888 protein-coding genes, 5 tRNA genes, 1 other RNA gene and 1 riboswitch (2 of these 895 running past the window's edge) are annotated in these 908647 nt (G+C 63.5%); of the genes, 419 read left to right on the forward strand and 475 right to left on the reverse strand.

The features are described from left to right. From LOM8899_RS00285 to LOM8899_RS00295, 3 genes are all read right to left on the reverse strand, one after another. Positions 1 to 93, reverse strand: partial view of a DMT family transporter gene (locus tag LOM8899_RS00285; RefSeq protein ID WP_093990172.1) — the 5' end (the start) only. 750 nt of this gene lie to the left of the window's left edge; 93 of the gene's 843 nt are visible here — the first part of the coding sequence; its start codon is at positions 91 to 93; the stop codon falls past the left edge of the window. A 177-nt stretch (positions 94 to 270) separates the two neighbouring features. Next, complete coding sequence (groL, locus tag LOM8899_RS00290; protein WP_093990173.1) at positions 271 to 1914, reverse strand: chaperonin GroEL; 1644 nt, start codon at positions 1912 to 1914, stop codon at positions 271 to 273. Between the two features lie 75 nt (positions 1915 to 1989). Beyond that, entirely contained in the window at positions 1990 to 2277 is a 288-nt protein-coding gene (locus LOM8899_RS00295; RefSeq protein ID WP_093990174.1) for a co-chaperone GroES, read from the reverse strand. Between the two features lie 435 nt (positions 2278 to 2712). Between LOM8899_RS00295 and LOM8899_RS23175 the strand changes: the two genes are divergently transcribed. Both LOM8899_RS23175 and LOM8899_RS00305 read left to right on the forward strand, forming a co-directional pair. Beyond that, positions 2713 to 2970 carry a hypothetical protein gene (locus LOM8899_RS23175; RefSeq protein WP_133064953.1) on the forward strand — a complete coding sequence of 86 codons (258 nt, stop codon included), beginning with the start codon at positions 2713 to 2715 and terminating at the stop codon, positions 2968 to 2970. 80 nt (positions 2971 to 3050) lie between these two features. Then, positions 3051 to 4052, forward strand: coding sequence for a TraB/GumN family protein (locus tag LOM8899_RS00305; RefSeq protein WP_093990176.1), 1002 nt, complete (start codon positions 3051 to 3053; stop codon positions 4050 to 4052). On the opposite strand, the gene LOM8899_RS00310 is transcribed toward LOM8899_RS00305, so the two are convergent. Together LOM8899_RS00310 and LOM8899_RS00315 are read right to left on the reverse strand one after the other, a co-directional pair. Further along, complete coding sequence (locus LOM8899_RS00310; protein ID WP_093990177.1) at positions 4038 to 4652, reverse strand: 3'-5' exonuclease; 615 nt, start codon at positions 4650 to 4652, stop codon at positions 4038 to 4040. The two genes, LOM8899_RS00305 and LOM8899_RS00310, sit on opposite strands and share 15 nt — an antisense overlap. Before the next feature lie 2 nt (positions 4653 to 4654). Further along, positions 4655 to 5332, reverse strand: coding sequence for a DUF2161 domain-containing phosphodiesterase (locus LOM8899_RS00315; RefSeq protein ID WP_093990178.1), 678 nt, complete (start codon positions 5330 to 5332; stop codon positions 4655 to 4657). A gap of 538 nt (positions 5333 to 5870) precedes the next feature. Between LOM8899_RS00315 and LOM8899_RS00320 the strand changes: the two genes are divergently transcribed. From LOM8899_RS00320 to LOM8899_RS00345, 6 genes are all read left to right on the forward strand, one after another. Next, a complete protein-coding gene (locus LOM8899_RS00320) occupies positions 5871 to 6788 on the forward strand; it encodes a manganese-dependent inorganic pyrophosphatase (RefSeq protein ID WP_093990179.1) in 918 nt (305 codons plus the stop codon). An 87-nt stretch (positions 6789 to 6875) separates the two neighbouring features. Continuing rightward, complete coding sequence (locus LOM8899_RS00325; RefSeq protein WP_093990180.1) at positions 6876 to 7748, forward strand: TIGR01459 family HAD-type hydrolase; 873 nt, start codon at positions 6876 to 6878, stop codon at positions 7746 to 7748. Between the two features lie 89 nt (positions 7749 to 7837). Further along, positions 7838 to 8293 carry a MaoC family dehydratase gene (locus tag LOM8899_RS00330; protein ID WP_093990181.1) on the forward strand — a complete coding sequence of 152 codons (456 nt, stop codon included), beginning with the start codon at positions 7838 to 7840 and terminating at the stop codon, positions 8291 to 8293. 54 nt (positions 8294 to 8347) lie between these two features. Next, positions 8348 to 9295, forward strand: coding sequence for a bifunctional riboflavin kinase/FAD synthetase (locus LOM8899_RS00335; RefSeq protein WP_093990182.1), 948 nt, complete (start codon positions 8348 to 8350; stop codon positions 9293 to 9295). Next, entirely contained in the window at positions 9288 to 9743 is a 456-nt protein-coding gene (locus LOM8899_RS00340) for a YcgN family cysteine cluster protein (protein WP_093990183.1), read from the forward strand. Before LOM8899_RS00335 ends, LOM8899_RS00340 begins: the two co-directional genes overlap by 8 nt. A 3-nt stretch (positions 9744 to 9746) precedes the next feature. Further along, positions 9747 to 10796 (forward strand): threonine aldolase family protein, encoded by a 1050-nt coding sequence (locus tag LOM8899_RS00345; RefSeq protein WP_093990184.1) that lies wholly within the window; start codon positions 9747 to 9749, stop codon positions 10794 to 10796. On the opposite strand, the gene LOM8899_RS00350 is transcribed toward LOM8899_RS00345, so the two are convergent. Both LOM8899_RS00350 and LOM8899_RS00355 read right to left on the reverse strand, forming a co-directional pair. Further along, positions 10793 to 11575 (reverse strand): alpha/beta fold hydrolase, encoded by a 783-nt coding sequence (locus LOM8899_RS00350; protein ID WP_168770437.1) that lies wholly within the window; start codon positions 11573 to 11575, stop codon positions 10793 to 10795. The genes LOM8899_RS00345 and LOM8899_RS00350 overlap by 4 nt on opposite strands. Then, positions 11572 to 12171, reverse strand: a complete 600-nt coding sequence (locus LOM8899_RS00355) for a 2-hydroxychromene-2-carboxylate isomerase (RefSeq protein WP_093990186.1) — start codon at positions 12169 to 12171, stop codon at positions 11572 to 11574. The genes LOM8899_RS00350 and LOM8899_RS00355 overlap by 4 nt, the downstream gene beginning before the upstream one ends. A 120-nt stretch (positions 12172 to 12291) precedes the next feature. On the opposite strand from LOM8899_RS00355, the gene LOM8899_RS00360 reads away from it, so the two are divergent. Continuing rightward, a complete protein-coding gene (locus LOM8899_RS00360) occupies positions 12292 to 13311 on the forward strand; it encodes a ribose-phosphate pyrophosphokinase (protein WP_093990187.1) in 1020 nt (339 codons plus the stop codon). A gap of 153 nt (positions 13312 to 13464) precedes the next feature. On the opposite strand, the gene LOM8899_RS00365 is transcribed toward LOM8899_RS00360, so the two are convergent. Then, the gene (locus LOM8899_RS00365; RefSeq protein WP_093991331.1) at positions 13465 to 13815 is read right to left on the reverse strand and encodes an H-type lectin domain-containing protein; all 351 of its coding nucleotides are present in this window, start codon (positions 13813 to 13815) and stop codon (positions 13465 to 13467) included. Positions 13816 to 14071: 256 nt separating this feature from the next. Between LOM8899_RS00365 and LOM8899_RS00370 the strand changes: the two genes are divergently transcribed. Continuing rightward, entirely contained in the window at positions 14072 to 15064 is a 993-nt protein-coding gene (locus tag LOM8899_RS00370; RefSeq protein WP_245820388.1) for a PAS domain-containing protein, read from the forward strand. Positions 15065 to 15204: 140 nt separating this feature from the next. Next, positions 15205 to 15480: a hypothetical protein gene (locus LOM8899_RS00375; protein WP_093990189.1), complete on the forward strand. Its 276-nt coding sequence runs from the start codon at positions 15205 to 15207 to the stop codon at positions 15478 to 15480. 105 nt (positions 15481 to 15585) lie between these two features. On the opposite strand, the gene LOM8899_RS00380 is transcribed toward LOM8899_RS00375, so the two are convergent. The 6 genes from LOM8899_RS00380 to LOM8899_RS00405 form a co-directional block, all read right to left on the reverse strand. Next, positions 15586 to 15996: a F0F1 ATP synthase subunit epsilon gene (locus LOM8899_RS00380; protein ID WP_093990190.1), complete on the reverse strand. Its 411-nt coding sequence runs from the start codon at positions 15994 to 15996 to the stop codon at positions 15586 to 15588. Positions 15997 to 16005: 9 nt separating this feature from the next. Further along, positions 16006 to 17430, reverse strand: coding sequence for a F0F1 ATP synthase subunit beta (gene atpD, locus LOM8899_RS00385; protein ID WP_093990191.1), 1425 nt, complete (start codon positions 17428 to 17430; stop codon positions 16006 to 16008). A 19-nt stretch (positions 17431 to 17449) separates the two neighbouring features. Continuing rightward, a complete protein-coding gene (locus LOM8899_RS00390; RefSeq protein WP_093990192.1) occupies positions 17450 to 18322 on the reverse strand; it encodes a F0F1 ATP synthase subunit gamma in 873 nt (290 codons plus the stop codon). A gap of 33 nt (positions 18323 to 18355) precedes the next feature. Continuing rightward, positions 18356 to 19894, reverse strand: coding sequence for a F0F1 ATP synthase subunit alpha (gene atpA, locus LOM8899_RS00395; RefSeq protein ID WP_093990193.1), 1539 nt, complete (start codon positions 19892 to 19894; stop codon positions 18356 to 18358). Next, entirely contained in the window at positions 19894 to 20460 is a 567-nt protein-coding gene (locus tag LOM8899_RS00400; RefSeq protein WP_093990194.1) for a F0F1 ATP synthase subunit delta, read from the reverse strand. The genes atpA and LOM8899_RS00400 overlap by 1 nt, the downstream gene beginning before the upstream one ends. Before the next feature lie 333 nt (positions 20461 to 20793). Further along, the gene (locus LOM8899_RS00405; protein WP_093991332.1) at positions 20794 to 21558 is read right to left on the reverse strand and encodes a class I SAM-dependent methyltransferase; all 765 of its coding nucleotides are present in this window, start codon (positions 21556 to 21558) and stop codon (positions 20794 to 20796) included. Positions 21559 to 21633: 75 nt separating this feature from the next. Here LOM8899_RS00405 and gloB point away from each other — a divergent pair, with 75 nt between their 5' ends. Both gloB and clpA read left to right on the forward strand, forming a co-directional pair. Beyond that, the gene (gene gloB, locus LOM8899_RS00410) at positions 21634 to 22401 is read left to right on the forward strand and encodes a hydroxyacylglutathione hydrolase (protein ID WP_211096150.1); all 768 of its coding nucleotides are present in this window, start codon (positions 21634 to 21636) and stop codon (positions 22399 to 22401) included. Between the two features lie 179 nt (positions 22402 to 22580). Next, positions 22581 to 24902, forward strand: coding sequence for an ATP-dependent Clp protease ATP-binding subunit ClpA (gene clpA, locus LOM8899_RS00415; protein ID WP_093990196.1), 2322 nt, complete (start codon positions 22581 to 22583; stop codon positions 24900 to 24902). A gap of 312 nt (positions 24903 to 25214) precedes the next feature. On the opposite strand, the gene LOM8899_RS00420 is transcribed toward clpA, so the two are convergent. The 3 genes from LOM8899_RS00420 to LOM8899_RS00430 all read right to left on the reverse strand — a co-directional run bounded on the left by LOM8899_RS00420 (position 25215) and on the right by LOM8899_RS00430 (position 29318). Further along, on the reverse strand, positions 25215 to 27521 hold the full coding sequence (locus LOM8899_RS00420; protein ID WP_093990197.1) for a peptidoglycan -binding protein: 2307 nt from the start codon (positions 27519 to 27521) through the stop codon (positions 25215 to 25217). Positions 27522 to 27524: 3 nt separating this feature from the next. Then, positions 27525 to 28700, reverse strand: coding sequence for a biopolymer transporter ExbB (locus LOM8899_RS00425; protein ID WP_245820389.1), 1176 nt, complete (start codon positions 28698 to 28700; stop codon positions 27525 to 27527). Between the two features lie 69 nt (positions 28701 to 28769). Further along, on the reverse strand, positions 28770 to 29318 hold the full coding sequence (locus LOM8899_RS00430; RefSeq protein WP_093990198.1) for a gamma-glutamylcyclotransferase: 549 nt from the start codon (positions 29316 to 29318) through the stop codon (positions 28770 to 28772). A gap of 93 nt (positions 29319 to 29411) precedes the next feature. On the opposite strand from LOM8899_RS00430, the gene LOM8899_RS00435 reads away from it, so the two are divergent. After that, positions 29412 to 30407 (forward strand): DUF2125 domain-containing protein, encoded by a 996-nt coding sequence (locus LOM8899_RS00435; protein WP_093990199.1) that lies wholly within the window; start codon positions 29412 to 29414, stop codon positions 30405 to 30407. 14 nt (positions 30408 to 30421) lie between these two features. Here LOM8899_RS00435 and LOM8899_RS23665 read toward each other — a convergent pair whose 3' ends face one another. The 8 genes from LOM8899_RS23665 to LOM8899_RS00475 form a co-directional block, all read right to left on the reverse strand. Beyond that, positions 30422 to 31936: an extensin family protein gene (locus LOM8899_RS23665; protein WP_245820390.1), complete on the reverse strand. Its 1515-nt coding sequence runs from the start codon at positions 31934 to 31936 to the stop codon at positions 30422 to 30424. Further along, complete coding sequence (locus LOM8899_RS00445) at positions 31933 to 32859, reverse strand: prephenate/arogenate dehydrogenase family protein (RefSeq protein WP_093990200.1); 927 nt, start codon at positions 32857 to 32859, stop codon at positions 31933 to 31935. The genes LOM8899_RS23665 and LOM8899_RS00445 overlap by 4 nt, the downstream gene beginning before the upstream one ends. Continuing rightward, a complete protein-coding gene (gene hisC / locus LOM8899_RS00450; RefSeq protein ID WP_093990201.1) occupies positions 32859 to 33941 on the reverse strand; it encodes a histidinol-phosphate transaminase in 1083 nt (360 codons plus the stop codon). Before hisC (LOM8899_RS00450) ends, LOM8899_RS00445 begins: the two co-directional genes overlap by 1 nt. 232 nt (positions 33942 to 34173) lie before the next feature. After that, on the reverse strand, positions 34174 to 35595 hold the full coding sequence (locus LOM8899_RS00455; protein WP_093990202.1) for a homospermidine synthase: 1422 nt from the start codon (positions 35593 to 35595) through the stop codon (positions 34174 to 34176). 213 nt (positions 35596 to 35808) lie between these two features. Continuing rightward, on the reverse strand, positions 35809 to 36429 hold the full coding sequence (rpsD, locus tag LOM8899_RS00460; RefSeq protein WP_093990203.1) for a 30S ribosomal protein S4: 621 nt from the start codon (positions 36427 to 36429) through the stop codon (positions 35809 to 35811). A gap of 241 nt (positions 36430 to 36670) precedes the next feature. After that, complete coding sequence (locus LOM8899_RS00465; RefSeq protein ID WP_245820391.1) at positions 36671 to 36985, reverse strand: DMT family transporter; 315 nt, start codon at positions 36983 to 36985, stop codon at positions 36671 to 36673. A gap of 262 nt (positions 36986 to 37247) precedes the next feature. Next, positions 37248 to 38315: a Hint domain-containing protein gene (locus LOM8899_RS00470; protein WP_093990204.1), complete on the reverse strand. Its 1068-nt coding sequence runs from the start codon at positions 38313 to 38315 to the stop codon at positions 37248 to 37250. A gap of 127 nt (positions 38316 to 38442) precedes the next feature. Continuing rightward, the gene (locus LOM8899_RS00475; protein WP_093990205.1) at positions 38443 to 39351 is read right to left on the reverse strand and encodes a lipid A-modifier LpxR family protein; all 909 of its coding nucleotides are present in this window, start codon (positions 39349 to 39351) and stop codon (positions 38443 to 38445) included. Positions 39352 to 39544: 193 nt separating this feature from the next. Here LOM8899_RS00475 and LOM8899_RS00480 point away from each other — a divergent pair, with 193 nt between their 5' ends. Both LOM8899_RS00480 and LOM8899_RS00485 read left to right on the forward strand, forming a co-directional pair. Beyond that, entirely contained in the window at positions 39545 to 40078 is a 534-nt protein-coding gene (locus LOM8899_RS00480; RefSeq protein ID WP_245820392.1) for a DMT family transporter, read from the forward strand. A gap of 2 nt (positions 40079 to 40080) precedes the next feature. After that, positions 40081 to 40518: a DMT family transporter gene (locus LOM8899_RS00485; RefSeq protein WP_093990206.1), complete on the forward strand. Its 438-nt coding sequence runs from the start codon at positions 40081 to 40083 to the stop codon at positions 40516 to 40518. On the opposite strand, the gene LOM8899_RS00490 is transcribed toward LOM8899_RS00485, so the two are convergent. Next, entirely contained in the window at positions 40515 to 41222 is a 708-nt protein-coding gene (locus LOM8899_RS00490) for a Crp/Fnr family transcriptional regulator (protein ID WP_093990207.1), read from the reverse strand. The two genes, LOM8899_RS00485 and LOM8899_RS00490, sit on opposite strands and share 4 nt — an antisense overlap. A 609-nt stretch (positions 41223 to 41831) precedes the next feature. Further along, entirely contained in the window at positions 41832 to 44147 is a 2316-nt protein-coding gene (locus LOM8899_RS00495) for an adenosylcobalamin-dependent ribonucleoside-diphosphate reductase (RefSeq protein WP_093990208.1), read from the reverse strand. Positions 44148 to 44311: 164 nt separating this feature from the next. Here LOM8899_RS00495 and LOM8899_RS00500 point away from each other — a divergent pair, with 164 nt between their 5' ends. Continuing rightward, entirely contained in the window at positions 44312 to 44734 is a 423-nt protein-coding gene (locus LOM8899_RS00500) for a DUF1489 family protein (protein WP_245820393.1), read from the forward strand. An 18-nt stretch (positions 44735 to 44752) separates the two neighbouring features. Here the strand turns inward: LOM8899_RS00500 and hisG are convergent, their stop codons facing one another. From hisG to hisS, 3 genes are all read right to left on the reverse strand, one after another. Continuing rightward, positions 44753 to 45442, reverse strand: coding sequence for an ATP phosphoribosyltransferase (gene hisG / locus LOM8899_RS00505; RefSeq protein ID WP_093990210.1), 690 nt, complete (start codon positions 45440 to 45442; stop codon positions 44753 to 44755). Continuing rightward, on the reverse strand, positions 45439 to 46518 hold the full coding sequence (locus LOM8899_RS00510; protein ID WP_093990211.1) for an ATP phosphoribosyltransferase regulatory subunit: 1080 nt from the start codon (positions 46516 to 46518) through the stop codon (positions 45439 to 45441). The genes hisG and LOM8899_RS00510 overlap by 4 nt, the downstream gene beginning before the upstream one ends. A 178-nt stretch (positions 46519 to 46696) precedes the next feature. Continuing rightward, positions 46697 to 48181: a histidine--tRNA ligase gene (hisS, locus tag LOM8899_RS00520; protein WP_093990213.1), complete on the reverse strand. Its 1485-nt coding sequence runs from the start codon at positions 48179 to 48181 to the stop codon at positions 46697 to 46699. Positions 48182 to 48309: 128 nt separating this feature from the next. Here hisS and LOM8899_RS00525 point away from each other — a divergent pair, with 128 nt between their 5' ends. Continuing rightward, positions 48310 to 48513, forward strand: a complete 204-nt coding sequence (locus tag LOM8899_RS00525; protein ID WP_093991337.1) for a SlyX family protein — start codon at positions 48310 to 48312, stop codon at positions 48511 to 48513. Positions 48514 to 48679: 166 nt separating this feature from the next. Here the strand turns inward: LOM8899_RS00525 and LOM8899_RS00530 are convergent, their stop codons facing one another. Together LOM8899_RS00530 and dnaE are read right to left on the reverse strand one after the other, a co-directional pair. Then, on the reverse strand, positions 48680 to 49600 hold the full coding sequence (locus LOM8899_RS00530) for a hypothetical protein (protein ID WP_093990214.1): 921 nt from the start codon (positions 49598 to 49600) through the stop codon (positions 48680 to 48682). A gap of 75 nt (positions 49601 to 49675) precedes the next feature. Beyond that, positions 49676 to 53167, reverse strand: coding sequence for a DNA polymerase III subunit alpha (gene dnaE, locus LOM8899_RS00535; protein ID WP_093990215.1), 3492 nt, complete (start codon positions 53165 to 53167; stop codon positions 49676 to 49678). Positions 53168 to 53289: 122 nt separating this feature from the next. Here dnaE and LOM8899_RS00540 point away from each other — a divergent pair, with 122 nt between their 5' ends. The 11 genes from LOM8899_RS00540 (at position 53290) to LOM8899_RS00590 (ending at position 64852) form a co-directional block, all read left to right on the forward strand. Next, positions 53290 to 53637, forward strand: a complete 348-nt coding sequence (locus LOM8899_RS00540) for an ArsR/SmtB family transcription factor (protein WP_093990216.1) — start codon at positions 53290 to 53292, stop codon at positions 53635 to 53637. Beyond that, on the forward strand, positions 53627 to 54106 hold the full coding sequence (locus LOM8899_RS00545) for an SRPBCC domain-containing protein (protein ID WP_093990217.1): 480 nt from the start codon (positions 53627 to 53629) through the stop codon (positions 54104 to 54106). The genes LOM8899_RS00540 and LOM8899_RS00545 overlap by 11 nt, the downstream gene beginning before the upstream one ends. Continuing rightward, entirely contained in the window at positions 54103 to 54582 is a 480-nt protein-coding gene (locus tag LOM8899_RS00550) for an SRPBCC family protein (RefSeq protein ID WP_093990218.1), read from the forward strand. Before LOM8899_RS00545 ends, LOM8899_RS00550 begins: the two co-directional genes overlap by 4 nt. A gap of 129 nt (positions 54583 to 54711) precedes the next feature. Next, positions 54712 to 56112 carry a xanthine dehydrogenase small subunit gene (gene xdhA, locus LOM8899_RS00555; RefSeq protein WP_093990219.1) on the forward strand — a complete coding sequence of 467 codons (1401 nt, stop codon included), beginning with the start codon at positions 54712 to 54714 and terminating at the stop codon, positions 56110 to 56112. Further along, positions 56109 to 58547, forward strand: a complete 2439-nt coding sequence (gene xdhB / locus LOM8899_RS00560) for a xanthine dehydrogenase molybdopterin binding subunit (protein ID WP_093990220.1) — start codon at positions 56109 to 56111, stop codon at positions 58545 to 58547. Before xdhA ends, xdhB begins: the two co-directional genes overlap by 4 nt. Continuing rightward, on the forward strand, positions 58544 to 59287 hold the full coding sequence (xdhC, locus tag LOM8899_RS00565) for a xanthine dehydrogenase accessory protein XdhC (protein ID WP_093990221.1): 744 nt from the start codon (positions 58544 to 58546) through the stop codon (positions 59285 to 59287). Before xdhB ends, xdhC begins: the two co-directional genes overlap by 4 nt. Next, positions 59284 to 60807, forward strand: a complete 1524-nt coding sequence (locus LOM8899_RS00570) for an ABC transporter ATP-binding protein (protein ID WP_093990222.1) — start codon at positions 59284 to 59286, stop codon at positions 60805 to 60807. Before xdhC ends, LOM8899_RS00570 begins: the two co-directional genes overlap by 4 nt. 42 nt (positions 60808 to 60849) lie before the next feature. Continuing rightward, positions 60850 to 61932 (forward strand): ABC transporter permease, encoded by a 1083-nt coding sequence (locus tag LOM8899_RS00575; RefSeq protein ID WP_093990223.1) that lies wholly within the window; start codon positions 60850 to 60852, stop codon positions 61930 to 61932. 28 nt (positions 61933 to 61960) lie between these two features. Next, positions 61961 to 62890 carry an ABC transporter permease gene (locus tag LOM8899_RS00580; RefSeq protein WP_093990224.1) on the forward strand — a complete coding sequence of 310 codons (930 nt, stop codon included), beginning with the start codon at positions 61961 to 61963 and terminating at the stop codon, positions 62888 to 62890. 48 nt (positions 62891 to 62938) lie between these two features. Further along, positions 62939 to 64030, forward strand: a complete 1092-nt coding sequence (locus LOM8899_RS00585) for a BMP family ABC transporter substrate-binding protein (RefSeq protein ID WP_211096151.1) — start codon at positions 62939 to 62941, stop codon at positions 64028 to 64030. Positions 64031 to 64231: 201 nt separating this feature from the next. Next, positions 64232 to 64852, forward strand: a complete 621-nt coding sequence (locus LOM8899_RS00590; protein WP_093990226.1) for a hypothetical protein — start codon at positions 64232 to 64234, stop codon at positions 64850 to 64852. A gap of 83 nt (positions 64853 to 64935) precedes the next feature. Here the strand turns inward: LOM8899_RS00590 and LOM8899_RS00595 are convergent, their stop codons facing one another. Then, positions 64936 to 65256 (reverse strand): bactofilin family protein, encoded by a 321-nt coding sequence (locus LOM8899_RS00595; protein ID WP_093990227.1) that lies wholly within the window; start codon positions 65254 to 65256, stop codon positions 64936 to 64938. A 138-nt stretch (positions 65257 to 65394) separates the two neighbouring features. Between LOM8899_RS00595 and LOM8899_RS00600 the strand changes: the two genes are divergently transcribed. The 4 genes from LOM8899_RS00600 (at position 65395) to LOM8899_RS00615 (ending at position 68629) form a co-directional block, all read left to right on the forward strand. After that, the gene (locus LOM8899_RS00600) at positions 65395 to 66327 is read left to right on the forward strand and encodes an aldo/keto reductase (RefSeq protein ID WP_093990228.1); all 933 of its coding nucleotides are present in this window, start codon (positions 65395 to 65397) and stop codon (positions 66325 to 66327) included. After that, the gene (locus LOM8899_RS00605) at positions 66324 to 67400 is read left to right on the forward strand and encodes an NAD(P)/FAD-dependent oxidoreductase (RefSeq protein ID WP_093990229.1); all 1077 of its coding nucleotides are present in this window, start codon (positions 66324 to 66326) and stop codon (positions 67398 to 67400) included. The genes LOM8899_RS00600 and LOM8899_RS00605 overlap by 4 nt, the downstream gene beginning before the upstream one ends. Before the next feature lie 81 nt (positions 67401 to 67481). After that, positions 67482 to 68276, forward strand: a complete 795-nt coding sequence (locus tag LOM8899_RS00610; RefSeq protein WP_093990230.1) for a glycoside hydrolase family 25 protein — start codon at positions 67482 to 67484, stop codon at positions 68274 to 68276. 44 nt (positions 68277 to 68320) lie between these two features. Next, positions 68321 to 68629 carry a hypothetical protein gene (locus LOM8899_RS00615; protein WP_093990231.1) on the forward strand — a complete coding sequence of 103 codons (309 nt, stop codon included), beginning with the start codon at positions 68321 to 68323 and terminating at the stop codon, positions 68627 to 68629. Here LOM8899_RS00615 and LOM8899_RS00620 read toward each other — a convergent pair. Next, entirely contained in the window at positions 68626 to 71115 is a 2490-nt protein-coding gene (locus LOM8899_RS00620) for a GcvT family protein (protein ID WP_093990232.1), read from the reverse strand. The genes LOM8899_RS00615 and LOM8899_RS00620 overlap by 4 nt on opposite strands. Before the next feature lie 222 nt (positions 71116 to 71337). On the opposite strand from LOM8899_RS00620, the gene panC reads away from it, so the two are divergent. From panC to LOM8899_RS00635, 3 genes are all read left to right on the forward strand, one after another. After that, complete coding sequence (gene panC / locus LOM8899_RS00625; protein WP_093990233.1) at positions 71338 to 72192, forward strand: pantoate--beta-alanine ligase; 855 nt, start codon at positions 71338 to 71340, stop codon at positions 72190 to 72192. 3 nt (positions 72193 to 72195) lie between these two features. Continuing rightward, complete coding sequence (gene panB, locus LOM8899_RS00630) at positions 72196 to 73008, forward strand: 3-methyl-2-oxobutanoate hydroxymethyltransferase (protein WP_093990234.1); 813 nt, start codon at positions 72196 to 72198, stop codon at positions 73006 to 73008. A gap of 71 nt (positions 73009 to 73079) precedes the next feature. Next, a complete protein-coding gene (locus LOM8899_RS00635) occupies positions 73080 to 73727 on the forward strand; it encodes a lipase family protein (protein ID WP_093990235.1) in 648 nt (215 codons plus the stop codon). On the opposite strand, the gene LOM8899_RS00640 is transcribed toward LOM8899_RS00635, so the two are convergent. Together LOM8899_RS00640 and LOM8899_RS00645 are read right to left on the reverse strand one after the other, a co-directional pair. Continuing rightward, complete coding sequence (locus tag LOM8899_RS00640) at positions 73724 to 75277, reverse strand: AMP-binding protein (protein WP_093990236.1); 1554 nt, start codon at positions 75275 to 75277, stop codon at positions 73724 to 73726. The genes LOM8899_RS00635 and LOM8899_RS00640 overlap by 4 nt on opposite strands. Before the next feature lie 87 nt (positions 75278 to 75364). Continuing rightward, positions 75365 to 76351: a 2-hydroxyacid dehydrogenase gene (locus LOM8899_RS00645; RefSeq protein ID WP_093990237.1), complete on the reverse strand. Its 987-nt coding sequence runs from the start codon at positions 76349 to 76351 to the stop codon at positions 75365 to 75367. Between the two features lie 141 nt (positions 76352 to 76492). Here LOM8899_RS00645 and LOM8899_RS00650 point away from each other — a divergent pair, with 141 nt between their 5' ends. Beyond that, complete coding sequence (locus LOM8899_RS00650; protein WP_370739274.1) at positions 76493 to 77128, forward strand: SH3 domain-containing protein; 636 nt, start codon at positions 76493 to 76495, stop codon at positions 77126 to 77128. Between the two features lie 41 nt (positions 77129 to 77169). Beyond that, on the forward strand, positions 77170 to 78081 hold the full coding sequence (locus tag LOM8899_RS00655; protein WP_093990239.1) for a cation diffusion facilitator family transporter: 912 nt from the start codon (positions 77170 to 77172) through the stop codon (positions 78079 to 78081). 71 nt (positions 78082 to 78152) lie between these two features. On the opposite strand, the gene LOM8899_RS00660 is transcribed toward LOM8899_RS00655, so the two are convergent. The 3 genes from LOM8899_RS00660 to LOM8899_RS00670 form a co-directional block, all read right to left on the reverse strand. Beyond that, the gene (locus tag LOM8899_RS00660; protein ID WP_093990240.1) at positions 78153 to 80180 is read right to left on the reverse strand and encodes a M3 family metallopeptidase; all 2028 of its coding nucleotides are present in this window, start codon (positions 80178 to 80180) and stop codon (positions 78153 to 78155) included. A gap of 128 nt (positions 80181 to 80308) precedes the next feature. Then, a complete protein-coding gene (locus tag LOM8899_RS00665) occupies positions 80309 to 81106 on the reverse strand; it encodes an amino acid ABC transporter permease (protein WP_093990241.1) in 798 nt (265 codons plus the stop codon). A 27-nt stretch (positions 81107 to 81133) separates the two neighbouring features. Further along, positions 81134 to 81934: a transporter substrate-binding domain-containing protein gene (locus tag LOM8899_RS00670; protein WP_093990242.1), complete on the reverse strand. Its 801-nt coding sequence runs from the start codon at positions 81932 to 81934 to the stop codon at positions 81134 to 81136. A gap of 253 nt (positions 81935 to 82187) precedes the next feature. Here LOM8899_RS00670 and LOM8899_RS00675 point away from each other — a divergent pair, with 253 nt between their 5' ends. Then, positions 82188 to 82919: a DODA-type extradiol aromatic ring-opening family dioxygenase gene (locus LOM8899_RS00675; RefSeq protein ID WP_245820394.1), complete on the forward strand. Its 732-nt coding sequence runs from the start codon at positions 82188 to 82190 to the stop codon at positions 82917 to 82919. Here the strand turns inward: LOM8899_RS00675 and LOM8899_RS00680 are convergent. The 4 genes from LOM8899_RS00680 to LOM8899_RS00695 form a co-directional block, all read right to left on the reverse strand. Further along, positions 82916 to 83962 carry a HesA/MoeB/ThiF family protein gene (locus tag LOM8899_RS00680; protein WP_093990244.1) on the reverse strand — a complete coding sequence of 349 codons (1047 nt, stop codon included), beginning with the start codon at positions 83960 to 83962 and terminating at the stop codon, positions 82916 to 82918. The genes LOM8899_RS00675 and LOM8899_RS00680 overlap by 4 nt on opposite strands. Further along, positions 83959 to 84438: a dUTP diphosphatase gene (gene dut / locus LOM8899_RS00685; RefSeq protein WP_093990245.1), complete on the reverse strand. Its 480-nt coding sequence runs from the start codon at positions 84436 to 84438 to the stop codon at positions 83959 to 83961. Before dut ends, LOM8899_RS00680 begins: the two co-directional genes overlap by 4 nt. Then, positions 84435 to 85628, reverse strand: coding sequence for a bifunctional phosphopantothenoylcysteine decarboxylase/phosphopantothenate--cysteine ligase CoaBC (gene coaBC, locus LOM8899_RS00690; RefSeq protein WP_093990246.1), 1194 nt, complete (start codon positions 85626 to 85628; stop codon positions 84435 to 84437). The genes dut and coaBC overlap by 4 nt, the downstream gene beginning before the upstream one ends. Positions 85629 to 85705: 77 nt before the next feature. Further along, positions 85706 to 86584, reverse strand: a complete 879-nt coding sequence (locus tag LOM8899_RS00695; protein WP_093990247.1) for an RNA polymerase factor sigma-32 — start codon at positions 86582 to 86584, stop codon at positions 85706 to 85708. Positions 86585 to 86691: 107 nt separating this feature from the next. On the opposite strand from LOM8899_RS00695, the gene cobU reads away from it, so the two are divergent. The 4 genes from cobU to LOM8899_RS00715 all read left to right on the forward strand — a co-directional run bounded on the left by cobU (position 86692) and on the right by LOM8899_RS00715 (position 90171). Continuing rightward, positions 86692 to 87213: a bifunctional adenosylcobinamide kinase/adenosylcobinamide-phosphate guanylyltransferase gene (gene cobU / locus LOM8899_RS00700; RefSeq protein WP_093991338.1), complete on the forward strand. Its 522-nt coding sequence runs from the start codon at positions 86692 to 86694 to the stop codon at positions 87211 to 87213. Continuing rightward, a complete protein-coding gene (locus LOM8899_RS00705) occupies positions 87210 to 87779 on the forward strand; it encodes a histidine phosphatase family protein (RefSeq protein WP_093990248.1) in 570 nt (189 codons plus the stop codon). The genes cobU and LOM8899_RS00705 overlap by 4 nt, the downstream gene beginning before the upstream one ends. A gap of 92 nt (positions 87780 to 87871) precedes the next feature. Continuing rightward, a complete protein-coding gene (locus LOM8899_RS00710; protein ID WP_093990249.1) occupies positions 87872 to 88555 on the forward strand; it encodes a glutathione S-transferase in 684 nt (227 codons plus the stop codon). 101 nt (positions 88556 to 88656) lie between these two features. Further along, the gene (locus LOM8899_RS00715) at positions 88657 to 90171 is read left to right on the forward strand and encodes a YifB family Mg chelatase-like AAA ATPase (RefSeq protein WP_093990250.1); all 1515 of its coding nucleotides are present in this window, start codon (positions 88657 to 88659) and stop codon (positions 90169 to 90171) included. Here the strand turns inward: LOM8899_RS00715 and gshB are convergent. The 3 genes from gshB to rsmI all read right to left on the reverse strand — a co-directional run bounded on the left by gshB (position 90168) and on the right by rsmI (position 92443). After that, entirely contained in the window at positions 90168 to 91112 is a 945-nt protein-coding gene (gshB, locus tag LOM8899_RS00720) for a glutathione synthase (protein WP_093990251.1), read from the reverse strand. The genes LOM8899_RS00715 and gshB overlap by 4 nt on opposite strands. Before the next feature lie 64 nt (positions 91113 to 91176). Beyond that, positions 91177 to 91545 (reverse strand): YraN family protein, encoded by a 369-nt coding sequence (locus tag LOM8899_RS00725; protein WP_093990252.1) that lies wholly within the window; start codon positions 91543 to 91545, stop codon positions 91177 to 91179. Between the two features lie 22 nt (positions 91546 to 91567). Continuing rightward, positions 91568 to 92443 carry a 16S rRNA (cytidine(1402)-2'-O)-methyltransferase gene (rsmI, locus tag LOM8899_RS00730; RefSeq protein WP_093990253.1) on the reverse strand — a complete coding sequence of 292 codons (876 nt, stop codon included), beginning with the start codon at positions 92441 to 92443 and terminating at the stop codon, positions 91568 to 91570. Positions 92444 to 92559: 116 nt separating this feature from the next. Here rsmI and LOM8899_RS00735 point away from each other — a divergent pair, with 116 nt between their 5' ends. The 3 genes from LOM8899_RS00735 (at position 92560) to murJ (ending at position 98209) form a co-directional block, all read left to right on the forward strand. Further along, on the forward strand, positions 92560 to 93741 hold the full coding sequence (locus LOM8899_RS00735) for a penicillin-binding protein activator (protein ID WP_093990254.1): 1182 nt from the start codon (positions 92560 to 92562) through the stop codon (positions 93739 to 93741). Next, positions 93701 to 96520 carry a [protein-PII] uridylyltransferase gene (locus LOM8899_RS00740; RefSeq protein ID WP_093990255.1) on the forward strand — a complete coding sequence of 940 codons (2820 nt, stop codon included), beginning with the start codon at positions 93701 to 93703 and terminating at the stop codon, positions 96518 to 96520. The genes LOM8899_RS00735 and LOM8899_RS00740 overlap by 41 nt, the downstream gene beginning before the upstream one ends. A gap of 120 nt (positions 96521 to 96640) precedes the next feature. Beyond that, positions 96641 to 98209 carry a murein biosynthesis integral membrane protein MurJ gene (murJ, locus tag LOM8899_RS00745; RefSeq protein ID WP_093990256.1) on the forward strand — a complete coding sequence of 523 codons (1569 nt, stop codon included), beginning with the start codon at positions 96641 to 96643 and terminating at the stop codon, positions 98207 to 98209. On the opposite strand, the gene LOM8899_RS00750 is transcribed toward murJ, so the two are convergent. Beyond that, a complete protein-coding gene (locus LOM8899_RS00750; RefSeq protein WP_093990257.1) occupies positions 98206 to 98889 on the reverse strand; it encodes a rhomboid family intramembrane serine protease in 684 nt (227 codons plus the stop codon). The two genes, murJ and LOM8899_RS00750, sit on opposite strands and share 4 nt — an antisense overlap. A 92-nt stretch (positions 98890 to 98981) precedes the next feature. On the opposite strand from LOM8899_RS00750, the gene trpS reads away from it, so the two are divergent. Both trpS and LOM8899_RS00760 read left to right on the forward strand, forming a co-directional pair. Continuing rightward, complete coding sequence (gene trpS / locus LOM8899_RS00755; RefSeq protein WP_093990258.1) at positions 98982 to 99998, forward strand: tryptophan--tRNA ligase; 1017 nt, start codon at positions 98982 to 98984, stop codon at positions 99996 to 99998. Between the two features lie 97 nt (positions 99999 to 100095). Then, positions 100096 to 101226 carry an endonuclease/exonuclease/phosphatase family protein gene (locus tag LOM8899_RS00760; protein WP_093990259.1) on the forward strand — a complete coding sequence of 377 codons (1131 nt, stop codon included), beginning with the start codon at positions 100096 to 100098 and terminating at the stop codon, positions 101224 to 101226. 203 nt (positions 101227 to 101429) lie between these two features. Here LOM8899_RS00760 and LOM8899_RS00765 read toward each other — a convergent pair whose 3' ends face one another. After that, a complete protein-coding gene (locus LOM8899_RS00765) occupies positions 101430 to 101897 on the reverse strand; it encodes an OsmC family protein (protein ID WP_245820395.1) in 468 nt (155 codons plus the stop codon). 106 nt (positions 101898 to 102003) lie between these two features. Here LOM8899_RS00765 and LOM8899_RS00770 point away from each other — a divergent pair, with 106 nt between their 5' ends. From LOM8899_RS00770 to LOM8899_RS00855, 18 genes are all read left to right on the forward strand, one after another. Further along, positions 102004 to 102459 (forward strand): universal stress protein, encoded by a 456-nt coding sequence (locus tag LOM8899_RS00770; protein WP_093990261.1) that lies wholly within the window; start codon positions 102004 to 102006, stop codon positions 102457 to 102459. 397 nt (positions 102460 to 102856) lie between these two features. Next, positions 102857 to 103195: a hypothetical protein gene (locus tag LOM8899_RS00775; protein ID WP_093990262.1), complete on the forward strand. Its 339-nt coding sequence runs from the start codon at positions 102857 to 102859 to the stop codon at positions 103193 to 103195. A gap of 89 nt (positions 103196 to 103284) precedes the next feature. Next, complete coding sequence (locus LOM8899_RS00780) at positions 103285 to 103623, forward strand: hypothetical protein (protein ID WP_093990263.1); 339 nt, start codon at positions 103285 to 103287, stop codon at positions 103621 to 103623. A gap of 166 nt (positions 103624 to 103789) precedes the next feature. Beyond that, the gene (locus tag LOM8899_RS00785) at positions 103790 to 104353 is read left to right on the forward strand and encodes a NifU family protein (RefSeq protein ID WP_093991339.1); all 564 of its coding nucleotides are present in this window, start codon (positions 103790 to 103792) and stop codon (positions 104351 to 104353) included. A 10-nt stretch (positions 104354 to 104363) separates the two neighbouring features. After that, positions 104364 to 105005, forward strand: a complete 642-nt coding sequence (gene tsaB / locus LOM8899_RS00790) for a tRNA (adenosine(37)-N6)-threonylcarbamoyltransferase complex dimerization subunit type 1 TsaB (RefSeq protein ID WP_093990264.1) — start codon at positions 104364 to 104366, stop codon at positions 105003 to 105005. Next, on the forward strand, positions 105002 to 105421 hold the full coding sequence (locus LOM8899_RS00795; protein WP_093990265.1) for a GNAT family N-acetyltransferase: 420 nt from the start codon (positions 105002 to 105004) through the stop codon (positions 105419 to 105421). The genes tsaB and LOM8899_RS00795 overlap by 4 nt, the downstream gene beginning before the upstream one ends. A 191-nt stretch (positions 105422 to 105612) precedes the next feature. After that, on the forward strand, positions 105613 to 106608 hold the full coding sequence (locus LOM8899_RS00800; RefSeq protein WP_093990266.1) for a BMP family lipoprotein: 996 nt from the start codon (positions 105613 to 105615) through the stop codon (positions 106606 to 106608). Between the two features lie 78 nt (positions 106609 to 106686). Further along, positions 106687 to 107040 (forward strand): nuclear transport factor 2 family protein, encoded by a 354-nt coding sequence (locus tag LOM8899_RS00805; protein WP_133064954.1) that lies wholly within the window; start codon positions 106687 to 106689, stop codon positions 107038 to 107040. Beyond that, on the forward strand, positions 107037 to 108569 hold the full coding sequence (locus LOM8899_RS00810) for an ABC transporter ATP-binding protein (protein WP_093990268.1): 1533 nt from the start codon (positions 107037 to 107039) through the stop codon (positions 108567 to 108569). The genes LOM8899_RS00805 and LOM8899_RS00810 overlap by 4 nt, the downstream gene beginning before the upstream one ends. Beyond that, the gene (locus LOM8899_RS00815) at positions 108569 to 109684 is read left to right on the forward strand and encodes an ABC transporter permease (RefSeq protein WP_093990269.1); all 1116 of its coding nucleotides are present in this window, start codon (positions 108569 to 108571) and stop codon (positions 109682 to 109684) included. Before LOM8899_RS00810 ends, LOM8899_RS00815 begins: the two co-directional genes overlap by 1 nt. A 4-nt stretch (positions 109685 to 109688) precedes the next feature. Beyond that, complete coding sequence (locus tag LOM8899_RS00820) at positions 109689 to 110669, forward strand: ABC transporter permease (RefSeq protein ID WP_093990270.1); 981 nt, start codon at positions 109689 to 109691, stop codon at positions 110667 to 110669. Continuing rightward, entirely contained in the window at positions 110653 to 111456 is an 804-nt protein-coding gene (locus LOM8899_RS00825; protein WP_093990271.1) for a purine-nucleoside phosphorylase, read from the forward strand. The genes LOM8899_RS00820 and LOM8899_RS00825 overlap by 17 nt, the downstream gene beginning before the upstream one ends. 89 nt (positions 111457 to 111545) lie before the next feature. Then, entirely contained in the window at positions 111546 to 112466 is a 921-nt protein-coding gene (locus LOM8899_RS00830; protein ID WP_093990272.1) for a sulfite exporter TauE/SafE family protein, read from the forward strand. Beyond that, complete coding sequence (locus tag LOM8899_RS00835) at positions 112463 to 113212, forward strand: TIGR02186 family protein (RefSeq protein ID WP_093990273.1); 750 nt, start codon at positions 112463 to 112465, stop codon at positions 113210 to 113212. The genes LOM8899_RS00830 and LOM8899_RS00835 overlap by 4 nt, the downstream gene beginning before the upstream one ends. 304 nt (positions 113213 to 113516) lie before the next feature. After that, the gene (locus tag LOM8899_RS00840; protein WP_093990274.1) at positions 113517 to 114281 is read left to right on the forward strand and encodes a helix-turn-helix transcriptional regulator; all 765 of its coding nucleotides are present in this window, start codon (positions 113517 to 113519) and stop codon (positions 114279 to 114281) included. 138 nt (positions 114282 to 114419) lie between these two features. Continuing rightward, positions 114420 to 115052, forward strand: coding sequence for an acyl-homoserine-lactone synthase (locus tag LOM8899_RS00845; protein ID WP_093990275.1), 633 nt, complete (start codon positions 114420 to 114422; stop codon positions 115050 to 115052). Between the two features lie 51 nt (positions 115053 to 115103). After that, the gene (locus LOM8899_RS00850) at positions 115104 to 116630 is read left to right on the forward strand and encodes an AAA family ATPase (RefSeq protein ID WP_093990276.1); all 1527 of its coding nucleotides are present in this window, start codon (positions 115104 to 115106) and stop codon (positions 116628 to 116630) included. Next, entirely contained in the window at positions 116627 to 117355 is a 729-nt protein-coding gene (locus LOM8899_RS00855; RefSeq protein WP_093990277.1) for an SDR family oxidoreductase, read from the forward strand. The genes LOM8899_RS00850 and LOM8899_RS00855 overlap by 4 nt, the downstream gene beginning before the upstream one ends. Positions 117356 to 117451: 96 nt before the next feature. On the opposite strand, the gene ccrA is transcribed toward LOM8899_RS00855, so the two are convergent. Continuing rightward, entirely contained in the window at positions 117452 to 118738 is a 1287-nt protein-coding gene (ccrA, locus tag LOM8899_RS00860; RefSeq protein ID WP_093991340.1) for a crotonyl-CoA carboxylase/reductase, read from the reverse strand. Positions 118739 to 118862: 124 nt separating this feature from the next. Continuing rightward, entirely contained in the window at positions 118863 to 120266 is a 1404-nt protein-coding gene (locus LOM8899_RS00865) for a 1-acyl-sn-glycerol-3-phosphate acyltransferase (RefSeq protein WP_093990278.1), read from the reverse strand. Positions 120267 to 120388: 122 nt separating this feature from the next. Here LOM8899_RS00865 and LOM8899_RS00870 point away from each other — a divergent pair, with 122 nt between their 5' ends. The 4 genes from LOM8899_RS00870 (at position 120389) to LOM8899_RS00885 (ending at position 124545) form a co-directional block, all read left to right on the forward strand. Then, on the forward strand, positions 120389 to 122365 hold the full coding sequence (locus LOM8899_RS00870) for a methylmalonyl-CoA mutase family protein (protein WP_503100227.1): 1977 nt from the start codon (positions 120389 to 120391) through the stop codon (positions 122363 to 122365). A gap of 143 nt (positions 122366 to 122508) precedes the next feature. Beyond that, positions 122509 to 122832 carry an H-NS histone family protein gene (locus LOM8899_RS00875; RefSeq protein WP_093990280.1) on the forward strand — a complete coding sequence of 108 codons (324 nt, stop codon included), beginning with the start codon at positions 122509 to 122511 and terminating at the stop codon, positions 122830 to 122832. Positions 122833 to 122846: 14 nt separating this feature from the next. Continuing rightward, entirely contained in the window at positions 122847 to 123551 is a 705-nt protein-coding gene (gene deoD / locus LOM8899_RS00880; RefSeq protein ID WP_093990281.1) for a purine-nucleoside phosphorylase, read from the forward strand. A gap of 10 nt (positions 123552 to 123561) precedes the next feature. Then, positions 123562 to 124545, forward strand: a complete 984-nt coding sequence (locus LOM8899_RS00885; protein WP_093990282.1) for an aldo/keto reductase — start codon at positions 123562 to 123564, stop codon at positions 124543 to 124545. Between the two features lies 1 nt (position 124546). Here LOM8899_RS00885 and LOM8899_RS00890 read toward each other — a convergent pair whose 3' ends face one another. Further along, complete coding sequence (locus LOM8899_RS00890; protein WP_093990283.1) at positions 124547 to 125386, reverse strand: urea carboxylase-associated family protein; 840 nt, start codon at positions 125384 to 125386, stop codon at positions 124547 to 124549. A 141-nt stretch (positions 125387 to 125527) separates the two neighbouring features. Between LOM8899_RS00890 and creD the strand changes: the two genes are divergently transcribed. Further along, complete coding sequence (gene creD / locus LOM8899_RS00895; RefSeq protein ID WP_093990284.1) at positions 125528 to 126928, forward strand: cell envelope integrity protein CreD; 1401 nt, start codon at positions 125528 to 125530, stop codon at positions 126926 to 126928. Positions 126929 to 127066: 138 nt separating this feature from the next. Here the strand turns inward: creD and LOM8899_RS00900 are convergent, their stop codons facing one another. The 11 genes from LOM8899_RS00900 to LOM8899_RS00950 form a co-directional block, all read right to left on the reverse strand. Beyond that, a complete protein-coding gene (locus tag LOM8899_RS00900; protein ID WP_093990285.1) occupies positions 127067 to 127846 on the reverse strand; it encodes a succinate dehydrogenase iron-sulfur subunit in 780 nt (259 codons plus the stop codon). 150 nt (positions 127847 to 127996) lie between these two features. After that, positions 127997 to 128749, reverse strand: coding sequence for a class I SAM-dependent methyltransferase (locus LOM8899_RS00905; protein WP_093990286.1), 753 nt, complete (start codon positions 128747 to 128749; stop codon positions 127997 to 127999). Further along, entirely contained in the window at positions 128749 to 129027 is a 279-nt protein-coding gene (locus LOM8899_RS00910) for a hypothetical protein (RefSeq protein ID WP_093990287.1), read from the reverse strand. The genes LOM8899_RS00905 and LOM8899_RS00910 overlap by 1 nt, the downstream gene beginning before the upstream one ends. After that, positions 129027 to 130832 carry a succinate dehydrogenase flavoprotein subunit gene (gene sdhA / locus LOM8899_RS00915; protein ID WP_093990288.1) on the reverse strand — a complete coding sequence of 602 codons (1806 nt, stop codon included), beginning with the start codon at positions 130830 to 130832 and terminating at the stop codon, positions 129027 to 129029. Before sdhA ends, LOM8899_RS00910 begins: the two co-directional genes overlap by 1 nt. 38 nt (positions 130833 to 130870) lie before the next feature. Further along, on the reverse strand, positions 130871 to 131242 hold the full coding sequence (gene sdhD / locus LOM8899_RS00920) for a succinate dehydrogenase, hydrophobic membrane anchor protein (protein WP_093990289.1): 372 nt from the start codon (positions 131240 to 131242) through the stop codon (positions 130871 to 130873). Positions 131243 to 131252: 10 nt separating this feature from the next. Then, the gene (gene sdhC / locus LOM8899_RS00925; protein ID WP_093990290.1) at positions 131253 to 131636 is read right to left on the reverse strand and encodes a succinate dehydrogenase, cytochrome b556 subunit; all 384 of its coding nucleotides are present in this window, start codon (positions 131634 to 131636) and stop codon (positions 131253 to 131255) included. Between the two features lie 279 nt (positions 131637 to 131915). After that, positions 131916 to 132341 (reverse strand): hypothetical protein, encoded by a 426-nt coding sequence (locus tag LOM8899_RS00930; protein ID WP_093990291.1) that lies wholly within the window; start codon positions 132339 to 132341, stop codon positions 131916 to 131918. After that, on the reverse strand, positions 132338 to 133363 hold the full coding sequence (locus LOM8899_RS00935) for a MaoC family dehydratase (RefSeq protein WP_093990292.1): 1026 nt from the start codon (positions 133361 to 133363) through the stop codon (positions 132338 to 132340). The genes LOM8899_RS00930 and LOM8899_RS00935 overlap by 4 nt, the downstream gene beginning before the upstream one ends. Beyond that, positions 133360 to 133566 carry a DUF1737 domain-containing protein gene (locus LOM8899_RS00940; RefSeq protein ID WP_093991341.1) on the reverse strand — a complete coding sequence of 69 codons (207 nt, stop codon included), beginning with the start codon at positions 133564 to 133566 and terminating at the stop codon, positions 133360 to 133362. Before LOM8899_RS00940 ends, LOM8899_RS00935 begins: the two co-directional genes overlap by 4 nt. A 4-nt stretch (positions 133567 to 133570) precedes the next feature. Beyond that, positions 133571 to 134131 carry an NnrU family protein gene (locus LOM8899_RS00945; protein WP_093990293.1) on the reverse strand — a complete coding sequence of 187 codons (561 nt, stop codon included), beginning with the start codon at positions 134129 to 134131 and terminating at the stop codon, positions 133571 to 133573. Further along, complete coding sequence (locus LOM8899_RS00950; RefSeq protein WP_093991342.1) at positions 134128 to 134976, reverse strand: HpcH/HpaI aldolase/citrate lyase family protein; 849 nt, start codon at positions 134974 to 134976, stop codon at positions 134128 to 134130. The genes LOM8899_RS00945 and LOM8899_RS00950 overlap by 4 nt, the downstream gene beginning before the upstream one ends. A 317-nt stretch (positions 134977 to 135293) precedes the next feature. Here LOM8899_RS00950 and LOM8899_RS00955 point away from each other — a divergent pair, with 317 nt between their 5' ends. Together LOM8899_RS00955 and mdh are read left to right on the forward strand one after the other, a co-directional pair. Continuing rightward, positions 135294 to 135608: a hypothetical protein gene (locus tag LOM8899_RS00955; protein ID WP_093991343.1), complete on the forward strand. Its 315-nt coding sequence runs from the start codon at positions 135294 to 135296 to the stop codon at positions 135606 to 135608. A gap of 179 nt (positions 135609 to 135787) precedes the next feature. Continuing rightward, on the forward strand, positions 135788 to 136750 hold the full coding sequence (gene mdh / locus LOM8899_RS00960; RefSeq protein WP_093990294.1) for a malate dehydrogenase: 963 nt from the start codon (positions 135788 to 135790) through the stop codon (positions 136748 to 136750). A gap of 73 nt (positions 136751 to 136823) precedes the next feature. Here the strand turns inward: mdh and LOM8899_RS00965 are convergent, their stop codons facing one another. Together LOM8899_RS00965 and LOM8899_RS00975 are read right to left on the reverse strand one after the other, a co-directional pair. Next, positions 136824 to 137447 (reverse strand): hypothetical protein, encoded by a 624-nt coding sequence (locus LOM8899_RS00965; protein ID WP_093990295.1) that lies wholly within the window; start codon positions 137445 to 137447, stop codon positions 136824 to 136826. 512 nt (positions 137448 to 137959) lie between these two features. Continuing rightward, positions 137960 to 138802 (reverse strand): glycosyltransferase family 2 protein, encoded by an 843-nt coding sequence (locus LOM8899_RS00975; protein ID WP_093990297.1) that lies wholly within the window; start codon positions 138800 to 138802, stop codon positions 137960 to 137962. Positions 138803 to 138859: 57 nt separating this feature from the next. On the opposite strand from LOM8899_RS00975, the gene sucC reads away from it, so the two are divergent. From sucC to lpdA, 8 genes are all read left to right on the forward strand, one after another. Continuing rightward, on the forward strand, positions 138860 to 140200 hold the full coding sequence (gene sucC, locus LOM8899_RS00980; RefSeq protein WP_093990298.1) for an ADP-forming succinate--CoA ligase subunit beta: 1341 nt from the start codon (positions 138860 to 138862) through the stop codon (positions 140198 to 140200). A gap of 145 nt (positions 140201 to 140345) precedes the next feature. Beyond that, positions 140346 to 140546 carry a hypothetical protein gene (locus LOM8899_RS00985; RefSeq protein ID WP_093990299.1) on the forward strand — a complete coding sequence of 67 codons (201 nt, stop codon included), beginning with the start codon at positions 140346 to 140348 and terminating at the stop codon, positions 140544 to 140546. After that, positions 140528 to 140839 carry a hypothetical protein gene (locus LOM8899_RS00990; protein ID WP_133064955.1) on the forward strand — a complete coding sequence of 104 codons (312 nt, stop codon included), beginning with the start codon at positions 140528 to 140530 and terminating at the stop codon, positions 140837 to 140839. The genes LOM8899_RS00985 and LOM8899_RS00990 overlap by 19 nt, the downstream gene beginning before the upstream one ends. 116 nt (positions 140840 to 140955) lie before the next feature. Beyond that, positions 140956 to 141837, forward strand: a complete 882-nt coding sequence (gene sucD / locus LOM8899_RS00995; protein ID WP_093990301.1) for a succinate--CoA ligase subunit alpha — start codon at positions 140956 to 140958, stop codon at positions 141835 to 141837. A gap of 319 nt (positions 141838 to 142156) precedes the next feature. Continuing rightward, positions 142157 to 145114 (forward strand): 2-oxoglutarate dehydrogenase E1 component, encoded by a 2958-nt coding sequence (locus tag LOM8899_RS01005; RefSeq protein ID WP_093990303.1) that lies wholly within the window; start codon positions 142157 to 142159, stop codon positions 145112 to 145114. 1 nt (position 145115) lies between these two features. Further along, a complete protein-coding gene (gene odhB / locus LOM8899_RS01010; protein WP_093990304.1) occupies positions 145116 to 146333 on the forward strand; it encodes a 2-oxoglutarate dehydrogenase complex dihydrolipoyllysine-residue succinyltransferase in 1218 nt (405 codons plus the stop codon). A gap of 278 nt (positions 146334 to 146611) precedes the next feature. Then, entirely contained in the window at positions 146612 to 147001 is a 390-nt protein-coding gene (locus LOM8899_RS01015; protein WP_093991344.1) for an MAPEG family protein, read from the forward strand. 91 nt (positions 147002 to 147092) lie between these two features. Continuing rightward, positions 147093 to 148481: a dihydrolipoyl dehydrogenase gene (gene lpdA / locus LOM8899_RS01020; RefSeq protein ID WP_093990305.1), complete on the forward strand. Its 1389-nt coding sequence runs from the start codon at positions 147093 to 147095 to the stop codon at positions 148479 to 148481. Between the two features lie 50 nt (positions 148482 to 148531). Here the strand turns inward: lpdA and LOM8899_RS01025 are convergent, their stop codons facing one another. The 16 genes from LOM8899_RS01025 to LOM8899_RS01100 all read right to left on the reverse strand — a co-directional run bounded on the left by LOM8899_RS01025 (position 148532) and on the right by LOM8899_RS01100 (position 164932). Continuing rightward, on the reverse strand, positions 148532 to 149197 hold the full coding sequence (locus tag LOM8899_RS01025; RefSeq protein WP_093990306.1) for a DUF2461 domain-containing protein: 666 nt from the start codon (positions 149195 to 149197) through the stop codon (positions 148532 to 148534). An 84-nt stretch (positions 149198 to 149281) separates the two neighbouring features. Continuing rightward, a complete protein-coding gene (locus LOM8899_RS01030; protein WP_093990307.1) occupies positions 149282 to 149680 on the reverse strand; it encodes a RidA family protein in 399 nt (132 codons plus the stop codon). Next, positions 149677 to 151362, reverse strand: coding sequence for a M14 family metallopeptidase (locus LOM8899_RS01035; RefSeq protein ID WP_093990308.1), 1686 nt, complete (start codon positions 151360 to 151362; stop codon positions 149677 to 149679). The genes LOM8899_RS01030 and LOM8899_RS01035 overlap by 4 nt, the downstream gene beginning before the upstream one ends. A gap of 20 nt (positions 151363 to 151382) precedes the next feature. Beyond that, a complete protein-coding gene (locus LOM8899_RS01040) occupies positions 151383 to 152759 on the reverse strand; it encodes a M20/M25/M40 family metallo-hydrolase (RefSeq protein ID WP_093990309.1) in 1377 nt (458 codons plus the stop codon). Beyond that, positions 152756 to 153478, reverse strand: coding sequence for an SDR family NAD(P)-dependent oxidoreductase (locus LOM8899_RS01045; RefSeq protein WP_245820398.1), 723 nt, complete (start codon positions 153476 to 153478; stop codon positions 152756 to 152758). The genes LOM8899_RS01040 and LOM8899_RS01045 overlap by 4 nt, the downstream gene beginning before the upstream one ends. Continuing rightward, a complete protein-coding gene (locus LOM8899_RS01050; RefSeq protein WP_093990311.1) occupies positions 153475 to 154557 on the reverse strand; it encodes a Gfo/Idh/MocA family protein in 1083 nt (360 codons plus the stop codon). Before LOM8899_RS01050 ends, LOM8899_RS01045 begins: the two co-directional genes overlap by 4 nt. Positions 154558 to 154628: 71 nt before the next feature. Beyond that, positions 154629 to 156182, reverse strand: coding sequence for an ABC transporter substrate-binding protein (locus tag LOM8899_RS01055; protein ID WP_093990312.1), 1554 nt, complete (start codon positions 156180 to 156182; stop codon positions 154629 to 154631). 84 nt (positions 156183 to 156266) lie between these two features. Further along, the gene (locus LOM8899_RS01060) at positions 156267 to 157298 is read right to left on the reverse strand and encodes a Gfo/Idh/MocA family protein (RefSeq protein WP_093990313.1); all 1032 of its coding nucleotides are present in this window, start codon (positions 157296 to 157298) and stop codon (positions 156267 to 156269) included. After that, positions 157295 to 158221 (reverse strand): NAD-dependent epimerase/dehydratase family protein, encoded by a 927-nt coding sequence (locus LOM8899_RS01065; protein ID WP_093990314.1) that lies wholly within the window; start codon positions 158219 to 158221, stop codon positions 157295 to 157297. Before LOM8899_RS01065 ends, LOM8899_RS01060 begins: the two co-directional genes overlap by 4 nt. Then, complete coding sequence (locus tag LOM8899_RS01070) at positions 158218 to 159120, reverse strand: dihydrodipicolinate synthase family protein (RefSeq protein ID WP_093990315.1); 903 nt, start codon at positions 159118 to 159120, stop codon at positions 158218 to 158220. Before LOM8899_RS01070 ends, LOM8899_RS01065 begins: the two co-directional genes overlap by 4 nt. Positions 159121 to 159151: 31 nt before the next feature. Then, positions 159152 to 159691: an ureidoglycolate lyase gene (locus tag LOM8899_RS01075; RefSeq protein ID WP_093990316.1), complete on the reverse strand. Its 540-nt coding sequence runs from the start codon at positions 159689 to 159691 to the stop codon at positions 159152 to 159154. After that, on the reverse strand, positions 159691 to 160605 hold the full coding sequence (locus LOM8899_RS01080) for a polysaccharide deacetylase family protein (protein ID WP_093990317.1): 915 nt from the start codon (positions 160603 to 160605) through the stop codon (positions 159691 to 159693). The genes LOM8899_RS01075 and LOM8899_RS01080 overlap by 1 nt, the downstream gene beginning before the upstream one ends. Positions 160606 to 160662: 57 nt before the next feature. Next, positions 160663 to 161661 (reverse strand): succinylglutamate desuccinylase/aspartoacylase family protein, encoded by a 999-nt coding sequence (locus tag LOM8899_RS01085; protein WP_093990318.1) that lies wholly within the window; start codon positions 161659 to 161661, stop codon positions 160663 to 160665. Beyond that, positions 161661 to 162149 (reverse strand): VOC family protein, encoded by a 489-nt coding sequence (locus LOM8899_RS01090; protein WP_245820399.1) that lies wholly within the window; start codon positions 162147 to 162149, stop codon positions 161661 to 161663. Before LOM8899_RS01090 ends, LOM8899_RS01085 begins: the two co-directional genes overlap by 1 nt. A 36-nt stretch (positions 162150 to 162185) precedes the next feature. Further along, the gene (locus LOM8899_RS01095) at positions 162186 to 163382 is read right to left on the reverse strand and encodes a pyridoxal phosphate-dependent aminotransferase (RefSeq protein ID WP_093991345.1); all 1197 of its coding nucleotides are present in this window, start codon (positions 163380 to 163382) and stop codon (positions 162186 to 162188) included. Positions 163383 to 163405: 23 nt separating this feature from the next. Next, complete coding sequence (locus tag LOM8899_RS01100) at positions 163406 to 164932, reverse strand: carboxypeptidase M32 (RefSeq protein WP_093990320.1); 1527 nt, start codon at positions 164930 to 164932, stop codon at positions 163406 to 163408. 231 nt (positions 164933 to 165163) lie between these two features. Here LOM8899_RS01100 and LOM8899_RS01105 point away from each other — a divergent pair, with 231 nt between their 5' ends. The 11 genes from LOM8899_RS01105 to LOM8899_RS01155 all read left to right on the forward strand — a co-directional run bounded on the left by LOM8899_RS01105 (position 165164) and on the right by LOM8899_RS01155 (position 178738). Then, positions 165164 to 166030, forward strand: coding sequence for a DUF4438 domain-containing protein (locus LOM8899_RS01105; protein ID WP_093990321.1), 867 nt, complete (start codon positions 165164 to 165166; stop codon positions 166028 to 166030). Continuing rightward, positions 166030 to 166908, forward strand: coding sequence for a DUF4438 domain-containing protein (locus LOM8899_RS01110; protein ID WP_093990322.1), 879 nt, complete (start codon positions 166030 to 166032; stop codon positions 166906 to 166908). The genes LOM8899_RS01105 and LOM8899_RS01110 overlap by 1 nt, the downstream gene beginning before the upstream one ends. Beyond that, positions 166905 to 167993: an Ldh family oxidoreductase gene (locus tag LOM8899_RS01115; protein ID WP_093990323.1), complete on the forward strand. Its 1089-nt coding sequence runs from the start codon at positions 166905 to 166907 to the stop codon at positions 167991 to 167993. Before LOM8899_RS01110 ends, LOM8899_RS01115 begins: the two co-directional genes overlap by 4 nt. After that, a complete protein-coding gene (locus LOM8899_RS01120) occupies positions 167990 to 169162 on the forward strand; it encodes a M24 family metallopeptidase (protein ID WP_245820400.1) in 1173 nt (390 codons plus the stop codon). Before LOM8899_RS01115 ends, LOM8899_RS01120 begins: the two co-directional genes overlap by 4 nt. Before the next feature lie 12 nt (positions 169163 to 169174). Further along, on the forward strand, positions 169175 to 170404 hold the full coding sequence (locus LOM8899_RS01125) for an amidohydrolase family protein (RefSeq protein ID WP_093990324.1): 1230 nt from the start codon (positions 169175 to 169177) through the stop codon (positions 170402 to 170404). Further along, positions 170401 to 171588, forward strand: a complete 1188-nt coding sequence (locus LOM8899_RS01130; RefSeq protein WP_093990325.1) for a pyridoxal phosphate-dependent aminotransferase — start codon at positions 170401 to 170403, stop codon at positions 171586 to 171588. Before LOM8899_RS01125 ends, LOM8899_RS01130 begins: the two co-directional genes overlap by 4 nt. Next, positions 171585 to 173030, forward strand: coding sequence for a glycoside hydrolase family protein (locus LOM8899_RS01135; RefSeq protein WP_093990326.1), 1446 nt, complete (start codon positions 171585 to 171587; stop codon positions 173028 to 173030). The genes LOM8899_RS01130 and LOM8899_RS01135 overlap by 4 nt, the downstream gene beginning before the upstream one ends. Continuing rightward, positions 173027 to 174415, forward strand: a complete 1389-nt coding sequence (locus LOM8899_RS01140; RefSeq protein ID WP_093990327.1) for a dihydroorotase — start codon at positions 173027 to 173029, stop codon at positions 174413 to 174415. The genes LOM8899_RS01135 and LOM8899_RS01140 overlap by 4 nt, the downstream gene beginning before the upstream one ends. A 77-nt stretch (positions 174416 to 174492) precedes the next feature. Further along, the gene (locus LOM8899_RS01145) at positions 174493 to 176361 is read left to right on the forward strand and encodes an ABC transporter ATP-binding protein (RefSeq protein ID WP_211096152.1); all 1869 of its coding nucleotides are present in this window, start codon (positions 174493 to 174495) and stop codon (positions 176359 to 176361) included. Beyond that, complete coding sequence (locus LOM8899_RS01150; protein ID WP_093990328.1) at positions 176358 to 178253, forward strand: ABC transporter ATP-binding protein; 1896 nt, start codon at positions 176358 to 176360, stop codon at positions 178251 to 178253. The genes LOM8899_RS01145 and LOM8899_RS01150 overlap by 4 nt, the downstream gene beginning before the upstream one ends. 128 nt (positions 178254 to 178381) lie before the next feature. Continuing rightward, positions 178382 to 178738, forward strand: a complete 357-nt coding sequence (locus tag LOM8899_RS01155) for a hypothetical protein (protein ID WP_093990329.1) — start codon at positions 178382 to 178384, stop codon at positions 178736 to 178738. Positions 178739 to 178780: 42 nt separating this feature from the next. Here the strand turns inward: LOM8899_RS01155 and LOM8899_RS01160 are convergent, their stop codons facing one another. Together LOM8899_RS01160 and LOM8899_RS01165 are read right to left on the reverse strand one after the other, a co-directional pair. Then, on the reverse strand, positions 178781 to 179713 hold the full coding sequence (locus LOM8899_RS01160; RefSeq protein ID WP_245820401.1) for an ABC transporter permease: 933 nt from the start codon (positions 179711 to 179713) through the stop codon (positions 178781 to 178783). Between the two features lie 13 nt (positions 179714 to 179726). Beyond that, on the reverse strand, positions 179727 to 180701 hold the full coding sequence (locus LOM8899_RS01165; RefSeq protein ID WP_093990330.1) for an ABC transporter permease: 975 nt from the start codon (positions 180699 to 180701) through the stop codon (positions 179727 to 179729). A 318-nt stretch (positions 180702 to 181019) separates the two neighbouring features. On the opposite strand from LOM8899_RS01165, the gene LOM8899_RS01170 reads away from it, so the two are divergent. From LOM8899_RS01170 to LOM8899_RS01185, 4 genes are all read left to right on the forward strand, one after another. Beyond that, complete coding sequence (locus LOM8899_RS01170) at positions 181020 to 182045, forward strand: ABC transporter ATP-binding protein (protein ID WP_093990331.1); 1026 nt, start codon at positions 181020 to 181022, stop codon at positions 182043 to 182045. After that, on the forward strand, positions 182042 to 183028 hold the full coding sequence (locus tag LOM8899_RS01175; RefSeq protein WP_093990332.1) for an ABC transporter ATP-binding protein: 987 nt from the start codon (positions 182042 to 182044) through the stop codon (positions 183026 to 183028). The genes LOM8899_RS01170 and LOM8899_RS01175 overlap by 4 nt, the downstream gene beginning before the upstream one ends. A 252-nt stretch (positions 183029 to 183280) precedes the next feature. Next, entirely contained in the window at positions 183281 to 183976 is a 696-nt protein-coding gene (locus LOM8899_RS01180) for a GntR family transcriptional regulator (protein WP_245820402.1), read from the forward strand. Between the two features lie 117 nt (positions 183977 to 184093). Further along, positions 184094 to 185647, forward strand: a complete 1554-nt coding sequence (locus LOM8899_RS01185) for an ABC transporter substrate-binding protein (protein WP_093990334.1) — start codon at positions 184094 to 184096, stop codon at positions 185645 to 185647. A 179-nt stretch (positions 185648 to 185826) separates the two neighbouring features. Here the strand turns inward: LOM8899_RS01185 and LOM8899_RS01190 are convergent, their stop codons facing one another. The 13 genes from LOM8899_RS01190 to LOM8899_RS01245 form a co-directional block, all read right to left on the reverse strand. After that, entirely contained in the window at positions 185827 to 186309 is a 483-nt protein-coding gene (locus LOM8899_RS01190; protein WP_093990335.1) for a prepilin peptidase, read from the reverse strand. Then, positions 186306 to 187172 (reverse strand): helix-turn-helix transcriptional regulator, encoded by an 867-nt coding sequence (locus LOM8899_RS01195; RefSeq protein WP_133064956.1) that lies wholly within the window; start codon positions 187170 to 187172, stop codon positions 186306 to 186308. The genes LOM8899_RS01190 and LOM8899_RS01195 overlap by 4 nt, the downstream gene beginning before the upstream one ends. Before the next feature lie 195 nt (positions 187173 to 187367). Next, positions 187368 to 188360, reverse strand: a complete 993-nt coding sequence (locus tag LOM8899_RS01200) for a type II secretion system F family protein (RefSeq protein WP_093990337.1) — start codon at positions 188358 to 188360, stop codon at positions 187368 to 187370. Between the two features lie 12 nt (positions 188361 to 188372). Beyond that, a complete protein-coding gene (locus LOM8899_RS01205) occupies positions 188373 to 189347 on the reverse strand; it encodes a type II secretion system F family protein (protein WP_093990338.1) in 975 nt (324 codons plus the stop codon). After that, positions 189340 to 190737, reverse strand: a complete 1398-nt coding sequence (locus tag LOM8899_RS01210; protein ID WP_093990339.1) for a TadA family conjugal transfer-associated ATPase — start codon at positions 190735 to 190737, stop codon at positions 189340 to 189342. Before LOM8899_RS01210 ends, LOM8899_RS01205 begins: the two co-directional genes overlap by 8 nt. Positions 190738 to 190751: 14 nt before the next feature. Further along, positions 190752 to 191999 (reverse strand): CpaE/TadZ family protein, encoded by a 1248-nt coding sequence (locus LOM8899_RS01215; protein WP_093990340.1) that lies wholly within the window; start codon positions 191997 to 191999, stop codon positions 190752 to 190754. Further along, a complete protein-coding gene (locus LOM8899_RS01220) occupies positions 191996 to 192649 on the reverse strand; it encodes a TadE/TadG family type IV pilus assembly protein (RefSeq protein ID WP_093990341.1) in 654 nt (217 codons plus the stop codon). Before LOM8899_RS01220 ends, LOM8899_RS01215 begins: the two co-directional genes overlap by 4 nt. Further along, entirely contained in the window at positions 192646 to 193170 is a 525-nt protein-coding gene (locus LOM8899_RS01225; RefSeq protein ID WP_093991349.1) for a TadE/TadG family type IV pilus assembly protein, read from the reverse strand. The genes LOM8899_RS01220 and LOM8899_RS01225 overlap by 4 nt, the downstream gene beginning before the upstream one ends. Before the next feature lie 5 nt (positions 193171 to 193175). Then, positions 193176 to 194705 (reverse strand): TadE/TadG family type IV pilus assembly protein, encoded by a 1530-nt coding sequence (locus LOM8899_RS01230; RefSeq protein WP_245820403.1) that lies wholly within the window; start codon positions 194703 to 194705, stop codon positions 193176 to 193178. Further along, positions 194702 to 195499: a Flp pilus assembly protein CpaB gene (cpaB, locus tag LOM8899_RS01235; RefSeq protein ID WP_093990342.1), complete on the reverse strand. Its 798-nt coding sequence runs from the start codon at positions 195497 to 195499 to the stop codon at positions 194702 to 194704. The genes LOM8899_RS01230 and cpaB (LOM8899_RS01235) overlap by 4 nt, the downstream gene beginning before the upstream one ends. A gap of 29 nt (positions 195500 to 195528) precedes the next feature. Next, positions 195529 to 195702: a Flp family type IVb pilin gene (locus tag LOM8899_RS23320; RefSeq protein WP_110521973.1), complete on the reverse strand. Its 174-nt coding sequence runs from the start codon at positions 195700 to 195702 to the stop codon at positions 195529 to 195531. Between the two features lie 182 nt (positions 195703 to 195884). After that, positions 195885 to 196070 (reverse strand): Flp family type IVb pilin, encoded by a 186-nt coding sequence (locus LOM8899_RS01240; protein WP_133064957.1) that lies wholly within the window; start codon positions 196068 to 196070, stop codon positions 195885 to 195887. 601 nt (positions 196071 to 196671) lie between these two features. Further along, positions 196672 to 197307, reverse strand: coding sequence for a DsbA family protein (locus LOM8899_RS01245; RefSeq protein ID WP_093991351.1), 636 nt, complete (start codon positions 197305 to 197307; stop codon positions 196672 to 196674). A gap of 95 nt (positions 197308 to 197402) precedes the next feature. Here LOM8899_RS01245 and LOM8899_RS01250 point away from each other — a divergent pair, with 95 nt between their 5' ends. The 3 genes from LOM8899_RS01250 (at position 197403) to LOM8899_RS01260 (ending at position 199915) form a co-directional block, all read left to right on the forward strand. Continuing rightward, positions 197403 to 198311, forward strand: coding sequence for a LysR family transcriptional regulator (locus LOM8899_RS01250; protein ID WP_093990344.1), 909 nt, complete (start codon positions 197403 to 197405; stop codon positions 198309 to 198311). A gap of 589 nt (positions 198312 to 198900) precedes the next feature. Continuing rightward, entirely contained in the window at positions 198901 to 199341 is a 441-nt protein-coding gene (locus LOM8899_RS01255) for an SMI1/KNR4 family protein (RefSeq protein ID WP_168770438.1), read from the forward strand. A 1-nt stretch (position 199342) separates the two neighbouring features. Continuing rightward, the gene (locus tag LOM8899_RS01260) at positions 199343 to 199915 is read left to right on the forward strand and encodes a hypothetical protein (RefSeq protein WP_093990346.1); all 573 of its coding nucleotides are present in this window, start codon (positions 199343 to 199345) and stop codon (positions 199913 to 199915) included. 176 nt (positions 199916 to 200091) lie between these two features. Here the strand turns inward: LOM8899_RS01260 and LOM8899_RS01265 are convergent, their stop codons facing one another. Then, positions 200092 to 200673 (reverse strand): TetR/AcrR family transcriptional regulator, encoded by a 582-nt coding sequence (locus LOM8899_RS01265; RefSeq protein ID WP_093990347.1) that lies wholly within the window; start codon positions 200671 to 200673, stop codon positions 200092 to 200094. Positions 200674 to 200768: 95 nt separating this feature from the next. Between LOM8899_RS01265 and LOM8899_RS01270 the strand changes: the two genes are divergently transcribed. Continuing rightward, entirely contained in the window at positions 200769 to 201224 is a 456-nt protein-coding gene (locus tag LOM8899_RS01270; RefSeq protein WP_093990348.1) for a cupin domain-containing protein, read from the forward strand. A 294-nt stretch (positions 201225 to 201518) separates the two neighbouring features. Here the strand turns inward: LOM8899_RS01270 and LOM8899_RS01275 are convergent. Further along, positions 201519 to 201594: transfer RNA gene (locus LOM8899_RS01275), tRNA-Ala, on the reverse strand. Positions 201595 to 201728: 134 nt separating this feature from the next. After that, positions 201729 to 202061 carry a TIGR02300 family protein gene (locus tag LOM8899_RS01280; RefSeq protein WP_093991352.1) on the reverse strand — a complete coding sequence of 111 codons (333 nt, stop codon included), beginning with the start codon at positions 202059 to 202061 and terminating at the stop codon, positions 201729 to 201731. Between the two features lie 180 nt (positions 202062 to 202241). Here LOM8899_RS01280 and LOM8899_RS01285 point away from each other — a divergent pair, with 180 nt between their 5' ends. The 6 genes from LOM8899_RS01285 to LOM8899_RS01310 all read left to right on the forward strand — a co-directional run bounded on the left by LOM8899_RS01285 (position 202242) and on the right by LOM8899_RS01310 (position 208635). Further along, positions 202242 to 202934: a M48 family metallopeptidase gene (locus tag LOM8899_RS01285; protein ID WP_093990349.1), complete on the forward strand. Its 693-nt coding sequence runs from the start codon at positions 202242 to 202244 to the stop codon at positions 202932 to 202934. A gap of 51 nt (positions 202935 to 202985) precedes the next feature. Next, positions 202986 to 203636 (forward strand): GntR family transcriptional regulator, encoded by a 651-nt coding sequence (locus LOM8899_RS01290; protein WP_093990350.1) that lies wholly within the window; start codon positions 202986 to 202988, stop codon positions 203634 to 203636. Next, positions 203636 to 204664, forward strand: coding sequence for a trans-3-hydroxy-L-proline dehydratase (locus LOM8899_RS01295; protein WP_093990351.1), 1029 nt, complete (start codon positions 203636 to 203638; stop codon positions 204662 to 204664). The genes LOM8899_RS01290 and LOM8899_RS01295 overlap by 1 nt, the downstream gene beginning before the upstream one ends. A gap of 162 nt (positions 204665 to 204826) precedes the next feature. Beyond that, positions 204827 to 206437 (forward strand): alpha-amylase family glycosyl hydrolase, encoded by a 1611-nt coding sequence (locus tag LOM8899_RS01300; protein WP_093990352.1) that lies wholly within the window; start codon positions 204827 to 204829, stop codon positions 206435 to 206437. A 120-nt stretch (positions 206438 to 206557) separates the two neighbouring features. After that, the gene (locus LOM8899_RS01305) at positions 206558 to 207760 is read left to right on the forward strand and encodes an NAD(P)/FAD-dependent oxidoreductase (RefSeq protein ID WP_093990353.1); all 1203 of its coding nucleotides are present in this window, start codon (positions 206558 to 206560) and stop codon (positions 207758 to 207760) included. Between the two features lie 38 nt (positions 207761 to 207798). After that, positions 207799 to 208635, forward strand: coding sequence for an NAD-dependent epimerase/dehydratase family protein (locus LOM8899_RS01310; RefSeq protein WP_093990354.1), 837 nt, complete (start codon positions 207799 to 207801; stop codon positions 208633 to 208635). Between the two features lie 47 nt (positions 208636 to 208682). Here the strand turns inward: LOM8899_RS01310 and LOM8899_RS01315 are convergent, their stop codons facing one another. The 4 genes from LOM8899_RS01315 to rpe all read right to left on the reverse strand — a co-directional run bounded on the left by LOM8899_RS01315 (position 208683) and on the right by rpe (position 212628). Then, positions 208683 to 209639, reverse strand: a complete 957-nt coding sequence (locus LOM8899_RS01315; protein ID WP_093990355.1) for a HAMP domain-containing sensor histidine kinase — start codon at positions 209637 to 209639, stop codon at positions 208683 to 208685. After that, complete coding sequence (locus LOM8899_RS01320) at positions 209624 to 210310, reverse strand: response regulator transcription factor (RefSeq protein WP_093990356.1); 687 nt, start codon at positions 210308 to 210310, stop codon at positions 209624 to 209626. Before LOM8899_RS01320 ends, LOM8899_RS01315 begins: the two co-directional genes overlap by 16 nt. Next, entirely contained in the window at positions 210307 to 211857 is a 1551-nt protein-coding gene (locus tag LOM8899_RS01325; protein WP_093990357.1) for a DUF4153 domain-containing protein, read from the reverse strand. Before LOM8899_RS01325 ends, LOM8899_RS01320 begins: the two co-directional genes overlap by 4 nt. 90 nt (positions 211858 to 211947) lie before the next feature. After that, positions 211948 to 212628 carry a ribulose-phosphate 3-epimerase gene (gene rpe, locus LOM8899_RS01330; protein ID WP_093990358.1) on the reverse strand — a complete coding sequence of 227 codons (681 nt, stop codon included), beginning with the start codon at positions 212626 to 212628 and terminating at the stop codon, positions 211948 to 211950. Positions 212629 to 212781: 153 nt separating this feature from the next. On the opposite strand from rpe, the gene LOM8899_RS01335 reads away from it, so the two are divergent. The 3 genes from LOM8899_RS01335 to LOM8899_RS01345 all read left to right on the forward strand — a co-directional run bounded on the left by LOM8899_RS01335 (position 212782) and on the right by LOM8899_RS01345 (position 217458). Beyond that, entirely contained in the window at positions 212782 to 213624 is an 843-nt protein-coding gene (locus tag LOM8899_RS01335) for a helix-turn-helix transcriptional regulator (RefSeq protein ID WP_093990359.1), read from the forward strand. A 390-nt stretch (positions 213625 to 214014) separates the two neighbouring features. Next, positions 214015 to 215010, forward strand: coding sequence for a deoxyribose-phosphate aldolase (gene deoC, locus LOM8899_RS01340; protein WP_245820404.1), 996 nt, complete (start codon positions 214015 to 214017; stop codon positions 215008 to 215010). A 117-nt stretch (positions 215011 to 215127) separates the two neighbouring features. Continuing rightward, positions 215128 to 217458, forward strand: coding sequence for an aldehyde dehydrogenase family protein (locus LOM8899_RS01345; RefSeq protein WP_093990360.1), 2331 nt, complete (start codon positions 215128 to 215130; stop codon positions 217456 to 217458). Positions 217459 to 217585: 127 nt separating this feature from the next. Here LOM8899_RS01345 and LOM8899_RS01350 read toward each other — a convergent pair whose 3' ends face one another. The 10 genes from LOM8899_RS01350 to LOM8899_RS01395 form a co-directional block, all read right to left on the reverse strand. After that, complete coding sequence (locus LOM8899_RS01350; RefSeq protein WP_093990361.1) at positions 217586 to 218209, reverse strand: DUF1523 family protein; 624 nt, start codon at positions 218207 to 218209, stop codon at positions 217586 to 217588. 17 nt (positions 218210 to 218226) lie between these two features. After that, a complete protein-coding gene (locus LOM8899_RS01355; protein WP_306456439.1) occupies positions 218227 to 218490 on the reverse strand; it encodes a hypothetical protein in 264 nt (87 codons plus the stop codon). A 3-nt stretch (positions 218491 to 218493) separates the two neighbouring features. Next, on the reverse strand, positions 218494 to 219885 hold the full coding sequence (locus LOM8899_RS01360) for a DUF6638 family protein (RefSeq protein WP_093990363.1): 1392 nt from the start codon (positions 219883 to 219885) through the stop codon (positions 218494 to 218496). A gap of 109 nt (positions 219886 to 219994) precedes the next feature. Continuing rightward, a complete protein-coding gene (locus LOM8899_RS01365) occupies positions 219995 to 220330 on the reverse strand; it encodes a hypothetical protein (RefSeq protein ID WP_093990364.1) in 336 nt (111 codons plus the stop codon). Further along, positions 220320 to 220658, reverse strand: coding sequence for a hypothetical protein (locus LOM8899_RS01370; RefSeq protein ID WP_093990365.1), 339 nt, complete (start codon positions 220656 to 220658; stop codon positions 220320 to 220322). Before LOM8899_RS01370 ends, LOM8899_RS01365 begins: the two co-directional genes overlap by 11 nt. Further along, entirely contained in the window at positions 220655 to 221071 is a 417-nt protein-coding gene (locus LOM8899_RS01375; protein ID WP_093990366.1) for a hypothetical protein, read from the reverse strand. Before LOM8899_RS01375 ends, LOM8899_RS01370 begins: the two co-directional genes overlap by 4 nt. A gap of 46 nt (positions 221072 to 221117) precedes the next feature. Then, positions 221118 to 223049 (reverse strand): AAA family ATPase, encoded by a 1932-nt coding sequence (locus tag LOM8899_RS01380; RefSeq protein WP_093990367.1) that lies wholly within the window; start codon positions 223047 to 223049, stop codon positions 221118 to 221120. Next, positions 223046 to 223336: a hypothetical protein gene (locus LOM8899_RS01385; RefSeq protein WP_133064958.1), complete on the reverse strand. Its 291-nt coding sequence runs from the start codon at positions 223334 to 223336 to the stop codon at positions 223046 to 223048. Before LOM8899_RS01385 ends, LOM8899_RS01380 begins: the two co-directional genes overlap by 4 nt. Positions 223337 to 223419: 83 nt before the next feature. Then, positions 223420 to 224538, reverse strand: coding sequence for a hypothetical protein (locus LOM8899_RS01390; protein WP_093990369.1), 1119 nt, complete (start codon positions 224536 to 224538; stop codon positions 223420 to 223422). Positions 224539 to 224614: 76 nt separating this feature from the next. Next, positions 224615 to 225697: a hypothetical protein gene (locus tag LOM8899_RS01395; RefSeq protein ID WP_093990370.1), complete on the reverse strand. Its 1083-nt coding sequence runs from the start codon at positions 225695 to 225697 to the stop codon at positions 224615 to 224617. Positions 225698 to 225926: 229 nt separating this feature from the next. On the opposite strand from LOM8899_RS01395, the gene LOM8899_RS01400 reads away from it, so the two are divergent. Continuing rightward, the gene (locus tag LOM8899_RS01400; RefSeq protein WP_093991354.1) at positions 225927 to 226271 is read left to right on the forward strand and encodes a cupin domain-containing protein; all 345 of its coding nucleotides are present in this window, start codon (positions 225927 to 225929) and stop codon (positions 226269 to 226271) included. 53 nt (positions 226272 to 226324) lie between these two features. Here LOM8899_RS01400 and LOM8899_RS01405 read toward each other — a convergent pair whose 3' ends face one another. The 4 genes from LOM8899_RS01405 to LOM8899_RS01420 all read right to left on the reverse strand — a co-directional run bounded on the left by LOM8899_RS01405 (position 226325) and on the right by LOM8899_RS01420 (position 230434). Continuing rightward, a complete protein-coding gene (locus LOM8899_RS01405; protein ID WP_093990371.1) occupies positions 226325 to 227170 on the reverse strand; it encodes a L,D-transpeptidase in 846 nt (281 codons plus the stop codon). A gap of 150 nt (positions 227171 to 227320) precedes the next feature. Continuing rightward, positions 227321 to 228385: a histidinol-phosphate transaminase gene (hisC, locus tag LOM8899_RS01410; protein WP_093991355.1), complete on the reverse strand. Its 1065-nt coding sequence runs from the start codon at positions 228383 to 228385 to the stop codon at positions 227321 to 227323. Between the two features lie 335 nt (positions 228386 to 228720). Next, positions 228721 to 229143 (reverse strand): c-type cytochrome, encoded by a 423-nt coding sequence (locus LOM8899_RS01415; RefSeq protein ID WP_093990372.1) that lies wholly within the window; start codon positions 229141 to 229143, stop codon positions 228721 to 228723. 61 nt (positions 229144 to 229204) lie between these two features. Beyond that, a complete protein-coding gene (locus LOM8899_RS01420) occupies positions 229205 to 230434 on the reverse strand; it encodes an aminopeptidase P family protein (protein WP_093990373.1) in 1230 nt (409 codons plus the stop codon). A 259-nt stretch (positions 230435 to 230693) separates the two neighbouring features. On the opposite strand from LOM8899_RS01420, the gene LOM8899_RS01425 reads away from it, so the two are divergent. Further along, entirely contained in the window at positions 230694 to 231668 is a 975-nt protein-coding gene (locus LOM8899_RS01425) for a P1 family peptidase (protein ID WP_093990374.1), read from the forward strand. Here LOM8899_RS01425 and LOM8899_RS01430 read toward each other — a convergent pair. Continuing rightward, the gene (locus tag LOM8899_RS01430; protein WP_093991356.1) at positions 231665 to 232435 is read right to left on the reverse strand and encodes a hormone-sensitive lipase; all 771 of its coding nucleotides are present in this window, start codon (positions 232433 to 232435) and stop codon (positions 231665 to 231667) included. The two genes, LOM8899_RS01425 and LOM8899_RS01430, sit on opposite strands and share 4 nt — an antisense overlap. 178 nt (positions 232436 to 232613) lie before the next feature. On the opposite strand from LOM8899_RS01430, the gene LOM8899_RS01435 reads away from it, so the two are divergent. After that, positions 232614 to 234770 (forward strand): esterase-like activity of phytase family protein, encoded by a 2157-nt coding sequence (locus LOM8899_RS01435; RefSeq protein ID WP_093990375.1) that lies wholly within the window; start codon positions 232614 to 232616, stop codon positions 234768 to 234770. A 69-nt stretch (positions 234771 to 234839) separates the two neighbouring features. On the opposite strand, the gene LOM8899_RS01440 is transcribed toward LOM8899_RS01435, so the two are convergent. Genes LOM8899_RS01440 through LOM8899_RS01485 form a run of 10 tightly spaced genes read right to left on the reverse strand, consistent with a single transcriptional unit; the run spans position 234840 to position 245181 of the window. Beyond that, the gene (locus tag LOM8899_RS01440) at positions 234840 to 235952 is read right to left on the reverse strand and encodes a Gfo/Idh/MocA family protein (RefSeq protein WP_093990376.1); all 1113 of its coding nucleotides are present in this window, start codon (positions 235950 to 235952) and stop codon (positions 234840 to 234842) included. Then, complete coding sequence (locus LOM8899_RS01445; protein ID WP_093990377.1) at positions 235949 to 237022, reverse strand: Gfo/Idh/MocA family protein; 1074 nt, start codon at positions 237020 to 237022, stop codon at positions 235949 to 235951. The genes LOM8899_RS01440 and LOM8899_RS01445 overlap by 4 nt, the downstream gene beginning before the upstream one ends. 10 nt (positions 237023 to 237032) lie before the next feature. Beyond that, positions 237033 to 238019: an ABC transporter permease gene (locus LOM8899_RS01450; protein WP_093990378.1), complete on the reverse strand. Its 987-nt coding sequence runs from the start codon at positions 238017 to 238019 to the stop codon at positions 237033 to 237035. Beyond that, positions 238016 to 238966, reverse strand: a complete 951-nt coding sequence (locus LOM8899_RS01455) for an ABC transporter permease (protein WP_093990379.1) — start codon at positions 238964 to 238966, stop codon at positions 238016 to 238018. The genes LOM8899_RS01450 and LOM8899_RS01455 overlap by 4 nt, the downstream gene beginning before the upstream one ends. Next, positions 238963 to 240462, reverse strand: coding sequence for a sugar ABC transporter ATP-binding protein (locus LOM8899_RS01460; RefSeq protein WP_093990380.1), 1500 nt, complete (start codon positions 240460 to 240462; stop codon positions 238963 to 238965). The genes LOM8899_RS01455 and LOM8899_RS01460 overlap by 4 nt, the downstream gene beginning before the upstream one ends. A gap of 54 nt (positions 240463 to 240516) precedes the next feature. Beyond that, positions 240517 to 241554 carry an ABC transporter substrate-binding protein gene (locus LOM8899_RS01465; RefSeq protein ID WP_211096153.1) on the reverse strand — a complete coding sequence of 346 codons (1038 nt, stop codon included), beginning with the start codon at positions 241552 to 241554 and terminating at the stop codon, positions 240517 to 240519. Positions 241555 to 241594: 40 nt separating this feature from the next. Then, complete coding sequence (locus LOM8899_RS01470; RefSeq protein WP_093990382.1) at positions 241595 to 242506, reverse strand: sugar phosphate isomerase/epimerase family protein; 912 nt, start codon at positions 242504 to 242506, stop codon at positions 241595 to 241597. A gap of 12 nt (positions 242507 to 242518) precedes the next feature. After that, the gene (locus LOM8899_RS01475; RefSeq protein WP_093990383.1) at positions 242519 to 243664 is read right to left on the reverse strand and encodes a Gfo/Idh/MocA family protein; all 1146 of its coding nucleotides are present in this window, start codon (positions 243662 to 243664) and stop codon (positions 242519 to 242521) included. 27 nt (positions 243665 to 243691) lie between these two features. After that, positions 243692 to 244408: an SDR family NAD(P)-dependent oxidoreductase gene (locus LOM8899_RS01480; RefSeq protein ID WP_093990384.1), complete on the reverse strand. Its 717-nt coding sequence runs from the start codon at positions 244406 to 244408 to the stop codon at positions 243692 to 243694. Next, the gene (locus tag LOM8899_RS01485; RefSeq protein ID WP_093990385.1) at positions 244405 to 245181 is read right to left on the reverse strand and encodes an oxidoreductase; all 777 of its coding nucleotides are present in this window, start codon (positions 245179 to 245181) and stop codon (positions 244405 to 244407) included. Before LOM8899_RS01485 ends, LOM8899_RS01480 begins: the two co-directional genes overlap by 4 nt. 209 nt (positions 245182 to 245390) lie before the next feature. Between LOM8899_RS01485 and LOM8899_RS01490 the strand changes: the two genes are divergently transcribed. The 3 genes from LOM8899_RS01490 (at position 245391) to LOM8899_RS01500 (ending at position 249258) form a co-directional block, all read left to right on the forward strand. After that, positions 245391 to 246416, forward strand: coding sequence for a LacI family DNA-binding transcriptional regulator (locus LOM8899_RS01490; protein WP_093991357.1), 1026 nt, complete (start codon positions 245391 to 245393; stop codon positions 246414 to 246416). Between the two features lie 257 nt (positions 246417 to 246673). Further along, positions 246674 to 247210 carry an RNA polymerase sigma factor gene (locus tag LOM8899_RS01495; protein WP_168770439.1) on the forward strand — a complete coding sequence of 179 codons (537 nt, stop codon included), beginning with the start codon at positions 246674 to 246676 and terminating at the stop codon, positions 247208 to 247210. Between the two features lie 194 nt (positions 247211 to 247404). Then, positions 247405 to 249258 carry a vWA domain-containing protein gene (locus LOM8899_RS01500; protein WP_370739277.1) on the forward strand — a complete coding sequence of 618 codons (1854 nt, stop codon included), beginning with the start codon at positions 247405 to 247407 and terminating at the stop codon, positions 249256 to 249258. Positions 249259 to 249273: 15 nt separating this feature from the next. Here the strand turns inward: LOM8899_RS01500 and LOM8899_RS01505 are convergent, their stop codons facing one another. The 5 genes from LOM8899_RS01505 to LOM8899_RS01525 form a co-directional block, all read right to left on the reverse strand. After that, on the reverse strand, positions 249274 to 249978 hold the full coding sequence (locus LOM8899_RS01505; RefSeq protein ID WP_093990388.1) for a helix-turn-helix transcriptional regulator: 705 nt from the start codon (positions 249976 to 249978) through the stop codon (positions 249274 to 249276). Then, positions 249975 to 250343, reverse strand: coding sequence for a VOC family protein (locus LOM8899_RS01510; protein ID WP_093990389.1), 369 nt, complete (start codon positions 250341 to 250343; stop codon positions 249975 to 249977). Before LOM8899_RS01510 ends, LOM8899_RS01505 begins: the two co-directional genes overlap by 4 nt. Before the next feature lie 72 nt (positions 250344 to 250415). Next, the gene (locus LOM8899_RS01515) at positions 250416 to 251165 is read right to left on the reverse strand and encodes a hydroxypyruvate isomerase family protein (protein WP_093990390.1); all 750 of its coding nucleotides are present in this window, start codon (positions 251163 to 251165) and stop codon (positions 250416 to 250418) included. A 7-nt stretch (positions 251166 to 251172) separates the two neighbouring features. After that, positions 251173 to 251862: an SDR family NAD(P)-dependent oxidoreductase gene (locus LOM8899_RS01520; RefSeq protein ID WP_093990391.1), complete on the reverse strand. Its 690-nt coding sequence runs from the start codon at positions 251860 to 251862 to the stop codon at positions 251173 to 251175. After that, positions 251859 to 252422, reverse strand: a complete 564-nt coding sequence (locus tag LOM8899_RS01525; RefSeq protein ID WP_093990392.1) for a DUF1285 domain-containing protein — start codon at positions 252420 to 252422, stop codon at positions 251859 to 251861. The genes LOM8899_RS01520 and LOM8899_RS01525 overlap by 4 nt, the downstream gene beginning before the upstream one ends. Before the next feature lie 123 nt (positions 252423 to 252545). On the opposite strand from LOM8899_RS01525, the gene LOM8899_RS01530 reads away from it, so the two are divergent. The 5 genes from LOM8899_RS01530 (at position 252546) to LOM8899_RS01550 (ending at position 260258) form a co-directional block, all read left to right on the forward strand. Beyond that, positions 252546 to 253298 carry a gamma-glutamylcyclotransferase gene (locus LOM8899_RS01530; protein WP_093990393.1) on the forward strand — a complete coding sequence of 251 codons (753 nt, stop codon included), beginning with the start codon at positions 252546 to 252548 and terminating at the stop codon, positions 253296 to 253298. A 110-nt stretch (positions 253299 to 253408) separates the two neighbouring features. Beyond that, on the forward strand, positions 253409 to 254416 hold the full coding sequence (locus LOM8899_RS01535; protein ID WP_093990394.1) for an AAA family ATPase: 1008 nt from the start codon (positions 253409 to 253411) through the stop codon (positions 254414 to 254416). Beyond that, positions 254413 to 255291, forward strand: a complete 879-nt coding sequence (locus LOM8899_RS01540; RefSeq protein WP_093990395.1) for a DUF58 domain-containing protein — start codon at positions 254413 to 254415, stop codon at positions 255289 to 255291. Before LOM8899_RS01535 ends, LOM8899_RS01540 begins: the two co-directional genes overlap by 4 nt. 34 nt (positions 255292 to 255325) lie before the next feature. Beyond that, positions 255326 to 258103, forward strand: coding sequence for a DUF4159 domain-containing protein (locus tag LOM8899_RS01545; protein ID WP_093990396.1), 2778 nt, complete (start codon positions 255326 to 255328; stop codon positions 258101 to 258103). A gap of 79 nt (positions 258104 to 258182) precedes the next feature. Then, entirely contained in the window at positions 258183 to 260258 is a 2076-nt protein-coding gene (locus LOM8899_RS01550; protein ID WP_093990397.1) for a hypothetical protein, read from the forward strand. Here the strand turns inward: LOM8899_RS01550 and LOM8899_RS01555 are convergent. Next, positions 260255 to 260608, reverse strand: a complete 354-nt coding sequence (locus tag LOM8899_RS01555) for a hypothetical protein (RefSeq protein WP_211096154.1) — start codon at positions 260606 to 260608, stop codon at positions 260255 to 260257. The two genes, LOM8899_RS01550 and LOM8899_RS01555, sit on opposite strands and share 4 nt — an antisense overlap. Further along, positions 260605 to 261303, reverse strand: coding sequence for a DUF599 domain-containing protein (locus LOM8899_RS01560; RefSeq protein WP_093990398.1), 699 nt, complete (start codon positions 261301 to 261303; stop codon positions 260605 to 260607). The genes LOM8899_RS01555 and LOM8899_RS01560 overlap by 4 nt, the downstream gene beginning before the upstream one ends. Positions 261304 to 261384: 81 nt before the next feature. On the opposite strand from LOM8899_RS01560, the gene LOM8899_RS01565 reads away from it, so the two are divergent. From LOM8899_RS01565 to LOM8899_RS01585, 5 genes are all read left to right on the forward strand, one after another. Beyond that, the gene (locus LOM8899_RS01565; RefSeq protein WP_093990399.1) at positions 261385 to 262818 is read left to right on the forward strand and encodes an FAD-linked oxidase C-terminal domain-containing protein; all 1434 of its coding nucleotides are present in this window, start codon (positions 261385 to 261387) and stop codon (positions 262816 to 262818) included. A gap of 71 nt (positions 262819 to 262889) precedes the next feature. Continuing rightward, positions 262890 to 264017 (forward strand): FAD-binding protein, encoded by a 1128-nt coding sequence (locus tag LOM8899_RS01570; protein WP_093990400.1) that lies wholly within the window; start codon positions 262890 to 262892, stop codon positions 264015 to 264017. 332 nt (positions 264018 to 264349) lie between these two features. Beyond that, positions 264350 to 265684, forward strand: coding sequence for a glycolate oxidase subunit GlcF (gene glcF / locus LOM8899_RS01575; protein WP_093990401.1), 1335 nt, complete (start codon positions 264350 to 264352; stop codon positions 265682 to 265684). 66 nt (positions 265685 to 265750) lie between these two features. Continuing rightward, the gene (locus tag LOM8899_RS01580) at positions 265751 to 266560 is read left to right on the forward strand and encodes a trypsin-like serine peptidase (protein ID WP_093991359.1); all 810 of its coding nucleotides are present in this window, start codon (positions 265751 to 265753) and stop codon (positions 266558 to 266560) included. Positions 266561 to 266684: 124 nt separating this feature from the next. Then, positions 266685 to 267152 (forward strand): Hsp20 family protein, encoded by a 468-nt coding sequence (locus tag LOM8899_RS01585; protein WP_093990402.1) that lies wholly within the window; start codon positions 266685 to 266687, stop codon positions 267150 to 267152. A gap of 94 nt (positions 267153 to 267246) precedes the next feature. On the opposite strand, the gene polA is transcribed toward LOM8899_RS01585, so the two are convergent. Further along, on the reverse strand, positions 267247 to 270060 hold the full coding sequence (gene polA / locus LOM8899_RS01590) for a DNA polymerase I (RefSeq protein WP_093990403.1): 2814 nt from the start codon (positions 270058 to 270060) through the stop codon (positions 267247 to 267249). Positions 270061 to 270191: 131 nt separating this feature from the next. Further along, entirely contained in the window at positions 270192 to 270374 is a 183-nt protein-coding gene (locus tag LOM8899_RS01595) for a zinc-finger domain-containing protein (protein ID WP_093990404.1), read from the reverse strand. A gap of 120 nt (positions 270375 to 270494) precedes the next feature. On the opposite strand from LOM8899_RS01595, the gene LOM8899_RS01600 reads away from it, so the two are divergent. Next, positions 270495 to 271427 (forward strand): ABC transporter ATP-binding protein, encoded by a 933-nt coding sequence (locus tag LOM8899_RS01600; protein WP_093990405.1) that lies wholly within the window; start codon positions 270495 to 270497, stop codon positions 271425 to 271427. A gap of 122 nt (positions 271428 to 271549) precedes the next feature. On the opposite strand, the gene LOM8899_RS01605 is transcribed toward LOM8899_RS01600, so the two are convergent. Together LOM8899_RS01605 and LOM8899_RS01610 are read right to left on the reverse strand one after the other, a co-directional pair. Further along, a complete protein-coding gene (locus LOM8899_RS01605; protein ID WP_093990406.1) occupies positions 271550 to 271918 on the reverse strand; it encodes an HIT domain-containing protein in 369 nt (122 codons plus the stop codon). An 8-nt stretch (positions 271919 to 271926) separates the two neighbouring features. Further along, positions 271927 to 273504 (reverse strand): DUF5928 domain-containing protein, encoded by a 1578-nt coding sequence (locus tag LOM8899_RS01610; RefSeq protein WP_093991360.1) that lies wholly within the window; start codon positions 273502 to 273504, stop codon positions 271927 to 271929. Between the two features lie 152 nt (positions 273505 to 273656). Here LOM8899_RS01610 and LOM8899_RS01615 point away from each other — a divergent pair, with 152 nt between their 5' ends. The 3 genes from LOM8899_RS01615 to LOM8899_RS01625 all read left to right on the forward strand — a co-directional run bounded on the left by LOM8899_RS01615 (position 273657) and on the right by LOM8899_RS01625 (position 275652). After that, positions 273657 to 274475, forward strand: coding sequence for a sulfotransferase family protein (locus LOM8899_RS01615; protein ID WP_093990407.1), 819 nt, complete (start codon positions 273657 to 273659; stop codon positions 274473 to 274475). Further along, positions 274475 to 274873 carry a DUF3052 family protein gene (locus LOM8899_RS01620; RefSeq protein ID WP_093990408.1) on the forward strand — a complete coding sequence of 133 codons (399 nt, stop codon included), beginning with the start codon at positions 274475 to 274477 and terminating at the stop codon, positions 274871 to 274873. Before LOM8899_RS01615 ends, LOM8899_RS01620 begins: the two co-directional genes overlap by 1 nt. Positions 274874 to 274950: 77 nt before the next feature. Then, positions 274951 to 275652 (forward strand): hypothetical protein, encoded by a 702-nt coding sequence (locus LOM8899_RS01625; protein WP_093990409.1) that lies wholly within the window; start codon positions 274951 to 274953, stop codon positions 275650 to 275652. A gap of 40 nt (positions 275653 to 275692) precedes the next feature. Here the strand turns inward: LOM8899_RS01625 and LOM8899_RS01630 are convergent, their stop codons facing one another. Beyond that, positions 275693 to 276682, reverse strand: a complete 990-nt coding sequence (locus LOM8899_RS01630) for an adenosine kinase (RefSeq protein WP_093990410.1) — start codon at positions 276680 to 276682, stop codon at positions 275693 to 275695. After that, complete coding sequence (gene nth / locus LOM8899_RS01635) at positions 276679 to 277323, reverse strand: endonuclease III (RefSeq protein WP_093990411.1); 645 nt, start codon at positions 277321 to 277323, stop codon at positions 276679 to 276681. Before nth ends, LOM8899_RS01630 begins: the two co-directional genes overlap by 4 nt. Positions 277324 to 277419: 96 nt before the next feature. Between nth and LOM8899_RS01640 the strand changes: the two genes are divergently transcribed. From LOM8899_RS01640 to LOM8899_RS01650, 3 genes are all read left to right on the forward strand, one after another. Continuing rightward, positions 277420 to 278262 (forward strand): bifunctional helix-turn-helix domain-containing protein/methylated-DNA--[protein]-cysteine S-methyltransferase, encoded by an 843-nt coding sequence (locus tag LOM8899_RS01640; RefSeq protein WP_093990412.1) that lies wholly within the window; start codon positions 277420 to 277422, stop codon positions 278260 to 278262. Between the two features lie 126 nt (positions 278263 to 278388). After that, entirely contained in the window at positions 278389 to 279042 is a 654-nt protein-coding gene (locus LOM8899_RS01645) for a YiaD family glycine zipper/OmpA-like lipoprotein (RefSeq protein ID WP_093991361.1), read from the forward strand. Between the two features lie 129 nt (positions 279043 to 279171). After that, on the forward strand, positions 279172 to 279939 hold the full coding sequence (locus LOM8899_RS01650; protein ID WP_093990413.1) for a FadR/GntR family transcriptional regulator: 768 nt from the start codon (positions 279172 to 279174) through the stop codon (positions 279937 to 279939). A gap of 99 nt (positions 279940 to 280038) precedes the next feature. On the opposite strand, the gene LOM8899_RS01655 is transcribed toward LOM8899_RS01650, so the two are convergent. The 5 genes from LOM8899_RS01655 to LOM8899_RS01675 form a co-directional block, all read right to left on the reverse strand. Then, complete coding sequence (locus LOM8899_RS01655; RefSeq protein ID WP_093990414.1) at positions 280039 to 280605, reverse strand: F0F1 ATP synthase subunit B; 567 nt, start codon at positions 280603 to 280605, stop codon at positions 280039 to 280041. Next, positions 280602 to 281132 (reverse strand): F0F1 ATP synthase subunit B', encoded by a 531-nt coding sequence (locus LOM8899_RS01660; RefSeq protein ID WP_093990415.1) that lies wholly within the window; start codon positions 281130 to 281132, stop codon positions 280602 to 280604. The genes LOM8899_RS01655 and LOM8899_RS01660 overlap by 4 nt, the downstream gene beginning before the upstream one ends. Positions 281133 to 281208: 76 nt before the next feature. Further along, entirely contained in the window at positions 281209 to 281445 is a 237-nt protein-coding gene (locus tag LOM8899_RS01665) for a F0F1 ATP synthase subunit C (RefSeq protein ID WP_093990416.1), read from the reverse strand. A gap of 57 nt (positions 281446 to 281502) precedes the next feature. Then, complete coding sequence (locus LOM8899_RS01670; protein WP_093990417.1) at positions 281503 to 282258, reverse strand: F0F1 ATP synthase subunit A; 756 nt, start codon at positions 282256 to 282258, stop codon at positions 281503 to 281505. Then, entirely contained in the window at positions 282251 to 282598 is a 348-nt protein-coding gene (locus tag LOM8899_RS01675) for an AtpZ/AtpI family protein (RefSeq protein WP_093990418.1), read from the reverse strand. The genes LOM8899_RS01670 and LOM8899_RS01675 overlap by 8 nt, the downstream gene beginning before the upstream one ends. Positions 282599 to 282951: 353 nt before the next feature. Here LOM8899_RS01675 and LOM8899_RS01680 point away from each other — a divergent pair, with 353 nt between their 5' ends. Continuing rightward, positions 282952 to 283287 (forward strand): ArsR/SmtB family transcription factor, encoded by a 336-nt coding sequence (locus LOM8899_RS01680; RefSeq protein WP_093990419.1) that lies wholly within the window; start codon positions 282952 to 282954, stop codon positions 283285 to 283287. 3 nt (positions 283288 to 283290) lie between these two features. On the opposite strand, the gene LOM8899_RS01685 is transcribed toward LOM8899_RS01680, so the two are convergent. Both LOM8899_RS01685 and LOM8899_RS01690 read right to left on the reverse strand, forming a co-directional pair. Further along, positions 283291 to 284175: a DMT family transporter gene (locus LOM8899_RS01685; RefSeq protein WP_093990420.1), complete on the reverse strand. Its 885-nt coding sequence runs from the start codon at positions 284173 to 284175 to the stop codon at positions 283291 to 283293. Next, on the reverse strand, positions 284172 to 285050 hold the full coding sequence (locus LOM8899_RS01690) for a LysR family transcriptional regulator (RefSeq protein WP_093991362.1): 879 nt from the start codon (positions 285048 to 285050) through the stop codon (positions 284172 to 284174). Before LOM8899_RS01690 ends, LOM8899_RS01685 begins: the two co-directional genes overlap by 4 nt. Positions 285051 to 285382: 332 nt before the next feature. On the opposite strand from LOM8899_RS01690, the gene ffh reads away from it, so the two are divergent. The 11 genes from ffh to rpmE all read left to right on the forward strand — a co-directional run bounded on the left by ffh (position 285383) and on the right by rpmE (position 292665). Next, entirely contained in the window at positions 285383 to 286867 is a 1485-nt protein-coding gene (gene ffh, locus LOM8899_RS01695) for a signal recognition particle protein (RefSeq protein WP_093990421.1), read from the forward strand. A 54-nt stretch (positions 286868 to 286921) separates the two neighbouring features. After that, the gene (locus LOM8899_RS01700; RefSeq protein WP_093990422.1) at positions 286922 to 287440 is read left to right on the forward strand and encodes a GNAT family N-acetyltransferase; all 519 of its coding nucleotides are present in this window, start codon (positions 286922 to 286924) and stop codon (positions 287438 to 287440) included. Next, positions 287437 to 288009 carry a GNAT family N-acetyltransferase gene (locus LOM8899_RS01705; protein ID WP_093990423.1) on the forward strand — a complete coding sequence of 191 codons (573 nt, stop codon included), beginning with the start codon at positions 287437 to 287439 and terminating at the stop codon, positions 288007 to 288009. The genes LOM8899_RS01700 and LOM8899_RS01705 overlap by 4 nt, the downstream gene beginning before the upstream one ends. Before the next feature lie 79 nt (positions 288010 to 288088). After that, positions 288089 to 288385, forward strand: coding sequence for a chorismate mutase (locus LOM8899_RS01710; protein WP_093990424.1), 297 nt, complete (start codon positions 288089 to 288091; stop codon positions 288383 to 288385). Between the two features lie 47 nt (positions 288386 to 288432). Further along, a complete protein-coding gene (rpsP, locus tag LOM8899_RS01715; RefSeq protein WP_093990425.1) occupies positions 288433 to 288825 on the forward strand; it encodes a 30S ribosomal protein S16 in 393 nt (130 codons plus the stop codon). A 63-nt stretch (positions 288826 to 288888) separates the two neighbouring features. After that, entirely contained in the window at positions 288889 to 289395 is a 507-nt protein-coding gene (gene rimM / locus LOM8899_RS01720; RefSeq protein ID WP_093990426.1) for a ribosome maturation factor RimM, read from the forward strand. 63 nt (positions 289396 to 289458) lie between these two features. Next, positions 289459 to 290301, forward strand: coding sequence for a hypothetical protein (locus LOM8899_RS01725; protein WP_093990427.1), 843 nt, complete (start codon positions 289459 to 289461; stop codon positions 290299 to 290301). Positions 290302 to 290307: 6 nt separating this feature from the next. Further along, positions 290308 to 291117 (forward strand): hypothetical protein, encoded by an 810-nt coding sequence (locus LOM8899_RS01730; protein ID WP_093990428.1) that lies wholly within the window; start codon positions 290308 to 290310, stop codon positions 291115 to 291117. Positions 291118 to 291157: 40 nt separating this feature from the next. Continuing rightward, entirely contained in the window at positions 291158 to 291994 is an 837-nt protein-coding gene (gene trmD / locus LOM8899_RS01735; protein WP_093990429.1) for a tRNA (guanosine(37)-N1)-methyltransferase TrmD, read from the forward strand. Between the two features lie 51 nt (positions 291995 to 292045). Next, entirely contained in the window at positions 292046 to 292429 is a 384-nt protein-coding gene (rplS, locus tag LOM8899_RS01740; protein WP_093990430.1) for a 50S ribosomal protein L19, read from the forward strand. Between the two features lie 14 nt (positions 292430 to 292443). Beyond that, the gene (gene rpmE, locus LOM8899_RS01745) at positions 292444 to 292665 is read left to right on the forward strand and encodes a 50S ribosomal protein L31 (RefSeq protein ID WP_093990431.1); all 222 of its coding nucleotides are present in this window, start codon (positions 292444 to 292446) and stop codon (positions 292663 to 292665) included. A gap of 294 nt (positions 292666 to 292959) precedes the next feature. On the opposite strand, the gene LOM8899_RS01755 is transcribed toward rpmE, so the two are convergent. Then, positions 292960 to 293523: a hypothetical protein gene (locus LOM8899_RS01755; RefSeq protein WP_245820405.1), complete on the reverse strand. Its 564-nt coding sequence runs from the start codon at positions 293521 to 293523 to the stop codon at positions 292960 to 292962. A gap of 143 nt (positions 293524 to 293666) precedes the next feature. Here LOM8899_RS01755 and LOM8899_RS01760 point away from each other — a divergent pair, with 143 nt between their 5' ends. Further along, positions 293667 to 294563 carry a TolB family protein gene (locus tag LOM8899_RS01760; RefSeq protein WP_093990433.1) on the forward strand — a complete coding sequence of 299 codons (897 nt, stop codon included), beginning with the start codon at positions 293667 to 293669 and terminating at the stop codon, positions 294561 to 294563. Here LOM8899_RS01760 and LOM8899_RS01765 read toward each other — a convergent pair. The 3 genes from LOM8899_RS01765 to LOM8899_RS01775 all read right to left on the reverse strand — a co-directional run bounded on the left by LOM8899_RS01765 (position 294560) and on the right by LOM8899_RS01775 (position 296897). Beyond that, entirely contained in the window at positions 294560 to 295585 is a 1026-nt protein-coding gene (locus LOM8899_RS01765; RefSeq protein WP_093990434.1) for a LacI family DNA-binding transcriptional regulator, read from the reverse strand. The genes LOM8899_RS01760 and LOM8899_RS01765 overlap by 4 nt on opposite strands. An 11-nt stretch (positions 295586 to 295596) precedes the next feature. Beyond that, entirely contained in the window at positions 295597 to 296031 is a 435-nt protein-coding gene (locus tag LOM8899_RS01770; RefSeq protein WP_093990435.1) for a VOC family protein, read from the reverse strand. 65 nt (positions 296032 to 296096) lie between these two features. Then, positions 296097 to 296897 (reverse strand): aldo/keto reductase, encoded by an 801-nt coding sequence (locus LOM8899_RS01775; RefSeq protein WP_093990436.1) that lies wholly within the window; start codon positions 296895 to 296897, stop codon positions 296097 to 296099. 133 nt (positions 296898 to 297030) lie between these two features. On the opposite strand from LOM8899_RS01775, the gene LOM8899_RS01780 reads away from it, so the two are divergent. The 6 genes from LOM8899_RS01780 to LOM8899_RS01805 all read left to right on the forward strand — a co-directional run bounded on the left by LOM8899_RS01780 (position 297031) and on the right by LOM8899_RS01805 (position 302502). Then, positions 297031 to 297930 carry a carbohydrate ABC transporter permease gene (locus LOM8899_RS01780; protein ID WP_093990437.1) on the forward strand — a complete coding sequence of 300 codons (900 nt, stop codon included), beginning with the start codon at positions 297031 to 297033 and terminating at the stop codon, positions 297928 to 297930. After that, positions 297927 to 298814 (forward strand): carbohydrate ABC transporter permease, encoded by an 888-nt coding sequence (locus tag LOM8899_RS01785; protein ID WP_093990438.1) that lies wholly within the window; start codon positions 297927 to 297929, stop codon positions 298812 to 298814. The genes LOM8899_RS01780 and LOM8899_RS01785 overlap by 4 nt, the downstream gene beginning before the upstream one ends. 4 nt (positions 298815 to 298818) lie before the next feature. Continuing rightward, positions 298819 to 299919, forward strand: a complete 1101-nt coding sequence (locus LOM8899_RS01790) for an ABC transporter ATP-binding protein (RefSeq protein ID WP_093990439.1) — start codon at positions 298819 to 298821, stop codon at positions 299917 to 299919. 20 nt (positions 299920 to 299939) lie between these two features. Then, complete coding sequence (locus LOM8899_RS01795) at positions 299940 to 301184, forward strand: ABC transporter substrate-binding protein (protein WP_093990440.1); 1245 nt, start codon at positions 299940 to 299942, stop codon at positions 301182 to 301184. A gap of 80 nt (positions 301185 to 301264) precedes the next feature. Further along, complete coding sequence (locus LOM8899_RS01800; RefSeq protein ID WP_093990441.1) at positions 301265 to 301744, forward strand: VOC family protein; 480 nt, start codon at positions 301265 to 301267, stop codon at positions 301742 to 301744. After that, positions 301741 to 302502: a sugar phosphate isomerase/epimerase family protein gene (locus tag LOM8899_RS01805; protein WP_093990442.1), complete on the forward strand. Its 762-nt coding sequence runs from the start codon at positions 301741 to 301743 to the stop codon at positions 302500 to 302502. Before LOM8899_RS01800 ends, LOM8899_RS01805 begins: the two co-directional genes overlap by 4 nt. Positions 302503 to 302669: 167 nt before the next feature. Here LOM8899_RS01805 and LOM8899_RS01810 read toward each other — a convergent pair whose 3' ends face one another. The 3 genes from LOM8899_RS01810 to LOM8899_RS01820 all read right to left on the reverse strand — a co-directional run bounded on the left by LOM8899_RS01810 (position 302670) and on the right by LOM8899_RS01820 (position 305428). After that, positions 302670 to 303326 carry a hypothetical protein gene (locus LOM8899_RS01810; protein WP_093990443.1) on the reverse strand — a complete coding sequence of 219 codons (657 nt, stop codon included), beginning with the start codon at positions 303324 to 303326 and terminating at the stop codon, positions 302670 to 302672. Between the two features lie 9 nt (positions 303327 to 303335). Further along, the gene (locus tag LOM8899_RS01815; protein ID WP_093991364.1) at positions 303336 to 303812 is read right to left on the reverse strand and encodes a hypothetical protein; all 477 of its coding nucleotides are present in this window, start codon (positions 303810 to 303812) and stop codon (positions 303336 to 303338) included. Positions 303813 to 304135: 323 nt separating this feature from the next. Next, entirely contained in the window at positions 304136 to 305428 is a 1293-nt protein-coding gene (locus LOM8899_RS01820; RefSeq protein WP_093990444.1) for a DEAD/DEAH box helicase, read from the reverse strand. Positions 305429 to 305972: 544 nt separating this feature from the next. Here LOM8899_RS01820 and LOM8899_RS01825 point away from each other — a divergent pair. Further along, complete coding sequence (locus LOM8899_RS01825) at positions 305973 to 306782, forward strand: division plane positioning ATPase MipZ (RefSeq protein WP_093990445.1); 810 nt, start codon at positions 305973 to 305975, stop codon at positions 306780 to 306782. A gap of 27 nt (positions 306783 to 306809) precedes the next feature. Here LOM8899_RS01825 and LOM8899_RS01830 read toward each other — a convergent pair whose 3' ends face one another. Both LOM8899_RS01830 and LOM8899_RS01835 read right to left on the reverse strand, forming a co-directional pair. Further along, the gene (locus LOM8899_RS01830; protein WP_093990446.1) at positions 306810 to 307262 is read right to left on the reverse strand and encodes a hypothetical protein; all 453 of its coding nucleotides are present in this window, start codon (positions 307260 to 307262) and stop codon (positions 306810 to 306812) included. Positions 307263 to 307362: 100 nt separating this feature from the next. After that, positions 307363 to 308043: an alpha/beta fold hydrolase gene (locus tag LOM8899_RS01835; protein ID WP_168770440.1), complete on the reverse strand. Its 681-nt coding sequence runs from the start codon at positions 308041 to 308043 to the stop codon at positions 307363 to 307365. Between the two features lie 233 nt (positions 308044 to 308276). Between LOM8899_RS01835 and LOM8899_RS01840 the strand changes: the two genes are divergently transcribed. From LOM8899_RS01840 to LOM8899_RS01865, 6 genes are all read left to right on the forward strand, one after another. Then, the gene (locus tag LOM8899_RS01840) at positions 308277 to 309359 is read left to right on the forward strand and encodes a LacI family DNA-binding transcriptional regulator (RefSeq protein WP_093990448.1); all 1083 of its coding nucleotides are present in this window, start codon (positions 308277 to 308279) and stop codon (positions 309357 to 309359) included. Next, entirely contained in the window at positions 309356 to 310618 is a 1263-nt protein-coding gene (locus LOM8899_RS01845) for an extracellular solute-binding protein (RefSeq protein ID WP_093990449.1), read from the forward strand. Before LOM8899_RS01840 ends, LOM8899_RS01845 begins: the two co-directional genes overlap by 4 nt. A gap of 64 nt (positions 310619 to 310682) precedes the next feature. Next, positions 310683 to 311762, forward strand: a complete 1080-nt coding sequence (locus tag LOM8899_RS01850) for a carbohydrate ABC transporter permease (RefSeq protein WP_093990450.1) — start codon at positions 310683 to 310685, stop codon at positions 311760 to 311762. Further along, positions 311762 to 312640: a carbohydrate ABC transporter permease gene (locus LOM8899_RS01855; protein WP_093990451.1), complete on the forward strand. Its 879-nt coding sequence runs from the start codon at positions 311762 to 311764 to the stop codon at positions 312638 to 312640. The genes LOM8899_RS01850 and LOM8899_RS01855 overlap by 1 nt, the downstream gene beginning before the upstream one ends. An 18-nt stretch (positions 312641 to 312658) precedes the next feature. Beyond that, positions 312659 to 313666, forward strand: coding sequence for a glycoside hydrolase family protein (locus tag LOM8899_RS01860; RefSeq protein WP_093990452.1), 1008 nt, complete (start codon positions 312659 to 312661; stop codon positions 313664 to 313666). Between the two features lie 4 nt (positions 313667 to 313670). Then, complete coding sequence (locus tag LOM8899_RS01865; protein ID WP_093990453.1) at positions 313671 to 314762, forward strand: ABC transporter ATP-binding protein; 1092 nt, start codon at positions 313671 to 313673, stop codon at positions 314760 to 314762. Between the two features lie 179 nt (positions 314763 to 314941). On the opposite strand, the gene LOM8899_RS01870 is transcribed toward LOM8899_RS01865, so the two are convergent. From LOM8899_RS01870 to LOM8899_RS01970, 21 genes are all read right to left on the reverse strand, one after another. Further along, the gene (locus tag LOM8899_RS01870; RefSeq protein WP_093990454.1) at positions 314942 to 317809 is read right to left on the reverse strand and encodes a DUF6519 domain-containing protein; all 2868 of its coding nucleotides are present in this window, start codon (positions 317807 to 317809) and stop codon (positions 314942 to 314944) included. Positions 317810 to 317819: 10 nt separating this feature from the next. Beyond that, complete coding sequence (locus LOM8899_RS01875; protein WP_093990455.1) at positions 317820 to 320063, reverse strand: hypothetical protein; 2244 nt, start codon at positions 320061 to 320063, stop codon at positions 317820 to 317822. Beyond that, a complete protein-coding gene (locus LOM8899_RS01880) occupies positions 320063 to 322810 on the reverse strand; it encodes a baseplate J/gp47 family protein (protein ID WP_133064959.1) in 2748 nt (915 codons plus the stop codon). The genes LOM8899_RS01875 and LOM8899_RS01880 overlap by 1 nt, the downstream gene beginning before the upstream one ends. Then, a complete protein-coding gene (locus LOM8899_RS01885; RefSeq protein ID WP_093990457.1) occupies positions 322807 to 325311 on the reverse strand; it encodes a baseplate J/gp47 family protein in 2505 nt (834 codons plus the stop codon). Before LOM8899_RS01885 ends, LOM8899_RS01880 begins: the two co-directional genes overlap by 4 nt. After that, positions 325311 to 325673, reverse strand: a complete 363-nt coding sequence (locus tag LOM8899_RS01890; RefSeq protein WP_093990458.1) for a GPW/gp25 family protein — start codon at positions 325671 to 325673, stop codon at positions 325311 to 325313. The genes LOM8899_RS01885 and LOM8899_RS01890 overlap by 1 nt, the downstream gene beginning before the upstream one ends. Then, positions 325670 to 325999: a hypothetical protein gene (locus LOM8899_RS01895; RefSeq protein WP_093990459.1), complete on the reverse strand. Its 330-nt coding sequence runs from the start codon at positions 325997 to 325999 to the stop codon at positions 325670 to 325672. Before LOM8899_RS01895 ends, LOM8899_RS01890 begins: the two co-directional genes overlap by 4 nt. After that, on the reverse strand, positions 325999 to 326565 hold the full coding sequence (locus LOM8899_RS01900) for a phage baseplate assembly protein V (protein WP_093990460.1): 567 nt from the start codon (positions 326563 to 326565) through the stop codon (positions 325999 to 326001). Before LOM8899_RS01900 ends, LOM8899_RS01895 begins: the two co-directional genes overlap by 1 nt. A 2-nt stretch (positions 326566 to 326567) precedes the next feature. Next, positions 326568 to 327707: a hypothetical protein gene (locus tag LOM8899_RS01905; RefSeq protein WP_093990461.1), complete on the reverse strand. Its 1140-nt coding sequence runs from the start codon at positions 327705 to 327707 to the stop codon at positions 326568 to 326570. 4 nt (positions 327708 to 327711) lie between these two features. Then, positions 327712 to 328005: a hypothetical protein gene (locus tag LOM8899_RS01910; RefSeq protein WP_093990462.1), complete on the reverse strand. Its 294-nt coding sequence runs from the start codon at positions 328003 to 328005 to the stop codon at positions 327712 to 327714. An 11-nt stretch (positions 328006 to 328016) separates the two neighbouring features. Beyond that, entirely contained in the window at positions 328017 to 328664 is a 648-nt protein-coding gene (locus LOM8899_RS01915; protein WP_093990463.1) for a CIS tube protein, read from the reverse strand. Beyond that, positions 328664 to 333913, reverse strand: coding sequence for a phage tail protein (locus LOM8899_RS01920; protein ID WP_093990464.1), 5250 nt, complete (start codon positions 333911 to 333913; stop codon positions 328664 to 328666). The genes LOM8899_RS01915 and LOM8899_RS01920 overlap by 1 nt, the downstream gene beginning before the upstream one ends. Further along, complete coding sequence (locus tag LOM8899_RS01925; RefSeq protein ID WP_093990465.1) at positions 333910 to 334146, reverse strand: hypothetical protein; 237 nt, start codon at positions 334144 to 334146, stop codon at positions 333910 to 333912. The genes LOM8899_RS01920 and LOM8899_RS01925 overlap by 4 nt, the downstream gene beginning before the upstream one ends. Next, complete coding sequence (locus tag LOM8899_RS01930; RefSeq protein ID WP_133064960.1) at positions 334146 to 336050, reverse strand: ATP-binding protein; 1905 nt, start codon at positions 336048 to 336050, stop codon at positions 334146 to 334148. The genes LOM8899_RS01925 and LOM8899_RS01930 overlap by 1 nt, the downstream gene beginning before the upstream one ends. Then, a complete protein-coding gene (locus LOM8899_RS01935) occupies positions 336047 to 337309 on the reverse strand; it encodes a Pvc16 family protein (protein WP_093990467.1) in 1263 nt (420 codons plus the stop codon). The genes LOM8899_RS01930 and LOM8899_RS01935 overlap by 4 nt, the downstream gene beginning before the upstream one ends. A gap of 1 nt (position 337310) precedes the next feature. Continuing rightward, positions 337311 to 338075, reverse strand: a complete 765-nt coding sequence (locus LOM8899_RS01940; protein ID WP_093990468.1) for a hypothetical protein — start codon at positions 338073 to 338075, stop codon at positions 337311 to 337313. Further along, complete coding sequence (locus LOM8899_RS01945; protein ID WP_093990469.1) at positions 338072 to 338755, reverse strand: hypothetical protein; 684 nt, start codon at positions 338753 to 338755, stop codon at positions 338072 to 338074. Before LOM8899_RS01945 ends, LOM8899_RS01940 begins: the two co-directional genes overlap by 4 nt. Positions 338756 to 338759: 4 nt before the next feature. Beyond that, complete coding sequence (locus LOM8899_RS01950) at positions 338760 to 339284, reverse strand: phage tail protein (protein WP_093990470.1); 525 nt, start codon at positions 339282 to 339284, stop codon at positions 338760 to 338762. A gap of 26 nt (positions 339285 to 339310) precedes the next feature. Further along, positions 339311 to 340924: a phage tail sheath C-terminal domain-containing protein gene (locus tag LOM8899_RS01955; protein WP_093990471.1), complete on the reverse strand. Its 1614-nt coding sequence runs from the start codon at positions 340922 to 340924 to the stop codon at positions 339311 to 339313. A 25-nt stretch (positions 340925 to 340949) separates the two neighbouring features. Then, entirely contained in the window at positions 340950 to 341165 is a 216-nt protein-coding gene (locus LOM8899_RS01960) for a hypothetical protein (RefSeq protein WP_093990472.1), read from the reverse strand. A gap of 157 nt (positions 341166 to 341322) precedes the next feature. Then, positions 341323 to 342159, reverse strand: a complete 837-nt coding sequence (locus LOM8899_RS01965; RefSeq protein WP_168770441.1) for an AfsR/SARP family transcriptional regulator — start codon at positions 342157 to 342159, stop codon at positions 341323 to 341325. Between the two features lie 214 nt (positions 342160 to 342373). Further along, on the reverse strand, positions 342374 to 343141 hold the full coding sequence (locus LOM8899_RS01970) for a sulfite exporter TauE/SafE family protein (protein WP_093990474.1): 768 nt from the start codon (positions 343139 to 343141) through the stop codon (positions 342374 to 342376). 235 nt (positions 343142 to 343376) lie between these two features. Here LOM8899_RS01970 and LOM8899_RS01975 point away from each other — a divergent pair, with 235 nt between their 5' ends. The 3 genes from LOM8899_RS01975 to LOM8899_RS01985 all read left to right on the forward strand — a co-directional run bounded on the left by LOM8899_RS01975 (position 343377) and on the right by LOM8899_RS01985 (position 346037). After that, entirely contained in the window at positions 343377 to 344111 is a 735-nt protein-coding gene (locus tag LOM8899_RS01975) for a metallophosphoesterase family protein (RefSeq protein WP_093990475.1), read from the forward strand. An 85-nt stretch (positions 344112 to 344196) separates the two neighbouring features. Then, the gene (locus LOM8899_RS01980; RefSeq protein WP_133064961.1) at positions 344197 to 344808 is read left to right on the forward strand and encodes a Wzz/FepE/Etk N-terminal domain-containing protein; all 612 of its coding nucleotides are present in this window, start codon (positions 344197 to 344199) and stop codon (positions 344806 to 344808) included. After that, a complete protein-coding gene (locus LOM8899_RS01985) occupies positions 344781 to 346037 on the forward strand; it encodes a polysaccharide biosynthesis tyrosine autokinase (RefSeq protein WP_093990477.1) in 1257 nt (418 codons plus the stop codon). The genes LOM8899_RS01980 and LOM8899_RS01985 overlap by 28 nt, the downstream gene beginning before the upstream one ends. 102 nt (positions 346038 to 346139) lie before the next feature. Here LOM8899_RS01985 and pcaF read toward each other — a convergent pair whose 3' ends face one another. Genes pcaF through LOM8899_RS02000 form a run of 3 tightly spaced genes read right to left on the reverse strand, consistent with a single transcriptional unit; the run spans position 346140 to position 348735 of the window. After that, positions 346140 to 347342: a 3-oxoadipyl-CoA thiolase gene (gene pcaF, locus LOM8899_RS01990; protein WP_093990478.1), complete on the reverse strand. Its 1203-nt coding sequence runs from the start codon at positions 347340 to 347342 to the stop codon at positions 346140 to 346142. Beyond that, positions 347339 to 348016, reverse strand: coding sequence for a CoA transferase subunit B (locus LOM8899_RS01995; RefSeq protein WP_093990479.1), 678 nt, complete (start codon positions 348014 to 348016; stop codon positions 347339 to 347341). Before LOM8899_RS01995 ends, pcaF begins: the two co-directional genes overlap by 4 nt. Then, positions 348013 to 348735, reverse strand: coding sequence for a 3-oxoacid CoA-transferase subunit A (locus tag LOM8899_RS02000; protein WP_093991365.1), 723 nt, complete (start codon positions 348733 to 348735; stop codon positions 348013 to 348015). Before LOM8899_RS02000 ends, LOM8899_RS01995 begins: the two co-directional genes overlap by 4 nt. Before the next feature lie 90 nt (positions 348736 to 348825). Between LOM8899_RS02000 and LOM8899_RS02005 the strand changes: the two genes are divergently transcribed. After that, on the forward strand, positions 348826 to 349602 hold the full coding sequence (locus LOM8899_RS02005) for an IclR family transcriptional regulator domain-containing protein (RefSeq protein ID WP_442345821.1): 777 nt from the start codon (positions 348826 to 348828) through the stop codon (positions 349600 to 349602). On the opposite strand, the gene LOM8899_RS02010 is transcribed toward LOM8899_RS02005, so the two are convergent. Next, positions 349599 to 351245, reverse strand: a complete 1647-nt coding sequence (locus LOM8899_RS02010; RefSeq protein WP_093991367.1) for a glycoside hydrolase family 13 protein — start codon at positions 351243 to 351245, stop codon at positions 349599 to 349601. The genes LOM8899_RS02005 and LOM8899_RS02010 overlap by 4 nt on opposite strands. Positions 351246 to 351448: 203 nt before the next feature. Here LOM8899_RS02010 and hisD (LOM8899_RS02015) point away from each other — a divergent pair, with 203 nt between their 5' ends. The 5 genes from hisD (LOM8899_RS02015) to LOM8899_RS02035 all read left to right on the forward strand — a co-directional run bounded on the left by hisD (LOM8899_RS02015) (position 351449) and on the right by LOM8899_RS02035 (position 357161). After that, positions 351449 to 352759: a histidinol dehydrogenase gene (hisD, locus tag LOM8899_RS02015; RefSeq protein ID WP_093990480.1), complete on the forward strand. Its 1311-nt coding sequence runs from the start codon at positions 351449 to 351451 to the stop codon at positions 352757 to 352759. Between the two features lie 54 nt (positions 352760 to 352813). Then, entirely contained in the window at positions 352814 to 353575 is a 762-nt protein-coding gene (locus LOM8899_RS02020; RefSeq protein WP_093991368.1) for an SDR family NAD(P)-dependent oxidoreductase, read from the forward strand. Between the two features lie 108 nt (positions 353576 to 353683). Continuing rightward, positions 353684 to 354814, forward strand: a complete 1131-nt coding sequence (locus LOM8899_RS02025) for a cobalamin-independent methionine synthase II family protein (protein WP_093990481.1) — start codon at positions 353684 to 353686, stop codon at positions 354812 to 354814. A 129-nt stretch (positions 354815 to 354943) separates the two neighbouring features. Then, positions 354944 to 355876, forward strand: a complete 933-nt coding sequence (gene kce / locus LOM8899_RS02030) for a 3,5-dioxohexanoate:acetyl-CoA acetone transferase (RefSeq protein WP_093990482.1) — start codon at positions 354944 to 354946, stop codon at positions 355874 to 355876. 277 nt (positions 355877 to 356153) lie between these two features. Then, positions 356154 to 357161 carry an LLM class flavin-dependent oxidoreductase gene (locus LOM8899_RS02035; protein ID WP_093990483.1) on the forward strand — a complete coding sequence of 336 codons (1008 nt, stop codon included), beginning with the start codon at positions 356154 to 356156 and terminating at the stop codon, positions 357159 to 357161. A gap of 53 nt (positions 357162 to 357214) precedes the next feature. Here the strand turns inward: LOM8899_RS02035 and LOM8899_RS02040 are convergent, their stop codons facing one another. The 9 genes from LOM8899_RS02040 to LOM8899_RS02080 form a co-directional block, all read right to left on the reverse strand. Continuing rightward, positions 357215 to 358858: a tetratricopeptide repeat protein gene (locus LOM8899_RS02040; RefSeq protein ID WP_093990484.1), complete on the reverse strand. Its 1644-nt coding sequence runs from the start codon at positions 358856 to 358858 to the stop codon at positions 357215 to 357217. A 164-nt stretch (positions 358859 to 359022) separates the two neighbouring features. Next, the gene (locus LOM8899_RS02045) at positions 359023 to 359643 is read right to left on the reverse strand and encodes a trimeric intracellular cation channel family protein (protein WP_093990485.1); all 621 of its coding nucleotides are present in this window, start codon (positions 359641 to 359643) and stop codon (positions 359023 to 359025) included. Between the two features lie 235 nt (positions 359644 to 359878). Then, the gene (locus LOM8899_RS02050) at positions 359879 to 361276 is read right to left on the reverse strand and encodes an FGGY-family carbohydrate kinase (RefSeq protein ID WP_093990486.1); all 1398 of its coding nucleotides are present in this window, start codon (positions 361274 to 361276) and stop codon (positions 359879 to 359881) included. After that, positions 361273 to 361590, reverse strand: a complete 318-nt coding sequence (locus LOM8899_RS02055; RefSeq protein ID WP_093990487.1) for an L-rhamnose mutarotase — start codon at positions 361588 to 361590, stop codon at positions 361273 to 361275. The genes LOM8899_RS02050 and LOM8899_RS02055 overlap by 4 nt, the downstream gene beginning before the upstream one ends. Beyond that, positions 361587 to 362588 (reverse strand): ABC transporter permease, encoded by a 1002-nt coding sequence (locus LOM8899_RS02060; RefSeq protein ID WP_093990488.1) that lies wholly within the window; start codon positions 362586 to 362588, stop codon positions 361587 to 361589. The genes LOM8899_RS02055 and LOM8899_RS02060 overlap by 4 nt, the downstream gene beginning before the upstream one ends. Further along, positions 362585 to 363568, reverse strand: coding sequence for an ABC transporter permease (locus LOM8899_RS02065; RefSeq protein WP_093990489.1), 984 nt, complete (start codon positions 363566 to 363568; stop codon positions 362585 to 362587). Before LOM8899_RS02065 ends, LOM8899_RS02060 begins: the two co-directional genes overlap by 4 nt. Before the next feature lie 3 nt (positions 363569 to 363571). Continuing rightward, complete coding sequence (locus LOM8899_RS02070) at positions 363572 to 365107, reverse strand: sugar ABC transporter ATP-binding protein (RefSeq protein WP_093990490.1); 1536 nt, start codon at positions 365105 to 365107, stop codon at positions 363572 to 363574. A gap of 82 nt (positions 365108 to 365189) precedes the next feature. Beyond that, a complete protein-coding gene (rhaS, locus tag LOM8899_RS02075; protein WP_093990491.1) occupies positions 365190 to 366185 on the reverse strand; it encodes a rhamnose ABC transporter substrate-binding protein in 996 nt (331 codons plus the stop codon). Between the two features lie 35 nt (positions 366186 to 366220). Then, positions 366221 to 367024 (reverse strand): DeoR/GlpR family DNA-binding transcription regulator, encoded by an 804-nt coding sequence (locus tag LOM8899_RS02080; protein ID WP_093990492.1) that lies wholly within the window; start codon positions 367022 to 367024, stop codon positions 366221 to 366223. A gap of 189 nt (positions 367025 to 367213) precedes the next feature. On the opposite strand from LOM8899_RS02080, the gene LOM8899_RS02085 reads away from it, so the two are divergent. The 3 genes from LOM8899_RS02085 to LOM8899_RS02095 all read left to right on the forward strand — a co-directional run bounded on the left by LOM8899_RS02085 (position 367214) and on the right by LOM8899_RS02095 (position 371999). After that, complete coding sequence (locus LOM8899_RS02085; RefSeq protein WP_093990493.1) at positions 367214 to 369316, forward strand: bifunctional rhamnulose-1-phosphate aldolase/short-chain dehydrogenase; 2103 nt, start codon at positions 367214 to 367216, stop codon at positions 369314 to 369316. A gap of 11 nt (positions 369317 to 369327) precedes the next feature. Then, positions 369328 to 370602 (forward strand): L-rhamnose catabolism isomerase, encoded by a 1275-nt coding sequence (gene rhaI / locus LOM8899_RS02090; protein ID WP_093990494.1) that lies wholly within the window; start codon positions 369328 to 369330, stop codon positions 370600 to 370602. A gap of 158 nt (positions 370603 to 370760) precedes the next feature. After that, on the forward strand, positions 370761 to 371999 hold the full coding sequence (locus LOM8899_RS02095; protein WP_093990495.1) for an AGE family epimerase/isomerase: 1239 nt from the start codon (positions 370761 to 370763) through the stop codon (positions 371997 to 371999). A gap of 30 nt (positions 372000 to 372029) precedes the next feature. Here LOM8899_RS02095 and LOM8899_RS02100 read toward each other — a convergent pair whose 3' ends face one another. From LOM8899_RS02100 to LOM8899_RS02115, 4 genes are read right to left on the reverse strand one after another with little or no spacing between them, the layout of a single operon-like run. After that, positions 372030 to 374429 (reverse strand): glycoside hydrolase family 38 N-terminal domain-containing protein, encoded by a 2400-nt coding sequence (locus LOM8899_RS02100; protein ID WP_093990496.1) that lies wholly within the window; start codon positions 374427 to 374429, stop codon positions 372030 to 372032. Beyond that, complete coding sequence (locus LOM8899_RS02105) at positions 374426 to 377134, reverse strand: family 78 glycoside hydrolase catalytic domain (protein WP_093990497.1); 2709 nt, start codon at positions 377132 to 377134, stop codon at positions 374426 to 374428. Before LOM8899_RS02105 ends, LOM8899_RS02100 begins: the two co-directional genes overlap by 4 nt. A 4-nt stretch (positions 377135 to 377138) precedes the next feature. Continuing rightward, positions 377139 to 377828, reverse strand: a complete 690-nt coding sequence (locus LOM8899_RS02110) for a GntR family transcriptional regulator (RefSeq protein ID WP_093990498.1) — start codon at positions 377826 to 377828, stop codon at positions 377139 to 377141. Positions 377829 to 377853: 25 nt separating this feature from the next. After that, complete coding sequence (locus tag LOM8899_RS02115; protein WP_093990499.1) at positions 377854 to 378771, reverse strand: dihydrodipicolinate synthase family protein; 918 nt, start codon at positions 378769 to 378771, stop codon at positions 377854 to 377856. 169 nt (positions 378772 to 378940) lie between these two features. Between LOM8899_RS02115 and LOM8899_RS02120 the strand changes: the two genes are divergently transcribed. Genes LOM8899_RS02120 through LOM8899_RS02130 form a run of 3 tightly spaced genes read left to right on the forward strand, consistent with a single transcriptional unit; the run spans position 378941 to position 381771 of the window. Further along, positions 378941 to 379942, forward strand: coding sequence for a sialic acid TRAP transporter substrate-binding protein SiaP (locus tag LOM8899_RS02120; RefSeq protein WP_093990500.1), 1002 nt, complete (start codon positions 378941 to 378943; stop codon positions 379940 to 379942). Positions 379943 to 379952: 10 nt separating this feature from the next. Further along, a complete protein-coding gene (locus LOM8899_RS02125) occupies positions 379953 to 380456 on the forward strand; it encodes a TRAP transporter small permease (RefSeq protein ID WP_093990501.1) in 504 nt (167 codons plus the stop codon). 16 nt (positions 380457 to 380472) lie between these two features. Further along, a complete protein-coding gene (locus LOM8899_RS02130) occupies positions 380473 to 381771 on the forward strand; it encodes a TRAP transporter large permease (protein ID WP_093990502.1) in 1299 nt (432 codons plus the stop codon). 165 nt (positions 381772 to 381936) lie between these two features. On the opposite strand, the gene LOM8899_RS02135 is transcribed toward LOM8899_RS02130, so the two are convergent. The 6 genes from LOM8899_RS02135 to LOM8899_RS02160 form a co-directional block, all read right to left on the reverse strand. After that, entirely contained in the window at positions 381937 to 382800 is an 864-nt protein-coding gene (locus tag LOM8899_RS02135) for a ribokinase (RefSeq protein WP_093990503.1), read from the reverse strand. A 9-nt stretch (positions 382801 to 382809) separates the two neighbouring features. Next, positions 382810 to 383667: a MurR/RpiR family transcriptional regulator gene (locus tag LOM8899_RS02140; RefSeq protein WP_370739279.1), complete on the reverse strand. Its 858-nt coding sequence runs from the start codon at positions 383665 to 383667 to the stop codon at positions 382810 to 382812. 2 nt (positions 383668 to 383669) lie between these two features. Next, a complete protein-coding gene (locus LOM8899_RS02145; RefSeq protein ID WP_093990505.1) occupies positions 383670 to 384650 on the reverse strand; it encodes an ABC transporter permease in 981 nt (326 codons plus the stop codon). Then, the gene (locus LOM8899_RS02150) at positions 384643 to 386190 is read right to left on the reverse strand and encodes a sugar ABC transporter ATP-binding protein (protein ID WP_245820406.1); all 1548 of its coding nucleotides are present in this window, start codon (positions 386188 to 386190) and stop codon (positions 384643 to 384645) included. The genes LOM8899_RS02145 and LOM8899_RS02150 overlap by 8 nt, the downstream gene beginning before the upstream one ends. 74 nt (positions 386191 to 386264) lie before the next feature. Beyond that, positions 386265 to 387317, reverse strand: coding sequence for a sugar ABC transporter substrate-binding protein (locus LOM8899_RS02155; RefSeq protein WP_093990506.1), 1053 nt, complete (start codon positions 387315 to 387317; stop codon positions 386265 to 386267). Positions 387318 to 387360: 43 nt separating this feature from the next. Beyond that, positions 387361 to 388338, reverse strand: a complete 978-nt coding sequence (locus tag LOM8899_RS02160) for a sugar phosphate isomerase/epimerase family protein (RefSeq protein ID WP_245820407.1) — start codon at positions 388336 to 388338, stop codon at positions 387361 to 387363. A gap of 337 nt (positions 388339 to 388675) precedes the next feature. On the opposite strand from LOM8899_RS02160, the gene LOM8899_RS02165 reads away from it, so the two are divergent. Beyond that, a complete protein-coding gene (locus tag LOM8899_RS02165) occupies positions 388676 to 390193 on the forward strand; it encodes a catalase (RefSeq protein ID WP_093990507.1) in 1518 nt (505 codons plus the stop codon). 81 nt (positions 390194 to 390274) lie between these two features. Here the strand turns inward: LOM8899_RS02165 and LOM8899_RS02170 are convergent, their stop codons facing one another. From LOM8899_RS02170 to LOM8899_RS02190, 5 genes are all read right to left on the reverse strand, one after another. Beyond that, entirely contained in the window at positions 390275 to 391927 is a 1653-nt protein-coding gene (locus tag LOM8899_RS02170; protein ID WP_168770442.1) for an FAD/NAD(P)-binding protein, read from the reverse strand. 49 nt (positions 391928 to 391976) lie between these two features. Further along, positions 391977 to 392426, reverse strand: coding sequence for a CreA family protein (locus tag LOM8899_RS02175; RefSeq protein WP_093990509.1), 450 nt, complete (start codon positions 392424 to 392426; stop codon positions 391977 to 391979). Beyond that, the gene (locus tag LOM8899_RS02180; protein ID WP_093990510.1) at positions 392423 to 393451 is read right to left on the reverse strand and encodes a phosphatase domain-containing protein; all 1029 of its coding nucleotides are present in this window, start codon (positions 393449 to 393451) and stop codon (positions 392423 to 392425) included. Before LOM8899_RS02180 ends, LOM8899_RS02175 begins: the two co-directional genes overlap by 4 nt. A gap of 84 nt (positions 393452 to 393535) precedes the next feature. Next, positions 393536 to 394960, reverse strand: coding sequence for a UdgX family uracil-DNA binding protein (locus tag LOM8899_RS02185; RefSeq protein ID WP_093990511.1), 1425 nt, complete (start codon positions 394958 to 394960; stop codon positions 393536 to 393538). Next, a complete protein-coding gene (locus tag LOM8899_RS02190; RefSeq protein ID WP_093990512.1) occupies positions 394960 to 396195 on the reverse strand; it encodes a putative DNA modification/repair radical SAM protein in 1236 nt (411 codons plus the stop codon). Before LOM8899_RS02190 ends, LOM8899_RS02185 begins: the two co-directional genes overlap by 1 nt. Before the next feature lie 210 nt (positions 396196 to 396405). Here LOM8899_RS02190 and LOM8899_RS23325 point away from each other — a divergent pair, with 210 nt between their 5' ends. From LOM8899_RS23325 to LOM8899_RS23330, 4 genes are all read left to right on the forward strand, one after another. Further along, positions 396406 to 396558, forward strand: a complete 153-nt coding sequence (locus tag LOM8899_RS23325) for a hypothetical protein (protein ID WP_168770443.1) — start codon at positions 396406 to 396408, stop codon at positions 396556 to 396558. Between the two features lie 63 nt (positions 396559 to 396621). Continuing rightward, the gene (locus LOM8899_RS02195) at positions 396622 to 396837 is read left to right on the forward strand and encodes a hypervirulence associated TUDOR domain-containing protein (RefSeq protein ID WP_093990513.1); all 216 of its coding nucleotides are present in this window, start codon (positions 396622 to 396624) and stop codon (positions 396835 to 396837) included. Further along, positions 396834 to 397796, forward strand: coding sequence for a DNA topoisomerase IB (locus LOM8899_RS02200; protein ID WP_093990514.1), 963 nt, complete (start codon positions 396834 to 396836; stop codon positions 397794 to 397796). Before LOM8899_RS02195 ends, LOM8899_RS02200 begins: the two co-directional genes overlap by 4 nt. A 163-nt stretch (positions 397797 to 397959) precedes the next feature. Then, entirely contained in the window at positions 397960 to 398130 is a 171-nt protein-coding gene (locus LOM8899_RS23330) for a hypothetical protein (protein WP_168770444.1), read from the forward strand. Here the strand turns inward: LOM8899_RS23330 and LOM8899_RS02205 are convergent. Both LOM8899_RS02205 and LOM8899_RS23335 read right to left on the reverse strand, forming a co-directional pair. After that, positions 398127 to 399725, reverse strand: a complete 1599-nt coding sequence (locus LOM8899_RS02205) for a metallophosphoesterase family protein (RefSeq protein WP_168770445.1) — start codon at positions 399723 to 399725, stop codon at positions 398127 to 398129. The genes LOM8899_RS23330 and LOM8899_RS02205 overlap by 4 nt on opposite strands. Then, a complete protein-coding gene (locus LOM8899_RS23335) occupies positions 399722 to 400048 on the reverse strand; it encodes a hypothetical protein (protein ID WP_168770446.1) in 327 nt (108 codons plus the stop codon). The genes LOM8899_RS02205 and LOM8899_RS23335 overlap by 4 nt, the downstream gene beginning before the upstream one ends. Before the next feature lie 442 nt (positions 400049 to 400490). Between LOM8899_RS23335 and LOM8899_RS02215 the strand changes: the two genes are divergently transcribed. The 5 genes from LOM8899_RS02215 to LOM8899_RS02235 are packed head-to-tail and all read left to right on the forward strand — an operon-like array spanning position 400491 to position 405794. Next, positions 400491 to 401924, forward strand: a complete 1434-nt coding sequence (locus LOM8899_RS02215; protein WP_093990517.1) for an amidase — start codon at positions 400491 to 400493, stop codon at positions 401922 to 401924. A 52-nt stretch (positions 401925 to 401976) separates the two neighbouring features. Continuing rightward, positions 401977 to 403032: an ABC transporter ATP-binding protein gene (locus tag LOM8899_RS02220; protein ID WP_093990518.1), complete on the forward strand. Its 1056-nt coding sequence runs from the start codon at positions 401977 to 401979 to the stop codon at positions 403030 to 403032. Continuing rightward, positions 403029 to 403940 carry an ABC transporter permease gene (locus LOM8899_RS02225; protein ID WP_093990519.1) on the forward strand — a complete coding sequence of 304 codons (912 nt, stop codon included), beginning with the start codon at positions 403029 to 403031 and terminating at the stop codon, positions 403938 to 403940. The genes LOM8899_RS02220 and LOM8899_RS02225 overlap by 4 nt, the downstream gene beginning before the upstream one ends. Continuing rightward, entirely contained in the window at positions 403933 to 404739 is an 807-nt protein-coding gene (locus LOM8899_RS02230; RefSeq protein WP_093990520.1) for an ABC transporter permease, read from the forward strand. The genes LOM8899_RS02225 and LOM8899_RS02230 overlap by 8 nt, the downstream gene beginning before the upstream one ends. Positions 404740 to 404768: 29 nt before the next feature. Next, positions 404769 to 405794 (forward strand): extracellular solute-binding protein, encoded by a 1026-nt coding sequence (locus LOM8899_RS02235; RefSeq protein WP_093990521.1) that lies wholly within the window; start codon positions 404769 to 404771, stop codon positions 405792 to 405794. 35 nt (positions 405795 to 405829) lie between these two features. Here the strand turns inward: LOM8899_RS02235 and LOM8899_RS02240 are convergent, their stop codons facing one another. Both LOM8899_RS02240 and LOM8899_RS02245 read right to left on the reverse strand, forming a co-directional pair. After that, positions 405830 to 408919, reverse strand: coding sequence for an efflux RND transporter permease subunit (locus LOM8899_RS02240; protein ID WP_093990522.1), 3090 nt, complete (start codon positions 408917 to 408919; stop codon positions 405830 to 405832). Then, positions 408916 to 410064, reverse strand: coding sequence for an efflux RND transporter periplasmic adaptor subunit (locus tag LOM8899_RS02245; RefSeq protein WP_093990523.1), 1149 nt, complete (start codon positions 410062 to 410064; stop codon positions 408916 to 408918). Before LOM8899_RS02245 ends, LOM8899_RS02240 begins: the two co-directional genes overlap by 4 nt. A 718-nt stretch (positions 410065 to 410782) precedes the next feature. Between LOM8899_RS02245 and LOM8899_RS02250 the strand changes: the two genes are divergently transcribed. The 5 genes from LOM8899_RS02250 to LOM8899_RS02270 all read left to right on the forward strand — a co-directional run bounded on the left by LOM8899_RS02250 (position 410783) and on the right by LOM8899_RS02270 (position 416391). Further along, on the forward strand, positions 410783 to 411259 hold the full coding sequence (locus LOM8899_RS02250) for a hypothetical protein (protein ID WP_093990524.1): 477 nt from the start codon (positions 410783 to 410785) through the stop codon (positions 411257 to 411259). 13 nt (positions 411260 to 411272) lie between these two features. Beyond that, on the forward strand, positions 411273 to 412535 hold the full coding sequence (locus LOM8899_RS02255) for an imelysin family protein (RefSeq protein WP_093990525.1): 1263 nt from the start codon (positions 411273 to 411275) through the stop codon (positions 412533 to 412535). A 223-nt stretch (positions 412536 to 412758) separates the two neighbouring features. Continuing rightward, positions 412759 to 414309 (forward strand): di-heme oxidoreductase family protein, encoded by a 1551-nt coding sequence (locus LOM8899_RS02260; RefSeq protein ID WP_093990526.1) that lies wholly within the window; start codon positions 412759 to 412761, stop codon positions 414307 to 414309. After that, positions 414306 to 415313, forward strand: a complete 1008-nt coding sequence (locus LOM8899_RS02265) for an imelysin family protein (RefSeq protein ID WP_093990527.1) — start codon at positions 414306 to 414308, stop codon at positions 415311 to 415313. Before LOM8899_RS02260 ends, LOM8899_RS02265 begins: the two co-directional genes overlap by 4 nt. 1 nt (position 415314) lies before the next feature. Continuing rightward, positions 415315 to 416391, forward strand: a complete 1077-nt coding sequence (locus tag LOM8899_RS02270) for a DUF1513 domain-containing protein (protein WP_093990528.1) — start codon at positions 415315 to 415317, stop codon at positions 416389 to 416391. Between the two features lie 82 nt (positions 416392 to 416473). Here LOM8899_RS02270 and LOM8899_RS02275 read toward each other — a convergent pair whose 3' ends face one another. Then, entirely contained in the window at positions 416474 to 417175 is a 702-nt protein-coding gene (locus LOM8899_RS02275) for an endonuclease/exonuclease/phosphatase family protein (protein ID WP_093990529.1), read from the reverse strand. A gap of 40 nt (positions 417176 to 417215) precedes the next feature. Here LOM8899_RS02275 and LOM8899_RS02280 point away from each other — a divergent pair, with 40 nt between their 5' ends. Then, complete coding sequence (locus LOM8899_RS02280) at positions 417216 to 417860, forward strand: DUF2238 domain-containing protein (RefSeq protein ID WP_093990530.1); 645 nt, start codon at positions 417216 to 417218, stop codon at positions 417858 to 417860. 212 nt (positions 417861 to 418072) lie between these two features. Here the strand turns inward: LOM8899_RS02280 and LOM8899_RS02285 are convergent, their stop codons facing one another. After that, positions 418073 to 418933: an alpha/beta hydrolase gene (locus tag LOM8899_RS02285; RefSeq protein WP_168770448.1), complete on the reverse strand. Its 861-nt coding sequence runs from the start codon at positions 418931 to 418933 to the stop codon at positions 418073 to 418075. A 575-nt stretch (positions 418934 to 419508) separates the two neighbouring features. Between LOM8899_RS02285 and LOM8899_RS02290 the strand changes: the two genes are divergently transcribed. The 4 genes from LOM8899_RS02290 (at position 419509) to LOM8899_RS02305 (ending at position 423030) form a co-directional block, all read left to right on the forward strand. Then, positions 419509 to 419913, forward strand: coding sequence for a TetR/AcrR family transcriptional regulator (locus LOM8899_RS02290; protein ID WP_168770449.1), 405 nt, complete (start codon positions 419509 to 419511; stop codon positions 419911 to 419913). Positions 419914 to 420144: 231 nt separating this feature from the next. After that, a complete protein-coding gene (locus LOM8899_RS02295; RefSeq protein ID WP_093990533.1) occupies positions 420145 to 421284 on the forward strand; it encodes a Gfo/Idh/MocA family protein in 1140 nt (379 codons plus the stop codon). 15 nt (positions 421285 to 421299) lie between these two features. Next, complete coding sequence (manD, locus tag LOM8899_RS02300) at positions 421300 to 422526, forward strand: D-mannonate dehydratase ManD (protein WP_093990534.1); 1227 nt, start codon at positions 421300 to 421302, stop codon at positions 422524 to 422526. Between the two features lie 99 nt (positions 422527 to 422625). Continuing rightward, complete coding sequence (locus tag LOM8899_RS02305; RefSeq protein WP_245820408.1) at positions 422626 to 423030, forward strand: GNAT family N-acetyltransferase; 405 nt, start codon at positions 422626 to 422628, stop codon at positions 423028 to 423030. A gap of 168 nt (positions 423031 to 423198) precedes the next feature. Here the strand turns inward: LOM8899_RS02305 and LOM8899_RS02310 are convergent, their stop codons facing one another. Both LOM8899_RS02310 and LOM8899_RS02315 read right to left on the reverse strand, forming a co-directional pair. Further along, entirely contained in the window at positions 423199 to 424563 is a 1365-nt protein-coding gene (locus tag LOM8899_RS02310; RefSeq protein ID WP_093990535.1) for an MATE family efflux transporter, read from the reverse strand. A gap of 89 nt (positions 424564 to 424652) precedes the next feature. Further along, the gene (locus tag LOM8899_RS02315; protein ID WP_093990536.1) at positions 424653 to 425345 is read right to left on the reverse strand and encodes a GntR family transcriptional regulator; all 693 of its coding nucleotides are present in this window, start codon (positions 425343 to 425345) and stop codon (positions 424653 to 424655) included. Positions 425346 to 425592: 247 nt separating this feature from the next. Between LOM8899_RS02315 and LOM8899_RS02320 the strand changes: the two genes are divergently transcribed. The 8 genes from LOM8899_RS02320 to LOM8899_RS02355 all read left to right on the forward strand — a co-directional run bounded on the left by LOM8899_RS02320 (position 425593) and on the right by LOM8899_RS02355 (position 434853). Continuing rightward, positions 425593 to 426696, forward strand: coding sequence for an ABC transporter ATP-binding protein (locus LOM8899_RS02320; RefSeq protein ID WP_093990537.1), 1104 nt, complete (start codon positions 425593 to 425595; stop codon positions 426694 to 426696). Beyond that, positions 426693 to 427688 carry an ABC transporter permease gene (locus LOM8899_RS02325; RefSeq protein WP_093990538.1) on the forward strand — a complete coding sequence of 332 codons (996 nt, stop codon included), beginning with the start codon at positions 426693 to 426695 and terminating at the stop codon, positions 427686 to 427688. Before LOM8899_RS02320 ends, LOM8899_RS02325 begins: the two co-directional genes overlap by 4 nt. A gap of 13 nt (positions 427689 to 427701) precedes the next feature. Beyond that, complete coding sequence (locus LOM8899_RS02330) at positions 427702 to 428583, forward strand: carbohydrate ABC transporter permease (protein ID WP_093990539.1); 882 nt, start codon at positions 427702 to 427704, stop codon at positions 428581 to 428583. 29 nt (positions 428584 to 428612) lie between these two features. After that, on the forward strand, positions 428613 to 430178 hold the full coding sequence (locus LOM8899_RS02335) for an extracellular solute-binding protein (protein WP_245820409.1): 1566 nt from the start codon (positions 428613 to 428615) through the stop codon (positions 430176 to 430178). A 74-nt stretch (positions 430179 to 430252) separates the two neighbouring features. Continuing rightward, complete coding sequence (locus LOM8899_RS02340) at positions 430253 to 432574, forward strand: heparinase II/III domain-containing protein (RefSeq protein WP_093990541.1); 2322 nt, start codon at positions 430253 to 430255, stop codon at positions 432572 to 432574. A gap of 73 nt (positions 432575 to 432647) precedes the next feature. Next, on the forward strand, positions 432648 to 432977 hold the full coding sequence (locus tag LOM8899_RS02345) for a cupin domain-containing protein (RefSeq protein ID WP_093990542.1): 330 nt from the start codon (positions 432648 to 432650) through the stop codon (positions 432975 to 432977). A 38-nt stretch (positions 432978 to 433015) separates the two neighbouring features. Beyond that, entirely contained in the window at positions 433016 to 433897 is an 882-nt protein-coding gene (locus LOM8899_RS02350; protein WP_093990543.1) for an NAD(P)-dependent oxidoreductase, read from the forward strand. A gap of 206 nt (positions 433898 to 434103) precedes the next feature. Next, positions 434104 to 434853 (forward strand): ribonuclease activity regulator RraA, encoded by a 750-nt coding sequence (locus LOM8899_RS02355; RefSeq protein ID WP_093991372.1) that lies wholly within the window; start codon positions 434104 to 434106, stop codon positions 434851 to 434853. A gap of 206 nt (positions 434854 to 435059) precedes the next feature. Here LOM8899_RS02355 and LOM8899_RS02360 read toward each other — a convergent pair whose 3' ends face one another. Next, the gene (locus LOM8899_RS02360; protein ID WP_211096155.1) at positions 435060 to 435986 is read right to left on the reverse strand and encodes a LysR family transcriptional regulator; all 927 of its coding nucleotides are present in this window, start codon (positions 435984 to 435986) and stop codon (positions 435060 to 435062) included. Positions 435987 to 436092: 106 nt separating this feature from the next. On the opposite strand from LOM8899_RS02360, the gene LOM8899_RS02365 reads away from it, so the two are divergent. The 3 genes from LOM8899_RS02365 (at position 436093) to LOM8899_RS23180 (ending at position 440878) form a co-directional block, all read left to right on the forward strand. Then, a complete protein-coding gene (locus tag LOM8899_RS02365; protein WP_093990545.1) occupies positions 436093 to 438528 on the forward strand; it encodes a GcvT family protein in 2436 nt (811 codons plus the stop codon). 284 nt (positions 438529 to 438812) lie between these two features. Then, positions 438813 to 440453, forward strand: a complete 1641-nt coding sequence (locus LOM8899_RS02370) for a TPR end-of-group domain-containing protein (protein ID WP_133064962.1) — start codon at positions 438813 to 438815, stop codon at positions 440451 to 440453. Positions 440454 to 440662: 209 nt separating this feature from the next. Further along, positions 440663 to 440878, forward strand: coding sequence for a hypothetical protein (locus LOM8899_RS23180; RefSeq protein ID WP_133064963.1), 216 nt, complete (start codon positions 440663 to 440665; stop codon positions 440876 to 440878). A gap of 28 nt (positions 440879 to 440906) precedes the next feature. On the opposite strand, the gene LOM8899_RS02375 is transcribed toward LOM8899_RS23180, so the two are convergent. Genes LOM8899_RS02375 through LOM8899_RS02385 form a run of 3 tightly spaced genes read right to left on the reverse strand, consistent with a single transcriptional unit; the run spans position 440907 to position 443371 of the window. Beyond that, a complete protein-coding gene (locus tag LOM8899_RS02375; RefSeq protein WP_093990547.1) occupies positions 440907 to 441647 on the reverse strand; it encodes a formylglycine-generating enzyme family protein in 741 nt (246 codons plus the stop codon). 17 nt (positions 441648 to 441664) lie between these two features. Beyond that, the gene (nirK, locus tag LOM8899_RS02380) at positions 441665 to 442882 is read right to left on the reverse strand and encodes a copper-containing nitrite reductase (protein WP_093991373.1); all 1218 of its coding nucleotides are present in this window, start codon (positions 442880 to 442882) and stop codon (positions 441665 to 441667) included. A 57-nt stretch (positions 442883 to 442939) separates the two neighbouring features. Then, entirely contained in the window at positions 442940 to 443371 is a 432-nt protein-coding gene (locus LOM8899_RS02385; RefSeq protein WP_093990548.1) for a pseudoazurin, read from the reverse strand. A gap of 157 nt (positions 443372 to 443528) precedes the next feature. Here LOM8899_RS02385 and LOM8899_RS02390 point away from each other — a divergent pair, with 157 nt between their 5' ends. Then, positions 443529 to 444233: a Crp/Fnr family transcriptional regulator gene (locus LOM8899_RS02390; protein ID WP_093991374.1), complete on the forward strand. Its 705-nt coding sequence runs from the start codon at positions 443529 to 443531 to the stop codon at positions 444231 to 444233. On the opposite strand, the gene LOM8899_RS02395 is transcribed toward LOM8899_RS02390, so the two are convergent. Then, entirely contained in the window at positions 444230 to 444445 is a 216-nt protein-coding gene (locus LOM8899_RS02395) for a DUF1858 domain-containing protein (protein ID WP_093990549.1), read from the reverse strand. The genes LOM8899_RS02390 and LOM8899_RS02395 overlap by 4 nt on opposite strands. Positions 444446 to 444566: 121 nt before the next feature. Between LOM8899_RS02395 and LOM8899_RS02400 the strand changes: the two genes are divergently transcribed. The 9 genes from LOM8899_RS02400 to LOM8899_RS02435 are packed head-to-tail and all read left to right on the forward strand — an operon-like array spanning position 444567 to position 451573. After that, positions 444567 to 445019: a c-type cytochrome gene (locus LOM8899_RS02400; RefSeq protein WP_093990550.1), complete on the forward strand. Its 453-nt coding sequence runs from the start codon at positions 444567 to 444569 to the stop codon at positions 445017 to 445019. Between the two features lie 12 nt (positions 445020 to 445031). Continuing rightward, the gene (locus tag LOM8899_RS02405) at positions 445032 to 446381 is read left to right on the forward strand and encodes a cbb3-type cytochrome c oxidase subunit I (RefSeq protein ID WP_093990551.1); all 1350 of its coding nucleotides are present in this window, start codon (positions 445032 to 445034) and stop codon (positions 446379 to 446381) included. Between the two features lie 3 nt (positions 446382 to 446384). Beyond that, the gene (locus LOM8899_RS02410) at positions 446385 to 447179 is read left to right on the forward strand and encodes a CbbQ/NirQ/NorQ/GpvN family protein (RefSeq protein WP_281253182.1); all 795 of its coding nucleotides are present in this window, start codon (positions 446385 to 446387) and stop codon (positions 447177 to 447179) included. Between the two features lie 5 nt (positions 447180 to 447184). Further along, complete coding sequence (locus LOM8899_RS02415) at positions 447185 to 449068, forward strand: nitric oxide reductase activation protein NorD (RefSeq protein ID WP_093990553.1); 1884 nt, start codon at positions 447185 to 447187, stop codon at positions 449066 to 449068. A gap of 1 nt (position 449069) precedes the next feature. Further along, positions 449070 to 449252: a protein NnrT gene (locus LOM8899_RS02420; protein WP_093990554.1), complete on the forward strand. Its 183-nt coding sequence runs from the start codon at positions 449070 to 449072 to the stop codon at positions 449250 to 449252. Next, positions 449249 to 449488 (forward strand): NnrT protein, encoded by a 240-nt coding sequence (locus LOM8899_RS02425; RefSeq protein ID WP_093990555.1) that lies wholly within the window; start codon positions 449249 to 449251, stop codon positions 449486 to 449488. Before LOM8899_RS02420 ends, LOM8899_RS02425 begins: the two co-directional genes overlap by 4 nt. Continuing rightward, the gene (locus tag LOM8899_RS23185) at positions 449485 to 449715 is read left to right on the forward strand and encodes a DUF6522 family protein (protein ID WP_133064964.1); all 231 of its coding nucleotides are present in this window, start codon (positions 449485 to 449487) and stop codon (positions 449713 to 449715) included. The genes LOM8899_RS02425 and LOM8899_RS23185 overlap by 4 nt, the downstream gene beginning before the upstream one ends. Next, positions 449715 to 450908 (forward strand): NnrS family protein, encoded by a 1194-nt coding sequence (locus LOM8899_RS02430; protein WP_093990556.1) that lies wholly within the window; start codon positions 449715 to 449717, stop codon positions 450906 to 450908. Before LOM8899_RS23185 ends, LOM8899_RS02430 begins: the two co-directional genes overlap by 1 nt. Next, positions 450905 to 451573: an NnrU family protein gene (locus LOM8899_RS02435; protein ID WP_093990557.1), complete on the forward strand. Its 669-nt coding sequence runs from the start codon at positions 450905 to 450907 to the stop codon at positions 451571 to 451573. The genes LOM8899_RS02430 and LOM8899_RS02435 overlap by 4 nt, the downstream gene beginning before the upstream one ends. 418 nt (positions 451574 to 451991) lie before the next feature. Here the strand turns inward: LOM8899_RS02435 and LOM8899_RS02440 are convergent. The 4 genes from LOM8899_RS02440 to LOM8899_RS02455 form a co-directional block, all read right to left on the reverse strand. Then, positions 451992 to 452068: transfer RNA gene (locus LOM8899_RS02440), tRNA-Arg, on the reverse strand. Between the two features lie 122 nt (positions 452069 to 452190). Continuing rightward, a complete protein-coding gene (locus LOM8899_RS02445) occupies positions 452191 to 453606 on the reverse strand; it encodes a sensor histidine kinase (protein WP_093990558.1) in 1416 nt (471 codons plus the stop codon). Between the two features lie 23 nt (positions 453607 to 453629). Then, entirely contained in the window at positions 453630 to 455051 is a 1422-nt protein-coding gene (locus LOM8899_RS02450; RefSeq protein ID WP_093990559.1) for a dihydrolipoyl dehydrogenase family protein, read from the reverse strand. A 1-nt stretch (position 455052) separates the two neighbouring features. After that, a complete protein-coding gene (locus tag LOM8899_RS02455; protein ID WP_093990560.1) occupies positions 455053 to 455784 on the reverse strand; it encodes a TVP38/TMEM64 family protein in 732 nt (243 codons plus the stop codon). 282 nt (positions 455785 to 456066) lie between these two features. Here LOM8899_RS02455 and rpmH point away from each other — a divergent pair, with 282 nt between their 5' ends. The 3 genes from rpmH to yidD are packed head-to-tail and all read left to right on the forward strand — an operon-like array spanning position 456067 to position 456912. Further along, positions 456067 to 456201 (forward strand): 50S ribosomal protein L34, encoded by a 135-nt coding sequence (gene rpmH / locus LOM8899_RS02460; protein ID WP_093991375.1) that lies wholly within the window; start codon positions 456067 to 456069, stop codon positions 456199 to 456201. A 19-nt stretch (positions 456202 to 456220) separates the two neighbouring features. After that, entirely contained in the window at positions 456221 to 456694 is a 474-nt protein-coding gene (rnpA, locus tag LOM8899_RS02465; RefSeq protein WP_093990561.1) for a ribonuclease P protein component, read from the forward strand. Then, on the forward strand, positions 456691 to 456912 hold the full coding sequence (gene yidD / locus LOM8899_RS02470; protein WP_093990562.1) for a membrane protein insertion efficiency factor YidD: 222 nt from the start codon (positions 456691 to 456693) through the stop codon (positions 456910 to 456912). Before rnpA ends, yidD begins: the two co-directional genes overlap by 4 nt. Positions 456913 to 456916: 4 nt before the next feature. Here yidD and LOM8899_RS02475 read toward each other — a convergent pair whose 3' ends face one another. Next, a complete protein-coding gene (locus LOM8899_RS02475) occupies positions 456917 to 457453 on the reverse strand; it encodes a DUF3833 family protein (protein WP_093990563.1) in 537 nt (178 codons plus the stop codon). A gap of 213 nt (positions 457454 to 457666) precedes the next feature. Between LOM8899_RS02475 and ttcA the strand changes: the two genes are divergently transcribed. The 8 genes from ttcA (at position 457667) to LOM8899_RS02515 (ending at position 465605) form a co-directional block, all read left to right on the forward strand. Further along, entirely contained in the window at positions 457667 to 458527 is an 861-nt protein-coding gene (gene ttcA / locus LOM8899_RS02480; RefSeq protein WP_093990564.1) for a tRNA 2-thiocytidine(32) synthetase TtcA, read from the forward strand. Positions 458528 to 458705: 178 nt separating this feature from the next. After that, complete coding sequence (locus LOM8899_RS02485) at positions 458706 to 460175, forward strand: putative bifunctional diguanylate cyclase/phosphodiesterase (RefSeq protein ID WP_093990565.1); 1470 nt, start codon at positions 458706 to 458708, stop codon at positions 460173 to 460175. Positions 460176 to 460323: 148 nt separating this feature from the next. Then, entirely contained in the window at positions 460324 to 462138 is a 1815-nt protein-coding gene (yidC, locus tag LOM8899_RS02490) for a membrane protein insertase YidC (RefSeq protein ID WP_093990566.1), read from the forward strand. Next, positions 462138 to 462881 (forward strand): MOSC domain-containing protein, encoded by a 744-nt coding sequence (locus LOM8899_RS02495; protein WP_093990567.1) that lies wholly within the window; start codon positions 462138 to 462140, stop codon positions 462879 to 462881. The genes yidC and LOM8899_RS02495 overlap by 1 nt, the downstream gene beginning before the upstream one ends. Continuing rightward, positions 462878 to 463531 carry a ribosome biogenesis GTP-binding protein YihA/YsxC gene (yihA, locus tag LOM8899_RS02500; protein WP_093990568.1) on the forward strand — a complete coding sequence of 218 codons (654 nt, stop codon included), beginning with the start codon at positions 462878 to 462880 and terminating at the stop codon, positions 463529 to 463531. Before LOM8899_RS02495 ends, yihA begins: the two co-directional genes overlap by 4 nt. A 42-nt stretch (positions 463532 to 463573) precedes the next feature. Next, positions 463574 to 464452: an acetylglutamate kinase gene (gene argB, locus LOM8899_RS02505; protein WP_093990569.1), complete on the forward strand. Its 879-nt coding sequence runs from the start codon at positions 463574 to 463576 to the stop codon at positions 464450 to 464452. 47 nt (positions 464453 to 464499) lie between these two features. Continuing rightward, a complete protein-coding gene (locus LOM8899_RS02510) occupies positions 464500 to 465102 on the forward strand; it encodes a ferredoxin (RefSeq protein WP_093990570.1) in 603 nt (200 codons plus the stop codon). Then, positions 465099 to 465605, forward strand: a complete 507-nt coding sequence (locus LOM8899_RS02515) for a SixA phosphatase family protein (protein ID WP_093990571.1) — start codon at positions 465099 to 465101, stop codon at positions 465603 to 465605. Before LOM8899_RS02510 ends, LOM8899_RS02515 begins: the two co-directional genes overlap by 4 nt. 67 nt (positions 465606 to 465672) lie before the next feature. On the opposite strand, the gene LOM8899_RS02520 is transcribed toward LOM8899_RS02515, so the two are convergent. The 26 genes from LOM8899_RS02520 to rpmC form a co-directional block, all read right to left on the reverse strand. Next, positions 465673 to 466464 carry an amino acid ABC transporter ATP-binding protein gene (locus tag LOM8899_RS02520; protein WP_093990572.1) on the reverse strand — a complete coding sequence of 264 codons (792 nt, stop codon included), beginning with the start codon at positions 466462 to 466464 and terminating at the stop codon, positions 465673 to 465675. Positions 466465 to 466475: 11 nt separating this feature from the next. After that, positions 466476 to 467792 (reverse strand): amino acid ABC transporter permease, encoded by a 1317-nt coding sequence (locus LOM8899_RS02525; RefSeq protein ID WP_093990573.1) that lies wholly within the window; start codon positions 467790 to 467792, stop codon positions 466476 to 466478. Between the two features lies 1 nt (position 467793). Then, the gene (locus tag LOM8899_RS02530) at positions 467794 to 469071 is read right to left on the reverse strand and encodes an amino acid ABC transporter permease (protein ID WP_093990574.1); all 1278 of its coding nucleotides are present in this window, start codon (positions 469069 to 469071) and stop codon (positions 467794 to 467796) included. Positions 469072 to 469209: 138 nt separating this feature from the next. Next, complete coding sequence (locus LOM8899_RS02535) at positions 469210 to 470229, reverse strand: amino acid ABC transporter substrate-binding protein (protein ID WP_093990575.1); 1020 nt, start codon at positions 470227 to 470229, stop codon at positions 469210 to 469212. A 235-nt stretch (positions 470230 to 470464) separates the two neighbouring features. Next, entirely contained in the window at positions 470465 to 471184 is a 720-nt protein-coding gene (locus LOM8899_RS02540) for an ATP12 family chaperone protein (protein WP_093990576.1), read from the reverse strand. Positions 471185 to 471193: 9 nt separating this feature from the next. Next, positions 471194 to 472240, reverse strand: coding sequence for an RluA family pseudouridine synthase (locus LOM8899_RS02545; RefSeq protein ID WP_093990577.1), 1047 nt, complete (start codon positions 472238 to 472240; stop codon positions 471194 to 471196). After that, positions 472237 to 472614 carry a fluoride efflux transporter CrcB gene (gene crcB / locus LOM8899_RS02550; protein ID WP_093990578.1) on the reverse strand — a complete coding sequence of 126 codons (378 nt, stop codon included), beginning with the start codon at positions 472612 to 472614 and terminating at the stop codon, positions 472237 to 472239. The genes LOM8899_RS02545 and crcB overlap by 4 nt, the downstream gene beginning before the upstream one ends. A gap of 31 nt (positions 472615 to 472645) precedes the next feature. Further along, positions 472646 to 473962: a replication-associated recombination protein A gene (locus tag LOM8899_RS02555; protein ID WP_093990579.1), complete on the reverse strand. Its 1317-nt coding sequence runs from the start codon at positions 473960 to 473962 to the stop codon at positions 472646 to 472648. Positions 473963 to 474079: 117 nt separating this feature from the next. Next, entirely contained in the window at positions 474080 to 474499 is a 420-nt protein-coding gene (gene rplQ / locus LOM8899_RS02560; RefSeq protein ID WP_093990580.1) for a 50S ribosomal protein L17, read from the reverse strand. Between the two features lie 120 nt (positions 474500 to 474619). Next, positions 474620 to 475636 (reverse strand): DNA-directed RNA polymerase subunit alpha, encoded by a 1017-nt coding sequence (locus LOM8899_RS02565; RefSeq protein ID WP_168770450.1) that lies wholly within the window; start codon positions 475634 to 475636, stop codon positions 474620 to 474622. 114 nt (positions 475637 to 475750) lie between these two features. Beyond that, on the reverse strand, positions 475751 to 476143 hold the full coding sequence (rpsK, locus tag LOM8899_RS02570; RefSeq protein WP_092064722.1) for a 30S ribosomal protein S11: 393 nt from the start codon (positions 476141 to 476143) through the stop codon (positions 475751 to 475753). A 12-nt stretch (positions 476144 to 476155) separates the two neighbouring features. Beyond that, positions 476156 to 476524: a 30S ribosomal protein S13 gene (gene rpsM / locus LOM8899_RS02575; RefSeq protein ID WP_093990582.1), complete on the reverse strand. Its 369-nt coding sequence runs from the start codon at positions 476522 to 476524 to the stop codon at positions 476156 to 476158. A gap of 297 nt (positions 476525 to 476821) precedes the next feature. Continuing rightward, positions 476822 to 477469: an adenylate kinase gene (locus LOM8899_RS02580; protein ID WP_093990583.1), complete on the reverse strand. Its 648-nt coding sequence runs from the start codon at positions 477467 to 477469 to the stop codon at positions 476822 to 476824. Then, positions 477466 to 478827 carry a preprotein translocase subunit SecY gene (secY, locus tag LOM8899_RS02585; protein ID WP_245820410.1) on the reverse strand — a complete coding sequence of 454 codons (1362 nt, stop codon included), beginning with the start codon at positions 478825 to 478827 and terminating at the stop codon, positions 477466 to 477468. The genes LOM8899_RS02580 and secY overlap by 4 nt, the downstream gene beginning before the upstream one ends. Before the next feature lie 110 nt (positions 478828 to 478937). Next, a complete protein-coding gene (rplO, locus tag LOM8899_RS02590) occupies positions 478938 to 479411 on the reverse strand; it encodes a 50S ribosomal protein L15 (RefSeq protein ID WP_093990585.1) in 474 nt (157 codons plus the stop codon). Positions 479412 to 479696: 285 nt separating this feature from the next. Further along, the gene (gene rpmD, locus LOM8899_RS02595; protein WP_093990586.1) at positions 479697 to 479885 is read right to left on the reverse strand and encodes a 50S ribosomal protein L30; all 189 of its coding nucleotides are present in this window, start codon (positions 479883 to 479885) and stop codon (positions 479697 to 479699) included. A 12-nt stretch (positions 479886 to 479897) separates the two neighbouring features. Further along, positions 479898 to 480488 carry a 30S ribosomal protein S5 gene (gene rpsE / locus LOM8899_RS02600; protein WP_093990587.1) on the reverse strand — a complete coding sequence of 197 codons (591 nt, stop codon included), beginning with the start codon at positions 480486 to 480488 and terminating at the stop codon, positions 479898 to 479900. Positions 480489 to 480631: 143 nt separating this feature from the next. Then, positions 480632 to 480991, reverse strand: coding sequence for a 50S ribosomal protein L18 (rplR, locus tag LOM8899_RS02605; protein WP_093990588.1), 360 nt, complete (start codon positions 480989 to 480991; stop codon positions 480632 to 480634). An 11-nt stretch (positions 480992 to 481002) separates the two neighbouring features. Continuing rightward, positions 481003 to 481536: a 50S ribosomal protein L6 gene (rplF, locus tag LOM8899_RS02610; protein ID WP_093990589.1), complete on the reverse strand. Its 534-nt coding sequence runs from the start codon at positions 481534 to 481536 to the stop codon at positions 481003 to 481005. A 12-nt stretch (positions 481537 to 481548) separates the two neighbouring features. Then, positions 481549 to 481941: a 30S ribosomal protein S8 gene (gene rpsH / locus LOM8899_RS02615; protein WP_093990590.1), complete on the reverse strand. Its 393-nt coding sequence runs from the start codon at positions 481939 to 481941 to the stop codon at positions 481549 to 481551. A gap of 12 nt (positions 481942 to 481953) precedes the next feature. Next, positions 481954 to 482259 (reverse strand): 30S ribosomal protein S14, encoded by a 306-nt coding sequence (gene rpsN / locus LOM8899_RS02620; protein ID WP_093990591.1) that lies wholly within the window; start codon positions 482257 to 482259, stop codon positions 481954 to 481956. A gap of 19 nt (positions 482260 to 482278) precedes the next feature. Beyond that, on the reverse strand, positions 482279 to 482842 hold the full coding sequence (gene rplE / locus LOM8899_RS02625) for a 50S ribosomal protein L5 (protein ID WP_093990592.1): 564 nt from the start codon (positions 482840 to 482842) through the stop codon (positions 482279 to 482281). Next, positions 482842 to 483147, reverse strand: a complete 306-nt coding sequence (rplX, locus tag LOM8899_RS02630) for a 50S ribosomal protein L24 (protein WP_093990593.1) — start codon at positions 483145 to 483147, stop codon at positions 482842 to 482844. The genes rplE and rplX overlap by 1 nt, the downstream gene beginning before the upstream one ends. Beyond that, positions 483147 to 483515, reverse strand: coding sequence for a 50S ribosomal protein L14 (rplN, locus tag LOM8899_RS02635; RefSeq protein WP_093990594.1), 369 nt, complete (start codon positions 483513 to 483515; stop codon positions 483147 to 483149). Before rplN ends, rplX begins: the two co-directional genes overlap by 1 nt. A 62-nt stretch (positions 483516 to 483577) precedes the next feature. After that, positions 483578 to 483814 carry a 30S ribosomal protein S17 gene (gene rpsQ, locus LOM8899_RS02640; protein WP_093990595.1) on the reverse strand — a complete coding sequence of 79 codons (237 nt, stop codon included), beginning with the start codon at positions 483812 to 483814 and terminating at the stop codon, positions 483578 to 483580. Positions 483815 to 483817: 3 nt separating this feature from the next. Then, positions 483818 to 484024: a 50S ribosomal protein L29 gene (gene rpmC, locus LOM8899_RS02645; protein ID WP_093991376.1), complete on the reverse strand. Its 207-nt coding sequence runs from the start codon at positions 484022 to 484024 to the stop codon at positions 483818 to 483820. 335 nt (positions 484025 to 484359) lie between these two features. Here rpmC and LOM8899_RS02650 point away from each other — a divergent pair, with 335 nt between their 5' ends. Together LOM8899_RS02650 and LOM8899_RS02655 are read left to right on the forward strand one after the other, a co-directional pair. Then, positions 484360 to 484980 carry a TIGR02466 family protein gene (locus LOM8899_RS02650; RefSeq protein ID WP_093990596.1) on the forward strand — a complete coding sequence of 207 codons (621 nt, stop codon included), beginning with the start codon at positions 484360 to 484362 and terminating at the stop codon, positions 484978 to 484980. Positions 484981 to 485107: 127 nt separating this feature from the next. Then, positions 485108 to 485830: a lysozyme family protein gene (locus LOM8899_RS02655; RefSeq protein WP_093990597.1), complete on the forward strand. Its 723-nt coding sequence runs from the start codon at positions 485108 to 485110 to the stop codon at positions 485828 to 485830. Positions 485831 to 485978: 148 nt separating this feature from the next. Here LOM8899_RS02655 and rplP read toward each other — a convergent pair whose 3' ends face one another. The 14 genes from rplP to rpsL form a co-directional block, all read right to left on the reverse strand. After that, the gene (gene rplP, locus LOM8899_RS02660; RefSeq protein ID WP_093990598.1) at positions 485979 to 486392 is read right to left on the reverse strand and encodes a 50S ribosomal protein L16; all 414 of its coding nucleotides are present in this window, start codon (positions 486390 to 486392) and stop codon (positions 485979 to 485981) included. 12 nt (positions 486393 to 486404) lie between these two features. After that, the gene (gene rpsC / locus LOM8899_RS02665; RefSeq protein WP_093990599.1) at positions 486405 to 487127 is read right to left on the reverse strand and encodes a 30S ribosomal protein S3; all 723 of its coding nucleotides are present in this window, start codon (positions 487125 to 487127) and stop codon (positions 486405 to 486407) included. Then, positions 487127 to 487507 (reverse strand): 50S ribosomal protein L22, encoded by a 381-nt coding sequence (gene rplV / locus LOM8899_RS02670; protein ID WP_093990600.1) that lies wholly within the window; start codon positions 487505 to 487507, stop codon positions 487127 to 487129. Before rplV ends, rpsC begins: the two co-directional genes overlap by 1 nt. Further along, positions 487504 to 487782 carry a 30S ribosomal protein S19 gene (gene rpsS / locus LOM8899_RS02675; protein WP_093990601.1) on the reverse strand — a complete coding sequence of 93 codons (279 nt, stop codon included), beginning with the start codon at positions 487780 to 487782 and terminating at the stop codon, positions 487504 to 487506. The genes rplV and rpsS overlap by 4 nt, the downstream gene beginning before the upstream one ends. Before the next feature lie 3 nt (positions 487783 to 487785). Next, a complete protein-coding gene (gene rplB, locus LOM8899_RS02680) occupies positions 487786 to 488628 on the reverse strand; it encodes a 50S ribosomal protein L2 (protein WP_093990602.1) in 843 nt (280 codons plus the stop codon). 192 nt (positions 488629 to 488820) lie between these two features. Beyond that, on the reverse strand, positions 488821 to 489171 hold the full coding sequence (locus LOM8899_RS02685) for a DUF2200 domain-containing protein (protein WP_093990603.1): 351 nt from the start codon (positions 489169 to 489171) through the stop codon (positions 488821 to 488823). Positions 489172 to 489294: 123 nt separating this feature from the next. Then, complete coding sequence (locus LOM8899_RS02690) at positions 489295 to 489591, reverse strand: 50S ribosomal protein L23 (protein WP_093990604.1); 297 nt, start codon at positions 489589 to 489591, stop codon at positions 489295 to 489297. After that, positions 489588 to 490208 carry a 50S ribosomal protein L4 gene (rplD, locus tag LOM8899_RS02695; RefSeq protein WP_093990605.1) on the reverse strand — a complete coding sequence of 207 codons (621 nt, stop codon included), beginning with the start codon at positions 490206 to 490208 and terminating at the stop codon, positions 489588 to 489590. The genes LOM8899_RS02690 and rplD overlap by 4 nt, the downstream gene beginning before the upstream one ends. After that, on the reverse strand, positions 490198 to 491043 hold the full coding sequence (gene rplC, locus LOM8899_RS02700) for a 50S ribosomal protein L3 (protein WP_093990606.1): 846 nt from the start codon (positions 491041 to 491043) through the stop codon (positions 490198 to 490200). Before rplC ends, rplD begins: the two co-directional genes overlap by 11 nt. Before the next feature lie 13 nt (positions 491044 to 491056). Beyond that, on the reverse strand, positions 491057 to 491371 hold the full coding sequence (gene rpsJ / locus LOM8899_RS02705; protein ID WP_093991377.1) for a 30S ribosomal protein S10: 315 nt from the start codon (positions 491369 to 491371) through the stop codon (positions 491057 to 491059). A gap of 158 nt (positions 491372 to 491529) precedes the next feature. Beyond that, on the reverse strand, positions 491530 to 492705 hold the full coding sequence (gene tuf, locus LOM8899_RS02710) for an elongation factor Tu (RefSeq protein ID WP_093990607.1): 1176 nt from the start codon (positions 492703 to 492705) through the stop codon (positions 491530 to 491532). Between the two features lie 86 nt (positions 492706 to 492791). Then, complete coding sequence (fusA, locus tag LOM8899_RS02715; RefSeq protein WP_093990608.1) at positions 492792 to 494915, reverse strand: elongation factor G; 2124 nt, start codon at positions 494913 to 494915, stop codon at positions 492792 to 492794. A gap of 15 nt (positions 494916 to 494930) precedes the next feature. Continuing rightward, positions 494931 to 495401, reverse strand: a complete 471-nt coding sequence (rpsG, locus tag LOM8899_RS02720; protein ID WP_093990609.1) for a 30S ribosomal protein S7 — start codon at positions 495399 to 495401, stop codon at positions 494931 to 494933. Positions 495402 to 495494: 93 nt separating this feature from the next. Then, positions 495495 to 495866 carry a 30S ribosomal protein S12 gene (gene rpsL, locus LOM8899_RS02725; RefSeq protein ID WP_093990610.1) on the reverse strand — a complete coding sequence of 124 codons (372 nt, stop codon included), beginning with the start codon at positions 495864 to 495866 and terminating at the stop codon, positions 495495 to 495497. 469 nt (positions 495867 to 496335) lie between these two features. Here rpsL and LOM8899_RS02730 point away from each other — a divergent pair, with 469 nt between their 5' ends. Continuing rightward, entirely contained in the window at positions 496336 to 496911 is a 576-nt protein-coding gene (locus LOM8899_RS02730; RefSeq protein ID WP_093990611.1) for a hypothetical protein, read from the forward strand. 3 nt (positions 496912 to 496914) lie between these two features. On the opposite strand, the gene LOM8899_RS02735 is transcribed toward LOM8899_RS02730, so the two are convergent. Next, positions 496915 to 497832, reverse strand: a complete 918-nt coding sequence (locus LOM8899_RS02735; protein ID WP_093990612.1) for a DMT family transporter — start codon at positions 497830 to 497832, stop codon at positions 496915 to 496917. A 60-nt stretch (positions 497833 to 497892) separates the two neighbouring features. Here LOM8899_RS02735 and LOM8899_RS02740 point away from each other — a divergent pair, with 60 nt between their 5' ends. Continuing rightward, positions 497893 to 498894, forward strand: coding sequence for a glycosyltransferase family 2 protein (locus LOM8899_RS02740; RefSeq protein WP_093990613.1), 1002 nt, complete (start codon positions 497893 to 497895; stop codon positions 498892 to 498894). A gap of 1 nt (position 498895) precedes the next feature. On the opposite strand, the gene LOM8899_RS02745 is transcribed toward LOM8899_RS02740, so the two are convergent. From LOM8899_RS02745 to rplJ, 5 genes are all read right to left on the reverse strand, one after another. Continuing rightward, positions 498896 to 500131 (reverse strand): aminopeptidase, encoded by a 1236-nt coding sequence (locus tag LOM8899_RS02745; protein WP_093991378.1) that lies wholly within the window; start codon positions 500129 to 500131, stop codon positions 498896 to 498898. 209 nt (positions 500132 to 500340) lie between these two features. Next, positions 500341 to 504585: a DNA-directed RNA polymerase subunit beta' gene (rpoC, locus tag LOM8899_RS02750; protein WP_093990614.1), complete on the reverse strand. Its 4245-nt coding sequence runs from the start codon at positions 504583 to 504585 to the stop codon at positions 500341 to 500343. Positions 504586 to 504670: 85 nt separating this feature from the next. After that, the gene (gene rpoB / locus LOM8899_RS02755; protein ID WP_093990615.1) at positions 504671 to 508810 is read right to left on the reverse strand and encodes a DNA-directed RNA polymerase subunit beta; all 4140 of its coding nucleotides are present in this window, start codon (positions 508808 to 508810) and stop codon (positions 504671 to 504673) included. Between the two features lie 244 nt (positions 508811 to 509054). Then, positions 509055 to 509429, reverse strand: a complete 375-nt coding sequence (gene rplL, locus LOM8899_RS02760) for a 50S ribosomal protein L7/L12 (protein ID WP_093990616.1) — start codon at positions 509427 to 509429, stop codon at positions 509055 to 509057. A gap of 68 nt (positions 509430 to 509497) precedes the next feature. After that, entirely contained in the window at positions 509498 to 510010 is a 513-nt protein-coding gene (gene rplJ / locus LOM8899_RS02765) for a 50S ribosomal protein L10 (RefSeq protein WP_093990617.1), read from the reverse strand. 379 nt (positions 510011 to 510389) lie between these two features. Between rplJ and LOM8899_RS02770 the strand changes: the two genes are divergently transcribed. Then, positions 510390 to 511925: an SGNH/GDSL hydrolase family protein gene (locus tag LOM8899_RS02770; RefSeq protein ID WP_093990618.1), complete on the forward strand. Its 1536-nt coding sequence runs from the start codon at positions 510390 to 510392 to the stop codon at positions 511923 to 511925. A gap of 129 nt (positions 511926 to 512054) precedes the next feature. Here the strand turns inward: LOM8899_RS02770 and rplA are convergent, their stop codons facing one another. The 4 genes from rplA to secE form a co-directional block, all read right to left on the reverse strand. Beyond that, on the reverse strand, positions 512055 to 512753 hold the full coding sequence (rplA, locus tag LOM8899_RS02775) for a 50S ribosomal protein L1 (RefSeq protein ID WP_093990619.1): 699 nt from the start codon (positions 512751 to 512753) through the stop codon (positions 512055 to 512057). Then, positions 512753 to 513202: a 50S ribosomal protein L11 gene (gene rplK, locus LOM8899_RS02780; RefSeq protein WP_093990620.1), complete on the reverse strand. Its 450-nt coding sequence runs from the start codon at positions 513200 to 513202 to the stop codon at positions 512753 to 512755. Before rplK ends, rplA begins: the two co-directional genes overlap by 1 nt. Positions 513203 to 513375: 173 nt before the next feature. Further along, entirely contained in the window at positions 513376 to 513906 is a 531-nt protein-coding gene (gene nusG, locus LOM8899_RS02785) for a transcription termination/antitermination protein NusG (RefSeq protein ID WP_093990621.1), read from the reverse strand. Positions 513907 to 514088: 182 nt separating this feature from the next. After that, complete coding sequence (gene secE / locus LOM8899_RS02790) at positions 514089 to 514289, reverse strand: preprotein translocase subunit SecE (protein WP_093990622.1); 201 nt, start codon at positions 514287 to 514289, stop codon at positions 514089 to 514091. Between the two features lie 259 nt (positions 514290 to 514548). On the opposite strand from secE, the gene LOM8899_RS02795 reads away from it, so the two are divergent. Next, the gene (locus LOM8899_RS02795) at positions 514549 to 515202 is read left to right on the forward strand and encodes a BglII/BstYI family type II restriction endonuclease (protein ID WP_093990623.1); all 654 of its coding nucleotides are present in this window, start codon (positions 514549 to 514551) and stop codon (positions 515200 to 515202) included. Then, positions 515199 to 515840: an MT-A70 family methyltransferase gene (locus LOM8899_RS02800; protein WP_093990624.1), complete on the forward strand. Its 642-nt coding sequence runs from the start codon at positions 515199 to 515201 to the stop codon at positions 515838 to 515840. Before LOM8899_RS02795 ends, LOM8899_RS02800 begins: the two co-directional genes overlap by 4 nt. A 510-nt stretch (positions 515841 to 516350) precedes the next feature. Here the strand turns inward: LOM8899_RS02800 and LOM8899_RS02805 are convergent. Beyond that, positions 516351 to 516426, reverse strand: a tRNA-Trp gene (locus tag LOM8899_RS02805). Positions 516427 to 516627: 201 nt separating this feature from the next. Between LOM8899_RS02805 and LOM8899_RS02810 the strand changes: the two genes are divergently transcribed. Further along, entirely contained in the window at positions 516628 to 518403 is a 1776-nt protein-coding gene (locus LOM8899_RS02810; RefSeq protein ID WP_093990625.1) for an SLC13 family permease, read from the forward strand. Positions 518404 to 518465: 62 nt separating this feature from the next. On the opposite strand, the gene LOM8899_RS02815 is transcribed toward LOM8899_RS02810, so the two are convergent. Then, positions 518466 to 520424, reverse strand: a complete 1959-nt coding sequence (locus LOM8899_RS02815; RefSeq protein ID WP_093990626.1) for a bifunctional 2',3'-cyclic-nucleotide 2'-phosphodiesterase/3'-nucleotidase — start codon at positions 520422 to 520424, stop codon at positions 518466 to 518468. 357 nt (positions 520425 to 520781) lie between these two features. On the opposite strand from LOM8899_RS02815, the gene LOM8899_RS02820 reads away from it, so the two are divergent. Further along, positions 520782 to 521495: a lysophospholipid acyltransferase family protein gene (locus tag LOM8899_RS02820; RefSeq protein ID WP_133064965.1), complete on the forward strand. Its 714-nt coding sequence runs from the start codon at positions 520782 to 520784 to the stop codon at positions 521493 to 521495. Here LOM8899_RS02820 and LOM8899_RS02825 read toward each other — a convergent pair. The 6 genes from LOM8899_RS02825 to LOM8899_RS02850 all read right to left on the reverse strand — a co-directional run bounded on the left by LOM8899_RS02825 (position 521492) and on the right by LOM8899_RS02850 (position 528589). Continuing rightward, positions 521492 to 522151, reverse strand: coding sequence for a CatB-related O-acetyltransferase (locus LOM8899_RS02825; RefSeq protein ID WP_093990628.1), 660 nt, complete (start codon positions 522149 to 522151; stop codon positions 521492 to 521494). The two genes, LOM8899_RS02820 and LOM8899_RS02825, sit on opposite strands and share 4 nt — an antisense overlap. Positions 522152 to 522270: 119 nt before the next feature. After that, the gene (gene tuf / locus LOM8899_RS02830) at positions 522271 to 523446 is read right to left on the reverse strand and encodes an elongation factor Tu (RefSeq protein WP_093990607.1); all 1176 of its coding nucleotides are present in this window, start codon (positions 523444 to 523446) and stop codon (positions 522271 to 522273) included. A gap of 127 nt (positions 523447 to 523573) precedes the next feature. Further along, positions 523574 to 524701, reverse strand: a complete 1128-nt coding sequence (locus LOM8899_RS02835) for a M48 family metallopeptidase (RefSeq protein WP_245820411.1) — start codon at positions 524699 to 524701, stop codon at positions 523574 to 523576. Then, positions 524698 to 525873: a DUF898 family protein gene (locus LOM8899_RS02840; RefSeq protein ID WP_245820412.1), complete on the reverse strand. Its 1176-nt coding sequence runs from the start codon at positions 525871 to 525873 to the stop codon at positions 524698 to 524700. Before LOM8899_RS02840 ends, LOM8899_RS02835 begins: the two co-directional genes overlap by 4 nt. Further along, positions 525870 to 526271: a hypothetical protein gene (locus tag LOM8899_RS02845; RefSeq protein WP_133064966.1), complete on the reverse strand. Its 402-nt coding sequence runs from the start codon at positions 526269 to 526271 to the stop codon at positions 525870 to 525872. Before LOM8899_RS02845 ends, LOM8899_RS02840 begins: the two co-directional genes overlap by 4 nt. Before the next feature lie 11 nt (positions 526272 to 526282). Next, positions 526283 to 528589 carry a DNA topoisomerase IV subunit A gene (locus LOM8899_RS02850; protein WP_245820413.1) on the reverse strand — a complete coding sequence of 769 codons (2307 nt, stop codon included), beginning with the start codon at positions 528587 to 528589 and terminating at the stop codon, positions 526283 to 526285. A 251-nt stretch (positions 528590 to 528840) separates the two neighbouring features. On the opposite strand from LOM8899_RS02850, the gene LOM8899_RS02855 reads away from it, so the two are divergent. From LOM8899_RS02855 to LOM8899_RS02870, 4 genes are all read left to right on the forward strand, one after another. Then, positions 528841 to 529395, forward strand: coding sequence for an SH3 domain-containing protein (locus LOM8899_RS02855; RefSeq protein WP_133064967.1), 555 nt, complete (start codon positions 528841 to 528843; stop codon positions 529393 to 529395). Positions 529396 to 529460: 65 nt separating this feature from the next. Further along, positions 529461 to 530285 (forward strand): SDR family NAD(P)-dependent oxidoreductase, encoded by an 825-nt coding sequence (locus LOM8899_RS02860; protein ID WP_093991382.1) that lies wholly within the window; start codon positions 529461 to 529463, stop codon positions 530283 to 530285. Positions 530286 to 530357: 72 nt separating this feature from the next. Then, on the forward strand, positions 530358 to 530567 hold the full coding sequence (locus LOM8899_RS02865; protein WP_093991383.1) for a twin transmembrane helix small protein: 210 nt from the start codon (positions 530358 to 530360) through the stop codon (positions 530565 to 530567). Positions 530568 to 530592: 25 nt separating this feature from the next. Continuing rightward, positions 530593 to 531165, forward strand: coding sequence for a cob(I)yrinic acid a,c-diamide adenosyltransferase (locus LOM8899_RS02870; protein WP_093990631.1), 573 nt, complete (start codon positions 530593 to 530595; stop codon positions 531163 to 531165). Positions 531166 to 531260: 95 nt separating this feature from the next. Here the strand turns inward: LOM8899_RS02870 and rnhA are convergent, their stop codons facing one another. From rnhA to ispH, 5 genes are all read right to left on the reverse strand, one after another. Beyond that, entirely contained in the window at positions 531261 to 531713 is a 453-nt protein-coding gene (gene rnhA / locus LOM8899_RS02875; RefSeq protein WP_093990632.1) for a ribonuclease HI, read from the reverse strand. Next, positions 531714 to 532310 (reverse strand): class I SAM-dependent DNA methyltransferase, encoded by a 597-nt coding sequence (locus tag LOM8899_RS02880; RefSeq protein ID WP_093990633.1) that lies wholly within the window; start codon positions 532308 to 532310, stop codon positions 531714 to 531716. Further along, positions 532311 to 532760, reverse strand: coding sequence for a DUF3429 domain-containing protein (locus LOM8899_RS02885; RefSeq protein ID WP_093990634.1), 450 nt, complete (start codon positions 532758 to 532760; stop codon positions 532311 to 532313). It lies immediately after the preceding gene. A 99-nt stretch (positions 532761 to 532859) separates the two neighbouring features. Further along, positions 532860 to 533474 (reverse strand): LysE family translocator, encoded by a 615-nt coding sequence (locus LOM8899_RS02890; RefSeq protein WP_093990635.1) that lies wholly within the window; start codon positions 533472 to 533474, stop codon positions 532860 to 532862. A gap of 102 nt (positions 533475 to 533576) precedes the next feature. Continuing rightward, on the reverse strand, positions 533577 to 534527 hold the full coding sequence (ispH, locus tag LOM8899_RS02895; RefSeq protein ID WP_093990636.1) for a 4-hydroxy-3-methylbut-2-enyl diphosphate reductase: 951 nt from the start codon (positions 534525 to 534527) through the stop codon (positions 533577 to 533579). A gap of 117 nt (positions 534528 to 534644) precedes the next feature. Between ispH and LOM8899_RS02900 the strand changes: the two genes are divergently transcribed. Further along, entirely contained in the window at positions 534645 to 535193 is a 549-nt protein-coding gene (locus LOM8899_RS02900; RefSeq protein ID WP_168770452.1) for a TetR/AcrR family transcriptional regulator, read from the forward strand. Here LOM8899_RS02900 and LOM8899_RS02905 read toward each other — a convergent pair. Continuing rightward, entirely contained in the window at positions 535174 to 535686 is a 513-nt protein-coding gene (locus LOM8899_RS02905; RefSeq protein WP_093990638.1) for an anthrone oxygenase family protein, read from the reverse strand. The genes LOM8899_RS02900 and LOM8899_RS02905 overlap by 20 nt on opposite strands. 84 nt (positions 535687 to 535770) lie before the next feature. On the opposite strand from LOM8899_RS02905, the gene LOM8899_RS02910 reads away from it, so the two are divergent. Next, positions 535771 to 536391, forward strand: coding sequence for a TetR/AcrR family transcriptional regulator (locus LOM8899_RS02910; protein ID WP_168770453.1), 621 nt, complete (start codon positions 535771 to 535773; stop codon positions 536389 to 536391). On the opposite strand, the gene LOM8899_RS02915 is transcribed toward LOM8899_RS02910, so the two are convergent. Then, the gene (locus tag LOM8899_RS02915; protein ID WP_093990640.1) at positions 536371 to 537174 is read right to left on the reverse strand and encodes a phytanoyl-CoA dioxygenase family protein; all 804 of its coding nucleotides are present in this window, start codon (positions 537172 to 537174) and stop codon (positions 536371 to 536373) included. The genes LOM8899_RS02910 and LOM8899_RS02915 overlap by 21 nt on opposite strands. Positions 537175 to 537402: 228 nt before the next feature. Here LOM8899_RS02915 and LOM8899_RS02920 point away from each other — a divergent pair, with 228 nt between their 5' ends. Both LOM8899_RS02920 and LOM8899_RS02925 read left to right on the forward strand, forming a co-directional pair. Continuing rightward, positions 537403 to 537657, forward strand: a complete 255-nt coding sequence (locus tag LOM8899_RS02920; RefSeq protein WP_133064968.1) for a hypothetical protein — start codon at positions 537403 to 537405, stop codon at positions 537655 to 537657. Then, on the forward strand, positions 537654 to 538100 hold the full coding sequence (locus LOM8899_RS02925; protein ID WP_093990642.1) for a hypothetical protein: 447 nt from the start codon (positions 537654 to 537656) through the stop codon (positions 538098 to 538100). Before LOM8899_RS02920 ends, LOM8899_RS02925 begins: the two co-directional genes overlap by 4 nt. Before the next feature lie 37 nt (positions 538101 to 538137). Here LOM8899_RS02925 and LOM8899_RS02930 read toward each other — a convergent pair whose 3' ends face one another. After that, on the reverse strand, positions 538138 to 538713 hold the full coding sequence (locus LOM8899_RS02930) for a LabA-like NYN domain-containing protein (RefSeq protein ID WP_093990643.1): 576 nt from the start codon (positions 538711 to 538713) through the stop codon (positions 538138 to 538140). 96 nt (positions 538714 to 538809) lie between these two features. Between LOM8899_RS02930 and folK the strand changes: the two genes are divergently transcribed. From folK to recO, 13 genes are all read left to right on the forward strand, one after another. Continuing rightward, positions 538810 to 539406 carry a 2-amino-4-hydroxy-6-hydroxymethyldihydropteridine diphosphokinase gene (gene folK, locus LOM8899_RS02935; protein WP_093990644.1) on the forward strand — a complete coding sequence of 199 codons (597 nt, stop codon included), beginning with the start codon at positions 538810 to 538812 and terminating at the stop codon, positions 539404 to 539406. A gap of 159 nt (positions 539407 to 539565) precedes the next feature. Next, on the forward strand, positions 539566 to 539919 hold the full coding sequence (rpoZ, locus tag LOM8899_RS02940; protein WP_093990645.1) for a DNA-directed RNA polymerase subunit omega: 354 nt from the start codon (positions 539566 to 539568) through the stop codon (positions 539917 to 539919). A 51-nt stretch (positions 539920 to 539970) separates the two neighbouring features. Continuing rightward, complete coding sequence (locus LOM8899_RS02945; RefSeq protein WP_093990646.1) at positions 539971 to 542151, forward strand: RelA/SpoT family protein; 2181 nt, start codon at positions 539971 to 539973, stop codon at positions 542149 to 542151. A gap of 60 nt (positions 542152 to 542211) precedes the next feature. Continuing rightward, the gene (locus tag LOM8899_RS02950; RefSeq protein ID WP_093990647.1) at positions 542212 to 542847 is read left to right on the forward strand and encodes a DUF2062 domain-containing protein; all 636 of its coding nucleotides are present in this window, start codon (positions 542212 to 542214) and stop codon (positions 542845 to 542847) included. Positions 542848 to 542897: 50 nt separating this feature from the next. Beyond that, positions 542898 to 543638 carry a pyridoxine 5'-phosphate synthase gene (locus tag LOM8899_RS02955; RefSeq protein ID WP_093990648.1) on the forward strand — a complete coding sequence of 247 codons (741 nt, stop codon included), beginning with the start codon at positions 542898 to 542900 and terminating at the stop codon, positions 543636 to 543638. Continuing rightward, positions 543635 to 544117: a hypothetical protein gene (locus LOM8899_RS02960; protein ID WP_093990649.1), complete on the forward strand. Its 483-nt coding sequence runs from the start codon at positions 543635 to 543637 to the stop codon at positions 544115 to 544117. The genes LOM8899_RS02955 and LOM8899_RS02960 overlap by 4 nt, the downstream gene beginning before the upstream one ends. After that, a complete protein-coding gene (gene acpS / locus LOM8899_RS02965) occupies positions 544114 to 544578 on the forward strand; it encodes a holo-ACP synthase (RefSeq protein WP_093990650.1) in 465 nt (154 codons plus the stop codon). Before LOM8899_RS02960 ends, acpS begins: the two co-directional genes overlap by 4 nt. A gap of 79 nt (positions 544579 to 544657) precedes the next feature. Further along, a complete protein-coding gene (gene lepB, locus LOM8899_RS02970; protein ID WP_093990651.1) occupies positions 544658 to 545521 on the forward strand; it encodes a signal peptidase I in 864 nt (287 codons plus the stop codon). 21 nt (positions 545522 to 545542) lie between these two features. Then, entirely contained in the window at positions 545543 to 546229 is a 687-nt protein-coding gene (rnc, locus tag LOM8899_RS02975; RefSeq protein ID WP_093990652.1) for a ribonuclease III, read from the forward strand. 48 nt (positions 546230 to 546277) lie between these two features. After that, entirely contained in the window at positions 546278 to 547189 is a 912-nt protein-coding gene (gene era / locus LOM8899_RS02980) for a GTPase Era (RefSeq protein ID WP_093990653.1), read from the forward strand. Positions 547190 to 547285: 96 nt separating this feature from the next. After that, positions 547286 to 547615 carry a DUF1491 family protein gene (locus LOM8899_RS02985; RefSeq protein WP_093990654.1) on the forward strand — a complete coding sequence of 110 codons (330 nt, stop codon included), beginning with the start codon at positions 547286 to 547288 and terminating at the stop codon, positions 547613 to 547615. Positions 547616 to 547718: 103 nt separating this feature from the next. Beyond that, entirely contained in the window at positions 547719 to 548018 is a 300-nt protein-coding gene (locus LOM8899_RS02990) for a hypothetical protein (protein ID WP_093990655.1), read from the forward strand. Positions 548019 to 548100: 82 nt separating this feature from the next. Next, complete coding sequence (gene recO, locus LOM8899_RS02995) at positions 548101 to 548823, forward strand: DNA repair protein RecO (RefSeq protein ID WP_211096156.1); 723 nt, start codon at positions 548101 to 548103, stop codon at positions 548821 to 548823. Here the strand turns inward: recO and LOM8899_RS03000 are convergent. Beyond that, positions 548820 to 549842: an SDR family oxidoreductase gene (locus LOM8899_RS03000; protein WP_093990656.1), complete on the reverse strand. Its 1023-nt coding sequence runs from the start codon at positions 549840 to 549842 to the stop codon at positions 548820 to 548822. The two genes, recO and LOM8899_RS03000, sit on opposite strands and share 4 nt — an antisense overlap. Positions 549843 to 549996: 154 nt before the next feature. Here LOM8899_RS03000 and LOM8899_RS03005 point away from each other — a divergent pair, with 154 nt between their 5' ends. After that, positions 549997 to 550590: a hypothetical protein gene (locus tag LOM8899_RS03005; protein ID WP_093990657.1), complete on the forward strand. Its 594-nt coding sequence runs from the start codon at positions 549997 to 549999 to the stop codon at positions 550588 to 550590. Positions 550591 to 550604: 14 nt separating this feature from the next. On the opposite strand, the gene LOM8899_RS03010 is transcribed toward LOM8899_RS03005, so the two are convergent. Both LOM8899_RS03010 and LOM8899_RS03015 read right to left on the reverse strand, forming a co-directional pair. Beyond that, positions 550605 to 550985 (reverse strand): META domain-containing protein, encoded by a 381-nt coding sequence (locus tag LOM8899_RS03010; protein ID WP_093990658.1) that lies wholly within the window; start codon positions 550983 to 550985, stop codon positions 550605 to 550607. Positions 550986 to 550989: 4 nt separating this feature from the next. Further along, on the reverse strand, positions 550990 to 552669 hold the full coding sequence (locus LOM8899_RS03015) for an acyl-CoA dehydrogenase family protein (RefSeq protein WP_093990659.1): 1680 nt from the start codon (positions 552667 to 552669) through the stop codon (positions 550990 to 550992). Between the two features lie 142 nt (positions 552670 to 552811). Here LOM8899_RS03015 and LOM8899_RS03020 point away from each other — a divergent pair, with 142 nt between their 5' ends. Next, the gene (locus tag LOM8899_RS03020) at positions 552812 to 553585 is read left to right on the forward strand and encodes a sulfite exporter TauE/SafE family protein (protein WP_093990660.1); all 774 of its coding nucleotides are present in this window, start codon (positions 552812 to 552814) and stop codon (positions 553583 to 553585) included. Between the two features lie 24 nt (positions 553586 to 553609). Here LOM8899_RS03020 and fmt read toward each other — a convergent pair whose 3' ends face one another. From fmt to def (LOM8899_RS03040), 4 genes are all read right to left on the reverse strand, one after another. Then, positions 553610 to 554506 (reverse strand): methionyl-tRNA formyltransferase, encoded by an 897-nt coding sequence (fmt, locus tag LOM8899_RS03025; protein ID WP_093990661.1) that lies wholly within the window; start codon positions 554504 to 554506, stop codon positions 553610 to 553612. Between the two features lie 61 nt (positions 554507 to 554567). Beyond that, complete coding sequence (gene def / locus LOM8899_RS03030) at positions 554568 to 555062, reverse strand: peptide deformylase (protein WP_093990662.1); 495 nt, start codon at positions 555060 to 555062, stop codon at positions 554568 to 554570. Then, positions 555059 to 555553 carry a peptide deformylase gene (gene def, locus LOM8899_RS03035; RefSeq protein ID WP_093990663.1) on the reverse strand — a complete coding sequence of 165 codons (495 nt, stop codon included), beginning with the start codon at positions 555551 to 555553 and terminating at the stop codon, positions 555059 to 555061. Before def (LOM8899_RS03035) ends, def (LOM8899_RS03030) begins: the two co-directional genes overlap by 4 nt. Continuing rightward, a complete protein-coding gene (def, locus tag LOM8899_RS03040) occupies positions 555550 to 556077 on the reverse strand; it encodes a peptide deformylase (protein ID WP_093990664.1) in 528 nt (175 codons plus the stop codon). The genes def (LOM8899_RS03035) and def (LOM8899_RS03040) overlap by 4 nt, the downstream gene beginning before the upstream one ends. Positions 556078 to 556177: 100 nt before the next feature. Here def (LOM8899_RS03040) and LOM8899_RS03045 point away from each other — a divergent pair, with 100 nt between their 5' ends. Then, positions 556178 to 557347 carry a MalY/PatB family protein gene (locus LOM8899_RS03045; RefSeq protein WP_093990665.1) on the forward strand — a complete coding sequence of 390 codons (1170 nt, stop codon included), beginning with the start codon at positions 556178 to 556180 and terminating at the stop codon, positions 557345 to 557347. A gap of 5 nt (positions 557348 to 557352) precedes the next feature. Here LOM8899_RS03045 and LOM8899_RS03050 read toward each other — a convergent pair whose 3' ends face one another. The 8 genes from LOM8899_RS03050 to LOM8899_RS03085 form a co-directional block, all read right to left on the reverse strand. Continuing rightward, on the reverse strand, positions 557353 to 557703 hold the full coding sequence (locus LOM8899_RS03050; RefSeq protein ID WP_093990666.1) for a hypothetical protein: 351 nt from the start codon (positions 557701 to 557703) through the stop codon (positions 557353 to 557355). Positions 557704 to 557817: 114 nt separating this feature from the next. Continuing rightward, positions 557818 to 558591 (reverse strand): precorrin-4 C(11)-methyltransferase, encoded by a 774-nt coding sequence (gene cobM, locus LOM8899_RS03055; RefSeq protein ID WP_093990667.1) that lies wholly within the window; start codon positions 558589 to 558591, stop codon positions 557818 to 557820. Beyond that, a complete protein-coding gene (cobJ, locus tag LOM8899_RS03060) occupies positions 558591 to 560528 on the reverse strand; it encodes a precorrin-3B C(17)-methyltransferase (protein ID WP_093990668.1) in 1938 nt (645 codons plus the stop codon). The genes cobM and cobJ overlap by 1 nt, the downstream gene beginning before the upstream one ends. After that, positions 560519 to 561220, reverse strand: coding sequence for a precorrin-2 C(20)-methyltransferase (gene cobI, locus LOM8899_RS03065; RefSeq protein ID WP_093990669.1), 702 nt, complete (start codon positions 561218 to 561220; stop codon positions 560519 to 560521). The genes cobJ and cobI overlap by 10 nt, the downstream gene beginning before the upstream one ends. Before the next feature lie 52 nt (positions 561221 to 561272). Next, positions 561273 to 562478 (reverse strand): precorrin-6y C5,15-methyltransferase (decarboxylating) subunit CbiE, encoded by a 1206-nt coding sequence (cbiE, locus tag LOM8899_RS03070; protein WP_093990670.1) that lies wholly within the window; start codon positions 562476 to 562478, stop codon positions 561273 to 561275. Further along, positions 562475 to 563104 (reverse strand): precorrin-8X methylmutase, encoded by a 630-nt coding sequence (locus LOM8899_RS03075; protein WP_093991385.1) that lies wholly within the window; start codon positions 563102 to 563104, stop codon positions 562475 to 562477. Before LOM8899_RS03075 ends, cbiE begins: the two co-directional genes overlap by 4 nt. A 70-nt stretch (positions 563105 to 563174) precedes the next feature. After that, positions 563175 to 564497, reverse strand: a complete 1323-nt coding sequence (locus LOM8899_RS03080) for a sirohydrochlorin chelatase (RefSeq protein WP_093990671.1) — start codon at positions 564495 to 564497, stop codon at positions 563175 to 563177. Then, the gene (locus tag LOM8899_RS03085) at positions 564494 to 564733 is read right to left on the reverse strand and encodes a DUF6732 family protein (RefSeq protein ID WP_093991386.1); all 240 of its coding nucleotides are present in this window, start codon (positions 564731 to 564733) and stop codon (positions 564494 to 564496) included. The genes LOM8899_RS03080 and LOM8899_RS03085 overlap by 4 nt, the downstream gene beginning before the upstream one ends. A 223-nt stretch (positions 564734 to 564956) precedes the next feature. Here LOM8899_RS03085 and LOM8899_RS03090 point away from each other — a divergent pair, with 223 nt between their 5' ends. Beyond that, positions 564957 to 565700, forward strand: coding sequence for a class I SAM-dependent DNA methyltransferase (locus LOM8899_RS03090; protein WP_093990672.1), 744 nt, complete (start codon positions 564957 to 564959; stop codon positions 565698 to 565700). Between the two features lie 80 nt (positions 565701 to 565780). Further along, positions 565781 to 566761, forward strand: coding sequence for a glutathione S-transferase family protein (locus tag LOM8899_RS03095; protein WP_093990673.1), 981 nt, complete (start codon positions 565781 to 565783; stop codon positions 566759 to 566761). Positions 566762 to 566895: 134 nt separating this feature from the next. Here LOM8899_RS03095 and LOM8899_RS03100 read toward each other — a convergent pair whose 3' ends face one another. After that, complete coding sequence (locus LOM8899_RS03100; RefSeq protein ID WP_093990674.1) at positions 566896 to 567273, reverse strand: response regulator; 378 nt, start codon at positions 567271 to 567273, stop codon at positions 566896 to 566898. 203 nt (positions 567274 to 567476) lie between these two features. Here LOM8899_RS03100 and LOM8899_RS03105 point away from each other — a divergent pair, with 203 nt between their 5' ends. Genes LOM8899_RS03105 through LOM8899_RS03125 form a run of 5 tightly spaced genes read left to right on the forward strand, consistent with a single transcriptional unit; the run spans position 567477 to position 571340 of the window. Then, complete coding sequence (locus tag LOM8899_RS03105; protein WP_093990675.1) at positions 567477 to 567848, forward strand: DUF1636 family protein; 372 nt, start codon at positions 567477 to 567479, stop codon at positions 567846 to 567848. Beyond that, on the forward strand, positions 567845 to 568840 hold the full coding sequence (locus tag LOM8899_RS03110; RefSeq protein ID WP_093990676.1) for a threonine-phosphate decarboxylase: 996 nt from the start codon (positions 567845 to 567847) through the stop codon (positions 568838 to 568840). The genes LOM8899_RS03105 and LOM8899_RS03110 overlap by 4 nt, the downstream gene beginning before the upstream one ends. After that, positions 568837 to 569742 (forward strand): adenosylcobinamide-phosphate synthase CbiB, encoded by a 906-nt coding sequence (gene cbiB / locus LOM8899_RS03115; RefSeq protein WP_093990677.1) that lies wholly within the window; start codon positions 568837 to 568839, stop codon positions 569740 to 569742. Before LOM8899_RS03110 ends, cbiB begins: the two co-directional genes overlap by 4 nt. 51 nt (positions 569743 to 569793) lie before the next feature. Next, entirely contained in the window at positions 569794 to 570960 is a 1167-nt protein-coding gene (locus tag LOM8899_RS03120) for a lytic murein transglycosylase (RefSeq protein ID WP_093990678.1), read from the forward strand. Then, positions 570957 to 571340 carry a hypothetical protein gene (locus LOM8899_RS03125; protein WP_093990679.1) on the forward strand — a complete coding sequence of 128 codons (384 nt, stop codon included), beginning with the start codon at positions 570957 to 570959 and terminating at the stop codon, positions 571338 to 571340. Before LOM8899_RS03120 ends, LOM8899_RS03125 begins: the two co-directional genes overlap by 4 nt. Before the next feature lie 49 nt (positions 571341 to 571389). Here LOM8899_RS03125 and LOM8899_RS03130 read toward each other — a convergent pair whose 3' ends face one another. Together LOM8899_RS03130 and smc are read right to left on the reverse strand one after the other, a co-directional pair. Continuing rightward, complete coding sequence (locus LOM8899_RS03130) at positions 571390 to 571761, reverse strand: hypothetical protein (RefSeq protein WP_093990680.1); 372 nt, start codon at positions 571759 to 571761, stop codon at positions 571390 to 571392. Positions 571762 to 572023: 262 nt separating this feature from the next. Further along, a complete protein-coding gene (gene smc / locus LOM8899_RS03135) occupies positions 572024 to 575476 on the reverse strand; it encodes a chromosome segregation protein SMC (protein ID WP_093990681.1) in 3453 nt (1150 codons plus the stop codon). A 257-nt stretch (positions 575477 to 575733) separates the two neighbouring features. Next, positions 575734 to 575953, forward strand: a riboswitch (cobalamin riboswitch). A 118-nt stretch (positions 575954 to 576071) separates the two neighbouring features. Between smc and LOM8899_RS03140 the strand changes: the two genes are divergently transcribed. From LOM8899_RS03140 to LOM8899_RS03150, 3 genes are all read left to right on the forward strand, one after another. Next, complete coding sequence (locus tag LOM8899_RS03140) at positions 576072 to 576719, forward strand: HupE/UreJ family protein (RefSeq protein WP_093990682.1); 648 nt, start codon at positions 576072 to 576074, stop codon at positions 576717 to 576719. Between the two features lie 74 nt (positions 576720 to 576793). Continuing rightward, positions 576794 to 577912 (forward strand): cobalamin biosynthesis protein CobW, encoded by a 1119-nt coding sequence (gene cobW / locus LOM8899_RS03145; RefSeq protein ID WP_093990683.1) that lies wholly within the window; start codon positions 576794 to 576796, stop codon positions 577910 to 577912. Further along, complete coding sequence (locus LOM8899_RS03150) at positions 577909 to 578361, forward strand: GNAT family N-acetyltransferase (RefSeq protein ID WP_093990684.1); 453 nt, start codon at positions 577909 to 577911, stop codon at positions 578359 to 578361. The genes cobW and LOM8899_RS03150 overlap by 4 nt, the downstream gene beginning before the upstream one ends. A gap of 11 nt (positions 578362 to 578372) precedes the next feature. On the opposite strand, the gene LOM8899_RS23340 is transcribed toward LOM8899_RS03150, so the two are convergent. Beyond that, positions 578373 to 578522: a hypothetical protein gene (locus LOM8899_RS23340; protein WP_168770454.1), complete on the reverse strand. Its 150-nt coding sequence runs from the start codon at positions 578520 to 578522 to the stop codon at positions 578373 to 578375. A gap of 77 nt (positions 578523 to 578599) precedes the next feature. Here LOM8899_RS23340 and cobN point away from each other — a divergent pair, with 77 nt between their 5' ends. After that, positions 578600 to 582391: a cobaltochelatase subunit CobN gene (cobN, locus tag LOM8899_RS03155; RefSeq protein WP_093990685.1), complete on the forward strand. Its 3792-nt coding sequence runs from the start codon at positions 578600 to 578602 to the stop codon at positions 582389 to 582391. 118 nt (positions 582392 to 582509) lie between these two features. Here the strand turns inward: cobN and LOM8899_RS23570 are convergent, their stop codons facing one another. The 8 genes from LOM8899_RS23570 to LOM8899_RS03195 all read right to left on the reverse strand — a co-directional run bounded on the left by LOM8899_RS23570 (position 582510) and on the right by LOM8899_RS03195 (position 588137). Next, positions 582510 to 583355 (reverse strand): LysM peptidoglycan-binding domain-containing protein, encoded by an 846-nt coding sequence (locus LOM8899_RS23570; RefSeq protein WP_211096157.1) that lies wholly within the window; start codon positions 583353 to 583355, stop codon positions 582510 to 582512. A 36-nt stretch (positions 583356 to 583391) separates the two neighbouring features. Continuing rightward, positions 583392 to 584000: a rhodanese-like domain-containing protein gene (locus LOM8899_RS03165; protein WP_168770455.1), complete on the reverse strand. Its 609-nt coding sequence runs from the start codon at positions 583998 to 584000 to the stop codon at positions 583392 to 583394. 235 nt (positions 584001 to 584235) lie between these two features. Beyond that, positions 584236 to 584760: a hypothetical protein gene (locus tag LOM8899_RS03170; RefSeq protein WP_245820414.1), complete on the reverse strand. Its 525-nt coding sequence runs from the start codon at positions 584758 to 584760 to the stop codon at positions 584236 to 584238. Beyond that, positions 584757 to 585275: a hypothetical protein gene (locus LOM8899_RS03175; protein WP_093990687.1), complete on the reverse strand. Its 519-nt coding sequence runs from the start codon at positions 585273 to 585275 to the stop codon at positions 584757 to 584759. Before LOM8899_RS03175 ends, LOM8899_RS03170 begins: the two co-directional genes overlap by 4 nt. Further along, positions 585272 to 586510, reverse strand: coding sequence for a bifunctional folylpolyglutamate synthase/dihydrofolate synthase (locus tag LOM8899_RS03180; RefSeq protein ID WP_093991389.1), 1239 nt, complete (start codon positions 586508 to 586510; stop codon positions 585272 to 585274). The genes LOM8899_RS03175 and LOM8899_RS03180 overlap by 4 nt, the downstream gene beginning before the upstream one ends. 111 nt (positions 586511 to 586621) lie before the next feature. Continuing rightward, positions 586622 to 587599 carry an acetyl-CoA carboxylase, carboxyltransferase subunit beta gene (accD, locus tag LOM8899_RS03185; protein WP_093990688.1) on the reverse strand — a complete coding sequence of 326 codons (978 nt, stop codon included), beginning with the start codon at positions 587597 to 587599 and terminating at the stop codon, positions 586622 to 586624. A 72-nt stretch (positions 587600 to 587671) separates the two neighbouring features. Continuing rightward, positions 587672 to 587748, reverse strand: a tRNA-Arg gene (locus tag LOM8899_RS03190). A gap of 77 nt (positions 587749 to 587825) precedes the next feature. After that, the gene (locus LOM8899_RS03195; protein ID WP_093990689.1) at positions 587826 to 588137 is read right to left on the reverse strand and encodes an ETC complex I subunit; all 312 of its coding nucleotides are present in this window, start codon (positions 588135 to 588137) and stop codon (positions 587826 to 587828) included. A 188-nt stretch (positions 588138 to 588325) separates the two neighbouring features. On the opposite strand from LOM8899_RS03195, the gene LOM8899_RS23345 reads away from it, so the two are divergent. From LOM8899_RS23345 to LOM8899_RS03220, 6 genes are all read left to right on the forward strand, one after another. Further along, positions 588326 to 588700, forward strand: coding sequence for a hypothetical protein (locus LOM8899_RS23345; RefSeq protein WP_168770456.1), 375 nt, complete (start codon positions 588326 to 588328; stop codon positions 588698 to 588700). Next, positions 588697 to 589317 (forward strand): DedA family protein, encoded by a 621-nt coding sequence (locus tag LOM8899_RS03200; RefSeq protein WP_168770457.1) that lies wholly within the window; start codon positions 588697 to 588699, stop codon positions 589315 to 589317. The genes LOM8899_RS23345 and LOM8899_RS03200 overlap by 4 nt, the downstream gene beginning before the upstream one ends. Before the next feature lie 73 nt (positions 589318 to 589390). Next, entirely contained in the window at positions 589391 to 591589 is a 2199-nt protein-coding gene (gene uvrB, locus LOM8899_RS03205; RefSeq protein ID WP_093990691.1) for an excinuclease ABC subunit UvrB, read from the forward strand. Positions 591590 to 591695: 106 nt separating this feature from the next. Continuing rightward, positions 591696 to 592124 carry a hypothetical protein gene (locus LOM8899_RS03210; protein ID WP_093990692.1) on the forward strand — a complete coding sequence of 143 codons (429 nt, stop codon included), beginning with the start codon at positions 591696 to 591698 and terminating at the stop codon, positions 592122 to 592124. 164 nt (positions 592125 to 592288) lie between these two features. Next, positions 592289 to 592960: a hypothetical protein gene (locus LOM8899_RS03215; protein ID WP_093990693.1), complete on the forward strand. Its 672-nt coding sequence runs from the start codon at positions 592289 to 592291 to the stop codon at positions 592958 to 592960. A gap of 39 nt (positions 592961 to 592999) precedes the next feature. Then, positions 593000 to 593476: a HugZ family pyridoxamine 5'-phosphate oxidase gene (locus LOM8899_RS03220; protein WP_093990694.1), complete on the forward strand. Its 477-nt coding sequence runs from the start codon at positions 593000 to 593002 to the stop codon at positions 593474 to 593476. On the opposite strand, the gene LOM8899_RS03225 is transcribed toward LOM8899_RS03220, so the two are convergent. Beyond that, entirely contained in the window at positions 593431 to 593934 is a 504-nt protein-coding gene (locus LOM8899_RS03225) for a DUF427 domain-containing protein (RefSeq protein ID WP_093990695.1), read from the reverse strand. The two genes, LOM8899_RS03220 and LOM8899_RS03225, sit on opposite strands and share 46 nt — an antisense overlap. A gap of 438 nt (positions 593935 to 594372) precedes the next feature. Between LOM8899_RS03225 and LOM8899_RS03230 the strand changes: the two genes are divergently transcribed. The 4 genes from LOM8899_RS03230 (at position 594373) to LOM8899_RS03245 (ending at position 598641) form a co-directional block, all read left to right on the forward strand. Then, positions 594373 to 594981: a CDP-alcohol phosphatidyltransferase family protein gene (locus LOM8899_RS03230; RefSeq protein WP_093990696.1), complete on the forward strand. Its 609-nt coding sequence runs from the start codon at positions 594373 to 594375 to the stop codon at positions 594979 to 594981. An 83-nt stretch (positions 594982 to 595064) separates the two neighbouring features. Beyond that, positions 595065 to 595922, forward strand: a complete 858-nt coding sequence (locus LOM8899_RS03235) for an NAD-dependent epimerase/dehydratase family protein (RefSeq protein ID WP_168770458.1) — start codon at positions 595065 to 595067, stop codon at positions 595920 to 595922. Continuing rightward, positions 595919 to 596536 (forward strand): sugar transferase, encoded by a 618-nt coding sequence (locus tag LOM8899_RS03240; RefSeq protein ID WP_093990698.1) that lies wholly within the window; start codon positions 595919 to 595921, stop codon positions 596534 to 596536. Before LOM8899_RS03235 ends, LOM8899_RS03240 begins: the two co-directional genes overlap by 4 nt. Positions 596537 to 596730: 194 nt before the next feature. After that, the gene (locus LOM8899_RS03245) at positions 596731 to 598641 is read left to right on the forward strand and encodes a polysaccharide biosynthesis protein (protein WP_245820415.1); all 1911 of its coding nucleotides are present in this window, start codon (positions 596731 to 596733) and stop codon (positions 598639 to 598641) included. Between the two features lie 67 nt (positions 598642 to 598708). Here LOM8899_RS03245 and LOM8899_RS03250 read toward each other — a convergent pair whose 3' ends face one another. The 11 genes from LOM8899_RS03250 to LOM8899_RS03300 form a co-directional block, all read right to left on the reverse strand. Beyond that, positions 598709 to 600724, reverse strand: a complete 2016-nt coding sequence (locus LOM8899_RS03250) for a hydantoinase/oxoprolinase N-terminal domain-containing protein (RefSeq protein WP_093990699.1) — start codon at positions 600722 to 600724, stop codon at positions 598709 to 598711. 128 nt (positions 600725 to 600852) lie between these two features. Further along, positions 600853 to 601854: an ABC transporter substrate-binding protein gene (locus tag LOM8899_RS03255; RefSeq protein WP_093990700.1), complete on the reverse strand. Its 1002-nt coding sequence runs from the start codon at positions 601852 to 601854 to the stop codon at positions 600853 to 600855. Positions 601855 to 601927: 73 nt separating this feature from the next. After that, on the reverse strand, positions 601928 to 602776 hold the full coding sequence (locus LOM8899_RS03260; RefSeq protein WP_093990701.1) for an ABC transporter permease: 849 nt from the start codon (positions 602774 to 602776) through the stop codon (positions 601928 to 601930). Beyond that, positions 602773 to 603720: an ABC transporter permease gene (locus LOM8899_RS03265; RefSeq protein ID WP_093990702.1), complete on the reverse strand. Its 948-nt coding sequence runs from the start codon at positions 603718 to 603720 to the stop codon at positions 602773 to 602775. The genes LOM8899_RS03260 and LOM8899_RS03265 overlap by 4 nt, the downstream gene beginning before the upstream one ends. 72 nt (positions 603721 to 603792) lie before the next feature. Continuing rightward, on the reverse strand, positions 603793 to 604572 hold the full coding sequence (locus LOM8899_RS03270) for an ABC transporter ATP-binding protein (RefSeq protein WP_093990703.1): 780 nt from the start codon (positions 604570 to 604572) through the stop codon (positions 603793 to 603795). Between the two features lie 5 nt (positions 604573 to 604577). After that, positions 604578 to 604757 (reverse strand): hypothetical protein, encoded by a 180-nt coding sequence (locus tag LOM8899_RS03275; protein ID WP_093990704.1) that lies wholly within the window; start codon positions 604755 to 604757, stop codon positions 604578 to 604580. Continuing rightward, on the reverse strand, positions 604757 to 606211 hold the full coding sequence (gene hydA / locus LOM8899_RS03280; RefSeq protein ID WP_093990705.1) for a dihydropyrimidinase: 1455 nt from the start codon (positions 606209 to 606211) through the stop codon (positions 604757 to 604759). Before hydA ends, LOM8899_RS03275 begins: the two co-directional genes overlap by 1 nt. A 22-nt stretch (positions 606212 to 606233) precedes the next feature. Next, on the reverse strand, positions 606234 to 606905 hold the full coding sequence (locus LOM8899_RS03285) for a hypothetical protein (RefSeq protein ID WP_093990706.1): 672 nt from the start codon (positions 606903 to 606905) through the stop codon (positions 606234 to 606236). Positions 606906 to 606938: 33 nt separating this feature from the next. Then, positions 606939 to 607586 carry a hypothetical protein gene (locus LOM8899_RS03290; protein ID WP_133064969.1) on the reverse strand — a complete coding sequence of 216 codons (648 nt, stop codon included), beginning with the start codon at positions 607584 to 607586 and terminating at the stop codon, positions 606939 to 606941. Between the two features lie 30 nt (positions 607587 to 607616). Beyond that, positions 607617 to 607892, reverse strand: a complete 276-nt coding sequence (locus LOM8899_RS03295) for a hypothetical protein (protein WP_093990708.1) — start codon at positions 607890 to 607892, stop codon at positions 607617 to 607619. 167 nt (positions 607893 to 608059) lie between these two features. Next, the gene (locus LOM8899_RS03300; RefSeq protein ID WP_093990709.1) at positions 608060 to 609322 is read right to left on the reverse strand and encodes a Zn-dependent hydrolase; all 1263 of its coding nucleotides are present in this window, start codon (positions 609320 to 609322) and stop codon (positions 608060 to 608062) included. A gap of 116 nt (positions 609323 to 609438) precedes the next feature. Between LOM8899_RS03300 and LOM8899_RS03305 the strand changes: the two genes are divergently transcribed. Then, positions 609439 to 610041: a TetR family transcriptional regulator C-terminal domain-containing protein gene (locus LOM8899_RS03305; protein ID WP_093990710.1), complete on the forward strand. Its 603-nt coding sequence runs from the start codon at positions 609439 to 609441 to the stop codon at positions 610039 to 610041. 68 nt (positions 610042 to 610109) lie between these two features. Here LOM8899_RS03305 and LOM8899_RS03310 read toward each other — a convergent pair whose 3' ends face one another. The 6 genes from LOM8899_RS03310 to LOM8899_RS03335 form a co-directional block, all read right to left on the reverse strand. Continuing rightward, complete coding sequence (locus LOM8899_RS03310; protein ID WP_093990711.1) at positions 610110 to 610493, reverse strand: VOC family protein; 384 nt, start codon at positions 610491 to 610493, stop codon at positions 610110 to 610112. Positions 610494 to 610597: 104 nt separating this feature from the next. Then, positions 610598 to 611902, reverse strand: a complete 1305-nt coding sequence (preA, locus tag LOM8899_RS03315; RefSeq protein ID WP_093990712.1) for an NAD-dependent dihydropyrimidine dehydrogenase subunit PreA — start codon at positions 611900 to 611902, stop codon at positions 610598 to 610600. Between the two features lie 26 nt (positions 611903 to 611928). Then, on the reverse strand, positions 611929 to 613224 hold the full coding sequence (locus tag LOM8899_RS03320) for a glycosyltransferase (protein ID WP_093990713.1): 1296 nt from the start codon (positions 613222 to 613224) through the stop codon (positions 611929 to 611931). Positions 613225 to 613263: 39 nt separating this feature from the next. After that, on the reverse strand, positions 613264 to 614574 hold the full coding sequence (locus LOM8899_RS03325) for an NAD(P)-dependent oxidoreductase (RefSeq protein WP_093991391.1): 1311 nt from the start codon (positions 614572 to 614574) through the stop codon (positions 613264 to 613266). A 178-nt stretch (positions 614575 to 614752) separates the two neighbouring features. Then, the gene (locus tag LOM8899_RS03330; protein WP_093990714.1) at positions 614753 to 616015 is read right to left on the reverse strand and encodes an NAD(P)/FAD-dependent oxidoreductase; all 1263 of its coding nucleotides are present in this window, start codon (positions 616013 to 616015) and stop codon (positions 614753 to 614755) included. 22 nt (positions 616016 to 616037) lie between these two features. After that, positions 616038 to 616742 carry a hypothetical protein gene (locus LOM8899_RS03335; protein ID WP_093990715.1) on the reverse strand — a complete coding sequence of 235 codons (705 nt, stop codon included), beginning with the start codon at positions 616740 to 616742 and terminating at the stop codon, positions 616038 to 616040. A 387-nt stretch (positions 616743 to 617129) separates the two neighbouring features. On the opposite strand from LOM8899_RS03335, the gene LOM8899_RS03340 reads away from it, so the two are divergent. Then, complete coding sequence (locus LOM8899_RS03340; RefSeq protein WP_093990716.1) at positions 617130 to 620885, forward strand: calcium-binding protein; 3756 nt, start codon at positions 617130 to 617132, stop codon at positions 620883 to 620885. A 14-nt stretch (positions 620886 to 620899) separates the two neighbouring features. Here LOM8899_RS03340 and LOM8899_RS03345 read toward each other — a convergent pair whose 3' ends face one another. Continuing rightward, positions 620900 to 622042 (reverse strand): acetoin utilization protein AcuC, encoded by a 1143-nt coding sequence (locus LOM8899_RS03345; protein ID WP_245820416.1) that lies wholly within the window; start codon positions 622040 to 622042, stop codon positions 620900 to 620902. A gap of 86 nt (positions 622043 to 622128) precedes the next feature. Here LOM8899_RS03345 and LOM8899_RS03350 point away from each other — a divergent pair, with 86 nt between their 5' ends. The 4 genes from LOM8899_RS03350 (at position 622129) to LOM8899_RS03365 (ending at position 627055) form a co-directional block, all read left to right on the forward strand. After that, positions 622129 to 622602 (forward strand): NUDIX hydrolase, encoded by a 474-nt coding sequence (locus tag LOM8899_RS03350; RefSeq protein WP_245820417.1) that lies wholly within the window; start codon positions 622129 to 622131, stop codon positions 622600 to 622602. A 123-nt stretch (positions 622603 to 622725) separates the two neighbouring features. Then, a complete protein-coding gene (locus tag LOM8899_RS03355) occupies positions 622726 to 623151 on the forward strand; it encodes a DUF1178 family protein (RefSeq protein ID WP_093990718.1) in 426 nt (141 codons plus the stop codon). Positions 623152 to 623221: 70 nt separating this feature from the next. Further along, positions 623222 to 624460 (forward strand): aspartate kinase, encoded by a 1239-nt coding sequence (locus LOM8899_RS03360; RefSeq protein ID WP_093990719.1) that lies wholly within the window; start codon positions 623222 to 623224, stop codon positions 624458 to 624460. Positions 624461 to 624811: 351 nt separating this feature from the next. After that, positions 624812 to 627055, forward strand: coding sequence for a phosphoenolpyruvate--protein phosphotransferase (locus tag LOM8899_RS03365; RefSeq protein ID WP_093990720.1), 2244 nt, complete (start codon positions 624812 to 624814; stop codon positions 627053 to 627055). 4 nt (positions 627056 to 627059) lie between these two features. Here the strand turns inward: LOM8899_RS03365 and LOM8899_RS03370 are convergent, their stop codons facing one another. Together LOM8899_RS03370 and LOM8899_RS03375 are read right to left on the reverse strand one after the other, a co-directional pair. Then, positions 627060 to 627848: an EcsC family protein gene (locus LOM8899_RS03370; protein WP_093990721.1), complete on the reverse strand. Its 789-nt coding sequence runs from the start codon at positions 627846 to 627848 to the stop codon at positions 627060 to 627062. A 49-nt stretch (positions 627849 to 627897) separates the two neighbouring features. Continuing rightward, positions 627898 to 628386 (reverse strand): GNAT family N-acetyltransferase, encoded by a 489-nt coding sequence (locus LOM8899_RS03375; RefSeq protein ID WP_093991393.1) that lies wholly within the window; start codon positions 628384 to 628386, stop codon positions 627898 to 627900. A gap of 116 nt (positions 628387 to 628502) precedes the next feature. On the opposite strand from LOM8899_RS03375, the gene LOM8899_RS03380 reads away from it, so the two are divergent. Then, the gene (locus LOM8899_RS03380; RefSeq protein WP_093990722.1) at positions 628503 to 629108 is read left to right on the forward strand and encodes a flavin reductase family protein; all 606 of its coding nucleotides are present in this window, start codon (positions 628503 to 628505) and stop codon (positions 629106 to 629108) included. A gap of 209 nt (positions 629109 to 629317) precedes the next feature. Here LOM8899_RS03380 and LOM8899_RS03385 read toward each other — a convergent pair whose 3' ends face one another. Beyond that, a complete protein-coding gene (locus tag LOM8899_RS03385; protein ID WP_093990723.1) occupies positions 629318 to 630169 on the reverse strand; it encodes a sugar phosphate isomerase/epimerase family protein in 852 nt (283 codons plus the stop codon). Then, a complete protein-coding gene (locus tag LOM8899_RS03390) occupies positions 630166 to 631149 on the reverse strand; it encodes a fatty acid desaturase (RefSeq protein ID WP_093990724.1) in 984 nt (327 codons plus the stop codon). Before LOM8899_RS03390 ends, LOM8899_RS03385 begins: the two co-directional genes overlap by 4 nt. 186 nt (positions 631150 to 631335) lie before the next feature. Here LOM8899_RS03390 and LOM8899_RS03395 point away from each other — a divergent pair, with 186 nt between their 5' ends. The 4 genes from LOM8899_RS03395 to LOM8899_RS03410 are packed head-to-tail and all read left to right on the forward strand — an operon-like array spanning position 631336 to position 634104. Next, entirely contained in the window at positions 631336 to 632202 is an 867-nt protein-coding gene (locus LOM8899_RS03395) for an S-methyl-5'-thioadenosine phosphorylase (protein WP_093990725.1), read from the forward strand. Positions 632203 to 632234: 32 nt separating this feature from the next. Then, positions 632235 to 632843, forward strand: coding sequence for a type VI secretion system-associated protein TagO (locus LOM8899_RS03400; protein WP_093990726.1), 609 nt, complete (start codon positions 632235 to 632237; stop codon positions 632841 to 632843). After that, complete coding sequence (locus tag LOM8899_RS03405; protein ID WP_168770459.1) at positions 632840 to 633526, forward strand: DUF2927 domain-containing protein; 687 nt, start codon at positions 632840 to 632842, stop codon at positions 633524 to 633526. The genes LOM8899_RS03400 and LOM8899_RS03405 overlap by 4 nt, the downstream gene beginning before the upstream one ends. 47 nt (positions 633527 to 633573) lie before the next feature. Continuing rightward, a complete protein-coding gene (locus LOM8899_RS03410; protein WP_093990728.1) occupies positions 633574 to 634104 on the forward strand; it encodes an adenine phosphoribosyltransferase in 531 nt (176 codons plus the stop codon). Positions 634105 to 634128: 24 nt separating this feature from the next. Here the strand turns inward: LOM8899_RS03410 and LOM8899_RS03415 are convergent, their stop codons facing one another. The 11 genes from LOM8899_RS03415 to coxB form a co-directional block, all read right to left on the reverse strand. Next, a complete protein-coding gene (locus LOM8899_RS03415) occupies positions 634129 to 635541 on the reverse strand; it encodes an FAD-binding oxidoreductase (RefSeq protein ID WP_093990729.1) in 1413 nt (470 codons plus the stop codon). 51 nt (positions 635542 to 635592) lie between these two features. After that, a complete protein-coding gene (locus LOM8899_RS03420; RefSeq protein WP_093990730.1) occupies positions 635593 to 636408 on the reverse strand; it encodes an MBL fold metallo-hydrolase in 816 nt (271 codons plus the stop codon). Positions 636409 to 636461: 53 nt separating this feature from the next. Further along, entirely contained in the window at positions 636462 to 637046 is a 585-nt protein-coding gene (locus LOM8899_RS03425; protein WP_093990731.1) for a GNAT family N-acetyltransferase, read from the reverse strand. Then, on the reverse strand, positions 637046 to 638311 hold the full coding sequence (locus tag LOM8899_RS03430) for a M16 family metallopeptidase (protein WP_093990732.1): 1266 nt from the start codon (positions 638309 to 638311) through the stop codon (positions 637046 to 637048). The genes LOM8899_RS03425 and LOM8899_RS03430 overlap by 1 nt, the downstream gene beginning before the upstream one ends. After that, positions 638308 to 639696, reverse strand: a complete 1389-nt coding sequence (gene thrC, locus LOM8899_RS03435; RefSeq protein WP_093990733.1) for a threonine synthase — start codon at positions 639694 to 639696, stop codon at positions 638308 to 638310. Before thrC ends, LOM8899_RS03430 begins: the two co-directional genes overlap by 4 nt. Beyond that, entirely contained in the window at positions 639696 to 640373 is a 678-nt protein-coding gene (locus LOM8899_RS03440) for an SURF1 family protein (protein WP_093990734.1), read from the reverse strand. Before LOM8899_RS03440 ends, thrC begins: the two co-directional genes overlap by 1 nt. 176 nt (positions 640374 to 640549) lie before the next feature. Next, positions 640550 to 641350: a cytochrome c oxidase subunit 3 gene (locus tag LOM8899_RS03445; RefSeq protein ID WP_093990735.1), complete on the reverse strand. Its 801-nt coding sequence runs from the start codon at positions 641348 to 641350 to the stop codon at positions 640550 to 640552. Positions 641351 to 641401: 51 nt separating this feature from the next. Continuing rightward, positions 641402 to 642004 (reverse strand): cytochrome c oxidase assembly protein, encoded by a 603-nt coding sequence (locus tag LOM8899_RS03450; RefSeq protein ID WP_093990736.1) that lies wholly within the window; start codon positions 642002 to 642004, stop codon positions 641402 to 641404. Then, positions 642001 to 642225, reverse strand: coding sequence for a cytochrome c oxidase system small membrane protein (locus LOM8899_RS03455; RefSeq protein WP_093990737.1), 225 nt, complete (start codon positions 642223 to 642225; stop codon positions 642001 to 642003). The genes LOM8899_RS03450 and LOM8899_RS03455 overlap by 4 nt, the downstream gene beginning before the upstream one ends. Then, positions 642225 to 643157: a heme o synthase gene (cyoE, locus tag LOM8899_RS03460; protein ID WP_370739296.1), complete on the reverse strand. Its 933-nt coding sequence runs from the start codon at positions 643155 to 643157 to the stop codon at positions 642225 to 642227. The genes LOM8899_RS03455 and cyoE overlap by 1 nt, the downstream gene beginning before the upstream one ends. A gap of 100 nt (positions 643158 to 643257) precedes the next feature. Continuing rightward, on the reverse strand, positions 643258 to 644085 hold the full coding sequence (coxB, locus tag LOM8899_RS03465; RefSeq protein WP_245820418.1) for a cytochrome c oxidase subunit II: 828 nt from the start codon (positions 644083 to 644085) through the stop codon (positions 643258 to 643260). Positions 644086 to 644284: 199 nt separating this feature from the next. Between coxB and tldD the strand changes: the two genes are divergently transcribed. From tldD to LOM8899_RS03490, 5 genes are all read left to right on the forward strand, one after another. After that, positions 644285 to 645706, forward strand: a complete 1422-nt coding sequence (gene tldD, locus LOM8899_RS03470) for a metalloprotease TldD (RefSeq protein WP_093990739.1) — start codon at positions 644285 to 644287, stop codon at positions 645704 to 645706. 26 nt (positions 645707 to 645732) lie between these two features. After that, positions 645733 to 646197 carry a hypothetical protein gene (locus LOM8899_RS03475; protein ID WP_093990740.1) on the forward strand — a complete coding sequence of 155 codons (465 nt, stop codon included), beginning with the start codon at positions 645733 to 645735 and terminating at the stop codon, positions 646195 to 646197. A 65-nt stretch (positions 646198 to 646262) separates the two neighbouring features. Further along, entirely contained in the window at positions 646263 to 647408 is a 1146-nt protein-coding gene (gene dprA, locus LOM8899_RS03480; protein ID WP_093990741.1) for a DNA-processing protein DprA, read from the forward strand. A 146-nt stretch (positions 647409 to 647554) separates the two neighbouring features. After that, positions 647555 to 650197 carry a type I DNA topoisomerase gene (topA, locus tag LOM8899_RS03485; protein ID WP_093990742.1) on the forward strand — a complete coding sequence of 881 codons (2643 nt, stop codon included), beginning with the start codon at positions 647555 to 647557 and terminating at the stop codon, positions 650195 to 650197. After that, the gene (locus tag LOM8899_RS03490) at positions 650190 to 650480 is read left to right on the forward strand and encodes a GNAT family N-acetyltransferase (protein ID WP_093990743.1); all 291 of its coding nucleotides are present in this window, start codon (positions 650190 to 650192) and stop codon (positions 650478 to 650480) included. Before topA ends, LOM8899_RS03490 begins: the two co-directional genes overlap by 8 nt. A 1-nt stretch (position 650481) precedes the next feature. On the opposite strand, the gene LOM8899_RS03495 is transcribed toward LOM8899_RS03490, so the two are convergent. Then, the gene (locus LOM8899_RS03495) at positions 650482 to 651300 is read right to left on the reverse strand and encodes a lytic transglycosylase domain-containing protein (RefSeq protein ID WP_093991395.1); all 819 of its coding nucleotides are present in this window, start codon (positions 651298 to 651300) and stop codon (positions 650482 to 650484) included. A 407-nt stretch (positions 651301 to 651707) separates the two neighbouring features. On the opposite strand from LOM8899_RS03495, the gene LOM8899_RS03500 reads away from it, so the two are divergent. The 14 genes from LOM8899_RS03500 (at position 651708) to LOM8899_RS03565 (ending at position 664230) form a co-directional block, all read left to right on the forward strand. Beyond that, complete coding sequence (locus LOM8899_RS03500) at positions 651708 to 651896, forward strand: Flp family type IVb pilin (protein WP_093990744.1); 189 nt, start codon at positions 651708 to 651710, stop codon at positions 651894 to 651896. A 113-nt stretch (positions 651897 to 652009) separates the two neighbouring features. Continuing rightward, entirely contained in the window at positions 652010 to 652198 is a 189-nt protein-coding gene (locus LOM8899_RS03505) for a Flp family type IVb pilin (protein WP_093990744.1), read from the forward strand. 268 nt (positions 652199 to 652466) lie between these two features. Then, entirely contained in the window at positions 652467 to 652658 is a 192-nt protein-coding gene (locus tag LOM8899_RS03510) for a Flp family type IVb pilin (protein WP_093991396.1), read from the forward strand. A 32-nt stretch (positions 652659 to 652690) separates the two neighbouring features. Further along, complete coding sequence (gene cpaB, locus LOM8899_RS03515; protein ID WP_093990745.1) at positions 652691 to 653551, forward strand: Flp pilus assembly protein CpaB; 861 nt, start codon at positions 652691 to 652693, stop codon at positions 653549 to 653551. Between the two features lie 215 nt (positions 653552 to 653766). Beyond that, positions 653767 to 655191: a type II and III secretion system protein family protein gene (locus LOM8899_RS03520; protein WP_093990746.1), complete on the forward strand. Its 1425-nt coding sequence runs from the start codon at positions 653767 to 653769 to the stop codon at positions 655189 to 655191. Positions 655192 to 655206: 15 nt separating this feature from the next. Next, positions 655207 to 655866 (forward strand): OmpA family protein, encoded by a 660-nt coding sequence (locus LOM8899_RS03525; protein ID WP_093990747.1) that lies wholly within the window; start codon positions 655207 to 655209, stop codon positions 655864 to 655866. A gap of 288 nt (positions 655867 to 656154) precedes the next feature. Beyond that, positions 656155 to 657405, forward strand: coding sequence for a CpaE/TadZ family protein (locus LOM8899_RS03530; RefSeq protein WP_093991397.1), 1251 nt, complete (start codon positions 656155 to 656157; stop codon positions 657403 to 657405). Between the two features lie 3 nt (positions 657406 to 657408). Continuing rightward, positions 657409 to 658872, forward strand: coding sequence for a TadA family conjugal transfer-associated ATPase (locus tag LOM8899_RS03535; protein WP_093990748.1), 1464 nt, complete (start codon positions 657409 to 657411; stop codon positions 658870 to 658872). Positions 658873 to 658877: 5 nt separating this feature from the next. Then, complete coding sequence (locus LOM8899_RS03540) at positions 658878 to 659846, forward strand: type II secretion system F family protein (RefSeq protein WP_093990749.1); 969 nt, start codon at positions 658878 to 658880, stop codon at positions 659844 to 659846. A gap of 9 nt (positions 659847 to 659855) precedes the next feature. Beyond that, positions 659856 to 660839 carry a type II secretion system F family protein gene (locus LOM8899_RS03545; protein WP_093990750.1) on the forward strand — a complete coding sequence of 328 codons (984 nt, stop codon included), beginning with the start codon at positions 659856 to 659858 and terminating at the stop codon, positions 660837 to 660839. Positions 660840 to 660870: 31 nt separating this feature from the next. Beyond that, positions 660871 to 661422 (forward strand): tetratricopeptide repeat protein, encoded by a 552-nt coding sequence (locus LOM8899_RS03550; protein WP_093990751.1) that lies wholly within the window; start codon positions 660871 to 660873, stop codon positions 661420 to 661422. Positions 661423 to 661451: 29 nt separating this feature from the next. Beyond that, positions 661452 to 662306, forward strand: coding sequence for a tetratricopeptide repeat protein (locus LOM8899_RS03555; protein ID WP_093990752.1), 855 nt, complete (start codon positions 661452 to 661454; stop codon positions 662304 to 662306). Beyond that, entirely contained in the window at positions 662303 to 662794 is a 492-nt protein-coding gene (locus tag LOM8899_RS03560; RefSeq protein ID WP_093990753.1) for a prepilin peptidase, read from the forward strand. Before LOM8899_RS03555 ends, LOM8899_RS03560 begins: the two co-directional genes overlap by 4 nt. A 125-nt stretch (positions 662795 to 662919) precedes the next feature. Continuing rightward, positions 662920 to 664230 (forward strand): DUF8689 domain-containing protein, encoded by a 1311-nt coding sequence (locus tag LOM8899_RS03565; RefSeq protein ID WP_093990754.1) that lies wholly within the window; start codon positions 662920 to 662922, stop codon positions 664228 to 664230. Between the two features lie 101 nt (positions 664231 to 664331). Here LOM8899_RS03565 and LOM8899_RS03570 read toward each other — a convergent pair whose 3' ends face one another. Continuing rightward, complete coding sequence (locus tag LOM8899_RS03570; protein ID WP_093990755.1) at positions 664332 to 664895, reverse strand: ankyrin repeat domain-containing protein; 564 nt, start codon at positions 664893 to 664895, stop codon at positions 664332 to 664334. Positions 664896 to 665057: 162 nt separating this feature from the next. On the opposite strand from LOM8899_RS03570, the gene LOM8899_RS03575 reads away from it, so the two are divergent. Then, on the forward strand, positions 665058 to 667466 hold the full coding sequence (locus LOM8899_RS03575) for a ligase-associated DNA damage response DEXH box helicase (protein WP_093990756.1): 2409 nt from the start codon (positions 665058 to 665060) through the stop codon (positions 667464 to 667466). Here LOM8899_RS03575 and LOM8899_RS03580 read toward each other — a convergent pair. After that, the gene (locus LOM8899_RS03580) at positions 667463 to 668416 is read right to left on the reverse strand and encodes an FkbM family methyltransferase (protein ID WP_093990757.1); all 954 of its coding nucleotides are present in this window, start codon (positions 668414 to 668416) and stop codon (positions 667463 to 667465) included. The two genes, LOM8899_RS03575 and LOM8899_RS03580, sit on opposite strands and share 4 nt — an antisense overlap. Positions 668417 to 668533: 117 nt before the next feature. On the opposite strand from LOM8899_RS03580, the gene pdeM reads away from it, so the two are divergent. After that, positions 668534 to 669238: a ligase-associated DNA damage response endonuclease PdeM gene (gene pdeM, locus LOM8899_RS03585; RefSeq protein WP_093990758.1), complete on the forward strand. Its 705-nt coding sequence runs from the start codon at positions 668534 to 668536 to the stop codon at positions 669236 to 669238. Here pdeM and LOM8899_RS03590 read toward each other — a convergent pair. The 19 genes from LOM8899_RS03590 to ruvC form a co-directional block, all read right to left on the reverse strand. After that, positions 669165 to 669956: a LytTR family DNA-binding domain-containing protein gene (locus tag LOM8899_RS03590; protein WP_168770460.1), complete on the reverse strand. Its 792-nt coding sequence runs from the start codon at positions 669954 to 669956 to the stop codon at positions 669165 to 669167. The two genes, pdeM and LOM8899_RS03590, sit on opposite strands and share 74 nt — an antisense overlap. 153 nt (positions 669957 to 670109) lie before the next feature. Beyond that, positions 670110 to 671003 (reverse strand): bifunctional methylenetetrahydrofolate dehydrogenase/methenyltetrahydrofolate cyclohydrolase FolD, encoded by an 894-nt coding sequence (gene folD / locus LOM8899_RS03595; protein WP_093990760.1) that lies wholly within the window; start codon positions 671001 to 671003, stop codon positions 670110 to 670112. 35 nt (positions 671004 to 671038) lie between these two features. Next, positions 671039 to 672715, reverse strand: a complete 1677-nt coding sequence (locus LOM8899_RS03600) for a formate--tetrahydrofolate ligase (RefSeq protein ID WP_093991398.1) — start codon at positions 672713 to 672715, stop codon at positions 671039 to 671041. A 139-nt stretch (positions 672716 to 672854) separates the two neighbouring features. Then, positions 672855 to 673451: an MOSC domain-containing protein gene (locus tag LOM8899_RS03605; protein WP_093990761.1), complete on the reverse strand. Its 597-nt coding sequence runs from the start codon at positions 673449 to 673451 to the stop codon at positions 672855 to 672857. Between the two features lie 51 nt (positions 673452 to 673502). Further along, on the reverse strand, positions 673503 to 674000 hold the full coding sequence (locus LOM8899_RS03610; protein WP_133064971.1) for a hypothetical protein: 498 nt from the start codon (positions 673998 to 674000) through the stop codon (positions 673503 to 673505). A 108-nt stretch (positions 674001 to 674108) separates the two neighbouring features. After that, positions 674109 to 676028, reverse strand: a complete 1920-nt coding sequence (ftsH, locus tag LOM8899_RS03615) for an ATP-dependent zinc metalloprotease FtsH (protein ID WP_093991399.1) — start codon at positions 676026 to 676028, stop codon at positions 674109 to 674111. An 87-nt stretch (positions 676029 to 676115) separates the two neighbouring features. After that, on the reverse strand, positions 676116 to 677378 hold the full coding sequence (gene tilS, locus LOM8899_RS03620) for a tRNA lysidine(34) synthetase TilS (RefSeq protein ID WP_245820419.1): 1263 nt from the start codon (positions 677376 to 677378) through the stop codon (positions 676116 to 676118). After that, positions 677369 to 678199, reverse strand: a complete 831-nt coding sequence (gene ybgF, locus LOM8899_RS03625; RefSeq protein ID WP_093990763.1) for a tol-pal system protein YbgF — start codon at positions 678197 to 678199, stop codon at positions 677369 to 677371. Before ybgF ends, tilS begins: the two co-directional genes overlap by 10 nt. Before the next feature lie 16 nt (positions 678200 to 678215). After that, the gene (gene pal, locus LOM8899_RS03630; protein ID WP_093990764.1) at positions 678216 to 678743 is read right to left on the reverse strand and encodes a peptidoglycan-associated lipoprotein Pal; all 528 of its coding nucleotides are present in this window, start codon (positions 678741 to 678743) and stop codon (positions 678216 to 678218) included. An 89-nt stretch (positions 678744 to 678832) separates the two neighbouring features. Next, positions 678833 to 680146, reverse strand: a complete 1314-nt coding sequence (tolB, locus tag LOM8899_RS03635; protein ID WP_093990765.1) for a Tol-Pal system beta propeller repeat protein TolB — start codon at positions 680144 to 680146, stop codon at positions 678833 to 678835. 106 nt (positions 680147 to 680252) lie between these two features. Continuing rightward, a complete protein-coding gene (gene tolA, locus LOM8899_RS03640) occupies positions 680253 to 680633 on the reverse strand; it encodes a cell envelope integrity protein TolA (protein ID WP_093990766.1) in 381 nt (126 codons plus the stop codon). 2 nt (positions 680634 to 680635) lie between these two features. Then, positions 680636 to 681814, reverse strand: coding sequence for a cell envelope integrity protein TolA (gene tolA / locus LOM8899_RS03645; RefSeq protein WP_093990767.1), 1179 nt, complete (start codon positions 681812 to 681814; stop codon positions 680636 to 680638). A 24-nt stretch (positions 681815 to 681838) separates the two neighbouring features. Continuing rightward, positions 681839 to 682330 carry an ExbD/TolR family protein gene (locus LOM8899_RS03650; RefSeq protein ID WP_093990768.1) on the reverse strand — a complete coding sequence of 164 codons (492 nt, stop codon included), beginning with the start codon at positions 682328 to 682330 and terminating at the stop codon, positions 681839 to 681841. Position 682331: 1 nt separating this feature from the next. Beyond that, positions 682332 to 683006 (reverse strand): protein TolQ, encoded by a 675-nt coding sequence (gene tolQ / locus LOM8899_RS03655; protein WP_211096158.1) that lies wholly within the window; start codon positions 683004 to 683006, stop codon positions 682332 to 682334. A 138-nt stretch (positions 683007 to 683144) separates the two neighbouring features. After that, positions 683145 to 683525 (reverse strand): tol-pal system-associated acyl-CoA thioesterase, encoded by a 381-nt coding sequence (gene ybgC / locus LOM8899_RS03660; protein ID WP_093990769.1) that lies wholly within the window; start codon positions 683523 to 683525, stop codon positions 683145 to 683147. Next, the gene (locus LOM8899_RS03665) at positions 683522 to 684151 is read right to left on the reverse strand and encodes a hypothetical protein (RefSeq protein WP_093990770.1); all 630 of its coding nucleotides are present in this window, start codon (positions 684149 to 684151) and stop codon (positions 683522 to 683524) included. Before LOM8899_RS03665 ends, ybgC begins: the two co-directional genes overlap by 4 nt. A gap of 92 nt (positions 684152 to 684243) precedes the next feature. Continuing rightward, positions 684244 to 685263: a Holliday junction branch migration DNA helicase RuvB gene (ruvB, locus tag LOM8899_RS03670; RefSeq protein ID WP_093990771.1), complete on the reverse strand. Its 1020-nt coding sequence runs from the start codon at positions 685261 to 685263 to the stop codon at positions 684244 to 684246. A gap of 4 nt (positions 685264 to 685267) precedes the next feature. Next, entirely contained in the window at positions 685268 to 685942 is a 675-nt protein-coding gene (gene ruvA / locus LOM8899_RS03675; protein WP_093990772.1) for a Holliday junction branch migration protein RuvA, read from the reverse strand. Beyond that, positions 685939 to 686445, reverse strand: a complete 507-nt coding sequence (gene ruvC / locus LOM8899_RS03680; protein ID WP_093990773.1) for a crossover junction endodeoxyribonuclease RuvC — start codon at positions 686443 to 686445, stop codon at positions 685939 to 685941. The genes ruvA and ruvC overlap by 4 nt, the downstream gene beginning before the upstream one ends. Before the next feature lie 340 nt (positions 686446 to 686785). Between ruvC and LOM8899_RS03685 the strand changes: the two genes are divergently transcribed. Then, entirely contained in the window at positions 686786 to 686992 is a 207-nt protein-coding gene (locus LOM8899_RS03685; RefSeq protein WP_093990774.1) for a DUF1127 domain-containing protein, read from the forward strand. Positions 686993 to 687224: 232 nt separating this feature from the next. Here the strand turns inward: LOM8899_RS03685 and LOM8899_RS03690 are convergent, their stop codons facing one another. The 4 genes from LOM8899_RS03690 to LOM8899_RS03705 all read right to left on the reverse strand — a co-directional run bounded on the left by LOM8899_RS03690 (position 687225) and on the right by LOM8899_RS03705 (position 691637). Then, on the reverse strand, positions 687225 to 687578 hold the full coding sequence (locus LOM8899_RS03690) for a hypothetical protein (protein WP_245820420.1): 354 nt from the start codon (positions 687576 to 687578) through the stop codon (positions 687225 to 687227). A 103-nt stretch (positions 687579 to 687681) separates the two neighbouring features. Further along, the gene (locus LOM8899_RS03695) at positions 687682 to 688560 is read right to left on the reverse strand and encodes a 50S ribosomal protein L11 methyltransferase (RefSeq protein ID WP_093990775.1); all 879 of its coding nucleotides are present in this window, start codon (positions 688558 to 688560) and stop codon (positions 687682 to 687684) included. Positions 688561 to 688818: 258 nt separating this feature from the next. After that, positions 688819 to 691011 (reverse strand): primosomal protein N', encoded by a 2193-nt coding sequence (locus tag LOM8899_RS03700; RefSeq protein ID WP_093990776.1) that lies wholly within the window; start codon positions 691009 to 691011, stop codon positions 688819 to 688821. Continuing rightward, complete coding sequence (locus LOM8899_RS03705) at positions 691008 to 691637, reverse strand: LysE family translocator (protein WP_093990777.1); 630 nt, start codon at positions 691635 to 691637, stop codon at positions 691008 to 691010. The genes LOM8899_RS03700 and LOM8899_RS03705 overlap by 4 nt, the downstream gene beginning before the upstream one ends. Positions 691638 to 691949: 312 nt before the next feature. Between LOM8899_RS03705 and LOM8899_RS03710 the strand changes: the two genes are divergently transcribed. From LOM8899_RS03710 to LOM8899_RS03720, 3 genes are read left to right on the forward strand one after another with little or no spacing between them, the layout of a single operon-like run. After that, positions 691950 to 692657 (forward strand): DUF484 family protein, encoded by a 708-nt coding sequence (locus tag LOM8899_RS03710; protein WP_093990778.1) that lies wholly within the window; start codon positions 691950 to 691952, stop codon positions 692655 to 692657. Further along, positions 692654 to 693580, forward strand: coding sequence for a tyrosine recombinase XerC (locus LOM8899_RS03715; protein ID WP_370739281.1), 927 nt, complete (start codon positions 692654 to 692656; stop codon positions 693578 to 693580). The genes LOM8899_RS03710 and LOM8899_RS03715 overlap by 4 nt, the downstream gene beginning before the upstream one ends. Positions 693581 to 693620: 40 nt before the next feature. After that, positions 693621 to 694316 carry a CDP-alcohol phosphatidyltransferase family protein gene (locus tag LOM8899_RS03720; RefSeq protein ID WP_093990780.1) on the forward strand — a complete coding sequence of 232 codons (696 nt, stop codon included), beginning with the start codon at positions 693621 to 693623 and terminating at the stop codon, positions 694314 to 694316. Here the strand turns inward: LOM8899_RS03720 and LOM8899_RS03725 are convergent. Further along, on the reverse strand, positions 694313 to 694756 hold the full coding sequence (locus LOM8899_RS03725; RefSeq protein ID WP_093990781.1) for a methylated-DNA--[protein]-cysteine S-methyltransferase: 444 nt from the start codon (positions 694754 to 694756) through the stop codon (positions 694313 to 694315). The genes LOM8899_RS03720 and LOM8899_RS03725 overlap by 4 nt on opposite strands. Before the next feature lie 174 nt (positions 694757 to 694930). Beyond that, positions 694931 to 697969, reverse strand: coding sequence for an isoleucine--tRNA ligase (gene ileS / locus LOM8899_RS03730; RefSeq protein ID WP_093990782.1), 3039 nt, complete (start codon positions 697967 to 697969; stop codon positions 694931 to 694933). 421 nt (positions 697970 to 698390) lie between these two features. On the opposite strand from ileS, the gene LOM8899_RS03735 reads away from it, so the two are divergent. Continuing rightward, the gene (locus LOM8899_RS03735) at positions 698391 to 699434 is read left to right on the forward strand and encodes an aspartate-semialdehyde dehydrogenase (RefSeq protein WP_093990783.1); all 1044 of its coding nucleotides are present in this window, start codon (positions 698391 to 698393) and stop codon (positions 699432 to 699434) included. Positions 699435 to 699473: 39 nt separating this feature from the next. Beyond that, the gene (locus tag LOM8899_RS03740; RefSeq protein WP_093990784.1) at positions 699474 to 700649 is read left to right on the forward strand and encodes an FAD-dependent oxidoreductase; all 1176 of its coding nucleotides are present in this window, start codon (positions 699474 to 699476) and stop codon (positions 700647 to 700649) included. On the opposite strand, the gene LOM8899_RS03745 is transcribed toward LOM8899_RS03740, so the two are convergent. Together LOM8899_RS03745 and LOM8899_RS03750 are read right to left on the reverse strand one after the other, a co-directional pair. After that, the gene (locus tag LOM8899_RS03745; RefSeq protein ID WP_093990785.1) at positions 700646 to 701659 is read right to left on the reverse strand and encodes a YcjF family protein; all 1014 of its coding nucleotides are present in this window, start codon (positions 701657 to 701659) and stop codon (positions 700646 to 700648) included. The two genes, LOM8899_RS03740 and LOM8899_RS03745, sit on opposite strands and share 4 nt — an antisense overlap. A gap of 79 nt (positions 701660 to 701738) precedes the next feature. After that, complete coding sequence (locus LOM8899_RS03750) at positions 701739 to 703154, reverse strand: YcjX family GTP-binding protein (RefSeq protein ID WP_093990786.1); 1416 nt, start codon at positions 703152 to 703154, stop codon at positions 701739 to 701741. 101 nt (positions 703155 to 703255) lie between these two features. Between LOM8899_RS03750 and truA the strand changes: the two genes are divergently transcribed. Continuing rightward, positions 703256 to 704050 (forward strand): tRNA pseudouridine(38-40) synthase TruA, encoded by a 795-nt coding sequence (gene truA / locus LOM8899_RS03755; RefSeq protein ID WP_093990787.1) that lies wholly within the window; start codon positions 703256 to 703258, stop codon positions 704048 to 704050. A gap of 64 nt (positions 704051 to 704114) precedes the next feature. On the opposite strand, the gene LOM8899_RS23350 is transcribed toward truA, so the two are convergent. Then, a complete protein-coding gene (locus LOM8899_RS23350) occupies positions 704115 to 704615 on the reverse strand; it encodes a DUF3726 domain-containing protein (RefSeq protein WP_168770461.1) in 501 nt (166 codons plus the stop codon). Beyond that, on the reverse strand, positions 704591 to 706234 hold the full coding sequence (locus LOM8899_RS03765; RefSeq protein ID WP_093990789.1) for a hypothetical protein: 1644 nt from the start codon (positions 706232 to 706234) through the stop codon (positions 704591 to 704593). Before LOM8899_RS03765 ends, LOM8899_RS23350 begins: the two co-directional genes overlap by 25 nt. 290 nt (positions 706235 to 706524) lie before the next feature. Between LOM8899_RS03765 and LOM8899_RS03770 the strand changes: the two genes are divergently transcribed. Beyond that, positions 706525 to 708309 (forward strand): autotransporter assembly complex protein TamA, encoded by a 1785-nt coding sequence (locus LOM8899_RS03770; RefSeq protein WP_245820421.1) that lies wholly within the window; start codon positions 706525 to 706527, stop codon positions 708307 to 708309. Beyond that, positions 708306 to 712916: a translocation/assembly module TamB domain-containing protein gene (locus tag LOM8899_RS03775; RefSeq protein ID WP_093990791.1), complete on the forward strand. Its 4611-nt coding sequence runs from the start codon at positions 708306 to 708308 to the stop codon at positions 712914 to 712916. Before LOM8899_RS03770 ends, LOM8899_RS03775 begins: the two co-directional genes overlap by 4 nt. 174 nt (positions 712917 to 713090) lie before the next feature. Here LOM8899_RS03775 and LOM8899_RS03780 read toward each other — a convergent pair whose 3' ends face one another. The 7 genes from LOM8899_RS03780 to LOM8899_RS03810 all read right to left on the reverse strand — a co-directional run bounded on the left by LOM8899_RS03780 (position 713091) and on the right by LOM8899_RS03810 (position 719761). Next, a complete protein-coding gene (locus LOM8899_RS03780) occupies positions 713091 to 713579 on the reverse strand; it encodes a hypothetical protein (RefSeq protein ID WP_093990792.1) in 489 nt (162 codons plus the stop codon). Positions 713580 to 713672: 93 nt separating this feature from the next. Further along, the gene (locus LOM8899_RS03785; protein ID WP_093990793.1) at positions 713673 to 714680 is read right to left on the reverse strand and encodes an oligopeptide/dipeptide ABC transporter ATP-binding protein; all 1008 of its coding nucleotides are present in this window, start codon (positions 714678 to 714680) and stop codon (positions 713673 to 713675) included. After that, complete coding sequence (locus LOM8899_RS03790; protein WP_093990794.1) at positions 714677 to 715648, reverse strand: oligopeptide/dipeptide ABC transporter ATP-binding protein; 972 nt, start codon at positions 715646 to 715648, stop codon at positions 714677 to 714679. The genes LOM8899_RS03785 and LOM8899_RS03790 overlap by 4 nt, the downstream gene beginning before the upstream one ends. Before the next feature lie 2 nt (positions 715649 to 715650). Beyond that, a complete protein-coding gene (locus LOM8899_RS03795; protein WP_093990795.1) occupies positions 715651 to 716577 on the reverse strand; it encodes an ABC transporter permease subunit in 927 nt (308 codons plus the stop codon). Beyond that, on the reverse strand, positions 716567 to 717094 hold the full coding sequence (locus LOM8899_RS03800) for a DinB family protein (protein WP_245820422.1): 528 nt from the start codon (positions 717092 to 717094) through the stop codon (positions 716567 to 716569). Before LOM8899_RS03800 ends, LOM8899_RS03795 begins: the two co-directional genes overlap by 11 nt. A gap of 21 nt (positions 717095 to 717115) precedes the next feature. Next, positions 717116 to 718039: an oligopeptide ABC transporter permease OppB gene (gene oppB / locus LOM8899_RS03805; protein WP_093990797.1), complete on the reverse strand. Its 924-nt coding sequence runs from the start codon at positions 718037 to 718039 to the stop codon at positions 717116 to 717118. Between the two features lie 84 nt (positions 718040 to 718123). Beyond that, a complete protein-coding gene (locus LOM8899_RS03810) occupies positions 718124 to 719761 on the reverse strand; it encodes a peptide ABC transporter substrate-binding protein (protein WP_093990798.1) in 1638 nt (545 codons plus the stop codon). 314 nt (positions 719762 to 720075) lie between these two features. Between LOM8899_RS03810 and LOM8899_RS03815 the strand changes: the two genes are divergently transcribed. From LOM8899_RS03815 to LOM8899_RS03860, 10 genes are all read left to right on the forward strand, one after another. Then, positions 720076 to 720654 (forward strand): hemerythrin domain-containing protein, encoded by a 579-nt coding sequence (locus tag LOM8899_RS03815; RefSeq protein ID WP_093990799.1) that lies wholly within the window; start codon positions 720076 to 720078, stop codon positions 720652 to 720654. A gap of 42 nt (positions 720655 to 720696) precedes the next feature. Continuing rightward, complete coding sequence (locus tag LOM8899_RS03820) at positions 720697 to 721581, forward strand: LysR family transcriptional regulator (protein WP_093990800.1); 885 nt, start codon at positions 720697 to 720699, stop codon at positions 721579 to 721581. A 96-nt stretch (positions 721582 to 721677) separates the two neighbouring features. Beyond that, positions 721678 to 722157: a formate dehydrogenase subunit gamma gene (locus tag LOM8899_RS03825; protein WP_093990801.1), complete on the forward strand. Its 480-nt coding sequence runs from the start codon at positions 721678 to 721680 to the stop codon at positions 722155 to 722157. Beyond that, complete coding sequence (locus LOM8899_RS03830; protein WP_093990802.1) at positions 722154 to 723653, forward strand: NADH-ubiquinone oxidoreductase-F iron-sulfur binding region domain-containing protein; 1500 nt, start codon at positions 722154 to 722156, stop codon at positions 723651 to 723653. Before LOM8899_RS03825 ends, LOM8899_RS03830 begins: the two co-directional genes overlap by 4 nt. A 5-nt stretch (positions 723654 to 723658) precedes the next feature. Next, a complete protein-coding gene (locus tag LOM8899_RS03835; protein ID WP_093990803.1) occupies positions 723659 to 724117 on the forward strand; it encodes a DUF3601 domain-containing protein in 459 nt (152 codons plus the stop codon). Then, complete coding sequence (locus LOM8899_RS03840; protein ID WP_093990804.1) at positions 724107 to 724319, forward strand: DUF4287 domain-containing protein; 213 nt, start codon at positions 724107 to 724109, stop codon at positions 724317 to 724319. Before LOM8899_RS03835 ends, LOM8899_RS03840 begins: the two co-directional genes overlap by 11 nt. Before the next feature lie 11 nt (positions 724320 to 724330). After that, positions 724331 to 727216, forward strand: coding sequence for a formate dehydrogenase subunit alpha (gene fdhF / locus LOM8899_RS03845; protein ID WP_093990805.1), 2886 nt, complete (start codon positions 724331 to 724333; stop codon positions 727214 to 727216). Beyond that, positions 727213 to 728019, forward strand: coding sequence for a formate dehydrogenase accessory sulfurtransferase FdhD (gene fdhD, locus LOM8899_RS03850; RefSeq protein ID WP_093990806.1), 807 nt, complete (start codon positions 727213 to 727215; stop codon positions 728017 to 728019). The genes fdhF and fdhD overlap by 4 nt, the downstream gene beginning before the upstream one ends. Positions 728020 to 728021: 2 nt before the next feature. Then, complete coding sequence (locus LOM8899_RS03855; RefSeq protein ID WP_093990807.1) at positions 728022 to 728264, forward strand: formate dehydrogenase subunit delta; 243 nt, start codon at positions 728022 to 728024, stop codon at positions 728262 to 728264. Between the two features lie 79 nt (positions 728265 to 728343). Then, entirely contained in the window at positions 728344 to 730761 is a 2418-nt protein-coding gene (locus LOM8899_RS03860; RefSeq protein ID WP_093990808.1) for a flavin monoamine oxidase family protein, read from the forward strand. Here the strand turns inward: LOM8899_RS03860 and LOM8899_RS03865 are convergent. Further along, positions 730758 to 734603 carry an AAA family ATPase gene (locus LOM8899_RS03865; RefSeq protein WP_133064972.1) on the reverse strand — a complete coding sequence of 1282 codons (3846 nt, stop codon included), beginning with the start codon at positions 734601 to 734603 and terminating at the stop codon, positions 730758 to 730760. The genes LOM8899_RS03860 and LOM8899_RS03865 overlap by 4 nt on opposite strands. A 127-nt stretch (positions 734604 to 734730) precedes the next feature. Between LOM8899_RS03865 and LOM8899_RS03870 the strand changes: the two genes are divergently transcribed. Then, the gene (locus tag LOM8899_RS03870; protein ID WP_133064973.1) at positions 734731 to 735435 is read left to right on the forward strand and encodes a hypothetical protein; all 705 of its coding nucleotides are present in this window, start codon (positions 734731 to 734733) and stop codon (positions 735433 to 735435) included. Between the two features lie 59 nt (positions 735436 to 735494). Next, positions 735495 to 736460 carry a D-erythronate dehydrogenase gene (gene denD, locus LOM8899_RS03875; RefSeq protein WP_093990811.1) on the forward strand — a complete coding sequence of 322 codons (966 nt, stop codon included), beginning with the start codon at positions 735495 to 735497 and terminating at the stop codon, positions 736458 to 736460. Here denD and LOM8899_RS03880 read toward each other — a convergent pair. The 10 genes from LOM8899_RS03880 to LOM8899_RS03925 form a co-directional block, all read right to left on the reverse strand. Next, complete coding sequence (locus tag LOM8899_RS03880; protein WP_093990812.1) at positions 736436 to 737185, reverse strand: copper homeostasis protein CutC; 750 nt, start codon at positions 737183 to 737185, stop codon at positions 736436 to 736438. The genes denD and LOM8899_RS03880 overlap by 25 nt on opposite strands. After that, a complete protein-coding gene (nagA, locus tag LOM8899_RS03885) occupies positions 737185 to 738330 on the reverse strand; it encodes an N-acetylglucosamine-6-phosphate deacetylase (RefSeq protein ID WP_093991403.1) in 1146 nt (381 codons plus the stop codon). The genes LOM8899_RS03880 and nagA overlap by 1 nt, the downstream gene beginning before the upstream one ends. Then, entirely contained in the window at positions 738327 to 739247 is a 921-nt protein-coding gene (locus LOM8899_RS03890; protein ID WP_093990813.1) for an ROK family protein, read from the reverse strand. The genes nagA and LOM8899_RS03890 overlap by 4 nt, the downstream gene beginning before the upstream one ends. Then, entirely contained in the window at positions 739244 to 740326 is a 1083-nt protein-coding gene (locus LOM8899_RS03895; RefSeq protein WP_093990814.1) for an AgaS family sugar isomerase, read from the reverse strand. Before LOM8899_RS03895 ends, LOM8899_RS03890 begins: the two co-directional genes overlap by 4 nt. Then, positions 740323 to 741327 (reverse strand): SIS domain-containing protein, encoded by a 1005-nt coding sequence (locus LOM8899_RS03900; RefSeq protein ID WP_245820423.1) that lies wholly within the window; start codon positions 741325 to 741327, stop codon positions 740323 to 740325. The genes LOM8899_RS03895 and LOM8899_RS03900 overlap by 4 nt, the downstream gene beginning before the upstream one ends. 2 nt (positions 741328 to 741329) lie before the next feature. Next, on the reverse strand, positions 741330 to 742466 hold the full coding sequence (locus LOM8899_RS03905) for a Gfo/Idh/MocA family protein (protein WP_093990815.1): 1137 nt from the start codon (positions 742464 to 742466) through the stop codon (positions 741330 to 741332). Then, positions 742467 to 743567, reverse strand: a complete 1101-nt coding sequence (locus LOM8899_RS03910; RefSeq protein ID WP_093990816.1) for an ABC transporter ATP-binding protein — start codon at positions 743565 to 743567, stop codon at positions 742467 to 742469. It lies immediately after the preceding gene. Positions 743568 to 743628: 61 nt separating this feature from the next. Then, positions 743629 to 744852 carry an ABC transporter substrate-binding protein gene (locus LOM8899_RS03915; protein WP_093990817.1) on the reverse strand — a complete coding sequence of 408 codons (1224 nt, stop codon included), beginning with the start codon at positions 744850 to 744852 and terminating at the stop codon, positions 743629 to 743631. A 38-nt stretch (positions 744853 to 744890) separates the two neighbouring features. Beyond that, positions 744891 to 745733 (reverse strand): carbohydrate ABC transporter permease, encoded by an 843-nt coding sequence (locus tag LOM8899_RS03920; protein ID WP_093990818.1) that lies wholly within the window; start codon positions 745731 to 745733, stop codon positions 744891 to 744893. A gap of 1 nt (position 745734) precedes the next feature. Continuing rightward, positions 745735 to 746673, reverse strand: a complete 939-nt coding sequence (locus LOM8899_RS03925) for a carbohydrate ABC transporter permease (RefSeq protein WP_281253185.1) — start codon at positions 746671 to 746673, stop codon at positions 745735 to 745737. Positions 746674 to 746899: 226 nt separating this feature from the next. On the opposite strand from LOM8899_RS03925, the gene LOM8899_RS03930 reads away from it, so the two are divergent. From LOM8899_RS03930 to LOM8899_RS03940, 3 genes are all read left to right on the forward strand, one after another. Then, on the forward strand, positions 746900 to 747661 hold the full coding sequence (locus tag LOM8899_RS03930; protein WP_093990820.1) for a GntR family transcriptional regulator: 762 nt from the start codon (positions 746900 to 746902) through the stop codon (positions 747659 to 747661). Between the two features lie 15 nt (positions 747662 to 747676). Beyond that, positions 747677 to 749470: a beta-N-acetylhexosaminidase gene (locus tag LOM8899_RS03935; protein WP_093990821.1), complete on the forward strand. Its 1794-nt coding sequence runs from the start codon at positions 747677 to 747679 to the stop codon at positions 749468 to 749470. A 190-nt stretch (positions 749471 to 749660) separates the two neighbouring features. Beyond that, positions 749661 to 749918, forward strand: a complete 258-nt coding sequence (locus tag LOM8899_RS03940) for a hypothetical protein (RefSeq protein ID WP_093990822.1) — start codon at positions 749661 to 749663, stop codon at positions 749916 to 749918. 485 nt (positions 749919 to 750403) lie between these two features. Here the strand turns inward: LOM8899_RS03940 and LOM8899_RS03945 are convergent, their stop codons facing one another. The 7 genes from LOM8899_RS03945 to LOM8899_RS03975 all read right to left on the reverse strand — a co-directional run bounded on the left by LOM8899_RS03945 (position 750404) and on the right by LOM8899_RS03975 (position 761121). After that, complete coding sequence (locus LOM8899_RS03945) at positions 750404 to 751897, reverse strand: alpha-glucosidase/alpha-galactosidase (protein WP_093990823.1); 1494 nt, start codon at positions 751895 to 751897, stop codon at positions 750404 to 750406. After that, positions 751894 to 753390 carry a tryptophan halogenase family protein gene (locus tag LOM8899_RS03950; protein WP_093990824.1) on the reverse strand — a complete coding sequence of 499 codons (1497 nt, stop codon included), beginning with the start codon at positions 753388 to 753390 and terminating at the stop codon, positions 751894 to 751896. Before LOM8899_RS03950 ends, LOM8899_RS03945 begins: the two co-directional genes overlap by 4 nt. Continuing rightward, positions 753387 to 754748, reverse strand: a complete 1362-nt coding sequence (locus tag LOM8899_RS03955; protein WP_093990825.1) for an alpha-glucosidase/alpha-galactosidase — start codon at positions 754746 to 754748, stop codon at positions 753387 to 753389. Before LOM8899_RS03955 ends, LOM8899_RS03950 begins: the two co-directional genes overlap by 4 nt. Further along, positions 754745 to 756367, reverse strand: a complete 1623-nt coding sequence (locus LOM8899_RS03960) for an ABC transporter ATP-binding protein (RefSeq protein ID WP_093990826.1) — start codon at positions 756365 to 756367, stop codon at positions 754745 to 754747. Before LOM8899_RS03960 ends, LOM8899_RS03955 begins: the two co-directional genes overlap by 4 nt. A 309-nt stretch (positions 756368 to 756676) precedes the next feature. Beyond that, entirely contained in the window at positions 756677 to 757894 is a 1218-nt protein-coding gene (locus tag LOM8899_RS03965; RefSeq protein ID WP_245820424.1) for an ABC transporter permease, read from the reverse strand. Beyond that, a complete protein-coding gene (locus LOM8899_RS03970) occupies positions 757894 to 758919 on the reverse strand; it encodes an ABC transporter permease (RefSeq protein ID WP_093990827.1) in 1026 nt (341 codons plus the stop codon). Before LOM8899_RS03970 ends, LOM8899_RS03965 begins: the two co-directional genes overlap by 1 nt. Positions 758920 to 759036: 117 nt before the next feature. Continuing rightward, a complete protein-coding gene (locus LOM8899_RS03975; protein WP_093990828.1) occupies positions 759037 to 761121 on the reverse strand; it encodes an ABC transporter substrate-binding protein in 2085 nt (694 codons plus the stop codon). A gap of 183 nt (positions 761122 to 761304) precedes the next feature. Between LOM8899_RS03975 and LOM8899_RS03980 the strand changes: the two genes are divergently transcribed. Continuing rightward, positions 761305 to 762222: a helix-turn-helix domain-containing protein gene (locus LOM8899_RS03980; RefSeq protein ID WP_093990829.1), complete on the forward strand. Its 918-nt coding sequence runs from the start codon at positions 761305 to 761307 to the stop codon at positions 762220 to 762222. A 90-nt stretch (positions 762223 to 762312) separates the two neighbouring features. Here LOM8899_RS03980 and LOM8899_RS03985 read toward each other — a convergent pair whose 3' ends face one another. From LOM8899_RS03985 to araD1, 4 genes are read right to left on the reverse strand one after another with little or no spacing between them, the layout of a single operon-like run. Continuing rightward, positions 762313 to 763812 (reverse strand): aldehyde dehydrogenase (NADP(+)), encoded by a 1500-nt coding sequence (locus tag LOM8899_RS03985; protein WP_093990830.1) that lies wholly within the window; start codon positions 763810 to 763812, stop codon positions 762313 to 762315. 17 nt (positions 763813 to 763829) lie between these two features. Next, positions 763830 to 764735 (reverse strand): Gfo/Idh/MocA family protein, encoded by a 906-nt coding sequence (locus LOM8899_RS03990; RefSeq protein ID WP_093990831.1) that lies wholly within the window; start codon positions 764733 to 764735, stop codon positions 763830 to 763832. Positions 764736 to 764751: 16 nt separating this feature from the next. After that, entirely contained in the window at positions 764752 to 766494 is a 1743-nt protein-coding gene (gene araD / locus LOM8899_RS03995; RefSeq protein WP_093990832.1) for an L-arabinonate dehydratase, read from the reverse strand. A gap of 9 nt (positions 766495 to 766503) precedes the next feature. Next, positions 766504 to 767487, reverse strand: a complete 984-nt coding sequence (araD1, locus tag LOM8899_RS04000) for an AraD1 family protein (protein WP_093990833.1) — start codon at positions 767485 to 767487, stop codon at positions 766504 to 766506. A gap of 93 nt (positions 767488 to 767580) precedes the next feature. Between araD1 and LOM8899_RS04005 the strand changes: the two genes are divergently transcribed. From LOM8899_RS04005 to LOM8899_RS23835, 5 genes are all read left to right on the forward strand, one after another. Continuing rightward, complete coding sequence (locus LOM8899_RS04005; RefSeq protein ID WP_168770462.1) at positions 767581 to 768501, forward strand: LysR substrate-binding domain-containing protein; 921 nt, start codon at positions 767581 to 767583, stop codon at positions 768499 to 768501. 120 nt (positions 768502 to 768621) lie between these two features. Continuing rightward, a complete protein-coding gene (cuyA, locus tag LOM8899_RS04010) occupies positions 768622 to 769644 on the forward strand; it encodes a D-cysteate sulfo-lyase (RefSeq protein ID WP_093990835.1) in 1023 nt (340 codons plus the stop codon). 1 nt (position 769645) lies between these two features. Then, positions 769646 to 770320 carry a cysteate racemase gene (gene cuyB, locus LOM8899_RS04015; RefSeq protein ID WP_093990836.1) on the forward strand — a complete coding sequence of 225 codons (675 nt, stop codon included), beginning with the start codon at positions 769646 to 769648 and terminating at the stop codon, positions 770318 to 770320. A gap of 3 nt (positions 770321 to 770323) precedes the next feature. After that, a complete protein-coding gene (gene hisD / locus LOM8899_RS04020) occupies positions 770324 to 771619 on the forward strand; it encodes a histidinol dehydrogenase (RefSeq protein WP_093990837.1) in 1296 nt (431 codons plus the stop codon). Between the two features lie 229 nt (positions 771620 to 771848). Further along, entirely contained in the window at positions 771849 to 771980 is a 132-nt protein-coding gene (locus tag LOM8899_RS23835; RefSeq protein WP_093990838.1) for a hypothetical protein, read from the forward strand. An 85-nt stretch (positions 771981 to 772065) separates the two neighbouring features. Here LOM8899_RS23835 and LOM8899_RS04030 read toward each other — a convergent pair whose 3' ends face one another. The 3 genes from LOM8899_RS04030 to LOM8899_RS04040 all read right to left on the reverse strand — a co-directional run bounded on the left by LOM8899_RS04030 (position 772066) and on the right by LOM8899_RS04040 (position 775289). Further along, positions 772066 to 773403 carry an ABC transporter permease gene (locus LOM8899_RS04030; protein ID WP_093990839.1) on the reverse strand — a complete coding sequence of 446 codons (1338 nt, stop codon included), beginning with the start codon at positions 773401 to 773403 and terminating at the stop codon, positions 772066 to 772068. Position 773404: 1 nt separating this feature from the next. Next, positions 773405 to 774208: a taurine ABC transporter ATP-binding protein gene (locus tag LOM8899_RS04035; protein WP_093990840.1), complete on the reverse strand. Its 804-nt coding sequence runs from the start codon at positions 774206 to 774208 to the stop codon at positions 773405 to 773407. A 73-nt stretch (positions 774209 to 774281) separates the two neighbouring features. Next, positions 774282 to 775289, reverse strand: coding sequence for a taurine ABC transporter substrate-binding protein (locus tag LOM8899_RS04040; RefSeq protein WP_093991406.1), 1008 nt, complete (start codon positions 775287 to 775289; stop codon positions 774282 to 774284). A 491-nt stretch (positions 775290 to 775780) separates the two neighbouring features. On the opposite strand from LOM8899_RS04040, the gene LOM8899_RS04045 reads away from it, so the two are divergent. Then, positions 775781 to 777151 (forward strand): aminotransferase family protein, encoded by a 1371-nt coding sequence (locus LOM8899_RS04045; protein WP_093991407.1) that lies wholly within the window; start codon positions 775781 to 775783, stop codon positions 777149 to 777151. A gap of 284 nt (positions 777152 to 777435) precedes the next feature. Here the strand turns inward: LOM8899_RS04045 and LOM8899_RS04050 are convergent, their stop codons facing one another. Next, positions 777436 to 778056, reverse strand: coding sequence for a glutathione S-transferase family protein (locus LOM8899_RS04050; protein WP_168770463.1), 621 nt, complete (start codon positions 778054 to 778056; stop codon positions 777436 to 777438). A 206-nt stretch (positions 778057 to 778262) separates the two neighbouring features. On the opposite strand from LOM8899_RS04050, the gene LOM8899_RS04055 reads away from it, so the two are divergent. The 22 genes from LOM8899_RS04055 to LOM8899_RS04160 all read left to right on the forward strand — a co-directional run bounded on the left by LOM8899_RS04055 (position 778263) and on the right by LOM8899_RS04160 (position 802340). Further along, positions 778263 to 778694, forward strand: a complete 432-nt coding sequence (locus tag LOM8899_RS04055; RefSeq protein WP_093990842.1) for a nuclear transport factor 2-like protein — start codon at positions 778263 to 778265, stop codon at positions 778692 to 778694. Between the two features lie 93 nt (positions 778695 to 778787). Then, positions 778788 to 780044, forward strand: a complete 1257-nt coding sequence (locus LOM8899_RS04060) for an MFS transporter (RefSeq protein ID WP_093990843.1) — start codon at positions 778788 to 778790, stop codon at positions 780042 to 780044. Between the two features lie 177 nt (positions 780045 to 780221). Continuing rightward, on the forward strand, positions 780222 to 781694 hold the full coding sequence (gene pdxR / locus LOM8899_RS04065; protein WP_093990844.1) for a MocR-like pyridoxine biosynthesis transcription factor PdxR: 1473 nt from the start codon (positions 780222 to 780224) through the stop codon (positions 781692 to 781694). Positions 781695 to 781721: 27 nt separating this feature from the next. After that, positions 781722 to 782900, forward strand: coding sequence for a trypsin-like peptidase domain-containing protein (locus LOM8899_RS04070; protein ID WP_093990845.1), 1179 nt, complete (start codon positions 781722 to 781724; stop codon positions 782898 to 782900). Between the two features lie 86 nt (positions 782901 to 782986). Then, positions 782987 to 784759, forward strand: a complete 1773-nt coding sequence (gene xsc / locus LOM8899_RS04075) for a sulfoacetaldehyde acetyltransferase (protein ID WP_093990846.1) — start codon at positions 782987 to 782989, stop codon at positions 784757 to 784759. Between the two features lie 113 nt (positions 784760 to 784872). After that, positions 784873 to 785613, forward strand: coding sequence for a sulfite exporter TauE/SafE family protein (locus LOM8899_RS04080; RefSeq protein ID WP_093990847.1), 741 nt, complete (start codon positions 784873 to 784875; stop codon positions 785611 to 785613). Positions 785614 to 785677: 64 nt separating this feature from the next. After that, complete coding sequence (locus LOM8899_RS04085) at positions 785678 to 786634, forward strand: phosphate acyltransferase (RefSeq protein ID WP_093990848.1); 957 nt, start codon at positions 785678 to 785680, stop codon at positions 786632 to 786634. 97 nt (positions 786635 to 786731) lie between these two features. Beyond that, positions 786732 to 787787: an acetate/propionate family kinase gene (locus LOM8899_RS04090; protein ID WP_093990849.1), complete on the forward strand. Its 1056-nt coding sequence runs from the start codon at positions 786732 to 786734 to the stop codon at positions 787785 to 787787. Further along, a complete protein-coding gene (locus tag LOM8899_RS04095) occupies positions 787784 to 788530 on the forward strand; it encodes a sulfite exporter TauE/SafE family protein (protein ID WP_093990850.1) in 747 nt (248 codons plus the stop codon). The genes LOM8899_RS04090 and LOM8899_RS04095 overlap by 4 nt, the downstream gene beginning before the upstream one ends. A gap of 18 nt (positions 788531 to 788548) precedes the next feature. Beyond that, the gene (locus LOM8899_RS04100) at positions 788549 to 791371 is read left to right on the forward strand and encodes a molybdopterin oxidoreductase family protein (RefSeq protein WP_093990851.1); all 2823 of its coding nucleotides are present in this window, start codon (positions 788549 to 788551) and stop codon (positions 791369 to 791371) included. Continuing rightward, on the forward strand, positions 791368 to 792000 hold the full coding sequence (locus LOM8899_RS04105; protein WP_245820425.1) for a LysE family translocator: 633 nt from the start codon (positions 791368 to 791370) through the stop codon (positions 791998 to 792000). The genes LOM8899_RS04100 and LOM8899_RS04105 overlap by 4 nt, the downstream gene beginning before the upstream one ends. After that, the gene (locus LOM8899_RS04110) at positions 791997 to 792194 is read left to right on the forward strand and encodes a hypothetical protein (protein WP_093990852.1); all 198 of its coding nucleotides are present in this window, start codon (positions 791997 to 791999) and stop codon (positions 792192 to 792194) included. The genes LOM8899_RS04105 and LOM8899_RS04110 overlap by 4 nt, the downstream gene beginning before the upstream one ends. Continuing rightward, positions 792191 to 792949 carry a 4Fe-4S dicluster domain-containing protein gene (locus tag LOM8899_RS04115; protein WP_093990853.1) on the forward strand — a complete coding sequence of 253 codons (759 nt, stop codon included), beginning with the start codon at positions 792191 to 792193 and terminating at the stop codon, positions 792947 to 792949. Before LOM8899_RS04110 ends, LOM8899_RS04115 begins: the two co-directional genes overlap by 4 nt. After that, the gene (locus tag LOM8899_RS04120; protein WP_093991409.1) at positions 792949 to 793824 is read left to right on the forward strand and encodes a dimethyl sulfoxide reductase anchor subunit family protein; all 876 of its coding nucleotides are present in this window, start codon (positions 792949 to 792951) and stop codon (positions 793822 to 793824) included. The genes LOM8899_RS04115 and LOM8899_RS04120 overlap by 1 nt, the downstream gene beginning before the upstream one ends. A gap of 54 nt (positions 793825 to 793878) precedes the next feature. Continuing rightward, a complete protein-coding gene (locus LOM8899_RS04125) occupies positions 793879 to 794640 on the forward strand; it encodes an SDR family NAD(P)-dependent oxidoreductase (protein WP_093990854.1) in 762 nt (253 codons plus the stop codon). Next, complete coding sequence (locus LOM8899_RS04130; RefSeq protein ID WP_093990855.1) at positions 794637 to 795527, forward strand: 2-dehydro-3-deoxygalactonokinase; 891 nt, start codon at positions 794637 to 794639, stop codon at positions 795525 to 795527. The genes LOM8899_RS04125 and LOM8899_RS04130 overlap by 4 nt, the downstream gene beginning before the upstream one ends. Beyond that, positions 795524 to 796135 carry a 2-dehydro-3-deoxy-6-phosphogalactonate aldolase gene (locus tag LOM8899_RS04135; RefSeq protein ID WP_093990856.1) on the forward strand — a complete coding sequence of 204 codons (612 nt, stop codon included), beginning with the start codon at positions 795524 to 795526 and terminating at the stop codon, positions 796133 to 796135. The genes LOM8899_RS04130 and LOM8899_RS04135 overlap by 4 nt, the downstream gene beginning before the upstream one ends. Continuing rightward, on the forward strand, positions 796132 to 796974 hold the full coding sequence (locus LOM8899_RS04140) for an SMP-30/gluconolactonase/LRE family protein (protein WP_093990857.1): 843 nt from the start codon (positions 796132 to 796134) through the stop codon (positions 796972 to 796974). The genes LOM8899_RS04135 and LOM8899_RS04140 overlap by 4 nt, the downstream gene beginning before the upstream one ends. 12 nt (positions 796975 to 796986) lie before the next feature. Then, the gene (locus LOM8899_RS04145; RefSeq protein WP_093990858.1) at positions 796987 to 798888 is read left to right on the forward strand and encodes a beta-galactosidase; all 1902 of its coding nucleotides are present in this window, start codon (positions 796987 to 796989) and stop codon (positions 798886 to 798888) included. Then, positions 798885 to 799832, forward strand: a complete 948-nt coding sequence (locus tag LOM8899_RS04150) for an aldose epimerase family protein (protein ID WP_093990859.1) — start codon at positions 798885 to 798887, stop codon at positions 799830 to 799832. Before LOM8899_RS04145 ends, LOM8899_RS04150 begins: the two co-directional genes overlap by 4 nt. 88 nt (positions 799833 to 799920) lie before the next feature. Continuing rightward, entirely contained in the window at positions 799921 to 801324 is a 1404-nt protein-coding gene (locus tag LOM8899_RS04155) for a cytochrome ubiquinol oxidase subunit I (RefSeq protein WP_093990860.1), read from the forward strand. A gap of 5 nt (positions 801325 to 801329) precedes the next feature. Next, the gene (locus LOM8899_RS04160) at positions 801330 to 802340 is read left to right on the forward strand and encodes a cytochrome d ubiquinol oxidase subunit II (protein WP_093990861.1); all 1011 of its coding nucleotides are present in this window, start codon (positions 801330 to 801332) and stop codon (positions 802338 to 802340) included. Between the two features lie 54 nt (positions 802341 to 802394). Here LOM8899_RS04160 and LOM8899_RS04165 read toward each other — a convergent pair whose 3' ends face one another. Both LOM8899_RS04165 and LOM8899_RS04170 read right to left on the reverse strand, forming a co-directional pair. After that, entirely contained in the window at positions 802395 to 802709 is a 315-nt protein-coding gene (locus LOM8899_RS04165) for a Dabb family protein (protein WP_093990862.1), read from the reverse strand. Further along, on the reverse strand, positions 802706 to 803902 hold the full coding sequence (locus tag LOM8899_RS04170) for a glycerate kinase type-2 family protein (RefSeq protein WP_093991410.1): 1197 nt from the start codon (positions 803900 to 803902) through the stop codon (positions 802706 to 802708). Before LOM8899_RS04170 ends, LOM8899_RS04165 begins: the two co-directional genes overlap by 4 nt. Positions 803903 to 804144: 242 nt before the next feature. Between LOM8899_RS04170 and LOM8899_RS04175 the strand changes: the two genes are divergently transcribed. Further along, positions 804145 to 804221, forward strand: a tRNA-Met gene (locus tag LOM8899_RS04175). 21 nt (positions 804222 to 804242) lie between these two features. Here LOM8899_RS04175 and LOM8899_RS04180 read toward each other — a convergent pair. Continuing rightward, positions 804243 to 804647 (reverse strand): hypothetical protein, encoded by a 405-nt coding sequence (locus LOM8899_RS04180; RefSeq protein ID WP_093990863.1) that lies wholly within the window; start codon positions 804645 to 804647, stop codon positions 804243 to 804245. A 142-nt stretch (positions 804648 to 804789) separates the two neighbouring features. Here LOM8899_RS04180 and LOM8899_RS04185 point away from each other — a divergent pair, with 142 nt between their 5' ends. Together LOM8899_RS04185 and LOM8899_RS04190 are read left to right on the forward strand one after the other, a co-directional pair. Beyond that, positions 804790 to 806202 (forward strand): FAD-binding oxidoreductase, encoded by a 1413-nt coding sequence (locus LOM8899_RS04185; RefSeq protein WP_093990864.1) that lies wholly within the window; start codon positions 804790 to 804792, stop codon positions 806200 to 806202. A 1-nt stretch (position 806203) separates the two neighbouring features. Next, positions 806204 to 807403 (forward strand): MFS transporter, encoded by a 1200-nt coding sequence (locus tag LOM8899_RS04190; protein ID WP_093990865.1) that lies wholly within the window; start codon positions 806204 to 806206, stop codon positions 807401 to 807403. Here LOM8899_RS04190 and hemC read toward each other — a convergent pair whose 3' ends face one another. After that, on the reverse strand, positions 807404 to 808345 hold the full coding sequence (gene hemC / locus LOM8899_RS04195; protein ID WP_093990866.1) for a hydroxymethylbilane synthase: 942 nt from the start codon (positions 808343 to 808345) through the stop codon (positions 807404 to 807406). Between the two features lie 94 nt (positions 808346 to 808439). Here hemC and hemE point away from each other — a divergent pair, with 94 nt between their 5' ends. After that, entirely contained in the window at positions 808440 to 809474 is a 1035-nt protein-coding gene (hemE, locus tag LOM8899_RS04200) for a uroporphyrinogen decarboxylase (RefSeq protein ID WP_093990867.1), read from the forward strand. Positions 809475 to 809501: 27 nt separating this feature from the next. Further along, a complete protein-coding gene (locus LOM8899_RS04205) occupies positions 809502 to 809867 on the forward strand; it encodes a hypothetical protein (RefSeq protein WP_093990868.1) in 366 nt (121 codons plus the stop codon). Between the two features lie 130 nt (positions 809868 to 809997). On the opposite strand, the gene hemF is transcribed toward LOM8899_RS04205, so the two are convergent. Beyond that, positions 809998 to 810864 (reverse strand): oxygen-dependent coproporphyrinogen oxidase, encoded by an 867-nt coding sequence (hemF, locus tag LOM8899_RS04210; protein ID WP_093990869.1) that lies wholly within the window; start codon positions 810862 to 810864, stop codon positions 809998 to 810000. Positions 810865 to 810978: 114 nt separating this feature from the next. Between hemF and LOM8899_RS04215 the strand changes: the two genes are divergently transcribed. Further along, positions 810979 to 811362: a hypothetical protein gene (locus LOM8899_RS04215; protein ID WP_093990870.1), complete on the forward strand. Its 384-nt coding sequence runs from the start codon at positions 810979 to 810981 to the stop codon at positions 811360 to 811362. A gap of 18 nt (positions 811363 to 811380) precedes the next feature. Here LOM8899_RS04215 and LOM8899_RS04220 read toward each other — a convergent pair whose 3' ends face one another. From LOM8899_RS04220 to clpS, 3 genes are read right to left on the reverse strand one after another with little or no spacing between them, the layout of a single operon-like run. Next, positions 811381 to 812184 carry an SDR family NAD(P)-dependent oxidoreductase gene (locus tag LOM8899_RS04220; protein WP_093990871.1) on the reverse strand — a complete coding sequence of 268 codons (804 nt, stop codon included), beginning with the start codon at positions 812182 to 812184 and terminating at the stop codon, positions 811381 to 811383. A gap of 17 nt (positions 812185 to 812201) precedes the next feature. Continuing rightward, positions 812202 to 813179 carry a class I SAM-dependent methyltransferase gene (locus LOM8899_RS04225; RefSeq protein WP_093990872.1) on the reverse strand — a complete coding sequence of 326 codons (978 nt, stop codon included), beginning with the start codon at positions 813177 to 813179 and terminating at the stop codon, positions 812202 to 812204. Positions 813180 to 813203: 24 nt separating this feature from the next. After that, the gene (gene clpS / locus LOM8899_RS04230; RefSeq protein WP_093990873.1) at positions 813204 to 813542 is read right to left on the reverse strand and encodes an ATP-dependent Clp protease adapter ClpS; all 339 of its coding nucleotides are present in this window, start codon (positions 813540 to 813542) and stop codon (positions 813204 to 813206) included. Positions 813543 to 813629: 87 nt separating this feature from the next. Here clpS and LOM8899_RS04235 point away from each other — a divergent pair, with 87 nt between their 5' ends. Both LOM8899_RS04235 and LOM8899_RS04240 read left to right on the forward strand, forming a co-directional pair. Continuing rightward, positions 813630 to 814328, forward strand: a complete 699-nt coding sequence (locus LOM8899_RS04235) for an HAD family hydrolase (RefSeq protein ID WP_093990874.1) — start codon at positions 813630 to 813632, stop codon at positions 814326 to 814328. Between the two features lie 242 nt (positions 814329 to 814570). Next, positions 814571 to 816094, forward strand: a complete 1524-nt coding sequence (locus LOM8899_RS04240; RefSeq protein ID WP_093990875.1) for a D-alanyl-D-alanine carboxypeptidase family protein — start codon at positions 814571 to 814573, stop codon at positions 816092 to 816094. Between the two features lie 103 nt (positions 816095 to 816197). On the opposite strand, the gene LOM8899_RS04245 is transcribed toward LOM8899_RS04240, so the two are convergent. The 5 genes from LOM8899_RS04245 to LOM8899_RS04265 form a co-directional block, all read right to left on the reverse strand. Next, positions 816198 to 817799, reverse strand: a complete 1602-nt coding sequence (locus LOM8899_RS04245; RefSeq protein WP_093990876.1) for an ABC transporter ATP-binding protein — start codon at positions 817797 to 817799, stop codon at positions 816198 to 816200. Beyond that, a complete protein-coding gene (locus LOM8899_RS04250; protein WP_093990877.1) occupies positions 817796 to 818956 on the reverse strand; it encodes an ABC transporter permease in 1161 nt (386 codons plus the stop codon). The genes LOM8899_RS04245 and LOM8899_RS04250 overlap by 4 nt, the downstream gene beginning before the upstream one ends. Beyond that, entirely contained in the window at positions 818956 to 820029 is a 1074-nt protein-coding gene (locus LOM8899_RS04255; protein ID WP_093990878.1) for a microcin C ABC transporter permease YejB, read from the reverse strand. Before LOM8899_RS04255 ends, LOM8899_RS04250 begins: the two co-directional genes overlap by 1 nt. Positions 820030 to 820069: 40 nt before the next feature. After that, positions 820070 to 821989: an extracellular solute-binding protein gene (locus LOM8899_RS04260; RefSeq protein WP_093991411.1), complete on the reverse strand. Its 1920-nt coding sequence runs from the start codon at positions 821987 to 821989 to the stop codon at positions 820070 to 820072. A 187-nt stretch (positions 821990 to 822176) separates the two neighbouring features. After that, positions 822177 to 822692 (reverse strand): c-type cytochrome, encoded by a 516-nt coding sequence (locus tag LOM8899_RS04265; RefSeq protein ID WP_093991412.1) that lies wholly within the window; start codon positions 822690 to 822692, stop codon positions 822177 to 822179. A gap of 129 nt (positions 822693 to 822821) precedes the next feature. Between LOM8899_RS04265 and LOM8899_RS04270 the strand changes: the two genes are divergently transcribed. Both LOM8899_RS04270 and LOM8899_RS04275 read left to right on the forward strand, forming a co-directional pair. After that, positions 822822 to 823670, forward strand: coding sequence for a prephenate dehydratase (locus tag LOM8899_RS04270; RefSeq protein ID WP_093990879.1), 849 nt, complete (start codon positions 822822 to 822824; stop codon positions 823668 to 823670). 106 nt (positions 823671 to 823776) lie between these two features. Beyond that, positions 823777 to 824265 (forward strand): GFA family protein, encoded by a 489-nt coding sequence (locus tag LOM8899_RS04275; RefSeq protein WP_093991413.1) that lies wholly within the window; start codon positions 823777 to 823779, stop codon positions 824263 to 824265. Between the two features lie 66 nt (positions 824266 to 824331). On the opposite strand, the gene LOM8899_RS04280 is transcribed toward LOM8899_RS04275, so the two are convergent. Together LOM8899_RS04280 and nudC are read right to left on the reverse strand one after the other, a co-directional pair. Next, positions 824332 to 824808, reverse strand: coding sequence for an SRPBCC family protein (locus tag LOM8899_RS04280; protein ID WP_093990880.1), 477 nt, complete (start codon positions 824806 to 824808; stop codon positions 824332 to 824334). 61 nt (positions 824809 to 824869) lie between these two features. Next, positions 824870 to 825841: an NAD(+) diphosphatase gene (gene nudC, locus LOM8899_RS04285; RefSeq protein WP_093990881.1), complete on the reverse strand. Its 972-nt coding sequence runs from the start codon at positions 825839 to 825841 to the stop codon at positions 824870 to 824872. Between the two features lie 109 nt (positions 825842 to 825950). Here nudC and LOM8899_RS04290 point away from each other — a divergent pair, with 109 nt between their 5' ends. The 4 genes from LOM8899_RS04290 (at position 825951) to rsgA (ending at position 829966) form a co-directional block, all read left to right on the forward strand. Next, positions 825951 to 827828, forward strand: a complete 1878-nt coding sequence (locus tag LOM8899_RS04290; RefSeq protein WP_093990882.1) for a bifunctional 2',3'-cyclic-nucleotide 2'-phosphodiesterase/3'-nucleotidase — start codon at positions 825951 to 825953, stop codon at positions 827826 to 827828. A 65-nt stretch (positions 827829 to 827893) separates the two neighbouring features. Beyond that, positions 827894 to 828553, forward strand: coding sequence for an HAD family hydrolase (locus LOM8899_RS04295; protein WP_093990883.1), 660 nt, complete (start codon positions 827894 to 827896; stop codon positions 828551 to 828553). Positions 828554 to 828671: 118 nt separating this feature from the next. Then, positions 828672 to 828768: signal recognition particle sRNA small type (ffs, locus tag LOM8899_RS04300), an RNA gene on the forward strand. A 160-nt stretch (positions 828769 to 828928) separates the two neighbouring features. Next, positions 828929 to 829966: a ribosome small subunit-dependent GTPase A gene (rsgA, locus tag LOM8899_RS04305; RefSeq protein WP_168770464.1), complete on the forward strand. Its 1038-nt coding sequence runs from the start codon at positions 828929 to 828931 to the stop codon at positions 829964 to 829966. A gap of 136 nt (positions 829967 to 830102) precedes the next feature. Here rsgA and LOM8899_RS23880 read toward each other — a convergent pair whose 3' ends face one another. Both LOM8899_RS23880 and LOM8899_RS04315 read right to left on the reverse strand, forming a co-directional pair. Then, positions 830103 to 830405 (reverse strand): protein-tyrosine phosphatase family protein, encoded by a 303-nt coding sequence (locus LOM8899_RS23880; RefSeq protein WP_370739297.1) that lies wholly within the window; start codon positions 830403 to 830405, stop codon positions 830103 to 830105. A gap of 178 nt (positions 830406 to 830583) precedes the next feature. After that, a complete protein-coding gene (locus LOM8899_RS04315; protein ID WP_093990885.1) occupies positions 830584 to 832086 on the reverse strand; it encodes an ankyrin repeat domain-containing protein in 1503 nt (500 codons plus the stop codon). A gap of 248 nt (positions 832087 to 832334) precedes the next feature. Here LOM8899_RS04315 and LOM8899_RS23840 point away from each other — a divergent pair, with 248 nt between their 5' ends. From LOM8899_RS23840 to LOM8899_RS04345, 6 genes are all read left to right on the forward strand, one after another. Continuing rightward, on the forward strand, positions 832335 to 832925 hold the full coding sequence (locus LOM8899_RS23840; protein WP_168770465.1) for a DapH/DapD/GlmU-related protein: 591 nt from the start codon (positions 832335 to 832337) through the stop codon (positions 832923 to 832925). A gap of 97 nt (positions 832926 to 833022) precedes the next feature. Beyond that, positions 833023 to 833412 carry a VOC family protein gene (locus LOM8899_RS04325; protein ID WP_093990887.1) on the forward strand — a complete coding sequence of 130 codons (390 nt, stop codon included), beginning with the start codon at positions 833023 to 833025 and terminating at the stop codon, positions 833410 to 833412. A gap of 92 nt (positions 833413 to 833504) precedes the next feature. Then, positions 833505 to 835253 carry a DNA polymerase III subunit gamma/tau gene (locus LOM8899_RS04330; protein WP_093990888.1) on the forward strand — a complete coding sequence of 583 codons (1749 nt, stop codon included), beginning with the start codon at positions 833505 to 833507 and terminating at the stop codon, positions 835251 to 835253. 193 nt (positions 835254 to 835446) lie between these two features. Next, complete coding sequence (locus LOM8899_RS04335; RefSeq protein ID WP_093990889.1) at positions 835447 to 835791, forward strand: YbaB/EbfC family nucleoid-associated protein; 345 nt, start codon at positions 835447 to 835449, stop codon at positions 835789 to 835791. Positions 835792 to 835927: 136 nt separating this feature from the next. Then, the gene (recR, locus tag LOM8899_RS04340; RefSeq protein WP_093991414.1) at positions 835928 to 836500 is read left to right on the forward strand and encodes a recombination mediator RecR; all 573 of its coding nucleotides are present in this window, start codon (positions 835928 to 835930) and stop codon (positions 836498 to 836500) included. A 72-nt stretch (positions 836501 to 836572) separates the two neighbouring features. Beyond that, entirely contained in the window at positions 836573 to 837385 is an 813-nt protein-coding gene (locus LOM8899_RS04345) for a class I SAM-dependent methyltransferase (protein ID WP_093990890.1), read from the forward strand. Positions 837386 to 837422: 37 nt separating this feature from the next. Here the strand turns inward: LOM8899_RS04345 and LOM8899_RS04350 are convergent, their stop codons facing one another. Then, a complete protein-coding gene (locus LOM8899_RS04350; RefSeq protein ID WP_093990891.1) occupies positions 837423 to 837983 on the reverse strand; it encodes a DUF4453 domain-containing protein in 561 nt (186 codons plus the stop codon). Between the two features lie 111 nt (positions 837984 to 838094). Next, positions 838095 to 838883, reverse strand: coding sequence for a DUF1013 domain-containing protein (locus tag LOM8899_RS04355; RefSeq protein ID WP_093990892.1), 789 nt, complete (start codon positions 838881 to 838883; stop codon positions 838095 to 838097). A gap of 132 nt (positions 838884 to 839015) precedes the next feature. Between LOM8899_RS04355 and LOM8899_RS04360 the strand changes: the two genes are divergently transcribed. Beyond that, positions 839016 to 839648, forward strand: a complete 633-nt coding sequence (locus tag LOM8899_RS04360; protein WP_093990893.1) for a ribonuclease T2 family protein — start codon at positions 839016 to 839018, stop codon at positions 839646 to 839648. A 59-nt stretch (positions 839649 to 839707) separates the two neighbouring features. On the opposite strand, the gene LOM8899_RS04365 is transcribed toward LOM8899_RS04360, so the two are convergent. Then, on the reverse strand, positions 839708 to 841306 hold the full coding sequence (locus LOM8899_RS04365; protein ID WP_093990894.1) for a phosphoenolpyruvate carboxykinase: 1599 nt from the start codon (positions 841304 to 841306) through the stop codon (positions 839708 to 839710). Positions 841307 to 841606: 300 nt separating this feature from the next. Here LOM8899_RS04365 and LOM8899_RS04370 point away from each other — a divergent pair, with 300 nt between their 5' ends. The 7 genes from LOM8899_RS04370 to LOM8899_RS04400 all read left to right on the forward strand — a co-directional run bounded on the left by LOM8899_RS04370 (position 841607) and on the right by LOM8899_RS04400 (position 847062). Further along, entirely contained in the window at positions 841607 to 842308 is a 702-nt protein-coding gene (locus tag LOM8899_RS04370; protein ID WP_093990895.1) for a response regulator transcription factor, read from the forward strand. Between the two features lie 15 nt (positions 842309 to 842323). Beyond that, positions 842324 to 844069, forward strand: coding sequence for a sensor N-terminal transmembrane domain-containing protein (locus LOM8899_RS04375; protein ID WP_093990896.1), 1746 nt, complete (start codon positions 842324 to 842326; stop codon positions 844067 to 844069). A gap of 6 nt (positions 844070 to 844075) precedes the next feature. Beyond that, a complete protein-coding gene (locus LOM8899_RS04380; protein WP_093990897.1) occupies positions 844076 to 844504 on the forward strand; it encodes an HPr kinase/phosphorylase in 429 nt (142 codons plus the stop codon). Next, positions 844504 to 845445 carry an RNase adapter RapZ gene (rapZ, locus tag LOM8899_RS04385; RefSeq protein WP_093990898.1) on the forward strand — a complete coding sequence of 314 codons (942 nt, stop codon included), beginning with the start codon at positions 844504 to 844506 and terminating at the stop codon, positions 845443 to 845445. The genes LOM8899_RS04380 and rapZ overlap by 1 nt, the downstream gene beginning before the upstream one ends. Next, positions 845442 to 845858: a PTS sugar transporter subunit IIA gene (locus tag LOM8899_RS04390; RefSeq protein WP_093990899.1), complete on the forward strand. Its 417-nt coding sequence runs from the start codon at positions 845442 to 845444 to the stop codon at positions 845856 to 845858. The genes rapZ and LOM8899_RS04390 overlap by 4 nt, the downstream gene beginning before the upstream one ends. Further along, complete coding sequence (locus LOM8899_RS04395; RefSeq protein WP_093990900.1) at positions 845855 to 846130, forward strand: HPr family phosphocarrier protein; 276 nt, start codon at positions 845855 to 845857, stop codon at positions 846128 to 846130. The genes LOM8899_RS04390 and LOM8899_RS04395 overlap by 4 nt, the downstream gene beginning before the upstream one ends. Before the next feature lie 107 nt (positions 846131 to 846237). After that, positions 846238 to 847062: a lysophospholipid acyltransferase family protein gene (locus tag LOM8899_RS04400; protein WP_093990901.1), complete on the forward strand. Its 825-nt coding sequence runs from the start codon at positions 846238 to 846240 to the stop codon at positions 847060 to 847062. Here the strand turns inward: LOM8899_RS04400 and LOM8899_RS04405 are convergent, their stop codons facing one another. Beyond that, positions 847063 to 847938 (reverse strand): 3-hydroxybutyryl-CoA dehydrogenase, encoded by an 876-nt coding sequence (locus LOM8899_RS04405; RefSeq protein WP_093990902.1) that lies wholly within the window; start codon positions 847936 to 847938, stop codon positions 847063 to 847065. 165 nt (positions 847939 to 848103) lie between these two features. Between LOM8899_RS04405 and LOM8899_RS04410 the strand changes: the two genes are divergently transcribed. Then, on the forward strand, positions 848104 to 848940 hold the full coding sequence (locus tag LOM8899_RS04410) for a DUF6473 family protein (RefSeq protein ID WP_093990903.1): 837 nt from the start codon (positions 848104 to 848106) through the stop codon (positions 848938 to 848940). Between the two features lie 69 nt (positions 848941 to 849009). On the opposite strand, the gene LOM8899_RS04415 is transcribed toward LOM8899_RS04410, so the two are convergent. The 4 genes from LOM8899_RS04415 to LOM8899_RS04430 form a co-directional block, all read right to left on the reverse strand. Beyond that, the gene (locus tag LOM8899_RS04415) at positions 849010 to 849936 is read right to left on the reverse strand and encodes an electron transfer flavoprotein subunit alpha/FixB family protein (protein ID WP_093990904.1); all 927 of its coding nucleotides are present in this window, start codon (positions 849934 to 849936) and stop codon (positions 849010 to 849012) included. Then, complete coding sequence (locus LOM8899_RS04420) at positions 849936 to 850694, reverse strand: electron transfer flavoprotein subunit beta/FixA family protein (protein ID WP_093990905.1); 759 nt, start codon at positions 850692 to 850694, stop codon at positions 849936 to 849938. Before LOM8899_RS04420 ends, LOM8899_RS04415 begins: the two co-directional genes overlap by 1 nt. Positions 850695 to 850833: 139 nt before the next feature. Next, entirely contained in the window at positions 850834 to 851817 is a 984-nt protein-coding gene (locus tag LOM8899_RS04425) for an NAD(P)H-quinone oxidoreductase (RefSeq protein ID WP_093990906.1), read from the reverse strand. A 75-nt stretch (positions 851818 to 851892) separates the two neighbouring features. Beyond that, complete coding sequence (locus tag LOM8899_RS04430) at positions 851893 to 852594, reverse strand: COQ9 family protein (protein WP_093990907.1); 702 nt, start codon at positions 852592 to 852594, stop codon at positions 851893 to 851895. A gap of 122 nt (positions 852595 to 852716) precedes the next feature. Between LOM8899_RS04430 and rpsU the strand changes: the two genes are divergently transcribed. Next, entirely contained in the window at positions 852717 to 852923 is a 207-nt protein-coding gene (gene rpsU, locus LOM8899_RS04435; RefSeq protein ID WP_037282216.1) for a 30S ribosomal protein S21, read from the forward strand. Between the two features lie 154 nt (positions 852924 to 853077). Here the strand turns inward: rpsU and LOM8899_RS04440 are convergent, their stop codons facing one another. Beyond that, positions 853078 to 853776, reverse strand: coding sequence for a glutathione S-transferase family protein (locus LOM8899_RS04440; RefSeq protein WP_093990908.1), 699 nt, complete (start codon positions 853774 to 853776; stop codon positions 853078 to 853080). 158 nt (positions 853777 to 853934) lie between these two features. On the opposite strand from LOM8899_RS04440, the gene mscL reads away from it, so the two are divergent. Beyond that, the gene (gene mscL / locus LOM8899_RS04445) at positions 853935 to 854363 is read left to right on the forward strand and encodes a large conductance mechanosensitive channel protein MscL (protein WP_093991415.1); all 429 of its coding nucleotides are present in this window, start codon (positions 853935 to 853937) and stop codon (positions 854361 to 854363) included. Positions 854364 to 854439: 76 nt separating this feature from the next. Here the strand turns inward: mscL and LOM8899_RS04450 are convergent, their stop codons facing one another. Together LOM8899_RS04450 and ald are read right to left on the reverse strand one after the other, a co-directional pair. Beyond that, positions 854440 to 855057 carry a protein-methionine-sulfoxide reductase heme-binding subunit MsrQ gene (locus tag LOM8899_RS04450; RefSeq protein WP_093990909.1) on the reverse strand — a complete coding sequence of 206 codons (618 nt, stop codon included), beginning with the start codon at positions 855055 to 855057 and terminating at the stop codon, positions 854440 to 854442. A 68-nt stretch (positions 855058 to 855125) separates the two neighbouring features. Further along, positions 855126 to 856244, reverse strand: a complete 1119-nt coding sequence (ald, locus tag LOM8899_RS04455) for an alanine dehydrogenase (RefSeq protein ID WP_093990910.1) — start codon at positions 856242 to 856244, stop codon at positions 855126 to 855128. A 129-nt stretch (positions 856245 to 856373) separates the two neighbouring features. Here ald and LOM8899_RS04460 point away from each other — a divergent pair, with 129 nt between their 5' ends. Both LOM8899_RS04460 and LOM8899_RS04465 read left to right on the forward strand, forming a co-directional pair. Further along, entirely contained in the window at positions 856374 to 856835 is a 462-nt protein-coding gene (locus tag LOM8899_RS04460; protein ID WP_093990911.1) for an Lrp/AsnC family transcriptional regulator, read from the forward strand. 37 nt (positions 856836 to 856872) lie between these two features. Next, complete coding sequence (locus LOM8899_RS04465; protein WP_093990912.1) at positions 856873 to 857718, forward strand: class I SAM-dependent methyltransferase; 846 nt, start codon at positions 856873 to 856875, stop codon at positions 857716 to 857718. On the opposite strand, the gene LOM8899_RS04470 is transcribed toward LOM8899_RS04465, so the two are convergent. Both LOM8899_RS04470 and LOM8899_RS04475 read right to left on the reverse strand, forming a co-directional pair. Then, the gene (locus LOM8899_RS04470; RefSeq protein WP_093990913.1) at positions 857715 to 858029 is read right to left on the reverse strand and encodes a DUF1272 domain-containing protein; all 315 of its coding nucleotides are present in this window, start codon (positions 858027 to 858029) and stop codon (positions 857715 to 857717) included. The two genes, LOM8899_RS04465 and LOM8899_RS04470, sit on opposite strands and share 4 nt — an antisense overlap. Positions 858030 to 858034: 5 nt before the next feature. After that, positions 858035 to 858481 carry a YtoQ family protein gene (locus tag LOM8899_RS04475; protein ID WP_093990914.1) on the reverse strand — a complete coding sequence of 149 codons (447 nt, stop codon included), beginning with the start codon at positions 858479 to 858481 and terminating at the stop codon, positions 858035 to 858037. 160 nt (positions 858482 to 858641) lie between these two features. Between LOM8899_RS04475 and LOM8899_RS04480 the strand changes: the two genes are divergently transcribed. Then, positions 858642 to 859034 carry a nuclear transport factor 2 family protein gene (locus tag LOM8899_RS04480; protein ID WP_093990915.1) on the forward strand — a complete coding sequence of 131 codons (393 nt, stop codon included), beginning with the start codon at positions 858642 to 858644 and terminating at the stop codon, positions 859032 to 859034. A gap of 70 nt (positions 859035 to 859104) precedes the next feature. On the opposite strand, the gene pheT is transcribed toward LOM8899_RS04480, so the two are convergent. The 6 genes from pheT to rpmI form a co-directional block, all read right to left on the reverse strand. Beyond that, positions 859105 to 861501: a phenylalanine--tRNA ligase subunit beta gene (gene pheT, locus LOM8899_RS04485; protein ID WP_093990916.1), complete on the reverse strand. Its 2397-nt coding sequence runs from the start codon at positions 861499 to 861501 to the stop codon at positions 859105 to 859107. 9 nt (positions 861502 to 861510) lie between these two features. Beyond that, positions 861511 to 861786, reverse strand: a complete 276-nt coding sequence (locus LOM8899_RS04490; protein WP_093990917.1) for a YrhK family protein — start codon at positions 861784 to 861786, stop codon at positions 861511 to 861513. 120 nt (positions 861787 to 861906) lie between these two features. Next, entirely contained in the window at positions 861907 to 862971 is a 1065-nt protein-coding gene (pheS, locus tag LOM8899_RS04495; RefSeq protein WP_093990918.1) for a phenylalanine--tRNA ligase subunit alpha, read from the reverse strand. A 98-nt stretch (positions 862972 to 863069) separates the two neighbouring features. After that, positions 863070 to 863387: a hypothetical protein gene (locus tag LOM8899_RS04500; protein ID WP_093990919.1), complete on the reverse strand. Its 318-nt coding sequence runs from the start codon at positions 863385 to 863387 to the stop codon at positions 863070 to 863072. A 127-nt stretch (positions 863388 to 863514) separates the two neighbouring features. Continuing rightward, a complete protein-coding gene (gene rplT / locus LOM8899_RS04505; protein ID WP_093990920.1) occupies positions 863515 to 863877 on the reverse strand; it encodes a 50S ribosomal protein L20 in 363 nt (120 codons plus the stop codon). Between the two features lie 12 nt (positions 863878 to 863889). Then, positions 863890 to 864090: a 50S ribosomal protein L35 gene (gene rpmI / locus LOM8899_RS04510; RefSeq protein ID WP_093990921.1), complete on the reverse strand. Its 201-nt coding sequence runs from the start codon at positions 864088 to 864090 to the stop codon at positions 863890 to 863892. A 212-nt stretch (positions 864091 to 864302) separates the two neighbouring features. On the opposite strand from rpmI, the gene LOM8899_RS04515 reads away from it, so the two are divergent. After that, the gene (locus tag LOM8899_RS04515; RefSeq protein WP_093990922.1) at positions 864303 to 864857 is read left to right on the forward strand and encodes a GNAT family N-acetyltransferase; all 555 of its coding nucleotides are present in this window, start codon (positions 864303 to 864305) and stop codon (positions 864855 to 864857) included. A gap of 75 nt (positions 864858 to 864932) precedes the next feature. After that, a complete protein-coding gene (locus tag LOM8899_RS04520; protein ID WP_168770466.1) occupies positions 864933 to 865235 on the forward strand; it encodes a DnaJ family domain-containing protein in 303 nt (100 codons plus the stop codon). Positions 865236 to 865279: 44 nt separating this feature from the next. On the opposite strand, the gene LOM8899_RS04525 is transcribed toward LOM8899_RS04520, so the two are convergent. Together LOM8899_RS04525 and pyk are read right to left on the reverse strand one after the other, a co-directional pair. Next, entirely contained in the window at positions 865280 to 865504 is a 225-nt protein-coding gene (locus LOM8899_RS04525) for a hypothetical protein (protein ID WP_093990924.1), read from the reverse strand. A gap of 35 nt (positions 865505 to 865539) precedes the next feature. Beyond that, a complete protein-coding gene (gene pyk / locus LOM8899_RS04530; RefSeq protein WP_093990925.1) occupies positions 865540 to 866988 on the reverse strand; it encodes a pyruvate kinase in 1449 nt (482 codons plus the stop codon). Positions 866989 to 867124: 136 nt separating this feature from the next. Here pyk and LOM8899_RS04535 point away from each other — a divergent pair, with 136 nt between their 5' ends. From LOM8899_RS04535 to LOM8899_RS04545, 3 genes are read left to right on the forward strand one after another with little or no spacing between them, the layout of a single operon-like run. Then, the gene (locus LOM8899_RS04535) at positions 867125 to 867865 is read left to right on the forward strand and encodes an N-formylglutamate amidohydrolase (RefSeq protein ID WP_093990926.1); all 741 of its coding nucleotides are present in this window, start codon (positions 867125 to 867127) and stop codon (positions 867863 to 867865) included. Further along, positions 867862 to 868512: an HAD family hydrolase gene (locus LOM8899_RS04540; RefSeq protein ID WP_093990927.1), complete on the forward strand. Its 651-nt coding sequence runs from the start codon at positions 867862 to 867864 to the stop codon at positions 868510 to 868512. The genes LOM8899_RS04535 and LOM8899_RS04540 overlap by 4 nt, the downstream gene beginning before the upstream one ends. Before the next feature lie 22 nt (positions 868513 to 868534). Beyond that, complete coding sequence (locus LOM8899_RS04545; RefSeq protein ID WP_093990928.1) at positions 868535 to 868831, forward strand: DUF1244 domain-containing protein; 297 nt, start codon at positions 868535 to 868537, stop codon at positions 868829 to 868831. Positions 868832 to 869079: 248 nt separating this feature from the next. Here the strand turns inward: LOM8899_RS04545 and LOM8899_RS04550 are convergent, their stop codons facing one another. The 3 genes from LOM8899_RS04550 to dgcN all read right to left on the reverse strand — a co-directional run bounded on the left by LOM8899_RS04550 (position 869080) and on the right by dgcN (position 871986). Then, positions 869080 to 869937: a D-amino-acid transaminase gene (locus LOM8899_RS04550; RefSeq protein WP_093990929.1), complete on the reverse strand. Its 858-nt coding sequence runs from the start codon at positions 869935 to 869937 to the stop codon at positions 869080 to 869082. 9 nt (positions 869938 to 869946) lie between these two features. Next, a complete protein-coding gene (dgcA, locus tag LOM8899_RS04555; RefSeq protein ID WP_093991416.1) occupies positions 869947 to 870912 on the reverse strand; it encodes an N-acetyl-D-Glu racemase DgcA in 966 nt (321 codons plus the stop codon). 72 nt (positions 870913 to 870984) lie between these two features. Next, a complete protein-coding gene (gene dgcN, locus LOM8899_RS04560; RefSeq protein WP_093990930.1) occupies positions 870985 to 871986 on the reverse strand; it encodes an N-acetyltransferase DgcN in 1002 nt (333 codons plus the stop codon). A gap of 338 nt (positions 871987 to 872324) precedes the next feature. Here dgcN and LOM8899_RS04565 point away from each other — a divergent pair, with 338 nt between their 5' ends. The 4 genes from LOM8899_RS04565 to LOM8899_RS04580 all read left to right on the forward strand — a co-directional run bounded on the left by LOM8899_RS04565 (position 872325) and on the right by LOM8899_RS04580 (position 876191). Further along, positions 872325 to 873281: an L-malyl-CoA/beta-methylmalyl-CoA lyase gene (locus LOM8899_RS04565; RefSeq protein ID WP_093990931.1), complete on the forward strand. Its 957-nt coding sequence runs from the start codon at positions 872325 to 872327 to the stop codon at positions 873279 to 873281. 93 nt (positions 873282 to 873374) lie between these two features. Beyond that, positions 873375 to 874607, forward strand: coding sequence for a capsule assembly Wzi family protein (locus LOM8899_RS04570; protein ID WP_168770467.1), 1233 nt, complete (start codon positions 873375 to 873377; stop codon positions 874605 to 874607). A gap of 115 nt (positions 874608 to 874722) precedes the next feature. Continuing rightward, positions 874723 to 875685, forward strand: a complete 963-nt coding sequence (locus LOM8899_RS04575) for an acetyl-CoA carboxylase carboxyltransferase subunit alpha (protein ID WP_093990933.1) — start codon at positions 874723 to 874725, stop codon at positions 875683 to 875685. Continuing rightward, positions 875685 to 876191, forward strand: a complete 507-nt coding sequence (locus tag LOM8899_RS04580; RefSeq protein ID WP_093990934.1) for a hypothetical protein — start codon at positions 875685 to 875687, stop codon at positions 876189 to 876191. Before LOM8899_RS04575 ends, LOM8899_RS04580 begins: the two co-directional genes overlap by 1 nt. Before the next feature lie 10 nt (positions 876192 to 876201). Here LOM8899_RS04580 and LOM8899_RS04585 read toward each other — a convergent pair whose 3' ends face one another. Genes LOM8899_RS04585 through LOM8899_RS04605 form a run of 5 tightly spaced genes read right to left on the reverse strand, consistent with a single transcriptional unit; the run spans position 876202 to position 879564 of the window. After that, positions 876202 to 876615 (reverse strand): DUF1801 domain-containing protein, encoded by a 414-nt coding sequence (locus tag LOM8899_RS04585; protein ID WP_168770468.1) that lies wholly within the window; start codon positions 876613 to 876615, stop codon positions 876202 to 876204. Continuing rightward, positions 876609 to 877211, reverse strand: coding sequence for a pyridoxamine 5'-phosphate oxidase family protein (locus tag LOM8899_RS04590; protein WP_093990936.1), 603 nt, complete (start codon positions 877209 to 877211; stop codon positions 876609 to 876611). Before LOM8899_RS04590 ends, LOM8899_RS04585 begins: the two co-directional genes overlap by 7 nt. A gap of 30 nt (positions 877212 to 877241) precedes the next feature. Beyond that, on the reverse strand, positions 877242 to 877991 hold the full coding sequence (locus LOM8899_RS04595; protein WP_093990937.1) for a lysophospholipid acyltransferase family protein: 750 nt from the start codon (positions 877989 to 877991) through the stop codon (positions 877242 to 877244). Beyond that, positions 877988 to 878893: a cell division protein FtsX gene (locus tag LOM8899_RS04600; RefSeq protein WP_093990938.1), complete on the reverse strand. Its 906-nt coding sequence runs from the start codon at positions 878891 to 878893 to the stop codon at positions 877988 to 877990. Before LOM8899_RS04600 ends, LOM8899_RS04595 begins: the two co-directional genes overlap by 4 nt. After that, on the reverse strand, positions 878890 to 879564 hold the full coding sequence (locus LOM8899_RS04605) for a cell division ATP-binding protein FtsE (RefSeq protein ID WP_093991417.1): 675 nt from the start codon (positions 879562 to 879564) through the stop codon (positions 878890 to 878892). The genes LOM8899_RS04600 and LOM8899_RS04605 overlap by 4 nt, the downstream gene beginning before the upstream one ends. Positions 879565 to 879717: 153 nt before the next feature. Here LOM8899_RS04605 and LOM8899_RS04610 point away from each other — a divergent pair, with 153 nt between their 5' ends. Continuing rightward, positions 879718 to 880680 carry a zinc-ribbon domain-containing protein gene (locus LOM8899_RS04610; protein WP_093990939.1) on the forward strand — a complete coding sequence of 321 codons (963 nt, stop codon included), beginning with the start codon at positions 879718 to 879720 and terminating at the stop codon, positions 880678 to 880680. Positions 880681 to 880683: 3 nt separating this feature from the next. Here LOM8899_RS04610 and LOM8899_RS04615 read toward each other — a convergent pair whose 3' ends face one another. The 4 genes from LOM8899_RS04615 to argH form a co-directional block, all read right to left on the reverse strand. Further along, on the reverse strand, positions 880684 to 883326 hold the full coding sequence (locus LOM8899_RS04615; protein WP_245820427.1) for a TIGR02302 family protein: 2643 nt from the start codon (positions 883324 to 883326) through the stop codon (positions 880684 to 880686). A 58-nt stretch (positions 883327 to 883384) separates the two neighbouring features. Then, entirely contained in the window at positions 883385 to 884650 is a 1266-nt protein-coding gene (gene lysA, locus LOM8899_RS04620) for a diaminopimelate decarboxylase (protein ID WP_093990941.1), read from the reverse strand. 78 nt (positions 884651 to 884728) lie between these two features. Further along, a complete protein-coding gene (locus tag LOM8899_RS04625; protein ID WP_093990942.1) occupies positions 884729 to 885049 on the reverse strand; it encodes a DUF2834 domain-containing protein in 321 nt (106 codons plus the stop codon). Between the two features lie 87 nt (positions 885050 to 885136). Then, a complete protein-coding gene (argH, locus tag LOM8899_RS04630; RefSeq protein WP_093990943.1) occupies positions 885137 to 886525 on the reverse strand; it encodes an argininosuccinate lyase in 1389 nt (462 codons plus the stop codon). A gap of 18 nt (positions 886526 to 886543) precedes the next feature. On the opposite strand from argH, the gene LOM8899_RS04635 reads away from it, so the two are divergent. After that, positions 886544 to 887095, forward strand: a complete 552-nt coding sequence (locus LOM8899_RS04635; protein ID WP_093990944.1) for a TlpA family protein disulfide reductase — start codon at positions 886544 to 886546, stop codon at positions 887093 to 887095. Between the two features lie 74 nt (positions 887096 to 887169). Then, positions 887170 to 888765, forward strand: coding sequence for a fucose isomerase (locus tag LOM8899_RS04640; protein WP_093990945.1), 1596 nt, complete (start codon positions 887170 to 887172; stop codon positions 888763 to 888765). 15 nt (positions 888766 to 888780) lie between these two features. On the opposite strand, the gene LOM8899_RS04645 is transcribed toward LOM8899_RS04640, so the two are convergent. Next, positions 888781 to 889341, reverse strand: a complete 561-nt coding sequence (locus tag LOM8899_RS04645) for a YqgE/AlgH family protein (RefSeq protein ID WP_093990946.1) — start codon at positions 889339 to 889341, stop codon at positions 888781 to 888783. 178 nt (positions 889342 to 889519) lie between these two features. On the opposite strand from LOM8899_RS04645, the gene LOM8899_RS04650 reads away from it, so the two are divergent. Continuing rightward, positions 889520 to 890317, forward strand: coding sequence for a protein-disulfide reductase DsbD domain-containing protein (locus LOM8899_RS04650; RefSeq protein WP_093990947.1), 798 nt, complete (start codon positions 889520 to 889522; stop codon positions 890315 to 890317). A gap of 8 nt (positions 890318 to 890325) precedes the next feature. Here the strand turns inward: LOM8899_RS04650 and LOM8899_RS04655 are convergent, their stop codons facing one another. The 4 genes from LOM8899_RS04655 to LOM8899_RS04670 form a co-directional block, all read right to left on the reverse strand. Continuing rightward, the gene (locus tag LOM8899_RS04655; RefSeq protein WP_093990948.1) at positions 890326 to 893718 is read right to left on the reverse strand and encodes an efflux RND transporter permease subunit; all 3393 of its coding nucleotides are present in this window, start codon (positions 893716 to 893718) and stop codon (positions 890326 to 890328) included. 2 nt (positions 893719 to 893720) lie between these two features. Beyond that, on the reverse strand, positions 893721 to 895196 hold the full coding sequence (locus tag LOM8899_RS04660; protein ID WP_093990949.1) for an efflux RND transporter periplasmic adaptor subunit: 1476 nt from the start codon (positions 895194 to 895196) through the stop codon (positions 893721 to 893723). Positions 895197 to 895325: 129 nt separating this feature from the next. Beyond that, a complete protein-coding gene (gene moaB / locus LOM8899_RS04665; protein WP_093990950.1) occupies positions 895326 to 895868 on the reverse strand; it encodes a molybdenum cofactor biosynthesis protein B in 543 nt (180 codons plus the stop codon). Continuing rightward, complete coding sequence (locus LOM8899_RS04670) at positions 895865 to 896668, reverse strand: uracil-DNA glycosylase (RefSeq protein WP_093990951.1); 804 nt, start codon at positions 896666 to 896668, stop codon at positions 895865 to 895867. Before LOM8899_RS04670 ends, moaB begins: the two co-directional genes overlap by 4 nt. Before the next feature lie 237 nt (positions 896669 to 896905). On the opposite strand from LOM8899_RS04670, the gene LOM8899_RS04675 reads away from it, so the two are divergent. From LOM8899_RS04675 to plsY, 6 genes are all read left to right on the forward strand, one after another. Further along, complete coding sequence (locus LOM8899_RS04675) at positions 896906 to 897874, forward strand: aspartate carbamoyltransferase catalytic subunit (RefSeq protein ID WP_093990952.1); 969 nt, start codon at positions 896906 to 896908, stop codon at positions 897872 to 897874. A gap of 306 nt (positions 897875 to 898180) precedes the next feature. Continuing rightward, the gene (locus LOM8899_RS04680; RefSeq protein WP_093990953.1) at positions 898181 to 898855 is read left to right on the forward strand and encodes a MarC family protein; all 675 of its coding nucleotides are present in this window, start codon (positions 898181 to 898183) and stop codon (positions 898853 to 898855) included. 144 nt (positions 898856 to 898999) lie between these two features. Next, on the forward strand, positions 899000 to 899596 hold the full coding sequence (locus tag LOM8899_RS04685; RefSeq protein ID WP_093990954.1) for a hypothetical protein: 597 nt from the start codon (positions 899000 to 899002) through the stop codon (positions 899594 to 899596). Beyond that, positions 899593 to 900162 carry a hypothetical protein gene (locus LOM8899_RS04690; protein WP_093990955.1) on the forward strand — a complete coding sequence of 190 codons (570 nt, stop codon included), beginning with the start codon at positions 899593 to 899595 and terminating at the stop codon, positions 900160 to 900162. Before LOM8899_RS04685 ends, LOM8899_RS04690 begins: the two co-directional genes overlap by 4 nt. A gap of 135 nt (positions 900163 to 900297) precedes the next feature. After that, on the forward strand, positions 900298 to 901587 hold the full coding sequence (gene pyrC, locus LOM8899_RS04695) for a dihydroorotase (protein ID WP_093990956.1): 1290 nt from the start codon (positions 900298 to 900300) through the stop codon (positions 901585 to 901587). Further along, the gene (gene plsY / locus LOM8899_RS04700; protein ID WP_093991418.1) at positions 901587 to 902195 is read left to right on the forward strand and encodes a glycerol-3-phosphate 1-O-acyltransferase PlsY; all 609 of its coding nucleotides are present in this window, start codon (positions 901587 to 901589) and stop codon (positions 902193 to 902195) included. Before pyrC ends, plsY begins: the two co-directional genes overlap by 1 nt. Positions 902196 to 902292: 97 nt before the next feature. Here the strand turns inward: plsY and LOM8899_RS04705 are convergent, their stop codons facing one another. The 5 genes from LOM8899_RS04705 to LOM8899_RS04725 form a co-directional block, all read right to left on the reverse strand. Then, positions 902293 to 902727 carry a hypothetical protein gene (locus LOM8899_RS04705; RefSeq protein WP_133064975.1) on the reverse strand — a complete coding sequence of 145 codons (435 nt, stop codon included), beginning with the start codon at positions 902725 to 902727 and terminating at the stop codon, positions 902293 to 902295. Positions 902728 to 902860: 133 nt separating this feature from the next. Then, complete coding sequence (locus tag LOM8899_RS04710) at positions 902861 to 904231, reverse strand: glutamate--cysteine ligase (RefSeq protein WP_093990958.1); 1371 nt, start codon at positions 904229 to 904231, stop codon at positions 902861 to 902863. A 104-nt stretch (positions 904232 to 904335) separates the two neighbouring features. Continuing rightward, the gene (locus tag LOM8899_RS04715) at positions 904336 to 904857 is read right to left on the reverse strand and encodes a hypothetical protein (RefSeq protein WP_093990959.1); all 522 of its coding nucleotides are present in this window, start codon (positions 904855 to 904857) and stop codon (positions 904336 to 904338) included. Next, positions 904850 to 905701, reverse strand: coding sequence for a GNAT family N-acetyltransferase (locus LOM8899_RS04720; protein WP_133064976.1), 852 nt, complete (start codon positions 905699 to 905701; stop codon positions 904850 to 904852). Before LOM8899_RS04720 ends, LOM8899_RS04715 begins: the two co-directional genes overlap by 8 nt. After that, positions 905698 to 906417: a 16S rRNA (uracil(1498)-N(3))-methyltransferase gene (locus tag LOM8899_RS04725; protein WP_093991419.1), complete on the reverse strand. Its 720-nt coding sequence runs from the start codon at positions 906415 to 906417 to the stop codon at positions 905698 to 905700. The genes LOM8899_RS04720 and LOM8899_RS04725 overlap by 4 nt, the downstream gene beginning before the upstream one ends. Positions 906418 to 906429: 12 nt before the next feature. Here LOM8899_RS04725 and ubiA point away from each other — a divergent pair, with 12 nt between their 5' ends. Continuing rightward, positions 906430 to 907401: a 4-hydroxybenzoate octaprenyltransferase gene (gene ubiA / locus LOM8899_RS04730; protein WP_093990961.1), complete on the forward strand. Its 972-nt coding sequence runs from the start codon at positions 906430 to 906432 to the stop codon at positions 907399 to 907401. 60 nt (positions 907402 to 907461) lie between these two features. Further along, positions 907462 to 908647, forward strand: the 5' portion of a protein-coding gene (locus tag LOM8899_RS04735) for an OmpA family protein (protein WP_093991420.1). The gene runs 773 nt beyond the window's last position; only the first 1186 of its 1959 coding nucleotides appear in the window; it begins with the start codon at positions 907462 to 907464; its stop codon lies beyond the right edge, outside the window.

A 908647-nucleotide genomic window follows, 5' to 3' on the forward strand; every position in this document is an offset into this window, starting at 1 on the left:
ATCGGTTCCATAAACGGCAACGCCCAGTCGGTTGAGCAAGGAATTAGCCGCAAAGGCGATCATGGTCAGTGTGGTGAGGGCAAAGAGTTTCATGGGGCACTGCTGCGCTGTGAGCGACGACGAGGCAAGACCTTTCAAGATCTTGCACCGGTTTGTGACGTGACGGGCGGGGCGCTCGGTTCCGATCCGACGCGGCGCATCTCTTCTGTCATGAAAAAGGGGCCCGGCAATCGCCGGACCCCTCTGAAATCGCCTTTGTGAAAAGGCAGATTACATCATGCCGCCCATGCCGCCCATGTCGGGCATGCCGCCGCCGGCAGGTCCGCCGTCTTTGGAGGGCTTGTCAGCGATCATGCACTCGGTGGTGATCAGCAGGGACGCGACCGAAGCGGCGTCCTGAAGTGCTGTGCGAACCACTTTGGCCGGGTCGATGACGCCGAACTTGAACATGTCGCCATATTCTTCGGTCTGGGCGTTGAAGCCGAAGGCCAGGTCGTTGCTTTCGCGGATTTTGCCAGCCACGACGGAACCGTCGACACCAGCGTTGTCTGCGATCTGACGCAGCGGTGCTTCGAGCGCACGGCGCACGATGGCGATACCGGCGTTCTGATCGGAGTTGTCGCCGGTCAGACCTTCCAGCTTCTTGCCGGCCTGAACCAGAGCAACACCACCGCCTACGACGATACCTTCCTGAACGGCCGCACGGGTGGCGTTCAGAGCATCGTCAACGCGATCCTTGCGCTCTTTCACTTCGACTTCGGACATGCCGCCGACGCGGATCACGGCAACACCGCCTGCCAGTTTGGCAACGCGCTCTTGCAGCTTTTCACGGTCGTAGTCGGAGGTGGTCTCTTCGATCTGGCCACGGATCTGGGACACGCGTGCCTCGATCTCGGCCTTCGCGCCGGAACCGTCGATGATCGTGGTCTCGTCCTTGGTGATCGTGACGCGCTTGGCAGAGCCGAGCATGTCGATGGTCACGTTCTCGAGCTTCATGCCGAGATCTTCGGAGATCACCTGACCGCCGGTCAGAATGGCGATGTCCTGCAGCATGGCCTTACGACGGTCGCCGAAGCCCGGAGCCTTCACGGCTGCGATCTTGAGGCCACCGCGCAGCTTGTTGACCACGAGGGTCGCCAGTGCTTCGCCTTCGACGTCTTCTGCGATGATCAGGAGCGGCTTGCCCGACTGGATCACGGCTTCGAGGAGCGGCACCATCGGCTGAAGCGAGGAGAGCTTCTTCTCGTGCAGCAGGATGATCGCGTCTTCCAGCTCGGTCGTCATCTTGTCGGCGTTGGTGACGAAGTAGGGCGACAGGTAGCCACGGTCGAACTGCATACCTTCGACGACATCGGTCTCGGTCTCGAGGCCTTTGTTCTCTTCGACGGTGATGACGCCTTCGTTGCCGACTTTCTGCATCGCATCCGCGATCTGACGGCCGATCTCGGCTTCGCCGTTGGCGGAGATGGTGCCGACCTGAGCAACTTCGGCGCTGTCGTTGACAGGGCGTGCAGCGGCCTTGATGGCTTCGATGACGGTCGACACGGCAGTGTCGATGCCGCGCTTCACATCCATCGGGTTCATGCCGGCGGCAACCGACTTCATGCCTTCTTTGATGATGGCCTGAGCCAGCACGGTGGCAGTGGTGGTGCCGTCACCGGCTTCGTCGTTGGTCCGGGAAGCAACTTCCTTGACCATCTGTGCGCCCATGTTCTCGAACTTGTCTTCCAGTTCGATTTCCTTGGCAACGGTCACACCGTCCTTGGTGATGCGAGGAGCACCGAAGCTCTTGTCGATCACGACGTTACGGCCTTTCGGGCCGAGGGTCACCTTCACCGCGTTGGCAAGGGTGTTCACACCCTTGAGCATGCGATTGCGGGCATCGGATTCGAATTTGACGTCCTTAGCAGCCATGTTGATAGCTCCTGAAATTAGATTGTTTCATGGTCCGTTGGGCGCATGGTCACACGCGCCATCAGCGGCCGACGATTAGGAGATGATCCCCAGAATGTCGGATTCTTTCATGATCAGCAGGTCTTCACCGTCGACCTTGACCTCGGTGCCCGACCACTTGCCGAACAGAACGGTCTGACCCGGCTTCACAGCCATCGGGATCAGTTCGCCGCTGTCCTTGCGAGCGCCTTCGCCACAGGAGACGATTTCGCCCTCAGCGGGCTTTTCTTTTGCGGAATCCGGAATGATCAGACCGCCAACGGTCTTCTCTTCGCTTTCGACGCGACGCACGAGAACGCGGTCATGCAGCGGTGTAAATGCCATCTTTGTTGCTCCTTAGAACAAAGTTTCTCCCATTCGACCCGGCGGGTGCGTATGCTCCGGGGGCCGTTAGCACTCACCCCGGGCGAGTGCTAACGAGCGGTAGGTAGGCAAAGCGCCAGCGACTGTCAAGCAATGTCGTCGCAGAAAAATTGCCGCCTCGATGCAAGCCGTTGCAACCCGAGACGGGACGCTGCCCGATCCGGAACAACGGCCCCGATGCAGGTATTCGATGCAAATAGGTCGCACCTCCCCCCGACGGCCCGTCGCGGCCAAATAAGGTTTGACCGAATCCCGGCGCCAGCTTACTGAGTTCGGACCTGATTTAATGGAGGCTGTATGATGCGAAGGACCCTTTTGCGCACCTGCTGAAGCGCTTGCAGCCTATTGCCCGGCGGAAGTTTCCGCCCAATGCCCTCCATTCTACAGGACGATCCCATGCATCCCCCGTTTTTCGTGGTCGACCACAAGGTCGGCCCTCATGTTCCGTTGCCGCATCACGAGCGGCCCGTCATACGTCGTAGCGCACCCGAAGTGCTTCGGTTGAGCCTGCCAGCCCCCGGCAGCGCAGAGGTCGGCTTTGCGCCCGCACCCATGGCCGCGGCCCCCTCGGAGGTCGCGCCGAAGGAGCCGCGAGGCGGCGCCAGTGGCTGGTTCTCGCGCTTCTGGCGTCGTCCTCAGCGGAGCCATGCCTGATCGGGCCTGCCCAAGCTTGAGCCTTGGGCGGGCCTGACATAGCCTGATCGAAATGCTCTCTCGCCTCGAGAAGGACCGCTATGCGCCGCCTGTTTTCCGCCTGTCTGACGGCCACCGCCTTGGCCATTGCCGCCGCCTCCGCGCAGGCCGGTTGCGCTGGCCCGAGCCTGCTGGACCGGCTGACGCCGGCCGAACGCGCCAGCGTCGAGACGGCGGCCGCGACCACGCCATTCGGCGAAGGCATCCTGTGGCGCGCGCAGAAGGGAGATCGCCAGATCGACCTGATCGGCACGATGCACCTGTTCGACCCGCGCCACGACGCCACGATGGAGGCCATCGCTCCGACATTGGCCGCCGCAGACCTGATCCTGCTCGAAATGACCCCGACAGAAGAGCGCCAGATGCTGACCGCAATGGCCGAGGCGCCCGAGGTTTTCTTCATCACCGACGGCCCCACCCTGCCGGACCTCCTGCCCGAGGACGACTGGATCGCCCTGCGCGACGCGGCCCGCGCCCGGCAGATGCCCGGTTTCCTTGCCGCCAAGTCGCAACCGTGGTTCCTGATGGCCAGCCTCGGCATCCCGCCCTGCGCAATGGGCGACCTGATCGAAGGCCGGTTCGGACTGGACAAGCTGATCATCAACGTCGCCACGGATTTGGGCACGCCGATGTCGGCGCTGGAGGCCTGGACGACCCTGCCCGAGCTTTTTGACGAGATCCCCGCCGACGAGCAGCTCGAAATGCTCGCGCTCTCGGTCTTGTCCCCCGATCTGCAACAGGAAGCCTTCGTCGCGATGCTCGAAAGCTATTTCCAGGGCCAGATCGCCCTGATCTGGGAAATGTCGCGCATGAGCGCCAGCTTCGTGCCCAACATGACGGAGCAGGAGGCCGAAGAGAGCTTTGCGATGACACAGGAGTTGCTGCTGGATCGACGCAACGCCGCGTGGTTGCCGGTGATCCTTGAAGCCGCCGACACGCATGAGCGGGTCGTCGTGGCCGTGGGTGCGGCCCACCTGCCCGACACGACCGGTGTCCTACGGATGCTCGAGCAGGAAGGCTGGACGATTTCAGCCCAGCAGTAGCGCCTCAGCCGGCAGATCGCCCCGACGCAGCAGATGCTGCACGGCCAGCGCCATTGACCGGGCGTCGCTCAGCGCGTCATGGGCGCTCAACCCGTCGGTATTCAGGCCAAAGTATGCGGCCAGCCCGCTGCTCGACGTCTTTTGAATGGCCTCATAGGGCATTCCGGCCTGCAAGAACAGACGGGTGGCATTGCCAAAACGGGTGGCCGGTATCACCGGCGGAATGCCTTCGACGAAACAACTGATCGCCACCATGAAATGATCGTCGCGCCCCCAAGACCAGAAAGGCGCACCCTGCGAAAACGCATCCAACGCCGTCAACGCCTCGACCAGCGGTTGCCCCTCTGCGTCGACCTGTGCCTGAGTGATGCCGGTCAGCTCCGACAGGAACGGGTCGATCGGCACCGGCTTTCCCTCACGGTCCTTGGGGCTGACATAGGCCTGAAACGTCTCGAGAAGCGGGAAATCCCCGTCGAGCCCGAGACGGACGGCACCGATCTGCACCACTGTCGGCTCCGGGTCGAAGGGGCCGCACCAGAATCGGCGCATCGCACCGTCCACCGACAGGAATTCGCTGTCGTAGAGTATCGCCGTTCGCATCGTCAAAGCTCTGCCTCGCCATAATCGGCCAGTCCGCGCTGGCCTGCTTCCGTCAGACCATAGACACCGCGACTGACGCGCACAAACCAGCCATAGACGTTGTCGCCCATGATCCTTGTGGCGACCGGCACTTCGGTCCACTTGGCGACCTCCGCCCCCTTGGCCGGACCATGCACCGCCAGAAACCGGGCGCAGCGGATCGCATCGGCGCGATAGCCCGTGACGATGCCGTGCCGGGTGGTGCCGCCGTCGTTGGGATCGCCCCGCAGACGGGTGAAGGCCTTCTCCATACGGGCCTTTTTCTTGGGCGACTTGCGCGGCGCATAGGGGCCGGGCGCGCAGAGCACGTCGACATGGCCATCGCGCAACCGAACGCTCAGCACGCCAAGGCCAAGGCGGCGGGCCATCGACACGTTGTCGCGGCGGGCCTTCTTCTTTGGCTCTGGCACGGCCAGATAGACCTGATCTGTGACGGCCAGCCGGCTGATCCCCTGATGATAAAGCGCAAGCGAAAACGCCAGCTTCAGCTCGACGATCACCATCGGAGCGCCGTCCTTTTGGGCGACCACATCGGCGGCGCCCACCTCGGCCCGCACCTCATATCCCTGACGGGTCAGCCACGCCTTGACGGCAGGGTAGAGGTCGGCCTCGCGGGCGGGTTTATCGGGCGTCTTGGCCATGGGCGCACCGTCGCGTGATCCTTTGGCGGGCGCAAGACCCCGCCCGAACGGCGGGCGGGGTCGGGTGGCTCAGCGTCCTCGCGATTTGCCGGGCAGAGGCATCGGCTTGACGCCCCGCACCTCGGGGCCGCGCAAGAGGTCTTTGGGAATGCGCGACTGTGGCGCAAAGGGTGATCTGGGCACAGCACTGCCCAGCCCCGGCTTGCGGGGTGTCTTGGTTGATTTCGGCATGATTTGCCTCATGTATCTGAATGGGATTGAGTCGCGGCACAGGCCGCGTCTGGATCGCCCGAAACGGGCGTCAGCTCATCTTGTCCATTGTCAGGATACTCCTCAAAACAAGGGGGATCGCGGCACTATCGCGCGATTGCGGGCTCGGCGGGTGTCAGACCTGTGTGTCCATTGCCAGTGCACTCCTGTTTTGAATGAGCCGATCATAGCCGAGATTGCGGCCACCGATCAACATGCGAGGGGTGACACAGCTCAAACGCGCCCCTATAAGGCCCGCGATCCACCCTAAACCACAGGTTATTCAACCATGACGACGCTTGTTTTCGGCCACAAGGCCCCCGACACCGATTCCACCGGCTCCCCATTGATCTGGGCTTGGTATATGTCCCACACCGGCACGCCGGCCGAGGCCCGGCTCTTGGGCACGCCCAACACCGAGGCGCTCTTTGTGGCCGAACGCTGGGGCTTTGATCTGCCCGCCGTGATCAGCGACGTCGAAGACGGTCAGGACTGCGTGATCGTCGACACCAACAACCCGGCCGAACTGCCCGCCAACATCAATGGCGCCAACGTCACCGCGATCATCGACCACCACAAGCTGGTCGGCGGCCTCGAGACCAAAGGCCCGATCGACATCACGATACGCCCTCTCGCCTGCACCGCGACGATCATGCACGATCTGATGGGCGATGACCTTGCCAAAGCCCCCGAAGGCATCAGGGGCCTGATGCTGTCGTGCATCCTGTCCGACACGCTGGAATTCCGTTCGCCCACCACCACCGATCACGACCGTGCCGTCGCAGAAGCTCTCGCCGCCGATCTCGGGGTGTCGATCGCGGACTACTCCGCCGAAATGTTCGCCGCCAAGTCCGACGTGTCGTCCTTCTCCGAAGCCGAGCTGATCCGCATGGACAGCAAGGAGTTCACGGTCGACGGCACCGGACTGCGCGTCTCGGTTCTGGAAACCACCTCGCCTGCCGCGGTTCTGTCGCGCAAGGATGCGCTGATGGCCGCCATGCCCGGCGTGGCAAAGGAAGACGGCGCTGACGAAGTCATGCTCTTCGTCGTCGATATCCTGAACGAAGAAGCCACCCTGCTCGTCCCCAACGACCGGGTGAAAGCGATTGCAGAGGCATCCTTTGACTGCACCGTTTCCGGCGACACGGTCGTGCTGCCCGGCATCATGAGCCGCAAGAAGCAGATCATCCCGAACCTCAAAGCCTGAGTTCCTTGCGGCGGCGTCGGTAAAACGACACCGCCGCAATACCGACGGCAGACCGACGTATTATCCAAACCATTTCAAGGGCCGAACATGACCGAGATCATCACCCAATTTTCCGACATCTCGGCCAATTACGATGCCGCTTTCGTCGACCTCTGGGGCTGTATGCACAACGGCGTGACAGCCTTTCCCGCGGCCGTCGCGGCGATGCAGGCCTTTCGCGCAAGTGGCGGAAAAGTCGTGCTTTTGACCAACGCCCCGCGCCCGCGCGGCCCCGTTGCCGCCCAGATCAAGGGGCTCGGCATCCCCGACGACGCATGGGACGTGATCGCCACCTCCGGCGATTCCGCACGCGCCGCGATGTTTCGCGGCGTGGTCGGCAAGAAGGTCTGGTTCATTGGCGAAGACCACGATCAAGCCTTTTTCGAACCGCTCCAACTCGTTGATAATCCAATTGAAATCACCCAAGTGCCGCTGGAAGAGGCCGAAGGCATCGTCTGCTGTGGCCCCGACGATCCCCATGCGGATCCAAGCGTCTACCGACCGCAATTCCTCTATGCCAAGCAGAAGGGGCTGAAGTTGCTCTGCGCCAATCCCGACATCGTCGTGGATCGTGGCGAAAGCCGGGAATACTGCGCCGGTGCCCTGGCCGCGCTCTATACGGAAATGGGTGGCGAAAGCCTCTATTTCGGCAAGCCACACCCGCCGATCTACGACCTCGCGCGCCGGCGCCTCGATGCACTGGGCGTGTCGCCCAACAACGCCCGGATCATAGCGATCGGCGACGGTATCCGGACAGATGTGCTTGGCGCGAGTGGCGAAGACATGGATTGCCTCTTTATCACGGGGGGCCTCGCGGCTGTGGAAACCAAGACGACGACGCAACCCGATCCCGCCGCATTGCAGACCTATCTAGAGGCAGAAATGCTCACGCCGACTTTCGCCATAGGCTATCTGCGCTAGCCAAAATCCTTGACTTCGCGCGACGGCAGGGTAATTAAGTTTCAAAACCGATCCACGGATCGATCATTTGTTACCCACCGGAGTCAAAAATGCTGGATGATCACACCCACAACCTGCCGAGAGGGACCATCTGCATCGAAGATATCGAAATCGGTATGCTCCGGTCCCTGACCAAAGAGATCACCCATCACGATATCGAACTGTTTGCCGAAGTGACAACAGACCGCAATCCTGTCCATCTGGACGAAAGCTACGCTCAGGACACGATTTTCGGCGGACGGATCGCGCATGGAATGCTGACTGCGGGCCTCGTCTCTGCGGTGATCGGCGAGCAGCTGCCCGGACACGGCACCGTCTATCTGGGGCAAAGCCTCAAGTTTCTGGCCCCTGTCAGACCCGGCGACGTGGTGACCGCCGAAGTCGAGGTCACCGAGATCGACCACTCGAAACGTCGCGTCATCATGCAGACCCGATGCCTTGTCGACGGCAAGAAGGTTTTGACCGGCGAGGCGACTGTTTTGGCCCCGTCGCGCAAATTCGACTAGACCCGATCCGCGCAGAGCGCTTGCGCAGCGGAACCGGCCACGCTACGCACCGATATGCGCATCATCCGAGACTCTCTGTTCATAGATCCCTCCGACCGCGGCGCGGTCGCAGCCATCGGCAATTTCGACGGGGTTCATCTGGGCCATCAGGTCGTTCTGGACGTTGCCCGCTCCACGGCGAAGTCCCTTGATGCGCCGTTCGGCGTCATGACATTCGAACCACATCCGCGCCAGTTCTTTGCGCCCCAATCGCCCGCCTTTCGCCTGATGAACGCCGAGGCGCGGGCGCACCGGCTTGAAAAGCTCCAAGTTGAAAAACTGTATGAGATGCCGTTCAATGCAGCGCTTTCAGCGCTTTCTGCGCAGGAATTTGCAAGCCAGATCATTGCAGAGCGCCTTGGCTTGCGCCACGTCGTCGTCGGCGCGGATTTCTGTTTCGGCAAAGGGCGGCTGGGCACGGCGGATGATCTGATCGCACTGGGCGAGAAGCTGGGCTTTGGCGTGACCGTTGTGCCGATGCTCGATCTTGGGGCTGGCGAAGTGTCGAGCACCGCCATTCGGCAGGCCTTGGAAGACGGCCGTCCACGAGATGCAGCGGCGATGCTGGGCCATTGGCACCGCATCGACGGAACCGTCATCAGGGGCGACCAACGGGGGCGCGACCTCGGGTTTCCCACCGCCAATATGTCGATCAGTGGCCTGCACCCACCCAAGTTCGGGGTCTACGCCGTCACCGTCGACGTTTTGGATGGTCCCCATGCCGGTCACTACGGAGGCGCCGCATCGATCGGTGTCCGACCGACCTTCGGCGAGAATACTGCCAACTGCGAGACGTTTCTGTTTGATTTCAAAGGCGATCTCTATGGGGCGTCGATGTCCGTCGCCCTTGTCGATTTCCTGAGACCAGAGCTCAAGTTCGAAGGCATCGATGCATTGATCGTGCAGATGGATGCCGATTGCGCCCAGGCACGCGACATTCTGGCCGCCCTGCCCCATGGCTGACGACATGCGGCACCGGTTCTGGGAAACGGTCCAGATGAATGCAATGACGCGCTCCGAATGGGAGGCGCTTTGCGATGGATGCGGCAAGTGCTGCCTCAACAAGCTCGAGGACGAAGACACGGGCGAGGTCGAGCTGACCCGCGTCGCCTGCCGATTGCTCGACGACAGCACCTGTCTGTGCAGTCATTATCAGACCCGTCATGACTATGTGCCCGAATGCATCGTCCTTTCGCCGAAAACCATCGAGAAGAACCTCTACTGGCTGCCACAGACCTGCGCCTACCGTTTGATCCATCTGGGGCGAAAGCTTCCCGACTGGCACCCGCTGATCACAGGTGACCCGACGAGCGTGCATCGGGCGGGCGTATCGGTGAAGGGACTGACCGTATCCGAACTCAGCGTCGACGACGACGACTGGGAAGACCATATCATCGAGGAGCCACTCTAGCCCATGTTTTTCGCCTCGGACAATGCTGGCCCTGCCCATCCCAAAGTGCTCGAAGCCCTCACCATTGCCAATACCGGCTATGCTTCCGGCTACGGCGCCGACGCGATCATGGACGAGGTCCGTGACGGCATCCGCACCGTGTTCGAGGCGCCGCGGGCCGAAGCGTTTCTCGTGACCACCGGGACGGCGGCCAACTCCTTGATTTTGGCGACGATGTCAAAACCTTGGCAGACTGTCTTCTGCAGCGACGTGGCCCATATCCACGAGGACGAATGCAATGCGCCGGAGTTCTTTTCGGGCGGCTCAAAGCTGACCCTTGTTCCGTCCCCATCCGCGAAACTGACGCCGGACGCCCTTCGCTCGGCAATTCTCGGTGAAGAAAACCGCGGCGTCCACGGCCCGCAGCGCGGCCCCGTTTCGATCACGCAAGCGACAGAGAAAGGCACGATCTATTCTCTGGAGGAACTGACCGCTGTGACCGCCGTTGCAAAGGACTTCGGCCTCAAGACCCATCTGGACGGCGCCCGATTTGCAAATGCCCTGGTCCGTTTGGGCTGCACGCCTGCCGAGATGACGTGGAAGGCCGGCATCGATGCCGTCAGCTTCGGTGGCACCAAGAACGGATTGCTCGGGGTCGAAGCCGTCGTGCTGTTTGATCCCGAAACGGCATGGGAATTCGAACTGCGTCGCAAGCGCGGGGCGCATCTGTTGTCAAAGCACCGCTATCTGTCGGCCCAAATGCGGGCCTATCTGGCCGATGATCTATGGCTGGATATGGCTCGGATGGCCAATGCCCGCACCGATCGGCTGGTGGCCGGACTGCGCAACACCTCGGGCATCGAGTTCCTCTTTGAGCCTGAAGCCAACATCATTTTCTTCAGCGCCACCAGAGGCTTGCACCGCAAGCTCCATGATGGGGGCGCCGTCTACTACATCATGTCGGGAGAGCTTGACGGCGACGATCCCGAGGAGATGCTGACCGGCAGGTTGGTCTGCGACTGGTCGATGACCGAGGACGGCGTGGATGAATTTCTGGCGCTTTTCGACCGCTAACCGATCGCTGCGGCCACGGTTCCCGGATGGGTCACGGGGACCATGTGCCCGGCGCCTTCGATCACGACCTCCCTGCCATGTCGGAGCCGCGCCAGAATAGCCGCGTGCACCTCCCGCATGATCGGCTCGCTCCGCTCGCCTCGGATCAGGGTCACCGGGCAGGACAGCTGCTCCAACCGACCGGGAGCAAAGACCGCGCCGGGATCCCCCTCGGCCCCGGGCAAACCTTTGGCAATCATGTGGATTCGATCGGTGAGATCGGCTTTGACGTAGTACGGAAGAACGTCCCACGCCCCTTCGCCCCACTGGGTGTGAAACACTTCGGCCGCACGACTACGGTCGCCACGGGCCATCGCGCCGACATAGGGCGCAAAGCGATCGAGATAGTCGGCATAGGCTTTGGTCAGCAAGATCGGCGTAAAACAGACCGGCTCGCACAGCGTGACCCGCGAGACCAGATCGGGCCGTTCGACCGCCAAGCGCAAGGCGACCGTTCCACCGAAGCTATGCCCGATCACATGGCTGTCGGGTTCGATCAACTCCGTTGCGATTCTGGTAGTAAGGTCTTGGAAATCCACGCCATCTTCAAGCGGATCGCTCAGCCCGTGACCCGGCATGTCGAACAGGGTCACCCGGTGGGTCTTGCCGATCAGCCGCGCCAATCGCGCAAGCGCCTGATGTCGCCCCAACGAGCAATGGATCACCAACGCCGGCGCATCGCCGTCGCCTGTTCGGCCGAGGCCAACCGAAACCCCGGCGACCGAGATCGTTTCACTCACAAGTTGCCGGCGAGATGCGCGTCCAGATCCTCGATCCGGTCCTGCCCCCAAAACCGCTGATCGGTGTCCGTGATGTAGAACGGCGTGCCAAAGACGCCGCGGGTGACGGCCTCTTCGAGGTTGTTGGCGTATGTCTCCGCCCCGGCCATCAGGCCCTTGTCGGCCAGATCGGGATCGAACCCAGTCTCCGAGAGGCATTCCCGGATCACAGCATCGTCGGCGATGTCCTTTTCCTCGGCCCAGACACACGCACAAATGCGGTGGACGAGTGCGCCGACGTCGCCGCCACCAGCCGACTGAGCGGCGATGATGGCATAGGCCGCGGGCGCGCCGTTCGTCGGCCAGAAGGCCGGTTTGAGATTGAATGTAAGACCTACCTTTTTCGACTGCCGAAGCAGTTCCTGAGCGCGATACTCATTCCGGCTGGGGTGCCGTTCGGCCGGTGGTGTTCCGCCTGTCCGTCCGAAGAGAGCCACAACATCAAGTGGTTTATAGGTCACGGTCGCGCCATATTTTGCGGCGACGGCCTCAAGACGCGTGCCCGCCAAATAGACGTAAGGCGACAACGTGGCACAGAAATAATCGATATGGGGCAATTTGGCATCCTCTGTCTGCGCCTGAATTCTTTGCCTTAGGGTAGGCATGTGCTAGGCGGTGTCAACGTCATGATTCCGTCGCACATTGCCCTGCGCTGCTGCTCCTCAAAGGACCCCACCATGCCCAATCTGACTGAACCCAAGTTGATCTCTGGTAATGCCAATAGGACCTTGGCGAAAGCAGTTGCGCGGCGGATGTCGATGCATCGCGGAATGAGCGTCGGGCTGGTCGATGCGCGGGTCGAACGGTTCAACGATCAGGAGATCTTCGTCGAGGTTTTCGAGAATGTGCGCGGCGAGGATATGTTCATCATCCAGCCGACCTCGAATCCGGCCAACGACAACCTGATGGAACTGCTGATCATCTCCGACGCCTTGCGCCGGTCTTCGGCGGCGCGCATCACGGCCGTCATCCCGTATTTCGGCTATGCCCGGCAGGATCGCCGGACCAAGGCCCGCACGCCGATCACCGCCAAGCTGGTCGCGAACATGATCGCCGAGGCCGGCATCGAGCGCATTCTGACGATGGATTTGCACGCCGCTCAGATCCAGGGGTTCTTCGACATCCCGGTCGACAACCTCTATGCCTCTCCCATCTTCTCCCTTGATATCATGCACAATTTCCGGTCCCAGATGGACAACCTGATGATCGTGTCGCCCGACGTCGGTGGGGTGGCGCGGGCGCGGGAGCTGGCGCAGCGGATCGGGGCGCCTTTGGCGATCGTGGACAAGCGCCGTGAGAAGCCCGGTGAGATCGCGGAGATGACGGTGATCGGGGACGTGACCGGCAAGACCTGCATCATCGTCGACGACATCTGCGACACGGCGGGCACCTTGTGCAAGGCCGCAGAGGTCCTGATCGGAGCGGGCGCGACCGAGGTGCACAGCTATATCACGCACGGCGTTCTGTCTGGCCCGGCCGTGGGTCGCATCCAGAATTCCGTTATGAAATCGCTGGTTATCACCGACAGCATCGAGGCGACCGACGCCGTCAAGGCGACCTCGAACATCCGCATCGTGCCCACCGCACCGATGTTTGCGCAGGCGATTCTGAACATCTGGAACGGCACGAGCGTGTCGTCCCTGTTCGATCATGAGACGCTGACCCCGATCTACGAAGGCATGTATTCCGCGGCCTGACGGGCCTGCGACTCATCGGGTTAACGGGCTAAAATCGGCTGCGGTAACCCGTCGGTCCGACGTCGGTATCCCGTCGGTGTCATTTGCGGCAATCGGGGTGTTACCGCACCGCTCTGTCACACCGGCCACCGCGCAACGGAACCGAAGGGAATTTCAATACAGTTCCCAGTCGTCCTCGTCGGTGACCGCGCCGATCGCCATCCATCCGACGCGGACCCGCGCCACCTGTGTATCGGCCCAGGTCCGAAACAGGATGGCGAAGCCCTTCTCCGTGATGTCCTGAGCCTGAACCTCCATCCGGGCGTTCGCGCTGTTGGATACATCCCACATCGAGAACCCGACATGCACCATGGGCGTTTCGCGGAACGACTCTGAAAATTCGACATAGACACGGGTCTGGCGCTGGCCGCTGCCAGTCCACATTTCGCCGTCTCGTTCGAAATCCGAAAACAACACCGTGTCGCCATTTTCAATACCGATGGCGTGCCTGCTAATTCTTCTCATCTGAATGTCCGTCACATTTGCCGCCACTCTATTCGCATTAGAATCTGGCAGCAATTGGGAGCGACACCCGCCAGAGGCGATTGAACCCCGGCCTCGCAACCAGCGCCAGAGTGCGGCCGATCCCGGCGTCAAACTGCCGAGCCCGAGCGGCCGAGCGTTTGCCTTGTTCCGTGCATTGATCTAATGCTACTTTTTCTTTGAAGGTGCTGATCCCGGCCAGGGACGCCGATCTATGGTTTGAGACCCGGAGCGTTGATTGAAGGTATTGGATAGTCGAGCCCGTCTGGAGCTTTTGAGCGACAGATCAATGGCCTACGCGGTTCAGCACGCCCGCGTTCCGCTTTGCATCACCGATCCGAAGCTGCCTGACAATCCCATTGTCTATGCCAATTCGTCGTTCTTCGACCTCGTCGGATATACGGAAGACGATGTGATCGGTAAGAACTGCCGGTTTCTCCAAGGCCCAGACACCGCCGAAGAGAGCATCGCCGCCGTACGCCTCGCCATCGTGGAACGGCGTGTCGAAACCGTGGAGATCCTCAACTATCGAAAAGACGGCAGCAGCTTTTTGAATGCGTTGCAGATCGGCCCGATCTACGACGACGATGGTGCCTTGCTCTACTATTTCGGCTCGCAGCTCGACATCACCGCCAAGCGGATCCAAGAGCAGAAGGCCCGCGAGCTTGCCGACGCGGAACTCCTTCACCGCCTGCGCAATATCGTCAACGTGATGACCGTGGTCATCAGGCACACGATGCGCGAGGAATACGATGCCCAGACGCTTGGTCGGATCGTCTCGGAGCGGCTGCGCGCCTTGAGCGATGCCCATTTCTCGACGATCATCCAGCCCGAAGACCAGAACCTGACCTTTGCGGAACTGTCCAAGACGATCCTGTCCGCCTACGCCCCGCTGGGCCCGCGGCAATTCCGTCTCGACGGCCCCGAGGTCGTATTGCCCAGACCGCTGCTGTCGTGTCTGGCCCTCGGCCTGCATGAGTTGGCGACCAACTCGGTCAAGCATGGCTCTCTCGGCGAGATGGACGGCTCTGTCGAGTTGAACTGGGAGGTGAACGCCAGCGGCACGCAATTGTCGATGTGCTGGTCAGAGCGCGGCGGCCCCGCGGTCGTCAAGCCGATGCGCCAGAGCGGATCGAAGATCGTTCTCGATCTCGTCACCGCGGTGAATGGCTCGATCGATTTCAACTGGCGAGAGACCGGATTGATTGTCGAGGCGGTTTTCCCGCTGTGACGGCAGCGCGGCCGAAGCCCTGCGCCGTGCGCATCGGTGCCACTCCCCTCGCCTCTTTCACCCAGCGCGGGCCCATCGTCCCAAAATGACCACTTTTCTCGTCTTTGACGTCCATCGACGCCCGCAACCGAGAGGACGACATGAAGAAGGACGATGACGACTTTGCATCCAGCATGGCCTTTCTGGGCCGTGGCGTGTTGCGCACCCTGAAGCGCGACGTCATCACCACGGTGGCCGGTGCTGCCCTTGGTGCGATCCTTGGCCTTCTGGCAGCCGTTGTCCTGAGCTATCCGCTTCAGTCCTTGGTCAAGATCGGCGCCCTGCTCGGCGCTTTCATCGGCTTGGCATCCCGGTCGGTTACCTCGAAGCTCTTCGAGTATGACGAACCCGGATCCGACAAGGATAAAGCCCCCTGACGGTGTGATCGGCCAGCCGAGGCCCACCGCCGAGACCGCGCAGAGGTCAGAAAAAAGGCCCCATCCGAGGATGAGGCCTTTTCGATTCTTGCGGTGCCAAAGCCCTTATTGGGAGCTGAGCCCCATATGCGTGCCCACGGCCACCATATCCGCCAGCAGCTTTGCTGCGGCATCGACGGCGTCATGCTCCTCGGCCTTCGCGTGGTTCTCGCGCGCCGCGGTGAGCATACCGCTGTAGACTTCCTGCGTGACCTCGGCGCGTGGCAGCGCCTCTTCGGCCAGGACCGAAAGGCTGCCTGCGGTGATCTCGGCAAAGCCACCGGAGACGAGGTATTCGTCTGTTCCGCCGGAATGCACGACCCGCAGAATGCCCGGCCGCAGGGTGGTGATCGTCGGCGCATGGTTGGCCATGGCCGTCATGTCGCCGTCCGCACCCGGGATTTGCACCTCGGTCGCCTGAACGGAGGCAAGCCGCCGTTCGGGAGAGACGAGATCGAATTGCATCGTATCTGCCATGTCGGCTCCTTACGCTGCAGCGGCAGCCATCTTTTCGGCTTTCGCCTTCACTTCATCGATGCCGCCGACCATGTAGAAGGCACCTTCGGGCAGGTGATCGTATTCACCGGCCACGACCGCCTTGAACGAGGCGATGGTGTCTTCGAGCGGAACCTGCACACCGTCAGAGCCGGTGAACACTTTCGCCACGTCGAAGGGCTGCGACAGGAAACGCTCGATCTTGCGCGCGCGCTGAACGGTCAGTTTGTCTTCTTCCGACAGTTCGTCCATGCCGAGGATGGCGATGATGTCCTGCAGCGACTTGTAGCGCTGAAGCGTCTGCTGGACGTCGCTGGCGACCTTGTAGTGCTCTTCGCCCACGATGCCCGGATCGAGCAGACGCGAGGTCGAGTCGAGCGGGTCCACAGCGGGGTAGATGCCCTTTTCCGAGATCGCCCGGTTGAGAACGGTCGTCGCGTCGAGGTGTGCGAACGAGGTGGCCGGTGCGGGGTCGGTAAGGTCATCGGCCGGCACGTAGATGGCCTGCACCGAGGTGATCGAGCCGTTCTTGGTGGAGGTGATGCGTTCCTGCATCTGACCCATGTCGGTGGCCAGCGTCGGCTGGTAGCCCACGGCCGAAGGGATACGGCCGAGCAGAGCCGAAACCTCGGAGCCCGCCTGGGTAAAGCGGAAGATGTTGTCCACGAAGAACAGAACGTCGGTCCCCGACGAGTCGCGGAACGCCTCGGCCATGGTCAGACCCGACAGAGCGACCCGCATACGTGCGCCCGGAGGCTCGTTCATCTGACCGTAGACCAGCGCCACCTTGGACTTGGTCAGGTCGTCTGCGTTGATGACGCCGGATTCGATGAATTCGTAGTAGAGGTCGTTCCCCTCACGGGTCCGCTCACCAACACCAGCGAACACCGAGTAGCCGGAGTGCACTTTGGCGATGTTGTTGATCAGTTCCTGAATGAGAACAGTCTTACCCACCCCGGCACCGCCGAAGAGGCCGATTTTGCCACCCTTGGCGTAGGGTGCCAGAAGGTCGATGACCTTGATGCCGGTGACCAGCACTTCGGAGGCGGTCGACTGTGCCTCGAAGGGAGGCGCGTCAGCGTGGATCGAACGGCGCTCTTGCTCGCCGATCGGGCCCTTCTCGTCGACGGGGTCGCCGACGACGTTCATGATCCGACCCAGCGTCGCATCGCCGACGGGCACGGTGATCGGTCCGTCCATGTCGGTCACTTCCTGACCGCGCACGAGGCCCTCGGTGGCGTCCATGGCGATGGCGCGCACGGTGCCCTCGCCGAGGTGCTGAGCGACTTCGAGCGTCAGCGTCTTGCCGTTGTTATCGGTGGTCATTGCGTTCAGGATTTCGGGCAGGTGATCCCCGAATTGCACGTCTACGACGGCGCCGATGACCTGCGTGATCTTGCCTTTTGCGTTTGCCATACTTGTGTCTCCGGTTCCGTTAGAGCGCTTCCGCGCCCGAGATAATCTCGATCAGTTCGTTGGTGATCACAGCCTGACGCGAGCGGTTGAACTCGATGGTCAGTTTGTCGATCATTTCGCCAGCGTTGCGTGTGGCGTTGTCCATGGCGCTCATCCGGGCGCCCTGTTCAGAGGCCGCATTTTCGAGCAGGGCCGCAAAGACGGCCGTGGCCACGCCACGCGGCAGAAGGTCTGCAAGGATCGCCTCTTCGCTTGGTTCGTAGTCGTACAAGGTGGCCTCGGCCCCCTCGACGGCGTCGAACTTTGCCGGGATGATCTGCTGTGCGGTCGGTGTCTGCGCGATGACGCTTTGGAACGTTGCGAAGAAGATCGTCGCCACGTCGAATTCGCCGGCATCAAACCGGGACAGGATGTCCTTGGCGATGCCCTGAGCGTCGGTATAGCCGAGCCGTTTGACCGCCGACAGATCGACGTGTCCGACGAAATACTCGCCGAAGTCGCGGCGCAATGAATCGCGCCCCTTCTTGCCGACAGTGAGGATTTTCACTGTCTTGCCCTCGGCCAGCAGCTTGGCGGCGTGGTTCTTCGCCAGCTTGGCGATGTTGGCGTTGAAGCCACCGCACAATCCGCGCTCGGCGGTCATGACGACCAGAAGCTGCACCTTGTCGCTGCCGGTTCCGGTCAGCAATTTCGGTGCCGAGTCGGAGCCGCCAGCCGCGGCAGCCAGCCCGGCCATCACAGCGGTAAACCGCTCTGTGTAGGGCCGGGACGCTTCTGCTGCATCCTGTGCCCGGCGCAATTTCGCGGCGGCCACCATCTGCATGGCTTTGGTGATCTTGCGGGTCGATTTGACCGACGCGATCCGATTTTTTAGGTCCTTGAGGCTAGGCATGGGCCAAAGTCCTTTCGGTGGTTAAGCCCAAACTCAAGCGAAGTCTTTGGCGAATTCTTCGATCGCGCCGCGGATTTTCTCCTCGGCTTCGCCTTTCACTTTGGGATCCTCGTTGGTGATCATATCGAGCACGTCACGGCGGGCATTGCGCAGGTGCTTGAGCAGACCGGCCTCGAAGGCGCCAACCTTGCTGACGGGGATCTTGTCGAGGAAGCCTTTGGTCCCTGCGTAGATGACGCAGACGATCTCGGCGTTGGTCAGCGGCGAATACTGCGGCTGTTTCATCAGCTCGGTCAGACGCGCACCGCGGTTCAGCAGGGCCTGAGTGGACGCATCCAGATCGGAGCCGAACTGCGCGAAGGCAGCCATTTCGCGATACTGGGCGAGCTCCAGCTTCACCGGGCCTGCAACCGATTTCATCGAGTTGGTCTGAGCCGACGAACCCACGCGAGACACCGACAGACCGGTGTTCACGGCAGGCCGGATACCCTGGAAGAAGAGTTCCGTCTCGAGGAAGATCTGACCGTCGGTGATCGAGATCACGTTCGTCGGAATAAAGGCCGACACGTCACCACCCTGGGTTTCGATGATCGGCAGCGCCGTCAGCGAGCCCGAGCCGTGGTCTTCGTTCAGTTTGGCCGAACGCTCCAACAGCCGGGAGTGCAGGTAGAACACGTCGCCGGGGTAGGCTTCACGTCCGGGCGGACGCCGCAGCAGCAGCGACATCTGACGGTAGGACACGGCCTGCTTGGAGAGGTCATCGTAGATGATCAGCGCATGCTTGCCGTTGTCGCGGAAGTATTCGGCCATCGCGGTTGCCGAATAGGGTGCCAGATACTGCATCGGCGCAGGGTCGGAGGCGGTGGCCGCCACGACGATGGTGTATTCGATGGCGCCGGATTCTTCGAGACGCTTCACCAGCTGGGCCACGGTCGACCGCTTTTGCCCGACTGCCACGTAGATGCAGTAGAGCTTCTTGCTCTCGTCGTCGCCGGCGGCGTCGTTATACGACTTCTGGTTCAGGATCGTGTCGAGTGCCACGGCGGTCTTGCCGGTCTGACGGTCGCCGATGATCAATTCCCGCTGGCCACGCCCGATCGGGATCATGGCGTCAACGGATTTGAGGCCGGTCGCCATTGGCTCGTGCACGGATTTACGCGGGATGATCCCCGGCGCTTTCACGTCTGCGACGCGGCGCTCTGACGTCAGGATCTCGCCTTTGCCGTCGAGCGGGTTGCCCAGACCGTCCACGACGCGGCCCAGCAGGGCTTCGCCGGCCGGCACGTCCACGATCGAATTGGTCCGCTTGACGGTGTCGCCTTCTTTGATGTCCCGGTCGGACCCGAAGATAACGCAGCCGACGTTGTCGGTTTCGAGGTTCAGTGCCATGCCCCGGATACCGCCGGGGAATTCGACCATCTCACCGGCCTGGATGTTGTCGAGTCCGTAGACCCGCGCAATACCGTCACCGACGGACAGCACCCGGCCGACTTCGGCCACCTCGGCCTCCTGGCCAAAATTCTTGATCTGGTCCTTGAGGATCGCGGAAATTTCCGCAGCTTGGATCGCCATTACCGGGCCTCTTTCATGCTGTTCTGGAGTGCTGTGAGCTTGGAAGCGATCGATGTGTCGATCATTTTGGAGCCCACTTTCACGACGAGACCGCCGATGAGGCTTTCATCAACGGTCGCTATGATCTTAACGTCCTTGCCCGCCTGCTTGGACAGCGTGGCGGCCAGTTTTTCGGACTGGGTCTTCGTCAGCGCCTTGGCGCTGGTGACTTCGGCGGTGACTTCGCCCTTTTCGCTGGCGATCTTGTCGCGCAGGCTGGTCACCATTTGCGGCAGCACGAAGAGCCGCCGCTTGGATGCCATCAACGAGAGCACGTTCTGCGTGGTGCCGCTAAGCCCCATTTTCGCGGAAATCGCCTTGATGGCATTGCCTTGTTCTTCACGGCTGTAGAGCGGCGAATGGATAAGCGACCGGAGGTCTGCACTATCTTTCAGCGCGCTGTCGAGCGCCTCGACATCCGCCTCGAGCGAGGGGAGCGCCTTGTCGTCCATGGCAAGCCCGAAGACTGCTGTGGCGTAGCGGTCGGCGATGCCGCTTGAAATCGAAGCTGGTTCGGACACGTCCACCCTTCCGATAATTTAGGGCCGTTTCCCCACCCGAGTGAAGGCGGTGATAAGGCAGCTTGAAGTGCCGTCGCGTTCACGGCGGCGTCAAAATCAGGGGCGATGTAGCAGAGCAATTCCCCTGTCGCAACCGCATAGACATCAAACTGGTCCAGAGATTAACGCTCGTTTCACAGTTCTTTGCATGCCACTTGCTCCGGAGCCTCGTGATCTGCGGCGCTTTGCCTCGTTTCACCACCGTTCCCGGATGCTTTGGCGAATCTCTCTACCGTTTCGAGACCTGTTCAAGAGTGCGATTTTGCACCGACTTGAGTCTAGCCCCCATGACGCCCCGCCCTAGCCCTGCAGCGACCGCCCCGCGGGCGTGGGTTCGGGCGCGCCGAGCCCTTCGAGCACCCGCAGCGGACGGCTCACCCGCGCCGCCTGCCCCCGCTTGCGCGGCGCCGGCACCTGCTTGGTCGCCTCGACCATCAGCACCCCGCCCGCCGCAAAGGCCGGCAGGTGCCGCCCTGCCCGCTCCATCAGCGCCCCGACCCGCCGCCACATCTTGTGCGAAGACGGCGGCTGGTAGAGCGTCGAGATCGCCCGTTCGGTGACGAAGGCGTGGTCCCTGAGCTGTGCTTCGAGCTGGCTCATCGAATAGGGACGCCCATAGCCGAAGGGCGTACGGTCGGTCCGCGACCAAATCCCCGACCGGTTCGGCACGATGAACACCGCCCGACCGCCCGGCCCGAGCACCCGGTAGCATTCGTCGAGCAGCGCCCCCGGATAATCCGACGTCTCCAGCCCGTGCAGCACCACCAGCCGGTCCAGCGCCCCCGTCGCGATCGGCCAGAGCGTATCGTCGCAGAGCACGCTGACGTTGGGCTGCCCCGCAGGCCAAGGCATCACCCCCTGCGGCGCCGGCATCAGCCCGATCACCCGCCGCGCCGAGCCGAGGTAGGGCCGCAGCAGCGGCACGGCAAAGCCAAAGCCTGCCACGGTCATCCCCTTGGCGTCCGGCCACATTTCCTTGAGCTGGTCGCGGATCACCTTTTGTGCGGCTCGCCCCAGCTGGCTTCGGTAGTAAAAGTTGCGCAGGTCGAGCACGTCGAGATGCATTGCGGGCGGCCCTTCGATTTGCAAAGCTGTCTGTGCAGCCATCACGACCATAGCAACAGTCCATGAGGTATTGCCATGCCCCTGCGCATTCTCACCGTGCCCTGCCGCACCGACAACTACGCCTTCGTCCTGCATGACGACGTGACCCGCAGGACCGCGCTGATCGACGCCCCGGAGGTGGAGCCGGTCATGGAGGTCCTTTCCGGCCACGGCTGGCACCTGTCGGATTTGCTGATCACCCATCACCACGGCGATCATGTCGAGGGCGTCGAGGAATTTCACCGGATCTACGGCTGCCGGGTGATCGGCGCCCGGGCCGACCAGCATCGCCTGCCCCCGCTGGATATCGCCGTCGATATTTCGGACGTCGAAGCCGTCTGTGGCGAGGAGGTCCATGTGATCGACGTTCCCGGCCACACCGTCGGCCATATCGCCTATTACATGCCTGGCGCACAGGCGCTGTTCAGCGGCGACAGCCTGATGGCGATGGGCTGCGGCCGTCTGTTCGAAGGCACCCCGGCCCAGATGTGGGACAGCCTCAAGCGGCTGCGTGCCCTGCCGCCCGAAACGATGGTCTATTCGGGCCACGAATACACCGCCGCGAACATGCGCTTCGCCCTCTCCCTTGAACCGGACAATCCGGCACTTATTTCAAGAGCACAAGAGATCGGTGATGCCCGCGCCGCGGGCCAGCCGACGGTTCCCTCAACCCTCAGCCTCGAAATCGCGACCAACCCGTTCCTGCGGTCCGATGACCCCGACCTCGCTGCCGCTCTCGACATGAGCGGGGCCGCCCCTGTGGACGTCTTTGCCAAAGTGCGCAGCTTGAAAGACAACTTTTAGTGAAACCCCCTGCCAAGTGCTGAAAAAAAGGGCCCGTCAGACACAACAACTTGTCACTTTGGCCAAAAATCAAAAGTTTTTGCTTGAAGCGGCGGTGATAACACCGATCTTTAATACCTAGAGGCCACGGTTGCCGCGGGGACCCTCCCGCCCAACCCCCGATCAGAGGAGCACACCAAGTGCCGTCTTTTTCGACCACCCTTGAGCAGTCCATTCATGCGGCCCTGGCGCTGGCCAACGCCCGGCGCCACGAGCTTGCCACCCTCGAGCATCTCTTGCTGGCCCTGATCGACGAACCGGATGCCGCCCGAGTGATGCGCGCCTGTTCGGTGGATCTGGACGAGTTGCGCCAAAGCCTCGAAGAGTTCATCGAAGACGATCTCTCGACGCTGGTCACCGACGTGGACGGCTCTGAAGCCGTCCCGACCGCTGCGTTCCAGCGGGTGATTCAGCGCGCCGCGATCCATGTGCAATCCTCGGGCCGCACCGAAGTGACCGGTGCCAACGTGCTTGTCGCGATCTTTGCAGAGCGCGAGAGCAACGCCGCCTATTTCCTGCAAGAGCAGGACATGACCCGCTACGACGCGGTGAATTTCATCGCGCACGGCGTGGCCAAGGACCCCGCCTTTGGCGAGAGCCGTCCCGTCACCGGCTCGACCGACAAGGACGAAGCCGTCGACAATGGCCCCGTCACCGAGGAAAAGGAGCGCGCCCTCGCCAAGTATTGCGTGGACCTCAACGTCAAATCCAAGAAGGGCGACGTCGATCCCCTGATCGGCCGTGCCCACGAGGTGGAGCGTTGCATTCAGGTGCTCTGCCGCCGCCGCAAGAACAACCCGCTGCTCGTGGGTGATCCGGGCGTGGGCAAGACCGCGATTGCCGAGGGCCTCGCCTACAAGATCGTCAACGGCGAGGTGCCCGAGGTGCTTGCCGGTGCCACGATCTATTCGCTCGACATGGGCGCGCTGCTCGCCGGCACCCGCTATCGCGGCGACTTCGAAGAGCGCCTGAAGGCTGTTGTGACCGAGCTCGAGGATCACCCCGACGCGGTGCTGTTCATCGACGAGATCCACACGGTGATCGGCGCCGGTGCCACCTCTGGCGGTGCGATGGACGCGTCCAACCTGCTCAAGCCCGCGCTTCAGGGCGGCAAGCTGCGCTGCATGGGGTCCACCACCTACAAGGAGTTCCGCCAGCATTTCGAGAAGGACCGCGCGCTGAGCCGCCGGTTCCAGAAGATCGACGTGAACGAGCCTTCGGTCGAGGATGCGGTCAAGATCCTGCGCGGTCTCAAGCCCTATTTCGAGGATCACCACCACATCAAATACACCAATGACGCGATCAAGATGGCGGTCGAACTGTCGGCCCGCTACATCAACGACCGCAAGCTGCCCGATAAGGCGATCGACGTGATCGACGAGGCCGGTGCCGCTCAGCATCTGGTGGCCGAGAGCAAGCGTCGCAAGACGATCGGCGCCAAGGAAATCGAGGCCGTCGTGGCCAAGATTGCTCGGATCCCGCCGAAGAACGTCTCCAAGGACGATGCCGAGGTGCTCAAGGATCTGGAAGGCACGCTCAAGCGCGTGGTCTTTGGTCAGGACGCGGCGATCACCGCCCTGTCCTCTGCGATCAAGCTGGCCCGTGCCGGTCTGCGCGAGCCGGAAAAGCCGATCGGCAACTACCTGTTCGCCGGCCCGACCGGTGTGGGCAAGACCGAGGTCGCCAAGCAGCTGGCCGACACGCTCGGCGTCAAGCTGCTGCGCTTTGACATGTCGGAATACATGGAAAAGCACGCGGTGAGCCGTCTGATCGGTGCCCCTCCGGGCTATGTCGGCTTTGACCAGGGCGGCATGCTGACCGATGGTGTCGATCAGGATCCGCATTGCGTGCTCCTCCTCGACGAGATCGAAAAGGCACATCCGGACGTGTTCAACATCCTGTTGCAGGTGATGGACCACGGCAAGCTGACCGACCACAACGGCCGGGCGGTGGATTTCCGCAACGTGATCCTGATCATGACCTCGAACGCGGGTGCGTCCGACATGGCCAAGGAGGCCATCGGCTTCAACCGTGACAAGCGCGAGGGCGAGGATACCGCCGCCATCGAGCGGACGTTCACGCCGGAATTCCGAAACCGTCTGGATGCGGTGATTTCGTTCGGTTCGCTGCCGAAGGATGTCATCATGCAGGTGGTCGAGAAGTTCGTGCTGCAACTTGAGGCGCAACTCATGGATCGCAACGTCCAGATCGAGCTCTCTCCCGAGGCGGCAATGTGGCTTGGCGACAAGGGCTACGACGACAAGATGGGCGCCCGCCCGCTTGGCCGCGTGATCCAAGAGCACATCAAGAAGCCGCTCGCCGAGGAACTGCTCTTTGGCAAGCTGACCAAGGGTGGCATCGTCAAGGTGGGCGTGAAGGACGGCAAGATCGACCTTCGCTTCGAGGCACCGGAGAATCCGCGCCTCACCGGCAACAAGCCACCCCTGCTGACAGCAGACTGATACGGAAAGGCCGGGCCATGCGCCCGGCCTTTTCAGTTCTGAACGGCGCCGCTGAATCTCCGACGATCCCGACGCCACTCGTGCCGCGCTAGTTCGGGCACGAGAACGGCGACCCGTTTGAGCACGGATAGACAGGACGAGTGGCTCCCTACGGGTCGCCCTCGCTGCGTCGTCCCATCCGCTCCTCAACCGCGCGCGCGCGCCACCTCAAAGCGTTTCAAGACACCCGCGAATAAGGGAGCTCCGCCCCTCGCGGTGCACGGACCTGCCCTTCATCTTGGCCAAAAAAACTCACGACACCGTCCCGACCGCCTAGCGCTCGGTCAGTTTCAACTCGATCCGCCGGTTCTGGGCCCGGGCCTCGTCTGTGTCGGCGGTGTTGATCGGCTGGTATTCTCCGAAACCATTGGCCGCCAGACGCTCCGGCGCGATCCCCTCGTTCTGGATCATGTATTGCACCACCGACAGAGCCCGCGCCTGACTGAGTTCCCAGTTGTCGGCAAAGGCCCCGTTCCCGCTGAGCGGCACGTTGTCGGTGTGCCCGTCGACCCGGATGATCCAATCGATCCCCTCCGGGATATTGGCGGCGATCTGGCGCAACAGCCGGGCGACATTGCCGATGTCGGCCTGACCCTCCGCAGACAGTTCCGCCGCTCCGGGCTCGAACAGCACTTCGGAGGAGAACACGAACCGATCGCCTTCGATCCGGATCCCCTCCATATCGTTCACGATGTCGCGCAGGTTTCCGAAGAATTCGGAGCGATACCGCTCGAGATCCTGCGCCTCGGCCTCCAGCCGCGCCCGTTCGAGCTCCAGTTGCCGCCGCAGTTGCTCCTCGACAGCGAGCCGCCGTTGGGTCTCTGTGGCGACGCGCGCCAGCGCGGTGTTCAACTCGGTGCCGAGCGACTGGATTTCGACGTCGGCGTCTGCGTCGGCCTCGTTCGCCAGATTGAGCAGCGATTGCAGCCGCTGCACATCGCCGCGCAGAGCCGCCACCTGTTCGTTGAGCACGGCCACCTCGCGCTGGCTGGCCGCCGACAGGGCCTCCTCTTCGCTCAGCGCCTGGTTCGCGGCGCCCAGCAGCACGGCCTGCCGTTCCGCCTCGGTCATCTGACTTTCCAACGCTTCTTGGGCCGCCAGCGTTTCGGCCAGAGCCTGTGCCAGCCGCGCCTCGAGTTCGGCACGGTCGGTTTCCGTTTCGGACCGACTTTGAGACAGCGAGGCAACCTCCGCCTCGAGCGATTCCTGCAACAGGAGCGCCACCCGAAGCTGGTCTTCCATCGTCGCGGCTTGCGCCTGTGCGCTGCTCAGTTCCGTCTCTGTCGCGGCAAGCGCCGCGGCCCGCGCCTGTTCGGCCAGCAGAGCTTGCGCCAGTTGTTCCTCGATTTCGGCCTGACTCAGGGCGCTTTCGGCCAGTGCCGCCTCGAGCGCGGCCTGTGCGGTCGCCAGATCGGCCTCTGTGCCCGATTGCGCAGCGAGAGCGGCGGCCAATCGCGTCGACAGCGTCTCCCGTTCCACTTCCACCGCATCCAGCCGGGCCTGTGCCGCGTCGAGTTCCGCCTGTGTGCTGTCCTGCAAGCTGAGCGCCGCAAGCAGCCGCGCGTCGAGGTCGGAGCCCTCGTTCAGCGCCCGTTGCAGGTTGTTCTCCGCGGCCTGCCGCGCCAGCAGTGCTTCGGCCAGTCGCATATCGAGATCGTCCCGCGCCGCGTTGGCCGCGGCCAGCAGCGTCAGCGTGTTTTCCGCCGCGCGCCGCTGTTCTTCGAGCGCCAATGTCATGGCGGTCAGCTCCGCGTCGGCATCCTCGAGCCGCGCCCGAAGCGCCTCGGCGGCGGCGGCTTCGGCCAGACGCGCCGCTTCGGCCTCGCTGAGCGCCTCGGCCGTCTCGTTGGCTGTCGCTGTGAGACTTGCGATCTGCTCTTGGTCGGCGGCCGCCGCGCTTTGCAGATCCGCGATCAGCGCGTCGAGCGCGTCGGCACGCGCGGCGGCGAGCCTTGCGGCCTCGGCCTCGGCGCTGATTTCGTCGCGGGCCTGCGCCAGCGCCAGATTGAGCGCCTCGGCCTCGCTGATCGCGACGGCCTGCGCCGCCTCCAGTGCTTCGATCGTCGCCCTCGCCTCGGTCCCCTGCGCCTCCAGATCGGCGATCTGGCTCGCGTCCGCTTCGGTCTGCGCCTCGAGGCTGGCGATCGTGGCCTCCGCCGCGCGCCGTTGCGCCAAGAGCCCTGCAACCTGCGCCTCGAAGCCCGTGATCTGGCTTTGCGCTTCGGAAAGCGCGGCGGCGGTTTGATCCCGTTCCAGCGTGAGCGAGGCGATCAGCGCGGACTGCTGTTCGGCAACGACGGCGGCGTCGGTCAGGTCGCGGTTCAGGTCGGTGACCTGCGTCACCAGCTCCGATGTCCGGGTCTGTTCCAACCCCAGCGCCCGCGCGAGGTTCGCCACCTCGTTCGACAGGTCGTCAAGCTCGGATTCCTGCCCGGAGATCGTATCCCGCAGCACGAATTGCACCACGGTGAAGATCGACAGCACGAACATCAGCACCAGCAAGAGCCCGGTCATCGCATCGACGAAGCCCGGCCAGATCGAGGCTTGGAAGCGGTTGCTGGAGCGTCGTTGCAGGGCCATGGATCAGCCCCCTGACGGCCCGCGTGGCGGCGTCGGACGCACCCCACGGATCGCCCGTGTCAGCGCCGAGATGTCGGTGCGCAGTTCGGCCATCGTCTCTTGCCGACCGGCGGCCAGTTCTTCGAGGATCCGCAGCATTTGCACGTCGATGGAGCGCAGCCGCATCCGGCTTTCGGGGTCCATCGACTCGCCGGTTTCGCCAAGCCGTTCGATCAGCTTTTCCTGCCCTTCGGCCACCCGCATCAGGGCTGCGGTGCTGTCGTTGGCCTCGATCCGTTCGGTCAGCCCGCCGATGGAGGTGGCCAGTTCGCCCAACCGCGCATCGACTTCGCTGCGCGCGATGTCCGATTGCGTGAACATCAGTTGCAGCGATTCCATCTGCTCGGCCAGATTGTCGATCACCGAGGCCATGACGCTGGCCTCCGAGCCGCCGCCGTCCTCGCCGGACGAGAAGCTGACCCGCGTGATCGTCGACATCCACTCCTCCAGCTCGCGGTAGAACCGGTTCTGACCGTGCCCGGCAAAGAGCTCCAATAGCCCCACCACCAGAGAGCCGGCGAGCCCCAGAAGCGACGAGGAGAACGCCGTGCCCATGCCGCCGAGCTGGCTTTCCAGCCCGGCCTGAAGCCGGGTGAACACTGCTGTCCCGCTCTCACCGGGGGCCGGGTTGAGCCCCTTGATCGTCTCGACCAGTGCCGGCACCGTCGTGGCCAGCCCGTAGAACGTGCCCAGAAGCCCGAGGAAAATCAGGACGTTGCCCAGATAGCGCGTGATTTCCCGATCCTCGTCGATCCGCTGCGCCACGGAATCGAGGATCGACCGCGACGACGAGGCCGACAGCTGCATCCGCGCCCCGCGTGACCGCAGCAGCGTGGCCAGAGGCGCCAAAAGCCCCGGTGCGATGGCGACATCCATCCCCGACCGGTCGGAGGCGAACCCTTCGATCCAGCCGACCGAATTGCCCAGTTGCACGACCTGCCGGAAACACGACAGCACCCCGAGCACAAAGACCGCCAGGATCACGGTGTTCAGGTAGGGATTCGACCAGAAGATCGCGGCAATGGTCCCAAAGCCGAAATATCCCCCGACCGAGATCAACACGATCACCACCAGCATGGAGGTGAGTTGACGAACGGGCCGGGTGAACTGCGGATTTGCCTCGGTTGAACTGATGTCCATTTCGGACTGGACCCTTTGCTTTTCGCGTTGTCACATTGATAGGCCGGGACGCGCCGAAACCCAAATTAATTATGCCTTTGCGCCCGATCGCTCGGCGGTGAGCGCCCGGACCCGGCTCACCAGCCACGTCATCTCGGCATCCTTGATCCCCATCTGGGTCAGATGCTCGGCGGTGTTGTAGAGGTATTCGTCGTTAGGCCCCCGCCCGCCGACGGCCCGCGCGATCATTTGCGCCTGCGTTTCAAGGTCGAACTGGCAATATTGCCTGTGGTTCTGGTCGATCACGTAGGCCAGCGCGTCGATCCGCCGCCCGTCGTTCAGCTCCAGCGGGACGTGCCGTTCGACATAGGCCGAGGAGATCAGCTCTCGCGCCCTGAGATCGGCCAGCACCTGTTCGGCCTCTTCGTCGGCCACCCGGAACGCCACGCCTGTGCATTGCCCGCCCGTCACCGCATCAAGCGCCAGCACCAACCCCGGCTCTTCCTCGCTCCCCCGGTGGTGGATGGACAACATGCAGAAGCTGCGGTGATAGTCCCCCAGCCGTGCCGTCACCGCTTCGGCCGGGGTGAACCCCGGATTCCACAGCAGCGATCCGTATCCAAAGACCCAGAGTGTCACGACATGCTCCTTGTGCTAGCTGAGTAGCTTGATGCTGGCCCTATCCTGCCTGTCCCTGTAAACACGCGCCACGCTCGGAAAGAAAGGCGTCCCATGCGGTTTCTGATCATCCTTGTTGCAGCGTTTGCCGCTCTTTACGGCGGATATTGGTTCGTCGGCTCGGCGGCGTCGACCCGTGCGGCGACCGAAGTCATGACCCGGCTGGAGGCCGATGGCCTCGAGGTGGCCTATGAGGAGATCCGCACCATCGGCTTTCCCTCGCGCTTTGACACCACCCTGACCGACGTGACCATTGCCGATCCTGCCCGCAATATCGGCTGGCAGGCCCCGTTCTTTCAGCTTTTCGCCCTGAGCTACAACCCCACCCATATCATCGCCGTCTGGCCCGATCGTCAGCAATTCGACCTGCCCCGCGACACCGTGACCCTCGTGTCCGAGCGACTGCGTGCCAGTGTTCAAGCCCGCCCGACCCCCACTTTGCCGCTGCGCGAGGCGACCTTGGAGGGTGCAGACCTGCGCGTCCTGTCCCAGAACGGCTGGGAGGTCGATCTGACCACGGTTCTGGCCGCTCTGCGCGCGGTGACGGGGGGCGAGGTCGACGATCACAGCTACGAGGTCTATGCCGAGGCGACCGAGATCAGCCTGCCGACGGTCTTGTTGCAGGCCTTGGGCGGTGCCGAGGTGGCGCCTTCGCTGATCGAGCGCATTCGCCTCGACGGTCGCCTGCGACTTGACGCGCCGCTCGACCGCATGGTCTCGCCGCAGGCTCTGCCCCGAGTGACCGCCCTGACCCTGCGCGATGCGGCGTTTCGCTGGGGCGATATGTCGATCAATGCGGTCGGAGACCTGACCATTGATCCGGCGGGCGTTCCCGAGGGTCAGATCACCCTGACCGTCACCAACTGGCGTCAGGTGATCGATGTGGCCCTCAGTGCCGGCCTGCTCGATCCCCGGTGGGAGCCGACCCTGACCCGCGCCGCCAGCGCGTTGGCCCAAGGCAGCGACCGTCTGGAGGCGCCGATCCGGCTTCAGAACGGATTTATGTCTCTCGGCCCGCTGCCTCTGGGCCCGGCCCCGCGCCTGCGATAGGCCCTGCGATAGCCTCAGCGGCAGTAGCTGCCCGACCGATACCGGGCGGTGTCGAAGTGGAAGTGATCCCGGTGGGCCGCGTTCGCATCCGGCCCCAGCACCGTACCGAACCGTCCGCAGGCCGCCCGATGCATCTGCCGCAGCGCCGCACCGTAGGCGTTGCTTCCCCAGTGCCGTAGCACGCTGATCTGATTGCCGTCGCGCAGGACGATCCCGCCGATATCGAGCGCCCGCCCCTTGGCGTGCTCGGACAGCCGCGCCCCGCTCTGGTTGTTTCGCGTCCGGCAGGAGTAAGACCCCATGATCCGCAGCTCTGCGATTCCGCCGCCGGTATTGCCGATGGCGGGCCGCGCCCCCTGCCTCACCCAGCGGTTCAATGCCTCGGCGGTGGTGCAGTCGATCGTCGCCGGTGTCGACAGCCGCACGTCGCTGACCGATGTGACCCGGACCGGATTGGCGATGCCGCATCCGCCGCCCCCGCCGTTGCCCACAGGGTCGACGACCCGCCCCTGAATGTCGGGATTGCCGCAGACCGCCCCGCGCGCCCGCTCGGCCCGCGCGGCGATATAGGCCTGAGTGATCGCTTCGGGCCGGTTTGGCGGTACGAGCGCCACGGCGACCGCCTGCTCGGAGAGCGTCGGTGGTGCGATTGCCGCGCCGTCGCCGCCGGGTCGCGCTGCGTCCGGCCCGACAAACATGACCAGGTCTGCTCGTCTTTGCGCCTCTGGCAGCACAGGCCGCAACATGGGCCGCAATCCAGGCCGCACCGGCGCCTTGTTCGTCGTTCGCCCGGCCTCTTCCGCGACGCTGCCGGGGCGCGGCTGCGGCCGGACACCGGGCCGGTCGAGCGCGGCGCTGAGCATCGTTTCGTCCGGCACCACGATCACGTCGGGCCGCGATATTCGCACCCGGTTCGAAAGCGTCGAGGCGAACAGCCGGCTGAGCCGACCCACGTCGACTGACACGCGGCTGCCGTTGCGCAGACGCGCCTCCTGCCGAGAAAGCCGTGCGCCGGGGGCCTGCACCGACGACAGGACAGCCAGTGGCCCCGGCGCGATGCCGTTGCCGTCGAGCCCGGCGTAGCGCGGCAGCAGCGGTGCCGCCTGTGCGCGATGCTGTGTGTCGAGGATCAGCAACAACGGCAGCGGCAGCCCCTGATCGAGAGCCGCGATCCATTGCGCCGGGACCGGCGGCGGCCCGGCCTGCCTGAGCCCGCGCATCAACACCGCGAAGGGACGGGGCTGTGGCCCGATGCCCGGAGCCGCTGGGGCGACCTCCGCCACGGTCTCGGGGGCGGTGTCAGAGCCGGTCTCGGGGGCGGGGCTGGTGCCGCCGGTGGCCAGGATGCTGGCTTGCAAGGTCGCCGCGAGCTCTGATTCGGGAACCGTCGGGGTCACCCCTGCGGGCAACGCTTCGGCCACGGTACGGGCGACCGGCCGGATCGCGGCATCTGGGGCGTCGCTCAGGGCGGCGTTTGCCATAAGGCCAAGCCCTGCGGCGAGGGCGATCCATGTCGCCCGCCCGGTCATTCGACGCGAGCCTTGCTGATCTTGCTGCGGCCAAAGTCCGGGGCGTCGGTGTCTTGCCCGGCCTCGATGATCCCGCGCCGGATCGCCCGTGTCCGGGTGAAGTAATCGTGCAGGTGTGCCCCGTCGCCGGTGCGGATCGCCCGTTGCAGCGCGAACAGCTCTTCGGTGAAGCGCCCGAGGATTTCGAGCGTGGCGTCCTTGTTTGTCAGGAACACGTCCCGCCACATCGTGGGATCGGAGGCCGCGATGCGGGTGAAATCCCGGAAACCGGCGGCAGAGTATTTGATGACCTCGCTATCGGTCACCCGCCGCAGATCGTCGGCCACCCCGACCATCGTATAGGCGATGAGGTGCGGCGTGTGGCTGGTGACTGCGAGCACCAGATCGTGGTGCTCGGCATCCATCTCTTCGGTATTGGCCCCGAGCCCCTGCCAGAACGCTTCGAGCCGCTCGACCGCCGCACGATCCGCGTCGCCGGGCACGAGAATGCACCAGCGATTGTCGAACAGTTCGGCAAAGCCCGAGCGGGGCCCGGAATGCTCTGTTCCCGCCAACGGGTGTGCCGGGATGAAGTGAACGGTTTCAGGCAGATGCGGACTGACCGCTTCGATCACCGCCTTCTTGACCGAGCCGACATCGGACACCGTGGCCCCCAGCTTGAGCACGGGCGCAATCTCGGCGGCGACGTCGGACATCGCCCCTACCGGCACGGCCAGCACGATGAGGTCGGCCCCTTCGCACGCAGCCGCGGCGCTGTCGCAGACCCGGTCGACCAAGCCGATCTCGGCCGCGGTGGCCCGCGTTTCGGCAGAGCGGGCATAGCCGGTGATCTCACCCGCCAGTCCGGCCCGCCGCATGGCATGGGACATGGAGCCTGCGATCAGCCCCAGCCCGATCAGGGCCACCCGGTCGTAGATCGGCATCAGCGCAGCCCTTTGAATTGGCCCACGGCATGCGCCACCCGGCGGCATGCGCTTTCGTCACCGACGGTGATCCGCAGGCAGTTGGGCAGATTGTAGCCGGCCACCCGGCGCACGAGGATGCCTTCGTTGCGCAGATGGGCGTCGCAGGCTTCGGCCTCGGCCGCATCGGCAAAGCGGGCGAGGATGAAATTCGCGGTGGAGTGGTCCGACGGCACCCCCATCTCGGCCAGCGCACCGGCCAGCCATTCGCGCTGACGCGCGTTCTCGTCGCGGCATTTGGCCATATAGGCGGTATCCTGGACCGCAGCCTGAGCCGCCGCCAGTGCCGCCGAGGACAGGTTGAACGGCCCCCGGACCCGGTTGAGCACGTCGATGATCGCCTTGGGGCCATGTCCCCAGCCGACTCGCAGCCCGCCGAGCCCGTAGATCTTGGAGAAGGTCCGCGTCATGACGACGTTGTCCCGCTCTGCGATCAACGCCGCCCCGGCGTCGTAGCCCTCGACGTATTCGGCGTAGGCCCCGTCCAGCACGAGGATCGCCTTGCGTGGCAGCCCTTCGGCCAGCCGCCGCAGTTCGCCGGCGCCGATCATCGTCCCGGTGGGGTTGTTCGGATTGGCCAGAAACACCAGCCGGGTGCGCCCTGAACAGGCCTCAAGTATGGCGTCAACATCGGTGACCCGCTCGCGCTCGGGCACCTCGACGGGGGTAGCCCCGGCAGCCAGCGCGCTGATCCGATACATCGCAAAGCCGTGCTCGGTGTGGATCACCTCGTCCCGTGGACCGGCGTAGGCCTGACAGAGGAAATGGATGATCTCGTCTGAGCCGACCCCGCAGATGATCTGCTCGGGGTTCAGTTTCCACACCGCCCCGATCGCCGCCCGCAGCGCGCCGTGGTCCGTCGAGGGATAACGGTGCAGGTCGTGGACCGCCCGTGAGAACGCCTCGCGCGCCGCATCGGACGGCCCCAGCGGATTCTCGTTGGACGACAATTTGAGCACGTTGCTTTTGCCAGCGACGTGGCTGGCACCCCCTTCGTAGAGGGCAATATCCATGATGCCGGGTTGCGGCGTGATCTGGTTCATCTGGGCAGCTCCTGTCACCGGGCCGTTCTAGCGAGGTGTGTGGCCCTGCGCCACCGTCAACTTGCAGTCGCAGGGCAGGTCTTGCACCGATATCGGGCCGGATCGGCCCTTGGCGCTCGACCAGCCACGATGGCCTGTTTTGGGTGGCGGGCGCCGCGTCATGGATATTTTTGACCCAAAGAAGCCGGGTGGCCCGCCCTTGCCCCGCGTCCAGGAGCTCCCGAGCCGCCGGTCAGGTGGCCAGCACGTTTCGGAATTGCCACGGATCGCTTTCGTCGATGTCTTCGGGGAAGTGCTCCCACCGGTCTTGCAGCGGCGTCCAGTCGGTATAGTGCGCCTCGACCGGGCCGAGGTAGGGCCGCTGCACTTCGAGGCAGCGGGCGTGGTCCATCTCGTCGGCCTCGACGATCCCGGCGTTCGGGTTTTCCAGTGCCCAGACCATTCCCGCCAACACCGCGCTGGTCACTTGCAGCCCGGTGGCGTTCTGCCAGGGCGCCAGTGCCTTGGTTTCCTGATTGGACAGCCGCGAGCCGAACCAGAGCGCGTTCTTGGCGTGTCCGTAGAGCAGCACCCCGAGCTCGTCGATGCCGGTGACGATTTCATCGACGTCGAGGATTTCGTGCACCTTCTGCTGTCGCCCGGAGCCGAACATCTCGTGCAGCGACAGCACCGCATCGTCGCACGGGTGGTAGGCATAATGGCAGGTCGGCCGGAATTCGGGCTCTGCCCCCTCGCCCACGGTGTAGTAGTCCGAAATCGAGATCGCCTCGTTATGCGTGACGAGAAAGCCGAATTGCGGGCCGGGCGTCGGGCACCATGTGTGCACCCGCGTGATCGCGCCGGGCCGTTCGATCCAGATCGCGGCCTGACAGCCGCTTTCGTGCCGGTGCCCGTTGTCGGGGAACCATTTTTCGTGCGTTCCCCAGCCTAGCTCGGCGGGCTGGAACCCTTCGGCGATGAAGCCTTCGACCGACCAAGTATTGACGAAGACGTCCCGTGGCCGCGGTTTGTCCCGCGCTTGGGTGTCCCGTTCGGCGATGTGCACGCCCTTGACCCCGAGCGATTGCATGAGACGCGCCCAGCCTGCCCGGTCGGTCGGCGCCGTCGCGTCGGCCCCGGTATCGCGCGCCAGTGTCAGCAGCGCGTCCTTGACGAACCAGCTGACCATGCCCGGATTGGCGCCGCAGCAATTCACCGCCGTCGGCCCGCCCGGATTGGCCGCCGCCTCGTCGCGCACCGCTTGCCGCAGGGCGTAGTTGGTCCGCTCGGCATTGTTCTGCGTCTCGAAGTAGAACCCTTCCCACGGCTCGGCCACGGTGTCGATGTAGAGTGCCCCCAGCTCGCGGCAGTGCTTCATCATGTCGAGCGAGGAGATGTCGACGCTGAGGTTGACGCAGAAGCCCTTGCCCTCGGGGAACGCCTCGGAGAGCACCTGCTTGTAGTTCTCGCGCGTGACCTTGATCTGTTTGTGCGGGATACCCTGTTCAGCCAGAAAGCCCGCTTCGGTATCACGCGGTTCGATCACGCTGATCGCCCCTTCGTCATAGTCGAAGTGCCGCTGGATCAGCGGCAATGTGCCTTTGCCGATGGACCCAAAGCCAATGATCACGATGGGGCCGTCGATCCGGCCATATGTCGGGTGGTCCTGTGTCATGCTGCAGTTTCCTCTTGTAACGCTTGGTCTCAGGAATACCGACCGCCGCCCAGAATGGAAACCGGCACCGGCCGCCCTGATCGCCGCACCCTGCCCCGGTAATGTGTCCGGCCCCCGATCCGAGCCCGGCCAAAGCCCGCAAAAAACCCGCCGCAAGTGAATGCGGCGGGTCCTGTCCCCCGAATTTTTCGGGATCGGGCGTTTTGCCCGAGATTAGTTCTTGGCGTAGAATTCGACCACGAGGTTCGGTTCCATCATGACCGGATACGGCACATCGCCCAGCGACGGGGTGCGCACGAAGGTCGCGGTCATCTTGTTGTGGTCGACGTCCATGTAATCGGGCACGTCACGCTCAGGCAGACCGACGGCTTCGAGCACGACGGCCAGTTGCTTGGACTTTTGACGGACCTCGATCACGTCGCCTTCCTTGACGCGGTAGGAGGGGATGTTCACCCGCTGACCGTTCACGGTGACGTGGCCGTGGTTCACGAACTGGCGTGCAGCGAAGACGGTCGGCACGAACTTGGCGCGGTAGACAACGGCATCGAGGCGACGCTCGAGCAGACCGACGAGGTTCTCACCGGTGTCGCCCTTGACCCGCTCGGCCTCGGCGTAGATGCGGCGGAACTGCTTTTCGGTCAGGTCGCCGTAGTAACCCTTCAGCTTCTGCTTGGCGCGCAGCTGGGTGCCGAAATCGGAAAGCTTGTTCTTGCGGCGCTGACCGTGCTGGCCGGGGCCGTATTCACGACGGTTGACGGGGGATTTGGGGCGGCCCCAAATGTTTTCGCCCATACGGCGGTCGATCTTGTACTTGGCAGACGTGCGTTTGGTCACGGCTGATCTCCTATCATGGGCCCGAGACGGGCGATGTAGGGCGTTGTCCTTTGGCCGAAGCCCGACAGGTCACCCCTTGCGGGGGCCACCAACACCAATGAGAGGCGGCTTATAGAGGCGTTCGGGCCAGAGTCAACAACCCTGACCGAGCTTTTCGGCGGGCAACCGCAATTGCGCCGCCTCCGTTGCCGGATGCCGATCCGGGGCCTGTGCCTCTTGGCCCTTCCCGCCCCTTGGCCGATCAGGTCCAGGCCAGCGCGGTGCCCGCGATCACCAGAACCAGCCCCGCCACTTCGCGCAATGAGAAGCTTTCATTGAACAGCAGGAGGGAGGCGGCGGCAATGATGATCACCTCGGCACCGAGGATGCCGACATAGACCATGCCGAGCCGTTCCTGCCGCAGGGCGATCACCTCGAGCAAGGCCCCACCGATCAGGGGGACGAGGATCAACAATGCAGGCAAGGGTCCGGGCATCGTCCACCATGACTTCATGGCGACCATGGCAATGCAGTAGAATATCGCCGAAGCGACAATGACGGTCGGCGCAATAAACATCGGAAATTCTCTCAGTATCAATGCCGCCAGTATGCCAGAAATCCGGCAGTCTGCCTAGCCGGGAATACCTGACCCGACGCCGTCGCGCTGTCGATATTCAGATTTGCCTGGCCTTTCGCCCGACGCCGAGGCGGGTGCGTTTGCCCGATGTGGCCCGCTGCAACGTTTCAATGGCATCGGCCGGCCAGAATGGCAGAGGCGATCTCACCGCCTCATGTGTGATCGGGATCACCCGCATCGATCAAAGGATGGTGGGCCGGCCTCAGTTGACCATATCGTGGCGCAGGATCGCCGCTTCGGACTGGCTGAGCACGCGACGGGCATAGGCGCCGTAGGTCTGCGGATCGGTTGCCAGATCGGGGAGCCGCTCGAACATCTGGGCCAGTTGTGCGTCCTCCATCGTCGCCAGAGCGGCGCTGGCCGGATGAAAGCTCTCGGTCTCGACCCCGTTGGCAAACACCACCTGGTGATGCGGCAGGAGCAGGTGGATATAGGTGACCTCACGGACGGACCGGTCGACGGTGATCGACAGGTCGTTGACGAGATCACGCGCGGCCACGAGCACTTCGTCGGTGTTGAACAGCGCCTGCGCCCGCGCCCCGCGCAGCATCAGCCGGTGATCCGGCGAGACCAACAGCCCAGCATCGGGAACGCCCTTGTCCAAGGCCCCTTCGCGCAACCGGACCGGCGCGAGGTGCGGCATCGCATAGAGCCGCGCCCCGGTGATCCGGCGATAGCCGGTCCAGAGCACCTCTTCGCAGCCGTTGTCCTTGGTCTGGATCCGGGTGCCTTCACCGACGTGTTCGACCGGTAGCGGCCCGTCCTCGGTCATGATCATGGTGCCGGGCGTAAAGCAGATCACACCGCCGGGCGCATCGCCGGGGCGCGAACGCTGATCGAGATCGATGTTGTGGCTGACGATCCAGAGATCCTTGTGCCGTGGCGGGATCTCTCCAACGAACATCACCAGCGGCGGCTTGCCCTCGGCGGTTTCGATCAGGGTGACGGTCCACGTCTCGCGCCCGTCCGTCACGGTAAAGCCCGCCTCGAAGAGCGGCTCGTCGACGTCGATACCGTCAAGACTGGATGTCTCCGCGGCGACAGCACCCAATAGCCGTCGCACACCGAATGCGGCGCGTCTGCGTAGGTCTGCCATCCCGGTGGCCTCCCCCAACGGCAAGATGCCTGCGGGTCCGTCCACGCGCACTGCCTCTCCGGTCCAGCTCCAGGTCGTGCCGACCGCGAGGGCCGACAGCGGGGATGCCCACTGGCCGTCAAGTTCCGTCTGCGCCCAGGAGATGACAAACGTGCCACGAAAGCCCGTTTTCATACCTGTTTACCTGCCTAACTGCTCTCAATCTTCACACCCACGTCTGATGCGCGGGTTTATGCCGATAGGTTAACAGGTCTGATTCGTTTGGATCAAGTCACATCAACAGCGCGCGTTAACTATTTATTCAGAAGTTGAAATTCAGCTTCAAACCGCCGACGACCTGCCCCTCGCTCTGACCGACGAATTCCTCGGACAGATAGGTGACCCCGTAGAAGAAGGAGACCTCTTCAAAGAGCTGCCAATGCAGGCCGGCGCGCATCCGAAAACGCTCATCCTCCGGGGTAAACCCCTGATCTTCGGGGAGATATTCGCTGTTTCCGACGCTTGCCCAATCGCCGCCAAATAGCACCGACACGCCTCTGATCGGCGCTTCGATCCCCCGGATCAATTGCCCGGTGGTGGCATCGCGCAACAGCAGATCGTCATGCGCCACGGTGCCGACAATTATGTCACCCCCGACCCGCAGGATGTCTTCGACCCCGGCTTGCGCCTCGACGAATGGACGCAGCGTCACCTGTTCCGAGACCCTGACCGGCCACGACATCTCGGCCGTGGCAGAGGCGAGGAAGGCGTTTTCCAACTGTGCCGACGTTCCCAGCGGGGCCGGCAGGCTGAACACGTCGTGGAAGGCATCCTGAAAGTCCGAGATCCCGGTTTGCGGCCCGATGGCCGTCAGGTCGATCCCGATGCTGGCATCGAGCGGCCCCAATGCGAATGGGCTATGCACCCCGGCGCTGAGCGCCCCGACATAGGGCCTGTCGCCGATCGGGCCGGTCCCTTTCGAGGGCGTGATGATCTCGGTCCGCAGCCGGTATTCGAGGATCTCGCCCGGTCGCGTCGGCAGCACGCCGGTCCATTCCGGTCCGTGCAGGATCGAGAACTGATAGCCGCCGGACCGCCACCTGTCTTCCCGGTCCCCGAAGAAGTCGTTGGTAAAGAGCCGCCCGAAGCCGAGTATCTCCCTGTCCTGTGCAGTGGCCGGTCCACTAAGGCTTGTGATGGCGAGAACGGCGAGGACGGCAAAACGGTACATCTTGGTTTCCAGTTCGTGGCGCCCCCCGGCCCGTCGCCTATATCGGATTCGCCGTGACTGTGGACAGAAAAGTTTGGCAGTTTCGGCCCCATCCGGCCCCCCGCTTGCCCGTTATTGCAGCCGCGCCACAGTAAACGGGCTTGCCCCTGTCGGACCTGCAGCCTTAGAAGGCCACAACCAGAAGGATTTTGTTGTGCCGACCGACACCCCGATTGCCGAACCCTCCTCGGATGCCGTCGCCGATGCCACCCCCGCCCCGCGAACGACCGATTTGATCCTCGCGTTTCTGAGCGGTGGCCTTCTGACCTTCATGATCCTCCTCAATGGCCGACTGGCCCTGTCGGGTGGTCCGGTCTTTGCCTCTTGGACGGCGCATGGCACCGGCACGGTCGCGGCGATCCTCTTTCTGCTCGTGCTGCGCACCCGCAAGCCCGCCGCCGCCGCCCCCGGCCCGGACACGCCGCGCCTGCCGGCGCCGCTCTGGGCCTATGCCGGCGGATTGGTCGGGGCCGTGACGGTGATGTTGTCGTCGATCACGGTGAACACCGCCCTTGCCCTGTCGGGCACCCTGGCACTGGGACTTGCGGGTCAGGTGGCCTTCAGCGTGCTGGCCGACCGATTTGGCCTGTTTGGCCTGCCACGCCGCATTCCCGACAGGCGCGATGCTGCGGCGGTGGTTCTGATCGTTGCAGGAAGTCTGCTGATCATCTTTTCGGGCGGGGTCTGAGCATGGTGGTCTTTGTCCTTCTCGCCGTGTCGGCAGGCATCTGCGTTGGCCTGTCGCGGCAGGTAAACGGGCGGCTGGCGCTCTCCGGCTCTCCGATGCAGGCGTCGTTCTGGAACCATATCGTCGGGTTTGGCGCGTTGACCCTCGTGGGGTTGATCGTCGGCGGCCTGTTGCCCCCCGCCGAGGCCGACATCCCGGTTTGGGCTTGGTTCGGAGGACCGATCGGCGTCGTCTTCGTGGCGTCCGGCAGTTGGCTGATCGCGCGGATCGGTGCGGCGAACACCGCGCTTCTGGTGATCGCGGGCCAGATGGTGACGGGCGTCGTGCTCGACATGATCACCGGCGCGCCGGGCAACCTGTTGCCACGAGTCGCAGGCGTCGTGTTGATCCTGTGCGGAATGGCCCTGACCAACCGCCGGCCCGGCCAGAAGCGGCCCTAGCTCGGCTCCGCCAGATTTGCCAGAGCGTCGATATCGCATTGCAGCTCTTGCCCATTGCGCACGATCGCCCCGACTTCGGCAAGCTTGTGCAGTGCCCGGTTCACCTTGGGCCGGCTCGCGCCCAGGACCAGCGCCAGATCGCCCTGCCCCATCGGCAATTCAATGGTCGCCTGCGCGGGCGCGTCTTGCAGTGATCCCACGCCGTGCTGACGTGCCACCTCGCCCAGCAGAAACCGGGCCAGCCGCGCTTCGAGCCGGTAGAGCGCGACGGATTCGAGCCGATCGTTGGTGATCCGCATCAGACCTGCCAGATGCCGCAACATCGCCAAGAGCAAATCGGGATGGTCCTTGGCGACTCCCATGAAGCCGTCCCGGGTGAGCACCTGAGCGGTCACCGGGCCCATCGCAGTACAATCGGCCGAGCGTGGCTGATCGCCCACCACCGCCAATTCACCGACCAGATCGCCGGGCCCCGCGTGGTGGAGCGTCAGCTCCTGCCCCTGCGGCGTCGTCAAGGACAGCCGCAGTTGCCCGGAGCGGATCACCATCAGGTAATCGCCCTGATCGCCTCGTTGAAACAGCAGCGCCCCGTCATCCCAGCGCCGGGACTGCGTGACCTCGGCCAAGCGGGCGTGAACCTCCGGGCCCAGATCCTGAAGCGGCCTGCATGCACGCCAAACGTCATCGGCCCCGAAATCCCGCATACCGCCACACCTCTGATCTTCCCTTTGAATTACTTAGCGTAATGTTCCCTCGGTAACAGCCCCAATCCTCAGAATCGGCCAATATGACCACATCGCAATTGATCTGCGAGACAGAGGGTCTTGCCGCATCGCCTTGAACGGCAGGGTGTTGGCAATACTGAATTATTCTCCTTCTGTCAGGGGCGAAGCGTGGCTGTTTCCCGATGCAAGTGTCTCTGCTTGTCTGGCCACGTTTCGTCCTTGAATATTGGCGATGGCAGAGGCGGCGTCCCGTGCCCCTCGATCAGCGTCTACGGCCATTGAAAGTGCGGTCATTGAACGCCCCTTCCCCACACGTGTGTTTCACGGGGGTGCGCATTTAGACCCAGTCACCGATCTGATCCATCGTGCAGCGCGCCTTCCGGTGTTTGCACGGCTGGGTCCAGCATCGGTGTCTACCCCGGCGGTGCAGGGTTGAGCTCTCTGTCCCTGTGCCGCCACCCGCCCCACGAGTTGTGATGACACGGTCTGCTCTGTCAAAGCGCATGGCCGTGGCCGGACGCCAGATCGAAAAAGGGACGGCGTGATCTGCGCCGTCCCTTTGGGGTGATTACGATCGGTGCGTGGGCCTTAGCCGCATTTGGAGTAGCCGCAGCTCCCGCAGGTCATGCAGCCTTCGACCATCCGCAATTCATACGCGCCGCAGGACGTGCAAGCCTTTCCACGGTTTCCAGAGAGGCTGACCACGTCGGCCTTCGGGTCGGACTTGAGCCCCTTGCCCTCACCGGCGAGGAAGCCTGTCGCGATCATGTGCTTTTCGATCACGCCACCGATGGCCGCGAGGATGGAGGGCACGTATTTGCCCTGCATCCACGCCCCGCCGCGCGGATCGAAGACTGCTTTGAGTTCTTCGACCACGAAGGTCACGTCACCGCCCCGCCGGAACACCGCCGAGATCATTCGCGTCAGTGCGACCGTCCAGGCGAAGTGCTCCATGTTCTTGGAATTGATGAAGACCTCGAAGGGCCGTCGTTGCCCGTGGTGAATGATGTCGTTGATCGTGATGTAGATCGCATGCTCGGAGTCGGGCCATTTCAGCTTGTAGGTCGCTCCGTCGAGCTCTTGCGGCCGGTCGAGCGGTTCGGTCATGTAGACGACGTCGCCGTCGGAGGTGACCTCGGCCAGTTGCGTGGCGGTGCTGTCGGAGCCTCCGGCGGCCGTATTTTGGGCCAAAAGAGGCTTTGACTCCGGCTCTGACACGGAGAGAACAGATCCCGTCACGTCGTTGGGCCGGTAGGTGGTGCAGCCTTTGCAGCCTTGGTCCCAAGCGGCCATGTAGACCTCTTTGAAGTCGTCGAAGCTGATGTCTTCGGGGCAGTTGATCGTCTTGGAGATCGACGAGTCGATCCATTTCTGGGCCGCTGCCTGCATCCGCACATGTTCCAGCGGCGCGAGTGTCTGGGCGTTGACGAAGTAGTCGGGCAGATCGGCGTCGCCCTTCAGATCCCGCCACATCTGCACGGCGTAGTCGACGACCTCTTCTTCGGTCTTGGTCCCGTCCTTTTGCAGCACCTTCCGGGTGTAGGCATAAGCAAAGACCGGCTCGATCCCCGACGACACGTTGCCGGCGTAGAGCGAGATCGTCCCGGTGGGTGCGATGGAGGTGAGCAAGGCATTGCGGATGCCGTGTTTGGCGATGGCCTCCCGCACGTCCTCGTCCATGCCCTGCATGGCGCCGGAGGCGAGGAATTTGTCGGCCTCGAAGAGCGGAAAGGCGCCTTTTTCCTTGGCCAGATCGACCGAGGCAAGATAGGCGGCGCGGGCGATCTGCTTCATCCAGGCTTCGGTCTGAGCCGCCGCCTCTTCTGAACCATAGCGCAGCCCCAGCATCAGGAGCGCGTCGGCCAGCCCGGTGACCCCGAGCCCGATCCGCCGCTTTGCCTGCGCCTCGGCCAGCTGTTCGGGCAGCGGGAATTGCGAGGCGTCGACCACGTTGTCCATCATCCGCACGGCGGTTGCGACAAGATCGGTCAGCGCGTCCCCATCGAGTTTGGCGGCGTCGTCGAAAGGATCGGCGACCAGCCGCGCGAGGTTGATCGACCCCAGCAGGCAGGCCCCGTAGGGCGGCAGCGGCTGCTCCCCGCAGGGATTGGTCGCGGCGATGGTTTCGCAATAGCTCAGGTTGTTGGCCTGATTGATCCGGTCGATGAAGATGACGCCCGGCTCGGCATAGTCGTAGGTGGACTGCATGATCCGGTCCCACAGGTCGCGGGCCTGCACGGTCTGATAGACCTTGCCGTCGAAGACCAGATCCCATGGCTTGTCAGCCTTGACCGCCGCCATGAACGGATCGGTGATCAGCACCGACATGTTGAACATCCGTAGCCGCGCCGCATCGGATTTGGCGGTGATGAAGGATTCGACATCCGGGTGATCGCAGCGCATCGTCGCCATCATCGCCCCGCGCCGGGAGCCAGCCGACATGATCGTCCGGCACATCGCATCCCAGACATCCATGAAGCTGAGCGGGCCGGAGGCGTCGGCGGCCACGCCGTGCACCGTTGCCCCCTTGGGCCGGATCGTCGAGAAATCATAGCCGATGCCGCCGCCCTGCTGCATCGTCAGAGCGGCCTCTTTGAGTGCGTCGAAGATGCCGGACATGGTGTCGGGCACCGTCCCCATCACGAAGCAGTTGAACAGCGTGACCGACCGAGCGGTGCCGGCGCCGGCGGTGATCCGCCCGGCGGGGAGGTATTTGAAATCCTCGAGGGCGGAGTAGAACTTGTCCTCCCACCCTTTCTTGTCCTTTTCGACCGTGGCCAGCGCCTTGGCGATCCGACGCCACGTATCTTCGACGGTTTCGTCCAACGCCTTGCCGTCGGCTTCTTTGAACCGGTATTTCATATCCCAGATTTGCTCGGCAATGGGGGCGGCGAAACGGGTCATAGGCAGGCTTTCCGGGCTGGATGTGGAGGATCAGGAGGCTATGATTAGCAACGGCTGGCCCGGCAAACAAGCAAAAACGAGGGCCACCACACTACATTTCGTAGGTTGATGCTGCCGGGCAACAAGATATGCTATTGGCGACAAAAGAATCTGGCGGAGGCCATATGCTGCACATTCAAAAACTGTCGGTCGGCACCGAGGCCGTCGAGGATCTGGTCGCCTGGCAGGCCAGTCGCCGTGCCCTGACCGATGACGGATTGCCCCGCCATGTCACCCGCATGTGGCCTCGCCGGGAGCCTGAGATACTCGACGGCGGCTCGATCTATTGGGTCATCAAAGGCCTCGTCCAGTGCCGCCAGCGGATTGTCCGGTTCGACGAATATCGCGGAGCGGACGGTGTTCTGCGATGCGCGATGGTGCTGGAACCCGAGATCGTGCGCGTTGCCGCGACCCAGCGCCGCCCGTTTCAGGGCTGGCGATACTTGCAGCCCGCCGATGCGCCCCCCGATTTGACCGAAGCCAAGGCCGGAGAAGACACATTGCCGCCGGAGCTTTCGTCGGCACTGGCCGAGATCGGGGTGCTCTGAGAAAGACTTGCCCGAGGGCTAGTCGATCATCGCCTCGAGCCGCGCCATGACCGCCCTGTCGTCGTCGGACCACTCGGCCATCCGGCTCTTGAACAGCGTCGCCTGACTGGCGTGAATCAAGCCGTCGGAGAGGATCTTGAGGCCGTTGGCCCGCAGGGTCTCTCCGGTCGAGGTGATGTCTGCGATGGCCTCGGCGGTCTCGTTCTTGACGCTGCCTTCGGTGGCGCCTTGGCTGTCGACCAGTTGATAATCAGCCACCCCGTTGTCGCGCAGAAAATCCCGCACGAGCCGGTGGTATTTCGTGGCGATCCGCAGCCGGAAACCATGCCGCGACCGGAAGGCGGCGGCGGCGGCGTCCAGATCGTCGAGCGTGTCGACGTCGACCCAGAATTGCGGCACGGCGATAATGAGGTCGGCCCCGCCGAACCCCATGAGCGCCACTTCGCCCAGACGTTGTTCCCAGATGGCGACCTTTTCGCGGACGAGGTCAGAGCCGGTCACCCCGAGGTGCAGCCGGCCCGCCGCAAGTTCCCGCGGGATCTCACCGGCCGAGAGCAGGACGAGTTCGACACCGTCGATCCCCTCGACCACCCCGGAGTATTCCCGGTCTTGCCCGGATTTGCGAAGCGTCAGGCCGCGCGCGGCGAACCAATCGAAGGTTTTCTCCATCAGCCGCCCTTTGGACGGCACACCGAGCTTGATCGTCATGCCTGCCCCCTGATCTCGGCCAAGAGGCCGGGCCGGATCACTCCGCCGACCGCCGGCACCGACCGCCCGCGCCCGAGCACGGCGGTGAGCGCGTCATAGCGCCCGCCGGTTGCGACTGGCGGCAGGTCGGGTCGGTCGGCGGCATAGAGCCCGAAGACGAACCCGTCGTAATATTCGAGCGACGTGCGCCCGAAACTGCCTTCGAACTCGAGGCTGTCGACGTCGACACCGTGCCTCGAAAGCGCATCGAGCCGACGCGCCATTTGCGACACGGCGGAGTCGATGGCGGGCAGATCAAGGGCGATGTCCCGCAGGATGCTGAGCACCATCGGTGCGGTTTCACGCAGGCCGAGAATGGTGTCGAGCAGGTCGAGCTCCTCGGCCGAGACCGGCGGCGCCTTGGCATCGGCCCGCAGCGCGTCTATCCGGACAGAAACCTCGGCCCGGCTTCGCAACCCCGCCTCACCCACGGCCTTTGCCATCGGGTCGTCCATCGCCAGAAGCGCGGCACGGGTCGCCGGGACCGGCGTCTTGCCGCCGAACCGGTCGAGCAATGCCCTGAAGCGGCGCGGGCGCCAGATGTGCCTCAACAGCGCCGATTTGCGGTCGTCGGTGGTGCGCAGCCCCCTCACCGCCGCCATCAGGATGCCGATATCGCCGGTCGCCGCCCGCAGCGGGGTGCCTTCGAGCGCCTCGGAGATAAGCGTGAACACCTCAGCATCCGCCTCTGCGGGATCGTGCCCCCCGAAGAGTTCGTAGCCCACTTGGCTATACTCGATCGGCCGCGACGGATCGTGCTCTTGCCGCCGGAACACCTCGCCCGCGTAGGTATAGCGCGCCGGATCGGCGCCGCTGTCCATGTGCATCTGCACGACAGGCACCGTGAAATCGGGCCGCAGCATCATCTCGCCCCGAAGCGGATCGGAGGTGACATAGGCGCGCGCCCGGATGTCTTCGCCGTAAAGATCGAGCAAGGTTTCGGCCGGTTGCAGGATATCAGCGTGCACGACCTGCGCACCGTGTTCTTGGAACAGCGTCAGAAGCCTGTTGGTTTCGAGGGTTGGTTTGACCGTCATGGTTGGTCCTCGGACCAGAGACACGGGCCAACGCCCGCTAAGAAAAGAGGGGCGCCCAAGAGGCCCCACCAGCTTTGCCCGATCCATCCGACCGCGACGCCCCAGAGCAATCCCGCCGAGCCGAGGGCGTATCCGGCAATGTATGTGGCCGAGTTACCGAGGAGAGACAGGAGGCGTTTCATGATTGGCTGCTAAGGATCTCTTGCACTTTTGCAACCAAATCACCCCTAGAGACCTCATATTGGCTGGGTCTGTCTTTCCATTCTTCGACGGTCGCGCTTTCGGCGATCTTGGCACCGAGGATCAGGTCCTTGATCTGGACGACCCCGCGCTCTTTCTCGTCGCCGCCTTCGATGATGGCGATGGGAGAGCCGCGTTTGTCGGCGTATTTCATCTGGTTTCCGAAGTTCTTCGGGTTGCCCAGATAGACCTCGGCCCGGATGCCCGCGTTGCGCAGTTCCGACACCATCGTCTGGTAGTCCGCCATGCGGTCGCGGTCCATCACCGTCACCACGACGGGGCCTTGGGCGGTTTGCCCCAAGCGGCCCTTGGCATGGAGAGCGGCGAGCAGCCGGTCAACACCGATGGAGATGCCCGTGGCGGGGACTTCCTGCCCGGTGAAGCGCTTGACCAGATCGTCATAGCGTCCGCCGCCTGCGACGGAGCCGAAGTTACGGGGGCGGCCCTTTTCGTCCTCGATCTGGAAGGTGAGTTCTGCCTCGAACACGGGGCCGGTGTAGTAGCCGAGGCCGCGGACGACCGCCGGGTCAATCTCGATCCGGTCAGGACCGTAGCCTTGGGCGTCGAGCAGCGTCGCGATTGTTTCCAATTCGGAAACGCCAGCCTTGCCGGTTTCCGAGCCGGAGACGAGTTCGGTGAGCCGCTGTAGCGTGGCCTGCCCAGTGCTTTGCCGCGCCTGCATGAAGCCCATGACGACTTCGGCCTGCTCGGCCCCAAGTCCTGCCCCCTTGGTGAAATCGCCGCTTTCGTCTTTGCGCCCCTCTCCCAAGAGCTGCCGCACGCCGTCGAGGCCCAGACGGTCGAGCTTGTCGATGGCCCGCAGGACGATGCCCCGTTCGTGGGCGAACTTGTCCGGATCGGAGGGGTCGAGCACGCCTGCGACCTCCATCACGCCGTTGAGCACCTTGCGGTTGTTGACCTTGACGACGTAGTCGCCGCCGAGGCCGAGGCTTTCGAACACGTCCGACAGCATGGCGCAGATCTCGGCGTCGGCGGCGACGGAGGGTGCGCCGACGGTATCGGCATCGCATTGATAAAATTGGCGGAACCGACCGGGACCGGGCTTTTCGTTGCGCCAAACAGGCCCCATCGCATAGCGGCGGTAGGGCGTCGGCAGGTCGTTGCGGTGTTGCGCGTAGACACGTGCGAGCGGGGCCGTCAGGTCATAGCGGAGCGCAAGCCAGTCCTTGTCCTCTTCCCACGCGAAGACCCCTTCGTTGGGCCGGTCCACGTCGGGCAGGAACTTGCCCAGAGCCTCGACCGTCTCGACGCCGCTCGTCTCGAGTGCGTCGAACCCATAGCGATGATAGACCTCGGCGATCTTGGCCAGCATGGCGGACCGTTCGGTCACCTCTGCGCCGAAGTAATCACGGAAGCCTTTGGGCGTTTCGGCCTTGGGGCGGCGGGGTTTGTCTTTGGCCATGGCTCTGCCTCTGTCACTCTGTGCCCGCGTTTAGCGCGATGGGCGTGGGAGGGCAACGCGGCTTTGCGTTTGCCGCACGCATGATCGAAACCGCTTGCATCCTTGTCCGGTTCGGCTTTTGTGCGCCTATGACTGATCCGACCATATACGAAGAACGCCTGGCCCATCTGATCCGCACCGTGGATGAGTTGTCAGATGTCGTCGCCCGCCAAGATCGCGAGATTGCCGTTCTGACACGTCGTGTCGAAATGCTGATGCAGCGTGAGGCCGAACGCGAGACCGACGCTAGCGGAACGGTGCCCTTGGCGGACCAACGGCCACCGCACTGGTAGGCGGCGAGGGCGTTTAGACGGGGCTCCGCCCGTGAAACGCTGAAAGTCGTCGATTTTCCGAAAGGAAATTCAACGGTGTCCACTGGACGTTTTCCGGGACGCGTCTAGCCGGGGCTTCGCCCGTGAAACGCTGAAAAGGTCCACTGGACCTTTTCCGGGACGCGTTTCACCCCTTGAAATCCATGGCGACGACGTCTCCGTCGGAGAGCAGGATATCGGCCCATTCCGGGTTCAGTCCGAAATTGGCGTAGACGGTCAGGAACGTGGTCCGCCTTGCGAGACGGTCGAGCGCAGAGCCGCAGGGCTGCCCGGACGAGACCCGGCACACCCGTGCCTTGATCTCTTCATAGGCGTTGTCGGTATCCGAATAGGGCAGATCGCGGGTGCCGTCGCTGTAGCGGATGACCTCATGCGTGCCGACATCGCCAAACAGCACGAGTGCCGCCCGGAATTGCCGGGCGCAGCCATCGTCAAAGCCCGTCACGTAATGCGTGCGCTGCCCGGTGCTGGCGGGGTTCGTGTCATAGACGGTGTAGCCCGATTCCGATCCGACGACTCGCCCCAGATCGCGCGTCCGGAGGCCGCAGACCGTGGCGATCTGTCCGTAGGCGAGGGTTGTTCCCGGCTCGATAATCTGCGCATCCGGCCCGGTGCTCGCCGGGCCTGCGCCTTGCGGGCTGGTCCCCAGTTGATTGAGCAAACCGAATATGCCCTGCCGCCGCTCGGCGGGCTCCACCGGGGCGGAGGCTGCGGCCATCTCTTCATCGCCGGGAATCATATCGGTGCCGATGGGAGGCACCACATCGACGGAGCCGACGGGCACGACCTCGGCCTCCACCGCGGTTCCATCCGGGGAGACGACGATGGCCGTCGTCGGCTCCTGATCGGTGAGCGACCCGCCCAGAAGGCGGGAGAGAAAGCCGGGCGCATCGGCCTGCTCGGAAGGCAGCGGCGCGACCGTGGCGGCGGCGGCGTCCTGCGCGATGTCCACTTCCGAGAGCCGGTCCACGTCGCGGAGCGGATCCCCGCAGGCGGCGATTGCCAATGGCAGGGACAGCATCAGAAATGTGCGCGGATTGAGCAGCATGTAGGATCCTTCGTCCCGATTTACGGCGTGTTTACCGGAATGTAGTGACCGCGTCCATGTTGCCGCCGGGTCGGGTCAGACCTCCTCGACCTCGATCACCCCGTCGAGCGAGCGGATCGCCCCCTTGATCTGGGGGTTCACAGGGAATTCCGCGCCACAGTCGATCTCGACCTCGCCGGGCAGTCCTGCGCTCATCAGGTTGATGTAGATCGGACCGGCGCCGCCGCGCACCTTGTCGCGCTTGGCCCCCTCGAGCACGCTGGCTACATGGGCGACCGCCCCCTCCGCATCGACGAAGATTCTCAGGCCAATGCTGCCTGCATCGGCCACCACACCGTCGATCGGAACGACCGACCGCCCGAGCAGTTTGAGCTGATCGGATTCCATCGTTGCTTCGACCGTGAGCACCACCTGTGACCCGGTGTCGAGATGCTCGCGCGCGAGCTCCAGCGTGTCGGAGAACATGGTCACTTCGTATTGCCCGGTGGGGTCCGATAGCTGCACGAAGGCGAACCGGTTGCCGCGAGCGGATTTCCGCTCTTGCCGCCCGGCGACGGTGCCCGCCATCTTGGCGATGCAGGGCCCGCGTTCGGCCTTTGCGGTGACCTCGTCGAGCGTGAGCACGTCCTTGCGCTTGAGGGGAATCATGTAGTCGTCGAGCGGGTGGCCGGAGAGATAAAAGCCGACGGCCTTGAACTCTTCTGCCAGCCGTTCAGCCGCTTGCCAGTCAGGCAGGTTGGTCAGCCGTGGTTCCGGCAGATCGTCGCCCGCCTCACCGAAGAGGCTCACCTGATTGGACGCCTTCTGTTCGTGGATCGCGGCCGAGTAGCCGACCAGCGCGTCGAGACTGTCGAAGACCCGTCGCCGGTTGCTGTCGAGCACGTCGAAGCCGCCGGCCCGGGCCAGCATTTCGAGCGGCCGTTTCCCGACCCGTTTGAGATCGACTCGGCGGGCGAGGTCGAACAGCGTGGCGAAGGGTTTGTCGCCGCGCCCGGAGGTGATCAGCCGCATCGCCTCGACGCCGACGTTCTTCAATGCGCCCAGCGCGTAGACCAGCTTGCCTTCGTGCACCGTGAAGGTCGCCTCGGACCGGTTGACACAGGGTGGCGTCCAACCGAGGCCCAGACCCTTGCGCACCTCCTGGAAGTAAATCCCAAGTTTATCAGTGAGGTGGATATCACAGTTCATCACGCCAGCCATGAATTCAACCGGGTGATTGGCCTTGAGCCAAGCGGTCTGGTAGCTGACCACCGCATAGGCTGCGGCGTGCGATTTGTTGAAGCCGTAGTTCGCGAATTTCTCAAGAAGATCAAAGACTTCTGCGGCTTTCTTCTTGTCGACGCCGTTCTCCATCGCGCCTTTTTCGAACTTGGGTCGTTCTTTCGCCATCTCTTCGGCGATCTTCTTACCCATGGCCCGGCGCAGCAGGTCGGCGCCGCCGAGAGAGTAGCCCGCCATGACCTGCGCGATCTGCATCACCTGTTCCTGATAGACGATGATCCCTTGCGTCTCTTCCAGAATGTAGTCGATGGAAGGGTGAATGGATTCAAGGGGTTTCAGACCGTTCTTGACCTCGCAATAAGTCGGGATGTTCTCCATCGGGCCGGGCCGGTAGAGCGCCACAAGGGCGACGATATCCTCGATACAGGTCGGCTTCATCCGCTTGAGCGCGTCCATCATGCCGGAGCTTTCCACCTGAAACACGGCCACGGTCTTGGCGGAGGCGTAGAGCTTGTAGGAGGCTTCGTCGTCGAGCGGGATCGCGCCGATGTCATACTCGAACCCCTCGGGCGGGGTGTAGAGCTCGGTCCCGTCGATCCGGGTGTTCAGCGTCCGCCCGGAGGCCCGGATCAGGTCGACCGCATTCTGGATCACGGTGAGCGTCTTCAGACCCAGAAAGTCGAACTTCACCAAGCCGGCCTGCTCGACCCATTTCATGTTGAACTGGGTGGCGGGCATGTCGGAGCGCGGGTCTTGGTAGAGCGGCACAAGCTCGTCCAGCGGCCGATCACCGATCACCACGCCGGCGGCGTGGGTGGAGGCGTTGCGGAGCAATCCCTCGACCTGCTGGGCGTAAGTGAGCAGCCGGTTGACGACCTCTTCGTTCTTGGCTTCTTCGCGCAGCCGCGGCTCGTCGGCCAGCGCCTTTTCGATGCTGACCGGTTTGACCCCCTCGACGGGGATCATCTTGGACAGTCGGTCGACCTGCCCATAAGGCATTTGCAGAACCCGGCCCACGTCGCGCACGGCCGCCTTCGACAGCAGCGCGCCGAAGGTGATGATCTGCCCCACTTTGTCGCGCCCGTATTTCTCTTGGACGTAGCGGATGACCTCTTCTCGCCGGTCCATGCAGAAGTCGATATCGAAGTCGGGCATGGAGACCCGCTCGGGGTTCAGGAACCGCTCGAACAGCAGGCTGTATCGCAGGGGATCGAGGTCGGTGATCAGCAGAGCGTAGGCCACGAGCGAGCCGGCCCCGGAGCCCCGCCCCGGCCCCACGGGGATCTCATGTTCCTTGGCCCATTTGATAAAGTCGGCCACGATCAGGAAATAGCCGGGGAACCCCATCTTTTCGATGATCCCCAGCTCGAATTCGAGCCGTTTCTCATATTCTTCGACCGATGTGGCATGGGGGATGATGGCCAGACGCGCCTTGAGCCCCTCCTGTGCCTGACGCCGCAGTTCGGCGACCTCGTCATCGGCAAATTTCGGCAGAATCGGCGCCCGCTTGTAGACCTTGAAGGCGCAGCGCCTGGCGATCTCGACGGTGTTTTCCAGCGCCTCGGGCAGATCGGCAAACAGGGTCGCCATTTCTTGTGGGGTCTTGAAATAGTGCTGCGGCGTGAGCCTGCGCCGCGGCTCCTGCTGATCGACATAGGCCCCGTCCGCGATGCATAGAAGCGCGTCATGCGCCTCGTAGAGCGCGGATTTCGGGAAGTGGACGTTGTTCGTCGCGACCAAGGGCAGGTCCATGGCATAGGCCATCTCGACATGGCCCTGCTCGGTCGGTTCGTCGCCGCCTTCTTCGCCGGGGTGCCGCTGCAGTTCGACATAGAGCCTGTCGGGATAAATCCCGGCAAGCCGGGTCATCAGCGCCTGCGCCTTGGGCATTTGCCCCGATTTCAGCAGCCGCCCGACCGGGCCGTCGGGGCCGCCTGAAAGACAGATCAGGCCCGCGTTGTATTTCTCCAGTTCGTCGAGGCTCACTTGCGGCAGTTCTCCGCCCGCGTCGAGATAGGCGCAGGAGTTGAGCTTCATCAGATTGAGATAGCCCTGCTCGGTCTGAGCCAGCAGCACGATGGCTGCCCGCGGCTCCGGCCGCTTGCCCGGTTCGGCGGCCAGATAGGTGAGCGACAGCTGGCAGCCGATGATCGGCTGCACCCCCGCCTTGGACGCGGTCTCCGAGAATTCGAGGGCCGCGAACATGTTGTTGGTATCGGTCAACGCCACGGCGGGCATCCCTGCCCCGGCCGCCAGACCGGGCAGCTTCTTGACCGGCACCGCCCCTTCGAGGAGCGAATATTCGGAGTGGACACGCAGGTGAATGAATCGGGGATCAGTGCTCATGCGGCCACCGTATCTTGTGGTGATGTGCCTCGCCAGCCCCCGATGCGGCCGCTGCGCCGGAAATAGTTAGCCACATCACTAAGTATCTTGACTCGAATCGCGGCCCGTAGATACTTAGCCGCATGACTAACCATTTAGATTCCTTTTTCGCGGCTATTTCTGACCCGACCCGCCGTGCCGTGATCGAGCGATTGACCCGAGGCCCGCTGCCGGTCTCGGATCTGCATGCTCCGCACGACATCGCGTTGCCGACATTCCTGCGACACCTGAAGGTGTTGGAAGCGGCCGGCTTGGTCCGATCCGAAAAGGTCGGCCGCGTTCGCACGGTTCATATCGAAGCCCAACCTCTGGCCGAGGCCGAGGATTGGCTCCGCCGCCAACGTCAAATCTGGGAGGGTCGTCTGGATCGACTGGACGCCCTCGCTCGATCCATCAACTCTGCCGAAAAGGGCCAGCAGCATGACAACTGATACCGCGACATTCGAAATGCACCGCAGCTTTCCGCTGCCCCAGGACCGGCTTTGGCAGGCGCTGACCGATCCGTCCGAGCGCTGCCTGTGGAACGCCCCGATGGCTGACATGACCGCGACGGTCGAGACCGCCGACCTGCGCGTCGGCGGCCTAGAGACGCACCATTACAGCGGCAGCCAAAGCGAGGAGATGCCCGATTTCTCTGTCGGCACAAGGTGGTATCAACTCGATCGCCCGGGCCGCGCCGTGTTCACCGAGACGGTCGAGATCGCGGGCACCCCCCAGTTCACCAGCTTTGTCACCTATGTCCTGACCCCCGCGGGAGAGGCCACCACTCTGACGATTTCCGTCGCGACCTCGTCGTTTGCGGGGCCGGAATTCCTGGACGGTCTGTCGCAGGGCTGGGACAGTGCCTTGGACAACCTGAACAATCACATTGCAACCCTGACCTCAAAGGCGAACTCATGACCGACGATCTGACCCTCAGTTTCACCCGCACCCTTGCGGCCTCTCCCGCCAATGTCTGGCGCTGCTGGACGGAGCCCGACCTGCTCAAGCAGTGGTTCGCGCCAAAGCCCGTCGAGGTGCCGGTGGCCGAAATCGACGCCCGCCCTGGTGGGAAGTTCCATATCGTGATGGTCGTTCCCGATCACGGCAGAATGGAAGGTGCGCCTGGATGTATCCTCGTTGCCGAACCGGGCAAGCGGATTGTCTGGACCAATGCGCTCGGCCCTGACTTTGCCCCAAACAAGCTTGGCGACGGCCCGACGGATTTCGCCTTCAGCGCGGACATCGTGATCGAACCGGATGGCGCGGGCTGCACCTATCATGTGACCGTTCGCCATGCCACGGCGGAGGCAGCCCGCAGCCACGAAGGCATGGGCTTTTACGATGGTTGGGGCACCGTCACCACCCAATTGGGAGAGCTCGCCGCGACACTTTGATCGCCATACCCCCTTGCCATCGGGGCTATGTGCCGCTTTCATCACCGATCAGAGACAGGGGCGCGCCATCTACGCCGCATCGATGGCGCGATTTCCCTATGACTTCGGTATGGTGGCAGGTTTCATACGATGGGAATCGACTTTGTTCTGAATGGACAAGCGGTGCGTGCCGAAGGGCGCGCCACGACCACTCTGCTCGATTGGCTTCGCGAAGAGCGCGGCCTTTGCGGCACCAAGGAAGGCTGTAACGAAGGCGATTGCGGTGCCTGCACGGTCATGGTGACGGACGCCGACGGCTCCAAGGCGCTGAACGCCTGCATTCTGTTTTTGCCGCAACTCGCGGGCAAGGCCGTCCGCACGGTGGAGGGCATTGCCGGACCGGAGGGGACGTTGCACCCGGTGCAGGAAGCGATGGTCGCCCATCACGGCAGTCAGTGCGGGTTCTGCACACCGGGGTTCGTGGTGTCGATGGCGACGGCGCATTTGAACAGGCGTCAGGATTTCGACGATCAGTTGGCGGGCAATCTGTGCCGCTGCACCGGATATGCCCCGATCGTCCGTGCCGCCGAGGCCGCCTCGCAAAAGCCTGTGCCCGAGTGGATGCTGGCCGATGGCCGTCAGATTGCTTCGGCCGGGGCCGAACCGGCAGCAGCTGACGCTACGACAGGTCAAGCCGCCCCCTACATGCCCACGAGCAGCGACGATCTGGCGAAATGGTATCTGGCCCACCCTGACGCGACGCTGATCGCCGGTGCCACCGATGTCGGACTTTGGGTGACCAAGCAATTCCGCGATCTGGGCGAAGTGGTCTTTCTCAACCGCTGCGCCGACATGCGCGCCATTGAGCGCGATGGTGAGGCCCTGCGCATCGGGGCAGCGGTCACCATGACCGAGATGTATGACGCGATGTTGCCGCTTCATCCGTCCTATGCCGAATTGATCCGCCGATATGGCTCCGTGCAGGTCCGCAATGCCGCCACCCTTGGCGGTAGCCTTGCCAACGGCTCGCCCATTGGCGACAACGCGCCTGCCCTGATCGCGATGGGGGCGACGCTTCACCTGCGCCGTGGCGATGACCGCCGGGAGCTGCCGTTGGAAGCGTTCTTCATCGAATATGGCAAGCAGGACCGCGCCACTGGTGAATTCGTGGAGGCCGTTCGCATCCCCACGTCCGCGCCCAATCTGCGCTGCTACAAGCTCTCCAAGCGTTTCGATCAGGACATTTCCGCCGTTTGCGGCTGTTTCAACGTGGAAATCGAGGGCGATACCGTTGCGGCCGCCCGCATCGCCTTTGGTGGCATGGCGGGCACACCGAAGCGGGCCAGTGCGGTTGAGGCCGCGCTGATCGGCAAGCCGTGGTCGGCCGAGACGATCGCGGCCGCACTGCCTGCCTTTGCGCAGGACTATTCCCCGATGACCGATATGCGGGCCTCGTCCGACTATCGACTGAGAACGGCGCAAAACCTGTTGTCCCGGTATTTTGCCGACCTTGCGGGTCAGCCCACCAGCGTTCTGGCGGTGCAGCCATGACCGTTTCAAAGCCTCTGCCCCACGACGCCGCGCCGCTGCATGTCACCGGGGCCGCCCGTTATGTCGACGACATTCCGACCCCGGCCAATTGCCTGCATCTGGCCTTTGGCCTGTCGGAGATCGCGGCGGGGCGGATCACCTCGCTCGATCTCGACCCTGTTCGTGCCGCCCCCGGCGTCGTGGCGGTCTATGCCGCCAGCGACCTGCCCGGCCCCTGCGATTGTTCGCCGTCGAACCATGATGAACCGCTCCTGAGCGATGGCAGCATCCACTACCTCGGTCAGCCGGTGTTTCTCGTTGCCGCGACGAGCCACCTTGCTGCCCGCCAAGCCGCCCGTCTGGCCAAGATCAGCTATGACGCAGCCCCTGCCATCCTGACAATCGAGGCCGCGCTGGCCGCCGACAGTCGGTTCGAGGAAGGCCCGCGCGTCTGGACCAAGGGCGATGTCGCGGCCGAGATGGCCACCGCCCCGCACCGCCTGAGCGGCTCGATCGAAATCGGTGGGCAAGAGCATTTCTATCTAGAAGGTCAGGCCAGCCTCGCCCTGCCCCAGGAGAACGGCGATATCGTCGTTCATAGCTCGACCCAGCACCCAACCGAGATCCAGCACAAGGTGGCCGAGGCGCTGAACCTGCCGATGCACGCTGTCCGCTGCGAAATCCGTCGGATGGGCGGAGGCTTTGGCGGCAAGGAGAGCCAGGGCAACGCGCTGGCCATTGCCACATCTGTCGTGGCCCATGCCACGGGCCGCCCTGCCAAGATGCGCTATGACCGTGACGACGACATGACGATCACCGGCAAGCGTCATGATTTCCGCATAGACTATGAGGTCGGACACGACGCGGACGGTCGCCTCTTGGCCGTTGATTTTACACAGTTTACCCGCTGCGGCTGGGCGATGGACCTGTCCTTGCCGGTGGCCGACCGGGCGATGCTCCATGCCGAGAACGCCTACCTGATCCCCGCCGTCCGCATCACCTCGCATCGTTTGCGCACCAATACCCAGTCGGCCACCGCCTATCGCGGCTTTGGTGGCCCGCAGGGGATGCTGGGAATGGAGCGCGTCATGGACCATCTGGCCCGCAGTCTTGGCCGCGATCCGGTGGAGATCAGACGCCTGAATTACTATCGCCCGGCGGAAGCGGTTGCCCCTGTGGCGTCAAATGCCTCGTCGACGACTTCGCTGGATGGTGTTGACCCAAGCGATCAGGATCTGACCAGTCGCGGTGCCACGCCGGAGCGGACGGCCGGTTCCGCCCGTCGCTTTGGTGGCGCGCATTCCCCCAAGTCCCGCATGGGTGCCGAGAACACGACGCCCTACGGCATGGAAGTCACCGACTTCTTGCTCCACGAGATGACGGATGCCTTGCTGGTCTCGTCCGACTATGCCCACCGTGTGAACAAGGTGGCCGAGTGGAATGCCGCCAATTCGATCCTGAAGCGTGGCATCGCCTTTTCGCCTGTGAAGTTCGGCATCTCCTTTACCTTGACCCACCTCAATCAGGCCGGCGCTCTGGTGCATGTGTATCAGGATGGCTCGGTCCACCTGAACCACGGTGGCACGGAGATGGGCCAGGGCCTGTTTCAGAAGGTCGCGCAGGTCGCGGCGAGCCGGTTCGGCATTGATCCCGCCCAGGTGCGCATCACGGCGACCGATACCGGCAAGGTGCCGAATACCTCGGCGACGGCGGCCTCTTCTGGCAGCGATCTGAACGGGATGGCCGCGCAGGCCGCCTGTGACACGATCCGCGGCCGGATGGCGGACTGTCTGGCCGGTCTCTATCAAGCCCGCCCGGATCAGGTGCTGTTCGAGGCCGGAATGGTCCGGATGCCCGGCCATGAGATGACCTTTGCCGAGGCCGCCGCAACCGTTTACGCCCAGCGCGTGAGCCTGTCGGCGACCGGGTTCTACAAGACCCCCGGCCTCGACTGGGATCGCATCGCGGGTCGCGGTCGCCCGTTCTTTTACTTCGCCTATGGCGCGGCTGTCACCGAGGTGGTGATTGATACCTTGACCGGAGAGAACCGCATTCTGCGGGCCGATCTGCTCCATGATGCTGGGTCGAGCCTGAACCCGGCGCTGGATATCGGCCAGATCGAGGGTGGCTATGTGCAGGGCGCAGGCTGGCTGACCACCGAAGAGCTGGTCTGGGATGGCAAGGGCCGTCTGCGCACCCATGCCCCTTCGACCTACAAGATCCCGGCCTGCAGCGACCGCCCGGACGTGTTCAACGTCGCGCTCTGGGATGCCCCGAACCGCGCCGAGACGGTCTATCGCTCAAAGGCGGTTGGCGAGCCGCCGTTCATGCTTGGCATTTCGGCGTTTCTGGCGTTGAGCCACGCGGCCTCGGCCTGTGGCCCGCACTATCCCGATCTGGTGGCCCCGGCGACGGCCGAGAACATCCTCGCGGCCGTCAACCGGGCCCGCGGGTGAGCGGCATCCGCATCTCTGTGGCCCGCACCGCCGGGTCGGTGCCCCGAGAGGCGGGCACGCAGATGATGGTCTGGCCCGATTGCACCGAGGGCACCATCGGCGGCGGTGCGCTGGAATGGCAGGCCATGCAGGACGCACGCGCCATGATGACCGACGGCCGCGACCGGATGGAGCGCACGGTGCCGCTCGGGCCCGATCTCGGCCAGTGCTGCGGCGGGTCGGTGACCCTGCTGTGGGAACGGGCGGAGGCGCTCGTCGCGCCGGAAGCCGCCCCCTTGTGGATATGGGGTGCGGGCCACGTGGGCCGGGCCATCGCGGGGGTGATGGCCCCGCTGCCGCAATGGTCGGTGACCGTCGTCGAGACCAGCCCGGACCGAATGCCTGAGCTACCGGACGGCGTGACGCCGTTGATCGCCGCAGACCCGGCGAGGATGGTGCCTCACGCCCCTAGGGATGCGGATCACCTGATCCTGACCTATTCTCACGCGATTGATCTGGCGCTCTGCCATGCCCTTCTGAGCCACGGGTTTGCCAGCGCGGGCCTGATCGGGTCTGCCACCAAGTGGGCCCGGTTCCGGAGCCGTTTGGCCGCAATGGGCCATTCAATTGACCAAATTTCGCGCATTGCCTGCCCGATCGGCGATCCCGCCTTGGGTAAACATCCTCAAGCCATTGCTGTCAGCGTTGCGGCGGCGTTACTGGGCGGGGGACTTCGGGCCAAAAGGGAAGCGACCGGATGACTGACGTATTGCTGAGCCTCAGCGGTCTGACAAAGGCCTATCCCGGTGTCGTCGCCAACAGCGACGTCAGCTTTGATATCCGCCCCGGCGAGGTTCATGCCCTGTTGGGCGAGAACGGCGCGGGCAAGTCGACGCTGGTCAAGACGATCTACGGTCTGGTCCGGCCGGACGCGGGCCAGATGACCTTGCGCGGCGCCGCCTTTGCCCCGTCCGAGCCGCGCGCCGCCCGCGCGGCCGGGGTGGCGATGGTGTTTCAGCATTTCTCGCTGTTCGACGCGCTGGACGTGGCCGAGAACATCGCGCTGGGCATGGAGAACCCTCCCCCAATGCGCGATCTTGCCGCGCGTATCCGCGACGTGTCAGAGCGCTATGGCCTGCCGCTGGACCCGTCGCGAGTGGTGGGCGATCTGTCCGCAGGTGAGCGCCAGAGGGTCGAGATCATCCGGTGCCTGCTGCAAGACCCCAAGCTGTTGATCATGGATGAGCCGACCAGTGTGCTGACCCCGCAGGAAGTCGACATCCTGTTTGCGACCCTGCGCAAATTGCAGGCCGAAGGCACGGCGATCCTCTACATCAGTCACAAGCTCGAAGAGATCCGTGCTCTGTGCCAGCACGCCACGATCCTGCGGCTGGGCAAGGTGGTGGGCACCTGTGACCCCCGCGAAACCTCGGCCCGCGATATGGCCGAAATGATGGTGGGCACGGTTTTGCAAGTGCCAAGCCGAGAGGCTGCGGTTGCCGGAGAGGTTGTGCTGGCGCTGACGGGCTTGACAGCGCCGCCCCCTCGCCAATTTGGCACGGCGTTGTGTGACATCACCGTCGAGGTCCGCAAAGGCGAGGTTCTGGGCATTGGCGGCGTTGCCGGCAACGGGCAGGACGAATTGCTGCTGGCGCTGTCGGGCGAGATGAGGGTCGGCTCGGAGATGGTTCGGCTGAAGGGCCAGCCCATCGGACACCTCCCCCCGAATGCCCGTCGGTCGCGGGGCCTGCTGGCCGCACCCGAAGAACGGATGGGTCATGCTGCTGCCCCCGATATGAGCCTGACCGAGAATGCGGTCCTGACCGGAGTGGTCCGCGAAGATCTCAGTGACCGCGGATTTCTACGCTGGGCCAAGGCCCGCACCTTTGCCGAGAGCGTCATTGCCAAGTTTGACGTGCGCACCCCCGGCCCCGGCAGCACCGCCCGGTCGCTGTCGGGCGGCAATTTGCAGAAGTTCGTCATCGGCCGCGAGATCATGCAGCGCCCTGAGGTGCTTGTGGTCAATCAACCAACATGGGGTGTGGACGCCTCGGCGGCGGCATTCATCCGGCAGGCCCTCTTGGATCTGGCCGAAGCCGGTGCTGCGGTCATCGTCGTCAGTCAGGATCTCGACGAGTTGATGGAGATCTCGGACCGGTTTGCCGCGCTGAACGGCGGCCGCCTGTCGCCGCCTCGCCCCGCGCAAGGGCTGACGGTGGAAGAGATCGGCCTGATGCTGGGCGGTGCGCATGATATGGAGGTGGCCCATGTGGATGCGTAACGCCGTGAGTTTTCTGACCAAGATGAAGCCGGAGGCCGCGCCATGATCCGTCTGGAAAAGCGACCACAACCGAGCAAGGTGTGGACTTGGGCCACCCCGGTGCTGGCCGTTGTCGCCACTATGATCTTTGGCGGTTTGATGTTTGCTCTGCTGGGCAAGGATCCGGTGCTGGCCATTCGGACGATCTTTTACGATCCGCTGTTCGGCGAGTTTTCCAGCTATTCCCGTCCGCAGTTGTTGGTCAAAGCCGGGCCGTTGATCCTGATCGCCACGGGGCTCGCGATGGGCTTTCGCGCGGGCATCTGGAATATCGGGGCGGAGGGGCAGTATATCATCGGTGCCGTCTTTGCCGCCTCTGTCGGTCTTGCGGCCTATCCCGCCGAGAGCGTTCTGATTTTTCCGGCCATGGTGATTGCCGGCGCTGTGGGCGGCACTTTGTGGGCGATGATCCCTGCGGTGTTGCGCGTGAAGTTCGGCACCAACGAGATCCTCGTGTCGCTGATGCTGGTTTATGTCGCGGAGAACATTCTGGCCTATGCCGCGCTTGGCCCGCTGCGCAATCCAGACGGCATGGGTTTTCCGGGATCGCGCAACCTGTCGCAATATCCCTCTGCGGCCAATCTGGACCTGATCCCCGGAACCGGCATGCACTGGGGCGTCGTCGCTGCGCTGATCGCGGTGATTTTCGGGTATATCCTGCTGTCGCGCCATATCCTTGGGTTTCAGATACGTCTGGCCGGGCAAGCCCCGAGGGCGGCGGCGTTTTCCGGGGTGAACCCGGGGCGGCTGGTTCTGATCTGCATGGGCATTGCAGGCGCGTTGGCCGGATTGGCCGGCATGTTTGAGGTGGCCGGTCCTGCGGGCCGCATCTCGATTGATTTCAATGTCGGCTATGGCTTTACCGCGATCATCGTGGCGTTCTTGGGCCGCCTTCATCCAGTGGGCATTCTGCTGGCCGGATTGTTGATGGCGCTGACCTATATCGGCGGCGAGGTGGCCCAGCTGACCTTGGGCCTGCCGGTGGCTGCGATCCAGTTGTTTCAGGGCATGTTGTTGTTCTTCCTGCTAGCTGTGGATGTGTTGACGAATTATAGCCTGCGCTGGTCGGGCCGGGAGGTGGCATGATGATGACCGATAGTCTGCGAGGCTCGACATGGACCTGAGCGCGATTTCACCCGTCTTGCTGTTGGCTGCTCTGATGGTTGCCGCCACCCCGATCCTGCTGGCCGCGATCGGCGAATTGGTCGTCGAGCGGGCGGGAGTTCTGAACCTCGGCGTCGAGGGGATGATGATCACCGGAGCGATCTGCGGCTTCATCACGGCCGTGGCGACCGGATCGCCGATGCTCGGTTTTGTGGGCGCGGCGCTGGGCGGGGCGGCGCTGTCGCTCTTGTTTGGGGTGCTGACCCAATATCTGCTGTCGAACCAGGTGGCGACCGGCCTCGCCCTGACCCTGTTCGGGATCGGCCTGGCGTCTCTGCTGGGCCAAGGCTACGTGGGTGTTCGCGCGCCTTCGGTGCCAAAGCTCGATATCCCGGTGCTGAGCGATTTGCCCTGGCTCGGCCCGATCCTGTTTCGCCATGACATCATCGTATATCTGGGCCTCGCCATCGTGGCGGCGGTCTGGTGGTTCTTGCGCCATTCGCGCGGCGGACTGGTGCTGCGCGCGGTGGGCGAGAACCACGAGGCGGCCCATGCGCTGGGCTATCATGTCACAAGGGTGAGGATGGCGGCCATCGCCTTTGGCGGCGCCTGTGCGGGCCTCGGCGGAGCCTACCTGAGCCTCGTGCGGGTGCCGCAGTGGACCGAGGGCGTCACCGCCGGCGCCGGTTGGATCGCGCTGGCCATCGTCGTCTTTGCCTCGTGGCGTCCGGGCCGGCTTGTCGTCGGTGCCTTTCTTTTCGGCGGCATCACCGTTTTGCAGCTTAACCTGCAGGCAGCCCGGGTGCAGATTCCTGTCGAGGTCTTGTCCATGTCTCCGTATATTGTCACCATCGTGGCGCTCGTGGCCTTGTCCGCTCGGAAGGGGCGCGGTTCCGCTGCGCCGGGGTCATTGGGCCAATCATTTCATGCAGCCCGCTAAGGGACGCAACTTCGGGGGTCTCGGCCCCCTTCAACGGGAGAACGTTAAGTGAAAAGAAGAACTCTGCTTGCCACCGGTGCCTCTGCTGCTGTGGCTGCCGCTATGGGAATGCCCGTTCGGGCCGAAGGCCATGAGCCGCTCAAGGTCGGCTTTATCTATATCGGGCCAGTGGGCGATGGCGGCTGGACATATCAGCACGATCAGGGCCGTCTGGCCGTCGAAGAGCATTTCGGCGATGCCGTCGAGACGATCTATCAGGAAAACGTACCGGAGTCGGCGGATGCCGAGCGTGCCATCACTCAGATGGTTCTGTCCGGCGCCGATCTGATCTTTACCACATCGTTCGGTTACATGGACGCGACCAACACCGTCGCGGGCAAATTCCCGGACGTGAAGTTCGAGCATGCGACCGGCTATCGCCGCGATCATCCGAACGTGTCGACCTATGACGCCCGCTTCTATGAAGGCCGTGCCGTCATCGGCCACATCGCGGGCAAGATGACCAAGACCAACAAGATCGGCTACATCGCCTCCTTCCCGATCCCGGAAGTCATTCAGGGCATCAACTCGTCCTTCCTGCACGCCAAGAAGGTCAACCCCGATGTCGAGATGGTCGTGATCTGGGCCTACACGTGGTTTGACCCAGCCAAAGAGGCCGACGCTGCCAAGGCGATGATCGAACAGGGTGTCGACGTGATCCTGCAGCACACCGATTCGACCGCCCCGCAGGCGGCCGCAGCGGAAGCGGGCAACGTGTTCACGTTCGGTCAGGCCTCCGACATGGCCGCGTTCAAGCCGTCTCCGCGCATTGCCTCGATCATCGACAACTGGAACCCCTATTACATCAAGCGGGTGCAGGACGTCATCGACGGCACTTGGGAGAGTGGTCACAGCTGGGGTGGCATGGCCGAAGGCGAAGTCGTCATCGGCGAGATCACCGATGCCGTTCCTGCCGATGTGAAGGCAGAGGCCGAGGCCATGATCGCCGCCATCACGGCCGGCGAGTACCATCCCTTTACCGGACCGATCAACAAGCAGGACGGCACGCCGTTCCTTGCCGAGGGCGAGGTCGCCACTGATCTGCAACTGGTCCAGATGGACTTCTACCTCGAAGGGATGCTGGGCGACATTCCGTCCTGACCCCCTTTTCGGTTTGACCGATGTGACGCTACGAAAAGCCCGCCGAAAGGTGGGCTTTTCCATACTTCGGGCCCGTTGCGACGCGACCGCCCCTGCCTTAGCCTTTTGATACGCTTTGCATTTTCAAGTCGTTCATCGGTTTTCGCAACCACATGTGTCCAGAGCTGAACTGGCCCGTGTGACCTCATATTGGATTAATCCATGACATTTTACGCTCTCCGCCGCGCGGCCTCGGCCGCGATCCGACCAGCTTTGCCTCTTGCCATTGCCGGGGCCCTGGCTCTCTCGGCTTGTGTCCCCATCCCTATTCCACAGGGAACGCGCTTTTTACCCAACCCGGCGGATCTGATCGCGACCGACACGGGGGATTTCAACGTCTGTGGTTACGATTCCGGCACCACGAGCCAAGGCTACCGCGATATCGGCACTGTCCGCGTCATCGCATCGTTTTTCGCCCCGGACGACCGGACCGATGCGAATGCGAGCACCTCGGCGGGTTTGACGCTCACTTTGGTGGAGCTCTCTGGCGACGTCCCATCCGAGGGTTTCGCGGTGAACCCCGCGCTGATCCGGCTGGAGGAAGCCGGACGATCCTACCCGGTGGCGGAGTTCTCCGATTCGGAACAGCGGGTGAAGAGCAGCGGCACTGGCCAAATCTTTAGCCTGCAGTTTCCCGCCGGCACCGGCGTCGACGACGCGGCACGCATCGTGTTCGAAGCAGGAGCGATCCTGCGAGACGGGCAGCCCGTGGCGCTTGAACAGCTCAGGTTTCAGCGCAGGGCGACCATGTCGGTCTATATGTTCCCCTGCATCCCGTCCTAGCCGGGGCTCAGCCGCGTCCTGGCTGCCAAAAGGAAAACCCGCCGGAAAGGCGGGTTTTTCTACTTTGCAGCGATGGTGAACGGTCAGGCTTTTGCCGCGCCGCCGATATCGACCTTGCCAGTCACCCGCGCGCCCTTTTCAGAGGACATTTCGCCTGCGGTCACGTCGGCATCGACGTTGGCGTGGGCGTAGAGGTCAACCGACTTGGCCGTCAGCGAACCTTTGAGGTGCCCTCGCACATGGGCTGTGTCGGAGCTGATGTTGCCCTCGACCCGACCGCCGGTCAGGATGTCGACCGACTGTGATTTGATATCGCCTTTGACCGTTCCCTGAACCTCGATTGTCCCGGTGCCGGTGATGTCGCCGGTGATCGTCAGCTCTTCGCTGATGGTAGACTTTGACATGTACGTGTCGTCCTTTCGTGCGCGTTTGGCTTACAATGACACAGGTCGTGGCCGTCTGCGACCAATTTTGTGCGGCTTCGGCAAGGATCTGTCGTCTGCGGGCTTTCCCCGCACGACGCGTCGTGGCACCAATCGCATATGACCCGACTGACCCTCGCCTCCGGTGCGCCCGCCTCACATTATGCCTTTGGCACGATGCAATGGGGAGGCACCGCCACGCCCGCCGCATCCCGCGCCTTGTATGATCGCTGCCGCGCCGCGGGCATCACCCATTTCGACACGGCCGTCGGCTATACCGACGGCGCCTCCGAGACCTTGCTTGGACAGTTTGCGGGGCCGGACCGGGCCGACCTCTTTCTGGCCACCAAGGTCGCCTATATGGGCGGCGCCGGGCGCGCAAATATCCTGGATCAGTGGGACCGTTGCCGCCGCCAATCCGGCCTCGACAGCTATGATTTGCTGTATCTGCACCGATGGGATCCGGAAACGCCGGTGGAGGAGACGTTCGAGACCATGGCCGAACTGCAGGCCAGCGGCGCGATCCGCCATATCGGTGTCTCGAACTATGCGGCGTGGCAGGTGATGAAGGCGCAAGCGGCGTGCAAGGCCCTTGGCACGAGGATCGACGCGGTGCAGCCGATGTACAACCTCGTCAAACGGCAGACAGAGGTCGAGCTGTTGCCGATGGCGATGGATCAGGACATTGCCGTCGTGCCCTATTCGCCGCTGGGCGGTGGTCTGCTGACTGGCAAATACGCAGCCGGCGGGAGTGGCAGGCTGAGCACCGACGATCGTTATGCGGCCCGCTATGGCGTGCCCGAGATGCATGCCGCCGCGGAGGGCCTGACGGCTTTGGCGGCTGAATGGGGCGTAAACCCCGCCACCCTCGCCGTGGCTTGGGTGGCGGCCCACCCCGGCAAGCCGCATCCAATCTTGTCGGCCCGTTCCGTTGAGCAGCTGGAGCCGTCATTGGCGGCCATGGATATGGTGCTGACTGCCGAGCAATATGCCGCGCTGTCGGCACTCTACCCCAGCCCGCCACCTGCAACGGACAGGATCGAAGAAGCATGATCGACTTTCTGGTCATTGGCGGCGGCATTGCCGGCGTCTCGGCCGGTGCGCGGCTGTCTCATCTGGGCAAGGTGACCTTGCTGGAGCGGGAATCGGCGCTTGGCTATCACGCCTCGGGCCGGTCGGCGGCCCTGTTCGAAGAAAATTACGGCAAGCCTAGCACCATCGCGCTGAACATGGCGTCCAAGGCCTATCACCAAACGGCCAATGGGGGCGTCCTGAGCCAGCGCGGGCTGATGCTGATCGGAACGGCGCAGACCGACGAGGCGTTCGACACTGATTGTGCCGTCATGAAGCTGCCTGAGATCTCGGTGGCCGAGGCCCGCGGGCATATCCCGATCCTGAACGATGCCGTGACCCGTGCTGCGCTGGATACCGAGGCTTGGGATATCGATACCGACCGTCTGATCCAGAACTTCGCCGCCGAAATCCGCTCGAACGGAGGCGCGGTGGTTCCTAAATCCGAGGTCACCGCGATCGAACGCAGGCCGCACGGGTGGCAGGTGCGCTGCGGAGAGGCGAGCTATGAGGCCAAGACCTTGGTCAATGCCGCGGGCGCATGGGTCGATCAGATCGCGAGGCTGGCCGGGATCACGCCGCTCGGCGTGACACCGCTGCGACGCTCGATGGCGCGCATCCCCGCCCCCGGCGGACATGACGTCGCCCGCTGGCCAATGCTCTTTGGCCCCGGCGAAGACTGGTACGCCAAGCCGGACGCCGGGGCCTTGATCGTTTCGCCCGCCGAAGAGGACCCCAGCGAGCCGATGGACGCCTGGGCGGACGATATGGTGCTGGCCGAGGGCCTTGCGCGATACGAGGCGCATGTGACCGAACCCGTGACCCGGTTGCTGACCTCATGGGCCGGTCTTCGCACCTTTTCCCCTGACCGGCAGTTGGTACTTGGCCGCTCGGTCGACGATCCGGGCTTTGTCTGGAGCGCCGGACAAGGCGGCTATGGGTTCCAGACCGCCCCGGCAGCGAGCCAGTTGATCGCAGAGCTGGTGGCAGGTGAGCAGACGACACTGGATGCCGAGATGGTCGCCCGATTGTCACCGGCGCGTTTCCGCCAGTAGCCGCGCCATCACGGCCTTGTCGGGATGACAGGCAGACCGGCTGCTGGCAATGTGGCCGTCTCGTATTCAGATCGGTTTCCCATGCGCATTGTCGTCCTTTTCACGGTGTTGCTCCTTGCCGCTTGTTCGCGGCAGGCCCCGCCTTCAGAGCTTGCACAGGCCCGCGAGGTTGCGCCCGTTACCGTCTTTGACGCCAATTTCGGCGACGCCGATCCATATGACTGGACCGGCCGCAGACCAGAGTCCTATCCGGTTCACGGTATTGACCTGTCGCGGTGGCAATCGCAGGTCGATTGGCCGACCGCCCGCCGCAACGGCGTCAACTTTGCCTTTATCAAGGCAACCGAAGGCGGCGATATCCTCGATCCGGCATTCGAGCGGCACCGTCAGTCGGCAGCGGCCGCCGGCGTCCCACATGCGGCCTATCATTTCTTCTACTGGTGCACTCCGGCGGAGGTGCAGGCCCGTTGGTTCATTGCAAATGTGCCACGCGAACCGGGGCATTTGCCGCCGATCCTCGACGTGGAGTGGAACGCTCATTCCCCGACGTGCACCCGTCGCCCGCCCCCCTCGACGGTGCGGGCCGAGATGCGGACGTTTCTCGATATCCTCGGTCGCCACTATGGCCAGCGTCCGGTGATCTATACCACCGTAAACTTCTGGAAAGACAACGATCTGAACGACTTGCAGGGCGAGGAATTCTGGCTGCGCTCCACCGCGGGTCACCCGTCGGAAACCTATGGCCCGGCACGCTGGAGCTTTTGGCAATACTCCGGCACGGGGCTGGTTCCCGGTATCGCGGGCCGCGTCGATCTGAACGTCTTTGCCGGGTCCGAGGCATCATGGGCCGCGTGGCTTGCGCAGCGGCGACAATAGCGCGTGTTGAAACTTTAGGCGAAGCCGCATAAATCCGCGTCATAATGACAAGCCAAGCCAAACCATCCAGATTTGACCGGCAGTTCACCGTTCTGGAGCGGCAGTTCCCGGCATTTCGCGGCGCGCTCCGCTCGATCCGGACCGGACGCGGGCGGTTTGTTCGATTGCCATTGGCAATCTTGCTGATCTTCGGAGGGATGCTGGCCATCCTGCCCGTGTTGAATCTCTGGATGCTGCCGGTGGGCCTGTTGTTGCTGGCGATCGACCTGCCGTTCCTGCAGGGCCCTATCGGGGCGCTGATCGTCTGTATGCGCCGCCGCGCCAGCAAGGTGTCGCGGCGGCTCAGGCGCTAGCCGTCGATCCTGATTCTCGCGTTTGCCGGATCGTAGGGGCTGTCTTCGACGACTTCCGCGTCCCACAGCTCCTTGAACATGCGCACTTTGAGTTTGGTCCCGACTGCGGCCAGATCAGGGCGGACATAGCCCATGCCGATGCTCTTCCCGAACGCAACGGAATAGCCGCCGGACGTCAGACGCCCCACCCGGCTGTCGCCCGCATAGAGCGCCTCGCGCCCCCATGGGTCGGCCCCCTCGGGACCGTCGATCAGCAGAGTGACGCAGGTCGAGCGGACGCCGATGGCCTGCATCGCCTCCTTGCCGTGGAAATCCTTGCTGAGATCGACAAATCGAGGCAAATCCGCTTCGAGCGGCGTCGCATCACGGCCGAGTTCGGTGCCAAAGGCGCGATAGGATTTCTCCTGCCGGAGCCAGTTTTGCGCCCGCGCGCCGACCAGCTTCATCCCGTGCGGCTCGCCTGCCTTCTCCAAGAGATCGAACAGATAGTTCTGCATCTCCATCGGATGATGCAACTCCCAGCCGAGCTCTCCGGTATAGGCCACGCGGATGGCATTGACCGGGCACATGCCCAGTTCGATCTGCCGTGCGCTCAGCCATGGAAACCGCTTGTTGGATAGCGCGGTCTCCGGGTCGGCGTCCTTGATCACCGACTTCAGGACCTCGCGTGATTTCGGACCGGCGATGGCAAAGACGCCCCACTTGGTTGTCACGTCCTCGACGTTGATCCGGCCGAATTCCGGCTCCTTGTCCGCGATCGCCTTGAACAGGTAATCTTGGTCATAAGCGGTCCACGCCCCTGCACTGACGAGGTAATACTCATCCTCGGCCAGCCGAACGATGGTGTATTCCGTCCGCGTCGTGCCTGCGGCGGTCAACGCATAGGTCAGATTGATCCGGCCAATCTTGGGCAGCTTGTTGGTGGTGAACCAATCGAGGAACGCGGTCGCGCCCGGGCCGCTGACCCGGTGCTTGGTAAAGGCGGTCGCGTCGATCAACCCGACCCCTTCGCGGATCGCTTTGGCCTCTTCCACCGCATATTGCCACCAGCCGCCGCGCCGGAATGACCGGCTGTCGTGGTCGTTGAATCCAACCGGAGCGTAGTAGTTCGGGCGATCCCAGCCATTCACCTGACCAAATTGCGCTCCACGCGCAGCCTGCCGATCATAGGCCGGAGAGGTGCGCAGCGGACGACAGGCGGGCCGTTCTTCGTCCGGGTGGTGCAGGATGAAGACATGCTCATAGGCCTCTTCGTTCTTGCGAGCGGCGTATTCGGTCGTCATCCACGAGCCGTAGCGCTTGGGATCGAGGCTGGCCATGTCGATCTCGGCCTCGCCCTCGACCATCATCTGGGCAAGGTAATATCCGGTGCCGCCCGCGGCCGTAATCCCAAATGAGAAACCTTCGGCCAGCCACATATTGCGCAGGCCCGGCGCGGGCCCGACCAGCGGATTGCCGTCGGGCGTGTAGCAGATCGGGCCGTTGAAGTCGTCTTTGAGGCCGACGGTCTCCGACGACGGGATCCGGTGGATCATCGACATGTATTCCTCTTCGATCCGGTCGAGATCGAGCGGGAACAGATCGGCGCGGAAGCTGTCGGGGACCCCGTATTCGAAGCGGGCAGGTGCTCCACGCTCATAGGGGCCGAGGATCCAGCCGCCGCGTTCCTCACGGACATACCATTTGGCATCGGCATCGCGGAGCACCGGGTGCTGCTCGTTGGTCTTGCGCCAGTCGACCAGCATCGGATCGGGCTCTGTCACGATGAACTGATGTTCCACCGGGATCGCCGGGGTCTTGATGCCAAGTAGACGGGCCGTCCGCTGCGCATGATTACCCGTCGCGGTGACCACATGCTCGGCATGGACGACGATCTGCTCCTCGGAAGGCACGAGGTTGCCGCCCTTCTCGACCATTTTCGTCAGCGTCACAGCCCAGTGATCGCCCTGCCACTCATAGGCATCGGCCTGCCAGCGGCGCTCGATCGTCACGCCGCGTTGCCGGGCCCCCTTGGCCATCGCCATCGTCACATCGGCGGGGTTGATGTATCCGTCCGTCGGATGGAAGATCGCGCCCTCCAGATCCTCGGTGCGCACCAGGGGCCAGCGGTCCTTGATCTGAGCCGGGGTCATCCATTCAAACGGCACGTCGCAGGTCTCGGCCGTGGTCGCATAGAGCATATACTCGTCCATCCGGGCCTTGGTCTGCGCCATGCGCAGGTTGCCCACGACGGCAAACCCGGCATTCAGGCCGGTTTCCGCTTCCAGCGATTTATAGAAATCGACCGAGTATTTGTGGATATGCGTCGTCGCGAACGACATATTGAACAACGGCAGGAGACCGGCGGCATGCCACGTCGAGCCGGACGTCAACTCGTCACGCTCCAAGAGCACGACATCCGACCAACCGGCCTTCGCCAGATGATACGCAATCGACGTCCCGACAGCGCCGCCCCCGACAACAAGCGCTTTGACATGGGTTTGCATGGGACGATTCTCCTAAGGTAGCCTGGCTGCAATCTGTCGCAATCTCATGGATTGCGCCAATCCCATCCGACCAACCGCGCACCGTTTCCGACCTTGGCGCCACGGTGAACTTCATCTTGGCGCAAAAACTCCCCCCGGAGGGTCGTTCTGTCGCTCGCTCCGCGCTCAGAGTTGCGTGCCTCTTCGTCTGCGGCTATGCCTTTGGCGGATCAAGGGGGGCTCATGCATATCTGCCGAACCGTCAGCGACATTCGTGCGTCCATGGCCGGCTTTCGCGCCGCTGGTGACAGCATCGGCCTCGTGACCACCATGGGTGCGCTTCATGCCGGGCATATGCAGCTGGTCGCCGAGGCGCGCGGCGTCCATGACCGGGTCGTCGCGACGATTTTCGTGAATCCGACGCAGTTCGGCAATCAGGAAGACCTTGCCAAATACCCGCGGACGGAGGCTCGCGATCTCGAGATGCTCGAGGAGGCGGGTGTCGACGTTGTGCTGATGCCGGAAGCGTCCGAGATCTATCCGCCCGGCGACCAGACGATCGTCGAAACCACCGAGCTCGCCAACAGCTATCACGGGCTCGTCCGCCCCGGCCATTTCCGCGGTGTGGCCACCGTGGTGACAAAGCTGTTCAACATCATTGGCCCCGACGCCGCCTATTTCGGCGAGAAGGACTACCAGCAATTGGCAGTTATCCGTCGGATGGTCACGGACCTGCATATGCCTCTGCGCATCCACGGGGTCGCCACCGTCCGCGAAGCTGACGGGCTGGCGATGTCGTCGCGCAACGTTCGCCTCACGGCCGACGACCGCGAGGCCGCCCCCGTGCTGTTTCGCGCCTTGAAGGAGGCCGAGACCCTGCTGTTTCGCGGCGCGTCGGTCGAAGGGATCGCGGGGCATATCCGCGACACCGTCAGCGATGAGCCTCGCGCGACGTTGACCGGCCTCGACATCGTCGATGCGGCCACCTTCGCACCGGTCACCGGTGCGGTGACCGCGCCAATCGGCATCATGATCTCGGCTCAGTTCGGCGACGTCCTGCTGATCGACCAGATTGAGCTTACTCCCCCGAAAGGTTGAAAAATGTCAACTCAGACCGAGAATATCCGCCGCAACACGGTGCCGCAGATCGCAAAACGAAAAGGCGGGGAGCCGATCGTCTCCCTCACCTCCTATCATGCGCATACCGCCGGCATCGTGGATCGCTATGCTGACTTCATCTTGGTCGGCGATAGCCTCGGCATGGTGATGCATGGCATGGACAGCACGGTCGGGGTTCCGCTGGACCTGATGATCATGCATGGAAAAGCCGTGGTTCGCGGCACCAAAAAGGCGCTGATCGTCGTTGATATGCCGTTCGGCACTTATGAAGAGAGCCCGCAAATCGCGTTTCGCAACGCCGCCAAGATCATGAAGGAAACCGGCTGTGGCGCGGTCAAGCTCGAGGGCGGTGCCCGTATGGCCGAGACCATCCATTTTCTGGTCGAGCGTGGCATACCCGTCATGGCTCACACCGGTCTGACCCCGCAATCGAGCCATGTGATGGGCGGTTTCAAGACGCAGGGCCGCGACGAGGATACATGGCAGGCCCATATCGACGATGCAAAGGCAGTCGACGAGGCCGGTGCCTTTGCCGTCGTCCTCGAAGGCATGGTCGAGCCGCTGGCGGCCAAGATCACCAAGCTGATCAGCATTCCCACCATCGGAATTGGCGCCAGCGTCGAGTGTGACGGCCAGATACTTGTGTTGGAAGACATGCTCGGCCTGAACCCGTGGACCCCGAAATTCGTCAAGGTTTACGGTGACTTGGGACCGGCTATCGAGGATTCGGTGCGCCGTTATGCCGAGGACGTCAAATCCCGCGCCTTCCCGACGGAGGACGAAGTCTACCGCTAAGGTCTGGAAACCCGGACTGGACGGACGCTACGTCAACCCTCACGCTTGCCCCATTTACACGGAGCAAGCCGATGCGCCAGATGCAGACCATGACTGCGGCAGCCCTTGCCCGCGCCAGCTATCTTGGCGCCGGCGCCCTGCCTCCGATCAGGGCCGCGCTGGACCGGGCCGGTGTTCAGGCCTGGCTTCTATCGGACGACACGCTGATCATCCCCGGCACAAATCATTGGACCGACTGGATTCGCTTCAACCTCAATACCATGCTGGTGGCCGGTCAGCAGGTCGGCTGGAACGAAGTCGGCACCTGTATCGGCAATGCCAAGTGGCACCGCGGTTTTGCCGTTCATGCGCGCGCCGTCCATGATTTCCTGAACGGTCGCCGGCCGAAGTATATCATCGGCCATTCACTGGGCGCGGCGTCGGCACAAATACTCGGCTGCCACTACGGCGTGCCGACGATGTGCTTTGCCTCCCCCAACCCCCGATTTGGCGGCACCGCGTTGAGCCATGAAGGATGGGTGCTGAATGTCGTCTACAACGACGACCCCGTCGGCCGGTTCCCGTTGCAGATCAATGGCTATCGCCGGATCGGGTCGGTCGAGATATTGGCCCGCCGCAATTTGCCGGGGCTTCAGCATTCGATGGATCGCTATATTCCGATGTTGGCCGACGAGATCGCCGGAGGCTCCCTCCACACGGCGTGGCCCCCCGGACCCTAGCGTAGCCGGTCCCGCAATAGCCGCCGCAGGATCTTGCCCGAAGCGCTTTTTGGTATCGCGTCGATCTCGATGATCCGCTGAACCTGTTTGTAGCTGGCGACGTGCTCTTTGAGGTAGTCTTGAAGCGTCGGCAGATCGACGCCTCCCTCGGTGGCGGGCACGATGAAGGCGACCGGGACTTCGCCCGCATCATCGTGGGGCTGTCCGACCACGGCCACGTCCGCCACGCCGGGATGAGCGACAAGGAGCGCCTCGATTTCGGCGGGTGCGACCTGAAAACCTTTGAATTTGATGAGTTCTTTCAACCGGTCGACGATGTAGGTGTATCCTTTCTCGTCGATTTTCGCGATGTCGCCGGTATGCAACCAGCCGTCGGCATCGATCGTGCTGCGCGTGGCTTTGTCGTTGTTGAGATAGCCCAACATGACTTGCGGACCGCGCACCCATAGCTCGCCCGGCTCACCGGGGGCCGCGTCCTGGCCCGTCTCGGATTCGACCAGTCGCGCCTCTGTCATCGGCAAGAGCACGCCGGATGCCCCAGGCTTGTTATCGCCCGGGTGGCAGGCATGGCTGACCGGGCTGAGTTCGGTCATGCCGTAGCCCTGAATGACGTTGCAGCCAAGCCGTTGCCGCACCGCTTCTGACAGGTCCGCCCCCATCGGCGCCGCGGCCGACATGATCAGCCTGACGGATGACAGATCAACCGTATCGACAAGCGGATGTCGCGCCAGCGCGATCATGACCGGCGGCACCACGAACAGGCGCTCCATCTTGTATTTCTGGGCAAGGGTCAGGAATGACTCCAGATCGAACCGCGCCATGGTGACCACCGATGCGGACCGCGCGAGATAGAGGTTCATCACGACCTGCATTCCGTAGATATGGAAATAGGGCAGCATCGCGAGCGAGGTCTCGCCCTGCCCGACCGGGATGAGCACGGCTGCCTGCACCAGATTGGCCACCAGATTGCGGTGGCTGAGCATCACCCCTTTGGGCAGACCGGTCGTCCCGGAGGAATAGGGCAAGACCACCACATGTGCATCCAGATCGACAGCCGCCTGCGCGTCCAGCGGAGCGCCCATGAGATCGTCGAGCCCCTTCACCCCTTCGGCACCACCGATGGCCGCGATTTCGGACACCGATGTGCCGGTGATCCCGGCCCGCGCAACGGGCAGGAAATCGGGGATTGTGATGAGCAATTCAGCCCCGGAATCCTTGAGCTGGTGGCGAACCTCGTCGGCGGTGTAGGTGGGGTTGATTGTGGTGATCGTCCCCCCGGCCAAGGCGACGGCATGAAACACCACGGCAAATTCCGGAATGTTGGGCGCCATGAGCGCGACGGTATGACCGGCGCCAAACCCGTGTTCCGTCAATCCACCGGCAAGCCTGCGCACACTGTCTTCGAACGCCGCGCCGGTGAGGCTTCGCCCGGTCATACCGCAGGTCAGAACCGCCGTGTCCGCCTGCTTTCGCGTTCCCTGAAACACGAAATCCGTAATCGACAGGTCAGGCACCGCGACCGGGGCATAGCTGCTGGAATAGATCGTCATGGTCTGGCTCCTCCTCGGGTCTGGCAAGGGTGAGCGTTCAGCAGCCTTGGCGCAAGGATATTGATCCGCGGAGCCGCCTGAGACGGGTCAGAGCATCCCCGGCACGACCAGATCAGGTGGACGGTGCCCGTCGTCGAAGGTCTTGATATTGATGATGACTTTTTCGCCCATCTCCATCCGGCATTCGTGCGTCGCCGATCCCATATGCGGCAGGAGCACGCAGTTGGGCAGTTCCCGCAATCGCGGATTGATCTCACCGCCACGCTGATAGACGTCGAGCCCGGCCCCGGCTATTTCGCCTGCCCGCAGCATCCGGGTCAGCGCATTCTCGTCGATCACTTCGCCCCGCGAGGTGTTCACGATCACGGCGCTCGGTTTGAGCAGCTTGAGCCGCCGCGCGTTCATCAGGTGGAAGGTCGAAGGCGTGTGCGGGCAGTTGATAGACAGCACGTCGATCCGAGCGACCATCTGGTCGAGGCTTTCCCAATAGGTCGCTTCAAGCTCGTCTTCGATCTCGGGACGGAGCCGTTTGCGGTTGTGGTAGTGGATCTGCATCCCGAACGCTTTGGCCCGCCGCGCCACGGCCTGACCAATTCGCCCCATCCCGAGGATCCCGAGCCGCCGCCCGCCGATCCGCCCGCCGAGCATCGCGGTCGGCGCCCAGCCTTCCCAGTTGCCGGCCTGCATCAGCGCCAGTCCTTCGGGGATACGCCGGCTGACAGAAAGGATCAGTGCCATGGTCATATCGGCGGTGTCTTCGGTCACGACGCCGGGGGTGTTGGATACAAGAATCCCCCGCTGCCGCGCCGTTGCCACATCGATATGGTCGATACCGGCACCGAAATTGGCGATCAGCTTCAGCTTGTCGCCGGCCTGTGCGAGCAGTGCGGCGTCGATCGGATCGGTGATCGTCGGGACGAGCACGTCGGCCCCTTGCATCGCCTCTGCCAGTTCGGTTCGTGTCAGCGGTTTATCACCCTCACGCAAGGTGACGTTGAAGAGCTCTGTCATCCGCGTTTCGACCGCTTCTGGCAACCGTCGCGTCACGACAACACTTAGCTGTTTCCCTGGCATTCGGTTCACTCCCTGACTTTCCAACGCGCTGCGTTACTGGCAAGTTGCCTGCAAGCGACGCGAGGCACAAGAACCTGCGCGGGCTTGGGGTAGATAAAGGGCAGTTTCAAGGTGATACCAAGCAAAGGAATGCGGGCCGTCGTGACTTTGGCCCTTTTGGCTTTGGCAACAGCGGTGCCGGCGCAGCAAATCCGGCCCGAAGCGCGGCCCGTCAGTCTTGTATTGCCGGACGAAGACATCCTCGACGAGCCCTCGACCAATGCCGACCTGACAGAGGTGTCCAATACACCGATCGAGCCCCCCGCTCCGACCGACGTTTCGGAACAGGCCAGCGCAGAGCCCGATCCGTCCGTCGGCCCCGAGACGAACCTGCCCCTGCCCCGCTTTGTCTCGCTCAAGACCGATGAGGGCAATGTGCGCCGCGGACCCTCGCTGTCACATCGAATTGATTGGGTCTTTCTGCGCCGTGACATGCCATTGCAGGTGATCGCAGAATATGGCCACTGGCGACGGGTCGTGGACCGTGAAGGTTTGGGCGGATGGGTGCACTATGCCCTGCTCTCCGGCACGCGCACCGTGATCGTGGACGACAACCTGCTGCCGATCCGCGTGCGCCCCTCGGAGACCGCGCCCGAAGCCGCGCAATTGGAGGCCGGCGTGATAGCCCGATTGGGTGAATGCAATCCCGACTGGTGCCGAATCTCGGCCGGAGGCTATCGCGGCTGGGCTCTCAAGAGTGCTCTCTGGGGCGTCGCGTCCGACGAGATCCGCGACTGAGCAGACTTGCCGCTTCGCCCGCTTGCCGTTAGCACGCGGGCATGACCCAAGACACAGACACCAGATTGAACCTTTCGGCGGGCGTGTTGTCCGTTTCGGTGGCCCTTGTGCTGGTGCTGGCCAAGCTATGGGCTCTCGCGGCGACCGGTTCGTTGTCGATTGCCGCCACCCTCGCGGACAGCGGACTTGATCTGCTGATGTCACTTGGCGGCCTCGCGGCGATTGCCTATGCGGCCAAACCCGCCGACGAAGATCACGCTTTTGGCCATACCTCCGCCGAAGATCTGGCCGCCTTGGGACAGAGCCTCTTCATCCTGTTCTCGGCCATTGTGATCGCCGTCGCCGCGATCCGTCGACTGCTGTCGGATACGCCGGTCGCTCTGGCGTCGGAAAGTGCGGGGATGGTCGTGATCGTCTTTTCGATCGTGGTGACCGTGGCTCTTGTGATGTGGCAACGCCGGGTCGCAAGGCTGACCGGAAACCGCGTCGTTGCCGCGGATTCGCTGCATTATGTCGGTGACCTCATTCCGAATGCTGGTGCATTGATCGCGCTTTGGGCGTCCGCCCGCTATGGATTGGCCCAGATCGACAGCGTCGTCGCCCTGTTTGCCGCAGCGGTCATGGCCTTTGGCGCGCAGCGTATCGGACGCGGAGCCTGGGATGCTCTCATGGACCGGCAAGCCGACCCGGCCATGATCGACGGTATCAAGGAGATTGCCGGCAATCACCCCGGTGTCTTGGGCTTTCACGACCTCAAGACGCGCGTGGCCGGTAGCCGCACCTTCGTGAATCTGCATATCGAGCTGGACGGTGCGCAAACGCTGGATGAAGCTCACGCCATCGGTGCGGCCCTGCGTCGGGCCATCATCCGCGCCTACCCGAGAGCCGACGTCCTGATCCACAAGGACCCGACCGGCGTGCAGCCGCACCCGGACGATCCCACTCGCCACTAGCGAGTGGTCATTCCCCCCTGCGCGAGCGCAATCTGCACCGATCGCGCCCGCTCTGCATTCGCGCGTTCAGCTTACGCAGCAGCGTCCAGCCCACGGCCCTTCAGCAGCGCCTCGACCCCGGGCATCCGCCGGCGGAACGCGGTGTAAAGCTCGGCCGCGTCGATCGATCCACCCGACGACAGCACCGTCTTTTCCAGCCGTTTTGCCAGGGCCGGATCGAAGGGATCGCCCGCTTCTTCGAAGGCCGCGAAGGCATCGGCGTCCATGACCTCCGACCACATGTAGCTGTAGTATCCGCTCGAATAGCCGTCGCCGGCAAATACATGCGCGAAATGCGGTGTGGCGTGCCGCATCCGGATTGCATGCGGCATCCCCATTTCGGCGAGGATCTCTGCCTGTTTTTGCATAGGATCGGCGGGGGCCGGGCCGTCATGGAATTCCAGATCGACCATGGCCGATGCCACGTATTCGACCGTTTGAAAGCCCATGTCATAGGTACCCGCGGCCAGCATCCGCTCCAACATGTCGGCGGGCATCGGTTCGCCCGTTTCGGCATGTGTGGCGAATTCGGAAAGCACCTCGGGCACTTCCAGCCAGTGTTCGTAGAGTTGGCTCGGCAGCTCCACGAAATCGCGGGCGACGCTTGTACCGCTGATGCTCTCATAGGTCACGTCGGACAGCATCTGGTGCAGCGCATGTCCGAATTCGTGGAACAACGTCCGCGCATCGTCATAGGACAAGAGCGCCGGCGAGCCGGGCTCGGGCTTGGCGAAATTGCAGACGTTGATCACATGCGGACGGATATCCCCCTGCAGCCGCTGCTGGCTACGCATGGCCGAGCACCATGCCCCAGACCGCTTTGACCCGCGGGCAAAGAAATCGCCGATGAACAGGGCCACGTGTTCGCCGTCGCGGGTCACGTCCCACAAGCGGACGTCGGGGTGATAGCGCGGCCCGTCGACCTCTTTGAACTCGAGCCCGAAGAGCCGGTTCGCGCAGGCAAACTCGGCCTCGATCATCCGCTCCAATTGCAGATAGGGTTTCAGCGCGGCCTCGTCGAGATCATGCTCTATCTGCCGGCGCTTTTCCGAGTAATAACGCCAATCCCAAGGTTCCAAGGGACCAGACTCACCATCGGCATAGAGCATCGTCTCCAGCACCGCCGCGTCGGCCTCAGCGGCCGCCCGGGCAGGTGTCCAGACCTTCATCAGCAACTCCCTCACGGCGGCGGGGGTTCCGGCCATTTCGGTTTCCAGCTTGAAGGCGGCGAAGGAGTCGTAGCCCAACAACTGCGCTCGTTCAGCCCGCAACGCCAGGGTCTCGGCAGCGATGGCGCGGTTGTCCGTTTCGCCGCCGTTTTCGCCACGCGCGACCCATGCCTCATAGGCTTTCTTGCGAAGGTCGCGGCGTGGCGAGAATTGCAGAAACGGCACGATCAGCGAGCGCGACAATGTCACCACTGGGCCGTTTGCCTCTTTCTCTTGCCCCGCCGCACGTGCACTGGCGCGCACGAAATCGGGCAGGCCCTCCAAATCGGCCTCGGACAGTGGCATGAACCAGTTTGCCTCGTCGGCGAGCAGGTTTTGCGTGAATTGGGTGCCCAGAACGGCCAACCGGGACTTCACTTCCTTCAGCCGGTCTGCCTTCGCGCCCTGCAACTGCGCGCCGGCCCGCACGAAGCCGCGACGTGTCAGCATCAGCACCCTGTCTTGTTCGGGCGTCAGACCGAGCGCCTCGCGCTTTTCCCACAACGCCTCGATGCGGGCGAACAGCGCGGCGTTGGAGCTGACCTCGGAGCTGTAGGCGGACAACAAGGGCGCGAAATCGCGCTGCAGGCCCTGTCTGGCCGGATTACTGTCGGCGCCGGCCAAGGCCCAGAACGCGCTCAGCACCTTGCCCAACAAGGTGTCGGCCGTTTCCAAAGCCTCAATCGTATTGGCAAAACTGGGCGGCTCGGGGTTCTCCGCGATCGCCTGCACCGCGGCACGCGATTGTGCCAGCGCGGCTTCGACAGCCGGAGCGAAATCCTCGTCGCTGATGGCGTCAAATGGCGGCAATCCGTATGGTGTGTCCCAGTCTTCGAGCAGTGCGTTGGCCATAGGCAATCTCCTTTCGGCTCAACCTATGGTGAGTTGTGGACCTTTGCCAGCACCTGCCCCTTCATCTTGGCAAGTAAACTCAGTCGAAACATCCCCGCCGTCGCGGCGCCAGCCGAAGAGGCGTGCGGTCACCGCACGTCTCGACCCCGAAGCTGCTTTTCCACTCGGCGCAAAGCCAGCGAAAGCGTGATCGTCATGGTCAGATAAATCAGGGCGACCACGTTGTAGGTTTCGAAATACCGGAAATTGCCCGCCGCGGTTACTTTGCCCAGTTGGGTGATGTCCGTCACGCCGAGCACGCTGACGAGGCTGGAATCCTTGACCATCGCCACGAAATCATTGCCGAGCGGCGGCAGAATCGTCCGAAATGCCTGCGGAAAGACGATATGCCGGAACCGTTGCAGACGGTTCAGGCCCAGCGCCTCGGCAGCTTCGATCTGTCCTTTGTCCACCGATTGCAGTCCGGCCCGAAAAACTTCGGCCAGAAACGACGCATAGGCCAGGGTCAGCGCGATGACCGCCCGCCACAGGAGCGGGAAATCGCGGCCGCGCATCGGCTCGAACCCGAGCGGTTCGGTCGCCCAGTTCCAGAACGTCACGATCGCGGGTGCCACCACGAAGGCGACGTAGAGCAGCAGCACGATGATGGGCACGCCCCGCATCACTTCGACGTAGAGCCTCGAAATTTGACGCAACCAGATCGACCGCGACAAGGCCCCCAGGGCCAGTAGCAGGCCCAGCGCACAGGCTGCCGCATATGCGATCAGGGTGACCATGATCGTGATGACGATCCCCTTCGACAGGGTGTCTAGCACGGCGGAGTAGGTCTCGTCGGACCACACGTTCCAAAACAGCCATCCCCCGGTGGCTGCAATGATGAGCAGCCACCAGGGGAAATCCTTGTCGTTCGGTGATGTCGGGATCATCGGCTGAGAGCGGCTGTCGCGCTCACATCATTCGCCGAAGGTGTAATCGAGGAACCACTTGGTGTTCAGCGCCTCGAGCGTGCCGTCGGCCGCCATCGAGGCGATGGCTGCGTTGATTGGTTCCACGAGATCGGAGCCTTTCGGAAAGATGAACCCGAAGTCTTCGGTGCCAAGCGGTTCGCCGATCAGCTTGAGCGCCCCGTCCGACGCGGCCACATAGCCGTTCCCGGCGGTTCCGTCCGTGAGCACGAGGTCGACGTCGCCTGCCCGCAGCGCCTGCACCGTCGCGCCGAAGGTTTCCATCAACTGGATGCGCGGATTGGCTTCGTCACCGTCGAGCACTTCGTAGACGCCGACGTAAAAGGGCGTGGTGCCGGGCTGGGCTGCCATCAGGAAATCGGGATCGGCGGCAAAGCTTGCCGCGTCGGTGAACCGATCCTCGTCGCCGCGCACCATCATGACCATTTGGCTGGTCATGTAGCTGTCCGAGAAGTCGACGATTTCTGCCCGGTCCTCACGGATCGTGATCCCGGTCATCCCCAGATCGAATTGCCCTTCGGAGACGGCAGGGATCATTGCGTCCCACGAGATGTTCTCGTAGACGACCGTGGCGTTGATCCGCGAGGCGATTTCGGCCATCGCGTCGTATTCCCAGCCGACGGCATTGCCGTCGCCATCGACGAATTGCAGCGGCGGATAGGCGTTCTCGGTCACGACCACGATTTCGCGCCCGTCCAGATCGGGCAGATGCCCGTCCGCCAGAACGGGCCCGGCCAAGGCCGTCACCGCTGCGAGGGTTGCGGCGAGGGTCTGAACTGTCTGTGTCATCTAGATCTCTCCCAGAGTTGGTTTTGCCCGACTATGACAACGCCCCGTGTCCGGACGCAAGAGCCGTCAATTATTCGCGCATCCGTGCAGGGCCTCACCCATGCTCGCGCACAGAGACCACCATTGCACCGGAACCGGCCCGCCCCCATTGTATAGTCAGTGAACGAGACAAGACCTTGAGAGGTTTACCATGTCCAGAATGCCAACTTATTTCATTTCGCACGGTGGCGGCCCATGGCCGTGGATACCGAGAATGCGTGAGATGCTGTCCACCCTCGAAGCGTCCCTTGCCCGTATGCCCGAGGAAGTCGGTGAAACCCCAAAGGCCATCCTGATGATCTCTGGTCATTGGGAAGACGACGACTTCGCGGTGATGAGCAGCCCACGCCCGCCGATGGTCTATGATTACAGCAACTTCCCGCCTGAAACCTACGAGATCGTCTATCCCGCACCGGGTGCGCCCGACATCGCGGCCCGTGCGGCGGATCTGATCCGTGCGGCGGGGCTGGAGACCCATCTCGATCCGGACCAAGGTTTCGATCACGGCACCTTCGTGCCCGCCTACGTGATGTATCCCGACGCGCAGGTGCCGGTCTTTCAGGTGGCGATACGCCACGACTACGATCCCGCCGATCACTTTGCCCTTGGCCGCGCCTTGGCGCCGCTGCGCGAAGAGGGCGTGCTGATCGTGGGGTCTGGCCTGTCGTATCACAACCTGCGTCTGATGAACCAGGAGGGCAAGATCCCTTCGGCCGCGTTCGACGCCTGGCTCGACAAGACTCTCGCCCTGCCGCCGAAGGAGCGCACGGCCGCGTTGATCGACTGGGAATCGGCTCCACACGCCCGGACCTGCCACGCACAGGAAGACCACCTCGTTCCGATCTTTGCCGCTCTCGGCGCGGCCGAAGACGCCAAGGCCACTCGGGTCTATCACGATCCCGCCGTCTTTGGTGCGATCACCGCATCGAGCTATCGGTTCGACTAGTCGGCCCCGGCTCCGCAAACCGCGCAATCGGGGCGTCGCTTCGCCCCGATCACCCTGTTCTCGCCATAAAGCGCGTCATAGATCAGGAGCCTGCCACGCAGCGTTTCGCCCGCTCCCGTGATGATCTTGACCGCCTCGACCGCCATCATGGCCCCCACGACCCCCGGTAGTGGCCCCAGCACGCCGGCCTCTGCACAGGAGGGGACCAGCGATGGATCGGGGCTTTGCGGAAAAACGCAGGCATAGCAAGGCGCCCCTTGCGCAGGGTCGTAGACCGAGATTTGCCCCTCCCACTGAGTGAGCGCGGCCGCGATCAGCGGTTTGCCCAAGCGCACACATGTTTGGTTGACCAGATAGCGGGTTTCGAAGTTGTCGGTTCCGTCCAGCACCAGATCATAGTCGCCCAACAGCTCAGCGGCGACCTCGGCTGTCAGCCTTCGGTGATAGGGCCGAACGGTGACGAACGGGTTTTGAGCGGTCAGCGCCTCATTGGCTGAAAACACCTTGGGCATCCCGATGCGCGCGTCTGTGTGGATCACCTGCCGTGCGAGATTGGCAGCCTCGACGACGTCATCGTCGATCACCCCGATGGTGCCAACGCCCGTTGCGCCGAGATACTGGAGCGCGGGCGACCCCAGCCCCCCGGCCCCGACGACGAGCACTTTCGCGTCGCGCAGAGCCTTTTGCCCCGGTCCGCCGATTTCGCGCAGGGTGATCTGGCGGGCGTAGCGGCTGAGCTCACCGTCGCTGAAGCTGCCGGCGACCCGCACAGTCTCTGCTGTCTCCGGCCTGGCCCTCGCCCTGAGCCAGAGCAGCCCCCGCCGGTAGATCCACACCAAGGCGGCAAGCCCGAGCAGTAGCGCCCAGAACCGCGCATCGCCGCCTGTCGCCGTGCGCAACGGGTGGCCTTGCGGCAATGCGAGCTGCACGAAGATCACCGCCACGAACAACAGCCCGATCATCGTCCAGCGCGCACGGGTCGGCGCGCCCATGAGCGCCCCGATCCCCCAGAGCGCGGCCGCCATGACGCCGACCATCATCACTGGCCGACACCCGTCGAACCAAACCCCCCTTGCCCGCGATCAGTCTCGTCAAGTGAGCCGACCACCTGAAACCTTGCCTGAACGACCGGGGCAATGACGGCCTGCGCAATCCTGTCTCCGTGGCCGATGTGGAATGGCGCATCTCCCGCGTTCATCACGATCACGCCCAACGGCCCGCGATAATCGGCATCGATGGTTCCGGGGCTGTTGGGCAATGTGATCCCGTGTTTCAGCGCAAGTCCGGAGCGGGGGCGAAGCTGCATCTCGAAACCCTCGGGCACGGCCACGGCCAAACCGGTGGGAATGAGTGCACGTGCTCCGGGTGCAATCTCGATCCCGTCCCGTGCCTCGGGCGGAAAGTTGGCACAGATGTCCGCCCCGGCCGCCCCCGGTGTCTTGTATTCCGGCAAGGGCAAGGTTTGATCGGCGCCGTCCAGCCAAGTGATTTGCACACCGATCGGTTTGGCGGTCGTCATTGCAGCGCCTCTGCGATCCGAACAGCCAGTTTCCGGGCGACTTCGTCCTTGCTCATTCGCGGCCATTCCTCGGCCCCGGCATCCGAAATCAGGGTGACCGCGTTCTCGGTCCCGCCCATGATTCCCGTCGCCGGTGACACGTCGTTGGCGACGATCCAGTCGCATCCTTTGCGCAGCCTCTTGGCGCTGGCATGGGCAATGACATCCTGCGTTTCCGCGGCGAAGCCGACCACGAGACCCGGTCGAGCGTCGCTCAGCTGCGAGACCTGAGCCAGAATGTCGGGGTTTTCCGCCAGTTCCAAGGCAGGCAGCCCGTCTGTGCCTTTCTTGATCTTTTGATCGGAGGCTCCGGTCACGCGCCAGTCCGCGACGGCCGCCGCGAACACTCCGGCGTCTGCGGGCAATGCCTCCCGGACAGCGGCTAGCATCTCGGCCGCAGATTCCACCTTGACCACGCGCACCCCGTCCGGCGGCGGCACGCTCGCCGGGCCGGTCACGAACGTGACCTGCGCACCGAGCGCCGATAGTGCGCGCGCAATTGCCGTTCCCTGTGCGCCGGAGGACCGGTTGGCGATATACCTCACCGGGTCGATGGGCTCGTGGGTGGGGCCGGAGGTGACCAGGATATGTTTGCCCTTCAAAGGGCCATCCGCCACAGCCGCTGCCACGGCTTGGACGATCTCGTCCGGTTCGGCGAGCCGACCGGGCCCGTACTCGCCGCATGCCATGTCGCCCTCGTTCGGACCAACGGTCAGGATGCCGTCGTTTCGCAGGGTCGCGAGATTGCGTTGCGTGGCGGGATGGTCCCACATGCGCACGTTCATCGACGGCGCGATGAGGACACGCTTGTCCGTTGCAAGGAGCAACGTCGAGGCGAGGTCATCGGCCTGACCATTCGCCATCTTTGCCATGAGGTCTGCGGTGGCTGGGGCCACCACGATCAGGTCGGCAGACCGGGACAACTCGATATGGCCCATCTCCGCCTCGTCGGTCAGATCGAAAAGATCACGATAGATTTTCTGACCGGCCAAGGCTGACAGGCTCAGCGGCGTGACGAATTCGGAGCCGCCCTTTGTCAGAACAGGGGTCACGCTGGCGCCGGCCTTGCGCAGTTGTCGCACGAGGTCCAGCGCCTTGTAGGCGGCGATGCCGCCGCCCACGATCAACAGTATCTTCTTGCTCGCCAGCATCTTTCATCCCTCAATGCCCTGCCCCGTTCTAGGGTGCAGCAGGCGACGGCACAACTGGCGTTCAGGACGGACAGCGATCAGGCGAGGAAGCCGGCGACCTCTTGGCTCTGCCCTTCGAGGCTCTTGCGCATCTTGCCGAAGGCAGCGGCCTCCAACTGACGCACCCGCTCTTTCGACAGGCCGAGTTCGGTGCCGAGGCTTTCCAACGTGCGAGGGTCGTCACGCAATTTGCGCTCCTTGACGATGAAGCGTTCTCTGTCGTTCAACCCGTTGAGTGCGGTCAGGAGCCACTGGCGCAGGGTCTCGGTGTCGTGGGAATTCTCGACGCGCTCCGCTGCCTGCTCGCTGTCGTCTTCGAGCGCCTCGATCCACTCGCGCCCCTCGTCTTCCGAGGACTGGGTCGCATTTAGAGAGAAGTCGGAACCCGAAAGGCGGCCTTCCATCATCTCCACGTCATGCAGCGGGACGCCCACCTCTTCGGATATCAGGCGGCGCATCTCATGACCTTCGAGGGTTCGCCCTTCGGCGGCGGCCTCACGCTCCAGACGAGATTGCACCCGGCGCATGTTGAAGAAGAGCGATTTCTGAGACGAGGTCGATCCTGTCCGCACCATCGACCAATTGCGCATCACGTAATCCTGGATGCTGGCTTTGATCCACCAGACCGCATAGGTCGAGAAGCGCACGCCACGGTCGGGGTCGAACTTGTCGGCCGCTTTCATCAGACCGAGCGATGCCTCCTGGATGAGGTCGTTCATCGGCGCGCCATAGCGCCGGAATTTCGAGGCCATGGAGATCGCCAAGCGCATGTATGCGGTGATGAGGCGGTGCAGCGCCCGTTCGTCGCGATGGTCTCGCCACGCATAGGCAAGCGCCAGCTCAGTCTCGGCATCGAGCATTTCTGCCTTCATCGCCTTGCGAGAGAACGTCTGATCCGAGAAACCGTCGAGTGCCATGTCGTCAACCCCCTGTTGATTTTGCGGCTGTTATTCTATGTCTTCAGGTCTTGTTTTGGGTTGTTTACGGGTACTCAATGAATCCGGATCAAAGAAAGTTTCATGAAATGTCGTTGTCAGACCTGACTTTGGTGCTAGGAGGCGCTGCTTCCGGCAAGTCTGCCTTTGCCGAAGGCCAAATCACCGGATCAGGGCGCCAACCGGTTTATATCGCGACAGCACAAGCGTTTGACGCCGAAATGATCGCCAAGATCGCGGCCCATCAGGACATGCGAGGCGCCGGATGGCGCACGATCGAAGAGCCGACAGATTTATCTGCCGCTTTGGCCGGTGCGTCGTCGGATGAAGCCGTTTTGATCGACTGCGCAACGTTGTGGCTGACCAATCTGATCCTTGCCGATGCCGATCTGGACGCCGCTCAGGAGCATCTCTTGGCTGCGATAGAGACCTGCCCCGCCCCAGTCGTCATTGTGTCAAACGAAGTCGGCTCAGGAATCGTGCCGGACAACGCCTTGTCACGCAGATTTCGCAACGCACAGGGCCGGCTCAATCAGGCCCTCGCGGCGCGGGCCGACCACGTCGTCGCCGTGATGGCCGGCCTGCCACTGACGCTGAAGGCACCGAAATGACCCGCCTCTGGCTGGTCCGTCACGGGCCGACCCATGCCAAGGCGATGGTCGGCTGGACCGACCTTGCGGCCGATCTGAGCGATACCGCAACCATCGCACGGTTGCGGGACTATCTGCCCGATGCGCCTGTGGTGTCGTCTGACTTGAGCCGAGCGGTGGCAACGGCGGATGTTCTGTCGCGCAAACTGCGCCTGCCTCATGACCCGGGCCTGCGGGAAATCCACTTTGGCCAATGGGAAATGCGGACCTTTGCAGACGTCGAAGCCGAGACCCCCGACCTGATCCGCAAGTATTGGGAGACGCCCGGCTCTATTGCCCCCCCCGGCGGCGAAAGCTGGAATGCCATGGCGTCGCGCACGGATGCTGCGGTCGACAGCCTTTTGGCCCGAGGTCATCCCGATCTCATCGTCGTGTGCCATTTCGGCGTGATTCTGAGGCAGCTCCAGCGGGCGCTGGGGGTGAGCACGACGGAGGTCTTCGGCTACTCGATCGACAATCTGTCCGTGACGCGAATTGAGGCAGGAGCCGGCGGATGGACGGCACGAGCGATCAATCACGTTCCGTGATGCCCCGCCTCACGATAATTCGTTTCCATTTACGTCGGTCACAGTGCAAGCCACTGCCCATGACCTAGAAAATGCCGGATAATTAGCACTCCATGACTTACGATCTCTACATTGGCGACCGCACCTTTTCGAGTTGGTCCCTGCGCGGATGGCTCATGCTGGAGAAGTTCGGCCTGCCGTACAGAACACATCTGGTGGGCCTCTACTCTGGGACACTTGCGTCGGACCTCGCCGAATTGGCCCCCGCCCGAACGGTCCCGGTTCTCAGGACCGCCGAAGGGTATGTCGTTACCGACAGTCTGGCGATGGCCGAAACATTGGCCGAGCGGCATCCCGAAGCCGGCCTCTGGCCGAGCGATCCTGCCGCCCGTGCTCTGGCACGTTCCATGGCGGCTGAGATGCACAGCGGCTTTGGTGCATTGCGTGGCGACTGTCCGATGATGCTGGCCCATGGGTGGTCTGGCTTTCAGGCCTCGGAAGCCGTTATGGCGGACGTCGCTAGGCTGGAGACGCTTTGGACCCTAGCCCGGCAAAGCCACGGTGTAGATGGTCCTTGGCTCTTCGGCACCTATTCGCTGGCGGACGTCTTCTACGCGCCCGCAGTCACGCGCCTTGCAACTTACGATTTGCCGACCGGAGATGTCGCAAAGGCCTATGTCGAAACGACCCTGTCCGATCCCGCATTTCGGGCGTGGCGGGCAGAAGGGCTTTCTCAATCCTATGACCCGATGCCCTATCGGCAGAACGCGACCGAGGTGGATTGGCCATTCCCGTAAGCCCCGGCCCTCACAAAAGTTAACGCATTGCCAGTTGCGTTAACTATTCCTCAACCAATCCCTTGGCATCCATTAACCATTGGTTTTCGGGGAGAATGGTTATGGTGACAGTGGCCTACACGGTCGCTTTCGAAGGGGTCGAGGCGCGCATGGTCGAGGTGCAGTGTGCGCTCTCCTCTGGCGTGCCTGCATTCTCCATCGTGGGATTACCCGACAAGGCCGTCTCCGAAGCGCGGGAAAGGGTTCGCGCCGCGCTCACGACCATGGCAATCGCGTTGCCGTCGAAACGGATCACGGTGAACTTGTCGCCTGCGGACTTGCCCAAGGAGGGTTCCCATTTCGATCTGCCGATCGCCTTGGCGCTTCTGGCCGCGCTTGAAATCATACCGCAGGAAGAGATCTCGCATACGGTGTCACTGGGCGAACTCTCCTTGGGCGGGGCCTTGGTGCCTGTCGTCGGCGCTCTGCCCGCCGCGATGGCGGCAGCACAGGAGGACCGGTCATTGATCTGCCCGAAGGCCTGCGGTGCCGAGGCTGCCTGGGTGGGCGCGACCGAAGTCATCGCCGCGGGGACGCTGACTGAGATCATCAGGCATTTCACCGGCCTCAAGCCCATTCCCCCGGCCCAACCCGGTGAGGTGCAACAGGAAACGACCGCACGCGACCTGCGCGACGTCAAGGGACAGGAACGGGCAAAGCGGGCGCTCGAGATTGCCGCCGCCGGACGGCATCACCTGATGATGGTGGGGTCGCCCGGTTCTGGGAAATCCATGTTGGCCGCACGGATTCCGGGCCTCTTGCCGCCGTTATCGGCAGCGGAGGCTTTGGAAACATCGATGGTCCATTCCTTGTCCGGGCTGATCGCGGAAGGTGGGATCAGTCGAACACGCCCCTTCCGCGAGCCGCATCACACGGCGTCGGTTGCCGCGATCGTCGGTGGCGGTCGACGGGCCAGCCCCGGCGAGATCAGCCTCGCGCACAACGGCGTCCTGTTCATGGACGAATTCCCTGAGTTTCCGCGAACAGTGCTGGAGACCCTGCGCCAGCCTATCGAAACCGGTGAAGTCGTCGTCGCCCGCGCCAATGCCCACATCCGCTATCCCTGTCAGTTCATGCTTGTCGCCGCTGCAAACCCCTGCAAATGCGGCTTTCTGACCGATCCGGCTCGCGCCTGCGCGCGGGTTCCGCAGTGCGGTGAAGATTACCTCGGCCGCATTTCCGGGCCGCTGCTGGATCGGATCGACCTGCGGGTTGAGGTTCCGCCCGTGGCTTATACCGATCTTGATCTGCAAGCGACCGGCGACAGCTCGGCCGATGTGGCCAAACGGGTCGCCGAAGCCCGCGACATACAGACCGAAAGGTTCGCGGGGCAACTAAAGATCCGGGTCAATGCGGACGCCGAAGGGCGCTTGCTTGAAGACATTGCCACCCCGGATCAGGAGGGTCGCGACTTGCTGAGCAAGGTCGCAGAGCGGTTCGGCCTCTCAGCCCGCGGCTATCACCGTGTGTTGAGAGTCGCGCGAACGATCGCAGACCTTGCCGGTTCCGAGAACGTGCTCAAACCGCATATCGCGGAAGCCGTCAGTTATCGGCTCGCGCTGTCCAAGGAGGTCTAGACCGCGCGACGTGCCTCGATCGCTTCCCAAATCTTCGCCGCGACATTCGTCCCGTCGAAACGCTCGAGCTCTTGAATGCCTGTCGGGGAGGTCACGTTGATCTCGGTCAGCCAATCGCCGATGACGTCGATACCGACAAAGATTTGGCCCTTTTCACGCAAAAGCGGACCAATCCGATCACAGATTTCGCGGTCTCGGTCCGTCAGCGAAACCTTTTCCGGGCGACCGCCGACGTGCATGTTCGACCGCGTCTCGCCCGCGGCAGGGACCCGATTGATCGCCCCCACGGGTTCGCCATCCACTAGGATGACCCTTTTGTCACCCTTGCTGACATCGGGCAGAAATTTCTGCACGATCAGGGGCTCGCGGTTGATCCCCGAAAACATCTCGTGCAGCGAGGCGAGATTGCTGTCGCTCGAAGTCAGTTTGAATACCCCGGCCCCACCGTTCCCGTAGAGCGGCTTCAGGATGATATCACCGTGTTTCGCCCGGAATGCGCGGAGCGTTTCAAGATCACGCGCGATGGCCGTTGGCGGCGTGAGATCCTGGAACCGCAAAACCAGAAGTTTCTCGGGGTAGTTGCGCACCCAGAACGGGTCATTCACCACGAGTGTCCGGGGCGCGAGCATATCGAGCAGATGAGTCGTCGTTATGTAACCCATGTCGAAGGGCGGATCTTGCCGAAGCCACACGACGTCGTAGTCGCCCAGATCGACCTCGATTTCGGCGCCGAGCGTATAGTGGTCTCCCTTGACCCGCCGAACCGTCAGCGGCCAACCACGAGCGGTGACCCTGCCTTCCTGATAGGCCAGCTTGTCCGGCGTATAGTAAAACAGGCTGTGCCCCCGCGCCTGGGCCTCTTCGGCAATTCGAAAGGTGCTGTCAGCGTCGATATTGATGGGACCAATGGGGTCCATCTGGATGGCTATCTTAAGTGACATGCGTGAGACCTTTGCTTGCGGTTACGGCCAGATACATGGCTCATGCCTGCGCCGGGTGCAAGGATCAGCCTTCGCCGAAAGCGTTCTCGATGATCTGCACCGCGCCTTGGCCATCGACCAGCGCAAGATCGAACCGGATGTCTGTCAGCTGTCCACGCGGTTCGCCCCCGAGGAACTCTGTCGCCGCACTGCAAATGCGATCCATCTGCCGTCGGCTCAGCCGATGCGCCGCCTGACCGAACGTTCGGCTTTTCTTCACTTCGATGAATATGACCTGATCTCCGTCGCGGGCGATCAGATCGATCTCGCCGCCCGAACCTCGCCACCGACGGTGCACAACCTTGCCGCCACGACAGGCATAGTCGCGCGAAACGATGTCTTCGGCAGCAAGACCGGCGTAGTGGTGAGTGGTGCCGCGATGTTTTGCCTGCATGTGAGGTCTCGTCCGTTTTAGCTTAGGTCTCGTCAGCGTCATCCCCGGACGACAATTCCAGAGCCAACTGATAGATTTGCCTGCGCGGCAGCCCCATTGCCCCGGCAACGGCCGTCGCCGCATCTTTGACGCGCATCGTCCGCATCGCCATTTGTAATGCGGACTTTATGTCATCGTCGGTGGCCTCGGCCTGAGAAGGCCGGCCCACGACAACGACGATCTCACCCTTTGTCGGGTTCGTCTCATACCAATCGGCGAGGTCCGCCAATTGGCCGCGCCGCACCTCCTCAAATCGTTTCGTCAGCTCCCGACACACGGCAGCCTGCCGATCTTCTCCCAGATATGATGCGCAAGTCCTTAACATCTCGCTAATGCGTTTGGGGCTTTCATAAAAGACCAGTGACATGTCCAGGGCCCGCAGCCCCGCGAGTTCGGTTTCTCGTTGGGCCTGTCCTGACGGCAGGAACCCGATGAACGCGAAGCGGTCCGTCGGCAATCCCGCGACGGCCAGCGCCGCGAGGACCGCGGAAGCCCCCGGAGCGGCAAAGACGGGAAGGCCCTCCGAGATAAGTGCCCGCCCGAGCGCATAGCCCGGATCGGCCACAAGCGGTGTTCCGGCCTCCGAGACGTAGGCAACCGATTTGCCGCTCTTGACCGCACTGACGATCCCGGCTCGCTGTGCAGGGCCGGAATGGTCGTGGTAGGCAATCACGGATCGCCCGCCCAGCGGCACGCCGTGGATCTCCATCAGCTTTCGTGCGGTCCGGGTGTCTTCGGCAGCGATCAGGTCGGCGTTTGCGAGGATGTCCAACGCGCGCAGCGTGATGTCTCGTGCCGTGCCGATCGGTGTCGCGACGAAATACAATCCAGCGGAAATGGGCTTATTGTTGAAATTCATACCTAGACCCTCGCGACCTCCGCTTTATGATACACCACCGAGGTTGCCGTGCCCTCTGGGGCCGCATATAGGGCCCCAATTGGTCCGATGGCATCACCAAAAGGGAGTGGAGAGTCATGTTTGCCCGTTTGATTGGTCGCCGCAAGGCCGCTAGCCGTCTTTTTGTTTTCATGTCGCTGGCATGGCTGGCCGCGTGCACAGCCGTCTCGGTTCCCGGCACCGGCGGCAACGACGGGCCCCGGATCGATCCGACGGCGCCGGTTCCCGTTGCGCTTCTGGTCCCGACGGGTTCTGCGGACAGCTCAAATGAATTCCTCGCACAGAACCTCGAAAACGCGGCCCGGCTCGCGATTTCCGACTTGAACGGTGTCGCCATTGATCTGCGGGTCTATTCGACCGGCGCCAATCCGACCCAAGCCGCCAATGCCGCGGCCACAGCCGTCAACGAAGGGGCGAAGATCATTCTTGGCCCGCTGTTCGCCGATTCCGCGAATGCGGCTGGTGTCGCCGTTGCCGCCAGCGGCGTGAACGTCTTGGCATTTTCGAACAACACGACGATCGCAGGGGGCAACGTGTTCGTTCTCGGGCCGACATTTGGAAATACCGCCGATCGCCTGATCCGCTATGGCGTGCGCAATGGCTTGAATACCTACGCAGTCGCCCACTCGGACGATTTGCAGGGCAATCTGGGCCGGGATGCTATCCTGTCCGCCGTGCGCAACAACGGGGCAACCGTCGCTTCGGTGCAAGGTTACGCCCTTTCGCAAGAGAGCATCATCGCATCGTCGCCGCAGATCGCCCAAGCCAGTGCGGCCGCGGATGCCTTGTTCCTCACTGCCGGCGTCAATGCAGATCTACCGATCCTTGCGGCGACCCTGCCTGAAAGCGGGCTGGATCTTTCGGATACCCGTCTGGTTGGGCTGACCCGCTGGAACGCCGCGCCGCAGGCGTTGGCTCTGCCGGGCCTGCAGGGTGGTCTCTTTGCCCTGCCCGACCAGAACATGACCGCGATCTTCGAGAGCCGCTACACCGCCGCATATGGCGATGCCCCGCATCCGCTGGCCGGCCTCGCATACGACGGCATCGCGGCAATCGGCGCCCTTGTCGCGCAGGGTAACGCCGATGCCCTGTCCCGATCAGCCTTAACGCAGTCGCAAGGTTTCCAAGGTACCGCTGGCATATTCCGGCTCTTGCCGAACGGAACGAACGAACGGGGGCTGGCGGTTGCCACAATCCAGAACAATCAGGTGGTAATTCTTGACCCAGCCCCTCGCAGTTTCGGCGGCGCCGGGTCCTGACCCGGCCCCGGCCCGCGACCTCGAAAACGAAGACCATGCCGGGCTGATATGCCCGGCAAAAAGCATTTTCGACGCTGATGCCGTCGAAATCGCCTTGAAGGCGGCTTTGGCGGAGTGTCAGGACGCTCGGGAAATCCGAGCCGCGACCGTTTCTGTTCTTGGCGATGCACGCGCCAAGGGCATGGCGGCGATCGAGGCGGCCTTTTTGGCCGATCCCTTCAACTCCCGCCCGACGAAATACGCCTATTCTTGGCTGACCGACCAGATCGTGCGCGGAGTCATGTTGGTTGCACAAACCCGCATCCATCCCAATCCGAACCCCACCGAAGGCGAGCGCCTCGCGCTGGTCGCCATCGGTGGATACGGGCGCGGCGAGATGGCTCCGGCGTCAGACGTGGACCTGTTGTTTCTCACACCCTACAAGCTGACGCCCTGGGCCGAGAGCCTGATCGAGACCATGCTCTACATGCTGTGGGACCTGAAGCTGAAGGTGGGCCATGCCAGCCGGTCGGTCAAAGACTGCCTCCGACTTTCAAAGGAAGATTACACGATCCGCACCAGCCTGTTGGAATGCCGGTTTCTGACCGGCGATGAACAACTGGCAGAGAAGCTGCGCAAGCGCCTTTGGTCGGAACTCTTTCGAACGACGGCTCCGGAATTCATCGAAGCAAAGCTCGAGGAGCGCGCGGAGCGGCACCGCAAGCAAGGCGGACAGCGTTACGTGGTCGAGCCCAATGTCAAAGAGGGCAAGGGGGGCCTCCGGGATCTGCAATCGCTCTACTGGATTGCCAAATACGTCTATGGCGTTCGCAATGCATTCGACCTCGTCGAGAAAGGCGTCTTCACCCCGGATGAACACACGACGTTCGTCGACGCCGAGGATTTCCTATGGGCTGTGCGCTGTCACCTGCACATCCTGACCGGGCGTGCCGTGGAACAGTTGACCTTCGACCTTCAGGTCGAGGTTGCCAGCCGCATGGGCTATGCCGACGGTGGAGGCCGACGGGCGGTCGAACATTTCATGCAGGACTACTTCCGCCATGCCACGAAAGCGGGCGAATTGACCCGCATCTTTCTGACGGCCTTGGAAGCCACCCATACCAAGGCCGAACCGGTGCTGACGCGTCTGCTTTCCCGCCGCAAGAAGGCAAAGCCTCCCTATGCGATCAAGCAGAACAGATTGACCGTCGCTGACGAGAAGACGTTTCTGGACAGCCCTCTGAACATGCTCAAGATTTTTGAGGAGGCTCTGCGGACCGGGACATTGCTGCATCCGGATGCCATGCGCCTTCTGGCGGCCAATCTCGATCTCATCGGTCCGGAATTGCGAGCCACACCAGAGGCCAACCGGATTTTCCTCGACCTCATGCTCAAGCACGGCAATCCCGAGCGGGCCTTGCGTCGAATGAACGAATTGGGGGTGCTGGAGGCCTTCATTCCGGAGTTCGCACCCATCGTCGCGATGGTGCAATACAATATGTACCACTCCTTCACGGTCGACGAGCACATCATCCAATGCATCAGCCACCTGAGCCAGATCGAGCGAGGCGAGCTTGTCGAGGAGTTGCCTATCGCGAGCGGCATCCTCAAGCGGGGGATCAACCGCAAGGTTCTTTATGTGGCGTTGCTGCTGCATGACATCGGCAAGGGTCGCCCCGAGGATCATTCCGTCTTGGGCGCTCAGATTGCCCGCAAGGTCGCGCCCCGGTTGGGTCTCAACAAGAAGGAATGCGAAAACGTCGAATGGCTGGTTCGCTATCACCTGTTGATGTCCGACGTGGCCCAAAAGCGCGACATAGCCGAACCGCGGACGGTTCGTGATTTCGCCAAGGCGGTCAAGAGCAAGGAGCGCCTTGATTTGTTGACGGTCCTGACCGTGTGCGACATCCGCGGTGTTGGCCCGAATACGTGGAACAACTGGAAAGCGATGCTGATCCGCGGCCTGTATCGCGCGACCGAGCAGGCGCTTGAAACGGGGATGGAAGCCCTCAATCGCGACAATCTGGAAGCAGAGGCCAAGCGCAATCTGCGCGAAGTCCTGTCGGACTGGGACACGAAGGATTTGCGCAGCGAGACATCGCGCCACTACGGCCCGTATTGGCAGGGGCTGCCGGCCGCCGCCCATGCCGTCTTCGCAGAAATGCTGCGCGGTCTCGGCAATGACGAGATCCGCATCGACCTGATGCTCGACACGGATCGGGATGCGACACGTGCCTGCTTTGCCATGGCCGATCACCCGGGTCTGTTCAGCCGGATGACGGGCGCCTTGGCGCTGGTTGGCGCCAACATCGTCGACGCCCGGACCTATACCACCAAGGACGGCTTTGCGACGGCGATCTTCTGGATTCAGGATGGGGACGGGGCGCCCTATGAAGAAGCCCGCCTGCCCCGCCTTCGCAAGATGATCGAACGCACTCTCAAAGGTGAAGTCGTCGCGCGCGATGCCCTGAAGGAACGCGACCGGATCAAGAAGCGCGAGCGTGCTTTCCGGGTTCCGACATCCATCACATTTGATAACGAAGGTTCCGAGATCTATTCGATCATTGAGGTGGATACCCGCGACAGACCCGGATTGCTCTATGATCTGACGCGCGCCTTGGCTGCGAAGCATGTCTATATCGCATCCGCCGTCATCGCGACCTATGGCGAGCAGGTTGTCGATACCTTCTACGTCAAGGATATGTTCGGTCTGAAATACCATTCCGAGGCGAAGCAGAAGGCACTGGAAAAATTCCTGCGCGAAGCCATCGAGCGCGGTGCGGAGCGGGCGCGCGAATAGCCGACTGGCGAGCACCGATGCCCCCGCGAGGCTGCGCGATTTCTGCACGAATGCGACCCTTCCGGAGCCGATGCCCTTGGTATATGGCAAAGTCCGTAACTGCCCGGCGGAGCGCCTAAATTGAAACCGATCTCCCTCATTCGCGGCTTTGTCACTGTGGGCGTCTGGACGTTGATGTCGCGCGTGCTTGGATTTGTGCGCGATATCATGATCGCAGCCTATCTCGGCGCGGGCCCGGTGGCCGAAGCCTTTCTCATCGCATTTTCGCTGCCCAACATGTTTCGAAGGTTCTTCGCCGAGGGCGCGTTCAACATGGCCTTCGTGCCAATGTTCGCCAAGAAGCTGGAAACCGGCGACGATGCGGAGGGTTTTGCACAGGACGCCTTCACCGGCATGACGGTGTTGCTCAGCGTATTCACGGTGTTGGGCGTGGCGTTCATGCCGTGGCTGGTCTGGGCCATGGCGAGCGGATATGCGGGAGACGAACGTTTTACGCTGGCCGTAGAATTCGGGCGGCTCGCCTTCCCCTACATTCTCTTCATCTCGCTCGCGGCGCTTATTTCGGGCGTGTTGAATGCCACCGGCAGGTTCCTGGCCGCCGCTGCCGCCCCGGTTCTGCTCAACGTGATCTTTGTGGGAGCGATGCTGGTCGGCGCCTGGTACTATCCGGTGATCCCTGAAGCAGGACTGAGGCAGGTTATCGGCAACAGCCTTGCTTATGCCGTCCCCCTTGGAGGCATCGCGCAGTTGGCGCTTGTCTGGTGGGCTGCCTCGCGTGCCGGTTTCACCTTTCGCCCGCGCAGACCCCGGATGACCCCGGAACTCAAGCGTCTGGCGATCATTGCCGCGCCGGCGGCGCTGGCGGGCGGTGTGGTTCAGATCAACCTGCTGATCGGTCGGCAAGTGGCCAGCTATTTCGACGGCGCCGTTGCATGGCTGAGCTATGCCGACCGCCTTTATCAATTGCCCTTGGGCGTTGTGGGCATCGCTATTGGCGTGGTGCTTCTTCCAGATCTGTCGCGCCGTTTGGGTGCAGGCGATACTGCAGGCGGGCGTGACGCACTCAATCGGGCCGGCGAGTTGAGCCTTGCCCTCACCGTTCCCGCGGCCGTGGCGCTGTTCGTGATCCCGGTCCCTCTGGTGTCAGTGCTGTTCCAGCGCGGCGCCTTCAGCGCAGACGACGTCGCGGCGACCGCCCTCGTCGTCGCCGTCTACGGCATGGGCCTGCCCGCGTTTGTGCTTCAAAAGACCTTGCAGCCGCTTTTCTTTGCCCGGTCAGACACCAAGCGCCCGTTCTACTACGCCGTGGCCGCCATGGTGATCAACGCCGGGCTGGCCGTCGGCCTGTCGCCCAGCATCGGATATATTGCGGCAGCCTTGGGCACCACGCTGGCGGGTTGGGCCATGGTCGCAATGCTCTGGATCGGATCGCGGCAGATGGGGGATGCAGCAACGCTCGATGCCCGGTTCAAGCGCCGTATCTGGCGCATTCTGCTCGCGTCCGGAGTCATGGGGGTGGTGTTGTGGTGGTTGGCGGTGTTGATGACCCCGGTCCTAGGTGCCCCGACAATTCGCTACGCCGCACTCGCAATTCTGGTCGCGGCGGGGATGGTCAGCTATTTCTTGGCCGGCCATTTTCTGGGGGCGTTCCGGCTGTCGGAATTCAAGCGGGCGTTACGCCGCGGCTAGCGGGTTCGGATCCGCCCGAGAAATGCAGACCACCCTCCGGGCGCGACGAGAGGCGCGACCAGTATTCCGCCAAAGAAGCCGGCGACATCGGCGATCCATGTTGGATTTCCGCCGAAAAGCAGCCCGAACACTAGTTGCAGCGCCATCAGGAACCCGATCAGGCGAAAGGCTTGCAGTCGATTCTTGCCCGATGCACCCAATTGCAGCCACAGGATATAGGTGAATGCGCCGATCAGGCCGTAAACTGCGGGGTAGGCCCCGATCAGGGTTCTGTTTTCGGTGAGCACCATGCCAAAGACCGCAGCCCCGAACAGGATCGAGACCAGCACGATCACAAGCACGCCCGCCCAGTTGATCACGTCGCCCACGAACTTGCCCAGCGCCAGGAACAAGGCCCCGGCAAACAGGGCGTGGGTGAAGCTGGCATGCACAAACGGATAGGTCACAAACCGTTTGAGGATATTTGGATCGAAATTGCCTTGCGACGCCATGACATCCCACACCCGCACCGAGAATGCATAGTCCTCCACGACAGCCAGCCGCCATCCGATCGCGGTGGGTCCGCCGACGAGCCCGGTTGCTCCCAGAGAGAGCGCTCCTTCCACGGCAACGATCATCAGGACGATGATCACCACGACGGGCGGGATCGGATTGACCGGGTTTTCGGGTCGTTCTGACATTGCGTATCCTTTGTCGGCAGGACCACAGGTTGACGGTCCAATGCCGCATGGGTATGCGAGACAGACCCGCAAATCCAGACTGGATCGACCCCATGACCGACACCCAATTCACCCCGCGTGTGTTCTCCGGCATCAAGCCATCTGGCGGCTTGACGCTTGGCAACTATCTGGGCGCGATCAAGCGGTGGTGCGACATGCAGGGCCCCGCGTTCGAGACCGTCTTTTGTGTCGTCGATTTGCACGCAATCACCGTCTGGCAGGATCCCGCGGATCTGCGTGCCGGCACCCGTGAAATCGCGGCTGGCATGCTGGCGTCCGGCATCGATCCGACCAGATCGGTGCTGTTCAACCAGAGCCAGGTCCATGAACATGCCGAGCTGGCATGGATCTTCAACTGCGTCGCGCGCGTCGGTTGGATGAACCGCATGACCCAATTCAAGGACAAGGCCGGCTCCAATGCCGAAAAGGCGTCGCTTGGCCTTTATGCCTATCCGTCCCTGATGGCTGCCGACATCCTGCTCTATCACGGCACCCATGTGCCGGTGGGCGAGGATCAGAAGCAGCACGTCGAATTGACCCGCGATATCGCCGCCAAGTTCAATCACGACTACAAGGTCGACTTCTTTCCCATGACAGAGCCGGTCATCGAGGGCCCCGCCACGCGCGTCATGAACCTGCGCGACGGGACCAAGAAGATGTCGAAATCCGGCGAGAGCGACATGGAGCGGATCAACATGCTCGATGACGCAGACACCATCGCCAAGAAGTTCAAGAAGGCGCGGACCGATCCGGCGCCGCTGCCCGAAACCTTGGACGGATTGAAGGATCGCCCCGAAGCCCGCAATCTTGTCGATATCTTTGCGGCTTTGTCCGACAGCACTCCTGACAAGGTGATTGCCGAGTATTCCGGTGCGGGTTGGGGCCAGTTCAAGCCGGCGTTGGCCGATTTGGCAGTCGACAAGCTCGCCCCGATTTCCACTGAGATGCGCCGATTGCTCGACGACCCTGCCGAGATCGACCGCATTCTGCGCGATGGTGCGGAAAAGGCGCGCGCCATTGCCGCGCCGATCCTGGCCAAGACCTATGAGATTGTGGGCCTCCTGCGGTAGGTGGTCGCCAGACTCACTTGCTCTTAGGGCCGACTGCGCTTCGGCAGGTTCCAGTTCCGTGCTATGATCGCCACCGATCAAGCACGGGAGTTGGGCCATGCGCATCGCCACTTTCAACGTGGAAAACCTGTTCGACCGGGTCCGCGCCTTCAACGATCCGGACCCGGATACCCACAAGGATGTCCTGAAAGCGCACAGCGCGCTCAACCAACTCTTCGAGAAACCTGTCTACACCGAGGCCGACAAGGCCGAGATGCTGACGTTGATGGGCAAATTGGGGATCCTGCGAAGCGACGAGGGCCCCTTTGTCTGGCTGCGCCGCATTCGCGGCAAGCTGATCACGCGCCCCCGCCGGTCTGCCCCGAGGATCGTGGCGACTGGCCGGGGGGATTGGGTGGGTTGGTGTGAGCTCAAGACCGCGCGCGTCAAAGAGGAAGCGATCACCATGACCGCCCGGGTGATCCGAGACATGAATGCAGACGTGCTTGCCGTGGTAGAGGTCGAGAGCCGGCCGGTTCTCACGGAATTTCATGACAAGATCTACGTGGATCTCCCCGCCCTGCCCTACCGGCACATGATGGTGATTGACGGCAACGACCGGCGCGGCATCGATGTCGGACTGATGGCCCGCGAAGGATTTACCTTGCCCTCGATGCGCAGCCATGTCGACGAACTGGGCCAGAATGGTGAGCCGGTCTTTTCCCGCGATTGTCCGGAATATCTTCTGACGACCCCCGGCGGCGAGCGAATGGCGATTCTCCCCAATCACTTCAAATCCAAGTTCGGCGGCGATCAAGCCCGCTCAGATGCCCGCCGCCAAGAACAGGCCGAGATGACGGCAAGCTACTATGCCCGCCTACTCTCCGAGGGAATCGAGAACATCATCGTTCTAGGCGATTTCAATGACACCCCGGCCAGTGCACCTCTTTCCCCGATTTTCGAGACTTCGCTAAAAGAGGTAAAGCAGCATCCCGCCTTCACGGATTTCACCTTCGACGCCAATACCGGTCATCGCGGCATAGGCACATTTGGCACCGGTGCTGACAGTCTGGAGATCGACCACATCATGCTTTCCCCCGCCTTGTGGTCCAAGGTCCAGCTTGGCGGCATCTTTCGGAAGGGAGCATGGACGGCCTCGAACCGGTGGCCGATGTATCCAGAGCTTACCCGTGAAAGCTATGCCGCTTCGGATCATCATGGGGTCTGGGTCGATCTCGATCTCGATTGAAGCAATCTGCTCCGCCCGAATGTCACATTCCGGAATCAATCAGCCGATAGCGTGCTCGCACCAAGGGTCACTGCCGCAGCCTGTCCTACTTCGCGGCATCGGATCGCACGGCTCTTGATTACGCGTTGTCCAGCCCATCACAACGCGGCGCGTCCGAGTTCCCCGCTCGGACGCGCAACGGGTGCCGGATTTGCAGATTTGGGTCAGCCTTCGATATACTCGGCCGCGTAGTTGACCGGAAAATTGACGGATCGCGCAATGAAACAGGTCTCATGAATCCGTCCGTGCAACGCGTCGGCCAGTTCCCGGTCAGCGCTAGGCCCGAGCATTATCCTTGGCCGCAAGGTGGCACTGAGAAATCGACCGGCACCATTGGGCAGGCTCTCACCCACGGCGATCGGTTCATCCTCATAGGCCGACACCAGTATTCCCGCGTCGGACGCCAGATGCAGATACCATAGCATATGGCACGCGCTCAGAGCCGCAATCAGCATGTCTTCGGGATTGTGCAGCCCCGGATCGCCACCAAGAAGCGGATCGTTCGAACATTCGATGACCGGCTTGCCGGGTGTACGGACTTCCCATTTGCGGTCATAGCCGCGATAGCGGACGTTGCCCTGTCCGCGATTGCCGGTCCATGTCACTTTGGCTGTATAATTGTGCTCTGCCACTCCGTCGCCTTTCGTTGCCTTGCCGAAGTGCACCTCGGGTTCACTCCCCCGTTGCTTCGCCCTGCCGGTTCCGTCAGTATCCTGCTCTAGGTCAAGGGAGAGGACCATGCGGAAATTTCTGGTCGTGCTCGACGACAGCAAAGAATGCCTGAACGCAATCCGGTTTGCCGCGATGCGCGCCTCGAACACCGGTGGCGGTGTCGCGATATTGTCGATCATTCCGCCGGATGAATTCAATCACTGGATCGGTGTGGGCGAGATCATGCGCGAAGAAGCCCGCGACCGGATTCACGCGCACTTCGAAGTTTTCGCAAAGTGGATGCGCGACAAGCAGGGCGTCGACCCTGAACTGGTGATCCGGGAGGGCGACGCCGTTCCCGAGATCATGGGGCAAATCCGGGACGATCCGGATATCGGTGTCTTGGTTCTGGGCGCTGGGACCGACAACAAGGGCCCCGGTCCTTTGGTCACGCAACTGACCCGGAATGCCGGCAGCTTGCCGATCCCGATCACCATCGTGCCCGGCGACATGTCCAAAGAGCGGCTCGAAGCCATCACCTGACCGCGATCAAAGCGACAACATGGCAGTGATACTGTCGCACTTGGCCTGAATTCCTCACGCCTCTGCGAGCCGTTTGTCGATTTTTTTGCTTTTTTCAAATTTTTTTCGTGAACGAGAAACGCGGTTTTTGGGCACTGGTTCGGGGCTCAAAGCCGGGTTCCATAGGAGTTCTGTGCATCCGTGATTTGCTCATTTTGCGTGGATGCACAGAACCACCATCCACGTCCGGAAAATCTCACAATCAAGCGCGATCTGGCTCACAAACGCGTGAGATTTTCCGTGATATTTCAAAGTCTTTTCAAACATCAAACCGTTCCCAAATGTCATTCACCGACGACGGAAACGAACCGCCGCCACGTATCAGACACACGAAACAACAACACGTTAGGAATACACCATGTCCATCAAGATGATCGCACTTGCCGCCGCAACAGCTGCCGCCACCGCTTCCATTGCCCAAGCTGAAGTCAGCTACTTCACATTTGGTGAATCGCTGGAAGCAAGCTCCAACCTCGACCTCGGGACCATCCGCTCGTCCGGCGAAGGCGTCGTCGAGATTTACGACTACCGCGGCGGTGAGCAAGGCGCTCTGCTCGGCTCGACCGTGGTGCACGCCGGTGCCAACCAAGACGTCCGCGTCTTCGTGGGCCAAGACCCCAAAGCCGACGTTCTCGCTGTGATCAAGGTCAACGGTCAGACCGTCGCCGTCAAGGATTACGACGTCGTCGGCATGTAAGAGGCAACACCTCTTGCCTTAATGCGGCGGCCTCAGGGTCGTCGCCCTTCCCCATCAAAGAAAACCAAACTTCAAATCAGGAGACTACCATGTCCATCAAAATGATCGCACTCGCTGCCGCAACTGTTGCTGCAACCGCTTCCATCGCCCAGGCAGACGTCAACTACTTCGCATTCGGCGAAACCCTTGAGGCCAGCTCGAACCTCGACCTCGGCACGATCCGCGCCGCCGGCGAAGGTGTCGTCGAAGTCTACGATTTCCGCGGCGGCGAGCAGGGCGCGCTGCTCGGCTCCACCGTCGTGCATGCAGGTGCGAACCAGGACGTTCGCGTCAACGTCGGCAACACCCCCTTGGCCGAAGTGCTCGCCGTGATCACCGTCGACGGTCAGACTGTGGCTGCCAAGGACTACCAAGTCTCGAAGCGATAACATCGCATCGCGTTTTTGCGCTGCACGGGGTCTGCCAGCAATGGCGGACCCTCTATGCGTTTTGATTGGCCATTCGGGTGCTTCCCAGTTTAGAATGGTTCCAATCCTTGACTTCAACGGACCTTGGGCGCATATCTACAATCCTGACAGAAAAGGTTGGCCAACGATGTTCATCCAGACGGAATCGACCCCAAACCCCGCAACGCTCAAGTTTTTGCCCGGCCAGAATGTGCTCGAGGTCGGAACGGCCGATTTCGCGAGCGCTGAGGCCGCGGCACAGTCCCCCCTCGCAGCCCGCATCTTCGCAACTGGCGGTGTCACAGGCGTGTTCTTCGGCGTAGACTTCGTCACCGTGACGAAGGCTGACGATGTCGAGTGGGATCACATCAAGCCTGCGATCCTTGGCGCTGTGATGGAGCACTACCAATCCGGTCAACCGGTGATGGCGGGTGACCATGCCCCCGCATCCGGCCATGCCGAACACAGCGGCGAGGACAGCGGAATCGTCGATCAGATCAAAGAACTGCTCGACACCCGCGTGCGCCCCGCCGTGGCCCAAGACGGCGGTGACATCACGTTCCACGGCTTTGAGCGCGGCATTGTCTATCTGCATATGCAGGGTGCTTGCGCCGGTTGCCCGTCGTCGACTCTGACGCTCAAGATGGGGATCGAGAACCTGCTGCGCCACTACATTCCTGAAGTGGTCGAGGTGCGCCCTGTCGCGGCCTGAGCCTATTCTGCTGGCGTTTGACACATCGGCGGCGCAATGCGCCGCCGCAGTGCTGATTGGTGATCGCTGCGTCGTTCGGATCGATACGATGGCGAAGGGGCAAGCGGAACATCTCATGCCGATGTTGGGCGAGATGTTGCAGGCCGAAGGTCTGGACTGGTCCGATTTGGACGCCATCGGCGTGGGTATCGGCCCCGGAAACTTCACCGGCATCCGCATCAGCGTCTCCGCCGCTCGAGGTCTGGCCCTCGGGTTGGGCATTCCTGCGATCGGCGTGGACGGCCTTTCGGCTCAGGTCTTTGGCATCTCGGGCAATGTCGTCTCTGCGCGGTCCGCACCGCGAGACCGCGTCTACCTGCAAAGCTTCTCCAATGGCGCACCGACTGGCGCGGCGAGACTGTGTGATCTGACGGAGGCTGCAACAGTTACAGAGACCTTGCCCGCCGATGTCCAGGTTGTCGGCAGCCCGGCCGAAATGCTTGGGGAAAAATTGGGATGGGCACCCTGCCCTGCACAAGTCACGTTGGTCGAAGGCGTCGCACGGATAGCATCCGCCCGTCGACTATTGCCAAACGACCGCCCGGCCCCGCTGTACATGCGGAACGCCGATGCCGCGCCCTCGAAAGACCCGGCTCCGGCCCTGCTTCCATGAAACCCGCCGATCTGGCACGGATTCATCAGGCCGCGTTCACCGAGACACGGGCGTGGAGCGTAGACGAGTTCGAAAACTTGATGGTGCAAGCCGGTATCCTGCTGACCTCATCCGGCCCGGCCTTTGTCCTCGGAAGGATCGTGGTCGACGAAGCGGAAATCCTGACGCTTGCCTGCGACCCGGCGGGCCAGCGTCACGGACATGCCACGAATGCGATGTCCCGGTTCGAGGAAGAAGCCGCGCTCCGGGGAGTGGAGCGGATATTCCTCGAGGTCGCCGAAGACAACGAGCCCGCCCAAAATCTTTACGCTTCGGCGGGCTACACAGAAACCGGGCGCCGCCCTGGCTACTACCGCACGGTTTCCGGCCAACGAGTCGCAGCGTTGATCCTATCGAAGGCGCTCCACACGGAATGACCCAGCGTCAGAAGGCGATTCTCTGGGCAAATGACTGTGCGCGAGGCAGTTTTCACCGAAAAACCTGTTGACCCTTCCGGCGTCGCATTGCCTTATCTGTCAATGATCCGGCCCGGTGCATTTCTGCGCCGCGATGGTTCGCATAACAGGCGGGGACTGCCACCCCGCGAAACAAGTCCTGGGAGACCCAAATGACCCACGTAACGAAATTCCTCGGCGCGACAGCCGCGCTTGCCCTGTCCGCAGGTGCCGCATTGGCCGAGCCCGCCCTGATTTTTGACCTTGGCGGCAAGTTCGACAAATCCTTCAACGAGTCTGCCTTTAACGGCGCAACACGTTGGGCCGAAGAGACCGGCGGCACCTTTGCCGAGACCGAGCTTCAGTCCGACGCCCAGCGCGAGCAGGCCCTTCGCCGCTTTGCCGAAGCTGGCAACAACCCGATCGTGATGGCCGGCTTCTCGTTTGCAACGCCGCTTGCCGAAGTCGCAGGCGACTATCCTGACACCAAGTTCGTGATCATCGACATGGTCGTCGACGCGCCGAACGTCCGGTCGGTTGTGTTCAACGAGCACGAAGGTTCCTACCTTGTCGGCATGATGGCCGCGATGGCATCCGAGACCGGCACCGTGTCCTTCGTGGGCGGCATGGACATCCCGCTGATCCGTCGGTTCGCCTGTGGCTACGCGCAAGGCGTATTGGCTGCCAACCCGGATGCCAACGTCGTCGCCAACATGACAGGCACAACGCCTGCCGCATGGAACGACCCGGTCAAAGGCTCCGAACTGACGCTGGCACAGATCAGCCAGGGCTCTGACGTCGTCTTTGCTGCCGCAGGTGGCACCGGCGTCGGCGTTCTACAAACCGCCGCAGACGAAGGCATCCTGTCCATCGGCGTCGATGCCAACCAGAACTACCTGCACCCCGGTCAGGTTCTGACGTCGATGATGAAGCGCGTCGACAATGCCGTCTACGAAGCCATGAGCGCCGGCGAGATGGTCGAGACCGGCTTCAACGTCATGGGTGTTGCGAACGGTGGTGTCGGCTATGCCGTTGACGAGTTCAACGCTGACCTGATCACCGAGGAAATGCAGGCTGCCGTTGACGCCGCCGCTGCAGATATCACTGCGGGCACTCTGGCTGTTCATGACTACATGAGCGACGAGACCTGCCCGGCTTTGACTTTCTAAAAACCGGTTCAGGCCAATACGAAAGGGCCGCGCAGGACATGTCCTGCGCGGCCCTCTGCAAATAGGGTGGTGGGCAACATGACAGATAGCGTTTCACAGTTCTTTGCCGCATGGGCAGACTCCGATCCGACGACCAGAGACGCCGCGATCGACGAAAGTTTGGGAACGACGATCTTCTATGCCGACCCGCGCACCGAAGCTCCTCTGACGACTGCGGATGCCGTCAAATCCTATGTCGGTCAGTTCTCAGAAATGGCACCGGGCATGCCCGTCTCTGCGGTCAACATCTCGACCACTCTGAACTTTGCCCGTGCGACCGTGCATTTCGGCGCTGGTGAGCGGGTGCAGACCGGCCAGTACATCGCCGATCTGGATGATGCGGGCAAAATCACCCGTCTGGTAGGATTTGTTGGAATGGGCGCACCAGAATGACCGCACCGGCCATTGAACTCAAAGGCATCTCCAAGGCCTTCGGGGCCGTTCAGGCCAACAAGGACATTTCGATCCGCGTCATGCCGGGCACGATCCACGGCATCATCGGCGAGAACGGCGCGGGAAAATCCACGCTCATGTCGATCCTCTACGGGTTCTACCGCGCCGATTCCGGCGAAATATACATTTCCGGCCAAAAGACTCCGATCCCGGACAGTCAGGCAGCGATTGCTGCTGGCATCGGCATGGTGTTTCAACACTTCAAGCTCGTTGAAAATTTCAGCGTCCTCGAGAACATCGTTCTGGGCGCCGAGGACTCGGCCCTGCTCCGGCCATCGCTGGCGCGCGCCCGCAAAGAGCTGAAATCACTGGCCGAGGAATACGAGCTGAACGTCGATCCCGATGCCTTGATCGAAGATATCGGCGTCGGCATGCAACAGCGCGTTGAGATACTCAAGGCCCTGTATCGCAAGGCCGACATCCTCATTCTCGATGAGCCAACCGGCGTGCTGACACCTGCAGAAGCAGATCAGCTATTCCGGATCCTGGGTCGATTGAAGGACGAAGGTAAGACCATCGTCCTGATCACCCACAAGCTGCGCGAGATCATGGAAATAACCGATACGGTCAGCGTCATGCGACGTGGCGAGATGGTCGGACACGTACAAACGGCAGAGACATCGCCCCCCGAATTGGCTGAACTGATGGTTGGCCGCAAGGTCCTGCTCAGGGTTGAAAAGAAGCCGGCCACGCCCGGAGCCATGGTGCTTGACGTGCGTGATCTGAACGTCACTGACGACAAGGGTGTCCACCGCCTCAAGGGCGTCAGCTTCAACGTCCGTGCGGGTGAGATCCTCGGCATTGCCGGAGTCTCGGGCAATGGACAGTCCGAATTGCTCGAGGTTTTGGGCGGCTATGAGAAGGCCACCGGAACAATCCAGCTCAATGGGACCGAGATCGATCTGAGCGGCCGGCATTCAGACGGCCAGAGTCGCCGTGCCCGCGGAATCGCGCATGTGCCCGAAGACCGGCAGCGCGAGGGCCTGATCATGGATTTCATGGCCTGGGAGAATATCGCCTTCGGCTATCACCACGAGCCGCAATATCAGAAATCCAGACTTTTCATGGATCTGGCTGCCATCAAGCAAGACACCGTCGACAAGATGTCCCGCTTTGACGTCCGCCCCCCCGATCCGCGCCTTACGGCCAAGAACTTTTCGGGCGGCAACCAGCAGAAGATCGTGCTGGCGCGCGAAATCGAACGCAATCCCGACCTGCTGCTCATCGGACAACCGACACGTGGCGTAGACATCGGCGCGATCGAGTTTATTCACCAACAGATCGTTGCGCTGCGGGATCAAGGCAAGGCGATCTTGCTCGTCTCGGTCGAACTTGACGAAATCCTCAGTCTATCGGATCGGATTGCCGTGATGTTCGACGGCAAGATCATGGGTGAACGACTGCCAGAGCAGACAAACGTCAAAGAACTGGGCCTGTTGATGGCCGGCGTCACCGGAGAGGCAGCCTGATGCAGAAAATGCCGCAATGGGCCGATGTGGTCCTGATCCCCCTGATTTCCTTGCTTCTTGCTGCGATCCTGTCCGGCCTCGTGATCCTCGCGATCGGCGAAGACCCGATCAATGCGCTCAAGATCATGGTCGAGGGCTCCATGGGGTCGAAATACGCGTGGGGCTATACGCTGTACTATGCGACCAACTTCATCTTCACGGGTCTCGCGGTCGCCGTCGCATTCCATGCCCGCATGTTCAACATCGGCGGCGAGGGCCAGGCGACTTTGGGCGGCCTCGGCGTCGCGCTTTGCTGCCTCTATCTGCCGTGGCCGCATTGGTCTCTGGCATTGCTTGGCGCAATAATCGCCTCTGCGGCATTTGGTGCGCTGTGGGCCCTGATTCCGGCCTATTTGCAGGCGAAACGCGGCAGTCACATCGTGATCACGACGATCATGTTCAACTTCATCGCGGCCGCTCTGTTGAATTACATGCTGGTCAGCGTGCTCAAGCCGGCGGGTTCGATGGAACCGGCGACACCGAAGTTTCCCGACACCACCCATTTGCCGAATTTCTCCGAAATGTTGGCTCCGCTTGGCATCGAATTTTCGCGCGGCGCCCCTGCCAACGTGAGCTTTCTCGTCGCCCTGGTGGCATGTGTATTCGTCTGGGCCCTGATCTGGCGCACCCGCCTGGGGTATGAAATCCGCGCCTTCGGTCATTCGGAAAGCGCCGCGAAATACGCCGGTATCAGCCCGACAAAGATCATCCTCGTGTCCATGACGATCTCAGGCGCACTTGCGGGGATGATGGCGCTCAACAACGTGATGGGCGAGGCCGAGCGTCTGGTTCTCAATGCCACTGAAGGCGCCGGTTTCATCGGTATCGCGGTCGCGTTGATGGGGCGCTCGCATCCCTTCGGCATCTTGCTGGCGGCGCTGCTGTTTGGCGTGCTCTACCAGGGCGGCGCAATCCTGAGCCAAGACACGACGATCCCGGTCCAACTGGTTCTTGTGATCCAAGCGCTCGTGATCCTGTTTACAGGTGCTTTGGACAACATGGTGCGAGTGCCGCTGGAAAAGCTCTTCCTTGCCATCAACAAAGGCCGCAAGACGGCTCCCAAGGCGGCGGAGTAGACCCATGGATTTTCTCACACTCCTGCAACTTCTGGACGCGACGATCAGACTTGCCACGCCGCTGCTCCTTGCTTGCCTCGCGGGCCTCTTCTCGGAACGTGCGGGCATTTTTGACATCGGGCTCGAGGGCAAGATGCTCGCCGCCGCCTTTACCGCTGCAGCGGTCGCGTCACTGACGGGGAGCGTCTGGGTAGGCTTTCTCGCCGGAATATTCGCTTCCCTTCTGCTGTCGGCCCTGCATGGCCTCGCGTCGATCACATTCCGGGGCAACCAGCTCATTTCGGGCGTGGCCATCAACTTCCTCGCGTCCGGCCTGACGGTCCTGATTGCGCAATCTCTGTTCGCGCAAGGCGGGAGAACGCCTTCCTTGAGCGGGGATGCTAGGTTCAACCCCATTCAATGGCCGGGTGCGCTCGCCCGGATGCGCGAGATCATGCAAGCCGGCCCCTTCCAGCAGTTCTATTCAGAGCTCATATCCGGCCATACGATCATCGTTTATCTGGCGGTTCTGACTGTCCCGGCAAGTTGGTGGCTCTTGTATCGCACCCGTTTTGGTCTTCGCCTTCGGGCAGTCGGGGAGAATCCCGCCGCCGTCGACACGGCCGGAATATCGGTTGTCGGCCTGCGGTTTGCGGCCGTCGGGATTTGCGGCGTGCTTTGCGGAATTGCCGGGGCGTATCTTTCCACCGGCCTTCAGGCTGGATTTGTGAAAGACATGACCGCCGGCCGCGGTTATATCGCCTTGGCCGCGTTGATTTTTGCCAAGTGGAGGCCGTGGTATGCTCTCTATGCCTGCCTGTTGTTCGGCTTTCTCCAAGCCATCGCGCTGCGCGGAGACGTGATTGAATCCGTCCTTGGATTCCGCATTCAAGTGCAGCTTCTGGACGTGCTTCCATACATTCTCACCGTGATTATTCTTGCCGGTTTCGTCGGCAAGGCGATCCCCCCAAGAGCCGGAGGCGAACCCTATGTCAAAGAGCGCTGACCTCGTCTCGCTCATACAAGCCAAGGCCGGGAGCGAACCTGTTCGGCTGGCCTTGATTCTCGGGTCTGGACTTGGCCACTTGGCAAACACCGTGGACGGTGTGTCGATCCCGTATTCCGAATTGCCCGGATTTCCCCATGCCGGTGTATCGGGCCACAATCCCAAACTGGTCGTCGGTGTGTTCGAGGGCCAACGCGTCGCCGTCCTTGGTGGTCGGGCGCACTATTACGAGGCCGGAAACGCCTCGGCGATGCGCCTGCCGCTAGAAGTGGTCAAAGGCTTGGGGGCGGATACGTTGATCGCCACAAATGCCGCGGGCTCCATGGACACTTCGATGCCGACCGGTTCGATCATGTGCTTGACCGATCACATAAACTTCTCGGGCCTCAATCCGCTAATTGGCGAGCCAACCGACGCCCGTTTCGTCCCCATGAAAGACGCCTACGATCTTTCACTTCGGGCGCAGCTCATCAATGCCGCAAAAGCAACGGGCACCGAAATGCACCAGGGCATCTATGCATGGTATTCCGGCCCATCCTTCGAGACCCCTGCCGAGATTCGGGCCATTCGGATGTTGGGCGCGGACGCGGTCGGAATGTCCACCGTGCCGGAGGTCATTCTGGGGCGCTTTCTCGGTCTTCGCTGCGCGGCCATCTCTACCATCACCAATATGGCCGCCGGAATGAGCGATGAATCCATCAGTCACGAGCATACCAAGGCAATGGCTCCGATCGGGGCAGCCAAGCTCGAAACCGTACTACGCGCAACACTAAGGCACCTTACTTGATCCCGTTTGCGTCGATTCCGATGTCGCGGGGCTGGAAATTTTAGTCGAACGATGTTTCAAGGAGACCTAGCCAGCTCAGGCCTTTGCAAATGCAGATATATCTCCCCATAGCCGAAGTCTCGGTGAATGCCTTTCTCCTCCTGGGGGTAGGCGGATTGGTGGGTATCTTATCTGGCATGTTTGGCGTGGGCGGCGGGTTTCTCATCACCCCGTTGCTGTTCTTGGCAGGCATCCCGCCGGCGGTCGCCGTCGCCACTTCCGCGAACCAGATCGTTGCCTCCTCGGTTTCGGCACTGATGGCGCATCTGAGGCGACGAACCGTGGACATGCGGATGGGCTCGGTCCTGCTTGTCGGTGGTCTCATAGGCTCGGCACTCGGCGTATTTCTGTTCAACATGCTCAAGGCGTTGGGCCAGGTCGATCTGCTGGTCAAGCTCTGCTACGTGGTGTTTCTCGGAACAGTCGGCGGCCTCATGCTTTGGGAAAGCATCAATGCCATGCTGCGCGCCCGTCGCACCGGCCGGGCCGCAACCCGCCGCAAACACAACTGGGTGCATAATCTGCCAATCAAGATGAAGTTCCGGGTGTCCGGCCTCTACATCTCGGTCCTGCCGCCGCTGATGGTCGGGCTTCTGGTGGGTGTCCTCGCCGCGATCATGGGGGTCGGCGGAGGATTCATCATGGTGCCCGCAATGATCTATCTGCTGGGCATGCCGACCAAGGTCGTGGTCGGGACATCGCTGTTCCAGATCATCTTTGTGACAGCCTTCACCACCATGCTCCACGCCACGACGAATTATACCGTCGATATGGTATTGGCCCTCTTGCTGATCTTCGGCGGCGTCATCGGCGCCCAGTTCGGCACTCGGATCGGCGCGCGTCTCAAGGCAGAGCAGCTGCGCATTCTCCTTGCGATTCTCGTTCTGGCGGTGTGCGCGCAGTTGGCCTTTGAATTGGCCCTGCGCCCGTCCGAGCTCTTCACCCTTGAGCCACTGGCGGCGAGACGATGATCCGCCTCCTGCTTGCCATCATTTTCTGGGCCGGTGCCGTTCAGGCCGAAGAGATCGTCATGAGCCTTTCTCAGGACGAAGTCGCGATCACAACGGTTTTCGACGGCTCCGATATCCTGATCTACGGGGCGATCAAGCGAGACAGGCCGACGCAGGACTTGGCTCCACTTGAGGTGGTCATTTCCGTCTCGGGACCGTTGCAGCCTGTCATTGTCCGGCACAAGGAGCGGCGGTTCGGAATTTGGGTCAACACGTCGGCTGTCACGGTCGACGCTGCGCCATCGTTCTATGCGGTGGCCAGCACCGGGCCTTTGCCCGATGTGCTCAGTGAAACCGAAGACCTTCGCCACTCGGTCTCTATTGGTCGGGCAATTCGCTCGGTTGGGGCCGATGTCATGAATTCATCCGATTACTCGGAGGCGTTGATCCGCATCCGGGCCGGCGATGACCTCTATCAACGCCGCGACAGCAATGTGGATTTTGATGAAGAAACCCTCTTCAGCACGTCGATTTCCCTGCCGGCAAATCTTGTCGAAGGCGATTACCCAACCCGCATATTTCTGACCCGTGACAAGGAAGTCGTCGATCGATACGACACTGTCATTCACGTGCAGAAGGTCGGGCTCGAGCGCTGGCTTTACAATCTCTCAAGGCAGCAACCGATGGTCTACGGATTTCTGTCCTTGCTCATCGCCGTCGCCGCCGGCTGGTCCGCCTCTGCCGCGTTTGCAATGTTGCGCCGCTGAGATTGGGGCTCAATCCCGTCAAGCACTTGGCGATTTCCCCCTCCCCCATAAATAGCGGACCAAATTCCGCGAATTTTTTGTTTACCAATGCCATGCTACTCTAAGTTGTTAACAGTTCGTTAACTATCTGGAAGGAGAGTCGGTATGGGACACAAATGGATCATCGACGTGCTTGAAGATCTGGGTGCATACGCACGGCAAAACGATTTGCCGCTTCTCGCGGATCACCTCGGAGAAGCATCACGAATTGCGATGGCAGAAGCCGCAGTCGCGGTGGAAGAGTCTCCAATTAGGGGATTTGCCGATGGCTCTGGATCTGGAAGGTTATCTGGTTCAAGTGGAACATGCGGGCGGGCTTGAAGACATTCAAGCTCTGATCATCGCACTGCGCGACCACTACCATGTCGCCCATATCGTCTATCATTGGGTGTCTTCGGACGGGGAACAATACGGGTGTGGCACCTATCCGGCCTCATGGGTGCAACACTACATCGATTGCGACTACCTCCGCGTTGATCCGGTCATCATCGGGTGTTTCAAACGCTTCCACCCTGTCGATTGGAAACGGCTCGATTGGTCATCCAAAGGGGCGCGAGCGTTCCAGCAGGATGCCATCGCTCATGGCATCGGCAATCAAGGGTTTTCTATCCCGATCCGGGGGCCCAATGGACAGTTTGCGCTGTTTACCGTGACGGATTCGTGCTCCGACGCCGCGTGGCACGAATTCACCACCCGCCACCAGCGGGAGCTGATCCTGATCTCGCACTACTTCAACCTGAAAGCGCTTGAATTCGAAAGGGACCGCGCTCCCGATCCAGTCCGCAGTCTGTCCCCTCGCGAGGTGGATGCCCTGACCTTCCTCGCGATGGGCTACAGCCGGAGCCAGGTCGCAGACATGTTGACGATTTCCGAGCACACGTTGCGGGCGTATATCGAGAGCGCCCGCTTCAAGCTCGGGGCCGCGAATACCACGCATGCTGTGACGAGAGCACTAAGCGAAGGACTCATCGTCGTCGGTGGAGCCGCTCGGAACGCAACCGGGGGCTGGCCGGGAAAAGACGAGAGTTAACGCCTTCCACAGCCCGGTTTCGCCGCGTTAACCTACCTTTAACGCCTTTGAAACGGTCACTTAGCGTCACGTTAACTATGATTGGGTTACCCATTTCCCCATCGGAAGAGCAACCAACTTGGACGCTGGGGTTAGACAATGTTGCGCTACATCTACGGATCGGACCTGAACGAACATTCACGCCTCGCAGACAGCATGTTTCGCGACCGTGCAGAGCAGTTTCACAATCGGCTGGGCTGGGATGTCACAGTCGATTCCAACGGATGGGAGCGCGATGAATACGACGACCTCAATCCGCTCTACGTCATTTGGGAACGCCCTGGCGGTTTGCATGGCGGCTCCATGCGCTTTCTTCCGACCACGGGTCAGACCATGGTCAACGACCATTTCCTGCACCTGACCGACGGGGTCCGGATCACCAGTCCGTTCATCTGGGAATGCACCCGGTTCTGCCTCTCACCAGAGGCCGATGGCCGGATTGCAGCAGCACTGATGCTCGCGGGCGGCGAAATCATGCGCGGCTTCGACATCAGCCACTTTGTCGGTGTGTTCGACAGCAGGATGGTGCGCATCTATCGAATGATTGGTGCCAGCCCCGATGTTCTGGGCCAGGACGGCACTGGCAGGGACAAGATCGCTGTGGGGCTTTGGGCCTATGATCCTGCCAGCCGCAGCCGTGTTCTGCAGCGTGCAGGGCTTTCGTCCGACCTGTCCGAACATTGGTTTCAGCGGTCGTTTGGGCGGCCCGTCGCCATGCGATTGGCTGGCTGAACCAAGCTCAGCGGGGCTGGCACCCGGCGCGGCCCGAGGCTAGGGTGCGGCATGTCTTTGCCCGCCCTCACTTTCTCTGAAGATCAGGCCCATGCCTGGGATCAGATCAGCACCGTTCTGCGCCAATCAGGCGTGGATCTGGACGATAGTCTGCTAATGCCACCCCGGTCTGACGCGCAAAGCGTCTTGGCCGTGATCGGCAAGGCGGGCTCGGGCAAAACGATGTTGCTGGCGGCGCTTACCAAAGCTCTGGCGGAGGCCGGCGTCGATATTGTCTCGGGCGATTGGGAAGGCAAGCGCCGCAAGGATCGGCGCACACTGGCCATCCTCGCCCCGACCAACAAGGCAGCATCGGTGCTCCGCAGCCGCGGTGTTCCCGCGACGACCATTCACCGCATCCTCTATACGCCGGTTTACGACCCTCAATACGAGAAGGTTGCCGAGTGGCTGGCCGGTCAGGGGGACCGACCCGAGATCGAGGGGCTGTCAGACGTGGCGCTTGACCGCGCCTGGGCCTCCTACCAGGCCAATACTTCCGTACCTGCTGCGCTAGCCGCTGCAGGACTGCGGGGTTCGGACTTTATCACCGGCTGGAAACGGCGCGAAGATCCGTTGGACATTGGTTTGATCGATGAATCGTCCATGCTCGACGAAAAGCAGTTCGCCGACCTGCAGGATATCTTTCCTACGCTTATGCTTTTTGGGGATCCGGCCCAGCTTCCGCCCGTGCAATCCTCGGGCGGAATGGTCTTTGAAACCTTGCCGCCCGAGCGCACCCTCACGCTGCATCGCATTCACCGCCAAGATGCGGGCAATCCGATCCTCGATCTGGCCCACGCCCTGGCCGATCCGGCGTTGGAGTTTCATGATTTCGAAAGAATGATCGAAGACGCTGCCAAGACGGACGAACGTGTCGTCATGGCAGGCCGTGTCGAAGCCGACCTCATGGCCCGATCCCCAGTTCTGGTCTGGCGCAATGCCACGCGTATCCGCCTGATCCACGCCTTTCGCGGAGCCTTCAATGCCCCGATCGACGAGTTGCTCGAGGGAGAGCCGCTGATATGCGACGGGATTGAGTTGCCGCTCAAGCACCGCAAGAAGCGCCTCGATCTAGAGGCACGAGGTCTGATCAAAGGGGCGCAGGTCGTCTATCTGGGGCCCGGCAAGCGGCCCGGATTTTCGCGACTGCATGTGTTTGGTGCGGAGGAACCCCAAGTCTCCGCGGCATCCATCGTCAAGATCGAGCAGGAGGGCGACGCGGAGCCGTTCATCCCGTTTGCGGCTCGGATGGGGGCTACATTCCTGCATGGAGCTGCCGTGACGATTCACAAAGCGCAGGGTTCACAATGGGATACGGTTCAGGTCTTTGCCCCCGACATTTACGCCGCCAGCCGCATGGGCCGCGTTGAGGCCGGGCAACCCCTATGGAAGCGCCTCGCTTATGTCGCGATCACCCGTGCAGAGCGCGAGTTGCGCTGGGTCGTGCGGCCGATGCTGGCAAAACCCAAATCGGAGTTGACCATTGCCGACCTGTCCGCGCCGGCCGCTCCGTTGACTCTTACAGGAGAAGATACATGAAGACCGCAATTGTCACTGGCGCCTCAAGCGGCATCGGCCGAGCGGTCGCCGAGCGGCTCTTGGAACATGGCTGGATTGTGGGCCTTGTCGCGCGTCGCGCGGGCCCGTTGGAAGAGATCGCCGCGGCGCACGACGGAGCCCATGCCTTGCCCTGCGACGTGACCTCTCCCGATGATGTGACAGAGGCCTTCGCAGCCTTCACTAGGGCCGCAGGACGACTGGACGTGCTGTTCAACAATGCTGGCATCTTCACCCCGCCTGCCCCTATCGACGAGATCAGCGTCGAGGACTGGACCCGTGCGGTTGCCGTCAACCAGACGGGAATGTTCCTGTGCGCCCGAGCCGCCTTTGGGCAAATGCGCCGGCAATCGCCGATGGGTGGGCGCATCATCAACAACGGTTCGGTGTCCGCCCAGACCCCGCGGGAAGGCGCCACGACCTATACCACGACCAAGCACGCGATTACCGGATTGACCAAACAGATTGCGCTGGATGGCCGGCCCTTCGACATCGCTTGTGGCCAGATCGATATCGGCAATGCCCGTACTGACATGGTCAGCGAACTCGTCAAACGAGAAGCGGCGGCGGGTCGCCCCACGCTAGAGACGATGGACGTCGGACTGGTGGCCGATGCCGTGCGTCACATGGCCGAGCTACCGCTGACGGCCAATGTGCTGTTTCAAACGATCATGGCCACAAAGATGCCACTGGTTGGCCGCGGCTGATTGCCCTGCGACGGCTGGCGAGATAAGAGTGCAGATCGGGTCTGCTCCCATCTCGCTCTCGTTCCTATCGCCGCAGGTTGAGGCAACGTCGGCCTGCTACGACGTCTTGGCCTCAGCCAGCGCATCTTCCCATGTCCGCAATCCGACTTTGGGCGATTGCACCAACACCGACATGTTCCCCGGCTTGTGCTCGTTGCGCCGCATTTTTGTGTGCGCAGCAGGGATCTGGTTCCAGCCAAACACCTCGGACATACAAGGGTCCAACCGACGATCGAGCATCAGGTCGTTGGCGGCGCTGGCTTGCGACAGGTTCGCGAAATGCGATCCCTGCACCCGCTTTTGATGCATCCAGAGGTAACGCGCATCGAGTGTCAGGTTATACCCTGTCGTACCTGCACAGATGACAATCATGCCACCACGCTTGCAGACGAAATTCGACACCGGGAACGTGGCCTCGCCGGGATGTTCGAACACCATGTCGACGTTGTTGCCCTTGCCGGTGATGTCCCAGATGGCTTTGCCAAAGCGGCGCACTTCGGCAAACCAAGACTTGTACTCGGCCGTATTGACCGTCGGCATCTGCCCCCAACAGTCGAAGTCCTTGCGGTTGAGCACGCCTTTGGCCCCGAGGCCCATGACGAACTCGCGCTTGTCCTCGTCTGAGATGACGCCAATGGCGTTTGCCCCTGCGGTATTGATCAACTGGATGGCGTAGGATCCCAAGCCACCCGAGGCGCCCCACACCAGCACGTTCTGACCGGGGCGCAGCTCGTGCGGGCTGTGGCCAAACAACATCCGGTAGGCAGTCGCGAGTGTCAGGGTGTAACACGCGCTTTCTTCCCACGTCAGGTGAGCCGGGCGACGCATCAATTGCTGCGACTGCACGCATGTGAACTGTGCGAATGACCCATCCGGCGTCTCGTATCCCCAGATCCGCTGGCTTGGCGAAAACATGGGATCGCCGCCGTTGCAGTGCTCATCGTCGCCGTCGTCCTGATTGCAGTGAATGACGACTTCGTCGCCGACCTTCCACCGCTTGACCTTGTCGCCGACGGCCCAAACGATCCCTGACGCGTCCGACCCTGCGATATGATATTCCGCGCCGTGCACGTCGAATGGAGACAGCGGCACACCCAACCCAGCCCAAACGCCATTATAGTTGACGCCAGCAGCCATCACCATCACCAGCACTTCGTTGCTGTCGGGCATGGGAACGTCGACGGTTTCGACCTGAAACGCCACATGCGGTTCACCGTGCCGTTCACGCCGGATCGTCCAGGCATGCATCTGCGCAGGCACGTGGCCCAACGGGGGCATTTCCCCAACGGCATAAAGATCTTTCTTGGGCGCGGTCAGGGTGGGGGCATTCTGGTCAAGGGCCATGTCAGTCTCCATCGGGTTAGCCTCAATCGCTCATGCCGCGCTGCAGAATCAGTGCGGCTCTGCCCCCTGATTACAAACGGCTCCGCAAGATTGCAATGTCCCCAATGCTATTTTTGTAATTTTATTACTCAGCGACATCCAGGTCTGCGATGGGTGCCGCCGCATTGGCCTCCTGTGCGAACAGGTGCTCGATGGATCGGGCATAATAGGCGAGGACGTCGACTTCACCGGGGATGACTGCGTAGGTCCCATGATCCTCCTTGACCAAGCCGCGTTCGCTCAGCACCGCCAAGGCGGCCTTTGTAATTGCCTCTGGTTCGCGCCGCGGCAGGATGGCGTCCTTGGTCCTGAGTGTCTCGAGAAGTGCCTCCACATCCCGGCAGATTGTCGCTTCGCTACGCGGCACGCCATCAATCAATACCGTTGAAACAAGCGGCACAGGCAAGACAGGCATGACGGCCCGCACCCGCGCCATGAGCACTTGCGCAGTCACTTCGGCGTCCATCGCCGGGTTCTCAGCGACTTCGGCGGCCAGCGAAAGCGGCGCGCCAAAACTGACGGAGGCCGTTCCAAACCCCTTGAACCGCAAGGTCAACCGCTTGAGGAAATGCCCTCCCAGACCCCGGAGGACATCTCCCAACGGTGGTCTGAACCGGCGAACGCCAGTCTTGTCCGCCTTGATCAAAAAGCGGTCCTCCAGCACGTGATCGTAGTTCAGCGCAACGGGAACAAAGATCACGTCCCGCCCCCCCGGTTGCCAGCCCGACAGGATATAGTTCAAAAGACCCAGCTTTGGCTCACCGACCCGCCCGGTCAGACTGAGCCCGCCTTCGGGAAAGAACGCTTGTGTCACGCCCCCTTGCACCGCCAGTTGGACATAGCGTGCCAGAACTTTTCGGTAGAGGCCGCCACGGTTGCGACGCCGAATGAAGTAGGCGCCCATCGCCCTGATCATCGACGACAGCGGCCATATTCGTGCCCACTCGCCAACGGCATACGACAGGGCCGAGGTTTGTGAGACGAGGTAGGTCACCAGAACGTAATCCATGTTGGACCGATGGTTCATCACAAAGATGACGGCGGCGTCTGGGTCGATCTTGTCCAGCGCGGATCGGTCAAAGGACCCCAGTTTGATCCGATACAGGGACCGGCTGATCCATCGCGCCAATCGCGTTCCGAATGTGAAATAGGCCGTGGCAGAGAAAGACGGAACGATCTCGCGGGCGTAGTCGCGGGCCTTTTCAAAGGCGACGTTCTCAGGGACGTTGTTCTCGTGTGCGTGCTCGACGATCGCTTCGGTGACCTGTGGATCGTAAATCAAGCGCTGGATCATGTCATAGCGGCGCGCCAGCTTGAACGGTTCGATCGGCCTCTGCAGTCTTGTGTTGAGCCGTGCAATCAGGCGCTCCGCCCGTTTACGGAAGAACCAGCGCACAGACGGGAACAGAAAGTGCGACGCAAATGTCACCGCCGCAAACAGCAAGATCAGGATCAAGAGCCAAAGCGGCAATGCTACGGTTTGTGTCATTGCGAGACCGTGACAGGGTTGGCGGCTAAGGTAAATCCACCCATGCCGCAGCGCAGCACATTGACAGCGCCACAAAATTCCGACAAGTGTCCCATCAACGCAATTTTATTACGTCACGAAATCTGGAGCCTGAAATGACCGCATCGAAGGACAAGCCCTGGTTGATCCGCACCTATGCCGGGCACTCCACTGCCGCCGCTTCCAACGCCTTGTACAGGGGCAATCTCGAAAAGGGGCAGACAGGTCTCTCCGTCGCTTTCGATCTGCCAACTCAGACCGGATACGACAGCGACCATATCCTTGCACGCGGCGAGGTTGGCAAAGTCGGTGTTCCGGTCTGCCATATGGGGGACATGCGAACGCTCTTTGACGGCATTCCTCTCGATCAGATGAACACGTCAATGACGATCAACGCCACCGCCCCTTGGCTTCTCTCGCTCTATATTGCCGTGGCCGAAGAGCAAGGTGCGGACGTTTCTGGCCTTCAGGGCACCGTGCAGAATGACATCATCAAGGAATACCTTTCGCGTGGCACCTACATCTGCCCGCCAAAGCCAAGTCTGAGAATGATCACGGATGTGGCTGCATACACTCGGCAACATTTGCCGAAATGGAACCCGATGAATATCTGTTCCTATCACTTGCAGGAGGCAGGAGCATCACCTGAAGAGGAATTGGCATTTGCCCTTGCAACTGCAACGGCAGTGCTTGACGACTTGCGGGCCAAAGTCGCTGCGGACGACTTTCCGGAAATGGTCGGCCGGATTTCATTTTTTGTGAACGCCGGTATTCGATTTGTAACGGAGCTGTGCAAGATGCGCGCTTTTGTCGAATTGTGGGATGAAATCTGCCGGGACCGATACGGAATAAGCGATCCGAAATACCGTCGCTTTCGCTATGGTGTGCAGGTCAATTCGCTCGGTCTGACAGAGCAGCAGCCGGAAAACAACGTCTATCGCATCCTGATCGAAATGCTGGCCGTTACGCTGTCCAAGAATGCACGTGCACGAGCGGTGCAGCTGCCTGCGTGGAACGAAGCTCTTGGATTACCGCGCCCTTGGGACCAGCAGTGGTCCATGCGCATGCAGCAGATCCTCGCCTATGAAACCGATCTGCTGGAATACGAAGATCTGTTCGACGGCAATCCGGCAATCGAACGCAAAGTCGATGCGCTCAAGGCCGGTGCCCGGGCGGAATTGGCACAGATCGACGCCATGGGAGGTGCGGTCGAAGCCATTGCACACATGAAGTCGCGTCTCGTCGATAGCAACGCCAATCGCATTGCAGCGATCGAAAGCGGCGACACTGTCGTGGTCGGGGTGAACAGGTGGCAATCGGGGGAGGCCTCTCCTCTGACCTCGGGTGACGGCGTCGCAATGACGGCCGATCCTGACGCCGAAGCGGATCAGGTATCTCGCCTAAGACAATGGAAAGCCGACAGAAACAATGCCGAGGTACAGCAAGCTCTCACGAATTTGCGGACGGCGGCGCAATCTGGCGCCAATATCATGCCACCTTCGATTGCATGTGCTAAAGCCGGTGTGACGACGGGCGAATGGGCCAATGTGGTCCGTTCCGTCTTTGGCGAGTATCGTGCGCCGACCGGCGTCAGCCCTCATGCCTCGAACCGGACAGAGGGCCTCGACGAGATCCGTGCGGCCGTTGACGCCGTCAGCCAGAAGTTGGGACGCCGCCTGACTTTCCTCATGGGGAAACCCGGTCTCGACGGGCATTCCAACGGAGCCGAACAGATCGCCGCGCGCGCCAGGGACTGCGGGATGGACATGCGGTATGGTGGTATAAGGATGACGCCAGAGGAAATCGTCGAGCAGGCGAAGGCGGAGAAGGCACATGTGATCGGCCTTTCGATCCTTTCAGGCTCTCATCTGCCCCTAATTGACGATGTGCTGCGGCACCTCAAATCCAATGGCCTTTCACACGTGCCGGTTGTTGTCGGCGGCATAATTCCTGATCAGGATATTGCCCATTTGAAACAATCTGGAGTTGCGCGAGTCTATACGCCGAAGGATTTCGAACTCAATCGGATCATGTCTGATATCGTCTCCCTCTCGGAAGCGGGGCTCGCGAAGATAGCGTAGGACTATACGAATGAATTAGTCATACTGATCTAGTAATTGAAGAATCGGCTCTATATTAAACACCCGTGGGGTACACCCTGTCGGGTACTTGTCGTGTATTTTGGCTTGGCTCGGCAAAAACCATTGCACAGGAGCTAAACGCAATGACACTCGATCTGAATACCTTGTCACGCAAGGAGCTGCAGAAATTGCGGCGCGACGTAGACAAGGCCATCGACACGCTCGCCGCGCGAGAGAAGAAGGCGGCTTTGGAAGCTGCCGAGAAAGCCGCGGCCGAACACGGCTTTTCGCTCGCCGAACTGGCTGGCATGTCCGGGAAAAGGGGCGGTAGCAACAAACCGAAATCGCCGCCGAAATTCCGTAATCCGGAAAACCCGGAACAAACCTGGACAGGAAAGGGCCGCAAGCCCGAATGGTTCAAGGCAGGCATCGAATCGGGAAAAACCGAAGACGACTTCGCCATCTGAAAAAGGCCACTGTCATGACAATCCACATCGGCGCCAAAAAGGGCCAGATTGCTGAAACCGTGCTGATGCCGGGCGACCCCTATCGGGCTCGTTGGGCGGCCGAGACGTTTCTCACCGACGCTGAGTGCGTCAATGAGGTCCGCGGAATGCTCGGGTTCACCGGAACATGGCAGGGTCACCGTGTCACGATCCAAGGCAGCGGCATGGGGATGCCGTCGCTTTCGATCTATGCCAACGAACTCATTCGGGATTACGACGTGCAAACGCTAATCCGGATCGGGTCATGTGGCGGCATGCAACCACAGGTGGGGATACGGGATTTAATCCTCGCCATGACGGCGTCGACTCTGTCGACGCCGTCTCGCGGCATCTTTCGAGAGCTCAATTTTGCACCCTGTGCCGATTTCGGGCTGCTTCATGCAGCTCACGCCGCCGCGTCACAGCGAAAGCTGCCAACTCACGTTGGCGGCATATATTCATCCGATGTGTTCTATGATGAACGGCCCGACCTGAATGAACAGATGCAGCGCCACGGCATTCTGGGGGTCGAGATGGAGGCCGCAGAGCTCTATACGCTCGCTGCGCGCTATGATCGCCGCGCCCTCGCGATCCTGACCGTCAGCGATCACCTGATCACACACGAGGCGCTGCCAAGCGAAGACCGCGAGCGGTCGTTCGGGGACATGGTCGAAATCGCACTGACTGCCGCCTTCTCCTGAAAGGAAGCCGATGAAAACCCGCAAGCTGGGGGCGAATGGCCCTGACGTTTCCGCTATAGGGCTTGGCTGCATGAGCTTTGCCGGGTTCTTTGGTGCAACGGACATGGCGACAAGCCATCGCTGCCTTGATGCGGCGGTCGATCATGGCATCACCTTCTTCGACACCGCAAATGTCTATGGCCCCGGACTATCCGAAGAGGTCATCGGCGCGTGGCGCAAAACCAACAAGGCACCGATCACATTGGCCACCAAAGTCGGCATTCGTCGTGATCCAGAGAGGCCGGTCGACAATTCCGCCGACCATATCAACGAACAGATCGAAGGCTCGCTCAAGCGGTTGGGCACCGACCACATACCGCTCTATTACATACACAGGCGCGATCCGGCCGTTCCGGTCGAGGACCTCGTCGGCACACTGGGACGATTGATCGATTCCGGCAAGATCGGTGGCTATGGCCTGTCAGAGATCAGCCCGGCAACCCTGCGTTTGGCCCATGCCGAACGGCCCTGCACCGCTGTTCAGAGCGAATATTCCCTCTGGTCGCGGATGCCTGAACTTGGTCTCGTTCAGGCAACGGCCGAACTAGGGGTGGCATTTGTTCCGTTTTCGCCCCTCGCCCGTGGGGTTCTCAGTGAAGCGTCGCTCGATATTTCGAACATGAACCCTGCCGATTACAGACTACAGATCCCCCGTTTTTCGCCGGAGAACTTTCCGCGCAATATGGCGATGATTGACCCGTTCAAGAGCTACGTGCGGTCACGAGGATGGACGGTGGCGGGAGCGGCCATCGCATGGGTTCTGGATCAGGCCCCGCATATGATCCCGATCCCCGGCACGCGCACGGCTGAGCACCTGAGCGAATGGGTCAACGCCGATCAGATCAGCTTTACCGACGACGACCGCGCGGAAATTGACCGGTTGCTTCCAGTGGGTTTTGCCCACGGCGACCGGTATTCGATGCAGCAGTTGCGCAGCGTCGAACGCTATTGCTGAGCTACCGACCGTGGCTTCGGTCATACCCGTTCGGCTGCGGGCTCACCCAACCATCCGGCGGCGTACCCGTCAGCACTTCTATCCCCAAAGGATAGCATCGAGCGACGTCGCTCGAATGCTCTGCGCCACAGTCTCCTCCGGGGCAGGCACTCAATACTGCGAGCAGGTCGATCTCGGCCAGAAAAGTGATCGCATCCCCTGCCCGCACAGGGCTGGCTTTCATGAAGTATTGCCCGGTATCACGGGTAAATCCCGTGCACATGAACACGTTCAGCACGTCATGGATGAACGGTTCCGCTTCGGCCAGTGACATGCTCGTGGCGTCAGCCAAGGCGCGCGTCAGGTTCGAATGACAACAATAGTGATACTGGCCGCCGCTGAGCAACTGATGGGTATATGGATCGCACCGGGTGCCGATCACATCGTGCACCCCACCTCCGAAATCATCAATTCCATACCACTCTAGCGAATCTTCGACAATGGTCGCCATGGGGCGCAGGGTAGGAAAGTTCGACCACAGCCTGTCTCCACGCGTGACATGGGTGCCGTGGAGCGCCCGTGTCTTGCCCGAATAGAACCGTTCTGACAGATCGGTCGCGTTGAACAGATTGAGGTCTCCGACTTGTGGTCCTTTCGGGCATGTGATCCGCAGGAACGACCCTGCGGGCACACGCACAGCCGCCGCGTCGCGCGGTGGAACCAGCACTGCATCCGCCAGTTCGGCATTCTCCAACGCAGCGGCGTAGGCACTCATGTCGGGCGCGGGCAAATCCGCGACGGGATAACATATCACCGGGCGAACTGCCCGCCTCTGATCGGCATCTACCGGTGCATCTGTCATCCTGTTCCCCTTTCAATCCACGTCAGGTCGCCCACTGCGCCTGCCTCGCGGTCTGCGCAAACGCTGCACAATCAGCACATCGCGGCTCCTCACAGGGCCGTTATCGGATAAGATATAGTTCTGATTTGAAAGGGAAGTCCCATGTCTCGATCTGCCGGTTTTCGGTTCTTTGTCCTCGGCGCACTCATACTGCTGATGTTCATACCGCTGTTCTTCGTTGGCGCCATCATTGACGATCGGTCCAACTATTCGCGCGACGCGATTAGATCTGTCGGACAGGATTGGGGTGGGCCGCAGGTCATCAACGGACCGCAGATCGTAGTCCCGGTCGAAGGACCGGTGACGCGCCTGCAACCGTTTACCACGACAGACCCGTCGACCGGAGAGCAACGCACCGAGTCCCGCGAAGTCACCGAAATCGAACGCAAAAGCCCGCTAACTCTCTCACCCGACCACTTCGAAGTTGCGATGAACACCGTGACGAGCGAGCGCCGGCGCGGCATATTTCGCGTGCCTGTCTTTACCGCAACGAGCCAGATACAGTTTGATCTCGCGGTTCCCGATGCCGGCCCTTTCCTCGAAGCAGGCGAGGTCGCCTTGTGGAACCAAGCCTATCTTGTGCTAGGTCTGACGGACAACAGAGCGTTGCGCGGAGCCGCCGTCCTTACCATTGATGGAACGGAATTTGCACTGTCCCCACGGCCACGGGAGCCGGGGATCCAGGCAGCGATCGGTGATCCGCGAGCCTTCCAGAGCTATGAACTGACCTTGGGTTTCAACGGTGCGGAGAGCCTCGACATCGTCCCGATCGGACGTGACAGCGTTGTGACGATGACCAGCGATTGGCCTCACCCGTCTTTTGCAGGGGCATTTCTGCCCGACGGCTCAGAGATCACCGAAAACGGCTTTCGCGCGACATGGACCATCCCGCATCTGGCGCGAAATCTGCCACAAGCCACTCGAGGCGACTACGCCAATGCGGCGCGCACCACGGCATTCGGCGTGCAGTTTTACCAGCCGAACGATTTCTACCAGAAAGCCTATCGCGCCGCGCGCTATGGCATTCTGTTCATCGCGCTCACCTTTCTGACCGTCTTTCTGATCGAGAACAGGGCGCAGAGGCCCGTGCATCCGGTCCAATTCATCCTGATCGGGCTGGCGCAATCCATTTTCGTGCTCTTGATGGTCTCCTACGCAGAGCAGATCGGGTTTGGACCGGCCTATGCGGCATCTGCCGGTGCGACAATTGCTCTCTTGGTTCTCTTTGGTGCGACCGGCCTGCAGCTCGGGCGGAGGACATGGGTTCTGGGCGCGATGTTGGTCGTGCTTTATTCGGTGCTCTATCTGATTTTGCGCAGCGCCGATTATGCATTGTTGGCCGGCTCCACCCTTGCATTTGGTGCATTGGCAGCCACCGTCATCGCCACTCGGAACGAGGATTGGTACGGCCCGGAACGCACGGGGCCACGACGCGGTTGGTTCACCAAACGGCCCCCTTCGACGCCATCCACCCAATCTAGTGAGCCGCCCAATCAGCTGTGAGCTCGATATTTGGATGACCGCTCATTGACTGCATCGCGAAAGGATCGCGTGGCGCCGGAGTGGCAGGAAACGATCACAAAGACGAAGGCCCACCGGCTCGCACCGGTGGGCCAAATTCCGAGATCCGATTCGTCGGGGTTAGATGACCCGCTCGACCAGTTGCTTCTTGATATCGCTGATCGCTGCTGCCGGGTTAAGGCCCTTGGGGCATGTCTTGGCGCAGTTCATGATGGTATGACAGCGATAGAGCTTGAACGGATCTTCCAACTCGTCCAGACGCTCACCCGTTGCCTCATCGCGGCTGTCGACGATCCAACGGTGCGCCGCAAGCAGCGCCGCCGGCCCGAGGTAGCGATCACCGTTCCACCAATATGAGGGGCAGGACGTGGAGCAGCATGCGCACATGATGCATTCGTAGTGGCCGTCCAGCTTCTCGCGATCCTCGACCGACTGCCGCCACTCTTTGGCGGGCGGGTTGGTCGTTGTTTCAAGCCATGGCTTGATGCTCGCGTGCTGGGCGTAGAAGTGGGTCAGATCGGGGATCAGATCCTTGACCACCGGCATATGCGGCAGCGGATAGATTTTGATGTCGCCCTTGATCTCGTCCATGCCATAGATGCAGGCCAAAGTGTTGATCCCGTCGATGTTCATCGCGCAGGAGCCGCAAATGCCCTCTCGGCATGACCGGCGGAAGGTCAGGGTCGGGTCGATCTCGTTCTTGATCTTGATCAGCGCGTCCAGAACCATGGGGCCGCAGCTATCCATATCGACGAAATAGGTGTCTAGCCGGGGATTCTGACCATCGTCCGGATTCCAGCGATAGATCTGGACCTTGCGCGTGTTTGTCGCGCCCTCTGGCTTTGGCCATGTCTTGCCGGTGGTCATCCGGCTGTTCTTGGGCAGCGTGAATTCAACCATGGGTCACCTCTATTTCAGATCTGGCAGTTTGCGCAAAGAGCATCGCCGTTTGGCAAACGGTCGGCGGCAATTGCGCGTCGATAAATGGGATCGCCGCGATTGCAGCGACCGTATGAATTTCCGTGAGCGGTCGTCCCTGAGACATGTCGATCAGCCCCGCTTCGTGGCGATAAAGAGGGTTTCGCCGCGCATCAGACCATAGGTCAGAACATCCGGTTCAACCGCAGTATATTCGGATAGTTCGAAACCCGCCGCGCGAATGCGGTCGCGGAGATCGCGCCCATACATGCGCACGTGATCTGCCTGGCCAAAATGCAGGTTGCGCTGCACCGGGCCATCCACGTTGGCGTTCTCATAGGTCTCGGCCCATCCCTCGACGATCGGCGTCATGATCATCGCGGCCCCACCCGGCCTTAGCAATCGGTGAAGCTCGGACAAGGCTTTCGCATCGTCCACGTGTTCCAGAACATGGCTACACAAGATCCGATCATAGACGGCATCCGGCAGATCAGTATCCTCGATATTGATCGTATGCGTCATCTTTCGACCGGGACTGATATCAGCCGTGTCATATGTCCCGACCGAATCCTTGATGAACCGCGATAGCGGCGCCTCGGGTGCGAAATGCAGCAACTCATGCTCGGGCTGCAGAAAACCTGTCCGTGTGCAATAGAGATAGAGCAGCCGGTGCCGCTCCAGCGCATTGCACTTGCCACAGCGCGCGTCAAAGCGGGGCGGCTGACCGAAGACCGAAAACATCCCGTAGTAACCGCAGATCGGGCAAGAGCGCGGCGTCAGCCCACGGGCCGCATTGCGAAAGCGGTTGATCTGCTTCTTCACGTTGCGTTCGATCTGATCCCGATACATTTCGGTCTGATCGATATGCGGCGGAATATCGACCATCAGCGGAGATCCGGAAACCGTATGGGCGCTTGGCCGGAGCGAGCGTAGACGCACTGCTCATAGACATCCATGGGATCCCGGCCGGTCAGGAAATCACTGCTGACCCCGATGGCCACGTCTGTGAACGTGCTACCGCCCGAATTCGCACCAATCGTGACGCTCCCGGTCGGCCCTTGCGCCGCACGAGCCTGATCCTCGCACACTTCGGCTGCCTGCTCTGGGCTGAGCATCACAGGTGTGCAGGCCGCAAGGCCGAGGATCAGGACCGTCCAGCGCATCAATACACGCGAGCTTTCGGAGCGATCTTCTTGAGGTCGATCCCGCCGTCTTCTTCCTTGCTCAACGGATCGAGATGAACCGGGCGGTAATCGAGCGTAGTCTTGGTATCGTCGACATAGGCCAAGCTATGCTTGCGCCATTCCTTGTCATCGCGATCGGGATAGTCCTCGTGGGCATGGGCGCCGCGGCTTTCCTTGCGGGCTTCTGCTGCAACAATCGTCGCCAGAGCGTTCGGCATGAGATTCGTGAGCTCGAGCGTCTCCATCAAGTCAGAGTTCCAAACCAGAGACCGGTCCGTCACCTTGATGTCAGACATTTTGCCCGCCACATCTTCCATTTTCTTGACGCCCTCGGCGAGCGTCTTGTCGGTGCGGAACACAGCGGCATCCGCTTGCATCGCCTGCTGCATCTCAAGACGAAGTGCCGCCGTCCCGATCGATCCGCTGGCGTGGCGCAGACCGTCGAAGCGGTCGAAGGCTTTTTCGACGCTGGCCAAATTCGGGGTCGGCACGGCAGATGCGGGATCCACCACCTCGGCTGCCCGGATCGCCGCAGCGCGGCCAAACACCACAAGGTCGATCAGCGAGTTCGACCCGAGCCGGTTCGCTCCGTGAACCGAGGCGCAACCTGCTTCGCCGACAGCCATCAGGCCGGGCGAAATCGCGTCGGGGTTGTCCGCGGTCGGGTTCAGCACTTCGCCCCAATAGTTGGTTGGGATACCGCCCATGTTGTAGTGCACCGTCGGCAGCACCGGGATCGGCTCTTTGGTCAGATCGACGCCTGCGAAGATCCGGGCGCTTTCGGAAATGCCCGGAAGCCGAAGATCCAGCGTCTCCGGCGGCAAGTGGTTCAGGTGCAAATGGATATGGTCTTTGTTCGGGCCAACACCCCGTCCCTCGCGGATTTCCATGGTCATGCAGCGGCTGACCACGTCACGAGAGGCGAGGTCCTTATACGTCGGCGCGTAACGCTCCATGAAGCGTTCGCCTTCGGAGTTCGTAAGATATCCACCCTCGCCACGCGCGCCCTCAGTGATGAGGCAGCCGGCACCATAAATGCCGGTGGGATGGAACTGGACGAATTCCATGTCCTGAAGCGGCAAACCCTGACGGGCCACCATACCGCCGCCGTCGCCCGTGCAGGTGTGCGCGGACGTTGCGCTGAAATAGGCGCGGCCATAACCACCAGTGGCGAGCACGACCATTTTGGCGCTGAACAGGTGCATCGTGCCATCGTCGAGCTTCCAGGCCAGAACACCTTGGCAGACGCCGTCGTCGGACATGATCAGATCAAGCGCGAAATACTCGATGTAGAACTCGGCTTTTTGTTTCAGGCTCTGGCCGTAGAGCGTGTGCAGAATGGCGTGGCCTGTCCGGTCGGCCGCGGCACAGGTGCGCTGCACGGGAGGGCCTTCGCCGAATTCCGTCGTATGGCCGCCAAAGGGGCGCTGATAGATCTTGCCCTCTTCGGTCCGCGAAAACGGCACGCCATAGTGCTCGAGCTCATAAACGGCCTTTGGCGCTTCACGGGCGAGATATTCCATCGCATCGGTATCACCGAGCCAGTCAGAGCCCTTGACGGTGTCGTACATATGCCACTGCCAATGATCCGGCCCCATGTTGGACAAGGACGCGGCGATGCCCCCTTGGGCCGCAACGGTGTGCGAGCGGGTCGGAAACACCTTGGTGATACAGGCGGTCTTCAGCCCCTGCTCGGCCATGCCCAAGGTGGCGCGCAATCCAGCGCCGCCGGCGCCGACAACGACCACGTCGAATTCATGGGTCTCGTATTCATATGCAGCCATGGATCAGAAGCTCCGAAAAAACGTGTGGTGGGCGGCGCTCAGAGCGCCAGCCGGACAATCGCGAAAAGAACCACGGCAGCGGCGCCGTAGCTCAGGCAGATGGCGCCGATGATCAGCACCTTGCGGGCCATGCCGTGCACGTAGTCCTCGATCAGGGTTTGCACACCACCGCGGAAGTGGATCAGGCCGACGAGCATGGTAAGCGCCGCGACAATCGCCGGATAGGGGCGCGAGTAATAGGCGATGATCTCTTCGTACGTGCCACCCAGCGCAGGGCCAAAAGTAAACACGAAGAACGGAACGAGGATCGCCAAGGCGCAAGACGTCACGATCATTTGCCAATGATGCTCTGTCCCGGTCTTGGCGGCGCCATTGCCCACGGCGCGCTTGCGGTCGGTCATATATGCCATGTCAGCCTCCTTACACCACGATCGCGGTGAAGATCGTCATCAGGACTGCGATGATCACCATCGCCTGCCCCATCATCTCCGACTTGTGCACATCCAGCAGATATCCCGCATCCCACACCAGATGACGCAGCCCGCCGAGCATGTGATACCAGAGCGCTCCGACGCTGAGAAACAGCACCAGATCGCCAAACCAACTTGTGATCACACCGTTGGCCGTTGCGAAGGCTTCGGGCCCAGCGGCGGCAGCGGCAAACCACCATACGATGAGCAGTGTCGCCACGATCAGCGCGTTTCCGGTAATCCGCACGAAAATGGACGTCATCGACGTCCATTGCGGACGGTAGATCGTCAGATGCGGCGAGAGGGGGCGATTTCCCCGATTCACATCGGCCATGAGAGTTCCCTTCCTGGCAATCGGCATAGGTCGGCTAACGCGCCAAACTTGGCACCTTGTGACGCATTTTCCGGGGGAAGTCATCCACCCGCAAGGGTTAAAACCGCGTCATCAAGCCGCGAAATCGCAGAAAGTTTCGCTCTGTGATCACGGCAGCCGAGACTGTGATCACAAATAGTCCTCTGGCTCGATGTTCGCAGAACCAACAAGGATCGGCCTGCACAGGGGCATCCGATCACCACCGCGGGCCTACCGTTCACGGCCGGCCCACGATACCGCCTAGCGCAGCTGCTCCAGAGCCTCGCGAACCGACGTCTGAAACGACAAGGACATCACCGCGACCTCACCGTCCATATGGAACCCGGCCAGATAGACGAACAAGGATCTGGCCTCGTCCTCGGTCCGCAAGGAAAAGATCTCTTGCACCAACCCCGGATCGTCGCGGCGTTGAACCACAGAGGTGCAGTGCGTGAACCCACCGGGAAAGTAGTTGGCAAGCCCGGTCGTCATGCCGGACCACATCTCGTCGGAAACAGACATCTTCGACAAGAGCGGCCCCAGGGACTCGCGCGTTACGCCATCGAGAAAGACCTGCTTGACCGCTTCGAAATTCGGGACCACCTCAGATGGGCTGGGATCACACACCTGAGCGGCGGCGGGAGCCCCGGCCAGAAGGCAGACAGCAATCAGGTGCGCGTGTTTCATACAGGCATCAAGGCCCAGAAATCCAAATCAAGCAAGACGTCGGAGAGATATTTACCGTCAGCCCCTCGCAACGCACCGGCTTCGCCCTTGGTCGCTACCAACCGCAGCCGGACGGCTCCGACCCCCGGAGCCTTAGTTTCGGCCGTTGCCAGCACTTCGGACCAAGCCCGGACCGTGTCGCCAGAGAAGCAGGGGTTTGCGTGCGCACCTGCGTTGAGGGCCACGATCAGCTGCGCATTCGCCAATCCGTTGAACGAAAGCGCACGAGCCAAGGAGATCAAATGTCCGCCATAAATCAGACGCTTGCCGTCGTCGCGCTGAGTAGCATCGAAATGCACCTTGGCGGTGTTCTGCCAAAGCCGGGTTGCCAGCATATGTTCGGCCTCTTCGACGGTCACGCCGTCTACGTGGTCGATGATCTCGCCGACGGAATAGTCACTCAACCGATGAGGTTCGCCGGCCAGACCGAAATCATAACCTGTGAAATCTAGGCCATCCGGCACCACAAGCGTTTCGGGCGGGACAACGGACGCCAAATCGGGAATGACGGCCTGCGGCGCCTCTCCCGGTGCACGCCGGCGCACCATGACCCAGCGAACGTAGCTCAAAACTTCGGTGCCATGCTGGTTGAGTCCGCGCGTCCTAACCCAGACCACCCCACTCTTTCCGTTGGAGTTCTGTTTGAGGCCAATGACTTCCGACTGTGCGCGCAGGGTATCGCCCGGCCAGACCGGAGCAAGCCACCGCCCCTCGGCATAGCCGAGGTTGGCAACGGCATTCAGCGACACGTCGGGAACGGTTTTGCCAAAAACCGTGTGGAACGCTATCAGATCGTCGAGCGGTGCGGCCGGAAGCCCGCAGTCGGCTGCAAATGCGTCCGAGGAATAAAGCGCGCCCCGCGCAGGATAGAGCGCGTGATACAGGGCTCGCTCTCCTCCGGACAGCGTCCGCGGCACCGCATGGTCTATCACCTCGCCGAGCCGGTAGTCCTCGAAAAAGCGGCCAGCGTTGGTTTTCGTCATTGCTGGCCCAGCTTCATATCCGGGGAATAGTCCTGCGGCACGTCCTTAGTCACCGCTTGTGCACAGCGCATCACACCGTTGGCAGCGTCAAAGCCGTAGGCTGGATCGCCGTAGAGTTCCCAACCCTTTGACAATGCCTCGGACACTTTGTGGCAGAATTCCGACGTGTCATCCGCGGTCAGCAATCGATACAGTTTTGCCATCATTTCACCCCCAAGGTTGTACGCCGAGCCAATTGTGGATCAGCATCACGACAGTCACGATGACCAGCGTCAACACGACATAGATGGCTTCCTTGCGGGCGCCTCCATGAGCTGGCGGAGTCCAGGCCGGTTCTTGCGAATTGATCAGTGCGATTTCGACCAACGCCCAGATCAGCAGCCCTCCAAAGAGTACGAACGATGCAACATCGCCGTTCACCAAAAGGTGCGCCACGGCCCAGAGCGAAAAACCGGTTAGTTGCGGATGGCGCATCTTGGTGCCCAGCCAGACACGAGGCTTCCCTGCTGCTGGCCCCCCTACGGCATAGACATAGAATGCCACGACCATCAGCAGATTGTTGATCCCCACCAAAGGCGCAGACCGCCCCCAGAAGACCGCACCTTCGGCACCACGATATCCGATCACCATAAGAACCACGCTCAGCACGATGGCGACCGCAACAAGTCCTTTGCCCGGATCACCCAACTTGCCCCGTGGCCCCGGCGCCAAACGCTTGAACAGATGCGCGGCCCACCAAAGAGCGACGCCCAAAATCAATAGTGTCATGCGCCCTCAAGCTCCTCGATGGCATCCCTTTTCGCCAAGGTCGCCTTTGCCGTGACGATATGCAAGTTCTCCACGATCTTGCCATCAACGACAGCGACGCCCTCGCCCTTGGCCTCTGCCTCCGCAAAGGCTGCAATCTGTCGTTCGGCCAGGTCGATTTCGTCAGCAGAAGGCGCGAATGCTGCGTTCGCCAGTTCCAACTGGTCGGGATGAATCAGAGATTTGCCGTCGAACCCCATGTCGCGGCCCTGCGCGCATTCGTGAGCCAGACCCTCCATATCGCGGAACGCGTTGTAGACTCCGTCCAGCGCCACGCGGCCGTAGGCCCGAGCCGCCACGAGGCATGTCTGAAGCGCGAACAGCAACGGTTCGCGGAATTGGCTCGACCGCGTTCCGAGATCCTTCGCGAGATCGTTGGTGCCCAAGACAATTCCGGCCAGTCTGGGATGCGCACAGATACTGGCCGCATTCAGCACCCCCAAAGGTGTCTCCATCATCGCCCAGATCGGCAGATCTCCGACCAGTTCCGCCAATGCATCCAGATCCGCGGGCCCGTTCACTTTGGGTAAGAGAACACCGTCGCAATCCATATCCGCCACGGCCAATGCGTCGTCGCGGCCCCATTCTGTTTCGAGCGCATTGATCCTGACGATCCGGGCGCGTGGCCCATAGCCCCCTTCTGCCAACGCTTCAGCCAGCGCCGCGCGAGCGGCAACCTTTTCGGACGGCACAACGGCGTCTTCCAGATCAAAAAGGATGGCATCGGTCTGCAACGTGCGCGCCTTGGCCAGCGCACGGGACCGCGAGGCTGGAATATACAAGGCGGAACGATAGGGGCGGGTCATCTCAAGGTCCTTCCTGACATGCATTCACTGAATGCTGGTCGCAATAAAGTTGCGCGCAGAAAGCCCAAAATTTGGGGATATTTCAACCCCAAATGCGCCGCAGCGCAGCATTCCGCAGATGTTGCGCGGTATGACTGCAACCGGGCACGGTCCGTTAACCATTATTTGTCAGGCTATCTTCAGACTTCCTCGACAGAAGGGCCGCAGAAGGATGGGGCGCTCAACCAAACGGGCGATGGACAAGGCGGTTTCAAGATCATGACACGCAACGCGTCGGGCCGGGCATACCGGAGCCGCGCCAACCAATGGTGATGACGATGAATAGAAAGCTTCTTTGCCTGACCGCCGCTCTCTTTGTCGGCGCTGCACTGGCCAGCCCCTCAATAGCCCAATCCCGAAACTGCGCGGCGCATGACGACGTGGTCCAAAGACTGGCGGCCGGATATGGCGAATCCCGGCAATCAATCGCACTTGGCGCCAATAATACCGTGGTCGAAGTCTTTGCCTCGGAAGAATCCGGGACGTGGACCATCACCGTGACCACGCCGGGCGGCCCGACCTGCCTCGTCGCCGCTGGGCAAGCCTATCAATCGGTCAACGAACCGCTTCCAAGCTCGGATTCCGGTGCATAGTCCGTCAGTTACGGTCATTGCACCATCAATGACCGGCCCGCGGCGGCCCCACGTGAACGGAGGTCGCCGCCATTGATTTGATCCATCTTGGAGGGATGCTGCGTCGCGGCAGGCTTGCACGACGCGGCAACTGGCGATAGGCACAACGGCGATCCCAACCAAGACAGGACCCATGTATCATGGCCAGACCCAAGATCGCCCTCATCGGCGCCGGACAGATCGGTGGCACGCTCGCTCACCTGGCAGCCATTAAGGAACTCGGCGACGTCATCCTTTTCGACATTTCCGAAGGTATCCCGCAGGGCAAGGCCCTCGACCTTGCTGAGTCCGGACCCGCCGAGGGCTTTGACGCCGTCATGAAAGGCACCAATGACTACGCCGATATCGCTGGCGCGGACGTGTGCATCGTGACCGCCGGTGTGCCGCGCAAGCCGGGCATGAGCCGCGACGACCTCTTGGGCATCAACCTCAAGGTCATGAAATCCGTCGGCGAAGGCATCGCAGCCCATGCGCCGAATGCGTTCGTCATCTGCATCACCAACCCTCTCGATGCTATGGTCTGGGCCCTTCGCGAATTCTCCGGCCTGCCGCACAATATGGTCTGCGGAATGGCTGGCGTGCTCGATTCGGCTCGTTTCCGTCACTTCCTGAGCGTTGAATTCAACGTATCGATGCGCGACGTCACGGCCTTCGTGCTCGGCGGACACGGCGATACGATGGTGCCGCTCACCCGTTACTCGACTGTCGGAGGGATCCCCCTGCCCGATCTGGTCGACATGGGCTGGACAACTCAAGACAAGCTGGACGCGATCGTTCAGCGCACCCGGGATGGCGGCGCAGAGATCGTCGGCCTGCTGAAGACCGGTTCGGCCTTCTACGCCCCTGCCACCTCAGCAATCGAGATGGCGGAAGCTTTCCTCAAGGATCAGAAGCGTCTTCTGCCTTGCGCGGCGCATGTCGAAGGAAGCTACGGTCTCAACGGATTCTACGTTGGCGTGCCGACGATCATCGGCGCCGGCGGTGTCGAGCGTGTGGTCGAGATCAAGATGGACAAGTCCGAGCAGGCGATGTTCGACAAGTCGGTCGATGCGGTCAAAGGCCTTGTCGAGGCCTGCAAGGGTATCGATAGCTCGCTGTCCTGATCGGACCTCGTACAAAGACGGCAAAACGGCGGGCAATGGCCCGCCGTTTCGCTTTTCGAGATAGCGTCGGCTCTCAGGCGCTCTTGCGGCGACGACGCAACGTCGCCAGCGCACCGCCCAACAGCAGGATCGACGCCGGGAGTGGCACCGCCGCGACGACCGTCGCGGCCTGAACGTAGAACTGGTGCGCGTCGGAGCCACCATATGCAAATGTGAACTCGGTCACTCCGGCAAAGCTTTCGGCGGCGAGTTCATCGAAGGTATATTCCGTCAACGCGGCTCCGTTCACTCCGAACAGCAGTGTGAGGGAATCCGAGGCAAGCGGGACGTGACCATCGTCGCGGAAGACCAGATCCGATAGATCGTAAGAGCCATCCAGCGTGAGCGTGACGGTTTCGCCTGCGGTGATGTTGTCGTCCGAACTCGGCGCACATTCGTTATCGTTGACGGCGGCTGTCGCGGTCCAGTTCGAACAGACACCCAAACCGGCATCGCCGCTGTCAAGATAGGCCGCGGCTTCTCCACTTGTGCCAGTTGCCTCGAACGTGACGGTCACGCCGTCCATCACCAGTGAATCGCCATTTGCGATTCCGGTTTCTGCACCGTTGGCCGTCGTCATGAAATCCAGCGTTGCCGCTCCCGCCGAAGTGGCGAAGAACATGGCGGCAATGCCGGCTGCGATCGTAAATGGTTTCATAGTACGTACTCCAGCAAACATCGACTATGACCCGGACCGACCCTTCCCCCAGCTATTCTGCGCTCCACTGCAATATGTGCGTCGCAAGATCTAGGTGACCTTTGTCCGCGGTCGTTTCGTTAACGTTTAATTAATGACACAGTTTTGCCCAAAACTTGGCGCTTTTTTGGGCGCTCAAAGCTAAGCCACTGGAATCGCTGACATCAACCGTTTCCGATTCGTGACCAATCGCATCTTTTGGTATCGATTGTTTCAATCACCGCATTGCCGCAACCGAATCGGGACTGGTTTTCTCCGAAGAATGGCCGCTCACGAAGCTAAACCTTGTACGCCAATTCTGACGTCAGATCTGGAAACCGCTGCTTGAGCCAGGAGTCGAATGCAGCTTCGCTCCAATCCAAATCCCGGGCGGGATAGGCGGCAGCCGCGGCCCTCCAGGGCTCGATCGGCATCGCAGTCAGCAGACCGAGGGCGACCATGCGTTCCGCCAGTGCGTCAGGCAACATGCGTAATTAACCATGCAAGGTGGTCAGCGTCTCAACGTCGCCCGAACACTGCCGGATCGCTTCGATCTGGGCAAACCGTCGCTCGTTAAGGCGGGTCTTCAGAACCGCTTCACTATGGGCATCCCGCACTTTGCGCAGCAGCTTCACCTTCCAGTGCAATGGTGTCAGACCGTCGAAATAAACCAGACGGGTGCTTGTGCTTTCCCAGCTCTTCACCTTTTGCTCGTGATCGGCCCAGCCATCGCTGCCCCGATGTTTCGTTGCATGGATGCCCAGATAGAGATGGTGCCACGTTCGGGCAAAGGGTTTTCCGTTTGGATAGCCCAGGAGGCCTTGGTTCAGATACTTGAACGACGCGCCAAAAACGTCAGGCAGCCCGCCCGTCGCCCGCCGCACGGGATGCCGCTCGGCGCCTGCAAAAATCGATGGGCGGTCTTGGCCCGCCAACCAAACCCGCTCTGAATTCTGGATCGTCAATGAGACGACACTGTCCGGTAGGGCAGCAAGCTCCGCCTCCAATGCGTCGGAGAGATGCAGAAATTCATCGCCGTCGCAGTGTAGTAGCCAGTCCACTCGAGCCTGATCATAGGCATCCATCGCATTGAACAACTGACGGCGCACGTGGACCTGCGGGTATTCGCCCTTCGCCGACCAGTAGGCTGCATCGGTCCGTGTCAGGATGACCGCGCTGTCTTGCGCAAACAACGCCTCGACGTCCGGTGCATCGCGGTCGAGGTAAAGGTATATCTGCGCGGCTCCCAGAGCCCTATGATGCGCGACGAATGCCGCCAGCAGAGGCAAAGGCTCATCAACGGTAGCAACGATGCCCCAACTAGATTTCAGCACCATCGACCCAGTCTCCACCACAACAATTGCAGCCTAATCCCCGACCGATTCTGGCACAAGATGGTCGCAGACGTCGCTTTTGTGATCACACCCAAAATCGCTGTGATCACAAATGTCGCTTTTTTCGGGTTTGGGTATTTTATTCCTAAAAAGGTAAGACATAAGCCCGTAAGGTACAGAAAATTCCAAGCCGAACGGGACCGATCCATGAATATCCACGAATATCAGGCCAAAGCACTCTTGCGGTCCTACGGGGCTCCGGTCAGCGACGGCCGCGCTGTTCTCAAGGCCGAAGACGCGAAAACCGCCGCCGGCCAGATGGACGGGCCACTCTGGGTGGTCAAGGCACAAATCCACGCCGGCGGCCGCGGCAAGGGCCACTTCAAAGAGGCCGATGCGGGCGACAAAGGCGGCGTGCGCCTGACCAAATCGGTCGAAGAGGCCGCTCAGGAAGCCAAGAAAATGCTCGGCCGCACGCTCGTGACCAAGCAGACCGGCCCGGCGGGCAAGCAGGTCAATCGCATCTATATCGAAGATGGCTCCGGCATCGAGACGGAAATGTACCTGGCGATCCTTGTGGACCGTCAAACCAGCCGGATCTCGTTCGTCGCCTCGACCGAAGGCGGCATGGATATCGAAGAAGTCGCCGAAAAGACGCCCGACCTGATCCACACGTTCGATGTCGATCCTGCCACCGGCTACCAGCCCTTCCATGGCCGCGGTATCGCCTTTGCGCTTGGCCTCAAGGGGCCACAGGTCAAACAATGCGTCGCACTCATGGGAACGCTCTACAAGCTCTTCACCGACAAGGATATGGAGATGCTGGAGATCAATCCGCTCATCGTGACCGATGCGGGTGATTTGAAATGCCTCGACGCCAAGATGGGTTTTGACGGCAATGCGATCTATCGGCACGCCGATATCGCCAGCTTGCGCGACGAAACCGAAGAAGATCCGAAAGAACTCGCCGCTTCGAAGTATGACCTGAACTATATCGCCCTCGATGGCGAAATCGGCTGCATGGTCAACGGCGCGGGCCTTGCAATGGCGACGATGGATATCATCAAGCTCTACGGCGCGGAGCCGGCCAACTTCCTCGATGTTGGTGGCGGCGCGACCAAGGAGAAAGTCACCGAAGCATTCAAGATCATCACCTCGGATCCGCAAGTAAAAGGCATCTTGGTTAACATCTTCGGCGGTATCATGCGCTGCGACGTGATCGCCGAAGGCGTCATCGCCGCGGTCAAGGAGGTCGGCTTGAAGGTTCCGCTTGTTGTCCGCCTAGAAGGCACCAACGTCGAGAAAGGCAAGGAAATTATCCGCAACTCCGGCCTCGACGTGATCGCTGCCGACGACCTTAAGGACGGGGCTGAAAAGATCGTCAAGGCCGTCAAAGGCTGATCGGACGACGGGACAATCTGGAACATCATGTTTAACCAACTTCGCAATATGACAGCAAATATTCACCCGGCTTTCACGCCGGTCGCTGTTCTGTGTGAGCGGGATTTCGATCCCGCCCATGCAACGCGGAACAAGGGATATTCGCATGACACTCCGATTGATCAAACCCGTCGCAACTCTGGCTGCCGTCACGCTGATCGCGGCATGCAGTTCCGGCAGCACCGTCACCTACCAAGCCGCCTCCAACGGCTGTTCGGGCCTTTCGTCGGGCTATGTGAACAGCGTGGAAGGGCTGCCTATGCGCTGCGGCCCACAGGAACAAAGCCCGTGGGAGCGCCCGCTCTAGGCCCTTCCACCAACGCCGCGGGGCTCGAACTCTCGGGCCACGCCCGGCAATCTGAGGAAGTGAAAATGACCTACCTGAACATTGGTAAGGGCGCGGTTTTGGCCGCGTCCCTTTTTGGTTTGTCCGCATGCGTCAGCTATTCGACCGATACGATGGGCAATGACTCGCTGATCGGAGACGACTTTGTCGGCGCGTCCGGCTGCTCCAATCTTTCGGCCGTCGGCAACATCGTAAACCAGACCAACCGCGACGATGTCCGTTGCGGTCCGCAATCCGTGTCGCCGATCCTCTGATCTGGCACCCTCCACCGCCCGCTAGATCGGGCAGAACTCCAAGACCCGCCCCCTTCGGAGCGGGAAAGCAAAGCCACTCCTCGGGGGTTGGCGTCTCACACTGACAGGAGCCTTCGATGGCCATTCTTATCGACGAAAACACCAAGGTCATCTGCCAGGGTTTCACTGGCAGCCAAGGGACGTTCCACTCGGAGCAGGCCATCGCCTACGGGACCAAGATGGTCGGCGGTGTCACGCCGGGCAAGGGAGGCTCGGTTCACCTCGATTTGCCGGTGTTCAACACTGTTGCAGAGGCCGTGCATACGACCGGGGCCAATGCCTCGGTGATCTATGTTCCGCCACCCTTCGCGGCAGATTCGATCCTCGAGGCGATCGATGCGGAGATCGAGCTTGTCGTCTGCATCACCGAAGGTATCCCCGTGCTCGACATGATGCGCGTCAAACGCGCTCTCGAAGGCACCAAGACCCGCCTTATCGGTCCCAACTGCCCTGGTGTCATCACCCCGGACGCGTGCAAGATCGGGATCATGCCCGGCCATATTCACAAGCGCGGGAGCGTGGGTGTCGTGTCCCGTTCGGGCACACTAACCTATGAAGCCGTGAAACAGACCTCTGACAGCGGCCTCGGCCAGTCCACCGCAGTGGGCATCGGCGGTGACCCCATCAAGGGCACCGAGCATATCGACGTGCTTGAAATGTTCCTCGCTGACCCGGAAACGCAATCGATCATCATGATCGGCGAAATCGGCGGGCAGGCCGAGGAAGATGCCGCGCAATTCCTCGCTGATGAAAAGAAAGCCGGTCGGTGGAAGCCGACGGCGGGCTTCATCGCCGGTCGCACGGCTCCTCCCGGCCGCCGCATGGGGCACGCAGGCGCGATCGTCGCCGGCGGAAAAGGTGACGCAGAAAGCAAGATCGAAGCGATGAAATCCGCTGGTATCGTCGTGGCCGACAGCCCAGCAACCTTGGGTGAAGCCGTGCTCAAGGCAATCGGATAATTGGATGGGCGGGTATGCCCGCCCATCTGCTCGGACATTCGGGAAAGAAGACAGGACAGATCATCATGAGAAGGCTCCCCATGTCAGGGCAGAGGCCAGATCGCGCGGTGCACTCCGAACATCGCTCGCTCATGGAGCATCGCGTCTTCGTCGGGTGCAAAGCCGGCCCCAAGGCCGGCCAGATGTCTCAAATCGCTCGGTCCGACCCGGATGCTCCTCGCTTCTCCCTCACCTCGAATTGGCGTGATGCCGTCCCGCTAGTTCGCTCTTTCGATCCCTGCGCCCACCGTCTCGACCCCACCCCAAACGAGGTCCCCACATGACCGAACAGTCATCCAACGACGTCTTCCACGCCTCCTCTTTCCTGCAGGGGCACAACGCCGATTACATTGAACAACTCTATGCGCGGTACGAGAACAACCCCGGCGCCGTGGACGAAAGCTGGCGCACCTTCTTTGCTTCGCTGGGTGATGCGAATGGCGATGCCGGCGCCGAAGCCGCCGGCCCGTCTTGGGGGCGCGCGGACTGGCCGCCGATGCCATCGGATGAGCTGACGGCAGCCCTCGACGGGCAATGGCCGGTCGAAGCGAAAGCCGCCGGGGACAAAATCGCGGCGAAGGCGGCCGAGAAGGGTGTCAGCCTCAATGAGGCGCAGGTCCGTGCCGCGGTGCTGGACAGTCTTCGTGCATTGATGATCATTCGGGCCTACCGGATCCGGGGCCATCTCGTCGCCGATCTCGATCCCCTCGGGATGCGCGACAACGAGCTTCATCCTGAGCTCGACCCTGAGTCTTACGGGTTCTCCAAATCCGACATGGATCGTCCGATCTTCATCGACAACGTGCTCGGCCTCGAAGTCGCGACGATGAATGAGATCATCGCGCTGGTCAAACGCACTTATTGCGGCACGTTCGCGCTGCAATACATGCACATCTCCAACCCTGAGGAAGCCGGCTGGCTCAAAGAGCGGATCGAAGGCTTCGGCAAGGAAATCAGCTTTACCCAAAACGGCCGCAAGGCGATCCTGAACAAGCTCGTCGAGGCAGAGGGCTTCGAGAAATTCCTGCATGTCAAATACATGGGCACGAAGCGGTTCGGCCTCGACGGCGGCGAAAGCCTGATCCCTGCGATGGAGCAGATCATCAAGCGGGGCGGTGCGCTCGGTGTCGAGGATATCGTCATCGGGATGCCGCACCGTGGGCGCCTGTCGGTTTTGGCCAACGTCATGGCCAAGCCATACCGGGCGATTTTCAATGAGTTTCAGGGCGGCAGCTTCAAGCCGGAGGACGTCGACGGCTCCGGCGATGTGAAATACCATCTCGGCGCGTCTTCCGACCGGACATTCGACGACAACACCGTGCATTTGTCCCTGACCGCAAACCCGAGCCACTTGGAAGCGGTCAATCCGGTCGTACTGGGCAAGGTGCGTGCAAAGCAATTCCAGAAGGGCGACAAGGACCGCACGAAAGTCATGGCGATCCTGCTCCACGGCGACGCGGCCTTTGCGGGACAGGGCGTTGTGGCGGAATGCTTCGGACTGTCCGGGCTGACCGGGCACAAGACCGGCGGCACGATCCACATCGTCGTGAACAACCAGATCGGCTTCACGACGGCGCCGAGCTTTTCGCGCAGCAGCCCTTATCCGACCGACATTGCTTTGATGGTCGAAGCACCGATCTTCCACGTCAACGGCGACGACCCCGAAGCGGTCGTGCACGCCGCCAAAGTGGCGACGGAGTTCCGTCAGAAGTTCCACAAGGACGTCGTTATCGACATCTTCTGCTACCGCCGCTTCGGTCACAACGAGGGGGATGAACCGATGTTCACGAACCCCGCGATGTACAAGAAGATCAAGAAGCAGAAGACAACGCTGACCCTCTACACGGACCGCCTGGTTCGCGATGGTCTCATCCCCGAGGGTGAGATCGAAGACATGAAGGCCAGCTTCCAGTCGCACCTCAACGAAGAGTTCGAGGCAGGCAAGAATTACAAACCGAACAAGGCCGACTGGCTTGATGGCCGGTGGAGCCATCTCGACCGTCTCGAACGCGGCAAATATCAGCGCGGCAAGACCGCGATCAAACCCGAAACACTCAAGGAAGTCGGCGCTGCGCTGACCAAAGTGCCGGATGGGTTTGCAGTTCACAAGACCGTGGGCCGGCTCCTCGAAGCAAAGGGCCAGATGTTCGAGACCGGCATCGGTTTTGATTGGGCGACAGCAGAAGCACTGGCCTTTGGCTCACTGACGACCGAGGGTTATCCGGTTCGGCTTTCCGGGCAGGACAGCACGCGGGGCACATTCAGCCAACGGCACTCCGCATTCATCAACCAAGACACCGAAGAGCGCTACTACCCGCTCAACAACATCCGTGAGGGTCAAGCGCATTACGAGGTCATCGACTCGATGCTCTCGGAATATGCGGTGCTTGGCTTCGAATACGGCTATTCGTTGGCCGAACCGAATGCGCTCGTGCTTTGGGAGGCGCAGTTTGGCGATTTCGCCAACGGTGCGCAGATCATGTTCGACCAATTCATCTCCTCGGGTGAAAGCAAGTGGCTGCGGATGTCCGGCCTCGTTTGCCTCCTGCCACATGGCTATGAAGGCCAGGGTCCGGAACACTCCTCGGCTCGTCTGGAACGTTTCCTGACCATGTGCGGTGGGGACAACTGGATCGTTGCCAATTGTTCGACCCCGGCAAACTATTTCCACATCCTGCGCCGGCAGGTTCATCGGACATTCCGCAAGCCTTTGATCCTGATGACACCGAAATCGCTCTTGCGGCACAAGATGGCCGTCTCGGATGTCGCGGATTTCACGACCGGATCCAGTTTCCATCGCGTCCTGTGGGACGACGCACAGAAGGGCCACTCCGATCTGACCCTGCAAGCCGACGACAAGATCCGCCGGGTCGTCATGTGTTCCGGCAAGGTCTACTACGACTTGCTCGAAGCGCGCGATGAGGCCGGACTGGACGACGTCTACCTGATGCGGATCGAGCAATTCTATCCGTTCCCCGCCCTGAGCCTCGTCAAGGAACTGGAGCGCTTCAAGGGAGCCGAAATGGTCTGGTGTCAGGAAGAACCCAAGAACCAAGGCGCTTGGTCCTTCATTGAACCCAATATCGAGTGGGTCTTGTCTCGCATCAAAGCCAAACATCAGCGGCCCGTCTATGTTGGCCGCGCCGCCGCCGCCTCGCCTGCCACGGGTCTTGCCTCGCAGCACAAGGCTCAACAAACAGCGCTGATCAACGACGCGCTCGCCCTCGAAGGAAACTAAGATGACAACCGAAGTCCGCGTGCCCACCCTGGGCGAAAGCGTCACCGAAGCCACTGTTGCCACATGGTTCAAGAAACCGGGCGAAGCGGTCGCGATGGACGAGATGCTGTGTGAATTGGAAACCGACAAGGTCACGGTCGAAGTCCCCTCTCCGGTGGCCGGTACTCTCTCCGAGATCGTAGCCGCCGAAGGCGACACCGTCGGCGTCAACGCACTACTGGCCCAGATCGCCGAGGGCGACAGCGCCGCTGCGGCCCCCGCCAAGTCCGAAGCGCCGGCCAAAGCCGAAACCAAGGAAGACGCCGCGCCCGCCCCTGCTGCCAAGGGCGACAAGGACGTCGAAGATGCTCCTTCGGCGAAAAAGCTGATGGCCGAAAAGGGACTGTCGTCCGATGATGTCTCCGGCACCGGTAAAGACGGTCGGGTAATGAAAGAGGACGTGCTGAACGCCCTCTCCGCGCCCAAAGCCGCCGCCGCCCCGGCCGCCGCGCCGCGGGCTCCGGTCACGGCAGACGATGCCGACCGCGAAGAGCGGGTCAAGATGACCCGCCTGCGCCAGACCATCGCCCGCCGCTTGAAGGAAGCTCAGAACACCGCCGCGATGCTGACCACCTACAACGAGGTGGACATGACGGCGGTCATGGACCTGCGGAACGAATACAAGACCCTGTTCGAGAAGAAGCACGGCGTGAAACTGGGTTTCATGTCGTTCTTCACCAAGGCCTGCGTCCACGCTCTCAAGGAAGTCCCGGACGTGAATGCCGAGATCGATGGGGATCACGTGGTCTACAAGAACTACGTTCATATGGGCGTCGCTGTCGGCACTCCGACCGGCCTCGTTGTGCCGGTGCTGCGCAACGCCGATCAGATGAGCTTTGCCGATATCGAGAAAGGCATCAGCGAACTCGGTCTCAAGGCGCGGGATGGCAAGCTGTCGATGGCAGACATGCAGGGCGGCAGCTTCACGATCTCCAATGGCGGCGTCTACGGCTCGCTGATGTCCTCGCCGATCCTCAACCCGCCACAGTCCGGCATCCTAGGCATGCACAAGATCCAAGAGCGCCCCATGGCGATCAACGGGCAGGTTGTGATCCGGCCGATGATGTATCTGGCGCTCAGCTACGACCACAGGATCGTCGACGGCAAAGGCGCCGTCACCTTCCTCGTCCGGGTCAAGGAAGCACTCGAAGACCCGCGTCGGTTGTTGATGGATTTGTGAAGCTGACGGTCAACCCCGAAATATGCCGCCCAGAAGTCGAACGGACTGACAATGGCCTATCTTGACCCCACGACGCTCACGTGTCCCTCCTGCGGATTGTCCGGTGAGGTCGTGATCGTTGTGGGCGTCGGTCCGGGAAGCCGAAAGGGTGACATACCCTACAAAAAGGCCCAGAAAGCCGGCCCTTTCGATAAATCCGCGGACGGAACACTGGGGTGCCCTACCGATGGGACAGAGGTTTGGCGAAACAGGCCTGCGCAGAAAGCGGAGCAGACTACGTGAGTCCAGAACTTACCATATTGGGCTACGCCGCATTGCTGCAGTGCCTGCAATTCATCCTCTACTCAGTCGCGGCTAATCTTCAGGTCGGTACTCGGACAGCGCTTGGGCCGAGAGATCAGCCCGTCCAGTTGACCGGCAAAGCCGGACGCCTGCAAAGGGCCCTCAACAACCACTTCGAAGGGTTGATCCTGTTCAGCATCGCTGTTTTGCTCGTCTACCTCGGCGACAAGGGGTCAGGACTGACAACCAACCTGTGCTGGATCTATCTAGGGTCGCGACTGCTCTATGTCCCGGCATACTACTTTGGGCTGTCTCCATGGCGAACAATCATCTGGGCAGCAGGTTGGCTGGCGACCGTCGCGCTCTTGCTTTTAACCCTGCTCTGAGACTTCACTGGGTCAGAAATATCCTCGGGGGAAGCGCCGCAGGCGCTGGCGGCAGACAGCCCCCGCCCCCGCAACCACAAGGAACGAACCTATGGCAAGCTACGACCTCATTGTTATCGGCGCCGGTCCCGGCGGCTATGTCTGCGCAATCCGGGCCGCTCAACTCGGGCTCAAGGTTGCCTGTGTCGAGGGGCGCGATACCTTGGGCGGCACCTGCCTGAACGTCGGCTGCATCCCGTCCAAGGCTCTTCTGCACGCCAGCCACCAGCTTCACGAGGCAGAACACAACTTCGCCAAGATGGGCCTCAAAGGCAAATCGCCCAGCGTCGACTGGACACAGATGCTCGCCTACAAGGACGAGACAATCGAAGCCAACACCAAAGGCATCGAGTTCCTGTTCAAGAAAAACAAGGTCGATTGGATCAAGGGCTGGGCATCGATCCCCGCCGCCGGTCAGGTCAAGGTGGGAGACGAGGTGCACGAGGCCAAGAATATCGTTGTTGCCAGCGGATCAGAGCCCTCCAGCCTTCCCGGTGTCGAAGTCGACGAAAAGACGATCGTCAGTTCCACCGGCGCTCTTACCTTGGGCAAGATCCCCAAGAAATTGGTTGTGATCGGGGCCGGTGTCATCGGGCTCGAGCTCGGCTCGGTCTATAAACGGCTCGGGGCCGACGTCACGGTCGTTGAATTCCTCGACGTGATCACACCGGGCATGGACGGTGAGATTCAGAAATCGTTCAAGCGACTGCTCGAAAAACAGGGCCTGAAATTCATTATGGGGGCCGCCGTTCAGGGGGCCACGACCAAAGGCGGCAAGGCCACCGTTACATACAAGCTTCGCAAGGATGACAGCGAAGCCACGCTCGAGGCCGACACCGTATTGCTCGCCACCGGTCGCCGTCCCTTCACCGAGGGCCTAGGATTGGCCGATGTCGGGGTCGAGATGACCGAACGCGGGCAGATCAAGACCGATGGGCATTATGCGACGTCGACCAAGGGTATCTATGCCATTGGCGATGCGATCACAGGTCCAATGCTTGCGCACAAGGCCGAAGACGAGGGCATGGCTGTGGCTGAGATCATTGCCGGACAGGCGGGCCACGTGAACTACGGCGTCATTCCCGGCGTGATCTATACGCACCCGGAGGTCGCCAATGTCGGTCAGACCGAAGAGGAGCTGAAAGAAGAAGGTCGTGCCTACAAGGTTGGCAAGTTCAGCTTCATGGGCAACGGTCGGGCAAAGGCGAATTTTGCCGCCGACGGGTTCGTCAAGATCCTCGCCGACAAGACGACGGACCGGATTCTCGGAGCGCATATCATCGGTCCTATGGCTGGTGATCTGATCCATGAGATCTGCGTCGCTATGGAATTCGGCGCCGCCGCCGAGGATCTTGCACGGACCTGCCACGCGCACCCGACCTATTCGGAAGCCGTAAGAGAAGCCGCACTGGCATGCGGCGATGGCGCCATTCACGCCTGAGGTATCGAATTGACAGGGCGGATCACGATCCGCCCTATCCTCCGCCCGGACTAGCCCAATCGCTTGGTCAACAGCCGGACGAATGGCAGCGTCTGCTCAAAGGATTGGCGAACCGCATTGATCAGCCCGCCCTCCTGTCCGTGCCAGTCCTGCCCCAAGGGACGCGTCAAGACCAATGTTTTGCGCTTGAGCAACTTGGCGTGTGGATGCTCTGGTTCATACGGCTTGGGAACCCGTTTCAAGACCGGCGGCCCCCAGTCGCTCAGCGTCATGCCGGTTTCGCCAATCGCATCGGTCAACGCGTCACCCCAGCGATCCACAAAGGCGCGATAGCGGTCCATCTCATCGCCCTGAAAGCCCATGATGCCCGTCCCAACATCCAGTCGTCCGGGCTCCGAACCGAAAAAGAATGCCGGTCGGAATGCACCCGCTCCTTGCGGCGTCCACAGAAGATGAAGATGGGCGTTCAGAGGTGTCTTATCCTTGGAAAATCGAACATCCCGGTAAATGCGGAACTGCTTTGGCAAATAGCTATGCCCTGCAATTCGGCCAAAGTCCTCGGCCAGGAACTGCGCGAACAGATCGGCTGGCTTCTTTATCTTGGTAGCATAGTGTTCCTTGCGCGGCGCGAACCATTCCTTGCTGTTGTTGTCGGCCAACTCGGCAAAGAACTCATCCGCCGCGTCAATCATCTGCTCGAAACCATCGGTGCTCATGCTAGGCTCCTTACCAAAGCAAGAAGCCTAGCTTCGCCGCCGTCGCTTGCCAACCGTCCGAGCTGTCCGTTGGGGCCGTGATTGTCAGGCAGGCGGTAGGAAAGCCGTAACCTCCACTTCGATCTTCACTTGGGGCCCGCCCAGCGCCGCAACAATCAGGCCGGTATGCGGCGGACGATGATCGCCAAAGAAAGCCTTGCGCGCGCTGGTGACACCTTCCCAGTTTTCACGATCGGTCATGTAGACCGTAATCTTGATCACATTTTCCGGCCCCGCCCCGGCATGGGCGAGGATCCGGCCGATGTTGCGATAGATCTGAACCGCCTGCGCACCAGCGTCGTCTCCCCCGACCCAATTGCCGTTCTCGTCGCGGGCGACCTGGCCCGCGATATGAATCATGCCGCCGGCGACCGAGGCATGGTGATACCCATCGACAGCAAAGACGCCCGGCGGAGAATAGAGTGTGATCCCATCGACGCTCATGCCACGGCTCCCAGCGATGTCGTCTTGCGATCCGTGCCACCTTTTTCCGATTTGGCGACAACGGTCACCGATGCGTCCGGGGATGTTGCCCTGACAAGCCACTCCGACTTCTTGGTGACGGGCGACCACTGTTGCCCCCAATTGGAATAGGCATATCGCCGCTCGTTGCGTCCGGCCAGATTGCCCAGATCGACCTTTCCGGGATTCATCGCGATCTCTGCCCCGTCGCAATCAATCGTCAGCAGGACAGGTTTCGCCACGCCGTTTTCGACGGCGACATCCGACAGATTGGTCGGCAGATAGCCGTGGTTGGAGACAACAGCCGTAACCTTGAAGAGATCGGCGCCCATCGGCTCGACAGTGAGTTCATCGACTGCAATCCTTGGAGCCGCAGCGGCATGCCGAAGGTTGAATTTCACGTTGTTGTGGCAGATCTCTTCGAGGAGAGCGCCAGGCGGGTTTCGATAGCTCCAGATATAGACCATCCCGCCGACTTCGACCGGGCCGAGCTGTGGGTGGTCGAACGTGGTCCAAGGTCGGAACCCATGGTCACCGACGTTTTCGACTACCCAATTGTGCACGAGTCGTTGCGTGTCCGCGTCACGTGGCCCGAGGTTGTAATAGCCCTCTTTCGGCACACCGGCGGTGCGCTCGAGGTCCCACAATTCGGTGGCGAACGAGATGATGCCCATCTCTTCATAGGTCCAGTCGGTCAGGCTGCCATGCCGGGCCTTGGATTTGTCGGGCGTGAAATCCTCATAGACCGAAATCGTTGGATATCCGGTGATCTTTTCTCCCACTTCGCCCAGCGCCTTGTAAAGCGACAGGTCGGGTGCACTCATTTCACTGTCCATTCGGAGCATCGACGGGCGCAGGATGATCCCTCCGTGGGTGTGATAGGCGCACATGCCGGTGATGTTGGGATGATCGAGGATCACGCGGGCCATCCCGGCGGCCTCCGGTTCCGACAATGGATACTCGCCCGCGCCGTATTCCTGCGGCGTCCAATTGGTGGGGAAGTTGCGGTTCATGTTGCCGTCTTGTTGCATTTCAATCGGCACGTCGACGCCGTTGTAATTCCGGATCATACCTTCGGGATACAGCCGGTAATACTCACCGCCCTCCTCGCCCGGTTCCCGCTGGACCATGATATCGGGGTTTTCGCTGTCCTTCTTCCACTCGCCTTTGCTATCGGGCACGCGCATCTGCACGATGTAGCCGTCGCCGGTGATATCTTGGGGTATCAGACCTTCGATGCGGTCCTCGCCGGGCAGGAATCGGCCGTTGCCGCACCATGGATGATAAGGCGCCGTCATTGCATATTCGGCGCCGTCCGGGTTGATACGGGGAATGATATAAAACACCTGGCCGTCGACGAGGCGCGTCACCTCTTCGTCAGAGCCGTAGTTGGTCAGCAGATACCAACAGGCGTAAAGGGCCGTCGCCGAAGTAGCATGCTCCTCTGCATGGATCTGGGCGTCGATGTAGAACCCCGGCTTTTCCAGCGCGGGGCCGGTGTCGGGGTTCGTGATCGTCATGAACCAGACATCGCGCCCACGAAACGTCTTGGCGATCGAGGTCAGGGTGCAAAGATTTGGATACGCCGCGGCAAGCGCTTGCAGATGCGCTGTCATGGCATCGTAGGTGTGGTAGGTATCGAAGGCGATATCGACTTTGGTCATGTCAGTCTCCTGTTCGGGCGTCACGAGCGGCCAAAATGTTCCATGATGGCGGCGGCGTATTTGATGCCCTTAATGTACTTATCAATGTGAATGTTCTCGTCCGGCGCGTGCAGGTTGCAGCCGGGATTGGCAAAGCCGGTGAGCACGCAGGGGATCCAAACGTGTTTCAGGATCGCCCCCTCGGCCGAGACCCCGTTGACGATCGGTGGCTCGCCATAGACCTCATGCGCGGCGGCGATGATCGACACGCTGATGTCTTCGCGGGCGCTGATCTTGTAGGGGTCTTCGGTCCGCGCCTCACCCTTCACTTCGATGTTGTCGAAGCCTTGGGCTTTCAGGTGTTCACGCAGCTTCACGATGGCCTTGGCGGGCGAAATGTTTGGGATGAGGCGGAAATCCATGCGGACTCGGGCCTCTGACGGAACGATCGTCTTGGTGCCTTTGCCGGTATAGCCACCGGTGATGCCCTGAATGTTCGCCGTCGGCTCATAGGTCCGGGCCTTCAGCGCATCGACACCGTCGCGACCGAGAGCAAACTGGTCGACACCCATCTCTTCCTTGAGCATGCCGAAATCAATGCGAGCGGCCTTGTCTGCCAGATACCCCATATCTTCGTCGTTGGGCACATAGATGCCCTCGGCCCAGTCGGGGATGAGAATGTTCTTGTTGCGATCCATGATCGTGGCAAGCGCATGCACCAGATCCCAGACCGGGTTCGGCACCAAAGGTGCGTTCAGTGAATGCACGTCAGTGCGCGGCCCGCGCGCGATGAGTTCGACAAACAGCACCGACTTCAGCCCCAGCGACACATCCGGCACCTCGACGCCGATCTCTAGGCTGCCGTCGAGGCAGTGCATCCCGTCGGCCTCCAGCATCTCGGCGTTCTTCTTGGCCCAAGGCCCAAGGTTGGGAGAACCAATCTCCTCTTCGCCCTCAATGAGCAGCTTCAGCCCCACCGGGACCTCGCCGCGCACCGCCATGAACGCCTTGGCCGCCTTGTTGAAGGCCAGAACGCCGGATTTGTTGTCGGTGGCTCCGCGTCCATACAGGACACCGTCTACAACGGCACCGGACCAGGGTCCGCCGTGGCTCCACGCTTCGATCGGTTCGGGCGGCTGCACATCGTAATGGGAATAGCACAGCAGCGTCTTGCGGGATTTCGAAGGCACCTCGCCGTAGACCACCGGTGGTCCCTCCTCCAGCTCGTGGAATTCCGCTGGCAGTCCGTCGCGATGCATCATGTCACGGATCAAGGCCGCACATTCACGCAACCCGATGTCCTGCGCGGAAACGGAAGGCTGCTGCACAAAGGCTTGCAGATCGGCGATACACTCGTCTGCATGTGCGTCGATCCAGTCATAGATTTCCTTCATGGCCTCGGATGGCGCGTGTGTCATGTGTCAGTCCCCTGATCTTGCGACAGTTCCCACGCGTTCAGGCGTTGGCCCGAGAAAGTGGCGTCGCGGGTGGTGGCGATGTGGACAAAGGCGGGCGCCAGGCGCTCGGGCTCGATCCATTCGGCCTTGAGTTCCGGCGGATAATTCCGCTCAGACATGGGCGTGTGCATGGCCCGACCCGGCGTGATCGTGCAGGACACGATGCCGTGCGCCTCCCCCTCCATCGCGAGGCACTTCGAAAACCCTTCGAGAGCATGTTTGGCCGCGCAATAGGCGGTCTCGTCGACAAATCCCTTGATGCCAGATTGCGACGAGACAAAGATCAGCGCCCCGCCACCCTTCGACTTCATCCCCGACCAGACGGCTTGAGACAGCTGGAACGCCGCCTGGATACCGACGTTCATCGTCGCGGTGAAAGTCTCGAAGCTGACAGCCTCGAGTGGCTCTGGCCGCAGGATCGCGGCGTTGTGGATCAGCGTATCGACCGGACCGGGGATGGCCGCGATGGCCGCTTCCGTAGCCTTGGCGTCCGCAAGATCAACGGTCAGGCACAGGGCGATGCCGCCGATTGCGTCGTTCACCGCCGCCATCCCTGCCGTATCCACGTCCATCAGCACGAGATCGGCGCCATGCCTCGCAAACACCCGCGCGATAGCGGCGCCCAGCCCCTGTCCCGCTCCGGTGATGATCACCCGTTGACCTGAAAGCGCCAACGTCACGATGCGCTCGCCATATCGAGGTCTTCCCATTTGCGGCTGGCGGTCGAGGCGACGACTGCGTCGAGCACCATCTGGTTGCGAAGCCCGTCCACGAATGTCGCCCCGTGGGTCAATTCGCGCTTTTCGGCGATCGCCCCCGTCAGCTCACGCAAAGCTGCAAGGACGGAGACGTTCCATATGCCCTTGTTAAGACCATCAAGCCGCGCATCCGGCACATCGACCGGCACCTCCTCAAAACTCTGCCCGGCCTTTGCAAAGAACAGTTTCTCGTCCGCATTGTTCAGCGTGATCGTGCCTTTTGATCCAAAGACCTGCGTCATGTTGCCAATATTCGCGGCGGCCACACCTGACATGAATACCTGCGCCAGCGCGCCCGACTGCATTTCCAACGTGAAGTGAGAAAGATCGTCAGAGGTCGCCGTCCACTTCTCGCCAGTGGCCTTGTCGATCCGGTCTGGCACCACGGTCAGCGCCTGTCCCACGACCGATGCAGGCTCGCCAAGCCACCAGCGCAGCATGTCCACCTGATGCGAACCGTTCGCCCCCAGACGACCACCGCCCATAGCGGCATCGGACCACCAGTCCCCTTTCGGGCGGCTCGCGGGGTCGGCCCAAGAGGCGCCGATGTTGGCAATGTTGACGTGGCGGATCTCGCCCAGATCACCATTGTGGATCATTTCCGCGATCCGCGCACGGGTCGGATTGAACCGCAACTCGTGATCGATCATGTGCAGCCGCTTCGCCGCCCGAGCGGCTTCAAGCATATCGCGGGCTTCGCCGGCGTTCATCGCCGTGGGCTTTTCGCACAGAACACTCGCCCCGCGGCCCAAGGCGGCAAGCGTCATAGGCGCATGCATGACAGTCGGCGTCGCGATACACACCAGATCGAGATCGTGGGCGGCCAGCATCGCTTCCCAGTCGTCATAGACGGCCTCGATGCCATGCGGATCGGCGGCCTTTTGGGCGCTGCTCATCCGGCCAGAGGCAAGCGCCACGACCTTGGCGCCATCGATATGGGCAAATGCGGGCAAATAGGCGTCGCGGGCAAAACTGGCCCCGATGATACCAACGTTCAACATTGTCTGATCCCTTTCAGCGGTGATTGGCGGCCCGGCGCTGATCGCGGGGCCGCCAGAGTTTGCAATTTCGCTTAGTTTGCGAGCGTCACGTCCCATAGATCGACGTGCTCGTCGCGGCGGGCGGTCCATTCGATGCGTTTGCTCACCCCGTAGAAGTCGGGCTGGTAGTACATGTGCAACCACGGGCCGTAGTCGTAGAACACCTGCAGCATCTCATCGATTACCGCGCGTTCCTCCTCGGGCGTCTCCGCGGCGGCGATATCCGCCCACCGGTCGAACCAGCGCGGATCTGACCAGTCGGTGTAGTTCGGGCCGCTTTCGACCGTGGCCATGACGGCCATGTCATACAGCACGCTCCAAAGCGCACCCCCGGAGCCGAGCAGGAACAGCGGTCCCGCGTCGTGCTCGCGAATGAGGGGCACATAGACGGAGGACCACTCGAGCAGTTCGACCTCGGTTTTCACGCCCACATCGGTCAGGAAAGCGCCCACGGCGAGCGCCACGTTGGCATCGTTCAGATAGCGACCGCGCGGAGATTGTAGCGTGATCTCAAAACGAACGCCGTCCTCTCCGCGCGGATACCCCGCCTCGTCCAGCAAGCGTTCAGCTGTTTCGGGATCGTACGGATAGGGTTCGATATTAGGGTTGCCGTTGGGTGGATTGACGAGACCCGTGGCTCGTTCGCATTCGAAATTCAGCAACTGGCTGCAAATTGCCGGCACATCGACCGCGTATTGCAGTGCCCGGCGCACATCCTCGTTGCGGACTGCCTCTCCTGCGACACCGTCGAAGATCTCGGATTGGTTGAAGCCGATATACATCCGGCGCAGGCCCTGCACGACCTGTACTTCGGCGACGCCGGAGGCATTGATCAGGTCCGACTGATCGGGCAGCACGTTGGTGATGATGTCGACATTGCCCGCCAAAAGTTCGGCGATACGCGTCGAGGCTTCGGGAATGACGCGGAACACGATGTTCTCGAAATTTCCCTCGCCCTGCCATTTCTCCAGCGTGAGGCCCGAACCGATGTTCCATTCCACCAATCGGTATTCGCCGGACGACACGGGCGCGCGCGCGATCTCGTCTAGGCTCATCGCCTCGAAGCTGTCCTTGCAGTGGATGAACACCTGAGACGAGAACCCCAGCCCCATGCCGGTATCCCGCTCGCTCAGGATCGCCACGGTCAGGTCATCGACCACTTCGGCGCCCGCAAAGGCCATCGAGGTATAAACAAATCCGGGCGTGTTGCCCGCGAAGGCATTTTCGAGATCTGCGGCACGGTTCCACGAATAGGCGACGTCTTCGGCCGTCAAAGGTTCACCGTCCTCGCAGACATATCCTTCGGGAATGGTGAACTCGATACGCGTGCCGTCGTCGCTCATCGTCCAGTCGGTGGCGAGGCGCGGCACGATGTTGCCCTCGGCGTCGATCCGCGTGAGTGCGGTATAGATCAGACGGGCGATATTGGAATTGTCCATGGAACGGATTTCGCCGGGTTCGAACGTGCTGGCATCGGCGCTCAGGCCGACGACCAGTGTATCCGGCCCCGGCTGTGCCTGCGCTGCCGCGAGTGACGGCAACCCAAAGGCAAGCGTAGTGACAAGAAGCGATGGGAGGATCTTCATGTTTTTTCCTTGCTGTTGGAGAGAGAACGAAGTCTCGGGTGGGTTCGGCCCATTGGATGGGCTCTTATTTGAATGGCTGTGCCGTCAGGCTTTGGGCATGGCGTCGGCGCGGACCTCCTCGATTTCGACGGTGGCACGGCGCGCGGAGGCCCGGATGCAGGCTTCGAGCATGTAGAGAGATTGAAGGTGATCGCGACCGGTGCATTCGGGTGCCGCACCGCGAAAAATGGCAACGAACATCGCCAGAAGATCCGTCGCATCGCTGATCCAGGGCTCATGTTCCGGCAAGGGGATCGGGGTTAATTCGGCGTCGTGACGTCGCCCCGCGGCCAGATTGCCGAACATCTCGCGCTGCACGACGATACCGCCCGTGCAATCGGTTCGCCAATCAAAGTCCAACCGGTCGATGCCCGCGGCCCAGGTGCCTTGGTAATTGACCCGTATGCCGCCGTGAAACCCGAAGAGCGCCGAGACGTTCGCATCACCCTCGTACATCGACCAGGACGGGTTGAAGGTTTGTGCCTGCACATAGGCCGGCTCGGCCCGGTAGACGTAGCGCATGATATCGAAGTGATGGATCGACTGCTCCCATAGCATCGGATGCGGCATGGTCAGCGGATACTTGTTGAGGCGCGGCTGGCGGCCGTCGCGCCACCGCTCGTACAGAAACCTGCCAAATTCCGGGCTGCCGTAGTCACCACCGTCGAGCGCTTTGCGCAGTGCCTGCGTCACGCCGAGATAGCGAAAATTGAGCCCGACGATCAATGGCACGCCGGCACTCTCGGCCATGTCGACAAACTTGCTCGCGCTCGCAACGCTATCTGCCAGAGGCTTCTCGGCTAGTATCGCGATACCATGAGCGCAACAGGTCTCGATCAGCGCGTCGCGGCCGCCGGGCGGGGTGCACAACAATGCAGCGTCCGCAGCGACGCCGGTGACCTCGGACAGATCCGCGGCAACTGCCACACCGGGGAAATCGTGCGCTGCACGATCCCTTGCGCGCGCGTCGGGATCGCATAGGGCAACGATCTGCACGTCAGGGTTTGCACGCACCACACTCAGCCAGGTACGTGCCCGCGCGCCCAGGCCCACGACGATCAGGCGTAAAGGGGTCATGCTGTCACCGGCTCGGCAAGGAGTAGATCGAGGAAATCGTCGGGCGAGGTCCAGCAAACGTCTTGCAGCGGCCCGTCGAACTGGCTGCCCATCGGCGGGCGGATCGCTTCGGCTTTGCTCGTCGAGACCTCGACCTCGACACCCGGCATTCGCGCAACGATTGCCTGAGCAAGCTCGAGATGGCTGACCACAGGCGGCGTGCCCGCATGCAGGACCGACGCCCTGCCCCACGGTGCTGTCATCAAGCCCGCTATGCCTCCTGCCAGGTCCGGCAACCACGCCCATTCGCGTCGGCCGTCAGGATCGCTGACCGTGATCCGGCCGCGCGAGCGTGCCTCGGCAATCATCCGGCCGACCAGACAGAGGTGCTGGCGACTTTCACGGACCGCTTCGAATGGACCTGCGATATTGCCAAGCCGTACCGAGAGCGTCTCCATCTGCGTGTCGGCCGCGGCGCGCGTGACGATCTCCCCGGCTTGCTTGGCGGCGGCATAGGGGATGCGACCGGTCGGCAGCGTGGCTTCGGTGAACCGTCCCTCCCGTGCCGGGGCGTCTGTCGCGGAAAAGACCCCCATGGAACTCAGGAACAGGGCCCGCCGGGCACCGGCCCGACGCGCTGCGGCAAGGCTCGCGGTCAACATTCCGACGTTGCGCGCCAGATGCTCCGCTGCGGTGATGCCAAGGGCCTTCGGGTCGGCAGTCAAGGCCGCGCCGTGAATGACGGCGCTGATCTCTCCGATCTGGTCGAGCGCCACTTCGATCGGCGCCTCGATCAATTGCGATCCTGTCAACCGGTCGCGCGTTGCGGCATCGATCACCCGGTCGGTCGCCACGACGGCTTGACCTGCACTTATTAAAGCGGCCGCAATCTCTGAGCAGACGAAGCCGCCCGCGCCGGTGACAAGGATCGGTGCCTTGGTCATTCCCGGTCTTGCGCTCCGGCAATGCGCACCGCGTCCGCGATATCGGCAGCATGTTCCGAACCGGTTGCCACAAAGGGCGGTCGGACGCGGGCGAATTCAGGGTCGTTCTTCTGCGCCGCCACCGCGGCCTTGATCCCCGGGATCAGCGGCACACCCTCGAAAAGGCGACGCACCGCGCTGACCTGCTCGTGCAGTGCGCCGTGATCGGGACCATTCAGCCCGTCGATCAGCGCACGGATACCAGCCGGATTGACGTTGGAACTAGCACTGATGCAACCTGCCCCACCCGCGGCAACGTTTTCCGGGATCATCGTTTCAGAGGCGGAATAGGTGTCGATCTGTGGAAAGGCCGCGATCACAGACGCGGTGTTTTCCCACGATCCGCTGCTATCCTTGAGACCGGCAATCACGCCAGGATAAGCAGCGATCAACCGCTCGATCAGCGGCAGAGTGATCGGCACACCCGACATCTGCGGGATATGGTAGAGGTAGACCCTGAGACCCGGACCCACCGCTTCAATCACCTGTGCGTAGGCGTCAAAGACACCTGTGTCGCTGACGCCCTTGTAGAAGAACGGGGGCAGCATAAGCACCCCCCGACAGCCGAGTTTTGTCGCATGGGCCGACAAGGCGATGCTGTCCGCCGCCGCGCAGCACCCTGTGCCGGGAATCAATTGCTCTGCGGGAATTCCTGCCTCGACAAGAGCTTCAAGCGCCGACATCCGTTCGGCGACTGTCAGGGAATTGGCTTCACTGGTTGTCCCGAAAGGCGCGAGGCCGTGGGCGCCAGATGCCAGCAATCCCTTGGAATGGGCTACAAAGCGACCGGTGTCGACTGAGAGGTCTGCTGCGAATGGGGTGATCGCCGGGACGAACAATTCGATCTTGCGCGGGGTCATGTCGGACCTTTCGGGTTTGTTGGGTCTTGAACTAGGGGGCGTCGATAAGTGTGATCGGCGGGATATGGCGAAACTCGTCATCCGCCTGCGCACCGCCGCGCCACATCATCACGGCGAAATGGCCATCGCGCTCCATGACGGACGCGCCGAGGTGCCAGACGTTGGGCGCATAGATCACGCCGATGGAACCGGGCATGTCGAAGGCACAAGCCCTGCTTGGATCGGGATCGCCGTTGTCGTTTGACGGCATGACGACGACGACATATCGCTCCACGTCGAGCGGCAGAAAACACTGTGCCGCGTATGGATGCCGCTCGACTTGCGACGCGGTGATCGGCAACGGCGTTTGCCTGACGAAGTTCACATGGACGACGGCCGAGGTGTCGTCCGGGTGCTCGGCAAAGGCATCGCTGTAGAAGGCGCGCTCACCCGGGCGGTCGGGCGGCGTCACAAAGCGGCCATAGGGGGCGAAGGCTTCCGGGTCCGGCGGCATCAGTCGAAGTTGAATTCCAACCAGGCTCGGGTCTTGGTGAGACGCCGTCAGATGATGTCTGGGATCGCTGTCAGGCATCACGCGTTCGCCTCCGGGGGTGGCACATGGGCACGCCAGTGGTCCGCGATTTCATCACGTCGGCAGAGCCAAACATCAGGAGCGTCCTTGATGTGGTCCATGAACCGGATCAGTCCGGCTATCCGCCCCGGATGACCGATCACCCGAGCATGCAGACCAATGGACATCATCCGCGGCATGTCGCGCGATTCCGCCTGCAGGACATCAAAGGTGTCGATCAGGTAGTTGGCATAATCGCGGCCAGAATAGACGTCTCCCGACAGCAGTTTCGCGTCGTTCGTGACCATGGAGTAGGGGATGACCAGATGGGGTCCCTTCGGCCCCGAAGTCCAGTATGGCAGATCGTCGTTGTAGGCATCGCTGTCATAGTCGAAACCGCCATGGGCCTGCACGAGCTCGCGGGTCGATGCCGAGGCCGAATATCGGCAATACCAGCCACGAGGCGCGCGCCCTACGCTGCGGGTCAGGCTTTCGTGGGCCTGCGCGATGTGCCGTTCTTCGGTCTCGCGGTCGATCAGGTAGTGCTCGATCCATCGCATGCCGTGTGCGCAGATATCCCAATCCGTCGCGGCGATGGCCGCCGCGATGTCAGGACTGCGTTCCAACGCCTGAGCACTGGCAAAGACCGTCAGCGGAACGCCGCGTTCGGTAAAGAGGCGGTGCAGTCTCCAGAAGCCGACTCGGGAGCCGTATTCATACATACTCTCTGCGGCAAGGTCGCGGCTCCCGAGCGGCACCCGGCTTGCCCGCACCTCGGTCAAAGCGGCCTCGGAACGGCCATCGCCGTCCTCGATCGAGTATTCCGAGCCTTCCTCGACGTTGAGAACGAAATTCACCGCCAGCCCTGCCCCGCCCGGCCAGCGAATGCTGGGCGGGTTCGGGCCGTAGCCAGCCAGATCGCGCGGGCGGCTCACTTGGTCACCGCCCGTCCTGATCGACCGTAAAACATCGAAACCATATCACTCGCGCTCTTAGTCACGTGGCCCCTCCACCTTGTTGAAGAAGCAGCACCAGTCGCCGGCGTTGACGTTTGGCAGGGCGCGCAATCCAAAAAACATTCCGTCGGCGGGTGCATGCAAAGCGCCGACCTCGTCGCCAAAGATGTTGACGATCCGGGCGATGCGGTCGCCCTTCTTCATCATCGTCAGGAAATCGACGCCCTCTTCGGGCAGGAATATGCCTGACGCCGGCGCGAGAAGTGCCTCTTGTTGACCTATGGTCGCATCGTCCGGATAGGTCGCCTCGCCGTCCAGCATGTCGTAGTGATAGCAGATGTTGATGATCGACTTTGCCAACTCGGCGCCCACATAGCGGAACCGCTCGGGCGAGGTGTAGGACCGGCCGCCCAGTTCCACCGTGATGCCGACCTTGCCAGCGCCGTTCAACGCCGCCATCGGACTGCCCGACTTGGTGAAGTTGGACATGATGCATCCCCAGCCTGCGCCCATGGCCTTGGCCAGTTCAACGCTCTCCGGTCGCTCATCGACAAAGATCGCCTTGTCGAGGAAGGAATGAGCGCCGCCCGAATGGATCGAAATCTCCATATCGGCCACGTCTTTCATCGCTTCCCAATGTGCGTGGGCCAGACGGTCGGTGAAATAGCCCTCGGGTTTGCCGGGGTAAATCCGGTTCATGTCATAGGCAAACGTGTCGAGCGGGTTGCCGCGCTCTGCCGCAGAGAAGGCAATCGGGTTCACGCAGGGCACCAGAACGACGGCGCCGCGCAGCTTGGAGGCATCGATCTGCTCTCGGGCAAGCATGCACGCCAACGGCCCTTCGGGTTCATCGCCATGAATGGCCGCGTTGACCCAGAACGTCGGACCGGCGCTCGCACCGTTGATGACGACGACAGGGATATCGACCTTGACGCCGCCCGCGATATCCGGGCCGGGAATAGCGCCACGCACAACTTCGCCGGGTTTCGCGGTCGCGGTGCCGACCGTCAGGCTCTCGTTCTCTTGCGTGGCCATCAGACTGCCTCCGCTCCGCCCTCTTCCCAGGCTTTCAGCTGGGCGGGCGTGTAGACCTGCATGAATTCGATCTCGATGCCGCCGGCATCGTTGTCCAAAAAGGCGACCCAACCTTCGGGGTGGGCATGGCTGCCGAACTTCTTGCAGGCCTTGCATTCGCGCAGGGAAGCACCCTGCTTCTGGGCATGGGCCAATGCGGCGTCGATGTCGTCCACCTCATAGCAGATGTGGTGCAATCCCTCGGCGCCTCGCTCTTCGATCCACGCATCGAAGCGGCCACCCTTCTCGGTCGACTGGCAGAGCTGATATTCAATGCCGCCCAGATCGAACAAGGCAACCTTGTTGCCGGATTTCGGGAAATGGGTGATCTCGGTATCGGCTGGCACATCGAGAAAGCGCGCGTAGGTTGCCAAAGCGGCTTCGGCGTCGCGCACGGCGAAGGCCATGTGCTTGATGCTCTTGACGTTCGGATTGTCGGATTTGGTCATGATGCTGTCCTGTTGTGAATTTGCGGATCGCCGGGTCTATTCGGCAGGTGTGCGCGCATCTGCGCGAAAGCTTTCGACGACCGCGGCCATGCGCGACATCGCCGTTCGAATGCGGTCGACCGGCTGCGTCATCGACATGCGAATGAAATCATCGGTGTGATCGCCATAGATCGTGCCGGGATACATCATCACCCGACCCTCCGCCAAAAGGCGCTCACAGAATTCGCCGGCCGTGATACCGAGGTTCAGGCTCGCCACATTGGCATAGACATAAAACGCACCCTGCGGTTCGGCGTAGCCCATGCCCATATTGTCGAGCCCTTCGAGGATCGCCGCGCGGCGCTCATCGTAGGTCTGACGCATCTCTTCGACGCAATCCTGAGAGCCTGTCATCGCTGCAAGCGCGGCGTGCTGGCTCACCGCGGCCGTCGAAATGGCAAAGGCATGGTTCACCTCCGACATAGGCTCGATCAGCGCGCGCGGTCCCGCGAGGTAGCCGATCCGCCAACCCGTCATCGCATAAGCCTTGGAAAAGCCCGAAAGGGTGATGGTGCGCTCTTTCATGTCCGGCAGCGAGGCCACCGGCACCACGGTGTTGTTGCCAAAGGTGAGGCGGGCATAAATCTCGTCCGATATCACGATGAGGTCATGCTTCTTTGCCAGTTCGGCGATCTTGCGCACCTCGTCGGGCGGGGTGACGGTGCCTGTCGGATTGTTGGGGTTGATCAGCACGAGGATCTTGGATTTCGGGGTGATCCGGGCCTCGACCATCTCTGCTGTGAGAGTGAAGTTGGTCTCGAGCGTCATCGGAACCTTGACCACCACAGCGTCCGACATTTCTGCCGCCTGCTGATATGGATTGTAGCCGGGGCACGGCACGATGATTTCGTCGCCGGGGTCGAGCAACGACAGCGCGATGATGAACATACCCTGCTGACCACCGGGGGTGATCATGATCTCGTCGGCGGCATAGTCGGCACCGCCGTAGGTCCGGATATTGTCGGCGATGGCCTCGCGCAGCGGCAGAATGCCCAGTGGATGGGTATAGTGGGTCGCCCCGTTGGCCAGGGCCTCCTGGCCGGCCTTGATGATATGGGCCGGGGTATCGAGATCCGGGTCGCCACGGCCCAGCTTGATCACATCATCCAGCCCCTCCGCGATGTCGAGCATCTTGGTGATGAGCGCGCCGTCAGAGAGTTTGACCCGTTTGGCCAGTCGTTTGTCGATCGTCATGTCTTGGTCCTCCTCGCCCTGCATCAGGCCAGCGAATAGATTTCGGAATATTTCTGCGTCAGGTAGGCAAGGTACGGCTTGGGATCGAGCGGACGACCCGTTGCCTTCTCCAGCAATTCGTCGCGGGTAAACCGGCGACCATGCTGGGCCACGTTGCTGTTCAGCCACTCGCGCAGCGGGGTGTAGTCGGCGGCATCCAGACCTGCCTGAATCGCGGAATCCTCTGTCGTCGCGGTCTCGAACAACTGCGCCGCCATGATATTGCCGACCGTGTAGTTGCAGAACGTCCCGATCTGACCAGAAGACCAGTGCACGTCCTGCAGGACTCCCTTGGCGTCGTCGGGAACATCGACACCGAGGTATTCCTTCATGCCGGCGTTCCACGCTTCGGGCAGGTCCTTGACCTCCAGCGAACCGTCCACCAGCTTGGCCTCCAGCTCGCACCGCAACATGACGTGGAAATCGTAGGTCAACTCGTCGGCCTCAACCCGAATAAAGCTCGGCTCGGACTTGTTGATCGCGCGGTAGAACTCCTCCGTGGTGACGTCGTCGAGGAGGCCGGGATGCGCTGCCCTGATGTCGTCCATATGGTTTTCCCAGAAGGCGCGACTGCGGCCGACGTGGTTCTCCCACAGGCGCGACTGGCTCTCATGGGCACCAAAGCTGACGCCACCGACGGCGTAGAGGCTGATCAGGTCTGTCGCGAGCGGTGTGCGGGTATAGGCCGGATCGACGCTTTGCTCATACATGGCGTGTCCCGCTTCGTGCAGCGCACCAAACAAAGACATCTGCATGAAATCGCGAGCCACTCGCGTGGTGATACGAACATCGTTCCGGGTGAAGGACACTTCGAAGGGATGCACCGTCAGATCGAGGCGACCACGATCGAGATCATAGCCGATCTTCTCCGCCATCTTGAGGGCAAAGGCCATCTGCTGATCTTCGGGATAATCCCGATACAGAAAGTCCGATCTCGGCGCGTCCGCCTCGGCAATCGCCCGGACCAGCGGCAGCATTCCCTCACGGAGCTGCGCAAAAAGGGTATCGAGGCCCTTTTTTGTCGTGCCCGGCTCGAACCGATACATAAGGGCATCATAGGGATGGTCTTCGTATCCAATCGCCTGAGCCATTTCCCGATTGATCTCGACCATCTGCGTCAGCGCATCGGCAAAAATCGGGAATTCCGCCTTCCGGCGGGCCTCGGCCCAGACGTCGTGGGCCTCAGAGCCCAATTCGGTCTTGCGCCGCAAAAGCTCTGCAGGGATTCGCTCGTGGTAGTCGATGGCCTCGCGGACCTGCGCCACCATCCGGGCTTCGGCGCTGTCTTCGGGCTTGCCAGCCACATCCTTCTCAGCCCCTCCAAGAGCACGCTTTGCCTCATCCGAGCACAACAGGTTGCGGGCAGCCACGGCCAAGGTCGACAATTGCTTGGAACGGGTGGCGCTGCCTCCCTTGGGCATCATGACGCGGGCATCCCACGACAGGACCGAACCCGCGTTCAAAAAGTCGTTCACGCGGCCCATGACCTCGATCAACCCAGTGTAGCTCATATTGGCATCTCTCCTTTTGCAAGGCGCTGCGGGGCTGTGGTGCGGTCCTTCGCACGATGCCCTACGCTGCCTGCTTGACTATACATTCTGCTCGTGTATCCCATTCAACAAGAACAATGTCGACAATATACTGATGGCAAGGAAGCCAGCGGGTGTCAAACCAAAACAACGACCATCCGACGCTACTTTCGCCCCAACGCCCGCGTAAGACCAACAAAGGAGCCGCCCTCGATGCCAAGCCCAACCACCAATGAAACCTCACTGGTCGAGATGGCCGTCTCCGGCGTGATCACGACGCCGGCAGTGCGTCCCGGTCAGTATATTCCGCATCCCGACGGCACTTCGACGGTGCTGCCGGGCATGTATGGAATCACCTACAACGTCCGGTGTGGCGATCGGGCCTTTGGGTGGGCAGGCGATCACGTCGAACCCGGCGTCTCCATTGATGACGAGGGTGATTCGGGGCGGCACCATGCGCTGCACTACCTCAATTGCATCGGCAACGAAGCCGTCGTTACAAGCGGCATGGCGACCGGCGCGAAGGGTATCGTGATTGGCGAACATGCCCGCATTCTCGTCCAGTTCGACGAGGACGCACAGGAGCTGATGGCCCCGGGCGACAAGATCCAAGTGATGACAAAGGGTCAGGGGCTCGCACTTGCCGACTATCCAGGCGTCGCGCTCAAGAAGATGAGCCCGCGCCTTTTTCACGCAATGGGAATCACCGAAGAGGCAGGGCGGCTGCACGTAAAGGTGGCGATGGAGCTGCCAGTGCGGATCATGGGGTCGGGCGCCGAGCTCAACTCTGAATATGTCGATCAGGATCTGATGTCGGGCGATCGCGCATTGATGGCCGATCTCGGGATCGACCAGATGCGGCTTGGAGATCTCATTGCCATCCGGCACGCCGATCACCATTGGGGCCGATCCTACCGAAAGGACGCGGTCTCCATCTGCCTGTGCATTCACGGCGACAGCATCATGACCGGGCACGGCCCCGGCATTCTCACCCTGATGACCGCGCGCAACGGCGAGATCGACTTCACGGTCGACGCCTCCGCCAATCTTGCCACCCTTCTCGACCTCGGAGCACAATAATGACCGTCAAAACCAATGCCGCCGACATCGTGGCCGTCTCCATCATGGGCCAGGTCGCAAATCCATCCCTCTCCGGCCTTCCGGCCGAACCCTACCGGCTCGACGCCGACGGCCGGGCCTTTCTCTGGCCGACTTTCGGGGGCATCGTCTACAATGTCAGCGTCGGCGACAGCGCATTTGGCTGGTCTGGCGATTGCATCCATCCCGGTGTGAGCATCTCGCACCCCGATGCGAACAAGAACCGGGGCCTCAACGTCTTTGCCTGCGTCGGCAACGAAGCGATGGTCGTCACCGGTGCCGCCAAGGGCGCAAAAGGTGTCGTCACCGGTAAATCCGGCCGCTTCTCGGATCAGGTGATCGTGCATTTCGACGAAGCGACACGACGCAAGCTCGCCGTGGATGACCGGATCACGGTGCGCAGCGAAGGCGTTGGGATGGTGGCGACAGACAGCCCCGAGGTGGCGTTCAAATCCCTCTCCCCTGCCCTGTTCGACAAGCTGCCTAAGAAAATGGAAGACGGCGTGCTCAAAATCGGCGTTGTCGCCACCGTGCCTCCGCACATGGTTGGCGCTGGCGCGGGCCTGACCTCCGAGGGCGGCTCGCTGCACATGCAGTCGACCGACCGAGAGGAACTGGCCAAACACCGGCTCGACTCCCTTCGCTTAGGCGACGTTGTGGCAATCGCCGACACCGACAGCCGGTACAATCACGGCTACCTGCGCGGTGCGATGTCGATCGGCATCGTCGGACAGACGGACGGCCCACGCGCTGGCTACGGTCCCGGCATGACCATCGTCATGACTGCCCCCGCCGGACAGCTCGGTGCCTACGACGCGCCCGGCACCAATATTGCCGACATTCTGGAGTTGCGGGCATGAGCACTCCGATCAAAATGACCAACGTTGACCGCGAACAGCTGCGCGGCTTCGTCACCGAGGGCTTCGCCGCCCTCGGGTTGACCGACGAAGACGCAGGTATCTTCGCCAATGCGCTGATCTTCTCTGAGCTGCGCTTCCATCCTGGTCAGGGACAAGGCGTCGCGCGCCTGCGCCGCTATCACGAGCGGATCGGTAATGGCGAGGTCAACCCGCGTGCTGGCTGGTCGATCCTCAAGGAAGGCCCCGCCCTTGCCCTCGTCGATGCGCACAACGGCATCGGTACCGTCGCCGCGGCCAAGGCGATGAGTCTGGCGATCAAGAAAGCCAAGGAAGGCGGCATCGGCACCGTCATCGTGCGCAACTCCACGCATTACGGATCAAGTGCCGTTCACGCCTGTCAGGCCCTCGACCACGGTTGTGTCGGCATCGCCTACACCAACGCCGGCCCCGAAATGGCCCCTTGGGGCGGGCGGGAAGGTGCAACGGGCACGAACCCATGGTCCATCGCTGCACCCTCCGACAAAGGTTTTCCCGTGGTACTCGACATCGCGCTGACGACAGCGGGCAAAGGCATGATGAAGTGGCACGAGCGGGAAGGCCGCAAGATGCCGCTCGACTGGGCGCTGACCCCTGACGGCGAGGAAACCGATGATCCGTCGGCCGCGATGGCAGGCGCACTTCTCGGGATCGGCGGGCACAAGGGCTACGGGCTGGCGTTCATGACCGAAGCGACGACCGGCGTCCTGTCGGGCGGTGGCTTTGGGCTGACGCCCTATTCCAATCCCGACAAACTCGACGTCTCGCACTACTTCCAAGCCATCGACATCTCGTGGTTCATGGACCCCGACGACTATGCCAAGCGCATGGGCGAATTCGTCGACATGTGCAAATCCCGCGCCCTGCGGCCGGGATTCGACGAAATCCTCGTCCCGGGCGAACAAGAGGCCCGACGCACTGCCGCGAAATCGGCGGGGGGCGTGCCGATCGACGACGTCGTATTGGCCGATATGATCGAGCTGGGCCGTGAGTTGGGCCTGAAAACCCAGCTCGACGCGCTCCGCCCCTACACCGGAACAACGCTGTGAGCGATCTCGCTCCCCTCCCCACGGCGTTCCACGCCCGCGCGCGCGACCGACTGCGCGCGCGGGCGGAGGCTGCAGGTCTCGACGGGTTGTTGCTCTTGCGCGCATCCAACCTCGCCTATGCCACAGGTCTTTTCCTTTCGGCCAACGAACGCCCCATGGGCGTCTGGTTGCCTGTAGACGGCGACCCGATCCTGCTCCTGCCGGGGCTGGAACGGGAAAACGCCGAAGGGACCACCATCATCGATGCCCGGTTCTATGACGAGTTCCCCGGCGAAGTGCCGCCGGTCCTCTGGATGCTCGATCAGATCGGACCATGCGCCATGGCCATCGACGCTCTCGACGCGGCGCTTCTCGACGCCGCGAGGGATCGGCTGACGCGGCTCGATCTCGTCGACCATGCAATGCTGGCCCGCGCGATCAAAGAGCCGGAAGAGATCGCACTGACCGTCGAGGCCGCGCACTTTGCGGACCTGTTCCTATACAGGTTGCACGCGGCAGCAGGCGATATCATCGCTCAAGGCGGCACCGAGGCGGACTTGATGGCCGACGCGATGGCTCACGCCCGTGGCGCCCTCTTTGCCAAGCACAAGACGGTCTTCGCAGGCACGCCGATGGGCATCACCGCCAGCGTCCATTCCGGCCCCCGCGCCGCCCTGCCCCACGGCGCAGTCCTCGAAAGAACACCGCAGGCCGGGGAAACGCTGATCGCTGGAATTGGGGCGAGCCTTGGCGGCTATCACGCCGAAAGCGGCGTCACCCTGATCGTGGGCGAGATATCGGGCGAGCAACGCCGCATCATGCGCGCCATGCAGGATTGCAACAACGCCGCCATTGCGGCCTGCGCCGCCGGGGTGAGCTGCCGCGAGGCGAACGAGGCGGCGATGGACGCCCTTCGCAACGCCGGGCTTGGTGATACCATCCGGCACCGGATCGGCCACGGCATGGGGCTCGAAGGACACGAAGCTCCGTGGCTGGCACCCGGCGACACGACACCGATCGTGCCGGGCATGATCTATTCCAGCGAACCGGGCGTCTACCGGCCCGGTATCGACGGCTACCGCACCATCGACACGATGATCGTCACAGAAACACCTACCGGCAACGGCGTCACCGTGCCGTCCCGGTTCCAGTCCGAAACTCCGATCGACGCCCGCGTCATCGCCAACTGAAGAGGCCCCGAAATGCCAGAACCAGCAGCCTGGAAGTACCAGAAGATCACCAAACCGATGTTCGAGGGCAATTCCGTCGACACCGTATTCTTCGGCCGGGTCATCACCTGCGTCGGTGACGAAGTGATCGAGGACGGTTTCGTCCACATCAAGGACGGCAAGTTCGCCGCCGTCGGTGCGCGCGGCGATGCACCTGCCGGAGCCGACACGCTCGACACCAACGGCAAAACCCTGATGCCCGGCATGATGAACAGCCACGCCCACCTCAGTTGGGACGGCATCCACGAACTCAGCCAGCAGTCGATGTTCGACGCCCCGGAAATCCGCGCTTACAAAGCCGCCGGGAACATGATCAAATCCCTGCGGGCCGGGATCACACTGGTGCGTGACCTTGGCGTTCACAATGCCAACCTGTTCACCAAACAAGCCGTCGCTCAGGGCATCTTTCCGGGTCCGCGCCTGCTGGTGTCGGGCGAGTCGATCATCCAGACCGGGGGGCACACATACTGGGTCTGCCGCGAGGCCTCCGGTGCGGATGAAATGCGCCGGGCCGTGCGGGATCAGGTCAAGGGCGGCGCTGATCTGATCAAGATCATGGCCTGCCACGATACGCTCGAGTTTACCGACGAAGAGTTGCACGCCGTCATAGACGAGGCACACCGCAACCGCCTCCCGATCACGGCACACGCAACCTATGACGCCTGCATCGCCCGCGTCGCAGAGGCGGGGATCGACTGCATCGAACATGGCGGGTCCATGTCCGACGCCACGATCCAACTGCTGCTAGACAAGAAGCTACCCATCGTCACGACCTTCTCCGCGCTGGTCATTCAGGCCAACGAAGAGATCGCCCGCGCCTTCGGCATTCCAGAGTGGAAGATCGAAGAGCGCAAAAAGGCAGTTGCCGACAAGAGCCGGTTCGATGGCCTGGTCCGTGCGGCCAAGGCCGGCGTGCCCATCGTGTTCGGCACCGACGCAGGTTCGCCCGCGGTGGAACATGACCGGATCGTGCCGGAACTCGGGTTTATGGTCGAGGTCGGGGTCTGCCCTGACAACCTCGACGCCCTGCGCGCCATCACCGCTCGTGCGGCGGTGCTTAACGGGGTCGGCGACACGCTCGGCACGCTGGAGGCCGGAAAACTGGCCGACATGATCGTCGTGGACGGAAAGCCCGACCAAGACCTGACCGCACTCGAAAACGTCACCATGACCTTTATCGACGGAAAGAGGATGCACGGATGAGCCCTTCCCTTCTGCTGCAACGCACAGCCCCCCGTATCGTCGAAGAAGACGGTGCTTTCCGCACAAAAATGCTGGGCATCGCCGCCGGCCTCGATAACGTGATCGCCCTCGGTCGGGGCGACCCGGATTTCCACACGCCGGGCCATATCGTCGAGGCCGCCAAGAGGGCGCTCGATGACAATCAGCACCACTACACCGGCCCAACCGGCCTGCCCGCTCTGCGCGAGGCCATCGCCGAAAACCTGCGCAGCGAATATTCGCTCGACTATACTGCCGATGAAATCGTGGTGACGGCAGGCGTGCAGGAAAGCATCATGCTGTGCATGCTCGGGCTGGTGCAGGAAGGCGACGAGGTTCTGATTACCTCGCCCCGGTTCACCACCTACGACACCGCAGTGCATCTCTGCGGCGGCGTGCCGGTTCCGGTGCCGACCTATGCCAAGGACGACTTCGCGCTGGATCCTGCCGAGATCGAGGCGCGGATCACGCCCAAGACCCGGATGTTCGTGCTGGTCTCTCCCAACAATCCGACCGGTGCCGTGACACCGCCGGACGCGATCCGCAAGATCGCCGAGCTTGCGGTGAAGCACGACATCCTGATCATCGCCGACGAGATCTACGCAAAGCTGATCTATCCGCCGCACGAGCACCTCTCGCTCGCCTCCCTGCCGGGGATGAAGGACCGGACGATCACGCTCAACGGGTTCTCCAAGACTTACGCCATGACAGGCTGGCGCGTCGGCTATATGGCCGCCCCCGCCGATTTCGTGGAAAAGCTGACAGAGCCACGGCACACCTTGTCGATCAACACCTGCACTGTCTCGCAGCACGCTGCTCTGGCAGCACTGACCGGGCCGCAGGACGACATGGAAAAGATGTATGCCGAATACGCCGAGCGGCGGGATTACCTGATGGCGGCCCTCGGAGATGCCGGGCTCAGCTTTGGCGCACCCGGCGGGGCGTTCTACATCTACACCGATATTTCCAGCACCGGGATGAAGGCCAAGCCCTTCTGCGAGGGGCTGTTGCGCGAAACCGGCGTCATGGTGTTCCCCGGCGATATGTTCGGTGAGGCCGAAAGTGATTTCATCCGCATCTCCTACCTGCAACCGCTGCCCCTGATCCAAGAAGCGATGGGGCGGATCAAAGGATTTATCGACGCCCAGAAAGGCAAAGTGGCATGAGTGACGTTAAACCGAACATGAGCCCCGACATGGCCGACAAATTCGTCGGCATTCAGGTCAGCCCGATCAGCTTTATCGACGAAGGCGTCGATACCGTACTCGACACGCTGAAAGACCGGGTGGGCGTCAACGTCCTGATGCTCGGCACCGTGTCGTGGCTGGGGCTCAAGACCGGGCGGAGCATTTCGCACAAGCTCGACGGTTGGCCCGACCACGGTGTGCCAGAGCCCTTCACGATGAAGGGCGGCGCCTATTTCGACCCCGATCCGCGGTATTACACCAAGACGCTGATCAAGGATTTCCGCGCCACCGACGAGGAAATGAAAGGGATCGACATTCTCGACCTCGTCGTGCCCGCCGCTCACGAACGTGGCATGAAGGTCTACGTCGAACTGATGGAGCCGTTCTTCAAATACGCAGGCCACGGCTCGGTCAACAATATCGAGATTCCGAACCTCGCCACATGCATGGAAGTGGACGTCTTCGGCCGCCGCAAGGACGAACCGTCGACCTCAAACCCGGATTATCGCAACTGGATGCACGCGATCATCGAGGATCAGGTGCGCAACTACGACATCGACGGGATCATGTGGTGCAACGAGCGAAACTCCCCGCTCGACCAGATGATGCAGGGCGAAGCGCCGGGCGATTTCTCCGAACCCAGCCGTCAGGAAGCCATCGCCCGCGGCATCGACGTCGAAGCCTGCCGCCGCGCCTGCATTGCGATGCATGAATACATGCAAGCCGCCCGTGCCGGTGAAGAATTCGACGACGGCGCATTCGTCACCTTCCTGCGGGTGCTGATGCAGAACCCCGAAGTGCTGATCTGGGAGAAGTTCTGGCTTGAGCGCAACAAGGATCTCGACCGCGAACTCTACGGTCTGGTGAAATGGTGCAAACCCAACCTGCCATTCGGGCTCAACGTCTGGAACCGCAACCATTTCAACATCTTCCGCCGCGCACAGTGGCCCTGGTACGAACAGACGATGTATGCGGATTGGGTCAAACCGATCACCTACCAGCACCAGTCGGGCGAGATTTGGAACAAGGAATTCGGCTTTTTCCAGAAGACGATCCTGCGCGACTTCGATCCGGAAACCGCGATGCGGGTGCTCGACGGCATCCTGAATATCGAGGGCTCTCCCCTGAACTCGGTCGTGCAGGACGGGCTTGATCCAGACACCTACGTCTTCAACCAATGTGCAGACGCGGTGCGCGGCGTGCATGGCGACGCCAAGGTCTTCATGGGCCTCGGCATCGACGCGCCGCGGGTTCGCGAGGATCAGGCGAAATGCACGCCCGACATCGCGTATCGGTCCGTCATGGCGACCTACCGTGCGGGGGGCGACGGCGTCGTTCTGTCGCCCAACTACGCCTCGATGAAGCTCACAAACCTCGACGGCGTGGCAAAGGCGCTGACTGAGCTGGGGCTGAAAGCGTGAGCGTCCTCGACATCGTGATCTCGGGCGGCGACGTGCTGCTGCCCGATGGTCTGCACCGGGTGGACATTGGCCTGTCCGAAGGCACGATCGCGGGCGTTTACGCCCCCGGCCTTGCGCCCACATCAACCGAGACAATCGACGCCACAGGAAAGACGGTGCTCCCCGGCATCGTCGACATCCACTTCCACGTCCGCGCTCCCGCCTACCCCGAACGCGGCACAGTTGCCTCCGAAACACGGGCAGCGGCGGCGGGCGGCGTGACGACCCTGTTCGAAATGCCGATCTCCAAGCCCTGTTGCTCGACGCCTGCGGAATTCGCACGGCGCCGGGACCATTTCGCCGAAAACGCTGTGATCGATTTCGCGCTCTATGCCGCCCCCGGCGATCTGACCGAGGGCACGCGGGACGAAATGTTGCGGCTTGGGGCCATCGCCTTCAAGATCTTCACGACCCCTGCCCCGGCAGGCCGCGGTGACGAATTTGACGGCCTCGCGTTTCCGGACGAGGCGGACCAGCTCCGGGCCTTGCAACTGCTTGCCACGACCGGGCGTCCGGTCGTCGTCCACGCAGAAAGCGCATCGCTCCTCGCTCATTTCGAGACAGCAGCAGCGGCCTTGGATCCTGCCGATGCGGCCACGCACAACGCCTCGCGCCCAGCGGTTTGCGAATCCGTGGCAGTGGCCAAGCTGCTGGCCATGAACATGACCGCACAGGCCAAATTGCACATCGCCCATGTCACCAGCGCCGAGACCGTGGCGGTGCTTCGGGCCTTCGCGGGAACGTCGGATTTCACCGCGGAAACCTGCCCGCAATACCTCTTTGCCACGCAAGACGATGTTGCGCGGGCCGGCATTTACGGCAAGGTCAACCCGCCGATCCGCCTCCAATCGGATCAGGACGCACTTTGGCAGGCCATTGAGGACGGCGTGATCGACTATGTCACTACCGACCACGCGCCCTTTTCTCTGGCAGAGAAAAAGGCGTCAGAAGGCAACTTTCCCAAGGCGCCGCCGGGTGTGCCCGGCATCGAATTCATGCTGCCGGCCATGCTCGACGCGGTCGCGCAGGGGCAGCTGACGCTCAAGCGGGCACACGATCTGATCTGCGCAAATGGAACGAGACGCTATGGGCTCTACCCGCACAAGGGAGCAATCACACCTGGAAGCGCAGGCGATCTTGTCATTGTCGACTTGGCAGGCGAAACTGAAATATCAGCAGCAACACTGAAAACCCACGCCCGAGAAGTCGCACATCTGTTCGAAGGCCGGCGCCTGCGCGGACGGATCGTCAGAACGTTGCTGAAGGGTGCGACCGTCTATCTCGAAGGCGAGGTAACCGGACAGGGCGGACAAGGGGCCTTTGTGACCCCGGCTGCAAAAAAGTGATGCGACAGAAACGGTAGCCTTCGACACATCAGGTCGGGCGCGTTTCCGTCGTGAGTATGTGAGAGGAGGAGCCGCCCATGGCCATGGTCGATACAACACCACCGGACGAGATCATGCGAGAGGCGGACACCGTCGGCTGGAAGGCGGGACTGCAAACGATCCGGCGGGTCACCGCTCTTTCCTTCCGCTCGCCCTGGATGGTGACGATCGCACTGGTGTCGACGCTGATCGCCGCTGTCCTGCAACTTCTGATCCCCGTCCTGCTCGGTCGCGCCGTTGATCAGACCCAAATGCTCATCGCCGATCCGGCAGGGGCGGAGGCGGCCACGTCCGCATTATGGACCACTGCCCTGCTGGTGCTGGCGGCATCGGTTGGTCGCGGGGTCTTCACGACGTTTCAGAACTATTTCTCCGAAAGCGTCGGCCACCGGGTCGGCTACGCCCTACGGCTGGCCTACTACGAGAAAATTCAGCGGCTCAGCTTCGGGTTTCACGACCGGGTCCACTCCGGAGATCTGATCACATTAGGGATGCTCGATCTCGAAGGGGTGAGAATGTTCTTCTCCACCGGCCTCGTGCGGATCCTGCTCCTTGGTATCCTGATCGGCATCGGCGGCTACATGCTCTTGTCGACGGACTTCGTTCTTGGACTGCTCGCGCTCAGCTTCGTGCCCTTCGTCGCATGGCGCAGTTCGGTCTCGCAGTTGAAACTGCGGGGAACATGGCTCGAATTGCAGAACAGGCTCTCGGTGCTCAGCCGCGTGATGGAGGAAAACCTCGCAGGGATCCGAGTCGTCCGTGCCTTTGGCGCTCAGCCGTTCGAAATGCAGAAATTTGCCACCGCATCGACCAGCGCGCTCGAACTGGCGCACGAACGGGTCGACATCCGGGTGCGTAACACCAGCGCGATGACGCTGTCGTTCTTTCTCGCGATGGGCCTCGTTCTGTGGGTGGGCAGCGGCAAGGTGACAAACGGCGAAATCAGCGTCGGCACGCTCACTGCGTTCCTGACCTTCATGACGATCCTGCAGATGCCGGTGCGCCAGCTTGGGATGTTGGTGAACTCCTTCGCGCGGACGGCCACCTGCGGCGAACGGATTTTTTCCTTGCTCGACCTCGACCTCGCCATCACCGACAAGCCCGACGCAAAACCGCTCGAAATCACCGAAGGCGTCGTGCAATTCGTCTCGGTTGGCTTCACCTATCCAACGGCCAAGACACCGACGCTGAGCAACCTGAGCTTCAGCGCAAGGAAAGGCGAAACGATCGGCCTTATCGGTCCACCCGGCAGCGGCAAATCGACGATCGCGCATCTCGTTCCGCGGTTCTACGATGTCACCTCTGGGCGTATCACCATCGACGGGCAGGACATCCGCGACGTGACCCTCGCATCGCTGCGACATGCGGTCGTCGTGGTGCAGCAGGATGCGTTCCTGTTCACCACGAGCCTTGAGAACAACATCGCCTACGGCGATCCTTGGGCGCCTCCGCAGCAGATCGCCGACGCCAGCGCCTCCGCGCAACTGGCGCAGTTCATCGCGACGCTGCCCGCCGGATATGAGACCGTCGTGGGCGAACGGGGGGCTTCGCTGTCAGGCGGGCAACGCCAGCGCATGACCATTGCGCGAACCCTGATGTTGCGCCCGACCGTGTTAATCTTCGATGACAGCACGGCCGCGGTCGACGCAGGCACCGAACAACGCATCCGCGCCACCATTCAGGCACAGGCCGCCGAACGGGTGACGATCATCGTGGCGCACCGGTTGAATTCGCTGATGCACGCCGACCGGATCCTGTTCATCGAAGAGGGACAGATCGTCGAGCAAGGCACACACCGCGAATTGCTCGCCTTGAACGGGCGCTATGCCGCGCTTCACCGGCTACAGGTTCGCCCGGATGACGCCGCCGGCGATGCGGACACCACTTCCGAAAAGGCCCAGTCATGAGCGAAGAACTCGAAGTCGAACGCGGCGATATCCGCGACAACGGGCGTCGCCCGCCGAGGGCCGTGGTCGGATCACATCGAATCGAAGAGGAGATGTTCGGGCGGGTTTTCGACGGTCGGATCGTCCGGAGGATCTGGGAATTCGTCCGGCCCTACAAACGGCAACTGGCAATCTCCATTGCCGCCGTGCTTGTGTTTACCGGCACCCAACTCGCCATCCCCCTAATCATCCGACACGCCATTGACGAAGGGCTCGCAGCCGATGCCGCCGGACTGACAGCCCTGCGCTGGTCGATGGCCCTGTTCGCCCTGACCATTCTTTTGAACTTTGGCGCCTCATGGGTGCAGGAAAGCGTCGTCGGGAAAAGCGCCGAAAACGTGCTCTTCGACATCCGGACAGCGATGTTCGGGCACCTGCAAGACGTTTCCCTTGGCTTCATGGACAAGACCGAGGTCGGACGGCTGATGTCGCGGCTGCAGGGCGACGTGAACTCGATGCAGGAATTTCTCGAGACCTCCGTTCTGTCGGTCGGTGATCTGGTGCTGCTGTTCGGGATCATCGCCTCGATGCTCTGGCTCGACTGGCAATTGGGGCTCCTGACGCTCAGCGTCCTGCCCGTTCTGTTCCTCGTGCGGGTCATCTGGCTCCCTCGGGCGCGGGTCGCCTTCATGTCGGCACATGTCGCCAACTCGGTCGCGAATGGCGCACTGGCCGAGGCGATCCATGGCGTGCGCACCGTGCAGGGCATGGACCGTCAGCCCGTCAACTTCGAACTCTACGACGACAAGGCGATGTCCACCCTGCTGGCCCATCGGACCGCGTCGAAGTACGCGCAGGTCATGGTGCCGATCGTCGACAGCCTCACGGGGGTCGCGATGGCCGTAGTCGTCGTCGTCGGTGGCTCAATGGTCGTCGGCGCGCAGATCGACGTCGGCGTGATGGTGGCATTCCTTTTCTACATCCAGCGGTTCTTTGATCCGATCCGATCTCTGACGATGCAGTATTCGGTGATGCAAAGGGCCATGGCGTCCGGGCAGCGGCTTATCGACGTGCTCGACGTGCCTGTCGAAATCAGCGACTCGCGCACCGCGGTCGATTTGCCGTCCGACACCGATGGTGCCGTCGAGTTCCGGGACGTCACGTTTGGGTACAACCCGGAAAGGCCGGTGCTCCATAATGTGAGCTTCAAGGTCAATCCGGGCGAAACAGTCGCACTGGTCGGCCCCACAGGTTCCGGCAAATCCAGTGCGATGTCATTGCTCAAGCGGTTCTACGACGTGCAGGGCGGCCAGGTGATCGTCGGCGGTCACAACGTGCGCGACCTGACACGGGCCTCGCTCGGGCGCGAAATCGCCATGGTCCTGCAAGAGCCGTTTTTGTTCAGCGGCACGCTGATGGAGAACATCCGCTACAACAAGACCGATGCCACCGAAGAGGACGTCATCGACGCCGCCCGCGCCGTTGGGGCGCATGAGTTCATCATGGACCTGCCCGGCGGCTACGACACCATGATGGGGGAACGCGGCGGCACCCTGTCGCTTGGGCAGCGGCAACTGATCAGCTTTGCCCGGGCGCTGGTGGCAGATGCGCGCATCCTCGTGCTGGATGAGGCGACGGCCAGCATCGACAGCTATACCGAGATGCAGATCCAGAAAGCGTTGAAGATCCTGCTGCAAGGCCGGACGGGGCTCGTCATCGCACACCGGCTGGCGACCATTCGCGACGCAGACCGGATCATCGTGCTGCGCGAAGGCGAAGTGCTGGAGCAAGGGAACCACGACGAACTGATGGCGCTCGGCGGTCTCTATGCCCAGCTCTACAGCGTCAACTACGCCTCCTTCGATGACCTGCCCGCTGGAACGACCCGGATGTCAGATGCCCAAAGCTCCTGATCCTGACGTGTCCGAAACGGCTCAGGCGGCCTCCTGTAAGGGGATCAGAAGCGTTGCATGACATTTGCCGTGTTGGATAATAGTAAACGCCTCTCACCAAAGCGATTGGCCAGCGCCAGAGGCACACAATGACGGAAATCAAAGGGAGCTCCGATTGCGGGAATTCACCCAAGAACTCCTTCGTCCAGCACATCGCAATCTCGCTGGAAACGAATGCGATCACCCCATCTGACGTCAGCGATGAAGTGGTCTGGCACGGAATGACCACCGAACCTCTGCGCGGAAGAAGCGCCATTGACCGGGAACTGGAGGGCCGACCACAACCAACATTGATTGTGGTCGAACATGCCATTTCTCACGGAAAGGTCGGCGCGGCCAGCGGTATGGCAACCTATGAGAACGGTCGCGATCGGCGCTTCAGTCACTTCTTTGAGTTCACGAACGCTAAGGCTAACTGCGTCGCTTCGATCAAAAGCTACGGATGATCGTGACGGCAGCGGCACCCGCAGGGCCGCTGCCAGCGATCATTATCCGTTCTCCTTCAACCGCGGATCAAGGAAATCACGCAGCCAGTCACCAATGATGTTGAAGGCCAGCACAGTGAACACAATCGCGAGGCCGGGGAACACCGCCATCCACCACTTGTTCGACAACAGATGGTCGCGGCTTTCGGACAACATGGACCCCCAAGTCGGTACGGAGGGCGGCACGCCAAGGCCCAAGAACGACAGCGCCGCCTCGGAGAGGATCACACCCGCCACGTTGAACGATGCAATGACGGTCAGCGGCGCCACAATATTGGGCAGGATTGTGCGGAACAGGATCGAGAAGGTGCTGTCACCCATCGCACGGGCCGCTTCGACGTATTCCTTTTCGCGCAAACTCAGGGTCTGGGCACGAACGATTCGGGCATAGGTGATCCATTGGCCGATGCCGAGAACGAGGATGATGTTCACAAGCCCCGGTCCCAGCACCACCAGAAACATGATCGCCAGCAGGATGAACGGGAACGCGAGCTGGATGTCGCCCAGGCGCATGATCACATCGTCGATCCAGCCACCAAAGTAGCCAGACACCAGCCCCGCGACCGTGCCCAAGGTGCCGCCCACGGCGATGGCCGCCACGCCCACAAGCAAGGAAACGCGAGCGCCATAAAGCAGGCGGGACAAGACATCGCGTCCCAATTGATCAGAGCCCAGCCAATACGTCAGATCGCCCACACCGGGCGATCCCGGCTCCAGCAGTCGCATCATGATATTCTGACGGTTCGGGTCGAACGGCGCCACGGCCGGTCCAAAGATCGCCACGAAGGTGACGACCAGCAGGATCAGCATACCCAACAGCGCCCAACGGCTTGTGACGAGGCTTTGGAAAGCGCGGCGCATTTCGCGGCGGCGGTAAGATACCGGCGGAACCGGCACCGCTTCGGTCTCGACGACGTTTGTATGTAGGTCGGTCATAGGAACGCCCTCGTTAGAGTTTCACGCGCGGATCAAGGCGCGCATAGATCAGATCGACGATCAGGTTGAGCAGGATGAATATGCCGGCAAGCAGAATGACGGAGGCCTGCACCACCGGAATGTCACGTTGGTTGATGGCATTGAACACGAGGCGTCCGATACCCGGATACGAGAATACCGTCTCTACCACGACGACGCCGCCGAGCAGGAAGCCGAACTCGAGACCGATCATCGTGACAACCGGCAGCCATGCATTGCGCATCGCATGGTGCATAACGACACGGGTCTCGGAAATGCCCTTGGAGCGCGCCGTGCGGACGTAATCCTGCCCGAGAACTTCCAGCATCGACGACCGGATCAGCCGGGCATTGCGGGCCAGCGTATAGGTGCCGACCGCCAGCGCGGGCAGCACCATGTAATACATCGACTGCGGCAAGTTGCGGAATGCGGTGGAGAATTCACCGGCAAAAAGAGGTTCCAGGAACGGCACATGGCCCGAAATCGGAAACCATCCCAGATAGAGGCCGAAGTAGAGAATCATCATGATTCCCATCCAGAAATTCGGGATCGACTGGCCGAGCATCGCCAATGTCATGATACCGCCGTCGACCGGGCGACCACGGTTGAGTGCCGCAAAGATGCCCAACGGAATTGATAGACCGATCGCAAGCACCAGCGAAAAGAACGTCAGTTCGATAGTCGCGGGCATGGCTTCGAGAACCACGCCCATCGCCGGTTGCCGATAGCTCAACGAATTGCCGAAATCACCATGCAGCGCGTTCCAGACGTAGCTGAGATATTGCACAGGCAGCGGGCGATCAAAGCCAAGTGCTTCTCTGGCACGCTGGATTTCCTCCACGCTGGCGTTCTCGGAGACGAACAGATAGGTCGGGTCCCCGCCCATCTGCAATGAAATGAAACTGATCAGCGTCACGCCAATCAGCACGATGATGCTTTGCAGCAAGCGCCTTATCAAAAATGTCCACATTGGCTCGACCTCTACCAGAGCATCCGTTGGGCCGCGTTATCTGCGGATCGCAAGCACAGCGGTGCAGTCATGCTGCACAATGCTGCATCATCATTCATTTGCCCTATGGCGGGTTTCATCCGTATCCCCTCATTTCGCATTGTTCCTGCCTCGCTAAGCTTGACAATCGGTTCGTTCATCAAACAGGGTATATTTTAGATTGTCGACAGTTGAACAACAGAAACATGCACCACCTGCCCCCGTCAAGCGCCCAAATCGCGAACTTTGCGAAGGGCGAGGCCCGATGAGGACAGTTCCCGCTCAAAAGAAAGGCACTTCATGCCCCGCGATTTCACGAATACCAAGCCGATCCTCGAAGTGCGGGATCTGCAAACCACCTTCGATCTGTCCCGGACGCAGTCGATCAAGGCCGTAGACGGTGTCAGTTTTGACGTCCACCCCGGCGAGACCCTGGCCATCGTCGGAGAGAGCGGATCGGGTAAATCCGTCACCAGCCTGTCGATCATGGGGCTCCTGCCCAAGGATGTCGGGCGGATTTCCGGCGGCAGCATCAAGCTCGGCGGCAACGAAATCTCGAAATACTCCGATGTCGAGATGCGCGACATCCGCGGCAAAGAGATCGGCATGATCTTTCAAGAGCCGATGACCAGCCTCAATCCGGTCCATACGATCGGACAGCAGATCGCGGAAATGGTGATCCGACACGAAGGTCTCAGCAAGGCGCGCGCGCGGGACCGGGCCATTGAGATGCTGAACCTCGTCGGCATCCCCGAACCGAAGAGACGGGTCGACAACTATCCTCACGAGATGTCGGGCGGCATGCGGCAACGCGCGATGATTGCGATGGCGCTATCTTGTGAGCCTCGCATCCTGATCGCGGACGAACCGACGACCGCGCTCGACGTCACGATTCAGGCGCAGATGCTCGAACTGATGCAGGATCTGCAGGAAAAGATTGGCATGGCCATCATCTTCATTACCCACGATCTGGGTGTGGTGGCAGAGATCGCAGACAGGGTGGTGGTCATGTATGCCGCCCAAGTCGTCGAAACCGGCCCGGTCGAAGATATTTTCCGGACGCCGCGGATGCCCTACACCGTCGGTCTGATGAATTCGATCCCGCGGCTTGGTTCGTCGATCAACAAGGTGCGACTGCAGGCGATCCCCGGCTCTGTCCCGGCGCTCAGTGATCTTCCGCAGGGCTGCCGTTTTCATCCACGCTGTGGCTATGCCGCCGATATCTGCCGCGCCGCCCTACCGCCACTCGAACAGGCCGGCGACGGCCACATGATTCGCTGCGCCCGCTGGCGCGAGCTGAACCTGTCCCAAAAGGAAGCGTCATGACTGCCCCATTGACCAAGACCGAGCCGTTGTTGCAGGTCGAAAATCTGCAAAAGCACTTTCCAATTCACGGTGGAGTGCTGCAGCGCCAGATCAATTCGGTGAAGGCCGTCGATGACGTCTCTTTCGTGATTCATCCCGGCGAGGTCGTCGGTCTCGTGGGCGAAAGCGGCTCCGGCAAGACGACTGTCGGGCGCACGATACTGCGCCTCGAAGAGGCGACCGGCGGTGCCGTTCGGTTTGGCGGCACCGACGTGATGGGTCTGAGCAAGTCCGAAATGCGGAGCTATCGCAAGCGGATGCAGATCATCTTTCAGGATCCCTACGCCAGCCTGAACCCGCGCGAAAAGGTGCGCGACGTCCTGACCCATCCGCTCAAGCTGCACGGTATCGGCAAGCCATCGGAATACGATGATCGGGCAGCCGCGTTGCTGCAAAAGGTCGGGCTCTCTCCCGATCATCTGAACCGCTATCCGCACGAATTCTCGGGCGGACAGCGGCAACGTATCGGAATTGCCCGGGCGCTCGCGGTCGAGCCCGAATTCATTGTGGCGGACGAGCCGGTTTCCGCGCTCGACGTCTCGATTCAGGCCCAGGTGATCAATCTGCTCGAAGATCTGAAGAACGATCTCGATCTGACGATGTTGTTCATCGCGCACGATCTCGGCGTGGTCGAGCATATCTGCGACCGGGTCATCGTGATGTATCTGGGCAAGGTGATGGAGATCGCCTCGGCGGCCGACCTCTATGCTCGCCCGAATCACCCTTACACCAAGGCGCTGCTATCCGCAGTTCCGGTCCCCGAACCCGGTCAACGCCGATCGCGCACGATCCTGCGTGGCGACATCCCCAGCCCGATCGACCCGCCCTCGGGCTGCGTCTTCCGGACCCGCTGCCCCATGGCGACAGAGGAATGCGCGCGCGTTGTTCCCAAGCTTCGGGAGATCGGCCCGGGACACGGGAGCGCCTGTATTCACAGCACTTGACCAATGGCGCCGGTCCCGGCCGGCGCTTTTGCCCACCCCGGTGTCAGAGCCGCTTGACAAGTAGAAAACCTACGGTGCATTGTCCACTTATGGATTGTCGACATTCCACAGAACAAAACATACAGATCTCCGTCGGATGTATTGTGTCTGCTGCTTATGTTGATTTCGTTTCGGTTAACCCTCCGAAATCGCTTAGATGGGGAAGCCGTCCGACGGGACGGGCGCCTGCAACAGCCTTGAGGACCTGACGCCGTGAATAATGTGAATTCTGTCGCCCCCGATGACATGCCGCATGACATTGCCCCGATCGAGAACGTTCCCCTGCGGGTTCAAGTGGCGGATCGCTTGCGAACGGCGATCCTCAGCGGTCGGCTGAAGCCGGGGACGAGCCTTGTCGAGACGGCCTTGGCGGATCAAATGAATGTCAGCCGGGCGCCAATACGCGAAGCGATCCAGATTCTCGAAAACGACGGGCTTGTCGAGACCATCGCCTACAAGGGAAAGCGGGTGAAGCCGCTGACCGCCCGCGAAGTCGGTGAAACCTACTCGCTGCGCGAGGTCTTCGAGGTGATGGCCGTGCGCCGCATTCTCGACAACGGGGCGCCCCTCGATCAGCTCCGCAAGCATTGCGACACGATGACCGCAGCCGCCCGCGCCGATGATTTCGAGGCGCTGATTGCGGCGGACGAAGCCTTCCACCACACGCTCATCACGCTGGCAGATCACGATCTGCTGCGGGCGTCCTGGAAAAACCTTTACCTGCGCATTCACCAGATCATGGCTCTGCGCAACCGCGACGAAAGCAACCTCACCGAGATCGCCAGCAACCACCCCCCCATCGTCGACGCCCTCGAAGCCGGCGACACGGAGCGGGCGATTGCGCTGATCTCAGAACACACACGCACGCTCGCCACCTTCGATCCGGTGACGATCGCGCAATCCCTGTGACCGTCTGCGTCTAATTCCAAAAGGGGAACCGGCGTCGACTTCACCAAACGCGGCCTTGGGCTGCACCAAGATTGCCAACGGCCAATTCGATCCATCCAACAGGTGAAAGGAAGTTCAATGCCACGACTAAGAAATCTTCTAACGGCAAGCGCTGCTAGTCTTGCCCTCGCGACGGGAGCGTTGGCGCAAGTCGCAGACGACACCATCGTCGTCGGGATCAGTGCCGATATCAATACGCTCGATCCTTCGGCGATTGCATCACGTGACAACTCCAACATCGCGCGCCATATCTTTGCGACGTTGTTCTCGATGGGCGGCGACGGTGTGGCCCGGCCCGAACTGGCCGAAACGCTGGAAATCTCCGATGACGGGCTGGCCTATGTCTATACCCTCAAGGAAGGGCTCACCTGCCACGACGGAGAGGCGCTGACCGCAGAGGACGCGGCCTATTCGTTCAACCGGGCCGCCGATCCGGCAAATGCCTTCACAGGCAACACGCCCGGCTTCGTCTTCAGCTCGATTGATTTCCAAAGCGCAGAGGCCCTCGACGACCGGCGCGTGCAAATCAACATCGGTGCGAAGAACCCGATTGCCTTCGGTCTGATCGCCGAGGTCTTCATTCACTGCAAGGACAGCTATGAAGCAATGTCGCTCGACGAAGCGACAGGCAACCCGGTCGGCTCCGGTCCCTACAAGCTGGCTGAATGGCGGCGCGGCTCCGAGGTGGTCCTCGAGGCCGTCGAAGGCGCGGATGTGGGCTTCCAGAACATCGTCTGGCGGATCATCCCCGAAGCCTCCACCCGCTCTGCTGAACTGATGGCCGGCAATGTCGACATCATCACCAACGTCGCCCCCGATCAGATGGACGTGATCAACAACAGCGGCGTGGCCGAGGTCAACCCGATTCAGGGCACACGGCGGATGTATGTCGGTTTCAACCTCAGCGACAGCATGGCGATGGAGCCGGGCGGAGACGCGATCCAGGACCCGGCCGTGCGGCGTGCGCTGCAGTATGCGGTCGACGTGCCGACGATCTGCAAGCAGCTGCTCAACTTTGAATGCGAGCGGATGACCGGGATCGTGAACCCGCCGAACGCAAATCCAAACATCGAGCCCTACCCCTACGATCCGGCCAAGGCCGAAGAACTGCTTGATGCGGCCGGTTTGCCACGCGGCGAAGACGGCACACGCTTCTCCATCGCCTTTCAGGCCGGCCAAGGCCGCTACCTGAACGACGCCAACGTTGTGCAGGCGATCGCGCAGTATCTATCCGATGTCGGTCTCGACGTCGATCTGCAGATCATGGAATGGTCCAGCGTCTACATTCCGATCATCCGTGAACGGAACGCCGGCCCGCTCTACTTCATCGGCTCCGGCGGCGCCTTGTGGAGCCCGCTCTACGACATGACCGATCTGGCCGCTGTCGATGCTGGCACCAACTACACCCATTGGGATGACCCACGTTGGTTCGACCGCTGGGCTGACATCGCCGCCGCGACCAGCGAAGAGGAAGTGCGCACAATCGTCGATGAGATGCTCCAGGTCTTCTACGACGATGGCCCTTGGCTGCACCTCTACTTCCAGCCCGACTTCTACGGCGTCAGCAAGCGGGTCGACTGGCAGCCACGTCCCGACGAGAAGGTCTACCTTTTCTCCGCTGACCTGAACTGAGCGCCAACGAACGCAATCATCACAGGGGTCGGGCCGAAAGGTCCGGCCCCTTTTCCATTTCAGAGGGGCGCATCCGCGCACGGGTGCCTGAAATGAGGCGCCCCTCTTGAACTGACCTTATGCCAACAGGCCCCGAGCCCGGTGGCAGGGTCAGAGACCTTTGGTAGCGAAAGTGTGGATCAGAGCGCGGCGGCCATCAGGATTGCGAATTGGGCGAAGCCGGCCATAGCGATGGATATGCCCATAGCGAATTTTCCAACCTCGCGGGATGCCGCCCAATTTTGCCGTCGCAGCGCCGGACTCGCCTGCCAGACGCTTATCGCCACAAGCCCCAAGAGCATGGAGCCGGAGAAGACATAGGCAAAGAGGTTGAGAGATTGCGCCGGTATGAACAGCATCAGACATGACAGCAATTTCACGTCGCCACCGCCAAAAAGCCCGAATGCGAACAGCCCGAATCCAAGGACGAAAACCACCGAAGCGGCAAGTATACGCAAACCGGCCTCTTGAAGTGGGAGAAAAGGGAGCGAAGCTGCGAAAAGTGCAAGTGCCAATAGGCTGAGCGAATTCGGAATTCGCAGGTTGCGCAAATCGCTGTAGGCCGCACAGAACAGGATCGGCAGCATTAGGCCCAGAGGCAATAATGTCGACGGGAGTGTCATACGACGCGCGCTTCTGCGTCGAACCCGGAAATACCAGGCTTGGTCTTGTCCATTAACCTGAACGTCAATTCAGCCAGAGAACTGCACCCCGTCTTCGCATAGATATTGCGCAGATGCGTGCGGCTCGTGGTGCGGGAAATGCCGAACTCCTCCTCGATCGCCTGAACAGAGTACCCCCTGCTAAGCATCAGGCACACACGATACTCGCAGCGGCTGAGCCGTGCCGGGTTCTCCACGCTCAGCAAAGGAAGCTCGGAGAGCTTGTCTCGCTTGGTCTTGAGCGGCGACAGGATGTATTCCGAGAACAGACCGGTCGCGCGTCGACCCCACGTGCGGACAAAAGTTGCCGCCGCGAGATTGAGCAAGGCAAACTGGTTGCCGTCGAGTCTCTGTTCAAAGTGGATCTCCAGGAAGTCCACGGTCTTGCCTTTGATTTCCAACGGGATGACGACCAGTTCCTGCAGGCCGCGGCGTCGCTGGAAATCCCGCAGTGCAGGATCGACCTCGCCGTCCAGCATCGAAGAGAACCACGGTGTTCCCGGCTTGGGCTTCAGGCAATATGGCCCCAGAACAATCGACGCAAAAGAGCGCTCAAGACGATGGCCACGCTTCTGCGAGGTTTCGGTATCCACGATCATGGAGGTGCCGATCCTGCTCGAATTCTCCTGCACACGCGTCAGGCATATGGCGGCACCATCGAGCGCCCCCAGAACTTGGCGAAGGCCCTCGATGAGCGGTATTTGGCCAGACAGACTTTCACACCAACTGGCGATTCCGTCGATAATACTTAGCTCCTGATCTTGCTGCCGGCCATTGGAGTCGGCATCAATTGATCTACTCGGCAATACACTCACGAAATTCACTCCCAACACCAATTGTGCCCGACCTGCAATGGATCAGCGATGTTATTAGTTTCTTAAGCAATTCGTGAATGTGTCAAATCTTTGTCGGAAGTTTGGTTGATTTGACCAGTTTTGCAACTTGAGGGTGTTATCGCATTTGTGCAAGGCCGGCGCGCCACACAACATGTAGTTTCGGCCACTAAACAATACTTCTCGTCACATATTACTGTAGCGAATCACAACAGGGCCAACGGTGATGATTATCAGGGCAGGCAGCATCAACGCCGCCATGACGCCAGACAGTTTCACCGGCAATTTGTTCGCCATCTCCTGCGCCTTCAATTCGCGGTATAGCCGCATTTCCGCGGCATAGGTCGTGAGGGCTTCGGACATGCTGGTGCCGAAGTGAATGGATTGATGCACGACATTGGCAAATGAATTGACGACGTCGACCCCGGTTTTTTCCGCCATGTCGCGCATGGCGTTCTGACGTGGCCGGCCCGCTTGCACTTGCTGCTGCACGGTCAGGAACTCGAACGCGATATCCGGTGCGATCTCGGCCAGCTCATTGCCCACTCGGGTCATCGCGATATCGAATCCCAGGCCGGCCTCGACGGAAATCTGCATTAGGTCCAACGCATTGGGAAAGCTCTCGGTGATCCTCTGCTTGCGTTCGCTGACGCGGCTCCGCAACCAGATCAGTGGCAACCAGTAGCCGATGGCGACAAGAATGCTGAGACTCTGAAAAATGGACATCGACGAATATCCGGCGACCCACGTGACGAAACGCTCTGGAAACAGAAAGCCGAAATTCTGGCTGGCGAACACGATCAACAGCAGCCAAAGGGGCAACACCAGACCGAGCACGATCCGGACAAGCGTGAAATTGCGAAGCGCGTGCGGCCCCGTCCGCCCGGCCTGCGCCAACTCTCGATGGAGCTTTGTGCGTTGGGCCAGATCCTTGGGCAGAAAGGACTTCATGATGCCCTTGGCCTCTTCGGCCGGGGTCTTGAGGATACCGCGATCCTTTCGGGACCGTTTGCGCGCCTCATGGGTCGCGGCCAACCTGACGGAGGCGGGGTCTCTGTGCGTCAGCATGGAGGCAACGCCAACGAACAAGAGCAGGCTGCCGCCCGCTATTCCCGCCAGCAACAGGACCTGAGTCGAGAGCCCGTAGGATTGTGCAAGTGTCTCGATCGAGTTCAACATGTCAGCGCTCCATCAGACTTTGAAATTGACGAGTTTCTGAATTGCCAGAAAGTTGCCGACGGTCAGAAGCACGACGGTAATTGCCAGTGGCCGGAACATTCCGCTCTCCATGACGCCCAGATAGTAGTCGGGGTTGGAGGTCATGACCGAGGCCAGAATGAAGATCGGCAGCAGCGACAAAAAGATGCCGGTCAATCGACCTTCCGCCGAAATCGCCATGATGCGGCGGCGCATCGTGATCCGGCCCCGAACCACGTTCGACAGAACCTGAATGATCCGCGCCAGATCGCCGCCGGTGCCATGCTGGATGCCGACGCTCGCAGACAGATACTGGATATCTTCCAGATTAGTGCGCTTGGCGAAATCGTCGAACGCATCGACGAGATCGTCGCCAAAGCTGATCTGATCGAACATGATCCCGAACTCGGTGCCGATCGGATCGGGCATATCGTGAGCCACCTCCTGGATCGACGTGTTGAGCGGATGCCCGACACGCAGTCCCCGCGCCATGAGGTCGAGCGCGTCAGGAAGCTGCGAGATGAGCAATGTTTCGTGTTTTCTGGCCCGAACGTCCAAGGCGACAATCGGTGCGACGAACCCGATCAACACGGCGGCGACGAGGCCCGCGTAAGGGCCCAAGACGAAACCGGCAAAGATCAGCACAAGGAAACCAAGCGCCGCACAGATGCCGAGAAACATGGCCGGCGACGCGGAGATACCGGCCCGACGCAGGAGTGTCGGCAAACCTCCCAGCAAGGGCATCCGGCTCATCCACCCCCGGCTGTTGTCGGGCTTCAGAATTGCCAGGATCTCTTCGGTCGACGCCCCCGCCGCTATCATCTTCATCCGTCGGCTCTTGGCCTCGTTGAGGTTTTCGCCACGGCTGGCCAATTGCGCAATGCCTGTGAAAATCAGCATGATACCCAGAGCGATCCCGATATAGATCACATAGACGATCTCGGGAGAGGTGCGGAGCTGGTCAAGCATCTCTGTTTCTCCTCGAAATGAAGGCCGACGGGTCGAGATCGACCCCGGCGGCCATGAGTTCGTCGGAACATCTGGGCCGCATGCCCGTCGAAATGAACTCACCAAGGACGGTGCCGTCCTCGGCCTTGCCGGTTTTGCGATACACAAAGATGTCTTGCATGGTGATCACATCGCCTTCCATGCCGGTGATCTCGGAAATGCTCATCACGCGGCGCTTGCCATCCGAAAGCCGCGACAGCTGCACGACGAAATGCAGGCCGGACGCGATCTGCGCACGAACGGCGGATGTCGGAAAATCGACCCCCATCATCGTGACCATCTGCTCGAGGCGACCCAGGGCATCGCGGGCGGTGTTTGCATGGACAGTCGTCATGGAGCCGTCATGGCCCGTGTTCATCGCCTGAAGCATGTCAAACGTCTCGGCGCCCCGAACCTCGCCGACGATGATCCTGTCCGGTCGCATACGCAGGGCATTGCGCACCAGATCTCGCTGGAGCACGGCGCCTGTCCCGCTGGGATTGGGTGGCCGGGTTTCGAGGCGCACGACGTGAGCCTGCTGAAGCTGAAGTTCGGCCGCATCTTCGATCGTTACGATCCGCTCTCGGTCACCGATGTACGAAGACATCGCGTTCAGCATCGTCGTTTTGCCTGACCCCGTACCTCCCGAGATCAGAACATTCATGCGCGCCTCGACCAAGGCAGAGAGGAGCTTCGCGGCCGACTCCGACAAGGCTTCCGACGCCACCAGTTTTTCCATGGTCAGCGGAGATCTCGAGAATTTCCGAATGGACATGGACGGGCCATCGATCGAGCAAGGGCGGATGATGGCGTTGACGCGGCTTCCGTCTTCAAGTCGGGCGTCGACCCATGGCGTGCTCTCGTCGATGCGTCGACCAATGCGGGAAACGATCTTGTCGATAATCCTCAAGAGGTGCTTCTCGTCGCGAAACCGAGTCTTTGAGCGCTCCAGCACACCGTAACGTTCCACGAATACGTTCTTGTGCCCGTTGATCAGAATGTCGTTGATCGTGGGATCGGCCAACAACGGCTCCAACGGCCCCAGCCCCAGAACCTCATCCATCAATTCGCTGACGATCTGCTTGAAATCGTCGGCACGCAGCGGGGTGTTCTCGTCGGTCAGGATCTGGCCGACGAGACCCGAGACCTCGCGCCGCAGCTCTTCGGTTTCGACCTTGTCGATCACCGCCAGGTTGAGGCGATCCAGCAAGGCCTCGTGCAGGCGGCTCTTCAGTTCCAGCCGCTTGGCGAGTTCCTCGTCTTCGTGGGTGTCGATCACCGGCGCGTCGACGCCCAGAGGTGCCGCATCGCTGTTGATCGGGATCACCTTTGGTGATCGTGACGGCTTTTGTTTGTTGAAGCTGGAGAACATTGCAGCATCCTTCTCTAATTGGCAGCGACAGTGGCAGATGCGGCATTCGCCAAATCCAGGGTGAGTGTTTGAGCCAAGGCGGCCACGGCCTTGGTAAAGTGCGAACGTCTGGCGACCTCGGACAGCGGCGCCCCTTGATCGATCGACGCACGGGCGGCCTTTGGATCCGGCGGAAGCCAATGTTTCAACGGACGTTCGAGAACCTTGGCCGCTTCCTTGTGTGCACTCTTGGCAACGAGCGGCTTTCTTTCGCGGTTGATGACCATGTCGATCTGAAGGTTGATCGCGTCTTCGGTGAAGAAATCGATCAGGCGGCGCGATTGCCGGATGCCGGGCACGGAACTGTCCGTGACAAGCAGCAGTCGGTCGGTTTCTTCGAGAACCGGAGCGAGCCATTCCACCAGCGCGCGCGGCAGGTCGATGACGACATAGTCATATTCGGCGCGGAGCAGCTTGACGATCGCGCGGACCTGCTCCGAGGTCAGTCCGTCCAACGGGGCGAAACGCGCCGGAGCGGTCAGAACATCGATGCCGCTCGGGCTCTTCACGATGGATTGGCGCAGAAACGTGATGTCCGGCTTGGTTCCCTCGATGGCGAGGTTGTAGAGCGCATCGCGCGGCTCGACGTCGAGAAAGCTGGCAATCGCGCCAAACTGGAAGTCCATGTCGACGACGACGACACGGTTCTTGGTTTTCTTCTTGAGGACGCCGCTCCGGCCAAGGAACTGGTCGGCGAGGTTGACGGCGATGGTCGTCGCCCCGATGCCGCCGCTGGATTTGGCGATGGTGATCACGCGACCCGCATTGCCGGTATCGCGTTCTTCGGGCACCACGACGAGCTGGTTGGGCTGGGTGATCCGCTTGACCTGATCACGGAACTCCGCATCGTCGAAGGGGAAAATCAACACGTCGTCGACACCCGCATTGGTGAGACGCCGGGCATCGGCCAGCGAAATGGTCTCGGGCGTCATCGCAAGCAGCTTGGTGCTGCGGTCAAGCTCGCGCCGGATCGCCCGCACCGCCCCGATGTCTTCGCTTTCAGAGCCGCTGGTCTGGAAAATGATCAAATCGTTCTCGGCGGCCAATCCGATGGCGGAGCCGTTGATGCCAGCCAGGGTTCCCGGCTGGTTCTTGACAGAGAAATTGCTCAGCCCACCCAGCACACCGTTGATCCGCGACGTGATTTTCTCATCGTCGGAAACGATGGCAACGGATTTGAGCGCGCGTTCGCTCTTGAAGCTTAGAGTCTCGTCCGTGGTCATCCCGCGTCTCCCAATGCTAGGTCTTCAGCCGGCAGCGACATGCTCATCGATGGAAATGGGATTGCTGCGTTGTTGAAGCCGTTTTCGTTTGTGCTGCCGGCCAGTGTGGCAAGTGCGCCAAGCGGCGACGCATATTCGAACTGCAGCCCCGTCACTTCGACGGTGACTACAGGAACGTAGGGGCCGCCAAGAAAGCCGAGCCGGTTGTCGAAAGAGTAGCTGAAGCGAAGATTGTCGATCTCCGCCGTATTCGGCAGCACGTTTCCAATCAGCGCCCATATCTCGCTGGCCGTCGCGTTCTCTGCGCTCCCAACACAGGAGATCGCGCCGACGTCGAGGCAAACATCCGGGCCGGAACTGCACGACAGGCCAAATCGCGGCACGGCAGTGCCCGGATCGGTAGGGCCTCGTACATGGGTCAATGGAACGCCCGCACATGCCGGCGGACGCGTCACTGCAATTCGGGTCGCAAGCTGCATGGCCTTTTCGGCGGCAACATAGCGATATGCCATGCGACCAAAGTCGAGCAGCGCAAAGAAAATTAACAAGAACAACGGCAACGCAATTGCCAGCTCGACAATGGTCGTGCCGCGGTCATCCGCACCAAACCGGCCGACCCGGCGCTTGAGCATGTGCAGCACGGCCCTCATGTCCCAAACACCTTGTTCTGGTCCCGGACCGTGGTCTGGAAAGTGGAATGCGCACCGCCGACGAGCGTATACAGGCTGGCGAACGGAAAACTGATGGACAGATCCGCCGTGACGGCCACGACAGGCGACGGCGAAATCCTGAAGGATCCGGGGGCACAGGTCAGGACAGTCGAGACAGAGACCAGCGCGACGCCGGAGACAAACCGCCCCTGCCCGTCGATGCTTTCACTGATGATATCGGCGAGGTCGTCTTCGAACTGGGTGAGATCGCCGCCGTTGGTGCAAATGTCCAAAGGGGCAATTCTGGCCAGATAGCGCGAAGCATCCCGCACGCCGGACACGGTCGTATGATACGACATCATGATGCGCGCGCTGTCGATGGTGACGGCGAACAGCAAGATCAACAGCGGCAGTATCAATGCGAATTCGACCAGAGCCACGCCCTGTTCGTCTGCGGCGAAGTCCTTGGCCTTTGCCTGCTTCCAGGCGGTCCGCCGCGATCTTGAATGCAGAGGTGCCATCGCGATCACCGGTACAACTGGACGACATCACGAAAGATGCCGTCTTGGTTGCCCACGCCCGCCCCGTCACCGCCCGCGGGCCCGACGACTTCGACGTGGATTTCGAGAGAGGCAGGAGAGGCACCGTCATTGCTGACCGGTTCGGTCAGAAACAGGCGAAAGAATTCCTCGACCGGCACGCCGACTTCGGCCCCGTTGATCGGGTTGGCGGCGCAGTCGATCGCGGCCGCGATCACCAACCGGCGCTCGGGATCATTGCTTTGGTGGCTGGAACACTGGGGGCGTCCGGTTTCGGACAGTCCGCTCAGGATCGGCGCGGAGGAGCCGCCACCGCCCGCGGCCTGAATTTCGGCCAGATAATACTCGTAGCGAGTAAGAGCCAGCGGATGGGGGTCGGTCCCGCCGTAGTTGACGTCGACATAGTTCGCGCGTCCATCGGTCCAGACGCCGTCGCCAAAACGCCCGGTGCAGGTGCCAAGGGCAAAACAATCGTCGCGCGGGATGCCCACGGTGTCAGGTGACACGCTCGGGTTCTGACCGACACAAGCGTTGCCGCCTCCGCCGCCGCCGTTGCCGTTTCCGCCGCCACCGGGGCTGTTGCGGACAAGTCCCTTGATGACGTTCGGCGCGGGAGCATAGAGCGGATTGTTGCGCTCTCCGTTCATGATCGAGCCATACATATCGAAGCGGACGTTGAAGATGGCGTCTTCAATACCAGCCCGCTGGCCCGGCAAGGTATCCACCCCGTTGACGCGAAAACATTGGGTGACGCTCCCGATGGCGCCAATCAGGCAGGCATCCAGCCTGACGCCGCTCAGCCCGGCGCACGGGCCGCCGTTGTCTACGGCAGCTGTGTGCGGATCGAGAAAGCCGAAGTTCCCCGGCCCCCAAGCCGCGCCCTGCCCACCAGCCCGAAGATGGATCATATGCCCGACGTGGTCTTCGGCGGTGTAGGACGAATTGGGCAGGCAAAACATCAGCGGTGTGACGTCGCAGGCGTATTGGGTGTATCCGGCCACGGCGGTGGCATCCACCTCGTTCTGCATCGGATCGGACTGGTTGAGAAACGCAAAGGCCGCAGCAAAGGTCAGATCGACCTCCGCGGAGTTCACGTCGACACGGGCATAGACCGCCTCGTTCGGATCGGTCGTCACAGCAGTCGTCGCAGCCGTGTCGTTGCCGGGCAATGCGCTCAGGAACGTCAGCGTGAAATCGGTCGCACCTTGCAAACTATTGTTGCTGTTGCCGAATGTCTGGCTGTCGGCGATCAGGTTCGCGGCCGCCCTCGCCCGCGTGATGGCATCATCCTTGCCGTCAAGCTCGCCTGCCGCCGCCAAAGCGACAGAGTCGGCATAGGACTGCAATTCAGTCTGAGTGATCGCAACGCGACCCAGATCGAAAGAGAGGGCGATCAGGCCCAGCAACACCGTCAAAGCCATCGCGGCGAAGATCAGAAGGGCTCCGTCCTCGTTGCGACGCAGCTCGGACCATGTCCGTCCCCGCCGTTCGCATGGATATGACGGGCGCTGTGTCACAGATCAGTGTCCAGCACATTCGCGCGGCGCACGACGATCGGAGCGCGGGCCTCCGCCTCCGGCACAGGGGACACATCCTGCAAGAGATCCGCCAGATTGATGGCAACGATCGGAGCGTCCAACTCGGAGGCTTCTGCCCGCAGGCTCAGGCTCAATGTTCCGGCCTGCTGCGCCAGCGCAAGGCGCTGCCCTTCGGTCGGGTCCACCTCGAGCGTGACGGTTCGGGCGATACCCGGCGTGTCCGACCGCTCGTCGCTGTCCTGGTCGACACCGATGACCCGAACGTTCTGCAAAATCGTGACGGCCCGCAGGGAGTCGTTGCGGCCATGTGTCAGCACGACGTCGACAAAGTCGCCCGGCGTGACAAAGCCGCCAACGGCGGTTTCGGCGGCGACCTCGATTGCCATAGCTCGGTGGCCGGCGGCAAGAGATTGGACGATCGTCACCTTCTCACCGAAATCGGACACGCGCGACATCAGCACCAGTTCGCCTTCCGCAATCGCGCGACGAGCGCGGCGCGGGTCTCCCCCGGGTGCCGCGATCAGGTCGTTGAGATCGGTAAAGACCCCTTCAGGAACGGAGCCTCTGGGCCAGTCGATGGTCCGAAGCAACTGGCTCTCTAGGATTTGGCCCAGAGCGATATCGCGTCCGGCGACCACCACGGTGACAAGTGCACCGTCGGCCCCGGCCGAGTTTCTCGCGGACTGCTGCTGCAAATAATCCTGGGCCACGTAGACAGAGCCACCGGCGACAGCAACACCGGAAAGAGCGATTATGAGAGATGCAATTCGCATATTGGTCCTCGACAAAGTTTGGATTCGACTCAGAAAAACTGCCCGGCGTCAACGATCTTGGCCGAGACGGTGTCGCCAAGCGACATCAGTGAAAACGCGCCGACTGTAGTGGCCAGCATTAAAGCGATGCCATATTCGACGAGCGTCACACCCTGTTGATCCCTCAGAAACCGTTTGAATATCGATCTTGTGAAACGCGCCATGACGTTTGCTTTCCGATTTAGTGACGAAACAAATATTCCAAGAAATCGCTTCGTTTTCAAAAGCGCTGAAGACTCTGGATGCCGCCAAATGCAGACACCCAGAGCTTCTGCAGACAGTTTCGCAACCTGCCAGCCAGATCTGTTTCCAGAAGCGACAAGTCAGAGGCGAGACGACAACGCAATTAAGGAGTAGTCTGTAGTACGCCCGAAGCCGAGGTCATTTCATCATCGACATCGTCGGCCAGTGTCGAAAGGGCACCTACGCCGACGGACACAGCCAGAACCAGCGCAATGCCGTACTCGACAAGGGTTACGCCCTTCTCGTCGCGGCGGAACTTGCTCAGCAACTTGGAAAAAGAGTTTGTCATAGTTAACTTCCCATTCTTGATTTGAACGATAGACAGATGGACTGTCTTAGAAATCGCAGGCTCCCCCCACGACATACTCCATCATAATGCGAAGCCCAGGCGCGTACCCTCACCCGGAGAGATGAGAAATTACCGTTAAAGTTGTGAACTTGGTCGAATTCGTCAGAATCAAGGCAAAAGTGTGGCGCGACCTTCCGATGACAGAATCATCGCAAAACCGAATACGTGGCGTTCATTTAATGAATCTTTAATCGAAACGCTCGGCCGCGATTCTGCGCGTACTCTGATCCATTCCACGAGGGCGAGGAACCAATTCTAAATTGGATTTAGGAAAAGCTCTCCAAACTCGGACAGTCCAGCAAATCGGCATTGAGTGGGCGAAGTCAAAGCGCGGTAAATGCGCAATCACCAGCCAGCGTGAGGCCACACCAATCGACACCGCGCAGACGGGCCGTTCCTGCCGGGCGGCAACGCACCTCTTCCGGGCTGTTTGGTCCCAAGAGCGAATGGAATGTATTCACCCGAGCAGCGGCCCGGGTGAATAGGTTGGAATTTCAGGCTGTCTCCACGTGGCGGTGACTCGCCTTTCGGCACCTGCGGATCAGGCCAACCCGAGGGCCGACAACACTGCGTCGGGCCCGGAATAAAGCGTGCTGGCGTCCATCCCGCGGCTTGTACCGTCGATCTCCGCGATCAGGGCCGGAACACCCTGCAATCCGAAAGCCGTCATCAAAGTGCGGGCCTCGGTGGTGCGATTGCGGACCAGATCGAGGAGGGCGGTATCGGGTTCCAGAACACGCGCAGACGCTTCCTTCAGACCGAGCTCTGCCAGCAGGTCTGCGACGACTGCAGAGGAGGTCACATCCTTACCGTCGACATAGCGCGCCGCTTGAATGCGGGCGAGTGCCTCGATCACGCGATCAGGAGCCGTATCGGCCACGGCCGTAACGGCCAGCGTCGCCACCGTGGAATCCAGCGACGCGTCTTCCGCCCCCAGCACATCCCGCCGATAGGCTTGGGTGAATTGCTGACCACTCAGCGCCGCAATCCGCTGATCATTCGCCCAGGCCTGCGCCGCGAAGCTCTTCATCGGTCGCGCACCGCCGCCTGCAAACAGCCCCGTGGCGTGCGGCTTCAGGTCGATATCCGGATGCTTCGAAAGCGTCGCAATGGTCGCAGAGGCCCCATAGCACCAGCCGCAAAGCGGATCGAAAAGGTAATGCAGTGTCTGTGTCATGTCTGTCTCCTTGGACCTCGACATAGTCGCATCCATTGCCGTTTATAAGGCAAACGATTTTGACAGTCCGTATGCTAATGACTAACAGTCATGGCATGTCGAAAACGCACAACCTCAACAGGCTCGCCTATTTCACGGCGGTGGTGGAAACGGGCTCTTTCACCAAAGCCGCTCAACGCCTCGGCGTGACCAAAGCCGTGGTCAGCAGCCAGGTGACGCAGTTGGAGAGCGAACTCAAAGCGACCCTCTTGGTGCGCAACACGCGCAAGGTCAGCGCCACCGAGGCCGGCAAGCTCTTCTACGCGCGCTGCACGTCGATCCTGAACGAGGCGCAACTCGCCTTCAGTGAGATGTCGCAGCTCTCGGAACAGCCGGTTGGGACATTGAGGATGACGGCCCCGAACGACTACGGCACGGCGATCGTGGCCCCACTGGTTGCCGCGTTCAGGCGACAGCACCCCGATTGCCAGGTGGAGCTGTATCTGGGCGACGGCCACAGCGATCTCATGGCGGGAGAGCTCGATCTGGCTATAAGGGTCGGGTGGCTGCGCGACTCGTCCCTATTGGCGCGCAAGGTGCGCGGGTTTCGGCAATTGCTCGTCGGCGCAGGCGCCGATACCGGTCAGTTCGATCACGTCCGGCATCCCGATGACCTCTCTGCCATTCCCTTCGTCGCAAACATGGCCCTGCCTGATCCGCTGCAATGGCTGTTCGAAAATGCGGCAGGGGAAACCGCAACGGTCCAATGGCAGAGCGACCTCTCAATCGACAGCGCCCCCGCGATCATGTCCGCGGTAGGAGAGGGCGCAGGCCTGGCGATCCTGCCGGATTTTCTGGTGCAGGACCATCTGGCAACGGGCACGCTGACCCATGTGCTACCGGACTGGCACCTGCCCGAAGGCGGCATTTACGTGGTTCTTCCTGCCGCGAATTTCCGCACGGCAAAGGTGACGGCATTTACAACGATGCTCCGCCAAGCCGAAAAGGTAAGGGGCCGCGAGTGAGGCATCTTATGACCTGCCCGCTCATCATGGCACAGGTGCGTTTTCGCTCCGGCACTTAATCGCCACTCGCCCGGTTTGCCGTCGAAATGCGGCCTCCAAACCCGCAAACGGATGACAGACCAGCGGCTCCTTCGGCAGCGACCTGACGGCGCGGCGTCAGTCAGTTCCATAATCAGGGCGAGCACCGAAAGTCGCTCCGCCCCCGGCGAAAGCCAAGGTTCCGCCCCGAACGGATATACTGCAGAAACAACGCCCGGCACCGATTCCCTTGGCGGCCGCGCCCGGGTGTGGTGCCCCCAATCGCCTCGCTTGACGACTACGAAATTTTCGCGAAACGTCAGCATCATACATGTCGGTCGAGGAGCCTCAAGGCGATGAACATTCTAGCTATCGCCGAACCACCTGCGCGGTCCTTGGCCCCAACGTCGAGCGGCATTCTCGCCAGCGCACGGCATCCGACAAGACGGGGTGGCATCGGCCTCTCGGCCCGACCCGACACCCCACGCTTTGAGCCGCCAACGCGGCCCAATCCCGACGTGAAGCGGTCCTCGCAAACGCCGAACCGTTGGTGCTGCAGGGAGGACCGGCCGTGAAGTCAGCTCGCAAACCCACACCGTCCTCCCTCGCGGCCGACACACTCGACCTGCTGGAAAGAGTGCTCGATGCGCGGCTACCCCCGGCCTATCGCGACTGGCTGGCAAATCGGAACGGCCAGATGCCCGAAAATCGCCTGATCACATTCGAGAAAGACGGGCGCGAGACGAGCACAATCCTACATTACCTCTATGCCGTGAATTCCGAACACACCTACAACGACCTCTGGCACTATCACTCGAACTACGGTGGAGAACTCCGGCCTTGGTATCTGGCCATCGGAGGAGATGAAGGCGGCAATAGTATCGTGCTGGCGCTGAAAGGGCCGAACCACGGCAAAGTATTTTTCAGCGATCACGAAGTTCCCTTCGATGTCGGGCTGAATGTGATTGCGCCGAGCTTCGAGGCGTTCCTTGCCGGCCTGAAAGCACGATGACATGCGCAAATGCACGTATTTCTACGCGACCTCGCGCGATTTCCTCGCCCTGATGGATCTGGTCGAGGCGGAGGAGAGCTTCGTCTATGCGGTGCACCCGGACATGCATTCCCCCGAAATCCACCTCTACGACCACGCGCGCGCGATACCCGATCCTCTACGCTTGGTCCCGGGCCGCATCCCTCACGACCTTTTCCTCGTGCCGCCGGGCACGGAGGTGAGAGCAGCGTCGTATCGCCATATCTCCGGCACACGGTATTCGCTCCGGCCACCGGAGTTTTCAGCCGCGGTCGTCATTCGACTCTTCGGAGAACATCCGGCTGGCCCGTTGATCCGTTCGCAGTTCTGGGGCCACGGGACGGCGCCGGAAACCCTGCAACTCGAGCGCACCCTGTTCCGGCACATGCGCCGCACGTTCCGGAATGTGAGAGGGCCAAAGCTGGGCGCCGAAGCATACGCCCAGCTTCTCAGCGGCCGGCGTTTGACGTTCGATGTGAAAGCACCGCCAGAACTCGATCTGCGCCCTGATCAAATTGAGCTTCAGCCCGAACACAGCCCGGGTCATCCGCATTGACCGCACGTGGCGCCTCCAACCGCGACCAAGGACGAAGTCAATGTCCGCCCCCCGCCGTGTAGCTGGCCCCGGCCCAAAGCTGGCAGCCACGAGACCGAACCGGACATCCCGCACCGATTTCCCATCCCAACGGGGCTGAACCTTTTTGGACAGAGCAGGCCAGCTTGGCAACTGGTTCAGAGCGCCCGATCAAGCATCGCTTCGACCATGAAACCGACCACGTCCCGGGCTTGGTCCGGTGTCGCGCCGGCGACGTCGATCAACGCGATCAGGGCCTCCATTCCAGTCGACGCCGACAGGCCGCAGACAAGCGTTTCCCTCTGATCGTCACTCAAACCGGTTTCATGCTCCGACAGCGCACGGTGAAACATGCTGACGCGACGACCACCCCGCGTGGCTCCTTTGCTTTCGGCGGTCCATGCCCGCATCGACGCGGCGAGGAACTGGCGGAATTCAGGTTCATGTTCGAAAGCGAGATCAAGGTAATAGAGGCAGATCGCCTTGAGCTTCGAACGCAAATCCGTGGCCCCGCTGACGACGGCCTCGTAAGGCTTTGTCGTGATGTCGAGCACAGCCTCTGCCACCAACAGGTCAGCATCTGAAAAGTAGCGATAGCTGGTTGCCTTGGACACGCCGTTTTCTGCCGCGGCAGCAGCGACGGTGACGGTCTTGCCTTCCGACAGCAGCTTTCGGGCTCCGTCCAGAATCGCCTGACGCGTGCGCGCACGTTGCGCGGATCGACCCTGAATTTTCGGCATTGCGGCTTCCTTGGCTTGTGACTTATGAGACTATTGTCTTATTTTGAGACACGTGTATCATAACGCCGTTGCTATTTCAAACAAGGATCATCAAAATGGAAACTCTGCCGCGCACTTATGACGTTTTGAACATTCTGTTGAAGTTCCACGCCTTTCCGGATGACGTCGACGGAAAGTATTGTCTCGTTGAATGCCTCGTCCCCGTCGGCGCCGGCGCACCGCCAAACCATCATGCCGGTGAGACGGAGGGATTCTTCATCCTCGACGGCCAAGTCGCCTTCAACATCGGCGGTTCGGAACGCATCGCCGGTCCCGGAGATTTCGTGGCGATTCCCGATGGTGAGGTTCATGCATTTCAGGCAATCGGCGAAGGCCCCGCGCGCCTTCTCATTCTGAATGCACCCGGGCACATGCACAAAGCGTTCTTCACCGGGATCGGCAAAGCACTTCCCGACGATCAGACGACATTGCCGACACCATCCGAGCCGGACCTCGGCGCCGTTCTCAAGGTTGCGCAAGCCGCTGGCATGACGATCTCGGCACCGCAATAGTCAGCAGTCTGTACGACACAGCAGGAATACGCCCAGCGATTCCAAACCGAATGTCGGAGCGGTTGCAAGGTCGACGGCTCCGACACCCCAGGCCCGACGGGGAGCAGCTTCGCCGTCCATCATGCGACCTGCATTCGGCTCGAACGACGGAGCAACGCCATGACATTGCCGCCCAAATCGTCAGCGATTCACCGAGGCTCGCCGACCCAGACAAAGCCCCAACCATGCCCGTATTCAAATCCGACCGACGGATCAGCAATCAGGACTTACCGTTTATGTGTTGGAGTAGGAATTTGGTGGAGCCTAGGGGGATCGAACCCCTGACCTCTTGCATGCCATGCAAGCGCTCTCCCAGCTGAGCTAAGGCCCCATCTGCCGCACCATGGCGGCGTATCGTGCGCGGTCTCTAAGCGCGGATCGGGGCGAGATCAAGTGGAAAATCCCGCCACCGGTGCAGTTTTCTTTCCAGCCCTCGTTTGCGGGGCCGGTCACCGACCGAACGTATCAGTCGTCGTCGGTCGCAACGTCCTTCAGGTCGTCGAACGAAACCGTATCGTCATCGTCGTCGTCGTCTTCGAGAACGTCGTCACCCAGATCGACGTCGTCATCGTCGTCGTCATCGTCGAGCAGCAGATCGGTATCGTCGGTCGACGTCTCGGCTGCGGCCTTCTTGCTCTGAGCGTCCTCGGCATCGGCCACCATGGTGCGATTCTTGCCGGTTTCGACAGTTACCACTTCCCCGGTATACGGGCTGATGATCGGATCGGCGTTCAAGTCGTAGAAACGCTTGCCCGTCGTCGGGCAGACGCGCTTGGTTCCCCATTCTTCCTTGGGCATTCTCGTTCCCTTCAATTCCTGTGGCCAATGCGCAGGGCTCTCCCCGGCACCGGCGCTTTCATCGCTCTGACGCAAACTCAAGTCGCGGCCTTGCAGCGGATCAGGGTCCACTGCCATAAGGCTTGGGGCGTGTCAAAGCCATTTGACCGCATTTTTGCGCAGAGAGGCCAAGAGGGGCATATGGGTCAGCACATCCTGCCGGGCAACCCCCCGATCGCGGTCGAAATGAAGCGGTCCACCCGAGCACGACGGTTGTCGCTGCGGGTATCGCGGCTGGACGGACGAGTCACCCTGACCATGCCGCCGCGGCTGGCCGAACGCGAAGGCGTCGCCTTCGTGGCCGAGCGCGAGGCCTGGCTGCGCAAACACCTGTCTGGAATGCAGTCCGAGGTCGTGCCCGCATTCGGAGCGAGCATCCCGTATCGCGGCGAGGATATGGTACTCCGCCCCGGCAACGTCAAAGCCCCCACTCTGGTGGATGGGCAACTGCTCTTGCCGGACGATCCTGCCAAAATCGGCACATTCACCCAAGCGTTCCTGAAAGCGCGGGCGCGCGATGCCTTGGCCGAGGCGTGCGACAGACACAGTTCGGCACTCGGGCGACCCTATGGGCGGCTGACGCTGCGAGATACACGGTCGCGTTGGGGTTCCTGCACCGCTAAAGGCGACCTGATGTTTTCGTGGCGGCTGATCATGGCCCCTGCCCCGATCCTCGACTACGTCGCCGCCCACGAAGTTGCGCATCTGGCCGAAATGAACCACTCGGCCGCCTTCTGGGCCACCTGTGCGCGGCTGTTCCCGCCCTATCAAGAGGCCCGGCGCTGGCTCAAGCAGCATGGCGAGACGCTGCACAGGGTCCGCTTCGGGAGCTAGGGCGGCGCGAGCCGGATTGACGGAGGGCCAATTCGTGATCACATTCGCGCCATGATGATATCACCCCGCCCCGTCGACCTTACCGGCGCCGCCCACGAACGGGTCTACCGTGCGCTGCGAACGCAGATCATGCACGGTGAATTGCCACCCGGAGAATCGCTGACACTCAGGGGAATCGGCAAGCAATTCGAAGTCTCGATGACGCCCGCGCGGGAGGCGGTGCGCCGCTTGGTCGCCGAAGGCGCACTGACGTTGTCGTCTTCGGGCCGAGTGTCCACGCCAGAGCTTTCAAACGACCGGATCGAAGAACTCGCTGCGCTCCGCGCCCTGCTGGAGCCCGAGCTCGCCACGCGGGCCCTGCCCCGCGCGCACCTCGCGCTGATCGACAGGCTGGAGGCGATCAATCACGGCGTCAGCCAGATGGTCGCGCGACAAGACGCGACGGGCTACATCCGGATGAATCTCGAATTCCACAGAACGCTCTACCTGCGGGCTCAGGCGCCGGCGATCCTGGCGATGGCGGAAACGGTCTGGCTGCAACTGGGGCCGACGATGGCAGCACTCTATGCGCGGCTGAATCGCACCGAGCCACCGCACAATCACAAACTGATCCTCGCCGCACTCAAGGCGGGCGATGACCCCGGCCTGCGCCTGGCCGTGCGCACCGACGCCATTCAGGGCCTCCGGATGCTGCGCAACTGATGCGGACCGGGCGGATCATTCATACCGTGTCAGCCCATGCAGAGGGCGAGGTCGGCGACGTTATCGTCGGTGGTGTCAGTCCGCCCCCGGGCCAGACCCTGTGGGAGATGCGCCACCACATTGCTCAGGACGGAGCCCTGAGGCGACTGATGCTCAATGAACCGCGCGGCGGGGTGTTTCGGCACGTGAACCTGCTGGTCCCGCCCAAGGATCCGCGCGCCGATGCGGCCTTCATCATCATGGAGCCGGAAGACACGCCGCCGATGTCCGGCTCGAATTCCATCTGCGTCGCCACTGTGCTGCTCGACACCGGAATTTTGCCGATGACGGAGCCGGTGACGGAAATCACCCTCGAAGCACCGGGCGGGCTGGTCAGGGTGCGGGCCGATTGCGCCGACGGCAAGGCAGAGCGGATCACCGTAGAGAACCTGCCCTCCTTTGCCGGGCATCTCGACACGGAGCTGACCGTGCCGGGTCTCGGAACGATCATGGTGGACACCGCCTTCGGCGGCGACAGCTTCGTCGTGGTCGACGCGGCTGCGCTCGGCATCGACATTCACGCCGACAATGCCCACCAAATCGCCCGGCTCGGCGTGCAGATCACCGCCGCCGCACAGGACCAGCTGGGGTTCAGCCATCCCACCCTGCCCGATTGGAGGCACATCTCCTTCTGCCTCTTTGCCGGGGCGCTGAGCGAAACGGCCGAAGGGTTCGAAGCCAGCTCGGCCGTCGCGATCCGACCGGGCAAGGTCGACCGTTCCCCGACAGGCACGGCGGTGTCCGCTCGTATGGCGCTGCTGCACGCGCGGAGGCAAATGGAGGTGGGCCAGACGTTCGTCGCCACCTCGATCATCGGGTCGCGGTTCACCGGACAGATCGTCGGCACCACCGATCTGAACGGCACTCCCGCCATCGTCCCGCGGATCAGCGGGCGGGCTTGGGTCACCGGAACGCATCAGCACATGGTCGACCCGTCCGACCCGTGGCAGGAAGGCTACAGGTTGTCGGACACCTGGGGCGCGCGCTAACACTTTCAAATGCCGCCCGAATCTCGCTGATTGCCCATCAAAACAGCGCCAATTTCAGGGCAATCGCACATTTTCGTGGAAATCGACACGGCCGTGGCGGATCGCGTTCCACCCTCTTCTCAAGGTTGATAATGTCCCGCCGAATCAGACGAGGGGACTCTCATGCGTGAATGGTGGCGCGACGCCGTTGTATATCAGATCTATCCGCGCAGCTTTCAGGACAGTACCGGCGACGGCATCGGCGACCTGCCCGGAATCACCTCGCGGCTCGAACATGTGGCCGATCTCGGCGCGGATGCAATCTGGCTATCGCCCTTCTTCACCTCGCCCGACAAAGACATGGGCTACGACGTTTCAGATTATACCGGCGTGTCGGAACTCTACGGGACGATCGCGGATTTCGATGCACTGGTGGCGCGAGCGCATGAACTTGGGCTCAAGGTGATCATCGATCAGGTGTTCAGCCATTCGTCCGATCAGCATCCGTGGTTCGTCGAAAGCCGGTCGAGCCGGCACAACGACAAGGCCGACTGGTATATCTGGGCCGACCCCAAGCGGGACGGCACGCCGCCCAACAACTGGATCTCCATCTTCGGCGGTTCGGCGTGGCAATTCGATCCGAATCGGCGCCAGTACTACATGCACAACTTCCTGACCTCGCAGCCGGATTTGAACTTTCACAACCCGCGGGTGGTCGACGCTCTTCTGGATGCGATGCGGTTCTGGCTGGATCGGGGCGTGGACGGGTTCCGGCTCGACACAGTCAACTTCTATGTCCACGACGCGCGGCTGAGGAGCAATCCGCCCTCTGACTGGGGCGATTTTCCGGGCAATCCCTACGAGGCTCAAAACCAGATCTATTCCAAGACTCAGCCGGAAAACCTCGATGTTTTGCGGCGGATGCGGGCGTTGACCGACGAATACGAAGACCGGATGCTGATCGGTGAAGTCGGCGAAATGGGTGATCGCCAGGTCGAGATCATGGGCGAATACACCTCCGGCAAAGACAAGCTGCATCTGGCCTATTCCTTTGCCATGCTCAGCCACGACTATTCGCCCGGCCACTTCCGGCGGTGCATCCAGACCTTCATGGACAAGGCACCCGACGGCTGGCCAAGCTGGTCCTTTTCGAACCACGACGTCGATCGGCACGTCAGCCGGTGGACCCAGCATGGCGGTGATCCCGTCGCCACGGCCAAGCAGTCGATTGCGTTGCTCACCAGCTTTCCAGGGACCTTGGGGATCTATCAGGGCGAGGAACTCGGCCAAACCCAGACCGACATCCTTTTCGAAGAGTTGCAAGACACCGCCAACATCGCCTTCTGGCCCGACTACAAAGGGCGCGATGGCTGCCGGACCCCGATGGTCTGGGAAGCGAACGCGGACAATGCCGGCTTCAGCACCGGGACGCCGTGGCTGCCGGTCAAGGCACCGCAGGCCGCCAATGCAGTCGATCAGCAGCAAGGCCGCAACGACAGCGTGCTGGCGCACTACCGCTCGGCACTGGCGTTTCGCAAGCAGCGCGAAGAACTACGGTTCGGCGAGACGAGCTTTCTCGACCTGCCGCATCCGATCCTCGGCATTCGGCGCAGCACCGACACGGGCAGCCTGACGGCTCTGTTCAACCTGTCGGACGATATCAAGCAGGTCGACATCGACGGGACGCCCACAGGACCGCAGAACGCCGACGTCGAGAACGGCAAGGTCATCCTGCCGGCGCGGGGCTACGTGTTCCTCGAAACGCCTCCTGCAAGCTCTGCCAAGGCGGACTAACGGTCCGATCTTACAGCTCCGGGGTGGGCCACGGCCCACCCCGATCTGCCCGATCACAGCGCTTTCCTTCGATGCCACTTGGCGCTAGCGTCCCGAACAGCCCCGCTGTCGGAGACACCCATGGCTCTGCCAATCCGCCCCACGCATCAAACCTACGATATCGTCGTCATCGGGGGCGCGATGATGGGCAGCGCCGTGGCGTGGTGGTGTGCCCGCAACCCCGATTTCCAAGGGCGGATACTGGTCATCGAGGCCGATCCAACCTTCGAACACGCGGCCACCAGCCTGACCAATTCCTGCATCCGGCAGCAATTCGGCACCGCCGTGAACATCCAGATCAGCCAGTTCGGGGCGATGTTCATCGACCGGTTCAAAGAGTTCATGGAGGATGACAGCGCCCCCGACATCCCGATCCAGTCCTTCGGCTACATGTATCTGGCCGACAACGACAGCTTTGCCGAAACGCTGGCAAATTCTCAGCTATTGCAGGCCAGCCTCGGTGCGGGCACGCAAATGCTCAGCCCGGCGAAACTGGCGGCGGCCTATCCGTTCTACAACCTCGACGGCATCATCGCCGCCTCGCATAACCCCGTAAACGAAGGGTATTTCGACGGTGGCACGATCTTTGACTGGCTGCGCAAAAAGGGCGGGCAGCTTGGCGTCGAACGTATCCACAACCGGGCCACGGGACTTCGCCTCGGCGCGAACAAAGTCACCCACGTCGCCCTCGCGTCAGGCGAAAGCATCAGTTGCGGCGCGGTCGTCAACTGTGCCGGGACCCGCGGGGCCGAGATCAGCGCGATGATAGACGCGCCCCTGCCGATCGAGCCACGGCTGCGATACACCTACGTCTTCGAGGCAGAGACGCCGCTGCCGCGCGACCTGCCTCTGACGATCGATCCCAGCGGCATCCACGTCCGCTCTGACGGGCGCTACTACATGGCCGGCGCGGCACCCGACGACGACCACCCCCGCGATCCCGACGATTTCGCCATGGATCACAACCTCTGGGAAGACAAGGTCTGGCCCGCCCTCGCCCACCGGATCCCGGCCTTCGAGCGGATCAAGCTGCGCAACACATGGGCCGGGCATTACGACTACAACACGCTGGATCAGAACGCCGTCCTTGGGCCTCATCCCGAGGTGCGGAATTTCCACTTCTGCAATGGCTTCTCCGGGCACGGGCTGCAACAATCGCCCGCCGTTGGCCGGGGGCTGAGCGAACTTCTGATCTACGGCGCATACCGCAGCCTCGACCTCACGGCGCTCGGCTACGAGCGCATCCGCGCCAATGCCGCCCTCACCGAACGGGCAGTCATCTGACCGCCGCAGCACATCACGACGACCAAAGGAACCACACCATGACCAAATTCGTCCTCACCGGAGCCGCCGGAGCCCTGGGCAGCGTCCTTCGCGGCCCCCTGTCCCAGATGTGCGACGAATTGCTCAGCACCGATATCGTCGATGAGATCAGCGATCTGGCCCCCAACGAGCGTTTCGTGCAGGCCGATGTGTCGCAACGCGACCAGATCGGGCCACTTCTCGAAGGAGCGGACATGGTCATCCACTTCGCCTCCATCGCAGACGAGGCCCCATTCGAAGAGCTCCTCGGCCCGAATTTCATCGGCGCCTACAACATTTGGGAATCGGCACACGAGCACGGTGTGCGGCGGATCATTTACGCCTCGTCCGTGCACGCCGTGGGCATGCACAACGTCAACGACGGGATCGACCTCGACGCGCCGCACCGACCGGATACCTACTACGGGCTGGCGAAATGTTTCACCGAAGATCTGGCGCGGATGCACTGGGAAAAGCGGGGCATCGAATGCGTTGCCATCCGCATTTTCTCCTGCTCGCCAGAGCCGGGAAACGCGCGCGCACTCGGATCGTGGCTCAGCTACGGCGACCTGATCCAACTGGTCCAGCGCGGGATCGAAGCGCCGACGGTCGGCTATACCGCGATCTTCGGGATCTCGGGCAATACTCGTGGGGCGGTCAACAACGCCAAGGCCAGCTATCTGGGCTATGTACCGCAGGACAACGCCGAATACATGGCCGCAGAGCTGCTGGCAAAAGCCGGCAAGCTCGATCCCCAAGACCCGCAACACATGAAACTGGGCGGGCCCTTCGCGATCGTGCCCTTGGGCGAAAGCGGCGTGGCGATGATCAAGCGGCTGAGCGAGGGCAACGCCTAGCCTCCGTCACATCGCAGGCAGGCCGGACCAAAGAGATGAGCTGCCGCTCAGAACCTCACCACGAATACGGCCCCCTTCTCCGGCTCCAGCGCAATGGTGGCGCCATGCGCCTCAAGCATCCGGCGGACGATGGGCAAGCCCATCCCCGTGCCACCGGCCTCGCGGCGGGTGGTAAAGAACGGATCGAATATCCGGTCGCGATTTCCCGGTGACACACCCGGGCCGTTATCCGATACGCGCAATTCGCCGGGGGTCGCCGCAATCCGCACCTCCGTAGCGCCGTGGGCGGCTGCATTGCCCAGCAGGTGATCGAGCACGAGACGAAGGCCGTCAGCCGACAAGGGCAGCACCGCGTCGGCCTCAAGGGTCAATTCCAGATCGGAATGTTCCATCTGAAGCTCCGGCAAAAACGGGCTGATCCGGGCCTGACCGCGCGACAAGGGCTCTTGCGCGCGGGCCAGCACCCGTTGTGCGTCAAGCAGCGCAGTCATGCGGTCCGCCGCCTCGTCGATCCGGGCCAGCAGACGACTGCGATCCTCCGGCTCAAGGGTCGGGCTGTCGAGCAACTCCGCCGCGCCGCGCAGCACAGTCAGGGGGCCTTTCAACTCGTGCGTCGCATGATCGGCATAGGACCGCAGCACCGCCTCGCGGCCGCGCAAAGCCTCTGCCATGTCGATGACATTGCGACCTAGGGCGCTGAATTCCTGAGTGCCGAAATGCTCCGGCGGAGGCACCGCAAAACGGCCCTCGCGCATCGCCTGCGCGTAGTCCGACAACCGGCGGATCGGGCGCAAGACCAGACGCCACAGCAGAAACGCAAGGACAAGCGTCGCCACGATACCCACCGCGGCAAACAATTGGGCCGTCTCCAACCAGCCCAGAATGTTGCCCGCCATCTTGAACCACGCGATGCCCAGAACCGGCAGACCCAAGACGACCGCCAGAGTGCCGCCAATGACCAAGGTCAGCGGCGGCCGCCATTTCTGGGTCACGCTCCTCTGCACGGGCCCATCCTCACGCCGACACCGTGGACCGTCTCGATGGCGTCCGGGCATCCCGCCCCGGCCAGCTTTGCGCGGAGATTGCGCAGATGGCTGTCCACCGTCCGGTCGCTGACATGCACATTCGTGCCATAGACCAGATCGACGAGGGTCGGACGCGGGATCACTTGATCCGGGCGGGCAATGAGGCGCTCCAATATCTCCATTTCGCGGGCGGTCAGCGGGACGGACACCGGCCCGACGCGGGCCTCGTGCCGGCCGCGATCAAGTGCCAGCACGCCATGCGCCACCCCTTCGGCTTCTGCCGCAACAGGCGCGGCGCGCTTCAGGATCGCCCGGCAGCGGGCCACCAGCTCACGCGGGCTGAACGGCTTGGTCACATAGTCGTCGGCCCCCAATTCCAGCCCCACGACCCGGTCGATCTCGTCGCCCTCGGCCGTCAGGAACAGCACGGGCACCTCGCTCGTCTTGCGCAGCTGGCGGCACACCTCGCGGCCATCCATTTCCGGCAATCCTATGTCGAGCACCACCAGATCCGGACCCTCCAGCGCAGCGGCCAGCCCCGCGGCGCCATCAGCGGCCTCGACGACGTCATAGCCTGCCTGACCGAGCGCAATACGGAGCACGTCGCGAATTTGCGGATCGTCATCGACGATCAGGATACGGGTGGTCATCGCGCATCTCCCTGTGGCGCATAGAACCGCTCCATCGCGGACACGGAAGTATCCTTGGGCGGCGGAACCGCTGCAAGACTATGGCGCAATCGGGCATTGCGGTAGCCCCATTCGCGCCAGTCCACCGGCTCCCGGACAATCGGCACAGAACAAGGCTGCGCGGTTCCGTCTGCAAGATGCTCCGCAATGGCGGGTGCGGCCCCCGCACCCAAATCGCAAAGGTAGGAATAATCCAACACCAAGGCAGGCTGGCTCAGGTTATGGCGGGCGACATATCCGTCGATGTTGAAAAAGCACAAGCCGTAGAGGACCACCCCTGCAAGCCCGAAAGATCGGGCCATCAGCCACGCCACGCTTTGCCCGCGGGCCATCTGAACCAGCATCAGCGCCAGCCCCGCAGCGACGAGGCTCATCCAGACAAAGGCGGCAAAGCGAAGCCGGGTCAGCCCGTAAACCTCGACATAAAGCTCCAGCCGCAGGGCCGACGAGGCGACCAGCAGCACGTTCTGCGCAACCCAAATCGCCAGAAGGGTGCGCAGGATCGGTCGCCCGGCCCAGAAAGGCTGGGTCAACAGGGCAAACAGGCCGGCCAGCAAAGCCGTCGCCAGCAAAGGATAGGCACCGCGGTGTGCATAAGCGGCGTAGCTCAGCCCCTCCGGCAAGCGCACGCCGCCCCACAAATAGGTGGCATCGGTGAGGGTCTGGACAGCGAAAATCGCGTTGAACAACACCAAGGCACGGACAACCGTTTCCGGGGTGAACAGCCCGAAGGCCCGGCCCCTCGGCATCTGCCAGCCCAGCGGCACCTCCAGCGTCGGGCGCAAAGCGGTCAAGCGGAGCGCGGGCCAGACCAAGGCCGCGATCACCGCCCAGAACACCACTCTGTCCGGCGAGAGATGGGCGCCCGAGAACGTGGCAGCCAGATTGGCCAGCCACACGTCGAGCAACGGGTTGCCCATGACCAACAGCGCCGCAAAGACGGCGCCCAATCCCACGGTCAGGCCCCAGCCCTGCACCAGGGCCCAGAGACCCCGGCCACCGGGACGAACCCCAAGCGTCGCCCGCGCGGCCCCCGCCCCGTCGACCCAAATCTGCGCGACTCCGGCCGCAGGCAGACGCACCATCGCGCGCAGCCACAAGGACGCCTTGGCCCGTGATCCCAAGGCCAGCCAAACCAGCGCCCACGCCAGACCGACAACCCCAAAGAGCAACGACAGCAGTCCGACCTGCTCCACAATCGGCAGCAAGCCCAATATCAGGCCCGATGCCGCGATCCAGGCCGCCCGGGCTTGCACGCGTCCGAGCACCGACGCGGCCGCAACCGCGATAGCGACCGCAAACACCGCAAGGGACACGCCCGGCCACGCCACAGCCCAGATCAACAGATCGGCCAAGACGACCAGCGCCACCGCTCCGGCAATCGCCGCACCTGGCACGGCCCATTTGGCAGGAACGCCGTCGATCGCTCCCGAAGGGCCCTCCGGCACCATCCACCACGCATCCTTGGCCAAGGCCCGCGGCACGCCGCGCACTTCAAATCCACGCATCTTTTGTCCCTCATGCAGTTTTGCAGTCGGGTCTAAAGAGGCGAGGTGCAGCCCTGTCGGATCAAATGTGCAGGAGTTGCGCAGACGCCATCAGGCTTGGGCCGCGGCACGAATGGCCGCGATATTGGCGCCGTAGGGTGCAGGATCGGCGACCGAACCGCCCCGAAACGCCGCCGACCCCGCAACCAACACGTCCGCACCGGCGGCGACGACGGCCGGAGCCGTGCGCGGATCGACACCGCCGTCCACCTCGATATGCACCGGACGATCGCCAATCAATTCGCGCAACCGGGCGATCTTGGCGGTCATATCCAGAAACGACTGGCCCCCGAAACCGGGGTTCACCGTCATCACGCAAACCAGATCGACGAGGTCGAGGACATTGGCCACGGCATCGGCCGGCGTGCCCGGGTTCAGCGCCACGCCGGGGCGCACTCCGGCTGCACGAATGGCCTGCAATGTGCGGTGAATATGCGGACCGGCCTCCACATGCGCGGTCAGGATGTCGGCGCCCGCATCGGCAAAGGCCTCGATATACGGGTCCACCGGCGCGATCATCAGATGAACGTCCATCAGCGTCTTGATATGCGGACGAATGGCGCGGCAAAGCTGCGGGCCGAAAGTGATGTTGGGCACGAAATGGCCGTCCATCACGTCAACGTGGATCCAGTCGGCACCTTGGGCCTCCACCGCCTGAATCTCGCGTCCGAAATCGGCGAAATCGGCGGAAAGTATCGACGGGGCGATCTTGATCGAGCGGTCAAAGGTCATCGGGAGAGGCTCCTTGCTGGCGATGGCTCACGCGATACTGCGACGGCTGGCAAATGTCACGCAACTTGGCGGAACGGATGCGGCGAAACGGCGCAATGCTGCGCCGCAGAAAAGCTTTGCCGCAGCGCAGCATTTGTCGTATTATGGTCAATCATGAGCATAATACGCCTTTCACACGCGGATATTCTGGGGCCAGAGCACCATGTGCTGCTGGTCCGTGCAACGCTTGGGACGAAACGACCGAGCACGTTGCACGATCATGACTTCTTCGAATTGATCTGGGTGCAGAACGGCGTGGTGCGGCACCACATGCCCGAATTGCGCGAAGATCTGCGCGAAGGCGACCTGCTCTTCGTGCGACCGGGCGACAGGCATGGGCTTCAAGGACGTGGCGACGAGGCGATGGTCGTCTCGGTGACGTTCCGGCCCGACTTGATCGCCGACCTCGCGAAACGGCACCCGGCGCTGATGGGCACGCTGTTTTGGTCGGAGGCGGCGCAGCCCGTCAAGCTGTCTCGAGACAATCGGCAGCTGGCCGACCTGAATCAATCGGCGTTGCGGCTCGAACGGGGACGGCAGGACGCACTGGAAGCCGAAGCCTTTCTGCTGCCGCTCGTCACCGGCCTTGCCGGCATGACGCCTCTGCCAAGGACGGCGCCCGATTGGCTGCTGGCGGCCTGCGACGCGGCGCGGGATCCGCGGGTCTTCCGGGACGGGGCAGCCGGCTTTGCACGGGTGGCCGGCAAAGCGCATCCGCATGTCAGCAGGACAGCACGGCGGTTTCTGGGGCAAAGCCCGTCTGACTATGTCAATGGGCAGCGTATGGCCTTTGCCGCGCGCAGGCTCACCGGATCAAGCGATAGCCTGACCGAGATCGCCTCGGATTGCGGCATCCCGAACCTGTCGCATTTTCATAAGCTGTTTCGGGAATTCCACGGACAAACGCCGCAGAAGTTCCGGCGCACCCACCAGCGGGACGTGGTTCAGCCCGGCTGACCACACACCTCTGGCGCAGCACCGGGTCGGGTCGAGAGGCACCGCCGCAGGTCCGCGGTATCGGTGCCTCTCAAATCAGATCGAGTTTCAGAATCGACCTTAAAGCTCGCGCTTTTTCTGTGTGCGACGAATGACGATATACATCGCGGCGGCTCCACACAGGAAAGCGGCGAGGTTCATGACAGGCGAGATAAAGATGTCCACGGGTTTGCTCCAATTTAGCGTAGATTAGGCCTAATCCCCTAAAGAGTGTTCGTGTTTGAAGTGCGGCGAGCGCGTGACCAAATTCGTCGAAGATGGGTGCAGCAGGCGTTTTTGACCAATTGGTCAACTCTTGCCAAAGGCGCAGAGCCATGTCACGGTCGGCCGGCAAAGCCGGAGGCGACAGACGTGCACACCCAAACCCCTACCAAGAGCGACACCGCCCAGCTTCCGCAGCTCCATCTGCCGCGCAACGACGGCATGGAACTCGATATGGATTGGGTCGCGCGCGTGCAGGCCAATACCTCCGCCATCGAACGGCGGGCGGCCACGCTTCCGGGTCGGCGGTCGGTCAAGAAGCAATTTCAGGCGGCCTGGCTCTGCAAGGCGATCTCCTGCATCGACTTGACGACGCTGGCAGGCGACGACACGGCGGCAAGGGTGCAACGGCTCTGTGCCAAGGCGCGGCAGCCTGTCTCGCCCGAATTGCTCGACGCGCTCGGAATGACGGGGCTCACTGTTGGGGCCGTCTGCGTCTATCACGACATGGTGGAAACCGCCGTTGCCGCACTCGACGGCTCCGGCATTCCAGTGGCGGCCGTCTCGACCGGCTTTCCGGCCGGTCTGTCGCCGTTCCACCTCCGGGTGCAGGAGATCAAGGAAAGCGTCGCTGCGGGGGCAAAGGAGATCGACATCGTGATCTCCAGGCGGCACGTGCTGTCAGGCAACTGGCAGGCGCTCTACGACGAAATGCGGGCCTTCCGAGAGGCCTGCGGCGAGGCCCATGTCAAAGCGATCCTCGCCACCGGCGAGCTTGGCACGCTACGCAACGTCGCACGGGCCAGCCTGATCTGCATGATGGCCGGGGCCGATTTCATCAAGACGTCGACCGGCAAGGAATCCGTCAACGCCACCCTGCCCGTCACGCTCACCATGATCCGTGCCATCCGCGACTTTGAGGCCCGCACCGGGATCAAGGTCGGCTACAAGCCCGCCGGCGGGATCTCCAAGGCGAAAGATGCCATCACATATCTGGCGATGATGAAGGACGAACTGGGCGACCGCTGGCTGCAGCCAGACTTGTTCCGGTTCGGCGCCTCGTCGCTGCTTGGCGATATCGAACGGCAACTCGAACACCACGTCACCGGGGCCTACTCGGCTGGCTGGCGGCATGCGCTGGCGTGAGACGTTGCGAATTGAGTTTTTTGGCCAAGATGAAGACATGACCCGGTTCACCCTCATAGACACGCAGCCCGGACTGGAACCCTGTTCGCGCCCCGATGCCATCCAAAGGACAACGCCATGACCGTCAAGGACATCTTCGAGACCATGGAGTATGGCCCCGCTCCCGAAAGCTCTGCCGAAGCGCTGGCATGGCTCGCCGATCGGGGCGGCATCGCCGGTCCCTATGTGAACGGGAAATGGGGACCGCTGCGGGATGACATGAGCATCCACAATCCGGCAACGGGCGAACGTCTGGCCGGGATGACGAAATCCACTCCCGAGGATGTCGGCGCGGCGGTCAAAGCCGCCCGCAAGGCGCAACCGGCATGGGCCAAGCTCGGCGGGCACGGACGGGCCCGCATCCTCTATGCCATCGCCCGGTTGATTCAAAAGCACTCCCGGCTCTTGGCGGTGATCGAAACGCTGGACAACGGCAAGCCGATCCGCGAATCGCGCGACATCGATGTGCCCCTGGCAGCGCGACATTTCTACTTCCATGCGGGCCTCGCCCAGCTTCTGGAGACCGAAAAGCCCAACCACGAGCCCATCGGCGTCTGCGGTCAGATCATCCCGTGGAACTTCCCACTGCTCATGCTGGCATGGAAGATCGCCCCCGCTCTCGCCGCGGGCAATACAGTGGTACTCAAACCTGCCGAATACACATCGCTTTCGGCCATGGTCTTTGCCGAGATCTGCACCCAGGCCGGCGTCCCGCCCGGCGTGGTCAACATCATCACCGGCGACGGCGACACAGGAGCCGCCCTTGTGGCCTCCGACGTCGACAAGATCGCCTTTACCGGATCGACGGCCGTGGGCCGGCTGATCCGCGAGGCGACGGCAGGGCGCCACATCGCGCTCACCTTGGAGCTTGGGGGCAAGTCCCCCTATATCGTCTTCGACGACGCGGATCTGGATTCGGCGGTCGAAGGGCTCGTCGACGCGATATGGTTCAACCAAGGGCAGGTCTGCTGCGCCGGATCGCGGCTACTTGTGCAGGAAACCATCGCGGAGGACTTCCACGCCCGGTTGCGGCGGCGGATGGACGGGCTGCGCATCGGCGATCCGCTCGACAAATGTATCGACGTCGGCGCGATCGTCGACCCGGTGCAACTGAAAACCATCACCGACCTGGTCGACGCGCACCCCGAAGGCGATCATCACGTCGCCGCCACGCCGCTGCCCGCGACCGGCTGCTTCTATCCGCCGACACTGATCACCGGGCTGTCGCCCGCCTCGCCGCTGATGCAAACCGAAATCTTCGGGCCCGTGCTCGTCGGCACAACCTTCCGCACGCCCGCCGAGGCGGTGGAGCTGGCCAACAACACGCGCTACGGGCTGGCCGCGACGGTCTGGAGCGAGAATATCAACCTCGCCCTCGACATCGCGCCAAAGCTCACGGCAGGGGTGGTCTGGGTGAACGGCACCAACATGTTCGACGCCGCCGCCCCCTTCGGCGGCGTGCGCGAAAGCGGCTTCGGACGCGAAGGCGGCTGGGTCGGGCTTTCGGCCTACCTCAAGCCCAAGACGACCGGGAAGACGCTCAAACCCATCGCGCCGCACAGCGGCTCCGGCGGGCACGACGGCCTCGACCGAACGGCAAAGCTCTATATCGGTGGCAAACAGGCACGGCCCGACGGTGGCTACTCCCGCGAAGTCTACAGCCCCAAGGGCGCCCTGCTCGGGCACGCCAGCCTCGCCAACCGCAAAGACGTCCGGAACGCTGTCGAAGCGGCGGCCGCCGCCAAGGGCTGGGGCAAGACGACAGGGCACCTGCGGGCGCAGATCCTGTATTACATCGCCGAAAACCTCTCCGCGCGGGCGGGTGAATTCGCAAACCGGATCAAGGATATGACCGGCAAGGATGGCAACAAGGAGGTCGAGGCTTCGATCAACACCCTGTTCACCTATGCCGCTTGGGCCGACAAATACGACGGCGCCGCACACGGTGTGCCGATCCGTGGGGTGGCGCTGGCCATGCGCGAACCCGTCGGGATCATCGGCGCCCTCTGCGCCGACGACGCGCCACTGGCCGGGCTGATCGGAGCAATGGCCCCGGCCATCGCGATGGGCAATCGAACCGTGCTCATCGGGTCCGAAGCCTACCCGCTGGCGGCAACCGACCTCTACCAGGTGCTGGAAACCTCTGACGTGCCGGCCGGCGTGGTCAACATCCTGACCGGCAGTCACGCCGAACTGGCGCCGACGCTGGCGGCACATCTCAACATTGACGCCGTCTGGAGCTTTTCATCCACCGATCTCTCCGAGACGATCGAAAAGGCCAGCAGCGGCAATCTGAAACGAACATGGGTCAACAACGGCAAATCGAGGGATTGGACCAATCCCGACGCCGACAGCTTCCTACCCGCGGCCACGGAAACCAAATCCATCTGGATTCCCTACGGCGAATAAAACGCCCGCCGGCCTAGCAGCGCCCTTGGCTTCTTTGGGTCAGAAATATCCCGGGGGGTTTGGGGGGCTGGCCCCCCATTCAATCTCGGCACTCTTCAAAGTGGCGGAACGACCGCGCAACGCGATCCTAGCGACGCCAACTCGCAAACCACCGGGAAATCCCCGCGCGACGCTCGTCCACCGCATCGTCCAAACGCTGCAGGCGAGGATCGATCCGGCGCGCCTTGAAACGGCGCAAGCGGACGGTCACGCCCCAGACCAAGGCGGCAAAGAACAGCAGGATCACGATATTCACCCAAGGGATCAGGCGAACGGTAGGATCATCGATCGGGCGGATCGTGATGGCATTGGGATAGATCGTCAGATAGCGAATGCGCCAGCCGTAATGGAGAACGACGGCCCACTGAGGGTCGGTCGAGCTCGAGATCAGATCCTGCGCTTCCGCCTGCAAATCCGAGCTGTCGAACTTGAAATACGGCGGCCAGATCCAGCCCGTATCCTCGTTGCGATAGACCATCACACCCTTCTCGTAGCGAACGGTATTGATCAGACGCAGGTCACGGGTCGGCTGCTCTGCCGCGCCGCTGTCGGCTTGGGCATAAAAGATGCGGTTGAGGTTCGTGAAGTCGGTGCGAATGATCTCGGTGCCGGTCACGCGGACGATGTCGCGCTGTGGCAGCACGTAGGAAAAGAACGCCGCCACGACAGCCCAGACCACGATCCAGAATGTCCACTTGATGTAACTGCCCAAAGCATGGCCCCCGGTGATTAGGTGTAGTTCACGAGATAGAGGATCGTGCCGACGATCACCATAGGGATGATATAGACGCCAAGGATCAGGCGACGGCGCAGCGAACTGTCATAGTCGACCAATCCGGCTTTCACATAGGCCTCCTGATCGCCCTCGCGGCCCTCCTCGATCCATCGCTGCTCCAGCTTGCCACGGCGCACCGCGCGGGAATAGAGGGACAGGCTGACGTAGAAGACGCTCAGCACGATAAAGGCTATGAAAAACAGGCGGATCACACCCATGATCTATCTCCTTCTTGGCACCGCGCCCCAAGGACCGACAAGGTCGATCAGGTCGGGCTCCGGCTTGGGCGGCGGCGGTGGTTCGACGGTCGATCGGGACCACGGGCCCGCCTTCGGTTCTTCCATGCCCGCTTCGTGGCCAAAGAGTGCGGCCCGCGTGCCCGACTTGTCTACCATATATTCGTTGGCCAGAAAATCAGCCACATAGGCCTGCTTTTCCGGAGGCCAGCCGGCATAGGCGCGGTAGAAGGCTTCCTTGTGGCAGATGAAGAGCTGGCGGATGTCCAGCGGCGACAATTCGGCGAGCAGCATATTCACCAGATCGACATCGGGCACATCGCGGGCGCGAAGGGTATAGAAATAGGCCGGATGCTCGCTGTCGATCTCGGGCCACGGACCGTCTTCTTCGGCCCAGCGGGCAAGGGCGGCAAGGCCCTGCCAGTCCTTCGGCAAAAGGGCGGCGTAGCGGCGGCCAAAGTTGCGCAGATCGCGGCGGGTCGCTCCCTCGAGGCTCTCGCCCATGACGCTGGCCACTTCGGCCACGATGAAATCCATCTTCTGATGCAGGATCGCCGCGGCGTCGATGCCCCGGGCCTTCACGATCGGCTCCACGAGGGCGTTTTCTTCGAGAAAGCGGGCAATCGCGCTGCGATCTCGCAGTCCGAAGACGGTTCTGATGGGTAATTCACCCAAGGCGGCAGGATCGCCGGCGGCGATCACCGCCGGGTGCTCGACATTGCGAAAGACGTAGAAACCGCCGAAAAGCGAGGTCCAGAAATTCTCCTGCGAGAAGGTCATCTTGGACAGGGTCACCGGATTGCGGGTCACATCGCCGGTTTCACGGGCAAGTCCGATCATGCGGCCGATCAGGACGTCGTCCCACCACGCATCCGGCTCCGTCTTGAAACGGTTGATCATCGCGGCCAACCGCTCGGCCGTGGCGACGGTCCCCTTTGTGGTATCGGCCTCGATGGTGACGGAGCGAATGTCGAACAGCTTGGCGGCCGTCGGGGCCGTGAAGACCGAATTCACCAACTCGCCCGCCACCGCATCCTGAGCGGTCAACGCAAATAGCTGCGGCTCATTCTCCTGAATGAACTGGCGCAATATCCCGCGCGAAGTCGAAAAGGCGGCATCCAACAGCGGCGCCTTCTTCTGCTCCGTCGTAAGCAGGATGAACTGACGATTGACGCCCTCATGGTTGAGATAGGCCATGTCGTCCAACTCATCGCCTACTTCGGGGGAATAGCCCGATATATCGATGTGAAAATCCGTCAAGGAGGTGCGCTTGCCTGTCAGCCGCTCCAAGGCGCGGTTGTAGCGTTCCACCCAGACCGGGCTCTCCACCCGGATCAGATTGCCGAACATCAGGCCTTTTTCAATCAGCAGTCTCATGTCTCAACCATATGCCGGGTGCGCCGGCCGCGCACCACCCTCAAAGAAAAATGGACGACGCAGGGCGCCAAACCAGCAAGGCACGGCCCTTGCGCCTGCAACTTGGGCATCACCATGTCTCATGCACCCATGTTTTCGGCAGTCCGGCGATGCTCAGGATCATGATCGGGGCCCATATAAAGGCCGAGACAAGGCCCAAGCGGCCAAAATGAACGACGGCCGCCGCCACGCCGGCCTCGAACAACACCGCAAGCGGCACCCCGCGCAGCACGTAGATCGAGACAAAGAACGCACAGCCCAGCACGAACATCACGATCGTCGAACACAGCGACAACAGCATCAGCGGCCGAACCCCTTCGGGAAACATCACGGACAGCCCGCGCGGCACCAGCCAGCCCACAAGGGCCAGAACCAGCGCCGGCAAAACCAAGCCATCAGCGAGCATCGTCGCGCTCCTTGTCCGACAAGACCCAGACCAGCCAGCTTGGATAAGCCCAGCCGGCCACATTGGCCAAGGTCGTCGTCCAGGCCAGCGGGTCCGACCAGCCGCCAATCGCATCCAGCGCCATCGACAGAAACAAGTTGACGAAGACCGGCGGCAGGTTCACCAGCAAGGCATTGAACATGCCCGAAACGAACCAGATGGCAAAGCGGCGCATCATGCGGTTGGGGCCTTCGGGCACCGGGAGCATGCCCTTGGTGACTTCGCCCGCCACCCAAATCAGGCCCAGCTGAGCGGCGACCGATATGCAGACTGCCAGAATGGTGATCACCGGGCCGCTCCAGTCTCACGCCAATACATCAGCATGCAGCGGGCACCGAGCAACGGCACATAGACCAGCGGCGCGAGGAACACGACGGTCGCCACGAACACTTGCGGGCTGGCCCACTGGAATGCCCAGCGCGGGCCATCTTCGCCAAAGGCCGACAGTTGCAGCGTGGCAATGGCATAGACGACAGGCAGGCTCATCAGGGTCACGGCCACAGAGCCGAGCGCGAAACGGCGTCCGGCATCGCGGACGGGCTTTTCCGAAGGCTTCACCTGCGACGGCACCCACCATCCCAGCGCGACCGCCATCGCCAGCCAGACCAGCCAGGGACCATAGGCCAGCGTCAGGAGCGGCTGCATCAGCGCGCCAAGCGCCAGAAAGATGACCAGCGCAATGATGATGCCGTTAGGGCTCACTCCCGCCTCCTCCTGTCACAATCGGATCGAGGGTCGGCCACGGCGATCACCCCTTGCTCGCGAGATAGCGGCGCTTGGCTTCTTCGGTGCGACCGAAGTCGCGGACCATGTTTTCGATGGCCACCTCGTCCGATTTGTCGGCATAGCGGAATTCGCTGTCGGCGTAGCGGTTGATCTCCTGAATCACCATGTCGACGGTGATCTCCTTGCGCAGGCTAGAGATCATCTCCAGCTTGCGGTCATAGGGCTGAAACAGGAACAGGTCGGGCTTCTCCATCCACTCGTCAGGCAGCTCGAAGTCCATCGCTCTGACCTTCACCGCGTCGGTGATGTTCTTGATCGCACGGCCGGTAAAGCGTTCGTCCGCCTCCTGAATGCCCTTCAGATAGGTGCCGAGCTTGGCGATGGTATCGAGCTTTCCCAGCTTGCTCTCGACCTTGTCCCACACGGCCAACAGGCCCTCTTCCTTGGGGCGCCCATGGCTCTCGAACGAGGCGGCGACGGCCTTCTGGATCTGCTGTGCGGCAAACAGATCGTGATCGCCCAGCGGCATGTCATGCTCCTTGCCGAGAAGCAGGCTGAGAATGTCGATGTAATCCTCGCGGGTCTGGGGGCCATCCACCAGAAACCGGGCTCCGGCACGCTGGCGCAGGGCATCATCGACATTCTCGGGATAGTTGGAAAACATGCCGAAGGTGCAGTTGCCACGCACCACCGTATTGGCGCCCGCAAAGGCATCCATCAGGACGGCGGTGATCTCCAACTGGCCGGCACTCGACTGGCGGTCGCCGCGCTTGCCCGCAAGGGTGTCGATATCGTCGATGGTGCCAAAGCCGATCACATTGGGATCGATGATGTTGTCGATAAAGGCGCGGGCGTTCTGGCCAGACTTGCCCTGATAACTGTCGATATTGTCGGTGCTCAGGTTCTGATAGCGGAACGCATAGCCGGCGACCTGACAGTAGTCATTGATCAATCCGGCCATCATCTGAATGAGGGTCGTCTTGCCGGTGCCCGGCGCGCCATCGCCCATGAAGGTAAAGATAAATCCGCCCAACTCGGCAAAGGGGTTCATCTTGCGCTCGAAATCATAGGCCATCAGCATCTTGGCCAGACGCAGCGCCTGATACTTGGCGATATGGTTGCCCACCACCTCGTGCGGCTTCTTGAAACTCATGGTCAACTTGGTACCACGGGCCTTGTGGGCGGGGGCAAAGCCCTGAATGGTCAGCCCATCGGCCTCCACCTTCCAACTCGCGCCGGTAAATGGCTCCAGCCTGCCGGCAGTGCTGGCACGGGCGGCCACCTTGGCCATCAGAGCCTCGGCAAAGGCCAAAACGGTGGCGGTCAGGCGCGGCTCTGTGGTGGCAAATGCCTCCAGATCCTGCTCCAGCTCCCACAACACGCCATGCAGGGCAAGCTGACCGTTCTCGGTCAACACCTCCTCCACCTCACCGATCTCGACGGTCTCCTCAGTGGCATGAGAGGCCAGCAAAAACGCCGTCGCGTTGGCAAAGGTATACAGCGTGACGAGCGCCTCGGCGGTCAGCATCTCGGAAAACGCAGCCCCCTGATCGGCAGGCAACGCGCCGGCCAGATTGGCGCGCTTGAGATCGGCTAGTCCAGTGCGCTCGGCATATTGCTCGGCCACGGCCAGGGCGATGGCCAAGGCACGGCGCAACCCGTTCTGCACCGCCGCCAACACAGGCGAGATCAGGCCGCTGCCGTCCAGTTCCGCGATTTGCGCCAGGATCTGCACGCCCTCGGTGCGAACCGTGCGGCGGGTGACCAGCCCCGGCGTAGTCGAACGAAACGCGCGACGGGTGCCGATGCCCGACGACCGCTCCGGCGCGGGCGCCTCCCCTCCAGACGCGATCCGGGGCGCATGGTCAAAGCCCTGCAACATCGCCAAGGCCGCTGGATAATGCTTGACGATATCCTCCTCGCGCAACTCCATCTGATCCGCCGTTTGGCTCATCGCTCGCTCCTCACTTCCACCCAATCCTGACCACTATGGGTCTGCAACGCATAGACCCCCTCGACCGCATTCGCCCCGTCGTGACACAGGCGCACCACGTCGAAGCCGTAAATCGCATTGCCGCGGGCCTTCTCCAGGCACTCACCGGCTTCGGCCCGCGGATGCGGGCCACCATATGCCTCGCCCAACGGGAAAAACCCCCGGTCCGCCAAAACCTCCGCAACCGGAGCATACCGCCCGCCAGCCTCGTCAACCATCTGCGACAGCTCGGCTGCCGTCGGACTCACCCGGGGCACGCACCCCGCACAAACCATCAGCGCGAGACCTGCGCTTCTTTTGGCCCTAAATACGGCCGCCGGAGGCAAAAAAGTCATTTGTAGCTCAACACCCGTCCCTTGGCGCTCACCACGAATTTGCGCACGTCCAGAAATCCCGGCGGGTTCAATTCGGCAAGGGCCTGATACGGACGCTCCGGCAGAATGATGCTGCGCTCCATCCGGGTGGCGCCGGTATCCGCGCCGCGGCCCGCAAAAGGGTCAAGCGCGAATATCTGGCGCTCCACCGATCCGAACCAGCCGGATTTCTGGCGCTCGGTGCGCTCCGACACCAGCTCCTCCTCGGTCCAGACCAGCGCCCAATCCTCGCCCTGCGGTGCCTTGGCATTGGTCAACACATCCCGGATCGGGCCGTGCTGACGGGTAAAGGCATGGGAATACATCGGGCCGATGTGAAACCGGCGCAGTCGAACCGGATGCAGATCATCGAAATCGGCGTCAAAGCCGGTGGCGATCGTCAACAGCTTCAGCCCACCAAGGGCCTGGGCCATCAGATGGGCCTGCACCTCCGGCCAGCGACGCTCGTCCTTGGGCAGACCGTATCTACCGCTGTCCTCGACCTCCATCAGATAGATGACCGGCAGGTTGACCTCGCTGTCATAGACCGCCCAGCGGATCAGGTAGCGGCGGCGCGGACCCTCGTCGCCCAGCCACAAGGCCTCGGGATCGTTGCGGGCCCAGAACAGCTGACCCTTGTTGAGCTCTTCGTAATAGAGGCGCTGGCTCAGGGCATATTGCAGCTTGGTGGGGATCTCACGCTCGCCGACGATGGTGCGGACCATCTCGTCCTTCAACTCGTCCTGACTGGGCATGGTGGAAAGGTGGCGACCGGCCTGCAAGGCGTCATTGGCCATTTCCATCAGTTCGGAAAAGACCGGAAACCCGCTCTCGACGCGATCGAAGGTCAGCTTGCCGGCATGGGCGAACCGGCCCGCGAAATGGTATTTGTGGGCAAGTGCGCGAAAGGTCAGGCTCAGGCCCACGAGGTATCGGGCCAGCCCCGCCACCTCATGCTTGTTCAGGCGGCCCTCGGCCTCCATCGTGGCGGCGACCCGGCCCAAATGGCCGGTGATCGCGTCGAACTTGCCGAAGTAGCGCCGGGTGACACGGGTGTCCTCCAGCTTGAAGTGGTCGAGAGTGGGTGCCTCAACCATCAGGCGCAGGATGCGCTTGGGCGCGCACCTCCCCCGATGTCAGCCCCGCGGACGATAGACCGGCAGTCAGCGTGACTCACTCGCCGGCTCCATAGAGGTTCTTGTCGTGCTTCTCGACGATCTTGGAGAACCGGCGCATGAAACGCTCGTCGGCCTTGGCCTTCTGCTCCAGCACCTCGCGGGCAAAGACCATATGATCCTCGTGGGCCTCCAGCATGTCGGCCATCCGGGCGTTTGTGGCGCTGCCGATCGCGGCCATCGCGGTCTGGGCCTCCTGGTCGGTCTTGACGCCAATCTCGTTGATGCGGTGGGCGACATCCTGCTGCTGCGCGGTCTTGAGCGACTTGGACAGGGCGTCATAGAGAACAACGCGTTGCTTGGTGTCTGTCTGCAATTTGTTGATCAGCACCATCTGGGTCGCGGCCTGGTTCTGCAGACTGTCGATCCAAGTCTTGCCCTTTTCGATATAGCGCTCGAGGGTCTGGCTCTTGGCCAGTTTGACCTGCTCGTCCTGCACCAGTTCGTTGTAACGGGTGTTCAGGGCAGCCAGTTCGGTCTCCAGCTGGGTGCGGGTCGCGGCATCCTGTTCGACGGCGATCTTGTTCTCCAGCGCGATGATCTTGGGGTCCATGCCCAACACCTCGGCGCGGACTTCCTCAAGTGCGGCGACGGTGGCTTCGCGCTCCTCCAAGGTGACGGTCAGGTTGCTCTCGACCTTGACCTTCTGCTCTTCGAGCATCTTCAATTGGCCGTCCAAGAGGCGCACGATCACGTCGGATTTTCCGATCAGATCCTGCAACTTGTCGTCGATGCTGGCCGCGCGCATCCGCTCTTCGCGCATGCTGTCGGCCTTGGCCGAAGAGAACATCCCAACAAAACTCTCCCAGCCGGTCTTCGAGCGCATCTCGTCGAAGTCTTTCGAGAACGCGGCGGTGACGTCGTCCAATCCCATGATGAGTTCGGCGATATTGGCGTTCATCAGGTCGGTGTGGGAATGCACGTCCTCAAGGGTGGCATTCTCGATATCGACGGAAATGTCCGTGCCCTCTGCCATCTTCTGACGGGCTACCTCGATACGGCTGGTCAATTCGGCGATCTTGGCCTGCGCCGTCTCTACCTGCGTCTGACTTTCACGAATCTGAGTGTCGAAATCGGCCATTTTAACCCCTCGGCTGAATAACTGTTGCCCGCAATATGCAGGATCATACTGCGAATTCACAGGTCTGGAAAACCTCTAAAAGCAGGGCTATTGGCCGGAACCAAGGCAGAACCGGGGCGAATTGGGAAAATCCCGGGACGGCGGGTCGGCAGCGCTGGACGAGGCCCGCGGCAATATGGGACAAGAAGACCAACGCCCCGCTGCAGGCAAATCGGAAAAAGGGCCCGATATGACAGAAAAACTGGTGTTTCTCAGCCATGCAGGCGTCGAGGCGGAAACCGCGCGACCAGCCCCGGATACGGTCATCTCGGGCGATCCGGAATTCACCACATGGAACGTCGAGGAACACGACGGGCTGTTTTGCGGCATCTGGCAGTCAACGCCGGGCAAATGGAAAATCAGCTACGATGAATGGGAATACTGCCGGATCCTGTCCGGGGTCTCCGTGCTCACCGATGCCGACGGCACCGCCCGGATCGTGCGGGGCGGCGACAGCTTCGTGATCCGGCCCGGGTTCGAGGGCACCTGGGAAGTTTTGGAAACGACGGTCAAGGACTACGTCGTCCGGCTCTGAGCCTCAGAGCCACGGGGCACACGGCAAAAAGGCGCGGCGACCGCGCCCCTTGCTCAGATTTCCGATGGCGGATCGTCCGACACCAAGGTCGGATCGACGGCGTCGAAATCCGGCGGCCGGTCCGCAGCGACGGCCGCGTCGCCATAGACGTCTTCGGGGTCGAGAATAACCGGCGGCATTTCGATACCGCGGCCGTGATATTCTGGATCGATGCGCAGGCTTTCCGCCTCGGTGCGGACATGCACGCGGGTTCCGATCGGCACACGCTCATACAGATCGATGATGTCCTGATTGAACATGCGGATGCAGCCAGCCGAGCCGGAATTGCCGATGCTCGTCAGATCGTTGGTGCCGTGAATACGGTAGTAGGTGTCGCGGCCGTTGCGATAGAGATAGAGCGCCCGACTGCCCAAGGGGCTGCGTAGCCCGCCGGGGATACCTTGACGGAACGGGCCGTACACCTCCGGCTCGCGGCGCAGCATGTTGGCGGTCGGGGTCCAGCCCGGCCACTTGCGCTTGAGCTGGATCGTGCCGTTGCCCGAGAATGCCAGACCGGCACGGCCAACACCCACCGGATAGCGGATCGCATCCTGAACGCCGCTCTCGGGGATGAAATACAACAGCTTGGCATAGGGATCGACGTCGATGACGCCGGGCGATTGCTCACCGACATAGATGCCTTCCATCCGGCGGTTCACGCCTTGGGTATACTGCTCGGGGATCGCAGGCAGAGTGTAGCCGCTGTCAAAGATCGGGCCATAGCCGGGAATATGGGGCACTTCGCTGGCGATGGTCAGGGTGCCGCTGCTATCGGGCACCTCCGGCGCACAGGCAGACACGGCCGTGCCCATCATCAAGGCGCCAAAGCTGCGCCGGGTCATCATGCGGGGGTCGTTCATGTCAATTGCCTATCGGTCGGGTTGCAAACCTAATACCAGCCTCGGCACAGAGTTCAATTCCCACCGGACAGCCAAGCGGGATAACGCCCGCGTGGGTGCAGACGCGCAACGCCCGGACACAGCCGCGCGGCGCCATTCTTTGCTCAGGGATTAATGACGAGGCAATATCTCGGCCAGCGCCGCGATCAGGGCCTCCCCCTCCTCCGGGGTGCCCACCGTGATACGCAGATAGCCGGCAATGCGGTCCTGCGGAAAATGACGGACCAACACACCGCGGGCGCGCAGCTCCGCCAAAAGCAGCTCGGCGGAGCAGTTCGGATGCGTGGTGAACACGAAATTGGCCTGCGACGGCAAGGTCTCAAAGCCCAGTTCAGCCAGCCTTGCGACCATCCGGGCCCGTTCCGCGATGATCTGGTCGCGGGTCTGCTCGAACCATTCCCTATCCGCCCAGGCGGCTTCCGCCCCGGCCAAGGCGAGGCGATCCAGCGGATAGGAATTGAAGCTGTCCTTGATGCGAAGCAACCCGTCGATCAGTTGCGGCTGCGCAATTGCAAATCCGACCCGCAAACCCGCCAGCCCGCGTGATTTGGAAAGGGTCTGCACGACCAGCAGGTTGTCATATCGGGGCACCAGCGCCGCAGCACTCTCCGCCCCGAAATCCACATAGGCTTCATCGACGAGCACCACGACATCCGGGTTCTGGCGCAACACCTGCTCGATCTGTTCGAGGCCCAGCGCGATGCCGGTCGGTGCATTGGGGTTGGCCACGACGACACCGGCGCCCGCCCCCACAAATGCAGGGACGTCCATTTCGAAGCGGGCATCAAGCGGGATCAGTTCGGGCTCCACCCCGTAGAGACGGCAATAGGTGCGATAAAAGCTATAGGTGATATCGGCAAACTGAAGCGCGCCCTTGCCTTGGAAAATGGCCGCGAAAGCATGGGCCAGGACCTCGTCCGACCCGTTGCCCACAAAGACGTGGTCCGGGCCAAGGCCATGGCTTTGGCCGATGGCGGTGCGCAGAGCCGTCGCCTGCGGATCAGGGTAGAGCCTCAACCGCGCGTCCGCCGCCGCACGAATTGCGTCGATCACCTTGGGCGACGGTCCGTAAGGATGCTCGTTTGTATTGAGCTTGATGAGGGACTGACCACGCGGCTGCTCCCCCGGTGTATAGGGTGTCAGGGTCTCGACAATCTCGCTCCAAAACCTGCTCACCTGCGGCACCTCCTGCGATCTGGCTCCGCTTTATCCAAGGCCGCCGAGCTTGGCCAGACGGCAAAGCGCCGCTCGGGTCAGGCGCCAAGACACCAGGACAATCGAGCACGAGTTCGGCAAGAGGCACGAAACCGCCGTCACCGGCCAACACCTTCAGGCTTCCGGCCGAAGTCGACAGGAAACACGTGTCCACCACAGGCGCTCACCCAGATCGAAACAGGCCGCATCACCGCCACGACACCAATCTCGCGAACTTCATCTTGGCCAGCAAACTCCGGGGGGAGTCTCCAAAGGAGACGGGGGGCAGCGCCCCCCCACGGCCTTCGGGCTCGGCGCTACTCAATCCCGTTGGCGCGCTGCAATTCGCGGACATAGGCAACGATCATCGCCACATCGGCGCGGGTCAGGCCCTCAACCGGAGCCATATTGCCAAAAGACCAGTGGTGCGACGGCACTCCAAGCGCCGCCGCCCGTTGGAATGCTTCATCCCCGTGATGATTCGGCTCATAGATGATGTGCACCAATGGCGGGGCGACACCGTCCCGACCGGCCGCATTCAGACCGTGGCAACTGGCACATTTCGCCTCAAATCCGGTCTTGCCGATCTGAGCATCGGCCGACAGTGTGTCGGGCAGGATGACATTGACCATCGGGCCACCGGCCCCGACATCAGGCTCGACGCGGTTGTCGCCGCTGGCAAAATAGACGCCAACAGCGACGACAAGCACCGCGGCAGCGGCCAAAATCAATCGGTTCATTGGTATTCCCTCCAGCAATATCCAAGCGTCCTAGGGGGTCCACCCGCTGGAAGGTCAAGCGCTAAACGACGTTGAAGCCGGGGCCGTAAGGATATTTGGTGATATCCTCGTTGCCGTCCTCGGTGATGATCAGAATGTCATGCTCGCGGTAGCCGCCGGCACCGGGCTGACCTTCGGGAATGGTCAACATCGGCTCCATCGAGATCACCATGCCGGGCTCCAGCACCGTGTCGATATCCTCTCGCAGTTCCAACCCGGCCTCGCGACCGTAGTAGTGGCTCAGCACGCCAAAGGAATGACCATAGCCGAAGGTGCGATATTGCAAGAGGTCGCGCTCGGCGAGGAAATCGTTGATCTTGGCGGTCACCTGCGCACAGGTCACACCGGGAACGAGCAGGCTCATGCCATATTCATGGGCGGCCACATTGGCCTCCCAGTTACGCAGGCTGGCATCATCCACCTCGCCCACGAACAGCGTGCGCTCCAGAGCGGTGTAATAACCCGAAATCATCGGGAATGTGTTGAGGCTCAGGATGTCGCCGGTCTGCAATGTGCGGGAAGTCACGGGGTTGTGGGCGCCGTCGGTGTTGATGCCGGACTGGAACCAGACCCACGTGTCGCGGTATTCAGCATCGGGAAAGCGGGAGGCGATCTCCAACTCCATCGCGTCGCGGCCGGCCATGGCCACGTCGATCTCTCGGGTGCCGGGGCGGATCGCCTCGCGGATGGCATAGCCGCCCACATCGGCCACGGCGGCACCGGCGCAGATCATTTCGATCTCGGCTGGGGATTTGTGCATGCGCTGCGCCATGGTGGCGGCGGCGAGGTCGATCATTCGGGCAGGCTGCAGCATCTCGCGCATCTGCATCCGGGCGGCGACGGTCAGGTGATCGGATTCGTAGCCCAAGATCTTGCCAAGACCGGTCACGCTCAGGATCGCGCGCCAGTAGTTGCCACGCTGCCAGTCGGTATAGGTGATGTTGTCACCATGACAGCGGCGCCACGGCTGGGCGGCATCGATGCCCGCGCTGATGGTCACACTCTGGGTCGGGGTCACGACCAGGGCGTAGGGGCGACCGAACGCGCAATAGAGAAAACCGGAGTAATAGGCGATGTTGTGCATCGAGGTGAAGACCGCCGCCTCGACGCCGGCGTCGGCCATAAGGCTGCGCAAACCGGCGAGGCGCGCGTCGTATTCCTCGGGCGCAAAAGGCAGCACGCGGTCGCCTTGGTGAAACCGGTAGTGCTGCGGGCGACCACCGGAGGGGGTGTTGATGGAGGATGTTGTCATCGGTCAGACCTTACAAAATGGGGGCGAGGGATGGCTGGCCCCGTGAAAGGTCCCGGCGTGCAGGACGAAAACGGCCCGAAGATCGGCGGACTATGGCGATCTTCGGTGGGCGACGCCATCGCCCCTTGGCCTGAGCGCACCTTACGCCGGCCACGTTGCACTTCAAGCGGCAATCGTGGAGAGTTTGACCGACGACAGAGGGGGCCAGCCCCCGCCTTCGGCTCCCCCGGAGTTTTCCTGCCAAGATGAAGGACGACCGATGCGCCCCGGCCCGATGAACCTGATCACGGATGTGCCCGGTATCCGGGTCGGCAATGCCAAGGATCGCAAGATCAAGACCGGCTGTACGGTTGTCCTGAGCGACGCGCCCATGACCGCGGGCTATCATGTGATGGGCGGTGCGCCCGGCACCCGCGAGACCGACCTTCTGGCCCCCGACAAATCGGTCGAGGCCGTCGACGCGCTCGTCCTGTCCGGCGGCTCGGGCTTTGGGCTGGATGCGGGATCGGGGGTTGCCGATGCGCTGGCCGCCGACGGGCGCGGCTTTCCGGTGGGGCCGGTCCGGGTGCCGATCGTGCCGGGCGCGATCCTGTTCGACCTGATCAATGGCGGTGACAAGGCGTGGGTCGACAATCCTTACAAGCGACTTGGCCGCGAAGCCTATGCGGCCGCCCGTGACTGGTTCGAGCTTGGCTCCGACGGGGCTGGCACCGGGGCCACCACCGCCAGCCTCAAAGGGGGTTTGGGGTCTGCGTCTATCGTGCTGCCGGGCGGCATCGTCGTCGGCGCCGTGGTGGCGGTCAACGCGCTTGGGTCTGCGACCGTGGGCGACGGCCCGCAGTTCTGGGCCGCCCCTTGGGAGCAGGGCGACGAGTTTGGCGGCCTCGGCGTGGCGACCGCCTACCCTGATGGCAGGCCCGCCACCAAGGGGCATGGCCAGAACACCACCATCGCCGTCGTGGCGACCAATGCCGCGCTCAGCAAGGCGCAATGCACCCGGCTGGCGATCGCCGCACATGACGGGATCGCGCGGGCGCTCGTGCCCAGCCACAGCCCGATGGACGGCGACCTGATCTTTGCCGCCTCGACCGGGGCGCTCCCCTGCGAGGATCTGCTCTGGCTCGGCCATGCGGCGGCGACATGTGTCGCCCGGGCTTCGGCGCGGGGGGTCTATCTGGCCGCCCCGGCGCCGGGCGACAGCCTGCCCACATGGAGCCAGCGGTTCGGCCGCTAGGGGCCAAGCACGGCGGTGGTCAACGGGCTGTCGGCCCGTTCCAATCCCGCGATCACGTCGAAATGGTGCCGGTCGGGCTCGATGACCAAGCGGCAGGACCAGCGATGGGCGAGCGCCTCGGCCTGCGCCAGAAACACCGGGCGCTCCGCCGCGCCGACCCAGACCGTGACATCGGCACCGGGCGCGGGCCGGCGCAGCGGGCTTTCGGTCAGGGCCATGATCGCGTCGATCCGCAGACGGGCATTCATCGAGGTGAACATGAGCGGGGCCAGATCCCCGACCGGAGAGATGGGCACGATCCGGCGCAGCCTGTCGCGCACCGCAAGGTCCACGTCGGCGCATCCGAGGCGGGCCACGAGATGGCCACCTGCCGAATGCCCTGTCAGATGGATCGGGCCGGGCACCGCACCGGCCGCCACCTCGACCGCGCGGGCGACCTGAGCCGTGATCTCGGGGATCGAAACGTCGGGGCAGAGATCATAACCCACGATCGCCACGGCCCAGCCCAAGGCAAACGGGCCGGCAGCCAGATGCGACCACATATCGGGATGACCCTCGATCCAATAGCCGCCGTGGACAAACACCAGCAGGCCCTTGGGGTTGGTCGGGCGAAACAGGTCGACCACCTGCCGCGGGCTCGGGCCATGGCTCAGACGCTCCGGCGGGTGGGCCAGCCGGAATGCGGCGGCGGCGGCCTCCCAGCGGGCCGGATAGGACGATCCATCGGGGATGAAGGCGGCGTTGGCATAGGCGGCGTCGGCGTGCATGGGCGTCCTTTCGACGGCGCGGGCGGAGTCGATGCGGCGCGTCTGTCCCAACCCTAGCCGACCATAGCGGGCATGACCAAACCCGAGCGACCATTTTACAAATCTGCCACGAAACCGTTGCACGGGCGTTACCACGATGCGGCATGTGCGGCCCATATTCACCTTGGGAAGGGACACCATGCCACTCACTCGCATCACGCTCACCAGCCTGCTGGCGCTGACAGCCTCCTTGGGCAGCGCCCAGGAAATGGCCTTCAACCGGATCGCCAGTTTTCCGGTCGCCAGCAATTCCGACGGGGCGGAGGAAACCTCCTCCGAGATCATCTCCGCCTCGGGCGACGGAATGGTGCTGGCCTATTCCGACAGCCCTCTGGGCGTGGTCGGTTTCGTCGACATCAGTGATGCGGCCGATCCGCAGCCGTTGGGAACCATCGCCGTGGGCGGAGAGCCAACCGCCGTGTCTATCCTTGGAAACACCGCTTTTGTCGGGGTCAATACCTCGGCCAGCTACACAGAGCCTTCAGGCAAGCTCGAAGTCTACGATATTGAAACGATGTCCGAGGTCGCCTCCTGCGATCTGGGCGGCCAGCCGGATTCGACCGCCATCGCCCCCGACGGGTCGTTCATCGCCGTGGCGATCGAGAACGAGCGCGACGAGGATCTGGGCGACGGCCGGGTCGGGCAACTGCCCGGCGGCTACGTCGCGCTCATCGGGATCGACGACGGGATGCTCGACTGCGGCGGCCTGATCCGGGCGAACGTGAGCGGGCTGGCCGAAATCGCGCCCGACGACCCCGAGCCGGAATTCGTCGACATCAACAGCCTCGGCGAAACGGTGGTGACGATGCAGGAAAACAACCACATCGTGGTTCTGAACCGGGACGGCTCGGTCGCCTCGCACTTCTCCGCCGGGTCGGTCGACCTCACCGGGATCGACGGCACCGACGAACAAGCCGCCCTGATCTTTGACGAGGCACAGCCGGGCCGCCTGCGCGAACCGGACGGGGTGCAGTGGATCGACGACATGCACATCGCCATCGCCAACGAAGGCGACATGGACGGCGGGTCGCGCGGCTGGACGATCCTGTCCGAGAGCGGTGAACTCGTCTACGAAAGCGGGGCCGATTTCGAACATGCCATCGTGCAGATCGGGCACTACCCCGACAGGCGGTCCGATGCCAAAGGGGTCGAACCCGAAGGCATGGAATTCGCCATATTCGGCGAAACGCCATTCGTGTTTCTGCTGGCCGAGCGGGCCTCGGTCGTCGGCGTCTACGACGTCACCGATCCGGCCGCACCCGTGCTGACGCAGCTGCTGCCCTCCGGCATCGCACCCGAAGGGGCCATCGCGATCCCCGGGCGCAACCTCTTTGTCACGGCAAACGAGGCAGACCTTGGCGAAGACGGCGCGGCGCGCAGCCACGTGATGATCTACGAATTCGCGGAAGGCACGGCGAGCTACCCGCAGATCACCTCCGAAGGGGCTGACGACCTGATCGGCTGGGCGGCTCTGTCCGGCCTCGCGGCCGACCTCGACAATCCGGGCACGCTCTACGCCGTCAACGACAGCTTCTTTGGCTACCAGCCGACGATCTTCACCATCGACGCCAGCCAGACACCAGCGCGGATCACCGACGCGACGGTCGTGACACGGGGCGGCCGGCCCGCTCAAAAGCTGGACATGGAAGGCCTCGCTCTCGACGGCGACGGCGGCTTCTGGATCGCCTCCGAAGGGCGGACCGACAGGATGATCCCGCACGGCATCTATCACGTCGGCAGCGACGGCGAGATCGACGCCGAGATCCCCTTCCCGGCCGAGCTTCTGGCGGTCGAACAGCGGTTCGGGGCCGAAGGGATCACGCTGATCGGCAACACCCTCTGGATCGCTCTCCAGCGGGAATGGGCGGACGACGCCGACAACACGGCCAAGCTCGTCGCCTACAACCTAGACACCGAGGAATGGGGCGCGGTCAGCTATCCCAAGACTGAGCCCGCCACTGGCTGGGTCGGGCTCTCCGAGATCACGGCGCACGGCGACTACGTCTATCTGATCGAGCGCGACAATCAGATCGGCGGCAATGCCGTGACCAAGCAGATCACCCGCGTCGCGCTGTCCGAAATGGTGCCGGCACCGTTGGGAGGCGATCTGCCGGTCGTCAGCCCCGAGGTGGTGCGCGACCTGATGGGCGATCTGGCCTCCACCGGCGGCTATGTCGTCGACAAGGTCGAAGGTCTGGCCATCGAAGCTGACGGCACGGCTTGGGTCGTCACCGACAACGACGGCGTCGATGACAGCTCGGGCGAGACGCTGTTCTGGAGTTTTGCGGTAGAGTGACCCAATGGTTCAGGGTCGGAAACGGGGGCCTTCGGGTCCCCGTTTTTGTTTTAGGTGGTGCGCTGCACATCAAACGCTGATCCGGCGCACGCTGCCAATCGGCACGGTCTCGCCGGACCTGCGCGATTCAATCGCCGCAAAGGCCATGGCAAGGCTGGCAAGGTTCTCGCGCGCGCCATTGGCAGGCTCGGCATCGGCCTCGATGGCCACCAAAAGCGCACCCATCGCGCCCGCAAAGCCATCGTTGAACCACTGGCCCTCAAGGACAGGTCGCGCCCTGCCCTCGGCGGTGGTCAGCGTCACGCTCTGGACGCCCAGATCGGGGCCGTCGCTGCAAAGGCTGCCCTTCGTGCCCGCGATATAGGTGGTGTTGCGGGGGCCATGCGGGGCGGCACCGTCAAAGACGAGCGAAGCCTGCCCGCCCTCCATCCGGATCAACGCCTGCGCCATCAGCGGCACCTTGGCGGCTTGGCCTCTCGCGGTGCTGGCCGTGGCAAAGACCGCCTCGGCACGGTCGCCCACGATGCTGGACACAAAGTCGAACCAGTGGATGCCGAAATCATAGAGGATCAGGTCCTCGATCCGCTCGAACGGGGTGCCCGCGATCCAACCGTGATCCCAATGGATGCTGGCATGGCACGAGATCACTTCCCCGATCAGCCCTGCCTGAACCGCCGCACGCATCCACGCCATGTGAGGGGCCCAGCGGCCATTCTGGTTGACCGCCAGCTTGACGCCATTCGCCTCGGCCAAATCGACCAGACGGGCGCCCTCGTCCAGATCCAGCACAAACGGCTTTTGCGACAGCACATGCTTGCCCGCCCGCAACGCCGCCTCCATCAGCGCAAAGCGATCCGCCGGATGCGGCGTGATGTCGACCACGTCGATCGAGCCATCGGCAAAGATGTTCGCCGGATTATCGGTGACCCATGCGTCCGGATAGAACTGCGCCGACAGGGCCTCCGCCTTGGCGCGGGTGCGGTTGCAAATGGCGGCCACCTCCCAGCCCGCCGCGCGATAGGCCTCCAGATGGCTCGGCGCGATTCCCCCTGCCCCTATGAGGCCGATGCGCGGGCGATAGTCGCGCGGCATCGGCGGGCGATACGGCAGATCGGGGGCGGCGATGTCCGGCACCTCGGCGGCGGTCAGCGCATAGGTATCGCTATCCGGCGCCTCGGTCATGGGATCAACGGCAGAGTGCGCTTTTCAGCGGCGGATTTGGCGGCGGTATCGACGATCCGCTGCCCGATCAGGCTGATGGCCGGGTCGAGCGGGCCGGTGACGGCCTCGCCGCGGTCAAGACAGCCCAGCACATATTCGATCGCATTGCGACGGCCCTCTGGCAGCGGATCGGCAGGCACCGGGGTCGGCTCCGGGCGGGCGCGGGTCTGCACGGTGACATGGCTGGCATAGTCCGGGCTGGCGATGGTCCCGTCGGTGCCGACAAAGGTGAACCCGCAGGTCGGCTGCGGCCGGATCGTCCACGGATCGGTGAAGGTGCCCCACCGGGTCTCCATCCGGGAAAGGCCACGCGGATAGCGGCAAACGGTAATGGAATGCTGGTCGACCTCGATCCCCGGGGTCTCGTCGATCACCGACGTCACCTCCAGCGGGGCGACGCCGTTCATGTACCACGTGCCCAGGGTCGCCCCATAGCCGAGGTAATCCAGCAGACTACCGCCGCCCGACGCCTTCTTGTACCACCAACTGTCGGGCTTCTGACGCTCGACTTCTTCGGGGGTCACCTCGACCTTGTCGGCAAGGTGATAGAGCGGGCCGCGATTGCCGTCATAGAAATGAACCTCCAACAGCTCGCCAATCACACCCTCGTCGATCAGACGCTTGGCGGTCACATGGCTCTCGACCCATGTCAGCGGCCAATTCACCGCCAAGGTCTTGCCGGCCTGCTCCATGGCATCGATCATCCGGCGGGCATCCGCGACGGTCCCGGCAAAGGGCTTCTCGACAAACACATTCGTGCCATACGACGCCAGCCGCTCGGTATAATCCGCATGGTCGGCAGTGGCAGCGCACAGGATCGCCAGATCCGGCCCCGTCGCCATACAGGCATCGAAATCGGTAAAGACCCGCTCTGGCGGGATCGCGAAATTGGCGATGGCATCGGTCATCCGGGCCGGATCGGGATCAAAGATACCGGTGATCTCCGCATCCGGATGATCGTGAACCAGACGGAGCAGATCGCCTATATGCATATGGTCGAAACTGATGCCCGCGATGCGAAACTTGGCCATGAAATCCTCCCTAGCGGCTTTGCTCGGTGAGCCGGATATAGATCGTCGTGACGGTCAGAATAATCAGGCCAAACAGGATGCGACGGGCACCTTCCGGCATCTGGAGCAGGGTCAGAAGCGTGCCGAGCACGGTCAGGATCAACGCGCCCAGAATGGTGCCGCCATAGCCGCCGCGGCCGCCAAAGATCGAGGTGCCGCCGATCACCGCCGCCGCGACCGAGGGAAGCAGCAGAGGGTTCACGAGGCTCAGGCTCGGTGCCTTGATGAGGCCGACATACAAAAGGCCAGTAACCCCCGCGATCAGGCCCGACAGGGCATAAAGCGCCAGAAACACCTGCCACGGACGCACGCCCGAAATCCGCGAGGCGGTCTCGTTCGAGCCCAGCGCATAGAGCAACCGGCCAAAGCCCGTCCGGCGTTGCGCCCAGATGATCAGCACCGCCATCGGCACAAACAATAGCAGGGAATTGGGCAACCCCCACGTCCGGCCCGTGCCCAGCCACGCAAGGCCGTCCGGCACCACAGAGCCACTGGCAATGACAAAGCGCTGATAGACCTGCAAACAGCCCGTGGCGATCAGCCCGGTGCCAAGGGTCATGATCAGCGGATGCACCCGACAGACGGCGACGCCAAAGCCGTTGACCAGCCCCATCAGGATCGCAGGCAAAAGCCCGATACAAATCGCCAGGGGCACGCCCACAATCGGCACTTGGGTGGCCATGACAAAGGCGCTGATGGTGGCGGCCACCGCGGCCGACAAATCAATCCCGCCAGTGAGCATCGTCATGGTCTGACAGGCGGCCAGCATGGCCAGCGGAATGGCAAACTTGATCGTGTTACCGATCCAGCGCTCGTTGACGATGCCCGGGCGCATGAACTCCAACACGCCCACGAGCAGCAGCAACAAGACCACCAAGGGGATCAACGGATTGTCGGCCACGAAGCGGCCCACACGTTTCAGAGTCAGCGGCTCGCGCACTTGGGTCTCGGCTGTCATTTCTGCCTCCCGCGATAGGCGATCACGCCGCCGAACATCACCACTACGACCATGATCGTGCCCTCCACGATGGTCGTCACGTTGGGGTCCACCGACATCAGGGTCAGGTCCATCCGGACAAGGCGCAGGATGATCACCGCGATGATCGGGCCCAATATCGCGCCCTTGCCGCCGCCCAGAACGACCCCGCCCAAGACCACCGCCGAGACCGAGGCCATGAGGTAAGGTCCGGGAATCGGCTCTCCGTTGCCGGTGCTCAGGGTCAGGGTCAACCCGCCCAGCGCCGCGAACAGGCCGCAAACCGCATAGGCCGCGATGCGGGTCCGGCCCACCGCCACGCCTGAACGATAGGCGGCCAACTCGTCGCTGCCGATGGCATAGATCGACAGACCCAGCTTGGAGCGTTTGAGCGGCACCCAGATCAACGCCACGCAGACCACCAGAAAGACAAAGCTCTTCGGCAGCCAAGGCACTAGAAACGGGCCCACGATCAACTGGCGCAGCCACGGGGTCGCGGCGCCTCCGGGGGCGTTCAGAATGAGCAGGGCCACGCCCTCCCAGACATAGAGCATCGCCAATGTGACCACGATGTCCGGCACCCGGGTCAGCACGATCAGCGCCCCGTTGATCGCGCCCATGGCAAGGCCGATCAGCAAGACGACGATCACGGCCACCACCGTCATCCCGTCCCCCGCCCCGTCCATCAAGACCGCAGCGGTGACACCCGCCACCGCCATCATCGAGGCAACCGACAGGTCGATCCCGCCCGCGATCACCACGACAGCCATCGCGGCCGTGGCAAAGGCAAAGGGCAACGTAGCGCGGGACAGGCTATCAAGACCGCTCGCGCCAAACTCCGGCTGGATCATCCGGGTCAGGATGAACAGCAGCACGAGGATCGACAGCAACCCCGCCGTCCAGCCGTGCTTCGTGATCAGGCGGCTCATGCGGGCTCCCCTTCGGCGCGAGTCAGCCCGTAGGCGGCGCGCATCAGCGTCGGCTCGTCGGCATCCGCAGCCTCGATCACATCGACGACCTTGCCGTTGAAGATCACCACCGCACGATCACAGGCCGCTGGCACTTCGGCCAGCTCCGACGTGTAATACAGCACCGACGCGCCCTGTGCCGCCAACTCGCGGACCAGCAGGTAAATCTGGCGCTTGGTGCGCACGTCGATGCCGCGGGTCGGGTCAAACAACAGCAGCGTATCCACCCCCGCCGCGATCCAGCGGCCGATGGTCACCTTCTGCTGATTGCCGCCCGACAGTCGCTGCACCTCGCCCATCGCGCGGGTGTCGATCTGCAGGCGGTCGATTGCGGCAGCCACCTTGTCAGCCTCCGCCTTCATGCGAATGGCACCCCATTTCGAGATGCGGGCCAATTGCGGCAAGGCAATGTTCTCATGCACCGAGCGGGACATCAGCAGCCCGTCGGCCCGGTCGCCCGGCACATAGGTCAGACCCGCAGCGATGGCGTCGGCGGGGTGGGAAAAGCTCACCGGCACGTCGTCAATCGCGATCTGGCCCGCGGTCGGCTTGATCATCCCGGCCAGCGCCTCGAACAACTCGTCCTGGCCCTGGCCTTCCAAGGCGACAACGCCCAGAACCTCTCCGCGATGCAGATCGAGCGAGACGTCCTCCAGCTTTGATCCAGCGGCCAGATGGCGAACCCGCACATGGGCCTCGCCCTTGCCGCCGTGGCCAGTGGCGGCATCGCGAGTCGGCGCCTTGTCGAGCACCGTGCCCAGCATCAACTCGACCACCTGCTCCTCGACACCGGGGGCAATCGGCAGATCACCCACGGTCTCGCCGTCGCGCAGCACCGTGGCGCGGTCGCAAATCTGCGCGATCTCGGCAAAGCGGTGGGAGATATAGATCACCGACTGGCCCTTGTCGGCCTGCGCCCGCACGGTCCTCAACACCTTGTCCACCAGATCGGTCGGCAAAGCGGCGGTCATCTCGTCGAGCAGCAGAACATCGGGCTTCGCCGCCAGGGCACGGGCAAGATCGAGAATGCGCAAGGTGGCCAGCGGCAGCGCACCGATCATATCGTCGAGCCGGAGGCCCTCGATGCCAAGCTCGGCCACCCAGTGCCGGAAATCGTCAACCGGGGTATCGGCAAGGCGCAGGTTGTCGGCCACGCTCAGATCCGGGATCAGCGACGGCTCTTGATACACAGGCAACAGGCCAGAGCGGCGGGCCTCGGCGGGCGAGCCGACGCGGCGCTCTTCGCCCTTGATACGGACATGGCCGGTGTCGGGGCGCAACGCCCCGGTCAACACTTTGACGAACGTGGATTTTCCGGCACCGTTTGCGCCCATCAGAGCGACGATCTGGCCCTTCTGAATGGTCAGCGACGCATCGCGCAGCGCGACGACCGCGCCGAATTTCTTCGAAACGCCCTGCGCATCCAGCAGCGACGTCTGTGGCTCGTGTTCAGTCATGCCTGCCCTTGGGTTGGAGGATGGGCCCCGCTGAAACGCGGGGCCCAAACAGTGTTACTCGCCGGGGCCTTTGCAGGCGATGATCTCGTCCATCGAATAGGTGGTCCAGCCGGGGATCATCACCGACACGGGCCACTCGGGGTCGAGGTTGGGGTTTTGGGCGGCCTCGATCAGGGCCATGCCCTCCGGGTCGTTGTTGGCCCAGATCGACGGATCGACGAGCACGGTGTTGCTCTCGGGCACATCGCCGCCAAGGATCTGCAACGCCAGCGTCACGCCCGCACCGCCGATCGAACCGGGGTTGGTCACCGCAGCCCCGGTAAAGCCCTCGACAGTGGCCAACTGGCCGACGAAACCGGCATTGTCCGCGCCGACAATCGGCACCAAGGGCACATCGGATTCGATGAACGCATCGACGATCACGTTGTCGATGCCGCTGGTCCAGACACCGTCGACGGGCAGACCCGTGGACAGGTAATCGAGGATCTGCTGCTTGCCTTGGTCCTGCTGCCAGCCGGTAAACACCTCGTGGACAACGTCGATATCCGGGAACTCGGCCAGCGCACGCTGGAAGCCCGTGTCACGGTCATTGTCGGCGCCGGCACCGGCCGCGCCGCGCATATAGACCACGCTGCCCTCGCCGCCCAGCTCTTCGAACAGCCACTTGGCACCCAGATAGGCATACTCTTCCTGGTTGTTGGACAGGATATAGGCGCCCTCGGCAGTCACCGCCTGATCGACAGCGACCACGACGATGCCTGCCGCAATCGCCTCTTCTATGGCGGAATTCACGCCTTCGGAGTTCGATGGGTTGAGCACGATGGCGTCGACACCGGCCTGAATGAGGTTGCGAATGTCCTCGAGCTGGCCCGCGGCGTCGGTGTTGCGGTGCGCGATATTGAGGCTCGCCACATCGCCGGACACCAGCGCCTGCGCCTTCATCGCGCAGACCATCTCCTCGCGCCAGCCATTGCCCTGCACGGTGTTGGAAATGCCGATCGTATAGCTCGCATGGCCACCGGAAAAGGCCGCTCCGGCAAAGCCGGTCGCCAGAATTGCCGCCGCAGCGGCAGAGGTCATGTAACGTTTCATTGGTCGTCCTCCCATTGGTTGTCGTCTCAGGTATCCGGCCCTACTTGATGTACGGGCTCAGAATATCGCGGGCGAGGCAAAAGCCCCGTTTGATCTTCTCGTCGGTCCCCTCGAAATCGCGGTCTTCGTGTTCGATGATCACCGGGCCATCATAGCCGATGCGATAGAGTTGCGAGAAGAAATCGCCCCAGTCCACATCGCCAAGGCCGCAAAGGCGCGGGATCTGCCAGCCCATGCCCGCCGACAGGATACCGCGCTCATAGAGCCCGTCCCGGTCGATCATCAGATCCTTGGCATGGACATGCGCGAAATGGGCCCCGAACTCGCGAATAAAGCGACCCTGATCAATCATCTGAAAGACCAGATGCGAGGGGTCGAAATTCATGCCAACCCCGTCCCACGTCTCCAGAATGCGACGCCAGATCATCGGGCTGTAGGCGATGTTGTGGCCCCCCGGCCATTCGTCGTTGGAAAAGATCATCGGGCAGTTCTCGAAGGCGAGCGTCACCCCGCTGTCGCGCGCATGGGCCACGATTTCCGGGAAAGTCTGCTCGGCCCGCGCCCAGTTGTCGTCGACGGTCAGGGTGCGGTCGCCGCCGACGAACGTGTTGACCACGGGCACCCCCATGACACCCGCCGCCGTGATCACCTTCTTGAGATGGCCGATCACCTCGGCGCGGTGGTCGGCATCGGCATGAAGCGGGTTGGGATAATAGCCCAGCCCCGAAATCTCGACGCCCAGATCGGCCAGAGCGCCTTTGATCTCGCTGCCCTGATCCTTGGTCAACCCGTCCACATTGATATGGCTGGTGCCCGCATAACGGCGCGCCTCGCCACCAGAGGCGGGCCAGCAGGCCACCTCAAGGGCGGACATGCCATTGTCGGCGGTCCAGCGGGCCACGTCGATCAGATCGGTGTCCTCGAATGGGGCAGTCAAAAGACCCAGTTTCATCGCATCTCTCCCTCACACATCGGCCCATGTGCCGGACTTGGCGCTCGCCAAGACCGCATCGCACACGCGCATCTCGTAATCGCCATCGGCAAAGCTGGCATAGGTCGCGCCGTCGGACCGGGCGCCCAGCGCCGCATCGGCATAGACCTGTGAAAACAGGGCGTGGAACGTGTCGGCAAAGCCCTCCACGTGTCCGCCGGGCAGCATGGCGGCAGCACCGCCCAATCCGTTCATGAGCGTCCCGTCGCGCTGCAAGATCTGGTTCGGCGCATCACGGTGGCCGATAAACATATGATCCGGCGTTTCGCTGTCCCACGCGGCAGAGGCGTCCGCCCCGGCAATATCCCATTGCAGCGAATTCTTGCGGCCGACGTTGATCTGACTTGTCGACATGACGCCCTTTGCTCCGCCCGCAAAGCGGAGCATGATCATCGCCGCATCGTCGGTCTGGATCTGGCGTGCCTCGGTCTCCCCTGTGGCTTGCGAAAAGGTCGCGACAGGGCCGACGGGCTTCTGACGCTCGGGGATGAACGTCGTCAGATCGGCCAGAACCGAGACGACCTTCTGTCCGGTGATAAAGCTGGTCAGGTCGATCCAATGGGTGCCGATATCGCCCACCGAGCGCAATTCGCCGCCCGCATCGGTCTCCAACCGCCAGTTCCAATCGGTGGGCTTGGCCAGCCAGTCCTGATGGTAATGGCCGGTGACAAAGCGGATATCGCCAAGCTCGCCCGCCGCGACCATGCCCCTTGCGTGCTGGTTCAGTGGATAGAAACGGACGTTGTAACAGACGGCACACACTCGCCCACTGGCCTCGGCCAGCGCGGTCATTTCGGCCGACTGCTGCGAGGTCATCGCCAGCGGCTTTTCACAGATCACATGCTTTCCGGCGGCAAGGATCGCCTTGACCTGCGGATAATGCAGATGGTTGGGCGAGGTGACATGCACCACATCCACCGACGGATCGGCCAACAGCGCCTCCAGCGACGGATAGGCTTGCGAGACACCCATCGCAGCCGCACCCTCGGCCCCGCGCTCGGGGCTGGAGCCAAGCACCCCGCGAACCTGCACGCCCAAGCGACGCAGCGCCCAAGTGTGGACGGATCCGATAAAGCCCGTGCCAATGACGGCGGCGCCCATGCTACTGAAATTGGTCATGTTCTCAAATCTCCTCGGGTCGCAGCGTCACGCAATGGAATAGCCCCCGTCGACCGGAATACAGGCCCCCGTGATGAACTGCGCCGCTCCCGAAGCAAGAAACAGCGCGGTCCCCGCGATGTCCTCAGGCTGGCCCCATCGGGCCAGCGGCGTGCGGGCGGCGACGTTGGCCACATGGGTCGGGTCCTGACGGCTCTTTTCGGACTGGGCGGTCACGATAAAGCCCGGCGCAATGGCATTGACGCGAATACCGTCGGGCGCCCATGCAATCGCCAGCGACTTGGTCAACTGCTGCACCGCCGCTTTGCTGGCGCCATAGGCGGGGTTCTTGGGGCTGCCGAACTGGGCATACATCGAGGCGATGTTGATCAGACTGCCACCTTGCCGGGCGAGATGGGCGTGAAACGCCTCGGCCATGCGAAACGTGCCATGCAGGTTCACATCGACGACCTTGGCAAAGAACGCCGGGTCCATCTCCTCGCCGCGCGACGTGATCGCGGCACCGTTGATCAAAACATCAAGGGTCGGGACGCGACCGGCCAAAGCCTTGATCGCGGCGGCATCGGTCACATCCACCTGATGATAGGGAAACAGACCGCGATCCTTCTCGGCGGGGGCATCCTCGATACCGGTGATCGCGACCTCCGCCCCGGCATCGCGAAATGCATGGGCAATGGCCGAGCCGATGCCGGCGCGACTGGCGCCCACCACGAGAACGGCCTTGCCCGCAAAGTCAAAGCTCATACCGGGGCTCCCGTGACACGCTGCTCAAGATCGACCGCCACGCCTGTCATCGGGGCCGAGGCATCGCTCAGCAGATACAGGGCGAGGCGGGCGGGATCGTCGGGCTGCATCAACCGGCCAAGCGGCATCTTGGCGCTCTCCTCGGCCAGCCAGCCGTCGCCACGGCCAAGAGTGACCGCCTGAAGATGTCGCTCCGACGGGGTATCGACCCAGCCGAGGTTGATGCCATTCACCCGGATACGGTCGGCCAGATGGGCATGGGCAGCGTTCTTGGTCAGGGTCGACAGAGCGGCTTTGCTCGCGGAATAGATCGACAGATCGGGGGCGCCGCAATGGGCGTTGACCGACAGGATGTTGACGATCTCGCCCGGGGCGCGGCGGGACAACATATCGCGAATGGCCGCCTGCATCAGGAAAAACGCCGCGCGGGCATTGACGGTGAATAGCTCGTCCCAGACCTCGACGGAGCCGTCGGTGACGCGGGCGCGGCTGGTCAATCCGGCCGCATTGACCAATCCGTCGATGCGGCCAAAGGCGACAATCGCGGCATGCGCAATCGCCGCGGGGGCGGACTTGTCGGCCAGATCGGCGACGCAATAGCGCACGGCGCAGTCCGGCATGCTGTCGGACATGCGGGCCAATCCGTCCGTGTCGCGGTCGGTCAGCAGCAGGCCCGCCACGCCGGCCCCGGCCAATCGGCGCGCGACGGCGGCGCCGATGCCGGTCGCCGCTCCGGTCACCACGACCACCTTGTTCGACAAAGCAATCTCCACGTCACGATCTCCCCGCACACCGCGCTCCCCACGCGGTGCCTCCGGGCGCAGGTTCGGTCGGAACGGCGGCGAGAGTCAATCACCCATGAGGGGATTTGACGTCAAAATGCTATGCTATGCGGGCGGGAATAATAGGGGATTGGGCAAATTGACAGAGAGGCACCGCTCTGCAATACCTCAAAACACCTCAGATTCGGATGATGCCCGTCATGCCCAACCCTACCCTTGCAGACGTCGCGCTTCGGGCAAACGTGTCGCTGGCGACGGTGGACAGGGTGCTGAACGACAGATCCGGGGTCAGCGACAGAACCCGCGCCCGCGTGCTCTCGGCGGCCACGGACATCGGCTACCTCGAAACCGGGACGGCCACGCTCGCGCCGGTGCGGCTGGCCTTCGTGCTGCCCGAAGGAACGAATGCCTTCGTTCACGAACTGGCGCGGCACGTCACCGAACAGTCCGGCCTGATGGAGCAGGTCAGCGCCTCGGTCGAACGGGTCACCGGCTTCGATCCGGTGGCGTTGGCCGAAAAGATCGCCGCCCTGCGCTCCGAAGTCGACGGGATCGCCATGCTGGCGGTGGATCACCCCATCGTGCGCGAAGCCGTGCGGAGCCTGGTGGCGGACGGCAAGGCGGTGACGACCATCGGATCGGATGTGCGGACGGTCGACCATCTGGGCTACATCGGGATCGACGACATGCAGGCCGGGCGGCTGGCGGGCTATCTGATCGGGCGATTGACCGGAGCCGAGTCGCGCCGGGAGGAGCATCCCGGCAAGGTCGCCTTCTTTGCCGGATCGCTCTCCTACCGGGGGCACCAAGAGCGCGAGATGGGATTTAGACAAATCCTGCGGGAGGAATTTGGCGGTTTGACCATAGCTGCGCACAGAGAAGTGCAAGACAGCCGGGCGTTGGCCGAAACCGAAATGGAGGCCATTCTGCGCGAGCATCCCGATATCGTCGCCGTCTACAACGCCGGCGGCGGCACCGCCGGGATCGCCGCAGTGCTGGAACGAACCGGGCGGGCCGAGGACATCACCTTCATCGCCCACGATCTGACCGACGGCAACACCAGCTTCCTGCTGCGCGGCACGCTCGACGCGGTGATCGACCAGAACGCCCGGCACGAGGTGCGCGAGGCGCTGACCACGCTTGTCCATGCCGTGCGGGGAACCGCCTATCGGATGGTGCCGCCCCGTCTGCAAATCGTGTTTCGGGAAAATCTGCCCAGCGGGTGAAATCGCGGCAATTAGCCCATATCGGCGCGACCCACAGCCTCCAAAGCCCTTTACGCATCGCAAACCGGGCGAACGGCACTGTCACACTCGGGGTTTTGGCGGATACCGAAAACGACACCGACCGGATACCGACGTCACACCGACGGCATACCGCAGCGCATTTCGCAAAATCCGGGGCGTTAACCATTCCCCCGCAGAAAAGCGCGCCGCACGCCAAGGATTGCGCCTCGGGGCGCGTCTGACTAACCGTGATGCGTATGACAACCAGCGACGAAGCCCTCGCCCTCGCGGCCGCAAATGGCGACAGTTCCGCATTTGGGCTGCTGCTCGATCGGCACTATGACCGGCTCTTCGGGCTGTGCTTTCGGCTGACCGGGCAACGGGCCGAGGCCGAAGATCTGACCCAGGACATTTGCGCAGCCCTGCCGGCTAAGCTCTCGTCCTACAAGGCGAAATCCAAGGTCACCACATGGCTCTACCGGGTCGCCGTCAACGCCGCACACGACCGCAGACGGCGCCGCGCCACCTATGCGCGGCACAGCGCAGGCTGGGGCGACTGGGAGCAGGCTCGTCAGGCTGAAATGGCCGAGGCTGCCGAGCATATCGACTGGCTGCACAGCGCCATGGCGCATCTGTCGGACGATCTGCGCGATACCTTGGCGCTGATCCTCGACGACGTGACCCACGCCGAAGCAGCCCAGATTCTAGGGGTTTCCGAAGGCACAATCAGCTGGCGGATGTCCGAAGCGAAAAAAAGACTCCGCGCACTCAAGGCAGAGGAGGAGACACGATGACCTCCGAGAATGACAACGATTTCAACGACCTGAAAGCCGCGATGCAGGCCGCCACGCCGCGCCCGGATGCCAGCCGACGCACCGAAAACCTGTCTCTGGCGCAAAAAAACTTTGCCGCGCTCCAAGAAAGCCGGGGTCCAGCCCGTCTCACTCCACAGTCCCCCCAACGGGGCGTTATCAAAGGAGTAAGAGATATGTTGCATACCCTCTCAGGCAAAGGCGCACTCACCGTCACCACCGCCCTCGTGGCCTGCGGTTTCCTGTTCCTGACACCGCAGGGGCAAGACCTCCTGCGCCCCACTGGTGGTCTGGTTGGGCAGGCCCCGGTCAGCGAACTCGACCCGATTCCCGAGCCGCCCGTTGAACAACCGCAGCAGGCCGCACAGCCCGCATCGCCAGAGCCGAGCGACACAATCGCCGTTGAGCCTGCCCCGATGATCGTTGTCGAAGAGGCCGAATCCTTCGCCGCGGGCGCCGAGATGGACGATGCAAGGGTCACCAACCAACTCGCCGCCGATGCGCCAATGGCAGAGCTCGCGCCCCTTGCGGCACAGCCTCCCGCCGCCGCGAACCGGTCGCTGTCCTCGCCCGTCGTGGGCGGCATCGTGGCCGACGCCGACATGGTGGTGATGCAAGAGACCAACACGGAAAGCTTTGCAAACGCTGCGGAAAATCCACTTCGGATCGTCACCGAAGAGCCGGTCTCAACCTTCTCGATCGACGTGGACACCGCTTCCTATTCCGTCATCCGACAGTCGCTGAACGCCGGGCAACTGCCACCTCCCGCCGCTGTGCGCATCGAGGAAATGATCAACTATTTCCCCTATGACTACGCGGCGCCGGAAGCTGGCGAGGCGCCTTTCCGCCCCACAGTGACGGTCATGGAAACGCCGTGGAACGCCGACACCCAGCTTTTGCACATCGGCATCCAAGGCACGCTCCCCGCCCTAGACGACAGGCCCCCGCTGAACCTCGTCTTCCTGATCGACACCTCCGGATCGATGGCCGACGCCAACAAGCTGCCGCTTTTGAAGCAGTCGTTCCGGCTGATGCTGGATGAGTTGCGGCCCGAAGACCAGGTCGCCATCGTCGAATACGCAGGCTCCTCCGGACTTGTGCTTCCTGCAACAGCGGCGTCCGAGAGGTCGACGATCCTCAATGCCCTGCAATCCTTGGGCGCAGGCGGGTCGACCAATGGTCAGGGCGGGCTCGAGCAGGCCTATGCCGTGGCCGCCACGATGGCCGAAGAAGGTGAGGTCAGCCGCATCCTCCTGGCCACCGATGGCGACTTCAACGTCGGCCTGTCGGGCACTCAGGAACTGACGGATTTCATCGCCAAGAAGCGCGACACCGGAGCATACCTCAGCGTCCTGGGATTTGGCCGGGGCAACCTCGACGACGCCACCATGCAAGCGCTTGCGCAGAACGGAAACGGCATCGCGGCCTATATCGACACGCTCAACGAGGCGCAGAAAGTGCTTGTGGATCAATTGACTGGCGCGCTCTTTCCCATCGCGGGGGACGTCAAGGTGCAGGTGGAGTTCAACCCCGCCGAGATCGCCGAATATCGCCTGATCGGCTATGAAACGCGGGCGCTGCGACGTGAAGACTTCAACAACGATGCCGTCGACGCGGGCGAACTTGGTGCCGGGCATTCAGTCACCGCGATCTACGAAATCACCCCCGTCGGCAGCCCGGCGCAACTGACAGAGCCGCTGCGCTATGGCGCGCCGGAGGCCACCGAAAGCAGCACGGAACCGGGCGAGCTCGCCTTCCTGCGGCTGCGCTGGAAAGCACCGGGTGAGGACGACAGCCAGCTGTTGGAAACCCCTGTCTTGCAGGGTCAATCCGCACCCGGAACCGAGGCCCAGTTCGCCGCGGCCATCGCCGGCTTCGGTCAATTGCTCAAGGGTGACAGCTATTTGGGCGATTGGGACTGGGATCAGGCCATCGCTCTGGCCGCCGAAAATCGCGGTGCCGACGAGTTCGGTTACCGCAATGAGGCCGTGCAATTGATGCGGCTGGCGCAAAGCCTCTCCGCCAACTGACACGACCGGAGCGGGCTAGGCTCCGCTCCGATCACGCCTTGGGTTTCGGTCCATGCTGGCAAAGAAATCTCTCAGGCTCTGACCTTTTTCAGGACGAAAGACATCGAGGTTCTCAATCGAGGCCATCCGGTCGATGCGAAACATCCGAAAGCCCTGACGCAATTCGCACCATGCCACCAAAGTCCAGACCTTGCCCCAAAACCACAGGCCGAGCGGTCGCACGATCCGCTCGGTCTGATTTTGCTGCTCGTCGGCATAGCTGATGGCCAACCGGACACGCGCCTCGGACGCCGCCTCGATCCTGTCGAGCTGGGCGCGCAGATCGTCCGTCATCGTATCGCCACCCATGGCATGAACGGCGACACGGTTCGCCCTTGCGCGAGCGTCGTCGGGCAGAACGGTTTCGATCTTGATCAACGCCTCTTCGGCACTTGCGGCCATCGACGCCCCGCCCCAGGCCCGGATCATCCGTGCACCCGCCACGAGGGCCACGATTTCGTCGTGAGTGAACATCAACGGCGGCAGGTCATAGCCTTCGCGCATGACATAGCCCACGCCCGCCTCGCCCTCGATCGGGACGCCCGATCCGATCAGATCGGCGATATCGCGATATATCGTCCGCGGCGTGACCTCCAGACGCTCTGCCAAAGTCGCCGCGGTCAATAGCCGACCGCCCCTCAGATACTGGACGATCTGGAACAGGCGGTCGGCGCGCCTCATCGCTGGGCCGGCTCGAACAGGCCGATGGAATTGCCATCGGGATCAAGCGCATAGGCAAAACGACCCGGCGGAATGCTGATTGCGGGGCTCAGCACCTTGCCGCCCTCTGCTGCGCACCGTTCGATGCCTTCCTCAAGGCTCCCGGGCAGGGCGAGGTGGATCGTCGGCCCCTCGCCGGAGGCTGGCTTGCCCGGATAAAGATGGCCCGAGACGGCCTGCATATCATCCGAAAAGTTGGCCATCGGGTTCGGCCCAGTGTCGTCGCGCTGCATCGTCCAGCCGAAAAGGGCCGAATAGAATCCAATCGACTTTTCCAGATCGGTGACGGGGATTTCTGTCCAAACGACTGTGGGTTGCTGTGTCATGGTCTGTCTCCTTGTTTGATCCATGACCCCTCTCTGACACACCCCTGCTGACAACGTCCTGTCAGCATGCTGTCAGGAGATCCACTTTAGTCCGTCTTCGGTGCGCTTCGCCGGATGATATTCACCGCTGACCCAGCCCTCATATCCATCGTCGTCCAAGAGCTTGAAAAACTTCGGATAGTCGACCTCGCCCTTGACCGGTTCGTGCCGATCCGGCAGTCCCGCCACCTGCACGTGTACGACCCGGTGGCGGACATTGGACCAAGTGCCAAAGACATCGCCGGTGATCTTGTGGGCATGAAAGGCATCGAACTGGAGGCCGACATTCGGGGCGTCCACCGCGTCCAGAATGTCCATCGCCAGATCGAAATCGTTGAGGAAATAGCCCGGCATGCTTATCGGGTTGATGGGCTCGATGGTCAGGCTCTGCCCGGGTGCCTCTGCTGCGGCCCATTTCAGGTTGGCGATCATGGTGTCCCTGGCGTCGGCCCCCTCTGCCACGCCTGCCATCAGATGCAGGTGCGTGGCGTCGAGCGCCTTCGCGTAGCGCACCGCCCGGACAAGGTCTTGCTGAAATAGCGCACTGCCGCCGGGCACAGCGGCGAAACCGCGGGGCCGCTCGGTATAGTTGGGCGGCGGCCCGTTGATGAGCACCAGCTTCAGATCATTGCCGATCAGACGATCCGCCAGTTCGCGAGCAGCGTGTTCATACGGAAACAGAACTTCGACCGCGTCGAAACCGGCACGTCGGGCGGCATTGAACCGGTCGAGCAACGGGGCCTCGGTAAACATGGTGGTCAGATTTGCGGCGAATTTCGGCATCGGCCCCTCAAAATGTCTCGACCCATGGGCGCAACGTCAGCTCGTCGGACCAAGCCGAACGATCCTGTTCGATCAGCGCCAGATAACTCTTGGCGATGGCGTCCGGCGACAACATGGCATCCGGGCTCTGCTCGTTCCTGCCTGGATTGCGGATGGCTCCGTCGATATTGACCCACGCGACGTGAACCCCCTGCGGGTGCAACTCCCGCGACATGCTTTGTGCCAGCCCACGTTGGGCAAACTTGCCCATGGCGAAGGCCGCCGATTTGGCAAAGCCCTTCACCCCGGCCGAAGCGCCGGTGAACAGCACTGTCCCGCGCCGCCCGGCCTGCGGATCTTGGGTCAGCATCCGGCGGGCCGCGGCTTGTCCCATGACGAAAGAGCCGAACGCGGTCACCTCGACAGCCTTGCGAACCTCCTCGGGGTCCAACTCGGACAGCGGGCCGCGGACGCGCGCCGACGGGTTGTAGATCGCCACATCCAGTCGTCCGTCAATGCCGTCCACCAGAGCATTGATCGTCGCCACATCCGTCGCGTCGCCGCGGATCAAGGTGGCCCCCGTTTCCGCCTTCAAGGCATCCAGTTTGGCAATATCGCGCGCGACGAGGGTCAAGGCGTAGCCCTCCCTCGCCAAGAGACGCGCCAGCGAAGCCGACAATCCGTCGCCTGCGCCGACGATCAATGCATTACGTGTCATGGCAAATCTCCTGAGGGAATAATCGGAAAGAACTGCCCGCCAGAGCGCACACCGAACCACGACACTCCGTCGTGCTCCGCGTGCTCGCCCAGATCGACCAATCGGTAAAAGCTCTTGCGGTCTATCAACGCCTCCAGATTGGCACGGATATGCACATATGGCGACGGCTCTCCGGTTTCGGGTGCGCGTTCCACGCGGATCGGGTGCTCCGGCCCGGCCAAGACCCTGTCGTCGACATTGGTCACGAATTCCAAACCATCCTCGGTCGATTCGAAATCGACGGCCACGAACGGTGCGTCCTCGACGGTGATTCCGACTTTTTCGACCGGCGTGACGAGGAAATAGTCGTCCCCTTCGCGCTTGATGATCGAGGCGAAAAGCTTGACGAGAGCCGGCCTGCCGATCGGCGTTCCGAGGTAGAACCACGTCCCGTCCCTCGCGATGCGCATGTCCATATCGCCGCAAAACGGCGGATCCCAAAGATGCACGGGCGGCGGCCCCTTGGCCGCGCTGGCCCTTGCGGCCTTGGCAAGGCTTTCGGCAGATGGGGCTGTCGGCATTGGGCGTCCTCTCGTTGACTGGAATCGACGATACCACGGCTCCGGGCAAGGTCACCCCCCTTGCGCTGGCGCTTTGAGTGCAATCATGCGTAATCTGCGATCAGACCGATTGGAACCTCTCCGATGCCAGATGATCCCAAAACCGCAGACCCGTTTGCCCATCACCCCGAACTGCGGGATCTGATCAAAGACCCGCTGACCTCCCGGTTCCGAGAGCTGAGCCTCGATCATGTCCGGATGTTGATGGACGAGCACGGGCTCCAAGGCGGCTGGTGGTATTCGAATGAAGAACGAGAGGCCTTGCGGGCCGCCTTTATGCCGGAACTGACGGGCGGCGACCTATGGGTCTTTGGCTATGGGTCCTTGATGACCGATCCCGGTCTGTTGTTCGCCGAAGTCCGCCGCGCCACCTTGCCCCGCCACGCCCGCAAATTCATCCTGCGGGACGAAAACGGCGCCCGCGGCAGGCCAGAGGCGCCCGGCCTTATGGCGGCGCTCGATACCGCCGGCGACGAGGATGTCTGCGAGGGGTTGGCGTTTCGGATCCGCGCTGAACTTGTTGAGCAGGAAACAGAGATCCTGTGGCGACGAGAAATGATCGCACCGGGCTATCACGCAACCATTGTGCCTGCGCGTATCGGAGGTCTCGACGTTCCTGTCCTTGCCTTTCTGGCGGACCATGACGCCGACGTTATCGTGACCGACATCAGCCGGGCGGAACAAATTCAAATGATTGCGACAGGCAAGGGTTTCTTTGGCTCCAGCCAAGAATACCTCGAGAATATCGACCGTCAGTTTGCCGCCCTAGGGATCGTCGATCCCGAAGTTGCCGACCTTTTGCGCGATGTCCGCACTCATGCGGCGCCCAGCCACTAGGCGGAATTCACCCAACCGGTCACGATGACGTGCGACACATAGTTTTTGCCATTGGGGCCGTCTGCAATATCTGGTCAAATGCCGGAACAAAGGTTTGAGGAGCTTAAGTCATGACGTCAGACGCCGATCTGGTCCAAGAGATCGAAACTCTCGCTGCCAAGCTGGCCGAAGCCCGCACAAGCATCGCCAAGCGATTCATCGGTCAGGATCGGGTCGTGGACCTGACGCTCACCTCGTTGATCTGCGGCGGACATGCTCTGCTGGTTGGCCTGCCGGGGCTGGGCAAGACCCGGCTTGTCGATACCCTCTCCACCGTCATGGGGCTGCACGGCAACCGGATTCAGTTCACGCCGGACCTGATGCCGGCCGACATCCTCGGCTCGGAAGTTCTTGAAACCGCCGCCGACGGCACCCGCGCATTCAGGTTTATCCAGGGCCCGGTGTTTTGCCAGCTTCTGATGGCCGACGAGATCAACCGCGCCAGCCCGCGCACGCAGTCGGCGCTGCTTCAGGCCATGCAGGAGAAAGAGGTGACGATCGCCGGCGAGCATCGCCCCTTGGGCGTGCCGTTCCACGTGCTGGCCACGCAAAACCCGATCGAACAAGAAGGCACCTACCCCCTGCCGGAAGCGCAACTTGACCGCTTCCTCGTTCAGATCGACGTCCCCTACCCTGACCGTGCCGCCGAACGAGACATCCTGCTGGCGACCACTGGCGTGGCCGAGGCGGAGGCAACCGCGGTCTTCACCGCGCAGGAACTGCTTGATGCACAACAGCTGCTCCGCCGGATGCCCGTGGGGGATGCGATCGTAGAAATGATCCTCGATCTGGTCCGTGCTTGCCGCCCAACCGAAGCCGACGCCCCGCAATTTGTGCGCGATAGCGTCAGTTGGGGCCCCGGCCCCCGCGCCGCTCAGGCGCTGATGCTGGCGGTGCGGGCCGAAGCACTCTTGGGCGGACGTCTCGTCCCCTCTGCCGACGATGTGCGCAAACTGGCCGCACCGGTGCTGACCCACCGCATGGCGTTGTCATTCGCGGCCCGCGCACGTGGGGAGAACCTTGCCGCCCTGATCGACCGTGTCGCCACGCATATCACCAAGGTCGAGGCCGCCGCGTGACCGAAAGCGCCCCGCTCTCCCTGACGCTGCGATCGAACGCCGAAGCGCTCGCCTCGCCGCTACCACCGCTTTTGGCCGAGGCCGAACATTTGGCCTCGACCGTCCTAGTGGGCGATCACGGACGGCGCAGGGCCGGGTTGGGCGACACTTTCTGGCAATATCGGCCCGCCCAAGACCATGACGAAGTGCGCAGCATCGACTGGCGGCGCTCGGCCCGCTCTGACGACACCTTCGTCCAAGACAAGGAATGGCAGATCGCACAAAGCGTCAGCCTCTGGGTCGATCAGTCGGCATCGATGAGCTTTACCTCTTCGAAAGAGCTGCCCAGCAAGGCGCACAGGGCGCGGACCTTGGCTCTTGCCAGTGCAATCCTGCTGCTGCGCGGGGGTGAGCGCGTCGGCCTGCCCGGTTTGCCCCCCCGTCGCGGCTCTGCGCATGTTGACCGGATGGCCCAGCTGCTGAGCGAAGACGACGCGGCCGACTATGGCGCACCCGACGCGCGCGAGATGGCCGCCCACTCCCGCGCGCTCTTCATTTCCGATTTCCTGGGCGACATCGACGCAACCGAGGCCGCCCTGACCGCCGCCGCTGACAAGGGCGTCCAAGGAGCGATGTTGCAGGTGCTCGACCCGACCGAAGAAGCCTTTCCCTTCGATGGACGGACGATTTTCGAGAGTATGAGTGGCAGCCTGCGGCATGAAACGCTGAAAGCAGGCGATCTCAAGCAGCGCTATCTCGACCGGCTGGCCGAGCGCAAAGACCGGCTCAGCCAGTTGGCGCGCCTGACCGGCTGGCAGTTTCACAGCCACCACACCGGCGACAGCGCCGCGTCGGCGCTGATGTGGATTTTCGGTGCGTTGGAGCGTCGGACATGATGGGCGCACGACCTCAAACCGAGACGTATTCATCATGATGACGCTTGGCCCCCTTGGCTTTACCGCGCCCTGGTTGCTGCTCGGCCTGATCGCATTGCCGATTCTCTGGCTGATCTTGCGTGCTGTGCCACCCGCCCCGATCCGCAGACGTTTCCCCGGTGTGGCGCTACTGTTGGGCCTGACAGACGAGGACACGCAATCGGATCGGACGCCGTGGTGGCTCTTGCTGCTACGGATGCTTGCGGTTGCCGCAATCATCGGCGGCTTTGCCGGGCCATTGCTAAATCCCCAGACAGAGCGCACCGGTACCGGCCCCCTCCTCATTGTGGCGGACGGCACTTGGGCGGATGCTCGTGATTGGGCGGCTCGGCGTGACCGCATCGAGGCGTTGCTCACCGAGGCGGGTCGGATGGGCCGGACAACGGCACTGGTCGCGCTCACCGATCTGCCGCCGGAAGGACCGGTGTTTCAGGGCGCGGATGCCACGGCACTGCAAATTCCCGCCTTTGCCCCCGCCGCATGGGAGCCTCAGCCGACCGAACTGGCAGACTGGTCCGATGGGCTGGAAGGGTCGTTCGACACGTTCTGGCTCTCAGACGGGCTCGCCCGCGACAGCCGAACGGCGCTTCTGGCTGAACTGGAGAGCCACGGAACCGTCACGGTTTTCCAAAGCCCGCGACAGACACTTGCCCTCAGGCCCGCCCAGTTCGACGGCGGCGATATCACCATCAGCGCCGTCCGCACGCCGATTGGCCCCGAAATCGAAGTGACCGTCGCCGCCATAGGGCTTGACCCGGCGGGGATTGAGCGGCAGCTCGAAACCATGCCGATCACCTTCGAGGCCGGCTCGGAGATCGGCGAAGCGGTTTTTGACCTTCCGCCAGAGCTGCGCAACCGGATCACACGCTTTGAACTCAGCGGCCAACGCTCCGCCGGTGCCGTCACACTGACCGACGATGCGCTGAAGCGTCGCGAAGTCGCGCTGATTGACGGAGGGGCCGAACGTGAAGGGCTCGAACTGCTGGCACCGACCCATTACCTCGAGCAGGCGCTCAGCCCGGTCGCCGATCTGATCGACGGCACGATCTCTGACGTCCTTCTGGCCAATCCCGACGTGATTATTCTGGCCGATGTCGCCACGCTGGCCGAGGGCGAAGCCGAGGATGTTCAGGATTGGGTCGAAGCAGGCGGCTTGTTGCTGCGGTTCGCCGGTCAGCGTCTGGCATCCAGCGATATGGGCCGCGCCGAGGAAGACCCGCTGATGCCGGTCCGTCTGCGTGCAGGCGGGCGGGCTGTCGGTGGCGCGATGAGCTGGGGCGAACCCAAGGCTTTGGCCGAGTTCGACGAAAACTCGCCCTTCTTTGGGCTGTCGGTGCCAGAGGAAGTGACCGTGAGCAGCCAAGTTGTTGCGCAACCCGATCCGACATTGGCGGAACGGGTGATCGCGCAGCTGTCGGACGGCACGCCGCTTGTCACGCGCAAGCCACTGGGCGAAGGTCAGGTTGTGCTGTTCCACGTGACCGCCAATGCGGAGTGGTCGACATTGCCGCTGTCCGGTCTGTTCGTGCAAATGCTTGAACGGCTGGCGGTTTCAACCCGCCCGATGGCGCCAACCGCCGAAGATCTGGCAGGCACGACCTGGGTTCCGGAGGACGTGCTTGATGCCTATGGGCGGCTGGAGCGCACGGACACCCTTCCCGGTGTGACAGGCGAGCAACTTGCCACAGCGTGGCCGGGGCCGGGCATGCCGCCCGGGCTTTACGCTGGCGAGGATCGACGGATTGCGGTCAACTTGATCGGGGCAGAGACGACACTGGCTCCCGCGGCCTGGCCCGCCCGGATCGCAATCGAAGGGATGGCTGCGCTGCGGGAAATCGATCTGAAAGGCTGGCTTTTGGGAGGTGCTCTGTTGATGCTGATGGTCGACATTCTGGCCGCCCTCGCTCTGTCCGGAAAATTGCGCGGACCAAGGGCTGACGTCGCTGCCGGGGTCTTGATCCTTCTGTTTGCGCTGCCTCAGCCGGGCTGGACACAGCAATCCAACAGCGCAGCCGACGACGATTTCGCCATAGCGGCGACGTCGCAGGTTATTCTGGCCCACGTCCTGACAGGCGACCCACAGGTCGATGAAATCGCACAAGCGGGTCTCCGGGGGCTTTCCAACACATTGTTCGCGCGCACTTCGATCGAGCCGGGTGCACCGATGGGCGTGGATATCGAGACCGACGAGTTGGCGTTCTTTCCGTTCCTGTACTGGCCGGTGACCGCGAGCCAGAATATCCCGAGCCGTGACGCCTACGCAAAACTGAACCGCTATCTGCGCTCCGGCGGGATGATCCTGTTCGATACGCGCGACGCCGATTTGGCCGGGTTCGGGTCCGCTTCGCCCGAGGGCCGGATGCTTCAGGCATTGGCCCGGCCGCTGGACATCCCCCCAATCGCACCGATCCCCGAGGATCACGTGCTCACGCGCACATTCTACCTGCTTCAGGATTTTCCGGGCCGGTACAACAGCCGAGATATCTGGGTCGAGGCTGCTCCTGTCGACGCAGAACTGGCCGACGGCATGCCGTTTCGCAATCTAAACGACGGTGTCACGCCTGTGGTCATCGGCGGCAACGACTGGGCGTCCGCATGGGCGGTGGACGGATTGGGGAACCCCTTGCTGCCGGTGGGCCGTGGCATGGCTGGTGAACGGCAGCGCGAGATCGCCAACCGCTTCGGCGTGAACCTGATCATGCATGTGCTGACCGGCAACTATAAATCCGATCAGGTGCATGTCCCGGCGCTTCTGGAAAGGTTGGGGCAATGACCTGGTCGCGGAACGAATGGTGGGCCGGGAAGCCTCCGGCGGGGATATTTTGGACCCAAAGAAGTGAGGGGTCGCGCCTGTGACCGAGACAGTGATCCTTGATCCTCTGGTGCCTTGGGCGGTGCTGTGGGCCGCCTGCGGTCTTGTTTCGGGCTTCGTTGCCTTCGCGCTTTGGCGAGGACTTCGCGGCTGGTGGCTTCGCGGCCTCGCGGCGGTTGTTCTGCTGCTGGCCGTCGCCAATCCGTCATTGCAAAGCGAAGACCGCGAGCCATTGTCTGATATCGTGATCGCGGTCGTGGATGAAAGCGCGAGCCAACGGATCGCGGGACGCAGTGAGCAGACGAATGCAGCTTTGGCGGAACTGACCGCCGAAGTGGAAAGCAGAGGTGCGACCGAATTACGCGTCGTTCGGCTGTCGGATGCCGACGGCGACAGTGGGACGCTGCTGATGACCGCATTGGCCGAGGCGCTTGCGGAAGAACCTCAAGGCCGGATCGCCGGTGTTGTCCTGCTGACGGATGGCCGTGTACATGACATAGATCGTGTGCCGGGCCTGCCTGCACCGCTGCATGTCCTGCTGTCTGGAGAACCGGATGACTGGGATCGCCGGTTGGTTGTCCGCAACGCCCCGGCCTTTGCCATTATGGGAGAACCGGTCAATCTCACTCTGCGGATCGAGGATCAGGGGATGTCTCCATCCGACGCCGCACTCGTCGAGCTGAGTATCGCCATCGACGGCGGAGAGCCGATGCGCTTTGACGTTCCGGTCGGCGAGGATCTGGAATTGCCGGTGACACTGCCGCATGGCGGTATGAACGTCCTTCAATTCTCGACACCGGTGCAGGACGGCGAATTGACCGATCGCAACAACGCTGCCGTCATCCAGATCAATGGTGTCCGAGACCGGCTTCGCGTCCTGTTGGTCAGCGGCGAGCCACACCCCGGAGAACGCACGTGGCGCAATCTTCTGAAATCCGACAGTTCGGTCGATCTGGTTCATTTCACGATTCTCCGGCCTCCGGAAAAGCAGGACGGCGTTCCGGTCGATGAATTGTCGCTTATCGCTTTTCCAACGCGTGAGTTGTTCATCGAAAAGATCGATGAATTCGACCTAATCGTCTTCGACCGCTACCGCCGGCGTGGGATATTGCCGACCGTCTATCTGGAGAACGTTGCCGACTATGTGGCAAACGGTGGCGCTGTACTGGTCTCGGCTGGGCCGGAATATGCGAGTGCCGACAGTATTTATCGCTCCCCCCTCGGGTTCGTGCTTCCGGGTGCGCCGACTGCGCGGGTTCTGGAAGAAGGGTTCACCCCGCAATTGTCCGAGATTGGGCAACGCCACCCGGTGACAGCCGGCCTCGACACGCTATCGGCGCAGCCCGACACCGAAGAGGGTCTCCCCGGATGGGGCCGGTGGTTCCGCCTGATCGACGTCACCGCGACGCCGGTCTCCACGGCTGTGATGGAAGGCCCCGATGGTCGGCCACTCCTGCTCCTCGACAGGGTCGGTGACGGCAGAGTTGCGCTGATGGCCTCCGATCAGTCATGGCTCTGGGATCGTGGCTACGAGGGGGGCGGGCCGCAGCTTGAGTTGCTCCGGAGACTGGCCCATTGGATGATGAAGGAGCCGGAACTCGAGGAAGAGAGCCTCTGGGTCGAACCATCAGGACAGACCATGCGGATCATCCGCCGCACTTTGGCGGAAGAGGCCCCGCAGGTAACCGTCACCGGCCCGGACGGAACCGACACCGTTCTGACGCTAGACGAAGTAAGCCCCGGTCGGTTCGAAACACTGTGGCAAGCGCCTGAGATCGGATTGTATCGTTTGACCGACGGCATCGAAGAGGCGGTCATCGCACTTGGCCCCGCAGCGCCTCGCGAGTTCGAGCAGACGATAGCCAGTGGCGAGCTGCTTCAGCCGGTTGTCGCAAGCACTGCGGGCGGCGTCTTCGCCATGTCAGACGGCGTCCCGGATTTGCGCGAGGTGCGTCCCGGCCGACCGGCAGCGGGCCGGGGTTGGATCGGGATCACCCCGCGTGAGGCCTACCTGACGGCGGATATATCGATACGTCCATTCCTGCCGGCATGGGCATTTCTGGCACTGGCATCACTTCTGGTCATCGGTGGCTGGCTCCGCGAGGGCCGGCGTTAACGCAACTCCACGGTCGTCGTCTCGGTGCTCCACCCGTCGACGGAGCAGCGGGCGCGGATTTGAACGCTGTCCAATTCAGGGGGAATGGCCACTCCGCTCAGCGAGCGCGTGAAGGGCTGCTCTGTCTCATGCGGATGCAGCAACTCGCGGAAGCCAAGGCGATTGCCGTTGGCATCAAGCACTTCCCATCCGTCGGCGTAGTGATCCCATCCCGTGTCAGAATGCAAAACGGTCACGTCAAAGCGCCACGTCGCGCCTGTCTGCGCGGCACGCACTTCCACGACGTCCGGCGGATCCGCCAGCGCGACACATGGAACCAAGGCACATACGGTGAGAATACGATGCATCATGGTTCATCGGTTAGCACGATTTTGCGGGCCGAAGACGCAAATTCGCGTGACCAAAGCAACCAGACGACCGCGCCCGTGGCGACCATCAATGGAACGGCTCCGAGCAGCCATGCCAAGGACCCGAGGGCGAAATACATCGAACGGAGGCCCCTGTTGAAATTCCACGCTGCCCGGATGTTCAATTCGCCCGCCATGGATGCGCGTGTCGCTGCCTTCGGATTTTTGGGGTCGAGGGGCACCGCAGCCATCATGACGGAGCAGTATCCGAAGATGCGGTTTGCCCAGACAAACTTCAGAAACGCATGCGTTAGAAACAGCGCCACCAGCATCAGCTTGATTTGCCACAGAAGTACAGGACTGTCCGTATGGGTCAGACCCTCGGCCACGTCTTCCAAAGGGTCGGTGTTGCCGATCAGGGCAAGCACCCCGCCGACGGCCAAGAGGCAGGTAGACGCAAAGAAGGATGTGCCCTGACGCAGGCTGGCCAAGATCTGGGAATCGAAAATGCGCACGTCGCGGGTCAAGAGCTCGCGCATCCATTCGCGTCGATATTCGGCCATCAGAATTGTCACTGACGGGCGGCGGCCGCCCGGATGTTCGATCAAAAGCCCGATCCCGAGCCAGCATATCACCAGTAGCGCCAAGGCCACGACGTCGAGTAGCGTAAGGATCGGAAAGAAGCTCATGATGTCCATGAGCGCACACTAGCTTGCCCGCCGCGCGCTTGCCATACTGTGAAATTGGTTATAATACTTTACCAATGTGGGAGATAGCCGATGGAAATGCCTGCCCCAGATGCGCGTGTCATGGCCAGAAAGGCGCGTCTCGTGTCGCGCCTGCAAGAGGTCTTGCCAGATCGGTCCGTGATCCACGATCCGATGGAGACGCGCGCATATGAGTGTGACGCGCTTACGGCCTATCGATGCCCTCCGCTTTGCGCCGTTCTGCCGGGCACGACGCAAGAGGTCTCGGATGTTTTGCGGATTTGCCATGAAGAGGGCGTTCCGGTCGTGCCTCGCGGTTCTGGAACGTCGCTGGCGGGCGGCGCGCTGCCAACCGCTGATTGCGTTATTCTCGGCGTGGCCAGAATGACCCAAGTATTGGAAACCCACTACAACGACCGGATCATCCGCGTGCAGACGGGAAGGACAAACCTGAGTGTCACGGGCGCCGTCGAGCAGGACGGATTCTTTTACGCGCCTGACCCTTCCAGCCAGCTTGCCTGCGCAATTGCGGGCAACATCGCGATGAATTCAGGCGGGGCGCATTGCCTGAAATATGGCGTCACGACGAACAATCTCCTAGGCGTCACGCTTGTTCAGATGGACGGTACGATCGTCGAGATCGGTGGAGCCCATATGGATGCAAGCAGCTACGATCTGCTTGGCCTGATCTGTGGGTCGGAAGGCCAGTTGGGTGTCGTCACGGAAGCGACCTTGCGCATCTTGCCGAAGCCGGAAGGTGCTCGGCCCATCATGATCGGTTATGACAGCGCGGAAGTGGCCGGGGCCTGCGTTTCGGACATCATCAAGGCAGGCGTCCTGCCTGTCGCGATCGAATACATGGACCGTTTGTTGATCAAGGTCTGTGAGGAATTTGCGCAAGCTGGATATCCAGAGTGCGGAGCGCTGTTGATCATCGAAGTAGAGGGCAGCCCGTCGGAGATCGATGCCCAATTGGCACTGATCGGCGAGATCGCTCGACGCCACGAACCCGTCGCCATGCAAGAAGCATTGGACAAGGATCAAGCCGCACGTATCTGGGCGGGTCGCAAGGCCGCCTTCAGCGCGGTCGGACGCATCTCCGACTATATGTGCCTCGACGGAACGATCCCGGTGTCGGCTTTGCCGTATGTGTTGCGCCGGATCGAAGAGCTATCCGTGCAATATGGCCTTGCGGTCGGCAACGTCTTTCACGCGGGTGACGGAAATATGCACCCCTTGATCCTCTATGATGCCAACAAAGACGGCGATCTGGAGACGTGCGAGGCCCTCGGAGCCGAAATTCTCAAGCTCTGCGTAGAGGTCGGCGGATGTCTGACCGGCGAACACGGGGTCGGCATCGAGAAGCGCGACCTGATGGGCGTTCAGTTTTCCAGTGAAGACCTCGAGGCCCAGATGGCCGTGAAAGATGTGTTTGATCCGAAATGGTTGTTGAACCCGGCCAAGGTATTTCCCCTCGCGAACAGCGAGACACGACGCGCCTCGTAGGGGGCTTACCGCCCCCCGCCCTGCGGGCTCCCCCCGTGGATACTTATTTCCCAAAGAAACTGGACACCTGCATGAAACCGACCACCGAAACCGAGCTCTCTGAGGCAGTGGCGCAGGCCAACGGACCGCTTAAGATCTCTGCCGGCGGGACGCGCGGAATTGGACGGCAGATAGATGGCGCACCTCTCAACATGACTGGACTGAGCGGGATCACCCTTTACGAGCCTGGTGCGCTGACGATCGTGGCACAGGCAGGAACGCCGCTGGCGGAGATCGAAGCCGCACTTGCATCTGAAAAACAGCGCCTTGCATTCGAACCGATGGACTGCCGCAAAGTTCTCGGCACCTCCGGATCGCCGACCATCGGTGGCGTGATCGCGACCAACTCCAGCGGTCCGCGCCGGGTCGTCGTCGGGGCCGCCCGCGATCACATGCTAGGAGTGCGGTTCGTGGATGGGACCGGGCGGGTTCTGAAGAATGGCGGTCGCGTGATGAAGAACGTGACGGGATATGATCTGGTGAAACTGATGACCGGCTCGTATGGCACCTTGGGGGTGATCAGCGAGGTCAGTCTCAAGGTTCTGCCGACACCGGAGACGGAAGGCACGCTCACGATCCATGGATTGTCGGTTGAGCGCGCCGTGGCAGCCATGTCGGCCGCCCTTACCTCGCCTTTTGAAGTCACCGGTGCGGCGCATCTGATCCAGTCGGACGCCGGTTCACCAGAAACGTTGCTGCGCATTGAAGGATTCGAGGCCTCGGTGGCCTATCGGCTCGCAAGACTGAAAGACGCATTGTACGCTTTTGGAGACGTTCAAACCAGCGGTGCTCAGTCACCTTCGGACCGTTGGCGAGAGATACGTGATCTCGCATTCTGGGCGGACTGCGCTGACGACATTTGGCGCCTGTCTGTTCGCCCTTCAGATGCGCCGGGGATCGTCGCCAGACTACCGGCGGGAGCACGGGTTGTACTCGATTGGGGCGGTGGATTGATATGGGCGGCAGTTCCCAACGCGACCGATCTGCGAGCTGAACTGGGATCGTTCTCAGGACACGCCACGCTCATCAAGGCGCGTGGCGAAGTGCGTCCGTCTATTCCGATTTTTCACCCCGAACCGACGGCGATTGCGGCACTCAATGCAGGGCTCAGAGCGCAGTTTGATCCAAGAGGGATATTGAATCCCGGGCTCATGAACTGATGTCGTCCCTCGTCGCCCTTCCCAATGGTCCGGACAACTCTCATGCCGATTGCATAGGCACGTCATTGGCTCTGGACGATTGGGCAGAACATTTTTTGGCATTGCGCAGTGTCGGCGTCACCGATTTCCGCTTGCCCAACGCTAGGCCCGAATGCTGCTCGGCACTTTCCGTCAGGGCGGCTGACGGAGTGCCTTCCCCCACTGGCTCGGCCGAGCAGAGAACTGGCGTTGCCAATCAATTGACGACCATGCACCGCCGACACGACGCGTTTGAAAACAGGTCCTTGAGCCTTGCCTTGGTGTGTCCATCAGTTTCAGGAGGGGTCTGACCCATGCAAACGACGTTTACGCCGAAGCAACTCGAAGACCCTGCTATCGCGCGGGCGAATGAAATCCTTCGCAGTTGTGTTCATTGTGGGTTTTGCACGGCAACCTGCCCGACCTATCAGGTTTTGAATGACGAGTTGGATAGCCCGCGCGGCCGGATATACCTGATCAAGGATATGCTCGAAAACGAGCGGGTCCCTGATGCCAAGACCGTGGGGCATATCGACAAGTGCCTGTCTTGTCTGGCCTGCATGACCACCTGCCCATCCGGGGTGCACTACATGCATCTCGTGGACCATGCCCGAGCATACATTGAGAAAACGTACAAGAGACCCTTGTCGGATAGGGTCTTGCGCTGGGTTCTTGCACAAATCCTACCTTACCCCACCCGCTTTCGGCTGGCCCTTCTTGGTGCCAAGATCGGGCGCCCCTTTGCTAAGTTGATCCCGGACCGAAGGCTACGGGCGATGCTGGAGATGGCGCCAAAACAAATTCCCCCGGTCAGCCGGAACGACGATCCCCAGAGCTTCGCGCCCAATATTGCCCCCAAGAAGCGGGTCGCTTTGATGACTGGCTGTGCCCAAAAGGCGCTGAATACCGATATCAACGACGCCACGATCCGGCTGCTCACCCGACTGGGATGCGAAGTGGTCGTGGCAGAAGGTGCCGGCTGCTGTGGGGCGCTGACCCACCACATGGGCAAGGAGGCGGAAAGCCACGCCAACGCCGCAAAGAACATCCGCGCCTGGACACGCGAGATTGACGGGCAAGGGCTTGATGCCATCGTGATCAATACCTCCGGCTGCGGAACGACGGTCAAGGACTATTGGCATATGTTCCGCAACGACCCGTTGGCGAGCGATGCCAAGAGGATTTCTGAAAGGGCCATGGATATTTCAGAGGTGCTGATGCAGCTCGACTTCCCTAAAGGCGCGCCAAAGGACTTGCGCGTCGCCTATCACGCCGCCTGTTCGTTGCAACATGGACAACAGATCAAGACCTTTCCAAAAGACCTGCTCAAGAAGGCCGGCTTTACGGTGGTGGAACCTGCGGATAGCCACTTGTGCTGCGGATCTGCCGGAACCTACAACTTGATGCAGCCCGAAATATCGAGGCAGTTGAAAGCCCGCAAAGTCGAGACGCTTGAAGCAATCGGGCCCGACATCATCGCCGCCGGCAACATCGGCTGTATGATGCAGATTGGCAGCGGCACCGGCGTGCCGATCGTGCATACGGTCGAACTGCTGGACTGGGCCACGGGCGGCCCCCAGCCCCCAGCCCTGACAGCATCGCGCCAAGATGCGCCGCAAATTCCCGACCTGCGGCGCTCGTTGACCTAATTTGCCCTATTCTTGCCTCACGCCTTTGCTATGTTTCCGCTCAGTCGGGCAGGAGAGAAAGACCAGATGCGAAACCTTATTGCAGCGCTTGGGCTGTGCCTTGGCCTGTCTCTGTCTGCCGATGCTCAAACCGCACTCAACAGCCTGCAGACAGGTGATGACGCGCGCGGCTGGGAGGCTGTGGGTCGCCTCGATATTGCAGGCAAAGGCTTCTGCACGGGTGCATTGATCGCCCCCAATCTGGTCTTGACCGCTGCACATTGCCTGTTTGACCGATCGACCGGAGAGCGGGTCGATCCCGGTCGGATCGAGTTTCAGGCCGGGCTGCGCAATGGTCGCGCCGAAGCCTACAGGGATGTCCGACGGGCCGTGACGCCCGAGGGCTACGTGTTCGATATTCACTCTTCGACACAAACGACCCGTCAGGACGTCGCTCTACTGGAACTGAGCCAACCCATTCGGCTCAACCAGATCCAGCCATTCGAAACCGTTCGGAATCTGCAACGTGGCATGGAAGTCGGAATTGTCTCATATGCCCACGACCGCGCAGATGCGCCCTCGCTACAAGAAGTGTGCGGCGTCTTGGGTCAGGCAGAAGGAGTGCTGGTTCTCTCCTGCGATGTCGATTTCGGTTCCTCCGGGGCGCCGATCTTTGTGATTGAGGGCGGTGTGGCGCGCATCGTTTCCGTCGTTTCGGCCAAAGCGGAACTCGATGGACAACGCGTGGCGCTCGGCACGTCACTGGACGAACCGCTTGCGGAATTGCGGGCCAGCCTTGCCGCCGGTGGCGGTGTCTTTCAAGATGCGGCCCCCCGGGTTCGGGTCTTGGGTGGCGGCGAACGCGCCGAGACCGGAGCGAAATTTGTTCGGCCCTAGGGGTCTTGAAACGGCACCCATCGCTTTCTAAATCTTGCTCACAGGGTGCCAATCGGGCCCTGTGAAACCGTTGCCTGTCCATCTGGAAGGCTCAACTTGTTGTCGCTCAATGGAGGATAACCCCATGCGAACCTATGACTTTGCCCCGCTTCATCGTGCCACTGTCGGTTTTGACCAGATCGCTGATCTGATGGACCGCGTGATGACCAATGAAGGCAGTCAAACGAACTATCCCCCCTACAACATCGAGAAAACGTCCGACGACGGTTGGCGTATTTCGATTGCAGTTGCGGGATTTTCCGACACGGACCTGAACGTCGAAGTGCGGGAACACGCTCTGCTCGTCGCCGCCCGCAAGCCTGAAACCGACGGCGAAACCCGCTATCTGCATCGCGGTATCGCCACCCGCGCATTCGAGCGTCGGTTCCATCTCGCCGACCACGTGCGCGTCACCGGTGCCAGCCACGAGAACGGAATGCTGCACATCGATCTGGTCCGCGAAGTCCCGGAAGCGCTGAAACCGCGCCGGATCGAAATCGCCAAGTCGCAGAGCACTTCTGCCAATTTGGTTGAAAGTCAGCCTGTAAACTAAGGCGGTTCAGGCAAGGTGGGGCAGCCCACCTTGCCGTCCACTAGCTACGCTGTGCGACTGCAAGCGGCTTTTACGACGTTGAAAACAGCGGGCACTAGTGGGCCTCAGCCCAAGTCGCGCCCTGCCCCCCGTCGACAGCCAAATGCACATCGAGCTTCACGGCAGGATCGGCCGCCCCTTCCATCACATTGCGAGCCACCTCTATCAGATCGTCAGCCGCTTCGGCATCGACCTCGAACAGGAGTTCGTCGTGAACCTGCAAGAGCATTCGCGCAGGAATACGTTCTATGGCGGTGTCCATCCGCGTCATCGCCCGGCGGATGACATCTGCCGCAGTGCCCTGAATTGGCGCATTGATTGCCGCCCGCTTTGCAAACCCGGCAGTCGGCCCCTTTGAATTGATCTCCGGGGTGTGGATTTTCCGGCCGAATAGAGTCTGGACATAGCCATGCTCTTTGGCAAAGGCGACGGTGTCATCCATGTAGGCGCGAATTCCCGGGAACCGTTCGAAATAGCGGTCGATGAACCCCTGTGCCTGATCCCGCGGGATCCGCAGGTTGCGGGCGAGTCCAAACCCCGAAATTCCGTAGATCACGCCAAAGTTGATCGCCTTGGCCTGACGCCGGACCTCCGGGGTCATCTCGTCCAATGGCACATCGAACATCTCGGACGCGGTCATGGCGTGAATGTCGACGCCATCGACAAACGCTTGCTTGAGCGCCGGAATCCCAGCGACATGTGCTAGGATCCGCAACTCGATTTGGGAATAGTCGAGCGACACCAGCACTTTTCCATCATCGGCCACAAAGGCCTCTCGGATGCGACGGCCCTCTTCGGACCGCACCGGAATGTTCTGCAGATTGGGGTCGGTGGACGCGAGCCGGCCAGTGTTCGCTCCGGCAATCGAGTATGAGGTGTGGACGCGCCCCGTATCGGGATTGATATGTTCCTGCAGCGCATCTGTGTAGGTAGATTTGAGCTTGGAAAGTTGCCGCCAATCCAGAATCCGCCGCGGCAAGTCGTGGATCGTCGCCAGATCCTCCAGAACGTCCGCGCCTGTGGAATAGGCCCCGGTCTTGCCGGTCGATGGCTTCTTGCCGTCCGGCAATGTCAGGCCCATCTCATCGAACATGATCTCGCCCAATTGCTTGGGCGAACCGACATTGAAGGATCGGCCGGCGAGTTCATGGATCTCCGCTTCCAACCCTGCCATTTTTTGGGCGAAGGCGTTTGACATCCTGCTCAGAGTGTCACGGTCGACCTTGATCCCTGCCATTTCCATACGCGCGAGGACAGGCACCAATGGCCTCTCCAAGGTCTCATAGACGGTCGTTACACCGACGCGGTGCAGCTTGGGCTTGAATGCCTGCCAGAGGCGCAGAGTGATGTCGGCATCTTCTGCAGCGTATTTGACCGCATCGTCCACAGGCACCCGATCAAATGTGACAGCAGCTTTCCCAGTTCCCAGCAGGCTTTTGATTTCAATCGGTTTATGCGACAGATACCGCTCGCTCAATCCGTCCATGCCATGGTTGTGCAAGCCACCATGCATCGCATAGCTCATGAGCATCGTATCGTCGATCGGCGCCACATCGACACCCAAGAGCGCAAAGATCTTGGCGTCGTATTTCATGTTCTGCCCGATCTTGAGCACGGAAGGGTCCTCGAGGAGAGGACGCAGCATCCCAAGAACCTCGTCGCGGTCCATCTGCCCCTCGGCCAAGTCATCCGATCCGAACAAATCATCCCCGCGAGATGCCTTGTGCGCGATGGGAATGTAGCAAGCCTGCCCCGGTTCCACGCACAGCGAAATACCGACGATATCCGCGCGCATTTCGTCGAGGCTCGTCGTTTCCGTGTCGACGGCGACGTAGCCAGCCTGCACTATGCGGTCTATCCACACCTGAAGCGCCGAAGCGTCAGAAACACATTCATATTTGTCGGCGTCGAATGGCACCGCCTCGACCTCGTCAGCGGCAGCCTCCGCAGCCGGCTCGGCGATAACCGGAGGCTCTGTCCCCAATTTGGCCGCAATACGCTGCGTGATCGTGCGAAACTCCATTTCGCTGAGAAAGCCGAGCAATACATCCGGCTCCGGATCGCGCACTTCCAGGTCTTCGAGCGTGAAGTCCAAATCCATGTCGCAGTCGAGCTGAACCAACCGTTTGGACATCTCGATCTGGGCTCGCTTTTCGATCAGGGTCTCGCGGCGCTTGGGCTGCTTGATCTCACCCGCTCGGTCCAGCAGGCTCTCTAGGTCACCATATTCGTTGATCAGCAGGGCGGCGGTCTTGATCCCGATCCCCGGTGCACCCGGTACGTTGTCGACCGAATCTCCGGCAAGCGCCTGCACATCGACCACCCGTTCCGGACCCACACCAAACTTCTCGATCACGCCGTCACGGTCGATACGCTTGTTCTTCATCGGATCGAGCATCTCGACGCCATCGCCGACCAACTGCATCAAATCCTTGTCAGACGATACGATCGTGACGCGGCCACCTGCCTCACGCGCCATGCACGACAGGGTGGCGATGATATCGTCGGCCTCAAATCCCTCTAGTTCCTTGCAGGCGATGTTGAACGCTTCGGTCGCCTTCCGGGTCAAGGGAATCTGAGGGCGCAGGTCTTCGGGCATCGCCTCGCGGTTTGCCTTGTATAGATCATATAGGTCGTTGCGAAACGTGTGGCTTCCCTTGTCGAAGATCACGGCGACATGGGTCGCGGCATCTGCGCCGTTGTTTCCTTCCACATAGCGCTGCAACATGTTGCAAAAGCCGGAAACGGCCCCAACCGGCAAACCGTCGGATTTGCGGGTGAGCGGCGGCAGGGCATGATAAGCGCGAAAGATGAAGGCCGAGCCGTCAATCAGATGCAGATGGCACCCTTTGCCAAATTTAGTATCCATTTGCAGGCTGCCCCATACACTGTTCGACTGTAAACTCGCACGACCAAAGGCGTAGTGCCACCCCATGCGGCTCCCACAAGAGTAAGCGTCAACGTCGCTTCACCAAGCCCATTGATGGCAGGCAGGTAAAGCTACTCCGCCGCATCCTTTGCCGTTTCGTGCACATAGCGGGCATCGCAATAGCCGCATTCGACCCAGCCCTTGTCCCGCGGAATCGAAAGCCAGACGCGAGGGTGCCCCAAAGCCCCCTCACCGCCATCACATGCCACACGCCATGCGGTCACAATCTTGGTCTCAGGGGCAGGGATCGACATAAGGCAGGCCTATCTGGTTGCGGCCGGCCAATCGCCAGCCTAGATCGGTTCACATACTACCGCACCCACCCGTCCCCGCAAGCCGCGATTGGACAGGAGCTGGCAAAAGAAGGCACACTCATGACCCGTAACGCCATCGAAATCACCGGGCTGACCAAAACCTACAAAGCCACGGGCAAGAGCCCTGCCAAGGAGGCTCTCAAAGGCGTCGATCTGGCCATTCCGCAGGGTGCGATCTTTGGACTTCTCGGGCCAAACGGGGCCGGTAAATCCACGATGATCAACATTCTCGCAGGTCTGGTCGTCAAAACGGCCGGAAGCGTCAGAATTTGGGGCTTCGACCAAGACGTGAACCCCAGACAGAGCCGGGCGGCCATCGGCGTCATGCCACAGGAACTCGTGCTCGACCCCTTCTTCACGCCACGCGGTGCGCTGAACGTCCAGGCCGGGCTCTACGGCGTGCCGAAATCACAACGCAAGACAGACGAGATCCTCGAACTGATCGGGCTCACCGACAAGGCCGACGCCTATGCACGCTCACTCTCCGGGGGTATGCGGCGCAGGCTGCTCTTGGGCAAGGCACTGGTCCACAATCCGCGAATTCTGGTCTTGGACGAGCCAACCGCCGGCGTGGACATCGAATTGCGCAACATGCTTTGGGCCAATGTGCGGCGGCTGAATGAAGAGCGTGGCATGACCATCATCCTCACCACCCACTACCTCGAAGAAGCACAAGAAATGTGCGACGAGATTGCAATCATCAACCATGGGCAATTGGTGACGCGCGACAGCACGGCCAATTTGCTTGGACGGATCAGCGGCAAGACCCTGATCGTCACACCGACAAGCGAAACCACGGCGCCGGAGATGCCCGACGGCATCACCTGCACAGCAAAGCCGGGCGGCACTCTCGCCTTCGCCTATGACAACAGCAAACTCAGCGCCGACGCGGTGCTGGACGCTATCCGGAGCAAAGGCATCGGCATTCAAGACGTGCGCAGCGAAGAGGCCGACCTCGAGGACGTCTTCCTCTCCATCACGAGCTCGCGCTAGCCTTCATCTTGGCCAGCAAACTCCCGCCGGAGGCAGCTGGCCGACAAGACAGCCACTCCGAAACGAGTTGCATCGCGCAAACACACGGGCGCGACACCACTGCGCGGTAGCGCGCGATTGGATCAGCTCTGCGGCACCACCAGCGGTCCAATGCGGCGGCCGGCCAGGATGTGCAGATGGAAATGCGGCACTTCCTGCATGCCGTGTTCTCGACTGTTTGCGATGGCCCTGAACCCTGCCTCCACACCAAGGATCTCGCAAACCTGAGACACCGCCGACAGGAACCCGACCTGTTCCTCGGCGCTCGCATCGCGAGCGAAATGATCCAGACTGACATATGGACCTTTCGGCACCACGAGAACGTGGATCGGTGCCTGTGGCGCGATGTCGTGAAACGCCAAGGCGTGATCCGTCTCCAACACAGTCTTGTTGGGAATCTCTCCCCGCAAAATCTTGGCAAACAGGTTTTCAGGATCGTAATCGAAGTCCATTTGGCACCTCAGTCAGAGAACAGGTAGGGGGTTTCGACGATGGTGCGGGCGACGTCTTCGCCCACACTCAGAAACTCCGACACCGGTGGGATATTCTCTTCCACCGACGCCGTCTGGCGAATTCTCAGATGATTGGCAAAATGCGCATCCCTGATCTGATCGCTTTCGAACACCACGTCATAGCGGATCGTCGGCAAGAGCTGCTGCAATGTCTCTCGACCGGTCATCTCCCCTGCAAGGCCGACCCGCTGCGCATGGCCTATCAGGTATTCGTCGGAAAACTCGCACTCGATCTCCAATAGCCTGACGGTCGAGCGGTCCGAGAAAAAGTCCTGCATCAGGTCGATGGATGCCGTGTCGAGGCAAATGAGCAAGCGATCCGTCTCGTAGTAGTCAAACAACATCCGCATGAGCGCACGCCTATGGCGATGGCGCTTTGCAATCGTCGTCTGAATGCCTCCCAGATCGGGCAGCGCGGTGCTTTCCTCGTTGAAGAGATAATCAATCGACGGAATATTCGTCGAATGCTTGATCGACCCCACCAGACGTTTCGCGACATGCCATTTCTTGCAGGCGACGATCAAAAGTTCACGCTCACGCCCTAGGCTGGTCTCGGTCTCCCAGAAGCGCGGAGCAAACCGACGCCCGATGCGCCCCCTCCCCGTCAGGAAGCTGAATAGGTTTCGACCCTCGTTCGATACTTTGAAGTCATCTCGGCCAGACGCGTATAGCCGCCCCAACCTCTTCTTCAGTTCTTTTGCATCGGGACTGATCTTTCGGGCGAACAGGAAATCCTGCCCCAATAGCAGGTCGAAATGGTCGTTGTAGAAGGTGACCGGCATTCCATAGTCGGTGAACATCAGGAAGGTGAGAGTGCGATTGCGGATCTCACTCTCGGGGACGAGGTGGCGCACCAAGGTCTGGAAGAAGGTTTCGTCGGGGATCCAGGTCGTTCGGAAAAACCGCACGATGTCCCGCCTCTTGGCCAAGAGATCGAGGATCGCCTCGATGGTGCGCCGCCGGAGGCACCACCATTGGCTCCCGATCATGATTTGTAAGTCGGACGGCACTGCCCGGGTCAGGCCCAGCTTACGCTGGGTCCAGAAACTCCAATAGAAGATCCGTTTCTGCGTCCGCTCGTTAAAGAAGTGACGGTAAATCAACCGCTCTTCTTTCATGCCCGTCTTGATCCAGTCGCCCTCGAAGAAATCGACGCTCTCGATATAATCGACATCGTCGTCATCGAGGAACCGGTGGGCATAGGCCGCGGACTTTATCGCCATGCAGTCGCCCGAGACCATGTAGAAATGGGTCGCACGCGGAAAGGCCTTCACGGCCGCCTCCACGGCATACAGCGTTGCTTGGACAAGGCTCCACTCACCCCAACCGCATTTGATCCGCCGACGGGCAAAGGTCACATTGGGATTGTCGGCAAACTCACGCCTGATCCGGTCATATCCCTCTTTCGGGGCTCGGGCGTCGTAGTGGATCGAGATGCAGTCCCCGACAGCGGTAAGCTGCTGAGCCTGTAAGATGATGGCATCAGGGTCTTTATGACACAGAAGAATGAAGGCAATTTTTGCCAATTTGGAAACCTTGCTGCCCAAAAGGTTTGGATTGTTTACACTTGATAACGTGAACAGCCGTTGAATAAACAGTGTTTGTTTGCTTTTTTCCGGCAAAAGCCGTCACAAGACCCCGAATAGCCGGGGCGCGGAGCAATTTTGGAGGCACGGGCATGGGTTTTCCAGGCACTTGGATGACCGAAACTGAGAGCGTTGTGTATCGCGTGGTGCCGAAATGCGCCTGTTCGACCATTGGCCAGATCATGTACTTCTCGGATCACGGCGAATTCTTCGACGGCGACATCCACGATGCGACCGACGGCCTCCACAAGTGGGCCAACGAGGGCAGCCAAAAGCTGATTACGTCGAACGTGAAGGAGCACCGGTCCTATGCCTTTACCTGTGTGCGAAACCCCTACACCCGCATTCTGAGCTCCTTCTTCGATAAGATCTGCGGCATTCAGCGCAACGGCAGGCGATATCGCGGCAACCTCGTTCCCCTCTTGATCCAGAAATATGGCATCGAGGTCGGCAGCCCCGAGGACAATTTTCAATTCGACCAGATCAAGTCGTTCCGACGCTTCCTGCTCTTTGCGCGGGATACCGTGCGGTTCCGCAAGCCGATGGAACCCGACATCCACTGGTCCGCCATGTCTGGTCATATTTCAACCTTCGTGGTCAACGGCGGCCGCTATGACAACATCTTCTGGACCGAGAAGTTCGATCCCGGAATGCAATCCGTGCTCGACAACATCAAGACCCAGTTTCCCATTGATTTGAAGGACATCCCACGCTTCAACGAAAGTGAAGGGCACGGACCGAAGCGTGCGCATCCGGTCGAGGATTACTTCGACGATCTGTCGATGCATCTTGTCTACGAAATGTACAAACGCGACTTCCAGCTTTTCAAATACGATTTCGAGAACCCCGCCAACAAGATGCCGACGGGCGAGATTGATCTGGCAGAAGTCCACGCCAAGTTGGGCGACTGATGGCGGGCTATTCCGGAACGCCGCTCTGGAAGAAGCTGGGGCTGAAGGACGGAATGACCTGCGCGGTTCACAATGCACCCGAGGGATACGAAACGCTGCTCGGCGCTGCGCCAGACGTGGTGTGGGGGCAACTGGCGGAAGGCACCACTTTCGTCCACTTGTTCGTCACCGAAGCGACCGTTCTGAGTGCCGAACTTCAAAACGCTCTGCAGTTGATCGATCGCAACGGAATGATCTGGGTCTCATGGCCCAAGAGGACGAGCAAGGTGCCGACGGACATAACCGAGGACACGATCCGAAGCATTTGCCTTCCAATGGGCCTCGTCGACGTCAAGGTTTGCGCCGTTGATGCGACGTGGTCAGGCCTCAAGTTGATGATCCGCAAGGAACTTCGTTAAAACCGCGAAATTGCCATGGGAACCGGGTGCTCTCGCGCTACCTTACGGCCGCAAGCGGTTTAGAAAGAGCGCCGATCATGTCCATTGTCCTCCTGCTCGGCAGCGGCCCCAATGTCGTCGCCTGCCGTGACTGGCTTCGAGACGATTTCGATCACATTGTGTCGATCAACAATGCATGGGCGGTCCGGCCCGATTGGGATTTCCTGATCCACCCCGATGACTTCCCGCCCGATCGGCAGCCGAGCACAATCCAAACTCATCAGATGGTTGTCACATCTAAGGACTACGTCCCCGCGCAAAACGACTTCGGCGGCTTTGTCTATGCCGGTGGCACCATGGCGTTTACAGCGGCTTATTGGGCGCTGCATGCGTTAAGACCCACTGTCATCGCCTGCTTGGGCTGCGACATGGTCTATCCAAAAGACGAGCAAACCCACTTCTATGGAAAGGGCGAGCCCGATCCTCTGCGCGTCGACGTGACCCTGCGTTCGCTCGAAGCGAAATCGGCGCGGGTAATGGCGCTGGCGGCGCGGCAGGGTTGCGCGATGGTCAATCTCTCTCGGGATGAGAGCCGTCTCGTCTATCCGCGAAGCTCGCCGGATCGCCTGCGCGACATGACACCCGGCACCCAGCTGGCCGATGCCGTTGATGCGGCTCTGACAGCAGAAGCCGATGCAGGCTACATGGTCCCGTCAGGCAAATACTGGAAAGAAGAGGATCGCTTCGATACCGACGTGATAGACCGGATCGATCGACTGTGGCTCAGCACCGTTCCATAGTGGTCGGGCCGGACAATCGCCCGGCCCTGAGACGCCGTCGCTAGATCAGATCGTGCTTTGTGAAAAGCGCCTTGAGATCGGCCTCTGGGCGCGCTCCGATATGGCTGATCACCTCGGATGCAGCGACACATCCCATCCGACCGCAGGTTTCAAGATCGTGACCTTCGGCCAAAGCCCAAAGGAAGGCACCGGCGAACAGATCCCCTGCCCCGGTCGCATCCACGATGTCCGTCGGCACCGCAGGGGCGTGCCAGCGCTCGCCACCCGACAGGATATGAGCGCCGTTCTCACTGTCCGTGCAGGCCAGGATCTCAAGTTCAGAGGCTGCCGTGGCGAGCGCGGTTTCGAAATCACCGCCATACATCGCCATAAGCTCGGATCGGTTGCAGAACAGCAGGTCGACGTCGGACTGGATCATGGCCCGAAAGGCGTCCTTGTGTCGGCTGACACAGAACGGATCAGAGAGGGTCAACGACACCCGTCCACCAGCGCCCTTGCAGGCCTCGATCGCCTTGGCGAATGCAGCGTGGCTTTCGGGTCCGTCAAATCGATAACCCTCAAGGTAGATCCAGTCGGCCTCGGCCATCATGGCGGGGTCAATGTCTGACGGTTCGAGGAATTCAGTGACGCCGAGATACGTGTTCATCGACCGTTCGCCATCCGGGGTCACCAGCACGATGCAGCGCCCGGTCTCTTGCGGCGCATCCTTGGGTGCCATCCGGGTCTCATAGACCGCCCCCTGCGCGCGCAGGTCATGGGCAAAGATCGCGCCCAACTGATCGTCCTTGACCTTGCCGACATAGGCCGTCTTGCCACCCAGATGCGCGATGCCTGCGATCGTATTCGCTGCGGAACCGCCGCTGATTTCCTTGGCAGGTCCGATCCTGCTATAAAGATCGACGGCGCGATCCATATCGATCAGCTGCATGATCCCCTTCTCGATTCCGGCTTCGCCGAGAAAATCTTCATCGGCGCGGGCCAACACATCGACCATTGCGTTGCCAATGCCAACGATTTGAAATTTTTTCATTCAGTCTTGTCCTCATACTGACAAATGTCTTTGATCACACAGGCACCGCACTTTGGTTTGCGGGCCACACAAATGTAGCGGCCATGCAGGATCAACCAGTGATGTGCATGAAGCTGGAAATCGGCTGGCACGTTGTCCTCGATGGCGCGTTCGACCGCATCGACGTCCTTGCCCGGTGCGATCCCGGAGCGATTGCCGACGCGGAATATATGGGTGTCGACCGCCTGTGCCGGCTGACGCCACCACATATTCAGGACAACATTGGCGGTTTTGCGGCCAACACCGGGCAAACTCTGTAGGGCGGCCCGCGAATTGGGGACCTCGCCTCCGTAGTCGTCAATCAGCATCTGGCTCAGTTTGATGACGTTCTTGGCCTTGTTGCGAAACAGCCCGATGGTCTTGATGTGCTCGATGACGCCTTCTTCACCCAAGGCGACCATCTTCTCCGGTGTATCGGCCACGGCGAACAGACCGCGGGTTGCTTTGTTCACCCCGGCATCGGTGGCTTGCGCGCTTAGGGCAACTGCCACGACGAGGGTAAAGACATTGACGTGTTCCAACTCGCCCTTCGGCTCTGGCTCGGCGGTTTGGAACCGGGTGAAGGCCTCGCGCATCGCGCCGTATGAAAGCTGTTTTGCCATTGGTTTCGGTATGCCCGCCTCAGCGCGGCTGGGCAAGTGCGACAGATGCGCAATATCCGGGTCGCCTGACGGTCTTGCGGAGCCTAGATTGGCTCCATGGAACACGAACTCACCTATCATTATCATGTGATGCGGCGCGCCATCGACCTGATCGATGAACGGACCGACAAACCGCTCAGCCTTGATGGGCTGGCTCAGGCCATGAACATGTCGCCCGCGCATTTTCAAAGACTGTTTTCGCAATGGGTCGGGGTTTCACCCAAGCGGTATCAGCAGTACCTGACGCTCGATCATGCCCGGTCACTCTTACAGGAACGCTTCACAACCCTGGCAACCGCGGACGCCGTCGGTCTGTCGGGCAGCGGCCGTCTTCATGACCTTTTCGTCCGATGGGAAGCGATGAGCCCGGGCGAGTTTGCACGGCAGGGAGAAGGGCTCCGGATTGGTTGGGGTTGGTTTGCCAGTCCCTTTGGACCGGCGCTCGTCATGGGAACCGAAAAAGGCATCTGCGGCATCGGTTTCGAATCCGATACCGGCCGAGATCACGCCATGGCAGACCTGACCGGGCGTTGGCCGAAAGCACAGTTTCGGGAGGATCCGGAAATGCTGCGTTCTTGGGTCGAATCGGCATTCGGCAGTGCGAAGGAGGCGGCGGAAACGCCGATCTACCTCATCGGTGCACCGTTTCAGATCAAGGTGTGGGAGGCGCTGCTAGCAATCCCCTCCGGCCACGTGACGACGTATTCGGAAATTGCCGGAGCCATCGGCAATCCCAAAGCGGTCCGGGCCGTGGGCACCGCGGTTGGGCGCAACCCGGTGAGTTGGGTCATCCCTTGTCACCGAGCACTCCGGAAATCCGGCGGGTTGGGCGGCTACCATTGGGGGATTCCGGTCAAACGCGCGATGCTGGCCTATGAAAGCGCCGTTGCCGAGGCGTAATCGCTCGAAATCGGGCGGAACAATGCCTATCTGCAAACTGATATTGGATATCACGGCGAAACAGCCGATAAGTTTCTCATAGACGCAGGCCCCAGCCCTGCGCTCAGAATGATGGATAATGACAAAATGACCATGACCAAATTTTCGCTTGCCGCAGCTGCGGCCTCCGTTCTGGCGCTTAGCGCGTGCCAAGCACCCCTGCCCGGCCAGACAACAACAAATACCCAGACAGGCGCCATCGGTGGCGCCGTGATCGGTGGTGTCGTGGGCGCCCTATCCGGAGACAGCACCGATGAACGGATTCGCAACGCGGCAATCGGGGCGGCCGTCCTCGGCGGCGCCGGTGCGATCGGCGGCAACATTCTTGACCGTCAGGAAGCCGAACTCCGCCAGCAATTGGGCAACAACGTCGGTATCGTCAACAACGGCTCCAACCTCGTCGTGACCTTGCCACAGGATATTCTCTTTGCTGTGGACAGCGCCACCCTCACGGGTGCCCTGCAATCGGATCTGCGCGCCGTTGCCGCCAGCCTGAACAACTATCCCGACACCACCGTCAATGTGATCGGTCACACGGACAACACGGGCTCCTCGGCCTACAACCTCGATTTGAGCCAGCGTCGCGCACAGGCCGTGTCTTCGGTCCTGCTGAGCGCCGGCGTCTCGCCGTCGCGCGTCGTTTCGATCGGCCGCGGCGAAGATCAGCCGATCGCGTCGAACCTCGATTCCGAAGGTCGCGCCAAGAACCGTCGCGTCGAGATCATCATCACGCCGAACTAATCGGCGCTAGACCGAGCGAAGGGCCACCTGTCTGCACAGACAGGTGGCCCTTTTTGAATGAAGGCGACGATTGCTTGGCAGCTTGGTCGATTGGTCATATGATTTGACCAAACCGAACAAGAGGCCCCAATGCCGTTCGAAAAAGTCCAGCCCGAGAAACTGTCTCACAGCGTTATCCGCCAGATCGAAGGATTGATCCTTCGGGGCATTCTGCAGCCGGGCGAGAGGCTCCCGTCCGAAAGGGAGCTTTCGGAACGGCTGGGCGTGTCGCGACCGTCGCTCCGCGAGGCGCTTGCCGATCTGCAGGAACGCGGGCTGCTCACCAGCAAAGCCGGCGCCGGGGTCTTCGTGGCGGATGTTCTGGGGTCCGCTTTCTCACCAGCCCTGATCAAGCTCTTTGCCAGCCATGACGAGGCGGTGTTCGACTATATCTCGTTCAGGCGCGATATGGAGGGCCTCGCCGCGGCACGTGCGGCCAAATTCGGATCTGCAACGGATCTCAAGGTGATCAATAGCCTGTTCCGCCAGATGGAAGCCGCGCATACCAAGCGATCCCCTGTCGACGAGGCGCGCCTAGATGCTGAATTCCACCTGTCGATCATCGAAGCCAGCCACAACGTCATCATGCTGCATATGATGCGTTCAATGTACGATCTGCTTCAGGAAGGCGTGTTCTACAACAGACAGGTGATGTTCAAGCAACGGACGACGCGTTCCATGCTCTTGGATCAACACAGGGCCATCAATCACGCCATTCAAGCCCGAGACGCCGAGGCCGCAAGCTCGGCCGTGGCGGCGCATATGGATTACGTCAAACAGGCGCTTAGCGACCAGCAAACGACAGAGAGGAACGAAGCAATTGCTCTGAAACGGTTCGAGACGCTTGTATCGAGATAGTCATATCCGGCGAACGGAATCAGCTCGAAAAAAGCAAGAAGGGCCCGACTTCACAGCCGGGCCCTTCTTGTAAGTGACATGAAGTTCCAATCCGCAGGATTAGTGCAGCTTGGCCTCTACCTGTGCGATAGCATCGTCGATCAGAGCATTCGCGTCAGACGCCGACATCTGCGAAGCAATCACGTTTTGCGCAGCGGCGATGGCTGCCGTGACGGCACGATCCCGAACATCTTTAACCGCTGCCGATTGAGCGCTCGCGATCTGCTCTTCGGCAGCCTTCATACGACGATCGACTGACGTGCGGATATCGACCTTGGCCTGTTCAGCGGCGCGAGCCGCCTCGTCACGCGCATTGGCGACGATCCGGTCCGCTTGGTCTTGCACGTCCTTCTGCTTGCGCTCGAAGGAGGCGAGCAGAGCCTGCGCTTCTTCGCGCAACCCGCGAGCCTCATCCAACTCGGATTTGATGCCCTCGGCGCGCTTGTCCAACATTCCACCCACCAGGGACGGAACCTTGAAGTACAGCAGAATGCCGACAAAGACCAAGAACGCGATCGAAACCACGAAATCGGTATTCTTGAGCGAGAAGAACACGTCGCCCGCTGCCAGCGCGGGACTTGCGCTCAGTGCCGCCAAAGCGGCGATGGGAGCCTTCAGATGTCTCATGCCGCTCCCCCCTTGATCTGAGCCTCAACAGCGGCGTCCACCGCGGCCTGATCAACCGAACCGCCAAACACGCGGACGATCTCAGCGGCTGTGTCCTTGGCGACGGCAGAGACGCTTTCCACGGCTGAGGCGCGGATCTCGCTGATCGCCTTTTCGCTCTCGGCTGTACGAGCAGCAATCTCGGCATCCGCCTTCTGCAGCTCGACATCGAGTTCGGCCTGAATTTCGGCCTTGGTCTCGGCCACGATGCGGTTGGCTTCGGTGCGCGCGTCGACCAGCGCCTTCTCGTAGGCAGCCTCCGCGGCATCAGCCTTGGCCTTCAGCTCTTCTGCTGCGCCAATATCGTTTGTAATCGTTCCGGCACGTTCGGCCAGCACAGCACCAATGCGGGGCAATGCGATCCGAGACAGGACCAGATAGATTACAATCAGGGTCACTACCAACCAGAAGACCTGGTTTGGGTAGGTCGAAAAGTCGAGTTGCGGCATACCCGCTTCGACTTCTTCCGCGACTGTTTCTGTTGCCATGACGTCCCTCGAAACCTTCATTTACACCGAACGGCGCGTGTCGCGCCGCCCGGCCTCAAGGATGATCGAGTTTGCCTTAGACGGCGAACATCAGGAGCAGAGCGACGAGGAATGCAAAGATGCCCAATGCTTCTGCGAATGCCAGACCGATGAACAGGGTCGCGGTCTGCGATGCGGCGGCAGATGGGTTGCGCAGAGCGCCTGCCAGATAGTTACCAGCCACGTGGCCAACGCCGATTGCAGCAGCGCCCGAACCGATAGCGGCCATGCCGGCACCGACGAACTGACCCATTTGTGCGATATCGCCTTCCATAACATTTCTCCTTGAGTTGGAAGTATTCGTAAGGTGCGTGATGTCACGCCCCAATGATTAGTGAGACGGGTGAAGCGCGTCCTTGAGGTAGACACACGTCAGGATGGTGAACACGTAGGCCTGAATACCGGCCACAAGGACCTCCAGACCATAGATTGCGACGATCGCGAGGATCGAGACCGGGCTGATGGCGGCAATCGCGGCAAAGCCTGCGAACACCTTCAAAACGGCGTGACCGGCCATGATGTTGCCCGCCAGACGAATGGAATGGCTCAGCGGCCGGACGAAGTAAGAGATCAGCTCGATCAGCGCGATGACAGGGCGAAGCACCAGAGGCGCATCCTTCATCCAGAACAGCGCAAGGAACGCAGGGCCGTTCAGGACAAACCCGAGAACCGTCACGATGACGAAGACACCGACACCCAGAACGGCCGTGACCGCGAACTGCGAGGTGGGGCTGAACGACATCGGCAGCAAAGCCAGATAGTTGGCGAACAGAATGAACAGAAAGACCGTCAGGATGTAGGGGAAATACTTGGCCCCTTCCTTACCGGTCACATCCTCGACCATCTTGTAGACAAAGCCATAGAGCAGCTCTGCCACGGATTGGGTCCGGCCTGGAACCATCTGACGCTTGCGGGTGCCGGTTACCAGCAGCAACACGATGCAAAGCACCGCAATCGCCATCCACAAGGTCGAGTTGGTCACTGTGTACCAATGAATCGGGCCGTCACCGAACAACGGCTTGATGATGAACTGATCCAGCGGGTGGAATACCAAACCGCCTTCGTCGCCATGTGCTTCGTCAGCCACCTGAGTCGTCTCCTTGCTCGCCAGCCGACTTGGCCAGCTGCTTTCTTTGCACCTCCTGAGCCGATCGCATCATGGTTCTGACACCAGCCGCGAGGCCCAGAAATATGAAAAGCACCAGAAAGATCGGCATGGTTCCAAACAGGGAATCCAACCCGTATCCGATGCCGAAACCGATCAAGAGACCGGCTACAAGCTCTATCACCATCCGCCACGCAAGTTGGGCTTGCGAATAGTCCTTCTCCGAATGAGAGACAGCATCGCCCAACCCTTTCGCCTCGGCAATCCGTCGTTCCAACGCCCTGAGACGCTCGACTTCGTTGCCTTCGGTCGGGTCCGACATGGTGTGACATTCCCCTTCAAAGTCTTGCATGTTGCTAGGGCGCTGGCCCGTCAGAGTCAAGCGGCAGGAAGGCGGACACAAGACCCGCATAACACATTGAAAATTAATAAATTTATGAATTCCACCGAAGTGGTGAATCCGCGCGGAACACCGGCTTTGTGCCGGTCGAGACCCATATTCGATGTTCAACCTCGGGGTTGAGTATCGACAAGCGCTGACCAGATCGCAGGGTCTTGGCACGGTGCATCATCCGATCCGGGTCCGCCGCACTCGCCCGGCCTCCCGAGGCACGAGCCATGTCAGATCCGATTTGAGTTCTGGTCCGCATTCGAAGCCTCGGCTATGCACGAAGTATGACTGCATCGCTTGACATGGTATTCGCCGCTCTCGCCGATCCGACACGGCGGCAGATCCTTGCGATGCTGCTCGAGGACGACATGGCCGTCACCGATGTGGCAGAGCCGTTCTCGATGTCACTGGCAGCGATATCAAAGCACCTCGGCGTCCTGGCGGATGCTGGCTTGATCAGTCAGGAAAAGCGGGGGCGGGTGAAGTGGTGCAAGCTGGAGCCCGACGCCCTCCGGGAGGCAAGCGTCTGGATGCAGGGCTTCGGTCAGATGGAAGGCGTTGATCTCGATGCATTCGAGCGTTTCCTGGAACGTGAAATCGGAACCCACTCGCCCGACTGACGGCTATCCGTCGTCACGCAACAGCAATCCAAGAGCGGTCAGCGTCAGCCCAAGCCCCAATATGACCAACAGTGGCGGCACTTGCCCGCCCAGAGCCAGCTCCCACATGATGACCCAACTTGGTGTCAGGTAGGTATAGGCCATCACCTTGGCCGACGGCAGGCGCATCGATCCGATCTGCAGCAACACGAAGGTCACCGCCGTCGCAATCAGCACGATATAGGCCAGAGTGATCCAGACGAGGGGCGGCAGCGTCGACCAGTCTATCGCCATCAGGTTCGGCCACGCCCAAGCTGTCAGAAGGATCGCGCCCGCCACCGTCGTCGCGAAGGCGAATTCTATGGCACCCTCGCCGCGATTCAGCTTTCTGACCAACGGGATATAGAGCGCATGTGCAGCGCAACCTATGAAGTAGACGCCCTCTCCCCGGCCGATACGAAACTGCAGCAGCGCGTTCAGGTCTGCTCGGAATATGACCCAAACGGCCCCCATGGCACCAAAGAATAGGGCCAGTGCGATCCGCGACGTCAGCTTCTGACGCAGGACCAACCAGCCAAAGCCGGCCGCCATCAAGGGCGTCAGCGTAAAGACAGCGGCCGCGCTGACCGGCGGGGCCGTCTTCAAGCCCTCGAACATCAGCACGAAATAGGCAACGAAGAGCCCGCCCAGGATGCCAAAGCGCCAAGGTGCCTGAAACGTCCTGCGATGAAGCCCGCCCACCGCTGCGGCCGCGGCCCCCAAAACCAGCGCAGCCAGCCAGAACCGGACAGCCGTCAGCGCGTCGGGCGCAATATCGTTGGCCACGCGCGCGCCCAGCGAAAAAGACCCGGCGACCAGGCCGGAGAAGGCCAACATCGACAGATGGCCAACCAACTGAGAACGGTTCATGCCTGCCAGTCGACAGCGGCCGCCTTCAATGCAGCCAATACGGCCTGCACTTTCGTGGTGCGGTGCAAATCCACATGCGTCACCAGCCAGCTTGGAATACACCATTCCAGCTTGGGCGGGATGATTTCGGTCAAACCGGGCATCTTCTTGAGCCAGGTCGTCGCGACCAACCCGATGCCTGCGCCGTGCATCACCGCCTCGAACATGGCATTGGTATCGTCCGTCCGAAATGTGATCCGCTCCGACGGCACGATCTTTTCAAGCCAACTGTTGAACGGTGCGCGGCTGACCGTGGGATCCACACCTACGAAGTAATGGTTCACCAGATCATCCGTATCCTTTGGCATCCCATGACGTTCGATATAGCTTTGCGACGCGACCAGATGACTTTGCATCTGCATCAATGGCTGCACCACGTTGTCGGGCTGCTCTGGAACCGGACCGGTGCGCACGGCGACATGGGCCTCGCCATATTCCAGACGGAACAGTCGCTCGCTGTTCAAATACTTGATCGTCAATCCGGCGTGCTTTTTTTGCAGATCGGCCAGCACAGGGGTGATCAACGAGGCAAACGCACCGAGCGACGTGACCACAAGCTCGCCGGAAACGCTCTCGCCCTGCCCCTTGATGCGACCGGCCAATTGCGCGAACTGATCGTCCGTCGCCTGAGCGACCTGTAGCAGATCGAGCCCCGCCTCGGTGGCATTGTAGCCGCGCGGGTGCCGCTGAAACAGCTTGACCCCCAGCTGCGCCTCGAGCGCGTCGATATGACGGATGACGGTGGCATGGTGCACACCCAACGCCTCTGCCGCTCCGCTGACTGTGCCCATTCGGGCGACATGAAACGCGGTCCGGACTTCGTCCCAGTTTTCCAAAACGGTCTCCAAGAATGTGCGTGAGTGAACATTAGCCCCACGATCGGAGGATTAGCGTTACGAAATCGCATGGTCAATATCGCCACCGGCTCAGGTCCGCCCAACGCAGCTGTGCTGCGACAGGATCACTGCCGCCTTGGCCTACCGCTTGACTCTGCAGCCCGGAACGGCGTAAAGCGCAGCCAACACCCGGATTGCGTCTTGCCATCCGGTCCTTGGCTTGACCGAGGATCGCCCCCCGTCAGCGCGGATGCGCCCACGGGGGCGATTGGCATTTTGGACGGGCCTTCCCTATCTTGGGCCCAAATGGTTGCGGCAAAGGAGCCTGCGAGATGTTTGAAAACCTGTCCGAACGCCTCTCTGGCGTCTTTGACCGGCTCACAAAGCAAGGGGCCCTGTCCGACGACGACGTGAAGACGGCGCTGCGGGAAGTCCGCGTTGCTTTGCTTGAAGCAGACGTGTCCCTGCCGGTGGCACGAGATTTCATTGCCAAGGTCCAGGAGAAGGCCACAGGTCAGGCCGTGACGAAATCCGTCACGCCCGGGCAACAGGTGGTCAAGATCGTCCACGACGCGCTCGTTGACACGCTCAAGGGCGAAGGCGACCCCGGCGACCTCAAGATCGACACCCCGCCTGCGCCGATCCTGATGGTCGGCCTACAAGGCTCGGGTAAAACGACGACGACGGCGAAACTCGCCAAGCGGCTGAAGGAGCGCGATGGCAAGCGGGTGCTCATGGCCTCGCTCGACGTGAACCGGCCAGCAGCTATGGAGCAGCTTCAGATCCTCGGGCGGCAGATCGGCGTCGACACTCTGCCGATCGTCAAGGGCGAAGACCCTGTCGCCATCGCCAAGCGGGCCAAGACTCAGGCGGCGATGGGCGGTTACGACGTTTACTTCCTCGACACCGCAGGACGGCTGCAAATCGACGCCGAACTGATCCAGCAGGCCGCCGATGTGCGCGACGTGGTCAAGCCACGCGAAACGCTTCTGGTGGTCGACGGCCTCACCGGACAGGTCGCCGTCGAGGTGGCGCAGGAATTCGACGACAAGATCGGCGTCTCAGGCGTGGTGCTCACCCGGATGGACGGCGACGGGCGCGGTGGCGCGGCCCTGTCGATGCGGGCAGTCACCGGCAAACCGATCCGGTTTGTGGGCTTGGGCGAAAAGATGGAAGCGCTCGAAACCTTCGAGCCAGAGCGGATCGCGGGCCGTATCCTCGGCATGGGCGACATCGTCGCGCTTGTCGAAAAGGCGCAGGAAACCATCGAGGCCGAACAGGCCGAGCGGATGATGCGCCGCTTCCAGAAGGGTCAGTTCAATATGAACGACCTGAAGATGCAGCTCGAGCAGATGCTCAAGATGGGCGGCATGGAAGGAATGATGGGCATGATGCCCGGCATGGGCAAAATGCAAAAGCAGATGGACGCCGCCGGCTTTGACGACAGCATCCTGCGCCGCCAGATCGCGATGATCAATTCGATGACCAAGAAAGAGCGGGCAAATCCTGCTCTATTGCAGGCCAGCCGCAAAAAGCGGATCGCCAAAGGGTCCGGGCTGGAAGTCTCGGAGTTGAACAAGCTCATCAAGCAACATCGGCAGATGGCCGACATGATGAAGAAGATGGGCAAGATGGGCAAAGGCGGCATGCTCAAACAGGCGATGAAAGGATTGATGGGCAAAGGTGGCCCCTCTCCCGAAGACATGGCCGCGGCGCAGGCACAACTGGGAAAGATGCCCGGCGGTTTGCCCGGCCTCGGCGGTCCCGGCGGAATGCAGTTGCCGCCCGGCCTCTCCGGCTTTGGGAAAAAGAAATGACCCTGCCGATGCCCCGGAAGTCTTGCTTGCTCAATCAATGGTGCAGCGTCGCGCATGACTGATATGCTGCACACCCAACGGCTCGTCCTGCGCCGCCCGGCTCCCGGCGATTGGGAACAGGTGGGCGCATTCATGATGTCGGAACGCTCCGTCGGGATCGGCGGACCGCTTACGCTCGGCCAGGCTTGGCGTTCCTTCGCGAGTGAGTTGGGACACTGGGAAATTCTGGGGTGCGGAATGTGGGCGGTCACCCAACGCGGCGACGACACCGCGATCGGACTCGTCGGCCCGTGGTGCCCCGCGGACTGGCCCGAAACCGAAATCGGCTGGCTCCTGTTCTCGCCCGATCTCGAAGGGACCGGTATCGTCACGGAGGCCGCCCGCGCAGCGATCACCCATGCATGGGATGTGCTCGGCTGGGACACAATCGTGAGCTATATCGCTCCGTCCAACACGCGTTCGATCCGGCTGGCCGAGAAACTCGGCGCCGTGCTCGATCCCGACGCGCCGCAGCCAAAGCCCGATCAGCCCTGCCTCGTCTATCGGCACCCCGCCCCAAGGGGGACGTCATGACCCGTCCTTGGGAAACACCGATGACAGGAGCCCTTGCCGAACGGGCGCGCGCCGCGCTGGCATTGTTCCCGGTCATCGAAACCGAGCGCCTTCGCCTGCGCCCAGCGGAAATTGATGATTTCGGCACCTATGCCGACATCTACAGCTCACCGCGCTGGGACCACGGGGAGCCCTTCGACGACGAGGATATCTGGCTTGATTTCTGCCAGTTGGTTGCCGGCTGGCTTCTACGCGGCATCGGACTGATGGCAGTGACCGATCAGGGCGACGACGCTCTTCTGGGCTTTGTGCTGATCAACCACGAATACGGCGACCCGGAGATCGAGTTGGGTTGGATGCTGACGGCGCAAGCCGAAGGCAAAGGTATCGCCACAGAGGCCGCGACCGCGATCCGCCGTCATGGCGAGCAACTCGGCCTGACATCCTTGGTCAGCTATATCGGCCCGACCAATACTCGCTCTGCTCGGGTGGCCATGCGGATGGGCGCGCAACGCGATGCGAGCGCCGAAGCGGACTACCCCGGCGAAATCCACGTCTATCGGCATCCGGCCCCAAAGGTGTCCGCATGACGATCAACCACACCGCCGCGATACCGACGGCAGACCGACGCTTTTTCCAAGGCCATATCGCGCCCCAACGGAGGCCAAAATGACCGATCCAGTGACCCGCGCCGCCGAACTTCTCAAGGCACACCGCGAAAGCATCGACCGTCTCGATGCTATCCTCGTCTTCACCTTGGCCGAACGGTTCAAGCACACCCAAGGGGTGGGCAAACTCAAAGCCGAGCACGACCTTCCACCGTCCGATCCGATCCGCGAAGAGGCGCAGATCGCACGGTTGACCGACCTTGCAAAGCGGGCCGATCTCGACCCCGAATTTGCCAAGAAATTCCTGGCCTTCATCATCCAGGAAGTCATCAAACACCACGAAACGCATCAGTCTTAGGGCCTGCCTCGCAAGCCCAACACATTGCCATCACAGGAGAAAACACCATGGCCATGAAAATTCGTCTCGCCCGCGGCGGTTCCAAGAAGCGCCCCCACTATGCCATCGTAGCAGCCGACAGCCGGATGCCACGCGACGGTCGCTTCATCGAAAAGCTCGGCACCTACAACCCGCTTCTGCCCAAAGACAGCGAAGACCGCGTCAAGATGGACATGGAGCGCGTTCAGGACTGGCTGTCCAAGGGTGCCCAGCCCACCGACCGCGTTGCTCGCATGCTCGAAGCTGCAGGCGTTCTGCCCAAGAAAGAACGCGCCAACCTCAAGAAAGGCACACCCGGCAAGGCCGCTCAGGAGCGCGCCGAAAAGAAAGCCGCACGTGACGCCGCCCCCGCTGCCGAGCCCGAGGCTCCCGCCGAAGAAGCAGCCGAAAGCGCCGAATAATCAAAGACCTGATGGGGCCGCAGGAAACTGCGGCCTCGTCAACCAAGGTCAGGACACTTTGCAATGAACCAAGACAAGATCATCGTCGGTGCGATTTCGGGCGCCTTCGGCGTGCACGGTGAAGTCCGCCTGAAATCCTACTGCGCCGACCCGGCCGCGATCGCAGATTATACACCGCTGTCCACGGAAAGCGGTCAGGTCTTCACAAGCATCATCCTCACCGGGCAAGTGACCAACGCGCTGATTGCGCGGGTCGACGGGATCAGCACCAAGGAGCAAGCCGACGCTCTCAAAGGTCAGTCGCTCTTTGCGGATCGAAGCCGGTTGCCGGCACCCGAGGACGAGGAATATTACCACGCCGATCTGATCGGGCTGAGTGTGTTTGACGCCGGCGGAACCGCGCTCGGCACGGTCAAATCGGTGCAGAACCACGGTGCAGCCGACCTGCTCGAGGTTCAGATACCCGATTCCAGCGCGACGGTTTTTCTGCCCTTTACCAAGGCCGCCGTCCCACTGGTCGATCTTTCTTCAAAACGTATCGTAGCCGACCCGCCCGACGGCTTGTTCTGATGGGTGCTTGCATTGGCGGTCAGACGCCGCCAATGTTTCGAAAACCGTCCCAGACAGGCACCCATGGCTGATACACGCCCCCGTCGCATCTTGATCCACCCCGGTTTTCACAAGACCGGAACAAGTTCGATCCAGCACTTCCTGTGGACGAACAGGGCACTGCTCTCCGACACATTGGCGGTCCTGCAATTGCGTCACCTGAAACCTGCCGCGCAACTTTGCATGAGCTATTCGCGCAATTCCAGCCCGTTGTTGTTGGCGGATCTCGTCGGCGCACTGACCGAGGCCATCGAGGAACATGGCCCCGTGCCGGACTCCGACGATACCCGCGATATTGTCGTGAGCTGCGAGGCTCTTTCGGGTCATTGTCCGGGTTGGCCCGGTGTCGACAATTATGCCGCCGCGCCGTTTACGGCCAGCGTCTTGGCGGGCTTCTTTGGCGAGGTGTTTCCCGGCTCCGAAGTGCTTGTGGTGTATTCGACGCGCGAGCAGGACAGTTGGCTGCACAGCGCATGGCGCCATCACTTGTTGGGACAACGGCTGATGGTGGACTATGAAACCTGGGCGCCGCGGTATCGGGTCGCCGCTGACCTGATGCCCGTCGTGATCGAGGTGGCGGAGGGCCTCGCACCGGTGCGGGTATTCACGTTGCCGCTCGAGGAATCCCATTTGCACCCGCAAGGGCCGGGTGGGGCGTTGCTCGAATTGATCGACCTGCCGGACGACCTGCGCCGGCGCCTGCAGCCTGTCGGTCACGGTAATCCCGGCCCCAAGGCCACACTGGCGCGGGAATATCTGGCGCTGAACCGGTCCGCCCTGACGGATTCGGACGTCAAGAACCGCAAGGATATGCTTGCCGATCAAGCGAAAGTCGGAGGCTGGGCCACAGCCAGCCACCGGACCTGACCGGCAATGGCACAGCGCCGGATCGTCGTCGTTCACGCCGGTTTTCACAAGACAGGCACCACCAGTGTTCAGGCGCTTCTGCGCCAACATGGCAAGCAAATCTGGCCGCAGCACGCGCTCGTCCTGCCCCCGCGCATTCCAAGCATCCTGCGAGTGGCCACGCTCCATTCGGCGCTGCGCGACCCGCTCTCGCTCAACGAATTTGCCTTCCGTCTCAAGGAGTTCCTCGCAACTCTCGATCTGGGCAAGAAACGAGGGCTGTGCATCAGCGCGGAGGATCTGGCCGGCCTCATTCCCGGTCGCAACGGCCATCCGGGCTACGAGGCCACCCCGACCCTCATGGCAACCATGGCACGGTGCCTCAAAGAGGCTTTAGGCGATGAAATTGAACTGACGTTCTTTTTCTCGACCCGCGCGGCCGAGGCCTGGCTGCGCAGCACCTATTGGCAAAACCTCCGGGGCTCGCGGTTAACGGAACGCTTTGAATCCTATGCCGAACCCTTGGCCGAATGCTCCGATCTGGAAGCCATCGTGCAGCAGGTCCGCGACAAGGTGTCCCCGCATCGCGTCATATCCCGGCCGTTGGAAGAAACCAGAGATCTGCCCTTGGGTCCGGGAGAGCCGATACTCGATCTGCTCGAACTCCACTCCGCTGCGCGCGCCGAGATCAAGCCGGTCAAAGCCTATAACGCGGCCCCACCGGACAAACTGGTCGACGCCGTGCTTCGCCTCAACCGCAGTAATCTGGACGATGAAAGTCTTGCGCGCGAAAAAGCGCAGGCGTTGGGTCGTTTCGCACTCAAAAGAGACAATTGACCCGGTTTTCATGGGCAATCAGTTGCCTTAAGAGCGTGGCATGACTGACGATACCCTTCCAGAGCGCCCTCGCGCCATCGGCCGCAAATCCATTCGGCCCACCCTGCAACCGCGGGACCTAATGGGCGATCCGGAGGCTCTGGCAGGGGCTTGGCAGGCACAGGTCATCACTCTGCTGCCACAGGCATTTCCGGGGATCCTCGGTGAGAGCCTCATCGGCAAAGCGCTGAAAGACGGTCTTTGGCAGTTGCATACGCTGGACCTTCGGACCTACGGCGAGGGCAAGCATCGCAACGTCGACGATACGCCGGCGGGCGGCGGTGCGGGTATGGTGCTGCGGGCTGATGTTGTGGGCAAGGCCATCGCGGACGCCAAGGCGAATGCGCGCGGCATCACACCGGTTATCTATCTGTCACCACGTGGAAAACCACTGAACCAAGAGATGGCGCGGAGCCTTTCGAAGACCGATGGCGTCATCTTGCTCTGCGGCCGATTCGAGGGGGTCGACGAGCGGGTTCTCGAGCATTTTGGCGTGGTCGAAGTGTCACTCGGAGACTTTATTCTCACGGGTGGAGAGATTGCGGCTCAGGCCTTGATTGATGCGACGGTCCGACTTATACCCCGCGTGCTTGGGAATGGTGATTCCATCGAGGAAGAATCCTTCGCGGATAACCTCTTGGAACATCCCCAATATACGAAGCCGACCGTCTGGGAAGGTCGCGCGATACCCGAAACGCTTCTGTCGGGACATCACGCGAAGATTGCCGCCTGGCGGAAGGACATGGCCGAAAGGCTGACCAAAGAACGACGACCTGACCTCTGGCGGGCATACTGTGCTGAGCACGGCTTGGACCCGGAAGAAGACCAAGAGCTCTGAGGACGCGCAAACATCCGTGGAAAACCACGCATATACAAGGAGTTGATCAGGATGGATCTGATCGCACAACTGGAGGCCGAGCAAATCGCCTCCCTCGGGAAAGAGATTCCCGACTTCAGAGCCGGCGATACCATTCGTGTCGGTTTTCGAGTGACGGAAGGCACCCGCACCCGGGTACAGAACTACGAAGGCGTATGCATCAGCCGAAAGAACGGCAAAGGCATCGCGGGTTCGTTCACCGTCCGCAAAATTTCCTTCGGCGAAGGTGTGGAGCGTGTGTTCCCGCTGTATTCGACCAACATCGACAGCATCACCGTGGTGCGTCGCGGTCGTGTTCGTCGCGCCAAGCTGTACTACCTGCGCGATCGTCGCGGTAAGTCCGCACGGATCAAGGAAGTCACCAATTACAAGCCTTTGGCCGAAGCCGAAGCCTGAACAGGAGCCGAGTGATGAAAGACGGTATTCACCCAGATTATCACGTTATCGACGTCAAAATGACCGATGGCACCGTGGTTCAGATGAAATCGACATGGGGCAAGGAAGGCGACACCATGTCGCTGGAAATCGACCCCACCTCGCACCCGGCATGGACCGGTGGCGGCACCCGCCTGATGGACACCGGCGGCCGTGTGTCGAAGTTCAAGAACAAGTATGCAGGCCTCGGCTTCTAAGAGCCCTGCCCTGTCAGACCAAAGAACGCCGCCCCGTTTCGGGCGGCGTTTTGCGTTTTGCCGCCGCGTCACGCAGCGCCGATCCGACAAACGTTAAGACCGCCTCCCGGACCCATTCCGGCCCTGCGGTATCGCGTCGGTCCGACGTCGGTATCAGGTCGGTGTCATTTTCAAGAATATGGGCCGAGCGGGCCATGACAACTAAGCGCGGGGGAGAATTGGTTTCTCAACATCGATGTGCTGCCCGCCGGACTGCGGGCGAGACCCCATGCCGCCGCAAACTACATCGGGCCGTCAGGCCGTGTCATCCAGACCGGTGCGCCAGTCGTTCCAGCCGCCATCGACCGAGGACGGCGCGGCGAGCCATTCGGACATTTCCAGCCCGGTGGCGGGATCGCGGGCCGGGATCGGCAGCATCATGATGCGCTTGCAGGCCCGCTTGTAGTTCTCTTCGCTGAGAAACTTTTCCTGAATGTCGTCCCAGTCGCGGCCATCGGGATAGCCGCCACACATGTGGATATCCTCGGACTGACTGGTCATCTCGTGGCTGACACCGGCGGGCATGACGATCACGTCGCCGGCCTCGATCCGGATCCGCGAAAAGCCGCTCTCGCCCACCGAGATGCTGAATTCCATCCAGCCACTTGCACAGCCGAGGCATTCGTGGGTCGTCGAATGGAAATGGGCGTATTCATAGACGCCCGGGTAATCCCAATTGTTCGACCAGCCGTTCTGGCGAAACCGCTCCTTGACCGCGTCGGCCCCGCCGCCGGGGATCGCGTTGCGATGCACCAGCAGGGGGAAGCGGCTGTTTGGGATGCGTCCGTGAGGGTGTGAGGTGAAACGTTCTGTCTTCATATCCAAACCTTCGGCTGTTCTCTTGTCGACGCCCATCGAAATACATGGTCGCCGGGCCGATCTCTCGGCCGTGTTCATTTCAGTATTGCCTTAGCCTGTATTAACGTTAATCTTTCCCAGAATCATAATCAAGGTCCGTTACGATGCGCCCCAAAAGTTCCCGCCGCCATCTGCCTAATCAAATCTGCGAACTCGTCGTCGCCACCCGCGACGGGTCCGAGTTGAGCGTCGTCTACGAGACGTCGGAGCTGATCGAGGCGCCGAATTGGACACCGGACGGGCGCTGGCTGATCTATAACGCCGATGGCAGGGTGTTTCGGATTTCGCCCGACGGGACCGATGGTCCGCACCGCATCAACACCGCCCCGATCGAGGATCTGAACAACGATCATGTCATCTCGCCCGACGGCAAGAGCCTGTTCCTGAGCGCCAATGACGGGCATCTCTATCGCTGCCCGATTGAGGGCGGCATTCCGGAGAAGCTGTCGAACGATCAGGATCCGAGCCGCAAGTTCCGCTATTACCTGCACGGTATTTCGCCGGACGGGCAGACCCTTTCCTATGTCGGATACGAGCGCGGCGACGGTGCCAACGTGACCCGCATCTGCACGATCCCGGCCGCAGGCGGCGCCGATACGGTTCTCACCGATGGCGCCTGCCCCGTCGACGGCCCCGAGTATTCCGCCGACGGCGCTTGGATCTATTTCAATTCCGAAGCCGCCGCGACCCAGCCCGGCCATGCCCAGATCTTCCGGATGCGCCCCGATGGGTCCGGGACCGAGCAGCTGACCCACGACGCCCGCGTCAACTGGTTTCCCCATGCCGCGCCGGACGGGACGATCTTCAGCTATATCTCGTTTCCGACCGGCACCCTCGGCCACCCCGCCGACAAGGACGTCATCATCCGCACCATGGCCCCGGACGGATCGGACGTGGCCGACATCGACCAGTTCAACGGCGGCCAGGGCTCGATCAACGTGACCTCGTGGGCCCCGGATTCGCAGCGGTTTGCCTATGTCCGCTATCCTGTTCGCGGCTAGTCCGCCGACAGGGGCGCAGTGCTTTCGCGGATGACCAGATCGGGTTCGACCTGCGTGACCTCGGCCTGCGGCAGGTCGCCTTCGCTGTTGATCAGGCTGATGACCCGGTCGATCGCCAGCTTGGTGATCGCGCCGATGTCGTAGTTGACCGAGGACAGGGCCGTTACCGCGTGTTCCCCAAACTCGGTGTTGTCGAAGCCGAAGATCGCCATGTCCTGCGGCACCCTGATCCCGTGCCGCACGCAATAGCGCAAGGCCCCGAGCGCCGCGGAATCCGTGGGGCAGATCACCGCCGTCGCCCCGACATCCCGCGCGGCGAGCGCCTCCATCGCCTGATAGCCGCTGCGCACGTCGTGCCCGTTCGGCGCCACGACCAGCGCGTCGTCGAAGGCCACGTCCGCGGCCGCGAGCGCCATCTTGTAGCCGTCGATCTTTTCCCGGTTCCCCTCTTGTCCCGATCCGTCGAAGATCGCGACCCTTCGGTGCCCGTTCTCCAGCAGGTGCGACACAGCCTTGAAGGCCCCGGCCCGTTCGTCCATGCAGACTGCGTCGACCCCGGCATCCGGATCCCCGACCAGCAGCACCACCGGGTAGTTCCGCGCCCGAAGCTGCCGGATGTGGTCGAGCTTGCGGTGATTGCAGGGGAAGACTAGCATCCCGTCGGCCCGCCGCGCCCGGAAGGATTCGATCATTTTGCGTTCGAGCTCCGGATTGCTGTTGGAGGTGGCGAAGAGCGTCAGGTAGCCGCGCTTGGACAGCTCCAGCTCGACCGCCTGCGCCACCGCCGTCAGCACCGGGTTGGTGATGTCCGTCAGGATCAGCCCGATGGACTTGGTCTCCTTGAGCACCAGCGATTTGGCCACCTGGTTGGGCAGGTAGTTGAGCTGCTCGGCGGCTTCGGAGATTTGGCGGCGGGTCTCGTCGGGAATGCGCGGGCTGCCCCGTAGCGCAAGTGACACGGTGTTGACCGAGAAGCCGGTCTTCTCGGCAATATCCTTGAGACGCGCCGCCGATTTGCCCATCAATCCATCCGCTACCGGGCCCGGAGGGCCTCAATCGCCTGATACTGAATGCAGTCCGGCGCCATTTCCATGAGTTCTATCCGATTTCCTTCCGGATCTTCAATCCACGCCCCCCGGTTGCCGTCGAGCCCGGTCTTGATCTGCGAGGTCAGGGTGATCCCGTTCGCGGTGAGCCGCGCGGTTTCGGCGTCGAGGTCCTCGATGGTCAGGCAGATGTGGGTGACCCCGGCCGGGCCGTCATGCGGCGCGCGGTCGGTCTCTGCGCCGGTGATCAGCTCCAGAAACTGGGTGTCGGTGATTCGCAGGTAGATCAGCCAGGTCTCGCCGTTGTCGTGGCGCAGCCGCTCCATTTCCTGCAATCCGACCTGATCGCGCCAGAAATGCGCCATTGCGTCGAGGTCTTTGACCTTGAGGGCGATATGCCCGAGTGCGGTGATGCCAGTCATGTGTCGTCTCCTGAAGGGCACTGGGGCCCGGTTGTGATGTCGTTGCCTTTCTGTCGACGGGAGCGTCAGTCCCAGTCGGGGCCCCAGTCGGGATCGATCGCCCGCGCCTGCTGCGGCAGGGCGTCGAGCGCCGAGATCTCTTCGGCCGAGAGAGTCACGTCGCGCGCGGCGAAGTTCGATGCGATCCGGTCGGCGCGGGACGAGGTGGGAATGGCCGCATAGCCCTTGGCCAATTCCCAGGCCAAGGCGATCTGTTCGACCGTCGCCCCATGCCGTGCCGCGATGGCCTCGGCGGTGGGCTCCCCTGCCAGACGCCCCTTGGCGATAGGCAGGTAGCAGGTCACGAGAACGCCGACCGACTGGCAGAACCGCGCCAGCTTGTGATTGTTGTGCAAGGGATTGACCTCGAATTGATTGGTCAGGATCTGGCCCTCGCCCGCCCGCGAGATGGCCGATTTCAGCAGCGCGATCGGGAAATTGGACACGCCGATTTCGCCGGTCAGCCCGCGCGCCTTGGCCTCGACGATCTGATCGAGATAGACCTCGAGCGGCAGTTCTCCGTTCGGGGACGGCCAGTGCAGCAGCGTCAGATTCGGCGTCAGGCCGAGCCGTTCGATGCTGGCCTCGAGCGAGGGCGCGAGCTTGCCCGGGCCATAGTTCGCCATGTCGATCTTGGTCGTGATCCAGACGTCATCGCGGGCCAGACCGCTGTTGCGCACCGCGGCGCCGACCTCTTTTTCGGTATCGTAGGACTGGGCGGTATCGAGATGCCGATAGCCCACCTCGAGCGCTTTTTCCAACGCCGCGATGCCCGCGTCGCCGGTTCGCCCATAGGTGCCGAAACCGAGCTTGGGAATATCTTTCATGGTCCGCCTCCATCGAAATTTCGCGGGAAAATCTGTTCCGAATTTTTCTTGACAGGTTCACTTCCCGCCGTAGTATTAACGATAATACAGACGGCGAGAACAATAGCAAGTCTCTCCGTCAGGGAGGAAAAACATGGCATTGAGATGGAGCCGCGTCACGCCGCAGATCGCTCTGCTTCCGTCCGTCGGGGTCACGCTCGTCGCGTTTCTGGGAGCAATCGGCTGGACGATATATATGTCGTTCACACGGTCTCGGAGGTTGCCGGAATACGAAATCGACTGGGAGAATCCCTTTCGTCAATTCAACCGGCTGTTCAATGACGCAGGTTGGCAGATCTCCTTGCAGAATCTCATCGTGCTGGCCCTCGGGTCGGGCCTTGCCATCGTCGTCGGCTTTATCCTTGCCGCGATGATCGAGCGCGAACGCCGCGGCGAGGATTTCTTTCGCACCGTGTTTCTCTATCCCCTCGCGGTATCGTTGATCGTCACCGGCGTCGCGTGGCGCTGGATCTTCAACCCGCAATACGGGATCGAGGCGTTTCTCAAGGGCCTCGGCTGGGAAGGTGCCTCGTTCAACTGGCTCAGCGATCCCTCGACGGCGATGTATGCGATCATCATCGCGGCGATCTGGCAAAGCTCTGGCTTTTACATGGCGCTGATGCTGGCGGGCCTCAAAGGCATCAACACCGAGATCTGGAGTGCCGCCCGCATCGACGGCGTGAGCCTCTGGCGCGTCTACCTCGAGATCATCATTCCGATGATGAAATTCACCTTTCTGACCTGCGCGATCCTGCTGTCGCTGGGCGTGATCAAGGCCTTCGACATCGTGCTGGCCATGACCAACGGCGGCCCCGGCCAATCGACCTGGGTTCCGGCCTATTACACGATCAACGCCATGTCCGCGAAGGGCAACCTCGGCCTCGCCTCGGCCGCCGCCGTCTTGATGTTGCTCATCACATTGGCGGTGTTCCTGCCCCTCGTGGCCCTCACCGCGTGGCAGCAGCGCCAAGCCGGAAAGGGAGACGCGGCATGACCGACGCGACAGTAATGTATCCGCGCAAGCCCAAGCGCATCAAAGGCCGGTCCATCGCGATCATCGTGTTTCTGACCATGGCGGCGATGTTCTTTTGCGTGCCCCTCTATGTGCTCATCGTCACCTCGTTCAAGGAAATGGATCAGATCCGCGAAGGCGCGATGTTTTCCCTGCCGACGACCTGGACCCTGGAGGCCTGGCATTTCGCATGGTTCGAGGCCTGTTCCGGCCTGAGCTGCTCTGGCCTCAAGACCGGTTTCTGGAATTCCGTCGTCATTCTCATCCCGTCGCTCATCGCCTCCATCGCCCTGTCGATGGTCACCGGCTATGCCTTGGCCCTGTGGGACGTGAAATGGGCCGGCCCGTTCCTGTTCATCCTGTTTCTGTGCGCTTTCGTGCCGTTTCAGATCATCATGTATCCCCTCATCCGCCTGACCGTGACCATGGGCATCTATGGGTCGATCACCGCCATCGCCTTTGTCCATACGGTTCTGGCGATGCCGGTGCTGACCCTGATCTTCCGCAACTTCTACAAGGACATTCCGCCGGAGCTCATCAAGGCCGCCATCATGGATTCCGGTTCGTTCTGGCGCATCTTCGTCGAGATCATTCTGCCGATGTCGGGCAATATCCTGATCGTCGTGCTGATCCTTCAGATCACCTCGATCTGGAACGACTACCTGATCGGCGTCACCTTCGGCGGCCTCGGCACCAAGCCGATGACCGTTCACCTCGCCAACATGGTGACCGTCTCCACCGGAACCGTCTCGTACAACGTCAACATGGCCGCAGCCCTGCTGACCGCAATTCCCCCGCTGGTGATCTACTTCGTCCTGGGCAAGTTCTTTGTTCAGGGCATCGCCGCCGGCGCCATCAAAGGATAACCAAATGCCGCAGGTTTCTTTCGAGCATATCGTCAAGCGTTTCGGCGGAGTTACCGTGCTCGACGGCCTTGATCTGGCTGTGGAGGACGGCGACTTTCTCGTCCTTCTCGGCCCGTCCGGCTGTGGCAAGACGACCTTGCTCAACCTTTTGGCGGGCCTTCTGGACGTGACTTCGGGTCGCATCATGATCGGGGACCGCGACGTGACCGAGCTGGACCCCAAGGATCGCGGGCTGGCGATGGTGTTTCAGTCCTACGCCCTCTACCCCACCAAGACCGTCGAGGGGAACCTGCGCTTCGGTCTGTCCGCCCGCAAGCTGCCCAAGTCGGAAGCAGATGCGCGGGTGCAGTGGGCCTCTGACCTGTTGCAGCTGACCCCGCTGATGCGCCGCAAGCCGTCCGAGCTTTCGGGCGGTCAGCGCCAGCGCGTCGCCATCGGCCGCGCCCTCGTCAAACATGCCGACGTGCTCCTTTTCGACGAGCCGTTGTCCAACCTCGACGCCAAGCTCCGCACCGAGATGCGCCTCGAGATCAAGAAGCTGCACGACACGCTGAAGCCCACGGTCGTCTACGTGACCCACGACCAGATCGAAGCCATGACGATGGCCACCAAGATCGCGATCATGAACGGCGGCGAGATCCAGCAGTTCGGCACCCCCGACGAGGTCTACGAGAACCCGCAGAACCTGTTTGTCGCGGGTTTCATCGGCTCGCCGGCCATGAACCTCACCGACGGCCGTTTTGCCGTTCACGACGGTGCGCCGAACGCGGTCTTTCCCGACGGCACCCGGATCGATCTGTCGGCTTATCCCTTCAAGAGCTCCCCCAAGGACGGCGACGCCATCGCCGTAGGCATGCGCCCCGAGCATTTCGAGCTCGACGCGCCCGGCGCCCTGCCCGGCCACACCGCTTTTGATCTGCGCGTGCGCATGGTCGAGCGGACCGGCTCGGATGCGCTCATTTCTCTCGATTTCGCGGACGACCAGCTGTTCGTTCGCGCCGAGCCCGACAGGGCCGCAAAGACGAGGGCCGGTGAAACGGTCCCGGTGCACTACCCCACAGCCAAGTTGAACCTGTTCGACGCCCGGGAGGGGCGCCGGCTTTGAACCTTTCTGGGAGGAAAGACATGAAACTCGCACCTATGACATTGAACGCGGCGCTGTTGCTTGGCGTCTCTACGTTGTCGGCCCATGCCGAAGACCTTGTGGTCTTCCAAAGCTGGTCCTCGCCGGCCGAAGTCGCGGCCCTGAACGTTCTGCATGAAGCGGTGGCCGAAAAAGGGATCAACTGGATCGACATCACCATTCCGCACGACACGGGATCGAGCGTCAGCCTGCTCAACCTCGTAATCGGCGGCCAGCCTCCGAACATCTTTTCGGAAAACAACACCGGCGTTTACCGCGACCTGACCGAGATGGGCCTTGGCCGCGACATGACAGCAGCCTTCGAGGAATCCGGTGCGCTGGAGCATTTCTCGGACGCCGTGCGCCACGCCATCACGATCGACGGCGAAATCCGCAAGATGCCGCTCGGCGTGCATATCGACGGGATGGTCTACTACAATCTTGAGGTGGCTGAAGCCGCCGGTGTCGACCCGACGTCGTGGGGATCGCTCGACGACATGTTGGCCGATTTCGACAAGATCACCGAGGCCGGCTATGTGCCGCTCGCCGTGGGTGCGCAGCAATGGCAGATCGGCTATCTGACCCATGCCCTGATGGCCACGCTGGCAGGCCCCGAGATCTATAACCAGTTCTACGCTCTCGAACCCGACGAAGCCGCCTTCGACACCGCCGAAGTCCGCTCTGTCTTTGAATGGCTGCGCAAATTTCAGCAGGCCGCAGATGACGGTTCGGTCAACCGCGACTGGAACATGACCACCAACAACGTCATCTCCGGTCAGGCCCTGATGCAGATCCACGGCGACTGGATGAAGGGCGAATGGCGCGCCGCCGGCAAAGAGCCGGGCACCGACTTTGGCTGCATCCCGATCCCCGGCTACCGCGCCGTGGCGGTCACGGTTGACGGCTGGGGCGCCCTCGGCGGCCAGGAGCCGGAGATCGACGCCGCTCAGATGCTGTTTGCCCAGACCGTGACCGACCCGGTCGTCAACGCCGAATTCGCATCCGTCAAGGGCGCGACCCCGGTCCGCGACGACGTGGACCTGTCCACCGTGGACGTCTGCTCGCAGCGTGTTCTCGAACTGCTGGCCGACAATGACCGTCAGGTAAACAACCCCTCGGTCACCGTGGATGCCGATTGGTCCAACTCTGTCTGGGAGATCGCGTTCAACTTCTGGTCCGACCCGGAGATGTCCGTCGATGACGCCATCGCCGCGCTGCACGACCAGCACGACGTGATCTTCTACTGAAACACCCCCTCCCTGGGTGGGCGGTTCGGGGCATATGCCTCGGGCCGCCATATCTTCCCACCGAATTCCGGAGCTTACCGATGGATACCCGCCTGCTCGACGAAGATGCCGTGATGCAGATCTGCTTCGTCACCCATGACGCGCTGAAATCAGCGCAGTGGTTCGCCGACCTCACCGGCAAGCCCCTTCCCAAGGAAGGCGCCGCCGCCGATCCCGAGGAGGCGCAGGCGATCTATCACGGCAAGCCCGCCACCGTCGGCTGCAAGATCCGCATGTTCGCCTTTGGCAACATCGACGTCGAATTCCTCGAACCCGGCCCGGAAAAGAGCGCGTGGCGCGATCTTCTCGAAGAGAAGGGCCCCGGCTGCCATCACATCGCCTTTCGCACCCGCAACCTGACCAAGCGCGACGCCTATCTGACCGGCAAGGGCCATGCCCTGTTGCAGCGCGGCGAATTCGACGGCGGCCACGGCCGTTATGCCTATTACGACACCGTCAAGGATCTGGGCGTCATGGTCGAATTGCTGGAGTTCAACAAGGATATGGAGCCGCAGCCATGACCGGTGCCCCCTATCCCATCGCCTATCAGCTCTATTCCTCCCGCAACTTCCCGCCTCTTGAGGCACAGTTGCCGGAATTGAAGGCGATGGGCTATGACGCGATCGAGCCGTGGTTGCCCGCCTACGAGGCCGACCCCGCCGCCTTTCGCCGTGCCCTCGACGACGCCGGCCTTGCCTGTTTCGGGTTTCACATGCCTCTGACCGGCCTGATGCATGAGCCGAACCGCTATATCGAGATCGCCCAGACCCTTGGCGCCCGCTACATGATCCCCCCCTTCGTTCACGAAGAGGAGCGCCGCCCGACGGCCGACTTTTGGAAGGGTATCGGCGAGGCTCTGGCCAAGGGCGCCGAGGCCGCCGCGCCGCATGGCCTCAAGGTTCTGTGGCACAACCATGCCTTCGAGTATGCTCCCCTGCCCGACGGGACCCGCCCGATAGATCACATCCTTGCCGCCCCCGATGTCTATTTCGAGATCGATTGCGGGTGGATCACCCGCGGCGGTGCCGATCCCGCCGCCGAACTGGCCCGCTATGCCGACCGCATCCTCGTCATCCAGACCAAGGACCTCGCCCCCGAAGGCACCACCGCAGAGGACGGCTGGGCCGCCACTGGCGACGGCGTGATCGACTGGCCTGCCCTCGCGCCGCTGTTTCGCCAGACCGCCGCCCATCACCTGTGCACCGAGCACGACAATCCCAGCGATTGGCGACGTTTTGCGAAGCGTTCTTTCGACTATCTGCGCTCGGCCGGTCTGTGATTGGCCGGCCCTTTGGCGCGATTGGGGCCGGTCGGCATCGGCAAGACATCTGACCCTCGGCTCACAGCTTCAGTCCGTGGTGTCGGCCGATTTGCGGACAAGCCCGTCATTGTTGCCCGCTGCCGGATGGACACGCACGTCGCGGCTATCGCTGCGGTGAACGAAGTTCAGAATTGAAGGCCGAGGAAGATCACAGCCAATGGCACTGGCGACACAGCGAGAATGACCGTCAGAAAGGTCGAAAGCGGCGTGAATATCCCGCTCAGACCCGCGATGATCATGATGCCGCCACCGCCGCCAATGATGGAGTTGCCGGGCGTATTCACGGCGACCGCCATCGCGACATAGCGATACCGCAGGGCAAGACCGAGAACGCGGGTCGACTGCCCTTCGAGAAGCATCGCAACGCGCTCGTCCTTCGACAACGGTGCGGCGCGGGCCACCAGCGCGGCTGCACGCCGCATCCTCAAGACCTGCAAGACCCGCTCCAGCGCACTGATCGGCAAGAACCGTCCGATCGAGAAGGCCAGCATCATGGCAGCGACCGTGCAGACGTAGATCAGAGGCGCAATCGCCGCGCCGAAACCGGCGAGCAGCGCAATGCCGATCTCGGCCCCCGGCACGAACGGCATCGCAAGCAGCCCAACATAGGCCACGGCACCGACCATGATGGCCTTGTGAACCTGCTGCTCATTGTCGGGCCTAATCTGAAGGTCCAGAGCGTCGCGGATCATGTGCACGCCCCATGTGGCCAGCACGACGAAGCCTACCAAGATGCCGACCCTGAGGATCAGGCTGGAGACGGTCAGCTCCTTGGACCGCATGTGCGCGGCTCAGCCAGACACCGCCTCCGGCGGGGTTGCCGTGCCCGTAGCCTGAATGGCGATCTGGTTGGTCCAATACCAGCGCCGGGTCGTCCAGGTGCCTTCGATCGAAACCTCATCGCCGGTGATCATGCCGTACCACACCACGGTGTGCGGGGCATCGGGGCAGATCGCCGTGGTGGTAAAGTACATCACCCCGTCGATTTCCTTGGTCTGATAGTCGGACCAGCCGAAGTTGCAGTAATTCTCGCAATCAACCGACAGGAACGTGCCATCCCGAAAGACGATGTCGTCTTCCAGCACTGCGCCACTGTCGGCATCCCCGCCATATATGCGGAAGGTCATCCCGTCCAACGCACCGGTTGCAGCCCAATCACCGTCAGGCACGACGTGATCGGGGATATCTTCATTCATCACCGAGAGGGTCGCAGCGCCAGTGCCAAAGGTTGCGATAGCAATTGCGGCAATCTGTAAGACCTGAGTCATGAACGGCTCCATCCGTGGCAAAACAGAATTTTGATAATCCGACGATTATGGATCAATTGGCGTGGCAAACAAGACAAATCACAAGTCGAGAACCAGCATCATCAGACCTGGGGTCCGCTGGTTGATCCGATTGGACATACCGGCGAACGGGACCGTCCCAAAGCTGTCTCTCTACCTTACATCAGTTTGCTCTTGCCGGAAACCAGACGTTCGCGGCGGCACATAAGTATGGAAATGACGGCTCAAGACGGACAGGCACCTGAATAGAAAAACCCCGCATGTCGGATGACCTGCGGGGCTTTTGCATCGTGCTTGTGGAACGCTTAGGCGGCCGAGCGTGCCGGGCCTTTGCCGCCGGTGCGCCGACGGTTCCGGTTCTGACCGCCGGGCTTGCCGCCCGCGTTGGCCGGCTTGCCGCCGCCGCCACCGCCGAACCGCCGCCCGCGACCACCGCCGCCGCCGCTCTTCTTCTTGGCGCCGGGCTCGACCTCCCAAGGCCGGCCGGAGGCCACGGGGATGTCGGCTTTCATCGCCTTCTGGATGTCACGCAGTTCGCTCATCTCCTCGGGTGAGCAGAAGGCGATCGCGGCACCATCGGCCCCGGCGCGGGCCGTCCGCCCGATCCGGTGCACGTAGTTCTCGGCCACGTTGGGCAGTTCGTAGTTATAGACGTGCTTCACGTCGGGGATATCGAGCCCCCGCGCCGCCACATCGGTGGCCACCAGAACCCGCACCCGGCCCGACTTGAAGTCGGTGATCGCCCGGTCCCGCTGTCCCTGGCTCTTGTTGCCGTGGATCGAGGCCACGGCGAAGCCCTTGGCGCCGAGCAGCTTGGAGAGCTTTTCCATGCCGTGCTTGGTCCGGCCGAAGACCAGCGCCCGCTCGTCCCGGTGCTTGTCGAGCAGTTCGATCAGCAGATCGCCCTTGGCCTTTTGCGCGACGAAATGGACCGATTGCTCGATCCGCTTGACCGCCTGGCCCGGAGGATTGACCTGCACCTTGACCGGATCGCGAAGGAAGGCCCCGGCGAGTTCTTCCATCTGCTTGGGCATCGTGGCCGAGAACAGCATGGTCTGCTTTTCCGACGGCAACAGCGGCGCGATCCGGCGCAGGGCGTGGATGAAGCCCATGTCGAGCATCTGGTCGGCCTCGTCGAGCACCAGAAAGCGCGTCTCGGAGAGCGTCACGGCCTTGCGGTCGAGAAGGTCGATCAAGCGGCCCGGCGTGGCGACGAGCAGGGATACGCCCTTTTCCATCCGCCGCGTCTGACCGACGATCCCGGCCCCGCCGACGACGAGCGCCACCTTGAGGTGGGTGCCCTTGGTGTAGGCCTCCAGGTTGTCAGCGATCTGCCGTGCCAGTTCCCGCGTGGGGGCCAGCACCAGCGCCTTGGCCGATTTCGGAGCGGGCTTGCCGCCGTCCTTGATCAGCGTATCGATCATCGGCAGGCCGAAGGCCGCCGTCTTGCCCGAGCCGGTCTGCGCAAGGCCCATCACGTCACGCCCGTTCATGGCATGCGGGATCGCTTGGGTCTGGATCGGGGTTGGTTCAGTGATGCCTTGATCGGCCAAAGCCGCAATCAGGCGGGGCGCGAGGCCCAGCATATCGAAATCCATAAGGATGTCCTGTTCATGTCAGGAGCCTTCAGGCAGGCCCCAAATAAGGTTGTGCCCCTGCCCCGGATGGGCAAAGGCGGCGAAGGGTTGCGCCGGCTAAACTGACCTCGGGGCCGGATGCCCCGAATGCCGTCATGGCGCGGCCCCTTGCGTGAAGATGGGAACCTGTGGTTGATCCATTGCCTTGCCCACATGATGATGGGCGCTGCTCACGCGGCAGCGGGGGCCTTGGTCTGAGGGACACATGGCGGTTTGTTCGCGTTAAGTCAATGCTGCTGTGCGGCGGACGGCCCGCGTGGCCCCGCACCGCCCCGGTCGCGGGAGCCGCCTCCGCCCCGGTTTCGGCCTCTGTTGCCCGCTGTTTCGGAGCAATCACCGGCGTCATCGCCCGAGGCGTCCCCGCCACCCTGCCCCTGATGCCGTGCTGCCGCACCGCAGCACTTGCGCCGACGACCGGCTTCCCCTAGTGGCCTTGGACCCGTATAATCCGCCCATCCATGAGGCGGCTGGGCACTATGGATCAAGAAAGAAAAGGGCCGGAGCAGTGGCGCATATCATCGTCGTGGGCAATGAAAAGGGCGGCGCGGGCAAGTCGACCGTGTCGATGCATGTGGCGACCGCCTTGGTCCGGATGGGCCACAAGGTCGGCACGCTGGATTTGGACCTGCGCCAGAAATCGCTGGCCCGCTATATCAGCAACCGCAAGGAATACCTTGCCGATCAAGGGCTTGACCTGCCCACCCCCGCCTATGCCGATCTGCCCGAGGTCAGCCAGGATCAGCTTGGCCCCGGCGAGAACATCTTTGATCACCGCCTGTCGGCCGCCGTCGCCCGGCTGGAGCCTGCAAGCGATTTCATCCTGATCGACTGCCCCGGCAGTCACACCCGCCTGTCACAGGTGGCCCATTCGCTGGCCGATACGTTGATCACCCCGCTGAACGACAGTTTCATCGATTTCGACCTGCTCGCCCATGTCGGCACCGACGGCGAGACGATCAAGGGCCCCAGCGTCTATTCCGAGATGGTCTGGAACGCCCGCCAGTTGCGCGCGCAAGCCGGGCTGGAGCCGATCGACTGGATCGTTGTCCGCAACCGGTTGGGGGCGCAGAACATGGTCAACAAGCAGAAGATGGAAGCCGCGATCAACAAGCTCGCCCGTCGGATCGGGTTTCGCACCGCCCCCGGCTTTAACGAGCGGGTGATTTTCCGCGAGTTGTTTCCCCGTGGTCTGACGCTTTTGGATCTGCGCGATGTGGGTGTCGAAAAGCTCAACATTTCGAACGTCGCCGCCCGGCAGGAGCTGCGCGATCTGATCCGGGCGTTGAACCTGCCCAGCGTGACCGTCGATTTCTAGACTTTCGGCGACGCCCCTGACCGCGCGCTAGGCCTTGCGGCGCAGCGCCTGTGTCAGCATCCGGGTGCCGAATTGACGCGCCATCCGCAAACCCATCTTGGCCGCTGGCGACGACTTGAGCGCAGGCAACCGCCCCGCAGCCGCCGATTGGGGGCCGCTGGCGCCGGGCCGCGCCGGCTTGATCCGTCCCGGAACCACGTCCATCCGCGCCTCGACGGCGCTGGTGGGCACGTCATGCGGGATTGCCTCGCCGCCGTTGCCGTTGCCGTTGAAAGACAGGGTCAGCAGGCCGAACAGGCCGACGCCGCCGCCGATCTGCGCCATCAGGCCGAAAATGCTCCGCCCGCCTGCCAGATTCTCGGCCGTGGGGAAACGCATCTGCAGGATGACGCCCGCCACGATGATCGCAAGCGCGAGCGCGAGATATGGCAAGGGGCCGACTCCGAGAGCTTTTTGAACGAGGGCAACAAGAGGTTTCATATCTCGACTCCGCATGGGTTCATTCTGGTCTAGCCGCAAATTGGGGCGGTCCCATGACACAAACGGGGGATTTGAATGACGCAGGGTCAAGTCTTGTGGCTTAGCTGTGTTCGCCCAGAAAGCCCGACACGCGGGCGAAGAAGGCGTCCGGCGCGTCGAAGGGGATCATGTGCCCTGTGTCCCATGTCTCGACGGTGCCCTGCGGCAGATCGCGCCGCAATGTCGCGGCCGTCCGCGGTCCGGTCAGGACGCTCCGCTTGCCCAGTAGCGCCAGCGTCGGCATCGTCAGCCCCGTCAGATGCGCCCTCCCGTCGAAGGCCGCCGCCGCGCAGATCGCGTCGCAGAGCCCCTCCCGGCTCATCGCGCCGATGGCCTGCCGGACCCGCGGCCGCTCCGACCGCCGCTCGACCCGCAGCGCCATGAGCGCCGCGATCCCGCGCGGCCCCGGCACGCGGGTCACGATCCGGGCCAGCGTGCTCCCGTGTCGCCGCAGCAGCCCCAGCGGCATACGCAGCGGCGGATCGACGAGCACGAGGGCCCGGCACCTTTCGGGCATCCGGGCGGCCAGTTCGATGCAGACCATCGCCCCCAGCGAATGCCCGACGAGGGCGAACCGCTCCGGCAGGTCGGCGGCCACCGCATCGGCAAAGTGCCCAACCGTCGGATCGGCGATCCGTGCCGCCGCGCCGTGCCCCGGCAGGTCGATGCAGCGCCCCGGCGGCGCCGGCTGCCATGTGCCGCTGTTGAGCGCGGCGCCGTGTATCCAGATCGTATCGTCCATGGCCCAATCTTCGCACCACATCCCGGCCGCGCGAAGCCGAATTCGACCGAGCCCCCGCCCGAGCAACCGCTTGCAACCAGTGAGGGAATTGCGCGGTGCGGTGTTGCACCCGCTTGACCGGTGTGATCCGAATCGCGTATGACACCGATGTCATGACACCGGTGTCATACGCGGATCGATGCGCAAACCGGTGATTTGGCGGTGCCTTTGGAGAGGCACCGAGGGGGGAGCTGATGGCCACGATCTACGATGTTGCGCGCCATGCAGGCGTGTCTCCGAAAACGGTCAGCCGCGTGCTGAACGGGGACGCGCCGGTTAAGAAGCACACCCGCGAGGCGGTGCAGTCGGCGATCGACACGCTCGGCTATGTCCCCTCAACCGCCGCCCGCATGATGCGATCGAACCGGTCGGGCCTGATCGGAGTGATCACGGGCGCGATTTCGCAATCCGCCGAGGACACCAATCCCCGCGGCTTACCCGAATTGCTGATCCTTCACGGCATTCAGAGCGCGATTTCCCGGTCGAACCTGACCGTGATGATCGCCGATTCAGGCGGCCGCGGCGAGCGCGTGCCCGGCCTGATCCGGACCTTTCTGCAGCACCGCGTCGAAGGGCTGATCTACGTTGCCGATTTTCACCGGGAACTGGAATTGCCGAAGATCGGCATCGGTTGCCCGCTGGTGCTGGCCAACTGTTTCGACAAGCATGGCACGCCGTCGGTCCTGCCCGACGACATGCGCGGCCAGAAGAGCCTCGTGCAGCGATTGATCCGTGCCGGGCATCGCCGGATCGGCTATCTGACCCTGCCGCGCGACATGGAGGCCACGCGCCTGCGCACCGAAGGCTACCATGCGGCCCATGCCGAAGCCGGCCTGAGCGTCGATCCGAAACTCGTGGTGTCGGGCTATCTCGACAGTCCGACCCAGCCCAGCCAGCTGTTGTGGGATGCCATCGAGCGCCTGATGGAGCTTTCCGATCCGCCGACGGTGCTGTGCTGTGGGAACGACGAGATGGCGATGCGCGTCTACGGCATTCTGCGCACCCGCGGACTGCGCATTCCCGAAGACATCAGCGTCTGCGGCTATGACAACTATCGCACCATCGCCGAGACCCTCTATCCGCCGCTGACCACGGCCGAATTGCCCTATACCGCGATGGGGGCCCGCGTCGCGGAGACCCTCATGTCCCTCATTGACGGACAGCCGATGCTGTCCGCCTCGCCCATTCTTGTGTCCGGCTCCGTCATCTGGCGCGGGTCGGCCAAGGACACGTCCAATCTGCACATCATGAACACCCAAGGGAGGATTTCTTCATGAACCATCTGAAACTAACCGCAGGCGCGCTGACGCTGAGCACGATGCTGGCGAGCCCGTTGCTTGCTCAGACCGAGCTGACCATGTGGTACCACGGCGCCGGCAACGAGGTTGAGAGCAATATCATCAACCAGATCGTCTCCGACTTCAACGCGAGCCAGTCCGACTGGTCGGTGAGCCTCGAGTCGTTCCCGCAGGGCGCCTACAACGACAGCGTCGTCGCCGCGGCACTGGCCGGCAACCTGCCCGACATCCTCGACGTCGACGGCCCCGTCATGCCGAACTGGGCATGGGCCGGCTACATGCAGCCGCTGCCGCTCGACGAGAGCCTGATCGAAGACTTCCTCCCCGGCCCCAAGGGCTATTGGGACGGTGAACTGTATTCGATCGGCCTGTGGGACGCTGCCGTCGCCCTCGTCACCCGTCAGTCGACCCTCGACGCGCTCGGTCTGCGCACACCGACGCTGGAAGAGCCTTGGACCGGCGAAGAATTCATGGCCGCTCTGGACGCCGCAAAGGCCTCTGGCGATTACGAATATGCCTTCGATCTCGGCATGGCATGGACCGGTGAGTGGTATCCCTATGCCTTCAGCCCGTTCCTGCAATCCTTCGGTGGCGACATCGTCGACCGCTCGACCTATCTGACCGCCGAAGGCGCGCTCAACGGCGATGCCGCCCTCGAATTCGGTGAGTGGTGGCAGAGCCTGTTTGCCGAAGGTTATGCCCCCGGCACCAGCCAGGACCCGGCCGACCGCGACAATGGCTTTGTCGAGGGCAAGTATGCCTTCAGCTGGAACGGCAACTGGGCCGCGCTGAACGCCCTGAACGCCCATGACGACACCCTGTTCCTGCCGGCCCCCGACTTTGGCAACGGCCCCAAGATCGGTGCCGCAAGCTGGCAGTTCGGCGTGTCCGGCACCTCCGAGCATCCTGACGGTGCCGCCGCGTTCATCGAGTTTGCTCTGCAGGACCAGTATCTTGCCGACTTCTCGAACGGCATCGGCCTGATCCCGGCAACGGCGTCTTCGGCGCAGATGACCGAGAACTATGCCGACGGTGGCCCGATGGCCGTGTTCTTTGAACTGACCGAAGCGCAGGCGCTCGTCCGTCCGGTGACCCCGGGCTACGTCGTCGCCGCCAAGGTGTTCGAGAAGGCGCTGGCCGATATCGCCAACGGCGCAGACGTTGCCGACACGCTCGATGCCGCCGTCGACGAGATCGACAACGACATCGAAGCCAACTCCGGCTACGGTCACAACTGATCCACGAGGGGTCCGGCGCAGGTGGCGCCGGACCCTACCCATTCACCCGACAGGAGCATCCGCAATGGCAAAGGGCACCAAGTTGACCCAATCGAACCGAGCAGGATGGGCGTTCGCCATCCCCGGTTTTGGTCTGATGGTCATGTTCATCATCCTGCCCTTTGTCTTTGCGATTGCGTTGTCCTTCACCAATCAGCGCCTGATTTCGCCCAACCCGACCCAGTTCGTCGGTCTGGCGAACTACCAGCAATTGCTGGGTGTCGGCATGATCACGCTGGAGAGTGAACGCGACGACATCGGCGCGATTGTCTTTGACGACGACGGCGAAGCGCAGTTTCCCCGTCTGCGCGGCTACACCCGCAACAACCCCGACTACCCCCGCATCGACGGGATGCGCGAGTGGTTTTCGTGGGGCAATGACGAGAGCCGCACCTATGTGCTCGCCCGCGATGTCGTCTTTATGAAAGCCATCGTGAACACGGTCCTGTTCGTGATCGTGGTGGCCCCGGTGCAGGCCGGTCTGGCGCTCTGCCTCGCCCTGCTGATCAACCAGCGTCTGCGGGGCATCAACGTTTACCGCGCGATCTATTTCATGCCGGTCGTCGTCTCGATCGTCGTCGTGTCGCTGCTCTGGCGGTTTATCTATGACGGCAACGACGGCTTGCTGAACAACCTGCTGAGCGGTCTGACATTTGGCGCCTTCGAGGGCCGGGACTGGCTGGGCAACCCCGCCACGGCCCTGCCGTCGATCATGGCGATGTCGATCTGGCAGGCCGTCGGGTTTCACATGGTGATCTGGCTTTCGGGCCTGCAGACGATCTCGCCCACGCTCTATGAGGCTGCCGATATCGAAGGTGCCTCGAAATGGCAGAGCTTTCGCTATGTCACATGGCCGGGTCTGCGCAACACCGCCGTTTTGATCCTGATCGTCATCACCATGCAGGCCTTTGCCCTGTTTGCCCAGATCGACGTGATGACCAACGGCGGCCCGCTGGACAGCACACAGACCATCGTGTTCCAGGCCGTCGAGCGCGGCTATGGCAAGCAGGATATCTCGGGCGGCTCGGCGATTTCGGTGATCCTATTCGTGATCGTGCTGACCATCAGCCTGATCCAACGCTACCTCACACGGGAGAAAAACTGATGGCTGCCGTTGCAGGAGACAACCACCGCCTTCGCCTTGTCGTGCGCTACATGGTGCTGACGCTGATCGCGATCATCTTCATCTTTCCGCTGGTGTTCATGGTGATGTCGTCGCTGAAGCCGGATCAGCAACTGCTGAGCGATACCGGCTCGTTGCGCGCGTTCCTTCCGGTGGGCGATCTGAGCTTCGACAACTACCGCGATGCGTTTGCCCGCGCCCCGGTGGGATTGTTCGTGTTCAACTCGATGCTGGTCACCGGGGTGACGGTGGTTCTGTCGTTGCTGATCTGTTCGCTGGCGGCATTTTCCTTCGTGTTCCTGAACTGGACCGGCAAGGGCGTCGTCCTGTCGATCATTCTGGCCACCCTGATCGTGCCCTTCGAGACCATCGCGATCCCGCTGCTGCTGATCGCGTCGCAACTGCCGTGGATCGGAGCCGAGGGACTGACCTTTGGCTGGCTGAACACCTATCGCATCCAGATCGTGCCGTTCATCGCGGATGGCCTGACGATCTATCTCTTCGTCCAATACTTCAAGGATCTGCCGGCCGAGCTGATCGAGGCCAGCCGCGTCGAGGGCGCCACCTGGCTTCAGATTTATCGCCGCGTGGTGATGCCTTTGTCCGGCCCGGTCCTCGCCACGGCCGCAATCCTCAAGTTTCTGGTGATGTACAACCAGTATCTCTGGCCGCTGATCGTGGTGCAGCAGGAGAGCTACCGCCCGGTGATGGTCGGCCTGCAGTACTTCTTCCAGCTCAACATCGCGTGGGGCGAGGTCATGGCCTATCTCAGCCTGATCACCCTGCCCGTCCTCGCCTTCTATCTCGTTTTGCAACGTGCCTTCATCGCGTCGATCGCATCGACCGGTGTCAAAGGCTGACCTTTCGGAGTTTCTACTATGGTTCTCGCCCTCAAAGATCAGTGGATCTGGGACAGTTGGTATGCCCATGACGGCCAGAAGTGGCACGGCTACTACCTGAAGGCCGACAAATCCCTCGGCGACCCGGACCTGCGCCATTTCAACGTGAGCCAGGGCCACGCGGTGAGCGACGATCTGGTCAACTGGGAGCATCTGGGCACCTGTCTGGCCCCGTCGAAGGGCCCGGCCTTCGACGACACCACCACCTGGACCGGTTCGGTCATCCAGGGCCCCGACGGCCTGTGGCATCTGTATTACACCGGTGGCGGCTCGGCCGAGAAGGGCCTCTATCAGCGCATCGGCCATGCCACTTCGACCGATATGCATTCGTGGGAGCGGGTCGAGCAGGTTCCCGGCAATCCGGGTCTCTGCCTCGATATGTCCGGCCCCGCCGCCGAGGCCTATGAATCCGAGCATGTGATCGGCCATTGGCACGACCGCGCGATGCGCGACCCGTGGGTGATGAAAGACCCCGACGGCGACGGCTGGCTGATGTATTTCACCGGCCGCGCCCCGGATATCGAAGAGCCGAATGCCGGCGGATGCATCGGCTTTGCCACCTCGCCCGACATGTACAACTGGACCCTGCAACCCCCGGTTTTCACAGGCGGTTTCGGCCAGCTCGAAGTGCCGCAAGTGTTTGAGGTCAGCGGCAAGTGGTATTGCCTGTTCTGCACCTCGGGCCACCAGTGGTCGGAGGCCTACCGCGCCGCCAACCCGCAGCCCCCGGTGACCGGATCGCACTACCTGATCGCGGACAACCCGCGCGGCCCTTGGTCCATCGCCCCCGGCCCGTTTCTGGACGGCGACATGCCCTGCCGCCGCTATGCCGCCCGTATCCTCGACACCGGCGACGGGCTTGTCATCATGGGCTTTGCCGACAGCGGCAAGGATACATTCATCGGTCACGTCATGGACCCAGAGCCGGTGGAGGTTGGCCCCGACGGCCTGCTGACCGTCCGGCGCAATGCGCAAGCAGCGGAGTAAAAAGATGGCAACAGTCAAACTCAAGAATGTGCGCAAGAGCTTCGGCTCTGTCGACGTGATCAAGGGTGTGGACATCGACATCGAGGACGGCGAATTCGTCGTCTTCGTCGGCCCGTCGGGCTGTGGCAAGTCCACGCTCTTGCGGATGATTGCCGGCTTGGAGGACATCACGAGCGGCACTCTTGAGATTGACGGTGTCGTCGTCAACGACAAGCAGCCCAAGGACCGCGGCATCGCCATGGTGTTTCAATCCTATGCGATTTTCCCGCATATGACCGTGCGCGAGAACGTGGCCTTTGGCCTGACCATCAACAAGACCCCGAAGGCCGAGCTGGACGCCAAGGTGGCCGAGGCCGCCCGCGTTCTGCAGATGGAGCATCTGCTGGATCGCCGCCCGTCGCAGCTGTCTGGTGGACAGCGTCAGCGCGTGGCCATCGGCCGCGCGATCGTCCGTGATCCGAAGGTGTTCCTGTTCGACGAACCTCTGTCGAACCTCGACGCCGCCCTGCGCATGGATATGCGCATGGAGATCGGTCGGTTGCACCAAACCCTATCTGCATCAATGATTTACGTCACACACGATCAGGTCGAAGCGATGACTTTGGCCGACAAGATCGTGGTCCTGAAGGACGGGCTCGTCATGCAGATAGGCTCGCCGATGGAGCTCTACCACAACCCGGCGAACCTGTTCGTCGCCGGATTTCTCGGTGCTCCGTCGATGAATTTCATCCCCGTCGACGTGACCGACAAGTCAGGCGATCTTGCCACCGTGCGCAACGTCTCGCTCGAGCCGATTTCGGTGGCCCACAAGGACCGCGACATCGCCGTCGGCGGCAAGGCGATCCTCGGTGTGCGCCCGCAATACCTGCGCCCCGTTCCGCCTGCCGAGGGCATGTTGCACGGCAAGGTCGTGCTGACCGAACGGCTTGGCTCCGAGACGGTCGTGGACGTGACGCTGGCCGATCAGACCCGCATCATCGCGGCGATCAGCGAGGACCGCGTGATGCAGCCGGGAGAGGAAATCGGGCTGGTCTTTGACGCCGCACAGGCGCATCTGTTTGCCAACGAGCCGCTGCCGGAATCCGCCCCGCATTAGGGGCGGTGCGCCGACAGGTAGGCCCGAAAAAACGAAAGAGGAGGTTTCCCTCCCCTTTCAAACACTATTAGCCTGGGGGCTCCCTTTTAGCGTGGGCCCAGATACACGACTCCAAAGCCTAACGCCTCTTCACGTGCACTAATACTCTAGCAAATTTCCCCCGATTCGGCAAAGGGAAATCACCCTTTTGCCAAGTATTTCCTGTGAAAATACAAAATCTTACTGCGCATCATGTCGGGCAGCGTCGCGATCATTTCCAACTGCGGCGAGAGCTTGTTCTCGCGCGGGGTGAAATCCACGATCAGCGGCAGATCCCGGCCGTTGGTCGACATCTCGTAGGGGTTTCCCTGATTGCCCGAGACGCTGGTCGTCCGCGCCACGAGGCAGCAGACCGGCCGCCAAGCACGGCTGACGTTCTTGGAGTTCGGCACGAAGGCCAGATGTTCGATGCTGCTCCAGATGTAGCTCTCGAATTTGTTGATGTCTCCGATCAGTTCGATCCCCGCCTGTGTCGAGTCGCCATCGGTCCATTGCGGAAACCGGCTGTTGCGCAACGAGAGGCTTTCGCCGACCAGAACGCTCGGCCCCTTGAGCACTTCGCTGTCGAGCACGTCGATATGACGGAACGGCACGGTGATCCGTTTCGGCAATTCCCGCGCGGTCAGCCGCAGCACCGGGGCCACGTCGGCGGCCCGCGGTTGGCCGGCGCCGGTGACGGCCATCAGATCGGCGATTGCCACGTTGCGCCGGGGGGCGCTCAGATCGCGGGTGAGCGACATCACGAGCGAGGCGCTGAAGGCGGGATTGGTGATCGTGAAATTGGGATTTGCCGCATTCGCGGCATCGTCGGCCCAGTCGCGGAGCTTGGCCGACATATCGGCCCCCGGCACGATGGACAGGAATTTGCACCCCACGATCCGGCAGGTCGCCCCCGACAGCGTTGGTGCATCCCAGCGCTGGGTGTCGATCGGGTCAAAATTCGATGTGACCCTCCCCGCTTCGGCCGCCTGCACCAGAGCGGTGCCCGGAATGTCGCTGGCCTTGGGCATCACCGGCCCGATGATCAGCGCGCCGTTCGAGGACACGTTTTCCAGATGCGTCTGGGCGGTGGCATCCCAAAGGTGCAGCGCGGGTTTCAGGCCCGATTGATCCTTGCTCAGCCCGAGATTGATCCGGGTGTCGGTCAGTTTGATCCGCCGCGCCGCCGCGAGCGTGACCACCGCCGCCTCGTCGTTCAGGTTCCGCCGGATCAGCACGTTGTCCATGCGGATGGATTTGCCCCCCATGATCGACAGCCCGCCCCCGGCGTCACTGAAGATCAGGTTGATCCCCTTGATCGAGACGTTCAGGCACCGATCGAAGGAAATCATCGATTTGGTCAGCACGGTGACCGGCCCGTCTGCGCAGGCCTTGAGGCTGACCCGCGCGAGGTTGCCGGTCTCGAAGTCGAGCCGCTCGGGCCAGTCGTATTCGCCGGGGGTGAACTCGATGGCAAGATGCCGGGCGAAGGGTTCGGGGTCTGCCGCCTCTTTCTTTGGGTCATGCACCGGGATCTCGGCCAGCACCTTCGCGACCGCTTCGAGCGCCTCTTCCAATGTCGGCAGCCGCGCCCAGTCGGGATGGACTTCTTGCGTCCGCTCTCCGAGTGTCTTGGGCCGGACCCTGATCCGGCAGCTTCGGTTCCTGATCCTTGCGCAGAGGTCTTCGAGCGCCGATTGCACGGTGTCGCCCGCGAAGGTGCAGCGGCCGGTGTCGCGCACGGTGACGTCGTCGGCGGTGAGGTTGATCAGTTGCGGGAAATCGGGCCGCAGGTCGCCGGTGACGCTGATCGAACCGCTGCTTGCCTTGCGCACCCGCGCGAGGGCGGCGTGATACGGCCCCCAGTTGAAGGCCGGCACGGCGTCCTCTTCGTCCGCATCATGCGGTGGCCAGAGGATATCGCCCGTCACCACCCGCGCCGCGCAGAACCAGTAGTCGCCCGGCATGTGCCGCCCGGTGAGCGTGACCGTGATCCCTTTTTCCAGCGGGATCGGGTCGTTGCCGACGACGATCCCGTTGGCGTTGCCGTCGTGCTTGTGATCCCAGCGGGTGAGGATGCCGCTGCCGCCGACTTCGGCCAGGTAGCTGGTGATCTCTGCCGAGAAGGTGACTGTTCCGTCGGCTTGCAGCGTGATGGTCCCCAGCGCGCCGGGCAGGTTGCGGGCGGCGTCGATGTCCGCTTTGACCTCGACGGTGTCCCCGGTCTGGATCGCCCGGTGATCGTCGAGCGGCTGCGCTTGCAGCCGGAAATCGCCATCGTCCGAGATCACCCGCGCCCGCACGTCCTCGCGCGCCCATTTGATCGTCGTCTGGCTGTCTGTCCCGACATGCACCTCGACCCGGTAGTTGTGATTGGACTGCCCGGTGTAGCCTGCGTCTTCGTGGATCAGGCAATCGTCGTCGTCGGGGATGTGATCGGTGTCGATGGCAAAGGACGCCCGCCCGTCGCGCGGCGCCGAATCCGGCGTTTCGATGGTGCTCCCGTGCTTGATATGTTCCAACAGTTCGTTGCTTGTCAGCCCGTTGGCCTCGGCCAGTTCGGCGAGGGTGTAGACCATGAACCGGTGGCTGGGCCTGAGCCGTCCGGCGGTGTCCGGCCCGCCGAGCCCCGGATCGCGCAGGTAGGGCTGCCGCAGGTAATCCTCGGCCGCCTTGATGCATTGGATCAGCACAACCGCGTCGGTATTGGCGGCCAGTGACGTGAACAGCCACGTCGGCAGTTGCGCATCCTCGCCTTGCACGAACCGCGCCCCTTCGACGTAGATGTCCCCTGCCCGCACCACCGGCGGCTTGCCCGCCACGGTTTCGATCCGGAACCCGCCGCCTTGCTTTGGCACGCCCACATGCCCGATCACGTCGATCAGGGCCGCTTCGCGTTGCATGGTGTGCAACAGGCTGTCTTCGTTCAGGTCCGAGGCGAGGATCGCCCGCCCGGAATAGTAGTTGAGCCCCTCGTAGCGCCGGGATTTGCCAAAGACCGAGGTGTCTCGTCCATAGTCGCCAATCATCGTCTTGCTCCTAGGTCTCGAATATCGGGCCGGTGGAATATCCAAAGCGCAGGAATTCCTCGGTTGTCCGTTTCAGGTTGCGCAGCCGCGTGGCCGCCATTTGCCGATTGCCGACGCCCATTTCAGATCCGTTCTCGCCGCCCCGCAGGATCGCGGCGGGTGTGCCTTCGGCCAGTTGCAGAAAGCCCGGATCGGCGAGGTCGAGCGAGGTGAACTGCGGATAGACGTCCCATTCGTCCTGCCCGGTTTCGGGCAGCGACCGATACCGTCGCGGCGCCCGCGATTGCCCCGGTATCCGGCTGTAGCGCACGCAGCCTTCCTGCGTGGCCATGATGTTGAGCCCGAGCCCGTTCTGGTTCGGGTCTGTCACGATCAGGCTGTCGGAGATGCCCAGCGCGGCCGGTTCGACGCCGGTGACCGCCATCCCCCCGATATCGCCCGGCCCGGAGCCGCCGACGGCAAAGCTGTCGACCCGCCCGATCACGGTGCTTCGCACCAGCGACAGCGTCTGCCCGATTTCGTCGTTCCCCCGCGAGATCGCAGGATCGCTCAGCCGCCGCGCCCGCAGGATGCTGTCGATCGCGGTCAGCACGACGTCGGCCCGAAGCTGGGTTTGCCCCGCGATGATCGACCGCTCGATGGTGAGGTCGATCCCCGCCCGCACCAGCAGCGTGAACCACGGCGAGCCGTTTGGCTGGTCGTCGTCGAGGCTGGCCTGTTCGGTGATCGTGCAGTCCTCGATCCGCCAGGTGACCCCGTGCCCCAGTATGTCGTCGCCGGGATCGTCGATCCCTTCGAGCACCAGCCGTCCGTTGATGATCCGCAGCCCCGACAGCATCGCCGAAGCCCCCGCGGGCGCCCGCAGGATGAGCGTGTTTCCTTCCAGATCGAGCGTGGGCGAGGCCCCTTCGAGCGCCACCAGACGCGGGCTTTCCCCGGTCAGCACCAAGAGCTTGTCGACCCCTTGATCGACCACGTCCGCAAGCTCGGACAGCAGCACCCTTGTGCTCGCCGGGAAGGGGATCGCCCCGGTGCCGTCGTGTTCCGGCACTTCGGTCCGTTCGTGCCCGCCGATGCTGTGCGCCCGCCCGTAGTGCCACGTCACGTGCACCGCCGTGACCCCGCCGATATCGGTGGGCAGCGTGAACCGCCCCAGTTCGGGGTCGACAAGCGCGACCCCGGCCCGTGGCCCCCAGAGCCACGCCTCGTTGCCGCCGACATCCTCGACGGAGGCGAGGTTGGCCGCTTTGATCTGATCGGCGTCGAGCGTGGTTGTCCCGCCGGCGGTCGTGACATGGATCGCGAAGGACCACGGGCAGTAGCGCCCGGGCGCCGCGTCCAGCATCCGCCGCGAGATCGGGATCGGCAGGTCCGCCTCGGTGGGCCGCTTGTCCAGCCCGTGATCGGCCACGGCGGGCCGTTGGAACAGCGGCTGATCGGCCCGGAATGGGCTGAACCGATACATCCCCGATCCGGCATGGGTCGCCTCGACCAGATGGCCGGGGCTGCCGCCGACCCCGTCTTCGCCCGGATAGGGCGAGCCGAGCGTCACCGCTTCGATCCGGTGCAGGTGCAGCCCGATATTGGGCAGGTTCCAGCGCCCTGCCCCGTGCTCGATCCGCCCCATCTCGGCCCGCCGCGGTGTGCTGTCGAAGGCGGTGCCCACCCTGTCGAGCGCGTTCGTGCGCCCCAGATCGGCGCTGCCTGCGATGTGCCGCAGCCGCGCCGGAGGGCTGCCCTGCGCCCGCGTCCACGCCTGCGCGGGCGTGATCTCAAGCTCGTTGCCGTCGACGATCCGCACCCGCCGCAGGCTTTCGGTGGTGCAGACCCGGCTCCAGTATTCCACGGCCACGACCGGCCAGCCCGTTGCCGCCCGCACCGCGACCTCAAGCGCCGCCAGCGTGCCCTTGCGTTGCCGCAGCGCGATGGTCACGGCGACCCAGGCTCGCGCGCTTTGCACGTCGCCGAAATCCTCGAGCGGCCGCGCGCCCACCAGCGCCCCGATGTAGGGGATCAGCCAAGGCGCGCAGGTTTCGATGAAGTGGTCGTCGTAGAGTTGGGCGATGTCTTCGGCGACGATCTGCCCTTCGCGCAGCATCACGGAGAGCAGCGATTTCAGCGGCCCGTAGTCGGCGGCGTCGGTCAGGCTGTGCGGCGCGTCGAGGCTGCCGCGCACCTTGCCGCCTTCGGTGTGATCCTTGCGCCGGTGGTAGGCCGGCAGCCGCTCGAAGAGGTCTTGCAGGTCAACGGCCATCAGATCGCCTCCAATGCGACGGGATCGGCCGAGAGCAGCAGGATCTCGGCCCCCAGCAGATCGCCCTGCACGCCGGAGCGTGGCACCGAGGCCCGCAGGATCGGGTTCAGCCCCACCGCCCGGTCTGTCCGGTGAAGCGCATCCAGATCGACCGCCAGCACCCCCGCAACCGCTTGCAGCAGGGTGATCACGTCGGAGGCCCGCACCGGCTGGCCGATCTGACGGGCGCCATAGGCATAGGCCGCCCGCAGCGCCACCCGCGCCGCGTTGAGCACCGGATCGGCGGAACCGCCCGTCGCCCGGTAGTCGGGGTCGATCAGCAGCCGCGCCGACAGCGTGAACCGCGCTACACGCGCGGGCCGCAGCGTCGCCCCGCTGCCCGGCGTGGATTGTGCGGCGATGGCGGCGGCGAGGTTGGTGAGCACAGCGTCCTCGGGATCGAGCGGCGCCTCGTCCTCGCCCGCGACGGTCAGAAAGACGTGCTGATCCTCGCCCACCCAGCTCCAGCTTGCCTTGGCCTTGGTGATCCCGGCAAAGGCGGCGGCGAAGGTCTGATAGTCGTTCAGCGACACGATCCGCCCCAGCGTTTCCATGCCCTTGGTGGCGTTGCTCCGGATCTCTTCCATCCCGGCGAAGGAGGCCCCGCCGGACGGCGCCAGCGGATTGCGCACCCCCTTGAGGCTGCGCGGCTTGGAGACCAGCAGCGTGAGCTGTTCGGCCTTGAGCCGCCCCGCCGCCCCAGCCCCGACCCGGAAGAACGCCTCGACGTTGTTCTCTCCGGTGGGCAGCACCGCCCCCATACCCGCGCCGCCGAACATCACCTCGGAGCTGCCGTCCTCGCGGGTGGTGACGGTGTAGACCCGGTCGTTCGGGCCGGCCTGATCGAGTGCGGAGACCTCGTGCCAGCGCACGCCGTCGACCCGCACCTCCAGCTCTGCCGCCCGCCCGGTTTCCGTCTCGGCGGAGACATAGGTGAGCGGCCCGGTCTTGAGCCGGAACCGCTGGAACGGCACCTTGGCATCCCCCGAACCGAGGATTTCGTGCTTTGCCTCGCCGTGCGTGGCGCGGGCCACATTGCCGGTGAGCGTGACCGTGGGGCGCAGGTAGCTGTGTGTCAGCGGCACGGCGAAGGTCAGCCGCAGGGTCGTGCCATTGGCCCAGACCTCGGCGATGGTGGCCCGCTCGGAGGCGCTGACCCCGGGCAGGTCCACCCGCTCGCCGCTGACGAAGACCGATTGCCCCGGCGCGAAATCGAAATCCGGTCGGTCGAGCAGGATCGCATCTCCGCCGATCGGATCGACGAGCGGCAGGTCGGGCAACGGCACCGGCTCGGCGGCGATGAACAGCTCTGCGCTGCGGATCAGCATGTTATAGACCGCGTTCCCGCCCCAGAAGACCGGGATCCGCAGCTTGGTGACTTCGCCCGAAAGCCCGTAGGCTTCGATGGACACGGTTTCGACGCTTTCGACGATGCTCCAGCGTTCGACGACCTCGGTGTTGACGTAGGCGTAGGCCTCGTTGCTCCAGATCGACTGCCGCCCCCGGATCACGATGAGGCTGCCGGCCACGAGGCTGTCGTATTTGCGATCCAGAAACACCGAAAACAACTGGTTGGGGTAAACCCCGCTCGGTTTCTCTGCTTCCTGCATCGCCTCATCGACCAAGGCATATCGCTGAGCGGACAAAACCGTTGGCTGATAGGTTGCCGGCAGGTCGTAGAGGATCAGATCGTCGTTGGCATCCGATTTGATCTTGGGCCGCGAGACGTAGTTGTGTCCGAAGAACTTGCACTTCTCGCGGAACACCACGGGCGTCAGGCTGTCGCCGTTCCGGGGCGTCGCGGCCAGCGTGGCGGCCAGATCGGCAGGGGCGAGGCCCAGCGCCTCTGTCGCCTCCAGCACCTCGGGCCGGGGCCATTGCTTGGCGTCGAGATCGGCTGTGAGCGCGTCGATGCTGCCGGCCGAGAGCGTGTCGGCCTCGGTCGCCTCGACCCGTTCGATATCGCTCAGCCCCGGCACCGGTGTGATCGCCCCCCCGGCGGTCGTCTCGATCCATGCCAGACTGTTGGCCTGCTTGACGATCTTGCTGACCGGGCGCAGCACCGGCAGGTTGCTGGTCACCCCTAGGAGCGCGCCGCCCGCATCCTGAAACGCCACCATATCCCCCACCCGCAGGTTGATCTGCGAGGGGTCGGCGTAGAACCCGGCCTGCGCCCGGCTGAGGCTTTGCGGCCAGACGGTCACCGGGTGGATGCTGTTCCACGCGGCCTTGAGCCGGAGCGGTTCGACCGTCTCGAAGGTCTGCGGCAGTTCGCCCTCTTCCGGCACCGATTTGATCCCGAGCCCGGCGGGCAGTTCCGCAACCCCGGTTTCCAGCACGGTGGGGTCCGCGATGAAGGCCATGTAGGCCTCTGCCGCGACGGCGGGCGTGGGGGTGTAGCCGACGAGCGCCGCCAATTCCTGAAGCGAGAAGCTCTCGGTCGCGGTGCCCAGATAGGCCTCGTTGATCAGCCGTTCGTTGTAGAAGGACAGCGTGTCGAGCACCCCGGCGAAGCTGTCGAGAAAGGCGATGGTCCAATCCTCGTCCGAGGAGGTGAGCAGCCCCGACAGCCCCGGCCGGTGCCGGCTGCGCAGCCCGCGCAGCATCGCCTCCTTGAACGCGCCGTGGTTGCCAATCCGCCGCCGGATCGCGGGCAATCCGGCGCGGACTTCGGTGCTTTGCGGGGTGGGTTTGTCGATCATGCTCATGCGGCCTCCCACAGCGCGATGCTCAGCACGCCCCGTTCGGGATAGTTGCGGTCATTCATCAGGATCGGGATCTCGGACGGATCGACTTGCAGCACGCCGTTTTCCAGCGCCAGCGTGTCGGCCGACCGCCATTTGCGGAAGGTGTCGACCACCACATCCGCCACGCCCGGAACCGATTTGACCGCCGCGATGATCCGGCTGAGGTAGATCGGGTCGCCGAAGCTGATGTTGTCGGGGTGGAAGAACCCGCGTGTCCCGTCAGGCAGGATGCCCGCCCCCAGCGCCGCCTCGACCGCGCGGCGAACCGCGCTGTCGCTGTGGTCGCGGCAGATGCAGACCCGCAGTCCGATCTCGAGCGGTGCAAAGCGTGGCGCTTCGACGATCAGGTCCTGCCCCATCAGCCGCAGCGGTTCGAGATAGGCCCGGATCTCGCGCAGGAAATCGGGGCCGGCGTGGATGCTACCGACCGGATCGACCGCGACGACGAAGGTGGTCCAAGAGCCATGCCCGAGGGTGCGCACGAAGGCGCGTTGCACGTCGGGGTGTTCGGCGGTCAGCCGTTCGTAATCGGCCCGCGTCACCGCCCGTCGGTTGTCGTCGAGCTGGCGCAGCGCGGCGAGCTTGATCTCGGGCACGCTTTGCCGGTCGCGCCCGCCGAAGCCGGGCATCGGGTTGCGCGCCCCCACCGGCCCCGCGGCACCGGACAGCGCCACGTGGGCGATGGCTTCGGCCCCGATATTGCCGCGCCGTCCGATCCCGACGCGGCATCGTGCGCTCATCGCGTTGTCCGGGTCGGGCACTTGCCCGCCGGTTTCGACCCCGGCAAAGCGCAGGATCGTCGTCCCGTCGGCCTCGGTTTCCGGCACGAAGACCCGGTCGGTGTCGCGGGCGAAGATCAGCGTGCTGACTGCTTGCCAATCGGGCGCCCCGGTGCCGTCGCTGACGCTGATCGCCTTGACCGGCTGCCCCGCCCCCGCCATCTGAAGCCCCGCCGCCGAGGATAGCCCCGGCTCGATCCGCAGGGGACCGCTGACGCTGATGTCGCGCCGCCGCAGGACGGGCCGGAACCGCCGCGGACGGTTCAGGGCGGCAAGGCTGCTGACCGCGTCGTCGCGTTCGGGGTCGTCGTCGCTGTCCGGTTTGCCGAGCGGTTCGTCTTCGTCAAGGCTGAGCCCGTGGCTGGCCAGCACGATATTGCCCGCCGCCCGCGCCATGTAGGGGGCGCCGCCGTCTGCCACGGCGGGCAGCCGCCCCACCGGCAGGTCAAAGCGCAGCGCGTCCTCGGCCCCCCATGTGATCCGCAGCAGATCGACGTTGCCCAGATCGGCGCTGAGCCTGTCGACGGCGGGCACCGGCGGTTCGGTCAGGCAGACGATCTGGCGCATGGTCGGATCGGCATCCGCCCGGCGCAGCGTTTCGGGATCCCGCGCCAATTCGAGCGAGACGAGATCCCCCGGCTCGAGCACCAGCCCCGGCGCGGCCACGATCCACGCCGAGGTGGATCCGCGCGGCAGCACCGCCCGCGCGTCGGACCAGTCGTAGAGCGTCAGGTCGTTGGCGCTTTGCTGGAGCCGGATCGGGCGCGGCTCCCACAGATCCTGACCGGGAGCGGAGGTGTCGCGGATCAGAAGGTCGACCGGTTCAAAGAACGCGACCCCCTCGGACAGCAGCCGGTCGACCTCCAGATCGTCGCGGTTGACCAGCGCGGGAAGGTTGTCGGAGGTGCCTGTGAGGAACAGCAGATCGCTGGCCTCGAAGCTGCCGTTCCCGGCCATCTGCACCTGCACGAAGACCTTGGCCGACAACCCGTCGTGGGCGTTGTAGCCGATCAGTTGCGCGTGCCGCCGCACCGACCCGCGCCGTCTGGCCGTTCCGATGTAGGCCTCGGTCGCGGCGGCGTCCTGTGCATAGCTCAGATGATCGGCGTAATGCGCCATCAGCTCGACCAGCGTGACCCCCAGATCCCCGATCTGACGGTCTTGCCAATCGGGCACAAGCGTCGCCATCCTGTCGAGCATCGCGGTGCGGAAGCTGTCGAAATCCTTGGCCAGATAGTTGACGTTGCCCGGATCGAACACCTCGGCCTGATCGCCCGCGACGCTCGCACAGTCGAAATCCGACGGACAGGTCGCCCGAAAGCTGAACCGGATGTCGCGCAACATCACGTCAAATCCGGGGTGGTCGATGCTCAGCGTGTAGATCGAGAAATCGCCAAGCTCGGCCACGGTGATCAGCAGCACGTCCGGATCGGGCCGGTCGAGATCGATGATCTCGACGTCGCGGAGCCGGTCGCCGCCGCTGATCGTCAGCATGGCCGGCGTGATCTGGGCGCTGGCCGCCGGGATGCCCCCCGGACCGCCCGGTGCCGGGTGCACCAGATGCACCTCGATCTCACGGGCGGCCATGTGGATTTCGACATAGTCGATCCCGTTGACCGGCGGATTGGCCAGCCCCCGCAGGATTTCGCGCCGCTCTTCGAGGAAGCTTTCGGTGCCCGCCATCAGATCAGCCTCGTGACGGTTTGCGCCTCGCGTTCGCCGGTCTCGATGACGAGGTAGGTCAGATCGACGGTCAGGAGCCCTTCGGACATGGCGACGCGCAGATCCTCGATCAGCACCACGTCCTGCAGGAACCGTTGCAGCGCCGAGCGGGTGAGGAACTCGGCCGCCTCGACCAGTGTTTCGGAGCCCGGCTCGAACACCATGTCCAGAAGCCCCGCCCCGAAATCCGGCCGGTTGACCCGCTCGCCCGGGGCGGTGAGCAGCGTCTGTTCCACCAGCTCGCGCACGTGGGCGGGAAAGTCCGGCGTCTGGGCCGTCCGCCCGCGCCTGTCATGGGCATATGGAAAGGCCAGATGGGTCATTGGGCCTTGACCGTGGTCTGCACGCCCCTGAGCGATCCCGTGCCCTGAATGCCCAATGGTCCGGTGGCCTGCGGTGTCGCGTCGCCCAAGAGCACCGGCATCTGGTTGACCCGGACCTTTGTCGCCCCGGTGGTGAAGAGCAGCATCGCGCAGGGTTTCGGCACCCCGTCGGGCGTGGTGAACGAGCAGCCCGCCACCGAGAAGGTCGCGGGCACCGTCAGCACCGCCTGCCCGTTGATCTTGACGTTTTCGGCCGCCACGCCCGCGCTGGCGCTGCCTTGGTGATCGCAGGCTCCCTGGGCGCTCTTTTGCACGATGTAGGCCATCAACTTACCTCCAGCGACGTCCCGTTGATCTTGGTTCCGGAACTGCCGATTTCGACCTTGCCAACCCCGCCCGAGCTGGCCGAGACCGAGCCCTGGCTGTTGATCTCGATTGTCGTCGATTGCCCTGCCTTGATCGTCACAGTCCCGTCACGGAGTTCGACGGTCAGTTGTTCGGTCTTGAGCGTGATCTCTCCGCCCGCGCTTTGGGCGTTGAAGCTGATCGAGCCGGAGGGCGTGGCGATCACCATTTCGTCCTTGGACATCACCGGTGCGCCCCCAGCCGGCCAGAGGAACCCGGTCCAGATCGGCTTGGTCCTGTCCCCCTGTTCGAATTCGACCCAGACCTCGGTCTGGTTCGGCGGCATGAAGAAGAACCCCAGGCCCCGGTCGGCATAGGGCACGCAGGGGTCGGCCCAGACGGGTTTGCCGTCCCGGAACCCGTCGATGATCACCTTGAGCTTGCCCGATTGCGTCAGATCGTTGTTGTCATCCACGATCCCCTTGTATTTGCCGATCATCTTTTCGCCTGTGGCGACCGTGCGGGACGGGTATTGCGTGCTGGTCATGGTCAGGGCCTCACGATTGGGGTGGTTGTGCCGAGCCCTTCGCGCACCAGCGTGAAGGCTTGGCTCCATGCGCCGCGGCTGATCGAGTGGACGACATCGCGGACGTAGTAGAACCCGTCGTGGTCGAAACCGGCCCCGCGCAGCCCGACGAGCTTGCGCGGCTCCAGCACCGCGCCGTAGCGCCCCAGATCGAGCTCGCCGGTGACCTTGAGCGTGTCGCTGCTGGCGTCCGACTGCGCCTGCGCCTGCCCCATCGCCTGACTGACCGATTGCCCCGGCTGCGGCCGCAGGATCCGGCTCGACGCGGTGGTCGGATCGAGCACGGAGGGCCGCGCGGCCAGTGGCGGCCGCACCGGCGCAACCGACCGCACAGGCACGGCCGCCCCGGTGGTGCCGTCGCGCACCTCGCCCGCCACGCTGCCCGCCTCGCTCGCCTCGTTTTCGAACGACAGCCCGGTGGCGTTGCTGGCCGAGCCCATATCGACGCTGATCGCCCGCTGCACCGCCCCGATCCGCGGCGGTGGCCCCCAATAGGCCCGCGAGGTCAGCGGCGCCGGTCCGGGGATGATCGTGAACACATGATCGAATTGCGCCGCGAGTTCGGTCAGATAGGCCAGATCGGTGCCGTTTTGCAGCGGCACCCGATCGGTCGGCGCGTCTCTGTCGGCAGCCAACGGGGGCCGCACATCCGGCACGATCCCGTGTTGCGCATAACGCGCGATCACCACGTTGGCGATGTCGCCCGGTGCCATGCCGGGATATTCCTCCTGCCGTTCCTCGCGGTCCATCAGGGCGGTCAAATCCCGCCCCATCAGCGTCAGTGTGCCGCCCTGCCCGCCATCGCCCGCCCCCATCTGCACCGACTCGACGATCCCGTCGATCAGCACGGTGGGCTTCAGCCCAAGAATCCCCGTCAGCACGATCCGCGACCCGGATTGCATCGCCGGATGCGTCATCAGCGGCATCGCTCCCACCTGTTTGTCCGACCGCCCCAACCGGAAGATCACCGAAAAGCCCGACGGTTCGGAATCCGAGATCGCGACCTCGGCGCTTTCCAAGGCTTCGGACACGAAGGCAGGCGGCGGCACAGGCACCCCTTGCCCGATGAGCAGCGTCAGTCTGACCCCGAAGGCGTTCAGCATGGCATCACTCCGGCCCGATCATCGGGATGCGCAGCCGCCGTCCGGTTTCGCGGGTCAATTCCTCTGGCTCGAACTCCAGCGTGGCATCGACGATCCGCCAGTATTGCAGCGGGTCGCCGTAAGCCCGGTGCGCGATGTGATCGAGCCTGTCGGACGTACCCACCGTCTCGAACCCGGCGGTCTGCAGCGCGGCGGGCTGCGGCAGAAACCGCCGGGCGACGTAGGAGACCTCGCGCCCGTCCGGTTCGACATGCGTCTTGAGCGGCAATCTGGCGTAGCGGCTGTCATCGCTGAACATCGGTCTGGCTCCTAGTTGGTTGAGAGTTTCTGGCTGAGGATCGAGGCGACCGTCCCGGCCCGGGTGGCCCGCCCCATCTGCTCCTTGACGATCTGGTGCCCCAGATACATCGCGTAGCCCGGATGCGACTGCTCCAGATCGGAGTAGGTCAGCACCGTGAAATCCAGCCCGACCTTGGCCCGGATCGGGTTGAGGTTCACGTCGAACGCCTCTTCCCCCACGCTGAGCCCGGCCATCCGCACCGGCAGCACCCGTTTGCCCCAGACGAGGATCAGGAACGGCGCGGAGGCGGGCAGGATCTCGATCGTTCCGGCCGCGAGCATGATGCTGTTGGCCACCACCACCGCGCTGGACGGGGCGAGCAGCATCTCGAGGCTGGCAAGCTGCGGATAAATCCCGTTGGCGATGGTGAACGGATCGCCTTCGGCCAGCTTGTCGGTGGCGTCGAACCAGACCTCCATCTTGATCGTCTCGACCGGCGCTCCGGTCAGCCGGAACGCGTCCGACCGCGCTCCGCCTTCGATGGCGCTGGCCTTGACGTCCCGCTGCATCTTGTCGGGGTTGTATTGCAGGGTGATCACACTGGGGATCGGGTTCGGCGCCTCGAACACCACGAGGGCGGCGCGGGCGGTTTTCGGATATCCGGGAATTTTGCTCATTAGCTCACACTCATGGGTTGGATGACGGCGTTGATTTTGCGGATCAGATCGGCGCGGGCCTCTTCCTGCCGCCGGATCGCGATCCCGACGACGGTGGCGAAATCGAAGGTGCTGACCGCCCCTGATCCGGTGAATTCATAAAGCCCGTAGCCCGCCCCTGCGCTTGTCAGGCCCGACGTGCTGTCGCCGGAGCTGAAGACCGTGTCGTCGAAGGCCGCCAGTATCCCTTCGCCCAGCCGCGCCATATCGGCCAGATCGAGCGCCCCCTGCGCCCCCAGCACCCCCGAGACCCGGTCCCGCAGGGTGTTGTGCCACGCCGACGACGAGGCCGAGGAATCGTGGGTTTCCACCCCGGTTCCCGAGCCGTCGAGTTTGACGACCCGCAGCCCGCCGGAGTGGGCCTGCACCGTGGCCACGGGGGTGCCGAACGTCGGCCCGGAGGGATAGAGCGCGGCCAGTTGATCGGCCGAGAGCGGCCCGTTGGCCCGGTCCATCGCCGCCACATGCGCCGGCGTCAGATAGCCGACCGTGCGCGGGTTGGTCGCGGCTGTGTATTGCGGCGAGAAGACCAGCTGGCTCGTCGGTGTCCGCACCTCGTGCTGGAACCGCACGAAATTGGCGAACCCTTCCGCCGGAGCCGCCCCGGCGTCGTCCAGTTGCGCGATCGTGGCGGCGATGGCCTGATTGGCCTGACTGGCGAGGATCCATTCGTGATGCCCCGGATCGGCCGCCCGGATCATGTCGGCGGTATAGGTGACGTTCTTCTGCGCCCGTTTCGAACCGGCGCTGGACCCTGCGGGCACCACCCGCAGAAACCAGTTGATGTCGTAGGACCCGGCAAGCGTTCCTTCGACGCCGCCCCCGGCTGCGTCCTGCTGTTCGAAATAGCCATAGCGGGCGCTGGCGAATGCCGTCGTCTCGAACAGCCCGCCGGTCCGGAAGCTCGCCGCCTTGATGTTTTCCTTGTAGTTGTAATCCGGCTTGTCATCGACGACCCCGTCATGCAGCGCCCGCAGCGCCGTGTCGATCGGGGTGACCAGAGCGCCGGCATAGCTGCCGAAGTCGCGCGATTGCGCGCCCAGCATCCGGTCGAGCATGTCGGCGTGAATGGCCGATGTGGCCCCGGCTTCGAGGAAGGGCCGCCAGAATGCGCCCTGCTTTTCGGCGTTGGTCGCGTAGTCCGAGGGCGCCTCGACGGTCGGCTCGGCGTTCAGCGCCGCTGCCCGCTCGGCCACCTTGGCAAAGAAGGCGGTCTTGAAAGCGTCGTTCTCGCGCAGCGCGCCGCCCGCGTGGAAGGGCCGTTTCCAAGCGTCGGTGAGCAGGGCCGAATCCGCGCCGAGCGCCGCCGGCACCTGCCCCCACGACATCTGCGAAAAGCTGATCTTCTTGGCCGGATCGCCATTGATCCGACTGTTGATCGTGCCGTTGAGCTGGGTCTGGAACTCCGGGTGCACCGCTTCGATCTGACTGCCGAAGACGGTGTTGAATACGGTGGCGCCGGACAGCCCGAGCGCCTCGAGGATCGCGGTCAGCGCCTGCGCCGTTTCGCGGGCCTTGGCTTCGAGCAGCGCCACCTCGTCGCGCGATTGCGCCGGATCCTGATCGCGGGCGTCGTCGGCCTGATCGCCCGCCGTGTCCATCTCGGCCTCTTCTCCCAGGGCGCGGGTGACCAACGGGGCGATCTCGGTCTTCTTGGCGCTGACCTGTTCGGCGCTGACTTCCGGATCGCTGCGCACCAGTTGCGCCCGCACCCCGGCGTCGTCGCGCAGGCCGGTGAGCCATGTCTCGACCGGCTGCGGCGTGGAGCGCATGTAGGGGATCACGTTGTCGCCGTGTTCTTCGGTATAGAGCGTGTGGCTTTCGCCGCCGCCCGAGAACGAGACCGGCGCCATCAGATCGCCCGTCGCCGGGGCGTCGCCGTCGTCCTCGCCCCCGGTGCCGCTGCCACCGCCCCCGCCGGTGAACCGCGCCACAACCGCCCGGATCAGTTTGACGACCGCGTCTTCGATGGTCTGGTGGATGTTCTGGAAGATCTCCTGCACCCGCCCGGCGACGTTGCCCAGCCCGATGAACCGCGCGATCAGGTCGATGGTGGGGGTCAGCAGCCGCGCCAGCACCCCTTCGACGGCGTTGCTGGCCGGTTCGGTGTTGCCGTTGGCGATGTCGATCATCCCCTGCACGATCGTCTCGACGATGGCGATCATCCGGCCCAGATTGTCCTTGAGCCACATGATCGCATCCCAGATCAGCATCACCACCTTGAGCAGCGCCCCCGCCGGATTGATCAGCCCCGCCAGCCAGACGATCCCGGCCTTGACGACCCGTTCGAGCAGGAAGGTGGTGATCTGGCCCATCACCATGTCAAACAGCCCGGAGAGGTCTTGCTTGATCCGGTCGAACAGGGCGCTCCAGCCGCCGGTGATCAGCTCCGACGCGTAGCTGAGGAAGAATTCGATCCGCTCGACGGCGGCCTCGCCCAGTATCCGCACCGCGATCCGTCGTAACATGTCGAGCGTCAGCCCGAGGATCTGCCGGGCGATGTCGAGCACCCCCATCAGATCGAACTGCGCGGGCATGGTCAGCGAGCCTGCGAAGGCCCCGGTGAGCCAGCCGATGATCCCCGCGATCAGGTGATCGACGAAATTCTCGCCGAATTTGCGAAACCCCTCGACGACCGCCTGCAAAAGATAGGTCAGAAACTGGATCGGGTCGTCGATGATCTTGGTGATCGCGTCGAGGGCGTTGCCGATGAAGGCGTAGAAGTCGTCTTTGTTGATCCCGAGCGCGTCGAGGATCGGCTCCAGGATCAGCCGCGCGACTTCGCTCCAATCGCCGGTGAGCGCCGCCTGCATGACCGCGACGAGCGTGTTCAGCGCCCCTTCGACAAAGGCCAGCACCGCCAGCAGCGCGTTCTTGTAGGCATCGACAATGAAGGCGACCGCCGATTTGAGCCCCTCGGCCACCACGTCGACCGCCTCTTGCGCCAACCGGACGCCTTCGCGGATCTTTTCGTTCAGCGCCTCGGCCAGTTCGGGAAAGACCGAGCCGATCAGCGTGGACACCGCCAGTTGCAGCAATTCGCCGTAGAGCGCGATGGCGTCCTGGATAAAGCTCGCCGCGGCGTCGATCAGCGCGAAGGCGGCATCCTTGACCGCATCGAGGATCGTGGTGATGGCCGAGCGCACCGCGTCGAAGATCTCGCCGATCAGATCGCCCAGCTTGGCCAGTTGATCGGCCACGAAGTCGACGGCGGCGTCCCACCAGCTGTCATCCTCGGCCTCGGCCTCGGCTTCGGCCTTCTTGCGCTCGGCCTTGGCTTCGGCTTCGGAAAGTTCGCCCTCGGCCTTGGTTTCCGCCTCGGTATACTTGCGCGAGATCTCGGCCTCGTCCTCGGCCACACGGTCGCTGATCTTGGTCTGCGTGGCCTGATTTTCGGCCTCGGCCTCGGCGGTCATCTCGTCGACGGCGGCGTGCTGGCCGTCGACGGTGGCCTGCCGTTCGTCCTGAATCGTCTGCCGCGCCTCGCTGACCTTGCTGACCTGTTCGGCATTGGCCTCGGCCTCGGCGGCGGCCATGTCGGTTTCGGCCTTGCTGCTGGCCGCGTCACGCTGGGCGTCGCGTTCGGTGGCCATTGTGGCCATCTGGGCGTCGGCCTCGGCCATGCTGGCCTGCATTTCGGGACCGTGGTGGGCATCGAAGATCGCCGTCGTCTCGGCGTCGAGTTCGCGGGCGCTGAAGTCGGCCGCGCCGTCGACGGGGGCCTGCGCCTCGACCGCCAGCGCGGTTTCTTCCATCACCATCGGCACGGGGTCGTCCATGGCCCGAAGCTGGACCTGCTCGGGCCCCGGCCCGTCGATCACCGCTTGGGTGGCCTCGTCGCGCTGTGCGCCGGCGTTCTGGCCGGCCGCCTCGGCCTGATCGTTGGCCCGCTGCGGATCGGTCTCGCCTTCGAGCGGCACGGGCGGTGCCTCGCCGGGTGAGGTTTCGACCGTTTCATCCGACGTTTCCGCCCCGCTGATCGCCCGCGCCACGGTGCGTGCATCGACCTGCCCCGCCCCCGGCACCCGCCAGTTTTCCAGCGCCTGATTGCCGCTGAACGGCCCGAGGTCTTGCGTGGGCGCGATGTCCGGTTCCGGTGCAGGGGCGGGCGTTTCGGCCTCCAGCGGGTCGATTTCGCCGCTGGGCGGGCCGACGGGCTCGACCTCTGGCACCGCGGTGTCGTCGGCGTCGAGCGTGGCGGAAAACTCCGGGATCGTCTCTTCATGCGCAGCGGTTTCCGCCTCGGCCAGGGCGGCCATGTCTGCGGCCAGCGTCGGCTCTTTCTGGGCCTTGACGCTGGGTGGCGCCGCGCTGAACGCCTGCATGTAGAGTTCCGGGGTGATCGCCGCCTCCAGCGCCGCCACGCTTTCTTCGACGGCGGCCTTGGCGGCTTCGGCCTCGGCAGAGAGCGGCGGCAGCTCGCTTTCGATATTGGGCGGCTCGGCGGCGGTTTCGGCGCCGAGATCGACGGGCTCGGGCGCGGTTTGCGTCCCCTCCTCGGCGGTTGCCTCGGTTTTGGTCTCGCTTTGCGCCGGGGGCGCCGGCGTATCGGCTTGCTCCGCGTCCTGACGCGCCTCTGTCCGAAACTCCTGCGCTGCCTCCCAATCGGTCTGCTCGCCCTCGGCGTCGGTGGCCTGCCGGAAGGCCACCACCTCGGCGCCCAAGGGTTCTTGAACCGTTGCGGGAGCCTCGGTGATCGCCTCGGCCTCGGCCTCTGCCTCGGCGTGGGCGGTTTCGGGCGCGGTTTCGACGGGGTCCGGCGCGGTTTGGCCGATCCCGCCCTGCACCATCTGCAAGAGATGCGCGGTTTCGTGTAGCAGCGTCTCGAAGCTGACGTCTTCGGAGCGCAGCGCCATCTGGTCGCCGATCACCGCCGCCTCGGCCCCGAGCGCGTCGAGGATGCTCCGAATCTCGGCGGACCAGACGGCGGTGAACGCGCCGAGGGCAGCGTCAAAGTGCTCCTCCAGCCGCTCTTGTTTCGGCAAGGCCCGCTTTTGCCCACGCGCCATCGCACGGCGCAGGTTTTCGCAGGCCTGCCAGAACGGCGGCAGCGTCTTGCCGGTGAAGATGTCGATGACGTCGGCGGTGTCGGTCTCGGCCTCGACGGTAAAGTCCAGCGCGGATGTCTTGGGCTTTTCCACACGCTTCGGCGCGACCTTGGGCGCGGACTGTTTCGCCGCGGGGGCGCTGGTTTTGGCCAGCGCGCTCATTGGCTCAAGGCCCTGAGCAGCGCCGCGGCGAGGCTGCGACCGCAGGTGTCGGGGCTGCTGAAATCCACGCTATCGAGGTCGATACGGTCGATCTCGCGGTGCCCTGTCAGGGTCAGCCCCGCCGCGCCGTCGGCCAGAGCCTGTTCGAACACCGCCGTGGCCCTGTCGGCAAAGCTGGCCTCGAAGCCTTCGAAGCTGAGACCGTCGATGCGGATATCGGGGCCTGCGTCCATCACAGCCACCCTTTGAGGTCTTTGTCTGGGGCGGTCTTTTCGAGCTTGGCGTATTCGAGCCGGACCGCATGGGCCAGATGCCGCATCTGCAACGGCTGATCCTCGGAGGCGGCCATGTAGGCGCCGTTGATCGCCACCGACCGGATACTGCCGCCGGACAGCGACGGCCCGGAAAGCGCATCGAAATCGAGGCCCTCGCGCGGCAGGGCGTCGGGCAAGACCCGCTGCCAGATTTGCCGCCGCAGCGCCTGATCGGGGAACGGAAACTCGATGGCGAACCGAAACCGCCGAAAGAACGCGTCGTCGATCGAGGCCCGCATGTTCGTCGTCAGGATCGCGACGCCGGGATAGGCCTCGAGGCATTGCAGCAGAAACCCGAGTTCGGCATTCGAGTGCTTGTCGATGCTGTCCTTGACGCTGCCGGTCCGCTTGCCAAAGAGCCCGTCCGCCTCGTCGAAGAGCAGCGCCGCCCCCATCGCCTCACCCGCCTTGAACACCGCCTCGAAGTTCTTGGCCGTCTCTCCGATATACTTTGACACCAAGGCCGCGACGTTGACCCGGTAGAGCGGCACCGCATCGCCGGAGGTGGATTGCATCCGCCCCACGAGTGCTTCGGCGGCGGTGGTCTTGCCGGTGCCGGACTGTCCGTGAAACAGCGCCGCCATGCCAAGCCCGCGGGACGATTTCCCGGCAAAGCCCCATTCGGAGAGCACCCTGTCCCGGTTGCCCAGAAAGGCCGACATTTGCGTCAGCGCGTCGTGTTGGGCGGGCGGCAGGATCAGATCCTCCCACGCCGAGCCGCCGCCGATCCGTTGCGCCAGATGCCCCATCTGTTCGCCCACTTCGGCCCGTGCCGCGGCCATAAGGTTTGGCGCGAGCCCCGCCGCAGTCGCCGCCACGGCGCGGCGCACCTGCGGCACCGTGAGCGCGACGCTTTGCGCCGCTTCGCGCACGTCCGGGTGGGCGCAGGTTTCCGCGTCGAGCAGCACCGACCATGCCGATGGATCCGACGCCCCGTCGCTGAGCCGCAGCGCCGGTCCGGTTGCCGTCGCGGGCGGTGCCGCCCCGAGGATCAGGCAGGGCAGGCCCAGCGCCTCGGCCAGCGACCACGCCGCCTGTGGGGCCTCGGCCCCAAGGATCGCCAGCGCAATGTCGTTGAGGATCAGATCGCGCCGCAGGATCGCGCCGAATTCGGCCCTGTCGCCCGGATCGGCGGGGATCGCCTCGGCGGGCAGCACCCAGGCGCTCTGCCCCGATCCCCTGACCGCCGCTGCGAACCGCGCCAGCATCATCGCCGGATCCCCCGCATCGCTGAAGAGCACCGGGGGCTGCCGTTCGCGGCAGGCCGAAGCCCAGCAGCCGGCAATCCGCGTGGTCTCGTCCGAAGGGGCCGCGGCCAGCGTCACGGGCCGCAGCCGCCCCTCGATCACCGCGTCGAACCCGCCGTGCCCGCCCAGCGCCTCGCGGACCGCATCGGGCACGATCATCGGGCGTTCGTAGAACCGCCCGGACCCGTCGAGCCGGATCAGCCGCCCCGTCCGCAGCGCCCCGTCCGGGCGCAGGGTTTCGGTGTGACCGAGCAGGTCCGCCACCACGGCCGGGGTCGCCCGCCCCTCGGCGGCGAACCGGTGCTTTTGCAGTGCTCCGGACAGGCTGGGTGGCGCGTCGGCCAGCGCCGCCAAAAGCAGCGTCTGCCGCATGTCGTCGCCAAGCCCGAAGGCGCGGGCGATCCGCGCGATGGCGGACGGCGCAGTCATCCGCGCCTCGATCACCTCGATCTGTGTGGGCGCGCGCAGCCCTTCGGCGTCTTCACCGTTCAGCAGAGCGGCGAGCCGGCGGAACTCCAACGACAGGATCTCTGCGTTGCCCGCCCCCCAGTCGAGTGTCCGAGCGCCGTCCATCATGGCACCGGGATCGTCAGCGCCGCGGGCGCGGTTTCGCCGCCGTCTATGGACAGGGCGTAGCTGTAGTCGCCGGGTTGCAGGTCTGTCGCCTCGAACTCCAGTGCCGTGCTGTCACCCGCACGTGCCGTCGCGGTGAAGGCGCGGCGCGGCTGGGTGTCGTCGTCGGGGAACAGATAGAGCCGGATCGACTGATCCTCGCCTGCCGGATTGGCGATGGTGGCGTCTATGGTGCCGTCAAACAGCGGCCCGGCCCCGGTGGCCGTTGCCGAGATCGCGTTGACCGTCGGCGCGACGGTAAAGGCCCCACCCCGGCTCGCCTCGCGCAGCCGAAGCTCGCCGGAGGCCTGCCAGTAGTGCTCGATCCGGGCCAGTTGGATGCCCGGCCGCAGGGTGGCGGGCAGTGGCACCGATATCCGCTGATCGCTGAGCAGGTCCGCAGGCCCCGGCGCGACCACCGTCCCGCCGATGCTGAGCTCCATCAGGTCGGCGGTCAGGCCGCTGCCCGTGAGCATCACCCGGCTGCCCGCTGTGGGTTGTGCGTCTGCGACGAGCGGCGCGTCGACGGTGCCGGGCTGTGCGACCACCCGGTCGATCGTAGGCCGTTTGAGCGGGAAGGTCGTGAGCGCAAATTCCCGCACCGGCGGTCCTTGCGGGATATCCCGTTCGGTTTCGACCAGCACGACCGAGACCTTGTAGAGCGCCGACATCCGCAGGGCCGCGTTGAAGGCAGGCCAGAGCTTGGTCAGCTCTTCGTCCTCGGTCTTGGCCGGGGTGATCCGCACCCCTTCGATCTGCGAGGGCAGATCGGAGGTCAGCAGGAGCTTTTCCGCCGCCCCGAGCAGGGCGATCTCGGCCGCCGGCGCACCGATGTGCAGCGCGGCTTCCATGTTTGCCTTGGACAGCACCGGGTGTTCGTGCAGCCGTTGCATCCCGTGCCCGAGCAGGATTGCGGCGTTCAGATCGCCCGTGCCCGTCGCCGTCATCATGAAGTGCAGATCGAGCCCCAGCCGAGGGCTGGACAACCGCGCCCCGCTGCCGCTGTGCGACGGCAGGCATTCGTTGGCGAAGGCCGGGTTGTGCGTGACCTTCCACAGATAGAGGTTGAGCACGTTTTTGGCCTCGCCGTCCAACAGCGCATCCGGCGGGCCGCTGCTGATTGTGATCTGGCCTAGCGTGTCGAGACCCGCCGTCGTGACCGCGTCTTCGACGAGGTATTTCAACGTGGCCGTGACGGCGGCGAGGGCAAGTGCGTTGGGCATCCTAGCGCCTCCATCCCAGATAGGCCTTCAGCGCCTGTCCCTTCGGGGCGGAGGCCGGCGGCGCTGAGACGCTTTGGATCGGTGCCGGGGCGGGCGCGGGCGTGGGTGCGGGGGCCGGGGCGGTCACCCGGATCTGGCCGATCGATACCATTGGGCGCGGCGCGGGTTGCGCCCCGGCTTGCCGGGGGCCGGGCATGGGCTGAACCCTCTGGGTCTGCGGCATCGGCACCAGTCGCGTAGTGGCGGGCGGCGGCTCTGAGCGCGGCTTCGCCGGGGGTGCCGCCTTAGCCTCTGCGACGGGCGGGGTGGGCCGCAGCGCCGCGGTTGTCGGGCTGTCTGGCGCCGCCGGTGGAGCCGCGGCAGGGGTGAGCGGTTTGGCGGCGACGGGTGCTTGGTTCGCCGGCTTTGCTGGCCCGTCGACGGGTGTCGCCGTTTGCAGAGGCGCAACGGCGGGCGCGGGGGGCAACGGGGGTGTGCTAGGCTTGGCATCCCGCGACACGCTTTCGGTCGGCGGTGCGGTCCGGATTGGAGCGGGCGGCGGTGCTGCCGCCTGAGTCTGTGCCGGCGCGGTTGGGCGAGGGTCTTGGCGCGGGGTCTCATCCCATTGCGGCGAGCGCCATTCCGGCCGCGTTGGCTCTGCTTCTGGCGCAGTCTCGGCCTCGGACGAGGCTGGCAGGCCCCATTGGGGCGGGACCAGCGGGGTCAGCGTGGCCATGCCCGCGCGATGCCCCGCCTTGATCGCCAGCCTGTCGAACAGGTCGGTCATGTCACCATTCCCACATATCTGGCCCGCCTTGCGGGGCTGAGCGCCAGCGTCTCGGCCTCGGACCAGCCGAAGGCCCGGGCGAGAATGGCGACCTGGGCAAAGACGCCGGCGGCGAAGGCTTCGAGATCCGCCCAGAGGAAGGCTGCGGCATCGAAGGCACGGGGGTTCTCGGCCCCGCAGTCGGCGCAGGTCACGTCGAAGACGACGTCGATGGCCGGGTCGGCGGCGTCGAGCGCCTCGGCGGCCTTGGCCCGAAAGGCGGGATCGGACCACGGCGCGTCGGGGCAGAGCGCGGCCACGCCCCCCTGCCCCAGCCCTTCCAGCGTCGGACAGGCGATCTCATAGGTGACGCCGTTGTATGCCACCCGGGCCACAGGGGCGACGCGGGCGGGCAGATCGAACCCTTCGGGCACGGCAAAGCCGATCATCTCGCCGCAGCCATCGCAGGCGAATTGCGCCGGGGCGCGTGGACCGAACAGGGCGCATTTGGCGTGCCAGAACAGCCGCTCGGCATCGCCGACCCCCAGAGACGGCACATCCGCATCGCCGGGAAGGAAGGCCGCCGCGAGCGCCAGCCTGCGCTCGGCCAGCGGCGCCCCTTCGGCCCGATCAAAGAGCGCCATCAGCGCCGGGTCGGGCAGTTTCTGCGGCGTCAGGCCATGTGACTGTGCTGCGCCCATGGCATCAGGCCACGGGCACGCTGAAGGACGGCTCGGTCGGCGGCTGCACGTCGTAGTCGCGCACGAAGCCTTCGTGCTCGATCTTGATCATCTCGATCGCGACGGCGTTGGCGCTGGCATCGAACTCGGCCAGCCCGAATTCGCTGACCCAGCAGTTGAAGAAATTCCAGCGCATCGCCAATTGGCCCGCCTCGTTATACATCTCGAGCTGGATGTCCTTGCGGAAGTCGGCGAGGCTGACCTCGGCGCCGAGGCCGTTTTCGATGTTCCAGACCTTGTTGGCCCATTGCTCGAAGGCGATGTCGTGGGTGATGCCGCGCTCGACGGTGATCGCCTCGTATTTGACCTGACCCGGTATCTTGTAGGGACTGGACGGATCCCCCCCCGAGCGGGTCTCGATCAGTTCGACGGTCTTCTTGGGCGCGCTGACCTTGGAGGCCCCCATGACGAACTTTCCGTCCCATTTCAGGCGGAATTTCGAGGTGCTGTAGGGATCGAGCCGAAGCCCGGCTGCGTTAACTCTCGCCATTGCTGTTCTCCTTGAAAATCAGTTGATCATTCGGGCAACTTGGTCAGTTGCTGAAAATTCAGCACGACGAACTCGGCCGGTTTGAGTGGGGCAAAGGCGACGAGGATGTTGACGATCCCGAGGTCGATATCCGCCTGCTTGGTCGTGTCGCCGTCGCATTTGACGAGGTAGGCATCGGACGCCGCCTTGCCCTGAAAGGCCCCCTGCCGGTGCAGGCTTTGCATGAAGGCCCCGACGTTGAGCCGGATCTGCCCCCAGAGGTCTTCGTCGTTGCCTTCGAACACCGTCCATTTCAGCCCCCGCTGCAGCGATTGCTGGATGAACAGGGCGGTGCGCCGGACGGCGGCGTATTTGTATTCGTCCGCCAGAGCATCGGCCCCGACGAGCGTTCGGCCGCCCCAGATGATGTTGCCGTAGACCGGGAACGACCGGATCGCGTTCACCCCGAGCCGGTTCAGCGGTTCCTGTTCGAGATCGGTGAGCTTGTATTCCGGCGGCCCGCCGGAATAGCGCGTCTCGGTGCCGGCGGTGGTCTTCCAGACCCCGCGCGAGGAATCGATCCGCGCCATCATGCCAGCCACCATCCCCGAGGGCGCAAGGCTGCGCTGTTTGTCGCCATCCGCCGTATCGACGATGTCGAGCCGGGGGAAATAGCCCGCCGCATTGCGCGAAACCGCGCCGCCCATCTTGCTGAACCAGTCGCTGTAGATCTTGTTGTGCGCGATCCCCTTGCCCGGATCGACGATCAGGAACGCAAATCTGTCGCGGCAGAATTTCTCGGCCGCCTCATAGACCATCTTGGCCGGGGTTTCGCCGAGTAGCCCCGCGACCGGGATGCACATGATGTTGAAGATATCGGGCACGATATTCTCGAGCGCATAGATCCCCGTCCGCGCAGCCGCATCGCCGAGGATGGCGTCGCGCGCCCGCGTCTCGAACCCGGTCGAGCTAAGCACGAACCCGTCCCCGCCGGTCGCCAGCGGCGTGAATTTCGACTTGGCCTGTTCCTTGAGCGCGTCGAGCGTGGTGACGGCGGCGTCCGTCAGCGCCGGCCGTTTGGTATCCACCCCCGTCGCCGTGATCATCGCGGAAGTGCCGTCGATCACCTTTTCCGGGAAACGGTCGGCATCCTTGTCGGTGCTGAGATCCTGATAGATCTCTTCGGCGACGACCTTGTCGCCTTTGTATTCGCGCACCAGCAGGGTGTAGAGCTTTGCGTCGGTCGCATGGTGGACCACCCCGAGGTGGATCGCATTGCCCCAAGAGCCGCCATTCACGGCCTTGGCGGTCAGCGCGTCGTCGGCTCCCGCCTTGAGCGTGACTGTCGCCTCCTGGAACTTGTTCACCCCGGCAGGCAGCGCCCCGCCGCCGGTATTCACGAACGGCGTGCGCACGACGAAAGCCACGGAGCCGCCGTTCTGGAAGTATTGCAGCACCCCGTAGGATGCCTCGCTTTCCTTCCACAGCCCACCGAAGATCCGCTGGAAATCCGCCCAGCTCGTCAGCCGAACGGCCTCATTGACCGGTCCGCGCTGAAAGGTGTCGATGAACACCGTATTCGACGTGGAGATGGACGCGATGGGGCGGGCACCGCTGGGGATTTCTTTGACGTGGACGCCCGGAAACTGATTTGTGAGCATGTGATATCCTTCGCTCTCGCAGGGGTCAGTGCCGCCGATCCGCTATGGTCCGGGGCGTGGGAGGGGACAGCAGGGTCTCTATTCGCAAAAAGGCGTCCTGGATCGTGCCATGCCGGCTGATCGCGCCGTCGTTGACGTGCTCGACCAGCGCCGCGGCGCTTCCCGCCGGCACCCGCAGGACAAAGACCTGAGCGGACAGGGTGCCGCCGGAGCCATCTGAATTGCTGTTGGATTTGGACACGAAAGACCCACCTTGCTGTGCAATGGGGTCAGACTAGCGGAGCACTCTGCGGGGCCCGTCACCCGGCGACCTCGGCCCGGTCAGCGCCCCGTCAGCGGGGCATCACCGGCCAATCACAGGCTCGTCACGGGCCAGTCACCGGCCCGTCACAGGCCAGTCACAGCTCGGCCAGAGCGGCATCGCTTCGCCCGGCCGCCACGTCGATCATCGCGGCGGTCGCCGGCTCGCCCGCAAGGATGCGATCGCGCAACGCCCGCGTGGCGGGGTTCGGCTCGATCCCGAGTTCGTTGTGCAGCACTTCCCACAGGGTCTCGTATTGCAGGATCGCGCGGCGGCGTTCCCCGGCGCGGGCGTAGAGCGCGATCATGTCGTGATGCACCGCCTCGAGGAGCGGGTCCGTGGCCAAGAGCAGCCGCCCCCAATCCAGCCCGTCGTCATAGGCCCGCCGCGCCTCGGCGTCCCGCATCAGCAGCCGGACCTTCGAGATATAGACCCCGGTCAGCCGCTCTCGTTCGATCAGCACCCAGTGCGAGTCGCAGCCCTCGAGGAACGGCCCGGAAACCGCCCTGACCGCGGTGGCCAGCTGCCGCCGGGTTTGGGGATCGAGCGCGCCCGCGTCGTTCATCTCGCGCCGGGCGAGCGCGCCGGCGCTTTCCAGCGCCACCACGTCGACGAGCACATCCTCGTCGGTTTCGATCGAGACCAGATCGTCGAAGGTATACAGGCCCAGCCCCGGCGTCCGCCCGAGCACCTTCTTGACCCGCCACAGCGCGGTGGTCAGTGCCGAGCGCCCCTTTTCGAGCGTGGCATCGGGCCAGAATGTTTCGATCAGGACCTCGCGCCGGCTGGCTTCGCCCGCGCGGGTCAAAAGGAAGGCCAGCAATTCACGCGTGGCCCCGGTCAGGTTCAGCGGATGGTGTCCGGTTTGATGCCGCAGCCGTAACGGCCCGAACAGCGATACGCAGAGCGTTGGTGTAGCGGTCGCAACCAACATGGCACTCCCTCTCAATACAGCTTTGCAAAAATTTTGACGCGCTAAAATTGCGCTACTCTCTAATGACTCAACCCTAGAAGTCGAAGTTGGCTCTGTCACCCTTTGAAACCGCGCCGATGTCGGATCGGTCGTTTCCTGCCGCATTCTGTCAATATATTGACGCGGATGGCGCAAAACACACCAGATGATGCGGTCTGGAATTCCTTACCTCACGTCAGGCTCCGACCCAGAGCTGCGCGATCCCGGTGAAGATCAGCCGGATCGACAGCAGAACGAGAATCACGTTGAGCGCCTGTCGAAACCCGGTGTCGCTCATCGAGATCAGCACCCGCCGCCCGATCACCGTTCCCAGAAACCCGGCCCCGATCATCGCCAGGATGAACAGCACCCACGGCCCGAAGGCAAAGCCCAACACCCCGAATGTCACGATCTTGAGCAGGTGCTGGCAGGTCATCAGGGTGGCGTGCGTGGCCACATGGGTCTGGCGCGGCAGGTTCAGCGATTTGACGAAGTTGGCGACGAACACGCCGGTCGCCCCGAAGAACATCGACAGAAAGCTCGACAGCGCCCCGATCACCAACCCCTGCCGCGACAGCCAGACGGGCGGGCTGCTCAGCACGCTGTAGATCACGAAGCCGCCGATGCCGATCTGCACGACCGCGGGCGGCAGGTTTATCGCCACCACCCCTCCGACCGCCACGCCCACCACGCTGCCTGCGACGAAGACGGCCACCGGGGGCCAATGCACATGCGCCCGCAGCAGCAGCGCCCGAAACAGGTTGGACCCCAGCTGCACCACCCCGTGCACCGGGATCAGGGCGGCCGGCGGCATGAGGCTTGCCATGACGGCCAGCAGCAACACGCCGCCGCCGATCCCGAAGGCCACGGTGACGAACGACCCGGCAAAGCTGGCCGCGAGCAGACCTGTGGCCACGAGCGGGTCGAACCCGTTGAAGACGATGTCGAAGACCGTGCCGAACATGTGCCCCACCCCTGCCGCCGATGCCCGCGCCTGCCCGGGTGATGGGCCAGTGCTGCACAGGGTGTCTTTATGCCCACGCCCAACCGCGCGGCAAGCCCGCCGCCCCTGCCAAAACCTTGCGAAAGGCGGAAATCTGCACTACCTCCACCGAAAATCTGCCGAATTCATAGGTATGTTACGGTATCGGCGTCTGCCTTCGGATGCCAAAGTGCAGCTTGAACGGGAACAACGCGCAATGCTCGGTCGTCTCTTTCGCTCTTTGCGGGCGCAGCCCTCCAAGGGCGTGTTTGGTCCCGTTGCCCCGGCCGAGCCGTTCTATGCGGTCGGCGACGTTCATGGCCGAAGCGATCTGCTGACCAAGCTCCTGAGCCAGTTCGATCCGGACACCCGGGTCGTCATGGTGGGCGACTACATCGACCGCGGCGATGAAAGCCGGGCCGTGCTCGATCTGCTGACGAACCGCCCCGGCACCGTCTGCCTGCGGGGCAACCACGAGCAGATGCTGATCGATTTCCTCTCCAAGCCCGCCGCGGCCGGTGCCCGTTTCCTGCGCAACGGCGGTTTGCAGACCCTCGCAAGCTATGGCATCGGTGGCGTTCTGCCGACCTCGGCCGACGACCTGCTCGCCGAAAAGGCCGCCCAACTGCACGAAGCGATGGGTGCGGAGACGGTCGATTGGCTCAGGGAGCTGCCCTATCAGTTCCAGTCCGGCAACGTGGTGGTCGTCCATGCCGGGGCGGATCCGAACGTGCCGATGGATTTGCAGGCTCCCCGGCATCTGATGTGGGGTCACAAGGACTTTCCGGCCAAAGATCGACAAGACGGCCTTTGGATCGTACACGGTCACACAATCGTGCCCCAAGTTGACATCGAACCCGGCCGCATTGCAATTGACACAGGCGCATATGCGACCGGCCGTCTTTCCGCGGTCTTGGTGAATGAGAGTGGCGCTCACGTGATCCAGGCGTGAGTTCCGGATGATGGTTTCGCCCGCATGATCAGGGCATTCGACAGGTGGGGCGCCCCCGCCGCCAGACGCTGCAAAGGAAGTCGCCTTGAATAACGCACAACCGGACCGGTCCGCCGCGATGAGAGCCGCCGTACCCGCCGCGTCGGACGACGAACTCGACCTCATCGGTCTGCTTCGGACGGTCTGGCGCGGCAAATGGTTCATCGCACTGTGCATGGTGATCGCCATGGCCATCGGCGGCTGGCAGACGTTCAAGGTCGCCGTGCCACTGTATTCCTCGACGGCGACCATGGTGTTGCGCATCAATCCGCTCGACGTGTTCAGCGTCGAATCCGTCCTGTCCGGCTTTTCCGGGGACGAGATCGGCATGAATACCGAGATGGAGGTGATCCGCTCCCGCGAGCTGATCGGCCGCGCGGTCGAACAGCTCGATCTGGTCAACGACCCTGAATTCAACCCGATGCTCAGAGACGCGCCGGTGTTTTCGCCGATCAATATCATCGGCGGCGTGGTCGATCTGGTGTTTGGCTCGGAAGAGAAGCTGCCCCCGACGGAGCAACAGATCTTCGACCGGGTGGTGACCAACGTCCGCGAGGCCGTGTCCGCCGAGATCGAGGAATACAGCTACATCTTCTGTGCGCCGCACAGGACCTCGACATCGAGGCCAAGGTGGCGGCCGCCGACGATGGCCAGCTGACGGCGCTCGCCGCCGCGATCGCGCGCGAGGATCAGGCCGCGGCCAGCGACAGCCAGGACCGGTTCAACCGGCGCTTTTCGCAAGTGCTGCTGCGGGCTCAGGCCGAGGCCGACCGGAACGCCGAAGTGGTCGAGAGCCTGAACGCCAGAACCCAGGATCTTTCCGAACAGTTCGAGCTTCAGTCGTCGGTTCTGGCGGATCTGCAAGAGATGGAGCGCGAAACTCAGGCGACGCAGGTGCTCTACGAGACGTTCCTGACACAGCTCAAGGAAACCAGCGTGCAGGAAGGCGTGTTCCAGTCCGACAGCCGGGTGCTGTCGCCCGCCCTGCCCGGAACCCAGATCGCGCCCCGCCCGGTGCGGGCCCTCGCCATGGCGCTGTTCATCGGCGCCATCCTCGGCACGACCATCGTTCTGATCCGGGAATTCCTGCAAAACACCTACCGCACCAGCGAGGATCTGGAAAAGAGCACCGGACAGGTCGTTCTGGGCCAGGTGCCGAAGATCCCGCGCCGTGGCCGGCGGCAAACCGTCAACTATCTCGTCGAAAAGCCCACCTCCGCGGCCGCCGAGGCGGTGCGCAACCTGCGGACCTCGGTGTTGATGTCGAACATGGATCAGCCGCCACAGATCATCATGTCGACCTCGTCCCTGCCCGGCGAAGGCAAGACGACGCTGGCGATTTCACTGGCCAACAACCTGGCCGGTCTGGGCAAGAAGGTGCTCCTCGTGGAGGGAGACATCCGCAAGCGGACCTTCGAAAACTACTTTGCCGACAGCAAGGGCCGGCCGGGCCTGATCGCCGTTCTGATGAACAAGACCCCCTTGTCCGAGGTGGTGATCCACGACGACACCCTCAACATCGACGTCCTGATCGGCGAGAAGTCGAGCGTGAACCCGGCGGACGTCTTCTCCTCGGATGCGTTCAAATCGTTCATGGGCAGCCTGCGCGAGAGCTATGACTACGTCGTGGTCGACACGCCGCCCGTGCTACTGGTGCCCGACGCCCGCATTCTGGCCCGCCACATGGATGCGGTGATCTACACCGTGGCATGGGACAAGACCTCGAAGACCCAGGTGCAGGAGGGGCTGCGCCAGTTCGCCTCCGTCGATATCGACATCACCGGCGTCGTCCTGTCGCAGATCGATCCCAAGGGGATGCGCCGCTATGGCTACGGCGGCAAATACGGCGCTTACGGCAGCAAGGGCCGGGGCTACTACGAAAACTGACCCGGACGGGCCGGACCTGCCATTCACTGGGTTGAAAATATCCCGGGGGGCGACGCGACCGATGGATCGGCGCGCCGCCTCGGTCGGGGGCAGAGCCCCCTTTTAGCCCACGCTTTCCAAGGCGATGGCGATGCCCTGCCCGACGCCGATGCACATCATCGCCAGCGCCTTTTGCCCCGGCTTGAGGTCGAGCGTGGCACTGCCGGTGATCCGCGCCCCGGACATGCCCAGAGGATGACCGAGCGCGATGGCGCCGCCGTTGGGATTGACCCGTGCGTCATCGTCGGCAATGCCGAGATCGCGCAGCGTGGCCAGACCCTGGCTGGCAAAGGCTTCGTTCAGTTCGATCACGGAGAAATCCGACTGGCTCAGCCCCAGTCGCGCCATCAGCTTTTTCGCCGCCGGAGCCGGGCCAAAGCCCATGATCCGGGGGGCGACCCCTGCGGTGGCCCCACCCAGAACCCGCGCAATGGGCGTCAGCCCATGCGCCTTGACCGCCGCAGCCGAAGCCACGATCAGCGCCGCCGCCCCGTCGTTGACCCCGGAGGCATTGCCTGCGGTGATCGACCCGCCTGCCCGCGCGAAGGCTTTCAGCTTGGTCAGGTCTTCGATCGTGGTCTGCGGACGGGGATGCTCGTCCTCGGACACGACGACCGGGTCGCCCCGCCGTTGCGGAATGCTGACGGGCGTGATCTCCCGCGCCAAGCGCCCGTTTGCCATCGCTTCGCCGGCCTTGTGCTGGCTGCGCAGCGCAAAGGCGTCCTGGTCTTCGCGGCTGACATTGAAATCCTCGGCCACGTTCTCGGCCGTCTCGGGCATCGAGTCGACGCCGTATTGCGCCTTCATCACCGGATTGACGAACCGCCAGCCGATCGTGGTGTCATGCACCTCGTTGGCCCGCGAAAACGCCTGCGTGGCCTTGGGCATCACGAAGGGCGCACGGCTCATGCTTTCGACGCCGCCCGCGACGATCAGATCCGCCTCGCCGGCCTTGATCGCCCGCGCCCCCGCGATCACCGCGTCCATGCCCGAGCCACAGAGCCGGTTCATCGTGGTCCCCGGCACCGTCTCGGGATAGCCGGCCAGCAGCGCGCACATCCGCGCGACGTTCCGGTTGTCCTCGCCCGCCTGATTGGCGCAGCCATAGATCACCTCGTCGATCGCCCCCAGATCGAGACCGGGGTTCCGTTCGGCCAAGGCCCGCAGCGGGATCGCCCCGAGGTCGTCGGCCCGCACCGAGGACAGAGCCCCGCCGAAACGCCCGATGGGCGTGCGGATATAGTCGCAGATATAGACGTCGTTCATTGCTCAATCTCCGGGACGATCAGATCGGCCACCTGGCCTTGGGTGTGCAGCGGTGCGCCGGTGAGCGATTGCAGCTCGTCCATCGACAGCCCCGCCAGTTTCTCACGCAGCACGAACCGCCCGTCCTCGATATCGACGACGGCGAGCGAGGTATAGACCCGCGTGATGCACCCGACCCCGGTCAGCGGGAAGGTGCAGCGCTCGACGAGCTTGGGTTTGCCGTCCTTGGTGGTGTGATCGGTGATCACCGCGACCCGCTTGGCCCCGTGCACGAGATCCATCGCGCCGCCCACGGCGGGCACCCCCTTGGAGCCGACCCGCCAATTCGCAAGATCGCCGTTCTGCGCGACCTGATAGGCCCCGAGCACCGCCAGATCGAGATGCCCGCCCCGCACCATCGCGAAACTGTCCGCGTGATGAAAGAACGACGCCCCCGGCTTGAGCGTGATCGCCTTTTTGCCCGCGTTGATCAGATCCCAGTCTTCCTCGCCCTGCGGCGGTGCCTTGCCAAAGCCCAGCACCCCGTTTTCGGTGTGATAGGTGATGTGCCGCCCCGCGGGCTGAAACTTGGCGATCATCTCGGGAAAGCCGATGCCGAGATTGACATAGGCGCCGTCTTCGATGTCTTGCGCTGCCCGCCATGCGATCTGGGCGTTGCTGAGTTTGCTGCTCATGCGTAGACCTCCCCGGCGCGGATCAGCGCCTCTTCCTGTTGCGGGTTTGGCACTTCGATCACGCCGTCGACAAAGAGACCGGGGGTGATCACCTGTTCCGGGTCGATCCCGCCCGGTTCCGTCAGCGTCGAGACCTGAGCGACGACCTTTGCGGCGGCCATGCACATCAGCGGATTGAAGTTCCGTCCGGCCAACCGGTAGGTCAGGTTGCCGTGGGTGTCGCCGAGCTCGCCCTTGACGATGGCGAAATCCGCCTTGAGCCAACGTTCCAGCACGTAGGGCCGACCGTCGAATTCCTGAATTTGCTTACCCTCGGCCAGTTCGGTCCCATAGCTCGTGGGCGTGAAGAAAGCCGGGATCCCCGCCCCTGCCGCCCGGATCCGCTCGGCCAAGGTGCCTTGCGGAACGAGGTCCAGTTCGATCTCGCCGGCGAGGTATTTCTCGGTGAACGCCCGCGGATCGGAGGACCTTGGGAAGGAGCAGACCATCTTGCGCACCATGCCCGCGTCGATCATCGCGGCGATGCCGATCTGGCCGTTGCCCGCGTTGTTGTTCACGACCGTCAGATTGCCCGGGCTGCCGGTCGCCTTGAACCGGTCGATCAGCGCGTGGATCAGTTCGATCGGCGCCCCCGATCCGCCAAAGCCGCCGATCATCAGCACGGCGTTGTCTTCGATATCGGCCACGGCCTCGGCCAGTGTGGCAATCGTCTTGTCCATAGACTCCCCCTTTTGCGGTTTGGCCTGCCTTAGCCCGGATCGCGGCTTGATCAGAAGCGAAATGTGCGGATAGTGATATTTGTTCAATAAATGAAACGGAGCGTTCGCATTGTGAACAGGAGCACCGATCACCTCGGATCATTCGCCAAGGGTTTGCGGGTGCTGGAGTGCTTTTGCGCCGAGACCCCGCGCCTGTCGATTGCGGATGTGGCCGCCCGGACAGGGCTGGACCGCGCCACGTCGCGCCGCTGCCTGCTGACCCTGCACCACGAAGGCTATGCCGAGTATGACGGTAAGTTCTTTACCCTGACCCCTCGCGCCTTGCGGTTGGGGATGAGCGCGCTGGCCGCCCTGCCCTTGCCGCAGATCGTGCAGCCTTGGCTGGATCAGCTGAGCGAGCAGATCGGGCAATCCTGCTCCGTGTCGGTGCTGGACGGAACCGAGATCGTCTATCTGGCCCGCGCCGCCCAGCGTCGGGTCATGTCGATCGGACTGATGCCCGGGTCGCGCCTGCCGGCGCATTTCACCTCGATGGGTCGTGTGCTGCTGGCCGCCCTGCCCGAAGCGCAAGCGCGGGCGATTATCGACGCGTCGGACCTGACGCCGCGCGCCCCCAACAGCGTCACCGACCCTGAAGAGATCATGGCCCGCATCGCCCAGACCCGCAGGCAGGGCTATTGCCTGATCGATCAGGAAATGGAGGCGGGCTTGCGCGCCCTCGCGGTGCCGATCCTGTCGGCGCGGGGCGAAACGGTTGCGGCGCTCAACATCGGCATGGCCGCGCTGCACGCCGACCCCGAGGAGATGGTCACCGCCTACCTGCCCGCCCTGCGCAATGTGCAGGCCGGGCTGGCGCGGATGCTTTAGGACGTTATTTCGATGGCGAAGGCCTCGAACGGGGCCAGCGTGATCCGGCCGGACACCTCGTCGCGCGGGGCGAGGTTGCTGATCAGGCAGGTGCCTTTCCCGGCCAGCCCGTCCGGCACGTCGAACATGACCGGCTCGCCGGTGAAATTGGCCAGAACGGAGAGCCGCACGCCCTCATGGGTGCGGGCATAGGCCACGATGTGGGGATGATCCTCGGCAAGGGCCTCGAACCGGCCAAGGGCGATGACCGGATGATCCCGCCGCAACTGGATCAGCTTGCGGTAATGCGCAAATACCCCGTCGTCGCGGGCGCGGTCGGCCTCGACGTTGATCTCGGCGCTGTTGGGATTGACCTCGATCCACGGCGTGCCGCTGGTAAAGCCGGCCTGATCGCCGCCTGTCCATTGCATCGGCGTGCGGGCGTTGTCGCGGCCGTTGGCATTGGCACCTGCGATGAAATCCTCGGGCGTGACCCCCATCTCCATCTGATCGGCATAGATGCCGAGCGTTTCCACGTCGCGATACTGTTCGATCCGCGAAAAGGCGGCATTGGTCATGCCGATCTCTTCGCCCTGATAGATGAACGGCGTGCCCTTCATCAGATGCATGACCGTGGCCAGCATCTTGGCGCTTTCGACCCGGTAGCGCCCGTCGTCGCCGTATTTCGACACCTGCCGTGGCAGATCGTGGTTCGACAGGAACAGCGAATTCCAGCCGTCGTCCTGCAAGGCGCGTTGCCACGCGAACTGCACCGCCTTGAAGGTCGCCAGATCAAAGGGCTTGGGCTTGAATTTGCCAAGAACGTCGTCCTCGAACGCGATGACGTGGTTGAATTGGAACACCATGCTCAACTCGCCCCGGTCCCGCCCACAATAGAGCAGCGCGGTATCGGTGCTGACCGACCAGCTTTCGCCGATGGTCACCACGTCGCGCCCGGCCAGCGTTTCGCGGTGCATTTCTTGCAGAAACTCGTGCAGATACGGGCCTTCTTCAAAGATGCCGGCGTCGACGTCCTTGCCGATCAGGCTGATCACATCCATCCGGAACCCGGCGATCCCTCGGTCGAGCCACCAGTTCATCATGTCGTAAATCTCGGCCCGAAGTGCCGGGTTCTGCCAATTGAGATCGGGCTGTTCGGGGCTGAAGAAGCCGAGGTAGTAGCGGCCGACGTTCGGCTCCCACGTCCAGACGGAGCCGCCGAAACAGGCACGACGGTCCGACGGTGGCCCGTTTTGCGGGCCGGGGTCGCGCCAGATGTAATAGTCGTGCTCGGGGGCGTCGCGCGAGGCGCGGGCCGCCTCGAACCAGTGATGCTCGGAGGAGGAGTGATTGACCACAAGGTCCATCACGATCCCGATGCCCCGCGCGCGGGCTTCGCGGATCAGCCGGTCCATATCCGCCAGCGTCCCGAATTCGGGCGCGATCGTTCGGTAGTTCGAAATGTCGTAGCCATTATCGGCCATCGGCGATCCGTAGACCGGCGAAAGCCAGATAAAACCAATTCCGAGTTCCGCGAGATGATCCAGCTTGGAAATGATCCCCGGAATGTCGCCGATCCCGTCGCCGTTGCTGTCGCAGAAGCTTCGGGGATAGATTTGATAACCGGTGCTGGTCTGCCACCAAGCCGGTGCAGTCTGTGTCATGGCATGCCCTCCGTATCGGGGATTCGGTGCGATCAGCGCCGAGGTAGACCGTTGCGACCTTGTGTGAAACCCCGCCATGTCCGCAAATCGGGGACTTTGCCTCGGATCGCGCTTGGTATACCGTCGAGATGAAATGATCGACCGATAAATACAGAGGCGATGTCTGCCTCCGGTTCGACCCACACCGGCGCAAGGAGACCGACATGGCCATCACACATCTAAAGACTGCCAAGCCCGAGAGCGAGCGCGCCGAGGACGATGCCAAGGTCCGCGCCGTGGTCGAATCGACACTGGCCGATATCGAGACCCGTGGCGATGCCGCGATCCGCGAGCTTTCTGCCAAATTCGACAAATACGAGCCGGTCGAGTTCCGCCTCGGCGCGTCCGAGATCGAGGCGGCCATGTCCAAGGTCAGCGCCCGCGACATGGAGGACATCAAGTTTGCCCAGACCCAGATCCGCCGCTTTGCCGAAGCCCAGCGCGCCTCGATGACCGATATCGAGGTGGAGACCCTGCCCGGCGTGATCCTCGGCCACAAGAACATCCCCGTGCAATCGGTCGGCTGTTACGTGCCGGGTGGCAAGTTCCCGATGGTCGCCTCGGCGCATATGTCGGTGCTGACCGCCAGTGTGGCGGGCGTGCCGCGCATCGTGGCCTCTGCCCCACCGGTGAACGGCGCCCCGCATCCGGCCATCGTGGCCGCCATGCATATGGGCGGAGCGCATGAGATCTACGTGCTGGGCGGAATGCAGGCCGTCGGCGCCATGGCCATCGGCACCGAGACGATCGAGCCGGTCCATATGCTCGTCGGCCCCGGCAATGCCTTTGTCGCCGAAGCCAAGCGCCAGCTTTACGGTCGTGTCGGCATCGACCTGTTCGCCGGCCCCACCGAGACGATGGTGATTGCGGACGACACCGTGGATGCGGAGCTGTGTGCGACCGACCTGTTGGGTCAGGCCGAGCACGGCTATAACTCGCCCGCGGTTCTGGTCACGAATTCGCGCAAGCTGGCCGAGGCGACGCTGGCCGAGATCGACCGCCTTTTAAGGATCTTGCCCACGGCAGAAACCGCCAGCGTATCCTGGCGCGACTATGGCGAGGTGATCTTGTGCGACACCCATGACGAGATGCTCGCCGTGGCCAACGACATCGCCTCGGAGCATGTGCAGGTGATGACCGACCGCGACGATTGGTATCTGGAAAAGATGCAGAGCTATGGCGCGCTGTTTCTGGGCCCCCGCACCAACGTGGCCAACGGCGACAAGGTGATCGGCACCAACCACACCCTGCCCACCAAGAAGGCGGGTCGCTATACGGGCGGCCTCTGGGTCGGCAAATTCCTGAAAACCCACAGCTATCAGAAGGTTCTGACCGACGAGGCCGCCGCCATGGTCGGTGAATACGGCTCGCGCCTATGCATGCTGGAAGGCTTTGTCGGCCATGCCGAGCAGTGCAACATCCGGGTGCGCCGCTATGGTGGGCGCAACGTGCCTTACGGTGAAGCGGCGGAGTAGACCTCAGCCCGACCCTTCGGGGAGAGTTTTTTGGCCAAGATGAAGGAGAAGACAGTGACCTTACCCAGAACGCCTTCTTTTCGGTTGGACGGCAGGCGCGCGCTTGTAGCGGGTGCGTCGTCGGGTATCGGCCTTGGCTGTGCGGTCGCCTTGGCGGAGCAGGGCGCGCATGTCGTCTGTGCCGCCCGCGGTGCGGAGCGTCTGGCCGAGGTGGTGGCCGAGATGACCGCGGCGGGATTTAGCGCCGAGGCCATGGTCCTCGACATCGCGGACGTGCCGGCGATGGAGGCGGCGCTCGGCGGGCAGGTGTTCGACGTGGTCGTGAACTCTGCCGGGTTGGCCCGCCATTCGCCCGCCGTGGAGACCACGACCGCCGATTACGACATGGTCATGGGCGTGAACGTGCGCGGCGCGTATTTCCTGTCGGCAATCACCGCCAAGGCGATGATCGCCGCTGGCACCAAGGGCTCGATCATTCATATCAGCAGCCAGATGGGCCATGTGGGCGGCATCGATCGCGCGGTCTATTGCGCGTCGAAACATGCGCTGGAAGGCATGGTCAAGAGCATGGCGATCGAGTGGGGCCCGCATCAGATCAGGGTCAATACCCTCGGCCCCACCTTTATCCGCACCCCGTTGGCGGAGCAGACCCTGGCGATCCCCGAACGCAGGGCCTGGATCGAGGGCATGATCAAGCTCGGCCGTGTCGGCGAGATCGAGGATATCATGGGGGCCGTGGCCTATCTCGCGTCGGACGCGTCGGCCCTCGTGACCGGGAGCGCCCACCTCGTCGACGGCGGCTGGACGGCGGATTGACCGCAGCGCCCCATCGCTCACCGCCATAGCGAGCATGGCCGCCTCGCAAGGCGCGTGCTCAAGCTCACCGGACGCCCTGCCCGGCGACAGCCCATCAAAGGAACCGCCATGACCACGATACGGACGACGCACGTAGGCTCTCTGCCCCGCAGTCAGGAGGTCGTCGACTTCATCTTTGCCCGCGAGCGCGGCACCCCGTATGATCCGGCCGCCTTCGATGCCGCGATGGCAAGCGCCGTGTCCGAGACAGTGCGGCGGCAGGTCGCCGCCGGCGTGGATATCGTATCGGACGGTGAAACCTCGAAGATCAGCTATGCCACCTATGTCAAGGACCGCTACACCGGCTTTGGCGGCGACGGCGTTCGCAACACTCCGGCCGACCTCAAGTTGTTTCCCGGCTATATGTCCCGTCTGTCGAAGGACGACCGCAACCCCCGCTATGCCCATCCCAAATGCATCGGCGAAGTCCGTTCGCGCGGCCAGGAAGAACTGAAAAAGGACATCGCCAATCTACGGGCGGCGATGGCCGAACATGGGGTGGAGCGCGGCTTCATGAATGCGGCGAGCCCCGGTGTGATCTCGCTGTTCTTGCAGAACGACTACTACAAGACCCGCGAGGCCTATCTGGCCGCTTTGGCCGATGCCATGAAGGAGGAATACGAGACGATCGTCGCCTCCGGCCTTGATCTGCAGCTGGATTGCCCCGATCTGGCGGTGTCGCGTCATATGATGTTTCCGGACCTGACCGACGCCGAGTTCGTGACCGTCGCCCGGACCCATATCGAGGCGCTCAATCATGCGCTGGCCGATATTCCGCCCGAGCGTGTCCGGGTCCATATCTGTTGGGGTAACTACGAGGGGCCGCATGTCTGCGACATCCCGATGGCCAAGATGTTCGACACATTGATGGCCGCCCGCGCCCGCTATGTCCTGTTCGAGACGTCGAACCCCCGGCACGGCCACGAGTGGACCGTGTTCCGCGACAGGGCCCGCGACATTCCCGACGACAAGGTTCTGATCCCCGGCGTCGTCGACACCACGACCAACTTCGTCGAACATCCCGAGCTGGTCGCACAGCGCATCGAGCGGTTCGTGGATATCGTCGGTGCGGACCGTGTGATCGCCGGCTCGGATTGCGGGTTCGGCACCTTCGCCGGATACGGCGCCGTCGATCCCGAGATCGCCTATGCCAAGCTGGCGGCGATGGCCGAAGGTGCCGGACTGGTGCGGGCGCGCTGAGGGGTCGGCCGGGAGGTGGCTGCCCGGCCTGCATTGACAGGCCCTCCCCCCTTGTCGACTATTCGGTCAGTCGCGGAGGACGGTGTCGGCCGGCGCCGACAACCCGCCCGCGGCAGGGGAGGAAGACCAATGGCCAAGTCTCGAAAAGTCATCATCACCTGTGCGGTCACCGGGGCGATCCATACGCCGTCGATGTCGCCGCACCTTCCGATCACGCCGGACGAGATCGTCACCGAGGCGCTGGCGGCGTCCGAGGCCGGTGCCGCGATCCTGCATCTTCACGCCCGCGATCCCGAAGACGGTCGCCCGGACCAGACGCCCGAAGGGTTTGCCCGTTTCCTGCCGCGCATCAAGCAGGGCACGAACGCGGTTCTCAACCTGACCTCGGGCGGCAGCCCTTTCATGAAGGTCGAAGAACGTGTCCTGCCCGCGTCGCAATTCAAGCCGGAGGTCGCCTCGCTTAACATGGGGTCGTTCAACTTTGGCCTGTTCCACCTGCTGGACAAATACGAGGACTTCAAGTTCGAGTGGGAGCGCGATCACCTCGCCAATTCGCGCGATCTCGTTTTCCGCAATTCGTTCAAGGATATCGAGTATATCCTCAAGACCTGCGCCGAGAACAAGACCCGCTTTGAGTTCGAGTGCTACGACATCTCGCACCTCTACAACCTCAAACACTTTTACGACCGAGGCCTCGTGAAGGCTCCGCTGTTCATCCAATCGGTCTTCGGGCTGCTCGGTGGGATCGGCACCCACCCCGAGGACGTGATGCACATGCGTCGCACTGCCGATCGGTTGTTCGAGGACAAGTATCAGTGGTCGGTTCTGGGCGCGGGGGCGAGCCAGATGCGCATCGCGGCGCAGTCCATCGCGCTTGGCGGCAATGTCCGGGTCGGGCTGGAGGATTCGCTTTGGGCCGGTCCCGGTCGTCTGGCCAAATCGAATGCCGAGCAGGTCCGTATCGCGAGAGACATGATCGAAAGCATGGGCATGCAAATCGCCACGCCGGACGAAGCGCGCGACATGCTGTCCCTCAAGGGCGGCGATCAGGTCGCCTTTTAACCCGCCCGTCGGGGGCCGCCGATCCCGGCACCGGCTCTGAGGGCCGGCCGTTGGCACGGTGATCTGGACCACAGTCGGGGGACGGTGCCCGCCTGTGCCGTCGGGCGCCCGGCCCGCGGCCGCGAGAGCGCCCACCGCCTGTCCGCGCGATATTCGATCTCGCTCTGCTGTCGATCGGGTCTCAAGGCACCCTGCCCGGTTCAGCCCCGCTGCGGGCCACGACCCACCTTGGCGACGGCGGCCCGAATGCCTAGATGACAGTCGAAGGAGCCGCCGTATGCAACATTTCTCTCTGCTCGATCTGTCACCGATCCCCGAAGGCAAAAGCGCCGCAGACGCGCTCGCCAATACCGCCGATTTGGCGCAGGCCGCCGAGCGTGCCGGGTATCATCGCTTTTGGCTGGCCGAGCATCACAACATGCCCGGCATCGCCAGCGCTGCGACCGCCGTGGTCATTGGCCATGTCGCCGCGGCCACCAAGACCATCCGCGTGGGCGCGGGCGGCATCATGCTGCCCAATCACGCCCCGCTGGTCGTGGCCGAGCAGTTCGGAACGCTGGCCACGCTGTTCCCCGACCGCATCGACCTTGGGCTGGGGCGTGCGCCCGGCACCGATATGGCGACGGCCCGCGCCCTGCGCCGCCACATGGCCCCGGACGACACCTTTCCGCAGGATGTTCAGGAGCTGATCACCTATTTCGACGCGGCGAGAGACGGCGCACGCGTGCAGGCGATCCCCGGAACCGGCACGCAGGTTCCGGTCTGGATCCTCGGATCGAGTCTCTATGGCGCCCAACTGGCCGCCCATCTCGGCCTGCCCTACGCCTTTGCCTCGCATTTTGCGCCCGACATGCTCGAACAAGCAATTTCGATCTATCGCGCCTCTTTCCAGCCGTCCAAATCCCTCTCGCAGCCCTATGTGATGATGGCCGCGGGCGTGACCGCCGCCCCGACGGATGAGGAGGCCAGCTATCTGCTGACCTCGCAGATGCTTGCGTTTGCGCGGCTGAGGACAGGCAAGCCGGGCAAGCTGCCCTATCCGACGGACAACATCGCCGCCGAGGTGCCGGAGCCGGTCTTGGCGCAGGTCCGGCACGCGCTGTCGTGTTCGGCCAACGGTTCGCCCGCGACCGTCCGCGCCCGCCTTGCTGCGTTGATCGACACCTACCAGCCGGACGAGCTGATTGTCACGGCGATGATCCACGACCACGCGGCCCGCGTCCGGTCCTTTCAGATCGCGGCGGATATCCTGTCCGACATGCGGGTCGAAGCGAAGGTCGCCTGACCGGATCGTGACGAGGCCCGGCCCCGGCCGTTTGGCGGCGACGTCCCGTCTCGCTATGCGACGCGGGATTTGCTCCGGCAATTGCAGGAGGCCAGGATCGGGACGGTGGCCCGCGCCGTCGCCTGATCCAACGGCTGTTTCAGATGCCGCGCTTCGGTGTGGGCGCCGCGCCGGACGAGGCATTCGTGGAGGCCATGCAGGCTCCAGACGTTGCGCGGGTGCTGGCAGGGCCGCGACAGCGTGCCATCCAGCCCCAGATCGGCCCGGTAGACGGCCTCGGCCTCGTCATACTTCTGCGCTTCCATCAAGAGCGCGCCCAGCGCGTGCCGGGCGGGCTGCATCCAGCCCCACGGCTCGTCGTAGAGCAGGTTGTCGTCCCGCTCGACCGAAGCCCTCAGATGGTCCAGCCCTTCTGCGATCCGCCCGGATTTGAAGGCAATTTCGCCGTCCATCATCGCCTCTCCGACCCGCAGCACATCTTCGGCGGTGTTGTTGAAGACCATCCAGTCTTCGGGGATCGCTTCGCGTGCCGCGACGGCCAGCGCCCGTTCCTGTGCGGCCTCCTTGTGCCGCCCCAGATTGGCGTGGGCTATGGCGCGGGCCTGAAACATCGCCGCCGTTGTGTAACGGTAGAGTGCCGGATCCTCGGGGAAGGGTTCGTTGAGGATATCCTCCCACATTCCGAACCGCACCATGACGTGAATCTTCTTGCCGGCGAAGCTTTCGAACAGTTCCGGCATGAAGCGGACGACCTCGTCGGGAAGCATTTCGTTCAACCGGTTTGCCGCCGCCAGCGCCACGTCGGGCTGTCCGAGGAACATCGCGCCGTAGGCCTCGAAGTGGACATTGTGAACCCGGTAGACGGTGTAGAAGTTCTGCGCCCCCTCGGCGTCTTCATATTTGCGATCTATCTCGGCGGCCCGCCGGTTGCGGACGACGACGTTGTGGTAGTCGCCGCAGAGCAGGTCGATATGCGTCGCCATGTGGATCAGATGCCCGCTGTCGGGCACCAGATCGGTCAGCCTGTCGCCGTGTCGCAGCGCCTTTTCGGGCGTGGGCGACATTTCCATCAGGTGGATATACATGTGCAGCAGGCCGGGGTGATCCCATGCCGCGGGATCGGCGTCGAAGGCCCGTTCGAGCGCGGCTTGCGCCTCTAGCGTCGAGGCGCCTTCCATCGGCCCGCCGGCTTTGAGATCCCAAAGCTGCCACGGCGTCCGGTTCATCAGCGCCTCGGCAAAGATCGTGGTCACGTCGAGATCGTCGGGATGCCGCGCATAGACCTGCCGCATGGCGTCGGAAAACGCATCGTTCCACGGGCCGAAATCGTCGATCTCGGGATCGGTCGGATACCTGTCCGCCAGCGCGTCGATCAGATCGTTCTCGACCGTGGTGAGCTTGCTGCGGAGCGCCTTAGCATCCTCGATGGCCTTGTGCGCCTGCATCAGCGAGGATGTCCGCTCTTCGGCGTCAAAGAACTCCCACGGTTTGTTGTAGTTTGGCCCGATGGCGTAGGCAAAGCCCCAGAGCGCCGCGCCGCAGCCGGGGTCTTCGGCGGCCGCCTCTTGGAAAGCCTTGGCCGCGGCCTCGTGATTGTAGCCGTAGAGCCAGAGCAATCCTGTGTCGAAGGCTTGCTGCGCCGTGGCCGAGGATGCCGTCACCGGCCGCGTATAGCGCCCGAGGTCGTAGATCGTCATCGTGGACTCCCCCCGTCATCGCCGCTTGTCGCGGCCCGACCTGTCGGTCTTGTCGTCCGACATTCCCGCAGCATAGCACAAAACAGGCTCATCCGGCGAATGCGCGGCGGAGGGGCGTGTAGAGCGACCGAGCGGCCCGGTCGTTCAAAACCGGCGAGCGCTCTTCAATCCGGTCCGGGCGGACGCGGCAAGGTCCAACCAAAGCGCACGCTGGCGAGTCGCAGCCCCACCGCCAGCAGCACCGCCCCGGCGGCGGCCGTAGTCTCTGGCACGGCAAACCAGAGGCAGACGGCATAGGCGACCGCGCCGGCGAAGGCGGCGAGGGCGTAGACGTCTTCGTGCAGTACCCGAGGCACCTCGGCGGCCATGATGTCGCGCAGCACGCCGCCGCCGATCGCGGAGATCACCCCGAGCAGAACCGCGCCGGGAGGCTCGATCCCATAAATCAGCGCCTTGCGGCAGCCTGCCACGGCAAAGACCCCCAGCCCGATTGCATCCAGAAGCATCACCGGCCGATTGAGCCGTTCGATCTGTTTGGTGAACAGGAAGGCGCAAAGCCCGGCGAGGCTGGCGACTGCCAGCGGCCAGGTGCTGCGCAATGCCTCGGGCGGTGCCGCCCCCAGCAACAGATCGCGGACGATGCCTCCGGCGACGCCGGTCGCCACGGCGAGCACGAGGATGCCGAACAGGTCGAACCTGCGCCGGATCGCGACCATGGCCCCGCTCAGCCCGAAGACGAACGTGCCGAGCACATTGAGAATGGTGAAAAGGAGCGCAGCCGACATATCGCCTCGTCGTGTGAAGATACCTCACAATCGCGGATGCCCCGGCAGATTGAAAGCGCCGAGGAGACAAGTCGCGTGATCCAGCCCATGCACCGTTCCCCGATCCGGCACGTCTCTTGCGCAGTGAGCGGAGCGAATCCCTGTCGCTGGAGCATGCGTCCCGCGCTGATCTACATGGCCACCTACGTGGCGTCTCCTCTCTCCCGGATCACTCAGGCAGACGTGCGCACTCTCGTCAGCGCCCGGGCGTGTCCTTGCGCCCCGCTTCCGCCTCCAGTCGCCACCGCGCCGCATAGGCTTGCATGGCGGAAAGTGTCTCTGGCTCGGCGACGGGGCTGGGCTCCGCCAAGGACGTAGTATCGGCAAAGAGCAGCGCGGCGCCGATACTCGTCCCCGTCGCGGCCGCACTGACCAATACGGGGCGCCCGGTCGCGGCCGTCAACATCGCGGTATATTGGGCGTTTCGGGCGAACGGCCCTTCGACGATCACCGGCCCTTCGGCCCCTGTCAGGGTCAGACAGGTCTCAGTCATCATGGCAAGATAGAAGGATAGCGCCGCGGCGCGACGGCCCGATCCGACAGCGGGTTCCGGGCCGATCCAGCGCATGGTCTGGCCCTGGAAGGGGCCGGTCAGCGGATCGACAGCCGGCGCGATCATCAGCGACCTCGCCAGCACGTCGGCGATATCCTGATCGGAGGGCGCGACGGCGCTGCCCGCCTGTATCGTCTCGTATTCGCGCCCGCCCATGAACCGGGCCGACGGCACGGCCCTGCCCTGCGCATTCACGTTCACCAGCGTGTCGCGGCCCGGATCGAGCGGCACCTCCGCGCCGCCTATGGACATGACCACGACCCATGTCCCCGTCGAGACCACCGAGAACGCACCGGACTGGGTCCGCAGATGCGGATAGAGCGATGCGTTCGAATCGTGCAGGCCGACGCAGACAGGCGTGCCGGGGGCCAGCCCGGTGGCGTCCGCGATTTCCGGCAGGATCGGCCCCATGATCTCTGCCGAGGTTCTGACCGGCGCGATCTTGTCCGCGATGCTCAGCCGCTCGGGCAGTTCCGAGAACCGCCCTTCGTAGGGCGACCAGAGGTCGGTGTGGCACCCGATCGAGGTCACGTCGCTGGCGATCACGCCGGTCAGGCGGTGCCCCCAATACTGCGGATAGGTGACGATATGGGCCGTGCGGGATTTCAGACCGGGGTTCACCGAGAACTGCCAATGCAGTTGCGCGCCCACGTTCAGCCCGCCCGGCAGCTTCGGCGAGCCGGTTTGCCGGAACGGCGGGCGAAGCGAGGCGTAGCTGTCGGCGAGGGCATCGGGGCCGTCGTGCTCGTAATCGAGGATCGGCGCGGCAAGCGCGCCGGCCTCGTCGAGCAAGGCGACGCAGGCTCCGTGGGTGGTGATCGAAATCGCATCGACACCGTGATCGCGGTGGAACCGGCCAAGCGATTCCAGCAGGAATGCCCAGTGCCCCTCGGTGTCGAAATGCGGCCACGGCGGCCCTGCGAGCACGGTATTGGGCCGCGTCACGACGACCACTTCGGTCAAGCTGCCCAGATCGACCAGCGCGAGCTTTGCATTGGTCTTGCCGATGTCGATGACGGCGATGTGTCTCGGCTTTGTCATGGCATGTGAAAGACCTTGGTCAGCGGCACGGCGATCGGCGCGTTGTCCGGTGCCGTCTGCATGATGTCGGCCATATGCGCCCACCATCTTTGCATGACCGGATGCTCGGGCAAGCTGTCCATGCCGTGATCGGCCGGCCGCAACAGGATCCCGATCAGGCAACCGGTTTCCTCGTCCAGATGGATCGAATAGTCGCTGACGCCCGCCTCGTGCAGAAGCTCGACCAATTCGGGCCAGATGGCATCGTGGCGACGCCGGTATTCGTCGGCCATGCCGTCGTTCAGACGCATCCGGAAGACATAGCGTTCGGTCATGCCTTCCTCCGTCTCACCGCCATCGTCCAGAGCCGGGGCAGCGCGATGACCCCGATCAAAAGCAGGCCGATGAAGATCGACATGACGATCCCCGGCACGTTGAGAAGACCCAGCCCGAAGGTGACGAGCCCCATCACGAAGGCCGCGATGACGACCCCCGGAATGGACCCCGATCCCCCGAGGATGTTGACCCCGCCGAGAACCACCATTGTCACCACTTCCAGCTCCATCCCCGTGGCGATGCTCGGCCGCGTCGATCCAAGCCGAGACGTCAGGCACACCGCCGCCACGCCCGACATCAGGCCGGTCAGCAGGAACAGGATGAACTTGACCCGCTGCACCCGTATCCCGCTGAACAGCGCCCCGGTCGGATTGTTGCCGATGGCATAGACGGCGCGGCCGAAGTTCGTCTTGTGCAGCACCACGCCGTAAACCACGGCGATGATCACAAAAAGCAGCATCTCGACGGTGAAGACCCAGTAGATGTAGCCCTGCCCGAACCATGAAAAACTGGCCGGGTAGCCGCGAAACGCGTCGTCTCCGAGGATGATATAGCTGATCCCCCGAAACAGGCTCATGGTGCCGATGGTCACCACGATCGAGGGCAGGCCGAGCACGGTCACGAAGACCGCGTTGAACGCCCCGCAGAGCAGACCGACCGTCAGACCGATGACCACCAGCTCCGGCGTCCCTGCCCCGTATTGCAGCGCAAGCCCCATGGCGGTGCTGGCCAAGGCGATGATCGAGGCGACCGAGAGGTCGATCTCGCCCGCGATGATCAGCATTGCCATGGCAAAGGCGATCATCGCCTTTTCGGTGAAATTGAAGGTCGCGTCGCTCAGGTTCCACGCATTCAGGAAATACGGCGAGGCAAAGCTGTTGACGATGAAGATCGCAATCGCCACGGCCAGCAGCAGCGCCTCCCAGCTGCGGATCGTGCGATGGGCCCGGCTGTGCAGCCGGTTTGGAATGTAACGCTGGCTGGCGGTATCGGTCATGATGACACCTCTGCGGTTTTAAGGATGATCCGGCCCTTCTTGCCACCGCCCTTGGCGTTGAACGCCACGGCGATCAGGATCGCGCTGCCGGAGATGGCCAGTTGCCAGAACGGCGAGATGTTCACCACCGGCAGGGCGTTCTTGACGACCCCCAGAAAGATCGCCCCGAGCACCGCGCCTCCGACGGAGCCCACGCCGCCCGCGATCGAGATGCCCCCGATCACGCAGGCCGCGACGACCTCGAGTTCGAACCCGCCGGCGATATCGACATAGGCCACGGCATAGCGGGCGACCCAGAGATAGCCTGTCAGCCCGGCAAGCGCGCCCGAGATCACGAAGGCCAGAAACTGCGTCTTGCCCACGTTGATCCCCGTATAGACCGCCGCGTGCGGATTGCCCCCGACGGCAAAGACGGACCGGCCCAGAGGCGTCCGCGACATCATCACGCCAAAGACCGCGATGGTCGCAATGGCGATCCACGACAGGACCGGCAGCCCGAGGATCTCGGTGCGGGAGAATCCGGTGAACGCGGCGCTCATCTCGTGGGAATTGACCCATTTGCCGTCCGAGATCAGGAAGATGATGCCGCGAAAGATCGTCATCGTCCCCAGCGTGACCACGATGGGCGGGATCGACAGTTTCCACACGAGGATGCCGTTGATCGCCCCCATCGCCGCGCCGAGCATGACCGCGATGGCGATGATGATCGGGATCGGCAGCCCCGGCATGGCGACGTTCAGCATCGCGACGGCCATCCCGGACAGCGCCAGATTGGCAGCGACCGACAGGTCGATGCAGCGGGTCAGGATCACCACCATCTGCCCGAGGGCGAGAATGATCAGTGGGGCCGTGTCGTTGAACACGTTTGCGAGGTTGGACGGGGCGACAAATCCCGGAAAGCGCGAGGCGATCAGCGCCAGAAGCACCACGATGGCACCGGCCAGAATGGTCTCGCGCATGGGGATGAGCTTGAACGGCATGAGCTACGCCTCTTGCGGTTGGGGTGCGGCGGTGATGCCGGCGGCATGGCGCACGAGGGTTTCGGGGGTGAGGTCGTCGCCTGAGACTTCCGCGGCGATCCGGCCGTCGCGCATCACGATCACCCGGTCGGACATGCCGATCACCTCGGGGATCTCGGAGCTGACCATGATGACCGAAAGCCCCTGGCTGGCGAGCTCCACCATGAATTCATGGACCGCCGCCTTGGAGCCGATGTCGATGCCCTTGGTCGGCTCGTCGAGGATGATCACCTGCGGTTGGGTGGCCAGCCATTTGGCGATCACGACCTTTTGCTGGTTGCCGCCCGACAGGTTGCCCACGTCCTGATCCAGAGAGGCCGCCCGCAGATCGAGCCGCTCGGCATATTGGCGCGCCAGCTTGAATTCCTCGGCCAGTTGCAGAAAGCCCGATCGAGACGTCCGCCCCAGCGACGGCAGGGTGATGTTCTGAAAGATCGGAAGGCCGATGACCGCCCCCTGCTTGCCGCGATCCTCGGGCACGTAGACGATGCCGTTGCCGACCGCATCGGCGGGCGACCGGATGATCCGGATCTTGCCATTGATCTTGGTCACGCCCTTGCTCGGCTTGGTAATCCCGAACAGCGATTGCATGAATTCAGACCGCCCGGCGCCGACGAGGCCGTAAAAGCCGAGAATCTCGCCGCGCTTGAGGGTAAATCCGATGTCCGCGAATTCGGTGGGGTGTTCGTAGCCGACGACCTGCAGGACGTCCTCGCCCACGACCGGATCCCGCTCGGGGAAGATATGGTCGACCGAGCGGCCCACCATCATCTTGACCAGCCCGTCCTCGTCGATATCGGCAATCCGCCCGTCGCCGACGAAGGCCCCGTCGCGAAAGACGGTGTAGCGATCCGCGATCCGGAAGATCTCATCGAACTTGTGGCTGATGAAGAGGATGGCCTTGCCTTGCGATTTCAGCTTTTCGACAAGCTCGTAGAGTTCTTCGATCTCTTTGTGAGACAGCGCGGCGGTCGGCTCGTCCATGATCACCACGCGGGCATCCACGGAAAGTGCGCGGGCGATCGCCACGAGGTGCTTGCTGGCGATACCCAGATCGCGCAGTTGCGCGCTCGTCGAGAGCGGCGCGCCGATCTCGTCGAGCAAGAGCCGGGCGGCGCGGTGCATTTCGGCCCGGTCGATGAGGCCCCAGCGGGTGCGCGGGGCGTGACCGATGTAGATATTCTCGGCGACGGACAGCTCGTCGAACAACACGGTTTCCTGGTGGATCGCGGTGATGCCCGCCGCGGAGGCATCGTCCGGCGTGTTGAGCGTGACGGGTTCGCCGTTGATCCGGATCGTCCCGCCATTTGGCTGATAGATGCCCGTCAGGATCTTGACTGTCGTGGATTTCCCGGCCCCGTTCTCGCCGACCAGCGCAGTGACTTGCCCCGGATAGAGGTCGAGCTTGACCTGATCCAACGCTTTGACACCGGGAAAGGTCTTGGTGATCTCGTCCAGTGATACGACGGGCACATTTGCGAGCGCGGGACGCTGTGTCATGTCGAGAACTTTCGGAATGAGGGTGAGGGCAGTTGGGGTCCGGCGCGAGACGTGCCGCGCCGGACCTTCGATCGTTCCGATCTTAGAAGATCGACTTGAACTGTTCGATGTTGCTGGCGTCATAGACGAACGGGTCGGCCATCGCGCCTTCGTTGTTGTCGTCGAGCGTCAGGACGCCCATGCGGCCCATCGGGATTTCCGCACCCGGGGCGGCTTCGACACCGTTCTGGCTCAGCTCGTAGGCCAGCATCGTCGCGGAGTAGCCCAGATCGATCGGGTTCCAGATCGCAAAGGACTGGGACGCGCCGGATTCGATAGCGCCGGCCATTTCGGACGGCAGACCAAGGCCGGTCACGTTGACCTGACCCACTTTGCCGGCATCGACCACGGCCTGAGCGGCAGCGACGATCCCGACCGATGTCGGCGCGATGATCGCGTCGAGATCCGGGTAGGACTGCATCAGGCCGGTGGCTTCGCGATAGGATTTGTCGGCGAGGTCATCGCCATAGACGGTCGCCACGACCTCGATCCCGGGATAGTTGCCCATGACCTTGTTCATTTCCTCCATCCAGATGTTCTGGTTGGTGGAGGTCGTCGTCGCGGACAAGAGCGCGACCTGACCGCCATCGGGCAGATGGTCGGCGGCCAGCTTGATGATCATGTTGCCGATCAGCGAGTTGGACGACGGGTTCAGGTGCAGCTGCCGGCCTTCCGGAGCGACGCCGGAATCCCAGCTGATCACGGTGATGCCGCGCTGCATCGCGCGCTGGAGTGCCGGCACCAGAGCATCGGTGTCGTTGGACGACACGGCAATCGCGTCAACGTTTTGCGCGATGAGCGAGTTGATCACCTCGATCTGCCCCTCGGCGGTGGTGTCGGTCGGGCCGGTATAGATGATCTCGACGTTGCCCAGCTCTGCGGCAGCCTCTTCGGCCCCCTCGGCGGCGGCTTCGAAAAAGCCGATGCCCAGCGCCTTGACGACGAGCGCGATACGCACGTTGTCCTGCGCCATTGCCGGCCCTGCGAACATCGCGCTGGCCACTGCGGCCGAGGCGATCAGTTTCTTGAATACACTCATGGTTTCCTCCCTAACGAGTGGTGTGATCAGGCTGGCTATGAGGCCTCGCCTTCTTTCTGCGCAGCCCCCGATGGGACGACGATCAGCGTGACATCAGCGGCGTCGAGCATGTTCGCGGTGCGATCATCTATCCCGTCGTCGGTGATAATGGTGTCGATCCGATCCAGCGCGCAGAGCACGAGGCTGGACCGGTTCTGGAATTTGGTGCTGTCGACCAGAACGATCAGTTCGTCCGCCTGCCCGATCAGCTTTTGTTCGGCCTGGATCAGCAGCGGATCCTGCTCCATCAGGCCCAGTGGGCCGATGCCCTGAGCGCCCATGAACATCCGGCGGGCATAGAAGTTGCGCGTCACGTCGTTGTCGAAGGGCGACAAGATGATGTTCTGCTCGCGGTAGATGATCCCGCCGGAGAGCATGACCGTGTTCGTCGTGTTCTTGAGCAGATGCTCGGCGATCGGGAAGGAATTCGTAAAGACCTGCAAACGCCGCGACGCCAAAGGGTGCACCATCTGGAAGGTCGTCGTCCCGCCGTTGATGATGATCGGCTCGCCATCCTCGCAAAGCTCGACGGCGGCGGCGGCAATCGCCCGCTTTTCGGCGATGTTCATCGTCGCGTTGACGCTGAAGGGACGCCCGGCGAGGCCGGCGAAAGGCTTTGTCGTCAGCGCCTCGGCTCCGCCGCGCACCCGGCGCAGACGCTTTTGGCCGTCGAGCGTATTGATGTCGCGGCGCACCGTGGCCTCGGAGGCGCCGGTAAGCGTGCAGAGATCGACCACAGTCACGAGCGACCGGTCCTGAACGGCGGACAGGATAACGCGGTGGCGGTCTTTCTCATGCATCTTTGGCTCCCCTTTTCTTGCAGGCAACCTGCGGCGAGTCGATGCGACCTGTCAATCATTATTTGTCAGCTTCAATCATTCTGCACCGCAGCATGATTGTTTTTGACTGAAAGTGATTGACAGAACCGGGAGCCGAGGTCAGCTTACGCGAAAGAAAACCGCCCTGTTCCGTCGTTCATGGAGTCTCCAATGACCACAGCCCCCGCCACGCAACGCCTTGAAAACAAATGGGACGATGCCCGCGCCGCCTCGATGAGCGAGTCCGAGAAGCTGCTGTACCGGTCCAACCTTCTGGGGTCGGACAAGAGAATCACGAATTACGGCGGCGGCAACACATCGGCCAAGGTGATGGAAACCGATCCGCTCACCGGTGACACGGTCGAGGTGCTCTGGGTCAAGGGCTCTGGCGGGGATGTCGGCTCGATCAAGATGGACGGTTTCGCGACGCTCTACATGGACAAGCTGAACGCCTTGCGCGGCGTCTATCGCGGGCCGGAGTTCGAAGATGAGATGGTGGGCTTCCTGCCCCACTGCACCTTCAACCTCAATCCGCGCGCGGCCAGCATCGACACCCCGCTGCACGCCTATGTGCCGGTCAAGCACGTCGACCATATGCACCCGGACGCGATCATCGCGATTGCCGCGGCCAAGGACAGCAAGGCGCTGACCCAGACCATCTTTGGCGACGAGATCGGTTGGCTGCCATGGAAGCGCCCCGGCTATGAATTGGGGCTGTGGCTTTCGGATTTCTGCGCAAAGAACCCTGACGCCAAGGGCGTCGTGCTGGAAAGCCACGGCCTGTTTACATGGGCCGACGACGCGCGGGAGTGCTACGATCTGACCCTCGCGGTCATCCAGAAGGCGATGGACTGGTTCGCCGTCGAGACCGCCTCCAAAGCGGCCTTTGGCGGCGCGATCCATACCAGCCTGCCCGCCGAGGCACGCCGCGCGACGGCCGCCCGCCTGATGCCCGCCATTCGCGGCATGGTATCCGGCGAACAGCATATGGTCGGCCATTTCGAAGACAGCGACGCGGTGCTCGAATTCGTCAATGCCAAGGATATGGAGCGTCTCGCCGCCCTGGGCACCTCTTGCCCGGACCATTTCCTGCGCACGAAAATTCGCCCGCTCGTGGTCAGCTTTGACCCGGCAAAGCCGGATGTGGAGGCCACGCTGGCCGGTCTGGCCGACGAGGTGGCCGCCTATCGCGAAGGCTACAAAGCTTATTACGAGCGCTGCAAGCACGACAACAGCCCCGGCCTGCGCGATCCCAACGCGGTGGTCTATCTGGTGCCCGGTGTGGGCATGATCACTTTTGCCAAGGACAAGGCCACGGCGCGAATCTCGGCGGAGTTCTATGTGAACGCCATCAACGTGATGCGCGGCGCCGATGCGGTGTCCGAGTATCAGGGCCTGCCCGAGCAAGAGGCGTTCGATATCGAATACTGGCTCTTGGAAGAGGCCAAGCTGCAGCGGATGCCGGCCCCGAAAGCGTTGGCCGGACGCGTCGCGCTGGTCACGGGCGGCGCGGGCGGCATCGGGTCGGCGACGGCCGAACGCTATCTGCGCGAGGGTGCTTGCGTCATGCTCGCCGACATCGACGACGCGGCCTTGGCCGAGACGGCGGACAATCTGGCGCAACGTTTCTCGCCGGATGTGGTTCGCACCGTGAACATGAACGTCACCGACGAGGACGCCGTGATCGCCGCCTATGCGGACATCGCCGCAGAGTTCGGCGGCGTCGATATTCTCGTCTCGAACGCCGGGATCGCGAGCTCTGCCCCGATCGAAGAGACGACGCTCGCCCTGTGGAACAAGAACATGTCGATCCTGTCCACCGGCTATTTCCTCGTCAGCCGCGAGGCGTTCAAGCTGTTCAAGGTGCAGGACATCGGGGGTTCGGTGGTCTTTGTCGCGTCCAAGAACGGGCTGGCGGCCTCGCCGAACGCGTCGGCCTATTGCACCGCGAAGGCGTCTGAAATCCACCTTGCTCGGTGTCTGGCGCTGGAGGGGGCCCCGATGGGGGTGCGGGTGAATGTCGTCAATCCGGATGCGGTGCTCAAGGGATCGAAGATCTGGCAAGGCGAATGGCTGGACCAGCGCGCCGGAACCTACGGCACCGACAAGGACGGGCTCGAAGCGATGTATCGCGACCGTTCGATGCTCAAGCGATCCGTCTTTCCAGAGGATATCGCGGAGGCGGCCTATTTCCTTGCCTCTGATCTGTCGGCCAAATCGACGGGAAACATCATCAACGTGGACGCAGGCAACGTCCAGGCATTCACCCGGTAAGGACCGTTCACATGATCAACAAAGATGCAGTCGAACAAAGCAACGATGCGGCAAGAGCGCAACTGGCCGCCGACTATGACGCGCTTGGCGGCCATCTGGAGCGCCGCGGCATCGACATCGACGCCGTGAAAGCCAAGGTCGCCACCTATGGCGTCGCCGTCCCGAGCTGGGGCGTCGGCACCGGCGGCACGCGCTTTGCCCGTTTTCCCGGACCGGGAGAGCCGCGCGACATCTTCGACAAGCTCGACGATTGCGGTGTCATCCAGCAGCTGACCAATGCGACCCCTTCGGTGTCGCTGCACATCCCGTGGGACGCTCAGCCCGCCGCCGATCTGATCGCCAAGGCCGAAGAGGTTGGATTGCGCTTCGATGCGATGAATTCCAACACCTTTCAGGATCAACCCGATCAGGCCCACAGCTACAAGTTCGGCTCGCTTTCGCATGTCGATGCCGCGACCCGCCAGCAGGCTGTCGACCACAACATCGCCTGTATCGAGTTGGGGGAGCAGATCGGCAGCAAAGCCCTGACGATCTGGGTCGGAGACGGGTCGAATTTTCCCGGCCAGACCAATTTCACCCGCCAGTTCGAACGCTATCTGGATGCGGCCAGAGAGGTCTATGGCGCCCTGCCCGCCGATTGGACCCTGCTGACCGAGCACAAGATGTACGAGCCGGCCTTCTATTCGACTGTCGTGCAGGATTGGGGCACCAACCTTTTGATCGCGCAACAGTTGGGCGACAAGGCCAAATGCCTCGTCGATCTTGGCCACCACGCCCCGAACGTCAATATCGAGATGATCGTCGCCCGCCTGACCCAATTCGGCAAACTCGGCGGTTTCCATTTCAACGACAGCAAATACGGCGACGACGATCTCGATACCGGCAGCATCGATCCTTATCGCCTGTTTCTGGTGTTCAACGAGTTGGTCGAAAGTGCCGAGCGGCCCGACTTCGACCCGATGCACATGCTCGATCAGAGCCACAACGTCACCGACCCGATCGAAAGCCTGATGACCTCTGCGATGGAGGTTCAGCGGGCCTATGCGCAGGCCTTGTTGGTGGATCGGACGGCCCTGAAAGGCTTTCAGGAGGACAACGACGCGCTGATGGCGACGACGACGCTCAAGCAGGGCTTTCGCACAGACGTGGAGCCGATCCTCGCCATGGCGCGGCTGGAGGCCGGCTGCGCGATCGATCCGATCGCCGCCTATCGCGCCGCCGGATACCGCGCCAAGGTGGCGGCGGAACGGCCTGCGCTCTCTGGCGCCGGGGGCGGCATCGTCTGACGAGCCGCAGCCACGGCGACGCGCTTTGAGAGACAGGCTCCGCCGGCGCGGGGCCTGTCACCGCCTATGCAGACCGCGGCAGCGCCCGGTCGAAAAACTTCGGTGTTGTCGCTGACTTAGGTGCTTCCAAATGCGCCAAGACGGTATAAACCTTGCGTATGACACAGACACCGATATCCGACCCCGCCCATACCGACCTCTGGCTTCGCGACCCTGTCCATCGGCAGTGGTTGCTGGAGGAGGCGCGTCACCAACTGTCCTTCTTCGACGGGTCCCTGCGCGACGATGGCGGCTTTGACCTGCTGGACTGGGACGGTTCTGTCCTGCCGCGAGATGGCCAGGAGCTGCACACCTCGACGCGGATGGTGCATTCCTACGCATTAGGCAAGATCATCGGCCACCCCGGATCGGACCGAATGATCGATGCCGGGATGGACTATATCTGGAACATGCACCGCGACACGGAGCATGGCGGTTATCTCTGGTCCATCGACGAGACCGGTATCAAGACCGATACCAAGCTGGCCTATGGCCACGTCTTTGTGTTGCTGGCCGCGTCCAGTGCCAAGAAAGCCGGCCACCCGGATGCCGACCGGTTGTTCGACGACATCACCGAAGTTCTCGACAGACATTTCTGGGACGAAACCGCTGGCCTTCTGCGCGATGAATTCTCGCGCGATTTCACGCCGTTCTCGACCTATCGCGGCCTGAACGCCAATATGCACGGCGTCGAGGGCTTTCTCGCGGCATTCGAGGCCACGGGAGACGCGGTCTGGCTGGATCGCGCCGGGCGCATTCTGGATTTCTTCACCGACCGGATCGCGTCGGCGCACGATTGGCGCATTCCGGAGCACTATACCGAGGACTGGCAGGTCGATCCGGATTACGAGGGCAACCCGATCTTCCGTCCGGCCGGAACCACCCCCGGACATTCGCTGGAAATCGCCCGACTGGCGCTGCAACATTGGGATCTGTCCGGACGGCCGGACACCACCGCGCCAGAGCGGGCACGCAAGCTGATCGAGCAGGCCCTGACAGACGCTTGGCTGCCGGATGGCGGCCTTGCCTATACTCTGCACCCCGGCGGCGACATCGACAAACCCGGTTGTTACTTCTGGCCGGTGGCTGAGGCCATCGCGGCGATTGCGAGCTTGCAGAAAACCGGCGGCACCATGACCGACGAAAGCTGGTATCGCCGTCTGTGGACCTTTGCCAACGAGCGCCTCATCGACCATGAGCGCGGCGGCTGGTATCCCGAAGTCGCGCCCGACGGTCAGCCGATGGCAGAGCAGTTCCCCGGCAAACCGGATATCTATCACTCCTTGCAGGCCACGCTCTATCCGCTGGCCACCGGGATTTCCCGGCAGGGCGACGACGGTTTCCCGGCAGGGGCCTGAATGCCCCTGCCCGGTTTTCGGCGCTGAAGCCTACTCCTCCAGCGGGTCTTCGAGACCGTTCCGGCGCGTGATCCCTTTGTCGTCGAATGCCACCGTGGCGACCGAATAGGCGCCGAGCGCAACCGTGTGGCCATCGACGCGGGCGGAGGCACCCTCTCCGTCCAGATCGTAGAGGCGCAGCACCGCGGCGTCGCCGTCCTCCGCGGTCTTGAGCGTGGAGACATGGCTGTGCGGTGCATCCACGTCGAGCCAAGTGCCCGATGCCGCTCCGGTGCCGGACCGCGCAATGTGCGGTGTCGACACGACGGGCTTGTTCAGCGTATCGGCCAAGGCGGTCGCCGCCTTGCGCGACACAGACCGCCCCGATTTCAGCCACATGGTGAAGGCCTGTTCGCCCTGATCCATATAGCGATACCGCGCGCCTTCGACGATCGGGACCGGGTCGTGATGGGCATAGACGGGCGAGCGAACGGCGGTCAGGTAGACCGTCCCGTCTCGTCCGGCGTAGCTGTATTTGGCATCGTTGGCGATGACCGTTTCCCGGCCAGCGCCGACGCCTCTCACCCAGCGCAGGGCCGGCACTTCGCTGCCGTCCATCCGCCGCGTCGCCCAACCGCCCGGCACTTCGCATTCCATCGCCTCGGCGCCCAGCGGATAGGCCAGCCGCAAGAGCGTATGCTTCTCGCGCCAGTCAAGGTGAACGCGAAGCTCTACAGGATAGGCGCCGTCTTCGGGCAGAACGATGCTCGTCGTCATCCGCGAGTTGCGCGCCGAGCAAGTCACCTCGATCACCTTGCGAACCGGGCCGTCCTCGATGACGCGGACAAGCTCCAACGTCATCGCCTCGCCCTCGATCCCGAAGGATTTCCCGCCATGGCCCCAAGTATCGGAGCGGTCCTCGACAAGGATCGCCCTGTGACCGGGCGCGGCGAAAATTTCGTTGCCGTCTGCGTCCTGCAGCGAGGCGATCGCCCCTTCGGAGTCGATCTCGATCCGGTAGCCGCCGGTGCTGAACACGCGATCTTGCGATGGCTGGCCGAACCCCGCAGGCGGCGCGCTGACGCCGCTGTCGTCGACGGAAAAGCGCAACATGCGCCAACCATAGGCAGGCATCTCGAGCGGGAACACGATGCGCTGCATCCCGGTCGTCTTGCCGTGCGGATCGGCATATTGAAACGGCACGGGGTCGCCGTTTTCATCGACGACGATCCGCTTGGACACGATGTCCTTGTCGACCCACGGCTCGGCCTCCATTAGGCACGAGGCGGGCTGCCCGTTGGCGTTGACCAGCAGCATCGTCGCGTCTTCGGGATGGGCGGACGGTGCGATCGTCCGGCCGAGGTGGCGAATGGCGGCGTTCAGTTGCAGCTCTGCGCCGTGGATCACACCGCCAAGCTCCCGCTCGCTGTCCTTGCAGGCGCTTTCCAGACTGGTGCCGCCGAGCGTGTCGTGGAACTGGTTGAACAGCAGGATCCGCCACAGACGTTCGAATTCGGCCCGGGGATAGGCGACGCCCACTTCGCGGGTGGCGAGTGTCGCGGCTGCTTCGGCCTGCTCGAGCAGGCTTTCGGCCTTGCGGTTCAGCGTCTTGAGCGACGACGCCACCGAATAGCAGCCTACCGCATGAAATTGCAGCTCGTTTTCAAAGACCGGCCAGTCGCCGCTCTTGATCGTCTCGAAGAAGGTTTCAGGGTCGGAAAAGCGCAGCCCCTCGCCCGCCGCGATCCGACGCTCGATCTCGTCGATATTGGCGCGGGTCGGTGCACCGCCGTGGTTTCCGACGCCGTAAAAGCACATGAACGGATGCCCGGCGGCTGCGATCTTTTCATAGTGCAGATCGGTCTTTTCCGGCAGCGGCATTTCCCGTTTGGAGGTGTTATAGGCCCCCTGGATCCGAAAGGCGGTGACTTCGGAGCCGTCCGGCGACCGCCAGCGGAAGATCTCGCCCGGCAAGTCAATTTCGGAGGCGTTGGGCCGCATGAAGGTATAGCTGTCGGACCCGGTATGTTGCAGCAGCATCGGGAAGGTGCCCGGATGGCCGAAGCTGTCGACGTTGTAGCCCGTCGGCACTTCGATCCCGAATTTCTCGCGGAAGTAGCGTTTGCCGTATAGCGCCTGACGGATCACGCTTTCGCCCGAGGGCACGTTGCAATCCGGCTGAATCCACCAGCCGTTGACGACCACCCAGCGCCCCTCGCGCACGTAGTGGCGGATCTTTTCGAACAGGTCGGGGTCCAATTCTTCGATCCAAGCATAGATATGCGCCTCGCCCTTGGAAAAGACGAAGCCGTCGCCCTCCTCCAGCCGGTCCATCGCTGCCCAGCAGGTGCCGATGGCCTCGGCGCAGCCCTCCTGCCAGCGCCAGAGCCAAACCGGATCGAGATGCGCGTTCCCGATCATGTGCAACATTGGCGGTTGCTCGTCTTTCATCCTGTCTCCTCCGCGAGTGCGATCTCTATCTCGATGTCATGGCGGCCCGGCCCGATGGCAAAGCAACGCGCCGCGGGTGCCAGCGCGGCGCCGTCCAGCCCGACCGCGCGGGCGGTTTCGGCCAGTTCGACCATGCCGGTCACGTTCGGCGGCAACTCGACGCTCCAGCGGACACGCTGTCCGGTCATCTCCCAATCGCTCCGCACCTCGCCCGTGGCGGCGCGGTAGCTGGCGGCGACCCTGCCGATGCGATGATCGAAAAGCGGCCGCAGGCACAGCTTGCGAAAGCCGGGACCGGTCTCGTCCCAATCGATCCCCGCCAGCCGGGCATAGAGCCATTCACCGACGCTGCCGTAGGCATAGTGGTTGAACGAGTTCATGTTGGCGCTTTGAAAGCCCCCCTCCGGGGTCCATCCATCCCAACGCTCCCAGATTGTCGTTGCGCCTTGGCGGATCGAGAACCCCCAGCTGGGATAGGTGTCGTTGAGCAGCAGCCGGAAGGCGTAGTCCACCGCGCCGTTGTCGGCCAGGACCCGGCACAGATGCTTCACCCCCAGAAATCCGGTCTGCAAATGCCCATCGGCTGCTTCCAGCGTCCGGAGCAGGTTATCGCGGGCATGGAGGCGTTGCTCTTCTGGCAGAAGGTCGAAATCCAGCGCCAGAAGATAGGCGGTCTGGGTGTCGCCGGTGATCCGGCCTGCGTCGTCGACGAAGGCGGCGTTGAACGCCGCGCGGACCTGTTCGGCGGTTCTGCGGTGCTGCGCGGCGTGGGTCTCTTGGCCCAGCACCTCGGCGATCTTGGCCATCAAATCCTCGACATAGGCCCAATAGGCCGTCGCCACCATCGTCCGGTCGGACGCCGGGCCGACGCTCAGCCAGTCGCCGTAATTGTTGTGGACACGGTTCACGCGCAGATGATCCGGATTGCCCTCCGCGATATAGGCCGACCAGCGCCGCAACGCGGGCCACGCCTGTTCCAGCAGGGCACGGTCGCCATAGCGCAACCAGTGCTGCCAGCACATGATGACCGGCCCGTCCCCCCAACCCGGCGCACCGGGTTGGCCGGTCAGCCGGTATGGGTTGAGCGGCTTTGAGGGCGCCACGTCGGTGAAGGCCCCGTCGTCGAGTTGGGCATCGAGAATGTCGTCCAGCCATTTCGCATAGAACCCGGAGGTGTCCATGACAAAGCCGGCCGTTCGCCAAAAGACCTGCGCGTCGGCGCTCCAGCCATAGCGTTCGTCGCGCTGCGGGCAGTCGGTGGGCACGGACAGGAAATTGCCGCGCTGGCTCCATTCGATATTGGAGGCCAGTTGGTTCACCAGCGCGTTGCCCGTCTCGATCCGGCCGGTGTCCGGCAGGTCCGATTGGATCGCGATGGCCTCCAGCCGGACGGCCCCCGGCGCGATGCCGTCCGGCAGGGTCAGCCCTGCAAAGCGGAACCCGTGAAAGGTGAAATGCGGCTTGAATGTTTCGGCCCCATCCCCCCGCGCGGTGTAGTGATCCGTGGCAACCGCATGTCGCAGGTTGGCCGTATAGAGCGCACCGTCGGGATCCAGAACCTCGGCGTGCCGCAGCGTGAAGCGATCGCCTCTTTGAGCGCCTTCGATCCGAAGCTCGACATATCCCGCGATATTCTGACCGAAATCGAAGATCCATTCGCTGCCGGACCGTCCCAGGCACTTGCCCGCAAAGCGGCGCGTCTCGCGCACGGGAGGCGATTTCGATGCGGTCAGGCGCGGCGGCGCCGGATCCGGGTCAAAGACCTCGACAGGCTGCCAGAGCGTCGTTTCATGCCCCGGCTCGGACCAGCCGTCGCGCTCCAGCGTGGCGTCGTAATGCTCGCCCATCAGGAAATCGCTATACCGGATGGGCCCCTGTGCCGTGCGCCATTGCTCGTCGGTCACGATCCGAACGGACGATCCATCGGCCAGCTCGACATGAATCTGGCAGAGAAAGGCCGGGCGACCGCCGTAGTGATTGCCGGCCCGACGCTGGTTGTGGCCGACACGGCCGGAATACCAGCCTTCGCCCAGCACCGCACCGATGGCGTTTGCGCCACGCCGCAAGGCGCCGGTCACGTCATGGCATTCGTAGAGTGCGCGTTGATGGTAATCAGTCCAGCCCGGCTGCATGACCTCGTCACCGATCCGCCGGCCGTTGATGTGCAGCTCGTACAGGCCCAGCGCGGAGACGTTGGCGGTGGCACGCAGGACATCGGCGCCCAACACCACTTCGCGCCGGAGGTAGTCCGCCGGGCGGGCCTGCCACGGGTTGTCGTAGCTGTTGTCGGCCGGCGCCTCGCGGCCGGCGGGCAGCACGAAATACCGGGCGATCCATTGCGCAGACCAATCGCCCGGCTGCATCAGGCCGGTCAGGATGCGTCGCGGCGGAGCCCAGCCCGATACCTGCCCCCGGTCGTCGCGCAGGCGCACCGACCAAAAGACCTGCATGTCCGACGTCAGCGCCTCACCCCGCCAAGGCTGCCAGAGCTGATCATCGCTCTCGATCCAACCGCTCTGCCAGAGATCGCCCCGCCCTTGGGCGACGGCGGATTCGTCTCTGCCGGCGCAAATTGCATAGGCGGTTTGGCGCAGCGCGGTTCCGTCCCCGGCGAGCGCCCACGAAAACCGCGGATGGGCGGTCTCAAGCCCGTGCGGCTCTTCCAGATACTCGCATCGCAAGTCGACAGGCGTCAGCGCAGACATCGGGTCACAGTTCTATGGCCCTGTCCCGGGCGTTGCGAATGTGCGCCTCGAGCGCCGCGACCGCAGCCGCCCTGTCGCGCGCCTTGAGCGCCTCGATCACGGCGAGGTGGTCTCCGAAGGCCGATGGCAGCGTCAGTCTTGTGAGCTTGATCCGGTCGAGCTTGATGAGCCGTATCCGCGTGGAATTCACATGGTAGGCATGGATCAACAGATCGTTGCGCGTGCAGCCGACCAGCAATTCGTGAAACGCCCCGTCGACGGACTGACCTTCGTCGAAGAAGTCCGGCGGCAGGTCGCCGCCCGCCTCCAGCCGGGCGAGGATGTCCCGGTGCAGTCTCTCCTGTTCGTCAATCGCCTCGTCCGGCAAGGTCCGGACCGCGGAGATCACCGCTTCCCGTTCCAGCGCCATGCGCATCTGAAACGCGTCGCGGATGATCGGCAGATCGATCATCGTGATCTGGATGCCCCGCTGTGGCATGACGGTGAGCAGCCCCTCGGCCTCGAGCCGGGGCAAAAGCTCGCGCAGCGCCCCGATCGACATATCGAGCAGGGCGACCAGTTCCTTTTGCGACACCAGCTGTCCGGGCCGGATCGCCCCTTTCAACAGGGCCTGCTGAAACCGGTCGTAGGCCGCCTTCTTCAACGGGGCATCCGCCGCCTTTGGCAATTGAGAGCGATCGCTCGCCTTGGTCATTGTCAGCCTCCCCCCGTTGATTGCATCACGCAACCGGTTCGAGAGCGTATCCGGTTTTTGCCAAACCGGCTAGGATCGCATCGACCGCAGGCTTCGGCGTGGCACTGAGCGGTGGCACGAGGCGCGTCCACTCCGGATCGTCGTAGGCTCTTGCGAGGATGGCCTTGATGGCGGAGAGACCGCCGTTGCCGTCGACGAGCTCGATCCGCTGCGCCGAGGCGGTTCTCAGCGCCTCGGTCTCTTGCGAGGTGGGTGCGCCGAGGATCCTGACCGCATCCGCGGCGAACAGGTTCGGCATGCCGCCGATCATTCCCGCCCCTCCGGCGACGCGAAGCGCGGGCATGACCCTGTCGTCGCCGGTGAAGATCGCCAGATCCGGGAAGTTGCGGACCAGCGTCAGCGAATTTTCCAGATCCCCCGTCGAATCCTTGATCCCGACGATCCGGCCCCCGAACCGGTGCAGCAACGCCTCGACCAAGGCGGGCGTAAAGGAAATCCGCGAGAACCGGGGGATGTTATAGAGCACCAGATCGATGTCCGACGCCCCGGAACGGTCGATCATGGCGTCGATGAAGGCCACGATCGCGGGATCGCCCGGATCGGTGTAGTAGAACGGCGGCAACACCAGCGCCGCCCGACAACCCTGCGCCTCGGCCGCTGCCAACATATCGGCAGCTTCCGTCAGGACCGGCGTCATGATGGCGGGCACTTGGCGGTCGGCGGGAATGCCCGCCGCAATGAGCGCGGCGAGCGCCTCGGCCTTTTCACCGGTCGAGAAGGACGCACCCTCGCCCGTGGTGCCGAACACCGACACGAACGAGCAGCCGTCGCTTAGAACCCGGTCGCAATGCGCCGCCAGCGCGGCGACATTGATTCGGTATGCCGCATCGACCGGCGTCACCGCAGCACAGACGACTCCACTTAGTTCAGCCTTGTTCGACACGCGGTTCTCCTACGGCTTTCAACTGATACAATCAGTTATTCGATTAGTGATGCAATCAATGTTTACATCACAGATTGAATGATGCAAGCTCCACCTGTCGAAATTTGGCTATGCAGGGCAAAATCTGCCAAACTGAGTTGCGGCCAATGACTTGCAAAGGAGGAACTGCATGTTGACCCGTCGAACAGCGCTCGTTGCGCTATCCACCATTTCAGCCCTGGCGCTCACCGCAGGCGCCGCGCTCGCGGATGATCCGATCGAAGTGAAATTCACGACGGTTTCGGTCCCCACCGACCTGCACACGCAGGCGATGACGGTGTTCAAGGAGACACTCGACGCGCTGGAACCGGACGCGCTGGATATCCAGCTCTACGATTCGGGGTCGCTCTTTGGCCAGAACGGCGACCTTGACGCGCTTCAGCGCGGCAATGCCGAAATGGCCTATGTGTCGTTCCAGCTTATCGCGGACGCGATCCCGCAGTTTGGCCTTCTGACGGCCGGCTATCTGTTCCAGAACGCCGACCACTACCGGGCCTTCATGGAAAGCGACATCGGCGCAGAGTTCAAAGACACGGTCCGGGAGGAAATGGGGATCGAGCTTTTGGCCGTCTGCTATCTGGGCACCCGTCAGTTGAACCTGCGCTCGGCGATGGACATCCAGACCCCCGCCGATCTTGAAGGGCTAAAGCTGCGGATGCCCGGCTCTGATGCGTGGCTGTTCCTTGGCAATGCCCTCGGAGCCAACCCGACGCCTCTGCCGTTCTCGGAAGTCTACCTCGGCCTGCAGACCGGCACGATCGACGCACAGGACAACCCGCTTCCTACCGTGGACGCCGCGAAGTTCTATGAGGTCACCGAACAGATCACCCTGACAAATCACTTGGTCGATGGTCTGCCGATGGCGGTGAACCTGCAAACCTGGGAGCAGCTGAGCGAAGAACAGCGCGGCCATATGGTCGAGGCCGCTCAGGCCGCTTGCGACTGGAACAACGAGCGCCGCTACGAAGAAGAGGCGCGTCTGGTGTCGTTCTTCGAAGAACAAGGGCTGACCGTCACCGAACCTGATCTGGATGCGTTCCGCAGCCACGTACAAGAGGTCTACATGACGTCTGACCGTGCCGCGGACTGGCCCGAAGGCTGGGTCGAAAAGATCAACGCGCTGGCGAACTGATTGGCGACGAATGCCTAGCAACTCTAGGACAACGGGAGCCAGTGTTCTGATCTGGCTCAAGAGGGGCGCCGATGCAGTCGGCGTCCTGCTCTTTCTCGCCGCCTTCAGCGGTTTCATCATTCAGGTGTTCTGGCGCTATGTGCTGAACGATCCGCTGGCCTGGACCGAAGAAGTGGTGATGATCTGCTTCATCTGGACGGTGTTCTGGGCCGCCGCCTTCATGGTTCCGGTGCGCGAGCATGTGTCGTTCGACGTCGTCTACGATGTCGTCGGAGCACAGACCAAGCGCAGCTTTACCGCCATATCGCTGTCGGCCATCGTCGTCGCCTTTGTCTGGCTGGTTCCCTACACGTGGGACTATCTCGATTTCCTGACGCGCAAGAAATCCCCGGTGCTACGGATACAGATGCACTGGATCTACGGCTGCTACATCCTGTTCGTCGCCGCCTTCGCGGCCCAATCGGCCTGGCGTCTGGCTCAACTCTTCCGCCCCAACTGGCGCGACCAACTGTAAGGATAGGCCCGGTCCGATGATCGCCTCCATCGCATTTCCGCTGATGATCGCCATTCTGGTCATCACGACGGTCATGGGGATGCCGCTCGGCATTTCGATGATCGTGTCCTCCATCTTTTACCTGATTATGAGCGGCCGCGACGTGGGCCTTGCCGCCGAAATGGTGCTCAACGGCGTCTTCGGCAACTTTGTCGCGCTGGCGGTGCCGCTGTTCATCTTTGCGGCCAACATCATGAACGCGTCAAAGATCTCGGACAGGCTGCTCAACTTTGCGCTCGCGATGGTGGGCCGATTGCCGGGCGGGTTGGCGCAGGTCAATATCTTTACCAGCCTCCTGTTTTCGGGGATGAGCGGGAGCGCGGTGTCCGACGTCGCCGGCGTCGGCAAGATCCTGACCAACATGATGACCGAGGGCGACCGGTATCCCCGTGGATTTGCAGGCGCGGTCACGGCCACCTCCTCGGTCGTCGGGCCGATCTTTCCGCCTTCTATCCCGATGGTATTCTATGCGCTGATCTCGTCCACCTCTGTCGGAGCGCTGTTTCTGGGTGGCGTCGTCCCGGCGCTGATGGTCGTCGTCACGCTGGGGATCGTCGTGGGCATCGCCGCCAAGATGCGCGGATTTCCCATCGAAAAGGCGGTCCCGCTGCGCCTGATCCCAATCATCATCCTGCGCGCCATCCCGCCCCTGATGATGCCTGTGATCCTGTTGGGCGGCATCTACACCGGAGCCTTCACCCCGACCGAAGCTGCGGCGGTTTCGGCCTTCTACGCGCTGCTTTTGGCGGTCTTTGCCTACCGCTCCATCGGCCTCGCCGAGTTCTTTGAGGTGGTCCATTCCACGGTCAAGACGACGGCGGTCGTGACCATCGTTCTATGCGGCGCGTTCATCTTCAACTACGTCGTCACCATCGAACGCATTCCGCAGTCCGTCTTTCTGTTCTTTGACCAGTTCGAGCTGAACACGGTCATGTTTTTTCTGATGATCAACCTGCTGTATCTCGTGCTTGGGTGCTTTCTCGACGTGTCGACGATCATGCTCGTCATCACGCCGCTGTTCATCCCCACCGCTGCCGCTCTGGGGATCGATCTGCACCACTTTGGCATCGTCATCGTCTTTAACATGATGATCGGGCTCATCACTCCGCCCTATGGGATATTGCTGTTTATCATCAAGGCGCTGAACGGGATTCCATTGGGCGAGATGATCCGCGAGATCTGGCTGTTCATCGGGGTGCTGATCGCATTGCTGATGATCATCACCTATGTGCCTTCGCTCAGCCTTTGGCTGCCGAGGTTTGCCGGCTTGCTTTGACGGCCTTTCATCTTAAACGCGGTCAGGGCCGTGTTCATGACGGCACCTGCCCGTTGGGACGGCCCGACAAGCGTGTCCTTGCTGCATGATACCGTTGGCCTACACACAAACGCTGTGCGTCGGTTCTTCGGCCAATCTGGCGGGCGCCGCTTGCGGGCAGCGCCGTTACACCCCGCCCGCCACGTGGCGTGCTGCGGACAGGTTCGCGGCCCGCACGGCCTCTGCATAGCTCGATCCTTGCGTGAGAGTGCCGATCAGGACGCCGATGAAATGGTCCCCCGCGCCGTGGGTCGAGACAACGTCGACTTTCTCGCCCGGAACGACGCCCGCCGCGTCGCCGGCGTGATAGGCAACACCGCTGCCGCCTGCCGTGACGATGGCGCATTCAAATCGCGCGGCCAGAGCCTTGGCCGCCTCCGCAGCCGCAGGCAGGCTGTCGACCGTTGCGCCGCACATGGCCTGGGCCTCGATCGAGTTGACGACGACGATATCGACGAGGTCCAGAAAGGTTTCGCTCATCTCGCGCCACGGGGCCGCATTCAAACAGACGGCCACCCCCCTTTGGCGGGCCATCTGCGCCGCGGCGATGTTCACCGGCTCGGGGATTTCGTTCTGTAGGACGAGATAGCGGGCGTCTTGCCAAAGCGCGTCGTCCGAAAGGCCCTGCGGGTCGATCTGCAGATTTGCCCCCGACACGATAACCGCGCCGTAATCGCCACTGGCATCGCTGATGGCGACGCTCATGCCGGTCCCTGCCCCGGCGATCCGGGCGATGTGACCGGTCTGGACCCCGGTTTGCCCAAGGTGGGCCAGCGTGAATGCCGCAAAGTCGTCCTGCCCAACGGCCGACACCAGACGAGTCGGGCTTCCGCTCCGCGCCGCCGAGACGGCCTGATTGCCGCCCTTGCCGCCGAACTTGGGATGCCAGGATTGGCCGGTGACCGTCTCGCCCGCTGCCGGTCGGTGCGGCGCGTTCACGAATATGTCGTAGTGGATCGAGCCGACGACGACGATGGCGGGCGAGGTCATGGCAGGCACCTATGGCTTTCGTTTGGCATCGACGGATTGCATCGTCTTGGACAATTGCGTTTCGGCCAAGGCGAAATCGCGCTGTGCCACACCGACGAAGACCGCGTCCATGATGCTGAGCTGCGCAATCCGCGCCGCCGCATTCTCGCCCAGCAAGGGCGAGCCCTGCGCGGTCGAACACAGGGTCACGTCGGCCAGCTCGGCCAGTGGCGAACCGGCGTAGTTGGTCAGCGCGATGCTGCGGGCTCCGTTCTGACGGGCCAGCGTGACCGCCTCGATCACCGCCATGGTCGAACCGGAATGCGAGACCGCGACGACGACATCGTCGGGGCCGAGCAACGAGGCGGACATCATCATCATGTGAGTGTCGTCGTAGATGTTGCTGCGCAGTCCGATCCGGAGGAACTTGTGCGACACGTCGCGGGCGATCTGGGCGGAACCGCCCAAGCCGTAGAAGTCGCGATTGCGTGCGGCATAGAGCAGGTCGGCCGCACGATCGAACGCGGCCATGTCTAGGATCGACATGGTTTCCTCGATCGCCTGCATCGCGGTGTTGAAGACCTTCTTGACGATGTCGGCCGAACTGTCCTCGGGCGAGATCTCCGCATGCAGCGATGCCACGTCGGATTCGCGGTAGGACACCAGCGCTGCCCGAAAATCGCGATAGCCGTTGAACCCGAGCTTCTTGGCGATCTTGACCACCATCGCATCCGAGACACCGGCATCGTCGGCCACTTCGCGGATCGAGGTCGTCAGGTCGAGGTCCTTGCGGCCAGTGATGGTATTGACCACCCGCGCCTCGAGCGGCGTCATCAGCGGCATCCGCATCCGAACCTGAGCACCAACAGTCCGCGGGTCGATATTCACATTCATCCTTTTCCCCGGGTGGCCCGGTCAATCAGCATCGCGACGATGATGATAATACCGGTGGCGAGAAGTTGATAGAACGCTTGAACGTTCATCAGGGTCAGCCCGTTGCGCAGCGATCCCAGAATAACGGCGCCAAGAAGCGTGCCGATCACCGACCCCTTTCCGCCCATCAGGGATGCCCCGCCGATGGCGGCTGCGGCGATGGCGTCGAGCTCCCACAGATTGCCCATGGTCGGATCGGCCGCCCCCAACCGTCCCATGAGGATCATCGAGGCCAGGGCCGCCAGCCCCCCTGAGAGCATGTAGACCGTGATCTTGGTCCGGGCGACCGGAACACCGGCGATCCGGGCGGCTTCGGGATTGCCGCCAACCGCGAGGATGTATTCCCCCAGCGGGCTTCGGTTCAGCACGATCCACAGGATCGCGGCGACGACGGCGACGATTACCACCGGCACCGGAATGCCAGCCAGATCGCCGTTGATGAAGGACCGGAACTCCGGCGGTATGCCAAAGATCGGGTTCCCGCCGGTAAAGATCAGCGACAGGGCGCGATACAGCGACAGGCCTCCGAGCGTCACGATGAAGGGCTGCAACCCGGCATAGGCAATCAGCGCACCGTTGAAAAAGCCACAAAGCATCCCAGCCCCGAGGGCGGCGAGCAAGGCCAGCGGCAGCGGCACCCCCGCCACCATCAGGCTCGCCCCGGCGACGGCCGATAGCGCAGCGGTCGGGCCGACAGACAGGTCGATGCCGCCAGAAATGATGACGAAGGTCATCCCCAGCGCGATGCAGGCATTGATCGACGATTGCTGCAGGATGTTGAGCAGATTGGGAGCGGTCAGAAAGACCGGGCTCAGCACTCCGAAGACGACGAAGATGAGGATCAGGCCCAGGAGGGTGCCCGCATCGCGCAGGTTGAAGGCGGCCGGCAGAAGGCTCTTGAGGCCGCGCGCCCGGGCGATATCGGTCTGGTCAGTCATGATGGGCCTCTTGCGGCTGTGGCGGCTCTTGCGGAGCCCGCGCTTTGGATTGGGGAATGGCGTGGGCGGCGATCCGGCCTTCGGTGATCTCGTCGCCGGACAAGGTCGCGGCGATCCGGCCCTCGCGCATCACAACGACGCGGTCGGACACGCGCAGGATTTCCGTCATCTCGGAGCTGACGACGACGATCGCCTTGCCCGCCGCTGCCAGCGTCTCGATCAGCTCGTAAATCTCGGATTTCGCACCGATATCGATGCCCCGCGTCGGCTCGTCGAACAGCAGGATATCGACGTCGGCGGCCAGCCAGCGGCCGATGATCGCCTTTTGCTGATTGCCGCCTGAGAACAGGCCGATCGCGCGATCTACGTCCGGCGGGCGCAGGTGCATCTGCTCCATCAGTGCGGTCGCTTCCTTGCGAAGCGCCTTTCTGCGGATCAGTCCGAAGGACGAAAAGGTCTCCATGCAGGGCAAGGCGATATTCGATGCAACGCTGCGATCACGGACGATGCCGTCCTTCTTGCGTTCTTCGGGAACGAGGCCGATCCCGGCGTGGATCGCGTCACGAGGGGAGCGGAAATGGCAGGTCCTCCCGTCCTTGACGATGGTGCCGGTGGAGGCCCGGTCGATGCCCGCCACGAGGCGCAGCATCTCGGTGCGGCCGGAGCCGACGAGGCCGGCGACGCCAAGCACCTCGCCCTTGTGCAAGGTGAAGCCGGCACCCGAAATCAGCCGACCGTCACCCAGATCAGAGACCGACAAGGCGACCTCATCGGTGGCGTGGCTGACGTGCCCCTCGGTCTGAACATCCCGGCCGACCATCCGGGCGATGATCTCGGCTTCGCTGGTCTCGGCGATCGTCACGGTCGTCACGAAACGGCCGTCGCGCAAGACGGTGGCGCGGTCGCAGACCCGGAACACCTCGTTCATCTTGTGCGAGACATAGATGATCGATTTGCCCTGCCCCGCGAGCTTTTCAATGAGCGCGGCAAGGTTGTCGAATTCGGGCGGAGTCAGCGACGATGTCGGTTCATCCATCGCGATGATGCGGGCGTCATCGAGCAACGCGCGGGCGATCTCGACGATCTGCTGCTGAGCGACCTTCAGCTCCGACACAGGGCGGGACGGCTCGATCGCGGGATCGAGGTCTGCCAGGATGGCGCGGGCGCGGGCCTCTTGCGCGCGGCGGTCGACGAGCAGCCCACCGGCCTTGGAAAGCGGCCGCCCCAGAAAGATGTTCTGCGCGACGGTCAGGGCCGGGATCAGCTGCAATTCCTGATGGATCATCGCGATGCCTGCGGCGCGGGCGCTCTTAGGGTCCGTCAGGTTGACGGGGGTGCCGTCGATGAGGATGCGCCCGGCATTCGCGGCAAAGACCGCCGACAGGATATTGAGCATCGTCGATTTGCCGGCACCGTTCTCTCCAAGAAGGCCGTGAACCTCGCCGGGCATGACGGAGAAGGACACGTCGTCGAGGGCCTTGATGCCGGGAAAGCTCTTCTGGATGCCCTCCAGACGCAAGCGTGCAGTTGCCTCTGCCACGGTCGATCCTCCCCTGTTGGTTTGCGAAAGTGGAGCGCCGCGATAGCTCTGCGGCGCTCCGGATCGGGCTCAGATCACTCGGCCAGCAGAGTGGCGCGCAGCGCGGCGGTGTCTTCGACGGCATAGGCGTCGATATTGTCTGCGGTGATCAGGGCTTGCGGCGTGGCGACGACGCGGGGCAGATCCTGCCCGGCCAGCAAGCGCAGCGCGACCTCCATCGCGACCTCTCCGGTCAGAACCGGAAAGCTGTCGACAGTGCCGGTCAGGTCACCGGCCCGGATCGACGCATAGGCGTCCGAGATCCCGTCCGTGCCGAACACGGCGACCTGATCGGCCAGACCGGCGGCCTTGACCGCCTCGACAACGCCCAGCGCCATGCCGTCGTTGTTGGCATAGAAACCGATCAGATCCGGGTGTTGCTGCAGGATTGTCGATGCCGCGTCGTAGGCGGTCTCGCGGCTCCAGTTCGCCGGAATGCTGGCAACGACCTCGAAATCTCCGCCAGCCTCGATGGTGGCGGTGAAGCCATCGGTGCGCTGCCCTGCGGCGAACACGCCCGGCTGCCCTTCGATCACCGCGACCTTGCCACCCTCGGCATTGTCAATGAACCATTGAGCGACCCGCACGCCGTTGTCGCGCTGCACGTTGCCCACATATTGCGCGACCGATGGGATCACGGCGTCATTGACGTTGACGACGACCATGCCCTCGGACAGGGCGCTCTCAAGCGCCGGTTGCAGGTTGTTGTCGGTCTGCGGCGACATGAGCAACGCGTCATAGCCTTGCAGGATCATGTTTTCCGCGATGGACAACTGACCAAGCTGATCGCCCTCGCTGGGGGCGGCCTGATAGGCAAAGCCGACGTTGCTCGCGTCGGCGGCAGACTGATAACCGATGCCGAGCGAGCGCCAGTATTCGTTGGTCAGGGTCTTGGACACGCCACCCACGCGGGTGCCGTCGGCCGGTGTCGGCATGGGGCCAAAGCTGGCCTCGAGCTGCGACCAGTCGATCCGGTCGGGTTCGACGTCGGAGTTGAGCGGCGCGAGGTCCTGCGCGGCGGCAAGGTTGGCCGTCGCCGCCATCAGGCCGGCCACCAGCATGGATCTCAAAGGTGTCGGGTAGTTCATTGGGTCTCCTCCCTTTATGAATTGATGTCTGAGTTGTAAAGTTTCAGCGTCCGGCCATCAGGCGCTGGACGATGCGCTGGGACAGCGGTGAATTCTGCTCGCCGATGGCGCTGCGCAGCTCGTTACTGGCTTCGGCCTGTGCCGCGATGGCGATCAGGCGCTCGGCCATTTCGATGTTGGCCGCGCATTCCTCGACCGGGTCTATGCCCGAGGCATCGGGGAAGGTGTCGAAGTAGATCACCCCGTCATACCCGTCCCGCGTGATCTGCGTCAGCAGCTCCAGCGTCGCGAGCGGATGCACGGAGCCCACCATGAGCCCATCGTCACGCTTGCCGTAGCCGTCGTTGAGATGCACCCCGAGCAGGCGGGACCGCCGCGCAACCTGTGCCGCCGCAAAGGCGGGCATCTCGTCGGCATACAGCACATGGGCGAAATCCAGCGTGACGCCGAGATTGCCAAGGCCGACCTCGTCGATCGCCAGAAGCGTCGTCGCCACGTCCGGCAAAAGTGCGAATGATCTCGGCTCGTTAGGCTTGTATTCAATCGAAATCAGACATTCGGGAGCATGCGCCGCGACCTCGCGGATGCCGTCGATCTCGTCGGCCCACATCTTGGCGTAGTCGCCCTGAAAGCTGTAGTCGAAGCCGTCCTGCCCGAGCCACAGCGTCATCAGCGGCGCGCCCATCTCCAGCGCGGCATCAATGCCCTGCCTGGTCAGGTCGATCGCCTCACGACGGACAACGGGATCAGGATGCGTAAAGGCCCCGAGCTTGAATCCGGGGTTGGTATAATACCGCATGGCGAGGCCGTTGATCTGCAACCCCATGTCGTTGATCTCGGCGCGCACGGCCTTTGGCTCGTCGGTCATGTGATCGGGGTAGTTGAGGTCGACGTGGGTCAAGCCCTCGACCTTCGAGGCCCGCCGCGCGGCCATCATGGGTGTCGGCTTGCCATTGTGGTCCGGCCATTCGGCCTCGGCCTTCGCCGCAAAGGAATTCAATCGTGTCGCAAACCGTATCATCTGGCCCTCCGTTGTTCACGCTTTTATATTTTTTTGTGAAGTTGTCAACGCGCGTTTCTCGAAGAGAGGGCCTTATTTCGGCCAAGATCACCCTGAAGGTTGGGAAAAACAGCTGGTCCGCCCGCGGTGGTGCAGCAGCACGATGCGGCGCCCGATTGCCGCGGCCATAAAGTAACCAATTTAAAACAATCCCTTGAGTGCAGGAGAGACACTCCGCCGCCCCCGGCATTCGATATCTGCGCCGACAGAAAAGCGATTGAGCACGGGAACGCAGACCGCCCCGGCGCGTTCACCCGTTTTACAGCGCCAGTATGCACTCGTTAAAGAAAGGCACATCATGACCGATAAAAAGCCGGGCCCCGCCACGACAACCGACGCGGGCATTCGCGTCCAGAGCGATGAGCATTCGCTGACCGTCGGGCCCGATGGCCCGATCGTCCTGAATGACCATTACCTGCTCGAGCAGATGGCGAACTTCAATCGCGAGCGAATCCCCGAGCGCCAGCCGCACGCCAAGGGCTCCGGTGCCTTCGGGACCTTTGAAACGACGCAGGACGTGTCGAAATACACCAAGGCCAAGATATTCCAGCCCGGTGCGAGTTGCGACGTCGTCATGCGTTTCTCGACCGTGGCCGGCGAACGGGGCAGCCCGGACACCTGGCGCGACCCGCGTGGCTTCTCCGTCAAGATGTATATCGAGGACGGCAATTTCGACATGGTCGGGAACAACACCCCGGTGTTCTTCATTCGAGACCCGATGAAGTTCCAGCATTTCATCCGCAGCCAGAAGCGCCGCGCCGACAACAACCTGCGTGACCACGACATGCAGTGGGACTTCTGGACCCTGTCGCCCGAGAGCGCCCATCAGGTAGCCTATCTCATGGGCGACCGCGGTATTCCGAGGACATGGCGCGAGATGAACGGCTATTCCAGCCACACCTATTCCCTGATCAACGCCGAAGGCGAGAAGTTCTGGGTGAAGTTCCACTTTCACACCGATCAAGGCGACGGCAACGCTTACCTGAGCCAGGACGAAGCGGACAAGATGGCCGGGATGGACGGCGACTACCACCGTCGTGACCTGTTCAATGCCATTGCGGACGGCGATTTCCCGAGTTGGACACTGAAGTGGCAGATCATGCCCTTCGAAGACGCCAAGACCTACCGGATCAATCCGTTCGACCTGACCAAGGTCTGGCCTCATGCGGACTATCCCCTGATCGAGGTCGGCAAACTGACGCTGAACCGCAACCCGACCGATTTCCACACCGAGATCGAGCAGGCCGCGTTTGAGCCAAACAACATGGTGCCGGGCATCGGGTTGTCCCCCGACAAGATGCTTCTCGCCCGCGGGTTTTCCTATGCCGACGCGCATCGGGCGCGCCTCGGGGTCAACTACAAGCAGATCCCGGTCAACAGCGCCAAATCCCCGGTCCACAGCTATTCCAAGGACGGCGCAGGCCGGACAGAGAAAGTGGCGGACCCGGTCTATGCGCCGAACTCCTACGGCGGCCCCTCCGCACAGCCGGAACCCCACGACGAGGCGGGGCATTGGCATTCCGACGGCGACATGGTGCGCCAGGCCTACACCCTGCGCGAAGACGACGACGACTGGACGCAAGCCGGGATTCTGGTGCGAGACGTCATGGACGATGCCGCGCGTGAACGGCTGGTCGGCAATGTCGTCGGGCATCTGACGGACGGCGTCAGCGAGAAGGTTCTGGTGCGGGCCTTTGAATACTGGCGCAATATCGACAGCGACGTCGGCGACAGGATCGAAGCGGGCGTTCGCGAGAAGCTGGGCGGAAAGTCGGACGCGCCCGGCATGGCCTCGGCCAAAAGCATCAGCGGCTAGAGCGGCCGTCATCACCGAAAAACCCCGGCGGAACTTCTGTTCCGCCGGGGTTTGCTTTTGCGGCAGTGGCGAAGGACCTTACTAGACCTGACCGTCGGCCCGCGCCAGAACCCCCTCGGCCCAGCGATGCGTCGACGCTCCGAAGCAATCGTGCAGGGAGTCTGTCGCGATGACGCTGCCAAGCGACAGGCGGCCAAGCAAGCATAGCCCGGCATTGGCGTCGCCGTTCCGCGCGACCAGCGAACCGTCCGGCAGAGTGCGCGCGCCGAAGCCGTCTTCGACCTCTGCGATCAGGCCGTCTTCGACCGCGCCGCGGATTAGCGGATCGACGATATTCTCCAGGCTCGGGCTTGGCAGCACGCCATCGACCATGACATGCGCCAGCGTCGCGTCATTGCCTTCGATCAACCGCCAACCGACGGGATCCAGCACGATGTCGGGATCATCGACCGCCTGCAGACTGACAAGGCCGTCCTCTATCAGAACAAGCAATTGCTCGGATGCCGTCACCGGTGGACCATAGCTGTAGCGTTTCATCGCCTCGTCGAAACCGACAATCGCGGTGGCCGTGTCGGCAGTAAGGTCGGCACGGTTGACGCCGCTGCGAATGTCGTTCTGCAGCTTGCGCCATAGCTGCCCCACCACATAGCCCACCGATGGCGGCAATCGCCTGTGCGCCATTTCGATGGTGGTGCGGAGCGCGACGACCGTATCCTGAACGTCCTGCGTGCCGGGGGAGGAGCGTTCCACGTCGAACCACTGCCGGACCGTCGCCTCGGTGTGAGGAGCCTCCATCGCGGTCAGTATCCGCATCACCGGGCTGACGAGAACATCGCAAATGGTCTTCAACGCAGGCTTCGGCCCTTGCCGGACCGCCTCCGCCAGAGCGTCTTGAAACGCCTCCGCTTCATTCGGGCGCAGATCGTACATGGCGTCGATCTCGGCCGTCGCCGGTTTCGGCGCTGGCGGCACCCCGTCTCGGGAGAACGGCAGTATTCGCGCCGGTTCCCGACCGGACCGGACATAGCGCCCGCCCTCGAACCGCCCTGAAAGGCCAAAGGTCAGCATCCGCAGCACATCGTGTGTCGACAGGCCCAGACCACGGATCGCCACATGCCGGCCGGACCAGCCTTCGGCCGCCGCGACGAGTTCCGTCGCGGGATAGGCCGGGACGAGGTCGAGCCCGTTCTTGTCGGCGTGCTCCGACCAGCGGCGCAGTTGCGGATCGGGTTCCGTTGCCGGTTGGCCGGGGCAGAGAAGCACCTCATCGTAGGGCCCGTGATCGGTATCGCCCGAAACGATCCGCCAGCCATCATCAGTGCGCGTCACCTCGGTCGCCTTTGCGGCGATGTGAGAGATATCGAAAATCCCTTGCGACGCGGTTCTCAGCGCCCCGAACCGAGCGCGGAGAAACGCCCCGAGATCGCACCGGGGCGGGAAATCGTCGGGCGCGTAGGACGTTTGGGACCATGTCGCGAACGGGTCGATCTGATCCCGCAGGATGTCGGGCGGGTCGATCTCGAGAACCCGGACGGGGATGTTCAGCAGGCACAAGGGGCTTTCGTCGGGATGAAAATTCGGCCCGGCCCCAAGGGCATCGCTTGGATCGAAGATGTCGATCTTGACGCCGAGGTTCCGGGTCTTCGCAACCACCGCGAGGGCCTCCAGTGCCCCCAAGCCGCGTGGACCAAACCCGACGACGGCGAGGCTCCGGTCAAACGTACGATCAGTCATTGGTGATGTTCCTTGAAAACGGCGGCACGGCGATCGGAGCCGTCGCGGGCTATTGGGAGGCGTAGAGCGGGATCGTCGACACGGCCATCTTTGCCGTCCCGTTCTGGACCTCGCGGCCGTGGGCCACATAGACCAGCGTCTGATTGGCCTCGTCAAAAATCCGCGTGACCCTGAGTGATTTCCAGATGATCGAGCGCCGCTCGGAAAAGACGGACTCCCCGTCGCGGCTGCGGTCGATGTCTCCGATTTCGATCGGCCCGGTCTGGCGGCACGAGATGGCGGAGTTCGACGGGTCTTCGAACCAGTTGCCGTTCGACAACCGGTCGATCAACCCGCGTTCGAAATAGGTCACGTGACAGGTCACGCCGCTGACTTCGGGGTCGGCGAAGGCTTCGACGATGATATCGTTGCCGAGCCAGTCGACATCGACATTCCCGACGACCTCCGACTGGGCGGCCGTCGCGCACAGGGTGGTCAGGACGGCGATCAGGGCTTTCATGTCGGTTTCCTCTCCATGTCGGTCAAGAACAAATCGGGCCGCGCCAGAGCGAGCTGCTCGGCGAAACCGTCAAAGGACGGCCCGGCAAAGGTGGGCGTGCGCGTTTCGAGCAGGCGGTCCCGGTCGCGCAGATCGAGGGCATCCATCCCCGGACCGGGCGCACGCAACCCGACCGCGGCGATCCGGTCGCCATGTCGCTCGATCGCGGCATGATAGATTTGGGCGTCGTGCTGGCCGGTGTCGCCAAGCAGCACCGCGGGCAGATCCGGATACACGCTGAGAATGTGATCTATGCTCGCCCCCTTGTGGTTGCCGTGCCCCTCGGTGATGAACTGGGTCTCGCTCAGCCCCAGATCGCGCAGGAACATCGGCCCCGGAACGATGCCCGTGTTGTCGAAGACCTGCCGCAGGAAACCATGCAGGTTCCACGGCGACGAGCTGACGTAGAAGATCGGATTGCGCCCGTCGTCGGACAGGCAAGTCGTCAAGGCGATGGCATCCGCAAAGGCCCGCCGGGTCCGGGAACTGCCGGTGAACGTGGTATAGAGATTGCGCAGAAGCGAATAGGCGCCCGTCTCCATCATCGTGTCGTCGATATCCGAGATCACGAGGAACCGCGCGTCTGATCGCGGTGCGAATACCGGGCAAGGCACCGGCTCGGCCCGCCCCTCGACGAAGACGTCTTCGCTGCTCCACCCATCGCGCCCATCGGCCGGAAGCACGAGGGTGAAATACCCCTCCTCGTCGGTTTGCGCCTCGGTATTGGCGCAGCGCACGGTCGTATTCGCCACTTCGTCGGTGAAGAACAACAGGAACATGCGGTGAAAGTTGTCCCATTTCGATTGGCCGTCCATCCCGTCATCGCCCCGCAACTCGGACAGGACGCGCCCGCGCACGATGATCTGGTCGCGCGTCGCATAGCCGATATAGGGATCGATCTCGCGCCCCGTGGCGGGCCGGTGAAACACCCGATCCGCCACACGTTCCGTTCGCAATGCCAGCCGATGCAGAAGGCGTTTGATCAAGGCGCTCTCCAGAGAGTTGTTTTCGTCAAACGCGCGAAACGCCGAAAAGTCCCCGTCGGCGGCGAGATTCTTTGTCGTGGGGTGTTATGGCACCGCCAACGCCTTCGCTGCGACGAGGTCTCGGGTCAGGGCCTGCCGAGCGGCCTCTTGGTCGGCCCGCTCGGGCAGCCGCAGAATATGCGCGGGATGATAGGTGATCAGGGCCGGCACGCCGCCGAGGCCCGGCTCTGTCCTGCCCCGCCGCGCCGCAATTGCATCCTTGCGCCCGGTCAGCGCGAGCGCGGCCGTCGCCCCCAGCGCCACGATGATCTGCGGCTTGACCTGCCTGATCTCGGTGTCGAGCCAGAAGCGACAATGCTCGACCTCGTGTCGATCCGGCGTCTGGTGGATCCGGCGTTTGCCCCGCACCTCATGTTTGAAGTGCTTGACCGCGTTCGTCAGATAGACCGCGTCGCGCTGCAATCCTGCCTGCTGCATGGCGTGAAGCAGGACTTGGCCCGCCGGCCCGACGAAGGGGCGGCCCTCGAGATCCTCGCGGTCGCCCGGCTGCTCTCCGACGACCATGATGCCCGCTTGTTCCGGCCCCTCTCCCGCAACGACCTGCGTCGCCTGACAATGCAGCGGACAGCGTTGGCACCCCGCCAAAGCAGCGGCAAGCCCGCTTGACGGCCCGTCCCAATAGGTGCCGCGCGTGGCCGCGCTCTGCACCCGGGCGGTGCGCAGCGGCGGCAAGGTGGGGGCGGCCTCGGCCATCGCCCGCGCCCGGGCCGGAGCCTCGGATATCAGGCGCGGGATCGACGCCGCTTCGGGCAGGTTCTTCCAGTATTTCTTCGGCATCTCCGAGGTCATCGCATTCACCTTCAACCGGGCCGGATTGAAGATATTGCAGAAATAGGTGGTCCAGAGATCCTCGTGGGCGTCCTCCAGCAACTCCGGCTTCGGCATATCCAGGGCAAAGCGAAGCGCACCGGCTTCGAATATCGCCGTGACATCGGGGGTCACGATCCGCCAATCCATATCCGCGAACCGTTTGGAAAAGAAAGTCGCCGTGGGTTCGACGGTGTGGTGCGTCGGCTCGAACCACGCGGCAAAGCTGCGCCGGGCGGCCTCCGGGTCTCCGATCTCGCGAAACCGGACGAACGCCTTCATCTTGTGCTGGCAGCGATGGACGGCCTTCTCCATTTCCCGCAGCGATTGCACCAGCGGATCGGCACGGTCCTGCATCAGGCCGCGTTCCCGTTGCAGCCGGTGCAGACACGCATAGAGCTTGTCAAAACGGCGCTGGTCGGCATGCCAGACCACGGATTGCGCCAGTGAAACGAAGGATTTCGGCACCTTGATCTGGCTGGCATCCACCTTGGGCGGCTGGATGACCTCGTCAAACAGGCCGCCGGCCGCCTCCTGCCCGAAGGTCACATCCTCCGGCGAGAGGCCTGCGGCAAGGCAGGCACGGGCGGCGTCTCGCCATGCCTTGTCCACCCCGAGGCGCGGCAGGACGATCCGTTGCATCAGAACAGGCTCAACTGCTCGGGTGGCGGCGCGAACCGCGCTCGCAGGTCGGCGCTATCCGTCAACCCGCCGGGAGACCAGCCTTGGGCGGTGATGAACACCCGCGCCTTCTTCAGCGACGCTCCGAGGCGGGCGACGTCTTCATAGCGCAAGGTCCGGTGACGGCGGGTCGCGATGATCCGATTGACGGTCTTCACCCCGAAACCCGGCACCCTGAGAAGCATCTCGCGCGGGGCCGAGTTGACATCGACCGGAAAGCCCTCGCGATGTGCCAGGGCCCAGGCGAGTTTCGGGTCGATCTCCAGATCGAGGTTGCCGCCCAGCGCCGTGTCGGTGATCTCGTCCAGCCGGAAGTCGTAGAACCGCAACAGCCAATCGGCCTGATAAAGCCGATGCTCTCGCTGCAGCGGCGGGCTGACGAGGGGCAGCCGCGAGGAGGCGTCGGGGATCGGGCTGAAGGCGGAATAATAGACCCGTTTGAGGCCGTAAGAGCCGTAGAGCCGTGTGGACTGACCAAGAATGGTGGCGTCATTCGCGCCGTCCGCACCGACGATCACCTGCGTCGACTGGCCCGCGGGCGCAAAGCGTGGCGGGCGCTTGCCGCTGTGGGATCTGTCCTTGCTGGCGATGCTGCGCAGCTTCACGTCCGCCATCGCCTTGCGGATCTGGTCGGGGCTTTTCTCGGGCGCATAGTCCTTGACCGCCTGATCGGTCGGCAGTTCGACATTGATCGACAGCCGATCCGCGAGCCGCCCCGCTTCTGCGATCAGTTCAGGGGCAGCATCCGGGATGGTCTTGAGGTGGATATAGCCGCGGAAATTCTCCTCCTCGCGCAGTTTGCGGGCGATCCGGACCATATCCTCCATCGTCTTGTCGGGCGAACGGATGATCCCCGACGACAGGAACAGGCCTTCGATGTAGTTGCGGCGATAGAAATCGATCGTCAGCTTCACCACCTCGTCGACGGAGAACCGCACCCGCTCCACGTTGGAGGACACCCGATTGACGCAATAGACGCAGTCGTAGATGCAGAAATTGGTCATCAGGATCTTGAGCAAGCTGATGCAACGCCCGTCAGGTGCGTAGGAATGACAAATGCCGGAACCGGTGTTCGATCCCAGACCCTTGCCGTCGCGTGAATCCCGCTTGGTCGACCCCGACGATGCGCAGGAGGCATCGTATTTGGCCGCATCGCTCAAGATCGCGAGCTTTTCGTTGATTGTTCTTTGCGCCATGCGTTCTTGTTATGTTCTCATTAACCCCAGTGCAACCGAACAGTTTGTCGCGGCCCCGCCCGCGGTGCGTTCCGTGGCGTCGGGTGGCAGATTCTCGCCAAGGCGCGGAACTCTTGGGGCCGGCGAAAGGTTTGCAAGACAGGATCTGCTGCCCTGCCCCGCCCAATCGGGTGAGAGCATAGGGCGGAGAAACGACGAAAGGACTACACCATGACAGCCAAGCCACACACGCCGACAAGCGACAGCGACGACCGCACGGTGATCGACCTCAAAGGGTCCGAACAGCACCACGACCTGAAGGACAAGGACGGCAAGAAATCGTCCGACAAATCCGCCAAGGCGAAGTCGGACGACAAGAAATAAGTGCCTCCGCCGCACTCGCCCGGCCATGTCGGGCGGCGCGGCCTAGCTGAGAAAGGTGATGTCATGAGTGACATTCGCGAAGGCGACACAGTGGAGTGGGATTGGGGGAACGGCACTGGCACCGGGACGGTGCAGTCGGTTTTTGCCCATGAAACCACCCGCAAGATCAAGGGGTCCGAGGTCACCCGCAAAGGCTCCAAGGACGACCCTGCCCTGTATATCAAACAGGATGACGGTGACGCGGTTCTGAAACTGGCGTCCGAGGTCGAGCGCAAATGACGCCCGGTCTGGTCTATGTCTCCGACACGGACCCCGGCATCTCGCGGCGCCGCTGCGGCCGCGGCTTCACCTATATCGCGCCCGACGGCACCACCATCGCCAGAGGGCCGGAGCGCAAGCGGATCGAGGCTCTCGCCGTTCCGCCCGCCTATGAAGGCGTGTGGATATGTCCGATCGAAATCGGTCACATTCAGGCCACCGGCCGCGACGCCCGCAACAGAAAGCAATACCGGTATCACCCTGACTGGTCCGCCGCTCAGGCAGAGACCAAGTTCCAGCATCTGCTCGAGTTCGGTGCCGCCCTCCCGGCGATACGCCGCCGTGTCGACAGGGATATCGCCTCGCCGCCCGGTGACGAGGAATTCGCCCTCGCCGCCGCCATCATGCTGATCGACCGGACCTCGCTGCGGGTCGGCAATACCAGTTCCGCCCGCGAGAACGGCAGCTATGGCGCATTGACCCTGAAGCGGCGGCATCTGAGGCTGTCCAAGGACGGGATCAGGCTCAACTTTACCGCCAAGAGCGGCAAGAAGGTGCGCCAGAACATCACCGACCGCAAACTGCAGAAACTGCTGCACAAGGTCAGCGACCTGTCGGGCGCGACGCTCCTGTCCTGGACCGACGACGAAGGCGTCAGCCACTCCGTCTCCTCGCAGAAACTCAATGCCTATCTCTCCGATGCCGCGGGCGACGCGGATATAACGGCGAAGTCATTCCGCACCTGGGCCGGAACGCTTGCGGCCTTTGAATGCGCGGAAAAGGGCGGGGCGAGCATCAGCGACATGGCGCAATCCGCCGCCCAGCGCCTGCACAACACCCCGACCGTCGCGCGGAACAGCTATATTCACCCCGCCGTTATCGAACTGGCAGACGCGGAGACCGTCATGATCAAACCCGAGAAGATCAGTGGCCTGCTTGCTGCCGAGCAACGTCTCATGGGGTATCTGGCGACCACCTAGCCGCCAACCGCCGCCGCGATGCTCCATCTTGGCGCGATCGATCCATTAGTCCTTCGTTCACCCGGTCGTCGAAATCGTCCCTCACAATGCGCGCAGCAACCCCGCAGAGCGTTGTAGCGGCACGATATGCCTGCGCCTTGAATTTACGGGAGAAGCGATTGGATTGACCGTCGCTCCCGATCAATTGGCTTCCGGCCCCGCCCCCTTTCTAGAGCTTCATCACCGGGCACGGACCCGCAGCCCGCAATGGCGCGAAGCGGCCTCGGGCGGGACTGGCCGGACAGAGGTTTTGCAGGTGATGCCGGTGCGGCGAACGTCGGTGCGGCTCGACTAGCTTGGCGGATCGAGGCGGGCCTGAAGCGCGTTGCGCGCCGAGCCTATTGCCAGTTCGGCCGCAAGCATACGGATGAGCGGTGCGATCAACCCCATCGCCGGGCGCGAGGCAGGCCGGTCTGCCGGCTCCGAGGCCGGGGGCTCCGACTTGGCGAAACGGGCGGCGAGCTGCGTGCAGAGGTCGCGCCGGTCGGGCGACAGCCCCGCGGCGGGCCCGCCTCCCGCCTCGCGCAGGCGATAGACGTCCACGAAGATCTCGCGCAAAGGCAGGTCGGACTGCAAAGGCTCGCTCTGTCCAAAAAGCCCGGGCAACATCGACAGTGGCACTTCGAGGAGCGGGCGCAGCCCCGGCGGCCAGTCGTCGTCCAGCCGGCGGTTCAGGACAATGGCGCGGAAATGGCGATCGAGAAAGGCCGGGTAGTCGGGTGCCTCCGCGACGGCACGGAGCAAATCGAGCTCATCGGCGGCGGTGCCGATGGCGGTGCGAAGCTCTACTCGGTAGCGCGGGGAGGCGCAATCCCAACCGGGGGCGTCGCCAAGCGGGCGATCATGCAGGTGCCAGCCACCGGCCCCGATCTCCAGCAGTTTCCAGCCCGCGGGCAAGGCGACGGTAGAGGGAACGGCGACATTGAGCAAAGCCCCGTCCGCGCCAACCCCCGGTCCCTCCGCCAGCGCATCCACATGCCAATGACCGCTGAAATGCAGCCCGATGCCAGTGGCGGCAATGCGGGCGGTCACCTCCGGCTCCGGCATCCTGCGGCCCCGGCCGGCGGCCTGCGCCGCGGTCATGGCATTGCCGAATATGTCGGCCACAGGGTAGTGTGAAAAGGTGACGAGCTGCTTGCCCGCCTGCCGTGCGCGGGTCGCCACGTCCCGCATCCAGGGCAGCAGGTGAGGCTTGTGCGCAAGGGTGGCGATCCAACCCTCCTTGCCGTGGTCAATGAAGCCGCCCTGCCCGTCCGGTCGGTATACATTGGCGTCGATGGACAGCAGCCAGAGGTCCGGCACAGGCTCGACCAGATAGGACGCGTCGGGAACGCGGGCCACGGCGCCGGTCGGGCCGGTCATCGACACACAGCGATCCTCGGGCTCTGCGGAGCGGCCAAAGGGCGTCTCCCAGTGCAAGTCGCGGGGGTCCGGGCGATAGCCGAAAGCGGCTCCCTGATGCATCGCCTCCTCCAGCCCGATCATGCGCATGTCGTGGAGATCGGCCGCGTCACCCTCTCTTGGCACGGAATAGAGCCGGCCTTCGGCATCGACGCAGCCCTTGCTCAGCGGCTTTCCATGAGTGCCCCATTGATCGTGATTGCCGGGGGTGAGGAAGAATCTCGTGCCAAAGCGGGCGGTGTGGGCGGCAAGACGCGCACGGGCGGCGGCCCAGTTGGCCGACTGGCCATCGTCCGTCAGGTCGCCGACGATCAGGCAGATGTCCGCGCGGTCCGCTCCGATCTGTGCCAGCGCCCGGTCCAACGCCGCACCGCTCTCGTTGAAGACGCGAGTCGAGCGGCAACTGTCGCCGAGGCTTCGGACCACATCGCCACCCGGCCAGCGGGTGTCGTGCAGATGCGGATCGGCAAGGACCGCGATGCGGATCATCGCAGTCCCTCCGGGGCCGGGACTTCGCCGCCGATGCGGTCGACAAGGCCGATCCGGTCGGAGGCGCTGCGACGAGCCTCCACCGGCAACGGTTTCGGCGCGGCGTGCCATTCGTCCTCGTGCAAGGCGCCGGACAGCGCCACAAATGCCACCGAGCCGCTGCGCCCGCCGCGCCAGTTGACGAGCCCGTTGCCCCGATCCCGCGAGTGGTAGCTGGCCCGCTCAATCAGGCTGATGTCGGGCCGGGCATGGCGCGGGGCGGTCTCGGGGTCTGCTCCGATCTCGGTATTTCTGGTCGTGGTGCCGGTCGCGCCGTCGGACATGCAGTCTTCCTTTCATGCAGATTTGGGCTCGAAGCGTCGGCGTCCGCGGGGCAGAGGTCGATGCCGGTTGCGGCGTTGATCGCCCCGGCGAGCGCCGGAACGACCGCGAGCACCGGGCCGCCCTCCGCCAGCCCGTCCGGCGGCAAGGCGCTGACCCACCCCCCTCGGCCACAAGAAAGAGGCCCTCGACGCAGTCCCAAGCATTCATGTGACGTTCAGCATAACCGCCCGAGCGGCGGTCCGCCACATATGCCAGACCAGCGCCGGCAACGCCGCGCCCGACACGCAGCCCGCGCCGTCGCGCTTGGCGCTTGGATGCCCGGCCGGCGGCGAGAGCGGGCAACGGCCCGGGGCGCAACTATGCACGGGGCCACAGAAAATCCCGTTGACTCGACGCGCCGCGCGCCTAAGCTCGGGGGGCATTCTGCGACGAAGGTGTGAGATGGATAGCCATACAACTCAGGATGCGACCGACCTGGCCGCTCTGATCGCGACGGGCGCGGCCTCGCCGCAGGAGCTTTTGCAAGAGGCGCTGGATCGGGTAGATGCCGTGAACGGCACACTCAATTGCGTCGTCCTCACACAAGAAGACGTGGCCCGTAGCGACATTGCAAAGGGCCTGCCGGACGGACCGTTCCGGGGCGTGCCGTTTCTCTTGAAAGACCTCGGTGCCGAGGCGAGGGACTTTCCGTCCCACAACGGCTCGGCGCTGCTGCGCGACACGCGGTATTCCTACGACAGCGAGATATTTCTGCGAATGCGCGCCACCGGCGTCGTGACCTTTGGGCGCACGACAGCGCCGGAAGGCGGCGTCGGGCCTGTCACGGAGGCTGCGGTCTACGGCGGCCCCACGCGCAACCCCTGGGATCCGGAGCGCACTCCGGGGGGGTCGTCGGGAGGCGCCGGTGCCGCCGTTGCGGCGGGTATCGTGCCGTTCGCACACGGCTCTGACGGTGGCGGATCGATCCGTATTCCGGCCTCGAACTGCGGCCTGTTCGGGTTCAAGGCCACGCGGGCGCGATTCCCGGATGGCCCTGCCGCGGGCGAGGGCTGGGCGGGCATGGCGACAGACGGGTTTCTGACCCGCTCTGTCCGCGACAATGCCACCATGATGGATGCCTGCGCCGGAGCGGACAAGGGCGCGCCTTATGCCGCCCCCGCCATGCCGGTGAGCTATAGCGAGGCCATCTCGCGCCCTCCGAAACGACTGCGCATCGGCCTGTGTGACACGACGTTCACAGGCAAGCCGATCCATGCGGATTGCGCCGCGGCGGTTAGGGAAACCGCCCTCCTGTTGGAAAGCCTCGGCCATGCGGTGGTGCCGATGGTCCCGCAGGCCGATCATTTGGGCATGATGCGGGCCTGGACCCGGATCGTGGCCTGCGGCACGGCGCTCGGGATCGACCACGCGCTCAAGGGCCGCCCGCTGCGGGACGGCGAAGTGCAGGGGGTTTCGCGGAGCGCCATCGACTTTGCCCGCACGATCAGCGGAGCCGACTATCTGGACGCGGTGGGTGAGATACACGCCTATGGGCGGAAGATGGCGGCGGTGTTCGACGAGTGCGACATCCTTCTGTCGTCCACCATGGCAGAGCCTCCCGCCGTGGTCGGCCGCTTTACCCACGACCGCGACGATTTCGAGAATTATCGCACCGGACCCGGCGGTGTGTTCGAATATTCGCCGTTCTGCGCGGCATTCAACGCCAGCGGTCAACCGGCGGCGTCCGTGCCGATGCATTGGTCTGCCGAGGGTTTGCCGATCGGCGTCCACCTCGCCGCGGCCTTCGGGGACGACGCCACCCTGATCGCGCTCTGCGCAGAGCTCGAGCAGGCCAAACCCTGGGCGCATCGCTGGCCGCCTGTGTGCGCCAAATAACTTGCCCAATCAACGAATGCCCCGCACAATCGGGGTTCGGGGGAGAATTGAAGTGAGCATCAAGGTCGCTGTCGCCGCGCGGAATGTCGGCAAGATTTACGGTGCCGGCGCAGCTGCCGTGAACGCGCTTGGCGACGTCTCCATCGACATCCAGCAGGGCGAATTCTTCACCCTTCTGGGCCCGTCCGGATGCGGCAAGACGACGTTGCTGCGCTGCATTGCTGGGTTCGAGACGCCGACATCGGGAACGATCCTGCTATCGGGGCGCGACATCACTCACACGCCGCCCTCTGCGCGGCCGGTGAACACGGTGTTTCAGTCCTACGCGCTGTTTCCTCACCTGACCGTGGCCGACAACGTGGGCTTTGGTCTGAAAATGCAGGGCAAGTCGCGCAGCGAGGTCGCATCGACCGTCGCGCGGGTGCTGGACCTCGTCAAACTCGAAGCCTTTGCCGACAGACTACCGGCGCAGATGTCCGGCGGCCAACAGCAGCGCGTGGCGCTTGCGCGGGCGCTCGCCCCCGCACCCGAGGTTCTTCTGCTCGACGAGCCGCTCTCCGCGCTCGACCTGAAGCTCCGCAAGGAGATGCAGAGCGAACTCAAGCGCCTGCAGACCGAAACCGGGATCACCTTCGTGTTCGTCACCCACGATCAGGAAGAGGCGCTGACGATGTCCAACCGGATCGCGGTGATGTCGGCCGGCGAGCTTCTGCAGGTCGGAACACCGCGAGACATCTACGACCGCCCGGTCAACCGCTTCGTCGCGGATTTCATCGGGGAAACGAATTTCCTCGTCGGCGAGGTGGACGGCACGGCCGTGCGGATTGCATCGGGGGAACGCCTGGACGTTCCCCTCAACGGTCAGACAGGGCGCGTCACCCTCGCCATCCGGCCCGAACAGATCAAGATCGGCACCGTGCCGGGTGGGCTAGCCGCCACGGTCACCGACGCGACCTATCTGGGCACCGACACCCATTATGCCCTCGCCTTGTCAGACGGCAGCGCCCTGGTCGCCCGCGTCCAGAGCCGGACCGGAGACGACTTCGCCGTAGGGGACACCGTCGGCGTGACCGTCGATGCGAGCGCGGTTCAGGTGCTCAAGGAATGAGCGGGCCTGCTGCATCCAAGCGCCCGCGCAGCAATGGCGCGACAGGCTGGCTCTTGTCCGCACCGGCGCTCATCCTGCTGGCGATTGCCGCCACTGGCCCGTTGTTCATCGTGATCCTCTATTCCTTTCTCGAAAAGGGCGATTATTCCGGCGTGCGCTGGATATTGTCCGGCGATGCATGGTTCCGGGTCTTTTTCGAGAAGGACATCTTCGACGGAACGGTCAGCCTTGCCGATGCGAACCTCGCGATCATCTGGCGATCGGTCAAACTGTCGCTGGCGACGACGATCATCACCTTTGGTCTGGGCCTGCCGACCGCGTGGTTCATCGCCACCAGGCCCGCCACGCAACGGGCGTTCTGGCTGTTCCTGATCACCATCCCGTTCTGGACGAACCTGCTGATCCGGACCTTCGCGATCATGGAGGTGATCCGCAATCAGGGACTGCTGAACACGTTTCTCCTCCATTACGGCGTGATCTCGGAGCCGATCCAGATCCTCTACACCGACACAGCGGTGCTGATCGGCATGGCCTATGTCTATCTGCCGTTGATGGTCCTGCCGCTCTTCGCGGCCATCGACCGGTTTGATTTCAAGCTGATCGAGGCGGGCTATGACCTTTACGCCACGCGGATCAAGGTCTTGCGGCGGGTCATTCTGCCGATCATCCGGCCGGGCATCGTCGCCGGATGCATCCTCGTCTTCATTCCCAGCCTCGGGGCCTATGTCACGCCGAGAGTGCTGGGCGGGGGCAAGAACATGATGATCGGCAACTTCATCGAACTGCAATTCGGCCAGGGACAGAACTGGCCGCTCGGTGCGGCGCTGTCGACGATGCTGCTCATCATCGTTCTGGGCTCACTGGTCGTCTACATGCGCGTCTCCGCTCGGGAGGAACCCCATGGCTAGGCCCCGCGCATTCGACGTGACCACCCTGCCCGGCTTCACCTTCATTGCGATCGTGTCGTTCCTGCTGCTCTACGCGCCGATCGTCACGCTGGTGATCTACAGCTTCAACGCCGGCGACTCGGTGAACCTCTGGGGCGGGTTCTCGCTGAAATGGTATCATGTGGCGGCCGGAAACGAGGCCGTGCAGGGGGCCGCGATCCGGTCGTTCATCATCGCGACATGGGCCTCGGTCATCGCCACGACGGTCGCCACCATGGCCGCGCTTGGCACCACCCGGCGGGGCAAATACCGGGGCCAGTCGCTGATCTACATCATCATCAACCAGCCCTTGATGGTGCCGGAAATCGTGACGGCCGTGGCGCTCTTGATCTTCTTTTCCTCGGTCAAGATCGCGACGGGCTATACCGGGCTGGGCTACCTGATCCTTGCCCATTCCGCCTTCTGCGTGCCTTTTGCCTATCTGCCGATCAAGGCGCGGCTCGAGGGGATGGACATCAATATGGAGACCGCCGCAGCCGACCTGTACGCGACGCCGTGGAAAGCGTTTCGGCATGTCACCCTGCCGCTACTGGCGCCCGGCATCATCGCCGGTGCCATGCTCGCCTTCATCATTTCGCTCGACGACGTGATCATCACGGAGTTCGTGAAGTCCGCCGGGCAGGACACGCTGCCCACCTATATGCTCGGCCAGTTGCGGCGTGCGCTGACGCCGGAGGTCAACGCCATCTCGACGGTGTTGCTGGCCCTGAGCATCGTTATACTCGCCTTGTTTTCAGTCGTAACCCGCAAGCGGGGCTGAACCCGCTTCATGTCCAACGGAGAGTCACCATGAAGACCCTACTTCTTGCCACCAGCGCCCTGATGGGCACAGCCATCGCGGCACATGCCGAGGGCACTTTGAATCTCTACAACTGGGGCAACTACACCAGCCCCGAATTGATCGAGGCCTTCACCGCCGAGACAGGCATCGAAGTGACGATCACCGACTATGACAGCAACACCACAGCCCTTGCCAAGATCGAGGCCGGCGGCTCGGGATTTGATCTGGTGGTGCCGACGGCGAACTACGTGCCGATCTATGTCGAAAAGGGGCTGCTGGCCGAGCTGGACCATTCGCGCCTCGAGAACTTCGGCAACATCGCCTCCGAATGGGTCGACGTCGCCTGGGATCCGGGCCGCATGTACACCGTGCCGTGGCAGTGGGGCACGACGGGCGTTGCCGTGAACACCGCCGTCTATGACGGTGACGTCAACACCTCGGACATCTTCCTGCGCCCGCCTGCCGAACTGGTCGGTCAGGTCAACGTCGTACCCGAGATGAGCGACGTCATGGCGCTCGCGATCTTCAATGTGGGCGGCGAGGCCTGCACCGACGATCTCGACGTGCTGCGTCAGGTTCGCGATCTGCTTCAGGAGGCCAAGGGATCGTGGCTGTCGATGGATTACGGCACCACCGACAAGCTCTCTACCGGCGATTATGCCGCCAGCGTCAACTGGAACGGTTCGACCATGCGGGCGCGGCTGAACAACCCCGACGTGGTCTACGGCTACCCCGTCGAAGGCTATCCGCTGTGGATGGACTCGGTCGGGCTCCTGTCGGACGCCACGAACGTCGACGAAGCCTATGCCTTCCTCGATTTCATCATGAGGCCCGAGAGCGCGGCCATGATCTCGGAATTCGCGCGCTACGCCAACGGGATCACCGGTTCGGAGGAATTCATGCCCGAAGACATGCTGACGGCGCCCGAGATCATCGTTCCGGCAGAGTTCGTGGCAGCGGGGCGCTTCCTGCCGACATGCCCGCCCAGCACGACCGAGCTTTACACCTCGATCTGGACCGATCTGGTGAAATAAGGACAGTCCGGCGGGGCTCCGCGCCCCGCCGACACTCAGGCCCCGATATCCGCCGCGGCCTCCGCACGAAGCCTGCGGGTGGCGGCACCGGGAGCCGCGCCCCAGACCGCGATCCAGCGATAGAAGATCGGCGTCAGGAACAGGGTGAAGACTGTCGCGAACCCCAGTCCCCCGACGATCACCCAGCCGACGGCGATGCGCGCCTCTGCGCCGGCGCCGGACGTCAGGATCAAGGGCAGGCCGCCAAAAACAGTGGACACCATCGTCATCATAACCGGACGGATGCGGAGCCGAAGCGCGTTGCGGATCGCGCTGTCGATATCTTCGCCGGCCTCACGCAGCTGGTTTGCGAATTCCACGATCAGGATGCCGTTTTTGGCCATTACCCCGATCAGCATGACGAGGCCGATCTGACTGTAGTAGTTCAGGGATCCGCCGGTCATCGAAATCGCCAGCAATGCGGCGGCAAGGCCGAACGGCACGGTCAGCATGATGACGACCGCGCTGGCAAAGCTTTCGAACTGGGCGGCGAGCACCAGAAGCACCACGATCAGCGCCACGCCAAAGACGGCATACATCCCGGCGGCCGTGTCATCGAGCGTTGCCGCCTCGCCCGTAAAGGTGATGGCCATGCCGTCGGGCAAGACATCGTCCGCAATTGTCAGCAATTGATCCATCGCGGTCGACAGATCGCCCCCTTCGCCGAGATTGGCCTGCAGCGGCACGGCCAATGATCCGCCCAGACGAATGATCTGCGCGTCGCTGACCACCGTCTCCAGCGAGGCGACGGCAGACAGCGGGACATAGGCGCCGCTGTCGAGACGTATGGACATCGATTCGATGTCGGAGGGATCATCGATCGGCGGGCCACCGGGAACGACGTTCACGCCGACCTCGGTATCGTCGGAAAAGACGGTGACCGCGACGTCGCCCTGCACCAATGCACGGACGAGGCGGGTGACGTCCGACCCGTTTAGCCCCATCTCGCGTGCCGCGGTGTCATCGACGGACACTTCCAACTGCGCATCCACGCTGTTGTTGGACAGCTGCGGGTTCAGGAATGCGCCATCCTGCGACATGGCTGCGGCGAGGCGCTCGGCGGCCGCCGTCATGTCCTCTAGATTGGTGCCCGTGACCGCAAAGCCGAGCCCGCCACCCGCGCCGCGGATATTGAGACTGTTGGTGGAACGGGCGCTGACCTGCACACCGGGCACCGCGGACAACCGGCCGCTGATCTGCGCAACAAGCTCTTGTTGGGAATAGTCGCGGTCGGCCCAATCCGGCAGGCGAACGACGATCGACGCGCTGGTGCCTCCGCCGATGCCGATAATGCTTTGCACCGCCTCGATCTCTCCGGAGTCGAGATAGGGCGCGAGGATATCCTCGATCAACAGCACCTGCGAGTCCAGATAGTCGACGGTCGTGTCCGACGCCCCCCGCGCCTGCACCAGAAAGAACCCCCGGTCTTCCTGTGGGGTCACAGTGGAGGGCAGCGTCGTCGCCGCCCCCGCGGCAATGATGGCAAAGCCCAGAGCGACGGACAGCACGAGCACCGGCGTCCGAATGGCCATATCCATGATCCGGTCAAACGCCTGCGAGAGCGCACCCGGCTTTACGTTTCTGTCGGCATCGGGCGTTCTTGCCGGGTCCAGCAGGGCCGCCAGAACCGGTGCCAGCGTCAGGGCCGTGACGGACGACAGCGTGACCGCAAAGGCGAGCACGAAGCCGAATTCCGAAAACACGCCCCCGGCCTGACCGGGCAGGAAGGAAATCGGAATAAACACGGCCGCAAGCGTCGCCGTCGTCGAGATGACCGCGAAGAACACCTCGTTGGTTCCGGCGGCGGCGGCGGCATAGACGCCCATGCCCGCCTTGCGTTTGCGCACGATGTTTTCGATGACGACGATGGCGTCGTCCACGACCATCCCCGTCGCCAGAACCAGCGCCAGTAGGCTGATCGTGTTGACGGAGAACCCGGTCAGCCAGATCGCGGCCAATGTGCCGATCAGAGCCACGGGGATCGTGACCGCGGGGATGAGCGTCGCACGCGGCGAGCGCAGGAACAGGAAGATCACGCCAATGACGATGGCGGTCGCCAGAAGCATGGATTTGACGACCTCTCGGATCGACCCTTCGATGAAGGTCCCGTCGTCCGAAGTAACCAACAACTGCACGCCGTCGGGCAACTGGTCACGCAGCTCCTCGACGGCCAACCCCACATCGCGCGAGATCTCGAGCGTGTTGCCGACGGATTGCCGCGTGATATCGAGGCTGACCGCCGTCTCGCCATTCACTCGTGTAAGGACGCTGGCGTCTTGGGGAACCAGTTGAACAAAGGCGACATCGGCAACCTGCGTCGTGTCGTCGATCAGCAACTGGTTGATCGTCTCGACCGTCACCTCCTCGTTGCCGACGCGCAGAGACAGGGTTTGAGATTGCGTCGTGAGCGACCCAAGAGCGGTATCGTCGCGCAGCCGCGTCAGGGCCGTCGAGACGTCAAAGATGGTCAGGCCGCGGCTCAACAGCGAAGGCAGGTTCACCGCGACCCGGAATTCGTTGGCCCGGTTGCCGCGCACGGTCACTTCGGCGATTCCGTCGATCAGGGACAGGCGCTCGTAAACCATCCCCTCTGCGATCTGGGTCAGCTCGTCGAAACTGGCGTCGCCCAAAAGGGCGAGCCGGATGATCGCGTCGGCGTTGCTGTCGCTCTTGCTGACGCTCGGATCGTCGATGTCGTCGGGCAGCGCCCGCAGGGTTGACGACACGATCTCGCGTGCCTCGTTGGCGGCCACGTCCACGTCGGTCCCGTCCGTCAGGTCGATGGTGATGCGGCTGGTTCCGGTGCTGGAGCTCGATTCGATGTAGGACATGCCGTCCAGCGCGCTCAGGGCATCCTCCAGAACCTGAGTCACTTCCGTGTCCACCGTGCTGGCCACGGCCCCGTCATAGGTGGTCCGCACGGACAGGACGGGTTGATCCACATCGGGCATTTCGCGAATGTCGACGCTGCCCAGCGCCGCCAGCCCGGCAATGACGATGAGCAGGTTCAGAACGATCCCGAGGATCGGCCGCCCGACGAAAAGGTCCGCGAACCCGGCCTTGTGTGCTCTCGTCTCGAAGCTCATACGCCCTGCCCCCCGGCGGATCGCGCGGCCACGACCTGCGCCCCGTCGCGCAGCTTCGATGCTCCTTCGGTCACGATTTGCGCGCCGATGGGGGCGTCGGTCTCGAGCCAGACCAGATCGCCGTCGCGATAGCGAATGGTGACCGGAACGCGGGTGCTGCTGCCGTCTTCCGCGACCCATATGCCCGCGCCTGTGCGGTCCCACGTGATTGCGGTGGCTGGCACCACCGGCAACGGCGGCGTCTCGTCGATCATCCGGATCGCAAAGGTCATCCCAGCCAGCAGAACACCCTCGGAATTGTCGATTTCCGCCTGCACGGTCACGCTGCGCGACAGGCTGTCGAGGCGGCTGTCAAAGGCCGTCACGACGCCTTCGAAAACCCGCCCGGTATAGGTCGGCGTGGTGACAAGCACCGGTTTGCCCTCGGCCAGCAGACCGATCGCGCGTTCTGGCACCTCGAAAGTGGCCAACAGCGTCGCCGCATCGTCCAGCGTGACGATCGGATCGCCGTTCGACAACCGGTCTCCGATGCTCACGTCGCTCAGACCGAGGCGGCCCGAGATCGGTGCCACGACCGTGCGGTTTTCCAGCGCGAGCTCGGCCAGACCCACATTCGCCTCTGCCAGCCGCAGCGCCACTTCGGCCTCGGACAGGGCCACGTCCGTGACAACGGCATTGCCGTTCTGGTGAAGCCCTTCGTAGCGGGACACCGTCGCCTGCGCCTGATCGCGGTTTGCCTGCGAGATCTCCAGCGCGAGCTGTTCGCTGCGATCGTCGAGCCGGAGAAGAACCTCGCCCTGCTCGACCAGCGCATTGGCCCGCAGCGCGGTTTCGACGACTTCGCCCGCTTCGGTCGCGACGACCTCGGCACGGCGCAGGGCCACCGCACTGCCGACCGTGCGCAATTCGAGCGTGTAAGGGCGTTCCTCGAGCGGTGCCAGAACGACGGTCGTCGCCCGCCCCTGCCCTCGCGGCCCACCGTTGGGCTGCCGGGCCTCTGGAGTGCCCGTTGCTGCGGCGTCCTCGGCAACGGCACCGCCCCAAAGCTGCGCAACCTGCTCGGGCACGCCAAATGCGACCCCGTAGGCACCCGCCAACACGCCCGCAGAGAGGACGAGAACGCTCAAAGACTTCAGGGCCTTCATTGCGCCTGCCTCCCCTTGCTCGACATCATCCTTTGGGCGTGAGGAGCGAGAACCATTGCGTCGGTGACGCGCGTTCTCGCTGCCGTCCAAGCCTGGTTCCCGCGCCTCGAAGCGTCGCGTTCTCTTGATAAATCGATCATGCTGGAAATCTGCCTGTTGCGTCTCTTACGGCTTCTACGGATCGGCGGCGAGGTTCCGTCGCGGACAACCAGAAAGTTTTGCGCGAGGCATCGAGGGGGTGACAACACCTTGTTCCGAAGGGGAAGTTCCCGCCCACCGGGCCCATGGGAAATCGATCGACAGTTGGCCGTGCGCTCAATCGGGTGCGTCAGCTATACCGATAGCGCAGCGGAAACGGTCAAGGCGAGATGACACGCCGACCCGACACTTTGAGGCTCGTTCACGCGCGTTCAGTAACGCCGTATCGCGCACCGCCATTCGCCTGAACAATTCTGACTAAATTTATCAGGTTGACATACCCGACAAGTTCACTCAGGATTATCGCCAGCAGGCCGCCGCACTCAACAGCGTCGACCGGCGGTGTAAACAGTCGAGGGTTTCTTCCAATGCAGCCGATTCCGAACGCGCCGTTTCGCCGCCTCGCGGCACACAGTTGCCGCCGCCAGCACAGTTTCCCCCGCGAAAGCGTTCCGGCGAGGGCCGGAACTGCACCCGGCACTCCGTCTCTGGCGCCGACCAGCAGAGAGGGCCTGCCCGCATGAGCCGCTCTCCCCATATCCGGGGCGGCGCCCCTGTCGGCTTTCTCACCGAACTGGACGGGATCGAGGCCGCCTCCGTGATCTACCTCCGGCTCTGGTCGGATGGGCCGGATGCACAGGCCCAGGTCTGCCAAGACCTCGCCACCAGCCTCGGCGCGGAACGGGGCAGACGTGCGGTGCAGTCCTTCGAGACGCTTTGCGCCATGTTTGCCACGCACGGCCGGCGCCCGCTGATGCGTCACTCGGTGAAATGCAAATGCCTCGGGGCCGACGAATCGTGTTTTGCCAACTTCATCGCGACCGCCGCGACCGGCGAACGCGAGGATGCGATGCTGATCGCGACATTGCTCGTGCGGCCGGATGTGGCCCCGCTGATCGCGTCGCTCGCCGCCGATTTCGGCCATGCGCTGATGCGGATGAGTCCCGCCGCCCCGCGAGACCTATCGCCATCACAAAACCCGCAAACACTCCACTGACAGGACAGACCACATGACCAGACCCACGCTTACTGCAACGGCCATCGCATTGGCGCTCGCCACGCCCGCCTTTGCCGTCGAGCCCGCCGAGGTCCTCGAAACCTACGCCGACATCGCCGCCGCCAACTACGAGGACAGCCTGATTACGGCGCAGCGGTTGCAGGCCGCGGTCGATGCATTGGTTTCAGAGCCGTCCGCAGAGGCGCTTTCCGCCGCCCGCGCCGCATGGCTGGCCGCCCGCGTGCCCTATCAGCAGACCGAAGTCTTTCGCTTTGGCAATGCCATCGTCGACGACTGGGAGGGCAAGGTGAACGCCTGGCCGCTGGACGAGGGGCTGATCGACTATGTCGACGCCTCCTATGGCGGGCCGTCGGATGAAAACGCCTTCGCCACGCTCAACGTGATCGCGACTCCGATCCTGACGTTGTCGGGCCAAGAGATCGACGCAACCGAGATCACTCCGGCCCTGCTGCAAGACACCCTGCACGAAGCCGACGGCGTCGAGGCCAACGTCGCCACCGGCTACCATGCCATCGAGTTCCTGCTCTGGGGGCAAGACCTGAACCGGCACGCGGCCGGTGCCGGAAACCGGCCATGGACCGACTACGCCGCCGGTGAAGACTGCACCAACGGCAACTGTGATCGCCGCGCCGCCTATCTGACGGCGGCCACCGAACTGCTGGTCTCGGATCTCGAAGACATGACCGCGGCCTGGGCCGATGGCGGCGCGGCGCGGTCCGACCTCATGGCCGATCAGAGCGCCGGGATCTCGGCCATTCTGACCGGCATGGGATCGCTGTCCTACGGTGAAACCGCCGGCGAGCGGATGCGCCTCGGCGTCATGCTCAACGATCCCGAGGAAGAGCATTCCTGCTTTGCCGACAACACCCATAACGATCACTTCTACAACAGCGTCGGCATTCAGAACGTTTATCGGGGCGAATACATCCGGGTCGATGGCAGCGTCGTGACCGGACCGTCCCTGTCCGACCTCGTGGCCGAGACCGACGCGGCGCTCGACGCCGAAATGCAAGGCAAGCTCAGCGATGCGGTCATGGCGTTGGGTCGGATCAAGATCGCCGCCGAAGCCGGGTTTGCCTATGATCAGATGCTGGAGCGCGGCAATGCCGCCGGCGAAGCACTCATCATGGGCGGCGTGAACGGGTTGATCGACCAGACCCGCTCGATCGAGCGAGTGATCGCGGCGCTGGGCGTCGAAGGGGTCGGGATCGAAGGGTCTGACAGCCTCGACGATCCGAACGCCGTGTTTCAATAAACTCACCGGGCTGGCCGGGCTGATCGCATGATTTTCAGCCCCGGTCAGCCCAAGTGGAAACATGCACCAGAGCCGCCCGCAAGGCGAGACGTCCCTACTCCCGCCTTGCGCATAGACCTGCCGGCTGAGACCATCACCTCGGCATGGCACAGACCTGCCGCCGCAGCGCCCCTACGGCCAAGCGCGATGAGGACCCATGCGCAGTTTGACACGATCCAGATGGATGACGCCGAGCCACCTGCTGCTGGCGACGTTGGCCGCGGGCTCCGTGGCCTTGGCCGATACGCCCGCACGACCCGCCTATGTCGGCTTGGGTGATCCGCACCTGAATGTCGTTCCGCGCACCGAGGCCGAGGCAGCCCGGATCGCCGCGGCCACGGCGCGCGCCACTGATTTCACATCCGCCCAAGCCTACGAAGAGCGGCCTGCGGGCGCGGCAACCGTGCGCGTGCTGCCCGACGCGAATGCGTTTTCCCAGCCATCCGGCAACATCAGCTTCGAGGACGAGCTGGAGTTCAAGCTGGGCAACGGGTTGTTCCGCAAGCTCTGGGTGTCTTCACCCTCCTCCACACTGGCTTCCGACGGATTGGGTCCGTTGTTCAACGCGCGATCCTGCCAGCGGTGCCACATCAAGGACGGGCGCGGGCATCCGCCGGAAAACGCAGACGACAACGCCGTGTCGATGTTTCTGCGGGTGTCGATCATGGATCCCGAGGGCGGGGCGGAAAGTGCTGCCGTCGCGGAAATCGCCGACTACATCGCCACCCTGCCCGATCCGACCTACGGGTCGCAATTGCAGGACTTTGCCGTGCCGGGCCATGCCTCGGAATACAGGCTCGCGGTGCGCTATGACGAGGAAATCGTGCGCCTTGCAGATGGCACCGAGGTCGCCTTGCGGCATCCGACCTACGAGGCCGCCAATCTGGGATATGGCCCGCTCCACGAGGGGGCCATGCTGTCACCGAGGGTCGCCCCGCAAATGATCGGGCTGGGCTTGCTGGAGGCGATACCGGCCGCCGATCTGCTCGCGAATGCCGACCCCGACGATCTCGACGGCAATGGTATCTCCGGCCGGCCCAACATCGTCTGGTCGGTGCAGTTCGACCAGCCCATGCTGGGGCGGTTCGGCCTCAAGGCCGGCAGCCCCACGATCATGGAACAATCGGCCAGCGCCTTCGCGGGCGACATCGGCATCTCTACCCCGCTGTTTCCGGCAGGTGCGGGGGAATGCACGGCCAACCAGACGCTCTGTCAGGCCGCCATCCACGGCGACAACGACGACCGTGGCACCGAGATCGACGCCGAAGGCATGGATCTGGTGACCTTCTACAGCCGCAACCTCGGCGTCCCTGCCCGCCGCGACGTGGATGATCCAGAGGTGCTGCGCGGCAAGGAAATCTTCCACTCCCTCGGCTGCACCTCCTGCCACACCCCCAGCTTTGTCACCCACCGGCTCGCGGATCAGCCCGAACAGAGCTTTCAGTTGATATGGCCTTACACCGATCTGTTGCTGCACGACATGGGGCCGGGCCTCGCCGACGATCGTCCGGAAGGCCGTGCGACGGGACGGGAATGGCGGACGCCGCCACTGTGGGGCATCGGTCTGACCCGGCAGGTCAGCGGTCATACCTATTTCCTGCATGACGGCCGGGCACGGTCGCTGATCGAGGCGATCCTTTGGCATGGGGGCGAGGCTCAGGCCGCGCGGGACTCCGTGGTCAACCTGCCAGCCGAGGATCGCGCCGCACTTGTGAGATTTCTGGAGAGCCTATGAAACGATACCTTCTCGCCGCGACGCTGGTCTGCGCGCCGGTCCAGGCAGCGGCGGACCCGTCGATCCCCGACATCATCGACGATCACATCCTGCCCCGGTTCGAGGCGCTGGCCACCACCACCGACACCCTGTCACATGTGGCCCAAGAGACATGTCTTCCCGCCTCAGAGGATCTGCGTCGCGCCTACGGGATCGCGTTCGATGCGTGGATTTCGGCCAGCCATCTGCGGTTCGGCCCGACCGAGGTCGATGATCGCGCCTTTGCGCTGGCCTTCTGGCCCGACAGCCGTGGTGCCACACCGCAGGCGCTGGCCAAGCTGATCGCGGATCAGGACCCCATCGCCTTCGATCCAGACAGCTACGCCGATGTCTCGATCGCGGCACGCGGGTTCTACGCGCTCGAATTCCTGATCTACGACGATGCGCTGTTGCAGCAGGGCGACGCGCAATACCATTGCACGCTGGTTCAGACGGTCGCCGCGGATATCGCCGCAACCGCTGCCGCCATCCATCGCGATTGGGTTGAGGAACATGCCGATGTTCTGCTGACCCCCGGCGCGGAGGCGCTCTACCGCAATGATGAGGAGGTTCTCAGAGAGCTGCTCAAGGCGCTGACAGCCGGGCTGCAATTCACGCAGGACAGCCGCCTCGGCCGTCCACTGGGCACGTTTGAGCGGCCCCGGCCGACGCGGGCCGAGGCGCGCAGATCGGGGCGTTCGGCACGGCATGTCACGCTGAGCCTCGAGGCCCTGCACGATCTGGCCGGGCATCTGGCCGCAGGCGACGCCGCGCTGACCGCGACGCTCGACCAGCAGTTCGCCGACGCGCTGGCGAGGCTCGCCGAACTGGATGTTCCCGTGTTTGCCGGTGTCTCCGACCCACAAACCCGCTTCAGGATCGAGGTCCTCAGTCAGGCCGTCGGCACCATTCGCACGACGGTCCTGACTGGGCTGGGCCAGGCACTGGGCGTTTCGGCCGGCTTCAACGCGCTCGACGGTGATTGAGATGGCAACGAGCCGCCGCCAGTTCATCGCGGGGTTGCTGGCCACCGGGCTGGCCCCCAAGCCGACATGGGCCGATGCGGGATCGCCGTCGTTCCTGTCCGCGGGCGCCCTCCGCGACGGCACATTCGTGCTCTGTGGGATCGACGCCGCTCTGAACCCCACCTTCCGGCTTCGGCTGCCGGCCCGCGGGCACGCCGCCGCAGCGCATCCGTCAAGACCCGAAGCCGTCGCCTTCGCCCGCCGCCCCGGGGCCTTTGCCGTCGTGATCGACTGCGTGTCGGGCGAGCAGGCCGCCATGCTGACAGCTCCGGCTGGCCGGCACTTCTATGGTCACGGCGCGTTCTCCTCCGATGGGCAGCTGCTCTACACCACGGAAAACGACTACGAGGCGGGCCGGGGCCGGATCGGCGTCTGGGACGCGACGGCAGGCTATGTCCGCATCGACGAATGGGACGGCGGAGGCATCGGTCCGCATGATATCAAACGCCTGCCGGGGTCCGAAAGCCTTGTCGTGGCCAACGGCGGTATCGAGACCCACCCGGAGTCAGGGCGCACGAAGCTGAACATCGCCACGATGACGCCAAACCTCGCCTATCTGCGGGACGGCGCGATCATCGAGACGGTCGAATTGCCACGAGACATGCACAAGAACTCGATCCGGCATCTCGCGATCTGCTCGGATCAACGGGTGGCCTTCGGGATGCAATGGCAGGGAGACGGGCGCGCGCCGTCACTCGTCGGGCATCACCGGCTGGGGGAACAGGTCACGCTCATGCCACCGGACAGCGACGCGGGACGGGACATGCAAGGATATGTCGGAAGCATCGCTGTTTCGGCCGACGGGCGGACCATCGCCGCCACCTCGCCCCGCGGCAACGTCGTGCAGACCTATGACGTCGAAGCGGCAGAACAGATCGGATCGCTGACCATCGAGGATGTGTGTGGCGTCGTGCAAGTGCCGGGCGGCTTTGCCGTCACCAGCGGAACCGGCGAGTTGCGCTACCTTGGAGACACGCTGCCCACTGGTCCCGGCCGCCGCAATGATCTGGCTTGGGACAACCACCTGATCCAGATCTGAGCCGCCCGGAGAGCGATGTCCCCGCGGGAGCAGCGCAGGTTAACAGCGCCGGCCCCGAAGGCATCTGCCTGCAGTCCATCCTCTATCCGGCGTCGATGGCGCGAATCTCTGCAAGGATGGGCAAGTGATCCGAAGGGTGACGCCCCTTGGCCTTGCTCGGCGGGTCGATCACTCGGACATGCAGACGGTCGCAATGCGCGATGCGGTCCAGCGCCCCCATCGGCAATGTCGAAGGGAAGGTCCGCCCCGGTGTCAGGATCGTATATCGACGGGCCAGTCGTCCGAGGCCCACCTTGCGCGACCATTCGTTGAAATCGCCAAGGATGACAGTCGGGCGCTCGGGCAACGCGTCGAGCTCCTCGCGAATATGATCCAGCTGCGCACGGCGCGAGTGGCGCAACAGGCCAAGGTGCACGCCGACAACGCGCAGATCAGGCAGATCCACCGCGACGGCGCCGCGCGGCTCCAGCCCAGGCAGGGCAAAGCGATAGATCTTGTCAGCCGAAAGGTCGGGCCGCGCCAAGAGGGCAATGCCGTGCCAACCGAGGCTGACATCGTTCTCGGCCACGGGCAGCGGGCGCAGCCCGGTGTGGCTTTCGATCAAAGGCAACGGCAGGGCCGTGGGGCGCGACCCCATGCGGAAATCCGCCTCCTGCAGCGCGACGACATCGGCCTTGAACGCGGCAATCGCCGCCATGACGCGCAGCGGATCACGGCGCAGATCCGTGCCCAATCCGGCGCGGATGTTGTAGCTAGCCAGCCGTAGGGGTGCGAAATCGGACATATGTCCTATATTGGGGCCAACGCAGCAGAACGGAACCCCCATGCTCTCCAAGGCCAGCCCAATCGTCGTCCTGATCGTCCAGATCATCCTGCTGGCCGAGGCCGTGACGGGGCTCTGGACGCAGGCTTGGTCTGCCGTCTTCGTGGCCCTTGCCACGCTCGGGCTGACGTTCTTGCCAAACCGCTTTGCCCGCTTTCTCGGGATCGAACTGCCCAGAACGATCTTGACCGCGATGGTCGTCTTCATCTTCGCGACGCTGTTCCTCGGTGAGGTTGCGGATTTTTACGAACGATTCTGGTGGTGGGATGTGGCGCTGCACTTCTCTTCGGCGCTGAGCTTCGGCGCGATGGGCTTCCTGCTCATCTTCATGTTGTTCGAAGGTGACCGCTATGCCGCACCGGCCTGGGCACTGGCGGCGCTCGCCTTTTGCGTCGGGCTGTCGATCGGCACGCTCTGGGAGATATTCGAATTCACCATGGATCAGGTATTCGGCATGAACATGCAGAAATCCGGGCTGATCGATACGATGAAGGATCTCATCATCGACACCGCCGGCGCCGCCATCGGCGCCTTTTCCGGATACCTCTATCTCAAGGGCCGCCAATTCGGCGGGTTGGGCGCCGTCTTGGAGCAATTCGTGCAGGCCAACCGGCGCTTCTACGGCAAGCTCCGCAAGAAGAAGTAAGGGCGAGCCACCGCGGCTGGAAGCGCAACGGGTCGCCAGGACCCTGCCCGCCACGCCCTTACCACCGGGCTCCGCCCCGCGTCTGCCCAAATGCCGCAGTGAGCGCGGCGGACCTCCCGCATCGTATCACTCCCTGCCCCGAGGTGGACCGGCCCCTCCCCGCGCATGAGCAATGTAGAAGGCGACGACCGCAAGCCGTTCCGGATCTGCGGCTACGGTTGCACGGGGTCGCGAGAAAGGCATGTGCCGATGGCTTTCCCAAAGACGTCACCGATCAATCCAGACATGGTTCTGCCGGGCTCAGCGGCCGGGGCGAACACCTCGACCCCGTGGTATCCTCCGGCCACGGAGTGGAACTCCGCCGCGACGCCGGCATCGGCAAGCCGCGAGAAATAGTCGACGTTCTCGGCGTGAAAGAGATCGCAGTCCCCTGCGATACCGAAAGCGGGCGGCAAATCCGTCAGGTCGCCTGCGCAGGACGGTGCGGCATAAGGCGTCGCGGGCTCCCCATCCAGATACAAGCGCCACGCGAGACGGTTCTTCCCGGCGCTCCAGGACAGGTTCGCCGGGTCGATATCCGTGGTGAACGTGCGATGATCGAGCATCGCGCCGACCGTAAACATCGCCCCGATCGACCCCGTTCCGCGATCCCGCGACAGAAGGCATAGAGCTGCCGCCAAGCCGCCTCCGGCGCTCAGCCCCATGACCATTGCCGGATGATCGGTCGCCCCGAGAGCCGCGGCATCTGTCTTCAGCCAGAGCAGAACGTCATGGCAATCATCAAGGGCCGCCGGGTAAGGCTCTTCCAAGGACCGTCGATAATGCGGCGCGACGATGATCGATGGCCGTGCCGCCATGAGCCGGGCAAACAGACGGTAATCCTGCCTCGGGGCACCGATGGCGTAACCGCCGCCATGCAGATGCAATACGACTGGCAAGGGGCCGGCGGCGTTTTCTGGCCGGAACACCTCGACCTTGATCGAGCTTCCGTCCTGACGAGGGACCCGCTTGATGTCCCGGCGAACGCCGCGCGGCAAGACCCAACCCGTCGCGTAGGCCATCGCGTGCATCATCCGCAAACCTGCAACGCTATCGGGAAGTGCCCGAACAAGGCGAAACGCGGCGGTGTTTGTCGAGGGGTGAGCTCGGGCGCACATCTAGTCGAGCACTCTTTCCAGCCCGGGGAACGCACGGCCGAGAGAAGCCGTCGGGCTCATACGCCCCCGCCAATTGCCGGGCGCTCCTTCGCAGAAATCGGACTCGGGCGGATCGACGGAGCACCTTTTTGCGGGGCCCGGTCCCGCGTGGAACTGGATCTCAGAATTGGCTTTCAGAATCATGCGCGGCCTATCGAATAGCAGGTGGTTGGGCGGCCCCGTATTGGGCCAAACATTCGGGAAACAAGGTCGAGAAGCGGGTCTGACATGTGGGCAGTCGATCAACCAGAGGTCTGTTCCATATCCGGCCTGCATCTCTCCTGCGCTCCGTCGTGTTCCGAGCCATTGGGGAACGATGACCCCTTGTTCATATAAGTGTGCAATCCATCGCGACCGCCAAGAGCAAAACGTATCCTTGCCGCCAAAACTCCATGTCGAAACGGGGCCAATCGACGCGCGAGAAGCGAAAAACCGGACCCCGCGACGAGATAGTGAATGCGGCCAAAGTAGTCTTTGGTGCCTCGGGTATCGACGCTGCAAGCGTCGAGGAAATCGCCCGTCGCGCATCTGAAACGCGCAAGGCAGTCTACAATCAATTCGCCCCCAAGGAAGACGTCGCCGACCAAATGCTTGCCAGAATGGAAGCCTCGGTCGAGCCCCTCTATCGCGACCGGATCCCGTCTGACGAAAACACCGACTTCCTGTCGACGGCCCTGTTGGGCAACTATGCTCAGGCCATGATCACGGTGATCTCGGACTTTCCTTACGACCCCAAGCAGATCAGGAGGATCGTTCGCGTGCTGATCGAGTGCATCGGCCGCACCCATTCCAATTCGTCGCCCGGTCGGTCCGAGACGGCCAGAGGCATGACGCCGTCGGTCATAGCCCCGGACTGACATGCGCTTTTGAGGCCGGAATTGACACAAACGCAGCCGCTGAAAGTGCGGGAGCCTGCACTTCCCAGTATCGCTGGCCCAGGGCGGAAACGCCCCCATCATTCCCTTTGCGCTCGGAAAACATCTCGAACGCCAATTCCCGATATATCGCGACAGAAACACCCCCAACGGCTATTGCCGACCGCTCGAGTTTCATCTAGTATACTAGTCTCCCAAATGGAGACTTGAGACATGGCGGACAGACTAAAGGTGCTGGTCTTCGGGACCGGATTTGCAGGCCAAGGCCATGTCGACGCATTCCGTGCCGCAGGTGCAGATATCGTCGGCATCGTGGGGAGGACGGGCGGTGTCGTCTCTGACGTGGCGCGAAAGATGGCGATTCCATATGCGGGAACGGATTGGGACGCGGCGCTGGCCGCTTGCCAGCCTGATATCGTCTCGATCGCGACCCCGGGCGGAACGCACTACGCCCCGATCAAGCAGGCGATTGCGCGAGGCTGCCACGTGTTCTGCGAAAAGCCGATGACGGCGAGCGGCGACACCTCGGCAGAGCTCTATGAACTCGCCCGCAAGCGAGGGGTCAAGACGGCCTACGCGGCGAGCTTTCGCTATACGCCGAGCGTCTTGCACGCCAAGCGGCTGGTCGCCGAGGGCGCCATTGGTGAGCCGACCGAGGTCGAATGCATCTCGCACTTCAACCTCGAGCGGGGGATACCCTTTGGTTGGTCGCACAGCAAAAAGGACGGCGGCGGCCGTCTGAACAACAACTTCACCCACAACCTGTCGATTGTGACCTCGGTGGTGGGCGAGACCGTTCTGTCTATTCTCGGCGAAGTGCGCGACGACCTGAAAAGGGCTCCGATCGTCCAAGGGGTCCACAACTTCGCGACGCGCCGGGACTACATCCCCGAAGACCTGAACGACCCGTCACTCGAATGGGGCGAAAGCGATGTGGAGTGGTCCTATACCGTCATGGCCCGTCTGCGGAGTTCATTCGCCGCGGAACCGGTCTCGGTGCTGTTCAAACATGGCGGGCTCGTGCCGCGGTTCCACGACGACCACATCGTGTTTTACGGCACCAAGGGGGCCATCTACCTCAAAGGGCATTATGGCAGCGGGCCGTTGTCATACTGGGGCGAGAGCAAGTCATGGGCCGAGCTTCCGCTGCCGCCCGACATCCAAGCGTCCCGGCCCGATGTCACCGGCGAGACAGAGCAATGCTGGCACACCCTCGCGGAGATATTCGTCCGAGACATTCGCGGCGAAGAGGTCGCGCCCTACCCGACCTTTCGCGAAGGCAGCCGGTATCAGCACATCATCGATCTGATCCGCACCAACGATGCCTGGACCGACGTGCAACATCTGGCCTGAACAAAGGATGACCAAATGAAGATCATCGACGCGAAAGTATTCATCGGCGGCCCCGCCAAGAACTACGTGACCCTCAAGATCATGACCGATCAAGGCGTCTACGGCCTCGGCGACGCGACACTGAACAACCGTGAAACCCTGCCGGCGGCCTACCTGCAGGACTACCTCATTCCGAACCTGATCGGCCTGGACCCAAGACGAAGCGAGGACATCTGGCAATTCTTCTATCGCGGAGCCTATTTCCGGCGCGGCCCCATCGCCATGGCGGCGTTCGGCGCGATCGACATGGCGCTATGGGACATCAAGGGCAAGCTCGCGAACATGCCGGTTTACGAGCTGTTCGGCGGTCTGAGCCGCGATGGCGCGATGGTCTACGCCCATGCCACCGGCAGCGATCTCGAAGACCTGATGGATTCGATCTCACACTACGTCGAGCAGGGCTATAAGGCGGTCCGCGTGCAGTGCGGCATTCCCGGCATGCCGACGGCGAGCTACGCCGTCCCCGAGCACAAGGGCGAGGGCAAGCACTACATCACCGACTTCGCCGGCATCCGCCCCAAGGTGGAGGTCTGGGACACCGATAAATACCTGCGCTACATGCCCGACGCCTTGGCCGAAATCCGCGACCGCTTTGGCCCGGACCTGAAGATCCTCCACGACGTTCATCATCGCCTGCTGCCGCGAGAGGCGGCGGAGTTCGCCAAGGCCGTCGAGCCTGCCAGGCTGTTCTGGCTGGAAGATCCGACCCCGGCCGAGGATCAGAACGCCCTGCGCATGATCAGACAGCATTCCACGACGCCAATCGCCATCGGTGAGGTCTTCAATTCGGTCTGGGACTGCAATCGTCTGATCGAGGACGAGTTGATCGACTTCATCCGCATCGCGGTGACATACGGCGGCGGGATCACACCAGTGAAACGGATCGTCGATCTTGCAGGTCTGCACAATGTGCGCACCGGTTTTCACGGAGCGCCCAGCCACTCGCCGATATCCATGGCCGCTCAATCGCACCTGAACGCATGGGCGCCCAACTTTGGCATTCAGGAGTATCTTGTGCTCGGCACGCCCGAATGTGACGCGCTTTTTCCGTCGGATCATCGGATGGACAACGGTATGATCCATGTCAGCGACGCCCCCGGCTTGGGAGTGGACTTCGACGAAACCGAAGCGAAACGCTATAGCTACAAACCCGGCAGTCATCCGGTTGTGCGGCTGCAAGACGGGACGATGTGGAACTACTAGGCGGCGAAAGCCGGGCATCCGGCGGCTGTGAAAGGGAGAACGGTCATCTCGAGCACGCAAATCGCAGTGAGGCAGGCGCAGCGTTCAGACTCCGACGAGGTGGCAGCGCTTGCGCGCGTGTCGCGGGCCCATTTCCTTCCCTACCTGCCCAAGCTGCATTCGCTCGAAGACGACAAGAAGTTCTATCGAAACAGGGTCTTCTCCGAATGCGACGTCTGGGTTGCGGAAGACGGGTCGACGATTGTCGGCTTCTGCGCGTTTCAGGTCGGATGGGTCGATCATCTCTACCTGTTGCCGTCGCACGTCGGCCGATCAATTGGATTGTCGCTGCTCGACAAGGCAAAGGAGCGCCACGACATGCTGCAATTGTGGGTCTTTCAGCGCAATGTCCGTGCCGTGAATTTCTATGAACGCAACGGCTTTGAGAGGGTCAAAGAGACCGACGGGTCCGGCAACGAGGAGAAGTGCCCCGATGCCCTGTATGAATGGCGTCGGCAGGTCTGACGTGGGTGGCGGTCCCAACACCCGGGTAAAATATTGGGCGCGGTTCGTCCCGCAAGCCAAGTGCTCGATCCGACGACCGCACCGGACGCCGTTGGCGGTGGTCGACGGCGTCCGACAAGGGCCCAGCGCAAATCGTGCCTGCTCGCCGAGTGCGCCACAAAAAGCAGCCTAAACCGCAATATCGGCGCGCTTCCAATCGCCGCGAAACAGGCGCCGGTGAAAGGCCGGGAACTTGATCAGCTCCTCTATCAGGGTGATCGACAAGACCCAAAAGGCGCTCAGGTCCAGATACACCACGGCCAGAACGGTCGCCGGCACGCGAAACAACCACTGGGACCAGATGAAGATATACATCACGTGGAGCGTGTCTCCGCTGGCACGCAAGGTGTTGCCGCAAATCGCGTTCGACCCTTTGGGGAACGGCAATAGCAGCAGTATCGGCACAAAGCCGATCAGCATTGAGCGGGTCTCGACGTTGAGGTCCGCGTATAGCAGATTTGCCGACAGGCAGACTGCGGCAAGAAAGATCGCAACGGCAGCAGCCGCGACAAAGGCTCCCCGCCATGCCCTGCCGAGAAACTGATCCAGCACCGCCTCGGGATGTTTCTTCCCCAAGAGCTGTGCGACGATGATGCCAGTCGCCTGCGCCCACTGCATCCCGATGGTTCCGGTGACCATGATCCAAGGGGCAATGATCGTCATCGCGGCAAACTCGTTCAAACTGAGCCGCGCATAGATCAACGTGCAAATCTGGGTGGCAAAGGTCGCGCTGAAGAACGTCGCGGCGATGGGCAAGGAGAACGCAAGGTGGCGTCTCAGGCTGCGCCCAAAGCTGGACTGGCGCCAGCCCACGACGCGCCGCAAATGCCCATCTACCCTGACCCAACTATAGACGAGGAACCCAACCTGCACGCAGATCGCAATGGCACTGCCCATCGCCGCCCCTTTTACGCCGAAGGCCGGAAAGCCGAAGTATCCGTAGATCAGCACGATGCTCGTCGCGACGTTGACCGGAACGGACAGGCAAAAGCTGTAGAGCGGCAGCTTCGTGCGTCCGCAGCCGTTGAAGTAGCTCGAAAGGCATTGGCCGACGGCTTCGCCGAGGATGACCAGCGAAAAGATCGCGAGATAGTCGACCGAGAGCGACGCGACGTCAGCGTTCGGTGCCATCGCGTCGATCACCGGCCGCCCCAGCACGAGAATGAGCGCAAGCCCAACGGCACCCACGGCGAGGTTGACCGTCATGCCTGCTGCAAGCGCCGATTTCAGAAAGACCGCATCACCGGTGCCAAAGGCTTGCGCCGTTCGGATCTGCATCGCGTTGGAAAAGGCGAGAATCGCTCCCAAGACGAACCCCGCGATGGCGGCAGCCAGCCCCATCGCGGCCAGCGAGGTTTCCCCGAGCGCCGACACCAGATAGGCGTCGATCACCACGGTGCCGTGCAGCATGATCGCCTTTAGCGTCATGGGCCAGGCCAGACCGAATACGTCCCAGACGGTTGGGCCGGAGGGAACGTCGCTATTGTGACTCATCGGTGCGATCTTCTTTGTCCGTTATGGCCGCAGCCCGACGACCCCGCATCCTGCGGTTGCCAGACAGCTTCGGTCGGAATTCACGGTGTTCAGCCGTCGAGCTTCTCGAAATAATTGGCGTTGGTGGCCGAAATCCATTCGATGGTCTCGTCGAGCCTCGACAAATGCAGCACGCCGGCATCGACGGCTCTGGTCTCATCATGGGATGTCACTGCGTCGGCGATCTTGCGATGGTCCTCCACAAGTTCCGGCATCCGGTCGACCTTGGAGAGGCCCAACATGCACAAGCGGTCGACCTTCGATTTCTCGGCCATGATGACTTCGAATGCGAATTCGGCCTGCGCGATGGCGCAAAGTGTTTGGTGAAATGCGTAGTCGAGTGCGCCGAACCCCTCGACGTCTCGCGCAGCGAGGGCCTTTTCCTGGTCAGCGAGTGCTGCGTCGAGACTGGCAGCCCCTTCTGCATCGCAGAGTCGCGCCGCCCGGCAAAGAACCTCCTTCTCGACGGACAGCCGCACGAAACGCGATTTCACGATCTCTCTGGTCGAGAAGCGTTTCACTTCGGTGGCGCGTTGCGGCCGGATCACGAGCAGATCGAGATTGGCCAGCCGACTGAAGGCATCGCGGACGGGCTGGCGTGACACACCGAACTGCGCCGCGATATCCGATTCCGAAATCCTGTCACCGGGGCGCAAGCCAAGTGTCAGGATCTCTTCGTGAAGATAATCGAAGATCTCTTCGACGCTCGTGCGTCTATCGCGTGTCTGGTTCACCTGCACCATTACAAAACTCCAAATAGCATTGCTTCTCTTGCCGATACGGGAAGCCGGCCCGGGCGTCACGGCGCGGCGCGGCGCGCGAAGTAGTTCCGATGCCGCTCGATTGAGAAGCTCCTCTCGTCTTTACGCTACTATAACTTTTAATACTAGTATACCAGATCTTTTACTAGTATACCAGTTTGCGAGGAGCGGCGAATCGGCCGTCAGGATCAATTCGCAGAATTCGAGCTGCACTTAAGGGGAGGCCAGCATGGCAGGTGTCAGTCTACAGGGAATCGTGAAGACCTACGGCGGGCTTCAAGTGGTCCATGGCATCGATCTGGAAGTGCAGGAAAAGGAATTCGTGGTTCTTGTCGGCCCGTCCGGCTGCGGCAAATCCACGACGCTTCGCATGATCGCCGGGCTGGAGGAAATCACCGACGGCGACCTGACCATCGACGATCGTCACGTCAATCGCGTCGCCCCCAAGGACCGCGACGTTGCCATGGTCTTTCAGAACTACGCGCTCTACCCGCATCTGAACGTCGCCGACAACATCGCGTTCGGCCTACGCATCCGCAAGGAAAGCAAGGAAGCGATCGCTTCGTCAGTGCAGGAAGTGGGCGATATCCTCGGGCTGACTCCCTATCTCGAGCGGCGTCCGGCGGATCTGTCGGGCGGGCAGCGCCAGCGCGTCGCCATGGGCCGCGCGATCGTGCGCCGCCCCAAGGTCTTTCTCTTCGACGAGCCGCTGTCCAACCTCGACGCCAAATTGCGCACCCAGATGCGCGCCGAGATCAAGCGGCTGCACAAGCGCCTCGGCGTGACGTCGATCTACGTCACCCACGATCAGATCGAGGCGATGACGCTGGCCGACCGGATCGTCGTGATGCACGACGGCAGGATCGAACAGATCGGCACGCCGATGGATTTGTTCCTGAACCCGGTCAACACCTTCGTGGCCGAGTTCCTTGGCGCGCCGCCGATGAACATGATCAAGGCGACCATCGCGTCCGGTGGCTCCAGCCCCGTCGCAGAGTTCGACGGCAACAAGGTGCCATTGGCGCCGATCCCTTCGTTGCAGAACGCCGTCGGGCGAGACGTCATCCTCGGCGTCAGGCCCGAATTCGTGACGGTGGCCGATCACACCGTGCCCGACCGCGTCGCCGTCGACGTCGATCTGATCGAGACGCTCGGGTCCGAAGCCCTGGTCCACGCAAGCCTTCAGGGCGCACCCTTCGTGATCCGGACAGAGACCGTCGGACAAATGCGCCTGCTGGACAACATCTCCGGCTTCACCATCGAGCCGCATCTGATCCGCGTCTTCGATGCACAGACAGGCATGGCCCTGCCCGGACAGGTGATGGTGCAATGAGCAACGATCCGAATTTCACCGGGCCCAGCACCGAAGAACTGGTCTTTGATGCCAGCGAAGCCCGGCGCCGCCGCAAGCCCAGCCGCATGGTCAGGCTCGGCGATCACATGAAGCGGGAATGGCAGCTCTATCTGATGCTGCTGCCCACAATTCTGTGGCTCGTCATCTTTCTCTACAAGCCTATGTATGGGCTGCAGATCGCGTTCAAGGACTACTCGATCTTTCGCGGGATCTCGGCCAGTCCCTGGGTCGGTTTCGAGCACTTCCACACGCTGTTCAACAACGACCAGTTTCTCAGAGCCCTCCGCAACACCATCATCATGAGCTTCTATGGTCTGATGTTCGGCTTTCCGGTGCCGATCATGTTGGCGCTGATGTTCAACGAAGTGCTCAATCAGACCTTCAAAAAGTCGGTCCAGACCATCGTCTATCTGCCGCACTTCATCTCGTCGGTGATCATCGCAGGCATTGTCATCACGGCATTCTCGCCGTCCGCGGGCATCGTGAATACGATCATCGGCTGGTTCGGTGTCGAACCGATCTACTTCCTCACGAAACCCGAATGGTTCCGCCCGATCTTCGTCGGAACGGGGATCTGGCAGGAGGCCGGCTTTCAATCCATCGTCTACCTCGCCGCCATCGCGGGCGTCTCGCCCACACTCTACGAATCCGCCGTGGTGGACGGGGCGAGCCGCTGGCAGATGATCTGGAAGATCACGGTGCCGTCGATCCTGCCGACGATCATCATTATGTTGATCATCCGCATCGGCAACATCCTCGAGATCTCCTTCGAGATGATCATCCTGCTCTATCAGCCGGCGACCTACGAAACGGCGGATGTGGTCAACACCTTCATCTACCGGCAGGGCCTTCAGGGCGGACAATACGACTTTGCCGCCGCCGCCGGCCTGTTCAACGCCGTGGTCGCCTTCACCCTGGTGATGACCGCAAACACCATCTCAAAGCGCTATTCGCGCACATCGCTTTGGTAGGGGACCAGACGCCATGACAAACATGAACCTCTACTCGCGCGGCGATAAGCTCTTCGTCATCCTCAACATGGTTCTGATCGGCCTGTTCGCACTCTCGGCGCTGTATCCGTTCATCTACATCACGTCGCTGTCGATGAGCACCGGCTTCGAGGCCCGCGCCGGCAACGTCATCCTGACGCCGATCGGGTTCACGCTGGAGGCCTACAAGCAGGTGCTGAGCGAGCCGCAATTCTGGACGAGCTACAAGAACACCTTCATCTATACCATCGGCGGCACCTTGATGAGCCTCGTGCTGATCATTCCGGGCGCCTATGCCCTGTCGAGGCCACAGCTCTACGGGCGCAGATTCTGGAACCTCGCCGTCGCTTTCACGATGTGGTTTCACGCCGGTCTGATCCCGTTCTTTCTGAATATGCGCGATCTCGGACTGCTCGACAGCTACTTCGGCATCATCATCGGATTTGCGGTCAACGGCTTCAACATCATCCTGTTGCGGAACTTCTTCGAAGGGATCCCGCAATCGTTCGAGGAAGCCGCGCGGATGGACGGGGCCAACGAATTCCAGGTGCTCTGGAAGGTCTACATGCCGCTGTCCAAACCGGCCATCGCGACGGTCGCGCTGTTCTGCATCGTGTCACGTTGGAACGGGTTCTTCTGGGCGATGGTCCTCTTGCAAGACGAGGACAAGATCCCGCTGCAGGTCTATCTGCGCCACGTCATCACCGAACTGACGGATGACGAGGCCTTTGCCGCCACGCTGATCAACGCGCCCTACTCCGTCGAGACGGTCAGTGCGGCGATCATCGTCTGCTCGATCATCCCGATCCTGCTCGTCTACCCCTTTCTCCAAAAATACTTCAGCAAGGGCATCTTGCTGGGCGGAGTGAAGGAATAACTCGGAACTCGCATCCAAGGGAGGATTTCATGCGAAAACTACCACTCTCACTCGTCATGCTGGCCACAACGGCCATGACGGCCCCAGCCTTCGCGGACGGACACTTGCAGATTGTTGACGAACCGACCGAACTGACGATCCACATGCATTGGCCGCGCGCACAAGGCTATGGCGTCGGCGGCGATGCGAGCCAGATCTACCCGGTGGAACAGGCCGCTCGCGACATGACCGGTATCTCACTGATCGACGAGACCTTCGGCAAGAACACCACCGACAGCGCGGAAGCGATGAACCTGCTGATCGCCGCCGGTGACATGCCCGACATCGTCGGGGGTCACCTGATCCAGCAGCCGGTCAACGAATACGGCCCACAAGGTGCCTTCGTCCCGCTCAACGATCTTGTGGCCGAGCACGCTCCCAACATCCAGGCGTTCTGGGACAGCCACCCCGGTCTGCAAGAGGCGATCTCGGCCTATGACGGCAACTATTACTACATCCCCTATCTGCCCGACGGCGAATTCGGCCGCGCGTGGTATATCCGTCAGGATTGGCTGGATGCACTCGGCCTCGAACAGCCGCAAAACGTCGACGAACTCTACGAGGTGATGGTCGCGTTCCGGGATCAGGATCCCAACGGCAACGGCCTTGCCGACGAGGTCCCGTACTTTGCCCGCCAATGGGAAGAAGTGAACCGGCTGCTGACGCTCTGGGACGCCCGTTCCTCCGGCTCCGACACCTATCACGACTTTTACGTCAACGAGGCCGGTCAGGTCGTTCATCCCTATGCGCAAGACGCCTATATGGTCGGCCTGTCCAACATCGCCAAATGGTATGAGGAAGGCCTGATCGACGCCGAGATCTTTACGCGCGGCTCCTCCTCGCGTGACTATCTGCTGGGCGAGAACCTGGGCGGCATCACCCATGACTGGTTCGCCTCCACCTCGGGCTACAACGCAGCCCTAGCGGACAAGGTCGAAGGCTTCAACTTCGTGCCGTTCCTGCCGCCGGCCTCGGTCAGCGGCGTGCGGATGGAAGAGCACCGCCGCATTCCGATCAAGCCCGACGGATGGGCGATCAGCTATGCAGCCGCCGATCCGGTCACAGTCGTCAAATACTTCGACTTCTGGTTCACCGAAGAGGGCCGCCTTCTGTCCAACTTCGGCGTCGAGGGCCGGACATGGGACATGGTCGATGGCGAACCGGTCTACAAGCCGGAAGTGCTGAACAGCGATCAGGCGGTCAACAGCCAGATGTATCTGGAAGGCGCCCAGATCCAGCGCGGCTATTGGCAGGACTACCGCTATGAATGGCAGTGGACCGCAGAAGCCGCCCGCGAAGGCATCGAGCTCTATTCCGCCAATGATCTCCTTGTCGATCAGTTCCTCGGGGTGGCGTTCAACGAAGACGAGCAGGCCATCTATGACCGCTACTGGCCGTCGCTTCGGACATACATGCTCGAACGCAATCAGGCGTGGATCCTCGGATCCGGCGACGTCGAGGCCGACTGGGACGACTACATCGAGACGCTCAACGACATGGGCTACCAGGTAGTGCTCGACGTCATGAACTCGGCCTACGCCCGCCAGTACGGCTAACCCGTCACCAAAACCGCGTGGCCGGGCCAATCCGGCCACGCTCCCTCCCCCGTATCAGAACACAAGGCTCTGCAATGTCCGCCAAGACACTCTCCAAGCTCGACGAACCGAAAGCGGGCCGCCTGATGATCCAGTATGCGCCGGATGCCAAGACCGACGTGGTCGAGAATCCGCCCCGCTTCACGTGGCTGCCGGTCATCGCGGACGAGGCACAGTATGTGTTGCGGGTGTCCACCGACCCCGCCTACCCGGCGCAGGCAACAAAGACATTTGCCAGGCTGCCACTCAACTTCTTTACGCCGGACGTGACCTTCCCCGCGGGCGATTATCACTGGTCCTATGCGGTCTGCGATCCGAACACCGGCAAACCGGTGACCAATTGGAGCAGCTCGCGTGCGTTCACCATCGCCGGTGATCTGGCCGAAACGCCCCTGGCGTCGCGCGACAAGCGGTTCGCAAAGGCCACCACGGCGCATCCGCGCTTGTGGTTGCAGCCGGACCGGCTCGAGGCGTTTCGCCAGGATGTCTCCAAGGACGCCGGGCATTGTTCGTGGTCGAACTTCTACGAGAAATCGGTCCTGCCATGGATGACGCGCGACGTCATGTCCGAACCGGCCGGATACCCCGATCACAAGCGGGTCGCCCCGATTTGGCGGCAGACCTATATCGATCTGCAAGAGCATATGTATGCGGTGCGCCACCTCGCCATCGGCGGGCAGGTCACCAAGGACGGCGATATGCTGGGCCGCGCCAAGGCGTGGCTCCTGGAGGCCGCAAGCTGGGATCCGATGGGGGTCACCTCGCGAGCCTATACCGACGAATGGGCCTACCGGGTCACCAACACGCTCACATGGGGCTACGATTGGCTCTATGACCACCTGAGCGACACAGAGCGGGCCACGGTGCGTGCAGCCCTGCTGGAACGCACGCGCGATATCGCGGATCACGCGATGCACAATGCCAAGATCCACCTCTTTCCCTTTGACAGCCACGCCGTGCGCTCGGTCTCGCTGACGCTCGTGCCTGCCTGCATCGCCCTTTTGGGCGACGACGATGACGACGAAGCCCGCGACTGGCTGAACTACTGCATCGAGTTTCTGTTCACCGTCTATTCCCCCTGGGGCGACAGCGACGGCGGCTGGGCCGAAGGCACGAATTACTGGATGATGGGCATGGCCTATCTGATCGATGCGGCCAACCTGCTGAAGTCCTACGCCGGGCTCGATCTCTACAAGCGTCCGTTCTTTCAACACACCGCCGATTTCCCGCTGTTCTGCAAGGCGCCCAACACCCGCCGCGCGACCTTTGGCGACGACAGCACGATGGGCGAGCTGCCGGGGATCAAGACCGGCATGAACATGCGCCAGTTCGCCGGCGAGACGGGCAACGGCGCATATCAGTGGTATTTCGAAGAGCTGAACCGCCTCAATCCCGGCACCGAGATGGCATTCTACAACTGGGGTTGGTGGGATACGAATTTCGATGAGCTGGTGTATCTGACCTGCTGCCCCGCCATCGAGGCCACGCCACCGGCCAGCGGAATGCGCCATTTCAAGGGCATCGGCTGGGTCGGAATTCAGCATGAAATGGCTGACCCGGATCAGCACATGCAACTGGTCTTCAAGTCCTCGGCCTTCGGATCGATCAGTCACAGCCACGGAGATCAGAACGCCTTCTGCCTTGCTGCCTATGGCGAGGATATGGCGATCCAGTCCGGCTACTACGTCGCCTTCAACTCGACGATGCACCAGAAATGGCGGCGGCAGACCCGGTCCAAGAACGCGATCCTGATCAACGGGAAAGGCCAGTATGCCGAAAAGGACAAGGCCAGAGCGATGGCCGCCTCCGGCAAGATCCTCGCCGCAGAGCAACGCAAGGACCACTATTATCTGCGTGGCGACGCCACGGCGGCCTATCAGAGCCTGTCGCCCGAAGTGACCCTGGCCGAGCGCGAAATCTACTTTGTGCGGAACAGCTATTTCGTCATCGTCGACAGCGTCGATGCCGAAACGCCGGTCACGTTGGGATGGCTTCTGCATGCCAACGCCCCGTTCGAGCTTGGCCAGACGTCCTTTCGCAACATCGGCGAACGGGCGGGCTTCTATGGACAGGTGGTCTGGTCGGAGGCCGGAAAACCCACGATGTCGCAGCACACCGGATTTCCGGATGTCGACCCGTCGGAATACGAAGGGCTGCCCGTCAGCACCTGTCTGACGGCGCAATATCCTGCCTCGACCCGTCACCGGATTGCGACCTTGCTCGTGCCCTACCGGCTGAGCGATCCGAAGCGGATTTTCCACTTCCTCGACGATCAGGGCTACGACGCGGATTTGTATTTCACGGACGCCGACGAAAACAGCTTCCGTGTGGTGATGAAGAAGCTGGCCAAGACGTGACGAGACGAGACGAATGCTGCCACACGGGGCCGCCCTGCCCGTGCCTGGCCGATCCCACCCGACGGAGACGTGAATGACAAAGAACTACTTTCCCGCAAACGAAAACGAACTGGTCGATGTCGGAGGCGGGCTGACCCGAAAGGTCGCCGCGTACAATGACAACGTGATGTGCGTCGAAGTGCATTTCGAAGCCGGCACGGTGGCGGCGCGGCACCATCACCCGCACGAGCAGGTCACCTACGTCATGTCCGGCAAGTTCGAGTTCACCGTGGGCGACGACACCTACACCGTGTCCGCGGGGGATTCTCTTTATAAGAAATCGAATATCGAACATGGAGCGACCTGCATCGAAGCCGGGACGCTCCTCGATATCTTCACGCCGCACCGTGAAGATTTTCTTTGATCCAACCATCAACAAGACGACAAAAGGGAGAACATGGCATGTCCAAACCCGTCATTGGCTTTATCGGCCTCGGCCTCATGGGAGGCAATATGGTTGAGAACCTTCAAAAGAAGGGTTTCGATCTCGTCGTGATGGATCTCAACAAGGATGCCGTCGAGGCGGTCCTTGCCCGTGGCAACGCAAAGCAGGCCGGATCGCCCAAAGAACTGGCCGAGGCGAGCGACATCGTGATGCTGTGTCTCACGACGTCCGACGTGGTCGAAAAGGTCGTCTACGGCGACGACGGCATTCTGGCCGGCATCAAGCCCGGTGCCGTGCTCATCGATTTCGGCACCTCGATCCCCGCATCGACCCGCAAGATCGGTGCCGATCTGGCGGCAAAGGGTGCGGGCATGGTCGATGCCCCGCTCGGTCGGACTCCGGCCCATGCCAAGGACGGCCTGCTGAATATCATGGCGGCCGGCGACAGGGAGACCTTCGACAAGGTCAAGCCGGTGCTCGACGAACAGGGCGAGAACGTATTCTATCTCGGCGCGCTGGGCGCGGGGCATGTGACGAAGTTGATCAACAACTTCATGGGCATGACCACGGTCTGCACGATGAGCCAGGCCTTTGCCGTGGCAGATCGCGCCGGCGTCGATCGCAAGCAGCTCTATGACATCATGTCCACCGGCCCGTCCAATTCGCCCTTCATGGGCTTTTGCAAGAACTACGCAATCGACGGGATCAGCGATCTGGGCTTTTCGATCAACAACGCCAACAAGGATCTCGGCTATTTCCTCAGAATGGCCGAGGATTTGGGCACGCAAGCCGAGATCGCACAGGGCACGTCAAAGAACCTTCAGGCCGCCGTCGCCGCAGGCATGGGGGAAGGGAACGTGCCGGAAATCTTCGACTATTTCCTGACGCTGGAAAAATAGAGCGGGCCCCGGCTCAGCACCTCGACGCAGAAAGGCGAGGCACCCCCGACGACTATCGCAATCGCTGCCGACGGCGGTCGTTATGTTGGGGGGCTCGGCTTTGCAAACCGACGCCGGTGAGTGTCGATGTGACGAACGACACTACCGCCGGCGGTGCCACGGCCGACGGGCCGGTCGAACAACTATCGCAGCAAAGGAGCCGCGCCATGCCGAACCCACAGCCTGCCGACACGATCTCGCTTCGGCCGGACACTCTGGATATGCTGGCGCGGGCCAGCACAGCCACCGTGGCGACGCTGTTGTTCAAGCGAGGATACCAGAACGCCTACGTCCAAGGCGCGGCAGCCCTTGGCGCAGGCAAGCGCACAATGGTCGGCCCGGCCTACACTTTGCGCTACATTCCGACGCGCCCGGACACCGATCCGCTCGACGCCTTCCGCGAGCCGGACCATCCGCAACGGGTCGCCGTCGAGGAATGCCCCACGGGGGCGGTTCTGGTCATGGACTGCCGGCAGGACGCCTCCGCCGCCTCGGCCGGCTCGATCCTGTTGACCCGGCTCGAGATGCGAGGGGCCGCCGGGGTCGTCACCGATGGCGGCATTCGCGACGCGGCAGGCGCGGCGGCGCTGGACATGCCGGTCTTTGCCGCCAAACCTTCCGCCCCGACGAACCTGACCAAACATCATGCGGTCGATATCGGCCTGCCGATCGCTTGCGGCGGCGTTGCCGTCTATCCGGGTGACATCGTCTTGGGCGATGATGACGGCGTGATGATCATCCCCCGCCATCTGGCAGACGACATAGCGACCGAAAGCGTCGGGATGGAGCTGTTCGAAGCCTTCGTCCTCGAAGAAGTCAGACGCGGCGTTTCGATCCGGGGGCTCTACCCGCCGACGGACCCGAAAACGCTGGAGCGGTTCGAGGCATGGAAAGCCGAAGGCACGGGGCCGGGCTGAACGCCCCTCTCCGCCGCAATCGCAGGTTTGCCTGCGGCTCGAACGCGAGCCACGCGCTTTGGTCAGCAGCCGGTTGCGGCTTGCAAACCGATCCTTCGGACCCGGACTTGCGGCGTCACGGCCCGGTCGCGCCCGAATGCCGTTCGGCTGACCGGCGCGGCAATGGCACGACCCTTGGTCACTTTGCCCGTCGCGACGCTATGGCATCAGTCGCGGGACACGATCAGATCAGCCCCCTCCGGCGCCTCGAAAAACGCGACGCACCTTTCGACGAACATCTGCACCAGCCGCCGCTTCGGTCCCGGGGCGAAGCCAAGCGAAAGCGTGACACCCGAGGTTGATCCGGCGACCGGCAAACAGCGCACCGCGCCGCCCGCATAGGGCGGCACCTCGCGGGGCCGCATGTTCAACAGTGACACGCCTGCGCCGGCGGCAACCAACGAACGCACCATCTCGGTCGAGTTGGCGGTGGCGACGATCTGAAAGTCTTCGCCGCTCTGCTCCAAAAGGTCCATGTAATACCCCCGCGCGGCGGGGCGGTCCAAAAGGATCAGCGGTTCGCGCGCAACCTGCGAAACGGTCACCGCCGCCCCCGCCGCCAAGGGATGATCCGCCGGACACAGACAATAGGTCGGCGCAAAGATCAGCGGCTGCGCTGCAATCTGCGGGCTGGGCAACTCGGCCACAAACAGGATCACGTCAAGCTGGCCATCGATCAGCCCCGCCTGCACGGTCGCGTTGTCGCCTTCGATGAACGAAAGCGACACCTCGGGATGAGCGGCAAGGATCGGTGCACAAATCTCGGGAAGAAAAGCAGGCGCGATCGGCGCGTTGTATCCGATGACCAACGTCCCGGAAAACGCCGACTGCAGGTCGGAAACGTCGGTGAGCATCGCGTCATATCGCTCCAGCAGATCGTCGATGCGGCGCTGCACGTCCCGGCCCGCCTTCGTCGGAAAGACGCCCTTCGACCGCGCCCTCGTCACCAAGGCCATGCCAAAGGCCGCTTCGGCCTGATCGAGGGCCGCCGCAATGGCAGACGGTGCCACATGCATGGCCTCGGCCGCGGCGGTGAGGCTTCCCGATCGCAGGGCCGCTTGGACATAGCGCATCGCGCGCAGGGACAGGGACAAAGGCACTACCTCCGAAATTCAGAGGTAGTATCGCTCATAATACACTTTTTCCAAGGAACGTTTCTCTGGCACGCTGGAAATGCTCATTCCAGATCGCAGGTCCCAGATGAAAACCAGAACCAAAGTTGTCGTCATCGGCGGAGGCATTGCAGGCTGCTCGACGCTCTTTCACCTGACGCAAGAGGGTTGGACCGATGTCGTGCTCGTCGAACGAAACGAGCTGACCAGCGGCACGACCTGGCACTCGGCCGCGCAAGTCACCAACTTCGGCATGAACCAGACCATGGTCGGCCTGAAATCCCATTCCATCAGACTCTATCAGGAACTGGCGGCCGACCCCGACTATCCGATCAACTACCATCATGGCGACGGCGGAATCCGCCTCGCCAACACGCCCGAGCAGATACAGGGCTATCGCCATTTCGCGTCGATGGCTCGCGGGATGGGGGTCGAATACGAAATACTGGACGCAGAGGAATGCGCCCGCCGGCATCCGCTGATCTCTACCGACCGGCTGTTGGGCGGGCTGTGGGACGGGATGGACGGCGACATCGACCCCGCGCAGCTCTGTCAGGCTCTGGCGCGCCGCGCCCGAAATGCGGGCGCCGAGGTCTACCGCAACACGCCCGTCACGGGCCTCAGCCAGCACAAGGACGACACCTGGACGGTGCATACCGAACACGGCGACATTGACTGCGACATCGTGGTGAACGCCTGCGGCTACCGGGTCAACGAGGTCGGCGCGATGATGGGGGTCCACCATCCCGTCGCCTCGATGGAGCACCAGTATTTCCTCACCGAACCGATCCAGGCGATTGCGGATTTCGGCAAACGCGTCCCCCTGCTGCGCTGTCCGATAGACGATTTCTATTCGCGGCAGGAAAAGCAGGGGCTGCTCGTCGGCTTCTACGAGCAGGACTGCAAGACCTGGGGCTTGGACGGGATCGACCCGAACTTCGTCAATGCCTTGTGCCCGGATGACATCGACCGGGTCATGCCGGTGCTGGAAAACGTCTTCAAGCGGATGCCTGTGCTCGCAGAGGTCGGCATTCATACCATCGTCAACGGCCCGATAACCTACACCATCGACGGCGCGCCTCTGGTCGGTCCGATCCCTGGCAAACGCAACGCCTTCTGCATCATCGGGCTGCGCGCCGGGCTGGGCGAAGGGGGTGGGCATGGCTGGCTCTTGGCGCAGCAGATCGTGCATGGCGAGGCATGTTATGACACTTGGGTCATCGATCCACGCCGGTTTTCCGACCACACCAACGTGGAGCTGACCGCGCTGAAGGCGATCGAGGACTATCAGAACGAGTTCCGCTTTCACTTCCCGCACGAGCACCGCCCTGCCGGACGCCCCGCCAAGACGACTCCGCTGACGCCGGTATTGGCCGCCGAGGGCGCGGCGTTTACGGTCGTGAACGGCTGGGAGCGGGTGGACTACATCAAGCCCGCGCCGGATTTTCACCCCAGCCTTACCTTCGATTTCGACGAGGCGTTCGACGTGATCGGCGCAGAGGTGCGGAACGTGGCCGAAAACGTCGGCATGACGGAGGTGAATGGCTTCAACCGGATCGAGATCACGGGCGCGGACCGACACACCTTTCTGGACCGGATGCTCTGCGGAGCCGTCACCAAACGCGACGGGCGCGTCGGCTTGGGGTATCTGCTCAACCACCACGGCTGCCTGAAGAGCGAAGCGACGGTGGCCAATCTGCCGGCCTCGGATCGTGGTCCGGCGCGGGTCTGGTATGGGTCGGCCGCAGCCAGTGAAATCCACGACATGGATTGGCTGAAAGCGCATCAGCATCCGGGCGAGGATGTGCAATTTCGCAGCCTGACCAACGACTATACGATCCTTGTGCTGGCGGGGCCGAAATCACGGGCCGTCCTCTCGGCCTGCGCCCGCAGCGACTGGTCGAAGGAGGCGTTTCCCTGGCTGTCGGTGCGCGAATGTTTCATAGGTTTTGCCCCCGCCATCGTCATGGGCGTCAGCTTTTCGGGGGAATTGGCTTATGAAATTCATGTCCCCAACGCCTCGCTCTATGCCGCCTATCTGGCGCTGCGCAAGGCAGGCGAGGCGCATTGCCTGACGCTGTTCGGCGCACGCGCTGTCAATTCGATGCGGATGGAGAAGGGGTTCCTGCACTGGAAGGCTGACCTGATAACCGAGTTCGATCCGTTTGAGACCGGGCTCTCACGGTTCGTGAAGCTGGACAAAGCCGATTTCATTGGCAAAGGCGCGCTCCTCGACCGGCGGGCCGCGGGACCGGTGAAACAGCTCGTGACGCTGAGGATCGATGCCCGTCATGCCCCGGCCCATCCGGGGGCGTCGCTGATGAAGGGAGCTACAGTCGTGGGAACGGTCACCTCGGCGGATTGGGGGCACCGGCTTGGCATGAACTTGGCCTACGCCTTCGTAGACCCGGCGCTCGCCACGGTCGGCACTGTGATCCAGTTGGACATGTATGGAGATCTGGTTGACGCCGAAGTCATCGCGCCATCTCCATACGATCCGAAATTTGAACGGATGAGGGGCTAGGCGATCAGCACCGATGTGTCGCCGCTGGATCGAATACTTCAAGGCGGCAATCGCGCCCGGTTTTGAGACCAACCACTTGTGGGCCGTTCGCAGATACAGAGAGCATCCGGCGCGGGCGTCGCGCCGCCCACATCAACAACCGTACGTCGCGTGGGCCGAACACACCCGGCCCTCTGGCGCGAATAGCGAACCGGCCGTTTTGCGACTATTCATCCGACACGGTTGGACCTACGCTAACGAATTAGAATTTTCGGCGATCGACAGCCAGTTCGGGAGAGCATTCGTTGTCATCCTTGCGCTTCGGCGAATTCATCTTTGCGCCGAGCGAGCGCAAGCTGACCCGCGACGGGATCGAATTGCCTCTGGGCGCCCGCGCCTTCGACATGCTGAGCTTTCTCGTCGAAAACCGCCATCGCGTCCTGACGAAGTCGGAGATACTCGACGCCGTCTGGCCGGAGATCGCGGTCGAGGAAAGCAATCTCACCGTGCAGGTATCGGCCTTGCGAAAGGCGCTTGGCCCAAAGGCGGTGGCAACGATACCGGGTCGGGGCTACCAGTTCGTCCTGCCTGTCGAGGAGGGTCCGCCTCCCCCGACACCAACCCCCGAAAAAGACACAAGCGACGGGCCGAAGATCCTCGTGCTGCCCTTCGCGAATACGTCGAACGATCCCGATCAGGAATACTTCTCCGACGGCATCACCGAAGACATCATCACCGATCTGTCCAAGGTTGCCGCGCTTTCCGTGATCGCCCGCAACACTGCGTTCACGTTCAAGGGGCGCGCCGTCGACGTCATGCAAACGGCGCAGCGAATGTCACTGTCTCATGTGGTCGAGGGCAGCGTGCGAAAAGCCGGGGATCGCATTCGGATCAACGCCCAACTCGTTGACGGGGCCACCGGGCATTCGATCTGGTCAGACCGGTTCGACCGCCACCTGACCGACATCTTCGATCTTCAGGATCAGATTGCCGAGGCCATCGTCACAGCACTCAGGGTCAGGCTCGTCCCGTCCGAACGCGTGGCAATCCAGTCGCGCCCGACCGACAACCCCGAAGCCTATGAAATCTATCTGCAAGCGCGCTATCACCACACACGCTTGGACAGGCAGAACTTCGCAATTGCGCGCCGCCTCGCTCAAAAGGCGCTTGAAATCGACCCCAATTACGATCTGGCATGGGCGCTTCTTGCGATCAGTCAGACCGGGCTTCACGCCCTTTCGGCCTCGGACGACCATGGCCTGCATGCGGCTGAACGCGCCCTCGCTCTGAACTCGGATCTCTCCGAGGCACTTGCGGCCAAAGCCTTTGTCCTCGCCGGTCTCGGACGCTTCGACGAGGCTTTCGAGCTTCACGAACGCTCGCTTGAACTCGACCCGGAGTCCTACGACGTGCGCTTTCTCTATGGCCGTACATGTTTTCAGACCGGGCGGCACGCCGATGCCATCGTGCACTGGGAACGCGCATCCGAGCTTTCGGAAGCGGACTTGGCGGCGACCTCCCATCTCGCGATGTGCTATCGGGCAACAGGCCAGCACGCGAAGGTGCTGGACTCGGCCCGCCGCACGCTCGAGCGGGCGGAGCGGGTGCTTTCAGAGAACTCGTCGGATTCCTACGCGCTGATCAGCGGGGTGGGTGCCTATGCAAAATTGGGAGAAGCCGACCGCGCCAAGCAATGGGCTCTGCGGGTCAAGGCCGTTGATCCCGACGATCCAAGCATCGACTACAACATTGCTTGCGCGATGGCGCTGCTCGGTGAAACAGAGGCCGCACTCGATACGCTCGACGCTTGCCTGGCGCGGGTCGACCCCCTCACCTTCTCGGTCTGGGTCGGACAGGACAGCGACCTCGACGCCCTGCGCGATCACCCTCGCTTTCAGCGCCTCGTTCGCGACCTCGATGCGCGAGCGGCCGACGCAAAGGCTTAGTTGTTCGACAAAGCCCTTTCGTTTCGTGCAGCCGTCGCTGGTCGTTCGCCAGCCAAATCTCGGGCAACTCCCGGAATTCTCGCCGTCGTTCCGAACCTTTCCGAAGTTTTCGGACCGATTAGGGCCGCTTCAGGACATGCAACCTTCCTCTTGCCAATCTGGTCGCACGAACCAGCCAGTCCGGCAAATTCTTCAGAAGGATACCCGCCATGACCGATTTCCTGACGCAGCAGCAACCCCTTGCGCTCACCTCGTCGCCCACACGCGGCCTGCGCCTCCCATTGACCCTCTTGAGGCATCTCTTCAGCTCGCGCCGCACACCCCAAATCGATCTCCGCTGCGCCAATGATCATTTCCTCAAAGACATCGGCCTTGACCGCTCTAACGAGGTTGCACCAAGCTCCTCACACTACAGGCCATGGTGACCGAAGCCGCGGCACCACGGCGGCACCGTCAAAGGCTGCGCTCGGTAACCAGCCTCATGCCCAGATGCGACGGCGGTGTGCCGACGGCACAGCCGCCACGGGCAGGATCGCGAACCAGAAACGGAATGGCGGCGACATGCTCGCCCCCGACAAAGTAAGCAGGGCAGCGGCCCGTGTCGGCGTCGCCGGAATAGCACTCGTTCGTCCATTCCCACACGCTGCCGTTCAAATCTGCGATCCCCTCGGGCGTGGTGGCAAAGCTGCCTTGGGGTTTCAGCGCCCGCGAGGCGAGGCCTTCCACCAGATAGGCAGACGCCCATGTCAGTTCGGGATCGGAAAAGATCGGATCAGGCGTTTCCGGTAGAACCGATTGAGCCATGAACGCCCATTCCTCCGAGGTTGGCAGCCGCCACTCATGGCGCGTGACCTTGCTGATCCAATGCAGATATTCCTGCACGTCCAGATAGTTGAGCCCGGTTGCGGGAACGGTCATCGGGTCTTGGTCGGGCCTTGCACGCAGCGCCATCGAGCATCCGCTCTGCTCGAAACACCTGTTCCACTCGGCGATCGTCACCTCGTAGCGTTGCACAAACAGCGCGCGCCCGTCCGGCAATTCCACAGCCCGTGGCGCCATCTCGGGCGCATATGCAAGGTCGGGGCCACGCAATGCGAGCGCGGCCCCGACAACGAGCGCCGCCCCCACCATGCCCGTCATCGCGACCCCGAGGGGACAACGTTTCGACAGAACAGAGCGCAGGGCGGCAAACATCGGTCTCGCCTTTCCGTTCAGGTGGCAAAGGCACGCGGGGCGACGACCTGTTCCATCAGGTTGTTGTCCCATTCACCTTCGACCACGAAGTGTGCCGTGGCCCCCAGCATCACGCCCTCGATGAGGTTGTGATTGACGTAGGCATAGACGCCCGGCTGTTCGAATGTGTACATCGCCGCGACGGCACTCCCGCCCCGCACGAACCAGGTTTCCATGTCGCGCAAGGGCGGGTCGGTGAAGGAGGATTCCCAAACATAGCTGCCATGACCACCGATCAGGTGCGGGCGACTGTCGCGGTTGGCCTGATTGTGGATCATCAGAACAGTCTCGCCGACCTTGGATGTCAGCGCGTTCTCCCCGGTCAGGGCACCGACGGCACCGTTGAAGACGGAGTGCGTCGGGATCAGACCGCGCATCGCTTCGAGGCTGTCGCCATAGTCGTCGCCGGCCGCCTCGTATGTGCGGTAATCACCGTTCTCGTCCATCGGCAGGTAGTAGTCCTGCTCACCGATATAGGCGATGCTGTCATAGCGCAGCGGATTGCCATCGGCGTCCTTCAGACCATCGCGCGGCAACACCATCACGGCGCCGTTCATCCCATGTGTGACGTGATAAGGGATCATCGCGCCACCGGGGGCACAGTGATAGGTGAAACAGCCCGCTTTCGTCGCCTTCCAGCGCAGCACGGTCTCTTCGCCGGGGTAGACGTGGGTCAGACCGCCGCCACCCAAGGCACCTGTCGATGCATGGAAGTCGATGTTGTGTTCCATCATGCTGTCGACGGGATTGCGAAGCGTCAGCTCGACCATATCGCCCTCATGGCAAATGATCAGCGGACCCGGGACAGACCCGTTGTAGGTCAGCGCCCAGACCTCTGCGCCCGTGTCTTCGTCCACGGTCATCAGAACTTCGGACGTCTCCATCGTGATTTCGATGATCTTCGGGCCACCTGTGGCGACCTGTTCATGAGCGGGTGCAAAAGGCGGCGGAACGAGCTCCATCTTGACGCGGGTGTAGCCGGTTAGATCCGCGGGTACCGCCGTGCTGTCGGATTGTTGTTCGCCGGCGACGTGGTAGAGGTCAGCGGATGCCCTGTTGATGCCGGCCATCCGGGGCGCACGCGGCGATGCTTGGACAGCAGCCCCGGTAAGCGCGGCGGCACCGGCAAGAACGCTGCCGCGCAAGATGTTGCGGCGGCTGGTTGGCACAAGTCCGGGGTTGATGAATTTGGTCATGGTTACCTCCATGTGATTGAAGCGGTCAGGGCGTCCGCCCCGAGCCGTCAGAATGATTCAGAGATTGCCGAGCAGCTCTTCGAAACGTGCCTTGGCACCGCGGGGTATGCGGCCATCGAGAAAGCCTTCGGGCGCGTCCACGTCCCCGACGGCGACGACCATCACCATGCCCATCGAGAAGTGCGGCTTGCAGATCACGCCATAGACGCCTTCGACGTCGAGCGTGACCTCGAGTTCTTCGTTGATGCGGCCTTCGAATTGTTCGGCGCCTTCTGGGAACATGCCGTCATTCAGCTCGGCGTTGTGCCCGCGATCTGTTGCGACGAACTTGATCGTGTCACCGACGGCCGCCTGAACGAACGCCGGTTCGAAAACCATGCGCTCACCGTCTGAACCGACATTGAGCATCTGAACTTCGATCGTTTCGGCAAAGGCGGCGCCCCCCATCAGGGCTGTCATCGCAAGGCTCGCTACAAGTTTACGGATCATCTTGTTTTCCTTCTCAATCTTGTTTGGTCTTGCCCGCAATCCTACGCCTTGCCCGCCCCAGAACGTTGTTCCACCACAAACTTTGAAGCGGTTTCGTCCTGCGGTTTGAGTGGCGCGGTTTTCTTGGCTGTGTCAGGGTGTCGGCATGGACAAAGCCATGGCCGATAAACCGTTTCCGCGACTGGACGAAAGCCTGCTTTCGCACATGCCGCCGTTCTCAAAACTGGCGAAAAACCAGATTCGGACGATTCTGGATCAGGCCTCGTCACGCCGCTACCAGGCGGGTGTGGCGATATTCGATGAAGGCGCGGAAGCCAGCCGTTTCTACATGCTGTTGGACGGGTATGTCCGGGTCGTTCGGATCACGGCAATGGGCGAACAGGTCACGTCGCTGCATATCCCGTCGGGGCAGCTCGTGGGGATCGCTAAAGCGCTCGGCCGAAACACCTATCCGGCCACCGCGATCACGGCGACCGAGGCCATCGTGCTGAGCTGGCCCATGCACCTGTGGGACGGATTTGTCGCCAACTACGACGGGTTTGCCACCGAGACATACAAGACCGTCGGAAACCGCGTCGGTGAAATGAACAACCGCATCGTCGAGATGGCGACACAGCAGGTCGAGCAACGTGTCGCAAACGCCTTGCTGCGCCTCATCCACCAGACGGGTCGCAAGATCGATATCGGGATTGAGATCGACTTTCCGATCACGCGCCAGGAACTGTCCGAACTGACAGCGACGACGCTGCACACCGTCAGCCGATTGTTGAGCAGTTGGGAAAAGCAAGGCATCGTGCAGAGCAAGCGCAAACGGATCACCGTCACCGATCCACACGCCTTGGTGGTTCTGAGCAACGCCTAGCCGTTCCCGGAAACCGCCGAGAACAGCTCGCTCAGAAAGCTCTCCTGATCGAGATGATATTCCGTACAGGCGTCGTCGATCGTGTGAAAGGGGCCAATAAGGCAGCCAACACACAGCATCCTGTGGCGCAGGAATACGGGCACGGTTTCCGGCCAGTACGTCATCACTTCGGCCAGTGACAGATCAGGATCATCAAGTCGTGGCTTAGCCATGTCTGTCTCCCTCGAGGACAGCCTAGCCCCTCAACCTGCCTGAACTTTGTGCTGGCACAAACTTTCGGTTTTTCCGCTCCCGTATCCTTGCGCCATCCCAAGCCCAAGGAGTTCCAACAAAATGGCTGAATTTCTGACCAAATCGCGGGCGCGCAACATCTTTTATGGAGGCTCGATCTTCTTTGTCGTCGTCTTCGTGGCGATGACCGCCCATTCGCACCGATATGTGGTGAATACATCCACCGCAGGCATGCCGCTGACCGAAGAGGTCATCCTGGGAAAACATACGTGGGAGGCCGCATCCTGCATCAACTGTCACACGCTGCATGGCGAGGGTGCGTATTTCGCACCCGAGCTCGGCAACGTCATGACGCGCTGGGGGGTGCAGGACGATCCGGAAGCTGCGTTCGAAACCCTCAAGGGCTGGATCGAGGCGCAGCCAAGCGGGATCGAGGGCCGCCGCCAGATGCCTGCCTATCAGTTCACCGACGAGCAATTGCGTGGCCTCGCAGAGTTTCTGCGCTGGGCCGATCAGACAGACACACAGGGCTGGCCGCCCAATGACGCCGGATAAGGAGATACTCAGATGAAATATCAATCACAGAAAGTGGCCTACTGGTATTTCCTTGCAGCCATGGCGCTGTTCGGGGTCCAGGTGCTGGGTGGGCTCGTCGCGGGCTGGATTTACGTCTCGCCTAACTTCCTGTCGGAAATACTACCCTTCAACGTCATCCGGATGATCCACACCAACGCACTGATCGTCTGGCTGCTGCTCGGGTTCTTCGGCGCGGCTTATTTCCTGATCCCCGAGGAATCCGAGCGCGAAATCTGGTCGCCGAAGCTGGCCTATATCCAGCTGATCATCCTGTTGGTCGGCACGTTGGGTGCGGTCGGATCGTATCTTGTCGGTATCCACGGCGGGCGCGAGTTTCTCGAGCAACCGCTTTGGGTCAAATTCGGGATCCTCGTCGCGGCGCTGATCTTTCTGCTGAACATCTCCATGACGGTTCTGGCGGGCAAGAAGACCGCGATCACCAATGTCTTGCTGATGGGTCTGTGGTTGTTGTCGTTGCTGTGGGTGTTCGCATTCATCAATCCCGACAACCTGTCTCTGGACAAGATGTATTGGTGGTTCGTCGTGCACCTGTGGGTCGAAGCCACATGGGAACTTGTCATGGCCGCGATCCTTGCCTTTCTGCTGCTCAAGCTGACGGGTGTGGACCGCGAGGTCGTGGAAAAGTGGCTCTATGTCATCGTCGCGACTGCCCTGTTCAGCGGCATTCTCGGCACAGGCCACCACTTCTACTGGATCGGTCTGCCCGGATACTGGCAGTGGATCGGGTCGATCTTTTCGACATTCGAAGTGATCCCGTTCTTCCTGATGATGTCCTTCGCCTTCGTCATGGTCTGGAAAGGGCGCAAGAACCACCCCAACAAGTCCGCGCTCCTGTGGTCGCTGGGGTCCAGTACGGTCGCCTTCTTTGGCGCAGGCGTCTGGGGTTTCCTGCATACGCTGCACGGCGTGAACTTCTACAGCCACGGCACCCAGATCACCGCCGCACACGGGCACCTTGCATTCTATGGCGCCTACGTCGCGCTCAATCTGGCGATCTTCACCTACGCGATGCCGATGCTGCGCGAACGTGCGCCCTACAACCAGGTGCTCAACATGGCGTCCTTCTGGCTGATGACGGGCGGCATGGCGTTCATGACCTTCGTGCTGACCTTTGCCGGGACCATTCAAACCCACATGCAACGGGTTCTGGGCGACTACTACATGACCGTGCAGGACGATCTCGCGATCTTCTACATGATGCGGTTCGGAGCGGGTGCGGCGGTGGTCGTCGGTGCGCTGCTGTTCATCTATTCGATGCTGGTCGTGCACAAGGACGAGATCATCGCGCCAGGTCCCTCGAATCCAGTTCCGGGAGAATAGGCCGTGAATGTCGCAACACGTCCAACCCTGCCATACTACCAACCGACCGGGTCCGAGTGCGGCCTGTTCGAGATGGCACACGACAATGGTTTGCCCCTTCTTTTAAAGGGGCCGACCGGCTGTGGCAAAACTCGCTTTGTCGAATACATGGCCGCATCGCTTGGAAAGCCCCTCTACACCGTGGCCTGTCACGACGATCTGTCCGCGGCCGACCTGATCGGGCGCTATCTGCTGAAGGGCGGTGAAACGGTATGGGTGGACGGCCCCTTGACGCGGGCCGTCCGCGAAGGCGGCATCTGCTATCTCGACGAGGTCGTCGAGGCGCGCAAGGACGTCACCGTCGTTCTGCATCCCCTGACCGATACGCGCCGCACCTTGATGATCGACCGCACGGGCGAGGAACTGGTCGCGCCCAAGGGGTTCATGCTGGTCGCCAGTTACAACCCCGGCTACCAGAACGTGCTCAAACGGCTCAAACCCTCGACCCGCCAGCGGTTCCTGTCGATCTCGTTCGATTTCCCCGATCCGGAGACAGAGATCAAAGTGGTGAGCAGTGAAAGCCGCCTCGAGGCCGGAAGAGTGGCCCCACTGGTCCGCCTCGCCGGACACATCCGCAAGCTCTCGGGGATGGATCTCGAAGAAGGCGTCTCGACCCGGTTGCTGATCTATGCCGCCACCCTGATGGCAGGCGGCATGGGGGTGAACGCAGCCCTTGAGGCCGCGGTGATCGAACCTCTGAGTGACGAGCCGGACGTGCAGCAATCGCTGCGCGATCTCATCAGCACGATCTACGGATAGGTATCATGCGCCTTCTTGATCTGATGGAACCCGAAGAAACCGTCGGCAACCTCTGGCACGACATGGCACAGGGGATCGGCGCGGATGTCTGCTATCCTGACGCGAGCGTGGCCCTTGCCGCGGTTCGTCCCAGCCTCGCGGTCTTGTTTCGGGCGCTCGGTGGTGCGGCTGGTGTCGAACTCGGCGAGGCTCCGGCTACGCTGATGCGGCACCGCCGCCCGCTGCGGCGCAAACTGGGTGCAGATCAGGATCGCGAATGGATCGCAGGCTTTGACGGCGAACGTTTGAGCCTGCCCCCCGTGATCGCGGCGTTTCCCGACGCCGCCCTCAATCGGGCGGCCTATTTCTGGCTGACCGCACTTGCCGCAAGTTGTGATCTGCCAGAGCTGACGCTGCCACCCGACGGCCCGACATTCGACTGCCTGCAAATCCAACTGAATGCCGCCGCATCCGACGCGGCCTATCGGGCCTGTCCGGGCCTGCGCGGCACCTATGCCGAGATGTCCGACCACTGCGCTCGGCACCGCCCACAGGTGCAACGGCCGAAAGGCGAAGCCTGCATCGAGGATGCCGTCCTCAATCAGCTCTGCGGTTTGCAGGGCAACGATTTCACGCACCCTGCCCCGCGCGGCTATATGCCCTTTGCGCCGGTGCCGATCTGGTTGCGGTTCGACCTGCCCCGTTCAGGTGCTCCCGCAACCGAGGAGGTGGCCGACCCTGCCGCACCGCCCGCGACCGCCGCCCACACCAGCCGCAAGCTTGGGGCGCGCAAAGATCATGAGCAAAACGACCGCAAGGACAGCTTCATCATTCACCGCTTCGAAGCGATCCTGTCTTGGGTCGAGTCGATGAACATCAATCGCAGCGTCGACGACGACGATGATGACAATGCCCAGAAAGCCGCCGACGATCAGGACGAAATCACCCTGTCCAAACATGATCGCAAGGCCGCTACGCGGCTACGGCTGCACCTTGATCTGTCCCCTGCCGACGCCGACCACGAGGCCCTGTCGGGCATCCACACCTATCCCGAATGGAACCACCGTAGCCGCAGCTACATGGCCGACCATTGCCGCGTTCTGGATGCGCCCGCGCGACCGGACGGCACCCCCTTCGTGCCAGACCCCGCACGCACCCGCGAAGTCCGCCGCCAGTTCGAGGCGTTGCGCCCGCGTCGCATCCTGCAACCGCGCCAGGTTGACGGGGCCGAACTCGACCTCGATGCGCTACTTACCGCTCAGGCCGACCTTCGCGCGACGGGGCGAGGTTCCGACCGTATCTGGCAATCCGCACGTCAGGTCGAACGCGATATGTCCGTGGCCTTCCTCATCGACAACTCCCGCTCCACCGAAGCCGCCATCGGAGACACCAGCGTGATCGAAGTCGCGCGGCACACCATGGCCGCTCTTGCCACCGGGATCGACGCCGCCGGGGATCGTTTGGGGATCTGGGGGTTTTCCTCGCTGCGGCGCGACCGTGTGTTCATGACACGCTGCAAGGATTTCGACGATCCGGTCTCGTCCGAAACCATCGCCAACATCGGTGCGCTCAAGCCCGGTCACTACACCCGCCTCGGCGCCGCCATCCGGCACGTCAGCGCACAGCTTTCCGATGAACCAAGTGCGCGCAAACTGCTGATCGTCCTGACTGACGGCAAGCCCAACGACCTGGACCACTACGAGGGCCAGCACGGTATCGAAGACAGTCACATGGCCGTCCGCGAAGCCCGCACCGCGGGACTGTCGCTGCACGGCATCGTCATCGACGAAGACGGGCAGGACTGGTTCGCCCGCATCTTCGGGCGCGGCGGTTTCACGCTACTGCCGGACGCCAACCGGCTGACCCGGGCGCTGCCCGACATCTACCGCACCCTCACACAGGAGAACTGACATGAGATTTCTGTTTCCCCTCGGCAGCCTGCTATGCACTCTCGCCTCGGCAAGTGCCGCGGATGGGTTTGACAGGCCGATCCCGCAGGCTCAATCCGCTACGGCCGAATTCTGGTTTGCCCTGGCCAGCCTCGCACTGGTCGCCGCGCTCGTGGCCGTGCAAAGGCTGGTTGCCCGATCATGACGGCACAGGGGTGGTCGACGGGCAAGATCGCCATGGCGCTCTATCCTTTCGGGGCGGGTGCGGCGGCCGTGAACGTGTTCTTTGCCTCACTGATCTTCAGTTGGGTCGGCGGCCCCGTCGCCTCGACCGCCTGGTCGATTGGTCTTGGCTGCCTGATCGGCCTGCCCGCCACCTGGTATTTCGCGCGGCATATCCGCCGCCTGATGACAATCGCCGACAAGGATCCCGCCCAATGAACACCGAACTCGTCCACGATCTCAGCCCGCTGCACAGCCGTGGCCCTGCTGATGCGATGGAGAGAATGCGACAGGGGGAAACCACATGCGAATCCGAGACCGGCCAAGAGAAGGTTGCAGGGCGTTTTCGTCCCACATTGCTGCACACGGCAAAGCGAGACTGGCCGACCTGTGCACAAGACGGCGCCGCGTCAGGTCGGATCGGGACGGAAAAAGGACCAGACTAATGGCACAAACTTCTTCAGAACAGATGCGAGCCTGGACTGGGCCGGCGCTGTTCAGTTTCGGGTTTCGCCCGTTTTTTCTGTTCGGATCCGCATGGGTCGCCGGCGCGATGTGCATCTGGATACTGGCCCTGTCGGGAACAATCACCATCCCCTCCCGGCTCGACCCGGTATCTTGGCACGCCCATGCCTTTCTTTTCGGATACCTCGGCGCGATTCTTGCGGGGTTCCTGCTCACGGCGGTTCCGAACTGGACGGGCCGGCTGCCAATCGTGGGCTGGAAACTCGCGGCACTTTTTGCGCTCTGGTGCATGGGGCGCATTGCGATCTTTCTGTCGGCCCACCTGCCGGTCGGCGTGGCGCCGATCTTGGACCTCGGCTTCCAAGTTGTCCTGAGCGGTTTGATCCTGCAAGAAATCATTGCAGGGAAGAATTGGCACAATCTTGTGGTCGTTGCGCTTCTAGCGGTCTTCACACTCGCAAACGCCATTTTCCACCTTGAGGCAGCACGCGGTATCGTTGCCGCACAGGGCTACGGTCTTCGTCTCGGGCTCGGGACGGCGATCATGATGATCGCGGTCATCGGCGGGCGTATCATTCCATCGTTCACGCGAAACTGGCTGGTTACACGCGATAGCCCGGCGCGGCCTGCCCCGCCGATGCAACGCTTCGACAGGGCGACGCTGCTGGTCAGCCTTCCGATTCTGGCATCATGGGTCTTGGCCCCGAGCGCACTGGCGACAGCACTTGGACTGCTGGTGTTCGGTGTGTTCCACACGGCGCGTTTGACGCGTTGGCAGGGGCGTCACACCTTCGCAGAACCACTGGTCTGGGTGCTGCACGTCGCCTACCTCTTCATCCCCATAGGCGCGTTTGGCCTCGCACTCGACGTGCTCATTGGGGGAAACGGATCGGCCGCGGCGCAACACGCCTGGATGGCCGGCGCAATCGGGGCCATGACACTTGCAGTGATGACACGAGCGACGCTGGGCCACACCGGGCAGGACCTGCACGCAAACGCCCCGACCGTCGCCATCTATCTGTGTCTGTTCGCAGCCGTTGGTGCACGCTGGCTGTCCGGCCGCTACCCCGACCTCGTCACGCTCTCGGGCGTTTTGTGGTTTGCCGCATTTGCGGGCTTTGTCCTGGTCTACGGGTCCTCCCTTGCGCGTCCAAAGACGACGAAACCCTCATGAGTTGGCTTGGCTTTGCAGCGATCTTCGGATTGTTCTTCGTCACCCATTCAGTGCCCGTAAGACCCTCGATCAAATCGCGCATCGTTGCGGTCCTCGGTCCGATAGGCTTTGCCGTCAGCTACTCTGCGCTGTCCGTTGGAATGCTGACAATTTTGATCTGGTCCGCCGGTCAAGCACCCGTCGTGCAGCTCTGGGCGCAAATGGCTTGGCATCGCCATCTCGTTCACCTCGGCATGCTCGCGGTCTGCCTGATCTTGGCATTCGCAATTGCCCGGCCAAACCCCTTTTCGTTCGGCGGCGCGCGCAATCATGCATTTGACCCCACCCGCCCGGGTATCGTGCGCCTGAGACGTCATCCCATCCTTATCGCGTTGGGCCTCTGGGCGGCGCTGCATATCCTGCCCAACGGCGATCTTGCCCATGCTGTCCTATTCGCTGTGCTCGGCGGTTTTGCCGTGGCCGGCCGCGCACTGGTCGATCGCCGCAGACGTCGCGAGATAGGTCCCGATGCCTGGGATCGACTCAACACCGAGGTCGCAAACGGCCCCTACATCCACGCGCCAGCCTCTGTTGGAGGAGCGGCTCTGCGACTTGGCGCCGCTGTCTTAGCCTTTGTGTTCCTGATCTGGCTTCACCCGATATTCATCGGCGTTTCGGCAATCTAGCTCCAAGGCCCAGTGACTATCGGCTGGCTTAATCGTGATCGGTTTGAATCCCGTTCGGTGAAAACGTCGGATTTTGTCCGGCTCACCGGTGCGCAAATGGCGGACCTTGGTCCTACGTTCCGAAGTAGCGCGCCCCTGCGCCAGCGACGAGAGCGCGCCGACTGGCACCATCTTCATCATTCGCAATGGCTTGAGCTCCACGACACGATTGTCGCCGACGACCCGTTCAAGGCGCGGGTAATCCACTTGGTCCGCTGAACGGACGGGGCCGTTCAGAATTACCGTATTCGGAACCATTGAAGGAACGAGCACTGACCCGTCGCACATAACGCAGAATAAAAGAGCGTGGGCGCCACCCCCCGGGACAAAGAAAAAGGCCGCCTAAGGCGATCCATTCAAATTCATCAAAAAGGGTAAGTGGCGGACTGGGGAGGATTCGAACCCCCGACCCCTTGATTCGTAGTCAAGTACTCTATCCAACTGAGCTACCAATCCGCGAGTTCGGGTGATTTAGCGCCGCCTGCCGGGCTTTGCAAGCAGGTTCTTTGCGAAACTTGGAATTGCGGAACATTCCGTCCCTTGGGGATCGCGAGACCGGAAGAATAATGGCCGCGACGCTACTCTGCGGCGGCGGAGTTCAAGGACAGGTTGGCCTTGGGGAGACAGATCGCGAACTCGGTGCCGTCCGGGCCGGTACGGCGCAGCTCGAGCTGGCCGCCGTGGCCGCGCAAAAGGTCCGACGCGATGACAAGACCGAGGCCAGAGCCGCCCTTGCGGACACCGCCCTGAAACGGCTGGAACAAGTGCTCCTTGGCCTTGGGGGGCAGGCCGGGGCCGGTGTCGGTCAGCAGGATCCACCATGCCTCGTCGTCCTCTTGGGCGCTGATGCAAATCTCGCCCGGATCGCCGGAGGCCACGATCGCCTGACGGGCATTGCGCACCAGATTGGACAGCACGCGGTAGAGCTGCTCGCCATCGGCCCGGATCGTCAATCCAGCGGGGATATCCTCGGAGAACGACAGGTCGTGCTCGCCCGCGGCGAGGCGCTCGCTGTCGATCACGTCGGCGACGATGTCGGCCAGCTGCACACGGGCCAAGCTGGGCGGCGGCTCTTCGGCGCGGCCGAAGGCCAAGGTGCTTTCGCACAGGTTCACCGCCCGGCGAATCGAGCCCACCAGCTTCGGCGCCATGCGGCGTACGAGCGGATCCTCGGAGCCTTCGATCCGGTCCACGAACAACTGGGCCGAGGTCAGGATGTTGCGCAGATCGTGGCTCACCTTGGCGACGGCGCCGCCCAGCTGGGCCAGACGTTCCTTTTGCTTGAGCGCACCGGTCAGCTGGGTCTGCAGATCGTGCAGGGCGGCCTCGGCCTCGCGCAACTCGGTCACCTTGGCGCTCGGCACGATGATCCGGCGGGCATCCTCCGGGGCGCTGGCATAGCTCTTCATATGGCCGACGACGCCGCGAATGGGGCGGACGATCAGGGCGCGCACCGCCAGAAACAGCAGCGACGCGGTGAAAATCGAGATCACCGCGGACAGGGCCAGAATGCGCAGACCATAGTCGAGCATCGCATTGCGCAGCGGCTCGGTTTCCATCGTCACTTCGATTAACAGACCGCCGTCCTGTACCGGGTTGCCGATCACCCGGATGATCCGGTTTTCCGGCGTCAGCAGGACACGCATTGCGTCTACGATCAGGGTCAGGCTGTTGGCCTGACGCAGATCGTAGCTGGCGGTGATCGGCTCCGGGATCGGTGACGACAGCGCCAGTTGGCGGACCTCGTCACGGCGCAGCACCACGTTGTAGACTCCAGCGTTTTCGAGCAATTCCTGCTCTAGCTGGGCGTCGATCATATCGTCGGCCAGAAGAACGAGAGAGGCGATCTGGCCGCGCTCCAGCCGGACGTTCAGGTAATCCTCGCGAAACCGGGCAATCGACGGCACAAAGATCATCACTTCGGCGAGCATCACGAACACCGTCGTCAGGATCAGGAAACGACCCGAGAGCGAATTGAGCGGCCTTCGCGCCATACCTTGTCTCTCTGCCTCCACCTCTACGGCAAGAACCGCTGCACGGTCCGCACCACACGTTTCACCCACACGCTGTCGAACAGCTTTGGGCTAAAATAGGCACCCGCAGCGCGTTTGTTAATCTCGTTCAGCGTTGGATATGGTAGCACGGTATTCGAAATTGCCGACATCTTGAGGTTGTTGGCAATCGCCATCGCCCACATGCCGATCAATTCGCCGGCCTGCGGGCCTGCGATCGAGGCACCGACCGGGCGGCCCTTGACGACCATCACCTTGACCAGACCCGTGGTCTTGGCTTCGGTCTGGGCGCGGTCGGAATGGTGCATCTCGGTGCGGATCACCTGCAGCGCGGCCCCGTGCTTCTTCTTGGCCTGGGCTTCGGTCAAGCCGACTTGAGCCAGTTCCGGGTCGGTATAGGTGGACCAAGGGATATGGCTGGTCTTCGCCTTGGCGGGCAGCCCGAACAGCATCGACCGGATGATGACGCCGGCATGATAGCCCGCCACATGGGTGAATTGCAGGCCACCGGCCGCGTCGCCCACGGCGTAGACGGCCTTATTGGTGGTCGACCGCAACCCGGCGTCCACCTTGACCCCCCCACGGGTATAAGCCACGCCGCCGGTCTCAAGATCGAGCTTGTCGAGGTTCACCTTGCGCCCGACCGCCATCAGCAGGTGGCTCCCGGTGAAATCGCCCTGACTGGTGTGAACCGTCACCGGGCCGTCCTTGCTGCCCGAGACCTTCTCGGCCTGCGCGCCCTCGACGATCTCGACGCCCTCTGCGCGGAGCCGGTCGAGCACGATGCCGGCGGTTTCCGGATCGTCCTTGCCCAGCGCCTTGTCGCCCTCGATCACCGTGACCTTGGAGCCAAGCCGCAGATGCGCCTGCGCCATCTCCATGCCGATCGGGCCGCCGCCGACGACGATCAGATGCTCGGGGCGGTCGCGCAGATCGAAGATCGTCTCGTTGGTGTGGACGGTCACATCGTCCAGCCCGTCGATCGGCGGCACAAAGGGGCCAGAGCCGGTGGCGATCACGATCCGGCGCGCCTTGATCGTGGTGTCTCCCGCCTGCACCTCGGTCTTCGAGATAAACCGGGCGAAGTCGCGCAGCACCGTGATCCCAAATCCCTCAAAGCGTTCCTGGCTGTCCACCGGGGCGATGGTCTCGATCACGTTGTGGACATGATCCTTGGCGGCGGCGTAGTCGACATCCGCGTCTTCGTTGGCGACGCCGAATTTGGCCCCGTGACCAACGGCATAGGCCTGCTTGGCACTGGCGATCAGGGCCTTGGAGGGGATGCAGCCGTAGTTCAGGCAGTCGCCACCCATCTTGTGGCCTTCGATCAGGACGACCTTCGCGCCCATCTGGGCCGCCCCCGCCGCCACGGAAAGTCCGCCAGAGCCCGCGCCGATGATGCAAATATCCGTTTCGATCCGGGGCATGTCAGAGACCTTTCTTGCCGCGCACGGCTTTGATGAGGATGGGCAGAGCGGCCAGCAGACACAGGCCGAGGATGGGGAACAGTATCTCGGGCGAAAAGATAATGCCCAAATCCGGCGTTTCACCCCGGGCGAACACTTCGCCCAGCCCCGCGCCCACCGAGGTATAGACCAGGGCGCCCGGCATGATCCCCACAAAGGTCGAGATCGCAAATCGGTTGAGCGGCACGCCCACGAGAGCCGGCACCAGATTCGCCACAAAGAACGGAACCGCCGGAACAAGGCGGATCAGGAACAGCATCGACCACTGATTCTCGTCGATCCCGTCCTTGATCTTTTTGACGGTGCCCTGCGAGGCCTCCATCTTGGCGGCGAGGCGCTCTCCGAGGCCCCAGCGGGCGGCGAGGAAAATGCCGATCGCGCCGAGGGTCGCCCCGGTGACGTTGAACAGCACACCCGGGAACGTGGCAAAGAGGAAACCGCCGGTCAGGGTGGCGATGGTGGCCCCGGGCAACGAAAACGCCACGATCACGATATAGGCCGCGACGAAGAGCAGCACGGTCAGCAGGTAATTCGCGTCGCGAAAGGCGATCAACGTCTCGCGCTGATCGCGCAGGGTGTCGAAGGTCAGCACATCGCGCAGGAAATACGCCCCCAGAGCGGCGGCGACCACAATCGCGATCAGAGGCAGACGTCTCAGGATCGGGTTGGGGGGAGATTGGGTCATTTCCGTCATGTCCTTGGGCCTCGGTGTGCTGTGAGTATCATGACGGTTAGATGGACGCCCGCGGGCGGAACAGATAGGGCGATCACGTCGGCTTGATGGCAAAGGCCCTGTTGCAAGGGTCTGATCACGTGACTGTAACAATTCAATCGGCCCGGAATGGGCAAATGTTGCAAGATTCCGGGTCACTGTGCGTTGACAGGCTGGCGAGGCGTGTCTAAGGACAGGCTTCGAATTGTATTGGGCCGCGAATCCGATTGGATGCCGCTTGCCCCAACTGACGGAGAGAGCGCGATGAAACGCACGTTCCAACCCTCGAACCGGGTGCGCAAGGCGCGTCACGGCTTTCGTTCGCGTATGGCTACAAAAGCCGGACGCAAGATCATCAACGCGCGCCGCGCCCAAGGCCGGAGCAAGCTGAGCGCCTGAGCGCCAGTTGGTTGAGCGAATGACACCGCCGGTGGCACCCAAGGCAGGCAGCACAGCGCCCGCCGATCGGGCGCCGCGGGCGGTTTTTTCGTGCGCTGACGCAGGCGGCGGCTCGAGCGAAAGCGCCGCGGCCGCGCCCAGCGCCGCGCAAAAACCCGTCGTGATGACCAAACGGTCGGATTTCCTGCGCGCCTCGCGCGGGTTGCGTCATGCCGCGCCCGGATTTCATTTTCAGGCCCGCAAACGGGACGAAAGCGAACCCGCCTCGGGTATGCGGGTGGGCTACACCTGCTCGAAAAAGGTCGGCAACGCCGTGGCGCGAAACCGGGCGAAGCGACGGCTGCGCGAAGCGGCGCGGCTGGTGCTGCCGACGCACGGGCGGCCCGGCTGGGATTACGTGCTCGTCGGCAAGGCCGGGGCCACGGCCGAGCGCGACTTCGTCGCCCTGCAGGCAGACCTCGTCGCCGCGCTGAAGCGGGTGCACAGGCTATGAGCCCCCTCGCCTTCCTCTTTGCCCTGCCCGTCCGCGCCTACCGGGCGGTGTTCTCGCCGTGGGTCGGGTTCAACTGCCGCTACGATCCGACGTGTTCGGCCTACGCCTTGGAGGCGTTGCAGAAACACGGCGGCATCAAGGGCGGCTGGCTGGCGGCCAAACGGATCGGGCGCTGCCACCCTTGGGGCGGGCACGGCGTGGACGACGTGCCCGATTGAGCCGCTAGAGCTTTTCGAACGAAATGCTCACGTCCCCGATGTCAAAGCCATAGCGCTGCACATAGGCGCGGTTGAACAGGCGGTCCTCGCTCAGTTGCCACATCCAATCGTCGAAATTGACGCGCATGGTCTCGACCGAGCCGTCGGCGCTCGGGATCGGCAGATCGATTTCGTAGCGCCAGTTGAACCGGTCGCCGCTTTCCTCGCCCGTCGCGACACCGATGACGCCGGGGGCGGTGCCCTGCCAGCTCTCCGGCCCGGTCTTGACCAGCGACCAGACGCGCTGCTCCGTCGAGCCGTCCTCATAGACGAAATCCTCGGTGAGGGTCAGCGTCTCGCCATCCCAATCGCCGTGGATGTCGACGACGAAAGACCGGCGAACGGTGCCGAGCACATCCTGAAACTGGCCGTAAGCGACCAGATCGCCCTCGAAGAACTCCTCGAGGTTGAGAACCTGATCGCTCAACGACGGATCGTCGAACGACGGCTTGCCGGTGCAGGCGGCAAGCAGGGCAAAAGCGGCGAAGGCAAAGTGTCGCATGAGAACTCCTTTATCAGGATACGTTGCGAGACCGGCGCTGGATGATTAACGATCGGCGCAGACAACGACACCGACGCCATACCGACGTCGCACCGACGGCATACCGCGGCCGGTTTCGGCGGGCGGCGCAGTAAGGTTCCGGTCATGTCCGTTGCGTGGCGGGCGTTGCAGAACCGCTTGTTCGCGCGACCCAAACCCACTAGAGCAAGGGCCATGCTGGACGAACCCGACGACATCCACCCGCTGTTCTCCGGTGCCCCCAAAAGCACCGAATTCCGCAAGCTGCGGAAACGGATCATCCGCGACACCCGCGAAGCGATCGACCAATACGGGATGATCGAACCGGGCGCGAAATGGCTGGTGTGCCTGTCCGGTGGCAAGGACAGCTATACGCTTCTGGCGGCCCTCTACGAGCTGCAATGGCGGGGTCTTCTGCCCGTCGAGATCCTGGCCTGCAATCTCGATCAGGGCCAACCGGGGTTTCCGGCGACGGTGTTGCCTGAGTTTTTGGCCAAGATGAATGTGCCGCACCGGATCGAGTATGCCGATACCTATTCGATCGTGATGGACAAAGTGCCCGCTGGGCGCACGTTCTGCGCGCTGTGTTCGCGGCTAAGGCGCGGAAATCTCTACCGGATTGCCCGGGAAGAGGGCTGCTCGGCCGTCGTGCTCGGCCATCACCGCGATGACATTCTCGAGACGTTCTTCATGAACCTGTTTCACGGCGGTCGGCTGGCCACGATGCCGCCCAAGCTGGTCAACGAGGAAGGCGATCTCTTCGTCTACCGCCCGCTCGCCCATGTGGCCGAGGCCGACTGCGAGCGTTTCGCCAAGGCGATGAACTACCCGATCATTCCCTGTGATCTCTGCGGCAGTCAGGACGGATTGCAGCGCCAGCAGGTCAAGCAGATCCTCGACGGTTGGGAGGCCAACAGCCCAGGCCGCCGGCAGGTGATGTTCCGGTCCCTGATGAACGCCCGGCCCTCGCACCTGCTGGATCCGAAGCTGTTCGATTTTGCCGGCCTGATGCGCCGGACAGAGCCCGGAACGGTCGATTCAGAGAAAATCATCTGATATTGCGGCGGTATTAACCTCGCGATCATAGAATACATCGTAGATTTCCCGCTGTTCTAAGTCGATTGCGCGGGGTCTGACGGTCCCTGTCTAGGGACCTTCAGGAATGATTCTGCACGCCACACATCAAGTTTCCACCCGCGCCTCGCGCACTGCACGGTCCATTCAGCGGCCGCATATGCTCTTGTTTTTTCCCATCCTTTTGGCTGTAGCCTATCTGGTCGGCGGGCAAACGGCGATGGCTTTCGTGGGGCTTGCGTTTCCCGTCACGCTCGCCTTCGCCCTGCCGCCCGACGGAACCTACGGCGACAAGAATCGCGATGCTCTGACCGGGTTGACCCAGCGGGAGGGCGTCGTGGACGCCGCAAACCTCGCCCTCGCCATGTCCCGCCGCCTCGGTTGGTCGACAGGAATCATCATGGTCGAGATCGACAAGTTCCGGCTCGTCGAGGAACGCTACGACCACGCCATGGTCAACCGGATCGTGAAGGTGACCGCCGAGCGGATCTGTGACTCGCTGCGCGACGCAGATATCCCGGCCCGGATCGACAATTCCACCTTCGCCATCGCGCTCAGTCCGGTGCGCCGCCTCGATCTAGAGGTCGTCATCCAGATGGCCGGCCGCATTCAGCGCAGCGTGGCGGAGCCGATTTCCGTGGAGGGAACAAACGCTTACGTCACCGTCTCCGTAGGCTTCAGCCTCGCCGCCCGCCTGAACGATCCCAGCGGCGAGAGCCTGATGCAGGCAGCGACGGCCGCATTGATCGAAGCGCAGCGCAACGGACCATCTGCCATTCGAAGCTACTCGCTCGCCATGCGCGACCGGATCAAGAGCCGCAACAGCCTGTCCGAGCAGGTCGCCGATGCGTTGGAAAACGGCGAGATCAAGGCCTTCTACCAACCCCAAATCTCGATTGGGACCGGGGCGATCACCGGCTTCGAGACATTGGCGCGATGGCATCATCCCGAGCGCGGACTGATCCCCCCGGCCGAGTTCCTGCCCGCGCTCGAACACGCAGGCCTGATGGATCGACTGGGCGAGTTGATGGTGACGGAAGCACTTTCCGCCTTGAAATATTGGGATGATATCGGCATCGACGTGCCGCGCGTCAGCGTCAATTTCTCCTCCGACGAGCTTTGCAATCCACGTCTCGTGGAACGGATCGGCTGGGAGTTGGACAAATTCGACCTCACCCCGGATCGCCTTGTTGTCGAAGTGCTCGAAACGGTGGTCGCAAGTCGGTCTGACGACGTGGTGATCCGCAATCTGGCGAGTCTGGCCCGGCTGGGGTGCTGCCTCGATCTCGATGATTTCGGCACTGGCCATGCCTCGATCACCTCGATCCGCCGGTTCTCGATCGAAAGGATCAAGATCGACCGGTCCTTCGTCACCCGGATCGACGAAGACCCGGAACAGCAGAAGATGGTCTCCGCGATTCTCACCATGGCCGATAGACTGGGGCTCGACACCTTGGCTGAAGGGGTTGAAACCCCCGAGGAGCAAGAAATGCTGATGAAACTGGGCTGTGGCCACATACAGGGCTTTGCTCTTGCCCGGCCAATGCCGCTCGCTGAAACGCAAGACTGGATCGAGACTTACCTCAGCCGTCACAGCCCGCCCCCCGCGCGCCATCTCAAAGTGATCTAATCCAAGCCGGCCGACAGCCCGCACCACGCGATCAGACCCTGCCAAACCTACACAAAAGCACCGAAACCGCTTGACCTTTGACCCCTCCCCCTGTTGAACCGGCCTGGTATTTCTCGCGACGGACAGACCAGCGGAGTAGGCGGTTTTCATGGACGATCAGAACAAGAACCTAATCCTCGCCACGGCGCTCAGCTTTGTGGTGATCTTGACGTGGTTCATCCTGTTTCCCCCAGAGGAACAAGCGCCGGCAGTCACCGATTCCGACGGACAAGTGGTCACGGCGCCGGTCTCTGACGGGCTGGCCCCGCAGGTTGGGTCCGAGGCGGCCCCGGCGCCGGTTGCCGAACTTGGCGCACCGGCAGCAGAGGCGGCCCGGATCGCCATCGACACGGCCCGGCTGACCGGATCGATCACCTTGGCAGGTGGCCGGATCGACGACCTATCGCTGGCCGACTACCGCGAAACGCTCGACCCGACCTCGGAGCTTGTGCGTCTCCTGTCACCGGGCGCGGATGCCCTGCCCTATTTCGCCGTGCATGGCTGGCTGGCCGTCGACGGTGTCAATCAGGACCAGGTGCCCGACCCCGACACGCTGTGGGAGCTGGAAAGCGGCTCGACCCTGACGGCGGATACGCCCGTCACCCTCGTGTGGGACAACGGCGCGGGACTGACCTTCCGCAAGACGATCTCGGTCGACGACAACTATCTGTTCGAAGTCGAGCAGTCGGTCGAGAACGCAACGGGGTCGCAGGTGTCTCTGCGCCCCTACGGCCAGATCCGGCGCGATGGCCTGCCGGACTCGCGGCCGTTCTTCATCCTTCACGAAGGTCTCGTTCGGATGTCGGACGGCACCCTCGAAGAGATCGACTACGACGATCTGCCCGACCTCAGCACCGACGAGCAGCGCAGCGAAGTCGAAGCGAATGGCTGGATCGGCTTCACCGACAAATACTGGATGACCAACCTGATCCCGACGCCCGGGACGGGTTTCCGCTCCGTCGCCCGCTCGGTCAACGGCGTGTATCTCGCCGAAACCGTCTATCCGGCCGTCTCCGTGGCCCCCGGCGGCACCGCAAGCACCCAGACGGGTCTCTTCGCGGGTGCCAAGGAATGGGAAACGATCCGCAGCTATGAGCAAGAGGACGGCGTCGAAGGCTTCATCGATTCGATCGACTGGGGTTGGTTCTTCTTCCTGACCAAGCCGATCTTCGCTGTCCTGCACTTCCTGAACGGGATCATCGGCAACATGGGCTGGTCGATCATGCTCCTGACCCTGTGCATCAAGACGCTGCTCTTGCCGCTGGCGTGGAAATCCTGGGTCTCGATGGCCAAGATGAAAGAGCTTCAGCCAGAGATGGAAAAGCTCAAGGAAGCCGCAGGCGACGACCGTCAGAAGATGCAACAGGGCATGATGAAGCTCTACAAGGACAACAAGGTGAACCCCGCTTCGGGTTGTTTGCCGATCCTGATGCAAATTCCGATCTTCTTCTCGCTCTACAAGGTGATCTTCGTCACCATTGAATTGCGGCACGCCCCTTGGATCGGCTGGATTCGCGACCTGAGCGCCCCGGACCCATCCTCGATCCTCAACTTCTTTGGTCTTGCCCCTTGGGGAACGCCGGAAATCGGGTCGATCTTCTACATCTTCAGCCTCGGTGTGCTGCCGATCCTTCTGGGCATTTCGATGTGGATGCAGCAAAAGCTGAATCCATCGCCGACCGACCCGACGCAAAAGATGATCTTTGCGTGGATGCCGTGGATCTTCATGTTCATGCTGGGCTCTTTTGCCAGCGGCCTGGTGCTCTACTGGATCGCGAACAACACGATCACATTCGTCCAACAGTACAGCATCATGCGTCTGAACGGTCACAAGCCTGACGTGTTTGGCAACATCATCGGCAGTTTCCGCAAGTCAGAGCCCGCGGCGGCCAACAAGTCGAGCCCGCCAAAAGGCAAGAAGTGATGGCCGAAGTCGCCTCGATTTGGCGCCATCCGATCAAGAGCCACGGGCGCGAGCAGATCGCGTCCGTGGCTCTGACCAAAGGGCAGACGCTCCCCGGCGACCGCATCTGGGCTGTGCCGCTCGACACCTCTGCCGCCGACGGACAGGAATGGGTGCCCTGCGCCCACTTCTCTCGTGGAGCCAAGACCCCTGCCCTACAGGCCATCCAGATCACGACGCTGTCCGACGGCAACCTGACGGTGACGCATCCCGATCTCCCCAGCCTGACGTTTGATCCGTCAAGGGAAGGCGAGGTTTTCGTCGACTGGACCCGTGCGCTTGTCGATCCCGACAGGGCCGCGCAGCCGGACCGTCTGGTCCTTGCCACCGAGCGCGGAATGACGGATTCACCATATCCTTCGATCAGCCTGATGAACCTGGCCTCGCATCGTGCCGTTGAAGGCGCTGCCGGACAGGCGCTCTCGCCGTTGCGCTGGCGCGGCAATATTCTGCTCGATGGTCCAGAGGCATGGGCGGAATTCGATTGGATCGGTCACGAATTCACGCTTGGCACCGCCCGGATCGTGATCCGCGACCGGATCAGACGTTGCAATGCCACCCGGGGCAATCCCGAAACCGGTGCCGTCGATGTCGACACCTTGGCAATTCTCAAAGACAACTGGGCGCATATTGATTTCGGGGTCTACGCCGAAGTCATCGCTTCGGGCGAAGTGCGCACCGGTGACCGGCTGGAGCACGCATGATGGCCCTACCCTTCCCAATCGTTGAAGACCCCGACGCCGCAACCACCGAAAAGGGCCGCCTTCTCTTTGCAGGCGAAGTGGAATTCCTCAAAGGCGTCGTTGCGATGGACGGTCTGCCGCCATCGGACCGCATCGAAGTCTGCTTTGCCGGGCGCTCCAATGTCGGCAAATCGAGCCTGATCAATGCCGTCACCGGGCGCAAGGCTATCGCGCGCGCGTCGAACACTCCCGGCCGCACGCAAGAGATCAACTTCTTTACCGTGCAGGACGCGCTCTATCTGGTCGACCTGCCCGGCTATGGCTTTGCCAACGCGCCCCTGCCGGTGGTCGAGAAATGGCAGCGGCTGCTCAAATCCTACCTGTCCGGTCGCCCGACACTGCGCCGCGTCTTCGTGCTGATCGACGCGCGGCATGGCGCAAAGGCCGTCGACGAAGAGATCATGTCGCTTCTGGACCGTTCCGCCGTGACGTTCCAATGCGTCATGACCAAGACCGACAAGGTCAAGGCCTCCGATCTCGAGAAGTCCCTTGCGACGACGCGTGCGGCCTTGACCCGCCACCCGGCGGCCTTCCCGGAAATCGTGCTGACCTCTTCGGAAAAGGGCGACGGAATATCGACTTTAAGGGCAATCATTGCCAGCATAGACTGACCCCGAAAAGCAAAGGTGTGGCAAGCCATGAGGAAGCAGGACATGACCCGTGATTGGTTGGCGACAGCCCGGACGCTCTCTGAGGCGCTCCCCTATATGCAGCGCTATTCCGGGGCGATCGTCGTGGTCAAGTTCGGCGGCAATGCGATGGGCGACGAGGCCGCGATGGCCGAGTTTGCCCGTGATGTCGTGCTCATGCGGCAGGTCGGCGTGAACCCTGTCGTCGTGCATGGCGGCGGCCCCATGATCAACGAAATGCTCGGAAAGCTGGGAATCAAATCAGATTTCGTGCGCGGCAAGCGGGTGACGGACAAGGCGACCGTCGAGGTCGTCGAGATGGTGCTCACCGGTCTGGTCAACAAGCGGATCGTTCAGGCCATCATGGACGAAGGCGGGCGCGCCGTGGGCCTGTCTGGCAAGGACGACGATCTGATGGTGGCAGAGCCGGACGATCCGGAACTCGGCTTCGTCGGTCGGCCCTGCGAAATGAACGTGCAGGTGCTTCGCGATCTGTTCAAGGCCGGGATTATCCCGGTCGTGGCCCCTGTGGCCACCGGCATGAACCAGAACGAAACCTTCAACGTCAATGGCGATACAGCCGCCGGCGCCATCGCGGGTGCGCTGCAGGCCGACCGACTTTTGCTGTTGACCGATGTCCCCGGCGTCAAGGACGAGACCGGCGAAATCGTCACTCAGCTGAGCCCCGAACAGGTTCGGGAGATGATCGCTAAAGGTGTGATCGCCGGTGGCATGATCCCAAAGACAGAGACCGCCCTCGCCGCCCTCGACGCGGGCGTCCGGGCCGTCGTGATCCTCGACGGTCGCTTGCCAAATGCCAGCCTGCTCGAACTGTTCACCGAACATGGTGCAGGGTCCATCATTCGATCGACGGAATCGCGCGTCAGGCCGCGCGGCGCGTGACGGCAGGTCTGAACGACATACTTCCTCGGGCCGCCACAGCAGGCCTCATGGTTGCAGGTGTCGCGCCTGCCGCTCCCGAAGACGGTCTGCCCCCGTCGATCAAATCCATCGTGCTGCTGGCCCCCGACGAACCCAGGTTCTGGCCAATGTTTACCGAAACTGCGGAATACAACGACGGCGCGCCCGACGCGCTTGACAGATGGTCGCGCAAGGCAATCGGAGGGATCGCTTGCGAGCTAGACACCAAAGCCTACTTTCCCTTCGGCGGTCCGCCCTATAGGCCCTTCCTGACATGGGCCCTGCGCTCGGGACGGTGCTGGTCTTCGCCGGTTGGTCTATTGGTGCACGATGTCGCGGGCCTGTTCATCTCGTTCCGAGGGGCAATCGGAATCGCAGAAACCCACGCTTCGATCGAGGCAAAGGCGCCCTGCGAGACTTGCATGGAACGCCCCTGCACGACGGCCTGCCCCGTCGATGCCCTTACACCCGACGGCTATGACGTGCCTGCCTGCAAACGCTGGCTCACGACCAGCGCCGGCGCAGTCTGTCACGGCGGCGGATGTCTGGTCCGGCGAGCTTGCCCGGTAGGCGCTGGCCGGCGCGGCGCGGCGCAGTCGTCCTTTCACATGAAGGCGTTTCACCCGGTATGACACTCAAACTGATCCTCGTCCGTCACGCCAAATCCAGCTGGGACAATCCGTTCGGTGACGATCACCAACGGGTGCTGAACGAAAGAGGGCGGCGGACGGCGCCACAGATGGGACGATGGCTGCAAAGCCTCGGGCACGTGCCGGACCAAGTCTTGTGCTCCGACGCGGCGCGCACGGCCGAGACACTGGCTCTGATGCTGTCGGAATGGGATCACAAGCCGCAGATCACCTATCTGCACAAGCTCTATCACGCCGCCCCCTTCACCATTCTCGACACGCTCCAGCAGGCGACCGGGCGGTGCGTGGCGATGTTCGGTCACAACCCCGGCATCGGTGGCATGGCCAGCGGCATCGTGCGCGTTCGGCCCCAGCATGAGCGTTACAGCGACTACCCGACCTGTGCCGTGGCGGTGATCACCTTCGACACGGACAAGTGGTCCGAGGTCGGCCCGGGTAGCGGAACCTGCATCGATTTCGCAATTCCAGGCGACCTTCACAGCTAGCCCACGAAAAAGGGGAAAGCGCAGCCGCTCCCCCCTTCATCTTGGCAAGAAAACTCAATTTCCGGCGCTAGTGGCCCAGAATCTGGCTCAGGAACAACTTGGTCCGGTCCGACTGAGGATTGTTGAAGAATTCCTTCGGCTCGTTCTGCTCGACGATCTGGCCCTGATCCATAAAGATCACCCGGTTCGCAACCGCTTGGGCAAAGCCCATCTCGTGGGTCACGCAGAGCATGGTCATGCCCTCTTCGGCCAGTTCGATCATGGTGTCGAGCACCTCCTTGATCATCTCCGGGTCGAGCGCCGAGGTCGGCTCGTCGAACAACATGATCCGGGGCTTCATGCACAGCGAGCGCGCAATCGCCACACGCTGCTGCTGACCACCGGACAGCTGGCCCGGATACTTGTCCGCCTGCTCGGGGATCTTCACTTTCTGGAGGAAATGCATGGCGATTTCCTCGGCCTCTTTCTTGGGTGTCTTGCGGACCCAGATCGGGGCAAGCGTGCAGTTCTCGAGGATCGTCAGATGCGGGAACAGGTTGAAGTGCTGAAAGCACATCCCGACCTCGGACCGGATCTTGTCGATATTCTTGAGGTCGGAGGACAGCTCCGTGCCGTCCACCACGATGCTGCCGGCCTGATGCTCTTCCAGTCGGTTGATGCAGCGGATCAGCGTCGATTTGCCAGAGCCCGAAGGCCCGCAAATCACGATCCGCTCGCCACGGTACACCGTCAGGTTGATGTCGCGCAGCACGTGGAACGTGCCGTACCACTTGTTCATCTGATCGATCTGAATGGCCACCTCGTCGGAGACGGTCATATGACTCCGGTCGATGTCACGCTCGGTTACGATGTCTGACATATCTGGTCTCCTTACCGGTGTTCGCGCTGGAGTTTTTTCTCCAGATAGAGGGAATAGCGGCCCATGCTGAAGCAGAAGATGAAGAACATCAGGCCGATGAAAACGAAGAGCTCCCAGTAGACGCCATTCCAGTCGGTCGAAGCCCGAATGGCGTTGGTAAGCCCGATGGGGTCGAGCAGGCCGATAAAGACGACCAGCGTGGTGTCCTTGAACAGTCCGATGAAGGTGTTCACGATGCCCGGGATCGAGATCTTGAGAGCCTGCGGCAGGATGATCAGCCGCATGGCTTTCCAGTAATCCAGACCCAGCGCGTCAGCCGCCTCGTATTGCCCTTTGGGCAGGGCTGCCAGGCCGCCGCGCACCACCTCTGCGATATAGGCCGCAGAGAACAGCGTCACCATGATGATGACCCGCAGCATGAGGTCGAAATTCGTCCCCGGCGGCAGGAAGTAGTTCAGCAACAGCGATGCGGTAAAGAGCCACACGATCAGAGGCACGCCTCGGATGATCTCGATGAAGCCGACGGAGACCTTGTTGATCAGGAACAGGTCCGAGCTGCGCCCAAGCGCCAGAAGGATCCCCAAGGGCAGCGAAAGGACGATCCCGGCCACGCCGATCACAACCGACAAGGTAAATCCGCCGAAATCCTTTGAATCGACGTATTCGAACCCGATCGGGGCAACGGAACTGAACAGGCCGGCCAGTGGTCCGACAAGATAGAACCAATACAGAAGCGGCAGGATTATCGCAGCCAGAGTCGCGGCAAGCGGCCCGGCGGACTTGTTCACCAGCTCATAGGCGAAATAGCCAAGCACAAATCCGAGCGCGACGAACAGTGGCCCCCAGATCGGTCCGCCCCAAAGCAGGGCAAACATGATGAAGGGCGCCGCGAGCGTAAAGAACAGCATCTTGCGCGGAGCATTGTCGAACAAGACCGGCCAGAGTGACACGAGGAACACGACCAGCGCCAGAACGGGACGCCAGTAATATTCCTTGGGGTAGAAGCCGAACAAAAGCTGCTGCCAGCGATCTGCGATCACGGCAAAGCAGGCCGATGGCGCGTCCGATCCGACCGTGGCGTCACGGATCTCCCGACATTCGGTCAGAGAGCCGGCCCGCCACACCGAGTTGGCGAACCACGGATAGAGGTGGCTCACGATCCAGTAGACGACGAAGAGCGACAGCACCGTCAAGATTGCGTTCAGCCAAGAAGAAAACAGGTTCTCGCGCATCCATTTGACCGCGCCCTTGTCCCGCAGCGGGGGTTCAGCTTGCGGCAACATGGTGTCCCGCACATAGCTGACAGTTTGCGCATGTGTATCTGACATCTCAGCGCTCCTTCAGCTTTTTGGAGTTGTTGTAGACGTTCATCAAGCTCGAGATCAGCAGGCTGAGCGCGAGGTAGAACAGGCCCAGCAAGAGCATCCCCTCCAACTCACGTCCCGTCTGGTTGATGGTGATGCCGCCCAACGTGGCCCGAACGTCCATATATCCCACGGCGATGGCGAGGGAGGAGTTCTTGGTCAGGTTGAGGAACTGCGAGATGAGCGGTGGAATGATCACCCGCAAAGCCTGTGGCAGGATGACGAGGTTCATCGTCCAGCTCGGTCGCAGACCCAACGCAAACGCCGCCTCGGACTGGCCCTTCGAAACCGACAGGATACCCGACCGAACGATCTCGGCAATGAACGCACCGGTATAGAGCGACAAGGCGATCCAGAGCGCGATCAGCGAGTTGCGCAGATGCGTGCCTTCGGTGAAGTTGAAGCCCTTCAGGTAGGGCGATGAAAACGTCAGCCCCAGGAACAGGCTCACGATCAGGACCGGAATCACCAGAATGGCAATTTGCCAGTACCAGGTCGTCGGCCGCACACCTGTCGCTTCTTGCGTGATGGTGGCCTTCTTGCGGACATACCGGACGGCGATGACACTGAGCGCCAGCGCGCCAAAGACGAGTATCCAGTCGATCGCACCGGTGGCCAACGGCGTGGCCCCTTCGATGGGCGCGACGGCTTCGTTCCCGCTCAGCGAATTCGAGAAACCGATCCGCGGAATGTAGATGCCGCGGTTGGTGATTGCCACGGAATCGCCGAGGATCATAGATGCGGACGGGTCTTCGCCACGGAAGTCGTTCGGGCGCGGCATCGATTCCGACATCACCGCATAGATCAGAATAATCCAGAGCAGCAGCGGCACATTTCGAAAGCCTTCGACATAGACCGCCATGAGACGAGAGACGATCCAGTTCTTCGACAGACGCAAAACCCCAACAAAAACACCGATAATCGTCGCCGTGATACAACCGAGAAACGCAACCAGCAGGGTGTTGAGAATACCGACAAGCGCTGCCCGACCGTGGGTCATCGAGTTGTCGTATTCGATCAACATCTGGTTGATGTCATAGCCGGCCCGACTGCCCAGAAAGCTGAAGTCAAAATCTTTGCCCAGAGCGCCGAGGTTCTCGACCGTGTTGTTGATGAGCCAGCCAAACGCAGTGAGGAGCAGAATCATCGCCACGACCTGAATGGTCATGGATCTGTACCGAGTATCGTAAATGAGCTGACTGAGCCGAAACGCCGGCTTGTGTGGGTCCGTCAAGGACGTCATGTGTTATCTCCCCGGAGATGGATGCTGTCAGTGTCACGCCGGTTGTTCCGACTGTGCCTGAATGGCAACCTTTTTGCGCGTATCGCGTCGTTCTATTGGAAAGGGGCGCAGGTTTCCCTGCGCCCCTTCCAGTTCATCTTAGCGGAACGGCGGCGAGTACTGCAGACCACCCTCGGTCCACTGCGCGTTCAGGCCGCGAGCCAGACCGATCGGGGTGCTCTCACCGATGTTGGTTTCGAACATCTCACCGTAGTTACCGGCGGCGGAGATCGCACGCACGGCCCAGTCGGCATCGAGACCCATCATCGCGCCAAGCTCGCTTTCGGTGCCAAGCAGACGGTTGATTTCCGGGTTGTCGGTCGGAGCAGCGGCCAGCTCGGCCACGTTCTCGGAGGTCACACCCAGTTCTTCTGCGGCGACCAGAGCGTTCAGCGTCCAGCGGACGATGTCGCCCCACTCGTTGTCACCGTGACGGACCACAGGGCCGAGCGGCTCTTTCGAGATGATCTCTGGCAGAACGACGTGGTCGGCAGGGTTTTCGAAGGTGCCGCGTGTTGCAGCCAGACCCGATGCGTCAGTGGTATAGACGTCGCAGGCGCCAGCCAGATACTGCTGCTGACCTTCTGCATTGGTCTCGACCGGGACCGGCTCGTAGCTGATGTTGTTGTTGCGGAAGAAGTCCGCAAGGTTCAGCTCTGTCGTGGTGCCGGTCTGGATGCAGACGGTCGCGCCGTCCAGTTCCTTGGCCGAGGAGACACCCAGCGCACGCGGAACCATGAAGCCCTGACCGTCGTAGTAGTTGACGCCAGCGAATTCGAAGGACAGGTCGGTGTCACGGCTATAGGTCCAGGTCGTCACGCGCGACAGCATGTCGATCTCACCCGAAGCGAGCGCCGTGAAACGGGTCTGGCCCGTCGTGGGCACAAAATTCACGGCCATCGGATCGCCGAGAACGGCGGCAGCCACTGCGCGGCAGAGATCGACGTCGAAGCCTTCCCAAACGCCTTCAGCGTTCGGAGCGGCAAAGCCAGCGAGACCAGTGGTCACACCACAGTTCAAAGTGCCGCGCGCCTTGACGTCATCCAGAGTGGCGGCGCTGGCCAGGCCGGCCGCAAGGCCAGCTACAGTCACAGCACCGAAAAAAACGGTTTTTTTCATCGTAAACCTCTTCCTGAGTTTCCTCCCCACTTTCCGGGGGAGTCTATTATTGTTTGACCCAATCGGATCGAGTGGTTGGCCCGACCGGATCATGTTGAACGGCAAAGCCTGCGAACAGGCCCCGACAAGTGCAACCTTGGTCGGATTCACCGTTCAAGGTCAAGGGCGGTATGGTCAATTGAGAAGCGGTTTCGCAACGGCATATGCCTATTTCTCTCGCGAATTTCCGTATGCGTCAGGCGGTCTGCCCGCGTGCAAGGCGCAAGAAGCGCTCGGCGCTCAAAAATCCGGCAGCCTTGAGTGCAGCCATCTCTTCGGCCTCGTCGTCAACGCCCCACTGCTCGGTTTGCCAGTCCTCGTCGATCCTCGACAACGCCCACGCCTCGGCGCCCGTCAAACGCCCATGAGACACCGCAAGCCCCAAGACCGCCGATCCCGACAGGCCAATCAGATCGTGCAGGCCGGTCAATTCGAAGTCGTCAAATCGAGCGAGCTGCTCGCCGATACGGTCGCTGACATCGCTGGGCTGGGCAAATGGCATGACCCCCAGACCGATCTGAAACGGCGCGCCGAGTGCCTCTCTCGCCCAGTCCAACACCGGGTCCCAGCCGGCGGACTGACGCTCTCCCAAGGCGGGCGGGGTTTCGGCCCGGTAACAAAGCAAATCCGTCTCCGCATATTCGGCCAGATGCGCCAGAACAGCCGACTTCTGCGGCGCGACCTTGTCGAGAGCCGAGTTCGCCATGCGGGTCAGCGGCATCTCCTCTGGCTTGATGACGCCCTGCTGTGCATCCCATTCCTCGGCAATCGCTTCGGCCATCGGCCGGCTCGGCACGATCAACTGCGTCTTGTAGGGGCTGCGCACAGGGCGGCCATCCAACGCGATGCCATAGCCGGTATCGGCTTCGGCAACCGACACGGATTTCCAGAATCGTTTTGCTTTCCAATCGCTCATGGTCGTGGGCTAGTCCGGCATATTGAACGGATCGACGGGCGCATGGCTGACAACCCAGCCCACGTAGTCCCATGTCCGTTCCATGTGTTCAGGCAGCGGCGCAGTCAGATGCAGCACCGCCTTGGTTTCGGGGTGTTCGATAATCAGGGTGCGGGCATGCAGGTGCAGCTTGCGGCTCAGTTCGCCACCGAGTCCGGCCCCCCAGCCGTCGCCCTGATTCTCCTGACTGGAACCGCCATATTTGCCGTCGCCGAGGATCGGATGTCCGATCTCGGCCATATGGGCGCGCAACTGGTGCGTCCGGCCCGTGACCGGAACCAGCGCGACCCAAGACGCCCGGCTGCCCAAAGCCGTCAGAACGGCCCAATCGGTTGTCGCACGCTTGGCACCCTCGGTCTTGTCGACGTCTGCGGGGTGGATGCACTGCATCTTCTCGCCCTCGCCGCCCTTGCCATGCCCCGGTGCCTTGACCAGACCGTATTTGATCGTGCCTGCACGGGGGTGAGGGACACCCGCGACAGCGGCCCAATAGATCTTGCGGGTCTCGCGATGCTTGAGGTTCTCGGTCAATGCACGCGCCATCGTGCGGGTGCGGGCCAGCAGAAGAACACCGGACGTGTCCTTGTCGAGGCGATGGACCAGACGAGGCTTGTCCTCATAGCCGAACCGAAGCGCCTCGGCCAAGCCGTCCACATGGCGGGCGACGCCCGTGCCACCTTGCGTCGGCAAGCCCGGCGGCTTGTTGATCGCGATGATATGGTCGTCTTTGTAGATCACGCAGGACTGGATCATCTTGGCATCGGCCGCGCTGATCGCCCGATTGACGGCCTGCGCGGTGATCTCCGCCTCGTCGGGCAGCGGCGGGATGCGCACCGATTGTCCCACCTCGACCCGCGTCGAGGACTTCACCCGGCCACTATCGACCCGAATCTCGCCCTTGCGGCAGAGCTTCTCGATACGGCCCTGCGACAGATGCGGAAAGAGCCGGCGCAAATACCTGTCCAGCCGCTGATCGCCCTCATCGGGGCCCACAATCCGTATCTGAACGCCGCTCATGCCCAAAGCCCTCGTGCAAGTATTACGCCAGCGGCCAATGCGCCGACCGATAGAATGATGGAGAGGGCGACATAGAGCGCCGCCGCTCCGATCTGCCCGCGTTCGAACAACGTGAACGTCTCCAGCGAGAAGGCCGAGAAGGTGGTGAACCCGCCCAACAGCCCGGTCATGACCAAAGGCTGCCATGCGGTCAGGCCACGCTGCGCCAACCAGACCACACAAAGGCCCATCGCAAAGGAGCCGAGAATATTCACGGTCAGGATCGCCAACGGAAAACCCGGCGTCGCGGCACGCAACACCAACAGCCCCACGCCAAAGCGCAGGGCGGAACCGACGGCGCCACCGAGGGCGACTTGAAGAAAGGCCAATATCATCCGCTCCCCTTGGCCCCCTCTGCCCCGGATGTCAATTCTTGCCCCGTTTCGCGCGCAATCCGGCAAAATAATCGACCCGTTTCTTCAGGTCACGCTCGAACCCGCGGTCGACCGGAACGTAGTAGGCACCACGCTCCATGCCATCGGGAAAGTAGTTCTGCCCTGAAAATCCATCCTCGGCGTCATGATCATAGGCATAGCCCGCGCCGTAGCCCTGATCCTTCATGAGCGATGTCGGCGCGTTCAGGATGTGCTTGGGCGGCGGCTCGGAGCCCGTCGCCTTGGCGGCGGCCATCGCGGCCTTGTAGGCGACGTAGGCGGCGTTGGATTTGGGCGCAAGGGCGAGATAGGTGACCGCTTGCGCGAGAGCCAGCTCGCCTTCTGGGCTGCCCAATCGCTCGTAAGTCTCCCATGCATTCAGGCACAGGGTCTGGGCCTGCGGATCGGCCAGACCGATATCCTCGACAGCCATACGCGTGATACGACGCGCCAGATAGCGCGGATCTTCCCCGCCCGTGAGCATCCGTGCGAACCAATAAAGGGCGCCGTCCGGGTCCGACCCACGGACCGACTTGTGGAGCGCCGAGATCAGATTGTAGTGCTCATCGCCCGATTTGTCGTATTTCGCGGCGCGCTTCATCAGCCGGCTGGTCAAGGCATCGGTGTTTAGCTGGCCCTGCGGTTTCCAAGCGGCCACCTGTTCGATCAGGTTCAACAGCGCCCGGCCATCACCGTCCGCCATGTCGAGCAGCGCCCTGCGAGCGGTCGGTTCGAGAGGCAGCGGCCGGCCCAGCTCCGTCTCGGCCCGCTGCGCCAAGAGCTCCAGATCGTCGTGATCCAACCGGGTCAGGACAAGCACCTGCGACCGGCTGAGAAGAGCGGCGTTCAATTCGAACGAGGGGTTCTCGGTCGTCGCCCCGACGAGCAGGATCGTCCCGTCTTCCATCAGGGGCAGGAAACCGTCCTGCTGGGCTTTGTTAAAGCGGTGGATCTCGTCCACGAACAGCAAGGTGCCCTTGCCGTTCTGGCGGCGCATACGCGCAGCTTCAAAGACCTTACGCAAGTCAGGGACGCCGGTGAAGATCGCACTGATCTGAACGAAATGCAGATCTGTCTCGTCCGCCAAAAGGCGGGCGATGGTGGTCTTGCCCACGCCGGGCGGCCCCCAAAAGATTAGCGATGACAACGATCCCGACGACAGCATCGTGCCGAGCGGCGCTTCCGGGCCCAGCACCTGCCCCTGCCCGATCACGTCCGACAGCTTGGCCGGACGCAAGCGATCCGCCAAGGGGCGGTTCAGCGAAGGGGTGTCGGCCGCAGAGGCGGCGCTGTCAAAGAGATCAGCCATGACGAGAGACTATGCCTGCAAGGATGGTGAGGAAAGGGCCAGCGGGTTACGCGACAGATTTGAAAAGCAAAAGGCCCCGCCGGGGCGAGGCCTTTCGGAATTTCAAATCGGAAGACCTCAGTCGTCCATGGCCTCTTCGGCCTCGAGACGGGCCTTGTCGGACGCGCCCTTGGCGTCACGGTCACGATCGACGAATTCGATGATCGCCATCGGAGCCATATCGCCGTAACGGAAGCCAGCTTTGAGAACGCGGACATAGCCACCCTGACGCTCTGCGTAGCGGGGGCCGAGGACTTCGAACAGCTTGGCGACGTGCTGGTCCTGCTTCAGACGCGAAGCAGCCTGACGGCGGGCGTGCAGATCGCCGCGCTTGCCGAGAGTGACGAGCTTGTCGATGACGCGCTTCAGCTCTTTGGCTTTCGGCAGGGTCGTCTTGATCTGCTCGTGCTCGATCAGCGAGCCGGCCATGTTTGCGAACATGGCTTTGCGGTGTTCGTGGGTGCGGTTGAGTTTGCGGTAACCACTGGCGTGACGCATTTGATATCTCCTAGAGTGTTATGCTTTGTGCGGCGGTCTGATGCGTGTCAGCCGCGTTATTGGGGCGGGATTGCCCGGGATGGTCTGGGGCGGCTGGCGCAAACCAACCGCCCCGAAGTCTTAGAACTGGTCTTCGAACTTCTTGGCCAGGTCTTCGATGTTGTCTGGCGGCCAATCCTCGACGTCCATACCGAGGTGCAGGCCCATGCCCGACAGCACTTCCTTGATCTCGTTCAAGGACTTGCGGCCGAAGTTCGGCGTGCGAAGCATCTCGGCTTCGGTCTTCTGGATCAGATCGCCGATGTAGACGATGTTGTCGTTCTTCAGGCAGTTTGCCGAACGAACGGACAATTCGAGCTCGTCCACCTTCTTGAGCAGAAGCGGGTTGAACTCCAGACCGTCGTCCTCGGACCCGGCAGAAGCCGATTCCGGCTCGTCGAAGTTGACGAAGATCGACAGCTGGTCTTGCAGGATGCGAGCGGCATAGGCCACGGCGTCATCCGGCGTCAGCGAACCGTCGGTTTCGATCTTCATGGTCAGCTTGTCATAGTCGAGCACCTGACCTTCGCGGGTCGGCTGCACGTCGTAAGACACCTTCTTGACCGGCGAGTAGATCGCGTCGATCGAGATCATGCCGATAGGCGCATCCTCGGGCTTGTTCTTGTCAGCCGAGACATAGCCCTTGCCGGTGTTGACGGTCAGCTCCATGTAAAGCGACGCGCCATCGTCGAGGTGGCAGATCACGTGATCCTTGTTCAGCACTTCGATGCCGGAGGATTCGGAAATGTCGGCGGCGGTCACCAGACCGGGGCCGGTGGCCTGCACGGTCAGACGCTTCGGGCCTTCCACTTCCATGCGGATCGCGATGCCCTTGAGGTTCAGCACGATGTCGGTCACGTCCTCGCGGACGCCCGGCACGGACGAAAACTCGTGCAGCACGTTGTCGATCTGCACCGACGTGATCGCGGCACCCTGAAGGGACGACATCAGCACCCGGCGCAGGGCATTGCCCAGCGTCAAGCCAAAGCCACGCTCCAGCGGCTCGGCAGTCAGGGTAGCCTGCCGCAAAGGGTCATTTCCCGGCTTCACTTCAAGCTGTGTCGGCTTGATCAGTTCGGCCCAATTCTTGTGGATCATGCGTCCCTCCATTCTTGTTCGTCTGGCATGTCCGACCGGACGAACTCTCGAGGTTTCAAAATGACGGATCGGGGCCATGTGCCATTGCACAGGCCCCGACTGGTTCGGATCGGCTTAGACGCGGCGGCGCTTCGGCGGACGGCAACCGTTGTGGGCCATCGGGGTCACATCACGGATCGAGGTGATGTTGAAACCGGCGGCGGCCAGTGCGCGCAGGGCGCTCTCACGGCCGGAACCGGGGCCTTGCACTTCGACCTCGAGGGTCTTCACGCCGTGCTCTTGTGCCTTCTTGCCAGCGTCCTCGGCAGCCATCTGAGCTGCGTAGGGTGTGGATTTCCGGCTGCCTTTGAACCCCATGGTCCCGGCGGACGACCAGGCAATTGCGTTGCCTTGCACATCCGAGATCAGGATCTTGGTGTTGTTGAAGCTGGAATTCACATGCGCCACACCGGCGGCGATGTTCTTGGAGACCTTCTTCTTGCCTCCGCGACGGGTATCACGTGCCATGTCGGAGCCTCCTTATTTCTTCTTGCCAGCAATGGCCTTTGCAGGGCCCTTGCGTGTGCGTGCGTTGGTGTGAGTACGCTGACCGCGAACGGGCAGGTTACGACGATGACGCAGGCCACGGTAGCAGCCGAGGTCCATCAGACGCTTGATGTTCATCTGGGTCTCGCGGCGCAGGTCGCCTTCGACGTTCAGATTGGCATCGATGTATTCGCGGATGGCCAGAACTTCGCTGTCCGACAGCTCATTGACGCGACGCGACAGGTCGATGCCGACATTGTCGCAGATCTGCTGAGCGGTCGTGTTGCCGATTCCGGTGATGTAGGTCAGCGCGATAGGGACCCGCTTGCCCGTGGGGATGTTAACGCCGGCGATACGTGCCAAGGCTGTATTCCTTTTCGTTGCGATTCCGTCATGCCGGAACCTTTTTTCACAACTGAGGCCCGATGGTTTTCCCAACGGGCCGCCGTCATATCGAGGTGATCTGCTCGCTGGGGGCGACCCAAAAAGCAAAAATGATTCCCAATGGGGATGGCGCTAATTATGGGGTCAGGCCCTGAGGGTCAACCCCCTGTCAAGAGGTTTGGGACGGGAGCGCCAAAACACCGGGCGCCCTTCGCATTTCCTCCACCTGGTTCCGGTGTGAGACGGGGCGCATGAGTGCGCCCTGCCCGCCGCAGATCAGGAGTCGAGGACCGAAGAGATCTCGCCGGAAACGGCCGACATTTCGCCCATGCCGTCGACGCTGCGCAGATCGCCCTTGGCGTAGTAGTAGCCGATCAGCGGCGAGGTCTGCTTGTAATAGGCGAGAAGCCGGGTTCTGAGGCTTTCCTCGTTGTCGTCTGCCCGACGCTTGAAATCGGTGCCGCCGCAGTTGGTGCACTTGCCGTCAGCCGGAATGGGTTTGGTCTGATCGTTGTAGACCTCACCGCAATCGCCACAGGTGGAGCGGGCCGTGATGCGGGCCACCAGAGCCTCGTCATCGACGCGCATTTCAACGACGTGATCCAGCGTCTCACCCAGCTCGTCAAGCAGAGCGCCCAAGGCATCGGCTTGCGCCAGAGTGCGTGGGAACCCGTCAAAGATATAGCCACCCGGAGCGGTCCCGGTCGTCAGCTTCTCGCGGATCAGTCCGATGACGATCTCATCGGTGACGAGATCGCCCCGATCCATGACGTCGGCCACGATCTTGCCCATTTCGGATCCGGAAGACCGCGCCTCACGAAGCATGTCGCCAGTGGAGAGCTGCACCATGTCGCGGCCCTCGACGAGGATGCGAGCCTGTGTGCCTTTGCCGGCCCCCGGGGGCCCAAGAAGGATAATATTCATCGGCGCGTCGGTCCTTTGGGTCTTGCTTTGCCGCCGCGCTTGCCGCGCAGTTGCGATTTCTCGATAAGCCCTTCGTATTGATGGGCGAGCAGATGAGACTGCACTTGCTGGATCGTGTCCATGCCAACCGACACGATAATCAGGATCGACGTTCCGCCGAAGTAGAAGGTGATCGACAGCTGTGACCGGAGGATCTCGGGCAGCAGGCAGACCAGCGCCAGATACCCCGAACCAAGAACAAGAACACGCGTCACGACATAATCGAGGTATTCCGCGGTCCGCTTGCCGGGACGAATACCCGGAACAAAGCCGTTCTGGTTCTTGAGATTGTCGGCCACCTCGTCGGTCTTGAACGCCACTTCACGGGTGTAGAAGTAGGTGAAGAACACGATCATCGAGGTAAAGAAGATCAGGTAGAGCGGCTGACCGGGGCCAAAGTAGGCGAGGATCGTCGACATCACCGGACCGCTGTCACCACCCGAGAAGGTCGAGATCGTCGTCGGCAGCAGCAACAGAGCCGAGGCGAAAATCGCCGGGATAACGCCCGCCGGGTTAACCTTGATCGGCAGGTGGGACGAACCACCGTCATAGACCTTCATACCCACTTGGCGGCGGGGATACTGGATGTGGATCTTGCGCAGCGACCGCTCCATGAACACCACGAACGTCAGCGTCACGACCACCATGATGATCACCAGAATGATGGTCATGGCGTCGCCGGACTGGCGCGAGGTCGTCAGGAACTGAGCCAAGGCTGCGGGGATTTCGGCAATGATGCCGACAAAGATGATCAGCGAGATGCCGTTGCCGATCCCACGCGCTGTGATCTGTTCGCCCAGCCACATCAGGAACATAGTGCCACCGACGAGGGTGATCACACAGGCCGCCTGGAAATAGAGGCCCGGGTTCGAGGCCAATTCACCGGCCTCGAGGCTGCGCGCCAAGCCGTAGGCCTGGAACGTCGCCAGAATGACCGTGAAATAGCGGGTGTATTGGTTGAGCTTCTTGCGGCCCTGCTCGCCCTCTTTCTTCAACTGCTTGAGCGGCTCCCACATGGAACCCAGAAGCTGAATGATGATCGAGGCGGAGATGTAGGGCATGATACCGAGGGCAAAGATACCCATGCGGCCCAACGCGCCGCCGGTGAACATCGACAGGATGCCGCCAATGCCGGCCGCGGCGTCGTCCATAAAGGATCGCAGGGCCGCGCCATCGATACCCGGAACCGGGATGAATGTGCCCAGACGGTAGATGATCAGAAGGCCCAGGGTGAACAGGATTCGCTGGCGCAGTTCAGTGGCCTTGCCGAAGGCCCCCCAACTCATGTTGGCTGCCATTTGCTCTGCTGCTGATGCCATATTGGGCTCGCTCTTTATTCATGAATGCGCCGCCAAACCGGATGTCCGGCTGGCGGCGGCAAGGAAATCTTACAGGAGATGTAGGTGCGGATCACCCGCACCACAACCTGTTATTCAGCTGCTGCGGCCGCCGCAACGGACAGGGTGCCGCCCGCTTTTTCCACCATCTCGATGGCGCCTTTGGACGCACCGGTCACAGAGATGGTCGCCTTGGCGGAGAACTCGCCCTTGGCCAGAACGCGGATACCGTCGAGCTTGCGACGAACAGCACCGGAGGCGATCAGCGCATCTTCGGTGATCTCTGCCTTGGCGTCGATTTTGCCGGCGTCTATGAACTTCTGGATCAGACCGAGGTTGATCACAGCGTATTCCTTGCGATTCGGCTTGTTGAAGCCACGCTTGGGAAGACGCTGGTAGAGCGGCATCTGGCCGCCTTCGTAGCCCTTGATGGCCACACCCGAACGGGACTTCTGACCCTTGATACCACGGCCACCGGTTTTACCCTTGCCGGAGCCCGGACCACGGCCAATGCGCATACGGCGTTTGGTTGCGCCCGGGTTGTCGTGCAGTTCATGCAGTTTCATGTCGCTTCTCCTTTTGCCGGATGCGACCCCCAGCGACGGGAGTGGCCGACCACGGCGTTGAAATACTTGACGCCCGTCCAAACGGTCGGGGCCACCGGAGGCGTTTACGCAGCAAAGGAGCAAGGGTCAAGGGCATAGCGAAAGCAAGGCCGCCGTTTTCGGAAGAGGTGTTTGCCAAAAAGCTGCGAAGCGCAGGCCTGCGTGGACGAAACGCGAAAACGCCGCGACCAATGGCCACGGCGTTTCGATGTCTTCTGTTCGATCGTGGCGTTGCCGAATCCCGGCTCAGCCCTTCTCTTCGATGATCTGAACCATGTGCGAGATGCTCTCGACCATGCCACGGACCGAAGGAGTGTCCTCCAGCTCGCGGGTACGATGCATCTTGTTCAGGCCCAGACCCTTGAGGGTCTCACGCTGTTTGGCGGGACGGCGGATCGGCGAGCCGATCTGCTTGACGACGATGGTTTTTGCCATATCGGTCTCTCCTTACGCTTCTGCGGTTTCGGCGGCGGTGTCTGCCTCGGCAGGGGCATCGTCGCGCTTGGGCAGAATGTCAGCCACTTTCTTGCCGCGACGCTGAGCGACAGCGCGGGGGCTCTGCTCTTTGCTGAGGCCGTCCATGGTGGCACGGATCATGTTGTAGGGGTTCGAAGAGCCGGTGGACTTGGACACGATGTCCTGCACACCCAGCATTTCGAACACGGCACGCATCGGACCACCGGCGATGATCCCGGTACCGGGAACGGCTGCGCGCATCACGACGCGGCCAGCGCCGTGACGGCCCTGCATGTCGTGGTGCAACGTGCGGCCCTCTTTCAGCTGCACGCGGATCATCTGACGCTTGGCCTGCTCGGTTGCCTTGCGGATGGCCTCGGGGACCTCCTTGGCCTTACCTTTGCCAAAGCCGACACGACCCTTTTGGTCGCCTACGACGACGAGCGCGGCAAAGCCAAAGCGCTTACCGCCCTTGACGGTCTTGGACACCCGGTTGATGGCGACCAGACGATCGGCAAATTCGGGAGCTGCTTCTTCACGGCGGCCACGATTGCCACCACGGTTGTTATCACGTTCTGCCATATGTCTGGCGTCCTTTTCTTGCGCCCCTCGGGGCATTGTCCAATCGCGGTGGGCACTAGGGCCCCCGGATCATCGAGACTGAGCCGCGGCACAGCCTACGGTATCGAAACGAAATGAGGGGCGTATCGCTACGCCCCGCATTCTTAGATCTTGAGACCACCCTCGCGGGCAGCTTCGGCCAGAGCCTTGATCTTGCCGTGGAACAGGAAACCGCCACGGTCGAAATAGGCTTCGGTCACGCCGGCCTTCTTCGCACGTTCTGCGATTGCTGCACCGACCTTGGCTGCTGCTTCGACGTTGTTCTTGCCGACGATGCCCAGATCCTTCTCGAGAGAAGAAGCCGAAGCGAGCGTCACGCCGTTCACGTCGTCGATCAGCTGAACCATGATGTTCTTGTTGGAACGATGCACCGACAGGCGAGGACGCCCGGCGTTGACCTTCCGCAGTTTGCTCCGAACGCGCATACGGCGCTTCAGAAACAGAGTTCTTTTGCTGTTTGCCATAATACCCGTCCTTACTTCTTCTTGCCTTCCTTGCGGAAGATATACTCGTCTTTGTACTTGATACCCTTGCCCTTGTAGGGCTCCGGCTTGCGCCATTCACGGATATTGGCCGCGACTTGGCCGACGAGTTGTTGATCGATGCCCTCAACGACAATCTCGGTCTGCTTGGGAGCGGTCACGGTGACACCCTCCGGCACTTCGAAATTCACGTCGTGCGAGTAGCCCAAAGCCAGCTTCAGGACATTGCCCTGCATCTGTGCGCGGTAACCCACACCGGAAATCTCCAGCTCTTTCTTGAAGCCGGTGGAGACACCAGTTGCGAGGTTTTCCACCATCGTGCGGGACATGCCCCACTGCTGGCGGGCGCGCTTGGACGTGCCGCGCGGGGTGACGTTGACGACGTTACCATCGATCGTGATGGTGACATCGTCGGTTGCGGTGAAGCTGCGGGTCCCCTTGGGGCCTTTGACTTCAACGGTCTGACCGGAGACAGAGGCAGTGACCCCTGACGGCAGTTCGACCGGCTTCTTACCAATACGAGACATTGCCAGACCTCCTTAGAAGACCGTGCAAAGCACTTCGCCGCCGACATTGGCAACGCGCGCATTTGCATCCGACATCACACCCTTGGGGGTGGAGACAATCGACACACCAAGGCCCTGACGGACCGACGGAATGTCTTTCACACCCATGTAAACGCGACGACCAGGGGTCGAGACCCGCTTGATCTCACGGATAACCGGAGTGCCTTCGTAATACTTGAGGCTGATTTCAAGGGCGGGGTGACCGTCCTTGCCCGTGACTTTCTCATAGCCGCGGATGTAGCCTTCGTCTGCCAACACGTCGAGCACCCATGCCCGCAGCTTGGACGCCGGTGTTTCCACCGTCGACTTGCCGCGCATCTGGTTGTTCCGAATACGGGTCAGCATATCACCGATTGGATCGTTCATAGCATTCCCTCCTTACCAGCTCGATTTGACCATGCCGGGGATCTCGCCGTTCGACCCGAGGTCGCGCAGCGCAATACGGCTGATCTTCAGTTTGCGGTAATAGGCGTGTGGACGCCCGGTGAGCTGGCAACGGTTGTGCAACCGAACCTTGGAGCTGTTGCGGGGCAGCTCGGCCAGTTTCAGAGACGCCTTGAAGCGCTCTTCCACGGGCTTTTCCTTGTCGTTGATGATCGCCTTCAGCGCGGCCCGCTTTTCAGCATATTGCGCCACCAGCTTTTCGCGCTTCTTTTCGCGCTCGATCATGGATTTCTTAGCCATATCTAATGTCTCCTGGCGCTTAGCTGGTGAAGGGCATGTTGAAGTGCTTCAACAGTGCCTTCGCTTCAGCGTCGGTTTTTGCGGTGGTGCAGATCACGATGTCCATGCCCCAGTTCTCATCGATCTTGTCGAAGTTGATCTCGGGGAAGATGATGTGCTCTTTGATGCCGAACGCATAGTTGCCGCGGCCGTCAAACGACTTGCCGGAAATACCGCGGAAGTCGCGGATACGAGGCATGGCAACGTTCACCAGACGGTCGAGGAATTCGAACATCCGGTCGCCACGCAGGGTCACCTTGGCACCGAGGGGCATGTCTTCACGAACGCGGAAACCGGCGATCGAGTTCTTTGCCTTGGTCACGACGGCCAGCTGGCCGGCGATGGTGGTCAGGTCTTCCTGAGCGGATTTGGCTTTCTTGCTGTCGCGGACAGCTTCAGCACCGCAGCCGATGTTCAGAACGATCTTCTCCAGACGCGGAACCTGCATCGGGTTCTTGTAGGAGAATTCCTCGGTCATCGCAGCCTTGATGGTGTCGGCGTAGACGGCCTTGAGGCGCGGGGTATAGTTTGCAGTATCGAGCATCAGATCACGTCCCCCGTGGTCTTGGCAAAGCGCACCTTGGTGTCGCCGTCCATGCGGAAACCGACGCGAGACGGCTTGCCGTTGGCATCGACGATGGCAAGGTTGGACAGGTTGATCGGCATCGGCTTGGGAACGCGGCCACCCTGATCGGTCTGGCTTTGCTTCATGTGGCGGATGGCGATGTTCAGGCCGTTGACGACAGCCTTGCCGGATTTCGGGTCAACGGACGAGATTTCGCCCTGCTTGCCCTTGTCCTTGCCGGTGAGCACGACGACCTTGTCGCCCTTCTTGAGTTTCGCAGCCATCAGAGCACCTCCGGAGCCAGCGAGATAATCTTCATGAAGTTCTTCGCACGCAGCTCGCGAACGACTGGCCCGAAGATACGGGTGCCGATCGGCTCGTTTGCGTTGTTGAGGATGACGGCGGCGTTGCTGTCAAAACTGATAGCCGTGCCGTCTTCGCGACGAACCTGCTTGGCGGTGCGAACGACAACAGCCTTGCGGACGTCGCCCTTCTTGACGCGGCCACGCGGAATGGCCTCCTTGACCGACACCACGATGATGTCGCCCACGGATGCATAGCGGCGATGTGAACCGCCCAGAACCTTGATGCACTGAACTCGGCGTGCGCCGGAGTTGTCAGCGACATCCAGATTGGTCTGCATCTGGATCATTTGGTTTCTCCCGACCTTTGGGGACCGGTTTCGGCCCCAGGGTTTCGATTACAATGGAAGGTTCACGCCTCGGAGGTGAGAACTTCCCAGCGTTTGGTTTTCGACTTTGGTGCGCATTCCTGAATGCGAACGATGTCGCCGACGTTGAACGCGTTGTTCTCATCGTGAGCCCGATACTTCTTGGACTTACGAATGGTTTTCTGAAGCAGCGGGTGCTTGAAGCGACGCTCGACCGAAACGGTGACGGTCTGGGCGTTCTGGTTCGATGTCACAACACCGGAGAGGATGCGTTTGGGCATATCTTAGGCCTCCGACGCAGCAGCAGCTGCTTTTTGGTTCAGAATGGTGTTCACACGGGCCACGTCACGACGCACAGTGCGCATGCGGGCAGTGTTTTCGAGTTGGCCGGTGGCCTGCTGGAAGCGCAGGTTGAAGGCTTCTTTCTTCAGATTTACGAGCTGCTCACGCAGTTCATCGGGCGTCTTGCCCGCAAGTTCCTTGGCGTCCATCGCCGTATTCCTTTCAACATCACTGGTGGGCCCGCGAAGGGTCACCCCGATTCCAGTGGAGTGGGTAGTGAAGTGCGCCGTATAGGGGGCGACTCGGGCCTTGGCAAGCCTCAATTCCGCGCAATCGACAAACCCCGTCTCGGCGGTGTGCCCGCAGGTCGCGACGGGGCCGCATATCGCGCCCTTTCCGGCCATCGGATCCGTGGCATGAATACCCCGATGCAAGACCTAGCGCCAGTCTTTCAAAGCCAATGGAGCAAGGAGGCGGAACCGACGACCCCGATCCGCCAAGCAATCCACTCGCGTTCCAGATCGCGCTGCGCTAAGAGCGGGATATGACCCAGATCAGATCCCTCTTCGCCACCCGCCTCTATCACGCTCGTCTGTCCGACCTCGGCAAACCGATCGACACCGAGGAGCTGGAAAACACCTGCCTCGCAATCGCCGAGGACGACGAAGCCGGACAGGACTGGTGCGAGGAAAAGGGCTTCCCCGGTTATACGTCCTATGCATCCCTGACCGACCTGCCTTGGCGCGACCCGCTCTTCAAGGCTTTGGTCAAGGTTCTGAACAAGCACGTCAAAGCCTTCGCAGCGGAACTGGATTTCGACCTCGGCGGCAAAAAGCTGAAGCTCGAAGACATCTGGATCAACATTCTGCCACAGGGCGGTATCCACACCGCACATATTCACCCGCATTCGGTGATCAGCGGCACGACCTACGTGGCCATGCCTCCCGGCGCGAGCGCAATCAAGTTCGAGGATCCGAGGCTTGCGATGATGATGGCCAGCCCGCCGCGCAAGGCCGATGCGCGCGAGGACCTGCGCAGCTTCATCTACCTCGAACCCGAGGTGGGCGACGTCCTGCTATGGGAAAGCTGGCTGCGGCACGAGGTGCCGATGAACATGGCGGAAGACGACCGCATATCAGTCAGCTTCAATTATGCGTGGGGCTAGACGCGGGCGGCGTCTGACTTAGGTAAAATTAGCATCATTTTTGCAGGGCCACACGCTGGCCATCGCAACCGGCTGTCAAGAATTCCCTGCGATCCCTGTCCCGAACTTGAACGGGGGCAGAGCCAGAATGGCGGCATACCTGAAACCACTGTGCCTTGCATTGATCGGGCTGGCCTCCAGCGCGACGGCGGAACGGCAATCGCTGTTTCCGCTCGGCGCCGCACGCACCTCTGCGGTGTTGGCCGGCGTGCCGGAGCGGCGCGGTGTCTCCGCCTCACCCAGCCTCTTCGCCGGCACAAGCGGAACCAGCTTCTTCGCCCCCCTGCCCGACCGGCCGGACGCGCCCCAATCGGCACTGCCGGGCCGCTCTCCGGCCGCTCGTCTGCTCAGCCTGATTGCCCAGGCCGAAGCGGGGCACGCCGGCTACGATGCCGTTCAATACGGGGCGCGGGTGCGGCCTGGGAAACTGCCGACGCAGATGACGCTCGGAGAAATCTATGCCTGGATCAGCGCCACGCCCGGACAACCTCATGCGATCGGGCGCTATCAATTCATCCCCGCCACCCTGCGGGATCTTGCCGCTCGCAAGGGACTGGGAAGCGACACCCAGTTTACACCCGCGGTTCAGGATCAACTGGCATTGGTGCTTCTGCACAATGCCGGGTTGAACAGCTTTCAATCCGGAGACATGAGCCGGGAGACCTTCATGCGAAACCTCGCCCGGATATGGGCCGGGCTCCCCCTGCCCTCCGGACAATCCTATTACGAAGGCTACGCGGGAAACCGGGCTGCCATGAGTTGGGGCGATTTCGAATCCGGCATCGCACGGATCTTTCCAACCTCGGGCTGACGAGCGCGATCCGATCGCGGGGCAGCGAGCCAGCCGTCCAGCCGGCCCGGATCGTTCGGTCGAGCCACGCCCGAACAAACGAAAACCCCCGCCGATTTCCCGGCGGGGGTCGATTCTGTCGAAACGCGGGCCGATGAGGCGCCGGTTCTTACCAGTCTTCGCGAACCACGGTCCGGGTCTTGATCGGCAGCTTCATCGCGGCAAGGCGCAGGGCCTCACGGGCGACGTCTTCCGTCACACCGTCGATCTCGAACATGATCCGGCCGGGCTTGACCTTGGCGGCCCAGAAATCGACCGAACCTTTACCCTTACCCATACGAACTTCGACGGGCTTGGAGGTCACGGAGGTATCCGGGAAGATCCGGATCCAGACACGGCCTTGACGCTTCATGTGACGGGTCATGGCACGACGGGCAGCTTCGATCTGACGCGCGGTGATGCGCTCGGGCTGAAGAGCCTTGAGACCGTATGTGCCAAAGTTCAGGTCAGACCCGCCCTTGGCTTCGCCGCTGATCCGGCCCTTGTGGAGCTTGCGGAATTTTGTGCGCTTTGGTTGCAGCATCTAATCTACTCCTTACCTGTCACGGTCGCGACGACCGCCACCGGCACCACGAGGGATAGCACCCTCCTGAAGCTCGGCGTGCTTGCGGTCACGCGCCTGAGGATCGTGCTCCATGATCTCGCCTTTGAAGATCCAGACCTTGATCCCGATGATGCCGTAGGCGGTTTGAGCCTCGGTCAGGGCATAGTCGATGTCGGCACGAAGGGTGTGCAGGGGCACGCGGCCCTCACGGTACCATTCGGTCCGCGCGATCTCGGCACCGCCAAGACGACCGGCGAGGTTCACACGGATACCCAGAGCGCCCATGCGCATTGCGTTCTGCACGGCGCGCTTCATGGCACGACGGAAGGACACACGACGCTCGAGCTGCTGTGCAATGCTCTCACCAACGAGGGCAGCGTCCAGCTCAGGCTTGCGCACTTCAACGATGTTGAGGTGCAACTCGCTGTCGGTCAGCGCGGCAAGCTTCTTGCGGAGCGTCTCGATGTCCGCGCCTTTCTTGCCGATGATGACACCGGGGCGGGCGGCGTGGATCGTGACGCGGCACTTGCGGTGCGGACGCTCGATGATCACGCGGCTGATGCCGGCTTGCTTGGCTTCTTTCTTGATGAAGTCCTTGATCTTGAGGTCTTCGAGAAGAAGATCGCCATAGTCCTTCGTGTCGGCAAACCAACGGCTGTCCCAGGTCCGGTTGACCTGAAGCCGCATTCCGACGGGATTTACTTTATTTCCCATTATGCTTGCTCCTCAACCTGGCGAACCTTGATGGTCAGTTCCGAGAATGGCTTGACGATCTTGCCGAACCGGCCACGGGCACGGGGACGACCGCGCTTCATGATCAGGTTCTTGCCGACGTATGCTTCGGCAACGATCAGCTCATCCACATCGAGATTGTGGTTGTTTTCAGCATTGGCGATAGCCGACTGAAGGCACTTGCGCACGTCTTCAGCGATCCGCTTCTTCGAGAAGGTCAGGTCCGTGAGGGCCTTTTCCACCTTCTTGCCACGGATCATGGCGGCCACGAGGTTCAGCTTCTGCGGGCTGGTGCGCAGCATGCGGAGCTTTGCCATGGCTTCGTTATCGGCCACGCGGCGAGGGTTCTTATCCTTGCTCATTTGCGCTTTGCCTTCTTGTCAGCCGCGTGACCGTAATAGGTCCGCGTTGGCGAATACTCGCCAAATTTCTGGCCAATCATGTCCTCGGAGACGTTCACCGGGATATGCTTTTTGCCATTGTAAACGCCAAACGTCAGACCCACGAACTGGGGCAGGATCGTCGAGCGGCGGGACCAGATCTTGATGACCTCGTTACGACCGCTTTCGCGGGTCGCTTCAGCCTTCTTGAGCACATAGGCGTCAACGAAGGGGCCTTTCCAAACAGAACGTGCCATGTGTTAACGGCCCTTCTTCTTGGCGTGACGCGAGCGGATGATCAGCTTCTGCGACGCCTTGTTCTTGTTACGGGTGCGGGCACCCTTGGTCGGCTTGCCCCACGGGGTGACCGGGTGGCGACCACCGGAGGTGCGACCCTCACCACCACCATGCGGGTGATCGATCGGGTTCATTGCCACACCGCGAACAGCGGGGCGCTTGCCATAGTGGCGGTTCCGACCGGCCTTACCGAGATTCTGGTTGGAGTTGTCGGGGTTCGACACGGCACCGACGGTGGCCATGCATTCCTGACGGACCAGACGCAGCTCGCCCGAGGACAGGCGGATCTGGGCGTAGCCACCATCACGACCGACGAACTGAGCGTATGTGCCAGCAGCGCGAGCGATCTGGCCGCCCTTGCCGGGCTTCAGCTCGATGTTGTGGACGATGGTACCGATGGGCATGCCGGAGAACGGCATTGCGTTGCCAGGCTTGATGTCCTGCTTGGCGCCAGCGATGACCTTGTCACCGACAGCGATACGCTGCGGGGCCAGGATGTAGGCTTGCTCGCCATCTTCGTACTGGATGAGGGCGATAAAGGCGGTCCGGTTCGGGTCATATTCGATCCGGGCGACCACTGCGGACATGTCCAGCTTGTTACGCTTGAAATCCACGATCCGGTAAAGACGCTTGGCGCCTCCACCACGACGACGCATTGTGATCCGTCCGGTGTTGTTCCGGCCACCGTGCTTGCTCAGACCCTCGGTGAGAGCCTTAACTGGGCGACCTTTCCAAAGCTCCGAACGGTCGATCAGCACCAGCCCACGCTGGCCTGGCGTCGTCGGCTTATACGACTTAAGTGCCATGCTTTCTGTCTTCCGTTGCTTTGCGGGCGGTTTGGGCCCGGCTGTTTAGCTATAGGGCCCCGAAGGTCCCCGGTACGCTTGTTCATACGAACAAAACCAAAGCCCCGGACGAATCCGGGGCTTGGCCGATGAGGCTTCCTATTGAGTCGGCGGCGCGAGGTCAAGCAGCAGGACCGCTCCGACGTCAATAAATCAAGCCCGCAGTATCTTCTGCATGGCCTTGCCCCGTGCGAGCTCGTCGATCAGCTTGTCGAGATAGCGTATTTCGCGCATCAGAGGCTCTTCGATATTCTCGACCCGGACGCCGCAAACGACGCCCTTTATTAGATCTCGGGAGGGATTCATCTGCGGGGCCTGCGCAAAGAACCCCTCGAAATCGGTCTTCGCCTCGATCTGGGCATCGAGCGCCGCCTGGTCATAGCCGGTCAGCCAATGGATGATCTCGTCGACCTCGGCTTTGGTCTTGCCCTTGCGTTCGGCCTTGTTGACGTAGTGGGGATACACGCTTGCAAAACTCATCGAATAGATGCGATGCGGTTTCATTGTTTCACGCCTCAAATGGGTCCGGCATGGGCAAAGATAGGGCCTCGGCGCAGGCGTTGACAACGAAAAAGCCCCGGCAGCGGGTGGCTGCCGGAGCTCTGCTTGTTTCTTGAAAGGACGCGATCAGAGACCGGTCGAAACGTCGATCGTGTTGCCTTCGACGAGCGTCACATAGGCTTTCTTGACATCCTTGCGGGTGCCGAGCGAACCGCGGAAGCGCTTCACTTTGCCTTTGGTGATCGTCGTGTTGACAGCCTTGACCTTCACACCAAAGAGAGCCTCGACGGCCTCCTTGATCTGCGGCTTGTTGGCGTCGATCGCCACTTCGAAAACAACCGCGTTGGCTTCGGAAGCCATGGTTGCCTTCTCGGTGATGATCGGCTTGCGGATCACGTCGTAATGTTCTGGTTTCGCGCTCATTTCAGGCGGGCCTCCAGTGCTTCGACAGCTGCCTTGGTGAGCACCAGAGTGTCACTGCGCAGGATGTCGTAGACGTTGGCACCCATCGAGGGCAGCACGTCCAGGGTTGCGATGTTGGCGGCAGCGCGAGCGAAGTTTTCGTTCACCTCGGCACCGTCGATGATCAAGGCACGCTTCCAACCCAGAGCACCGACCTGCTTGGCCAGTGCGCTCGTCTTTGCCTCGGCCAGCTCGGCATTCTCGATGACGACCAGTTCACCCGCTGCAACCTTGGCCGAAAGCGCATGCTTCAGACCCAGCTTGCGGAACTTCTTGGTCAGATCGTGCTCGTGGCTACGCGGGGTCGGGCCCTTGTAGGTACCGCCGTGACGGAAGATCGGAGCGCCGCGGGAGCCGTGACGTGCGCCGCCGGTGCCCTTTTGCTTGTAGATCTTCTTGGTCGAGTAGCTGACATCGGACCGGCCCAGCACGGCGTGTGTGCCCTGCTGCTGCTTGGCACGCTGCCAGCGCACCATGCGGTGCAGGATGTCCGCGCGCGGCTCGAGGCCGAAGATCGCGTCGTCCAGATCAACGGAGCCAGCGGCTTTACCGTCGAGTTTGATGGCTTCAGCCTTCATTGGTCTCGCCTCCTTCAGCGGCAGCATCTGCCGACGTTTCAGCCTCGGCAGCGTCCAGCGCGGCCTGTTCCGCCTCGGCAGCAGCCTTTGCAGCGGCTTCTTCCTCGGCAGCAGCCTGCGCAGCAGCTTCTTCTGCCAGACGTTCAGCTTCCTTGGCAGCCGACCGCAGTGCGGCCGGATAGATCAGGTTCTCGGGAAGCGGCTTCTTGACCGCATCCTTGACAGTCACCCAGCCACCTTTGGAGCCGGGGACGGCGCCTTTGACCATGATCAGGCCACGGTCGGCATCGGTGCGAACGACCTGAAGGTTCTGCGTGGTGACGCGGGCAGAGCCCATGTGACCAGCCATCTTCTTGCCCTTGAACACCTTGCCCGGATCCTGACACTGACCGGTGGAGCCGTGCGAACGGTGGCTGACCGACACACCGTGAGAGGCGCGAAGGCCTCCAAAGTTGTGACGCTTCATAGCACCGGCAAAACCCTTACCGATCGAGGTGCCGGAAACATCGACGAACTGGCCCTCGAAATAGTGGGCCGCGATGATTTCCTCACCGACGTCGATCATGTTTTCAGGAGCGACGCGGAATTCCACAACCTTGCGCTTCGGTTCGACCTTGGCAGCTGCGAAATGACCGCGCATCGCCTTGGATACGCGTTTGATCTTGGGCGAGCCAGCGCCGAGCTGAACGGCGGTGTAGCCGTCCTTCTCGGTGGTGCGCTGAGCAACGACCTGAAGGTTGTCGACGTGAAGAACGGTGACAGGAACCTGACGGCCGTCTTCCATGAACAAGCGGGTCATGCCCACTTTCTTTGCGAGAACGCCTGAGCGCAACATCTGGTGTTCCTCCTCAGACCTTGATCTCGACATCCACGCCGGCGGCGAGGTCGAGCTTCATCAGGGCATCCACGGTTTGCGGGGTCGGATCGACGATGTCGAGCAGACGCTTGTGGGTGCGGATTTCGAACTGGTCGCGCGACTTCTTGTCGATGTGCGGGCCACGCAGAACGGTGAATTTCTCAATCTTGTTCGGCAGCGGGATCGGGCCGCGGACGGAAGCGCCGGTGCGCTTTGCGGTCGAAACGATCTCCGCGGTGCTGGCATCCAGCACGCGATAGTCGAACGCCTTGAGCCGGATGCGAATGTTTTGGCTTGGAGCGGCCATGGGCATTGCCTCTTCGTGGGCTACGATTTGAGAGGTGGACCGGGCGGGATTGCCGAGCCACGTCGAAACCGGGAAATGGGATGCGCAAGGCAGGCCGTGGCCCACCTTGCGGCTCTCTTATCTCATTGGCTGGTGCGCGCAAGCACGCACCAAACAATTTACTCGATGATTTTCGAGACGACGCCTGCGCCGACGGTGCGGCCGCCTTCGCGGATGGCGAAGCGCAGGCCGTCTTCCATCGCGATCGGTGCGATCAGCTCGACGGTGAACTTCAGGTTGTCGCCCGGCATCACCATCTCGGTGCCGGCGGGCAGCTCAACCGTGCCGGTCACGTCCGTCGTGCGGAAGTAGAACTGCGGGCGGTAGTTGGCGAAGAACGGCGTGTGACGGCCACCCTCTTCCTTGGTCAGGATGTAGGCCTCGGCCTCGAACTTGGTGTGCGGCTTGACCGAACCGGGCTTGCAGAGAACCTGGCCACGCTCGACGCCTTCACGGTCGATACCGCGCAGCAGGGCGCCGATGTTGTCGCCGGCCTCACCACGGTCGAGCAGCTTGCGGAACATCTCGACACCGGTACATGTGGTGGTCTTGGTGTCGCGGATACCCACGATCTCGATGCTGTCGCCGACGTTGATCACGCCACGCTCGACGCGGCCGGTCACGACGGTACCACGGCCGGAGATCGAGAACACGTCCTCGATCGGCATCAGGAACGGCTGGTCCACGGCGCGGGCCGGGGTCGGGATGTACTCGTCGACGGCGGCCATCAGCTTCTTGATCGACTCTTCGCCGATCTCGGGATCGCGGCCTTCCATGGCGGCCAGAGCCGAACCCGGAATGATCGGAATATCGTCGCCGGGGTACTCGTAGGAGGACAGCAGCTCGCGGATTTCCATCTCGACCAGCTCGAGAAGCTCGGCGTCGTCGACCTGATCGACCTTGTTCATGTAGACGACCATGTAGGGGATGCCCACCTGACGGCCGAGCAGGATGTGCTCGCGGGTCTGGGGCATCGGGCCGTCGGCGGCGTTCACGACCAGGATCGCGCCGTCCATCTGGGCGGCACCGGTGATCATGTTCTTGACGTAGTCGGCGTGGCCGGGGCAGTCGACGTGAGCGTAGTGACGGCTCTCGGTCTCGTACTCGACGTGAGCGGTCGAGATCGTGATCCCACGGGCCTTCTCTTCCGGCGCGCCGTCGATCTGGTCGTATGCCTGGAAGTCACCGAAATACTTCGTGATCGCCGCGGTCAGCGTCGTCTTGCCGTGGTCGACGTGGCCGATCGTGCCAATGTTTACGTGCGGCTTGTTGCGTTCAAACTTTGCCTTCGCCATGGAGTGGCTCCTTCTTTGATGTGACGGTGCGCGACCTTGCGCATCCTACAGGGTTGGTAGGGTGCGTGCTGTCGCACGCACCGCCGTTATGCGAATTTCTTCTGGATCTCGTCCGAGATGTTCTGCGGCACGGGCTCGTAGTGATCGAACTGCATCGTGAAGTTTGCGCGGCCCGAAGACATGGAGCGCAACGTGTTGATGTAGCCGAACATGTTGGCCAGAGGCACGAAACAGTCGATCGCGATGGCGTTGCCGCGCGTGTCCTGACCCTGAACCATGCCCCGACGCGATGTCAGGTCACCGATGATGCCACCGGTGTATTCTTCAGGAGTCACGACCTCGACCTTCATGATCGGCTCGAGCAGCTTGGCACCGGCGCGGCGCAGACCTTCTCTCATGCACATACGTGCAGCGATCTCGAACGCCAGAACGCTGGAGTCGACGTCGTGGAACTTACCGTCCAGCAGCGCGACCTTGAAGTCGATGACGGGGAAGCCTGCCAGCGGACCGGAGTCCATGACCGACTTGATCCCTTTTTCGACGCCCGGGATGTATTCCTTGGGCACCGCACCACCAACGATCTTGCTCTCGAACGAGTAGCCTTCGCCAGGCTCCGTCGGCATGATCATCAATTTGACCTCTGCAAACTGACCCGAACCACCAGACTGCTTCTTGTGGGTGTAGGTATGCTCAAGCTCGTGACCAATAGTCTCACGGTATGCCACCTGCGGCGCACCGATGTTGGCCTCGACCTTGAACTCACGACGCATCCGGTCGACCAGAATGTCGAGGTGCAATTCGCCCATGCCCTTCATGATGGTCTGACCACTTTCGAAGTCAGTTTCCACGCGGAAGGACGGATCCTCAGCAGCCAGACGAGCAAGGGCGATGCCCATCTTCTCCTGGTCGGCCTTGGTCTTGGGCTCGACGGCAATCTCGATAACCGGATCGGGGAAGGTCATGGTTTCCAGAACGACGGGATCGCTCGAGTCGCACAAGGTGTCACCGGTCGTGGTGTTCTTGAGGCCACCCAGCGCGATGATGTCGCCCGCAAAGGCTTCCTCGATCTCTTCGCGGTTGATCGAGTGCATCATCATCATCCGACCGACACGCTCTTTATGACCCTTGGTGGAGTTGAGCATGGTGTCGCCCTTCTTCATCTTACCCGAATAGATGCGGGTAAAAGTCAGGGAGCCGACGAAGGGGTCGTTCATGATCTTGAATGCCAGGCCAGAGAACGGCATGTCATCGTCCGCACGGCGGGGGATGTCACGGGTCTCGGTCTCGTCACCGGGGCGGAAGCCCATGTAGTCCACGACGTCGAGCGGGCTCGGCAGATAGTCGACCACGGCGTTGAGCAGAGGCTGCACGCCCTTGTTCTTGAAGGCGGAGCCAGCCAGAACAGGAACGAAATCCATCGCCAGGGTGCCCTTGCGGATCAGCTTGCGCAGGGTATCCACGTCGGGCTCTTCGCCTTCGAGATAGGCCATCATGGCGTCGTCGTCCTGCTCAACGGCAAGCTCGACCAGCTTTGCATGATACTCGTCGGCCTTCGCCTTGTAGCTGTCGCGGATCGGCTTGCGAACCCAGGATGCGCCAAGGTCTTCGCCTTCGTAGACCCATTCTTCCATGGTCACGAGATCGATGATGCCCTCGAGCTCGTTCTCGGCACCGATGGGAAGCTGAACCGGAGCGGTCTTGGCGCCGGTGCGGTCTTCGATCATGTCGACGCACTTGTAGAAGTCGGCGCCGATCTTATCCATCTTGTTGACGAACACGATGCGCGGCACGTGATAGCGGTCGGCCTGACGCCAAACGGTCTCGGTCTGGGGTTCGACACCGGCGTTGGCGTCGAGCACGCAGATCGCGCCGTCGAGCACGGCCAGCGAACGCTCGACTTCGATGGTGAAGTCGACGTGGCCGGGGGTGTCGATGATGTTCATCCGATACTTGGTGTCGGAGGTGCCATCCTTGGTCGGGTCTTCCTGACGCTGCCAGAACGTGGTGGTCGCAGCGGAAGTGATCGTGATGCCACGCTCCTGCTCCTGCTCCATCCAGTCCATGGTCGCTGCACCATCGTGCACTTCGCCGATGTTGTGCGACTTGCCGGTGTAATACAGAATACGCTCGGAACAGGTGGTCTTGCCTGCATCGATATGCGCCATGATCCCGAAGTTACGGTAGCGCTGAAGGGGATATTCGCGTGCCATGAGATTGGCTCCTGTTTACCAGCGGTAGTGGCTGAACGCTTTGTTGGCGTCGGCCATCTTGTGTGTGTCTTCACGCTTCTTCACGGCAGTGCCACGGCCATTGACGGCATCGACAAGCTCGCCAGCCAGACGCTCTTCCATGGTGTTCTCGTTGCGCTTCTTGGACGCTTCGATCAGCCAGCGGATCGCGAGCGCTTCGCGGCGCTCGGGGCGAACTTCGACGGGCACCTGATAGGTGGCACCACCGACGCGGCGCGACCGGACTTCGAGGTTCGGCTTGATGTTCTCGAGGGACTCGTGGAACACTTCCAACGGGGCCTTCTTGAGCTTGGCTTCAACGCGCTCGAATGCGTTGTAGACGATGCGCTCGGCGACGGCTTTCTTGCCGTCAACCATGAGGTTGTTCATGAACTTGGTGAGAACCCGGTCGCCAAACTTGGCGTCAGGCAGGATCTCGCGTTTTTCTGCGGCGTGGCGACGGGACATTAGGGTGTTCCTTGGTCGGTTGTGGGCGGGGGTGGGATCAGACCCACCTTACAGGGGCGGTGCGACGGGTGAGCCAAAGCCCACCAGCCAGGATTACTTCGGACGCTTGGCGCCGTATTTGGACCGGCGCTGCTTACGATCCTTGACACCTTGGGTATCAAGCACACCGCGCAGGATGTGGTAACGCACACCGGGAAGGTCTTTGACCCGGCCGCCGCGGATAAGAACAACCGAGTGCTCTTGCAGGTTGTGGCTTTCGCCCGGGATATAGCTGATCACTTCGAAACCATTGGTCAGACGCACCTTGGCGACCTTCCGCATAGCCGAGTTCGGCTTCTTCGGTGTCGTCGTATAGACACGGGTACAAACACCGCGCTTCTGCGGGCAGCTCTCGAGGTGCATGGACTTCGAGCGAGTAACTTTTGGCTGACGCGGTTTCCGGATCAGCTGCTGGATCGTTGGCATTGGGCTTTGTTCCCCGTTCCTACACATGTGTTGCGGACCAAAAGCGATCCGCCGATTACGTTCCGCCCGGTCGCGCGTCCGCGTGGGCATTGAAAGACGCGCTTTTGGCCAGGGCCATGGGCGCAAAACAAAAAGTCCGCAGCGTTCCCGCTACCTGCGGAACGATGCGGTGAGCTTGCAGAGGATCGGGGCGTTGCCGGCCCGGATCATGACCACTTCGACTTTGATGTCAGTACAGAAGACAGACTGCCCCCGGCACTGGATGAGCGGCGTATAGGGGGAGTCGGGAGAGGTGTCAACACTCGGCCGCCCCGAACCGGGCGCGCCCCGCAAGACAGCGAATTCTGGCCGAAACTATCCGCTAACAAGCGAATGATATTTGATAGCGCGGGCGTTCGTGTGCATGTGGCGGCAGATACACCCCCGCCGGGCCGATGCAAGCCCGCATAATTCATTTCCGGAGAGCCCAATGCGCACAGCCTTCCTTGTTCCCCTCGCCGCTCTTGCCCTCGCCGCCTGCGAGGCAACCCCGCCGACCATCACCACGGACGATATCGCCGACTTCAACGAGGCATCCAAAGCGGCAAGCACATTGCCGACCACCGCCATCGGCGACCTGCCCGCCGGGACGGTGAGCTACTTTGGACAATTCGGTTCGGACGCCTCGGTCGAAGGTGTCGACAACTATTCGATGATCGGCGACATGAGGATGAACGTGCGCTTCAACGATCAGGATGTGGACGGCGTGATCAACAACGTAAACCTGATCCAGGGCGGCGTGCCGCAGCAGCAGATGTCCGGCGATCTGCAGATTGACGGCGCCGCGGTCAACGGCGTCATCGTCGCCGACGCCTCCGGCGATCTTTGGCGAGTCGTGGCCAACAAGTCCGAGTTCGCCTCGATCGAGCTTGAACTGCTGGGAACCGTCCAGACAGGGCTCACCGACGGCGATGTCGTCTCGGGCAGCGTCACCGGTGGCGGCAACGGGCAATTCACTGTGGTGCTGGACGGCTTCGGCACCTTCTACGGCGTCGCCGAGCAATAACGATCAGAGCCGGGCAACCGGCCTCGGGGGCGGCGCCGAGCGTCGCCCCGCCTGGCGCAACTGCCATTCGCGCAGCAAGGTGAAGACACCGGTCGCCACGACGATTGCAGCACCGATCAACGTCAGCAGATCAGGAAAGCTGCCAAACACCACGACGCCGAGAATCAGCGCCACCAGGAGGCTGGTATAGCGGAACGGTGCCACGAACCCGATCTCGCCCACACGCATGGAACTGACCGACAGGATATAGCCCGCGACCACGAAGAGCGTCGCACCGATCAGTTGCAGACTGGGCAACAGGCCCATCGGTTGCCACTGCACAAAGGCTGCCCCTGCTGCGGAAAACAGGGTCACACCGATCGCGGCCGCAAGCGAGACCACCAAGGACGGCACCGATTTCGAAATCTTGCGCACCACAACGTCGCGGATGGTCACGCAGATCACCGAGCCGAGCGCATAGAGCGAATGGATCGTGAATGCGTCGGTGCCGGGCTTCACGATCAACAAGACCCCGCCGAATCCGATCATGATGGCCAACAGCCTGCGCCAACCGACGACTTCGCCCAGAAACATCGCGCTGGCGAGGGTCACCGTCAGGGGCAGCGATTGCAGAATCGCGGAAACACTGGCGATTGACATGTTGTTGAGCGCGGTCAGAAACAGCCACGCAGCGCCGGCTTCGGCGGCGGTGCGAATGGCGATCAGGGTCCAATCCTCGCGCGACAGATCAAAACGCAACTGGCCCATGCGGCGTGCAAGGATCAGCAACAGAATCGTCGTGCCCAACCCGCGCAGGACAAGGGCCTGAAACAAAGGGATGTGCACCCCCAGCGCCTTCATGCAGGCGTCGTTAAAGGTAAAGGCGGCCATGGCTCCCGTCATCAGGAGCGCCCCGCGCATATTGTCGCTCAACTGTGCCATACGCGCCCGTAACAGCCTCGCAGTCTTTACGCCAGATGGTTTCGGTGGTTCTTAGAGAGCATGAGTGACCGAGATGAAAGCTTCCTCGTCTTCGCCGGCATGCGCAACGAAGGCGCGTTCCTGATCGAATGGCTTTGCTGGTATCGGATGCTGGGCTTCGAAGTGCTGGTCGGAATCAACGATTGCACCGATCACTCCCCTGCCCTGCTGCGGCGATTGCAGGAGGAAGGGCTGCTCAGCGTCTTCGAGCACACACCCAAGGAAGGACAGCCGCCCAAGGCCAGCGCGCACGCCGCGATGCGGCGGCAACCGCAGGTGGCCGATACCGACTGGCTGCTGATCTGCGATGTCGACGAGTTTCTGGTGCTGCACCGGGGCGACGGCACCATCGGCAGCTATCTCGATGACGTCGGGCGCGATTTCATGGGAATGGCCTTTCACTGGAAATGCTTCGGAAACGGCGGCTGGAAACGGTATCACGACGGGCTCGTGCACCAGCAATTCCGGCGCTGTGGAGCGGGCAGCAACAAGGTGAACGCCATGTTCAAGATGCTGTTCAAGCATCCGCTGCGGTTCAAGCGCTATTCCGACCACAGCCCGTTCCAGTTCGACGGCGACTGGCACGCGCCGGAAAACCGGATCGTCGATTGCCAGGGCCGGGTGATCGAGCGGTTCCTGACCGACCCGCACCCCGTGCGGTTCTCGACGCCCGAGCAGATCACCCACGCCACCGCGCAGATGAACCACTACGTGATCCGGTCGGACGAGAGCTTCGATCTCAAGCGGGGCAAGCCGAGCGCCAGCGCCAACAAGAACCGGTACACCGAACAGTTCTACCGGGCGCGCAACAAGAACGGGTTCAAGGACCTGTCCGCCCTCGCCTATCAGGACCGGTTCAACGAAATCCACGCCGAGGTCATGGCCCTGCCCGGCGTCAGATTGCTGCACTACCTGTGTTGCATCGACTACGTCGAGCGGCTCTGCGAAAATCAAGGGGTCGACCCAAAGGACGACCCCCGCTGGCAGGAATACGCAAAACTCGCCACCGAGGCGGCAGACTAGGCTAGGCCCATTCGCCGCCACGCATGACCGGGGTCGCGGTGCCGTCAGAACTCAGCCCGTCAATGTCGATCTCGGCGGATCCGATCATCCAGTCCACGTGGATCAGGCTCGAATTGCCTCCGCGACGGGCTAGCTCATCGGCGCTCAGGTTGCTGTCGTCGAAGCAATCGGAATAGCACTGGCCCAAGGCGATATGGCTGGCGGCGTTTTCGTCGAACAAGGTGTTGTAGAACAACAAGCCGGTTTGCGAGATGGGCGAGCTGTGCGGGACAAGGGCCACCTCGCCCAAACGGGCGGCGCCCTCATCAGTGGCAATCAACTCGCGAAACACCGCTTCGCCGGCGCTGGCCTTGGCCTCGACGATCCGGCCCGCCTCAAAGCGCACCTCGATGCCCTCGATCAGGCTGCCCTGATAGGCCAGCGGCTTGGTCGCGCGGACCGTGCCGTCCACGCGGTGGGCATGGGGCGTGGTAAAGACCTCCTCGGTCGGGACGTTGGGATTGCAGGTCACGCCGTTGCGGGCCTTGGACGAGCCGCCTTTCCACGCATGCCCATCGGCCAGACCAAGCGTCAGATCGGTGCCCGGGCCGCGATAGCGCAAGGCATGGAACGACCGCGCGTTCAGCCACTCGGTGCGGGCACGCAACTCGGCATTGTGGCGTGCCCACTCGGCCACCGGATCGGGGAAATTCAGACGAGAGGCGGCGAACACGGCCTCGGCCAAGCGCAACTGCGCCTCGTCGACCGGCAGATCGGGAAACACCTGTGCCGCCCAAGCCGGGCTCGGATAGGCCGTGACGTTCCAGTTGATGTCGAAATTCGTGATGCGGGCGCTTGCGGGCTTCGACGCAATCGAATTGGCCTTGCCCTGACGGGCAACTTTCGCGGGATCCTGCGAGGCCAGCAGCATCGGGTTGTCACCCTTGATGGCGAGGCGGGCGACATTCTCGCCAAAGGCCTTGCCCATCGCCTCGTACAACCAGTTCGGAGCCTTGTCGAAACTGGCGTCATGGCCGTGCTCGTACAGGGCCAGTGTCACAGCGTCATCCGAGAGGATCGGGGTCACCACACCGGCCCCGGCGCGATAGGCGGCAGCAACGACGGGGCGAAGCAACGGCAAGGCATCGGTCGATGCGGTGATGATCAAATCCTGACCGGACTGGAGGTTGAGACCGACGCGGACGATCACTTCGGCCATCTGGTCGAGCTTGGCTGGGTCAATGGCGGCTTGGGTCATGGCGGATCCGATCTGTCTGGTGGCTTTGGCGCTTTGTTTCAAATCCGCAAGGACGGGTAAAGGTCCAAGACAACGGCGAGGTCGGGCGGCACCTGAGCAGCCTTTGGGCTGCGAAGACATGGCGTCGCGCCAACGGCGCGTCATTCTGGTCGGCCCAACGCAAAAGGCCCCCGACTGGCGGGGGCCTTTCAGAACCATAAGGCTCTTTCTTATTCGTCGCGGCTATCGGGCGTGTCGATCACGAGCGTGTCGAACTCGTCGCCGCCAACCACGTCTGCGGGCTCGGGTGCAGCCAAAGCGGCTGCGGCCTCGGCCTCGTCACGCTTGGCATCGATCACCACATTGTCGCGCTCTGCGGCAATGCGACGAACGCGGCTGGTGGCACCACCGGTGCCGGCCGGGATCAGACGACCCACGATGACGTTCTCCTTGAGACCGACGAGCTTGTCACGCTTGCCCTGAACAGAGGCTTCGGTGAGCACGCGAGTGGTCTCCTGGAACGACGCCGCCGAGATGAACGACCGGGTCTGCAAGGAGGCCTTGGTGATCCCGAGAAGGATCGGACCGCCCTGAGCCGGGCGACCGCCCTTGGAGATCGCCTTGGCATTCGCCTCGTCGAACTCGGCCTTGTCGACATGCTCGCCCTTGAGCAGGGTCGTCTCGCCGCTGTCGCTGATCTCGATCTTCTGCAGCATCTGGCGAACGATCACCTCGATGTGCTTGTCGTTGATCTTCACACCTTGCAGTCGGTAGACGTCCTGAACCTCGGCGATCATGTAATCGGCCAGCGCCTCGACACCCATGATGGCGAGAATGTCATGGGGGGCTGGGTTGCCGTCCATGATGTAATCGCCCTTGGTGACGAAATCACCTTCCTGCACCGGGATATGCTTGCCCTTGGGCACCATATACTCGACGCGGTGATCCGGATCCTCCGCGGATTCGATCGCGATGCGACGCTTGTTCTTGTAGTCCTTGCCAAAGCGAACGTAGCCGTCGATTTCCGCGATGATGGCGTGATCCTTGGGGCGACGTGCCTCAAAGAGTTCTGCCACACGGGGCAGACCACCGGTGATGTCCTTGGTCTTGGCACCCTCGCGCGGGATACGGGCGACCACGTCACCGGCCGAGATATCGTCGCCGTCCTCGACGGAGAGGATGGCGTCCACCGACATCGGATAGGTCACCGGGTTGCCCGCGTCGTTGCGGACCGGCTCGCCATCGGCGCCGACGATGATGATCTCGGGCTTGAGCTCGTTGCCCTTGGGCACCGACCGCCAGTCGGACACGATACGCTGTGTCATGCCGGTGGCTTCGTCGGTGTCCTCACGGACCGCGATCCCGTTGACCAGATCGACATAGCGAACCTTACCGGCCTTGTCGGCGATGATCGGCAGGGTGTAGGGATCCCATTCGATCAACTTGTCGCCGCGCTCGACCATCTGGCCTTCCTTGACGAACAGCTTGGTGCCGTAGCCGATCTTGTGCTGGGCACGCTCTTCACCGTTCTCGTCGATGATCGCGAGAACCATGTTCCGGCCCATTGCGATGTTCTCACCGGCGGTATTCTCGAGCAACGACGCGTTGCGGAACTCGATCTTACCGGACTGCGAGGCTTCGAGGAACGACTGCTGGCCACCCTGGGCCACGCCGCCGATGTGGAACGTCCGCATCGTCAGCTGTGTGCCGGGCTCACCGATGGACTGGGCCGCGATGATACCGACGGCCTCGCCCTGGTTGACCATGGTGCCACGGGCTAGGTCACGGCCGTAGCAGGCCGCACAGACGCCATCTTCGGCCTCACAGGTCAGAGGGCTGCGGATGCGCATCTTGTTGACGCCGGCCAGCTCGATCATGTCGGCCTTTCGCTCGTCGATCAGCTCACCCTGCTTGACCAACACCTCATCGGTGCCGGGCTTGAGCACGTCGTCGGCGGACACACGGCCCAGAACGCGCTCGGCAAGGCTGGAGACGACTTCACCGTCATTGACGGCTGCCTCCGCGGTGATCGCCGCATCGGTTCCGCAATCGTGCTGACGCACGATGCAGTCCTGCGACACATCGACAAGACGCCGGGTCAGGTAACCCGAGTTCGCGGTCTTGAGCGCGGTATCGGACAGACCCTTACGGGCACCGTGGGTGGAGTTGAAGTACTCCAACACGGTCAGGCCTTCCTTAAAGTTCGAGATGATCGGCGTTTCGATGATCTCGCCGGACGGCTTGGCCATCAGGCCGCGCATACCGCCCAACTGCTTCATCTGAGTGACCGAGCCACGCGCACCGGAGTGGGCCATCATGTAGACCGAGTTCGGCTCTGCCTCAGCGCCATCGATGACCTTGTTGGCCGAGATGGTGGACATCATGGCAGCGGTGACCTTGTCGTTACACTTCGACCATGCATCGACGACCTTGTTGTACTTTTCGCCCTGAGTGATCAGGCCGTCCATGTACTGCTGTTCAAAGTCCTTCACCTGCTCGCGGGTCTCGTCGACCAGCTCCCACTTGGCGTCGGGCACAACCATGTCGTCCTTGCCGAACGAGATGCCTGCCTTGAACGCTTCGCGGAAGCCTGCGGTCATGATCTGGTCACAGAAGATAACCGACTCTTTCTGGCCGCAATAGCGGTAGACGGTGTCGATGACTTGCTGCACCTCTTTCTTGCGAAGGAGGCGGTTGACGAGGCTGAACGGCGCTTTGGCGTTAAGGGGCAAAAGCGCACCCAGACGCAGACGGCCGGGGGTCGTCTCGAAGCGCACGAAGACTTCGTTGCCCTCGTCGTCGATCTGCTTGACGCGGGCGTTGATCTTGGCGTGCATATGCACTTCGCCAGCGGTCAGAGCATGCTCCATCTCCTCGATGGAGCCGAAGGTCATGCCTTCACCCTTCATGCCCTCACGCTCGATGGTCGTGTAGTAGAGACCAAGGATCATATCCTGCGACGGCACGATGATCGGAGCACCGTTTGCAGGGGACAGAACGTTGTTCGTCGACATCATCAGAACGCGGGCTTCCAACTGGGCCTCGAGGCTCAGCGGGACGTGGACAGCCATCTGGTCACCATCGAAGTCGGCGTTGAAGGCCGAACAGACGAGCGGGTGCAGCTGGATAGCCTTGCCTTCGATCAGGATCGGCTCGAACGCCTGGATGCCCAAACGGTGCAGCGTCGGCGCACGGTTCAGCATGACAGGATGTTCGCGGATCACCTCGTCGAGGATGTCCCAAACTTCGGGGCGCTCTTTCTCGACCAGCTTCTTGGCCTGCTTGACGGTCGAAGACAGACCCTTCGCCTCAAGCCGCGAGTAGATGAACGGCTTGAATAGCTCCAACGCCATCTTCTTGGGCAGACCGCACTGGTGCAGCTTCAACTCCGGGCCGGTCACGATGACCGAACGACCGGAGAAGTCGACGCGCTTACCCAAAAGGTTCTGACGGAAGCGACCCTGCTTGCCCTTGAGCATGTCGGACAGCGACTTCAGCGGGCGCTTGTTGGCACCGGTGATGACGCGACCACGACGGCCGTTGTCGAACAGGGCGTCGACGGATTCCTGCAACATCCGCTTCTCGTTGCGGACGATGATGTCAGGGGCGCGAAGCTCGATCAGACGCTTCAGACGGTTGTTGCGGTTGATCACCCGGCGATACAGATCGTTGAGATCCGACGTCGCAAAGCGGCCACCGTCAAGCGGGACGAGCGGGCGCAGTTCCGGCGGGATCACCGGGATCACGGTCAGGATCATCCATTCCGGGCGGTTGCCGGACTCGATGAAGCTCTCGACGATCTTCAGACGCTTGATGATCTTCTTGGGCTTCAATTCGCCTGTGGCTTCCTTGAGGTCGGCGCGCAGCGTATCGGCCTCGGCTTCGAGGTCGATGGCGGCAAGCATCTCGCGGATGGCTTCTGCACCGATGTTGGCCTGGAAGGCGTCGGCGCCATAGGCGTCCTGCGCATCGAGATACTCTTCCTCGGTCATCAGCTGACCGTAGGTGAGATCGGTCAGACCGGGCTCGATGACGACATAGTTCTCAAAGTAGAGAATCCGCTCCAGATCGCGCAGGGTCATGTCCAGCATCAGGCCGATGCGGGACGGCAGAGACTTGAGGAACCAGATGTGGGCGACGGGCGAGGCCAGCTCGATGTGGCCCATCCGCTCGCGGCGAACCTTCTGCAGGGTCACTTCGACACCGCATTTCTCGCAGACGACGCCGCGATACTTCATGCGCTTGTATTTGCCGCACAGGCATTCGTAATCCTTGATCGGGCCAAAGATACGGGCGCAGAACAGGCCGTCACGCTCGGGCTTGAACGTGCGGTAGTTAATGGTTTCAGGCTTTTTGATCTCGCCAAAGGACCACGACAGGATCCGCTCCGGCGACGCGAGAGAGACCTTGATCTCGTCGAACGTCTTGGCCGGTGTGAGCGGGTTGAACGGGTTGTTGGTCAGTTCCTGGTTCATTTAGATACCTCGAATATCGGGTGAGAGGGGGCGGGTCGAAGGTCTCGCAAGACCTTCGGCCCGATAGGAATTCTTGGAGAAATTCCTACTCATCCACCTCCGCATCCAGGAGTTCCATGTTGAGGCCCAGACCCCGGACCTCCTTGACAAGCACGTTGAACGACTCGGGCACGCCGGCCTCGAAGTTGTCCTCGCCCTTGACGATGCTTTCATAGACCTTCGTCCGGCCTGCCACGTCGTCGGATTTGACCGTCAGCATTTCCTGCAAGGTGTAGGCGGCGCCGTAGGCTTCCAGAGCCCAGACCTCCATCTCACCAAAGCGCTGACCACCGAACTGTGCCTTACCACCCAGCGGCTGCTGCGTGACGAGGCTGTATGGACCGGTCGAACGGGCGTGGATCTTGTCGTCGACCAAGTGGTGCAGCTTGAGCAGATACTTGACGCCGACAGTGACCGGCCGCGAGAACTGCTCGCCGGTGCGACCGTCGAACAGGATCGACTGACCAGAGGTGTCAAACCCGGCCTTGCGCAGGCTTTCGTTGACATCCGCCTCTTTCGCCCCGTCAAAGACCGGGGTCGCAATCGGCACACCACGGGTCACGGCACCGGCCGCTTCCAGCAGACGGTCGTCGTCCATGCCCTCGATGCCTTCGTCAAAGACGTCATCGCCATAGGCAATGCGCATGGCTTCCTTGACAGGGGTCAGATCGCCAGAGCGGCGATAATCGGACAGCGCCTCGTCGACCTGGATACCCAGACCGCGTGCCGCCCAACCCATGTGGGTCTCGAGGATCTGACCGACGTTCATGCGCGAAGGCACGCCCAGCGGGTTCAGACAGAAATCCACAGGCGTCCCGTCGGCGAGGAACGGCATGTCCTCCATCGGAACGACCTTGGAAATCACACCCTTGTTGCCGTGACGACCGGCCATCTTGTCGCCCGGTTGCAGCTTGCGCTTCACCGCCACGAACACCTTGACCATCTTCATCACGCCCGGAGGCAGATCGTCACCACGACGGACCTTCTCGACCTTGTCCTCGAAGCGGGCATCCAAAGTGCGCTTCTGCACTTCGTACTGCTCGTTCAGGGCCTCGACGATCTTGGCATCGTCCTCGTCTTCGAGAGCCAACTGCCACCACTGACCACGGCTCAGTTCAGAGACGCTTTGCTCAGTGATCTGCGAGCCGGCCTTGAAGCCGCGCGGGCCTTTGACAGCGATCTTGCCTTCGATCATCGACCACAGACGGGCATAGATGTTGCGGTCGAGAATGGCCAACTCGTCGTCGCGGTCGCGACCCAGACGGGCCACTTCTTCGCGCTCGATCTGCAGGGCACGTTCGTCCTTCTCCACACCGTGACGGTTGAACACACGCACTTCGACGATCGTGCCGAAGTCACCGGGCGGCAAGCGCAGCGAGGTGTCGCGGACGTCCGAGGCCTTCTCACCAAAGATGGCGCGGAGGAGCTTTTCTTCCGGCGTCATCGGGCTTTCGCCCTTTGGAGTGATCTTGCCGACAAGGATGTCACCGGGGCCGACTTCGGCACCGATATACACGATGCCCGCTTCATCGAGGTTGCGCAGGGCTTCCTCACCGACGTTCGGGATATCGCGGGTGATTTCCTCGGGGCCGAGCTTGGTGTCACGGGCGGCGACTTCGAATTCCTCGATGTGGATCGAGGTAAAGACGTCGTCGCGGGTGATCCGCTCGGAGATCAGGATCGAGTCCTCGTAGTTGTAGCCGTTCCACGGCATGAACGCGACGACCACGTTCTTGCCGAGTGCGAGCTCGCCCATATCGGTCGACGGACCGTCGGCGATGACCTCGCCCTTGAGGACGGTGTCACCCACTTTCACCAGCGGACGCTGGTTGATGCAGGTGTTCTGGTTCGAGCGCTGGAACTTGCGCAAACGATAGATGTCCACGCCCGGATCACCGACTTCGAGGTCGGATGTGGCACGCACAACGATACGCTGAGCATCGACCTGGTCGATGATACCGGCGCGACGGGCCATGATGGCAGCGCCGGAGTCGCGGGCGACGACTTCTTCGATACCGGTGCCCACGAGGGGAGCCTCGGCCTGAAGCAGCGGAACCGCCTGACGTTGCATGTTCGAGCCCATCAAGGCGCGGTTCGCGTCGTCGTTCTCGAGGAACGGGATCAGCGATGCCGCAACGGACACGAGCTGCTTGGGGGAGACGTCGATCAGATCGACGCTGCCCTTCGGGGCCAGCATGTAGTCACCCGACTGACGGGTCGAGACCAGATCGTTGACGAACTCGCCCTGCTCGTTGAGGTTGGCGTTCGCCTGCGCCACGGTGTGACGCATTTCCTCGGTCGCAGACATGTACTGAACGTCGTCGGTCACCTTGCCGTCGGTCACCCGACGATACGGTGTCTCGATGAAGCCGTACTTGTTCACGCGGGCAAAGGTTGCCAGCGAGTTGATCAGACCGATGTTCGGGCCTTCCGGCGTCTCGATCGGACACATCCGGCCATAGTGGGTCGGGTGCACGTCGCGCACCTCAAAGCCTGCACGCTCACGGGTCAAACCGCCCGGCCCAAGCGCCGAGAGACGACGTTTGTGGGTCACCTCGGAGAGCGGGTTGGTCTGGTCCATGAACTGCGACAGCTGCGACGAGCCAAAGAACTCGCGAACGGCGGCGGCAGCCGGCTTGGCGTTGATCAGGTCCTGCGGCATGACGGTGTCGATCTCGACGCTGGACATACGCTCCTTGATGGCGCGCTCCATGCGAAGCAGGCCAACACGGTACTGGTTCTCCATCAATTCACCGACAGAGCGGACACGACGGTTACCGAGGTGGTCGATATCGTCGATATCGCCCTTGCCGTCGCGAAGCTCGACCAGCGCCTTGATGCAGGCGATGATGTCTTCCTTGCGCAGGGTGCGCTGGGTGTCTTCGGCATCCAGATCGAGACGCATGTTCATCTTGACCCGGCCCACGGCGGACAGGTCGTAACGCTCGGAATCAAAGAACAGCGTGTCGAACAGGGCGCTTGCGGCGTCCACGGTCGGCGGCTCGCCCGGGCGCATCACACGGTAGATGTCCATCAGCGCCGTGTCGCGACCGAGGTTCTTGTCACCGGCCAGGGTGTTGCGGATATACGGGCCGACGTTGACGTTATCGATGTCCAGAACCGGGATCTCGGTGATACCGGCATCCATCAGCTCCTTGACGGTGCCGCCGATGATCTCGCCGTCCTTGTCCATCTCGAGGGTCAGCTCATCGCCGGCCTCGACATAGATGGCGCCGTTTTCCTCGTTGATGATGTCGCGAGCGGCAAACTTGCCCACGATGTTGCGGAACGGCACGAGAAGGTTCGTGACCTTGCCCTCGTCGATCAGCTTCTTGACGGTCCGCGGAGTGACCTTCTCACCCGCGGCGGCGATCACCTCACCGGTGGCCGCATCGATCAGGTCATAGGTCGGACGTGTGCCACGAACGCGCTCGGGGAAGAACTTCGTGACCCAACCATTGGCCTTTTTGTCAAAGCTGTAGTCGATGGTGTTGTAATAGGCGTTCATGATCGACTCTTGATCCATGCCAAGCGCATAGAGCAGGGTCGTCACAGGCAATTTGCGGCGACGGTCGATCCGGCAGAACACGAGGTCCTTGGCGTCGAACTCAAAGTCGAGCCAGCTGCCGCGATATGGGATGATGCGGCAGGCAAACAGGAGCTTGCCCGAAGAGTGGGTCTTGCCCTTGTCGTGGTCAAAGAACACGCCGGGAGAGCGGTGCATCTGGGACACGATCACACGCTCGGTGCCGTTCACGATGAACGTGCCGTTGTGCGTCATCAGGGGCATGTCGCCCATGAACACGTCCTGCTCCTTGATGTCCTTGACGGACTTCGCGCCCGTATCCTCGTCGACATCGAACACGATCAGACGAAGGGTCACCTTGAGCGGAGCGCTATACGTCATGTCGCGCTGCTGGCACTCCTCGACGTCGTATTTCGGCTTTTCCAGCTCGTATTTGACAAATTCAAGAACCGCGGTCTCGTTGAAATCCTTGATCGGGAAAACCGACTGAAAGACACCGTTGATGCCTTCGCCGTCCATCGGCTGCGGGGCGTCGCCCGAGCGCAGGAACAGATCGTATGAGGATTTCTGAACCTCGATGAGGTTCGGCATTTCGAGAACTTCGCGGATTTTACCGTAGTATTTCCGAAGGCGTTTCTGGCCGAGGAAGGACGTTGCCATGTGCGTCGTCACCTTTCACAAATCTCTGCGGACGTCGCGCCACCGGGGCCGCGGCACGTCGCCCATTGAGAGCGGGGGTTCCGGTCTATGCGTGGCGCCCGTCCCACCGGACGCCTCCCGACCTTTGGAACCTACCCAAGAGGAGCGCATGCGAAGTGCGCCCCTCTAAGACAGGTCCGGCTGGACCCGCAATTTGCGGGTCCAGCCAGGTATTTCTGCGGTGCGCGGCTGCGCACCCGTGGCCTTAGGCCAGCTCGACAGTCGCGCCGGCTGCTTCCAGCTTGGCTTTGATCTCTTCGGCTTCTGCCTTGGCAGCGCCTTCTTTGATCTTGCCACCGGCTTCGACCAGGTCCTTGGCTTCTTTCAGGCCAAGACCGGTGATGCCGCGAACTTCCTTGATCACGTTGATCTTCTGAGCGCCGGCTTCCTTGAGCACGACGTCGAATTCGGTCTTCTCTTCGGCAGCCGCACCAGCGTCGCCAGCAGGACCGGCCATCATGACAGCGCCGCCAGCAGCGGGCTCGATGCCGTATTCGTCCTTGAGGATAGTCTTGAGTTCTTGTGCTTCGAGAAGGGTCAGACCCACGATCTCTTCAGCCAGTTTTTTCAGATCAGCCATTTGCTTTTTCCGTTTCTAAATGTTGTGTTCCAACGTCAGGGTTTCAACCCCAAGCCAGTCGAGTTGCTTTATGCAGCTTTCTCTTCGATGGTCGAAAGAATGCTCGCGATGTTCGAAGCAGGCGCGCCAATGGCCCCGGCAATGTTCGAAGCAGGTGCACCGATGCAACCCACGATCGAAGCAATAAGCTCCTCACGGGACGGCATGCCGGCAACGGCCTTGACACCAGCAGGATCAAGAGCCGATCCACCCATTGCACCACCCAGCACAACCAACTTGTCGTTGGTCTTTGCATAGGTGTCGACGACCTTGGCAGCTGCCACGGGGTCCTCGGAATAGGCAAGAACGGTCATCCCTGTCAGGTAATCTGCGATCGAAGCGCAGTCTTTACCCTCAAGGGCGATCTTGGCGAGCTTGTTCTTGGCAACGCGCACGGACCCGCCAGCTTCGCGCATTTGGCCGCGCAGGTCCTGCATTTCAGCAACTGTCATGCCTTCGTAGTGGGCAACCACCACGACGCCAGAGCTTTCGAAGATCTGGCCGAGTTCGTCGACCAATTTCTCTTTCTGGGCTCTATCCACAGTTTCACTCCAAGTTTGGGAGGTCTCCCCCCCGGCTCAGTTTGACCGGACACACGCCCGGCCATCGAAGTCCTTTTACGGGGCTGAGCCTTAACCGAGCGAGGACTGGGTCCCCGGCAGGCCTTGACTGATCCCGTCTCAGGCAGGATTTACGAGCACCAAAGCGTGCCACCCACCGTCTCGGACGAAACGCAACAGAGCGCGTGACGAATCGCGCGCTCTGGTGCAAGGGCTTCCTTAACGCCCAAGTCAGGAAGTTCCAACCCCCAAAACGCAATTCGGACGGCCGCCCGGGGCGGTTGTCCTTGCAAGCTGGCCGGATGGCCGCCAAACTCTATTTCATTGCCGAAAGCCCCTTTTCCCAATCACGAGCGCACTCATGTCCGACATCGACACCACGACCCTGGTCTTCTTTGGCGACAGCCTCTCCGATTCCGGGAACCTCTACGACCAGACCGACGGGATCCTGCCGGAATTCGCGCGCAACATGATCGGCGGTGCTGACGGTCAGATCAGCAACGGCGAGGTCTGGAGCCAGCAGATCGGGGCCCTGTTCGGGTCCGAGACCGTGCTGAACTATGCCGTGGCCGGTGCCGAAGCGGTGGGCACCCAGCTTCTGGGCGACTTTCTGTCTGAATCGGTCCCGCCGGCGCTGTTTCTGGTAGAGCCCAACGATGCGGCCCTCGCATGGGACATGAACCTCGGGGCGCAGATCGACAGGTTTCTGGCCGATACCGCGGGCCAGACCGGCGCGAGCTACACCGCGGTCGTCATGATCGGCGGCAACGACTTCGCCAATCTCGATCTCACGGCCAGCGCCGAAGAGGTCTTGGCGGCGGCCCTGCCGGTTGCAACGGCGGTGGCCGAGAATACGATCTCGGCCGTGTCAGAGCTTTTGCTCGCCGCGGGGAGCGGGGTGGAACAGGTCGTCGTCGTCTCGATGCCCGAGTTCAGCTTCTATCCGGCCTTCTCCGATGCCGACCCGGCCGATCTGGCGCAATTCGACGCGCTGGTCGCAGAGATGAACGCCGAAATCGAGGCGCAGGTCGCGGCTCTGAACGACAGCTTGGGCGGCGACACGGACGTGGTGCTCTATATCGACTTCGAACAGCTCTCGGATGCGCTGGCCGACGATGCCTCCTCGTTCGGGCTGGTCGCTCCGTCCAACCTCACCCTGTCCGAAGACGGCGCCGTGCTGGCCGAGTTCGACGACGACCAGGTGATGTTCTGGGACGATCTGCACCCGTCCGAGGCGACGCACGGGATCATCGCGGGCTTCACCGCCGCCGCGATCGACGACAGCCTCGTGGCGCTGTCGGACGCGGCGGACGAGCTATCGCTCCTCGGCGCAGACGCCAGCGTGGTCTTCGCCTATGGCGGCGGCGACACGCTGCTTCTGGGCAGCGGGGACGACATCGCATTCGGCGGCAGCGGCGGCGACGAAGTCATCGGCTACCAAGGCGACGACCAGCTGTCCGGAGGCTCGGACGCCGATGTCCTGCGCGGGCGCATGGGGGGCGACGTGCTCGACGGCGGGCAGGACGACGACCTGCTCTTTGGAAGCGTCGGCAACGACGTGATCCTCGACGGTGCGGGCTCCGACCTCGCCTCGGGCGGTCAGGGCGACGACACCTTCATCTGGATCGAAGAGACGCTGATCGGCGGCACCGGCGGTGCGACCGATTATCTCTTCGGGCGGGACGGATACGACGCGCTCTATGTCGTCCTCTCGGACGAGAGCTTTGCAGAATATGCCGAGGCGCTGGCCGGTGAGGGGCAGGCGGAGGCGCTCTCGGCACTCGGGATCGAAGCCTACGGGATGGAAGAGGTCATCGTCCTCGAAGGACGGGTCGCGCTCGACGTGCTGTCAGACCAGAATTGGTATGCAGAGGCCGACCTCTGGGGGCTGGTCTAGACCACCGGCTCCGCGGCGACGGGCCGCCGGGCGGACCCGGCCGCCACTGGCCGAATGCGAAAAAGGGGCGCCCGAGGGCGCCCCTTTTCCTATCTCGCGGTCGGACGAGTCAAAACCCGCCCGGCGACATCAGTTGCCTGTGGCAGATGCCAGATCGACAGACACGCCCGGCCCCATGGTGGAGCTGATGGCGATCTTGTTCATGTAGGTGCCCTTGGCGCCGGTCGGCTTGGCCTTGGCGACGGCATCGACGAACGCACGGATGTTCTCTTCGATGGCCTTGGCGTCAAAGCTGGCCTTGCCGACACCGGCGTGAACCACGCCGGCCTTCTCGGCCTTGAACTGAACCTGACCGCCCTTGGCGGCCTCGATGGCCTCCTTGACGTCCATGGTCACGGTGCCGATCTTCGGGTTCGGCATCAGGTTGCGCGGGCCAAGAACCTTACCCAGACGACCCACGATGGGCATCATGTCGGGAGTGGCGATGCAGCGATCGAACTCGATCTTGCCGGACTGGACGGTTTCCATCAGGTCCTCTGCGCCAACGATGTCGGCACCGGCGGCCTTGGCTTCGTCAGCCTTGGCACCACGGGCAAAGACGGCGACGCGAACGGTTTTACCGGTGCCGTTGGGCAGGTTCACCGTGCCGCGAACCATCTGGTCAGCGTGGCGGGGGTCGACACCGAGATTCATCGAGATCTCGATGGTCTCGTCGAACTTGGCGTTGGCGTTCGATTTGATCAGGGCCACGGCCTCGGACAGATCGATGTTCACCTTACCGGCAACGGCCTCACGGGCGGCGCGGGTGCGTTTTCCAAACTTGGCCATTACTTTACCTCGATGCCCATGGACCGGGCAGAACCCAGAACCGTCTGCATTGCACCTTCAACGCTCGTCGCGTTCAGGTCTTTCATCTTTGCTTCGGCGATTTCGCGAACCTGCTTGAGGGTCACGGTGCCGGCAACGATCTTGCCGGGCTGGGTGGAGCCCTGCGGACGGTTGCGCTTGCCGACGGGCTTCAGGCCAGCGGCTTTCTTCAGGAAATAGGACGCCGGTGGCGACTTGGTGTCGATCGAGAACGACTTGTCCTGATAATAGGTGATCACGGTCGGGATCGGCGAACCGGGCTCCATATCTGCGGTCTTGGCGTTGAACGCCTTGCAGAATTCCATGATGTTGATGCCGCGCTGACCCAGTGCGGGGCCGACCGGCGGGGAGGGGTTGGCTTGCCCGGCTTTCACCTGCAGCTTGAGCTGACCCATTACTTTCTTGGCCATCTTGGCCTCCTTTTTTCATCGGTGCGATTGCACCCTACGGCCCGGATCGCGATCCAAGGGCCACCTGATAGCGTGGTGCGGGTCGGGCACGCGTGCCGTCACCTCCCACAAACGAAATCCGGATCGCTCCGGGGTGGTGGGGTGCGCCGAGCGGCACACCCGTGTCGCGCAGGCTACTGTTTGGAAACCTGCGTGAATTCCAGTTCGACCGGGGTCGCCCGGCCAAAGATCGAGACGGTGACCTTGAGGCGCTGGTTCTCGTCGTCGACTTCCTCGACCATGCCGTCGAAGTCCTCGAACGGGCCTTCGTTGACCTTGACCTTCTCGCCGATCTCGAAATGGATGAGCGTGCGGGGGCTTTCTTCGCCCTCCTGGACACGGCCGAGAATCGCCTGCACTTCGGCATCGCGCATCGGCATCGGGCGGCCTTGCGGGCCCAGAAAACCGGTGACGCGGTTGATCTGGCTGATCAGGTGAAAGCCCTCGTCCGACATTTCCATATGGACAAGAACGTAGCCGGGCATGAAGCGGCGCTCGGTCTGCACCTTCTTGCCACGGCGGACCTCGATCACCTCTTCGGTCGGTACGAGAACCTCGTCGATTTGATCTTCGAGGCCTTTCTCAGCCGCTTTGGTGCGGATCTGCTCTGCGATCTTCTTTTCGAAGTTCGACAGGACGCTCACCGAATACCACCGTTTTGCCATGCCTTAGGCCCCTTGCGTATCAGCCCTTACGGGCCGCAAAATTTCCAATTTCATCAGATGCTTGCAGCACCCATCCCCAGAAAAACAAAAGCGGCGCGGGCCACTGGATTCGGCGCGCGCCTCTGGGGAAGTCGCAGGCTCATACCGCCCTCGCGCTATGATTTCAAGGGGCTGCGGTGGGCTTAGGTGCCAAAGAACGTCAGCACCGTCTGAAGCCCGGCCCGAATGCCCATATCAACAAGCGAAAAGAACACCGCCGCAACGGCCGCCAGCAGAAACACCATGACGGTCGTCAGGCTCACCTCACGGCGCGTCGGCCAGACCACCTTGGCGATCTCGGCGCGGGTTTCCTGAACAAACTGGATCGGGTTGGAGCGGGCCATGGGTTTTCCTCAGAGCGGGTATGACGGGCGACATACGCACCAGCGGGCCGGATTTCAAGCGAAATGGACAGCGGCAAAGCGGCTGTGACAAAGCGTCGGTCCGGCGTCGGTATCGCGTCGGTGTCATTTTCCGCACTTGTGGCGCAAGCGCTTGCAAACCGCCACATCTGGCGGTCCGAACAACAACTGGGGCAAAGCGGACCATTGCCCCCTGCCCCTAGGCCCCCTACCCTGCACGATCAGAAAGGACGCCCGCCCGATGCTGCACGACCGACTGCCCGCCTTTGTGCGCGATCACTACGACTGCCACGAGTGGCGGCATGCGAGCGCGATCCTCGCGGGCGACTTCCCCAGCGAATGGGCCGATCTGATGGACGTGCTGTCGGGGCTGCGGCTGCCGATGTCGTGGCTGACCGCGCAGGGCGGCAACAAGTCCCGGCTCTCGGGGCATATCGACAGCTTTCTGACCGCGCGCGGCTGGGTGGAAAAGCAATTCCAGACCGCCATCGAGGTCGACGGCGCGCGGCTCGACAGCCCGACCCACAAGATCGACTGCTTCAAGAACGGCGTCGCCCTCGAGATCGAATGGAACAACAAGGACCCGTTCTTCGACCGCGACCTGAACAACTTCCGGCTGCTCTTTGACCTGCGGGCCGTGAGCGTGGGGATCATCATCACCCGGTCCGACGCGCTGCAGGACGTGTTCAACGATCTGGGGCGCGGCACCTCTTATGGCCCCTCGACCACGCATCTGGCGAAACTGCTGCCGCGGATCGAAGGCGGCGGCGGTGCGGGGTGTCCTTTGCTGGTGTTTGGCATTACTCCTGCCCTGATCACGGATCACGACCCCGGCCCCGCGCCGGAGGCCGATCTGTTTACGGAGTCCGGGCAGGCCCAGGGGAGCGGCGCATGACCACAGCAGCAGACGACCTGTTGGCCAAGGCAGGCAGCACCCGCTTTGCCACCGTGCTGGCCGATCCGCCGTGGCAGTTCCAGAACCGCACCGGCAAGATGGCCCCCGAACATGGCCGGCTGAACCGCTATCCCACGATGACATTACAGGACATTTGCGATCTGCCCGTCGAGGCGATCGTGGCCGATACCGCCCATCTTTACATGTGGGTGCCCAATGCGCTTCTGCCCGAGGGGCTGAAAGTCATGGAAAACTGGGGGTTTACCTACAAGTCCAACATCATCTGGTATAAAATCCGCAAGGACGGCGGGCCAGACCGGCGCGGCGTCGGATTCTACTTTCGCAACGTGACCGAGATCCTGCTCTTTGGCGTGCGCGGCAAGAATGCCCGCACGGAAAAGCTCGGCCGCACGCAAGAAAACATCATCTCCGCGATGAAGCGCGAACATTCCCGCAAGCCCGACGAGCAGTATCCGCTGATCGAAGGCTGCTCCAACGGCCCGCGGCTGGAGATGTTCGCCCGAGGCCCCCGCAAAGGCTGGACGGTCTGGGGCAACCAGTCCGACGAATACGTGCCCACGTGGGACACCTATGCGAACCACTCACAGGCGAACGTGGTGCCGCTGCGCAAGAAGTAGGCGGAGATTGCGGGACGCAAGCCGGGCCAGCGCCTGCCTGCGGGATGGCGCTGCACCCGTCGATCGATGCACTTTATGGCTGCCATGCTAGAACTCGGAACGAGCGGCAGCCTGCAGCCCCCAAAGCGCCAGCCCGGGGGGCAGGCAGGCGCCGGCCCGGCGCCTTCGGCGCTATTCGGGCCGGTGGGCGTCTATGACAACGGTCAGCTGTGGCTGGAGACTGGCATACACTTCAGTCGGTTTGGAGGACGGCATTGCGGGACTTTGCGGCCGTTCAATTTGCAAGGGCCGATGCGATTAAGAGAAGCATCTCTTGCTCCAAAGACGCGTACTGCGCCCGGTCTCGGATGTAGCCTTTGAGTTTGGCAGGAATTGGACGTATCGGCGACAAGCAGTCGCAGTGGGCTCCAAGCGGACCTGATGCAGGTTCCAGAGGCGTAGCGCCCACATCCTGCTCAAGCCACGCCTCATGCGTAACTGACACAGTCTACGATCACATTCTGGAAGGACTGGCAGGGGCAGAAGGACTTGAACCCTCGACCTACGGTTTTGGAGACCGCCGCTCTACCAACTGAGCTATACCCCTGCAGCCCGTGTGCATTAGGATTTTTTGGATCTGGGGTCAACAGGGTATTGGAGCGGCGTTGCGATTCTTGCTCTGCGGTCGGTCGAAATCCTGGCACGCACTGGCCGCCGCCCCCGCCGGCGCAGCGCAAGAAATCCACCCGCGCCGCTTTCCGCGCTGCTATAGCTTGGGCGTCACGCCACAGCAGGAAAGCGCAAGCGTATGCCATCCGACCAAACGCTGATCATGGGAATCTTCGCCATTCTCTTTGTGCTGCTGGTCTGGGGGCGGGTCCGCTACGATCTGGTCGCCTTCGGGGCGCTGGTGCTGGCGGCGATTCTGGGGCTGGTGCCCAAGGAAGAGGTCTTTTCCGGCTTCGGGCATTCCGCGGTCGCAATCATCGCGCTGGTGCTGATCGTCTCGCGGGGGCTGGTCGGCTCCGGCGCCATCGAAAAGCTCGCGGCACGGCTGCTCGACTCGGAGCGCCCCCTGCCCCTGCACATCGCGGTGATGGCGATTGTCGGGGCCGGGCTGTCGGCGGTGATCAACAACGTCGCCGCACTGGCGCTGCTGATGCCGCTCGACATCGACACGGCGAGCAAGGCGAAACGGGCGGTGAGCCTGTCGTTGATGCCGCTGTCGTTTGCGACGATTCTGGGGGGGATGATCACCCTGATCGGAACGCCGCCCAATATCGTGATCGCGGCCTACCGCGAGGACGTTCTGGGCGCGCCGTTCGGAATGTTCGACTTTGCGCCCGTCGGGCTGGCGGTGGCGCTTGTCGGCATCGCCTTTGTCTCGTTGATCGGCTGGCGGTTGCTGCCCAAACGCGAAGGCGCGCTGGAACAGGAAATCGCCTTTGCCGAGGGGCGCTATATCGCGGAACTGCGCGTCAGCGAGAAATCCATCGAAGGCAGCAAGACGGTCTACGACCTCTACCCGCTGGCCAACGAACACGACATCCACGTGCTGGGGCTGGTCCGGGGCGGCAAACGGCTGCCCGGTTTCGCCGCGCGGCAAGAGATCCGGGCGGGTGATTTCCTCGTCGTCGAGGGCGAGCCGAAGTCCATCGAATCCTTCATGGGACAGGCAGAGCTGGAGTTCTCGGGCTCGGAAAAGCACACCGGCAGCGTCACCTCGGGCGGGCTGACGTTGACGGAGGCGATCGTGCCCGAAGGCGCGCTGATCGCGGGACGCACGGCGCGCGGGCTGAGCCTGCTCTACCGCCACTCGGTGACGCTGCTCGGCGTGTCGCGCAACGGCCAGCGGTTTACCGACAGGGTGCGGCTGCTGACGATCAAGCCCGGCGACGTGCTGCTCCTGCTGGGCGATGCACAGCGCAACGAGGCGGCGGCCTCCTATCTGGGCGTGCTGACGCTGGAGGGGCGCAAGACCCAAGTCGTGCAACGCTCCAAGGCGGGGCTGTCCATCGCGATCTTTCTGGCGGCGATCGGAGCAGCTGTGATCGGCTGGATCTCCTTGCCCGTGGCGCTGTCGGCGGCGGTGATCGCGCTGATCGCGGTGGGGCTCGTCTCTGGCCGAGAGGTCTACGAGTCCATCGAGTGGAAGGTGATCGTGCTGCTGGCCAGCCTGATCCCGCTTGCCGAAGCCTTCGAGAATTCGGGCGGCGCGGAACTCATCGCCTCGCAAATCCTGTCGATCACGGCCGGGTTCCCGGCGTGGGTGTCGCTGCTGGCGCTGCTGGTGGTGACGATGACGCTGTCGGATTTCCTCAACAACGTCGCCACGACGCTGATTTCGGCACCGATTGCCGTGGGGATGGCCGCGGCGACCGAGACCAATCCCGACACATGGCTGATGGCCGTCGCGGTGGCGGCGTCCTGCGCCTTCCTCACCCCGATCGGGCACAAGAACAACACCATCATCCTCGGCCCCGGCGGCTATCGGTTTGGCGACTACTGGCGCATGGGTCTGCTCTTGGAAGTGCTCGTCGTTCTCGTGGCGTTGCCGATGCTCCTGCTGGTCTGGCCGCTCTGACCACAGATCCGATCTGACCGCCGGTCGAATGCGAAAGGGGGCACCGAAGCGCCCCCCTCTGATCACAAGGTGATGCGGAACCGGGCAAAGCCGTCCGGGCCTTCGCCGGCCTCCTCGATGCTGACGCCCGGAACGCTGGCCGCATATTGCGCCCCGCCGGGTCCGGTATCGAAGAGCACGGTGGTGCCGGGCAACGGCGCAAACGTCCAGTTGGCATCGGCGGCCGGATTGATCGTGCCGTTCTCGACGATATAGCGGACGATGACATCGCGGTTGGTGTCGGGCGCCTCGAAGATGATCGTCGAGCCATCCGCACCGGGGAAGCTGCCGCCGCCCGTCGCGCGGTAGTTGTTGGTGGCCACCACGAAACGTTGCTCGGGGTCAATCGGCGCACCGTCGTATTGCAGATTGACGATGCGGTTGGCCCCCTCGGCCACGACAGCCCCGTCGCGGTCGAATTTCGACGGCTCCGACAGGTCGATCTGATAGGTGACCCCGTCGATGATGTCGAAGTTATAGCTGGGGAAGTTGTCGTTCAGCAGAACCTGATCGGCCCCGCCGGGGGTGATCTGGTTGAACATGCCGGCAGAGCGTTCGAGCCAGTCCTTGACCTGTGCCCCGGTGATGACCACGGCGCGGACGGTGTTGGGATAGAGATAGAGATCGGCCACGTTCTTGATCGCCACCGGGCCGACGGGGACATCGGTGTAATACTCCGGGCCGCCCCGGCCACCGGCCTTGAACGGTGCCGCCGCAGAGAGAAGCGGCAGATCGGCATATTCGGTGCCGACAAGCTGCTGGGCCACATACCACATCTGCGCCTCTGACACGACCTGCACCGAAGGGTCGTCGGCCACGAGGGCAAAGTAGCTGTGCAGCGGCGTGTCGGTCATGCCGACAGCGCGGCGGACATAGGCGAGCGTCTCGTCATGCTCTTGCTGAGCGGCGGCGAGCACGGGGGCGTAATCCTCGACCAGTGGCGTGATCGATCGATCCTCCTCGCGGCGCGAGATCGGGCGGGCCTCGGAGGTGTGGCTGACCACGCGCCACGACGCGCCGTCCTTTTCGAGCATCAGGTCGATGAGGCCCATATGGCTGCCCCAGAACCCTGCCATCACCGCAGGCACGCCCATCAGGGTGCCGGAGGCATTGTCCGCACCGGTCCAGCCGTCATAGGAGGGGCCGGGAAAGACGAGGTGGCTGTGGCCGGTCAGGATCGCGTCGATGCCGGGAACCGTGGCGAGCGGGATCGAGGCGTTCTCCATCCCGTCCTCTTCATTGGCCGACCCGATGCCGGAGTGCGACAGGGCGATGATGATATCGGCGCCGGCCTCCTTCATTTGGGGAACATAGGCGCGGGCGGCCTCGACGATGTCGCGGGCCTGCACGTTGCCTTCAAGGTTCTTGCGATCCCAGTTCATGATCTGCGGCGGGACAAAGCCGATGAGGCCGATCTTGATCGGATGGGCCTCGCCTGCCCCGTCGGTCAGCTCGCGTTCGATGATCGTGTAGGGCGGAACGAGGGTTTCGTCCTCGGTGGGCGACGCGCCCATCGTCTTGACGACGTTGGCCGAGACGATCGGAAAGGCCGCCCCCGCGACCGAGTTCATCAGGAACGGCAGGCCATAGTTGAATTCGTGGTTGCCCAGCGTCGAGGCGTCAAAGCCGAGCGCGTTCATCGCGGCGATGACCGGGTGCATATCACCCTCGGCCATGCCCCGCTCGTAGGCGATATAGTCGCCCATCGGGTTGCCTTGCAGGAAGTCGCCGTTGTCGAGCAGGATCGAGTTGGTGCCCTCGGCGCGGATGTCCTCGATCAGACTGGCGGTGCGGGACAGGCCGACCGTATCGATGGGCCGGTCGCTGTAATAGTCATAGGGAAACAAATGGACGTGCAGGTCCGTGGTTTCCATGATCCTCAAATGCGCCTGATTGGCCTGCGCCTGCACCGCGAACGGGTGCAGCGTGATGAGGCCAGCAGAACCGGCGATAAAGCCGCGGCGGGTGAGACGAATTGCCATTTTTTGATCCCCCTGTTGTGGCACAGACTCAGTGCGGTCTGTTTGCCCGGCAAATGTAACACAGATGTGCCGGATCGGGCTGCCCCAACATCGCAAAACCGGGCTGTGCAGGATGACGCGGGGCCAGGGGCCGGAGCAAGCGCCTGAAATCACCGCCTTTTGCCGCAGGTTTCAGCAGACAGGGGGACAGTGCCGTAGGGATCTGCCAAGACCGCCCGGCCGGGACAGCCCCGGCGCAAATCCTGCGCGACTTGCTGCCAGCCCCACACCAGAGCCGCTCCGGCAAGCCCCGCGCCCCCTTGCACCCGGCCATTGTTTGGCCAGTATGGCCGAAACGTTCAAACGAAGGTCCGGCCCTTGTCGCTTGCCCGCAAAATCCGCAACTCCCCTGCCGTCGTAAACCTCGGCGTGACGCTGGCCTCGCGGCTCATCGCGGGGTGGATCCGGCTGTGTCAAGCCACCTCGCGGTGGGAGGTGGTCGGGCTGGACGAGGCCGACGCGGCGATGGCCAAGGGGCCGATCGTGGCGATCATCTGGCACGAATGCTCGCTGATGGCCCCGGCGCATTGGCCGCGCAAGCACGGCACCGTCACGACGCTCAGCGACACATCGCCCATCGGGCGGACCTCGGCGGCGGTGCAGCGGCGGTTCGGCATGGGCTCGACCGGTGTGCCCGAAAAGGGCGGCGCGGTGGCCGCGACGCGCGATGTGCTGGGCCGGTTGCGCTCCGGGGTCAGCGTCGGGCTGACGGGTGACGGGCCGGTGGGGCCGGCGCGCGTGCTCAAGGACGCGCCCTTGGATTGGGCACGGGCGGCCGGCGTGCCGGTCTTTGTCTACGCCTTTGCGATGAGCCGGGCCAAGCGCCTCAAGACCTGGGACAAGATGATGTTTCCAATGCCCTTCTCGCGCGGCGCGGTGGTCTACCGGAAATTCTCGGATCCGCTGCCGCGCCGGATGGAGGCCGACGATCTGGCCGTCGTGCGGGCGGATCTGGCCAAGGCGCTGACCGAGGCGGTCGAGCAGGCCGAGGCGATGGTGTCCCGGACCAGTGACAGGCAAGCCCCGCGCTAGGCCGGAGCCGCCGCCCGAAGCGCCGCGATGTCGGCCCCGGTGATCGCCGCCTCGGCATCCAGAATCGCGTCGATGTCCCAATCCCACCATGCGATTTCGTTCAATTCCGCAATGGTGGCGTCGTCAAAGCGCATGCGCAGCACCTCGGCGCGGTTGCCTCCGATGATCGCGTAGTCGGGCACCGACCCGGCAACGACAGAGCCCGCGCTGATGATCACGCCGTTGCCGATGGTCGCGCCCGGCAGGATCGTCGCGCCCATGCCGATCCAGACATCATGGCCGACGACGGTATCGCGGCCGCGCTTGAGCGAGCCGGGATAGGCCATGAAGCGCTCGGGCTGGTGGATCGCGAAGGGAAAGGTCGAAAAGCCGTCCATCTTGTGATTGGCCGAATTGGTGATGAAGCGGACGCCGTGGGCGATCTGTCCGAACTTGCCGATGATCAGGCGATCCTGAGAGATCGGAAACATGAACGGCGCGATGCGGGCGGCCCAGCCTTCGGGGGGCGGCGGGTCGAAATCGCTGGCATAGGTGTAGTCGCCGATCTGGATACGGGGGTGGTCGATGACCGGCTTGAGGAACACATTGCCGGGAATGACCGTGCCGTCGGGCAATTGCACGGGGTTGACCGTGTCGGGCGAGGGAAAGCGGGGCATGGCGGGGCCTTTACAACGAAAAAGGGCGCACCGGTGAGGTGCGCCCCTTCTATTCTCGCCGTGTCGGCAGGAGGGTCAAGCCCCCTACCTGTCAGCGCCTGTGGCTCAGCGGCCGAAAATCACTCGATGATTTTCGAGACGACGCCTGCGCCGACGGTGCGGCCGCCTTCGCGGATGGCGAAGCGCAGGCCGTCTTCCATCGCGATCGGTGCGATCAGCTCGACGGTGAACTTCAGGTTGTCGCCCGGCATCACCATCTCGGTGCCGGCGGGCAGCTCAACCGTGCCGGTCACGTCCGTCGTGCGGAAGTAGAACTGCGGGCGGTAGTTGGCGAAGAACGGCGTGTGACGGCCACCCTCTTCCTTGGTCAGGATGTAGGCCTCGGCCTCGAACTTGGTGTGCGGCTTGACCGAACCGGGCTTGCAGAGAACCTGACCACGCTCGACGCCTTCACGGTCGATGCCGCGCAGCAGGGCGCCGATGTTGTCGCCGGCCTCACCACGGTCGAGCAGCTTGCGGAACATCTCGACACCGGTACATGTGGTGGTCTTGGTGTCGCGGATACCCACGATCTCGATGCTGTCGCCGACGTTGATCACGCCACGCTCGACGCGGCCGGTCACGACGGTACCACGGCCGGAGATCGAGAACACGTCCTCGATCGGCATCAGGAACGGCTGGTCCACGGCGCGGGCCGGGGTCGGGATGTACTCGTCGACGGCGGCCATCAGCTTCTTGATCGACTCTTCGCCGATCTCGGGATCGCGGCCTTCCATGGCGGCCAGAGCCGAACCCGGAATGATCGGAATATCGTCGCCGGGGTACTCGTAGGAGGACAGCAGCTCGCGGATTTCCATCTCGACCAGTTCGAGAAGCTCGGCGTCGTCGACCTGATCGACCTTGTTCATGTAGACGACCATGTAGGGGATGCCCACCTGACGGCCGAGCAGGATGTGCTCGCGGGTCTGGGGCATCGGGCCGTCGGCGGCGTTCACGACCAGGATCGCACCGTCCATCTGGGCGGCACCGGTGATCATGTTCTTGACGTAGTCGGCGTGGCCGGGGCAGTCGACGTGAGCGTAGTGACGGCTCTCGGTCTCGTACTCGACGTGAGCGGTCGAGATCGTGATCCCACGGGCCTTCTCTTCCGGCGCGCCGTCGATCTGGTCGTATGCCTGGAAGTCACCGAAATACTTAGTGATCGCCGCGGTCAGCGTCGTCTTGCCGTGGTCGACGTGGCCGATCGTGCCAATGTTTACGTGCGGCTTGTTGCGTTCAAACTTTGCCTTCGCCATGTGCCTTTGCGCCTCGTGGGTTGAGGGGCCGCGCACGGCCCGGTTCGACATCGCGGGCGATGTATTGGACAAGCGGGCGGAAATCAAGCGCAAGATCGCCCTCGCCGGGCCATTCGCCGGATTTTATCTAATCGCAGATCGCCCGCAGGCCGGCCCATGCGGCATCCGACAGGGCGGGCTCCGTTCTCTGCCCCTCGGGCACAGCCGCGCGGGCGGCTTCGATCCGGTCCGCCATGGCGGGATGCGCCAGAAAGTGCTGGACGATCGGGTCCGCGTCACCGCGCTCGGCCTTGATCCGCTCGAACAGGGTCGCGATAGCGGCGGGCGAGATCGACGCCCGCGCCAGAGCCTCGTGCGCATAGCTGTCGGCGGCGGCTTCGGCCTCTTGGGTATAGCTCGCCGAGATGATCCGTTCGGTGAGGAACAGCACCATCGCCCCGCCGGCAAAATCCCCGAACAACAGGTCGAGCACGCCGATCGACCCCGCCGAGCGCAGCGCGGTCCGGGTCGGATCGCGGGCCACCACATGCCCGGTCTCATGCGCCAGAACGGCGGCGACCTCTTCGGCGCTGTCGGCCGTCTGAATCAGCCCGTCGAACAGGATCACCACGCCACCGGGCAGGGCAAAGGCGTTGACCATCGGGTGATCGAGCACCCGCACCGTGACATCCGCCTCCGGCGACAGACGATCCTGCAAGGCGGCGAGCGCCTCGAGCCCCTCGGGGCCGTCACACATCGGCAGAGGTCCCATCAGCGCATCGCCCAGCGCATTGCGGACTTGGGCAAGGGTCGCCTCGCCCAGCGCCGCCTCGCCCTCCGGCGGCAGGTAGTTGGCCAAGCGGTCCGCCAAGGCCGGCACCAGCACCGCCAGCATCAGCGCCACGGCCGCCACCGCCGCGACGACCAGCCCCGCCAGCCGCCCGCGACGCACCCGCAGATGGCGCCGGTCGAGCTTTGGCGCCCGTGTGCGGATCAGGCGGGCATCGCCGCCGGGCATATGAAGCCGGGCATCGCCCGCATCGGTGCTCGACACCACCAGTTGATCCGCCGCCGCGCCCGGCACCCGGCGCAGGCTCTCGAACGGCCATTGGTGCGCGATGTCGCCCTCGTCCGTCGCGATGACCAAGGTCTTGGCAGCGTCGTCGAATGACAATGCAACCGGCTGCGCCACCGGGCTTTGTCCGTCGAACAGCCGTCCGTTTGCGTGATAGGGGGCGGCGCGCGACCCCACGGCGATGATCGTCCGCTCGGTCATATCGCGGCCCCGATATCCAGCGCCTCGGCCAGCCCGCCCGCCTCGGGCGCAGCCTGCCGGTCACGTTGCCGGACGGCGGCAAGTGCGGAGGTGCCGGTGACGGTCAGGCTCTCGGCATAGTGACGCCAGAGCGGCATCGTGATCAGCCCGTGGCGCAGCACGCCATAGGCCACGAACAGGCCGAAATAGAGGATCAGGAACAGGGCGAGCGCCAAGAGCGCCAGCGGATTGGTCGGGTCGGTGGCGAGCAGGAGCTCAATCCGGCCCGCAGGGGCCAGCGCATAGACGAAGGCCGCGCCGATCAGCGGCAGGGCCAACACGATCGTGATCGCCAGCCAGCCAAAGCCGACGATCCGCGCCACCCGCACCGGGTCCGGCGTGGCGATCAGGCTCAGGCCGCCCGCCGTCTTGGCCTCGGCCATCAAGCGGATTGACAGAACCCGGTAGCGGACGATCCCGTATAGGGCGCCGATCCCGAACGGCACCGCGAGCCAGACCATGCGGGGCGTCGAGGTCGCCGCCAACAGCAGGGACGCCAGCGCAAAGGCGCCGCACACCAGCACCGGCGTATAGGCCGGGAGGAGTATGGTCCATTGGCCGCCCTGATGCAGACGGAGGGTGCCGAAATAAGTCCTGTCGGTGCGGTATTTTTCGAGCTTGAAGGTCATCCGGGGCCACAGCGCGCCCAGCGTGGCAAGGGTGAACATGCCGTGCAGGCAGACCCGGCCGGCATAGCCGGCAGCCCCCGGCGCCATGCCAAAGCGGATGCCGCGCCAGCGGGTCCGCGCCAGCATGTAGGCGCGGGCACGGTATCGGGCATAGGCCCAGACCGGGATCAGCCCGACGACGCTCAGCACATAGGCGAGCCAAGGGGCGGCGAGCCATGACAGGCTGACGAACATCAGCAAGAGGTTCACCACGCCCAGCCAGAGGGCGAGCACGCAGACGGCCATCAGAAAGCCCGCGAATTTCTCGGCCCCGTCGCCGGTATATTCCAAAGGATCGCCGCCGGGTTGCACCGCCGACCAATACCAGCGGCGCAGGCGGGTGCGGCCCCAGAACCGGTAGACGCCGAGCGTGGCAAGGGTCAGCAAGCCGACGCGCAGGGCCAGCGCCATGAGCGACCCGCGTCGCCCGGCAAAGGCGACGGGCGCGACCTCGTCGACGCTCACTCCGCCTGTTCCGACGTGATCACGCAAAACGCGTCGCGGCGGTCGCCAAAGATCGTCGCCTGCGTGGCCTCCGGCACCTCGTAGAGCAGGCGCATTCCGGGCAGGCGAACTTCCACGGTGGTCGGGCCGTCCTGCGTGCAGCGATAACTGTTGCCGATGCGGCGGCAATCGGGGCTTGGATCGCCCCTGAGACTGCGGATCATGGAGCCGTTGACGATCTGGTTCTCCGAATTGAAGGCCGACCGGAAATCGAGGCCCTCGACGGTGTCCGGCGTCTCGCAGCCGGCGCCCGCCGTCGGCGTGACCAAAATCGCGCGGCCGATCGGATTGATCAACGCCAGCCCCGCCAGAACAAGAACGCCCAACCCTATCAACAGGATACGGACGGGCTTGCTCATCCGCTGCCACATCAGGTGAACCGGTTGTCGCGCGGGAATCCTCGCGGTGCCATCCGGCCGGCACTGGCGCGCTTGGCCAAATACTCGCCCAGTTCGGATTCGGTGCGGGTGCGGCCTGCGGGATCGTGCCAACTCAGACCATTGGCCAGGGTGAAGGTCGTCGCATCGGACAGACCGCCATCCTTGTACTTCTGCAACCTGACACCCTTGCCGCGGCCCATCTCGGGCAGCTCGTCGAGGGGGAAGACCAGCACTTTCCTGTTCTCGCCCACCACGGCCACATGATCGCCGTCGACCGCATGGCAGACACGGGCGACCACGCCGTCCTTGACGTTGAGCACCTGCTTGCCGGCGCGGGTCTGGGCGATCACATCGGCCTCGGGCACGATGAACCCGTCGCCCGCCGAAGAGGCGACCAACAGCTTGCCCTCGGGGCGGTGAATGAACAGCGCCACGATCTGCGCCTCGTTGGGCAGGTCGATCATCAGGCGCAACGGCTCGCCCATGCCGCGGCCCCCCGGCAGGTTGGCGGCGACCACGGTATAGAACCGGCCGTTGGTGCCGAACACCAACAGCTTGTCGGTGGTTTCGGCATGGAACAGGAAGCGGCCCTTGTCGCCGTCCTTGAACTTCAACTCGCGGTCCAGCGGGATATGGCCGGTCATCGCCCGGACCCAGCCCATTTCCGAGCAGACCACGGTGATCGGCTCGCGCTCGATCATCAGCTCCAGCGGCACTTCGGCCACCTCGCCGCCCTCGGCAAAGGTGGTGCGACGGGCACCGCCCTCGCTGCCGCGGCCAAAGAGCTTGCGGGTCTCGCGGAGCTGTTCGGCGATCGTCTTCCACTGGATATCGGGGCTGTCGAGCAGGTCTTCCAACCCGGCACGTTCGGCCATCAGGGCGTCGCGCTCGGAGATCAGCTCCATCTCCTCAAGGCGGCGCAAGCTGCGCAGGCGCATGTTGAGGATTGCCTCGGCCTGCACCTCGGTCAATTCGCCGTCGCCCTTGGCGGGCAGCGGCGAGACATAGTCGTTCTCGTCCGTGGCACGCACGAAATCGCGGCCCCAGACCTCGGCCATCAGCGCCTCTTTCGGGGCGTCGTCATAGCGGATGATGTCGATCACCCGGTCGAGGTTGAGGAAGGCGATGATAAAGCCTTCGAGCACTTCGAGCCGGTGGTCGATCTTGTCCATCCGGTGCTGCGAGCGGCGCAAGAGCACGTCGCGGCGGTGGTCGAGGAAGGCGCGCAGCACTTCCTTGAGCGAACAGACCTTGGGCGTCAGCCCGTCGATCAGCACGTTCATGTTCAGGCTGAACCGGGTTTCCAGATCGGAATTCTTGAACAGCATCCCCATCAGCAGATCGGGGTCCACAGTGCGCGACCGCGGCTCAAGGACCACCCGGATGTCGTCGGCACTCTCGTCGCGGACATCGGCCAGCAGCGGCACCTTCTTGGTCTGGATCACCTCGGCGAGCCGTTCGATCAGCTTGGATTTCTGCACCTGATATGGGATCTCGGTGACAACGATCTGCCACTGGCCCTTGCCCAGTTCCTCCTTCTCCCACCGGGCGCGAAGACGGATGGAGCCGCGGCCCGTGCGGTAGGCCTCCGCGATATTGGCAGGCGGCTCGACGATCACGCCACCGGTCGGGAAATCCGGGCCGGGAATATAGTTGAGAAGGGTCTCGTCGCGAGCCTCCGGGGTCTTGATCAGATGCAGGCAGGCGTCGATCAATTCGTGCAGGTTGTGCGGCGGAATATTGGTCGCCATGCCCACCGCGATCCCGCTGGAACCATTGGCGAGCAGGTTCGGAAAGGTCGCGGGCAGCACCGAGGGTTCTTCGAGGCGGCCATCATAATTGGGGCGGAAATCGACGGCATTCTCCGACAGCCCTTCGAGCAGCGCCTCGGCGGCGGCGGTCATCCGGGCTTCGGTATAGCGCGAGGCCGCCGGGTTATCGCCGTCGATATTGCCGAAATTGCCCTGCCCGTCGACCAGAGGATAGCGGACGTTGAAATCCTGCGCGAGCCGGGCCATCGCATCATAGATCGCCGCATCGCCGTGGGGGTGGAAATCGCCCATCGTGTCGCCGCTGATCTTGGCGGATTTCAGGAATCCCCCGGTCGGAGACAGGCGCAGCCGGCTCATCGCATAAAGGATGCGGCGGTGCACCGGCTTCAGACCATCACGGGCGTCGGGCAGCGCCCGGTTCATGATGGTCGACAGGGCATAGGTCAAATAGCGCTCGCCAATGGCGCGGCGGAGCGGTTCGACCGGGTTCATATCTGGCAATTCGGTGTCGGGTGTGTCTGACATGGCAAACCGATACAACGGGGCGTCGCAGAGGTCTAGAGTCCGAACGGCCTTGCCATCAGGACAACGGCCCCGCCGAGGGCAAAGCACCCGGCGCAACCGGGGCCATTCCATCCGCGACAGATACAAGTTGTTGCATAAGAGACCCAAAGCGGTTTGAAGATCGCGGTTTTTCCCCGTCCAAATTGCGAAGAATTTGATATAGTGTGTAGACGGCGACCAAATCAGACGATTCCGATCCGGGGATATACACAGTGCGTAGCTTTATCTTGTTGACCTTCTTGTTTCTCGGCCTTGGCTTCTACGAGCTGTCAGGCGGGAGCGACTTTGTGCCCGAGACACGGGCCTCGGCCTCCGTGGCCGAAGTCGACACCACGCCCCTGCCCGCACCCGAGATCGTGACCCGCGCCGAAGACGACACCATCGCCAGCGTCAATGCCCTGCCCGGCGTGCCGGAGCGGCTGGCACAGCCCCTGGTCACCGCCTCCGCCGAGGTCGAGGCCGCCGAACAGGCCGTTGCCGACGCCATCGCCGCGGCCCTGGCCGAACCGGCCCCCGCCGCCACCACGCCGGAGCCGGTCTTGGCGTCCCTCGCGACACCGAGCACGCAGAGCGTCGATCAACGGTTCGTCGATGCGACCTCGCTGAACGTGCGCTCCGGCCCGTCGACCAACGACCGGGTTCTCACGAAGCTCGATCAGAACGCGCCGGTGATCGTGCTCTCCGAGCTGACCGACGGCTGGGCGCTGGTGCGGATCGGCAGCGATGGCACCGAAGGCTGGGTCGCCGCCCGTTTCCTGACCCAGTAAGGGCAATTGCGGGCGCGGCCCATTGCGCCTAGACCTTGGGAAAACCCAAGCGGCGACGGTCTACCCTGATGAAATCCATATTGATCACCGGCTGCTCCAGCGGCATCGGCTATGACGCCGCCCACGGGATGCGGGCCAAGGGCTGGCGGGTCTTTGCCGCCTGCCGCAAACGCGAGGATTGCGACCGGCTCGCCGCGGAAGGCTTCGACAGCCCGCTGATCGACTACACCAATTCCGAAAGCCTCGTCACCGGGCTCACCGAAGTGCTCGAGGCGACGGGGGGCACGCTCGACGCGCTGTTCAACAATGGCGCCTTCGCCATGGCCGGGGCGGTCGAGGACATCCCGCGCGACGGGCTGCGGGCGATCTTCGAGACCAACCTGTTCGGGGTTCACGAACTGACGACGCTGGTGATCCCGGTGATGCGGGCGCAGGGGCATGGGCGGATCGTGCAAAACTCCTCGATACTGGGGCTGGTCGCCTACGAATGGCGGGGCGCCTACGTGGCCACGAAATTCGCGCTCGAAGGGCTGACCGACGTGCTGCGGCTGGAAATGCGGGGCAGCAATATCGACGTGGTGCTGATCGAACCGGGGCCGATCGCCTCCAAGATCCGGATCAACTCGATACCGCATTTCGAACGCTGGATCGATTGGAAGAATTCGGCCCGGCGGGCGCGTTATGAAAAGCTGATGCACCGGCTCTACGAAGACGGCGGGCCGGACACGTTCCAGCTCGAACCGTCTGCGGTCACGGCAAAGCTCTACCGGGCGGTGACGGCGAAACGACCAAAGGCGCGATACTATGTCACGACGCCGACCTATGTCTTTGGGAACCTTCGCAGGCTCCTGTCGACGCGGGCGCTGGACTGGCTGCTGTCGCGCGGCTAGGGCGGGCTCGCCCTTTCCTTTGCGGCGCAGCCTGCTACATGGGGCGGACAGCGGTCAAAAGGAATGCCTGCCATGATGCAAGATCCCCTGTTCATCCTCGTCCTCGTCGCCTGCCTGATCGTGGCGGGCATCCTGCTTCTGGGGATCGGCGGCTTCGGCAAAGGCGGCGAATTCAACCGCAAGAACGCCAACAAGATCATGCGCTACCGGATCGGAGCACAGTTCATCGCAATCCTGCTGATCCTGTTCTACGTCTGGATGCGGCGCGACACCGGCGTCTGACCCCCAACTGACAAGAGGCCCAAGCATGGTTGTCCTGAACAAGATCTACACCCGCACCGGCGACGGCGGCGACACGGCACTCGGCAACGGAACGCGGGTGGCCAAGCACGCGCTGCGGGTCACCGCCTACGGCACGGTCGACGAAACCAACTCTGTCGTCGGGCTGGCGCGGCTGCACGCCAGCGGCGACATGGACGATCAACTCGCGATGATTCAGAACGATCTGTTCGACCTCGGGGCCGATCTCTGCCGGCCCGAAATGGCCAAGGATCAGGAGGCGGGCTACCCGGTGCTGCGGATGAGCGACGGACAGGTCGACCGGCTGGAGCGCGAAATCGACGCGATGAACGGCAACCTCACACCGCTGAAGAGCTTCGTTTTGCCCGGCGGGTCGGCACTGGCCGCGCATCTGCACCAATGTCGGACGGTCAGCCGGCGAGCCGAACGGCTCGTGGTCGAGCTCGCCACGATGGAAGAGGTCAACCAGGCGGCGGTCAAATACCTCAATCGGCTCTCCGACTGGTTCTTCGTCGCCTCGCGGATGGCGAATGACAACGGCAAGGCCGACGTGCTCTGGGTGCCCGGCGCAAACCGTTAGAGTCCACGTCCGGCGGGCCCGCCCGACGCACCCCTCTTCTTTGGGTCAAAAATATCCCGGGGTCCGGGGCAGCGCCCCGGGTCTGACCGCGCAAACTAGGCCTTGAACGGCGCCATGCCCTGCCGGGCCAACTCATCGGCGCGCTCGTTCTCGGGATGGCCGGCGTGGCCCTTGACCCATTCCCATGTCACGGTGTGACGGGCGGCGGCGGCCTCCAGCCTGCGCCACAGATCCTCGTTCTTGACCGGCTTGTTGGTCGAGGTCTTCCAGCCGCGGCGCTTCCAGCCGGCAATCCATTCGGTGATGCCGCCCTTCACATAGGCGCTGTCGGTCACGATCGTGATGGCGCTCGGCTTGCTGAGCGATTCCAGAGCGTTGATCGCCCCCAAAAGCTCCATGCGGTTGTTGGTGGTATGGGCCTCGCCGCCGGACAACGGGCGCTCCTTGACCACCGTGTCACCCTCGCGGGCAATCAGCAGGGCGCCCCAGCCTCCGGGGCCGGGGTTGCCGGAACAGGCCCCGTCTGTATAGGCGAACAACTCGGGCATTCAGGGCAACTTTCGGGCGTTCAGGATGACAAAGGGATCGACGGTTCCGGCCAGTCCGGCTTCGCGGCCCTCGCGGGTATCGGTCACTTGCAGCCCGGCGGCGCTGACCAGCGCCTCCAGCTCGGGGACCGAGACATAGGTGTAGTGGCGGCCCAGCGCATCGCGGGCCTCGCCCTCGCCGGTCTTCATGCCGATGTGGAACACTCCGCCCGGGCGCAAGGCACGAGCCAGCGCGGCCAGATAGCGGGGCAGATCGGCGCGCGGCGCATGAAGCAGGCTGAAATTGGCCCAGACGCCGTCATAGACCGCCTCGCCCGCGATGTCGTCGAAGGTCGCCAGACGGGCGCCGATATCGTGCGTGGCATTGGCAAGGGCGACCATCTCCGGGCTCGCATCTACCGGATCGGGGCGCAGGCCGGCGGCACGCATATGCGCCGAGGCCGTGGCCGGGCCACAGCCCAGATCGAGCACTTTGGCCGCTTCTGGCAGGCTCTCGATGAAACGGGTCAGTTCCGCGCCCGGAGCGTCGGTGCGGGTCAGAGCGGCATAGTCCTCCGCCTTCGCGGCATAGGCCGCCAATGTCCGGGCATCCGGCATTCAGAACGCCACCGGCAACAGGCACAGGACCACGATGGCCGTGAGGCCGATCCGCAGGCTCATCCACCACGACGGCGCCATGCCGAGCCGCCAGAAATGCCAATCCAGCGCCAGAAGGCCCAGAAAGCCGAAAATCAGGTTCGTCGCCGCCGTCACCGGGCCGCCCCCGGTCATGAAGAAGGCCCAAAGGGCGGGGATCACCGACAGCACATAGCCCGTCGCCGCCGGCCGGCCCTCGGCCTTTGCGGCAAAGCCCCAAAGCACGCCCGACATGAACGACAGGATCACCGAGCCGTAGAACAGCTGCACATAGGGGCCGACGAAACGCGCCCCCAGACCGCCCGCAACCGGCCCCGCCAAATCCGGGCGCATCGTGCTGATCGCGCCCCAGACGAAGGGGATCAGGCCAGCGAGGCCCAGCAACAGTGGAGCGGTCGGAATTCGTGTCATGAGCCAGCCCTTTTCAGAGCCGTAGCACTAGAGTTTTTTTGCCAAGATGAAAAGGGGACGGCAGCCCGTTTGCCCGCACCGCCGCGCCTTTTGAACAGGCTAGGCACGCTCCAGCGCAAGCCGGGTCGCGAGGGCGGCAAAAACCGCGGCAAAGCTGCGGTTCATCCACGCCATCGCCCGCTCGCTGCCAAGGATCAGATCGCGGACAGAGGCCGCGAACACCCCGTAGACCGCGAAAACGACGAAGGTCATCGCCATGAAGACCGCCCCCATCAGCACCATCTCTGCGGTCGCTGTCGCCGCATCGCCGCTCAGGAAGGGCGGCAGCAGCGCCAGAAAGAAGATCGACAGTTTCGGGTTCAGAATGTTGATCAGGGCCCCCCGCCGGGCGATGATCCAGCCCGGATCGGCGGTGCGGGTGGCGCTGACCGCCAGTGCCCCGCCCGAGCGAAGCGCACCGTAAGCGAGCCACAGCAGGTAGCCGACCCCGGCGAACTTTACCAGATTGAACAACAGAGCCGAGGTGTGCAGCACCGCCGCCAGCCCGAGGGTCGCCGCCAGAAGGTGCGGCACGATGCCGATGGTGCAGCCGAACGCCGCAGCCACCGCCGCCCGGCGCCCCTGCCCCAGCCCGAGCGCCAGCGTATAGAGCACGCCTGTGCCGGGGATCAGCACGACGATCAGGGCGGTGATGAGGAATTGGGCGGATAGCATGGGTCGCTCCTTTCGCGGCCCTTTGGGCCGTTGGTGTGACTGCAGGGCCGCGTGATCGCTTGCGCCAGGCGGGTGGACCCGCCCAGCGGGTGACCCCGCCCGTCAGGCAGGTTCGCGCAACACGCGCGGCACTTTGAATTCCACGTTCTCTTCGGCGGTCACCACAGGTTCGACGGTCACGTCGAACCTTGCCTTGAAGGCGTCGATCACCTCGTTGATCAGCACTTCGGGGGCCGAGGCTCCGGCGGTGATCCCCATCGAGCCGATCCCCTCCAGCGCCCGCCAGTCGATATCGGTGGCCCGCTGCACCAGCTGGGCATAGCCGCAGCCTGCCCGCGCCCCGACCTCGACCAAGCGCCGCGAGTTCGACGAATTCGGCGCGCCGACCACCAGCATCGCGTCGCATTTCGGGGCCATCGCCTTGACCGCCTCCTGACGGTTGGTCGTGGCGTAGCAGATGTCTTCCTTGTGGGGGCCGACGATCTGCGGAAACCGGGCGTTCAGGGCGGCCACGATATCGGCGGTGTCATCCACGCTCAACGTCGTCTGGGTCACAAAGGCCAGCCGCGACGGATCGCGCACCTCGACCTGCGCCACGTCCTCGACGGTTTCGACCAAGAGCACCTCGCCCTCGGGCAACTGGCCCATTGTGCCGATCGTCTCGGGGTGGCCGGCGTGGCCGATCATGATCATCTGCAGTCCGGCTTCGGCGTGGCGGGCGGCTTCGATATGCACCTTGCTCACCAGCGGACAAGTCGCGTCGACATAGACCATTTGCCGGGCCTCCGCCGCCTGCGGCACCGATTTCGGCACGCCATGCGCCGAAAAGATCACCGGGCGATCGGGCGGACATTCGTCGAGTTCTTCGACAAACACAGCCCCCTTGGCGCGCAGATCGTCGACCACGAACTTGTTGTGCACGATCTCGTGACGCACGTAGACGGGCGCCCCCCATTTCTCGATCGCCATCTCAACGATCTTGATGGCCCGGTCCACGCCCGCACAAAACCCGCGAGGGGCGGCGAGGTAGAGGGTCAGAGGCGGCTTTGACATCAAAATTCTCCGGTCAGGGTCAGACCCAAATCTAGGTGAGCGGGGGGGCAACGTCCACCCGGTCGGCGCAGGATGCGGGCGGTTGATCTGCCCAATACGGCATCGTATGGTCATCCTATGACAGATCGCCGCACGCTCACCCCGCAGGATTGGATCGACGCCGCCTTTCGGGCGCTTACCGACGAGGGGCCCAAGGGCATCCGGGCCGAGGCTCTGGCGCGGAGCCTTCAGGTCTCCAAGGGGTCGTTCTACTGGCATTTTGCCGATGTCCCCGCGCTGAAATCCGCAATGCTGGCCCATTGGGAGGCCGCCGCCACCGACGAGATCGCGGGCGAAGCCGACGCCTCGCCGCCTGCCGACCGGATCCGGCGCTTTGTCGAGGCCGCGACGGCCGATGACCCCGATGCATATGGCGGACGCGCCGCCGAGCCTGCCCTGCGCGAATGGGGCCGGGCCGATCCGGCGGCGGCCGAGGCGCTGGCCCGCGTCGAATCCCGGCGGTTGGGATACCTCAAGGACCTGATGCTCGCCGCCAACGCCAAGCAGCCGGGCCGCGCCGCGCGTTTGCTATACGCCGCGCTGATCGGGATGGAGGCCCTGCCCCGGCAAGACGCCGAGGACACCCGCAAGGATCTGACGCTGCTGCTCAAGAGACTGCTCCCTTAGCGCCCGCCAATCGGTATAGCCCGACAGCAGCCAGCAACAGCGCCACCCCAGAGAGCGCCGCGCGGATCTGGTTGATCGGCTGCCATGCCTGCGAATAGGTCGTCCAGATCACGCGGGCTTCGTCTTCGGAGGCGGGCACCGGGGTCGCGCCCAAAGCCTCGTTCATCGGAATGAAGGACAGGATGGTAAAGATCATCCCGCCCCCCAGATAGACCAGCCCCGCCGCCAGCAACCAGCCCGCCGCACCGCGCGCCTGCGCGGCATAGGCCAGCGCCGCTGCGGCAAGGAGCACGAAGGGTGTGCCAAAGAAGGCGGGCGCGAAGACCGCATTGCGCACGCTGGCATTCATCGCCTGCATCGCCGCCATCGCCACGCGCGGGTCGGCCGCATCAAGGCCCCACATGGTCGAGCAGACCCAGGCGTAGAAGAACCCGAATATGGCGCCTGCGAACAATACGCCCAGCATTGTCATCCCGATCGCTGCCTGTCTCATCTCGCCCTCCAAAATCCGTAATTCCAATTACGCCTTGCGCTATCCGTAATCATGGTTACGTTTTCTGTCAACACCGGAGTCGCCATGAAACAATCCGCCCGCCAGCAGCGCCGCGACGCGATCGAGGCCGCAGCCTATGATCTTCTCGATCAGGGCGGCTACGAAGGGCTGTCGATGCAGGGGCTGGCGCGGGCGGCCAAGGCGTCGAACGAAACGCTCTATCGCTGGTATGGCGACAAGACCGGCCTGTTCCGGGCGCTGGTCGACCGGAACGCCGAGGGGATCAAGGCCGCACTCAGCCAGCATATCGACACAGGCGCCGACCCGCTCGTCGGGCTGTCGCGGATCGGGCCGGAGCTTTTGGGGATGCTGGTCGGGCGGCGGGCCATCGCGCTGAACCGGGCGGCGGCGGCGGATGCTACGGGAACGCTGGGAGAGGCGCTCGGCACCGCCGGGCGCGACGCGGTCGCCCCGCTCTTGGGGCAGGTCTTTGCGGCGGCGGCGCAGAGCGGCCAGCTGAGCGGCGCCCCGGCAGAGATGGCCGAGGTCTATATCACCAATCTGGTCGGGGATTGGCAGGTCCGGCGGGTCACCCGCGCGATGGCAGAGCCGGACGCCAAGGCGATCACCGACAGGGCAAACGCCGCCCTCGCCCGCATCCGGGCGCTCTATCCCGGCGACAGGTCAGGCGGAGCGGTCGAGTAGCACCGGAAACCAATCCTCGCGCAGGCGCTGACCGGACTGCATCTCGTGGCCCGGAAACGGCGGCGAAGTCGGGCCGGGGCGCTCGACATAGCGGGCATCGTCGCCCACCAGACGCAGGGAAAACGCCCGGCGACGGCCGGCGGTCTCATTGCCGCGGGCGCCGTGCAGGATGCCGAAGTTGAAGGCCACCGCATCACCGGGCTCCATCGCCCATTCGCGGATCTCCATCGCCTCGGCATCGGGATCGGGCACCGGCATATAGTCGTCGGGGTTGGGATAGAACGAGGTGTCGGCCAGCCAACGCTTCGGCAAGACCGGCTTTGGCCAGAGATGCGATCCGGCCACGCAGCGCAGCGAAGCCTCGGTCACCGGATCGAGCGGCGACCAGAAGCTGACGGTCTGACGACCCTCGACAAAGTAATACGGGCCGTCCTGATGCCACGGCGTCGGCTTGGAGGTGCCCGGCTCCTTCACCAACACATGATCGTGAAACATCTGAACCGCCTCAGAGGCCATCAGATCGGCGGCCACCTCTGCGGCGGGGCTGTCGGCGATCACCTGCTGAAACTCCGGGATCCGGGTCCAGTTGCAGTAATCGTCGAAAAAGCGGCCCGCCTCGCCGGGCTTGAGGTTCTCGGCGGCGAAGGGACCGGGCTCGGCCATGTTGCGGTCCACGCCCGCTCGCAGGGCGTCGACGTGATCGGCAAACAGACCCCGGATCAGCACGACGCCGTCGCGCTGATAGGTCTCTATGTCGTCAGGCGTGAGCAAAGAGGAAGACACGGCAACGCTCCGTTTTGGGGCCGCGGGCGTCCTGCGCTCGGGCAACCAGAGCACAGGCGAACGGCCGGTTTCAGAATGGCCCCAACTTGTCCGGTATTCCGCCACAAAGGAGGATCACCAAGTCCGAAAGGGCGGGTCGATCCGGCCCGCGACACAGATTTGCGAGGACGCATGACCATTTCGACGACACAATCCCCGACCAGAGGCGGCGCGTCCAGATCCCGTTTCGTGATATTTTCGCTCGGCTTCGCGATCGCCTGCGGCATCGGCGGGCTGTTCTGGGGCGCGTTCCCGGTGACACGATACCCGGGTATGGCCAGCGACATGTTCGCCCAAGGTGTCGGGGCCGGCATAGGCGGGCTGATGCTCGGCTGGCTCGTCGGACGGCTCTATCGGCGCAATACATTCGCCGGCTTCGTGGTGATGAGCTTTGTGATGACGGCCGTCGGGCTCTACAGCCAATCCGTCATGGGCCTCGCATGACCGCGCCGGCGCGACGGTGGGCGCGGTGGGGAAAGGTCGGCCTCGGCATCCTGCTGCTCGGCGGGACGGCCGCAGCGGCGTCCGGCTACTACAGCTACACCCAAAGCTACGGCTACAACCTCGGGCGTCTTGATGTGCAGGTGGCCTACGGGGCCAACGGATGCAGCGGCGACTATCCGATGTGGATGGGGATCACCAATGGCGGCACGCGAACGCTCGACGACGTCTCGGTTTTTCTCGTCGGGAAACGTGCCGGATACAGCTCTGTCGAGCGGCGCGAGGATTACCAAAGCGACCGGATCATCGAGCCCGGGCAATCCTATGAGGCATGCTGGTCCGTCACGACGCCAATTCCCGGCGTCTTCCAGAGCAGCGACAGAGCGCCGACACATGACGCGCTGGAATGGGAAGTCAGCCAAGTCCGGTGGGCGCGGTTCCGATAACCCGACCCGGACTTGGCATTGAGTGTGCGAAGCGGGCCTACTCGTCGGCCATTTCCACTTCGGCGTCATCCATCGGACGTGGATCGCGTGGCGGACGTCCCACAACGTCGCGCAACCCGTCGAGTTCGATGAAATCGTCCGCCTGCCGACGCAGTTCATCTGCGATCATCGGCGGCTGGCTGCGGATCGTTGAAACGACAGACACCCGAACACCTTTGCGCTGAAGCGCTTCGATCAGGGGGCGGAAATCGCCGTCACCAGAGAACAGCACGATGTGGTCGACATGGGGCGCCAGCTCCATGGCATCGACGGCAAGCTCGATGTCCATGTTGCCTTTTACCTTACGTCGTCCCTGACTGTCGGTGTACTCTTTGGCCGGTTTTGTAACCATAGAGAAGCCGTTGTAGTGCAGCCAATCAACCAGAGGGCGAATCGGCGAATACTCGTCGTTGTCAAGGAGCGCGGTGTAGTAAAATGCCCGAAGCAGCTTGCCCCGGCGCATGAATTCCTGGCGCAACAGTTTGTAGTCGATGTCAAAACCTAATGATTTTGCAGCGGCATACAGGTTGGAACCGTCGATAAAGAGCGCCAATCGCTCGTCGCGGTAGAACATTAAATTTTCCTTCCGATCTCTGGTCTCTTTCCCGTAGATCCGTGAGTGGATGTTAATTTTACGAACCAGAACAGCTTCAAATAAAGGAAAAGTCGCATGCCGCAAGCCTCCGATCAAGCAATTGTCACGTCAATTGCGCTGATAGCTCTCGGCAGCAACCTCCCCACTGACGGCAACGAAACCTCCGAACAAATCATCCGCCGCGCTCTGGACGAAGTATCGCGCCGGGCCGGCCCCATCACGGGGAAAAGCCGGCTGTTCGAAACCCCTTGTTTTCCAGCCGGTGCCGGGCCCGACTTCATCAACGCCGCCATTCGGATCGAGACGCGTCTATCTCCGGCAGAACTGCTTCACTGCCTGCACAACCTAGAGGCGGATTTTGGCCGACAGCGGCGGGTGCGCTGGGGTCAACGCACGCTCGATCTGGATTTGCTGGCCTACGACGACCTGATCCTGCCCGATCCGGCGACCCAGACCGCCTGGCGCGATCTGCCCCTCGAAGAGCAGGCCAGAACCGCGCCGGACAGACTGATCCTGCCGCACCCGAGGCTACAGGACCGGGCCTTCGTTCTGGTCCCTCTGGCCGAGGTGGCCGGCGACTGGCGCCATCCGGTGCTGGGCCGGACCGTGACCGAAATGCTCGACGCTCTGCCGCAGGCCGACAAGGCCGAGATCCGGGCCATCGCCGCCTGACACCGACCCGCACGCCGGGGCGGCGTGAAAAAGCCGGTGGAAAAAGCCGGTGCAAACCGGCTTGTGTTTCCGGGCATAGAGGCCTAAATACAGCTCAACTGCGCTGGCGACTCTGTCGTCCGGCGCATTATGCAATTTATCCTCTAAAGGGAGCAGCTCATGGCCCGCGTTACCGTCGAAGATTGTGTGGACAAGGTCCCCAACAGATTCGAACTTGTCATGCTGGCAGCGCACCGCGCCCGTGAAATCGCCGCAGGCTCGCCGCTGACCGTGTCGCGCGACAACGACAAGAACCCCGTCGTGTCGCTGCGCGAGATCGCGGAAGAGACGCAGCAGGCGGACGATCTGCGCGAGCGGATGATCGAAGCCAACCAGACCCAGATCGAAGTCGACGAGCCGGAAGACGATTCGATGGCGCTGCTGATGGGTGCCGAGCAGGACAAGCCCGTGCACGACGACATGCCCGACGAGCGCCTCCTGCGCGAGTTGATGGAAGCTCAGGGTCAGCGCTGATCCACGACACCGACCGCCGGGGACAGCGGCAATCATAGGACGCCACCCCCGATGAATTCGGCGCTGGACATCACGAACCGCCACATCCCCGCACCGAACATCACGGTAGAGGACCTGATCTCACGGGTCCTCACCTACAACCCCAACTCCGCCTCCGGCCTGATCCGCGACGCCTACGCCTTTGGCGAGCAGATGCACGAAGGCCAGTTCCGCCATTCGGGCGAGCCCTACTTCACGCATCCCGTCGCCGTCGCCATGATCCTGGCCGAACAGCAGATGGATGACGCCACGATCATCACCGCCCTGCTGCACGACACGATTGAAGACACCAAGGCGAACTACCAGATCGTCGCGGAACGGTTCGGCACCGTGATCGCCGATCTGGTCGACGGGGTCACCAAGCTGACCAACCTGCAACTGACCTCCTCCGAGACCAAGCAGGCCGAGAACTTCCGCAAGCTGTTCATGGCCACCTCGCGGGATCTGCGGGTGACGCTGGTCAAGCTGGCCGACCGCCTGCACAACATGCGCACGATCAAATCCATGCGGCCCGAAAAGCAGGCGCAAAAGGCCCGCGAGACGATGGACATCTTTGCCCCGCTGGCCGGGCGGATGGGTATGCAATGGATGCGCGAAGAGCTCGAGGATCTGGCCTTCAAGGTGCTCAACTCCGAGGCGCGCAATTCGATCATCCGGCGGTTTCTGACGCTTCAGCGCGAAACCGGCGACGTGATCGAACGGATCACCACCGACATGCGCGGCGAACTGGCCAAGGCGCAGATCGAGGCCGAGGTGCTGGGCCGGGCGAAAAAGCCCTATTCGATCTGGCGCAAGATGCAGGAGAAGGATCAGGGCTTCTCGCGGCTGTCCGACATCTACGGCTTTCGGATCATCACCGGGTCCGAGGCCGATTGCTACCGGGTTCTGGGGATCATCCACCAACGCTGGAGGGCGGTGCCGGGGCGGTTCAAGGACTACATCTCGCAACCCAAGACCAACGGCTACCGGTCGATCCACACCACCGTGTCCGGGCGCGACGGCAAGCGGGTCGAGGTGCAGATCCGCACCCGCGAGATGCACGAAGTGGCGGAAACCGGCGTTGCGGCGCACTGGTCCTACCGCGACGGGCAGCGCGTCGAAAACCAGTTCGCCGTCGATCCGGTGCGCTGGATCGCGCAGCTGACCGAACGGCTCGACGACGATCACGGCGACGACGAGTTCCTCGAGACCGTCAAGCTCGAGATGTATACCGATCAGGTGTTCTGCTTCTCGCCCAAGGGCGACGTTATCAAGCTGCCGCGCGGAGCCACCCCGATTGATTTCGCCTATGCGATCCACACCCGGATCGGGCACGCCTGCGTCGGCGCCAAGGTCGACGGGATGCGGGTGCCGCTCTGGACCCGGCTCAAGAACGGGCAATCGGTCGAGATCATCACCGCCGAGGGACAGACCCCGCAGGCCACGTGGATCGACATCGCCGTCACCGGGCGCGCCAAGACGGCGATCCGGCGGTCGCTGCGCGAAGAGGACCGCGAGCGGTTCATCAAGCTCGGGCGCGAACTGGCCCGCGTGGCGTTCGAGAACGTCGGCAAGAAGGCCACCGACAAGGCGCTGAAGACGGCGGCCAAGGAATTTGCGATCAACGACGTGGACGAAATGCTCGCCCGGCTCGGCAGCGCCGAGATCACGGCGCGGGCCGTGGTGCGGGCGATCTATCCCGGTCTGCTGCAACGATCCGGCGAAGAGCTCGATGAAAAGCGGGCGGTCGTAGGGCTCGGCGTCGATCAGGCGCGGCAAAGGGCGATGTGCTGCCAGCCGGTGCCCGGCGAACGCATCGTCGGGATCACCTTCCGGGGCAAGGGCGTGTCGGTCCATGCCATCGATTGCCCGGCACTCGTGGAATACGAGGAACAACCGCAACGCTGGGTCGACCTGCGCTGGCAGGACGGCACCCACCCGGCCACCTCCACGGTGACGCTGGATCTGACGATCACCAACGACGCCGGGGTGCTGGGCCGGATCTGCACCTTGATCGGGGAACAGTCCGCCAATATCTCCGATCTGAACTTCGTCGACAGAAAACCGGACTATTATCGCCTTTTGATCGACGTAGATTTGCGCGATGCTGAGCATCTGCACCGGGTCATGACCGCGCTGGAGGCCGAAAGCAACGTCTCCTCCATCTCGCGCCACCGCGACCCGTCGCGGGCAGCAGAACGACCCAAGACCTGAAGCGAGCCAGCGACAGTCTTTGCATCGGGTAAAACGGCACAACAAAGGACGAGTTCGCAGGTGGTTTTCAAACGCAGGGACAGACGGCCCATCTGGCAAGTGGTGCTGGATTTTGTCTGGCCCCGTGGCGGTTGGGTCCGGGCGTTTGAATATGTAAAGCACCGGGTGCGGCGGCTGCCCGACACGCCCGAGAAAATCTCGCGTGGGATCTGGGCGGGGGTGTTCACCGCCTTTACCCCGTTCTTTGGGCTGCACTTCGTGATCGCGTGGCTGATCGCGAGGCTGATGCGGGGCAATATCCTCGCCGCCCTGCTCGGCACCTTCTTCGGCAATCCGCTCACCTACGTGCCGATCGCGGCCACCTCGCTGTGGTTCGGGCATCGGCTCGTGGGCGGGCGGCCGCCCAGCGAGTTGGAGACGTCGCTCTCGTCGAAATTTACCGGGGCATGGAACGATCTGTTCCACAATTTCCGGGCGATCTTCACGCCGGAGACGATGGATTGGCACCGGCTCTCGCTGTTCTACGACGACGTGTTCTTTCCGTTCATGATCGGCGGGATCATTCCGGGGATCATCGCGGCGACCTTCGCCTACTACCTCTCTGTGCCGGTGATCCGGGTCTATCAAAACAGCCGCCGCAAGAGGCTTCAGGCCAAGCTCGGGCAGTTGCGCAAAAAACCTGAGAATGCCTCCTGACCTTCCCTTCGCACCGCGCTAGGTTCGGCGTGAATCAAGGAGTATCGGGCATGAGCCATTTGCGTTTGGGTGTGAATATCGATCACGTGGCCACGGTGCGGAACGCCCGCGGCGGCGATACGCCCGATCCGGTGCGCGCCGCCAAGCTGGCCGAGGCCGCCGGGGCCGACGGGATCACCGCGCACCTGCGCGAAGACCGACGCCATATCTCCGACAGCGACATCGATCGTCTGATGGAGGCGCTGACCGTGCCGCTCAATTTCGAGATGGCCGCCACCGCCGAGATGCAGAAAATCGCCCTGCGCCACACGCCCCATGCGGTCTGCCTCGTGCCGGAAAAGCGCGAAGAACGGACGACCGAAGGCGGGCTCGAAGTCGCCCGCGAAGAGAACCAACTGGCGCATTTCATCGCGCCGCTGCGCGAGGCGGGCTGCCGGGTGTCGATCTTCATCGCCGCCGATCAGCGCCAGATCGAGGCGGCGCACCGGATCGGGGCGCAGGTCATCGAACTGCACACCGGGGCCTATTGCGATGCCCATGCCGAGGGCGATTTCGACACCCGCGACGCCGAGCTCGAGAAGACGCGCGAGATGGCGGCCTTCGCCCACGAACTGGGGCTCGAGGTGCACGCCGGTCACGGGCTCACCTACGACACCGTCGCGCCCGTCGCGGCCTTCCCGCAGGTGGCCGAGTTGAACATCGGGCATTTCATCATCGGCGAGGCGATCTTTCGCGGGCTGCAACCGGCCATCGCCGAGATGCGGCGGATCATGGACGAGGCGCGGGCATGACGGCGAGCGCGCCGGTGCTGCCGTCGCTTGCGCTGATCGGCGCGGCGGCCTTCGCCGGTGCGGGGGACGCCACGGCGCAACAGGTGACGGATTGCTTCGGCGCAATGATCGCCAATGCCACGACGCCCGAACCCTACGACGCGCACACGCGCACTTTTGCCAACGGCGCGGTGCGGCTGACGGTCGTGGACGCGGGCGGGCCGGAGGCCGCCAATTTCCACCTGCTCGTGCTCTCGCCGCCCTATTCCGAGGGCGAAGCGCAATGCCGGGCGATTTCGCGCACCGATACCGAAGGCTGGGCCAACCTGCAGTTCTCCGACCTCAGCGCCGCCTATGATCCGGCCACCGGGCTCAGCTTTGATCTGCCCGCCACCATCGTGCTGCCGGAGGCGGGATTTCAGAACAGCACGCTTTTGACCATCACCGTCAACCAAGCCACCGGCGACGTCGCCGTCAGCCAGCAGCTGGGCCGCGAATGATCATCGGGATCGGCTCGGACCTGTGCAACATCGACCGGATCGCCGGCACGCTGGAACGGTTCGGGGACAGGTTCCGCAACCGGGTCTTCACCGACATCGAACAGGCCAAGGCAGAGCGGCGCAAGGATACCCCCGGCACCTATGCCAAACGCTGGGCCGCCAAGGAGGCCTGCTCCAAGGCGCTCGGGACCGGGCTGGCCATGGGGATCGCGTGGAAAGACATGTCGGTCACCAACCTGCGGACCGGGCAACCGGTGATGCACGTCACCGGCTGGGCCAAGGACCGGCTCGACAAGCTGACACCTCCGGGGCACCGGGCGGTGATCCACGTGACCCTGACCGACGACCATCCCTGGGCGCAGGCCTTCGTGGTGATCGAGGCGCTGCCGATGCAGGGCGATGACGAGACCGGGGGCAATGGCGCTGCCGGCCGGTCCGAAGGGCGTTCGGGGGATCGCTGACCCCGCGCCCGCCTTGACTTGGGCACCGTCACAGCCCATGAAACAAGCCACAGGCAAGACAACATAGGCGTCACAACAAATGGCAGAGAAAACCGGGCTCTTGGCGAGCATCGTCGAGACGGTAAAGACCGTGGTCTACGCCCTGCTGATCGCAGGCGTGTTTCGGACGCTGTTCTTCCAACCGTTCTGGATTCCGTCCGGGTCGATGAAGGACACGCTGCTGATCGGGGACTTCCTCTTTGTGAACAAGATGGCCTACGGCTACTCCTATGCCTCCTGCCCGTCGATCCGGATTCCGGCGCTGAGCATCGATATCTCGGCGGACGATTTCTGCGGCGTGTTCCGCTCCGACCCGGAAGACCCGGAATCCCCGCCCGGCGGCGGACGGATCCTCGACAACCAGCCCGAGCGGGGCGACGTCGTCGTGTTCCGGCACCCCGTCACCGGGGCGGATTTCATCAAGCGTGTGATCGGCCTGCCCGGCGACACGATCCAGGTCACCGACGGGCTGCTCTCGATCAACGGAACCCCGGTCGAGATCGAGGACGCCGGCACCTTCGTCGAAACGATGGAACGGCAAGGGCCGCAAGGGCTGCTGCCGCGCTGTGAAAACGGAGCGGTCGCAATGGGGGCCGCCTGTGAAAAGTCGCGCTTCACCGAAACCCTGCCCAACGGGGTCAGCCACGACATCCTGAACATCGGCAACCAGTCCTCCGACCGGACCGGCGTGTTCACCGTGCCCGAGGGGCATTTCTTCTTCATGGGCGACAACCGCGACAATTCCACCGACAGCCGGGTGCCGCAGAATGCGGGCGGCGTCGGGTTCGTGCCCTACGAGGATATCGTGGGCCGGGCCGACCGGATCATGTTCTCCTCGGCCGGACGGTCCATGCTGGCCTTCTGGACATGGCGCAGCGACCGCTACTTCCAGGCGATCAACTAGGTCCGGCATGAGGCGATCGCTGTGAAACTGTCCGCGGAACTCGGCTCCTTCTGCAAACGGTTGGGGCACCGGTTCGAAACGCCCGCGCTTCTGGTGCGGGCCGTGACACACGGCTCCGTCTCCTCGCCCAACCGCGACGACAACCAGCGGCTCGAATTTCTGGGCGACCGGGTGCTCGGGCTGGTGATGGCCGAGGCGCTGCTCGCCGCCGACAAGACCGCGACCGAAGGGCAGATCGCCCCGCGCTACAACGCCCTCGTGCGGCGCGAAACCTGCGCCGACGTGGCGCGCGACATCGATCTGGGCAAGGTGCTCAAGATCGGACGTTCCGAGATGAAATCCGGCGGGCGGCGCAAAGAGGCGCTCTTGGCCGACGCGATGGAGGCGGTGATCGCGGCCGTCTATCTCGACGGCGGGATCGCCGCGGCGCAATCGGTGGTGCTGCGGCTCTGGGCCGGACGGATCGCCAGCGTCGAGACCGATGCCCGCGACGCCAAGACCGCCCTTCAGGAATACGCCCAGGCCCGCGGCGCGCCGCCCCCCGCCTATGTCGAGGTCGGGCGCTCCGGCCCGGATCATCAGCCGGTCTTCACCATCGAAGTCCGGCTCACCGACGGGGCCGCCGCAAGGGCCACCGCCGGATCGAAACGTCAGGCCGAACAGGCCGCCGCGCAGGCGATGCTTGACCGGCTGTCGCCAGAAGGATAGGGGCAAGCCTTCCGCAGACCTGCACGGGCAGGGCTTAGTGAGGACGATATGAGCAACACACGCGCGGGCTTCGTAGCCCTGATCGGAGAGCCGAACGCCGGGAAGTCGACCCTGCTCAACCGCATGGTCGGGGCAAAGGTGTCGATCGTGACGCACAAGGTGCAGACCACGCGGGCCCGGATCCGGGGCGTGGCCATCGAAGGCGACGCCCAGATCGTTTTCGTCGATACGCCCGGCCTGTTCAAGCCGCGGCGGCGGCTGGATCGGGCGATGGTCGCGGCGGCTTGGGGCGGCGCCTCCGATGCGGACGTCGTGGTGCTGATGATCGAGGCGCATCGCGGGATCACCGAAGGGGTCAAGACGCTCCTGCCCCGGCTCGCCGAAATCGGCGAAGGGCGGATCGTGGCACTGGCGATCAACAAGATCGACCGGGTCAAGACCGAGGCGCTGCTGCAACTGACCAAAGAGATGAACGACGCCTACCCCTTTGCCGAGACCTTCATGATCTCCGCCGAAAAGGGGCACGGCTGCGACGCCCTGCGGGCATGGCTGGGGGCCAAGATGCCCGAAGGGCCGTGGCTCTATCCCGAGGATCAGATCGCCGACCTGCCGATGCGAATGATCGCCGCCGAGATGACGCGCGAAAAACTGACGCTCCGGCTGCACCAGGAGTTGCCCTACGAGCTGACCGTCGAGACCGAGAACTGGGAAGAGCGCGAAGACGGCTCCGCCCGCGTCGACCAGATCGTCTACGTCGCCCGCGACGGGCACAAAGGGATCGTGCTGGGCAAGGGCGGCGAGACGATCAAGTCGGTCTCCAAGGCCTCGCGCGAAGAACTCGCCAAATTCCTCGACCGCAAGGTGCACCTGTTCCTGCAGGTCAAGGTGCGGCCAAACTGGCTCGAGGAATCCGAACGGTATTCCGAGATGGGGCTCGATTTCAAAGACGGCAACACCTGACGCGATGCCCGCCACCACCGCCCCAACCAAGTGCGCCCTCGGCGGACCCGGCGTGACGGCGGCCCCTTCATCTTGGCCAATAAACTCAGATCCGACATGAGCCGCCTGACCGCTTCCTTCTGGGTGTCTGCCTATATCGCCCGGCTGCGGCTGGCCGATATCCCGGCTTTCGTGGTGTCGCACGGCGACGACACCGCCGGGGCGGTGCTGGTCAAACAGGCCACGCTCGACGGACAGGCGACTCTGTTCCACCGCAGCTTCGACCTCGCCACCGGCGACCGGACCTGGGCGGTGCTGGCCCAAGGGGCCGAACGCGACGTCGACGCCGCCATCGCCAGGCAACGGGGCTTCGATCCGGACCTCTGGGTCATCGAGGTCGAAGACCGGGCCGGACGGCACCTGCTTGATGAGGACGGGCTGGCCTGAGCCACGGCCGGGCCAGACTCCCTCCCCCGCAGGCGCGACAGGACACCTCATTTGAAGAGGCGCGGTATTGCGCTATCCTTGTGAAGCGCGAAAGGAGCACGCCATGCCCAGAATCGTCAATTTCTACATCCTGCATTGCGTCATCGGCTTTGCCATCGCGGCGGCCTTCACCGGGGCAATCCTTTGGTTCAACGTCGCGAACCTCTGGCATCTGGTCAGCACCTCCAGCATCGGCATGATGGCCGTGATCGCCTTCTGGGTGCTCAACGGGATCGTCTTTGCCGGGGTGCAATTCGCGATCGCGATCATGCTGCTGGCCGACAAGGATGACGAACCGCGCGGTGGCACAGCCGTGCCCGTGCGCGTCGCCGCCCCGGCACCCGTTCCGGTCAAGCCGCACTGAACCGCCCGGCGGCCATTGGCAGCACGGACGGATCGGCGCAAAGCCCCTTGCCAAGGCAACGTCAAACGGGCCTGATCCGGGGATGATCGAATGGCGCGAAGACGGGGTGGTGCTGGCCGCCCGCAAGCATGGCGAAACCTCGGCGATCGTCGAGGTGTTCACCGCCGAACACGGACGGCACGCCGGGGTCGTGCGGGGCGGGGCAAGCCGCAAGATGGCGGCCACGCTGCAACCCGGTGCGCAGGTCGACATCACGTGGAAGGCGCGGCTCGACGACCACCTCGGGCATTTCACCATCGAACCGGTGCGCAGCCGGGCGCAGGCGATGGGCGACAGGCTGTCGCTGGCGGGGCTGAACGCGGTGGCGGGGCTTCTGACGGCAGCTCTGGCCGAACGGGACGCGCATCCGCCGCTCTATCGCCGGACGATCCAATTGCTCGATCTTCTGGGGGAGAAAGAGGTCTGGCCACTGGCCTACCTGCAATGGGAACTGGCGCTGCTGGACGAGATGGGCTTCGGGCTCGATCTCGGCGCCTGCGCGGTGACCGGGGCGACCGAGGGGCTGGTCTATGTCTCGCCGAAATCCGGGCGGGCGGTCAGCGCGGCCGGGGCGGGGGAATGGGCGGCCAAGCTGCTGCCGTTGCCCCCGGTCCTGCGCGGACAGGGCGATGCGGACGACAGCGAAATCCGCGAGGCGCTCGGCACCACCGGCTATTTCATCGAACACCGGCTCATCAAGGGATCGGGCGACAGGCCGATGCCGGCCGCCCGGGCGCGATTGCTCGACCTGATCGGGCGGGTCTAGACCAGCTTGTTCTGGATCAGAAAGCTCGCCGTGTCGCGCAGGCTCTGGCGACTATCAAGGAACGTCATGCCGAACAGGTTGCGGGCACGGTCCCCCGAGACATCCTGACGCTTGCCGAGGCTCGGCAAGATCGACCGGATCGCAGGATCGAACAGGGCAATCAGGCGGATCATGAAATTCGGCGCCCTGCGGGTCACAATCTTGCGGTCCGGATAGGCGTCTTTCAGGGTCTCGGCCATCTCGACAAACCACATGAACTGCTCGGAGGCGATCACGCGCTTGCCCTCGGAGGCCGGGGTGGACAGCGCGTCCACATGCAGCTTTGCCACGTCACGGACATCGACGCTGGGAAAGCCCATATTGGGCAGCGCCGGATCCTTGGCACGCAGCATCCGCTCCACCACCGAGATCGAGCTGCCATAGTGGCGGTCGAGCGGCGGGCCGATCACGAGGGACGGGTTGATCGTGGTCAACGCGATCTCCGGGGCCTCGTTGGCGACGAAATCCCATGCGGCCTTCTCGGCCAGGGTCTTGGAGCGGCTGTAGGCCGCCACGTCGGGATCGGTCGGATCGGTCCAGTCGGACTCGTCAAAGCGGCTGTCGCCGGCGCCGCCTGCGCCCATCACGGCCGCGACGGAAGAGGTCAGCACCACCCGGCGGACACCGGCCGCATGCGCCGCTCGCAGCGCACGAAGCGCCCCGTCGACGGCGGGCCTGATCAGCTCCTCCTCGTCCTTCGGCTGGGCCAGAGGGAACGGCGAGGCGGTGTGCAACACCGCGTCCACACCCTCCATCGCCTGCGTCCAGCCATCGTCGCGGGTCAGGTCTAGCGCGACAAAGCTCAGCCGCTCCAGCGACGCCGGGTCGGTCAGCACCGGGCTCACGGCCGCCCGAACCTCGTCGGCGCGGTCGAGGCGGCGCACACTGCCGCGCACCGCGTATCCGGCGTTCAGAAGCTGCGCCGCGATATGCTTGCCGATATAGCCACTGGCCCCGGTCAGCAGGATGGTCTGGGTCATGGATGGTCTTCCCTTCAGAGCAGAACTGAACGTCCCGGTTCAGTCACTACTTGGGCCGCAACCGGGCGCTGTCAATGCACAGGCGGCGGGCTTTACGCCACGGCGCGATTGATGGCAGACTTGCGGGCAACACACGTTTCGAAAAGGACAAAGCATGATCAAGACACTCGCCCTCCTCACCACCCTCGGTCTTGGCGGCGCAACGGCCCCGGTGGTCGAAGTGGACTTCATGCTGCCGGCCCGGAACGTGGTGATCTATCCCGAAGCGACCGAGCTGGTGCAGGTCTCCGCGCCGCGGCTGTCGGACACAGCGCAAGCGGCGTGGGACAACGAATTCATCACCAATTCGTTCTTCTCGGCCTTCGCCTATTCCAAGGACGGCGGCTACGGCTATGCCACCACGTCCAACACCCCCGAGACGGCGCGCAACATCGCCATGGCGCAATGCCTCAGCATGAATGCCCAGTGCCGGATCATCGCCGAGATCCATCCCGCAGACTACAAGGAGCCGGGGCCGGGCGACATCACCGTGTCGCTCGAAATCGCCCAATATTACCGCGAAGTGCAGGCCCGGCCGACCTATCGCGCCATGGCGATCAGCGCCGATGGGGCCTATTCCTCGGCTTGGGGCTACGCCAGCCAGGCCGAAGCCGACGCGCTGGTCCTGCGCGATTGCGAGGGCTACCGCAATACCGACCTCGAAGGTCTGGAAGACTGGCCCTGCATCCTGCTGCCCGGGCTCCAGTAGGTCCGAGCGATCCGCTAGATCCGGCCCAGCACGATTTCGGTGCCATCGAGCGTCGACAGGATCATCGCGTCGATGCTGACGCCCATCCGCTCCACCCGGCCCAGCGCGTCGAACAGGCGGGCTTCCTCGGCCAAATCCGGGCAGGCCATGCGCGTGGCCACCGGGGGGGACAGGATCACCGCCGGAAACGGCGCCGTCACCACCCCGCCCTGAAAGCGGTTGCACGGCCCCTGCCCCAGGTAGACACCGTCCGAGGGAGAGATGCCAAAGCTGGTCGGGGCGGCAAACGGCACTCCGTCGATCGACAGCACACGCCAGATCTCCGGCGGCGGCTCCACAGGCTCGGACACCGCCTCGCAGCCCGCCAAAGCCAGGATCAGGACCGCCCAGCGCATCCGTCTAGTCCAGCAGACGGCGGGCGATCACCTGCGCCTGAATCTCGGCGGCCCCCTCAAAGATGTTGAGGATACGGGCGTCGCACAGCACCCGGCTGATCTTGTATTCCAGCGCAAATCCGTTGCCGCCGTGGATCTGCAACCCGTTGTCGGCAGCCGCCCACGCCACGCGGGCGCCCAAGAGCTTGGCCATGCCGGCCTCCAGATCACAGCGACGATCGGCGTCCTTCTCGCGGGCGCTGAAATAGGTGAGCTGCCGGGCAACCATGATCTCGACCGCCATCATCGCCAGCTTGCCGGACACGCGCGGGAACTCGATCAACGACTTGCCGAATTGCTTGCGGTCGCGGGCATATTGCATCGAAATATCAAGCGCGCTCTGGGCCACCCCCACCGCACGGGCGGCGGTCTGAATCCGCGCACTCTCGAAGGTCTGCATCAACTGCTTGAACCCCTGCCCGGTCTCGCCACCTAGCAGGTTCTCGCCCTTGACCTTGAACCCGTCGAAGGCCAGCTCGTATTCCTTCATGCCGCGATAGCCGAGCACCTCGATCTCGCCGCCGGTCATGCCGGGGGTCGGGAACGGAGCCTCGTCGGTGCCCGGCTCCTTCTCGGCCAGAAACATCGACAGGCCCTTGTAGTTGGTCGTCTCGGGATCGGTCCGGGCAAGCAGAGTCATCACATGAGTGCGGGCGGCGTGGGTGATCCACGTCTTGTTGCCGGTGACGGCCCAGTCGGCGCCATCCTTGACGGCACGTGTGCGCAGCGACCCCAGATCGGAGCCGGTGTTCGGCTCGGTGAACACGGCCGTGGGCAGGGTCTCGCCACTGGCGAGGCGGGGCAGCCACTTCTGTTTCTGCGCCTCGGTGCCACCGCACAGGATCAACTCGGCGGCGATCTCCGAACGGGTGCCGAGCGAGCCGACGCCGATATAGCCGCGCGACAGCTCCTCGCTGACGACGGCCATCGCCGTCTTGGACAGACCAAATCCGCCGTACTCCTCGGGGATCGTCAGGCCAAAGACACCCATCTCGGCCAATTCCTCGATGATCTCCATCGGGATCAACTCGTCCTTGAGGTGCCAGTCGTGCGCAAATGGCTCGACCTTTTCCACGGCAAAGCGACGGAACTGTTCGCGGACCATCTCCATTTCGTCGTCCAGACCACCCGCGCCGACGGTGATCTCCGCGTCACGCTCCTGCATCAACTGGACAAGGCGGCTGCGGGCGGCCTGGGTATTGCCCCGTTGGGTCAAGGTCATGACCGCCGGGGCCATCAGCACGTTCATCTCCTCCTGAGACATGCCGATATCTTGCGGGCGCAGGATCTCGCCCTGCGACATGGGGATGCCGCCATAGATCTGCCAAAGGTATTCGCCAAAGGCGATCTGGTGGATCAGCGCCTCGGTCTCGCCAAAGCGGCCCTCGGCGGTCAGGCGCTCGGCCCAGCCCTGCATCTGCTCCAGCGCCGTGGCATAGGTGGCCAGCCACGCCAGACCATGCGCCGCAGTCTGCTCGGCCTCCAGCGCGGCGGCGGACACCCTGTCGCCCACCGTGGCGGCCGTGCGGACTTTCTCGCGGGCAATCTCCAGCACCGCCCGAACGGGCGGCAGGGCCTCGGCGGTCAGTGCCAGCAAATCGGCCAACAGCGGCTGAGCGGTCATGGTCTGTCCATCATGCGGCATGGGATTCTCCTTTTTGCAGACGCAGCACTAACGCCCTCGCAATTGCAGCGCAATAATAATTCGCGAAAAGGTGATAATTTATGCATTTCTTTCGCCTCCGAATTTGCTCGCCGCCGCACGGGCAGAGCGATAGATCCGCTGAATGGACTCACTGTTTAGCATCATCGGCACCCTTGGGGCAGGCACCTTTGCCGCGGCTTGCGCGATCACACTCGTGGCCGGAACGATCAAGGGGCTGACCGGATTCGCCATGCCGATGATCATGATTTCCGGGCTGTCGCTGTTAATGCCGCCGGAACTGGCGCTGGCCGCGCTGATCATTCCCACGGTGGTGACCAACGGCGTGCAGGCGCTGCGGCAGGGCTGGTCGGCGGCGCTCGCCGTGGTGCGACGGTTCCGGCTCTATCTGGGCTGCCTTCTGGTGATGCTGCTGATCTCTGCACAACTGGTGCGGACGCTGCCCGCCGAGGCGCTCTACCTGTTGATCGGGGTGCCCGTGACCGGCTTCGCGCTGCTGAACCTGTCGGGCTGGGTGCCGAAACTGCCCGCCAAGACCAACGGGATCGAGGCGGCGGTGGGCGGGTTCTCCGGCTTCATCGGCGGGGTGTCCGGGGTCTGGGGGCCGCCGACCGTGGCCTATCTGACGGCGCTCAACATGCCCAAGGCGGCGCATGTGCAGGCCCAAGGCGTGATCTACGCCACCGGCGCACTGGCGCTCTTGGGCGCGCATCTGCAATCGGGGGTGCTGCGGGCGGAAACCGCGCCGCTGTCGGTGCTGATGCTGGTGCCGGGGCTCTTGGGTATGATGATCGGGCAGCGGGTGCAGGACAGGATCGACCAAAAGGCGTTCCGGCGGGCGACGCTCTTCGTGCTGCTGATCGCCGGGCTCAATCTCGTGCGGCGCGGGCTGCTCTGAGACCGGCGACGGGGCAAAGCCGCCTCACAGACGGTCGGGCATCTCCAGTCCGCGCAAGGCATCCGAGGCGGGCATCGGGCGCTTGCCCTCGCGCTGCACCTGCGTGACCTCGACCGCGCCCGACGCGCAGGCCACGGTAAAGCCCTCCAGCACCTGCCCCGGTGCGCCCTGCCCCTCGGCCAGACGGGCGCCCAGCAGCTTCACCCGCTCGGCCCCGACCATGCACCACGCGCCGGGAAACGGCGACAGGCCGCGGATCAGGCGATCCACCACCTCGGCAGGCTGCGCCCAATCCACACGGGCCTCGGCCTTGTCGATCTTGGCGGCATAGGTCACGCCGTCTTCGGGCTGCACCTGCGGCGACAGCTCCGGCAACCGGGCCAGCGCCTCGACGATCAGCCGCGCCCCGAGGCCCGACAGACGATCATGCAAAGCACCCGTCGTCTCCTCCGCCCCGATCTCCAGCGCCTCACGAAGCAGCACAGGGCCGGTATCCAGCCCCACCTCCATCTGCATGATACAGACGCCGGTCTCGACATCGCCCGCCATGATCGCACGATGGATCGGCGCGGCACCGCGCCAGCGGGGCAACAGGCTGGCATGAATGTTCAGACAACCCAGCCTCGGCGCATCCAGCACCGGCTGCGGCAGGATCAAACCATAGGCCACCACCACGGCCACATCGGCACCCAAAGCCGCAAACTCCGCCTGCGCCTCGGCACCCTTCAGCGACACGGGATGGCGAACCTGCAATCCCAGCGCCTCGGCGCGGGCCTGCACCGGCGAGGGTCGGTCCTTCTTGCCGCGTCCGGCGGGACGGGGGGGCTGCGAGTAGACGCACACCACCTCGTGACCGGCCTCCACCAAGGCCTCCAGCACCGGCACCGAAAACGCCGGCGTGCCCATGAACACCACTTTCATCGCAGACCCCTTTGGCTTCTTTTGGCCCCAAATACGGCGGCGAAACGCCACCAGAGGCGGATCATCCGCCGATCTTGCGGGCGCGTTTCAACAGCATCTCGCGCTTCACACGGCTCAGGTGGTCGAAATACATGCGACCGGCGAGATGATCGATCTGGTGCTGCACGCTCGTGGCCCACAACCCGACGAAATCGCGGTCCTCGACCTCGCCCTGTTCGTTGAGATACCGGACCGTCACCGCCCTCGGGCGCTCGATGACGGCCGAGACGCCGGGCAGGTTCGGGCTGGCCTCCTCGTGGGGGCGAAGCTCGATGCTGGCATGCAGCACCTCGGGGTTGGCCATGCGGACAACCTTGCCGCGGGCCTCCGAAGCGTCGACAACGGCCAGACGAAGCATCTCGCCCAGCTGGGTCGCTGCAAGGCCGACACCGGGCATCGCCTCCATCACCGCGACCATCTCGTCCCACAGCGTGCGAACAGCATCGGTGATCTCAGTCACATCGGCGGCCGGGGTGCGCAGGCGCTTGTCGGGCCAAGGGATCACTTGACGGGTCATCGGGCATAGGCCTCCTCGGCAGCGGCGCGGGCATCGGGGGCGAGGCGGTCAAAGGTGACGATGCCGTTCAGATGATCCAGCTCGTGCTGCACACAGACGGCGGCCACGCCCTCGAACGCACGCTCCTGACGGTGGCCGTCGAGATCGGTCCACGCCATGCGGACCTGCGCCGGACGGGTGACAGGGGTCAGCACATCGGGGATCGACAGACAGCCCTCCTCGAAGGTGGCCTGCTCCTCGGACGCCGCCAAAATCTCGGGATTGATGAACACCATCGGATCGGGCTCGGCCTCCTTCCACGTGATGTCCATGACGAACAGGCGGCTCAACACGCCGACCTGCGGGGCGGCCAGACCACGGCCGGGCGCGGCATACATCGTCTCGAGCATGTCGGCGGCGAGGGCACGGACCTCGGCATCCACGGCGGCGACAGGGGGACAGACCTGACAAAGCACCGGATCGGGCCAGAGCCGGACGGGGCGAAGGGTCACGCCCTGTCCCTTGCCTTGTCGCGCTTGTACTTGACCATCTTGCGGGTGATCATCTGACGACGCAGCGGCTTGAGATGGTCGATGAACAGCTTGCCGTCCAGATGATCCACCTCATGCTGCACGCAAGTGGCCCACAACCCGGTAAAGGTCTCCTCGGCCTCGTTGCCGTCGAGATCGATCCAGCGGACCGTGACCTCGGCCGGGCGCTCCACATCGGCATACTGGTCGGGCAAGGACAAACAGCCCTCCTCATAGACCGATCGTTCGTCAGAGGACGCGATGATCTGGGGATTCGCCATCACCATCGGGCGCGGGGCTTCGGAGTTCTCCTTGACGCAATCCATGACGAGCAATCGGCTCATGATGCCGACCTGCGGCGCGGCAAGGCCGATGCCGGGGGCCTTGTACATCGTCTCGAGCATGTCCTTGGACAGGCTGCGCAAGGCGTCGGACATATCGTCGACGGGCTTGCAGAGCGTCTTCAAACGCGGATCGGGGTGCAACAGGATGGGGCGCAGTGTCATACCGCCGATTTAGGCGAACAGGCCGCCGCTTGCAACATCCGCGCAATCGCGCTTGAACCCGGCCGCGCATCGGCTAGCTTGCGTCAAAACGGAGAACCACATGAGCTTTGATACCCTGATCGACTGGCGCGGCACCCATTCCGCAAAATGGGACAGCATGGAGAGCGTCTACGGCATCTCTCCCGATGAGGGGCTGGCGATGTGGGTGGCGGTGATGGATTTCCGGCCGCCAAAGGTGGTGCAGGATGCGGTGCTCGATCTGCACACCAAGGCGGCCTACGGCTATTACGGGAACAAGGGCGGCTATCACGACGCGATCCGCTGGTGGATGGCCGAACGGCACGGCTGGCAAGTCGAGGCGGACCAGATCTTCGACACCCACGGGTTGGTCAACGGCACCGCGATGTGCATCGACACCTACACCAATCCCGGCGACGGGGTGGTGCTGTTCACGCCCGTCTATCACGCCTTCGCGCGGGTGATCAAAGCGGCCGGACGCGAGGTCGTCGAATGCCCGCTGGTCAACGACGGCGGGCGCTACAGCTTCGATTTCGACGCCTACGACGCGCAGATGACGGGCAACGAGCGGATGGTCGTGCTCTGCTCGCCGCACAATCCGGGCGGGCGGGTCTGGACCAAGGGAGAGCTGCAAGCGGTTGCAGCCTTTGCCAAGCGGCATGAGCTCACGCTGGTCTCCGACGAAATCCACTGCGACCTGACGATGCCGGGGCAGGTGCACATCCCGATGGCGCTGATCGACGGGATCAGCGACCGGCTGGTGATGATGACGGCGGCCTCCAAGACGTTCAACATCGCGGGCGCCCATGTGGGCAACGTGATCATCCCCGACGCCGACCTGCGGGCGCCCTTCGCCCGGCGGATGATGGCGATGGGGATGTCGCCCAATTCCTTCGGGGTGCATATGGTCACGGCGGCCTACTCGCCCGAGGGGGCGGCATGGGTCGACGAATTGCGCAGCTATCTCGACGGCAACCGCAAGGTCTTTGACGCCGGGGTCAACGCCATCCCCGGGCTGCACTCGATGGATCTGGAGGCCACCTATCTGGCATGGGTCGATTTCGCCGGCACCGGGATGACGCAAGCGGAGTTCATCGCGCGGGTCGAAGGCCGCGCCAAGATCGCCGCCAATCACGGCGACACCTTCGGCTCCGGCGGGGAAAGCTTCCTGCGGTTCAACCTCGGCGCACCGCGCTCGGTGATCGAGGACGCGGTCAGGCGGCTACAGGACGCGTTTTCCGATTTGCAATAACGGGGTTACAGCAACGGCAGCAGGCCCGCCGGACGGGCCTCTGTCGTGGCGAAATCCAGAGGCGGGCGGTCCGACACGGCCGTCGAGCGCTTGTACTCGTACAGCATCAGATCGTTCTCCTCCTGACTGGCCATGATCAGGCACTGCGCCAGATGACGGGGGCCGTCATAGATCTCGACCAATCCGCGCAGGCGGGGGGAGTCCTTGGCCACGACGGCAAAACCGCCGTCCCAGACCTTGGAGATGCGATAGACCTGATCGCCGTCGTGCACACACAGACGCCCGGATTTGCGAAGCATCGCAACCCGTGCATCCTCTAGTCCCTTACGAACCGCTTCCGGCAAAAAATCTGACATGTCTGAGCCCCCGAATACTCGCGCGTCGAGAGTAAAATTGGAACGAACTCAGCTAAGATCAAGTAAACATTTCCGCCGCGGCGCGGCACCCGGACAAGCCGCAGCGCAGCGAAATCAGGCCTTCGCTTTCACCTTCGGCCGCAGAACATGGGGTTTGGCCGCGTCATACAGCGCCGAATCCGGAAAGCCGTGGGCATCCGACATCGCGGGCCCAACCAGAATAAGTGCCGTGCGTGTGATTTTTGCAGCACGCACCTTGGCGTGAATGTCGCTCAACGTGCCGCGCAGAATCACCTGATCGGGCCAGCCGACCCGATACACCACCGCTAGCGGACAATCCGGGCCGTAATATGGCGTCAACTGGCGCTCGATCTCGCGCAGCGCCCTTATGCCCAGATGAATGGCCAGCGTCGTGCCGCTCTTGGCAAAGTTCTCCAGCGTCTCACCGGCAGGCATCGCCGTCGATTTCATGCTCATCCGGGTCAGCACAAGGCTCTGCGCCACCTCCGGCACGGTCAACTCCTGCCCCAGCGCGGCCGCGGCCGCCACATAGGCCGGCACGCCCGGCACGATCTCATAATCGATCCCGTCGGCCTTCAGACGGCGGATCTGCTCGGCAATCGCGCCATAAAGCGACGGATCCCCCGAATGCACCCGCGCCACATCCTCGCCGCGCCGGTGCGCCGCCACGATCTGCGCATGGGTCTCCTCCAGCGTCATCGGCGCCGTGTCCATGACGATCGCCCCCTCCGGCGCCCCTGCCACGACGGCCTCCGGCACCAACGACCCGGCAAACAAACACACAGGGCAAGCCGCGATCAACCGCGCCGCCTTCAAGGTCAGCAGTTCCGGATCGCCCGGCCCGGCCCCGATAAAGTAAACGGTCATCACGCAGCTCCCATCTTCTTTGGGTCCAAAATATCCCGGGGGAGGGTCGCAGACCCGGGGGCGGAGCCCCCAGAACCAGAGCCCCCAAAACCAGTGCCGCCAGCGCCCCCTGCACGATCCCCACTCAGATCACCGTCGATCTTGCGGGCATAGCCACGCGGCGTGAACATGCGCGGCCCCTCGCCCAGTTGCGCAAGACGGCTGTGGGACGATCCCACCAACACCACGGTCAGCATATCCACCTCATCCACCTGCAAATCGGCCAGACGACGATAACGGACCTCCTCCTCGGGGCGACCCAACGACGAGGCCAGCATGACAGGCGTATCCGCCGGACGATGCTGCAACAGGATATCGCGGGCCTCGGCCAAGAGAGTCCGGCGGCGCTTCGACACCGGATTGTAGAACGCCACCACGAAATCGCCCTCCGCGGCGGCCTTCAGGCGGCGGACAATATCCTCGCGCGGGGTCAGCAAATCGCTCAGCGAGATCGCACAGAAATCGTGGCCCAACGGCGCACCCGCCCTTGCGGCAGCGCCTTGCAAGGCACTCACACCGGGCGAGCAGACCACCTCGACGCGCCGCGCCGCATCGCTCACGCCGCCCTGATCCTCGGCCCGGTCGAGCAGCTCGAACACCAGCGCGCCCATCGCATAGATGCCCGCATCGCCCGAGCAGACCAGTGCCACGTCACGGCCCTCGCCCGCGCGTTCCAGCGCATAGCGGCAGCGATCCTCCTCGCCGCCCAGCGGGAAATCCGACCGCTGCTTGCCCACGGCCAAAGGCCCGAGCAGATCAATATACAATCCGTAACCCACCAGTTCCTCGGCCTGCGCGACCAAAGAGGACACTTCCGGCGTCCGCCACGACGCCTGCCCCGGCCCGATCCCGACAACCGACAGGCGGCCACGCGAGCGGCCGCGCAATCCCACCAACGGCGCATCGACGCGAGCCACGGCACAGGTCGCCTCCGCCGATTTGCGCTTCGGCAGGCACAGCACCGCATCGGGCCCCGCCTGCGCCAAGGCGGCGGCCTCGGACACGCCGTGGGTGCCCACTTCGGCAAAGACCACGTCCGACGGGTTGGCCAGCCTCTGCGTCTCGGCCTCCAGCGCCGCCGCGTCGAACAGGCGAAACGGCACAGCGAACGCCGCCGCCAATGCGATCATCGCCGGCTCGTCGGCCTTGAGCGTCAGGGTGTTCACCGACGACAACGCCTCCGGAATGATCCGCGCCTCGGCCAAGGCCCCGGCCACCAGTTCAGCCATCTCCTCCTCGGAGCAGTTGCGCGCGCAGCCCACGCCCAAGACATAGCGTTGCGGCGCAAACTGCAAATGCGCCGGGCCCAATCCCTGCACCGGCTCGGGCGAGCAGGTGATGCGAACGCCGTCGCCCACAGGCAGGCCCGCCAACCACTCCGCCGCCGCCGCATCCGGCCCGTCCACCGTCGCGCCGGCACCCGAGAGCAGGATCGCCATCGCCTCCTTGGCGTCCCAGGGATTGACCAATCGCCAGCCCGCAGGCGGCGCATCCAGCGCGACGCCCAAGGCCACGTCGCCCGCCGTCGTCACCGCCGAAACGGCACCCAAGGCCTCGGCAATCTGCGCGGCCAAGCGGTTCGCCCCGCGATGGCCGCCCAGCAGCGGGACGACGACCGCACCGTCGTCCGACACCGACACCACCGGCGGCTCCACCGTCTTGTCGGCGAGCAACGGCGCCACGGCGCGGATCAGGATACCACTCGCACAGACGCCGACCACCGGGACGCCCGCGGCAAACAGATCGCGGGCATGGTCCAAGGCATTGGCAAACCACGCATCGGCGCGGTCCACACGGCCCTCTCGGCCATGCACCGCACAGCCCAAAGCCTCCGCCACACGATGGGCCACCGCCTCTCCCGATCGGGACAGCGCCAAGACAACTGGTTTCAAAGCCATGGATCGGCCCCCTTCGTCAGCAAGATCATTGAAAAATACGGCGCCCTTTCAGGAGCCTCAGCCAGCGGGCAGACCACCTCGTCGGGCAGGCTGACGCGCTCCACATAGACGGCCCGGTCCAGCAGACCCAAATCCGCAATCAGCGCCCGGATCTTGGGCAAATGTCGGCCCACCTTCATGATGGCCAGCGCCTCGGCCCCCTCGATGCGGGCACGCAACTCCGGCTCCGGCAACGGGCCGGGCAGAACGGTCAGGCGCTCGTTGCGGGCCACCAAGGGCAGGCCGGCGCGGGCCGCACAGGCCGTGACCGACGTCACCCCCGGCACCACCTGCACCTCGAACGCGCCCGACAACCGGGCAAAGAGATACATGAAAGAGCCATAGAAGAACGGGTCGCCCTCACACAGGCAGACCACATCGCGGCCCCCCGCCAAAAACTCCGAAATCCGGGCCGCCCCCGCATCATAGGCGGCCTGCGCCGGCGCACGCTCGACGGTCATCGGCACGTCCATCACGATCTCTTCGGCACCGTCAGGGATCAGATCGGCCACGATCGATCTGGCAAAGCTCGCGCCGCCCGCCAAGGTCGGATAGGCGATCACGCGCGCGCCCTCGACCAGCCGCGCCGCCCGCAAGGTCAGCAAATCCGGCGCACCGGGGCCAAGGCCCACGCCATAAAGCACGCCGCTCATGCTTCTTTTGGCCCCAAATACGGCCCCCGGAGGGCCGATCCACCACGCGCTCTCATCGCTTGATCAGGCTCCACTGGGTCACGGGCATCTGCGGGCGCCATCCGGTCAGACGACCGACAGGTTCGGCGCGGTGCACCGACAGCTTCACCAGATCGCCGCCGTGACGGGCATGAAGCGCGATCAACACCGCCTCGGATTCCAGGGTCACCGCATTGGCGACGATACGGCCCAAGGGGCGCAGGGCGGCAAACGCCGCGTCAAAGACCTCTTCGGTCAGCCCGCCACCGACAAAAATCGCATCCGGCGGCGGCAGGCCGTCCAATGCGGCAGGCGCCTCGCCCTCCAAGATCTGCAACTGCGGTGCGCCAAGGGCCAAGGCATTGGCGGCGGCCATGGCGCGGCGGTCGGCGCGGGGCTCGATCCCGATGGCGCGGGCATAGCGGGCGGCGCGCATCCACTCGATGGCGACCGATCCGCAACCGGTGCCGATATCCCAGAGCAAAGCGCCGCGCATCGGCATCAGCTTGGCCACGGTGACGGCGCGGACCTCGCGCTTGGTCATGGTGCCGTCCGACTGGAACAGGGCATCCTCCAGCCCCGGCACGCGCGGGATCAGCGCCGCATCCGGGGCGGCGATGCACTCGACGGCCAGAGTGTTGAAGGCGGGGACGACGTGATCCCAGCTTTCGGCCACGCCTTCGAACCGGGCCTCGTCCTTGCCGCCCATCGCGGCCAGCACGGTCATCGGCGAGGCGCCAAAGCCGCGCTCGGTCAGGAACTTGGCGATCTGGGCCGGGGTCTCGGCGCCTGTGGTCAGGATGAGCAGGCGGGCGTCGGGCTGGATAAAGGCGATCATCTGCTCGACGGGGCGGCCATGGACCGTCAGCGTCTCGACATCGGCCAAGGACCAGCCCATGCGGGCGGCGGCAAGCTGGAACGCGCTCAGCTGCGGGTGATAGACGATCTCGGACGGCGGGATCGCCCGGCCGATGCGAGCGCCGACCGAGAACCACAAGGGATCGCCGGTGACGAGCACCACGGCGCGACGGCCACGGAGACCGCGGATCGTCTCGATCATCGCATCGAAGGGCGAGGGCCATGCCATGCGCTCGGCATCCGGGTTTGCGGCGAGCTGGTGGTGACGGTCGCCGCCAAGGATCACCTCAGCCGCCTCGACGATGGCGCGGGTCGCGGGGACAAGGCCGTCAAGGCCGTCCTCTCCGATACCGACGATATGCAGCCAAGGGTCCGTGGTCATGCGGTGGCTCCGATGCTGAGGGCGTTCACCGCCGCCGAGGCCATGGCCGAGCCGCCTTTACGGCCGCGCAGGGCGATGAACGGGGTGGCGCGGGGGTTGGCGGCGAGCTCGGCCTTGCTCTCGGCAGCGCCGACGAAGCCGACCGGGAACGCAAGGATCGCGGCAGGTTTCGGCCAGCCCGCGTCGAGATGCTCCATCAGGCGAAACAGGGCGGTGGGGGCATTGCCGATGGCCACGACCGCGCCTTCGATATGATCGGCCCAGAGGTCCACGGCGGCGGCGGAACGGGTGTTGCCGATGGCCTGCGCATGGTCGGGAACGGTCGGGTCGTTCAGGGTCACGACGACCCTGTTGTCGGCTGGAAGCGCCCGGCGGATCACGCCCGCGGCGACCATCTCGCAATCGCACAGGATCGGCGCCCCCGCATCGAGCGCGGCCCGGCCAGAGGCCACCACATCGGCGGAATAGGCGAGGCGGTCCGCGATCTCGACCATGCCGCAGGCGTGGATCAGCCGGGTGATGATCGGCTGCATATCCGGGGCAAACCGCTCGATCCGGGCCTCTTTGCGCACCGTGGCAAAGCTCTGCGCGTAGATCGCGGTGGGGTCTTTTTCGTAGGGGCGCACAAGATCGGCCTTTGCGAGGGCCGGCAGACGAGGGAGCCTCCGGCGGGGATATTTCAGACCCAAAGAAGGATCAGGGTTTGCGAGACTTCAGAGCGCTTTTCGGCCCAAGCGGGTGATCGGCATGGGGATAGACCGGGTGGGCATGATCGTGATCGTGGTGGTGGTGATGGGCGTGGTGATGATCATGGTGATGGTCATGCGCGTGGTCGTGGGCGTGGTCGTGGGCATGATCGTGAGCGAGGCCGTGCGCGTGCTGATGCGCGTGCAGGTCCTCGTGGCTCAGGCGGCAGAGCCCGGTGCAGAAGCTGTCGCAGAGCGTGCAATCGGCGACGTTGGAGCCGGGCGCCGTGGCCCCCTGCCCCTCGACATGGTGGTGATGGCTTTCCTGCACCGCGCCGACTTCGGCCTCGAACCCCAGCACCGCGACCCGGTATTTGCACAGCACGCAGGTCGGCGGCGGCACCTCGCCATGGGCCGGGTGGCCCGCCCGATCCTCGGGGGCGATCTTTTGCACCGGCCCGCCTTCGGAGGCGAGGATTTGCGTCCGGTAGCCGCAGGTGCCGCAGTTCGGCGGCGGGGTCTTGCCGGTCTGTTCGATGATCCGCTCGGCGAAGGTGGCCAGCACTTGCGGATGGTCGCCCAGATAGGGGGCTTTGACGAAGGTGATTTCGGGGTATTCGGCGGCAACCTGATCGGTGAAGCCGTAGATCCGGTCGATCAGGATGCCCGAGAACAGGAAATAGGGGAACACGATGACCCGTTTGTAGGGCAGTCGGGCGACATGTTGCAGGCAGGGCTCGACCAGCGGGAAGGTGACGCCGGAATAGCCGACCTCGACCCAGCCAAAGCCCATGCCTTCCTGGATCATCCGGGCGATCTTGGACACGTTGCCATTGGCATCCGGGTCCGAAGCCCCACGCCCGATCACCACGAGGCAGGTCTCCGACAGGGGCAGATCGCCGTGCGCGGCATTGGCGGCATCGACCGCCTCGCGGATGCGGCCGGCGGCGGCGGCGATCATCTTGGGGTCGACCCCCAACTCGCGGCCATAGCTGACGGCCATCCCATGCTTGGCGGCATAGGTGTTCAGCACCGTGGGGATGTCGTTCTTGGCGTGCATCGCGGCGAACAGCATCCCCGGCACCGCCAGAATCCGGTCGCAGCCCGCTTCGCGCAGCCGGTCCAGCCCGTCGCGGATCACCGGGTTGGCGAATTCGAGGTAGCCGTAGTCGACCATCCAGTCAGAGGGGAGCAAGGCGGGCAGCTTTTCCGCCAGCACGGCAAACTCGTCGACGGCCGACTGGCTGCGCGAGCCGTGGCCGCAGATCATGACGCCCGTCTTGGTGCCGACTGCAGAGCCCGTCTCGACGCCCGATCTGGGGAGCACGGTCATGCCGCCTGCTCCTGCTCGTCTTCGGCCTCGTCCTCGACGTCCTCGTCCTTGCGCTTGCCCTTGATCGCGCCCCAGAGGCCGATCAGGATGGCTGCCCCGATGGCCGCACCGGCGACCCAATGGTCATGGCCGGCCAGCCCCGCCAGATGGCCGGGATGCGCGGCCGCGGGGCCCGAAGCGGCAACAGCCACAGTGGTGGCAAGGTTCAGGTTCGGGGGCAGGCTCACAGGGCGCATCTCAATCTCCAGCATCATCGGGGCCGAGAGAGATCCGCCGTGACGATGCGGCCCTTGGTCCCCGTCAGGGTCGACCGCGTTCCGCCACCTCTCCGGCCCCATCGGGGCGTCGTCAGGGGCAAGGTATAGAGACGGCGGGACAGAGTCGCAAACCCATATCCGCCCCTTTGCGCTCCGGCAAAGACATGGCACTCTGCCGCCACAGGCCCGAACGAGGATCGCGATGGACAACTACGGCCCCGAAAGCTTCGGCGCACTGAACGCAGAGGAATATGACGACCTGCACGATCCGGGCACCACGGATCAGGCGGTCGATCTGCTGTTCGGGCTGTTCGGGGCGAGCGACGTGCTCGAACTGGCCATCGGTACCGGGCGGATCGCCCTGCCACTGGCCCGGCGCGGGGTCCGGATCAGCGGCATCGAGGGCTCGCCCCTGATGGTCGATGGCCTGCGCGCCAAACCGGGTGGGACCGACATCCCCGTGGTGATCGGGGATATGGCGGACGGCCGGTCCTTCGAGCCGTTCGAGGCGCCGTTCGATCACGCCTTTCTGGTGTTCAACACCCTGTTCAACCTGACCAGCCAGGAGGCGCAGGTCCGCTGCTTCGGGCACACCGCCGCACGGCTGCGGCCCGGCGGGCTCTTCGTCATCGAAACCTTCGTGCCCGATCACGCGCGGCTGGCCGAAACCCAGCGGGTCGAAACCAAGCGGCTCGATATCGAGCAAGTCTGGCTGGAGGCGGCGGTCCATGATCCGATCGCGCAAACCCTTGATATGCAACGGATACGGATCACCAAGGACGGAACCAGACTGGTCCCGCTGCCGATGCGCTACGCCTTCCCGGCCGAGATCGACTTGATGGCGCAACTGGCCGGGCTGCGGCTGCGCGACCGCTGGGGCGGCTGGGACAAGCAAGCGCTTACAGCCACGTCCGGGATGCATATCTCGGTCTATGAGAAGCTCTGAGCAGCCCCCCTGTGCGCTGACGCAGGGTGGCAAGGCGGCGGGTATGGTCTAGGTCTGGGTTCAACACAGAGGAGAGCATCATGGGCCAACTGATCGACGGCGTCTGGGACACAAGCTGGTATGACACGAAATCGACGGGCGGAGCCTTCAAGCGCAAAGAAGCGCTGTTCCGAAACTGGGTGACCGCCGACGGGTCTGCGGGGCCGACAGGCACAAGCGGGTTCAAAGCCGAAAGCGGGCGCTACCACCTCTATGTCAGCTACGCCTGTCCTTGGGCGCACCGGACGCTGATCTTCCGGGCGCTCAAGGGGCTGGAGGAGCACATCGACGTCTCGGTCGTCAGCCCGGACATGCTCGACGACGGCTGGACCTTCGACACCGGCTTTGACGGGGCGACGGGGGACAAGCAGTTCGGGCTGCCCTTCCTGCGGGACATCTACGTGCGGAGCGAGCCGAAAGTCTCGTGCCGGGTGACCGTGCCGGTGCTCTGGGACAAGCAGACCGGGCAGATCGTCACCAACGAAAGCTCCGAGATCATCCGCATGTTCAACTCGGCCTTCGACGGCATCACCGGCAACAGCGACGATTACTGGCCCGAGGCGCTACGCGACGACATCGCCCCGATCAACGACCGGATCTACAACACGCTGAACAACGGCGTCTACAAATGCGGCTTTGCCACCACGCAAAAGGCCTATGACGCGGCGATCACGCCGCTGTTCGACACCATCGACTGGCTCGAAGACCACCTGTCGCGCAATCGCTACCTGATGGGGGATACCATCACCGAGGCCGACTGGCGGCTCTATCCCACGCTGATCCGGTTCGATCCGGTCTACTACGGGCATTTCAAATGCAACCGGTCGCGGATCATGGATATGCCCAACCTCTGGGGCTACACGCGCGAGCTCTATCAATGGGACGGGGTGGCCGAGGTAACGCGGCTCGATCACGCGGTGCGGCACTACTACTACAGCCACGAAACCATCAATCCGCACCGGATCGTGCCCGTGGGGCCGCGGATCGACCTCAGCGCCCCGCACGGACGGGACGGGATCTGAGAAAAAGCGACGGGCAACGCAGGATCAAAGGCGCTTCGTCAGCGGCGATCGACAGACGGAGTGTGGCGGCGGCAGAACGGCAGTCGGACCGGCCCTGAGAATGTCAGACCGGCGCGGTGGTGGGCGCGAAACGGCTAGACGGGCTGGGTCTCGGCATGGCTGCCGTAATGCTCGACCATCGCGGCAAGGTCTTCCGGCTTGGTCCCGGTGCGGACGAGGGCCCGGGCATTCGGAGTCATTGAGAAAATAGAACCGTCTGAAAAGAACGAGGTATCAGTGACAAAGATGACGTTGGTGTTGGGCTGGCGATACTGGGCATAATCCGAAACAGCCAAGGCCGACCCTTCGGCAAGGATCAGGTTCAGGATGATCACATCGAAGTCCTGGTCCCCGATGGCCTCGACAGCCAGATCGGAGGTCTCGGCATGATGCACCTCGAACGATAATCGCTCCAGATGTCGTCGCCATATATTGGCCAGTTCAATTTCGCTTTCGACGATCAAAACGCGCATGCAAAACCTCCTCGGTCCGGTGTTGAAGTTTATTTTTGGTTAAAGCATCTCCACACCCTGTGGATGCTCCTCAGTTCCTTAACAATAGGTTAACGAATCGGCAGCGATCACCATTTACTTACCTTAACGTCAGTAGACTTGTGATTCCGGCAAAAATCCGCTTGAAGCGGCGCGGCACTCAGACACAATAAGGCGCGGCCGATATGACAACCTGGATTACCATCTGCGACACCTGCAAACGGCCCGGTTGGGACCAGACCGATATGCAGACGACCGATGGCGAGGCGCTCGCCGCCCTGATCGAAGCCGCCGCCGAAACCACCCCCGTCCAGACCCGCCGTGTGTCCTGCACCATGGGCTGCGAACGGGCCTGCAACGTCATCGTGCAGGGGGCGGGCAAGATCGGCTACTCGATGGGCACCTTCGAACCGCTGGCCGAGGCCGCGCAGGGGATCGTCGACTACGCCGCCCTGCACCACGCCAGCGAAACCGGACAGGTGCCCTACCGGGAATGGCCGCAGGCGGTCAAAGGGCACTTCGTCAGCCGCCACCTGCCGACACCGCCCGAGGCATGACCTCCGGCCGCGACCACGGCGGCGGGACCGACGCCGCCATCGCCCGGTTCGGCGGGGCGCGGTCGGGCTGGCTCGATCTGTCGACCGGGATCAACCCGGTGCCCTATCCCACCGGACAGATCAGCGCCAATGCGTGGAACGCCCTGCCGGACAGCGGCGCCTTCTCGGCGCTCGAAACCGCCGCGCGGGCATTCTGGAACGTGCCGGCCGAGGCGGCCGTGCTCGCCGCCCCCGGGGCCTCGGCGCTGATCGCGCGGATCCCGTCGCTGATGGCGCTCACCGGCGTGCACATCGCCCAGCCCACCTACAACGAACACGCCGCCGCCTTTGCCGCCCACGGCGTTGCGCTGGCCGAAGACGGCGATGCACAGGTCGTCGTCCACCCCAACAATCCCACAGGCCGGATCTGGCAGGCGAACGAGCTCCGCCCCGCCCGGCTCACCGTCATCGACGAAAGCTTCTGCGACGTCACCCCCGACGCCAGCCTGATCCACCTCGCCACCCGGCCCGGCACGATCGTGCTCAAGAGCTTCGGCAAATTCTGGGGGCTCGCCGGGCTGCGGCTGGGCTTTGCCATCGGCGATCCGGCGCTGATCGGGCAATTGGGCGAGGCGCTGGGGCCGTGGCAGATCTCCGGCCCAGCCCTCGAAATCGGGGCCAAGGCGCTCACCGACACCGCATGGGCCAGCGAAACCCGAAAGCGGACCGCGCAGGATGCCGAGCGGCTCGACAGCCTTATCAGCCAGCACGGCGGCACAGCCCTCGGCGGCACATCGCTGTTCCGGCTCTACGAGGTCGACAGCGCGACCCGCTGGCAAGACCACCTCGCGCAGTCGCACGTCTGGTCGCGGATCTTCCCCTATTCCGACACATGGCTGCGGCTCGGCCTGCCCGGCCCCGACGGGTGGACACATCTGGAAACCGCGCTCGGCGGGATGGCGGGTGGGGCGACGGCGCAGCCGAGCGTCCCCGACAGCCCGCCCGCCAAATGACCGCCCTCCTCGCCGCCCTGCTGCTCGACTCCGCCTTCGGCGAACCGCGCTGGCTCTGGTCGCGGCTCACCCACCCGGCCATCCTCATGGGGCGCTGCGTGAACTGGCTCGACACCCGGCTCAACCACGCCCCCCATCAAAAAGCCAAAGGCATCGGCGCGCTCTTGCTCCTGATCCTCGGCGCAGGCGGGCTGGGGCTGGCGCTCGCCGCCCTCCCCGGCCAGATCATCGACATCGGCATCGCCGCGATCCTGCTGGCACAACGCTCGCTTTCCGACCACGTCCGCGCCGTGGCGCAAGGGCTCTACACCAGCACCGGCGACGGGCGGGCCGCCGTGGCGATGATCGTCAGCCGGGATACCGGCGCGATGGACACGCCCGCCGTCGCCCGCTCCGCCATCGAAAGCGCGGCCGAAAACCTCTCCGACGGGGTCGTCGCTCCGGCCTTCTGGTTCCTGATCCTCGGCCTGCCCGGGCTGCTGATCTACAAGGCCGTGAACACCGCCGATTCCATGATCGGCTACCGAACCCCCCGGCACGAAAACTTCGGCTGGGCCGCCGCCCGGTTCGACGACCTGCTCAACCTGATCCCGGCCCGACTCACCGCAGCCCTGATCTGGCTCACCCGGCCCCGGCGCGGGCAATGGCGGGGGATCATCCACGACGCGCGGCTGCACCGCTCGCCCAACGCCGGCTGGCCCGAAGCCGCGATGGCGCGGGTGCTCGGGGTCAGCCTCGCCGGACCGCGCAGCTACGACGGCACGCTCAAGGACTTCGCCTTCGTCAACCCGACCGGGGCGCGCAACATCGGCGCTCAAGACATCGACAATGCAGTGCGCACGCTCTGGCAGACCTGGGCGCTGATGGTCGGGCTGCTGCTCGCCGGGGCGATCCTCGGCTAACGGTTGCGCCCCGGCACCGCGCTGCTACGCTCCGGCAAAACAGGAGGCCCCATGATCCGCACGCTCCCCCTCGCCCTCGCCCTCATCGGCAGCACCGCCAGCGCCCAAACCTGCGGCGGCGACGTCGGCAGCTTCAAACAGGGGCTCATCGACGAGGCCACGGCACGGGGGATCTCGGCCCAAACGGCAACAGCCTTCACCGCACCGCTGCAACTCGACCCGACGGTGATCGAGGCCGACCGCAGGCAAGGGGTCTTCCAGCGGGACTTCATCGATTTCTCACGGCGGCTGATCAGCCAGAACCGGATCGACAACGCCCGGGCCAACAGCCAGCGATACAGCAGCACCTTCGACCGGATCGAGGCCGACTACGGCGTCCCGCGCGGCGTGCTGCTGGCGTTCTGGGCCTTCGAGACGGACTTCGGCGGCTTCCAAGGGGATTTCAACACCGCCAATGCGCTGTTCACGCTGGCCCACGACTGCCGGCGGCCCGAGCTTTTCCGGCCACAACTCTTCGCCGCCATGACGCTGTTCGAACGGGGCGATTTCACGCACCAGACGACAGGGGCCTGGGCGGGGGAGATCGGGCAGGTGCAAATGCTGCCCGCCGACATCATCGAAAACGGGGTCGACGGAGACGGCGACGGACAGGTCACGCTCAAGACCTCGGCCATCGACGCGCTGATGTCCGGGGGCAAGATGCTGCAATCGCTCGGCTGGCGGCGGGGCGAGCCGTGGCTTCAGGAAATCCGGGTGCCGGACACGCTCGACTGGCGGGAAACCGGGCTCGACACCCAGCGGAGCGTCTCCGAATGGGCGGCACTCGGGATCACGGCCCGCAGCGGCGATCTCGGGCCGGCCAACCTGCCCGCCTCGGTGCTGCTGCCGATGGGCAAGGACGGACCCGCCTTCCTCGCCTACCCCAATTTCCGGGTCTATTTCGAATGGAACCAGTCGCTCACCTACGTGACGACTGCCGCCTATTTCGGCACCCGGATCATGGGGGCGCCGGTCTATGACGCAGGCAACCCCGATCCGGGGCTGACAGGCGAACAGATGATGGCGCTTCAGCGCAAGCTGGCGGCACGCGGGCACGACGTCGGCGGGATCGACGGGATCCTCGGGGCGGGCACGCGGGCGGCGGTGCAGGCCGAACAGGCGCGGCTCGGGCTACCTGCCGACGCATGGCCCACACGGGCGCTGCTCGACGCCCTATGATCCGGGCGCAATACCACATCCGGCGGGTGGGCGATCACCTGCACATCTGGGACTTGCGCAAACTCGCGGCTCTGGCAGCGGACTGCCCGGTCACAGAGCACCCGCTGGCCCGGATCGCGGAAATCGACGAAGCCTACTGGTTCGACGCCACCGGCGACCAGCCCACCTGCCGCGCGGTCATGGCGCACGCGGGACAGGCGGCGCAAACCGATCTCGGCTACCCGATCCTGCTCTGCGCTTCGGGGCGGGTGATGGACGGCATGCACCGGGTGATGAAAGCGGTTGCAGAAGGGCGAGACACCATCGCGGCGCGGCAGCTTCGGGAAACCCCGCCACCCGACTACATCGACAGATCGCTCGACGATCTGCCCTATGACTAAGGCCCGCGGGATGGCGGGCGGGGCGATGGCGCAGCCAAGCGACGACCCGTCATCCCTCCGGACGCACCGGATAGCGGCCACCATCCTCGGTCAACACCACGAGACGACCATCGGCACGAACATACATGTCGCACCGGGACCGGCCATTGTCATAGGCGATACAGATCACACCATCAGCAGACACCTGCCATTGGCCAATCTGGCTCTGCCCGCCGTTCAGCGCCGAATAAGTATAGGCATAGGCACCATCGGGCGAAAAGCGGGACTGGCCGTCGTCGTAGAACGTCAGGGTGCGGCCAGTAACAGCCGCCGACAGCGCCCCGGCATCCAGCCGCTCGTCGGTGGTCCGCACGGCCCAATCCTGCGCCACGGCGACCAAAGGGATCAAACTCGCAAGACAGGCAAAGACGACGGCACGCATGGCATTCCCCGGATCAAACTGGGGACAGCCTAGGCCGAAACAGCCGCCACACGTGTCACGATCGGGTGAAGCCGACACCGGGAGAGGTTAACTCCCGCCTCACAAGGCGCCCCTAGCGTTCAGGACGCGACCCGCCCACAAGTCGGTAATTTCGCACCGACGCAATACCGACGTCACACCGACGGGATACCGCAGGCGGTTTTCCGGCCGCCCCCCGATCGACGCCAAAGGTTAAGATCGGCCCGCGCCCCGCCCGATCGGATCAGGCCACCAATTGCTCGGCCTTCTTCAGATCCACGCTGACCAACTGGCTAACCCCTTGTTCGCCCATGGTAACGCCGAACAAGCGGTCCATCCGGCTCATCGTCACCGCATGGTGGGTGATGACAAGGAACCGGGTCTCGGTGCGGCGGGTCATCTCGTCGAGCAGATCGCAGAACCGGGTCACGTTGGCATCGTCGAGCGGCGCGTCCACCTCGTCCAGCACACAGATCGGCGCCGGGTTCGCAAGGAACACCGCAAAGATCAGCGCCAGCGCGGTCAGGGTCTGCTCACCACCGGACAACAGGCTGAGAACACTCAACTTCTTGCCGGGAGGCTGGCACATGATCTCCAGACCCGCATCCAGAGGATCTTCGGATTCCACTAGCTCCAGCCGCGCCTCACCGCCGCCAAACAGGTGCTTGAACAGCGTGCCAAAGCTCTCGTTGACCTGCTCGAAAGCGGTCAAAAGCCGCTCGCGACCCTCCTTGTTGAGGCTGGCAATCCCGGTGCGGAGCGCCCCGATCGCCTCCTCGAGATCATTTTTCTCCTTGGCTAAAGAATCATGCTCGGTCTGAACCTCCAGCGCATCCTCCTCGGCGCGCAAATTCACCGCACCAAGGGAATCCCGCTGCCGGCGCAACATCGCCACCTCGGTTTCCACCGCCGAAGCATCGCCTTGAATCTCGGCCTCGTCTCCCAATGATTCCAGCAGCTTGGCAGGCGTCTGTTCCAAGGCTTCCATGATGCGATCCGCCGCCGTGGTCACCGTTTCACGGGCCGCTTCGGTCCGGGCTTCGGCGCGGGCACGGGCCTCGCGGGCCTCCGAGGCGGCACGCTCCGCCTCACGCTCGGCCAAGGTCGTCTCGCGCAGAGCCGATTCGGCCACCGCCAAAGCATCCGCCGCCGCCGCCCGACGCGCCTCCCCCTCGGTCAGCGCATCGGCCAATTCGGCCCGCTTCGCCGCAATCTCGTCCGGCGCGGCCCATGCCTCGGCCAGCTCGTCCTCGGCCTCGGATCTGCGCTCCGACAGTTCGGCCATGCGACGGGCCGCCGTGTCGAGCCGCGTCTGCCAGCCGTTGATTTCCTTGGTAATATCCTGAATGCGACGGGTCCGGGCCTCACCCTCGCGGCGCAATTCGTCATGGCCCGAACGGCGCGACATCATCGTGATCCGAGCGGCCTCGACCGTAGTGCGAAGGTCGTCGACAGCCGCCCGCGACGCCGCCAGATTGCCCAAGCCTTCCGCGGCCCTCTCGGCCTCGGTCAGGGACTTGCGGGCGGACATCGCCTCATCCTCGTGACGGGCCAGCGCCAACGTCGACGCCTCGCGGCGACCCTCCGCCAAGTCGCGATCCGCCTCCGCCCGCGCCAGCGCCCGGTTCGCCTCGGCCACCAGCCGGTCGGCATCCCTGCGGGCCGCACGGGCGCGGCTATCGGCCTCGGTCAAGGCCGACAATCGCTCGGTCAACGCCTCGTGTGCCTGCAACGCGCCCTGCGCACGGGCGGCCACTTCCTCCAGATCCCGCTTCAGCTCGACCAGCCGGTTCAGCTGCTGCAACCGCAACGCCGCCGCCGACGGCGCATCCTCCGCCCCGGCACAGAACCCGTCCCAGCGCCACAGATCGCCCTCGGTGCTGACAAGGCGCTGACCGGGCAGCAACGAGGGCTGCAAGCGGGCGCCTTCGGCCGCACCGACCAATCCGACCTGCGCCATCCGGCGGGCCAACACACCGGGAACATTGACATAATTCGTCAGGGCGACGACGCCTTCGGGCAAGGTCTGGCTCTTGGCATAGGCGGGCAACGTCACCCAGCCTGACTGCCCGGCCTCGACCGCCGGGGCACGCAGATCATCGGCCAGCGCAGCGCCCAGCGCCTTCTCATAACCGGCGGTGACCTCGAGCAGATCCATGACCTGCCCGCCCTCGCTCGTGTCCCTCTCGACCAAGCGGGCAAGCGCAGCGACCTCGGCCCGCAAAGCGCTGGCTTCGCCCTCGGCCTCGGAACGCTGCGCCCGAGCGTCGGCCTCGCGGCTCTGGGTCTCTGCGCGGGCGGCCTCGGTCTCGGCCAAAGTCTCGTCGGCGGCCTCGGCCGTCGCCACGGCCGTCTCCAGCGCTTCTTCGGCCGCTGCCAAATCCGCCGATGACTTGCGGAGCAGCGCCTCTGCATCCGACAGTGCCGTCTTGGCGCGTTCGGCCTCGGCGGTGTTTTTGGCCAGGGTCTTGCGGTTGTCCTCGATCAATCGTTGCGCAGACTGGTGGCGGGCGGCCAGCCGGGCCACATCCTCGGTCTGTTCGGTCATCGACGCTTCGCGCGATTGCAGCACGTCAGCCGCCTCGCGCGATGCCGCCGCCGCCGCCGCAAGCCGGCCGTCATGGCCACGACCAGCGGCCTCCAGCTCAGCCGCTTCGGCCTTCAAGCCCTCCATCGTCTCGCCTGCGTCGCGATTGAGCGCCTCCTCGCGCTCCCGGTCGCGATCCAGTTGGGCGATGCGATCGGTCAAGGCCGCGATCCGCGAACGGGCCCGGGTCTCTTCCTCAGCCAGAGTGTCGCGACTGACGATCAGGCGCTGCAGGATGGCGCCCGCGATGGCCTCCTCCTCGCGGAGCGCGGGCAAGTCTTCTTCGGCCTGCGCACGGGCGCGGCCCGCGGACTGGGCCGCCGTTTCCGCACGGGCGGCTTCCAGCGTGCGCTCCTTCTGAGCGCCCTCCGCCTCCAGCCGAGCGGCATCCGCCTCGGCCCAGCGACGATACAGCAACAGCCCCTCGGCGCGGCGGAGTTTTTCACCGATCTCACGATACCGGGCGGCTTGGCGGGCCTGCCGGGCCAGCTGGGCCAGTTGGGCGGCCAACTGCTCGATCACATCGTCGACGCGAAGCAGATTGGCCTCCGCGCCCTTCAGCTTCAACTCGGCCTCGTGGCGGCGCTGATACAGGCCAGAGATGCCGGCGGCCTCTTCCAGGATGCGGCGGCGGTTGGTCGGCTTGGCGTTGATCAGCTCCGAAATCTGGCCCTGCCGGACGAGTGCCGGCGAATGCGCACCGGTCGAGGCGTCGGCAAACAGCATCTGCACATCGCGGGCGCGCACATCCTTGGCGCCGACCTTGTAGGCGCTGCCCGCGTCGCGGGTAATACGGCGGACGATCTCCAGATTGTCGGCATCGTTGAACGCGGCAGGCGCCAGACGTTCGGCGTTGTCGATGGTCAGAACCACCTCGGCATAATTGCGGGCCGGGCGGGTCGAGGCCCCGGCGAAGATCACGTCCTCCATGCCGCCCCCGCGCATCGCCGTCGGGCGGTTCTCGCCCATCACCCAGCGCAGCGCCTCCAGAAGGTTGGATTTGCCACAGCCATTCGGCCCGACAATGCCGGTCAGGCCATCGGCGATCACCAGATCGGTCGGATCGACAAAGCTCTTGAAGCCATTCAGGCGCAGCCGGGTAAAGCGCATCAGGTCGCCTTTTGCGATTCTAGACAGTGTCGAAGGATGACGGACCCGGCGGGGGCGAGTCAACGACGGCACACCACTTTCAGCGGGGCATAGGCGGTTATCCACAACATATTGGGGCGATGCGCAGCCGTCCGAGGCTTCTTTGGGTCAAAAATATCCAATGGCGCGGGCTGACCACGGGCGTGACGGCCAAAACGGAATGCCGCCTTCCCCCACCGCGATGTCGCAATGGCCACTTGACGGGCCGCGCGGTCAACTTCACAACTAAAGAGCATGGTTCCCCGCCAAAGGCGCAAAGCGCCGGGGATCAAAAGGGAATGCGGTGCGGGCTGATCCTGAACAGGAGGCCCAAATCCGCAGCCGCCCCCGCGACTGTCAGCGGCGAGCGGTCGTCATTCGAGCCACTGGGCAACCGGGAAGGCAGACGACACGCAGCGACCCGCAAGCCAGGAGACCTGCCATGCACGGGAACCGCATCACGCGGGGTCCGGCCTTTTGTAACGGACGGGGTGTTCCGTAGGGGTAAGCCAGCGCAAAGAACGGTGGCTCCTCTGACGATACCTCCCTTCACGACACTGATCCGAAGGGGACAGACATGAAAAAGCTACTTCTCGCCGCCGCAGGCGTCACCATCGCCAGCCCCGCACTCGCGCATCACCCTCTGGGCGGATTGCCGATGGAAACCCTCGCTCACGGGCTGTTGTCCGGCGTCGGACATCCGGTGCTCGGGTTCGATCACCTGTTCTTCGTGGCGCTGATGGGCGTGGCGGCTGTGTTCACCGGTCGCAAGATGCTGGCACCCGCCGCCTATATCGGCGCGATGCTGGTCGGCTGCGCGATGATCTACGCAGGCGTGGCACTGCCCGCCGTCGAAGGCGTCGTCGTCGCCTCGCTGGTGGTGCTGGGCGGGATCGTCCTGTCGGGCCGGTCTCTGAGCTTCGCCCCCGCCCTTGTGCTCTTTGCAGCCTTCGGCCTGTTCCACGGCGCGGCCTTCGGCGGCTCGATCGCGGGCCAGGAAGGCGGCGTCGGCGGCGCGGTGCTGCTCGGCTACTTCGTCGGTCTGGGCCTGATCCAATATGCCATCGCTCTGGGTGCAGGCTGGGTCGCTGAAAAAGTTCTGGGGGCCACCACCGCCTCCGCGATCAACGCCCGGCTCGCCGGTGCAATGGTTGCCGGTGTCGGCGTCTTCATGGCCCTCGAAATGGTCGAAGGTCCGATCGTCGCGATCCTCGCCGGCGCCTGATCTCTTTCCCCTTGCATTGACGGGCGGTCCCTCGGGGCCGCCCGTTTCACACCTAGCCCACCGGAGCTGCCACCATGCCCGCCAAGATACCCGCCACCGTCATCACCGGTTTTCTCGGTGCCGGTAAGACCACGCTGATCCGACACATGCTGCAAAACGCAGAGGGAAAGCGGATCGCCCTGATCATCAACGAATTCGGTGATCTCGGCGTCGACGGCGAAATCCTGCGCGGCTGCGGGATCGAGAACTGCGCCGACGAGGACGTGGTGGAGCTGTCGAACGGCTGCATCTGCTGCACCGTGGCCGACGATTTCATCCCCACGATGGAGGCGCTGCTGTCGCGCGAAACGCCGCCCGATCACATCGTGATCGAGACCTCCGGTCTGGCCCTGCCTCAGCCCCTCGTGCGGGCCTTCAACTGGCCGGGGATTTCCACCCGCGTCACCGTCGACGGCGTCGTCACCGTGGTCGACGGCAAGGCCGTGACCGAAGGCCGCTTTGCCCATGATGTCGCCGCCGTGGATGCCCAGCGCACCGCCGACGAAGGGCTCGACCACGACACCCCGCTCTCCGAGCTGTTCGAAGACCAGATCGCCTGCGCCGACATGATCGTGGTGAACAAATCCGACCTGCTGACCGAAGCTGAAGCAGAGGCCCTCACCACCCGGCTGAAATCCGAAGCACGCGGCAGCGTGCAGGTGCTGCGCGCCTCGATGGGCGCCCTGCCCGTCGACGTGCTCCTCGGCCAAGGGGTCGGGGCAGAGGCGGATATGGACGCCCGCCACGAGATCCACCACCATCATCACCACGATGATGACGATCACCACGACGACGATCACCACGACGGTGACGACCATCACCACCACGAACATGCGCATGGCCACGACGAATTCGAAAGTTTCGTCGTCAATGCCTCAGAGATCACAGACCCAAAAGCGTTCACGCTGCATCTGGCCGACGTTATCCGGCAGCACGACATCCTGCGGCTCAAGGGCTTCGCGGCGGTGACGGGCAAGCCGATGCGGCTCACCATCCAGGCCGTCGGTCCTCGGATCGACAGCTACTACGACCAGCCCTTCGGCGCGGCCGCCCGCGAGACCCGGCTGGTGGTGATCGGCATGGCCGGGCTCGACCGGGGGGCAATCGAAAGCGCACTGCAATCCCAGCCGCAAAAGGCCCCGCAGCCGGCATGAGCGTGACCGTCCGCAAAGGCGACCCCCGCTCGGCCGACGGGACGGCGCTCCTGCAGGCGAGCCATGACTACCTGTCCTCGCTCTACCCGCCCGAGCATAATCACTACCTGTCGATCGACGCGCTCTGCACCGACGACATCACCTTCCTGATCGCCGAGCGCGACGGGAAAGCCACCGGCTGCGCCGCGCTCAAACGGTTCGACGGCTACGGCGAGGTCAAATCCATGTTCGTCGATCCGGGCGCACGCGGCTCCGGAACCGGGGCGGCGCTGATGGGGGCGCTAGAGGCCGAGGCGCGGGCGCAAGGGCTCGGGCTGCTCCGGCTGGAAACCGGCGACGACCTCTACCCTGCGCACCGGCTGTATCAGCGGCACGGTTTCACACTCTGCGGCCCGTTCGGCGACTATGTCGAAGGACCACACTCCATATTCATGGAACGACAGCTATGACGACAGGCGCACTACTTGCGCAGCGCCTTGCCCTTCTCGGTCTCTTCATCCACCTCTTCGGGCGGGCCGGCCCGGCTCGTCGTCAGAGCCTTGAGGCGAGCCATCCGCTCCTTCGGGCTCAGCTTGGCGGGGGCGTCCTTGGAATTGGGCTGATCGGTCATCGGTCTGCTCCTGTGGATCGGGCTGTCCACGAAACTTTACGCCGAGCGCGGCGCTTACCACAAGGCACCACCGACCCATGCACCTGCTAGCAGCGACCCCCGGCGCCATCGGCGACGGCAAAGAGCCCGTCGACCTGGGGCAAAGCCCGGCGGACGTGGTGATTCTCTCCGCCGCCGATACGGAACTGGCGCTCCTGTCCGAGGCGCGGGCCGCGATGGACACACCGCCCAGCCTGCGGCTGGCCAACATCATGCACCTCAACCACCCGCTTTCGGTGGACATGCACCTGGACACCTGCGCCACGAAATCGCGGCTGGTGATCGCGCGGATCCTCGGTGGAGCCGGCTACTGGCGCTATGGGTTCGAACAATACGCCGCGCGGCTGCACGAGGCCGGGGTCAGCTTCTGCGCCCTGCCCGGCGACGACAAACCCGACCCGGACCTGCGGACCTTCTCCACCGTCTCCGACGACGACTACGACGCGCTCTGGTCCTACTTCGTCGAAGGCGGGGCCGAAAACGCGACCCGGCTGCTCGGCTACGCCAAGGCGATGCTGGACGGCACCGACAAACCCGCCTCCGCCAGCCCGCTGCTCAAGGCCGGCGTCTACTGGCCCGGCACCGGCATGGCCGACCTCAGCACCGCACAAGCGGCTTGGGCCCCGGATGCTCCGGTGGTCCCCATCGTCTTCTACCGGGCGCTGGTGCAAGGCGCGGGGCTCGGCCCGATCAACCAGCTGGTCAAGACGATGCTGCGGTCCGGGCTGGCCCCGCTGCCGATCTTCGTGGCCTCGCTGAAAGACCCGGTCAGCCAAGCCACCCTCGACCACCTGTTCCAATCCGCACCGCCCTCGGTCATCCTGAACGGCACTGCCTTTGCGGTGGGCAATCCGCACGGCGACAGCAGCCCCGAAAACCCGCTCACCAGCGCATCCGGCAATGGCGCCCCTGTGTTTCAGGTGATCCTGTCCGGCAGCAGCGCCGAGGCATGGGCCTCCGGCAACGCCGGGCTTTCGGCGCGGGATATCGCGATGAACGTCGCCCTGCCCGAGGTCGACGGGCGGCTCATCACCCGGGCGATCAGCTTCAAGGGCGAGGCGTTCTTCGACCCCGACACCGAATGCCCGATCGCCACCTATCAGGCGCAAACCGACCGGATCCAATTCGTGACGGCCCTCACCGCAAACTGGGCCAAACTGCAACGGACCCCCGCCAAGGACCGCAAGGTCACCCTGATCCTCGCCAACTACCCAAACCGGGACGGCAGGCTCGCCAACGGCGTCGGGCTCGACACGCCCGCGGCCACGCTGCACACGCTCAACCTGCTCAATGAGGCCGGTTACAACACCGGCCCGCTGCCCGCCACGGCGCAAGAGTTGATGGACAGGCTCATGTCCGGCCCCACCAACTGGCGAACAGACCGGGCCGACCGGCAAGGCGGCGAGCACTACCCGCTCAGCGCCTACGACGCCGCCTTCAGAAACCTGCCTTGGTCCGCCAAGACCCAGATCACCACCCGCTGGGGCGAGGCGGCAAGCGATCCCTTCATCTTGGCCGAAAAACTCACGACACAGGACTCGCCGCCCGCGGACGATACGGGTTTCAAACTGTCCCTGCACCGGTTCGGCAATATCACCATTGGGCTGCAACCGGCGCGGGGCTACAACATCGACCCAAAGGAAACCTATCACTCGCCCGACCTGATCCCGCCGCACAACTACCTGGCCTTCTACCTTTGGGTGCGGGAAAATTCCGACGCCATCGTCCACATGGGCAAACACGGCAATCTGGAATGGCTTCCGGGCAAGGCCGTGGCACTCGGCCCCGAGGACTGGCCCGAACTGACACTCGGCCCCATGCCGCACGTCTACCCGTTCATCGTCAACGACCCCGGCGAGGGCACACAGGCGAAACGGCGGGCGCAGGCGGTCATCGTCGATCACCTGACGCCGCCACTGACGCGGGCGGAATCCTACGGGCCGCTGCGCGATCTCGAAGCGCTCGTGGACGAATACTACGACGCCGCCGGAATGGACCCGCGACGGCTGACCCGGCTCAAGAAAGACATCCTCAGCCTCAGCGAAACCACCGGCTTGGCGCAGGACGCTGGCTTCACCGGCGACGAGGACCACGATCTGGGACAACTCGACGCCTATCTCTGCGACCTCAAGGAAGCACAAATCCGCGACGGGCTGCACATCTTCGGGCAAAGCCCGGAGGGCGAACTCACCCGCAACCTCGCCATCGCCCTTGCCCGGGTGCCACGCGGCGACGGTTCAGGACAAGACGCCTCACTGCTGCGCGCGCTGGCCGCAGACCTCGGCCTCGATTTCGACCCGCTCAGCGCCGATCTCGGCACGCCATGGGCCGGGCCACGACCCGACACGCTCAACGCCCTCAGCCGCGATACATGGCGCACCACCGGCGACACGGTGGAACGGCTCGAACTCTACAGCATCCAGCTCATCGACACCCTGCGGGACGGCAACCCGAACGCGTATCGGGACGGTGGGTGGGGCGGCGCGGGGCTTGCCCCGCAAGCGTCACCCCCCGGCCCGGCCAGCGCCGCCGTGCTCGATCACATCGGCCAGCATATCCTGCCCACGATCGCACAGTGCGGCCCCGCCGAAGGGAACGCCCTGCTCACCGCGCTCAGCGGCAAGGCCATCGCCCCCGGCCCCTCCGGCGCGCCCACACGCGGGCGGATGGACACGCTGCCCACAGGTCGGAATTTCTACAGCGTCGACAGCCGGGCCGTGCCGACGCCGACGGCGTGGTCGCTCGGCTGGGCCTCGGCCAACCTGCTGATCGAAAAACATCTACAAGACCACGGCGACTGGCCCCGCGCGATGCTCGTCACCGCATGGGGCACCGCCAACATGCGGACCGGCGGCGACGACATCGCGCAGGCTCTGGCGCTCATGGGGGTCAAGCCGAAATGGGATGCGGCCAACCGGCGAGTCACCGGCTTCGACATCCTGCCCTTGGGCACGCTCGGGCGGCCGCGGGTCGATGTGACGCTGCGGGTCTCGGGCTTCTTTCGGGATGCCTTCCCGCAACTGATCGCGCTGGTCGACAGCGCGGCGCGAGCGATCCAGGCCCTCGACGAGCCCGCCGACGACAACCCGGCCGCCGCCCGCGCGCGGCAAGGCGAAGGCACCGCACGGGTCTTTGGCTCGAAACCCGGCGCCTACGGGGCGGGACTTCAGGCGCTGATCGACGAACGGCTCTGGACCACCCGCGCCGATCTGGGCGAGGCCTATCTGGAATGGGGCGGCTACGCCTACGGAGCGGGGCAGGAAGGCGTGCGGGATCGGACCGGCCTCGAACAGCGGCTCGGACAGGTCGAGGCGATCGTGCAAAATCAGGACAACCGCGAACACGACATCCTCGACAGCGACGACTACTACCAATTCGAAGGCGGCGCCGCCGCCGCGGTCCACGCCCTGCAAGGGCGCGACAGGCCGATCTATCACAACGATCACTCGCGGCCCGAACGGCCGGTGATCCGCACCCTCGAGGATGAGATCGGGCGGGTGATCCGGTCGCGGGTGGTCAATCCCAAATGGATCGACGGGGTCAAGCGGCACGGCTACAAGGGCGCGTTCGAGATCGCGGCCACGGTCGACTACCTCTTTGCCTTCTCCGCCACCACCGGAGCGGTGCGCAACCACCACTTCGATCTGGTCGAAGAAGCGTTTCTGGCCGACGACGACACGCGGGATTTCATCGAAGAGCACAACGCTCCGGCGTTGGCCGACATCGCGGACCGGCTGCACGAGGCGATCGAGCGCGGGCTTTGGGTGCCACGCTCCAATTCCGCCCGCGCCCGGATCGATGGGCTGCGGCGGGACACCTCGACCGGCTAGGCCATCACCTGACCGGAAATGCCTCCGCTCAATGCGACCAAATCGCTAGATCGACACCATAGAAACGAAAAAGGGGGCCGTTGGTTCGGCCCCTCTTTTTTGCCTGCCAAACTCTGCGTTACAGCTCTGGAATAACCAGTCGCTGTCCAACGCGGATGCGATCGGGGCTCGACAATGTCGAACGGTTCGCATCGAAAATTCTGCCGTAGAAGGCGGCGTCGCCGTAGAACTTGATCGCGATCGCCCCCAGACTGTCACCGGAGTTCACCGTGTAGAACCGGAACTGCTGGGCGTCGGTCGAGGTCTGCACGACCCGCACTTCGACACCCGCCCCGTCGACGGGCACATCCGGAACAGCCGGGGCCGGCTGGCCAGAGGCGACACGTGCCTGCGTGACGATGCTGGCCAGCAATACGCTGGTGTCCACACGCCCGTCCGCGGTGACGAGGATGTTGGGCACAGCCACCGTTCCGGCACTTGCCGCCTCGTTGACCAGCGTGTCGATGGTGGCATCGGTCTCGCCCGCGCGCAGGGCCCCGATCACCAGTTCGGACAACGCCGAAGGCTCCGCAGGAGCCGGTGTGCCGCCGGTGACCGCCCGGATGCTCGACAGGATACCGCTGGTCATCTGGCCCATCTCGTCGGTCGGCGCCGGGGCCGGCACCCCCGTATCAAGCCCCAACCCCGCCAGAATCCCGGCCGTGGTCTGATCCAGCGTCTCTTCGCCGGTGCGCAGGGTCGACGAAGGCGCCATGACGCGGGTCACGCTGCGCAGGGCCGGCTGGAAGGTCTCGACCTGCGCAGGCTGCTCGCGGGTCACTTCAACCCCGGCGCCCAGCCGGTCGACGGCAGGGGCCGCACCGGCCACGGCGTCAGGCTGCTTGTCTCCCCCCGATGGGTCGATCACGATCCAAGCGCACAGGATCACGGAAAATACAAAAAGTCCGACGACGATCCGGATCATGGGAGGGGAAGTCCTTCGAATTGGGCCGACTGCAATTCAGCCTTCATTTTGATGTACAGATAGCGAGAGACCCTGCGACTGCCAGTCCTGCATGCCGCCGCGGTAATAACGGATTTTCGATGCGGGGTATCCTGCCGCCAAGAGGTTGTCGATGGTGCGCACCGCCTGATCCGACGACGGGCCGGCGCCAAAGACGGTCAGGTCCAGCGCCGTGTCGAAATTCAGCGCCCCGCCTTGGGTCTGCGCACCCAGCGCAAGGAGAATTTCGCCCAGATAGGGATTGCCGGGGGCAAGGGCGGCCGTCGGAACATTGACCGCGCCGGGGATCGTGCCCTGCGCAAACTGGCCGGGCGCGCGGGTGTCGATCAAGAGGCCGAGGCTGGTGGAAACCATCGTCTCCAGAAACGCAATCGTCTCCAACTCGGCAATGGTGGTCACGCCGGGGGCCGCGATCAAGGGCTGGATGCAATCGGGCGGGCAGTTCCACGGCAGTTTCGCCTGTCTGGAATAGCGGCTGGCGATGGCCTGATCTCGCTGGATGGAGATGACGTTGCCGTTCACCTCGACACGCACCTCGGTCAAATCCTCGATCAGTGGCACCGTCTGGGCGGTCAGTGCCGACCCAAAACCAACCGCCAATACCATTACGCTCGTCCGAAGCCGCCGCCTCATCTGCACATCCCCCAATTCAAGGCCCACTACATATTGTTATTCCCGCTGGCAGGCGGGTTGGACTGATGAATTGCTACTAGGTGTAGTAGAATCACGATTCTCAAGTCAAACAGAGATGCGAATCAGGGGCAAAAAACTTTGCCATTGGGCGGCGAATGCCTCCCGGCGCGCCAATTCCACCGGGACAAAGCGGGGGCGCGGGCCGAGGCTACGGCCGCTTTCCAAGAAGGTAAGCGCCCCGGCACTCGGGGGTCACGGCTTGGGTCGTGGCGCGAAGCGGGGTGGCCGGGTCGATCGACGATTGCTCGATCCACACGCCCTTCCAGCAGACATCCTGCGCATAATTCCCGGAATTGAAGCCAAAGCCGTCGCGGCCGCAATCCTCGACATCTCCGTCGGCATTCCACCCCTGAGACTGCTCGCCGGGAAAGCTGCCGCCGGTGGGAAAGGTCAACGTCGCCGGATCGAACCGCAGGTGCCACGTCGTGTCGCGGCTCCGCTCTGCCAGGGACCAGCCGCCGATTGCCACGCCGCTCAGATAGCCGGTGATGCGGAATTCGGTCACGTCGGCCTCGGTGATGACCGGCTTGCTCAGCAAATCGTCGGGAAACCCGATCACGCCGGTCATCGTGTAACCGCCCGCTCCGGCCCAGCAAAAGTTGAACCGTGCGGCCTGCACGGGGGCGGCAAGACAGGCGCATACGCCCGCCAGAAGGGCACCCTGCCGGATCAAGGGGCCTTCCCCAGCAGAGCCGGGGCGGTGCATCCCGGCAATTGCGGTTCGGCATAGCCGAGGATCGGCTTGTCGGGCTCGATCGACGAAGACAGGATGAACGTGTTGTCGATACAGAAATCCTGCCCGCCATTTCCGGCGTTGAAACCGAAACCGGGCACGCCGCAGTCGGTCACGTCGCCGTTGGCGTTCCACATCTGATAGAGACCGTCGAGGCCCACCAGCGGGAACACCGCCGTGCGGGGCTGATAGCGCAAGAGCCAGCTTGTCTGCGGCGTCCGGTCGGCCATGTCCCATTTGCCGATCACGCGCTCCTCGAAATAGCCGGTGATGCGAAAGCTGGTCACGTCGTCCTGCGTGACGATGGGGGCGCTCATCAAAGCATCGGGAAAGGTCATGCGACCCGTCATCGTATAGCCCCCGGCGCCGAGCCAACAGATATAGACCTCTGCCGCCTGAACAGGAGCCGCGAGCAGCGCCAGAACCGCGCCCAGATACCGTGCCCGTCCGATCATCCGTTCTGCCGCAGCACGTGACCGGCCAGATACAACGATCCGGCGATGAGAATGCGGGCCTTCGGGGCCTCGGCGGTGATCGCGGCAATCGCATCGGCCAGACTGTCCGCCGGCTCGGCGCGCATCCCGATGGCAAGAGCCTGTTCGGTGGTCTCCTCGGCGCTCAGGGTCGCCGCTTCGCCGGGGATTGAAATGCCGCGCAGGCTGGCGACCTCGGCAGCCAAGGGCTTCAGATAGCCCGCGATATCCTTGGTGCGGAGCATACCGCAAATCATGTGTGTCGGGCGCTTTGGCAGGGCGGCGAGCGTCTTGGCGACGGCGGCCCCGCCCGCAGGATTGTGGCCGCCATCGAGCCAGATCTCGGCCTCGGGCGCCAACTCGGCGACATGGCCAGAGGTCAGGCGCTGCATCCGGGCGGGCCAATAGGGCTGGGTCACGGCCGCCTCGCAGGCGGCCTCGTCGCGCCCCAGATGGCGCAGGGCGGCAATCGCGGTGCCCGCATTCACGTATTGATGCGGGCCGGGTAGCTTTGGCAGCGGCAGATCGAGCAACCCGCGCTCGTCCTGATAAATCAGGCGGCCGCGCTCTTCCCAGACGTGCCAGTGCTGACCGTGAGCGATGAGCGGCGCACCGAGGCGGGCGGCGGTCGCTTCGATCACCTCCATGCTCTCCTCGTGCTGGGGGCCGACGACGCAAGGAACGCCACGCTTGATGATCCCGGCCTTCTCGGCGGCGATCTCCGCGAGAGTATCGCCAAGGTAGGACTGGTGGTCCAGATCGACCGGGGTGATGATCGTCAGCGCAGGCCGATCGACGACATTGGTGGCATCCAACCGACCGCCGAGCCCCACCTCGAGCAGCGTCCAATCGGCCGGGGTCTCGGCCATGGCGAGGATCGCGGCGCAGGTGGTGATCTCGAAATAGGTGATCGAGGCGGGGCCGTTGGCGGCATAGGCACGGTCCAGCACTTCGCCCAGCGCCGGTTCGGAGATCAGCTCCCCGGCCAGCCGGATCCGCTCGTGAAAGCGGGCGAGATGCGGCGAGGTATAGGCGTGAACCCTGTCACCGCCGGCCTCAAGCCCCGCGCGGATCATCGCCTGGGTCGAGCCCTTGCCATTGGTGCCCGCGATGTGGATCACCGGGGGCAAGCGGCGCTCGGGATGATCCAAGCGTTCCAGCAAATGCCAGACACGATCCAGGGTCAGGTCGATGACCTTGGGGTGCAGGGTCATCATGCGGGCCAGAATGGCGTCACTGGACACGGGTTTGCTCCGCTTTGAAACAGGCCGACGGGGCACAGCGGGCGGCACGGCAGCGCGCTGGCCCCACGGCCTTGAACACCTGACTCACTTGGCCTTCGGGGCCGGTGTCGATTTGGGGGGCGCGCTGTCCGTGGCGGCTTCGGCGGCCGGGGCATCCGGCACGGGCGGCGCCTTGGCGGTCTCCGGAGCGGGCAGATCGCCCGCCACGGCCGGCGGCAAGCCCATCAACATACGCAGAATACGGACAAGCTCGTCGGTCAGCTGACCACGCGGGGTCACGCGGTCGAGCATCCCGTGATCCAGCAGATATTCGGCGCGCTGGAACCCTTCGGGCAGCTTCTCGCGGATGGTCTGTTCGATGACGCGGGGGCCGGCAAAGCAGATCAGGGCACCCGGCTCCGCGATCTGGATATCGCCCAGCATCGCGTAGGAGGCGGTGACGCCGCCGGTGGTCGGATGGGTCAGCACCACGATGTAGGGCAGCCCGGCTTCCTTGAGCATCTCGACGGCCACCGTCGTGCGGGGCATCTGCATCAGGCTGAGGATACCCTCCTGCATACGGGCGCCACCGGCGGCGGAAAACAGGATCAGCGGACGGCCCAGCTCCACCGCGCGCTCGGCGGCGGCGATGATGGCGTTGCCGACATACATGCCCATGGAACCAGCCATGAAGCTGAAATCCTGCGCAGCGGCGACGACAGGCGTGCGGCCCATCTCGCCTTCGACGACCAGCATCGCCTCCTTTTCAGAGGTGGTGCGGCGGGCATCCTTGATGCGGTCTGTGTACTTCTTCTGATCGCGGAATTGCAGCGGATCGGGAAGCGGCTCCGGCACGGTCACTTCGGCGAACACGCCGCCATCGAACATCGCCTTGAACCGGGCGCGAGGCGTGATGTGCATGTGGTGCGAACAGGAGGGGCAGACGTTCAGATTGTCGGCCAACTCGCGGTGAAACAGCATGGTCCCGCATTCATCGCACTTTGTCCAAAGGTTCTCGGGAACCTCACGACGCGAAAAGATCGAGTTGATGGTCGGACGGACGTAGTTCGAAATCCAGTTCATGGAGCCTGCTGCCTATGAATGTATCAAATGCCGAGATAAGGCCCACAGCCCCGAATTGCAATGCAGATGGGGTGGCGATCCCACGAGGACTCGAACCCCGAACCTGCTGATTAGAAGTCAGCTGCTCTATCCAGTTGAGCTATGGGACCATTAAGGGCCGTTTGGCGCATCGGAGGCCTGTTTGGCAAGGCATTTCCGCGCAGCACCGCCAACGGCGAGGCTTGGATCAGTGTGTCCATACTCCACGGCGATGGGTGGCGAAATTCTCGCCATAGCCGCCGGCGCGGATGTTGGGCTTGCGGGTCTTGGGCTCGCGGACCACCGCGTCGATCCCGTGTTCCGCGGCATAGTGGATCGCGGCTTCCTTGGTGTCGAAGCGCATCCGCACCTGCGTCTGGGTATCCGAGGACGACGTCCAGCCCATCAACGGATCGACCTCGCGGCCGGACGTTTGGGCAAATTCCAACACCCATTCCTGGGTTTTGGCGGTGCCAGACTGCATGGCTGTCTTGGCGGGCTTGTAAATGCGTGCACGCATGAGGCAACTCCACTGGATCACCGCCTATATCAGGCAAATGGACGGTCCATGCAATCCCCGGCGGCGCCCCGCGCGGGGCAAGTCCGCACAAAAGGGCGCCAATTGCGGGGTCGGGCGACGGAAACGGCTTGCAGCGACGTTGAGACAGCAGCACTGAGAAGATAGCCGCAGCGTTGGAGGGGGGACGAATGAAGACATTTCGCAGGTTTCTCGCCGCCAACCCGATCGGCGTGCTGATCTTTGTGATCGCGATCGGGGCCGCGCTGACCTTCGGGGTCCGATTCGGCTCCGAGGCATGGTATTTCCGCGATCCGGCACACCGCGAGCAGACGCTCGAATCCTGGATGACGCCGCGCTACGTCGGAATGTCGTGGGGGCTGCCCAAAGAGGTCATCGGCCCGCTGATGAACCTCGACCCGGATCACCCGCGCGACGGCACGCCGCCGACGCTGGACGAGGTCACCGCCGATCTCGGGATCAGCCTCGAAGAGCTGCAACAGCGGATCGAGGCAGCCAAGACCCGGATCGAGGCCGAGCGCGCAGCGGCGAGGGCACGGCCATGACCGACACGCTGCTCGCGCTCCTACCGATCTACGGGCCAGGTCTGATCCTGATGTCGGTGCTGCTGTCCTGCCTCGCCGTGCCGATCCCGTCGTCGATGCTGGTGATGGTCGCGGGGGGCTTCGCGGCCAGCGGCGACCTTCTGTATTGGCAGGTGTTCGCGGCCGCATTCGTCGGCTTTGTCATCGGAGATCAGGGGGCGTTTCACATCGCCCGGCGGGGCGGGCCACCGTTGATCGACAAGCTCAAGCTGCGGCCCCGGATCGGGCCGCTGGTGGGACGGGCCGAAGCGTTTGTCGACCGGCGGGGCGGCTCGGCGGTGTTTCTCAGCCGCACGGTGGCCAGCCCGCTCGGGCCCTACGTCGGCTACCTCTCCGGCGCCTTGGGGTTCAAATGGCTGGCGTTCACCGTCTCGGCCGTCTTCGGGGCACTGATCTGGTCGGCAGGCTACAGTTATGTCGGCTTTCAGTTCGGCAGCCAGATCGATGAAATCAGCGCATTGATGAGCAACATGTTCGGCGTGATCGTGGCCGGCGCGGTGGCGATCGGGTCGGGCTGGTGGCTGCGGCACAGCTGGCGGTCGTTCAAGGCGCGGCACGGGGCCGAGGCATCCTCCTGACACCTACTGTCAGCAGCCGGGGTTGAAGACCGGCGCTTGCGGGCCAATCTTAGGACGTCACCGGAGAATCGCTATGCACAACAACTCGCCCGAAGCCATGCCCGTCATGCACGCCCCCGCACCCAACGTGCGCGAGCGTGACAAACTCGAGGGCGGGATCCGGTTTCGGATGGAGACCGAGTTCTCCGCCGCAGGCGACCAGCCCGCCGCGATCAAGGAATTGACCTCGGGCGTGCTGTCCGGCGAACGGGATCAGGTGCTGCTCGGGGCCACCGGCACCGGTAAGACGTTCACGATGGCCAAGGTGATCGAGGAAACCCAGCGGCCCGCGATCATCCTTGCCCCAAACAAGACTCTGGCCGCCCAGCTCTACGGCGAGTTCAAAGGGTTCTTCCCCGACAACGCGGTCGAGTACTTCGTCAGCTACTACGACTACTACCAGCCCGAAGCCTACGTGGCGCGGTCGGACACCTATATCGAGAAAGAAAGCCAGATCAACGAACAGATCGACCGGATGCGCCACTCGGCGACCCGGGCGCTGCTGGAGCGGGACGACGTGATCATTGTGGCCTCGGTGTCGTGCATCTACGGTATCGGCTCGGTCGAGACCTACGGGGCGATGACCCAAGACCTGCACGTCGGCAAGTCCTACGATCAGCGGGCGGTGATCGCGGACCTGATCGCACAGCAATACCGGCGCAACGATCAGGCGTTCCAGCGCGGCACCTTCCGGGTGCGCGGCGACAGTCTTGAGATCTGGCCCGCCCACCTCGACGACCGGGCATGGCGGCTGTCGTTCTTTGGCGAAGAGCTTGAAAGCGTGACGGAATTCGACCCGCTCACCGGGCAGAAGACCGACACCTTCGATCGGGTGCGGATCTATGCCAACAGCCACTACGTGACGCCGCGGCCCACGATGCAGCAGGCGATCATCGGCATCAAGAAAGAGCTCAAGATCAGGCTCGACCAACTGGTCAACGAAGGCAAACTGCTTGAAGCGCAGCGGTTGGAACAGCGGACCAATTTCGATCTCGAAATGCTCGAAGCGACCGGCGTCTGCAACGGGATCGAGAACTACTCGCGCTACCTGACCGGGCGGGCTCCGGGCGAGCCACCGCCGACGCTCTTCGAATTCATCCCCGACAACGCCATCGTCTTTGCGGACGAAAGCCACGTCTCGGTGCCGCAGATCGGCGGCATGTACAAAGGCGACTTCCGGCGCAAGATGACGCTGGCCGAACACGGGTTCCGGCTGCCGTCGTGCATGGACAACCGACCGCTGAAATTCGAGGAATGGGACGCGATGCGGCCGCAGTCGGTGTTCGTCAGCGCCACGCCCGCCGCATGGGAGATCGAGCAAACCGGCGGCGTCTTCACCGAACAGGTGATCCGGCCCACAGGGCTGCTCGATCCGGTCATCGAAATCCGGCCCGTCGACACGCAAGTCGATGATGTCATGGACGAAATCCGCAAGGTCACGGCCAACGGCTACCGCACGCTCGTGACCACGCTGACCAAGCGGATGGCCGAAGATCTGACCGAATACTTGCACGAAAACGGGATCAAGGTGCGCTACATGCACTCCGACATCGACACCATCGAACGGATCGAGATCCTGCGCGATCTGCGGCTCGGGGCCTTCGACGTGCTGATCGGGATCAACCTGCTGCGCGAGGGGCTCGACATCCCCGAATGCGGGCTGGTGGCGATCCTCGACGCGGACAAGGAAGGCTTCCTGCGCTCTGAAACCTCGCTGATCCAGACCATCGGGCGGGCGGCGCGGAACGTCGACGGCAAGGTCATCATGTATGCCGACCGGATCACCGGCTCGATGGAGCGGGCGATCAAGGAAACCGACCGGCGGCGGGCCAAGCAGATCGCCTATAACGAAAAGCACAACATCACGCCTGCCACGGTCAAGAAGAACGTCGAGGACATCCTCGCCGGGCTCTACAAGGGCGACGTGGACATGAACCGGGTGACGGCCAAGGTCGACAAACCGCTCGCCGGGGCCAACCTGCAGGCGGTGCTCGACGGGCTGCGGGCCGATATGCGCAAGGCCGCCGAGAACCTCGAGTTCGAGGAAGCGGCGCGGCTGCGGGACGAGGTCAAACGGCTCGAGACGGTGGAGCTCACCATCGCAGACGATCCACTCGCGCGGCAGCAGGCGGTCGACAAGGCCGTGGGCGAAGCGCAGAAAATGGCGGGGCGGAGCACCTCCGGCAGGCCCGGCCAACGGGGCGGCAAGTCCCGCTACGGCGGCAAGCGTTAGAGGCCCGCCGACCGGCAGGCGGCCTTGGTGCGGGCGCACCGACGGTTTGTCAGGGCCGGCAGAAATCGGGCATCGCCGCCGGATCATCGCGTGCTATGTCTGATCCATGCGCCTGATCCTGCTCATATCCTGCCTCGCCTGCTCGCCCGCCGCCGCGTGGGAATTCTCCGCGACACCGATCTGCACCCTGAGCCACGAAACCGAAGACGCGGCCGTCGTCGTCACCTATGACGCAACGCTGCCCGAATACACGATCTCGGTCACCCGGGCGGAACCGTGGCCGGATGCGGCGATTTTCGCCATGACATTCGACGGCGGCCTGCCGTTGACGATCCAGACCGACCGGCACGTGCTGTCCGCGGACCGGCTGAGCCTCACGGTCACGGACCGCGGCTTCGGCAACGTCCTGAACGGGTTGGAACGCAACCGCATCGCCCTGGCGGTCGCGGGCGGCGCGGTCGCGGCCCTGCCACTCGACGGGATCGAAGAGCCGATGCAGGCGTTTCGGTCCTGCCCGCAGGTTGGCCTTTCGTGAAAACGATGCAAGCTGAAAGGGAAGCCCGGTTTGAAATTGCGTCTTCCGATGGACCACTACATCTCAGGGCGACAACAGTTCAAAACCGGGCTGATTTATTAGTAATCTATAAAGGTGAATAAATTACTAACTTGGCGTTAACCATTTCAGCGCATGGTCGAATTATGCTGCGCCCGGTTCTTGCCCCTTTTTTCGCGTTATTGCTTGCGGCGACCCAAAGCCACGCCGGCGCGTGGCCGCGCGCCGAAGGCGAGACCTTCTTGTCCTTCGGCGGCAACGTCGCGCTGTTCGGCGAGGCCGTGCGCCCGGTCTACTACGACCCGACGGTCTATCTGGAATACGGGCTGACAGAGCGGTGGACCGTCGGCATCGACGGCTTCACCTCCGACAAGGGCACGGCCGGCAGCCTCTTCGTCTTTGTCCGCTACCCGCTTTCGCACCCGGACAACCCGGACAAGCTCGCCGTTTCGGTCGGCACCGGGGCCACGTTGATGCCCAACGGGGCGCTGGAAGAGACGCCGCGGATCGGGTTGCACTGGGGGCGTGGCTTTGCCAACGGCTGGATGGCGGCGGATACCGAGCTGACCTACGGGCTCACGCGCGGCATCGCCCAGACCAAGATCGACGTGACCATCGGCTACGATCTCAACGACGATTGGACGACGGTGCTGGTCAGCACCGCCGGGATCGGGCTGACGGGCGACGTCTACGTCAAGACGAGCCCCTCCCTGCTCTATCATTTCAACGATACGGTCAGCCTCCGGATGGGCTTGGTGCAGGCCCTCAGCGGCGATTTCGGCAGCGGGCTCAGCCTCGAGGCATGGCTGCGTTTCTAGGCTGTTGCGGATCGACCGTCGCGGCGGCACTCTGCGCGCATGACAGATCCGATCCGCCCCACCGACGACGACGCCCGCGCCCTCGCGCGGCAGTTGCTGACCTCTGCCCGCTTTGGCGCGCTGGCCACGCATGACCCGGAAACCGGGCTGCCGCATGTCGCCCGTGTCGCGGTCGGGCATGACGGCGGCGACGCGCTGCTGCTGATTTCGGAGCTCTCGCTGCACACCCGGCACCTCGGTGCATCGCCCGGCGCTGCGCTCCTTCTGGGCGAGCCCGGCGACAAGGGCGATCCCCTGACCCATCCCCGGATGACGATCCAGGGGCGCTGCGAAGAGGCCGACAAGGCGCGCCTGCGCGACGCATGGCTCTCCGATCACCCAAAGACCGCACTCTACTACGATTTCGCCGATTTCCGCCTGCTACGGCTCGTCGGTGAAGCGGTGCACCTGAATGGCGGTTTCGGCAAAGCCTACCTGCTAGCTCCGGCCGACCTCGCCGCGCGCAACGGATCATAGACGGGCACGGGCTCCGGCATCGCCTCGTCCGTCGTGACCCAGCCGCCGTCTTGCGCACCGGCATAGGGCTGCACCCGCGCCTGCCCGACCCATGCTTCGTCCACCGCTTGCGGGAAAAACGCCAAATGGCTGCGCAGCGCCCGATATTCCGGCGGCGGTTCCGGAAAGAACCAGACAGCTTCGGGAATCAGGCCCTCCGGCCCGATGAGGTGGAAATAAGCGATCCGCCCGCCCCAGTCAGACTTTCCCTGACGGTCAGAGGGGTGCAGCCGGTCCATGTCCACATGATGCGCCGGCACATAGTAGAGCGGTGCCTCCGTGGCGCCCACGACCCTGACGGCCGCCTGCGACTGCGCGATCACCTGCCCCGCCAGTTCGATCCGGACACCGCCCGGCGCCGCTTCGAGAATGGGCGCGCAGGTCTGCCGCACCCTGGGAGAACCCCGCCAGGCCAGCATCAGCCCTCACCACAGCAACAGGGCCAATCGCCCACGGGAACCTCAGACATGCCTTTTCCCTTCCGCCCAATCGCTCAACCAAACCGCGTCAAACAACGATAGAACGGCAAAGCTAAACAAAGCCTTAACCGGACCGCTCTGCGTGATGGGCAGCCACGCGGATCAACCCAAAGTTGCCCGACAACACGGAACTGCGCCGATCCGCAACGCGCAGAACCGAAACAAGCGGCCAGCGGGCTGAAATATCCCGGGCGGCGCCTTGCAAGGCACAACCGCCACTGAAGGCCGCTATCCCTCTGTCAGAAAACACATTCTCACACCCGGCGCCGGCCGGGACGACGCGACGCGGGCCTCACATTCGCGCTATGGCAGACTGGGTCGATTGCTCCAACGCGCTAGATCGGCCATTGAGAGGCTCACCCATTCCAAGGACACAATATGTTGGACGCCCCCGCACGACGGCTGATCGACCCCACGCTCAATCGGATGGGCGCGGCGATTGCACGCTTTGGCGTGTCGGCCAATACGGTGACGATGCTCGGGCTGGGGCTGGGGCTGCTTGCGGCGCTGCTGATCGTCATCGGCTGGCCGCAACTGTCGCTCCTGCCGCTTCTGGCCTCACGGCTGGCGGACGGGCTCGACGGGGCGATCGCGCGGGCGACGCAAAAGACGGACTTCGGCGGATACCTTGATATCGCAGCGGATTTTCTGTTCTACGGGGCCATCCCTCTGGCCTTCGTGCTTAATGATCCGGCGGCAAACGGGGCGGCTGGGGCGTTCCTGCTCGCCTCGTTCTACTTCAACGGAACCAGCTTTCTGGGCTACGCGATCCTCGCCGAGAAACGGGGGATGAAGACCTCGGCGCAGGGGGTCAAATCGCTCTATTACTCCAACGGCATCCTCGAAGGCACCGAAACCATCGGTTTCTTCATCCTGCTATGCCTGTTTTCGGGCAGCTTCCCCCTCATGGCCTGGGTGTTCGGCACCTTGTGTTTTCTGGGTGGAGCGTTGCGGATCTATGCCGCCTCGCGGATTTTCCGCGACTAGAGCCCGGCACATGGCCGAGCCTGCTGGAAATGCCGCCCCCGATCCTGTAGCGGATGGCGTCGAAGCGGCAGGAGCGCAGTGACTTGACGGCCTCATCACAGCAAACAGACGATCTGGGGCCCCTGATCCTCGGCGCAAGCGGACGCGTCGGTCAGGCGTTTCGTACGTTGCACCGCGCCGGTTTGTGGCCCGCCACAGCGCAGCCCCTCTGGCACGCCCGTCAGCCCGGTCAGGGCGACTACGGCTGGGATATGCTGGCAGAGGACGCCCCCCGCGATCCCCGGCTGGCACGGGTGCGCGGGATGATCGTGCTGACCGGCGGCACCGGTGGGACCACCGGCCCCGATCACAACAGCGCGCTGGCCAAGGCCGCAATCGACCTCGCCACCCGCGAGGGGATCGGGCCGGTTCTGCTGTGCTCGTCTCAGGCGGTCTACGGTCGCGCCACCGGGCCACAGACCGAGATTACGGACCCGACGCCTGCCAACGCCTACGGCGAGGCCAAGCTGCGGATGGAGCAGACCGTGCAGGGCGCGGCCGGGGTCTGCTGCCTGCGGATCGGCAATGTCGCGGGCACCGACATGCTCCTGCGCAACGCGGCCCTTGGGCCGGTGACGCTCGACCAGTTCGCCGACGGGTCCGCACCGCGGCGGTGCTACATCGGGCCGCTCAGCCTTGCAGCCACGATGCTGACGCTCATCGACCAGCCCACACTACCCCGGCTGGCGAACGTCGCGGCCCCGGGCGAGTTGGGGATGGACGCGCTGCTGACCGCCGCCAAGGCCGACTGGCGCTGGCGGCCCGCCCCTGCGGATGCCCTGCCCGCCCTCTCGCTCGATCTGTCGCGGCTGATGGAGCTCGCGCCGCTACCGGCCAAGGCAGGCACCGCGCCCGCCCTGATCGACGAAGCACAATCCGCCGGCTGGAGGGTCTTTGCATGACATGGAGCAAGCGCCTGCTCGACCTTGCCGTCGCGATCCCGGCCTGCCTCATCGCGCTGCCGATCCTGCTGGTGCTCTGCCTGCTGCTGCTGATCCGCGAGGGTCGGCCGATCTTCTATATCTCGGAGCGGATGAAAACGCCGACCGAGGGGTTCGGGCTGGTCAAGCTGCGGACCATGCGGCCCAGCCCGCCGGGAACAGAGGCCGGCGTGACGGGCGGGGACAAATCCGACCGGATGTCGGATTTCCACCGGCTTCTGAGGCGAACGCGGGCGGACGAACTGCCGCAACTGTGGAACGTGCTCAAAGGGGATATGAGCCTCGTCGGACCCCGGCCGCCCCTGCGGGTCTATGTCGAGGACTATCCGGAACTCTACGGCGAAGTGCTGCAATGCAGACCCGGCGTGACCGGCATCGCGTCATTGCGATTTCACCGACGCGAAGAGCAATTGCTGGCGGCCTGTAGGTCCGCGGCCGAAACCGATGCGGTCTATCGCAGACGGTGCGTCCCGCGCAAAGCGCACATGGACATTCTGTATCGAAACAGCCAGAGCGTGTGTGGCGACATTTCGCTCATAATACAGACGATTGCCCGACTTTTCGGCAGACATTAAGGCGCTGAGCTTGCTACAACGCCGCAACGCAGTATCATCGGCTGTTAATAACCCGCTGATTCTGAAAAGGTGACGAAGCCTTTGCGCTGAACGAGCAGGACGAGTTTATTGGATTACCTTGGTGCCTCCTATTCAATGGCGAAAGCCCGCAATTAGAACGACGTGGGCCGGAGAATTCTGAAGTGAGACTGCACGTGTCAAACGATTTGCTTTTGAAGATTGTCGCCGATCTTCCAAGGCCGATTAAGCAGGCCACCATCGTGGCACTTGATATCGCGTTACTCCCAATCGCCATGGTGCTGGCGCTCGCCCTGCAACAGAACCGTTTCCCGCCCGCCGAAGGGCTCCTGGAGCTCTGGATGGGCTTCGTCATCCTGATGACGATCGCCGGTCTGCTCAGCGTCGTGCTCGGTATCCATAAGGTGCAGCTCAAGGCTTACGAGACGCGGGCGCTGGGGATGACGGCGGCGCATGTGCTGGTCATCGGGCTTGCGGCGGCGATCATCGACGGGCTGTCTGGGCGCGAAAGCCCGATCTCGACGGCAATCATTTTCGCCTTTGTCTACTTCGGGATGTGCGCCTCCAGCCGGTATCTGCTGCTGAAACTGCTGCGGTGGATTTACGACAAGCAGGAGGATCAGGTCCGGGTGCTGATCTACGGCGCGGGGCGGATGGGGCAACAGCTCGTCGCGGCGCTCAAGACCGACGACACCATCGTTCCGATCGCCTTTGTCGACGACAGCAAGAGGCTGCATTCGACCATCGTAAAGGGGCTGACGGTCTACTCCTCGGCCTCGATTTCCACGCTGGTTTCGGAAAAGAAGGTCGACCGGGTGCTGCTGGCGATGCCGTCGCAGACGCGGGCGCGGCTGGCGCAGATCTCGGCCAAGCTCGAAGGCATGGGGCTGACGGTTGAATCGTTGCCCTCCTTCTCGCAGCTGGCCGGCAACGGGGCCAAGCTGGTCGAACAGTTGCGGCCGGTGCAGCCGGGGCAATTCCTCGGACGGCCACCTCTCGACAGCGAATTGCCGGGCGGATCAGAGACCTACGCCGGGCGCTCAATCCTCGTGACGGGTGCGGGCGGGTCCATCGGGTCCGAGCTTTGCAAGCAACTGGTGCTGTGCAAACCGCGCCGCCTCGTGTTGATGGAGATCAGCGAACTCGCGCTCTACAACATCAACAACGAACTGGCCGAACTGGCGCGGCACCAAGGGGTCGAGCTGATCCCCTCGCTTGGTTCCGTGACGGATGCGCCCATCGTGCGGCGGGTGCTTTCGCAGCACAGCGTCGACGTCGTGATCCACGCCGCGGCCTACAAACACGTCCCCATCGTCGAACGCGACCCGGTCCCGGGCTTTGCCAACAACGTTCTGGGCACCCATACGCTCGCCACCGCCGCCGCCGAAGCGCAGGTGGCGCGGTTTATCCTGATCTCCACGGACAAGGCCGTGCGGCCCAAGAATATGATGGGCGCGTCCAAGCGACTGGCCGAGATGGTCATTCAGGACCTGGCCAAGCGGGCCAATCCCGAGGCCGGCGACACGATCTTTTCGATGGTGCGGTTCGGCAACGTGATCGGCTCCTCCGGCTCGGTCATCCCGCTGTTCGAGGAACAGATCGCGCGGGGCGGGCCGGTGACGGTCACGCATCCGGACGTGACGCGGTTCTTCATGACCATCGCAGAGGCCGCACGGCTCGTGCTGGTGGCTGGCAGCCTCGCTAAAGGCGGCGACCTCTTCGTGCTGGATATGGGAGAGCCGATCCGGATCTACGATCTGGCGCAGCAGATGATCGCCGCGGCAGGCTACGAACAGCGGACCAAGGACAACCCCGGCGGCGATATCGAAATCCAGCTCACCGGCCTGCGGCCCGGCGAAAAGCTGTTCGAGGAATTGCTGATCGGCGAAGGCCAGACCAGCACCCCGCACCCAAAGATCCTGCAAGCCCGCGAAGCGCACCTCAGCGAGATCGAGGTCGCCGCCTGCATCAAGGCGATCCGGGCGGCGGTCGCAGAGGCCGACGACGACGCGATTCGCAAGATCGTCAGCCGCTGGGTCGAAAGCGGCAAGCGGATCGGCAGCCTGCAAAGCATCCCGGCAAGCTAGGCCGCTCACGGCAAATCACAGTCTTGAAACAAAAGTCACGCTTCGGCCCGTTCGGCCCGGCCCGCGCCTAGTCCGCGTGGTCCCTTGCGATGCGGGGTCGGCCCTGCGCCGTGACCCGCAGAGTGGCGTCGATAAACATCGGCTGCCCCTCGACCTCGACCTCGTTGATCTCGCGCGAAACAGTGAGGCGAACCTCCTCCACGCCGGCGCTGCGCGCACGCGCACTCGCATCGGCCGACAGCGCGGCTTCCAGCGCCGCGAGGGCCTCGTCCCGGTCCGTCAGGCGCAACGGCCCAGAGGCGAGGTGGACGACGAAACTGCCGCACCCCGCGCCCGACACGGTGCCGGTGGCGACCATCGACACCTGCCCCACCACCGCGCCGATGGCATTGGCGACACCGGCGTGAGCGGGCAGCACCATCCGGGTGCCCAGCCGCGTGCCAACCGCCCCGTAATAGCTCCCCGCAGAGGCACCAAGGCCGATGACCGGCACGCCGAGGCGCAGCTCCGTCTCGATCACGCCGCGGTGCCGGTCCAATCCGGCGCGGGTCAGCCCATGGGCGGCCATCGCAGCAGGCGCCCCGCCCCAGTCGCGTCCATCTTCGGCAAAGGCCGCTTCCAGCAGGCAGGCCACCGTCTGTGCGGTCAGCTGATCGACGATCATCTGCGCCATCTGGCCCGCACCCTCCGCGATCCGGTCGCCCCTGCCAGAACGTTTGCGGGCAAACAGGGCCAGTGCCTTCTCGGCGGCCTGCGTATCCCATTCCTGCACATAGCCCAGGACATGCGCGGCATCCGACGGGGTCACGCCCGCAATGACCGCTTGTCCGCGCGATACGAGGCGGCCCAACGCCGGGGCCTCCACGCGGTTGCGGATCAACTCGGCCAACGGCTGCGGGCCGTCGGCCAATCGCTCGGCCACAGCCGCCTCGCGTTTATCCAGCCCCGTCGGCAGCGCAGACCACAACGGCACGGCAAAGCGGCCGGCGCCGTCGCCCGCGATCTCGGTGGCCAGCGCCCGGTCGAGCACCCGGTGCACCATCTCGGCATGGGTCGTGGCCAGCAACGACACCGGCATCAGGCGGCGCGGACCAAGGCGCAGCCCGCCCTCGAGGCCCTCCAGCAGATGCACTTCGCTGTCGCCGCCAAGGCCGGTGGTGCGCATGGCCACGGCCTCCACCATGGTGCGGTGCGGGCCGACACGGGCGCCCTCGGGGTCGATCATCGGGCGACCGTCGCGCAGGAGGCAGACATCGGTGGTCGTGCCGCCGATATCGCTGACGAGGGCGTCGGTCTCGCCGGTCAGCCAGCTTGCACCGGCGATGCTGGCCGCCGGACCGCTCAGGATCGTCTCGATCGGGCGTTCCCGCGCGAGACCGGCCGAAACCAAGGCCCCGTCGCCGCGTACGACCATCAGTCGGGCGTCGATGCCGCGCTTGGCCAGATTGCCCTCGCAGGCTCCGATCAACCCGTCGATCATCCCGATCAGGCGGGCATTGAGCACCGCGGTCAGCGCCCGCTTCGGGCCACCCAAGGCGCTCGACAATTCGTGCGAACAGGTCACCGGGCGAGCCATCCTTGCACGGATCAGATCCCGGGCGGCGATCTCGTGGGCAGGGTTGCGGGTGGCAAAGCGGGCGGCCACGGCAAAGCCGCTGATCTCGGGGCCCAACCCCTCCAGCGCGGCCTCCAGTGCCGCCAGATCGAGCGGCGCGACCTCGGTGCCGGCATGGGTATGACCGCCCGGCAGTTGAATGACCGGATCGCCCTTGAGCGCCTCCTCCAACCCGTCGCGGGCAAGCTCCGCGGGATCGAAGCCGATGAAGACCAAAGCCACGCGACCGCCCTGCCCCTCGACCAATGCATTGGTAGCCAAGGTCGTCGACAAGGACACCATCGCCACGTCGATCGGAGAGACTTCGGCCTCGGCCAGAACCGCGTCGATGGCCGCGGCCACGCCGATCGACAGATCGGGGCGCGAGGTCAGCGCCTTGGCACTGGCCAGAACGCGGTCTTCGGCCTCGTCGATCAGGACGGCGTCGGTATAGGTGCCGCCGGTATCAATACCCAACAGTATCGGCATAAACGCCCTCCGGTGATGTCAGACCACATAGGGGATCAGTCGGCCCGCCTGCACGCACAAAAACGGCGCGAAGATCTCTCTTCGCGCCGTAGCTCAACGAGCGGTAGGTGAAAACCCCCGCTACGTGCTTAGTTCAGTGCCGCATCGGTGATGGCGCTGGTCCATGCACCCTCGGGCTGAGCGGTGATCACCGGATCGGAGCCACCGGCCAGCAGCGTGTCGACGGTGCGCTGGAAATCGGCCTCGTCGAGAGCGCCGTTGGAGCCTGCGGTCAGCTTGGCGACCTCTTCCATCATGGCGATCTGGTGCTCTTCGGTCTGGGCGCCGGTCTCGTCATAGTCGAGAACGATCATCGCGGCTTCGGTCGGGTTCTCTTCGGCCCATTTCCAACCGGCCATCGAGGCGCGGACAAAGCGGACCATCTTGTCCTCGAACTCCGGGTCGGCAAGGTTCTCCTCAAGGACATACATGCCGTCCTCGAGGGTGGCGACGCCCATGTCCTCATACTTGAAGGTCACCAGCTCGTCGGGGCTGACGCCGGACGACAGGACCTGATTGTATTCGTTGTAGGTCATGGTCGAGATGCAATCGGCCTGACGCTGCAACAGGGGATCGACGTTGAAACCCTGCTTGAGAACGGTCACGCCATCCTCGCCGCCATCGGTGGAAATGCCCTCTTGGCTCATCCAGCTCAGGAACGGGTATTCGTTGCCAAAGAACCAGACGCCAATGGTGCGGCCGACGAAATCCTGCGGACCGGTGATGCCGGTGTCCTTCCAGCAGGTCAGCATCAGACCGGAGGTCTTGAACGGCTGGGCGATGTTGACGACGGGCAGGCCGTTTTCGCGGGCGGCCAGGGCCGAGGGCATCCAGTTGAGCATCACGTCGGCGCCACCACCGGCCAAAACCTGCGGCGGAGCGATGTCCGGGCCGCCGGGCAGGATCGTGACATCGAGGCCCTCTTCTTCATAGAAACCCTGATCGAGGGCGACGTAGTAGCCGGCGAACTGGGCCTGCGTCACCCACTGCAGCTGCAAGCGAACCTCGTCCGCATGGGCATCGGCCAGCGCAGCGCCGCCTGTGACCGCAAGAGCGGCCGCTACGGCTGTGGACTTGAGAAATGTCGTCATGGTGGTTCTCCCGTTGGTTGTCATGATGGGCGCTTTGGCCTCTTGGGTTGGTCTTGTCTTGGTCGTCTCGTCGTCACTGGCCCCGCTGTGATGGATGCCAGAAGGTCACACCGCGCTCGATCGCGGCAACGGCCCCGTAAAAGGCGCTACCGGCAAGGGCGGACACCACGATCGCCGCCCATACCATATCAAGCGCAAGCTGTCCGACAGAGGTCGAGATACGAAATCCGAGTCCCACCGTCGGAGAGCCGAAAAATTCAGCAACGATAGCGCCGATCAGCGCCAAAGTGGTCGAAATTTTAAGGCCGTTGAAAATGAAGGGCATCGCGGCCGGCAGGCGGAGCTTGATCAGGGTTGGCCAATAGCCCGCACCATAGGTGCGCATCAGGTCGCGCTGCATGGCGCTGGTGTCGCGCAATCCGGCCACGGTGTTGACCAGCATCGGGAAAAATACCATCAGCACGACGACGGCCGCCTTGGATTGCCAGCCAAAGCCATACCACATCACGAGGATCGGAGCGGTGCCCACGATGGGCAGGGCCGACATGAAATTGCCCACCGGCAGCAGGCCCCGGCGCAGGAAATCATAGCGGTCCACGAGGATCGCCACGGCAAAGCCCGCGCCGCAGCCGATGACATAGCCCGACAGGCCGCCCTTGAGGATCGTCTGCACGAAATCCGCCCACAGGATGCTGGTGCTCGACGCAAAGGCCGCCGCGATGGCCGAGGGTGGCGGCAGGATCACCGCCGGCACGCCGAGGCCGCGGACGATCAGCTCCCACATGATCAGCACGGTCGCGCCGAACACGGCGGCGACGCAGAGGCCGGTCCAACGGTTGGCGGCATAGGGGCCGTTGGCCAGCCAGCGGTTCAGGCTCCAGCCCAGCGCCCAGACGATCAAGGCTATGACGACGAGGCTCATACCACCCCCATCCGACGCAGGGTCCGGCGCTCCAACGCGCCGATCGACCAGACCAGCAGCGCCGCCAAGGCGGCCGCCGCAATCAGCGCCGCCCAGATTTGCGAGGTCTGACCATAGTAGGATCCGGCCAGCATCCGGGCGCCCAGGCCGCCTTGCTGCACAGGCAATTCACCGACGATCGCACCCACGAGGCTCGCCGCAATGCCGATCTTGAGCGACGCAAACAGATAGGGCACCGAAGCAGGCAGGCGCAGCTTCACCAGAACCGCCGACTTGCTGGCGTTATAAGTGTGCATCAGGTCGAGCTGGCTCTGATCCGGGCTGCGAAGGCCCTTCACCATGCCGACCACGACGGGAAAGAAACTGAGGTAGGCCGAGATCACCGCCTTTGGCAGCATCCCCTGCAATCCCACGGAATACAGGACCACGATGATCATCGGGGCCAGCGCCACGATGGGAATGGTCTGGCTGACGATGGCCCACGGCATCACGCTCATCTCCATCGTGCGGGAATGGACGATGCCAACGGCCAGCAGGATGCCCAGCCCGGTGCCGATGACAAAGCCGAGCACCGTCGCCCAAAGGGTGATCCCCGCATGATAGACGAGGCCACGATTGGACAGGCTGCCCGAATTGACGATGCCACGGCGGCCGGTCATCTCTTCGACGACGGTGGTGTTCCACAGCTCGACGGCGATCTGATGCGGCGCAGGCAGCTTGGCACGGTCGAGGCTCCACGAGGCGCCGAGATGGGCCGTGTTGTTCAGCACCAGCCCGACGGCCCCGGCGTCGCGGCGCTCGACCGGGTCGGTCGGCGTCACCACCGCCCCGTCACGCTCGGCGGCGCTCAGCACTTCGCGGACGTTCATCGGCACGCAGGCGACATACCAGATCGCCAGAATGGCGAGGATCACGGTCAGAACCGGGCCGAGCGTTCCCTTCATGCGCCCGTCCCTTGCCGCAAACGACACCGACGCAATACCGACGGCAGACCGACGCGTTGTCCCAACCCCATCTCAGTCCTCCTGATGACCGGCACGCAGGCCCTCGCGGACGCGGTGCGCAATGGCGATAAACTCGGGCGTGTCGCGAATATCCAGCGGACGCTCGCGCGGCAGCGGGCTGTCGATCACATCGGTGATGCGGCCCGGACGGGGCGACATGACGACGATCTTGGTGCTCAGATAGACTGCTTCGGGGATCGAATGGGTCACGAAGCCGATGGTCTTTTCGGTGCGGGCCCAGAGCTTGAGAAGCTCCTCGTTCAGGTGATCACGGACGATCTCGTCGAGCGCCCCGAACGGTTCGTCCATCAGCAGAATATCGGCATCGAACGCCAGCGCACGGGCGATGCTCGCGCGTTGCTGCATCCCGCCAGAGAGCTGCCATGGGTATTTCTTCTCGAACCCCGCCAGATCGACCAGTTCAAGCACACGCTTGACGCGCTCGGCCTGATCGGCCTTGGAAAACCCCATGATTTCAAGGGGAAGGCGGATGTTGCCGCCAATCGTCCGCCAAGGATACAGACCCGCCGCCTGAAACACATAGCCATAAGCCCGGGCCTTGCGGGCCTCGTCGGGGGTCATGCCATTGACGGTCAGATCACCGCCCGTCGGCGTCTCCAGCCCCGCGATGCAGCGCAGAAACGTGGTCTTGCCACAGCCCGAGGGGCCAATGAACGAGACGAAATCACCCTTGTCGATGGTCAGGTTCACATCGCGCAGGGCATGAACCGGGCCATCGCCCGTCTGGAAGGTGAGGTCGAGATGCTGGGCAGAGATGACGGCGTCAGTCATATGGTCTATTCACCTGATCTTTCACACATAATCGGCGCGCCGATCTGCAATTCCACCAGCCTGCGCAGCTTCAGCAAGCCGCCGACGCGACGCTCGATCTCGGCCCGCAGGCGTTGATCATGGCCGGGCAAGAAATCACCGCCCTTGGTGTCGTCGCCGCAGCCGCACTCGCATTGCATCCGCATCAAACCCCACTCGCCGGAATACCCGACCGCTCTACCGGGCGGGGGTTGGTCAGTTCCTTCCACGAACTCAGGGCCTTGTTCACCGAAGTATTGGCCTCACGGGCGACGAACTCGCCGTGGCCCTCCTTGGTGCGGACCTCACCGTCGTGCACGGCGACATAGCCGCGGGTCAGGGTAAAGCGGGGCAGGCCCTTGACCTCCTTGCCCTCGAACACGTTGTAATCGATGGCCGATTGCTGCGTGCCGGCGGTGATCGTCTTGGTCTTCTCCGGGTCCCAGACCACCAGATCGGCATCGGCTCCGACCAGAACGGCGCCCTTCTTGGGATAGCAGTTGAGGATCTTGGCGATGTTGGTCGAGGTCACGGCGACGAACTCGTTCGGCGTCAGCCGGCCGGTGCCCACACCGTAGGTCCAGAGCATCGGCATCCGATCCTCCAGGCCGCCGGTGCCGTTGGGGATCTTGGTGAAATCACCCACGCCGTAGCGTTTCTGCTCGGTGGTAAAGGCGCAGTGATCGGTGGCCACGACCGACAGCGAACCCGACATCAGACCGGCCCAGAGGCTGTCCTGATGCTGCTTGTTGCGGAACGGAGGAGACATGACGCGGCGGGCGGCATGGTCCCAATCCTGGTTGAAATACTCGGATTCGTCCAAGGTCAGATGCTGGATCAGCGGCTCGCCCCACACGCGCTTGCCCTGCTGGCGGGCGCGGCGGATGGCCTCGTGGCTCTCCTCGCAAGAGGTGTGAACGACGTAGAGGGGCACGCCCGCCATATCGGCGATCATGATGGCGCGGTTGGTGGCCTCGCCCTCGACCTGCGGCGGGCGGGAATAGGCATGGGCCTCGGGGCCGGTGTTGCCCTCGGCGAGCAGGCGGGCAGACAGATCGGCCACCACATCGCCGTTCTCGGCATGGACCATCGCGATGGCACCCAGCTCGGCAAGGCGCTGGAAGGACGCGAACATCTCGTCGTCCTGCACCATCAAGGCGCCCTTGTAGGCCATGAAATGCTTGAAGGTGTTTATGCCGCGATCCTGCACCACGGTCTTCATCTCGTCGAACACCTGCTCGCCCCACCACGTGACGGCCATGTGATAGCTGTAATCGCAGTTGGCGCGGCCGGCCTTGTTGTCCCACATCTTCAGGGCATCCAAGAGGCCTTGCCCCGGTGAGGGGAGCGCGAAATCGACGACCATCGTGGTGCCGCCCGACAGGGCCGCGCGGGTGCCGCTCTCGAAATCGTCGGTGGAATAGGTTCCCATGAACGGCATCTCAAGGTGGGTGTGAGGGTCAATCCCGCCGGGCATCACAAAGCAGCCGGTCGCGTCGAGAACCTCCGCCCCCGAGAGGTCTTGGCCGATCTGGGTGATCTTGCCACCTTCGATCAAGACGTCTGCCTTGTAGGTCAGGTCTGCGGTGACAATAGTGCCGTTTTTGATGACAGTGCTCATTTGGGTATCCCCCGTTTTCGAATTAGTCCCATTCGCGGTCTTGGCAGGTTTGCAGGATGGCGGCCGGATCCAGACCAGCATCGGCGACACCGCCTTGGTCGATGAAGCTGCAGGTCTGGTCGGCATAGTCGATGCTGAGTGTATAGACCTCGACGAAGCCATCGGCCTCGAGGATATAGCTCGCTTCGGTAAAGGTCGCGGCGTTCTCGCGGGTCAGGGTGCGAACCAGATCGCCCTCGACGTCAAAGGCATCGACGCCAAAGCCAGAGATCGTGCCGCTGGGATGATAGACGCCGCCCGGATCTGACTGCCAGACAAGGAATTCCGAATTCACATTGCCGGACATGGTCGGAATGAACAGCTCCGGCGCGCCGTCGGAATTGATGTCACGCAACGCCGGCGGGATGAGCAAGCCGTCGACCCGGATCGGCTCGGAGGTGTGCAGCAGATCGCCGTCGAGGGTGGTCTGGGTCAGCGTCAACTCGGCGCTCAAGGCATCGCCCTCGTAGTCGAAGCCGAGCAACACATCGCCCACGGTCAGGGCGCAGTCGACGGCCGCCGCCGCGCCGGGCGCGAGGGTATCGCACCACGGCTCGCCCTCGATATGGGGTGTCTCCGCCGCGGCGGATGCCGCAACGGCGACAAAGGAAAGAACCGACAGCAGCGCCGTCACCTTGAAGCCTTGCGCAGTCATCAGGCGTTTCCGTTCCTAGTGAGGCTCGGCATGTCAGTCATTCCAGTCACGCGCCTCGCATTCCGCAAGCAACACATCGGCGTTCAGCCAATCCTGCGCCTCGGCGGCACCATCGATCAGGCTGCAGCTGCGGCTGTCCGGGTCGATGCGCATCCGAAATACGGTGACGACCTCGGCTCCGTCGAGAAGATAAGCGGTCTCGGTGATCTGGCCGGCTCCGTCCCGGACCTCTCCCACGATCAGGGCGCCGCGCTGGCTGATCTGGGCAAGGGACTGGGCGCGCACGCGGCCGGCAATCCGGTAGAACCCGTCGGCGTTCAGCACCCAGACATCGTAGGCGGCGGGGCGCGACTGAATCAGCAGTTCGGCCAGCCCGTCATTGTCGATATCGCGCAAGACCGGGGGTTGCAGGCCACCGGCCACCTCGAAGGGGCCGGTCACATCGCGTGTGCCGCCTTCGGGGGTGGATTGGGTGATCGACAGATTGCCGCGACGCAGGTCGGCCGTGGTGGGGGTATAGTCAAAGCCAAGCATCAACGGCGGCGCTTCGAGCATACAGTCGTCGGGCAAGGCGGGACCGGCGGCGCCACCACACCGGGACAACCCGCTTTGCGCCTGAACCGCGCCTGACAGCAGCAGCCCACACACGGCTGTCGCTGTCAGGAATGGAAAGGCTGTCAAAGGCATGGTGTCCTATTCGGGTGCAGCGGGTTAGGCCTGCGCCTCACAGATTTGGTTGCCGGCATCGTCGCGCACCGGGAAACCGGAGGGCGGGTCGGTCAGCTCGATCGAAAACAGGTAGCAGCCGTTGCCGTCCTGAAACACGGTGTTGACCGGCGTGCCGGGGGGCAAGACGGCGGCAACTGCGGCGGGCAGGGTCGGCGGCGGCGGTGGCGGCGGCGGTTCGAAACCGGGGATCGAGGCCATCGTGGCTGGATCGCAGGCGGCGAGGATGGGCAACAAAAGCAGAGGCAACAGGCGGGGCATTCACGTCTCCTGACAGGTTATTAAGGGGCCGCAAGCAGGTGCACCGCCCCCAGACCCACTTGCCGCCCGGCCAGAGGTCAGGTCAAGGCATTGATGCCAGATCGCGCCCGATTCAGTGCAAAAATGCATGAATGTCCACGAACGGGCGACGGAGAGGCGCGCGCCCCTCACCCGTCGATGCCCGCCGTTTCAACCACAGCGTGAAACAGGACATCCGCACCCTTCGCGGCCCATTCCGGGGTGATCTCCTCGGCTTCGTTGTGGCTCAGGCCATCGACACAGGGGCACATCACCATCACGGTCGGTGCGACCCGGTTGATCCAGCAGGCGTCGTGACCGGCGCCGCTGACGATATCCATATGGCTATAGCCCAGCCGCTCGGCGGCGGCGCGAACGGTGGTGACCAGATCGGGATCGAAGGTCACAGGATCGAAATGGCCGACAGGCTCGATACTGATGCCAAGGCCAAGCCCTTCGGCGATTTCGGCGGCCTCGGCCTCCAGACGCTCGCGCATCGAGGTCAGCTTGGCCAGATCGGGAGAGCGGAAATCAATCGTGAACACCGCCTTGCCCGGGATCACGTTGCGGCTGTTGGGATAGACGTTGGCCTGTCCGACAGCGCCCACCGCGGCGGGCTGATGATCCATCGCGATGGTGTGGACGGCCTCCATGATGCGGGCCATGCCAAGGCCCGCATTGACGCGCATGTTCATCGGGGTCGAGCCGGTATGAGCGTCCTTGCCGGTCAGCGTGACCTCGAGCCACCACAGCCCCTGACCGTGGGTGACGACGCCGATGTCCTTGCCCTCGGCTTCGAGGATCGGACCCTGTTCGATGTGCAATTCGAGGAAGGCGTGCATCTTGCGGGCGCCGACGGGCTCGTCGCCCTTCCAGCCGATGCGCTCCAGCTCCGCACCAAAGGTCTTGCCCTCGGCATCGGTGCGGGCGTAGGCCCAATCCTGCTCGTGCATCCCGGCAAAAACGCCGGAGGCGAGCATGGCGGGGGCAAAGCGGGTGCCCTCCTCGTTGGTCCAGTTGGTCACCACGATGGGGCGTTTGGTCTTGATATTCAGGTCGTTGAGGCTGCGCAGGATCTCCAATCCGGCCAGCACGCCCAAGACGCCATCATACTTGCCCCCCGTGGGCTGGGTATCGAGATGCGATCCCACATAGACCGGCAGAGCATCGGGGTCGGTGCCTTCGCGGCGGGCGAACATCGTGCCCATCTGGTCGAGACCCATCGTGCAGCCGGCCGCCTCGCACCATTTCTGGAACAGGTGGCGGCCCTCGCTATCGGCGTCGGTGACGGTCTGGCGATTGTTGCCACCGGCCACGCCGGGGCCGATCTTCGCCATTTCCATCAGGCTGTCCCAAAGTCGGGAACCGTCGATCTTGAGATTGGCTCCAGGAGCGGCAGCGGAAGAGGACATGGCATTCTCCGGTCTGGCAACGTTGACTTGGGCGATACGATTTGACCAACTGGTCAAACCAACGCTAACAGAGGCGACCGGGCAGTCAAGACCGGCAGACCGCGAAAGGACATGAATTGGCCCCGACCCGCACGCGCATCCAGACCCGCAATCGCGAAACCATCCTCGCCGCTGGCTTGACCGTGTTCTCAGGGCAGGGATTCCGGGGGGCCACGCTGGACGAAATCGCCCGGCAAGCAGGGCTGAGCAAGCCCAATCTGCTCTACTATTTCCCGTCCAAAGAGGCGATTTATACGGAACTTCTCGAAGGATTGCTGGATACTTGGCTCGATCCGCTGCGGGCGCTCGATCCATCCGGGCCGGCACTGGAAGAGCTCTTGGCCTATGTCGAACGAAAGCTGTCTCTGAGCCGGGATTTCCCGCTGGAAAGCCGGCTTTTCGCCAACGAAATCCTGCAAGGCGCGCCGCAGATCGGCAAAATACTGTCGAGCGATCTCAAGGCTTTGGTCGATGAAAAGGCGGCCGTGATCAAGATTTGGGCAGATGACGGACAGATCGCGCCAGTCGATCCGCACCACCTGATCTTCTCGATCTGGTCACTGACGCAGCACTACGCCGATTTCGACGTGCAGGTGCGGGCGGTTCTGGGCAAGGCCGACCCCTTTCCGGGGGCCGAGGCACATCTGGAGCAGGTGTTCCGGCGGATCCTGACGCCGTAACGGCGGCCCATATCGAACGCCGCCCGATCGGGCGGCAGCCCCTCAAAGCAGGCCAAGGCCGTGCGGGGTCAGGCGGTCATCTCGTCAGAGTGATAGTCAATGTGCAGATGGTTCCCGTCCGGGTCCCAGACGTTGATCTGAACCACCGGGAAATCCGGCAACACGGCGATCTCATAGCGTTCGCCCTCGGCGTCGAGCTTGGCGATCATCTCCTGATAGCCGGTGGCGCGAAAGGCGCCGTGCTCGAGCTTGAGGTCCTTGGGGTCGGACCCCGGCTCGCGGTCGACGCCCACCAGATGCACAAGGGCGAACCCATTGGCATAAAGCCATGCCCCCGGAAACGAAAATGCCGGGCGCGGGCCGGTGGTCATGCCCAGAAACTTGCCATACCACGCGATCATCTCGTCAAGACGGGTGGTGCGGATGTTGATGTGGTCCAGTCGTTCGATCATGCGGATGCCCCCTCGCGAAGAGCCCGCGCAGCGGTCAGGCTGCGGCGGGCTCGGTGCCGGCACCAACTGTGGTGGCGGTTTCAGGCGGCGTCAATGGCGCCGCGTCACTCGGCGGCTTGCGCGGCCGGGTTGTTGGGGTGGCTGGTCCAGTTGGCATACTCGTCGCTGACGACCTTGCCGGTGCGGGGATCGACGGCGCCCGCGGGCATCCGCTCCATGGTGATGCAATCCTCGACAGGGCAGACATCGACGCACAGATTGCAGGCGACGCATTCGTCGTCCATCACCTCAAAGACGCGGTCCGGACTCATGCTGATCGCCTGATGGCTGGTGTCCTCGCAGGCGGCATAGCAGCGGCCGCACTTGATGCAGGCGTCTTGGTCGATCTTGGCCTTGGCCACGTAGTTGAGGTTCAGATACTGCCAGTCGGTCACGTTCGGGACGGCCTTGCCGATGAAGTCGGAGGTGCTGGAATGGCCCTTCTCGTCCATCCACTGCGACATGCCCGATTTCATCTCTTCGACGATCTTGAAACCATAGGTCATTGCGGCGGTGCACACCTGCACGTTGCCGGCACCCAGGGTCATGAACTCGGCCGCATCGCGCCATGTGGTCACGCCACCGATACCGCTGATCGGCAGACCGTGGGTTTCGGGGTCGCGGGCGATCTCGGCCACCATGTTGAGCGCGATCGGCTTGACCGCCGCACCGCAATAGCCGCCGTGGCTGCCCTTGCCGTCGATCGACGGCTCGGGGCTGAAGGTGTCGAGGTTCACGCTGGTGATCGAGGACACCGTGTTGATCAGGCTGACGGCGTCTGCGCCACCGGCCTTGGCGGCGCGGGCGGGGCCGCGAATGTCGGTGATGTTGGGCGTCAGCTTGACGATGACGGGCATCCGGGTGGTCTGCTTGCACCAGCGGGTGATCTGCTCGATCAGATCGGGGGCCTGCCCCACGGCGGCCCCCATGCCGCGCTCGGACATGCCGTGCGGGCAGCCACAGTTCAGCTCGATCCCGTCGGCGCCGGTTTCCTCGACAAGCGGCAGGATCGCCTTCCACGCGCTTTCCTCGCAAGGGACCATCAGGCTGACGATCATGGCGCGGTCGGGATAGTCGCGCTTGACGGCCTTGATCTCGCGCAGGTTCACCTCCAGCGGGCGGTCGGTGATCAGCTCGATATTGTTGATGCCCAGAACCCGGCGGTCGGCACCGTAAACCACGCCGTAACGGGGGCCGTTGACGTTGACGACAGGCGGGCCCGCTTCGCCCAGGGTCTTCCAGACGACACCGCCCCAGCCCGCCTCAAACGCGCGGCGGACGTTGTATTCCTTGTCCGTCGGCGGGGCCGAGGCCAGCCAAAACGGATTGGGGCTCTTGATGCCCAAGAAGTCGGTTCTGAGATCGGCCATGGAGCTCTCCTGCAGGTTTTCCGCCGCTATGCTGCGGCAATGGGGGCCTTGGGCGGTCCAAGGCTCTTGTGAATGATCTCGCGGCGGGCGCGGTAGACTTGGGTTCGGGTCAGATGCCGGGCCGAGCGACCGGCGCGGGCGATCATATCGGCCAGCGTCGCGCGGTCGGCATCGAGGGTCGCGACGGCTTCGGCCAAGGCGACACTGTCGCCGCGGGGCACGAGGCGGCCCGCGCCCTGCTCGGCCACCAAGGACGAGGCATAGGGATCGGCAAAGCCCAACAGCGGCGTCGCGGCATGAAGCGCCTCGACCAGATTGCGCGGGGATTCGTCGGTCATATGGCAAAACAGCATGATCTGCGCCCGGCGCATCAGGTCGAGCACGCGCGGGCGGTCGCTGACAAAGCCGTGGAAGGTGATGCACTCGGCAATGCCCAACCGATCCGCCTCGGCGCGCATCTGATCGAGCAGAACGCCGTCACCGACCCAGTCCGCCTCGAAGGGAATGCCCTTGGCGTACAGCGCGCCCAGAACGGCGACCCAGTGCAGCGGCCCCTTCATCTCGTCGGCGCGGCCGACATAGATCAGGCGCAGCGGTCCGGTGGCGGCCCCCTCGCGCTTTTCGGCCAGCGCAGTCGGCGAAATGCGGTCCACGTCCTCGAGGTCGATATCCTCGACGATATGCGGATCACGGCTGAAGGGGGACAGACGGTCAAAAACGGTTCGACCATGCAGCAGCGCCAGATCGGCACCGCGCAGCGCGCGGCGTTCGTTATGAGCGGTGATCGCCGCCTTCACGCGGCCCCAGAGCTTGCGGGGCAGACTGCCCTCGGCGCGAGTCGCCATGATCTGGCTCTCGACACGGTCGAACCAGACGGCATGGCTCAGACCGCGCTTGCGGGCGACGCCGGCACCCGTAATGCCCCAATCACCGATCCAGCCGCCAATGGCAAAGGAGCGATAGGTGCAGCGAGCCATCACCTCGGCCAGCCGGTCGGCCACGGCGGCGCGGCTGCGCAGAAACGTCGGCAGGTGATAGCCGTTGGGCAGATCGACCAATTCGAAAGTCGGGGCGGTAATGCCGCCCGCCTCTGCCTCGGACCAGCCGGGCGGCGGGGCGGCGGCATGACAGATCGAACAGGCTTTGACGCGGGTGAAATTCTCCGCCCAGGTCTTCAGGCCACTGATCGACTGATCCTCGATATAGAGCTTGCCCTGCCAGCGATAGAACGGCGCCCCCAGCGTGATCAGCAGGCTGTCCGGCTCTTCCGCCGAGGCGGGCAAGGCAGGCGAGGTGCGGGCTGAAGAGGTGCTGGCTGTCATCGGCAGGCGATCCTGAATGGCGGGCGGGGCAGAGCCACCCTACACCAAACTGGCGTGAATATCTTCCGCGGCGTCGCGGCCCTCGGCCACTGCGGTCACGGTCAGATCGTCGCCCCCGGTGGCGCAATCGCCGCCGGCCCAGACGCCCTCCATGCTGGTGCGGCCGGCACCGGACACGGCGATCTTGCCGGCCTCCATCGCCAGACCGACATCGAGGGAAAGGGTCTGGCCAATCGCCTTGAACACCTGATCGGCGGCAAGACTGAGGCGCTCGCCGGTGCCGACCAACTTGCCGTCCGTGGTCGTGGTATACTCCAGCTCGATGCCATCCTCATGGACAGCCACAGGCATCACGTTGAACAGCAGGCGGACACCGTAGGAGGCGGCAAGGTCCTGCTCGAACCGGCTCGCGCTCATCTGCTCGCGGCCGCGGCGATAGGCGATGGTCACGGTCTCTGCGCCGAGCAGCTTGGACTGCACAGCCGCGTCGACAGCGGTCATCCCGCCGCCGATCACCACCACATTGCGGCCCACGGGCAGATCCAGAAGATCGCTCGCCTGGCGCAGATCGGCGATGAAATCGACGGCGTCGCGGACGCCTTCGCGATCCTCGCCGTGGGCGCGAAGCATGTTCACGCCGCCAAGGCCGACACCCAGAAAGACCGCATCGAACTCGGCCTTCAGCCCGTCGAGGCTCAGATCCTCGCCCAGAGTGCCGCTGGCCTGGGTGATGCCGCCGATCCCCATCAGCCATTGCACCTCGCGGGCGGCAAAGTCGTCTGTCGTCTTGTAGGCGGCAATGCCGAATTCGTTCAGGCCGCCGGGCTTGGGACGGGCTTCATACAGGGTCACGTCATGGCCCTTCATTGCAAGGCGGTGGGCACAGGCCAGACCGGCGGGGCCGGCGCCGACGACGGCAATGCGCTTGCCGGTTTCGGCGGCGCGGGTGAAGGGGTGGCCCTGCTGGGCCATCAGCGTATCGGTGGCGTGGCGCTGCAACCGGCCGATCTCGACAGGCTTGCCCTCGGCGGCCTCGCGAACACAGGCTTCCTCGCAGAGGGTCTCGGTCGGGCAGACGCGGGCGCACATGCCGCCCAGAATGTTCTGCTCAAAGATCGTGCGGGCCGCAGCCTCCGGGGTGCCGGTCTGGATCTGGCGAATGAACAACGGGATGTCGATCGAGGTCGGACAGGCCGTGATGCACGGGGCGTCATAGCAGAAATAGCAGCGATCCGCCGCAACGGCAGCCTCGTGCGGATCAAAGGCACTGTGAAGATCGGCAAAGTTCTTGGCGATCTGTTCGGCGGTCAATCTGCCCGACGAAATGCCGGGGGTCATTGGGCTGGGCATGGCGGCTGTCCTTCGGTTCGGTTTGGACACAGCCTGCCACAGTCAGAAATTTTATCAAATGGTAAATTTTAGGCTGTTTGAGAATTTGGGGCGAAACCGGAGGAAACGCCTGCCGCCACAGGCAAACCGCAATGGGGCCCCGATCGAGATCGGGGCCCCATACCGGCTCGAGGCGCGATCAGCCGAACATGTCGGCGGTGATGCCGTCGTACCAGCCGATAGATTCCTGATAGGTCGCGGCGCGCAGTTCGGCGCTTTCGCCGGTCTGGCTGATAAAGCCGTCGACGCGGGCGATCTTCTCCTCGGTGGCCTCGTAGGTGGCGCCGACCTTGACCCCGTCATCGGTGTCGATCAGCGACCAGCAGGTGTTCGAGAACCGGGCCGGGAACACCGTCGATCCGGTCAGCGCCCCGCGCACGGCATTGGCGCAGACCTTGGCCTGACTGTTGGCGCTGAAGCCGGATTTGGGCATGTCGCCCTGCGCGGCGGAATCGCCGAGCACATGGATCGACGGGTCGATCTTCGACGAGAGATCCGCGGCGTTCACCGGCGCCCAGTTGCCATCGGTCACACCGGCGATCTCGGCAATCCGGCCGGCCTTCATCGCGGGGATGACGTTGCAGACATCCACCGGAGTGGCCTCGCCGTCGATCGTCAGGGTCATTGCTTGCGGGTCGACGCTGATATCCGCCCCGCCCATCTCGGGGCCGACCCGCTCGATCATGCCGGGATAGTGGGTGGCCCAGCCCTCCTCAAAGAGACCCTGCTTGGAAAAGGCCTCCTTTGGATCGGCGATCAGGATCTTGGCGGTCGGGTTCACCTCCTTGAGCAGATGCGCGACCATCGAGACCCGCTCATAGGGGCCGGGCGGGCAGCGATAGGGGTTGGGCGGGGCGACCATCGCAAAGGTGCCGCCTTCGGGCATCGCCATGACCTGCGCCTTGAGAAGCTCGGTCTGCGAACCGCCCTTGTAGGCATGGGGCATGGCGTTCTGCGCCGACAGATCCCAGCCGGCCACCGAGCCGTCGACGAAATCGATGCCGGGCGACAGGATCAGACGATCATAGGGCAGGCTCGCGCCCCCTGCGAGCGCGACGGTCTTGGCATCGCGGTCCACCCCGACAGCCCAGTCGTGCACGACGTTGATGCCATAGTCGGCGGCCAGCGTGCCATAGCTGTGGGCCAGCGAATCGATCTCGCGGAAGCCGCCCAGATAGAGGTTGGAGAAAAAGCAGGTGTAGTAGGCACGGCTCGGCTCGATCAGCGTGACGTCGATCGCACCGTCGCTGTCCTTGGCGATATAGCGGGCGGCGGTCGCGCCCCCTGCCCCGCCGCCAACGACGACCACGCGCGGACGGGCCTGCGCGCGGACCATCGGAGCCGCAAGCGTCGCACTCAGGGCGGCCGTGGCCCCGATGAATTGCCTTCTATCAAATGACATGACTTTCTCCTCCAAAAGAAACTTACTCGATGCTCAGGTAATAGGCGGCCAATGCGGCGATCTCCTCGTCGGTCAGACGGGCGGCGATCAGGCGCATGGTCTCGTTGGTGCGGGCACGGGCGCGATATTCGTGCATGGCGGTGATGAAATACTCGCCGTCGAGCAGGTCGATGGCCGGCACGTTGCCCGATCCGCTCCGGTGGCAACCGGCGCATTCCGAGGCGAGGTATTCGCCGTAGGCGGGATCGCCCTCGATGGCCAAGACCTCGGGCGGGACGACAAGCTCGCCGCGTGCCGGGGGTGGCGGCAATGTGGCAACGCGGACAAAGGTCAGGATATCGCGGCGATCCTGCTCACCGGCCACAACAGGATGGGTGTCAGGGAGCAGATCGCCCTGCAGATAGGCATGCAACGCCTCGCGCTCCCAGATCGCGCCCTCGGCCTGCAACTGGCGCAGACCGGGGGAATAGGCATAGCCGTCCACCGCCGCGACCTCACGGCCGAACAACGCGCCCAGATGCGGGCCGGCCTGCGTCGGTCTGGCATCCTCGGGTTGCAGGGCGTGGCAGGCGCTGCAACTGGTAAACAGCACTTCGCCCGCCGCCGCCGTGCCGCCGCATTCGGCGGCAATCTGGTCCGGATCGGTGAGCGTCAGATCAAGCGACTGGGACATTGCCAGCGACGCACCGCAGCACGCCAACACAGCAGACAGCACAGGCAAACGCATTGTTCTCAATTCCTCCCCAATGTGAGGGCAATTGTATAAATTATGGGCGTTCTGTCACCTATGGTTTTCCTGTCTTTTCGGGCTATGCCCCGCGACGAACAGCAATGGCACGGCAGGTCGACAGCCATCGCGAGGCCAAGGAAACATGGGGCGCGGGGGAATGGGGCACAGGCAAACAGGCGCTGGTTGCACAGTTGAAACGTATTGTTTCCACAATTTAGACACTTTTCAGTTTGGCCGGGGCGGGCAATAAGCCATCAAGGATGCGTTACTGTGCTGCCCGCTCAATTCTTTGAAAACCTTTGAAAACCGGCGTCGCGTGCCCGCGTATTGAGGGCTCCGCAAGACCGGGACGGCACACAGATCGCGTGTAACGAGGAGTGTGGTATGTCGGACGCAACGCAATCAGGGACCGAACTTGACGACAGCCTGACAGGCGACGACGGGGCCAACACCCTGCTCGGGCTTGCGGGCAACGATACCCTGATCGGCGGCAATGGCGCCGACCGGCTCGACGGCGGCGACGGCAACGATATCCTCGATGCCGGGTCGAACACCCAGTCCAACGGCACGGAGATGCTGCTCGGGCGGGGCGGCGACGACACCTACCTGTTCAGCAGCGGCACCTACAAGGCCACCGTGATGACCGAGGGGAGCAACTCGGGCAGCGCCGACAGCGTGGTGTTCGGGGATATGAGCCTCGGCGACTTCGACGCGGTCACCATCAACGGCACGACCATCGTCTTTGAATTCGTCAACGCCTACGGGCAGAACAGCGTCGTCACGATCCAGGGCTTCGGCAATATCGAGAGCTTCGTCTTTGCCGACGGGGCGATCCTCACCGCCGGCGATCTGGCCTTGTCCGCAGGCAGCACAGGCGACGACACGCTCACCGCGCTCGACACGGGATCGGTGCTCTATGGCGGGGCGGGGGCAGACAGCCTGATCGGCGGCATCGGCGCAGACAGCCTGATCGGCGGCGACGGGGACGACCAGATTTTCGGCGGCGACGGAGGCGATACCCTGTCCGGCGCGGCGGGCGACAACGTGCTCAGCGGCGGTGATGGCAGCGACAGCTACGTCGCCTCCCAAACCGGCGGCCACGCCCTGATCCTCGGCGAAACAGGCACATCCGGCAGCGCCGACACCGTCATCTTTGCCTCCGGCTACGGCACTCTGGCGCAGCCGACGCTGACCGCCGACGGGCATCTGCTGCTCGTCGTCACCGGGCCGGACGGGCAGAGCAATAGCGTCGAGATCGCCGCCTATGACGCGATCGAAAGCTATGTCTTTGCCGATGGGACGGTGATCGACGCGGCACAGATGCTGGGGCTGATCGCCACGGACGGAAACGACACGATCCAGGGGCTCGACCGGAACGACACGCTCACCGGTATGGCGGGATCCGACCGGATCTACGGCAATGACGGCGACGACGTGCTGAGCGGTGGCGACGGGCGCGATTTCCTCTTTGGCGGCGAAGGGGACGACACCCTGCACACCAGCGCCAACGAGTATACCAACATCGACGAATACCTGCGCGGCGGGAACGGCAACGATACCTACATCATCAGCCGCGACACCGGGCGGGTGATGATCCTCGGGGAAACCGCAAGCTCGGGCAACGCCGACGTGGTGATCTTTTCCGGGATCGACTTCGACGACATCACCGGCGCCAGCATCGCCTCGAACGGAGACCTGCGGCTGACCCTGATCAACGCGGGCGGAGACGAGGTGCGGATCACGATCCGGGACTATCAGGCGATCGAACGGTTCGAATTTGCGGACGGGATTGTACTCACCGGGGAAACAATCACCATGTTGGCCACGACCGATGTCTCGGCCAGCGATACCAGCCATGTCGATCTCGGCGCTCTGGACGCATTCGATGGGCACAACGGGCTGACGCCGATCGCGCTCGGTCAGGTGCAAAACCCCGACGGCAGCGACTATGCCTTTGCGCACAGCTATCACGTTCCGAACGGGATGGTGCACAACATGGTCGACGGCGACGTCTGGACCTCGGCCAGCCTGACCAACGCCATCGAATACGTGGTCGGAGACGACAGCGCCCAGATCATCTCGAATCTCAATTCGGGCGGAGACATCTTCTTCGGCAACGGCGGCGACGACTACGCCCACGGCGGCGGCGGAGCCGACTATCTCAACGGCGGCGCAGGGAACGACACGCTCTATGGCGGGACCTATTCCGACATGGTGGTCGGCGGGGCGGGCAACGATCTGCTGACCGGCGACCAGATGAACGACCTGCTCTTCGGCGGCGACGGCGACGACACGCTCGAAGGCGGGCTGGCGCTCGACGTGCTGTTCGGCGGGGCGGGCAACGACGTGATCATCAGCCGCAGCGATTCGGGCGAGCCGGACGTCCGGGTCGACGGGGTCGATCCCGTCGTGGTCACCGACGATCCCAGCAGCATCGACATCTCAGGGGCGGCGAGCAACGATGCGCTGTTCGGCGGATCGGGCTCGGATCTCTTCGTGTTCGAATTCACCGTGGGGGCCGTGGCCGATCCCGAGGTGCTGCTCGCCGGCGTCATGGACCTCTATACGCTCTACGACGACATGGGCACCGCGGACGTGCTCGACGATATCTACACGATCAACGGCGAACTCGACGGCGCGGGCAACCCCAAGCAGATCAAGCTCACCGACATTCCCATCGACTGGACCGTGATCACCGGGCTCAACGACGACCGGCACGATCACTGGATGGACGGGATCGGCAACGACGTGATCCACGACTTCACCGTCGGCGAGGATCAGATCGTGTTCATCGGGCACACGGTGGCGATCGAGGGGATCGAGTATGTCGACACGGACGGCAACGGGGTGCTCGACACCGTCATCACCATCGGCTCTGATCACGTCATGGACATGGGAGGAATGGTAACTCCGCTGGCGCATGACAACGACCTGCTCGGCACCGTCACCCTGATCGACGTGCAACTGAGCGAAGCCGATCTGGCCTATTCCGTCGTCGACGTGCCGGTGCACGGGCACGACGTGATGGAGCTGACCGGCGACGCCATGATCGACGCCTACTTGCTGACCAACTACACCGACGAGACCGGGGCCTTCCTCTCGGCACAAGAGCTGATCCCGATGTTCTCCAGCTTCGAGACGATCGGACAGGCGTCGAGCTACTATTCGTCGAACCTCGGGGCGATCAACACCTATGGCGACGATGTGCCCACGGCGCTCTTCGGGTCGGACGGGGCCGACGTGATGCAGGCTTCCGATCTGGGCAGCTACCTCGCGGGCGGGGCCGGTGACGACATCTTGCTCGGGTCCGACACCTACGCGATCCAGTTCGGGCGCGACTTCATCGAAGGCGGCGACGGCGACGATCTGATCTACGGCTCGGTGCAGGACGATTTCCTGTTCGGCGGCGAAGGCGACGATACCATCCTCGGCGGCGGCGTGATGGAGATGTATGCCTCCGGCACCACCATCCCCGTGGGCGACGAAGACCTGATCTTCGGCGGCGCGGGCAACGATACACTGGCCGGCGGGCCGTCGATGGACTGGATCGAAGGCGGCGACGGCGACGACACCCTGCTCAGTGCCAGCGACATCTACATCGGCAACTACACGTCCGACTACGTGCAATTCGGCGGCTCCACCTTCGAGGCCGACGACGGGGCCGAACTGACGCGCGATTTCCGCACGCTCGACGATTACCTGATCGGCGGCGACGGGGCCGACAGCTTCGTCTTCGACGTGCTCACCTCCGAGGTGGACGGGGCGGTCATCCAGACCAGCTTCGGGGTCGACACCATCTATGATTTCGACGCCAGCGAAGGCGACACGCTCAGCATCACGGTCCACGGGGCCAGCGCAGGCAGCGCCTATGCCGAGGTCAGCGCCGTGCTGGTCGACGGGATCGACAGCGCCGTGATCAACGTGATCTCGACCACCAGCGACAATCTTGCCACGACCATCGACCCGATCAGCGGCGATCCGATCGTCGAGACCGATTACACCGGCAGCGTCGGGGAAATCCTTCTGATCGGGGTCAGCGCGGCCGAGGCAGAGGCCCTGCTCGATCTGGCGGGCGGGTTCACCCTGTCCGAGCCCGCGCTGGGGGCGGCGGCCTATTACGAGGACATCCTCGGGTTCTGAGGCGCCGACGCGGCTCAGACCCAGACGCGCAACCGCTCCGAAAGGTGGGCGACGCGCTCGGCCACCACGTCCGACACCGGGCCGTCACGGGGCGGATCGCGCAGAGTCGTCAGCCACGCGGGGTCCGGCTCCCGCTTGCGGCCACGGTTGTCCCAGGACAGATCGGTCAGCACCCGCTCGGCGGCCGGGGGCAGACGGTCCGGCGCCTCATGGCCGTTGAGCACGCCCCAGACGCCGGTCCAAAGGCGGCCGACGGACCACGGATTGTAACCGCCGCCGCCCAGCACCAGCAGACGGGGGGCCATGCCGATCAACGCGGCGACAATAGCCCAATGGGCATTGTTCGACATCGCCATGCGACTCTGCGGATCCTCGGTCACCGCATCGGCCCCGCATTGCAGGACGATGGCATCGGGGGCAAACTTGGCGATGGCGGGCAGGATCAGCGCCTCGCGGGCCATCGCCATATCGCCGTCATGGGCGCCGCGCGGCACCGGCAGGTTATAGACCTGCCCCACCCCGCGATCGGTGATGGCGCCGGTGCGGGGCCAGCGGTTCTCCTCATGGACCGAGATCATCAGAACGTCAGGATCATCGGCAAAGGCGACCTCCACCCCGTCGGGATGATGGGCGTCGATATCGACATAGGCCAGACGGCGGACGCCATGATGGCGCAGCGACAGCATGGCGAGGACCGGGTCGTTGAAATAGCAAAAGCCGTTGGCCATGTCGGGCAGGCCGTGATGGGTGCCGGCGGCGGGGGCATAGACGGTGCCACCCTTGGCGACCAGCTCGCCCGCCAGAATCGCGCCACCGGCCGAGGTGGCGGGGCGGCGATACATCTCGCCAAAAACCGGGTTGGCATGGGTGCCGATATTGTGGCGGGCCCTGACCTGCTCGGTGACCGACTGGCTGGCCTCGGCGGCAGCGAGGGCCGCGACATAGTCGGGGGTGTGAAAGGCATGCAGCGCGGCGGGCTTGGCCTTGGGGCTGTTGATATACTGATGACCGGGCAACCAGCCCAGCGCCCGCGACAGGTCAATCACCGTGGACACGCGCGGTACGCGCAGCGGATGCCAGCCGCCATAGCTCGACCGGCGATAGATTTCCGACCCGATAAAGAGGGGGGCGGCGGCAATCTGGGAAAGCGAATTCACGCCGGCAGACCTCAAATCTCTTGCTCCACGGGGCGTCACATGAAACCGTGGTCGCACCAACTATAGCCTCGCAAAGCCGACAGACCATGTCCCTTGACGAAATGCACCAGTTGCCGCTGCGTCTGGCCCGCAAGGCCAAGGGGCGGGCGCACACGCAATTCGCCGCCCTGTGCTGGCGAATCGTCAATGGCGGGCCAGAGATCTGCCTGATCACCACGCGGGGCAAGGGGCGCTGGACGCTGCCCAAGGGCTGGCCGATGGACGGGCAGACCCCGGCCGAGGCCGCCGCGATGGAGGCTTTCGAGGAAGCCGGGCTCACCGGGCAATCGCTCGACCGTTGCCTCGGGGTCTATACCTACGTCAAACCCAAGGACAAATCGCGGACCCCGCATTTGACACTGGTGTTTCCCTTACAGGTGCAGACGATCCACGCAGATTGGCCCGAACGGGCGGTGCGGCGGCGCAAATGGGTCAGCCCGGCCAAGGCGGCGCGGCTGCTCAAGTCGCCCGAACTGCGGCACATCGTCGAACAATTCGACCCGCGGCAACTGCATCGCTGAGGGCGCGGGCGCGCGCCTCGGATTGGCCGGACAGACACGCGCCGGGATTGCAATTCGACCGGTTCTCACTAGATCTGATGGGTACGACACCATCGTATCCCCTTACCTGCACAAAGAAAGCCCATGATCCGCTTCACCCTCTCCTGCAAAGACGGTCACCGCTTTGAAAGCTGGTTCGCGTCGAACAGCGCCTTCGACAGCCTCTCGGCCGCCGGACACGTGACCTGCGCGGTCTGCGGCAGCACGCAGGTAGAGAAATCGCTGATGGCCCCGGCGGTGCGCACCGACGAAGAGGATCGCAAGCGGCCTTCGCTCTCGGCCGCGCTCAGCCCGCAGGAACAGGCCGCCGCGGACCTCCGCCGCAAGGTCGAGGAGAATGCCGATTACGTCGGGCTGTCCTTCGCCAAGGAAGCACGGGCGATTCACGATGGCGACGCCCCGGCGCGGGCGATCTACGGCGAGGCCAAGCTCGACGAGGCGCGCAAGCTGCTCGAGGACGGGATACCCGTGGCACCGTTGCCCTTTATGCCAAAAGCCAAGACCAACTAGCGCCCGGCGCATTGCACTAGACGGCAAGGGTGACTAAAAGGCCGCGACTTATCCGCCCAAAGGGACCAGCATGTCCATCCTTGTCATGAAATTCGGCGGGACGTCCGTCGGCAGTATCGACCGGATACACCGCGCCGCCAAGCGCGTCTCGGCAGAAGTGGCCAAGGGCCACAACGTCATCGTCATCGTCTCGGCCATGTCTGGCAAGACCAACGAACTGGTCGGCTGGGTCTCGGAAACCTCGCCGCTTTATGACGCCCGCGAATACGACGCGGTCGTGTCCTCGGGCGAGAACGTGACGGCGGGGCTGATGGCGCTGCGGTTGCAGGAAATGGATATCCCCGCGCGGAGCTGGCAGGGCTGGCAGGTGCCGGTCAAGACCACCTCCGCCCACGCCTCCGCCCGGATCGAAGAGATCCCCAGCGACAACATCCTCGCCAAGTTCGACGAAGGCATGCGGGTCGCCGTCGTGGCGGGCTTTCAGGGGATCAGCCCCGAGGGGCGGATCACCACGCTGGGGCGGGGCGGATCGGACACCACGGCCGTGGCCTTTGCCGCCGCCTTCGACGCGGTGCGGTGCGACATCTACACCGATGTCGACGGGGTCTATACCACCGATCCACGGATTTGCGACAAGGCGCGCAAACTCGACCGGATCGCGTTTGAGGAAATGCTCGAACTGGCCTCGCTAGGGGCCAAAGTGCTGCAAACGCGCTCGGTCGAACTGGCGATGCGCTACAAGGTCAAGCTGCGGGTGCTCAGCAGTTTCGAAGAACAGTCGGACGACGCCGGAACGCTCGTTTGCGACGAGGAGGAAATCATGGAAAGCAATGTTGTCGCCGGTGTCGCCTATTCGCGGGACGAGGCCAAAATGACGCTGATCTCCGTGGCCGACCGGCCCGGCATCGCCGCCGCGATCTTCGGGCCACTGGCCGAGGCCGGGGTCAACGTCGACATGATCGTGCAGAACATCTCCGAAGACGGGCGCACCGACATGACCTTCTCCTGCCCCACCGATCAGGTAATGCGGGCCGAGAAGGCGATGAACGAGGCCAAGGCGAAGGGCGAGATCAACTTCCACGATCTCGTGGCCGACAAGGGCGTCGCCAAGGTGTCGGTCGTCGGCATCGGGATGCGGAGCCACGCCGGCGTCGCCGCCCAGATGTTCGAAGCCCTGCGCGACGAAGGGATCAACATCAAGGTCATCACCACCTCCGAGATCAAGATCTCGGTGCTGATCGACCGCAAGTATATGGAACTGGCCGTGCAGGCGCTGCACGACACCTTCGGGCTGGACAAGGCCAGCTAAGGAGCGATCGCCGGATTTTGGGGCCGGGCCGGATGCTGCCCGGGCCCGCGCCCTTTGGCTCGGGTCGGCGCCGCCGTATTTGGAGCCAAAAGAAACACCGTGGTATCGGCGGAGAGATATCCCGCGCGACGCGCAGGGTTAGGCGTTGCATTTCGGGGCGGCGGCACGAAGTGGCGCGGCCGGGCACAGCCTGAAGGACGCGGGCATACCCCAGCGGACTGGCAAATGGATGCACCGGGAACAGCGCAACGCCAAGTTTAGCGCAAGACCTTGCGTCTGGCGCATTGAGGGCCTCCCCTTCGCTGCCAAGATCGCCTATACCTCGGCACTGGAACGCACAAAGGGGGCAGGATGCCCGATCGAACGGAAAGCGAAAGCCGCAAGCTGCTCGGGCGGCTTCAGGCCGCACTTGCAGAGGACAGCGCCGGTCAGGCCCGGTTGAACCGAATCGTCCGGCTCATTGCATCGTCGATGCAGACGGAGGTCTGCTCCATCTACCTGTTCCGCGACGCCGAAACGCTGGAACTTTGCGCCACCGAGGGGCTTCAGCCCGAGGCCGTGCACCAGACGCGGATGCGGATGGGCGAGGGCCTCGTCGGGCGGACCGCGCGCAGCAAGACCGTGATCAACACCGCCGACGCCCCGGCAGAGCGGGGCTTTCGCTATATGCCGGAAACCGGCGAGGAGCGGTATTCCTCCTTCTGCGGGGTGCCGATCCAGCGGCTGGGCGAGGCGCTCGGCGTGCTGGTCGTGCAATCCAAGGCGGCGCGGCTGTTCACCTCCGACGAGGTCTACGCGCTCGAAGTGGTGGCGATGGTGCTGGCCGAAATGACCGAGCTCGGGGCCTTCGTCGGCGACGGCGCGGCGCTTTCGGCGCGGCACCAGCGGTCGGTCATGCTGCGCGGCACGATCGGGCAGGAAGGCGCCGTGCAAGGGCAGGTCTATCTGCACGAACCGCGTGTGGTCGTGACCAACCCGATCTCTGACGATCCCGAAGCCGAACTCGTGCGGCTGCGCGAGGCGGTCGATCAGCTGCGGATCTCGGTGGACGAATTGCTCGATGGCAACGCCGCCGAGGGCGAACAGGCCGCCGTGCTGCAAGCCTACCGGATGTTCGCCCAGTCGCGCAGCTGGATGCGGCGCATGGAATCGGATGTCGAAAGCGGGCTCTCCGCCGAGGCGGCCGTCGAGAAAGAGCAATCGCTGGCCCGGACTCGGATGGGCAAGTCGAACGATGCCTACATGCGCGACAGGCTGCACGATCTGGACGACCTGTCGAACCGGCTGCTGCGAATCCTGACAGGGCAAGGCAGCAGCACCGGCGCCGAGATGCCGGAAAACCCGGTGCTGATCGCGCGAAACATCGGGCCCGGAGAGCTCTTGGAATACGGCAAGGTGCTCAAGGGGATCGTGCTGGAAGAAGGCTCCGTCGGCAGCCACGCGGCCATCGTCGCCCGGGCCTGGGCGATCCCGCTGATCATCCATGCCAGCGGGATCACCACAGAGGCGCTGAACGGCGATACCATCCTTGTCGACGGCGATCAGGGGATCGTGCACCTGCGGCCCGAGGAAACCGTCACCGCCGCGTTTCAGGACAAGGTCGCGATGCAGGCGCGGGCGCAGGAACGCTATGCCTCGATCCGGGACGAGCCTGCGCAGGCGCTCTGCGGCACCACCATATCGCTGCACATGAATGCCGGGCTGATCGCGGACCTGCCATCGCTGGCGCCTTCCGGGGCGGACGGCGTCGGTCTGTTCCGCACAGAGCTTCAGTTTCTGGTGCGCAACCAGATGCCGCAGCGGTCCGAATTGTCGGCGCTCTACGCACGGGTGATGGACAGCGCCCAGGGGCGGCGGGTCGCCTTCCGCACGCTCGACATCGGCTCGGACAAGGTGCTGAGCTACATGAAGCCGAACGACGAACCCAATCCCGCGATGGGCTGGCGGGCGATCCGGGTGGGGCTCGACAAGCCGGGCGTGCTCAGAATGCAGTTGCAGGCGCTCATACGCGGGGCCAAGGGGCGGCCCTTGTCTGTCATGTTCCCCTTCATCGCAGCGCCTTCGGAATTTCGGGCGGCGCGGGCCGAATGGGACAAGGCGCTGGCCCGCGAAGAGGGGCTGGGCCATCCGCTCCCCGTCTCGGCAGAGGTCGGCGCGATGCTGGAGACGCCCAGCCTCGCATTCGCGCCCGACAGCTTCTTCAAAGAGGTCGATTTCATCTCGGTCGGCGGCAACGACCTGAAGCAGTTCTTCTTCGCGGCCGACCGCGAGAACGAACGGGTGCGGCGGCGCTACGACACGCTGGACGTCAGCTTCCTGACCTTCCTCGAACAGATCCTCGCCCGCTGCCACGCCGCCGGAACGCCGATCAGCTTCTGCGGCGAAGATGCCGGGCGGCCCATCGAGGCGATGGCCCTGTCGGCGCTCGGCTTCCAAATGCTCTCCATGCGGCCGGCCTCGATCGGCCCGGTCAAGCACCTGCTGCGGCGGGTCGATCTGTCAGCGGCCAAACAGGTGATCGACGAGGCCCGCGACGCGGGCCAAGACAACGTGCGCGAGGCACTCACCGGATGGCTCGCCGCTCAGCGGGGCTGATGGCTCAGGCGCGCTTCACCGGCAGCTTGGCCTCGGCCAGTACCTTGTGGAAATGGGCCAGAACCGGCTCTTCGCCATAGGTCTCGACCGCGCGGCGCAGGCCGAAGTGGACATGGGCGACCTCGACGTAATAGTCGACGAAGGCGTAGTTCGTGCCCGCCCCCGCGGCCGCGCCCAGGATGGGAACGGCTTGGGTGGCCAGCTTCTGGCTCAGCACGGCGGCAAACTTCGGGGCGATCTTGCTGATCAGGCCATGCAGGGCCGGGCCGGTCAGGCTCAGACGGGCACCGATGAAACTGGTGTCGATGCCGTCATCATCGCCGCCCGGCGCACCGGCGCCAAACACCCGAAGACATTCGACGCGGGTCGCCTCACTGGCCGGATCCTCGCCGTATTGGCTGGCCACGTCCTGCACCGCGCGAAAGATGATCGTCGTGGCGACGGGGAGTTCGGCCAGAGCGGTCGGCAATCCGCCGATGCCGCCCAGCGCGCCGGAGATCGTGCCCAGAACGCGGTGCGTCCGGTCGCCCGACACACGGGCGGCCTGCCCGCCACGGGTGCGGCTGGCGGCCTGATAGCTCTGGGTCAGAGCCTTGCGGGCGGCGCCCTCGATCTGGCCCCGGACGCCCTTGGGCAACAGCTTCATACCGTCCTCGACCTGTCCGCCGACGAATGTAATCGCTTGCATCAGGACACCGTTGGCACGGCGCTGGCGACGGGCAAGGGCGGCCACCTGCTCTTGGGCAGAGGCGTCAAAGGGGGGAAACTGCACGTCGGGATCGATCACTTTCATCGCGGGGCCTCCTGTCCACCCTTGAAATGTGGGGGGTCGGGCGTGAAATTCAATCTTTCGCCTTGCGGACGTTGCCCTTGATGCCCTTCCACGCATCCGGATAAAGCGCCACACCCAGAACCCGGTCGGGGTTGGTCGGGGGCGGCATCTTCACGTCCTTGAGCTTTTGAAAGCCAAAGCGGGAATAATACGGGGCATCGCCCACCAGCATCACGCGGCGCCAGCCCATGTCGCGGGCCACGTCGAGGGCGCGGCCGATAAGATAGGCGCCCAACCCCTCGCCCTGTCGGGTCGGGTGAACGGCCACCGGGCCCAAGAGGACCGCGCGGGCCGGGCCGATGCGGACAGGCCAGCAGCGGATCGCACCGCCCAGAATGCCATCGGCATCACGGCTCAGCAGGCACAATTCGGGCACCGCCGGCACGCCGTCGCGCAGGCGATAGGACGACAACGCCTCACGCCCCGGTGCGAAACACAGGTCATAGAGAGCCTCGACCTCCCACCAATCGTCCGGTGTTTCCTGCACCAGATCCATCATGCTCGTCCTCGTCTTGTCTGGCCGCCTGCCCCGGCCGCCTGCACGGGCCGCATCCAAAGGACTGGTCCTCGATGCCCGTGCAAGCTACCTGAGGCGCAACGAAAGGAAAACGCCCCATGTTTTATCGCCCCCAAGATGGCCACGGCCTGCCGCACAATCCCTTCAACGCAATCGTCACGCCCCGGCCGATTGGCTGGATCAGCACGCGCGGGTCGAACGGTCAGGACAATCCGGCCCCCTACTCGTTCTTCAATGCCGTCGCCTACTTTCCGCCGCAAGTGATGTTCGCCTCCACCTCGGCCAAGCCCGACCGGGACGGCACCAAGGACAGCGTCGGCAACATCCGCGACACGGGCGTGTTCTGCGTCAATGTCGTCGAATACGCGATGCGCGACGTGATGAACGAAAGCTCCGGCCCGTGGGAGCGCGAGGTCGACGAGTTCACCAAGGCCGGGATCGACCGGGCCGAGTGCGAGACGATCGCCTGTAGCCGGGTCGCGGCAGCGCCGGCCTCGCTGGAATGCAAGCTGACGCAGATCGTGCAACTGCCCGGCGAGGCGAACTTTGTGGTCTTTGGCGAAGTCACAGGTGTCCACATGCGCGACGATTGTCTCAAGGACGGCGTCTTCGACGTAACGACCTATCAGCCGCTCTCGCGGATGGGCTACCGGGATTACGCCCGGATCACCGAGGTGTTCTCCCTGAAACGACCCGGCGAATAGGATGGCGCCGACAGGGGCGCGGCGGGGCCGTTCCTTGCCGCTTCCCTGCCCCTCCGCACCTTGTGGTCACATTCCGCAGCACCACAAACGCCGCCGCAACGACACCGACGCCATACCGACGCCGCACCGACGTGTTACCGCAGGGCGTTTTCGGCGCTCGGGCCATCCGTTAAATCGCTGAAATTTCGGGCACAGCGGCGTGACGGCGGTCAGCGGGCCGCCTCTTCGCGCTCCAGATCGGCCCAGATCTCGCGGACCCAGCCCATGATCACCTGCGCCTCCTCCCAGCGGTTCGACATCTCTCTGCCGTCCGGTCCTGTCATCGCATATTCGGGCGGACCAAGCTCGCAGACAAATATGCAATCGCCCTTCGGGTTGCGGCTGCGCCAGCCCTCCAGCCCCTCGCGCCACCAGCCCTTGAACAGCTCGACCCATTTTTGATTCTGCGGAAAATCCAGTTGCAACTGGATTTGCTGACGGCTGGCGACCCTGCCCTGAAAACTGTCCGATTGGGCAAGGATACGGGACATCAGCCCCAGATCATGCTCCGACAACGGGAACCAGAATTCCCGGTCCACGACATAGTGCGACAGGTCCGCGCAAATGCGCATTTCGGGGATGCGGTCGATCAGTTGCAGGGTCACATAGAGATCGTTGGTGATGCAGTTGCGGTGGGTCTCGAACTGGATCGGAACACCGATCTTCTGGCTCATCCCCATCCACGTCTCGATTACCGGAACCATGTCGTCGATGGCCAGCGGCATCACCTGTCCGATCACGTCGACAAACGGCGCGCCAAAGTCGGCGGCCATATGGAGCGTGTCCTCAAGGCTTTGAATTGTCTTGGGAAAGGCGACGATCAGAGGGGTCAGCCCGTTGCGCTCCATATGTGGGCGGACGGCATGGGCCACCGCCACATCCGACGCGCCCAGATCAATCGCCATGCCGTCAAAGCCGGCCCCCGCAACCATCTCGCAGACCTGATCGTGCGGCAGCTTGACGCCGCTCTGGTCGTGCGGCTGCATCGCCCAAAGCGAGGTATAGACCTGTAGCCGCCTCATTCGGCGGGCACGCGCATCGACCGTCCTCCGCTGCGCGGCACGACCCAGACCTCGTTCATCGGATACTGGCTTTCGTCCTTGGCGCGGAGCTTGGCGATGACCTCGATCTGGAACTCGATCCAGCCCATGCGGTGCACCTCTCCGGCCTTGGCCTCCAGCCGGTCGTTTAGATCGGCGAGCTTCCAGAACGGCACCGCCGGGAAGGTATGGTGCGCCGTATGATAGGGCATCTGCCAGCACAGCCAGCGGATCAGCGCATTGGCGCGGGTCGAGCGGGTGTTCTCGAGGATGTCGTCCTCGTGGCTCAGGCCCAGATGCTCGATGGTGTTCTGCAACTGGTGAACCGGCTTGGTCAGGATCATCGGGATCAGCCAGAAGGTCAGCGGCGCCCAACTGCCCAAAATCAAGGCAACCAGCGCGATCAACCCGTAACCCGCCAAATGCAGGCGCGACTCACGTATGATCTTCGCTTCCTCCTCCGGACGGATAAATGGCTCCACAATCACCCCCCGCGCCCGCCGTACAAGGCCGAAAAACCGGTTGCGCCAATAGGTGATTCCGCTCAACCAAAGCAGGTAGGTCGTCAGCGTATAGGGCTCGCGAACAAGCTCACCGTCACGCTCCCAATCCTGCGTCCATTTGTGATGCGCAAAATGCATGACTTGGTCGAAATCACGCGGAAAAATCTGGATGAATCCGATGATCCGGCCGAAAATATCGTTCAGTTTCCGGGTCTTAAACACGGTCGCATGGCTCAGCTCATGCTGTGCGGCATAGAGGAAATTGAGCAGAACCCCCAAGGCAAATCCCGTCACGATCACCCATCCGCTGCCCATCGCCAACGCATGCAGAACCCCGACGACCACGATAGCGCCCATATGACTCGCCATCTGAAGGCCGCCCTTCAGATCCGACCGTTCAGACAAGGCTCTCAGGTCGGTTGCGGACAGGATGTCACGGCGGGAAAAGCTGGCGTCCATATGGCCTCCGTTCGGTTCAGGGATCGGGCGAAAGTCTAGTCGCACGGCCAGAAACTGCAATTGATATCACCGGCCCAGCCTCTTGCGGCGGCACCTCCTTTCCGGCGGGCGCTCTTTTCGGTCGGGCCCTCTTTTCGATCGGTTTCGACTGGCCTAGGCTGAAACTTCAACCAAGAGGTGTAGAGCATGGACACAGTCATCGGGATCATCGGCGGATCGGGGCTCTACGATATTCCGGGGCTCGAGGACGCCACCTGGCAGACCGTGGAAACGCCTTGGGGCGCACCCTCGGACCAGATCCTGACGGGGCGGCTCGGCGGGGTCACGCTGGCGTTTCTGCCCCGGCACGGGCGGGGCCATGTGCATTCACCGACGACGGTTCCCTACCGGGCCAACATCGACGCGCTCAAGCGGCTGGGCGTGACGGATGTGGTCTCGGTCTCGGCTTGCGGTTCGTTCCGAGAGGAGTTGGCCCCCGGCGATTTCGTCATCGTCGATCAGTTCATCGACCGGACCTTTGCCCGCGAGAAATCCTTCTTCGGCACAGGCTGCGTGGCACATGTGAGCGTCGCGCACCCGACCTGCACCCGGCTAGGCGATGCGGCCTTTGCAGCGGCCAAGGCGGCGGGCGTCACCGTCCACCGGGGCGGCACCTATCTGGCCATGGAGGGGCCGCAGTTCTCATCGGTCGCGGAAAGCAGGCTCTATAAATCATGGGGCTGCGACGTGATCGGAATGACCAACATGCCCGAGGCCAAATTGGCCCGCGAGGCCGAGCTTTGCTATGCCTCCGTCGCCATGATCACCGATTACGACAGCTGGCATCCAGACCACGATACCGTCGATATCAGCACGATCATCGCCACTCTGACCGGGAATTCCGACGCCGCGCGGCGGTTGGTGGCCGACCTGCCCGACCGGCTCGGGGCAGAGCGGCACACCTGCCCGCATGGCTGCGACCACGCGCTCGATCACGCGATCATGACGGCCCCCGACAAACGCGATCCCGCCGTCACAGCGCGTCTGGACGCGGTGGCCGGCCGCGTGATGTAGACCTCCCCAGACCGTAATCGAAAGACCGTTTCATGCGTTTCCTGTTGTTGTCCCTTGCCGCCACGGCAGCCCTTTTCACGACATCAAGCCAAGCCGATCCGCTGGATTGCCACGCCATCGAAACCGATGTCGAAAGGCTGAGCTGCTATGACCGGGAAACCGACCGACGCGAAACCACAGAAACCACGCCGGACCAGTCCGATTGGACAGTACGCACAGAGACCTCCGATTTCGACGACAGCACCAGCGTCTTTCTGACCACGCTGTCCGAAGAGAGGATCACCTGCGGCTTTGGAGGCGCGCAACAGCTCACCCTTTACGCGCGGTGCATGGAGAACACGACTTCGCTGATCATCGCGACACATTGCCATGTGGCTTCGGGCTTCCAAGGCTACGGAGACGTGGAATACCGCATCGACGATGCGGCGGTCCAGACGCGCGGCTTTACCGAAAGCACCAACAACCGGTCATTGGGGCTATGGAATGGCGGGCGATCGATCCCGTTCCTCCAATCCATGTTCGACGCCGAAACGCTGCTGGTCAGGTTCACCCCGTTCAACGAAAACCCTGTGGTCGCGCGGTTTCCCATCGCCGGGTTGCGCGAGGCCATCGCCCCTCTGCGCGAGAGCTGCAATTGGTGAAGGCCATCCAACGATCCCTCTGCGCCGCTTTGCTGAGCTTTGGCGTGGCGGGGGCAGCCTTGGCCGAGGATTTCGTGGTAACCGAAGGGCCGCTGAGCGACGAGGCGTTCTATCGGCTGGTGGCTTGCCGGGCCGCACCGGGCAAAGGCTGCAGCGAGCGGATGGTGCGCTGGCCCGCCTCTGCCGCGGCGGAACTGGGGATCGGGCTGGCCTCCATCGACGACAGCTATCCGCCCGATCTCGCGCAAAGGATGGACCAGGCGATAGACCGGGTGATCGACACGCTGAACGGGGCCGGGGCGGGTCTGCGGCTCGTCCGGGCGGTCAGGACCACGCAGGCCGACATCTCGGTCCACCTTGTCGGCGCGGTACAGGGCGGTCTGATCCAAGGCACCGGCAATATCGAAATGGACGGGGTCGAGATCGGCGCCGCCCTCGTCCACATTCGCTGGAACCTTGCCGGAAACATCATCCGAGGCACCATCGCCGTTGCCAGCGACGTCCCGCCCGACGAAGCCTATCCGGTGCTGCTGGAGGAAATCACTCAATCGCTTGGGCTGATGACCGACATCCGCAATCCCTATTACGAAGACATCTCGGTCTTTTCCGAGGACAGCAACGGCGTAATGTCCTTGTCTGCGCAAGACCTGTTCGCGATAAGACGGCATTATCCGCCGCCCTGAAGGGGTCGACAGCCGTCATCCCCTGCCCTCCTGCTTTTGGACACGACATGAAAACCGTCAAAGACTACATCCGCACCATCCCCGATTTCCCGCACAAGGGGATCATGTTCCGCGATGTGACCACGCTGTTCAGCGACCCACGCGGTTTTCGGATCGCGGTGGATCAATTGCTGCACCCCTATACCGGCACCGACATCGACCGTGTCGCGGGGCTGGAGGCGCGGGGCTTCATCCTTGGCGGGGCCATCGCGCACCAGCTTTCACAGGGCTTCGTGCCGATCCGCAAAAAGGGCAAGTTGCCGGGCAGGACGATCGAGCAGAGCTACTCGCTCGAATACGGCGAGGCGACGATGGAGGTGCACGACGATGCCTTTCAGCCGGGCGAGCGGGTGCTGCTGGTTGACGACCTTTTGGCCACCGGCGGCACCGCCGAGGCCGGGATCAAGCTGATCGAACGGCTCGGTGCGCAAGTCGTGGGCTGCGCCTTCGTGATCGATCTGCCGGAACTGGGCGGACGCAAACGGCTCGAGGCGCTCGGGATGGACGTGCACGCCCTCTGCTCCTTCGAAGGCGCCTGAGAGCGGCTCAAACCGGCGGAGCGATCAAAGCGGATCGAGGATCGCGCCCGGATTGAGGATGCCCAGCGGGTCCAGCGCAGTCTTGATCGCGCGCATCATCACCAGCTTGGTCGGGTCGCCATAGCGGGTCATGTCGTTCACCTTCAGTCTGCCGATGCCGTGCTCTGCACTGACCGAGCCGCCAAAGCTGTGCACCAGATCATGCACCGTTTCCTTGACCTTGCCGCGAATGTCCTCGTGGTCGGCACGGCTTTTGCCCTGCACCGGAAACACGTTGTAATGCAGGTTGCCGTCGCCAAGATGGCCAAAGCAGTTGATCCGAAGCTCGCCCAAGGCGGCAATGGCTTTGGCACCCTGCTCGATGAACGCCGGGATCTCGGACAGGGGCACCGAAATATCGTGCGAACTGACAGACCCGATCCTGCGGTTGGCCTCCGGAATGTTCTCGCGGATCGCCCAAAGCGCCGTGCGCTGCGCGCTCGATTGGGCGATGACCCCGTCGTCGGTCAACTCCGCCTCCATCGCGGCCTCGAACAGCGTGCTCAGCGCCTCCACCGGATCGACACCCTGCGACAGGCCAAGATCGATCAGCACCGTCCATTCGGGCGGCGTCGCAAACGGCGGCGTGATCTCGGGGCCGACCTCAGCGAGGAAATCGAAACCCTGGCGATGGATCAGCTCAAAGGCCGAGACTGCCTCGCCCAGTTGCGCCTGCGTCAGGGCTAGCAATTCGAGCGCCGCAACCGGCGAGGCGACGCTGAACATCGCCGTGCCGTGCTGGGCGGGTTGCGGCATCAGGCGCAGGCTGGCCGCCGTGATGATCCCCAGCGTGCCTTCCGAGCCGATCATCAGGTCGCGCAGATCATAGCCGGTGTTGTCCTTGCGCAGGCGGTTCAGCCCGTGCCAGACCGCGCCTTCCGCCGTGACGACCTCCAGCCCCAGACACTGCGCCCGCGCATTGCCATAGCGCAGCACATTGACGCCGCCGGCATTGGTGGCCAGCAGCCCGCCGATCCGCGCCGATCCCTCGGACGCCAGCGACAGCGGAAACAGGCGGCCCTCGGCCTCGGCGGCGGCCTGCACATCGGCAAGGATCACGCCCGCCTCGGCCACCAGCACGTTCTCCGACGGATAGACCGCGCGGATCGCCCGCATCCGCTCCAGCGATAGGATGATCGGTGCGGGGCCGTCCGCCATGATCTGCCCGCCGACGAGGCCGGTGCCACCACCATAGGGCACGATCCCGACACGGGCCTGCGCACAGGCGCGGACGATCTGCGCCACCTCGTCGGTGCTGCCCGGCGTCAAGACGGTGCCCTGCCCCTGATAGCGCCCGCGCGGCTCGGTCAGGTAACCGGTCGGCTCCGCACGAAACACCGCTTCGGGCAGAGACGCTTGCAACGGGGCCAGAAATTCAGGCGTGACGGGGGACAACATGGCGATACTCCTTCGGCGTCAGATCAACCATGCAAGCGACGCGGTGACAAGTCAGTCGGTCAAGATCCGAGGCTCAAGCACCATGACAGTGGGCCGGTCAGGCAGGTCTGCCAATGACAGAATGAGCGATGTGTCCCCGGTGCGCACAATATCGAAACTGTCGGACATCCCGGTCAGGAACGCGTCGAGCGTGCTGCGACCAAACCAATGCATCGGGATCACCACCCGGGCGCGAAGCCGGTCCATCACCCGAATGACGGTCGGATGATCCAGCGTCAGACCGCCATCAACAGGGACCATTACCACGTCCATGCGGCCGAGCAGGGCGTATTGGCGCGGCGTCGGCTCATGATGCAGGTGGCCCAGATGGCCGATGCACAGGCCCGCCACTTCGAACACGAAGATCGAGTTGCCATCGACGCGGACAGCGCCGCTGCTGCGGACATCGGTGGTGACATTGCGCACCAGCATCTCGCCCAGATCGAGGTAATGCTCCGCCGGACCATCGGGACCGGCCCAGCCGCGCAGCGGGTATTCGATCGCGGGGTCAACTACCGGTGTCCAATGGGTGCCGTGGGCATTGTTCATCGTCACGACATCGGGGGTGAAGTCGACATTGCCAAACCAGCCGGTGAAATCGGTCATCGCAGACAGGCCGCCCGGCGTCTGGATCAGAAACATCGCATGATCGACATAGCTGACGCGGACCTGATCGGCAGGCACCGGGTCCCGGAACGACGCGGTCATCACCGTATCCGGGCCTTGGGCAAGGGCGATGCAATGGCTCGGGATGCGCTGCTGGGCCTCGGCCGGTGTCGACGCAGGCAGCGCAAGGGCGATCATCCAGAGCAGGGCAAACCGTTTCATGGCAGGTAAACTAGACCAGCCTGACCCAAAGTCATCTGAAATCTGACGAATGGCTATCCGGCGTCGGTGCGGCCGCGACGATCGCTGCGCAAATTGGCGTAAAGCACATGATTGCGCCAGCGGCCATTGATCTGCAAATAGCTCTGAGCGACGCCCTCGTATTTATAACCGCATTGCTCCAGCAACCGGCGGGACGGGGTATTCTCGGGCAGGCAACCGGCCTCGATCCGGCTGAGGTCCAGCGTCGTAAAGGCATAGTGAACAAGGGCCTCGATGGCCTCTCTCATATAGCCTTGGCGGGCAAAGGGCTGGCCGACCCAATAGCCGGTCGTGCCGGCCTGGGCCGGGCCACGGCGGATATTGTCGAGCGTGATCGCGCCAAGCAGGGCGGTATCGCTGCGGCGGATCAGAAACAGCGGCACCCCTGTGCCCGTCGCAATCGAGCGCTGCGACCAATAGACCCGATTGGTAAAGCTCTTGCGGCTGAGGTGGTCCTCCGCCCAAGTCGGCTCCCAAGGCTTCAGAAAGTCCTGGGAATCGCGGCGCAACGCTGTCCATGCCCGGAAATCACCGTGCTCGGGGGGGCGCAGAACCATCCGCTCTGTTTCAAGCCGAACCTTGCGCTTTGTCCTCAACATTACGCGGCGAGCCTGTCGCGCATCGCCTCCAGCGTCGGGGCGGCCTCGGCGGGGCCATAAAGCGTCAGCGCGGTGCCGGTATCGGCGACCATCTTCTCGGCATAGGTGCGCACGGCGTCGACAGTCACCTCGTCGATCTTCTCGACGGTTTCCTCGATGCTCGGCACCCGGTCCCAGATCGACAGCATCCGGGCCAGTCGCTCGGCGCGATGAGACGGGCTTTCAAGGCCCATCAACATGCCGGCTTTCATCTGGATCCGGGCACGGGCGACCTCGGCTTCCGACATGTCGGAGGCAGCGCGCTTGAGCTCATCGAGGGTCAGATCGGTCAGCTCCGCGATATCCTCGGCGGAGGTGCCCGCATAGATCGTGGTCAAGCCGGTATCCTCATAGGCACCGGCTTGGGCAAAGATCGTATAGCACAGGCCCTTGTTCTCGCGGATCTCCTGAAACAAGCGAGACGACATGCCGCCACCCAAGGCGTTGGCATAGACCTGCGCGGTGTAGATCATCGGATCGCGGTAATCGGGGCCTTCAAGAGCCAGCGCGAAATGGACCTGCTCGAGGGATTTCAGCTCGCGGCGCTCGCCGCCCTGAAACCGGGCGGGCTGGATCAGGCTCGGGGTCTTCGAGGCGGGCATATGGCCAAACATCGCCTCGGCCTCGCGGCAGATCGCATCGTGATCGACAGCACCGGCAGCGCAGAGGATCATCTGACCGGGGCCATAGTGCTCGGCCACGAAACCCGACAGATCGGCCTTGGAAAAGGACGACACCCGCTCGGCCGGGCCAAGGATCGTGCGGCCCAGGGCCTGTTCCGGATAGGCCACCTCTTGCAGCCAGTCGAAGACGATATCGTCGGGGGTATCGAGGCTCTGACCGATCTCTTGCAGGATCACCCCACGCTCGACCTCGATCTCGGCGGGGTCGAACACCGGGTTCAACAGAATATCGCCGATAACGTCCAGCGCCAGCGAGACATCATCCTCGAGGACGCGGGCGTAATAGGCGGTCATCTCACGACTGGTATAGGCGTTGATATAGCCACCAACATCCTCGATCGATTCCGCGATCTGCAGGGCGGTGCGGCGCTTGGTGCCCTTGAATGCCATGTGTTCGAGGAAATGGGCGATGCCGTTCTGCTCGATCCGCTCGTGGCGACCGCCGGCCATCACCCAGATGCCGATGCTCGTGGATTTCAGGCCGGGCATGGCCTCGGTGGCGATGCGAAACCCGTTGGACAGAGTGTGTAGCTTGACGCTCAATGCGTGATCCGTTCTCGAATGAGGGCTTGCAGGGCGGACAGGTCGTTCGGCACGCGTGTCACCCGCTCTGACCGGTCATACAGATCCGCCATGCGGGATGGAAGGGGGGGACGCTCGCCGGTCGCGGCTTCGACCGCGTCGGGGAACTTGGCCGGATGGGCCGTGGCCAGCGTGATCATCGGCACCTCGCCCAGGAACGGCTGCGCCACATGCACCGCCACCGCGGAATGCGGGCAGAGCAGTTCCGTGCTGGCATTGCGCTCGGCGCGAATGGTCTGGCTCGTCTGCTCTTCCGAGGCACGGCCCGAGGCAAAGTGATCCTTTAGAAACTCCCAAGCCCCCTGCCCCACGGCAAAGCCGCCGTTGTCCTTCAACTCGGCCATTTGCGCGGCAACGACAGCGCCGTCGCGGCCGTAGGCATCAAACAGGACGCGCTCGAAATTCGACGACACCTGAATGTCCATCGACGGGCTGATCGACGGGGTCACGCCCTCCTTGCGCTGCTCTCCGGTTTCCAGCGTGCGGTGCAAAATGTCGTTCTGGTTGGTCGCCACGATCAACTGCTCGATCGGCAGCCCCATCTGCTTGGCGATATAGCCCGCAAAGATATCGCCGAAATTCCCGGTGGGAACCGTAAAGCTCACCTTACGGTGCGGCGCACCCAGGCTGACGGCCGAGGTGAAATAATAAACGACCTGAGCCAGAACCCGTGCCCAGTTGATCGAATTGACCCCCGCAAGGCGGACCTCGTCGCGGAAGGTCAGATCGTTGAACATGTCCTTCACGGCCGCCTGACAATCGTCGAAGTCGCCGTCCAGGGCGAGGGCATGGACGTTGTCCTCCACCGGCGTCGTCATCTGGCGGCGCTGCACCTCGCTGACGCGGCCATGGGGATAGAGGATAAACACATCCACATTGCCGAGGCCGCGAAACGCCTCGATCGCGGCCGAACCGGTATCGCCGGATGTGGCGCCGACAATGGTGATGCGCTTGCCGGATCGGGCCAACGATGCCTGAAACATCTGGCCGATCAGCTGCATGGCAAAGTCCTTGAACGCCAAGGTCGGGCCGTGGAACAGCTCCAGCAGGAAGTGGTTCGGCGCAAGCTGAACCAACGGGGCGCGGGCCACATGGCCAAAGCCTGCATAGGCCTCGCGGATCAGGCTGCGAAAGGTGGCGTCGTCGAAGGTCTCGCCCAGATAGGGGCGCATCACGGTAAAGGCGACCTCCTCATAGCTGGCGCCAGCCATGGCGGCGATCTGCGCCGCTGTCAGGGTCGGCACCTCCGCCGGGACATACAGGCCACCATCGCGGGCCAAGCCGGTGAGCATGGCCTCTTCGAATGTCAGTTCCGGAGCTTGGCCACGGGTAGAGATATAGCGCATCAGACACGTTCCTTTCGGCGCAGCGTGCGATAGACCAGATACCCGCTCATCGCGGCCCAGACCAGAGCCAGAAGAAACCAAGTGATGGCATAATTCAGGTGATCGTTCGGAATTGCAGAGGTATCGATGGGCAACGGGGTCACGGCACTCGGATCCGCGACCTCGCGGGCCACGACCAGAATCGGCTCGGTGCCCAACGCGGTGGCCATCGCGGGCAGATCGCGGGCAAACCAGATGCCGCGCGCCACGTCCGGCTCCGGCGTCCAGTTGTCGACCTCGTCCGGCCACAGCAGGTTGCCCACAACCTCGATCGGACCGACGGGGCGCTCGGCGGTTTCGTCTTCCAGCGGGATATAGCCCCGATCCACCAACAAACGGCGGCCGTCGTCCGTGAGCACCGGCGAGATGACACGGTATCCCGCGCCCTCATCCTTGACCGACACAAGAACCCGGATCTCGCCATCGAGCAGGTCGCCCGTGACAGAAACCGGCAGATACTCGTCCTCCGCCTCGGTCGGATCACTGGGCACAGCCACCGGAGGCGCGGTGATCCGAGCCTCGATTTGGGCAAGCACCGCCTCCTTCCACGCAAGGCGCTGCACCTGCCAGACGCCAAGGCTGATTAGGATGGCGACACCGCCCAGTCCCAGAAGTATCGGAAATATCAACCGGCGCATTTAGGCCTCGCTTGAAAGAGAAACGCGCGGGATACCCCGCGCGTCTTGGTCTTCTTTGGGTCCAAAATATCCTCGCCGAAGGCAAAGATCTCTTTCGGATAAACGGTCGGGCCCGGCCCCACCTGCAAGATCATCGCGCGTCGAAGGATGGGCCGGAGCCCATCATCCGAGCTCGATCAGCCGCCCCAGATATAGACGGCGAAGAACAGGAACAGCCAGACAACGTCCACGAAGTGCCAGTACCAGGCGGCAGCCTCGAAGCCGACGTGCTTCTCAGGCGTAAAGTGGCCGCGGTAGACGCGCATCAGGCAGACGAACAGGAAGATCGTCCCGATCAGCACGTGAAAGCCGTGAAAGCCGGTCGCCATGAAGAAGTTCGCGCCATAGATGTTACCGGAGAAGCCAAAGGCCGCATGGCTGTACTCATAGATCTGGAAGGCCGTGAACAACGCACCCAGTGCGATGGCGAGGATCAGACCCTTCTTCATGTCTTCGCGGTTGTTTTCATGCACGAGGGCATGGTGCGCCCAAGTCGCGGCACAGCCCGAGCAGAGCAGGATCAGGGTGTTGATCAGCGGCAGGTGCCACGGATCGAACGTCTCGATCCCCGCGGGCGGCCAGACACCGTCGACAGCCGGGCTCATCGGGCCCATCGGATACATCGCATGCTTGAAGAACGACCAGAACCACGCGGCAAAGAACATGACTTCGGACATGATGAACATGATGAAGCCATAGCGCAGACCGATGCGGACCACCGGAGTGTGATCGCCGGCCGAGCTCTCGGCCACGACCTCGGACCACCATGCGAACATGGTGTAGAGCACCGCCGCCAGACCCACGAGGAACAGGTACGGACCGCTGCCATGCATCCACAGCACCGCACCGAACAGCATCGCAAACGCGCCACCGCTTCCGACAAGGGGCCAGATCGAGGGGTTTAGAATATGATAGTCGTGGTTCTTTTCATGCGCCATTTCGGTCGTTCCCTTGGGGCTTGGTCCAGCGAAACCGCCGGTTCTTCGTCGTTAGTTTGTCTCGGTCTCGGGCGCCGCGTCAACGGTCAGAGCCGCTTGCTTCACCGCGTCTTCCGGCAGGTCGATTTCATAAAACGTATAGCTCAGCGTGATCGTGTGCACATACTGGCCTTCGCGGTCGTCCACGATGGCCGGGTCCACGAAGAAACTCACCGGCATCTGCACCGTTTCGCCCGGTTGAAGGACCTGCTCGGTAAAGCAGAAGCAGGCGATCTTGTCGAAAAATCCGCCGGCAGCATAGGGCGTCACGTTGTAGGAGGCCTGACCGGCCACAGGACGGTCGGTCGGGTTGTGCGCTTCGTAAAAGGCCAGCCCGGTTTCCCCGATGCGCAATGTCATCTCGCGCTGAACCGGAGTGAACGTCCACGGCATCCCGCGCTCGATCGAAGCATCGAAGCGGACGGTAATGGTCTCGTCGAGGATCACGTCGCTGCCGGCATCGGCCACATTCGTGGCCCCGCCAAAGCCCGTAACCCGGCAGAACCAGTCGTAGAAAGGGACCGACGCCCACGCGAGCGAGCCCATGAGGACCACGACGCCCACGGCTTGGGCGGCGGTCCTCTGCGGTCCCTGCAATGAGCCGAACAGTCTCATTCCGATGCTCCCCCGTTGGCCTCGGCCTCGGTCGCCGCGGCCTCCAGCGCCGGACGGGCCACGTGGTCGAACCGCTCGAATTCCTGAATGTCACCCAGATTGAGCACCTTGACCACGGTCAGGCCAAAGACGATGGCGACCAGCCCGACCAGAACAAGGCCGACCCCGGTATTGCGACCACGGCGGCGGCCATGCAGTTCGTGTTCAACGCGAATAGCCATCAGAAAAAGCTCCAGCCGGCGGCGCGCAGCGCAGCCTCGACCAATAGGGCACCGAAGTGCAGAAACAGGTAGCTTAGCGAAATCCGGAACAGCCACTTTTCGGTGGCATAGTTGTCCGCCTCGGCCTGCGCGTCGTCACGACGCCAGACCTGCCAAGCGCCCCAAAGGAAACGGGCATTCAGAGCAACCGACAGCGCCAGATAGACCGGTCCGCCAATCGAGGTGAAGCCAATACCCACGGCAACGGGCACCAGCAGCAGGGTATAGGCCAGAATGTGATGGCGAGTGACCCGGCGACCATGGGTCTCGGTCAGCATCGGCACGCCCGCGTCACCGTAGTCGGTGCGCACGAACAGGGCCAGCGCCCAGAAATGCGGCGGCGTCCACATGAAGATCAGCGCAAACATCAGCGCGGATTCGAGGCTGACCCCACCCGTCGCCACGGCCCATCCGATCATCGGAGGGAAGGCACCGGCGGCCCCGCCAATGACGATGTTCTGCGGCGTGGCCCGCTTGAGCCACATCGAATAGACGACCGCATAGAAAAAGATGGTGAAGGCCAGCAGGCCAGCGGCCAGCGCATTCGTGGCCAGCCAGAGCAGCACGATGGAAAAGCCCGACAGAGCTAGGCCAACGCCCAGCGCTTCACCCGGCTCGACCTTGCCCGCAGGGATCGGGCGCTTGGCGGTGCGCTTCATCACCTTGTCGATATCGGCGTCCCACCACATGTTCAGCGCGCCGGAGGCGCCGGCGCCCACCGCGATGCACAGAATGGCGACAAAGCCGATGAACGGATGCACGGGGAGCGGAGCCACGATCAGGCCGACGAGGGCGGTGAACACCACAAGAGACATCACCCGCGGCTTGAGCAGGGCGAAGTAATCGCCGAACTGCGCCTCGCCCGTCCGGGCGTCAGGGGCAACGTCTGTCATGCTTGTGGCGTCTGTCATCAAAAGCCTGCCGTTTCTGCATCAAAAGCCCCGACCGGGGCAAAACCGCGGGCGGCATCGGCCGCCCGCAGGACACCTCCGCTTAGCTTGCGGGGAACTCTTCCTGAGCGCCGGCCAGCCACTCGTCGTAGACCTCTTGGCTCACGACCTTGACGGTGATCGGCATGTAGGCATGGGCCTGACCGCACAGCTCGGAACACTGGCCGAAGTAGACGCCTTCCTGCTCTGCGGAGAACCACAGCTGGGCCAGACGGCCGGGGACCGCGTCCTGCTTTACGCCAAAGGCCGGGATGGTCCAGGAATGGATCACGTCCGCACCGGTCACGTCCATCACGATGGTCGCGCCAACAGGCACCACGACCGCGGTATCCGTGGCCAGCAGGTAGAGGCTGTCGTCATAGCCATACTCGGCCAGCTCGTCGCGAGCGAGCATGTAGCTCTCGAACGAGACGCCGTCGTCGACGTATTCGTAGCCCCAGTACCACTGGTAACCGGTCACCTTGATGGTGATGTCGGCCTCCGGGATTTCCTGCTGCTTGAAAAGGATCGGCAGCGAGAACGCACCGATGAAGACAAGGATCACGACCGGCAGGATCGTCCATGCGACTTCCAGCGGCGAGTTGTGGGTGAACGACGCGGGGGTGGGGTTCGACTTGGCGTTGAACCGCATGATCACCCAAGCCAAAAGGCCGGTCACAAACAGAGTGATGATCGTGATGATCACCAAGAGCATGCCGTCCAGCCAGTGAATGTCACGGGCCAGTTCGGTTGCCGCAGGCTGCCAGCCCATCACGCCATCGGTCGGCTGACCGATGATTGGCAAATCCTCGATGGCTGTCTGTGCAGAGGCGGCGGCCCCGGCAAACGCAGTCAAAAGGCTTGTTCCCAACAGTTTGAAGGTTCGGGTCATATGCATCGTGTTCCCTTGTCTTTGGACCGTCATCGGCCGGTCCTGGGCTTGTCTCGGGCCATTTGGACCCCACTTCAGGGGAATCCGGTTGTCTGGGGCGTCTCATCCCATATCCTGACGCTCATAACAAGAAGCGCAGTTGCGGCAAACAGACGCTTTTCACACCGCGTACCGCCGACCTGCAAAGAGGACGTTAAGAATGACACAAGATCCATTCCGCCCATTTGAAACAAACCTCGACCCCGATCAAGCACTCTCGTTGCTTCGCGAGGCGACGGCCGGGGCCGATGATGGCGAACTGTTCCTCGAGCGGCGGCGGTCGGAGGTCACCTCGTTTGACGATGGGCGCTTGCGGGCGGCCAGCTATGACGCCTCCGAAGGGTTCGGACTGCGGGCCGTGCGCGGCGAAACCGCTGGCTATGCCCACTCCACCACCATCGACGAACACGCCCTGCGCCGGGCGGTCGAGACGGCCCGGTTGGCCGTGGGCGCCGGTGGCGGCACCCTGGCGGATGGTCCGGTCGGCACCAACCAGCGGCTCTACTCCGACGAAGACCCGGTCGAAGGCACCGCATTCAACGTCAAGGTCGACACCCTCATGGAGATCGACGATTTCGCCCGCGGCCTTGATCCGCGCGTCGTGCAGGTCTCGGCCACGCTGTCCGCGAGCTACCAGGAGGTGGTGATTCTCAGACCCGAAGGCACGCTCGTCTCCGATGTACGGCCAATGTCGCGGCTCAACGTCAGCGTCATCGTCGAGGAAAACGGCAAACGCGAAGGCGGCGGCGCGGGCGCTGGCGGTCGGCACGGGCTGATCGGGCTGATCTCGCGCGATCATTGGGAAGGCGCGGTCCGCGAGGCGCTGCGAATCGCCTGCGTCAATCTGGAAGCCGAGCCGGCGCCTGCCGGCGTCATGGACGTCGTGCTCGGCCCCGGCTGGCCCGGCATCCTGCTGCACGAGGCGGTCGGGCACGGGCTCGAAGGCGATTTCAACCGCAAGGGCTCCAGCGCCTTTGCTGGTCTGATGGGCCAGCAGGTCGCGGCCAAAGGGGTCACCGTGCTCGACGACGGGACGATCCCTGATCGGCGCGGCAGCATCACCGTCGACGACGAAGGCACCCCCTCCGGCAAGAACGTATTGATCGAAGACGGGATCTTGGTCGGCTACATGCAAGACCGGCAGAATGCCCGTCTCATGGGCGTGGCCCCGACCGGCAACGGCCGACGCGAAAGCTATGCCCATATCCCGATGCCGCGAATGACCAACACATATATGTTGTCCGGCGATGCCGATCCGGCCGCGATGGTAGCTGATCTGCAGGACGGGATCTATGCCGTCGGCTTTGGCGGCGGGCAGGTCGACATCACGTCGGGTAAGTTCGTGTTTTCCTGCACCGAGGCCTACCGGGTGCGTGGCGGCAAGGTCGGGGCACCGGTCAAAGGCGCCACGCTGATCGGGGACGGCGCAACGGCGCTCAAGCAGATCCGCGGGATCGGCAACGACATGGCACTCGATCCGGGGATCGGCAACTGCGGCAAGGCCGGGCAATGGGTGCCGGTCGGCGTCGGACAACCCTCGCTGATGATCGGCGGGCTGACAGTGGGTGGAGCCGCCGCTTGACGACTTGGCCCGCGATAAGGACGAGTGTGAGCCGCGCCCGCGAGGTCGGGCTCGCGCCGCACTGGATGGGTATTCTCGGCGTCCTGCTCGTCGTGCCTATCGTCGGCTGGCTCTTTCTTGCAGCCTTTGGAAGCATCCTGACATGGCTCTTCCCAGACTCGGAGGTCAGCGCGGCCATCATGGGCGCGGCCGCACTTGCGGGATTGTCGCCATTTCTCTCATGGATGGGCCTGCTCATCGGCGTCCCGCTGGCGATTCTGGCGGGGTATTCGGGATTCGGCGGATGGGTGGTGACGCTGGCCGGAGGGGCGCTCTGTGGCTATGCGGTGGGCGCCGTCATCGGCGGCGCAGCGATGCCCGGCCCGCCGCCGATCTTTGCCGTCTTGGGGAGCGTGTTCGGCGGCTTTTACTGGCTGTCCGCCCGGCTATTTTGTCCCGAAGCCTTCGGCGGTACGCCGTGGATGTCGAGAGGCAAGAAGAACAAAGCGTGATTGCCGTTTACGACCCATTAACCCCAAATGCCTAAACCTGATTCTGCAACAGGACGAGGTTCAGGATGGCCGGGGAAACAAATTCTTCCACTCACCCCCCACTCCCACCCACCGCGGAAGATCACCGGTTTGACTGGCTTCGCCTGTTGCGCTCTCGCAGGGTCGGCGTCTCCACCTTCTGGCGCTTGCTCAACGAGCATGGCAGCGCAAAGGCCGCTCTTGCGGCCCTGCCCGATGTGGCCAGCGCCGCCGGCATCTCCAATTACACGCCCTGCCCCGAGGGGGTGATCCACGCCGAACTCAAGGCCGCTCGGGCCGCTGGGGCGCGGATGATCTGCAAAGGCAGTGCCGACTATCCCGAACACCTGGGCGAGATCCCCGATGCTCCGCCGATCCTCTGGGCGATCGGTGACACGTCGCTGCTGGCGCGGCCGCTCGTCGCGATGGTCGGGGCGCGGAATGCGTCCTCGCTCGGCACCCGGATGGCCCGGCGGATGGCCGAGGATTTGGGACAAGCGGGGTTTGTCGTCGTCTCCGGTCTGGCGCGGGGCGTCGATACAGCCGCGCATCTGGCGGCGCTGCCTCATGGAACAATCGCGGTGATGGGCGGCGGGGTGGACGTGATCTATCCCGCCGAAAACGCCGAACTGGCGGATCATATCCGGGCCAGGGGGCTGCTTCTGTCGGAACAGCCGATGGGGCTGCAACCACAGTCGCGGCATTTCCCGGCCCGCAACCGGATCATCTCGGGGCTGTGCCAAGGGGTCGTCGTGATCGAGGCGGCGGCCAAGTCCGGCAGCCTGATCACCGCCCGCAACGCGCTCGATCAGGGGCGCGACGTGCTCGCCGTGCCGGGGCATCCGTTCGACGCGCGGGCCGCAGGGTGCAACATGCTGCTGCGGGATGGCGCCACGCTCGTGCGCTCTGTCGAAGACGTGATCGAGGCACTCGGCGCCCCCCAGACCGCCGCCCTGCCCCGGATCGAAGAACTGCCCCTGCCGGAACCAAAGCGCCCGGCGCGCAGCCTGCGCGACACCGCAGCGCTTCATCGCAAAATCCTCGACAGGCTTGGGCCGTCGCCCGTGGCCGAGGATCAGCTCGTCCGCGATCTGAAGGCGTCAAGTCAGGACGTGACACCTGCGCTCGTGGATCTCGAACTCGACGGCCAGATCAAGCGGGACCCCGGCGGGCTTCTCTCGCGGTCGCATTGACACCGCCCGGACTTTGCGCAATTTCCAGCCCTAAAGGGCTGTCGCGGATCGGCGCGTATTCCCCCCGAACGGCGCATTGACATTCGCCAAACCGACCGCACATGTTGCGCGGCCTATAGCGCCACGAGTTTATCGTAGAGGTTCCCATGCCAGTCGTCGTTGTCGAATCGCCAGCCAAGGCCAAGACAATCAATCAATATCTTGGGCCTGACTACACCGTTCTGGCATCCTATGGTCACGTCAGGGACCTGCCGCCCAAAGACGGCTCGGTCGACACCGACGCCGATTTCGAGATGCTGTGGGAGATCGCGAGCGACAGCAAAAAGCACGTCAAGGCGATTGCCGACGCGCTCAAGAACGATCCCAACCTGATCCTCGCGACCGACCCCGACCGCGAGGGCGAGGCGATTTCGTGGCACCTGCAAGAGGCGCTCGCCGCCCGCAAGGCCATCAAGAAGGACACACCGGTCAGCCGCGTGGTGTTCAACGCGATCACCAAGACCGCCGTGACCGAGGCGATGAAGAACCCGCGTCAGGTCGATGCGCCGCTGGTCGAAGCGTACCTCGCCCGCCGTGCGCTCGACTACCTCGTCGGGTTCAACTTGTCGCCGGTGCTGTGGCGCAAACTGCCCGGGTCCAAATCCGCGGGCCGGGTGCAATCGGTCTGCCTGCGGCTCATCGTCGAGCGCGAGATGGAGATCGAAGCCTTCCGCCCGCAGGAATACTGGACGGTGTCCGCCCTGCTCAAGACACCGCGCGGCCAGACCTACGAGGCGCGGCTGACCACGCTCGCCGGCAAGCGGCTCGACAAGTTCGATCTCAAGGACAGCACCGCCGCCGAAATGGCCGTGCAGGCCATCACCTCGCGTGATCTGACCGTGCAATCGGTGGAGGCAAAGCCTGCCTCCCGCAACCCCAGCCCACCCTTTATGACCTCGACCCTGCAGCAAGAGGCCAGCCGCAAATTCGGCATGGGGGCGCGGCAAACGATGAGCGCGGCGCAAAGGCTCTACGAGGCCGGGTTGATCACCTACATGCGGACCGACGGCATCGACATGGCGCCCGAGGCTGTCGCCGGCGCGCGCGACGCGATCAAGGCCAAGTTCGGCGACAAATACCTGCCCAAAGAGTCGCGGATCTACAAGAACAAGGCCAAGAACGCCCAAGAGGCGCACGAATGTATCCGCCCGACGGATATGATGGTCGACACCAAGGCCGCGCGGATCAGCGACGCCGACCAGCAAAAGCTCTACGACCTGATCTACAAACGCACCATCGCCAGCCAGATGTCGGGCGCCCAGTTCGAGCGGACCACGGTCGAAGTCGCCAGCGGCGATGGCCAGGTCGGGCTGCGCGCCTCCGGCCAAGTGCTTCTGTTTGACGGCTTTCTCGCGGTCTATGAGGAAGGCAAGGACGACAGCGTCGTTGACGACGATGACAAGCGCCTACCCCAGATCAGCCAGGGCGAGCCCGCCGCCAAGGACAAGATCACCCCCGATCAGCATTTCACCCAGCCGCCGCCGCGCTACACCGAGGCGACGCTGGTGAAACGGATGGAAGAACTCGGCATCGGTCGTCCTTCTACCTACGCCAGCATCGTCACCACGATTCAGGACAGGGACTACGTCACCAAGGACAAGAACCGGCTGATTCCGCAGGACAAAGGCCGCCTCGTGACGGCCTTCCTGTCGAATTACTTCCACAAATACGTGGAATACGACTTCACCGCCGATCTCGAGGATCAGCTCGACAAGGTCTCTGCCGGTGACGCCGATTACAAGGATGTGCTGCGCCGGTTCTGGCGGGATTTCTCCGCTGCGATTGCCGAGACCTCGGAACTGCGGATCACCGACGTTCTGGAAAAGATCAACGAAGTCCTCGAACCGCACCTGTTCCCTGCCAAAGAAGACGGCAGCGACCCGCGGCTTTGCCCGAACTGCGGCGAGGGCAGGTTGTCGATGCGCACCGCCCGCTCCGGCGGCGCCTTCATCGGGTGCTCCAACTACCCCGAATGCCGCTTCACCCGGCCCTTCGGCCCGCCCTCCGAAGAGGGCGACGCCCCGGCGATCCCGCCGGAAGGCAAACTCTTGGGCGAAGACGGGGGCGACGAGATCTGGCTGCACGACGGCCGTTTCGGCCCCTACGTTCAGCGCGGTGTGGTCACCGAAGAGGTCAAGAAACCGCCGCGGCAGTCCGTGCCGCGCGACTGGCCCTTGGAAAGCGTGGACATCGAGCAGGCGCTTAAACTGCTCAACCTGCCGCGCGAGGTGGGCCCCCACCCCGAAGACGGCGAGATGATCACCGCCACAATCGGGCGCTATGGCCCCTACATCAAGCACAACAAGACCTCCGCGACGCTGCCGTCGATCGACGATGTATTCACCGTCGGCATGAACATGGCCGTCGAGATTCTGGCGACGAAACTCGCCAGCCGTGGCGGCGGGCGCGGCGCGGCGGCGCAACCGATCAAGGAGTTGGGCGATCACCCCTCGGGCGGCGCGATGAACGTGATGCCCGGCCGCTATGGGCCCTATGTCAAATGGGAAAAGGTCAACGCGACGATCCCCAAGGACACGGCTCCCGAAGACGTGACCCCGGAAATGGCCATCGCGCTCGTCGACGAAAAAGCCGCCAAGTCCGGCAAGGGCAAGGCCAAGAAGGCGCCCGCCAAGAAGACCGCGTCCAAAAAGCCGGCGGCCAAGAAGCCGGCAGCGAAGAAACCCGCCGCCAAAAAGCCTGCGGCCAAGAAAACCCCGGCAAAGTCGCCGGCAGCCAGCAAAGATGAGTGATCTGTCCGTCCAGCGCGAGGTCACCCCGTCCAAGGGGCGCTACGTCATTCGCTCCGCCGAAGGCGAAAGCGAATTGACCTACTCCGCCGTCTCGTCGAGCCTCGTGATCGCCGATCACACGGAGGTGGCGCCGGGTCTGGAGAGCCAGGGCATTGGGCGCAAGCTGCTCGACGCGCTCTTGGCCGACGCACGGGCGGAGGGTTTCAAGATCGTGCCGTTGTGCCCTTACGTGAACGCCCAGCGGCGCAAGCACCCGGAATGGGCAGACCTGTTTCAGGTCTGACCTAGAGGTTGCTCACCGCGAACACACAGCCGTCCGAGATCAGCACTGGCGGCGTCTGACACAGGCCCCGCGCCACGGTCCACGCGGCCAAAACCTTTGGCACATAGGCGCGGGTTTCGGCATAGGGCGGCACGCCGGCGTTGTCGCGCACAGAGCCTTCTCCCGCGTTATAACCGGCCAGAGCGAGCACCGGATCGCCGTCGAAATGGCCCAGCAGCCAATCCAGATAGGCCACCCCGCCCTGAATGTTCTGCGCCGGGACGAACCTGTCCTGCACGCCGAATCGCTCAGCCGTTGCCGGCATCAGCTGCATCAGGCCACCGGCACCGGCAGAGCTGACGGCCTCGCTGCGCCCGGCGCTTTCCACGGAAATGACGGCGAGGACCAAAGCTGGCGACACTTTGGTGCCAATCGTCGCCAATAGAATGTCAGAGCCATGCGCGCGGGCGATGTCCTGCATCGACTGCATCCGGGGCACGGGCGCGGCCGATCCTTGCGGCGCGTTGGCCAGAACCTGAACGGCCTGCTGCAATCTGCCCGGCCCGCTGTCGGCCAGTTGCGGTGAAATCGACGCCCAAAACCATTCGAATCCGCTGACCGGCGGCACGATCGGGCCCGCGGCACTCGCCGTGATCGGGGCCGCACCCGCGCTCGGCGGCGCAGACGGGCGGTGGGGGGCGCCCAAGGCGCTTGGCGCCGAGGGGTCGATCTGCACCGTGATGCGATTGCCCGAACCGGGCGTCGGCACAGTCACTCGGCGGAAATTGAAATCGGGTTGCAAGCGCTCCAGGGTCTGGGCCAGCGCCGGCATCGGCGCCATCGGCACATAACTCAGGACCGCCGCCGCAAAGGCGCCTGCCATCAATCGGGTCGTCCGCATTTGTCTGCCTCGGGTTTTATTGTTGCACCCGTTATCGCTCAAAACGGTTAATCCGACCATATGTCTGCAAATTTTCCACGCCAAATGCGTAGGATTTGCCACGTTTAGCGCGCCAGCAGCGGCCGCATCCGGCAAAAATCAGAGGTTTTCCGATAATAATCAGGCCATTAATCGAAAGTTAAAAAAAACCTGTCCGCTTCGAAATTGCCTGAGAGGCGCCCCAATCACGCCCAAGTTCGCTGGCTATATCTCCTCATCCAAATCGGGGATCGGGCCAATAAGAGGCCGGCTCGAGATGATCCGATGGATGAGTGAAACCTGAAAGAACACCCTGAGGAGGGAAACCAATGCTGAACTTCATCAAAAACTTCCGTGCAGACGAAGATGGCGCAGTCACCGTTGACTGGGTCGTGCTGACCGCCGCAATCGTGGGCCTCGGCATCGCCGTTCTGACATCCGTCTCCACCGGTGCAGAACTGATGGCCGACAACATCGAAGCCGAGCTCGGCACCGCTGTTCCGACCATCTCGTTCTAATCTGAACGTGTAACGACAGTCTGGCTGCCGCTGCGGCGGCCAGACATCCCCCTTTTTCAGTCCGCTGCCGCTTTCGGCCCCCCGGACGTCACAAATTCACAAGGATTGACCCTATGTTGAACTTCATCAAAAACTTCCGCGCTGACGAAGACGGCGCAGTGACCGTTGACTGGGTTGTGCTGACAGCCGCTATCGTGGGCCTCGGCATTGCCGTTCTGACGTCGGTTTCCACCGGTGCAGAACTGATGGCCGACAACATCGAAGCCGAGCTCGGCACCGCTGTTCCGACCATCTCGTTCTAATCCGAACAAGATCATCTAAGAAGGGGCTGACCGTCACACGACGGCCAGCCCTTTTCCACATCTACACGTCCAGCTGCGCGAACGGCCCGGTCCTCGTCGAACCACCGAGGTCCGCCGAGGTTGTCCTGGCCGCCACACTGTCCAATTTTATCGATCCCCGACGGGGCGACCATCAAAACGGACAGATGCTGTCGAAAAACCGCCCCATTTGACCAGCATGGTCATCTCGAATGAAACGCTGCCCGCGAACCCCAAGGGAGCCCAAGGTATGTTAAACAAACTTCAGCGCTTCCGTGCAGAGGAAGACGGCGCCGTCACAGTAGATTGGGTCGTCCTGACCGCTGGTCTGCTCATTCTCGGGATCCTCGTCGTGGGATCCATCCAATCAGGCGCAACGGAAACATCCGGCGCTTTGGGAACGCAACTAGGTGCAGCACAAGTGCCATCCGTAACCTTCTGATGTGACACCGTTAACTGAGAAAGAAGAAGAAAATGCGAGCAGTATTTGGACTTGTTCTTGTGATCGGATTGGGGCTGGCTGGTTTTGCCGTCTACATGGTTCAAGGATACTTTGAAGAACAGCAGGTCGCGCTCCAGCGCGAACGCGCCAATGCCGCAGCACAGGTGCCGACGGTCGAAGTGATCGCCGTCAACCGCACCGTGAACTATGGTGAGCCGCTCACGACCGACGATCTCGTCGTGATCCGCTACGCTGAACCCTATTTGCCAGAAGGCGTGTTCACCACGGCCGAGGGCCTGTTCCCGCAAGGGACGGACGTGCCGCGGATCGTGCTGCGCCAGATGCAGGAAAACGAACCGGTGCTCGCGTCCAAAGTGACCGAGCCGGGCGAACAGGCCAGCATCACCACCCGGCTCGGGCCAGGGATGCGCGCCTTCACGATCTCTGTCGACGTGGCCTCCGGCGTGTCCGGCTTCCTGCGCCCCGGTGACCGGGTCGATGTCTACTGGACCGGCGCCGTCCGTGACGGCCGCAACGCAGGTGGCGATGTCACGCAGCTGATCGAAACCGCCCTGCCGCTCGTCGCCGTCGACCAGACATCCGACACCGCCCGCTCCGGAACACAGGTCGCCCGCACGGTAACCGTGCAGGTCACGCCACAGCAGGTCGCCAATCTGGCGCAGGCCCAGGCGACCGGCAAACTGGCCCTGTCTCTCGTGGGCATGACCGACGATACCGTCGCAGAGGCGATCGAAGTCGACCAGCGCAGCCTGCTTGGCATCGTCGAAGAAGAGCAGGTCGTCGTGGCCGAACCCGAACGCGAGCAGGTCTGCACGATCCGCACCCGCCGCGGCGCCGACGTGGTCGAGATCCCGATCCCCTGCACCAATTGATCGCACTATCAATTGAACTTGCATGAAATTCCGCGAACGGGCGCTCATTCATCGAGCGCCCGTTTTCCGTTGCGGCAACCCGACTGTTGCGAGTTATCCACATTCGCTGACCCCGCCAACACATTGATTCTTGCAATAAAGGGGAACTGCGGTCAGGGTGATGGCAATGACGGGGAAAATTCCCGCTTGCAGTAGTGATCGGAGAGGCAGGTCACATGACATATGACAGATTCATCAAGGCAGCAGTCGCTGGCCTTGCATTGGCATTAGCCACGGTTCCGTCGACGGCTCCGGCCGAGACGCTGCAGGTGCTGCGGGGTGCTCCGTCGTCCGCGCTTCAGGTGCCGATGAACAGGGCGGTCGTGGTCGAAAGCGATACACCCTTTGCAGAGCTTTCCATCGCCAACCCCGGCATCGCGGACATCTCGTCCCTGTCGGACCGCACGATCTACGTGCTGGGCAAGGAGCCGGGGCGGACCACGCTCACGATCCTTGGGGCCGATGGCAGCCTGATCACCAACGTCGAGGTGCACGTCACCCCCGACATCGCGGAATTCAAGGAGCGTCTGGAGCAAATCCTGCCCGGCGAGCCGATTGAAGTGCGCACCGCCAACAGCGGCATCGTGCTGTCGGGCACCGTCTCTTCCATCGCGCGGCTCGACCGGGCTCTGGAGCTGGCCGAGCGCTATGCGCCCGAGCGGGTCTCCAACCTGATGAGCGTCGGTGGCACCCAGCAGGTGATGCTGCGGGTCCAGTTCGCAGAGATGCAGCGGTCGGTCAGCCAGTCGCTGTCCTCTTCGCTGGCGCTCGGCGGCTCTGCCCTCGGCGGCGATCTCGGGCTCAGCGGCGGCACCAACACTCTGAATACGTCGAGTGACGTGAACAACGCTTTCGGCGGGCAAATCCCCCCGATCAGCCAGAACAACGGCGCAATGCTCTTCGGCTTCAACGCCGGCGGCATCGAGGTGGGCATCCTCCTCGAAGCACTGGAATCGCGCGGCATGGTCCGCACCTTGGCAGAGCCGAACCTGACCGCACTCAGCGGGCAAGAGGCACGGTTCCTTGCGGGTGGCGAATATCCGGTGCCGGTCAGCCAGGACAACGGCTCGATCACCATCGAATACAAGCCCTTCGGTGTTGAACTGAACTTCATCCCGCGGGTCATCGACGGTGACCTCATCAACCTCGAACTCGAGGCCGCGGTGTCGTCGATCGACCCGTCGAACGGCATCACGCAGGGCTCCTTCACGGTGGATGCGTTCCGCCGGCGCGAAACATCGACCACGGTCGAGATGCGCGACGGGGAAAGCTTTGCCATCGCGGGCCTTCTGTCCGACGATTTCCGTGACCTTTCGGGTCAGGTTCCATGGCTCGGGGACATCCCGGTGCTGGGCGCGCTGTTCCGCAGCGCCGACTTTGCCCGCCAGCAGACAGAGCTGGTGATCATCGTCACCCCGCACCTCGTCACACCGACCCGTGGCGAAGTCTACGCATTGCCGACCGATCGGGTCCGGCCACCGTCCGAGCGTGACCTGTTCCTCTTCGGGCGGGTTTCAAGCGACGAGGCTCCCCGCTCTGGTGGCGCTGGTGAAGTGGCGCGGCAGGACTTTAGCGGGTCCTACGGCTACGTGCTCGACTAAAGGAGGGCAGAGGCGATGAAATACCTTGCTATCACACTGGCCGCAGGCATCGCCCTGACCGGTTGCACCGCGAACGACGATATCGTCGCCTCGTTCTACCGAGAGGTGGGCACGACGCCCGATCCCGGCGGGTTCGGCACGGCGGTCAATCAGAACGTCGCGATCAACAACGGCGACGAAAGCTACCGGGTCAACCTGGCGCGCCGGTTCGACGCCGAAGTGCAAAGCACAGTGAACTTTGCCTTCAATTCGACCGCTCTTGATGCCGAAGCCCGCGCAATCCTGCGGCAACAGGCGGATTTCATCAAACAATTCCCCGAAGTGCGGTTCACCGTCTACGGTCATACCGATCTGGTCGGTTCGTCCTCGTATAACCGGCAGCTCGGCCTGCGGCGGGCGGAAACGGTGGTGCTCTACCTGACCAGCCAGGGGATCAGCCGGTCGCGGCTCGAAGCCTTGGCCTCCTTTGGCGAAACCCAGCCGCTGATCGTCACCGAGGGGCGCGAACGGGCCAACCGGCGCACCGTCACCGAGGTCTCCGGCTTTGTCGAGGATCATCCCTCGGTGCTGAACGGCAAATACGCCGAGATCATCTTCCGCGAATATATCGTCTCGGCCGAAGTGCCCGCGACGATCGGCGGGATCACAGGGGCAGAGCTCGGCACCTCCGAGTAAAGCCAAACCTCATCGAATTGCCGAAGGCGCGCCACATTTGGCGCGCCTTTTTGCATTAGAGGGGGCGCACACGCGTCGATTGTTTCACCGTCGCCGCGCGCACCGTGAACAACCCGGCCAGAATTCGGCCATCGTCGCAAGATACCAAACAATTACAGCTTTTCGGCCCCAATCTGGTCACGATCAGAGGTGATCTTAACGTCAATGGGACAAGTCCGCCCCAAGGTTTTGGTGTTCGGGCTTACTTTGGGGACAGCCCCGTCCAAACGTTACGAAGGATACGAGGCAATGAGTACGAACGCAGCACTGCAACCGGAACCGCAGCCCATCGTGGCCTGCACGATCAGCCGCGACGTCCAGATTTTCGATCTCTTGATCGAAGATATGGAAGCCGCGCTCGGAGAGAACTGGGGCGATCTGAATTTCACAGATGCGCTCGCGTTTCTCGAACAGCCCGACGCGGCAGAGCTTGAATTCGTGGCCATCGCGCTCGACAGCGAAGACGAAAGCGACCTGTCGCTGATCATCGACATCATCGGAGCGGCCAAGCAGCAGAACATCAAGGTGATCCTGATCACCGAAGACGTCACCCCCGCGGCATTGCACCAGCTTCTGCGCGAAGGCGGCGACGAATTCGTGCCCTACCCGCTTCCCGAAGGCGAATTGTCCGAGGCGATCAAGCGGGTGCAGGCGGCCGAGGTGCCCGAGGAGATCGCGCCCGAGATCCGCAACACGCTCAAGGCGACCGGCGACCGCTCCGGCGTCGTGATCCCGGTTCACGGCATGGCCGGCGGTACTGGCGCCACGACCTTCGCCGTCAACCTCGCCTGGGAGCTGGCCAACATCGACAGCGAAGAGCCGCCGCGTGTCTGCCTGCTGGATTTCGATCTGCAGTTTGGCACCGTGTCGACCTATCTCGACCTGCCGCGCCGCGAGGCCGTGCTGGAAATGCTGACCGATACCGAATCGATGGACAGCGAAGCCTTCATGCAGGCGCTGCTCAGCTTCAACCAGAAGCTGCACGTCCTGACCTCGCCCAGCGACATGATCCCGCTCGATCTGGTGACGCCGGCCGATGTCGACCGGATCATCGAAATGGCGCGGACCAACTTCGACTACGTGGTCATCGATCTGCCCTCCACGATGGTGGAGTGGTCCGAAACCGTGCTCGAAGCGGCGCATGTCTACTTCGCCACGCTCGAACTCGACATGCGGTCTGCGCAAAACACCCTGCGGCTCAAGCGGGCGTTCCAGTCCGAGGATCTGGCCTTCGACAAGCTGCGGTTCATCCTGAACCGGGCGCCGGGCTTCACCGATCTGAACGGCAAGAGCCGGGTCAAGCGCCTGGCCGAAAGCCTGGGCATCGCCATCGAGGTGCAACTGCCGGATGGCGGCAAACCCGTCGGGCAAAACGCCGATCACGGCGTGCCGATGGCCGAGGGCATCCCGAAGAACGCCCTGCGCAAGGAAATTCTGAAGCTCGCCAAGTCCGTCCACGAAGTGAACCAGTCTGACGCGGTAAAACAAAAGAGGGGCTAATCCATGTTCTCCAAGTTCAAGAAGGAAGGCGCAACAAGCGTCCCCTCGGCAGCCGGTAAAGGGGCAGCCCAACCAAAGGCGGCCTCGGTCACGCCGATCAACTCCGCACCCGCCCCGGCGGCGAAGGCGTCCTTGATGCAGGCCAACCGCAGCAAACCTGCCGAGGCACCGCCCGTGGACAAGGAGAAAAAGCGCAAGGAGCGGCTGGGCGAGATCAAGCTCGAACTGCACAAGGCGCTGTTGGACAATCTCAATCTCGGCGCGCTCGAAAAGGCGTCCGAACAGGACCTGCGCTCGGAAATCAACGCGATCGCCACCGAAACGCTCGACGAGATGGGCGTGGTGCTCAACCGCGACGAGCGGCAGCATCTCAGCCAGGATCTCTACGACGAAGTGCGGGGGCTCGGCCCCCTCGAGACGCTTCTCAAGGACGACACCGTCAACGATATTCTGGTCAACGGCCCGCAACAGATTTTTGTCGAACGGGCCGGCAAGCTGCAATTGACCGACATTACCTTCAAGGATGAACGGCACCTGCTGCGGATCATCGACAAGATCGTGTCGGCCGTGGGCCGGCGCGTGGATGAAAGCAACCCCTACGTCGACGCCCGTCTGCAAGACGGCTCGCGCTTCAACGCGATGGTCAGCCCGATTGCGGTCGATGGCAGCCTGGTGTCGATTCGTAAGTTCAAAAAGGACAAGCTGGCGATTGACGACCTCGTGAAATTCGGGGCCTTCACCGAGGAGATGGCGGCATATCTGCAAGCGGCGGTCGCAACCCGGCTCAACGTGATCGTCTCTGGCGGTACCGGTTCGGGTAAGACGACGACGCTCAACGCGCTGTCCTCCTTTATCGACAACTCCGAACGCATTCTCACGATCGAGGATACGGCCGAACTTCAACTCCAGCAGACCCATGTCGGCCGGATGGAAAGCCGGCCGCCCAACGTCGAAGGCAAAGGCGCGGTGTCGCAGCGTGACTGTCTGAAGAACGCCCTGCGGATGCGGCCCGACCGGATCATCGTGGGTGAGACGCGCGGCGAGGAAGTCATCGACATGCTTCAAGCCATGAACACGGGTCACGACGGGTCGATGACCACGATCCACGCCAACTCGGCGCGGGACGGGATCAGCCGTCTGGAAAACATGATCGCGATGGCCGGCATCGAAATGCCGATCAAGGCGATCCGGTCCCAGATCGCCTCGGCTGTGAACCTGATCGTGCAGGCCTCGCGTCTGCAGGACGGTTCGCGGCGCATGACGTCGATCACCGAGATCACCGGCATGGAAGGTGAAGTCATCTCGATGCAGGAAGTCTTCCGCTATCAGCGGGTCGGCCTGACGCCGGACAACAAGATCATTGGTCACTTCACCGCAACCGGTGTGCGCAGCCACTTCTCCGAGCGGTTCCGCCTCTGGGGCTACGACCTTCCCGCCTCGATCTTTGAACCCTTCGCAGCAGAGTAGATCTCATGGAAATATCAGCCGAACCAATTATCTACGGCCTCATATTCGTCGCTGTTCTGTTGCTGGTCGAGGGCCTGTATCTGACGGTCTTTGGCAAATCGATCAGCCTCAACAACCGGGTCAACCGGCGGTTGGAGCTGCTCGACAAGGGCGGCAACCGCGAACAGGTGCTGGAACAACTCCGCAAGGAGATGACCCAGCACATGAAATCTCAGAGCATCCCGCTCTATTCGATCCTCGCCAACAAGGCGCAAAAGGCGAACATCGCCTTTTCGCCGGTTCAGTTGATGCTGATCATGGGCGTGCTCGCCTTCGTGGCCTTCATGGGGCTGACCATCGGCACAGATACCGAAACCCCGGTGCGGGCGGCCGTGTCGCTGCTGATGGGGGTCGGCGGCGTCTATCTCTGGGTCGACAACAAGGCCAAGAAACGGTCCGCGATGATCGAAGAGCAACTGCCCGACGCGGTCGAACTGATGGTGCGGTCGCTCCGCGTGGGGCACCCGTTCAGCTCGGCCATCGGTATCGTCGCCAAGGAGGTGCCCGATCCGCTGGGGTCCGAAATGGGCGTGATCGCGGACGAGGCGGCCTACGGGCGGGATCTCGGCGACGCGCTCAAGACCATGGCCGAACGGATCGACATGCAGGATTTGCGCTTCCTGGCCGTGGCGGTTTCGATCCAGCAAACCGCCGGTGGTAACCTCGCCGAGATCCTCGACGGTCTGGCCAAGGTGATCCGGGCGCGGTTCAAGCTGTTCCGGCGGGTCAAGGCGATCACCGCCGAGGCGAAGTGGTCAGGCACGTTCCTGTCCGGCTTCCCCCTGCTGGCACTGGTGGCGATCAACCTGATCGAGCCGAACTATTATGACGACGTCAAAGACACGGATGTCTTCGTTCCGGCCTGTCTGGCCGTGGCCGCTTTCCTCGTGGCGAACGTCTTCGTCATGAAAAGCCTCGTCAACATCAAGGTCTGAGAGGACACCATGGAAGCTGTGACCAACATTCAGACACTGCTGACCGACCTGCTCGGCCCCTTCGGGCCGCTGATCGTGGTCGGCTTTCTGGGGCTCATCCTGATCGGTGTCACCCTGCCCACCCTGATGAAAAAGCAGGTCGACCCGCTCGACAAGCTCAACCCGGCGAACCGGGCCAAGGCCGAGGCCAATCCAAAGGCCGAACGGTTGCGGCAGGCAGGCGGCAAGGACAAGCTGGAGAAATTCTCCAACTTCCTCGAACCGCAGGATGAAGAAGCCTACTCGGCGGTGCGACTCAAACTGCTTCAGGCCGGCTACCGGACCAAGAACGCGGTGCGGATCTACCACTTCATGCAGTTCACGCTCGGCGTGATGTTCCTGATCGGGGGCGTGATCTACGCGATCTACATCTCGGCCACGGGCGAACCCTCGACCGCGCAGATGATCCTCTACACGCTCGGGCCAGGCGGCGCCGGCTACATGCTGCCCAAATACTGGGTCACCCGGCGGCAGGCGACGCGGCAGGAAAACATCGTCAACGGCTTTCCCGACAGCCTCGACATGATGCTGGTCTGCGTCGAGGCCGGGCAATCGCTCGATCAGGCGATCATCCGGGTTTCGGTCGAGCTGCGGGCCGGTTTCCCTGATCTGGCCGATGAATACCAGCTGGTCAGCTACGAGATGAAGGCCGGCAAGGACAAGGTCAGCGTGCTGCGCGACATGTCCGAACGGTGCGGCGTGCCGGACGTGTCCTCCTTTGTGACCGTGTTGATCCAGTCGCAGCAGTTCGGCACCTCGATTGCCGAAGCCCTGCGGGTGTTCTCTGCGGAAATGCGTGACAAACGTGTCATGCGTGCCGAAGAAAAGGCAAATAAATTGCCCACCAAGATGACACTGGCCACCATGATGTTGACGGTTCCGCCGCTTCTGATCATTCTGATCGGGCCGTCGATCTACGAGATTTCGACAATCTTGGGCGGCGAGTTGCCATAACAGGGCCGGAGCAACCGGCCACAAGAGGCCGATGCGCTGGCATAGAACAGTCTTAGTCGCGGCTCTGACCGCTTTGGCCGCCTGCACGTCAGGCGGCTTTGGCGCGTCGCCAGACGGGATCTACGCGCCGGGCGTGGCGCCGCGCGGGGCCGAGGTCGATCCGATGGTCGTCGGGCACCGGCTGATGGAGGCCAACGAGTTCGAGCTCGCCCTCGAAGCCTATACCCGGGCCGCCGGGCAACAGGGGCTCAACGTCGACACGCTCTCGGCTCTGGGGTCCGCCAATCTGCGGTTGGGGCGGCTCGGTCAGGCCGAAACGCTACTGCGACGGGCCGTCGAGGAAGATCCGACCTTCGCCGCCGCCTGGAACAATCTGGGCGTGATCCTCATGGAACGGGGCAAAACCGCCGAAGCGGCCGAGACGTTCCGTCGCGCTTTTGCCACGGACAACGGCAATAGCGACGAAATTCGGGCTAACCTCGCCTTGGCGCTCGCAAAACTGGAAAATCCGGGCTACCTTCCCTCTCAAGAGAACGAACAGTTCCAATTGGTTTACGGCAACGACGACGTCGAACCACTCTGAGAGGCAAGAGCAGCAAGAGGACGCACTAAATGCGCCACCCCATCAGGTTTCTAATCCCGGTCGCTGGGCTGATCGCCCTCGTGGCCTGTGACTCCACCAGCGACGCAGAAGTCAGCCGGGCTTTGCAGGACGTCAACGTGGTTGATGAATCCAACCTCAACGACGTGATGCTGACCGTGGCCGACCCGAACGAAGCGGTCGCCTACTTCCAGCGGTCGCTGGCCGATAACCCCGACAGGATCGACCTCATGCGCGGGCTTGGCCTGTCGATGATCCGGGCCGGGCGCCCGACCGAGGCGATCCCCGCATGGCAGAACGTGGTCGCCCACCCCGAGGCGACGCCGTCCGACAGCGTGGAACTGGCCGATGCGCTGATCCGGGCCAACCGCTGGGACGAAGCCGAAGCCGTGCTCGACAGCGTGCCGCCCACCCACGAGACGTTCAAACGCTACCGGCTCGAAGCCATGGTCGCCGACAGCAACGAGGAATGGGGCAACGCCGACAGCTTCTATGAAATCGCCGTGGGGCTGACGACAACCCCGGCCGGCGTGCTGAATAACTGGGGCTTTTCCAAGCTGACGCGCGGTGATTACCGGGATGCAGAGCGGCTGTTCACCGACGCCCTGCGGCACGAACCCAACCTGTTCACCGCCAAGAACAACCTCGTTCTGGCCCGTGGGGCGCAGCGCAACTACGATCTGCCGGTCATCGCGATGACCCAGATCGAACGGGCGCAGCTGCTCTACACTCTGGCGCTGACAGCGATCAAGCAAAGCGATCTGACCATCGGCAAGGGTCTGCTGCAAGAAGCGATCGAAACCCATCCGCAGCACTTCGAAGAGGCCGTCCGGGCGCTTCGGGCGCTCGAGGATGACGCGACTTGATCACCACCGCGACCACGGCCCTCTGGTTTCTGCCCGCCGTCATCCCGATCAGCCTCTACGTGGCCTATTCGGACCTGTCCAAGATGATCATCCCGAACAAGGCGGTATACGCCTTGGTCGCGGCCTTTGCGGTGCTGGGGCTGCTGGCCCTGCCGTTCCCGGATTACCTCTGGCGCTGGTCGCATCTGGTCGTGGTGCTGGTCATCGGAATCGCGATGAACGCCGCCCGGCTGCTCGGGGCCGGTGACGCCAAGTTCTCGGCCGCCGCAGCACCCTTCATCGCCCTTGGCGATTGGACCATCGTGCTCTCGCTGTTCACCGTCTTCGTGCTGGTCAGCGTCATCGGACACCGGATCGCCAAGGCCACGCCGCTGCGCAATCTGGCGCCCGATTGGAAAAGCTGGTCGCAAGGCAAACGGTTCCCGATGGGGCTGCCTCTGGCGGCCACGCTCACCGGGTATCTGGTGTTGGCCGTCATCCGGGGCTGACGGCCGTACGACGCCGCAGAACCGCACCACAGCCTCCCTCATTTCGCCACAAAGGGCCTGCTTAATCGGGCCAACCTCCACACCCGCGCGGGCGTGGACCCTTTTGGCCAATGGGGCAGAGCACAATGAATATGCAAGTCAGCGGCGTCATGGCGCCACCCGCACCGAAAACCATCGACGGGATGCAACTCCCGCTCGTGATGATGCGGGACATCCTGCTCAAGACCATGTTCCGCAAGAACGTGACGCATGTGACCGAACTGGCGCGGGCGATCTGCCTGCCGATCCCGGTCACGCAAGAGCTTGTCGACCTCGCGCGCAGCCAGAAGCTGCTCGAAGCGATGGGCACCATGCACGCCACCTCCAGCGCCGAAATGGCCTATCAGCTCACCGATGCCGGCAAGGCCCGCGCCCTCGACGCGCTGTCGCAGTCGGAATATTTCGGGGCGATGCCGGTCCCGCTCGACGTTTACCGCGAACAGGTGCAACGGCAATCAATCCGCAACATTCAGGTCACGCGGGATCAACTCCTCGCCGCGATGGGGCACCTGATCCTGCCCAAGGAGCTGCTCGACCACCTCGGCCCCGCCGTCGGCGCCGGTCGCTCGATCCTGATGTATGGCCCGCCCGGCAACGGGAAATCCTCGATCTCCAACGGTATTCGGGATGCGCTCGGCGACAAGATCTATGTGCCTCGCGCCATCGAATACGCCGGTCAGGTGATCACCGTCTATGACCCCATCGTGCACTCGGCCGCCGAAGAGGACGTGGACGACCCCAACGCGCTCCGCCGCACCTCCGGCCGGTTCGACACGCGCTATGTGCGCTGCGAACGGCCCACCGTCGTGACGGGCGGTGAACTGTCGTTGTCGATGCTCGATCTGGTCTACAACCCCGTCGCGCGGACCTATCAGGCGCCGCTGCAAATGAAATCCACCGGCGGCATCTTCATCGTCGACGACCTTGGCCGCCAGAAAGAACCGCCGCAGGCCATCGTCAACCGCTGGATCGTGCCGCTCGAAGAAAACCGCGACATTCTGGCCCTGCAATCGGGTGAGAAGTTCGAGGTGCCTTTCGACACGCTGGTGATCTTCTCGACCAACTTCCACCCCAACGAAATCTTCGACAAAGCGGCCCTTCGCCGGATCTTCTTCAAAATCAAGGTCGACGGCCCCGATCAGGAGGACTTCCTCAAGATCTTCGCGATGGTCGCCCGCAAGCGCAAGATGCCGCTCGACGAAGAGGCGCTGATCCATCTGTTGCAGGTGAAATACCCCACGATCGACAACATCTACGCCAACTATCAGCCGATCTTCCTGATCGACCAGATGATCTCGATCTGCGAATTCGAGGGCATCCCCTACCAGATGTCCCCCGAACTCATCGACCGGGCATGGGCCAACATGTTCGTCCGCGAAGAAGAAATCGTGCATTAGCGCGAAATCGCAAGGCGATTTAGCGACAGTGCGGGAAAGCGATTGGCCCTCTTCGGGCCAATTGCGGCCGGCACCCGGCCGAGGTCATCCCCAACCAATCCCTACCGCCGCCTCATGGCCTCTTTCAAAAGTGCCTCGACCTCTTTTGGCGCCCGCGCATACCGCACCAAATCAATAGGCTTCCCGGATATATGCTCCGCATCCTCCGCATGCGGATCGGCCCCACACGCCAAAAGATGGGCAATGACCTTCGGAGACGACCGAAAAACAGCCGCATGCAAAACTGTCTCATCCAAAGTCATCCGCTGATTTATCCGCGCGCCCGCCGCGAGCAACAGATCAATGATCGCAATCGTCAGATCCGACTTGTTCACCTTCAACGGCAGCGACTCTGTCTCCACCTCAAGCGCGGATTTCAGCGGGATATATCCCTCACCGTCCTGATAGTTGACGTCCGGCCCCTTGCTCAGGACCCACGCAATCGTGTCGAGATTGCAGGTGTGGATCGCATTGGTCAGCCATTGGCGGCTGAGTAAATCGTCGAGCCCCAACGGAAACGGCGGGTTCTCTGTGGCGATCAATTCCAACATCGCAATATCGCCCTCCGTCATCGAGTCATGCACCAGATAAAAGAAGTCGACATGCGGCTGTTTTTCGATATCCATTCGCCACCTCCGCACCAAGCTGTCCCGGACTCTACAAGAACAGGCCAATCCGTCAATTCCACGTCGCCGTCACGTAAGGTGGGTCAAAATCCACCCTACGTGTAAGGTGGGTTTAAACCCAACTTACCTTGACGCCGCTGCGTGCACTGCCACCTATAGGCCATGACCGCCCTGCCCCCCGCCTTTCACGACTGGTTCACCTCCCGCGGATGGGCGCTCCACCCGCACCAGCAGGCGATGCTCGACCGGGCCGACGCCCCTGCCCTGCTGCTCATCGCCCCCACCGGCGGGGGCAAGACGCTGGCGGGCTTCCTGCCCAGCCTCGCCGAACTGGCCGATGGCACGCACCAAGGGCTGCACACGCTCTACGTCAGCCCGCTCAAGGCGCTCGCGGCCGACATAAAGCGCAACCTGACGACCCCCGTCACCGAAATGGGGCTGCCCATTAGGATCGAAGACCGAACCGGAGACACCTCCTACACAAAGAAGCGGCGCCAAAGGGCCGATCCGCCCCACATCCTGCTGACGACGCCCGAAAGCCTCGCCCTGCTCACCAGCTACGAAGACGCCCCGCGGATGTTCGCAGGGCTCAGCCGGGTGATCATCGACGAAATCCACGCATTGTCAGAGAGCAAGCGGGGCGATCAACTGATGCTCGCCCTGTCGCGGCTGCAGGCGATGGCCCCCGGCCTGCGCCGCGTCGGGCTGTCGGCCACCGTCGAAGACCCGGACGCCATCGCCCGGCAACTGGCACGGCACCCCGACGCTTGCGAGATCCTGCACGCCGATCCGGGGCCGAACCCGGATATCTCGATGCTGACGACCGAAGAGCTTCCGCCCTGGGCCGGCGGCGGTGCGGCCTACGCGATCCCCGCCGTGCTCGAGCAGGTCAAACGGCACAAGACGACGCTGATCTTTCACAACACCCGCGCGCAGGCCGAGATCTTCTTTCACAACCTCTGGCTCGCCAATACCGACGATCTGCCGATCGGCATCCACCACGGCAGCCTCGACCGGGAACAGCGGGCCAAGGTGGAATCCGCGATGGTCGCCGGGCACCTGCGGGCCATCGTCTGCACCGGCTCGCTCGATCTCGGCATCGACTGGGGCGACGTCGATCTGGTGATCCAGATCGGCGCTCCGAAAAACGTCAAGCGGCTGATCCAGCGGATCGGGCGGGCCAACCACCGCTACAACGCGCCCTCCAAGGCGCTGCTGGTGCCCGCCAACCGGTTCGAGATCGTCGAATGCGTCGCCGCCCTGGAGGCGGCCCGCGAGCATGACCTCGACGGAGACCCACGCGGCCCCGGCCCCCGTGACGTGCTCTGCCAGCACATTCTGATCCGGGCCTGCGCCGGACCGTTCTACGCCACGGAGCTGTTCCGCGAAGTCAAAACCGTCGGTGCCTACTCCGACCTGTCGCGCGCCGCCTTCGACGACTGCCTCGAGTTCTGCGCCACCGGCGGCTATGCGCTCCGGGCCTACGACCGTTGGCAACGGCTCAAGGAAACCGATGGGCTCTGGCACCTGCGCGACCCGCGCTCGGCGCTGCGGATCCGCATGAACATCGGGACGATTCAGGACACTGACACGCTCAAGGTGCGGTTCAAGGGCAGCTTCAAACCGCTGGGCGAGATCGAAGAGAGCTTTGCCGCCACGCTGACGCCCGGCGACACCTTCCTGATCGGCGGGCAGGTGGTGCGCTACGAGGGTTTGCGCGAGATGACCGTCGAGGTCAGCCGCCGGGCGGACAAAAAGCCCAAGATCGCCACCTTCATGGGCACCAAATTCGCCACCTCGACCCAGCTTCAGGCGCGGATCCTGCGGATGTTTCAGCAAGATACGTGGCCCGAATTGCCGCAGCACACCGCCGATTGGCTGGCGCTGCAACGCGAGGTCAGCCGGATGCCCGAAGCAGACAGGATCCTCGTGGAATCCTTCCCCTTCGATGGGCGCGAGCACACCTGCTTCTACGGCTTTGCCGGACGGAATGCCCAGCAAACGCTGGGGCTGCTCGTCACCAAACGGATGGAGGATCTGGGGCTGAGCCCGCTGGGCTTTGTCGCCACGGACTACGCCACGCTGGTCTGGGGGCTGGAACGGGTGGACGACCCGACGCCGCTGTTTACCGGCGAGAACCTGCGCGACGGGTTCGAGACATGGCTGTCCGGCAACGCGGTGATGAAAAAGACCTTTCGGACCGTCGCCAACATCGCCGGGCTGATCGAGCGCAACCAGCCACAGGGCAAGAAGACCGGGCGGCAGGCCACGTTTTCCAGCGACATCCTCTACGACACCCTGCACAAGTACGATCCCGATCACCTGATGATGCGGATCACCCGCGAGGAAGCCCTTCAGGGGCTCGTCGATTTCGGGAGGATCGAAGAGATGATCGCACGGACAGCGGGACGGATCGACCATGTGACGCTCGACCGGGTCACGCCGCTGGCCGCGCCCATGCTGCTCGAGGTCGGGCGGGTGCCGATTGCCGGCGAGGGCCGGGACAGGATCGTCGCGGAGACAGCGGCCAAGCTGATGCAAGAGGCGGGGCTGGACGACGGAGGAGCCTAGTCCAGCGCGGCAAGCTGCGCTTCCAACTCGTGCAGTCTGGCATGGTGCCACGCGATCTCGTGGCGCAGGCGCTGCACATGCGAGGCGTCGCGGTCCGCATGGGCCAGAAAGACCGGGGCGAGCGCCACAGGCGGATAGTCCGGCACGTTGACCCGGTCCAGAGGATGCGGAAGCACGAGGGGCAACTGCGCCTCACGGACACGATCCTTGCGCAGAAATGTCAGCTCCATGACCCGCGAGATCAGCAGGTTCGACACGATCATCTCTTCGGTGCGGAAATTGTTGGGATGGATGTGCACGCAGGTGAAATCCTGTTCGAGCTTCGCCATGGCGGGATCGAAAACGGCATCCAGAAACGCAAAGTCAGGCAGCAGATGCAGACAATGGATCTCGATGACGATGATGCGAAACCGGCGCAGCGTCTCCGGGCTGGCATTCATCAGGTTGCGATATTCCGCACCCTCGATGTCCATCTGCAGGATCAGATCGGTGTCGGGCGCGGTATTCTCGCGGACCCAATCGTCCAGAACGATGGCATCCTCCGCCGGCGCGACATCCAGCCACTTCTTTTCAAAGCTCTGCATTCCCTCGATCAGAGGCGTGCGAAAGGAGCCGATATCCGAAGAGTTGTCACAGATGAACGTCTTGATTCCGTGATCGCGGACCAACTGATCCTCGAAATCCTTGAAATTGTCGCAGCCGGGGGAAAAGCAGGCTTCGATCCCGTCCAGATCGTCCGGAACCAGATAGCCGCCGTCGTCCGCCGGACCGATACGGACCAGCTCGACGCCGCAGGGGCGCGGCGCGATTCGCTTGAGGGATTGCAGGATTCGGGCGCGCTTGGCCCGGCCCTGTTCATGGCCCGCCGCAAGATCGACACCGTTGCGACCCAGCAGATCCTGCGTGACGCCGAACTGGCGAAAGATGTTCTCCGGGCTAGACACAGACATCCCCTGACGATCCCAGTCGAGTCCTAGCGGAGCATCAAGGCATTGGCCAGCGTCGCCATGCACGGCCAAGGCGCCATGGCGCTTTCACGTCGGCACAAAGGCCGGTAAGAACACAGCATGAACAGCGTTGATTTCCCCCTCTGCGGCGCCATGCTGACCGCCCTGCCCTCCGGGGCGCTCTGGGATCGGAGCGCCGGCCTGCTCTGCGTCTCCGATCTGCACCTGTGCCGGTCAGAACGGGTCGCGCGCACGGCGGGGCCGATGCTGCCGCCCTACGAGAACCGGGCCACGCTCGACAGGCTGGCGGCGGATATCGAGGCGACAAAGGCGCATAGCGTGATCTGCCTCGGGGACAGCTTCGACGATCTGGCCGGGGCCGAGGCGCTGGAAGAAGATTGCCGGACCTTGCTGCTCCAGCTTCAGGCCGGCCGACGCTGGATCTGGATCGAGGGCAACCACGATCCCGGCCCCGTCGATCTGGGCGGCAGCCATCTGGCCGAAATCACCGTGGACGGGCTCACCTACCGGCATATCGCGACCGCCGATCCGCAAGGCGAGATCTCGGGGCACTACCATCCGAAACTTTCGCTGGCGGGGCCAGCGCGACGGTGCTTCGTGTTTGATGGTGCGCGGTGCATCCTGCCCGCCTACGGGGCCTATACCGGGGGCATGTCGGCGCTCGATCCGACGCTGCGGGGGCTGTTCGATGCGCGCGCCTATGCCGTGCTCACCGGCAAACGGGCGATCCTCAGCCCGCTACCTGCTTCTTCTCTGCGGAGATCAGGCCCGCGGCGATCAGGTTTGGCCGGTAAGTTCGGCTGACAGGGACGCGGCTGCCGTCGATCATCTCGACCATCTCGCGGCCGTTCTCCGTCACGACGCCAAGGATCGACGAGCGGACGACCCAATGCGAACGGTGCACGCAAAATCCGTCCAGTTCCTCTGCCTCTTCGACCGCGTCGCCAAAGCGCATCAGGATGCGTTGGCTCGGCTTGCCGAGCATAACGACCTCGACATAGTGATCCTGCACCGTCATGCGCAAAATGTCCTTGGCGGTCACGCCCTCCAGACGGCGGAGCAGGCGCGGCTCGGCTGGCTCTTCGACCACGGCAGGCTGATCGGCATTGGCCATGCTGGGCCAGTTGATCTTGATCACCCGTTGCAGCAGTGCAATGCAGGCCGTGATCGAAAACACTTCGATCAACAGGTTTGGAAACGGCAATGTGTTGGACGTCGACATCGTCAGCGCGATCGACACGACCGGGGTAAACAGCAGCGAGAACAGGACGGAAATGATCCCGTCATGAAGCCAATGGTTCAGCTTCGGCGCCAGCGCGAAAAGCATCGCGCACAAGCCGTAGGCCACCACGAGAGCCACCGCGATCGTGCTCGGCCAGAACAAGACGCGGATCGGCAGAGCCATGGAATCGTAGGTGCCGAAAGGGCCAGCCACAACGGTCAGGACAGACGAAACGAACCAGATCCAAGGAGCAACCGGTGCTCTCAGAAGCACTAGAAATTCGTCACGTAGTCCTGCCAACTTTTCCCACCCTTGTCTCTTTTTCCGGCATCGAAAGGAGGTTGACCCCAAAGCACCGTCAAAACAAGCATGAAACCTTATGACGTTGCGAAGGTAGGGGAAACCATACCCAAAACTCCCCATTTCCATCGGGAAACGGCGTGTTTTGCGGGTCTAGGCGGTCAGACCCTCGGGCTCGACAAGGCCATGTGCGCGGCAGCAGGCGGTCAGCGTATTGGCCAGAAGGCAGGCGATCGTCATCGGGCCGACGCCACCCGGCACCGGGGTGATGGCCCCCGCCACCTGCACCGCGCTGTCGAAATGCACGTCGCCGACAAGGCGGGTCTTGCCGCCCTCTGCGGGGATGCGGTTGATGCCCACGTCGATGACGGTCGCACCCGGCTTGATCCAGTCGCCCTGCACCATTTCGGGGCGGCCGACGGCGGCGACGACGATATCGGCCCGGCGGACGACAGCGGGCAGATCCTTGGTGCGGCTGTGCGCGACAGTCACCGTGCAGCTATCGCCCAGGAGAAGCATCGCCATCGGCTTGCCCACGATGTTGGACCGGCCAATCACGACGGCATTCATCCCCGACAGGCTGCCGTGATGATCGCGCAGCATCATCAGGCTGCCCAGCGGAGTGCAGGGGACCATGGCCTTCTGGCCGGTGCCAAGCAGACCGACGTTCGAGATATGAAACCCGTCCACATCCTTGGCCGGGTCGATGCTGTTGATCACCAGATCGCTGTCCAGATGCGGCGGCAGAGGCAGTTGGACCAAGATGCCGTGAACGGCAGGATCGGCGTTCAGCCGGGCAATGAGGTCGAGCAACGTCGCCTCGTCGGTCTCGGCGTCGAGCTTGTGCTCGAACGATGCCATGCCCACCTCGACGGTCTGTTTGCCCTTGGAGCGGACATAGACCTGACTGGCCGGATCCTCGCCCACCAGCACCACGGCCAGACCGGGGGTCACCCCGGCCTCTTCGCGGATGCGGGTCACGTGATCGGCCACCCGAGCACGGATGCCCGCGGCAAAGGCCTTGCCGTCGATAAGCGTGGCGGTCATGGTCGTCTCCTTGTTCTCAGGCGCTCCGTGCAGGGTCAGAACAACCCTTCGATCTGGCCGTCGTCGTTCAGCCGGATCGATTCCGCGGACGGAATACGCGGAAGTCCGGGCATTGTCATGATCTCTCCGCAGATCACCACGACAAATCCGGCACCGGCGGACAATCGAACCTCGCGGATCGGCACCGAATGGCCGGTCGGAGCGCCGCGCAGGTTGGGATCGGTCGAGAACGAATACTGGGTCTTGGCCATGCAGATCGGCAGATGGCCATAGCCCTGCTCTTCCCAGGCGGCAAGCTGGTTGCGGACCGACTTGTCGGCCAACACCGCGTCCGCGTGGTAGATGCGCTTGGCGATGGTTTCGACCTTCTTCATCAAGGGCATGTCGTCGGGATAGAGCGGCGCAAAGGCAGAAGTGCCACCCTCGGCCAGTTCCACGACCTTGCGGGCCAAATCCTCGATCCCTTCGGAGCCCATCGCCCAGTGGCGGCACTCGATCGCCTCGGCCCCCTGCGCGGCGATATAGTCCTGCACCGCCTTCACCTCGGCCTCCGTGTCGGTGACGAAATGGTTGATGGCGACGACGACCGGCACGCCAAAGCTCTTGAGGTTGGCCAGATGGCGGCCAAGGTTCGGGCAACCGGCCTCCACAGCGGCGACGTTCTCCTCGCCCAGATCGGCCTTGGCCACGCCGCCGTTCATCTTCATGGCGCGGACCGTGGCCACAAGGACAACCGCATCCGGGGCGAGGCCGGCCTTGCGGCACTTGATGTTCATGAACTTCTCGGCACCCAGATCGGCCCCAAAACCGGCCTCTGTCACCACGTAGTCGGCGATCTTCAGGGCGGTCGTGGTCGCGGTGACGGAGTTGCAGCCATGGGCGATGTTGGCGAACGGGCCGCCATGCACGAAGGCGGGGTTGTTCTCCAGCGTCTGCACGAGGTTCGGCTGCATCGCATCCTTGAGGAGCACCGTCATCGCGCCATCGGCCTTGATATCGCGGCAAAAAACGGGCGAGCGGTCGCGGCGATAGGCCACGATCATATTGCCCAACCGCTCCTGCAAATCGGCCAGATCACGGGCCAGACAGAGGATCGCCATCACCTCGGAGGCGACGGTGATGTCAAACCCGGTCTCGCGCGGAAATCCGTTGGCAACGCCACCTAGCGACGCGGTGATCTGGCGAAGCGCCCGGTCGTTCATATCGAGAACACGGCGCCATACGATGCGACGAATGTCGATCTCCAGCTCGTTGCCCCAATAGATATGGTTGTCGATCATTGCCGACAGTAGGTTATGAGCACTCGTGATGGCATGGAAATCGCCGGTAAAATGCAGGTTCATATCCTCCATCGGCACCACCTGAGCCAAGCCGCCCCCCGCGGCCCCGCCCTTCATGCCGAAGTTCGGGCCAAGGCTGGCCTCGCGGATACAGATCGCCGCCTTCTTGCCGATGCGGTTCAGCCCGTCGCCCAGACCGACGGTCGTGGTCGTCTTGCCCTCGCCCGCAGGGGTCGGGTTGATGGCGGTGACCAAGACGAGCTTGCCGTTCGGACGGTCCTGCACAGAGTTGATAAAGCTCTGGCTGACCTTGGCCTTGTCGTGGCCGTAGGGCAGCAAATCCTCTGCACCGATACCAAGTTTCGCACCGATCTCCTGAATCGGGCGTTTCTGGGCGTCGCGGGCAATCTCGATATCGGTCTTGTATGTCATCAAAGGCTCCTCCTCCGGGCGCGACATGGCCCGGTCCCTGACTTGGGTTTTACGTTGGCGCGGCGCGGCGGCGAACCGCTTTACCGACATTTCCGGCCCCGGAATCGGCGCAGGCGGGATTTATCGGCCCGACGAGGGGTCAACCGGCGACAGGCGCACGCCACGGCCGCTGTGTGGGAACGTGCAGGCGGACGGTCGCACCAAGGCGCAGCACCCCTTCGCGCTCGACCCATGCGGTCACCCCGCGCTTACCCTTGGCGGCAGTCTTGAAGCGTTTGCCATGCCCGGGGCGGGCGGTTTCGATCGTCCGAGCAGGAAGCTGGCAGGGCATGTTCAGCATATCGACGGTCAGGGTGCAGCCGCCTTCGGCCTGAAGCCGGGACGACGGCGGGATATGCGTGAAATCGGGGATGCCCTCGATCACCACGCTGGCCCCCATCCACACCGGGTCGATCGCCTCAAGGCCGAGGTCCGCGGCAATCTCGGCCAGTTCCTCGGCGCTGACGATGCTCAACTGGCGGACGTTGCGGATCTCGGTGTTGCGCTTGTATTGCTTGAGGACACGGCTGCACGACGGGCGGGTTAACCCGGCATGGACCTCGCCCTCCAGCCCCGCAAAGCTGAGCGGCATCTCGGTCAGCGGCGCACCGTCGACATAGTTTTCCACTTTGCGGTGCGGCACATGGCCCAGCCATGTGATCGTGCCAATAACGTCGGTGGGCTCCAAGGCGGGCATCGGCAATCTCCTGTGCGGTCGGGCCAGACAAAGCACCCAAGCACGGAAATCTCAACCCGGAAGCGGCGGCGCCGTCGGGCGGCGGCCCTTGCGGAGGATCTCGTCGATCACGGCATAGGTCGCGGGCATGAACCGGCCCGCGGATCGGGTCTCCGCCCACCATTGGGCACCGCCGGGCGTGGTCAGCAGATCGTGAAACATGTTGGCGCAGGCATCGTCCAGGCCAACCAGCTTCTTGGGCAAATCATTGTTATGCTTCAAGAAGTTTCCATAGATGTGAACGCCCTGCTCCAGATGCAGGCCAAAGGCGCGGCGCTCGGCCGGGGTCAGCGCCGCATAATCCTGATGACCGCGCTCGACGAGGTCGGCAAAGACCAGATCGTTGGTCGAGGACTTGAAATCGACCAAAGTCTGCAACAGCTCACGCCAGTTCGACAGCTCCGCCTGCTTGCGGCTGGCGCGGATCTCATAGGCCAGAAAGGCCACGGTCAGGATCACGGCCATCGCCGCCAGCAGATCGGCAATCGGGGTGAATTCACTCAGCGTCATCGGGCCACCTGTGTTGCGCGGTTGGTGCAGCATAGGACGGCAACGGCCGCGCTCAAACGAAAAAGCCCCGGCGCGAAGGCCGGGGCTTTGATCCGATAACGGTCGTAGTCAGGCAATCGGCTCTGGCTCGGGGCCGGCATCGTCCGACTTCTTGCGCCCCTTGGTCTTGGGGATCGCGGTGACAGAGGCACCGGGGCCCTGCGGCGTGACGTCGTCGTTGTCGTCGCCACGGTTGAGCGGCTCACCCGCGATGACCTTGCCGATCTCATTGCCGGTCAGGGTCTCGTATTCCAGCAAGCCCTGGGCCAGACGCTCAAGATCGTCGGCCTTCTCGGTGAGGATGCGCTTGGCGGTGTCATAGCCCTCGTCGATGATGCGGCGAACCTCTTCGTCGATCAGCTTCTGGGTCTCGGCCGAATGGCTGGTGCCGCCCGAATACGCGCCCAGATGGCTCTGCTGCTCGTTGGCATAGTCGATATGGCCGATCTTCTCGGACATGCCGAACTGGGTCACCATCGCACGGGCGATCTTTGTCACCTGCTGAATGTCAGAGGTGGCCCCCGAGGTCACGTTCTCGGGTCCAAAGATCAGCTCTTCCGCCACCTTGCCGCCCATCGCCATGGCGATCTTGGACTTGTACTTGGTGAAGGACACGCTCAACTGATCCCGCTCGGGCAGCGACAGGACCAGACCCAGCGCACGACCGCGCGGGATGATCGTCGCCTTGTGGATCGGATCATGCTCCGGCACGTTCAGGCCGACGATGGCGTGACCGGCTTCGTGATAAGCGGTCAGCTTCTTTTCGTCCTCGGACATCACCATCGACCGGCGCTCGGCACCCATCATGACCTTGTCCTTGGCGTTCTCGAAATCGATCATCGTCACGAACCGGCGGCCCACACGGGCGGCGGTCAGGGCGGCTTCGTTCACGAGGTTGGCCAGATCGGCACCCGAAAAGCCGGGGCAGCCACGGGCGATAATGCGCAGGTCCACATCGGGGCCAAGCGGCACCTTGCGGGCGTGCACACCGAGGATCTTCTCGCGGCCCTTGATGTCCGGGTTCGGCACGGTCACCTGACGGTCAAAGCGACCGGGGCGCAGCAGCGCAGGGTCCAGCACGTCAGGACGGTTGGTGGCAGCCACGATGATGATGCCTTCGTTGGCCTCGAAACCGTCCATCTCGACAAGCAACTGGTTCAACGTCTGCTCACGCTCGTCATTGCCGCCGCCATAGCCGACGCCACGCGACCGACCGACAGCGTCGATCTCGTCGATGAACACGATGCAGGGAGCGTTCTTCTTGGCCTGCTCGAACATGTCGCGGACACGGGATGCACCCACACCGACAAACATTTCGACGAAATCAGAACCGGAGATTGTGAAGAACGGCACGCCAGCCTCACCCGCAATGGCGCGGGCCAAGAGGGTCTTACCGGTGCCGGGCGGGCCGACAAGCAGCGCACCTTTGGGGATCTTGCCGCCCAGACGGCTGAATTTCTGCGGATTGCGCAGGAATTCGACGATCTCTTCGAGCTCTTCCTTGGCCTCGTCGATGCCGGCCACGTCGTCAAAGGTCACGCGGCCATGCTTTTCGGTCAGCAGCTTCGCGCGCGATTTGCCAAAGCCCATCGCCCCGCCTTTGCCGCCACCCTGCATCCGGTTCATGAAGTAGATCCAGACACCGATCAGCAGCAGGAACGGCAGCAGGCTCATCAGGAACGTCGTCAGACCGGACTGCTCCTGCGAGCGGGCAGACACCGGAATATCCTCTGCAATCAACAGGCTGGTGACTTCGGCGTCCTGCGGCTTGATGGTGACGTAGTCACGGCCATCGGTGCCGCGATAGCGCACCTGCTCGCCGTCGAGGGTAACCTGCGCCACGGCGCCTGATTCCACGGCCGCGACAAAATCGGAATAGCTTCGGGTGTTCGTTTGCAGCGTGCTCTGATTGCCGTTGAACAGATTGAACAAGGCCAGAACAAGGAGGAACAGCACAACCCAAAAGGCGATATTTCGCGCGTTGCCCAAGGTGATCTCCTTTGAAACAGAAAAGTGCTCGAAGCGCGTCATAGCGCCACGAGGGTTGAATGTAATGTAGAGATTACAATCCAATCTTCAATGCGAATCCCATGAGTCTTGGAACTCCGCGACAATCCGCGCGGAAAACGCGGGGTTAAGGCCCGCCAGCGGCGCGGCGATCAGCGTGTCTCCCTGCCAGACAGCCGGCGAGGCCAGCAGCGATTGGCGCGGCAGACCGCTGTCGCGCCATTCCGGGCACTGCGAAACCGCCTCGCCCAGCGCCCGCACCTCGTAATCGCCCGGCCCCTCGACGATCCAGCGGCCATCCCAGACCGCCCCCAATGGCGCGGTCACCTTGGCCACCGCCTGGTGCTCGCGGGTAAACCTTCGCACGCTGCCCTTTTGGCTGACCAAACACCCCGAAAGCGTGAATTTACCTGTGGTGGACAAGGCATAACCCATCGGCGCCAGCGTCGACCAGCGCGGGCCATAGTCCTTGCCACCGACCCATTTCAAAGCCGCGACATTCAGCCGCCGCGCGATCTCAGCGGGCAAGCTGTGGGGGTCGGCCAAGTCAAGAATCACGTCCCCGCGATCAATTTCGATCCGCGCCTCAACCGCGCTCCGGGTGTAGTAATCCAGCGCCGAGCGGGCCTGACCCAGTGCAAAGGCTGAGTGCATGATCCCTTCGGCATCAATGCCCAAAGGGGCCAACGCAGCCAGCGCAGCACGGGCGCGGGTGCGATCATAGGCGGGGTCTTCGTTGCTCGGGTCGTCGACCCAAGTCACGTCATTGCGGATCAGGTAATCACGCAATTCGGCGCGGCTCTGCTGCCACAGCGGGCGCACCCAAGTGACGCCATCGCGTTCAAACCGCGGGCGCATCGCGGCCAAACCGTCCAGCCCTGCCTTGCGGGAAAGTCGGATCAGAAAGGTCTCGGCGATGTCGTCCTGCGTATGACCCAACGCGACGCCTCCAACGCCCTGCGCTTTCGCCCAATCGGCGATCAGGCGATAGCGGGCCTCGCGGGCGGCGGCCTGAATGTTGCCCTTCGCCGCCGCGCCATCCCACTGCAAGACTGTGTGCGGCACCGCCAGTTCGGCGCAAAGGCGGGCGACGGCCTCGGCCTCGCGGGCGGCTTCGGCGCGCAAACCGTGGTTCAGGGTGACGGCCTGCACCGCATGGCCGGTCTGGGCCGCCCATCTGGCAAACAGATGCAAGAGAGCGGTGGAATCAGACCCGCCCGAGACGGCGACCGCGATCTTCTCCGGCGGGGTTCTGGGAAAGGCGGTATCGACGACATGGAGCAGCGGGGCGTCTTCGGCCTGCGCCAGCAACCAGCCTTGGTCTAGCTGCACCCCAATTCCCGCATGGCGCTTTGCGCGTCGACCATCGCTTCGCTGCCCGGAAAGCGCAGCGGCACTTCGGCCAAGGTCACGCAAGCGTCGGAGACCTGCCCCAAGGCGGCCAGCGACGTGCCGAGCTTGAACAGGGCATCCGCCGCCAGCGGGCCTTCGGGATCGCCCGAGAACCCGTCGAGGTAGGACCGTGCCGCGGCACTCATCTCGCCCAAGGATTCAAGGGCCTGACCGCGCAGGTAGTAGGCCTCCGAAGTGAGCGGGCCAGCCGGATAGGCCTGCACGAAAGTGGTGAAACTGTCGGCAGCGCCCTGAAAATCGCCGTCGACCAGCTTTTGCTGGGCACCGTCAAAGTCAATCTGCTCGCTCAGGGCGACCTGCGGACCATCGGTCGAAGGGGCGTCCTGCGGGGTCGGCACGACGGCGGCGCTGTCGACACCGCCAAGCGACGGGGTGTCGCCCAACATGCCGATATCGCAGCCTTCCTCCAGCTCGCACAGGCGGAACTCGAGGTCGCCGATGCGGTTGGTGCCATCGACCGTGATGCGGTTGATGCGGAACTCCAGCTCCTCAGTCTTCGAGGTCAAACGCTGCAATTCGGCCTCAATGGCGTCGAGGCGCTCCAGCGACGAGTTGCCCGAAATGCTGGTCGTCGCCAGCCCGGAGGTGTTCAACTCGTTGCGCAGGGATTGAATCTCGACATAGAGGATCGACAGCTTCTGACGGATGTCAGCAAGGCTCTGATCCTGCGCGGCAGCAGGGCCGGCCAAAAGGCCAACCATCGCCACCACCGCCAAAAGCGCGTTTCGTCCCACCATCATGCAGCCCCCCAAAGGCTTAGCTCAACGAGCCGATCGAAATGATCGTCACGGCCCGACGATTCTGAGAATAGCAGGATTCGTCCGAACACACAGCGACCGGGCGTTCCTTGCCATAGCTGACAGTGCGCAGACGACTGGCCGGAACACCACGGCTGATCAGGTAATCACGCACCGAATTGGCGCGACGACCGCCCAGAGCGACGTTGTATTCGCGGGTGCCCTGCTCGTCGGCATGGCCCTCGATCACGGCGAGATAGTCGGTGTTGGTGATCAACCACTGGGCCTGACCGTCCAGCGTCGCCATGCCCTGCGGCGTCAGGGTGAACTGATCGACCTGAAATAGAACCCGGTCGCCAACGGTCTGGCTGAAATAGGCGGCGCTCGTGGGATCGTTTGCACCGCCAAGAGCCGACTGATCGACCGCCGACGACGGCGGCAGGCCGGCATTGGGGTCGACGCCCCCGGCGCCAAATCGGTCCGGGTTGGTGCAGGCCGAAAGGCCCATCGCTGCGATCAACACCGCGGCTGTAAAGAGTCTGGTCATGGGTTCGCCCTTGATTGTCGTTTGCTCGTTAACCAATTCTGTATCACTTTTGCAGCGCCTGTGGAATGTGGCGCAGATAACGCCACGTTTCAGCGCTGAAGCGGGCCCCAGGAGGCGTCCGAGGCAAAACCGCTCAGCGGCACCTGGCGCAGATTGCGGCCCGAAATGTCCACCGAATAGAGCGATGGGCCACCGGCGGCACCTTGGGATTCGCGGGTGAACATCAGCACGCGTCCGTTGGGCGCCCATGTCGGGCTCTCGTCGAGGAAGCTGGCGGTCAGCAGGCGCTCTTCGCTGCCATCGGTGCGCATCACACCGATGTGGAAACGACCGGCATTCTGCTTGGTGAATGCCACCAGATCGCCGCGCGGGGACCAGACCGGGCTGCCATAGCGGCCTTCGCCAAAGGAAATCCGGCGGGGCTCCCCACCCGAGGCGGGCATGATGTAGAGCTGCTGGCTGCCAGAACGATCGCTCTCGAAGACGATCTGCGTGCCATCGGGCGACAGCGACGGCGATGTCTCGATCGACGGCGCGTTGGTCAGGCGGGTATGGGTGCCCGAGGCAAGGTCGGTGCGGTAGATGTCGGTATTGCCGCCATTGGACAGGCTGTAGATCACCGAGGTGCCATCGCGCGAAAAGCGCGGCGAAAAGGCCATATCGCCCTCGGCGGTGCTCAACTGACGGCGACCGACGCTTGCTACGTCCAGAAGGTTGACGCGGGGAAAGCCGCTCTCATAGCTGGTATAGGACACGCGGTCGCCCGTGGGCGAAAAGCGCGGGGCCAGCACAAGGGCAGAGCTGTCGGTCAGAAACTGGGTATTGGCCCCGTCGTAATCCATGATGGCAAGGCGACGCAGGCGGTTATCCTTGGGGCCGCTTTCGGCCACATAGACGACGCGGCTGTCGAAATAGCCGCTCTCGCCGGTGATGCGGGAATAGACCGCATCGGCGACCTTGTGCGCCATCCGGCGCCAGCCGTCGGTGGTGCCGGCGAATTGCAGACCCTCGCCCAGTTCGGCACCGGAGAACACGTCATAGAGGCGGAACTTCACCGTCAACTGACTGCCATTGACGGACACCGCACCCACGACCAGAGCCTGCGCATTGATCGCCCGCCAATCGGCAAAGGCGACCGGCTGGGCAAAGCTGTTCACCGTCGAGATGAAGGCCGAGGCCGGAATCTCGCGAAACAGGCCGGTGCCGGTCAAATCCTGACTGACGAGGCGGGTGATATCAGAGGCCAGTTGCTCTGCACCCGCGGTTTCGGCCTGAAACAAGGGGGCCGCAAAAGGCAGCGGTTCGATCACGCCTTCGGTGATCTCGATGCGCAGCGGCGTCTGGGCCACGGCCGGAAAGGCCAGCATCAGCGCAGCCAGAAGGCTCAGAAAAGCTTTGAACATTGCATCCTCGTCATAAACGGGTCTTGGGGCATCATACGGCCTGCGCAGCCAACATCAAAGCTGTCGCGCGGGATAGGGGAATTGCGGACCGAAAAACGCCGTACTGTCATTGGGGCAACGCCTCGACCGCAGTAAAGTTCATTCGAACGTCGCGCCAGTGCTCGTATTTGCCGGCCGGCAGGGCATATCCGTCAACCTGACAGATCAGAACCGCGCGGCGCGCCGCCTGAAACGCCAGCTCCACCGCCTCCGGGGCAGCGTCAGAGTGGGTCAGCATCTCGACGCGGTTGTCGATGACACGGCCCTCGGGAGACAAGGCAAACGCAACGGTCACCGAGACGCCGGCTGCCGGCGATGCCGGATCGACCATCCAGCACGCTGAAACAGCAGCGCCAAATGCCGCCCTCTCGCCATCCGTCATCGGCGGCGCGCCTTCGGCAAGCGCCAGCGACGGGATCAGAGCGATCAGCAGGGACAGGCCGCGCATCCTCATCTGATCCTCATATCGGCAGGGTTGAACGTCATCTCGACGAGGCGCCACTGCTCGTATTTGTCGGCAGGCAGCGGGAAGCCGTCGGCCTGACAGCGCAGGACGGCGCGGCGGGCGGATTCAAACGCCGTCTGCACCGCCGCAGGCTCTCCGCCGGTGTTGTTGATCATCATCACGTTGTTGCCGACGACCCGGCCATCGCGGCCAAGTTCGAAGGCGACGGTGACGGTCACACGGGCTGCGGTAGAGCCGGGGTCGACGACCCAACAGCCCTGCACCGATAGGCGGAACGCATCACGCTCCGCACCGGTCATCGGCGGTCCGGGGTTGCTAGCGGCTGCCGCGGCCACGGCGGCGGCGATGGCATCGGCGTCGGCGTTCTGACTGTCCGCCGTTGCGGGGCTGCTCGGGGTCTCCGGAGCGGCGGCGGGCGGCGTCGGGCGCGACGGGCGGGCCGGTGGGCGGACAGCCGTCTCGACCGCACCGGACGGGGTCTCGGCCTCGGTGACGATCTCGGTCGTGGCCTCCTCGGGGGCGGTCGCCTCCTGCGCCTCCTCCACGACCTCTTCGGCCGGAGCGTCGGGGGCGACCTCCTGCTGCACCACCGGGGCCACTTCGGTCTCGGGCGGCGGCGGCAAAGCGGCTTCCGGGGCCACGCGCGGGGCCGGGCGGGGCTGCGGACGCACAGCGACAGACGGAATAGCGGCCGACGGCGGCGGCGCAGGCGGCTCCGGCGCGACGACCTCGGGGGGCAGGTCGATCACGTCCTGCGGCGGCGGCGGCAGCGGATCGGGCGTCGCGGGCACCGGAATTTCCTCGACCGGCGGGACCGGCGCAGGCTCGGGCGGCGGCGGGGTCACCGGGGCCTCGGGCTCGGGCGGCGGGGTGGTCTCGGTCGGGGTCTCGGGCACTGCCGGGGTATCGGGGGTGGTCGGAGCCACGGGCGTGGTGTCCTGCGGCTGCGGCGAGGTCGCGGCGACGATCGCGGCGTATTCCTCGCCCGACACGACGGAGATCTCCGTAACCTCAAAGGGCAACGGATCCTGGGTCAATCCCCAGCCTACCAGCAGCCAGAGGATCAAAGCCGTATGGCCGATAGCCGACACCACCACGCCGGGGGTGACCCGGCGGGTTTCTGGCTCGCCGTCGATCGGCTCCAGGTCGTCTTCGATGCTCATGGCTTGCCCACGGGCGGCCCGCCTCTACTGATCGGCCGCCGAAACCGGCGCGCCATCCAATGTCGGGCCGCCGATGTCGGTGACCAGACCGATGTTCGAGAAGCCCGCCGCGTTCAGCGCACCCATCACCTCGGCAACGCGGTTCCACACGTTCGCCCCGTCCGCACGCAGGAAGATGCGGTCGCTGGTGCGCTCCGTGGCAATCGCGGTCAGGCGGGGGATCAAATCCTCCTCGCCCACGCGTGTGGTCTGGATCATCAAGGCGCCATCGGCGGTGATGGTCACGGTCAGGGGCTCTTCCTCGTCGCTCGGCAGGGCATTGGCAGAGGTCTTGGGCAGCTCGACAGGCACGCCGACCGTCAGCAACGGGGCGGCGACCATGAAAATGATCAAAAGGACCAACATCACGTCAACGAACGGGGTGACGTTGATCTCGGCCATCGGCTGGCTGCGGGCGCGGCGGCGGCGACGGCGGGTGCCACCGTCGTCGGCACCCTTCATGACTCCGGCCCCCATCTCAGCTATCCAACTGACGGCTGAGGATCGTGGCGAACTCGTCGGCAAAGGCTTCGTAGCCGGCGACGATACGGTCGCTGTCGGCACTCAGCTTGTTATAGTAGATCACGGCAGGAATAGCCGCGAGCAGGCCAAGGCCCGTGGCAAGCAACGCCTCGGCAATACCGGGGGCCACGACGGCAAGGTTGGTGTTCTGGGCTTCGGCGATCTCGATAAAGGCATTCATGATGCCCCAGACCGTGCCGAAAAGGCCCACGAAGGGGGCGGTCGACCCGGTGGTGGCAAGAACGGGCAAACCCTTCTGCAGCTTTGCGGCCTCCTTGGCGATGGCCACATCCATGCTGCGGTCGATCCGGGCCTGCGCCCCGGCGATCAGACCACCGTCCTGCCGATGGGATCTGCGCCACTCCAACATGCCGGCCGCGAATATCTTCTGGCTCTGACCGCTCGGGGTCGGGTCGATCTGCTCGAACAGAGCATCCAGCGGCTCGCCGGACCAGAAACTGCGGTCGAAAACGGCAGCCTCCTTGCGGGCCTTGCGATACTGAATCGCCTTGTCGACGATCACCGCCCAACACCACAGAGACGCCACCACGAGCATCACCATGACAAATTTTACGATTAACGTCGCCCGGGCGAACAACGCCCACATCGTGAAGTCGCTTGCGTGTTCCATCTGCCTGCTCTTTTTGCCGCCGAATTATGCTTTATGCAGCCGTCTGCGCAGCCGCTTACGCCCTGTTTATCGCATCATCCAGCAGAAATCCAACGCAACCGCAGTCACGACTGCGTTTTCCGGCCGGCAACGGCCCGACTATAGGCGAAGTCCCGCCGGAAGGCGCACCGGGCGGCCCTCAAGGCTCATCGAGACGAGCACGACAAGGGCCGAAAACATCCGGGTCTCACCACGCCAGACCTCTTGGGTCAGGGTCAGGCTGGTGCGGCGATGCTCGACCAGGGCGGTGCGGACCTGCAACTGGTCGTCATAGCGGGCCGGGCTCAGGTAATCCGCCTCGAGGCGGCGAACCACGAAAACGACACCGGCCTCGTCCTTCAGGGCGCCCTGCGCGATTCCCATCTCGCGAATCCACTCGGTGCGGGCGCGCTCGATAAAGCGCAGATAATTGGCGTAGTAGACGATGCCGCCCAAATCGACATCTTCGTAGTAGACGCGCAGATCGAAGGTATGGGTCATGCCGTTCGCCCCATCCGGGCGCTCAACCGATAGGCCAGCGCCGGATCGCGCGAAACCGGGGGCAACACCGGATCATAGGCAGCGCGGACCAAAGCCCCGAATTCAGGTCGCAGCATCACATCTCCCTTCGGGCCGGCAAGCAGCGGCGACGTCTCGGCAAAGGCCGCATCCGACCACAACAGGATCACCTGCACCGCCTGAGACAGCGCCAGAGTCTCCGCCGAGACCTCCGCCAAATGCTGATCCATGCGAACAAATACAAAGGCCGCGCGAATCGTGCCGGCCTCGTCAAAGCGGAAAATGCGATACTGGTTCGCCTCGGCTGCCTGCAAACGGTCGAGCAACGGCGCAAGGTCCGGGACCAACCGCTCCAGATTCGGCACGCCCGAAAGCTCCGCCCAGTCTGAGACGAAGAACATCATCAGGTTGGCACCCAACTCGACATCCACATCCGACATCTTGTGGCCCGCAAGGGTCACGACCGCCTCCAGCGCGCCCTTCAGCGCGGGCAAGGTCGTGTCATCCACACCAAAGATCACCGGCACGATCGGGCGATCCCAGCGGGCAAACACGAAGGACCCGTCCTTGCGGGTGAACAGCGGCTCGATTTCAGATGGCTCCAACATGGCGCAACTGGTCGCAAATCCGGCGGGGCAAGACAAGAGCACGGCATCAGCTTCTTTGGGTCTAAAATATCCCCGCCGGAGGCAAAGCCCGGTCAGCCAAAGAAATCCTGCTGCCCCTTCGGCACGTCCAGCCCCAGATGCGTCCAAGCCTTCTGCGCCAGCATCCGGCCGCGCGGGGTGCGCTGGATCAGACCCTGCTGGAGCAGGAACGGCTCGATTACCTCCTCCAGCGCGTCGCGGCTTTCGCTCAGCGCGGCACTCAACGTCTCGATGCCGACCGGGCCGCCCATATAGTTCTCGGCGACAAGACGGAGGTAACGGCGGTCCGCCCCGTCAAGGCCCAGATGATCCACGCCAAGCCGGGTCAGCGCCCGGTCGGCGATCTCGCGGGTGACCGTGCCATCGCCCTCGACCAGCGCGAAATCCACCACGCGGCGAAGCAACCGGCCCGCGATGCGGGGGGTGCCGCGCGCACGTCTGGCGATCTCCTGGGCGCCATCGACAGCCGCCGGGGCACCCATAAGACGCGCCCCGCGTGTCACGATCTCATGGAGCTCCGAAACGGTATAAAACTCCAGCCTTGTGGGGATCCCGAACCGGTCGCGAAGCGGCGTGGTCAGCAGGCCCAGCCGGGTCGTCGCCCCCACCAGCGTAAAGGGCTGCAACTCGATGCGCACGGTGCGGGCGGCCGGGCCTTCGCCGATCACCAGATCGAGCTCGAAATCCTCCAGCGCCGGGTAAAGCACCTCCTCGACCGCCGGGTTCAGACGATGGATCTCGTCGATGAACAGCACATCGCGGGCCTCGAGATTGGTAAGGATCGCCGCCAGATCGCCCGCCTTGGCCAGCACCGGGCCAGAGGTCATGCGAAAACCCACGCCCAACTCGCGGGCCATGATCTGGGCCAGCGTCGTCTTGCCCAATCCGGGGGGGCCGTGGAACAGGGTGTGATCCATCGCCTCGCCGCGCATCTTGGCGCTCTCGATGAACACCTTCAGGTTCGCGCGTGCTTCAGCTTGGCCAATAAACTCATCAAGCTGCTGAGGACGCAGCGCACGGTCCTCGCCCTCTCCGGGCTGGCGCTCAGGGGCGACGTCGCGGGTCTCGTCCATCCGGCTACCCTTTCGGCGCCAAGAGCTTCAGCGCCGCCCGGATCAGGGCCGCAGCCTCCGCATCAGGCGCATCACTTGCGGCCTGCGCAACGGCGCCCACCGCTTCGCTCGGGCCGTATCCAAGGTTCTGCAATGCCGACAGCGCATCCGCTTGGGCCGAACTCTGTGCCGCGGCGGCCGCCGCCTTCGGGCGCGAAACCGGCTGCGGGCTGGGCTCGACAACCGGTTCGTCGGGCACATCGGTAACCGAGGCCGCTCCGCCCACCATCGCCATCATCGACGGGGCCTTGTCCTTCAACTCCATGACCACGCGCTGCGCCGTCTTGGGGCCGACGCCCTTGGCCTTTGCCAGCGCCGACCAATCACCCAAGGCAATCGCCTTGCCGACGCCATCGGGGCCAAGCGCTCCGAGGATGGCCAGCGATCCCTTCGCCCCGATTCCCTGCACGGAGGTCAGCAACCGGTGCCACTCCTTCTCAGCCAGGGTCAGGAAGCCGAACAGCTGCAAGATGTCCTCGCGGACCAACAGGTCGGTATAGAGGGCCGCCGCCTCGCCCACGCCGGGCAGCGCCGCCATCACGCGGTCCGAGACATAGACGACATAGCCCACACCGCGCACGTCGATCAGCACGTGATCCGTGGCCCTATAGTCGATGCGTCCTGAGAGTTTGCCGATCATGCCTGAGCTCTTTGCACAGCGCGGGCCAAATGTCCCGCCGATTGCAGATGCAGGGCATGACACATGGCAATCGCCAAGGCATCGGCGGAATCCGGACCGTGCAGCTTCACGCCCGGCAGATGCAGGCGCACCATGTGCTCGATCTGCTTCTTGTCGGCATGACCCACGCCCACAATCGCCTTCTTGACGGCGTTCGGAGCATATTCGCCCACGGTCAGCCCCGCCTGCGCCGGGACCAGCAACGCGATGCCGCGGGCTTGGCCCAGCTTCAGGGTGCCGGCGCCGTCGCGGTTGACAAAGGTCTGCTCCACGGCGGCCACATCGGGAACGTGATCGCGGATCACCTGCGTCAGCTGCACATGCAGCGACAGCAGGCGCAGCGCGAGATCCGCGCCCTCCGATTTGCAGACGCCGTTGGCCACATGGCGAACCTTCGAGCCGACCGACTCGATCACCCCCCAGCCCATGTTCCTCAGACCGGGATCGATGCCCAAAACCCGCATATGCGCCTCGCTGCGATTTGTTATTGAGATTCAATTAGCACAAAAGGCGAACATGCGCCAAGCCGGGGGCGTGCAGGTCGCAAGAGCAAAACGGCAATATTGACACAATCCGACACAACCAAGGGCGAATAGCGACCCGTCGCGCGACAAAGGCGACAGATCCATCACGGCAATTTTACACTTAGTTTACATTACCTTACAGGACCACGCCGATATGCACCGCACGCATTGGACCTATGCAATAATGGCTCTTTTCCGAGTCGGAATAAGAGACTAGCTGCCCCTCATGAAAACACACACTGCACCTTTTTAGGGCAGCCCCGCACAGGAAACAGGCAAAATGACAACTCTCGACACAAACCGCTCGGTCAGCGGCTCCGCTGGCATCATTTCATTTTTCTCCGGCGTTTTCGGCACCTTGGCCGCATGGAACGACGCACGGATCACCCGCAAGTCGCTGTCCAAGCTGACCGCTCGCGAGCTCGACGACATCGGCCTTTGCCGTGGCGACATCGACAGCATCTCCGCCCGCGGCGCACGGTTCTGATCAACCGCGCATAGCAACGCGTCAAAAGAAAATACCAAAGGCCGCGCCGGAAAACCGACGCGGCCTTTTCTTTTGGTCACACGCAACACACGGCCGCGTAGTTGCTCGACACCTCGCCCACCAAACGAACAAAGGCCGCTGCGCTTTCGCGCAACAGCCCATCACCTGGGTCGTCCGGTCCAAACCAAGGGCAGAGACGCAGTCGGCCGTCAGGCCGAGCGCGTCACGGCACTCAGGGGCTCGGGATAAACGGCTTGATCACGGTGGCGACCGTCTGGGTCGCCGGATCGGCCTGCAAGAACCATGCACCGGCCTGCTCGACGATCGACCCTTCCGCCAAGGCGGTCACGCGGTTGTCGTAGGTCGCGGCCCCGAGATAGGCGAGCAAGAAGCCCTTGTAGAGGAACGCCGCCGCGAACAGGATGATGAACCCGCGCAACGGAAAGCTTGGCATCCGACGCCGCGGATAGGCAGAGATCAAACCGTCCTTGCCGATCTTGGCAACGATACCGCTCTCGCGCATTCTGCTGTGGCGCTTGATCACCCGCTTCAGGCGGTGATCGAAATTTTCTACTGTCTGAGACATGGCAGCCTCCGTAAGACGCCCCCGCCTCACTGAGACTGTTTTCGACGGCAATTGTGGCAAAACTTGGGCAGTTAACCCAACCGGCTCGAAATTACGGCAAATTTCAGTAAACTCGGCTCAGGGTCAGCGCCGTCCAGTCAACAATGTCCTCCCGGTGGCGCAATTGTAGCCCAACCCCCTTGTAAACCTCGAGAATCGCCTCCGCCTGCGTGGTTAACAAGCCAGAGAGAATCACGATGCCACCGGGGCGGACATGGGCCGCCATCGCGGGGGCAAGCTCGGTGAGAGGGCCCTTGAGGATATTCGCAAAGATCAGATCATAGGGGGCGGCATCGTGCAGCGCCGGGGCGTCAAAGCCCGCCGCCTCGAGGCAGGCCACCCGGTGCTGCATCCCGTTCGCCGCCACATTGGTGCGGGCCACGTCCACGGCCACCTGATCGATGTCACTGGCCAGAATCGGGCCCGCCTCCGGCCAGACCGCGGCCGCCGCCATCGCAAGAACCGCGGTGCCGCAGCCGATATCCGCCACCGCCTTGGCCTCCCAACCCTCGTCGACCAGACGGTCGAGGGCGCGCAAACAGCCCAGGGTGGTGCCATGGTGTCCGGTGCCAAAGGCCATCGAGGCCTCGATCAAGAGCGCCAGTCTGTCGTCGGGCACCTTGTCCGCATCGTGGCCGCCATAGACAAAGAACCGGCCGGCCTCGACAGGGGCCAGCTCGCGGCGCACATGGGCGACCCAATCCACATCGGGAACTTCCGAGATGACAAACGGCTTCGCCCCATAAGACGCCGCCAACAGGTCGAGCACCACCGCATCCGGGGCGCCCTCGAAATACGCGCAGACCTCCCACAAACCGGAGTCGTCCTCGATCTCGAATGTGCCGACACCGTAAGGCGCCGGATCCAGATCCTCCAAAACCTCCGCAAGAGCCTCCGCGGGGGCCTGCCCCATCATCGTCGTGATCGCAGTAAATGTCGGCATCTGGCCCTCCTGATTTCTTCCCCGCCTAGACCGTCGGCCCAAAACGGTCAATCCAACGCGCCGCGGCACCCCTTCTTTGGGTCACAAATATCCCCGCCGGAGGCTCCGACCGCGACACAGGCACAGACCTTGGGCAATCGGTGACGACCGCCAAAAGGATCACTCCACGTCGTCGCCGTCCCGCCCGTTCCCGTCGAAGCCCGGTCAAGACTCGCGGCAGGGCCCGAGCTGGTCTGAAATCCTCGGCCCGACAACCACTCAATAAAAACTCTGCGGATCTATATCGACCTGTATCCGCAACTCCCCCCGCAGCCGGAACTGCCCGACCCACTCCGCCAAAGCCGCCTGCAACGGGGCCGATTTCTCGGCCTTCACCAGCAGCCGCACCCGGTGCCGTCCGCGAACACGGGCGATCGGGGCGGGCGCGGGGCCGTAGACCTGCGCCCCGATCCGGCGCAGAGGTCCGTCCTGCCGGGCCATCGCCGCGCCCAGATCAAAGACCTCCTGCGAATTGGTGCTGCTCAGCACGATTCCCGCCATCCGACCATAAGGCGGCACCCCGGCGGCACGACGCTCCCCGGCCTCGGCGTTCCAGAACGCCTCCTCGTCGCCGGCGAGGATTGCCCGGATTACCGGATGCTCCGGCTGAAACGTCTGCAGGACCGCCTCGCCCGGCGCCTCGGCGCGGCCTGCCCGCCCCGCTACCTGGCGCATCAGTTGAAACGTGCGCTCCGCGGCGCGCAGGTCCGATCCCTGCAGCCCCAGATCGGCGTCAATCACGCCCACCAACGTCAGCTTGGGAAAGTTATGGCCCTTGGCGACCAGCTGCGTGCCGATGATCACGTCGGCCGCGCCCTCGGCGATCTCTGCGATATGGGCCTTCAGCGCCCGGGCAGAGCCATAGAGGTCCGACGACAGGACCGCGATCCGGGCTTCGGGAAACAGCACGGCGGCCTCCTCGGCGAGGCGCTCGACACCGGGGCCAACCGGGGACAAGCGATCCTCCGCCTCGCAATGGGGGCAGACGGTCGGCATCGGCTTCGTCTCGCCGCACTGGTGGCACATCAGGCGCTTGAGGAAGCGGTGCTCGACCATCCGGGCGTCGCAATGGTCACAGCCGATCTGATGGCCGCAAGCACGGCACAGGGTGACTGGGGCATAGCCACGGCGGTTAATGAACAACAACGCCTGCTCGCCCTTGGCGATGCGGTCGCGAACGCCATTGGCAAGGGTGGGCGAGACCCACTGGCCACCCGGCAAATCCTCGGCGCGCATGTCTATCGCGCGCATCTTGGGCATCACGGCAGCACCAAACCGAGAGGTCAGGTCCAGCCGGGCGTATTTGCCCGCCTCCACATTTGCCCAGCTCTCGAGGCTGGGGGTGGCCGAGGCGAGCACCACCTGGGCCCCGTTCAGCGAGGCGCGGAGCACGGTCATGTCGCGGGCATTGTAGAGGACGCCGTCCTCCTGCTTGTAGGAGGTGTCATGCTCCTCATCGACAACGACAAGGCCCAGATCGCGAAACGGCAGAAACAGGGCCGAGCGGGCGCCGACGACCAATTGGGCATCGCCCTGGCCGACCATACGCCAACAGCGGCGGCGCTCGGTGCTGGTCACGCCGGAATGCCACTCGGCCGGGCGCATACCGAAACGGGCCTCGACGCGGTCGATGAATTCGCCGGATAAGGCAATCTCGGGCAGCAGGACCAAGGCCTGCCGACCCATGCGGAGGCACTCGGCAACGGCCTCCAGATAGACCTCGGTCTTGCCCGACCCGGTGACACCACGCAGCAACGTGGTGCCGTAGGTGCCAGAGCGGACCGCTTCGCGCAGGACCATCGCGCCCTTGGCCTGATCGGGGGTCAGATCCTTGCCGCCATGATCGGGGTCGAGCGGGGGATAGGGCGTGTCGCGGGGGGCTTCCTCCTCGGCCACGGCACCGAGCTTGACGAGGCCCTTGACCACAGAAGTGCCCACCCCCGCCATCTCGGCCACCTCGCCCAGCGTGAAGGACAAGCCGCCGTATTCCTCGAAGACGGCGAGCACCTTTTCGCGGGCGGCGGTCATGCGATCGGGGCGGCTGGGGCCGAGGCGATAGACCAGACGCTTGCCGGGGGGATCGCCCAGCCCCGGGGCGCGGGTGGCCAGACGAAGCATCGCGGGCATCGGGGTCAGTGTATAGTCGGCGGCCTTGGACAGAAAGCTGCGCATTTCCTGACGCATCGGGGCCACGTCCAAGGTGCGGATGACCGAGCGGATTTTCGAATGGTCATAATCACCCTTGCCGGGGCCCCAGACCACGCCCATCACCTTGCGCGGGCCGAGGGGGACTTCGACATAGGCGCCGAGCCAGACACCGCCCTCCGGTGCCTTGTAGTCGAGCAGACGGTCGAGCGGCTGTGTGGTCAGCACGGCCACCAACTGGCCCTGTTCGAAATGCTCGGGGGTCATGTGGCCTTGCGCAGACCGGCGGTCAGCACGCCCATGGCAATGAGCACCGCGCCGCCGGTGCGGGTCATCCAGTGCAAGACGGCCGGACGGCGAACCTGCACGCGCAAACGGTCAGCGACGAGGGCGTAGGCGAGAGCGTTCAGGGCGGCGAGGCCCACGAAGGTGGCGATCAGGATGGCGAATTGCGGGATCAGCGGCGCGTCGGGGCGGAGGAACTGCGGCACGAAGGCGATGAAGAAGACGATGGATTTCGGGTTCAGCGCCGTGACCGCCGCCGCATGGGCATAGACGCGCGACGGGGCGACCGCGGCGACCTGCTCCAGCGTGCCGAGACGGGCGCTGCCGGCACTGCGGATCATGCCGATCCCCATCCAGATCAGATAGAGCGCACCGAGCCATTTGATCGCGGTGAACAGTGTGGCGGAGGCAAGGACCAGGGCGCCCAGCCCGGCAAGAGAGGCGGTCATCGCGATCAGATCGCCCGTCGCCACGCCCGCCGCGCTGGCCACGGCGACGCGGCGGCCCTGGGTCAGGGCATAGGACAGCACGAGCACGATCGTCGGACCGGGGATCACCAGCAAGACACAGCTCGCCGCGACGAATGTCAGCCAAAGATGCATGTCCATGATCCGAATCCTCTCGTGACGGTCCGGCCTCTAGAAAGCGGCGGAATGCGCCGATGTTCAAGCGGGCAATCCGTGCGAAAGGCCCTGCGGCGTGGGAGGTTTGGCTTAGGCCATCGCAACGGAAAACCCAAGCGGCCTTTGGGCGGCGGCGGACCGGGGCGCTGCCCCGGACCCCGGAGTTTTCCGGCCAAGATGAAAGAAGCCGTTGTTACTCAATTGCATCGCACCGGATCCGGTGGTGCGGTTTTGCTAGCGGTCGGAGGGGCGGCTCTGATATGCAGGGGGCAACAACAAACGTGACCTTGAGGCATTATGAGCAGCAATCCCCTGATGGACGCGGGTCTCCGCGACCGCATCATTTCCGATCCTGACGTCCTGCTGGAAGACACAGACATCATGCGCGCGCTGGTCGCGGCGAATGAAAAGAGCATGGGCCCGAACATCGTCGATCTGCGGGGCATCGCGATGCAGCGCCTCGAGAACCGGCTCGACCGGCTGGAGGACACCCACCGTTCGGTGATCGCCGCCGCCTATGAGAATCTGGCCGGCACCAATCAGGTGCACCGTGCGATTCTGCGGATGCTGGATGCGACGAAGTTCGAGACCTTCCTGCGCGACCTCGGCACCGAAGTGGCCGACATCCTGCGCGTCGATGCTGTCCGTCTGGTGCTGGAAAGTGCCACGACAGAGGACGATCCCGCGATCAAGAAGCTGGGCGATGTGCTCTCGGTGGCCGAGCCGGGCTATATCGACAGCTATATCACCCAAGGCCGCAATCTGCCGGTCCGCCAGGTGACCCTGCGCCAGATGACCCCCGAGGACGACCGCGTCTATGGCGACAAGGCCGAATACGTCCGCTCCGAGGCCTGCCTCAAGCTCGACTTCGGCGAAGGCCGCTTGCCGGGCATGTTGGTGATGGGCTCCGAGGATCCGCATCAGTTCACCCCGCAGCAGGGGCCGGACCTTCTGGCCTTCTTTGCGGGCGTTTTCGAGCGCACCATGCGCCGCTGGCTGGGGTGAGCGAGAGCGGCATAAGTGCGGCCCTGACCGACGCGCTGGCCGGATGGCTCGACCATGAGCGGGCGCTGAACGGGGCCGCCGTCAACACGATCAAGGCCTATCAGGCCGATGTGCTGGGCTTTCTGGCCTTCATGTCCGGCCATCACGGCGGCCAGCAGGGGCTTGGGCCCTTGTCGCGGATCACCGTGTCGGACATGCGGGCATGGATGGCCCACGAACGCGGCCGCGGCGTCGGGGCGCGGTCGCTCGCCCGGTCCCTGTCGGCGGTAAAGACCTTCTACCGCTGGCTGTCCGACCGCGAGGGGTTCGAGCCGACGGCCGTGTTGTCGACCCGGTCGCCGAAGTTCCACAAGAAGCTGCCCCGCCCTCTGGCCGAGGACGCCGCCCGCGCGATGATCGACCAGATGGACACCGGGGTGAACGCGCCCTGGGTCGCGGCGCGGGACATGGCGGTGATCACCCTGCTCTATGGCTGCGGGCTGCGAATATCAGAGGCGCTCGGGCTGACCGGAGCGGACGTGCCACTGCCCGCTGCCCTGCGGATCACCGGCAAGGGCGGCAAGGAACGGATCGTGCCGGTGATCGACGCGGCCCGTGCGGCGGTCGAGCACTACCTGCGGCTCTGCCCCCATGCGCTCGAACCGGACGGTCCGCTGTTCCGAGGGGTGCGCGGCGGTGCGCTGAACCCCCGGATCATCCAAAAGGCGATGGAGAGCGCGCGGGCGAGCCTCGGGCTGCCGGCGACGGCGACGCCTCATGCGCTGAGACACTCCTTTGCCACGCATCTGCTCAGCGCCGGTGGCGACCTGCGGGCGATCCAGGAACTCTTGGGACATGCCTCGCTGTCGACGACGCAGGCCTATACCGCCGTCGACACCGCGCACCTGATGGAAGTCTACGACCGGACGCACCCAAAGGCGTGATCCGGTTGCCCCGCCCGCCCGAATAGGCCATGACAACGACATGACAGCATCAACCAAAGCCCTCCTCGTTCACCTGCTGACCGCCACCGGTGCGGTCTTTGCCATGCTGGCCATGCTGGCCGCCGTGGCCGGGGAATGGAGCCTGATGTTCCTCTGGCTCGTCGTGGCCTTTGCGGTGGACGGGGTCGATGGACCGCTGGCGCGGCGCTACGACGTCAAGCGGAACGCCCCGGAGTTCGACGGGGTGCTGCTCGACCTGATCATCGACTATCTGACCTATGTGTTCATTCCGGCCTATGCTCTGTTCGCCTCGGGGCTGATGCCGGGCTGGACCGGGTGGTTCGCGATCTTTGTCATCACCTTTGCAAGTGCGCTGTATTTCGCAGATACACGCATGAAAACAAAGGACTACTCCTTCTCGGGTTTTCCCGGATGCTGGAATATGCTGGTGCTGGTCCTGTTCGCGCTCAGCCCGAACTTCTGGGTGATGACGGCGCTGGTGACGGCGCTGGCCATCGCGATGTTCCTGCCGGTGAAGTTCGTGCATCCGGTGCGGACTGCCCGGTGGCGGGCGGTCACCCTGCCGATGGCGCTGGGATGGGTGGCCTTCGCAGGCTGGGCGGCGTGGGTCGATTTCGACAGCGCGAGCTGGGCGCATTGGGGCTTGGTGGTCACGTCGATCTACCTGCTCGGCGCCGGGGCGGTGCAGCAACTGGTCTACGGCCCCGAAGGCTAGATCAGCAGGGATGCCGCGCCCTCGTGGCGGAGCAGAGCGACCTTGGCCTCAACGCCACTGCCACCCGAAAAGCCGCCCAAACCATTGGCCCCCAGAACCCGATGACACGGTACGATGATCGGGATCGGATTGGCGCCGCAGGCCTGGCCGATGGCCTGCGCCGAGACACCCAAGGATTTCGCCAGATCGCCATAGGTCCGGGTCTCGCCAAAGGGGATCGCGATCAGCGCGTCCCGGAACCGCATCTGAAATTCGGTGGGCATGGGGACAAGCGGTGGAAGGCCGGTCGGCCGCCCCTCGAAATAGGCGTCGAGCCAATTGGCGACTGGCCCGGTTAGCGGCGGGCCGGCACGACCCCACGTCAGGGATAGAACGGCACCGTCCTCGGTCCGGACAGCGAGCGGACCGACGGGGCTTTCATAGGTAAAGGCGTTGCGCATTCGGGCTCTTTCGGCGGGCGGTGGGGTAAGACCCACCTTACAGCATCGTGCGCTGCGTCAATCACCGGAATGTCGAAAACGACACCGCCGCGATACCGACGTCATACCGACGTGATACCGCGGCGGGTTTTGGGGCGTTAACCTATTGAGTCGCAGAGCGAGGCGAACCCCGCTTTACGCCATTGCCGCATCACAGCGCGCACAGGTGCCGGGATGGCTGTGGGTGCCCACATCGGGGAGGATCTTCCAGCAACGCTGGCACTTCTCGCCCTCGGCCATGCCAAAGACAACGGCCACGTCTGCCACGTCCTCGATGCGGAACGCATCGGCCGGAGCGGGCTCCGACGTCACATGGATGCCGCTGGTGATGCACAGATCCTCGAACGCCACCGTGCCAAGGATATCGGCCACCTCCGGGGTGACATACACGGTCGGAGCGGCCTCCAGGCTGGCGCCTATCACCTTGTCACGCCTCGCGATTTCCAGCGCGCCGTTGACCACGCGACGCACCTTGCGGATCGCCGTCCACTTGGCGGCGAGCGTGGGGTTCAGCCACTCTGCCGGGGTCTCGGGGATGTCGACCAGATGGACAGACGACGTCTCGCCGGGGAAGCGTTCGAGCCAGACTTCCTCCATCGTGAACACCAGAACCGGGGCCAGCCACGTGGTCAGACGGTGGAACAGGATGTCCAGAACCGTGCGGGCAGCGCGGCGGCGCGGTGTGTCGCCGTCGCAGTAGAGCGCGTCCTTGCGGATATCAAAATAATAGGCCGACAGATCGACGGTAGCAAAGGTAAACACCGCCTGGAAAACGCCTTGGAAATCATAGGCTTGATATCCCTTGCGGACGGTCTGATCCAGCTCGGCCAGACGGTGCAGAACCCATTGCTCCAGCTCTGGCATCGCCTCGGGCGCGACCCGGTCGGCTTCGGTAAAGTCCGACAGCGATCCCAACAGATAGCGCATCGTATTGCGCAAACGGCGATAGCTGTCCGCGGTGCCTTTGAGGATCTCCGGCCCGATCCGCTGGTCTGCGGTGTAATCGGTCTGAGCCACCCAAAGTCTAAGGATATCAGCGCCATACTGCTTGACGACCGTCTCCGGCACGATGGTATTGCCCAGCGACTTGGACATTTTCATGCCCTTCTCGTCGAGGGTGAAGCCGTGGGTCAGAACCCCGCGATACGGCGCACGCCCGTTGGTGCCGCAGGATTGCAGCATCGACGAATGGAACCAACCCCGGTGCTGGTCGGTGCCTTCGAGGTATAGGTCGGCCATCCCGTCCTCTGACCCGTCCTCCCGATCCCGCAGCACAAAGGCGTGGGTCGAGCCGGAGTCGAACCAGACATCAAGGATATCAAAGACTTGATTATACTGCGAGGCATCCACGTCGTTGCCGAGGAACCGCTCCTTGGCTCCCGGCTTGTACCACGCATCCGCGCCTTCTTCCTCGAAAGCCGCCAGAATCCGGGCGTTCACTTCGGGGTTTCTTAACAGATAGTCGTCATCAAGAGGGCTGGCGCCGACCTTCACAAAGCAGGTCAACGGCACACCCCACGCCCGCTGGCGCGACAGCACCCAGTCAGGCCGGGCTTCGATCATCGAATACAGGCGGTTGCGGCCGGTCTGCGGTGTCCACGTGACCAATTCGTCGATCGAGCGCAGCGCTCGCTCGCGGATCGTGGTGCCATAGGTGTCCTGCCCGTCGCCCACCGGACGGTCGATCGCGGCAAACCACTGCGGCGTGTTGCGAAAGATCACAGGGGCTTTCGAGCGCCACGAATGCGGATAAGAGTGCTTGATCACGCCACGAGCCAGCAGCCCACCGACCTCGACGAGCTTGGCGATGACAGCGGCGTTCGCGTCGCCTTCCCACGGGTTCGTCTTGTTCTTCTTGTTGAGCTTGTCGCGCAGGATCGCTTTGCCGCCAAAGAACGGCAGGTCGTCGCGAAAACGTCCATCTTCCATGACGTTATAGGTGATGACCTGCTCCAGCATCCCCAGATCGCGATAGAGCTCGAACTCCTCCATCCCGTGGCTCGGGGCGCAATGGACAAAGCCGGTGCCTTCTTCGTCGGTGACGAAATCGGCGGCCCTGAAATCGCGCAGATCGTCCCATTCGCCGTTCGATCCTTCGGCCCCGGCCAGCGGGTGCTTCAGGGACAATCCGGCCAACTCATCGGCAGGCACATCGCGGACGCGCCGCCACATGCCCTCTTCCAGCCGGGCCTTGGCCATCACGCCACCCGCCAGCTTGTCCGCCAGAAGGAAACGGTCGCCTTTGGAAACCCAGCTTTCCTCTGGCGTATCAACCACTTCGTAGAGGCCGTAGGCGTAATTGGCACCGTAGACCACCGCCTTGTTCGACGGGATCGTCCAAGGCGTGGTCGTCCAGATCACAACGAAAGCCCCGACCAGATCGCTCATCTTGGGGCGGATGGGATTCTCTAAGGCATCCGAAACACTTTGGAACTTGATTGTGTCTTCAGAATAATACCCCGCATCGACAACCGGGAATTTCACCCAGATCGTGAAGCTTTCCTTGTCGTGATACTCCACCTCGGCCTCGGCCAAGGCGGTCTGCTCCACGGGCGACCACATCACAGGCTTGGAGCCTTGATAGAGCGTCCCGTTCATCAGAAACTTCTGGAATTCCTCAGCGATGACGCGCTCGGCGTGGAACTTCATCGTCAAATACGGGTCGTCCCAGTTGCCGGACACTCCAAGGCGCTTGAATTCCTCGCGCTGGATATCCACCCAGCCCTCGGCAAACTTGCGGCACTCCTGCCGGAACGCAACGACATCCACATCGTCCTTGTCCAGACCCTTGGCGCGATACTGCTCCTCGATCTTCCACTCGATGGGCAGACCGTGGCAATCCCAGCCCGGGATATAGCGGGCATCGCGGCCCATCATCTGTTGCGAGCGGACAACCATGTCCTTGAGGATCTTGTTCAGCGCGTGGCCGATGTGCAGATGGCCGTTCGCATAGGGAGGGCCGTCGTGTAGCGTGAACGGCTGCCGCACTTCGTTGTTTTCGCCCGTCCGGGCGAGGGCGGCCTTCTCCCTCAGACGGTCATAGATGCCGATCTCTGCCCAACGGGCCAGCCAGTCCGGCTCGCGCTGGGGCAGGCCCGCGCGCATCGGAAAATCGGTGCGGGGCAGGTTGAGGGTGTCTTTGTATTCAACGGTTTGCGGCGTGTCGGCGCACATGGCTTGGCGTCCTTGGAATAGGGAAGAATGGGAAAATCATGGGGCGGTGCGATGTCTCGAACACCTTGACCCGGCAGCGCTGAAGCCTCAGCCTGCCGGGGAAATAATTCGCAGTATGTCCGCGCGATAACCCATCATGCCGGCGCTTATAGGCCCGTCACGGCGTGGGGTAAAGTGCACCATTGCAGGCCGGGGGCGGATATATCTTGCCCCAACGGCAATGCTCTGCTAGACGCCGCGACCATGGCCCAGATGATGACCAAAACCATGAAGACCAAAACCACCGCTCCGGCGGGGATTCTGTTGTCATGGTCAGAGGTCGCCACCGCCTGATCCACCCAACAGACACCCTGCCGGAGACGGACAGGGTGACGGATCAAAACCCTGTCTGCTCCTTTCTCAGCCTGAAAAGAGTGACACCATGAATGCCCAATCCTCCATCCGACCAGCCGCCCCCGTGATCGCAATTGTCGGGGCCACCGGGGCCGTCGGCGCCGAATTGATCGCCTGCCTCGAACAGCGCGACGTCCCCCTCTCGGCCCTGCGGCTACTGGCCTCCCCCCGCTCCGCCGGTCAGGTGGTGCCATTCCGCGGCGCCGATCTGACAATCGAGGCGCTGAACGACGACAGCTTCGAAGGCGTCGACATTGCCTTCTTCTCGGCCGGAGCGACGATTTCACGTCGCTTCGCCCCTTTGGCCGTGGCCGCCGGCGCGAGGGTCATAGACAATTCCTCGGCCTTTCGGATGGACGAAGCCGTGCCTCTCGTCGTGCCCGAGGCGAATGCCGCCGCGCTCGCGGATCACGCGGGCCTGATCGCCAATCCCAACTGTGTGGCCGCCATCGCGACGGTCGCTCTCGCGCCGCTGCAGCAACGCTGGTCGATCAGCCGCCTGTCGCTGACCACCTATCAATCCGCCTCCGGCGCCGGTGCCATCGCGATGGAAGAGCTTCGGCAAGGCACAGCCGCCGCCCTCGCCGATACGCCCTTCGAGCCGCAGGTGTTTCCGCACCCCTATGCCTTCAACCTGTTCAGCCACAATGCCGAGATCGACCCGGAAACTGGCTACAACGGCGAAGAACTGAAGGTCATCGCCGAGACCCGCCGCATTCTGGGCCAGCCCAAGCTGCCCATCGGCGTCACCTGCGTGCGGGTGCCGGTGTTGCGGGCGCATTCCATGGCCGTGACGATCCGGTTCGAGGATCACATCACGCCGGCACAGATCCGCGATTGCCTTGCCGCCGCCCCCGGCGTCCGCATCGTGGATGATCAGGCGACGAACCATTTCCCGATGCCCTCCGAAGCCTCGGGCGAGGACGACGTGCTCGTCGGGCGCATCCGCACCGATCTTGGCGACCCGTCCGGGCGGAGCATCGCGATGTTCCTGTCGGGCGATCAGTTACGCAAAGGAGCGGCGCTGAATGCGGTGCAGATCGCCGAGGCGCTGCTGGCCGTGCCCGCCTAAAGTGTTGCGCCAAATGCATTTCGCTGGCACCAAAGCCCGATGACACAGCGTATCGCAATTGTCGGAGCCGGGATCGGCGGCCTCGCAGCTGCCGCCCTGCTGCACGATCAGGGGCGCGACGTGACGGTCTACGACCAGTTCCCCAGCCCCCGGCCAATCGGCTCGGGGCTGGTGATCCAACCGGTCGGGCAGATGGTGCTGGGCCGGGTCGGAGTGCTGGAAGAGGCGACCGCCCTCGGCATGCCGATCACCCGGATGGCGGGCCACGAGGCAGAGGGCAAACGCCCTGTCCTCAACGTCTTTTACGATCCGGGCGGGCGCGGCACGCATGGGTTGGCGATACACCGGGGAAGCCTGTTTCATGTGCTCTGGCAGGCGATGGTTGAGAGGGGCATCACCGTCGTTCCCAATGCCGAGGCCGCCGGTGCGTCGAACGGACTGCTTCGATTTGCAGACGGAACCGAGGCGGGGCCGTTCGACCTGATCATCGACAGCGCCGGCGCTGGCTCGCCGTTGTCACCGCTCAAGTCGCGCACCCTGCCCTACGGGGCCATCTGGGCCACGGTCGATTGGCCCGACACGGGGCTGCCTACCAACGAGCTACGGCAATGCTATCGCCGTGCGGACCGGATGATCGGCGTCCTGCCGATCGGCCAGATGCCGGATGGTGGGACGCAGAAGGCGGCGCTGTTCTGGTCGCTGCCCTCCGACGGCCACGCCAATTGGCTGACTGAGGGGTTGGCACCGTGGAAGGCGGAGGCCATCGCCCTCTGGCCCGACGTCGCACCCTTTGTCGACCAGATCACAGACCCCGCACAGATGACGATGGCGCGCTACAGCCACGGCACGATGGCCAAGCCCTACGGTGCCGGGCTGGTTCATATCGGCGATTCCGCGCACCGGGCCAGCCCGCAATTGGGTCAAGGGGCCAACATGGCGCTGCTGGATGCGCTCGCGCTGGCAGAGGCGTTGCGGCTGGCCAACGGGCAAGACCCGCTCGCGCTCTACGCTCGGGCCCGGCGTTGGCATGTGCGGACCTATCAGCTGTTCAGCGCCGTGTTCACGCCGCAATATCAGTCGGACAGCACCGTCCTACCGATGATCCGCGACAGGCTGCTCTATCCGCTGTCACAGGTGGGGCCAGTGGCGGGCATTCTCAATCGGCTGGTCTGCGGGACGCTCTTGCCGCCGCTTGCATCGCTGGAAAAGCGTTAGTCCTTGCCCTGACCAAACAGCCCGGTCAGCGCCCGCCTGACGAGCGCCGTCACCGAGGGGCGTTTGACTGTTGAGAACGGCATCGGGCGGCAGACCTCCATTGCGGCCACGCCCACGCGGGCGGTCAGTGCGCCGTTGACGACACCTTCGCCAAACCGACGCGACACCTTCGACAGCACGCCGCCCCCCGCGACCGATCCGATCAGATCGTCACCCACCGCGACGGCGCCGGTCGCCACCAGATGGGTCAGCACCGAGCGGGTCAGCCGCCAGCTGCCAAAGGTGCCTGCCCTGCCGCCATAGACCTCGGCGATGCGGCGGATCATCCGCAGGTTGGCCGTCAGCGCGGTGAACACATCCGCCAGCGCCAACGGCACGATCGCGGTGACCGTGGCGACTTGGCGGGCGGCAGCCTCGACCTCGCGCATGGCGGCCTGGTCGAGCGGCGCAAGGAGCGTCGTCTCGGCGAGCCCCAACAGACCATCGGCATCCAGCACATCGTCTTTGCGCTCGGCCAGCCTCGACCGGCCCCAAGCCGTATCGTCGCGCCCGGCATAAAGCTTCTCCAACCGGGCCACCACCGCGCGGGCCTGCGTCAGCTGACCAGAAGCAAGGGCCTCCGTGGCCGCCTTGTGAACGCCGTCCAATCGGGCCAATCGGTTGAATGCCGCAAGCTCCCGAACCGCCATCGCCAGCAAGACCAGGCAGAACGTCCCGATCAGTGCGGTTGCGATAAAGCCGAGGATCGGGTTCGACGCGATCAGCGCGGTCACATAGTTCCACGCGGCCAGCGAGATCACGAAGGTGAGGATCGCCCCCAAGAGCGACCAGAACCAGCGGGCCAGTCTCGACGGCCGCCGGGCGGCGATTGCGGCCACCTGCTGCATCGCGGTCTCTCGGCCCGGCAACATCAGATCGGGCACCGGTGGCGCGGTCGACGGGGTCAGTCGGGGGGCGTCTTCAGCTCCAGCCTCTGACTCCAGATCGATGAGAACTGGTCCTTTGCTCATGGCACGCTCCACTCTTTCCCAGCATCGGGCCGCTTGTCTTCACGCTGCGGAGCGGCAGCACCGCAATGGGCCCGCCCGATCATAGCCGGTCCCCCAGCAGAAACTGCGCGGCCTTGTCCAGCCGGATATGCGGCGGGCCGTCGCCAGGTTTGAGCGTCAGTTTGGCGGGGGCGAAATTCATCACCTGATAATCCGCATCGAGCCACTTTTCCGCCCCGGAACGGGCCGGGGACAATAGATGAGCCGGATCGGCGGGAAGTGCACCGGGATAGAACGCGGCCTGTTTACCGGCCTCTAGCAAGGTGCCGCGAACCACGTCCAAGGGCTGACCCTTGTGGTCGATCCGGTCCTCGACCGTGGTGCGCAAGGCGGCAATCGACATCGCCTCGGTGCGGGCTCCTGCGAAATCGGCGCGGTCCTTGGCCTCGCGGACCAAGGCTTCGGTGATCGCGGTCAGGGCCGGATGTTGCGAATGGTGCAGGTGGTCGGCCTTGGTAGCGGCAAATAGGATCTTGTCGACCCGGCGCCCGCCCAACAGGCGGGTCAGCCACGCATTCCGTCCGGGGCGAAACGCCCCCAGAATGTCGGCCATGGCAGCGCGGAGATCCTCGACCGCGGGCGGGCCGGCATGGATCGCGCCCAGCACGTCGATCAGCACGATCTGGCGGTCGATCCGGGCGAAATGATCCCGAAAGAACGGCTGCACGACATTGCGCTTATAGCTCTCGAACCGACGCTCGCATTCACGCCAGAGCGATTTGCGGCCGACGTTGTCAGGCTTGGTCAGGGGGGCAAAGGTGAGAACCGGCGAGCCTTCGAGATCGCCCGGCAGGATGAAACGCCCCGGCGTGCAGTCGGAAAATCCAGCAGCGCGGGCGGCGGTCAGATACCCGGTATAGGCGCGGGCAAGGGCGGCAATCGTAGGCTCGTCGAGGTCTGCGCCGGCGTCTGTCTGACTTTGCAAGGCAAGGAATTCGGCGGCTTCAGAGCGCGGCGCGATACGCGCGAGGGCCTCGTCGGACCATTGGGCAAAGGTCTTGTCCATCAGGCCCAGATCCAGCAGCCATTCGCCGGGATAATCCACGATATCCAGATGCACGGTGCGCGGGCCGGACAAGCCGCTCAAGAGGCCAGTAGGCTGCACCCGGAGCGACAGGCGCAATTCGCTGATCCGACGAGTGCCTTCGGGCCAGCTTGGCTGTGGCGCGGTGAGTTGCGCCAGATGCGCCTCAAAATCGAAACGGGGGATGGTGTCGTCGGGCTGTGGCTGCAAATAGGCGGTGCGGATCGCGCCTGTGCTGGCGGCGACAAGCTGCGGCATCCGGCCCCTGTTCATCAGATTTGCCACGAGGGCGGTAATGAACACGGTCTTGCCCGCCCGGCTGAGGCCGGTCACCCCAAGACGGATCACCGGATCAGAGAACGGCGCGGTGAGGGTATCGGTCACGGACTCGACCCCGCGGGTCAAGCCGTCGGCGATGGCAGAAATGACCAAACCTTACCCTTTCACGATTGGCTCCGGGAAAGATAAGGCGAGCGCGAGGCAATGTGTAGGGATTGAATTTCAAAGCGCCAATGACTAGGCCACTGCGCAACATGCCACGCTACGCCCTTCGCATCGAATATCACGGAGCTCCCTTTGCCGGTTGGCAGAGGCAAACCGACGTGCCCTCGGCTCAGGCAGCCGTCGAGGCGGCGCTCGGGCGGCTGGAACCAAAGGAGCACAGGATCGCGGCCGCCGGGCGCACGGATGCCGGGGTTCATGCGACGGGACAGGTCGCGCATTGCGATCTGGAAAAGGTTTGGGAGCCGTTTCGGCTGATGGAGGCGGTGAATTACCACCTCAAGCCCGATCCCGTGGCGGTGACCGGTTGCGCCATCGTGCCAGACGACTGGCACGCCCGGTTTTCGGCGCAGGAGCGGCGCTATCTTTTTCGGATCATCTCTCGGAGGCCCACCTTGGTGCACGACGCCGGGCTGGCGTGGCACCACAAATCGCCACTCGATATCGAAGCGATGCAGGCCGGGGCCAATCGACTGCTCGGGAAGCATGATTTCACCACGTTCCGGTCGACCATGTGTCAGGCAAACTCGCCGGTCAAAACGCTCGATGAGGCGTCAGTGACGGGCTTTGCCGTATTGGGTGGGCAGGAAGTACAGTTGCGGTTCCGTGCCCGGTCATTCCTGCACAATCAGGTGCGGTCGTTTGTCGGCACTTTAGCGAAAGTCGGCACTGGCGCTTGGTCACCGGAGGATGTCAGCGCAGCGCTGGAAGCGCGGGACAGGGCCGCTTGCGGACCGGTTTGCCCGCCGGAGGGTTTGTATCTGACCGGGGTCGGCTATCCCTATGACCCGTTCGCGGAGATGGACTCCGGTGGTCTGATCCAATAGCGCGCCTGCGGCGCATTCCATTCTGCGCCGTCTCTGGTGATCGAAGCGCATCCCTTGCACCTGTTCAATCATTGTCACTGAGGCCGGCTCCCGCCCCGGCGATCCGAGAGGCTTCCGTGGCGGGCACATAGGTCTGCGCGGCGAACCGTTCCAGCGGCCCCCACACCTCGGCCAATACGTTTTGAGGCTTGGGCCGCGGGAGCGGAGGGCAGTCTTCCACCGCAAGAGACAAACCCGAAGGGACAGCCCTCCAGACGATGGTCCCGCGCTGACGGATCAGGGCCGCAATCACCGGGTCGAGCGGAAATTCAAGCACGACCGGTTCGCCCCCTGCCTCGACCACATCGAGCGCTGCGATTACAGACGCCAGCCTGTCCGGCCCAGCCAGATGGTCGGCGAGGACAGCCAGCGCCTCCGACACCTCTTGATCTGCGCAGCATCCAGGTAGTGCCTCGGCCAGATCCTCCGCCACGCCGACCGCAAGTCCGGCACCGCGTGCCGCTTTGGCCACAAGGCAACTGATCTCGTTCAGCGACCGCATCATGGGCCAAAGTCGGGCAGCCACCAATCCGGTGCTTGGTCCAATTCGTCGAAGAGCGGCGCCCCTTGTGCCAGCGTGATCCGTGTCCAGCGGTCGGATTTCGGATCGAACCGCGCCGCTCCGAAAAAGGCCAGTTTGCACCGGAGCATGTCGATGGGCAAACAGCCCTCTCCGATGAGGTTGTCGCGGATCTCGGCGTAGGGATGCCGGTCCAGCGTCTGCACGCGGCGGATGGCCGACCGGTGTTGCGGATAGTGCGCCAAGAGGCTCGACACGGGGCCCTCCATCCCCTCCAGATAGTGGGAGAGCGACTGAACCTGACGGGCGATGTCGAGCGGGCTTTCACGGTCGGCCCCGGGCTCCGCATGGCGATCTCCCAGGCGGGGTTCGAGCTTTTCCTCGGAGACATACCAGAAACGGGCGGTTTCGTGCGCCGAAGTGAAATCGGTCTCGAGTGCCCAGCCCCAATCCCGGGCGATGACCTGTCGTAGGCTGCCGCATGCCATCGCCGGATCGAGGCGAGGGCCAAAGGGCGTCGCCATGCAATCCGCCAATCCATCGACCAGCGGGCCGAATGGTTCGAGGATCAGCGCCGCGGTCAGTTCCTGTGTATCGACGCTGAGCCGCTCGGTCAGCTTGATCAAGCCGTCGAGGGGCGTCGGGCCGGTCAAGGCCGCGACCGCCTCCTGAACGACTGGCCATTCCGCGCGGAGTGTCTCGATCCGGGCATCGGCGATGGGGTCCGCCACCTTCCACTGCGCCAGATGGCCTGCCGCGCGGTCAGCAAGCCGCACCAAGGCCGCGCGCTCGTCATGTCCTATCGCAGGTATAGCCCGCACACGGGCAATCGCGGTCTCACGGACCTGCATCCATGCATCCAGCAAGACCGGGTGGGACACCAGAAATGGAGCCATGCCCAAGCCGGTTGCATTGCCGATCCCCAGCTGGCGTTTCAGCGCCCGATCCAGCTTGGCACCGCCGACATGCTCGGCCAGATCATGGGTGAACCCCCGGATCAGCCAGACTGTAAGCATCTCGGCCATGAAAGGGCCGGACAGGCCGGGCCGATCTTCGATCGCGACCCGATCCGCGATGCCGAACTTGCCGTTGCCATAGACGGCGGTGGTCCGCATCAAATAGCCGGTATCGCGGACGGCCGAAGCATCGGGTTGGCTGCCCTCGCGCAGCGCCTCCGTGACGTGATCCCACAGGCGCACCGATTTGTTGGCACGGCTCAGAATAAGATCGCGCGGGGTAAAGCGGGCGGCCTCTTGCAGCGGGGCGGTGGTCACGATCCGGGCGATCTCGGTCGCGTCCGGGATACCGTCGTAGAGCACATAGGCCGTGTCCCACGCCGTCGCGATCACCCTGTCGGTCCGTGCCTCCGGGGGCAGGTCATTCGACACGGCAACCAAGGCATAGTCATGGCCGCCCAACCGCAGGGTATAGACTGCGTGGCCGAACCCATCGGCGTCGATCTCCCAGACCGGGCGGGCGACGGTCACTGCCTCTGATGATAGCCTGCGCAGAAGGGTCGGCAGGAATGACAGCCGGGTCGGAAACGACGCCCCCATGCGGCGCAATCGCATCACCTGCGAGGGCGGGCGCAATGGCATCTGCGGAGGCGGCGGCGTATCGAACATGACCTCAGTCTGGCAGGCCGTTCCCTGTCTGGGAAGCCCCCGCAAACGGCCATCGCAAACCGGAAATATCCGCGCACAACTCGCAGATGTAGTGGAACCTTGCCGACTCACCACACGATCCACGCCGATCCAACGTAATGTTATTTGCCCTTTCGGGGCGGAACGCTATTCTGAAACTGAGGAACATGCAGAGCGACCGACCAAAGACTCCTGCAGCCGCGACTTTGGAGAGCAGCTTGTCACCATCCATTCGATCCCTGAGTTTTTGGTTCTGCGCAATGACTTGCGCCGTGGCCGCAGGCAGCGCCAGCGCGCAACAGGCAACGCTCGTCCTTCCGCCCGAGCGCGAGGGGCTGCGCGACACTCTGACCGAGGCGTCCCTGACGCTGGCTTTGGGCGGCGAAGAGCCGGGCAGCGCGCAGGATTACGTCGCCGCCGCGCGGGCCGATTACCGAAGGCTCCTGACCGGGCTCTATGCCGAAGGCTTCTACAGTGGGACGATCTCGATCACGGTGGACGGACGCGAAGCCTCCGGGCTGGCACCTCTGGATGCACCGAATACAGTGAATTCGGTCGTGATCACCGTCAATCCCGGCCCCCGGTTCAATTTCGGCACGGCCTCCATCAGTCCGACCACCCCGAGCACGGAATTGCCCGAAGGTTTCGCGACAGGTCGTGTGGCGCGCACTCCGGTGATCCGGGAGGCGGTGAACGCCGCCGTCAACGCTTGGCAAGAGGACGGCCACGCCAAAGCGACCCCCGCAGGACAGCAGATCACCGCGATCCATCCCGAAGAACGGCTGGACGTCACGGTTCAGATCGCTCCCGGACCAAGGCTGAGCTTTGGCGAATTGACGATCGAGGGCAACGAGGACGTCCGCACCGCACGCATCCGCGAGATCGCGGGACTTCCGGTCGGCGAGGTCTATTCGCCCGCCGAGTTGGAACGCTCCGCCAACCGTCTGCGCCGGACAGGGACATTTCAGTCCGTGGCCTACGTGGAATCCGACAGCATAGGGCCGAACGATACCCTGCCCTTCACGCTGCAGGTCGTCGAACAAATCCCGCGCCGTATCGGGGCCGGGGCCGAACTGTCGAGCAGCGAGGGGCTGACCGTCTCTGCCTACTGGCTGCACCGGAACCTTCTGGGCGGGGCGGAACGGTTCCGGATCGATGCCGAGATTTCGGACATCAACACCACTGACGACGGCTTTGGCGACAACGGCACGGATTATTCGGTGCTGCTGAGCTTTGGGCGTCCGTCGACATTCCGCTCGAACGCCGATCTGTCGGTCACCGCCGAAATCTCGCGCGATGACGAGCCCGACTACCTTCTTGATTCCGCCGAGATCGAAGCATCGCTGATCAAATACGTGCGTGACGACCTGACCTATCAGATGGGTTTGGGCCTCTTGACCGCCCGCGAAGAAACCAGCTTTCGGGAACGCAGCTACACGTTGCTGACCCTGCCTCTGCAAGGCACGCTGGAACGGCGCAACGATCCGCTGGATGCGACCTCCGGGTATTTCCTCGATCTGGAACTGACCCCGTTCCTCACGATCACCGGCGGCGAAAATGGCGCACGGCTCTATGCCGACGGGCGGATATACCAGAGCTTCGGCGAGGATGACCGCCTGACCTTGGCGGCTCGCGGGCAATTTGGCTCGGTTGTCGGGGCCGATATCCTTCAGGCACCGGCTGACTATCTGTTCTACGCAGGTGGCGGCGGCACCGTGCGGGGGCAGGCCTTTCAGGCATTGGCCATCGACAGCGTGGCGGATTTCGGCACTGGCCCGACAGACGTCCGGACGGGCGGCGCCTCGTTCCTCGGTGGCCAATTCGAAGCGCGGGTGAAAATCACCGATCAGATCGGCGCCGTCGGGTTCTACGACATTGCCGTCGTCGGGGCCGAAGCGTTCCCGATGGACGGCGACGATTGGATCGCCGGGGCGGGGATCGGCTTGCGCTATGACACCGGGATCGGCCCGATCCGGCTCGATCTTGCGACGCCGACGACAGGCGACAGCGCGGGCGAACGGCTGGAAGTCTACATCGGAATTGGACAATCGTTTTGAAGCCGCTGCACGCCCTGACCCTCTGCACGATCCTGTCAGTGCCGTCCCTTGCCGTCGCGCAAAGCGCGCAGGAAGAACGGGATCGCGGCTTTCTCGTCGGCCTGATCGAAGACAACCTGTCGAGCGTCAGCCGTCAGGTAACCATCGACGGCTTTGCCGGCGCCTTGTCGTCGCGAGCGACGATCGAAACCCTGACCGTCGCCGACGAAGAAGGCATCTGGTTCCGGGCCGAAGGGCTGGCGTTCGAATGGAACCGATCCGCCGTTCTGCGGGGCAATATCGACATTCAGGAAATGTCGGCCACCAGCATCACCTTGCTGCGCCAGCCGATCAGCGAACCGCAACCGCCCGATCCCGAAGCCTCGCCCTTTTCGCTGCCAAACCTTCCGGTTTCGGTGGAAATCGACGAGATCCGGGCCGATGCGATTACGCTCGGTGCGCCGATCCTCGGCGAGGAACTGGTGCTCACCCTCGATGGCACCGTCTCGCTGATCTCTGGTGAGGGCACCGCCGATATCTCTGCCGTTCGGCAGGACGGCGGTGGGCAATTCCAGCTGTCCGGAAGCTATTCCAACGACACCCGCGAACTCGGACTGAACCTGAACCTGTCGGAGAAAGAGAACGGCCTGATCGCGTCGCTCCTTGATCTGTCGGGCAAGCCGTCGCTCGATCTGACGATAGACGGCTTTGGGCCGATCGACGATTTCAGCGCCGATCTGACCCTCGGGACCGACGGTGTCGAGCGGGTCGCCGGCAACTTCGGCTTTGAACAACGGGCCGATGAGACCGGGCGCAACCGGCTGGACATGGCGTTCGACATCGCCGGCGACGTGGGCGCGCTGTTGCCGCCCGACTATGCCGAATTCTTTGGCAACGACGTGTCTCTCGATGTGCGTCTTGCCCGGCAGGAAAGCGGTGCGATCAACCTCAGCCGATTGAACATCGACGCCGAGGCTCTGACATTGGAAGGCACCGCCGACCTGTCGCCCGAGGGATGGCCGCTGAAGCTCGATATCACAGGGCGGCTCGCCGCGCGCGATGGTTCGCCTGTGCTGCTGCCCATCTCCGGGGCACGGACCTTTGTGCGCTCCACCGATCTGGAAGTGACCTTCGACGCCGAGGACGGCGACCGTTGGACGGGGCGCTTCGATCTGCGCGAATTCACCCGGCCCGGCATCGCGATGCCCCAGTTGCTGCTGTCCGGCGGCGGGCTGATCCAGCCCGCGACCGAGACGACGGACGGGCGGTTCACCGCAAATCTCAGCTATGCCGTGCCGGACCTGCGGATCGACGATCCGGGCCTGTCCGAGGCTATCGGGCCCTCTATTGACGGCGATGTGCGCCTCTCGCGCGAAAGCAGCGGCCCGTTCCGGATCGAAGCTCTGACGATGGACGCCACCGGGCTCTCGCTCGACGCAGAAGGCACTGTCGAAGCCGGGGGCGAGAGCGGCCTCGGCATCCAGACTTCGGCGCAGATCGAGGTCGGCACGCTCAGCCGGTTCTCCACCATCAGCGGGCTGGCCGATCTGGCCGGCGAGGCCGCGCTGACAATTGCCGCACAGCTGGAGCCGCTCAGCGGCGGCTTTGATCTGTCGGTCTCGGGCCAGACCAACAATCTGCAACTGGGGATCGAGCCGCTCGATCCGCTGTTGGCCGGTCGCGGACAGTTGGATCTCAGCGCTGACAGGGACGAAACCGGCACCCGACTGTCCGGTCTGACGATCTCGACCCAAGAGGCGACAGTGGTCGCTCAGGCCACTCTCACAAGCGCCGACAGTTCGGGCCTGTTCGACATCAACATCCGCGATGTCGGGCAGTCCTTCCCCGGATTGGACGGGGCCGGCCGACTGAACGGGACCATGACCCGGTCCGACACCGGCGACATCGAAATCGAAGCGCAGGCCGACCTGCCCGGCACCACCGCTCAGGTCAATGCCAACATTCCGCCCAGCGAAGACAGCCCCGTGGTTCAAGCCGATATCCGGGCCTCCGTTGCCGATCTGGCGCCTTATTCCGTCTTGGCCGGGCGCGACCTGACCGGCTCCGCAGACCTGAGTATCGACGGGATCGTCAAAGCCGACCTCAGCCTGTTCGACGTCAGGGTCGACGCCGATGGCACCGATCTCGGCTTCGATATCGAGCGCGTCGATCCGCTGCTGGCAGGTTCCACGCTCATCGACGGACGGGTTATCAGAACCGCGCCGGAAAACCTCCAGATCGACGGCCTCGCGCTGCGCACCGATGCGTTTCAGGCCGAGATCTCTGGCGATTTCACAGATGGCGCCGGAGCCGCCAATTTCGGCGTCTCGCTGCGCGACGTGGCCTTGCTCGAACCCCGGATCAGCGGCGCCGTCGGTCTGACAGGAACCGTCGAGAGAGACGCCGAAGGGGCGCTGACCCTCGATGCGATCGGAACCGGCCCCGGCGGGGCTGTGGCCAGCATCGACGGTATGCGCGCCTCTGACGCGGAAGGCGCGGGCCTGTCCGGTGCGCTGATCGCCACTCTGGCCGACCTGTCGCCTTACTCCACCATCGCAGGCCGCAGGCTGTCCGGCGCCGCAGACGCCGCGTTGACGGGCAAAGCGGCGAGCGACCTGAGCACCTTCGATCTGACCTTCGACCTTGCAGGCCGCGATCTGGACGTGGCGGGCGTCGCCCTCCCCGGCGGTGTGGCGGCGACCGGAACGGCCAGCCAAGATGCCACGGGCAAGGCCACAATCGCGCTGACCGGAAGCGGGCCGGGCGGCACGGCGATCGAGCTGGATGCCGATGCGATCCGCGTCGACGACGCATATCGGATCACCACCGATCTGGCGGTCTCGGCCGACAACATCGCCCCCTATTCCGGGCTGGCGGGGCGGTCGCTCTCAGGAGGCGTCGGCCTCGATGTCGAAGGCAGCCTCAGCACCGACATTCGCGATTTCGACCTGACGATTGCGGCGAATACATCCAATATCAACGTCGGCGTTCCGACCGTGGCGACGCTGCTGCGAGGCTCCGGGTCGCTCTCCATGCGGGCCACCCGTGAAGCCGGCGAACTGGTCAACATAGATGGGCTGCGGATCGACTATCCGAACCTCACGGCGCAGGCAGACCTGCAAGGGCGCGGCGGCGGCGGAACCGGATCCTACCAAATCCGGCTTGCCGATATCGGGCTGTTTACAGACGATCTTTCAGGTCCGGTGACCGCCAATGGCGAGGCGACGCGCAATCCCGACGGCATCTGGCGGACCACGACGACCGCAACCGGCCCCGGCGGCATTCGCGCCGATGTCAGCGGCACCGTGGCCGAGACCGGTGCGCTGGATCTGCGGGTCGACGGCGTCGCACCTTTGGGGCTGGCGAATGCCTATATCGAACCTCGCAGGCTTCAGGGCTTCGCCCTGTTCGACCTTGCCATCGTCGGGCAACCTTCCCTTGATGCGGTGTCAGGCAGCGTGCAACTCAGCGAGGCACGGCTGGCGGCCCCCACGCTCGGGCGGGCGCTGGAGGATTTGACGGGCACCATCGGGCTGTCCGGCGGGCGTGCCACCATCGACATCGGCGGGCGGTTCGAGACCGGTGGCACGCTTAGCGTATCCGGCCCGGTCGGGCTGTCCGGCGGGCTAGACGCCAACCTTCAGATCGTCGCCAACGACGTCGTCGAGCGCGATCCGAACCTCTACGAAACCATCGTCGACGGACAACTCAGCATCACTGGCCCGCTCAGCGGCGGGGCGCGGATCGCGGGCCGGATCGATCTTGGTACCACCGAAATCCGGGTGCCGTCCTCAGACCTGTCGAGCCTCGGCGATCTTCCGGACGTAAACCATATCGGCGCCCCCGCGCCCGTGCGTCTGACACTCAACCGGGCCGGGCTCGACGTGAATGGCGGCGACGTGGATAGCGGCGGATCGGCGCGGTCGGGACCGAACTATCCCATTGATATCCTTATCTCTGCACCCGCCCAACTGTTCGTTCGGGGACGCGGGCTGGATGCCGAACTCGGCGGCTCCCTCACCCTGACGGGCACCACCCAGCAAGTTATCCCTGCGGGCCGGTTCAACCTCATTCGCGGCCGGATCGACATCCTCCAGCAACGCTTCGCGCTGGACGAAGGCAGCATCCGGCTCCAAGGCGACTTCGTGCCCTATGTGCGGCTGGTCGCGACCACCACGGCGGGCGACGGAACCGCGATCAGCATCGTCGTGGAGGGGCCGGCGTCGGAGCCTGTGGTGACGTTTGAATCCTCGCCGGAACTGCCGCAGGATGAGGTCTTGGCGCGGTTGATCTTCAACCAGCCACTGAGCGAGATCACCCCGTTTCAGGCCGTGCAGCTGGCCGCGGCCGTCAGCACACTGGCGGGGCGCGGTGGCGGCGGGTTCATCAACGATTTCCGGCAGGACATCGGCTTGGACGATCTCGACATCACCACCGACGATGATGGCGCCGTCGCGGTGCGTGCCGGTAAGTATCTGAGCGAAAACGTTTATACGGACGTGACCGTCGGTTCAGACCGGACCGAGATCGAGCTCAATCTGGACCTGACCGACGATGTGACGATCACCGGCCGGGCCAATTCCGACGGGGAAACCGGCCTCGGGATATTCTTCGAGCGGGATTACTGACACCGCAGCCGTTGCCGCGACTCGATAGGTTAATGGCCCGAAATCCGCTGCGGTCTGCCGTCGGTATCCCGTCGGTATTCCGTCGGTGTCGTTTTCGGCATTGCGGCCATTAAGGCACCGAACGGTGGTTGAGATGGGATTTCACCCACCTCGCCTATCATCCTGCGCCTGACATCAGAGGTCGAGTTCGTCGACCAATCTCAGGTACTCAGTCATTCGAGGAAAGCCCTCTACGATCGACCCGAGCGGGAGAGCAGCCGTCTGGCCACTGAGCATCGAATACATGATGTGGCTTCCGTCTTCCTGGATTGCCAAAATGAAGCAGTCGCCGTTTCTTGCCTCCATCAGCGCGCCGCCGTCACGGTAATAGTAGTCTTCCCGCGAGCAGAACGCTCCATCGTTCATTGTCCACTCTCCGACACCCGCGAGCGGATCGCTCGAAATGGAGAGTGTCTTGCCATCGGGCGAATAGAAGAACCCCATCTGGCTGCCGGGCACGAACAGGTACTTTCCCGACAGAAACTGCTCCAGGCTATCGCCCGTCAGGAAATCCCCGGTGACGGGCTCTCCTAAAGCGACGGAGCTGGTTTCACAGGCACTCAGTGCCATGAGGCCGAGCGACATCAGTGCAGCCGAGGCTGTTTTGCAAAAGAGATTGGTCATGAAATTTTCCGATCAAAAGCCGAAATGGCTGTTGTCACGGTATGGAGGCGACCCGGTTCGGCACAGTATGCAATACCCGACCCTGAAAGTGGACTAGACGGGTGCCAGCACCTCGGCAGGGGCGTGGAACGGGCAAGCCACGAGATGACCGTCGCCAAGGTTCTGCACCTCGGGCCGTTTCTCAGCGCAACTTGGCTGCGCCTTGGGGCAGCGGGTGCGGAACACGCAGCCCGATGGCGGGCGCAGGGGCGACGGCAATTCGCCCTCCAGAATGGGCCGATGGCGTGCGGCCTCCAGCACCGGATCGGGGATCGGCACCGAGGAAATCAGCGCCTGGGTGTAGGGATGCTCGGGCACGGTGCAGAGCTTGCGCGCGCCGGCTGTTTCCATCAGTTGGCCCAGATACATCACCACGATCCGGTCGGAGATGTGTTTGACCACCGACAGGTCGTGCGCGATGAAGATCATCGACAGGCCCATGTCGCGGCGCAACTCGGCCAGCAGGTTGACCACCTGCGCCTGCACCGACACGTCGAGCGCGGACACCGGCTCGTCACAGATCAGCAGCTTGGGCCGCAGGATCAGCGCCCGCGCAATCCCGATCCGCTGGCATTGCCCGCCGGAGAACTCGTGCGGATAGCGGTTGATCAGGTTGGGCAGCAGGCCGACCCGATCCATCAGCTCGGCCACCCGCTGCTTGACCTCTTTGCGTGGGGTGTTCGGATAGTGCGTGACCAGAGGTTCAGCGATGATGTCGCCCACCGGCATTCGGGGGTTCAGCGCGGCGAGAGGATCCTGAAAGATCATCTGCACGTCCTTGCGGTGGACCCGCCTGGCGGTGGGATCCATCGCGGCAAGGTCCTTGCCCTCGAACAGCACTTCACCGCCAGAGATCGGCACGGTCCCGACGATAGCGCGGGCGAGCGTCGATTTGCCGGAGCCGCTTTCCCCGACGACGCCGAGGCATTCGCCTGCGGCCAGATCGAAGGAGACACCGCCGACGGCATGCAGCTTGAGCGCCTTGGTCCACGGCCACGCCCCTTGCGGGCGCACGTCAAAGGTCACGGCCAGATCTTTGGCGGAGAGGATCGTTTGGGTCATGGCGTTACCTCGGGGACAGGAACGTGGCAGGCGCGGCGACGATCATCGCCGAAGGTTTCCAGCGCGGGCCGCACGCTCGGGCATTTGTCGAGCACGAATTCGCAGCGTTGGCTGAACGGGCAGCCCTTGGGCAATTTCGACATATCCGGCGGCTCGCCCGCGATGGTGGCCAGTTCGCTGTCGTCCCGGTCGAGCCGCGGCACCGCCTTGAGCAGGCCGAGGGTGTAGGGATGCGAGGGCGCCGCAAAGACGTCGCGTGTCGCACCCTCCTCCATGATCTGCCCGCCATACATCACCAGGGTCCGGTCGCAGAAGCCCGCGACGATCCCCAGATCATGGGTGATCAGGATGATCGCGGTGCCGAATTCATACCGGATCTCGCCCAAGAGCTGCATGATCTGCGCTTGCACCGTCACGTCCAGCGCGGTCGTCGGCTCGTCGGCGATCAGCAGCCGTGGTTTGCACAGAAGCGCCATGGCGATCATGATCCGCTGCCGCATCCCGCCGGAAAACTCGTGCGGATACATCGTCACCCGCGCCTTGGCATCGGGGATCCGCACCGCGTCGAGCATCTTCGCGGCCTCGCTCACGGCGTCCCGCTTGGACATGCCCTTGTGCAGCATCAGCACCTCGGCCATCTGGTCGCTAATCCGCATGTAGGGATTGAGCGAGGTCATCGGATCCTGAAAGATCATCGCGATTTCCTGGCTGCGGATCTTGTTGAGCGCCTTCTGCGGCAGCTCCAGCAGGTTGCGCCCGTCGTAGCGGACCTGCCCCGTGGCCTTGCCGTTCTGCGCCAGCAGACCCATGGCCGCAAAGGCGGTCTGCGATTTGCCCGAGCCGCTTTCGCCGACGATCGCCAAGGTCTCGCCCTTGTCGATCCCGAGGCTGACCCCGTTCACCGCATTGACCGGCCCGTCCCCTGTCTGGAAGGTGACGCTCAGGTTCTCGATCTCTAGCAGGCTCATGTTCAGCGGTCCTTGGGGTCTAGTGCGTCGCGCAGGCCGTCGCCGACAAAGAAGAAGGCGAACAGGGTGACGACAAAGAAGAACAGCGGGAACAGAAGCTGCCAGATCACACCGTATTGCATCTGTCCGGCCCCGGCCGAGATCAGCGCCCCGAGCGAGGTGTTCGGCTCTTGCACCCCAAGCCCGAGGAACGAGATGAAGCTTTCGGTGATGATCATGCCGGGGATCAGCAGCGTCGCATAGACGATCACGATCCCCAGAAGGTTGGGCACGATGTGCCGCAGGATGATCTTCATCGGGGCGACCCCGGTGGCGACGGCCGCTTCGACGAATTCCTTGTTCTTGATCGTCAGCGTCTGCCCTCGGGCGATCCGCGCCATGTCGAGCCACGAGATCAGCCCGATCCCGATGAACAGCATCAGGATCGACCGCCCGAAGATCACCAGCATCAGGATCAGCACGAACATGAAGGGGATCGACATCAGCACGTCGACCGTCCGCATCATGATCCCGTCGAGCCTGCCGCCGAAATAGCCTGCGATGGCCCCGTAGAGCGTGCCGACGATGACGGCGACCCCGGCCCCGACCACCCCGACGAGCAGCGAGATCCGGGTGCCTTGCACTGTCCGGGCATAGAGGTCGCGCCCGGAGTTGTCGGTGCCGAAATAGTGCCCCGTCGCGATGGACGGCACCCCTTCGGTCTGGTTCCGGCCCATCAGGCTGAAATCCACGAAGTCCCGCTCGTACTGGGCGATGAAGCCGCCGAAGAAGGCGAAGATCGCGATCAGGATCAGCACGACCAGCGAGGCCACGGCGGCCTTGTTGCGGAAGAACCGGATGCGGGCATCCTGCCAGAGCGAGCGGCCCTGCACGGCGGCCAGATCGGCGGCCTCCGTGATCCCGTCAATGGTGGCTTTCTCAGGAAACATCGGATGGCTCCTTGGATGTGTAATCAAGCCAGGCCTGAGCCGCGGGTGCGCGGCCAAAGGCGAGGTAGAAATCGTCGAGTTGCGGCGGTGGCACTTCGGTGCCGGACAGCATCGCGTGGGCCTGACCCCGGTGATGGATCTGGTGCTGGAACAGATGCAACAACAGATCGCCGATCCGCTCTGCGCGTGGCCCGTCGGCGCGGTCGGTGATCACCGTCCGCTCCAGATCGGCGTCGCTCAGGTCATCGCAGAACCGCACCAGCCTCCGATCGGCGAGCTTTTGCAGCGTGCCCAAATCCGGCGCGGCGATGGTGCTGCCGGTGGTGTCGAACACCGACCGCCCGCGCCCGCCCTCTTCGAGCGCGTCGAGGTAGTAGAGATCGACCTCGAAGATATGGGTCAGCGTCGCCCGGATCGAGCCGAAGAACCCGGACCGGGGTGCGTCGAAAGCCTCGGCGCTCAAACGCGCACAGGCCGACGAGAGCACCTCGTTGGCCCATGCGTTGTTGCGCGCCATGCTTTGCAGCGGCCCCATCCGTCAATACCGGATCTTTGGGTCGATCCACGCATAGGCGATATCGACGAGCAGGTTGAACAGGATCGTCAGCGCCCCCACGAGAATGGTGATCCCCATGATGACCGAGTAATCCCGGTTGAACGCCGAATTCACAAAGAACTGTCCAATCCCGCCGGTGGAGAAGTAGACATCCACCACCACCGACCCGGTGATCATCGCCACGAAGGCCGGCCCGAGGTAGGACAGCACCGGCAGCAGCGCGGGCTTGAGCGCGTGCTGAAAGATGATCCGGCTGGTCGGCAGCCCCTTGGCCCGCGCGGTGCGGATGAAGCCGGAGTTCAGCACTTCGAGCATCGACGACCGGGTGATCCGGGCAATCGACGCCATGTAGGACGTCGACAGCGCGATGACCGGCATCACGATGTATTGCCATTGCCCGCCATTCCAGCCGCCGCCCGGCAGCCAGCCCAGCCACAGCGTGAAGACCAAGAGCAAGATCGGCGCCATCACGAAGTTTGGCAGCACCTGCGCCCCGATGGAGACCCCGACGGCGAGGTAGTCGAGCCATGTGTTGTGCCGGATCGCCGCCGCCACACCGAGCGAGACCCCGGCCAGAATGGCCACGACGAAGGACCAGAACCCGTAGGTCAGCGTCACCGGAAAGCCCTGCGCGATCACGTCGTTGACCGTCCGGTCACGATACTGGAACGAGGGGCCGAAATCGAAATGCAGCACGATGTTCGCCACATAGTCGAACATCTGTTTCCAATAGGGCTGATCCAGCCCGTAGCGTGCGTTGATGTTGTCCATCACGGCTTGCGGCAATGCCCGTTCGCTGGTGAACGGCCCGCCGGGCGCGGCAAACATCAGCATGAAGCTGATGATGATCAGAACCAGCAGCGTCGGGATCGCCACGAAAAGTCTGCGGATGATGTAGCTGAGCATTTGGATATCCCCAAGAGCAGCAATACGCCAAGGAGCCGCGCCCCCTTTTCGGGGGCGCGGCGTATGGTTCAGGCTGTGTCAGGGTTACTCGGACGCAGAGATATACAGGTCGCGCGAATACCAGTTCTGCAACAGGTTTTCGGTTGGCCAGTTTTCAAGCGTCGGCGCCATCATCTTGACGCTGGCGTAGTGGTAGATCGGGATGATCGCCGCGTCGGCCGCAGCGATGGATTCGACCTCTTGGTAGAGCGACAGCGGATCGTCCGACAGCTTGGCTTCGGCCATCAGCGCATCAACTTCAGGGTTGTTGTACTTGCCGTCGTTGTAGCTGGACGAGCTGGTGAACAGATCGAGGTAGGTCGACGGTTCCGCATAGTCCGCACACCAACCGCCGCGGGCGATCTCGTAGTTCTGGTTGCCACGGGTATCGAGGAAGGTTGCCCATTCCTGATTGGCGAGGGTGGTTTCGACGCCCAGCGTCTGCTTCCACATCTGGCCGATGGCGACCGCGATCGCGGCGTGGCTGTCGGAGGTGTTATAGATCAGCTCGATGTTCAGCGGGTTGTCTTCGCCAAACCCGGCTTCGGCCATCAGAGCCTTGGCCTGCTCGTTGCGCTCGGCCTGAGTCATGTTGGCCATCGGGATATCGGGGATTTCCCAACCGGGGATCGCCCAGTGCGTAAAGGTGTAGGCCGGACGCTGGCCACCGGCGAGCACGTTCTCGACGATGATGTCCCGGTCGACTGCCATGCTCAGCGCCTGACGGACGCGGGCGTCGGACAGTGCCTCCGGGCCGCTGTCGGACATGTTGAACATGTAGTAGTACGAGCACGAGTTCGGGAAGCTGATCGCCTGATCCGGATACTCTTCGGCCAGACGCGGGTATTGACCGGCGGGAATGTCGGTCATGTCCAGCTCGCCGGCGAGGAAGCGCGTCAGGGCGGCGTTCTCGTCGGGGATGATCAGCGCCGTCACGGTCTCGAGGATCGTGGCTTCGTTGTTCCAGTACATGTCGTTGCGCACCCGCACGAGCTTTTCAGCCGGGGTGTATTCCTGCAGCGTGTAGGCGCCGTTGACGACGATGTTTTCCGGGTCCATCCAGCTGTCGCCGAACTCTTCGATCTTGTCGAGGCGTGCGGGGAACAGGGTCGGGAAGGTCGAGGTCTGCGGGAAGTAGGGCCGTGGCGCGTCGATGGTGATTTCGAGCGTCATGTCGTCGATTGCCGCAACGCCGAGCTCTTCGACAGGCATCTCGCCGGCGGTCACGGCGCCAGCATTGGCGATGCCCGCGACTTCGAGGAACCATGCGTATTCAGACGCGGTCGCCGGATCGGCGGCGCGGCGGATGCCGTCGACGAACTGCTGTGCGGTCACTTGCACGCCGTCCGACCACTTGGCTTCGGGGCGCAGGGTGAAGGTGTAGACGAGGCCGTCTTCGGAGACTTCGTAGCCGGTGGCCACACCGGGGATCACGTTGCCTTCGGCGTCTTCGTTCATCAGGCCTTCGAACAGGTCACGTGCGACCGAGGAGCCTTCGACGTCCTGGATCAACTGGGGGTCGATCGAGGGATAATCGTCGAGCACCCGGTAGGTGAAGGACTGGTCAGAGGCCAGAGCCTGGCCGGTGACGGGATGCGTGGCGTGGGCGTCGGCCATCGCCTGACCGGCCAGCGCGATCAGCGCTGTGGCGGTGCCTGCCATCAGAGTTGCTTTGAAAGTCATGTAAAATCTCCCTAGTGATATGGTGGCTCTTATAACGACGGCCACGGCTAGTAAGGCGTCCCGAACGGCGTTCGGGCATGCCGTGATCCTTTGACGAGTCTCTCCAAATGGCAAGACCCAACCGAGTATGACCCTGCGGTAAATCGCCAAAGCCCGGACCCCGTCTTGGATAAATCAGCTTTTGCAATGGTGCCCGGATCTTCACCGCATCAGAAAAACAAAGTGAAAACAAGACCTTTTCGACGTTTCGCGGTGCTCCTCTTTATTCGGGGCGCGGTCATGCTAGCTTGCCGCATGAAATCAAAGGACGCCTCATGACAACCGACCCGACCGATCTGGCGGTGCGCACCGCCCTCCCCGATGCGCTGCGCGTGCTGACCGAGCAATGGCCCCGCGACGAATGGGAGGCGCATCCCAATTTCGAGGGCCTCGTCCGGTTCTGGATGGAGCGCCACATGATGTTTCGCAAGATCATGGACCTGCTTCAGCAGGACGCCCGGTCGTTGATCGACGGCAATATGGACAGCAAGGACTACGCCGGTCGCCTGTCCCGCTTTGGCGGCATGTTCGTCAACGACCTGCACGGCCACCACCAAATCGAGGACGTCCACTACTTCCCCAAGTTGTCCCGGTCGGAGCCGAGCGTGGCCACCGGATTCGAGATCCTCGACCGCGATCACCATGCGATTGACGCCGAACTGGAGAGGTTCGTCAAAGGCGCCAACGGCATATTGCAACGGCTCGACGACGCAAAGGTGCTGCGCGAGCGGGCGGGCTGTTTCGAGGCCGACCTGACCGATGTGGCCGCGCTGCTTGACCGCCATCTGCTCGACGAAGAAGACCTCGTGGTGCCTGTCATCCTCAAGCACGGACCCGACAAGCTCGACGGCTAGAGCCTTATGGCCAAATCCGGCTGGCCGATGCACAGTGACTGAATGATCGACAAGCTGGAGATGTTCATCGCCCTCGCGCAGGCCCGCCATTTCGGCAAGGCCGCCGAAGCCATTGGCGTGACCCAGCCGACCCTGTCCGCCGGGATCCGGCAACTGGAGGATCAGCTGGGCGTGATGCTCGTTCTGCGCGGCAGCCGGTTTCAGGGCCTGACGCCCGAGGGCAAGCGGGTGCTGGAATGGGCGCGCCAGATCGTCGGTGATGTCCGCACGATGAAGCAAGAGATCCGCGCCGCGCGCACCGGCCTGTCGGGCAAGCTCCGCCTTGCGGTCATTCCCACGGCGCTGACCATCGCCAGCCGTCTGACCACCGCCTTTGCCCGCCTGCATCCGAACGTGCATTTCACCATCGTCTCGACGACCTCGGTGCAGGTTCTGCACCTGCTCGAAGACCTTCAGATCGACGCGGGCATCAGTTATCTCGACAACGAGCCGCTGGGCCGCGTGGCCACGGTGCCGCTCTATGCCGAACGCTATGCCCTGATCCTTCACAAGGACGCCCCGATGGCCAGCCGCACCCAAGTGGGCTGGGCCGATCTGGCCGACCTGCCCCTGTGCCTGCTGACGCCCGACATGCAGAACCGCCGCATCATCGCGGGTCATCTGGCCGAGGCCGGGATCGAGGTCGCCCCCACGGTCGAGAGCAATTCGATGATCGTGCTGGTCAGCCACGTTCTGAACGCCGGAATGGCGACGATCCTGCCGATCCGCTCGGCCGAGATCTTTCTGGAGCGCGGTCCGCTATGCGCGGTGCCGATCACCGCCCCCGATGCCAGCCACTCTGTCGGCCTGATCGCGCCCTATCGCGAACCGCACACGCCGCTGTTGGCTGCGCTGCTGCAAGAGGCACGGCGCTTTTCAGAAAGTTGATAGGAAATCCCTATCAATTGACGATTTTTCAATATTGATTTGCCACCCGATTCACGGGCAAGGTTTCTGGCGCACCGTCGGAGGAGCAACGTGCCCATGCCCAAAACAACAGCGACCGCGGATCTGGCCGATCAGGTGGCCGAGATCTGCGCCCGTCATGCTATGGCCGAGGGCCCTATGCTCCCGATTTTGCACGATATTCAGGCGGATTTCGGCTATATCCCCGAAGCCGCCATTCCCGTCGTGGCCAAGGCGCTGAACCAGACCGCTGCCGAGGTTCACGGGGTGATGTCGTTCTATCACGATTTCAGATCGGCCCCGGCGGGCCGCCGCACGGTCAAGATTTGCCGTGCCGAAGCCTGTCAGGCGATGGGCGCCAATGACTTGGCCGATACGGCCAAGGCCCGGTTGGGTGTCGATTGGCACGGCACCACCAAAGGCGGTGAGGTCACGCTAGAGCCGGTCTATTGCCTTGGCCTGTGCGCCTGCGCCCCGGCCGCGATGGTCGACGGTCAGGTGATCGGTCGGGTCGACGATGCCCGTTTGGAAGCGGTGTTCGCGGAGGCCGGGCTATGAAGGTCTTTGTTCCCCGCGATGCCGCCGCCCGCGCGATGGGTGCCGATGCCGTTACCGCCGCCATGCCGGACGGCGTCGAGGTCGTCCGCAACGGATCGCGCGGCATGGTCTGGCTGGAACCGCTCGTCGAGGTCGAGCGCGACGGTATCCGTTACGCCTTTGGCCCGGCCACCCCTGCCGATGTGCCCGCCATTCTGGACGGCACCTCGCCCAAGGCGCTTGGCCCGACCGAGGAACTGGACTGGCTGAAGCGCCAGACCCGCCTGACCTTTCAGCGTGTCGGTGTGATCGACCCCCTTTCCCTGCCCGACTACGAGGCCCACGGCGGGCTTGTCGGCCTGCGCCGCGCACTGGCGATGACCGGGGCCGAGGTGGTGGCCGAAGTCACCGAGAGCGGGTTGCGCGGCCGTGGTGGAGCGGGGTTCCCGACGGGCATCAAGTGGAACACCGTCGCCGGGGCGCAGGCGGATCAGAAATACATCATCTGCAATGCCGACGAAGGCGACAGCGGCACCTTTGCCGACCGGATGCTGATGGAGGGCGACCCCTTCACCCTGATCGAAGGCATGATCATTGCGGGCATCGCGGTGGGCGCGACCCGCGGCTATGTCTACCTCCGGTCGGAATATCCCGACGCCATCGAGGTGATGACCGAGGCCGTCCGCATTGCCCGCCTGACCGGCCTGTTGGGCCCGTCCGTTCTGGGCACCGGCCCGGCCTTTGACATGGAGATCCGCGTCGGTGCCGGGGCTTATGTCTGCGGCGAAGAGACCTCGCTCTTGAACAGCCTCGAGGGCAAGCGCGGCGTGGTCCGTGCCAAGCCGCCCCTGCCTGCGCTGGAAGGCTTTCTCGGCAAGCCGACCGTGGTGAACAACGTGATTTCGCTGGCGACCGTGCCGGTGATCCTTGAAAAGGGCGCGCAGCACTACAAGGATTTCGGCCTTGGCCGCTCGCGCGGCACCATTCCGTTGCAGATCGCGGGCAACGTTGCCAGGGGCGGCCTGTTCGAGACGGCCTTCGGCCTGTCCTTGGGCGAGATCGTCAACGATATCGCCGGTGGCACCGCCACGGGCCGCCCGGTCAAGGCGGCTCAGGTCGGTGGTCCGCTGGGCGCCTATTTCCCGGTCTCCAAATTCGACACGCCCTTCGGCTATGAGGAATTCGACGGTCAGGGCGGGCTGATCGGCCATGCCGGCGTGGTGGTCTTCGACGATAGCGCCGACATGCTGGGCATGGCCCGCTTTGCGATGGAGTTCTGCGCGGTCGAGTCCTGCGGCAAATGCACCCCCTGCCGGATCGGGGCGGTGCGCGGTGTCGAGACCATCGACCGGATCGCCGCCGGAGACCCTGACGCGATCCCCCTTCTGACCGATCTGTGCGAAACGATGAAGGACGGCTCGCTTTGTGCTCTGGGCGGTTTCACCCCCTATCCGGTGATGTCGGCGCTGACCCTGTTTCCCGACGATTTCGCCCGCAGCAAAGAGGCAGCGGAGTGAACGCCATGTCCCATGATTTCGCCGGAGTGCACCCGCAGGTCGACGCCTTGGTCAACCTCTACGGGCTGCCGGCAAGGCCCGCGCGGCAGTTCGTCCGCGGACTGTCCGGCCGGCTGGATTTCGCGGGGCTGTCGTTCGGCACCCGCTATCGCGTGACCAAGGACCTGTTCGCCAACATCGGCGGCCGACTGTCCAAGGGCGAAAAGGTCCACTTTCTGGGATGCTACGTCTTTCCCCACAAGAACGGCCTGCGGCTCTATGTCGAGCGGGCCAATGGCGAGCAGGTCAAGCTGGAGTTCGATTGCTCTGCCGCACATGAGCCGGGCGTGGTGGCCCGTGTCCACAACGGCTTGGATTACTTCGCCCCGATCGTTTTCGACATGTCAAAGCGCACACGCAAGTTGCTCGCCGCCCGCGCGGTGCTGTTGCATCTCAAGAAAAAGGAACCCGATCATGGCGGATAGAAAGGTCAAAGGCCCGGCGTCCTATTTCCCGTCGATCGAGAAAACCTATGGCCAGCCGATCGCCCATTGGATGGATCTGATCGACAGCCAGTCGGGCCGCAAACACATGGAAATCGTGAACTGGCTCAAGGCGGAACATGGCCTTGGACACGGACACGCAAACGCTCTGGTCGCCCACGCGCTGGCTCAAAAGCCGGCCTGAGAGGATACGTCATGAAAGACTTCATCATCCCCAACTGGGACGAGACCGACATGGGCACCCCGGCCTCCAAGGCGACCGAGCAGGTGACACTGACCATCGACGGTTTCCCGGTGACGGTGCCTGCGGGCACATCCGTCATGCGGGCCAGCGCCGAGGCCGGTATTCAGGTGCCCAAGCTCTGCGCCACCGACTCGCTCGAAGCCTTCGGATCGTGCCGCCTCTGCGTCGTCGAAATCGAGGGCCGTCGCGGCACCCCGGCCTCCTGCACGACGCCTGTGGCCGAGGGGATGGTGGTCCATACGCATTCGCCCAAGGTCAAGAAGATCCGCAAGGGCGTGATGGAGCTTTATATCTCGGATCACCCGCTGGATTGCCTGACCTGCTCGGCCAATGGCGATTGCGAGTTGCAGGATATGGCCGGGGCCGTGGGCCTGCGCGATGTCCGCTACGAGGGTGTCGAGAACCATTTCGAGGTCCGCCAGAACGGCGAGGCGAATGCCCGCTATATCCCCAAGGACGACAGCAACCCCTATTTCTCTTACGATCCGGCCAAGTGCATCGTCTGCTCGCGCTGCGTCCGCGCCTGCGAGGAAACCCAAGGCACCTTCGCGCTGACCATCGAAGGCTCCGGCTTTGACAGCCGCGTGTCGTTCGGCGCCAAGTCGGATAATGCGCTGGCCTCGGACTGCGTGTCCTGCGGCGCCTGCGTGGCCGCCTGCCCGACCGCCACCCTGCAAGAGAAATCGGTGATCGAGATCGGCACGCCCGAGCGCTCTGTCATCACCACCTGCGCCTATTGCGGAGTGGGCTGTTCGTTCAAGGCCGAGATGCGCGGCGACGAGGTCGTCCGCATGACCCCGTGGAAGCACGGCAAGGCGAACCGCGGCCATTCCTGCGTGAAGGGCCGGTTTGCCTACGGCTACGCCAGCCACAACGACCGGATCCTGAACCCGATGATCCGCGACACCATCGACCAGCCTTGGCGCGAAGTGTCGTGGGACGAGGCGATTGCCTTCACCGCCACCAAGCTGCGCGGCATTCAGGAACAGCACGGCGTCCGCTCTATCGGCGGGATCACGTCGAGCCGTTGCACGAATGAGGAAACCTACCTCGTTCAAAAGCTGATCCGGGCGGTATTCGGCAACAACAATACCGACACCTGCGCGCGGGTCTGCCATTCGCCCACCGGCTACGGTCTGGGCAAGGCGTTCGGCACCTCTGCGGGCACACAGGATTTCGACAGTGTCGAGCATACCGACGTGGTGATCGTGATCGGGGCGAACCCGACCGACGGCCACCCGGTCTTTGCCTCGCGCCTCAAGAAGCGTCTGCGTGCCGGGGCCAAGCTGATCGTGATCGACCCGCGGCGGATCGATCTGGTCCGCTCCGCCCATATCGAAGCGGCCCATCACCTGCCCCTGCGCCCCGGCACGAACGTCGCGGTGCTGTCCTCGATCAGCCACGTGATCGTGACCGAAGGGCTCTATGACGAGGCCTTTATCCGTGAGCGCTGTGACTGGGACGAATTCGCGGACTATGCCGCGTTCATCTCTGACGCGCGACACTCCCCCGAGGCGACGGCGCTTCTCACAGGTGTCCCGGCGGATGCCATCCGCGAGGCGGCGCGCCTCTTTGCCACCGGCGGCAATGGCGCGATCTACTACGGCCTTGGCGTGACCGAGCATTCCCAAGGCTCCACCACCGTCATGGCCATCGCCAATCTGGCGATGATGACCGGCAATCTTGGCCGCCCCGGTGTGGGCGTGAACCCGCTGCGCGGGCAGAACAACGTGCAGGGCGCCTGCGACATGGGCTCTTTCCCGCATGAACTGCCGGGCTATCGCCATGTGTCCGACCCGGCCGTCCGTGACGTGTTCGACAAGCTCTGGGGCTCCAAGATCGACCCCGAGCCGGGCCTGCGCATTCCGAACATGCTGGATGCGGCGGTCGATGGCACCTTCAAGGGGCTTTACGTGCAGGGCGAGGACATCCTTCAGTCCGACCCCGATACCAAGCACGTCTCCGCCGGATTGGCCGCGATGGACTGTGTCATCGTGCAGGATCTGTTCCTGAACGAGACGGCCAACTACGCGCATGTCTTCCTGCCCGGCTCGACCTTCCTCGAAAAGGACGGGACCTTCACCAATGCCGAGCGCCGGATCAACCGGGTCCGCAAGGTGATGCAGCCGCGCAATGGCTATGCCGATTGGGAGATCACGCAGCTGCTGGCCAATGCGATGGGTGCCGGCTGGACCTATACCCATCCGTCTCAGGTGATGGACGAGATCGCGGCGACGACTCCGTCGTTTGCCAATGTCTCCTACGAGTTGCTCGAAGAGCGCGGCTCGGTCCAGTGGCCCTGCAACGAAGCCGCCCCGGACGGCACGCCCTTGATGCATATCGACGGCTTTGCCCGCGGCCGTGGCCGGTTCATCGTGACCGAATACATCGCCACCGAGGAAAAGACCGGGCCACGCTTTCCGCTGCTGCTCACCACCGGCCGCATCCTCAGCCAGTATAACGTCGGTGCCCAGACCCGCCGGACAGAGAATGTCGTCTGGCACGATCAGGACGTGCTCGAAGTGCATCCCCAGGACGCCGAGGTGCGCGGCATCAAGGACGGCCAGTGGGTCCGCCTCGCCTCGCGCACCGGCGAGACCAGCTTGCGCGCGACGATCACCGACAGGGTCAGCCCCGGCGTGGTCTATACCACCTTCCACCACCCCGACACGCAGGCCAACGTCATCACCACCGATTTCAGCGATTGGGCCACCAATTGCCCGGAATACAAGGTGACGGCAGTGCAGGTTGCGGCCTCGAACGGCCCGACCGAATGGCAAGAGGACTACGCCGCCCATGCCGCGCAATCGCGGCGTATCCTTCCGGCGGCGGAATGACCGTTCATGTCCCGGAACGCCCCGGAGTGACGGCGTTGGCGCAGCTCTCGGACGGGCGCAGCGTCGCGCTGCCCGAAGAAGTGCCGGTGGCGGTCGTCCACAATGGCTCGACCCTTGCTGTGATGATGGCGACGCCGGCCGATCTGGTGGATTTCGCGGTGGGCTTTACCCTGACCGAAGGCGTCGCGGCGTTCGACGAGATGTCGGACATCGAGATCGTCCCGCAAGAGAACGGCATCGAAGCCCGGATGTGGCTGCCCGAGGCCCGGATCGAGGCCCTCGCCGCCCGCCGCCGCGCGATGGTCGGGCCGGTGGGCTGCGGCTTGTGTGGCATCGACAGTCTGGCCGAGGCCGCCCGCAAGGTGCCGGAGGTGGGGCCGGGCATCGCCCTGACCGGGGCGCAGGTCACCGAGGCGTTGGAGGCGCTCCGCGCCTTTCAGCCGCTGCATGACGAGACCCATGCCGTCCATGCCGCGGGCTTCTATCTGCCCGATGCCGGCGCAGACGGGGGCATCGTGATGGCCCGCGAGGATGTGGGCCGCCACAATGCGCTCGACAAGCTGATCGGCGGGCTGGCCCGCGCCGGGATCGACCCGGCGAGCGGCGCGATTGTTCTGACCTCTCGCCTGTCCGTCGAGATGGTGCAAAAGGCCGCGATGGCAGGTGTCGGCACGGTTCTGGCCGTGTCGCAGCCCACGGCCCACGCGGTTCGGCTGGCCGAAGGCGCGGGCATGACGCTCGCGACCCGGTCCCGCGGGGCGCTGAACGTTTTCACCCATGCCCATAGGATCTCAGGAGCCTGACCATGACCACGCCTTCCCACATCGGCACCGAGGAAAAGCTGGTGCGCATGGCCAACCAGATCGCGGGCTTTTTCGCGACCCAGCCCAAAGCGTCGCAGGCCGAAGAGACCGCCGCGCACATTCGCGCCTTCTGGGATCCCCGGATGCGGGCGCAACTTTCCAAGCTGTTGGCCACGGACGCAAACGGCCTTTCTCCGTTGGCCCGCGCGGCGGCGGAGCATCTGGAACAGTCCGAGCAAGTCTAGGCTCTCACACATTTTTCATTGCCTGACGGGGCCATGCATGGCCCTATGACCCCATTGATTTGATGGGAGGCATTGGAACGTGGCGACATATGACACAGTGATTATCGGCGCAGGTCTGACCGGGCTTTGTGCGGCGCGGAAATTGCAGGCGGCGGGCAAATCGGTGCTGATCCTCGAAGCCCGCGACAGGGTCGGCGGGCGCACCTTCACCACCGAATTGACCTACAACGGCGCTCCGACCGCCTTTGATTTCGGCGCGCATTTCATCGGCAATGAAATCTGGCAGTCCTCGGTCTGGGATCTGGTCAAGGAGCTGAACCTTGAGGTGTTCGAGCAATACGAGGGCCCCGAGGATGTGCCGCCCCCGCCCTATTGGGCCGGTGAAGGCGCCAACTTGCAATATTACGCCGACAGCGACACCACCAGCGCCTATATCGGCGGCACCATCCCGAACACCCCGGCGGGTCAGTTCTATCTGGGCTATCTCGACAGCCTGACCGACAGCATCAAGCTGGACGCGCCGGAGGATACCGACAACGCCGAGATGCTCGATGGAATGTCGGTCTGGGATTGGGTCACTTCCGTCGATCTGCCCGGCTATGGCCCCGCCCCCACCGAGTTTCAATCGCTGACCCGGATGCTTTGCCGCGTCGGGTTCTCGACCGAGCCCGAGAATATTTCGATGCTGTGGCTGTTGTTCTATGTGGCCTCGTCGGGCGGGCTCGCCGCGTTTCAGGATCTGCGCTGGCCGACCCAAGGGGCACAGGGATACCGGCTGAAGGACGGGGCGCAGTCGATTGCCAAGGCCGTGGCCAGCCAGTTGCGGGCGACCGATCCGAATTGCATTCAGGAATCGGCGGTCGTCACGGCGGTGACGGACAACGGCGCCGATTGCACCGTGACCTATACCGCCAACGGCACCGCCGCGACGGCCACCGGCACCAAGGTGCTCTGCGCGCTGGCCCCGGCCCTGACCGACGGGCTGACCTTCAGCCCGGCGATCCCGGAACGTGCCGGGCTTGGCACGGCCATGGCCAATTCGCACATGATCATGACCTTCGTCACCTTCACCGACACGTTCTGGCGCGACGACACCACGACCTATACGTCCGGCACCGTCAACGGCATCCCGACCGACAACATCTCGCGCTATGGGCTGTCGGGCGATGCGCTGCTGGCCGACGACGATATCGTCTGGATCATGGACAACACCTCGGCCGAAGGTCAGGCGGCGCTGTTTGCCTTTATCGTCGGCGATGCCGCCAAGAAATGGGCGCCCAAGACCAAGGCCGAGCGTCAGACCCTTGTCGTCAACACCATGGCCAAGATGTTCGGCCCCAAGGCCAAATCCGAGTTTCTCGACTATTACGAGATGGACTGGAACAACGAGGGCTTCTCGCTGGGCTGTCCGGCGGGCCATTTCACCAAGGGCAATTTCCTGAAATACGCCGGCGAAGTTCTGGCCAATCAGGCCAAGCCGCACGGCAACATCTACTTTGCCTCGACCGAGAGCGCGCTTGTGTCCAACGGCTATATGTCCGGTGCTGTCTGGTCGGGCGGTCAGGTCGGTGACAAGCTGGTCGCCGATCTGAACGGCGTCACCTATGTGCCGAACGACCCGGTCGCCCGCGCCCAGTCCATGACCTTCTGCATCAAGCGCGTCATGAAGGCGGTGCAGATGCAGAACCCGTTCATGGAAATCCCGATCATGACGACCGACAACCAGTTCACCCCGCCCGGCGGTGCGGCCCTGTCGAACCCGGCGGGCGGCCCCTTTGTCGGGCTGGAGGGCACCATCGCGTTCTTTCTGCAGCTGGGCATGTATTTCACCATCGACACGTTCAACGTCGACAGCATCTCCGTCGATGTCGGCCAGAACGTCGGCTTTGCCCGCGTCACGGTGGGCGGCCATGCGAACGCCACCGGCATTCCCTTTGCCGACGTGACCGGCACGATGGCGTTCCTGTTCAACGATCCGTCAGAGGGCAAGGCGCTGGTCGCCCATGACATGCTGTTCCTCGACACGGCCATGATCGACCAGATCGCCTTTCCGCCGAGCACTCCGCCGGCCAAGCCGGCACTGGCCAAGGCCCCCGCGGCGGATGCCTCTGCGCCGGCCCTCGATCTGAGCCGCGAGGCGGTGTTTGCCGCCGCAAACCTGCCCGCCGGGACGCCGTTCCCCTGGGTGGGCGACAGCACGATCATCTGGGGGCCGGGCGGCACCGTGGCCCCGGCTGGTCCGTATTTCGGGCAGGCCGGCCTCGATGCGCTGAATGCGGACATGCTCCGGGCGATAACCGGATCGACTCTGATCGCAGGCACCTACGATCCCGACGCGCTGAGCCTCTACATGCTTTACGAGATCACCGGCGTCAGCCTCGTGAGCGGCACACCGTTCAAACAGCCCCTGATGGCGGTCTATCAGGCGTCGAACGGGTTGAACCAGACGCTGCAAACCCTGCGCTACATGACCGACGGCGTGGCGCTGGGCGCCTAGACCCAGACTTCGGGCAGGGTGATGCCGGCCCGTTCGAGGTTGGCATCGCGCCGCGCCTGCGCCCCGGCGCGGTCCGCCTCCGGCCCGGCGTGCCACAGCCGGTGCGCGGCCATCGCGATGTCGTAGGGCATGTCGGCGGCTTCGGCGGCGGCCTGCGCCTCTTGCCAATGCGCGGTGGCCTTTGCCGTGTCGCCTTTCAGCGCCGCCAGATCCCCCGCCGCGATCGCCGCGCGGGCGCGGGCGGGCGGATAGGTCTTGGCCACGAACCGCGCCGATTTGACGTTCGACCGGGCGAGCTTGAGCACGGCGGAGGTCGGCCCCAGCGCCTTGGCCAGCAGCCTGATCGCATCGCCAAAGCCGCCGGTCACGTCGATCGAGAACACCTGGGGCGTGCGCAGCGCGGCATAGACCGCCGCCGCCTGTTGAACCAGCGCCAGTCCGCCGTCCACGTCGCCTTGGTGCAGCGCCCGTATCCCGGCATAGAGCAGCACCGAGATGTGGCTGTTGGCCGAGGCATTGTCCCAGATCGCGGGATCGGCCATAAGCGCCCGAAACCTGTCCGACGCGGCATCGAAGCCGTCGAAGTCGTTCATCGCCAGCAGGCTCTTGACCCGGCCGGACAGCGCCCAGACCTGCACCTGGGTGATCGACCGGTCCGTGGCCCGCGCCAGCACGGCGGCGTCGTGGCTGTCGGCCTCGGCCATCAGCCCGTGCAGACGGCACATGTTCGCAAGGCTCGCATGGGCCACGTCGCCATTGCGGATCTGGCCGCTTTGCTCGGCCAGTTCCATGCCGATGAGAAAATTGCTCCGGCTCTTGGCCCAGTCGCCGGCCCCCATGTAGTAATTGCCCAGAACCGCCCGGATCCACGAGATGCCCGCCACATCGTCGATCTGCTCGACCAGCGCCTCTGCCGCCGCCAGATGCCGCTTCGGCGGCACCAGAAACGGCGCGTTGAAGCCGAGCATCGACATGTTGGCATTGGCCCAAGCCAGCGCATTCGAGATCTCGCCCGACCTTTGCGCCACGTTATAGGCGGCGATGGTGTCGAGCAGGATGCCCAGCGTATCGCTCCGATCGTAGTGGATTTCGCCCAAGCCGAGGTAGGCGTCGGACGCCCGGATCAACTGCTCCGGATCGGCTGCGGGGTCGGGCGCGGCCTTGGACCCGCGCCAATAGCGCCAGATCTCGCTCAGTAGCCGGCCGACGCCGCTGGCCGCCCCTGCCGGATAGTCCCGGTGGGTGAGCGCAACCACGGTTTTCAGGTGCCTTTCGGCCCGGTCGAAATTCCCGATGGTCCGTGCGGCGCGTCCGGCGGTGAAATGCCAGCCCGCCCGCTGTTCCTGACTGATCGCCGGGCTGGACGCCGCCTCAAGCCTGTCGGCCACCGCCAGCGCGGTTTCCACGAAGCTCAGGGTTTCGTGGTTGGCCTGTGCGGCCTCGGCCTGCGCGATGGCGCGGGACAGCCACGGCAGGGCGCGGGTGTCGTTGCCCGCCTCTGTCCAGTGCTGCGCCAGAATGGTGGGATCGTCCGCACCGGCCTGCTCCAGCGCCTCGGCCACGGCGGCGTGCAGGTGTCGCGCCTGGGCGCTGACCATCAGGTTGTAGGCCGCCTCGCGGGTCAGCGCGTGGTGGAACCGCCATGTGTCGCCGTCCTGCTCTGCGATCAGCCCGGTGCCTGCGATGCCCGAAAGGGCCGCCACCGACAGCCCGCCCGACAGGCACCCCGCCAGCACCCGCGCTGAGAACCGCCGCCCCTGCACGCTGGCCACCTTGAGCACCTGCTGCTCATCAAGGCTCAACTGACCGATCCGCGCGGCGATGGCCCCTTCGATCCCGTCGGGAAAGCGCAGGTCGGACAGATCGCCGGCCGTGGACCGGATGTGGCAATGCCCCGCCTCGACCCGGATCGCCCCGCTGGCGAGCAGCGAGGCCGCCAGTTCGAGGGTATAGAGCGCGTTGCCACCGCTTTGGTCGTAGATCCGCCGGGCCAGAAGGTCCGGCACCGTCGCCGCCCCCAGCGTGTCGCAGATCAGGGCGGTGGCCGCATCCAGATCCAGCGGATCGAGCCTGAGCGTGCGGGCCGCCTCCCGCAGCGCGAGGGTTTCGGCGGTCAGGTCGGCCCCGTCCATCGGCCGCGCGACGAGGATCATCCCCAGATCGGGGCAGGCCCGCCGCAGCTCGGCCAGCAACAGCCATGACGAGGTGTCGAGCCAATGCACGTCCTCGAAGATCAACAGCGCTGGTGTGGAGCCGATCGCATGGGCCAAGAGCCGCGCCATCATCTCGCGCCCCACCTGTGCCCGCCCGATGGGGTTGAGCAGGCGGGTCTGGTCGGTCTCGGGCTGCGGTTCGGTCAGCACCGGGTTGAGCAGCGCCAGCCTGTCGGCACCGTCGTCGCCCAGCGCCCCGGCCAGCCCTTCGGCGGTCAGCGCCTCGGCGGGCAGAGCCGCAAAGATCGCCCGCCACGCGCCCAGCGCCGACATCCGCAGCAGCCTGTCGCCCGCGCCGCGCAGCACGATCCGGCTCTCGTCGGCGCCAAGCTCGCCGGCGAGGCTGTCGATCAGGTGCGATTTCCCGGCCCCCGCCTCGGCCTCCAGCCACATCAGCGCACCGGGGGTCGTGGCGGCTTCGCGCAGCGCCGCCTGCTCGGCCGTCCGTCCGATCAGCCGCCGCTGGAACCGGGGGATGTCAGACGCCCCGTTCGGCTGGCTTGTCCGCGGGGCAAAGAGCGCCACTTCGGCCCCGTCCTTGCCCCGCAGCGTCGGGCCGGGATCAAAGTCGAACCGTTTGGCCGCCGCCCGCGTCGCCTCGTCGACCAGAAGGCCCGCTTCGCCGAGGGCCAGCCCCCCGGCAGCCTGGTTCACATGAGCGCCCAGCACGGTGTATTGCGCAAAGCCACTGGTCCCCAGCAATCCGGCCAGCGACTGTCCGGTGCCGATCACCGCCAGCGTGCCGGGGATGGCCTCTTGGGCGGCGCGGCCAGCGGCGATCGCCAGGTCGGCATCCGCCTCGGAGACTGCCGTCGCCAACCCCCAGACCAACAGCGCCACGGGGCCCTTGTCGTCGGGGATCGCCTGCAAGAGCGCCCCGTCGTGCCGCGCGGCGATCTGTTGGATCAGCTCGACCGACCGTGCCAAGGCCCCCGCATCCGGCAGCCGCAGGAACAGCACCGAGGTTTTGCGGTATTCCGCCGTCCAACCCGCGCCCGCCTGCCCTGCGGCCCAATCGGACAGCGCCTTGGGCTCTTGGCGCGACACTCGCGCGAGCGGCGCGGTGCGCGCCGCATCCGGGCTGCGCAACGCCTGATCGAAGGCCGGGCTCTGCCAGACCTCGCCCGCCTTGGCGCGTGGCGCGGTTTCGACCAGCCGGTCCAGCACCGGCCCGGCATAGACCTCGCGCCAGTCGTCCAGATGCCCGCCAACGCGGATCCGCCGAACCGTTCCCGCGTCCAGCACCACTCGGATCGGCAGGGCCATGCGGCGATCATCGGATGCCGCCGCGACCGCCGCCCCGAGCGCCTTGGCACAGGTCTGCGCGGCCTCTGCCTCTGACAGCGGCCAGAGCGCCGTGACCGCGTCCCCCGACAGGCCGGTCACCAGACCGCCCGCCGCATGAACCGCATCGATCACCGCGCTGACCAGAGGGTTCAGCGCGTCGTGCACCGCTTCGGCCCCGCGTGCGTGCTTGGCCATCAGCCGGGCGGTCAGCGCCGAGAACCCGGCCAGATCGGCAAAGAGCAGGCAGACGGATTGCTCCGGCCCCTCCGTCACCGGGTTCTGTCGCATCCCGGCGGTCTCATCTGATTGCTTGATTCCGTCCATCCCGATGTCACGTTGCACGCGAGAGTGCCCTATGGGCAAGCACTTAGCGTCCGCGCCAGTTCAATTTCCGTCCCCATGCCGCCGGAGGCTGGACTTCGACGGCCGACTGCGCGACGAATGTCGCTTCTTGGGAAAGCTGCAAATCTTGAAACCCGACGCCCCCTTGCCACCGGTCGAAGAGATCGCGCCGACGTGGACGGCGACGATCCTGCGCCTGTGCCTGCGACTGGCGATCATCCTGCTGATCGTCTGGGGGGTGCATTCGGTGCTATTGTGGCTGGAGAGCGAGACCCACACCATCGGGAAACCGCAGACCATGGGTTTTCTCATATTGGCCGCGATGCTGGCCGCCTATGCGCTGCTGATCGCCACGCCCTTCGTGCCGGGGATCGAGATCGGGCTGGCGCTGATGTTTCTGCAGGGCGACAAGATCGTGCCCTTTGTCTATCTGGCGACAGTCATCGGCCTGTTCCTGTCCTATGCGGTCGGGTCGCGGCTGGGCTATGCTACCCTGCACCGGTTGTTCGCCGACCTGCGGGTCCGGTCGGCCTGCCGTCTGCTCGAGCGGATCGCACCGCTGACACCGGACGAACGGCTCGCTCTGATCGCCGATACCCTGCCGCGCTGGATCGGCCCGAAAGCGACGCAGTACCGCTATGTCCTGCTGGGCGTGCTGATCAATCTGCCGGGCAACGGCCTGATCGGCGGCGGCGGCGGGCTGGCGCTGCTCGCCGGGCTGAGCCGGCTCTATTCGGCCACGGCCACGGCGCTGACCTTTCTGATCGCGGTGGCCCCGGTGCCTCTGGTGGTCTGGTTCTTCGACAGACCGGTACTTCCGCTGCCCAGCTAGCGCCTTTGGCCTCGGCATCGCCGTCTGGTGTGCTAGGCTCTGCCAAAAGGGAGGCAATCATGCATGTAATGATCATCGGAGCCGCCGGCATGGTGGGCCACAAACTGACCGAACGGCTCCTCGCGGACGGCCAATTGGGTGGCGCGCCGCTGAGGGCGCTGACGCTTGTCGATTGGGTGGCCCCGACCGCCCCTGCCGGCTTTGACGGCGCGGTCGAGACGATCGCGGCCGATATCGCCACCCCCGGTCTGGCCGAGCGGCTGACCGAGGCCCGCGCCGACGTGATCTTCGTGCTGGCCGCCATCGTCTCGGGCGAGGCCGAGGCCGATTTCGACAAGGGCTACGCCACCAACCTCGACAGCACCCGCGCCCTGTTCGACGCGATCCGGCTCGTGCCGGGCTATACGCCCCGCGTCGTGTTCACCTCCTCGATCGCCGTCTTCGGCGTGCCTCTGCCCGACAAGATCAGCGACACCCATCACCTGACCCCGCTGACCAGCTATGGCACTCAGAAGGCCATCGCCGAACTGCTGCTGAGCGACTATTCCCGGCGCGGTTTCCTCGACGGGATCGCGATCCGGCTGCCGACCATCGTCGTCCGTCCGGGCAAGGCCAATCTGGCGGCGTCGAGCTTCTTTTCCGGGATCATCCGCGAGCCGCTGAACGGCCAGCGTGCGGTGCTGCCGGTGGACGAGTCCGTGCGGCACTGGTTTGCCAGCCCGCGCGCCGCCGTCGGCTTTCTGATCCACGCCGCGACGTTGGATCTGACCCGCATGGGTGACAATCGCGCTCTCTCGATGCCGGGTCTGTCGGCCACGGTGGCCGAGCAGATCGCGGCCCTTGGGCGGATTGCAGGCCCCGAAGCGGTGGCGCTGATTGACAAGGTCCCCGATCCGGTGGTCGCCAAGATCGTGCTGGGCTGGCCCTGCGATTTCGATACGGCGCGGGCGGATGCGCTTGGGTTCAAGGCCGAGACGAGCTTTGACCAGATCATTCAGGCCTATATCGAGGACGATCTGTCCTGAGCCGCGTGCTGAGCCGCATCCAGCGCGGCTCTGAGGGCGCGGACCTTGGCCGCGTCGGTGTCGCGACGGAGCGCGCCTCCGAATCCCAGCGCCACGGCGGCGGGATCATTGGGCTGGCCCGCAGCACAGGAGGCGTGCAGGTCGCGGATGCCGGTGCGCAGCAGGTCCGGCACGGCATCGGGCGTCACGCCGCTGCCGGCCATGATCGTGATCCGGCCCCGCGCGGTGGCCTGCATGGCGGCGATGGTCTCGCGCCCCTCCGGCGCGGTGGCGGCCCCGCCAGAGGTCAGGATACGGTCAAAGCCGAGCGCGATGGCCTGCTCCACCGCCGCGACCTGATCGGGCAACGTGTCGATGGCCCGGTGGAGTGTCGTCTCCATCCCCTCCGCCTGCGCGATGAGGCGGGCCAGCAGCCGCGTATCGAGACCGCCGTTCCCGGTGGCCCCGACCACGACACCGGCGAGGCCCGCCCTGCGGGCAGCCTCGATATCGGCCAGCATTTGCGCCACGTCGCCGTCGTCATAGCAGAAATCCCCAGACCGGGGCCGGATCATCGCGTGGGCCGGGACACCCGCCTGACCCGCCAAGGCCATCAGCCCCGGCGACGGGGTCAGCCCGCCGATGTCGAGCGCCGAGCACAGCTCGACCCGGTCGACCCGCTCGGCCGCGCAGACCGCCAGCCCGGCGGCGCTGTCGATGCAGACCTCGAGGGTGAGCGCCGCCACTACTGGGCCGCCACGGCCGCCAGATGATCGGCCAGACTGCCCTGCCACGTCATGTCCGGCCCGAGCACGACCAGATCGGCCGGTGCCCGCCCGCTGATCCGGCTCAGCCCCTCGGCCCCGATGACGCGTGCGGGGACGGTCACGACCATCCGCAGTGCGGCGTCGGGTGCGACGCCGATCACGCCCACCAGCCGCGCCAGCCCTTCGGCCTGTGTCACGTGGGCACCGGCGAGGCTGCCCTCGGCATTCACCAGCTTGCCGTCACGGAGCGTGATCCGCTGACCGTAGAGGTCGAAGTGATCCGGCCCGCCGACCGTGGCCATCGCGTCGGAGACGAGGAACATCCGGTCCGGCTCTGGCCGCGCCCGGATCGCGAGGCCGACCATGTCATCGGCCACGTGGATACCGTCGCAGATGATGCCGCTGTAGGCCCCGCCGTTGATCACAGCGCCCACAAGGCCGGGGGCGCGGTTGCCCATCTGCGACATGGCGTTGAACAGATGGGTCGCACAGCTTGCCCCGGCGGCAAAAGCGGCGCGGGCGGTCTCGGTGGTGCAATCGCTGTGGCCGAGCGAGACGACAGCCCCGGTCTCGGCCAAGGCACTGATCTGGGCCAGCGTCGCGGCCTCGGGGGCGAGGGTGATCATCACCGGCACACCGGCATCGCGCAGCCGTGTCACGATGGACAGCGTCGCCTCGTCCAGCGGCCGGATGAACCGGCTCGCATGAGTGCCGCGTCGGGCAGGGTCGATATGCGGCCCTTCGATATGCAGCCCGAGCAGGCGCGGGCTGCCCCTTTCATGGGCGGCAAGGGCGGCCTCTGCGGCAGCGGCCAGCACCTCGGGCGCGTCGGTGATGACGGTCGGCAGGATGGCCACGGTGCCAAGCCCGGCATGGGCCTCGGCCATCTGGTCCATCGCCGCGACGGTCGGCGACTGGTTGAGCATCACCCCGCCGCCGCCGTTGACCTGAAGGTCGACAAAGCCGGGGCTGACGATCCCGGCGATCTGACGGACCTTGGCACCGGCGGGCATCTGGTTGCGGGCCAGCATCGTGACCTCGTCGCCGCGCAGGCGCAGCGCCATCCCGTGGTGCAACGTATCGCCATCGAACACCTGATCGGGGCAAATCCAGAGATCGGTCATGACGCCACCTTTTGTCGGCTTCGCTGCGCGGTCCATGCGGCATAGGCCGCCCCCCGTGCGCCGCTGCTGTCGCCGCCCTGCGCCACAGCGAGCTTGGGGATCGCAAAGCCCGCCAATTGCGCGGATTGCAGCGCGGTGGTCAGATCCTCGGTCACGCCGGGGATCTGGCTGAGGCCACCGCCCAGCACGATGATATCGGGGTCGACCGTCAGAGTCAGATTGCGCAACAGCGCCGCCACCAGATCGCACCAGACCTGCCAGACGGCGGCCATCTCGCCCCCCTTGGCTGCGGCGATGGCGGGCGGGCTGAGCTCTTGACCGGTCATCGCAAGGGCAACGCGGGCGAGGCCGGGGCCTGCGATCAGCGTCTCGATACAGCCCATAGCGCCGCAGCCGCAGGGCACGACGGGCAGCCGATGCTTGGCCACCAGATCGGCGGGGGCCGAGGTATGGCCGAACTCGCCACCGGTCATGCTGGGGCCGGGCAAAAGATGCCCGCCAATGCTGATCCCGCCACCGATCCCGGTGCCGAGGATCAGGCCCAGCACGGTGTGATACCCACGCCCGGCGCCGAACACCGCTTCGGACAGGGCGAGCGCCCGGCAGTCGTTGACGTAGAGCACGTCGCGCCCCGCCGCCGCGGTGATGTCGGCCGGAAACGGATGGCCCGAGGCCACCAGATTGGCGGTCAGCGCCAGCCCGGTCGCCGGATTGACCAGCCCTGCCGCACCGATGCCGATGGGCAGGCCCTCGCCCGCCGCAGCCTCGGCCCAGCGGACCTGATCGGCGACCGCCTTCACCAGACCGGCGTAGTCCTTTGGCGTCGGCACACGCTGACGGGTCACGGGCTGCCAATCGGCATCAAAGATCTGAGTCTCGATCTTGGTCCCGCCCAGATCGATCCCCGCCGCTCTCATTTTGCCACCGGATAGAGCTTGACCCCCGAGACCACCCGGCTCAGCGTGCCTTGCCCGGCAAAGGGATCGTCGACGCCGAGGCCCAGCGCCTGAGACCATTTGACCGCCGCGATCTGGGCATAGGCCACGAGGACGGGGGCCGCCCATGCATCGCCGTTCGGAGCCGGCACCGCGATGTCGCCGCCGGGGCCGACGGTGGTGACGCGGGCTTTGGGGAACTGGCTGCGCAACTCGGCCACCAGATCGGCGTCATACCGCGCGGCGTGCGGCTCGGACGACAGGAACACCGTGATCGCCGTATCGCCCCGCACGAAGCTCTTGGGTCCGTGCCGGAAGCCCAGCGTGCTGTCCCAGAGCGCCGGGATCTGGCCCGCGGACAGCTCCATGACCTTGAGCGCCGCCTCGCGCGCCGCAAAGGCCAAGGGGCCAGAGCCGACAAAGACCGCCCGTTCCGGCAGGTCGCCAACGGCCCCTGCATAGACGGTCAGGGTATCGCGCAGCGCGTCGGACAGATCGCGCAACCGCTCTGACAGATCGCAGGGCGGGCCGAACAGCGCCAGGGCGGTCAGATACATCGTCGAAAAGCTCGACGTCATGGCAAAGCCCGCATCGTGGGTCGCATCGGGCAACAGCACCACCTCTTGCGGCCCCGGTGCGGGACGTGTGGCCAAAGCCCCCTTGGCATTGCAGGTGATGTTCAGACGCGGCGCATTCGGGGCCAGCGCGTCGAGGGCATCGAGCACGCCGAGGCTTTCCGCCGAGTTCCCGGAGCGGCCAAAGCTGACCACGAGGGGCCGCGCGTCGGCGCTCAGGAACGCATGCGGCCGCGCCACGATATCGGTGGACGGGATCGAGCGCAGGCGGGGGCCGCCCTGCCCTTCGAGCGCCGCAACGAGGATATCGCCGATATAGGCGCTGGTGCCCGCGCCGGTGAACCAGACCTCATTGACCCCGAGCCCGGCGATCCATGACCTGATCCGGCCTTCGCTGAACCGATGCCCCCAGACATCCCAGATATCGGGTTGGGCATGGATTTCGCGCCACGTGGCCCATTTGGCGAGCGGGTCTTTGTCAGTCATGTCGTCTGTGTCACTTTCGATAGGGTCGCCGGCGCATCCGGGTCGTGGCCCAGGGCCAACGCGGTGGCGAGGATCACCGGGTAAACCAGCGTCAGCATCAGCGCAGCCGCAGCGGCCGGGGTCAATGCACCATCGGTCACATCCGAAGGCCGCATCCGGTGGACATCGCAGCCCGCCGCCCGAAACCGCGCCTCTGCCGCGTCGAGGCTGTCTTGGATATGCGCCGAACCGGTGTCGAGGATCAACACCGTGAGCGGCTTGGTCGCCAGTTGCAAGGGGCCGTGCAGCACTTCGGACGAGGAATAGGCCTCGGCATGGATCGCGCAGGTTTCCTTGATCTTGAGCGCGACCTCGTGCGCCGCCCCGTATCCGGTATCGCGCCCGATCACATAGACATGCTGGGCACGCAGCAGCGCCGACTGCACCTTGCCAGCCTGTGGCAGAGCCACGCCCCGAAGCCGGGCCATCACGGTGCAAGCGCTTGCGGCCCTTGTCTTGTAGCCCGGCAACAGCGCCGCCAGCAGCGCCATCCCCGCCGCGATAGAGCCGACCACGGTCTTGGTGGCGGGCACGGCAAGCTCCGGTCCGGCGCTGATCGGCAGGGTGACATTCGCCGCCGCCTCGACCGACGATCCCGGCTGGTTGGTGATCGCGACGACCTGCGCCCCACGACCGCGCGCCCCGGTGGCAGCCCGGACCAGATCGTCGCTGGCCCCCGATTGGCTGATCACCAGAGCGGCGGCGTCCGTGAGTGTGACCCCTTCGCCCAACGAGAATACGGAGGGCGGGAGCGAGGTGACGGGAAGCCCGGTTTCGCGCATCAATTCATAGCTCAGGATATTGGCCGCCGCGTCCGAAGACCCACGGGCGATGGTATAGATCGCGCGGGTTCGGGCCAGATCCATCGGGGCCGGATGATCGACGCTGGCGGCCGCGCAGAACACGTCGATGCATTCGCCGATCTCGCGGGCCATGTGGCTGCCGGGTGGGGTGGTGTTCATACTCATCCTCTTAGCGCATAGCTGTCGAACTGCGCCCAATCCTCGGTCAAATCGACCATCCGCCCGGTGATCCGGGCCTCGTCCAGCGCCATCGCCACGATCCCGGCCTCCAGCGCGTCGACCACGCCGACGGGCAGGCTGTCGGTCTCGCCCCTCAGAAACGCCGCAATGTCGCCGACCATCATGTGATCGGCCCCGTAATGCGCGGACTGCTTGGCCGGGTCGCCCTTGGTATAGTCGTGATCGGCCAGAATGCTGCCGTCGCGGGCGGTCGCCTTGAGGTATCCGCGCACGAAATCGCCTTCGACCATGCCCTTGGCCCCCATGATGCAAAACCGGCGATGTTCGTCGGGCACGTTGAGGTTGGTGTGAAACGCAAGGCTGGAGCCGGTCTCGTAATGCAGGATCGAGGTCTGATAGTCGATTATGTCACCGTCGCTGTGAAAGGCGTCGTCGACGCTTTCCCAGACGCTCGTCTTGCGGTGCATGATCTCGTTTTCGGTGTTCGACGTGGGCGCGTGCTGCGGCACGAACGACTTGCGCCCGCCAAAGCTGGCCACCCGGTCGGGCCTGCTGCCAGTGACCATGTTGTAGATGTCCAGATCGTGGCAGCACTTTTCCAGCATGAACCCGCCCGACCATTTCACCATCCGCCTCCAGTCGCGCATGAAGAACGCACCGTGATAGGGGCCGATGTGCTCGTTGGCCTCGAGGCTGACGATGGGGCCGAGCTGTGGCAGGACGGCCCGTAGATCGACCATGTGCTGCGAATAGCGCAACACGAGGCCCACCATCACCCGGTCTGTCCCATGCTCGGCCAGAAGGCTGGCCAGTTCCATGGTGTCGTCCTTGGTGGTGACGACAGGTTTCTCGGTGAACATGCGGACGCCGGCGGCGAGGCCGACCTTGATATGCTCTAGGTGGAAACTGTTGGGCGAGCCGACAAAGAACAGATCGGGCTGGGTGTCCTCCAGCATCTGCGCCACTTCGTCAAAGCGCGGCACGTCGGTGCCGATCATGTGCAGATAGGTGGGCTGCGGGTCATAGAACCCGACGAATTCGATCTCGGGCATCGCTTCTTTCATGATCGAAAGCACATGGCCCGCGCGCAATCCGATCCCGGCGGTGACGACCTTCATTTACGCCACCAATGCGGGCGCGGCGGTGCGGCGCAGCACTCGGCCCGAGGCGTCGAAGACGTGGCAATCCGACGGGGCGACGCTCAGGTGCAGCGGCTCGCCCTCGCGCACCGCCGCATCGCCGGGCAGAGAGGCGCAGAACCGGGTCTCGCCGTTGCCGATGGTGCCGTAGGTGATCGACACCCCGCCCAGCCGTTCCAGCACGCGGACAGAGATGCTCAGCCCGCCGTCACCCAGATCGACGTCTTCGGGGCGGATGCCCACCTCGACCTTGTCGCCGGCAGAGGCGGCGCTGCTGTCGACCGGCAGGGTCATCCTGTGACCGCCGTCGATCTCGACGGTCAGCCCACCGTCGGTGCCCAGCACGGTGGCGGGGATCAGGTTCATGTTGGGCTGACCGATGAAGCCTGCGACGAATTTCGTGGCCGGGTGGTGATAGAGCTCCATCGGAGTGCCGAATTGCTCGACCCGACCGCCGTTGAGCACGACGATCCGGTCGGCCATCGTCATCGCCTCGACCTGATCGTGGGTGACGTAGACCATCGTCGCATCCAGCTCGCGGTGAAGCTGGCTGAGTTCGACGCGCATGTCGCCGCGCAGAGCTGCGTCGAGGTTCGACAGAGGCTCGTCAAACAGAAAGACCTTGGGGTTGCGCACGATGGAGCGCCCGATCGCGACCCGCTGACGCTGACCGCCGGACAGTTGGCCGGGTTTCAATTTCAGCTTGTCGGTCAGTTGCAGGATCTCGGCCGCGCGCATGACGCGCTGTTTCAGATCCGGCTCGGCCAGTTTCTGAACCCGCAGCGGAAAGGCGATGTTTTCGAAAACCGTCAGGTGCGGGTAAAGCGCATAGGACTGAAACACCATCGAGATGCCGCGATCCACCGGGTGGGCATCGCTGACATCGGCGCCGTCGATCACGACCTTGCCGCTGCTGGCCTCTTCGAGCCCCGCGATAATGCGCAGCAGGGTGGATTTGCCGCAGCCGGACGGGCCGACGAAGACCACGAATTCCTTGTCCTTGATCGCAAGGTCAATGTCGTGAAGCACCTTTGCGGTGCCAAAGGATTTGCTGATGCGGTGCAGATCGAGGGTCGCCATGGCGGGATGCGTCCTTTGAAAGAAGGGGGTGGCCCGGCCGGACCGGGCCACCCGATTGGTCTTAGAGCGCGTCGGCCAGCTCTTCGGCGGCGATCGACACGAGGTTGTCGATGCTATCCTCTTCGAGGATCGCGCCTTGGATCATGTTCACGAACACCGCCTGTAGCGACCGGTAGTCGGTGATCAGAGGCTCCGGCCCGCCGGTGGGGATGGACGAGATGAAATTCGCCCAATGCGCCGGATCGGCTTCGTAGAACAGATCGGAGAACCCGAGCTTTTCGTATTGCAGGATCGGCGTCAGACCCCACGAGTTGTCCAGCTCGTACTGCGCCTGACCGGAAGTCATCGCCGAGGCCAGCTCCAACGCCAGGTCTTCGTGACCGGAACCGTTGAACACCACGATGGAGTCGGTGATCAGCAGGGTGCCGCTGACGCCGGACGGGCCGGCGGGAACGGGCACGACCATCTGGTTGATCTCTTCGTTGTGGCGACCCCAGCCCCACGGGCCGTTGATATACATGGCGATCTGTCCGTCGTTGAACAGGTCGACCATGGCGTCACGTTCCCACTCGAGCACGCCTTCCTGCGCCACGGACACGAGGCTGGCATAGAATTCCAGCGTCTCGCGGGTTTCCGGGCTGTCGAGCGCGACGGAGCCGTCGTCCGCGATCACCTGGCCACCGTTGGAATAGAGGTAGTTCAGGAACTGGTGCATGGTGTTGTCGAAGTCTTTGCCCGCGACGCCGATGCCCGCGGCATCGGTGTTGTCGACGACCTGCTGGGCAAGGGCCATCATGTCGTCCCATGTGGCGGGCGCTTCGCAGGTGGCACCGGCGGCTTCGATCAGATCACAGTTCAAATAGAGCGCCTTGGTCGAGAAGGCATGGGGCAGGCCCCACTGCTGACCGTCATAGGTCACGGTCTTGAGCACGCCGGGCTGGAACGCGTCCATCTGTTCCTGCGTGAAGGTGACCGGCACGATCAGATCGTTGGTGGCCAACTGGCGCAGGGTGCGGCTGCCCATATAGGCCAGCGAAGGCGGATCGCCCGCGGCGGCAAGGGTCAGGGACTTGTCCTGGCAATTGCTCCACGGCACGGATTCGAGGTTGACGGTGACGCCATCGTGGGTGGCCACGAATTCGTCGATCACCACCTGATCGGCGGGGAACACTTCGTCGCCGCACATGATGACGTGCATCTCGGTGGCGTGGCTCTCGGCAAAGGCGGGCATCGCGGTGCTGCCCAAGAGCGTGGCCCCAATGGCCAAGGTCTTGATCGGTGTCATGTCGTAAACTCCCTAGGTTGGAACATGATTGCTGACTGTCATTCTTTGACCGCGCCTGCCGTCAGCCCGGCAACGAGGTATTTCTGAAGGAAGAAGAAGATGAGCATCACCGGAAGCACCCCTGTCAGGGCGGCGGCCATCATCTGGTTCCACTCGACCTGCTGGCGGCCGACAAACTCTTGCAGACCCGCAGGCAGCGGCTGCAATTCGCGGTTCTGGTTGAAGGTGATCGCGAACAGGAACTGCTGGGCATAGGCCCCGATGAAGGTGGCGGTCCCGACCACCAAGAGCCCCGGCAGCGCCAGCGGCAGCACCACCCGGCGCAGCGTATACATCCGACTGGCGCCGTCGACATAAGCGGCCTCCTCCAGCTCGCGCGGGATCTTTTCCAGATAGGACCGCAACAGCCAGATCCCCGTGGGGATCAGGAAGGCGATCCCCGGCACGATCATCGCCCAGTATGTGTTGAGCAGGCCCAGCGCCTTGAGCACCCGGTAGAGCGGGATCAGCAGAACCGCGCCGGAGAACATGTTGATCGCAAGGATCAGGCCGAGGCTGGTATCCTTGAACGGAAAATCGAGCCGGGCATAGGCATAGGCCGCAGGCACCACCAGCAGCATCGTGCAGGCCGTCACCATCGACGCGATAAAGATCGAGTTCAGGATATAGCGCCCCAAAAGCGGCACCGTCTCCCACATCTGGCGATAGGCATCGAAGGAAAACTTGTCCGACCAGAACTGGTAGGGCGTCGTCCGCAGATGCTCCAGCGGACGCAGCGAGGTGACGAACATCTCGACGAAGGGCAGAAGCATGAAGGACAGGAACAGAAAGATTCCGATGTAGATCCCCACCATCTGCAGCTTGGTATAGCGGTCCATCATCTCACTTCACCCCGTAGGTTTTGTTCACCTTGTTCAGCAAGAACAGGTAGAGCGCCGAGAACGTCGCCAGCAGAACCACGATCACCACCGCGCGCGCTGCACCCTCTCCGAATTTGAAATTGCCGATGGCGACCTTGTAGGTGTCGATGATCAACGTCGTGGTCGCACCGCGCGGCCCGCCTTGGGTGAGGATGAAGATGATGTCGAAGGAGTTGAACGTCCAGATCGCGGAGAGCAGCGCCATCGACACGATCACCGGCATGATCTGCGGAATGGTGATCCGGCGAAACCGATACCAGCGCCCTGCCCCATCGACCCACGCCGCCTCGTAGAGATCGCGGTTCACCCCCTGCATCGCGGCAAGAAAGAACAGCGTGATCATCGGCGTGCCGACCCAAACGTCCGTGACCACCGCCGAGTAGAACGCCGAGGTCCGCCCGGCGAGAAACGCGTAGGGCCCGTCGAACAGCCCGATCCGCTGGCCCATCCCGGACAAGAGCCCGAAATAGCCGTTATACATCCAGAGCCAGCCGATCACCCCGATCGCAATCGGGATCACCCAAGGCGGCATGACCAGCATCCGAAACACCGCCCGCCCCGGCACCGCCGCATTCAGCAGGCAGGCCCCAATGAGGCCGAGGATCAGCTTCAGCCCGACCGACAGGAACATCCAGTAAAAGGTGGTCGTCACCGTCTGGCGAAACCGGCGGCTCTCCATCAGGTCGACATAGTTGGCCACGCCGACGTAGCTCTCGCCGCCCAGATCGGCGTCGGTGAAGGACAGGCGGATCGTCTCAACCAGCGGCCACGCGATGATGACGGCGATAAAGACCATCGCGGGGGTCAGCAGCAGCCAGGCAAACCACGCCTCGGGCAAGACCTTGCGGCGGACCGTTTCAGTCGGGCGGATCGGTGAAGCAGCCTGCGCAGTCTCGGTCAAGAACAACCCCCAAAGTGCAACAGCAAGCCAGCGACAGCACTGGCGAATCATGTCTTGCAAGAAGGATACCAAATATCAAAATTCATGCTACCTTTATAAGACCAAATGCGTCCAAAAATTTTTATTCTTTTTATTTCAGCATGTTAAAATGTGTCGAAAGAAAGGCAATTGCAACCAATTGAGAGTTGGTATTACTTTGAACCACCAAGCAAAAGGCTGCGCACCGATGACGACGCCCCAGATCTTTGCCCCCGAGGGCTGGTTCCGCCCCGGTCGCGGGCCGCGCTATCAGCAGCTTTACCGCCATATCGCCGCCGCGATCCAATCGGGCCTTCTGGCCGCTGGCGACCAGCTTCCGCCGGAACGGGATCTGGCCGAGATGGCCGACATCAGCCGGGTCACCGTGCGCAAGGCGGTGGCGGAACTGGTCGCCGAGGGCCTGATCGAACAGCGGCAGGGCGCAGGCAGTTTCGTGCGCACTGCCCCTGCGGAACGGCTCGAGCAGTCGCTCTCATCGCTGGTGTCGTTCACCGAAAACATGCAGGCCCGCGGGATGACGTCGTCGAGCCAGGTGTTGCGCCGGGGTCTGTTTCCGGCGACTCCGCAGGTAGTTATGGCGCTCGGCCTCTCGCCCTCGGACAAGGCCGCCCGAATCGACCGTCTGCGCAGCGCGGGCGGCGCACCGATGGCGCTGGAGGCGTCATACCTGCCCGCCGACATCCTTCCCGATCCCGATCTGGTCGAGACGTCGCTCTATGCCGTGCTGCGTGCCAACGGCTGCGCCCCCACCCGCGCGATCCAGCGTGTCACGGCCGTCAATCTGGAGGCGCGGGACGCCGATCTGCTGCACCTGCCGACCGGGGCGGCCGTGCTCAAGATCGAGCGGACCGGCTATCTGACCAGCGGCCGGCCCATCGAATTCACATCGGGCCTCTATCGGTCCGACATCTACGATTTTGTGTCCGAACTGCGGTTGGACACGGTCTGAGCAAGAAGGCACCTCATGGACTTTACCTGCACTCTGGATGGCGGCGCAATGCGCTGCACGATCACTTCCTACACGGCGCTGAACGCACCGGTGTTCTGCTGCTCCGGGATGCAGCCGATGGCCTGCGTGTCGGGCGGCGAGGTGGTGATGACCCTCGGCAGCCAGATCGAGGTGGCGATCCCCGATCTGGCCCCCGGCGTGCCGCACGAGGTAGTGCTGCGCTACGACGCCGAGAAGTATCAGCCGGTCAACCGGGCATGGCTGCCGCTCGGCCCCTATCTGCGGCATGCGGGCGGGACGATCCCGCTGCCGCCGCTCCCTGCCGGGGTCGATCCGGTCACATGGCCCGCCGCCGCCCCGGTCGAGGGGCTGCGCCTGCTCCCCGCGCCGACCTCGTGGACACCGGGCAACGGCACCCTTCCGGTCACCGGGTTCAGCAGCAGCCACCCGGCTTTTGGCGCGGTGACCGCGCTGGCCGAGCGCACCGGCCTCGGCCCGTTTGCGGGTGATGCGCCCGTCGCGGTCACGGAGGCCGACCTGCCCGCCGATGCCTATACCCTGACGATCCCCGCCGACGGGCCGATCGGCCTCGCCGTCTCCGGCTACGGCGGCGCATTCTACGGGGCGATCACGCTCCTGCACCTGCGCCACCTCTACGACGGCGCCCTACCGGTCGGGACGATCCAGGACACCCCCCGGTTCGGCTGGCGCGGGCAGCACCTCGATTGCGCCCGGCACTTCTTTCAGCCCGACACGATCCACCGTTTGCTCGACCTTATGGCGCTCTTGAAGCTCAACAGGTTCCACTGGCATTTCGCTGATGACGAGGCGTTCCGGCTTCAGGTAGCCTCCTGCCCGGAACTCTGGCAAAAGACCGAATTCCAAGGCGAGGGCGAGCTGATCCCGGCGCTCTTTGGCGAAGGCCCGCGCAAAGGCGGCAGCTATTCCCCCGCCGATGTCGAGGCGCTTCTGGCCCACGCCAAGGCGCTGAATATCGAGGTGATGCCCGAAATCGAGGTGCCCGCACACGCGCTGGCCTTCGCCCGCGTCTACCCCGGCACCCGCGACCCGGAAGACACCGGGCAAGAGCGGTCCGTCCAGGGCTACGCCCGGAACGTCCTCAACCCCGCGATGCCCGAAACATGGGAGCGTCTGATCCCGCTCGCCGCCGAGGTCGCCGCGATGTTTCCCTTTGGGCACCTGCACCTGGGCGGCGACGAACTGCCGCGCGACACGTGGATGGGCTCGCCCGCCGCCCGCGCCCTGATGGCCCAGGAGGGGCTCGAGACGACCCAGGACCTGATGGGTTGGACCATGGCCAAACTGGCCGCCACCCTGCCGGGCACCCGCGTCGCCGCGTGGGAAGAGGCCGCCGGCGGCAGCCAAGGCGGCATCGGCCACAACGCGCTCTTGTTCAGCTGGACAGGGCAAGGCCCCGGCCTTGCCGCCGCGCGGGCGGGCTACGACGTGGTGATGACCCCCGCACAACACGTCTACCTCGACATGGCGCACAGCTCCGATCCGCAGGACTGGGGCGCCGCCTGGGCCGCCTTCGTCAGCCTGCCCGACACGATCGCATGGGATCCGGTGCCAGACGAAATCGCCGATATCCCCGAGAGGATCGCAGGCGTGCAGGGTTGCTTCTGGGGCGAATTCACCACCCAAGACAGCCAGATGTGGCCGATGCTGCTGCCGCGCATGCTCGGAGTCGCCACCAAGGCATGGGAACCCAGAGGTAAAAGCACTGCACACAGTCTGACCGCCCTCGCCGGACATTACGAACCGCTGCTCGGGCGCTTTGTCTCCTGAAACCGCGGCCCCGATTTGCCACCAATTGCGCCATCTCGGGGCCGTTTTTACCGCCCAAGATGGCCGCACGGCGGCAAAGCGCCTGACAAGGACGCCGCCGCGGCTCTTGCTCTCGGACGCGCCGCGATACTGACAACTTCGGCTTCGAAAGGCTTTGCAGCCCCCGCAGCCCAAGGACAAAGGACCGACCATGCCCCTTGATCCCGGCAGCTATATCCTTATCGGACTGCTCCTTGTCGCGCTGGCCTACGTGGTCCTCCCCCGGCCCCGCAAGGGCAAGCGCAAACGCAATAACAGCGATAGCGGCGGCGTCGCAGGCGACGGCGGCAGCCCTTCGGGGAGCACCAACAGCGGCGCAAGCAGCAGTGGCAACGCGGGCAAGTCCGGCGGCTGGGGCAGCTTCTTCGACGGAGGAGACGGGGGCGGCGATGGCGGTGGCGGCGACTAGCACATAACGCGCGCGCTTTCCTTCATCTTGGCAAGAAAACTCCCGCCGGAGGCTCCCGCAGCATCAACACGCGCCATGACCGGCGGTCGCATCCACGGCAACCACACAAACGGCACCACAGGGCGCACCATCCGACCCACCGCTTCCGCAAGTGGTCGGCACAGGAAACGCTCCACCGAAGCGTTTCCGGACGCGCTGCCCCGGCCCTTCGCTGCCGCTGCGGGCGTTCGGCGCTGGAAACGCTCCACTGGAGCCTTTCCGGACGCCTTGCCCCGGCCCTTCGCTGCCGCTGCGGGCGTTCGGCGCTGGAAACGCTCCACTGGAGCCTTTCCGAACGCGTTGCCCCGGCCCTCCGCTGCCGCTACGGGCGTTCGGCGCTGTAAACGCTCCACTGGAGCGTTTCCGGACGTGCTGCCCCGGCCCTCCGCTGCCGCTGCGGACGTTCGGCGCTGGAAACGCTCCACTGGAGCGTTTCCGGACGCGCCTCACCCCATGACCTTCGTGCCGAGGCCGTGGGCTTCGCTCGCCGCTTTCGCCGCCCCCGCTTCGCGCAGTTGCTCGACCGAGCGCACGCCCAGCCGCGCCGCGCCGTCCCAAGCGCGGGTCTCGACCTTGGGCGACTTGAGCCGCTCGGCCGCCGCCGGGATCGCGTCGGCATATTGCGGCAGCCACTTGGCCTGCGCGACGAGCATCTCGTCGACCATCTGCCAGACTTCCTCGGGGGTGCAGATCGCGCCGACCAGCGGATCGTGCAGCACCGCCTGCTTGAGCAGTTCGACATCGCCGGTGAGGGCAGCCTGAACACTCATCCGCTGCACGTTGATGCTGGCCATGCAGGTGGCTGCACAGGCGGCGGGCAGCTCGATCCCCTCGACCATGTTGATCCCGAACCGGTCCACGAAACCGGGGCTTTCGACGATGCAATCATCCGGCAGGTTCTTGATGATACCGCCATTGCGCACATTGAAATGGCCGCGATAGGTGCGTCCCGTCTCCAGCGCCTCGAGAATCCAGCTTGCGTGCTCGTCGGTGCGCGGGCCGGTCAGGGGCTTGCCCGCCTCATCGAGGAACTTGGGGAAGTCCTCTTCGAACCAGTTCCGGTTCTCGGTGGTATAGCGCAGATAGCCACCGGTTTCGCCGTGGATCCAGTCGTCCATGCTGATCCAGTCCATGATCTGATCCGGGCGCTTGCGATACCACGGCAGGTATTCGCTGAGGTGGCCGTTGCTCTCGGTCGAGTAGAAGCCGAAGCGCTTGAGCACGTCGATCCGCACCTTTTCCTGCCGTGAGAACACCGGATGCGCCTCGAAGGCCGCGATCAGCTCGTCGCGCCCGATCTGGCGGCCGTTATGGCGGATATCCAGATACCATGTCTGGTGGTTGATGCCCGAGCAGATGATGTCGACCTCTTCCATCGGCACCTTGAGCGCATGGGCGATCTGGCGATGACCGTTCTGCACCCCGTGGCACAGACCAACCGTGTCGACCCCGCCGTGATCGAGGCAGGCCCATGTCATCATCACCATCGGATTGGCATAGTTCAGCAGCTTGGCCCCCGGCTCGGCCACCTCGCGGATATCCTTGCAAAAGGCGAGCATCTCGTGGATGCCGCGCTGCCCATACATGATGCCACCGGCGCAAATCGTGTCTCCGACGCATTGGTCGACCCCGTATTTCAGAGGGATGCGGATATCGTCGGCAAAGGCCTCCAGCCCGCCGATCCGCACGCAGTTCATCACATAGCGTGCGCCCTCAAGCGCGGCGCGCCGGTCCGTCGTCGCCGTGACGACGGTCTTCAGCCCGTTGACCGAGACGATCCGTTCGATGATCTGCCGGATCATATCCAGATTGTGCTGATTGATGTCGGTCAGCGCGATTTCGATATTCTCGAATTCCGGCACCCGCAGGATGTCCGAGCACAGCTTCTTGGTGAACCCGACGCTGCCCGCGCCAATGATGCAAATCTTGAAATCGGTCATGCGGTAACGTCCTCTTGCAGAGATGATAAAAACGCCCGGTGCGGCAGGCATTGAAGTGCCGCCTTGCGGTATTCGCGGGTGAGGGCTTCGTGGGTCTTGCGCAGGGTGGCGCGGGCCTTGGGGTTGGCGGCCATCTGGGCCTTGGCCGCATCGCGCGACAGCAGGCCCAACCCGTCGAGCACGGGGGTGTAGAGTTGCTCCTCCACATGCGGCAGTCCCATCGGGAAAGGCGTGAAATCCGCCCGCTCCGGGATGCGCCCCGCCCAAGCGGCGAGCCTGTAGGTCACCTCGGCCGGGTGACTGTCCGCCACATCCCGCCAGAACGGCGTATCCCGCCGCTCGGAGACATAGTGCAGCCGGATGAAATCGCGGAAATCGTCCACCTGACGCCCCACGGCGGCGTTGTAGGGCTCCGCCCCACCGGGCTTGTCCAGCAATTCGCAAAGCAGCATGAGCTGCACGATCGTGCCGTGGATCGAGGTCGCCTCCAGCGGCTCGAGAAACGACGACGCCAAGCCCAACGCCACGCAGTTCCCGGTCCACGCATCGCGCAGCCGTCCTGCGTCGATCTTGATGTCGCGGCGCGGCTCGATCTCGTGGCCCAGCGCGGCCTCGATCTCGGCCTTGGCCTGATCCGGCGAGGTATGTGCGTCGGAATAGACATAGCCACAGCCGATCCGCCCCTGCGTCGGGATTTGCCACATCCAGCCCGCCCCCTGCGCCCAGGCATGGGTCAGCGGAGCGATTTCCTCACCGGGGCGCAGGTCGATCCAGAACGGCATCGCCCTGTTGACCGGCAGCACATCGCCATAGCTGATCCACTCCGCCCCAAGCGACCGGATCACCCGGCGCGAGAAACCGCTGCAATCGACAAAGAAATCCGCCTCGACCCGCTGACCGCTTTCCAACACCAGCGCGCTGATGGCACCCGCGTCGGATTCGACGCCGAGCACCTGATCGTCGATCACCTCCACCCCCTTGGCGTGGCGTTTCAGGAACGCTCCGGCCTTGGCCTGATCGAAGTGATAGGCGTGGTGATAGGGGCCGGCCGCCACCCGCCGGCCCGACCGTTCGGCCCAAGGGGCGCGGCCCTTGGCCATCAGATGGGTGAACAGATGCACGTCCGTGATCGGCTTGCCCGCCGCAACGGCATAGGTATCGAGCCCCTTGCCCGCCACGGCGGCGGTGTCGTCGATCGGGCCGTCGTAGTAATGGCCCAGCCGCCGCCAATCGCGATGGCGGATGCCGTATTTGATGGTCGCCCCCGTCTCGCGTAGGAAGTCCATCTCATCGAGACCCAGCGCCATCAGCATCTGGCGAAACACCGCCGTGGTGCCTTCACCGACGCCGATGGTGCCAATCTTGCTCGATTCGATCACCGTCAGGCGCAGGTCGTGGTGGCGACGCCGCGCGAGATCGCGCAGCATCAGGGCCGAGAGCCACCCGGCCGTGCCGCCACCTGTGATGACGATATGGCCGGGCAGCGCCGTCATGATGCTTTTCGCGCCGTCGGCCGGGCAAACTCCGGCAACCAGTCGCCATGCGCGGCGAGAAGGTCGTCGGTCAGCGCCCAGATCTGATCCAGATCCAGCTCGGCCGCAGTGTGCGGATCGAGCATGGCCGCGTGATAGATATGCTCGCGGTTCTCCTCCATCAGCGCGGCGACCGTCAGCTCCTGCACGTTGAGGTTGGTGCGGATGAGCCCGATCAGTTGCGGCGGGATATCCCGCACGATGGTCGGTTGCAGACCGTTGTTGTCGACCAGAACCGGCACCTCGACAGCCGATCCTTCGGGCAGTTGCGGAACAAAGCCCTGATTGCGGATATTGCCATAGATCACCGACGGCTCGCCGGTGACGACAGAGTTGATGATCTGGCTGGCATATTCGTGGCTCGGCTTGACGATGATCTCGTTGGCCTCGCGGTATTCCTTGGCCTGCTTTTCCCAACGGTCGATCTGCTCGACGCAGCGCTTGGGATATTCGTCCAGCGGCACACCGAATTTCTCGATCAGATCGGGACGGTCGCGCTTGATGAAGTAGGGGGTGTATTCGGCGAAATGCTCGGAGCTTTCCGTCACGAAATAACCCAACCGCATCAGCATCTCGTAGCGGACCTTGTTGGGGCAGCGCGGGTTCCAAGACGAGGGCTTGGGAAAGCGGCCGTCCATATAGCCCTGACGCAGCGCGGGGTAGAGGTCCTTGTAGGTGCCGTCAGGCTGGCGATGCTCGAAATTCAGGTAGAACGCCATGTGGTTGATGCCGCCCGCGCGGTAGCGGATCTCTTCGACCGGGATGTCCAGATCGCGGGCCAGCTCCTCGGCGGTGCCTTGGACCGAATGGCAGAGGCCGACCTGACGGATCGTCGGATACTTGGCCCCGATCGCCCAGGTGTTGATCGCCATCGGGTTGACGTATTGCAGCATGATCGCATCGGGCGCGACCTCGAGCATGTCTTCGCAGATCGACCAGAGCACCGGCACGGTGCGCAGGCCCCGCATGATGCCGCCGATGCCAAGGGTGTCCGCGATGGTCTGACGCAGGCCGAACTTCTTGGGCACCTCGAAATCGGTGATCGTGCAAGGATCATAGCCGCCGACCTGAAAGCAGCAGACGACGAAATCGGTGCCCTCCAGAGAGCGCTTCTGATCGGTATAGGTCTCGATCTTGGCCTTGACGCCGAGGGTGGAGGCGAGCTTGCCCACCACGATCTCGGATTCCTCCAACCGCTTGGGGTTGATGTCCATCAGCCGGATCGTGGCGTCGGACAGCGCCTCGCGGTGCAGGATGTCGCCTGCGATGTTCTTGGTGAATACGGTGCTGCCTGCACCGATAAAGGTGATCACTGTCATGTTGCTATCTCGAATGCTGCGCGGACGAGCCGCTTTGTGTAGTCGGTTTGTGGGTTTACGAGGACGTCTTTGACAAGACCCTCTTCGACGATCTTGCCGTGTTGCATCACCATGACGCGGTGACACAGGGCCCGCACGACCTTGAGGTCATGCGAAATGAACAGGTAGCTCAGCCCCTTTTCGCGCTGCAACTTGCGCAGCAACTCGATGATCTGGGCCTGAACCGACAGATCGAGGGCGGAGGTGGGTTCATCGAGCAGGATGAACTCGGGCTCCAGCGCGATGGCGCGAGCGATGGCAAGCCGTTGCCGCTGCCCGCCGCTGAATTCATGGGGAAAGCGGTGGCTGATCGTGTCGGGCATCCCCGCATCGCGCAGCGCCTGCCGCATTCGCTCGTATCGCTCGGCGGCATTGGCCCCGATGCCGTTGACCACCATCCCCTCTTCGATGATCTGGCGCACGGACATGCGTGGGTTCATCGACGAGAACGGGTCCTGAAAGACGATCTGCATCCGGCTGCGGAACGGGCGCATCCCCTTGCGGTCGCGGTCGTCGATCCGCTCGCCGCAGAATTCGACCCGGCCCTCATCCATCCGGATCAGCTTGATCAGCGCCTGCCCGAAGGTGGTCTTGCCACTGCCGCTTTCGCCCACGAGGCCCAGCGTTTCGCCGCGCTTGAGGTCGATGCTGAGGCTGTCGACGGCCACCAGCGGGTGATAGGTGCCGCGAAACGCGCCACCCTTGCGCAGCATGAACTGCACCCGCACGTCATCGCCCTTGAGCACCGTCTCATGCGCCCCCTCCAGCGGGTTCGCCACGCCCTTGGGGTCAGAGGCCAAGAGCCGCTTGGTATAGGGGTGCTGCGGATTGCCGAAAATCTCTTCGGTCGGCCCCTGCTCGCGCACCTCGCCGTGCTGCATCACATAGACCTCGTCGGCAAACTGGCGCACGACCGTCAGGTCATGGGTGATCAGGATCACGCCCATCCCGTATTTGACCTTGAGCGCGTCGATCAGGTGCAGGATCTCGGCCTGCACCGTCACGTCCAGTGCCGTCGTCGGCTCGTCGGCGATCAGCACGTCGGGCCGGTTGGCCAACGCCATCGCGATCATCACGCGCTGCCTCTGCCCGCCGCTCAACTGGTGCGGATACTGGTTCACACGGCTTTCGGGGTCGGGAATGCGCACCTCGTCGAGCAGTTCCACCGCCCGCGCCCAAGCCTGCTTCTTGGTCAGCTTTTGATGCAGCATCAGCACTTCGACGATCTGCGCGCCGACCTTGTAGACCGGGTTCAGAGAGGACATCGGCTCTTGAAAGATCATCGCGATCCGGTTGCCACGCAGCCCGCGCATCTCGCGGTCGCTGAGGTGGGCCATATCCTTGCCGTCGTAGTAGATCCGGGTCTGGTCGGCCACGGTCGCCCGCTTGCTGAGCAGCCGCATGATCGCCCGCGCGGTGACGGATTTGCCCGAGCCACTTTCCCCCACGAGGGCCGTCGTCTGGCCGGGAAAGAGGGTGAAGGACACGTCGCGCACCGCCTCGACCTCGCCGCCGTCCACGGCAAAGGTCACGCCGACCTTCTGGGCGTCGATCACAGGTTTCAGGGCCGTATCAGGCATGACGTGCGCCTCCAGTCGGGTTCGTGGTCGCCCGGACAAGAGTGGCTACGCGGCGGCGCAACCCTCCGCCATCACGAGGGACAGGGCCAGCGCTCAGTTTTGCCTGACCTCGCCCCCTCTGATCCGCCCGGGGGCACCCCGGGCCGCGCCCGACCCTCCCCCCCGGGGAGGGCGCGTCTGTCAGCGCCACGCGCGGCTCCGGCCAAGCCATCTTGGCCGCGGCGGTTCCTATACAGAGGCCTCCCCGAGGCTCCGGCGCGGCCCTCTGCGCCATCTCCAACTGTCTTGCCAAAGCCATGCCCCGCCCCCTCAATACGGATCAACGGCATCGCGCAGGCCATCGCCCAGCGCGTTGAACGCAAACACCGTCAGCAGCACGAACCCCACCGGCGACAGGATCCACGGATAGGAGCCGATAACCGAGAAAGTGCCCGCATCCTGCAACATCAGACCCCAAGAGATCAGCGGCGGCTTCACCGCAAATCCAAGGAACCCGAGGAAGCTCTCCAACAGCACGATCGTGGGAATGCCGAGGGTAATCGCCACGATGACGTGGCTCATCACGTTGGGCAGGATGTGGCGGGTGATGATGCGACCGTCGTTGGCACCCACGGCCATCGCGGCGCGGACGTAGTCCACTTGGCGCAGCGCCAGCGTCTTGGAGCGGACCTCGCGGCTCAACTGCGCCCAGCCGAGGCCGACGATCACCAAGACCACAAAGCCCATGAACACCGCCGACGGGGCCGTCACCGGGATCAACGAGGCCAGCGCGAGGTAGAGTGGCAGTTGCGGAAACGCCAGAATGATCTCGACAAAGCGCTGGAACCACATGTCGAACCGGCCGCCGATATAGCCGGACGTGATCCCGGCCAGAGTGCCGACGATGGTGATGAGCGTGATGCAGGTCAGGGCGAGGGCCAGCGAGATGCGGCTGCCCACGATGCCGCGGCTCAGGATGTCGCGGCCCAGCCGGTCGGTGCCGAGGATGTGCAGCGGACTGCCGTCTTCGACCTGAATGAAATGGCGGTTCATAGTGATGCCAAAGAGCTTGTATTCCCACCCCTCGGCCCAGATCACGATGCGGCGGGGGTTGTCGTAATCCGGCCCGGTGAGCGGCTGATAGGTGACAGGGTCCAGCTCGTCGCTTTCCACGATGGGAAACACCACGGGCAGCAAGCGCCAGCCCGCCTCGGGGCCGTCGCCGGGCACATACCAGCTGATCTTGTCCGGCGGGGAAAAGCCCACATTGGGGGATTTCGGCTCGACGGGGGCAAAGAACGGCGCAAACAGCGCCACGGTCAGCAACGTGCCGACGAGGATCAGGCCCAGCATCCCCGGCACCGATTTGCGCAGGCGACGCCAGACGAGGGACAGATAGGACTGGCTCTCGTTCGACACGGTCGAAATGCGCATGTCCTCGCCTTCGTCCTCGAGCGGCTCCGTCGGGATCGCCGGGGCGAGGTCGCCGACGCCGCGGACCATCATCGGATCGTCGCCGGGGTTTGCGGATTTGGGTTGGTCGGCCATCAGTCGTTCCCCACCCGGATCCGTGGGTCCAGCACCGCCAGCATCATGTCGGCGATGATGTTGCCGATGATCAGGGTCGCCCCCAGCACCAGAAGCAGGGTCGCGGTGACATAGACGTCTCCGATGCCCATGGAGCCGACGATGGCCGGGCCGACGGTGGCAAGGCTGAACACAATGGCCACCTCGATCTCTCCGGTCAGCATGTAGGGCAGGATGACCCCCTGATAGGCCACAAGCGGATGCAGCGCGTTGGGCACCGCATGGCGCATGATCACCCGGCCCTCGGGCAGACCCTTGGCACGGGCGGTTTCCACATATTGCTGGTTGAGGGTGTCAAGCAGATTGGCCCGCATCACCCGCATGTTGTAGGCCAGCCCGCCCAAGGTCGCAATGAACACGACCGGCCAGACGTGCTGGATCAGGTTCCACAGCTTGGCCCAGTTGAACTGCATGAAGCCGAGCCAGTAATCCTGCCCGCCATAGCGGCTGGAATAGAAGCTGCCCAGCTCCTGCACGTCGAGGCGGAAGGCCAGCACATAGATGATGATCAGCGCCAGCAGAAAGCGGGGGATCGTCATGCCGAGGAAAGAGACGAAGCTGAGCACCGTGTCGGTCCAGCTATACTGGCGCGTGGCGGCGACGATGCCAAAGGTGATCCCGATCACCGAGGCGAGGAAGTGGCACGCGAGTGCGAGCATGATCGTCCGGGGCAGGCGCTCGCCCACCACTTCGGAGACCGGCTTGTTGTAGAAATACGAATGGCCGAAATCGCCGCGGGTCAGGATGCCGCCGATCCAGCGGAAATACTGGATCACCAGAGGATCGTTCAGACCGTTCTGCTCGCGGTATTGGGCAGCGGCGGCATCGGCGGCGGCGGTCGAGGCATTGCCTTGGGTGATCATCTGGCTGCGGATGTAATCGGCATAGTCTCCTGGCGGGGCCTGAATGATCACGAAGGTGATCATGCTCATGATGAACAGCACCGGAATGGCCTGAAGCAGTCGGATACCTAGAAAGCGAAGCATCGGCTGACCTTTCGGGTCACGGAGGGAAGGCGCGCGGTTCGGCCGCACGGGTCGGGTGGTCGGGAAGGTGGCGGGCAAGGCACACAGGCCCTGCCCGCCACGGGGAGGAACCCCGTCTTAGTTCGCCATCATCGGGCCGGTGCCACCCGGCGCACCGGGCAGAGTGCCGGGATGCAGTTCATTGTCGCTCTGGGCGTCGGAGGCCACGAACACGCGCTCGCGGATGATGTTGTCCTCGGCCCAGTTGTACATGAAGATCGGCGCCCCCGGAGGGATGTTGGAGAAGCGCTTGTTGATGATCAGAGCGCCAGGATAGGCGGTCAGACCCACCGAGTAGACATTCTCGGTGTGAAGACGCTGGTAGGTCTTCATCAACTCGGCACGCTCCGTCGGATCGTTGGTGGCGACGAAGGCGTTGATCACGTCGACCATCTCGGCCTCGAAATCCATCAGGTCGATCTCGCCGGCCTCGTTTGCCATGTGCATCCACGCCGTCTGCGGGCCCACGGGGGCAAGGTCGGTCGGGCGCTGAATGACGGTGATGTACTCGGAGGTGTTGCGACGTACCATCCAGTCATAGCGGCCTGCATCGCGGGTGGCGTCAAAGTCGTTGCCCGCCAGCGAGTTGAGCGCCACTTGGATGCCCGCCTCTTCCATCATCGCCACGATACCCTCGGCAAGGTTGCCGTCGGTCGCGTATTCGTTGTTGGACAATAGCGTGACCTGCACGTTGGCGCCGCCCAGCACAGCCGCCGGATGATTGAGGAAGCCGTCACCGTCGGTGTCGGTCAGACCGGCCGCTTCGAAATGGGCCGCCGCACTTTCGAGGCTGTAGGGATAGAACACCGTCGAATCAGCATCATAGAACGATGTGCCCGCATAGATGCCGCCGGGATATTCCGCTGTGAACGGTCCCTTGACGAGGCTCTCGCCCAGACGCACCCGGTCGATCACCTGAGTCAGACCCATGCGGAAATCGGCGTTGCGGTTCAGCTCGCGGATCGCCTGACGACGCTCGTCGGGCTCACCCCAGCCGTTGCCGGAAAAGTTCATATACATCGAATAACCGATGGTCCGAGGGCCAAAGGCCAGACGGGCCGGGCTATCGGGGTCGGCGGCACGACGCAGGCTTTCGACAAAGTTCTCAGCCTGCTCAAGGTTTGAGAAATCGCCGGTGCCTGCAACCGCTTGCACGTCACGGTCTGCCCAAGTGGACAGGCGGTAGTGCATCTCGTTCAGATAGGGCAGCTGATTGCCTGCATCGTCCACCTTCCAGTAATAGGGATTGCGGCGGAGCACGACGATATCGTCGCTGCGGTATTCCACCGGAACCCAAGCGCCCATGACCGGAAAGTTCAGATACTCCGGCGGGAAGGCGTTGCGATAATCCTCATAGGAATTGTCGGAGTTGGCCGGATGCTCGGGGGCCAGAATGTGGCTCGGGCCGGGGCAGAAGGTGCCGTAAGCCATCGCATAGAGCACGGCCTCGGGGCGCGACGTCGTAAAGGTGAAGGTCACCTGAAACTCGCCGGTTTTCTCCATCGTGGAGCCTTCGCCGAAGGTGCCTTGGCTGGCGCCGTTCAGCGGGGTGATCTCTGGATCCATCACGTGATGATCCCAGTAGAACACCAGATCGTCGGCGTCGAACGGATCGCCGTCCGACCACTTGGCGCCCTCGATCAGGTTCACGACAAGGCTCATCCCGTCCTCGGACCATTCCCAATCCTTGGCGAGGTTCGGCATCGGGGCCAGATCCTCGGAGTTGACCATGAACAACGGGCCGGTCCGGGTCAGGCACTCGAACATGCCGATGTCGATGCCGCCCCAGCCCTGACTGTTGCCGGCGATATAGTTCCAGCCCTCGGGGCGGCCGCCGATCACGTGGCGCATCACGTCGCCGTAGACACCGGGGCCGTCCGGCATGTTGCCCGCCTTGTAGACCAGCGGCTCGGCAGGCAGACGCTCCGCGACGGGCGGCAAAAGGCCCGCGGCGACGAATTCGGCGACGAAATCGGGCTCGGCATAACTCTCGAGCGCACGATATTCGAACACGTCCGACCGGTTCACGAAGACCGGCTCGCCCTGTGCGTCGAATGCCGGGGCGGGCGGCACCGAAGTGGCCTCTACGATCTGCGCGGACACGAGGCCCGGCGCCAAACCGACCAAGAGCGCCGCCGAAGCGACGCGCGATAAGAGATTCATAATAAGTCCTCCCAAAGGGCTCAAACCGAGACCCGGATCGGCGGGTCGGTTTTTGTTTTATGCATTCCGGCGCAGACTCCTCTTCCCGCGCAGAATGGCTCAAGTCTGCGCTTCGGGGCGGCTTTACAGCAATACCGAAATCCGACATTCTTTTCCGGGTTCTTAAGATGGGTCAGGAACCGGATGACAAAAAGCGACAGCACTGCTGCCCCTAACCCCGGCGTGCCGAAACACGAACGGCACTTCTACGGATTGAACAAGGCGATCGGCCGGTTCGGGATGCGGGTCTTTACGCCCTACGTCATGGATCAGCCGCATTGGCACGGGCATATCGAGGTCAATTTCCTGACCGGCGGATCGATGCTCTACGACGTCAACGGCGAGAAGATCCACATCGCAGGCGGCGAACTGGTGCTGTTCTGGGCGGGGATCCCGCATCAGCTGATCGACATCCAGCCCAATGGAAACGGGCCGCCCCGGCTGACCAATATCTACCTGCCGGTCGACACCTTCCTGTTCATGCCGCACATCGCCCAGATTCAGGTGGCCCTGCTCGGCGGGGCGCTGATCAGCCTGCCGCCGTCACTCTGCTCGGCCGAGCAATTGGGGCTCTGGTATCGGGACTACCGGTCCAACGATTTCGAACGGATCGAAGTGATGAAGATGGAGTTGAACGCCGTGCTCCGACGGGCGCTGACCCAAGACCTCAGCTATCTGCGTCAGCCACTGGCCGAGGTCGAAGAGGGACGGACCCTGTCGTCGGCGCACATCCGGCACGTGGTGGAAATGGTGCGGTTCATCCTCGAAAACCTGTCCGAGCCGATCACAAATGCCGACGTGGCCGAGGTGACCGGCCTGCACCAGAATTACGCCCTGTCGCTGTTCTCAAAAACCATGCGATTGCCGATGAAGAAATTCGTCATCCGGATGCGGCTGCTCCGGGCGCGGGCGCTGCTGATGGAAAGCGCGCTGGCCATCGGCAAAGTGGCCGAAACCTGCGGCTTCCAATCGCTCAGCCAGTTCTACAGCCATTTCAAATCGGCTTACGGCATGTCGCCGCACGCGATGCGGACGCTCTACACCCAGATGGAGCTGCGCTAGAGCATCGCCCCGGCGCCCCCTTCTTTGGGTCCAAAATATCCCCGCCGGAGGCATCCGACATATCCGCCGGAGCCGTCCGAAGGAGTCTACTCAGGTCAAATCGGCAGGCAGCAACGCATCCGGCACGTTCTGATAACATACCGGGCGGAGCCAACGGCGGATCGCCATCGTGCCCACGCTGGTCGCGCCGAAGTTGGTCGTCGCCGGATAGGGCCCGCCATGGACCATCGCCTCGGCGACCTCGACGCCGGTAGGATAACCGTTAACGAGGATCCGGCCCGCCTTGCGCTCCAGCACCGGCATCAGGCGTGCGGCTTGCGGGTGATCGGCCTCGTCGATGTGCAACGTCGCGGTCAACTGGCCGGCAAGGCCCGACGCCACAGCCGCCATTTCCTCCGCATCCTTGACCCGGACCACGATGCCCAGAGGGCCAAAGACCTCATGGGCCAGCGACGGGGTCGTCGCCCATTCGGTGCCGGTCACCTGCAACAGCCACGGCGTCGCCTCACGGCCCGCGCATTCGGCGCCGGTCAAGACCTCCGCCTCGCTCGCCATCCGCCGCGATCCCTCGCGGAAGGCCGAGGCGATGCCCTCGGTCAGCATCACCTGAGCCGACACGCCGCCCAATGCGGCGACGGCCTCGGAAACCAGCGCATCTGCGTCCGGCCCGTCGATCACCACGGCGACGCCGGGGTTGGTGCAGAACTGCCCCGCCCCCATGGTCAGCGATCCGGCCCAGCCCTGAGCGATCGCCTTGCCACGCGCCGCCACCGCGTTGGGCAGCAGGAACATCGGGTTGATCGAGCCCAACTCGCCATAGAACGGGATCGGCACCTCGCGGGCGGCACAGAGGTCAAACAGCGCACGTCCCCCGCGCAACGATCCGGTAAAGCCCACGGCCGTGATCAGCGGATGCTCGACCAAAGCCTTGCCGACGGCCACGCCGCCGTCCTGCACCATCGAGAACACGCCACCGGGCAAGCCCTTTGCGGCCACGGCGGCGCTGATCGCTTCGGCCACGATGGCGCTGGTGCCGGGATGCGCCGGATGGCCCTTGACCACGACCGGGCAGCCAGCGGCCAGGGCGCTGGCGGTGTCGCCACCGGCCACCGAAAAGGCCAAGGGAAAGTTCGACGCGCCAAAGACGGCCACCGGGCCGATCGGGCGCTGCATCAGGCGCAGGTCCGGGCGCGGCAGGGGAGCGCGGTCGGGCAGCGCCTCGTCGTGGCGGCGATCCAGATAATCACCGGCCTCGATATGCCGGGCAAACAGGCGCAACTGACCGGTGGTCCGGCCGCGCTCACCTTGCAGGCGAGCTTCGGGCAGACCGCTTTCGGCCATGGCGATGGCGGTGAGCGGTTCGGCGCGGGCTTCGATCTCGTCGGCAATCGCGTCGAGCAGGGCGGCACGCTCGGCCCGCGACGTGGCGGCAAAGGCCCCAAAGGCGGCCTCGGCGGCCTGCACCGCCTGATTGATCAATGCGGGGGTGCCGGCGGGATACTGCCCCGGCGTGCCCGACACGGGGGCGTTGGCAAAGGTCTCGCCGTCGGTTACCGCAGCCCCTGCAATCCAATGTGCGCCATTTGCCATAGTCTCTCTCCCTTACCTCAAAAGTCGAATGGATCGGTCACGATCCGGCGACCGAGCGTCATCGCGTCGGCCACATGCACCATCGGAGCAAGGTCGACCTCGCTCCGCCCCGCGCTGACCAATTCGGTCATACGGGCATAGAGGGCGGGATACTCTGCCTCGGGGCCGCCTTCAACCGGCTCGCCGTCGATCAGCAGCAGATTGCCCCCGTGGCGCAGCGCCAACGGGCCGGCATCGGTCTCGATATCGATGTCCCACGTCTGCGGGCCTTCCTGACGCCAATCAAAGTCGGCGCTGACCGCGCCGGTAAACTGCAACCGGGCGGCAATCGGGGTCTGGCGGTTTTCCGGGAATTCAAGCTCGGCCCCGGTCAGGTGAACAGGACGCGGCAGGATCTCGGTCAGGATCGACAGGGCGTTGATGCCGGGATCAAAGACGCCCATGCCGCCCGGTTCGAACACCCAGTCCTGACCGGGGTGCCATTTGCGCACGTCCTCGCGCCACGTGATATGGGCGCGGGTGATCGTCTTGTCGGCCAGCCACGCCTTGGCCCCCGGCACGCCCTTGGCCATCCGGCTGTGCCACGTGGCAAACAGGGTCAGCCCGCGCGCCGCGGCCAGCGTTTGCAGGGCATGAACCTCGGCCAATGTCGCCCCCGGCGGCTTTTCCAGCATCACGTGCCGGCCCGCCAGCAACGCCGCCTCGGCATAGGCATAGCGCGGCACCGGCGGCATGCAGAGCGACACCACCGGCACATCGGGCCGGGCTTCGAGCATTGCGGGCAGGTCGGCAAAGGCCTCGACCCCGTCGACACGGCCCGACCGGCTGACGGTGCAGGCCAGCTCCCAATCGGGGCTGGCCGCGATGCTGGGCACGTGCTGATCCAGCGCGATCTTACCGATGCCGGCGAGGGCGACTTTCATCAATGGCGGTCCTTTATCAATGGCTGTCCTTGCCCACCGGATTGCCCCGGCATCCCTTGAGGAAATCCAGATCGGCCCCGGTATCGGCGCCCTCGACATGGGCATGGTGCAGCCAGGCATAGCCGCCGTCAGGGGTCGGCACCGTGGGCGTCCAGTCGGCCAATCGCGCGGCAAGCTCGATATCCGGGATATCCAGATGAATGCGCCGGTTCGGCACGTCCAGCTCGATCATATCGCCATCGCGGACGACCGCCAGAGGGCCACCGGCGGCGGCTTCGGGCGAGGTGTGCAGCACCACGGTGCCATAGGCCGTGCCCGACATCCGGGCATCCGAAATGCGGACCATGTCGGTGATGCCGCGGCGCAGGATCTTGGGCGGCAGGCCCATGTTGCCCACTTCGGCCATGCCGGGATAACCCTTCGGGCCGCAGTTCTTCAGCACCATCACGCAGGTCTCGTCGATATCCAGATCTTCGTCAGCGATCTTGGCCTTGTAATCGTCGATATCCTCAAAGACCACGGCGCGGCCGCGATGCACCATCAATTCCTTGGAGGCGGCAGAAGGCTTTAGCACCGCCCCGCCGGGCGCGAGATTGCCGCGCAGAACGGCGATACCGCCGGTCTGGGTCAGGGCCTTTTCGGTGGGCAGGATCACGTCCTCGTTCCAGTTCTGGACGTCCTTGACGTCGTCCCAGATCGGGCCGCCGCTGACCGTCAGCGCGTCCTTGTGCAGCAGCCCCGCCTCGCCCAGCCGTTTGAGCACGACAGGCAGGCCACCGGCATAGAAGAATTCTTCCATCAAGTATTTGCCCGAGGGCATCAGGTTGACGATGGTCGGCACATCGCGGCCACAGCGATCCCAGTCGTCGAGCGTCAGATCGACGCCGACCCGGCCTGCGATGGCAAGCAGGTGGATCACCGCATTGGTCGAGCCGCCGATGGCGCCGTTGGTGCGGATCGCGTTCTCAAAGGCGCGCTTGGTCATCACGTCGCTGGGCTTGAGGTCGTCCTTGACCATCTGCACGATGCGGCGGCCGCTCATCTGCGCCATGGTGCGGCGGCGGGTGTCGACCGCAGGGATCGCGGCATTGCCCGACAGGCTCATGCCCAGCGATTCCGCCATGCTCGCCATCGTCGAGGCGGTGCCCATCACGTTGCACGACCCGACCGAGCGGCTGACCCCGCTTTCGGAGGCGACGAAATCCTCGGAGGTCATCTTGCCCGCCTTGACCGCTTCGGAAAAGCGCCACAGGTGGGTGCCCGAGCCGATCTGCTCGCCGCGGAAATTGCCGTTGAGCATCGGACCGCTGGTCACCACGATCGAGGGCAGATCGGTCGAGGCGGCGGCCATCAGCAGGCTCGGCGTGGTCTTGTCACAGCCCACCAGCAAGACGCATCCGTCCATCGGCTGGGCCCGCATCGCCTCTTCGACCGCCATCGCGGCGAGGTTGCGAAACATCATCGCGGTCGGTCGAAACGCGCTCTCGCTGGCCGAGAACACCGGGACCTCCACCGGAAAGCCGCCCGCCTCGTAGACGCCGTGCTTCACCTTTTCGGCCAGCTCGCGCAGGTTGGCGTTGCAGGGGGTCAGCTCGGACCAGGTGTTGAGGATGCCGATGACCGGGCGGCCATCGAACAGGTCGTCGGGATAGCCCTGCGCCTTGATCCAGCCGCGATGGTAGATCGCGTCCTTGCGGTCGCCCTTGAACCATTCGGTCGAGCGGAGGTCACGGGGCCATTTGGCGGGTTTGAAGGTCATATCGTTTCCTTAAAGGGCGCGCACGCGGGCGACGGGGGCCGGGTCTGCCTGACCCAGTGTGTTGGTGAGGGGCAGACCGAACGCGGGCGCTTCGATTTCGAAGATATCGCCAGTCTCTGCCTGAATACCATCGGCAAAGCTCAATGTGGCGGTGCCGAACATGTGCACATGCACATCGCCCGGCTGGCAAAACACGCCGTACTTGAAATGGTGATGCTCCAGATTGGCGAAGCTGTGGGACATGTTCGCCTCGCCCGACAGGAACGGCTTTTCCCAGATCACCTCGCCCGCGCGGCGGATGCGGCTGGTGCCTTGCACGTCGGCGGGCAGGTCGCCCACGAGGATTTCCGGGCCATAGGAGGCCGGGCGTAGCTTGGAATGGGCGAGGTAGAGGTAGTTCACCCGCTCCATCACGTGATCCGAGAATTCATTGGCCAGCGTCCAGCCGACGCGGGCCGGCGTGCCGTCGGGGCCAATGACATAAAGGCCCGCCACCTCCGGCTCTTCGCCGCCGTCCTGCGCGAATCCGGGGCTGGTCAGGGTGCCGCCGGGGGGCACGGCAACGGTGCCGTTGCCTTTGTAGAACCATTCCGGTTGCACGCCGGGCAGCGTGTCGGGCTTGCCGTTCTCCAGCCCCATCCGAAACATCTTCATGCTGTCGGAGACGGCCTCGTCCTGGCTGGCCTTCGCATGCATGGCGTCTCGGGTCGCGGCAGAGCCCAGATGGGTCAGCCCGGTGCCTGTCAGATGCAGATGCGCCGGATCCGGATGGGTCAGCGGCAGGGTCAGCCTGCCCTGCGCGGCCATGGCAGGCAGATCCACCGGATCGCCCCGGCCGTGGGCGGCCACCACGTCGGCAAGGCTCTGGCCGGTGCGGGCGGCCTCCATCGCCAGATCATAGGTGCTGGCCGCGCCCTGTACGAGGAACGCTTCGGCCCCCTCGCGCACGACGACGGCGGTCCCTGCCCCGTCGAGCAACTGCGACAAATGCATGTTTGGTCCTCCCCTGATCCGACATATGGCAATGTCTGGGCATAACAAACAAATTACATTATCACAGGTTGGCATAACAATTTTGGTATGAATATGGCGGATACCTTCCTGCGGCGCGGGCTCAAGCTGCGGCATCTGCGGATCGTCGCGGCCCTGTCGGAAACCGGGCAGATCGGCAGCGCCGCCGAGGCGCTCTCGATCTCGCAGCCCGCCGCCTCGCGGCTCTTGGCCGAGGCAGAGCGGATCACCGGGCACAAGGTGCACACGCGGTCGGGGCGCGGCGTGGTGCTGACCGCGCAGGGCAAGGCGCTGGCGGTGCGGGCGGCGCGGATCCTGACCGAACTGGACGACGCCAGCCGCGACATGGACGAGATCGAAACAGGGGCCACCGGGCACGTGCGGCTTGGCTCTGTGACCGGCCCGGCACTTGACCGGGTTTTGCCCGCGCTGCAATCGGCATGGCAAAGCCTGCCCGGCGTGACCACCGAGGTCGAGGTCGCCGCGAGTGACGCGCTGGGGGATATGCTGCTGGCCGGACGGCTGGATTTCGCGCTGGCGCGGCAGCCGCTGCATCTGGACGCGGACCGCTTCGTGTTTCGCGGCATGGCCGACGAACAGGTCAGCCTCGTCGTCCGGCAAGGGCACCCGCTGCTGCAAGGGGCGATGCCGCCGGCCGAGGCGCTGATGGGCTTCGACTGGGTGATGCCCGGCCCCGGCGCGATCCTGCGGACCGCCGTGCTGACCCGGCTCACCGCCCTCGGGCTGCCGCACCCTGCGTCTAGGCTGGCGACCTCGTCGTTCCTGCTGACGCTCACGATGCTGCGGCAATCCGATGCCATCGCCCCCTTGGCCAGCCCGGTGGCGCAGAGCTTTGCAGGCGAAGCGGGCAGCGACTTTGCGGTGCTCCCCATAGATCTGGGGATCAGGGTCGAACCCTACGGCCTGCTGACCCGCTCGGGCAGCACGCTGACGCCCGTCGCCGCCCGGCTGGCGGCGCTGATCACAGGGATCTGACAGGTTTCCCGAAACCGCGTTTCAGCTTTCCGAACAAAGCCCGGCGCGGCACCGATCCCCCCTGCCCAGAGGGGCCGGATGGGCCTATCCTGCCGGCTCAGACACCATCAGGACCCCGCCATGCACCTCGCCCGTTTTCCCCGCGTCCACCTCGCCCACCTGCCAACCCCGCTGGAGCGGCTCGACCGTCTGTCGGCGGCGCTGGGCGGGCCGGAGATCTGGATCAAGCGCGACGACTGCACCGGGCTCAGCACCGGCGGCAACAAGACCCGCAAGCTGGAATTCCTGATGGCCGAGGCGCTGGCCGAGGGCGCCGACATGGTGATGACCCAAGGGGCGACGCAATCCAACCACGCCCGCCAAACCGCCGCCTTCGCCGCAAAGCTCGGGCTTAAATGCCACTGTCTGCTCGAAGACCGGACAGGCTACAACAACCCGAACTACAACGGCAACGGCAACGTCCTGCTCGACCACCTGCACGGCGCGACCACCGAGAAATTTCCCGGCGGTCACGACATGCCCGGCGAGATGGAGCGCGCGGCAGAGGCGATGCGCGCCAAGGGGCACAAGGTCTATGTCATCCCCGGCGGCGGATCGAACCCGACCGGGGCGCTGGGCTATGTGAACTGCGCCTACGAGTTGCTCGGTCAGCTGAACGACCGCTCGCTCAAGGTCGACCGGATCGTGACACCGACAGGCTCGTCGGGCACGCAGGCCGGTCTGGTTGTGGGGCTCGCCGCCACTCACGCGAACATCCCGCTGCTCGGGATCGGAACGCGGGCCCCCCAGCCGAAACAAGAGCAGATGGTCTACGACCTCGCCTGCAAGACCGCCGAAAAGATCGGCGCACCCGGCATCGTCAGCCGCGACATGGTCATGGCCAACACCGATTACGTCGGCGACGGCTATGGCCTGCCGACCGAGAGCGGTCTGGAGGCCATCGCCCTGTTCGCCGAGCTTGAGGGGCTGCTGCTCGATCCGGTCTATTCGGCCAAGGGGGCGGCAGGGCTGATCGATCTGGTGCGCAAGGGCGCCTTCGACGGCGACGAGCGGATCGTGTTCATCCACACCGGGGGATCGACGGGGCTGTTCGGCTATGACTTTGCCTTCGATCATAGCGCCCGACAGATCAAGATCGGCTGACATGCGGACAGTGGGCATCCTTGGCGGCATGGGGCCGGAAGCAACCGTCGATCTGATGCGGCGGGTGATCGCCGGCACGCCCGCTCAGGACGATGCCGACCACGTGCCGCTGATCGTCGATCAGAACACGCAGGTGCCCAGCCGGATCGCGCATCTGATCGACGGCACCGGCGAGGATCCCGGCCCGGTGCTGATCGCCATGGCGCAGCGGCTGGAGGCGGCCGGGGCGCAGGCGCTCGCCATGCCGTGCAACACCGCCCACCACTATGCCGAACAGATCGAAGAGGCAGTCGGCATCCCGCTCTTGAACATGGTCGAGTTGACGGTGACCGAGGCGGAAAAGACCGGCGAGACGGTGATCGGGCTGCTCGGCTCTCCGGCGATCAAGACCGCCCGGATCTATGCCGATGCCTTTGGGGCGCACGGTCTGCGGATGGTCTATCCCGCGGATCAGGAGGCCATGCTCACGGCGATCCGGCAGATCAAGACGCACGGACCGAACGAGACCTCGGCCAGCATCCTGCGGGCGGCCTCCGACAGCATGGACACGCCTGTGCAAATCCTCGCCTGCACGGAATTCTCGCTCATCGCGGACGCCCTGCCCGACCGGATCACCACGATCGACACGCTGGACGTGCTGACCGGTGCGATCATCCGCTTTGCGACCGAGGGCTGAGCCATGGCGATCTATCTCAAACAGGCCAATCCACGGCCAGAGGCGGAAACCGGCGACGTGCGCGAGGCGGTGCAGGGGCTGCTGGCGCAAATCGCGCGGGGCGGGGAAGACGCCGCACGGGCGCTGACCGAGCGGTTCGACGGCTGGAACGGCGAGATCATCGTCTCCCCCGAGACGATCCGGGCGGCACGGGACGCGCTGCCCGATCAGACCAAGGCCGACATCGCCTTTGCCCACTCCAATATCCGGCGCTTTGCCGAGGCGCAGGCCGAGACGATCCGGGATACCGAGGTCGAGATCCTGCCCGGCCTGATCGCCGGGCAAAAGCAGATCCCCGTCTCGGCGGCGGGATGCTATGTGCCCGGCGGGCGCTACGCCCATGTTGCGAGCGCGATCATGACGGTGACGACCGCGCGGGTGGCGGGTGTCAGGCACATCACCGCCTGTTCGCCGCCAAGGCCGGGGGCGGGGATTCCGCCTGCGATCCTCTATGCGATGGACCTTTGCGGAGCCGATGCGATCCTGTCCATGGGCGGAGTGCAAGCGGTTGCAGCCATGGCGCAGGGGCTGTTCGGCCTGCCCAAGGCGGATATCCTCGTCGGGCCGGGCAATCAGTATGTGGCCGAGGCGAAGCGGATCCTGTTCGGACAGGTGGGCATCGACATGGTGGCCGGACCGACCGACAGCCTGATCCTCGCCGACGAAACCGCCGACGCGGCCCTCGTGGCGGCGGACCTCGTCGGACAGGCCGAGCACGGCTACAACTCGCCGGTCTGGCTCGTAACCGACAGCCGGGCCCTGGCCGAGGCGGTGATGGCGCTGGTGCCCGGCCTGATCGACAGCCTGCCGACGCTGAACCGGGACAACGCGCGGGCGGCCTGGGCGGACTACGCCGAAGTGATCCTCTGCGCGGACCGCGAAGAGATGGCGGCGCAGTCCGACAGGATCGCGCCCGAACACCTGCATGTGCAATGCGCCGATCTGGACTGGTGGTTGGGACGGCTGACCGCCTATGGCTCGCTGTTTCTGGGCGAGGAAACCACTGTGGCCTTTGGCGACAAGGCGTCGGGGCCGAACCACGTGCTGCCGACCTCCGGGGCGGCGCGCTATACCGGCGGGCTGTCGGTGGGCAAGTTCATGAAGACGGTGACGTGGCAACGCTCGACCCGCGCGGCCGCAAAGCCTCTGGCCGAGGCGACCGCCCGGATCAGCCGGCTAGAAGGGATGGAAGGGCACGCCCGAACCGCCGATATCCGGCTGGCGAAGTATTTCCCCGGCGAAACCTTCGATCTGGGCTGAGGCGCCCCGCTCAACCGGCACCCGGCGCTGCGTCGTGGCGCCGGTTTACGCCCTTCACAAACGCCCGCAACGCGCCTAGATTGATCCTATCGGCGGACCCCGGTTCGCCCCCGATCTCTCGCGGATCATCGCCCTGACCCCTTAGCTGTCAGGCAACCCTGATTTCCCCTGAGCCAGAACCAACCGCCCGGCCATGCGCTGCGCGGGTTTATTTCACAGGAGTCAGATCATGAGTAAGGGCAAAAGCCAGAACAATCGCGAAGCCAAGAAACCCAAGCAGGAGAAGCCAAAGGTCTTGGCGACCGCCAATTCCGGTTTGGGCAAGCCTCTGGATATCGGTCAGAAGAAAAAGGGCAAATAGCGCCCTTTTCTCCGTCGGGAGGGGGCGCTGCCCCCGCCCTGCGGGCCCCCCGGGATATTTTTGACCCAAAGAAGGAGGGGCGTGGTCAGCCGCGCCCTTTCCACGGCACCAGTATCCGCTCGGCCCAGCGCATGAGCATGTCGATGGAGAAGCCCACGACCCCGATCAGGATGATCCCCATGATCACGATGTCGGTGCTCTGGAATTTCGAGGCGACCATGATCATCATGCCCGCGCCCTTTTCGGCGGCGACCAGTTCCGCGGCCACCACCGTGCCCCAGCAGACCCCCATCGCCACCCGCGCCCCGGTGAAGATGTCGGGCAGCGAATTGGGGATGATGACGTGCCGCATGATCTGCCATTTCGAGGCGCCCAGTGAATAGGCGGCGTGCACCTTGGAGATCCGCACGCCCGAGACCCCGGACCGTGCCGCGATGGCCATGATCCAGAGCGCCGCGAGGAACAGCAGGATGATCTTGCCCACCTCGCCGATCCCTGCCCAGAGGATCACCAGCGGGATCAGGGCCAAGGGCGGCACCGGCCGCATGAACTCGACGATCGGGTCGAACCAGCCGCGGAACCAGTCCGACAGCCCCATCGCGTAGCCCAGCGGGATGCCGACGATCGCCCCGAGCAGGAAGCCCACGATCACCCGGAACAGCGAATAGCCCAGATGTTCGGCCAGGGTCGAATTGCGGAAGCCGTCGCTTGAGATCTTGACCAGTTGCGACCAGACCGCTTCGGGGGCGGGCAGCCAGATCGGCTCCATCTGCCAGCCGGTGTCGGGCGTGATGTTCAGCGTGCCCCGCCCGGTGACGTTCACCGTGGCAAAACCGACATCGACCCCCGGACCGCCGGCCTCCACCGGCCGCCCGTCGATCGCGACCACGGAGGCGCCGTCGTCGCGGGTGAATTCGTCGTTGTCGTCGAAGCGCAGCAGCTCGCTCCGGTAGGCCTGCACCGCCAGCCCGTCATCCTTGGCGAAGCCCTCTCCCAGCGCGGCCTCCGGCGCATCGGCCTCGGAGCCCGCCGGAAAGACGCGCACCATGACCGTCGCCTCGTCGGTGCTGCCGTCCGGCCCCTGGGCCGTGTAGGTAAAGCTGCCCTCGCCGGTAAAGGCGCCCGGCACGTGCAAGAAGCCGGGCAGCAGCTTTGACCCGGTGAACGCCCCCCAGAGCACGAAGATCAGCGCGATCGAGATCACCGAGGCCACGGTGTTCGAGGTCACGGCACTTTCGTCGCCGAAGGTCACGGTCTTGAGCGCGCTGTAGTCGCGCCGGGGCTGCAGGAACTGCCGGATCACCTTCCAGACCGCGAGCGTGCCGAGGATCAGCAGGACATAGCCGATGATGAAGGGGGCGGCGGACAGCACCGTGCCCAGAACCGTGCGCAATTCCCCTGCGAGCGAGGTGATCAGTTCCATGCTATGCGCCCTCCTGCCGGCCCATGATTTCCTCTTCCATGTCCCAGATCATGCCGAGGATCTCTTCGCGGACCGCGCCGAATTCGGCGGTCTTCTTGACCTGACGCAGATCCTGCGTCACGCCGGTTTCGGCAAAGGGAAGACGGTATTCCTTGTGGATGCGGCCGGGGCGCGGGGCCATGACCAAGAGACGCTCGCCCAACAGAAGGGCCTCTTCGACCGAGTGGGTGATCAGGATGATCGTCTTGCCGGTCTCTTTCCACAGCTTGAGGACAAGTCCCTGCATCTTTTCGCGGGTCAGTGCGTCGAGGGCGCCGAGAGGTTCGTCCATCAGGATGACATCGGGGTGGTTGGCCAGACAGCGTGCCAAGGCGACGCGCTGCTGCATCCCGCCGGAAAGCTCGTAGATCGCCTTTTCCTTGAAATCGCCGAGGCCGACCACGTCGAGAAGGTGGTTCACCTCGTCGCGATATTGGCTGGGTTTCTGGCCGCGCATCCGGGGGCCGAAACTGACATTGTCGCGGACATCCATCCATTCGAACAGGGCACCCTGCTGGAACACCATCCCGCGCTCGGCGCTGGGTCCGGTGACCTTCTTGCCGCCCAGGGTGATGGTGCCTTCGGTGGGGGCCAGAAATCCGGCGACGATGTTGAGCAAGGTGGTCTTGCCACAGCCGGACGGGCCAAGAACGCTCAGCAGCTCGCCCTCCTTGAGGGTCAAGGTGACATCCTTGAGCGCCTGAACTGAGCCGCCGCCGGGCAGATCAAAGCGCATGGACAGCTTCTGGATGTCGAGATCGCTCATGAACGCTCCGTTTCCTAGTGTGGCAAAGATGGGGCCAGAGCGCCGCAACGCTCTGGCCCGCACCATGGGTCGATTACATGTCGTTGACAGCCGTCAGCGGGGCCGCATCGACATTGGCGTCATAAGACTCGAGCGCCGAGGGGATCGAGCCTGCATCGACGAACACGCCGGCCACGCCGGCCATGAACTCCTGCGCACCGCCGCCAAGCCACTTGGCCGAGAGCTGTTCCTCGACGGAGGGGAACACGAAGGTGGCCATGGTCTGCGCGGTGGCGTCCTCGTCCATGCCGGCGTCCTGGGCAATCACGGGCAGCATGGTGTCGACCATCGAGCCATCGTTCCAGCCCGCGTTCATATCGGCGGTCACGGCGAGGAACTTCTCGACCAGATCGGGGTTTTCCGCGACGAAGGACGCGGGCGCCGAGGTCACGTCAAAGACCAGAATGCCGAGCTCTTCCTTCTCGGAACCGGTCAGCAGCACGTTGCCGCTTTCCAGCATCCGGCGGAGCGATCCGCCCCAGCCGCAGGCCATGTCGACCGCACCTTGCGAAAGCGCCGCCGCACCGTCCGGCGGGGCCATGTCGACGACTTCGAGGCTGGCCAGATCGACGCCGAAGTGGTCCATCTGACGCAGGAAGCCGTAGTGCGCGGCGGTACCCAGCGGCACGGCGACCTTCTTGCCCGACAGGTCGGCGGCGTTGGAGGCGTCGATCTCAAGATCGGAGCGGACCACGCAATTGTCGTTGTCGGAATAGGACACGGCCACGTCGAGCGACACCAGATCCTGCCCGGCCGAGGTCGCAACGACGAAGGGCGGCACACCTTGGCTGACCGAGATCTGCACATCGCCCGAGGCCATCGCGGCACTCATCGCGGTGCCGGTGTCGAACGACACCCAGTTCACCTTCACGCCCATGGCCTCGTCGTAGAGGCCCTCGACCTTGCCGTATTGGAACGGCATCGGCCATTCGAGGAAATAGCCGACGGTGATCTCTCCGTGGGCGTCGGCCAAGGCGGCCTGCGCGCCGGTCAGAAGCGCAAGGCCAGCCGCAGCGCCCGTCAAATAGGTCTTCATTTTCATTTCTTCCATCTCCTTGTTGGCGGCCCCGCATGGGGGCCTTTATCGTTCGGCCGAACTTGGCGTCGGCTCGGTTTTGCGGCACCCGTTTGAACACAGCGCCTCTGGTCGAAAGTTGACCACGAATTGCTGCGCCATCAAAGCCCCCGAAGACTGAAACCACCTTTCGGATTTCCCAAATCAGAGCGCAGAAAGTGCAGACTGCCCCTAGCCAATGGATTGCCGCCCCATGCGTCAATCATTACCGCAACCGGCCGGGAATGGGTCCAGAGACGGCCCGCGCCCGAGGACGGCGGGAGTTCGCACAATGATTTCAGCCCCTTACAGCAATCCGGGAAACGCACGAGACGCGCGATCACCGGGAATTGGCCTTATCTATGCGTGCGATCTGGCCCTATTGCGCTTTGACCTCTCGGCGGCACACTGCCTCTCAGATCAGCAGCGGGCGAAGTGGATTCGGGCCGCTGCCTTTTCCTTTTCAGATGGAGCCCCGCATGGACCTGATGCAAAACGACCCCCGCACCGTGATCGAGGCCGACCGGGCCCACGTCTGGCACCATCTGGTGCAGCACAAGCCGTTTGAGACGATCGACCCGCAGATCATCGTCGAAGGCAAGGGCCTGCGCGTCTGGGACATCTCGGGCAAGGAGCACCTCGATGCCGTCTCCGGCGCGGTCTGGACGGTCAATGTCGGTTACGGCCGCGAAAGCATCGCTGACGCGGTGCGCGAACAGATGGTCAAACTGTGCTTCTTTGCGGGTGCCAAGGGCACCATTCCGGGGGCGCAATTTGCCAAGCGTCTGACCGAAAAGATGCCAGGCCTGAGCCGCGTCTACTATTCGAACTCGGGCTCCGAGGCGAATGAGAAGGCGTTCAAGATGGTCCGCCAGATCAGCCACAAGCATCACGGCGGCAAGAAGTCCAAGATCCTCTACCGCGAGCGTGACTATCACGGCACCACCATCGCTTGCCTGTCCGCAGGCGGCCAGCAAGAGCGCAACGCGCAATACGGGCCGTTCACGCCCGGTTTCGTCGAAGTGCCGCACTGCCTCGAATATCGCGCCCAGTGGGATAGCGAGGAGTATGGGATCAAGGCCGCCGAGGCCATCGAAGAGGTGATCCTGCGCGAAGGCCCCGAGACCATCGGCTCGCTGTGCCTGGAGCCGATCACCGCAGGCGGCGGCATCATCGTGCCGCCCAAGGGCTATTGGGAAAAGGTGCAGGAGATCTGCAAGAAGTACGAGATCCTGCTGCACATCGACGAAGTCGTCTGTGGCCTCGGCCGCACCGGCACATGGTTCGGCTACCAGCAATTCGGCATCCAGCCCGACATCGTGACGATGGCCAAGGGCGTCGCCTCCGGCTATGCGGCGATCTCCTGCTGCGTGACCACCGACGCGGTGTTCGAGCAGTTCAAGGACGACACCGATCACTTGGGCTATTTCCGCGACATCTCGACCTTCGGCGGCTGCACCTCCGGGCCGACCGCGGCGCTGGAAAACATCCGGATCATCGAAGACGAAGACCTCTGCGGCAACTCTGCCCGCATGGGCGACTACTTCGGCAGCAAGCTCGACGAGCTGATGGACAAGCACCAGTGGATCGGCGACGTGCGCGGCATGGGCCTGTTCCGGGGGGCCGAACTGGTGACGGATCGCGGAACCAAGGATCCGGTGTCCGAAAAGCAGGTGGGCGCCATCGTGGCCGACTGCATGGCTCAGGGCGTGATCATCGGCGCGACCAACCGGTCGGTGCCGGGGTTCAACAACACGCTCTTGTTCGCGCCCGCGCTGATCGCGACGAAGGACGACATCGACCAGATTTGCACAGCGGTCGACGGGGCGATCACGCGGGTGCTGGGCTAGGCACCCAATCGCCGGGTATAGGGCCGCGCCCTCCCTCGGGTGGGCGATGCGCCGGCTGGATTAGGCACTTTATGGTGCCATCATTTTCCGACTTCTAAGCCTCTAGTGACGGCACCAAAGCGCCCTCCCGTTCGGGAGGGAGGGCGCGGCCCGGCGGCACTGCGTGCCTCGATTCCGGGCCAAGCGGCGCAATCTTGCCCGACCCGCGCTAATCGATAAAACCGCCCATACGCAAAACGCCCCCGCGAAGGGGACGCTGAGCATCGGGTTAAAGCAGAGATTGCTTACGCAAACCCCTCGTGCTTGCGGTTGGCCTGCACCGACGGGCGGGTCTTCATCCGCTCGAAATGGGCCTGCACATTCGGCGGCAGCGGCCAGCCAGCGACATCGGCCGCCCAGCACTCGACATAGTACAGCGCCGCATCGGCGATAGTGAAATCACCGACGATAAAGTCCTTGCCCGCCAACTGGCCATCAACGACGTCCAGCCCCGCGAGAACAGCATCGCGGCCGCGCTCTTTCAGCTCTTCCTGCGCCTCGGGGATCGAGGAATAGGCATCCGGGCGGCGATACATGCGCCACGAGAGCATGTGCAGCGTGCCAACGGCAAAGTCCAAAGCCTCCAGCGTGCGGGCCATGCCCTCCGGATCGGTCGGCATCAGCTTGGCGTCCGGGTTGGTCATCGACAGCCAGAGGGCAATGGCGGCAAACTCGGTCAGCACCGAGCCGTCGTCGCGCAGCAGGGCCGGAACCTTGCCCTTGGGGTTCATCGCCAGATACTCGGGCGACTTCTGCTCCTTCTTGGAAAAGTCGATGACCCGAAGATCATAGGGCTTGCCGATCTCCTCAAGGATCACATGAATCCCGATCGAACAGGTCAGTTTCGCATAGCACAATGTGGTCATGTCAGTTCTCCCTTTGCGCGGCCTCGCCTCCGGGGGCCCGCGCTCCTGCATTGGGTGGCACATAGGGCGCGGCACCTCAAGGGCGAACGATTGCGGGGACGACAGAGGAGAGCTATCAATCTGCGGGCATCGGGTCTATGATGGCGCTTTCCCGCCAAGCACGGCGGCCGGCCCGACACCTCGGGCACACCAGCATTGGAAAATCCATGTATAGCCCAGATACGTTCCGGGATTGCGTCATCTCGCAAATCGATCTGCTTTCCGAAGGCAAGGCGCTCGAAGCCTTCGACCAGTTCTTCTCCGACAACGTCACGCTCTATGACAACGGCACGCTGATCGCCTCCAACGCCCATGACGGGCGGGCCCTGCAAGCCAAGACCCTGCGTTCGGCCAGCGACATCAAGGGGAGCATCCCCGATCTGACGATCGCAGACGACACCGAGATCTGCGTGTTCCGGGATCACAGCTCCTACGCCGGCAAGGGCAAGGACCGGCACCAGACCAACAGGCTGGTCTGGCAGAAATGGCGGGACGGCAAGGTGATCCAACAGCAAACCTTCGACGGAACCAAGATGGAGACCCTGATCGAAGGCGGCATCCTGAAAAGCCCGGACAACCTCGGGCGGCGGCGCGGCTAGACAGCCAGCCAATTGCGGCAGGCGATGTCGCGGCGCGACCAGACCCGGGCCGTGAAATGAGACCAGCTTGGGCCAGACTTCAGGACTGGCCCCATGTTCGAACGCCGCATCCCCGAATGGCTCCGCCATGCCCCCGCGCCATCCGTGCGGGGCTTTGCCACGCTGGCCGGGTTCGAGGCTATCACGCGGGGCATTCTGATATCGGTCTTTCCGGTGGCGATGTTCGACGCGCTGGGCGATGCGGCGCGGATCAGTTCGATCTACTTCGGGATCGGGATCGTCTCGCTGCTGGTCGGGCTGCTGGTGCCGTTCCTGAACAGGTTCGTGCCCCGACGCTGGATCTTCGGGATCGGCAACATGGGCTATGTCCTCGGCGCCGTCCTCGGCATGTTCGGCACGCCCGCCACGATCATCGCGGCGCTGGTGCTGAATTCGGTGGCCACGGTCAGCACCTTCGTCTGCTTCAACGCCTATGTGCTCGACTACGTCGCCCGGATCGAGCTCGGCAAGCTCGAAACCCAGCGGATGTTCTATTCGGCGGCGGGCTGGACGGTCGGGCCGGTGGTGGGCGTGCTGCTCTGGAGCTGGTGGGCGCCGGCACCGTTCCTCGTCGCCGCGGTGGCCGCGACCGGGCAGCTTGCGGCGTTTGTCTACATGCGGATGGGCAACGGCAAGCTGATCACGCGGGCGCGGCGATCGGCGCCGAACCCGCTCGCCTTTCTGGGGCGGTTCTTTGCCCAGCCGCGGCTGGTGGCGGGCTGGCTCTTTGCGGTGATCCGGTCCTGCGGTTGGTGGGCCTATGTGGTCTATCTGCCGATCTATGCCGTGACGCGGGGGCTGGGCGAAAATCTGGGCGGCGCGATGCTGTCGACGACGAACGCCGCGCTGTTCCTGTCGCCGCTGATCCTGCGCTGGATGCAGGCCACCAGCATCAAGAGATCGGTCCGCATCGGGTTTTTCGCCGCCGCCGGCCTGTTCCTGACCGCCAGCCTGCCGGGGCTGCCGCCGGCGGCGGCCGTGGCGGCACTGTTCGGCGGCAGCCTGTGCCTGATCGTGCTCGATATCTGCGCCGGCCTGCCGTTCCTGATGGCGGTCAAACCCTCCGAGCGGACGGAGATGTCGGCGATCTATTCCTCCTATCGGGACGTGTCGGGCATCGCCACGCCGGGGATCGCCTGGCTGGTGCTGCTGGTCGCGCCGATCACCGGGATCTTTGCCGCCGCAGGGACGGCCTGCCTCGTCGCGTGGGGGATTGCCGGACGGCTGCACCCGCGGTTGGGCGAGGCGCGACTGCGGATCGTGGCGCCGCCTCTGCCCGCTCCAGAGCCCGGCGGCGAGCCGGCCGCCTGAGCGCGGCGGACCCGGGCCGAGGCGCAAATGGTTAATTTCGCCTCCGCGCGATATCGGCACCTACGGCATACCGACGCCATACCGACGGGAGACCGACGTCGATTCCGGCGTTAACCCGGCCTTGCACGGCGGCGGCGATAGGTCCAGACTTGGCGCACCCTAGCGCCAGTTGGACCGATGATCCCACCCGAAAGTTTCCTGCTCGACCGCACCGAAGGCACCCTGCAAAGCCGGATTCAGCAGATGGTGGCGCAAGGCATTCTGTCGGGCCGCTTCCGTCCTGGAGAGCGCCTGCCCAGCAGCCGAAAACTCGCACAACATCTAGGGGTTAGCCGGATCACGGTGACGCTGGCCTATACCGAACTGGTGGCCGACGACTACCTGACCGCGCGCGGCAGGTCGGGCTATTACGTCTCCGACAACGCCCCCGAGCCGCCGAATTTCACGCCACAGCCGCCACAGGCGTCGACGGTCAACTGGTCGGCACGGCTCGGCAGCAGCCCGCCCAGCCTCGGGATCAACAAGCCGCAGGACTGGCAGAAATACCGATACAACTTCATCTACGGCCAATCCGATCCCAGCCTTTTCGACAGCGCCAACTGGCGGCTCTGTGCGCTGCAAGCCCTTGGGAAAAAGGACTTCGACAGCCTTACCTCGGACCAGTTCGATCAGGACGATCCGCTGCTGATCGACTTCATCACCCGGCAAACCCTGCCCCGGCGCGGCATCCTCGCGGCCCCGGACGAAGTGCTCCTGACCCTGGGCGCGCAGAACGCGCTCTGGCTGACGGCGCAACTGTTGCTCGCGGCGGGGAAAACGGCGGTGATCGAAGACCCCTGCTACCCCTCGATCCGGTCCATCGTGCAGGCCACTGGCGCCGAGGTCAGCGCCGTGCCCGTCGATGCCGAAGGGCTGCCGCCCGAGGCCATTCCGGGCGGCGCGTCCGTGGTGTTTACCACCCCTTCACACCAATGCCCTACAACGACAACCATGCCGCTTTCCCGGCGTCGCGCATTGCTGGATCGGGCCGAAGCGGACGATTTCATCGTCGTCGAGGATGACTACGATTTCGAGATGACCTTTGCCGGGCCGGCCGCTCCAGCGCTGAAATCGCTGGATCAGACCGGGCGTGTGATCCACGTGGGGTCGTTCTCGAAATCCATTTTCCCCGGCCTGCGGCTGGGCTACCTCGTGGGGCCGGCCCCTTTCATCGCGGCCGCCCGCGCCCTGCGGGCCAGCGTGTTGCGGCACCCGCCCGGCCATATCCAACGGACCACGGCCTATTTCCTCTCGCTCGGGCATTACGACGCGCTGATCCGGCGGATGAGCAAGGCCTACCACACACGGCGGCAGACCCTCGACGCGGCCATCGCGCTGCACGGGCTGACGGTGGCCGGGTCCAACGCCTACGGCGGATCCTCGGTCTGGATGCGAGCACCCGGCATCGACACCACCGCGCTGGCCGAAACCCTGCGGGCCAAAGGCGTGCTGATCGAACCCGGCGCCCCGTTCTTTGCGAGCAGCGGGCGGACTGACCTCCAGCCCTCGGAATTCTACCGCTTGGCCTATTCCTCGACGCCGACAAGCCGGATCAGCGACGGGATCGCCACTCTGGCCATGACAATTCGCTCCGCTCCGGTATTGTTTTGAACACGGACAACGGCTTAGGGACAAACTATGCAACGATGTGTCACGCGACTGGGATTTGCGCTCTGGATGCTATTCGCCTGCGCCGCGGCCTCCGCACAGCCGATTACGTCGAGCGGGTCGGGCTTTCAGATCAATTCCGCCGGCTGGATCCTGACCAACCGGCACGTGGTCGAGGACTGTGACATCCTCAAGGCCAATGGCACCCCGGTGTCGAACCGGATACTGGACGAAAGCTCTGATCTGGCAGCCGTGTTCGCGGGCCAGTCGACGGCCCGCCCGACCATTCCCATCCGGCTGCAACCGGCCCGTCTGGCCGAGGACTTGTTCGTCATCGGCTTTCCCCTGAGCGACCTCTTGTCCGAGAGCGTCAAGGTCACGACCGGTTCGGTCAGTTCCCTTGCCGGAATCGGAAATGACGAACGCTACCTGCAAATCTCTGCCCCGATCCAGCCGGGCAATTCCGGCGGTCCGGTCCTCGACGCACGCGGCAACGCGCTGGGCGTCGCCAGCGCGACGCTCTCCGAAGCCGCCTTCGACCGCGCCCAAAACGTCAACTTCGCCCTGAAGGCTCAGGAAATCGCGCGATTTCTGACCGAGTCCGGTATCGCCTACAACATCGCCGCTGGCAACAGCGCCCCGATCCCGGCGCCGGATATGATCGAAGCGGCCATGCAGAGCGTCGTCTACCTGACCTGCCATCAGGCCGGCTCTGGCACGACGCAGCCCAGCGCCCCCAATCCGCCCGCCAGACAATCAACGGGGTCCGGCTTCGTGACGATCGCCGGCTACGATTCCGTCGCCTTCGACCTGCGAGCGATCCGCGATGTCACCTTTCAGACCTGCAACCTCGAATGCCAGCGTGATCCCAATTGTAATGTCATCACCTTCAACACCCGCCATTCGGTGTGCTTTCTGAAATCCACCTCGATGATTCTGGTCCGCAATGCGGATGCCGTCTCCGCGATGCCCCCATGGCTGCAGAACGACGTGGTCCAGACCAATATCAGCGTCACAGCCAACGTCGATTCACCCGGCGGTGACTACCTTCGGCTGCGTGGGTCCGATTTCATGCAGTGCTTTCTGGAATGCGCAGGGGACAACCGTTGCCTCGCCTTCGCCTATGTCCGCCAAACCAACGATTGCTGGCTCAAGGACCGGGTCGGACAGATCCAGCCAATGCCCGGAGTGGAATTCGGTCGGTTCTGAACTGGCCCCATCCACCCGGCCCAACTGGCCCTATCCCCGCCCTGCGCCACGGGTCATACCAAATCCAACAAAAGGGGATCTGCGCGATGAAAATGACCACCGAAGAAGCCTTCGTCAAAACCTTGCAACTGCATGGCATCGAACATGCCTTCGGGATCATCGGCTCGGCCTTCATGCCGATCTCGGACCTGTTTCCCAAGGCGGGCATCCAGTTCTGGGATTGCGCTCACGAAGGCTCGGGCGGGATGATGGCCGATGGCTACACCCGCGCGTCGGGCAAGATGTCGATGATGATCGCGCAGAACGGCCCCGGCATCACCAATTTCGTCACCGCCGTCAAAACCGCCTATTGGAACCACACGCCGCTGCTCTTGGTCACCCCGCAGGCCGCCAACAAGACCATCGGCATGGGCGGCTTCCAAGAGGTCGAGCAGATGAAGCTGTTCGAGGATATGGTCGCCTATCAGGAAGAGGTCCGCGACCCGTCCCGCGTGGCCGAAGTGCTCAACCGGGTGATCCTTCAGGCCAAGCGGGCGTCGGCCCCTGCCCAGATCAACATGCCCCGTGATTACTGGACTCAGGTGATCGACATCGACTTGCCCGCCGTGGTGGAGTTCGAGCGGCCCTCCGGCGGCGAAGAGGCCATCACCCAAGCCGCCGACCTGCTGCGCAGCGCCAAATCCCCGGTGATCCTCAACGGCGCCGGCGTGGTTCTGGCGGGCGCCATCCCCTCCACGATCAAGCTGGCCGAGAAGCTCTCCGCCCCTGTCTGCGTGGGCTATCAGCACAACGACGCCTTCCCCGGCAGCCACCCGCTGTTCGCGGGCCCCTTGGGCTACAACGGGTCCAAGGCGGGCATGGAGTTGATCTCTCAGGCCGATGTTGTCCTATGCCTCGGCACCCGGCTGAACCCGTTCAGCACCCTGCCGGGCTATGGCCTCGACTATTGGCCCAAGGATGCAAAGATCATTCAGGTCGACATCAATCCCGACCGGATCGGGCTGACCAAGAAGGTCTCCGTCGGGATCGTCGGCGACGCCAAGAAAGTGGCCGACGCCTTGCTGGAAAAGCTCGACGATCTGACCGGAGGCAATACCGAACGGCTCGGCCACATCGCCCAGACCAAATCGCAATGGGCCCAGCAGCTCAGTTCCATGGACCACGAAGACGACGATCCCGGCACCACATGGAACCAGCGGGCGCGGGATGACAAACCCGACTGGATGAGCCCCCGGATGGCGTGGCGGGCGATCCAAAGTGCGCTGCCGAAAGAGGCGATCATCTCGTCCGATATCGGCAACAACTGCGCGATCGGGAATGCCTACCCGAGCTTCGAAGAAGGGCGCAAATACCTCGCCCCCGGCCTCTTCGGCCCCTGCGGCTATGGCCTGCCCGCCATCGTCGGCGCCAAGATCGGCTGCCCGGATACGCCGGTGGTCGGCTTTGCCGGCGACGGCGCGTTCGGGATCGCCGTCACCGAACTCACCGCCATCGGCCGGTTCGAATGGCCCGCGATCACCATGGTGGTGTTCCGCAACTACCAGTGGGGCGCGGAAAAGCGGAACTCGACGCTCTGGTATGACGACAACTTCGTCGGCACGGAGCTGGACGACGGCGTCTCCTATGCCGGCATCGCCAAGGCCTGCGGGCTGCAAGGTGTTCAGGCCAAGACGATGGACGAACTCACCGCCGCCCTGACCCAGGCAATCACCGACCAGAAGAACGGCAAAACGACGCTGATCGAGGCGCTGATCAATCAGGAACTGGGCGAGCCCTTCCGGCGCGATGCCATGAAGAAACCGGTCTCCGTCGCAGGCATCAACGCCGCCGACATGCGGCCCCAAAAGGTGGCAACATAATTCAAAATCGGTCGCGCCTCTTCATCTTGGCCCAAAAACTCGACTGTCGCGACGCCATCAGCCTCGCGGCAGACCTCATTTGCGCCGCTGCTATCACAAGGGGCCCATGAGAGATGCCCTTCGATCTCGGTCCGCTCGCGACAATTTGGATGGCCGTCGCCATCTTTGGGGCGGCCTATGTGCGCGGCTATGCCGGGTTCGGCTTTGCGGCCCTGATCGTCTCGTCGGCAAGCCTCGTGACCAGCCCTCTCTACTTCGTGCCGGTGGTGGTGCTGGCAGACGTTGTTCTGACCGCACAACAGGCGCGCGGCATCTGGGCCGAGATCGCTTGGCGGCGGGTGCTCACGCTGTTGGGCGGCGCCTTGATCGGCGTGCCGCTCGGGGTCCTGCTGTTGACCGGCCTCGGGATCGACATGCTCAGGGCGGTGATCTCGCTCTTTGTCCTTGCGATGTGCGGGCTGCTCTATTTCGGTTGGCACCTGAGCAAGCCACAGGGCGACAAGGCCCATTTCGGCACCGGCGTGATTTCGGGGCTGGCCAACGGCGCGGCGGTCGGCGGGCTTCCCGTGGCCGTCTTCTTCTCGGCGCAAACGCTGCCGGCGACCACGTTTCGGGCGACGGTGATCGCCTATTTTACCATGCTCGACATCTGGACCCTGCCCAACTTCTGGGCCGCCGGACTGATCTCGCGCGACACCCTGATCGCGACGGTCGTCTCGCTGCCGCTGATGTCGCTCGGGGTCTGGCTCGGGGGCAAGCGGTTCCGCTCGTCCAACCCCGAAAACTTCCGGCGCTTTGCGATCCTGCTTCTGGCCACTCTGGCCGGTGTCGGCCTTATGAAATCGGTGATCTGATGGCGCAAGGTCTGGCCCATCGCCCGCCCAGTCGCTACCGTCTGTCCATCTGACAGGAGCCCGCATGACCCGACCCAACGCCGATCCCTTCGCCTTTCTCGCCACCAACGAACCGGTCGCACCGCAGCGGCTCCTGAGCCAGGCCCAGGGCCTGCCCACGCCGCATGTCGCGCTCGTCAATGCAGGCAGCGTCAACGCGCTGTCGGGTATCCGCGAGGCCGCCGAGCTTGGGCTGGCGCATCCGATCCTGATCGGCGACGAGGCCAAGATCCGCGCCACCGCCGAGGAAATCAGTTGGGATATCTCGGGCCTGCGCCTGATCCACGCCCCCCACGACACAGCCGCGCCCACCGCCGCCGCGCTCGCCCGCGACGGCGAGGCCCAAGGCATCATGAAGGGGCAGCTGCACACCTCGACGTTCCTCAAGGGGTTGCTGCCCTCCAAGGCCGGTCTACGCGACAAGGGCACCCGCTGCGGGCATGTCTTCCACATCACCGGGCCTCAGTCGGACAGACCGCTGCTGCTCACCGACGCGGCGCTGAACGTCGACCCGGACGTGGCCACCCGCAAAGCCTGCCTCAGCCACGCCGTGGCCCTCGCCCGCGCATTGGGCGACGAGAACCCCAAGGCCGGGTTGCTGGCACCTACGGAGGATCCTATCCCCTCGATCCCCAACACGATGGAATCCGCCGAAATCGCGGAATGGGCGAAAACCGCCCTGCCCGGCGCCATCGTTCAGGGCCCGATGGCCCTCGACCTGATCTTTTCCAAGGAGGCCGCCGAGGCAAAGCACTACGCCTCCGAAGTCGCAGGCGACGCCGATATCATGGTCGTCCCCAACATCACGTCGGGGAATGCCCTGTTCAAGATCATGGTGCTGGGCATGGGCTGTTGCGCAGGCGGCATCGTGCTCGGGGCCAAGGTGCCGATCCTGCTCACCTCGCGTAGCCAAAAGGCCCCGGACCGGATCGCCTCCGCCGCATTGGGCGTGATCGCCGCCAACATGGGGATGACCGGTTGATGCTACTGGCCATTTCATCTTGGCAGACAAACTCCGGGGGGCCCGAAGGGCGGGGGCAGCGCCCCCTACTACCTCCCCGCCATGCGGGAGCCGGGCCATGATCCTCGTTCTCAACGCAGGCTCCTCCTCGCTCAAGGCGGAGCTGTTCGATAGCCATCTGACAAGCCTGCTCACCGCCTCGATCAGCGAAATCGGCAGCACCGGAAAGCTCAAGATCGGGGACGCCCGATCCGAAGTCAGCACCGAGAACCACGCCGACGCGCTGTCAAAACTGCTCGCCGCGCTGACGGACATGGGCCACGGCCCGGAAAGCCTGACCGCCGCCGCCCACCGGGTCGTGCATGGCGGGGCCACCTTGACCGCTCCGGTCCGGCTGACCGCCGAGACGATCCAGCAGATCGAGGACTGCATCCCGCTCGCCCCTTTGCACAACCCGGCCAACCTCGCCGCGATCATGGCACTGCGTGCGCTGACACCGGATCTGCCGCAATTCGCCAGCTTCGACACCGCCTTCCACGCCAGCAACGCCGCCGTGGCCACCACCTATGCGATCCCCGCCGAGGATCGGGCCACCGGGCTGCGGCGCTATGGCTTCCACGGGCTCAGCTACGCCAGCCTCGTCACCCGGATCGATCCGCTGCCTGCCCGCCTCCTGGCCCTGCATCTGGGTAACGGAGCCAGCCTCTGCGCCATCAAGGACGGAAAGTCGGTGGCAAGCTCCATGGGCTATTCGCCGCTCGACGGGCTGACCATGGGCACCCGGTCCGGGGCGATCGACGGCATGGCCGTGCTTGCCATGGCCGAGGCCCACGGCATCGACGAGGCCAATCGGCGGCTCAACCGCGAAAGCGGGCTCAAGGCGCTCGCCGGGACCAACGACATGGCCGAAATTCTTTCGCGCAGCGACGCGGACGCCCGCTTCGCCGCTGCACATTTCAGCTACTGGGCGGCCCGTCACGCGGGCTCTGCCATCGTCGCGATGGGCGGTGTCGATGCGGTGGCCTTTACCGGCGGCATCGGCGAGAACGCCGCTCCGATCCGCGATGCGATCATGGACCATCTGGCCTTTCTCGGGCCGCTGCCCGTCCACGTCATCGAAGCCGACGAAGAACGCCAGATCGCCCGCGACGCACTGGCGCTTTTGACCGCATGACGGACCTATTGCACCTCTCCGCGCATCAGCTGATGGCACTGGCGGCCATCACATTCTGTGCGGGCTTGGTGCGCGGCTTCTCGGGCTTTGCCCTTTCGGCGCTCGTGATGTCCACGGCAGTCATCTTCCTGCCGCCTGTGCAACTCATTCCGATGCTGTGGTTTCTGGAGATGGCCGCATCCGTGGTGATGTTCAAAGGCGGTCTGGCCGATGCCGACAGGTCGACGGCGACGGGGCTGATCATCGGCTCGGGGATCGGTTTGCCCATCGGGCTATCGCTCACCCTGTCGATCCCGGAGCAGACCTCGAAAGGCATCGCGCTCGGGCTTCTGATCGTGCTGGCCGCCTTGCAGCTCTCGCGGGTGAAGATGCCGTTTCTGGCGACGCGGTCTGGCCTCTATGGCTCTGGCATCGGCGCCGGGATCATCACAGGGTTGTCCGGTGCGGGGGGCATGTTCATCGCGCTCTACATGCTTGCCCGCAATCTGCCCGCTCGGGTGATGCGCGGCTCCATGTCGATCTATCTGATGGGCGCCGGACTCATCGGGCTGACCACGCATCTGCTGATCGGCACGATGGATCAAATCGCCACAGTCCGTGGGCTTGCCTTGATACCGCCGACGCTTCTGGGCATCTTCGCCGGGCGGGCTCTGTTCACCCCGAGGTTCGAGCCGTTCTACAAACCGGTCTGTCTCACGCTGCTGATCGGTCTGGCGACCATCGGCCTGATCCGCATCGCCTGACTCTGGAAAGGCCATCACTTGACCCAACCGATCCTTGATACCTCGCCACACGTCTCGGACGAAATCCGCAAGACCACCTGCTACATGTGCGCCTGCCGCTGCGGGATCAATGTCCACCTGAAGGACGGGAAAGTCGCCTATATCGAGGGCAACCGGGACCACCCGGTCAACAAGGGCGTTCTCTGTGCCAAGGGCAGCGCCGGGATCATGCAGGTCAACGCCCCGTCCCGCCTGCGCGCCCCGCTCAAGCGGGTCGGCCCGCGCGGGTCCGGCGAATTCGAGGAGATCAGCTGGGACGAGGCCTATCAGATCGCCCACGACTGGCTCGCCCCGCTGCGGGCCGAGGCCCCGGAAAAGCTGGCGTTCTTTACCGGCCGCGATCAATCGCAGAGCTTCACGTCGCTCTGGGCACAAAGCTTCGGCACACCGAACTATGCCGCCCACGGCGGCTTCTGTTCGGTCAACATGGCTGCTGCGGGCATCTACACGATGGGCGGGGCCTTCTGGGAGTTCGGTCAGCCCGACTGGGATCACACCAAGCTGTTCATCCTGTTCGGCGTGGCCGAGGATCACGACAGCAACCCGATCAAGATGGGCATCGGCAAGATCAAGGAACGCGGCGCCAAGATGGTCGGCGTCAACCCGATCCGCACCGGCTACAACGCCGTGGCCGATGACTGGTATGGCATCACGCCGGGCACCGACGGGCTGCTGATCCTGTCGCTGATCCACCTTCTGTTCAAGGCGGGCAAGCTCGATCTGGACTATCTGGCGCAGTTCACCAACGCCCCCTGCCTCGTGAACGAAGACCCCAAGTCGCCGCAAAACGGCCTCTTGCTTCGGGACGAAGAGGGCCGCCCGCAGGTGATCGACCGCCGCACCGGCAAGCTCGCCCCGTGGGACGGCCAAGGCGTGCAGCCCAATTTGTCGGCCACCTACCGGCACAAGGGCGTGAGCCACCGCCCGGTCCTGCACCACATGGCAGAGCGCTATCTCAGCGAGGACTGCGCCCCCGAAAAAGTGGCCACCCGTACAGGCATCCCGGCCAAGCGGATCCGGCAACTCGCCGCCGAAATCGCCCGCACCGCCTTTGACGAGGCGATCAGCCTCGACAGGGAATGGACCGACTTCCGCGGCATCACCCATGCGAAAATGACAGGACGACCCGTCAGCTTTCACGCCATGCGCGGCATTTCGGCCCATTCCAACGGCTTTCAGACCGCCCGCGCCCTGCATGTGCTGCAAATCATCATCGGCGCCGTCGAAACGCCCGGCGGAATGCGGTTCAAGCCGCCTTACCCCAAGCCCGCCACCGCCCATCCGAAACCGCATTGCAAAGTCACCCCCGGAGCGCCGCTCAACGGGCCGCACCTCGGCTATCCGCAAGGCCCCGAAGACCTCTGCCTCACCGAGGACGGCCAGCCGGCCCGGATCGACAAGGCCTTCTCATGGGAAAACCCGCTGTCGGCGCACGGCATGATGCATATGGTCATCTCGAATGCCCATGCGGGCGATCCCTACAAGATCGACACCCTGTTCCTCTATATGGCGAACATGTCGTGGAATTCGTCGATGAACACCCACGGCACGATGAAGATGCTGACCGATCAGGATTCGAGCGGCAACTACGTGATCCCGCATATCATCTATTCCGACGCCTACAGCTCCGAGATGGTCGCCTATGCCGACCTGATCCTGCCGGACACGACCTATCTCGAACGGCACGACTGCATCAGCCTGCTGGATCGGCCTATCTGCGAGGCCGACGCCGTGGCCGACGCGATCCGCTGGCCGGTGATCGAGCCCGACCGCAACGTCAAAGGGTTCCAGTCGGCGCTCTGCGATCTCGGCGCCAAGCTGGGCTTGCCGGGCTTCGTCAACGAGGACGGCAGCCAGAAATACGCCGACTATGCCGATTACATCACCAATCACATCCGGCGCCCCGGCATCGGGCCGCTGGCGGGCTGGCGGATGGGCGACAAGGGACTGCAGCACGGGCGCGGCACGCCCAACGAAGGGCAGATCGCCAGCTACATCAAGAACGGCGGTTTCTGGTCCGAGCATGTTCCCGACGGCGCGGCCTACTACAAGCCGTTCAACATGGCCTATCAGGACTGGGCGGTTGAAATGGGGTTCTACGACACCACGCAGCCCTACATTTTCCAGCTCTACGCAGAGCCGCTGCGGCGGATGCAGCTCGCCGCCGAAGGCAATGGCTCGCACCAACCGCCAGACCACCTGCGCGGGCGGATCATGGCCACGATGGACCCGCTGCCGATCTGGTATGCTCCGATGATCGACGCCTTCGAAGACCCGGCGGAATATCCCGTCCATGCCCTGACCCAACGACCCATGGCGATGTATCACTCATGGGGAACGCAGAATGCCTGGCTGCGACAAATCCACGGCCGCAATCCGCTCTATGTGCCGACCAAGATCTGGGAGGAGAACGGCTTTGAAGAAGGCGATTGGGCGCGGGTCACCTCGCCGCACGGGGGCATCACTGTGCCCGTCGCCCATATGGCCGCGCTCAACGAAAACACCGTCTGGACGTGGAACGCCATCGGCAAGCGCAAGGGGGCCTGGGCATTGGACAACGACGCGCCGGAGGCGACCAAGGGCTTCCTGCTCAATCACCTGATCCACGAGCTGCTGCCACCGCGCGAGGACGGCATGCGTTATTCCAATTCCGATCCGGTGACAGGTCAGGCCGCGTGGTTCGATCTGCGGGTCAAGATCGAAAAATCCGCAGCGCCAGCAGAGTCGCAACCGGCCTTCCCGCCGATCAAATCACCGGTGCCAAAGGGGCCGTCTTCCCTGAAATGGAAGGTAGGCCGATGATCGCTCTGGACAGCTATCTTATCTATCTCGCGACGGTGCTGATCTTTTTCGCGCACCCGCCGGGGCCGAGCCAACTGCTGTTCGTAGGCTCCGCCTTGCGGCAGGGGCTACGGCCTTCGCTGCCGGTCATGGCCGGTGATCTCAGTGCCAATGCCCTGCAAATCTGCGCCGCCGGGTTCGGCCTCGCCGGGCTGATCGCGCTCTCTGCAGGTGCGTTCGGCGCGATCAAGTGGCTCGGGATCGCTTATCTCGTCTGGATCGGGGTCAACATGATCCGGTCGGCCTCGCATCCGGCCCCCCGCGGCGCGCCAACCGCCGCCGCCTCCTTCCGCCGGGGCTTTCTGACCTCGGCCGCCAATCCATACGCCGTCGTCTTCTTTGCAGCCCTGTTCCCGCAATTCATCGACCCCGCGCTGACGATCGCGCCGCAGGTCGCCATCCTCGGCGCAACCTACCTGATCATCGACGGGGTCATCCTCTTGGCGATGGGGGCAGCGGCGACAAGACTGGTCGCCCTCTTGGGAGGCTGGGCCGAACGCTGGCTCGGGATCGGCGCCGGGATCGGGCTGCTGCTGGCGGCCCTTGGCCTGGCACTTCGCGGTGACGCCCTGACAGGAGCCTCCAAATGACCAATCGACAGGTCCTACTCCTGATCGCCGCCTTCATCGCCCTGATTTTGGGCAGCTTCATCTGGTTCATTGCCACATGGAGCGCCGAAGAAGAGCCGTCGCTCAGCTTCATCTTGGAAGAAAAACTCCCGCCGGAGGCACCTGATTTTGCGCGCAAAATCAGGTTCATGACGGTGCAAGGAGGCATCCTATGACCCAACTCCCGACCGCAACCCAAAAGAAGCTCGGCCTCGTGATCGATCTCGACACCTGCGTCGGCTGCCATGCCTGCGTGGTGTCCTGCAAAGGCTGGAACACCGAGAACTACGGCGCCCCGCTCAGCGATCAGGATCCCTATGGCGCCGACCCGTCCGGCACCTTCCTCAACAGGGTCCACTCCTACGAGGTCCAGCCCGACGAGGGCCATGCCCAGCTCGTGCATTTCCCGAAATCCTGCCTGCACTGCGAAGACGCGCCCTGCGTGACCGTTTGCCCGACGGGGGCCAGCTACAAACGGGTCGAGGACGGCATTGTTCTGGTCAACGAAAGCGACTGCATCGGATGTGGCCTGTGTGCCTGGGCCTGCCCCTACGGTGCCCGCGAAATGGACGTCGCCGAGAAGGTGATGAAGAAATGCACCCTCTGCGTCGACCGCATCTACAACGACAACCTGCCCGAAGTGGACCGTGTGCCCGCCTGTGTGCGCACCTGTCCTGCCGGTGCACGGCATTTCGGTGATCTTGGCGACCCGGACTCGGAGGTCAGCCAGCTTGTCGCCGAGCGTGGCGGGTTTGACCTGATGCCTGAAATGGGCACCAAGCCGGTCAACCAGTATCTGCCACCGCGACCGCGCGACGCAGAGCCTGAATACGACATCCTCGCCCCCTATCTCGAACCGGTCGCCGATACAGCCAAAGGCTTTGCCGGATGGCTCGACAAGGCGCTGTCCGCGCTGCCCGGAGGCCGCTGATGCATCCCGCTCCTTCCGTCATCATCTTTTCCACACTGTCCGGGCTCGGCTTCGGGCTGCTGTTCTGGCTGGGCTTCGGAATGCCAGGTCCGACCGGGCTGACAGCGTTCATCTTCTTTGCCATCGCCTACCTTCTGGCCGTCGGCGGGCTTCTCGCCTCGACGTTTCACCTCGGCCATCCCGAACGGGCGATCAAGGCGTTCAGCCAATGGCAGACCAGTTGGCTGAGCCGCGAGGCATGGTGCGCGGTCAGCGCCCTCGTGATCATGGCCATTTATGGAGCGGGACTGGTGTTCTTCTCCACGCGCATCGCGGTGCTCGGCGTCGTCGGCGCAGTCCTCAGCCTCGGCACCGTGGGGACCACTTCGATGATCTACGCGCAGCTCAAGACCGTGCCGCGCTGGCACCATTGGAGCACGCCCGCCATGTTCCTGACGACCAGTCTCGGCGGAGGGGCGCTTCTGGCCGGGCAATTGCGCTTTGCTCTGCCGCTTCTGGCCATCGCCGGGGCGGTGCAGCTCTACTACTGGATCAGCGGCGACAGCCGGCTGCGCGACTCCGGCACCACGCTGGCCAGCGCAACGGGCCTCAAGGGCGGCAGCATCCGGGCGTTCGAACCGCCCCACACCGGCACCAATTACCTGCTCCGCGAGTTCGTATTTGTCGTGGGGCGCAAACACAGCCACAACCTGCGGGCTATCGGCCTCGGGCTTGGCTTTGGCCTGCCGATCCTGCTGATGATCCTGCCGTTCCACCATGTTCTGGCCGGGCTGGCGGTGATCAGCCATGTCGCCGGCGTCTTTGCGACCCGCTGGCTGTTCTTTGCAGAGGCCGAACACGTGGTCGGGCTTTACTATGGAAAACGCACCGCCTGACCCTTGCACTCCCCCACCGCAGACCGCAATCTGCGCCGCGAGGGAGGGGCGAGGATGCATGCAACGTTTCATGATCTGAAGGGCGCGTCGGTGTTTATCACCGGCGGCGGCAGCGGCATCGGAGCAGCCCTGACCAAAGGCTTTCTCGAGCAGGGCGCAAAGGTCGCCTTCGTCGGGCGCAGCGACTACGCCGATTTCGCGGCCGAGCTGAGCGCGGCCACAGGAAATCCGCCGATGTTCCTCCAATGCGACGTAACCGACACCGCCGCGTTGCACGCTGCGATGGATCGCGCGGCAGAGGCGCACGGCCCGATCACCGTTCTGGTCAACAACGCCGCCAACGATCAGCGCATGGACGCGTCCACCGTGACCGAGCAGATGTGGCAAGAGATGATCGACGTGAACTTCAAGCATTATTTCTTTGCCGCCCAGAAGGCCGCCCAGACCATGCGCGAAACCGGCGGCAGCATCATCAACTACTCCTCGATCAGCTATATGATGGCCAGCACCGGAATGGCGCCCTACGTCGCCTCCAACGCCGGGATCACCGGGCTGACACGGGCGCTGGCCCGCGAATGGGGGCCGGTTGGCATCCGGGTCAATGCCATCGCGCCGGGCTGGGTGCTGACCCAAAAGCAGATCGACAAATGGGCAAGCAAAGAGGCGCTCGACGCGCATCTGGCTCGGCAATGCCTGCCCGACACGATCCAACCCGAGGACATGGTCGGCGGGACCCTCTTTCTGGCCTCAGCCGCCAGCCGAATGATGACAGGACAAGTGATGCCGATAGACGCAGGCGTGGTCGTGACAGGATGAGTATTTCACCGAACTGGATCGCCCTCGACTGGGGCACCACGCATCTTCGCGGCTGGGCCATGTCTGCGGGCAACACCGTGCTGGCCGAGGCGCACTCGGATCGCGGCATGGGCACTCTGACACCCTCTGAATTCCCCGCCGCCTTCGCCGAGTTGACCCGCGACTGGACCGCCGCACCTGCCATTGCCTGCGGCATGGTCGGCGCCCGGCAAGGTTGGATCGAGGCCGCCTATCAGGCCGTGCCCTGCACGCCCCTGCCGACCAGCTTTACCAAGGCTCCAACGAACGCCGCATCGGTCCACATCATCCCCGGCCTGTCGCAATCCAGCCCCGCCGATGTGATGCGGGGTGAAGAGACCCAGATCGCAGGCTTTTTGGCGCTAAATCCCGGCTGGGACGGCGTGCTCTGCATGCCCGGCACTCATACCAAATGGGTGCAGATCAGCGCAGGTGAGGTGGTCAGCTTTCAGACCTGCATGACAGGCGATCTCTTTGCCGCGATCTCGGGACATACCGTGCTCAAGCACTCGGTCGTTTCCGACGATTGGGACGACGCCGCCTTTGCAGAGGCGCTGTCCGACACCCTGTCGCGGCCGGAAAAGCTCGCCGCACGGCTCTTTGCCCTGCGTGCCGAAGGGCTTCTGCACGGGCTGGGCAACGCCACCGCCAAGGCGCGGCTGTCGGGCTTGCTGATCGGGGCCGAGCTCGCGGCGACAAAGCCCTACTGGCTCGGTCAGCAGATCGGCATCATCGGCGCAGGCCCGGTCGCCGACGCCTATGTCAAAGCCCTTGCCAGCCAAGGCGCACCCGCCACCGTTGCCGACGGCCCGCGCGTCACGCTCGCCGGGCTGACCGCCGCTTGGACGATATTGAAAGGCCAGCTATGACCCGCAATCTCATCGCGATCCTGAGGGGGATCACACCGCCAGAGGCGGTTGAAACCGCTGGCGCGTTGGTCGACGCCGGGATCACCCGGATCGAAGTGCCACTGAATTCGCCAGAGCCGTTCAAATCGATCGAAGCGATGGCCAAGGCACACCCCGCCGCGCAGATCGGGGCCGGCACCGTCCTGTCGCCCGACGACGTGTTGCGGGTGGCGAATGCGGGCGGCACGCTGATCGTCTCGCCCAACTGCGACCAGCGGGTGATCGTGGCCACCAAAAAGGCCGGGATGGACAGCTGGCCCGGCGTGATGACACCGTCGGAGTGCTTTCTGGCGCTGAAATCAGGGGCAGACGGGCTCAAGATCTTTCCCGCCTCGCTGATCGGCCCTGCCGGGATCAAGGCGATGCGGGCAGTGCTGCCCGAAGGCACTCAGGTCTATGCGGTCGGCGGCGCCGGCCCTGACAACTTCGGCGAGTGGATGGCGGCAAGCGCCGATGGCTTCGGCATCGGAACGGCGCTTTACACCCCCGGTCTCAGCGTGGCCGAAGTCGCCGAACGGGCCGCCAATATCGTGGCCGCCTATGATGCCGCTTTGGAGGGTCGCACATGATCTATGACGATACCGTTTGCCTGCTGGGCGAAGGCCCGCTCTGGCACCCCGAGCGGGGCGAGCTGTTCTGGTTTGACATCCTCGCCCGCCGCCTTCACCGCAAAGGGCAGCACTGGCAATTCGACGATCACGTCTCTGCCGCGGGCTGGGTCGACGCGGGCACCCTGCTCGTCGCCTCGTCCAAGGCGCTGCTGCGGTTCGACATCACCACCGGTGCCACTTCCGAGGTCTGCCCGCTGGAGGCGGATAACGACGGCACCCGCTCCAACGATGGCCGCGCCGACCCTTGGGGCGGGTTCTGGATCGGGACGATGGGTAAGACCGGCGCACCCGGTGCAGGCACGATCTATCGCTATTACAAGGGCGAGTTGCGGACACTCTACACCGAGATCAAGACACCCAACGCCATCTGCTTTGCCCCGGACCGCAGCGTCGCCTATTACACCGACACCGGCACCCAGCTGATCAAGGCCCAACCCCTCGACCCCGAAACCGGCTGGCCGGTCGGCGAGCCGTCGGTGCATATCGACCTGACCGGGACATCGCACAAACCCGACGGCGCCGTCACCGACGCCGCCGGCAACATATGGTGCGCCCAATGGGGCAGCGCGCGGGTGGCCTGCTACGGCACCGACGGCGGTTTTGTCGAGGCGGTATCGCTTCCGGCGGCCCAGACCACCTGCCCGGCCTTCGGCGGCCCGGATTTCAAGACCCTGCTCTGCACTTCGGCTGCCGCCGGGATATCGCAGAACGATCTCTCCGAGACCCCGACCAACGGGCAAACCTTCGCCGTGCAGGTCTCGGCCACTGGCAAGCCCGAACCGCGCGTTATTCTTTAGAAAGACCACTCCATGAACCCCACCCTTGGCGTCTGCTACTACCCCGAACATTGGCCCGAAGAGCAATGGGCCGAAGACGCCGCGCGGATGGTGCATACCGGGCTGACATGGGTGCGGATCGGTGAATTCGCTTGGGCGAGGATGGAGCCGGAGCCGGGCAAGTTCACCTGGGAATGGCTCGACAGGGCGATCGAGGTGCTCGGCAACGCCGGGCTCAAGGTCGTCCTCGGCACGCCCACCGCCACGCCGCCGCGCTGGATGATCGACAAGTATCCCGACATGCTCGCCGTCGATGCAGAGGGGCGGCCGCGTAAGTTCGGCTCGCGCCGGCACTATTGCTTCAGCCATCTCGGCTACCGCGAGGAATCGCGCCGGATCACCCGGCTGATGGCCGAACGCTATGGCAAGAACCCGCATGTGCAGGCGTGGCAGACCGACAACGAATACAGCTGCCACGACACCACGCTTAGCTATTCCGACGCCGCGCGCACCGGGTTTCAGGACTGGCTGGCGCAGAAATACCAATCCCCCGATGCCCTGAACCGGGCTTGGGGCAATGTGTTCTGGTCTATGGACTACGACGATTTCCGGCAGATCGACCTGCCAAACCTGACGGTGACAGAGCCGAACCACCCGCACCAACTGGCTTTCCGGCGATACTCGTCGGATCAGGTGGTGGCGTTCAACCGCGCACAGGTGGACGAGATCCGCAAACACTCCGACGCACCGATCAGCCACAACTATATGGGCCGGGTCACCGATTTCGATCACTTCAAGGTCGGGGCCGACCTCGATATCGCGGCATGGGACAGCTATCCGCTCGGCTTTCTGCTCGACCGGATCGAAGGCGACGATGCGTTCAAGGCGAGGTTTCTCAAGCAGGGTCACCCCGACAACCAAGCCTTCCACCATGACCTCTATCGTGCCGTTGGCCGGGGCCGATGGTGGATCATGGAGCAACAGCCCGGCCCGGTGAACTGGGCGCCCTACAACCCGGCGCCCCTGCCCGGCATGTGCCGGCTTTGGGCGTGGGAAGCCTTTGCCCACGGCGCGGAAGCGGTCTGCTACTTCCGCTGGCGGCAGGCGCCCTTTGCCCAAGAACAGATGCACGCGGGCCTCTTGCGCCCAGACAGCCAACCTGCGCCCGCCCTGGCCGAGGCAGCCCAAGTGGCCGAGGAAGTCGCGGCGCTCGGTCGGCTGGAGCCGCAAAAGGCAGATGTCGCCCTGATCTTTGATTACGAAAGCGATTGGGCATGGCAAATCCAGCCGCAGGGGGCAGATTTCGGATTCTTCCGCTTGGCCTTTGACGCCTATCGGGCCTGCCGCCGGGCCGGACTCAATGTCGACATACTGCCACCGGACGCAGCCGACCTCAGCGACTACGCCGTGGTCCTGGCCCCCGGCCTGATGACCCTGTCGGATCCGCTGCGCGCCGCCCTCGCCGCCTACAAAGGCATCGCTCTGATCGGGCCACGCACGGATACCAAGACCGACGAGCTGTCGATCCCGGACCCCCTCGGCCCCAATATCCCCGGTCTGGACGTCTCCGTCGCCCTGACCGAAAGCCTGCCGCCGATCGTGACCGAACCGTTGGAGGGCGGCGGCGAGTTCCGGCACTGGTTCGAGCATTTCGAAGGCTCCGCCCCCGTCTTGCGCCGCACGGCGGCAGGGCAACCCGCGATCATGGGAACCAAGCATCTGCGGACCCTCGCCGGATGGCCTTGCCCCGAGACGTTCTTTGGCCTGATCCGCGATCTGGCGACAGAGGCCGGGTTGACGCCGATGGATCTGCCCGAAGGGCTGCGGCTGCGGGATACCGCCAGCCACCGCTTCGTGTTCAACTACGCGCCCGAGGCGCAGGAGTGGCAGGGCACCACGATCCCCGCCGCCGGTGTGCATTGGCAAGCGCGATGACCCCGTTTGGAACAACTCGGGACGGCGAGACGGTGCACCGGATCGTCCTGTCCGGCGGCGGGCTGACGGTAGGTCTGCTCACCCTCGGCGCGATTGTGCAATCGGTGCGGCTGGAAGGGGTGGAGCACGACCTGACCATCGGCTCGACCGACCTTGCCGATTACGAGACGTCGATGGGCTATCACGGGGCGATTGTCGGCCCGGTGGCCAACAGGCTGCGGCAGGCGCAAGCGCCTATTGGCGGGGTCATGCACCATTTTGACGCCAATCAGGACGGCACCCATGCCCTGCACGGCGGCAAGGACGGCACCCATGCCAAGCTCTGGACGGTGGCCGATCACGGGCCGGTCCACGCCACGCTGACTCTGGACCTGGCTGCCGGAGACGGCGGTTATCCGGGCAACAGGCACATCCGGGCGACATTCCGGCTCTTGCCGGACGCGACGCTTCAGCTGGAGATCACCGGGACGACCGATGCGCCGACGCTGATGAACCTCGCCAACCACAGCTACTGGACGCTCGATGGCGGGCCGACATGGGCCGGGCACGACATCCGGGTGGCTGCCGACCATTACCTTCCCATCGACGACGCGGTGTTGCCGACAGGCGAAATTGCTCTTGTCGAAGGGACACCATTCGATCTTCGGCGGACCGTCTCGATCTCGCCGGGCAATCCGGCGGTCGATCACAATTTCTGCCTGTCGGTCAGCAAGCAATCGCTGCGCGACGTGCTCTGGCTCAACGGCTCGTCAGGGGTGAGCATGACGGTGGCGACCACAGAGCCGGGGGTGCAGGTCTTTGATGGGCGACCCGGCTACAGGGCATTGGCGATCGAGGCGCAGGGCTGGCCTGATGCCCCCAATGTCGCGGCATTTCCGTCTGTCGAGGTGACACCGGATGTGCCTTACAGCCAGACGACGCAATGGCGGTTCAGCACTGGCTAAACTGTCGCGCGATCTGCTGTCGCACCCCATTTTCAGGGGGGGATGAGGCGCTATCTAAGGGTCAACACTCACTCTAGGAGTACCCCTTATGGACGCCCTCATTCTGTCGCGCATCCAATTTGCGGCAAACATTTCGTTTCACATCCTGTTCCCCACGATCACCATCGCCTTGGGCTGGGTGCTGCTGTTTTTCCGGGTGCGCTTCAACATCACCAAGGACGAACGCTGGCTCGAAGCCTACCGCTTCTGGGTCAAGGTCTTTGCCCTGTCCTTTGCTATGGGTGTCGTGTCCGGCATCACCATGTCGTTCCAATTCGGCACCAACTGGCCCGGTTTCATGGAAACCGTCGGCAACATCGCTGGGCCGCTTCTGGCCTATGAGGTGATGACCGCGTTCTTCCTCGAGGCGGTCTTCCTCGGGATCATGCTGTTCGGGGCCAGCCGGGTTTCGGCACGGGTGCATACGACGGCCACGTTCCTCGTGGCCTTCGGCACCACCATGTCGGCCTTCTGGATCATCGTTCTGAATTCGTGGATGCACACGCCGCAAGGGTTCGAGATGATCGACGGCGTGGCCCATGCCACCGATTGGTGGGCGATCGTGTTCAACCCCTCGATGCCCTACCGGTTTGCTCACATGATGCTGGCCAGCTTCCTGACCGTCAGCTTCCTGATCGCGGGTGTCTCCGCCTTCCGCTGGCTGATCGGCGGGCGCACCGAAGGCGTGCGGGTGGCGCTCAAGACGGCCGTCTTTGGCGCGGCCATGCTGATCCCTGTGCAAATCTTTGTCGGTGACATGCACGGCCTGAACACGCTGGAATACCAGCCGCAAAAGGTCGCTGCGATGGAAGGCAACTGGGAGACGGACACAAACGTCCCGCTTCTGCTGTTCGCCATCCCGAACGAAGAGTTGCGCGAGAACACGTTCGAGATCGGCATTCCGAACCTCGCCTCGCTAATCCTGACCCACCACGCCGATGGCGAAGTGCCTGGCCTGAACGATTTCGTCGCCGACGACGGCACCGCCTTGCACCCGCGTGTGGCACCCGTGTTCTGGAGCTTCCGGGTCATGGTCGCCACCGGCATGCTGATGCTGGCGGTCAGCTGGGGCGCGTCCGCGCTCATGCTGCGGCGCAATGCGGACCGGACAGGTCGGCGGGGCGTCGAAGGGCTGCCGAAACCGGTTCTCTACGGGCTCGTCGCGATGTCCTTCTCGGGCTGGCTGGCCACGCTCGCGGGCTGGTACACGACCGAGATCGGACGGCAGCCGTGGCTTGTCCAAGGTGTCATGACCACCAAGCAAGCGGTCGCCGACGTGCCGGCCGGCATGGTCGCCTCGACGCTGATCGCCTACCTCGTGGTCTATGCCCTGCTGCTGGCGGCCTATATCGCGGTGATCTTCTACCTCGCCCGCAAGGCCGCAAAGGGTGAACCGATCGGACCGAACGTCCCGCAGTCGACCAAGGCTGCTGTCACAGTCGCAGCGGAGTAACGGCGATGAACACCTTTGGAGATCCAACCGTCTGGCTGCCGTTCGTCTTTGCCGCACTGATGGGGTTGTCGATCCTGATCTATGTGATCCTCGACGGCTTCGACCTCGGCGTCGGGGTGCTCTTCCCCTTCGCCAACGAGGCGGAACGGGACCGGATGGTCTCGGCCATCGGCCCGTTCTGGGATGCCAACGAAACTTGGCTGGTGCTGGCGGTGGGGATTCTGCTGGTGGCCTTTCCGGCCGCCCACGGCGCGATCCTCACCGCGCTCTATCTACCTGTGGCGATTATGCTCGTCGGACTGATCCTGCGCGGCGTGGCCTTCGAATTCCGGGTCAAGGCACCGACACCGTGGAAAGCGACGTGGAACCGGGCGTTCTTCGTCGGCTCCCTGATGACCTCGCTCAGCCAAGGCTTCATGCTCGGCATGTATGTGATGGGCCTGACATGGACCTTGCCGCATGTGGGCTTTGCCCTGCTCACAGCCGTTTTCCTGACGGTCGGCTACAGCTTCATTGGGGCGACATGGGTCATCCACAAGACCGAAGGCGACCTCCAGCGCAAGGCGGTGGACTGGGCCAAGGGCGGAATCTGGGGGCTGGTGCTGGGCATCGGCGCGATTTCGGCGGCGACGCCCTATGTCAGCGACCGGATTTTTGGCAAATGGTTCACATGGCCCGAAGCGCTCTACCTCTCGCCACTGCCGATCCTGTCGGGCGTCCTCGTGGTCAGCCTGTGGCTGATGCTGCGGCGGATGCCCTTTGCGGAGGACCGCTATAGCTGGGCGCCCTTTGCCGCGGCAACCGGCCTCTGGGGGCTGGCGTTCGGCGGCATGGCCTACAGCTTCTACCCCTACGTGGTGCCAGAGCGTCTGACGATCTACGAAGCAGCAAGCGCGCCCGAAAGCCTGTTCATCATCCTGATCGGGACCTGCATCGTGCTGCCGACGATCCTCGGCTACACGATCCTGTCCTATTCGATCTTTCGCGGCAAAGCGACGGAATTGCGGTACGACTGACGGCGGAGGGGCACAGGCCCCTGCCGTCGGCGGCTCATTAGCCTCGAGCAACGCTTATCCCGGCACCTCGAGGTCAAACACCATCAGTCCGGCAACACCGCCGTCACACAGGGCAACCAGCCGAGCACCGGCGGCCTTGTGCTCCGGATGGGCGTCATAGGCCGCCAGTGCGGCGCGATCCCTGAACCGGGCCACAAAGCCCCAGGTATAGCCCTTGCTCAGCCCCTCGTAATCGCGGTTCGGGCCGGATTCGAAGCTCAGCATACCGTCGATCGTGCCCTGCAATCCGGCAAGCGCGTCCATCACCGCGCGGCGCTCGTCCGGGTCGGCGCTGTTCGGGATCGCGCCGTAGACGCAATGCAGGATCACCGGGCAGCCTCCTTCGGATGGATCAGGATCGCCCGGAAATCATTGACGTTGGTCAGGGTCGGACCCGTGACCACCTGATCGCCGATCCCGGCAAAGTAGCCGTGGGCATCGTTCCGGGCGAGCGCATCGGCCGCGGTCGGACCCTTGGTCAGGGTGCCGGGTCCGATCACCGCACCGGCCACTTCGGCCGCGCCGTCGACACCGTCAGTATCACAGGCCAGCGCGTGAATGCCGGGCGCTCCCTGCAAGGCGATGGCCAGCGCCAAGGCGTATTCGGCGTTGGGACCGCCGACACCGTCGCCCCGACGGGTCACGGTCAACTCGCCCCCGGACAAGAGCAGAACCGGCGGCGCATCGGCGGCAAGCGTGGCTTGGAGCTTTAGGGCTTCGGAGGCGTGAGCGGCGGCCACCTCGCGGGCCTCGCCCTCGATCGCGTCGCCCAACAGGCGCACGTCGCACCCCGCGGCGCGGCCCATCACGGCGGCGGCGGCCAGCGATTGCGACGGGGCAGAGATCACCCGGTTCTCGACCCGGCTCAGTTTCAGATCGTCCGGAGCGACAGGATTGCCGCCCGCCTCCAGAAATGCCCGGATCGCGGCGGGCGGTTCGACCTGCCATTGCGCCAGACAGGCCAACGCACGGGCGGCGTCGCCCGCGTATCCGACAGTGGGGCCGCTTGCGATGTCACCGGGCGAATCGCCGGGCACGTCCGAGATCATCAAGGCGACCATGCGCGCGGGATAGGCGGCCACGGCCAAACGTCCACCTTTGACGGCGGACAATTCCTTGCGAATGCCGTTGATGTCGCCAATCGGCGCCCCGCTGGCCAAGAGGCTTTGGGTCAGCGCCTGTTTTTCTGCCAATGTGATGCCGGCGGCCGGGCAGGTCAGCAAAGCCGAGCCACCGCCCGAGATCAGCGCAAGGACCATGTCGCCTTCTTTGAGAGTGCCGAGCAGGGCCAACATGCGCCGCGTCGCTTCCGCCCCCGCCGCGTCGGGCACGGGATGTGCCGCCTCGACGATCTCGATCCCTTCGCAGGGCCGGGCATAGCCATAACGGGTGATGACAAGCCCCTCGCAAGGCCCCCAGACGGATTCGACGGCTTCGGCCATCCGGGCCGAGGCCTTGCCCGCGCCGATCACGACGACGCGCCCCTCCGGGCGGGGCGGCAGATGCGAGGGAATCACCCGCATCGGATCGGCCACCGCAACGGCGCGATCGAACAGGGCGCGCAACAGCGCTTCGGGGTCGGCGGGGTCAGGGGCGGGTGGGTCTATGTCAGGAAGGTCCAAAACCGATAGGTCCTTTGTCCAGCGGCCAAATCACAGCGGCCAATCGGGGCCAGCATGCACCCGATCCCCACGGCATTCCAGCCAAGACCGCGATTTGGGTTTGACACGGGCGAGCGGGCAAAGTATCGGGACCTCCGTTGCATGGCGTGATAGCTCAGTTGGTTAGAGCACAGCACTCATAATGCTGGGGTCGGCGGTTCAAGTCCGCCTCACGCTACCACGCAACCCTTTCGGCCCAAGATCAGCGTTCCGCCCTGCGATAGGTTTGCAACCGCATCGTGCGGGTACCGTCCGGGTGTTTGTAGAACTGGATGACCGACAGGAGCGACCCGTCGTCGCTGGCCCGGCGAAACGCATACGACACCTCCTGCCCCGCCTGATAGGCACGGCTCTCGAGCAGGGTCTTTCCCTTGCGATGGAAGGACGCTTTGATGCCCTCTTCGCCCGCCGGGCGGATCGCACCATCGGCGACACCCTTGAAATCGATCAGATGCGGGGTGCCGTCCGCCTCGACCCACTCGATCTGGAAATGGATCTCGTCGCCGGTCTGGGTGATGACATATCGGCCCGACTTGGGCGGCTTGCCCTCGTCATAGTGCGAAAGTTCGGGAACAAGCTCCCAACTGCCTTCATAAGCATACTGCATGGATCGTCGTTTTCCTGCGGTCAAACTGTGTTGGCCACAGTATCGTCCGGCAAAGGCCGAATGACCACGTCTTTCCCTGACCACACGGCTTTCCATGGTCCGAAGAATGGGGCAAAATCGGCCAACGCCAGGAGACCCCGCCATGACCAATCACCTTGACGCGCTGCGTGACATCGTCGGCGCCGCCAATATCGCGACAGGATCCGATTGCGACAAATGGAACCACGACTGGATGGGCGATTACCACTTCAGCCCTCTTGCGGTTGTCCGCCCGGCCAATACCGACGAAGTGTCGCGGGTGATGCAACTGGCCCACGAGGTCGGGCTTCCGGTTGTGCCGGTCTCCGGCAATACCGGGCTCGCCGGCGGCACCTATGCGGACGGGGCGGTGATGCTCTCGCTCGACCGGATGAACACGATCCGAGAGATCAGGGCCGAGAGCCGTATCGCCATCGTCGAAGCCGGGGTGATTCTCTATGCGCTCAGCACTGCCGCGCAGGACCATGGCCTGCTGTTTCCGATGACCTTCGGGGCGCGGGGATCGGCGATGATCGGCGGGATACTCTCCACCAATGCAGGTGGGTCGAACGTGCTGCGCTACGGCAATACCCGGGATCTGTGCATGGGCGTCGAGGTCGTGTTGGCCGACGGCCGGGTTATGGACCTGATGAGCGAGCTGCACAAGGACAACTCCGGGCTCAACCTGCGCAATCTGGTGATCGGGGCCGAAGGCACTCTGGGGATCATCACCGCAGCGGTGATGAAGCTCGCTCCGCAGCCGCTCGCCTACGCCACCGCAATGCTTGCGGTACCGCATCTGTCGGATGCGGTGGGGCTGCTGAACCAACTGCAAAAGATCACCGGCGGAGCGGTTTCGGCGTTCGAATACATGCCGAAAAGCTACATCAGCAGGTATCTGGCGACGATTGCGGGGGCGAAACCGCCGTTCGAGGGCAGCCACGACGTGAACATCCTCGTCGAAGTCGGCGCCACTGCTCCGCGCGACGCCACGCCGCAGGACGATGGGTCGGTGCCGATCGTGTCCCTGCTGGAAACCGAACTGGCCAGAATGCTCGAAATCGGCACTCTGCGCGACGCGGTGATTGCCCAGAACGACGCCCAACGGGCCGAGATGTGGGCCCGCCGCGAAGCCGCAGCCGAGGTCACGAGCGCGCAGCAGCCGATGATCAACAACGATGTCTGTGTCGGCATCGACAAGGTCGAAACCTTCCTGACGACTGCCATCGCCCGAATCCAAGCCATCGACCCAGAGGCAACGGACACCTGCGTCAGTCATCTGGGCGACGGCAACGTGCATTACATCATCTTCCCGTCCAGCGCCGATCCCGAATTGCGTGACAAGCTGGTCGAAACGGTCGAGGACGTGGTGCAAAGCCTTGGCGGTAGCTTCTCGGCCGAACACGGGATCGGGCTGTCCAAGCTGCCGTCGATGCGGCGGCGCAAGGACCCGGTGGCACTGGACGTCATGCGCGCGATCAAAGCCGCGCTCGACCCCAAGGGCATCCTCAATCCGGGGAAGGTGATCCCTCGGTAACATGCAGAACATCGCACTGATCTGGCGCGATCCGACCCTGAGGATGCTGGGGTTGGCGACCCTGATTTTCGGGTCGCTTGTGGCGTCCTTCTCGCCCTACGTCTCGCTACTCGGCATCCAGTTCTTCGGATTGTCGGACGGCGGCTACGCGCTGGTTCTGACCGGGTCGCTGTTGGTGTCGGTGACGGCCTCGGTCATCGTCGGGATCGTCACCGACCAGCGACCCGCCCGCAAGGCGATGGCGGCCGTCGCGGCGCTGTCATCCATCGCGGGGCTGGTGCTTGTCACTATCGCGCCCTCGACACTCACCTTCGTATTCGCGCATCTGCTCTTCCTGCCGCTGGGCTCCACGCTGCTGGGGCAGATCTTCGCCATCGCCCGGTTGCACACCGCCGAGATGGCAGAGGCGGATCGGGATGGGGTGACGGCGGTCATACGCGCGCTGTTTGCCGTCCCCTTTGCGCTGCTCCTGCCGCTCTGGGGGATGGCCTTCAACGCCGAAGTGTCGCTGCTGGTGCTCTATCCGACGACCCTCGCCATGGCGGTGGCGCTGCTGGCAATGGTGCTCTGGATCTGGCCATCAGACGGCGCCGCCCCCTGGACGGAACAGAAATCCGGCTTGGGGTTCTTTGCCTCGCTGGCCGAGGTGGCCAACGGACCCATCTCGCTCCGACTTCTGGCGATGGGGGCGGTGCATTCCGGTTCGACTCTGATGGCAGTCCTGCTGGCGTTGGTCTTCACCGAAACGGCCGGACGGGGTTCGGGAGATGCGGCGATCTTCTTTGGCGCCTTCGTGGCGCTGGAAATTTGCGTGATGCTGAGCGTCGGCGTGCTGGTGCGGCGCTACCGGCGGCTGCATATCATCGCTGCCGGTGCGGCCAACTATGCGCTCTTCATGGGGCTGTTTCCGGGGCTCGCGCCAACCGGATTTGTCTGGCTCCTGATCCTGCCCGTCTCGGTGGGGGGCGGGCTCATCTACAGCCTGTCGATCAGCTACCTGCAAGACCTGCTGGGCGCGCGCGCCGGGGCCGGAGCATCGCTGGTGGCCCTGCAACGTATGGTGTCGGAGGGCCTCGCCGCGGCGATCTTTGCCCTTGGCGCAGTTCTGGGCGGCTATGATGTCGCGGCATACATTGGGGCCGTGACCATCCTGATCGGCACAGCGGCGCTGTTGTTGCTCGACGACGGCCCGCGGCGCTGATCAGGCGTCGAAGAATCCCGGCCCGGCCTGCTTGAGCAATCCAGACGCCAGTGCTGTGCCAAGTGCGGCACCGTCCTCTACCGGCGCGTCGGCGGCATCGGCCAGAACACGGCTGCCATCGGTGCGCAGGATTTCGCCGCGCAAATGGAGGGTGCCACCCTCCAGCACCGCGAGGCCGCCAATCGGCGTCTCGCAAGACCCGTCCAATGCGCTCAGAAACGCCCGCTCTGCGGCGAGGCGTTGCCCTGTCGGCCCATCATGGATGGCGGCCAGCATATCCGCCGTGGCGGTATCGTCGATGCGGCGCTCGATCCCGATCGCGCCCTGCGCAACAGCGGGCAGCATCTCGTCCACCTCGATCGGGCGGCGCGGCACATCCGTCATGTTCAGGCGGTTCAGCCCTGCCATCGCCAGAAAGGTCGCGCTGGCCACGCCATCGGCCAGCTTGCGCAGACGGGTCTGCACATTGCCGCGGAACTCGACGACGTTCAGATCCGGGCGACGATGCAGCAGCTGCGCCCTCCGGCGCAGGCTGGACGTGCCGACCGTGGCGCCTTCGGGCAGATCGGTGATGCCGCCCTCGCCCAAGGATACGAACGCGTCGCGAACATCCTCACGGGGAAGGTAAGTGTTCAGGATCAGACCAGCGGGCTGCTCCACCGGCATGTCCTTCATCGAATGGACGGCAATATGGATCGACCCGTCCAACAGCGCCTCTTCGATCTCGCGGGTGAACAGCCCCTTGCCGCCGATTTCCTTCAGCGCCCGGTCCTGAATCATATCGCCGGTGACCTTGATCACGACGATTTCAAACGCATCCTCGGGTAGATCGAACGCGGCCATGAGCCGCGAGCGGGTCTCGTGGGCCTGGGCCAGTGCCAAGGGAGAACCACGGGTGCCGATACGCAGCGGAGAAGCGGGGGAAGGAAGTGATTTGCTCATGTTGGCCCCGTTCTAGAACTGTAAACAATACTTGACAACTCCCTTGACAAGGCCCGCGCCAGTTGGGACGACGAGGGCCAAGACAGGAGCAGACATGTCCGAGCAAAAAACCATCCTTCGCGCCCTCGCGGGCGAAACGCTGCCCACCCCTCCGATCTGGATGATGCGGCAGGCAGGGCGCTACCTGCCCGAGTACAAGGCCACCCGCGCCGAAGCCGGAGACTTCCTGTCGCTGTGCTACAATTCCGATCTGGCCGCAGAGGTCACCTTGCAGCCGATCCGGCGGTATGGATTCGACGCAGCCATCCTGTTTGCCGACATCCTACTGCTGCCACAGGCGCTTGGGGCGGACCTCTGGTTCGTCACGGGCGAAGGGCCGCGACTCTCGACGATCACCGACGCGGGCGGTCTGGCCAAGCTGAAACCGGCTGACGCCGTTCACGACCACCTCGCCCCGATCTACGAAACGGTGCGGATCCTGCGGCGCGAGCTGCCCACCGAGACGACGCTGATCGGCTTTGCCGGTGCGCCGTGGACAGTGGCTACCTATATGATCGCCGGACAAGGCACGCCCGATCAAGGGCCCGCACATCTGCTCAAGGCCGAAGACAAGTCGACGTTCGAAGGGATCATCGACCTGCTGACCGATGCCACCATCGAATATCTCTCCATGCAGGTCGACGCCGGTGCCGAAGTGGTCAAGTTGTTCGACAGCTGGGCCGGATCGCTCAAGGGCGATGATTTCACCAACTACTCGTTGAAACCGATGCAAAAGATCACCGCCGCACTCAAGGAGCGGCACCCGGGGCTACCGGTGATCGCGTTCCCAAGAAGCGCGGGGGAAGGCTACGTCGGTGCGCATGACGCCACCGGAGCCGACTGCATCGCGCTCGATGACGGCGTCACCGCCGAATGGGCCGCCACCAACGTGCAAACCGGCGGCTGCGTGCAGGGCAACCTCGCCTCCTCGCACATGGTCACCGGCGGCGCGGAACTGGTCGAGGAAACCCGGCGGATCGTGCAGGCATTTTCCAACGGACCGCACATTTTCAACCTCGGCCACGGGATAACGCCAGATGCCGACCCCGAAAATGTCACATTGATGATCGAGACTGTGCGCGGCGGCTGATCCGCCAACGCAGTTTCGGAGCCGATCATGGGCATTTTCAAAGCAGTGCTAAAGGGCGTCGGCGGGCTTTCTCTGGTGTGCAGCCTTGCACTCTCCTTTGCGCCCGCGACAGCCAGCGAAGAGGCCGTGCTCGGTGCAGATGCCCCGCGACTACAGATCGTCCAGCGCAGACTGGCCATCGGGCTGCGGGATTTCGCGCCTCCGTCCGTGCTCAGCCTGCTGGCACAATCAGCCAAGATCACCGATCAACAGCTGGCCGACGGGCTGGACGCCGTCATTAACCCCGACCAAAGCAACGCAGTTCCCGACGAGGTCGCGGCAGCACAAACTGCAGCACCCGCCCCTGACAGTAGCATACGGGCGGGCGGCGCACTCTTCGTCAAAGCGGACTAGGCCCGCTTCTCGGGGTCAAAAATATCCCGGGGGGCCGAAGGCGGGGGCAGCGCCCCCTCGACGGTCCCGCTTGACACGGACGGTCGGCGCGAAGCGCGAGCCTGCCCTGCAGATCACCCCAAGACGTCGCTCAAACCCACTTCGCCAGAGGCGGCAGACTCATCAATACCGCATTTGCATCGTGGCCGGTCTCCAACCCGAACTTCGTGCCGCGATCATAGACGAGGTTGTATTCGGCATAGAGCCCGCGATGGATCAACTGGGTGTCCTTGTCGGCATCGGTCCATTCGGTGCCGCGACGCTTCTCCACAAGAGGCACATAGGCGGGCAGGAACGCGCGACCGATATCTTGGGTCAGGGCGAAGTCGGCCTGCCAATTGCCGGTGCAGTGATCATCCATGAAGATGCCGCCGACGCCACGGGCACGCTTGCGATGGGGAATGTAGAAATACTCGTCGGCCCATGCCTTCAACTTGGGATAATGCTCGGCACCATGGGGGGCCAGATGGGCCTCTTGCGTGGCATGGAAATGGGCCGTGTCCTCGTCATATTCGATGCAAGGGTTCAGATCCGAACCGCCGCCGAACCACCATGCGCCCGGGGTCCAGAACATTCGGGTGTTCATGTGGACAGCGGGGGCGTGCGGGTTCTGCATATGGGCCACCAGTGAAATGCCGGACGCCCAGAACCGCGGATCCTCTGCCATGCCGGGAACACCCCGGGCGGCCATCGCCTTTTGGGCGCGGTCGCCGAGGGTGCCGTAGACGGTCGAGATGTTGACGCCCACCTTCTCGAAGACGCGGCCACCGCGCATCACCGACATCAGGCCACCGCCGGCATCCGAGCCGTCGTCGGAGGCGCGGGACGTTTCCGTCACCTCGAAACGGCCGGCCGGCCCATTGCCCGGCTGGCTGTCCTCCAGCGCCTCGAAGGCCGCCACGATCTGATCGCGCAATTCGCGAAACCACGCCGAAGCCGTGGCTTTTTCCGTCTCCATCCCCGTCGTCGTCACGCTGGCGCATCCCTTGCTATTGCTTATCACTTGGACCTAGCATTCTTTTCACGGGTCCACCAAGGGCACCATGACCCAAATCAAACTTCGGAGTCCGCTATGCGTCGCACCCTGCTCATTCTTCCACTCCTCGTCGCGGCCTGCGCCACACCACGCGAACAATGCATCAGCGATGTCACCCGCGAATTGCGGGTCATGACCGGCCTGGTCAACGAGACCCAGGCGAATATCCAGCGCGGCTATGCCGTCGCGGAAACCCAGGAGGTGCAGACGATCCGCAGCACCTGCACCGGAACAAACGACGACGGCAGCAGCTTTACCTTCCCGTGCGAGGAAACCCGGACAATCGACCGGCAGGTCCCCGTCGCCATCGACCTGAACGCCGAACAGGCGAAACTGGCATCGCTGCAAGAGCGGCAGGCCCAGCTACAGCGTGCGGCGGACGCGGCGGTTCAGCAATGCGTGGCCATTCACCCTGAATGATCGGGCGCGGACAGGCCGCTAATGGGCATCCACCGATGCGGGGTCGAGCAATGTTCGGCCCCCGTCGACCGTAATGATCTGCCCGGTCACGAAGCCGGAGGAATCCGAGGCCAGATATTGCACCGCGTCCGAGACTTCGCCGGGGCTGGCAATCCGGCCCAGCGGGGTGTGTGACAGGATTTCCTTGCGCAGCCCCTCCTGCTCCTTGAGAGCGCCCTTCAGGCTTGCGCTCATCACGCTGCCGAAGGCGACGGCGTTCACCCGTATGCGCTTTGGGGCCAGCGCCACAGCGAGGGCGCGGGTCATCTGGTCCGAGGCGGCGGAGCTGATCGAATAGGCCAGCAGCGACGGATGGGCACGGGTCGCGGCGATCGACGACAGATTGATGATCGACCCGATGGAGCCCTCTTCCTGTCCTTCCGACTGCTTGATCATCCGCTTGGCCGTCGCCTTGCTGAGCATCAGCGCGGTGAGCATGTTCTGCTGCAACAGCTGCGCCACCGAATCGTCGTCCGGGTCGAGCGGATCCGTGGTCATCACCTGACGGGAGGCATTGACCAGAATATCGATCCGGTCAAAGGCGTCATGGGTCAGCGACAGCAGATTGGTGATCGTCAGCTTTTCGCGCAGATCTCCCGCAAACAGGCGGACCGGACCCTCATCGCTGGCCAACTGGCCGACCTCGCGCTCCAACGCGGCCTCGTCCCGGTCGACAAAGACGACATTCGCACCCTGATCGACGAAGTGGCGGGCAATCGCAAGGCCAACACCATGGGCCGCGCCCGTCACAATCGCAGTCTTGCCGGAAATCGAAAAGGACATGAGGTTCTCCTAGGGGATCACGCTTTTTTCGGTCGGATCGCGCAGAACACTTTGAACGCAGAATCTCCACCCGCCTCGTCCACACGGACAAAGGCTTCACGCAGGTGGGCCTCATAGGGCAAATGTCGGTTGGCAACAAGCCAGAGCTGCCCTCCGGGGACCAGCATCGCGGCCGCCGCTGTGATGAAGGCGCGGCCGAGGCTGGGGTCCGCGGCGCGGCCCGTGTGAAACGGCGGGTTGGTGACGATGGCACCGTATTTCGCTTCTGGGGTGAACTGGGTGGCGTCGGCCCAATGGAAATGGGCGCGCGGGTCGGTGATGTTCTGGCGGGCACAGTCCAGCGCCAGCGCCTCGGCCTCGACCAGATCGAGATGGGTCACGCCCTCACGCTTGAGGATCGCGGCAGAGAGATAGCCCCACCCCGCGCCCAGATCGGCCACGCGAGACGGCAGCTTGCCCGGCAAGGCGTCGGCGAGCAGGGCGGAGCCGCGATCGATCGCGCCGTCCGAGAACACGCCCGGCTGGGTGACAAAGCCCTCCGGCCCGGCACTTGGCGGCGGCGCGGCCCAATCGGACAAATCCACGCCCTCGGTCTTGAACCAGAACAGGCGGCCGTGGGATTTGGTGATGCTCGGCAAATCGCCCAAGCGTTTGCGCAGATCGCGCCACAGGCTATCGACACCGTCGGTCTTCTGGCCGTCGACCACGACGACCGGGGCCTTGGTCACCGCCTCGGCCAGCATCGCGCGGGCCAGGGCCTTGGCACGGGGCACCACCACGATCACCAGATCGGAGGGGGTGAGCTCCTTGGACACGGCATAGCCCATCGTCTCCCAATAGGAGACGTCGGGCGCAAAGCTGTGGACGATATCAGCCTGGTCAGGCGACAAGGCGGCAAGATCATAGGCCAGAGGCGGGCGCATCACGACAGCCTTGCCCGCAGGTGCGGTCAGCAGTCCGTCGTCAAAGGCGGTTGTCAAACGGGATGTGGACATCAGGGCAGAGCGCGAACCGCGCCCCTACTCCTTTTCCATTGTGCATTGCAGCGGATGCTGGTGACGCTGGGCGAAATCCATGACCAAGGCAACCTTGGTCTCGGCGATCTCGTGGCTGAACACGCCGACCACGGCGATTCCCTTCTTGTGAACGGTCAGCATGATCTCGAAGGCCTGCGCATGGGTCATGCCAAAGAACCGCTCCAGAACGTGGACGACAAACTCCATCGGAGTGTAATCGTCGTTCAGGATCAGCACCTTATAGAGCGGGGGACGCTTTGTCTTGGTGCGCGTTTCAAGCTTGACGCCAACGTCCCCGTCGTCTCCATCCTTGTCTGCCATCATGTAGAAATCTCTGAGCATGGGCGTCCATGTGTTTCCGAAGGGATTAGAGGCTTATATAAGGCACTTAGCCCACATGAAAAGGCGCAATTCCAGAGGAGAGACAAGTTGGGGCAGAGATATCGGTGGACAATCGGTTTCGACGCCGACGACACGTTGTGGCACAACGAACGGTTCTTCCAACTGACGCAGGCGCGGTTCGCCGAGTTGCTGGCCGACTTCACCGATCCCGACGCTCTGTCCGAGACTCTGATGGCCGCCGAGCGGCGCAACCTCGGGCGCTACGGCTTCGGGGTCAAAGGCTTCGTGCTGTCGATGATCGAAACCGCCATCGACGTCACCGACGCCAAGGTTCCGGCCACGGTCATCGCGGAGCTGATCCGGGCCGGGCAGGACATGCTCGAACACCCGATCGAACTCCTTCCGCACGCCGCCGAGGCGATCGGCGCATTGGCTCCAGAGGCCGAGATCGTGCTGATCACCAAGGGAGACCTGTTGGACCAGGAACGCAAGCTGGCGCAATCCGGCCTCGGCGACCTTTTCGACGCGGTCGAGATCGTCAGCGACAAGACCCCGGATGTCTACGCCCGGATCTTCGCCCGGCACGGCGCGACAGCCGCGATGATGGTCGGCAATTCGATGCGTTCCGACGTGTTGCCGGCAATCGAGGCAGGCGGTTGGGGCGTGCATGTACCGCACGATCTGACATGGGCCTATGAGCACGCCGAGGCGCCGTCGACCCACCCGCGATTCCGCGAAATCGAGTCTCTCGCAGCCCTTCCGGAACTTGTGGCAGCGCTGCCCTAGTCTCGCCACAATCCCGCCACAATGCCCTATCTTGCGGCCACTATTTCGCCATCCCCTACATTTCGGGCAACCGGACGAGCATCGCACTGAAAGTAACTGAATTTAGGGTATTTTCGGAATTGCTCGGTCGTGTTAGCTTTGCTGCAAATCATAAGGCACCCGGAAAACCGGGGCCATGAGGCAGTAAAAGGGTGAGCGACGTGGCTAGTCGTCTGGGACAGACGGCCCGTATCGGGCTATTGATGATCTTTGTGCTGTGTGCTGGTGCTCTTGCGCCGACAGTCGGCAAAACCGCACCCTACGCCGCTATGGTGATGGACGCCCGGACCGGCGAGGTTCTGCATTCGCGCAACGCCGACACCCGGTTGCATCCGGCCTCGCTCACCAAGATGATGACGATCTACATCGCATTTCAGGCGATCCAGCGGGGCGAGATCAGCCTCGATACCGAAGTCACGATCACCTCCGCCGCCTCCAGCGAACCGCCCTCCAAGCTCGGGCTGCGCACCGGCCAGACGATCCGTCTGCGCTATCTGATCCGGGCCGCGGCGGTGAAGTCCGCCAATGACGCCGCAACCGCCATCGGGATCGCCATCGGCGGCTCCGAAGAGGCTTTCGCCGCCCGGATGAACGCCACCGCACAGGCGATGGGCATGACGAGCACCACGTTTCGCAACATGCACGGCCTCACGGAATCGGGGCACATGTCCACGGCACGGGATATGAGCGTGCTGGGTCGGCATATCATCTACGACTATCCGCAGTATTATAACCTGTTCTCGCGGCGCTCCGCCGATGCGGGCATTGCACAGGTGAACAACACCAACCGGCGCTTCCTCGACAGCTACGAAGGGGCCGACGGGATCAAGACCGGCTTCACCAACGCGGCCGGGTACAACCTCGTCGCCTCGGCGCAGCGCGGTCAGGTGCGGATCATCGCGACGGTCTTCGGCGGCACCTCCACGGCCAACCGGAATGCCCGGGTGGCCGAACTGCTCGACATGGGCTTTGCGCGGGCGCCGGGGCGCGCAACGGTCAGGGCGCCCGCGCTGCCGGCCTACCGGTCCACGCCCGCGCCGGCCCCCACGCAAACGGCAGAGCCTGAATTGGTCGCTGGGAACCAGAACCCGCCCACCGCCGTCGCCCGAACGATCAGGGTCAGCGGTCAGGTGCAAAGCAGCATCAGGCCAGAGGCGCGGCCTTCCGGCGAAGAGCCGGTCCTCGTCGCGGCGGCGACCGAGGCCATCGACGACGCATTGGCGCTGGCGCTCGCCGCGCCCGCGGAAGTGGCCGAAACTGCCACGGAGGTCGCCGAGGCAGCGACAGACGTCATCGAAGAGGCCCTGCCGGAAACGGCCGCAGCCGTGCAACTGGCCTCGGCCTCCGAACTCGCGCCCGCCACCATCGAGACGTTGCCGGAGGTTCGCCCCGCCGAGATCATCATGACAGCGGCAGACATCGCGCCGGCCAATACCGTCCCGACGGCCGAACCCGAGGTCGTCACCCGGATTTCGACCTCAGGCGGGCGGCATTGGGGGATCAACGTCGGGCGCTACGGTTCTCGCTACGAGGCCGAGCGGACACTGATCCAGGTCGCCCTCTCCGAGCCATCGGCACTCGACGGCGCGCTGCGGCGCATCCTGCAAAGGTCCGGTGGGTTCGATGCCAATTTCATGGGGCTCACCCGCGAAGGCGCGGATCTGGCCTGCCGCAGGCTTCAGGCACGGGGCACCACCTGCTTCATGATCGGCACCGACGAAAGCTGACAAAAACGACAACTGACACAGGCGAGGGGCCGGGTTCCGATAACCGCGGCCCCTTCATCTTGGCAAGAAAACTCAATCCGGCAATAGCCACCGCGAGCAATGCTCAGGCAGACGCGGATTGGTCCACAAAAGCCGCAGCCATCAACGCCTTGGTATAGTCGGACTCGGGCGCGTCAAAGACCGACGCCGCATCCCCGGCCTCCACCACATCGCCGTTGCGCATCACCATCACCTTGTGGCTCAGGGCGCGAACAACCTTGAGGTCGTGGCTGATGAACAGATAGGCCAGCCCGTATTTCACCTGCAACCGGCGCAGCAGATCGACGATCTGGACCTGCACCGTCATGTCGAGCGCCGAGGTCGGCTCGTCCAGCACGATCAACTGCGGCCGCAGGATCAGGGCGCGGGCAATCGCAATACGCTGACGCTGCCCACCAGAGAATTCATGGGGATAGCGGTCCATAAGCGTCGGATCGAGGCCCACCTCGGTCATGATCTCGGCGACCATCTCGCGGGCATTGCGCCCTCGGGCGACACCGTGAACGCCCAACCCCTCCGCGATGATCTGCTCCACGGTCATGCGCGGGCTCAGGCTGCCGAACGGGTCTTGAAACACGATCTGCATGGCCGAGCGGACAGAGCGCAACTGGCGCTGGTTCAGGTCGTCGATCCGCTTGCCATGCAGGGTGATCGGCCCTTCCGAGCGGATCAGGCGCATGATGGCGAGAGCGAGGGTCGTCTTGCCCGAGCCGCTTTCCCCGACGATGCCGACGGTCTCCCCGGCGCGGACGCTCAGCGTCGCGGCGTTGACCGCCTTCACGTATCCGGACGTGCGCTTGAGCAAGCCGCGATAGATCGGGAACCAGATGCGCAGATCCTCGGTCGTCGCCACGACCTCCGCGCCCTCGGGAACGGGGGCCGGCAAACCGGTCGATTCGGCGGCGAGCAGCATCTGGGTATAGGGGTGCTGCGGGTTGGCAAAGATCTCGGCCGTCGGACCCTGCTCCACGATCTCACCGTCCTTCATCACGCAGACCCGGTCGGCAATGCGGCGGACGATGGTCAGGTCGTGGGTGATAAACAGCATGGACATACCCATCCGGCCCTTGAGGTCCGCGAGCAGCTCGAGAATCTGCGCCTGAATGGTCACGTCCAGTGCGGTCGTCGGCTCATCCGCGATCAACAGCTCCGGGCCGTTCGCAAGGGCCATGGCGATCATCACCCGCTGGCGCTGGCCACCGGACAGTTGGTGCGGATAGGCACCCAGCCGGGTTTCGGGGTCGCGGATGCCGACCTGCGTAAGGAGTTCAATGATCTTGGCCCGCACCGCCGGTCCGCGCAGCCCCTGATGCAACTCGATGCTCTCGGCCAACTGCTTTTCCAGCGTGTGCAGCGGGTTCAGCGAGGTCATCGGCTCCTGAAAGATGAAGCTGATGTCATTGCCGCGCACACGGCGCAAATCGGCCTCGCTCGCGGTGGTCATCTCTTGCCCGTCGTAGTTGACCTGACCGCTCACCTCGGCGCTATCGCCCAGCAAGCGCACGGCAGAGAGCGCGGTCACAGACTTGCCCGACCCGCTCTCACCCACCAGAGCGACAGTCTCGCCCTTGTCGACATGGAAGGTCACGCCGCGCACGGCATCGGTATAGGCGCCATCCTGACGAAAGCGGACCACCAGATCCTTCACATCCAGAATACGGCTCACGAGAAGGTCTTTCTGGGGTCGAACGCATCGCGGACCCCCTCAAAGATGAACACCAGCAACGACAGCATGATCGCAAAGGTGAAAAACGCGGTGAAGCCCAGCCACGGGGCCTGCAGGTTCTGCTTGGCCTGCAAGGTCAATTCGCCGAGGGACGGCGCCGATGACGGCAGGCCAAAGCCCAGAAAGTCGAGCGCCGCCAGCCCGCCGATCGCACCGGTAATCAGGAACGGCAGCATGGTGACGGTGGCCACCATCGCATTGGGCAGCATATGGCGGAACATGATCACCCGGTTCGAGACGCCCAGGGCGCGGGCCGCGCGGACATATTCGAAATTCCGGGCGCGCAGGAATTCGGCCCTCACCACGCCGACCAAGGCTGGCCAGCCGAACAGGATGGTCAAGAACACCAAGAGCCAGAAACTTCGGCCCAATATCGCAAACACGATGATGATGACGTAGAGCGACGGCATCCCTGTCCAGATCTCGATAAAGCGCTGAAAGATCAGGTCGGTCCAGCCGCCGAAATAGCCCTGCACCGCACCCGCCAGAATGCCGACCAGCGATGAGCCGACCGTCACCAGAATGGCAAAGATGATCGACAATCGGAAACCATAGATGATCCGGGCCGTCACATCGCGCTTGGTGTCATCGGTGCCCAGCCAGTTGGTCTCGGATGGCGGGGCCGGAGCGACGCCCGGCACATCGACAATCGTGTCGTAGGAATAGGGAATCACCGGCCAGAGCATCCAGCCGCGCGAAAAACCCTCGATATCGAGGGTCTCACCGGCCTCTACGGCGGTGATCAACGCGTTCGGACCGTCAAAGCACTCCTCCAGTCCGCCGGTCACGATCAGACAGCCAACTTCGGGGTCGCCGTAAGCGGCTTCGGTCGGGAAATCGCCTCCGAAATCCCGCTCGGAGTAGAACGAAAAGACCGGCATCCGAATCTCGCCGCGATAGCTGACCATGATCGGCTTGTCGTTGGCGATGAACTCGGCGAACAGCGACACGACGAACAGAACGGTAAAGATCCAAAGCGACCACACCGCCCGGCGGTTGCGTTTGAAATTGCGCCAACGGCGCTTGTTCAGCGGTGACAGCCACGCCTTGCGGGGCGGTCTGGTCACCACGTCATCTGTCTGTGCAGGGTCGGACATCAGCCTCGGCTCTCAAAATCAATGCGGGGGTCGATGAACACATAGGTCAGATCGGTGATGATCCCGATTACCAGACCGATCAGCGAAAACGCGAACAGGGTCCCAAAGACGACCGGGTAATCGCGGGCCACGGCGGCCTCGAAGCCGAGGCGGCCCAACCCATCGAGCGAGAACAGCGTCTCGATGATCAGCGATCCGCCAAAGAACACCCCGATGAACAGCGCCGGAAAGCCCGAGATCACGATCAGCATGGCGTTGCGAAAGACATGGCCATAAAGGACGCGGCTTTCGGTCAGGCCCTTTGCCTTGGCCGTCATCACATACTGCTTCTTGATCTCGTCGAGAAAGCTGTTCTTGGTCAGCAGCGTCAGCGTGGCAAAGGCCGAGATCGTCGAGGCCAGCACCGGCAGGGTGATATGCCAGAAATAGTCGACGATCTTGCCAAACAGGCTCAGGGTTTCCCAATCGTCGCTTGTCAGGCCACGCAGCGGAAAGAACCGCCAGTAGGAACCGCCGGCGAACAGGACGATCAGCAGGATGGCGAACAGGAAGCCGGGGATGGCATAGCCCACGATGATCGCGCCGCTGGTCCACGTGTCGAAGGACGAACCGTCACGGACGGCCTTGCGGATGCCCAAGGGGATCGACACCATATAGGCGATTAACGTCGACCAGAGGCCAAGCGTGATCGACACCGGCATCTTTTCGACCACCAGATCGAAGACGCTGATCGACCGGAACCAGCTTTCGCCGAAATCAAAGCGGACATAGTCCCAGATCATCAACAGGAATCGCTCGACGGGTGGCTTGTCAAAGCCGAACTCTTTCTCGAGCTGGGCGATGAACTCCGGGCTCAATCCCCGGCCGCCGATATAGGAGCTGTCGTCGTTCTCGACGATCTCGCTGCCGCCGCCCGAGATCCCCTCGAACACGTCGCCGCTGCCCTCCATCTGGGCGATGATCTGCTCGATCGGGCCACCGGGGACGAATTGGATCAGCGCAAAGTTGAGGATCATGATCCCGAGCAACGTCGGGATCACGAGCAGAAAACGGCGCAGGATATAAGCACCCATCGCTTATCGTCTCACATCAATCGCCGGGGCGCGGTTTGGCTCAGATCGCACCGGCAGCCTCAAGCGCGGCCGCGGCCTCTGCGTCGAACCACCAGAAATCCAGCTCGCCCGTCGCCAGTGGCGGCAACTCTTCGGGATGACGATACATGTCGTAGTAGGCGACCCAGTTCTGATCGTTGAACCATTGCGGCACCGTGAATTTTTCGGCACGGAGCACGCGGTCAAAGGCGCGAGTGGCGATCTTCAGCTCTTCGAGCGTCTCCGCCCCCGTGACATTCGGGATCATCCGGTCGACGGCGTCGCTGCGCAGCCGCATCAGGTTGCGCGAACTGTCGTCGGCGGTCGTCGAAGCAAACCACTGCTCCAGCTCGAATCCCGGCTCGAATCCCATCGCGATGGAGTGGTTGGCGAGGTCGAAATCGCCAGACCGCAGCCGCTCCACATATTGGGCGGTATCGACACGGTCGAGCTTGGCGGCCACGCCAAGGCGTTCGAGGTTTTCGATATAGGGGTTCACGATGCGGTCAAACAGCGGGCTACGCTGAAGGAACACCACCTCTAGAAGCTGACCATCCTTGCGGCGCATCCCGTCGTCACCGGCAACCCAGCCGGCATCGTCGAGCAACTGACCGGCGGCGCGATAGACGCTGCGGGCCGGGGTGTTGTTCTCCACGCCGTTGACCGGCGCCAAAGGCGCCTCATCGGTCAGGATGCTGGCATCCAGCAAACCGTCATCCACCAAAGGCTGCAATAGGGCGACCTCCTCGGGGGTGGGGGCGCCAACAGCGCCCAGATCGGTGTTGGGCCAGAACCCCTGCGGACGGGCATAGAGACCGTAGAACAGCGTTTCGTTCGACCATTCAAAGTTGAACATCATGCCGATGGCTTCGCGGACCCGCGGGTCCTGCCACTTCGGCGTATCGAGGTTGAAGACAAAGCTCTGCGCCGTGCCGACGCTGCCATCGGGGATCTCCTCCTGAACGACATAGCCGCTTTGAAGGGCCGGGAAATCATAGCCCGTGGCCCAATCGCGCGAGGAATTCTCGGTGCGGAAGGTATATTCACCGGCCTTGAAACCCTCGAACGCCGCCGAGCCATCGGCGAAATACTCGACCCGGATACGATCGAAATTGTTGCGGCCGATGTTGAACGGGATCTCCGCGCCCCAATAGTCGGGATTGCGGGCGTAGATCACTTGGCGGTTGTAGTCGAAACTCTCGAGCACATAGGCGCCCGTGGTCAGGAACGGCGCGTCGATGCTCTCGTCCAGCCGTGTGCCTGTTTCCTCGAACCACGCCTTCGAGAAGACCGGGATGCCGCCGGTGTAGGAGATCTTCTCGCGCTCGGGGATCAGATCGGAAAAGGTAAAGGTGATGCGGTATGGGCTTTCGATCGCAATATCGGTCACCCAGCCCTGCCGGACGGAACGGTATTCCGAGATGCCCTGCTCAAGAAACAGGTTGAAGCTGAACTCGACATCCTCTGCGGTCATCGGACGGCCGTCGGAGAACGTCACATCGTCGCGCAGGTTATAGGTCACGAAAGACAGGTCCTCGGGATACTCCATCGAGGTGCAGAGGAAGCAATACATGCCGTAGGGGTCGTCGGCGGTCGAGGTCAGAACCGCTTCGCCGCCGATGGTCGCAAGTGCCGCGCCGACGCCGACGCGGGCATAGGGGTTGAAGCTGTCAAAGCTGCCCTGCGACCAGATCGAGATTTCGCCGCCCTTCGGGGCGTCCGGGTTCACATAGTCCAGGTGCGGGAAATCGGCATCGTATTTCAACGCGCCGAAGTTGGAATAGCCGTGGCTGACGGTCACATCCTGCGACCACGCCTGCCCGGCCCAGAGCGCACCGGCGATGACGACGGCAGAGCCCAGCAAGAACGGGCGGCTCAGAGCCCCGGCAAGCGCCGCCGACTGCACTGCGGCGGCAGAGGAATTCTCGGATCGGTTCGGCATCAAAGGTCTCCCGGTCTTTTGTTGCTCTGTTTTTATGAGAATGAAGCTAAAGGCGGCAATGTCGAACATTCAAGTTATGATTCTGTAATCTTTTCGTCATCGGCCCGCCAAGACCCACCTCATCGCACAAAAAAAACGCCGCCCCAAAAAGGAGCGGCGTCGACACTTTTGCGATCAAACCAGAGGATCAATCGTCGATCGAGTCGAGGTATGCGATCAGGTTTACGCGATCTGTCTCACTGCGCATTCCGTTGTAGGACATCTTGGTGCCGGGGGCGTACTGCGCAGGGTTCTCGAGGAACGCGAACAGTTGCTCGGGTGTCCAGACGTCGTTGACCTCTTCGAGAGCACCGGAATAATCAAAGCCCGCGACAGCATCCACCGGACGGCCGACGACACCGTAAAGGTGGGGCCCGGTGCCGTTGTTGCCATCTTCGAGGGCGTGACAGGCGCGGCATGCACGGAACGCGCCTTCGCCGTCCGCGGCATCAGCCAGCGCGTAGAGTTCTTCGAAAGGCACCTGGACCTCTTCGACGACTTCGCCGCCGCCACTGTCCGGAACGTCGATCACGTAGGCTTGCTCGTGATCACCATGGCCACCGGCATGATAGATGGTCTCGGCAACCCAGCCACCTAGCAGGAAGACCAGAAAGGTGCCAAACAAACCACCGGCGATTTTTGTCAGGGTCATTGTGTCGAACATGTCGCGTTCCATTCCGTTCGAAGATTTCTCGCTATCTACAAGGTTCCACCCGCCGGACGCAAGGTGTAGAGGCGCGACGAAATGCCCAGCTTTTGGGCGAAACGCAAGAATTCGGCGTGAGGGGGGATCATGAACCAGCAGATTGCGTTCCAAGGAGAGATCGGCGCCTACGGTCATCAGGCCTGTATCGAGGCCCGCCCCGACTTTACACCGATGCCCTGCGCCACCTTCGAAGACGCCATCGACGCGGTTCGGAACGGCACCGCCGAGCTCGGGATGATCGCTGTCGAAAACTCGATCTACGGCCGGGTGGCCGATGTGCATCACCTTCTCCCCGAAAGCGGCCTGCACATCGTCGACGAGGCCTTCGTGCGGGTGCATGTCAATCTGCTCGGCAAACCGGGTGCGGTTCTGTCCGGAATCACGCAGGCCAAGGGGCACGTCGTAATCCTGCCGCAATGCGCCGGGTTCCTGCGGTCGAACGGGATCAAGGGCGTGGTCAGCTCGGACAATGCCCGCGCCGCCCGCGAAGTCTCCGAAGGGGACGACATGACAATGGGGGCGCTGGCCTCTGAACTCGCGGCCGAGATTTACGGGCTGAACGTCCTCGCCCGCCATATCGAGGACCACGAGCGCAACACGACCCGGTTCCTGATCATGTCGCGTGAGCCCGATCTGCGCAGGCGCGGGCGCGGGCCGATGGTCACCAGCCTCGTGTTCCGGGTGCGCAACATTCCGGCGGCGCTCTACAAGGCGATGGGCGGCTTTGCCACCAACGGCATCAACATGACCAAGCTGGAAAGCTATATGGTCGGCGGCAGCTTCAGCGCGACCCAGTTCTTTGCCGAGATCGAGGGGCACCCGGACGACCGCAACGTGCAACTGGCGCTCGAAGAGCTGGATTACTTCACCGACATGGTCCGGTTGATGGGCGTCTACCCCGCCGCCCCGCGCCGTCACGAAAGCCCCAAGCGCTAGGCGTCACGCGGCCCGCCCGATCGCCTGCAATTCATGATGCTGCGAAATGCGGCTTCCGTGCTACTGTGTCGACACCGTTCATCACAGCCAGCAGGGAGACGCGACCATGGAGAGTGCGCAAGGGAGATGTCTCTGTGGCCAGCTGAGATACCGTGTCGACAAGCCGCCCGGCAGGACGACGATCTGTCACTGCAAATTCTGTCAGCGCGCCACGGGCGGGGCGTATATGGTCGAACCGATCTTTGATCGGCAGGACTTTTCGGTGACGAATGGCACCGCCAAGACGTATACGCACCGGTCGGAAGGCAGCGGCAAGTTGGTCCACATCCACTTCTGCGACACCTGCGGCACAAAGATAACGCTGACGTTCGAACGGTTCCCCGAGATCGTCGGTCTCTACGCCGGCACCTTCGACGACCCGAACTGGTTCGATCTGACGCCCGCAACCTCCAAGCACATCTTTCTGGGCGTGGCGCAGCGCGGCACGATCATCCCGGCCTTCGTGAACACGTTCGTCGCACACGCGACCGGCATCGACGGCACGCCTATCGATCCAGAGGTCTTCGAGACGCCCCACGTCATCGGCACACACTAGGCAAGGCCGGCTTTCAGGAGGCGGTGGGGCAGATCGGCCCCTCGCCGAAAGGGTGACGCCGTGGGTCTAGGCTCCGGCTTGCTGCCGGCGATAGCGTTCCTGCATGTCTTCGGACATGCTCTGAACCCGGCCGACAAAGCGGCGGTTCAGCGAGGATTTGGCGAGCTTGAGGGATTGCAGCATCAGGCGGGCCGCCAGCGATTTCGCCGTCAGATCGATGTTGACGGTCAGGCGGGTGCGGCCCCGCGACAGCGCCACCAGATCCACCACCGAATTGCCATCGATGCCGCCCGACGACGCGACGATCGTATAGGTGTTGGGCGGGTCGAAATTCGTGATGTTGGCCGACAACTTGCGCTCTTTGCCGCGATAAAGGAACTTCACGTCCCAGCCCGAGCCGACGCCCGGCCGGGTCAACGTATCGCGACGGCTGACATCGGCGCCGCGACGCAGCGCCTGACGCTCGAACGCGGCAAAATCTGTAACCTGTTGCCATACAAAGGCAATCGGCGCTTCGATATCTTCTTTTGTCGAGAATTCCATGCTCTGCCCCGGCTGTTGTCAGCTCTCCTGCGTCCGAACGGACCTTAGCGGCAATGTCGCGTCAATCCAACTGGTCTTCAAGCCAGTTCCACAAGATAAAATGCGCAATTGCACCCTTTCTGGCGGGGCGGATTTCCGGATCCTCGTTGTTGAAAATACGGGCCAGACGGTCCTTGGACACCCATAGAGCCTGTTCGATTTCCGTAGGGTCGACCGTGATTTCGCGGGTCTCCGCGTGGCCGTGGCAGCCAAACATCAGCGACGCCGGAAACGGCCACGGCTGGCTGGCCAGATAGGACACCGCGCCGACGCGGACACCGGATTCCTCGAAGACCTCGCGGCGGACAGCAGCCTCGATCGGCTCGCCCGGCTCGATGAATCCGGCCAGCAGGGAAAACATGCCCTCGGGCCACCCCGGAGACCGGCCCAAAAGCACCTCGTCGCCGCTCGTGACCAGCATGATGACGACCGGATCGGTGCGCGGAAAATGGTGGGTGCCGCAGGCCGGGCAATCGCGCTGCCATCCCGCCATGGCAACTTCGGAGGCGTGGCCGCACCTGGCACAGAACCGGTGACTGTCGTGCCAGCCAAGAACCGCCTTTGCGGTCGCGGCCAGTTCCGCGTCGCGCGGGGTGATCCGGGTCATGATCGCCCGCAGCTCGGCAAATCGCTCGTCTCCGCCAAGATCGGGATGGCGTTGCTCCGTCGGGTCGAGGAACAGGCCCAGCGAGGCAAGGTCCACATCCTCGGGCTCCCAGGCCGAGATGTCGCGGGCCCAGACACCCTCGCCGTCCTCGACACCAAGGAAAATCGGCGGATCACGGGCCTCGTCAAAGACCGGGTGGCCGTGTGGCAAACGGGCGATGCTCAAGGCGTCTTCGCCGCCCGCAACCAATGGCTTGCCACGCCAGAGCGGAATCATCCCCGCGCCGGGACGGGCCGCCAGATCGGCCAGCGCCAGGGCATCTCCACGAAGTTCCGCCCGGCGCTCCAGCGCCGAACCACCGAATGTGACTGTTTCTGCGTTTTTCATGCACCTGTCGTGGCATTTATTGGCCCGCGATACAAACATCATGTTGCTGCCATTTTATCTCCACATCATTCGACTTATGGTTGTGCCGAATAATGACTAGAGCGCCGTATTGAGCCATAAATACCTCCCTGACTGGACCCTCTCCAGACGCCAGACGCACCTGCGGATACTGGCGACGACCGATCTGCATCTGAACGTCATGCCCTATGACTATTTCGCGGATCGCGCGCTGGCGGCGTCAGGCCTTGCCAGGACCGCAAAGCTCATCTCCGAGCTGCGGCAGATCGACGGCACTTGCCTCTTGTTCGACAACGGCGATTTTCTGCAGGGGAATCCGCTTTCCGACTGGATGGCCAGAGACAGCGGCTTTGCATTTGGCGATCTGCATCCGATGGTCGCGGCGATGAACGCCATCGGCTATGACGGCGGGACGCTGGGGAACCACGATTTCAACTACGGGCTCGTCTTTCTGCGCAATGCGCTGGCGAAAGCCGACTTTCCCGTCGTCTCGGCAAACATGACGCTGTCCCAATGCGACTGCCCGGCACAGGACAAGACGCTCCAGCCGCCATGGGCGATCCTGCCACGTGAAGTCACCACCGGCGATGGCCGGACACAGGTTCTCAAGGTCGGGATCATTGGCTTTGCACCGCCGCAAACCCCGATCTGGGAGCAGTTTTCGCTCGGTTCGCATATCGGCTCGCGCGACATCGTGCTCGCCGCCCGAAGCCATGTTCCGCATCTTCGGGCCGCGGGGGCCGACATCGTCGTCGCGCTTGCGCACACCGGCGTCGGCAACGGCGGCGAAGAGCCCGGTCAGGAGAACGCCGGTCTGGCGCTGGCAGACGTGCCCGGCATCGATGCGGTCATCACCGGACACACCCATCAGGTCTTTCCCGGCCCCGGCTTCGAGGGCCACCCCGATATCGACCCGGTCGCCGGCACGCTTTGCGGAAAACCCGCGGTCATGGCCGGAAGCCTCGGCAGTCATGTCGGTGTGATCGACCTCAAGCTCGAGAAGGACGGCGATGGCTGGTCGGTTTCGGCCTTTCAGGTGGCGACACCGGCTCTCGAAGCCAGGACGGACGGCGAACTCGACGAGAAGGTCGTCGCCAGCGTCAAGGAGGCGCATGATCAGGTTGTCTCGCTGATGCAGGAGCCGATCGGGTCGACGGATGTCAGGCTGCATTCCTATCTGTCGCTGGTCGGTCACGCCCCCGCTTCGACGGTGCTGGCCGATGCCATGCGGACAAGGGCCAAGGCGTTGCTGGCCGACACCCGGTGGCAAGAGACGCCGATGGCCGTCGCCGTCGCGCCGTCGCGCAGCGGCGGTGTGGCGGGGGCCGGGAACTATGTCGACATCGCGCCCGGTCCTTTGCTGCGGCGGCATGCGGCAGAGCTCTATCACTACCCCAACACCCTGTGCATTCTGGCGCTCAACGGTGCGCAAATCCGGGATTGGCTGGAATGGAGCGCCCGGCTGTTCCTGCCGATCCGGCCCGGCATTCAGGATCAGGATCTGATCGATCCGACGATGGCGGGATATAATTTCGATACGCTTTTCGGGCTGCGCTATGAGATCGACCCCAGCCAGCCAGCAGCGGTCTCGGCGCAGGACGGCGGTGGGCGGCGGATCAGCAATCTGCGCACTGCGGACGGCGGCGCGATCACGGACGACGACACGATCCTGCTGGCGGTGAACAACTTCCGGGCCAGCGGAGGCGGCGGATATGCCATGGCGCGGCCAGACCAGATCGTGCTGACCACGGACCTCGCCCTGCGCGACATCACCAAGGACCACCTGTCGTCAGAGCCTGTCCGGGTGGCCTGCGATGCCGTCTGGACATTCCGCACCCTGCCCGGCACCTCGGCCCTGTTCGAGACGTCCGAGCTCGCGCGGTCTCACCTGACCGAAGCGCCGTTTTGCCGGATCGAAGACGCCGGGCCCGGCAATGGCGGGTTTCACCGCTTTCGGCTGCGGTTCTAAGGCTGTATGAGCAGGCTCGACGCGCCCTCAAGGGCCAAGACCCCCATCGAGCAACCGGAGCCTGCATGACCACCTCCCTGCCCTTCGACGCCGTGATCTTTGATCTCGACGGCACGCTGATCGACACCGAACTCCTGTGCAACGAGACCGGAGTCGCCGCCTGCGCCAATCTGGGGCATCCGGTCAGCATGGCCTTCTTCGAAGGGCTCGCCGGGATCGACGACACGACGCGGATGCAGATGATCGGCACCGAAACCGGGCAGCCGATCGACCACGGCGCATTTCTGGCGGAATGGGACCGGCTCTGCACGCTGCGGTTCGCGGAAGGGGTGCCGTTGAAGGCGGGCGCACTGGACCTGCTCGGACGGATCGAGGGGCTCGGCCTGCCGATGGCGATCTGCACGTCGAGCCGGCGCGGACCGGCGAGCGAAAAGGTCGCCGCGGCAGGCTTTGGCCGGTTTTTCCGGCACGTGATCACCTTCGACGACGTGAAGCAGCCCAAACCGGCGCCTGATCCCTACCTTCTGGCCGCTGAAAAGCTGGGGATCGGACCAGACCGGTGCCTAGCCTTCGAAGACAGCGATACAGGCGCACGATCCGCGCGGGCGGCAGGATTGCACGTTGTGCAAATCCCCGATCTGCACCCTCCGAAACAGGCGCATGCGCATATCGTGAGTGCAACGCTGCTCGACGGCGCGCGACAGGCCGGGTTGCTGCGGGACTAGCGGACCGGGCCCTGCTGCGAGATCAGGTCATGCGGCGGCGCGACGGGGGAAGAGGGTGGCAACAAGGCGTCCGGCAGGGTTCTTGCATGCGCGTGGAATCAACCCTATATAGAGCGTCGAGAGGTTGGCGCGGGCAGGTGCCTCGCCAACCCGGTCAGGTCCGGAAGGAAGCAGCCGTAACGAGCCCCACTTGGGTCGTTGTCCAGCCTCTCACCTCAGCCGCGTCTGCGGCCTCAGTTTGATCCGTCGCAAAGGAGGACAGAATGGCCATTGTCATCACCCTCCGGGCCGCAACTGCCTGAGCAGAGCGGGCCCGATGAAATGCAGCGCATGCCTCCGGCATGGGCATCTTTCATTTGATACGGGACACCCTCATTGACTGAGTATTTACTTAACGACCTTGGATGGTCGGATCATTTCGCGCGACAGTGCGACCCCGAAGATAGCGACACCCCCGCCCGCCTGCTTGAAGTCATGCGGGATCACGTGATCGGGCTGACTGAAACCGGGCAGGTTTCACTCGTGACACCAGACAGCACCGGGCTTTATGCGGTAGGCGACTGGGTGCTGCACGACGGCACCAAGGTCAGCAAACGGCTGGACCGGCAGACCGAGATCGCGCGGCGGGCCGCCGGGCCACAGGCAGCGCGGCAGCTGATCGCGGCCAATGTGGACACGCTGGCAATCGTCACCTCGTGCAACGACGACTTCAACGTCGCGCGGCTGGAACGGTATCTGGCGATGGCCACTCAGGCGGGCTGCCTGCCGCTCGTGGTGCTGACCAAGGCCGACCAATCGGACGACCCGGAGAGCTATGCCAAAGCCGCAGCGCGGTTGTCGCCGCTGCTGACAGCCATCACGCTCAACGCAAAGGACACGGAGGACGCCGACAGACTGGCACCGTGGTGCGGAGCGGGGCAGACGCTGGCGCTGGTCGGCTCGTCCGGTGTCGGCAAGACGACGCTGCAAAACCACCTGACCGGGATCACGGCGCTGACTCAGGACATCCGCGAAGACGACGCCAAGGGACGGCACACAACGACGGCACGGGCGCTGCGGCCGACACGGGCGGGCGGCTGGCTGATCGACACGCCCGGGATGCGGGAACTGGCCCTGTCAGACGCCGCCGAAGGGATCGAGGCGGTGTTTGCAGACGTCACCGACCTGATCCCGCAGTGCCGCTTCAACGATTGCGCCCACGAAAGCGAACCGGGCTGCGCGGTGCAGGCCGCCATCGCGGACGGAACCCTCGATCCGGGGCGGCTGGAACGCTGGAAGAAGCTGATGCGCGAGGATCAGTTCAACTCTGAATCCGTGGCGGAAGCCCGCGCGAGATTCCGAAAGCTCGGCAAGATGTACAAGGGCGGGAAGGCCCGCGCCAAGGCCAAGCGCGGCGACGGTTTGCCGGACTGACCGTGCGACGCGGGGTGGGCTGTTGGTCCCCCCGCGCCAAGGCCGCACCGGCGGCGCTCGCGGTTGGTTTGGGGAGCCTCCGGCGGGAGTTTTTCTGCCAAGATGAAACCATTCCGTCCGGCTCTCGGCTACGGGTCTAGCGCGCTGCGTGGAAGGCCCAGACCCGTTGCGCCTCGGTCTCGACCGCGCAGGGGCGCAGTTCTTGAAGCCGCGTGAGGGCGGTTGCGCCGTCTTCCCCCGCCTCGATCATCAGCCGCAGGACCGCCATGCCGGACCGGCCACAGCCGCCAAAGCAATGCACGAGGACCTTGCCGCCCTGCCCGAGCAGCCCACGGACCAAGTCCGAGGTCTCGGCCCAGCCCTGGGGGTCGTCGAAAGCCGGGGCCGCGTAATCGGGAACGGGCAGGTGCCGCCAAAGCGATGCCGTAGGCGCCCATATCGGCCCCGAGCCCGCCCGAGCCCTTGCGCTCCAGTTCGAAGGTTTCGCACATGGTGATCACCAGAGAGGGCTGCCATGCCAGTAGCCTTTGCAGGTCGGTGGCATAGTGCCGCGTCCGCCCCGGCAGCGGGGACAGGGCCAGAACCCCGCCCCCACCGACAACTCGTGGATCGCGAATTCAGGCATCCACCACCTGCCCCGGATGCGCCCTCGCCCAATCGCTGAGGAAGGCCGCGACCTCTGGTTCGCCGGCGAAGTCGACGGCCTTGCGTGGCAGGGCCAATCCGTGATCGAGCACGATCCGCAAGCACTCCAGATGATCCCGCGTCTCCTTGGCCGGATGGTTCTCCGACCCGTGCAGGATCGTGGTCAGCAAGGTGCCGCCAAAGCCGTTGACCCGCGACAGATCGGGGCGCAGGTCTATGAAATAGGCCAGCATGTCGGGCAGCCCCTCCCATCCGGCGATCTGCACCGGCGACAGGCCGTTGGTGTCTGGCCGGTCATAGTCCATGCCGATGCCGACCAGTGCCTTCACATGGCCCGACCGACCCTCCAACGGGACGATTTCGACGAGCAGGTCCGCATAGGCCCCAGACAGCTTGGCCGGGTCGATGTATTGCCCCGGTGGCGGCACACCCTCGGCGGCGGCGGCCAAGAGCGCCTCCTCCTTGGTCAGGGATTGATCGACCCCGGCAGCTTCGAGCAGGGCGGCCAGGGCGCGGTTGCCGTAGACGCGGGCAAAGGCATAGGCGCTGGCGCCCTGATACCGCTGCCAGGTATCGGCTCCGGCCTCCAGCAACGCCCGACACACCGGCTCCGACGCGCCGCGCCGGGCAAGGTGGTGCAGAACCGGTATCCCCGGTCCGCCCGCCGCCCGTTCGTTGGGATCGGCCCCCGCGGCCAGCAGAAGAGCGATCTTGTCCTCGTCATCCTTGTCGATAGCCCTCAGCAAGGCATTGGTGCCGGCCGGTCGGGCGCCGTGGTCGAGCAGCAGTCGAACCCCGTCGGCATGGGGCAACTCGGTCGCGTGATAGAGCGACTCGCCGTCGTTGGGGTCGGCCCCCTGCTCCAGCAGCCACCGGGCCAGCGTCAGATTGTCCGCGTGGCCCAGCGCCAGATACAGCGCCGACAACGGGCCGTCCTCGTGGGGGATGGCATCGTTCACATCCGCGCCGTGGGTCACGAGCATCTGCGCGATGGCGATCATATCGGGCACTTTCTCCGGCCAGACCTGATGCATCCGCGACCGGGCCAGATGCAGGATCGGCCGAACCGGACCAGCCAACGCAACGGCGCGGTCGGGGTTCTCTGCCAGGGCCGCCTCGACAGCGGGGCGATCGTAGAGCGCAACCTCGAGGCCGAACAGGCCACGGGCCAGATCGGGCGTATCCTGCAACAGGCGCTGGACGACCCAGGTCTGTCCCTGGGCAAGGGCGATCTTGAGGCGCTGTTGCAAGGCGGCACGGTCCATGCCTTCGGTCTCGACCGTGAATTTCATCGCAGGCCAGCTGGGATACCCCGCTTCACGGGCGAGCACATGCAGCGCATCGGCATGGCGTAACGGCTCGGGGGGCTGGCGCATCTGAGCGGCGACTCGGCTGCGCGCAGCGGCATCGCCCCAATCGTAGGCGCGGCGAAGTTCTTTGGCCTGACGGCGCAGGGAAGCAAGGGGATCAGTCATCGGGTTCCTCATCATAGGCTCCGATGGTCCGCCGCTCAGGAGCATGTGAGAAAGCCGTATGGCATATCGTCAATCGCTCGGTTCGGTTGCTGATACAGCTTTCCGCGGACCCGGATGCCTCCCGACAGGCCCCGACGGTCTAGCCCAGACACCACGGCCTGTCCAGCGCGGCCAATGTAGACTTTGCCGACGGGGCGCGAAATACTTCCGCGCAACCGGCCAACCGGTGAAAGATGGGAGGGCCGGGAGTGGGCACCTACGACGATATGCTGGCGGGCAAGCCGCACAAGGGCAACGCCCGGGAACTGGACGAGCTCAAGCAAAAGGCGGCCGCAGCCAAGGCCCGGTTAGACGCGATCCCCGACGACGACCTACCGGCGCGCATGGAGGCGGCCGCAGATCTCTTCGCCGAAGGCAGCGGACCTTTCGTGCTGATATCTCCCTTCACGATCCAGTTCGGGCGACATGTCAGGATCGGCGAAATGAGCTTCGTCAATCGCGGTGCGACGTTTCTGGACGGCAACACGATCACCATCGGCAACCGGGTCGCCGTCGGCCCGAACGTGCAGTTCATCACCGACACGCACCCGCTGCGCCCAGAGGACCGGTTTCCGCCGCCGGAGCCGGAGGACGATCCGCCGTTCCGTGTCATCAACATCGCTTTGCCGATCGTGGTCGAGGACGAGGCCTGGATCGGGGCCGGTGCGATCATTCTGCCGGGGGTCACCGTCGGGAACGCGGCGGTGGTCGGTGCCGGCGCCGTTGTGACAAAAGACGTGGCCCCCCGAACGGTCGTGGCCGGCAACCCGGCCAGAGTGCTCCGCTCCGTCGACGACTGACCGAAATCGGGGTGGGGCTGCGGCGACAAAGTGCTTGACCTCAACCTGACTTGAGGTCGCATCACGGGTCCATCGCAACTCATGAACGGAGCTTCCCATGCCCATACCCACCCTGCGCGTCGCCCGACCGACGAACGATCTCGCCGCTCTTGTGCCGTTCTACCGCGACGGCCTCGGCCTCGAGATCATCGGCCATTTCGAAGAGCACCAAGGCTTCGACGGGATCATGCTCGGCGCACCCGGCGCGCCCTATCATTTCGAATTCACCCAGCACCCGGAGCACGATGCCGGTCGGGCGCCCAGTCAGGACAACCTCATCGTCTTCTACCTGCCGGATGCCCAGGAATGGGACCGCGCCGTCGCTCGAATGAGGACGGCCGGCTACGCCCCCGTCGCCGCGTTCAATCCCTACTGGGATCGAAACGGGCAAACCTTCGAAGACCCGGACGGCTACCGGGTAGTCCTGCAAAACGCGGCTTGGGGCTAGCGCAAACCCTCCACAGCGCACCAGCGGTGGTGGACCTCTGCCGCCGCCGCGCATACCCTGCGCCAAAGCCCCGAATCCACCAAAGGTGCGCCATGTCAGACCAACCCGCCTATCAGGTGCTCGCCCGGAAATACCGGCCCGAGACCTTTGCCGATCTGGTCGGTCAGGACGCCATGGTGCGAACCCTGCGCAACGCCTTTGCAGCAGGGCGGATCGCGCAGGCCTTCATGATGACCGGCATCCGGGGAACGGGAAAGACCACCACCGCCCGGATCATCGCCAAGGGGATGAACTGCATCGGGCCGGATGGGAACGGCGAACCCACCACCGATCCTTGCGGCGTCTGCGAGCACTGCGTAGCGATCATGGAAGGGCGGCACGTCGACGTGATGGAGATGGACGCCGCCTCCAACACCGGGGTCGCCAACATCCGGGAAATCATCGATTCCGTGCACTACCGCGCCGCTTCGGCCCGGTACAAAGTCTATATCATCGACGAAGTGCACATGCTCTCGACCGGGGCGTTCAACGCCCTGCTCAAGACGCTCGAAGAGCCGCCCGCGCATGTGAAATTCATCTTTGCCACCACCGAAATCCGCAAGGTGCCGGTCACGGTCCTGTCGCGGTGCCAGCGGTTCGACCTGCGGCGGATCGAACCCGAGGTGATGATCGCGCTCCTGCGCAAGATCGCCACCGCCGAGGGGGCCGAGATCTCGGACGACGCGCTGGCATTGATCACACGGGCGGCCGAAGGCTCGGCGCGGGATGCGGAATCGCTGCTCGATCAGGCGATCAGCCACGGGACTGGAGAGACGACGGCCGAGCAAGTCCGCGCCATGCTGGGGCTGGCCGACCGGGGGCGCGTGCTCGACCTCTTCGACATGATCCTGCGCGGCGATGCGGCGGGCGCTCTGACGGAGCTCTCCGCCCAATACGCCGACGGGGCCGATCCAATGGCCGTGTTGCGCGATCTGGCCGAGATCTCGCACTGGGTCAGCGTCATCAAGATCACGCCCGACGCGGCGCAGGACCCGACGGTCAGCCCCGACGAGCGGGCACGCGGGCTCGAGATGGCCGAGAAATTGCCGATGCGGGTGCTCACCCGGATGTGGCAAATGCTGCTCAAGTCGCTCGAAGAGGTGGCTATGGCACCCAACGCCATGATGGCCGCGGAAATGGCGGTGATCCGGCTGACGCACGTGGCCGACATGCCGACACCGGACGAAATCGTGCGCAAGTTTCAGGACCTGCCGCCCCCTGCCCCCGGCGGCGGCGGCGGTGGCGGTCAGGCTCCGCGGCCCGCGCCCACCACGACCAATGCCCAAGGCAGCCCCGCGCCGACGCATTCCGGCCCCGCCGGCCCCTCCGCCTCGCTGGCCGTGGCCGCCGCACCCGAGGACGCATTGGCGCGCTTTGCACGGTTCGACGACGTGGTAGAGCTGATCCGGCAACACCGGGACGTCAAGTTGCTGATCGAGGTGGAAACCGGCGTCAAACTGGTGCGCTACAGCCCCGGCCGGATCGAGTTCGAACCGGCGGACGGCGCCCCGCATGACCTCGCGCAACGGCTCGGCAGCAGGCTACAGGCATGGACGGGCAACCGCTGGGCGGTAACCGTGGTCAACGACGGCGGCGCGGCCACGATCGCAGAAACGCGGGACGCGGCGGCACAGGCGCTGCGGTCCGAGGCCGAGGAACACCCGCTCGTGCAGGCGGTCATGCTGGCCTTTCCCAAGGCCCGGATCACCGCGATCCACACTGAGGCGGAAAAGGCTCAAGAGGCCGAAGCCGAGGCCCTGCCCGAGGTGTCCGAGGAATGGGATCCATTCGAGGACGACTAGCCCATCGCGCAACGACGACGCATGCCCAAGGGCAACCACCGCGTTCGGTGGCCGAGGCCCCGCGCAATCCGGCAGCAAAGGCATTGAATGGCGCAGACGCCCGGTATCACGGCCCCACAGCCCCGCCGTCCCTTGTTCCCGCGACCCGCGAGCCCTATTCTAGGGGCAACAGAAATTCGGCAGGAGATATCCAATGCTCAAAGGACTAGGCGGCCTCGGCGACATGGCCAAGATGATGAAGGCCGCGCAGGAAATGCAGGGCAAGATGGCCGAAATGCAAGAAGAGATGGAGCGGGTCACCGTCACCGGCGAAAGCGGTGCCGGTCTGGTCAAGGCCACCGCCACGGCCAAGGGCGAACTGACCGCGCTCGACATCGACCCGTCGATCTTCGTCGCCTCCGAAAAGGAAGTCGTCGAAGACCTGATCCTCGCCGCGATCAAGGATGCCCAAAGCAAGGCCAATGAACGGGCGCAATCCGAAATGGCCAAAATGACCGAAGGGCTGGGGCTCCCCCCCGGAATGAAGCTGCCGTTCTGACGACGACAGCCCAACGCGCCCCGGATCGGCCCGCGACGGGCCATCCGCTTCTTTGGGTCAAAAATATCCCCCCCGGAGGGTCCGCACCCTCCACTCACACCAAGGGTTCCGCCCCGTGACCGACGCCCCCAAAGCGATGACCGATCTGATCGACCTGATGGCGCGGCTGCCGGGGCTGGGGCCGCGGTCGGCGCGGCGGGCCGTGCTGCACCTGATCAAGAAGCGGGGGCAACTGATGGGGCCGCTGGCCGAAGCAATGGCACAGGTCTCGGCCACCGCGCGGGAATGCCTCAACTGCGGCAATATCGGCACCACCGACATCTGCGAGATCTGCCAGTCCGAAAAACGGGGCAACGGGATGATCTGCGTGGTCGAGGACGTGGCCGATCTCTGGGCGATGGAGCGGTCAGCGCAGTTCAAAGGGCGCTACCACGTTCTCGGCGGCACGCTCTCCGCGCTCGACGCGATCGGGCCGGACGAGTTGCGGATCCCCAAGCTGCTCGACCGGATCGCAAGCGAGCAGATCAGCGAGGTGATCCTCGCGCTTTCGGCCACGATCGACGGGCAGACCACGGCGCACTACATCGCCGATCAACTGCCCGGCGTGACGGTCACCAGCCTCGCGCAAGGGGTGCCTGTCGGGGGCGAACTCGATTACCTCGACGACGGCACCATCACGGCCGCGCTCAAGGCGCGCCGCGCCCTCTAGCCACACAATCGGCACGACCTATCGGCCATTTCATGCTATGCTGTAGCCGCTGAATTGTTCGGGGAGGGAACAATGGGCGACATTGATTCCGACTTCATCGGCTCGATTCCGGAGATCTACGACAGTCACCTCGTCCCGATCCTGTTCGAGAGCTACGCCAAGGATCTCGCGCAACGGGTCGCGCGATCAAAGCCGGCGGCCGTGCTGGAAATCGCCGCGGGCAGCGGCGCCGTCACGCGGGCGCTCGCGCCGCTCCTCGGGCCGCAATCGCGCTATGTCGCCACCGACCTCAACGGCGCGATGCTCGAACGGGCCAAACGGCGTCACCCCGGCGACGGGCTGGAATGGCGAGAGGCCAACGCCACCGCTCTTCCCTTCGACGACGACAGCTTCGATGTGGTGCTGTGCCAGTTCGGGGCGATGTTCTTTCCCGACCGGATCAAGGGGTTCTCCGAAGCGCGGCGGGTGCTGCGCTCGGGGGGACGGTTCGTGTTCAGCACATGGGGCCCACTGGAGCGGAACGACTTCTCGCGCATCGCCGTCGAGACGCTGATCCGGCTCTACCCGGAAAACCCGCCGCTGTTTCTGGCCAGAACGCCCTTCGGCTACTCGGAAAGCCACCAGATCGAGGCCGACCTCACCGCAGCCGGTTTCGACGATTACCGGATCGAAGAGGTCTCGATCCACAGTGTCGCCGAGACGGCCGACCATTTCGCCTATGGTCAGACCCATGGCTCGCCGCTTGGGCTGGAAATCGAGGCGCTTGGCAAACCGACGCTGCAACAGGTGCGCAAGGCCATCGCAAACGCCCTGATCGACCGGTTCGGTCAGGGCCGGATCACCGGCGAAACGCTCGCGCTCGTGACCGAAGCCGTCGCCCCATAAGCCGGATCGCGGCGCGACGCCCTGTCAGCCGGCCCGCCTAGCCCGCCAAACCGTCGCAGGACGTCGCGTCCAATCGCGGAAGGCGGACCCAACCCATCCGGGCATCGCCATCGGGCGACGGGACAAAGCTCCAGCCATCGACATCGGCATACATCAAAAGAATGTTCTCACCGGTCTCGATCACCCCGGTCATGGGCGCGCTGTCAGAGCGACCCGAACGGAGGATCAGCGGCGGGCCGCGCCAGCCCAGACAGGCGCTCTCGCCAAGGCCCCAGACCGGCAGATCGATCAGGGCGAGACGGGTCGCCAGATGCGGCACGTCCAATTCGGTGCGGGTGGTATCGACCCGGCAGTTCTCGATGGCTTCGAAGTCGCGGATCTCGGCCACCATGCGGCTGGCGGAAGGGTCCAGCTCCGGCACCGTGGTGGTGCAATCGTCATTGCCGAAGACGGCCTGCCCCAAGGGCGACGAGAAGCAATAGCCCGCCCGATCGAAGAGCTGATTGCGCAGCAGCCACAGCTCGTCGCAATAGGCGTCGGCCCAAACCGGCGTCGCAGCGGACAGCAGCAAGGCCACCCAGATGGCGATGTGGGGCATGTGGAACCTCTTCGATCTCGGACATGAGCGAATAGAATGGCGCAAAAGAAAAGCCCCGGCAATTCTGCCGGGGCCTGTGGTCGTTACCTGCGGATGGCTCCAGGGCCGATCTCAGGGCTGTTCGTCCTCGTCGTCGTCACCGGCATCGCCGGGCAGGTTGAAGAAGCTCTCGGCATCCGCAACATCGCGGGTGTCCTTGCGCTCGTCTTCGTCGTCGAGGGAATCACGGGGATCGTCGCCGCTGTCGCCGAGGCTGAAGGTCTCGAGACCCGCAATGGCCGTCGGGATCTTCGGCTCGGTGTCCATGCCGAGGCTCTGCTCGGTCGAGACCAGCTTGCGGCGCTCGTCATCGGTCATCACGCCACCCTCGCGGGCCTTCTTGGCGTTGGCCTTCTGGACGGCGGCATCCAATTCGGACTGGCGGCACAGGCCAAGGGCAACCGGGTCGATCGGGTCGATATTGCCGATATTCCAGTGGGTGCGCTCGCGGATCGCCTGAATGGTCGGCTTGGTGGTGCCAACCAGCTTGGAGACCTGGCCGTCGGACAATTCCGGATGGAACTTGACCAGCCACAGGATTGCGGCAGGACGGTCCTGACGCTTGGAGAGCGGCGTATAGCGCGGACCACGGCGCTTTTCCTCGCCCACGGCGGCGGCGTTGAATTTCAGCTTCAGCTTGGCGGCCGGGTTCTTCTCGGCCGTGGCGATTTCCTCGGCGGTCAGCTGGTTGTTGGCAATCGGGTCAAACCCCTTGACGCCGGCGGCCACGTCGCCGTCGGCAATGCCCTGCACTTCCAGCTCGTGCAAACCGCAGAAATCGCCGATCTGCTTGAAGCTGAGCGTTGTGTTGTCCACCAGCCAAACGGCGGTGGCTTTGGCCATAATCGGTTTGTCAGCCATGTCTGGCACCCCTCATCTAAACACGTCTTCCCCGTGGCCCGGTTTGGGGGCCGAGCCACTAGGGCCCTCGTTCTCGTTGTCGGGGAACTTTGGACGTATATAGTCGGCACAACGAAGATAGGAAAGATTAAAATGGTTCGGCTTCTCTGCGCATTTCTGGTGGTATTGGCAGGGCCCTTGCGGGCGCAGGACACGGCGGGAGAGTTCGACTACTACGTGATGTCGCTCAGCTGGTCGCCGAACTGGTGCGCCCTCGAAGGGGACGATCGGAATTCGCCGCAATGCGACCCATCCGAGGATTTCGGCTGGGTTCTGCACGGATTGTGGCCGCAATACGAGAACGGCTGGCCACAGGATTGCTACTCCACGTTTCAGCCACCCAGCCGGAGCATGACAGGCGAGATGGCCGATATCATGGGGACCTCCGGGCTGGCGTGGTATCAGTGGAACAAGCACGGCACCTGCTCCGGTCTGCCACCGGGCGAATATTTCGCCCTCGCCCGCGAGGCCTACGACAGCATCGTGCGGCCGCCCGTCCTGCGGCAACTGGACCGGACGTTCACCCTGCCCGCCAGCATCATCGAAGAGGCGTTCATGCGGGATAATTCGGAACTGGCCGCCGATCAGATTACGATCACCTGCCAGCGGGGTTATATTCAAGAGGCCCGGATTTGCCTGACCCGCGATCTGGAACCACGGCAATGCGGTTCGGACGTCATTCGGGACTGCACCCTGCAAGACGCCCTTTTCGATCCGGTCAGATAGGACGGCAGGACAGCAACGGGCAAAGATGAGGCGGGCGCAGGCCCACCTCACTCCGTCATTCAGCCAATGGCAGCGGCACGAACATCGTCGTCGATGTAGGCGACATATTGGGCAAAGTTGTCGACGAACATATCCACCAGCTTGGCCGCCTGCGCGTCATAGGCCTTGGGGTCGTCCCAGGTGCCGCGGGGATCGAGCAGCCGGGCGTCGACGCCGGGCACCGTGACCGGCACTTCGAAGCCGAAGTTCGGATCCTTGCGGAACGTCGCCTCGGCCAGCGTGCCGTCCAGCGCCGCGGCCAACAGCGCGCGGGTCGCGGCAATCGGCATCCGGCGGCCGGTGCCATAGGCGCCACCGGTCCAGCCGGTGTTGACCAGCCAGCAAGACGCGCCGTGCTGGGCGATCTTCTCCTGCAGGAGCTTGCCGTAGACCTCGGGGCGACGCGGCGTGAACGGCGCACCGAAACAGGTGGAGAATGTCGGCTCCGGCTCGGTCACGCCGCGCTCGGTGCCGGCCACCTTGGAGGTAAAGCCGGACAGGAAGTGATACATCGCCTGCGCCGGGGTCAGCCGTGCAATCGGAGGCAGCACGCCGAAGGCATCGCAGGTCAGCATGATGATGTTCTTGGGGTGGCCGCCGAGGCCGCTGTGGGAGGCGTTCGAGATGAACTCCAGCGGATAGGCGCAGCGCATGTTGGCGGTGAGCGAATCGTCGGTGTAGTCGACCTCACGGGTCTCGGGATCATAGACCATGTTCTCGATGACGGTCGAAAACATCGTCGTGGTCGCATAGATCTCGGGCTCGGCCTCGGGGGACAGGTTGATCGTCTTGGCGTAGCAGCCGCCCTCGAAGTTGAAGCTGCCGCGATCCGACCAGCCATGCTCGTCGTCACCGATGAGAATCCGGGACGGATCGGACGACAGGGTCGTCTTGCCGGTGCCGGACAGGCCAAAGAAGATCGCCGTGTCGACGGGATTGCCGGGCGCATGGTTGGCCGAGCAATGCATCGGCATGATGCCCTTCTCAGGCAGCAGATAGTTCAGCAGGGTGAAGACCGATTTCTTGTTCTCGCCGGCATACTCGGTGCCGCCGATCAGGATCAGCTTCTTTTCAAAGTTCATCGCGATGATGGTATCGGTCCGGCAGCCATGGCGAACCGGATCGGCCTTGAACGTCGGGCAGTTGATGATGGTGAAGCCGGGCTCGAAGGTATCGACCTCGGCCTGCGACGGCTTGCGCAGCAGATGGCGGATGAACAGACCGTGCCAGGCCAGCTCCGTCACCAGACGAACGTCCAGACGATGCTCCGGGTCGGCACCGGCATAGAGATCCTGAACGTGGTAGTCCTTGCCCTTCATATGCGCGCGCATGTCGTCGTAGAGGACATCGAAGAACTCCGGCTCCATGCGGGCGTTGTTCTCCCACCAGATGTTGTCGACGACACCCGCGGTGGCGACCACGTGTTTGTCTTTGGGCGAGCGGCCGGTGTATTTGCCGGTGCTCACGAGGAAGGTGCCACCCTTGCCCATCTCGCCTTCGCCCTTGGTCAGGGCGGACTGCATCAGATCAGGCTCGGTCTGGTTATAATAGACCTGCCCCAACCCTGTGATGCCTTGATTTTCAAGCTTCATCGACGGATTTACGCGACCGTGGTCCATTGTCTTTCTCCTGTGAAAGGGCTCCTCCAGCCCAAGTCCAGAAGGCTTAACACGATGATTTCGCAGCTGAACACCCCGGCGACAGGCAGTTAACGCAAACATTCGGCATGTTAGCGCAATCAAAAATTTTCATCGGTCGCAGGTGAGGCATTTTAGTCATTCCTAAGAGTTTTTCGTGGCAAATGTGCCGGACCGAAGGGGTCGATTCGCAGTTAGGGATTGATTCGCGCCTGTGATTTAGGGTCATAGTTGGAAAAAAGCAGGCAATAACAATCATTGAGCAGTAAGGGGTCTCCTCCCATGTCGAAAATTGCATTGGTGGACGACGACAGGAATATCCTGACGTCTGTGTCCATGACTCTCGAGGCCGAAGGCTTCGAGGTTGAAACATATAACGACGGTCAGTCCGCTTTGGACGCTTTTAACAAACGCATGCCCGATATGGCTGTGCTGGACATCAAGATGCCCCGCATGGACGGGATGGATTTGCTTCAGCGGCTGCGGCAGAAAACGTCGATGCCGGTCATTTTCCTGACCTCCAAGGACGACGAGATCGACGAGGTGCTCGGGCTTCGGATGGGCGCCGACGACTATGTGAAAAAGCCGTTTTCCCAGCGGCTGCTGGTCGAGCGTATCCGGGCGCTGCTGCGCCGTCAGGACGCGATCTCCGGCGACGCGGTCGAAGTGACCGAAGAAACCAAGATCATGGTCCGTGGCGAGCTGACGATGGATCCGCTGCGGCACGCGGTGAAATGGAAAGGTCAGGACGTCTCGCTGACTGTGACCGAATTCCTCCTGCTGCAAGCCCTCGCACAGCGTCCGGGCTTCGTGAAATCGCGTGATCAGCTGATGGACGTGGCCTACGACGATCAGGTCTATGTCGACGACCGCACCATCGACAGCCACATCAAGCGGCTGCGCAAGAAGATGCGGATGGCCGACAACGAGTTTTCCGCAATCGAAACGCTCTACGGGATCGGCTATCGCTACAACGAAGAGTAGGGATAGGCCAAACCGATGACCGCATCGCCTCAGATCGACGTCAGAGACCTCAACTCCGTGCGCCGGGCCGCCAAGGCCGGCACGGGGCAGGTGTTGCTTGGCGATGACTGGGTCGATCCGGGCACCAGCGCCTCTTCGGCAGAGATGCGTGAACAACGGCGCAAGCGCGGATTCATCACGCTGAACCGGTCGCCGCTTGCGCGCAAGATCATCACCTTCAACCTCGTGGCGCTGATCCTCCTCGTCGCGGGGATGCTCTATCTGGCGCCCTCGCGGGACAATCTGGCATTTCAGCGGGCCAGCGGTCTGGTCAGCGAAGCGCAGCTGATCGCGGATGTGTTCGAGGCCGGATTGCCGGTGAGCAGCCCGGTGAACCTGATCACCGGCGACGGTATCGACGTCGATTCCACGCTGGCGGGGCTCAACCTGCGCGGCCGCATTCAGGTCTACATCTTCGACACCCAGGGCACGCTGGTCGGCGAAACCGAAGCGACCGGCAATGCCGGGTCGGTCAACGGGCTGGAAATGAACGGTCGGGGCACGATCCTGACCGATATGCTCAACGCCGCGTGGGACGGGCTGGCCCGCATTCTGGCCCCCAACAACGAGGAAGAGCCCAGAATCGATCCTCGCGCCAATGCGCAGGCCCTCGTGCAGACCGCGCTCGCGGGCGGAGCGACGGTCAAGACCTCCAACGACTCCGAGGGCCGGTCGGTCTTTGCCGTGGCAACGCCGATCATGCAGGGCGACAACCCGGTCGGGATCGTGGCGCTCACCTCTGCGGCCGGCGAAATTGATGCGCTGGTGCGGCACGAACGCGAGCAGGTCCTGCAAATGTTCGTCGTCGGGGTGCTGGTCTCCATCGGCCTGTCCCTGATCCTCGCCTCGACGATCGCAAACCCCATCGCCGATCTGGCCGCCGCGGCAGAGCTCGGGCGCGACCGCAACGCCCGCAAGATGTCGCCCGACCGGATTCGGATTCCCGATCTGTCGGCACGACCCGACGAGATCGGGCGGCTCTCCTCGGCGCTGCGGGGCATGGTCTCGGCGCTCTATGAACGGATCGAAGCCAACGAACAATTCGCCGCCGATGTGGCGCACGAGCTCAAGAACCCGCTGGCCTCCCTGCGGTCCGCGACGGGCACCATGCGGGTCGCCAAGCGCGACGATCAGCGCGAGAAGATGATCGAGATCATCGAGCATGACGTGCGCCGCCTCGACCGGCTCGTCACCGACATCGCCAATGCCTCGCGGCTCGACAGCGAACTGGTCAAGGAGGCCGAAGAGAGCTTCGACCTGATCAAGATGCTGGGTAACCTGACCGAATTCCTCGAACGCGAAGCGCAGGCCAAGGACGTCGATTTCATCGCCGATCTGCCCTCGCAACCGATCATCATTCAAGGGCTCGAAGGACGGCTGGCGCAGGTCTTTGTCAACCTGATCACCAATGCGATTTCCTTCTGCGAAAGCGGCGATGCCATCCGGATCTGGGCACGCAAGCGGGAAAACCGGGTGCTCGTCGTGGTCGAAGATACCGGCCCCGGCATCCCCGACAACGCGCTCTCCAAGGTGTTCCAGCGATTCTATTCAGAGCGGCCGGCGAACGATTTCGGCAACAATTCGGGGCTCGGGCTCGCGATTTCCAAACAAATCGTCGAAGCGCACGGAGGTGTGATCTGGGCCGAAAACATCCGGCCGACCGACACCGACATCACCTCCGAACCGCTCGGCGCGCGTTTTGTGGTCGGCTTGCCGGTCTAGGGCGCCATGCCCGACCCGGCCAACCTCACCCTCCACGCCAACAGCGTCGCCTACCAAGGCAAGGCCATCCTGATCACCGGTGGTGCAGGACGCGGAAAATCCACGCTGTCACTGGCACTTATGGGGCGGGGCTGCGGGCTTATCGCAGACGATCAAACGTATCTGAGCGTGCAAGACGGCCAGCTCATGGCCGCCTGCCCGCCCGCGATTTCGGGGCTGATCGAGGCGCGTGGCATCGGAATCCTGAACGCCACCGCCCATCCTCCGGCCCCCGTGGCGCTCTGCATCGACATGGACAGAACCGAGACGGAGCGTTTGCCTCCGCAACGCAGCGTCACCTATCTCGGCGTCACGGTGCCCTTGATTTTGCATGTGCAGCATTGCCACTTTGACGCTGCGGTCATGCACTATATATCAGCGGGACGGAACGCTTGATGATCACACCGAAACCATACGAGGCCCCGCAACGGGCCGACGATACGCGGCAGCGCATCGTTCTCGTCACCGGGCCCTCCGGTGCCGGTCGGTCGACAGCGGTCAACGCGCTCGAGGATCTCGGCTTCGAAGTGATCGACAACATGCCGCTGTCGTTGCTCTCGCGGCTGATGGACGGGCCGCCCTTGGCGCGGCCGCTGGCGCTTGGACTCGATGTGCGAAATCGGGATTTCGGGGTCGATGCGCTCATCGACACAATGGACCAACTGGCCGCACGGCCCGATATCGACGATCAGGTGCTCTATATCGACTGCAACGAAGACGATCTGGTGCGGCGCTATTCCGAAACGCGGCGGCGGCACCCGCTCTCGCCCGACTCGGTGCCGCTGGTCGGCATCCGGCAAGAGCTGGAGCTGCTGGTGCCGATCCGGGCGCGGGCCCATGTGCTGATCGACAGCAGCGGGATCACGCCGCACGACCTTCGGGCCGAAATCAGCGACGGTTTCGGGGCCCCTTCCGGGCAGAAGCTCGGGGTGACTGTGCAGTCCTTCTCGTTCAAGCGGGGCCTGCCGCGCGGGCTCGACATCATCCAGGACGTGCGCTTTCTGCGCAATCCGCACTGGGATCCCTCCCTGCGCAGCAAGGATGGCCGCGACCCGGGCGTCGCCGCGCACATCGCCGGGGATCCGCGGTTCGAGGAGTATTTCGACAAGCTGCTCGACATGACGCTGTTCCTGCTGCCCGCCTACCGGGACGAGGGCAAAACCCACCTGTCCATCGGGATCGGGTGTACCGGAGGGCAACACCGATCGGTCTGTCTTGCAGAACGCCTTGCCGATTCTCTTGCAGAGAACGGTTGGCAGGTATCTAAAAGACATCGAGAACTGGAACGTCGGGCGACCGCTCAGACGGATACACGCGAACAAGGAGCACAGAGGTGATCGGCATCGTGATCGTCGCACATGGTGGTCTTGCTCGCGAATACCGCTCAGCGATGGAACATGTCGTCGGCCTCCAGCCGGGTGTCATTGCCATCACCATAGAGCCCGATGATGACAGGAATACGAAACAAGACGAAATTTGTGACGCCGCCGATGCGGTCGATACCGGCGACGGGGTGGTGATCGTGACCGACATGTTCGGCGGCTCGCCCTCGAACCTCAGCCTGCGGGCCTGCGGGCCGACAAATCGGCGGATCCTCTATGGGGCCAATCTGCCGATGCTGATCAAGCTGGCCAAATCGCGGGGACGCTCCGTGCCCGACGCCGTCGAGGCCGCGATGAACGCCGGGCGCAAATACATCGACAGCCACGCCGTGCCCAGCAATGTGCAAGCGACAAGGTCCGCCGGATGACTCCGACCAAGCAGAAACTCAAGATCGTCAACATCAAGGGGCTGCACGCCCGCGCCTCCGCCAAGCTGGTCGAAGTCGTCGAAAGTTTCGACGCCGAAGCGACCGTTTCGCACGACGGGCAATCCGCCAATGCCGACAGCATCATGGGGCTTTTGATGTTGGCAGCCTCAAACGGAAGCATTATTGAGGTAGAAACACGTGGCCCGGACGCGGATGCTCTCGGCCACGCTATTGCAGCGCTCGTGGCCGACAAATTCGGTGAAGGCGACTGACAAGTAGATGCGCATCGCGCGACACTGCGAAGGATGAGCACAAGTTGACGGACGAAACGCAGAACATCGGTATAGCCGCGCGCAAATTGACGCCGCCAGAGCCCGAGATGCCGGGCTATGACCGGCGTAATCTGACCTATTCGAACACCTTCGCCAGTCCGACAAAGCGAGCTTTGATCCGAACAATCGAATGGATGACGGGCAAGATCGCGATCATGCGGATGCTGCGGACCTTCCGCAAGCAGGGGCCGCACACGCGCGAACGGCTCTGGCTCGACGCGTTGGATATCATGCGGATCCGGATCGAAACGCCAGAGAGCCAGATCCGGAATATCCCGGCCACCGGGCCCTTGATCATCGTCGCCAACCACCCGCACGGGATGGTCGACGGTATGGTGATCGCGGCGCTGATCAGCAAGGTCCGGCACGACTACAAGATCCTCGTGCGCTCGATCCTCACCGGGATCGACGACATGGCCGCCAGCTTTCTGATCCCGGTGCCCTTCCCGCACGAAGACGACGCCCAGCAAAAGGGAATCGCCATGCGGGCCGCCGCGATGGAGACCCTGTCCGACGGCGGTGTGATCGCGCTGTTTCCCTCTGGGGTGGTTGCCGCGTCGGAAACCCTGACCGGGCCGGCGATCGAAGCCGAGTGGAACGTCTTTACCGCAAAGATGATCCGCCGGTCGGGGGCGACCGTGGTGCCGCTCTACTTTCCGGGATCGAATTCGCGGATGTATCAGATGGCCAACAAGATCTCGCCCGCGATCCGGCAAGGGCTGTTGCTGCACGAGATCGTCGCCGCCTGCAAAAAGCCGCAAGCCCCCGTCATCGGCGCCCCGATCCCTCCCGAAGAGATCAGCGAGCGGATGAAAGACCCGCGCGCCGGGATGGCATGGCTGCGCCAGCACACGCTGGATCTGGGCGCGTAATCAGCGGGTCGGGACCGGCTCGTCTCCGCGATAGTCGTAGAACCCGCGCTGGGTCTTGCGGCCAAGCCAGCCGGCTTCGACATATTTCGTCAGCAGCGGACAGGGGCGATACTTGGTATCGGCCAATCCGTCGTGCAACACGTTCATGATCGCAAGACAGGTGTCGAGGCCGATGAAATCGGCAAGCTCGAGCGGACCCATCGGGTGATTGGCGCCCAGTTTCAGCGAGGTGTCGATCGACTTCACCGATCCGACGCCCTCATAGAGGGTATAGATCGCCTCGTTGATCATCGGCATCAGGATGCGGTTGACGATGAATGCCGGGAAATCCTCGGAGCTGGAGGCGGTCTTGCCGAGGCTGTCGACGACCGCGAGGCAGGTGTCGAACGTCTCCTTGTCGGTCGCGATGCCGCGGATCAATTCGACAAGCTGCATCACCGGCACCGGGTTCATGAAGTGAAAGCCCATGAACTTCTCGGGGCGGTCCGTGCGGGCGGCCAACCGGGTGATCGAAATCGACGAGGTGTTGGAGGTGAGAATCGTATCCGGCTTCAGATGCGGAATGAGGTCCTCGAAGATCGCCTGCTTGACGGTTTCGCGCTCGGTCGCGGCCTCGATAATAAGGTCAGTTTGACCTAAATCGGTCAGAGTCAGGGTGCTGCCGATGCGGCTGAACGCCTCGTCCTTTTGCGCCTGACTGATCACCTCGCGGCTGACCTGACGGTCCAGGTTCTTGGAAATGAGGGCCTTCGCAGCCTCCAGCGCGTCGGCGCTGATGTCGGTCATGAGCACTTCATATCCAGCCAAAGCAAAGACATGCGCTATGCCATTGCCCATCTGGCCTGCGCCTACAACGCCCACTCGGTTAATGGCCATACGGTCTTACTCTCTGATGCTGTGTCCGGGGCACAATAGGCCCGGCCCGACCCCGGCGGCAAGGCCGCAAATCCCTTAAAATCAGTTGTGAATTGCCAGTTTAGCTAATCCTCAATCGTTTAGGGCGAATCTGGCGTCGGTGAGTGAAATAACGGTGGGTGTTCGATGAAGCACGAGACGCTGGATAGCGCAGGTATCAGCTATGGTACCTGCAGATACGGAAATTCGAAACTGTTCTTCCGGGGGCCCAAGAAATCCCTCGAAGGAAAGTATCTGACCTTCATCGGCGGGACCGAGACCTACGGGAAATTCATTCCCCGGCCGTTTCCCCAGATGATCGAGGATATGATGGGAACGACCTGCGTGAATTTCGGCGCGGTGAATGCCTCCATCGACGCGTTCCTGCATGAAACGGTTGTCCAGAACGCCGCCAAGAAGGCGGAGGTCAACGTCGTTCAGGTGATGGGCGCGCACAACATGTCCAACCGGTTCTACACGGTGCATCCGCGGCGCAACGACCGCTTCGTGCGGGCCTCCAGCGTACTGCGGGCGATCTATCCCGAGGTCGACTTTACCGAAGTCTGCTTCACCCGGCACCTGCTGACCCGGCTCTACAAGGTCTCGCCGGAACGGTTCGAGATCATCCGCGAAGAGCTTCAGCAGGCATGGCGCGCCCGGATGAAAGGGTTCCTGCAGGATGTCGGCAAGAACACCCTGCTGCTCTGGTTCTCGGATCACCTGCCCACCGATGCCCACTGGGCCGACCGCCCGGATCCGCTCAGCTCGGACCCGTTGTTCATCACGCGCAGCATGATCGACGAATTGCGGCCGATCGTGCGCAGCGTCGTTCTGGTGCAGCCCAGCGCCAAGGCGCGGGCCAACAACACCACCGACATGATCGTGCCCGAAGGACAGGCCGTCGCCGCCAAGGCGATGCTGGGCGTCCGCGCCCACAAAGAGGCCGCCGAAGCCCTGACACAGAGCATCCGGTCTGGCTTCTGACAACCAAACCTCACCGGACATGAAAAAGGGGGCACGCGGCCCCCTTCGTCACACCCATCTGCGATGAGTTCAGAGTTTTTCGGTCAGCTCGGGAACGGCGGTGAACAGGTCCGCCACGAGGCCGTAATCAGCGACCTGAAAGATCGGAGCCTCTTCGTCCTTGTTGATCGCCACGATCACCTTGCTGTCCTTCATCCCGGCGAGGTGCTGGATGGCACCCGAGATGCCGACAGCGACGTAGAGGTCCGGTGCCACGACCTTGCCGGTCTGGCCCACCTGCCAATCGTTCGGGGCATAGCCCGAATCGACCGCCGCACGCGACGCACCGACAGCAGCGCCCAGCTTGTCGGCCAGAGCCTCGATCAGCGCGAAGTCGGCCTCGGAGCCGACGCCACGGCCACCCGACACAACCACGCCCGCGCTGGTCAGCTCAGGGCGGTCGCTCTCGGCAACCTTGTCTTCGACCCACGACGACAGGGCCGGATCGGCGGCCGCGCCGATCATCTCGACCGACGCAGAGCCACCCACCGGTGCGGCGTCATAGCCGGCACCGCGAATCGTCAACACCTTGGTCGCATCGGCGGATTTGACGGTCTGGATGGCGTTACCCGCATAGATCGGGCGCTCGAAAGTATCGGCGTCGATCACGGCGGTGACCTCAGAGATCATCATCACGTCGAGCAGCGCCGCAACGCGGGGCATGATGTTCTTGGCATCGGTCGTCGCAGGGGCGGCAATATGGCTGTAATCACCGGCCAGCGACACGATCAGCGCCGCAGTCGGCTCGGCCAGACGGTGGCCATAGATCGCATCCTCGGCACAAAGCACCTTGGACACGCCCTCGATCGTCGCCGCCTCATCGGCAGCCGCCTTCGCACTTGCACCGGCGCACAGAACGACGACATCGCCCAGCGCGGCAGCCGCGCTCACGGCCTTGGCGGTGGCATCCATTGCCAGCGCACCGTCAGTCACTTCACCAATCAGAAGAACAGCCATTACACGACCCCCGCTTCTTTGAGTTTCTCAACCAGCTCGTCGACGGACCCGACGATGATACCCGCCTTGCGGGCCTCCGGCTCTGCGGTGCTGACGATGGTCAGACGCGGCGCGGGATCGACGCCGTAATCGGCGGGCGTCTTTTCGTCCAAAGGCTTCTTCTTGGCCTTCATGATGTTGGGCAGCGAGGCATAGCGAGGCTCGTTCAGACGCAGGTCGACAGTCACGATGGCAGGCATCTTGACGTCGATGGTCTGCAATCCGCCGTCCACTTCGCGGGTGACCTTGGCACTGTCGCCGTCGATCTCCAGCTTGCTGGCAAAGGTCGCTTGAGACCAGCCGAGCAGGGCCGAGAGCATCTGACCAGTGGCGTTCATGTCGTTGTCGATCGCCTGCTTGCCGCAGAGAACAAGGCCGGGCTGCTCTTCGTCCACGATCCCCTTGAGGATCTTGGCGACGGTCAGCGGCTCGATATCGTTGTGCACATCATCGGTCGCGACGACAAGGATCGCACGGTCGGCACCCATGGCCAGCGCGGTGCGCAGCGTCTCCTGGCTCTGCTTGACACCAATCGAGACGGCGATGACCTCATCCGCCTTGCCGGCTTCCTTCAGACGGATCGCTTCTTCGACAGCGATTTCGTCAAACGGGTTCATCGACATCTTTACGTTGGCGAGATCGACACCGGAACCATCCGCTTTGACGCGAACCTTCACGTTATAATCAATCACGCGCTTGACAGGCACGAGGACCTTCATCGGCTATTCTCCCAAAGACGAGCAAGAAAATTACTCGCCCCTGTTACCGCGCCACGCTGCGGGAAAACAGTGCAAAATCGACGCGGCACGGATCAGGGACGCCACGTTTGACCGCTACCGGCGGCCGCATCGGTCCGGGTCAGGCGATCTTGAGGCAGATCTTGCCGATATGGGCCGAGCTTTCCATCCGCGCATGGGCGGCAGAGGCGTCGGCAAGGTCGAACACCTGATCCAACACAGGGGCGACAGTGCCATCCGACAAGAGCGGCCAGACCTCTGCCAAAAGCTGGCGGGCAATGAGCGCCTTGGCGGTATCGGACTGCGGACGCAAGGTGCTGCCGGTGATGGTCAGGCGGCGGGTCATCACCTGGGCAAAGTTCAACTCGACCTTCGGCCCTTGCAGGAACGCAATCTGCACCAAGCGCCCATCATCGGCCAGCGCCTTTATGTTGCGTGGAATATAAGGGCCGCCGACCATGTCGAGGATCAGATCCGCCCCGCCCTCGGCGCGGATCACCTCCACGAAATCGGCCTCGCGATAGTTGATCGCCTGCTCCGCGCCCAGCTTGACGCAGGCGGCGCATTTTTCGTCCGATCCGGCCGTGGCAAAGACCTGCGCCCCGAAATGGGCGGCCAACTGGATCGCCGTCGTTCCAATGCCCGAAGAGCCGCCATGCACAAGAAACGTCTCCCCACCCTTCAGGCCGCCACGCATGAAGACATTCGACCATACGGTAAAGTATGTTTCCGGCAGGCAGGCCGCGGCGCGCATATCCATGCCGTCGGGGATCGGCAGGCAATGGGCAGCCGGGGTCACGACATACTCGGCATAGCCACCGCCGGGCAGCAGAGCGCAAACCTCGTCACCCACGGCCAGACCGGCCACACCGGTGCCCACGGCATCGACCACGCCAGCCCCCTCAAGGCCGGGCAAATCGCTGGCATTGGGTGGCGGGGCATAGGCACCGGCACGCTGCAAGGCGTCCGGGCGGTTCACCCCGGCATAAGCGAGCTTCAGGCGCACCTGACCATGACCGGGCTCCGGCAAGGGGCGCTCCACAAGGGTCAGAACCTCCGGTCCACCCGGTTGGGCAATCTCAACGGCACGCATTTTGGCTGTCATCACGGGTCCCCTCTGCTGTGACCTCTTCTATCCCAAAGCGCGACGCGAAAGGGAACAGGCATCAGGGGGCGAGGCTCAGCGCGGCTGGGTCCAGCGGCCCGGCAGATCCTCGGCGGATGCGGCGGCACTGGGGGCACGAACGCGCTCCATAAACGCGGCAAAGGGGGCCGTCACCGGCTTGAGCAACGGCATGGCGTTCACCTGCGCCTTGATCTTCTCGACCTGCATCACGTTGTCGATGCGGCGGTCGATGAAATCGTCGGTCGCCTGCTCCTCAAACGAATCGTCGCCCAGCCAGAACAGAACCGTCGAGGCATAGACCGCCGCCAAGGTCGCACGCTTGGTGTACCAGTTGCCATCGGTCGAAGTGTCGCCAAGGCTCGTCCAAATGGTGTCGGCCGTGCCCCAGATCAGCGCAGCACCCTCCGCGGCCAGATGCGGCAGCGCGAACAAGGCCGATCCGCGGCGAACAGCCTCCTTGTCGGCAGCCGCGGCAAGGCGGGCGCGAATCGCAAAGCTCACGCGGTCGGAATAGCGCATCGACCCCAGATCCGCCGCCTCCACGGCCGCAACCATCGCGGCATCGCCCGCCTTGTGAAAGGCCACCGCCAGATCGACGGCACCACGCGGACACAGGGCACGGGCGGCCTCGCGCGACATGCCAACATCGCGAACAGCCTCGGCAAAGGCCACGTCAGACCAGCCATCAAAGGCGACATGCGGCAGAATGGCGTGAACCAGACGGTCCACTTCGGGGCTTTGGGCAGTCCGAGACATGACACACTCCTTTGAACTCTGCCGAATGACATGGTTCAGTCTAGACAACTGACAAGGGCTTTGCTATACGCCGCACTCCTGCAAATCCTTGCAACTCAAACTAGAAAGGTGGTGAAAACCACATGCAGGTCAGTGTTCGCGATAACAACGTCGATCAGGCCCTCCGGGCTCTGAAGAAGAAGCTGCAACGCGAAGGTGTGTTTCGCGAAATGAAGCTCAAGCAACATTTCGAGAAGCCGTCCGAGAAAAAAGCTCGCGAGAAAGCCGAAGCGATCCGCCGTCAGCGCAAGTTGGCTCGGAAGAAGCTCCAGCGCGAAGGATTGCTCTAAGCATCCCGCCGCAAGCTTTTGAGAATACCAAACCCCCGTGGCACCCGCCCGGGGGTTTGTTGTTTGCGGGATCGGGCCGCAGCATCAAAGCGCGGCCCTCTCTTCATCTTGGCCAAAAAACTCCCCCCGGAGGGTCGGTCCGCCAAAGGCAGCCTCACTTCGGGGCTGGAATACCCTTGCCCTTTGCGGCGGCGGGACGGGCGTTGAACCGCTCCACATAGGCGGGCACGTTCTTCAGATCGGACCAGCCGACCAGATCCTCGGCACCATAGAAATCCAGCGCGGCCAGCCACGGAGCCAGCGCGATATCGGCAATCGTGAACGGACCGACGATCCAGTCCTTACCCTCGAGCTCCTTGTCCAGAACCGCAAGCAACCGCTTGGCTTCGGCGATATAGCGTTCGCGCGGGCGGGGATCTTCGATCTCCGATCCGGCGAATTTCACAAAGAACCCAAGCTGGCCAAACATCGGGCCGACGCCGCCCATCTGGAACATCACCCACTGGATCGCCTTGTATTTCTGCTCCGGCGTGTCTCCGAGCAGCTTTCCGGCCTTCTCGGCCAGATAGATCAGAATCGCCCCGCTCTCGAACAGGCCGATCGGCTGGCCGTCCGGGCCGTCGGGGTCGATGATCGCGGGGATCTTGTTGTTCGGGTTCAGCGACAGAAACGCATCGGATTTCACATCGGCATCCGACAGGGTCACCAGATGCGGCTCGTAGTCGAGGCCCAATTCTTCCAGAACGATCGACGCTTTCACACCGTTCGGTGTCGGATAGGAATACAACTGGATCACCTCCGAATTGGCGGGCGGCCAGCGTTTGGTAATCTCGAATGCAGTCAGATCGCTCATGTTATTAACCTTTTGGGAGAGACGTTAAGATCTGTTATCTAAGGGGAAGCAGGCCGAAAAAAACCCGTGAAGATGTGCAAAAACAGCGGTAAGGCAGTGCACACACGCGCATTTGGCGTTTCGATCAAAGCGCGCAGCCAATGAAGTGGGACAAAACAGTGATTAACGAATTCAAAGATTTCATCGCCAAAGGCAATGTCATGGACATGGCCGTTGGTATCATCATCGGTGCGGCCTTCACGGCCATCGTCACCTCGCTCGTGGGCGATCTGATCAATCCGATCATCGCCCTGTTCACCGGCGGCATCGACTTCTCCGGTTGGTTCTACGTGCTGGGCGACGGCGAATGCGCCTCCGTCGCAGCCTGTACCGAAGCCGGCATCTCGGTCTTCGCCATCGGCAATTTCCTGATGGCCGTCATCAACTTCCTGATCATCGCTTTCGTGGTGTTCATGCTGGTCAAGATGGTCAACCGGGTCAAAGCCGCCGCTGAAAAGCCCGAAGAAGTGGCCCCCGAGGTCGCAACCGGCCCGTCCGAACTGGACGTGCTGCTGGAAATCCGCGATCAGCTCAAAGCTGGCCGCTAAGCCACCCAATACCAATCAAGGGCCCGCCTCCCCGGCGGGCCCTTTTTCGTTGGCAGATCGGCTTTGGTGGCGCGGACTACGCCAGCGCCGAAGGACGACGGCGCAGATAGACCCACCACAAGCGATACAGCGTCAGCGCGGCCAGCGGGGCAAAGTGAACGATCGCGGCCTCCGGGCTGCGCCAATCATGCAGCGACGCCCAGTGGATCAGGGTCAGCACAGCGGCGGCATAGACCCAGCGTTGCAGGGATTTCCACGCTGTGCCCATCCGGCGAACCGCATAGTCGAACGAGGTCGCCGCCAGCGGGATAAAGATGGCAAATGCCACCCAGCCGGTCCAGATCTCCAGATCCGTGGCCTCGGCCAGGACCCGCGAAAACGGCTCGGACATCAGATAGAACATCGTGTGCAAAGCCGCATAGGCAAAGGCGGCCACGCCCAGATAGCGGCGGTTGCGCACCAGCCAGCGAGATCCGTATCTGCCCTTGAACAGCAGCATGAGCGGTGTCGCCATCATCGAGACGATCAGCAGGCGGGCCGAGGTCTCGCCCGTCGGGTGCAGCAGGAAATGCAGAACCCGGTCGCTCTCGGCATTGATCAGGGTGTTGATCATCCCCAAGGCAGGCAAGGACAAGACAAACCACAACAGATACGGCGAGGTGCGGTCAAAAAAGGCAGACAGGCGGGACGACATCGAAAGCTCCAAAGCAAGTGCATTGGTCGCTATACGTCGCCCCGCCGGTTTTCCGTCGCGCAGGCAGGCTACTTCTTGAGCGCCAGACTCGGGGCCAGCACGTCGATGCCCAGAGCCTTGCCCACGGCGTAGTAGGTCAGCTGGCCCGCATGAACGTTCAGACCGTTCAGCAGATGGGGGTCGTCCTCACAGGCCTTGCGCCAGCCCTTGTCGGCGAGGTTAAGAAGGAACGGCAAGGTGGCATTGCCAAGCGCAATCGTCGAGGTGCGGGCCACCGCGCCCGGCATGTTGGCCACGCAGTAATGCATGATGCCGTCGACCTCATAGATCGGATCCTGGTGGGTCGTGGCCTTCGATGTCTCGAAACAGCCGCCTTGGTCGATGGCCACATCCACAAGCGCCGCACCGGGCTTGAGATCGGCCAGTTGCGCCCGGCTGATCAGCTTGGGCGCGGCAGCGCCCGGGATCAGGACCGCACCGATGATCATATCGGCCGCGGCGGCCAACTCTGCGGTGTTGCCCTGACTGGCATAGCTGGTCTTGAAGGTGCCACCAAAGACATCGTCGAGATAGCGCAGCCGGGTCAGCGACCGGTCGAGCACGGTCACGTCCGCCCCCATGCCGGCGGCAATCTTGGCGGCATGGGTGCCGACGACACCGCCACCGATGACGACCACTTGGGCCGGCCCCACGCCCGGCACGCCGCCCATCAGGACACCGCGACCGCCATTGGCCTTCTGCAAGGTCCACGCGCCCACCTGCGGGGCCAGACGACCGGCCACCTCCGACATCGGGGCCAACAGGGGCAGGCCACCACGATCGTCGGTGACGGTCTCATAGGCGATGCAGGTCGCGCCCGAGGCGATCAGGTCGCGGGTCTGCTCGGGATCGGGGGCAAGGTGCAGATAGGTGAACAGCACCTGTCCCTCGCGCAGCATCTTGCGCTCGACGGCTTGCGGCTCCTTGACCTTGACGATCAGGTCGGCGGCGGCAAAGACCTCGGCGGCGGTGCCGACGATGGCAGCCCCGGCGGCGACGTAGTCCTCATCGACAAATCCGGCGCCGACGCCACAGCCCGTCTCCACCGTCACGGTATGGCCGTGGGCCAAGACCTCGCGGGCGGCGTTCGGGGTCAGACCGACACGAAATTCCTGTGGCTTGATCTCTTTCGGGCAACCGATATGCATTGGGTATCTCCTCTTCCGCGCGGACTATGCGCTTGCATCATCGCAATTTCCGGGCGACCTTCGACGCTCATGGGGCATTTTTCCGTGGCAAATTGCGCCAAACGACACTTTCTTCGAAGGAACACGCGAATGAGCGCGCTCGACCACATCGACCGGCGAATCCTCGACGCCCTGCAAAAGGACGGACGGCTGTCCAACGCCGTGCTGGCCGAACAGGTCAACCTCTCGGCCTCGGCCTGCCACCGGCGGGTGCAGCGGCTCGAAAAAGAGGGCTGGATCAAGGGCTACGTCGCCCTGCTCAATCCGCGCAAGATGGGGCGGCCCACCACGGTTTTCGTCGAGATCACGCTGTCGGGTCAGGCCGACGAGGTGCTCGACGCCTTCGAGCGGGCGGTGGCCCTCGTGCCGGACGTGCTCGAATGTCACCTCATGGCAGGCACGGCGGACTATCTGCTCAAGGTGGTGGCCGGCGACACCGAGGATTTCGCCCGGATCCACCGGCGCTATCTGGCGACGCTGCCGGGGGTGGCGCAGATGCAATCGAGCTTCGCCCTGCGAACAGTGAGACAGACGACCGCGCTGCCGCTATGATCCTCACATAGCCTCGCCATCGCCCAAAGGAATCGCCATGACCGACACGGACGTCAACGCCGATCAACGGGAGTTCTGGAATGGCGGGCCGGTCAAGGGCTGGGTCGCACAGGATGCCGAACTGGAATCGGTGCACGGGGCGCTGACCCCACGGCTGCTCGCCCATGCCGACCCCAAGCCCGACGCCGACGTCATCGACGTCGGCTGCGGCAGCGGCGCGGTGTCTCAGGCCTTTGCCGAGGCGGCCCCATCGGGCAGCGTCACCGGGATCGACATTTCGGTCCCGATGCTCAACCTCGCGAGGGTCAACCACGGCGACAGCGTCACCTTCATCGAAGCCGACGCGCAAACCTATGATTTCGCCGCCGAAAGCGCCGATCTGATCGTATCGCGCTTTGGGGTGATGTTCTTCTCCGATCCGGTCGCGGCCTTTAGCAACCTGCTCGGCGCGCTGCGGCCCGGCGGGCGGCTCGTCATGGGCTGCTGGGCGCCGATGCCCAAGAACCCGTGGTTCGACGGTCCGCGACGGGTGGTCGAGGCGCACCACGGCCCGCAGCCGCGCCCCGAACCCGGCGCCCCCGGCCCGATGGGCTTCAGCAATCCGGACTACGTCCTGAGCATCCTGAACGACGCCGGCTTCGTGAATGCCCGGGTCGAGACCGAAGACCTGACGCTGACCCATCCGCAAGGGGCGTCCGGGGCGGCTCAACTCATGTCGGCGGTCGGCCCGATCAGCAAGATCGTGCGCGAAACCGGCGGCGGCTCCACCGAACTGCTGCACCTGACGGACAGCCTCACCGAGATCTTCAAGGCATTCGAAGACGAGGACGGCTTCGCCCTGCCCGCCCAGATCCATTTCTATCTGGCTGAAAAGGCGGCCTAACGCTCGGCCGGTGGCACGTCCCTGAGCCGGGCGCTTTGCTCCGCGACCTGCTCGCGCGACCACTGCGAATGTACGCGATGGGCCGAGGCCGGATGATGGCCCAACCCCAGCGCCTTGCCCGCCCGGTGATTGACCTTCGGGCGGATCGGGCGCGGCACGAAATTGCCGCCGCAGGTCGGACAGACGTTGTGCAGCACCTGCTCGACGCAATCGGCGCAATAGGTGCACTCATAGGTGCAGATCATCGCCTCGGCGCTGTCGGGGGGCAAATCCTTGTCGCACCACTCGCAATTCGGACGAAGCTCCAGCACGGCGGTCAGCCCGGCAGACGGCCGGTCAGAACATAGCGCAGGATCTGGACGACCTGCGCCGGCTCCTCGGCCACGGCCAATGCGGCGGCATCGACCTCTTTGAGAGCATGGGCATGATCCGGGCCATGCAGAATGATCAGCGATTTCCCCAAGGCGGCGGCATAGCCCGCATCGAAGGCGGCATTCCACTGCTTGTATTGATCGCCAAAGCGAACAACGACCACATCGGCGTCGGCAATCCCCTTGCGGGTGCGGATCGCGTTGACCTGCGCGCCCTTGCGGTCGTGCCAGAACTTGTTCGGCTCCTCGCCCAGAATGGCGACACCGCAGTCGTCGCTGGCGGCATGATCGGTCATCGGGCCGCTGAAAACGACGTCCAGCCCCTCGGCCCCTTCGGTGATTTGCTCGCGCCAGTCGGTGTGAATCTCGCCCGACAGATAAACCTTCAGCATATCAGTGCCTCCCTTTTGCGGAGCCACCCTGCCCTATCAAGCGATCGGGGCCAAGGGCTCGCACACGCCCCGAGGCTCGCTTGCTCCGGGACGGTTGAACCTGCACAGTGTTCCACTATCGTCCCGTGAATCGCAACACGCCGTGGAATGGAACGGGTCTATGACACCTAACGACAAGACCGCCCTCGTCCGAACCTACTTCGAACGATTGACGGCATCCGACACTGACGGGATCGTCCGCTTGTTTGAAGACGACGCACATGTCATCTCACCATTCCTGGGCAAGATGCACGCAGCGGAGTTCTTTGAGAAACTTGGCAACGCCTCCGACGCGAGCAAGCTCACGGTCTTTGACGTCCTGCTCGGAGAAAACGGCGACAGCGCCGCCGCGCATTTCGAATATGACTGGACGCTAAAGAGCGGCGAGCAATTCGTGTTTCAGGGCGTCGACTACTTCAAGTTCGGCGAAAGCGGCCGGTTCGCGTCGATGTCGATATTCTACGACACCCATCCTGTCAGAGAAGACGTCGGCGACAAATACGCCTTGGCCTGATCTCGTCAGCGCAGGGCGACCGAAGGTACGGCCCGGAATGGGCCGGGTCTCACCCCCGGCCCTCTCAAATTCAACCGCGCAGCACGCCGCCGGTGGCCTTGCTGACCTTTTCGACGATCTTGGCGCTGACGGCCTCGATATCCTTGTCCTTCAAGGTCGCCTCGGTGGGCTGCAAGCGCACCGTGATGGCGAGCGATTTCTTGCCCTCGCCCACGCTGCCGCCGATGAACTCGTCGAACACCCGAACATCGGTGATCAACGCCTTGTCGGCACCGGCAGCGGCATTCACCAGAGTCAGAGCCTCCACGCCGGCATCGACCACAAAGGCAAAGTCGCGATCGACGGCCTGCAGGTCGGTAGCCACCAGAGGGGCGCGGGTCGAGGTCTTGGCCTTGGGCTGCGGCACCTCGGCGGGCCAGATGGTAAAGGCGACGGCAGGGCCCTTGATATCCATCTCGCGCAGCACGCGGGGATGCAGCTCGCCGAAGATGCCGAGCACCTTCTTGGGGCCGAGACAGATCTTGCCGTGACGGCCGGGGTGCCACCAATCGTCCGCACCGCGCAGAATCTGCACCTTGGCGGGGGCACCGATAGCGGCCAGAACCGCCTCGGCATCGGCCTTGGCGTCATAGAGATCGACCGGGCGGGCTTCGCCATGAACATCCTTGGGGCCGGTACGGCCGATCAGCAGACCGGTCACCAGCACATGCTGCTCACCCGGCTCACCGCCGTGAAAGGCGGTGCCGACCTCGAACAGAGCCATATCGGCAAAGCCGCGGGCCTGATTGCGGGCCGCCGCACGAAGCAGACCGGGCAGCAGCGCCGGGCGCATATGGCTCATGTCGCTGGAAATCGGGTTCTCCAGCATGGTGGCGTCGTCACCTCCGCCAAACAGGGCGGCGGCGGGCTGGTCGATGAACGAATAGGTCACGCATTCGTTGTAGCCGAGCGCGGCACAGGTGCGGCGGGCGGCACTCTCGCGGAACTGCATCGGGGTCAGGATCGGCGCGGGCACGCCGGTGTGCTTGCGGGGCAGCGGCTTGCCGACCAGCTTGGTGAGAGACGCCATCCGGGCGACCTCCTCCACCAGATCCGCCTCGCCCTGCACGTCCGGGCGCCAGCTTGGCACCGACGCCATGTCGCCATCGAACTCAAAGCCGAGTGCCTCCAGCGTCGAGCGCTGGGTTTCGGGGGCAATCTCCATGCCCACAAGGCTCTGCACCCGGTCGGTGTCGAGCTTGTAGGCGCGGGACGTGTCGGGAATCGCGCCCGCCACGATCAGCTCGGAGGCTTCGCCACCGGCATTGTCCACGATCGTGCGAACGGCATGTTCGAGGCCCTCGATGGTGAAGGCCGGGTCGATCCCACGCTCAAAGCGGTAGCGGGCGTCCGAGTTGATCTTGAGGGCGCGGCCGGTATAGGCGATCTGGACCGGGTCCCAATAGGCGCTCTCGACAAAGACGTTGACGGTGTCCTCGGTGCAGCCGGTCGGCAGGCCACCCATCACACCGGCAATGCTCTCGGGGCCGGTGTCATCGGAAATGACCATCTGGCCGGCCTGCAAGGTATAGGTCTTGTCGTCGAGGGCGACGAGCTCTTCGCCACCCTTGGCGCGGTGAACGCGCAGATTGCCAGCCACCTTGTCGGCGTCAAAGACGTGCAGCGGGCGGTTGCGGTCATAGGTGAAGAAGTTGGTCACATCGACAAGGAACGAGATCGGGCGCAGGCCAATGGCCTTGAGCACGTCCTGAAGCCATTGCGGGCTGGGGCCGTTCTTGACGCCCCGGATCAACCGGCCGGCAAAGACGGGGCAGCCGTCCAGCGTATCCTCGGCGATCTCGACGGTCAGATCGGCCTTGAAGCTCGCCGGAACGGGGACGACATCGCGTGGCTTCAACGTGCCAAGGCCACGGGCAGCCAGATCGCGGGCCACGCCGCGGACACCCAGCGCATCGGGGCGGTTCGGCGTGATGGCGATCTCGATGACCGGGTCCACCTTGGCGGGATCGTTCTCGGCCAGCCAATCGATGAAACGGTCGCCAACTTCACCCGAGGGCAGTTCGATGATGCCGTCATGCTCCTCGGACAGCTCCATCTCGCGCTCGGAACACATCATGCCATAGCTCTCGATGCCACGGATCTTGCCGACACCGATGGTGGTGTCGATGCCCGGAACGTAAACGCCGGGCTTGGCGACGACGACGGTGATACCGGCACGGGCATTCGGGGCACCGCAGATGATCTGAAGCGGGCCGTCGTCGGTCTCCACCTGACAGACCTGCAAGCGGTCCGCCTCGGGATGCTTCTCGGCGCTGGTCACTTTGCCGATGGTGAAATCGGCCAGCCGGGCGGCGGGGTTCTCAACGCCCTCGACCTCCAGACCAAGGTCGGTCAGCGCCTCGGTGATCTCGTCCACCGATGCGGTGGTGTCGAGGTGATCTTTCAACCATGACAGAGTGAATTTCATAGCGTGTCCTCAGTCTTTCAGCCGCTCGGCAATATCTTTTGTGTCGCCCATGGCGGCAAGGTGAAGTTCGCGCACCAGACGGATCGTCGGTTTGCAGGCAAAGAGGATCGACCCGAACAGGAACATCCATGTGCCAACGGTCTGCCATGCATCGGAAAAGAACATGACCGATCCGATGACAAACAGGGCCGCAGCCAGAAAGTCCGCCATCGTATAGGCGATCTCATACAGGGCGTAACGGCGGCGCTGGTCGCTGTCCGAGCGGAGATCCTTGGTAAAGATCATCGGCGCACCCGCCGTGTCATCGGCCGAGGCGCGGCACTGGCCGGCATGACCGCGGCGGCCATCGCCACGCGGGCCTCAACGACATTCGTCGGTCGCAAGGTGGCGCCGGTGCCCGTCACCTCATACCCCGCCATGCAGCGTCGGCACCTGCAGCGCGCTAAAGCCGTAGTGGCGCAGCCAGCGCAGGTCGCTCTCGAAGAAGGCGCGCAGATCGGGGATGCCGTATTTCAGCATCGCGAGGCGGTCGATCCCGACGCCAAAGGCAAAGCCTTGCCACTGGTCCGGGTCGACGCCGGCAGCGGCCAGAACCTTGGGATGGACCATGCCAGAGCCGAGAACCTCGAGCCAGCTGTCGCCCTCGCCCACGCGGACCTGACCGTCGACCCACGAACACTGGATGTCGATCTCGGCGGACGGCTCGGTAAAGGGGAAGTGGTTGGCGCGGAACCGGGTGGCGACAGGCACGCCAAAGAACGCGGCCAGAGCCGACTCGAGCACCCACTTGAGGTTGGCCATGCTCACGTCCTTGTCGATGGCGAGGCCCTCGATCTGGTTGAACATCGGGGTGTGGGTCTGGTCATAGTCGGCACGATAGACGCGACCGGGACAGATCACGCGAATGGGGGCGCCTCCGGCCTCCATCGAGCGGATCTGCACCGGGCTGGTGTGGGTGCGCAGGACGTGGGGCGGGCGATTGTCGCCCTCCTTGCGGTGGGTGTAGAACGTGTCCATCTCGGCGCGTGCGGGGTGATGACCGGGGATGTTCAGGGCGTCGAAGTTGTACCAGTCGCTCTCGATCTGGGGGCCCTCGGCCACGGCAAAGCCCATATCGGCAAAGATGGCGATGAGTTCTTCTGTCACCTGACTGATCGGATGGACAGAGCCCGCGCCACGGCGACGACCGGGCAGAGTGACGTCCATCCATTCGGATTTCAGGCGCTCGTCGAGGGCGGCATCGGCCAGCGCCATCTTCTTGGCGGCGAGGGCGGCGTTGATCTCGTCCTTGAGGGCGTTCAGGGCCGGACCGGCGACCTGTCGCTGCTCGGGGGACATCTTGCCCAACTCGCGCATCTGAAGACTGATCTCGCCCTTCTTGCCCAAGGCCTGCACGCGCAGGTCCTCAAGAGCAGCCTCGTCCGAGGCGGCCCCAATCAGGTCGAGATACTTGGCTTTGAGATCGTCCATAACGGGCCCCTTGAATTGGTCCCGCAGGAGGTAGCGAAATGGGGGGCGGGTTGCAAGTCAGGGGCCGCCTGCAAGGGCACGGCGGCCCGACGGCGGGGCTACTCTACGCCGGCACAGGCCATCGCCACCGCGAACGCGTCCGCGGAGCCACCGCGCTGGACAAACAAGGCACGGGCAGCAGCCAGATCGCCACCCGCATCAAAGAACGCCTGAAGACCCTGCAGGGCAATGTCCTCGGGGTGCTGGGCATAGCTGTCGGTGAACCAGGTGCTGACGGTGCCGTCGGCGCGGAATTCGTCGACGTAGCCGGACAGCCACTGATAGCCCTCGGGGGCATCGGCCGGGCAGGTCGCGGCAAAGGCGGCGGTGGACAGGGCGGTCAGGGCGGCGGCGGCCAGAACGGAACTGTGAAACACTAGGCTCTCCTCACTGTGGAACCGGCAGTCGGCAATCTGACGGGCAAAAGGTCAAGCCATATCGACCGGCTCGAACGAAAAAGGCCGCCCCGGGGGACGGCCTCTCGAATTCCATCAGAAGCGCGGCTTAAGCAGCCAGCGCGTCCTTGGCTTTGCCAACGATCGCACCGAAGGCTTCGGGCTCGTTCACAGCCAGATCGGCAAGGACCTTACGGTCGACTTCGATACCGGCCAGCGACAGACCGTTGATGAACTTGGAGTAGGTCATCGATTCGTCGATCGCACGGACACCTGCGTTGATGCGCTGGATCCACAGGGCGCGGAAGTTGCGCTTGCGGTTCTTGCGGTCGCGGGTCGCGTATTGGTTGGCCTTGTCGACGGCCTGCTTGGCGACCTTGAAGGTCTTGGAACGCCGGTCATAGTAACCTTTGGCCGCGTCCAGAATCTTCTTGTGACGACGATGGGTGACGGTTCCGCCTTTAACTCTCATGTCAGTCTCTCCTTAGCGTGCGTAGGGCATCATTGGCTTGATGATACCTTCATCAGCCTTCGACAGGGTTGTGGTCCCACGGGCATTGCGGAGGAACTTGTTGGTGCGCTTGATCATACCGTGGCGTTTGCCGGCTTGGCCTGCCAGGATACGGCCAGTGGCCGTCACCTTGAACCGCTTCTTGCAGCTCGATTTTGTCTTCATCTTAGGCATTTCGGTCTCCTGATTAGAGGTCGTAAACGCGCGACTCGGCATGCCACTTTGGCCGGACGTGCGGGCGATAGAGCGCGCCGTATAGGACGGTGCGAACGACTTGGCAAGAGCGAACAACGGGCCGGGAGGCAAGTCAGAAAATCGTTGCGCGGCGCGCACCGGCCCTGCGACACTCTGGTGGACCCCCGGCAAGCAACAGTCAAGGAGCGCAGATGTCCCGGATCAACATCGTCTTGTGCAAAACGCTGCCGCCCAAGGACGACCTCAACGGCATCCTGATCCGATATTACGAAACCGTCGTGTCCCGGATGCGCAGGATGGGGTTCGAGATCGACGATTCCGCTCCGACCAGCGCCCTGGCCGAATTCTGGGCGAACGCCGACGCCTATCTGCCGCCGAATGGCTGCCTCGTTCTGGCCCAAGACGCGGACGGGCAGATCGTCGGCTGCGGGATGATGAAAAAGCTGGACGCGGAGACCGGCGAACTGAAACGGGTCTTCGTCGGCGAAGCCGCCCGCGGAACAGGCACCGGGCGGGCGCTCATTCAGGCGCGGATCGACGCGGCGCGGGAGATGGGGCTGAAACGACTGGTCGCAGACACGCTGACGCCCAATGTCGAAATGCGGAGCCTCTACCCCAAGTTGGGGTTCACCGAGGTCGAAGAACCGATCGAGACGACGACCTACCTCGACCAGCCGATGCTGCGGCCGCACATGCATTATTTCGTCATGGAGATCGAAGGCAGCGATGCATCCGCGCCGCCTTGAACCATGCGGGCGGCCGGCATACCTTTGACGAAACGCCTCTCGGCTTCGTCGCACTCACCCCGGAACGCGCCCGCCATGTTCGAAACTCTCATCGACAAAGCCTTCAAACGCGCCGAGGAGAACGGCGAACTCGACGATCTCCCGGGCAAGGGGAAACCGATCGAAAAGAGCAGCCTCAACGCCGATCCGTTCGCGCATGTCTATGCCGAAAGCGGGAACATGACGCCCTTCGGGGCCATCAACGCTCAAATCAGCGACGCCCACAAGCGGCTGGCCGAGACCACGGATCCGGCACAGAGGCGGGCGATCCAGACCGAGCTTTCGGAACTCGAAACCCGCAAGGCGATCGAGATGGAAACCTGGAAGCGATACAGCTGAAATCCGGCACCCGGCGCCACCGGCAATGTCGAAGGCAGCGCCGTCTAGTTGATATAGTAACCGATCACGCGGGCGAACACGCTGGGGATCTCTGAGACCTGATAGCCGCCGGGGGTCTGATAGACCGCAAGTGCAATCAGGCCGCCACCGATCATCACCATGATCGCGGCGGCCCGCGGTGCGCGGCCCTCGGAAAAGGCACCGACGATCGCGGGAATGGTAAATGCCACCACCACGATCCCGACCACCAGAAACAGATCAGCGTTCATTCAGAGCCCCTTCCACCACTACATGTGGTGTGAGGTTACTCTGGATCGGCACTATAAATCAAACGTTCCTCGCAGGGGGCCACACGAAGAATGTTGGTCGAACCCGGCGTGTTGAACGGCACGCCCGCGGTCACGATGATCATGTCCGAATCGGACGCGTTCAATTCGGCCCGCGCCGCGCGGACGGCGGCGATCACCGCCGACTTGAACCGGTCGACAGGTCCGACCACCACGTTGATGGTGCCCCAGCTCAGGCACATGCGGCGGGCGGTGCGTTCCTCCGAGGTCAGGGCGATGATCGGCACCCGCGGGCGCTCGCGCGAGACGAGGGACGCGGTGGTGCCCGACTGGCTGAAACAGCAGATCGCCTTGACGTTGGTGGTCTCCGCGATTTCGCGGGCGGCGGCGACGATGCCGTCCGCGACACTGTGGCGAACGGCGGCACGGCTCGATTCGATGATCTGGGTATAGGTCGGGTCGGATTCGACCTCGCCAGCCACGTTGTCCATCGTCGTGACGGCCTCGATGGGATAGCTGCCGGCGGCGCTCTCGGCGCTCAGCATGATGGCGTCGGCGCCCTCGTAGATGGCGGTCGCCACGTCCGAGACTTCGGCGCGGGTCGGCATCGGGCTTTCGATCATGCTCTCGAGCATCTGGGTCGCCACGATTACCGGCTTGGCCGCGGCGCGGCACTGACGGACGAGGCGCTTCTGGATCGGCGGCACGTTCTGCACGGGCAGCTCGACCCCCAGATCGCCACGGGCCACCATGATGCCGTCCGAGGCTTCGAGGATCTCGTCAAAGGACTTCACCGCAGAAGGCTTTTCGATCTTGGACAGGATCGCGGCACGGCCCTTGGCCAATGCGCGGGCCTCGTCCACGTCCGCCTTGCGCTGGACAAAGGACAGGGCGAGCCAGTCGACACCCAGCTCGCAGACGAACTCGAGGTCCTTGCGGTCCTTGTCGGACAGCGCAGCGAGGGGAAGCACCACGTCGGGGACGTTCACGCCCTTGCGGTTGCTGATCTGACCACCGACGACGACTTCGCAATTGGCGAAATCGGCACCGCAATCCTTGACCTTCAGGCGAATCTTGCCGTCGTTGACGAGCAGGCTCGCGCCCGGCTCCAGCGCATCGAAGATCTCCTTGTGAGGAAGCTGGACGCGGTCGATGTCGCCGGGGGTGGAATCGAGGTCGAGACGGAAATCGGCACCGGGGACAAGCTCGACGCCGCCGTCTTCGGCAAACACACCGACGCGCAGCTTCGGGCCCTGAAGGTCGGCAAGGATGGAAATCGGAGTGCCCAGATCGGCCTCGACCTTGCGGATCGTCTCGTGACGCACGCGGATCTCGTCATGGCTGCCGTGGCTCATGTTCAGGCGGAACACATCGGCCCCGGCCTCGAACAACTTGCGAATCATTTCATAGCTATTCGAAGCCGGGCCAAGCGTGGCTACGATTTTAACATTGCGATGGCGTCTCATCGGTTTAGTCCCTGTCTCTGGGTGGCGGCGCCGTTAGCGGTAACGCCATATTCAGCGCCCTTATTGCCCATTTCACTTCGTCGAACAACTAGACTATGACGCATGACAACAACATGTCAGGCCCAAATCTCGTCAAATGACCCCTTCCGCCCACGAAATAATCGGTGAAAACCGGCCGGGCCGGTGGCTCGTCACCTGCGACCATGCCACGAACCATGTGCCCGAGTGGGTCAACGGGGGGGATCTGGGGCTTCCGGCGGCGGATATGGGGCGACACATCGCCTTTGATCCGGGGGCGGCGGGGCTGACGCTGGCGCTGGCGGCGGAACTGAACGGGCCGGCCCTGCTGACCAACTTCTCGCGGCTGGTGATCGACCCGAACCGGGGGGAAGACGACCCCACGCTGCTGATGCGGCTCTATGACGGGACGATCATCCCGGCCAACCGGCACGCCGGACAGGCAGAGCTCGACGAACGGCTGGAGCGGCTCTACCGACCCTATCACGAGGACTACGCCCGGATGGCGGCGCGGGCCGATACGGTGATCTGCGCGATTCACACGTTCACGCCGCAACTGCGGGGCCGACCGCCACGGCCCTGGCATGTGGGGATCCTCTATTCGCACCGGGACAGCCGGCTGGCGCGGCCGCTGATCGACAGGCTGCGGGCCGAAGAAGACCTTTGCATCGGGGACAACGAGCCCTATCTTGGGCATCTGCCCGGAGACAGCATCGACAAACACGCGCTGGCGCATGGCCGACCGAACGTGCTGATCGAACTTCGGAACGATCTGATCGAAACAGCACAGCAGCAGGCAGACTGGGCCGCCCGTCTGGCACCGCTGCTGAACGAGACACTCAAAGGAACCGGCCTATGACCGAGATACGCGCAGTCATCTTTGACATGGACGGCACCCTGATCGATAGCGAACGGCTGATGATCGGCTGCGCCATGGTGGCGCTGCGGCAGCTCGGGCACCCCGAACGGGAGGACGTGCTGGTCAGCATGGTGGGGATCGTCAACGACGAATGCGACGCCATCCTGCGAGAGGCGTTCGGGCCGTCGATGGATCTGGCGGAATTTCACGGGGTCTGGCGCGGACACGTCCTCGACGCCTATTCCAAGGGGATCCCGCTGCGGCCGGGGGCTCGCGACCTGCTCGATCATCTGAGCGACAAGGGCACGCCGATCGCGGTCGCGACCAACTCCAAGACCGAACCGGCCAAGACGCACCTCAAGACCGCCGGGATCGACCACTACTTCGGGCACCCGCGGATCCTCGGACGGGATCTGGTGGCCACGCCCAAGCCGGCGCCCGATCTGTTCCTGCACGCCGCCGAGGTGCTCGACACCGATCCGGCGCATTGCCTCGTGTTCGAGGACAGCGACGCAGGGACTGTCGGCGCGCGAGCGGCCGGGATGCATGTGGTGCAGATCCCCGACATGAAACCCGCCGGCACCGATCACGCCCACCTGATCACCGACAGCCTGCTCTCGGGGGCACGGCACTACGGCATCCTCTAGACCGCAACACAGGGAGAGACCCATGGACGACGCCACCCGCGACCGGATCGAGGCAGCCGCCTTTCGCCGCCTGCGCAAGCATCTGATGGAAGACCGGCCCGACGTGCAGAACATCGACCTGATGAACCTCGGCGGCTTCTGCCGGAACTGCCTGTCGCGCTGGATGCAGGAAGCGGCGGCCGAAGAGGGGATCGAGATGTCCAAGGACGAGGCCCGCGCCGCCTATTACGGGATGCCCTATTCGGAATGGATCGCCCAACATCAGACCGAAGCGACGCCGGAACAGAAGGCCGCCTTCGCCAAGAAGAAGGACCACTAGTCGGGTCAGTCGGTCTGTCATTGCGGGCGGTGCGATCACGGCACCTGCGGGACGCTCCGCGGGGAGTTTTTCTGCCAAGATGAAGGGGAGATGTTGCGCCCCTGCCCTGCCGGGCGTGCGCTGCATGAACCCTGCCCGGAATTGCGGATACCGAAAACGATACCGACGGCATACCGACGCCAGACCGACGGCATACCGCAGGCCGTTTCGGGCCATTTCGGCCCGTTAAGGTATTGAGTCGGTCGCCGTCAGACGGCGGCCTTGCGGCTCTCGTCAACGTAGATCTCGCGCAGGCGGAGCGCCAAGGGGCCGGGGCTGCCGGAGCCGATCTGAACCCCGTCGATCTCGGTGACGGGCATCACGAAAGTGGTCGCCGAGGTGATGAACGCCTCGTCCGCGGTCTGGGCCTCCTCGATGGAAAAGCTGCGTTCTTCCACGGTCATTTGCGCCTCTCGGGCAAAGCGCAGCACGGCGGCGCGGGTGATGCCGCTGAGGATCTCGTTGCCCAGGTGTCGTGTGATGATCGTGTTGCCACGCACGATATAGGCGTTGTTGCTGGTGCCCTCGGTGACCATGCCGTCCTCGACCATCCAAGCGTCATCGACGCCGGCGGCCTTGGCCATCATCTTGCCCATCGAGGGATAGAGAAGCTGCACCGTCTTGATATCGCGGCGGCCCCAGCGAATATCGGGGATCGAGATGACCTTGATACCCTTGGAGGCGGCGGCATCCCCCGCCAAACCGGGCTTGGATTGGGTAAACAATACAACGGTTTGCGGCGTGCCCTCGGGCGGGAAGGCGAAATCGCGATCGGCCGGTGCGCCCCGGGTGATCTGCAGATAGACGGCGCCCTCGTCGACCGCGTTGAGCGACACCAGCTCGCGGTGGATCGCCAGAAGATCATCTGCCGGCATCGGCATCGGCATGCCAAGCTCTGCAAGGGACCGCTCCAGCCGCAGGACATGCCCTTCAAAATCAAGGATTTTCCCGTCGATGACCGAGGTCACTTCGTAGACGCCGTCCGCCATCAGAAAGCCGCGATCAAAGACCGAGATCTTGGCGTCATTCTCGGCGACATACTCGCCATTGACGTAGACAGTGCGCATCGAAATCTCCTAACCCCAAAGTGCCGCGTCGGACGGGTGGACCCCCGCCTCGTCAAACCGCAACGGATGGGCACGGTCTTGGGCCAGCAAGAGCGGGCCGTCAAGATCTGTCACCGCCACACCTTGCGCGACCAACACCGCCGGGGCCATCGCCAGAGACGACCCGACCATGCAGCCGACCATCACGCCAAAGCCCATTGCTTGGGCCTCGGCCTTCAGGGCAAGGGCCTCGGTCAGCCCACCCGTCTTGTCGAGCTTGATGTTCACAACGTCGTAGCGGCCCTGCAACGCCACCAGCGACGCCCGGTCATGGCAGCTCTCGTCGGCGCAGAGCGGCACAGGGCGGGCCAACCCGTCGAGAGCCGCGTCCTCTCCGGCGGGCAGAGGCTGCTCGACGAGATCCACACCGAGGCGCTGCAAATGCGGGGCCAGATCGGCATAGACCTCGGCGGACCAGCCCTCATTCGCATCCACAATGATCCGAGCCGCAGGGGCGCCTCGGCGCACCGCCTCAAGTCGGGGCATATCCTCCGGCGTGCCCAGCTTGATCTTCAAGAGCGGGCGAAACGCATGTTCGCGGGCCTGCGCCTCCATCGCTTCGGGGCTGTCGAGGGACAGGGTATAGGCGGTCACCTCCGGCCCCGGCGCGGACAGCCCGGCCAACTGCCAGACCCGGCGACCGGCCTGCTTGGCCTCGAGATCCCACAGGGCGCAGTCGACGGCATTGCGCGCAGCCCCCGCAGGGAGTGCCTCCTGAAGCTCGGCCCGGCCAATCCCCTCGGGCAACCCGGAAATCTGCGCCGTTACGCTCTCGAGGCTCTCGCCATAGCGGGCATAGGGCACGCATTCGCCCCACCCCGTCACACCGTCGCGGGTGACTGTCACGGTCAAGACCTTGGCCTCGGTGCGCGACCCGCGACTGATGGTAAACACACGGGCGAGCGGAAACGCTTCCGGGCGCACTTCAATTGACACAACGGGCCCCTTCATCTTGGCAAATAAACTCACGACACGGCGCCGGTCAAAAAGACCGAGCCAAGGGCAAGGCTACACCGCCGCCAAGGCCTCGGCCAGTCGCGCCGCCCCCTGCCGGAACGGATCGACGGCGGGCAGACCAAACTCGGCCTCGACCTCCGCCAGATAGGCGAGGGCCGCAGGTTCGTCCATCGCGGCGGTATTGACCGAAATGCCGACGATCCGACACTCGGGATTGGCGTCACGCGCGACCATCAATGCCGTGTCGGCCATGGTGCGGAGGCTCGGCAGGGGGCGGCCGGGCAGGCCGCGCATATGCGGGCGGGTCGGCTCGTGACAAAGGATCAGCGCATCGGGCTGGCCTCCGTGGATCAGCGCCATCGACACGCCCGAGAACGACAGATGGTGCAGGCTGCCCTGCCCTTCGATCAAATCCCAATGATCGGGATCGTTGTCGGGGGTGAGCCATTCGATCGACCCCGACATGAAGTCGGCGATCACCGCATCCAGCGGAACCCCGTCTCCCGTGATCAGGATGCCGGTCTGTCCAGTGGCGCGAAACGTCGCTTTCATGCCCGCCTCGGCCATCGCCTTGTCCAGCGCGAGGGCGGTGTACATCTTGCCCACCGAGCAATCGGTGCCGACCGCCAGACAGCGCTTGCCCGTCCGGCGGGCACCCGAAGCGATCGGATACTTGACCGATGGCACGCGCACGTCATGCAGCGTTCGCCCATGCGCCTTTGCAGCCGCCACCAGCGCGGGATCGTCGCGCAGCAGGTTGTGCAGGCCGGACGCGATGTCAAAGCCGACCGTCAGGGCTTCCAGCAAGACTTCTTTCCACAGCGGGGAAATCACGCCGCCCCGGTTGGCCACGCCAATGACCAGGGTGCGGGCTCCGGCGTCCCATGCCTCTTGCAGCGTCATGTCGGGCAGCTTCATGTCCGCGCCGCAGTTGGGCAGGCGGAATTGGGCAATCGCGTGATCCGGTCGCCAGTCGCGGATGCCTTGCGCCACCTTCGCAGCAAGCGGGTCGGGCGCATCGCCCAGAAACAAGAGATAGGGGGTGGGAATCATGAGAAGGCTCCTTCGACGGCAACGTTGCACAAAATCGCGCAGTTTGCCGCGAATGTGCTGCGAAAGGAACGACGGTTCGGCCGGCTCCGCACAATTCTTGCGCGTCGTTTCGGGGGATTGCACAACATCCTCCCAACCTTCGGGCGCCAGCCGGCGGCATCCACGCGGCCGCGCCCGCCGCGCCGAGTTGGCCCCACGACCCTTGCGGCGAGAGCAACCAACTCAAAGGCAAACCATCCGGAATGCTGCACCTGCGAAAAACCGGCTTGCCGATCATCACGCAATATTATACCCCCACAGGCAATCACAGCGCAATTTCCTTACCAAAAGGCCCTGACATGTCCTTCCGGCTTCAGCCCACACCACCCGCTCGGCCCAACCGTTGTCAATTGTTCGGCCCCGGCTCCCGGATGGCTCTGTTCGAGAAAATGGCCGCTTCCGCCGCCGACGTGATCAACCTCGATCTCGAAGACAGCGTCGCCCCCTCCGACAAGGACACCGCGCGGGCCAATATCATCGCCGCGACGCACGAGGTCGACTGGAACAGCAAATACCTCAGCGTGCGGATCAACGGGCTGGACACGCCCTATTGGTATCGGGACGTGGTCGAACTGCTCGAAAACGCCTCCGACCGGCTCGATCAGATCATGATCCCCAAGGTCGGTTGCGCGGCCGATGTCTATGCGGTCGACGCGCTCGTCACCGCGATCGAGGCGGCCAAAGGGCGCAGCAAGCCGATCAGCTTCGAGGTGATTATCGAATCCGCCGCAGGGATCGCCCATGTCGAGGAAATCGCGGCCTCCAGCCCGCGTTTGCAGGCCATGTCGCTCGGCGCGGCGGACTTTGCCGCCTCGATGGGGATGCAGACCACCGGGATCGGCGGCACGCAGGAGAACTACTACATGCAGCACGGCGAGGCTCGGCATTACTCCGATCCGTGGCACTGGGCGCAAACCGCCATCGTCGCGGCCTGCCGGACCCACGGCGTGCTGCCTGTCGACGGGCCATTCGGTGATTTCAGCGACGACGAAGGCTTTCGCGCTCAGGCGCGGCGGTCGGCCACGCTGGGCATGGTCGGCAAATGGGCGATCCACCCAAAGCAGGTGGCGCTGTCCAACGAGGTCTTCACCCCGTCGGCAGAGGCGGTGGCGGAGGCACGCGAAATCCTTGCCGCAATGGACGAGGCCAAGGCACGGGGTGAGGGAGCCACGGTCTACAAGGGACGGCTCGTGGATATCGCCTCGATCAAGCAGGCCGAGGTCATCGTGCGGCAATCCGAGATGATCGCAGGCTGATGCCCGCCCGTGCAGGCGGCGCCCGGCGCATTGGGCTTTGCCGCCTCGCCTGATCCTGCTATCCCCGGATCAATTCTTGAGATGGGGATAGCCATGATCACGCGCCACCTTGCCGCCACCACGCCGCTCTGCCTCGCGACGATCCTCGCAGGGTCGGTCGCCACGGCGCAAACCAGCTTCGACGTCTCCGCCGGATACGCCACCGAGAGCCTCTATCAGAACGAGCGGTTCGGCTTTGACGCCGGGGCCTTTGCCAGCGTCGGGATCACCGGGCAGGCGGGCGTCCTGCAATACCGGCTCAGCCTCGGCACCAACGAAGACAGCGACCTGCTGCTCGACGGGTCCTACGTGCAACTGGATGCCGGCAACTGGGTCTACGGCTTTGGTCAGATCGACCGAAACTGGGGGCCGTCGCGGTTCAGCTCGATTATCATGTCGTCGAACGCACGGCCGCATCCGACCGTCTATATCCGCAAGGAAAACGCCACGGCCTTCAACCTGCCGGTGCTGGAATGGCTCGGCCCGTGGGATTTCGAGACGTTCTTCGGCCAACTCGAAGAGGACCGGGCCACACCAAACGCCAAGACCTTCGGGATGCGGGTCGGGATCAACCCCGCGCCGGGGCTGACGATCAACTTCGAGCGGACCGCGCAATGGGGCGGCGGTGACCGGCCCGAAGATTTCGAGGCGATCTTCTCGATGATCTTCGGCGATACGAACTCGACTGGCGCCGATCCGGATGCTGCCAACCAGATCGCCGGGATCAGCTTCTCCTACGACCTGCCGCCTTCCATCGCGCCGGTTCGGATCTATGGGCAGATCGCCGGCGAGGACGAAGCCGCCAACCTGCCGATCAAGTTCATGCACCTCGCCGGGGTCGAGCTCGATATGCCCGTGGGCGGGGTGCCCTCGCTGTTCACGCTGGAGATGATCGACACCCGGATCGACAGCCTCGGGCAAGGGTCGTTCCCAAACATCGCCTATGAGAACCGGTTCTACCCCTCGGGCTATACATACGAAGGGCGGGTCATGGGCGTGCCGATCGACACCGACGGGTTCTCGCTGCGGCTGTCGGGGGCGCACGTGCTCGACGAGCTTACCGTCGATTGGGGGCTGGCGCAGGTCAGCATCAACGAATTCGGCACGCTGGATCACCGGCTGTCCTCCGTCCCGGTCTCGGGCGTGGTCGCCGATCTGGGCGGCTCCTACGATTTCGGCAACGGGATGAGCCTGCGGGCCGGGGTCAGCTATCAGGATTTCGACCTCGACACCGCCGGGATCTCCGAAGGGCTTTCGGGGTCGGTATTGCTGAGCCGGACGTTCTGAGCGGGCGGCGCACGGCGCAGACCGGCGGCTTTGGACGCCGGCAAGACGCTGTTCAGTTGCAATGTCCCTGTTCCTCGCCCTATATCGCTAGGGCAACCGCCCGTCGGAGAGATTGATGAAAAACTACCTTGAGTTTGAAAAGCCGCTGGCCGAAATCGAAGGCAAGGCCGAAGAGCTTCGCGCCATGGCCCGGACCAACACCGGGATGGACATCGAGAAAGAGGCCGCCGCGCTGGACAAGAAGGCGGGCGATCTGCTCAAATCTCTCTATGGAAACCTGTCGGCCTGGCAGAAATGCCAAGTGGCCCGGCATCCCGACAGGCCGCATTGCAAAAGCTACATCGAGACGCTGTTCACCGAATACACGCCACTGGCGGGCGACCGGAACTTTGCCGATGACCATTCGGTCATGGGCGGTCTGGCACGGCTCGGCGATCAGGCGGTCATGGTGATCGGGCACGAAAAGGGCAACGACACCAAAAGCCGGATCGAACGGAATTTCGGCATGGCGCGGCCCGAAGGCTATCGCAAGGCGATCCGGCTGATGGAACTGGCGGACCGGTTCGGCGTGCCGGTCGTGACGATCGTCGACACTCCCGGTGCCTATCCCGGCAAGGGCGCCGAAGAGCGCGGCCAGTCCGAAGCGATCGCGCGGGCGACAGAGAAATGTCTGGCGCTCAAGGTGCCTCTGGTCACCGTCATCATCGGTGAAGGCGGATCCGGCGGGGCCGTGGCCTTCGCCACCGCGAACCGGGTTCTGATGCTGGAGCATTCGATCTACTCCGTGATCTCGCCCGAAGGCTGCGCCTCGATCCTGTGGAAGAACGCCGAGAAGATGCGCGAAGCGGCCGAAGCTCTGCGTCTGACCGCGCAAAACCTCAAGGAACTGGGCGTCTGCGACACCATCGTTAAAGAGCCGCTCGGCGGCGCGCACCGCGATGCCCCGGCGGCCATCGACGCGGTGGGCAAGGCGATCCGCAAGGCGCTCGCTGACCTCGCCGGCACCGACGGGCTGGACCTGCGCAACAATCGGCGCAAGAAGTATCTTGGCATCGGCTCCAAAGGTCTCGCCGCCTGATGATGCGGGCGGCGCTATGTGTCGCCCTGTCCGGCCTGCTCTGGGCCGGGGCTGCGGCGGCAGAACAAGGGCTGATGGGGCGCAGCGTGGTGTTCTCGGTCGAGACTTGGGACGACCCGGCAGCACCGTTTCTGCAAAGCAGCGCCTACCGAGCGGTCGTCGGGCCGGGGCCTGAATTCGGGCTGGCCCCGGAAACCAACGGCGATCTCTACGTGGTGCCGGTGCTGATCGACATCGGTGACGACCGGATCGACATCAGCTTCAAGAACATCCCGCCGGGCACCTTCTACGAGGCCGCGTTCAACGGCTATATCCTGACCTTCGAAACGGATTGCGTGCTGTTTGAAAGCGCGATTCTCGACATCAAGGCGACGACTCTGCCCATCGGCAAAGACGCCGTGGAGGTGACGCCGCAAGCGGTCCGGGTCAACGTCTCGGGGCTGGGGCACGATCAGGACAGCACCATCGGTGTGCGGCTGGACGTGCAGGACTGCCCGCTGTCCTGATGGATCCGCGTCAGGCCGGCTTGTGGTAACGCAAGGCCCGTGCAATCGCCGCATGCAGAACATCGTCGATCTGCGCCGCGCCGGGGCGCAGCAGGATCGCCCGATTGCCGTCAAACGCGTCACAATCCGGAAACTGGGCGCGCAGGCCCTCGATAATGCTGGTGCGGCAATTGACATAGAGCGCCGCGGTCTCGGGCGCGGAGCGCGGCACGCCAAGGCGGATCGTCGTGCCGGATTTGGTCGCTTCGGTCAGATAGGCAGGCTCGCCCCAGCGCAGGGCCTCGGTCAGCGGGCCGATCACCGGATCAGCGGCGGCGGCCGCGAATATCCGGGCACGTAGCGCCAACAACCGATCCCGCGGAGCGTCGTCGAAGGCCGCGTAGGCTGCCGCGACCTCCGGAGGGGCGGCAGGTGGCTCTACCACATCGTGGCTTTCGCACGGCCCGACCATTCGGCATCGTATGTCTCGCCGTCGAACCCGGCCTTGATCTCGGCCAGAATGGCACCGGGGCTGGGCAGGCCGGCGCTCTCGTCGCCCGAGGTCCAGAGGCCGGCGCGCAGGATGGCGCGGGCGCATTGGGTGTAAACCTCCGAAATACGGATCACGATGACGGTGCGCGGCTGGGTGCCGGCACGGTCAAAGCGGGCGCAGAGGGCGGGATCGGCGGTCAGCTCGGCCGTGCCGTTGACCCGGACCACGGTCGTCGATCCGGGCACCATGAACATCAGGCTGACGCGGCCGTCGCGGACGATGTTGCGCAGGCTGTCCATCCGGTTGTTGCCGCGCCAGTCGGGCATCAGCAAGGTCTGCGGGTCCTCTACCGTGACGACAGGGCCATCGTCGCCGCGCGGGCTGCCGTCGGTGCCTTCGGGGCCAACGGTGGTCAACACCACAAAGCGCGAGGCGGTGATCCAATCGCGATATAGCGGGGTCAACTTGCGGGCGACCTTGATCATCGCCGGCTCCGACGGAGTGCCATAGAGCGCCTCGAGGGCGGCGATATCGGTGATGGTCTCCATAGTGAACAAACTCCCTTTAAGAGCGACGGGTCAGGATTGGGCCACGGGCGGCTTCGGCACGAAACCGGCTTCGGCCATCAGGGCGTCAGAGCGGGTCTCGATCACCTCTTCGAGCTTTGCCATGAACTCGGGGCCAGTCAAGCCGGACTTGATCCGGGGCAGGAATTCCACCACCGCGACGCCGGGCTTGCGGGTCACGCCGCGCTTTGGCCAGAACACGCCGACGTTGCAGGCGACCGGAACGCAATCCTGCCCGACCTCCTTGTAAAGAGCGCCGGTCCCGGTCTTGTAGGGTGCCTTCACGCCCGGTGCGATGCGGGTGCCTTGCGGGTAGATGATCAACTGTCCGGGCACCGCCTTGCCGGTATTCACATCTGCGACCATCTTGCGGATCGCGGCCCCACGCTTGCCCCGGTCCACTGGGATACAGCCGATCATGCGGGCATATTGGCCAACAACGGGCGAATACATCAGAATACGCTTCATAATGAACTTGCCGCGCGGAAGCGCCCCGAAAATCATCAGCACATCCAGAAATGACTGATGCTTGCCGGCCACCATCACCTCGTCAGTCGGAACCTCGCCGCGCACTTCGCACCGCAGGCCGACAATCAGCTCGGCGGATTTACAAACCCACCGGCAATAGGCGTGACAGGCCGCGTTCGCACCGCGCCGCGAGAACAGCGCCCAAGGCAGGTAGACGATCCCAATAACCGGCAGCATGACATACATCTGGGCGTTGAAGATGATCGAGCGGACCCATTGAATGGCGTCTCTCATGATTGCTCCTTCAGGCAGCGCAAAGCGGCAGACCGGGTCGCGGCAAATGCCACCACGGCGGCCAACGGCGGAATGACGAACGGCAGCAGCCAAGCCCAACCCTGAAACCCGAGCCCGGTCAGGAAACCGCCAGCCACATCGGCGCGGGGCAGCAACAGGATGGCGACCATCCCCGCCACCGTGCCGACTGCGGCCCCGGTTAGGGCACGCAAGGTAAAGCGGCGGACAAATGCGCGCGCGATATAGGCGTCGCGGGCGCCGACAAGGCGCAGCACGCGGATCACCTGGGCATTGGCCGAGAGGGCCGCCTGCGCCGCCAAAGAGATCATCGCGGCCGTCGCGAGGGCGATCAGAACGATACAGACACCGCCCAGAAACCGCAGGCGGCCCGCGGCTTCGATCAAGGGCTCGCGCCAGCGGGTGTGATCGTCAAGCACCGCGCCGGGAACCTCGGCCTGCAACCGGGCGCGCAGGCCGGTCGGGTCGAATCCGTCGTCGACCTCGATGATCTCGATCAGTTGCGGCACCGGCAGGCTCTCGATCGGCAATCCTGGGCCGAACCACGGCTCCAGCAGGTCACGCTGCTCGTCGGCCGTCAGGGCGCGGGCCGCGGCGACGCCGGGGGTCGTCTCCAACAGGCGGATGGCGGCGGCGGTCTGGGCGGCCATCTGCTCGGCCGGAGCCGAGATGCGCAGGGTCGAGGTGCGGGCAAGCTCTTCGCCCCATCGGTCGGCCAACCGGCCCGCCGCAAGGCTCAAGGCAAGGGCAAAGACCGCCAGAAACGCCATCGCACCGGCGGTAAAGACCGTCAGATTGGCGGTAAAGCCCGTGGGCGGAACGGCGCGGTCCGCCTGACTGTCGCCCGCCAGCAAGGACAGGCCACGACGCAACGCCCCGATCATAGATCCGCCCCCGCCGCTTGCAGCTTGCGATTGCGAAGGCGCAGGACACGGGCCTGAACCTGCGCCTTGGCGGCGCGGATCAGGTTCAGGTCATGGGTCGCGATGAGGACCGCCTTGCCCATCTTGTTCAACTCGACAAGCAGGGTCAGCAAGCGTTGCGACATCTCCCAATCCACGTTGCCCGTCGGCTCGTCGGCGATGATCACATCCGGCGAGGTGATCACTGCACGGGCCAGCGCGGCCCGCTGACGTTCGCCACCAGAGAGCTGGGGGGGCAATTGAGCGGCCTGATTGGTCAGACCGACCCAAGCCATCAGATCGTTCAAATCGTCGCCCACCTCCGATTGCCGGCCCGCGGCGGTCATCGGCAGGGCGATATTCTCGGCCACCGGCAAATGGTCGAGGAACTGACAATCCTGATGGACGACCCCGATGCGGCGGCGGGCCATGGCCACGCCGTCACGGGTCATCTGACGCTTGTCCTCGCCAAACAGCAGCACGTCGCCCGACGTCGCTGTCAGTTCGCCATAGCAGAGCTTGAGCAAAGTCGTCTTGCCCGCCCCGGACGGGCCGGTCAGGAAATGGAATGATCCGGGGGTAAGAGACAGAGACAAGTCTGAAAACAGCTCTGCCCCGCCATAGGAGTAGGCCACATTGCGCAGCTCGATCACGGGTGCCCCTTTGCTTGCTTTGCCCCCTTCTGCCCAAATCTGCCACAAGTTTCAATCATAGGCGCAAGATCGGCCGCAAAACCTTGGCGCGGCCGATCTTCGTTGATAGGCTGCCGGCGTGTGGGAAGACTATCGGGGGCTCAGTTAGCCAATATGCGGCTCATTTGTCCGAATTGCGGTGCGCAATACGAAATCGGGGACGACGTGATCCCGGATAGTGGCCGGGACGTGCAATGTTCCAATTGTGGCCACACATGGTTTGAAGAGCCCGGCGCCTCAGAGGCCGCCGAGGCCGGTGAACCCTATGAAGCGCCTACGGCGCCGGTCTTTCAGAAACCCGAGCCGGAAGAAGAGCCGGAACCCGAGCCAGAACCCGCGCCCGAACCCGAACCGGAGCCAGAACCCGAACCGGAGCCGGAACCCGAGCCTGAGCCCGAGCCGGAACCCGAGCCTGAGCCCGAACCAAAACCCGAGCCGGAACCGCAGCCCGAGCCCGAACCAGAGCCTGCGCACACCGCGCGGAGCACCGTCTCGCCTGAAATCGCCCGCATCCTGCAAGAAGAGGCCGCACGCGAAGAGGCCGCCCGCCGGAACGAGGCGCAGGGCGGCTTGGAAAGCCAGCCCGATCTGGGCCTGGAGGCTCCGCTCGATCGCGAAGAGCAACTGGCCGAAGAAGCCCGCAGACGGATGGCGCGGATGCGCGGCGAGGCGGCTCCGGCCATCGGTGCCGCCGTCACCGCAAGCTCCGGCGCACGGCGCGAGCTCTTGCCCGATATCGAAGAGATCAACTCATCGCTGCGGTCTGCCTCCGACCGGGACGAGGCGCACGAGCCAACGGCCGAAGAGGTCGAAGTGCAGAACCGGCGCGGCTTCCGCTACGGGTTCAGCCTCGTCGTGCTGATCTTTGCCGCCCTGGCACTGATCTACACCTACGCGCCGAGGATCGCCGAGGCCGTGCCGCAATCGGCACCGGTGCTGGATCGGTATGTCGCCGCCGTCGACGACGGTCGGATCTGGCTCGACATCAAGATGCAGGGGCTGCTGGAGCGGATCGAAGCCGACGACAGCACCCCCGCCCCAGAGAGCGCCCCGGCACCGGACGGCACGGACAGCTAATCGCTAGAAGCGCTCCAGCAGGCGCTTGAGGTAATCCAGCTCCTGCTCCGGGCGCTCCTGCTCGGCGGAGCGGCGACGGATTTCGTCCAACAGCTCTTCGGCCCGGCGGTAGACGTCGTTGCCCTGCAACATGTTCTCGTCAGATCCGAACTGGCCATTGTTGCCCAACTGGCGGCCCAACGGGTCGCGGCGGGTCGGCTCGACACGGCCGTCGGCGGCGCCCTGCTGGGTGCCCTGCCCCGGCTCCTGGTTCTCGTTCTGCGCCAGAGCCTCGCCCAGATTGCGCATACCTTCGCGCAGGGCGTTCATCGCCTCGGCCTGACGATCGATGGCCTCGGCCATATCGCCTTCGCGCAGGGCGTCCTCGGCCTCCTCCATCGCACCCTCGGCCTGATCGAGTGCGCGACGAGCGGCCTCGGCCTCCTCACCGCTGAGAGCGGGCAGGTTGCCGCGCTGACGCTCGACCTCGCGGCGCAACGCCTCCTGGCGTTCGGACAGGCTTCCCATGTTCTGCTGATCGCCGCCGCCATCGCCGCCGGGGCCCTGATCGTTCTGCTGGCCCTGTCCGGACGGCTCACCGGGGCTCTGGCCCTGACCCTGCTGGCTGCCGGGTTGCTGGCCGGGCTGTTGGCCCTGCTGCCCCTGCTGCTGGCCGGGCTCCTGACCCTGCTGGCCCTGTTGCTGGCCGGGCTGCTGACCGTTGAACTGCTCCTGCAGCTCGCGGAACGCCTCGTCCGACAGCTGTTGCTGATCGCGAAGGGCTTCGGCCATGTCCTGCATGCTCTGCTGACCGGGGGTCTGAGGACCGCCCTCGCCGCCCTCGCCCTGCGTGACCTGCAGGTTCTCCATCAGCTGGTTCAACTGCTCCATCAGCTCGGCGGCTTCGGCCATGCGACCCTCTTCCATCAACTCCTGAATGCGGTCCATCAGGGCCTGCAATTCATCTTGGGTGATGGTCGTCGAATTCTCGCCGGTCTGGGGCTCGTCGGTGCCGTCGCGGGGCTCGGCATTCTGGGCGAGCATGTTCATGTAATCATTCATCGCCTCGCGAAGCTCGTTCATCAGCTCCGCGATTTCCTCGTCCGAGGCACCGTTGCGCATCGCCTCGGCCAGACGCTCCTGAGCACGCTGCAAACGCTCGCGGGCGTCGGCCAAGGTGCCGTCCTCCAACTGGATCGCCAGATCCCAAAGCGCCAGCGCGATCTCGTCGACCTCTTCAGCGGTCAGCGCCTCCGCGCGGGACAGCGCATCAAGGCGACGCAAAGTGACATTGAGGCGCAGATAGGTCGTCTCAGAGGTGAACAGATCCTCGGGCTTGTAGGACACCGCCCGCAAGACCTGCACGACGCGGCGAGCATTGGAGGCCGACCACAGCAGATCGCGGCGCTGCTCGATCACCGCACGGGCGACCGGCTGGAAAAAGCGGCGACCGGGCAGGATCATGCCCTCGGGAATGCCGATGCCCTCTTGGCCGGCGGCATCGGTGACGCTCATGGTGACAGTCACCGGCATATTGGCAAAGGGATGCTGGCTGAAATCGTCGATCAGGGTCTCTTGAAACTCGCCGCGATCGCCGGAAAACGGCATCGGCAGATCGACGATCACCGGATCGCGAGGGTCGGGATCGACGGTCAGACCATGGGCGCGCTCGACCGCTGCCAGATCAAGGGCGATGACCGCCTGCCCTGCCATCACCGCGTAATCGTCCTGTGCGGCAAAGGGGAGCGACATCTCCCCCATCGCGCTGGCCTCGACCGGCGCGGTGATCGACACTTCGGGCGGCACATCGGCGATGATGCGAACATCCCACGCCGCGCCGCCGGGGCCGTCGATGGTCAGGTTGCCGTTCTGGGCGACCTCGAGCATCCGCTGGGACTGCGGCTCCGCTTCCGGGTCCGGCGCAATCGGCGCATCGGTGATCGATTCCGTGACGGTCAGCGCCCCCGGCTCACCATAAAGGCGCAGGGTCACGCGGCTGCCCTGCGGCACGATCAACAGACCGGGCGGAATATCGGCAAGGTAAAGGGACGGGCGGCCGGTATAGGCAGGCGGCTCGACCCAACCCTCCCAAACCGGACCAGTGGCCAGAACCTGTCCGTCGGCGGTGGTCTCGATCCCGGGGATGGCGCGAAACGCCCCGCCAAACAGCACCGCCACCGCCAGAAACAGGGCCGCGATAAAGCGCAGACCGTAAGGATCGCGGTCGGAAATGCGCAGATCGGGCTGCACAGCGCGGGCCTCGCGGGTGCGCTCGGCCATGCGGGCCAGATGGGCGCGCCAAACGGCCTCCGAAGCAAGATCACCGGCGCCGATCGCCTGACTGTCGGCCAAGGCGGCAATCGGACGGCCGGGCAACGTGGCATCCAGACGGGCCAGAGCATCGGCACGGCTGGGCCAGACCATCTTGCGCAAGCCCCAACCAAACGCGGCCAGAAACGCCAGCCCCGCCACGGCGACAAAGGCCCAAAGGCCCTGCTCCGTCAGCAGGCGCAGCCACCCCATCAGCAGCGGCACAAGGATCAGCGCGATCACGATCCACAACGGCCAGAACGCGCGCACCACGGCCTCGGCCAGCATACCGGCACGGGTCAGGCGAACCGGCCAGTTCAGATGGGGCAGCGGCTCCGGCCCGGTGGGCCTCGGCATCAGAGGCGGCTTCTCGGCGATCGTGTCTCTCCTACAGCTCAGCTTTGAATGTAGGGTATCAAAGCCACGAGGGAATGCTATCGCGCGAAATCATCTCTTCATAGGTGGGACGAGAGCGGATAACCGCGAATTGATCGCCCGAGACAAGAACCTCGGGCACCATCAGGCGAGAGTTGTACTCGCTCGACATCACCGCGCCGTAAGCCCCGGCAGAGCGGAACGCGACCAGATCGCCACTGGCCAGCGGCGCCATGCTGCGGGCCTTGGCAAAGGTATCGCCGCTCTCGCAAATCGGGCCGACGATATCATAGACGGCCTGCTCAAGGCCTGGTTCTGCCTCGACAACCGGCACTATATCGTGGTGGGCCTCATACATGGCCGGGCGGATCAGATCGTTCATCGCCGCATCGAGGATCAGGAACTCACGATCCTCACCGGATTTCACATAGATGACCTGAGACACCAGAACCCCGGAGTTGCCCGAGATCAGGCGCCCCGGCTCGATCTCGATCTCGCAGCCCAGATCGCCGACCGTGCGGCGAATGACCTCACCGTATTCGACCGGCAGCGGCGGCGCGTTGTTGCCGCGGTCGTAAGGAATGCCCAATCCGCCCCCCAGATCGAGGCGGGTGATCTCGTGACCATCGGCCCGCAAGGCGCGGGTCAGCTCCGCCACCTTCAGATAGGCGGCCTCGAACGGGGCAAGCTCGGTCAACTGGCTGCCGATATGAACGTCGATTCCGATGACCTTCAGGCCGGGCAGACCTGCGGCCATTGCATAGACCTCGCGGGCGCGGCTGATCGGAATGCCGAACTTGTTTTCCTTCTTGCCCGTCGCGATCTTGGCATGGGTCTTGGCGTCCACATCGGGATTGACGCGCACGGTGATCGGCGCCTCGACACCCAGCCCCGAGGCCACCTCGGACAGCGCGCGCATCTCGGGCTCGCTCTCCACGTTGAACTGGCGGATGCCACCCTCAAGGGCAAGGCGCATCTCCTCGCGGGTCTTGCCGACACCGGAAAACACGATGCGGTCGCCCGGCACGCCGGCCGCCTTGGCACGAAGATACTCGCCGCCCGACACCACATCCATGCCGGCCCCGGCATCGCCCAAAAGCTTGAGCACGGCGATATTGCTCAGCGACTTCATCGCAAAGCACACCAGATGAGGCATGCCTTGCAGCGCCTCGTCAAACAGCCGGTAATGGCGCAACAACGTCGCCGCAGAATACACATAGACAGGCGTGCCCACGCTGGCGGCAATCTCGGCCAGCGGCACGTCTTCGGCCATCAGCTGGCCGTCACGGTACAGAAAATGATCCACCAAACTCTCCCGAAGCGCCGGGTCCGGCGCGCAAACTCATGGCTTCTTTTGGCCCCAAATACGGCCCCCGGAGGGGCCTCAGCCCACCACCGGACGCGACCGCAGAAAAAGATACAAGGGCAAGCCACAGCTCACCCCGATGCAAAACGTCGCCGGAATGGCGATAAGGGCGGTCCAGTTGCGGCGCACCGACACCTCGGCCACGATCCACACCGTCAGGGTGATCGCCGCAATCGTCAAATCCCAGACAAGGCCGTGGGTCGAGGCGTTGACATACCACGCGTCGATCAGACCGCCCAATCCGGTGCCTTCCGTCTGCATGTAGCTGACGAAATAGTACATCGGGTGGATCGCGCCCCAGATGGCGAGGCCCAGATAGATCAGACGCAGCGGCGGCATCTCAAAGGGGCTCCACAGCCGGCGTCGGCACGAACGGCGGGCCATCGGCGCCACAACCAGCCAGCACGATCAAGACGAACAGAACTCTCATCCCAAGACCTCTTTCCAACGGGCGATCTGCAGCCGCACCTGACTGGGTGCGGTGCCGCCATAAGAGGTGCGGCTGGCGACGGAATTGTCCACCCCCAAGACCTCGAAGACGGCATCGGTGATATCGGCATGGACCGACTGCATATCGGCCAAGCTCAGTTCCGGCAGGTCGCAGCCCTTTCCCTCGGCCATCGCGACGAGCGATCCCGTCACATGGTGGGCATCGCGGAACGGCAGGCCCAGCGTGCGGACCAGCCAATCGGCCAGATCGGTGGCGGTCGAAAACCCCGTGGCCGCGGCAACGCGCAGATTGTCCACCTGCGCCTCCATGTCGGCGACCATGCCGGACATCGCGGCCAGGGCCAGCATCAGGTTGTCGGCGGCGTCGAAGACCTGCTCCTTGTCTTCCTGCATGTCCTTGGAATAGGTCAGGGGCAGGCCCTTCATCACGGTCATCAAGGCAACGTTGGCACCGAAAATCCGACCGATCTTGGCGCGGATCAACTCGGCCGCATCCGGGTTGCGCTTTTGCGGCATGATGCTCGATCCGGTGGACCAGCGATCCGACATCTTCACAAAGCGGAACTGGGCGGAGGACCAGATCACCAATTCTTCGGCCAGACGGCTCAGGTGCATGGCACAGATCGACGAGGCGGCCATGAACTCCAGTGCAAAATCGCGGTCGGCCACGGCGTCGAGTGAGTTGGACATCGGCCCGTCAAAGCCCAGCGCCTCCGCAGTCATCTCGCGGTCGATCGGAAACGACGTTCCGGCCAAGGCAGCGGCGCCCAGAGGCGACAGGTTCATCCGTTTGCGGGCATCGGCAAAGCGGGCGCGGTCGCGGGCAAACATCTCGACATAGGCGAGCATATGATGGCCCCACGTCACCGGTTGGGCCACCTGTAAATGCGTAAAGCCCGGCATCACCCAATCCGCCCCAGCCTCCGCCTGCCCCAGCAGGGCTTCCATCAAGGCGGCCAGGGCGCTGTCGGCCGCGTCGCACTGATCGCGGACCCAAAGGCGGAAGTCGACAGCCACCTGGTCATTGCGGGACCGGGCGGTGTGCAGGCGGCCCGCAGGCTCTCCAATGATCTCCTTCAGGCGAGCCTCCACATTCATGTGGATGTCTTCCAACGCCGTCGAGAACGGGAAATCGCCGCCCTCGATCTCTGACAACACCGTGAGCAGGCCTTCCCGAATGGCCTCGGCATCGCTAGGACTGATGATGCCCGTGGCAGCCAGCATGGCGGCATGGGCTCTCGACCCTGCGATGTCCTGCGCGGCCAGGCGTTTGTCAAACCCGATCGAGGCATTGATCGCCTCCATGATCGCATCGGGTCCGGCGGCGAAACGGCCACCCCACATCGCATTCGAGGTCTTGGTCATAATCTCTCCGGAGGGTTCATGCGGAACATCGTCTTTGCGGCTCTTTATACGGCGCTGGCCGGCCTTGCAAATCCCGCGGTTGCGCAGGATCTGGACGGGCTGCGCACAGGCGACATGCGCAAACTGATCGTGCACAGCGAACTGGCGCGGGGATCCGACGTCGAGTTCACCGGCGAAGACGGCAGCACGATGACGATGGCCGACTACGAAGGCAAATGGGTGGTGCTCAACTTCTGGGCCACCTGGTGCGCGCCCTGCCGGGTAGAGATGCCGCATCTGTCGCAGCTCCAGACCGACTTCGGCGGCGACGATTTCGAGGTCGTCACCATCGCCACCGGACGCAATCAGCCGCAGGCGATGCAGGCCTTTCTCGATGAAATCGGCGTCGATAACCTGCCGCTGCACACCGATCCCCGGCAGGCGCTAGCCCGCGACTTCGGGGTGCTCGGTCTGCCGGTCACCGTGATTCTGACGCCCGACGGGCAAGAGTTCGCCCGGTTGCAAGGCGAGGCCGACTGGTCCGCGCCCGAGGCCTATGCCGTATTCGAGGCGCTGCTCGCCTCCGACTAGGTCAGGAATTGGTTCCCGACCCGCAACTGTCATGCTAACATGTTAGCGTGACGCAACCGGGGAGGGATCACGCCATGACCGATATCCTGCTATTCGCCAGCGGCGATCTGAGGCAATCCGCCAATCAGGTCTGCTGGCCCGCGCAACAGGCGGTCGAGGCCAAGCTCACCGCCAGCCTCGCCGCCAAGGGGCACACCCTCACCCGCGCGCACCCGTTCAAACCCGATCAGGGGCACGGGTTTCTGGCCTCGCAACGAGAGGGGCTCGACGCCTTCGCCGGGATCGACAGGCACGCGCCGATCATCGTGGCCGAGGCGGTCTGGCAATACAGCCACCACATCCTGCCCGGGCTGATGCAGCACAAGGGGCCGATCCTCACTGTGGCCAACTGGTCCGGTCAATGGCCGGGGCTGGTCGGGATGCTCAACCTCAACGGCTCTCTGACCAAGGCGGGTGTCTACTACAGCACGCTCTGGAGCGAGGATTTCGAAGACGAGATGTTCCAGAGCGGCCTCGACAACTGGCTCGCCACAGGCAGCGTCCACCACGACGCAAGCCACGTGACGCCGTTCGATCCGGGCACCCTGCCGGAGAAGCTGGTAGAGAAAGGCTACGGCATCGCCGACGCGATCCGTGACGCCGGGGTGATCATGGGGGTCTTCGACGAAGGCTGCATGGGGATGTATAACGCGATCATCCCTGACGAACTGCTCGCCCCGCTCGGCGTGTTCAAGGAACGGCTCTCGCAATCGGCGCTCTACTACGAGGCGACGCAAGTCAGCGACGACGAGGCAGAGGCCGTGCTCGGCTGGCTCGAAGCCAAGGGGATGACCTTCCATTTCGGAGACACCCCCCAAACCGATCTGACACGCGGGCAAGTGCTCGACCAAAGCCGAACCTACATCGCCGCCGCACGGCTGGCCGACGATTTCGGCTGCGAGGCCATCGGTATCCAGTATCAGCAAGGGCTCAAGGACCTGCTGCCCGCCTCCGATCTGGCCGAGGGGATGCTCAACAACGACGACAGGCCGCCCGCGCCAGACCGGTCCGGCGCGGCGATCCGGCCGGGCGAGGCCATCGTGCACTTCAACGAAGTCGACGAATGCGCCGGGCTCGACGGTCTGATCACCGCGCGGGTGCACCGGGCTTTGGGGCAGCCGGCGGAGACGACGCTGCACGATCTGCGCTGGGGCGACATCGACCGGTCAGGCACCGAAGAGGGCTTCATCTGGGTGTTCGAGATCTCGGGCGCCGCCCCGCCCGCGCATCACGTGGGCGGCTGGGCCGGGACGCAAAGCCACCGGCAACCGCCAATGTATTTCCGGCTTGGCGGCGGCACCGTGCAGGGGATCGCCAAACCGGGCAACATCGTCTGGTCGCGGATCTTTGTCGAAGGCGGTGCGCTGCACATGGATATCGGACTGGCCGACGTGGTCGCCCTGCCCGAGAGCGAGACGCTGCGGCGGCTCACCGACACCACCCCGCAATGGCCGATCATGCACGCGCGACTGCGCGGGATCAGCCGCGATCAGATGATGGGGCGGCACAAGGCCAACCACGTGCAGGTCGCCTACGGAAACGATGCCGAAGGGGCACGGCAAGCGGCCTTGACCAAGGCCGCCGTCGCCGCACGACTGGGGATCAGCGTCCACCTCTGCGGCGAGATCTGAGGGGAGAGGGCCGGATCAGGCGCGCCCGGCATCCGCCGACAAGGTCATCGGATCAATCCCGATGGACTTCAGCGCCGCCGACCACTTGTGCTCGCTGGCGCGGCCAAACACGATGTCGGCGCGGGAGGCGGCGGTCAGCCAACCGTTGGCGGCAATCTCGTCCTCCAACTGGCCCGGTCCCCACCCGGAATAGCCCAGCGCCATCAGGGACGACGACGGGCCGCGACCGGCGGCAAGCTCTTCGAGCACGTCGAGCGAGGCGGTCATCGCCATGTCGTCGGCCACCTGCAAAGTGGTCGGGCCGTCCAGATAATCGCTCGAGTGCAGGACAAAGCCACGGCTCTGCTCGACCGGACCACCAAAATGCACACGGATGTCACGCATGCCCGGCTCCGAATCGATGCCGAGTTGGGTCAACAGATCGCTGAAATGGATCTCCGGGGTCGGCTTGTTGACGATCAGACCCATCGCGCCTTCGTCGGAATGGGCGCACATATAGACAACGCTTTGGGCAAAGCGGGGATCGCCCATACCGGGCATCGCGATCAGGAACTGGCCACTGAGGTCTAAGGTCATGCCCCAAAGATGTGATACCGGGGGCAAACGTGCAAGGGGGCGGCAGGCGCACGGGGATCACAGAACGATGAACCGCCGATCCGCGGCAGGCGCGGCGGCTATGACCGAAACAGCACGACAGCGCCGTCTCGCACAGTCGTGACTTCCCATTTCAAGCGACTCCGCCCACATCAATGGCATGAAACAACTCGCCCCCCTCGCCCTCGCGGCCTGCCTGCTCGCCGCGCCCACCGGCGCACAGACCCTTGACGACATCGTCACGCTCGACGTGCTGCCCGGTTGGGACACGGCGCAGGGCACACGGATGGTCGGGCTGCGGCTGACCCTTGCCGACGGGTGGAAGACCTACTGGCGGGCCCCCGGTGACAGCGGGATCCCGCCGCAGGTGGTCTGGCGGGGGTCGGAAAACATTTCGGCGGCGCAATTTCATTGGCCGGTGCCGGAGGTGTTCAGCCTCTCCGGTATGCAGGCGATCGGCTACTCCGGGCAGGTCGTGATCCCCGTCGAACTGCAACCCGGCACGCCGGGGCAGCCGGCACGGGCGGCGGGCGAGCTGGACATCGGGGTCTGCGAAGAGGTCTGCGTGCCGATGCGGCTCAGCTTCGATATGGCGCTGCCACCGGGCGGCGGTCGGCATCCGGCGATCATCTCGGCCCTCGTCGACAGGCCGATGACAGCAGCAGAGGCCGGAGCAGGACCGGTCACCTGCGCCCTGCAACCCACGGCCAACGGGCTGACGATCACCGCCTCGATCCCGCTCGGCAGCACCGGCAGCCGAGAGGTCGTGGTGATCGAAACCAGCGATCCCCAGGTCTGGGTCTCGGAAACCGATGTCACGCGGCAGGGGCGGACACTGACCGCGCAGGCCGACATGGTGCACAGCAACGGCGGCGGCTTCGCGCTCGACCGGTCCGGGGTGCGGATCACCGTGCTGGGCAGCGACCGGGCGGTCGACCTGCGCGGCTGCACCGGCTAGGGGCCGGATCAGGCGGCAGACGCCCGGCGCTTTGCCCCGCGTCCTGCGGCGATTGCGGTGACAAAGTAGATCACGATCAATCCCACCGCCATCACCGCCGCATAGGCGGCGAGGGCCGGGCCAATGCCCGCGCCCACCTGCGGCAGGACAGCCATGATGGGAGGCCATCCCGTCCCGGTCAGCAGCACCGGCAGGACCAGCAGCGCAAACAGGCCGATCGACCACAAGCCGGCGGCCACAGCCACGCCGCGCGCCGCTCCGGCAGAGCGGAACCCGCGCTTGGCGGCGGCAATCTGGCGCGCCCAGTCGTCCTGCATCGCCATCAGGGCGGGCACGACCATCAGCACCAGCACCATGCCAAAGCCGAGGCCGTAGACCAGCGTGATCACTGTCGGCTTCAGGAACTGGGCCTGGTTCGACGTCTCGTAGAGCAACGGCGCAAGGCCGAGGACCGTCGTGGCCGTGGTCAGGAACACAGGCCGCAAACGATCCGCCGCCCCGTCGATGATCGCAGGAACGATGCCGCGGTTCTCGGCATATTCGTCGATGGTGGTGACCAGCACGATACTGTCGTTGATGATGATACCCACCATCCCGATCATGCCGACAACCGTGAACAGGCTCATCGGAATGCCCCATGCGTTGTGGCCATAGATCGTGCCGACAAGGCCGAAGGGGATGATCGCCATGACGACGATCGGGCGGGTCCAGCTGGAGAAGATCCACGACAGGGTCAGGTAGATGCCCGTCAGACACAGGATCAAACCGGTCAGGGCATCATTGAGGAATTCGTCCTCATCGGCGGACAGGCCCGCCAGATCGGTGCCGACGGCGTAAGTCTCTTCGATGCGAGGCAGAATGTCCTCGGCGATGGATTTCATGATCGCCGACGCGCGGTCCGGGTTGTCGTCGTCCAGACCGGCCGAGACGTTGATCAACTGCACGCCGTTCTCGCGGCGAACGGTCGAGAACCCGCTCTCCCGGCTGACCGTGACGATATCGGCAAGCGGGACATACTGACCGCTGGCGGCACGCATCTGGGTGCGGTCGAGGAAATCGGCGGTCAGTTCCGAGGACGGCAACTCGACGCGGATCGTAGCCGAGCGGGCGCCATCGGGATAACTGGCCGCCTCGATGCCGTTCAACCGCTGACGGAGCGTGCGACCCAGATCGTCGATGGTAAAGCCCAGAGCCTCGCCCTGCGGGGTCAACTCCAGAATGAGCTCGTCCTTGTCATAGGACAGGCTGTCCTCGGCACCGGAAATCTCCGGGATCTGGCCAAGCTCGGCCTTCAACGCCTCGGCGGCGGCCTTCAGCGTGTCGCTGTCAGCGCCAAAGATCTGCACGTCGATGTCGTCACCACCGGGGCCGGACCCCCAGGAGCGGAAGCTGACCGTCTCGGCCATCGGGTGATTGACCACGGCCTCCTGAACGGCCCCGACAAAGGCAAAGGACGAATAGGGGCGGCTGTCGGCATCGATCAGCGAGATGGTGATCGAGCCGAGCTGCCAGCTTTCCTTGGTGTCGGATCCGGACAGGGCGCGGCCCGAATTGCCGCCGATCTGGGCGATCACATAGGCAATCGGGTTCACCCCGGTATCGGCCTCAAACTGAGCGGCGGTGGCCTCGGTGGCGCGCTGCAATTCACGCATCATCGCCACGCCGTCCTCGCGGGTGGCACCGGGGAGCATGGCGAAATTGCCGGTAACGGATCCCTGCTCGGGGGCCGAGAAAAAGCGCCACTGCACATCGCCGCGCACGAACAGGGCCACTTGGCTGGCAAGCACCACGATGACCAGCGCCACCACAGGATAGCGCAGCACGATGACACCGGCCATGAACGGCCGGAACAGCTTGATCCGAACCCAGTTGAAGCCCCGGTTCACCACCCGGCTGGGAATGTCGTACCACTTCTCACGGGCGTTATGGGCAAGGGCATGGCTCAGGTGGTTGGGCAGGATCAGGAAGCACTCGATCAGGCTGGCGATGAGAATCGCGATCACCGTGAACGGAATATCCGAGATCAGATCGCCGAACCGGCCACCCACGGCCACCAGACCAAAGAAGGCAATGACGGTCGTCAGCGTCGCCGAAAAGACCGGCATGAACATGCGGCGGGCGGCGTTCTCGGCGGCCTGCACCGGGGTTTCGCCCAGCCTTCGGGCGCGGAAATCCGCGTGCTCGCCGACGACAATGGCGTCGTCCACCACGATGCCAAGGGTCAGGATCAGCGCAAACAGCGAGATCATGTTGAGCGTCAGGCCAAAGGCATACATCACCGCGACACCGGCGAGCATGGCGACAGGAATACCGGCGGCCACCCAGAACGCGGTGCGGGCGTTGAGAAACAGGAACAACAGACCGACGACGAGGGCCAGACCCATGATCCCGTTGTCGAGGAGGATGTCCAACCGGCCCGAAATCGCATCGGCGTTGGAATTGACCAACTCGATGGTCACGCCGGCAGGCATCGTCGCCTGCATCTCGGCCACGACCTCGACGGTCTTCTGCTCCAACTCGATGGCATCGCCGTCGGCATTGCGGTTGACGCGGATCTGCACGGCCGGATCGAGGCCGACGAAATAGGCGCGGTCGCGGTCGATCCCCTCGACGCGGACGGTCGAGACATCGCCGATGGTCAGGGTCGATCCATCGGCATTGCGGCGCAGGACGATGGCTGCGATCTCTTCTGCGCTGCGCTTTTCCACGCCGGTGCGAACGCGGGCGATGCCTGCGTCACCGGCGGGATCGGCGTTCACCTCGCGGGCAATCGCGGTCGAGATATCGGACAGGCCGATGTCATAGCGGATCAGGGACAGGCTAGGGACTTCGATGATCGTGCTGGGGGCGGCGACGCCCTGAATATCCGCGCGGGTCACGCCAGCGGCAAACAGGCGGGCGGCCAACTCGTCGGCAAAGCGACCCAACTGGTTGACGCCGACGGGGCCGGTGATGACCACGTCGGTGACGCGGTCCGACCAACTGCCCCGGCGCACCGTGTTCTTCTCGGCATCCTCGGGCAGGCTGGTAATTGCGTCGAGAGCGTCCTCGATGTCCTTCTCGGCCTGCTCGATATCGTATCCGGGCTCGAATTCGAGGCGGATGCTGGCCGAGCCCTCGCGAGATGTGGCGGTGGTGCCGGTGACACCGTCGACACCCAGCAAGACCGGCTCAAGGACCTGCACGATGGCGGCGTCCACGTCCTCGGCCCCGGCGCCGTCCCACGAGTACGAGACCGAAAGAGAGTCGACGACCACGTCGGGAAAGAACTGCGCACGCATGTTCGGACCGGCCAGCAGGCCGGCGGTCAGCATCAGGACGAGCACCAGATTGGCGAGGGTCTTGTGGCGGGTGAAGTAGGACAGGATGCCCTTGGATGTCGACAGGTCGCGATCAGACATGGTCAGCTCCCCATCCGGCTTTCGATGTTCTCGACGATCTCGGCGGGCACCTCGGGCTGCTCGAGCTGGCTCAGGATGCGGGATTTGGCCTCGGCGGGCATCCGGGAATTGCCCTCGACAAAAGCGACGAGGCGGGCGCGGCGATCATCGTCCAGCGCGATCATCGCCGGCGGCGGGGGTGGTTCGCCTCGGGCCGATGCGGCCAGATCGGCGGGGGAAATCGGGCGGACCCGGATACCGGCCCCCAACAGCGGCGTGCGAGCGGCGACCACCTGCGCGCCCGCAAGATCGGGGGCGCGGATCAGCACGTCGTCGCCTTGGCGGGCGATCAGCTCGACCTCGGCGCTGCGCAAACGCTCGCCCTCGCCCACGACCAGCACGGTCATATCAGAGGCCAGCGCCGTCGCAGGGATCAGGGCCACCCCGTCCATCGGCGGCTGCTCGACGGCGACGGTCACGAAATCGCCCGGCCGAAAGCCGGGGGCATCGGTGATCGAGGCAAAGATCAGGCGACCGGTCTGGCCCTCGCCCACCGTCGCACTGTCACGCGAAATCTGGCCGCTCGCGGTCAGATCGACACCGGCGACATCCAGATTGACGGCAACGGGCAGACCCTGCAGGCGGCCATCGGGGCCGATCAGGCTGGAATACTGGGCGGTCGACACGCGGAACGACACCTCCAGCGCCGAGGGGTCGATCAACTGGGCGACCTGCTCGTTGCCGGTGACGCGCCCGCCTTCGGCCACGCCCACGGCGGTCAGGGTGCCGTCGAACGCGGCCAGGATGGTCGTGCCGTCCAAGGTGCGCTGCGCTTCGGCCAGATCGATGCGGACGCGGGCGGTGCGGGTCGCGGCCTGATCGATCTGGGCCTCTGCCTGCGTGACGGCCTGACGGCGGGACAGCACCGTCTGCTCGGCGGTCGAGGCGGCCAGCTCCGCGGCCTCGATCTCGGGGGCCGTGCCGATCCCGCGCGACTGCAAATCGCGCTGACGCTGCAATGCGGTTGCACGCAAGGCGGCCTGCGCCTCCGAGGCGGACAGCTCGTCGCGGGCCAGTTGCAAGGCGCGCTCGGCATCACGCTCCGCGGCCAGAGCATCCTGCAAATCGGCCTCGACACGGGCGAGAGCGGATTCGGCATCCGCCGGGTCGATCTGCAACAGCATCTCGCCCTGGGTCACGCGACCGCCTTCGACAAAGTTCTCGCCGACCGCGATCACCGTGCCGCCCACCGCGGCGCGAAGATCCACCGTGCGGCGGGACTGCACCTCGCCAAACACGTTGAGAACCGGCGAAATCCGCTGCGGCTCCACCGTCGCCACATTGACCGCGATCACCGTCTCGCGCTGGGGAAAGCTGCGCGGCTCGGCGTTCATCCGGGCCTGAACAGCGCCGAACACGAGGCTGCCCGCATAGGCCAGAAGGCCCAGCGTCAAGGACATCAGGAATACGCCGGTCAGAATGCGTCGAACGAAACTCATTGTGCAAATCCCGAAGGTTACAGTGACGGATCGTCACCAAGCAAAGGCTGGAATTCTTGGCCATCCAATGGTGATACGCAAGAACCACGCATTTCCGTCAAAAATATCTGACTTTTTTCGAACGAACGATCATTTTCGCCGCAAATGCTCGTCGAGACGCGGCATTATTTCCACGAAATTGCAGGGCTTGTGCCGGTAATCCAGCTGTTTGACCAAAATTTCATCCCAGGCATCGCGGCAGGCCGAGGGGCTGCCGGGCAGCGCGAACAGATAGGTGCCCTCCGCCACGCCGCCGGTCGCCCGGCTCTGCACTGCGCTGGTGCCGATCTTGGCCATGCTGACATGGGTGAACACCGTGCCGAAGGCGTCGATTTCCTTCTCATAGACATCGCGGTGCGCCTCGACGGTCACGTCGCGGCCGGTCAGGCCGGTGCCTCCGGTCGAGATCACAACGTCGACCTCCGGGTCGGCGCACCAATTGCGCAGGGCGGCGGCGATGGCGGCCCGGTCGTCCTGAATGATGGCACGGCTGGCAAGGATATGGCCGGCCGCCTGCAACCGCTCGACAAGCGTATCGCCGGAACGGTCGTCGTTTTCGGTGCGGGTGTCGCTGACCGTCAGCACCGCAATCCGAACGGGAACAAAGGCGCGCGGCTCGTCGGCGTCGGTCATGTCGAGGCTCCAGTCATCAGGCGGGATTTCAGGGCCAGCAGATCAGCCCAAGCCTCGCGCTTGGCCAGCGGCTGGCGCAGCAGGTAGGCGGGGTGAAACATCGGCAGGACGGGGATGCCGAGAGCCTCGGTCCATTGGCCGCGGATGCGGGTGATGCCGGTGCGGCCCAGAATGGCCTGACAGGGGGTGTTGCCCATCAGCACGAGGATGTCGGGCTTGGCCAGCGCGACGTGGCGCTCCAGAAACGGCAGCATCATCGCGATTTCGGCAGGCTCCGGGGTGCGGTTGCCCGGTGGGCGCCACGGCAGGACGTTGGTGATATAGACGGCATCCTCCGGGCGGGCGGCGTCGCGCGCCATGCCGATGGCGGCGAGCATCCGGTCCAGAAGCTGACCGGCCTGCCCGACGAACGGGCGGCCGATGCGGTCCTCCTCGCGGCCCGGAGCCTCGCCGACGATCATCAGACGGGCCTCGGCCTGACCGTCGGCAAAGACCATGGAACGGGCGCCCTTCTGCAGCTCACAATGCGGAAATGCCGCAATCGCCGCCGCGAGGGCCGGCAGATCCTGCGCAGCATCGGCCATCAGGCGGGCCTCGGCCACCGGATCAGGGCCAGCAGCAGAAACCGGACTCTCGGGAACAGCCTCCGCCGCACCGGGCATCGCAGGCACCGGTGGCGGGGGCTTGGCCTCCAAGGCATAGCGGTCGACCGGGGCGTCGAGGATGGCCTCATCCGCTCCACAGTCGATCTGCCACTGCAACAGCGCCCGCAGGCTGTAGGGGTCTGTCTCCGATTCCATGAGGAACAGTCTACCGCGCAACATCGGGAATGGGCAGAGGGCGCGGCGACAGTGCAGGGCGAAATCGGCCGGGACGGCGCAGACCGACCGGCACCGCGGTGCGAAAACCGGCGGCAGCCCGCAAAATCAGCGGCCCAAGACCACGCCACGACCCGGCGCCGCCTTGCCCGCCGGGCGGCAGCTTCCTATAACCGAACGAACCCGTTCCACCAGCCAACCCGAACCCAAGGACACCTCATGCCCTACCGCGCCATGCACCTCTTGGGGATCGAACCGCTGCACCCCACAGAGATCACGACCCTGCTCGATCTGGCCGACCGCTACGCCGACGAAAACCGGCGCGGGATCGCGCATCGGGACGTGCTCGAAGGGATGACGCAGATCAACATGTTCTTCGAAAACTCAACGCGGACGCAGGCGAGCTTCGAACTGGCGGGCAAACGGCTGGGGGCGGACGTCATGTCGATGGCGATGCAGGCCAGCTCGATCAAGAAGGGCGAAACGCTGATCGACACCGCGCTCACGCTCAACGCCATGCGGCCCGACATTCTGGTCGTGCGGCACCCGCAGTCGGGGGCGGTCGATCTGCTGGCACAAAAGGTCAATTGCACCGTGCTCAACGCCGGCGACGGGCGGCACGAACACCCCACGCAAGCACTCTTGGACGCTCTGACCATCCGGCGTGAGAAAGGGCGGCTGCACCGGCTCACCGTAGCGATCTGCGGCGACATCGCGCACAGCCGGGTCGCACGGTCCAACATCATGCTCTTGGGCAAGATGGAAAACCGGATCCGGCTGATCGCACCACCCACACTCATGCCGTCAGGGATCGCCGATTTCGGCTGCGAAGTCTTTGACGACATGGAAAAGGGGCTCGAAGGGGCGGACGTGGTGATGATGCTCCGGCTGCAAAAGGAACGGATGGACGGTGGGTTCATCCCCTCCGAGCGGGAGTATTACCACCGCTACGGGCTCGACGCCGAGAAGCTGAGCTACGCCAAGGACGACGCCATCGTGATGCATCCCGGGCCGATGAACCGGGGCGTCGAGATCGACGGCACCATCGCAGACGACATCAACCGGTCGGTGATCCAGACGCAGGTCGAAATGGGCGTCGCCGTGCGGATGGCCGCGATGGACCTGTTGGCGCGGAACCTCCGGGCCAAGCGCGGGCAAGAGGCCGCAGCCCGCGAGGTCATGGCATGAGCCAAGACCCGAAAGACCCGCGGATGAGCGGCCGGATCGCCATGGTGGCGCTTCTGGTGTGCTTTGCGCTGGTGGCGGTGATGGTGGTGATCGCCGGATAGGCGGACCATGCCCAAACCGCCCGAATTGCGGGCGGGTCGGGCGATCCACGGCCAGCATCGCGAGGCAAAGGCATTCTACGCCCTTGCGCCAACGGCAATGTGATGGAGAGCGGTGCAAACACCGGCGCGGGCCATTGTCGCGGCTCCCAGCCGGCGATATGAAACAGCGCCTTTCAGGGCACTCAAACGGGATCGGAGACGGCACTTGACCCTCGACTGGACAGCACTCATCCGCGAATTCGTGACCCTGATCGTGGTGATCGATCCGGTCGGAACGATTCCGGTCTACCTGTTCGCCGTGCAATCGGTGCCGCAACGGCTGCACCGGAACTTCGCCATGCGGGCGGTGGCGATTGCAACGGTCGTGCTGCTGGCCTTCCTCGTGGCCGGGCAATACCTGCTTGAAACGCTCGGGCTGCGGCTCGGTTCGTTTCAGATCGCGGGCGGGATCGTGTTGTTCCTCTTTGCGATGACGATGATCTTTGGCGATTCAAAGCCTGAGCGCGAGATCGAAGAAGCCAACCGGGATCACCTCGCCGGGGCGGTGTTCCCGCTGGCGATGCCGTCGATTGCCTCGCCGGGGGCGATGCTGGCGATCGTCGTGCTGACCGACAACCACACCGAATCGCTGGCCGATCAGGCGATCACCGCCGCGATGCTCGTCGTCGTCCTGTTCCTGACGCTGCTGCTCCTGCTGGCGGCCAGCGTGGTGCACAGGGTCATCGGAAACACCGGGGCCAGCGTGATCAGCCGGGTCATGGGGATCGTGCTGGCGACCATCGCGATCGACGCCATCCTCGGCGGGCTCGACGCGCTCGGCGTGCTGGAGGTCGCGCCCCCCGAATCGATGAGCCCCCTGCTGGACGGAGACCCGATCTAGCGCGACAGCGCCGCCAGAGGTCAGGCTTGCCCGACTTGACCTCGCCCTGCCGCCCGCTCAAGATCGCAGGCATTACCCCGTTGCGTGACGGGCCGCGCCAAGAAAGCGTGCCCGCAAAATGATTTGCGTCTCAAAGTGATTTACATGGCCGACCGGCTCGACCTGACCAAATATCTCCACCCCGACGAAACCCTGCTCTGGCAGGGCCGGCCCGACGCGACAGGGCGGGCCACGCCGTCGGTCAGGACCATCAAGGCCGCTGGCTGGGTGATGGCGGTCTGCTTTGCGTTCTTTGCGCTGATGGCATGGGTCAACCGGGCGGAAATGGCCGGAAGCTGGGGCATCATGGGCACGTTTCTGGGCCTCTCGGGGCTGCTGAGCGTGGTGTTCCTGGTCTTCTACCCGTGGCTCGGGCGGGCGGCGCTGACGCACACCCGGTTCGGGGTCAGCTCCAGCCACGCGATCATCCTGCGGGGGGTCTGGCGGACAGAACTGCTGCGCTACCCGGTCGATCGCAAGGCAGACATCACAGCCAAGGGCGGCTCCGTCGCCTTCAGCAGCTGGATCGAGACTGCGGACCGGAACGGCAACGGGCTGAAAGAGCGCAAAAGGCACGCCATCGGCTTTGGCGGACTGACGGCAACAGAGGCCGAAGCCGCCGCCAAGGCGCTGCGCACAATCAAGGGCAAGGCCAGCGGACCAATGAGCCTCACCCACAATCCGAAAAGGACAGCAGCATGAGCACTCCGGGCTGGGAAGGCATCCTCGACGACGACGAAACGATCCTCTGGCAAGGGCAGCCGGTGGGCGGGATCGACTGGTCGGCGCTGATCGACGTGCAGACGGTTTTCGGGCTGTTTTTCACCGGCTTTGCCATGTTCTGGGTGAGCATGACGGCCGACATGACGCAGGACATCGGCAACGCCCCTGTGATCTTCAAATTCTTCCCGCTGTTCGGGCTGATCTTTGTCGGGATCGGGCTGAACATGGTGATCGGGCGGCACTTCTGGTCTGCCTACCAACGGCACCGGACCTACTACACGCTCACCAACAAGGCGGCCTACATCGCCACGCAGGTTCTGGGCAACCGCAAGCTGAACCGCTACGGATTTTCGGAGATGACGGCGACGACGCTTACCGACAACGATCCGGGCAGCGTCCACTTCGCGGAAAAGCAAACGACCTATACAAGACGGCGCAACGGCAGAACGACAAGCGGCACCTATCGAAGCCCGGTCGGGTTCGAACGGATCAGCGACGCCCGGCAGGTCTACCGGCTGTTGCGAGAGGCGCGGGGCAAGGACTGATCGGGCCGGAGGGCCGGCGCGGCCCCCGCCGGCATTGCCGCCGGGGCGGGATCGGAACCGCCCGACGCACATTTTGGCCGCTGGACGCCTCTGGCGCTGCGGGTTAGGACAGGGCACCTGAACGCCGGGGGCCATATGACCACGATCCTGTTTCACAACGCCCGCCTGATCGATCCCGAAGGCGGCGAGAGCGTCGGCGGGCTGATCGTCCAGAACGGCGCGATCTTGCGGCGGCTCGGCCCGGACGAGGACGCGGGCGACCTGCCGGGGGCCGAGCGGATCGACTGCCGCGGGCTCTGCCTCGCACCGGGGATCGTCGATATCGGGGTCAAGGTTTCGGAACCGGGCGAACGGCACAAGGAAAGCTTCCGCTCGGCCGGACGCGCCGCAGCGGCAGGCGGGGTCACGACCATCGTCACCCGGCCCGACACCACGCCCGCGATCGACACGCCCGAGGTGCTCGAATTCGTCGCCAGACGGGCTGCGCTCGACAGCCCGGTCAACGTGCTGCCGATGGCGGCACTGACCAAGGGGCGGGACGGTCGCGAGATGACCGAGATCGGCTTTCTCAAGGACGCCGGGGCGGTGGCCTTCACCGATTGCGACCGGGTGGTGACAGACACCAAGATCTTCAGCCGGGCGCTGACCTACGCACGCAGCCTCGACGCGCTGGTGATCGCGCATATCCAAGAGCCGGGGCTTTCGGCCGGGGCCTGCGTGACTTCGGGCAAGTTCGCCTCGCTGCGGGGGCTGCCGGGGGTGTCGCCAATGGCCGAACGGATGGCGCTCGACCGGGACATCGCGCTGATCGAGATGACCGGGGCCGCCTATCACGCCGATCAGGTGACCACCGCCCGCGCGCTGCCGGCGCTGGAGCGGGCCAAGCGCAACGGGCTGAACATCACCGCCGGGGTGAACATCCATCACCTGACGCTGAACGAACTCGACGTCGCCGAGTACCGGACCTTCTTCAAACTGAAACCGCCGCTCAGAGCCGAAGACGACAGGCTCGCCGTGGTCGAGGCGGTGGCGTCGGGGCTGATCGACATCATCTGTTCGATGCACACGCCGCAGGACGAGGAAAGCAAACGGCTGCCCTTCGAAGAGGCCGCCAGCGGCGCGGTCGGGTTGGAGACACTCCTGCCCGCGGCGCTGCGGCTCTATCACGCCGGACAGATGGACCTCGTGCAGCTGTTCCGGGCGATGTCGTTCAATCCGGCGCAGCGACTTGGGCTCGCCTGCGGCACGCTGCGGGTCGGGGCACCCGCCGATCTGGTGCTCTTCGATCCCGACGCGCCCTTCCTGCTCGACCGGAGCACACTGAAATCGAAATCGCGCAACACCCCGTTCGACGGGGCGCGGCTGCAAGGCCGGGTGCGCGGCACATGGGTCGCGGGGAACCGCGTTGACGAGGTGACGACATGATCCCTGCCATCGAACACGGCTTTGCCGTTCTCGCGCTCTGGGCGGTGCTCGGCTACCTGCTGGGGTCGGTGCCGTTCGGGGTGCTGATCACCCGGGCCTTGGGCATGGGCGACGTGCGCAAGATCGGGTCGGGAAACATCGGGGCCACCAACGTGCTGCGGACAGGCAACAAGGGGGCGGCTTTCGCCACGCTCGTGCTCGACGGCGGCAAAGGGGCCGTGGCCGTGTTGATCGCGCGGGCGATGGTGGGCGAAGACGCCGCACAGGTCGCCGCGCTGGCGGCGTTTCTGGGGCATTGCTACCCGGTCTGGCTGCGGTTCAAGGGCGGCAAGGGGGTCGCGACGTTCCTCGGGATCGTGCTGGCGCTGTCGTTTCCGCTCGGTCTGGCGGCCTGTGCCACATGGGCAGCGGTGGCGGCGGTGACGCGGTGGTCGTCGATGGCCGCGCTTCTGGCGGCCGGGTTCACCCCGGTTTGGGCGATGTTCCTCGGACCGGGAGAGGTGATCGTGCTGACGATGGCATTGGCCGTGCTGATCTATGTCAGGCACAGCGCCAACATCGCGCGGCTGCGGGCCGGAACCGAACCCAAGATCGGGCAGAAGGGCTGAGCCCGCGCCCGGACCGCAGGACGGCGTGTGTTGAAAGCCAAGACCGTATTTGGAGCCAAAAGAAGCGAACAGGGAGCACGGTCATCCCGCCCGTCGCTTAGGTGTCGGCCATCATTCTGTTCTTGACGATCTGACGGCCGAGCCCCTTTTGCATGGCCCATTCCATGAAATCGGATGTGCCGACGATCTGTCCCGCAAACGAGAACCCGCGCGCCTCGAAGGCCGCGGCCGCCGTCAAGGCACCCCCCTTGAAAAAGCCGTCGTCGGCGATCTGATCCAGCTCCACGGCGGAAATGCCCTTGGTCGCCAATTCCTGCCTGAGCGTCTTCAGGAATGCGCTGACCTGATGCAGATCGGATTTCCAGGTCGGAAGGTCGAAGTCACCCTGTTTCAGGGTCGCCATCGCCGCCGCCCGGGCCTCGTCATACAGGCGCCGGGTCCGCCGCATATCCGCCAGTTTCGCACGGGTGAAGCCTCGGACCAGCGGATAGACAACAAGAAGCCCCAGAATCAGTAGTAAACCGGCAAACATCGAAAAACCCTCCGCAATCACGCGGGCATACCGACCGCGCCGAATGGCGAAAGTGAGGCAAAGCCTCAGCCGCGGATGGCCAATCGTCGGCTAGTCGTATTACGTGCCTGCCGAGATGAAGGCCGGCCGCCGATCAGTAGCTGTACTCATCGTAGATCCGGTCCAGATCTCCCGCCCATTTGCCGTTGTAGGCGTCCAGCAACTCGTCGGCCGGGGCCTTCCCGGTTTCGACGGTTTCCTTCAGGGCATTCAGGAAATGGGTCTCGTCGGGGATCAGGCCACCGGCACCGGGGCGGGCGCGGGCCTTCAGACCGGCCTCGGAGATGGCGACGCATTCGCGGGCGAGATCGCGCATCTTGAGGCCGCCGACCTCGGCCTGCATCCCGTCCACGGTCGCAGCGACGCGCCACGCCTCGCGGGTCTCGGCGTCCCAGCCCTTGGCCAGATCCCAAGCGGCCTCCAGAGCGGTCTGGTCGTACATCATACCCACCCAGAACGCGGGCAAGGCACAAAGGCGGCGCCATGGGCCGCCATCGGCGCCGCGCATCTCGATGTATTGCTTGACGCGGGCCTCGGGGAACACTGTGGTCAGGTGATCGGCCCAGTCGCTGAGAGTCGGCTTTTCCCCCGGCAGGGCGGGCAATTCGCCGCGCAGGAAATCCCGAAACGACATGCCCAGCGCATCGACATACTTGCCGTCGCGATAGACGAAATACATCGGCACGTCCAAGACCCACTCGGCCCAAGCCTCGAAGCCGAATCCATCCTCGAAGATGAACGGGACGGTGCCGGTGCGGGCGGCATCCAGATCGCGCCAGACGCGGCCGCGCCACGACTTGTGACCATTGGGCTCGCCCTCGAAGAACGGAGAGTTGCCGAACAGGGCATTGGCCACCGGCTGCAAGGCGACGGCTGTGCGCATCTTGAGGACCATGTCGGCCTCGGAGGCGAAATCGAGGTTCACCTGAACGGTGCAGGTGCGGCGCATCATCTGGGTGCCGTGGGTGCCGACACGGCCCATATAGCTGTCCATCAGCTTGTAGCGGCCCTTGGGCATCAGCGGCATCTGCTCGTGGGTCCAGACCGGGGCGGCACCAAGGCCGATAAAGCCGGCACCGATGCCGTCGGCCACGGCCTTCACCTCGTCGAGATGGTGGTTCACCTCGTCGCAGGTCTGGTGAATGCTGTCGAGCGGCGCACCGGACAGCTCCAACTGGCCACCGGGCTCCAGCGAGATATTGGCACCGTCCTTCTTGAGACCGATCAGCTTGTCGGCCTCGCGCACCTCGGACCAGCCGAAACGGTCGCGCAATCCCTCGAGCATCGCCAGAATCGAGCGGGGGCCGTCATAGGGGAGCGGCAGATGGGTGTCCTTGCAATAGCCGAACTTCTCGTGCTCGGTGCCGATCTTCCATTCGGATTTCGGCTTGCAGCCCTTGGCCAGAAACTCGGCCAGTTGGGAATGATGTTCGATCAGGCCACCGCCGGACTGGGGAATAGACATCTGGGGTGCTCCATCTGATCGCAGGTTAGGGGTCAGACCTGTCGTGAAGCGGCGGCGTTGTCAATCGCCACAAAACACACGAGGCCGTGCGCAGGTGCACATTGCTAATGCAGACGCAGGGTGTCCGGGGCGCGGGCCTGCCAGATCAGCACGACAGTCTCCGGCTTTTTGCCAAGAGTTTCCAGCATCCGGTCGGTGCGCAGCCCCGGCAGGCTGGCAAACACGTCGAACAATGCATCGGCACCCTCGGCATTGACGGGAATAGCCAGATGCTCGCCCTGCCCGGTCAGGCGCCAATGGGCGGGACGAGCCGTGCCGTCCAGCTCCAGACGGATGAGGTCGTCCATATCCATGACGCCGCCCGACAGCGGGCCGAAATAGGCCAAGCGGCGCTCGTTGATCTGGACGACGCCGGGGCCGCCACCGCCTTGGGAAAAGCGCAGGCGGCGGAGCGCCACCACGCCCAGCCCCGCCCCGACAACGGCCAAGGCCCAACCGACGATCTGCAACGCCCCAAAGGACGCAAGCCCCCAGCGCAACCCGGTAGCAAGAACCAAAGCGGCAAAGCCCACCTCGCGCCAGCGCCACAGCGCCGCGCGGGCTTCGGGGCGAAGGAACTCAGACATCGGCCCGCTCCGGCTCGGCAAACAGACAAATGGTATAGCGACCGATCAGGCGAAATCCCAAATTCATATAGACGCGGGCGGCATCCTCGCTGGCGGCAAACAGGGTGGCGCGGCCGACGCCGGACTTGCGCATCTCTTCCAGATGCAGGGCCACGGCGCGGCTGGCATAGCCCCGGCGGCGCAGGGCGTGCGGGGTCCAGACGCCGCCGACCTGCACGATATCCGGCAGCATCGAATTGAAGCCCGTCATCGACACCGGGGCACCGTCGACGATCAAGACGCGGTGACTGTCGCGCTCGATCCAATTGTCGATATCGCGGGTGCCGATCTCCTCGGCCTTGGCCGGATCGGTCTTGAGAGCTTCGATCTCATAGCCCACACGCCATTCGATCAACATGTCGCGCGGCGCGGTTTCCAGCTTCTGCAGATGGCCCGGGGTGTCGGGGATCTTCAGATCGGCCATGTCGAGCACCAGTTGCGGCTCGTCGTCGACCATCTGGGTCTTGGCCCCGGCAAGGCCAATGGCGGCCCGCAGCGGGGTCACCTGCTCGGTCGGACCGAGCAACAGGCCAATGGTCTCGCCGTCGACCGCCTTTGCTGCCGCTTCGATCAGATCGGGGGGAAGCTGCGGCATCAAGGTGCCGGCTTCGGTCAGGCCGACGACGCCCGTGACGGCACTGCCCTCCTCCGCGATCCAATAGCGCATCGCATTGCGATGGGCGCGGTCAAAGCCATAGTCGGCAAGGTTTGACAGCAGAAACATCGAGGTCGGCGCGCGCGGCTCCAGATAGTCGAGCAATGCCGCGCGGTCGGCCTCGGTGGCCCGGCGCATGGCCCCACTCATCGCCAGTCTCCATAGGTCGTCTGCCACAGGGTCAGCGCGGCGATGGCGGCGGTATCGGCCCGCAGGATACGGGGGCCGAGGGCCACGCGCTGAACATAGTCCAACCCGGCCAGACGGTCGCGCTCGGCCGGAGAAAAGCCGCCCTCGGGGCCGATCAGCACAGCCCAAGGGCCGACCGATCCGGTCAGCGGGGCAAAGCGGCCCGCCTGTGCCTCGTCGCCCATCATGATCTGACGAAACGAATCCCAGCGATCCAGAACCTTGGCCAGCTTCTGCGGCTCGGCCACTTCGGGGACATAGACCGCACCGCATTGTTCTGCGGCCTCGACGGCATGGGCCTGCAGACGGTCGACGCGGACGCGCTCGGCATTGGTAAAGTCGGTCAGCACCGGCAGGATGCGGGCCACGCCCATCTCGACGGCCTTTTCCACGATGAAATCGGTGCGGGCCTTCTTGATCGGGGCAAACATCAGCCACAGGTCCGGCGGGCCGGTCTGGGGCTTGGTCTGCTCGACGCATTCCAGCATGCCCCGGCGCTTGTTCGCCTCGACGACGCGGGCGTCCCACTCACCGTTCTGGCCGTCGAACACCGACAGCATGGCGCCCTCGGCCAAACGCATGACGCCGAACAGATAATGGGCTTGCGGCTGGCTCAGGGGAACCATTTGCCCCTGACCCAGTGAATGCTCTAGATAAAGTCGAACCTTGGACGCCATGAGGCAGACCATATGACCGGCTTGAACCAGACGCCAGACCAGACCGCTACCGATTCCGTCGCAGATGCGGTCGCAGGAAACTGGGTCGACACAGTCGCGCCCGCGGCCACCCGGCCCTACCTTCGGCTCAGCCGGGCGGACAGGCCGATCGGGACGTGGCTGCTGCTGCTGCCGTGCTGGTGGGGGCTGACGCTGGCGATCGTGCAGACCGACAGCTTCCGGGCCGGCGACCTCTGGATCGGGCTGGGCTGCGCCATCGGGGCCTTCCTGATGCGCGGGGCGGGCTGCACATGGAACGACATCACCGACCGGCACATCGACGGCAGCGTCGCGCGAACACGGTCGCGGCCGATTCCCTCGGGGCAGGTCAGCGTGCGCGGGGCGGTGATCTGGATGGTGGCGCAGGCGCTGCTGGCCTTCTGCATCCTGCTGACGTTCAACGGGGCGGCCATCGCACTGGGGATCGCGGCGCTTCTGCCCGTCGCCGTCTATCCCTTTGCCAAACGGTTCACATGGTGGCCGCAGGTCTTCCTCGGGGTGGCGTTCAACTGGGGGGCGCTGCTGGCCTGGACGGCACACAGCGGCACGCTCGGCTCACCCGCGATCCTGCTCTATGCCTCCGGGATCGCCTGGACGCTGTTCTACGACACGATCTACGCGCATCAGGATACCGAAGACGACGCACTGATCGGAGTGAAATCCACGGCGCGGCTGTTCGGAGAGAACACGGTGCCGTGGCTGCGACGGTTCCTGATGATCTCGGTCGGGCTGATGGGGGTGGCGGTGCTGTTTGCGGCCAAGGACGCGGGACTACTCGCGCTTGTGATCGGGATCGGCGGGCCTTGGGCGCTGGGGATGCATATGATGCTGCAACTGGCGCGATTCGATGCGGACGACAGCGACGGACTCCTGCGGCTGTTCCGTTCAAACCGGAATGCCGGACTGCTGCCTGTGCTGTTTTTCGCCGTCGCCGCCTTCCTTTGATTGAACACCCGGGCCACCCGGCCTAGACAGAACCACCATACCAAGGAACCGATCCAAACAATGCGATTGTCCTCGATCATGATCCCGGTGCTCGCCTTTGTCGTGGCCGGAGTGTGTTCGGTCTTTGCCGCAAAGGCCACCGTCGCAGTCGTCGAGGGCCGGTCGGTCATCGCGGTGCAGGAAGAGCTGGCCGACAACGGACACAGCTGGGCCAGCGTGATCGGAGACGGGCTGCAGATCGTCATCGAAGGCGAAGCGCCAAGCGAAGCGATCCGGTTCCGGGCGATGTCGGTGGCCGGAAGCGTCGTCGACGCCAGCCGGGTGATCGACAACATGAGCGTGGTCGACACGCAATCGCTGGAGCCACCCACCTTTGCCATCGAAATCCTGCGCAACGACAGCGGCGTGTCGCTGATCGGGCTGATCCCGGCAACGACGGACCGGGACGATCTGAACAACCGGATCGCCACCATCGCAGGCGATTCGGCGGTGACGGACCTGCTCGAAACCGCCGACTACCCGGTGCCAGCAGGCTGGAACATCGCGCTGGACTACGCGCTGAACGTGCTGGGGCGGTTGCCGCGGTCCAAGATCTCGGTCGGCGCCGGGCGGGTCGAGGTCACGGCGATCTCGGACAGCGCGGCACAGAAACAACAGCTCGAAACGCAATTGGCGCGGCTTGCGCCCAACGGCGTGCGGCTCGGGCTGTCGGTCTCGGCCCCGCGGCCGGTGATCACGCCTTTCACCACGCGGTTTACGCTCGACGGCGACGGGGCGCGGTTCGACGCCTGCGCCGCCGACACCGAAGAGGCGCAGCGGGCGATCATCGCCGCGGCCATCGACGCCGGGGCCGAAGGGCGGGTCTCCTGCACCCTGGGGCTCGGCGTGCCGACGCGGAGCTGGGGCGACGCGGTCGTCATGGCGATCGAGGCTGTCAGCGACCTCGGCGGCGGCACGGTCACCTTTGCCGATGTCGACGTGGCGCTGGTCGCGCCGGAAGGCACGGATCAGGCGCTCTTCGATCAGGTGATCGGGGAACTGGCCAACGCCATGCCCGAGGTCTTCGCGCTCGAAGCGGTGCTGCCGGAACCGCCGGTCGAACGGCCCGACGGGCCCCTGACCTTCACCGCCACGCTGTCGCCCGAAGGCTCGGTGCAGCTGCGCGGGTTGGTCGCGGACGACCTGATGAACATGACGCTGGAAAACTACGCCATGGCGCGGTTCGGGCGGCAATCGGTCACGATGG

It is taken from the genome of Flavimaricola marinus, assembly GCF_900184895.1.
Lineage (GTDB): Bacteria > Pseudomonadota > Alphaproteobacteria > Rhodobacterales > Rhodobacteraceae > Flavimaricola > Flavimaricola marinus.

Coding starts and splice junctions, on each gene's coding strand:
- groL (WP_093990173.1), bottom strand. CDS start 1,914: ATGGCTGCTAAGGACGTCAAATTCGAATCCGATGCCCGCAATCGCATG.
- LOM8899_RS00295 (WP_093990174.1), bottom strand. CDS start 2,277: ATGGCATTTACACCGCTGCATGACCGCGTTCTCGTGCGTCGCGTCGAA.
- LOM8899_RS23175 (WP_133064953.1), top strand. CDS start 2,713: ATGCATCCCCCGTTTTTCGTGGTCGACCACAAGGTCGGCCCTCATGTT.
- LOM8899_RS00305 (WP_093990176.1), top strand. CDS start 3,051: ATGCGCCGCCTGTTTTCCGCCTGTCTGACGGCCACCGCCTTGGCCATT.
- LOM8899_RS00310 (WP_093990177.1), bottom strand. CDS start 4,652: ATGCGAACGGCGATACTCTACGACAGCGAATTCCTGTCGGTGGACGGT.
- LOM8899_RS00315 (WP_093990178.1), bottom strand. CDS start 5,332: ATGGCCAAGACGCCCGATAAACCCGCCCGCGAGGCCGACCTCTACCCT.
- LOM8899_RS00320 (WP_093990179.1), top strand. CDS start 5,871: ATGACGACGCTTGTTTTCGGCCACAAGGCCCCCGACACCGATTCCACC.
- LOM8899_RS00325 (WP_093990180.1), top strand. CDS start 6,876: ATGACCGAGATCATCACCCAATTTTCCGACATCTCGGCCAATTACGAT.
- LOM8899_RS00330 (WP_093990181.1), top strand. CDS start 7,838: ATGCTGGATGATCACACCCACAACCTGCCGAGAGGGACCATCTGCATC.
- LOM8899_RS00335 (WP_093990182.1), top strand. CDS start 8,348: ATGCGCATCATCCGAGACTCTCTGTTCATAGATCCCTCCGACCGCGGC.
- LOM8899_RS00340 (WP_093990183.1), top strand. CDS start 9,288: ATGGCTGACGACATGCGGCACCGGTTCTGGGAAACGGTCCAGATGAAT.
- LOM8899_RS00345 (WP_093990184.1), top strand. CDS start 9,747: ATGTTTTTCGCCTCGGACAATGCTGGCCCTGCCCATCCCAAAGTGCTC.
- LOM8899_RS00360 (WP_093990187.1), top strand. CDS start 12,292: ATGCCCAATCTGACTGAACCCAAGTTGATCTCTGGTAATGCCAATAGG.
- LOM8899_RS00365 (WP_093991331.1), bottom strand. CDS start 13,815: ATGAGAAGAATTAGCAGGCACGCCATCGGTATTGAAAATGGCGACACG.
- LOM8899_RS00375 (WP_093990189.1), top strand. CDS start 15,205: ATGAAGAAGGACGATGACGACTTTGCATCCAGCATGGCCTTTCTGGGC.
- LOM8899_RS00380 (WP_093990190.1), bottom strand. CDS start 15,996: ATGGCAGATACGATGCAATTCGATCTCGTCTCTCCCGAACGGCGGCTT.
- atpD (WP_093990191.1), bottom strand. CDS start 17,430: ATGGCAAACGCAAAAGGCAAGATCACGCAGGTCATCGGCGCCGTCGTA.
- LOM8899_RS00390 (WP_093990192.1), bottom strand. CDS start 18,322: ATGCCTAGCCTCAAGGACCTAAAAAATCGGATCGCGTCGGTCAAATCG.
- atpA (WP_093990193.1), bottom strand. CDS start 19,894: ATGGCGATCCAAGCTGCGGAAATTTCCGCGATCCTCAAGGACCAGATC.
- LOM8899_RS00405 (WP_093991332.1), bottom strand. CDS start 21,558: ATGCATCTCGACGTGCTCGACCTGCGCAACTTTTACTACCGAAGCCAG.
- gloB (WP_211096150.1), top strand. CDS start 21,634: ATGCCCCTGCGCATTCTCACCGTGCCCTGCCGCACCGACAACTACGCC.
- LOM8899_RS00420 (WP_093990197.1), bottom strand. CDS start 27,521: ATGGCCCTGCAACGACGCTCCAGCAACCGCTTCCAAGCCTCGATCTGG.
- LOM8899_RS00425 (WP_245820389.1), bottom strand. CDS start 28,700: ATGGACATCAGTTCAACCGAGGCAAATCCGCAGTTCACCCGGCCCGTT.
- LOM8899_RS00435 (WP_093990199.1), top strand. CDS start 29,412: ATGCGGTTTCTGATCATCCTTGTTGCAGCGTTTGCCGCTCTTTACGGC.
- LOM8899_RS23665 (WP_245820390.1), bottom strand. CDS start 31,936: ATGACCGGGCGGGCGACATGGATCGCCCTCGCCGCAGGGCTTGGCCTT.
- LOM8899_RS00445 (WP_093990200.1), bottom strand. CDS start 32,859: ATGCCGATCTACGACCGGGTGGCCCTGATCGGGCTGGGGCTGATCGCA.
- hisC (WP_093990201.1), bottom strand. CDS start 33,941: ATGAACCAGATCACGCCGCAACCCGGCATCATGGATATTGCCCTCTAC.
- LOM8899_RS00455 (WP_093990202.1), bottom strand. CDS start 35,595: ATGACACAGGACCACCCGACATATGGCCGGATCGACGGCCCCATCGTG.
- LOM8899_RS00465 (WP_245820391.1), bottom strand. CDS start 36,985: ATGTTTATTGCGCCGACCGTCATTGTCGCTTCGGCGATATTCTACTGC.
- LOM8899_RS00470 (WP_093990204.1), bottom strand. CDS start 38,315: ATGAAAACGGGCTTTCGTGGCACGTTTGTCATCTCCTGGGCGCAGACG.
- LOM8899_RS00475 (WP_093990205.1), bottom strand. CDS start 39,351: ATGTACCGTTTTGCCGTCCTCGCCGTTCTCGCCATCACAAGCCTTAGT.
- LOM8899_RS00485 (WP_093990206.1), top strand. CDS start 40,081: ATGGTGGTCTTTGTCCTTCTCGCCGTGTCGGCAGGCATCTGCGTTGGC.
- LOM8899_RS00490 (WP_093990207.1), bottom strand. CDS start 41,222: ATGCGGGATTTCGGGGCCGATGACGTTTGGCGTGCATGCAGGCCGCTT.
- LOM8899_RS00495 (WP_093990208.1), bottom strand. CDS start 44,147: ATGACCCGTTTCGCCGCCCCCATTGCCGAGCAAATCTGGGATATGAAA.
- LOM8899_RS00500 (WP_245820393.1), top strand. CDS start 44,312: ATGCTGCACATTCAAAAACTGTCGGTCGGCACCGAGGCCGTCGAGGAT.
- hisG (WP_093990210.1), bottom strand. CDS start 45,442: ATGACGATCAAGCTCGGTGTGCCGTCCAAAGGGCGGCTGATGGAGAAA.
- LOM8899_RS00510 (WP_093990211.1), bottom strand. CDS start 46,518: ATGACGGTCAAACCAACCCTCGAAACCAACAGGCTTCTGACGCTGTTC.
- hisS (WP_093990213.1), bottom strand. CDS start 48,181: ATGGCCAAAGACAAACCCCGCCGCCCCAAGGCCGAAACGCCCAAAGGC.
- LOM8899_RS00525 (WP_093991337.1), top strand. CDS start 48,310: ATGACTGATCCGACCATATACGAAGAACGCCTGGCCCATCTGATCCGC.
- LOM8899_RS00530 (WP_093990214.1), bottom strand. CDS start 49,600: ATGCTGCTCAATCCGCGCACATTTCTGATGCTGTCCCTGCCATTGGCA.
- dnaE (WP_093990215.1), bottom strand. CDS start 53,167: ATGAGCACTGATCCCCGATTCATTCACCTGCGTGTCCACTCCGAATAT.
- LOM8899_RS00540 (WP_093990216.1), top strand. CDS start 53,290: ATGACTAACCATTTAGATTCCTTTTTCGCGGCTATTTCTGACCCGACC.
- LOM8899_RS00545 (WP_093990217.1), top strand. CDS start 53,627: ATGACAACTGATACCGCGACATTCGAAATGCACCGCAGCTTTCCGCTG.
- LOM8899_RS00550 (WP_093990218.1), top strand. CDS start 54,103: ATGACCGACGATCTGACCCTCAGTTTCACCCGCACCCTTGCGGCCTCT.
- xdhA (WP_093990219.1), top strand. CDS start 54,712: ATGGGAATCGACTTTGTTCTGAATGGACAAGCGGTGCGTGCCGAAGGG.
- xdhB (WP_093990220.1), top strand. CDS start 56,109: ATGACCGTTTCAAAGCCTCTGCCCCACGACGCCGCGCCGCTGCATGTC.
- LOM8899_RS00570 (WP_093990222.1), top strand. CDS start 59,284: ATGACTGACGTATTGCTGAGCCTCAGCGGTCTGACAAAGGCCTATCCC.
- LOM8899_RS00575 (WP_093990223.1), top strand. CDS start 60,850: ATGATCCGTCTGGAAAAGCGACCACAACCGAGCAAGGTGTGGACTTGG.
- LOM8899_RS00580 (WP_093990224.1), top strand. CDS start 61,961: ATGGACCTGAGCGCGATTTCACCCGTCTTGCTGTTGGCTGCTCTGATG.
- LOM8899_RS00590 (WP_093990226.1), top strand. CDS start 64,232: ATGACATTTTACGCTCTCCGCCGCGCGGCCTCGGCCGCGATCCGACCA.
- LOM8899_RS00595 (WP_093990227.1), bottom strand. CDS start 65,256: ATGTCAAAGTCTACCATCAGCGAAGAGCTGACGATCACCGGCGACATC.
- LOM8899_RS00600 (WP_093990228.1), top strand. CDS start 65,395: ATGACCCGACTGACCCTCGCCTCCGGTGCGCCCGCCTCACATTATGCC.
- LOM8899_RS00605 (WP_093990229.1), top strand. CDS start 66,324: ATGATCGACTTTCTGGTCATTGGCGGCGGCATTGCCGGCGTCTCGGCC.
- LOM8899_RS00610 (WP_093990230.1), top strand. CDS start 67,482: ATGCGCATTGTCGTCCTTTTCACGGTGTTGCTCCTTGCCGCTTGTTCG.
- LOM8899_RS00615 (WP_093990231.1), top strand. CDS start 68,321: ATGACAAGCCAAGCCAAACCATCCAGATTTGACCGGCAGTTCACCGTT.
- LOM8899_RS00620 (WP_093990232.1), bottom strand. CDS start 71,115: ATGCAAACCCATGTCAAAGCGCTTGTTGTCGGGGGCGGCGCTGTCGGG.
- panC (WP_093990233.1), top strand. CDS start 71,338: ATGCATATCTGCCGAACCGTCAGCGACATTCGTGCGTCCATGGCCGGC.
- panB (WP_093990234.1), top strand. CDS start 72,196: ATGTCAACTCAGACCGAGAATATCCGCCGCAACACGGTGCCGCAGATC.
- LOM8899_RS00635 (WP_093990235.1), top strand. CDS start 73,080: ATGCGCCAGATGCAGACCATGACTGCGGCAGCCCTTGCCCGCGCCAGC.
- LOM8899_RS00640 (WP_093990236.1), bottom strand. CDS start 75,277: ATGACGATCTATTCCAGCAGCTATGCCCCGGTCGCGGTGCCTGACCTG.
- LOM8899_RS00645 (WP_093990237.1), bottom strand. CDS start 76,351: ATGCCAGGGAAACAGCTAAGTGTTGTCGTGACGCGACGGTTGCCAGAA.
- LOM8899_RS00655 (WP_093990239.1), top strand. CDS start 77,170: ATGACCCAAGACACAGACACCAGATTGAACCTTTCGGCGGGCGTGTTG.
- LOM8899_RS00660 (WP_093990240.1), bottom strand. CDS start 80,180: ATGGCCAACGCACTGCTCGAAGACTGGGACACACCATACGGATTGCCG.
- LOM8899_RS00665 (WP_093990241.1), bottom strand. CDS start 81,106: ATGATCCCGACATCACCGAACGACAAGGATTTCCCCTGGTGGCTGCTC.
- LOM8899_RS00670 (WP_093990242.1), bottom strand. CDS start 81,934: ATGACACAGACAGTTCAGACCCTCGCCGCAACCCTCGCAGCGGTGACG.
- LOM8899_RS00675 (WP_245820394.1), top strand. CDS start 82,188: ATGCGTGAGATGCTGTCCACCCTCGAAGCGTCCCTTGCCCGTATGCCC.
- dut (WP_093990245.1), bottom strand. CDS start 84,438: ATGACGACCGCCAAACCGATCGGTGTGCAAATCACTTGGCTGGACGGC.
- coaBC (WP_093990246.1), bottom strand. CDS start 85,628: ATGCTGGCGAGCAAGAAGATACTGTTGATCGTGGGCGGCGGCATCGCC.
- LOM8899_RS00695 (WP_093990247.1), bottom strand. CDS start 86,584: ATGGCACTCGACGGTTTCTCGGATCAGACGTTCTCTCGCAAGGCGATG.
- cobU (WP_093991338.1), top strand. CDS start 86,692: ATGTCGTTGTCAGACCTGACTTTGGTGCTAGGAGGCGCTGCTTCCGGC.
- LOM8899_RS00705 (WP_093990248.1), top strand. CDS start 87,210: ATGACCCGCCTCTGGCTGGTCCGTCACGGGCCGACCCATGCCAAGGCG.
- LOM8899_RS00710 (WP_093990249.1), top strand. CDS start 87,872: ATGACTTACGATCTCTACATTGGCGACCGCACCTTTTCGAGTTGGTCC.
- LOM8899_RS00715 (WP_093990250.1), top strand. CDS start 88,657: ATGGTGACAGTGGCCTACACGGTCGCTTTCGAAGGGGTCGAGGCGCGC.
- gshB (WP_093990251.1), bottom strand. CDS start 91,112: ATGTCACTTAAGATAGCCATCCAGATGGACCCCATTGGTCCCATCAAT.
- LOM8899_RS00725 (WP_093990252.1), bottom strand. CDS start 91,545: ATGCAGGCAAAACATCGCGGCACCACTCACCACTACGCCGGTCTTGCT.
- rsmI (WP_093990253.1), bottom strand. CDS start 92,443: ATGAATTTCAACAATAAGCCCATTTCCGCTGGATTGTATTTCGTCGCG.
- LOM8899_RS00735 (WP_093990254.1), top strand. CDS start 92,560: ATGTTTGCCCGTTTGATTGGTCGCCGCAAGGCCGCTAGCCGTCTTTTT.
- LOM8899_RS00750 (WP_093990257.1), bottom strand. CDS start 98,889: ATGTCAGAACGACCCGAAAACCCGGTCAATCCGATCCCGCCCGTCGTG.
- trpS (WP_093990258.1), top strand. CDS start 98,982: ATGACCGACACCCAATTCACCCCGCGTGTGTTCTCCGGCATCAAGCCA.
- LOM8899_RS00760 (WP_093990259.1), top strand. CDS start 100,096: ATGCGCATCGCCACTTTCAACGTGGAAAACCTGTTCGACCGGGTCCGC.
- LOM8899_RS00770 (WP_093990261.1), top strand. CDS start 102,004: ATGCGGAAATTTCTGGTCGTGCTCGACGACAGCAAAGAATGCCTGAAC.
- LOM8899_RS00775 (WP_093990262.1), top strand. CDS start 102,857: ATGTCCATCAAGATGATCGCACTTGCCGCCGCAACAGCTGCCGCCACC.
- LOM8899_RS00780 (WP_093990263.1), top strand. CDS start 103,285: ATGTCCATCAAAATGATCGCACTCGCTGCCGCAACTGTTGCTGCAACC.
- LOM8899_RS00785 (WP_093991339.1), top strand. CDS start 103,790: ATGTTCATCCAGACGGAATCGACCCCAAACCCCGCAACGCTCAAGTTT.
- LOM8899_RS00795 (WP_093990265.1), top strand. CDS start 105,002: ATGAAACCCGCCGATCTGGCACGGATTCATCAGGCCGCGTTCACCGAG.
- LOM8899_RS00800 (WP_093990266.1), top strand. CDS start 105,613: ATGACCCACGTAACGAAATTCCTCGGCGCGACAGCCGCGCTTGCCCTG.
- LOM8899_RS00805 (WP_133064954.1), top strand. CDS start 106,687: ATGACAGATAGCGTTTCACAGTTCTTTGCCGCATGGGCAGACTCCGAT.
- LOM8899_RS00810 (WP_093990268.1), top strand. CDS start 107,037: ATGACCGCACCGGCCATTGAACTCAAAGGCATCTCCAAGGCCTTCGGG.
- LOM8899_RS00815 (WP_093990269.1), top strand. CDS start 108,569: ATGCAGAAAATGCCGCAATGGGCCGATGTGGTCCTGATCCCCCTGATT.
- LOM8899_RS00820 (WP_093990270.1), top strand. CDS start 109,689: ATGGATTTTCTCACACTCCTGCAACTTCTGGACGCGACGATCAGACTT.
- LOM8899_RS00825 (WP_093990271.1), top strand. CDS start 110,653: ATGTCAAAGAGCGCTGACCTCGTCTCGCTCATACAAGCCAAGGCCGGG.
- LOM8899_RS00830 (WP_093990272.1), top strand. CDS start 111,546: ATGCAGATATATCTCCCCATAGCCGAAGTCTCGGTGAATGCCTTTCTC.
- LOM8899_RS00835 (WP_093990273.1), top strand. CDS start 112,463: ATGATCCGCCTCCTGCTTGCCATCATTTTCTGGGCCGGTGCCGTTCAG.
- LOM8899_RS00840 (WP_093990274.1), top strand. CDS start 113,517: ATGGCTCTGGATCTGGAAGGTTATCTGGTTCAAGTGGAACATGCGGGC.
- LOM8899_RS00845 (WP_093990275.1), top strand. CDS start 114,420: ATGTTGCGCTACATCTACGGATCGGACCTGAACGAACATTCACGCCTC.
- LOM8899_RS00850 (WP_093990276.1), top strand. CDS start 115,104: ATGTCTTTGCCCGCCCTCACTTTCTCTGAAGATCAGGCCCATGCCTGG.
- LOM8899_RS00855 (WP_093990277.1), top strand. CDS start 116,627: ATGAAGACCGCAATTGTCACTGGCGCCTCAAGCGGCATCGGCCGAGCG.
- ccrA (WP_093991340.1), bottom strand. CDS start 118,738: ATGGCCCTTGACCAGAATGCCCCCACCCTGACCGCGCCCAAGAAAGAT.
- LOM8899_RS00865 (WP_093990278.1), bottom strand. CDS start 120,266: ATGACACAAACCGTAGCATTGCCGCTTTGGCTCTTGATCCTGATCTTG.
- LOM8899_RS00875 (WP_093990280.1), top strand. CDS start 122,509: ATGACACTCGATCTGAATACCTTGTCACGCAAGGAGCTGCAGAAATTG.
- deoD (WP_093990281.1), top strand. CDS start 122,847: ATGACAATCCACATCGGCGCCAAAAAGGGCCAGATTGCTGAAACCGTG.
- LOM8899_RS00885 (WP_093990282.1), top strand. CDS start 123,562: ATGAAAACCCGCAAGCTGGGGGCGAATGGCCCTGACGTTTCCGCTATA.
- LOM8899_RS00890 (WP_093990283.1), bottom strand. CDS start 125,386: ATGACAGATGCACCGGTAGATGCCGATCAGAGGCGGGCAGTTCGCCCG.
- creD (WP_093990284.1), top strand. CDS start 125,528: ATGTCTCGATCTGCCGGTTTTCGGTTCTTTGTCCTCGGCGCACTCATA.
- LOM8899_RS00900 (WP_093990285.1), bottom strand. CDS start 127,846: ATGGTTGAATTCACGCTGCCCAAGAACAGCCGGATGACCACCGGCAAG.
- LOM8899_RS00905 (WP_093990286.1), bottom strand. CDS start 128,749: ATGGTCGATATTCCGCCGCATATCGATCAGACCGAAATGTATCGGGAT.
- LOM8899_RS00910 (WP_093990287.1), bottom strand. CDS start 129,027: ATGCGCTGGACGGTCCTGATCCTCGGCCTTGCGGCCTGCACACCTGTG.
- sdhA (WP_093990288.1), bottom strand. CDS start 130,832: ATGGCTGCATATGAATACGAGACCCATGAATTCGACGTGGTCGTTGTC.
- sdhD (WP_093990289.1), bottom strand. CDS start 131,242: ATGGCATATATGACCGACCGCAAGCGCGCCGTGGGCAATGGCGCCGCC.
- sdhC (WP_093990290.1), bottom strand. CDS start 131,636: ATGGCCGATGTGAATCGGGGAAATCGCCCCCTCTCGCCGCATCTGACG.
- LOM8899_RS00930 (WP_093990291.1), bottom strand. CDS start 132,341: ATGAAACACGCGCACCTGATTGCTGTCTGCCTTCTGGCCGGGGCTCCC.
- LOM8899_RS00935 (WP_093990292.1), bottom strand. CDS start 133,363: ATGACGAAAACCAACGCTGGCCGCTTTTTCGAGGACTACCGGCTCGGC.
- LOM8899_RS00940 (WP_093991341.1), bottom strand. CDS start 133,566: ATGGCAAAACTGTATCGATTGCTGACCGCGGATGACACGTCGGAATTC.
- LOM8899_RS00945 (WP_093990293.1), bottom strand. CDS start 134,131: ATGACACTATTGATTTTGGGCGTCGCTCTTTGGTGGGCCGCGCATCTG.
- LOM8899_RS00950 (WP_093991342.1), bottom strand. CDS start 134,976: ATGACCCGCCCCTATCGTTCCGCCTTGTATATTCCAGCCTCGCGGTCC.
- LOM8899_RS00955 (WP_093991343.1), top strand. CDS start 135,294: ATGAATAGAAAGCTTCTTTGCCTGACCGCCGCTCTCTTTGTCGGCGCT.
- mdh (WP_093990294.1), top strand. CDS start 135,788: ATGGCCAGACCCAAGATCGCCCTCATCGGCGCCGGACAGATCGGTGGC.
- LOM8899_RS00965 (WP_093990295.1), bottom strand. CDS start 137,447: ATGAAACCATTTACGATCGCAGCCGGCATTGCCGCCATGTTCTTCGCC.
- LOM8899_RS00975 (WP_093990297.1), bottom strand. CDS start 138,802: ATGGTGCTGAAATCTAGTTGGGGCATCGTTGCTACCGTTGATGAGCCT.
- sucC (WP_093990298.1), top strand. CDS start 138,860: ATGGTCGCAGACGTCGCTTTTGTGATCACACCCAAAATCGCTGTGATC.
- LOM8899_RS00985 (WP_093990299.1), top strand. CDS start 140,346: ATGACACTCCGATTGATCAAACCCGTCGCAACTCTGGCTGCCGTCACG.
- sucD (WP_093990301.1), top strand. CDS start 140,956: ATGGCCATTCTTATCGACGAAAACACCAAGGTCATCTGCCAGGGTTTC.
- LOM8899_RS01005 (WP_093990303.1), top strand. CDS start 142,157: ATGACCGAACAGTCATCCAACGACGTCTTCCACGCCTCCTCTTTCCTG.
- odhB (WP_093990304.1), top strand. CDS start 145,116: ATGACAACCGAAGTCCGCGTGCCCACCCTGGGCGAAAGCGTCACCGAA.
- lpdA (WP_093990305.1), top strand. CDS start 147,093: ATGGCAAGCTACGACCTCATTGTTATCGGCGCCGGTCCCGGCGGCTAT.
- LOM8899_RS01025 (WP_093990306.1), bottom strand. CDS start 149,197: ATGAGCACCGATGGTTTCGAGCAGATGATTGACGCGGCGGATGAGTTC.
- LOM8899_RS01030 (WP_093990307.1), bottom strand. CDS start 149,680: ATGAGCGTCGATGGGATCACACTCTATTCTCCGCCGGGCGTCTTTGCT.
- LOM8899_RS01035 (WP_093990308.1), bottom strand. CDS start 151,362: ATGACCAAAGTCGATATCGCCTTCGATACCTACCACACCTACGATGCC.
- LOM8899_RS01040 (WP_093990309.1), bottom strand. CDS start 152,759: ATGACACACGCGCCATCCGAGGCCATGAAGGAAATCTATGACTGGATC.
- LOM8899_RS01050 (WP_093990311.1), bottom strand. CDS start 154,557: ATGTTGAACGTTGGTATCATCGGGGCCAGTTTTGCCCGCGACGCCTAT.
- LOM8899_RS01055 (WP_093990312.1), bottom strand. CDS start 156,182: ATGAAGATCCTCCCATCGCTTCTTGTCACTACGCTTGCCTTTGGGTTG.
- LOM8899_RS01060 (WP_093990313.1), bottom strand. CDS start 157,298: ATGACCCCTTTACGCCTGATCGTCGTGGGCCTGGGCGCGCGGGCACGT.
- LOM8899_RS01065 (WP_093990314.1), bottom strand. CDS start 158,221: ATGACCAAGGCACCGATCCTTGTCACCGGCGCGGGCGGCTTCGTCTGC.
- LOM8899_RS01070 (WP_093990315.1), bottom strand. CDS start 159,120: ATGACCCCGCGCAAGATCGAATTGTTCGTCCCGGCGATCACCCCATTC.
- LOM8899_RS01075 (WP_093990316.1), bottom strand. CDS start 159,691: ATGCCTGACAGCGATCCCAGACATCATCTGACGGCGTCTCACCAAGAC.
- LOM8899_RS01085 (WP_093990318.1), bottom strand. CDS start 161,661: ATGGCCACGCAAGAGAACGAGAGCCTGACGGTCGGCACCGCGACCGCG.
- LOM8899_RS01090 (WP_245820399.1), bottom strand. CDS start 162,149: ATGACCAAATCCGACAATCCGAACGTCAAGAGCATCAAGCACATGGCC.
- LOM8899_RS01095 (WP_093991345.1), bottom strand. CDS start 163,382: ATGACGATCGACAAACGACTGGCCAAACGGGTCAAACTCTCTGACGGC.
- LOM8899_RS01100 (WP_093990320.1), bottom strand. CDS start 164,932: ATGAGCTACACTGGGTTGATCGAGGTCATGGGCCGCGTGAACGACTTT.
- LOM8899_RS01105 (WP_093990321.1), top strand. CDS start 165,164: ATGCCAAGCCCAACCACCAATGAAACCTCACTGGTCGAGATGGCCGTC.
- LOM8899_RS01110 (WP_093990322.1), top strand. CDS start 166,030: ATGACCGTCAAAACCAATGCCGCCGACATCGTGGCCGTCTCCATCATG.
- LOM8899_RS01115 (WP_093990323.1), top strand. CDS start 166,905: ATGAGCACTCCGATCAAAATGACCAACGTTGACCGCGAACAGCTGCGC.
- LOM8899_RS01125 (WP_093990324.1), top strand. CDS start 169,175: ATGCCAGAACCAGCAGCCTGGAAGTACCAGAAGATCACCAAACCGATG.
- LOM8899_RS01130 (WP_093990325.1), top strand. CDS start 170,401: ATGAGCCCTTCCCTTCTGCTGCAACGCACAGCCCCCCGTATCGTCGAA.
- LOM8899_RS01135 (WP_093990326.1), top strand. CDS start 171,585: ATGAGTGACGTTAAACCGAACATGAGCCCCGACATGGCCGACAAATTC.
- LOM8899_RS01145 (WP_211096152.1), top strand. CDS start 174,493: ATGGCCATGGTCGATACAACACCACCGGACGAGATCATGCGAGAGGCG.
- LOM8899_RS01150 (WP_093990328.1), top strand. CDS start 176,358: ATGAGCGAAGAACTCGAAGTCGAACGCGGCGATATCCGCGACAACGGG.
- LOM8899_RS01155 (WP_093990329.1), top strand. CDS start 178,382: ATGACGGAAATCAAAGGGAGCTCCGATTGCGGGAATTCACCCAAGAAC.
- LOM8899_RS01160 (WP_245820401.1), bottom strand. CDS start 179,713: ATGACCGACCTACATACAAACGTCGTCGAGACCGAAGCGGTGCCGGTT.
- LOM8899_RS01165 (WP_093990330.1), bottom strand. CDS start 180,701: ATGTGGACATTTTTGATAAGGCGCTTGCTGCAAAGCATCATCGTGCTG.
- LOM8899_RS01170 (WP_093990331.1), top strand. CDS start 181,020: ATGCCCCGCGATTTCACGAATACCAAGCCGATCCTCGAAGTGCGGGAT.
- LOM8899_RS01175 (WP_093990332.1), top strand. CDS start 182,042: ATGACTGCCCCATTGACCAAGACCGAGCCGTTGTTGCAGGTCGAAAAT.
- LOM8899_RS01185 (WP_093990334.1), top strand. CDS start 184,094: ATGCCACGACTAAGAAATCTTCTAACGGCAAGCGCTGCTAGTCTTGCC.
- LOM8899_RS01190 (WP_093990335.1), bottom strand. CDS start 186,309: ATGACACTCCCGTCGACATTATTGCCTCTGGGCCTAATGCTGCCGATC.
- LOM8899_RS01200 (WP_093990337.1), bottom strand. CDS start 188,360: ATGTTGAACTCGATCGAGACACTTGCACAATCCTACGGGCTCTCGACT.
- LOM8899_RS01205 (WP_093990338.1), bottom strand. CDS start 189,347: ATGCTTGACCAGCTCCGCACCTCTCCCGAGATCGTCTATGTGATCTAT.
- LOM8899_RS01210 (WP_093990339.1), bottom strand. CDS start 190,737: ATGTTCTCCAGCTTCAACAAACAAAAGCCGTCACGATCACCAAAGGTG.
- LOM8899_RS01215 (WP_093990340.1), bottom strand. CDS start 191,999: ATGACCACGGACGAGACTCTAAGCTTCAAGAGCGAACGCGCGCTCAAA.
- LOM8899_RS01220 (WP_093990341.1), bottom strand. CDS start 192,649: ATGAGGGCCGTGCTGCACATGCTCAAGCGCCGGGTCGGCCGGTTTGGT.
- LOM8899_RS01225 (WP_093991349.1), bottom strand. CDS start 193,170: ATGGCACCTCTGCATTCAAGATCGCGGCGGACCGCCTGGAAGCAGGCA.
- cpaB (WP_093990342.1), bottom strand. CDS start 195,499: ATGCGAATTGCATCTCTCATAATCGCTCTTTCCGGTGTTGCTGTCGCC.
- LOM8899_RS23320 (WP_110521973.1), bottom strand. CDS start 195,702: ATGGCGCGTTTCACAAGATCGATATTCAAACGGTTTCTGAGGGATCAA.
- LOM8899_RS01240 (WP_133064957.1), bottom strand. CDS start 196,070: ATGACAAACTCTTTTTCCAAGTTGCTGAGCAAGTTCCGCCGCGACGAG.
- LOM8899_RS01245 (WP_093991351.1), bottom strand. CDS start 197,307: ATGACACAGACACTGCATTACCTTTTCGATCCGCTTTGCGGCTGGTGC.
- LOM8899_RS01250 (WP_093990344.1), top strand. CDS start 197,403: ATGTCGAAAACGCACAACCTCAACAGGCTCGCCTATTTCACGGCGGTG.
- LOM8899_RS01260 (WP_093990346.1), top strand. CDS start 199,343: ATGCGCAAATGCACGTATTTCTACGCGACCTCGCGCGATTTCCTCGCC.
- LOM8899_RS01265 (WP_093990347.1), bottom strand. CDS start 200,673: ATGCCGAAAATTCAGGGTCGATCCGCGCAACGTGCGCGCACGCGTCAG.
- LOM8899_RS01270 (WP_093990348.1), top strand. CDS start 200,769: ATGGAAACTCTGCCGCGCACTTATGACGTTTTGAACATTCTGTTGAAG.
- LOM8899_RS01280 (WP_093991352.1), bottom strand. CDS start 202,061: ATGCCCAAGGAAGAATGGGGAACCAAGCGCGTCTGCCCGACGACGGGC.
- LOM8899_RS01285 (WP_093990349.1), top strand. CDS start 202,242: ATGGGTCAGCACATCCTGCCGGGCAACCCCCCGATCGCGGTCGAAATG.
- LOM8899_RS01290 (WP_093990350.1), top strand. CDS start 202,986: ATGATGATATCACCCCGCCCCGTCGACCTTACCGGCGCCGCCCACGAA.
- LOM8899_RS01295 (WP_093990351.1), top strand. CDS start 203,636: ATGCGGACCGGGCGGATCATTCATACCGTGTCAGCCCATGCAGAGGGC.
- LOM8899_RS01300 (WP_093990352.1), top strand. CDS start 204,827: ATGCGTGAATGGTGGCGCGACGCCGTTGTATATCAGATCTATCCGCGC.
- LOM8899_RS01305 (WP_093990353.1), top strand. CDS start 206,558: ATGGCTCTGCCAATCCGCCCCACGCATCAAACCTACGATATCGTCGTC.
- LOM8899_RS01310 (WP_093990354.1), top strand. CDS start 207,799: ATGACCAAATTCGTCCTCACCGGAGCCGCCGGAGCCCTGGGCAGCGTC.
- LOM8899_RS01320 (WP_093990356.1), bottom strand. CDS start 210,310: ATGACCACCCGTATCCTGATCGTCGATGACGATCCGCAAATTCGCGAC.
- LOM8899_RS01325 (WP_093990357.1), bottom strand. CDS start 211,857: ATGCGTGGATTTGAAGTGCGCGGCGTGCCGCGGGCCTTGGCCAAGGAT.
- rpe (WP_093990358.1), bottom strand. CDS start 212,628: ATGACCTTTGACCGCTCGATCAAGATCGCCCCGTCGATACTTTCCGCC.
- LOM8899_RS01335 (WP_093990359.1), top strand. CDS start 212,782: ATGAGCATAATACGCCTTTCACACGCGGATATTCTGGGGCCAGAGCAC.
- LOM8899_RS01345 (WP_093990360.1), top strand. CDS start 215,128: ATGACCGTCAAGGACATCTTCGAGACCATGGAGTATGGCCCCGCTCCC.
- LOM8899_RS01355 (WP_306456439.1), bottom strand. CDS start 218,490: ATGGGTGTGATCCGCCTGTTTTTCATAGCCTTTATCGTGCTGAGCGTC.
- LOM8899_RS01360 (WP_093990363.1), bottom strand. CDS start 219,885: ATGAGACTGCTGATTGAAAAAGGCCTGATGTTCGGCAATCTGATCCGG.
- LOM8899_RS01365 (WP_093990364.1), bottom strand. CDS start 220,330: ATGCTCGCTGATGGCTTGGTTTTGCCGGCGCTGGTTCTGGCCCTTGTG.
- LOM8899_RS01380 (WP_093990367.1), bottom strand. CDS start 223,049: ATGAGCCAAACGGCGGATCAGATGGAGTTGCGCGAGGAGGATATCGTC.
- LOM8899_RS01390 (WP_093990369.1), bottom strand. CDS start 224,538: ATGGTTGAGGCACCCACTCTCGACCACTTCAAGCTGGAGGACACCCGT.
- LOM8899_RS01395 (WP_093990370.1), bottom strand. CDS start 225,697: ATGGCCGATTTCGACACTCAGATTCGTGAAAGTCAGACGCAGGTAGAG.
- LOM8899_RS01400 (WP_093991354.1), top strand. CDS start 225,927: ATGACAGAAAAACTGGTGTTTCTCAGCCATGCAGGCGTCGAGGCGGAA.
- LOM8899_RS01405 (WP_093990371.1), bottom strand. CDS start 227,170: ATGAACGACCCCCGCATGATGACCCGGCGCAGCTTTGGCGCCTTGATG.
- LOM8899_RS01415 (WP_093990372.1), bottom strand. CDS start 229,143: ATGAACCGATTGATTTTGGCCGCTGCCGCGGTGCTTGTCGTCGCTGTT.
- LOM8899_RS01420 (WP_093990373.1), bottom strand. CDS start 230,434: ATGACAACATCCTCCATCAACACCCCCTCCGGTGGTCGCCCGCAGCAC.
- LOM8899_RS01425 (WP_093990374.1), top strand. CDS start 230,694: ATGCGCCCCGGCCCGATGAACCTGATCACGGATGTGCCCGGTATCCGG.
- LOM8899_RS01430 (WP_093991356.1), bottom strand. CDS start 232,435: ATGCACGCCGACGCCGCCTATGCCAACGCCGCCTTCATCCCCGATGGA.
- LOM8899_RS01435 (WP_093990375.1), top strand. CDS start 232,614: ATGCCACTCACTCGCATCACGCTCACCAGCCTGCTGGCGCTGACAGCC.
- LOM8899_RS01440 (WP_093990376.1), bottom strand. CDS start 235,952: ATGACCGAGGCGCCGGATAGCGATACCTATGCGCTGACCGCCGCCGAG.
- LOM8899_RS01445 (WP_093990377.1), bottom strand. CDS start 237,022: ATGGCCAAGTTTCGCATCGCGGGCATCAGTTTCGACCATATGCATATA.
- LOM8899_RS01450 (WP_093990378.1), bottom strand. CDS start 238,019: ATGACAGCCGAGACCCAAGTGCGCGAGCCGCTGACTCTGAAACGTGTG.
- LOM8899_RS01455 (WP_093990379.1), bottom strand. CDS start 238,966: ATGAGCCGCCTGATCACGAAGCACGGCTGGACGGCGGGGTTGCTGTCG.
- LOM8899_RS01460 (WP_093990380.1), bottom strand. CDS start 240,462: ATGACTGAACACGAGCCACAGACGTCGCTGCTGGATGCGCAGGGCGTT.
- LOM8899_RS01465 (WP_211096153.1), bottom strand. CDS start 241,554: ATGAAACGTTACATGACCTCTGCCGCTGCGGCGGCAATTCTGGCGACC.
- LOM8899_RS01470 (WP_093990382.1), bottom strand. CDS start 242,506: ATGAAACTGGGTCTTTTGACTGCCCCATTCGAGGACACCGATCTGATC.
- LOM8899_RS01475 (WP_093990383.1), bottom strand. CDS start 243,664: ATGACCAATTTCAGTAGCATGGGCGCCGCCGTCATTGGCACGGGCTTT.
- LOM8899_RS01480 (WP_093990384.1), bottom strand. CDS start 244,408: ATGAGCTTTGACTTTGCGGGCAAGGCCGTTCTCGTGGTGGGCGCCAGT.
- LOM8899_RS01490 (WP_093991357.1), top strand. CDS start 245,391: ATGCCCAACCCTACCCTTGCAGACGTCGCGCTTCGGGCAAACGTGTCG.
- LOM8899_RS01495 (WP_168770439.1), top strand. CDS start 246,674: ATGACAACCAGCGACGAAGCCCTCGCCCTCGCGGCCGCAAATGGCGAC.
- LOM8899_RS01500 (WP_370739277.1), top strand. CDS start 247,405: ATGTTGCATACCCTCTCAGGCAAAGGCGCACTCACCGTCACCACCGCC.
- LOM8899_RS01505 (WP_093990388.1), bottom strand. CDS start 249,978: ATGAGGCGCGCCGACCGCCTGTTCCAGATCGTCCAGTATCTGAGGGGC.
- LOM8899_RS01510 (WP_093990389.1), bottom strand. CDS start 250,343: ATGACACAGCAACCCACAGTCGTTTGGACAGAAATCCCCGTCACCGAT.
- LOM8899_RS01515 (WP_093990390.1), bottom strand. CDS start 251,165: ATGCCGAAATTCGCCGCAAATCTGACCACCATGTTTACCGAGGCCCCG.
- LOM8899_RS01520 (WP_093990391.1), bottom strand. CDS start 251,862: ATGACACGTAATGCATTGATCGTCGGCGCAGGCGACGGATTGTCGGCT.
- LOM8899_RS01525 (WP_093990392.1), bottom strand. CDS start 252,422: ATGCCGACAGCCCCATCTGCCGAAAGCCTTGCCAAGGCCGCAAGGGCC.
- LOM8899_RS01530 (WP_093990393.1), top strand. CDS start 252,546: ATGCCAGATGATCCCAAAACCGCAGACCCGTTTGCCCATCACCCCGAA.
- LOM8899_RS01535 (WP_093990394.1), top strand. CDS start 253,409: ATGACGTCAGACGCCGATCTGGTCCAAGAGATCGAAACTCTCGCTGCC.
- LOM8899_RS01545 (WP_093990396.1), top strand. CDS start 255,326: ATGATGACGCTTGGCCCCCTTGGCTTTACCGCGCCCTGGTTGCTGCTC.
- LOM8899_RS01555 (WP_211096154.1), bottom strand. CDS start 260,608: ATGATGCATCGTATTCTCACCGTATGTGCCTTGGTTCCATGTGTCGCG.
- LOM8899_RS01560 (WP_093990398.1), bottom strand. CDS start 261,303: ATGGACATCATGAGCTTCTTTCCGATCCTTACGCTACTCGACGTCGTG.
- LOM8899_RS01565 (WP_093990399.1), top strand. CDS start 261,385: ATGGAAATGCCTGCCCCAGATGCGCGTGTCATGGCCAGAAAGGCGCGT.
- LOM8899_RS01570 (WP_093990400.1), top strand. CDS start 262,890: ATGAAACCGACCACCGAAACCGAGCTCTCTGAGGCAGTGGCGCAGGCC.
- glcF (WP_093990401.1), top strand. CDS start 264,350: ATGCAAACGACGTTTACGCCGAAGCAACTCGAAGACCCTGCTATCGCG.
- LOM8899_RS01580 (WP_093991359.1), top strand. CDS start 265,751: ATGCGAAACCTTATTGCAGCGCTTGGGCTGTGCCTTGGCCTGTCTCTG.
- LOM8899_RS01585 (WP_093990402.1), top strand. CDS start 266,685: ATGCGAACCTATGACTTTGCCCCGCTTCATCGTGCCACTGTCGGTTTT.
- polA (WP_093990403.1), bottom strand. CDS start 270,060: ATGGATACTAAATTTGGCAAAGGGTGCCATCTGCATCTGATTGACGGC.
- LOM8899_RS01595 (WP_093990404.1), bottom strand. CDS start 270,374: ATGTCGATCCCTGCCCCTGAGACCAAGATTGTGACCGCATGGCGTGTG.
- LOM8899_RS01600 (WP_093990405.1), top strand. CDS start 270,495: ATGACCCGTAACGCCATCGAAATCACCGGGCTGACCAAAACCTACAAA.
- LOM8899_RS01605 (WP_093990406.1), bottom strand. CDS start 271,918: ATGGACTTCGATTACGATCCTGAAAACCTGTTTGCCAAGATTTTGCGG.
- LOM8899_RS01615 (WP_093990407.1), top strand. CDS start 273,657: ATGGGTTTTCCAGGCACTTGGATGACCGAAACTGAGAGCGTTGTGTAT.
- LOM8899_RS01620 (WP_093990408.1), top strand. CDS start 274,475: ATGGCGGGCTATTCCGGAACGCCGCTCTGGAAGAAGCTGGGGCTGAAG.
- LOM8899_RS01625 (WP_093990409.1), top strand. CDS start 274,951: ATGTCCATTGTCCTCCTGCTCGGCAGCGGCCCCAATGTCGTCGCCTGC.
- LOM8899_RS01630 (WP_093990410.1), bottom strand. CDS start 276,682: ATGAAAAAATTTCAAATCGTTGGCATTGGCAACGCAATGGTCGATGTG.
- nth (WP_093990411.1), bottom strand. CDS start 277,323: ATGGCAAAACAGCTTTCATACGGCGCGATGCGCGAGGCCTTCACCCGG.
- LOM8899_RS01640 (WP_093990412.1), top strand. CDS start 277,420: ATGGAACACGAACTCACCTATCATTATCATGTGATGCGGCGCGCCATC.
- LOM8899_RS01645 (WP_093991361.1), top strand. CDS start 278,389: ATGACCATGACCAAATTTTCGCTTGCCGCAGCTGCGGCCTCCGTTCTG.
- LOM8899_RS01650 (WP_093990413.1), top strand. CDS start 279,172: ATGCCGTTCGAAAAAGTCCAGCCCGAGAAACTGTCTCACAGCGTTATC.
- LOM8899_RS01655 (WP_093990414.1), bottom strand. CDS start 280,605: ATGAGACATCTGAAGGCTCCCATCGCCGCTTTGGCGGCACTGAGCGCA.
- LOM8899_RS01660 (WP_093990415.1), bottom strand. CDS start 281,132: ATGGCAACAGAAACAGTCGCGGAAGAAGTCGAAGCGGGTATGCCGCAA.
- LOM8899_RS01665 (WP_093990416.1), bottom strand. CDS start 281,445: ATGGAAGGCGATATCGCACAAATGGGTCAGTTCGTCGGTGCCGGCATG.
- LOM8899_RS01675 (WP_093990418.1), bottom strand. CDS start 282,598: ATGTCGGACCCGACCGAAGGCAACGAAGTCGAGCGTCTCAGGGCGTTG.
- LOM8899_RS01680 (WP_093990419.1), top strand. CDS start 282,952: ATGACTGCATCGCTTGACATGGTATTCGCCGCTCTCGCCGATCCGACA.
- LOM8899_RS01685 (WP_093990420.1), bottom strand. CDS start 284,175: ATGAACCGTTCTCAGTTGGTTGGCCATCTGTCGATGTTGGCCTTCTCC.
- ffh (WP_093990421.1), top strand. CDS start 285,383: ATGTTTGAAAACCTGTCCGAACGCCTCTCTGGCGTCTTTGACCGGCTC.
- LOM8899_RS01700 (WP_093990422.1), top strand. CDS start 286,922: ATGACTGATATGCTGCACACCCAACGGCTCGTCCTGCGCCGCCCGGCT.
- LOM8899_RS01705 (WP_093990423.1), top strand. CDS start 287,437: ATGACCCGTCCTTGGGAAACACCGATGACAGGAGCCCTTGCCGAACGG.
- LOM8899_RS01710 (WP_093990424.1), top strand. CDS start 288,089: ATGACCGATCCAGTGACCCGCGCCGCCGAACTTCTCAAGGCACACCGC.
- rpsP (WP_093990425.1), top strand. CDS start 288,433: ATGGCCATGAAAATTCGTCTCGCCCGCGGCGGTTCCAAGAAGCGCCCC.
- rimM (WP_093990426.1), top strand. CDS start 288,889: ATGAACCAAGACAAGATCATCGTCGGTGCGATTTCGGGCGCCTTCGGC.
- LOM8899_RS01725 (WP_093990427.1), top strand. CDS start 289,459: ATGGCTGATACACGCCCCCGTCGCATCTTGATCCACCCCGGTTTTCAC.
- LOM8899_RS01730 (WP_093990428.1), top strand. CDS start 290,308: ATGGCACAGCGCCGGATCGTCGTCGTTCACGCCGGTTTTCACAAGACA.
- trmD (WP_093990429.1), top strand. CDS start 291,158: ATGACTGACGATACCCTTCCAGAGCGCCCTCGCGCCATCGGCCGCAAA.
- rplS (WP_093990430.1), top strand. CDS start 292,046: ATGGATCTGATCGCACAACTGGAGGCCGAGCAAATCGCCTCCCTCGGG.
- rpmE (WP_093990431.1), top strand. CDS start 292,444: ATGAAAGACGGTATTCACCCAGATTATCACGTTATCGACGTCAAAATG.
- LOM8899_RS01755 (WP_245820405.1), bottom strand. CDS start 293,523: ATGAAGACAGAACGTTTCACCTCACACCCTCACGGACGCATCCCAAAC.
- LOM8899_RS01760 (WP_093990433.1), top strand. CDS start 293,667: ATGCGCCCCAAAAGTTCCCGCCGCCATCTGCCTAATCAAATCTGCGAA.
- LOM8899_RS01765 (WP_093990434.1), bottom strand. CDS start 295,585: ATGGGCAAATCGGCGGCGCGTCTCAAGGATATTGCCGAGAAGACCGGC.
- LOM8899_RS01770 (WP_093990435.1), bottom strand. CDS start 296,031: ATGACTGGCATCACCGCACTCGGGCATATCGCCCTCAAGGTCAAAGAC.
- LOM8899_RS01775 (WP_093990436.1), bottom strand. CDS start 296,897: ATGAAAGATATTCCCAAGCTCGGTTTCGGCACCTATGGGCGAACCGGC.
- LOM8899_RS01780 (WP_093990437.1), top strand. CDS start 297,031: ATGGCATTGAGATGGAGCCGCGTCACGCCGCAGATCGCTCTGCTTCCG.
- LOM8899_RS01785 (WP_093990438.1), top strand. CDS start 297,927: ATGACCGACGCGACAGTAATGTATCCGCGCAAGCCCAAGCGCATCAAA.
- LOM8899_RS01790 (WP_093990439.1), top strand. CDS start 298,819: ATGCCGCAGGTTTCTTTCGAGCATATCGTCAAGCGTTTCGGCGGAGTT.
- LOM8899_RS01795 (WP_093990440.1), top strand. CDS start 299,940: ATGAAACTCGCACCTATGACATTGAACGCGGCGCTGTTGCTTGGCGTC.
- LOM8899_RS01800 (WP_093990441.1), top strand. CDS start 301,265: ATGGATACCCGCCTGCTCGACGAAGATGCCGTGATGCAGATCTGCTTC.
- LOM8899_RS01805 (WP_093990442.1), top strand. CDS start 301,741: ATGACCGGTGCCCCCTATCCCATCGCCTATCAGCTCTATTCCTCCCGC.
- LOM8899_RS01810 (WP_093990443.1), bottom strand. CDS start 303,326: ATGCGGTCCAAGGAGCTGACCGTCTCCAGCCTGATCCTCAGGGTCGGC.
- LOM8899_RS01815 (WP_093991364.1), bottom strand. CDS start 303,812: ATGACTCAGGTCTTACAGATTGCCGCAATTGCTATCGCAACCTTTGGC.
- LOM8899_RS01820 (WP_093990444.1), bottom strand. CDS start 305,428: ATGGATTTCGATATGCTGGGCCTCGCGCCCCGCCTGATTGCGGCTTTG.
- LOM8899_RS01830 (WP_093990446.1), bottom strand. CDS start 307,262: ATGAAACCTCTTGTTGCCCTCGTTCAAAAAGCTCTCGGAGTCGGCCCC.
- LOM8899_RS01835 (WP_168770440.1), bottom strand. CDS start 308,043: ATGGACGATACGATCTGGATACACGGCGCCGCGCTCAACAGCGGCACA.
- LOM8899_RS01840 (WP_093990448.1), top strand. CDS start 308,277: ATGGCCACGATCTACGATGTTGCGCGCCATGCAGGCGTGTCTCCGAAA.
- LOM8899_RS01845 (WP_093990449.1), top strand. CDS start 309,356: ATGAACCATCTGAAACTAACCGCAGGCGCGCTGACGCTGAGCACGATG.
- LOM8899_RS01850 (WP_093990450.1), top strand. CDS start 310,683: ATGGCAAAGGGCACCAAGTTGACCCAATCGAACCGAGCAGGATGGGCG.
- LOM8899_RS01855 (WP_093990451.1), top strand. CDS start 311,762: ATGGCTGCCGTTGCAGGAGACAACCACCGCCTTCGCCTTGTCGTGCGC.
- LOM8899_RS01860 (WP_093990452.1), top strand. CDS start 312,659: ATGGTTCTCGCCCTCAAAGATCAGTGGATCTGGGACAGTTGGTATGCC.
- LOM8899_RS01865 (WP_093990453.1), top strand. CDS start 313,671: ATGGCAACAGTCAAACTCAAGAATGTGCGCAAGAGCTTCGGCTCTGTC.
- LOM8899_RS01870 (WP_093990454.1), bottom strand. CDS start 317,809: ATGATTGGCGACTATGGACGAGACACCTCGGTCTTTGGCAAATCCCGG.
- LOM8899_RS01875 (WP_093990455.1), bottom strand. CDS start 320,063: ATGGCCGTTGACCTGCAAGACCTCTTCGAGCGGCTGCCGGCCTACCAC.
- LOM8899_RS01880 (WP_133064959.1), bottom strand. CDS start 322,810: ATGAGCATGATCGACAAACCCACCCCGCAAAGCACCGAAGTCCGCGCC.
- LOM8899_RS01885 (WP_093990457.1), bottom strand. CDS start 325,311: ATGGCGGGCACCGAAAGCTTCCTCGAAGAGCGGCGCGAAATCCTGCGG.
- LOM8899_RS01890 (WP_093990458.1), bottom strand. CDS start 325,673: ATGACCCATCTGGCCTTTCCATATGCCCATGACAGGCGCGGGCGGACG.
- LOM8899_RS01895 (WP_093990459.1), bottom strand. CDS start 325,999: ATGGCCTACATCGTGCAAAAGAGCGCCCAGGGAGCCTGCGATCACCAA.
- LOM8899_RS01900 (WP_093990460.1), bottom strand. CDS start 326,565: ATGACCAGCACGCAATACCCGTCCCGCACGGTCGCCACAGGCGAAAAG.
- LOM8899_RS01905 (WP_093990461.1), bottom strand. CDS start 327,707: ATGCTGAACGCCTTCGGGGTCAGACTGACGCTGCTCATCGGGCAAGGG.
- LOM8899_RS01910 (WP_093990462.1), bottom strand. CDS start 328,005: ATGTTCAGCGATGACAGCCGCTACGCCAGATTGCCGCTCAAGACGCAT.
- LOM8899_RS01915 (WP_093990463.1), bottom strand. CDS start 328,664: ATGAGCAAAATTCCCGGATATCCGAAAACCGCCCGCGCCGCCCTCGTG.
- LOM8899_RS01920 (WP_093990464.1), bottom strand. CDS start 333,913: ATGAGCGCGCTGGCCAAAACCAGCGCCCCCGCGGCGAAACAGTCCGCG.
- LOM8899_RS01925 (WP_093990465.1), bottom strand. CDS start 334,146: ATGGACGCAGGCCCCGATATCCGCATCGACGGTCTCAGCTTCGAAGGC.
- LOM8899_RS01930 (WP_133064960.1), bottom strand. CDS start 336,050: ATGATGGACGGCGCTCGGACACTCGACTGGGGGGCGGGCAACGCAGAG.
- LOM8899_RS01935 (WP_093990467.1), bottom strand. CDS start 337,309: ATGCCCAACGCACTTGCCCTCGCCGCCGTCACGGCCACGTTGAAATAC.
- LOM8899_RS01940 (WP_093990468.1), bottom strand. CDS start 338,075: ATGACCGACCTGTTCGACAGGCTGGCGATCAAGGCGGGGCATCGCGCG.
- LOM8899_RS01945 (WP_093990469.1), bottom strand. CDS start 338,755: ATGGGCGCAGCACAGTCACATGGCCTGACGCCGCAGAAACTGCCCGAC.
- LOM8899_RS01950 (WP_093990470.1), bottom strand. CDS start 339,284: ATGGCGAGAGTTAACGCAGCCGGGCTTCGGCTCGATCCCTACAGCACC.
- LOM8899_RS01955 (WP_093990471.1), bottom strand. CDS start 340,924: ATGCTCACAAATCAGTTTCCGGGCGTCCACGTCAAAGAAATCCCCAGC.
- LOM8899_RS01965 (WP_168770441.1), bottom strand. CDS start 342,159: ATGTTGGTTGCGACCGCTACACCAACGCTCTGCGTATCGCTGTTCGGG.
- LOM8899_RS01970 (WP_093990474.1), bottom strand. CDS start 343,141: ATGTTCGGCACGGTCTTCGACATCGTCTTCAACGGGTTCGACCCGCTC.
- LOM8899_RS01975 (WP_093990475.1), top strand. CDS start 343,377: ATGCTCGGTCGTCTCTTTCGCTCTTTGCGGGCGCAGCCCTCCAAGGGC.
- pcaF (WP_093990478.1), bottom strand. CDS start 347,342: ATGAACGACGTCTATATCTGCGACTATATCCGCACGCCCATCGGGCGT.
- LOM8899_RS01995 (WP_093990479.1), bottom strand. CDS start 348,016: ATGAGCAGCAAACTCAGCAACGCCCAGATCGCATGGCGGGCAGCGCAA.
- LOM8899_RS02000 (WP_093991365.1), bottom strand. CDS start 348,735: ATGGACAAGACGATTGCCACACTGGCCGAGGCCGTGGCCGATATCGAA.
- LOM8899_RS02005 (WP_442345821.1), top strand. CDS start 348,826: ATGAAACGGAGCGTTCGCATTGTGAACAGGAGCACCGATCACCTCGGA.
- LOM8899_RS02010 (WP_093991367.1), bottom strand. CDS start 351,245: ATGACACAGACTGCACCGGCTTGGTGGCAGACCAGCACCGGTTATCAA.
- hisD (WP_093990480.1), top strand. CDS start 351,449: ATGGCCATCACACATCTAAAGACTGCCAAGCCCGAGAGCGAGCGCGCC.
- LOM8899_RS02025 (WP_093990481.1), top strand. CDS start 353,684: ATGACCACGATACGGACGACGCACGTAGGCTCTCTGCCCCGCAGTCAG.
- kce (WP_093990482.1), top strand. CDS start 354,944: ATGGCCAAGTCTCGAAAAGTCATCATCACCTGTGCGGTCACCGGGGCG.
- LOM8899_RS02035 (WP_093990483.1), top strand. CDS start 356,154: ATGCAACATTTCTCTCTGCTCGATCTGTCACCGATCCCCGAAGGCAAA.
- LOM8899_RS02040 (WP_093990484.1), bottom strand. CDS start 358,858: ATGACGATCTACGACCTCGGGCGCTATACGCGGCCGGTGACGGCATCC.
- LOM8899_RS02045 (WP_093990485.1), bottom strand. CDS start 359,643: ATGTCGGCTGCGCTCCTTTTCACCATTCTCAATGTGCTCGGCACGTTC.
- LOM8899_RS02050 (WP_093990486.1), bottom strand. CDS start 361,276: ATGACAAAGCCGAGACACATCGCCGTCATCGACATCGGCAAGACCAAT.
- LOM8899_RS02055 (WP_093990487.1), bottom strand. CDS start 361,590: ATGACCGAACGCTATGTCTTCCGGATGCGTCTGAACGACGGCATGGCC.
- LOM8899_RS02060 (WP_093990488.1), bottom strand. CDS start 362,588: ATGACCGATACCGCCAGCCAGCGTTACATTCCAAACCGGCTGCACAGC.
- LOM8899_RS02065 (WP_093990489.1), bottom strand. CDS start 363,568: ATGCCGTTCAAGCTCATCCCCATGCGCGAGACCATTCTGGCCGGTGCC.
- LOM8899_RS02070 (WP_093990490.1), bottom strand. CDS start 365,107: ATGACACAGCGTCCCGCGCTCGCAAATGTGCCCGTCGTATCACTGGAC.
- rhaS (WP_093990491.1), bottom strand. CDS start 366,185: ATGAGTGTATTCAAGAAACTGATCGCCTCGGCCGCAGTGGCCAGCGCG.
- LOM8899_RS02080 (WP_093990492.1), bottom strand. CDS start 367,024: ATGCATGAGAAAGACCGCCACCGCGTTATCCTGTCCGCCGTTCAGGAC.
- LOM8899_RS02085 (WP_093990493.1), top strand. CDS start 367,214: ATGACCACAGCCCCCGCCACGCAACGCCTTGAAAACAAATGGGACGAT.
- rhaI (WP_093990494.1), top strand. CDS start 369,328: ATGATCAACAAAGATGCAGTCGAACAAAGCAACGATGCGGCAAGAGCG.
- LOM8899_RS02095 (WP_093990495.1), top strand. CDS start 370,761: ATGACACAGACACCGATATCCGACCCCGCCCATACCGACCTCTGGCTT.
- LOM8899_RS02100 (WP_093990496.1), bottom strand. CDS start 374,429: ATGAAAGACGAGCAACCGCCAATGTTGCACATGATCGGGAACGCGCAT.
- LOM8899_RS02105 (WP_093990497.1), bottom strand. CDS start 377,134: ATGTCTGCGCTGACGCCTGTCGACTTGCGATGCGAGTATCTGGAAGAG.
- LOM8899_RS02110 (WP_093990498.1), bottom strand. CDS start 377,828: ATGACCAAGGCGAGCGATCGCTCTCAATTGCCAAAGGCGGCGGATGCC.
- LOM8899_RS02120 (WP_093990500.1), top strand. CDS start 378,941: ATGTTGACCCGTCGAACAGCGCTCGTTGCGCTATCCACCATTTCAGCC.
- LOM8899_RS02125 (WP_093990501.1), top strand. CDS start 379,953: ATGCCTAGCAACTCTAGGACAACGGGAGCCAGTGTTCTGATCTGGCTC.
- LOM8899_RS02130 (WP_093990502.1), top strand. CDS start 380,473: ATGATCGCCTCCATCGCATTTCCGCTGATGATCGCCATTCTGGTCATC.
- LOM8899_RS02135 (WP_093990503.1), bottom strand. CDS start 382,800: ATGACCTCGCCCGCCATCGTCGTCGTCGGCTCGATCCACTACGACATA.
- LOM8899_RS02145 (WP_093990505.1), bottom strand. CDS start 384,650: ATGACTGACCAGACCGATATCGCCCGGGCGCGCGGCCTCAAGAGCCTT.
- LOM8899_RS02155 (WP_093990506.1), bottom strand. CDS start 387,317: ATGAACTACCCGACACCTTTGAGATCCATGCTGGTGGCCGGCCTGATG.
- LOM8899_RS02160 (WP_245820407.1), bottom strand. CDS start 388,338: ATGATACGGTTTGCGACACGATTGAATTCCTTTGCGGCGAAGGCCGAG.
- LOM8899_RS02165 (WP_093990507.1), top strand. CDS start 388,676: ATGACCGATAAAAAGCCGGGCCCCGCCACGACAACCGACGCGGGCATT.
- LOM8899_RS02170 (WP_168770442.1), bottom strand. CDS start 391,927: ATGACTGATCGTACGTTTGACCGGAGCCTCGCCGTCGTCGGGTTTGGT.
- LOM8899_RS02175 (WP_093990509.1), bottom strand. CDS start 392,426: ATGAAAGCCCTGATCGCCGTCCTGACCACCCTGTGCGCGACGGCCGCC.
- LOM8899_RS02185 (WP_093990511.1), bottom strand. CDS start 394,960: ATGCAACGGATCGTCCTGCCGCGCCTCGGGGTGGACAAGGCATGGCGA.
- LOM8899_RS02190 (WP_093990512.1), bottom strand. CDS start 396,195: ATGGCGCAAAGAACAATCAACGAAAAGCTCGCGATCTTGAGCGATGCG.
- LOM8899_RS23325 (WP_168770443.1), top strand. CDS start 396,406: ATGACAGCCAAGCCACACACGCCGACAAGCGACAGCGACGACCGCACG.
- LOM8899_RS02195 (WP_093990513.1), top strand. CDS start 396,622: ATGAGTGACATTCGCGAAGGCGACACAGTGGAGTGGGATTGGGGGAAC.
- LOM8899_RS02200 (WP_093990514.1), top strand. CDS start 396,834: ATGACGCCCGGTCTGGTCTATGTCTCCGACACGGACCCCGGCATCTCG.
- LOM8899_RS02205 (WP_168770445.1), bottom strand. CDS start 399,725: ATGATCCGCATCGCGGTCCTTGCCGATCCGCATCTGCACGACACCCGC.
- LOM8899_RS23335 (WP_168770446.1), bottom strand. CDS start 400,048: ATGTCCGACGGCGCGACCGGCACCACGACCAGAAATACCGAGATCGGA.
- LOM8899_RS02215 (WP_093990517.1), top strand. CDS start 400,491: ATGGATAGCCATACAACTCAGGATGCGACCGACCTGGCCGCTCTGATC.
- LOM8899_RS02225 (WP_093990519.1), top strand. CDS start 403,029: ATGAGCGGGCCTGCTGCATCCAAGCGCCCGCGCAGCAATGGCGCGACA.
- LOM8899_RS02230 (WP_093990520.1), top strand. CDS start 403,933: ATGGCTAGGCCCCGCGCATTCGACGTGACCACCCTGCCCGGCTTCACC.
- LOM8899_RS02235 (WP_093990521.1), top strand. CDS start 404,769: ATGAAGACCCTACTTCTTGCCACCAGCGCCCTGATGGGCACAGCCATC.
- LOM8899_RS02240 (WP_093990522.1), bottom strand. CDS start 408,919: ATGAGCTTCGAGACGAGAGCACACAAGGCCGGGTTCGCGGACCTTTTC.
- LOM8899_RS02245 (WP_093990523.1), bottom strand. CDS start 410,064: ATGAAGGCCCTGAAGTCTTTGAGCGTTCTCGTCCTCTCTGCGGGCGTG.
- LOM8899_RS02250 (WP_093990524.1), top strand. CDS start 410,783: ATGAGCCGCTCTCCCCATATCCGGGGCGGCGCCCCTGTCGGCTTTCTC.
- LOM8899_RS02255 (WP_093990525.1), top strand. CDS start 411,273: ATGACCAGACCCACGCTTACTGCAACGGCCATCGCATTGGCGCTCGCC.
- LOM8899_RS02260 (WP_093990526.1), top strand. CDS start 412,759: ATGACGCCGAGCCACCTGCTGCTGGCGACGTTGGCCGCGGGCTCCGTG.
- LOM8899_RS02265 (WP_093990527.1), top strand. CDS start 414,306: ATGAAACGATACCTTCTCGCCGCGACGCTGGTCTGCGCGCCGGTCCAG.
- LOM8899_RS02270 (WP_093990528.1), top strand. CDS start 415,315: ATGGCAACGAGCCGCCGCCAGTTCATCGCGGGGTTGCTGGCCACCGGG.
- LOM8899_RS02275 (WP_093990529.1), bottom strand. CDS start 417,175: ATGTCCGATTTCGCACCCCTACGGCTGGCTAGCTACAACATCCGCGCC.
- LOM8899_RS02280 (WP_093990530.1), top strand. CDS start 417,216: ATGCTCTCCAAGGCCAGCCCAATCGTCGTCCTGATCGTCCAGATCATC.
- LOM8899_RS02285 (WP_168770448.1), bottom strand. CDS start 418,933: ATGATGCACGCGATGGCCTACGCGACGGGTTGGGTCTTGCCGCGCGGC.
- LOM8899_RS02295 (WP_093990533.1), top strand. CDS start 420,145: ATGGCGGACAGACTAAAGGTGCTGGTCTTCGGGACCGGATTTGCAGGC.
- manD (WP_093990534.1), top strand. CDS start 421,300: ATGAAGATCATCGACGCGAAAGTATTCATCGGCGGCCCCGCCAAGAAC.
- LOM8899_RS02310 (WP_093990535.1), bottom strand. CDS start 424,563: ATGAGTCACAATAGCGACGTTCCCTCCGGCCCAACCGTCTGGGACGTA.
- LOM8899_RS02315 (WP_093990536.1), bottom strand. CDS start 425,345: ATGGTGCAGGTGAACCAGACACGCGATAGACGCACGAGCGTCGAAGAG.
- LOM8899_RS02320 (WP_093990537.1), top strand. CDS start 425,593: ATGGCAGGTGTCAGTCTACAGGGAATCGTGAAGACCTACGGCGGGCTT.
- LOM8899_RS02325 (WP_093990538.1), top strand. CDS start 426,693: ATGAGCAACGATCCGAATTTCACCGGGCCCAGCACCGAAGAACTGGTC.
- LOM8899_RS02330 (WP_093990539.1), top strand. CDS start 427,702: ATGACAAACATGAACCTCTACTCGCGCGGCGATAAGCTCTTCGTCATC.
- LOM8899_RS02335 (WP_245820409.1), top strand. CDS start 428,613: ATGCGAAAACTACCACTCTCACTCGTCATGCTGGCCACAACGGCCATG.
- LOM8899_RS02340 (WP_093990541.1), top strand. CDS start 430,253: ATGTCCGCCAAGACACTCTCCAAGCTCGACGAACCGAAAGCGGGCCGC.
- LOM8899_RS02345 (WP_093990542.1), top strand. CDS start 432,648: ATGACAAAGAACTACTTTCCCGCAAACGAAAACGAACTGGTCGATGTC.
- LOM8899_RS02350 (WP_093990543.1), top strand. CDS start 433,016: ATGTCCAAACCCGTCATTGGCTTTATCGGCCTCGGCCTCATGGGAGGC.
- LOM8899_RS02355 (WP_093991372.1), top strand. CDS start 434,104: ATGCCGAACCCACAGCCTGCCGACACGATCTCGCTTCGGCCGGACACT.
- LOM8899_RS02365 (WP_093990545.1), top strand. CDS start 436,093: ATGAAAACCAGAACCAAAGTTGTCGTCATCGGCGGAGGCATTGCAGGC.
- LOM8899_RS23180 (WP_133064963.1), top strand. CDS start 440,663: ATGACCGATTTCCTGACGCAGCAGCAACCCCTTGCGCTCACCTCGTCG.
- LOM8899_RS02375 (WP_093990547.1), bottom strand. CDS start 441,647: ATGTTTGCCGCCCTGCGCTCTGTTCTGTCGAAACGTTGTCCCCTCGGG.
- nirK (WP_093991373.1), bottom strand. CDS start 442,882: ATGACCAAATTCATCAACCCCGGACTTGTGCCAACCAGCCGCCGCAAC.
- LOM8899_RS02385 (WP_093990548.1), bottom strand. CDS start 443,371: ATGATCCGTAAACTTGTAGCGAGCCTTGCGATGACAGCCCTGATGGGG.
- LOM8899_RS02390 (WP_093991374.1), top strand. CDS start 443,529: ATGGCCGATAAACCGTTTCCGCGACTGGACGAAAGCCTGCTTTCGCAC.
- LOM8899_RS02395 (WP_093990549.1), bottom strand. CDS start 444,445: ATGGCTAAGCCACGACTTGATGATCCTGATCTGTCACTGGCCGAAGTG.
- LOM8899_RS02400 (WP_093990550.1), top strand. CDS start 444,567: ATGGCTGAATTTCTGACCAAATCGCGGGCGCGCAACATCTTTTATGGA.
- LOM8899_RS02405 (WP_093990551.1), top strand. CDS start 445,032: ATGAAATATCAATCACAGAAAGTGGCCTACTGGTATTTCCTTGCAGCC.
- LOM8899_RS02415 (WP_093990553.1), top strand. CDS start 447,185: ATGCGCCTTCTTGATCTGATGGAACCCGAAGAAACCGTCGGCAACCTC.
- LOM8899_RS02420 (WP_093990554.1), top strand. CDS start 449,070: ATGAGATTTCTGTTTCCCCTCGGCAGCCTGCTATGCACTCTCGCCTCG.
- LOM8899_RS02425 (WP_093990555.1), top strand. CDS start 449,249: ATGACGGCACAGGGGTGGTCGACGGGCAAGATCGCCATGGCGCTCTAT.
- LOM8899_RS23185 (WP_133064964.1), top strand. CDS start 449,485: ATGAACACCGAACTCGTCCACGATCTCAGCCCGCTGCACAGCCGTGGC.
- LOM8899_RS02430 (WP_093990556.1), top strand. CDS start 449,715: ATGGCACAAACTTCTTCAGAACAGATGCGAGCCTGGACTGGGCCGGCG.
- LOM8899_RS02435 (WP_093990557.1), top strand. CDS start 450,905: ATGAGTTGGCTTGGCTTTGCAGCGATCTTCGGATTGTTCTTCGTCACC.
- LOM8899_RS02445 (WP_093990558.1), bottom strand. CDS start 453,606: ATGGCGCGAAGGCCGCTCAATTCGCTCTCGGGTCGTTTCCTGATCCTG.
- LOM8899_RS02450 (WP_093990559.1), bottom strand. CDS start 455,051: ATGCCCCGGATCGAAACGGATATTTGCATCATCGGCGCGGGCTCTGGC.
- LOM8899_RS02455 (WP_093990560.1), bottom strand. CDS start 455,784: ATGACGGAAATGACCCAATCTCCCCCCAACCCGATCCTGAGACGTCTG.
- rpmH (WP_093991375.1), top strand. CDS start 456,067: ATGAAACGCACGTTCCAACCCTCGAACCGGGTGCGCAAGGCGCGTCAC.
- rnpA (WP_093990561.1), top strand. CDS start 456,221: ATGACACCGCCGGTGGCACCCAAGGCAGGCAGCACAGCGCCCGCCGAT.
- yidD (WP_093990562.1), top strand. CDS start 456,691: ATGAGCCCCCTCGCCTTCCTCTTTGCCCTGCCCGTCCGCGCCTACCGG.
- LOM8899_RS02475 (WP_093990563.1), bottom strand. CDS start 457,453: ATGCGACACTTTGCCTTCGCCGCTTTTGCCCTGCTTGCCGCCTGCACC.
- ttcA (WP_093990564.1), top strand. CDS start 457,667: ATGCTGGACGAACCCGACGACATCCACCCGCTGTTCTCCGGTGCCCCC.
- LOM8899_RS02485 (WP_093990565.1), top strand. CDS start 458,706: ATGCTCTTGTTTTTTCCCATCCTTTTGGCTGTAGCCTATCTGGTCGGC.
- yidC (WP_093990566.1), top strand. CDS start 460,324: ATGGACGATCAGAACAAGAACCTAATCCTCGCCACGGCGCTCAGCTTT.
- LOM8899_RS02495 (WP_093990567.1), top strand. CDS start 462,138: ATGGCCGAAGTCGCCTCGATTTGGCGCCATCCGATCAAGAGCCACGGG.
- yihA (WP_093990568.1), top strand. CDS start 462,878: ATGATGGCCCTACCCTTCCCAATCGTTGAAGACCCCGACGCCGCAACC.
- argB (WP_093990569.1), top strand. CDS start 463,574: ATGACCCGTGATTGGTTGGCGACAGCCCGGACGCTCTCTGAGGCGCTC.
- LOM8899_RS02510 (WP_093990570.1), top strand. CDS start 464,500: ATGGTTGCAGGTGTCGCGCCTGCCGCTCCCGAAGACGGTCTGCCCCCG.
- LOM8899_RS02515 (WP_093990571.1), top strand. CDS start 465,099: ATGACACTCAAACTGATCCTCGTCCGTCACGCCAAATCCAGCTGGGAC.
- LOM8899_RS02520 (WP_093990572.1), bottom strand. CDS start 466,464: ATGTCAGACATCGTAACCGAGCGTGACATCGACCGGAGTCATATGACC.
- LOM8899_RS02525 (WP_093990573.1), bottom strand. CDS start 467,792: ATGTCAGATACACATGCGCAAACTGTCAGCTATGTGCGGGACACCATG.
- LOM8899_RS02530 (WP_093990574.1), bottom strand. CDS start 469,071: ATGACGTCCTTGACGGACCCACACAAGCCGGCGTTTCGGCTCAGTCAG.
- LOM8899_RS02535 (WP_093990575.1), bottom strand. CDS start 470,229: ATGAAAAAAACCGTTTTTTTCGGTGCTGTGACTGTAGCTGGCCTTGCG.
- LOM8899_RS02540 (WP_093990576.1), bottom strand. CDS start 471,184: ATGAGCGATTGGAAAGCAAAACGATTCTGGAAATCCGTGTCGGTTGCC.
- LOM8899_RS02545 (WP_093990577.1), bottom strand. CDS start 472,240: ATGAGCGGCGTTCAGATACGGATTGTGGGCCCCGATGAGGGCGATCAG.
- crcB (WP_093990578.1), bottom strand. CDS start 472,614: ATGATATTGGCCTTTCTTCAAGTCGCCCTCGGTGGCGCCGTCGGTTCC.
- LOM8899_RS02555 (WP_093990579.1), bottom strand. CDS start 473,962: ATGGCTGATCTCTTTGACAGCGCCGCCTCTGCGGCCGACACCCCTTCG.
- rplQ (WP_093990580.1), bottom strand. CDS start 474,499: ATGCGTCACGCCAGTGGTTACCGCAAACTCAACCGCACCCACGAACAC.
- LOM8899_RS02565 (WP_168770450.1), bottom strand. CDS start 475,636: ATGATCCACAAGAATTGGGCCGAACTGATCAAGCCGACACAGCTTGAA.
- rpsK (WP_092064722.1), bottom strand. CDS start 476,143: ATGGCACGTGATACCCGTCGCGGAGGCAAGAAGAAGGTCTCCAAGAAC.
- LOM8899_RS02580 (WP_093990583.1), bottom strand. CDS start 477,469: ATGAATATTATCCTTCTTGGGCCCCCGGGGGCCGGCAAAGGCACACAG.
- secY (WP_245820410.1), bottom strand. CDS start 478,827: ATGGCATCAGCAGCAGAGCAAATGGCAGCCAACATGAGTTGGGGGGCC.
- rplO (WP_093990585.1), bottom strand. CDS start 479,411: ATGAAACTGCATGAACTGCACGACAACCCGGGCGCAACCAAACGCCGT.
- rpmD (WP_093990586.1), bottom strand. CDS start 479,885: ATGGCAAAAACCATCGTCGTCAAGCAGATCGGCTCGCCGATCCGCCGT.
- rpsE (WP_093990587.1), bottom strand. CDS start 480,488: ATGGCAGAACGTGATAACAACCGTGGTGGCAATCGTGGCCGCCGTGAA.
- rplR (WP_093990588.1), bottom strand. CDS start 480,991: ATGGCAAACAGCAAAAGAACTCTGTTTCTGAAGCGCCGTATGCGCGTT.
- rplF (WP_093990589.1), bottom strand. CDS start 481,536: ATGTCTCGTATTGGTAAGAAGCCGGTCGAACTGCCGTCAGGGGTCACT.
- rpsH (WP_093990590.1), bottom strand. CDS start 481,941: ATGAACGATCCAATCGGTGATATGCTGACCCGTATTCGGAACAACCAG.
- rpsN (WP_093990591.1), bottom strand. CDS start 482,259: ATGGCTAAGAAATCCATGATCGAGCGCGAAAAGAAGCGCGAAAAGCTG.
- rplE (WP_093990592.1), bottom strand. CDS start 482,842: ATGCTCGATACTGCAAACTATACCCCGCGCCTCAAGGCCGTCTACGCC.
- rplX (WP_093990593.1), bottom strand. CDS start 483,147: ATGGCTGCGAAACTCAAGAAGGGCGACAAGGTCGTCGTGCTCACCGGC.
- rplN (WP_093990594.1), bottom strand. CDS start 483,515: ATGATCCAGATGCAGACCAATCTGGATGTCGCTGACAACTCCGGCGCA.
- rpsQ (WP_093990595.1), bottom strand. CDS start 483,814: ATGCCCAAACGCATCCTCTCCGGTGTTGTGACATCGAACCAGAACGCC.
- rpmC (WP_093991376.1), bottom strand. CDS start 484,024: ATGGACGCCAAGGAACTTGCGGGCAAGACGCCCGATGAACTGCGTGAG.
- LOM8899_RS02650 (WP_093990596.1), top strand. CDS start 484,360: ATGACCCAGATCAGATCCCTCTTCGCCACCCGCCTCTATCACGCTCGT.
- LOM8899_RS02655 (WP_093990597.1), top strand. CDS start 485,108: ATGGCGGCATACCTGAAACCACTGTGCCTTGCATTGATCGGGCTGGCC.
- rplP (WP_093990598.1), bottom strand. CDS start 486,392: ATGCTGCAACCAAAGCGCACAAAATTCCGCAAGCTCCACAAGGGCCGG.
- rpsC (WP_093990599.1), bottom strand. CDS start 487,127: ATGGGAAATAAAGTAAATCCCGTCGGAATGCGGCTTCAGGTCAACCGG.
- rplV (WP_093990600.1), bottom strand. CDS start 487,507: ATGAGCAAGGATAAGAACCCTCGCCGCGTGGCCGATAACGAAGCCATG.
- rpsS (WP_093990601.1), bottom strand. CDS start 487,782: ATGGCACGTTCTGTTTGGAAAGGCCCCTTCGTTGACGCCTATGTGCTC.
- rplB (WP_093990602.1), bottom strand. CDS start 488,628: ATGGCACTTAAGTCGTATAAGCCGACGACGCCAGGCCAGCGTGGGCTG.
- LOM8899_RS02685 (WP_093990603.1), bottom strand. CDS start 489,171: ATGAAACCGCATCGCATCTATTCGATGAGTTTTGCAAGCGTGTATCCC.
- LOM8899_RS02690 (WP_093990604.1), bottom strand. CDS start 489,591: ATGAGCGCGAAACCAGAACATTACGACGTGATCCGCAAGCCGATCATC.
- rplD (WP_093990605.1), bottom strand. CDS start 490,208: ATGAAGGCTGAAGCCATCAAACTCGACGGTAAAGCCGCTGGCTCCGTT.
- rplC (WP_093990606.1), bottom strand. CDS start 491,043: ATGTTGCGCTCAGGCGTTCTCGCAAAGAAAGTGGGCATGACCCGCTTG.
- rpsJ (WP_093991377.1), bottom strand. CDS start 491,371: ATGGCCGCTCCAAGCCAAAACATTCGCATCCGGCTCAAGGCGTTCGAC.
- tuf (WP_093990607.1), bottom strand. CDS start 492,705: ATGGCGAAGGCAAAGTTTGAACGCAACAAGCCGCACGTAAACATTGGC.
- fusA (WP_093990608.1), bottom strand. CDS start 494,915: ATGGCACGCGAATATCCCCTTCAGCGCTACCGTAACTTCGGGATCATG.
- rpsG (WP_093990609.1), bottom strand. CDS start 495,401: ATGTCCCGTCGCCACGCCGCAGAAAAACGCGAGATCCTGCCTGACGCC.
- rpsL (WP_093990610.1), bottom strand. CDS start 495,866: ATGCCAACGATCCAGCAGCTGATCCGGAAACCGCGTCAGCCAAAAGTT.
- LOM8899_RS02730 (WP_093990611.1), top strand. CDS start 496,336: ATGCGCACAGCCTTCCTTGTTCCCCTCGCCGCTCTTGCCCTCGCCGCC.
- LOM8899_RS02735 (WP_093990612.1), bottom strand. CDS start 497,832: ATGGCACAGTTGAGCGACAATATGCGCGGGGCGCTCCTGATGACGGGA.
- LOM8899_RS02740 (WP_093990613.1), top strand. CDS start 497,893: ATGAGTGACCGAGATGAAAGCTTCCTCGTCTTCGCCGGCATGCGCAAC.
- LOM8899_RS02745 (WP_093991378.1), bottom strand. CDS start 500,131: ATGACCCAAGCCGCCATTGACCCAGCCAAGCTCGACCAGATGGCCGAA.
- rpoC (WP_093990614.1), bottom strand. CDS start 504,585: ATGAACCAGGAACTGACCAACAACCCGTTCAACCCGCTCACACCGGCC.
- rpoB (WP_093990615.1), bottom strand. CDS start 508,810: ATGGCAACGTCCTTCCTCGGCCAGAAACGCCTTCGGAAATACTACGGT.
- rplL (WP_093990616.1), bottom strand. CDS start 509,429: ATGGCTGATCTGAAAAAACTGGCTGAAGAGATCGTGGGTCTGACCCTT.
- LOM8899_RS02770 (WP_093990618.1), top strand. CDS start 510,390: ATGTCCGACATCGACACCACGACCCTGGTCTTCTTTGGCGACAGCCTC.
- rplA (WP_093990619.1), bottom strand. CDS start 512,753: ATGGCCAAGTTTGGAAAACGCACCCGCGCCGCCCGTGAGGCCGTTGCC.
- rplK (WP_093990620.1), bottom strand. CDS start 513,202: ATGGCCAAGAAAGTAATGGGTCAGCTCAAGCTGCAGGTGAAAGCCGGG.
- nusG (WP_093990621.1), bottom strand. CDS start 513,906: ATGGCAAAACGGTGGTATTCGGTGAGCGTCCTGTCGAACTTCGAAAAG.
- secE (WP_093990622.1), bottom strand. CDS start 514,289: ATGGCCCGCTCCAACCCGATCCAGTTTGTTCAGGAAACCCGCGCCGAG.
- LOM8899_RS02795 (WP_093990623.1), top strand. CDS start 514,549: ATGCTGCACGACCGACTGCCCGCCTTTGTGCGCGATCACTACGACTGC.
- LOM8899_RS02800 (WP_093990624.1), top strand. CDS start 515,199: ATGACCACAGCAGCAGACGACCTGTTGGCCAAGGCAGGCAGCACCCGC.
- LOM8899_RS02810 (WP_093990625.1), top strand. CDS start 516,628: ATGCCATCCGACCAAACGCTGATCATGGGAATCTTCGCCATTCTCTTT.
- LOM8899_RS02815 (WP_093990626.1), bottom strand. CDS start 520,424: ATGGCAATTCGTCTCACCCGCCGCGGCTTTATCGCCGGTTCTGCTGGC.
- LOM8899_RS02825 (WP_093990628.1), bottom strand. CDS start 522,151: ATGCCCCGCTTTCCCTCGCCCGACACGGTCAACCCCGTGCAATTGCCC.
- tuf (WP_093990607.1), bottom strand. CDS start 523,446: ATGGCGAAGGCAAAGTTTGAACGCAACAAGCCGCACGTAAACATTGGC.
- LOM8899_RS02835 (WP_245820411.1), bottom strand. CDS start 524,701: ATGACCGAGCGGACGATCATCGCCGTGGGGTCGCGCGCCGCCCCCTAT.
- LOM8899_RS02845 (WP_133064966.1), bottom strand. CDS start 526,271: ATGAGCAAGCCCGTCCGTATCCTGTTGATAGGGTTGGGCGTTCTTGTT.
- LOM8899_RS02850 (WP_245820413.1), bottom strand. CDS start 528,589: ATGTCAGACACACCCGACACCGAATTGCCAGATATGAACCCGGTCGAA.
- LOM8899_RS02865 (WP_093991383.1), top strand. CDS start 530,358: ATGATGCAAGATCCCCTGTTCATCCTCGTCCTCGTCGCCTGCCTGATC.
- LOM8899_RS02870 (WP_093990631.1), top strand. CDS start 530,593: ATGGTTGTCCTGAACAAGATCTACACCCGCACCGGCGACGGCGGCGAC.
- rnhA (WP_093990632.1), bottom strand. CDS start 531,713: ATGCCCGAGTTGTTCGCCTATACAGACGGGGCCTGTTCCGGCAACCCC.
- LOM8899_RS02880 (WP_093990633.1), bottom strand. CDS start 532,310: ATGCCGGATGCCCGGACATTGGCGGCCTATGCCGCGAAGGCGGAGGAC.
- LOM8899_RS02885 (WP_093990634.1), bottom strand. CDS start 532,760: ATGACACGAATTCCGACCGCTCCACTGTTGCTGGGCCTCGCTGGCCTG.
- LOM8899_RS02890 (WP_093990635.1), bottom strand. CDS start 533,474: ATGCTATCCGCCCAATTCCTCATCACCGCCCTGATCGTCGTGCTGATC.
- ispH (WP_093990636.1), bottom strand. CDS start 534,527: ATGTCAAAGCCGCCTCTGACCCTCTACCTCGCCGCCCCTCGCGGGTTT.
- LOM8899_RS02900 (WP_168770452.1), top strand. CDS start 534,645: ATGACAGATCGCCGCACGCTCACCCCGCAGGATTGGATCGACGCCGCC.
- LOM8899_RS02905 (WP_093990638.1), bottom strand. CDS start 535,686: ATGAGACAGGCAGCGATCGGGATGACAATGCTGGGCGTATTGTTCGCA.
- LOM8899_RS02910 (WP_168770453.1), top strand. CDS start 535,771: ATGAAACAATCCGCCCGCCAGCAGCGCCGCGACGCGATCGAGGCCGCA.
- LOM8899_RS02925 (WP_093990642.1), top strand. CDS start 537,654: ATGACCGCGCCGGCGCGACGGTGGGCGCGGTGGGGAAAGGTCGGCCTC.
- LOM8899_RS02930 (WP_093990643.1), bottom strand. CDS start 538,713: ATGTTCTACCGCGACGAGCGATTGGCGCTCTTTATCGACGGTTCCAAC.
- folK (WP_093990644.1), top strand. CDS start 538,810: ATGCCGCAAGCCTCCGATCAAGCAATTGTCACGTCAATTGCGCTGATA.
- rpoZ (WP_093990645.1), top strand. CDS start 539,566: ATGGCCCGCGTTACCGTCGAAGATTGTGTGGACAAGGTCCCCAACAGA.
- LOM8899_RS02945 (WP_093990646.1), top strand. CDS start 539,971: ATGAATTCGGCGCTGGACATCACGAACCGCCACATCCCCGCACCGAAC.
- LOM8899_RS02955 (WP_093990648.1), top strand. CDS start 542,898: ATGAGCCATTTGCGTTTGGGTGTGAATATCGATCACGTGGCCACGGTG.
- LOM8899_RS02960 (WP_093990649.1), top strand. CDS start 543,635: ATGACGGCGAGCGCGCCGGTGCTGCCGTCGCTTGCGCTGATCGGCGCG.
- acpS (WP_093990650.1), top strand. CDS start 544,114: ATGATCATCGGGATCGGCTCGGACCTGTGCAACATCGACCGGATCGCC.
- lepB (WP_093990651.1), top strand. CDS start 544,658: ATGGCAGAGAAAACCGGGCTCTTGGCGAGCATCGTCGAGACGGTAAAG.
- era (WP_093990653.1), top strand. CDS start 546,278: ATGAGCAACACACGCGCGGGCTTCGTAGCCCTGATCGGAGAGCCGAAC.
- LOM8899_RS02985 (WP_093990654.1), top strand. CDS start 547,286: ATGAGCCGCCTGACCGCTTCCTTCTGGGTGTCTGCCTATATCGCCCGG.
- LOM8899_RS02990 (WP_093990655.1), top strand. CDS start 547,719: ATGCCCAGAATCGTCAATTTCTACATCCTGCATTGCGTCATCGGCTTT.
- recO (WP_211096156.1), top strand. CDS start 548,101: ATGATCGAATGGCGCGAAGACGGGGTGGTGCTGGCCGCCCGCAAGCAT.
- LOM8899_RS03000 (WP_093990656.1), bottom strand. CDS start 549,842: ATGACCCAGACCATCCTGCTGACCGGGGCCAGTGGCTATATCGGCAAG.
- LOM8899_RS03005 (WP_093990657.1), top strand. CDS start 549,997: ATGATCAAGACACTCGCCCTCCTCACCACCCTCGGTCTTGGCGGCGCA.
- LOM8899_RS03010 (WP_093990658.1), bottom strand. CDS start 550,985: ATGCGCTGGGCGGTCCTGATCCTGGCTTTGGCGGGCTGCGAGGCGGTG.
- LOM8899_RS03015 (WP_093990659.1), bottom strand. CDS start 552,669: ATGCCGCATGATGGACAGACCATGACCGCTCAGCCGCTGTTGGCCGAT.
- LOM8899_RS03020 (WP_093990660.1), top strand. CDS start 552,812: ATGGACTCACTGTTTAGCATCATCGGCACCCTTGGGGCAGGCACCTTT.
- fmt (WP_093990661.1), bottom strand. CDS start 554,506: ATGAAAGTGGTGTTCATGGGCACGCCGGCGTTTTCGGTGCCGGTGCTG.
- def (WP_093990662.1), bottom strand. CDS start 555,062: ATGACCCGTCAAGTGATCCCTTGGCCCGACAAGCGCCTGCGCACCCCG.
- def (WP_093990664.1), bottom strand. CDS start 556,077: ATGACACTGCGCCCCATCCTGTTGCACCCCGATCCGCGTTTGAAGACG.
- LOM8899_RS03045 (WP_093990665.1), top strand. CDS start 556,178: ATGAGCTTTGATACCCTGATCGACTGGCGCGGCACCCATTCCGCAAAA.
- LOM8899_RS03050 (WP_093990666.1), bottom strand. CDS start 557,703: ATGTCAGATTTTTTGCCGGAAGCGGTTCGTAAGGGACTAGAGGATGCA.
- cobM (WP_093990667.1), bottom strand. CDS start 558,591: ATGACCGTTTACTTTATCGGGGCCGGGCCGGGCGATCCGGAACTGCTG.
- cobJ (WP_093990668.1), bottom strand. CDS start 560,528: ATGGCTTTGAAACCAGTTGTCTTGGCGCTGTCCCGATCGGGAGAGGCG.
- cobI (WP_093990669.1), bottom strand. CDS start 561,220: ATGAGCGGCGTGCTTTATGGCGTGGGCCTTGGCCCCGGTGCGCCGGAT.
- cbiE (WP_093990670.1), bottom strand. CDS start 562,478: ATGACCACGGACCCTTGGCTGCATATCGTCGGTATCGGAGAGGACGGC.
- LOM8899_RS03080 (WP_093990671.1), bottom strand. CDS start 564,497: ATGACCGTGCTCCCCAGATCGGGCGTCGAGACGGGCTCTGCAGTCGGC.
- LOM8899_RS03085 (WP_093991386.1), bottom strand. CDS start 564,733: ATGCGCCCTGTGAGCCTGCCCCCGAACCTGAACCTTGCCACCACTGTG.
- LOM8899_RS03090 (WP_093990672.1), top strand. CDS start 564,957: ATGGACAACTACGGCCCCGAAAGCTTCGGCGCACTGAACGCAGAGGAA.
- LOM8899_RS03095 (WP_093990673.1), top strand. CDS start 565,781: ATGGGCCAACTGATCGACGGCGTCTGGGACACAAGCTGGTATGACACG.
- LOM8899_RS03100 (WP_093990674.1), bottom strand. CDS start 567,273: ATGCGCGTTTTGATCGTCGAAAGCGAAATTGAACTGGCCAATATATGG.
- LOM8899_RS03105 (WP_093990675.1), top strand. CDS start 567,477: ATGACAACCTGGATTACCATCTGCGACACCTGCAAACGGCCCGGTTGG.
- LOM8899_RS03110 (WP_093990676.1), top strand. CDS start 567,845: ATGACCTCCGGCCGCGACCACGGCGGCGGGACCGACGCCGCCATCGCC.
- cbiB (WP_093990677.1), top strand. CDS start 568,837: ATGACCGCCCTCCTCGCCGCCCTGCTGCTCGACTCCGCCTTCGGCGAA.
- LOM8899_RS03120 (WP_093990678.1), top strand. CDS start 569,794: ATGATCCGCACGCTCCCCCTCGCCCTCGCCCTCATCGGCAGCACCGCC.
- LOM8899_RS03125 (WP_093990679.1), top strand. CDS start 570,957: ATGATCCGGGCGCAATACCACATCCGGCGGGTGGGCGATCACCTGCAC.
- LOM8899_RS03130 (WP_093990680.1), bottom strand. CDS start 571,761: ATGCGTGCCGTCGTCTTTGCCTGTCTTGCGAGTTTGATCCCTTTGGTC.
- smc (WP_093990681.1), bottom strand. CDS start 575,476: ATGCGCTTTACCCGGCTGCGCCTGAATGGCTTCAAGAGCTTTGTCGAT.
- LOM8899_RS03140 (WP_093990682.1), top strand. CDS start 576,072: ATGAAAAAGCTACTTCTCGCCGCCGCAGGCGTCACCATCGCCAGCCCC.
- cobW (WP_093990683.1), top strand. CDS start 576,794: ATGCCCGCCAAGATACCCGCCACCGTCATCACCGGTTTTCTCGGTGCC.
- LOM8899_RS03150 (WP_093990684.1), top strand. CDS start 577,909: ATGAGCGTGACCGTCCGCAAAGGCGACCCCCGCTCGGCCGACGGGACG.
- LOM8899_RS23340 (WP_168770454.1), bottom strand. CDS start 578,522: ATGACCGATCAGCCCAATTCCAAGGACGCCCCCGCCAAGCTGAGCCCG.
- cobN (WP_093990685.1), top strand. CDS start 578,600: ATGCACCTGCTAGCAGCGACCCCCGGCGCCATCGGCGACGGCAAAGAG.
- LOM8899_RS23570 (WP_211096157.1), bottom strand. CDS start 583,355: ATGATCCGGATCGTCGTCGGACTTTTTGTATTTTCCGTGATCCTGTGC.
- LOM8899_RS03165 (WP_168770455.1), bottom strand. CDS start 584,000: ATGGTATTGGCGGTTGGTTTTGGGTCGGCACTGACCGCCCAGACGGTG.
- LOM8899_RS03175 (WP_093990687.1), bottom strand. CDS start 585,275: ATGATCGGACGGGCACGGTATCTGGGCGCGGTTCTGGCGCTGCTCGCG.
- LOM8899_RS03180 (WP_093991389.1), bottom strand. CDS start 586,510: ATGATGACCCTGCACCCCAAGGTCATCGACCTGACCCTGGATCGTGTC.
- accD (WP_093990688.1), bottom strand. CDS start 587,599: ATGAACTGGATTTCGAACTACGTCCGTCCGACCATCAACTCGATCTTT.
- LOM8899_RS03195 (WP_093990689.1), bottom strand. CDS start 588,137: ATGCGTGCACGCATTTACAAGCCCGCCAAGACAGCCATGCAGTCTGGC.
- LOM8899_RS23345 (WP_168770456.1), top strand. CDS start 588,326: ATGAAGACATTTCGCAGGTTTCTCGCCGCCAACCCGATCGGCGTGCTG.
- LOM8899_RS03200 (WP_168770457.1), top strand. CDS start 588,697: ATGACCGACACGCTGCTCGCGCTCCTACCGATCTACGGGCCAGGTCTG.
- uvrB (WP_093990691.1), top strand. CDS start 589,391: ATGCACAACAACTCGCCCGAAGCCATGCCCGTCATGCACGCCCCCGCA.
- LOM8899_RS03210 (WP_093990692.1), top strand. CDS start 591,696: ATGCGCCTGATCCTGCTCATATCCTGCCTCGCCTGCTCGCCCGCCGCC.
- LOM8899_RS03215 (WP_093990693.1), top strand. CDS start 592,289: ATGCTGCGCCCGGTTCTTGCCCCTTTTTTCGCGTTATTGCTTGCGGCG.
- LOM8899_RS03220 (WP_093990694.1), top strand. CDS start 593,000: ATGACAGATCCGATCCGCCCCACCGACGACGACGCCCGCGCCCTCGCG.
- LOM8899_RS03225 (WP_093990695.1), bottom strand. CDS start 593,934: ATGCTGGCCTGGCGGGGTTCTCCCAGGGTGCGGCAGACCTGCGCGCCC.
- LOM8899_RS03230 (WP_093990696.1), top strand. CDS start 594,373: ATGTTGGACGCCCCCGCACGACGGCTGATCGACCCCACGCTCAATCGG.
- LOM8899_RS03240 (WP_093990698.1), top strand. CDS start 595,919: ATGACATGGAGCAAGCGCCTGCTCGACCTTGCCGTCGCGATCCCGGCC.
- LOM8899_RS03250 (WP_093990699.1), bottom strand. CDS start 600,724: ATGCCGATACTGTTGGGTATTGATACCGGCGGCACCTATACCGACGCC.
- LOM8899_RS03255 (WP_093990700.1), bottom strand. CDS start 601,854: ATGACGACATTTCTCAAGTCCACAGCCGTAGCGGCCGCTCTTGCGGTC.
- LOM8899_RS03260 (WP_093990701.1), bottom strand. CDS start 602,776: ATGAGCCTCGTCGTCATAGCCTTGATCGTCTGGGCGCTGGGCTGGAGC.
- LOM8899_RS03265 (WP_093990702.1), bottom strand. CDS start 603,720: ATGAAGGGAACGCTCGGCCCGGTTCTGACCGTGATCCTCGCCATTCTG.
- LOM8899_RS03270 (WP_093990703.1), bottom strand. CDS start 604,572: ATGACTGACGCCGTCATCTCTGCCCAGCATCTCGACCTCACCTTCCAG.
- LOM8899_RS03275 (WP_093990704.1), bottom strand. CDS start 604,757: ATGCGGATGCAATGCGAGTGCGGCTGCGGCGACGACACCAAGGGCGGT.
- hydA (WP_093990705.1), bottom strand. CDS start 606,211: ATGAGCACTGTCATCAAAAACGGCACTATTGTCACCGCAGACCTGACC.
- LOM8899_RS03285 (WP_093990706.1), bottom strand. CDS start 606,905: ATGACTGCGCAAGGCTTCAAGGTGACGGCGCTGCTGTCGGTTCTTTCC.
- LOM8899_RS03295 (WP_093990708.1), bottom strand. CDS start 607,892: ATGCCCCGCCTGTTGCCTCTGCTTTTGTTGCCCATCCTCGCCGCCTGC.
- LOM8899_RS03300 (WP_093990709.1), bottom strand. CDS start 609,322: ATGTCCTCTTCCGCTGCCGCTCCTGGAGCCAATCTCAAGATCGACGGT.
- LOM8899_RS03310 (WP_093990711.1), bottom strand. CDS start 610,493: ATGATCGAACGACTGGACCACATCAACATCCGCACCACCCGTCTTGAC.
- preA (WP_093990712.1), bottom strand. CDS start 611,902: ATGGCCGATCTCAGAACCGACTTCTTGGGCATCAAGAGCCCCAATCCG.
- LOM8899_RS03320 (WP_093990713.1), bottom strand. CDS start 613,224: ATGACAGCCAGCACCTCTTCAGCCCGCACCTCGCCTGCCTTGCCCGCC.
- LOM8899_RS03325 (WP_093991391.1), bottom strand. CDS start 614,574: ATGCCCAGCCCAATGACCCCCGGCATTTCGTCGGGCAGATTGACCGCC.
- LOM8899_RS03330 (WP_093990714.1), bottom strand. CDS start 616,015: ATGTCATTTGATAGAAGGCAATTCATCGGGGCCACGGCCGCCCTGAGT.
- LOM8899_RS03335 (WP_093990715.1), bottom strand. CDS start 616,742: ATGCGTTTGCCTGTGCTGTCTGCTGTGTTGGCGTGCTGCGGTGCGTCG.
- LOM8899_RS03340 (WP_093990716.1), top strand. CDS start 617,130: ATGTCGGACGCAACGCAATCAGGGACCGAACTTGACGACAGCCTGACA.
- LOM8899_RS03350 (WP_245820417.1), top strand. CDS start 622,129: ATGTCCCTTGACGAAATGCACCAGTTGCCGCTGCGTCTGGCCCGCAAG.
- LOM8899_RS03355 (WP_093990718.1), top strand. CDS start 622,726: ATGATCCGCTTCACCCTCTCCTGCAAAGACGGTCACCGCTTTGAAAGC.
- LOM8899_RS03360 (WP_093990719.1), top strand. CDS start 623,222: ATGTCCATCCTTGTCATGAAATTCGGCGGGACGTCCGTCGGCAGTATC.
- LOM8899_RS03365 (WP_093990720.1), top strand. CDS start 624,812: ATGCCCGATCGAACGGAAAGCGAAAGCCGCAAGCTGCTCGGGCGGCTT.
- LOM8899_RS03370 (WP_093990721.1), bottom strand. CDS start 627,848: ATGAAAGTGATCGATCCCGACGTGCAGTTTCCCCCCTTTGACGCCTCT.
- LOM8899_RS03375 (WP_093991393.1), bottom strand. CDS start 628,386: ATGATGGATCTGGTGCAGGAAACACCGGACGATTGGTGGGAGGTCGAG.
- LOM8899_RS03380 (WP_093990722.1), top strand. CDS start 628,503: ATGTTTTATCGCCCCCAAGATGGCCACGGCCTGCCGCACAATCCCTTC.
- LOM8899_RS03385 (WP_093990723.1), bottom strand. CDS start 630,169: ATGAGGCGGCTACAGGTCTATACCTCGCTTTGGGCGATGCAGCCGCAC.
- LOM8899_RS03390 (WP_093990724.1), bottom strand. CDS start 631,149: ATGGACGCCAGCTTTTCCCGCCGTGACATCCTGTCCGCAACCGACCTG.
- LOM8899_RS03395 (WP_093990725.1), top strand. CDS start 631,336: ATGGACACAGTCATCGGGATCATCGGCGGATCGGGGCTCTACGATATT.
- LOM8899_RS03400 (WP_093990726.1), top strand. CDS start 632,235: ATGCGTTTCCTGTTGTTGTCCCTTGCCGCCACGGCAGCCCTTTTCACG.
- LOM8899_RS03410 (WP_093990728.1), top strand. CDS start 633,574: ATGAAAACCGTCAAAGACTACATCCGCACCATCCCCGATTTCCCGCAC.
- LOM8899_RS03415 (WP_093990729.1), bottom strand. CDS start 635,541: ATGTTGTCCCCCGTCACGCCTGAATTTCTGGCCCCGTTGCAAGCGTCT.
- LOM8899_RS03420 (WP_093990730.1), bottom strand. CDS start 636,408: ATGAAACGGTTTGCCCTGCTCTGGATGATCGCCCTTGCGCTGCCTGCG.
- LOM8899_RS03425 (WP_093990731.1), bottom strand. CDS start 637,046: ATGTTGAGGACAAAGCGCAAGGTTCGGCTTGAAACAGAGCGGATGGTT.
- thrC (WP_093990733.1), bottom strand. CDS start 639,696: ATGCGCTATATCTCTACCCGTGGCCAAGCTCCGGAACTGACATTCGAA.
- LOM8899_RS03440 (WP_093990734.1), bottom strand. CDS start 640,373: ATGCGCCGGTTGATATTTCCGATACTTCTGGGACTGGGCGGTGTCGCC.
- LOM8899_RS03445 (WP_093990735.1), bottom strand. CDS start 641,350: ATGGCGCATGAAAAGAACCACGACTATCATATTCTAAACCCCTCGATC.
- LOM8899_RS03450 (WP_093990736.1), bottom strand. CDS start 642,004: ATGAGACTGTTCGGCTCATTGCAGGGACCGCAGAGGACCGCCGCCCAA.
- LOM8899_RS03455 (WP_093990737.1), bottom strand. CDS start 642,225: ATGGCTATTCGCGTTGAACACGAACTGCATGGCCGCCGCCGTGGTCGC.
- cyoE (WP_370739296.1), bottom strand. CDS start 643,157: ATGACAGACGTTGCCCCTGACGCCCGGACGGGCGAGGCGCAGTTCGGC.
- coxB (WP_245820418.1), bottom strand. CDS start 644,085: ATGACCCGAACCTTCAAACTGTTGGGAACAAGCCTTTTGACTGCGTTT.
- tldD (WP_093990739.1), top strand. CDS start 644,285: ATGACACAAGATCCATTCCGCCCATTTGAAACAAACCTCGACCCCGAT.
- dprA (WP_093990741.1), top strand. CDS start 646,263: ATGGCCGGGGAAACAAATTCTTCCACTCACCCCCCACTCCCACCCACC.
- topA (WP_093990742.1), top strand. CDS start 647,555: ATGCCAGTCGTCGTTGTCGAATCGCCAGCCAAGGCCAAGACAATCAAT.
- LOM8899_RS03490 (WP_093990743.1), top strand. CDS start 650,190: ATGAGTGATCTGTCCGTCCAGCGCGAGGTCACCCCGTCCAAGGGGCGC.
- LOM8899_RS03495 (WP_093991395.1), bottom strand. CDS start 651,300: ATGGCGCCGATGCCGGCGCTGGCCCAGACCCTGGAGCGCTTGCAACCC.
- LOM8899_RS03500 (WP_093990744.1), top strand. CDS start 651,708: ATGCTGAACTTCATCAAAAACTTCCGTGCAGACGAAGATGGCGCAGTC.
- LOM8899_RS03505 (WP_093990744.1), top strand. CDS start 652,010: ATGTTGAACTTCATCAAAAACTTCCGCGCTGACGAAGACGGCGCAGTG.
- LOM8899_RS03510 (WP_093991396.1), top strand. CDS start 652,467: ATGTTAAACAAACTTCAGCGCTTCCGTGCAGAGGAAGACGGCGCCGTC.
- cpaB (WP_093990745.1), top strand. CDS start 652,691: ATGCGAGCAGTATTTGGACTTGTTCTTGTGATCGGATTGGGGCTGGCT.
- LOM8899_RS03520 (WP_093990746.1), top strand. CDS start 653,767: ATGACATATGACAGATTCATCAAGGCAGCAGTCGCTGGCCTTGCATTG.
- LOM8899_RS03525 (WP_093990747.1), top strand. CDS start 655,207: ATGAAATACCTTGCTATCACACTGGCCGCAGGCATCGCCCTGACCGGT.
- LOM8899_RS03530 (WP_093991397.1), top strand. CDS start 656,155: ATGAGTACGAACGCAGCACTGCAACCGGAACCGCAGCCCATCGTGGCC.
- LOM8899_RS03535 (WP_093990748.1), top strand. CDS start 657,409: ATGTTCTCCAAGTTCAAGAAGGAAGGCGCAACAAGCGTCCCCTCGGCA.
- LOM8899_RS03540 (WP_093990749.1), top strand. CDS start 658,878: ATGGAAATATCAGCCGAACCAATTATCTACGGCCTCATATTCGTCGCT.
- LOM8899_RS03545 (WP_093990750.1), top strand. CDS start 659,856: ATGGAAGCTGTGACCAACATTCAGACACTGCTGACCGACCTGCTCGGC.
- LOM8899_RS03550 (WP_093990751.1), top strand. CDS start 660,871: ATGCGCTGGCATAGAACAGTCTTAGTCGCGGCTCTGACCGCTTTGGCC.
- LOM8899_RS03555 (WP_093990752.1), top strand. CDS start 661,452: ATGCGCCACCCCATCAGGTTTCTAATCCCGGTCGCTGGGCTGATCGCC.
- LOM8899_RS03565 (WP_093990754.1), top strand. CDS start 662,920: ATGAATATGCAAGTCAGCGGCGTCATGGCGCCACCCGCACCGAAAACC.
- LOM8899_RS03570 (WP_093990755.1), bottom strand. CDS start 664,895: ATGGATATCGAAAAACAGCCGCATGTCGACTTCTTTTATCTGGTGCAT.
- LOM8899_RS03575 (WP_093990756.1), top strand. CDS start 665,058: ATGACCGCCCTGCCCCCCGCCTTTCACGACTGGTTCACCTCCCGCGGA.
- LOM8899_RS03580 (WP_093990757.1), bottom strand. CDS start 668,416: ATGTCTGTGTCTAGCCCGGAGAACATCTTTCGCCAGTTCGGCGTCACG.
- pdeM (WP_093990758.1), top strand. CDS start 668,534: ATGAACAGCGTTGATTTCCCCCTCTGCGGCGCCATGCTGACCGCCCTG.
- folD (WP_093990760.1), bottom strand. CDS start 671,003: ATGACCGCCACGCTTATCGACGGCAAGGCCTTTGCCGCGGGCATCCGT.
- LOM8899_RS03600 (WP_093991398.1), bottom strand. CDS start 672,715: ATGACATACAAGACCGATATCGAGATTGCCCGCGACGCCCAGAAACGC.
- LOM8899_RS03605 (WP_093990761.1), bottom strand. CDS start 673,451: ATGCCCGCCTTGGAGCCCACCGACGTTATTGGCACGATCACATGGCTG.
- LOM8899_RS03610 (WP_133064971.1), bottom strand. CDS start 674,000: ATGACGCTGAGTGAATTCACCCCGATTGCCGATCTGCTGGCGGCGATG.
- ybgF (WP_093990763.1), bottom strand. CDS start 678,199: ATGATGGTGGGACGAAACGCGCTTTTGGCGGTGGTGGCGATGGTTGGC.
- pal (WP_093990764.1), bottom strand. CDS start 678,743: ATGACCAGACTCTTTACAGCCGCGGTGTTGATCGCAGCGATGGGCCTT.
- tolB (WP_093990765.1), bottom strand. CDS start 680,146: ATGTTCAAAGCTTTTCTGAGCCTTCTGGCTGCGCTGATGCTGGCCTTT.
- tolA (WP_093990766.1), bottom strand. CDS start 680,633: ATGCGCGGCCTGTCCCTGCTGATCGCTCTGATCCCGTCGCTGGCGCTT.
- tolA (WP_093990767.1), bottom strand. CDS start 681,814: ATGAGCATCGAAGACGACCTGGAGCCGATCGACGGCGAGCCAGAAACC.
- LOM8899_RS03650 (WP_093990768.1), bottom strand. CDS start 682,330: ATGGGGGCCGGAGTCATGAAGGGTGCCGACGACGGTGGCACCCGCCGT.
- tolQ (WP_211096158.1), bottom strand. CDS start 683,006: ATGGAACACGCAAGCGACTTCACGATGTGGGCGTTGTTCGCCCGGGCG.
- ybgC (WP_093990769.1), bottom strand. CDS start 683,525: ATGACCCATACCTTCGATCTGCGCGTCTACTACGAAGATGTCGATTTG.
- LOM8899_RS03665 (WP_093990770.1), bottom strand. CDS start 684,151: ATGTTGGAGCCATCTGAAATCGAGCCGCTGTTCACCCGCAAGGACGGG.
- ruvB (WP_093990771.1), bottom strand. CDS start 685,263: ATGGACGAGACCCGCGACGTCGCCCCTGAGCGCCAGCCCGGAGAGGGC.
- ruvA (WP_093990772.1), bottom strand. CDS start 685,942: ATGATCGGCAAACTCTCAGGACGCATCGACTATAGGGCCACGGATCAC.
- ruvC (WP_093990773.1), bottom strand. CDS start 686,445: ATGCGGGTTTTGGGCATCGATCCCGGTCTGAGGAACATGGGCTGGGGG.
- LOM8899_RS03685 (WP_093990774.1), top strand. CDS start 686,786: ATGACAACTCTCGACACAAACCGCTCGGTCAGCGGCTCCGCTGGCATC.
- LOM8899_RS03690 (WP_245820420.1), bottom strand. CDS start 687,578: ATGTCTCAGACAGTAGAAAATTTCGATCACCGCCTGAAGCGGGTGATC.
- LOM8899_RS03695 (WP_093990775.1), bottom strand. CDS start 688,560: ATGCCGACATTTACTGCGATCACGACGATGATGGGGCAGGCCCCCGCG.
- LOM8899_RS03700 (WP_093990776.1), bottom strand. CDS start 691,011: ATGACCCCCGAGCATTTCGAACAGGGCCAGTTGGTGGCCGTGCTGACC.
- LOM8899_RS03705 (WP_093990777.1), bottom strand. CDS start 691,637: ATGGACATGCATCTTTGGCTGACATTCGTCGCGGCGAGCTGTGTCTTG.
- LOM8899_RS03710 (WP_093990778.1), top strand. CDS start 691,950: ATGAGCAGCAATCCCCTGATGGACGCGGGTCTCCGCGACCGCATCATT.
- LOM8899_RS03720 (WP_093990780.1), top strand. CDS start 693,621: ATGACAGCATCAACCAAAGCCCTCCTCGTTCACCTGCTGACCGCCACC.
- LOM8899_RS03725 (WP_093990781.1), bottom strand. CDS start 694,756: ATGCGCAACGCCTTTACCTATGAAAGCCCCGTCGGTCCGCTCGCTGTC.
- ileS (WP_093990782.1), bottom strand. CDS start 697,969: ATGTGCGCCGACACGCCGCAAACCGTTGAATACAAAGACACCCTCAAC.
- LOM8899_RS03735 (WP_093990783.1), top strand. CDS start 698,391: ATGAATGCCCAATCCTCCATCCGACCAGCCGCCCCCGTGATCGCAATT.
- LOM8899_RS03740 (WP_093990784.1), top strand. CDS start 699,474: ATGACACAGCGTATCGCAATTGTCGGAGCCGGGATCGGCGGCCTCGCA.
- LOM8899_RS03745 (WP_093990785.1), bottom strand. CDS start 701,659: ATGAGCAAAGGACCAGTTCTCATCGATCTGGAGTCAGAGGCTGGAGCT.
- truA (WP_093990787.1), top strand. CDS start 703,256: ATGCCACGCTACGCCCTTCGCATCGAATATCACGGAGCTCCCTTTGCC.
- LOM8899_RS03765 (WP_093990789.1), bottom strand. CDS start 706,234: ATGTTCGATACGCCGCCGCCTCCGCAGATGCCATTGCGCCCGCCCTCG.
- LOM8899_RS03780 (WP_093990792.1), bottom strand. CDS start 713,579: ATGACCAATCTCTTTTGCAAAACAGCCTCGGCTGCACTGATGTCGCTC.
- LOM8899_RS03785 (WP_093990793.1), bottom strand. CDS start 714,680: ATGACCCAAACGATCCTCTCCGCCAAAGATCTGGCCGTGACCTTTGAC.
- LOM8899_RS03790 (WP_093990794.1), bottom strand. CDS start 715,648: ATGAGCCTGCTAGAGATCGAGAACCTGAGCGTCACCTTCCAGACAGGG.
- LOM8899_RS03795 (WP_093990795.1), bottom strand. CDS start 716,577: ATGTTTCCTGAGAAAGCCACCATTGACGGGATCACGGAGGCCGCCGAT.
- LOM8899_RS03800 (WP_245820422.1), bottom strand. CDS start 717,094: ATGGCGCGCAACAACGCATGGGCCAACGAGGTGCTCTCGTCGGCCTGT.
- oppB (WP_093990797.1), bottom strand. CDS start 718,039: ATGCTCAGCTACATCATCCGCAGACTTTTCGTGGCGATCCCGACGCTG.
- LOM8899_RS03810 (WP_093990798.1), bottom strand. CDS start 719,761: ATGACTTTCAAAGCAACTCTGATGGCAGGCACCGCCACAGCGCTGATC.
- LOM8899_RS03815 (WP_093990799.1), top strand. CDS start 720,076: ATGACAACCGACCCGACCGATCTGGCGGTGCGCACCGCCCTCCCCGAT.
- LOM8899_RS03820 (WP_093990800.1), top strand. CDS start 720,697: ATGATCGACAAGCTGGAGATGTTCATCGCCCTCGCGCAGGCCCGCCAT.
- LOM8899_RS03825 (WP_093990801.1), top strand. CDS start 721,678: ATGCCCAAAACAACAGCGACCGCGGATCTGGCCGATCAGGTGGCCGAG.
- LOM8899_RS03830 (WP_093990802.1), top strand. CDS start 722,154: ATGAAGGTCTTTGTTCCCCGCGATGCCGCCGCCCGCGCGATGGGTGCC.
- LOM8899_RS03835 (WP_093990803.1), top strand. CDS start 723,659: ATGTCCCATGATTTCGCCGGAGTGCACCCGCAGGTCGACGCCTTGGTC.
- LOM8899_RS03840 (WP_093990804.1), top strand. CDS start 724,107: ATGGCGGATAGAAAGGTCAAAGGCCCGGCGTCCTATTTCCCGTCGATC.
- fdhF (WP_093990805.1), top strand. CDS start 724,331: ATGAAAGACTTCATCATCCCCAACTGGGACGAGACCGACATGGGCACC.
- fdhD (WP_093990806.1), top strand. CDS start 727,213: ATGACCGTTCATGTCCCGGAACGCCCCGGAGTGACGGCGTTGGCGCAG.
- LOM8899_RS03855 (WP_093990807.1), top strand. CDS start 728,022: ATGACCACGCCTTCCCACATCGGCACCGAGGAAAAGCTGGTGCGCATG.
- denD (WP_093990811.1), top strand. CDS start 735,495: ATGCATGTAATGATCATCGGAGCCGCCGGCATGGTGGGCCACAAACTG.
- nagA (WP_093991403.1), bottom strand. CDS start 738,330: ATGACCGATCTCTGGATTTGCCCCGATCAGGTGTTCGATGGCGATACG.
- LOM8899_RS03890 (WP_093990813.1), bottom strand. CDS start 739,247: ATGAGAGCGGCGGGGATCGATCTGGGCGGGACCAAGATCGAGACTCAG.
- LOM8899_RS03895 (WP_093990814.1), bottom strand. CDS start 740,326: ATGACTGACAAAGACCCGCTCGCCAAATGGGCCACGTGGCGCGAAATC.
- LOM8899_RS03900 (WP_245820423.1), bottom strand. CDS start 741,327: ATGAACACCACCCCACCCGGCAGCCACATGGCCCGCGAGATCGGCGAA.
- LOM8899_RS03905 (WP_093990815.1), bottom strand. CDS start 742,466: ATGAAGGTCGTCACCGCCGGGATCGGATTGCGCGCGGGCCATGTGCTT.
- LOM8899_RS03910 (WP_093990816.1), bottom strand. CDS start 743,567: ATGGCGACCCTCGATCTGCACCGCATCAGCAAATCCTTTGGCACCGCA.
- LOM8899_RS03915 (WP_093990817.1), bottom strand. CDS start 744,852: ATGACACCGATCAAGACCTTGGCCATTGGGGCCACGCTCTTGGGCAGC.
- LOM8899_RS03920 (WP_093990818.1), bottom strand. CDS start 745,733: ATGATGGACCGCTATACCAAGCTGCAGATGGTGGGGATCTACATCGGA.
- LOM8899_RS03930 (WP_093990820.1), top strand. CDS start 746,900: ATGACGACGCCCCAGATCTTTGCCCCCGAGGGCTGGTTCCGCCCCGGT.
- LOM8899_RS03935 (WP_093990821.1), top strand. CDS start 747,677: ATGGACTTTACCTGCACTCTGGATGGCGGCGCAATGCGCTGCACGATC.
- LOM8899_RS03940 (WP_093990822.1), top strand. CDS start 749,661: ATGCCCCTTGATCCCGGCAGCTATATCCTTATCGGACTGCTCCTTGTC.
- LOM8899_RS03945 (WP_093990823.1), bottom strand. CDS start 751,897: ATGACCGATTTCAAGATTTGCATCATTGGCGCGGGCAGCGTCGGGTTC.
- LOM8899_RS03950 (WP_093990824.1), bottom strand. CDS start 753,390: ATGACGGCGCTGCCCGGCCATATCGTCATCACAGGTGGCGGCACGGCC.
- LOM8899_RS03955 (WP_093990825.1), bottom strand. CDS start 754,748: ATGACAGTGATCACCTTTATCGGTGCAGGCAGCACCGTATTCACCAAG.
- LOM8899_RS03960 (WP_093990826.1), bottom strand. CDS start 756,367: ATGCCTGATACGGCCCTGAAACCTGTGATCGACGCCCAGAAGGTCGGC.
- LOM8899_RS03965 (WP_245820424.1), bottom strand. CDS start 757,894: ATGGCCGACCAACCCAAATCCGCAAACCCCGGCGACGATCCGATGATG.
- LOM8899_RS03970 (WP_093990827.1), bottom strand. CDS start 758,919: ATGCTTCGCTTTCTAGGTATCCGACTGCTTCAGGCCATTCCGGTGCTG.
- LOM8899_RS03975 (WP_093990828.1), bottom strand. CDS start 761,121: ATGAATCTCTTATCGCGCGTCGCTTCGGCGGCGCTCTTGGTCGGTTTG.
- LOM8899_RS03980 (WP_093990829.1), top strand. CDS start 761,305: ATGACAAAAAGCGACAGCACTGCTGCCCCTAACCCCGGCGTGCCGAAA.
- LOM8899_RS03985 (WP_093990830.1), bottom strand. CDS start 763,812: ATGGCAAATGGCGCACATTGGATTGCAGGGGCTGCGGTAACCGACGGC.
- LOM8899_RS03990 (WP_093990831.1), bottom strand. CDS start 764,735: ATGAAAGTCGCCCTCGCCGGCATCGGTAAGATCGCGCTGGATCAGCAC.
- araD (WP_093990832.1), bottom strand. CDS start 766,494: ATGACCTTCAAACCCGCCAAATGGCCCCGTGACCTCCGCTCGACCGAA.
- araD1 (WP_093990833.1), bottom strand. CDS start 767,487: ATGCATTTGTCGCAGTTGCTCGACGGGGCAGGGACCGCCGTCGTCGTG.
- LOM8899_RS04005 (WP_168770462.1), top strand. CDS start 767,581: ATGGCGGATACCTTCCTGCGGCGCGGGCTCAAGCTGCGGCATCTGCGG.
- cuyA (WP_093990835.1), top strand. CDS start 768,622: ATGCACCTCGCCCGTTTTCCCCGCGTCCACCTCGCCCACCTGCCAACC.
- cuyB (WP_093990836.1), top strand. CDS start 769,646: ATGCGGACAGTGGGCATCCTTGGCGGCATGGGGCCGGAAGCAACCGTC.
- hisD (WP_093990837.1), top strand. CDS start 770,324: ATGGCGATCTATCTCAAACAGGCCAATCCACGGCCAGAGGCGGAAACC.
- LOM8899_RS23835 (WP_093990838.1), top strand. CDS start 771,849: ATGAGTAAGGGCAAAAGCCAGAACAATCGCGAAGCCAAGAAACCCAAG.
- LOM8899_RS04030 (WP_093990839.1), bottom strand. CDS start 773,403: ATGGAACTGATCACCTCGCTCGCAGGGGAATTGCGCACGGTTCTGGGC.
- LOM8899_RS04035 (WP_093990840.1), bottom strand. CDS start 774,208: ATGAGCGATCTCGACATCCAGAAGCTGTCCATGCGCTTTGATCTGCCC.
- LOM8899_RS04040 (WP_093991406.1), bottom strand. CDS start 775,289: ATGAAAATGAAGACCTATTTGACGGGCGCTGCGGCTGGCCTTGCGCTT.
- LOM8899_RS04045 (WP_093991407.1), top strand. CDS start 775,781: ATGGACCTGATGCAAAACGACCCCCGCACCGTGATCGAGGCCGACCGG.
- LOM8899_RS04050 (WP_168770463.1), bottom strand. CDS start 778,056: ATGACCACATTGTGCTATGCGAAACTGACCTGTTCGATCGGGATTCAT.
- LOM8899_RS04055 (WP_093990842.1), top strand. CDS start 778,263: ATGTATAGCCCAGATACGTTCCGGGATTGCGTCATCTCGCAAATCGAT.
- LOM8899_RS04060 (WP_093990843.1), top strand. CDS start 778,788: ATGTTCGAACGCCGCATCCCCGAATGGCTCCGCCATGCCCCCGCGCCA.
- pdxR (WP_093990844.1), top strand. CDS start 780,222: ATGATCCCACCCGAAAGTTTCCTGCTCGACCGCACCGAAGGCACCCTG.
- LOM8899_RS04070 (WP_093990845.1), top strand. CDS start 781,722: ATGCAACGATGTGTCACGCGACTGGGATTTGCGCTCTGGATGCTATTC.
- xsc (WP_093990846.1), top strand. CDS start 782,987: ATGAAAATGACCACCGAAGAAGCCTTCGTCAAAACCTTGCAACTGCAT.
- LOM8899_RS04080 (WP_093990847.1), top strand. CDS start 784,873: ATGCCCTTCGATCTCGGTCCGCTCGCGACAATTTGGATGGCCGTCGCC.
- LOM8899_RS04085 (WP_093990848.1), top strand. CDS start 785,678: ATGACCCGACCCAACGCCGATCCCTTCGCCTTTCTCGCCACCAACGAA.
- LOM8899_RS04090 (WP_093990849.1), top strand. CDS start 786,732: ATGATCCTCGTTCTCAACGCAGGCTCCTCCTCGCTCAAGGCGGAGCTG.
- LOM8899_RS04095 (WP_093990850.1), top strand. CDS start 787,784: ATGACGGACCTATTGCACCTCTCCGCGCATCAGCTGATGGCACTGGCG.
- LOM8899_RS04105 (WP_245820425.1), top strand. CDS start 791,368: ATGATCGCTCTGGACAGCTATCTTATCTATCTCGCGACGGTGCTGATC.
- LOM8899_RS04110 (WP_093990852.1), top strand. CDS start 791,997: ATGACCAATCGACAGGTCCTACTCCTGATCGCCGCCTTCATCGCCCTG.
- LOM8899_RS04115 (WP_093990853.1), top strand. CDS start 792,191: ATGACCCAACTCCCGACCGCAACCCAAAAGAAGCTCGGCCTCGTGATC.
- LOM8899_RS04120 (WP_093991409.1), top strand. CDS start 792,949: ATGCATCCCGCTCCTTCCGTCATCATCTTTTCCACACTGTCCGGGCTC.
- LOM8899_RS04125 (WP_093990854.1), top strand. CDS start 793,879: ATGCATGCAACGTTTCATGATCTGAAGGGCGCGTCGGTGTTTATCACC.
- LOM8899_RS04130 (WP_093990855.1), top strand. CDS start 794,637: ATGAGTATTTCACCGAACTGGATCGCCCTCGACTGGGGCACCACGCAT.
- LOM8899_RS04135 (WP_093990856.1), top strand. CDS start 795,524: ATGACCCGCAATCTCATCGCGATCCTGAGGGGGATCACACCGCCAGAG.
- LOM8899_RS04140 (WP_093990857.1), top strand. CDS start 796,132: ATGATCTATGACGATACCGTTTGCCTGCTGGGCGAAGGCCCGCTCTGG.
- LOM8899_RS04145 (WP_093990858.1), top strand. CDS start 796,987: ATGAACCCCACCCTTGGCGTCTGCTACTACCCCGAACATTGGCCCGAA.
- LOM8899_RS04150 (WP_093990859.1), top strand. CDS start 798,885: ATGACCCCGTTTGGAACAACTCGGGACGGCGAGACGGTGCACCGGATC.
- LOM8899_RS04155 (WP_093990860.1), top strand. CDS start 799,921: ATGGACGCCCTCATTCTGTCGCGCATCCAATTTGCGGCAAACATTTCG.
- LOM8899_RS04160 (WP_093990861.1), top strand. CDS start 801,330: ATGAACACCTTTGGAGATCCAACCGTCTGGCTGCCGTTCGTCTTTGCC.
- LOM8899_RS04170 (WP_093991410.1), bottom strand. CDS start 803,902: ATGCGGGTGATTCCCTCGCATCTGCCGCCCCGCCCGGAGGGGCGCGTC.
- LOM8899_RS04180 (WP_093990863.1), bottom strand. CDS start 804,647: ATGCAGTATGCTTATGAAGGCAGTTGGGAGCTTGTTCCCGAACTTTCG.
- LOM8899_RS04185 (WP_093990864.1), top strand. CDS start 804,790: ATGACCAATCACCTTGACGCGCTGCGTGACATCGTCGGCGCCGCCAAT.
- LOM8899_RS04190 (WP_093990865.1), top strand. CDS start 806,204: ATGCAGAACATCGCACTGATCTGGCGCGATCCGACCCTGAGGATGCTG.
- hemC (WP_093990866.1), bottom strand. CDS start 808,345: ATGAGCAAATCACTTCCTTCCCCCGCTTCTCCGCTGCGTATCGGCACC.
- hemE (WP_093990867.1), top strand. CDS start 808,440: ATGTCCGAGCAAAAAACCATCCTTCGCGCCCTCGCGGGCGAAACGCTG.
- LOM8899_RS04205 (WP_093990868.1), top strand. CDS start 809,502: ATGGGCATTTTCAAAGCAGTGCTAAAGGGCGTCGGCGGGCTTTCTCTG.
- hemF (WP_093990869.1), bottom strand. CDS start 810,864: ATGGAGACGGAAAAAGCCACGGCTTCGGCGTGGTTTCGCGAATTGCGC.
- LOM8899_RS04215 (WP_093990870.1), top strand. CDS start 810,979: ATGCGTCGCACCCTGCTCATTCTTCCACTCCTCGTCGCGGCCTGCGCC.
- LOM8899_RS04220 (WP_093990871.1), bottom strand. CDS start 812,184: ATGTCCTTTTCGATTTCCGGCAAGACTGCGATTGTGACGGGCGCGGCC.
- LOM8899_RS04225 (WP_093990872.1), bottom strand. CDS start 813,179: ATGTCCACATCCCGTTTGACAACCGCCTTTGACGACGGACTGCTGACC.
- clpS (WP_093990873.1), bottom strand. CDS start 813,542: ATGCTCAGAGATTTCTACATGATGGCAGACAAGGATGGAGACGACGGG.
- LOM8899_RS04240 (WP_093990875.1), top strand. CDS start 814,571: ATGATCTTTGTGCTGTGTGCTGGTGCTCTTGCGCCGACAGTCGGCAAA.
- LOM8899_RS04250 (WP_093990877.1), bottom strand. CDS start 818,956: ATGTCCGACCCTGCACAGACAGATGACGTGGTGACCAGACCGCCCCGC.
- LOM8899_RS04255 (WP_093990878.1), bottom strand. CDS start 820,029: ATGGGTGCTTATATCCTGCGCCGTTTTCTGCTCGTGATCCCGACGTTG.
- LOM8899_RS04260 (WP_093991411.1), bottom strand. CDS start 821,989: ATGCCGAACCGATCCGAGAATTCCTCTGCCGCCGCAGTGCAGTCGGCG.
- LOM8899_RS04265 (WP_093991412.1), bottom strand. CDS start 822,692: ATGTTCGACACAATGACCCTGACAAAAATCGCCGGTGGTTTGTTTGGC.
- LOM8899_RS04270 (WP_093990879.1), top strand. CDS start 822,822: ATGAACCAGCAGATTGCGTTCCAAGGAGAGATCGGCGCCTACGGTCAT.
- LOM8899_RS04275 (WP_093991413.1), top strand. CDS start 823,777: ATGGAGAGTGCGCAAGGGAGATGTCTCTGTGGCCAGCTGAGATACCGT.
- LOM8899_RS04280 (WP_093990880.1), bottom strand. CDS start 824,808: ATGGAATTCTCGACAAAAGAAGATATCGAAGCGCCGATTGCCTTTGTA.
- nudC (WP_093990881.1), bottom strand. CDS start 825,841: ATGAAAAACGCAGAAACAGTCACATTCGGTGGTTCGGCGCTGGAGCGC.
- LOM8899_RS04295 (WP_093990883.1), top strand. CDS start 827,894: ATGACCACCTCCCTGCCCTTCGACGCCGTGATCTTTGATCTCGACGGC.
- LOM8899_RS04315 (WP_093990885.1), bottom strand. CDS start 832,086: ATGACTGATCCCCTTGCTTCCCTGCGCCGTCAGGCCAAAGAACTTCGC.
- LOM8899_RS04325 (WP_093990887.1), top strand. CDS start 833,023: ATGCCCATACCCACCCTGCGCGTCGCCCGACCGACGAACGATCTCGCC.
- LOM8899_RS04330 (WP_093990888.1), top strand. CDS start 833,505: ATGTCAGACCAACCCGCCTATCAGGTGCTCGCCCGGAAATACCGGCCC.
- LOM8899_RS04335 (WP_093990889.1), top strand. CDS start 835,447: ATGCTCAAAGGACTAGGCGGCCTCGGCGACATGGCCAAGATGATGAAG.
- recR (WP_093991414.1), top strand. CDS start 835,928: ATGACCGATCTGATCGACCTGATGGCGCGGCTGCCGGGGCTGGGGCCG.
- LOM8899_RS04345 (WP_093990890.1), top strand. CDS start 836,573: ATGGGCGACATTGATTCCGACTTCATCGGCTCGATTCCGGAGATCTAC.
- LOM8899_RS04350 (WP_093990891.1), bottom strand. CDS start 837,983: ATGCCCCACATCGCCATCTGGGTGGCCTTGCTGCTGTCCGCTGCGACG.
- LOM8899_RS04355 (WP_093990892.1), bottom strand. CDS start 838,883: ATGGCTGACAAACCGATTATGGCCAAAGCCACCGCCGTTTGGCTGGTG.
- LOM8899_RS04360 (WP_093990893.1), top strand. CDS start 839,016: ATGGTTCGGCTTCTCTGCGCATTTCTGGTGGTATTGGCAGGGCCCTTG.
- LOM8899_RS04365 (WP_093990894.1), bottom strand. CDS start 841,306: ATGGACCACGGTCGCGTAAATCCGTCGATGAAGCTTGAAAATCAAGGC.
- LOM8899_RS04370 (WP_093990895.1), top strand. CDS start 841,607: ATGTCGAAAATTGCATTGGTGGACGACGACAGGAATATCCTGACGTCT.
- LOM8899_RS04375 (WP_093990896.1), top strand. CDS start 842,324: ATGACCGCATCGCCTCAGATCGACGTCAGAGACCTCAACTCCGTGCGC.
- LOM8899_RS04380 (WP_093990897.1), top strand. CDS start 844,076: ATGCCCGACCCGGCCAACCTCACCCTCCACGCCAACAGCGTCGCCTAC.
- rapZ (WP_093990898.1), top strand. CDS start 844,504: ATGATCACACCGAAACCATACGAGGCCCCGCAACGGGCCGACGATACG.
- LOM8899_RS04395 (WP_093990900.1), top strand. CDS start 845,855: ATGACTCCGACCAAGCAGAAACTCAAGATCGTCAACATCAAGGGGCTG.
- LOM8899_RS04400 (WP_093990901.1), top strand. CDS start 846,238: ATGCCGGGCTATGACCGGCGTAATCTGACCTATTCGAACACCTTCGCC.
- LOM8899_RS04405 (WP_093990902.1), bottom strand. CDS start 847,938: ATGGCCATTAACCGAGTGGGCGTTGTAGGCGCAGGCCAGATGGGCAAT.
- LOM8899_RS04410 (WP_093990903.1), top strand. CDS start 848,104: ATGAAGCACGAGACGCTGGATAGCGCAGGTATCAGCTATGGTACCTGC.
- LOM8899_RS04415 (WP_093990904.1), bottom strand. CDS start 849,936: ATGGCTGTTCTTCTGATTGGTGAAGTGACTGACGGTGCGCTGGCAATG.
- LOM8899_RS04420 (WP_093990905.1), bottom strand. CDS start 850,694: ATGAAGGTCCTCGTGCCTGTCAAGCGCGTGATTGATTATAACGTGAAG.
- LOM8899_RS04425 (WP_093990906.1), bottom strand. CDS start 851,817: ATGACAGCCAAAATGCGTGCCGTTGAGATTGCCCAACCGGGTGGACCG.
- LOM8899_RS04430 (WP_093990907.1), bottom strand. CDS start 852,594: ATGTCTCGGACTGCCCAAAGCCCCGAAGTGGACCGTCTGGTTCACGCC.
- rpsU (WP_037282216.1), top strand. CDS start 852,717: ATGCAGGTCAGTGTTCGCGATAACAACGTCGATCAGGCCCTCCGGGCT.
- LOM8899_RS04440 (WP_093990908.1), bottom strand. CDS start 853,776: ATGAGCGATCTGACTGCATTCGAGATTACCAAACGCTGGCCGCCCGCC.
- LOM8899_RS04450 (WP_093990909.1), bottom strand. CDS start 855,057: ATGTCGTCCCGCCTGTCTGCCTTTTTTGACCGCACCTCGCCGTATCTG.
- ald (WP_093990910.1), bottom strand. CDS start 856,244: ATGCATATCGGTTGCCCGAAAGAGATCAAGCCACAGGAATTTCGTGTC.
- LOM8899_RS04460 (WP_093990911.1), top strand. CDS start 856,374: ATGAGCGCGCTCGACCACATCGACCGGCGAATCCTCGACGCCCTGCAA.
- LOM8899_RS04465 (WP_093990912.1), top strand. CDS start 856,873: ATGACCGACACGGACGTCAACGCCGATCAACGGGAGTTCTGGAATGGC.
- LOM8899_RS04475 (WP_093990914.1), bottom strand. CDS start 858,481: ATGCTGAAGGTTTATCTGTCGGGCGAGATTCACACCGACTGGCGCGAG.
- LOM8899_RS04480 (WP_093990915.1), top strand. CDS start 858,642: ATGACACCTAACGACAAGACCGCCCTCGTCCGAACCTACTTCGAACGA.
- pheT (WP_093990916.1), bottom strand. CDS start 861,501: ATGAAATTCACTCTGTCATGGTTGAAAGATCACCTCGACACCACCGCA.
- LOM8899_RS04490 (WP_093990917.1), bottom strand. CDS start 861,786: ATGATCTTTACCAAGGATCTCCGCTCGGACAGCGACCAGCGCCGCCGT.
- pheS (WP_093990918.1), bottom strand. CDS start 862,971: ATGGACGATCTCAAAGCCAAGTATCTCGACCTGATTGGGGCCGCCTCG.
- rplT (WP_093990920.1), bottom strand. CDS start 863,877: ATGAGAGTTAAAGGCGGAACCGTCACCCATCGTCGTCACAAGAAGATT.
- rpmI (WP_093990921.1), bottom strand. CDS start 864,090: ATGCCTAAGATGAAGACAAAATCGAGCTGCAAGAAGCGGTTCAAGGTG.
- LOM8899_RS04515 (WP_093990922.1), top strand. CDS start 864,303: ATGTCCCGGATCAACATCGTCTTGTGCAAAACGCTGCCGCCCAAGGAC.
- LOM8899_RS04520 (WP_168770466.1), top strand. CDS start 864,933: ATGTTCGAAACTCTCATCGACAAAGCCTTCAAACGCGCCGAGGAGAAC.
- LOM8899_RS04525 (WP_093990924.1), bottom strand. CDS start 865,504: ATGAACGCTGATCTGTTTCTGGTGGTCGGGATCGTGGTGGTGGCATTT.
- pyk (WP_093990925.1), bottom strand. CDS start 866,988: ATGAGACGCCATCGCAATGTTAAAATCGTAGCCACGCTTGGCCCGGCT.
- LOM8899_RS04535 (WP_093990926.1), top strand. CDS start 867,125: ATGACCCCTTCCGCCCACGAAATAATCGGTGAAAACCGGCCGGGCCGG.
- LOM8899_RS04540 (WP_093990927.1), top strand. CDS start 867,862: ATGACCGAGATACGCGCAGTCATCTTTGACATGGACGGCACCCTGATC.
- LOM8899_RS04545 (WP_093990928.1), top strand. CDS start 868,535: ATGGACGACGCCACCCGCGACCGGATCGAGGCAGCCGCCTTTCGCCGC.
- LOM8899_RS04550 (WP_093990929.1), bottom strand. CDS start 869,937: ATGCGCACTGTCTACGTCAATGGCGAGTATGTCGCCGAGAATGACGCC.
- dgcN (WP_093990930.1), bottom strand. CDS start 871,986: ATGATTCCCACCCCCTATCTCTTGTTTCTGGGCGATGCGCCCGACCCG.
- LOM8899_RS04565 (WP_093990931.1), top strand. CDS start 872,325: ATGTCCTTCCGGCTTCAGCCCACACCACCCGCTCGGCCCAACCGTTGT.
- LOM8899_RS04570 (WP_168770467.1), top strand. CDS start 873,375: ATGATCACGCGCCACCTTGCCGCCACCACGCCGCTCTGCCTCGCGACG.
- LOM8899_RS04575 (WP_093990933.1), top strand. CDS start 874,723: ATGAAAAACTACCTTGAGTTTGAAAAGCCGCTGGCCGAAATCGAAGGC.
- LOM8899_RS04580 (WP_093990934.1), top strand. CDS start 875,685: ATGATGCGGGCGGCGCTATGTGTCGCCCTGTCCGGCCTGCTCTGGGCC.
- LOM8899_RS04590 (WP_093990936.1), bottom strand. CDS start 877,211: ATGGAGACCATCACCGATATCGCCGCCCTCGAGGCGCTCTATGGCACT.
- LOM8899_RS04595 (WP_093990937.1), bottom strand. CDS start 877,991: ATGAGAGACGCCATTCAATGGGTCCGCTCGATCATCTTCAACGCCCAG.
- LOM8899_RS04600 (WP_093990938.1), bottom strand. CDS start 878,893: ATGATCGGGGCGTTGCGTCGTGGCCTGTCCTTGCTGGCGGGCGACAGT.
- LOM8899_RS04610 (WP_093990939.1), top strand. CDS start 879,718: ATGCGGCTCATTTGTCCGAATTGCGGTGCGCAATACGAAATCGGGGAC.
- LOM8899_RS04615 (WP_245820427.1), bottom strand. CDS start 883,326: ATGCCGAGGCCCACCGGGCCGGAGCCGCTGCCCCATCTGAACTGGCCG.
- LOM8899_RS04625 (WP_093990942.1), bottom strand. CDS start 885,049: ATGCCGCCGCTGCGTCTGATCTATCTGGGCCTCGCCATCTGGGGCGCG.
- argH (WP_093990943.1), bottom strand. CDS start 886,525: ATGACCAAGACCTCGAATGCGATGTGGGGTGGCCGTTTCGCCGCCGGA.
- LOM8899_RS04635 (WP_093990944.1), top strand. CDS start 886,544: ATGCGGAACATCGTCTTTGCGGCTCTTTATACGGCGCTGGCCGGCCTT.
- LOM8899_RS04640 (WP_093990945.1), top strand. CDS start 887,170: ATGACCGATATCCTGCTATTCGCCAGCGGCGATCTGAGGCAATCCGCC.
- LOM8899_RS04645 (WP_093990946.1), bottom strand. CDS start 889,341: ATGACCTTAGACCTCAGTGGCCAGTTCCTGATCGCGATGCCCGGTATG.
- LOM8899_RS04650 (WP_093990947.1), top strand. CDS start 889,520: ATGAAACAACTCGCCCCCCTCGCCCTCGCGGCCTGCCTGCTCGCCGCG.
- LOM8899_RS04655 (WP_093990948.1), bottom strand. CDS start 893,718: ATGTCTGATCGCGACCTGTCGACATCCAAGGGCATCCTGTCCTACTTC.
- LOM8899_RS04660 (WP_093990949.1), bottom strand. CDS start 895,196: ATGAGTTTCGTTCGACGCATTCTGACCGGCGTATTCCTGATGTCCTTG.
- moaB (WP_093990950.1), bottom strand. CDS start 895,868: ATGACCGACGCCGACGAGCCGCGCGCCTTTGTTCCCGTTCGGATTGCG.
- LOM8899_RS04670 (WP_093990951.1), bottom strand. CDS start 896,668: ATGGAATCGGAGACAGACCCCTACAGCCTGCGGGCGCTGTTGCAGTGG.
- LOM8899_RS04675 (WP_093990952.1), top strand. CDS start 896,906: ATGCCCTACCGCGCCATGCACCTCTTGGGGATCGAACCGCTGCACCCC.
- LOM8899_RS04685 (WP_093990954.1), top strand. CDS start 899,000: ATGGCCGACCGGCTCGACCTGACCAAATATCTCCACCCCGACGAAACC.
- LOM8899_RS04690 (WP_093990955.1), top strand. CDS start 899,593: ATGAGCACTCCGGGCTGGGAAGGCATCCTCGACGACGACGAAACGATC.
- pyrC (WP_093990956.1), top strand. CDS start 900,298: ATGACCACGATCCTGTTTCACAACGCCCGCCTGATCGATCCCGAAGGC.
- LOM8899_RS04705 (WP_133064975.1), bottom strand. CDS start 902,727: ATGTTTGCCGGTTTACTACTGATTCTGGGGCTTCTTGTTGTCTATCCG.
- LOM8899_RS04710 (WP_093990958.1), bottom strand. CDS start 904,231: ATGTCTATTCCCCAGTCCGGCGGTGGCCTGATCGAACATCATTCCCAA.
- LOM8899_RS04715 (WP_093990959.1), bottom strand. CDS start 904,857: ATGTCTGAGTTCCTTCGCCCCGAAGCCCGCGCGGCGCTGTGGCGCTGG.
- LOM8899_RS04720 (WP_133064976.1), bottom strand. CDS start 905,701: ATGAGTGGGGCCATGCGCCGGGCCACCGAGGCCGACCGCGCGGCATTG.
- LOM8899_RS04725 (WP_093991419.1), bottom strand. CDS start 906,417: ATGGCGTCCAAGGTTCGACTTTATCTAGAGCATTCACTGGGTCAGGGG.
- ubiA (WP_093990961.1), top strand. CDS start 906,430: ATGACCGGCTTGAACCAGACGCCAGACCAGACCGCTACCGATTCCGTC.